The following is an 890,334-nucleotide window of genomic DNA, read 5'->3' on the forward strand; positions in this document are numbered from 1 at the left end:
GGATGGCGATCCGCTGACCTATGACGGAGTGCCGACGGCAGATCACGGAACGGTCACGGTGAACCCTGACGGGACCATCACCTACACGCCGGACCCGGACTACAACGGCCCGGATACCATCACCTATGTCGTGAAGGACCCGAGCGGACTGACCGACACGGGCACCATCACGGTCAACGTCACCCCGGTGAACGACGCTCCGGATGCGGTGGACGATGCCTCGGGCACCGACCAGGGCACTCCGGTGACCATCGACGTGCTCGGCAACGACACGGACGTGGACGGCGACACGCTGACGATCCAGTCGGTCGGGACTCCGGCCAACGGCACCGCTCAGATCGTGGCGGGCAAGATCGTCTACACCCCGGCGGCGGGCTTCGTGGGGACGGATACGTTCACCTACACGATCTCCGACGGCAATGGCGGGACCGACACGGCGACCGTCACGGTCACGGTGGACAACGTCAACGACGCGCCGGTGGCGGTCGACGACACGGTCACCACGCCCGAGGACCAGCCGGTCACCTTCGATCCGCTGGCCAACGACACCGATCCGGATGGCGATCCGCTGACCTATGACGGAGTGCCGACGGCAGATCACGGAACGGTCACGGTGAACCCTGACGGGACCATCACCTACACGCCGGACCCGGACTACAACGGCCCGGACACCATCACCTATACGGTGAAGGACCCCTCCGGCCTGACGGATACCGGCACCATCACGGTGACTGTGACTCCGGTGAACGATGCGCCGGTGGCGGTCGATGACGCCGATACGACGGACGAAAACACCGCCGTCACCATCGACGTGCTCGGTAACGACACGGACGTGGATGGCGACACGCTGACCATCCAGTCGGTCGGGACCCCGGCCAACGGGACCGCGGCCATCGTGGCGGGCATGATCGTCTACACGCCGAACACCGGTTTCGCCGGGACGGATACCTTCGAGTACACGATCACCGACGGCAATGGTGGCACCGATACCGCGACGATTACCGTTACGGTCAAGGACACCATCCAGCCGGACGGCATCGTCGAAGGCACCGACGGCGACGACGTGATCGACGACGACTACACCGGGGACCCGGAAGGGGACATGGTGGACAACGACGACGCGCTCGATCCGACCTCCGGCGACGATGACATCATCGAAGCCTATTCGGGTGACGACACGGTCATCGCGGGCTCCGGCGACGACACTGTCTACGGCGGCGACGGGGATGACTCGATCCACGGCAACTCCGGCGACGACGTGATCTACGGCGAAGACGGTAACGACACCATCTTCGGCGACGAAGGCGACGACACCATCGATGCGGGCAAGGACGGTCGTCCGGACAAGGCCGCGGCGATCCCGGGGGTCAGCGACGACACCAACCCGAACGATGATCGCGATCTGGTCTACGGCGGGCTTGGCAACGACAGCATCATGACCGGCGACGACGCCGACACGATCTATGGCGGTGCCGGCAACGACACGATCAAACCGGGTATCGACGACGACGAGGTCTACGGCGGTTCCGGCGACGACCTGATCGACGACATCCAGGGGTCGGACCTGATCTACGGTGGTGACGGCAACGACACCATCCTGGCCGGGATCGACACGTTCTCAGACTACGAGGGCGACGATCCGAACCTGCCGAACCCGCTCTACCCGGGCGCGCTGAGCGATCCGGACAAGACGGATGGCAAGGACACCGTCTATGGTGGCAAGGGCAACGACTCCATCATGACCGGCGACGATGCGGACAACATCTACGGCGGGTCGGGTGACGACACCATCCATGCCGGCATCGACGACGATTACGTCGAAGGCGGCAAGGGCAAGGACTCGATCATCGGTGGTCACGGGTCGGACACGATCTACGGCAACTCCGGCGACGACTGGATCAATGCGGGCGACAGCTCCCTCCTCTGGGGGCAGGAACCCGATGCGACCGATCCGGTGCCGAACAACGGCAAGGACCTTGTCTACGGCGGGGAAGGCAACGACACCATCTTCGGCCAGGACGACGACGACTCCCTCTACGGTGGAACCGGCAACGACTCCATCGACGGCGGGATCGACGACGACTTCATCTCGGGCGGCCAGGGCGACGATACGCTCCTCGGCGGTCAGGGTGACGACACGATCGAGGGCAACACCGGCAACGACCTGATGTACGGCGGCTCCGGCGACGACTCGATCGAAGGTGGCCAGGATACCGACACGATCTACGGTGACTCCGGCAACGACACGCTGCGCGGCAACCAGGGCGACGACGTGCTCTACGGCGGGTCGGGCGACGACTCCATCGACGGCGGTGCCGGCAACGACACCATCACCGGCGGTGACGGCGTGGACAACATGTTCGGTGCCAATGACCGGGACGTGTTCCTGGGATCGGGTGTCGGCGACTTCGTGGACGGCGGTTCGGGCGGGGACGACTACGACATCCTCGACCTGACCGGGTCGGCGCCTGCCGGCGGCTACATCAAGGTCAAGTACGACGCCAACCCGGAAAACGGGACGGTCGAGTACTACGACGACAAGTCGATGCTGCTCGGCACCTCGCGGTTCGAGGAAATCGAGAAGGTCATCCCGTGCTTCACGCCGGGTACCCTGATCGCCACCCCGCGCGGAGAGGTTCCGGTCGAGACCCTGAAGGAAGGCGACCGCATCATCACCCGCGACAACGGCATCCAGGAGATCCGCTGGCTCGGCATGACGAACCTCATGGGCCGCGAGGCGCTCCAGAAAGAGCACCTGAAGCCGGTTCTGATCCAGAAGGGCTCGCTCGGCTACGGGCTGCCCGAACGGGACATGCTGGTGTCGCCGAACCACCGCGTTCTGGTGAACAACGACAAGACGGCGCTCTACTTCGAGGAGCGTGAGGTTCTTGTCGCCGCGAAGCACCTGACGGGGCTGGCGGGTGTGAACCGGGTCGACACGATGAAGACCACCTACGTCCACTTCATGTTCGACCAGCACGAAGTGGTGCTGTCGGACGGGTCCTGGACGGAGAGCTTCCAGCCGGGTCACCAGACGCTCGACGGGCTTGGCAACGCACAGCGCCAGGAAATCCTGGAGCTGTTCCCGGAACTGGCCTCCGAGAAGGGCCGCGAGGACTATCACGCGGCACGCCGGACCCTGAAGAAGCACGAAGCACAGCTTCTCACCAAGTAATGCAGCGCGCGCCGGACCCTTCGGGGCCCGGCGCGATCCCGATCAGGCGGGGGCGCTGGTCGTGACCAGGGCGCGGGCTGCCCTGTCGTATCCTTTGCGGGTGCGAGGGTGGGCCGCGTCCGTCATTTCAACGGTCCCGGCAATTCGGGCGGTCGTTTTCAGACCGTCTGCCGGGACCGGATTTTCCGAAGGGGGCCGACATGGACTACGTCATCGGGGTTCTGAGCTGGGTATTCTACGTCTCGGCCGGCGTTGCCTGCATGAGCGTCGCGCAGATCGGTATCGCCCCGTTCTGAGTATCTGCCCGGTTTCCCGGTGCCGTTTTGACTGTCATCCAGCGGCACGCTAGGCTGACGCGGACGCGGAGGTGCGGATGCGCAAGACGGCGATCATTCCCGAAGGGATGCAGGAGGTCTATGACGGCTGGCAGATGTCGCCGGCGGTCGAGGTCGGAGGTCTGCTGTTCTTCACCGGATTCACGGGTGTCGGTCGGGATGGCGCGACCCCGGACGATCCCGAGGCTCAGTTCCGCAACATCTTCGACCGCATTCTCGCCGTGCTCGACGCCGCCGGGCTGGATTTCGGAGCGGTGGTCGAAATGACAAGCTATCACATCGGGTTGCAGGATCATCTGGAGGTGTTCCGGAAGGTGCGGGCGGATTACGTGCAGGAGCCGTTCCCGGCCTGGACAGCGATCGAGGTCGCCGGATTCTTCCGCCCCGGCCCGGTCTGCGAGATCCGGGTGATCGCGGCGCGGCCGGACTGAGGAGGCGGAGATGGCCGGAGGCTGGGCGAAGGATGGTGCGGTAAGCGAACAGATCGAGGCCTCGGTTTCGGACGAGCTGAAGCGCATGCAGGCGCGGCGCGGTCCGGTTGGCGAGAGCCTGGAGTTCTGTGCCGAATGCGAAGAGGAGATCCCGGAGAAACGGCGGAAAGCGATCCCGGGCGTAAAGCTGTGCATCGATTGCCAGCAGGAACGGGACGCGCGGTTCGTCGCCAAGGGCGGGATCAACCGGCGCGGGTCGAAGGACAGCCAGTTGAAGTAGTCGCCCCTGCGGGCTGATGCCTCCGGCGGGGAGTGACGAGTGTCCTGGAAACGGTCCGGTGGACCGTTTCAGTGTGGAACGGGCGGAGCCCAAATTAGCAATGTGAAGTCAGCGGGCGCGCCAGGCGGCCCAGTCCTCGGGCGTGTCCAGGTCTGTCGTGGCGTGCGTGCCGGGCAGGGCAGTGAGCTTCACGTGTTCGGACGGGAGCAGGGCGCGGGCGCCGGTATCACCGGTCAGCGCTTTCAGATCAGGGAAAAGGCGCGCAGGGAAAATGACCGGGTGGCCGGGGGTTCCGTCGGCATTGGTGGCGCGGTGGATGGCGTCCGGGGCCGATTGCCATGCGCTGGCGAGGGTTTGCAGATCGCCCGTGGTGATGTCGGGCATGTCGGCCGGCAGGATCATCAGGGCCGTTTCGCGATCCGTCAGCGCGGGGATGGCGGCACGGATCGAAGCGCCCATGCCCTCCTCCGCATCGGGGACCAGCACGCGGGTCACGTCGAGGTCGCGGATGGCGCGGCTGCGGGGGTGGTCGGCCCGGGGCAGGGTGACGAGGACAACATCCGTTGCGGCCAGCGCGCGACGGGCCATGGTGGCGAGAAGGGGCGCGCCCTCCACCTCCTCCATCAGCTTGTCGCCGCCGCGCATGCGCGACGACGATCCGGCGGCCAGGAGGAGGATGGCAAGACTCATGCGGGCAGGTTAGCCCCGCATCCGCGCCCCGTCAGCATCGAAGAGCGGCGCGTCGATGCGGCGGGCCTTGCACATGACGCCGAGCACCTCGATCTCTGCCTCCATGCCGGGTGCGATCCGCTCCGTCGGGACGAAGGCGTGGGCCAGGGACTTACCGAGATGATGCGAGTAGCCACCGGAAGTGCAGTAGCCGACGACCTCGCCGTCCAGCCACAGCGGTTCGTAGCCCTTCACGTCGGCGAAATCGGTGTCGATTTCGAACATGCAGAGCTCGCGCTGCGGGCCTGTCGCGCGGGCCTTTTCCGCGGCGGCCCGACCGATGAAGTCGGCGTTCTTCTTCCAGGAAATGAAGCGGTCCAGTCCGGTTTCGGCAGGCGTGTAGTCGGGCGAAAACTCCCGCAGCCAGGATCCGAAGCGGCGGTCGAGGCGCAGGGACATCATCGCGCGCATGCCGAAGGGTTTCATGCCGTGCGGCTGACCCGCGGCCCAGAGCTGATCCCAGAGGGTACGGGTTTCCAGCGGGTCGCAGTAGATTTCGTAGCCGAGGTCGCCGGTGTAGCTGACGCGCTGGACGACAACCTCGAGCAGGCCGAGCGTCATGCGGCGCACGTCGAGGAACTTCATGTCCGAGACATCCTCGCGCGTGCAGGCCTGCAGCACCTCGCGCGCTTTCGGGCCGGCAATCTGGTGGCCGGTCCATTTGTCCGACATATTCGTGACTTGCACGCCGTCGCTCAGGTTCTGTGTGAACCATCTGAGGTGGTAGGCCTGTGCACCGTAGGAGGCGGTGAGGCGGAATTCCTCATCCCCGAGGTAGGAGATGGTGAAGTCGCCGATAATACGTCCCGAGGGGGCGAGCATTGGGGTCAGACTGATGCGGCCCTTCGCGGGGACGCGGCCCGCCATGATGCGGTCGAGCCATTCCCGCGCCCTGGGCCCGGTAACGGAATACTTGCCGAAGTTGTGGATTTCGTTGATGCCGACGCTTTCGCGGACGGCGCGGACCTCGCGGCCCGTGGCCTCGAACGCGTTGGATCGGCGGAATGTCGGGGTTTCGTAGCGAGGTTCGTCGGCTTCCGCGAAGTAGTTCACGACCTCGAGCCCGTACTGGTGACCCCAGACCGCGCCCATACCGTCGAACACGTCATACATCGGCGTGCGACGGAGCGGCCGGGCGGCGGGCTTTTCCTCGTTCGGATAGGGGACGGAGAAGCGGGTGGTGTAGTTCTCGACCACCTTGGGGAGGGTGTAGCCCTTCTGGATCCAATGGCCGTAACGCGCGATGTCGAAGGCAGAGGTGTCGCGTTCGCATTCGCCCTGCGTCATCCACTGCGCCAGCATCAGGCCGACGCCACCGCCCTGGCTGAAGCCCGCCATGACGCCGCAGGCGGACCAGTAGTTGCGCAGGCCCGGGACCGGACCGACAAGCGGGTTGCCGTCGGGCGCGAAGGTGAAGGGGCCGTGGATCACGCGTTTCACGCCCGCGGTGGCGAGCACGGGGAAGCGTTTCCAGCTGTATTCGATGGAATCGGAGATCTTGTCGAGATCGTCGGGCAGCAGTTCGGAACCAAAGCTCCAGGGCGTGCCGTCCACGGCCCAGGCGCGGGGCTTTTTCTCGTAATACCCGATGCAGAGACCACGGCCTTCCTGACGCAGGTAGGATTCCCCAGAGGGATCGACGACGTGCGGGTGTTCGGTATCGCGCTCGTAAATCTCGGGAATGTCGTCGGTGACGAGGTAGTGATGCTCCATCGGGTGAAGGGGGACGTAATGGCCCGCCATCGCCGCGACCTCGCGGGCCCAGAGACCGCCTGCGTTGACGACGTGTTCGGCGTGGATCGTGCCCTTCTCCGTCACCACGTCCCAGGTGCCGTCGGGGCGCGGGTTGGTTTCCAGGACGCGGGTGTGGGTGACGATCTCCGCCCCCGCGATGCGTGCGGCGCGGGCATAGGCGTGCGTGGTGCCGGAAGGGTCGAGGTGGCCGTCGAGCGGATCGTAGAGCGCGCCGACAATGCCTTCGACATTGGTGATCGGCGCGAGCTGCTTGATCTCGTCCGGTGTCATGATGTGGGTGTCGAGCCCCATGTGCCGGTGCTTCGCCCGTTCGGCCAGCAGGTAGTCGAAACGGTCCTGGGTCGTCGCCAGCGTGAAGCCGCCGGAGTGGTGCAGCCCGCAGGACAGGCCGGTGATCTCTTCAAGTTCCTTGTACAGCTTGATCGTGTAACCCTGCAGCGCCGCCATGTTGGTGTCGCCGTTGATCGTGTGAAATCCGCCCGCCGCGTGCCAGGTCGACCCGGCAGTAAGCTCCGACCGCTCCAGCAACATCACGTCGCTCCACCCCAGCTTGGTCAGGTGGTAAAGCACGGAGCAGCCGACGACGCCGCCTCCGATCACGACAACGCGGGTAGTGGTCTTCATGGAATCCTCCGGAGGGTTACGGGCCCACCCTCTTTGTGGCGCGGAGGGGCGGCAAGTAGGTTTGCGACAGATGCTGTCGTTTCCGGGCCGGCGGGGCGGTTATTTGCGCGCCTCTTGGAACCCTGCGCGCGCCTGTGCCATTGTCCGGGTGACAGACGAAAGGCCCCGAATGCTTCCGACCCTTCTGAGACGCGTGCATGAATTCTCGCGTCGCCTGATCGTACGGGTGCTGCTGATCGCGCTCTGTTCGGTGCTGGCGATCGTGGTGGCCAAACTTCTGGGCGGGCTGATCCCGTTCGGGCTCAAGGACCGGATCGGGGCGGATGCGGTGGACCACATCCTGTCGATCATCGCCAATTCCATGCTGACCGTGACGACCTTCTCGCTGACCGTGATGGTGGCGTCGCATCAGAACGTATCGTCGCTCTGGACGCCGCGGGCGCATCAGATCCTGTTGCAGGACACGACCACGCACACGGTACTGGCGACCTTCGTCGGCGCCTACCTTTACGCCGTCATCACGATCATCCTGCGCGAGACGGAGGTGTTCAAGGGCGAGGAACTGGTCGTCCTGTTCTTCGTCACACTGATGGTTGTGGTGCTGATCGTCGTCGCGATCATCCGCTGGATTTCGCATCTGGAACTGCTCGGATCGCTGATCGAAACCTCCGGGCGCATCGAGAGAAAGGCGCAGGAGGCCTATGACATGCGCTGTGCCTATCCGGCGCTCGGCGGTCATGTCCTGGGACCTGAGGTGCCGGACGGTGCCGAAGAGGTCGTCTCGGAGACGACAGGCTACGTGCAACAGATCTATCAGGACCGCCTGCAGGAGGCGGCGGAGGAGGCGGGGGGGCAGATCCACCTGGCGCGTCCGGTCGGGGCTTTCGTCTATCGCGGCGAGGTGCTGGGCTGGGTGACGGGCGAAGGGGGTGCCGAGGCGCTGCGACGGCATGTCTCCGTCGGTTCCCTGCGCAACTACGTGCAGGATCCGGGGTTTGGCCTGCTGAACCTGACGGAGATCGCGCAGCGCGCCCTGTCGCCGGGGATCAACGATCCGGGGACCGGCGTGGACATGACCGGGCGGATCGCGCGGATCCTGCTGTCCGGCGCTGTGGAGCAGGACGCAAAGGTCGTACATGACCGGCTGTACCTGCCCATGCTGGACCGCCGCGCGCTGGTTCAAGACAGTTTCGGCGCCATCCTGCGAAGCGGCGCTGACCACCCGGAGATCGTCGGTGCCGTGGCGGCCGCGCTCACCGCACTGGGACGGCACGAGGATCCGGAAATCGCCGGCGCGGCGGAGGACCTTGTTGGCCGGATCGGCTCCGGTCCGGCTGGCGAAACGCTGGAACAGTCGGTCTAGGCGAGCCGGGTCTCGATGCGCGAGGACTGTTCGAGTGTGCGGTGCACCGGACAGCGGTCGGCGATGTCGCGCAGACGGTCGCGCTGGTCCCCGCTCAGCGTGCCCTCCAGGCGGATGACTCGGGTGAAGAGGTCGGCGCGTCCCTCTGCTCCGGGGGCGGCATCCTGGGCGTGCACCTTGTCATGGGTGACGTCGACGGAGACATGTTCCAGCGGCCAGCCCTTGCGCCGCGCATACATCCGGATGGTCATGGAGGTGCAGGCACCCAGTCCCGCAGCCAGCAGCCCGTAGGGGGAGGGGCCGAGGTTGGTGCCGCCATAGGCCTCCGGCTCGTCTGCCTGAAGCTGGTGCCGGTCGCCGATGGCGATGTCCTGGAGGAACCCTCCGGGATCGGCTTCGGACACCCGCGTGACGCCCTCGGGCGCGCCGGGCGGCGGGGCGGGCGGGGTCAGGTCGATGTAGCGCGTGGCCCAGGCCGAGATGACATGGGCGGCGTATTCGGCATCCTCCGCGCGCGTCAGCAGGTGATCGGCGTCGTTGAGGGAAACAAAGCTCTTGGGGTGCAGGGCGGCGCGGAAGATTTCCGTTGCATTGCCGATCCCGACGATCCTGTCACGGGGGGCGTGCAGGATCAGAAGCGCCTTCTTCAGGGCATGGATCGCGGGCTCCAGCCGGGTGGCGGCGATGTCGTCGAGGAAGGCGCGGCCAATGTCGACCGACCGATCGCCCAGCCTGACCGCGGCGTGGCCGTTGCGCCGTATCTCGGCGACGGAGGCGGAGAATTTCTGCGTGACGTGATCCGGGTCGAAGGGTGCACCGATGGTGACGACGGCGCGGGCCTTCGCGATGTCGGGGGCGGCGCGCAGCATGGCCGCGCCGCCCAGGGAATGGCCGATCAGCAGGTCCGGGGCCATTCCGTTCTCGCGCATCCAGTCGGCAGCGCGGCGCAGGTCCTCAACGTTGGAGCTGAAGGTCGTGTTGGCAAACTCGCCGCCCGAATGTCCAAGCCCGGTGAAGTCGAAGCGCAGCACGGCGAAGTCCTTCATCGCCAGCGTCTGCGCGATGCGCCGGGCGGCGGCGATGTCCTTTCCGCAGGTGAAACAATGGGCAAACAGCGCATGTCCCAGCACCGGGCCGTCGGGCAGATCCAGCCGGGCAGCCAGGGGGTGACCGTCGTGGCCCTGGAAGGTGATCTTGCGTGTCGGCATGGCGCGGGTCCTTTCTGCTGCCTTCTTTTGGACGGTGCGGACGGGGCGGGGCAAGAGCCGCCCGTCCGGTTGACGGTAAGGTGAGCGGCCGGGCTGGCGCAGGGGATCGACTTGCCGTTATCTGCGCGGATGGAACCGATCCTGCAAAGCCATATCCCGTTCGATACCTCATCCGCGCGCCTGCCCGGTACCGCGCCCCTTGCCGAGGCGGAGTGGCTGATGCAGGACGATGCTTTTTCCGCGCAGATGGCATTGCGGGACACCCTGATCGCCACCCGGCGGACAGACGTCATCGCGCTGGAAGAGCGCGGGCTGGGGGCGGCCGAAGAGCTTCTGTCGCGGCTACTGGACCATCTGGTCCGGTCACCGGGATACCGGGTCGGCACCGATGGTGTGACACGGCCGGACGGGGTTGAGGTGCGGCTGTTGCGCGACGATCCCATGGCGACAGCAGGACGGCTGGTTCAGGAGGACCTGTGCCTGATGCAGAAGCCTGAGGGTGCGGAGGAACACATTCTGACCGGCGCCGCGCTCTGCTTTCCGGCGGGATGGATGCTGGCGGAAAAGCTCGGTCGGCCGCTCATCCGTATTCACAAGCCGGTAGCGGCCTATGACGACGGGCTCGCGCGCCGCGTGCAGCGCCTGTTCGACGGTGTCCGGGTCGGCCAGCCGCTCTGGCGGTTCAACGCACTGCGCTATGTCGACCCCATGCTCTTCCAGCCCCGGCACGAGGGTGTGCCGAAGTACGGCGCGGAGCAGGAGCAGCGGTTCATCCGGTCCGAACGGCAGACCATCCTCCGGCTGCCCCGGACAGGGGCCGTCGTTTTCGGGATTCACACCTTCGTCGTACGGCTGGCGGATCAGAAGAACGGCAGGTAGCCGATGGTCGAAGCGGTGAGGCCCGAGAGGGTGGCCGAGATCGCGAAGGCGTGGGAGGTGATGCGCAGGTCCTCTCCATTGATGAGGTTGTAGGCGGCGAGCGGGATGCCGATCGCGGGGTTCATTACCCCGACCGTCGCGGTGGCGGTCCAGGTCGATGCGCGGCGGGTCAGGGACGGGGGCGCGGGCTCGACTTCCGACACTGCGAAGACGGCCTTGAGGTCCGGCATCGCGACGTCCGCCCTGGCCGGACGCGGTGCGGTCGTATCGGCAGGGCGGATGCGGCGGGGCACGATACGGTCGTGGCGGCCGCGGGCGCGCAGCGGGGTAAAGGCGGACTGGAAGCGGGGAGCGGGGATGGCGACGCCCTCGGCGCCCCATTCGACCGACTGGCCGCCGGTGCGTTCGATCAGAAGGGACAGGATTTCCGCCAGTATCGCGGTTGGCGCCTTGGGGTGCAGCGATTCAGAGGCGCGCAGTTGCGCGACCTCGACCGTCAGGCGGGATGTGTCCATGCCGCCCGAGGCTGCGTTGGAGCCATCGTCGATGGCGACGCTCACCCGCACCGGTCCGGCGGTCAGGCAGGCGCGGTCGAAGCTGATTTCGGAGGGGGCGGAGAGGGCGAGGCCGAAGGCCGTCAGCGCCTCCACCGCCGCGTCGTGCAGCGGCTGGATGTCGATCAGGGTGTCGTCGCAAATGACGAGGTTGGCGCGGGTCGCTTCTTGCGTTGTCGTGAAGGTCATTTTCTTCCCTCGGTTCTTGAGTGGTCTGCTCAGGCTCGCCGGGAAATGAGGAGGAAATGCGCCGGGAATCCCGGCTCTCCGGGGGCAGGATGGCGGCAAAGCGGCGGGGCGCCCGAAATGTGCCGCAATGACCGGAGATCATGGCGAAACGGTGCTCGGCCGGGTCAGAAAAGCGTGTTTCAGGCCCGGAGCAAGCGTCATGTTTCACATAACTTTAGCAATTCAACGCGCTGTAATTATTAAAAATTTTTTCAACCACGACCTGCAGGCTCCAATGCGTGCGCAACAGCCCCCTGCAAAAGAGAACGGGCGCCACGAGGGCGCCCGTTTCGTCTGTCTGATTCGTCCGGATCAGCAGGAGTAGTACATCTTGAACTCGGCCGGGTGCGGCGTCATTTCGTACTCTTCCAGCTCTTCCATCTTCAGGTCGATGTAGCCACCGATCTGATCCTTGGTGAAGACGTCGCCGGCCAGCAGGAAGTCCATGTCGGCTTCGAGCTCCGACAGTGCTTCGCGGAGCGATCCGCAGACGGTCGGAATATCGGCCAGTTCTTCCGGCGGCAGGTCGTAGAGGTTCTTGTCCATGGCTTCGCCCGGATCGATCTTGTTCTTGATCCCGTCGAGACCGGCCATCAGCAGGGCCGAGAAGCAGAGATACGGGTTCGAGGACGGATCGGGGAAGCGCGCCTCGACACGCTTTGCCTTCGGGGATTCGGTCCACGGAATACGCACGCAGCCCGACCGGTTGCGGGCGGAGTAGGCGCGCAGCACCGGCGCTTCGTAGCCCGGGACCAGGCGCTTGTAGGAGTTGGTCGAGGGGTTGGTGAAGGCGTTCAGCGCCTTGGCGTGTTTCAAGATGCCGCCGATGTAGTAAAGCGCCTCCTGCGACAGGTCCGCGTATTTGTCACCGGCGAAGAGCGGCTTGCCGTCCTTCCAGATCGACATGTTCACGTGCATGCCAGACCCGTTGTCGCCCTTGATCGGCTTCGGCATGAAGGTGGCCGAACGGCCGTAGGCGTGTGCCACGTTGTGGATGACGTACTTGTATTTCTGAAGCTCGTCCGCCTGCTTGGTCAGGGTCCCGAAGATCAGGCCCAGTTCGTGCTGGGAGGTCGCCACTTCGTGGTGGTGCTTGTCGACCTTCATGCCAAGCCGCTTCATGGTCGACAGCATCTCGGAGCGGATGTCCTGGCCGTCGTCCATCGGGTTGACCGGGAAATAGCCGCCCTTGTAGCCGGGACGGTGACCGGTGTTGCCCATTTCGAAATCGGCGTCGGTGTTCCAGGCGGCGTGGTCGGCGTCGACCTCGTACGACACCTTGTTCGGGGTGACGGAATATTTCACGTCGTCGAACAGGAAGAATTCGGCTTCGGGCCCCCAGTAGGACGCATCGCCGATGCCGGAGGATTTCAGGTAGGCTTCCGCCTTGGACGCGGTGCCGCGCGGGTCGCGGTCATAGGCCTCGCCGGTGTCGGGTTCGACGACCGAGCAGTGAATCGCGATGGTCTTCTCCGCATAGAAGGGATCGACGTAGACGGAGGTGGGGTCCGGCATCAGTTTCATGTCGGAGGCTTCGATCGATTTCCAGCCCGCGATGGAGGAACCGTCGAACATGAAGCCTTCCTCAAGGAAGTCCTCGTCGACCTGGTCTTCCATGACCGTCACGTGCTGCAGCTTGCCGCGCGGGTCGGTGAAGCGGATATCGACGTATGCCGCTTCCTCGTCCTTGATGAGTTTGAGAACGTCCTTGTTCTTCATTCTCTTTTCCCTTCTGTTGAATTGTTGTTCAGAGCGCGTCCGAGCCGGATTCACCGGTGCGGATGCGGATCGCCTGTTCGACGGAGGAGACGAAGATCTTCCCGTCGCCGATCTTCTCGGTCTTGGCGGCGTCGACAATGGCCTCGATCGCGCCGTCGACCTGGTCGTCGTCCAGCACGACCTCGATCTTCACCTTGGGAAGGAAATCGACGACGTATTCGGCGCCCCGGTAAAGCTCCGTATGGCCCTTCTGACGGCCGAAGCCCTTGACCTCGATCACCGAAAGCCCCTGAATGCCGAACTCCTGGAGCGCCTCCTTGACCTCATCAAGCTTGAACGGCTTGATGATCGCCTCGATCTTCTTCATGTCGCGGAACTCCTCACTTATCCCTCGGGCGGTTCAGACCATGAACGATCACGGGCCTCAATCGGTCAAGATCAGCTTCCGGGAAATGCCGGTCGGGGGGAAGATATTGATCCTGTTTTTTGCTCATCGTGGTGAAAAAATGTGCGCTGTGAGAAAACAATGACAGAATTGCTGACCTGTGCGCAGATGCGCGACATCGAACGGAGAGCGATCGAAAGCGGTTCCGTCACGGGGCTGGACCTGATGGAGCGGGCCGGGCAGGGGATTGTCGATGCCATCTTTGCGCAATGGCCGGAATTGCTGCGCCAGCGGGGGCCAGTCCCCGCGCCCCCGCGGTATTTCCGGCAAGATGAAGGCGGGTACTTTTCCCGGCGCCGGGCGGTGGTGCTCTGCGGACCGGGAAACAACGGGGGCGACGGCTACGTGGTGGCGCGACTGCTGCACCGGATGGGTTGGCAGCTGACGGTCTTCGGCATGGGAGAGGTCGAGGACATGCCGCCGGATGCGCGGGTCAACCGGACTCGATGGAGCGCCCTGGGGCCGGTGGTTCCTCTGACCTGCGACGCGTTTCTTGCGGTTTCCTCAGGTCGTGGCTTGGCGGATGTCTACGTGGATGCCCTGTTCGGCACCGGCATGACGCGACCGGTGCAAGGCGAGGCGCTGAAGGTCCTGGACGTCCTGGCCGGGTCCGGAGGCGACGACTTCGCGTCGCGGACTGTTGCCGTCGATGCGCCGTCGGGCCTGTGCCTGGACTCGGGTCACGTTCCGGGTCGCCCGGAGGGATATGGCCGGGGTCTACGCTCTGTCGCGCTGACGGTGACCTTCGACAGCCCCAAGGTCGGACACGTGATCGGCATCGGCCCGGACATCTGCGGTCGGCTGGCGGTCTGCGACATAGGGTTGCGTCCGTGGAGGGAGTTCGAAGGGGATCAGATCGACCCGGATGCGCCGGGCGGGACCATGCGTCACATGAATGTCCGGCTGTCCGGGGCACCTATGGTTCGCGAGGGTCGTCGGGATCCGGAAGACATCGCCCGACACCTGCTGAAGCGCGCTTCCGGTGGACACAAGTTTGACCATGGGCATTGTCTGGTTGTCAGCGGAGGCGTCGCGCGTACCGGTGCGGCCCGGCTGGCGGCACGGGCGGCCCTTCGGATCGGCGCGGGGCTGGTGACCCTGGCTGTGCCGCCGGACGCCGTGGCGGAAGTCGCCGCTCAGACGACGGCGGTCATGGTGCGGGAGGTGACGGGTCCGGCGGATCTGGCGAAGGTTCTCGAAGATCGCCGGATCAGGTCGATCTGCCTCGGTCCCGGACTTGGCGTTGGCGCTCGGACGCGAGAAATGGTCGCGGTGGCGTTGGAGGCGGGGCGGCACGTCGTGCTGGATGCCGACGCGCTGACCTCATTCGCGGATGATCCCGGTGCGCTGTTCGCTTTGATTGAGAAGGGCAGGGTTGTCCTCACGCCGCATGGCGGCGAATTCGCGCGGCTGTTCCCGGAGATTGATGCCAGATTGAATGCGCCACGCCTTCTCGCCGATGATGAGGCATGGCACACGGCCCTCGCCGCGCAGGGAGGGCCGCTGTATTCGAAGGTCGATGCGGCGCGGGAAGCGGCGGCATCGTCCGGAGCGGTCGTTCTTCTGAAGGGCCGCGATACGGTTATTGCGTTGCCGGAGGGGCCTGCTGCCGTTCATGCGGCCATCGGGGCGCGGGCAGCTCCGTGGCTGGCCACGGCGGGGGCGGGCGATGTTCTGGCCGGGTTCATCGCGGGGCTCATGGCGCGCGAGTGTCCGCCGGGCGACGCAGCGGAATGCGCGGCGTGGTTGCATGTGGAGGCGGCGCTTGCCTTCGGGCCGGGACTGATCGCAGAGGATCTGCCGGAGATGGTGCCGCAGGTCCTGCGCGGGCTGGAAAACGGAGACCAGCCGCATCTCGTGGGACAGTGACAGTCGACCGAGGGGGGCACAAGGGGACCGGGGCGCTACGATCGCTGCGCAACCCGCTTCATCTTGCCAAAAAATACTCAGATCCTGTCGGTTCCAAGTGGCTCAGGCCCTCGCGCTGCCCCGAAACGCCCGGTCACGCGCCACCCAAAAAAGACATAGGGCCCGCGGCGTGCGCGGGCCCTGTCTGCAGTCGAACATGTCGTCCGTGAGATTTGGTGTCAGCAGGCGGTTGCGAGGGAGCGGTCGCCCTTCGCAGCCATTTCCAGGCCGCCGGCATAGATGATGTGATCGGTGTCGAAGACCAGTTCATAGACGGTCATGACGCCCTTGCCCATGTCGCGGACATATTCTCCGTCCACCAGACGGTCGGCGGTGACGAGGGCGGTCTTCTTGCCGAAGAGCGCCTCGGCGCGCCAGTCGCGGATCAGGACTTCCTGGCCCGAGGGCAGGGCGATGTCGCTATCGGGGCGGTTGTGGCCAAGCGATCCGCCGGCGATGTGCACGACGCTGCAGGCAATCTTGCGGGAGCGAACGGCCTTGAGAACCGCCATGCCGCTGTCGCGGGTGATGACGCGGTCGCCTTCGCTGAGGAATTCCACGGGCATTTCGCCGTCCAGGGTCATGACCTTCGTACCGGCTGCAAATCCGGTAACGGCTTCGACCTTGGGCTTGTCTGCCTTGGTGATGGTGACTTCGATGGACTTCATGGGACTGCTCCCCTTGTCTGACTGCCTCTGTTTTTTCGCACCAGAATAGGGCGAAAGTTTGTGCATATCCAGATTTCTGTGGGGCATCGGGTCCGCACCTGTCTGTTTTCGGCCACAATCGCGGAGGCGGTCCCGGGCGGACCGAAGCGGCCGGGGCGATCTGGCGCAACCCTCGCAGCAAAGTCCGAATATAGTGTTAACAGGGCTTCGAGGCACAAATATGGCGCGATTCCCTCTCGCCTCCGCCAGGGGGTTTTGTTATCCAGCGGCTCACTGCGGGTGTGGCGGAATTGGTAGACGCACCAGATTTAGGTTCTGGCGCCTTAGGCGTGGGGGTTCGAGTCCCTTCACCCGCACCAACACGCATTTCGCAAAGCGAAATGCGAGCTGCATATCCGTCCGCGCCACGTCGAGCGGCAGGTGTTTCGCAGAAACACCGGGAGCCTGCGCCCTGGCGCCCTGCCAACTTACCCGAAAAACCCGCGCCATATGGCCGAAACCGCCCGATCCGCCTTGCGCCGCATCATATCAGTGCATAGAAGGGCGCCTGATTTGGCCCCCGCGTTGCGGGCGGCCCGTTGATGTCATGGAAGGACGACAAGCGATGCAGGTCACCGAGACCCTGAACGAAGGCCTCAAGCGCGGCTACCAGATCACGCTGCCCGCAAGCGAACTGGACGCCAAGGTGAACGAAAAGCTGGCCGAGGCGCAGCCCGAGGTCGAGATGAAGGGCTTTCGAAAGGGCAAGGTGCCGATGGCGCTGCTGAAAAAGCAGTTCGGCCCGCGCATCATGGGCGAGGCCATGCAGGAAGCCATCGACGGCGCGATGTCGGAGCATTTCGAGAAATCCGGTGAAAAGCCCGCGATGCAGCCCAAGGTCGAAATGGTCGACGGCGAAGGCTGGAAAGAGGGCGACGACGTCGTCGTCACGATGAACTACGAAGCGCTGCCGGCGATTCCGGATGTCGACCTGTCGCAGGTCAAGCTGGAGCGTCTGGTGGTGAAGGCCGGCGACGATGCCGTGACCGAGGCGCTGAACAACCTCGCCGAAAGCGCGCAGACCTTCGACACCAAGAAGGGCAAGGCGGCCGATGGCGATCAGGTCGTGATGGACTTTGTCGGCAAGGTCGATGGCGAGGCGTTCGAGGGCGGCTCGGCAGAGGACTATCCGCTGGTGCTCGGCTCCAACTCCTTCATACCGGGGTTCGAGGACCAGCTGGTCGGCGTCAAGGCCGGTGACGAGAAGGCAGTCGAGGTGTCCTTCCCCGCCGAATACGGCGCGGCGCATCTGGCCGGAAAGGCCGCGGTGTTCGACTGCACCATCAAGGAAGTGAAGAAGCCGGTCGCCGCCAAGGTCGACGATGAGCTGGCCAAGACCTACGGGGCGGAGTCGCTCGACGCGCTCAAGGCGCAGGTCGCGGAGCGGCTGGAGGCCGAATACGCCGGTGCCGCCCGCGCGGTCATGAAGCGAGGCCTGCTGGACGCGCTGGATGGTCTGGTTTCCTTCGACCTGCCGCCGTCGCTGGTGGAAGCGGAGGCCGCGCAGATTGCGCACCAGCTGTACCACGAAGACAACCCGGACGATCACGGCCACGACCACGGCGAGATCGAGACCACGGACGAGCACAAGAAGCTGGCAGAGCGCCGTGTGCGCCTTGGCCTGCTGCTGGCCGAGCTGGGTCAGAAGGCCGAGGTCGAGGTGACCGATGCCGAGATGACCCAGGCGATCATGAACCAGGCCCGCCAGTACCCGGGTCAGGAGCGCCAGTTCTTCGAATTCGTGCAGCAGAACCAGCAGATGCAGCAGCAGCTGCGCGCGCCCATCTTTGAGGACAAGGTCGTCGATCACATCGCCAGCCAGGCGCAGGTGACGGAGAAGGAAGTGTCCAAGGAGGACCTCCAGAAGGCCGTCGAGGCGCTGGACGAGGAGTGATCCTGTCCCGGCCCTGCATGGGGGCGGCGAACTGAACGGGGGGCCGGTCGGGCGACGACCGGCCCCTTTCGCATTCCGGTCCCGGCCCTTACGCTGCGGGTGAAACGGGGTGCGCCATGCGATTCATCTTCCTTGTCCTGCCGATCCTGATGCTCGCCGCGCCCGCCGGCGCGGAGCAGCTGCGCTATGTCGCGCTCTCCGGCGACCGGCTGCGGGTTGACGGGGTGGAGTTCCGGCTGAAGGGTGTGGACTGCTCTCTCGCCTCGGCGGAGGAAGAACTGGAGGCCAAGCGGCTCATCACCACGATGATGCGCGCACCTCTGGTCGAATGCGGGTACACCGGAGAGGAGGGCGCGCGGGAGGGGGACTGCATGTTCCGGACCAACCGGCTTGTCATGCGGCCGCGCTCCATGGTGGTGGAGCTGCGCAAGCGGAACCTCTGCCAGCCACGGTCGGAAATCTGAGGGAGGACAGGATGCACACAGGGTTCACGAAAGAAGAGTTCGAGGCGTTCAAGGCGATCGGCCGGGACGGGCCGATCCACATGCTCAACCTCGTCCGGGTGCGCGAGATGGCGGATTATCCCGACGGGCGCAGGGCGACGGGGGCGGAGGCCTATGCCGCCTACGGGCGCGACAGTGCGCCGGTGCTTGAAAGGGTCGGCGGACGGATCGTCTGGCGCGGGTCGATGGAGTTCATGCTGATCGGGCCGCGCGACGAGCAGTGGGATTACTGCTTTATCGCGGAATATCCCAGCCAGCAGGCCTTCATCGACATGATTTACGACGCGGAGTATCGCCGCGCCATGGTGCACCGGCAGGCGGGGTGCAGCGACAGCCGGCTGATCCGGATGATGCCGCAGGACGCGGGCGCAAATTTCGCGGAGTGACCGCGGCGACACGGCACGGGCCTTGTGCGCCGCCGTGACCTGACAGGAGGGGCGGGGTTGTGTCATCATGGGCCCGAATTGATACAACCTGCAGGCGCATTCTTCGTGTTTCCCATTGTCCAGATGCGGTATTCGTTCTTCGGCCAGTCCGGATGGCGTTCCGACGCCAGCCAGCAGATGGATCTGCTGTTCGATCCGGGGCGGCTGCAGCACCGGTTCAACCTGCTCCAGCAGATCGCGATGCCGTCGCTGGTCGCGCAGCAGGACCGGGACTTCGGACTGGTGGTGCTGACCTCTGCCGACCTGCCGCGCCCGCATCTGACCGCGCTGACCGAATTCGTCGGCGACATGCTCGGCGACCGGGCAGAGGTGATCGCGCGCAAGCCTTCCTCCGCGCATCGCCAGTTCATGCGGTTCAACAAGGAGCACTTCGCACCGGACCAGACCATCCTGCAGATCGTGCTGGATGACGACGATGCCCTGTCGACGGACTTCATCGGCAAGATCCGTGATGAGGCGGCTCTGATGCGGCAGCGTCTTCCGGCGGAGCAGACGCATTTCTACCTGTCGATGTCGCGCGGGGTCAGCCTCGTCTTCAAACCGGGCGACCCCTATCCGGACCTGTTCACACGGGACGTGCCCTATACCAACCTCGGGCTGACGCTGGTGTCCCCGGCGGGAACGCGCGCCGGGCCTTACGGGATCGCCCACAAGAAGCTGGCGCGCAGCCATGCGAGCTTCGTCTACAACGACCTGAAGCCGTACTACATCCGGGCCGTTCACGGTGCGAACGACAGCCGGGCGATCGTGAACGACGAATACCCGGTGAAGCCGGAGGACATGCCCGAACTGCTGGCGCGGTTTCCCTTGCTGCGGAAGATGCTTTCGCCGGAGGTGGTGACGGCGGCGGGGTGACGGGCTGGAGGGCCGTCGTGCGGAGTTGGGGTTGGGGCGCCGGGCTGAAAGCCCGGCCTACTGGATAGACGCACGGACCTGTCCGTTTGCGTAGGCCGGGTTTCCAACCCGGCGCTTGTCCGTGACCGCATGAGTCGCCTTTCGGCCAATGTGTCTCGCTAAAACCGGGTCGCACGCCTGCCAAAAAAAAACGCCGCCCGGATCGCTCCGGGCGGCGCTTCGGCGTCCCGTCGGGACGGATCAGTTCTCTTCGTCGTCCGACGCTGCTGCGGCCGGGGCCGGCTGGTCGTCGTCGTCCGAAGCGGCGGAGCCGATGTCGTCGAACAGTTCGGCGATCTCGAATTCCGCTGCGGCCTCTTCCTCGGCAGCGAGGTCCTGGATGGACTTGCCGGAGGCCTGGAGTTCGGCCTCTTCGGGAGAGCGGGCGACGTTCAGGGTGATCTGAACCTCGACCTCGGGATGCAGGGTCACGTCGACCTTGTGCAGACCCAGTTCCTTGATCGGCATCGGGATGACGACTTGCTTGCGCTCGACCCGGAAGCCGGCCTCGGTCGCGGTCTGGGCGACGTCACGCGGGGTGACGGAGCCGTAGAGGTTGCCGCCGTCCGATGCGGAGCGAATCACCACGAAGGTTTCGCCGTCGAGACGGGAGGCCAGCGCCTCTGCTTCTTTTTTGGTTTCAAGGTTGTCGGCTTCGAGCTGGGCCTTGCGGCCTTCGAAGGCGGCGATGTTCTCCTTGGAGGCGGTCAGCGCCTTGCCCTGGAGAAGCAGGTAGTTGCGCGCATAGCCGGGCTTGACGGAGACGACGTCTCCCATCTGGCCAAGCTTGGCGACACGTTCGAGAAGAATGACATCCATCGGTCGGCTCCTCAGTTCACGGCGTAGGGGAGCAGGGCGAGGAAGCGCGCGCGCTTGATTGCGCGGGCCAGTTCACGCTGCTTCTTCTGGGACACGGCGGTGATGCGCGAGGGCACGATCTTGCCGCGCTCGGAGATGTAGCGCTGCAGCAGGCGGGTGTCCTTGTAGTCGATCTTCGGCGCGTTGTCGCCGGAGAACGGGCAGACCTTGCGGCGGCGGAAAAACGGTTTGGTGGCCAAGGGTTAGTATCCTTTCCTCAGGCTCTGGATCAACGGCGTTCGCGGCGACGGTCGTCGCGCTCTTCGCGTTTCTGCATCTGGGCGGAGGGGCCTTCCTCGTGCTCGTCGACCTTGATGGTCAGGACGCGCATCACGTCGTCATGCAGGCGCATCAGGCGCTCCATCTCCTGAACGGCCGCGGCGGGCGCGTCCGACTTCAGGAAGGCATAGTGCCCCTTGCGGTTCTTGTTGATCTTGTAGGCCATCGTCTTGACGCCCCAGTACTCGTGCTCGACCAGCTTGCCGCCGTTGTCGGACAGGACAGTACCAAAGTGTTCGATGAGGCCTTCGGCCTGCGCGTTGGAAAGATCCTGGCGCGCGATGAATACATGCTCGTAGAGCGGCATGCGGGTTCCACTTCTGTCAGGGCGCGTTTCATAGGAGGGCCATGTCCTTCCGCGGCCCATCCACGAGAGTCCGCGCGGTTCAAACGATATGCGGAAGGAAGCGCCCCTTTAGCGCGGATCGGGGTGCGGGGCAAGCCGGGATGCTGCAGGGCGGGCGGATCGACGGCAGGGGGCGTGCAATTCTGCAAGGGCGGCCTTGCTGTCCGCGTTCGGGCTTGGGGTGGAGCTTGCCACAATTGCGCCGCAATTCCCGCCATGATTGCACCAGACAAGGCATAATACACGGCAGTTGGTCCACCAAAGAGACCGGCGCCCAGGAGAAGATGAGCAGATGGCCGACATTTATCAATCCGTTCCCGCTTCCGCGGGGCGAATCTACACTCCTTTGCATCCTGTCGCGCGCCCGCGCGGGCAACGCACTTCGGGTCTGCGCCCTCTGGACGGCGTTCTGGCCGGGGTGGGACTGCTTGCGGTGGCGATCCTGCTGACGGTCTACGCGCCTGTCGTGACTGCGCTGGTCGCGGGTCTGGCGCTGATCGGCTTCGTCGCGTGGCTGGCCCTGCGGTCGGTCCGGCGCGGGGTTCGTCGCCGGGACATGCTGCGGCCTTTCTGAGCGTTCAGGCGTCTGCTGAGTCGTTCCAGCGCGCCTGCATCTCCTCTGGCGTGACCTCCTCGATCATCTGCGCGATCATCCAGCGATGCCCGAACGGGTCGAGCAGCAGCGCATTGCGTTCGCCAAAGCTCTGATCCGCCGGCGCGCGCAGGACGGTGCCACCTAGCGTCGCGGCGTGGGCTACCGTCGCATCCACATCCGCCACCATCAGGTGAAGCGTGACCGGGCTGCCACCGATGCTGTCCGGGCACAGCGCGCCAACCTCGGGGTATTCGTCAGCCAGCATGATGCGGGTGGTGCCGAAGTTCAGCTCTGCGTGGCCGATGCGCCCGTCGACCGGGTCGGTCATGCGGAAGTCCTCGGTCGCCGTAAAGGCGGCGGTGTAGAAAGCGATGGCCTCCCTTGCGGGGGAGGTCACCAGGTAGGGCGTGACCTGCGGCAGTGCCTCTGCGCGCTGGCTTGACAGGGGCTGATCCATGCGGTCTCCTTCCGATGCTTAATTTACGTTACGGATCGTAAAGAAATGAGTCAAGAGGAGACGCCCCCGCGCCGCGGACGCCCGCCGAGCGATACCGCGCGCAGGAAAGCGCTGTCTGCCGCGCGGGCGATCCTGACGGAGGAGGGCTTTGGGCGGTTGTCGGTCGAGGCGGTGGCGGCGCGTTCGGGTGTCGGCAAACCGACGATCTACCGCCACTGGGCCAATGCGCAGCAACTGGCGCTGGCGGCCCTGATGCCGGAGGATGTGGCGGATGCCGAAACCCGCGGGGATGTGCGCCGGGTCCTGACCGACCAGATGCGGCGGCTGACCGAGGTCTTCGCCACACGGCGCGGCAGGCAGATCGCGGTGGCCCTGGCCGCCGCCGATCCCGACAGCGAGATGACCCGCGCCTTCCGGAGCCAGGTGATCCTGAAGTCCCGCGCCGGCGGACGGGCGGTGCTGGAGCGGGCCATCGCAGGCGGGGAACTCACCGCGCCTGCGGATATGGAGACGCTGCTCGACATGATCTACGGCCCGCTGGTCTTCCGCGTCCTGCTTGGCCATGCGCCGCTGAGCGACGGGATGGCCGAAGCCGTGGTTTCGATGGCGCTGGCGGGGCTGGCCCCGCCGCAGGACTGACGCATCGGGTCATTGCCATGACCCCGCGCAGCCGCTATCCCCGCCGCACCAGACGAGGGGAGCGTGACATGAGCCGTGCATTTGTATTTCCCGGACAGGGGGCCCAGACCATCGGTATGGGCAAGGCCCTGGCCGAGGCCTATCCGGCGGCAAGGGCGGTGTTCGACGAGGTCGATGCGGCGCTTGGCGAAAATCTCTCCTCCCTGATCTGGGAGGGGGAGCAGGACACACTGACCCTGACGCAGAACGCGCAGCCCGCGCTGATGGCGACCTCGCTCGCGGCAATGCGCGCGCTTGAGGCGGAAGGCGTGTCGGTGAGCGATGCGGCCTTCGTGGCCGGACATTCGCTTGGGGAATATTCCGCCCTTTGTGCCGCCGGAGCGCTGTCGGTCGGCGACGCGGCGCGTCTGCTCAGGACGCGCGGCCTTGCCATGCAGCAGGCGGTGCCGGTTGGCGTCGGCGCCATGGCGGCGCTGCTTGGCATGGGGTTCGAGGATGCGCGGGCCGTGGCTGAGGAGGCCGCGCAGGGCGAGGTCTGCCAGGCGGCCAATGACAACGATCCCTCGCAGGTGGTGGTCTCGGGTCACCGCGCGGCGGTGGAGCGGGCGGTGGAGATCGCCAAGGCGAAGGGCGCGAAACGGGCGATGCTGCTGCCGGTGTCGGCGCCGTTCCACTGCGCCCTGATGGCCCCGGCGGCCACGGTCATGGCCGAGGCGTTGGATGACGTGGACATGCAGGCGCCGGCGGTGCCGCTTGTCGCCAACGTGACGGCCTCTGCGGTGAGCGATCCGCTGACCATCCGGTCGCTGCTGGTAGAGCAGGTGACCGGGTCCGTACGCTGGCGGGAGTCTGTGGCGTGGATGGGCGCGCAGGGCGTCACGGAGATCTGGGAGATCGGCGCCGGCAAGGCGCTGTCCGGCATGGTGCGGCGCATCGACAAGGAGATCGCCTGTCGCGCTGTCGGCACGCCCGAGGATGTCGTGGCCGCGGCGGCCGCGCTGAACGGATAAGTCGTGCCGCGCGGCGGGCGCGGCGCAGGTTTGAGTATATCTGGCAAGATGAAGGGGACGGGCACGATGTTCGATCTGACGGGAAAGACGGCGCTTGTGACGGGCGCATCGGGCGGCATCGGCGGGGCGATCGCGAAGGCATTGCACGACGCAGGTGCGGTTGTCGGGCTGTCGGGCACGCGGGTTGAACCGCTGGAGGCTCTGGCTGCGGACCTGGGCGAGCGGGCGCATGTGCTGCCCTGCAACCTGTCGGATGCCGAGGCAGTCGAGGCGCTGCCCAAGCAGGCAGTGGAGGCCATGGGGGGACTCGACATTCTGGTGAACAATGCCGGGGTGACGAAGGACCAGATTTTCATGCGCATGTCCGATGAGGACTGGGCGAAGGTGATCGAGGTCAACCTGACCTCTACCATGCGGCTCTGCCGGGGCGTGATGCGGCCGATGATGAAGGCGAGATGGGGTCGGATCGTCAACATCTCCTCTATCGTCGGGGCGACGGGCAATCCGGGGCAGGCGAACTATGCCGCATCAAAGGCCGGGATGGTGGGCATGACCAAGTCGATCGCCTATGAGGTCGCCTCGCGCGGGATCACGGCGAACTGCGTGGCGCCAGGGTTCATCGCGACCGCGATGACCGACAAGCTGACGGATGAGCAGAAAGAGAAAATTAACGTGCAGATCCCCGCGGCCCGCATGGGTACGCCGGAGGAGATCGCGGCGGCGGTGCTCTACCTCGCCTCGCCGGAAGCCGGGTACGTGACCGGCGCGACGATCCACGTCAACGGCGGGATGGCCATGCTCTGATGCCCTTCCGGGTCAGACCGGAAGTTGTCCTTGCCGGTATCACGTTCATCTGGGGCGGGACGTTCCTCGCCGTGCAGACGGCCCTGACATGGTCGGGGCCGCTTTTCTTCGTTGGCCTGCGCTTTGTACTGGCGGCGGTTATCCTCGGCGCACTGGCGGGGCGGCGGCTGATGCGGCTGCGGAGGATCGAGCTTGTCGCCGGGACGTGGATCGGCGTGGCCATCGCGGCAGGTTACGGGCTTCAGACCGTGGGGCTGCAGAGCATTCCTTCCTCCAAGTCCGCCTTCATCACCGCGCTATACGTGCCGCTGGTTCCGGTCCTGCAATGGATCGTGCTCGGGCGGCCGCCGGGGCGGCTGACCTGGGTTGGCGTGGCGCTTGCGACGGTCGGGCTGATGCTGATCGCGGGGCCGGAAGCGGGGGGGATCGGGTTTTCCTTCGGCGAGACGGTGACGATCCTGTCGGTGCTGGCCATCGCCGGTGAGGTGATCCTGATCTCGAGGTTCGCGCCGCAGGTGGACGCGGCCCGGGTGACGGTGGTTCAGCTGGCTGTCGCCGCGCTGGTCTGCCTTGCCAGCATGGGCATCGCGGGAGAGGCGCTGCCGGTGTGGGACTGGCGCATCTTCTGGTTCGCGGCGGGCCTCGGGCTGGCCAGCGCGGCGATCCAGCTTGGCATGAACTGGGCGCAGCGGAGCGTCTCGGCCACCCGGTCGACCCTGATCTACGCGGGGGAGCCGGTCTGGGCGGCGATCATCGGACGGATCGCAGGGGAGCGGCTGCCGCTGGCGGCATTCGTCGGCGGGGCGCTGATCGTCGTCGGGATGGTGCTGGGCGAGTGGCCAGCGCGACGGCGGCCGGGACGGCTGGTGGAGTAGGATCACGTCGCCGAACAGGCGCAACGTCATGCCCGGGTTTGATCCGGGCATTGTTGCGGCATGTCATCCACGGGGCGAGCCCGAGGATGACAGCCTGGTTTACTCGGCAGCGCGCAGGGCGGCCGCGGGGGGCTGGTCGGGACTGGTGGTCTCGATCGGCCAGATGAGTTCCGGTGCCCTTGTCCGGCGGGCGGCGCGGCGCAGGGCCCAGTCCTCCGCAGCACGGGATCCGCGGCCGAAGGAGAGACGGGCGAGCAGCTGCGCGAACCAGCGGACGTAGGTCCAGAACCAGACCCGCAGCGCCAGAAGCGAGGGAGTCACCACCAGCGTCAGCACGGTCGCCACGCCAAGGCCGAAGACCACTGCCGTCGCCAGCTGCTTCCACCAGAGCGCGGTCGGGCTGTCGATGGAATAGCCGCCCGCGAAGAAGTCGAGGGAGAGGCCGAACATCATCGGAGCAAGGCCCGCCATCGTCGTGATCGTGGTCAGCAGAACCGGGCGGATCCGGTCTTCGGCCGTGCGGATGATCGCCTCGATACGGGGCATGTAGGCGGAATATTCCTGGAAGGTGTCGATCAGCACGATGTTGTTGTTCACCACGATCCCGGCGAGCGCGACGATCCCCGTCCCCGTCATGATGATGGAGAAGGTCTGGTCCATCACCAGCATGCCGATCAGCACGCCGGTGGTCGAAAGGACCACGGCCAGCAGCACCAGAACGGAGTTGTAGACGGAGTTGAACTGCGCGAGCAGGATGATGAACATCAGCCCGAGCGCACCTGCAAAGGCCTGACCGAGGAAGGCGGAGGATTCCTCCTGATCGGCCTGGTCGCCGGTCCATTCCCAGGTGATGCCGGCGGGCAGCGGGTCGGTTTCAAGCCATTTGGTGAGTGTTTCGATCCGTTCGTTGGCGGTGATCGGAACCGTGGTGGTCTTGCCCTCGTCGTCCGTCGTTTCGGTGGTCAGGCCGTCAGCTATGGCGGCCTTCACGTCGTAGAAGCGCTTCTGGTCGATGCGGTCGATCTTGGCCAGTTTCGCCACCGGCTCGCGGGTGATGAAGTTCGAAAGGGGCACGAGGCCTTCGGTCGTGCGGACCTTGAGCGTATCGAGGGTGGACAGGACGCGATCGCTCTCGGGCAGGCGGACGCGGATGTCGATCTCCTCGTCCGAGGTGTCGACGCGCATGGTGTCGAGCAGCAGGCCACGGGTGACAAGCTGCACCATGGCGCCGACCGTGGCGACGTCGGCGCCGTAGCGTCCGGCCTTTTCCACGTCCACGTCGATCTGCCAGTCGATGCCTGGCAGGGGCAGCGTGTCCTCGATCAGGCGCAGGCCGTCGAGCTCCTCGAACTTCGCGCGGACCATGGCGGTCGCCTCGCGCAGCGGGTCCCAGTCGTCGCCCATGATGCGCAGGTGCACGGGCTTGGCGGAGGCCGGGCCCATGTTCGGGGCGATGATTTCCGACTGGATGCCGGGGATCTCAGCGATCTGTTCGGTCAGTTCGGCGATGACGAGGTCGCCGTCCAGTTCCGGACGATCGCGGCGGTCTTCCCACGGGATGATTTCCAGCTGGACCTGCCCGACGGTGTCGAGCGGGGGCTGCGCGCCGCCGGTGTTGGAGTTCAGGCCGCCGTCACCGGCAAAGGCGAAGGCATTGAGAACGCCGGGATGTTTCAGCACGACCTCCTCGACCTCGCGCACCAGTTCGTCCTTCTGGGTGAGGGAGAGATTGCCGCGCGCCCGGACGTAGACGATGGCCTGTTCGGGTTCGGATTCCACGAAGAATTCGGTGCCCTTGTTGTTCGCGCCGTAGACCTGGAACGTGGTGAGCACGAAGGCGACGACGCCCGCGATCACGACCAGCGGCATGATCGGGTTGCCGGCGAGCAGCTTGATGAACATGCCGAAGGCGGTGCGGCGGTGGCCGGAGGTCACCCGGGGCTTGCGCCATTCGATCTTGGCGGCGCCGATGGTCACGGAGGCCGCGAATGCGCCGAGGCAGAAGATCACGAAGCCGGGAAGGAAGGCCATGAACCCCTCTGCCGGCATCTCGCCGCCGAAGAGGTAGCCGGGATTCACCGTCTCCATCGCGCCGAGGAAGACGAGGTAGAGCGCGGCGGGAACCAGCAGTGCGCGCAGCCACCACGGCGCGACGCGGGTCAGCCATGCGGACATGCGCGACAGGGTGCGGGAGAAGCGCCCGGTAACCCCGCCCATGACCGGCAGATAGACCAGTGCGACAACCAGCGAGGCGGAGAGCACGAAGATCAGGGTGACGGGCAACATGCCCATGAATTCCCCCGGAACGCCGGGCCAGAAAAGCATCGGCAGGAAGGCGCAGAGCGTCGTCGCGGTGGAGGACACGACGGGCCAGAACATGCGCTTGGCGGCCTCGGTATAGGCCGTCATCGGGCCGACGCCTTCGGAGATGCGCTTGTCGGCGTATTCGACCACAACGATGGCCCCGTCGACCAGCATGCCGACGGCGAGGATCAGGCCGAACATGACGATGTTGGAAATCGTCACGCCCATGAGGCCAAGCAGGACGAAGCACAGAAGGAAGGAGGTCGGGATCGCGAAGCCGACCAGCAGCGCGGGGCGGGGGCCGAGCGCGGCGAGCACGACGATCATCACCAGCGCGATTGCGGTCAGCACCGATCCTTCAAGCTGGGACACCATGGAACCGACGACGCGGCTCTGGTCGTTCGACGTGCCCACGGTGACGGCGGCTTTCAGTTCCTCGGGCCAGTCGGCCTGCGCCTGCTCAACGACCTGCTTCACCTCTGCGGCGGTGTCGATCAGGTTGAAGCCCTTGCGCTTGACGACCTGCAACGCGGTTGTGCGGTCGCCGTTGAAGCGCGCGGTGCCGAGCCGGTCCTCGAAGGTGAGGCGGATGTCGGCAAGGTCGCCAAGTGTCACGACCCGGTCGCCGTTGCGTTTCACCGGCAGGGAGTAGATGTCACGCGGTTCGTCGAAGGACCCGGGGATCTTGACGGAGAAGGTGCCGGTCGGGGTTTCGACCTCTCCCGCCGCGATGAGCAGGTTGTTGTTCTGGACGACGTTGATGAGTTCGCCGGCGGTGACGTTGTAGCTTTCCAGCCGCAGCGGGTCGATCACGACCTCGACCATCTCGTCCCGGTTCCCCGCGATCCCGGCTTCGAGAACGGAGTCGATGCCCTCGACCTGTTCCTGAAGGTCCTTGATGACCCGCGCCATGGTGCGTTCGGGAACGTCGCCGGTCAGGTTGACGATGATGATCGGAAATTCGGAGAAGTTGATTTCGTTGATCGTGTATTTCTCGAACCCGTCGGGGAACTTGCCCTCGGCCGTGGACATGGCGTCGCGCACGTCGGCCATGACCTTGGACTTGTCCCAGCCAAATTCGAATTCCAGCGCGATCCCGGCGTAGCCTTCCGCCGCCGTGCCGGTCATCTTCTTGAGACCGTCGAGGTCCGAAAGCTCCGTCTCCATCGGCTTGACCAGCAGGGTTTCGCTGTCAGCGGCAGAAATGCCGGGGAAGGGGACGGAGACGAAAAGCGCGGGGATCTCGATGTCCGGCTCGCCTTCTTTCGGCAGGGTGGCGTAGGCCAGCCCCCCGGCGGCGAGAGAGAGCACGATGAAGGCAAGCACCATGCGGGCGCGCGCAGCGGCCCAGTCGATGATCCCGGTCATTCGGAGACCTCTTTAAGCGTGGGGGCGACGGGCACGCCGTCGATGACATAGTCCTGGCCGATCACGATGACCTGCGCGGTATCGGGCAGTCCGGTGACCCAGGCGCCCTGGGCGGTGTCGCGCACCAGTTTGACGGCGTGGAAACCGGCCATATCGCCCGCTTCGACGGTACGCACGCCAAGCGCGCCCTCATCGTTCAGGGTCAGGGCGGACTGCGGAACCAGGTGTGCCTGCGCGCCCGCGGCCTCGATTGCGATCTCGGCGGTTTCGCCGCTGCGGATGCTGAGATCGGGGTTGGGGACTTCGATCTCCACAAGGAAGGTGCGGGTCTGCGGATCGGCGGAACGGGAGAGGAAGGTCACCTGTCCCATGAGCTTGCGGTCGGTCGCGGCGAGCCGTGCGCCCGCCCGCGCGCCGGATTCGACCCGGCCGATTTCGGTTTCCGGAATATAGCCGATCAGCTTTATGGGATCGAGCTGGATCACCGTCGCACAGAGTCCGCCGTTCTGGAGGAGAGAGCCGAGTTCGGCGGTGTCATCCTCCAGCAGTCCGCCGAAAGGGGCGTGGATCTTGGTGCGGGAGAGTTCGCGCTTGGCAGAGGCGACGGCGGCCTCGGCGGACCGGATGGCGGCCTGCGCGGTGGCCAGTCCGCCCTCGGCCTGGGCGACGGCGGCCTCGGCGGAGCGGGTCGAGGCCTCGGCAGAGGCGACGCGGGTGTCGGAAGCGAAGCCGCCCTTGGACAGTTTCTCGGAGGCGTTCCGGTTGATCTCGGCTTCCGCCAGCAGGGCCTTGGCTTCCTCAACGCGGGCCTCGGCGGAGGGGACGGAGGCCACGGCTTCGGCGAGACGCGCCTCGGCCTCGGCTAGCGAATCCTCTCGCGTGCCCGGGTCCAGTTCGCAGAGCAGGTCTCCTTCGGACACCTGAGCACCCTTGCGGATCGGAGAGGAAATCACGGTACCGGCGGTTTCGGCCCGCAGTTCCACGCTGCGGGCAGAGTCGGTCTGGCCGCGCAGGATGACAGCGCTGTCGATTACGCGCGCCTCGGACATGATGGTGACGACCTTGACCGGCTTGTGGGCCGGGGCCTTCTGTTCCGCGGCCTCTTCCACGGCGGGGGCTACGGCAGCTTCTGCCGGTGCTGCGGCCTTGGTTTCCGCTGCTGCGGGGTCATCCTTCGCGATGGCGACGGCGGTTTCGATGCCTTCGCCGCGGGCGAATGCCATGACCGCGTCGCGTTCGATGATAATTCCGTAAAGAAAGGCGGTGACCAGTATCGCCGTGATGATCGGGATGAGGCGCATGGAACTTATGACCCTGGTGGTGCGTTAAACTCGTTTGCTCCGAAGTAGCAATGTAAAACGGATTTACAAGCCCCCCGCAGCATATTTCTGAACTATACAGTTTAGACAGCATTGCTGCAATGCCGCATACGGCGTCTGCGACCTTGCGGCGCGAAATCGCAGGTCGGGCAGGTGGCCTTGGCAGGCCGGGAACGACAGGGTAAGACGGGCCGGACCAGAATACGGAGTTACCCTTGAGCCAGTCGGATTCCTTCATTGATGAAGTCACGGAAGAGGTCCGCCGGGACAAGCTCTTCGCAAGGATGAAGAAATACGGCTGGATCGCCGTATTGGCCGTGATCGTCATCGTCGGCGGCGCCACATGGTACGAGATCCGGCAGGCGCGCGTGACGGCGGAGGCTGAGGCGCTTGGCGATGCCATGCTGACCGCGCTCGAGCAGGGCGTGCCGGCGGAACGGGCCACGGCGCTGGACGCGGTGGCGACGGAGTCGCCCGGGGCGGCGGCGGTACGAGATTTCATGCGCGCGGCCGAACTGACCCAGGGCGGGGACGAAGCGGCGGCGGCGGACCTGTACCGCCGGATCGCCGCGGACGGAGAGCTGCCGCTGATCTACCGATCTCTCGCCAGCTTCCGTCTGCTGGCATTGACCGGCGACGAGATGGAGCCTGCGGCGCTGCGGTCCGCCTATGAGGATCTGGCCGCGCCGGGTGCGCCGCTGCGCCTGATGGCCCTGGAACAGGTCGCCATGACCTACGTTGCCGAGGGCAACGAGGAAGAGGCCCTGACCCGTCTGCAGGCGCTGCTGGACGAGGCGGGGGCGACACCGGACTTGCTTCGCAGGGTTTCTCAGATGATTGTGGTGCTTGGCGGTACTCCGGGTATTGCCGACGAACAGGCCGGCGCGGCGGAAACGACCGAATAGCCGTGACGGATCAAGGACAAGAAGGGTTGGGGGCGCAGGGAATGACCATGCAATCTGTGGCGGACCGGGCGGGCCTTTGCGGGCTGGCCGGACTGACGGGGCGGGCTCTGGCCCTCCGGCTGATGCTGGTCGCGGGCATCGCGATGACGGCGGGCTGCGCGGAACGCGACGATATCCTGCCCGGCAAGCGCGAGTCGGTGGATGCGATCCTGTCGGACCAGCCGGCAGAGAGCGACGTGGACCCGGTGAACCGGTCCGAACCCGTGGCGATTCCGGCTGCGGTGTCCAACGCCAGCTGGACGCAGCGCGCGGGCAGCCCGGCAACGCGGATCGAAAACGCGGCGCTCTCGGCCTCTCCGCAACTGATCTGGTCCGCGAATATCGGCGCAGGTGACGGACGCAAGGGCCGCATCACCGGCGACCCGGTGGTGGCAGAGGGGCGGGTCTTCACGCTGGACAGTGCGGCCAACGTGACGGCGGTGTCGACGGGGGGCGGGGCGCTCTGGTCGCGCAGCCTCGTGCCGCCGACGGACAATGCGGGCGACGCGACGGCGGGTGGCCTGGCCTATGGCGGCGGGCGGCTGTTCGTGTCCACGGGTTACGGGCTGCTGACCGCTCTGGACCCTGCTTCGGGCGCGATCCTGTGGGAACAGGACCTCGACGCGACGGGGACCGGCACGCCGACCGTGGCCGGGGACCTGGTCTACGTGATTTCGGGTGACGCGACGGCCTGGGCCATCGACGTCGCCAATGGCCGCGTGCGCTGGCAGATCAGCGGCACGCCAAGTCGCAACAGCCTGATCGGCGGACCTGCCCCGGCAGTCTACGGCGACACGGTGGTCTTCGCCCATGCCTCGGGAGAGGTGCAGGCGGTGGACCGGACCGAAGGCGTCGGCAAGTGGGGTGCCGTGGTGGCGGGGCGCCGGCGCGGCTATGCCAAGTCGGCGGTCGGCGACATTTCCGGCGATCCGGTGATGTCGGGCGGGCGGCTTTACACCGGCGTCCAGTCGGGCGCGATGGTGGCACTGGATGCCGAGACCGGCGAACGGCTGTGGCAGACCAGGGAGGGGCCGATGTCCCCGGTCTGGGCCGCCGGCAATGCCGTCTTCCTGGTCTCGGATCTGAACGAGGTGGTGCGCGTCGATGCGACGAGCGGCGAAAGGGTCTGGGGCCACAAGCTGCCGCTGTTCGTCAAGGACCGGCCGCGCCGCCAGCGCGACGTCTATGCCCATTACGGTCCGGTGATGGCCGGGGGGCGGCTTGTCGTGGCCTCGGGCGACGGGGTGCTGCGCTTCTTCGATCCGGCTTCCGGTGCGACCGTGGGGCAGGTGGCAATTCCGGGCGGGGCGAGCTCCAACCCCGTGGTCGCGGGCGGGACGTTGTATGTCGTGTCGCAGAAGGGCCAGTTGCTGGCTTTCCGTTGAGCGCGGAATAGGCTATCGGGGCGGCTTACCCCCTCCCTGACCCTCCCCTGGCAGGGGGTGGGGATGCGTTTCGCGGGGGATCAGCGGAGGACCCATGTCCTTTACACTCGCCATCGTCGGACGGCCCAATGTGGGCAAGTCGACCCTGTTCAACCGTCTGGTCGGCAAGCGGCTGGCGCTGGTCGATGACCAGCCCGGGGTGACGCGCGATCTGCGGGAGGGCGCGGCGCGGCTTGGCCACCTGAAGTTTACCGTCATCGACACCGCGGGGCTGGAAGAGGCCACCGACGAAAGCCTGCAGGGTCGGATGCGCAAGCTGACGGAGCGGGCGGTGGACATGGCAGACGTCTGCCTGTTCGTGATCGACGCGCGGGCAGGGGTCACGGCCTCTGACCACGTGTTCGCGGAGATCCTGCGCCGCCGGTCCGCCCATGTGATCCTTGCCGCCAACAAGGCCGAGGGGCGTGCGGGCGAGGCGGGTCTGCTGGAGGCTTACGAACTGGGCCTTGGCGAACCCGTGCGCCTGTCTGCGGAGCATGGCGAGGGGATGAGCGACCTCGCGGCGGTTCTCGACCCGATCGCGGAACGCTTTGCCGCGCAGGCCCGTGAGGACGCCCGACGGATGGAGGCGGAGGGCATCGCGCCGGAAATGGACACCGATGTGGACGAGGAACCGGAGGAGGACGAAAGCTGGCGTCCTTCCGACGAACGTCCGTTGCAGGTGGCGGTCGTCGGGCGCCCGAACGCGGGCAAGTCGACGCTGATCAACCGGATCCTCGGCGAAGAACGCCTGCTGACGGGACCGGAGGCGGGAATTACACGGGATTCGATCTCGCTCCGCGTCGACTGGGACGGGCTGCCGGTGCGGCTGTTCGATACGGCGGGCATGCGCAAGAAGGCGAAGGTGCAGGAGAAGCTGGAGAAGCTCTCGGTCTCGGACGGGCTGCGCGCGGTGAAATTTGCGGAGGTCGTCGTCGTCCTGCTGGACGCGGCGATTCCGTTCGAACAGCAGGACCTTCGGATCGCCGACCTTGCGGAACGCGAGGGTCGGGCCGTGGTCATCGCGGTGAACAAATGGGACCTCGAGGACGACAAGCAGGCCAAGCTGCGCGACCTGCGCGAGGCTTTCGAGCGGCTTCTGCCGCAACTGCGTGGCGCGCCGCTGGTGACCGTGTCGGCGCGGACGGGACGGGGGCTCGACCGGCTGCAGGCGGCAGTACGGACGGCGCATGAGGTATGGAACCGGCGCGTTTCGACAGCAAAGCTGAACCGCTGGCTGATCGGCATGCTGGAACAGCATCCGCCCCCCGCGCCGGGTGGACGCCGGATCCGTCTGCGTTACGTCACCCAGGCCAAGACGCGTCCACCAGCCTTTGTCATCATGTGCTCTCATCCCGAAGCGGTACCGGCGAGCTATACCCGGTACCTGGTGAACGGGCTGCGCGCGGATTTCGACATGCCGGGTGTGCCGATCCGGCTGTATCTGCGGTCGCAGGCCGAGAAGAACCCCTACAAGGGCCGCAAAAAGTCCACGCCGTCGCGGTTGCGCAAGCATCTTGGCTAGACCGCATCGGCCAAGGCGCGGGCGGAGGGGTGCGCCTCCGGCGGGAGTATTTCCGGCAAGATGAAGTTGCGTGATTTTTTCTGCATCGCGGCGACGGAAAGAGTGAGGGTGTGCGTTTGATCTCCTGAGGCACCCAGCCAAGGAGACAGATATGACCCATGACGCGCACGTACATGATCTTGGATTTTCGCACGACCTTCCGCGTCTGATCGGGCGGCGGCGGATGCTGGGGATACTGGGCGCGCTCGGGCTGGCCGGTGCGGCGGGACCCGCTGCGGCGCTCGATTGCGTGGCGCTTCCGTGGGAGACGGCGGGGCCCTATCCGGCGGACGGGAGCAACGCGCGATCCGGTCAGGTGGTCAACGCTCTGACCGAGGCCGGGGTGGTGCGGGAGGATATCCGCGGCTCCTTCAACGGGCGCAATGGTGTGGCCGAAGGCGTGGACCTGACGCTGGAGCTGTCGCTGGTCGACGCGGCGGGCTGCGGTCCGCTGGCTGGGCATGCGATCTATGTCTGGCACTGCGACGCAGAGGGGCGCTATTCGCTCTACGATCTGGCGGAGGAGAATTTCCTTCGCGGTGTCGGTATTGCGGATGGCTCGGGTGCGGTGCGGTTCCGGACCATTGTGCCGGGCTGCTACGACGGGCGCTGGCCCCATATCCATTTCGAGGTGTTCCGCTCCGCCGAGGCCGCGGTAAGCGGTGAGGCTTCTGTCCTGACGGCACAGATGGCGCTGCCGAAGGACGTGTCTGCGGCGGTCTACGCCGGGGATGTGCGCTATGAGGATGGTACGCGCAATCTCGGGCGGATCAGCATCGCGCGGGACAATGTGTTTGGCGACAACTCCGCGGCGGAAATCGCGCAGCAGACATTGGTGATGCGCGGCAGCGTTGCGGAGGGGTTCGCCGGTACGCTGACGATTCCGGTGGATTTCACGGCGGAACGGCGGGTCATGGCACCGCCGCCAGGCGGGCCGAAGCCGCAGCGCGCGGGCGATTGAGGCGGGCCGCTTTCCGCCATTGGCCTGCGCACGGTCCGAGCCGGGCCTTGAAGCTGCGGTGCGCCGCCGAAGGTGTGGCGGGAGCCTGCCGCCCGGCGAAACGGGGGCTGTCACGGCGGCGGCTTCCGGCTGGCGAAAACTATGGAAACCGGCGGGGTCGTGCGCAAAATGCGATTCGGTTTCATGACGGTGTGCCAGTGGGTTGCGGTGCGATCCTCATGTCGCCACCTTGGCTGGCGACGGAACACACACGCCGTCGCAAACCTGAAAACAGGAGACTACAGATGACCAAGACACTCACCCTCACCGCCGCGATCCTCGGGCTGGCGGCGACGCCGCTGCTGGCCGAGACGATGGTTCAGGACACGGACGGGAACGGGGCCTATTCGCTTTCGGAGCTCGTGGTGGTCTATCCCGACCTGACGCCCGAGATCTTCGGTCAGATCGATACCGACACCAGCGGCGACGTGAGCGAGGCCGAACTGGCCGATGCGGTGGACGCAGGCGTCCTGGCCGCGGGCTGATGCGCATGATGTGACGGGTTTCTCCCTCCCCGTCGGGCCGCATCCGGGTGACCGGGTGCGGCCCTTTTCCGGTCAGACGAGGGTGCCGTCGGCAGCGAGCGTAGTCTTGCCGCCAAGCCAGGGGTGCAGCGCCTCCGGCAGTTTCACGGAACCGTCGGCCTGCTGGCCATTCTCCAGCACCGCGATCAGCGCGCGACCGACGGCCAAGCCGGAGCCGTTCAGCGTGTGCACATATTCCGGCTTGCCGTCCTTCGGGCGGTAGCGAGCGTTCATCCGGCGCGCCTGATAGTCACCGCAGACCGAACAGGAGGAGATCTCCCGATAGGTGTTCTGTCCGGGCAGCCAGACCTCGATATCATGGGTCCGGCGCGCGCCTGCGCCCATGTCTCCGGTACAGAGGACCACGGTGCGGAAGGCGATGCCGAGGCGGCGCAGGATGCCCTCCGCGCAGTCCGTCATGCGGTCGAGTTCGGCGCGGCTGTGGTCGGGATGGGTGACGGAGACCATCTCCACCTTTTCGAACTGGTGCTGGCGCAGCATACCGGCGGTGTCGCGGCCCGCGCTGCCGGCCTCGGAACGGAAGCACTGGGTGTGGGCCACGAAGCGGCGGGGCAGGTGGCTTTCGTCGGTGATGGTGTCGTTGACGATGTTGGTCAGCGTGACCTCGGCCGTCGGAACCAGCCACCAGCCCTCGCGGGTCTGGTAGCTGTCCTCGCCGAACTTGGGCAGCTGGCCGGTGCCGAACATCATCTCTTCTTTCACCAGGACCGGGGTCCAGGTTTCGGTCAGGCCGTTTTCGCCGGTATGGGTGTCCAGCATGAACTGCGCGAGCGCCCGGTGGATGCGGGCTACACCGCCGGACAGCACGACAAAGCGCGCGCCCGACAGCTTGGCCGCGGTTTCGAAATCCATGCCGTTTTTGACGGCCGGGATCTCGTAGTGCTCCAGCGGGGTGAAGTCGAAGGTAGGCGGCGTGCCTTCGCGGCGGAGCTCCACGTTGTCGGCCTCGTCCGCGCCGTCGGGCGTGTCGTCGTAGGGCAGGTTCGGGATGGTCAGCAACAGGTCCGTGAGCTGCTGATCCAGGTCCTTCGCCTCTGCCTGCATGTCGGCGACGCGCTGCTTGGACGCGGCGACGGCGGCGCGCAGGCGTTCGAATTCGGCCTCGTCCCCCTTGGCCTTGGCCGCGCCGACCTGTTTGGCTGCGGCGTTGTTTTCGGCCTGGGCAGATTCGGCGGCATGAATGCAGGCGCGACGCTTTTCGTCGAGCGCGAGGATCTCGGAGGAGACAGCGGACACTCCGCGACGGGCCAGGGCGGCGTCGAAGGCGGCAGGGTTTTCGCGGATGGCGCGTATGTCGTGCATGTCTCTGTTTCCCGGAATCGGTTGGTCGTGCGCCCGCTTATGGCGGATTTTCCGGCGCTGCAAAACCGTTCAGGCGGGGATGACATCGCCCGGCAGCGGCGCAGGGCTCTGCCAGCCGTCGGGGCCGCGGTGAAAGCGCACGGTATCCTGCGCGGCAAAGACATCCTGCGCGGTGGCGATCCATCGGGTCACGGTCAGGTCGCTGTCGGAGGTGTCGGAGCCGATGTCGATCACCGCAAAGTCATTCGGCTCGCCCCTGTTGCGGTTGGACAGGCCTGTGCCGCAATGGATCTGCAGGACCGCCGGGGCGTCCGGATCGGGCGGGGAGACCACGCGCCAGCGGTGCAGGTGGCCGGAGAGGATGATGTCGGCGCCGGCTTCGGCCAGCGTCTTCAGGCCCCATTCCGCGTTGATCATCGGGGATTTCGTACTGTCGCCGGGCAGTTCGAAGGGGTGATGCGCCACGATGACGTTCAACCGATGCGCGGGGCCCGACAGGCAGTGGCGGGCGGCTTCGCGGATCTCGCGCCGGGTGGCCCATCCTGTCTGCCAGCGCCAGGGCGACATGGTGTTGATGCCGATGACGGCGAGGTCGGGATGCATCCAGGCGGGGGACAGATCGGCGGAGATATGGCGGATGTAGTTGGAGAAGGGCCGGAAGAAACGCCGGAACGGGCGATGGACCGGCAGGTCATGATTGCCTGGCACGCAGAGCACGGGGGCAGAGATGTGGTCGATGAAAGTACGCGCGGCACGGAACTGGCTGGAACGTGCACGCTGCGTCAGGTCGCCGGAAATGGCGACGATGTCGGGGCGCAGGCTGTTGAGCGTCGCCAGCAGCGGGCGCATGAGCTCCGGCCGGTCGCGGCCGAAGTGCAGGTCGGACAGGTGGATCAGTCGCAGGGTCATGCTTCGGGCGTGCGGACCGGATCGGGGGCGATGACGCGCAGGATGTCGGGATGCACGCGGAAACGGAACGGGCTGTCCATCTCCTCCTTCTCGCCGTCGAAGGCGACGAGCCGGCGGGACTGGCGGGTGGAGATGGTGACGCTTTCGCCGCTGAAAAGTTCCATGTCACGGCCAAGGCGTGCGGTGCGGCCGGCGAGGCGGATGGCGGAAAGTATCATTCGGAAGCGCCCGGTGTCCGGGGCGACAAACAACGCGAAACGGCCATCTCGGACATCTTCCGCGCCGGGCAGGTCGAACTGTTCGATCTGGTAGGAGGAATTGGCGACGAAGGCGAGCGGGGATTTCTTGCGGATGCGCTTCCCGTCGGCCTCGATCTGCATGGACAGGGGTTTGCCAAGCGTGGACAGCGCGCGGATCACCGACCAGTAAGCGGCAATGCGGGATCGGCCCCATTTGCGGTAGATGCCTTCGCGCTGATCGAGGATCGCCGGATAGGCCCCGAGCGAGGCGTTGTTGAGGAATACGCGGCCATTCACCTCTCCGATCGCAAAGGGACGGGCAGGGGCATCCAGCAGCAGGCGGGCCGCAGCGGAGGGGTCTTCGAGCGGCAGGTCGAGGGACCGGGCGACGTAGTTGAAGGTGCCGAGGGGGATCACGCCAAGCGCGGGAAGCGTGTCACGGCTGTCGCGGGCCTTGAAGATGGCGGAGGCGACGGCGGCAATCGTCCCGTCCCCGCCCGCGGCGGCGACCACGTCAAACCCTTCGTCGACGGCCTGCCGGGCAAGTTTTTCGAGGGAGTCGCCCTTTGCGGCTTCTCGCAGGTCGCAGCGGCGATCGCCTTCGCAGATCGTTCTGCGGATCCCGTCGAAAAGGTCCGGGTCTCGTTTGCCCGAGCCGGGATTGGCAATCACGCAGATGCTGCGTGCGCGGTCAGGGACCGGGGCGGCCTGGTCCGGAGCGGAGGGGGGCTGGGTCATCAGGGTCATGTCCGGTCCTGGCCGTTACTGTGTCGTGGCAGTCCAACGCGCCGTACCGCGCTGATGTTCCATGAAAAAGGGGCCGCCGAAGCGACCCCTTTGCCTGATCTCGTCAGCAGGTTACTGCTTTTCGAATTCCGGCATGGCTTCCAGTTCCTCTTCCGCCATGGCGGTGTAGATCCGGACTTCCTCGCTGCCGTCCTGACGCAGGATCTGCAGGTCGGTGAGCTTCAGGGCAACCGGCTTTTCGCCGATCCCGAGGAAACCGCCAACGTCGACGATCGCATCGGTGATCTCACCCTGCTCGGTGACGATCAGCTCAGAGATTTCGCCAACCCACTTGTCATTGGCGTCATAGACCCGCGCGCCGTCGAGGTTCTCGGCGGTCAGGTACTCGTTTTCGACCGGGGTGCCGGACATGCCGGTTGCAGCATCGTCAGAAGCGGCCATGTCGGTGGAACCGGCAACAGGTGCGGTTTCATCCGCCGCTTCATCCGTGGCGGCCATGTCGGTCGATTCTTCCGCCGGAGCAGCTTCGTCGGTTGCTGCCATATCAGTCGACTCTTCGGTCGGCGAAGCTTCCTCGGTCGCAGCCATGTCGGTCGATTCCTCGGCCGGAGCAGCTTCCTCGGTAGCAGCCATGTCGGTCGACTCTTCGTCGGTCGTCACGGCATCATCTGCGGCCTCGGCCGTGGCTTCGGCGCCGTTTTCGATGGCTTCGCCGGTGTTCTCGGCGGCATCGGCGACGTTTTCACCGGCCTGCTCCATGTTCTCGCCGGCCTGGTCCATGTTGTCGCCAGCTTCGGTCGCCGGCTCCTGGGTCGCGGCCATGTCGGTCGCGGGGGCGTCGGTCATTTCGGCGTCAGCTTCGGCGGACTCCTCAGCGCCAAAGGCCGGTGCGTCGCCAAGCGTGGCCGGATCGGCGTTCAGGACGAGGAAGAAATCGGCTGCGTCCTCGGTGGAGCTGTCGGACACGAACTGCACCTGGTCAAGGTTGACGGCGACCTGGCGCTCGCCAATGCCGAGGAAGCCGCCGATGTCGATCAGCACGGCTTCGACCTGACCTTCGCGGGACATGATGACGTCGTTGATCTCACCGATGTCTTCCCAGGCGTCGCTTGCACCTTCGGCTTCCATGGTGTCGCCGGAGTCGGCGGCGGCGTAGACACGCATGCCGAGGAAGTCGGATGCGTGGATCTGCCCTTCGGACATTTCCGACATGTAGGGGGAGGTGGCCTGAGCGTCCTGAGCATAGACAGCACCGGCGGAGCCGGCGGCGATCAGTGCGGTTGTGAGCAGAAGATGTTTCATCGTTTCTCTCTCTTTGACGTTTGGGTGCGGGCTGTGCCGCTTCATGCAGGGCCAACACAATTCCGTGCGCTGTGGTTCCGGGCGAATTGTTTCAAAATCGTTAAGGACTGGCTAAAGGTATGACGTGGGGTCTTTTTCCTGTGACAGGGTTGGATAGGGTAAAGATATGTCCGTCGAGTCGCTTCATCCCCCGCTAGCCGTAACATTGGGTGATCCCGCCGGGATCGGGCCGGAGGTCGCGCTTCGGGCGGTCACACGTCCGGGCACGCCGCGCTGTGTGCTCATCGGCCCCCCGGCTGCCGCGGCGCGGGCGCGCGACCTTGTGGCGCCCGACGTGAAGATCACCGTCGTCGACGCTCCCGAGGCCGCGCTCAAAGTGGCCAACGGGGTGGCGCTGATCTCCTCCTCCTCAAGCCAGGCGCATCCTTACGGCATGGTATCGGCTGAGGCCGGGCGCATGGCATACGACGCGATTCTCGCCGCGATATCGCTCGCCAAGGCGGGGCGTGTGTCGGGGATCGTGACCGCCCCGATCCACAAGGAGAGTTTTTCGGCCGCCGGTGTGCGTTTTCCCGGACATACGGAGATGCTGGAGGAATTCAGCGGCGTGCGCGAAGCGGGGGGCCGCGTCGCGATGATGCTGGCGAACGAGGTGCTGCGCACGGTTCTGGTCACGATCCATGTCTCCCTGCGTGATGCGATCGCTCAGGCCGATTTCGCGGCGCAGAAGCGCGCGATCCGGCTGGCGCACAAGGGGTGTCAGGCCTTCGGGATCGGCGCGCCGCGTATCGCGGTCGCCGGACTCAATCCCCATGCCGGGGAAGGCGGACTGTTCGGGCGGGAGGAGGTGGACATCATCGCCCCCGCAATTGCCGAAATGCGGGCCGAGGGGATGAATGTCAGCGGGCCCTATCCCGGCGACACGGTCTTCATGCAGGCGCGCCAGGGGAAGTTCGACGTGGTTGTCGCGCAGTATCACGATCAGGGACTTATTCCGATCAAATACATGGGCTTGGATCGCGGAGTTAACGTGACGCTCGGACTTCCCTTCGTCCGGACGTCACCCGATCACGGGACGGCATTCGACATCGCGGGACAGGGCGTGGCCAACCCGGCGTCGATGGTCAACGCGATCCGGATGGCGGACAGGATGGCGCGGGCGCGGCGGGGTTAGACCCGGCGCAGCGCCAGCACGGCGTTCAGCCCGCCGAAAGCAAAGGCGTTGGACAGCGCGACCTCGACCTTGGCCTCGCGCGCCTCGTTCGGAACGACGTCGAGCGCGCATTCCGGGTCCGGTTCCTCATAGCCGATGGTCGGGGCGATGACGCCGTCGCGCAGCGCCATGATGCAGGCAAGCAGTTCGACCGCGCCGGTGCCGCCGATCAGGTGGCCGTGCATCGACTTGGTCGACGAAATCATCACCCGGTCGGCGTGCTGGCCAAGCGCATCGGCAACGGCGGCGCATTCGGTCTTGTCGTTGGCGGCGGTGCCAGTGCCGTGTGCGTTGATGTAACCGACCTCCTCGGGGTTGATCCCGGCGTCGGCCATCGCGCCGGAAATCGCCCGCGCCGCACCCTGCTTGGAGGGCATGACGATGTCCGAAGCGTCGGAGGTCATGGCGAAACCGATGACCTCGCACAGAATTTCCGCGCCGCGCTTTCTGGCGTGCTCCATCTCCTCGAACACGAAGATGCCCGCGCCTTCGCCCTGTACCATGCCGTTGCGGTTGGCCGAGAAGGGGCGGCAGGCGTCCTTGGACATGACCCGCAGCCCTTCCCAGGCTTTCACGCCGCCGAAGCAGAGCATGGATTCGGACCCCCCGGTGACCATGGCCGGGGCCATGCCGGTGCGGATCATCTGGAAGGCCTGCGCCATGGCATGGTTGGAGGAAGAGCAGGCGGTGGAGACGGTGAAGCTCGGCCCCTTGAGGTTGTATTCCATGCTGACATGCGACGCGGCGGCGTTGTTCATCAGCTTGGGCACCACGAAGGGATGCACCCGGTTCTTTCCGTCCTCGTAGACCGACCGGTAGTTGTCGTCCCAGGTCGACACGCCACCGCCCGCGGTGCCAAGAACGACACCGGACTTGGCGGCGAGCTCTCCGATGAACTCCAGCCCGGACTGGCTGATCGCCTCCTTGGCGGCGGCGAGCGTGAACTGGGTGAAACGGTCGTACAGCGCCATCTGCTGGCGATTGAACTGGGCGTCGGCTTCAAAGCCCTTCACCTGCCCGCCGATGTTGATCGACAGCCGTTCCACATCCCGGAATTCAAGCTGGCCGATGCCGCAGCGTCCTTCGCGCATGGCTTCCAGCGTTTCCGGCACCGAATGGCCAAGCGCGTTGATCGTGCCCGCCCCGGTGATGACAACACGTTTCACGCTGTCTGTTCCGCCACCAGCTTTTCGATTCCACCGACAATGGCCGCGACGGAGGAAATGTCGAAATCGCTTTCCGTCGGTTCGTTTGCGTTGAACGGCACCTGGATGTCGAAGGCCTCTTCTATGGCAAAGATGGATTCGACCAGGCCGAGGCTGTCAATGCCGAGGTCCTCGAGCGTGGACTCCATCGACACGTCGGAGGCGTCGATCATGGCCTGATCGGCGATGATTTCGATGACCTTGTTCTTGATATCCATGACCACTGCCCCCCTCAGACACGAGTTGTGCGGGATTTAATCATTCTGGTCCGACTTGAAAACCGCTTTCTGTAGCGCGGCCACCTGTTCGAACAGCCGGGGCAGGCGGCGCTGGAGCTTGTAGGTTTCAAGATGGGTGTCCATTTTCACGCCGGGATAGCCCAGGATCACGCGTCCGGCCGGTATCTTGTTCAGGATCTTGGTGCCGCCGCCCGCGACCACGTTGTCGCCCACGGTGGTGTTGTCCGTCACGCCGACCTGACCGCCGAGGATCACGTTGTTGCCGATGACGGTTGATCCGGCCACCCCGACCAGCGCGGCGAACAGGCAGTCACGCCCGATCTTCACATTGTGTGCGACGTGGCAGAGGTTGTCGATCTTGCAGCCGTTGCCGACCTCCGTCGGGCGGATCGTGCCGCTGTCGATGCAGGAATTCGCGCCCAGCTCCACATCGTCGCCGACGATCACCGCGCCAAGGGAATGAATACGGATCCAGCTCTGGCCCTCCGCCGTGACGTCGCCGCCGAGAGAGGCGCGGGCCTGTTCGACGGTGGAGACCTCGGCCGTGACGAAGCTGTGGCCATCCGATCCGACCACGGCGCCGGGCTGCGCGATGAAGCGGGCGCCGATCTTCACGCGGGCCATCAGGCGCACACCGCTGTGCAGGGTACCGTCCGTGCCGATTTCGGCATCGGTGCCGATGTAGCACTGCGGGCCGATCACGCAGTTGTCGCCGATCTTCGCACCGGGGCCGATATAGGCCATGGGCCCGACCGTCACGTCGGTGCCGATGGTGGCGGAGGGTTCGATCATCGCGGTCGGGTGGATGCCACGCCCGTAGCCCTGTCCGGTGTCCATCATCCGGGTGAGCCCCGCCATGGCCACGCGAGGTCGTTTGACGAGGATCGCGGCGGACAGGCCCATGGATTGCCAGTCGGCATCCTCCCACAGCATCGCGGCGCGGGCGCGGCCCTCGGGCAGGCCCTTGGCGAAGTCTGGTTTCATCGCCAGCGCGATGTCGTCGGGCCCGGCACTGGCCGGTTCGGCGGCACCGGTGACAATCAGCGCGGTATCGCCGGCGGCGGTGGCGCCGACGGCATCGGCAATGGCCTGGATGGTGTAGGACATGAGAGGGTCTCCCGGAGCAGTGGCTCCGGGCCGGGTTACCCCTGAACGCCGCGCAGTTCCACCCCCTCGCGTGCGAGGGCGTCCCAGATCAGCGCATCGCGGCCGTAGACGTCGCGGCGATACCCCATGTGGCCCTTGGGCTGACCGACGGCGGTGCGGTAGATCAGGTGGACGGGCAGGGGGTTTTCAAGATCGACCTGGGTTTCGCGCCCGGTGTTCAGCCGCGCCTTGAAGAAGCCCTTGGGATCCTCCGTCTGCCAGGCCAGCAGGGCGTAGGCGAAATCGAAAGGGTCGTTCAGCCGGATGCAGCCGTGGCTGAAAGCGCGCATGTCACGGGCGAAGAGGCTCTTCGACGGCGTGTCGTGCAGGTATATGTTGTTGGCGTTCGGGAACATGAACTTCACGAGGCCAAGCGCGTTGCGCGCCGACGGCGGCTGCTTGAGGTCGAAGGGGAAGTTTCTTTCGTTGTAGGCGGCGAAGTTGACCGCGCTGCGGTCCACGACCTGACCGCGGGCATCGATCAGCTTGAGGTGGCTGTTGGAGTAGGCGTTGCGCTTGAACGAGGGCAGGTATTCCTTGACCGCGATGGAGCGCGGCACGTTCCAGGTCGGGTTGATGATCATATGCTCCATCACGTCCGAGAATTCGGGCGTGCGGTGCGTGGACTTGTTTTCCCCGATGACCGAGCGGGTTTCGAAGTAGACCTTGTCGTGGTCGATGATCTTCGCCTTGAAGTCGGTGAGGTTGACCAGAACGTGGCGCTCTCCGAGATCGCGGTTGATCCAGCGCTCCCGCTCCATTGCGACGATCACGGACTTGAGGCGATCCTCGGCAGGCGTGTTGATTTCCTTGAGCGTTGTGGCCCCGGCCACGCCATCCTCCGGCAGGCCATGGTCGGCCTGGAATTCGGCGACCGCGCGCTCCATGGCGCTGTCATAGGTCGTTTCCACTGTGCGCGGCAGGTAGCCGAGCGTCATCAGCCGGTTGCGCAGTTCGATCACCGGCTGGCCGCTGTCCCCGGGCTTGAGGGCGGAGGCGTGGACAGAGGGCCCGAAGCCGCCCTGTGGCACCAGCGTCTCGAGCCGGAGCTTTTCCCGCATCAGGCGGGCATATTCGGCGCGCTGCGGGTGCAGGGTGGCGAAGAAGGCGTCCGGGTCGTCGGAGGTGATGCCGTCGAGATAGACCGACGCGGCGCGCAGCGGGATCTCGCGAACGATGCCGGAGTCGATCTTCGACGGAGTGAGCACGCCGGTCTGCAGGTCGGCGGCAAAGTCCAGGAACATGCGCGACATCTTCACGTCGAGCAGGGCGCGGTCGCTGTCGGTGCGGGCGGCGCGCATTGCCTCGATCATCCCGGGGACGTCATAGGCGCGGCCGGGCAGGCCATGGTCGTCGGCACGCTGAAGCGCGGCGAGGAAGGCGCGGCGGCGGGTGGTGTAGACCTCTCCGGCGCCGGTCCAGACCGGTTCGAACTGGTGATCGCGGTAAAACGCGGCGAGGTCGCGGTCCGGCGCGGCGGCCTCGGCCACGGTCTGCTGGAACAGGGTGACCTGAACCGTCAACCCGTCATCCTGCGCAAGCGCGGCCCCGGACAACGCCAGGCCAAGCGCGAGGGAGGAGGACAGGAGCCGGGTGCGGATCGCCAGTTTCATGCAAAAATCCTTTGAAAACGTGTTGCTGGAAGCGTGGCGAGTTTCCGCCCGGCCTGTCCACTCACAAAAGGTTCAATCGCCAAACATCCTTTCCGGTGATGCAGTGCGGTTACGCCCGAGTCGTAAATGGAGGATTTCCAGACCATGGGCAAAATCCCGCCTAAACGGCAATTGTGGTTAAAAGGCGCGGGAAAACGGCCTTGGTCCACGGGGCGCCGTATGCGATAAACGGGATGCATCTGGGGATAAGATGCAAAACTGGCTGCGTAACATCGTGGTCCAAGGTAGCGACGGGACAGGCGCGAAACATGGCAATCGAAAGCTCGGCGAGCATCTCGCGGCGTGCACTTCTTGGTGCATTCGCGGCAACGGCGGTGGTAGCCGCCCCCACTTACTCCAAGGCGGCAGGCCTGCTGAAAAACGCGGGCGATATCAGGCGGATCAAGATGTATTCGTCCCGGACCGGCGAGCGGATCGACATGATCTACTGGGTCGAGGGACATTACATCAAGGACGCCGTCGAAGAGATCAATCACTTCATGCGCGACTGGCGCACCGACACGGCCTCCAAGATGGATCTGCGGACTGTGGATATCATGGCCGCGTCGCACAACCTGCTGGATGTCAGCGAACCCTACATGCTTCTGTCGGGTTACCGCACGCCGCAGACCAACGCGATGCTGCGGTCGCGGTCGCGCAACGTGGCGCGCAATTCGCTGCACATGAAGGGTCAGGCGGCAGACCTGCGGTTGTCCTCGCGGTCGGTGAACCAGATGGCCCGCGCTGCCTCTGCCTGCCACGCAGGCGGGGTCGGGCGCTACAGCGGATCGAACTTCGTCCACATGGACTGCGGCCCGGTGCGGACCTGGGGCGGCTGATCGCTCTGCTGCTCGGGCCCGATCCGGTTCGGACCGGTCAGGCAAAGAAAAACGCCAGCCCCGTGAGGCTGGCGTTTTTCGTTTCCGCGGTGTGTCCCGCTTATTCGGATTTGGCCGGAACCGGAGAGGGATCGATCTTGTCGAACCCGGCGGTGAACCCGGCGAGAGATATGTTCAGCGTCACCGGCTGGTCGGCGCGTTCGTAGGAGAAGATCGTCAGCGTCGCGCTGCTTCCGGCCTTGAAGGCTGAGACGTCTGCGGCCAGGAAACCGATGCGCGCGAAGCAGGCGCTGTTGTCGCAGAAGGCATAGCGATAGACCTTGCCCTGGCTGTTGCCGACCGCGATGCGCATGTCGCGGGCCAGCGCCGTGCCGAGCGGGACGATGATCGTGCCACCAGCCGCGACCTGACCGCCGGCGGGCAGCTTTTCGATGATGACCTCGGCGACCGGGTTGCCTTCCTCACCGCGCAGCAACTGGTACAGCTGGCAGGGCTCTTTAGTGCCCTCTTCCTGCTTGATGCACTGGATCTGCCAGTCGGAGACGTCTTCCTTGATGTAGGGCTGGCCGATCTGCGGACCTTCGGGCTGCCCGGTGTCGAGATCGGAGGGCGCGGCCTCGGTCGTCTGTGCAGGCGCCGTTTCCGGTGCGGGGGTGGTTTCGGCTGCGGGTGCGGTTTCGGTCGTCGTGCCACTTGTCGTGCCGGTGGTCTGGGCCATCGCGGCGCCGGTGAAGGCGGCCATGGCCAGAACGGAGATCAAGGTCTTGGTCTTGAGCATTTCGGGTCCGTGTTCTTGGTTGGAGTTGCAGGGGGCCTATCATCTTGCCCCGCCCTTGTCAGGCGAAATCCTGAGGGGGATGCCGCCATCGTGACCACCCCGGCGGGGTGTCGCCTGACACGCGAAAGGGAACCCGAAGGTTCCCTTTCTCTTTCTCCCTGTCGGACTGGCCGACTTATGTTTGACCAGACGCTAGGCGGTTTGTAACAGTCCGTCAACAGGGTTTTTCGCCTGAAAATCGCCGTGGATTCACTTGTGTAAGGGGCGCTGCGAAAGTGAACAGCGTCAATCTTCCATCCCTTGTGTACAGGATCGGACACGGAAAAGGACCGTGCCCGAAGGCACGGCCAGTCAACAGGGAGGAAGTCCGTCGCCGCAAGAGGACATGAGCGGCGACAGATTTGATACTGGCAGACAGAGGTTAAGATTGTATGGTCGCCCGCGACGAAATTTTCGGATCGGGGAACGGGCCATGGACGGACATGTCTTCATCGGGGGTGGCGGAGAGGACTATGCAGTCCAGCAGGGTCTGGCGCTGAAATACGCCAACCGGCACGGGCTGGTCGCCGGGGCGACCGGGACAGGCAAGTCGGTGACGCTGCAGATCATGGCCGAGGGCTTCTCGGCCGCCGGGGTGCCGGTCTTCCTGTCGGATGTGAAGGGCGATCTGTCGGGCCTGTCCGATGCCGGGTCCGAGACATTCAAGCTGCACGGCGCCTTCATGGAACGTGTGGATAAGATGGGCTTTTCCGACTTCCGCTACGAGAAGTTCCCGGTGCTTTTCTGGGACCTCTTCGGAGAACAGGGGCATCCCGTCCGCACCACGATCAGCGAGATGGGGCCGCTGCTGCTGTCGCGGCTCATGGAGCTGACGGAGGCGCAAGAAGGCGTGCTCAACATCGTCTTCCGCGTGGCGGACGAAGAGGGGATGGCGCTGCTCGATCTCAAGGACCTGCAGGCGCTGCTGGTCTGGGTCGGGGAGCAGCGGGACGCGCTGAGCCTGCGGTACGGCAACGTCTCACCGGCGTCGATCGGTGCGATCCAGCGGCGGCTTCTGGTGCTGGAGAACCAGGGCGGGGCGAAGCTGTTCGGGGAACCGGCGCTGGACCTGTCTGACATGATGCGCACCGATACGGACGGGCGCGGCATGATTTCGATCCTCGCCGCCGACACGCTGATGGCCTCGCCGCGGCTTTACGCGACCTTCCTGCTCTGGTTGCTGTCGGAGCTGTTCGAGACCCTGCCGGAGGTCGGCGATCCAGACAAGCCGAAGATGGTCTTCTTCTTCGACGAGGCGCATCTGCTGTTCGACGACGCCCCCAAGGCGCTGGTCGACAAGGTGGAGCAGGTGGCGCGGCTGATCCGTTCCAAGGGGGTGGGCATCTATTTCATCACGCAGAACCCGGCGGACGTGCCCGAGGATATCCTCGGCCAGCTTGGCAACCGGGTGCAGCATGCGCTCCGGGCCTTCACCGCGAAGGACCGGAAAGAGCTGAAGCTGGCGGCGGAGACCTATCGCGAGAACCCCCGCTTCAACACGGAGGACGCGATCCGCGAGGTCGGCGTGGGAGAGGCGGTGACGTCCTTCCTGCAGCCCAAGGGCGTGCCGGGGATCGTGGAGCGGACACTGATCCGGCCGCCATCCTCCAAGCTGGGGCCGGTCGATGTTTCCGTGCGGCGGGCGGTGATCGACGGCTCCCCGATCGCGGGAAAATACGAAACGCTGAAGGACCGGGAGAGCGCCTACGAGATTCTCACCCGCCGCGCGGCAGAGGCTGCGCGGGAGGCGGAGGCGGCCGAGAAGCGCGAGGCGGAGGCCGAGGCGCGGGCCGAACGCGAGGCGGAGGAAGAACGGGAATACCGGTCGGCCCGTCGTTATTCGCCGGGCGGGTCGCGCAAGACCACCAGCCGGTCCCGGCGGGAGCCGGACACGCTTGGCGGGGCGCTTGGCAAGGCGATCATCAAGGAGTTGGGCGGAACCACCGGCAAGCGGATCGTGCGCGGGATCCTCGGCGGGCTGTTCAAGGCGCGGTAAAGGATCTCCGGGCCGAGGCCCGGCCTACTTTCTGTGGCGCCGTAGATCGAGCCTCAGCCCGGCTACGCGACGCCAATACCGTTCAGGGTATGGTGCCGTCATGAACGCACCCGGCCCGATGCGGACGCGAAGCGCCCCGGGCAGCGACCGACCGCCGCCCTCTGTCGGATCAGTCCGCGCCGCGATAGGGCTTCACATATTGCATCGCCATGTCCCAGGGGAAGAAAATCCACGTGTCCTGAGAGACTTCGGTGATGAAGGTGTCCACCTGGGCGCGGCCCTTGGGCTTGGCATAGACGGTGGCGAAATGTGCCTGCGGATAAAGCTGGCGCACCATTTCAAGCGTCTTGCCGCTGTCTACTAGGTCGTCGACGATCAGGATCCCGGTGCCGTCGCCCATCATGACGGCGTCCGGCGCCTTCAGCACCTCGGCCTCTCCCTGTGCCTGATGGTGGTAGGACTTCACCGAAATCGTGTCGACCGTGCGGATGTCGAGTTCCCGCGCCACGATCATCGCCGGGGCCATGCCGCCGCGGGTGATCGCCACAACGGCCTTCCACGATCCGCCTTCGCCGGGCCCGTGCTTGTCCAGCCGCCATGCCAGCGCCCGGCTGTCGCGGTGGATCTGGTCCCAGCTGACGTGGAAGCCTTTTTCATGGGGCAGGAGGTCGGACATGGTGGCTCCTTCAGGTCAGGGCGATCTTGAGGCCGAAGAGGCCCAGGAAACTGCCGAACGCACGATCAGTCCAGGCCTTGGCGCGGACATAGGCGCGGCGCGGCTGCGGCAGCGAGAAGAGCCGCGCCACCACGATATACCACAGGGTTTCGTTGATGAAGATTGCGGTGACAAGCAGTGCGAGCGTCGCAAGCGGTGTTCCGGCGGGCACGAGACCGACGAAGACCGCACCGAAGAACACCGCCGTCTTGGGGTTGGAGGCAAAGGTCAGCAACCCGAACCGCAGGGCGCGCGCGAAAGTCATTGCCTCCTGCGTCGATGCCTCGAGGTCCAGCGGCTCTGTCGCATGCCGCCACATCTGGACCGCGATCCACATCAGGAATGCGCCGCCGACGATCTTGAGGGCGAGGAACAGGCCTGGCACCAGTTCGAACAGCAGGGCGAGCCCCGCCAGTGCCGCCACGGCCCAGAGCGCGGCGCCCAGACCAAATCCGACCGCCAGTCCGACCGCGGTACGGAACCCCCGTGTCACGGCGATCCGAAGACAGACCACAAAGCTGGGCCCCGGCGACATGGCCGCCAGCAGGTGAATCAGAATGACGGAGACGAAGGCGGCGGTCGTCATGGGCGCGGGTTCAGTCCTCTTTCCCGCCCTTGTGGATGTCGGGCGCGTCCACGGCTTTCATGCCGACGATATGATAGCCGCTGTCGACATGCAGGTTCTCACCGGTAACGCCGGACCCGAGATCGGACAGCAGGTAGAGCGCGGATTTGCCGACGTCGTCGATGGTCACGTTGCGCCGCAGCGGAGAGTTCAGTTCGTTCCATTTCAGGATGTAGCGGAAGTCGCCAATGCCGGAGGCGGCGAGCGTCTTGATCGGCCCCGCGGAGATCGCGTTGACGCGGATGCCGTCCTTGCCCAGGTCCTCGGCCAGATACTTGACCGAGGCCTCCAGCGCCGCCTTGGCGACGCCCATCACGTTGTAGTGGGGCATGACCTGTTCGGCGCCGTAATAGGTCAGGGTCAGCATGGACCCGCCCTCGGGCATCAGCTTCTCCGCCCGCTGCGCCACGGCGGTGAAGGAGTAGACCGAGACATCCATCGTCATCGCGAAGTTGCCGCGCGAGGTGTCGATGTAGCGCCCGCGCAGTTCATTCTTGTCGGAAAAGCCGATCGCATGGACGAGGAAGTCGAGCTTGCCCCACTTGGCTTCGATCTCTGCGAAGGCGGCGTCGATAGAGGCCTCGTCTGCCACGTCGCAGTCGATCATCGTGGTGACGCCAAGCTGTTCGGCCAGCGGGGCCACGCGTTTGCGGAAGGCCTCACCCATGTAGGAGAAGGCAAGCTCGGCACCGGCGTCGGCACAGGCCCTTGCAATTCCCCAGGCAATCGACTTGTCATTCGCGAGGCCCATGATGAGCCCACGCTTGCCTGCAAGCAGTTGATTTGACATCGCGCCAATCCCGCCCTCTGGTTTCCTTCAGGTTCCTTTAGGCGATAGGCTGGGCCGCATCAAGCCCGGTGCCGGTCACCGGGACAGGAAGGAGAGCCAGAGCGTGAGCGACAGAGACGGTCTTTTTGCGGGGGAGGACCCCTTTGCGATCATCCGGTCGTGGATGGCCGAGGCCGAGCAGAGCGAGCCCAATGATCCCAATGCGATAGCACTTGCCACGGTGGATGCGGACGGGATGCCGAATTCGCGGATGGTGCTCTTGAAAGAGGTCGAGGACGATGGTTTCGTGTTCTACACGAACTATGGAAGCGCCAAGGCGGAAGAAATCGGTGCGACGGGACGTGCGGCCTTCGTCATGCACTGGAAGTCGCTGAGGCGGCAGGTCCGCGTTCGGGGCATGGTCAGCCGGGAAGACGGGCCGCAGGCGGATGCCTACTACCGGTCCCGGTCGCTCAAGTCGCGGCTCGGAGCCTGGGCGTCGGAACAGTCCCGCCCGCTGTCGTCGCGCGCGGCATTGGTCGCCGAAGTGGCCAAAGTGACCGCGCGTCACGGGACCAATCCGGACCGTCCGCCGTTCTGGGGCGGATTCCGGATCGTTCCGGTAGAGATCGAGTTCTGGGCCGACGGTGCGTTCCGGCTCCACGACCGGTTCAGGTGGACCCGGACGGACCCTGCGTCAGGCTGGTCGGTGACACGTCTTAACCCCTGACCTTGTTATTGGTGAACTGTCAACTATATGGAAACGCTCGAAAATATATACAAACGGAGGGGGTGCATGTAGGCGAATTAAGCGATATGCCACACACAAGAATACACGCGGGAAAAAAATGGAATCCTTGAATAACGAGACCCGCAGGACTGAAGGCGTAGTGAAATGGTTTGATCCGGGCCGCGGGTTCGGGTTTGTGGTTTCCGAGGAAGGTGGGCCCGATATCCTGTTGCACGCCAACGTATTACGTAATTTCGGCCAGAGTTCCGTCGCCGATGGAACCCGTGTCACCATCCTGGTGCAGGATACGCAGCGCGGTGTTCAGGCCGTCGAGGTGCTTGGCATCGAATCGATTGCCGGACATGAAGCTCCGGGGCTTGAGGACTTCAAGGCCCTGACACCGGAACAACTGCGTGCCGCGCCTTTGCGGCCGGCGCGGGTAAAATGGTTTAACAAAGACAAAGGTTTCGGTTTTGCCAATGTCTTCGGACATGGTGAAGACGTCTTCGTGCATATCGAGGTGCTGCGCGCCTCGGGCCTGTCGGACCTGCAGCCGGGCGAAGCGATCGCCATGCGGGTGATCGACGGCAAGCGCGGTCAGATGGCCGCCGAGGTCAGCACCTGGGAGGCCGCCCTGAAGGCGGTGTCGTCGGGAAAGGGATGAGACGGGTCAAGTGTCTGGCGCTGACATTTGGCCTGGGACTTCTGGCGCAGACGGCCGCTGCCTGCGATCCCGCGCAGGTCGAACTTCGTGGTGACTGGGGACAGGCGCGGTTCCGGGTGGAAATTGCCGACGATGCGGCAGAGCGGGCGCAGGGCCTGATGTACCGCGACAGCATGCCCAAGGGCGCGGGGATGCTGTTCATCTACGAAAGGCCGCAGGTGGCGGTGGCCTTCTGGATGAAGAACACCCTGATCCCGCTGGACATCATCTATCTCGATGAAACAGGCACCGTTCGGCACATCGCGCATGAGGCGAAGCCGAAGGACGAGACACCGCTGCCCGGTGGCAGCGGCATCCAGTACGTGCTGGAAATCAACGGCGGGCTGGCCCGCTCGCTTGGCATCGCCGAAGGCACGGAACTGCGGCACCCCGGCATCGGACCTGACGCTGCCTGGCCCTGCGGGGCGTAGGGACCGCATTCTCCCTTTTCAAGCGGGGTCGCGCGGGGTAGAGACGCCCCACGGTCCGGGGCGTAGCGCAGTCTGGTAGCGCACCTGTTTTGGGTACAGGGGGTCGTGAGTTCGAATCTCGCCGCCCCGACCACCTTTCCCACGATAGATGACCCGACCGATAGCCCGGCCAACGACCTGTCAGGATTGTTTCCAGCGACGCATCAGTCCAAACCCGGCAAAGGACGCGATCAGCATCACGCCGGTTGCGGGCAGCGGCACGGCCGAGGTCGGTCCGACGCCGGTCAGCCACATCTGGTCTGTGGCGAAGGTGCCGTCATCGAAATAGGCGGTAACCTCGAACATGTTTCCGTTCTCGCCGAGGATCGTGTCGCGCAGGGTGAATTCGCCGAACAGACCGACATTGTCGATGCGGTAGGTGCCGTTCGGATCCGTGACCATGACGTAGTCCACTCCGACGAGGTTGCCGTTCAGGCCTTGGAAGAAGGGCAGGAGGCCGGTGATGTCCGACCCGATGTCGATGAACTTGCCGTCGAAGATATTGGCCACCTCGAGAAGCGTGGCCCGGGCCCCGTAATAGAGCGGACCGATACCCACCGTGTTGACGGAGACACTGTTGTTGCGCAGACCGCTCGGAGCAAAGCCGTACCGCCAGTTTCCACCGACACTCGGTTGTCCGTCCGAGATGAACAGAACCTGCTGGTTCGCGGATGCCTCTGGCTGGCCCCACCAATAGGGGCTGGTCTGGACATTGTAATAGGACAACTGGATCGCGCGTTCGTAGTTCGTCTGGTCATCGGGCTGAATTGCAGGAAGGCTCGTCTGCAGGTCCGCCTTGTGTTCCGGCGTGAGCTTCTTGGACAGGGACACATACTCCGCGAAGGAGTTGAACTCCACGACGCCGACGGACGCGGTTTCGGGCAGATCGTCAAGAAGCGCGCTCACGGCTTCCACGGCGAGCTCGTACCGGGTCTTTCCGGTATTGGGGACAGGCTCGTCCATGGAGCGGGAAGTGTCGATGGTGATGGTCAGGTTAAGGTTGCCAAGCGCCTTCTGGCCGATACCCGCGCGGGCTGTCGGTGCCACCGTGCTGCCCACAAGGTAGTGGGAGCCGGGCGGCGGGGTCTGGAAGGCCACGTTTCCGACCTCGGGCTCGGGCGGCGTGCTGGTCGGCGGCGTCTCGGAGGGAACACCGTCATCGCTGTCACCGATCCAGTTGCAGTGGCCGGAATACTCGTACTCAACGATCACGCCGTTTTCACAGGTCAGCGCAAGGGCGGGGGATGCTGTCAGGCCGCCTGCAACGAGAATGGCAGCGGTCAGGGCGCGGGAAGAGGTCATGCAAGGCTCCGGATATATGTCAGTCGTTCAATGCCCGGGATCGTGCAACATCGCGGCTCCCGCAGCATCCCCCCTGAGCAGGGGGGAGATGCGCAAGCCGCGGGCGATTCTCCGCTGGTGGCCCCACGGGTAGAGGATACGCGGCCGGAGCGACTAGATTTAGTGGTGGGTCCGAAAATCGGTGACCAAATGTTAACCAAATTTCTGTGGATGACCGTCTTGCGCCGGGCTTCCGGCCGACCGATGCGTCGGTGCAACAGCGGGGTGCGCATGCCGAGATCGGGAGATTTTGCAGCGATTATGGGCGCTTCCGTGAGGGCAGAATCAACCGGCGGACGCAAACCCGCGTCAACTTTTATTTTCCGGAGGAGGGGCGGATTTCCAGTTGACCCTATGCCGGTTTTTACCGCAGATTGTGGGGGCCGGTTGGATCACACACCACATGTAGATGGCGCAACCGGCAAGGGACAGAGACAAACCAGGCCAACAATCTGGCACATGGCGCAACCCTGACGGGCGGCGACTGGCACTCCCTTGCTGCGTGGTCCGCCGGCACGAACCTCACCCCTCCGGGGGACTGCGACAAGCTAAAAAGCGATCAGGGGCTGTTTCTGAAATGAAGATCGAGCGCAAGTTCACGAAAGCCGGACAGGATGCCTATGCGGGCGTCGAATTCGTCACCACCTCTTCCGAAATCCGCAATCCGGACGGCACCGTCGTCTTCAAGCTGGACGACTGCGATGTCCCGGCAAGCTGGAGCCAGGTGGCCAGCGATGTGATCGCACAGAAATACTTCCGCAAGGCGGGCGTGCCCGTGGCCCTCAAGAAGGTCCGCGAAAAGGACGTGCCTGAATTCCTCTGGCGCTCCGTTGCCGACGGTGATGTCGAGACCACAGGCGAGACCTCCGCTCGCCAGGTCTTCGACCGTCTGGCCGGCGCCTGGGCCTACTGGGGCTGGAAGGGCGGCTATTTCTCCACCGAGGAGGACGCTCGCGCCTATTACGACGAGATGCGTTACATGCTGGCCACTCAGCGGGCAGCGCCGAACTCGCCCCAGTGGTTCAATACCGGCCTGCACTGGGCCTATGGCATCGATGGTCCGTCGCAGGGCCACTACTATGTCGATCACGTCACCGGAAAGCTGACCAAGTCCAAGTCCGCCTACGAACACCCGCAGCCCCACGCCTGCTTCATCCAGTCCGTCGGTGACGATCTGGTCGGTGACGGCGGCATCATGGACCTGTGGGTGCGCGAGGCGCGGCTGTTCAAGTACGGCTCCGGCACCGGCACCAACTTCTCTTCCCTTCGTGCGGCAAACGAACCGCTGTCGGGCGGCGGCAAGTCTTCGGGCCTCATGGGCTTCCTCAAGATTGGTGACCGGGCGGCTGGCGCGATCAAGTCGGGCGGCACCACCCGCCGTGCGGCCAAGATGGTCATCGTCGATGCGGATCACCCGGATATCGAGGAATACATCAACTGGAAGGTGAAGGAGGAGCAGAAGGTCGCCTCCATCGTCGCCGGATCCAAGATGCACGAGCGGTGCCTGAACGCCATCTTCAAGGCGATCCGTACCTGGGACGGCACCGAGGAAGGTGCCTATGATCCGAACGAGAACGACGCGCTGAAAACGGCCGTGCGCGAAGCGAAGAAGTCCGCCATTCCCGAGACTTACATCAAGCGGGTGCTGGACTACGCGAAGCAGGGTTATGCGTCGATCGAATTCCCGACCTATGACACCGACTGGGACTCCGAAGCCTATGCATCGGTTTCCGGCCAGAACTCCAACAACTCCGTCCGTGTGACCGATGCCTTCCTGAAGGCCGTCGAGGATGACGCCGACTGGGAACTGATCCGCCGCACCGACGGCAAGGTCGCCAAGACCATCAAGGCACGCGACCTGTGGGAAACCATTGGCCACGCTGCCTGGGCCTGTGCCGATCCGGGCATCCAGTACCACGACACCGTCAACGCCTGGCACACCTGCCCGGAAGACGGCGCGATTCGCGGGTCCAATCCGTGCTCCGAATACATGTTCCTGGACGACACGGCCTGCAACCTCGCTTCCATGAACCTGCTGACCTTCCTCAAGGACGGCAAGTTCCAGGCCGAGGACTACGTGCACGCCACTCGACTCTGGACCGTGACGCTCGAAATCTCTGTCACCATGGCGCAGTTCCCGTCGAAGGAGATCGCACAGCTCTCCTACGATTTCAGAACGCTTGGTCTGGGCTATGCCAACATCGGCGGCCTGCTGATGAACATGGGCTTCGGCTACGACTCCGACGAGGGCCGGGCGCTGACCGGCGCGCTGACCGCGATCATGACCGGCGTGGCCTATGCGACCTCGGCCGAGATGGCGGGCGAACTCGGTGCCTTCTCGGGCTATGAACGCAACGCGAAGCACATGCTGCGTGTAATCCGCAACCACCGTGCGGCGGCCTATGCCAATGGCAAGTACGAAGACCTGCCGATCAAGCCGGTTGCGCTGGATCACGCGAATTGCCCCGACCAAAGCCTTGTGGCGCTTGCCAAAGCGTCCTGGGACGAGGCGCTGCGCCTTGGCGAGAAACATGGCTACCGCAACGCGCAGGCCACCGTCATCGCGCCGACCGGAACGATCGGTCTGGTCATGGACTGCGACACGACCGGGATCGAGCCGGACTTCGCCCTGGTGAAGTTCAAGAAGCTGGCTGGTGGCGGTTACTTCAAGATCATCAACCGCTCCGTTCCCGCCGCGCTGGAAAAGCTCGGCTACGGGTCCGCGCAGATCGAGGAGATCATCTCCTACGCGGTTGGCCACGGCTCCATCGGCAATGCGCCGGGGATCAACCACACCTCGCTGATCGGGCACGGCTTCGGGGAGCGGGAACTGGACAAGGTCGATGCCGCGCTGGCCTCTGCCTTCGACATCCGTTTCGTGTTCAACCAGTGGACCCTGGGTGAGGACTTCTGCAAGAAGACCCTCGGCATCCCGGCGGAGAAACTCTCCGACCCGTCCTTCGACCTGCTGCGTCACCTCGGCTACACCCGCAAGGAGATCGAGGCCGCCAACGACCACGTCTGCGGGACCATGACGCTGGAAGGCGCGCCTTTCCTCAAGGAAGAGCACCTGACTGTCTTCGACTGCGCCAATCCCTGCGGTAAGAAGGGCAAGCGCTTCCTGTCGACCGACAGCCACATCACCATGATGGCGGCGGCGCAGTCCTTCATCTCCGGCGCGATCTCCAAGACGATCAACATGCCGAACAACGCGACGATCGAGGACTGCCAGAAGGCCTACGAACTGTCCTGGTCGCTCGGGATCAAGGCGAACGCCCTCTACCGTGACGGATCGAAGCTGTCGCAGCCGCTGGCGTCGGCGCTGGTCGAGGACGACGACGATGCGATGGAGGTGCTGGAAAGCGGCTCCACCCACGAAAAGGCCGCCGTTCTGGCCGAGAAGATCGTCGAGAAGATCGTCATCAAGGAGGTCGCGCGTGCGGGCCGCGAGAAGCTTCCGGAGCGTCGCAAGGGCTACACCCAGAAGGCGATGGTCGGCGGCCACAAGGTCTACCTGCGCACCGGCGAATACAAGGACGGCACGCTTGGCGAGATCTTCATCGACATGCACAAGGAAGGTGCCGGTTTCCGCGCGATGATGAACAACTTCGCCATCGCGGTGTCGGTCGGCCTCCAGTACGGGGTGCCGCTGGAGGAGTTCGTTGACGCCTTCACCTTCACCAAGTTCGAACCCGCCGGCATGGTGCAGGGCAACGACTCGATCAAGAACGCAACGTCCATTCTGGATTACATCTTCCGGGAACTGGCGGTGTCCTACCTCGACCGGACGGACCTGGCGCATGTGAAGCCCTCGGGTGAAACCTTCGACAGCATCGGTCAGGGCGCAGCCAAGGAAGGCGTGTCCAACGTCGAGGAGATCAGTGAAACTGCGGCCTCCAAGTCTCTGGAAGTGCTGAAGCAAATCTCCTCCACCGGCTACCTCCGCAAGCGGCTTCCCCAGGAACTGGTCGTTCTGCAAGGCGGGATGATGTCCGGAGCGATGACCGGGACGGATCCCGTGACTGCGCTGCAGACGCTGGTGCCGGTGACGGCGACAGCGACCATCGAAAGCTCCACCTCGATCTCGTCGGGCACGGTGTCGATGGATGCACGGACGAAGGCAAAGATGCAGGGCTACGAAGGCGAAAGCTGCGGCGACTGCGGCAACTTCACCCTGGTGCGTAATGGGACCTGCATGAAGTGTAATACATGCGGCGCTACGAGCGGTTGTAGCTGAGGTCTTAGGAGCCGGAAAATGGTTAGCAAGGGTATCGTCGTCAAAGGTGCTATCAATACCACTATCGAAGATTGTCATGTCGAAGGCTATGACGTTGCTTACGAAATCGAAGATTCCGTTGAAACGCGGATGGCTCGTAACGTCGCGATAAGTAAGGAGGAAATCGTACTTCAGCGCCTCAAGGGTATGGATTTGCGGTTTTCGGGGTTTACCTTGGATCACATCGAGGAGGCGAAATCGAAAATTCGACGGAATGGACGAAAAGGATTCTCTGACTCTTTCATTGGACGTGTCGCAGCGGGTGCGCTCGGAGGCAGCGCCGCCTCGGTAATTGGCCCAATGATTGTGTCGTTGCTTTGACATACGGAATTGCGCGGCGGGTGGTTCGTCCGCCGCGCATAGTGGACCGGGCCGCAGGCAGAAATTCTCGGGCGGTAACTACGACTGAGCCCGGTTCACGATCACTCAGGGGCCTCTTCGGAGGCCCCTTTTTTCGTGATCAGATGAGGGCCTCGATCAGGAAGGGGCCTTCGGTCTTCATTGCGCGGGCGAAGAGGTCGGCAAAGCCCTCGGCCGTATCGGCGCGCGCGGCCTCGACGCCCATGCTTTCGGCCAGCTTGACGAAATCGATGGCCGGATCGTCGAGGTTCAGCATGCGCGACGCGTTCAGCCCCGGTTCACCGGCGCCGACGCCCTTCAGCTCTCCGAGCAGGATCTGGTACTTGCGGTTGGCAAAGATCACCACGCAGACGTCCAGCTTTTCCCGCGCCATGGTCCAAAGCGCCTGGTTGGTGTACATGGCGGACCCGTCCGCCTGCAGGTTCACCACCTTGCGCCCCGGACAGGCGATGGCCGCGCCGGTGGCCAGGGGCAGGCCGCCGCCGATGGCGCCGCCGGTGACCTGCAGCCAGTCATGCGCCGCGGATCCGGCAGTGAAGCGGAAGAAGTCGCGTCCCGTGGTGACCGCCTCGTCGCAGACGATGGCGTCTTCGGGCAGGTGGCGGCCGATGGCCACGGCCAGAGACTGGGCGTTCAACGCCCCGGTCGCGGGGTCGGGCAGGGCGGCAGCGACGGGTTTCGCCGTGCCGGCGCCGACCTCGGAGGCCAGTGCGTCCAGCGCGGCGGGCAGGTCATCGGACGGGTCGGCCAGCACGAAGGTCTCGCAGCCCTCGGGTACCGGAGAGGACGGCTTGCCAGGGTAGCCGAAGAAGATCACCGGCCACTTGGCCCCGACCAGCACGATCTGCTCGAACCCCTTGAGCGCGGCAATGGCCTGATCCACCGGATAGGGCACGCGGTCGACGGCCACCCGGCCCGCCCCCCGTTCCATCCGTCCGTTTGACTGCTGCGCCTTGAGCGTTGCGCCAGTTGCGTCGGCAATGCCCTGCGCCGTCGCCAGGGCTCCGGCCCTGAGCGCGGTGCCGGACATGACGATCACGGTCTTCTTGCCGTTCTTCAGGGCTTTCGCAACGGCGGACACCCGATCCGGATCGGGCAGGGCGGGCGCGCGCAGCTGCGCCTTCGCGGGCGCAACCTGCGGGGCGGCGCCCCAGGCGTGGTCGGCGGGCAGGATCAGGGTCGTCACCGCGCCCGGCGCGCGGGAGGCGGCGGCGATGGCTTCTGCCGTGGCCGGGCTCACGTCCGCTGCCGATCCGATGCGCCGGACAAAGCCCGACATGGGACGCGCGAGGCTTTCGATGTCCGAGGTCAACGGCGCGTCATAGGGCAGGTGATAGCTGGCGTGATCGCCGACGACGTTGACCATCGGGGTATGGGCACGCCGGGCGTTGTGCATGTTGGCCAGGGCGTTCGCCAGTCCGGGACCGGTGTGCAGCAGGGTGGCCGCCGGCTTTCCGGCCATGCGTGCATAGCCGTCGGCAGCCCCGGTCACGACCCCTTCGAACAGGCCGAGCACGCAGCGCATCTGCTGCTTGCGGTCGAGCGCGGCGACAAAGTGCATTTCCGACGTGCCGGGGTTGGCGAAGCAGACGTCCACGTCATTTGCCAGCAGCGTGTCGCAAAGCGCATCCGCGCCGGTCTCTCCGGGTTTTCCCGCCTGACTCGTCATGTGATCCTCCCTCATTCAATCGGGCGGAGTGTTCCGTCCGCGCGCGGAAAGGTCCAGACCGGAAATGCACGGGCCTTCTTTGGTTTTGGGAAACATCCTCGGGGGGAATTGGCCGTCAGGCCAAGGGGGGCAGACAGCCCCCCGCGCCGTGGGTCACGGAATGATCCGCGTGTACTTCACGCCTTCCAGCGTCGCGCCGATGCGCGCCCCGGCCTGGGCGAAGACATAGGCGACGATCGGGGACAGGCCCGCGTTGGTGTCGACATTCACATTGGCGCCCTCGTGGGCGAAGGCATACTCGATGCCGGCGCCGGCGGCCCATCCGTCCTGGCGGCGGAAGCGTTCCAGCGCCTCTTCCGTCATGAAGAACAGAACATGCGCATATTGCTGCGCGCCGATCTGCAGCCCGACGTTGGCCGACGCGGCAGAGTAGTAGTCCACCGTCACTCCGTCGATCCGCAGCGCGCCGCGTCCGTAGGAACCGCCAAGTCCCAGCCCGGCCTCGGTGATGACGGGCATCACGAGGGTCGCGACCGACTTGGCGGCGACGGTGCGGCTTTCGGGGAACTGCTGGAACAGGAATCCAAGCGTCGCGTCGACCCGTCCGTCGATCTTCTGGGCGTTGTTGTTGCCGACGCCGTTGCCGCAGGCGGCGGTGAGGAAAAGGGTGGCAAGGGCGGACAGCGCCAGCTTGCGACGGGTCAATGCGGTCATGGGAGTCGCCTGTCTTGATACGTTTGTTCTGTGACTATCTGAAGCGCGGGTGCGCCGGTTGCTCGATCCGGCCCGTTCGGGCCACCGGTTGATCCGGTTTGGGGCAAGTATAGGCCTAACAACCGGCGGAGTCACCACCTGTTGCGGTCTTGGCAAGGGCCTGCCGATCACACGCAGGTCAAAACCCTGTCATGCTCCGAGCGCGCGCGCCATTTCCGGCGCGAAATAGGTCAGGATCCCGTCGCAACCGGCGCGCTTTAAGCAGAGCAGGCTTTCGGCCATCGCGCGCTCTCCGTCGATCCAGCCGTTCTGCACGGCGGCCCTGATCATCGCGTATTCGCCGGACACCTGATAGGCGAAGGTCGGCACCTCCAGTTCCCGTTTCACCCGGGAGCAGATGTCGAGATAGGGCATGCCGGGTTTGACCATGACCCAGTCCGCGCCTTCGGTAATGTCGCGGGTGACCAGTCGCAGGGCCTCGTCCGAATTGGCGGCGTTCATCTGGTAGGTCTTCTTGTCGCCCTTCAGCGCCCCGGTCGCGCCGACCGCGTCACGGAACGGCCCGTAGAAGGCAGAGGCGTATTTCGCCGCGTAGGACAGGATCAGGACGTTGTGGTGCCCCCCGGCTTCGAGCGCGTTGCGCATCGCGGCGATCCGGCCGTCCATCATGTCCGAAGGGCCGATGATGTCCGCCCCGGCCTCTGCCTGGCTCAGCGTCTGCTTTACCAGCGCCTCGATGGTTTCGTCGTTGCGAATCTCTCCGTCCACGACAAAGCCGTCGTGTCCGTCGATATTGTAGGGGTCGAGCGCCACGTCGGTCATGATCGCCAGGTCCGGCCGCACAGCCTTGATCGCGCGGATGGCCCGGTTGGTCAGGTTCTCCGGGTTCCAGGCTTCTGCGCAGTCCTTCGTACGCTTCTCCATGGGCGTGTAGGGAAACAGGCAGATCGCCGGGATACCAAGGTCCGCCGCCTCCTTCGCCGCCTCAGTCACGCGGTCCACAGAGCGGCGGAGCACGCCGGGCATGGAGGCGACGGGGTCTTCCACGCCTTCGCCCTCTGTCAGGAAGACCGGCCAGATCAGGTCGTTCACCGACACCTCGTTCTCCGCCATCAGGGCGCGGATCGCCGGAGATTTCCGGGCACGGCGGAAGCGTGCGGCGGGGAAAGGGGCGGTGAGCTTCGACATCGGGGCTTCCTGTCTTGATCCGGCGGCAAAGGGGTGGCATGGAATGGGTCGCATAACAAGTGGGCCACCCCCGTCAAAGTGCCGCGCCCGACGCGCGGCCGGGACCCGGGCCTCGGGCCAGGGGCGAGGGACAGGAGCCGCGGTTTGGATCTCAGGCAGACCATTTTCGAAGTCATCGACATGCGCAGCTTCTCGAACCTCTGGTTCTGGATCGCGCTCGCGGTGATGTGGTCGACGGCCAGCCACTGGGTTCTTGGCGTGCCCTGGGACCTGATCACCCGCGCCCGGCGCAAGGGTGGCCCTGCGGAACGTGACGTGGCGCTGCTGGTGCAGGTCTATGTGAACCGCATCCTGCATGTGGCCGAGGTGTCGGGACTGGTGATGACGGTGCTGATCTGCTTCGTGCTGACGGCGCTGGCGATCCTGGGATTCGCCTACGGGGTGGAGTTTGCGCAGGCGATGTTCCTGCTGGCCTTTCCGATGACGGTGGTGTGGATCCTCTCCCTGCGCTCGGCCCGCATCATACGGCGGGACGAACCGGAGGGCGCGGCGCTGTACCGGCGGCTGCAGATGCACCGGATGACCGTGCAGCTGGTCGGCGTGGCCTCGATCTTCGTGACGACGATGTGGGGCATGTTCCAGAATTTCTCAATCGGCGTCCTGGGAGGCTGACATGGCGGCGACCGGCGACAGGATCACCCTCGGGGGGGCACCCGAAGGGTTCGACGCCTCTCTGGTGCTGGCCGAGGTGGCGCGGCGGGGCGGCCCGGTGCTGCATGTCGCGATCGACGACAAGCGGATGGCGGGCATGGCCGAAGCCCTGCGCTTCTTCGACCCGTCCATGCCGGTCGTGCAGTTTCCGGCCTGGGATTGCCTTGCCTATGACCGGGTATCGCCGAATGCCGACATTTCCGCCACGCGGATGGCGACCCTCGCGGCACTGGTGCACGGGATGCCGGAGCGGTTCGTCCTGCTGAGCACCGTCAATGCGGTCACGCAGCGGGTGCCGGCCCGGGAAGTCCTTCGGGAGGCCGCCTTCACCGCCCGCGTCGGGGACCGGATCGATGAGGCGGCGCTGCGCAACTTCCTTGTCCGCATGGGGTTCTCGCAAAGCCACTCGGTGACGGAACCCGGCGACTATGCGGTGCGCGGCGGCATCGTCGACATCTATCCGCCGGGCGAGGGCGGGCCGGTGCGGCTCGACCTGTTTGGTGACGTGCTGGACGGGGCGCGCCGCTTCGATGCGGGGACGCAGCGCACGACGGAAAAGCTGGACATGGTCGAACTGGCCCCCGTGTCCGAGGTCATCCTCGACGACGCCGCGATCACCCGGTTCCGCCAGAACTACCGGATCGAGTTCGGCGCGGCCGGCACCGACGACCCGCTGTACGAGGCGGTGAGTGCGGGGCGCAAGCATCAGGGCGTCGAACACTGGCTGCCCTTCTTCCACGACAGGCTGGAGACCCTGTTCGACTATCTGACCGGTGCGTCGGTCATGCTGGACGATCAGGCGACGGCGGTCCGGCTGGCGAGATGGGAGACGGTCAGGGACCAGTACGAGACCCGGAAGCTGGCGCTGGAAAAGCGCGACCGGCTGGATTCCGTCTACAAGCCCGTGCCACCTGCGCTTCACTACCTTGACGAAGCAGCGTGGGAGGCTGCGGTGGCCGGGCAGCGGCTGGTTCAGATGTCGCCCCTTCCGCGTGCCTCCGGCCCCGGCGTGGTGGACGGCGGCGGGCGGGTCGGGCGCAATTTCTCGCCCGAGCGGCAGCTGGAAAACGTCAGCCTGTTTGGAGCTTTGGCGGATCATGTCCGCAGGAAGATGGCGGAGGGGCCGGTCGTGGTCGCCTCCTATTCCGACGGGGCGCGCGAACGGCTGGAGGGGCTGATCGCGGATGAGGGGCTCGTCGGCGCGGTCTCAATCCGCGATGCAGGGGGGATCACCAGATCGGGCCTGCACCTCGCCGTCTGGCCTCTCGAGGCCGGGTTCGAGGGGCCGTGGAAGGATCGGCGGCTGACCGTGATCTCGGAACAGGACGTCCTGGGCGACCGGCTGATCCGGGGCGCGCGTCGCAAGCGGCGGGCCGACAACTTCCTGACAGAGGCGCAGTCGCTGTCCCCCGGTGATCTGGTGGTGCATGTGGACCACGGCATCGGGCGCTATCTGGGGATGGAGGTCATTACCGCGGCGGGCGCTGCGCATGAGTGCCTCGTCCTCGAGTATGCCGAGGAGTCAAAGCTTTACCTGCCCGTCGAGAATATCGAACTTCTGTCCAAGTACGGGCATGAGGAGGGGCTTCTCGACCGGCTTGGCGGCGGGGCGTGGCAGGCGAAGAAGGCGCGGCTCAAGGAACGTATCCGCGAGATGGCGGACCGGCTGATCCGTGTGGCCGCCGAACGGGTCTTGCGCAAGGCACCGATCCTCGACCCGCCCGACGGGGCGTGGGACGCGTTTCAGGCGCGCTTTCCCTATCAGGAGACAGACGATCAGCTGTCGGCCATTGCCGATGTGCTCGGGGACCTCGAATCCGGGCATCCGATGGACCGTCTGGTCTGCGGCGACGTCGGCTTCGGTAAGACCGAGGTGGCGCTGCGGGCCGCCTTCGTCGCAGCCATGTCGGGCGTGCAGGTGGCGGTTATCGCGCCGACTACCCTGCTGGCCCGCCAGCACTATCAGGGTTTTGCCGAACGCTTCCGTGGTTTTCCGCTTACCGTCGCTCCGCTGTCGCGCTTCGTGTCGGCCAAGGATGCCGAAAAGACGCGGGAAGGCCTGGCCAAGGGCACGGTCGACATCGTCATCGGCACACACGCCCTGCTGGCAAAGGGCGTGCGGTTCAAGAACCTCGGCCTGCTGATCGTGGATGAGGAACAGCGCTTCGGCGTCGGCCACAAGGAGCGGCTGAAGCAGCTGAAATCCGACGTGCACGTCCTGACCCTGACCGCGACGCCGATCCCGCGGACCCTGCAGCTGTCGCTGTCAGGCGTTCGGGACCTGTCGATCATCGGCACACCGCCGATCGACCGGCTGGCTATCCGGACCTACGTGTCGGAGTTCGACGCCGTCACGATCCGTGAGGCGCTGCTGCGGGAACGCTATCGCGGGGGGCAATCGTTCTATGTGGTTCCGCGCATTACCGATCTCGCGGAGGTTGAGGATTTCCTGAAGCGTGAAGTGCCCGAGGTCTCCTATGTCACCGCCCATGGGCAGATGGCGGCGGGGGAGCTGGACCAGCGGATGAACGCCTTCTACGACGGAAAGTTTGACGTCCTGCTGGCGACCACAATCGTCGAGTCGGGCCTCGATATCCCGACGGCGAACACGATGGTGGTGCATCGGGCGGACATGTTTGGCCTGTCGCAGCTTTACCAGATCAGGGGGCGGGTCGGTCGGGCAAAAACGCGTGCCTATGCATACTTGACGACTAAACCTCGGGTAAAACTTACACCTTCCGCAGAAAAACGCCTGCGGGTTCTGGGGTCTCTGGATACCCTCGGGGCCGGGTTCACGCTGGCCTCCCAGGACCTCGACATACGGGGTGCGGGCAATCTTCTGGGCGAAGAACAGTCGGGCAACATGCGCGACGTGGGCTACGAACTGTACCAGACGATGCTGGAAGAGGCGATCGCCAAGATCAAGGCGGGCGAGCTAGAAGGGCTGACCGAAAGCGACGATCAATGGGCGCCGCAGATCAACCTAGGCGTGAGCGTTCTGATACCGGAAGACTATGTTCCCGACCTCGACCTGCGGCTTGGTCTGTATCGCCGGCTGTCGTCTCTCAGCACGAAGGTGGAGCTTGAAGGGTTCGCCGCTGAACTGATCGACCGGTTCGGGAAACTGCCGAAAGAGGTGAATACCCTGCTGCTGATCGTGCGCATCAAGGCGATGTGCAAACGGGCAGGGATCGCCAAGCTCGACGGCGGGCCGAAGGGGGCGACGATCCTGTTCCACAACGACAAGTTCGCCAACCCCGCCGGTCTGGTGGAGTTCATCAAGGATCAGAAGGGGCTGGCCAAGGTGAAGGACAACCGGATCGTGATCCGCCGGGACTGGAAGAACGACGCGGACAAGATCAAGGGTGCCTTTGCCATCGCGCAGGACCTGGCGAAGAAGGTGGACCCGGCCTGACGTCAGGATTGGTCTGGCGGCGCGCCCATATTGGCCCTGTCGGCAAGACCATTCCGATCCTAGGCTCTTCTCAGCGGCCGGACCTTCCCGGTCGGCATTCCAGGAGGGACCGCCTTGCCCGTACTCGACCGCATCGAGCTTTATCTTGTCCGGACTCCGCTGCCTGCGCCGCACCGGCCGTCCTGGATCCCCGGTCTGGTGCGCACGCAGGTGTCGATGATCCTCGCGCGGTTCATCACCGACGAAGGTGTGGAGGGCTGGAGCGGTTTTCCCGCTTCGGGGCGCGAGCGTGCGGGGCTGGGGGATCAGCTGTCCGGTCTCTTTCTGGGGCAGGACATTACGGATATCGACTTTGTCGCCGAACGCATCGGGATCATGGCGGCGGGCGGCAGTTTCAACTGGTGGATCGAGCCGGCCTTCTGGGACATCAAGGCGAAGATGGCGGGCGTTCCGCTTTACAGGCTTCTTGGCGGCACGGACGACCGCATCCCGCTGTATGCTTCGGGCGGAGAGATCAAGGACCTCGGCGCCCGGCGCGAGGAGGCGGAGGCGCGTCTGTCCGAAGGGTTCACCACCATGAAGGTCCGGGTGCACGATTTCGATGAGGCTGTGGATATCGCACAGATCACGGATATCGCGCAGCACATGCAGGGCCGGATGCGGATCGCCGTCGACGTCAATCAGGCCTTCCGTCTGACCGCGAGCGGCGATGCGCCCCAGTGGTCGCTGGATCGGGCGAAACGGTTCTGCGACGCCGCCGCCGATGCCGGTCTGGCCTGGGTGGAGGAGCCGCTGTTCGGCGAATGGCACGAGGAGATGGCTGCGCTTTCCGCCTATTCCCGCGTACCGGTGGCGGGGAGCGAACTTCACCTCATGGGCTATTCCGAGGTCGCGCGGATGATGCGGATGGGGTGCTATTCGATCTACCAGCCGGACGTGATGTGGGCGGGCGGGGTCGGCCAGGTTATGAAACTCGGCCAGTTGGCGAAGGAGATGGGCACAAGGTTCACGCCGCATTGCTGGTCGAACGGCTTCGGCTTCATCGCCAACGCCCATGTCTTCGCGGCAAGCGGCTTTGCGGCGACGGAGTTGTTCGAATACCCGCTCGCTCCTCCGGGATGGATCCCCGAGGCGCGTGACATGATCTTCACCGCGCCCTTCCTGCACGAGGACGCCTGGTTCCACATGCCACAGACGCCCGGGCTGGGGTTCGATATCGACATGAAGGCTCTGGAGACCCACGGGCGCTGCTACTACCGCGCCAGCCGCAGGGAGGTGCACTGGATGCCGGAGGTGCTCGCCGACTGGTAGGCTCCGGAATGGGTCTTGCCATTCGCCGCGCAGTCCCCGACCCTCGGGTCAGGGAGGAATGCGGCGATGAACCAGCAAAGTGCCATCGGATCGGACGACCGGCTGACGCAGATCGACCATACGCTCGACGTGCTGATCGTCGGTGCGGGGATCTCGGGCATCTGTGCTGCGCGGTACCTGAAGGTCGACCGGCCGGGGGACAGCTTTGCCGTGCTCGACGATCAGGAGAGCTTTGGCGGAACCTGGCAGACGCATCGCTATCCGGGCATCCGGTCGGACAGCGATCTGCATACTTTCGGCTATGGGTTCAAGCCCTGGGTCGGCCCCCCTATCGCGACGGCGGAGGAGATCCGGGCCTACATGGGCGAGACGATCGCGGAAAACGATCTGGGTGATGCGATCCACTATGGCTGGCGGGTCGGCTGGGCGGAGTGGTCGTCGCGCGACAGCCTGTGGACGGTCGAGGCGGTCCGCGCGGCCACCGGGCAACGCGTGCAACTGCGTGCGCGGTTCCTGTGGATGTGCCAGGGATACTACCGGCACTCCAGGGGCTACACGCCGGACTGGCCGGGGCTGGACGACTTCGGCGGCGACGTGATCCACCCGCAGCACTGGCCGGAGGACTACGACTATTCCGGCAGGCGCATGGTGGTCATCGGCTCCGGCGCGACCGCCGCGACGCTGGTGCCGAACGTGGCGGAGGAGGTGGCGCATGTGACGATGCTCCAGCGTTCCCCGACGTGGTTCGCGAGCGAGCGGAACGAAATCACCATCGCCAGCCAGTTGCGCAACCTGCAGGTGGACGAGGCCTGGATCCATGAAATCGTGCGGCGGCAGATCCTCGTCAACAGCCGGGACTTCGCCACCCTCTGCTTCGAAAAGCCCGAACAGGTGAAGGCGGACCTGCTGGAAAATGCGCGCAAGGCGCTTGGCGACGACTATGACCTCGCAACCCATTTCACGCCGACCTACGACCCGTGGCGGCAGAGGCTGGCGCGGATTCCGAACGGCGATCTGTTCAAGGCGATAGCCTCTGGCAAGGCCTCCGTCGTGACGGACCATATCGAACGGTTCGAAACCGGGGGAATCCGCCTGCGTTCCGGCACGCTGCTTGAGGCGGATGTGGTGGTGACGGCGACCGGTTTCGACCTCTGCGCCTTCGGGGACATCGATTTTGCGGTGGACGGAAGGCCGGTCGATTTCCATGACACGGTCGGATACCGGGGCATGATGTTCACCGGCGTGCCGAACCTGGTCTGGGTGATGGGCTACTTTCGGTCGTCCTGGACGCTCAGGGCAGAGATCATCGCGCAGTTCGTGACGCGGCTTCTTGGCCATATGCGGGACCGGCAGGCGGCGTCGGTCGTGCCGCAGGTGCCCGATCCCGAGATGGAGCTGTTCGACTGGGCCGAGGAAGACGACTTCAACCCCGGTTACCTGATGCGTGGGCAGCATTTGCTGCCGAAACGTGGTGCGGAAACGGAATGGAAGCTGTCACAGGACTACTGGGTCGAAAAGGACGAATTCGCCGCCATCGACCTTGAAAGCGAGGTCTTCCGCTACGGCTGACCGCAGCAGGAGCTCATCGCCGCCTGCGCGCAGAAGCAGGAGGCCGCGACCTCCGTATCCGCCCGCGCCAGCGCAAGGTCAAGCCGCTGTCGGACGGCGGGCAGTTCGATCCGGTCCCCGCGCGCGGCAAGGCAGTCGTGCAGGCCTTTGAGGGACCAGACGTTGTCGGGGTGGATGCAGGCGCGCCGCAGGCCGGGGAGGAGACCGAGGTCCTCGCGATAGACCTGCTCTGCCTCCGCCTCGTGGCCCTGTTCGAAGAGCAATGCGCCAAGCGCGTGGCGGGTCGGCTGCATCCAGCCCCAGGGTTCGTCGTAGCGCAGCCCGTCGTCCAGCGCGACGGCGCGGCGCAGGGTGGCAAAGGCCTCATTGAACCGGCCCTGCCGATAGAGGATCTCTCCGCGCAGCATCTCGCGCGCGACCGCCATCAGATCGACCACGCGATTGGTGTGCAGCCAGCGGGTTTCGGGCACCTCGGCGGTCAGGAATTCCTGTTCCATCGCAAGCGCCTCATCCACCTGTCCAATCGCGGCATGGGCCAGCGCCTTTGCGTAGAGCAGGGTGGCGTTGAGCGTGGCGTGCAGGCCGGGGTTGTCGGGAAGGGGCATCGCCAGCAGCTCCCGCCAGCGGCCGAAACGGATCAGGACATGCGGCTCCATCGCGAGATAGGCCTCGAAGTAGTCGGCCATGGGCGGTGAGGTGATTTCCAGCATCCCGGGCGGGGTGGTGTCGCGCAGACCCTGCACCGCCTTCATCGCCGGGGCCATCTGACCGAGGAACAGCGCACCGTAGATGATGAAGTGGTAATTATGCATCCGGTAGCCGGTGTAGAGGTTCACGGCCCCCGCGCGGTCATGGTACTTCAGGTCGGCCTCCACCGCGCGTTCGTTCCAGAAGACGGCGTTGTGGTAGTGGCCGCACTGGATGTCGATGTGCGTGGGCATGTGGACAAGGTGCCCGGCATCGGGAACCAGCGTGCGCAGGACGTCCCCGGCGGGCAGGGCGGCTTCGGGCGTGGGCGACATCTCCATCAGGTGCACGTAAAGGTGCAGCAGTCCGGGATGCGCCATGCCGCCGGGCAGGGCGAGCGCGCGTTCCAGCAGGGCGCGGCATTCGGCGGTGTCCGCCCCTTCGGCCGGGGCACCGGTGACCAGGTCCCACATGGCCCAGGGCGTGCGGTTCATCATCGCTTCGGCGGTGAGCGCGGCAACGTCGGGATGGTCGGGGAAGCGGCGCAGGACATCGCGCATGGCACCGGCGAAGGCGTCGGTGCGGGGGGACATGTCCTTTTGCGGGGTCGCGGCCGGGTAACGGGCGGGCAGGGCGCGGATCAGCGCGGCCTCGACCGGCGTGACGCGGTCGGCGTGGGTCAGCGCGGTTTGGGTCGCGGGATAGGCGAGGTCCAGCGCGGACTGGCGCATGGCGGCGTCCATCAAATCCCAGTCCATGTTGTAATTGTTGCCGGCCGCATGGGCGATGCCCCAGTGGGCCATGGCGCAGTCCGGGTCGTGGTCGAGCGCGCGGCGATAGCAGGCAATCGCCTCTTCGTGGTTGAAGCCGTAGGTCCAGGCGAGGCCGCGGTCGAACCAGATCTGCGCCTCCTCCGATCCGGTGGTGACGGACAGGCGGTAGGTCCCGAGGTCGTAGTAATCGTCGCGCATGTCTGGCCCCGCGTTGTTCCGGCGGAGGCTAGCACCGCAAGCAAAGCCGTGTCAGCCGAGAAAGGCGCGGATCTTCGGCGCGATCCAGTCCCAGAGCGCCGGTGCGCCACGCCGGACAGGCCGTCCGACCCGCTGATCAAGCACATCGAAGGTGACGCTGTAGGTTGTCCAGGACCCGCCGCCGGAGGCGAGGTTCAGGTTCGGTGGCTGGAACCGGTCGAGCGATTTGGCAAAGACGGCGTCGGGTGTTTCGGCGGCTTCGAACTCCTGCCACAGGGCCAGCATCTCCTCGGCCTGATCGTCGGGGAGGAGGCCGAAGATACGTGCGGCGGCGGCTTGTTCGGCGGCGTCGGTCAGGGCCTGTCCTTCGGCAGTCTGGGCGTAGATGGGGACGTCGCCGGCGTCGATCTCCACGATATCGTGGATCAGCAGCATGCGGATGACACGATCAATCGCCACACCCGCGGGCGCATGTTCGGCCAGAACGAGCGCATAGAGCGCGAGGTGCCAGGAATGTTCGCCGGAGTTTTCGGGCCGCGATCCGTCGCCGATCGGGGTGGCGCGCAGGACGGTGCGAAGCTTTTCGGCCTCACCCAGAAAGGTCATCTGGGCGTCAAGGCGACCGTCGGGGTCGCTCACGTCTCCGGGGCCTTGTGCTTCTTGATATAGGCCATGGCCTGGCGTGCGGCGAGGCGGACGCGGACCTCGGTCAGGAAGGCTTCTTCCAGGGTCTGGGAGGCGGAGCCGATCAGGTCGCCGACCTCAACGTAGAAGCGTTCGTTGCCGGTCTGGTCCATGACCTTCAGCGCCTCATCGGCGAGCTTGGAGGCGATGCGGTCTACTGTGGCGGACATGAAAAGGGGCCTTCCTTGCGGTCGGCCCCTTGTGACATGGGTCTGCGAACAGGTCCAGCGCTCAGCCGCGGCGGCGGCGCAGCGCGCCCATCCCGGCAAAGGCACCGGCGAGCAGCAGGGCAGAGGCCGGTAGCGGCACGGCGTTCAGGCCCATGACGACGTTGTCGAGACGCCCGTAGTCGCCACCGTCCTGATATTCGCCGCGGATCCAAAGACTGTCGAGGTCGGACAGCACAGCCAGAATCTGCGCATCGGTCGCAACCGAGGAGCCGATCATCCAGGCGAAGGAGGAATCGAGCGCGATGCTGTAGGAGGTGAAGGCCGTGCCGGGATGGGCGTGGTTGCCGGTGATCGTCATGCCGCCACCCGTCAGGATCAGTTCGTCCCGGTCGAAGGGGTTCGACGTGGTGTTCTGGTAGAGGTCGTAGGACAGGGTCTGTCCGAAGGCCGCCGCCTTGTTGCCCAGGAATTTGGTCGGAGCGACATAGTACCAGGTGCCGCCGTTGGCCTGGTCCGTGGCTTCGAGGTACCCGGCCGCGTTCCAGCCCTTCGGGGCCTTGGTGTCGCCGGAGAAAGTCCAGCCCTCATCGTCGGTGTCGAAGGTCGACGTGACCGAGGAGGCCTGGGCAACGCCTGCGGTCAGGCAGAATGCGAGTGCGGCAATATACTTGAACATGCAAATGCTCCTTGTTGAAAACGGGCGGAGATTTGCATGTCAGGGGTCTGCGCGCAAGGGCTTGCGCGCAGGACTCAGCGGCTCGTTTCGGTAAGCCGGCGCTTCACGTAGTCCGACACCGTGCCGATCATCGTGTCCATGTGCGGGTCCTCGAAGAAATGGCCCGCCCCGTCGATCTGTTCATGGGTGACGGTGATGCCCTTCTGTTCCTGCAGCTTGCCGACCAGCGCCGTGGTGTCCGCGGGCGGGGCCACGCGGTCGTTGGTGCCGTTGATGATCAGGCCCGAGGACGGGCAGGGTGCGAGGAACGAGAAATCGTACATGTTGGCAGGCGGCGAGACGGAGATGAACCCGGTGATCTCGGGACGCCGCATGAGCAGCTGCATGCCGATCCAGGCGCCGAAGGAGAACCCCGCGACCCAGCAATGCTTGGAGTTGTTGTTCATCGACTGCAGGTAGTCGAGCGCGGAGGCGGCGTCGGAGAGCTCTCCGATACCCTGATCGTATTCGCCCTGCGACCGGCCGACACCGCGGAAGTTGAAGCGCAGAACGGTGAATCCCATGCGATGGAACGCATAGTGCAGGTTGTAGACCACCTTGTTGTTCATCGTGCCGCCGAACTGCGGATGCGGGTGCAGGATGATGGCAATCGGAGCGTCGCGTTCTTTCTGCGGGTGATAGCGGCCTTCGAGGCGGCCTTCGGGACCGGGGAAAATGACCTCGGGCATCAACGTCTCCTGTTTGGCGCTCGATTTCTTGACTACTTTGGTCAAGCACCTTAGAAAGATTCTAAAGCCGGGCCAGAGGCTCGGCGGACGGGCTGGGAGCGAGATAAGCTGTTGTTCCGGCAACGTCAATGAATTCGCGATTCGGTCGCGGGCGGTCAATGCAGGATGGTCGGTCATGAAACTCAGCACCAAGGGGCGATATGCGATGGTCGCGCTGGCGGATATTGCGCTGCAGCCTGCAGACGGGCTCGTGACGCTGGCCGGGGTGTCCAAGCGTCAGGACATCTCCCTGCCGTATCTTGAACAGCTGTTCGTCAAGCTGCGCCGCGCCGGGCTTGTGGAATCGGTGCGCGGTCCGGGGGGCGGATATCGGCTGGCGAGGGCTGCGTCGGACATCCGGGTGATCGACGTGCTGGCCGCTGTGGACGAGACGATTGACGCCATGCACAAGGGCGCGGGGGCCAGCGGCGGCCTGTCGGGCAGCCGGGCCCAGTCGGTGACCAACCGGCTGTGGGAAGGTCTGTCGGCGCATGTCTATGTTTTCCTGCACCAGACGCGGTTGTCGGACGTGGTCGGCAACGGGCTTGCACCCTGTCCCGCCGTTCCGAATCTGTTCGCCGTGGTGGACGAGGAGGACGCGTGATGGCGTTGGCGTGGCACGGGCTAAGGGGGCGCTGCCCCCTTCTTGAGCCCGTGCGGGCCCAATTCATCCCCCGGGATACTTTCGGCAAGATGAAGGGGCGGCCGTCGTGAGCCGGGTCTACCTAGATCATAACGCGACGATGCCGTTGAGGGCCGAGGCGCGGGCGGCGATGATCTCGGCGATGGATGTCGCGGGCAATCCGTCTTCCGTGCATGCAGAGGGGCGTGCGGCGAAGGCGCTGATCGAGAAGGCGCGCGCGCAGGTCGCGCGGGCGTTCGGGGCGGAAGGGGCGGATGTCGTCTTCACCTCTGGTGCGACGGAAGCGGCGGCGCTGGCCCTGGCCGGGCGCGATCTGCAGGGCGCTGCGGTGGAGCATGATGCTGTGGCCGGGCATGTGACCGGCGACATCGGTGTGGACGGGGCGGGGCGGATCGCCCCCGCGCCGGTGATGCAGCTGGCGAATTCCGAAACCGGGGTGGTGCAGGATCTGCCTGCGGGGGTGGAAGTCTGCGACGCGACGCAGGCGTTCGGTAAAATTCCCGTGGCGTTCAACTGGATCGGCTGCCGGATGGCTCTTATATCCGCTCACAAGATCGGCGGTCCGAAGGGGATCGGCGCGCTTGTTCTGCAGCGCGGGACGGATGTGGCGGCCCAGCTGACAGGCGGCGGCCAGGAGATGGGCCGGCGGGCCGGGACGGAGAATGTCGTCGGGATCGCCGGGTTCGGCGCGGCGGCAGAGGCGGCGATGCGCGACCTCGACGCCGGTGTCTGGGACCGGGTGCGGGACCTGCGCGACGCGCTGGAAGCGCGGCTGACGGGTGAGGCGGAGGGGCTGGTGATCGCTGGCACAGCGGCGCCCCGGCTGCCGAACACCTCCTGCCTGATCTCGGCCGGGTGGAAGGGCGAGACGCAGGTGATGCAGATGGATCTGGCGGGGTTTGCCGTGTCGGCGGGATCGGCCTGTTCCAGCGGCAAGGTCCGGGAAAGCCGGGTGCTGCGGGCCATGGGATATGACGCGGTTCAGGCGGCGAGCGCGATCCGCGTTTCGCTTGGGCCGGAGACGACGGAAGATGAAATCATGCGCTTTGCCGATCGCTGGCTGGCGCAGCGGGACAAGCACCGCGCCCGAGCGGCGTGAGCGGCCCGCGACAGAAAGGAAGGCTTGAGATGAGCATGACGGAAGAGCCGCAGGTCAAGGACGGCGTCGATCAGGAGACGGTGGATGCCGTCCGTGCCGTATCGACCTATAAATACGGCTGGGACACGGAGATCGAGACGGACTACGCCCCCATGGGGCTGAACGAGGACATCGTCCGCCTGATCTCTGAAAAGAACGGTGAACCGGAGTGGATGCTTGACTGGCGTCTTGAGGCGTTCGCCCGCTGGAAGACCAAGCAGGAACCGGACTGGGCGATGGTCGACTATCCCGAGATCGACTTCCAGAAGCAGTATTACTATGCCAGGCCCAAGAGCATGGAGGTGAAGCCGAAGTCGCTGGACGAGGTCGATCCGAAGCTTCTGGCGACCTATGAGAAGCTGGGGATCCCGCTGAAGGAACAGATGATCCTTGCCGGTGTCGAAGGGGCTGAGGATGCGCCTGCGGAGGGCCGCAAGGTGGCCGTGGACGCGGTGTTCGACTCCGTTTCGGTCGGGACGACATTCCAGGCGGAACTGAAGAAGGCGGGCGTCATCTTCTGTTCCATCTCCGAAGCGATCCGCGAGCATCCGGATCTGGTGAGGAAATACCTCGGATCGGTCGTGCCGGTGTCGGACAACTTCTATGCGACGCTGAATTCCGCCGTCTTCTCGGACGGGTCGTTTGTCTATGTCCCGCCGGGGGTGCGCTGCCCGATGGAGCTGTCGACCTATTTCCGCATCAACGCGGAGAACACCGGCCAGTTCGAACGTACGCTGATCATCGCGGACAAGGGGGCTTATGTCTCCTACCTCGAAGGGTGCACGGCGCCCAAGCGGGACACCTCCCAGCTGCACGCGGCGGTGGTGGAGATCGTTCTGGAGGAGGATGCGGAGGTCAAGTATTCGACCGTCCAGAACTGGTTCCCGGGCGACGAGAATGGCAAGGGCGGGATCTACAACTTCGTCACCAAGCGCGCCGACTGCCGGGGCGACCGGTCCAAGGTGATGTGGACGCAGGTCGAGACCGGGTCGGCGGTGACGTGGAAATACCCGTCCTGCATCCTGCGCGGCGATGACTCTCAGGGGGAGTTCTATTCGATCGCCATCACCAACAACTGGCAGCAGGCGGATACGGGCACCAAAATGGTGCATCTGGGCAAGAACACGAAGTCCCGGATCGTGTCCAAGGGGATTTCTGCCGGACAGGCCCAGAACACATATCGCGGGCTTGTTTCCATGCATCCGAAGGCGAAGAATTCGCGCAACTACACGCAGTGCGACTCTCTGCTGATCGGGGACAAGTGCGGGGCGCATACGGTTCCCTACATCGAGGTGAAGAACAATTCCTCCCGCGTGGAACACGAGGCGACGACGTCGAAAGTGGACGACGATCAGCTGTTCTATTGCCGCCAGCGCGGCATGGACGAGGAGGAGGCCGTGGCGTTGGTCGTCAACGGGTTCTGCCGCGAGGTGCTTCAGGCGCTGCCGATGGAGTTCGCCATGGAGGCGCAGCAGCTGGTGGCGATTTCGCTTGAGGGGTCCGTGGGCTGAGGCCCCTTGGAGTTGCCGATGAATGTCGACCTACATCCTGCCGGTCGTGCTGCTGATCGCGTCGAACGTCTTCATGACATTCGCGTGGTACGGGCATCTGGGGCACAAGACCGCGCCGCTGTGGATTGCGGTGATGGTGTCCTGGGGGATCGCGTTTTTCGAGTACTGGCTGGCGGTGCCGGCCAACCGGATCGGGCATCAGGTCTATACGGCGGCACAGCTAAAGACCATGCAGGAAGTCATCACGCTGGTGGTCTTCGCGGGGTTTTCGGCCTTCTGGCTGAAGGAACAGCTGTCGCTGACGACACTGGCGGGATTCGGGCTGATCGCCTGCGGGGCGGCACTGGTTTTCAGGGGGTAGCGGTATGATCATCACGACGACACAGGGCATCGAGGGCAAACGGATCACCGACTATCGCGGCATCGTGGTGGGTGAGGCGATCATGGGCGCCAACGTGGTGCGCGACTTCTTTGCCGGGATCACCGATATCGTCGGCGGGCGATCGGGCGCTTATGAGGCGAAGCTGCAGGATGCGCGGGACACGGCGATGCGGGAGCTTGAACACCGGGCCGCAGCCATGGGGGCGAATGCGGTCGTGGGTGTTGACCTCGATTATGAGGTGGTCGGGGATTCGATGCTGATGGTCTCCGTCTCCGGTACGGCGGTGGTGATCGGGTGAATGATGGCCGCCGCTGTCCATAAGGGGATCGAACGCCCTGAATTGAGCATGCCGGAGGCCGAGGCCGCCGTGCTGCGTCAGGCCTATGGGGCGACGGCGTCGATCCTGGAATACGGGTCGGGCGGGTCGACGGTGCTGGCCTCCGAACTGCCGGGCAAGACGGTCGTGTCGGTGGAAAGCGATGCGGACTGGGCGGCGATGATGCGCGGCTGGTTCGCGGAAAACCCCGGTGCCAGCCCGGTGGAGGTAGTGCATGCCGACATCGGTCCGACCAAGGACTGGGGCCATCCTGCGAGCCACGAGGGATGGCGGCGGTTCCCGTCCTATCCGCTCCGGGTCTGGGAACGGGGGATCGCGCCCGACGTGGTGCTGGTGGACGGACGGTTCCGTGTCGGCTGCGCGCTGGCGACGGCCTTCCGTACGGCGAAACCGGTGACACTGCTGTTCGACGATTACGCGGGGCGCAAGGCCTATCACCGCGTTACGGAGTTTCTGGGCCAGCCCCGCATGGTCGGGCGGCTGGCGATATTCGAGGTCACCCCGATGCCGGTCCCTGCGGACCGGCTGCTCAGGGTGATCGAACTGATCTGCGCGCCTCTCTGAGGCGGGTGACGAAAGGAAAGACGATGCTGAAGATCGAAAACCTCCAGGTGAAGCTGGAAGACGAGGACAAGCAGATCCTCAAGGGCCTGGACCTCGAGGTTGAGGCGGGCAAGGTGCACGCCATCATGGGGCCGAACGGGTCGGGAAAGTCGACGCTGTCCTACGTGCTGTCCGGCAAGGGCGGCTACGAGGTCACTGGCGGGAGCGCCACGCTGGACGGTGAAGACCTGCTGGAACTGGAAGCGGAGGAGCGCGCGGCGGCAGGTCTTTTCCTGGCGTTCCAGTACCCCGTGGAGATTCCGGGCGTCGGCAACATGACCTTCCTGCGCACCGCGCTCAACGCGCAGCGCAAGGCGCGCGGGGAAGAGGAGATGTCGGCGACCGATTTCCTCAAGTTCGTGCGGGAGAAGGCAAAGGCGTTGCAGATCGACGCGGAGATGCTGAAGCGGCCGGTGAACGTCGGCTTCTCCGGCGGTGAGAAGAAGCGGAACGAGATCCTGCAGATGGCGGTGCTCCAGCCGCGCATGTGCATTCTGGACGAGACGGATTCGGGCCTCGACGTGGATGCGATGAAGCTCGTGTCGGACGGGGTGAACGCGCTGCGCGACGCCGGGCGCGGGTTCCTCGTCATCACGCATTATCAGCGGCTTCTGGACCATATCAAACCTGACGTGGTGCATATCATGGCGGACGGGCGCATCGTGAAGACCGGCGGGCCGGAACTGGCGCTGGAGGTGGAGACCAACGGCTACGCGGACATTCTTGCGGAGGCGAAGTGATGGCGGCTCCGGCACAGCTTACCCGCCAGAAGCAGGACGTGACGGCGGCGCGTCTTGATGCGCTCGGCCCGGTTCCGGCGTCCGGCTGGTCTTCCGCAGCACGATCCTCGGCGCTGGACCGGGTGGTCCAGCAGGGCCTGCCGCATGCGCGGGACGAGTACTGGAAATTTACGCGCCCCGGCGGTCTGACCGACGCGATGGCCGCCCCGGCCGCGCTGTTCCGGGTCGAAGACACGCCGATCTTCGACAGGATCGACCGGGTCAGGCTGGTCTTTGTCGACGGCGTTTTCGATGCGGCGGCCTCCGACGATCCGGAACTGGCCGGGGTGCGTATTGACCGCCTGTCGCAGGTGGCCGGCGCGGACATCCACTGGGCGCAGGGTCTTTACGGCGTGCTCGAAGCGCGGGGGCAGTCGCCCGTGGCGCGGCCTCTGGCAGCGCTGAACACGGCCCATGCGACAGAGGGTGTGCTGATCCACGTCACGGGCAAGGCGCAAAAACCGGTTTCGCTGGTCTACGAGCGCAGTTCGGAAACGGCGGATGCAATCCTGCATCATGTCATCCGGATCGACGCGGGCGCGGAACTGACGCTGCTGGAAAATGGTCCGGCGGCGGCGCGCCTCAACAAGGTGATGGAGGTCGATATCGCCGATGGCGCCGCTTTCCACCACGTCCGCGCGCAAGGCCGCGATCACGAGCGGCAGGCGGCGACGCATATCTTCGCGCGGCTCGGACGGGAAAGCGTATTCAAGAGCTTCACTCTGACGGCCAACGGCAGGCTGACGCGCAACGAATGCGTGATAGAACTGACCGGGGACGACGCTGTGGCCCATGTCGCGGGCGCCTGTGTCGGCGATGGCGACTTCCTGCATGATGACACGGTCTTCATTACCCATGACGCGGTGAACTGCGAAAGCCGTCAGGTCTTCAAGAAGGTGCTGCGGAACGGGGCGACGGGCGTGTTCCAGGGCAAGATCCTGGTGAAGAAGGACGCGCAGAAGACCGACGGCTACCAGATCAGCCAGTCCCTGCTGCTGGACGGGGACAGCCAGTTCCTCGCCAAGCCGGAGCTTGAGATCTATGCCGACGACGTGGCCTGTTCGCATGGTTCCACCTCGGGCGCGATCGACGAAGATGCGCTGTTCTATCTGCGCTCGCGCGGGGTGCCGGAGGGCACGGCGACGGATCTCCTGACGCTCGCCTTCCTGGCCGAAGCGGTGCAGGAGATCGAGGATGAAGCGCTGGCGACGGAAATCGTGGACCGGCTGGAAGGCTGGCTGGAACGGCGCCGCACCTGATGTCGGTGATCCGGGACATCCTTGCCACCTATCGCGGACCTGTCGCGGTGCTGCGGCGGCGGCTGTCGGCCGGTCAGCGCGAAGATCGCGCACTGGCCGTGCTGATGGCGGGCTGTGCGCTGCTGTTCGTGGCGCAGTGGCCCAGGCTGGCTCGTGAAGCGCATCTGAAGGGCACGGACCTCGAAATGTCGCTCGGCGGTTCTCTGATGGCTCTGGTCTTCATCCTGCCGCTGATCCTTTACGGTGTCGCGGGGCTGAGCCACCTCATCGGGCGGCTTGGCGGCGGAAAGGGCGAATTCTATTCCGCGCGGATGGCACTGTTCTGGGCCGTGCTGGCGGCGGGACCTGCGTTTCTTCTCAACGGGTTGATGATCGGCTTTGCCGGGCCGGGGCCGCAGTCTGCCGTCACCGGGATACTGGCACTTGGCGCGTTTCTGTGGTTCTGGCTGTCTGGACTGATCGCGGTGGAAAGGGGCCGGGCATGACCTGGGACGAGGTAAAGGGACTGGCGGTGGAAACCGTGGTGACCCCCGCGGGTGCGGCGCGGCGTGTGGTGGCCTACGCGGCCCCGACAGGGCTGCTCTGGCAGGCGCTGGCCGTGGTGGCGGTGCTGCACGGCATCTACTATGGCCTGCTTCTTCCGGGGGCCGCGCGGTCCGGCCTCGTGTCGCCGGCGCTGGCGAACGCGCCGCTGATCGTCGCGGCCTGCATCTTCGCCTTCTTCGCGCTCATGGTGCTGCTGCTGGCCCATGCCGGACGGTTCCTTGGCGGTGTCGCGGATGTCCCGGCGATGCTCAAGGTCACGATCTGGCTTCAGGCGCTCCGGCTGTTGGCACAGGTCGCGATTTCCGCGATTTCGGTGATCAGCCCGCTGATCGGCTGGCTCGGCATGCTGGTGGTGGGGATCTGGGGGCTCTGGGTCCTGCTGTCGTTCATCGCCACCGCGCACGGGTTCGAGATCATCAAGGCGGTCGGGACGCTGGTCATGGCCTTCATCGTGCTGATCCTCGTCATGTCGATCCTGACAGCCGTTGCGGGCTTCGCGCCTCCGACCCCGACCGGAGACATCTGATGTATGACGTGAACGCGATCCGCGCGGATTTCCCGATCCTCTCGCGCGAGGTGAACGGCAAGCCGCTGGTCTATCTGGATAACGGGGCCTCCGCCCAGAAACCTCAGGTGGTGATCGACGCGGTGACGCGGGCCTATTCGCAGGAATATGCCAATGTTCACAGGGGCCTGCATTTCCTGTCCAACCTCGCGACCGAGAAGTACGAGAGCGTGCGCGCCAAGGTCGCCCGGTTCCTGAACGCCGGATCGGAGGATGAGATCATCTTCAACTCCGGCACGACCGAGGCGATGAACCTGATCTCCTACGCCTGGGCCGCGCCGCGGCTTCAGGCGGGGGACGAGATCGTGCTGTCGGTGATGGAGCATCACGCCAATATCGTGCCCTGGCACTTCCTGCGCGAACGGCAGGGGGTGGTGCTTAAGTGGGTCGATATCGAACCGGACGGGTCGCTTGATCCGCAGAAGGTGATCGACGCCATGGGTCCCAAGACGCGCATGGTCTGCGTGACCCACATGTCCAACGTGCTTGGCACCGTGGTCGATGTGGCCGCGATCTGCCGGGCCGCGCGGGAACGTGGCGTCGTCTCGGTCATCGACGGCAGCCAGGCGGCGGTTCACATGCCCGTCGACGTGCAGGCTCTGGGCTGCGATTTCTACCCGATCACGGGGCACAAGCTTTATGGTCCGTCGGGTTCCGGCGCGATGTATGCCCGCGCAGAACGGCAGGCAGAGATGCGCCCCTTCCTTGGCGGCGGCGACATGATCCGGGAGGTCACGAAGGATGCCGTGACCTGGAACGACCCGCCGATGAAGTTCGAGGCCGGAACGCCCGGTATCGTCCAGACCATCGGGTTCGGCGTGGCGCTGGACTATCTGACCGGTATCGGGATGGATCGGATCGCGGCGCATGAGGCCGATATCGCGGCCTATGCCACGGACCGCTTCAAGGGGCTGAACTGGCTGCAGGTCCAGGGGAACGCTCCGGGCAAGGGCGCGATCTTTTCCTTCACGATGGAGGGGGCGGCGCATGCGCATGACATCTCGACCATCCTCGACAAAAAGGGCGTGGCGGTGCGCGCCGGGCAGCATTGTACCGGGCCGCTGATGGAGCATCTGGGGGTCAATGCGACCTGCCGCGCGTCCTTCGGGATGTACAACACCCGCGAAGAGGTCGACGCGCTGATCGAGGCGCTGGAGCTGGCGCACGATCTGTTCGGTTAGACTGTCGTCAGCTCAGCTCGACGCAGGGCCGCCCGCCGCGGCTGCGAGGACCCGGCCCGTGTCATGCAGCGCGGCGGAAGAGCGTTGCGCCCGGGCACGGGCGACGCAGCCGTCAAGCGCGGCAAGAACCGTGACGGCAAGATCGCGGGGGGCGTCGGCGCCCCCGGCTTCCAGCGCCTCCGCCAGTTGGTCGGAGGCATCCCTATAGGCCTGCGAAACGCGGCTGCGCAACGCGGTTTCCGAAGGTTCGACCTCCTGCGCGAGCAGCGACAGAAGCGCACCCTGCGAATAATCATGCGCCTCGAGCCAGGCGGCGGTGTCCGTGAACAGCCGCAGGACCTGCTTGCTGGCTGGGATGCCGCCACTTGTGGCGCGGGCGAAACGGCCGGCCATCTCTTCGGCCAGCCAGTCGACGGCGGCGACGGTCAGCGCCTCTTTCCCGCCGGGGAAGTGGTGGTAGAGCGACCCCTTGGGCACCCCGGCGGAGGATAGGATCGCGGCGACGCCGGTCGCATGATAACCCTGCGACTGGAACAGAGCCGTGGCCGCGCGGATCAGCCGGGTGCGGGTTTCCTCGCCCTGGCGGGTCATGCCGCCCGGGGCCGACGCTGCGGCAGGATGGCGATGGAAGCGATAGCGGCGGCGACTTTTTTCGGCTCGCGACCCTCTGCCTCGCTCCAGACCTCGGCTTCCACTGTCGCCAGCGTCTTGCCGGAGCGGATGGTGTGAGCCTTCGCGCGCAGCAGGTCCCCCATGGCGGGGCTGAGGAAATGCAGCGTGAAGCTTGACGTCACCACGTCCTGATCGGCGGCCGCGGCACCGGCCCAGGCACAGGCCATGTCGGCCAGCGCGCCTATGCAGCCGCCGTGAACGTAGCCGTGGTGCTGACGAAGCTCCGGCTTGATCGGCACGATGATTTCGACCTTGCCGTCCCCGGCGGCGAGCCCCTGCACGCCGAACCAGGCGTTGAACCCCTGACTGCCGGAGCCAGCGTTGAGCCGCGCCAGCAGTTCAGGATTGTTCCAGTCGTACATCTTACCCTCCTGCACCTATCTCTGGACCACTCGGTCTAGTGTGGCGGATTCGGTTCGGTCTGGGAAGCCCCTAGCCGGGGTTGTCCGTACTTTCCCGCTCATCCACCGGCAGCGCATCACGGGTGGCGCGGATTTCATCGCGCAGGGCGGGCCAGGTGCGGGCGGCGCGGGCGATCAGGCGGCTGGCGGTCGTAGTGTCCCCGGCGCGTTCGGCCAGTTCGGCGCGGATCAGCAGCTGGTGCAGGCCGCGCACGCCGAAACTGGCGGCGGCCCCCGCAAGGGCGTGGATGGTGTCCACGAGGTCGGGCCCGGCGGGACGGGGGCCGCGGGTGTTGCGGAAGAGGTGGTCGATCTGTTCGTCGGTCTCCTTCAAGTAGCCGTCGATCAGGCGGCGTGCGGTAGCGGCGTCGACCGATTGCACCAGCGTGGCAAGGGGCGGTTCGGGCGCGGGGGCAGGGGCTGTTACCACCTGCCCCCCGTGCACCATCGCGATCTGCTGGCGGAGCTGGTGGCGGTCCAGCGGCTTGTGCAGGACCGCATCCATGGCGCGTGCGGTGCGGACGTGGTCCATGCCGCCGGTGACCTGCGCGGTCAGGGCAACAATGCGGGTGCGGGTGTTGGGGCCAGGGCGGGTGCGGATCTCCTGCGCGGCGGTGATTCCATCCATCACCGGCATGGAGACGTCCATGAGGATCAGGTCAAAGGCGCTGCGCATGGCTTCCTCCACGCCTTCGGCGCCATTGACCGCCTCGCTCACCCTGTGGCCGTCGTTTTCCAGCAGGCGGCGGGCGATGAAGCGGTTGGTGGCGTTGTCCTCCACCACCAGAATACGCGAGGAGCGCGGGGCCTGCGTCAGTGGCGGAGCGGGATCGGCGGGCGTCGCGCCCGTGTCCTCGGGTTTCAGAGGCACGCGGATCCAGAAGAGGGAACCTTCGCCCTCAACGCTTTCGGCGCCGATCTCGCCGTTCATCGCCTCAACCAGATCGCGGGCGATGCCGAGCCCGAGGCCTGAGCCCTGGATCTGCCGGGTGACGGCGGTGTCGGTGCGCACGAAATCGTCGAACACGCGGGACAGTTCCTGTTCGGTCATGCCGAAGCCGGTGTCGAGGATCTGAATCTCCACGATGTCGTTGTTCAGCCGGAAGGAATCCAGCGTGATGCGGCCGTCGCGGGTGAACTTCACCGCGTTGGTCAGCAGATTGCCGACGACCTGGCGGAGCCGGTCGGGGTCCCCCTGCACCCGGCCGATCGGCGTCAGCGTGCTGAGCTGGAGCGTGTTGCCGTTGATGCGCGCCTGTCCCTGTTCCGCCGCCACCAGATCCGACAGCAGTGCGTCGAGGTCGAAGGGCCGGGCGGACAGGCGGATGCCGCTTTCGATCTGGGTGATGTCGAGCACGTCGTTCACCAGAGACAGCAGGATCCGGGCGGAATTGCGCAGAACGGGGAGGTAGGTGTCGCGCAGTTCCTTGACAGGGTTTTCGCGCGTGTCGAGGTCTTCTCCGATCAGGGCGATGGTGCCGAGGATGCCGTTCAGGGGGGTGCGCATCTCGTGGCTGATGACGCCGAGAAAGCGGGCCTTGGCGCGTTCCCCGGCGCGGGCGCGGTCGCGGGAATCCTTCAGTTCCGCTTCAACGGTCGCCTGATGGACGTTGTCGCGGATCACGCAGACGCAGATCGGCGTCCGCTCGTGGGTCGAGATGTTGAGCGACAGTTCAACCGGGAACTCCGTCCCGTCCGCGCGCAGGCCGACTCTGCGGATCGCAGTCTTCCGCCCGGCTGCCACCGTGTCGAAAAGGTAGCGCCCGGTGACGGCCTCAAGCCCCTTGTCGGTGCGCTTGGCCAGAAGGGTCGCGATGCTCTTGCCGCTGGTGTCGGCTTCCGTCCGGCCGAACATCTCGTATCCTGCGCGGTTCAGGGTGATGATGCGTCCGGCGGCATTGATCACGGCGATGCCGTCACGGGAAGTCGCGAAGATCGCCTCCATCCGGCCGGAGGTGACGAGGTTCTGGCGCAACCGCGCCTCGGACTGGCGTGCGGTGCGGCGGAAGAGGATCGCCATCGTGGCCACGGTGACGAGCAGCACCATCGCCGCGATGACCAGACGGGTCAGCACCAGCGACACCCCGCGCCGTGCCTGATCGGAGGCGACGGATAGCGCGCGGTTCCCCTCCGTCATCAAAATGCGGACCTGAGCCCGCAGCTTGGTCAGATCGGACCTGAGCGCGGGCAGGTCAGCGAGAAGCCGGACGTTCGGCTGGTCGATGCGATCGGCCAACTCGTAAACCTCCGCCGAGAGGAGGGAGAGGCGGCGGATCAGGCCGGGGTCGGAGAAGCCCTTGCGATAGACCTCGCCGTCCTGGATCGTGCGCATGCGCGAATAGAGGATGTCGTAGCGCAGGCGCAGCTGCCGCAGCCCGTCCGCCGCGGGGGAACCGTCCAGCGGCACGCGGTTCGCAGCGAGTACGAATTCGAGGAACTCGACCTCGGTCTGGGCCAGTGTCCACTGAACATTGTCCTGCGGGGAGGAGGAAAGCTCCGCGAGCTTCCCGCGCACTTCGGTCAGCAGGTAGATCACGACGATGGCAGAGATCGCCAGAAGCAGACCCAGGATCGCCATGCGGAACACTGCGCCGGAACGCAGCGGCCCCGGCGCACGAAGGCCGGTGTCCAAAGGGGTGGTGCCGTTGGCTGGCTGGCTATGCTGGTCCTGTGTCACATCCTCTGCCCGGTTCCGGCGCGTTGACGCGCCGAAGTCTAGTCGGCGAATTCGATCCGGTCGAGTTGCCAGATGGAATTGGCGTATATGATTTCCGTCCGGAATTTCGGATCGGAATCATAGGGGTAGACCAGCCAGAGCGGCCCCTTGTCCCGCAGCGTCATCGCTTCGCCATTGCGATCATAGGCGATGATGGCGCCGTCGGGACCGAAATCCGCGACAGGGACCCGGACCTGGTAGCCGTTCGCGGCGGTCAGGATCATGGTCCCGGAGGAGATGCCGAGCCGGTCCAGAAGGTCGGTCATGCGGACGCCGGCAAAGGACTGCGGTCCCTCTGTCCAGATCGTCGTTGTGACAAACTCCGCCACCGGAAGCGCGCGCAGGCCATCCGCGTCGAGCCTGTGCGTGTCTCCGCCCGCGGTGATGGTCAGCATCGGCGTTCCCGTGGCTACCGGCAGGGGATCGGCCGCAAGCGACGGCAGGGCCCACAGGCAGAACAGGAGGAGGATCAGGCGGTGCATCGTGTCGTCCTTTCGATATCCCGGCGCGCGGCTTCGGGGACCGCGGCAGGGACCTTGTTTTCATGCAGACCTTGATCGGCGGTAAACAGAACTGCAAGTTTTCGGGACATGGCCTGCTCTTTTGGATAGGGTGCGATTCAGGTTTTACGGAGGGAGCCGGATGGGAACAGTGCTTCTCGCGGATGATCACGAACTGGTCCGCGAAACCATTGCAGCCTTCCTGCGGCAGAACGGCGGGCATGAGGTCGTGTCCGTGGGGACCTTCGCCGAGGTCGAGAGCGCGATCCGCGATCTGACCTTCAACCTGATCCTGCTGGACTACCGGATGCCGGGGATGGCCGCGCTTGACGGTGTGCGGACCGTCGTCGCCACGGTGCCGGACGTTCCGGTGGCGCTGATCTCGGGCGCGGCAAGCCCGGAGGTCGCGCGGCAGGCGATGGAGCTGGGCGCGCACGGGTTCCTTCCCAAGACGCTTGCCCCCGCGGATCTGGTGGAGGCGGTCGACATCCTGATGTCCGGAGAGATCTACCTGCCCGAGGACGCGGTGGCCGACATGACCCACGGGCTCACCCCGCGCGAGGTAGAGGTCGTGCGCGGCATTGCGGGGGGCAAGTCCAACAAGGAAATTGCACGGGATCTCGGGGTGCAGGAGGTGACGGTGAAGCTTCACGTCAAGACCCTGTCCCGAAAGCTTGGCGCGCGCAACCGCACCCATGCGGCCATGCGCGCGCGCGACCTTGGGCTCGTCTGACACCGGTCAACCGGACGTGGTCCGTTTGGCTGTGCCCCGATTAAATCAATCTTCATTCCCGAACCGGATAAGGGGGCGATGGCGGTCGCGCCTTGCGGCCTTTCTGCGGGGAATTCAGGCCCATGATCCGACTCGGGTTTGCGCTGAAGATGGTTCTGGCGCTGGTGTTGCTCAGTGCCACGGCGCTCTCGGTGATGGGGGTTCTGACCTATCGCGATGCCCGCACCCGTCTGACGGAGGACGGGCGCGCCGCGCTGCTCAGGTTGGCGGTGGTGGACGCGACGGAAGTCGCGGGCGTGGCGAAGCGGGCCGAGGGTGATCTTGCATTCTACGCGGGCACGGGGCCGGTGCTGACCGCACTCAGGGATTTCGACGCAGGATGGCAGTTGATGCCCGACGCGGGCGCGCTGGCGAAAGCGCGCGCTGCGCCAGAAACTGCCCCTGCGCGTGCGTCGCGGTATCTTCGCGCCGTCCGTGTCCACGATGCCGTATTGCGCGACCTCGCCCGGCGGAGCCGGTTCTCCGATATCAGCCTGTTCGACCGGACCGGGACACAGGTCTTCAGCACGGGCTCCGGCACGGCGCTCATTGCGTCCGATCCGTCCGTGATGGCAGTTCTGGAGGGCGATGTCCGGTCGGTCGTGGTGTCGGATTTCGACGCCGGGAATGACGGGATGATCGCGCGTATGGCGGCCCCGATCCGGGACGGAACGGGTGAGGTGATCGGCGTCCTCGGCGCGGGTTTCCCGGTGGTCTTGCTGGAGGAAGCGCTCGCCAGGCTGGCGTCATCCGATGGCCGGATGGTGGCACATCTGCTGTCCCGGGACGGCGGCATGGTCACGGCTCAGGGGCCGGGGGTGCCTGCGGTTCTGACATCAGAGGATCTGAGCCTTGCAAGCGCGGGCGAATCCCGGACCGTCACGCTGGACCGCGCTGAACCGACGCTGGCGGGCGTTGCCCCGGCGCGGTTCTTCGGGCGGACCTGGCTGGCAGTGGTCGAACAGTCGGAACGGAGCCTGACCGAGCCCGCGCGCAACCTTGCACGGGGATCGGCGCTGCGCGGCGCGGCCTTGCTTGCGGCCATCACGCTGGCCGCCTGCCTGCTTGGCCGCCACCTCGTTGCGCCTGTGAGAGCGCACACAGACGGACTGGAGGCGTTGCGGAAGGGAGAATACGACGCTCCGTCCCCGGGGCAGGGCGAAGTCGGGGTCATGGGGCGCATGGCGACGGCGATGGAAGAACTGAGAAGGACGCTGCTCCGGGCCAGGGACGACCACTCCGTCGGACAGAGCCGCGGTGCCGCGCTGCAGGCAACTTCCGCCGCGCTGATGATGACCGATGCGGAGTTCAACATCGTCTATCTCAACCCCTCATTGGTGCGTCTCCTGGAAGACCGCGCCGAGGACCTGCGTACCGTCATGGACGGGACCGACCCACGCTCATTGATCGGGGAAAACATGGACCGGTTTCACCGGATGCCCGCGATGGTCTGCGCCCGCCTCAGCGATCCCGCAAACCTGCCGCTGACGACCGATATTCCCACCGGATCCGCACTCATCCAGCTCAAGGTCGATGCCATTGCACAGGCCGATGGCACGACCTCCGGTCTGGTGATCGAGTGGAGCGATGTGACCGATCTGCGGCGCAACCAGGCCGTACTGCATGCCATCGAAACAAATCACGCCAAGGCCGAATTCGACCTGGGGGGACAGTTGGTCCGATGCAATGATCCGTTCCGAACCGCCTGCGCGGCGAAGGGGATCAATGTGGCGGGCTTGTCCCTACGCCGCGACGTTCAAGGTTGGAATGACGGCAGGGATGGGGCTGCCATAGGCGAAGAGGTGGCATCAGGCGTCGCGTGGACCGGGAAGGTCCGCATTGGTCCGGCAAACGATCCCGTCGTCCTTGCCGGCGGGATGTTTCCCGTGCTGAACCGCGCCAGACAGCCGACCGGTGCCGTCTTTATCGGTACTGACGAAACCGTGGCAGAGCGGTCTCTGATCGCCGCCCAGACCCGACGCGCCGAGATGGAGGAGGCGCAGACTCGGGTAGTGGACGCGCTCAGGGTCGGTCTGACGGCGATTTCCTCCGGCGACCTCACCCGGCGTCTGACGCGTGAGTTTTCAGAGGAATACGATCAACTCCGCCTGGATTACAACGCGTCAGCCGACAACCTCACCGACGCCATGCGCGCCATTGCAGAGGAAACGGTGTCGATGCGCCTTGAAACGGCGGAAATCGTGAACGCGTCGGATGACCTCGCCCGCCGGACGGAGAGCCAGGCGCTGACCCTTCAGGATACCGCGGCCAGCCTCGATGCGCTGACGCTGAGCGTGGCGGAGACCGCAAAGAGCACCGCCCGCGCCAGCACATTGGTCGGCGAGGCCAGGGCGCGCGCCGAAACCTCCGGTCGCATCGTGGAGTCTGCCGAAAAAGCCATGTCCGAAATCGCCACATCCTCCGGCGAGGTCGTGAAGATCGTCGGGGTGATCGAGGACATTGCGTTCCAGACCAACCTCCTTGCGCTGAATGCCGGGGTCGAAGCCGCACGCGCCGGAGAGGCCGGGCGCGGGTTCGCCGTTGTCGCCACGGAGGTGCGCGGCCTGGCGCAACGGTGTTCAAACGCGGCCGCTGAAATCGGGACGCTGATCGGTCGCTCCAGCCAGCATGTTGCACAGGGGGTGGACCTCGTCTCCGAAACGGGGGAGGCGCTGAACTCCATCGTGACCGCCATCAGCGAAGTCTCTGCCTTCATCGAAAGCCTCGCGAGGGCGGGCGATGAGCAAAGCCAGGGTCTCATGCAGGTCAACGCCGCCGTGACCAGAATCGATCAGGCTACGCAGCAGAACGCGGCCATGTTCGAGGAGACGACATCAGCAGCCCATGCACTGGCATCACGGGCGGAGAGCCTTACGGTTTCGATCGGGCGGTTCGACATCGGCGATGTGGACGGGACTTGGGAAAGTGGAAAATCGCCGGCTTCTTCTCAACTTGGCAGGACCGGTTCATTGCGGAATTCGACAGTTGCCTCGGTCGAACAGCTGAATAGCCTCTCGGGGACATCGAGATGACAGCATTCTCGTTCGGGGCGGCTGCGATTGTGCCCACAGAAAAAGTTCTGGCTCCGTCCGATGCCGTTGGTCTGTCACCGGTCGGAGAAGGTCCGATGACAAAGTGGAACCGGATTGTCCTCATCGGCGCGTCGACAGGCGGCGCTTCGGCATTCGAGGTACTTCTGCGGGACCTGCCCGCCGATTGTCCCCCGATTGTCTTCGTTCTGCACATGCCCGCCCCTCACGTTAAACGGTTCATCGAACGACTGGATCGAACCTACGATCAGTCAGTTCTGCCGGCAGAAAACGGAGTTCGCCTGTTGCCTGGCCGGGTGCTGGTCGCGCCGGGCGGACTGCATACCGCAGTGCACCGGGTGCCGGATGGCTTTGCATGCGTCGAAGTCGCCGGACCGGCGCGCCACGGATTCCGTCCTTCCGTGGACGACCTGTTCCTGTCAGCCGTTGGTTTCGCTCCGAATGTGCTCGGGATCATCATGACAGGTCTCGGGCGGGATGGAGCGGAAGGCCTTCGTCAATTGCGTTCACACGGTGCGATCACGATCGGTCAGGACCGGGCCAGTTGCACCGTATTCGGGATGCCACGCGCCGCTGCGGAACTCGGGGCGGTGATGCATATGCTCCCGCTTTCCGAAATTCCTCGCGCGATGTGCAGGTTCTCCCGGACAAAGATGCCTGGCTTGCCGTATGACACCGAAAGCGGGATTGTTGAATGACGGGACGGCAGATCAGCATCACGCAGGGTGAATTCGCGGTATCAGCTGAACCGGGCTCTGTAATTTCGACGATATTGGGTTCCTGCGTGTCGACCTGTTTATGGGATGAGGCAGCCCATGTTGGCGGTATGAACCACATCCTCGTTGCCCAGGTCAGCGTGGGCGGTGTCGATTGCGATTTCGCGGGCGTGAACGCAATGGAACTGCTGATCAACGGTCTGATCCGGCGTGGTGCAAACCGGGCGAACCTGCGTGCAAAGGTTTTCGGCGGGGCCCGCATGATTTCCGGCCTGTCCGACATCGGAGATTCAAACGGGCGGTTCGCGCTCGATTTTCTGAGCAGGGAAGGCATACCCTGCATCGGCCATTCCATCGGCGGTGCCTCCGCGAGGCACATCCGTTTCTTTCCGACGGAAGGTCGGGTGATGCAGAAAACGGTCGCACCGGTCAAGGATCTGATCGAGGTGCCTGCACAATCGCGCGTGGAAAGAAACGGCGTGGAGCTTTTCTAAGGTTTCCATCTGCGCCGTGCAGTCCGAGTAGGCGGGCCGTCTGACGCGGGACCGGGAAACCGGCCGCGCGGCGCCTAAGGCTGTATCATAACCAGATATCCTGCCCGTGCTCGACGTCCGATATGGACGTCTGTTGCAAGCCGACGAGGCTGCGCTGCATATCGACCAGGTTCTGTAGATCGTGAATGCCGATGGATGTCCCATCCTTCCATTGCACCATCGGTGCGGCATGGTCCAGCACTCTGGCAATATCGCTAAGGGACTGCCTGGAACGGTCGAGGTGCTGCAGAGACAGGATCGCTTGCGCCGGCAACTCGGGCTGATGCTCCAGTTCCCTGCCAAGGCTTTCCTCCAGTTCATGTACCGTTTGCCTCAGTCGGTCGAGTTGGGCGGACATGGCACCGATTAGCCTTTCCGCACTGAGAGGTATCACGCTGTCCGTCGGTCTATCAGTCACAGGCGGCCGACCACGGTCTCGATGCAGGCGCGCAGATCCTGTGGTTCGAACGGCTTTTTCAGGAAGTTGTTCATTCCGTATTTCCGCCCTTGCTCAATGATCGCCTTGTCCGCCTTCCCGGTAATCAGGATGAAACCGACGCCTTTCGTCCGCGCGCCCGTTCGTAGTTTCTGCAGCAATTGAAGACCGTCCATTCCGGGCATGTTGTAATCCGAAATGACAAGGTGAACCGGCCGCGCCTCAAGCGCTTTCAAGGCGGCGGGACCGTCAGCTGTGCTGGCGACGTCGCGCACGCCGAATGCGTCAAGGGCCTGGGTGATCAGCCCGCGGCTGGTCGACATGTCGTCGACGACCATGATCCGGATCTGGTCACGCAGTGCCATACGGCTCCTCCTTTTCTATTGCCTGTTGGACTGTCGTTGTGTTTGCCGCCTGAGGTCTGTACGCCGTCATGCCAACAGTGCGGAACCGACGGCTGTAGCTGTCCGACACGCGTTCCGAGTGCCCGAGGAAGAGCCAACCGTCCGGGCGCAGCGCGGCCTCGAACCGCGGCCAGAGTGAGTTTTGCGTTTCCGAGTCGAAATAGATCACGACGTTTCGGCAGAAGATGATGTCGAACCGCGTCCGCATGGGCCATGGATTGAAGAGATTGAGCTCCCGGAAACGGACGAGTTTCCGAACGGTGTCATTGACCGAAAACTGATTTGCGGCTTCATGGAGGTGCCGGGCCGCCATTGGTTCGGGAATGGTCGTGATCTGATTTTCCGAATATCGACCAGCCGCGGCAGTTTCGAGGATGCGCGGGTCTATGTCCGTCGCGAGAATGAGCGTGTCCAGAGCGGCCAGTTCAGGCGCGTGTTCGAGAATGGTCATCGCGATGGAATACGGTTCCTGCCCGCTCGAACAGCCGGCGGACCAGATGCGCACACTTTTGCCTTCCCGGGCACGGGTCGCGAGTTCGGGCAGAACCTGTTCGCGCAGCATCTCAAAATGATGATTCTCACGGAAAAAATGCGAAACGTTTGTCGTCAGGGCAGATAGCATCTGTCGGCGCTCCCCCACCCCGTCGGCGCTTGCCACAAAACTGGCGTACTGGTCGTAGGTCTCCAGTCCGAGTTCCGCCAGTCGCGGACGTAGGCGGGACTGGACCATGTTCAACTTGTTCGGCGGCATCACCAGCCCGGCCTCCGCCTTGGCCAGGGCGGCGATGCCGGCGAAAGCGGCTGCGCTCATACTCTGGACGGTCCGATGTCCTGCGGGGTCCGTCATGCGGCGTCTTCTGTCAGGGAGGGGACGACCGAGGCAAGGTCGAGCACCCGGACCAGTCGTTCGTCGATGACCGTCAGCGCGCGCACCACCGACATCTGCGGATCGGATGCGAGGTCGGGTGGCGGCTGCAGGTCGTCCTCTGTCATGGCGACGATGTCTGAGACGGCGTCGACCAGCAACCCGGTGAGTGTGTCACCAAGTTTGACGACGATGATCACGTTGCGATCCGTGGTTTCCCGCGCCCCGAGGTTGAGCCGCCGGGCCAGGTCCATCACTGGCAGGACGGTGCCGCGCAGATTGATGACTCCCCGCATGTAGTCGGGTGCGTGGGGCATCGGTGTCGTTCGGGTCCAGCCCCGGATTTCCCTGACGGACATGATGTCGAGCGAGTATTCCTGGTCCGCGACGCGGAAGGTCAGGAGTTCGAGGGCGGATGTGTTCGTCAGCTCATTCATTGGCAATCAGGCTTTCCATTTGAGCAATGTCGGGCATAGGGGTCTGGCCGCTGGCGGCGATGATGTCGGCCGGGTCGAGGATGAGGGCGATGCGACCGTCACCGAGGATGGTTGCCGCCGCGATACCGGGGGCGCGGTAGAAGCTGTCGTCGAGCCCCTTGATGACGACCTGCCGCTGGTCCTGAATGCCATCGATCACCAGCGCCGCGCGTGCCCCGTCTTCGAGCGAGATGAGCAGGACGATGGCACCGTCCTGTGACTCTCTCGGGCTGCGGTAGCCGAGCATCACGCCGAGATCGTAGAGCGGGACAAATCCGCCGCGCACCCGGACGACATAGGCGCCGGGGCGCAGCATCTGAACATCGTCGGGGCCAACGCTGAGCGTTTCGACGACGACGTTAAGCGGCAGGACGAGGGTTTCGCCGGCGACATTGATGACCATGCCGTCAAGTACGGCGAGGGTCAGGGGCAAGCTGATGGAAAACTTCGTGCCTTTGCCCTTTTCCGACTGGATGGTGATGCGCCCGCCAAGCTGCTGGATGGAGGTCTTGACCACGTCCATGCCGACGCCGCGTCCGGAAAGGTCCGAGATCTCGCTCGCCGTGGAAAAACCGGGCAGGAACAGCAGGTTGTCGATCTCTCCGTCGCTCAATACGGCATCCTGGGAAATCAGGCCTTTGGACTTGGCGATGCTGAGCACCCTGGGCCGGTTGATGCCCGCGCCGTCGTCTGCAACCTCGATGAAGACGCGTCCGGATCGGTGAGCGGCGGTCAGGCGGATTTCCCCGACCGGGTTCTTGTTGGTCGCGATCCGGTTCTCTGTTTGTTCGAGGCCGTGGTCGACAGCGTTGCGGATCATGTGCGTCAGGGGGTCGGCGAGGCGTTCGATGACGGTCTTGTCGACCTCCGTCGCCTCGCCTTCCGCGATCAGCCGCACGTCCTTTCGCACCGCGGCAGAGGCTTCGCGGACAATCCGGGACATACGCTGGAAGAGGGATTTGACGGGCTGGGCCCGGATCATCATCACGCTGTCCTGGATGTCGCGGGTGAGGCGCTGGAATTCCTCAAGCCCGTTCATGGCATCGGAATGGGGAGAGAGACCGGCCTGATCGAGACTTTGCGCGAGCATCGCCTGGTTGATGACCAGTTCCCCGACGAGGTTTACCAGCCGCTCGATCCGTTCCAGGTCGACGCGCACGATCGACTTGGCGCCGGAAGATGCGGCGGTCGGGGTCTGTTTGCGAGATGGCTCCGCAGGGGCGGGGGCGACCGGGACGGGCGTTTCGGGGTCGGCGGCGTTTTCGGGCGGGTCTTCGGCACCTGACTGTTCCGGGACGGCTTCCGGCTGAGGGTCGGGCAGGGGCGGCAGATCAATGTCCGGAGCGTTCGATGTGTCCGTGCGGGTGATCTCAAGATCGCAGAGACCTTCGACGAATTCGAAGACGGCGCGGATTTCGGCCTCGTCGATCTCGGCGTCCACGATGGCGGTCCAGGTGAAGTAGGGGGTTTCCGGCGCGAGTTCCTGAAGCCGGGGCAGGGTGGATGTGTCACAGGTAATGTCGGTCGCGCCGAGTGCAGCAAGGTTGCGAAGCAGTTTCTGGGGTTCGTTGCCGGTGGCAAACAGTTCCTGCCCCGGGCGGAAGACGACCCGAAAGGTCGGCGCGGACCCGCTTTCTTCGACGGCGGGGAGATCGAGGTCGAAGGAGACGCGCAGCGGCTGGAAGTCCTCTGCGGTGACTTCCTCTTCCTCCTCGTCACCGAGGAAGGCGTTCAGCGCGTCGACCAGCGCCTCACCCGCCGCTTCGTCGATGTCACTGCCGTCACGGCAGGTCCGGACGAGGTCGGAGAGATGGTCGGCGGCCTGAAAGAAGACCTTCTGTGCCTCCGCATCCGCGTGCAGGCGTCCGGCGCGCACCTCGTCCAGTACGGTTTCGTAGCGGTGCGCAAAACGGACCAACGGTTCCAGTCCGAATGCCCCGGCGCCACCTTTGATCGAATGCACCGCACGGAAGACGACGTTGATCGTTTCGGGGTCGTCCGCGCCGTCTTCGAGCTGTTGCAGCCCGTCCTGCAGCGCTTCCAGCAGTTCCTCGCATTCGATGAAGAAGGAGGCGCGGATCTCTGCCATCGGGTCGTTGGTGTCGGTCATGCCGCCCCCTATCCGGTCACCAGTGTAAGGGCCTTGACCAGTTTCTCCGGGTCGAATGGCTTGACGATCCATCCCGTCGCCCCGGCGCTGCGGGCGCGCTGCTTGAGTTCCGGGGCACTCTCAGTGGTCAGGACAAGGATCGGCGTCGCGCGGTGCGTGTCCTGCTGGCGGACCGCGTCGATAAAGCCGAAACCGTCCATGCGCGGCATGTTGATGTCGGTGATGATCGCGTCCGGCGCGATGTCGCGCAGGACCTCGACCCCATGCACGCCATCTTCGGCGAGGTGGACCTGGAAGCCGGCGGGTACAAGGCTCATCCGTATCATGTCGCGCATGGTGCGGCTGTCGTCGACGGCGAGCACGGTGACGGTCATGCACCTGCCTCCGCCAGACTTTCGGGAGTGAAGCCGAGGTGGCTCAGTTGGTCGATGACGCGGTCGGGGGCGTTGACGAAAGACAGGCTGTGACCGTTTTCGCGCAGGCTGATTGCGGCGGCGGCGATGACCTGGGTGCAGAGCGCGCCGATCTGCATCACCTTGCCGGCGTCGAGCGTCAGATCGGCGTCCAGCCGTTCCGCCAAATCGGCGGCGAGGGCCGTGCTGGCGGACAGATCGAGCCGTGCGGGCAGAAGGTAAGGTTCACCCATGGGCGTCCGCCTTCTGCACATTGATGTCGGACGCCATGGCCCTGCTCTCCCTCTGCCGAAAGGTCAGGAGGGTGATAGGGGGGCGGGAGTTAAGGTGAGGTTACGCGGGCGGCAGAAAAAGCGCCCCGTCGGGGGACCGGCGAGGCGCTTGTTTGGAACAACTGCTGGCAGGGTCGTCTCAGCGACGGCGGCGGCGCCCGCCCCGGCCGGAGGAGGCGGAGGCCTGCGCGGCCTCGGCAAATGTCGCGCCTTCGTTCACCGCGTCGATGATGCGGGAAAACCCGATCCAGGCGCCGCCGTTCGGGTCGTGGTTCATCAGCAGGTTGGCGGCCTTGATCGCCTCCATCTCGACCTGGCGGACCGGGTTCATGATGGCGGATGTCATGCCCGCGCCGATGGCCATCGGAAGGAAGGCGGCGTTGACACCGTGGCGATGCGGGAGGCCAAAGCTCACGTTGGAGGCGCCGCAGGTGGTGTTCACGCCCAGTTCGTCGCGCAACCGTCGGACAAGGGCAAAGACCTGTTGCCCGGCGGTGGCCATGGCGCCGATCGGCATGACCAGCGGGTCGACGACGATGTCGTGCGCGGGGATGCCGAAATCGGCGGCGCGCTCCACGATCTTCTTCGCCACGGCAAAACGGACGTCGGGGTCTTCGGAAATTCCGGTGTCGTCGTTGGAGATCGCGACGACAGGAACGTTGTACTTCTTGACGAGCGGCAGCACCAGTTCCAGCCGCTCCTCCTCACCGGTGACGGAGTTGAGGAGGGGCCGGCCCTCGGCCGCTTCCAGCCCCGCCTCAAGCGCGCCGGGCACGGACGAGTCGATGCAGAGAGGGACGTCGACCAGGGCCTGCACGCGCTTCACCAGTTCCGGCATCAGCATCGGCTCGACAAAGTTGTTGTCGGCGTAGCGCGGATCCTCGGCCATCTTGTTGGTGAAGACCGCGCCGGAGTTCACGTCCAGAACCATGGCCCCGCAGGCGACCTGCTCCACCGCGTCCTTTTCGACGGTGGTGAAGTCGCCCGCCTCGAGCTCTGCCGCCAGCTTCTTGCGGCCCGTCGGGTTGATCCGCTCTCCGATCACGCAGAACGGTTCGTCAAAGCCGATGACGACGGTTTTCGATTTGCTCTCAAGCACGGTGCGGGTCATTGCATTCCCTTGTCTTCTGCCCAGTCCGGGCGGGTTGTAACCCGGATCGTCCGGGGAGTCAGGTATTTGCGGGCTTGCCCGCGCTGCCGGCCGTTTCGGTGACCCACTTCGCCGAAGCCCCGATGCCGCCAAGCGGGAAGACATGGGCCTGCGCGATCAGGCTGTCGGGGTGTGCGGCCTTGTGGCGGGCGAGGTCGGTCAGCACCTCGGTCGGTTCATAGAGCAGGACAAGCTTGGAGACATCCATCGCGCGTTTCTGCAGCACCTTGAGCGAGGGACCGACGCCGCAGGCAATGGCGAACTTGATGAGGGTCTGCAGCTTGGCCGGCCCGGCGACACCGACGTGGATGGGAAGGGCGATCCCGGCCTCTGCCAGGCGGTCGGCCCAGGCGATGATCGGTTTGGCGTCGAAGGCGAACTGGGTGGCCAGAGCCATCCGTGCGTCGGTGCGGTCTGCAAAGGCCTGCTTCCAGCACAGGGCCTCCATCACCACCGCATCGCCGCCGGAGGGGTCGATGTCACGGTTGCCCTCCGGATGCCCGGCGACATGCAGTCGGGTGAAGCCGGCCCGGTCGAAAAGCCCGGTCTCCAGCAGCTGCATGGAGCTGTCGAAATCGCCATGAGGTTCGGCGACGCCCCCTGCGAGGATCAGGCCGGAGGTCACGCCCGCCTCACCCTGATAGCGCGCGATCCAGTCGGCGAGCGTCGCCCTGTCGCGGATGATGCGGGCGGGGAAGTGGGGCATGACCTCGAACCCGTCGGCTGCAAGGCGGCGTGCGGTGGCGACCATGTCCCCGATCGGGGTGCCGTCGATATGGGCGATGTAGACGCGGGTGCCTTCGGGCAGGAGGGCGCGGAAATCCTCGACCTTCTCGGCGGTGCGGGGCATCACCTCGATCGAGTAGCCCTGCATGAAGGCTTCAAGTCCGGCGTCGACCGGCTGCGGCGCGGCGCGGCGCGCGAAATTCAGAATGGCCATCCTCAGTCCCTCCAGCACGGGCGTGTCACGCCCATCCGTCATTTGCGATCAGGGCCTTGATGCGGTCCTGGTCGTATTCGGCATCGATGCGCGCCACTTCGCGCGCGGCGATGTCGGAGGGATCGCCCTCCGCCGGGGTCAGGGGAAGCTTGCGCCATTCGGCCAGGTAGGCGTCGGTGTCCGACGCTCCGGTCTTCATGGCGGCGCGGTCGATGGCCTGCTCGAAGCGTTCGGGCAGGACAAGCTTGGCGGCCTTGCGACCCTTGCCCACGATCACCTGGGCGGGAATGTCCCGCCAGCAGACAAGGGTGATCTCGTTCAGGGCCATGGTCGCTTCCTCTGACGTCCGTTGCCCGGTTTTACGTCAGGGCAGGGCGGTTGGCGGGGTCGTTTTCGACACCTTGCGTCGCGGCGGCGACGCGGCGGAGCCGATGAGGCAGAGCTATCCGAGCCGTTGCATTCCCGCCACCCCCGGTGATGTTCAAAATCCTCATGACCTTCATGAATTGACCACGGTCCCTGACCGGAACATTTTCGTGATGTGGAAACTTGCGTCGCGGAGTTACGACAGGATGGTAGTCGTCATGCCGGAGCATCGGATCGCCTACATGGCGGTGCCCAAGGCCGGATCGTCAAGCGTCAAGTCCATGCTCGCACGGATCGACCATGAACGGTGGCCTGCTTTGGAAACCGACCTGCGTGCCCTGCATCAGGTCTACCCGACAAAACGGTTCCGGCCGCACAGGTGGCGCGACACGCACCGGCCCGGCTGGTTCGGATTCACCGTCCTGCGCGACCCCCTGGCCCGGCTGATGTCGGTCTATACGGATCGGGTGATCCAGAAGGGGGACCTGCGCGACAGCCACCGGATCCAGTCGGGGCAAAGCGATCTTCCCGCCGACCCCGACCCCGACCATTTCTTCGCCAACCTGCCGGGCTACATGGCCGCCAGTTCGTCGATCAAGCATCACGCCTTGCCGACGGTGCTGTTCACCGGACCGGACCTGTCGGTCTATGACGCGGTGTTCCGAACCGAGGAGATCTCCGAACTCGCCCGGCACCTGTCGCGCCACACCGGGCACAGTGTTGCGGTCGGTCAGCGCAATGCGTCGGCGTGGCGGCTGGGTCTCGACGATCTTTCCGCCGCAACGCGGGACGTGGTGCGGGACTACCTCGCGCCGGATTACGACCTGTTGGCGGATCACTACCCGCGGCCATTCTAGCGCCGCCGCTTCGGGACACGGGTGTAAGCCCGGGTCGACAACTGTGTCCCTTGCGTCGCTGAGGGCGCTCCGCTAGGCTTGGATCAACACGTTACAGGAGGGCGCGACGATGGCGCCCAGGCGTCCCAAAGGTGCGGGCGCATTCCCGAAGCCGGTCGAGAGCCCCGTACCCTCAACACCGGATCCCGCCGAACTCTACGCGGCGCTGGATCTGGGCACGAATTCGTGCCGCATGCTGATTGCGCAGCCGAAGGGCAGCCAGTTTCATGTGGTCGACAGCTTCTCGAAATCCGTGCAGCTTGGCGCGGGCCTTGAACGGTCTGGGCAGCTGTCGCGCGCGTCGATGACCCGCACCATCCAGGCGCTCAGGGTCTGTCAGCAGAAACTGCGCCGGCACAATGTCCGCCACATGCGCCTTGTCGCGACAGAGGCCTGCCGCCGGGCAAAGAACGCGACGCGCTTCATCGAGCAGATCCAGCAGGAAACCGGGCTTAAGATGGAGATCATCCAGCCGGAGGAGGAGGCGCGTCTGGCCGTGATCTCCTGCGCGCCGCTGGTGTCGACGCGGACCGAACAGCTGCTGGTGGTGGACATCGGCGGCGGATCGACAGAGCTCGTCTGGATCGACCTGACCGCGGTGCCCCGGCGCGACCGGCCGCGCGCGATCATGCGGCTGCATGCGGGGTTCCACGCGCCGGAAAGCCCGTTCCCGGCGGCGAAGGTGGTGGATTGGATCTCCGTCCCGCTCGGTGTCGCCACCCTCCGGGACCATTTCCGCGACGTGCAGGACGACACGGCCCGTTTCGCGCTCATGTCCTGGTTCTTCGAGGAGTCGCTCGCCGAATTCGCGCCCTACAAGGACGAGCAGGCGCGGGAGGGGTTCCAGATCATCGGCACATCGGGCACCGTGACGACCGTTGCGGCGTCCCATCTCGGGCTGAAGCGCTATGACCGGACCAAGGTGGACGGGCTGCGCATGACCTCGGACCAGATCGACCGGGTGATCCGGGATTACCTGTCGCTTGGCCCTGACGGGCGGCGCAAGGATCCGCGGATCGGGCAGGACCGGCAGACCCTGATCATGTCCGGCGCGGCGATCCTTCAGGCGCTCCTGCGGTGCTGGCCGACGGACCGGTTGTCGGTGGCCGACCGGGGACTGCGCGAGGGGCTGCTCTATGCCCAGATGTCGGCGCATGGGGTACTGGAGGATGTGCCCTTCTAACCTGCCGAAGCTGCCGGAAACAATCTGTTGCCATACGGGTGCGTCTGGTGGGCGGAAAATTTGCTTCAATATTTCCAAAGACATGTAGCGAGACCGACTTTGGACGGGCCAGACCATGCGTCAAATTTGTTAAGGTAGTTTAAAAAATTGTGGCAAAACTTTGCCGGGTGCGGTATTTTTGAGCATGATTTCGAGACTGCCGCATTGAAAGAAGGCGCAAATATATGTTCAAAAAAATCCTCTCCTCCGCGGCAGCCGTGCTGTTTGCTTCGGCCATGTCGGCCTCCGCCGCTCCTGTCACCCTGACCGTGCTTGGCGCTGAATGTGCAACCGACGTCACCACGTCGATCCCCGGTCTGTCCCCGATCGCACTGGACTGCGGCACCGATCCGTCCCGCCGTCTGACATCAAACATCAACTCGGGTTCCGGCTTCTATTCACTTGGCCTGGGGTCGGATCCGTTCTTCCAACTCGGCGGTGTCATCGCATTCGAAATCAGCCCGCCAAGCAATGGTACGGTAATGACGGTCGAAGTGACCTTTCCGTCGAACCATTTCGAGGCGGCCAATGTCTACGTGAGCAACACGTACGATTGGGGTTCCGCGATCCAGGTCGGAACGCTCGACAACGGGGCGGCCTACACCACCACGGCAAACATGTCGGTGGAACTGACCGGCGGACCTTGGACATACCTGTTCCTCGCCGATGCCACGCGGCAGGTCTACGGATCGACCGGGTCGCAGGACGGCTTCGACCTGGCGTCGATCAGCGTGACGGCCGCCGCGGTGCCGCTGCCCGCGGGTGCCGTGCTGCTGATCTCGGGCCTTGGTCTGCTCGGGCTGCGTCGCCGCAAGGCCTGACCCCGGCCAGTCCCGACGGAAGGGCGCGCTCCCGCCGGAGCGCGCCCTTTTCTCGTTCTAGGTGAGGTGCTTGCGGAACCAGTCCACGGTGCGCTGCCATGCCAGTTCCGCCGCCGCCTCGTCGTAGCGGGGCGTGGAGTCGTTGTGGAACCCATGGTTCGCGCCGGGATAGATGTAGGCCTCGTATTCCGTTCCGGCCTCTTTCAGCGCGGCTTCGTAGTTGGGCCAGCCTTCGTTGATGCGGGTGTCGAGCTCTCCGTAATGGATCAGCATGGCAGCACTGATCTTCGCGACATCGCCGGCGGCGGGCTGGCGGCCATAGAAGGGCACGGCAGCGCCAAGCTCGGGGTAGGCGACGGCTGCGGCATTGGAGACGCCTCCGCCATAACAGAAACCGGTGATGCCGACCTTGCCGGTGACATCGTCATGCGCCATCAGGAATTCCACGGCGGCGAAGAAGTCGTTCATCAGCTTCTCCGGATCGACCTGCTGCTGCAGTTCACGCCCCCTGTCGTCATTGCCGGGATAACCGCCCATGGGGGTCAGCCCGTCGGGGGCGAGCGCGATGAATCCGGCCTTGGCGACGCGGCGGGCCACATCCTGGATATAGGGATTCAGCCCGCGGTTCTCGTGCACCACGACGACGCCGGGCGCGGTCGGGCTGGCTGTCGGGCGGACCATATAGGCGCGGATGTCGCCATGGCCGTTCGGTGAAGGATAGGTGATCCATTCGGCCAGGATGTCCGGATCGGTGAAAGAGACCTGCTCCGCCATCGCGTAATCCGGGCTCATGACCGACAGGATGGTCGCGGCGGTGACGCCGCCGACGGCGAATTTTCCGGCACGGTCGAGGAATTCGCGCTTCGTGATCAGCCCATGGGCATAGAAGTCGTAGAGTTCGAGAAGTTCGGGGGCAAAGTCCTTGGCAGTCAGGCGGGTCATCTTGGGCCTCGTGTGGCTGGGTTGCGGACGCGATCAGCATCGACAGGCCGGTGCCCCTGCGTCAAGCTGCAGGGGCATCACGCTTGCGCGACGGGGCCGGGACTTGAGTAGCCGTTGCCGGGGCGCTAAGGCGAAGGGAGTGCAGAGGGAACGGGCGCGTGGCCAAGAAACCGACGGGAAAGAACACCTCCGGACGCGGGCAGCGCGACCTGACCGTAAAGGTGAAGACGGCGCGCGGGCGCAAGCTTTCCTCGACCCGGTGGCTGCAGCGGCAGTTGAACGACCCCTATGTGCAGCGCGCGCAGGCCGAAGGTTATCGCGGGCGCGCGGCGTTCAAGATCATGGAGATCGACGACAAGTACCGCTTCCTCGTGCCCGGCGCGCGGGTGGTGGACCTTGGGTGCGCGCCCGGTGGCTGGCTTCAGGTCGCGGTGCCGCGCATCAACGCCCTCGGGCAGAAGTCCGGCAAGGCGGTCGGCCGTATCGTCGGAGTCGATCTGCAGGAGGTGGATCCGCTTCCTGGGGCGGAGATCCATCAGCTCGACTTCATGGGCGAGGGGGCGGACGACCAGGTGAAGGACTGGCTGGGCGGACAGGCGGATGTCGTGATGTCCGACATGGCCGCGGCATCCTCCGGGCACAAGCAGACGGATCACCTGCGGATCATCTCTCTCTGTGAGGCGGCCGCGGAGTTTGCGTTCGACGTGCTGGCCCCCGGCGGAACCTTCGTGGCCAAGGTGCTGGCAGGTGGCGCGGAGGGGGAGCTTCAGAAAATCCTGAAGCAGAAATTCGACAAGGTCGCGAATTTCAAGCCACCCTCGTCTCGGTCCGACAGTTCCGAGAAGTTCGTCGTCGCGACGGGTTATCGGGGCTGAACGACCGCGTCAGCGCCGGAGGGTCGCGGCAGCTTCGGTGCGGAAACGCAGGAACATCTCCTCCTCACTCACGCGTACCGGTTCGTGCGGGGTGGTGGGATGCGGCAGTGCGGGCGACAGGTGCACGGCCTGGATGTTGCCCTGGCGCAGCAGGTCAAACAGCTTGTGATGGCGGGCGGCAAGTGCTGCGCGGTCCTCGGGCGTGATCGTCATCTGCAGTTCCCCTGAAACGTCCGGGTCATGCTTGACAGCGATCTGTGGCCAAATTGGTCCGACAGGGTGCCGGTGACGGGGCGTTTACCAGACCATCACGCGGCGGCCCGCTGCGGATCGCGCCGCAGCCAATGAGCGTCAAGTTTAACTGATTGAATTTTTGCACAGTTTCTACCCCAGATTGACCATTTCATCCGAAAGGATCGGTTTTGCTCTGCTTCGGCTGGCGGCACACTATGCCGGGCTGGGTTGCGGGTTCAGAGGGTACAGGTGATCCCGCCAGTACGACCGGAGAAGACTGCAATACCACTACCTCGTCTGAAATTCCCGAAATTATCGTTCTACCCCAGCACCTTGCGGCGTTCTTACGTGGCGTCGGAACGTTTGTGTACGCGGCCCCCGAGGGAACCTCTGGCCGCTATAGCCGTTTTTTACCCCATGACTGTACACACGTCTTCGACACCAGAGAGACCGATATCATGCAACGGATGACACGCGCATTCACCAAGGACACCAGCGGGCGCGCCACCTCGGCAAGCTGCTTTGCCAGCCGCCTGTCGCGCTATGCAGAGCTTGGGCCCGATGAGTGCGAATTCATCGCCCGCATGGAGGACAGCGAGCGCAGCGCCGCGCGGGGGGAAACCCTTATGACCTCCGGTCACCCTGCAGAGGAGCTCTTCGTGCTCAAGGACGGGTGGGCCGTCGCGCGGTCGCTTCCGCGCAACGGCCGCAGCCTGACCCTGCGCATCTACCTGCCCGGAGAGGTGATTGGCCTGACGACGCTCGGAACCCGCCGCGTGCCGCATGACGTGCACATGGTCACCGCCGGTTCCGTCTGCCCCTTTCCGCGCGACCACATGACAGCCGTATTCCAGCGTGCGCCGCGTCTGGCCGCGCTGATGACGGCGATCGCCAGCCTCGATCAGATGACGCTCAAGGATCGCCTGGCGATCATGGGGGCCGGTACGGCACGCGAACGGATGGCGCATTTCCTGCTGGACGTGCACGAACGGCTACTGTTCACCAATCCCGACCTCGGGCGGCGTTTCCGTCTGCCGCTGCGGCAGGTGGATATTGCTGACGTCCTTGGCCTGACCAAGGTCTACGTGAATCGCCTGTTGCGGTCCTTCACCGATGAAGGCCTGATCCAGATCGACCGGCCCTATGTTCGCATCCTGCGCCCGGAGGAGCTGCGCGAAATCTCGCAGTATGAAAACCGTTACGACGATCTGGACGAAACCTGGTTTCCGCGGAATCCCGTCAACCTTTAACGGTCGGGATCGGGGTCTGGGGCAGGGCCTGCGACGTCAGGCAGCCCTGGCGCACCTCGCGCCACATCGGGACGTTCAGCGACATCTGGCACTGCGCCATGAACATGCGCCCGCCGACCTCAAGGCAGATGGTTTCGCCCAGTTCGACGCGCGATCCGGTCTTGTCGGTGCAGTAGCATTCCACCGTCTTGCCGTTGATCGTGCTGTCGGCCCAGAGCAACTGGGGCGTCACGATCAGAAGGGCGAGGAGCGGTTTCATTCCAGCAGAATATCACGGGCGCGGCCCTTGACCAAGAATGTTGAATGCGGGACATCGGAGCATGATTGCCGAAGACCGCCTTGCCCAGATCCTGCAGCGCTCCGAATACCTTGAGGCCCGCATGGCCGAGGGGGGCGGAGATTTTGCCGCGCTGTCACGGGAATATTCGGACCTGCGGCCCGTGGTTGCCGCGATCACCGCATGGCAGGAGGCACGGCAAAGGCTGGACGAGGCGCAGGCGATGATCTCGGACCCCGAGATGAAGGCGCTGGCGGAGGAGGAGGTCTCGCGTCTGTCGCGTGATCTTCCCGCCCTTGAGCATGAGGTGCAGCTGGCCCTGCTGCCCCGCGATGCCGCCGATTCCCGTCCCGCGATGATCGAGATCCGGCCCGGTACCGGCGGCGACGAAGCGGCGCTGTTTGCCGGTGATCTACTGCGCATGTACCAGCGGTATGCCGAGGCACGCGGCTGGCGGTTCCAGATCGTCGATTTGAGCGAGACGGAACTGGGCGGCATCAAGGAAGTCGTCGGCAATATCCAGGGCGACAATGTCTTCGCGCGGCTCAAGTTCGAATCCGGCGTTCACCGCGTCCAGCGCGTGCCGGAGACGGAGAGCGGCGGGCGGATCCATACCTCCGCCGCGACGGTTGCGGTCCTGCCAGAGGCGGAAGACGTGGATATCCAGATCGACCCGGGCGACATCCGTATCGACACGATGCGCGCCTCCGGCGCCGGGGGGCAGCACGTCAACACCACGGATTCGGCGGTTCGGATCACCCATGTTCCGACCGGGATCGTGGTGACGAGTTCCGAAAAATCTCAGCACCAGAACCGGGCCATTGCCATGCAGGTGCTGCGCAACCGCCTGTTCGATCTGGAACGCCAGAAGGCGGCGGATGCGCGTGCGGCAGACCGGAAGGCGCAGGTCGGGAGCGGCGACCGGAGCGAGCGGATCCGGACCTACAACTTTCCTCAGGGGCGGGTGACGGACCACCGGATCAACCTGACGCTCTACCGGCTGGATCAGGTGATGCAGGGTGATCTGGACGAGATCGTGGATGCGCTGACCGCCGATCACCAAGCCGCGCTGATGGCGGAGATGGCGGGGTGAGGACCGCGCCGCTCACGGTGCAACTGGCGCTGCTTGGCGCGGCGAAACGTCTGGAGCTTGCGGGGATTGCCGGGGCGCAGCGCGACGTGCGCTACCTGATGGCGCATGTGATGGGCTTGGAGCGTGACAGACTGAGTATTCTCATGTCAGAAGTCATTGATCCTGAACCATTTGACCGTTTTGCGTCGATGGTTGAGAAGCGGATGCAGGGTGTGCCTGTGTCCCGCATTATCGGGGAACGGTTGTTCTATGGGCGCAGATTCAAGGTCGCCGACGCCGTGCTCGACCCGCGGCCAGAGACGGAAGTCCTGGTCGAGGCGGCGCTGGACGCGCCATTTACCCGTCTGCTCGACCTCGGCACGGGGTCGGGCTGCATCGCCGTGACGCTGCTGGCAGAGAGGGAGCAGGTGACGGGTATGGCGGGTGATCTGTCTGACGCGGCGCTCGCCGTCGCGGGCGAGAACGCGGCGCGACATGGGGTGAGTGACCGGCTGACGCTGGTGCAGTCGGATTGGTATGGTGCAACCCCCGGAAACTTCGATCTCGTAGTGTCCAATCCGCCCTATATTGCGGAGGCAGAGATGCAGGGGCTTTCGGTCGAGGTCCGCGATCACGATCCCCGCATGGCCCTCACCGACGGTGGAGACGGGCTGTCGGCCTATCGCGCGATCACAGCCGGGATCAACGCGGTACTGAGCCCCGGCGGGCGGCTGCTGGTCGAAATCGGGCCGACGCAGGGGGGGGCCGTGAGCGCCCTGTTCCGCGGGGCGGGGCTGGAAGACGTCAGAGTGCTGCCCGACCTTGACGGACGGGATCGCGTGGTGTCCGGATACCGCCCGACCTAGGCGGTCCTCCGCGTGTTTCGCTGCGACACAGCGCGATCTTTATCCGATCTTTAGGGATTTACCCTTGTAATCGGACCGACGACATGTTTAGTCGTTAGCAGTCACGGACGGGACGCAAACCGCGTCCCCCTGACAGTAAGCCCAAAACGTCGACCACCCGCCATTGCGCCGTACCCGCGCAGGCAGGGGTGAACGACAGCCAATTCAGCAAGGCTGACCAGAGGCCCATGAGATCTTCGAAATCCCGTTCGCGCAACAAGTCGAACCGTAACCGTTCTGTCGGAAATGTCGTCAACCGTGTGTTCGACAGCTCTGGCCCCGAAGGCAAGGTGCGCGGCACGCCGCAACAGATCATCGAGAAGTACAACCAGCTGGCGCGCGATGCCCAGCTCTCCGGCGACCGCGTCGCGACGGAGAACTTCCAGCAGCACGCCGAACATTACCTGCGCATGCTGAGCGCCGCTCAGAAAGAGCAGGACAAGCAGCGCGAGCAGCAGGATCAGGAAAACCGCAATCGCCAGTCGCAGCGCGACCGCGACCGTGCGCGTCAGGAGCAGGAGGACAGCCCGTCCGAGGACCTGCCCGCCTTCATCTCCGGCTCCGCGCCGGGCGAGGGAGACCAGCCGGATGTGATGGAGTCCTCCGACCGTGACAGCGGGCTGGTTGAGACGCCCGAAAACCGTCAGCCGGCGGAAGAACCCAAGTCGAAGCCCAAGCGGACCTACAACCGCAAGCCGCGCGCCAAGGCGCAGAACAACGGCGGCGAGGGGAATGAAGGTTCGGGCGGCGCAGGCAGCACCGAAGCTGCGGAGTAACTATTTCCGGAAGTGGTTGAGCACGTAGACCCGGATGGCCGAGGCCAGTCCGGCGTCGGTGCCACGGGATTCGTCGATCTCGGCGGCGAGCGCGTTGACCGGCTGGCCACGTTCCGCCGCGATGTCGCGGAAGGCCTGCCAGAACTCCCTCTCGAGCGAGACAGAGGTGCGGTGCCCGCGCAGGGTCAGCGAATGTTTCTGGGGCCGTGCGATCATTCTTCCGGCTCCTCCAGACGATGACCGTCGAGACGTTTCGCGGCTTGTGCCTTTTCGGCCTCGGTCTGCTGGCGTTCGGCTTTGGTCTGTCCGTGCCGCGCGGCGTTGGCATCGGCCTCCGCACGCTTTTCGGCGCGGGCGCGGTTTTTTCGGAAGCGGTTGAGGTTCACGATCTCGGCCATGGGTAGCAGAGTAGCGCGCCCTCTGGCCCCGTCCAGATCCGTCAGATCGGGAAAAGATGCATATTAGCGTTACCTTGCCGAAACTCTCCGGGCCGTATCAGGCCCTGACGGGCTGGCCTGACTCTCTGCCCGTCCTGCGGGCAAATGCGCCGAACGCTGCAAGACCGGCCAGTAGGCTGAAGGCGGGCAGGGGCAGCGGCACCGGGGGCAGCTGCATGACGATGTTGTCGACCCCGAAACCATCCGAGACACCGGTTGCGCCCGGCGCAATGACAAGCTGCGTGAAAGGCGTATCGGAGATGAAGCCGAAGAACACGTCCTCGTTGTAGTCATTGATGGGCGCGTCGATCCGGTCGCCGAGAAGGAAGAAGGCGTTGCGGCGGAAATCTTCGTTGAAGGCGAAGAAATCGGCGCCGAACGCGGTGATCTCCGTATCGAAGGTCAGTGTCGCCTGCGCGTAACGGCCGGGCTGGGAAGAGGTCACCATCGCAAGGAACGGCGTGCCGTTGCCGGTCGGGGCACGGCTGCCCGTGTCCCTGAGCGGGGGGACGTCGAGATAGCCATAGCTGGTGGAGCTGGGGTTGTAGGCCGAGAACGGGCCGAAATCGACGGTCGTGGTCTTGAACTGCACATCCGCGGTGTAACTGTCGAAATCCGCGACCAGGTAAGTGCTCGTGAGCGCTGCCAGAAAGGCCGTCCGGTCGGTGAATATCTGATAGGTGGTGGCGCGGGCGGTGCCCCCGACGGCCATGGCGAGGAGGAGCACGGCGGCAAATGTGTTCCTGATATGCATTCTGCTAATCCCAGAAAATTCAATTTTCGTTTCTGGTTCTAGTTGCGCCTGGGAAATTGGTCAATCCGATCTGCCTGTTTCTGGCGTTGTGTTGTGTTGTTATTGCTGGGATTTTGTGCCTTTTGACCGGGTCGTCTTGTGAGGGCGACAGGCCAAGAAAAAGGGCGGCAATCCTGCCGCCCCGTCCGATTTTCCGATCCGGTCGATCAGCCCTTGGGGCCGATCATGTCCTCGGGGCGCACGACCTTGTCGAAGGTCTCCGCATCCACGAAGCCAAGCGCGATCGCCTCTTCCTTCAGTGTGGTGCCGTTCTTGTGGGCGGTCTTGGCGACCTTGGTGGCGTTGTCGTAGCCGATGGTCGGGGCCAGCGCCGTCACCAGCATCAGCGATTCCTTCATCAGCTTGTCGATGCGGGGCTCGTTCGCCTCGATGCCGTTCAGCATGCGCTCGGTGAAGCTGTCCGCCACGTCGCCGATCAGCTGCATGGACTGGAGCAGGTTGTAGGCCATCATCGGGTTGTAGACGTTCAGTTCGAAATGCCCCTGGGACCCTGCGAACTTGATCGCGGCGTCGTTGCCCATGACATGGGCGGCGACCTGGGTCATCGCCTCGGCCTGGGTCGGGTTGACCTTGCCGGGCATGATGGAGCTTCCCGGTTCGTTCTCCGGCAGGATCAGTTCGCCGAGGCCCGAGCGGGGGCCGGAGCCAAGGAAGCGGATGTCGTTGGCGATCTTGTACATCGCCCCCGCCACGGTCGCGAGTGCGCCGGACATGAAGACCATGGCGTCATGGGCGGCCAGCGCCTCGAACTTGTTGGGGGCGGTGACAAAGGGCAGGCCGGTGATGTCGGCCATATTTTTCGCAACCGTTTCGCCCCAGCCCTTCTTCGTGTTCAGGCCGGTGCCGACGGCGGTACCGCCCTGTGCGAGCTCGTAGATCCCCGGCAGGGCGAGGTCGATACGCTTGAGCCCGTTGCGGATCTGCATGGCGTAGCCGGAGAATTCCTGGCCCAGGGTCAGCGGAGTCGCGTCCTGGGTGTGGGTCCGGCCGATCTTGATGATGTCCTTGAACTGTTCGGCCTTGGCCTCCAGCCCCTCGGCCAGCTTGGTCAGGCCGGGGATCAGCACGTCACGCGCGGTCATGGCGGCGGCGATGTGCATGGCGGTCGGGAAGGTGTCGTTGGACGACTGGCCCATGTTGCAGTGATCGTTGGGATGCACCGGCTTCTTGGACCCGATCTCACCGCCGAGGATTTCAATGGCGCGGTTGGCGATGACCTCGTTCGCGTTCATGTTGGACTGGGTGCCGGAGCCGGTCTGCCAGACGACCAGCGGGAAGTTGTCGTCGAACTTGCCCTCGATCACCTCTCCGGCGGCCTGAATGATGGCGTCGGCAATCCTGGCCTCCATATCACCGGAGGCCTTGTTGGCCTGGGCGCAGGCCTGCTTGATGACGCCAAGTGCGCGGACCACGGCGACAGGCTGCTTTTCCCAGCCGATCGGGAAGTTCATGATCGACCGCTGTGTCTGGGCGCCCCAGTACTTGTCGGAAGGAACCTCAAGCGGGCCGAAGCTGTCGCTTTCCGTGCGGGTCTGGGTCATCGTCTTTCTCTCTGATGTTTTGACGTCGGGTCCGCTATAGCGGGCCGGACCCATGCGCGCAATCACGCGGAAATGCGGCCGACTATCCATTTGGCATCTTGTGTCAGAATACGCGTTCCGGCAGAGTTGAACTATGCCACGTAAGCCTTCGCACACGCCCGAAAGTCTCGCCGATTCCGCGCTCGCCCAGTTCTGGTACGGCGGGTACGAGGCGACCTCCATGGACATCCTCGTCAAGAAGACCGGGGTCAGCCGCCACGGGATCTATACCGATTACGGGGGGAAGAAGGCGCTCTACCTTGCCTGTTTCCCGCGCTATCACCAGCATGTCGTCTCTCCGGTACTGGACCCGGTCACGGGGTCGGGCGACGGGATGGCGGCGATCGTCGGCTATTTCGGACGGCTGGTGGAGATGGCGGAAAGCATCGGTCTGCCGGGGCCCGGCTGCTTCGTCGTCAATGCCTCCACCGAGGTGGCGCCGCACGATCCGGAGGTGGCCGCCAAGGTGGCAGAGCACAATGCGCGGCTTGAGACGGCGTTTTCGACCGCGCTTCAGAGGGAACAGTCGACCCGATTGCCGATGCCGCACCGGAAGGCGCTAGCCCGGACGATCATGATCTTTTCCAACGGGTTGTGGACCGCGTCGCGCAGCACTGACAAGAGCGAGACGCTGCGGGAACACGCGGCTGTGTTCCTGGATCTGCTGGAATACCGGTTGAAGTAAGGGGTAGGGTGAAACCCCACCCTACGCCTTGATGAAGGTCGGGGTCTTGCCTGGCGACCTTATTGCACCTTGCGGCGGAACTCGAACACGCGCGCGGGCGGCAGGTTGGCCCAGACCGTGCCGCGCTTGACCGCGGTGATACCCATGGAGGCCTGTACATCCTCCGGGATCGGGGCATTGGGCGAATAGGTGATCTGCACGAAGACCCCGTCCGGCGCCATGACGTTGAAGGCGTGACCGACGACCTCGCGCTGGATCTGCGGCCGGGCAAGCACCGGCACGCCGGAAATGACGCAGCCGAGGTTGGTCACGCCGATCTTCTCGATCTCCTGCGCGGGGCGGTTCAGGACCGTCACACCGGGGAACTTGCGGGTCAGCTCTTCGCAGAAGCGGGGGTTGAGCTCCATCAGGATCAGCCGTTCCGGGGCCACGCCGCGTTCAAGGATCGCGCGGGTGAAGCTGCCGGTGCCGGGCCCGATCTCGACGATCGGTCCCTCCACGTGTTCCACGCCTTCGGTCATCTTGCGGGCAACGGCGGCGGAGGATGGCGCGATGGCCGACACCTCCATCGGTTTGCGCATCATTTCGCCCAGGAAGACGGTGAAATCGCTGGCCATGGCTCGGTGCTCTCCCTCTCGATCAACGGTTGCCCTGATGAACGACGAACGAGGGAGTCCGGCAAGATGGTTCCGGTTGGTTTTACAAAAATTTCACGGGAATGGCGGCTGACCGCCGGTCGCCTATTTGCGGAACTTGTCCAGCTGAACGACGTCGGCGTCCTGTCCGTTCTGACGCTGCGGCGGCGTTTCGTCGGCCTCGTCGCGGCGGGCACGCAGGGGGCGTGGAGGTTCTGGATCGTCGTCGTCCGACCCGTCGTCCTGGGTTTCGAAGCGCAGGCCGAATTCGACCGACGGATCAACGAAGGTCAGGATCGAATCATAGGGGATGTAGAGCCGTTCGGGGGAGTCGCCGAAGTTGAGCGTGATGCCGAACCCTTCGTCCGAAACCTCGAGGTTGTCATACCAGTGTTGCAGGACGACGGTCATCTCGCTCGGGTAACGGTCCTTCAGCCAGTCGGCCAGGGCGGCGCCCGAATGAGTCGTGTCGAAGGTGATGAAGAAGTGGTGATTGCCGGGCAGCCCGCGCTCGGCCACATCCGCCAGCACCTCGTGGATCAGGCCGCGCATGGCCCGGTGCATCAGGTTTCCGTAGTCGATCGAGCGTGACATCTTGCCTTCCGCGAAACTCGATTGTGAGCATAGGGGATTCGCGTCAAAACGGAAGTGCTGTATGCCGGAGTTAAAACAGCACAACCGGCAGTGTCCCCGCGAGCGCCGCCATGCCCGCCAGTGCCGGGATCATGGGCAGTTTCAGCACCAGCAGAAGCAGGGCGGCGAGCAGGGTGAGCGCCCCGGCAAGCGGGTCGAAGCTGGCGGGATCGGGCAGCGGAATCGCGCCGCCGGTGTCTGGCCGGGCGAAGAGAACATGCAGCGCGAACCAGAGCGACAGGTTCAGGATCACTCCGACCACCGCGGCCGTGATGGCCCTGAGAGCCGACTTCAGGCGGGGGGCGGCGAGGATGCGGTCGACATGCGGTGCGAAGGCGAAGATCCACAGGAAGCAGGGTACGAAGGTCATCCAGAGCGTCAGCAGGCCGGCGGCCAGCCCCAGCCCGGTGCCTCCGGCGGCGATGCCGGCGAGATGTCCGGTAAACTGGGTGACGAGGATCAGCGGCCCGGGCGTGGTTTCGGCCAGGCCAAGCGCGTCGATCATCTGTTCCGGCGTCAGCCAGCCATGGGTTTCGACCACCGCCTGCGCCATGTAGGCGAGTACGGCATAGGCGCCGCCAAAGGTCACGACGGCGAGCTTGGCGAAGAACAGCGACAGGCTGAGCAGGAAGGTCTGTCCGGCCAGCGCCAGCACGGGCAGCGGCGCCAGCCAGAGTGCACCCCAGATCAGAACGGTGCGCAGCGTTCCGGCGGGCGCGGCCTGCGTTGTGGTCGCGGGGCTGGCGACACTGGCGGTCATGGCCCCCCAGAACCCGGCGGCGAGGATGATGAGCGGGAAGGGCAGGTTCAGCGCGTAGATCGCGGTAAAGGCCAAGGCGGCGATGACCCAGCCCTCCGCCCCCGTCAGGGCCTTCTTCGACACCTTCCAGAGCGCCTGCAGCACGATCACGATGACCAGCGCCTTGATGCCGAGGAAAGCGTCGCGGATCACCGGCAGATCGCCCCAGGCGGCATAGGCAAAGGCGAGGGCAAGGATCAGCGCCGCGCCGGGCAGGACGAAGAGCAGCCCGGCGAGCAGACCCCCGGCGGTGCCGCGCTGTTTCCAGCCGCACCATGTGGCCAGCTGCATCGCCTCGGGTCCGGGAAGCAGCATGCAGAAGGACAGCGCGCCGAGGAAGGCCGGTTCGTCCATCCAGCGCCGCCGCCCGACCAGTTCGTCGTGCATCACGGCGATCTGGGCGGCGGGACCACCGAAGGACAGCAGGCCGATGCGCCCGAAAGTGCGGAACATCTCGGGCCAGGTCGGGGTCATCGCTTGGATCCTGCGGGTGTGGCTGTCCGGCGCAGGGAACGGGCGGGCGCGCGGGAAGTCAAGCGGGGTCGCGGGGCCGTCTGCCGCCCGGGTCTGACGGCGATCCCCCCGAGGATATTTGATAGACCAGAAAGCCTAACGGTCGGCGCGGGTAAGCCATGTGCGGTCCTCGGACCGGATGAATTTCTCGGCCATGGCGAACTCGTAGTTCTGCCGGCCGAGCGGATCGGCGGCGAGACGGGCACGGTAGGCTTCGTAGGCGGCGAGGCTGTCCACGTTGTAGATGCCGTAGGCGAGGGTGGAGGAGCCTTCGCGGGGCGAGAAATAGCCCAGGAGGTCGGCGCCGTTTCTCGGGATGCATTCGCCCCAGGTGCGTGCGTAATGTTCGAACTGGGCGCGTTTGGTGGGGTCGATGTCGTAGCGGATGACACAGGTGAGCATGGGAAACCTTTCGTTTCGTTGTGGACCGGCCCCGGTATAGGCCGGAGGCGCGGGACAACGGTTCGGAAGGGACCGAAGCGTCGTTCCAGGGGCTGTGCTAGGATGCGGGCATGAGAGACGGACCGGACATATCAGCCATTGCCGCCCTGATCGGGGATCCGGGGCGGGCCAACATGCTTTCCGCGCTGATGGACGGGCGCGCCCTGACGGCCGGAGAGCTTGCCGGCGTGGCCGGTGTCAGCCTGCCGACGGCGAGCGGGCATCTGTCGCGCATGGTCGGGGCCGGGCTGCTGGTGGTGGCGGCGCAGGGACGGCACCGGTACTACCGGCTGGCGGGAGAGGACGTGGCGGCGGCACTTGAGAGCCTGATGTCGCTGGCGGAGGCGCGGGGGCACCGGCGGGTCCGGACCGGTCCCCGGGATGCAGCGATGCGGGAGGCGCGGAGTTGCTACCGCCATCTTGCAGGGGCACATGCGGTGCGGATCTACGACTCGCTCCGGGCGCGCGGGGCTGTTGCCGTCGGGGTCTCAGGACTGGAGGTGAGCTCCGAGGGGCGGCGGTTTCTGGATGGGCTGGGCGTCGACCTGTCGGGGCTCGCCGGGCGACGGGTGGTGTGCCGCGAATGCCTTGACTGGTCGGAACGGCGGATGCATCTGGCCGGTCCGCTCGGCACCGCCTTGCTGGACTATGTGCTGGCGTCGGGATGGGCGGAGAGGGTCGGCGACAGCCGGGTTATCCGGTTCCGTCCCCGCGGACTGAAGGCACTTGAGGCGGCGTTTCCGCTGGACAAGGACGCATCAGCAACTGTCTGAAAGTGCAGGCTTCTGTTGCCAGGTGCCTGCGAACCCCGCCTTACGCTGCTAGGCGCAAGGGCTTAGATTTCGATGGTGCGGACTGCTTACGCAGCCAGAGCCACCGGAGCACGATTGTCGTTTGCAATTGTACTGTTCGGACCGATAACGGTGGTACCTCACCGAGACAAAGCAAAACCCCTTTAGACGTTCGTCGATCCTGTTTCGGCCCCATGATCCCCAAACGAAGGATTTTGGTGGAGCCGCCGGGTACCGCCCCCGGGTCCGATCCGCTTATTACGAGCGCGTTTATGTCCATAGTCGGTTGCCCGACACGGCAGATATAGGGCTTGTCCCTTGTGATTTCAAATGTTCGTTTCGACGATTGTTGCCCCTACCGATTGATAGGTGATATGAATATCACCGACTCACGTGGGGAGGTGATGATGCGGGATTTTTCGGAACGGATCGTGAGGGTCCCGGTGCTCGGGACTGAGGTGGCGGTACGCGTCTGCGGTGAGGGGCCCGATCTGCTCTGCCTGCATGCCACGGGGCATGACGGGGCGGATTTCGATGGTATCGCCGCGGCATTCGGGGACCGCTACAGGGTGCTGGCGCCGGACTTTCCCGGACACGGGCAATCGGGAGAAATGTCCGCGGCCGCGGATGCGCGGGTCTATGCAGAGGTGGCAGCCGGGGTGATCGACGCGCTGTGCGATGCGCCTCCGGTCGTGCTGGGCAACTCCATCGGAGGCGCGGCGGCGATCCTTCTGGCGCATGAGGGACGGGTGCGCGCGCTGGTACTGTGCAATCCGGGCGGGCTGATCCCGCTGACCCCGACGGTGCGGCGGGTGACCCGGATGTTCTCGCGCTTCTTTGCGGCAGGTGCCCGCGGGGCGTGGTGGTTCGTGCCTGCCTTCCGGCTGTACTATCGCAGCGTCCTGCCCGGCGCGCGTGTCCGGCGGCGGGAGATCTCGCGGACAGTCGCGAACCGGGCCGGGGTGCTGTCGCAGGCGTGGGAGTCCTTCGGGCGCGACGACGCGGACCTGCGCGCGGCGGCTGCGGCGTTGGACGTGCCGGTGCTGATCGCCTGGGCGCGATCGGACAAGGCGATCCGGCTGGATGTCTGCCGCCCGGCCATCGCCCGCATCCCCGACCATCGCCTGCACCTGTTCCGGGGCGGGCATGCCGCCTTCTTGGAAGACCCCGAGGCATTCATGCCGGTGCTCGGAGAATTTCTGGAGAATATTCGATGACGTCGACCCGTGAAAAACTGGTCGCGGCGGCGCAGGCGGACTTCGCGGAGAAAGGGTGGGACGGGACGCATAGCAACGCGATCGCCAGGCGGGCGGGCTTTGCGCCGCAGACCTTCTACCGCCATTTCGCGGACAAGCTGATCGTGTTCGTCGAGGTCTATGAAACCTGGCAGGCGGAGGAAGCGCGGTTCATGGGCGCGCTGCTCGGTTCTGGCGCGTCGGATACAGAGATCGCGTCGGCTGTCGCCGGGCACCATCGGGCGCATGTGCAGTTCAGGCGCGATCTCAGGCGGCTGGCGGTCGAAACGGATGTCGTGCGCCGGGCCCGGGCGGAGAGCCGGGCGCGGCAGCTGGACCTTGCAGGCGGGGACCGGGCGATACAGGCGGCGCGGCTGCTTCAGGTGGAGCGACTGGCGGATGCGCTGGCGGAGGGGGAGTTTGCCGATCTGGGCCTGGCGGAGGACCCTGCGCTGGACCGGATGGCGGGCATCATCGGCGAGATGCGGGCAGGCTGAGGGTGCCCTTTGGCGCCCCCGCCGTGGTTCAGCCGGCCAGCCGGACGAGCGCATGACGCTTCTTGCCGGCGGAGAGCTTGATCGGGGCGGAAAGAGCCGCCGTGTCGATCATGAGCCCCGCATCAGTGAGCGGTTCGTCATTCAGGCGCGCGCCGTTTTCGGCGATCAGGCGTTTGGCTTCCTTGCCGGTCTTCGACAGCCCGGTGCGCACGAGCAGCTGCGCGACGGAGATGCCGCCCGCGACCTCTCCGGCCGACAGTTCCAGCGTGGGCAGGTCGTCCCCGGTGCCGCCCTTTTCAAAGACCTCGCGCGCGGTGGCCTCGGCCGCCGCGGCAGCGTCGGGGCCATGCAGGATGGCGGTGGCCTCGTTGGCGAGAATGACCTTGGCTTCGTTTATCTCGGACCCGCCGAGCGCGCCGAGCCGGTCGCATTCCTCGACCGGCAGTTCGCTGAAGATCTTGAGGAACCGCCCGACATCGGCATCGGTCGAATTCCGCCAGAACTGCCAGTATTCGTAAGGCGAGAGCATGTCGGCGTTCAGCCAGACGGCACCACCGGCCGACTTGCCCATCTTCTTGCCGTCGGAGGTCGCCAGCAGCGGCGTCGTCAGCCCGAAGATCTGCGCGTCGATGACCCGGCGCGTCAGGTCCACGCCGTTCACGATGTTGCCCCACTGGTCCGACCCGCCGAACTGCGCGAGGCAGTTGTAGCGGCGATTGAGTTCGAGGAAGTCGTAGGCCTGCAGGATCATATAGTTGAATTCGAGGAAGGACAGCGACTGTTCCCGGTCGAGCCGGGATTTCACCGATTCAAAGGACAGCATCCGGTTGATGGAAAAGTGCCGCCCGATGTCCCGGAGGAATTCGAGGTAATTCAGATTGTCCAGCCATTCCGCGTTGTTGAGCATTAGCGCGGGGTTGCCCGGCCGGTCGTAGTCGAGGAAGCGGGCGAAGACTTTCTGGATCTGCGCGATATTGGCGTCGATCGCCTCGTTCGTGAGAAGCGGACGCTCCTCTGACCGGAAGGAGGGATCGCCGACCTTGGTCGTGCCCCCGCCCATGAGCGTGATCGGCTGGTTGCCGGTCTTCTGGAACCAGCGCAGCATCATGATGTTCATCAGGTGGCCGACATGCAGCGATTTCGCCGTCGCGTCGTACCCGACATAGGCCGTCACCATCCCCGCGCTGAGCGCGTCGTCCAGAGCCTGATAATCGGTGCAGTCGGCGACAAAGCCGCGCTGCATCATGATTGCCAGAAAGTCCGACTTGGGATGGTAGGTCATGTCTCTTGTCCCGGGTTGATGTGCAGGGCACTCTATAGGTGGCAGGCAGGCAAAGGAAAAGACCGTGTCGAAGGCGGGAATGCAGAAAGGCCCGGTGCGGGCGCTCGGGGCGATGTCCGGGACATCTCTCGACGGGGTGGATGCGGCGGTGGTGGTGACTGACGGGGTCGAGATCCACGGCTTCGGGGAAAGCGACTACCGGGTCTATTCAGAGGAAGAGCGCACCGTACTGCACCGCGCGCTTGGCCAGTGGCCGAACGATCCGGACGTGGCGGCGGCGCGGGACGTGGTGATGCGGGCGCACGAGGCGCTGCTGGCGAAGTTCCGCGACGTGGACATTGTCGGGTTCCACGGCCAGACATTGGCACATGATCCGCGAGGGAGGGGCACGCACCAGGTCGGGGACGGCGACCTTCTGGCGGCGACGCTCGGGCTGCCGGTGGTCTGGGATTTCCGCTCCGCCGACGTGGAGATGGGCGGTGAAGGCGCGCCGCTGGTGCCGTTCTTCCACCACGCCTGCGCGCGCTACATCGGGGCGACGGAGCCGGTCGCGTTCCTCAACCTCGGCGGGGTCGGCAACCTGACCTGGGTGGACCCGCGGGTCGAACGGGCAGAGGCGGAGGGCGCGGTGCTGGCCTTCGACACGGGTCCGGCCAATGCGCCGGTGAACGACCTGCTGCGGGACCGGCGGGGGCTGGACTACGACGAAGACGGGAAGCTGGCGATGACCGGCAAGGTCGAGACGGGCGCTCTCGAGCTGTTTCTCGACGATCCCTATTTCTCTCGCATGCCGCCCAAGTCTTTGGACCGTAACGCCTTTCCGGAGATGATGTCGCTGGTCCGCGAGCTGAGTGATGCGGATGCGGCGGCGACGCTGACGGGGATGGCGGCGGCGTCAGTTCTTCGGGGGATGGAGCATTGCCCGGAGTCTCCGGCGCAGCTGCTGGTCTGCGGGGGCGGGCGCAAGAATCCCGTGCTGATGGAGATGTTGCGGGTCGCGCTGGACTGCCCGGTCCAGCCAGTCGAGGAGGTCGGGCTGGACGGCGACATGCTGGAAGCACAGGCGTTCGGATATCTTGCGGTGCGTGTCGCGCGGGGGCTGCCGACCTCGGGGCCATCGACAACCGGGGTCAGGATGGCGGTCGGCGGCGGGCAGGTCTCCCGACCGTGAGAAGAGCGGCCGGGCGGGGGCGCTGCCCCCGTGCCCCCGGAGTATTTCCGGCAAGATGAAGATCAGTCCGCGATATAGCGGTCGCGGTCGTGGTTGAAGGCGATGACGGCGTTGAGCACCAGCGCGCCGAACAGCGAGTAAAGCACGACGCGGGGCGGGAACAGGAAGGCGGCGGCGGCGAAGATCAGGCCGTCGACGATCAGCTGGACATACCCCGCACGGAAACCGGTCCTGTCCTGAACCATCAGCGCGACAACACCGAGCCCGCCGAGCGAGCCCTTGTGGCGGAAGGTGCCGAGCAGGCCGAAGCCGGTGAGCACGCCGAAGATCGCGGTGCCCAGCACGGGGTTGAGGTAGTCGAACTGCATCCCGAGCGGCAGGTAATCGACCAGCAGCGACAGCACCGTCACGCAGCCAATGGATTTCAGTGTGAATTCCGGACCGAGCCGCTTCCAGGCAAAGGCGTAGAAGGGCAGGTTCACCAGCCAGAAGACAAGGCCGAAGCTGGCGCCGGTCAGGTAACTGACGATCAGCGCTATGCCGGCTGTCTGCCCGGTGATGAAGCCGAGCGTGGCAAGGAAGGTGACGCCGACGCCTGCCGCGACGAGGGAGATGGTGAGGCCCTGAAGGTCCTCCAGCCACGTATGCTGCTGGCGGTATTCGGTCGGTATCGGGATCGGCGAGGGCATGTCGGGACGTTAGGGTCGGCGATGTCCCGCTGTCGAGGCACAACGTGGCGGCAGGCCGCCGCCGTCCGGAAATGCTCAGGAACCGGGCAGGGGCGGGGTCCGTTGGTCGCGCAACGGGGGTGACCCCGCAACCGAAAGGACCAAGACATGCCTGATATCAAGAATGCCCGCATCATCATCCTTGCCACCGACGGGTTCGAACAGAGCGAGCTTGAAGTGCCGCGCGACATGCTGCGTGCCGCGGGGGCCGAAGTTCACGTGGTGAGCCCCGACGGCGAGGCGATCCGCGGGTGGAGCAAGACCGACTGGGGCCGTGAGGCGGAGGCCGACAAGGCGCTGGCCGATGCGGATGCGGCGGATTACCACGCGATCGTGCTGCCCGGCGGCCAGATCAACCCGGATGTGCTGCGCACGAAGCCCGAGGCGGTGCGCTTCGTGAAGGAGATGCACGATGCGGGGAAGGTCGTTGCGGCGATCTGTCACGGCCCGTGGATGCTGGTGGAAGCCGGGATCGTAAAGGGCCGCAAGGTGACCTCCTATCCGTCGATCCGGACCGACGTCGAAAACGCCGGTGGTCTCTGGGAGGACAGTGAAGTCGCAACCGACAAGGGGATCGTGACGTCCCGCAACCCCGGAGACCTCGATGCATTCGTGCAGAAGATCATCGAGGAGGTCGAAGAGGGGCGCCACGACCGCGCGGCCGCCTGACCCGGTGGTTTGACCCGATAGCAGAACGATTGGCAGCCGGTTGTTCCGGCTGCCTTTTTCCTTGTCCGGCTTATCCGGCGAGCGCCTTGTTCAGGTTCTGATCGATCTTTTCGAGGAAACCCATCGTGGTCAGCCAGCCCTGATCCGGGCCGACCAGCAGGGCGAGATCCTTGGTCATGTGCCCGGATTCGACCGTGTCGACGATGACCTTCTCCAGCGTGGTGGCGAATTCCATCAGCTTGGTGTTTTCGTCCAGCTTGGCGCGGTGCTTCAGCCCGCCGGTCCAAGCATAGATGGAGGCGATGGAGTTGGTGGAGGTCTGTTCCCCGGCCTGATGCTGGCGGTAGTGGCGGGTAACGGTGCCATGCGCGGCCTCGGCCTCAACGATCTTGCCGTCGGGGGTCATCAGCTGCGAGGTCATCAGGCCGAGGGAGCCGAAACCCTGCGCGACCGTGTCGGACTGCACGTCGCCGTCATAGTTCTTGCAGGCCCAGACGAAGCCTCCGTTCCACTTCATGCAGCAGGCGACCATGTCGTCGATCAGGCGGTGTTCGTACCAGATTTTCTTCTTCTTGAACGCGTCCTCGAACTCCTGCTCGAAGACCTCCTGGAAGATGTCCTTGAAGCGGCCGTCATAGGCCTTGAGGATGGTGTTCTTGGTCGAGAGATAAACCGGCCAGCCCAGCATCAGACCATAGTTGAGCGAGGCGCGGGCGAAGTCGCGGATGGAGTCGTCGAGGTTGTACATCGCCTGATAGACCCCGGCGGAGGGCGCATCGAAGACGTCCTTTTCGATGACCGTCCCGTCCTCTCCGACGAATTTCATCGTCAGCTTGCCGGCGCCGGGGAAGGTGAAATCGGTCGCCTTGTACTGATCGCCGAAGGCGTGACGGCCGATGACGATCGGCTTGGTCCAACCGGGAACCAGACGGGGGACGTTGCGGCAGATGATCGGCTGGCGGAAGACGACGCCGCCGAGGATATTGCGGATGGTGCCGTTCGGCGATTTCCACATCTTCTTGAGGTTGAATTCCTCAACCCGCGCCTCGTCCGGGGTGATGGTGGCGCATTTGACGGCGACGCCGACCTCTTTCGTCTTCATCGCGGCGTCGATCGTGATCTGGTCGTCGGTCGCGTCGCGGCTTTCCATGCCGAGGTCGTAGTAAAGCAGGTCGATGTCGAGATAGGGCTCGATCAGCTTTTCCTTGATGAAGGCCCAGATGATGCGGGTCATCTCGTCCCCGTCCATCTCGACGATCGGGTTGTCCACCTTGATCCTGGTCATCTGCTGTCACCTCCTGCTGCGGTCTTTCGGGTGGTAGCCCATTCCGCCGGGCCGGGGAAGGAAGCTTGCCCCAGCATCTCGGAAAATCATGACGATTTCCTATTCGCCGTGCACCGGCGCGGCGAGCGGACGGTCGAGGCTGCGCATGCGGACCAGCGCCGGAATGGCCAGCGCAAGCAGGACCAGGACGCCGCCGATCTGGGGCAGGGTGGTGCCGTCGAACATTTGGGCGATGAGCGTGGCGATCACACCCGCCGCAACCGTGGATATCGCGCCCATGACGCTTGCCGCGAGGCCCGCGATATGGCCAAGCGGTTCCATCGCCAGCGCGTTCAGGTTGCCGATGGTCAGGCCCATCTGGAAGAAGATCGCGGTCTGCCAAAGCACGTAGGCCCAGAAATACACAGTCCCCGTCACGCCGGAGAGGTGCAGCGCCAGCATCAGCAGGGTGAGGGTCAGCGTCACGAAGATCGCGATGGAAATGATCGCCCGCATCCCGAGCCGCATCACGAAGGTCGCGTTCACCACGGAGGAGGAGGCGCAGAAGATGCCGATGGCGAAGAAGTAGAGGGCGAACTGGTCCGCCTTGCCGAAGATCTGGTCGAAAGTCGGCTGGATCAGGGAGATCGAGGTGAAGAGGACCGAGAAGATCAGCAACTGGACGTAGATGGAGTTCCGCACCATGGGATAGGACATCATCTCCTTCAGCGCGGTCCAGAGTGCGGTGAGGTTCAGCGGACGGCGTGCCCCGACCGGAAGCGGTTCGCTCAGGCGCGCGTTGACCCAGGTCGAGGAGATGACGGCAAAGATCACGAAGGCCACGAAGATGCCGCGCCATCCGCCAAGCGCGATGATACCCGACCCGAGCAGCGGCGCGAGGGAGGGCACGATGGTGAAGATCAGCATGACGAAGGACACGATGCGCGCCATCTCCCGCCCTGAATAGAGGTCCCGGATGATCGCGATGGAGACGATGCGCGGCCCGGCTGCGCCGATGCCCTGCATGATGCGGGCGGCGACCATCAGTTCGATCGTCGGGGCGGCCCAGGCCAGCACCGCCCCAAGGATGTAAAGCGCCGCGCCGAGGTTGATGATCGTCTTGCGCCCGAAGGCATCCGACAGAGGCCCGGTAAACAGCGTACCCACCCCCATGCCGACGAAGAAGGCCGACAGGACCAGTTGCGCGCGGTTCGGTGCCTCCGGCGTCAGGTCCTGCGCCATGACGGGCAGGGCCGGCAGCATGGAGTCGATGGAAAACGCGACAGTGGCCACCATCATCGCCATCATGGCAATGAATTCGGATTGTGAGATCTTGGGGGTCATGAAGCCTCGGCTGGCGGAACGGCCTGTGCTAGCACGGCTTCAGGGGAAGGGCCACGCTTTGCAGGTGCAGAAAATGGCAAGGGCGGCTTGTCCCGCCGATCAGGTAAGCACCTTTTCCATGAACACGCGGGGAAAGCCGTTCTGGGTGGCGCGATGCGTCTCCCGGTAGCCGATCCTGAGGTAGATCGCGACGTTTTCCGCCATGCCTTCATGGGTATAAAGCCGGATCCGGTCATAACCGGCGGCGCGCGCCTGATCCTCGGCAAAGGTCATCAGGCGCTTTCCGACGCCGGTTCCCTGTGCCTCCGGCGCGACGGCGATATTGTCCAGCAGCAGCGTGTCCGCCTCCGGGATCAGCACGAGGATGCCGGTCAGATCCGGTGTGCCAGTAACATGCACGCGGCCCTCCGCGATGAGGGCGGCGTAGTCGTCCAGCATGGGGCCGGGCGTCTGTCCGATGCGATCGATCCAGGGGCTGTAGGCGGCATGGACGATCGCCTCCACCGCCGGGCGGTCGGTGCTGCGGGCTGGCCGGGGGTCATTCACCGGCGGTGATTTCGTCGATGACCTTGACCCAGAGTTCTGGCGGCTGCGCGCCGGGCACCGCGTGGCGGCTTGCGACGACAAAGGTCGGCACGGCGTTGACGCCCATCTTGCGGGAATGGGCATCGCGGTCGCGGATCATCTCCTCATCCGCATCAGAGGCGAGCAGGCGGCGTACGGTGGCGGCGTCCATGCCGATCCCGTCCGCCAGATCCGCCAGAACCTCCCGGTCGCCGATGTCGCGGCCATCCACGAAATTGGCGCGGAACAGCGCGTCGACCATGGCGTTCTGGCAGCCTTCGATCCCCGCCCAGTGGATCAGCCGGTGCGCGTCCAGCGTGTTCGGCGTGCGGGAGATTGCGTTGAGATTGGCCTCGACCCCGATATCCTCGAAATGCTCGCCGATGCGGTTGTAGGTGGAGGTCGCCTTGTCACCGAACTTGGCGCGCAGGTAGTCCTGCCGGTCCATCCCCTCCCTCGGCATGTCGGGGTTGAGCTGAAAAGGGTGCCATTCGATCACGAAGGGGTGGTCGGGACGGTCGGCAAGGGCGCGTTCCAGCTGCACCTTGCCGATGTAGCACCAGGGGCAGATCGGGTCGGACAGAATATCCAGTTTGACAACTTTCTCTTCCATGTCAGAGCCTTGCCTTTCGAAGTTTGCCGCGGCGCACGCAGCGGGGGAGGATCATGCCGGGGCTTTCCGGGCGTCCCAGATGTCGCGCAAGCCGCGCCGCAGCAGCTTTCCGTTCGGATTGCGCGGCAGTTCCGGCAAGTGCACGAAGGCGCGGGGCTGCTTGTACCGGGCGAGCCGCTCTGCGGCCACGGCCAGCAGCGCGGCTTCGTCCAGCGGGGCCGGGCCGGTGTAGAAGGCGATGATAAGCCGGGCGTCGGCCTTCACCGCGCAGTCGATGACGCCGATTTCTGTGATGCCGGGGATGTCGTTCAGCGCCGCCTCGACCTCCAGCGGGGAAACCCGGTAGCCGCCGGCATTCATCATGTCGTCGGCGCGGGCCATGTAGGTGATCTGGCCGTTCTCGTCCATGCGGCCATGATCGCCGGTAAGGAACCAGTCGCCGTCGAACTTCGCCTGCGTGTCCTCTGGCGCGCCGTAGTAGCCGAGCATCAGGCCGGGATCGGAGCGGTGGATGGCAATCACGCCTTCCTCGTTGAGCGGGACGGGACCGTCGGGTCCGAGGATCGCGACGCGGCGACCTTCCTGCGGCTTGCCAAGCGCGCCGGGCGCGGCAGGGCTGCCGGGCGCGGCGGAGACGAAGGTGGAGCATTCGGACATGCCGAAAGCTTCGTAAAGCTCTCCACCACCGGCATCGCGCCACTGGGTCCGGATCTGGTCGGAAAGCTTTTCACCGGCGGTCAGGCCGTGTCGCAGCTTCGGCAGATCGATTGTTTCGTTATCTTTCAGGATCTTCCTGTAAACGCCAGGGGCAGCTGCAAAAATCGTTGCTTCGTATCGCTTCATGAGCAATGGCAGAACGCCCGTATCGACTCCCTCGGCGGGGATGAGGGCGGTGGCGCCAACCGACCACGGGTCCATGAGCCCTGTGCCAAGCGTGTAGGTCCAGTTGAAGGCGCCCGCGTGCATCAGCCGGTCGCCTTCGCCAAGGCCGTACCAGCCGTGGTGCATCATACCGCGTGCCCAGATGGCACGATGTGCATGCATCACGGCGCGGGCTTTGCCGGAGGTGCCGGAGGTGTACACGATGTATCCCAGTCGATCCGGGTCACCCATGGCAAAATCGGCCGGGGGCAGGTCGTGCATCTGCCGCAGCGCCTCTGTTCCGATGACCTTGCAGGCCACATCCGGACAGGCGACGGCAGGATCGCGCAGGATGCCGGCGGGGGACAGTTCGGCCACCATCTTGGCGACCTCCCGCTCTGTCAGTTGGGAAGACGTCGGAACAGGAACCATTCCCGCGGTGATGGCGGCGAGGTATGCAATGGGAAAGTCGACGGAATTTCCCAGCCGCATCAAGAGGATGTCGTTCGGGGCAAACCCGTTCTGCAACAGACCCGTGGCCGTGCCACGGATGGCGGCCTGCAGACGCGCGTAGGACCAGCGTTCCGCTCCGGAAGGGCTGACGATGGAGAGCGCGATCTTGTCGGCGAGCCGGTCGGCATGGGCCAGCACATGCGCCGCCATATTGAAAGGCGCGGGCGGGGGCGGGAATGCGCCGTGATCGAAGACAGACAGCATGGTGACAGGGTTATGCCCCGCCGGAGACGTTGGCAAGAACCTGTTCAGACCCGAACGGCAGATGCATTGGCGGGTTTACGCGGTGCTTCCCGCCGATATCCGGGTAATGCGATAAAGCGGACGCTCCGCGTCGTCGCGGGTGCGGTTGCCGATGTCGGTAATGCGCCAGTCTTCCAGTTCGTCCAGCATCTGACGCGCCGGCGTTCCGGTCACGCCGGAGAGATAGAGTGCAAGGTCGGTCTCGAACCCGCCGAGGCTGCGCAGGACCTCGGGATCGGCCGCCGGCCAGCGCTTGGTGATCGCGGGCAGGTAGCTGTCCCAGTCTTCGCGAATGTCGTTCCAACGCATGTGCCGCGTCCTTCTTCCGTTGCCTGATGTCACTTGTCCCCGCCGCAGTTCCCGCGGCTTTCGCTAAGCCAACGGGTTCTCGCGGCCGGGGTTCCACAAAATGTGGTGGCCGACAGGCAACGTTGCGTCAGGGACACAGGGCGGAGGTCATTTCTTGCCGATGCGGTCCAGCGCGGCCTTGAGCTCTCCGGCGTCCATGGTCTCGACCGGCAGTTTCAGCAGCGCCGTCGCGCGGCGGTGCAGGATGTCATAGGCGGTGCGGAAGGCGTCTTCCCACTGATCCTCGGGCGCGGCGGCGGGGTCGTCGACGCCCCAGTGGGCGCGGACCGGCGCGCCGGGCCAGATCGGGCAGGTTTCACCCGCGGCAGAGGCGCAGACGGTGATGACCATGTCCATTTCGGGCGCGTCCGGTGCGGCAAATTCATCCCAGGACTTGGACCGGGCTTGAGAGGTGTCGTGGCCCAGTTCCTCGAGCAGCTTGAAGGACTGGGGATGGACGCGGCCCGCGGGCTGCGACCCGGCGGAAAAGGCATGCACGCGGCCCATGCCCTCTTGGTTCAGGATGGATTCGAGGAGGATGGAGCGGGCGGAGTTTCCGGTGCAGAGGACGAGAATGTTCATGGTGTGGCACGTAAGGTTGCATTGTAACGGGGGCGTGACGGATCACTGCTCCTTCATCCACCAGACTTCGGGCAGAAAATAGACGGAATCTCCGTAAAGCGGGGTGCGGTCGGTGCGATATGTGATGGCCTCGTCATGGGCGATACGCCCGACGTCGAAGCTGTGGATCGGGATGACATAGCGCCCGGCGGTCAGCAGACGGTCCAGCGCGCGGGTGGCGGCGGTGAACTCCTCGGTCGTCTTGGACACGAGCATGGCGTCGATCATGGCGTCGATGGCGGGGCTTTTCACGCCCATGAGGTTGCGGGAACCTGGGGTATCGGCAACCTCCGCCCCCCAGTAGAGCCGCTGGTCGTTACCGGGGGAAAGTGAGAACTGGCGGCGGATGTCGGTCATATCGAAATCGAAATCGGTGATGCGCAGCTGGTACTGGGCGTTGTCTACGACTTCGATATCCATGGTGATTCCCAGACGTTCCAAGGCCTTGACGTACAGGTCCGCGATGGTGGCGAATTCGTTTGCGCCCTGACGCAGCAGCAGGGTGAACCGGAAGGGGCGGCCTTCCGCATTGACCAGACGGCCGTCCTGAACGGTCCAGCCGGCCTGCGCCAGCAAGTCGATGGCGGTGCGGATATTCGCGCGGTTGCGGGGGGAACCGTCGGATTCGGGCAGGGCGTAGCCATCAATCGCGCCGTCGGGAATCGAGTCGGCGAAGGGGGTGAGCAGGTCTTTGACGCGCCCCTCCGCCGGGCCGGGGCGCATGCCTAGGTCGGAGCCGGAGAAATAGGAGGTGATGCGCGGCTGGCGGCCACCGGTCAGGGTTTCGTTGATGTATTCGAAGTTGAAGGCATGGATCATCGCGTCCCGCACGCGAATGTCGTCGAACGGCGGGCGGCGCGTGTTCATGACGTAGCCGGTGATTCCCGACGGGCGGCCCGACGGGATTTCGGACAGCACGATGTCGCCGGACCGGACCGCCGGGAAGGCATAATCGCGGGTCCATTTCTCGGCGTTGAACTCGCGGATATAGCTGATCTCCTGGGCCTTGAAGGCTTCGAACAGAACGGCGGTATCGCCGTAGAACTCGATCCGGATCTCGTCGAAATTGTTGGTGCCGCGCCGGATCGCGAGCTCCTTGCCCCAGTAGTCCGGATTGCGCGTCAGTGTGACGGAGCGGGCAGGTTCATAGTCCGACACGAAATAGGGGGCTGAGCCGATCGGCGCTTCTTCAAGGCTGAGGCCGGTGAAACTGCGGTCGGCGAACTGGGCCTTCTTGAGAATCGGCTGCATCCCGACCAGCAGGGGCAGTTCCCGGTCGATCTTGGCAAAGGTGAAGCGGAGCGTGCGCGGGCCGGTCTGTTCCATCTTCGCGATCTGCGACCACAGGCCCCGGTATCGCGCGTTGCCCTCGGTGCCGAGTGTCTCGTAGCTCCACATCACGTCCTCGACCGTGACAGGGCTGCCGTCGGAGAAGCGCGCTTCCTCCCGCAGGGTGAATTCGGCCCAGGACCGGTCCTCCGGAGTCTCAATCGATTCGGCGAGCAGGCCGTAAACGGTGAAGGGTTCGTCCTGCGAGCGGTACATCAGACCTTCGGAAATCAGGAAGCGCAGCTGCCAGGGCGGGTTGCCGGTGATGACATAGGGATTGAGACTGTCGAATCCGCCTTCGTTGCCGCTGATCAGCCGGCCGCCCCTGGGTGCGTCGGGATCGACATAGGGCAGGGACACAAAATCGGGTGGAAGGGCCGGTTCGCCATACATAGCTATGCCATGGCGAGGCTCCGCCACAGCATTTCCGGTCAGGCCGGGCAGGGTTCCCGCGACGGCCGTGGCCCAGTATATGAAGAATAAATGTGGCCTCATTTTGGCAACAATCCCTGTTTGACCTGTGCTCGTTGAGCGGGACGGTACCGAGGCTTTCACACGTTATCAAACTTTTAGCTTGGAACATCCGGCGGGAAGGCCTATAAAGGGGGCACTGCTCGATAGGTTTCTTGCCTGTATGAAACCTGCCTCAATAACTTAACGCCGGCTTCGTGCCGGCGTTTTTTTTGGCCGAACGGTCTGTGTGGCTGGACGGGCAGGGGGCGGAGCGGACAGGTCCCGGTCGAATCGACAGGTCGCCCCGGTTAGCGCTAGCGGCAATTCGCCTCATCACCGGAACGCCGGTGGATCTTCGCGGTTTTCTTTGCAGGTGCGGCATCTATGCTGGCACCGGACAGAACACAAAGGACGCTGCCATGTCTCTTGCAGGAAAAACCGCAATCATCACCGGATCGAACTCGGGCATCGGACTCGGCGTCGCGCGCGCCCTTGCCGGGGCCGGGGCGGATGTCGTGCTGAACTCCTTCACCGACCGGGAAGAGGATCACAAGCTCGCCGAGGACCTGGGCAGGGAATTCGGGGTCAAGGCGCGCTATATTCAGGCCGACATGTCCAAGGGCGATCAGGCGCGGGCGCTGGTCGAAAAGGCGGGGGTCTGCGATATCCTCGTCAACAACGCCGGGATCCAGCATGTCGCCCCGATCGACGAATTCCCGGTCGACAAGTGGGACGCGATCATCGCGATCAACCTCAACTCCTCCTTCCACACGATTGCCGCGGCGCTGCCAATGATGCGCAAGGCGGGCTGGGGCCGGATCATCAACATCGCCTCGGCCCATGGCCTGCGCGCCTCGCCGTTCAAGTCGGCCTATGTCTCGGCCAAGCATGGCATCGTCGGGATGATCAAGACCGTCGCGCTGGAAACCGCGAGAGAGCCGATCACCGCGAATGCCATCTGTCCCGGCTACGTGCTGACCCCGCTGGTGGAGGCGCAGATCCCCGACACCGCCAAAGAATACAAGATGTCCGAGGAGGAGGTGGTCGAGAAGGTGATCCTCGCCAAGCAGCCCTCCAAGGAGTTCGCAACGGTGGAACAGATCGGCGGACTTGCCGTGTTCCTCTGTTCCGACGCGGCAGAGCAGATCACCGGGCAGCCGATTGCCGTTGACGGTGGCTGGACGGCGGCCTGATGGTCACCCGCATCAACCTCGCACTCCAGGGCGGGGGCGCGCATGGCGCCTTCACCTGGGGGGTGCTGGACCGGCTGCTCGAGGAGGACGAGATCGAGGTCGCGGGAATCTCCGGCACCTCGGCGGGCGCTCTGAACGGGGCGGCCTTCAAGGCGGGCATGGTGCGCGGCGGGCGCGAGGGTGCGAAGGCCACGCTGAACGAGCTCTGGGTTCGCATGGGAGCAGTCAACGACATGCGCCTGCCGGCCTGGATGACGACGCCCGTCACCATGATGGAAAAGTGGTTCATGCCGCCGACGGCAGAGCTTGCCTCTGCCATGGAATACGCGCCGGCGACCATTGCGGCGGATGCGCTGAAGGACGTGATGTCGCCCTATGCCTACGGGCCGTTCTACCGCAATCCGCTGGAGCCCGTGGTGCGCGCCTTCGATTACGAGGACATCTGTTCCGGCGGCGGTCCGCGCCTGTTCGTCTGCGCCACCAACGTGCGGACCGGCAAGGTGCGGATTTTCACGCGGGACGAGGTCACGACCGATGCCATCCTCGCCTCTGCCTGCCTGCCGAACCTGTTCCAGGCGGTCGAGATCGAGGATCCCAGGACCGGCAAGCTGGAGGCCTACTGGGACGGCGGCTATTCCGGCAATCCGGCGCTGTTCCCGCTTTTCGACCCGGATCTGCCAGAGGACGTCGTGATCGTGAACATCAATCCGCTCGAGCGGAACGAGGTGCCGATCACGCCGCAGCAGATCGAGAACCGGATCAACGAGATCTCCTTCAACTCCTCACTCCTGCGCGAACTGCGGGCGATTGCCTTCGTGCAGCGGCTTCTGGCGGCGCATCAGGTGGAAACCGGCGCGATGAAGAACGTGCTGGTGCACATGATCGCGGACGACAGCCTGATGCGGGAACTGTCTGTCACGACAAAGATGGTGCCGAACCCGATCCTGCTGGCGACGCTGAAGGACGCGGGGCGCACCGCCGCGGAGGGCTTCATCAGGAAGCACAAGAAATCGCTCGGGAAAAAGTCGACCGTGGATCTTCCGGCGATGCTCAGCTAGGCGGCAGCGTCGGGTCCTTGGGATTGGGGTAGACCAGCCCGGCCGAGATCACGAGCTTGGCGGCGTCCTCCAGGCTCATGTCCAGTTCGATCACGTCCTCCGCCGGGAAGAACAGCAGGAAGCCCGAGGTGGGGTTCGGCGTGGTCGGCACGAAGATCGACATCAGCTGCGATCCGGTCTCGGCCTTCATCGCGATCTCTCCCTTCGCCTCCGTCGACACGAAACCGACGGCCCAGATGCCCTTGCGCGGGTACTGGACAAGGCAGGCGCGTTCAAAGCTGCGTTCGGACTGGGCAAAGACGGTTTCGGCGATCTGCTTGGCGCCGGAATAGATCGACCGCACGAAAGGCATCCGGTCCACCAGCGATTCCGCGTACCGGATCAGGGACTTGCCGATCAGCCCCTTGGCGATCCAGCCGATGATGACCGTGAACACCAGGAAGAAGATGATGCCGACGCCGCGCAGGTTGATGCCGATGTATTTCTCGGGCTGGAAGGTCTGCGGAACAAGCGGCAGCACCACGCCGTCGACCCAGCCGGCAAGTGTCCAGACCAGCCAGATGGTCAGGCCGACCGGCAGGATGACCACGATCCCCGTCAGGAAGCTGGACCGCAGCCTGGCAAACACGCCGGGGCGGGCAGTGGTTTCGGTAAGGGGATCATTCATTCCGAGAGGTCCGTCAGCTTCGCTCCGAACCTAGGGACTGCCGCCTGCTGCGGCAATGCCATCGGCGGTTTATTTTGATGCGATTGCGGGCAATTGGACCAATTCTTGTGCGATGGCCGCCGCAAGCCGGGCATTGTTGCGGACCAGAGAGATATTCGTGCTGAGAGAGCGTCCCGCGGTCAGGGCAAAAATCCGGTCCAGCAGGAAAGGCGTGACGGCTTTCGCAGCGATGCCCTGTTCCGCCGCCTCGGTCAACGCGCGGGCGATGATCGGTTCGATCTCTTCCCGCGGGATTTCGTCCGGCGCAGGCACCGGGTTGGCCACAAGCTGGCCGCCGGGCAGGCCGAGCGCGACACGCATCCGTTGTGCCTTCGCGAGCTGGACCGGCCGGTCCAGCCGCAACGGGGCGGCCAGGCCGCCGTCGCGGGACCAGAAGGCGGGCAGGGCGTCCTGGCCGAAGGCGATCACCGGCACACCGAGGGTTTCGAGCACCTCCAGCGTGAGAGGAATGTCGAGCAGCGCCTTCGGGCCGGCGGACACGACCGTTACCGGCGTCTGCGCCAGTTCCTGAAGGTCGGCAGAGACATCCATGCTGGTCTCGGCCCCGCGATGCACGCCGCCGATGCCGCCGGTGGCAAAGACCTCGATCCCCGCCAGGTTTGCGGCGATCATGGTGGCGGCCACGGTCGTGGCCCCGGTGCCGCCACCTGCCATGCAGACCGGGAGATCGGCGCGCGACAGCTTGGCCACACCCTTCGCCCGGGCCAGCGCGTCCAGCTGAGCCGCGCTCAGCCCGACGTGGAGCGTCCCGTCGATCACCGCGATGGTGGCGGGCACCGCTCCGGCGGCGCGCACGTCGTCTTCCACCTGCCGCGCGGTTTCGAGGTTCTGGGGATAGGGCATCCCATGGGTGATGATCGTGCTTTCCAGCGCAACAACAGCGCGGCCTTCATTCTGTGCGCCAGCGACCTCGTCAGAGAGGGTAAACAGTGTCATGTCAGGTCCTTACAACGGTGTGTCGCCAGAAACGTAGCGCGCGGCGGCCTCCAGCGCGCGGGCAAGCGCCTGTTCGCGGTCCGCGCCTTCGGCTTCGGCAGCGATATGGGCGGCCATGAAGGTGTCGCCGGCGCCCGTGACACGGGTGACCAGAACCTCCGGTGGCGTGCCGGCGATGACCCCGTCCGGCCCGGCTTCGGCTGCGGAGCGACCGCCGTCGGTCACTGCAACGCGTGCGGCGCCCTTGCGGATCATCGCCTCGGCGGCCTCAGCGGCTTCGGTGAACTCCGCGTGGCACAGCAATCCCGCCTCCTCGATATTCACGTAAAGCATGGCGCGGGAATGGGTCAGGAAGGGCCGCAGGCGTTCGGCCTTGCCGGGAGAAGCCGGAGCGACTCGCAGGTCGGCAGCCGCGAAGGCCGGGGAAACGGCAATGGTCTCAAGCAACTGCCGGGTCAGGTTGCCGTCCAGGGCGATGCGTCCGGGATAGGGTGAAGCCGCGCTGCCGAGCGTGCCGTCCATCAAGGGGCGGAGGATCTTGTCGCCCGCCTCCTCCAGCGAATGCGCGTCGGCGATGGCGGCGATCAGGCCGTTCGCACCTTCCACCGCCATGTAGACATCCGTGGGTAGATCGTCAGAGCGGTAGACAAGCCCGGTCAGCATCCCGAGGCTGTCACAGGCGGCGATGAGTTCGTCCCCCTCGGCGTCGCGGCCGATCGCGGTCAGCAGGGCAGGTGTCAGGCCAAAGCGCGCGGCGGCCATTGCGATGTTCATCGCGACACCGCCGGGCAGGCGGGTGATACGCCCCGGCACGTCCGACCCCTGCCGCATGACAGAGGCGGAACGCCCGATCACGTCCCAGAGGACGGAGCCGATGCAAAGGATGTCGGGTGCGCGGGTCATGGCGCGTTATTGCCCGCGCGGTGCATGGCGGGCAAGCGGCTATTCAAGAGGCTAGTCCGGCACCGCGAAGGTCAGGTTGGCCCAGAGGCTTTCCCACATGACACCGGCCTCTTTCGCGGCGTCGGAAGCGGGTTCGCGCAGGACCACGGCATCCAACATGTAGCTGTAGCCGGGCCGGACGGGCACGGTGACCAGCCCCTGCGTGTCGGTGCGGTGAATTGTCCTCGTCACCTCGCCGTCGCGTTTCTCCCACAGTTCCACCTGGGCGTCGGGACGGGGGGCACCGCGGTAGAGCAGACGGGCGGTAAACCTCTTTGCGTTGTCCGTATAGGGGTTGGTCAGGGCGACAAATTCGGTTTCCATCCCGGTGTCCGCGTCCGAACCGGCACCTTCGCCGCCTGCGATCAGGGTCTTGGAAAAGCGCCAGTAGCCCTCTGTCACGCCGTCCTCGGGCAGACCCCGGGCCGAGTGGGCGTCGAAAAACCACGCAATATCCTTGTGCTGCACGAAGCTTTTCACCTTGTCCCAGCTGTCGTAGGTCAGTTCCGACAGGGTTGAGGCATAGGACAGAACGATCAGTTCATCACCGACATCCACGGAGATCGCCGGAAGGTCGCCGGGTAACCCATTGTATTCACTCTCTCGCCCTCCATTCAGAACAGTTGTTTTCTGAATGCGGGGGTCGAACCAGCTCAGTGTCAGGCCCTTGAAGTCCTGCCCGTTGCGAATATCCACATCCACCCTTGCGCCCGGATCGGCTTGATAGTTTTGCGGTTCCAGCCAAAACTCATGGGCACGGCTCATCGTGGTTAGTGTGAGCAAAAGGGAGATCGTGATGGGTATCAGACGGGTCATGCGGCCAAAGCTGCGGTTTGCGGGCATTGTGTCAAGCGTACTGGCAGGTGTTGCCGCCCTTGTGATGGCGCTGCCGGCCACTGCGCATGAGGTGCTGCCGACCGTCGGCCTGATGTCGCGGAACGGCGACACGCTCCGGCTGGAGCTGCGGCTGAACGCGGAGGCGCTGGTCGCGGGCATCGACCTGGACGGTCTGATGGACACCAACACCAGCGACAGGTCGGCGGAGTACGATACGCTGCGCCTGCTGGAACCCGACGCGCTGGCCGCGCGCATCACGCAGGACTGGCCGCGCATCTCGGACGGGCTGGCGATCGGGACCGATACCGGGGATATTCCGCTTAGCATCGAGGCGGTGGAGGTCACCGAGGTCGGCGATCCGGAGCTGGCGCGCGCCAGCCGGGTCATCCTTGAAGGAGCGCTCCCCGCGGGCGCCGACACGGTCAGCTTTGCCTGGCCGGAGGGGCACGGCACCCTGGCCCTTCGGGTCACCGGGGTGGAGAACGGTTTTGCAGATTATGTGGAAGGCGGAGAGAGGATCGCCGCCATCGCGCTGACCGGCGGCGACGCGCAGAGCGGCTGGCAGGCGTTCGCCAGCTATATTCCCGTCGGTTTCGATCATATCCTGCCGAAGGGGCTGGACCATATCCTGTTCGTGCTGGGCCTGTTCTTCCTGTCCCCGGCGGTGCGGCCGCTGCTCTGGCAGGTGTCGGCTTTCACGCTGGCGCATACGGTGACGCTGGCGCTTGGCGCGCTTGGCTGGGTCAATGTTCCGGGCAGTATCGTGGAGCCTCTGATTGCCGCCTCCATCGCCTTCATAGCGATCGAGAACATCTTCTCCACCAACCTGCATCGTTGGCGTCCGGTGGTGGTCTTTGCCTTCGGGCTGCTGCACGGGCTTGGCTTTGCCTCAGTGCTTCAAGACTTCGGACTGCCGCAGGATCAACTGATTCCGGCGCTGCTTGGCTTCAACCTCGGGGTGGAATTCGGGCAACTCACCGTGATTGCGCTGGCCTTCCTCGCGGTCGGTGCGTGGTTCCGGCACAAGTCGTGGTATCGTGCGGCGATCTCCATCCCTGCTTCGGTGCTGATCGCCTGCGTGGGGCTGTACTGGGCGGTGGAACGGACGTTTCTCTGAGAGTTAAAGAACGTTCGGTTCAGATCGTAATACACTGAAGAAACGCCTCTTTTCATATAGAGACTCCAAATCCGGCTCGGCCTCACCACTGCAGAGGTTCGGCCGGACTTGATCTTGCCGCGTCAAAGTCCCATCATCTAAAGAAGCTCGGCTCACAGCAGGGGCCGTGTCAGTCTGTATCGCGGAGCAGGTGAAATGGATCATCGAAACGAAGTGCAAGCCCTTGGTTTTCATTGCAATTCGGTGTCTCATGCCTGCCTATCTGACGATCTCCGACCTTACGGTCGCCGCACCTGACGGAACGATCCTTCTAGATAACCTGTCCCTGACTTTCGGCCCCGGACTGACCGGGATCGTCGGGCGGAACGGGTGTGGAAAATCCACTCTTCTCAACATCCTGTCGGGTGACGCTGCCCCCATGTCCGGTGCGGTCCACCGGTCTGGCGGCTGTCACCTGCTGACGCAGGACACCGGACCTTCGACACACACAGCGGCGTTTGTCATGGGCATCGGGCCGGCCCATGCGGCGATCCGGCGGCTGATGGACGGGCGCGGGGATACGCAGGATGCAGCGCTGGCCGACTGGACGCTTCCGGACCGGCTCTCCACCGCGCTGGATCGTGTGGGCATGGCAGGAGCGGACCTGACGCGCGCCATGGGCAGTTTCAGCGGTGGCGAGCGGATGCGGCTTCTCCTCGCCGGGGCCCTGTTGTCGGGGGCGGAGGTGCTGCTGGCGGACGAACCGACGAACAACCTCGACGCTGCGGGCCGTGCGCTTGTCCGGGACATAATGACCAGATGGACGAATCCGGTCATTTTGGTCAGTCACGACCGGGAACTGCTCGACCATGCGGACCGGATCATCGACCTCGACTCTCCGGGGGCGGAGGTCGTGACGGGCGGGTGGACCCGTTTCGCGGAAGAGCGGGATGCGCGGCGGGCGCGCGCGGTCGAAGCGCTGACCCGGTCCGAAGCTGTCGCGCGGCGGGAGAAGGCGGAGCGGCAGGCGCAGCGGGAGAAGCAGGACCAGAGCCGGGCGCGGGGCAGACAGGCGCGGTCGGACGGATCGATGCCGAAAATGTGGCACGACGCCCAGGCGGAACGCGCGCAGCAGACCCGGGCGAAGGCCGAGGCGATGCGGTCGGACCGTGTCGGTGCGGCGGAGGATGCGCGGGAGGCCGCGGCGGAGGCGGTGGTGCGTCTCGTGCCGCCCCGAATGACCCTGCCGGAAAGCGGGCTACCGCGGGGCAGGGCGGTGCTGCGCCTCCATGCCATACGGGTCAGACGCGGCGACCGGACCGTCGGGCCGGTCAGCCTGGACATCACCGGGCCGGAACGGGTCGCGGTCGCGGGGGCCAACGGGGTCGGCAAAAGCACGCTCTTGCAGGTGATCGCCGGAGAGGTCGTGCCCGATGACGGCTGTCGGGAGGTTCACGCAAGACGGATCGCGCGGCTGGACCAGGACTTCGCGGCCCTCGGCTCCGGCGGGCGGCTGATCGACGCGGTGCGGCGGCTGAGGCCGGATGTGGCGGACAACGATCTGCACGCCGCGCTCGCCCGGTTCGGGTTCCGCAACACGGAGGCGGAGACGCCGCTGGCGGGGCTGTCTGGCGGGGAACGGCTGCGCGCCGGGCTTATGGCCGCCTTCGCCGGGGATCCCGCGCCGGACCTTCTGCTGCTGGATGAGCCGACCAATCACCTCGACGTCCTGGCGACAGAGGCGCTTGAGCAGGCGCTGTCCACCTACGACGGCGCGCTGGTGGTGGTGAGCCATGACGCGCGGTTTCTGGCGGAAATCGGCGTGACGCGGCGGATCGGGCTTTGAAACCACGGGCGAGCGCGTGGAAATGGCGTTTTCGCTGTTGCCACGGGGGCAGGGGGCGTGTAAGGCACCGCCACTCAATCCCGCAGGCGGGGTCGGGCGTCCGGGGGAGACATCCCCGGAGGTCCACCGGTTGAAGCGACGCTTCTCACCCCCGCCGAGGCTAAACCGGAAAGGAAACGGACATGGCTCTTCCCGAGTTCACCATGCGCCAGCTGCTTGAAGCAGGCGTTCACTTCGGCCACCAGACGCAGCGCTGGAACCCCCGTATGGGCGAGTTCATCTACGGTGCGCGCAACGGCATCCACATCATGGATCTGACGCAGACCGTCCCGATGCTGGACGCTGCCCTGAACGTCATCCGCGAGACCGTCGCGAAGAACGGCCGCGTGCTGTTCGTCGGCACCAAGCGTCAGGCGTCGGCGCCGATCGCCGAAGCTGCGGAGAAATGCGCGCAGTACTACATGAACCACCGCTGGCTCGGTGGCACGCTGACCAACTGGAAGACCGTCTCCCAGTCGATCAACCGCCTGAAGGAGATCGACGAGAAGCTCGCCTCCGGCGCCGAAGGCCTGACCAAGAAAGAGCGTCTTGGCATGGAGCGTGACCAGGAAAAGCTGACCGCATCGCTTGGCGGGATCCGCGAAATGGGCGGCGTTCCCGATCTGCTTTTCGTCATCGACGTCAAGAAGGAACAGCTGGCGATTGCCGAGGCGAACAAGCTGGGCATCCCGGTTGTCGCGGTTGTCGACACCAACTGCTCTCCCGATGGCATCGACTACATCATCCCGGGCAACGACGACGCGGCCCGTGCGATTGCGCTTTACTGCGATCTCGCCTCCCGTGCCGCACTTGACGGCATGACCGCGCAGCTTGGCGCGGCCGGTGTCGACCTTGGCGCGCTCGAAGAAGCCCCGGCTGAAGAGGCTGTCGAGGAAGCCGCAGAGGCGTAAGCCCTCCGGCCCCTCGCGGGCTTTACAATACCGTCACAGGTCGCGGGTACGCCCGCGGCCAGGACTATTTCCAAGACTTGAGGAGAGCCGATATGGCGATCACTGCTGCACTGGTGAAAGAACTGCGCGAAATGTCCGGCGCAGGCATGATGGATGCCAAGAAGGCGCTGACCGAAACCGACGGTGACATGGAAGCGGCCATCGACTGGCTGCGGACCAAGGGGCTCGCCAAGGCCGCCAAGAAGGCCGGGCGCACCGCTGCCGAAGGCCTGGTTGCCGTCGCGGTTGAAGGTGGCAAGGGCGTTGCGGTCGAGGTGAACTCCGAAACCGACTTCGTGGGCAAGAACGCCGAGTTCCAGGCCATGGTGAAATCCATCGCCAACGCCGCGCTGACTGCGTCGGACGTCGAGGCGCTGAAGGCGGCCACCGTCGACGGCAAGACCGTCGAGACGATGATCACCGACAAGATCGCCACCATCGGCGAGAACATGACCCTGCGCCGTATGGCGTCGGTCGAGGGCGAGACCGTCGTGACCTATGTGCACAACGCCGCCGCCGACAACATGGGCAAGATCGGTGTTCTGGTGGCCCTGAAAGGCGGCAACGAGGACTTCGGCCGCCAGGTCGCGATGCACGTCGCGGCCGCCGACCCGCGTCCGCAGGCGCTGACCGAGGCGGAGATTGACCCGGAGGTCGTGGCCAAGGAACGTCAGGTGCAGATCGACATCGCGAAGGAATCGGGCAAGCCCGACGCCGTGATCGAAAAGATGATCGAAGGCCGCATGAAGAAGTTCCTGGCCGAGATCACGCTTCTGAACCAGGCGTTTGTCGTGAACCCCGACCTGACCGTCGGCGCGGCTGCGAAAGAGGCCGGCGTCGAAATCCTCGGCTATGTCCGCATGGAAGTCGGCGAAGGCATCGAGAAAAAGGTCGAGGACTTCGCGGCCGAGGTCGCGGCGACCGCACGCGGCTGAGGTCTCTGCCTGACCGGATCGGAAGGGCCGGGGGTTTCCCCGGCCTTTTTGCTTTTCGGACGTGTCATCCTCGGGCTCGACCCGAGGGTCTTTCCGGCCCGAGATCCTCGGTTCAGGTCCGGGGATGACAGTTCGCGAGCGGGTCGGTCAGGGACGGACCAGCCGGGCGCGCGCCTGATCGACCGCCTCGCGGATGCAGCAGCCCTCTGCGTGGTCGTTCAACAGGCCCATGGACTGCATGAAGGCAAACACTGTCGTGGGGCCGACGAATTTCCATCCCCGCTTCTTCATGTCCTTGCTCATCGCGATGGCGGAGGCGGAGGTGGTCATGCTCTGCGGTGTGCCGAGCTCGCCGGGATCGGGTTCGAAGGACCAGACATAGGCGGCGAGGGAGCCTTTCTCCTCCACGACCTCAAGCGCGCGGGCAGCGTTGTTGATGACGGCTTCGATCTTGCCCCGGTGACGGATGATGCCTGCGTCCTGCAGCAGGCGTGCGATGTCCGTATCGTCGAAGGCGGCGACCGTGGCCGCGTCGAAATTGCCGAAGGCCGCCCGGAAATTGTCCCGTTTAGCCAGGATTGTGCGCCAGCTGAGTCCGGACTGGAAGCTTTCGAGGCAGAGCTTTTCGAACAGGTGGCGGTCATCGGTGACCGGCCAGCCCCATTCGTCATCATGGTAGGGAATGAAATCTGCCGTCTGACTGACCCAGGAGCAGCGGTGTCGGCCGTCGGGGCCTTGGGCGAGGGCGGTCATGCGGGCTCCTGTCCTGTTCGTCGGGATGATCCTGAGGTGGCGGACACCTGGGGTCAAGACGGGTTGAACAGCGGTCTTTGAGGCATTGATCTTATGCAGTTTTCATATGGTACGGTTCGTTCTGCAAAGGGTGCCGACCCGAAGGCCGGCACCGCAGACTTGCCAGGGGTCCCTGATGGGGATGGTCGGACCCTTGGGGTGCCGGCACGGAGGCGGACTATACACCCCCGAACCGGCTCCGGTTTCCCGGCCGGACCGGAGAGCTCCGCAATCACGAAGGTCCGGCCCGGATGCTCCATGGCCAGAAAAGCCACCACTCACGGAACACGGCCAGATTGCCGTTTTACGTGGCGTCACGAAAGTCAGGGAATCCCTACCCAATGGTAAAAATTTGACCTGGTGGTCAGGTTTCGAAGACGAACATCTGGTTGAGAAATGCAGCCTTCAGAACGGCTTGCGCGGTGGTGTCCACGTTCAGCGCCTCTCGGGCGAGCCGCAGATGTTTTTCCACCGTCGCGGCGGTCAGCCCCATGATGAGCGCAATGTCGGCCGTCGTCTTGCCGTCACCGACCCATTGCAGCGCCTCGCGCTGGCGTTTGGTCAGTCCGCGCGCGGGACCGGCATAGGGCAGGGTGAGGATCTTGAGATGCGCGACGTTGTTCATCACGACAATATCGCGGCCATGCACGGACCAGGTGGCGTCAACCTCCTCCTGCGTCACGCCGGCGCGCGCGGTAAGCGCGATGGCGCCCTTGGTACGCGGCGAGATCGACTTGAAGGATATGGAATATCCCGAGGTCACGCCGTGCTGGCGGTTGAAGTCGATGACCTTCCGCTCACTATCGGTAATGGTGCCGGAGCGCATCATCTCGCCCAGGATCGACCAGGAGCAGGCGCCTTCGTGGTTGAGCGCCCAGTTCACCATGGGCGCGTGGAAATACAGGCCCTTGCCAAGGAAGGCGTCGGTGTAGCTTTCGTCGTGGTTGGTGAGGATGACGAAATCCTCGGGGTCGCCGAGGGAGGTCGCGGTGCGGTAGCGCGTGAACCCGTAGATCAGCCGGTCGAACCCGTAGGTCGCCATCTTGTCGCAGTGGAGCTGCCAGAGCTCCTCGATCGACTGGGCATTGGTCAGCCGTTCCAGATAATCCCGCCGCGCGGCGAGCCGGTCGCCTTCGGTCGGGTCCGGGATTTCGAGGGCGGCGGAGTCGGTCATGGATCCTCTTTCACTGCGCGGTGCAATTTAGGCCCACAACCTGCAACGAGTCGAGAGTGGATCACGGACCCGCGATCCGCGTGTGAGAATCGCGCAAAACTTGGCCTTATGGAGCATTCAGGTCTGCATCAATGTTACATAATACCGATTATACGATAAGGATTCGATGCTTGGCAGCCCCCCTGTGGCCACCGGAGTTGCCTGAAAAAGCATCATCTGCTATTCGGGACACCTTCATTTGATCAAATGGGTATTCCCGATGAAACTTCTTCTTTCCACCACTGCCGTTCTTCTTGTGTCTTCTGTCGCCGCAATGGCGGTGCCCGTGGCCAGCGGGACGCTCTCCGGCTCCTTCCATTACAAGAAGACCGCGAAGTCCTTTGAAATGACCGGCACCGACAACTTTGTCGCGATCTTTGCCGATCTCGCTCCGGTGCGGGATTACACGCTGACCTTCGACATCGACGTCTTCAACGTGACGCACGATGTGCAGAACATCAATTATCCCGACGGAATGTACGACGACACGGTTGCGCTTGGCGTCTTCAGCGTCGGAACGCTGGCGGCGCTGAGCCTGCCGCAGACCTACATGGGCGTCACGGCGTCGGGCACCTGGTCGGGTACACCGGTCACCGGTGGCGTGAACCTGACCTACGACCTGAAGTTCCAGGGCGATCCGGTGGACGACTTTGTCGAGGCCCTCGGCTACAACCTTGCCTACGTGACCAGCGGTGCGGTCGGCGACTATACCATCAGCTTCACGCTGGACGGAGTCGCTGTGCCGCTGCCGGCCTCCCTGCCCCTGTTGCTGGCGGGTGTCGGCGGGCTTGGGCTGCTGCGGCGGCGCAAGGGCTGATCCGGAAACATGAAGGGCGGCACCCGGTGCCGCCCTTCGCTTTATCCTAGCGCGTAACCGGCGCCACGGACCGTGCGTAGCGGGTCGTCGCCGCCATGCTGGCAGAGCGCCTTGCGCAGGCGGCCGATGTGGACGTCCACGGTACGCGTATCGACATAGATGTCGCGGCCCCAGACCCGGTCGAGCAGTTGTTCGCGGCTCCAGACGCGGCCGGGCTTTTCCATGAAGGTGGTGAGCAGACGGAATTCCGTCGGGCCCAGCTTCAGGACGTTGCCCTGGCGCGTCACGCGGTGCGTTTCGCTGTCCAGCACGATGCCTTCGTATTCCAGCCGCTCGCCAACCGTCGACGGACGGGTGCGGCGCAGCTGCGCGCGCACGCGGGCCATCAGTTCGATGACGGAATATGGCTTTATGACATAGTCGTCGGCGCCGGTTTCAAGGCCCCTCACCCGGTCGACTTCCTCGGACCGGGCAGAGAGCATGATGATCGGCACGCCGCGCGTCTCGTTGCGCATCTTGAGCTGGCGGCAGACCTCGATGCCGGAGACGGAGGGCAGCATCCAGTCGAGAACGATGATGTCCGGCGCGGCCTCGTCGACCAGCATCAGGGCTTCTTCACCGTTTTCGGCGCGCGTCACGCGAAAGCCCTCGGCCTCAAGATTATAGGCCAGGACTTCGCGCTGCGCCGGTTCGTCTTCCACAACCAGAACGGTCGGTTGGTTGGGCATTCCCATGTCTTTCCAGTATCTCAGCTAGGGGCCAGCGTCCGGTCGGTCGAGGTGACGTCCTGTTTCGGACGATCCTCGGGCGCGTCGCCGGTGACGAGGTAGACCACCTGTTCCGCGATGGAGGTCACGTGATCCCCCATGCGTTCGGTGTTCTTGGCCATGAAATGCAGGTGCATGCAGGCGGTGATGTTGCGCGGGTCTTCCATCATGAAGGTCAGGAATTCGCGGAACAGTGCGTTGTACATCTGGTCGACGTCGGCGTCGCGGGCGATCACGTCCTGCGCCTTGGCGACGTCGCGCTGGATGTAGCTGTCGAGCGCGTCCTTCAGCATCTCGTTCACCTCGCGCGCCATGCGGCGCAGCGCGGCGTTGGACCCGGCGATCTGGCTCATCTGGCTCAGGATCGAGGTCCGCTTGGCCATGTTCTTGGCGTAGTCGCCGATGCGTTCGAGGTTGGCCGAGATCTTCATGACCGACAGGACGATGCGCAGGTCGCCTGCGGTCGGGGCGCGGAGCGCGATAAGCCGCGCGGCGTCTTCGTTGATCATCTCTTCCAGGGCGTCGATGGCCTTGTCCCCTGCCCTGACCTTTTCAGCCAGTTCCTCGTCACGGGTGTCCAGCGACTGTGCGGCGTCGAGAATGGCGGCTTCGACAAGCCCGCCCATCTTCATGATCTTGGCCTGGATGGCTTCGAGGTCGCGGTCGAATGCGGATGCGATGTGCTGCTCTGCCATGGTGTCCTCCGTTTCGGGCTGGGCCCGGTCAGCCGATGCGGCCGGTGATGTAGCTTTCGGTGCGCGGATCGACAGGGTTGGTGAAGATCTGGCCCGTCTCGCCGTATTCCACAAGGTTGCCGAGGTGGAAGAAGGCCGTTTTCTGCGACACGCGCGCGGCCTGCTGCATGGAGTGGGTCACGATGACGACGGAGTAGTTCTCGCGCAGTTCGTCGATCAGCTCCTCCACCTGGCCGGTGGCGATCGGGTCGAGCGCGGAACAGGGTTCGTCCATCAGCAGGACTTCGGGTTCCGTGGCCACGGCGCGGGCGATGCACAGACGCTGCTGCTGGCCGCCGGAGAGACCGGTGCCGGGGGCGTGCAGGCGGTCCTTCACCTCGTTCCATATGGCGCCACGGCGGAGCGACTTTTCGACGATCTCGTCGAGGTCCGCCTTGTTCTTGGCGAGGCCGTGGATGCGGGGGCCGTAGGCGATGTTGTCGTAGATCGACTTGGGGAAGGGGTTCGGCTTCTGGAACACCATGCCGACCTTGGCGCGCAGCTGCACGGGGTCGACCTTGGGATCGTAGATGTCCTCTCCGTCCAGCAGGATTTCGCCCTTAACACGGCAGACGTCGATGGTGTCGTTCATCCGGTTCAGGCAACGCAGGAAGGTGGACTTCCCGCAGCCCGAGGGGCCGATGAAGGCGGTGACGGTCTTGTCTTCGATCTGAACGTCCACGTCCTTGATGGCGTGGGTGTCGCCGTAGAAGACCTGGACCTTGTTGGCCGCGATCTTCGTGCTCTTCTGATTCACTTTCTGCTCCGATGCGGGTGCGTCGTACATAACTGTGTCTCCCATATTACCACCGGCGCTCAAAGCGGCGACGCAGGATGATTGCGATGATGTTCATGGTCATGAGGAAGGCGAGAAGGATGATGATCCCGCCCCATGCCCGTTCATAATAAGCCGGATCGGCGCGTTTGGCCCATTCGTAAATCTGCGCGGGCATGGCGGAGTTCGGCGACAGGAAGCCCGCGGCGATCCCGTCCGGCGCGTTCGACGCGATGAAGCCGACCATCCCGATCAGCAGCAGTGGCGCGGTTTCACCAAGCGCCTGCGCGAGGCCGATGATCGTGCCGGTCAGGATGCCGGGCATGGCCAGCGGCAGGACGTGGTGGAAGACCGACTGCATCTTGGAGGCCCCTACCCCAAGCGCGGCGTCGCGGATCGACGGCGGCACGGCCTTGAGCGAGGCGCGGGTCGAGATGATGATCGTCGGCAGGGTCATCAGGGTCAGCACCAGTCCCCCGACCAGCGGCGCGGACTGCGGCAATTCGACGAACTGGATGAAGACCGCCAGGCCGAGGATGCCGAAGACGATGGAGGGCACTGCGGCGAGGTTGGAGATATTCACCTCGATCAGGTCGGTCCATTTGTTCTTGGGCGCGAATTCCTCAAGATAGATCGACGCGGCGACGCCGATCGGCAGGGACAGGAACAGCACCACCAGCATCATGAAGAACGAGCCGATCATGGAGACCCCGATCCCGGCCTGTTCGGGGCGGGATTCCGAGGCGTCGGCGCCGAAGATGAAGGCCCAGTTGAAGCTGCGCTTCATCTGGCCGCTTTCGGTCAGCGCGTCGGAGACGTCGAGGTGTTCCGCATCGAGGTTCTTGTCGCGAACAAGGCTTTCGCGGGTCACGCGGCCCTTGAAATAGCCGTCGACGCGGGAGGAGGCGAGCACACGGAATTCCACTGTCTTGCCGATGGCGTCGGGGTGGGAGATCACGTAGTCACGGATCTGCCCGACGGCGGAGGCGGAGACGAGCTTTTCGACATCCGCCGGCTTCTCGAACGGGTTTTCTATGCCCGCATCGGCCAGCATCGTGGTCAGCCCGTCGACGAGCAGCGGCTTGTAGCCGAAGGTTGAGACCTTCTTGATCTCCTCGATGTCGCGGTTGCCGGTCTTGTCGAGCTTTTCCTCGACCAGTTCGACGGGAACCGAGATGAAGGTCTGCGTGAAGGCCGGGATCCCGTTCCGGAAGATCGCGATCAGCAGGAAGACCAGGAAAATCAGGCCCACGGAGACGGCGGCGATGCCATAGGCGCGGAACCGGGCCTCGGCGGCGTTGCGGCGGCGGACACGGGAGTCCAGCGTCAGCAGCGACGACTTCGGGGCGGCGTGCGGCATGGCGCCGGGGGTGGAGGTCGCGTCGGTCATTCGTATTGCTCCCGGTACTTGCGCACGATCCAGAGGGCGAAGATGTTGAGGCCGAGGGTGATGACGAAGAGCGTCATGCCCAGGGCAAAGGCGACGAGGGCTTCGGGCGAGGCGAAATCCGCGTCCCCGGTCAGCTGGCTGACGATCTTGGCGGTCACGGTTGTCATCGCCTCGAACGGGTTGAGCGAGAGCCTTGCCGCGGCCCCTGCCCCGAGCACCACGATCATCGTTTCACCGATGGCGCGGGAGGCGGCGAGGAGGATCGCGCCGACGATGCCCGGAAGCGCGGCGGGCAGGACCACCTGCTTGATGGTTTCCGATTTCGTCGCACCGAGGCCGAGGGACCCGTCACGCATCGCCTGCGGCACCGCGTTGATGATGTCGTCCGAAAGCGAGGAGACGAAGGGGATCAGCATGATGCCCATGACAAGACCCGCGGTCATCACCGCCGTGCCGCCGCCCATCCACTGGACGCCAAGCGCGCCGTCGCGGCCAAAGATCGCGACCAGCGCCGGGCCGACCGTCAGCAGGGCGAAGAGACCGTAGACGATGGTCGGGATCCCGGCCAGCACCTCGAGCAGCGGCTTGGCGAAGGCGCGCACCGCGGGGGACGCGTATTCGGAGAGGTACACCGCCGCAAAGAGCCCGATCGGCACCGCCACCGCCAGCGCGATGAGAGAGATGTAGAAGGTGCCCCAGAACAGAGGCAGGATTCCGAGGTCCGATCCGCCGCCGAAGGAGGGCGACCAGGTCAGGCCGAAGAAGAATTCGGTCCAGGGGTAGAGCTTGAAGAATTCGACCGTGTTGAAGACCAGCGACAGGACGATGCCCACGGTGGTCAGGATGGCGATGGAGGCGGCGAAGACCAGCATCGACAGGAGCACGCGCTCCACCACGTTGCGGGCGCGGAAATCCCTGTCGGTGCGCATGTAGGCGTAGCCGAAGCCGGCAGCGGCAAGCGCCAGCACCAGCACGGCGCGGATCAGGTTGCCGGTGGCGTTCATGGCGCGGTAGCTCTGTGCAGCGGTCAGAACTTCGCGCTGCACGTCGGAGCCGAGCGCGACACCGACAGAGCCGAGGCGCTCACGGATGTTGGTGAATTCGGTCCGGATCGACCCGGCCTGTTCGGAGGTCAGCGCCCCCCGCTCCACCGCGAGGTCGAGCCCGTTCGCCACCCGGCGCACATCGGACATGATGAGATTCAGCGCACCGGCGTCGGTGTAGGTTTCCTCGGGGATCATGGTCTTGACCGAGCGTTCGATCACGATCGGCTGCGCGATCAGCCAGAGCACCAGAAGGCCAAGCGCGGGCACGAGGACGGAGAGGGAGACGTTGTAGCCGTAGTAGGCGGGCAGCGAGTGCAGATGGCGGCTGTCGCCGCCGGCAGAGGCCATCGCCCGCTGGCGACCGAGGACGTATCCGACGGCGGCAAGGGCCAGTACGATAATCAGGATCCAGAATGCCGACATTGGATAAGTTCCCGAAACTGAAGGGGATGAGCTGACCGGCCGATATGCGGCCGGAGGGGTCGGGGCGGCGCGTGCTGCGCCGCCCCGGGGCCGAATTACATGTTCGAACCCATGGTCTTTTCTTCGGCAACCATCGACTGGGTGCCTGCCAGTTCCGGATCGGAAACCAGGCCGTACTCGGACAGCGGGCCGGAGGGGCCTGCCATGTCGTCGGAGACGAAGAATTCAGCGTATTCCTTCAGGCCCGGAACCACACCGATATGCGCTTTCTTCACGTAGAAGTAGAGCGGGCGGGAGACCGGGTAGTCGCCCGATGCGATGGTTTCGGTCTTCGGCTCGACGCCGGACATGGTGGCGACCTTCAGCTTGTCGGTGTTGTTCTCGTAGAACGCCAGACCGAACACGCCGATGCCATTGGCGTTGCTGTCGATGCGCGCCAGGGTTTCGGTGTAGTCGCCGTCGATGTCGACCGACTTGCCGTCGGTGCGCAGTTCCATGCAGGCCTTGTCGGCTGCCTTGTCGTCCATGCCGGAGGCCTTGAAGGCTTCGAGCGCGCCGGTGGCTTCGCAGCCAGCGTGGATGACCTTTTCGTCGAACACTTCACGGGTGCCGTGCTTGGTGCCCGGAACGAAGGCCAGGATGGCTTCGGAGGGCAGGTCGGCGTTGAAATCGGACCACTGGTTGTGCGGGTTCGGGGCGATCTTGCCGTCGACCAGAACGTTGGCGGCCAGCGCGTTGAACAGGTCGGCGGGTTCGAACGCGGTGTACTCCGGGCCGTTCAGCTGGGATGCGAAGACGATCCCGTCGTAGCCGATCTTGACTTCGATGATGTCGGTCACGCCGGCTTCGGCGCAGGCCTTGATCTCGCTGTCCTTGATCTTGCGCGACGCGTTGGCGACGTCGATGGTGTTTTCGCCCACGCCTTCGCAGAAGCGCTTCAGGCCGGCGGAGGAGCCGCCGGATTCCACGACCGGGGTCGGGAAGTCGAAGTTTTCACCGAACGCTTCTGCAACGATCGAGGCATAGGGCAGAACGGTGGAGGAACCGGCAACCTGCACCTGATCACGGGCGGCTGCGGCGGTTGCGGAAACGGCTGCGATCGCCAGGGCAGAGGCGGTCAGTTTCATCATGGACATGGATTGCTCCCAAACATGGATTGTCGGCCACCATCCCCGGTGACCCTGAGAGCCTCCTATTGGGTGCTCACGATGCTTTTGTGAACGTTATGTAACAGTTTGATGACGGTGCCGGGTGACGTCCGGTCAAATAGACAACCGGGGGAATTTGTCTGGAAACCGGTCACCACCGGGGCCTGTCCGGACGGGGCCGGAAAGCGTCATGTTTTGTTGATCTTCCGGCGGACGCGCCGGGATCAGCCAAGCGGGAGGGATACGGTAAAGCGACTGCCCTGCCCCGGTTCGCTTTCTATACGCAATCTTCCGCGATGGCGTGTGACAATATGCTTAACGATGGCCAGACCAAGTCCGGTGCCGCCCATTTCGCGGGATCGGTGCGAATCCACCCGGTAAAACCGTTCGGTGAGTCGCGGCAGGTGGACCTGGGCGATTCCCGGTCCCTGGTCGGTGATGGCGATGTCGACCGCAGGACCGCCGAACCCCTTGGATTCCCTGAACGTCTCGATCGCGATGCCGATGTCGCCGCCCTTGGCGCCGTATTTCACCGCGTTCTCGATCAGGTTGGTGAAGACCTGCCGCAGCTGATCCTCGTCCCCGGCCACCATCACGCCCTCTTCCGGGCCCGTGCGCAGGAAGGTGGATCCGTTCTCCGCGGCCAGCGGGCCAAGCGCGCGGGCGACGGAGCCGAGCAGCGCGGCCACGTCGATGCGGGCGGTCGGGCGCATGCGCTCCTCGCTCTCCACCCGGCTGAGGGAGAGCAGATCGCGCACGAGCCGTTCCATGCGATGCGCTTCGCGCTGCATGATCTCGAGAAAGCGGGCCTGTGCTGCGGGGTCGTTCTTCGCCGGGCCGCGCAGGGTTTCGATGAAGCCAAGCAACGCGGTCAGGGGGGTCCGCAGTTCGTGGCTGACGTTGGCCACGAAGTCCCGGCGGATCTGGCTGGCCTGTTCCAGCGGCGAGACGTCCTCGAAACAGACCATCACGCCGGTGTCGCTGTCGAGGTCGATGGCGGAGGCCGTCACCTCGAACGTCAGATCGCGGCCGGTCTGGCTGGTGAGGTGGCGGGTCCGCCGGGTCTGGCCGTCACGCAGGCAGGCGTCGACCGCGTCCAGCACCGCAGGATGGCGGATCGCGGTGATGAAGTGCCGCCCGACGATGGCCTGCCCGAGAAGGCCGAGCGCCAGAGAGTTGGCCGCCAGGATCCGTTCGCCCCGACCGATGATGACAGAGGCCAGCGGGATCGCCTGGAGAAGCTGGGTCAGGAAGGTGTCGCTCAGCATCCCCTGCCCCGGCTCAGAGCGGTTTCAGCCCGTCCCGGAACCGGCGCATGTTGCGCTGATAGCCGAGCGCGGAAGCCTTGAGCCGGTCCACCCATTCCGGTCCCAGTTCCTTCACGACCTTGCCGGGGCTGCCAAGCACCATGGAATTGTCCGGGATTTCCTTGCCCTCGGTCACCAGCGCCCCGGCCCCGATCAGGCAGTTCCTGCCGATGACAGCATTGTTCAGGATCGTCGCGCCCATACCGATAAGGGAGTTGTCGCCGATGGCGCAGCCGTGCAGCATGGCCTTGTGGCCGATGGTGCAGTTTTCGCCAACCGTGAGCGGACAGCCCATGTCGGTGTGCATCACGGTATTTTCCTGCACGTTCGATCCCCGCCCGATGCGGATGATTTCGTTGTCGCCGCGCAGGGTCGCGCCGAACCAGACCGATGCGCCGGATTCCAGCACCACCCGGCCGATGACATTGGCATCGGGGGCGACCCAGTAGTCGCCGTCTTCGGGAAAGTCGGGCGCGATGCCGTCAAGTGCGTAGATCATTGGGTTTCCTCGAATTCGGTCTGCAGGCGGCGGACGTGGTCCGTCAGGCTGGGTTGCTGGGTGCGGCGCAGGCGGGCGGCGGTCAGGATGGCGCGCAGCTTTTCCTCGGTCGCGTCGAGATCGTCGTTCACCAGCACGAAGTCATAGCCGCCCCAGTGGCTGATTTCGTCCCAGCTCTTGCGCATGCGGCCGGCGATCACCTCATCGCTGTCCTGCCCGCGTTCGCGCAGGCGGCGGTGCAGTTCGGCGATGGACGGGGGCAACAGGAATATCGACAGGGTGTTCGGACCGAGCACGGAGTTCGAGATCTGCTGCGCGCCCTGCCAGTCGATGTCGAAGAGCACGTCCTGACCGGCGTCGATCGCCTCCTGCACGGCCGCACGCGGAGAGCCGTAGAAATTTCCGAAGACATGGGCGTGTTCCAGCATCCCGTCATCCGCCACCAGCGACTTGAAGGCGGATTCGGTGAGGAAGTGGTAATCCTTGCCGTCCACTTCTCCGGGCCGCGGTGCGCGGGTCGTGGCAGAGACGGAGAAGCGGATCGTCGGGTCCCAGGTGCGCAACCGTTTTGCCAGCGTCGACTTGCCCGCACCCGAGGGGGAAGACAGGATGACCAGCAGCCCGCGCCGGTCGGAGGATGTCTTGGGGCTGGTCATGTCCCTGCCGTTCCGTCAGTTCCGTTAGCAGGGAAGTGGCAAATTATTCGGGCCGGGGCAAGCGGCGGCGGATCATTCGAGGTTCTGCACCTGTTCGCGCATCTGTTCGATCACCGCCTTCAGCTCCAGCCCGATGGCGGTCAGTTCAGCGTTCTGCGACTTGGAACAGAGGGTGTTGGCCTCCCGGTTGAACTCCTGCGCGAGAAAGTCGAGCTTGCGTCCGGCGGGGCCGGTTCCGGCCAGCAGGTCACGGGCAGCGGCGACATGAGCGGTCAGGCGGTCGAGCTCTTCGGTCACGTCGGCCTTCACGGCGATCAGGGCCAGTTCCTGCGCCAGGCGCTGCGGATCGACCTTGATGTCGGACTCGAGCACGCGCGCCAGCTGCGCCTTCAGTGTCTTCGCCATGGCGTCGCGGCGGGCGTCCACGACGGCGGCGGCCTGCGTGACCAGCGACTCGATACGGTCGAAATGGCCGTTGAGCAGTGCGACGAGCGCCCTGCCCTCGGATTCGCGCATGGCGAGGAAGGCCGTGACGAGACGGTCGAAATCCTTCAGCAGGTCGGCGTTCAGACGGTCGATGTCATCCTCTCCGCCGCCGGTTTCCAGCACGCCGCGCTGCGTCAGCAGATCCGCCGCGCGCGAGGGTGCGAGCGAAATGCCCTGCATCATCGCCCGCTCCTCCACCGTCACCAGCGCGGCGAGGACTTCGTCCAGCGCGGCGGTATTGACGGTAAGCCGGCCTGCCTGTTCCTCGCGCGTGATGCGGAGATTGAGGGTCACGCTGCCCCGGGACAGTGCCCTGGTGAGCCGGGCCTTCAGCTGTGCCTCCAGCCCCGTCAGCCAGTCGGGCACGCGCAGGCGCAGGTCCAGTCCCTTGGCGTTCACCGACCGCAGGTCCCAGGACCAGCTGTGTGCGCCCGATCCGCCTTGTGCGGCGGCAAATCCGGTCATGGAATGGTGCATCGTCCCTGCCCTTCGTCCCTGCCCCTCTCAACCGGGGGCTGTTCCGAGCTAGACCATCGGCGCGGCAGAGGTCCAGAGCAGACCGGCGCTGCGCATGCAAAGACGGTGCTGTGTGACCCTTGCGCCCGATACGAAGGCGCAGCGGGGACGTCCCGTCGTGTTAACCATTCGTTCAGAATTCTGCCCGATTAAGGCGGGAATATGGCATTCATGAATCGGTAAGCTTGCTGCGACGCGGACCGGAGATGGCGGGGGCCTTTGGGAAAATCCGTGGCAGGACAGATGGATATGACAGGACGATTCCCATGCCCGAGGACCTCGGAACGGACCGGAAGGTCGTTAAGATGACACATTTCGCCAATGCCGCCCGCTTTCAGCCCCTGCGCGAGGTCGATGGTTACTGGGAGGCGATCCGCGGCGGCCGGCTCGTGCCCCGCCGGTCGGACGTGAACCCGCGCGGCATCGAACGCGCGCTGGAATTCGCCTTCATCGCGGAACGCATCGCTCCGGGTCTGGGGCGGGTTCGGATCGCCGGATCGCACCTGACCGAGCTCATGGGGATGGAGGTGCGCGGGATGCCGGTGACCACGTTCTTCACCGCCGCAGCGCGGGCACAGGTCGGTGAGGCGCTGGAAGAGGTCTGCACCGGCCCGGCCAAGGCGGAACTGCTGCTGACCGGCGAGACGGGCTTCGGCAAGCCGCCGCTGGAGGCCCGCATGCTGCTGCTGCCGTTGAAAAGCGACCTTGGCGACATCAGCCGGGTGCTTGGCTGCCTCGTTACACTGGGCGGCATCGGGCGTGCGCCACGTCGGTTCGACGTGTCGGAGGTGGTGATGCGACCCCTGCTGAAGGACGATGTGGTCATCGATGACGGGCCAATTGCGCCGGCCAGGCACCGCCCGGAGCCTGTCGGTCTGTCAGAGGCCCCCGCCCGGTTCGAGCCGGGTCCGGCGCCGTACCTGAGGCTGGTGAAAACCGATCATTCTGAATGAGCGTTCCGACATCGGTTAAAACGAAAAAGGCGCAGCAACCCGCTGCGCCTTAATGATTTTCCGTGGTCCGTTTCAGCCAGCTTCGGCCAGCCGTTCCTGACGGCGGGACGTCAATTGTTCCGCCACGAGGAAAGCCAGCTCCAGCGACTGGGAGGCATTCAGGCGCGGATCGCAGGCGGTGTGGTACCGGTCCTTGAGATCCTCGTAGGACACTTCCTTGAGGCCGCCGACGCATTCCGTCACGTCCAGACCGGTCATTTCGAAATGCACGCCCGCGGGGATCGTGTCCTCTGCCTTGTGGACGGCGAAGAACTCCTGCACCTCTCGCAGGACCGCGTCGAAGGGACGGGTCTTGTATCCGGTGTTGGACTTGACCGTGTTGCCGTGCATCGGGTCGCAGACCCAGACGACATTGGCGCCTTCGCGGCTGACCGTGTCGATCAGGCGCGGCAGGTTGTCCGCGACCTTGCCTGCCCCGAAGCGGGCAATCAGGGTCAGGCGGCCCATCTCGTTCTTCGGGTTCAGCGTGGCCATCAGCTTTTTCAGGTCCTCGGAAGTCATCGAGGGGCCGCATTTCAGACCGATCGGGTTCAGTACACCCTTGGCGAATTCCACATGCGCCCCGTCCGGCTGACGGGTGCGGTCGCCGATCCAGATCATATGCCCGGAGCCCGCCAAGTTCTGGCCGGTGGTCGAATCGACGCGGCAAAGCGCCTCTTCGTATTCCAGCAGCAGCGATTCATGGGAGGTGTAGAAATCCACCTGCCGCAGCGCATGCTGACGTTCGGAGTTGACCCCGGCGGCGCGGATGAAGTCGAGCGTGTCGCTGATCCGGTTGGCCATGTCGCGGAAGCGTTCGGCCTCGTCCGCCTCCGTGAAGCCGAGCGTCCAGCGGTGCACCTCGTTCACATCGGCATAACCGCCGGTGGAGAAGGCGCGCAGCAGGTTCAGCGTTGCCGCCGCCTGCATGTAGGCCTGGAGCATCTTTTCCGGATTGGGCACGCGGGCCGCTTCGGTGAAGTCCAGTTCATTGATGATGTCGCCGCGGTAGGAGGGCAGTTCGACGCCGTCGATCACCTCTGTCGGGGCGGAGCGGGGCTTGGCGAACTGGCCGGCCATGCGGCCGATCTTCACGACCGGAACCTTGGCGCCGAAGGTCAGCACCATAGCCATCTGCAGCATCACCTTGAACGTGTCGCGGATCGCATCGGCAGAGAACTGGTCGAACGCCTCCGCACAGTCGCCGCCCTGCAGGACAAAGGCCTCACCCCGGCCCGCCTTGCCAAGCGCCTCTTTCAGACGGCGCGCCTCGCCCGCAAAGACCAGCGGGGGATACTTGGACAGCTTCGCCTCGACCGCGTTGAGCGCGGCCTGATCGGGATAGTCGGGCATCTGAACGCGCGGTTTGCTGCGCCAGTCGCTTTTCTTCCAACCTGACATGTCGGTCTCCTCCACCGGATTCTCGGGTTCGGGGGTTATATACAGGGCAATCCGCGGGCGCTACCGGCAATTGTCACCGCGCGGTCACAACGCCGATAATGGAGTCTTGCGGAAGCGAAAGGCGCGTGACACGGTTTCCGGCAATCAAAACCGACGTTTTCCGTCGCAAGAGTGCGCCCGATGTCCGACAAGCCGACCCGTTTTGTCTTTGTCCTGCTCGACAATTTCTCTCTCCTGTCCTTCGCCTCGGCGCTGGAATGCCTGCGGATCGCCAACCGGATGGCGGGCAAGACACTTTATGTCTGGGAGATCCAGACAGAGGGCGGGCGCAATGTCAGCTGTTCGGCGGGCACGACCTTTGCATCGGACAATATCCTCGGAGAGTTGAACCGCGAGGACGTGGTTCTGATCTGCGGCGGACTGGACATCCAGAAGGCGACGACGAAGCCGCTGTTGAACTGGGTGCGGCGCGAGGCGCGGCGCGGGCTGGCAATCGGCGGGCTGTGCACGGCCGCGCATGTTCTGGCGGAGGCGGGGCTGCTGGACGGCAAGCGTGCGACGATCCATTGGGAGAACCACGACAGTTTCGCAGAGGAGTTCGAGGAGGTGAAGCTGACCAAGTCGGTCTTCACCATCGACGGGCAGCGGATGACCACGGCGGGGGGAACCTCCTCCATCGACCTGATGCTGAAACTGGTCGCGAACCGGCAGGGCGAGGATCTGGCGAACGCGGTGGCGGATCAGCTGATCTATTCCTCCATCCGGACGGATCAGGACACGCAGCGTCTGTCCGTGCCGACCCGGATCGGAGTCCGGCATCCCAAGCTGAGCCAGGTCATCCACATGATGGAGCAGAATATAGAGGAGCCGATTTCCCCGGCCACGCTGGCGCAGGACGTGGGCATGTCGACCCGGCAGCTTGAGCGGCTGTTCCGCCGCTACCTGAACCGGTCGCCCAAGCGGTACTACATGGAACTGCGTCTCCAGAAGGCGCGCAATCTGCTGATGCAGACCGACATGTCGGTCATCAACGTTGCGCTGGCCTGCGGTTTTTCCTCTCCGTCACATTTCTCGAAATGTTACCGGGCGCAGTACAATACGACGCCCTACCGAGAGCGCGGGACCCAGGCCGCCCGGCTGACGATCTGAGGGCGGATGCCTCCGGCGGGGATATTTCCGGCAAGATGAAGCGCCGGTTCAGAACAGGCTGAGCTGGTCGCCCTTTCGCGGCGGCGGGGCGAAAAGATCGGTTCTGAGCGGCTGTGACGCGGTAGCGAGGCCCAAACGGCGGACGGCGGCGTCGAAGCGGGCGGCGATCATCCTGGCATGGACCCCCTCCCCCCGCATGCGCTTGCCCCATTGCGCGTCGTAGAGCTTGCCACCGTGCATTTCGCGCAGGCGGTTCAGAACCTTGTCGGCGCGGTCCGGGTGATGGTCGCGGAGCCAGGCTTCGACCAGCGGCGCGACCTCGAGCGGGAGGCGGAGCATGATCCAGGAGGCGGTCTGCGCCCCGGCGTCGCGGCCCGCCTCGAGGATCGACTCGAGCTCAGGATCGGTCAGGCCGGGCACGACCGGAGAGACCATGACGCGGGTCGGGATGCCGGCATCGGCCAGCGCGCGGATGGTGGCGAGACGGCGGGTCGGGGCCGGCACGCGGGGCTCCATCCGGCGCGCGATGTCGGGGCGGAGCGTGGTGACGGAGACGCCGACGGCCGCCAGCCCGCGCGCGGCCATATCGGAGAGAATGTCGATGTCGGCCTCGATTCCGCTGCCCTTGGTGACGATGGCGACGGGGTGATTGTGGGCCGAGAGCACCTCGAGACAGGCGCGGGTGATGCGACGACTGTGTTCGACGGGCTGGTAGGGGTCGGTATTGGTGCCGATGGCAATGGTGGCGCAGCGGTATTTCCCGGCGCGGAGTTCGCGGTCCAGCACTTCGGCCGCGTTGGTGCGGGCGGTCAGGCGGGTTTCGAAGTCGAGCCCCGGGGACAGCCCGAGATAGGCATGGGTGGGCCGGGCGAAGCAGTAGATGCACCCGTGTTCGCAGCCACGGTAGGGATTGATGGACCTGTCGAAGGGCAGATCGGGCGACCTGTTGTAGGTGATGAGGCTGCGCGCGGTCTCCTCGCGCAGGTCGGTGCGGATCTGGCGGACCTCCTCCGGGATGTCCCAGCCGTCGTGCATGGCCTCGCGCTGGCGGGATTCGTAGCGGCCCGTCAGGTTGGACGACGCGCCGCGGCCCCTGCGGGCGGCGGGGTCGATCCTCTGGTCTTCTGGAATCGCGGTTTCGGGCGGGGTCATGGGGCAAATCTGGAACATAACGGGAACAACAGCAAGGGGGATGCGGGCCTGTTCAAGCGATGCCCATGATCCAGATGAAGATTTTTCGTATGGCGGTCCGCGAAAATCCGGGTATTGGTCGGAAGATCGCAACGCGGTGTCGCAATCGGTGAAGTCGGATTGCGGCAAACGTAGAAGGCTGCGGGAACAGGCGTTTCCGCCGCGCACCGAGGGACCACTATGTCGGACGAAGACAACGAGATCATCCTGGCCGATCTGAATGACGAGGAGCTTGTCGAACAGATGTTCGACGATCTCTACGACGGCATGAAGGAGGAGATCGAGGAAGGCGTGAATATCCTGCTGGAACGCGGATGGCAGCCCTATGACATCCTGACCAAGGCGCTGGTCGGCGGGATGACCATCGTGGGCAACGATTTCCGCGACGGGATCCTCTTCGTGCCCGAGGTGCTGCTGGCCGCGAACGCGATGAAGGGCGGGATGGCGATCCTCAAGCCGCTGCTGATCGAAACCGGCGCGCCCCGCGTCGGCAAGATGGTGATCGGCACCGTCAAGGGCGACATCCACGACATCGGCAAGAACCTTGTCGCGATGATGATGGAAGGCGCGGGCTTCGAGGTCGTGGACCTGGGCATCAACAACGCGGTCGAGAAATACCTCGACGCGCTTGAGACGGAAGGCGCGGACATCCTTGGCATGTCGGCGCTGCTGACCACCACCATGCCGTATATGAAAGTCGTGATCGACACGCTAACCGAAAAAGGCATGCGCGACAATTACATCGTCCTGGTCGGGGGCGCGCCCCTGAACGAGGAATTCGGCAAGGCGATCGGGGCCGACGCCTATTGCCGGGATGCCGCCGTGGCGGTGGAAACGGCGAAGAAGCTGGTCGCGCGCAAGCACAACCAGGGCGTGACGGGCTGACCGCCGCCCTTCGGGGGAGCGATGCAGGAGCCAACTGACAGCGAGCTGACGGAGCGTGGTCTTGCGGCCTCTGGCCGCGGGCGCGTGCTGGTGCTGGGCTGCGGGGCCCTGGCGCGGGAGATCCTCGCCCTGATCGAGCTGAACGGCTGGCGTCATGTCGACCTGCAGTGCCTTCCGGCGATCCTGCACAACCATCCCGACCGGATTACCGGCGCTGTTCGGGAGGCCGTGGCGAAGCATCGCGCAGACTATGAAACCGTCTTCGTGGCCTATGCCGACTGCGGCACCGGCGGGCTGCTGGAAGCCGCCTGCGCCGAGATGGGGGTGGAGATGATCGCGGGGGCGCATTGCTATGCTTTCTTCGACGGGCTCGCCGCCTTTGCCGCGCGGGATGAGATCGACGCCTTCTACCTAACCGATTTCCTGACCCGCCAGTTCGACACCTTCATATGGCGCGGGTTGAAGATGGACCGGCATCCGCAGCTTCGCGACATGTACTTCGGCAACTATCGGCGCCTCGTCTACCTTGCGCAGACCGAGGATTCGGCGCTGACCGCCAGGGCGGCGGCGGCGGCGGAGAAGCTGGGGCTGACGTTCGAACGGCGGTTCACCGGCTATGGCGATCTGGCACGCGCGCTGGAAGCGGCGGTGTGATCCCGTCCCTGAGCGAGGACTGCGGGCAATGTGCCGCGCTCTGCTGTCTCGCGCTGGCGTTCGACAGGGGAAACTCCTTTGGGATCGACAAGCCGGCGGGTGTGCCCTGCCCCAACCTGTCGGGGCATGCCTGTTCGATCCACGACCGGCTGGAAAGCGAGGGTTTTTCCGGCTGCGTCCGCTATTCCTGCACCGGAGCCGGGCAGCGGGTTGTCCAGGAACTGTTCGCGGGGCGGAGCTGGCAGGACGACCCCGCGCTCACCGCGCCGATGATGGAGGCCTTTCGGGGGATGCGAGAGATACAGGAGCGGCTGGCACAGCTTTCGGCAGCGCAGGGGCTGGCGCTGTCGGAGGAGGATGCGGCGGAGGCGGAGGCGCTGATCGGCGCGCTTGTGCCAAGGGCGGTCACGACGGAGTCGGTCATCGCCTTTCCGGGATCACCGCTAAGCGCGCGGATCGACGGGTTTGTCCGGTCGCTCAGGCGGTATGTGACGGCCTAGGCGGCGACTTCACGGATCCGCGCGATCATGGAGCGCAGGCCGTTAGAGCGCTGCGCCGACAGGTGGTCCTGCAGGCCAAGCCGGGAAAGTTCAGCCTGGGCGTCGACCTTGCCGACCTCGGTCACCGGCAGATCGTTGTAAAGCGTGCGCAGGACCGCCACCAGCCCGCGCACGATCATCGCGTCGCTGTCGCCGTCAAAGCGGAAGATGCCGCCCTCGACGCTCGGGAACAGCCAGACCTGGCTGGCGCAGCCCTGGACCTTGTTGGCGGGGACCTTCAGCGCCTCGTCCAGCGGGTCCATCGCCTTGCCCAGTTCGATCACATGGCGATAGCGATCTTCCCAGTCCTCCAGGAATTCGAAATCCTCGACGATCGCCTCGAATGCCGGTTGTGCCATCACGGTCTCCCTTCCTGACGGGACCTAAGCGCCACAGGGGCGCATGTCCAGCACCCGGAACGGCTTTTCAACCCGGCCCCAATGCGTTACCCAATCGCAAGTCACGAAAGGTTCGTTCATGCGCAAGTCGATCCCCCTTCTGCTGATTGCCGCCCTGGTGCTGTCCAGCTGCGGGAACAGCCGACTGAACCCGTTCAACTGGTTCGGCAAGGCGCGGTCGCGGGCCGTGGCCGAAGACGGGGTGAACCCGCTGATTCCGGAACGGACCTCCACCCCGATGTTCGGACGCCCCGAAGAGCCGGACAACCGCACTCCGGTCAGCCAGGTGACGGAACTGGTGGTGGAACGGGTGCCGGGCGGGGCGATCGTGCGCGCCACCGGCGTGCCGCTGCGCCAGGGGGCCTACCAGGTCTTGTTGCGCCCGGTCGAGGACGGATCGGTGCCCGAGGGCGTACTGCGCTATACCATGCTTGCCACGCAGCCGCTGCTGCCGCAGGGCACCGTGCCGTCGCGGCAGGTCACGGTCGGGGCCTATGTGTCGGAACAGGACCTTGCCGGAATCCGGCAGATCGAGGTGCAGGGCGGGACCAACGTGATGTCGGTGCGCCGCTAAGCCCTAGAGTTCGAAGATGTCGACGCGGCCGTTCCTTGCGGCCAGCCCGACCTCACCCTGACAGAGCCTGAGCGCGTCGTTTCCGAAGACGTCCAGCCGCCAGCCCGCCAGTGCGGGCAGATCGCGCTTGCCGGCCGCCATCTGGTCCAGTTCCGACGTGGCGGCGATCAGGCGCGGCGCGACGTCGGCCTTGTCGGCCTTGGCCTTAAGCAGCACCCGCAGCAGATCGGCCAGCGCCGGATCCACCTGAAGCTTTTCGTTCGACAGGTCGGGGCGCGGCAAATCTTCCTGTGCCATGGCAAGGCCCGCGGCCACGGCGGCGATGATGCCATCCGCGATCTCGCCCTTCCGGGCCTCGCGCAGCAGCAGGCGGGAGCGGGAGAGATCCTTGTGGTCCTTCGGCTTGGTGGAGGCGAGTTCCACCAGCGCATCGTCCTTGTAGACGCGCGACCGGGGCACGTTGTTCTTCTGGGCATAGGCCTCGCGGAACTGCGCCAGTTCCTTCACCAGCCCGAGGAACCGGGGCGTGTTGGTGCGGGTCCGGATGCGCTGCCAGGCCTCTTCGGGTTTGACCACGTAGGTTTCGGGGGAGGTGAGGATCTTCATCTCCTCCTCGACCCAGCCCTCGCGTTTCTGCTTCTTCAGCTTCCCGGCGAGAAATTCGTAGATCTTGCGCAGGTGCGTCACGTCGGCCAGCGCGTATTTCTTCTGCGCGTCGCTCAGCGGGCGGTGCGACCAGTCGGTGAAGCGGGAGGACTTGTCGATCTGCTCTTTCGCGATGCGCTTCACCAGCGTTTCGTAGCCGACCTGTTCACCGAATCCGCAGACCATTGCGGCGACCTGCGTGTCGAACAGCGGGTCCGGGATCACCCCGGCATCGACATAGAAGATCTCGAGGTCCTGACGCGCGGCGTGGAACACCTTCACGACAGACGTGTCGCGGAACAGGTCGTAGAGCGGCGCGAGGTCCAGCCCCCCGGCGAGCGGATCGACCAGAACGGCGGTGTCGTCGCCCTCCCCCGGCATGGCGAGCTGGATCAGGCAGAGCTGGGAGTAATAGGTCCGTTCCCTCAGGAATTCAGTGTCGACCGTCACATAGTCATGGGCCGCGGCCTCTGCGCAGAATGTGGCGAGATCCTCGGTCGTTGTAATGGTTCTCATGTGACCCTTTGGTCTGCTGCTACCCGAGCCGGAGTGGCCCGGCGTCCGCGAGGTATAGGGCATTCCCGGACGGGATGGAAGGCGGCGCTCAGCCTGTCGTCAGGTCGAACCGGGTGCGGTCGCCAAGGGCAAACCGGCGCAGCGCCTCGGGGTAGAGCCGGTGTTCCTGCGTCAGCACCCGCGCGGCCAGTGTTTCCGGCGTGTCGTCGGGGCGCACGGGCACACGGGCCTGGCCGAGGATGGGGCCGCCGTCCAGCTCTGCGGTAACTTCGTGCACGGTGCACCCGGCCTCTGTGTCCCCGGCCTCGATCGCGCGGGCATGGGTGTGCAGGCCGCGGTATTTCGGCAGGAGCGAGGGGTGGATGTTCAGCATCCGCCCGGCGTAGTGGCCGGTGAAGCCTTCGGTCAGGATGCGCATGAACCCGGCGAGGCAGAGGATATCCGGTTCCGCGGCATCGATGGTTCGGGTCAGCTCAGCCTCGAACGCCGCGCGGTCGCCCTTGTGGGGGCGGTGGTCAACAACGGCGGTCGGCACGCCAAGGTCGGCGGCCCTGGCCAGACCCCCGGCCGTCGCGTCATTGGACAGGACCAGAACGGGACGCGCAGGGTGATCGCCGGTCATGCTTTCGACAAGGCGGACCATGTTCGATCCGCCGCCCGAGATCAGGATAGCAACCCGTCTGGTCAAAGAAGGCTGCCCCGGTAGGCGACCCCCTGCCATTCGACAACCGTGCCGAGGGTGAAGACGGTTTCACCCGCGTCGACCAGCGCCGCGCCGATCGCCTCCGCCCGGTCGGGGGCGACGACGAGGATCATGCCGATGCCGGAGTTGAAGGTCTTGAGCAGTTCGGATTCGGCCATGCCGCCCTGTTTCGCCAGCCAGTCGAAGACCGGCGGCAGGGTCCAGGCGGTCAGGTCGATCTGGGCGCCCAGGCCCTCGGGCAGGACGCGCGGCAGGTTTTCGGTCAGGCCGCCGCCGGTGATATGGGCCAGCGCATGCACACCGCCCGCGCGCACTGCGTCAAGCGCGGGCTTCACGTAGAGCCGCGTCGGGGCGAGCAGGACCTCTCCGATGCTGCCGTCGGCCCAGGGGCAGGCGTCGTCCCAGCCAAGACCGGAGGCCGCGACGAGGCGGCGCACCAGCGAATAACCGTTCGAATGCACCCCGTCCGAGGCGAGGCCAAGCAGCACGTCGCCCCCGGCCACTCCGGCGGGCAGGTCGCTGCCGCGTTCCATCGCGCCGACGGCGAACCCGGCGAGGTCGAAGTCCCCGGCGTGATACATGCCCGGCATCTCCGCCGTTTCACCGCCGATCAGGGCGCAACCGGAGCGTTCGCAACCAAGGGCGATGCCTTCGATGATGCGCGCGGCCTGGTCGACCTCCAGCTTTCCGGTGGCAAAATAGTCGAGGAAGAACAAGGGTTCAGCCCCCTGGCAGACAAGGTCGTTCACGCACATGGCGACAAGGTCGATGCCGATGGTATCGACGTTGCCGGTGTCGATAGCGATGCGCAGCTTGGTCCCCACGCCGTCGGTCGCCGCCACGAGGATCGGGTCGCTGTAACCCGCACCCTTCAGGTCGAAAAGCGCACCGAACCCGCCGAGCCCCGACATGGTACCCGGTCGCGAGGTGCGTTTGGCCGCGGGCTTGATCCGCTCCACCAGGTCGTTGCCCGCGTCGATATCGACGCCGGCGTCGGCATAGGTGATCCCGTTTGACGTATCGCTCATCTGGCCCTCCGGTGGCGTTGGCCTCCGATAGACCAGAGTGGCGGAACTGTCCACGGGTCAGGCGGCGCGGTGACCCGTCTGACGGGTCAGCGACCCTCGTAGGAGGGCGTCAGGCCGGTCTCCGGCTCCGCATCGCCGCTGGAGGACGTTGTGGCGCCGTCATCGTCCCCGGTGGCGACCATGACCGCGATCAGCAGCAGCGACACGAACATGAGGCCCGGAGCCGAGGAGGTGCAGTTGGTGATGCACGCGTTGGCAGGCGCCGGCTTGATGGCAAAGGTGGCGGCAAGGCCGATTGCACAGAGCAGAGTTGTATACTTCTTCATAATATTCCCCTAGGTGTCATGTGTTTGTCGGTTTCTTGGCCGGTCAGAAATTCCGGCGACAACAGGGTAGAAATGTATACTGGTATTACCAAAGGCCGAAATCCGGCCAGCCGGGGATAAAGTCGCCGATGGTTGCCGTAGGGTCACACAGCCGTGATCGGATCGTGGGCGGTCAGGCGGGGACCAGCCGGAAGCCAAGCGGGGCACGTTCAACATGCCATGGTCCGGGGGTCGGCACATGGGGGCCAAGAACCGGCGTGTGGTCCGTGGCGAGTTCGTCGAACAGCCTTTTGCGGGTCGCGATGGCCGCCTCTCCATCCACATCGAACAGCACGCCCCATTCCGGCAGTGCCAGCTGGAAGGCGTTGGCGTGGATGGTGTCGCCCCAGATCAGCAGGGTCTCCGTGCCGTCGCTGACCCGGATGCCGCAATGCCCCGGCGTGTGTCCGGGCAGCGGCACCATGGTCAGGCCGGGCGCGATTTCCGTTTCGCCGGTCACGCCACGGCGCTGGTGCGCATAAGGACGGATGGCACGGCGCGAACTGTCGAGAGAGGCACGCTCCCGACCGCCTTCCTTCGTTCGCGCATAGACGGCGTCCGAGGTGAAGTGATCCCAGTCTGCGGCGCCATGGATCAGCTCCGCATTGGGGAAGGTCGCGCTGCCGTCGGGGCGCGCCAACTGGCCGACATGATCGACGTGGAGATGGGTCATGGCGAGCCGCGTCACGTCCCCGGGCGCGATCCCCGCGGCAGCGAGGCTGTCGAGGTAGGCCCCGGTCGTGTCGGAATAGCCATCCGGGGCGCCGGCGTCGACGATGGTGACGTCGGCTCCGCGCCGGATCGCAAAGCCCTGGATCGGGACATTTACCGTTCTGCCGTCGTAGGCTTCGCCGGACTGGGCGGCGGCAGCCTCTGCCCGCGCGGGATCGAATGCGGGAAACAGCCCGTTCGGGGCGCGGCCATGGCCGTCGATCAGGGTGATGATCTCGGTCTCGCCAAGGCGATGGACGATCGGGCTGGTCATGGGGTCCTCCTGCTGCCGGAGCATAGGCGCGGGCGGAGCCTGCGTGCAACAGCGCCCGAAGCGGTGCGTACCGGCGGCCGCGAATGCTTGACCCGCCCCGTCCGCTTGCCTAATCACGACAGTCAGGCGGGCCTGTAGCTCAACGGTTAGAGCAGAGCGCTCATAACGCTTTGGTTGCGGGTTCAAATCCTGCCGGGCCTACCAATTCCCCCGCCTCCGCTAGCTTCTGTGGCATGCGTTTCGACGACTTGCTGCATCCCACGCCGCAGGGGCTTTACTGTCCGCCGGGCGATTTCTTCATCGACCCCGTGGCGCCGGTGCCACGGGCGCTGGTGACGCATGGCCATGCGGATCACGCGCGCGCGGGTCACGGGGCGGTCATGGCGACGGCGCAGACGCTGGACATCATGGCGATCCGCTACGGTAAGGACTTCACCGGCACGCGTCAGCTGGCCGAGGGGCCGGTCGAGGTGAACGGCGTGCGTGTCACCTTCGGCCCCGCCGGGCACGTGTTGGGGTCGGCACAGATCGGGCTGGAGCATCGGGGAATGCGGATCACCGTCTCGGGCGATTACTGCCGCCACCCCAATCCCGCCTGTGCGCCGTGGGAGCCCCTGCCCTGCGATGTCTTCGTGACGGAGGCCACCTTCGCGCTTCCCGTCTTCCGCCATCCCGCGCCGGAGGGAGAGGTGGACCGGCTGTTGACCTCCCTCGCCGCCTTTCCGGACCGCACGCACATGATCGGCGCCTATGCGCTTGGCAAGGCGCAGCGGGTGATCGCACTGATCCGGGCGGCGGGCTGGGACAGGCCGATCTACATCCACGGCGCGCTTGAGGCGCTGTGCCGGTATCACGTCGAGCAGGGCGTGGACCTGGGCGACCTGCGCCCCGCGACCGGCAAGGACCTGACCCGCGCGGATTACGCCGGGCAGATCGTGATTGCACCGCCTTCGGCCTTCAACTCCCCCTGGGTGCGGCGGTTCGCGGATCCGCTGATCGGGTTCGCCTCGGGCTGGATGCAGATCCGCAACCGGGCCAAGGCGCGGGGGGTGGAACTGCCGCTGGTGATCTCGGACCACGTCGACTGGCCGGACCTGACCCGCACGGTGGAAGAACTCGCGCCGGAGGAAGTCTGGATCACCCACGGACGGGAAGATGCGTTGCTGCGCTGGTGCGAGATGACGCAGCGGGTCGGGCGGCCGCTGCGGCTGGTCGGCTACGAGGACGAGGTGCCGGAATGAAGGCCTTTGCCGACCTGCTGGAGCGCCTGGCCTTCACCCCGGCCCGGAACGGCAAGCTGCGGTTGCTGCGGGATTATTTCGCGGCACGCCCGGATCCGGAGCGGGGCTATGCGCTGGCGGCGCTGACCGGGGACCTCGGGCTGCGGACGGTCACGCCGTCCCTTCTTCGCGCCCTGGCGGTGGAGCGGGTGGATGCGGAGTTGTTCGCCCTCTCCTACGATTTTGTCGGCGATCTTGCAGAGACAATGGCGCTGATCTGGCCGGAGCCGGACGCGCCCTCCGACCCCGGTCTGACGGACTTGGTAGAGGAGCTTGCCGGTGCGGGAAAGGCGCGGCTGCCGGGGATCATCACGTCGCGGCTGGACGAGTTGGGGCAGAGCGAACGCTACGCCTATCTCAAGCTGGCGACCGGGGCGCTTAGGGTCGGCGTGTCGGCACGGCTGGCGCGGGTTGCGGTGGCGGAGTTCGGCGGGCTCGATGTTGCGGCGGTAGAGGAGGTCTGGCACGGGCTGACCCCGCCCTACCGCGACCTCTTTGCCTGGGCGCAGGGGGGTGCAAAGCCGGAAAGCGCAGCGCTCGCCCCGTTCCGGCCTGTGATGCTGTCCACGGCAACGGATGCAGAGGGGCTGGCGTCCCTGGACCCGGCGGATTTCGTTTGCGAATGGAAATGGGACGGGATCCGGGTGCAGGCGGTGTCGGACGGGGGCGTGCGGCGGCTGTATTCGCGGACAGGAGAGGACATATCCGCCGCCTTTCCCGATCTGATCGACACGATGGCGTTCGAGGGCGCGCTGGACGGGGAACTGCTGGTGCGACGCGGACCGGAGGTCGCGCCCTTCGGTGATCTGCAGAAGCGGCTGAACCGGAAGACGGCGCCGAAATCGCTGCTCTCATCGCATCCCGCCGGATTGCGGATTTACGACATTCTGGTCGCATCGGGGCAGGATTTGCGGAGTTTGGCCTACACAGAGCGGCGCAAACGATTGGAGGATTTCGCCGCCAGTCTCGATCGGGATCGGTTCGATCTCTCCCCTCTTCTGCACGTCGGGACATGGGAAGACCTGGCCCGGCTGCGCGCCGAACCGCCCGATCCGGTGATCGAAGGTGTGATGATCAAACGCCGCGACAGCCCCTACCTCGCCGGACGGATCCGCGGGCACTGGTTCAAGTGGAAACGCGATCCCATGGTGATCGACGCGGTGTTGATGACCGCGCAACGCGGCCACGGAAAACGGTCGGGGTATTATTCGGACTACGGCTTCGGGGTCTGGGACGGTGACCGGTTGGTCCCAGTCGGCAAGGCCTATTTCGGATTCACGGACGAGGAACTGGTCGAATTGGACCGCTATGTCCGCCAGAACACCACCGACCGGTTCGGGCCGGTGCGCGCCGTCGCGCCGGGGCTGGTGCTGGAAATCGCCTTTGAGGGGCTGAACCGTTCGGCCCGGCACAAATCCGGCGTGGCGATGCGGTTCCCCCGGATCTCCCGTATCCGGCGCGACAAACCGGCGGAGGAAGCCGACAGGATCGAGTCCCTGCGCGCCCTGCTTCCGTCCGAAGCCCGCTAGCGCGCGATCACGATATCCGCCATCAGCCCGCCAAGCCGGTCCGAGGTGCCAAGCCGCAGCACCCCCCCGTGGGTGCGCGCGATGTCCGTCGCGATTGCCAGCCCCAGCCCGACGCCGGAGCCCCGGTTCTGGTTGCGCGCCGCTTCCAGCCGGGCAAAGGGCCGCGTCGCCTCGTCCCGACGGTCGGCGGGAATGCCGGGGCCGTTGTCCTCCACCCGGATACGCAGGGATTTTTCAGACAATTGCACCGACACTTCGGCCATCGACCCGTAGCGCACGGCGTTGGCGATCAGGTTGCCGACCGCCCGGCGCATGGCAATCGGACGCAGATGGACCCGCCCTGCCCCGACCGCGGAAACAAGCGCGACCTTCGACCCGCCCCGCGCCGCATCCGCGACAATGTCGGTGACAAAGGCAATCGCATCGACCTCCTCCACCTTCTCCGCCGAGGCGCCGCGCGCGAAGGCGAGAAATTCATCGATCATGCGCTGCATCTCTTCCACGTCCCGCTCCATCGGTTCGCGGTCGGCGTCATCGATCAGGGACAGCCCCAGCTTGAGCCGGGTCAGCGGCGTGCGCAGGTCATGGCTGACCCCGGACAACATGAGCGTGCGCTGTTCGATCTGCCGCTCGATCCGGTTGCGCATGGCAAGGAAGGCCTGGCCCGCCGCGCGCACCTCCGTTGCCCCGGCGGCGCGGTAGGGCACGGTCTGTCCCTTGCCGAAAGCTTCGGCGGCGGCGGCGAGCCGGGTGATCGGGCGCAGCTGGTTGCGCAGGTAGATGAACGACACGAGGGTCATGAGCGCGCCGAAGAACACCATGTTCACGAACAGCTGGTGCGGGTTGGAGGCCGAGACACGCACCCGCGCGAAGGTCAGCTCCAGCGGGGCGCCGTCGGTTTCCAGAAACACATGCACCACATAGTCGTCGGGCAGCCGGACCGCGCGGGTTTCCGGTACGCGGGCGCGCAGCGTGTGGATCACGGTCAGCCCCGACAGGTCGTACCAGCGACGGCTGTCGGGGGGAAAGGCAGCGTCCTCGGGGAGTTCGGTGACGGAAAAGCTCAGCGCCTCCGCCAGACGTTCGCGATCGTCGTCTGCGGCATTGGCAACAAGGGAGAGTTCGTCCGACAGGGTACCCGTCATCTGCCGCGTCACGCCCTCGAAATGCCGCTGGATGAAGACGACGGACACAACCAGCTGCACCACCACGACCGGCAGGACGAGGATCAGCGCGGCCCGCCCGTAGATCCCCCGCGGCACATATCGTTTGAGCCAGTCGAAGGTCATCGTCTAAGCTGTCTCCGTTGCGGTTCGGTCCGACACAACCACAGGAGCCCCCCATGCACCAGCCCGCCGATGCCACCCCCGTCCCCGGACGGGCCGAGCAGGTCGCGCCGGGGATCCGCCGGATCCTCTGCGACAATCCCTCGCCCTTCACCTATCTCGGGACGAACAGCTATATCCTCGGCTCGGGCGGCGGCGTGGCGGTGGTGGATCCGGGGCCGGTGAACGACGCGCATCTGCAGGCGCTGCTCGGCGCGCTGGCGCCGGGGGAACATGTCAGCCACATCCTGATCACGCATCTGCATTCCGATCACTCGCCCCTTGCCCGCCCGCTGGCCGAGGCGACCGGCGCGCCGGTGCTGGCCTACGGCGGTCCGACGGCCGGACAATCGCCGGTCATGCAGGCGCTGGCGGCTCAGGGTGGTCTCGGCGGTGGCGAAGGCACCGACGCAGGGTTTGTCCCGGACGTCACAATCGCGGACGGAGAGGTCATCACGGGCGACGGATGGCGGACGCAGGCGATCTGGACGCCGGGCCATCACAACACGCACCTCGCTTTCGACGTGGACACCGGCGACGGCTACGGCACCGTCCTGTGCGGCGATCACGTGATGGGCTGGTCGACCTCTATCGTCTCCCCCCCGGACGGAGACCTCACGCAATTCATGGAGAGCTGCGACCGCCTGCTCTCCCGCCCCGCCCGGCTCTACCTGCCCGGCCACGGGCCCGAACTGACCGCCCCGCACGACCGCCTGCGCTGGCTGGTGGACCACCGGCTCGCGCGCGAGGCCTCCATCCTCGCCGCACTCTCCTCCGGCCCGGCTGACGCTACGACGCTGGCCCGGCGCGTCTACACCGACACGCCACAGCACCTCCTGCCCGCCGCGACCCGGAACGTACTGGCGCATCTGATTGACCTCGCAGGGAAAACCCGCGTCACGCAAGATGGCCGCCTGACCGCGGACTCGGTTTTCCGCCTGACCTGAGGAGACCCTGCCGTTTTCGGGGAATTTTTGCCGAAAACCCTCTGGACGCGCGGAATCGGTGTTGTTATATGCGCCGTCATGGTCCGGCGTAGCTCAGCGGTAGAGCAGTTGACTGTTAATCAATTGGTCGTAGGTTCGATCCCTACCGCCGGAGCCAAAATCCCCTGAAAGGGCAAACGAAAAAGGCACGCCGTGGCGTGCCTTTTCGCTTTTCCGGTGCGTAGGGTCGGGCGTCATGAGGGGCCGCGCCTTCGCGGGCGGCCCCTGTCCGGTTACTTCAGCCCTTCGGCCTTCGCCCAGTCCAGCGTGCGGTCCAGGGCGCGGCCGAGCTTTTCGAGCAGTTCGTCGACCTGCGCCTCCGTGATGATCAGGGGCGGGCAGATGCCGATGGTTTCGTAGATGTTGCGGATGATAAGGCCCTCTTCGGCGGCCATTTTGGCGGCGACGGCGGTGATCTTGCCGCCGGGCTCAAAGCTCTTCTTGGTGGCCTTGTCCGCGACCAGTTCCACTCCGGCGAGAAGGCCGACACCGCGGACCTCGCCGACCAGAGGGTGGTCGGAGAACTTGCGCAGGCCGCTCTGGAACTTGTCCGCGAGGCGCGCGGCGTTGCCCATGAGGTCCTCTTCCTCGATGATCGCGAGGTTTTCGAGACCGACGGCACAGGCGACGGGGTGGCCGCCGGCGGTGAAGCCGTGGCCAAGCGTGCCAAGCTGTTCGGTGTAGTCGGCGATGACCTGATAGACCGCGTCGCTCATCAGGATGGCGGCGAGGGGCATGTAGGAGGACGTCAGTTGCTTGGACGTCACCATGATGTCGGGCTTGAAGCCGTAGGTCTGGCAGCCGAAGGGCTGGCCGGTGCGGCCGAAGCCGTTGATGACCTCGTCCGAGACCATGAGGATGTCATACTTTCGGCAAAGCGCCTCCATCCCCGGCCAGTAGCCTTCGGGCGGGGTCATCACGCCGCCGGCGCCCATGACGGGTTCGCCGATGAAGGCGGCGATGGTCTCCGGGCCTTCCTTCAGGATCGTGTCCTCGGCCTCCTTCAGCAGGCGGGCGGTGAAGTCGGCCTCTGTCTCGCCCTCGTTGGACCAACGGTAGAAGTGCGGGCAGGTCAGGTGCACGACCGGGATCGCGGGCAGATCGAAGCCCTTCTGGTTGCCCGGCAGACCGGTGAGCGAACCGGACGCGACGGTGATGCCGTGGTAGGCCTTGTTGCGCGAGAGGAATTTCTTTTTCTCGGGGCGGCCGAGCATGTTGTTCATGAACCAGACGAATTTCACGACCGTGTCGTTCGCCTCGGAGCCGGAGTTGGTGTAGAAGACCTTGGTCAGGTGATCCGGCGCCATCTCCACCAGCTTTTCCGCCAGCAGGATGCCGGGGGCGTGGGCCTTGTGGGCGAAGTTCTGGATGTAGGGCAGTTCGGCCATCTGCTTGGCCGCCGCCTCCACCAGGCGGGGCTGGGAGAAACCGACGGCGACGGACCAGAGCCCGGCGAGACCTTCGAGGTACTTCTTGCCCTCGCTGTCGTAGACGTAGCAGCCGTCACCCTTGGTGATGATCATCGGACCCTGCTGTTCGTGCACGCGGGCATTCGTGTAGGGATGCACCTGATAGGCGATGTCGGTCTCGTGCAGCGAGTTGGAACGCGTGTTCATCTTTGTCTCCAAACGGTCAGGCGGCGCGGCGCGCCGGTGTCAAAGGTCGATGTCCCGTCCGGTATGTCCGGCAAGGTAGGCCACCAGAGAGGTCGTGAGGTCGGGCGAGAGATACCCGCCCTCCTGGACCAGAACGGTCGGCAGACCTGCGGCGGCGATCATGCCGCCTGCCTGTCTGAAACCGTCGAAGGTGACCTTGAGCCCCTTGAGGGGGTCGTTTTCATGCGCGTCGAGCCCGAGGCTGACGACAAGCGCATCAGGCTTGAACTCGGCGACGCGGTCAAGGGCGGAAGCGATGGCATTGCACCAGCCGTCGTCCCCGGTGCTCTGGGCGAGCGGGATATTCAGGTTGTAGCCCTCTCCGGCGCCCCTGCCCGTTTCATGGGCATAGCCGACGAAGAAGGGGTAGTAGGTCTCGGGCGTGGCATGGACGGAGACGAAGAGCACGTCCTCGCGGTCGTAGAAGATGTCCTGCGTGCCGTTGCCGTGGTGCACGTCGATGTCGAGCACGGCGATGCGGGGATGCGTCGGCTTGAGCGTTTCGACCGCGACGGCGGCGCAGTTGATCATGCAGTGCCCGGCCACCACGTCGGCCGAGGAATGGTGCCCCGGCGGACGGCACAGCGCATAGGCGGAGCTGTCCCCCGCCGCCACGGCCTTTGCGGCGTCATGGGCGGCCGCGGCGGCGCCAAGCGTGGCCTGCCAGCTGTGTTCGGCCAGCGGGGCCGAGGTATCGCCCATGTGCCAGCCCGCCTTGCCGACGATGTGCTTCGGGTAGGTCCGTTCCTTGTTCAGGGCGTGCACGTTCGGCACGACCTCCGGCCCCGACCTGTCCAGTTTCTTCCATTCGGACCATCCGGTTTCGAGGAAGGACAGCAATTCTTTCGTGTGCACCCTTTCGAGGATGTCGCGCGGAACCGGCCCCGGCTCCGTCACCGGCAGGTCGAGCCGATCGAGGCCCGCCAGTAGCAGGCGCGCGCGTTCGGCCTGTTCGGCGTTGCGCGCCATGGTGCCGAGGTATAGCCGGAACTGCGGATCATGCGCCTCGGTCACTTTTGCGTAGAAGCATTTCATCACTCCGCCGCCTCCTGCTGGTTCAAGATGTGGTCGGTCACCATGTCCTTGGCGACCCGGATGTGGTAGTCGATCGCGGCGGCGGCGGCATCTGCGTCCCCCGCGGCAATCGCTTCCACGATCGGTTCATGGGTCTCGGCCATCCTGTGCGGGTCGTCGTAAAGACGGCCGATCAGCATCAGCCCGAGCTTGGTTTCGTTGGCGATCTGGTCGAAGACCTGCAGGAAACGCTGGTTGCCCGACCCCTCGCAGATCAGCCGGTGAAAGGCCATGTCCGCGTCCACGTGGGCCATCATGTCCGCACCTGTCCCGGCAAGCCGGTGGAGTTCCGCCACCTGCGCGCGCAGCACGGGCAGCGCGTCAGGGTTGGTGTCGGTCAGGCGCCGGATTGCCGCCGTTTCGATCAGGATCCGCAGGTCGTAGAGGTCCGAGACGGAGGTGGCGGAAATCGCCCGGACAAAGAATCCCCGGTTGGTGCGGTATTCGACCAGACCGGAGCTTTCGAGCAGGCGCAGCGCCTCGCGCACCGGAGCGCGGGACAGGTCCATCTGGCGGGCGATGTGAGATTCGGCCAGCCGGTCGCCGGGCCGCATCGCGCCCGAAAGAATCGCGCCGACCAGCGAATTGGCGACCCGGTCGACCAGACCGTCGCGATTGAGAGGCAGGAAGGGATACCCCTCAGACAAGGCAGGATTCTCCGGGTTCGGACTGTGTGCAGATCTCGGTCATCTCCGGTTCTGATTATCTGTAGTTTTGTCGGTTGTCGACAATCTTCTTGACTCGGGCGGCCTGAGGTTTTCTGTTTCAGGGCGAGAGCCGACCCCGAGAAGACCCGAAAGGCCGACCCGAACATGACCTCCCAGTCGCAGACCGTCCCGGATGAAGAAATGTCCCTTGGCGGGACAAAGACGCCCGGCGCGCGCCGTGACACCGGCGAAGGCGCGATCCGCCGCGACCTTGCCGCCGCCTACCGGATCATCGCGCTTAGGGGGATGGACGACGGGATTTACACCCATATCTCGGCCCGTCTGCCCGATGGTGCGGATGGCCAGAAGCGGTTCCTGCTGAACCCGTACGGCCTGATGTTTTCCGAGGTGACGGCGGGAAACCTCGTCACCGTGGATGCGGATGGCGCAATTCTCGACGATCCGGAGGGGCTGGGCGTGAATGCCGCCGGTTTCACGATCCATTCGGCCGTTCACATGGCGCGCCATGACGCTGTCTGCGTGCTGCACACCCACACCGTCGCCGGGGTCGCGGTGAGTTCGGTTAAGGAAGGTCTGCTCTCGCTTAACCAATGGTCGGCCCAGTTTCACGGGGCGCTGGCCTATCACGACTACGAAGGCATCGCCCTGAACCTCGAGGAACGGGTGCGGCTGGTCGACGACCTCGGCACGCGCAACGTCATGCTGCTGCGCAACCATGGCACGCTGGTCTGCGGGCGGTCGGTGGCGGAGGCGGTGAAGCTGGCACTGAACCTCGAACGCTCCTGCAAGGCGCAGGTGGCGGCGCTGTCCATGGGGCTGACGCCGGACCCGCTGCCCGACGACGTGGCGGCGCATACCGCCGCGCAATACGCCCGCGCCTACGACCGCACCGAATCCACGGGGCACGACCCGGAATGGGATGCCTTCCTGCGCCTGCTTTCGCGGGAGGCGCCGGGATACGACGCCTGAGCTTTCGACAGATCCGATCAACAGACCCGGCGAACCGGGCATACCGCCAGAGATTTGGCACAACCAACAGGGAACCAAAGATGAAACATCTCAGACTCACGACTTTCCTCGTCGCCGCGGCGATGGCCACCGGAGCCACAACCGGGGCCATGGCGCAGCAGGACGGCGGGCGGCTTGACCTGATCGTGCAGCCGGAACCGCCGGGGCTGATGCTGGGCCTCGTGCAGAACGGTCCGACCCAGATGGTCGCGGGCCAGATCTATGAAAGCCTGCTGCGCTACAACAAGGACCTTGAGCCGCAGCCGTCCCTCGCGAAGGAGTGGGAAATCGCCGAGGATGGCATGACCTACACCTTCAAGCTGCAGGAAGGCGTCACCTGGCATGACGGTGAACCTTTCACCTCGGCCGACGTGGTCTTCTCTACCGTGTTCCTGCAGGACAACCACGCCCGTTTCCGCGGCGCGTTCTCTCACGTCGAAAGCGTGGAGGCGCCCGACGACCTGACCATCGTCATCAAGATGAAAGAGCCCTATGGTCCGTTCATCAACGCCTTCGAGGCGGGCTCCATGCCGATCGTGCCCAAGCACATCTATGAAGGTACGGACTATGCCACAAACGAGATGAACAACACGCCGATCGGCACCGGCCCCTACAAGTTCGTGGAATGGGAGAAGGGCAGCTTCATCCACCTCACGAAGAACGAGGACTACTACATCGACGGCCTGCCGCATATCGACGATCTTTACTACCGGGTGGTTCCGGACGCGGCCTCCCGCGCCGTAGCCTTCGAAACCGGTGAGGTGCAGGTCCTGCCCGGTGGCGCGGTGGAAAACTGGGACGTCAAGCGGCTGACGGAGATGGAGGGTGTCTGCTCTACCTCCGATGGCTGGGAATTCTTCGCGCCCCACGCGTGGATGTGGCTGAACAACCGCGAAGGGCCGACCTCCAACAAGCTGTTCCGGCAGGCAGTCATGTACGCGATGGACCGCGAATTCGTGAAAGACGTGGTGTGGAACGGCTATGGCACGGTTCCGACCGGCCCGGTGTCGTCCAAGACCAACTTCTATTCCGACGACGTGCCGCAGTACCCGCATGACCCGGAGAAGGCCAAGGAACTGCTGGCCGAGATGGGCTATGACGGCACCCCGGTTCGTCTCCTCCCCCTGCCCTATGGCGAGACCTGGCAGAGATGGGCCGAGGCGGTGAAGCAGAACCTCGAAGAAGTCGGGATCAAGGTCGACATCGACTCTGCCGACGTGGCCGGGTGGAACGAGAAGACGGCCAACTGGGACTATGACATGGCCTTCACCTATCTCTACCAGTACGGCGACCCGGCCCTTGGCGTGGCGCGGAACTACGTGGAAAGCCAGATCAAGAAGGGCAGCCCCTGGAACAACGTCGAAGGGTATGTGAACCCCGAGATGGACAAGATGTGGGAAGCCGCTGCCTTGGAGCCCGACAATGCCAAGCGGCAGGAAATGTACACCACGATCCAGAAGCAGATCGTGGAGGACGTTCCCGTCGCATGGCTGCTGGAGATCGAGTTCCCGACCATCTACCGCTGCAACGTCAAGAACTTGATCACGACCGGGATCGGACTGAACGACGGGCTGCGGGATGCGTGGATCGAGGAGTGATCGGTTCGGGGGCGGCCTTTGGCTGCCCCACCACACCGGCCGGGTCACCGGTCTTGGAACAGGGCAGCGGCCGTCCCGCGGGGTGGCTGCAAAGCGGCCGCCCGTCGCGCCGAAGGCGTGCCAGACCGTTCTGGCGCACCACTGGTGCGACGGGGCGGGTCGGCCGCTGCCCGGCTTAAACGCCGGGCGGGTCATCTGATCGACGTCGCACCTCAACAGGCTTGAAGACACACCCATGCAAATAGCCGGAACGATCCTGTCGCGCCTCTTCAAGGCGGCGATCACACTGCTCGCCATCGCGATCCTGAACTTCTTCCTGGTGCATGCCGCACCGGGTGACCCGGCGACGGTGCTGGCGGGCGAAGCGGGGGCGGCGGACGAGCAGATGATCGCCGACCTCAAGGCACGCTTCGGGCTGGACCAGCCCTTTCACATCCAGCTGGCCCGTTACGTCGGGAATATCGTGACGCTGGACCTCGGCTATTCCTTTCGGCAGGGGCAGCCGGTGCTGGACCTGATCCTCGACCGGCTTCCCGCGACACTGATCCTGACGCTGACCGCCTTCTGGATCTCCCTGCTCGCCGGGGTGGCGCTTGGCGTCGCGGCATCGGCGCGGGTCGGGAAGTTCACCGATACGCTTATCACCTCCGTTGCGCTGCTGTTTTACGCCACCCCGCTTTACTGGGCGGCGCTGATGGCCGTGCTCGTGTTCTCAGTGCAGCTCGGCTGGCTGCCGGGTTTCGGGTATGAGACCGTGGGCAGCGGGTTCTCCGGGCTGGCGCGGGCCTGGGACATCCTGAAACACCTGATCCTGCCGGCGCTGACGCTCGGGCTGTTCTTCATGGCGGTCTACATGCGGATGACGCGGGCCTCCATGCTGGAGGTGGCTCAGCAGGACTTCGTGAAGACCGCGCGGGCCAAGGGGCTGGCCCCGGCCACGATCCGGAGACGGCATATCCTGCGGAACGCGCTGCTGCCCGTCGTCACGCTGGCGGGTCTGCAGGCGGGACAACTGGTCGGCGGCGCGGTGCTGACGGAAACCGTCTTCGCCTGGCCCGGCATCGGGCGGCTGATGTTCGAGAGCCTCGCCGCGCGGGACTACAACACAATCCTCGGGGTCTTCCTCGTCTCCGCCGCCATGGTGATCGTGTTCAACATCCTGACCGACATCGTCTACCGGCTGATCGACCCGCGTATCGGACACAAGGCCTGACTCATGACACTCTGGAAACGCTTCCTCTCCAACCGCGGCTCCCTTCTCGGGCTGGCCATCCTGATCGCGGTGATCGCCGTCGCGCTGCTGGCTCCGGTAATGTTCCCGCGCGGGCCCTGGGCAATGGTGCAGCGGCCCTTCCTTGTCCCGTTCACGAACGAGGACCTTCCGCTCGGCACCGACACGCTTGGCCGTGACGTGCTCGCCGGGCTTGTCTATGGCGCGCGGGTGTCGCTGCTGGTCGGGCTCGTGTCGACCGTTATGGCGCTGCTGATCGGCGTGCCTCTGGGTGCCCTCGCCGGGTTCTACGGCAAATGGGTGGACGAGGGCGCGATGCGGTTCACCGAGTTCTTCCAGACCATTCCCAACTTCGCGCTCGCCATCGTGCTGGTGGCGATCCTCGAACCGACGCTGACCTCGATCACCATCGCCATCGCCATCGTGTCGTGGCCCCCGGTCGCGCGTCTGGTCCGAGCCGAGGTGATGTCGGTCACCAAGCGCGAATATGTCGACGCGGCCCGGCTGGCGGGGCTGTCGAACATGCATATTCTGGTGCGGCAGGTGCTGCCGAACACCGTCTCGCCCATAATCGTCATGGCCTCGCTCATGGTGGCGACGGCGATCCTGTTGGAAAGTTCCCTGTCGTTCCTCGGCCTCGGCGATCCGAACATCATGTCCTGGGGCTTCCAGATCGGCGCGGCGCGGACGGTGATCCGGTCGGCCTGGTGGCTGTCGTTCTTTCCGGGCGTGGCGATCGTGCTGACGGTGCTGGCGCTGAACCTGATCGGAGAGGGGCTGAACGATGCGCTGAACCCCCATCTGGCGCGAAAGGGGCGGTGATGAGCGTTCTTGCGATCAACGAACTGAACATCGCCCTGCCCCGTGGCGCGGACCGGGACTTTGCCGTCAAGGACTGCACCTACGAGATCGGGTCCGGAGAAATCCTCTGCGTCGTCGGTGAATCCGGGTCGGGCAAGTCGATGACGGCGAACGCGATCATGGGCCTGCTGCCCGAGGGCGTGACCGTCGCGAAGGGCACTGCGCAATTCGGTGGACAAGACATCCTGCGCATCAGCGAGACCCAGCAGCGGGCCCTGCGCGGCGAGAAGATCGCGATGATCTTTCAGGAACCAATGACCGCACTCAACCCCCTGATGCGGATCGGCGATCAGATCGCCGAGGTGTTCGAGGCGCACAACCGTCACCGCCCCGCCGAGCGACGCGAGAAAGCGTTGGCACTGATCCGGGAGGTCCAGCTTCCCGATCCGGAAAAGATCATCCGCGCCTATCCGTTCCAGCTGTCCGGCGGGCAGCGGCAGCGGGCGATGATCGCCATGGCTCTGGCCTTGGAGCCGGAACTGCTGATCGCCGACGAACCGACAACCGCGCTCGACGTGACGACGCAGGCACAGATCCTCAGACTGATCCTTGATCTGCGCGAGCGGCGGGGCATGGCGGTCATGTTCATCACCCATGATTTCGGCGTTGTGGCCGAGATCGCGGACCGGGTCATCGTCATGCGCTATGGCGAGATCGTCGAACGCGGCACGGCGAAGGAGGTGCTGGAGACCCCGCAGCACGACTACACCAAACGGCTGCTGGAGGCGATCCCCTCGGGACTGGTCGCGCAGTCGGTTGAGGTCGCGAAGGCCCCGGCGCTGGAGATCCGGAACCTTGCCAAGACCTACAAGACCGGCGGCGGCCTGTTCCGCGAAAAGCGGGAGGTGCGGGCCATCGACAACGTCTCTCTCACCATCGCGCGGGGCGAGGTGCTGGGGCTGGTCGGGGAATCCGGGTCGGGCAAGTCGACGCTTGGCCGCGCGGTGGTTCGGCTGGTGACGCCGGATTCCGGTGAGGTGGTGGTCGGCGGCACCGACATGGCCGCCTTGACCGATGCCGAATTGCGCAAGGCCCGTCACAAGGTGCAGATGGTGTTTCAGGACCCCTACGCCTCGCTCAACCCGCGGCACCGGATCATGCGGGCCCTGACGGACGGGCCGATTGCCAAGGGTGTCGCGAAGACACAGGCACGGGCGCGGGCGAAGGAACTGATGGAGACCGTTGGCCTTGGCGCGGATGCCGTGGACCGCTATCCGCACGAGTTTTCCGGCGGGCAGCGGCAGCGCATCGGGATCGCCCGTGCGCTGGCCATGGACCCGGAGCTTATCATCGCGGACGAGGCGGTCTCGGCGCTTGACGTGTCCATTCAGGCGCAGGTGCTGGACCTGCTGCGTGACCTGCGCACGCGGTTCGACCTGTCGATCCTGTTCATCACCCATGACCTGAGGGTCGCCGCGCAGCTTTGTGACCGGATCGCGGTGATGCAGAAGGGCAAGCTGGTGGAGATCGGGCCGGTTTCGGAGGTCTTCCTGAACCCGCAGCACGACTACACGCGCACGCTTCTCGCGGCGGTGCCCGGCGGGGGCTGGGGACAGGCGGCGGAATGAGACGCGTGACCGGCGTCGCCACCTGCACCGTACTGGACATGATGCACTTTTTCGCGCGGCCCTTCGCGGAGCTTGCGCCGGAGATCGAGTTGCTGACGCCCGATCAGGTGACGGACCCGGAGGCGGTGGCTTTCGTGCTGACATTCAAGCCGGCGGATGACGCGTTTGCGCCCTACCCCAACCTTCACGCGGTGTTTTCGGTCGGCGCGGGGGTCGACGCGATCCTCGACTGCCCTTCCCTCCCCGATGTGCCGGTGTTTCGGGTCGAGGATCCTGATCAGGCGCTTCAGATGGCCGGTTTCGCGGCCTTCCACGTGCTCTGGCATCACCGCAGGATGGGCGATTTCCTGAACGCCCAGTCAAAGGGTGAATGGGCGCGGCGGGTCGGGGATCAGAGCCCGACGCTGCGGCGGATCGGGGTCATGGGCTTCGGGATGATGGGGCAGGCCATCGCGCAGGCGCTTGTTGCGCTTGGCTATCCGGTGACGGTGCTGTCCCGCTCCCTCCCCGCCGATCCGCTGCCCGGCGTGATGCACATGACGACCGCGGCGATTGGCGATTTCCTCGCCGGGACCGACATCCTGATCAACGTGCTTCCCCTGACGCCCGAGACGACAGGCATTCTGAATGCCGATACCTTCGCGCGGCTCCCGAAGGGCGCGGCGCTGATCCAGATCGGGCGCGGCGGGCATCTGGTCGAGGGCGACTTGATGGCGGCGCTGGACTCAGGACAGCTGTCCGGCGCGTCCCTCGACGTGTTCGAAACGGAGCCGCTTCCCAAGGACAGCCCGCTCTGGTCGCATCCGCAGGTGTTCGTCACCCCGCACGTCGCCAGTACGCCGATGCATTCGGCCGTGGTGGCCAACGTGCAGCGCGGACTGGCTTCGCTAGATCTTTGAGGGCGCGGTCGGCAGCGGCATCCCCTCAACGTCCCGCAGCATCCCGATAAACCCCGCCACCTGATGTGCCGCCGTCGCGCGGCCCTTCTCGGCGGTGCCGAGAGAGGCATCGCCAACCGTGCCATCGGCGTTCAGATCCGAGGCGATCCATCCCCGGCTGACCGGTCCGGTCGGCGGGATCGGCGAGGTCTCGGCTGCGGATCGGAAGTTCTTCGCCTTGCTCATGTCGACCGTCTCGGGGTTGAAGGCGAGCATGAGGGAGGTTTCGACGTCCCCGCCATGGATGCCGTACTTACGCTCATGCTCCGTATACATCCCCTCCGGTTGGCCGAAATTGCCCCACTGGCATTTGACGGCGAGCATCCCCGCCTCCACCCGCAGTTCGCGCGAGAGGATCGAGATCAGGTCGAGGTTGCCGCCATGGCTGTTGGCGATGACGATCTTGCGGATGCCGGCGCGGGCGACGGACAGTCCGATTTCCGTCCAGGCGGCGAGCGCGGTGGCGGCGGACAGGGTCAGAGTACCCTTCGCCCAGAGATGTTCGTTCGACTTGCCGACCGCCATGACCGGCAGGATGCGGATGTCGAGGTCGTCGGGGCACATCTCCCTCAGCTTGGCCAGCATGCCTTCGGCGATCAGCGTGTCGGTCCCGACCGGCAGGTGCGGCCCGTGCTGTTCAACCGCCGCCGTCGGCAGGATGGCGATGGTGGTCATAGGGTCGATCGCGTCGAACTCCGGTGCGCGATAGCTGGTCCAGTCGTGTCGGGTCATAGCGGATCCGGTTTGTAGGTCGCGTCAAGGCGCGAGCGGAGGTAGTCTGCGCCGGTGATCTCAGGGTATTTCGGCTCTCCGGTACCGGGAAGCGCGGCGATCACCGACTCCGGGTTGGGGTCGAGGAAAAAGGCGATACTGCGCCGCTTGCGCCTCGGCGGCAGGACGCGGTGAGGGGTGGAGACGTAGGTGTCGTTGCTCCACCGCATCAAGCAGTCGCCGATGTTCACCACGAAGGCCCCGGGGACATGGGGCACATCGGTCCAGTCGCCGCCGCGCGGGCGCACCTGCAGCCCCGGCTCCCCGTCCGTCATCAGCAGAGTGAGCGATCCGTAATCGGTATGAGCACCCGCCCCGATCTCTCCGTCCGCGCCGGTGGCTTCGGGATAGGAGAGGATGCGCAGCGTCGCCATGGGTTCGGTGAAGTGCTGGACGAAGTAGTCCGCAGGCAGGCGCAGATCCATCGCGATGGCATCGTGCAGCCGGACGCCAAGCCCGTGAACGGAGCGATAATAGGCCAGCAGCGTATCGCGGAACCCCGGCAGGTCGGGCCAGACGTTCACACCCCGGAACGGCTCTCCGGCCAATACGCGGGGGTCTTCGGGGGAAAGGTCGTAGCCCACGTTGAACGCCTCTTTCCGGTCGGTCTGGACGGAAGTGTCGTCAAGGCTCTCGGTTCCCATCTGCGCCCAGCCCCGATTGTGCGGGTTGTTCGAGATGGAGAGCGGTTGCTTGAGGTCGGACGGTAGCGAAAAGAACGTGTCGGCGTGGGCAAAGACACCGGCGACCAGGTCTTCCGGCACCGGGTGGTCGGCCAGCAGGAAGAAGCCGGTTTCCCGGCAGGCGGTGCCAAGCGCCTCGGAAAAGGCTTTCGGGTCCGAGGTCAGCTGCGCATAGCTCAGAACGGGGATCATGCGGTGACCTCCTCTCGTACGGTCTGGCCAGCGAGGAAGCGGTCCATTTCCTTGGCCACCCGGCGCAGGTGCTTCTCACGGCTGGCGTCCGATGAACTGTCCATCAGGTAGTGCGCCGCGAAGGCCGTCCGGCAGCGTCGCGCGCACAGCAGCCGCACCCCGCGCATCAGCGTCCGGCGTCCCGGCGCACCGATCACGCGGGTCAGCCACCACGACGCGCCGCAGGTGGTGAAGACGCCGAGCCGGTTGATGTGGGTCAGTCCGCGCCCGATGGTCTCTCCCTCCGCCTGCGGCATGTGGAAGGCGACGCCGGGCAGAAGCACCCGGTCGAGCCAGCCCTTGAGCATCGCGGGCAGTCCATACCACCAGGTCGGATAGATGAAGATCAACGTGTCGCACCATTCCAGCGCGTCCACATGCGGGACCAGGGCCTTCCGGTTGATGTCCGGCTCCAGATAGTCGGTATGTTCCTGCGCGGACAGCACCGGATCGAAACCCTCTGCGTAGAGGTCGAAGAGGCGGACCTCCGCCCCCGCCGCGTCCAGCTTGGCCAGCACGCCGTCGCGCACGGCGGCGGTAAAGCTGCCTTCCCGGGGATGGGCATATACAACGAGCGCCTTCACAGCGTCTCCATCTCGCGCTTGACGCGGGCGAGATGCGCGGTCAGCTGCGGTTCCTTGTTGTTGTTCATGTCGTAGAGCGCGATGTAACGGGTCTTGTCGGGGCGGCAGACGTGCCAGACCGCCCGGGTGACGCATTTCCGGGGCGGATCGCCGACAAGGAACGCGCGGGACCACCGTCCGCCGTAGGTGGTGCAGGCCGCCAGTTTGCGGATGTTCTTCAGGTTGGGGACCACATGCCCCGCATCGTCCATGGCGAAGGAGACGCCGGGCAGGAAGACACGGTCGAGGAAGCCTTTCAGGATGGCGGGATAGCCGAAATTCCAGACCGGGAAGACCATGATCAGCGCCTCGGCCCTGCGGAGCCGGTCGACATAGCCCGCAACCGGTTCGATATTGCCCGGCTGGTCGTGGTAGGTGCGGCGTTCGTGTTCGGTCAGGACCGGACTGAACCCCTCCGCGTTCAGGTCGCAGTCGTCGACCTCCCACCCCCGCGCGGTGAGGGTGTCGACCACGGTGCGATGCACGGCCGCGTTGAAGCTGTCCGGAACGGGATGGGCATATAGGACGAGGGCGCGGGTCATGGGGCGATCCTGCGTAGGATTGTCATTCCGCCGCCCTCATACCCGGATAGGCATACATCTCCCTGTAGCCGAAATCCGGGTCGTCCCAGGCGATCATCTTGCCGGGGTTGAGCAGGCCCTTGGGATCGGCCTCTTTCTTGAAGTTCAGCTGCGTGGCGTCGACGGTCTGCCGCCCGCCTTCCTCGAGCGTGTAGCGGTGCGGGTTGAAGATCATCGCGCCGGCCTCTTCATGCAGGTGGATGATCTCGTTCAGGCGTTCTTCGGTGGTGAACTTGACGAGCGACAGGCCCGCGAAGGCGACCTTGCCGCCCATGCGGAGCGCTTCGAGATGCTGCATGACCTCACCTCCCGGGAACATGGCGCGGATCCTCTCGATCAGCGCGCGGTGGTCCGGGAAGGCGTAGCGCACCTGAAGATAGGTGATGGACGGGTCGACCTTGAGCGCCCTGAGCGTCGTGTGGTTCCAGCCGTATTCAAAGACGCGCCCAGGCGCGCGCGGCCAGTCGTGATCGTCTGAGCGATAGATCATCCGCGCCTCGGGCCGCCGCGCGAGGAAAGTCAGGAAACCATCCATGGAATGCGGTGCGACCATCAGGCCGATCAGGTTGGTGCCCTCCTCCACATGCGGCTTCACGCGCTGGAAATAGGCGTGGGCAATGGGGTTTTCGTAAACGGAGGCGAGTTTCAGCAGGATGCCGTCGTTGTTGGCGAGGTCATCGGCAAAGGCGACGGCTTCGGAGAAGGTGTCGGTGGCGACGAAGACCTCCGTCCAGTCGTAGGCGGGCGCGAGAGGAAGTTCGAGTTCGGTGATGATCCCGTTGGTGCCGTAGGCGTGGGAGACGCGGGCAAGCTCCTCACCCCGGAATTCGAGAATGCGCGGTTCGGCCTCCATCGTCACGACGCGCAGGCGGATGATGTTGCCGAGATCGCGGAGGGAGCCCCAGTGGACGGATCCGATGCCGCCGGATCCCCCGGCGATGAAACCGCCGACAGTCGCGGTGTCCCAGGTTGAGGAGAACATTCGGATCTCCTGCCCCTGTTCGTTGCAGGCCTCGTCGAGCTCACGTAGCAGAACGCCCGGTTCCGTCACCACACGTCCGGGATGTATCTCCTTGACCTTGTTCATGTTCCTCAGGTGCATGACGCAACCGCCGGCGAGCGGCATCGCCTGACCGTAGTTGCCTGTCCCGGCACCCCGCGTGGTCACGGGGACGTCGTGCTGGTAGCAGACCTTCAGCACCTCGATTACCTCGGCCTCCGTCTTCGGACGGACGACGAAATCCGCGAGGACGTGGTCGAGCCGGTCTTTCAGCACGGGTGAATACCAGAAGAAATCGCGGCTGGCGGACTTGATCGCGGCTTCCCTCTCCTCAAGGTCAAGATGGGCAAGAGCGGCCTTGGCGGCGGCGATATTGGCGGTCATGCGGTCCTCATGAGGTCGTCGAGTTCGGCGTAGTCGGGCAGCGTACGGTCGATGGCGGCGCCATTGCGCAGCACGATGCGGTCGGATTGCGGCCGCGCGAAAAGCTCCGTCCATTCGCGGGCGCGGAAGATCACCAGATCGGCCGGAGCACCTTCGCTCAGCCCCGGAGCGTGCCACTCACAGGTCGCGACGGGCGTCGCGGTGACGGAGTTCACCCAGTCCTCTCCGGTATGGTCGAGATGGGCGATGCGGGTGGCCTGGCGCAGCACCTCGAGCATGTCGAGGTCGCCGTAGGCGTAGAACGGATCGCGCGTGTTGTCGGAGGCGAAACTGACGCGCGTGCCCCTGTCCTTCATCTCGTGCACCAGTGTCACGCCCCGGTTGCGCGGGGTACGGCCCGGCACCCGGTCCTGAAGGTAGAGGTTGCACATCGGCAGAGAGACAACGTGAAGCCCGGCCTTCGCGACAAGGTCGAGCGTGTCCATCGCCCGCGCCTCCTCCTGTGTCGAGACAGAGCAGCAGTGGCCGACCACGACCGGCGCGGCAAACCCCGTCTCAAGCACCACTTCCGCGATCACCCGCAGGGTTTCTGAGGTCGGGTCCATCGTCTCGTCCGTGTGGAAATCGACCGACAGGTCCATGCGCGCGGCCATGTCGAAGAACCGCAGCAGGATGTCCTTCAGTCCCTCTACCGGATAGGTGACGAGGCCAAGCACGCCGCCGATCTCCTTCACCGTGGTCGCGATGTCGAGAAACTCACCGGCATCGGAAAAGCGGTCGCAGCTCATCAGGGAACAGGCCTGCAGGTCGATCTTCCCGGCCCACTGGTCGCGCTTTTCGGCAAAGACGGGCCAACTGCGTTTGTACTGGCCGTTCACGCTGTCCAGATGTGTGCGGATGCGGGCGGTTCCGTGGGCATAGGCCGACTTGAGCGAGAATTCCATGCGGGCAGCCACATCCTCCGGTGACCAGTTGGCGTGATCGGCGCGGACGGTGGACAGGGCTCCGTCGAAGGTGCCGTCGGGGTTGGAGGCGCGCGGCCAGATGTGGCCCTTGTCCAGATGCGTGTGCATGTCGGTGAAGCAGGGCAGCACCATCGCGCCGTGCATCGGAACGTCCTCACCGCCGGGGCCGGCCAGCTTTCCGCCGTCCACGCCGATGTCGGTGCGGATCAGTCCGCCGTCCCGCCCGAGCAGGCAGGCGGGAACGGTGACGTCCCTCAGGGTGAAACGTCCGGTTGGCAGGGTCTTGAAGTCCATCAGCTTTCTCTCTTCAGCGCGCTTTCGTGCCAGCGGAACAGGGCGAGGTGGCTGATCAGGCTCATCAGCGCGAAGATAACGACGCCCATGACCGAAATCAGGATCAGTGCCGCATAGAGCCGCCCGAAGTTGAACCGGTAGGAGGCCTCAAGCAGTGTCGAGGCAAGACCCAGCCCGGTCCCCGCGCGTCCGATCACGAACTCCGCCACCACGGCACCGATCAGCGCCAGACCTCCTGCGATCTTGAGCCCGCCGAGGAAGAAGGGCAACGCGGAAGGCGCGGCGAGATAGCGGAGCCTTTGCCACCGGGTCGCGCCGTAGATGGTGAAGAGGTCGGAAAGATTGTGGTCGGCGGACTTCAGGCCGATCGTCGTGTTCGAGAGGATCGGGAAGAAAGCGACGATCCAGGCGCAGAGCAGCGCGGCGACGAAAGCATTGTCGACGTAGATCTGGATGAGAGGCGCGATGGCGACAACCGGCGTGACCTGAAGGATCACCGCGTATGGGAAGAACGAAAGTTCTGCCCACTTTGACTGAGTGAAGGCGACGGCAAGCCCGACCCCGCCAATAACCGCGAACAGCAATGCCAGAATGGTAAGTCTGCCCGTCAAGATCATGGCAGGCCACAGAATTCCCCAATCCTCCACCATCTTCTGCGCGACCAGACCCGGCCCCGGCAGCACATAATGCGGCACTTCGTTGATCGCTACGTAGAGATGCCAGGCCAGAACCGTCAGGATCATGACAAGCGAGGGCAGCGTCCATCTCGCGATCTTCATGACACGTTCACGGCGGAACCGGGCGAGTTCTTCCTGATCCTCGGTGGTCACGGGGGTGGTGTCGGCTATGGTCATGCGGCCTCTCCCATGGCGTCATGCAGCGCTTCGGAGGCCTCGCGGCAGTGCGCGGCATAGTCGGCGGAGGTGCGGAATTCCTCGTCGCGCGGATAGGGGGCGGTCACCTGCACCTCCCGGATGACGCGGCCCGGGCGGGCGGCCATGACGACGATGCGATCCGACAGGAACACGGATTCGAACACCGAATGCGTCACGAAGATGATGGTGCAGCCGATCTGTTCCCGCAGGGCCAAGAGGTCGTTGTTCAGCTTGTGGCGCGTGATCTCGTCCAGCGCGGCGAAGGGTTCGTCCATCAGGATCAGGCGCGGCTTGGTGACAAGTGCGCGGGCAATGGAAACGCGCATCTTCATGCCGCCCGACAGTTCGCGCGGAAAGGCGCGCTGGAACTTTTCAAGCCCGACCAGCCGAAGCGCCTCGAGCACGTCATCCTTGACATCGGTATAGGGCACCCCGCGCAGGCGGAACGGCAGCCAGACGTTGTCCACCACCCGCGCCCATGGCATCAACGTCGGCTCCTGGAAGACCACGCCGAGGTCGTCCTTCGATTGCCCGCCGGTCCATTCGATCCGGCCCGACGTCGGGGACATCAGGCCCGAGATCAGGCGCAGCGCGGTGGACTTGCCGCAGCCCGAGGGGCCGAGGAGAGAGACGAAGTCGCCCTGGTTCACCGCAAGGTTCATGTCGCGCAGGGCGACGACGTTGCCGCGGAAGGTCTTTTCGACATGCGACATGCGCAGCAGCGGGGCGCGCTGGTCTATGGGCGGGCGGGTCTGGTTCATGCGGGGTTGCTCCCGGTCGGTCTTCTTGCGTCAACGGTCTTTGGACAGGGCAGCGGCCGCCCCAGGGGGGCGGGTCGGCCGCTGCCCGGCGCAAACGCCGGGCGGGTCTTGCGTACGGAGCGCACCGCCCGGTCTTTGGCTTGGATCAAGCCGTTATTTCTTCAGGTCCATCCCGACCTTCTGGTTCACGTATTCGGTCGTGAAGGCGGATTTCCAGTCGATGCCCGCGTCGATGACACCGGCCTCGACCATCTTGGCGTAGAAATCCTCGACCTTCTCGTCGGTCATGGCGCCGATGCCCATGGTTTCCGTATCGCCGGAGTCGACGATCCCCTCGGACAGCATCTTCTCGATCGCGAAGTCGATCTTGTCCTGCGTCATTTCGGGGTTGTCGGCCATGATCATCGCGTCAGCGGCCGAGTGATCGCCGTAGAGATAGGTGTACCAGCCCTTGATGGAGGCATCGACGAAGCATTTCACCTCTTCCGGCTTGGAGGAGATGGTGTCGGCCATCGTCTCGATCGTGGTGGCGTAGGTGGAATAGCCCGCGTCGGCGATCAGGAAGACATCCGGCACGAACCCGCCCTCCTTTTCGACCAGGTAGGGTTCGGAGGAAAGATAACCCTGCATCCCCTTGTTCTCGTCCGCGAGGAAGGGGCCGGGGTTGAAGGTGTAGGGTTCGCGCTGCTGCTCGGTAAAGCCGTAGGCCTTGATCATCCACTGGTAGTAGGACTGGTAGCCGTTGTCGCCGATCAGCAGGGTGAGGTTCTTGAGGTCCTCGAAGGTCTTGGCCTTGCCCGGGTGCGTCACGATCACCTGCGGGTGTTTCTGCATGACGGCCGCGACGGAGACGACCGGCACCCCTTCCTTCACCGCGTTGAAGGCCTGCAGGAGATCGCCGCCCATGTGGTAGTCGATCTTGCCGGCCAGCAGCAGGGCGCGGTTGTTCACCTGCGGTCCGCCCTGCACGATGGAGACGTCGAGCCCGCATTCCTTGTAGGTGCCGTCCGCGACGGACTGGTAAAAACCGCCGTGTTCCGCCTGCGCCAGCCAGTTGGTGCCGAAGGCAACCTTGGGCAGGTCCTGGGCGGTCGCGGTACCGGCTAGCGCCGTAAGGGCCACAGTGAGCGTCAGTTTCGTTCTGGTCATTTGATTCTCCCGGTTGAATTTTTTGTAATTTTCTCAATTGGTTTGATGGGGATACAGAGGTAACCCGCCGGGGCGTGCGGGCCGATTGCGGTCTTGCCCGAAATTTGTGCAGACCAATCGTTTCGCCTTCGCGCCTGCGGCCCCGGTCGTCGCTCGGTCTTGGCGCGGAGGGTGGCGGCTGCAACAGATCGGGAAGCCGCAGAAAGGACTCCGCCATGCTCCGCAGCCTGATCCCCGCCGATATGTCCCCGCCTTTCGCGCGATATGCCCACGGCGTGGCGGCGATCGGGGTGAATGGCATCGTCGTGACCTCCGGCCAGCTGGCACTTGCCCCCGACGGAACGGTACCTTCGGGGGCGGAGGCGCAGGCGCGGCTGATCTTTGCCAGCCTCGACGCGATCCTGCGCGATGGCGGGACGAGCAAAGCGCATCTGCTGCGCATCAACGCCTATGTCACCGACCGCGCGCATATGCCGGGCTACATGGCCGCGCGGGATGCTTGGCTGGCGGGGGTCAGCCACCTGCCCGCCTCCACCCTGATGATCGTGTGCGGGTTCACCCGCCCCGAATTCGTCGTGGAGATCGAGGCCATGGCAACGATCCCGCCCGACGACTCGCACTGAGCACGGGCCCGTCATTTCCTGTAGTTCGCGCCGAGACGCATCCTGATGTAATCACCGCCGGTCATCGGCTCGTACTTGCCTTCGGGCCCGGTCAGCATCGTGTCGGTGTTCGCCTGGGCGAAGTAGACCATGGAGTAGCGGGGGCCGAGGTATTCCTCGGGTTTCGGCATCCGGACACGGTGCAGGGTGGACTGCAGCTTGTCATCCGACCAGCGCATCAGCATGTCGCCGATGTTGCAGGTGATGACCCCGTCCAGCGGCGGCACATCGGTCCAGGCAATTGCCCGCCCCTCACTGTCCTTGAAGGGGCACAATTGCAGGCCACCCTGCCCTGTCTTCTGATGCAGCAGCGTCAGGCAGTCGAAATCCGTATGCGCCCCGGCACGCCAGAACTTGAAATCCTCGGGCTTGGCATCCTCCATCCCGAGGTAGTGGATCAGGCGCAGCGTCGACTGGTATTCGGGCCTGAGCGGATCGTGACCGTCGACAAAGAGGTTCGGATCGAAGGCCAGCTTGTCGGCGAAGCAGGACAGGACCTTCATCGCCAGCGACCAGTTGTGGCGTTCAAAGGCCAGCATGGTGGCACGGAACCCGGCAAGGTCGGATTCGGAGGGCCAGAGGCCGTCCATCCGCGGCAGGGTGATCTGGAAGCTCTCCTTCCGGTCTGCCGTTCCGGTCGAGGGCCGGACCTGCGCCATGTATTCCCAGCCCGCATTGGTGCCGGGCTTCAGGGGCATGGCCTCTTTCGTCGCGGTTGGCAGGTCGAAGAAGGCGGCGGAGATCGCGAAGGCCTCGTCCACCAGCGGCTGCGGGATGCCGTGGTTGGTCAGCTGGAAAAAGCCGATGTCGGTGGCGGCGGACCAGAGCTGTTCCGTGATCTCGGCCTTCCTGGCGCGGAAATCGCTCATGTCGATGCGTGGGATGTCGCGGTGGACCTCTTCACCGTAGGCGCCCATGCGGGATTCCTTGGCGAGTTCGGCCATGGTGTTTTCAGTGCTCATTCGTCCGGTCCTTTCAGGGTCGGGGAGCAATGACCGGCGCCGTGCGGGCGCTGACTGCTTCTACTCCGGATTGGCCGGGGGATGCCCCCGGATGGCGGGCGGAAGTCAGGCATGGGCCGGCCTCCGGTCGTTCTGGCGGACGGCTTGCGCGATCCGGGCCGTGATGCGGGCGGCGTCGTCGCGCAGCTCCGCCAGGTCGAGCCACGGGAGCCTGCCGTCCGTCACCACGGGATTTCCGCCGACAAAGCTGTGGCGGACCGTGGCGGCTCCGGTGATGACCGGCGCCAGCGCGGGGTCGTGAAGGCCGAAGTTGCGCGGGTGGTCCAGATCGAAGAGCGCGATGTCGGCCGCCATGCCGGGGGCAAGCCGGCCGGTCTTTTTGTAGCCGAGCATCCTCGCCCCGCCCTCGGCCGCCCAGTGCAGCACCGTTTCGGGGCGGATCGCGGTGACCCCCTTGGTCGCGCGGTGCAACGCAAAGGCGGCATACATCGCCCCGCCCATGTCCGCCGCCTCGTTCGCCCCCGCCCCGTCCACGGCGAGCGAAACCTGCCCCCCGGCGGCATGAAGGGCGTCCGCGCTGGCGATGCCGGAGCCGAGCCGCGCATTGGCCTGCGGACAGTGCGCCATTCCGGTGCCCGTGGCGGCCAATTGCGCGATCTCCTCCGCCGTGCAATCCACCAGATGCGCGAACCAGACGTCGGGGCCAAGCCAGTCGTGACCGGCAAGCCAGTCGACCGGGCGCTGTCCGAACTTCGCGAGGGTGAGGGCGGCGTAGGCTTCGTTCTCCGATAGATGCGCGTGGATCCGCAGGCCCCTGTTTCGGGCGGTCTGGGCCACCTCGCGCAGCATTCCGGGGTCGAGGTTGAAGCAGGGCGTCGTCGGGGCGGATGCCACGCGGGTCATCGCCAGATCCGACGGATCGTGCCAGCGGGTTGCGGCGGCTTCGACGCCGGAGAGGTACTGGTCCAATGTCTCGACCGGCGGCGGGGGCATGTCAGGGTCATCGAAAACCCGACCCTTCGTCATACCGCCGCGGCCCAGAACGAAACGCAGACCAAAGCGGGCGGCGGTGGCGGTCAGGACTTCGGACGGGTCATAGGCGTAGCGGTCGGAGTAGACATAGTGGTGATCGGCCACGGTCGTCGCCCCGCTCAGCGCCAGTTCGGCAAGGCCGATGGTGGCGGAAACACGCAGCGCCTCTTCGTCGATCAGCGGCCAGAAGCTGTAGGGCACGAGCCGCAGCCAGTCGTCGAGCGCGGCGTTCATGCCCGCCGGCACGGCCTTCAGCACCGACTGGAACAGGTGATGGTGCGTGTTCACCAGACCGGGCGTCACCACGCAGCCTGTCGCGTCGATGACCCGTTCGCCCGGTTCGGGCGTCAGGTCCCCCATGGCCGCGATCAGGCCCCCGCGGACCCGCAGGGTACCGGAAAACCGTGTGCCGGCGGCGTCCCCGGTCAGGCCATGGGCGATATTGGCGATCAGGAAAGAGGTCACGGGCGGACCTCCGCAATTGCGGCGCGATGGTGCGGGCGGAATGGGGTGCAACGAAGCATGGCCGTCTCATCAAGTCGCGCGGCCGGGGCCGCAGGTGTCGATCTGATGAGCAATGTCAGGGCCGGGCCCTACCGCTTCTACTCGGCTCCTTGATGGGCGAGTCGGGGGGCGGGAGTCATGGGAAAACGTGATTGCCGGGGTGGCCGGAAAGCCGGTTGCTGAATTTTTGGGCGGAGGGATGGCGGGCTGAAGCCCGCCGCTCGCGTCCTACTCCCGCGTCAGCCGCTTCAGCAGCGACGAGGTATCCCACCTTCCCCCGCCCATCTTCTGCACGTCCTTGTAGAACTGATCGACCAGCGCCGTGACCGGCAGCGACGCGCCGATCTCGTCCGCCGTGTCGAGACAGATACCAAGGTCCTTCCGCATCCAGTCCACCGCAAACCCGTGTTCGAAATGATCGTCCAGCATGGTCTGGTAGCGGTTCTGCATCTGCCAGGATCCGGCGGCGCCCTGAGAGATCACCTCCACCACCTTCGCGCCGTCCATTTCAGCCTTCTGGGCGAAGTGCAGCGCCTCCGACAGGCCCTGCACCAGCCCGGCGATGGCGATCTGGTTGCACATCTTGGTAATCTGGCCCGCGCCGGTGTCGCCGAGGCGGCGGCAGATCTTGGCGTAGGCGTCGATCACCGGGGCGGCCCTGTCAAAAACCGCCTGCTCACCGCCGCACATGACGGAAAGCTGACCGTTCTCCGCCCCCGCCTGCCCGCCCGAGATCGGCGCATCGACATAGCCGATGCCGCCGCCCGAGGCGATGGCGGCCAGGTCGCGCGTCACCTTTGCCGACACCGTGGTGTGGTCGACCAGGATCGTTCCTTCCTCCATGCCGGCGAAGGCGCCGTCCTTGCCGGTGCAGACCATGCGCAGGTCGTCGTCATTGCCGACGCAGGTCATGACGAACTCCGCCCCCGCCGCGGCCTCCCGCGGCGTTGTTTCCATGGATCCGCCGTGCTGCTTCACCCAGGCCTCCGCCTTGGCGGCGGTGCGGTTGTAGACGGTCACCTCGTGACCCGCGGCAACCAGATGTCCGGCCATCGGATAGCCCATCACCCCGAGACCCAGAAACGCGACTTTTGCCATGGTCTTTTCCCCTCTTGCGGCTTCGCCTATAGCTAGTGCCGGGGCGGGACCTCAAAGGCAAGGGGGCCCGAAGGCGATAGGCCGACGGCAAGAAGGACAGGCGATGTTGGGCAAGGTGTTTCTGTGGCTGTTCCGGATCGCCACGGGGCTGGTGGTGCTGGCGGTGATCGCGGTCGCGCTGGTCTACTGGTTCGCCTCGCGCTCTCTTCCCGACTATGACAAGACGCTTCGGGTCGCCGGGATCTCCGCCCCCGTCGAGATCGTGCGCGACAATGCCGACGTGCCGCATATCTTCGGCGCCAGCGACGAGGATGTGCTCTACGGGCTGGGCTATGCCCATGCTCAGGACCGGCTATGGCAGATGCTGGTGATGCGATGGACGGTGCAGGGTCGCCTGTCGGAGGTCTTCGGGCCACGGACGCTGAAGATCGACAAGCTGCTGCGGCGGTTCGACCTGTATGGAATCGCGCGGGAGGCGGTGAACTACCAGGATGAGGAGACGCTTGCCAAGCTGCGCGCCTATGCTGCCGGAGTGAACGCGAGGCTCGAGGAAATCAACACCTCCGCCCTGGGCCGCGGCGCGCCGGAACTGTTCCTGTTCTCCGCCCCGGTCGCGCCGTGGACGCCCGCCGACTCGATCGCCATGGGCAAGCTGATGGCGCTGCAGCTGACCGGGCACATGGGGAACGAGGTAATGCGGGCGCGCACCTCGCTCGCCCTGCCCGACCCGGACCGGCTGCGCGACATCATGCCGGATGCGCCGGGTGGCGCGATTGCCGCGCTGCCGAAATACGCCGGGCTGTTCCCGGGCCTGCCGCGCTATGCCGAGGGCGCGGGCTATTCGGACGATCCGCTCTCTCCGATCCGGCACCCCGATTTCGCCGGGGCATCCAACGCCTTTGCCGCCGCACCCTCCCGTTCCGCTGCAGGGGGGACGCTGCTGGCCAACGACCCGCACTTGGGCTTCTCTGCCCCGACCATCTGGTATCTCGCGCGGCTGGAACTGCAGAGCGGCGGGGTCATCGGCGGCACGATTCCCGGCATTCCGTCCGTCCTGTCGGGACGGTCCGACCGTCTGGGCTGGGGCCTGACCACGGCCTATGTCGACGATCAGGACGTGCATATCGAACAGCTGAACCCCCAGAACCCTCAGGAATACCGCACGCCGGACGGGTTCCGGCAATTCGAAACGCGCGGCTCCATCATCCGCATCAAGGGGGCGGAGCCGGTCACCATCACCCTGCGCTGGACCGACAACGGCCCTGTGCTGAGCGGCGCGGATTACGACCTTGAAACCATCACCCCGCCCGGGCATGTCGCCAGTGTCTCGTGGACCGCGCTGGAGGTCGATGACAAGACCGTCGCCGCCGGGATCCGGCTGATGTCCGCCGGTAACATCGAAGAGGCGCTGGAGGCGCTGCGCGGCACCGCGGCCCCGGCACAGAACGTCACGCTCGCGGACCGCTCGGGCATCGCCATGAAAACCGTCGGACTGATCCCCGCGCGCGATCGGGGGCACGAGACCGAGGGGCGGATGCCGACGAAGGGCTGGCTGGCGCAGAACCGATGGCAGGGGTTCCAGCCCTATGAGCAGAACCCCGAATTCCGCGACCCGCCGGGCGGGATCCTCGGCAATACCAACAACAAGACGGTGGACCGGCCCTTCCCCGACCATGTCAGCTATCTCTGGGGCGACACGCAGCGGGTGCATCGCTGGCGCCGCCTGATGCAGTCGCGCGAGGTGCATACGCGGGACAGCTTCATCGAGGCGCAGCTCGACACGGTCTCCTTCACCGCGCGTTCCCTCCTGCCGCTGATCGGGAAGGACCTCTGGTTCACCGGAGAAGCCGCGCCCGAGGGCACGCCGGAGCGTCTGCGCCAGCGCGCGCTGGAACTGCTGGCCGACTGGAACGGGGAGATGAACGAACACCTTCCCGAGCCGCTGATCTACGCCGCCTGGCTGCGCGCGCTGCAGACCCGGCTGATCCAGGACGACCTCGGCCCGCTGGCGGAGGAGTTCGTGCATGTCCAGCCGGTCTTCCTCGAACGCGTCTTCCGCAACATCGACGGGGCGGCGGAGTGGTGCGACATTCGCCAGTCCTCGCCGGAGGAGACCTGCTCCGACATTGCCCGGCTCGCGCTTGACGATGCGCTCGTCTGGATCGAGGAACGCTATGGCGACGCGCTGGAAAGCCTGAGGTGGGGCGACGCGCATCAGGCGACCCACGACCACCAGATCCTCGGCGAGGTGCCGGTGCTGCGGCATTTCGTGAATATCCGCCAGTCCACCAGCGGCGGCGACAACACGCTGCTGCGCGGGATGACGCGGGGCACGGGGCCGAACCCCTATCTCAACGTGCACGGCGCGGGGTTTCGGGGGGTCTATGACTTTGCCGACCCGAATTCCTCGGTCTTCATCACCTCGACCGGGCAGTCGGGGCATTTCCTGTCGCAGCATTACGACGATCTTGCCCAGCTCTGGCGGCGGGGGGAATACGTGCCGATGTCGCTGGACGCGGACCTTGCGAGGGCCGCGAACGAAGGGATCACGGTGCTGGAGCCGCTGGACTGAAACGCCGGTCCCGCAGGGGTTGGCCCCGGGGATATGCGCGCTAGGGTATTCCGGAAGAAGGAGACCCCGCCATGACCCCGATCCGCCTGGGCCGCACCGGCCTGATGATTTCGCCGGTCGTGTTCGGCTGCAATGTCTTTGGGTGGACCGCTGACCGCGCCACCTCTCACGACCTTCTCAGCCGGATGGTCGAGAGGGGGATCACCACGCTGGACACGGCGGATGTCTATTCCAGATGGGTTCCGGGTCACAGCGGCGGCGAAAGCGAAACGATCATCGGAGACTGGTTCGCGGCCAACCCCGCCATGCGGGACAGGGTTCAGGTCATTACCAAGGTCGGATCGCCCATGCCCGACGGCGGCGGGCTCTCCTCCGCCTGGATCGAGACCGAGGTGGAACAGTCGCTCAGGCGGCTGAGGACGGATCGCATCGACCTCTATTTCTCGCATCGGCCCGACGCCGACACACCGCATGACGAAACGCTTGCCGCTTATGACCGGCTGATGACGGCAGGAAAGGTCCGTGCCATCGGGGCATCCAACTTCGACGCGGCACAGATGCAGGCGGCAGAGGGGGCCGGACCGGTGAGCTATGGCGCGCAGCAACCGGAATACAACCTGTATACGCGGCAGGTCTTCGAAGGGCCGCTGGCGGATTTCTGCATCGCCCATGACATCGGGGTCATTCCCTTCTTTGGCCTGGCGTCCGGGTTTCTCAGCGGAAAGTACCGCACGAAAGCCGATCTCAGGGGGCCGCGTGGCGAGCGGAGTATCGGGAAATACCTTGATGCGAAGGGCCTGGCGATCCTGGATGCCCTGGACGGGGTGGCGGAGGAAACCGGTGCGACACCTGCGGAAATATCGCTCGCTTGGCTGATGCGGAAACCGGGCGTGACCGCACCGATCGCCTCGGCGACCTCGGTCGCGCAGCTGGACAGCCTAATCCGGGCGGTTTCGATTGACCTTACGGCAGAGCAGATGGCGATGCTGGATGCGGCGGGGCACCCCGCAGACTAAAGCGCGCGGAACCGCGCCGCCTGCCCCGCGGTCCAGCGCACGGTCATTTCGTAGCCGGTGTCGGTCTGGCGGTCCTCTGCCACGACGCCGAGGTCGAAGAGCCAGGCGCGCTTGCGCCCGTCCCCGAAACCGAGGGTCACGAGCTCGGTCAGGCGTTCCTGATCCAGGCCGGTCTCAATGGCACGCAGCAGCGCGTCCAGCCCGTAACCGGTAACTGCAGAGATCGGATGAACGCCCTCACGCTCGGCGCGCTGCAAGGTGGCGGCGGCGGCTTCGTCGGACAGGCGGTCGACCTTGTTCCAGACCTCCAGCACCGGCACGTCCTTGGACAGGCCGAGGTCGGTGAGGATATCGTGCACGTCGGCCTTCTGCTCCTCCGTCTCCGGGTGAGAGATGTCGCGGACATGAAGCACGAGGTCGGCCTCCAGCACCTCTTCCAGCGTGGCGCGGAAGGCGGCGACCAGCTGCGTCGGCAGGTCGGATATGAAACCCACGGTATCCGACAGGATAACCTCGGGGCCGTTGCCGGGAAGCTGGACCCGCCGCATGGTCGGGTCGAGCGTGGCGAACAACATGTCCTTGACGAAGACCTCCGCCCCGGTCAGGCGGTTGAAAAGCGTGGATTTTCCGGCGTTTGTATAGCCAGCGAGCGCAACGATCGGGAACGGCACCTTGGCGCGGGCGGCGCGATGAAGTTCGCGGGTCTTCGCCACGCGGTCCAGCTGGCGGCGCAGGCGGACAAGCTGGTCGTCGATGGCGCGGCGGTCGGCCTCTATCTGGGTTTCACCGGGGCCGCCGACAAATCCGAGACCGCCGCGCTGCCGTTCAAGGTGGGTCCAAGCGCGGACCAGCCGGGTGCGCTGATAGGCGAGCGCCGCCATTTCGACCTGAAGCACGCCCTCCCTTGTGCGGGCGCGGTCGCTGAAGATCTCAAGGATCAGCCCGGTCCGGTCGAGCAGCTTTACGCCCCATTTCTTTTCCAGATTGCGCTGCTGCACCGGCGTGACCGCGCCGTCAACCAGCACAAGTTCAACCGAATGGTCGGAAAAGTGCTGCTTCAGCTCATCGATCTTGCCCGATCCGAACAAAGTCGCCGGCACCGCCTTTCGCACGGGCACGATGGTCTGGCCCTGAACCTCAAGGTCAGGGAGCGCGCGCGCAAGCGAAACGGCCTCCTCCAGCGCGAACTCGGGCGCGTGGCGGCGGTCGTCTCCGTAGAGATCGGGATGTAGAACCCAGGCCCGCGTGACGGGCCTGTCATGGGGTATCAATTCGCGTCTTCGCCTTCGTAGAGGCTGATCGGTTGCGCAGGCATGATGGTCGAGATCGCGTGCTTGTACACCAGCTGCGACTGGCCGTCGCGGCGCAGCAGTACGCAGAAGTTGTCGAACCAGGTAATCACGCCCTGTAGTTTCACACCATTGATCAGGAAAATGGTGACCGGAACCTTTGTCTTGCGCACGTGATTAAGAAATGCGTCCTGCAGGTTCTGTCTGTCGGAAGCCATATTTACAGCCTTATGTTCTTGTTTTTCTGTGTTCACTGTACCGCGGCGCGGCATACCCTCTAGCGCATCAGAGTATGCGGGCAGGCGTCGGGGTTTTCCAGCCCCAATTTAACGATTTTATCAACAAAGACGCCAATTTGCGTCAGTCCCGCCACAGATCGGGGTTCAGCAGCGCAATAATCGCCAAAAGCTCCAGCCGGCCAAGCACCATGCCCGCGCCGAATACCACCTTGGCCTGCCATCCGAGATCGCCCAGCACGATCGGCACCTCGCTTGCCAGAGTCAGCAGAGGTCCGGTGGTGGTCAGGGCGGAGACCGCCAGTACCGTCGCGCTTTCAAAGCTTTGCCCGAAGAGCGCCAGCAGGAGCATCAGCGTCGCGAGGGTGATCGCGAAGAGCATGAAGAAGATCCAGGCGTGATATGCCCCCTGCCTTCCGATCCGCCGCGCCACCGCGCCCATGCCCGAGACGGAGTTCGGATGCACCAGTTTCTGCATTTCCGTCAGTCCGTTCAGATAGAGCGCAAACACGCGCATCAGTTTGACGCCCCCGGCGGTGGTCGCGACGCCCCCGCCCATGATGGCGAGGCCCATGAGCACGATGCCCGGCGTCCCCAGCCCCGACCAGATCTGCGCGCTGTCCCATTCGGCACTTTCGAACCCGGTGGTGGTGAGAAAGCTCATCACTGTGAACAGCGCCCCCCAGAAGGCGCGCAGGCCAAGCCCCAGGTCCTCGCCCGCGTCGACCTCGAACGCGGCAATCCAGTGGCGCAGAAACAGCAGCAGCGGAACACCCAGGACGATCAGCGTGCCGAGGCGGAGCTCCGGATCGAGGTGCAGGCCGAAGCGGGAGACGGAAGTGTCAGAGGTAAAGCTTATCCGGCTGAGCGCGAAGATCAGGAACAGGAAGACCACCATCTCCCCCGGGATGCCGCTGTCGGAGTTGGACAGCCCGCCGACCGGAGAAATGCCGCTGGTCGACAACGTCGACATCGCGTGACAGAGCGCGGTGAGCGCGGTGTCACCGTTGATGAGCAGCAGCACCCAGAGCACGCCGGTCAGCATCAGGTAGACGGGGGCCAGCTGCGCCGTGACCCGGATCACGCGGCGCAGGATGTCGGCACGGGTGAACCGGTCGCTGTCCCCGCCGGCCGACCCCGGCGCGGCGGCCCAGGTGACCTCGAACCCGCCAAGGTTCAGCGGCGCCAGCACCGCCGCCGCTGCCACCCAGATCAGCAGCCCGCCCATCCATCCGATCTGCGCGCGCCAAAGCTCCAGTGCCGGATGCAGGCGGCCGGGTTCGAACATCGTCGCGCCGGTTGTCGTCAGGGCGGAGACCATTTCGACATACGCGTTCAGAAACGTCGTGGATTTCAGGCTTTCGTGAAACGGTATCGCCAGATAGGCCGGGATCAGAACGTAGGCCCCGAGCAGGGACAGCAGACCGACAAGGTCCGCGTTGCGCCGCCCCTGCGGGCGGCGACCGCGGGCGATGGCGATCAGCCAGCACAGGAAGATGCCGATCAGCCCGGCGTAGAGATAGCTGCGCGCGATGAGAAAATCCTCCATCGCGAGGCCGACCAGCGCGGGCAGCAGCATCGACAGGGCCGACACGGCCACCAGGACAAGGAACAGGGGCTGATCGGACAGGCGCAGCTGCATCGGGTCAGAAGTAGTCGATGGAGACCTGAAGCAGTCTCTCGACCTCGGGCACGTCATCGGCCAGCGCGAAGATCAGGATCACATCGCCCGCGTCGACCTTGATCTTGCCCTCGGGCTTCATGACCTTGCCGTTCTGTTCGATGGCACCGATCAGCACGCCTTCCGGGAAGTCGATGTCGCGCAGGGACCGGCCGGCGATCGGGCTGGTGGACAGAACCTCGGCTTCGATCACCTCGGCCTCCGCATCGCCGATGGAATAGACGCCACGCACCCGCCCGTGGCGGATGTGGCGCAGGATCGAACTGACGGTGGTCTGGCGCGGGTTGATATGGGCGTCGATGCCAAGCGGCGCCATCAGCGGCACCAGCGTCGGGTCGTTTATGAGCGCGATGGCCATGTCGCAACCGCTCGCCTTGGCGCGCACGGCGGCCAGCATGTTGGTCTTGTCGTCGTCGGTAACGCAGAGGATTGCGTCGGCGCGGGTCACCCCGGCCTCGGCCAGCAGAGTCTTGTCCAGCCCGTCGCCATTCAGCACGATGGTGCGCTCCAGTGCGTCGGCGGCACGTTCGGCAATCTTGCGGTCCTTTTCGATCACCTTGGCCCGGATGCCCCTGCCCTTCTTTTCCAGGTGCTGCGCCACCGCCAGGCCGACGTTGCCGCCGCCGACGATGATGACCCGTTCCTGTGTCTGGGTGGTCTTGCCAAAGACCTCCAGGGTGCGCGGTACGTCCTCGGTCACCACGCAGATGTAGCAGGCGTCACCGGGGAAGATCTGGTCGTTCGCCTCGGGCGCGAAGAGCCGGCCGTCGCGGCGGATGCCCACCACGATGGCCCTGAGCGTCGAGAACAGGTCGGAAAGCTGGCGCAGCGGCGTGTTCACCACCGGGCAGTCCTCGTCGATGGTAATGCCGAGAAGCTGCGCCTTGCCGCCGAGGAAGGTTTCCGTATCGAAGGCCGCGGGGGCCTGAAGACGTTGCAGTGCGGCCTCAGCGACCTCCCGCTCGGGGGAGATCACGACGTCGATCGGCATGTGGTCGCGGCGGTAGAGGTCGGAATAGATCGCGGTCAGGTAGCTCTGCGCGCGCAGGCGGGCGATCTTGCGCGGAATCGCAAAGACCGAATGCGCCACCTGACAGGTCACCATGTTGACCTCGTCCGAATAGGTGGCGGCGATGATCATGTCGGCGTCGCGCGCCCCGGCCTTTTCCAGCACGTCGGGGTAGGAGGCGAAGCCGGCAATGCCCTGAACGTCCAGCGTGTCGGTGGCACGACGGATCAGCTCGGGGTTGTTGTCCACCACCACCACGTCGTTGTTTTCGCTGGAAAGGTGGCGCGCGATCTGCCAGCCGACCTGGCCCGCGCCACAGATGATGACCTTCATGTCCGCTCTCCGGGACCTGCCCTTGTCGGACCTGACGCATGACAGATGCGCGAGGGGTGGTCAAACGAATTGTCCCCGCGCGCGACTCACGGCAGAGTGGCGGAATGATGAACGCCCGCGCCTTATCCTTGTGCCTGCCCTGCCTGCTCATCCTGGGATGTTCGCAGGACATCACCTATCGCGAAGGGGCCAGCACGCAGCAGGTGTCGCGCGACCGCTATGCCTGCGCGACAGAGGCGCTGCGGCTCGCCCCGGTCAACAAGGTCACGACGGTCGAGCCCGGCATGTACGTCCCGCCGCAGCAGTTCTGCGATGCCGCGGGGAACTGCACGACCCGGCCCGGCTACTACGAACGGCCCGAGATCATCACGACGGACGTGAACGCGCCCGAACGGCGGTCGCTGGAAAACCAGTGCGTCGCGGCCAAGGGCTATGACCGGGTATCGCTGCCGCTGTGTTCCGATGCGGTCAAGGCGCAGGTAACCCCGGCGATCACCCGCACGCAGCCGCCGCTGACCAAGGGAAGCTGCATCATCCCGCGCGGCGGGGACAACTACCAGATCGTGAACACGGTCAAGGGCTAGGGCGCCGGGGGCCTATTCGGCCTCCAGCTTCGCCACGCGCCCGCCGGATTTCGTCGTCGTCACCACGCCAAGCGATTTCAGCTTGCGGTGCAGGGCGGAGCGTTCCATCCCGACAAACTGCGCGGTCTTGGAGATGTTGCCGCCGAACCGGTTGATCTGGGTCAGCAGGTATTCGCGTTCAAAGGCCTCCCGCGCCTCGCGCAGCGGCAGAGTGGCGAGAGCACCGGACAGCACCACGCGCCCCTCTTCCGTCGGTTTTTCCTCTTCGGTCGGGACCTCGCGCGCCTCGATCTCTCCGGTGCCGTCGCCGAGGATCAGGATGCGTTCAATGACGTTCCTCAGCTGGCGCACGTTGCCGGGCCAGACCATCGTCTGCATCAGCGCGGCGGCCTCGTCCGACAGCGGGCGCAGGGGCAGGCCCTGACTGCGGTGCAGGGATTCGATGAAGTAGTTGGCAAGAACCGGGATATCCTCCCGCCGTTCGGACAGGCTCGGCACATCCACGGGCACGACGTTCAGGCGGTGATAGAGCTCCTGCCGGAAGGTGCCGGCGGCGATCTCCGCCTCAAGATCGCGCGAGGTGGACGAGACGACGCGCAGGTCCACCCGTACCTTGTCTGCCCCGCCGACACGCAGGAACTGCTGATCCACCAGAACGCGCAGGATCTTGGACTGGGTCCCGACGGGCATGTCCGCGACCTCGTCGAAGTAGATCACGCCGCCATGGGCCTGTTCCAGAAGCCCCGGCTCGACCCCGCGCTCGCCGGTTTCGCGGCCGAACAGCACCTCCTCCATCCGGTCGGCCTCGATCGTGGCGCAGGAGACGCTGACAAAAGGCGCGTCGGCGCGGTTGGAATGGGCGTGGATGTAGCGCGCCGCGACCTCCTTGCCCGCCCCGGAGGGACCGTTGAGCATGACGCGCCCATTGGACTTCGTGACCTTGTCCAGCTGTCCCATGAGCGACCGGAACGCGGCAGAGGTGCCGACCATTTCCGCCGACTGCGTGTCCTTGCGGCGAAGCTGCGAGTTCTCCCGCCGCAGGCGAGAGGTTTCCATCGCGCGGCGGATCACCACCAGAAGCTGGTCGATGTTGAAGGGCTTTTCGATGAAATCGTAGGCCCCCTGCTTGATGGCTGCCACGGCGATCTCGATATTCCCGTGGCCCGAAATGATGACGACGGGTACGTCCGGGTTGTCGCGCTTGACGTGCTTGAGGATGTCGATCCCGTCCATCCGGCTGTCCTTCAGCCAGATGTCGAGGATCATCAGCGCCGGCGGCTCCGTGTTGAGATGCCCCATGCATTCGTCGGAATTGGCGGCCAGCCTGGTGGCATAGCCCTCATCCTCCAGAATGTCCGAGATCAGTTCGCGGATGTCGCGTTCGTCGTCTACGATCAGGATGTCGCTCATGTCGCCTCGCTTGTTTTTGCGGCGGGACCGGCCAGGTCGATCGCGCCCGCCAGAAGCGGCAGGCGGATGACGGCGCAGGCCCCGCTGTGGGTCAGCCCCGGAAAGGGCTGAGCATCGTCCAGGCGGAGCGTGCCGCCATGTTCCTCGATGATCTTCTTGACGATCGGCAGACCAAGGCCGGTGCCCTTGTCGCGCGTCGTCACATAGGGTTCGAACAGCTTCGCGCGGTCCTCGGGCAGGCCGATGCCGTTGTCGGAGATCCGGATCTCGGCCCAGGGGGCGGTGCCGTGCTCAGTCTCCTGCAGCAGGGTCTCGGCCTCCACATGCACCGCGGGAACGTAGCCCTCGGGCGCGCCCTTCTCGCGCAGGGTTTCCGTCGCCTCGCCCGCATTCTTTATAAGGTTGGTCAGCGCCTGACCGATCATCGTCGCGTCGAGATCCGCGCGCATGGTGCTGTTCGGCAGGGTGGAGGTGATCTTGACGTCCGGCTGGCCCGACTGCTGCAGAAGAACGGCGCCCTTCAGCAGGTCGCGCAGGTCTTCCTGATGCTTTTCCGGTTCCGGCATCCGGGCGAACTTGGAGAATTCGTCGACGATGCGCCGCAGGTCGCCGGTCTGCCGGACGATGACTTCGGTGAGCGATTCCAGATCGTTGGCCTGCTCCTCGTCGAGATGGCGGGCGAACTTACGCCGTATGCGTTCGGCCGAAAGCTGGATCGGTGTCAGCGGGTTCTTGATCTCATGGGCAATCCGCCGGGCGACGTCGCCCCAGGCCGCCATGCGCTGCGCTGTCACCAGATCGGTCACGTCGTCGAAGGCGACCACGTAGCCTTCGCGCCGCCCTTCCGTGTTGCGGCGGGTGGCCATGCGGACCAGCAGCGCCTCCTGCCGGCCCTGACGGACGACCTTGATCTCGGACTGCAGGGTCTGGGCGCCGCTGTCGCGCAGCTGGTCGAACAGCGCGCCGAACTCCGGCACCGCCATGGCGATGGCGACATGTTCCTGATCCGCGTCCCAGTCCAGCAGCCGCTCCGCCGACTTGTTGACGAAGGTCACGCGCCCCTCCCGGTCCAGACCGACGACGCCGGAGGTGACGGACGACAGTACGGAATCGAACAGGCGGCGGCGCTGTTCGATCTGGTTTGTGTTCTCAAGCAGGGTCGCCCTCTGCCCCTTCAGCTGCGTGGTCATCTGGTTGAAGTAGCGCGAGAGCATGGCGATTTCATCGTCGCCCGCGTCCTCCGTCACCCGCACGTCCAGATCCCCTGCCCCGACCCGCTGCGCCGCGCCGGTCAAACGGCCTACGGGGCCCGACAGGCGTTCGGCGAACCACAGGCCCAGCCAGATGGCGGCGAGGATCAGGATGACCGCGAACCCGATGTAGAGCAGGCCGAATTCGAACAGCACCCGCCCGCGTTCGTTTTCAAGCTGCTGGTAAAGACGGACGGTTTCCTGCGTGTCGTCCAGCAGGTTCAGGATCTCACCGTCCACATCGCGCGAAACATAGAGGTAGCGGTCGACGTAGGAGGTGAGCGGGATCAGCGCGCGGAATTCGTTGTTGTCCCAGTCCTGGATCAGCAGGTAGCCGTCCTGCGTCGCCTTCTCGATCTGCGCCGTCGTCGGTCGTTCGAAGTCGAACAGGTAGGATCCTTCGCCGCGCGCCTGAATCTCCCCTGCCCCGTCAATGACATAGGCTTCCCGGAGTCCACGCTGGATCTGGTTCTGACCGGAGGCGAGCAGTTGGCGGATGACCGCATCGGTGATCAGGAAATCGCGCTGCTTGGCGGTGTCCAGGAAACGGGCCAGCGCCTCCGCATCCTCCTCAAGATCGCGGCGGTGTTCCTCCTCATATGCGTGCGCGGCGTTGAGCGAGGCACCGACCACCTGACGCACCCTGTCGGAAAACCAGCCTTCGAGCCCGATGTTGATCGTCAGAACTGCAAAGATCGCGACCGACACCGTCGGGATCAGCGCCATGATCGCAAAAACGCCGGTCAGGCGCAGGTGCAGGCGGGATCCGGCGGACTTGGCGCGCCGGGCCGACACCATGCGTGCCACCCGCTGCATCACCAGTGCCGCGACCACCAGCACGTAGACGAGGTCTGCCAGCAGGACGAGCCGCAGCGAGAGGGAGGACGCGCCCTGTCCAAGAGGCCCGAGTACAAGGAATGTCGCCATCACGAGAAGCGGGCCGAGGATCACAAGCCCCAGTGTCGCCGCGTTCTGCAACCGCCTTTGTCGCCTGAGCCGCGTCAAGACGGCCCAGCTCGGTCTATGTGTCCGGGTTGCCACTCGGCAGCCTCTTGAATTGCGCCGCATTCTGCGGCGACCGCTATATATTGTGACCTAATTTTCCGGGTGACACCCGGCAGCCACTGCTCTGTTGCGGTTTTACATCAATTTGCGGCGGCGTGTCACGCGAATATCCAGATCGGTGATCTTCTTACGCAGCGTATTCCGGTTGATCCCGAGAAGGTCGGCGCATTTCGCCTGGTTCCCGCCCGTGGCTTCCAGCGCAATCTCGATCAGGGGCGTCTCCATCTCCTTGAGAATGCGGGTGTATAGGCCCGGCGGGGGCAGCATGTTGCCGTGCAGGTCGAAGTAACGGCGCAGATGGCGGCCGATGGAGGTCGACAGTTTCTCCGTATCCTCGACCCCGGTCGCGACCTCGCTCTCGGGCTGGCTGCCGAGCACACCGGCGACTTCCTGCTTGGTGATCTCGTCGGTCCGGGCGGTCAGCACCAACCGGCGAATCGCGTTTTCGATCTGGCGCACGTTGCCCGGCCAGGGGTGGGAGCGCACCATCTCCATCGCCTCGTCCGTCAGCCGGCGCAGCGGCGTGCCCTCGCGTTCCGACCGGTTGAGGAAATGGTCGACCAGAAGCGGAATGTCATCCACCCGGTCGCGCAGCGCGGGCACGTGAATCGCCGCACCCGACAGGCGATAGTAAAGATCCTGCCGCAACCGGTCCTCCTCCATCGCCCGGTTCAGATCGGCCTGGGAGGTCGCCATGAAGCGCGGCAGCGTATCGGCGTTGCCATCCATCATGCGCACGATCCGGGCCTGCACCTCGGTCGGGATGTCGGTGATCTCGTCGAAGATGATCGTCCCGCCCTTGGCACGGGCGAGCACCTGTGCCGGCCCCTCGATGTCCTGCAGTTCGGCGGCAGAGGCGGTGACGAAAGGCAGGTTGCGCCGATCAGAGAAATCGTGAATGGCCCGTGCTATCAGGGACTTGCCCGTGCCCGACTCCCCGGTGATCAGAACCGACAGGTCGGTGTTCAGCACCCGCGCGATCAGCCGGTACAGCGCCTGCATCGACGGGGTGCGCCCGACAAGGGGCAGTTCGTCGGGGCGTTCGTTGGCATCGCTGGTGATGGCCGGTGTTCCGGCCCGCCGCCGCGCTTCGAGCGCGCGGGCGGTCCGCTTCATCAGGTCGGGCAGGTCGAACGGCTTGGGCAGGTAGTCGTAGGCCTCCGCCTCCGCCGCCTGGATGGCCGTCATGATGGTATTCTGTGCGGAGATCACGATGACCGGCAGGCCGGGCCGATCCTGGGCAATCTTGGGCAGCATCTCCAGCCCGTTCCCGTCGGGCATCATGACATCGGAAATCACCACGTCGCCCTTGCCCTCGCCGACCCATCTCATCAGCGTGGTGAGAGAGGATGTCGCGTGAACCTTGCAGCCCGCGCGGGTCAGGGCCTGGGTCAGGACGGTGCGGATCGTGCGGTCGTCGTCTGCGACAAGGATGGTGCCATCCATGCTCAGCTCTCCTTGGTTTTACGTTTGGGGCGCGCCGGATCGCGAGGGAGCGACAGGCGGAAGACGGTCTTGCCGGGAACGGAAGTGACGGAAATCCATCCGTCATGGTCCGAGATGATCTTGCTTACAAGCGCGAGGCCGAGGCCGGTGCCGTTCTCCTTCCCCGAGACGAAGGGATCGAAGATGTCTCCGGCGATGTCGGGCGGCAGGCCGGGGCCGTCGTCGATGACCTCGATCTGCAGCGGCAGGGCCTTGCCCTCCCCGTCCGAACGGCGCAGGCGGAAGGAATGTTCGTAATAGGTGTGCAGGCGGATGGTGCCCGGCGTCTTTCCGGCGGCTTCGGAGGCGTTCTTCAGCAGGTTCAGAATGACCTGAAGCAGCTGGTCGGGATCGCCGAGCGCCATGGGAAGCGAGGGGTCGTAATCCTCGAGTATCTTCATATGCGCGCCGAAGCCAAGCAGCGCGGAGCGGCGGGCGCGGTCCAGCACGTCGTGGATGTTCACCGGGCGCAGGTCCGGCATGGTCAGGTTGCCGAACTGTTCCACCTGTTCCAGCAGTTTCACGATCCGGCGGCTTTCCCCGACGATCAGGTCGGTCAGTTCCCGGTCCTCCGCCGTCAGGCCCATGGACAGCAGCTGCGCCGCCCCGGTGATCCCGGCGAGCGGGTTCTTGATCTCGTGCGCCAGCATCTCTGCCATGCCGATGGCGGACTTGGCGGCGGATTTCACCGTGTGGTCCTGCGTCAGCCGCCCTGCCAGTTCGCGCGGAGAGATCAGGAACAGCATGTGCCCCGGCTCTCCGGCCAGCGGCGCGATCTGCAGGTTGCAGTGCAGCGGCGCGCGTTCGCCCGTGCCCACGTCCACGTCGTTCACGAACAGCGGGGAGGAGGTTTCCCGCGCCCGCTTGAACGCCGCGTCCAGCGGGCTGTCGATCATCACCTTCTCCCAGACCGGGGTGCCGTGGATCGTCTTGGAAGATGTGTTGAGAAACCCCTCCGCCGCCGCGTTGATCGCAACGATCCGGTCCTCCGGGTCGAGGAGGATCGCGGGCACGGGAAGGGAATTCCAGACCGCATCGTCTTCGATCATGCGGCCGTCCTTTCCGCGTCGCGGGACGCGAGCGCCTCGGGCAGCAGGGACAGGACCTCGGCGGTATCGCGGCTGCGCAGGATACGCCCGCGCAGATCGGCGGGCGTTCCCGCGTCGTCCATGTACCAGCCGAGGTGCTTGCGCGCGACACGCAGGCCAAGGTCTGTGCCGTAGAAGGACAGGATCGCGTCGTAGTGGCGGGCGGCCAGCGCGGCCCGGTTGGGCGCCGTGGGCGCGGACGTGGCGGACGTGCCGGAGAGGGCCGCGATCGTATCGGCCACCGCCCAGGGGCGCCCCTGAATCCCGCGCCCGATCATCACCCCGGCAGCACCCGAGGCGTCGAGCGCGCGGCGCGCGGTTTCCGCATCGGTGATGTCGCCGTTGGCCAGCACCGGCACCGTCACCGCATCGACCACCGCACGGATCGCGTTCCAGTCGGCCTGGCCCTTGTAGAACTGGCAGCGCGTGCGGCCATGGATCACCACCATTCGCACCCCTGCCCCTTCGGCCCGACGGGCGAGGTCGGGAGCATTGAGGCTGTCGTCGTCCCAGCCGAGGCGCATCTTCACGGTCACGGGCACGTCCACCGCCCCGGCGACAGCCTCGATCAGGCTCAGGGCAAGGTCCGGGTCGCGCATCAGCGCCGATCCCGACAGACCTCCGGTGACCTTCTTCGCAGGGCAGCCCATGTTGATGTCGATCAGGGCCGCGCCAAGGTCGGCGACCTGCCGCGCGGCTTCGGCCATCACCGCGGGATCGCGCCCGGCCAGCTGGACGGAGGTCGCCGCGCGCCCGATGCCAAGCTCCGCGCGTTCGCGGGTGCCGGACCGGGCGGTGACGAGCTCTCCGCTCGCGACCATTTCGCTCACCACGAGGTCCGCACCAAAGCCGGTGACGAGGTCGCGCATCGGCAGGTCCGTGATCCCGGCCATGGGAGCAAGGGCGACAACAGGACGATCCGGTGTGGTGTCGAACGGGAAATTCATGCCTAAACCTTGAGCAATATTGCTTAAGTATCGTGACAGGGCGGCAAGCTCAACGCGAGCAGCGGCAATCAACGCCTCACACCTAAGCGACTGCACAATAAATAGGCAACCAGAAATCGGCCCGGCCGGGCCGGTGCGCATTGCCGGGGGGCGGAAATCGCACTATCCAGACGCCATGACCGCATCCGGGCCTCACTTCGTTACCATCCTCGTGGCCGCCGGGCGGGGTCTGCGTGCGGGCGGTGGCGTGCCGAAGCAGTGGCGCCCCCTGGCTGGCCGGCGCGTGGCCGACTGGACGCTCGCCGCCTTTGACCCCGGTCCCGTCGTCGTCGTTCTGCACCCGGATGACAAGGACATTCCCCTGCCCGAGGGCGTTGCCCGCGTTACCGGCGGTGCCACCCGCAGCGACAGCGTGAAGGCCGGGATCACGCGGGCCTGGGCGCTTGGCGCGACCCATGTGCTGATTCACGACATCGCCCGCCCCTGCGTGACCCCTTCGGTCATCGCGGGTGTCCGCGATGCGCTGACCGGCGGCGCGGTGGCCGCCGCACCGGGGCTGGCGGTGACCGATGCGCTCTGGTCCTGCGACGGCGACCGGGTCGGTGCCATGCGCGACCGTACGGGCCTGATGCGGGCGCAGACCCCGCAGGGCTTCGCCATCGGAGAGATCGCCGCCGCCCATGACGGCTTCGAAGGCGCGGCGGCCGATGACGTGGAAGTCGCGCTTTCCGCCGGCCTTCCTGTCACGGTCACGCCCGGCGACGAAGAGAATATCAAGATCACCCATGCAGAGGACTTCGCCCGGGCCGAGGCGATCCTCAGGAAAAGGACCACGATGGACATCAGGATGGGCAACGGCTTTGACGTGCATGCCTTCTGTGACGGGGATCAAGTGATGCTCTGCGGGGTTGCGGTGCCGCATGACCGGGGCCTGCTTGGTCATTCGGATGCCGACGTGGGCATGCACGCCGTGACCGACGCGATCTACGGCGCTTTGGCCGAGGGCGACATCGGGCGGCACTTCCCGCCCTCCGACCCGCAATGGAAGGGGGCGGAGAGCCACATCTTCCTGTCCCATGCCGTCGGTCTGGCGCAACGGAAAGGATACCGGGTGAGCAATATCGACTGCACGCTGATCTGCGAACGCCCCAAGGTCGGGCCCCATGCCGCCGCAATGCAGGCGGCCATGGCGGGGATCATGGGGGTGGAACCGGGCCGGGTGTCGGTGAAGGCGACGACCTCGGAACGGCTTGGCTTCACCGGCCGGGGCGAAGGGATCGCGGCCATGGCTTCTGCCGTGCTGGTGCCGCTGTGACCGGCGCGCAGTGGATCGGCACGGTCGGCGGGGTCGGCTACATGCGCCCCGCCTCCGGGACCTGGGGCAGTGCGGCCGCCCTGCCGCTCGCCTGGCTGCTTTATATCGCCGGCGGGGTCTGGGCTGTGCTGGTCGCCATACCGCTGGTCTTCGCCGCCGGATGGTGGGCCACCCGAGAGATGACGGCGGGGGCGGACAATCACGATCCGTCCGAAGTGGTGGTGGACGAGGTCGCGGGCCAGTGGGTCGCGCTCCTCCCCGTCGTGATCGGGGCCGCCCATGCCGGTGTGCCGGTGCTCGCGCTCTGGCCCGGCTGGATCGTGGCGTTCTTCGCCTTCCGGCTTTTCGACATCTGGAAACCCGGGCCCGTGGGCTGGGCGGACCGGCGTGACGATGCGTTCGGCGTGATGCTGGACGACGTGATCGCGGGGGTCTTTGCCGCCGTGACGGTCGTGGCGTTCGGTGTATTCTACCACGTTGTTCTGATTTAGGAAAACGCCATGTCCCTGCCCCAAGACGTTCTCACCGCCTGCGCCGACGCCGGGCTGAAACTGGTGACCGCCGAAAGCTGCACCGGCGGCATGGTCTGCGCCTCGCTCGTCGACATCCCCGGGTCATCCAGCGTCGTGCTGGGCGGGGTGGTGAGCTATTCCAACGGGTTGAAGATGGCCCTGCTCGGCGTGCGCGAGGAGACGCTGAAAACCCATGGCGCGGTGAGCGAGGAGACGGCGGCAGAGATGGCCACGGGCGCGCTCTCCCGGCTCGGCGCGGATATTGCGGTGTCGATCACCGGCGTCGCGGGGCCCGGCGCCAGCGGGCCGAAGCCCGAAGGCATGGTCTGTTTCGGTCTCGCCCGGCGCGGCGCCGTGCCGGTGACGGAGACCATGCAGTTCGGCGCGCTAGGCCGGGCAGAGGTCCGCGCCGCCTCACGCGACCATGCGCTTGGCATGGTGCTGGCAGCCGTCGCCCGCTAGAGACAGGGCCCTAGCCGCGGATGAAATCGCCGACAGCGCGGGCCGCGGCTGACGACGCGACCAGATCGTCCGCAGCGCCGGCACGGTTGCCCAGAAGGCTGGCCGCCTTCGCCTCCACCTTCGCAGCCTTGTCGTCGATCGGCAGCGGCGCGTCGAGATCGTGGAATGCCTCCGCCACGCCCTCCGACCCGCGCAGGCTGACCCGCGCCTGCATCTCGGTCAGTCCCTCGTCCGCCGTGACCAGAACCCTCTCGCGCAGCACCGACAGGTCCGGCCGGGCGCAAAGCGCGTCGGTATAGCTGTCCAGCCGCGCCGTATCCACACCAAGCAGCGCCATCGGCAGCACGGTGGTGTAGGAAAACTTCGCCCCCAGCCCCGTGGTCGGGGCGGGCTGGTTGCAGACGGTCAGCCAGCGGGGATGGGTGGCGACGGCGATCTGTTCGACCCCGGCGGGATCGGCGGGCAGCAGGTCCGCCACCGCTTCGAGCGCGGCATGCAGACCGTGGCAGCAGGCGTGGAACTTGTGGCTGATCGTGGCAAAGCGCCAGTCCGTGCCCAGCCCTTCCAGCGCGGTCAGGTCGGCGGCGCCGTGATGGGTCTCTCCGAATCCCTGCGGGCCGTCCAGACCGTGCGGCGCGGGCACGAAACCGAGTGCGACCAGCAGCGCGGCTTCCACCCCCGTGGCGGCGGCGATCCCGGCGTTGTAGGGCTTGCCCATGGTGCCGAACTGGCTTTTCAGCCCCGCCGCGCGGGTGCCGGTCAGGCCAAGCGCGGCATGCAGCCCCTGCGCGTCCAGCCCCAGAAGCCGCCCGGCCGCGACGGCCGCACCAAAGGCACCGGCGGTGGCGGTCTGGTGATAGCCGATCTGGTAATGCCCGCGGCCCAGCCAGACGCCGACGCGGATCGAGGCCTCCATCCCGATCAGCGCCGCCTGTTGCAGCGTCTCACCGGATGCGCCCTCCCGCTCCGCAATTGCCAGGGCGGCGGAAAAGACCGCGACCGAAGGGTGGCCGATATGGGCGAAATGCGTGTCGTCATAGTCCAGCGCGTGCGAGGTCGCGCCGTTGACCAGCGCAGCCGCGCGGGCGGGCAGTTTCGCCCCCCCGAAGACAGAGGCCTGCGGGGTCCCGCCTTCCTCCTCCGCCATGGCGCGGGTGATGCGGGCGACGGGTTCGTCGCGCCCCGCGATACCGCAGGCAATCCAGTCGAGCATGGACAGGCGCAGGATGCGCATGACCTCGTCCGGGACCGCGTGCGGTGCGGCGGCGAAATCGGCAAGCTGGCGGGCAAACGTCATGGGATCCTCCTCCGGTCAGAGAAGGATCCTAGACCTGTTTCCGCCCCGCCGGAAGGGGGAGGAAAGCGCGGAACGCGTTCAACCTCAGAGCGATTTCCATCCGGAGTGTATTGCCATCTGGCCGGAGCGCATGGCGTCCCGGCCAGCATGGCGATGCAGTGTCAGGCGAGCTGGTTCACCGGCCGGCTTTCGGCGGCCTCCGACCGCGCGCCGTATCCGGACACGGCTGTCGCGGCGTAGGTGTCGACCCGGCGGAAGGAGTCGAGGTCCATGTCGTCCAGCAGCGCCATGGCCGCCTCCCGGGTCTGCAGTGCGATGGCCGCCCGGCGGGCGAAATCGACCGCGTTCACCTTGCCGTCGTCCTCCGGCTCCGGTTCGGGCAGGATGGCGTCATCTGCCGTCCCGGCCCCGTTGGATGCAGCATTTGTTGAAGCTGCAACCGTTCCGCCGGACGACGCAGGCGTTGCCGAGGTGGTACCCGTTCCGCCCGATGCGGTCGGCTGCGTTCCTTCCGCGGGCGTTACGGTTTCGGTTCCCGACGTTGTGGCAGGTGCCTGTTCCGTCGTCTGTACAGGCGCCGTCTCCGCGGTTTCCTGCTGCGCGGCGGCCTCGCGCTCTGCTTTTTTGGCCTGTCCATGATTTTGCGGCGTCGCAGTCGTCGTGCTGCTTGTGCCGGTTACGCTTGGCATCTTGTTCTCCATCATTGCCCACCCACGTATAGGTTGTGCGTCGAATCGGGCTCAACTTGGGCAGGTTGTTGTCGAACACGCTTAGATTGCATCGTTCCGCGCAAACATACCTTTGCGATATTGCAAACGACAAACCCCGCGCCGGGCGGCGCGGGGCTTGTCATGCTCCGGACGTGACTGCGGCCGCCCCCGGCGTCGACCGGCGTCCCCAAGGATCGCTGGTCTTGCCAGGAGCGGCCGCGGTAGGCCCGTATCAGTCGGGTGACGTGAAGGTCAGGCCTTCAGGTCGTTCTTCTCACCCGTGCGCGCGGGGGTGTATTCACCCTTGCCGTAGACGGTGTCGCCTTCGGACTGCTTGCGGATCATAAGGCTGAAGGGTTCGGACTCCAGGGTCTCGAACAGCGACGCGCTGGCCGCCTTGGACTGCGCGGCAATTGCGGCGCGGCGGGCGAAATCGACGGCAATGACCTTGTCGTCCCGCTCCTCGACCTCGTAGCCGCCGGAAACGCTGGTGCGTTCGGTGCTCTCGGTCTTGGCGAAATAGGCATATCGGTTCGATCCGACCGCGCTGTTGCCGGTCGTGGCCGCCTCGGGCTCTGCCACGGCGGCGGGTTCCTCGGCCGGAGCCGGCGTTGCGGCCGGCGCGTTGGTGTTGGCGGCCTCTTTTGCGGCCTTCTCTTTGGCGGCTTTTTCTTCGGCCTCCTTGGCGGCTTTCTCAGCCTCCTTGGCCGCGCCGCCGGTCACTACCGTGACCGTGGTGTTGAGGGTCGTCCCTACTGCACCCAGTAATCCCATCGTTCTCTCTCCTGAACACTTTCCACCCGAGCGGAAACATGCCGATGGAATGCGGTCAGAATGTGTTAACCATGTGCCGCGACTGCCCTGATCAAAAGCAATATCGCAACGACAGCTTTGCAAATTTGTCAGGTCGAGGGGGTGCCATAAAGCGCCCTGGCCCGCGCTTCGAAGGCGCGCACGATCCGGTGCATCGCCTCGTTGAAAACAAGGCCGATCATTCCCTGAAGCACGGCGTTCCGGAATTCGAAATCCACGTCGAAGGACACGTCGCAGCCCGCCTCCGCATCGGCAAACTGCCAGTTGGACTTCATGTAGCGGAAGGGTCCGTCGAGGTATTCGGTTTCTATTCGCAATTGTGAATATTTCAGGACAACCCGCGACCCGAAACGTTCCCGGAACACCTTGAACGAGATGACGAGGTCCGCCTCCATCACCTCGTGATCGCCGTGATCCTCGCGCGACCGGATACGCGCGGCGGCGCACCACGGCAGGAACTCCGGATAGCGTCCGACATCGGCAACAAGGTCGTACATCTGCTGCGCGGAATACGGCAGGCGGCGGGTCTCGGCATGCTGGGGCATCGGGCCTCTTTGACGCGTTTACTTGGGGTTCTCATCTCGTATGGTGGGCGCGCAGTTGCAAGGAAGAACCATGTCCGCGCGTCCATATGTCATCGACCAGATGATCTCGGCCAAGGCAATCGCCGCCCGGATCGAGGAGCTGACCGACAGGATCAAGTCCGACTTTCCGGCCGACGAACGGCTGGTGGTCGTCGGCCTGCTCCGCGGGTCCTTCGTGTTCATCGCCGATCTTGTGCGGGAACTGCGCGACCGCGACGTGGAGGTCGATTTCCTTGAGGCGTCCTCCTACGGCAACGCCATGGAGTCCTCGCGCGAGGTGCGCATCCTCAAGGACCTGCGCGGAGAGATCGCGGGCCGCAACGTTCTGGTGGTCGAGGACATCGTCGACACCGGCCACACGCTGAACCACGTCATGCACCTGCTCAGGGCGCGTGAACCCAAGCGGCTGAAAACCATCGCACTTCTCGACAAGCCTTCCCGCCGGGAGGTCGATTTCCGCGCCGACTACATCGGGTTCGAAATCCCAGATGAATTCGTCGTCGGCTACGGCATCGATTATGCCCAGTGCAACCGCAACCTGCCCTTCATCGGCAAGGTGCGCTTCACATGAACCCGCGCCAGCTGCTCCGACTGTCCCGGATCGCCCGGCGCGGCGGCGGATCGATGACGCAGCTCAAGGTGATGCTGGTTGTCGCCCTGCTCTGTTTCGCCGTCGTCGGGGCGGAGAAGCTGTTCGGCTTTCCCGACTGGCTGGCGCCCGACCGTGCGGGCGGCACACGTCTCATCACGAAATAGTCAGCCCGTGACACATGACCCGTTGCTAACGTCCACCTGCGACTGTCTTTTCTCATGGAGCCAACTATGACCAAACTTCTCTCCGGCCTGCTGGCCGCTGGTCTTTGCCTTGCCGGTGCGGCGCAGGCAGAAAGCCACATGGACGCCAAGGCGATCCAGGGCGCGATCAAGGCGCGCCAGGCCACGATGCAGCTGTACGCCTTCAACCTCGGCATTCTTGGCGCGATGGCCAAGGGGGACGCGGAATACAACGCCGATGCGGCGACGGCGGCGGCGGGGAACCTCGTCAAGCTGTCGACACAGAACCAGATGGCCTACTGGCCCAAGGGCTCGGACAATGCCTCCGCCGAGGGCACCAAGGCGCTGCCCGCGATCTGGGAGGACATGGAGGGAATCGTGAAGGCCTCTGCCGCGATGTCCGACGCCGCCATGGCGATGGAATCGGCCGCAGGGACGGACCTCGCGTCGCTGCAGGGGGCCATGGGCGCGCTTGGCGGCGCCTGCGGCGGTTGCCACAAGGCCTACCGCGCGTCTAACTGATCCGCGACAGGCGAAAAACGGAGAAGGGCCATGTACACATTTCTCAGGGTGCTGGCCCTTCTCGTCCTGCTGTCGCTGATCGGCGGCGCGGCCTTCTGGGTGCTGACCGCGCCCCGCCCCCTCTCCGACGATGTGTTCACCAGCCTGACGGGCGATGCGGAGGCCGGAGAGCAGGCCTTCTGGGCGGGCGGCTGCGCCTCCTGCCACGCCGCACCGGGCGCGGAGGGAGAGGAGCGGCTGGTCCTGTCGGGCGGCCGTGCCTTCCCGTCGGACTTCGGCACCTTCCACGCCCCCAACATCACGCCGTCCGAGGCCGGCATCGGCGGGTGGAGCGTGGCAGATCTGGGCAATGCGATGATGAAGGGCGTGTCGCCCGACGGCGCGCACTACTATCCGGCCTTCCCCTATACTTCTTACGTGCGCGCCGATCCGCAGGACATCGCGGATCTCTACGCCTTTCTCGTGACGCTGCCTGCCTCGGACACGGCGAACATGCCGCACGAGGTCGGCTTCCCCTTCTCCGTCCGCCGCCTGCTCGGCGGGTGGAAACTGCTGTTCTTCCGCGAAGGCTGGGTGATGGATGCACCCGACGCGACGGTGGAACGCGGACGGTACCTGGCCGAATCCCTCGGCCACTGCTCCGAATGCCACACGCCGCGCAATGCGCTTGGCGGGCTGGACAAGTCGCGCTGGCTGGCGGGCGCGCCGTCCCCGGACGGTAAGGGTCAGGTCCCGAACATCACGCCGGGCGGATTGGACTGGTCGGAAAGCGATATCGCCAGCTATCTCCAGACCGGTTTCACGCCGGAGTTCGACAGCGCGGGCGGAGAAATGGCCGAGGTCGTGCAGAACCTCGCCAACCTGCCGGAGGAGGACGCGGCCGCCATCGCCGCCTATCTCAAAAGCCTGCCCGCCCTGCCCTGACCGGTCCTTTTCGGGCGGAAATTGCCGCAGGTGCAGCCGATGCAGCCGCGCCACGCCCCACGGTTGAATCGGGCCGCGTCGCACAAAACCTTGCGTGACTTCGCACGCCTGCCCCAACATCGTCGCCAGAGCACGGCGAAAGGGCGGGAGGAAACATGTCCGGAGTCGCAACAGGCAATGCCGCGCCGGTCACCGTGACGGTGATCGGGGCCGGTCCCACGGGGCTGACGGCGGCGGTGGAACTGGCGCGACGCGGCGCGACGGTACGGATCTTCGAAAAGCGGGACGGGCCATCGGGACTGTCACGCGCGGTTGGCATCACGCCGGGCTCGCTCTCCCTCCTTGCGCCCTGCGGCGCGGGTCCCGCGATCGGGGCGGAGGCGATCCGGTTTTCCGGCATGACCATGCACAACGGGGCGGAACCGGTGCTGTCGATCCCGCTGAACTTCGACGACCGCTCCTCCCTCCACGCACTGCCGCAGAACCGGACCGAAGAGCACCTGATCGAGGCACTGCGCCGTTACGGGGTGGAGGTCGAATATTTCCGCTGCCTGTCCAACCTGCACATCCGCGCCGACCATGTGGAGGCGAATTTCGGCGATCACATCAAGGTTGAGTCACGCTTCCTGATCGGTGCGGACGGGGTTCACAGCCGGGTGCGCGCCACCCTCGGCATTCATTTTGAGGGGCGCGACCTGCCGGGGCACTGGTCCATCGCCGACGTGATCTCCGCCTCCTGGCCGCATCCTGACCGGTTCAGCGGCTACCTGCTGCCGCATGGCCATGTCGCGGTCGTGGTGCCGATGGCGCCGCAGCGCTACCGGGTGATCTCCAGCCAGCGGGAGGCACTGGCGGCGCTTCCTGTTACGCTCGTGGCCGACAAGGTGATCCGGGAGTCGGAATTCGTCATTCAGGTGCGGCAGGCCGAAAGCTACGGAAAGGGTCCGGTGTTCCTGGCCGGGGATGCGGCGCATGCACACTCGCCGGTCGGCGGACGGGGGATGAACCTCGGCATCGCCGACGCCTGCGATCTGGCAGAGCGGATCATGCAGGGCACGCAGGACGGCTACGAAGCCGCCCGCCGCCCCGAAGGCCAGCACGCCATCCAGGTCAGCGAACGCGCCCGCCGCATGATGCAGAGCACCGGCGCCGCCAAGGCCGCCTTTCTCGCCGCCGTCGCGGTGATCGACCACACCCCGGCCGCGCAGCGTGCCGTGGTGCATCAGTTGCTGGCGGGGTGAGCATCGCGGCGACGCTCCCGCGATCCGTCATCCTCGGGCTCGACCCGAGGATCTCTCCGGTCCGGTTGGACGGCGCGACAGGTGACAGGAGGTCCTCGGGTCAAGCCCGAGGATGACCTGTGCACGGGACGGAGGTGGTTCGGTGGTGGATTAAAAACCCACCGACGCACCACCCTCGCCCCGATCACGCGCCTGTCAGGCCCCGCCCCGTTGAACGCCCCGCCCCCCGCCCCCACCTCGGACCCGAACAACACACGAAAGGGTGAAGAATGGACGTCAACGGTCTGCTGAACAGTTTCCTCGGGTCCCAGGGCGGTTCGGGCAAGCCCGGCAAGGGCAAGGGCGGGCTTCCCGACGGCATGCTTGGCGGGGCGGCGGCGGGTGGACTCGCGGCGCTGCTGCTCGGCACCAAGAAGGGCCGGAAGATGGGCGGCAAGGCGCTGAAATACGGCGGGCTCGCCGTGGTCGGCGGGCTGGCCTACAAGGCCTATCGCGACTGGCAGACCAACACCCCCTCGGGGCAGGAACCCGACCCGCTCGTCCTGCCCCGCCCGCCGGCGGATAGCGGCTTTGACGTTGAAACGGAGCAGGACTCGGGCGGACGCGACTTCCGGCTGGCGCTGATGCGCGCGATGATCTCTGCTGCGAAGTCCGACAACCATATCGACGCCGACGAACACACCCGCATCCGCGCGCAGATCGAGGAAATGGGCCTTGGCACTGAGGAAAAGGCGGCGCTCTTCGACAGCTTCTCCGCCCCCTCCGACGCGGCGGCGACCGCGCGGCTGGCCCGGACCGGCGAACAGGGGGCCGAGATCTACCTCGTCTCCGCGCTGGCCGTGGACCCGGACACACCGGAGGAGGTGCGTTACCTCGACGATCTCGCGCGGAACCTGTCGCTCGACGCGGGGCTGCGCGGGCATCTGGACCACGAGGCCGCGGCGGCGCGGCGGAGCGTCGAAAGCCGGGCCTGATCCGGGCGGAGGCGGAGCGCACCCGCCCTGCGGGACGGACGGCGCGGGGCGGGTCGAGCGCCCCATTCTGGCGGCACGCCTGAAGGTTGGGGCGAGAGTAATGTCGGGGTGGTGGCGGGCTGAAGCCCGCCCTGCAGACCCACGACGGACTGCCGAACCGGGCGCAGGGCGGGCTTCAGCCCGCCACCTCCCCGCATCACGCCCCGATGCGCCCCAGTTTGCGCAGCCGGTTCTCCCGGAGCCGCGCGAAATCGTCGCCCGCGTGATAGGACGACCGCGTCAGGGGCGTGGCAGAGACCATCAGGAACCCCTTGTTGTACGCCGTCTTCTCGTAGCTCGCGAATTCATCGGGCGTGACGAAACGGTCGACCTTGTGGTGCTTCGGCGTCGGCTGGAGGTACTGCCCGATGGTCAGAAAATCGATGTCCGCGGCCCGCATGTCCTCCATCACCTGCACCACGGCCTGCCGATCCTCCCCCAGACCGACCATGATGCCGGACTTGGTGAACATCGTGGGGTCCAGCTCCTTCACCCGCTGCAACAGCCGCAGCGAATGGAAGTAGCGCGCACCGGGGCGGACCTCGGGATAAAGTCCGGGCACGGTCTCGAGGTTGTGGTTGAAGACGTCCGGTTTCGCCGCGACGACCACCTCGAGCGCGTCCGGCGTGGCACGGATGAAGTCGGGCGTCAGGATCTCGATCGTGGTGCCGGGGGCGCGGTGTCGGATGGCGCGGATGGTCTGGGCGAAATGCTCCGCCCCGCCATCGGCCACGTCGTCGCGGTCGACGGAGGTGATGACCACGTGGTTCAGCCCCAGCTTGGCCACCGCATCGGCGACGCGGCCGGGTTCGAAGACGTCCAGCGCCTCGGGCGGCTTGCCGGTGGCGATGTTGCAGAAGGTGCAGGCGCGGGTACAGACCTCGCCCATGATCATCATGGTGGCGTGGCCCTGGGACCAGCATTCGCCGACGTTCGGGCATCCCGCCTCTTCGCAGACGGTCGACAGGCGGTGTTCGCGCATGATCTCGCGGGTCTGGAAATAGCCCTTGGAGGTCGGCGCCTTGACCCGGATCCAGTCCGGTTTCTTCGGCTGCGGATTGTCCGGCTTCTTCGCCTTTTCGGGGTGACGCTGTTCGGGGATCTTGAGATCGCGCATGGTCTGGCCTTCACTCGCGGTCCGGCTCCTCGTCCGGACCTTCCCAGACTGTAGTCGCTCGGTACACGAAATGCCAGTCCCGGCACGGGGTGCAGGGCCGCCATGCGCGGCGCGCAACGCGCCTGCCGCGGCTGCACAAAACACGGCCAACTCCATGACAGGCTGATGAAATTCGCATGCCGCAGCGCAGAATCCCCCTTGAGCCCCGCTTCGGAATCATTCTAACGACAGCGCGAATTCCGCAGAGAGAGGGTCCCGTGCAAGCCGGTCAGAAACTTCCCGACGTCACCTTCCGCACCCGCGTCCGCGACGAAGCTGTCGGCGGCCCGAACCCGTACCGCTGGCAGGACATGACCACGGCGGACTATTTCGCGGGCAAGCGGGCGATCCTGTTCTCCCTGCCCGGTGCCTTCACGCCGACCTGCTCCACCTACCAGCTGCCGGGGTTCGAAAACAACTTCGCGGCCTTCCAGGCGCTTGGTGTCGATGCGATCTACTGCATGTCGGTGAACGACTCCTTCGTGATGAACCAGTGGGCCAAGGCGCAGGGGATCGAGAACGTGATCGTCATTCCCGATGGCTCCGGAGAGTTCACCCGCCGCGTCGGCATGCTGGTGCGCAAGGACAACCTCGGCTTCGGGCTGCGGTCCTGGCGCTATGCGGCGATCATCGACAACGGCGTGGTCGAGGCCTGGTTCGAGGAGCCCGGCATCGCGGACAACCACGGCGAAGACCCTTACGGCGAAAGCTCTCCCGAGACGCTGCTCGCCTATCTCGAAGATGCGGCAAAGGGCGCGGCGGCCTGATCCCTCGGCACACGCGTTTCTGACGGGGCCGGTTCCGAAAGGGACCGGCCTTCGTCATTCCCGGGCGGTGCGTCCGGGCGGGCTCACGCATCACGCGATGGAATAGCGCGACTGGACCAGCCCCCTCGGCAGGCTCCGCGTTTCTTCATGGGTCAGGACGATGTCCTTCTTCAGCGGGCCGAACAGCGGCCGCCCCTGTCCCAGCAGCACCGGCACGCGGGTGACGATCATGTCCGCGATCAGGCCGGCGCGCAGAAAGCTCTGCACCAGCGCACCGCCGTCGACATAGACCCGGTCCCAGCCCCGCGCGGTGCACATCCGCATCGCTGCGAGAGGCGACAGGTCGGCGACCTCGGCCATGCCTTCCAGCGTATCGGGCAGGGAGGTCAGACTGCGCGACAGCACCAGCACGGGCAGCGTATAGGGCCAGGCGCCGAAGGTCAGCACGGTCTCATAGGTGCCGCGCCCCATGAAGATCGCCTGCTTGTCGGCCATGAAGTCCGCGTAGCCGAGGTCATCCTCGCCCTCCCCGAACGGGGTCAGCCAGTCGATGCTGCCGTCAGGGCGCGCGATGAAGCCGTCGAGGCTGGTGGCGATATAGACGTGGCCCGTGGTCATGCGCGGCTCCCTCCTGATGACGCCATTGCGCTACACCGGCGCGGGGGACGGGGCAATGGTCATGACGACAGGTCGGGGGGGGTGTTCGCGGGCTGTTCGGAGGGAAGCCGGACCGCCGCTCTCCGCCTCCGGCAATCGTCATCCTCCGGCTTGACCGGAGGATCTCCCCGGCACGAGATCCTCGGATCAAGTCCGAGGATGACGAAAGCGCGGCAGGCGATCTCTCACACCACAATGTCGGAATTTGAATACAATTAACCGAAATGGATACACAAAACCCAACCACTCCATCACCTTCCTGAAACTTTGCGCACCAGCCCGGCCACCTTCTCCAGAACCGCCCTCCCCGACTGCTGCGCCACCTCTCCGAGGATCTCGAACCATCCGCCGTCCGGGGAAGACGTCCGGCGGACCAGTCCGATGGTCCGGAACGGCTCCGGATCGGCGAAGCGCAGCAGGGTCAGGTCGCGCCCCTCCACCGGCAGGGCGATCTCCGGCATCAGGGTCAGGCCGAAGCCCGCCGCCACCAGCCGCGACAGGGTGGCGAGCGAGGAGGCGCCCATGTTGATCTGCGCATGGCCCCTGCCCCGTCCGCAGACCTCCAGCGCCTGATCCGTCAGGCAGTGCCCGTCCTCGAGCAGCAGCAGTTCTGCCGGCCCGATCTCCGTCGGGCGCAGGCTCTCGGCGCGCGAGCCGAGCGTCGCGATGCGCCCCGGTGTGCCCGCCAGCAGAAAGCGGTCGTCGAACAGCGGCAGTTCCACCAGACCCTCCCCGCCCGAAGGCAGTGCGAGGATCGCCGCGTCCAGCCGTCCGGCGGCAAGGTCGGCCAGCAGCCGTGCCGTCTTGCCCTCCTGCACCTGCACGTCCAGCGCGATGTCGGCCGCGCGCAGCCGGGCCAGCAGATCGGGCAGCAGGTAGGGCGCCACGGTCGGAATCACGCCAAGCGCCAGCCGCCCCGCCAGACCGTCGCGCCAGCGGGCGGATTCCTCCAGCCGGTGCATTTCACCCAGCACCCGTTCGGCATGATGTAGTATGCGCCGCCCGAAAGGGGTCAGCACCACGGTGCGCGCCTTCCGTTCGACCAGCGGCGCACCCAGCATCGCCTCAAGCTCCCGGATCTGCATGGACAGCGCGGGCTGTGAGACACGGCAGATGTCGGCGGCACGGCCAAACCCGCCGGTATCGGCAAGGGCCTTGAAATAGGACAGTTGTCGGAGGGTGATGTTCATAAGCGGATCCTATCCGAAGCCGGGGCATCCGCAAGCCTGCCTTATGGGACCGGCAACTTGCGGTCGGGGACGTCCTGGGCCATTGGTTGCGGAAACGACGGAGCGGCGATGAGCATCGACTGGACACAGCACCGGCGCAAGGCGCATGGCCTCGGGCGGCTTCAGGAATTCCTGAAGCAGATCGTCTACGGCGGCAATGACGGGATCGTCACCACCTTTGCCATCGTGGCCGGCTTCGCCGGTGCGCGGGCGGACGGGGTGGCGCAGATCGGCGGTCTGGCGGTGCTGGTCTTCGGGCTGGCGAACCTGTTTGCCGACGCGGTCAGCATGGGACTGGGCGAATTCCTGTCGGGACGGGCGCAGAACGACCTCTACCACAACCGCCGCGAGATGGAGCTTCAGGCCATCGCCGGGGATCCGGAGCAGGAACGGGCAGAGCTGTTCACCATCCTCTGCCAGCGCGGCCTGCCCCCGGGCGAGGCGGACAAGGTCACCGACATCCTGCTGCGCCACCCCGAGATGATGGCCGACCTCATGATGACCTACGAATTCGGCATGCACGACCCGGCAGAGGACAGCCCGGCGGTCAACGGGCTGTTCACCTTCGGAAGCTTCGTGATCTTCGGCGCGGTGCCGCTGGTGCCCTACTTCCTGTTCGACCCCTCGCAGCAGACCTTCGTGCTGTCCGTCATCGCGACCTTCTCGGCCCTGACGGCGCTTGGCCTGCTGCGCTGGCACGCGACGGCGGAACGGATGCTGCGCACGGTCGGCGAAACCGTCGCGCTCGGGGCGTCCTGTGCTGCGGTGGCCTATCTCGTCGGGTGGCTCGTCGGCGGCTAACCGATCAGCCCGCCGCCGTCCTTCAGCCCGTCGTAATGTTGCCTGAGCCGCTGAAGCGCGATGCGCAGCACGATCTTGCCCGAACGCGCCGACCAGCCGAGCTTGCGTTCCGCCGATTCCAGTCCGTTCAGGCGGCAGCAGCATTCCAGCACCACGTCGCCCAGACCGGGGCCAAGCGCCCGCAGCGCCTGGCTGACCCTGTCCCGCGCCGCCGCCGCACCGCGCAGCGGAGCCTCCGGCGTTCGTCCCGGTCCGCTGGTGCCCGCGGTGAGGTAGTCGTCCCAGTTGGTGGCCTGGCGCGGTTCCATATGGGCGAGCTCGAAATCCTCCTGGATGCGCTCGGCGGTGCGGACGAGATCGGGCGGCAGAAAGGGGCCTCCGTCCCGGTCGCGGCGGCGGGCCAGGGCGATCACCGGCGTGTCGCAGTAGCCGCCGCGCGGCTTCACGGCGCGGGTCGGCTGCGGCGCGGCGCGGAACCGGGCGGGGCTTTCGTCGAACCCGCCGGCGCGGTTCTCCGCCCGCGCGGTGAGGGTGCTGAGAATGGTGCGCCCGAAGGTCGAGATCGCGTAACGCGACAGCGGCCCGCCCGACACGCAGGCGATCCACCCGTTCAGGGCCAGCGCCTGCGCGACGTGCCGTTCGACCACGCCGAGCCTGTGGGTCTCCTCCCCCTCTCCCTTGCGCACAATCACAGCGCGATCCATCTCTGCCGAAACCGCCAGCACCGCACCGGGCTGGGCGAGCCGCCTGAGTGCCGGGAGCGCCTCTTTCGCGATCTCGTTCACCGGCACCTGGATATCGGCGAGGGTGAAGGGGCGACGGCGCGGTTCGGTTGTTTCGGAATCCGGATCAATGTCCCCCGCGTCCTTCCGAAGCCGCTCAAGCGCCTCGTCGATCAACAGGTCGTCACGCGCGCCTTCGACCTGCCGGATCTGACGCAGCATGGTGGAGGCGTGGCAGCCTTCGTCCCGGGCCAGGGCCCGCAGGCTTTCCCCCTTCTCGGTATGTGCAATATAATGCCTGACCGGCTCCGGAACCCAGTCCGGCAGCGGTTCAAGCTGGCCGTGGTTTGCATGTGTCATCACTACGCTCCTCTTGCATCGCAAGTTACCCGAACCCCGCACACCCTGCGGAGTTTTCCCCAAAACCATCCACAGCATGAACCGTTAATAGTTTCTGATGCGTTAACAGTTAACCAAGTGTGAGGAGCATCCTTCCAAATAGTTAACGAAAGCTGGGACCACAGATCTCTCTGGCGCCTGTTTGCGCAACACAACCCCGGGCTGTGTCATTCTGCGCACCTCAAAACGTCGAGGAGACTGACATGCACGATGTCGCCGGCCGTCTGGCCCAACTGAACCGCCCCCGCATTCTGGTTGAAGCCGCCCGGCTTGGCCTTCCCCGCTATGACCGCAGGCGGGACCTGCCCGGCCTGCTCGGCCACCCGGCGCGTCCCGGTGCAGCGGTCATGTCCTTGATGGAGATGGAGGCGGAGATGGACGACAGCCGCCGCGCCGCCGCCACGGGCTATGCGCCGCTGCGCCACCTCAGCGTGCTGACCGCCCTGATGGCCGAGGCAGACAGCCTGCGCACGCGGGACGCGCAGGTCCGGTGAGCGCCTGTCATGTCACCGTGCAAGCCCGCTTACATGAAGGCGTCGGGCATCGCGGCCTTGCGCCCGGCGACGAAAGCGGCCAGCGCCTCCGCGATCGCGGGGTCGAGATCGGGAGCGCGGTACTGCTCAAGCAGCTTCGCGACACGGGCGGAGGCGAGCGTCTGGGTGTCGCGCGCGCCCTCCTCGTCCCAGGTCTCGAACGGCTTGTAGTCCAGCAGGTCGGACTTCCAGAACGCGGTCTTGAAATTGGCCTGGGTGTGGGCGCAGCCAAGGTAGTGCCCGCCCGGCCCGACCTCGCGGATCGCGTCCATTCCCTGCGCATTCTCGTCCGCCGCCACCCCGGCGGCCATCTTGTGCAGCGTGCCAAGCTGGTCGGCGTCCATCACGAATTTCTCGAAGGACGACACCAGCCCGCCTTCCAGCCAGCCGCAGGCGTGCAGCATGAAGTTCACCCCGCCAAGCAGCGCGGCATTCAGCGTGTTCGCGGTTTCATAGGCGGCCTGCGCATCCGGCAGCTTGGACCCGCAGAGCCCGCCACCGGAGCGGAACGGCAGGTTCATGCGCCGCGCCAGCTGGCCGGCGCCGTAGAGGATCTGCGACGCCTCGGGCGTGCCGAAGGTCGGGGCGCCGGAGTTCATGTCGATGGAGGTCACGAAGGCCCCGAAGATCACCGGCGCGCCGGGCCGGACAAGCTGGGCGTAGGCGATGCCGGCCAGCACTTCGGCCAGGACCTGCGTCAGGGTGCCCATGACCGAAACCGGCGCCATGGCCCCGCCGACGATGAAGGGGCTGATGATCGTCGCCTGCATGTTCGCGGCATAGACCTCGAGCGCGCCCATCATCGTGTCGTCGAAGGTCAGCGGAGAGTTGATGTTGATGAGCGAGGTCATCACGGTGTTGGTCGTGGCGAACTCCTCCCCGAAGAGGATCTTGCACATGTCGACCGAGTCCTGCGCCCGCGAGGGTTCGGTGACAGACCCCATGAAGGGCTTGTCGGTCAGGGTCATGTGCGCGTGGATCATGTCGAGGTGGCGCTTGTTCACCGGCACGTCGGTCGGTTCGCAGACGGTGCCGCCGGAGTGGTGCAGCCATTTCGACATATGGCCCAGCTTCACGAAGGTGCGGAAGTCCTCCATCGTCGCATATCGGCGGCCGCCCTCGGCGTCGCGCACGAAGGGCGGGCCATAGACCGGGGCAAGCACCAGCCCCTTGCCGCCGATCTCGACCGAATTGGCCGGATTGCGGGCATGCTGGATGAAGCTGGAGGGCGCGGTTTCGCACAGCCTGCGGGCCAGTCCGCGCGGGATATGCACCCGTTCGCCCTGCACATCCGCCCCAGCCTCGCGCCAGCGGTCGAGCGCGGCAGGGTTGTTGACGAAGTTCACGCCGATCTCTTCCAGCACGGTTTCTGCATTGGCCTCGATCGTCGCGAGAACGTCCTCGCTCAGCAGTTCGAAGTTCGGGATGGCGCGGGTGATCGCGGGCGCCTTGTCGATATGCACGGCCGTGCGTTCGGCCCGCCGCGCCGCGCCGCCGCCGGATCTGCCCCTGCGCCCTGCAACTGCCGTATCGCTCATCGGATGCCCCCGCCTTCCTCGTGTCGAGTGGATACGGGTTTAGCGCCCCTGACCGGGGGAGCGCACGTTGAATCCGGCGTGTCAGGTGAAAAAGCGACATCCGCCCCATGGGGCGTTCCGCGCGGGCGGGACCCGCGGACGGGGGCTGTCTGCCCCCGGACCCCCGAGGATATTTGCGAAACCAAAGAGCACGGGGAGTCTTTGGTTTCGGATACATCCTCGGGGGTGAATGCCGCGTTTCGCGGCAGAGGGGGCAGACGGCCCCCTGCCCGGCTTCGGCCGGGTGATCGCGCTTGCGCAGGGGCGCGGCGGCGACTAGAGGATCGGACATGACCGAGACCTCGCACGACCGCCTTCTCATCATCGACTTCGGCAGCCAGGTGACGCAGCTGATCGCGCGGCGCCTGCGGGAGCTGAACGTCTATTGCGAAATCCACCCCTACCAGTCAGTGAACGACGCTTTCCTGGCAGAATTCGCGCCCAAGGCCGTGATCTTTTCCGGCGGGCCGGATTCGGTCACGCGCGAAGGATCGCCACGGCCGCCCAGGTCGGTCTATGACCTTGGCGTGCCGATCCTCGGCATCTGCTACGGGCAGCAGGTGATGATGCAGGACCTCGGCGGGCTGGTCGAGGGCGGCAAGATCACCGGCGGCGGCGGCACGGCCGAGTTCGGGCGGGCCTATGTGGTGCCCTCCGACAAGACGGACGACCTGCTGTCGGGCTGGTTCGCGGAGGGGCGCGAGCAGGTCTGGATGAGCCATGGCGACCATGTCTCGCGCATCGCGCCCGGGTTCGAGGTTCTCGGCACCTCGACCCACGCGCCCTTCGCCATCACCGCCGACCGGTCGCGCCATTTCTACGCCGTGCAGTTCCATCCGGAGGTGCATCACACGCCGAATGGCAAGGCGCTCTACGAGAATTTCGTGAAGCTCGCCGGATTTACCGGCGACTGGACCATGGGCGCCTACCGGGAAGAGGCGATCCGCCGGATCCGCGACCAGGTTGGCGATCACAAGGTGATCTGCGGGCTGTCGGGCGGGGTCGATTCCTCGGTCGCGGCGGTGCTGATCCATGAGGCGATCGGCGACCAGCTGACCTGCGTCTTCGTCGACCACGGGCTGCTGCGGCTGAACGAGGCGGACGAGGTCGTCACCATGTTCCGCGACAACTACAACATCCCGCTGATCCATGCGGATGAGAGCGACCTGTTCCTCGGCGAACTGGACGGCGTGTCGGACCCGGAGACCAAGCGCAAGATCATCGGGCGGCTGTTCATCGACGTGTTCCAGAAGCACGCGAACGAGATCGAGGGCGCGGAATTCCTCGCCCAGGGGACGCTTTACCCGGATGTGATTGAATCGGTCAGCTTTTCCGGCGGCCCCTCGGTCACGATCAAGTCGCACCACAATGTCGGCGGCCTGCCCGAGAAGATGGGCCTGAAGCTGGTCGAACCGCTGCGCGAACTGTTCAAGGACGAGGTGCGCGCGCTTGGCCGTGAGCTTGGCCTGCCCGAGCAGTTCATCGGCCGCCACCCCTTCCCCGGCCCCGGCCTTGCCATCCGCTGCCCCGGAGAGATCACCCGCCCCAAGCTGGAGATCCTGCGCAAGGCGGATGCGGTCTATATCGACCAGATCCGCAAACACGGGCTCTATGACGAGATCTGGCAGGCTTTCGTCGCCATCCTTCCCGTCCGTACCGTGGGCGTGATGGGCGACGGGCGGACCTATGACTATGCCTGCGCGCTGCGGGCGGTGACTTCCGTCGACGGGATGACCGCGGATTACTACCCGTTTACCCATGATTTCCTTGGCGAAACCGCCACGCGGATCATCAACGAGGTCGAAGGCATCAACCGGGTCACCTACGACATCACCTCCAAGCCGCCGGGAACCATCGAATGGGAATGACGCCGCGCGCCGCCGGTCCGGGCCGCCGCCTTGCGCAGCGGCTTTATGCCGAACTATCCAAGCATGTGCTGGGCCGGCCCGACATGCGGGACCGGCGCGCCTCGCTGATCTATTCGGCAGAGGACCAGGAGTGCAATGACCACCTGATCTCCCTCGCCACGGAGGCGATCCGGATCGCGTGGGAAACGCCCCTCTCCGTTGGCAAGCCGGGACTGCAGGACAGCGATTACCTCAACCTCTTTCCCGGAGAGCACTACCGACTGATTGCCGCGCTGGCGCGGCTGGACCAGAGCGGTACGGTGATCGAGATCGGCACATGGTCCGGCATGGGCACGCTGGCGCTGCGCGCGGGCATGACCGGCGGGACGGTGCATACCTTCGACATCGTGCCCTGGGACCGGATGCCGGTGCCGACGCATTTCGACGCGGCGGATTTCGACGGGGGCGGGATCGTGCAGATCCTCGCCGACCTGTCCGATCCGGCGGTCTTTGCCACCCACAGCGACCTGCTGGAGCGTGCGGGGCTGATCTTCATGGACGCGCCCAAGGACGGGCGGTTCGAATACGTGATGCTCGACCACCTGTCGCAGTTGCCCCCGAAACCGGGGCGTGTGCTGGTGCTGGACGACATCCGCTTCGTCAACATGGTGGATTTCTGGCGCTCCATCGCGTCGCCCAAGCTGGATCTGTCGGCCTTCGGGCACTGGTCCGGCACCGGGCTGGTGGATCTGAGCGAGGGGCTGCGCCTGCGCTGAGGCGCGCCGCCGGGTTTGACCTCGGCCCGCGCGCTTGGCACTGTCGCGGCGGGGATAACAGGGAACGGACGGGCCGTTGTTTGCGTGATTCCATTCTTGACCGGTGCGAAACCAACGGGCTGCGGCTGACCAGCCAGCGGCGGGTGATCGCCTCCGTGCTGGACATGTCGCGGGACCATCCGGATGTTGAGGAACTGCACGCCCGGGCCGTGGCGCGCGACCCCGGCATCTCTCTCGCGACCGTCTATCGCACGGTGAAGACGCTGGAGGAGGCCGGGATCCTCGAAAAGGTTGATTTCGGAGACGGGCGCGCGCGCTACGAGGACGCGGAGCGGGACCATCACGACCACCTGATCGACATGGATTCGGGCCGGGTCATCGAATTCGTGGATGCGGAGATCGAGGCGCTGCAGGAAAAGATCGCCGCCAAGCTGGGCTACCGGCTGCTTGGTCACAAGCTGGAGCTGTACGGCGTGCCGCTGAAGAAGGACGGCGGCTGATCACTCCTTCTCGGTCGTGAAGGTCAGGGGAAACCCGGCGTCGCGCCCCAGTTCGGTACCCTGCTTCGCCTTCTGGTCCGCCACTTCCCGCGTGTAGACCGCGACAACGCAGGCACCCTTCATGTGGGCGGTCAGCATGACGGCGTCGGCCTCGCTCTCGGTCATGCGGAAGACGGCCATCAGCACCCGAACGACGAACCGGCGCGGAGTGAAATCGTCGTTCAGGAGGATGACCTTCCAGAGCCTCGGCCGCTTGGGCCGGACCCTGGTTTCGGTCTTTTCCACGGTGATCGTGTCGAGCATCGCCCTGCCCCGCTGTCACGTCCCGAGCATCGCCGCTGTGCGTGTGGCGGTCCAGCGCGAAGTGCCCTTGTCCAGGCGTCTCGCCGCATGGCGCCCTCCCGGACGCCTCCGGCGGGCGTATTTCGGGCAAGATGAAGCCCGGTCCTTCATCTTGCCCGAAATACTCCGGGGGGAGTCCCGCAGGGACCGGGGGGCAGCGCCCCCTGCCGGTTCAGGGGTGTTTGCGCAAACGTCCGGCAAGGGCCTTTCCATCAGCAAAGCAAGGCCTTACAAGCCCCGGTGACAGTCTCATTCCGCCAAAGGATCCCCCTCTCATGAGCACGATCATCGACATCCACGCCCGCGAAATCCTCGACAGCCGGGGCAACCCGACGGTGGAGGTCGACGTGACGCTTGAAGACGGCTCCATGGGGCGCGCCGCGGTGCCTTCGGGGGCCTCGACCGGGGCCTATGAGGCGGTGGAGAAGCGGGACGGCGACAAGGGGCGTTACCTTGGCAAGGGCGTGCTGGAAGCGGTGGCCGCGGTGAATGGCGAGATCGCGGAGGCGCTGCTTGGCATGGAGGCGACGGACCAGATCGGGCTCGACATGGCGATGATCGACCTGGACGGGACCGACAACAAGGGGCGGCTTGGCGCGAACGCGATCCTCGGGGTTTCCCTTGCCGCGGCAAAGGCGGCGGCGGATTTCACCATGCAGCCGCTTTATCGCTATGTCGGGGGGACTTCGGCGCGGGTGCTGCCGGTGCCGATGATGAACATCATCAACGGCGGGGAGCATGCGGACAACCCGATCGACATCCAGGAATTCATGATCATGCCGGTCAGCGCGGGCAACATCCGGGATGCCGTGCGCATGGGGTCGGAGGTGTTTCACACGCTGAAGAAGGAGCTTTCGGCGGCTGGCATGTCCACCGGGCTTGGCGATGAGGGCGGCTTCGCGCCGGAGATCCAGAGCGCGCGGGCGGCGCTGGATTTCATCCTGAAGGCCATCGAAAAGGCCGGGTACAAGCCGGGGGAAGACATTCACCTCGCGCTCGACTGCGCGGCGACGGAGTATTTCAAGGGCGGCAAGTACGAGATGACCGGCGAAGGCAAGTCGCTGAGCGCGGCGGAAAACGTCGCCTATCTCAAGGCGCTCTGCGCCGATTACCCGATCATCTCAATCGAGGACGGCTGTTCGGAGGATGACTGGGACGGCTGGAAGCTGCTGACCGAGGAACTGGGTGGAAAGGTGCAGCTGGTCGGGGACGACCTGTTCGTGACCAACCCGGCACGGCTGGCGGAGGGGATCGGCAAGGGCGTGGCGAACTCCATGCTGGTCAAGGTGAACCAGATCGGATCGCTGACCGAAACCCTGCGGGCCGTCGATATGGCGCACCGGGCGCGGTACACCAACGTGATGTCGCATCGTTCGGGCGAGACCGAGGACAGCACCATCGCCGATCTCGCCGTGGCGACGAACTGCGGGCAGATCAAGACCGGATCGCTCGCGCGGTCGGACCGGCTGGCAAAGTACAACCAGCTGATCCGGATCGAAGAGATGCTGGGCGAGGCTGCGGAGTACGCCGGGACGTCGATCCTGCGGTGACGCGTTCGGCGGGGGCGGAGGGGCTCTGCCCCGTCGCCTGCAGCGACTCCCCGGGATATTTGGTCAAACCAAAGAAGAGCGCGGTCATCGGGGCCGCGCTTTTTCATTGCTCTCCGGAGCCGGTACGGGAGAATGGCGGCATGGGTGATCTGTTGATCCGGGAGGCGGCGGGAGAGGCCGATCTGCACGCGGTGCGGCAGCTGTGCCGGGACTATCGCGCGCTGCTGGCGGACCGACTGGCGGCGCGGCCGGAGGTTCTGGCCCATTACTACGACGCGGCGGCCTACGAGGGGTTGCTGGAGGCGCTGCCCGAGACACACGCGCGCCCCGATGGCGTGATCCTTGTCGCGGTGCTTGACGGTGCGATCGTGGCCTGCGGGATGACGCATCGGGTCGGGCCGGACGCCTGCGAGATCAAGCGGGTCTTCACGGCATCCTCCGCGCGGGGGCACGGCGCGGCCCGGGCGATCATCGGCGCGGCGATGGATCAGGCGCGGCGGGACGGATATCGGGAGATGGTGCTGGATACGATGGTGCATCTGACGGAGGCGATTTCCTTGTACGGCAAGCTGGGGTTTGCGGAGCGGGCACCGTTCTACACGGTGCCGGACGGGTTCGGAGACATCGTGCGGTTCTACGGAGTGCGGCTGTGACGGCCGGTGAGATCATCGCCCTGCTTGGCCTCGCGCGGCATCCGGAGGGCGGCTGGTACCGGCAGACGTGGGTCGAGGCGGTCGCGGAGGGGCGGCCTGCGGGAACCTGCATCTATTTCCTGCTGGCGGAGGGGGAGCGGAGCCACTGGCACCGGGTCGACGCGACCGAGATCTGGCATTTTCATGCTGGTGCACCGCTGGTGCTGCGGCTGGCGGAGCATGAGGCGGGACCCGCGGCGCGGAATGTGCTGGGGCCGGATCTGGCGGCAGGCGCGCGTCCCCAGGGCATCGTGCCGGAGGGCTGGTGGCAGGCGGCGGAACCGACCGGGGACTGGACGCTGGTCAGCTGCACGGTGTCCCCGGGCTTCCGGTTCGAGGGGTTCGAACTGGCGCCGGAGGGGTTCGATATTCCCGAGGGATGAGGCGCTTTGTCAGCCCCTGAGAGGGAGAGGGTCGCGCCTTTCGGGCGGCGTCGTCCCCAGGCTTGACCCAAGGGTCTGGGGCCGGGGAGATCCTCGGGTCAAGCCCGAGGATGACGGTTTGCTGGGATGACGGTCTGCCCAGGATGACGGGCTTCTACCGATGCCCCTGCACGTAGTGGACCAGCGCCATTGTCGACGGGTCCTTGTCCGCACCGGCGTCGGTGCCTGCGAGCACGGGGGCGAGGGATTTCGCGAGCTCCTTGCCAAGCTCCACGCCCCACTGGTCGAAGGAGTTTATGCCGAGGATCACGCCCTCGACAAAGACGCGGTGTTCGTAAAGCGCGACGATCTGGCCAAGGCGCCGGGGGGTCAGCTGCGGGTAGATCAGCGTGGTGGAAGGACGGTTTCCGGGGAAGACGCGGTGGCGCGCCTGACGGTCGAGTTCTGCCCCGGTGAGACCCTTTTTCCGCATGATTTCGGTGGCTTCCTCCAGCGAGCGGCCGCGCATCAGCGCCTCGGACTGAGCGAGGCAGTTGGCGACGAGCAGGTCATGGTGATGGGCGAGGTCGGGTTCATGGCCCTTCGCGGCAACGAGGAATTCGCAGGGGATCACGCGGGTGCCCTGGTGGATCAGCTGGTAGAAGGCGTGCTGGCCGTTGGTGCCGGGTTCCCCCCAGACCACGGGGCCGGAGTGGACCGGCAGGGCGGCGCCGTCCATGGAAACGGATTTGCCGTTGCTCTCCATTTCCAGTTGCTGGAGGTAGGCGGGCAGACGCAGCAGGCGCTGGTCGTAGGGAAGGACCGCGCGGGTGGCGTGGCCGAGCCCCTGGTTGTGCCAGATGCCCGTCAGGGCCAGCATCACCGGCATGTTGTCGGGGAGCGGCGTGCCGCAGAAGTGCATGTCCATCGCGTGGGCGCCCGAGAGCATGTCGCGGAAATGGTCGGGGCCGATGGCGATCATCAGCGACAGACCGATCGGACCCCAGACGGAGTAACGGCCGCCAACCCAGTCCGCGAACCCGAAGACGCGGGAGGGGTCGATGCCGAACTCTGCCGTCAGGTCGGCGGCGGTGGAGAGCGCGGCGAACTGGGCGGCGGGGTCCGTGACCTTGCCGGCCATCCATGTCTTTGCCGTCTCGGCGTTGGTCATGGTTTCGATGGTGGTGAAGGTCTTGGAGGCGACGATGACGAGGGTGGTCGCCGGGTCGAGGTGTTTCAGCGTATCGTGGATATGGGCGCCGTCGACGTTGGAGACGTAGTGCACGCGCGGACCGTCGCACCAGGGCGCAAGCGCGGCATGGGCCATGACGGGGCCAAGGTCCGACCCGCCGATGCCGATGTTGACGACATCGGTATAGGCGCCCCCTGCCCCGGCGATGTCGCCGGAGCGGATCGCGGCGGCGAAGGTCTCCATCCTCGTGAGCGTGTCGAGCACGCCGGGCATGACGTCCTCACCCTCCACCATGACGGAGGTGCCGGAGAGGTTGCGCAGCGCGGTGTGCAGGACGGCGCGCCCTTCGGTGTCGTTGATCTTCTCACCGGCGAACATGGCGTCGCGGCGGTCGGCGACCTGTGCGGTTTCGGCGAGGGAGAGGAGCGCGGCGCGGTCTTCCTCCGTCATCTGTGTCTTGGAGTAATCGAACAGAATGTCATCAAAAGTGACAGAGAACTCCGTCGCGCGGTTACCCGATTGGAACAGTTCGGTGATGTTCCGGTTTTTCGCAGCGGCGCCGCGTTTCTCGATCTCGCTCCACATGGGGCTCTCCTGTCCGGGTCAGTCTGCGTAGTGAATCGTGGCGTCGCCGAGCAGGACGGAGACCGGGGCCTCCGCCGGCGTCAGGTGCCGGGCCTGTTCGATGGCGGCCTTCTTCTCGGCCCCCATGATGACGACATGCGTGTCCATCGCGCCGCGCAGCACCGGGGCCGTGAGGGTCACGCGGGGTTCGGGTGCACCGGGGGCCCGCATCGGCAGCAGGACGGGGGCGTGGGAAGACAGCGCCTCCTCAAGCCGGTCGGCGCCGGGGAAGAGCGAGGCGGTGTGCATGTCCGCGCCCATGCCGACCAGCAGCACGTCGATCGGCAGCAGCGGGGCGATGGCGGCGGAGAGCGCGTCGAGGCTTTCTTCGGGCGTCGCCGTGTCGGCGCGCAGCGGGATCAGCGTGGCGGCGGCGGCGGGGCCGGTCAGGAGAGTGCGGCGCAGCAGCGCGGTGTTGGAGCGTTCGCTCGTCTCCGGCACCCATCTTTCGTCGGTCAGCATGACGTCGACCCGGTCCCAGTCGAGATGCACTGTCGAGAGCGCATCGAAGACCGGCCCCGGAGAGGTGCCGCCGGGCACGGCAAAGCTCACACGGTCGTTGCGCGCAAGGGCATTGCGCAACGACGATGCCAGTGTGTCCGCGAGATCGAGGGCGAGCAGGTCGCGGTCTGGATAGGTGTTCCAGTTCAAGACCTTATCTCCCTCCACCGGCGTCCGTCGCGGTGGATCAGGGCCAGCGCGTCCTCGGGTCCCGAAGAGCCGGGTTCGTAGGTCACGGGCCTGTCGCCGCGGCTTTCCCATCCGCCGATGATCGGGTCGGTCCAGGCCCAGGCGGCCTCTACCTCGTCGCCGCGCATGAAGAGCGTCTGGTTGCCGCGGATCACGTCCATGATGAGCCGCTCGTAGGCGTCCGGCACCTCTTCCCCGTCGGGTCCGAGCGCGTCGGCAAAGGTCATGTCGAGCGGGACGTCGATCAGGCGCATGCCCCCCGGCCCGGGTTCCTTGATCGTGACGTCGAGATCCATGCCTTCGTTCGGCTGCAACCGAATTGTCAGAATGTTGCGATGGCGTCCGGCCTCGGGCCCGAAGATGGAATGCGGGGTTTCCTTGAACACAACGGCGATTTCCGAGGCACGCGCCTTCAGTTTCTTGCCGGTGCGCAGGTAGAAGGGGGTTCCGGCCCATCTCCAGTTGGAAATCCCGACGCGCAGGGCGATGAAGCTTTCCGAGGTCGCGCGGGGGTTTTCGACGTCGGAAATATAGTCAGGGCCGTTGCGCTTTTCCGGCCCGTACTGGCCGCGTACGATGTCGGCGGGTTCGACAGGGTTCAGGGCGCGGATCACCTTGAGCTTTTCGTCGCGCACGGCGTCGGGATCGAACTTGGCGGGCGGCTCCATCGCGATGAGGCAGAGCAGCTGCATCAGGTGGTTCTGCACCATGTCCCGCATGGCGCCGGAGCGGTCGTAATACTCCCCCCTGCCCCCGACACCGACGGTTTCTGCGACGGTGATCTGGATGTGGTCGACATATTGCGAATTCCACAGCGGTTCGAACAGCATGTTGCCGAAGCGGACCGCCATGAGGTTCTGCACCGTTTCCTTCCCGAGGTAGTGGTCAATGCGGTAGATCTGGCTTTCGTGGAAATGCTGGGCCAGCACGTCGTTCAGGGCCTTCGCGGTTTCAAGATCCCGGCCGAAGGGCTTTTCAACCACGATCCGGCTGTCGCTGTCGGCCATGCCATGGGTGTGCAGGCGTTCGGCGAGATCCCCGAACAGCGAAGGCGCGACGGAGAAGTAGAAGGCGCGGACCTTTCCGGGCTGCATCAGGTCGGCGAGGGTCTTCCAGCCCTCCTCCCCCTTCGCGTCGACGTGGACATAGTCGATACGGTCGAGAAAGGCGTCGAGCGTGCCGGCCTCGCAATGGCTGGTGGTGTTGAATTCGGCAATCGCCTCGGCCACCATTTGGCGGTATTCGTCCTGGCTGTGGTCGGAGCGGGCGGCGCCGATGATGCGGGAATTCTCCTCCATCTGGCCGGAGCAGAAGCGGCGGAACAGTGCGGGCAGGATCTTGCGGCGGGCGAGGTCGCCGGTGCCGCCGAAGACAACTAGATCAAAGGGTTCCACCGGAATAACGCGGGAGACCATGCGGGCGATCCTTTCCTTACGGCGCGCGAGTTTGGGCGCTAACATAACGCTCGTCCGCGATTTCACAATGCCGCCAGACCCATTCATGAGGTTTGCGCGCGCCCTGTCCAGCCGGTAGACCCGCAGGGAACGGACATTTTCACGCCTGGGACGAACATGAAGGACCACGACGCCGCCAATATCGGCAAGTTCATCGACCCCGCGGTGACCGCGGACGGACAGGCGCGGGCCGTCGTGACGCTGGAGGGGATCGGGACGCTCTGGGTCAATACGGGGACGCTTTGCAACATTGCCTGCGCGCATTGTTACATCGAAAGTTCACCGGTTAATGACGCGCTGGTCTATCTGTCGGCGTCCGAGGTTTCCGCGGCACTGGACGATGTATTGGCAAAGGGGCACCCGGTGACGGAGGTCGGGTTCACGGGCGGGGAGCCGTTCCTGAACCCGGAGTTTCCGGCGATGATCGGCGATGTTCTGGCACGGGGCCTGCGGGTTCTGGTGCTGACCAATGCAATGAAACCGATGATGCGGCCGCGCTGTCGGGCCGAGATCGCGCGGCTTGCGGAGGCCTATCCGGGACAGATGGTGATGCGGGTATCGCTGGATCACTACGCGGCGCCCTATCACGACGCGGAACGCGGTGCTGGGGCCTTTGCGGAGTCGCTGACCGGCATGCGCTGGCTGCGCGACCTCGGTGTTGCGATGGCCGTTGCGGGGCGCGGGTTCTCCGGCGAGCCGGAGGCAGAGGTGCGGGCGGGCTATGCCGCGCTGTTCCAGGCGGAGGGCCTTGCGATCGACGCAGCCGATCCCGCGGCGCTGGTGCTGTTCCCCGAGATGGACCTTGGCGCGGAGGTGCCGGAGATCACGACGGCGTGCTGGGGACTCCTGGACAAGTCGCCTTCGGGCGTGATGTGCGCGTCATCGCGGATGCTGGTGAAGCGGCGCGGGGAGGCTCTGGCCTATGCGGCCTGCACCCTGCTGCCCTATGAGCCCGGTTTCGACATGGGGACGGAGGCGCCGGAGATCGGGCAGGAGGTCGCGCTGAACCATCCGCATTGCGCGAAGTTCTGCGTGCTGGGCGGGGCGAGCTGTTCGGGGTGAGGTGGCGCGTGGTCACAGGCGCGGAACAGCCATCCTGCGGGTCGGACCTTGTGCGAGCCGGGCGGTCGACGGGCCGCGGCTTGGCGATCTGACCTCGGAACCTCTTTATTCATGTCTGCCGTGGCAGCGTCACGCGCAAACGGAGCGCTGGCGTCACCTGATCGCCGGGCCGTGAGGGCGGCCCGGCGATCGCGCGGCGGCCTGCGGCCTTGTTCTGCGCGGATGCGCCCAGGATCGATGTCAATGCAGACGCAACTCTCCCACGCAGTTGCGCCATTCGCCCGGCGATATCTCCTTGCGGTGCGTGAAGCGGACGGAGTGCAGCGGGCCTTCGATCTTGTCCTGCCAGAACTCGATGAACTTGAAGAGCCTCGGGTGATCCGGCGCGATGTCGTAGTCCTGCCAGATATAGCTGTTCAGCACGCTCCGGTAATCCGGCATCCGATAGAAGATTTCAGCCGTCGTCAGGCCGTAGCCCCGAAGCATCATTTCCGTGTCGCTCATCGCCATTTTCAGACCTCTTGTTGTTGCTTATAAGAAAATGATGCGCCGATCCGAATAATAATCAACAAAAACAGATTGTTATCAAACCGCCAGCGCGAGTGCCAAGAGAGCGGTCCGGGAGCCATTGCACCCCAGAAGACGTGGGTGCTATAGTCGCGTTCAACTATATATAGACGCTGCTACAGAACAGGCCCCGACAGTGACGGATACGCCAGAACCCCCTGAAAACACAGAGGAAACCCCGCGCACGCCCTATGAGGGGCCGACGGTGTCGATCGCCGACGAGATGCGGAACTCCTACCTCGACTATGCGATGTCGGTCATCGTGGCGCGGGCGATTCCCGATCTGCGCGACGGGTTAAAACCTGTGCACCGGCGCATCCTCTACGCGATGCACGAGGTCGGGAACACCTTTGACAAGCCCTACCGGAAGTCCTCGCGCCCCGTTGCGGACGCCATGGGCAAGTATCACCCGCATGGTGATTCCGCGATCTATGACGCGCTTGTGCGGATGGCACAGGATTTCTCCATGTCGCTGCCGCTGCTCGACGGTCAGGGCAACTTCGGCTCCATGGACGGGGACAAGGCGGCGGCCTTCCGTTACACCGAAGTGCGGATGGCCAAGGCGGCGAACTACCTGCTTGAGGACATTGACAAGGAAACCGTCGATTTCGAACTGAACTACGACGGCAAGGACCGGGAGCCGGTCGTGCTTCCTGCCCGCTTCCCGAACATGCTGGTGAACGGCGCGGGCGGCATCGCGGTCGGCATGGCGACGAACATTCCGCCGCACAATCTGGGCGAGGTCTGCGACGCGACGCTGGCGCTGATCGAGAACCCGGATCTGTCGGTCGAGGATCTGATCGAATACATTCCGGGCCCCGACTTTCCGACAGGCGGCATCATGCTGGGCCGGTCGGGGGCGCGTAAGGCGTATCTCGAGGGGCGCGGGTCGGTCATCATCCGCTGCAAGCAGCATGTGGAGGAAATCCGCAAGGACCGCTGGGCCATCGTCATCGACGAGATCCCCTATCAGGTGAACAAGGCCGCGATGATCGAGAAGATCGCGGAACAGGTGCGCGAGAAGCGGATCGAGGGCATCGCCCATGTGCAGGACGAATCCGACCGGCACGGCGTCCGCGTCGTCATCGAACTGAAACGGGATTCCACGCCGGACGTGGTGCTGAACCAGCTTTGGCGGTTCACCCCGATGCAGACGCATTTCGGCTGCAACATGCTGGCGCTGAACGGCGGGCGGCCCGAAACACTTACGCTGTACGGTTTCCTGTCGGCCTTCATCGGTTTCCGCGAAGAAGTCGTCGCCCGGCGCACTGCCTACCTGCTGCGGAAGGCGCGCGAACGCTCGCATATCCTCTGCGGTCTGGCCGTGGCGGTGAGCAATGTGGACGAGGTGGTTGCGACCATCCGTGCCTCTGCCGATGCCGCCGAAGCGCGGGAAAAACTGATGACCCGCCGCTGGCCTGCCGGGGAGATCGCACCCTACATCCGGCTGATCGACGATCCGACCCACAAGATGAACGAGGACGGCACCTACAACCTGTCTGAAACGCAGGCGCGCGCCATCCTTGAGCTGCGGCTGCAGCGGCTGACCCAGCTTGGCGTGAAAGAGGTCACGGACGAGCTGGAGGAGCTGGCGGGCAAGATCAAGGAATACCTTGAAATCCTCGGCTCCCGCGACCGGATCATGGGCATCATCTCGGATGAGCTGAAAGAGGTGCGCGACCTGTTTGCCGTGCCGCGCCGGACGGAGATCGTCGACTGGTCGGGCGACATGGAGGACGAGGACCTGATCGAGCGCGCGGAGATGGTCGTGACGGTCACCGCCGGCGGCTATATCAAGCGCACCCCGCTCGAGGATTTCCGCAGCCAGAAACGCGGCGGCAAGGGTTTGTCGGGCGGCGCGATGAAGGATGACGACGCGGTCACCACGCTGTTCGTCGCCAATACGCATACGCAGCTTTTGTTCTTCACGACGGAGGGCATGGTCTACAAGCTGAAGACCTGGCGCCTGCCGCTTGGCGGCCGGACGTCGAAGGGCAAGGCGATCGTGAATATCCTGCCGATCCCCTCGGGCGTGTCGATTGCCGCCATCATGCCGGTGGACCGGGACGAAGAGGAATGGGGCGACCTGCAGATCGTCTTCGCCACCTCGGCAGGGACCGTGCGGCGGAACGCGCTGTCGGATTTCACCAACGTGATGCGCAACGGCAAGATTGCGATGAAGTTCGAGGGCGAGGACGAGGGCATGCGCCTCATCAACGCCGCGATCTGCGGGCCGGAGGATGACGTGATGCTGTTCACCCAGTCCGGGCGGGCGATCCGGTTCCGGGCGGATGACGTGCGGGTCTTCAACTCCCGCGCCTCGACCGGGGTGCGCGGCGTCAGGCTGAACGAGAAGGACGAAGTCGCGTCCATGTTCGTTCTACCGCATTTCGCGGCGGAATCGGACGAGCGTGCGTCTTACCTCAAGATGCGGCGGGCCATGGCCGGGGACGTCGAACAGACCACGGACGAAGAGGAAGGCAATGCCGACATGCCGCTGAGCCAGGAGCGCTATGCGGAGATGTCGGCGGCGGAAACGCTGGTGCTGACGATCACGGCGGGCGGTGCGGGGCATATCAGTTCCTCGCACGACTATCCGGTGCGCGGGCGCGGCGGGATGGGTGTCACGGCGTGGGAAAAATCCATGCGCACGGGCATCATCATCGCGGCTTTCCCGGTCGAGATGGACGACCAGATCATGCTCGCCACCTCCAAGGGTCAGTCGATCCGGGTGCCGGTTGACGGTATCTCCTTCCGGTCGCGGTCCGCGGGCGGGGTGAAGGTGTTCGACACGGGCAAGAACGAAACCGTGGTCTCGGTCGCCCGCATCGTCGAACAGGGCGAGGACGAAGGCGATACCGGCGACGCAGCCGAGGGTGGAACGGAAGAGGCCTGATGTTGAAGGGAAGCGAGAGCCGGATAGAGAACTGGGACGACCTGCGCTACCTGATGGCGGTTCACAAGACCGGCAGCATGAGCGCGGCGGCCCGGCTGCTGTCCACCAACCCGGCCACCGTGTCGCGCCGACTGGCGCGGCTGGCCGAGGCACTTGGCTATGAGCTGTTCCACAAGACACCCGAGGGCTGGGTGGCAAGCGATGCCATCGGCACCCTGCTGCAGAGCGTGTCGAGCTTCGAGGGCGAGATCGAGAGCTATCTCAACGCCAACGTGGCCCTGGGCGGTCAGATCGGCGGGGCGATTTCCATCGGCATGCCGGGATCGCTGGCGTTCGGCGTGCTGTATCCGCGCATCGCGGAACTGACGCGGGACTATCCGGGCATCCGGCTGTCCCTGCATGCCCAGACCTACCGTGAGACGCTTGGGGAAAACGACCTCATCATCTCTCCGATCCGGCCGCAGCAGGGGCGGCTGATCGTGAAGCCGATCGGCAAGGTCCATGCCAACGTCTACTGCATGCCGGACAGTCCCCGGAACGAAGGATGGATCGGGCTGCATCGCGACCATGACATGTACGAACCGATGCAGCGGGCCATGGACATCATGGGCGGTCGTCCCCCGTCGCTGCGGCTGGAGAACCTGCACGACACGGCGGATGCGATCCGGGTGACCGGCCTGCCGGGGCTGACGCTGCGTATCGACGCGGCGCTCAACCCGGACATGAAGCTGTATGAACCGTCCAATCCGGACACGGAAACCGCGCTTTATCTGTGCTATCACGAGACCCGCCGCCGCGATCCGCTGCTGCAGGCGGTGATCGACTGGGCCGCGCGGGCATTCGAACTGGCCGAAGACCTCTGATCCCCCTGCCCGTCGTGCCTTCGGGCCGTCACGACTCCCACTCTCCCTGCGGTTGATGCTGATTGGCGTCACAATCCGCGCAGATTTGGTTAATTTGTTCCAATGCGGGTTTTATCATACTGATTGACTTGAAGACTCAACCCAAGCGAGCAATATTCACAACTGCGCTACATCTTTGGTGTGGCTCTCGTTCCAGCTGTCGGGCGCCATTCTCCGGGGCTTTCTACCCAACCTCCCTGACGATGCGCTGGCAGCTGGAACGAGTCGGAATCAGGTCCGCTCTCTCAGGCCCGTTGGCCCTGTGGTCCTTGTTCCGGCGTTTTCTGTGGTCTGACGATCTACCCCGTCATTCCCTCTGGACACTGGGCCGGCGCTCGCGTCGGCCCATTTTTCTTGCCGCTTCCGGTCATCTGTGGGCTCGGGGGCGCGGGATGTTGCCATTGGCAAAGGGTTTGCCGTTTACTTGCATCCGGGCCGCGTCCGGCCGGACATCTGAGGTGGAAGGAATTGTCATGAAACAGATTGGGACCTTGCAGGGTGCCGGATTGGCCGCCGGTCTTGCGATGGCGCTGACCGGTCATGCGGCGCAGGCGGAGAACGTCCTGCGCGGCGATCTGAGCTTTGAGCTGGGGCGCAACACGGATCGGTCGCGCAACTTCAAGCATATCTCAACCTCGCTCGGGACGGAGTTCGCGAACGGTGTCGGCGTGCAACTGGACCTCGCGCTCGGGAAGTACGAACAGCTGACCTCGACCCAGTCCTCCGCGGCCGTCCACCTCTATTACACGCCGACAGAGGCGGTTGCGGTCGGCGCCTACCTGCTCGGGGAAGATACGCGGCCAGGAAACTACGCCTATTACGGGGCCGAGGTCGCCTATTCCGCCGACACCTGGCAGGCGGAGGCCTATCTCGCCTATCGCAAGGATCTGGGCGGCAGCAACGAAGGCACGCGCTATGGGGTGGAATTTGCCGCTGCGCCCGCCAGCTGGAACGGGTTCGGCCTGTTCGGCGCGGCGCACGGAGAGACCGATCTGCCGGGCGGGGACAAGTCCATCGTGACGGCGGGGGGCAGCTATACCTTCGGCAATGACAGCACGCTGGCGCTGGAGGTCGGACGCACCAACCTTGGCCATTCGGTCGCGTCAGTCAGCTACCGCATCAACTTTGGCGAGGGCGCGCGGTTCTCGCGCCGGCACGCCATCGGAGCCTATGGCGCCTACTGAATGTTGTAGAGGGCGATGAACTTCGCTTCGATATAGTCCATCAGCGGGCCGGCCGTCGGAGCGGCCCCGCAGGCCCTTTCGATGACCTCCGCAGGCCGGTAGAGCCCGCCGTGACGCTGGACGTTTTCGCGCAGCCACGTCGTCGCCGGTGTGGTGTCGCCCTTCGCCAGATGGTCGTCGAGGTCGGGGATCGCCGCGCGCATCGCCTGATGAAGGCAGCCCGCGTAGACGTTGCCAAGCGAATAGGTCGGGAAGTATCCGAAGAGGCCGATGGACCAGTGCACGTCCTGCAGGCAGCCGAGGGAGGCGCGGGGCACGGCAAAGCCGAAATCCTTCTCGAACCGCTCGTTCCAGGCGCTTTCCAGGTCTTCGGGCTTCAGATCGCCAGAGATCAGCGCGCGTTCCAGATCGAAGCGCAGCATGATGTGCAGGTTGTATTGCAGTTCGTCGGATTCGGTGCGGATGAAGTCCTTCCGGACGCGGTTCACGGCGGCGTAGAAGGCGTCTGGTGTGGTGACTCCGATGTCGCCGAAGCTGTCGCTCATCCGGTCGTACATCCAGCCGGTGAAGGCACGGGAGCGGCCAATCTGGTTCTCGTAAATCCGGCTCTGGCTTTCGTGCACGCCCATGGAGACGCCCTGCCCCAGTGGCGTCAGCGCGTAACCTGCGTCGATGCCCTGTTCGTAACAGGCGTGGCCGACCTCGTGGATGGTCGAATAGAAGCAGTTGAACGGATCGGTCGGATTTGTGCGCGTGGTGATGCGCACGTCGGACCCGGAGCCGGAGGAGAACGGGTGCACCGCCTTGTCCAGCCTGCCGCGCGTCAGGTCATAGCCAAAGGTCGTGGCCAGTTGCGTGGCGAAGGCCATCTGCGCGGTTTCGTCAAAAGTGCCTGACAGCCCTTGCGGTTCGGGCTGTCCAAGCACCTTTTCCCGCAGGGTGCGCAGACGGGGGCGCATTTCGCCGAACATCGCGTCAAGCCGTGCGGCGGTCATGTCGGGTTCGTAATTGTCGATGAGCGCGTCGTAGGGATCGCCACCGTTTGCCAGTGCCTGCCCTTCCTCCTGCCGCAGGGCGACAACGCGGGTCAGCCAGGGAACGAAGGCGGTAAAATCATCGGCGGCACGGGCGGCGGCCCACTTGCCCTGGGAGATACTGGTGACGCGGGCGATTTCGGCGGCGAGTTTCCCAGGCACCTTCTGCGTCTTGTCGTAGTCGCGGCGGATGTGGCGCAGCATGGCGGCCTGCGCTTCTGTCATTTCTGCCGTTTCAGAAGCCGCCAGCCAATCGCCGATGCGCGGGTCGGTGCGGCGGGCGTGCAGGACGCCGGACATCGCGGCGCTTTCCTCCGCCCGCTGTTCGGCGGCACCGGGGGGCATCATGGTTTCCTGATCCCAGTCGAGCCGTCCGGCGACACCGACCAGCGCCTCTGTCTCGTGCTGGTAGGCGAGCAGGTCGGTCAGGGCGTCGGCGGCGGTCATCTGGCGTCTCTCACGGATTGGGGAAGCGGATAGGCGGCATGGAAGCGGGCGCGCAGGATCAGCACGAAGGTCGCCACGGCGAGCAACTGGTGCGTCAGCGCGACATGAAGCTGCGCGGCGGAGATTACGGTGTAAATCCCGAGAGCGACCTGCCCGCAGAGCGCGATGAAGGCTACGGTGTAAGCCCCCGAGGTCACGCGGTTTGAGGCACGGCGGGCGCGGAGGAAGATCATTACCGAAAAAAGGAACAGCAGGTAGCCGGTCATTCGGTGGATGAACTGAACAAGCCCCGGATTTTCAAGGAAGTTCCGCCAGACGGGTTCGATCATGAAGGGGTCGGGCGGGAAGACCTGCCCGCCCATGGTCGGCCAGTCGGTATAGCTGCGCCCGGCGTCGATCCCAGCCACCAGCGCGCCGAACAGGATCTGGAGGAAGGCGAAATGCATCCAGCCGGTGCCGAGGTGGAACAGCTTGTCATGGCGTTCGCGACGAGCCTGCAGAAGCTCCCTCTCCTCCCGTCCGAGGAGCATCACGTACCAGGCGATGAAGCCGAGGATGACGAAGGCCAGGCCCAGATGTACCGCCAGCCGGTAGGAGGCGACGTCGAGCATCGTGCCTTCAAGCCCCGAGGACACCATCCACCAGCCGATCGCCCCCTGAATGCCGCCAAGCGCCCCGATCCAGAGCAGCCGCCGGTTCCACCCCGGGGGCACGCGGCGGGCGATGAGGAAGGTGGCGAAGCCAAGCGCCCAGACCAGTCCGATGACGCGGCCAAGCTGGCGGTGGCTCCATTCCCACCAGTAGATCGGCTTGAAATCCTCAAGGGTCATCCAGGCGTTCTGCACCTGGAATTCCGGGATTTGCTGGTATTTCTCGAACTCCGCCTGCCACTCCGCCTCCGAAAGCGGGGGCAGCGCGCCGGTGATCGGTTTCCATTCGGTGATCGAAAGGCCGGAGTCGGTCAGCCGGGTCAACCCGCCGACCGCGATCATCGTCACGACAAGCGCAAACAGCAGCACCAGCCAGCCCCGGATCGCCCGGCGCCAGGCCTTGCGGGCACGGGTGATCGCGCCCTTGGGGATCCTCGGGCGCTGGTCGGTCATGACCTCTTCAAAGAGCTTGCGTTTCTCGGCCATGGCTGCCCTCTCCTACGTCCTCCCGGAACCTAGTCGCGGGTCCGGGGATCGTCCAGTCACTCCCCGCGCGACTTCCATCGGACCATCTGCCGCAGGATGCCGTGCAGGGTCTGCACATCGGCCTGGGTCAGCGGCATCCGGGACCAGAGGTTGCGCAGGTTGGTCTTCATGCTGTCGACCTTGTGTTCGGGGAAGAAGAAGCCGGCCTCGGTCAGGCGGTCTTCGTAATGTTCGGCCAGCTTTTCGACCTCGATCGCGCTGGCCCAGTCGGTGCCGGCCATTTCGACCCGTTCCGCCATGACATCCCCGGTCCGGCGGCGCCATTCATAGGCGCAGAGCAGGACGCACTGCCCGAGGTTGAGCGAGGCGAATTCGGGATTCACAGGCACGTTGATAAGGGTGTTGGCCCGGGCGATGTCGTCATTTTCAAGCCCCGCGCGTTCCGGCCCGAACAGCACGGCGACCTTTTCGCCGCGCGCGATCATCTCTGCCGCCATCTCCATCGCGCGTTCGGGGGTGACAACGGGTTTGGTCAGGCCACGGGCGCGGGCGGTGGTGGCGAAGACGTGGGTGCGGTCGCCAACAGCCGCAGCGGTGTCATCGAACAGACCTGCCTGATCCAGCAGCCGACCCGCGCCCGAGGCCATGGCGACCGCCCTGGGGTTCGGCCAGCCGTCGCGCGGGGCAACGATGCGCATCCGGTCGAGCCCGAAGTTCCACATGGCGCGGGCGGCGGCGCCGATGTTCTCTCCCATCTGGGGACGGACGAGGACGAAGACGGGCTGGGACATGGGGACTCCTTGGTGACGGGATGCTGTTAGCGCCGCCGCACGGTCGGAACAAGCCTTTGCGCGGGCAGGATTTCACAGGTATACGGCGCGGACTTACGGAGATTCACCCCATGGCCCAGCCCGGCGACGCCCCCGAACAGCCGCAGATCTACCTCGTCTCGCCCGCGGAGTTCGAGCTGAGCCGCTTTCCCGACGATCTGGGCCGCGTGCTGGACGCGGCGGAAATCGCCTGCGTGCGGCTGGCGCTGGCCACGCGGGACGAGGACGACCTGGCGCGCGCGGCGGATGCCCTGCGCGAGGTCTGTCATGCCCGCGACGTGGCCGTTGTTATCGACCAGCATATCCTACTGGCGGAACGGCACGGGCTGGACGGGGTACATCTGACGGACGGGTCGCGGTCGGTCCGGGCCGCGCGCAAGCAGCTTGGACCGGATGCGATCGTCGGCGCCCATTGCGGCCAGTCTCGTCATGACGGGATGAGCGCGGGAGAAGCCGGGGCGGATTACGTCAGCTTCGGCCCCGTGGGCGAGACGCTGCTGGCCGGGGGCGAACGGGCAGAGTTCGAAACCTTTGAATGGTGGTCGCAGATGATCGAGATCCCCGTCGTGGCCGAGGGCCGACTGACGACGGAGCTGGTGCGCCAGCTTGGGCCGGTCACCGATTTCTTCGCGATCGGCGAGGAGATCTGGAAGGCCGAGGATCCGTCCGCCGCGCTGAAGGCGCTGATGGCGGGGCTAGAGTAGGCGCCGTTCGGGCGGCATTCCCTTTCTCACGGCGTCCTCGCATGCCCTGGCCAGCGCCTTGCGGTCGGGATAGTCGGCGACCCTCAGCGGCGGATGATAGATGACCTCTGCCAAGCCCTGACGCCCGGCGCCAAGCACCTTGACGAGGTGCCAGCCAAAGCTCATCTCGCCCCACCATCCGTAGTAGGTCGGCTCCTCACCCTCCGGGGCGCGGTAGATGACAGAGACGGGCTGGACGGAGAGCGTGTCGCGCAGCGCGGGGTCGAAAAAAGCGGCAAAGAGCGTGGTCTTGAAGGGCAGGACATGCATCGCGTCCGTTGACGTACCTTCCGGGAAAAACAACAACTTGTGGCCCAGAGTTAACCTATCGCGAAAGATCTGCTCCTGAGTCTTCGCCTCGCCCCGTATCCTGTTGATAAATATGGTTCCCGTGGCCCTTGCCAGCCAACCGATACCGAACCAGCCGCGGACCTCGGCCTTGGAGACGTAATAGATGCGTTTGGCGGTGTGCAGGGTGAAGATGTCGATCCATGACGAATGGTTCGCGACGATGGCACCATGTTCGGGCATGGGGGCGCCGGAGGTGACGAACCGCATGCCGGAGATCACGAAGAACATGCGGCAGACACCCTGCGTGATATACGGTGTAAGCGGGCGACGCATGCCGTAGATCCAGCGTTCGGGCTGGCGCAGGATCAGCAGGATGCCGAGCCCCCCGAAGACGATGAGGCCGAAGGGCACCGCGCGCAGCCAGAAGCGGAACCAGGTGGCGGCGGAATGGGGCGGCTGCGGGGCCTCGGCCTCGTCCGGGTTCCAGGTCATTTCGGCGCACCGTAGAGCCGCGCCTGCGCCTCGGTCATGCGGGCGGTGTCGAGGATCAGGCAGACGTCGGTGGTGTTGAAGGCATGGTCGACAAAGGCCCCCTCGCCCACGTAGCCGCCGAGCCGCAGGTAACCCTTGATGAGCGCGGGCACGGCCCGCATCGCCGCCGCGCGGTCGATCCGGTCTTCGGGCAGGACATCCGTCGCGCCGAATGTCTCCTGCCGGGAACGGACGCGCAGGTCGGGCGGGGCGAGGTGGCGGTGATGGAGCAGCGACAGCGGACCCGCAAGCGCCCCGAGATCGGTACCGTGGAAGGAGGCGGTGCCGAAGAGCAGTTCGATCCCCCGCTCCGCCACGTAGTCCGACAGGGCGGACCAGAGCACGTACATTCCCATCCCGCCGCGCACGTCGGGCGCAAGGCAGGACCGGCCAAGTTCCAGCAGGCGGCGGCCGGACCGGCGCAGGACGGTGAGGTCGTATTCGTCCTCGGAATAGAACTGGCCGATCCGGGCCGCGCCGTCCTCTGTCAGCAGGCGGTAGACGCCGACGACCTGATCGCGGATGGTGTCGCCCCGGTCCTCGTCCAGCAGGAGAAGGTGGTCGAAATAAGGGTCGAAACGGTCCCGTTCCAGCTGTGCGGCGTGGTCCACCATGGGCCCGTCGCTGCCCAGTTCCTGCACGAAGACCCGGTAACGCAGGTGCTGCGCGGCCTCGACCTCCTCCGCGCTGCGGGCAAGCCGGGTTGAGAAGCCGGGATCGGGTCTTGGCATCGGGATCCGCCTGCTGGTCATGGTGGCGGAGGTTTACGGACCGGCGCGGCCAAGCGCAATCCCCCGACATTTTCAGAATTTGTTAACCTTTATGAAAGGTTCTCGCGATCATACTGCGCGCGGGGCCGTCAGGGCCGGGAAAACTGGGGGATCAGGGCTATGCGGCTGCTGTCGATGACAACCTTGCCCGCATCGGGGAAGTTGACGGTCACGCGGCCGTCGATGTTGGACTGCACCTGTCCGACGCCCCAGTCGGGCTGGGCGGGATGTGTAACCAGCATGCCGGGTTCGAGGATCGCGTTCAGGTCATCCATCGCGGTGCTGTCCCGTGGTGAGGAAAGGGGCGGGCATGGCTGACGATACCGGATTGCTGGGTGCGCTGATAGGGTCGCGCATCTGTCACGACCTGATTTCGCCCGTCGGGGCGATCCAGAACGGGATCGAGCTTCTGACGCTTGAGGGGCGCGGCGGGCCCGAACTGGCGCTGATCGAGGAGAGCGTCGCCAATGCCTCTGCCCGGATCCGGTTCATGCGGGTGGCTTTCGGGCGGGCCGCGGCCGGGCAGAGCATCGGGCGGAGGGAGATCGTCGGCATACTCGACGACCTCGCCCGGGGCGGGCGCATCCGCTACGACTGGACCACGCGGGACGATTGCGACAGGGCGGCGGTGCAGGAGATTTTCCTTGCCGCGATGTGCCTTGAATCGGCGATGCCGCGCGGCGGCCGTATCTCCATCGCGCGGGACAACGGCAACTGGGCGGTCAGCGCGGATACCGACCTTTCGCGGCCCGATCCCGCGCTCTGGCAGATGCTGAAGGGTGAACGCAGGCCGGCAGAAACGGTCCAGCCCGCACATGTTCAGTTCCTGCTGCTGTCCATGCTGCTTGAGGCGCGTGGCGCGGCGGCAGAGGTGACGGAGGGTGACGGGACCGTCACCCTCGCCTTCCATGCCTGAGGTATCAGGGCCGCAGTGTGCCGTTGCCGGTGACGAGGTACTTGAAGCTGGTCAGCTGTTCGGCCCCGACGGGACCGCGCGCATGCATCTTGCCGGTGGCGATGCCGATCTCCCCGCCCATGCCGAACTCTCCGCCGTCCGCGAACTGGGTGGAGGCGTTGTGCATCAGGATGGCGCTGTCGAGCCGTTCGAAGAAATGCGCGGCGGCCTGCGCGTCCTCCGTCACGATGGCGTCGGTGTGGTTCGACCCGTAGGTGCGGATGTGGGCAATCGCCTCGTCCACGCCGTCGACCAGCTTGGCCGCGCAGATCATGTCGAGGAATTCGCGGCCATAGTCGTCGGGCCTGGCCGGGACGACGCCGTCATGCTTGGCCAGTTCCCGGTCGCCGCGCACCTCCACCCCGGCGGCGGCAAGCGCGTCGGTCAGGATCGTGCCGTGCTGCGTGTAGAAGCGCCAGTCGATCAGCAGGCATTCCATCGCGCCGCAGATTCCGGTGCGGCGGGTCTTGGCGTTCAGCACGATTTCAACCGCCATGGCCGGATCGGCGGTCGCGCCGACGTAGATGTGGCAGATGCCTTCGAGATGGGCAAAGACCGGCACCCGCGCCTCGCGCTGGACCAGCCCGACAAGACCCTTGCCGCCACGGGGCACGATCACATCGATATGGTCTGTCATGGTCAGCATCTCCGACACGGCGGCCCGGTCGCGGGTCGGGACAAGCTGAATCGCGGCTTCGGGCAGGTTGGCCTGCTTCAGGCCGGTCACCAGGCAATCGTGGATCGCACGAGAGGAGTGGAAACTTTCCGACCCGCCGCGCAGGATCACCGCATTGCCGGACTTGAGGCAGAGCGCGCCCGCATCCGCCGTCACGTTCGGGCGGCTTTCGTAGATCACGCCGACCACGCCAAGGGGCGTGCGCACCCGTTTGATATGCAGGCCGGAGGGCATATCCCATTCGGCCATCACCGCGCCGACCGGGTCCTTCTGTTCCGCAACCGCCCGCAGCCCGTCCACGATGCCGGCGATCCGGTCCTCGTCCAGCTTGAGCCGGTCGAGCATGGCGGGGGTGAGACCCTTGTTTACGCCGTACGTCATGTCTTCGGCATTGGCCTTGATGATCGCATCGCGGCACTCCCAGACCTGCGCGGCGGCACCGATCAGGGCGGCGTGCTTGCGCTGCGGAGAGGCAAAGGCGAGGTCGGCGGCGGCGGCGCGGGCCTTTTCGCCGATCTGGCGCATGGCGGCGGGGATGTCGTCGAGGTCTTTCATGGCGATGCTCCTTTGAGCGTTGCGCGGGTTGTAGGACGCGCCGGCCCTTCGCGCAACAGAAAGGCCCGCACGGTTCTGTGCGGGCCTGCGGAGGTTTCGGTCCTGCGCGTCAGGTCTTGCGACACCTCAGCAGGCCAAAGGCTCCGGGTCCCGCCAGCAGGGCTGGCAGGGTGGCCGGGAGCGGGCGCGCCATCAGGGGTGTCACAGTGTGCATGAATCCTTCCATGTTCCGGGCGGACGATAGCAGGGATAGCGGCGAACGCAAACGGCCGGGTTGAGGGGGAGACGGCCCTCAGCTCGCCAGATCGTCCCGGTGGACCAGAGCGGCACGGCCCGGATAGCCCAGCAGTGCCTCTATCTCGTCGGAACGGTGGCCGGCGATGCGGCGCGCCTCTTCCGCGGTGTAGCGGGTCAGGCCCTGGCCGAGGATCTCGTTCTCCGGTCCGATCAGTTCAACCGGATCGCCACGGCCGAAACGGCCTTCGACCCGCGTGACCCCCGCAGGCAGCAGGGACTTGCCCTGCTGCATCGCCTTGACCGCACCGGCATCCAGCAGCAGTCGGCCCTTGGGCTTCATCGACGCGATCCACCCCTTGCGCGCGGCCTGCGGGTCGCCCTTGGCGAGGAACCATGTGGCGTTTGCCCCTTCCTCCAGCGCGCGGACGGGGTTGGGGCGGAACCCGTGGGTGATCGCCATGGCGCAGCCCGCGGCGGTGGCGGTCTTGGCCGCCATCACCTTGGTCTTCATGCCGCCCTTGGACAGGCCCGACCCGGCGTCGCCCGCCATCGCCTCGATCTTCGGCGTGATCTGGACCACCCGGTCCAGCCGGACGGCGGTGGCATCGGTCATCGGATTAGCGGTGTAGAGCCCGTCGACGTCCGACAGCAGCACCAGCCGGTCCGCCCCGACGGTCACGGCGACCTGCGCGGCCAACCGGTCGTTGTCGCCGTAGCGGATCTCGTCGGTGGCGATGGTGTCGTTTTCGTTGACGATCGGCACGACGCCGAGGCTGAGCAGCATTTCGAGCGTGGCACGGGAGTTGAGGTAACGGCGGCGGTCGGCCGAATCTTCGAGCGTCACAAGAACCTGACCGACCTTGATCGCGTGGCCACCGAGCGCCTGCGCATAGGCGGCGGCGAGCCCGATCTGCCCGGTGGCGGCGGCGGCCTGGGACTGTTCCAGCGTCAGCGCATCCAGGCCAAGACCAAGCACCCCGCGCCCGAGCGCGATCGAGCCGGAGGAAACCAGCACGACGTCCTGACCGCGCCCGCGCAGCCAGGCGACATCGTCGGCGAGGCTTTGCAGCCAGTCGGCGCGCAGCAGACCGGTGGTGCGGTCGACCAGCAGGGCGGAGCCGATCTTGATGACCACGCGGCGCGCGCCGGTCAGCCCGACGGCGGTGTCGGGCCGGGTCAGGGTTGCCACGGCTTGTCCTCCTCCTTCACCTGCTGGCGCAGGCGGTCGCGGCTGATGCGGGAGCGGAGCGCGCGGAGCACCTCCGTCACGCCTTCGCCGGAGGCACCGGACATCATCATCACCGGCGCGCCGACCTCTTCCTCGAGGAATTCCTTCTGCATCTCGCGCAGCTCCTCGTCGAGACTGTCGACCTTGTTGAGCACGGTGACGCGCGGCTTGTCGGCCAGGTCGCCGCCATAGGCCTCAAGTTCGTTGATGATCGTGCGGTAGTCCTCGGCGACCGTATCAGAGGTGCCGTCGATCAGGTGCAGCAGCACCGCGCAGCGTTCGACATGGCCGAGGAACAGGTCGCCAAGGCCCCTGCCCTCGGACGCGCCCTCGATCAGGCCGGGAATGTCGGCGACGACGAACTCCGCACCGTCCACGCCGACGACACCGAGGTTGGGATGCAGCGTGGTGAACGGGTAATCGGCGATCTTGGGCCGGGCGTTGGAGGTTGCGGCGAGGAAGGTCGATTTCCCGGCGTTCGGCAGGCCAAGCAGCCCCGCGTCGGCGATCAGCTTGAGCCTCAGCCAGATCATGCGTTCGACGCCTTCCAGACCCGGATTGGCGCGGCGCGGCGCCTGGTTGGTGGAGGTCTTGAAATAGGCGTTGCCGAAGCCGCCGTTGCCGCCCTTCGCCAGGACGACCCGCTGGCCCAGGTCGGTCATGTCGGCGATCAGGGTTTCGCCGTCCTCTTCAAGGATTTCAGTACCGACAGGAACGCGCAAAATCACGTCGTCGCCATCGGACCCGGTCTTCATCCGGCCCATGCCGCCCTGTCCGTTCTGGGCGAAGAAATGCTGCTGGTAGCGGAAATCGATGAGGGTGTTGAGCCCGTCCACGGCTTCGGCGATGACATCGCCGCCCGATCCGCCGTTGCCGCCGTCGGGGCCGCCGAATTCGACGAACTTCTCGCGCCGGAACGACACCGCGCCGTTGCCTCCGGAGCCGGAGCGGATGGTGACCTTTGCGAGATCGAGGAACTTCATCTTTCTCTCCTGCCGCAAGGGTCGCCTTAGCTCAGCGTGACCCGCGGCTCAATTCAGTTTGCGGATGTAGGTCCAGGTCGCGACCTTGGCGTTGCGCGCGACAGAGAAGCTTTCGGCGTCGCCGACATAGGCGAAACCGGCGTTGGTCAGAACCCGCGCGGAGGCCGGGTTGTCCTGGAACACCGATCCGAAGATCGTGTCGTTGTTCAGCGGGTTGGCCCCGACAAGCGCCTGCACGGCAGCCGATGCGACTCCCGTGTTCCACCAGGCGGGTGCCACCCAGTAGCCGATTTCGGACTGCGACTTGCCGCCCGCTGCGCTGTCCATCCGCTTGAGACTGATGACGCCCTTCAGTTCCGCCCCGCCTGCCGGGGTGCCGTCGATCACCCAGACCGCTTCGTCCACAGAAGAGGTCATGGCGCGGGTGACGAAGGATTCCGTTGTACCTGGCGGCAGCGGATGCGGGATCGAGGTCGTCATGCGCGCGACCCGTTCGTCAGAGCCGTAGAGTTCGATCAGCCCCGCGTCGGACTTCCGCAGGGGGCGAAGGATCAGATCCTCGCCCGGGATTTCGGGGGCCTTGTTCAATACGTCGTTCATGGCGGCTTTCTCCTCCGGGACCTGGGTCCCGTAACGTCAAAGGGGACCGGCGGTAGTGCCGATCCCCCTGATGTCTCATCAGCCTTAAGGTCGGCTTACTCGGCGGCCTCCGCCGCTGGCAGGACCGAAATGAAGGTACGGCCCTTGAGGCCCTTGTGGAATTTCACATGGCCTTCGACGGTTGCGAAAATGGTGTGGTCCTTGCCCAGGCCCACGCCTTCGCCCGGCCACCACTTCGTGCCGCGCTGGCGGACGAGGATGTTTCCGGGGATGACAGCTTCGCCGCCGTATTTCTTGACGCCGAGACGGCGACCGATGGAGTCGCGACCGTTGCGGGATGAACCGCCAGCTTTTTTATGTGCCATATCGTGGTCTCCTTACGCTTTCGCCAGCTCGGCGGCCTGCTCGATCCACTCCGGCTTGACCTTGACGGCGTCAAAGGTCTCCGGGTCGATCGCGGCAAGCTGCGCGAAGGTGGTGATGCCGGCTTCGTTGAACTTTTTCTGCGCGGCGGGGCCGACGCCGGTGATATGGGTCAGATCGTCGGCAGAGGCGGCGTTGGCTTCGGCTTTCGGCGCGGCCTTGGCTTCGGCCGGGGCCGCCTTGGCTTCGGCCTTGGGCGCGGCTTTCGGAGCCGAGGCACCGGTGACGGAGCCTGCGCCGATCGCGGCCTTGATGCCCGACTTGCCCGCGCCCTGCGCGAGGATGTCGGTCACGCGCAGCAGGGTCAGCTGCTGGCGGTGGCCCTTGGTGCGCTGCGAGGAATGCTTCCGGCGGCGCTTGACGTAGTGGATGACCTTGTCACCCTTGATCTGATCCACGACCTCGGCCTGCACGGCGGCATCGTCCACCAGGGGTGCGCCGACGACGACGGAGTCACCGCCAACCATCAGGATATCGTTGAACTGGACTTTTTCACCGGCATCGGCTGCCAGCTTTTCCACGCGGAGCATATCGCCGGATTTCACGCGATACTGCTTCCCGCCGGTCTTGAGGACCGCAAACATGAGCGTCTTCCTTTTCTGCCGCGTCGTGAGGCCCCCGTTTCCGGGCGTTCAGGGGTTTCCCCGCCTGTAAACAGCGCGCCCTTCGAAGGGGCGAATTGAACATGGTCCCCGCAAACCGAATGCCTGCCGGGATGCGGGCAGATACGCAGGATTCCCCTGCAAGTCAAGGGGCGGGGGTTTCCCGGACCCTACAAATCCTGTCCGGCCATCTGCTGCGCAACGGCAAGGCCGAGGGCGTGGTACTGCTGTTCATACATCTCTCCGAACCCGGCAAACAGCGCGCGGTTCAGGCGCTGGCCCTGTTCGGTCCGGGAAAAGTCGAGATAGCTTTGCAGATCATCGTCGCTCAGCGGTTCGTAGGCGGTCGTCAGGTAGGCCTGAAGCCAGAGTTCGGTATCGGCGCGGCTGCTTTCGGATTCGGTCCAGACCTGATCCAGAACCTCGGCCTCCGTCATGGCAAAGCTGTCGGATCGGGACAGGCCGGTCAGGAAGGCGAAGTTGGTGTTCATCGCGCCCGAGGTGTTGAAGTCGACAAGGTCGTTGGCGTCGATGAAGCGGTCGATCAGGGCCGCGCGATCCTCCGGCACGTCGCCGCTGAGCACGAGATCGCGGGCGGCGTCCTCCACCTGGCGGTCGAGAAAGGACCGGCGGGCGGTCATCTCGAACGAGATGATGCGGTGGCCGAGATCGCTTTCGAAGAAGGCGAGAATCGGCGCGGCATCGGCCCCGGAGAGATCCTCGGCAAACGCAGTGCGCATGGTCTGATCCATCGCTTCGGGATCGTAGATACGCTCAACCGCCTGGTCCCATCCCCCGCCGTCGCGACCCGCGAGGTAGTCGCGCGCGATCTCGTCGGAAAGCGCCCGGCCCTCTTCCCGCATGATGTCCAGCGCCTCCGTCAGGTCGAGCGCCTGCCAGATGCGGTCCACCTGTTCGGCGGGCATCGGGACAGAGACGGGCGGGCGCGTCCCCTGCCCCAGCACCGGCGCGGCGGTCAGGGCAAGCGCAACGGCGGTGACGAAGGGCTTGAGCATCACAGTTCCTGGCCCGGGTTCAGTTCGGCCAGACGCTCCGCGACCTCCTCGAACCGTCCGGCCATGATCTCATACTGCACGGCGTTCATCAGTTCGTAGACCTCCTGCATCAGCGGCGCCTCCAGAGCCTCGGAATAGGCGACCAGTTCCTCGTCTGAAAAGTCCCGGTAGGTCGCGGCGGAGGACGCGAGCCCGGACAGGCGCATGGATTTCTTGGTCTCCTCGGCAGCCTCGGCCTGGGCGGCGCGCAGGCCTTCCTCGTCCACCCGCAGGCGGATCACACCGGCGTGCTGCGCGGCCATGAGGAAGCGGATTTCCAGTTCGTTGGCGGATCGCAGGCTCTGATCCTCGGACCCGATGGCATCCATCATGCGCTGCAGGATCTCGACCCGCTCCGGGTCGCTGTCCTGAAGCTCCGCCAGCAGCCGCCCGCCCTCGCCCCGCTTGTCGGTGCGGTCGCGCATGTGGCTGGCGTTCTCGGCCTCCACCAGACGCTGGCCAAGGTCGGAGGCATAGAAATCCGCCGCATGCGCGAGGGCCTCGTCGCTGAGCGTGGCGGCGAGGATCTCCACTGCGTCCGCCTGCATCTCCTGCACGTCGAAGACATCCCGGCTCATCAGCGTCCAGGAGGCGCCGAAGTCCTTCGCGTCGAGCCCGAGCATGCGCGGCGCGTCCTCAGCCGAAAGCTTGATGCTTTCCAGCGCGACATCAAAGCCGGTCACCTTCAGGAAGGCGGTCAGCTTGTCGCGGTCGGCGCCCGCGGCCTGTGTGACCGTCAGAAGCAGCGCGACCAGCGTCGCGGCGAGCGGTTGGAGAAGGGTCGGAAGTCGCATATTGGCAGGCACCTCTGGCTCATGCGTGGTCTGTTTGACATGTGGGGCTTGAGCTAGGTCTATTCCACATCCGAGCAATGCAAAAGGCCTCTTGCGCGGGCTGGCGATCACGTTTAGACGGACCTCCCAGACCCCCGCGGAGAGGTGCCGGAGTGGTCGAACGGGGCGGTCTCGAAAACCGTTGAGCCTTTACGGGTTCCCAGGGTTCGAATCCCTGTCTCTCCGCCACTTTCACCCCTGCGGGTGATGGCAAGATCCTGAAAAGTAAAAACTTTAAGAGCAACACCCCTCCTTGGGGCGAAATTTTGCTCCACATTTTGCTACACATTTTCCGTCGAGAAAATGGCAGCGTCCGTTCGCAGGCGTGATTTGCGACGCGGTGATCAGGATCCGGCTTGCCCGACCGGAAGCACGATGTCGAAAGGCTGGCGCGCGTCCGCGTCACCGGATGCCAGAAAACGGTTCCCATCGGCAGTCACCCATGCTTTTCTGGCCCGAAAACGGAGCATTACGCGTTGTTGATTGATGAGTTTATTTCCCGCTGGCAGGCCTCCGGCGGGAACGAGATGGCCAACTTCCAGACCTTCGCGACCGAGCTCTGCGACATCATCGGCGTCGACCGCCCTAAGCCCGCGCAGAGCGACGGGCAGACCAACGACTACCGCTTCGAGCGTCCGATCACCGAAACGCACACAGGTCGGCGCCACCACCGCCGCATGGATCTCTACCGCCAGGGCTGCTTCGTCATGGAAGCCAAGCAGGGTGCAGGGCCCAAGGCCGAGGCCGAACAGCTTTCGCTCCTGATTGAGGAAGACGCCCCGCGCGCACAGGGCGGCCATGGCCGCCGGGGCACCCGCGCCTTCGAGGACACGATGCTTCGGGCCCGGAACCAGGCTGACGGCTACGCCCGCGCCGTGGCGAAAGAAGACGGCTGGCCTCCGTTCATCATGGTTGTCGATGTCGGGCATTTCATCGAGGTCTACGCGGATTTTTCGCGGCAGGGTCAGGGCTACACCCAGTTCCCGGACGGCAACCGCTACCGCATCACGATGGAGGACCTGCGCGACGAGGTGGTCCGGAACCGGCTCAAGGCGATCTGGCAGGATCCCATGTCGCTCGACCCGTCCAAGACCGCCGCCAAGGTCACGCGGGAGATCGCCGGGCACCTCGCCGAACTCGGCAAGAGCTTCGAGGGACAGGGCCACGAGGGCGAGACCGTCGCCCGTTTCCTCATGCGCTGCCTCTTCACCATGTTCGCCGAAGATGTGGAGCTGCTGCCCAGGGACAGCTTCCGCGACAAGCTGCGCGAACTGCGCGGCAAGCCCGATCAAGCGCAATATGTGCTCCAGTCGCTGTGGGAGACGATGAACACCGGCGGCAACTCCCCCGTCCTGATGGCCAAGCTCCTCCGGTTCAACGGCGGGCTTTTCAAGGACGCGACCGCCCTGCCCCTCTCCGAACTTCAGCTGGGCCTGCTGATCGAGGCCGCTGAGGCCGACTGGCGACAGGTCGAACCGGCGATCTTCGGCACCCTGCTGGAACGCGCCCTGACCGCCAAGAACCGCCACAAGCTTGGTGCCCACTATACGCCGCGCGCCTATGTCGAACGGCTCGTCATGCCGACGATCATCGAACCGCTGCGCGCCGACTGGCGGTCGGTGCAGGCCGCGGTCGACCTTCTCCGCAGCCAGGACAAGGGCAAAGAAGCGCTCCAGCAGGTGCGAGACTTCCACCGTAAGTTATGCGACATCCGCGTGCTCGACCCGGCATGTGGGTCGGGCAACTTCCTCTATGTCGCGCTGGAGCTGATGAAGCGGCTGGAGGGCGAGGTGACTGCCCTGATGGAGGAACTGGGAGAACGCCAGTCCGCCCTCGGCCTCGAAGGGCATACCGTCGACCCGCACCAGTTCCTCGGGATCGAGCTGAACCCATGGGCCGCCAATGTGGCGGAGCTGGTGCTGTGGATCGGTTACTTGCAATGGCACTTCCGCACCCACGGGCAGGCCGCGCCGTCGGAACCGATCCTGCGGGATTTCAAGAACATCGAGAACCGGGACGCCGTGCTGACCTGGACCGCCCGGACCGAGCGGAGGAATGACGACGACACCCCGGCGACCCGTTGGGACGGCGTGACCATGATGCGCCACCCCGCGACCGGAGAGGATGTGCCCGACCCCACAGCCCGCGTGCAGGTCTGGGACTATGCCGAGCCCCGCCCGGCGGCATGGCCGGAGGCGACCTTCATCGTCGGTAACCCGCCGTTCATCGGGAACAAGAGGATGCGGGAAGCCCTGGGCGATGGCTATGTGGAGGCGCTGTGGAAGGCTTATCCGAAAGTGCCGCAGAGCGCCGATCTGGTCATGTTCTGGTGGGAGAAAGCCGCATTGATGGCGCGCGGGTTCGACGGCGAGACCGGTCTACGGCGCTTCGGGCTGATCACCACGAACTCCCTTCGCCAGACTTTCAACCGCCGGGTGCTGGAGCCACATCTGGGCGATAGCAAACGGCCCCTGTCACTGCTCTTTGCCATCCCGGATCACCCATGGGTGGACACGGCGGACGGTGCGGCGGTGCGGATCGGGATGACGGTGGCGGCGTCAGGCTCCCGCCCGGGGCGACTGGTCACGGTCGTGTCCGAGAGTGGGGAGAGGAATGAGGCCGAGGGGAGACAAGTAGAAGTCACGCTTGCATACGGGAATATTCAGCACGACCTTCGAATAGGCGCGGAGTTGAGCTCCGCAAGTGACCTTCATTCAAATGACTTCCTCGCGCATCAGGGCGTCACCCCACTGGGAGAAGGATTTCGTGTAGAAGCTCGGGAAGCGATTTCCGTCAATGGCCAAGCCGTAGCCTCGGGTATCCTTCGAAGATACCTGAACGGTCGCCAGTTTCTTCATGGCGATGCCCCAGGATATATAATCGACTTTTTCGGACTTTCAGAAGAAGAATCGAGAAATAAGTATCCCGTCTTATACCAGCGTGTTCTTGATACCGTTCGCCCGACGCGAGATACATTGAAACGAGACGCATATAGGCAGCGATGGTGGATATTCGCTGAGCCGAGAAAAAAAATGCGTCCGGCGTTGGAATCGCTGGAACGCTATATTGCTACCTGCCGAACGGCCAAACACAGAATATTCGGATTCCTCGAGAGCGACATTTTGCCTGACGCAAAACTGATTGCGATTGGCCTTTCAAATGCCGAAAACTTGGCCGTTCTGTCATCGGGCATTCATTTGAAATGGGCATTGGCGACCGGAGCTCATTTGGAGGACCGACCGAACTATAATCACGCCGATTGCTTTGCAAAATTTCCCTTCCCCGACCTCACCCCGGCACAACGCACCACCCTCCGCGCCCTCGGAGAGGAACTCGACGCGCATCGCAAGGAGCGGCAGAAGGCCCACCCCAAGCTGACCCTGACCCAGATGTATAACACCCTCGAAAAGCTCCGCGCGGGCGAGGTGCTTGAGGGCAAGGACAAGCAGGTTTATGACGACGGGCTGATCGGCCTGCTGCGCGACATCCATGACCGGATCGACGCCGCCGTGGCCGAGGCCTACGGCTGGCCCGCCGACCTGCCCGAAGACGAGATCCTCCTTCGCCTTGTCGCGCTGAACCACGAACGCGCCGAGGAAGAAGCGCGCGGCCATGTGCGCTGGCTCCGCCCCGAGTATCAGAACCCCGACGGCCGCGCCGCCCAGGCCAAGACCGGCAAGCTGGAGATCGCCGCCGGCGCCAAGACCGGCAAGGCCGCCTGGCCCAAGACCCTGCCCGAACAGATCACCGCCGTCCGCGAGGCGCTGGAGACCCTGGGAGAGGCCGACGCCGAAACCATCGCCCGGACTTTCCATCGCGGCCGCGCCGGATCGGTCGAGCCGCTGCTGGAGACACTGGCGGGGCTCGGGATGGCCGAAGCGATTGACAACAATCTCTACACTACTTGATCAGAAAATTAAGCGCTATTGCCCCCTTCAAATACAATGCACCTGAACGCCCATTCCTTCCTGATTCAGAAAAAATATTTCTTACTGAATGCGGTGAATAAAGAAAACTTTCAAAAGAAACGGCGGGAAAGATAATGAATCAAAAAAGTGACGTTGACATCGACGCGGCGGCGATGTCGAAACCTGGATCCCCTAAAGATAAACCGAAAAACCATTTGTCATTGCTTTTCGGCTTCGCTTTGGCTCCTTACATCCTCGCATTTGAGTGCTTGAGGAATATCTCAAATTTCTGGCAGCTCGCCCAAGAAACCGAAACTTCAGCCAAAGTGATAACCGCATACGCATGGCTTCATGTCTACGGCTACTGGCTCGTCTCCTTATACAGAACAGGCCCAGATTCTGATCCTTTCATTAGGAGAAACGCGGAAGCCACACAGCATTTGTTTTTCTCTGAAACTTTTACGTTTCTCTCATTGCTTATCAGTATATTATATATCTATATAATCCTGGCAATCTACTGCAAAAGTATTCGCTCTACGATTATTGTATTCAACTACGTAGGCTCCGTGGGGTATATTTCAGGATTGCCGTTTATTATTTGGACTTCGTATCAAGTGTTTTCTCGCTCCCCCAACGACCCCTACCGCGATATTCTGGATTCATTCCCTCCATGGGTGCACTATATACCCATTTTAATTTTATTCATTGCGCTCTCAAATCAATCGAAAATGAGACCAAAATCAGTCAAATTTCGATTTTCACCCCTGCTCACCCATCTCGCTGTTTCTTTAGGCGCGGCTATATGGACATTTTTCAATCAAGGAGGAATGGTTGACTCCGTTCTGTTGGTCAATTTGACCTCCTCTTTTATGGGTGAAACTCCATTTCACACTCTGCCCCAGGATATTGCCGATGGTATTTTCAGAAATCTTACAGAAAGGTGGTATGATTTGATGATCTGGCGATAATCTGGGTTAGGGAATAATGACCACTGCCGTCGGAATGCTGTCCGCCGAGCAATCGCCGCATAGGCTGCAACCTTCTCAATACCGTCTGCTGGAACCAAAGCCTTCTCAATCTTCACCGGTGACACGACATCGGAAAACTTTAGGCACGAAATGCATGTCGCGAACGCGCAAACACGAACGCCGATCATAGCTTTCCCGGAGATTTGAACCGTATCGTTTAGGTCGGGTCCGCATCCCAACATAGAGGCCCCAGGCGTCGTAAACTGCCCGACAGGACGCACGTCAACACATTATGTAGTAAGAACGTTCAGCGTCTACTCCAAGGGGCAAGTTTTGCCTCTGTTCTAAGGCCAAGCGGTAGACATTTCTTTGTCCTCAGCAAGCTCATGAGCATGTGAGCTTCCGACCTTCTCAACGGTGCCGGATTGGAAACGCGTTGTGGCGGAGTCGGCAACAACACTCGTAACCAAGTCCTGAACTCCTCTTCACTGCACTATGGAGTTCCCGATGCAGACACCCGCCTACACCCGTGACGAAGTTCTTGCCGCCGCCATGACTCTCATGGCCAGGGGGGAAACCCCTGACCGACTGAACTTGTGGAATGCTCTCGGCCGCCGTGGCCTCGCCTTGACCGCTTGGCGGACATACCTCGCCGCGCGTGAGGAAGGTCTTCCCGACCTGCCTCGTCAGATCATCGAAGAAGGGATTTCGCCAGAGGTCGCCAAGGCCACGCAGGCCCATTCCGATACACTTCGGACCCTGGCCGAGGCCATCAGTGCCGAAGCGGCCCGGCCGCTCGAGCTTCGCGTCCAAGCCCTCGAAAAGATGCTTGTCGAGCGAACCGCATCAGTCAACGACCTCGAAGCTCTCGTGGATGCGATGGAAGAGCAGATGGCAGATCTCGAAGGCCAACTGTCCCAGATCAAGCGGGGCAATACCCCTCGCCTCATTATCTGAGGCCACCTGGACACGACGATGGTCATCAGCACCGAGGCCGTTTGCAGGCTTTCGCTTGCAGCACAGGCCTCGGCAGCCCGCTCTTACTGCCCGGCTGGTGGCTGTTTGGGTAACGCCGTCGCGCGAACCAGTTCCCCAAAATGGAACACCTCAACACACGCACCCTCATAGACGCGCTGCCCGCCGCGGCCGATATGGCCACCGCGGACTATGTGCGCCTGCTGCACCCTGACGACGCCATCGGAAAGGTGAATTTTCTGATCGCGGACCGGAAAGACCGGGCCGAGTGCAAGATCTCCGAGATCGCAACCGCTCCGTTCTATGCCACCTGTGCGACCGAACGAACCTCGTTCGTTTCCCTGAACCGGTTTCATGGTCATCGGGAAGATATGCGCCTTGCCGCGCTGAACGCGATGTTCGTGGATCTCGATGCCGATCTCGCTCCAACGGGCCTTGTGGCGGACCCAGCCGCATGGCGCGCCAAGGTCACGGAGATATGCGAGACTGCGGGGTTGCCAATGCCTTCACTGCTGAACGCGACCGGACGCGGCCTCGCCGCTATCTGGCTCATACGACCGTTGCCACCCCATGTGCGGGCACGATGGCGGGCGGCAATCCATGGCCTTATCACCCTGTTCAGGAGTGCCGGCGCCGATAAGTCGTGTTCGGATACCGCAAGAGTTTTCCGCCTCCCTGGCAGCATCAATCCAAAGTCCGGCCGTGTCGTCCGCGTTATTGGCGGAACACTCCTGCGTTACGATTACGACGCTCTGGAGGACGCCACATACACGGCCCTCGGCCGACCTACACGGCGCCAGCTTCAAGAGCGAAAGCTGCGGCATGTCAAAAAGGCAAGGCGTCGGGTGACCGGCTCGGGGCTCACCCCGGCTGCAAGGTTCCAGCAGATCCTGAACGACCTCGATAAGCTTTGCGTCTTCTGGGGAGGCCAAGTCCCCCAAGGGCGCCGGAACACCTTCCTGCACCTATATGCGACATGCCTGACGCACCTGCGAGAGCCAGGCGATATTGCGACGGCGATCGACAGGATGGCCGCCGTCGTGACGCCCGGCCTTCCCGCGACAGAAGTGCGAAGTATCATCCGTAACGCAGAGGACCGTGCGGCGCGGCCTCGGACGGCAAATCCGCTGGATGACGGCAGGTATCATTATTCCGGCGCCCAGGTCGCGCAACTGCTCGACATCACCGATGACGAAGCGCGCTCCCTCAGCCTCCAGCAGGTTTATTCGACCAAGGAACGACGCCGCAGGAAGACCGAACGGGAAAGAGAGCGCCGCGCCGCCGCCGGCGCCGTGCCGCGAGCGGAATACCTCGCAGCGAATGCTATATCGAGAGAGATGCCGTGGAAAGTTCAGGGCATGTCCCGTGCGACTTGGTATCGGAAGGGAAAGCCCGTGATTTCGGCGGCTTCCACTGCATCGTCGGCATTTTTTCAGTGAGACAGGTCCGTGTCCGCTACAGGGGGCGAAGCCTTGCCGAAGGCTGAGGGACCGACATAGCCGAAATAAGGCCGTTTCCCCATTTCCCCCAACCGCGCCAAACCCACCCACGGACCCAGATTTGACGATCTTTCCATTGATGCGAGCAGTTCCCCATGAAATCGCTTCGTCGATGCCGCTTCGGGCCAATGTTGGGTTACGCCACCGTGGGAGGAACGACGCATGGATACGCCAGACAGAAAAATGCTGCTCGGTTGGGTAGAGGCAGCCCTGAGAGCAGACAATGCAGACCTGCCAACTCTCCGGCTGGCAGCACAGTCCCACTATCGGCCAGGCTCAGGATTTGCGTTTATCGAGGTCTACGGCGTGGACGATCAACGCGACCGGCGCCGTGGCATTCGGGCCGAAGCAAGTCGCTTGCTCGGATTGTTGGGATGCAAGGTGGATCTCGAGGTCGGCTACGATGTGTTCACTGTGTATCCCACCCGCCCCGAGACGGCGCACCAGCATCTCAGGGCCCTCAAAGTCGTGCGGGACGCACGATAAATCAGCGGGTCCGACCACAGCGGCGGGTTTGCACCTTTGCCCATGTTGGTGATGCGCTTGTGACTTGCCACGGCACTCGCGCTACCGGATGATGCGAACACGATGAAGAGATACCTGATCGCACTCTTCCTGGCGTTGACCGGGCTGATGATGGTGGCCGCCCCGGTCGCCGTCATGGCCATGTCCGGCTCCATGCTGTGCGAACAGCAGGCGAGCGTCAGTATGCAGCATGCCGCGCAACAGCCTTCGGCTGCTTCGATGGACCATTCCCACCATGGCGCGGACCACGGCATGCATCAGGTGGTTCAGACTTCGGATGAGGCCTCAACGGATTCAGCGCCGATCTGCTGCGATCATGCATGCGTGGCTGAGCTGACGGTGATGCCCGTGGTGCTGAGCGTCGGCCAGATCGCATCGAGTGCGCCGCACGACCTGTCATCGTCCGACCTGACCGAACTGACGCACCCGAACGGGCTGCGACGACCTCCGAAAGCGTGATCGAGCTGTCGTAGGGCGCCATCCGGCGCCTGCTCTGCCGATCCCTTCCGGAGACCAATCATGAAGATCCTCTTGGCGGCCACCGTGCCGCTGGCGCTCGCGGGCTGTTCGCAGCCGTTCGAGCCCCCCTTGGCCGCGCCCCTCACCCGGGCTGCCGATCCAATGACCGCACGCGCCGCCCCGGCCGGGCCAGCCGTCGCACATACCTCACGTGCCATCGAGGCGCCCGGGGATTGGCGCCAGTTGAACGACGCGCAGGCGCCGGGAGGGTCGTCATGAGAAGACCCCTCAAGATGAGCGTAGCGCTGCTGCCGCTGGCTCTTGCGGCCTGTGCGGATGCGGGGCTGGTCGGTCAGGCCTCAGCCCCCGGTGCTGGCTTCTCCCTGGTATCCAGCGGAACGAAACAGGCAACCGGCGCGTCAGGCGTCTGGGCGCAGTCGGCCGCCGAGGTGGCCGCGAACGCGGCGCGGGCCCGCGCGCTGGTGCACCGGAAGACCATCGGGCCCGACACGGCCGTGCAGGTGGCGCTGATGAACAACCGCGGCCTCCAGGCGGCCTATGCTGACCTGGGGCTCTCGGCGGCGGACCTCTGGGAGGTTGCAATGGGTCCGGTGCCGTCCTTCGGTGTGACGATCTCCGGGATCGGCGAGGTCGGGCTGGCCCGCTCGCTTGAGGCGGTGGTGACGGGCGCGATCCTCGATGCGGCGACCGTGAAGCCCCGCCGGGCGATTGCGCAGACGAAGTTCCAGCAGGCACAGTTCGCCGCCCTCGGGGCGACCATCGCTCTGGCGACGGAGGTCCGTCAGGCGTGGATCGACGCGGTTGCGGCCTTCGAGGCCGCCGCGCTGATCGGGCGGGCGCAGGGCACGGCGGATGCGGCATCGGAACTGGCCGCCGAACTCGGTCGCACCGGGGCGATGAACCGGGCCGATCAGGCGCGGGAGCATGTCTTCACCGCCGAGCTCGCCGCCGAACGCGCCGATGCCCGTCTGGAAGCCCAGCTGGCGAAGGAGAAACTGACCCGGCTCATGGGCCTCTGGGGGGCGGATATCGACTTCTATGTTCCGGATCGCCTGCCAGGCCTGCCCGGTCGACGGCCCGGCCGGTCGGATATCGAGAAACTGGCGCTGGAACACCGCACCGACCTCGCCATCGGGCGGCTGGAGCTGGAGGCTATCGCGCAGGAATACCGGCTGGAGGGTCAGACGCGGATGCTTTCGGACATCGAGATCACCGCAGGGGCCGAGGTCGAGCGGTCCGACACGCCCACGGGACGGGAGACGGAGACCTCTCGCGTGCTGGAAGCGAGCTTCGAGATCCCGCTCTATGACACAGGCAAGCTGACCAGCCGCCGGGGTGAACTCGCCTACATGCGCGCGGCGAACGAACTGGCGCAGGCGGCGGTCAATGCCCGGTCCGAGGCGCGGTCGGCCCATGCCGCTGTTACCGGTAAATACAACATCGCCCGGCACTGGCGCGACGAGGTGCTGCCGCTGCGCCGCACGATCGATGCGGAGGCGCTGAAGTCCTATAACGGCATGCTCACCTCGACGTTCGAGCTGATCACCGACGCCCGAGAGGGGCTTGAGGCAGAGCTCAGCTATGCCGAGGCAAAGGCCGATTACTGGCACGCCGAAGCATCCATGACTGCCGCCATCTGGGGTGGCGCGACAGGAGGTGCAGAATGAACCGCAGACAACTTCTTGCCGGCGGGGCCGGCCTCGCCATGGCCTCGGCCGCACAGGCGCAGACCCGGTTCCGGGACCTTCCCGAAGCGGCGAGCTATGACAGCCCGAACACGCAGGTCCCGCCGCGCCCGTCCAACGGCCCGGACTACAACCCGGTCGTCACGCTGAACGGCTGGTCCCTGCCCTGGCGCATGAACAGCAATGTGAAGGAGTTCCATCTGGTCGCCGAGCCGGTCGAACGGATCATGGCCAATGGCATGATGGCCCGTCTCTGGGGCTACAATGGCCAGTCCACCGGCCCCACGATCGAGGCGGTCGAGGGCGAGCGGGTGCGGATCTATGTCACCAACCGCCTGCCCGAGCATACCTCGGTCCACTGGCACGGGCTGATCCTGCCCTCGGGCATGGACGGCGTGGGCGGGCTGAGCCACCCCGCGATCCCGCCCGGCAAGACCTTCGTCTATGAGTTCGACCTGACCAAGTCCGGCACCTTCATGTATCACCCGCATGCGGACGAGATGGTGCAGATGGCCATGGGCATGATGGGACTTTTCATCGTGCATCCGCGTGATCCGGCCTTCATGCCGGTCGACCGGGACTTCGCATTCCTGCTGGCCGCCTACGACATCGATCCGGGCACCTACATCCCGCGCGTGGCCGAGATGACCAACTTCAACATGTGGACCTGGAACAGCCGGATTTTCCCGGACATTGATCCACTGGTCGTGAACAAGGGCGACCGCGTCAGGGTGCGCTGCGGCAACCTGACGATGACGAACCACCCGATCCACATGCACGGATACGACTTCGAAGTCACCTGCACCGACGGCGGCTGGGTGCCGGAGTCGGCCCGCTGGCCCGAGGTCAGCATCGACATCCCCGTGGGCGCCATGCGCGCCTACGAGTTCGACGCCGTGCACGAAGGCGACTGGGCCATCCACTGCCACAAGTCGCACCACACGATGAACGCCATGGGCCACGACCTGCCCACCTTCATCGGGGTCGACAAACGCAAGCTGACCGGCATGATCCGGAAGGAAACGCGCGGCTACATGCCCATGGGCACCGCCGGGATGGCCGACATGGGCGAGATGTCGATGGAGCTGCCCGAGAACACAGTGCCGATGATGACCGGCTGGGGGCCCTACGGCCCGTTGGAGATGGGCGGCATGTTCTCTGTCGTGAAAGTGCGCGAAGGTATCGCGCCCGACGATTACTCCGACCCCGGCTGGTATGAGAACCCGCCCGGCACCGAAGCCTGGGAATGGACCGGCGAGCTTCCCGAAGAGGCCCGCAACACCAGTCCCGACACCATCATCCCGCCCCGCGATCATGTGCGTCGCGGCTGATTTCCCCCGGCGCCCGGCCTGCCCGGGCGCAACCCCTCCCGTCTTGAAAGGACACCCACGATGAAAACCCTGATGACCCTCGCCTTCGCCCTCTTTGCAACCACGGTTGTCGCGGAAGGCTCCCACTCCGGCGATCACGGCGATGCGGGCATGAGCATGGGAACGATCACCAAAGTCGATACCCAGTGGAATCGCCTGACGATTGATCACGGCCCCCTCGACAATCTCGACATGGAGGCGATGACGATGGTTTTCGAAGTCGCCGATCCCGAAATGCTGGAAGGCCTTTCCGAAGGTCAGGAAGTTGCATTCACAGCCGACCGCGTGAAGGGCAAGCTGACCGTGACCGAGATCATGGCCGAGTAACCAATCTCCAAATCTCGCGGCGGTGCCCCGGTTCAGGGGCGCCGTTCCTTCGGCCTGCCGTTCAGGCTGTGAGACGCCGCGCCGGGACGGTCACGACCGCCGTTTGGCAAGCTCGCGATAGAGCGCGGGCGGCGAGACCCCGATCACTTCCGCGACGCTTTTCCAGTGCCCCTCTGGCGGCGGGCCGTTCAGGTCAAGCCAGGCATCCAACCTGCTGGACACCTTGCGCATGCGCAGGATCTCGATCCGCGTCCGCTGTGCCTGGACGGTATGGGCGTAGGCCTCAATCAGACCAAGCGCGATTTCGGGCCGATCCCGCAAGGTGGCGTGAAACACAGCCTTGGGCAGGATCGAAACCTCGGCCGTCTCGCGCACCACGGCATCACAATGGTAAGTGTCGGCAAAGAGCGACGCCTCGGCCAACGCCATCCCGGACCGGGCGACTGACAGCGCCAGCGCCGTCCCGTCAGCCAAGGGGCGTTCCAGCGCGACGGAACCGGATCGGACAAGATACATCGACCGGACGGGGTCCTCCCTTCGGAAGATCGCCGCCCCGGTGTCAAAGGTCGTGACGGGTGCACCGTCGAATATCGCCTGCCATTCCGACATGATGGATATCATATGGGGTTTTCAGGCGATCCGATAGGTTGGTCGCAACCGTCGAAAGGAGCCATCATGAGACCGAAGATTTTCGTCATTGCCGCGGCGCTGATCGGGGGATCGGCCAGCGCATTCGCCCAAACCACCCATACGCCCGGCATGGACCACTTGGCACACATGCAGCCAGCGCGGTCCGTCCCCACCCTGGCCGAGCCGGGTCAAGGCGCCTTCGCAGCGCTGAGCGAGGTCGTGCGGGTGCTGGAAGCCGATCCCGAAACGGACTGGACGAAGGTGGACCTTGCCGGCCTCCGGGCGCATCTGGTCGACATGGACCGGCTTGTCACCGACACGGTCGTGACGGAAACGATGCTGCCCGATGGCATTCTGGCTGCTGCAACCGGTGACGACGCGACGATTGCCACGCTAAGGCGCATGGTGCCTACCCATGCAGCGCAACTCGCGCTGGACGACCGCTGGCAGGTAGACGCCTCAGTAGCCGACACCGGGGCCGAACTTCGGGTCACCAGCAGCGACCCCGCCGTGGTCGCCCGCATTCAGGGGCTCGGCTTCTTCGGGCTCATGGCCAGTCAGGATCATCATCGCGCGCATCACCTGATGATGGCGCGGGGAGAGGACGCCCATGCCCATTGATCCGAAGATGGACCGTCTCGCCAGGTCAAAGGGGCCGATCAGTTCGTTCCATGTGTCCGCTGGCGTTGCACCTCCTGCGCCCGCTCGGGCCAGGTCGACCGGATGAAGGCGAGGATATCCAGCACCTCGTCTTCGGTCAGGGTGTCCTCGAAGGCGGGCATGCCGCTTTTGAACCCTGTGACGCCACGGGCCTCCAGCGCGGCCTGACCGCCCTTCAGCGTGTAGTCCAACAAGAGCGGCGTATCGTGGTGCCAGGTGTGACCGGTCACATCATGCGGCGGCGCGGGCAGGACGCCGTCCTCTCCGGGCGTGCGCCAGTTGGGCTGGCCTTCCAGTTTGGCGCCATGACATGAGGCGCAGCTCTCAGCATAGAGAGCGGCACCGGCTTCAATGTCGCGATCCGTGAGGCTGTGATCGGCCTGCGCCACTGTGGCAGCGCAGGCAAACAGAACCGTGGCCAGCCTCATTTCGCGCGAAAGTCCCCGTGGCAGGCACCGCAGGCTTTCCCGATCTGCTGAACCGCCGGTCCGAGGTCGGCCGAGGTTTGGACGGTTCCGACCAGCCCGCCCGAGACCTTTTCGAGATCCGTCGCACGCGCCGTGAATGTGTCGAAGTCGTCCCAGATGACCGGAAGGGCTTCGGACTTCGGATCAAGCGCCTTCTTTTCGAAAAGCGACGGGATATAGCCCGCCTCCTCTGAGATCTTGGCCAAAGCCGCGTCGATTGCCGCCGCATCAAAGGCGGCCTCACCCTTGGCCATGCTGCCGATGACCTTCATCTGATTGGCCAGTTCCGACATGCCCATCATGCGGTTCATCACATCCGGGTCCTTCACGCCGCTATGGGCGAAGGCCGCGGTGCCGGTGGCGATCAGCGCGATGGCGATGTATTTCTTCATGATATTTCCTTCCTGCTGAGGGGATTAGCTTACATTGATCCAGGTGGTCATGCCTGAGGCCGCATGGCCAAGCATGTGGCAGTGAAATAGCCACTTGCCGGGGTTGTCGGCGACAAAGGCGATCTCCAGCGGTTCGTCCGGAGTGCTGAGGATCGTGTCGCGCATCTGGCCGAGCGTGCCGTCCTCCGCCACCTGCCGGAAGTGCATCCCGTGCAGGTGCATGGCGTGGGCAAAGGCCGTGTCGTTGGTCAGCTTGACGCGCACCGTCTCGCCCCGATCGAGGCTGGCGAAGGGCGTGTCGGTCATGCCGACCTGCCCCGACAGGGCCCAGAACTGGCCCTGCCCCGCCATCTCGCGAAACCCCATGGAGCGGCCGTTCATCATGGCCCCGGACATACGCCCCATGGCGCCGCCCTCCATTGCCATGTCGAGCCGACGGGCGCTGTCGATCCCCGGCACCTCCATGCGTGGGTTCGGCGGCAGGGCGGCGGGCGTGTCGCGCCGGGTCGCGGATGCCGTGCCCGCGACCGGGAACCGCGCCTGCGGCCGCGACTGGTCGTCGTCGTCGAACCTGACGAGAGCCGCGGTCTCACCGTCCTCCGCCGTCACATCTACGATCAGGTCAATGCGCTGAGCGGGGGCGAGGATCAGCTCTGCCTCCACAGGCTCCGGCGCGGGCAAAGGCATGCCGTCCAGCGCGACGGTCCAGCCGTCGAGGCCCGCCAGCCGAAGCACGAAGATCCGCGCGTTGGACGCGTTGATCAGGCGCAGACGGAGGCGCTCGTTGGCCCTCACTTCGCGGGCATAATCATAGGTCCCGTTGGTGCCCAGCAGATTTCCGAACCGACCGCCGTGGCTGAGGCTCATCATGTGGCCGAAGGGCTCCATGAACTGCGCATTCTCGGGGTTCAGCAGCCAGTCGTCGAGGACCAAAACCTCGTCCCGGTCGACCTCCGGCGCGTCTGCCTCCTCGACGATCAATGCGCCTGCAAGCCCGCGCGCCACCTGTTCGAACGAGTTGGTGTGCGCGTGATACCAGTAGGTCCCGGCGTCGGGCACGGTGAAGTCGTAGTCGAAGGCTTCGCCCGGCGGCACCGCCTCCTGCGTCAGGCCGGCCACACCGTCCATCGCGTTGTCGATGCGGATGCCGTGCCAGTGGATCGAGGTCGGAACCGGCAACTCGTTCGCCAACCGGCGGGTCACGCGCCCGCCCTGGGGCACGCGCAGGACCGGGCCGGGCAAGGTGCCGTCATAGCTCCAGACTTCCGTCGCCGCGTATTTCGGTGGGGCAATCTGGGCGGTGGCGGCGCGGGCTGTCAGCGTCTGCGGACCGGCTGCGCGCACCGGCAGGGCGGCCAATCCCGCCGTCCCCGCCATCGCGCCGCAGAAGGCGCGTCTTGTCATGCGAAAGCTCATGTCACTCGATCCCGTTGGCGCGCTGAAGTTCGCGGACGTAGGTGATGATCGCACCAACATCGGCCGGGGTCAGGCCGGACTGCGCGGGCATGTCGCCGAAGGGCCAGTGATGGGCCCGAACTCCGTTCTGCACCGCCATCACAAAGGCCATGTCGGCGTGATGGTTCGGCTCGTAAATCTTGTGGACCAGCGGCGGGCCAAAACCCATCTTGCCGGTTGCGTTAGTCCCGTGGCAGGCCGCACAAGTGGCGTCGAAGGCCCGCTGGCCCATCATGGCATCCGCGGTCAGCGTCTCCGGCACCGTGATCGAAACGAGCGGGTCGCCTTCGGCAGGCTGTGCGCTCGGCTCCGGGGCCTCGGGCCGAGTGAGGTAGTAGGCACCGCCTGCAATGGCAACGATGGCCAGGGCGGCGGGAATGATCTTGTTCATGGGTCGTGATCCTGAAGGGCACGGCCGATAGGCCGAGCATCTCAAAAAACTGCGAGCCGTGTCGCAGTTGCGGCTTCAAAGCCGTCAGGATCGCGGAGGCGGCAGGTCCCGCGAGAGGGTAACGGATCGCGCGTCGATCGTGTCGTTCGGGCGGATGGTGCGGGTCACCACCGGATCAATCGTAAACGACAGAGAGACCGGCAGTGCATGAACTGCCGGACCACAGCCCGCCGCGTGGTGACAGTCGACGCCCGAGGTGTGCCCGCCCATGGCGTCCATGCCCGAGCAGTCGGCGCATTCGCTATCCATGGTCCCGGCACCCATCTCGACATGCGGCATGTCATGCGCTTGTGCCGCCCCGGGCACAAACGCCCAGGCGGTGACGATCAGCGCGATGATGACGAGGATATGCCGCACGGGACCTCCGGATAAGTGACCGGACTATGACGCGATGCGTGTTGCAAGGTCAACTGCGGCGGGCAATCACACTTCCGTTCATCCGGCAAAAGCCCGCACGCCCATCCAGATCCCCATGAGCATCATCATCAGGTTCTCGGTCAACGAGATGAACCCGAGCGGCACATTGGAATCCCCGCCGACGCAGGCACACTTCAGTTCGCGCTTGTCGATGTAGACCGCCTTGAACACGCTCACCGCACCGATCGTCCCAATAAACAGCGCCACCGGGGCCGAGATCCACGGCAGGATCCCCGCCGTCATCAGGACGCCGGCCAGCGCCTCGCCATAGGGATAGACCTTGCCGTAAGGCACCCATCTTTTCGCCAGCAGGTCGTAGTTTAAGAACATGGTCGAGAACTGTTCGACATCCTGCAACTTCTGGATCGCCAGAACCGACATCGACAGTGAGATGAACCAGACAAAGCTCTGCCATGTCACAACGGTGCCATACTGATGCCAGGCCAGACCGAGCGCCAACAGCGCGCAGACCGAGAAGATCGCGATTACAGGCCGGTAACTGGTGTCACTCTGCTCCTCCTTCGGCGGGTCGATCCCGAGGAAGATGCGCAACTCGTCGTGGCCGCCGATCCGTTCGCCGTCGATGAAGGTCTGCGGAGTCGTCTTCACATCATGCTCGCGCATGAACGCGTCGGTTTCTTCCCGAGTTTTTAGGTGGTGGTCCTCCACATCATAGCCGTGCGTTTCGAGGAGATGCTTGGACTTCAGGCCATAGGGGCAGGTGTGCTGCGGCATGACCATGCGGTAGAGGGCGGCCGTCTTTTTGGTGTCCTTGGACATGTCGATCTCCTCAGTTCGCGCAGGTGAACTGGCCGCGGAACCCGGCGGTGTAGTCGGGCCCGGCGGTCACGATCAGGTCTTGAAGGTCGTCGTCTTCGGTCTGTTTGACCTGCGCCGTCAACGGGCCGGCGGCAAAGCCGTCGCCATCGGCCTCAAGCCGGACAAGGTCGCCGCTGATCCGGATCAACGCGCTGTTGTCGCCCGTCACAAGCACCGGCGGGCTGGTCTCGGTATAGGTGAAGCGGCAGTCGGCACCATCGGGGAAGACCTTCGCGATGTCGTCCTCCGTCAGGAACTCCGGATCGACGGTCTTGACGACCTCGGTCGACAGCGCCTCGGCAGCATCCTTCAGCTTCGGCGCGGCGGCGGCAGGCCCCGGCTGTGCCTCGCCATTCGCCGCGATGTCGGCGAGCAAGTAGCGCATCTCGGCGATCTCCTTGTCCTGAGCGTAGATGATCCCATCCGCCAGCTCGCGCACGCGCGGGTCGGTCAGATTGGCCCGTGAAGAGGTCATGATGGCGATCGAATGGTGCGGGATCATCGCGCTCATGTAGGACCGGTCCTGCACAGTCGCCTGGCTGCGCACCAGCCAGAGCGCCCCGGCGAATACGACGACGGACCCGGCGAAAATGGCGATATTGGCGGTGCGGTTCTTATACATGCCCAGCATGAAAGCCAGCATCACGAAAGCCATAACGGCCCCCATGACCAGCGCCATGTAGGCGCGCGTTTCCGACCAGAAGACATGGCTGACGAGATAGGTGTTCAAATACATCAGACCGAGCATCAGCAGGGTCGAGGTCGCGATCATGAGGAAAAAACGGGTGTAGGCCATCGGGGTTCTCCTGAAGTGTTCAGGAGAACAACAACCCTCCAGTGGCTGGATGTTCCCGAAAAAGTCATGAAGCCCGCATGAGGACTGACGAAATCACCGGGTCCCATTGGTTAGCCGCCGCGAAGGCGGTAGAGGAGAAAAAGGTGTTTCCGTCTGAAACGGCGCCACCCTATCTCCTTGCCAAGGACCCGGTGTGAGCCGCCGCGTAGACGGCTGAGAAACAACGCTCTTGATACAAGAGTGCGCCGGGTCCCACCAGTTAGCCGCCGCGAAGGCGGTAGAGGAGAAAAAGGTGTTTCCGTCTGAATCGGCGCCACCCTATCTCCTTACCAGGGACCCGGTGTGAGCCGCCGCGTAGGCGGCTGAGAAAGACGCTCTTGATACAAGAGTGCGCCGGGTCCCACCAGTTAGCCGCCGCGAAGGCGGTAGAGGAGACCGCGATCTCCAGCCCGAACTTCGTGATCCTTGTGTTGAAGATGCGGATATCGCCCCGGTGGGAGATCGCAGGTCCCCAAGGAAAAACCTTCGGAGACGGCAGTCAGATTGCCAATCCCTCAGGTCACAACCGCTCCGATTCAGTTCTTCATGGAATCATGCGGTAGCTGCTGATCGCGACTATCGGTCGATGCCGGCTATTGCTTCTCTCCGGGCGACGCGGGCAGAGGCTCAAGACCAAGAAACTTCCGATCTGTCGGTCGATTGATGTGTTTGTCGATGAACCGTTCCAACCTCTTGCGATCCTCCGGGCTGGCCTTGGCCATCGCCGCCAGAAACGCACCACCGTGGATGTATTTACGCCGATCGTCCTCCTTGCGCTGACGCTTCTTCTCCTCGCCCTCCGCAGATTTCAAGCGCGCCTGCGCCTGCTCCAGCTTTTCCTTGAGCATCTCTACCCGTTTGCTGCGATCTGTCATGGGACCACCTCCTGATTTCGCATTTCCGAAAGGGAGATGTTGCCCCGCCTTGCTTCGCGCACCCGAAAATCAGAACGGCGACGCGAGAACATCTGTGCACGGCACCAGTCCCCGCCGCCGAGAGGCAAGGGCGCAGTTACGCAAAGTTGAGACTTTGCCGCGCGCTGCCGCGGGCATTGAGGAGCGGATACCCGCCCCGGGCATGATTTCATTTCCATGAAACACTCGCGCCCACATCCAGCCAGCCATTGCCCACTCCTGGTCATTTCCCGATCGGACGGGCGGTCATCCGTCGCCGCGGCCGCTTACGCCTCTCGGAGCCGGATGACCGATCATCGGACTGGTCTGATTTTCAACTATCGCAATGTTCCGGGTCTCCTGCACGAGGGCCTCGTGGGCTGGGAATCCTCAGCCGAGGAACTTTGGAACGCCGCCGAGAAATCCGAGGTGCGAAGCAACGCGCGTGTCGCGAGGGAACTGAGGCCGGCCCTGCCCGCTGAGCTGCCGCACAACGAGCAGATCCGTCTGGTTCACGGGTTTGCGTGCTGGCTGCGAGACTCGTTCGGCGTTGCCGTCCATTATGTGACCCACGCCCCCAGAGTCTTCGACGAAGAATGGGGGAAGGCGCTCTGGAAAAACCGTGGGACGGAGGTCGGCGAACAGGACTATTTTACCGCTCTAAAAGACCCAACAAAGAGCAATCTCAACTTTCATGCGCACATCCGGTTCACGACCCGGGAAGTCGAGCGCGATAGTGGCGTTTTCGGAGAGAAAACGCGTGTGCTCGACGCACGGGACACCGGTGCCGCCTGCGTCCTTCTCATGCGCCAAGAATGGGAAACCCGAACAAACGCCGCGCTCAAACGCTGTGGATCATCCGCTCGTATCGACCTGCGTTCCTATGCCGATCAAGCAGCGGCTGGCGACGCGCCGGAAGGGCTTGAGCCCCAGAGGCACGAGGGACCGAAGACGGCAGCGATCAAAAGAAAACGACGGCAGGCAAAAGCAGCACCAGCGGGGGCCAGACAACGGGACCGCGCGCCCGTGCGCTCAAGGAATGAGGCTCTGTGGCAGGCGTGGGATCTGAAGCGCGCGAGGCAACGGGAAGAAGCTCGGAGATCCGGAGAGTCGCAGCATATCGCGAACAAGCGGGAGGCTGAGCGCCGACAGGAAGCCACGGCTCATGCCGACAGGATCCGTTCGGCCGATACTGATGAAGCAAGAAGGGCCGCGGTCGAACAGTCACACTCCGTCGAGAGCACTCGAGCTGGATGCGGCTGGGCTCAGGCTATCAGCGACGCAATGGCCGGACGCGGTCCCTTCGCCGAAGGTTTCGAGAACGACGAAACGATAGATCCCGAGAACTACAATCTGCCCCATGCTCCGGAACCCGAACCGATCATGCGGCCGGTCGCGGTGAATCGCCGCTCACCGCGGCAGCGCACACGGGGATAGTGGCGTGACACAGGCGACGGTTTGTTGCTGAGGCACTCCGCATTTCTCCTACCGACTGTATGCCCGCCCGCCTCCAATAGCGCCGAAACGAGGTTAAGCGGCGATCCTGCTGCACTTCCATCGAGAAGGATGTCTGCACCGGCTGCACGCGCGTTGTGACGCGCATCCGGTGGCCGATATCCGGGAGAGGCAATGTTGGACCGCGTCGATCATCGAAAACAGGAGATATTGATGTTCGATCACACAACCCAAGTAGCAGCCAACTGGGCCGAACATGTCCAGCCAGGTCATGTCGTGCTGTTTCGCTTCCCCGTTCGCTATCCGCAAACGAAAGACGGAGTGCCGATGACACGCCCATGCCTCGTCCTGGAAGTCGATGGCGAAGGCGCTTCCCAAAAGGTCGTGCTCGCTTATGGCACGACTGCGACATCGGTCTCGCACACCGGCTACGACATTAGTCTCACGCGCTTGTCCGACCTAAGAAGTGCAGGTTTGAAACGGTCCACTCGCTTCATCGGCGCTCGTCTGTTGTCGGTCAGTCCGAACCATAATGGCTTCCCCATTGGAATGACCGGCACACCGGTCACAGGTCGTCTGGCAGATGCCCCTTGGGAAAGGATGCAATGGGTGCGCGCGCGTCTCCACGCCGAGCACGATATAGCCGTCGAGCACCAGAGGGAACGCAGCTCAACCCCCGTCGCCGTTGAGCATCGCATGCAGCGAACGATGGAATCGGGGCGCCAATCGGCAGTCTGACCACCGGCAGTGTGACCGGCCCCTCGATGATGAGGGCCGGCAGCACTCCGGCTCCCAGACCTGGAGAAAAACATGTTTCCGAAACCCACCACATACGCCAACGGCAACAACCATCGCTTGGTGCATTTCTTCGATCAGAAAATGCAGGGAGATTTCGAGAGGATGGAGGACATCCTCGCTGACGCGTCGCGCCATACCCGAGCAGCGTGCGAGGAGATCACCCAGCTTCCCTACGAGGCGTTCAAGCCGCTCCAGAGGTGGTCCGGTGACCTCGACCGGCATCTCGAACAGAACTCTCTGCTCACCGAGGATTTCCGCCACGCTGCCCGATCGGCACTTCGCGAAATGGCGCAACTGGAGCCGGAGCTGGCCCCCGGTCTGATCGAAGATGCCACGCGACTTTTGCGCGATGCTCTGGAGGCGTCCTACCGGGTCTGCGACTTGCTCGCAGCGGAGCAAGCCATCGCCAAGCACCGCGGAAACCGTAACTGACGCCGAGATCGCCGGGGCTGGATCCCCCGGCGCCAGGGCGCGCTGGCCCCACTCACCTTTCTTTTGCTCAAGTTGGCGCGCCCGTCCTGACACCACCGCCTTTACCGGCAATGAATACCAGGAAGTGATCATCGTTCCCGGAAAGACCGATCACAGGTCAGAACGAACTGTTTCTTATACAGATGTTTATCTGGCGAAGTCTGTCGGCTACTTTCAACCTCAGCACAATGGAGCAACTTTATGTAGCGATCACCTTCCAGGCCCTCGAAACCAGCCGCATCCCTGCGGTGGTCGGGCATGGAGTGCTATGTCGAAAACGACAGCCGCACGGGCCGCGGCGAACGCAAGAGCCCGAGTCTCCCTGACCTCCTCGACCGCGCAGATCCAACAGGTCAAAAGCGCCCTCAGCGAGGCCGCGAGGCAGATCACCCAGGGCGAAACCTGGGTGCTCCCCTACTTGAAAAGGCTCAAGGCCGAACTTGCCCGGCTCGAAGACGACCAAGACCTTCTCCTGCAAGCCCACGAAATCGCCAACGCCGCCCCTCGCAGGGCGGCGTAATGCTTTCACATCCACCGGAAACGGAGTGATCAGCGCGTGCAGCTTAACATGGCGTGCACGTCGTATGGTGCTATCGTCGAGAGAGATATGTCCGACAACACAGAAAACATTGAAAAAAAGGCTGCTATGTCAGACTATGCGGTCATCGACTTCGAAGCCAGCAGCCTTTCGTCTGAAAGCTGGCCGATCGAGATCGGTTTGTCATGGCTCGACGAAGGAGAGGTTAGGACCTGGTCATCTCTTATTCGGCCTTCCAGATCATGGAGCCTCGATGACTGGTCTGATGAGAGCGCAGCAGTTCATCGGATCCCCATAGAAATCGTCCACGCTGCGCCATGCGTCGATGTCGTCGCGGCCCGTTTCTTCGAAGTCCTCGGAACGCGCCAGTTGGTCTCCGACGCGCCGGTCTTTGAAACACACTGGTTAACCAGAATGACCGAGGCCGCTGATCAGCCGGCCAAAGGACCGGTGCTCGATTTCCACCGGGTTTCATTCGCGAACTTCAGCGGCCTTGCCCTCGATTTGCTATACGAAACGATCGAGAGAAAGGTTGTGCCGCATCGAGCTGGCCCCGACAGCGCCCGTTTGGTTGCTGGTTGGCGCAGAGCCCTTGCGCATCATGAGGACCACCTCTCGTAGATTTTGCCGTAGCACCCGGTTTTGCCACGATCATGCGAGATGATCGGGCACCGGCAAGGACAGCTGCTGGGCAATCTCGTGCCGCTTTTCGAGCGTCACATCGTCACCGTAGACCGGCCGCCCCCGGATCTTTTTGATGCTGTGGCCCATCATGTGGCCCTTCTCCGTTTCGCTCACCCGGAACGCCTCCATCCTGCTCTCCCAGGAATGCCGCAAACCTCCGATCGTGTGCTCTGGCGAAGGAAAAAGACCACTTGTCCTGAGGCGACCATTCACATTGCCGGAATACCCACCTTTTCCGCGATACCTGGGGAACCCATTCGGGTTTCGCCGTGCCGCCGCCAAAGCGACGCCCACCAATGGCACCTTTCGTTTTGACGCAGTGTTCTTGATTTCGCGCCGGTGAGCCCCGTCGCTATTCGCGACGAGTATATGCGGAATAGCTGCATCCAGCACGATCGCCTCTGGCGGAAGATCATGGATTTCTGATTGCCGACACCCCGTCTCGATGGAGATCAGCAGGATGTCACGCGCCTCCGCATTGAGATTGTCGAACGCCCCGGGTGCAAACCATTTCTCGACGATCCAGTCGGTCGAGATTTCGAGCTTCCGGTTTTCATCATTGTGCCGATCACGCAGACTGACCCTCCGATACGGCTCGGGAGGGTTCGGTCGCGCGATGTTCTCGTAGTAACGCCTAAGCATTCCTGCGAGGTTGGCGAACTCTTTGTTTGCGCTCTCAATCGCGAGGCCTTCGGCAGCCACCCTGCGCTTCCACCACGCTCGATGCCGTAGCGCGACCGCATGGTCGATATCCTCCACGAGGATGTCGGCACCGTCCAACGCCGCCCGTAGGTTGCTGGCAGCCCGGATTTTCGCATTGCGCCAGACCCGCATCTGGTTGGGATTTTTGAACCGATTGTCGAATGCAGCAAGCTGCTCATCAGCAGCCGCGAACTGGGATAGTCGCAGGCCCGTCTGCTCTACGCCGCCAAGCACGGCCTTCGCGACCGTTGGATCGCCTCCATGCCTTTCCACGGCGGCGAACCGATTCAACAACTCATCGAGGGGCGCGGTTACCAGTTCCGCGACCGGGCGATAGAGAAATCCCTCATTGGCCGCGATATGCGAGGCAGCGGCCAGTTGATCTACCGTGTCTGACATTTCCGGTGTGAGCGCCCGCATCACCTCAAGGTCCCTGAGGATTTGTGCTTCAGCAGCGGGCAGGAGCTCGCGCGCGCGTCGCTCGCTGTCCGTCCGAAGACTGCGATGAATCTCACTGCGACCGGCGACATCGAGATATCTACGCGGGACCCGCATCCGGAGATGCCAAGTGCCGTTTCGCTTATGCAATCCCGCCATGATTTCCCCCGTATCGGACCCGGTCCCGATGCCATAGCTTCAGCCGGGTTTGCTCCACATTTTGCTACACAATGCCCGGCATGTCTCGCATCGTGATGTGTCGCAACTATCTTGAAATCATGGCTTTTTCAGGATGCAGATTGTCGCATTCGAATCCCTGTCTCTCCGCCACCGGGCCCGGCCAATTTGCCCGGACCGGTTGGTTTCCCTGCCAGTTTTCGCCTGATCACACGGCTTTCGGCGCAGTATCCTCGCCGCAGGCTGCATCGGCGAGGCGGTCGAGGATCGCGCAGTCGGAGGTGTCGTCACCGGGGCAGCTGGCAATCAGCGAGGTGAGCTCCGTTTCCAGCGCGCGCAGGCGGCGGATCCTTGCGCGGACCGAGCGGAGATTCTCCTGCGCGAGGGCGCGGACGTCCCGGCTCGCCCGGTCCGGGTCGGCGTTCAGGTCAAGCAGGCGGCGGCATTCGTCCAGCCCGAACCCAAGGTGGCGGGCCTGAGCCAGAAGGCGCAGCTGCGTGATCTGTCGGTCGCCGAAATCGCGGTAGCCATTGGCGGCGCGGTCGGCGGTGACGAGGCCGATCTCTTCATAATAGCGGATGGTCTTGACCGGGAGACCGGTCAGGCCGGCGGCATGTCCGATGTTCATGGGCGGCTCCTTTGCATCATATGAGGGGGTCTGCTGCCCGGGGGTCAAGGGGGGCGCGGCCCCCCGCCCTGCGGACGTGCTCCGGAGTATTTCCGGAAAGGTGACGCGGCATCACAGCTTCTGCGCCCTGAGCCTGAGGGCGTTGCCGATGACGGAGACCGAGGAGAGGCTCATCGCCGCGGCCGCGAAGATCGGGGAGAGGAGCACGCCGAAGACCGGGTAAAGGATGCCGGCTGCGATCGGCACCCCGGCCGTGTTGTAGACGAAGGCGAAGAACAGGTTCTGGCGGATGTTGCGCATCGTCGCCGCGGCCAGACGGCGGGCGCGGACGATGCCCATGAGGTCGCCCTTCACCAGCGTGATCCCCGCGCTTTCCACCGCAACATCCGCCCCGGTGCCCATGGCAATGCCGACATCGGCCTCGGCCAGCGCGGGAGCGTCGTTGACGCCGTCACCGGCCATGGCGACCGACAGCCCCTCGGCCCGCAGCTTCTTCACCAGCGCGGCCTTGTCTTCCGGGCTGACACCGGCGTGGACCTCGTCGATGCCGAGTTGTCCGGCAACCGCCTGCGCGGTGGCCTCGGCGTCGCCGGTGGCCATGACGATGCGCAGGCCAAGGTCGTGCAGGGCGCGGATGGCGTCAGGCGTCGTGTCCTTGATGCGGTCGGCGACGGCGACGAGGCCTGCGGGGCGGCCGTCGAGGGCGACGAACATGGCGGTCTTGCCCTCTGCCTGAAGGGTCCGGGCGCGGTCGGCCAACGCCCCGGTATCGATGGCGAGGTCGGCCATCAGCGCGGCATTGCCAAGCGCGATCTTCCGGCCATCGACCATGCCGGTGACGCCCTTGCCGGTGACGGAGTCGAAACCGGTGCTGTCCCGACGCGCCGCGCCGCGCGCGTCCGCCCCGGCGACAAGCGCCTCGGCCAGCGGGTGTTCGGAGCCGCGTTCAAGGGCGGCGACGAGGGTCAGAAGCTCCGCCTCCTCCATGTCCTGCGGTTCGACGTCGGTCAGGGTCGGGCGGCCCTCGGTCAGGGTGCCTGTCTTGTCGACGATCAGCACGTCGACGCCCGCAAACCGCTCCAGCGCCTCCGCATCGCGGATCAGCACGCCCGCACCGGCCCCGCGCCCTGAGGCGACCATGATCGACATCGGCGTGGCGAGGCCAAGCGCGCAGGGGCAGGCGATGATGAGCACCGACACCGCGGCGACGAAAGCGTAGGAAAGCGCAGGCGACGGGCCAAGAGCCCACCACGCCACGAAGGCGAGCAGCGCGCAGGCGACCACGGCCGGCACGAAATACCCCGCCACCCGGTCCGCGACGGCCTGGATCGGCGCGCGGGATCGCTGCGCGGAGGCCACCATCTGCACGATGCGGCTGAGCGTGGTATCCGCACCGACGCTTTCCGCCCGCATCAGGAAGGAGCCGGACTTGTTCAGCGTGCCGCCGGTGACGGTGGCGCCCGCGACCTTCTCCACCGGGACGGGTTCGCCGGTGATCATGCTTTCATCGACGGAGGAGCGGCCTTCGGTCACCACCCCGTCCACGGGCACCGACTCGCCGGGCCGGACGCGCAGGAGGTCGCCGGATTTCAACTCATCAAGCGGCACGTCCTCGTCCCGGTCCCCGCTGACCCGGCGCGCGGTCTTGGGCGCAAGGTCCATCAGCGCGCGGATCGCGTCGCCCGTGCGTTCGCGGGCGGCCAGTTCCATCACCTGCCCGATCAGGACAAGGACGAGGATGACCGCCGTCGCCTCGAAATAGACCGGGGTCATGCCCATGCCGTCGCTCATCTGCGCGGGCAGCAAACCCGGGGCGAGCATGGAGACAATGGAAAAAACGTAGGCCGCCCCGGTGCCCAGTCCGATCAGGGTCCACATGTTGGGGCTGCGGTTCAGAACCGAGGTCCACGCGCGGCGGAAGAACATCCGGGTGAACCAGACCACCGCCGTGGCCAGGACGAACTGCAGTCCGACAAAGGCCGTGTGCCCCAGCCAGTGCGCGAACGGGATGCCGACATGCGATCCCATTTCCAGCAGGAAGACACCGGCGGCCAGCGGGGCGGTGATCTTCAGCCGCCGCCTGAAGTCGACGTATTCCGGGTGCGGCCCGCTGTCGAGGCTGGGCGTCATCGGTTCCAGCGCCATGCCGCAGATCGGGCAGTCGCCGGGATGGTCCTGCACGATCTCGGGGTCCATGGGGCAGGTGTACATGGTGCCTTCGGGCATCGGTTCGGGTTCGGGCCGGTCGCCGAGCCAGGTGTCGGGAGTCGCCTCGAACCTGGCCTGGCACCCGGACGAGCAGAAATAGTACCGCTGGCCGTCGTGCTTGCTCATGTGGGCGGCGCTGGCGCGGTCGACGCTCATTCCGCAGACCGGATCCGTTGCGGTGAGGTAGGCTTCCGGGTCGGCTTCGAATTTCCTGCGACACCCGTCTGCACAGAAGTGATAGGTGTGGCCCCGATAGTCCGTCGAGGGCTTGCCCGCATCCGGATCGACCGTCATGCCGCAGACCGGATCGCGGGTGATTGCGTGGCTGTGCGAATGGGCGTGTTCGTGGGGCATCGGCGGATCCCTTCCTTCCTCAAGGAGCATGGATCGCCGATGTAGGGCCTCCAGTCACTGGAGGGTCAAGAGGGCCGGACGAAATTTTCCGGCACCCCCTGTCAGGCGTCGTCTCAGGAGACCAGGACCCCCTCACCCAGCATACGGGCGATGACCGGGTCGATGGAGGGACGCGCGGGTTTGTAGGGCGAAGGCACGAATTCCAGTTCGGGGAACAGCGCGAACAGTTCTTCGACCGCGGAGGCATCCATGCCGTTGAATGCGCCGACGCCGGGCAGGAAGCTTTCGGTCCAGGTGCCTTCGGACAGGACCAGTTCGTGATCGTCGAACATCAGGTGGTAATAGATGACGGCCTCGACCTCTTCGACCGTGACACCTTCGCGGCCGGTCAGGCACTTGGCCGGGACCAGCGCCTCGTCATCGCCGCAGAGTTCGGCAACGACGCCGCCGGAGACCATCACGCGGTGTTCGGGGGACACGAGAAGATCGCGGTCCGGCATGTTCTCGCCCAGTGCGCCCTTGGCGATGCGGATCGGGCGGACCTGTTCGAATTCCTCGGCCTCGGAGATGTCGACGTGGCGGCAGCCGATCCAGCGCAGGGTCTGGATGCCGTGGTCGCGGGTCATGATCTGGTCGCCGGGAACAAGATGTTCGACGGTGCGCTGGCCCTGAAGCGTCAGGATCCGGGTGCCCGCCGCAAAGCATGCGATCGCACCGCGCTTGCCGACCCGGCGCACATGTGCCGCGTCGATGTTGTCGTTGGTTCCGTTGATCCCGTTACCCGCGAAGTCTGCCATCTTCTTGCCTCTCGTCATGCTCATGCAAAACCAAGGCCCCCGCCGATGCTTATACACAGATTTGCCGCAAAGTGGCGGTTTAAGGCGGAAAAACGGCCAAAATCCGGAAATCCGGCCCGATTTGGGGAAGCCGCCGATCCAGTCAGGGAACAGTCCCGCCGGACCGTCCGAACTGTTGCCGGCCCGGGTACAAACTGGCCATATTTTGATTCGATTTTACGACGCTTTTGCCTCATTCCGGCGTCATCGCGGACCCGAACCGGACACATTTCCGGGTCACCGGCGACTCGGACCTGCTGCGAATGCCGACTCGGGCTGGCCCCACCCCTCCCCCCGATCCGCCGCGAAGGCGCGTCAGGACGCATCGGGATCGCGTCACCGGCCGTGGCGGGGGGCCTTGACTTCCCGCCTCCGCACTTACAGCGTACACCACATGATGCAGACCGACTCCGCCTCGCCGCCCGAACCCCGCAAACCGCTCTCGCGCGAACGCGTGCTGCGGGCGGCTCTGCGCCTTGCGGATGACGGCGGGCTGTCTGCGCTGTCGATGCGCAAGGTCGGGGCGGAACTGGGGGTGGAGGCGATGTCGCTCTACAACCATATCCGCAACAAGGAGGACATCGTCGCCGGCATCACCGACCTCGTTGCCGGAGAGATCGACCTCCCCACCCCCGATTTCGACTGGAAGGGACAGATGCGCACCCGGTCCCAGTCAGCGCATCGCGTGCTGATGCGTCACCCCTGGGCGGCTGCGCAGTTCCAGTCCGGACGCACGCCGGGGCCGCAGATGATGACCTATCTGGACGCGACGCTCGGCTGCCTGATGGCGGTCGGCTTCACCCCGGCGCAGGCCGACCATGCGCGCAACACCATCGACAACCATATCTACGGTTTCACCCTGCAAAGCCTGACGCGCCCGACCCGCGTGCGCGAAATCTCCCGCCAGGCCAAGCGGGCGCTCAAGGATATTCCCAAGGCCAGCTACCCCAACCTCTACCGGCGGACCGAGGACCTCGCCAATGCGGCGGACCCTGAGGCGGAGGATTTCGACTTCGGCCTGACACTGATCCTCGACGGGCTCGACGCGCTGACCCGGAGATGAGCGAACCCGTCACCGCCATCCGAAACGTCGGTCCGGCCTCGGTCGCGCTGTTCGACCGCGCGGGGCTGACGACGGCAGAGCAGGTGCGCTCCCTTGGTGCCGACGCCGCTTACGCGCGGCTGGTCGCCACAGGCACGAGGCCGCATTTCATCGGATACTACGCATTGGTCATGGGCCTGCAGGGCCGGCCCTGGAACGACTGCAAGGGGGCGGAGAAGGCCGCGCTGCGCCAGCGGTTCGACGCGATCTGCTACGGAGCACGGACTGCTGCCGAGGAAACCGGCGCACTTCCCGCCGAGCTCGCCCGCTTCCTTTCCGACCATGGCCTGCGGGCGGGACGCAGAGCCGCATCAGGGCGGGAACCGGCGGCGGACTGACCCGTTATCCTTTCAACGTAACGTGAAAGGACCAATGATATGGACATCCTCCGCATTCTCGTCGCGATCTTCATTCCGCCGCTTGGCGTCTTCATGCAGGTCGGTCTGGGCGGGGCCTTCTGGCTTAACGTGCTGCTGACGATCCTCGGCTATATTCCGGGCATCGTTCACGCCCTCTACATCATCCTCAGCCGGGGCCCGGCACGGGCATGACCGCCGACCCTCGCCTTGCAAGCGTCGCGCGGGCCGAACGGCTCGCGCGGCTCATGGACCGGGCGTTCCGCGTGCCCGGCACACGGATCCGGCTCGGTCTCGACAGCCTGCTCGGGCTGGTGCCGGGCGTCGGCGACACGCTGGCACTGGCCCCCTCGGCCTATATCCTGGCCGAAGCACACCGGCTTGGTGTGCCGCGCCGCGACCTCACCCGCATGGCCGGGAATATCGGCATCGACTGGCTGATCGGCCTCGTGCCGCTGATCGGGGATATTTTCGACGTAGGCTGGAAGGCGAACATGCGCAACACCGCGATCCTTCGGGCGCATGTGGAAACGTCGCCTGAAACGAAAAGGGCCGCGCCCTCGCAGGCCCGGCCCTTCGCAAAGGTCTGAATAACGGGTCAGCCGACCAGTTCGAGCCCGGAGAAGAAGTATGCGATCTCCTGCGCGGCGGTTTCGGCGGCATCCGACCCGTGCACGGAGTTCTCGCCGACCGACTCGGCGAATTCCGCGCGGATCGTGCCGGCCGCGGCGTCCTTGGGGTTGGTCGCGCCCATGACTTCGCGGTTCTTGGCAATGGCACCCTCGCCTTCCAGAACCTGCACGACCACCGGGGCAGAGGCCATGAATTCGCAAAGCTCACCGTAGAAGGGACGCTCGGCATGCACCTCGTAGAACTTCCCGGCCTGTGCCATGGTCAGCTGGATACGCTTCTGCGCGACAATGCGCAGGCCCGCGTCCTCGAACTTGGCGTTGATCTTGCCGGTCAGGTTGCGGCGGGTGGCGTCGGGCTTGATGATGGACAGGGTGCGTTCGATGGCCATGGCTCTCTCTTTCAACGGGCGGAGCGCACTCCGCAGGAAACGTCGGCGCCCGCCTAACATGGCCCCGCAGGTTTGAAAAGCCGTCACGCCCCCGCTTCATCTTGCTGCAAATATCCCGGGGGAGTCCGAAGGACGGGGGCAGCGCCCCCTGCCCCCTCTGGCCCCCTTCCCCGGGCTCTGCTATGGCGCGCGCATGCTGCGCATTCAGAACATCTCCTATTCCATCGCCGGACGTCCCCTGATCGAGGATGCCTCGGTCACGATTCCCGAAGGCCACAAGGTCGGTATCGTCGGGCGCAACGGGGCGGGCAAGACCACCCTGTTCAAGCTTATCCGCGGTGAACTGGTGCTCGACACCGGCACGATCACCCTGCCCGAGAAGGCGAAGATCGGCGGCGTCGCGCAGGAGGTGCCGGGGAACGAGGTTTCGCTTCTCGACACGGTGCTGGCGGCGGATACAGAACGCGCGGCGCTGATCGCGGAATCCGAAACCGCAACCGACGCCGCCCGGATCGCCGACATCCAGACGCGGCTGGCCGACATCGACGCATGGTCGGCGGAGGGGCGCGCTTCGGCGATCCTCAAGGGGCTCGGCTTTACCGAGGCCGAACAGCGCATGCCCTGCTCCGCCTTCTCGGGCGGCTGGCGGATGCGGGTCGCGCTGGCAGGGGTGCTGTTCGCGCAGCCCGACGTGCTGCTGCTCGACGAACCGACGAACTACCTCGACCTCGAAGGGGCGCTCTGGCTTGAAAGCTACTTGCAGCGCTATCCCAACACCGTCATCATCATCAGCCACGACCGCGGCCTTCTGAACCGCGCGGTGAACCACATCCTCCACCTCGAGGGCAAGAAGCTTACACTGTATTCGGGCGGCTACGACAACTTCGCGCGCCAGCGGGCGGAGCAGCGGGCGCTGCAGACCGCGGCGGCCAAGAAGCAGGATGCGCGGCGTGCGCATCTGCAAAGCTTCGTGGACCGGTTCAAGGCCAAGGCGTCGAAGGCGAAACAGGCGCAGTCCCGCGTCAAGATGCTTGAGAAGATGGAGAAGATCACCGCGCCCGAGGACGCGGCGCGCACCGTCTTCACCTTCCCCTCGCCCGAGGAACTGTCGCCCCCCATCATCCGTATCGAATCCGGGTCGGTCGGCTACGGCGCGCGCACCGTGCTGTCCCGGCTCGACCTGCGGATCGACCAGGATGACCGGATCGCGCTTCTCGGCCGCAACGGCGAGGGCAAGTCGACGCTGGCCAAGCTGCTGTCGGACCGGCTGGCGCTGATGGAGGGGAAGATCACGCGATCCTCCAAGCTGCGCATCGGTTTCTTCGCCCAGCATCAGGTCGACGAGCTGTTCCTCGACGAAACACCGCTGGACCACATCCGCCGCCAGCGCCCGGACGAGGCCCCGGCGCGGCTGCGCGCGCGGCTGGCGGGCTTCGGCCTTGGCGCGGATCAGGCGGAGACCGAGGTCGGGCGGCTCTCTGGCGGGCAGAAGGCGCGGCTGACGCTGCTGCTGGCGACGCTTGACGCGCCGCATCTGCTGATCCTCGACGAACCGACCAACCACCTCGACATCGAAAGCCGGGAGGCGCTGGTAGAGGCCCTTACGGCGTATAGCGGCGCGGTCATCCTGGTGTCCCACGACATGCACCTGCTCAGCCTCGTCGCGGACCGGCTGTGGCTGGTGAAGGACGGACGCGTGGCCCCGTTCGAAGAGGATCTGGAAGCCTACAGACACCTCCTTCTGAACGTGAACACCGGGTCCGAAAAACCTGAAAAGAAGAAGGAAACCCCCAAACGCCTGTCCCGGGACGCGATCCTTGCCCTGCGCGCGGACGTGCGTAAATGCGAAGAGCGGGTCGAGAAGCTGCAGCAGATGGAAACCAAGCTGGCGGCCAAGCTGGCGGACCATTCGCTTTACGAAGACGCCCGGGTCGGCGAGCTCGAGGTCTGGAACCGCAAGTATGCCGAACTGCGCGACGCGATGGAGAAGGCAGAGGCGCTGTGGATGTCGGCCCTTGAAAAGCTGGAGCGCGCGGAAGGGGCCACGGCGGCCTGACGCCCCCCGGCCCCGTTCCTCTGGCAGCACCGCGCGTGTCCGTGTAAAGCCGGAGTATGGAGACCACCGCCCTCATTACCGCCTTCGTCACGCTGTTCGTGATCATCGACCCGATCGGGCTCACCCCGCTTTTTGCCGCATTGACGCAGGGCGCGCCGACGTCCGAGCGCCGCGCCATCGGCCTGCGGGCGTGCTGTGTCGCGCTGGTCCTGCTCGCCCTTTTCACCGTGTTCGGAGAGGCGGTCATGGGTTTTGTCGGAATCTCCATGCCCGCCTTCCGGATCGCGGGGGGCGTGCTGCTGTTCCTGACCGCGCTCGAGATGCTGTTCGAACGGCGGACCAAGCGGCGGGAGGGCCAGACAGAGGCCCCGCAGACCGTGCCCGATCCGTCGGTCTTTCCGCTGGCGACGCCACTGATCGCCGGTCCGGGGGCCATCGCAACGGTGATCCTGCTGGCGGGACAGCAGCCGGGCTGGATCGGCGCGGCCTGGGTTGTCGGAGTCACGACGGCGGTATTGCTGGTGGTCTACGGCTTTTTCCTGACCGCCGGTCTGTTGGAGCGCATTCTCGGACGCACAGGCATCAACGTCGTGACGCGCGTGCTGGGGATGCTGCTGGCCGCGCTGGCGGTGCAGTTCGTTCTGGACGGGCTGAAGGATTTCGGCTTCGCCGGGTGACGGCGCGCCGGGCGGTGCCTATATACGGTCGATGGACACCGACTCCACCATGAACCTACTCTACCTCGTGCTGCTTCTCGCGGCTGTGGGCGGCTGGATATTCACCTCCGGCCGGCGGCAGCTTGGAAAACTGGCACAGCAGATGGCCGCATGGGCGCTGATCTTCGTCGGCGTGATCGCGGCCATCGGGTTGTGGGACGACATCCGCGGGACGGTCATGCCCAGTCAGGCGGTGCTGCAGGGTGGCGAGATTTCGGTGCCCCGTGCGCCGGACGGGCATTATTACCTCGATGCAGTGGTCAACGGCACCCCGCTGCGTTTCATGGTCGACACCGGCGCAACCGACATCGTGCTGACGCAGGAGGACGCCGGCGCCGTCGGGATCGACCCCAGGAGTCTCGTCTATTCCGCCCGCGCGATGAGCGCGAACGGCGAGGTCGGGATCGCGCCCGTCGTGCTGGACCGCGTCGCCATCGGCCCGGTCGAGACAGAGGGCGTGCGAGCCATGGTGAATGGCGGCGACATGCGGCAGAGCCTTCTGGGCATGCGCTACCTCCAGCAGTTCTCGAAGATCGAGATCGGGGACGGGGCGTTGATCCTTACGCCGTAAGGGAGGGCTGTGTCAGGCGGCGGGGCTTTCTGCCTTCATCTGCCAACGGCCCGTTTCCTCCGACCAGTACTTCGCGCCGCAGCCCGCCCCGGTCAGGGTCCTCCATTGCACGCGCGCGGCCTGCACCGCGTTTTCGTCATTGCCGTCGAACAGGATGCAGACCCGTTCCAATGCCTGCACCTCCTCCGCCGTGATCTCCGCGCCGTCGATGGTCATCACGCAGGCCGGGTCGTTTGCGGCCGCGCCCGTGGTCAGCAGCACCGGCTGGATCGCGTCATGTTCGCCCCCGGCAAGGCCATGCGGCAGAAAGTCATCCTCCGGCCCGAGCCAGAGCTTGTCGTCCAGCCACTGCAGTCGCGCCGTGTCCCGAGCCCGAACCGCCACCCGCCAACCCGCACCAAGCGCGCGGGTCAGCAGCACCGGAAGGGTCTGTTCCAGCGGCGCCTGCGTGAGGTGATAGAAATAGGCCTCACCCATCCTTGCCCTCGAACCGGTCCCGGACCAACTGGTCCAGCGCCCGGACACCCCAGCCCGTGGCGCCCGCCGGGGCGAAGGTGGTGTCGGCCTTGACGCTGGCCACGCCCGCGATGTCGATGTGGCACCAGGGGGTCTCGTCCTTCACGAAGCGGCGCAGGAATTCGGCCGCGGTGATCGACCCGGCCGGCCGCCCGCCGACGTTGTTGACGTCCGCGATGCGGGATTTCAGCTGTTTCGCGTAATCCTTGCCAAGCGGCATCCGCCAGGCGCCTTCGCCCACGGTCTCGGCCGCCTTCAGCAGGCCGTTGCAGAGCGCATCGTCGGTCGAAAACACCCCGGCATTGTGATGGCCGAGCCCGATGATGATCGCGCCGGTCAGCGTGGCGAGGTCGATCATGCCCGCGGGCTTGAAGCGGTCCTGCGCGTACCACATGACATCGCAGAGCACGAGCCGCCCTTCGGCATCGGTGTTCGTGACCTCGATCGTGTCGCCCTTCAGGGAGGTGATGACATCGCCGGGCCGCATCGCGGTGCCGTCGGGCATGTTTTCCACCAGACCGACCAGTCCGACCACGTTTGCCTTCGCCTTCCTCAAAGCAATCGCACGCATGGCCCCGGCGACGGTACCCGCACCGCCCATGTCCATGGTCATGTCCTCCATCCCGCCCGCCGGTTTGAGGGAGATGCCGCCGGTATCAAACACCACGCCCTTGCCAACCAGAGCCAGAGGCGGTTCATCCCCGCCGCCCTGCCACTGCATGACCACGACCTTGGAGGGGCTGGCAGAGCCCTGCCCCACGGCCAGCAGCGCATTCATGCCGAGGCTGGCGAGGTCGGCTTCTTCAAGCACCGTGACCTCCAGCCCGATGTCGGCCATCTCCGTCAGGCGGCGGGCGAATTCGGTGGTGGTCAGCACGTTGGCCGGGGCGTTGACCAGATCGCGGGTGAAGAAGACGCCCTCGGCCACGGCAATCGCATCGGCGCAGGCGGCCTGTGTGGCGTCCGGGTCGCTGGTGACAACCGTCACCGGCCCCGGGACCTTGGCGTCCGCCGTCTTCTGGTCGCCGTAGTCGTAGGCGCGCAGGACCAGCGCCTCCACCATCTCCGCGACGCTGCGCAGCGTGCCGGTCAGCAGGGTCATCCCGGTGTCGTCAAGCAGCTTGCCAAGTGCGGCTCCGGCGATGCGCGCCTCCTCCGCCCCGGCGCGGCGGTCCAGCTTCACGACCTCCAGCGACTCTGCGGCCAGCCCGGCGGGGAAGGCCAGCGACAGAACCGCGCCCGCCTCGGCCTTCGCGAACCGTTCGCTTTCCGCCAGCCTGGCCAGCGTGCCGCGAGTCAGGCGGTTCACCCGACGCGCCGCCGGACCCAGCTTTCCGTCGCCGGGCACGACCACCGCCAGCCGTCCGGTCATCCCGGCAATGGCGTCGAGGTCGGGGGCGGCAAAGCTCACTCTGGCGGGTCGGGTCACGTCGGTCTCCTTGATTTATTAAGGCGTTTTGCCGGGGCCGGCGGCGCGGATCATCGCCCGCCCCGGGCCTGTCGGAGGAGGCTAGCGCCCTCCCGCCGCTTTGGCCAGATAGCAGTTTTCCCCCCCTCGCAAATCCGCTAGGGTCCGTCCAGCCCGCTGCCGGGCGGTATGACTTCTGGGGGAAGACGTGGCGCGTTTCGACAGATACATCCTGTCGCAATTCCTTGTGCTGTTCGGATTCTTTTCCCTTGTCCTGGTGTCGATCTACTGGATCAACCAGGCGGTCCGGCTGTTCGACGCGCTGATCGGCGACGGTCAGACGGCCTGGGTGTTCCTGGAATTCACCGCGCTGTCCCTGCCGAACGTGATCCGCATCGTGCTGCCGATGGCCTCCTTCGCCGCCGCGGTCTACGTGACCAACCGGCTGTCGAGCGAAAGCGAACTGGTGGTGATGCAGGCGACCGGGTTCTCGCCCTGGCGGCTGGCGCGTCCGGCGCTGTTCTTCGGGCTGGCGGTCGGGATCATGATGTCGATCATCACCCATTTCCTTGTGCCCGCGTCGATGTCGCAGCTGCGGTCCCGCCAGGACGATCTGGAGCGGAACGTGACCGCCCGCCTGCTGACCGAGGGCACCTTCCTGCATCCGGTCGAAGGCGTGACCTTCTACATCCGCAGCATCGACAGCGACGGCACGCTCAACGACGTGTTCCTGTCCGACCGGCGCAACACCGACTCTCCGCAGACCTTCACCGCCGCCCGGGCCTATCTGGTGGCCGATCACAGCGGGGACGATCAGGCCGGGGCGAAGCTGGTGATGGTGGACGGGCTGGCACAGACGCTGCGCACCGACAGCGAACAGCTGTTCACCACGCATTTCCAGGATTTCACCTACGACATCGGGCGGCTGTTCGGGGACACCGGGGCGCGCTTCGTGCACATCCGGTTCCTGTCGACATGGCAGCTGTTCTCCGACCCGGCGGGGGTGCAGGCGCTGACCGGTTCCACCCCCGGCCAGATCCTCGAAGAAGCGCACGGGCGGTTTGCGCAGCCCCTGCTCTGCGTCGCGGCGGCGCTGATCGGGTTTTCGACCCTACTGTCGGGCGGGTTTTCGCGCTTTGGCGTATGGCGGCAGATCGTGCTGGCCATCGTGCTGCTGCTGGTCGTCAAGTCGGTCGAAGGCATCGCCGCCGATCCGGTCCGCCGCGATCCGTCGATGTGGCCGCTGCTCTACACCCCGCCGCTGGTCGGGTTCGCGATCAGCGCGGTGATGCTGTGGCAGGCGACGCGGGCCAACAGGCCGGGGCTGTTCTCGTCGAAATTCGGGGCGAAAGGCGCGGCATGATCCTGAATTTCTACGTCGCGCGCCGCTTCCTGCGGATATTCTTCGGCCTGCTTGTGGTCTTTCTGCTTATGTCGATGCTGATCGACGTGGTGGAGCATCTGCGCAAGCTGTCCTCCGCCTCTGCCGGGTTCCCGCAGGTGCTGCAACTGGTGCTGTTGAACGCGCCCAAGGGGATCTACACGATCCTGCCGCTCATCATGATCCTGTCCACCGTCGCGCTGTTTCTCGGTCTCGCCCGGTCGTCGGAGCTTGTCGTGATGCGGGCAGCGGGGCGGTCGGCCCTGCGCGCCCTGCTGTCGCCGGTGATCGTCGCTTTCCTGATCGGTGTCATCAGCGTGGCGACGGTCAACCCGATCGTCGCGGCGACCTCCAAGCGGTATGCCGTGCTGCTTGAGACCTACAGCAACGGCGGGCTCGACGTGGTGTCGCTGTCGTCCGAGGGGCTCTGGCTGCGTCAGGGCGGGGCCGAGGGGCAGACGGTGATCCGCGCCGCCCGGTCGAACCCGCAGGCGACCGAACTCTACGACGTCACCATGATCGGCTATGCGCCCGACGGCGGGCCGAACCGGCGGATAGAGGCGAAGAACGCGCATCTGACGCCCGGGGCGTGGGAACTGCTTGATGTCCGGATCTGGCCGCTGGACGAAGGCACCAATCCCGAGGCGCGGACCGAACGGCTGGAACGGATCGAGGTGCCCTCCACCCTGACAGAGGCCCGGATCCGCGACACGTTCGGCGAACCTTCCGCCATCCCGGTCTGGGACCTGCCGACCTACATCGGACTGCTGACGGAGGCCGGGTTTTCGGCGCGCCGCCATGCGGTCTGGTTCCAGATGGAGCTGGCGATGCCGGTCTTCCTGGTCGCGATGGTGCTGGTGTCGGCCGCCTTCACCATGCGCCACGTCCGGTTCGGCAAGACCGGGGTGGCGGTGCTGGCGGCGGTGATGACCGGCTTCGCGCTCTACTACATCCGGAATTTCGTGCAGATCCTCGGGGAAAACGGACAGGTGCCGGTCGCGCTCGCAGCCTGGGCGCCGCCCGTGGCCTCCGTCCTGCTGGCGCTTGGCCTGCTGCTGCACATGGAGGACGGATGATGCTGCGCCGTCTTCTGCTGATCCTGCTCCTGCTGCCCGGTCTCGCCCTCGCGCAGGCCGACACGACCGACGACGGCCCCGCGATGCTGGTCGCCGACCGTGTCTGGCTGGAGGGCCGGTCCCGCGTGACCGCCGAGGGTTCGGTCGAGGTGCTGCAGGGCGATGCCCGCCTGCGCGCCGCCCGCGTCAGCTATGACCGCGATACCGACCGGCTGACGGTGACAGGGCCGATCGTGCTGACCCGCGGGGACAACGAACTGGTGCTGGCCGACGCCGCCGCGCTGGACGCGGACCTTCGCAACGGGATGATCCGCGGCGCGCGCATGGTGCTGAACCAGCAGCTGCAGCTGGCCGCTGCCCGGCTGGACCGGGTCGACGCGCGCTATTCGCAGCTGACCCGCGCCACCGTCAGCTCCTGTCAGGTCTGCGGCACGCGTCCCCCGCTCTGGCAGATCAAGGCGCGGCGGGTGATCCACGACCAGGAGGAAAAGCAGCTCTACTTCGACGACGCGCGGATGGAGGTCATGGGCGTGCCGATCTTCTGGCTGCCCCGGATGCGCCTGCCCGATCCCGACCAGACCCGCGTGACAGGCTTCCTGATCCCGTCGATCAAGCGCAACTCCCAGCTCGCGACCGGGCTGAAGGTGCCCTATTTCATCACGCTCGGCGATCATCGCGACGTGTTGCTTACGCCGTATGTCTCGGCGAAGACCCGGACGCTGGAATGGCGCTACCGCCAGGCTTTCGCCAAGGGGCGGATCGAGTTCGCCGGGGCGGTGTCGCGCGACGACCTCAAGCCCTCGCTCACCCGCGCCTATATCGAGGGCAAGGGCCATTTCCAGCTGCCGCGGGATTTCCGGCTGGATTTCACCCTGCAGGCGGTGAACGACCCCGCCTACCTGACCGACTACGACTATTCAGAGGCCGACCGGCTGGAGAGCGAGATCACCGTGTCGCGCATCCGGCGCGACGAATACATCTCGGCCGGGCTGGCCCATTACCGGACGCTGCGGCTCAACGAGGATACGGACACCATCCCCTCGATCATCGCCGATGCCTCCTACGAACGGCGGTTCTTTCCGAAATGGGGCGGAGAGGTGCGGCTGTCGGCAGAGAACCACAGCCACCTGCGCTATTCCGACACTCTGGTCGACGGTACGGATGACGACACCCTGTCCGACGGGCTCGACCTGAGCCGGCTGACGGTCGGGGCGCACTGGATGAACGCCTGGACCCTGCCCGCCGGGATCCGGGCCGAGGGACGGATCGGCGTCGACATCGACAGTTTCCGGACCGTGCAGGACCCGGGTTTCCCGACCTCCGAATCCGGTGCCACGCCCTCGGCCGCGCTGACCCTGCGCTGGCCCTGGGTGCGACACCGCAATGGCGTGAGCGAGGTGGTCGAACCCGTCGCCATGCTCACCTGGAGCGGCGGCAGCCCGCTGAACGTCGCCAATGACGAAAGCACGCGGGTGGAATTCGACGAAGGCAACCTGCTGACCCTGTCCCGCTTCCCGGCCCCGGACCGGCGCGAACGGGGCGGTCAGCTGGCGCTTGGCGTGAACTGGACCCGCATCGACCCCGAGGGCTGGGATGCGCGGCTGACGTTCGGGTCGGTGCTGCGGCGCGCGCCGGATACCAATTTCTCCGCCTCCTCCGGGCTGGGCGGCGATACCTCCGACCTGCTGATCGCCGCGCAGCTGCGCAACCGCGCCGGGCTGACCCTGACCGCGCGCGGACTGTTCGACCACAAGCTGACCGTGAACAAGGCCGAGGCCCGCGCCAGCTGGTCGTCGGACAAGCTGGACCTGTCGGCGGGCTACGTCTGGCTGTCGGCGGACCCGGCGGAATCGCGGCCTGTCTCGGTGTCGGAATGGTCCTTTGAATCGGAGTTCGACATCACCCGGACCCTGCGCGGCCAGCTTGCCGGACGTTACGACATCGCCGCGGACGAGCCGATCTCGGCCGGGTTCGGCGTGATCTATTCCAACGAATGCGTCGATGTGGCTCTTTCGGCCTCGCGCCGCTTCACCTCTTCCACTATCGTCACGCCAGCCACGGACTTCAGCTTCACGATCGGACTGCGCGGCTTCTCCGCCCGGACCTCGGGCGGGACCGTCGCCCGGTCGTGCCGCTAGGACCTGACCTGAACTGCAAACGGACCTGACTATGCCCAACTTCCTCCGCCTCTGCCTGATGACCGCCCTGGTGCTCTTCGGCCTCGTGCCGCCCGCCGTGGCGCAGGGACAGTTCTCCCCGGCGATCAAGGTCAACGAAGAGGTCATCACCCGCTATGAGCTCGACCAGCGGGCGCGCATGCTGCGGCTGTTCCGCGCGCCCGGCGACCCGCGCGAGGAGGCCGAGACGCAGCTGGTCGAGGACCGGCTTCGCCTGCAGGCGGCCAGGCAGCTTGGCATCACGCCGTCCGAGGAAGAGATCGTCGACGGCATGAACGAATTCGCCGGCCGCGCCAACCTGACCGGGGACCAGTTCCTCAAGGCGCTGGCGCAGGGCGGGATCGCGGCTGAAACCTTCCGCGACTTCGTGCGCGCCGGCGTGGCCTGGCGGCAGGTGGTGCGCGCCCGCTTTGCGCCCAAGATCAACATCTCGGAAACGGAAATCGACCGGGCCATCGCCAACGGCGGCGGCGGCGGGCCGAGCCTGCATGTCCAGCTGGGAGAGATCTTCCTGCCGATCTCCGGCGGAGAGGCCGAGGCCCGCGCACTGGCCGACCGCATCCGCAGCGGCGGCGCAGGCGGCTTTGCCGCCGCCGCCCGTCAGTACTCCGCCGCGCCGACCGCGCAGGACGGCGGCATGGTCAACTGGGTGCCCGCCTCCACCCTCGCCCCCGAGGTCCGCGAGGCGCTGCAGGGCCTGCGCCCCGGCCAGATCAGCCAGCCGGTGCGCATCAACAACCAGATCGCCATCTTCCTGCTGCGCGCGCTCGACCAGCGCGACACCTCCTCCTCTGCCGGGACCGCCATCGAATACGCGGCCTATTACATGGCGGGCGGACGCAGCGAACAGACCCTGGCACAGGCGGCGAAGATCAAGGCGCGGGTGAACACCTGCGATGACCTCTACGGCGTGGCCAAGGGCCAGCCGGCCGAGGTGCTGGAGCGTGGCGTGAAATCCGCCGGCGAGATCCCTGCCGACATCGCTGCCGAACTGACCCGGCTCGACCCCGGCGAGGTCTCCACCAACCTGACGCGGGCCAACGGGCAGACGCTGGTGTTCCTGATGCTCTGCGACCGGTCTGCCGACCTGTCGGGCGCGGTGTCCCGCGAGGGCGTGGCGCTGAACATCCAGAACCGCCGGCTCGGGGCCTATGCGGACGGCTATCTCGAACAGCTGAAGTCCGAGGCGCGGATCGTCCGGTACTGAGCCATGGCCGCCATCGACGGCCTTCCCCCCCTGCGCGAGGTCATCGCGACGCATGGGCTTGCCGCGAAGAAGTCGCTTGGCCAGAACTTCCTGCTGGACCTCAACCTGACCGCCAAGATCGCGCGTCAGGCGGGCGACCTGACGGCCTGCGACGTGCTGGAAATCGGGCCCGGTCCCGGCGGCCTGACCCGCGGCCTGCTGGCCGAGGGCGCGCGCCGGGTGCTTGCGATCGAGAAGGACAGCCGCTGCCTGCCCCCGCTGGAGGAGGTCGCTGCCGCCTATCCCGGCCGGCTGGAGGTCATCAACGGCGACGCGCTCCTGGTCGATCCACTGTCGCACCTGACCCCGCCGATCCGGGTGGCCGCCAATCTGCCCTACAACGTGGGGACGGAACTGCTGGTACGCTGGCTCACCCCGCCCGAATGGCCGCCCTTCTGGCAGTCGCTGACGCTCATGTTCCAGCGCGAGGTGGCCGAACGCATCGTGGCCACGCCCGGCTCCAAGGCCTACGGACGGCTGGCCCTGCTGGCCTCGTGGCGGGCGGAGGCGCGCATCGTCCTGTCCCTCCCGCCCGAGGCGTTCACCCCGCCGCCCAAGGTTTCCTCCGCCGTCGTGCATCTGACCGCGCTGCCCGAGCCGCGCTATCCGGCGGACCCTAAGGTGCTGGAGCGGGTGGTGGCGATGGCGTTCAACCAGCGCCGGAAGATGCTGCGCGCGGCGCTGAAGGGGCTGGGCCCGGATATCGGGGACCGGCTGATCGCCGCCGGGATCAAGCCGACGGACCGGGCGGAGACGGTCAGCCTTGAACAGTTCTGCGCGCTGGCGCGGGCGGTGGCAGGCTGATCGCGCCTTGCGGCACGATGCCTCCGGCGGGGATATTTTCTGGCAAGATGAAGACAGGATTTCGCCTTGCGTGAAATATCCCGGGGTCCGGGGCAGCGCCCCGGTCAGCGTTTGGTCAGGCGCAGGTGGATGCCGTTTTCTGATCGGACGGTCAGATGCGCCACGGGCACGGGCGGTTCGCCCACAGGTTCGATGCGGAAGTGGCGCAGGATCAACGACAGGATCAACGGGCCTTCGACCATGGCGAAGCCCGCGCCGGTACAGACCCGCGCGCCCGCTGAAAACGGAATGAAGGCGTCGCGCATGCAGGTGCGGCCGTTCTCCGTGGTCCACCGGGCCGGGTCGAAGCCGTCGGGATTGTCCCAGAGCCGTTCATGGCGGTGCAGGTGCCAGGGGCTCACGACCACCTGCGCGCCCGGCTTGACCGCGCGGTCGCGGAACTGTTCCGGGCAGGTGGTTTCGCGCACCATCATCGGCACCGGCGGGTAAAGGCGCAGCGTCTCGCGGAAAACATCGCGGGACAGTCTGAGCTGCGCCATGACCGGGAAATCCCTGCTGTCGTCGAGGGCACGGGCTTCTTCCGCCAGTCTCTCCTGCCAGTCGGGGTGCGTCGCCATCAGGTAGAGCGCCCAGGCCAGGGCGGAGGCGGAGGTTTCGTGACCGGCAAGAAAGAAGATCGCGACCTGATCGACCATCTCTTCGGTGGTGAAACGGTCGCCGGTCTGCGGATCGACGGTGGTCATGATCTTGGTGGCGAGGTCGTCGGGCGCGGTTCCGGCGGCGATGTCCTTCTGGCGGGCGTCGGTCAGGCGGGTGATGAGCGCGCGGATGTCGCGTGCGGCGGCGCGCGTCGCGCGGGAATGGCCGCGGGGGACCCATTTCGGCAGAGGGATGAAGGCGGCGATGTTCAGGATCGGCGAGGAGCGCTGGTAGTCGCGGAACCGGGTGAAGACCTGCGCGGCAAGCTCGTGGTCGATCGGGATGGAGAACAGGGTGCGGAAGATCACGTCGGCGGCGGCGTGAGAGGTCTCTGCCTCGATCTCTACAGTCCTGTCAGTCATTTCTGACAACCGGGAAACGCTGGCCTCCGCCGCGGCCACCATGGCGGGGAAGGTGTCCTTCAGGCGGCCGCCTTCGAAAGCCGGGTCGATGATGCGGCGCTGGCGTTTCCAGGTCTCTCCGTTGGTGAGGAAGACAGAGTTTCCGAGCAGCGGGCGCAGGCCCTCGGACACCCTGTCGGACTTGGGGAAATCGTCGGGACGGTCCCTGAGGACGGTCTTCACCAGTTCGGGCTGGTTCACGAGGTAGGAGCGGAAGAAGGGCGTCCGGAATTCGGCCATCCAGGCGCGATAAAGCCGGGCGGGCTGGGCCGACAGGATGTCCTGCCGGAACAGGCGGACGTAGCGCCAGAGAGACACGCGGTCGGGGCGTGACGGGGGTTTGGGCGGGGTCATGCGACGCTCCGGTAACGGTTCACCGGGGTTTCGATGCGGGACTTTGACGGCGGGCGATCATGGTAGCGGGCTGACAGCGTAAGCGGCCCGGCCGTGATGCGGAAGTAGTCGTAGTGATCCGGGCGATCGAAGGCGCAGAGGTACTGGAAATGCAGGCGGAAGAAGCGCCAGCGGAGCTCTTTCCAGCGTTCGGGCGACAGGGTCTGGGTGAAGGCGGCGGACAGGACGAGCGGCCAGCGTCTGGATTCGGGGGCGACGCCGGTGACGCTGACGGGATCGCAGAGCGCAAAGGCGCAGCCGTCTCCGGGCGCTGTGACATCGACCCAGGTGATGTCCTGCGTCGAAAGGAAAGCGAGGTCGGCACGCAGGCGCTGTGCCTTCGGCAGGAAGGACACCATGGGCACGACCTGCCCGAGGGAAAGGAAGGAGAGCGTCGCACCGGCCGGCACGCGGCCCGCACGGATGAGGTCGGACAGGATCGAGACCGCAAGGTGCGCGCCGGAGGAGTGGCCGACGACGAGGACCTCGTCGGCGCTCGTCTCCAGCGCGTCGGCTATGGTGTCGGCGAAGGTGGAGATACGTTGCTCCAACGCTTGAGGATTGGCTCCCATGTATCTGGCAGAGAAGGAATAGTCGTGCATGAGGTAGTAGGCAAAGAACTTGCCGTCCTTCTTGCGGAACCAGGTCAGCAGCCACCAGACGACCGCCCCGCCCTTGAGGATCGAGAGGATCAGGATTGGTATGGACAGTGGTGTTTCCGCATGTGCGGGCCAGATCAGATGCTCGAGCCAGCCGCCAAACCAATCCACGATGACCGCCGCCAGCAGGCCCGCGGCGAGGGCGATGACAAGTTGTACCAGCAGGAAGACGATCGGGTAGAGCGCGGCGATCACCGGGCCCTTGCGCAGGCGCATCAGGCGGAACAGTGCTCCGGTGAAGATGTAGACTGACGCTGTACGTATGAGCGAAACGTAGGTGGCGAGGATCGTGCCGTCCATGCTGTCGCGCACGATGTCGGACCAGTAGAGCACCTCGATATCCGTTTCGACCGTCTCACCCTCCTGAGTGGACGTCACGTGCCAGCCGTATGGGCCTTTGGTGGCCTTCGGCTTCAGGGCAATATCGTAGCCGGATATGCGCGCCTGCTCCGCCGCTTCCTTGCGGTAGAGTTCGCGGTAGCGCCGCGGGTGGATCGGGTCGTAGCCGGGGATGTAGAAGACCCGGCGTGTCTGGACTGTCTGCGGGCTGCTCATGTCTGCCTCATTCTTTTTTGAGGCGTTGTATACCATGTTCGGGGCGAAAGTGTGAACGCAGCGTACGGTGCCCCCTGTGTCCGCCCTCAGCCCAGTGTGGCAAGGCCGGGGAAGGTTTCCAACAGCCAGAAGGACATGGCCGAAAAGCCCCCCGTCAGCATCAGCAGGCCGATGGTCCAGAGCAGCAGGCCCATGATACGCTCGATCCGTTCCATGTTGCGCTTCATCCAGTTCATCGTTCCGGTGAGGCGCGGGAGGAAGGCGGCGACCAGCAGGAATGGGATGCCCAGCCCCGCCGCGTAGACCGCCAGCAGGGCGGTTCCGCGCGCGACCGAGGCCTCCGATGCCGCGAGGGAGAGGATCGCACCAAGCTGCGGACCGATGCAGGGGGTCCAGCCGAAGGCAAAGGCGAGGCCGAGGACATAGGCCCCGAAGGCGGAGCCGCCGCGGTCGCCCGCGTCAAGCCGCGCTTCGCGATCGAGGAAGCCAATGCGGTAGATCCCGAGGAAATGCGCGCCGAACACCATGACGAGGACACCGGCACCGGTGTTGAACCAGCCCTGGTAGCGCAGGAACATAGTCCCGACGACGGAGGCCGCGAAGCCGAGCAGCAGGAACACGGTGGAGAGGCCAAGCACGAACATCAGCGCGGCAGAGAGCGCCCGCCCCCGTCGCTGCCCCTGCCCGAGGTCGCCGAGGGTCACGCCGGACATATAGGCGATATAAGGCGGTACGATCGGCAGGACGCAGGGGCTGAGGAAGGAGATCCCCCCCGCCAGCAGCGCCACGATCATGGCGGGCAGAAGCCCCGCGTCGAAGATGTCGATCCCGAACATGGGCAAGGATTAGCGCAGGTTAGCGGGTTCGTCACGCGGGGCGATGTCGCGGGGCGGTCACAAGGGTGTTGATGGGGTGAAACATGGATGGAGCGGCTGGTCGGGCAGAGATTGCGTCGTCTTGGCCGGGGGAGTATTGGCGCGGGCATGACCGTTGATATCGACGCCCTCGGGCTTCTGTGCCCCCTGCCCGTTCTGAAGCTGCGCAAGCGGCTGGAGGGGGTGCCCGTCGGGGCGGAGGTGAGCATTCTGACGGACGATCCGGTCGCGGTGATCGACATCCCTGTTTTCTGCCGCGACGGCGGGCACGAGGTCGTGGACAGCCGGGAGGACGCTGGCGGTCTGGTGTTCCGGGTGCGGAAGGGTTCGGCGCAGGGCTGAGGCTGGGTTTGTCGGGCGCTGCGGCCCCCTCACCCCGGCCCTCTCCCTCGTGGGGGAGAGGGAGTCGCTGCCGTACGGGGTTGGGTGGTGGTAGCAGGGCGGTTTGGGCGGGGCACTGTCACCTGGGTCTGTGACTGCCGTCATTCCCGGGGCCGCGCGTTGCAAAGGCTCGTTTCTGGCCAACCCGTCCTTTCATATCATCGCACTCCGCGGGGTGGTACCTCATCCACCCTTCCCGATTTTATCCTCTGGTCTGACCGGAGACTCCTGTGCCGCCCTGCGCCACGTCGTCGCCAACGGCATTCTGAGGCCGATCATCCCCCTCCCGGCGTCATCCTCGGGTTCGACCCGAGGGTCACCTGCCACCCTGCGCCGCCTGATCGTCAAACACGCCCATGGTTCTCCGCCCTCCCGTATCACATGGTCCTCCTGCCTGCCCGGTCGGTCCCATGATGAAGCGCGCATGAGGGCAGCTCCTCGGGTCGTGCCCGAGGATGACGGGTCTTTGAGGTGGAAGCGGCTGCATGGCGGCCGGCGCCGACGATTGCGCGAAACAAAAACGGCGACCGCGGGGGCCGCCGTTTCCGTTCAATCATATCGCCTCAGCCCTTGCCGAGGGACCACCAGCCGCGGCGTTTGGGCTTGTCGTCCTCCGGGGCGGCTTCGGCCTCGGCGGGTTCAAGCTCCGGTTCCTTGGCGGGCTCGGGGGCTGGCTCCGGGGCTGGCTGGGTTTCTGCAGCCGGCTCGGGCGCCGCTTCCGCGACCGGTTCGGGCGTGGGCTCGGGCGTCGGTTCCGGCGCGGGTGCAGGTTCGGCTGCGGCCTCGGGCTCTGCGGGCTGCTCCGGTTCTGCCGCCTTCTTGGCGCGCGAACGGGTGCGCTTGGGTTTGGGCTTGGGGGCCTCTTCCTCTGCCGAGGCCTCGGCTTCGGTTGGTGCCGCTTCCTCCGCCGGGGCTTCGGGCTCGGCAGGAGCAGCGTCCGCGGTCTCCGCCGACTCCTCGGCGGGCGTGTCGGACTTCTTGCGGCTGCGCGAACGGGAGCGGGAGCGGCGCTTGGGCTTTTCGCCCTCGCCTTCCCCTTCGGCTTCAGGTTCGTCCGTGTCAGCAGCCGCATCCCCGGTCGACTCGGCTGGGCTGTCGCCCTCACCCTCGGACTCGCCTTCGGAGCCGCTGTTCACCTGGTCGTCGCCGGAGCCGTTGCCGGACCCGCCGCGCCGACGCCGCCGGCGACGGCGACGCTTCTTGGGCTTCTGATCGTCGCCTTCGGAGCTTTCGCCCTGAGTTTCGGAGGTCTGATCCTCTTCTTCCTCGATCTCCTCCTCGACCACGTCGTCGTCGGTCTGGTCCATCAGCATGGCATCGGCCGAAACCACGGCAGAAGGCTCGGGAACCACGCGGGTGGCGGTCTTGAACTTTTCAAGCGTGAAATCGGGGCTGACCAGGTGCGGGTCGCCCTCGATACGGACGGAAAGGCCGTAGCGCGCCTCTACCGCGGCAACGTGTTCGCGCTTCTGGTTCATCAGGTAGTTGGCGATGCCGACCGGGCATTTCACCAGCACCTCGCGCGAGCGGCGGCGGGTGCCCTCTTCCTCGATCTGGCGCAGGATGTTCAGCGCCATGGAGTCGTCGGACCGGATGAGGCCGGTGCCGTGGCAGGACGGGCACGGCTGCGTGGTCGCTTCGAGCATCCCCGGACGGAGGCGCTGGCGCGACATTTCCAGCAGGCCGAAGCCCGAGATGCGGCCGACCTGAATGCGTGCGCGGTCGGTCTTGAGCTTGTCCTTCAGCTTCTTCTCGACGGCGAGGTTGTTCTTGCGCTCGTCCATGTCGATGAAGTCGATGACGATCAGCCCGGCAAGGTCGCGCAGGCGAAGCTGACGGGCGACTTCTTCGGCCGCTTCGAGGTTGGTCTTGGTCGCCGTATCCTCGATCGAGCCTTCCTTGGTGGCGCGGCCGGAGTTCACGTCGATGGCCACCAGCGCCTCGGTCACGCCGATGACGATGTAGCCGCCGGATTTCAGCTGCACGACGGGATTGAACATGGCGCCGAGGTAGCTTTCGACCTGGTAGCGGGCGAAAAGCGGCATCTGTTCGTTGTAGTATTTCACGTTCTTGGCGTGGGACGGCATGATCATCTTCATGAAGTCCTTGGCGTTGCGGTAGCCGCGTTCGCCTTCCACCAGAACCTCGTCGATGTCGCGCGAGTAAAGATCGCGGATGGACCGCTTGATGAGGTCGCCTTCCTCGTAGATCTTGGCGGGCGCGATCGACTTGAGCGTCAGTTCGCGGATCTGTTCCCACATGCGCTGGAGATATTCGTAGTCGCGCTTGATCTCGGTCTTGGTGCGCTTGGCCCCGGCGGTGCGCACGATCAGGCCCGCGCCCTTGGGCACGTCGATTTCCGACGCGGTTTCCTTGAGCTTCTTGCGGTCGACGGCGTTGGTGATCTTGCGGGAGATGCCGCCGCCACGCGCGGTGTTGGGCATCAGCACGCAATAACGACCGGCGAGCGAGAGATAGGTGGTGAGGGCGGCGCCCTTGTTGCCACGTTCCTCTTTCACGACCTGCACCAGCATGATCTGGCGGACCTTCACGACCTCCTGGATCTTGTAGCGGCGCGGGCGCGGCTTGCGGACCGGGCGGAGGTCTTCGTGATCGTCCTCTTCGGCGACGGATTCGATCTCGTCGTCGAGAGCGGCGGCGTCGCGCACCGTATCCTCGGCAGCGTGGTCGTGGTCGTGGTGGTGGTGATCGTCGTCCTCCGGTTCTTCGACCGGGGTTTCGGCGACCGTTTCCATCGGGGACAGGCCTTCGCCCTCTTCCGGCTCCTCGCCGTCGAGGTCGATGGTTTCCATGCCGGAGATGTCCTCGCCCGTGGCGACGGCATCGTCGGAGGAGACCTTTTCCGCCTTTGCCGGCCGGCGGCGACGGGATTTCGGTTTTTCGTCGGCTTCTTCGCGCGCCTTCATCGCCTCGGCATAGGCGCGCTCTTCCTCCATCAGGGCCTCACGGTCCGCGACGGGGATCTGATAGTAATCCGGGTGGATTTCCGAGAAGGCGAGGAAGCCGTGGCGGTTGCCGCCGTAGTCCACAAAGGCTGCCTGGAGCGAGGGTTCGACCCGCGTGACCTTGGCGAGGTATATGTTGCCGGCTAGCTGGCGTTTGTTTTCCGATTCAAAGTCGAATTCCTCGACCTTGTTTCCGTCCACCACCACGACGCGGGTCTCTTCCGCGTGGGTGGCATCGATGAGCATTTTCTTGGCCATTGTATCCAATTGCGCGCGGATCCCTCCCTTGGTCCTGGCGGACCCGAGGCGAAATCGGCGTGTCTGATTAGGGCGATGGTACGGGCGTGACGCGGCAAAGCTGCGAGGCGGCGCGGCTGCGCCCTGCCCCTGCCTGCTGTCATGTCGTCGCGCCTCATCGCGGTTCTTCTCCGGCGGTTTGCTGCCAGTGGCAGGTCCCGCCCGTTCGGTGCCTGGTCAGCTTGTCGGGCCGCCCGGCGTTTGGATGACCCCTTGCGGGATCCATTCGGTCTGTCCAGTCATCCGGGGCCGGTCTTTCGGACGGTCCCTGCAATATCCGGAGCAGAGAAACTTACGTGCGCCGACGCCTGTTCGCGTCACGCCATTTGTCCACAATAGGGGTGCGGGTGGTGAAAAGACAATGGAGAAAATGGTCGCGGCGGTTTCGCATCGGAAAATTGCCTGCGGAACGGACGCCGCGACCACTGTGATCCCGTAGGTCGATCCGGTCAGTTGATATAGTCGGAGCGCTGAAGCCCGTACTTCGCCATCTTCTCGTTCAGGGTGCGGCGCGGCAGGCAGAGCTCATCCATGACGGATGAGATGGAGCCCTTGTGGCGGCGCATCGTGTTGTCGATGAGCATGCGCTCGAACGCCTCCACGTATTCCTTGAGCGGCTTGCCCTCGGTCGTCACGACGGACTGCATGTCATCGTGTTCGGTCATCAGCAGCGAGGCGATGGTGCCAGACCCGCGGCGTGACTGGAGCACTGCGCGTTCGGCGACGTTGATCAGCTGACGGACGTTGCCCGGCCAGGGCGCCTGGAGCAGCTGCGCGGCCTCCTGCGCGGCGACCTTGGGGGCGTCGCAGCCGTATTCCTCGGAGAACTGTTCGGTGAAGGTGGTGAACAGGGTCAGCACGTCCTCTCCGCGCTGGCGCAGCGGCGGGACGGTGATGCGGAGCGCGGCGAGGCGGTAGAACAGGTCGGAGCGCAGCGCGTCCTCGCAGGTGCGGTCGGCCTCCTGCATGTTGGAGATCGCGACGATCCGCGTTTCGCCGGGCGTGCCCTGTTCGTTGATCATGTTCAGCAGCTTGCCCTGCAGAGTGTCGCTCAGCGCCTCAACGTCTTCCAGCACCAGCGTTCCGCCGCGCGCCTCTTCCACGGCGGGCAGCTGGCTGTCTTCGGGGTTCATCGGGCCGAACAGGCGCTTGGCCAGCGCATCGCTGTCCATCGCGGCGCAGGAGACCAGCACGAATTTCTTTCCGGCGCGGGCGCCGACGGCGTGCAGGGCATGGGCGACCAGCGTCTTGCCGGTGCCGGTTTCGCCGTCGATCAGGACGTGACCGTCGGCCTGGCCGAGGTCGAGGATGTCCTCGCGCAGCCGTTCCATCGCCGGAGAGGTGCCGATGAGCTTCTTCATCAGCTGACCGCCGTCCGACAGTTCGCGCCGCAGTTGGCGGTTGTCCATCACCAGACGGCGGGCATTGGCGGCCTTCTTGGCCAGCTGGTTCATGCGGTCCGGGTCGAAGGGTTTTTCAAGAAAGTCGAAAGCGCCGATGCGCATCGCCTCGACCGCCATGGGCACGTCGCCGTGGCCGGTGATCATGATGACCGGCAGGGCGGAGTCCGATCCCATGAGCTTCCTCAGGAACTGCATCCCGTCCATGCCGGGCATGCGGATGTCGGAAATCACGATGCCCGGATAGTCGGGACCAAGGGATTTCAGCGCGTCCTCCGCGCTCGGGAAGGTTTCGGTGTCATAGCCCGACAGGGCGAGCCACTGGCTGATCGACTGACGCATGTCCTGTTCGTCGTCGACAATCGCGATCTTCATGGCCTTTTGCATTTACGGTTCTCCGGTCAATCACTCGGCTGCTTCGATCTCTGCCTGTTCGTTCAAGATAGGCAGCTGTATCTCGAAAACAGCCCCACCCGTCTCTGCGTTCCGTGCGGTCAGACGTCCGCCGAGGTCGTTCACGATACCCGAGGAGATGGCAAGACCAAGGCCGACCCCGTCTCCGGGCTGCTTGGTGGTGTAGAAAGGTTCGAAAAGATCGTCGAGATTCTCGATCCCCGTACCATTATCGCGCACCGTGATCGTGGCGGTTTCCCCGGCCGACAGGATAACGTCGACAGAGGGGTTGGCGACGGTAGAGGTTGCGTCCAGCGCGTTCCGCAGCAGGTTGATGAGCACCTGTTCCAGACGCACCCGGTCGGCCATGACGCGCACGGGACGGTCGGGGATGGCGCGGGTGATGCGGATCTGGCGCTGACGCAGCTGCGGCTCCATCATGGACAGGGCGGAATTGAGCGCATCGCCAACGTTTACAGGGGCGAACTGCTCTCCTCCCTTGCGCGCATAGCTCTTCAGCTGGCGGGTGATGGAGCCCATGCGGTTGATGAGATCGTCGATCCGCTGGAAGGACGACAGCGCCTCATCCGGGCGGTTCCGGCGCAGCAGCAGGGCGGCCCCGGCGAGGTAGGTCTTCATCGCGGCGAGCGGCTGGTTGAGCTCGTGACTGACAGCGGCGGACATCTCACCCAGTGCGGCCAGCTTGGAAGACTGTGCGAGGGTCTGTTCGGCCACGGCGAGCGACTTCTGCATCCGCTCCCGCTCGGCGATCTCCCGCTGCAGGCGTTCGTTCAATGCGCGGAGTTCCGCCGACTCCATCTGGAAGAGCGCCATGCGCAGCGCGTTCTTGCGGCTGAGGGCGTAGAAGGCCAGCGCCATGAGGATGGCGAACCCCATGATTTCGAGCGCGAGCACGCCGTTCACCTTCTCCCTGACAGAGGCATAGGTGGTGAAGGATGCGATCTGCCAGCCCCGGAACGGCAGGCGTGAGGCGACGCGCATCACGGCCTCGCCCTTCACGTAGGCGTCGGCGGGCAGCGCGGACCAGTCGGCGGTGGCCTGAATGGCGCGCTGGATCGCCGTTTCGGGCGGTTCGCGCTTCAGCGCCACGCCCTCGGTCAGGCCGCGCCAGCGCGGTTCGGTGGCGAGGATGATCTCTCCGGTGCTGTCGGTGACCAGCACGGCGTCGGAAATCCCGGCCCAGGCCCGTTCGAACTTCTGCAGGTCGACCTCGACCACGATCACGCCAGCGGTGGTGCCGCTGCTTTCCATCCGGCGGGAATAGGTGAACCGGTAGCCGACCCCTTCGCGCGCGGCGACGGTGAAGACGGTGCCGGTCGAGGCCAGCGCATCGACGAAATGCTGCAGGCCGGAGTGCATTTCCCCAAGCCGGTTGCGGTCGGTCGCGGCCACGGTGCGCCCGTCCTTGTCCAGCAGCATCAGTGAGGCCGCGCCGATTTCGTCGACGAAGGAGATCAGGCGCTGCGTGGACTGGGAATAGTCGGCGGAGTTCAGCGCCCCGATCAGCGTCGGGTCGCGCGCCAGCAGCTGCGGCACGATGGAATTGCGCCGCAGTTCGCTGACCAGGTTGCCGCCGTAGAGTGCGAGGCGCAGTTCGGCGCGGTTGCGGGTGTTCTGGGTGAAACGGTCTGTCAGCGCGGAGTTGGTGATCCAGATCGTCGCCAGCGCGATCAGGAAAAACACGCCAAGCGCCACCCGGCTGCGCCAGCTGAACGTCGGCCCGCCGATCCGGCGTGCCGGCAGGGGCTGGGGAGGCATGGTGGTTTCCTGCATACCGTAATCTAGGTCAGCGGGCCGATCCGCTCAAGCCAGACGGGCGAAACCGCGTGTTGCTCAGGCGGAAACCAGCGCGTTCATCAGCGACGTGAACATCGCCCGCCCGTCGGTGCCGCCCAGAACCTCGTCCGCGGCGCGTTCGGGGTGGGGCATCATGCCCAGGACGCGGCGGTTTTCGCTCAGCACACCGGCGACGTTCCCGGCAGAGCCGTTCGGGTTGTCGTTGTAGGTGAAGGCGATCCGGTCCTCGGCCTCGAGCTGTTTCATAAGCTCTGCGTCGGCCCGGTAGTTGCCCTCGTGATGGGCGATCGGAATACGCAGTTCCGTACCTGCATTCCAGGCCCGGGTGAAATCGCTGTCCGAGGTCTTCACCTGAAGCGACACGGTCTTGCAGAGGTATTTCAGGTCGGCATTGCGCAACAGCGCGCCGGGCAGGATCCGGGTTTCGGTCAGGATCTGGAAACCGTTGCAGATTCCAAGCGCATAGCCCCCGCGCGCCACATGTTCCCTGAGCGAGCCGCAGATCGGGGAATTCGCCGCGATCGCGCCGCAGCGCAGGTAATCCCCGTAGGAGAAACCGCCGGGCACGCCGACGATGTCCGTTCCTGCCGGAAGGGCGTTGTCCTTGTGCCATACCATCGTGACATCCGCCCCGGCCTTTTCGAAGGCGGTCTGCAGGTCGCGGTCGCAGTTCGATCCGGGAAAGACGAGGATGGCGGCCTTCATGGGCGGATGCTCCATATCTGGGGGGATGCGGGCTGCATACGCCCGAATGTCGCGCGACTCAAGAGGCGGGAGCGGACGCGCCGCGCTTTTGCGTGGCCAGAAAGCCCCCGGCCGCGATCAGGGCCATTCCCGCGAGCATCCCGACCGTCGGGCGTTCGGCAAAGATCACGGCCCCCCAGAGGGCCGCCCAGAGCAGATAGGCGTAGTCGAATGCCGCGATGACCGGCGGTGCGCCGGTCTGATAGGCGCGGGCGACCCCCGCGAAATACAGGACGGACAACAGGGCAAGCGCGGCCATGAGCGCCCAGACATCAGCCCCCGCAGGGCCCCAGGGACCGGCAAGGAACGGCAGGCCGGAACCGGGCGTCCACAGCATCACGACGGCAGACCCGGCCAGCCCGGTCAGCAGGAAGGCGCCCTGCAGCGTGCAGGCCAGGGCCAGCGGAGACTCATCCTGACACTTCGCATGGGTCAGGATCATGGCCACGGCGTAGGTCAGCGCCGCCAGCAGAGGCAGGGCCAGCGCAGGCGAGATTGCTCCATCCGGCCGCACGACGAAAAGCATGCCCGCAAATCCAAGCGCCATGCCGCACCAGCACCGCGCGCCGACCGGTCGGCGCAGGACAACCGCGGTCAGCAGCGCGGTCAGGATCGGATTGGTGTAGATCGCCGCGGCCGCAACCGACAACGGCAGGACACCAAGCGAGGCGTAGTAGAGCAGCCAGGTCAGGACCAGCAGCCCCGACCTGATCAGCGCCCACCCCGGTCTCCGCAGCCCGAGCCTCGAACCGGCCGCCAGGGCGACGCCTGCGGTCAGCGGCAATCCGACGGCGGACCGCATGACGAAAATCTGCCAAAGCGACAGTGTCGCGCTGGACAGCTTGATAAGGGCATCCGCCAGGGCCATCAGAGCCACGGACCCGAGGATATACAGGACGGCTTTCATCGCGGCAGAATGCCACCGCTCCGATTTGACCGCCATCGCTCTGCTGACAGGGACGGTCAGCAGTGCTCCGTTCGCTCACCCGATCTGCGGCGGCGCGGGCGGGTCGGCGGGCAGCGGTGAGGGGTCGGGCGGCGGACGGCGCCAGTTGACCATGTCGTAAAGCGCCTGCGGGCTCATCCGCTGCGCGTTGGCCATGCCGAGCGCGGCGGCGCAGATTTCGGAACAGAACCATTTCGAGGCGTCGTGGCGCCCGAGCGAAAGGATCTGGCTGAAGACGATGCCCCAGTAGTCATAGCGCGCGCCGATGCGGTCGCGGATGAAGGTGCCGATCTCGTCCTGCTGGTCGGTCAGATCGACGAGGTCCCACTTGGCGCGTTCCAGCACGATGCGCTTTTCCCGCACGCCCCCGTCCCGGCCGGAGGAGGAGAGGCAGGTTTCTTCCCGGTCATGCTCTGCCCGGCCGACGATCAGTTCGACATGGCTGTAGGGGGAGCGAGTGGCGAAACGGATCAGCCCGTCCTGCAGGCGGATCCACCATGTCGATCCGCGGCCCTTGTAGAATGCCAGTGTAATCATCGCGAGGTCCTCCGCCTGTCGCGTCCAGCCGTTCGCGCTGCGCCAGTCGGGCGGAGGCTATCGCACGGATGTGACGGGACAAAGGCGGGAATTCCGGACCGTGCGGGCGACGTTCTTTGGGGGGGCAGGGAGCGGGCTGTCATCCTCGGACTTGTTCCGAGGATCTCCCGCCTCCTCGCGCCCCCTTCACTCTCGGGCGCGCCCCGAGAGTCTTCCTCCTTCACGAGATCCTCGGATCAAGCCCGAGGATGACGGGGAATGAGGCGACGGAGCGTGGGGTTCCGGTGTAGTCCCTTGTCATACGGCAGGATCACGGGCGCGATGATGGCGTTGAACCCTATCCTGCGGGCGCTTCAGGGTGGGGCCCACGCCACCACCCTGCCCCGCCAATCACTCCGCCCCGCCTTCCCGCGAAAAAACCACGCGCGCCATCAGCCAGACCGCTATGACCACGGGCAGCATGCCGAGCGCGAAGAACGCGCCGCCGAGCAGGTAGAGGTTACCGGCTCCGGGTATGCGGACGTACCCATAGGCCGGGTTCGTCAGAACCGTGACCTCGGCCCCCTCGCTCCAGCCGTAGTTGGAGGCGCCGAAGCGGGTTCGCATGCGGCGTTCCGTTCCATCCGGCGCGGTCAGGCGGAAGGTCGGCCACCAGGTGCAGCCGTCGTCGTCGCAGCTTTCGGGGTTCTCCAGCACCACGGCCCCGGTTTCTTCGGCCGCGCGCATGAAGGCGTGGGTCGTCAGGACCTGATAGCCGCCGAAGATCGCGAAGCCTCCGCCGATCAGCAGGAAGAACACCGCGCCCCAGAAGGTCGGCCAGTCCACGCGGAGCCGGCCGGACACCGGCTCAGCCCAGGTCGACCGAGTAGCTCTCGATCACCGTGTTGGCCAGCAGGCGTTCGCACATCTCACGCACGGTGTCTTCCGTCGTACCCTCGGCCAGGTCGAGCTCGATCACCTTGCCCTGACGCACGCCCGCGACACCCTCGAAGCCAAGCGAGCCGAGCGCGTGGCGCACGGCCTCCCCCTGCGGGTCCAGAACGCCGTCCTTCAGCATGACATGAACGCGGGCTTTCATCGGGGAACCTTTCTTCGCATTTCCGCAACCGCGGAAGGGGTCAGTTGATCAGCGTCGGCTTGGAGTGGCCGTTGGATTTGGGGATCACGCCAAGACGCCGCGCGACTTCTGTATAGGCATCGGTCAGCGAACCGAGATCGCGGCGGAACACGTCCTTGTCCAGCTTCTGCCCGGTCTCGATATCCCAGAGACGGCAGCTGTCCGGGCTGATCTCGTCCGCCACGACAAGGCGCTGGAAGTCGCCGTCATACACGCGGCCGATCTCGATCTTGAAATCCACCAGACGGATCCCGACGCCGTACATCAGGCCGGACATGTAGTCGTTGACGCGCAGAGCGAGGCTGAGGATGTCGTCCATGTCCTGCTGGCTGGCCCATCCGAAGGCGGCGATATGCTCTTCGGTCACCAGCGGGTCGCCCAGCTTGTCGTCCTTGTAGCAGTATTCGACGATCGGGCGCGGCAGGGCCGTGCCCTCCTCGATCCCGAGACGGGTGGCCAGCGATCCGGCGGCAAAGTTGCGCACGATGATCTCGAGCGGGATGATCTCGCAGGCGCGCACCAGCTGTTCACGCATGTTCAGGCGGCGGATGAAATGAGTCGGCACGCCTATGGTCGACAGGCCGGTCATGAAATATTCGCTGAGGCGGTTGTTCAGCACGCCCTTGCCTTCGATGGTGGCTTTCTTCTGGGCGTTGAAGGCGGTGGCGTCGTCCTTGAAATACTGCACGATGGTGCCCGGCTCCGGGCCTTCGTAGAGGATTTTCGCCTTGCCTTCGTAGATTTTCTTGCGCCGTGCCATGGCTGCCCTTTCATTCGGGCCCCTCACCACGGCCCACGCATCTGTCGCGCCCTCTTAGTGCATGGGCGGCATTGTCGCAAGCAGAGCGCGGGCCTTGCGCCGCAGCGCCCGCGAAGGCATATCGGGGCGGACGGTATTTCACGCAAGGGACCACGGCCATGAGCACCTTCGACGATCGCGAAAACGCATTCGAGAACAAATATGCCCACGACCAGGAGATGCAGTTCCGCGCCGAGGCGCGCCGCAACAAGCTGCTCGGCCTCTGGGCGGCGGAGCTTCTGGGCAAGACCGGCGCGGATGCCGATGCCTATGCCCGCGAAGTGGTGAAGGCGGATTTCGAAGAGGCGGGCCACGAGGACGTGGTACGCAAGGTGTCGGCCGACCTGGGCGACAAGGCGACGGATGCGGAGATCCGCGCCAAGCTGGAGCAGTTGCACAAGGTCGCCAAGGGCCAGCTCATGGAAGAATGAGGGCGCGCCCTTCCGGGCCCGCCATGCGGCGCGGTTCCCCTAGGGGACCGCGCCGTTTTCTTGACCGGGGTCCCGCGCCGGCGGCGGCGGGACGAGGTGAAGTATACAGGAGGATAGGTTGACGCGGGAAACGCGGATTTTCTTGCGTACCGCCCAATTTTGCGCATAATTTCAAAACAAACCGGCAAAGACCGGGCCCGAGCAGTTCTTCCAAAGCGGCAGTCGTTAAGGCCTCGGTAGGACTTGAACCCTATCCCACGCTTCCAGTGAGTGGAGTGAGACCTGATGACCCGAAACAGCCCCCCGAGGGCCGCCGTCCTGCGCGCGGCCGCCTCCCGCCGACTGGTGAAATCCGGCCTGCCGCTGATTGTCGGCGCCATCTGCATCTGGCTGCTGAGCGGACAGATCCGCGGGCTGGACTTTCACGCGGTGGCCGAGGTTGTGCGCACCACCTCGATCAGCCAGTGGGCCGGGGCCGCGGTGGCGACGGCGCTGTCCTTCTGGGCCATCGGGACCTATGACGCGGTGATGCACCGCCACCTGCGCACCGGGGTTCCGGCGGATGTGGCGCGGATGACCGGCGCGGGTTCGATCGCGCTGGCGCAGGTGCTGGGCCTTGGCGTGGTGACCGGGGCGCTGGCGCGCTGGCGGATGCTGGCGGGCACGACCCCGGCAATGGCGGCCACCGTGACCGGTGCTGTTTCGGTCAGCTTCCTGGCGTCCTGGGGTCTGATTACCGTGGCGCTCTGCGCGCTGCTGCCGGGGGTGGCACTGCCGCCGCTGCTGGCCTTCGCGGTGCTGGCGGCGCTCATCGGACTGGCGACGCTGGTTGTCCTGCGGCCGGTGCTGCGGGTCGGGCAGTTCTCTGTCCGGATGCCAAGCCTGCGCACCCTGTTGTCCATGCTGGTGCTGACGGCAGTGGACCTGACCGCCGCGGCGGCGGCGCTGCATATCCTGATGCCGGGCTCCCTCTCCGTCGGGTACACGACGTTGCTGCCCATCTTCGCGCTGGCGCTTGGCGCGGGGCTGTTCAGCTCAACCCCCGGCGGGGCGGGTCCGTTCGAACTGACACTGCTGGCCCTGCTGCCGGCCGTGGGACAGGAACCGCTGCTTGGCGCGGTGCTGGCCTGGCGCGTGATCTACTACGCGGTGCCGGCGCTGATCGCGGTCATTCCGCTGGCCTTCCCCTTCCGTTTCGCCCCCGCCGCACCGGACCGCGCCGCCGCACGGTCGCGCGACCTGCCGCATGCGCCGCGGGCGGAATGTGGCGTGGCGCGGCAGAACAGGGCGCTGTCGCTCGACTCCGGCACCGGAAGCGCGGCGGTGGTCGAGACCGGGCAGTGCCTGGCCCTGCTGTTCGATCCCATGTCCGGCACCCCGGCGGATACCGTGCGCGCCCTGAGCCGCGCCGCGCGGGAACGGATGCTGGTCCCGGCGATCTACAAATGTTCGGCCCGCACGGCGCTGGCGGCGCGGCGCGCCGGATGGCGGGTGATGCGGGTGGCCGACGATGCGGTGATCGACCTGTCGGGTCATTCGCTGGAAGGCTCCGGCGCGCGGCAACTCCGGCGCAAGCTGCGTCAGGCGGAGAAGGCCGGGGTGCAGGTGACGCAGGAGACCGCCTCCGCCCCGCTGATGAACGAGCTGGCGCGCATCGATGCGCTCTGGGTCGCCGAACATGGCGGGGCGCGCGGCTTCTCCATGGGGCGCTTCGATCGGGACTACCTTTTGCACCAGCGGATTTTCGTCGCCCGGATCGCGGGGCGTGCCGTCGCCTTCGTCACCCTGCACGAGACGAGCCGCGACCTCGCGCTCGACATCATGCGGCACGAGGCCGATGTGCCGGACGGGACCATGCACAGCCTTGTCGTGGCCGCCATCGCCGCCGCCGGGGCAGAGGGACGGTCCCGCATGACCCTTGCCGCCATGCCCGCCCGCCCTGCCCGCGACGGCCGGATCACCGCCCGCCTGCGCGCGCGGATCGCGGCGCGGACCGGGGGCAACGGGCTGATCCGGTTCAAGGACAGCTTCGGTCCCCGCCGCGCCCCGCTTTATATCGCGGCGCCCGACATGGCATCGCTTGTGCTGGCCGGGGCGGATATTGCGCGCAGCATTCGCGGGTCCTGAGCCCGCCTGCCCTTCCATCATCGCGGAGCGCAGGTTATGTGACCGGCAGAGGCCCGTGGGCCCAGTTGACCGGAGGACGCAATGACCGACACCCTTTCCAAGCTTCTCGCCACCCGCGACTGGCTGATGGCCGATGGCGCAACGGGCACGAACCTGTTCAACATGGGCCTGTCCTCCGGCGATGCGCCCGAGCTGTGGAACGTGGAAGAGCCGGAGAAGATCAAGACGCTCTATTCCTACGCTGTGAACGCGGGCAGCGACCTGTTCCTGACGAATACCTTCGGCGGCAATGCCTCGCGCCTGAAACTGCACAACGCGCAGGACCGGGTGCGGGAACTGAACCGGATCGCGGCGGAACTGGGTCGCGAGGTGGCGGATGCCTCTGGCCGGACCGTGGTTGTCGCGGGCTCCGTCGGGCCGACCGGCGACATCATGGCACCCATGGGCACGCTGACGCACGAGCTTGCCGTGGAGATGTTCCACGAACAGGCCGAAGGGCTGAAGGAAGGCGGGGCCGACGTGCTCTGGCTGGAGACGATTTCCGCGCCCGAGGAATACAAGGCGGCGGCGGAGGCCTTCGCGCTTGCCGGGATGCCATGGTGCGGGACGATGTCCTTCGACACGGCGGGGCGCACGATGATGGGCGTGACCTCCGAAGCGATGGTGGCGATGGTGGAAAAGCTGCCGAACCCGCCGCTGGCCTATGGCGCGAACTGCGGCGTCGGTGCGTCGGACCTGTTGCGCACGGTCCTGGGATTCGCCGCGCAGGGGGTGGAGCGTCCGATCATCGCCAAGGGCAACGCCGGCATTCCGAAGTATCACGACGGGCATATCCACTACGATGGCACGCCGGAACTCATGGGCGAATATGCCGTGATGGCGCGGGACTGCGGGGCGACGATCATAGGCGGCTGCTGCGGCACGATGCCGGAGCATCTGGCGAAGATGCGCGAGGCGCTGGAGACCCGGCCGCGCGGCGACCGGCCCACGCTGGAGCGGGTGACGGAAGTGCTGGGCGGGTTCTCCTCGGCTTCGGACGGGACCGGGGACGACACCGGACCGACACGGGAACGCCGCGGACGGCGGCGGGGTTGACGGCGGAGCTGACGGCGTAAGTTCACGGCGAGGGTCTTGGACTTCGCTGGCCGTCATCCTTGGGCTTGACCCGGGGACTTCATGTCGTGTGTTTCGCCGATTGCATGGAGATCCTCGGGTCAAGCCCGAGGATGACGGCACCTAACAAGGTCATAATGACTGATGCGGCCCCGCACCTGCCCGTACGGGCTCTGCCCTACGTCCGAGGTTTCCGCCCCGTCTAGCGCATCACTTCAGCAATGCGCTCTTTATAACTGTTATCACTCAACTATCCTGAAAACCGCCCCACGATCCTCCGACACGAACCAAAGCGCCCCGTCCGGTCCGATGCGGACATCCCGGACCCGCGCGGTCTCGGGCGACTTGATCTGCTCCACCTCCTGCAGCGGATCGCCCGACAGCCGCGAGATGTAGTCGAACTTCAGCGATCCCACGAAGGCGTCACCCTGCCAGTCCGCGACCGTGCCGTCGTAGAACGCCATGCCCGAGGGCGCGATGGACGGGTCCCAGTAGTGCACCGGCTGCGCCATCCCCGACTTCTCCGTCCCCTCGCCGATCCGCGCGCCGGAGTAGTGCCGGCCGTAGGAGATCACCGGCCAGCCATAATTCGCGCCGCGGTCGATCCGGTTCACCTCGTCCCCGCCGCGCGCGCCGTGTTCGCTGACCCAGATGGTGCCTGTTTCGTCCATCGCCATGCCCTGCGGATTGCGATGACCGTAGGACCAGACCTCCGGCTGTGCGCCCGTCTCGCCGACAAAGGGGTTGTCGTCCGGCACCGTTCCGTCGCGGTTCAGCCGGATGACGGATCCGTTGTGCCGCGACAGGTCCTGCGCGGCGGGCCGGTCGCCACGCTCTCCGATGGTCATGAAAAGATGCCCCTCCGGCCCCTCGGCCAGGCGGGATCCGTAGTGCCGGCCGCCGGACGTGCCGGGCGCCATCTGGAACAGGGTCTCGACGTTCTCCAGCCGGGTGCCGTCCGACGACAGGGTGCCGCGCGAGAGGGCCGTTCCGCTGCCCTGGGGCTGTCGGATCGCGTGGGTCAGGAAAATCTCCCGCGTGCTGGCGAAGTCCCGGGGAACAAGGACGTCCAGAAGCCCGCCCTGCCCTTCGACGTGGATGTCGGGCAGGCCCGTCACCTGCCGTGCCTCGCCTTCCTGCACCAGCCAGAGCCGCCCGCGCTTCTCCGTCACCAGAAATCCCTGATCGGGAAGAAACCCGATGGCCCAGGGGGTGTCGAAACCGGAGGCCACCTGCTCCACCCGGAGCGTGCCGGCCGAGGTTTCAAGCGCCTGCGCCGCCGGGGCGAACCCGGCAAGCAGGGCGAGGATGGCGAGAATGCGGGTCATGGACGTCTCCTTTTTCACCGGAAAGGTAGCCCCGGATGACGTCACCGCAACCGCTGTTCACAAACACTTTTCTTTTGTTCTGAGCGCGCATAGCATCCCGCGCAGGACTTTGTTCCAATCAGGGAGACTAACATGAAAAAGCTTCTTCTGGCGGGTGCGGCTCTGGCCGCGCTGACCGCCCCGGCCCTTGCCGAAAGCCACATGAGCGAAGTGAAGCTCGGGGTGATCCTCGGCTTTACCGGGCCGATTGAATCGCTGACGCCCTCCATGGCGGACGGCGCGGAACTGGCAATGAAGGAAGTGACCGACAGCGGCAAGCTTCTGGGCGGCGCCAAGGTGACCCCGGTGCGCGCGGATTCCACCTGCGTCGACGCGGGTGCGGCCACCGCCGCCGCCGAACGCCTGATCACTGCCGAAGGCGTGAAGGGCATTGTGGGCGCGGACTGTTCCGGCGTGACCGGCGCAATCCTGACCAACGTGGCCGTGCCGAACGGCGTCGTGATGATCTCTCCCTCCGCGACCTCTCCGGGCCTGTCGGAGACCGAGGACAACGGCCTGTTCTTCCGCACCGCCCCGTCGGATGCGCGTCAGGGCGTGGTGATGACCGAGGTCCTGATGGAACAGGGCATCAAGTCGGTCGCACTGACCTACACCAACAACGACTACGGCAAGGGTCTTGCCGACAGCTTCCAGAAGGCGTTCGAGGCGGCGGGCGGCAATGTCACCATCTCGGCCGCGCATGAGGACGGCAAGGCGGACTATTCGGCCGAAGTCGCGGCATTGGCCTCCGCCGGTGGCGACCGGCTGGTGGTTGCGGGCTACATCGATCAGGGCGGCGGCGGCATCGTGCGCGGCGCGCTGGACGCCGGCGCCTTCGACACCTTCCACTTCCCGGACGGCATGATCGGCCAGGCGCTGGAGGACAACTTCGGCGCGGAACTGACCGGCTCCTCCGGCCAGCACCCGGGCACCGACAGCGAAGGCGCGGCAATGTTCACCGACATGGTCGCAGGCGCTTTCGACGCGACGTCCCCCTTCACGCCGGAAAGCTATGACGCGGCGGCGCTGATCCTGCTGGCGATGCAGGCGGCGAACTCGGTCGAGCCGGCGGACTACAAGGGCAAGATCATGGACCTGGCCAATGCGCCCGGCGAGAAGATCTATCCCGGAGAGCTTGGCAAGGCTCTCGAACTGATCGCGGCGGGCACCGATATCGACTATGTCGGCGCAACGGCAGTCGAACTGATCGGACCGGGTGAATCCGCGGGCAACTACCGCGAGATCACCTTCGCCGACGGCAAGATCGAAACCGTCAAGTACCGCTGAGGCATCGGAGGACGGCCCGGACCAGGGCCGTCCTTCTTCGCGGCAAGAGGCGGAACGCCCGGCCGACATGGGGACACGCATGATCGTCGTCGACGACATTCACAAGCATTTCGGCGGCTTCCATGCCGTGGACGGGGCCAGCCTGACGATCCGCGAAGGGTCGATCACCGGGCTGATCGGTCCCAATGGCGCGGGCAAGACCACGCTGTTCAACGTGATTGCAGGGCTGCTGCCCCCGACCTCGGGCCGGGTGACGATGCATGGCGAGGACATCACCGGCCTGCCGCCGCACGCGCTGTTCCACAAGGGCCTGCTGCGCACCTTTCAGATCGCGCATGAATTCCATTCGATGACGGTGCGGGAAAACCTGATGATGGTGCCCGGCAACCAGTCCGGCGAAACGCTCTGGAACGCATGGTTCCGGCGCGGAATGATCGCATCGGAGGAGGTTGCCTTACGGCGTAAGTCCGATGAGGTGCTGGACTTCCTGACAATCGCGCATCTGGCGGACGAGAAGGCCGGAAATCTGTCCGGCGGGCAGAAAAAGCTGCTGGAACTGGGGCGTACCATGATGGTGGATGCCCGGATCGTCTTCCTGGACGAGGTCGGGGCCGGGGTGAACCGCACCCTGCTGATGACCATCGCCGACGCGATCCTGCGGCTGAACCGTGAACGCGGCTATACCTTCGTGGTCATCGAACATGACATGGATTTCATCGGAAAGCTCTGCGATCCCGTCATCTGCATGGCCGAGGGGCGCGTGCTCGCCGAGGGCACGCTCGAAGAGATCAAGGCGAACGAGCAGGTGATCGAGGCCTATCTGGGCACCGGGCTCAAGAACAAGGAACTCGCCGGGTGAGCGCGGACGGCGTGGCGGCACAGCCCTTCCTCGCGGGCCAGGAGATCACCGGCGGCTACGGGCGCGGTCCCGACATCCTGCATGGCTGCACCATCGCCGTGAACCCGGGAGAGATCGCGGTCATCGTCGGTCCGAACGGCGCAGGCAAAAGCACAGCCATGAAAGCCCTGTTCGGCATGCTCGAGGTCCGCTCCGGCGCCGTGCTGCTGGACGGAGAGGACATCACCATGCTGTCTCCACAGGACCGGGTGCGCAAGGGGATGGGGTTCGTGCCTCAGGTCAACAACATCTTCCCCTCCATGACCGTGGAAGAGAACCTGGAAATGGGCGCCTTCATCCGCGAGGACGACATTTCCGGAACGATGGCAAGCGTTTACGACCTGTTCCCGATCCTCAAGGAGAAGCGGTATCAGGCGGCGGGCGAACTTTCCGGCGGTCAGCGGCAGCAGGTGGCCGTGGGACGCGCGCTGATGACGAAACCGAAGGTGCTGATGCTGGATGAACCAACTGCGGGTGTCAGCCCGATCGTGATGGACGAATTGTTTGACCGAATTATCGAAATTGCGCGCACCGGGCTGCCGGTGCTGATGGTGGAACAGAATGCGCGGCAGGCTCTGGCCATCGCGGACAGGGGCTATGTGCTGGTGCAGGGGGCGAATGCCCATACCGGCACCGGGAAGGCGCTGCTGGCGGACGAACAGGTCCGGCGCAGCTTTCTGGGGGGCTGAGGGGATGGTCCGTATCGCGCTCCTCCTGATCCTGTCCGCCACCGCTCCGCTGGCCGCCACGTCGCTGCTGGCCGAGGGCGCGCGGCTGACGCTCACCTGTTCGGTCGTGACCGCCTGCGATACCGGCGGGCAGTGCGAACCCGGCGAAGGTCCGGCGGATTTCATCATTTCCCCCAACAAGATAGACGAAGCAGGCACGGGAACTTACGCCGTAACTGAAAACGACGGCACGCCGGTTCTGGCGCAAGGCCTGTCGCAGCTTGGCCCCTTCGTCTGGAAACCGACCGAGGACACCCGCATGACGCTGACCGTAACCGGCGAAGACACGGCCGTCCTGATCCGTCAGGGCACCGGGCCCGACCCATGGGCGGAAACCGGTCTGATGACCTGCGGGGTCAGCTTCTGATGCGCGTGCTGCTGATGTCCCTGCTGGCCCTGCCCCTGCCCCTGCCCGCGCTCGCGTCGGATTATTCCTGCAATTTCAGCAAGGAATGCTATGAGGATGAAGCCTGTGCCGCAAGTGACTTCACGGTCGAGGTGCGCAGCGGTGAGGACAAGATGGTGACCGATTTCGGCACCTTCCCGATCCTCGCCAAGCGGGACGAACCGGACGTCCTTACAGTGTTCGTGCATTCCGAGGGCGCGGTCTACCTGCTCTCCGCCGGGCCGCGGGCGGCGCGGTTCACCGCCCATGTGACACAGGGACCACAGAGCATCACCTATCTTGGTCTCTGCGAGAAGGTGGGCTGATGGATTTCCTCAACGCCCTTGTCACGCTGGCGAATTTCGTGATCGTCCCGGCGCTGGCCTACGGGTCGCAGCTGGCGCTCGGCGCTCTCGGCGTGACACTGATCTACGGGATCCTGCGGTTCTCGAACTTCGCGCATTCCGACACCATGGCCTTCGGGACCATGGTCGTCGTGCTGATGACCGGCGTGTTCCAGGGCTGGGGCGTCAGCCTCGGCCCGCTGCCGACCGCCCTGCTCGCCCTGCCCTTCGGGATGCTGGCCTGCATGGCGCTTATGCTGCTGACCGACCGCTACGTCTATCGCTTCTACAGGGCGCAGAGGGCGAAGCCGGTCGTGCTCGTCATCGTCTCCATGGGGGTGATGTTCGTCACCAACGGTCTGGTGCGGCTGATCATCGGGCCCAAGGACCGGAACTTTGCCGATGGCGAACGATTCCTGATCTCGGCCCGCACCTTCAAGGAGATGACGGGTCTGGACGAAGGGCTGGCGATCAAGACCGGACAGGCGCTGACCGTGGTGATCGCGGTGATCGCCGTGGCGTGGCTTTTCTGGTTCCTGAACCGCACCCGCACCGGCAAGTCCATGCGCGCCTATTCCGACAACGAGGACCTCGCGCTGCTGTCGGGCATCAACCCGGAGCGGGTCGTGATGGTCACCTGGCTGATCGTGGGGGCACTGGCGACGCTGGCGGGCACGCTTTACGGGCTGGACAAGTCCTTCAAACCCTTCACCTATTTTCAACTTCTGCTGCCCTTTTTCGCGGCGGCCATCGTCGGGGGGCTGGGCAATCCGATCGGCGCCATCGTCGGCGGTTTCGTCATCGCCTTTTCCGAGGTGCTGATCGCCTATGGCTGGAAGAAGGTGCTGACCTACGCGCTGCCCGACTCCCTCGCCCCCGAGGGTCTGGTCCAGATGATCTCCACCGATTACAAATTCGCGGTGTCCTTCGTGATCCTCCTGATCGTCCTCCTCTTCCGCCCGACCGGGCTCTTCAGCGGGAAATCGGTATGACTCTGCGCGACGCCTCCCTGTTCCTTCTCGTGGCGCTGCTGATCGTCGCAACCGGCCTGATCCAGAGCTGGAACCTTGCGCTGCAAATCCTCAACATGGGGCTGATTTCCGCGATCATGGCGCTTGGCGTGAACCTGCAATGGGGTTTTGCGGGGCTTTTCAACGTCGGCGTCATGGGGTTCGTCGCGCTTGGCGGGCTGGCGGTCGCCGTGACCTCCATGCCGCCGGTGACCGCCGCATGGGCGGCAGGCGGGCCGCGGCTGATCCTCGCGCTGGCCGTGCTGGCAGGGACCTTTGCCGCCGCTGTCGCGCTGTGGAAGTCGCAGCTGCCCCGGCGCGGCTGGCTGGTCGCCGCGGCGCTGCTGGCGGGGGTCGTGATCTACCGCATGCTGTTCGATCCCGCGCGCGACGCGATCGAGGCGGTGAACCCCGCGCTCCAGGGCAACCTCGGCGGGTTCGGCCTGCCGGTGCTGGTGTCCTGGCCCATGGGCGGGCTGCTGGCCGCCGGGGCGGCCTGGCTGATCGGCAAGACGGCCCTCGGCCTGCGGTCCGACTACCTTGCCATCGCGACGCTCGGCATTGCCGAGATCATCCTGGCCGTGATGAAGAACGAGGACTGGCTCGCCCGCGGCGTCAAGAACGTGATCGGCATCCCCTCGCCCCTGCCGACCGCAGTGCAGTTGCAGGAGAACCCCGCCTTCGCCGAACGCTTCACGGATACCGTGACCGCCTCCACCATCGCGGTGAAGCTGGGCTATTCGCTGCTGTTCACCGCAGTGCTGCTGATCCTGCTGGTGCTGGCGCAGCTGGCGCTGAACTCTCCCTGGGGGCGGATGATGCGCGCGATCCGCGACAACGAGACCGCCGCCGAGGCCATGGGCAAGGACGTGACCGGACGGCATCTTCAGGTCTTCATCCTCGGCTCCGCCGTCTGCGGGGTGGCCGGGGCGATGATGACCGTGCTCGACGGGCAGCTTGTGCCGGGGACCTACCAGCCGCTGCGTTTCACCTTCCTGATCTGGGTGATGGTGATTGTCGGCGGGTCCGGCAACAACTTCGGCGCGGTGCTCGGCGGGCTGCTGATCTGGTTCCTCTGGGTGCAGGTCGAACCCGTGGGCACCTGGCTGATGTCCGGCATCACCGCCGGGCTGCCGGACGGGGATTTCAAGACCGACCTCATGGACAGCGCCGCCTACATGCGGATGTTCACCATGGGGGTGCTGATGCTTTTGGTGCTGCGGTTCTCTCCGCGCGGCCTGATCCCGGAGCGCTGATCCATGACCCGCCCCCTGCCCCGTACCGCAACGACCTTTGCCCCGCCGGTGATGGAGGCCCGCCGCTGGCTGGCGGAGTCCACCCTGCCCGCGGGGATGGACCTCATCAACGTGTCGCAGGCCGCGCCAGTCGACCCGCCGACCGATGCCCTGCGCCGCGAGATCGCGCGCGTCGCGGTCGAAGACCCGCAGGCCCATCTCTATGGTCCGGTGCTCGGCCTGCCCGCGCTGAGGGAGGAGGTCGCCGGCCAGTGGCTTACGGCGTATGGCGGAGAGATCACCCCCGCCCATGTCGCCATCACCTCCGGCTGCAATGAAGCCTTCTGCGCCACCATCGCCACGCTTTTGGCCGAGGGCGACGAGGTGCTGCTGCCGGTGCCCTGGTACTTCAACCACAAGATGGCGCTGGACATGATCGGCGCGGTCGCGGTGCCCCTGCCGACCGATGCGGCGCTGCTGCCGGACGTCGCGGCGGCCGAGGCGCTTGTCACCGACCGCACCCGCGCCATCGCCGTCGTCAGCCCGAACAATCCGGCGGGGGTCGAATACCCGGCAGAGCTGATCGGCGCGCTTTACGATCTGTGCGAAAGCCGCGGCATCACCCTGATTCTGGACGAAACCTACCGCGATTTCCATTCCTCCGACCTGCCGCTGCACGATCTGTTCACCCGGCCCGACTGGGACCGGACGCTGGTGCAGCTCTATTCCTTCTCCAAGGCCTACCGGCTGACGGGGCACCGGGTTGGCGCAATGCTCGCCTCGCCCGCGCGGCTGGCGGAGGTGGAGAAATACCTCGACACCGTCACCATCTGCCCGGCCCAGATCGGACAGTTCGCTGCGCTCTGGGGGATGCGCAACCTCGGCCAGTGGCTTGCGGGGGAACGGGCGGAAATCCTCGCCCGCGGCGATGCGATCCGCGCCGGCTTTGCCCCGCTGGCACAGAAGGGCTGGAAGCTGCGCGGGGCGGGCGCCTATTTCGCCTATCTGGAACATCCCTTCGACGCGCCGTCGGACGTGATCGCGAAACGGCTGGTGGCGGAAGCCGGGATTCTGATGCTGCCGGGTACCATGTTCACGCCGGAGGGCGACGCCTTCGGGCAGCGCACGATGCGGGTGGCCTTCGCCAATCTCGACGCGGCGGGGATCGCGCGGATGATCGACCGGCTGGCGGGGTTTACGGGCTGACGGCATCGTTCCCCGTGTCCTCCATGCGCCGTTATTCCCCCGCGCTCCGTCATCCTCGGACCTGATCCGAGGATCTCCCGGTCGTGACGCGCCGAAGGGCCGGAGATCCTCCGGTCAAGCCGGAGGATGACGCGGCTCGGGTGTCATCCGATCCGCCTTCCTCCCCCGCCACGCTCCCCGCCGTGTTCCTTCCTTCCCGCACGCTCCGCTCCCCCGCCACGCTCCTCCCTCGCCCCACGCTCCGTCATCCTCGCCCCGCGCTCCGTCATCCTCGGACTTGATCCGAGGATCTCCCCGTCTCGCCCCAAACCACGACATCCTCCGGTCAAGCCGGAGGATGACGCACTACCACAACTCCCTTCACGCACCGGCCGCACTCGCCCCCTCGCCCCGTCATCCCCGGACCCGACCCGACCACCTCCCGCCCCCGGACAGCGAAACATCCGGCACCGCCAGCACCCCCGACCACCGTACGGTGCCCCCCTTGCCCCGCTGCCCCGGGCCCATTAGACACGGACCGCAAGAAAGCCGCATCCAGACGCGGCGCAGACCGGAGGCCCTGGCAGAGATGGCGAAGAAACGCGGCAATACCGCAATGTGGGTCCTCATGGGCCTGCTGATCCTCGGGCTTGGCGGCTTCGGGGCGACCAGCTTTACCGGCTCCCTGCGCTCCGTCGCGTCGGTCGGCAGCCGGGACATCACCCCGAACGAATATGGCCGCGCGCTGCAGAATGAACTGCGCGCGCTCGAGGCGCAGGCGGGTCAGGCGATCTCCTTCGAACAGGCGCAGTCCGCCGGCATCGACCGACAGGTGCTCGCCCGGCTCATCAGCGAGGCCGCCGTCGACGACGAAGCCGACCGCATCGGCCTGTCGGTCGGGGACACGACCGTGGCCAAGCAGGTGCAGGACATTCCCGCCTTCAAGGGTATCGACGGCAAGTTCGACCGGGAAAGCTACAAGTTCGCGCTCGACCGCGTCGGGATGAGCGAATCCGAATTCGAACGCGGGCTGCGCCGCGAAACCTCCCGCGCGCTGGTGCAGGGGGCGGTGGTATCGGGCAAGTCCCTGCCCGACAGCTATATCGACACGATCCTGACCTATGTGTCCGAACGCCGCCGGGTGTCCTGGGTGCGGCTCGACTCCACGCTGCTGCCCGAAGAGACGCTGACGCCGTCGGAAGAGGATCTGAAGGCGCTTTACGACGAACGTATCGCCGATTTCACCCGGCCCGAGATCAAGCGCATCACCTATGCCTGGCTCACCCCCGAGATGATCCTCGACCAGGTCGAGGTGGACGAGGACCTGCTGCGCGCCGAATACGAAGCGCGCGCCGCGGACTACAACCGGCCCGAACGGCGGCTGGTCGAACGGCTTGTCTATGCCGACGAGGGCCGTGCGCAGGCGGCGAAGGACCAGCTTGACAGCGGTGCGTCGGATTTCGAAAAGCTGGTGGCGGACCGTGGGCTCGACCTCAACGACATCGACATGGGCGACGTGTCCAAGGCCGATCTGGGCGCGGCCGGGGAAGAGGTCTTTGCGGCGCAGTCCGGTGACGTGGTCGGCCCGATCGACACCGATCTCGGCCCCGCCTTCTTCCGCGTGAACGGCATTCTCGCTGCCGAAACCACATCCTACGAGGACGCGCTGCCCGAACTGCGGGCAGAGGTCGCCACCGACCGCGCCCGCCGCCGCATCGCCGGTGAGGCGGAACCGGCCGAGGACCTGCTCGCCTCCGGCGCGACGCTGGAAGAACTGGCCGCCGACAGCGACCTGACGCTCGGCACGATCGACTGGGCACCGGGTCAGAACGAAGGTATCGCCGCCTACGAGGGCTTTGACGAGGCCGCCGAGGCGCTTACCCAGGACGACTACCCCGAAATCGCCCAGCTCTCCGATGGCACGATCTACGCCATGCGTCTGGACGAGGTCATCGCCCCCGAACCCGCCCCCTTTGAGGACGTGCGCGAACGGGTCAACGCGATCTGGGAGACCCGTCAGACCATGGAACGGCTGCGCACGCTGGCCGCCGACTACATGGGCAAGCTGGCCGAGGCCGCCGATTTCGCGTCACTCGGGCTCGAGGTCAACACGGAGGAGGCGCTGACCCGCAACGGCACCGTACTTGGCGCGCCGGACGATTTCGCGGCCCGCATCTTCGATATGGAGGAAGGCGACATGGCGGTGATCGACGGCTTCGGCGCCGTGCTGATCGCACGTCTGGACGAAGTGCTGCCGCCCAACCCCGAAGATCCGGAAACCGCAGGCCTGCGCAACAACATCCAGCAGCAGATGCAGAATTCGCTGGCCCAGGACCTCTACCGCGCCTTCGCAGAGGATGTGCGCATCCGGGCCGGGGCCGAAATCGACCAGTCCGCGATCGCCGCGGTCAACGCCAACTTCCAGTAGCGCGGATGCCGGTCCCGGCCCCCGCCGCGTCGCTCTGCGGTCTTTGCGGCGCGACGGGGGCGGCCTAGTCTCGCGCCATCATCGCCCGCGGAGCCGCCATGTCCGATCCGACCGACCAGCCCCTCGTCATCTTCACCCCTTCGGGGAAACGCGGGCGGGTGGCTCCGGGGACCTCGGTGCTCGCCGCGGCGCGCCAGCTCGGTGTCGATCTCGACTCCGTCTGCGGCGGGCGGGGGATCTGTTCCAAATGCCAGGTCACGCCCTCCTACGGGGAGTTCGCCAAGCACGGCGTCACGGTGCGCGAGGGCGCGCTGTCCGACTGGAACGCGGTCGAACAGCGGTATGACGACAAGCGTGGGCTGCCCAAGGGGCGGCGGCTTGGCTGCCAGGCCTGCGTGATGGGCGACGTGGTGCTGGACGTGCCGCCCGAAAGCCAGGTGCACCGGCAGGTCATCCGCAAATCCGCTGACACCCGCCCCATGGTCATGGACCCGGCCACCCGGCTGTTCTTCGTCGAGGTGGCGGAGCCGGACATGCACGAGCCCTCGGGCGATTTCGAACGGCTCTCCGCCGCGCTTGCGGAGCAGTGGGAGGTCACGGGGCTTACCGCCGATCCGTCCTTCCTGCGCAAGCTGCAGGGCGCGCTGCGCAAGGGCGGCTGGCAGGTCACGGTGGCGGTCTACCGCGATCATACCGGCGCGGCACCGCATGCGCTGGAGATCTGGCCGGGGCTGCACGAAGGCGGGCTTTTCGGGCTGGCGATCGATCTCGGCTCCACCACCATCGCGGCGCATCTGACGGATCTGGAGACCGGAGAGGTAAAGGCGGCCTCCGGCCTGATGAACCCGCAGATCCGGTTTGGCGAGGACCTGATGTCCCGCGTTTCCTACGTGATGATGAACCCCGGCGGCGAAAAGGAACTGACCGAAGCCGTGCGCGGCGCGCTGGCCGATCTGGCGGGGGCGCTGGCCGAGGAGGCCGGGATCGACCCGTCGCTGATCGTGGAGGCCGTGGTGGTCTGCAACCCGGTCATGCACCACCTGCTGCTTGGCATCGACCCGACCGAACTGGGTCAGGCGCCCTTCGCGCTGGCGGTGTCCGGGGCGCTGTCCCTGCCCGCCTCGGACCTCGACCTGACGACGATCAACCCGCGTGCCCGCGCCTACCTGCTGCCCTGCATCGCCGGCCATGTCGGCGCGGATGCGGCGGCGGTGTCGCTCGCCACCGCGCCGGAGCTGTCGGAGGAGCTTATGCTGGTCATCGACGTCGGCACGAACGCGGAGATCCTGCTTGGCGACCGGACCCGCGTGCTGGCCTGCTCCTCTCCGACCGGGCCGGCGTTCGAGGGCGCGCAGATCTCCTCGGGCCAGCGCGCCGCGCCCGGGGCCATCGAACGGGTGGAGATTGACCCGGCCACCAAGGAACCGCGGTTCCGCGTGATCGGCAGCGATCTCTGGTCCGACGATCCGGGCTTTGCCGCCGCCATCGCACAGACCGGCGTGACCGGCATCTGCGGCTCGGGCATCATTGAGGCGGTGGCAGAGATGCGCATGGCCGGGCTGCTCGACCCCTCCGGCCTGATCGGATCGGCGGAACAGACCGGCACGCCGCGCAGTCAGCCCGAGGGACGGACCCATGCCTACCTGATCCACGACGGCAGCGCCGAGGGCGGGCCGCGCATCACCGTTACGCAGGGCGACATCCGGGCGATCCAGCTGGCGAAGTCCGCGCTTTACGCAGGCGCGCGGCTGCTGATGGACGAACGCGGGGCCGACCGGGTGGACCGCGTGGTTCTGGCCGGGGCGTTCGGGGCGCATATCTCGCCAAAGCACGCGATGGTGCTGGGGATGATCCCCGACGCGCCGCTGGATCATGTAAGCTCCGCCGGGAACGCCGCCGGGACAGGCGCGCGGATGGCGCTCTGCTCCGTCGCGGCGCGGCGGCAGGTCGAAGAGGGCGTGACGAAGATCACCAAGATCGAGACCGCCATCGCCCCGCGGTTCCAGGAGCATTTCGTCGCCGCCAACGCGATCCCGCATGCGGTCGATGCCTTTCCTGAGCTGTCGAAGATCGTCGACCTGCCCGCGGTGTCGTTCAATTCCGGCGACGGTGCCTCGGGCGGGCGGAGACGCAAACGGCGCTGACCGGAGCCTCCGGCGGGGATATTTGGAGCAAGATGAATGCGATTTCGCCTTGCCATAAATATCCAGAGCCGCAACGTCGCCGCACGAGCTGCGCCGGGGCGGGCCGACGCTGAATGATTTTCCTGTTGCCTGACAGAGGGAAAGCGCGCAGACTTCATTCAGTTTTATCGAAAGTCATTGCCATGCGCCGTTTGCTTCTTGCCCTCGCCCTGATTGCCCTTCCCCATGTCGCCGCCGCGAGCACCGTGTTTCAGGTCGCCAGCGGCAGCGGGTCCCTGTCCTTCGACCGTTTCGATGCCACGCTCGGCACGCTGACTCAGGTCGATCTGGTGCTGACGCGGACGACGCCGGTCGGTTTCACGATGTTTCCGGGCCCGGAGCCGACCCTGCCGACGACTGCAACGTTTTCCCTGGGAGGATTGTCGATTCTCTCTGCCGGAGCGACGCCGCCGGTCGTGGATGTCTACACCGTAAGCGGCACCACCATCCCGCTGGTTCAGGGCGGCTATGGCAGCGCGGTGAGCATGACCATGAACTGGCGCTTCAGCGCGGTCACCGACCTGATCGGCTTTGCCATCGACGTGGAGACTCCGGCGCCGAACCTCCTGATTTTCTCGCCCGTTGTGCAGGATATCGCACTGACGCTGGCCGATTTCACCGGGCCCGGGCAGATGACATGGGCCGACAGCCTGCTTCCGGCCGCGGCCGGTCAGGCGGTCTTCCTGCCCGGCGCGACCAGCCTTGTCGCGCAGGTAACCTATACCTACGACGCCGCCGCGGTGCCGCTTCCGGCCACGGCGCTGCTGCTTGGCGCGGCGGTGGCGGGGTTCGGCGTTCTGGGGCGGCGGCGGGCACGCAAAGCCGCTTGACCGCCCGGCGGGCTTCACCTAAGCGTGGCGGCACCTCGCGGGTGTAGCTCAATGGTAGAGCAGCAGCTTCCCAAGCTGACGACGAGGGTTCGATTCCCTTCACCCGCTCCAATCCGCCCCGGATCGTTTCGCGCGTGATCTCCAGACCGAACATCAACCCGCGACTGATCCTCCTTCACCTCGGCCTGATCCTTCTTGGCGCCCTCGGCGGGCTTGCGGCGCAGGCTGTCGGACTGCCCCTGCCCTTCATCCTCGGCAGCCTGATCGTGGTGGCGCTGGCCACGCAGGTGTCCGAACTTGTGGTGCGCGATCCGCAGCGGGCGCTGCTGCCGCCGGGGTTCAAGTTCAACGACACCTTCCGCGCGATCTTCATCGCGGTGATCGGCATGACCATCGGTACGCGCATCACGACCGAGGTGCTGATGTCCCTGCCCCGCGCCGCGTTTTCCTTCGCCGCGCTGACGCTGTTCGTGCCACTTACCTTCTGGGTGAACTACCTGATCTTCCGCCGGGTCGGCGGGTACGATCATCCGACGGCACTGTTCTCCGCCTCTCCCGGCGGGCTGTACGAGGCGATGCTGTTCGGCGAACAGACCGGCGCTGACATGCGGCAGCTGATGCTTGCGCAGTTCCTGCGGATCATCTTCGTGGTGACCCTGCTGCCGATCGGCATGTCGCTTTATGTCGGCCATCCGGTCGGATCCTCCGGCGGCATGCGTTTCGTGGCCGAGGGCACGGGGCTGGAGCATCTGCCGGTCGCCGCGCTGGTCGTGGGGCTTGGCCTGTATGGCGGGTTCAGGCTGCACCTGCCGGCGGCGCAGCTCATGGGGCCGCTGCTGCTTGGCGCGCTGGTGACGCTGAGCGGGCTGGCGGTGCTGGACCTGCCGAACTGGACCCTCTCGGCGTCGCAGATCGTCATCGGCACCACGCTCGGCACGCGGTTCACCGGCATCCGCCCCGCCATGCTGCTGCGCGGGGCATGGCTTGCGACCCTGACCGTGGGGGCGATGCTTCTGATCGGCACGGCGATGGCACTGGCGCTCCACCCGCTGTCCGGCGAGGCGGTGGACGTGCTGCTGACCTCCTTCGCGCCCGGCGGGGTGACGGAGATGGCGCTGATCGCGCTGTCGCTCAACGCCAACCCGGCCTTCGTGACGCTGCACCACGTCTACCGCATCATCCTGACGGTCTTCGTGCTGACCTGGGCGGCGCGGCGGATGGACAGGGGCTGAACGCGGTCAGGAGGCCTCGGCCTTCTCCTCCAGCATCATCCATTCCTCCTCCGCCGCGGCGAGCGCCTGCTGGCGGTCGGCCAGCGCCTCCGTCCCCTTGGCGAACTTGACGGGTTCCTTCGCATAGAGATCAGGCTGGGAGAGGAACTGCTCCAGCTTCGCGATCTCCGCGCCAAGGCGGTCGATGACACCCGGCAGTTCGGCCAGCCGGTGACGTTCGGTGAAGGAAAGCGCCGCGTCCCGCGCCGGCTTCCGGTCCACCGGGGCGGCAGGTTTCTGCGCCGGTTTCGTTTCTGCCGGACCGGCCTCGGGCGGAGCGGTGCGCTGCGCCTGATAATCGCTCCATCCGCCGGCGTATGGCACGACCCGGCCCTGACCCTCCATCGCGACGGTGGTGGTGGCGACGCGGTCGATGAAGTCCCGGTCGTGGCTGACCAGAAGGACCGTGCCGTCGTAGTCGTCCAGCAGTTCCTGAAGCAGATCCAGCGTCTCGACATCCAGATCGTTTGTCGGTTCGTCGAGGATCAGGAGGTTGCTCTCCTTCGCCATCAGCCGCGCCAGCAGCAGCCGCGCCTTTTCGCCGCCCGAGAGCGAACGGACGGGCGCGCGGGCCTGCCGTTCGTCGAAGAGAAACTCCTTTAGGTAGCCGACCACATGCTTGGGCTGGCCGCGCACCAGCACCTGATCGGCCTGGCCCGACACGCGCATGTCCTTGTCGCCGACGAGGTTCTCCCAGAGGCTCTGGTCGGGGTCGAGCGCGGAGCGGGTCTGATCGAAAACCGCCGTCAGCAGGTTGGTGCCAAGCGTGACGCGGCCCGCATCGGGGGCGATCTCTCCGGTCAGCAGCTTGATGAGGGTGGTCTTGCCGACGCCGTTCGGGCCGACAAAGGCCACTCGGTCACCGCGCATGACACGCAGGTCGAGCCCCTGCACGATGGTCTGGTCTCCGAAACGCTTGGTCAGGCCCTCGGCCTCCATGACGCGACGACCGGATTTCTGGCCCGAGGCGAGGTCCATCGCCGCCGTGCCCTGCCGCCGGATCTGGCCGGCCCGTTCTTCACGCAGGTCCTGCAACGCGCGCACCCGGCCCTGGTTGCGCTTGCGCCGGGCAGAGATGCCCTCGACCGCCCATTTCGCCTCCGCCTTGATCTTGCGGTCCAGCTTGTGGCGGGCGATGTCCTCTTCTTCCCATATCTTGTCGCGCCAGGCCTCGAACCCGGCAAAGCCTTCGTCCTGACGGCGCACCGCGCCCCGGTCGATCCAGAGCGTGCCTTTCGACAGCGCGCGCAGGAAGGCGCGGTCGTGGGAGATCAGGAGGAAGGCGGCGCGGGTCTGGGACAGTTCGGCCTCCAGCCAGGCAATCGCCTCGATATCCAGGTGGTTGGTGGGTTCGTCCAGCAGCATCAGCTCCGGTGCCTCGGCCATCAGCCGGGCCAGCGCGGCGCGGCGGCGTTCACCACCGGAGGCGGTTTCCACAGGGCGCGCGGGGTCGAATTTCAGCCCTTCGGAGGCCATCTCGACACGGTAATGTTCCGACGGGTCCAGCCGGGCGGCGGCGAAATCGCCTAGCGTCGCGAAACCGGTCATGTCCGGCTCCTGCTCCATGTAGCCGACGGAGGTGCCGGGCGTCACGATCCGCTCACCGCTATCGGGTTCGACGAGACCCGCCATGACCTTCATCAGGGTCGACTTGCCCGATCCGTTGCGCCCGACCAGCGCCAGCCGGTCGCCGGGCTGGACGACCAGCGAGAGGTCGGAAAACACGGGATCGCCGCCGAAGGTCAGGGCGATGTCGTTCAACTGGAGAAGGGGTGTGCGGGCCATGGCGCCTCCGCTACGCGGGCGGGTTGGCGGCGTCAAGTGGGGTTTGATGGCAGGGGCTTTGCCCCCGGCCTCCGGCCTCACTCCCAGGCAGCCAGCCGCGGGATTGCGCGTCGTCCGACGGCGTCGAAGACGAAGGCGCTGCGCGTTTCAGCAAAGCGAAATGCATTTCGCCTTGCTCCAAATATCCCCGCCGGAGGCGCCCTCAGCCCGCCGTCGCGCGCAGCAGGCGTTTCCGGGCGGGCGGGATGGCGTTGATCTCCAGTCCCGTAAAGACGTGCAGCGTGTTCATGTGGCTGTCGACCACCGCGTGATCGCTGACCCAGCCCCCCATGAGGAGATAGGTCCGCAGCAGCGGTGGCATCCGCAGCATGGCGAGCTTCGCGTCGGGCTTGCGGCGCAGCTTCTGGGCAAAGCGGAAGACCTTGGGGGCCTTGACCTTGGGCAGCCAGCGTTTCGGCGCGAGGTGACGTTCCTTGAGCATGGCGAAGGCATCGAGGTACTGCTCCGCATCCGTGCCGTGGAACGACGAACAGCCGAACAGCATCTCCACCCCCGTCTCGTCGACATAGGCCGTCATCGCGCCCCAGGCGACGCGCAGGATGTCGGGGTCCTTCAGGGCGGGGTCGATGCAGAAGCGGCCCATTTCGACCATGCGGCCGGTAAAGGATTCGAGCGCGGAGAGTTCGTAATACTGGGCGGAGTAGCTCTTGGCGATCTCGGTCCCGCCGGTCAGCGGCAGGATGCGGAAGCAGCAGACGAGGGCGCCGGTACGGGTGTCCTCCACGAGAATGTGGTCGCAGAGGGCGTCGAAGGCGTCGGCGTCAAGTTCGGCGTCGGCGTCGCCGCGGAAGGCCAGGGTGCGCAGGCGCTGCGCGGCACGGATGTCGTCGTCGGAGTCGGCGGGACGGGCGCGGTAGCGACCTTTCTTGAGCGACAGCATATCGGGCACCTCTCCTGCGCCTGATCCACGGAGATAAGGTAGGTTGCCCGGGTGATGCCCGCAAGATGTATCACTTTGATGACGCGCGCCGGGTCGGCGGCGCGCGCGTGTCGCCGTGGTCTCAGTTCAGGACCGATGCCGGGTCGAAGCGGCCGAGGTTGCGCAGCAGGTTGCGCAGCAGGCCATTGTTGCGTCCGTCGATGTCGGTCACGCGGCGCGACAGGACCACCGTGCGCCCGTCCTGCAGGCCGAAGCGTTCGATGTTCTGCACGACTCCGCCGGAATCGAAGGTGACGGCGACGACCTCGCGCTCGATCACCTTGGGTTCGGTCGGCCCGAAGTGGCGGAAACTGGAGCGGATGTAGTAATAGCCGCTGTCGTCGATCAGGCCGGAGGTCGAGGGCGCGCCCAGCACATCGGAGACGGTATCGCGGGTATCGACACCCACGGTGATCTGGGAAAGCTGTTCTTCGTCAGGGACATAGCCATGGGCGCGGATGCGCTCCACACAGGCGGCCAGCGACAGGAGAGCAAGGCCGAAGACGACGCTCCGGATCGCCCGCGCCGCGTGGCGCGCCACTCCTTCATTCTGCTCGGCCATGTCGCCCCCCGAATTCCCTTGCCGGATCGCCCCTCTTGTCAGCGGCGGGCGCGGCTTCTATCCCGATTACATCAACTTCTTGCCCCGGTTCAAGAAAGGATCGCCGTCATGGCTGATACGCCCGCGCCGCAGACCGTCTACCGGCTGGCCGACCTGAACGACCGGCAGGGTCTGAGCTTTGACCTGCGCCCGGAGGATACGGAGGCGCTGAGGGACCGGCTTGGCCTGTCCGACCTGCGCAAGCTGCGCTTTGCCGGTGCGCTGACGCCCGAGGGAAAGCGCGGCTGGCGGCTCTCGGCGCAGCTTGGCGCGACGGTGGTGCAGCCCTGCGTTGTCACGCTGGCCCCCGTCACCACCCGGATCGAGGAGGAGGTGGTGCGCCGCTATTCCCCCGATTTCGACGCGGCAGAGGCCGAGGCCGCGCGCGACGCCGACGGCGACGGCACCCCGATTCCCGAGGATGACAGCCTCGAACCCCTGCCCGCCGCCGTCGATCTGGCTGAGGTGATGGAGGAGGCGCTGGCGCTTGCCCTGCCGCTCTACCCGCGTGCCGACGGGGTCGGGGCCGGGGACCAGCAGTTCGCCGCGCCCGGTGTGAAACCGCTTGCGGATCAGGATGTGAAGCCCTTCGCCGGCCTTGCCGCCCTGCGCGACAAGCTTGGCAAACCCGGCGACGAAGACTAGGGGCGGGAGAACGAATCGCTTGCGCTTCGGAGATTGTGGAGTATTTTCGCGCGCTCATCCGATTTGACCTTGAATGCGTGGGCCTTCACCGACTATGAGCCTCGCATCAGACGAAACTCGGCCCTGATCCCGTGGCCCGGCCCTGCCGGCTGCGCGCCACCAGGGCCCTAAAACTGCAAAGGTTGCGACATGGCTGTCCAACAGAACAAAGTCTCGAAGTCCCGGCGCAACAACCGTCGCGCCCATGACGCACTCGTGGCTGCCAACCCGAATGAATGCCCGTCCTGCGGTGAGCTGAAGCGCCCGCATCACGTCTGCCCGTCCTGCGGCACCTATGCCGATCGCGAAGTGATCGCGCAGGCCGACGAGATCGACCTGGACGACGACGCGGCGTAAGCCCTCAGAACCTTCGGGCACACCCGCATGAGCGACATAAGTCAGACGCCAGCGGGACCCTCGACCGGAACTTCGGTTCCGGCCAGACCGGGCCGCATTGTCATCTCCGTGGACGCCATGGGGGGTGACCGCGGCCCGAATGCCGTTGTCGCTGGCATCGCGCGGTCGGCCAAGAAGAATCCCGACATCGCCTTCATCCTGCACGGCCCCAAGGCCGAACTGTCGCGGCTGGTCACCCGCCGCAAGCACCTGCGCGGGCGCTGCGAGATTCGCGACGCCACCGGCGTGGTGCGGATGGAGGACAAGCCGAGCCAGGTGATGCGGCACGGCAAGGACACCTCCATGTGGTCGGCGCTGGACTGCGTGCGCGACGGTGAGGCGACGGTGGCCGTGTCCTGCGGCAACACCGGCGCGCTGATGGCGCTGTCGATGATCCGCCTGCGCAAGATCCCCGGCGTGAACCGGCCCGCGATCGCGGTGCTCTGGCCCTCGCGCAATCCGTCCGGGTTCAACGTGATGCTCGACGTGGGCGCGGATGTGCGCGCGGACGAAGAGGACCTGCTGCAATACGCGATCATGGGCGCCTCCTATGCGCGCAATGGCATGCATCTGGAACGGCCCCGTATCGGCCTGCTCAACGTCGGCACCGAAGAGAACAAGGGCCGGGCAGAGCTCAAGGCCGCGCATGACCTGATCGAACAGGCGGCGCCGGGCGGCGGCTTCGACTTCGTCGGTTTTGTCGAAGGCGGGGACATCCCCGGCGACAGCTGCGACGTGATTGTGACCGACGGCTTCACCGGCAACGTGGCGATCAAGACCGGCGAAGGCACCGCGAAGCTGATCGGCGACCTGCTGAAAGAGGCGTTCAAGTTTTCCCCGCTCTCCCGCATCGCGGCGCTGCTGGCGCTGACCTCCATGCGGCGGCTGCAGAAGCGGATCGACCCGCGCCGGGTGAACGGCGGGGTGTTCCTCGGCCTGAACGGAACAGTGGTGAAATCGCACGGGTCGGCCGATGCAACCGGCGTGGCGGCGGCGGTGAAGCTGGCCTTCCAGCTGGCGCAGCAGGACCTGACGTCTAAAATCCGGGCACGGGTTGCATCCGCCGCGATCCCGGAACAGGATGCCGCCGAAGAAACCAAGGTGGCAGAATGACTGTGCGCGCCGTGGCAACCGGGATCGGGCATTACCTGCCCGCGCGGGTTGTCGAAAACAGCGAATTCGAAAAAACCCTCGACACGTCTGACGAATGGATCCGGACCCGCTCGGGGATCGAGCGGCGGCATTTCGCGGCCGAGGGCGAGACGACCAGCCAGATGGCGGTTCACGCGGCCAAGGCCGCGCTGGCCATGGCAGAGCTCAGGCCCGACGACATCGACGCGGTGATCGTGGCGACCTCCACCCCCGACCTCACCTTCCCCTCCGTGGGCACGATGGTGCAGGCGGGCCTCGGCATGACACGGGGATTCGCCTATGACGTGCAGGCGGTCTGCGCCGGGTTCATCTATGCGCTGGCCAATGCCAACGGGATGATCCTGTCGGGTCAGGCCGAACGGGTCCTCGTCATCGGCGCAGAGACGTTTTCGCGCATCATGGACTGGGAAGACCGGTCGACCTGCGTGCTGTTCGGCGACGGCGCGGGTGCGCTGGTGCTGGAGGCGCGGACCGGATCCGGGCATTCCGACGACCGGGGAATCCTCTCCGTCGACCTGAATTCGGACGGGCAGTACCGCGACATGCTCTACGTCGACGGCGGGGTGTCCACCTCGGGCACCGCCGGAAAGCTGCGGATGCAGGGCAATCCGCTGTTCCGGCAGGCGGTCGAAAAACTGGCCGCGACGGCACACAAGGCGCTGGAAAAGGCCAATCTTGGTGCGGAATCGGTCGACTGGATCGTGCCGCATCAGGCCAACATCCGCATCATCCAGGGCACCGCAAAGAAGATGGGCGTCGGGATGGAGAAGGTGATCGTCACCGTTCAGGACCACGGCAACACCTCTGCCGCGTCGATTCCGCTGGCCCTGTCGGTCGGCGTTTCCGAGGGCAGGATCACGCCCGGACAGCTTCTGGTGGCCGAGGCGATCGGCGGCGGACTGGCCTGGGGCGCGGTGGTGCTGCGCTGGTAAGCCGGCCGTTCCGGCACTCCCTGACGTCCCGTCGGCCAAGTGGTTGATATTGACTCGTAAAAATCCCTGCCGCAGGATGCCGGAACGAGAACGGGACCGCGCGCCCAAACGCGCGGCACGAGGGAGAGACTGCCATGGGCGAGAAAACACTGACGCGGCTGGACCTGAGCGAGGCGGTGTTCCGCGAGGTCGGCCTGTCCCGCAACGATTCCGCGCAACTTGTTGAATCCGTTCTCTCGCACATGTCCGACGCGCTTGTGGCGGGGGAACAGGTCAAGATTTCCTCCTTCGGCACCTTTTCGGTGCGCGACAAGGCGGCCCGTGTCGGGCGCAATCCCAAGACCGGCGAAGAAGTGCCGATCAGCCCCCGCCGCGTTCTGACCTTCCGTCCGTCGCACCTGATGAAGGACCGCGTCGCCGACGGCAACCGCGGCTGAGGGGTTCCTCCGGCATGGCCAAATCCGCCGATGCGTTCCGCACCATCTCGGAAGTCTCCGAATGGCTGGACACGCCTGCCCATGTGCTGCGCTTCTGGGAAAGCAAGTTCTCGCAGGTGAAGCCGGTCAAGCGGGCTGGCGGACGGCGCTATTACCGCCCCTCGGACATGGAGTTGCTGGGCGGGATCAAGCGGCTGCTGCATGACGACGGAATGACCATCAAGGGCGTGCAGAAGCTTCTGCGGGACAAGGGGATCGCCCATGTCTCCGCCCTCTCGCAACCGCTGGACGACCTGACCGCCGCCGTGCGCGACGCCATGGACAGCCGGGCACGCGCGAAGGAAGAGGCCGAGGCGTCAGAGGCTGCCCCCGCCGCCGTTTCCGCCCCCGCCGACGGTGCGGCCGCGGCGACAACGGCGCCCGATGTGGCGGCGCCGGCGGCTGCTCCGGTCGCTGTTCCGGCCCCGGTTGCGGCGACCCCTGCACCCGCGGCGGCCCGGGTCCCGCCGGCAAATCGCCCGCTGGTCCTGTCGGCCCTGCTGACCCGCACGGCCCCCCTGCCCGACCCGGCCCGCGCCGAGATTGCCGCGCTGCAACAGCGGCTGTCCGGATGGCTGTCCCGGCAGAACGCCTGAGGCGCGGAAAACGCCGTCTCCGGGCAGATTGCCCCTTGTCCCCGTGTCGAATTGCGGTATGTAGGCCGGACCGTCGGGCTATAGCGCAGCCTGGTAGCGCGTCCGTCTGGGGGACGGAAGGTCGCAGGTTCAAGTCCTGCTAGCCCGACCATTTCATCACATGAAAATCGACGACGGTACCCGTGTCCGGAGGGCGCGGGCGGTGCCTTCGGTCGCCTCCGGCGGGAGTACTTGGAGCAAGATGAAGGGGCGGCGTGCTGCGCCCCTCCACGGGTTTCCGGATCAGACCAGTTGCGCGAACATCATCGGCTTGTCGTCCTTCACCGGGTGGAACATGATCTTCGCCCGCTTGCCGATGGCCAGCGCGTCATGATCCTCGGGCCGGAATTCGACGTAGACACGGGGGCCTTCGTCCAGCTCCAGATAGGCCAGGGCGAAGGGGCCACGCGGCGACTTGCGCATCACCGTCCAGGTGTAGATCGTGCCTTCTCCCGGGCTTTCCTCCCACTCCGTATCCGCCTTGTGGCAGAGCGGGCAGATGGTGCGGGGCCAGAAATGCGCCTCCTTGCAGGCCGGGCAGCGGCGCAGCAGGAACTTCCCCTCGGCGGCGGCGTCCCAGAAGGGCTTGCTCTCGGGGTTGATGGCGGGGGCGGGGATTTGGTCGTAGCTCATGCGATGCGCTCCAGAACGGCGGAGGCGGCACCGTGGCGGACGGCCAGCGTCCCCCCGATGCCGGTGACGAAGGCGAGGTGACAGTCGGGGACCTGGACCCTGGGATGGGCCTCGCCGCGCAGCTGGCGCACGGCCTCGAGCACCTTGGTCAGGCCGCCACGGTTGACGGGGTGATTGTTGCACAGCCCGCCGCCATCTGTGTTGAAGGCCAGCTTCCCCTGCCCCGAGATCAGGTTGCCGTCGGCGACAAACGCCCCGCCCTTGCCCTTCTCGCAGAAGCCGCAGTCCTCGAGCTGCATCAGCACGGTGATTGTGAAGCTGTCGTAGATCGAGGCGTACTTGAAGTCCGACGGCTTCACCCCCGCCTCCTCCATCGCCTTCGGCCCGGTATGGACCGCGCCGGACCAGGTCAGATCGATCTTGCCGCCGTTCTGCCCCTTGATCGCCTGCGCCGCGCCCTGCAGGCGGACGTCGGGCTTGCCCAGGCTTTTCGCGATCTCGGGCGTGGTGACGATGAACGCGCCGCCGCCTTCGGAGACGACGCAGCAGTCCAGCCGGTGCAGCGGATCGGCGACCATGGGGCTGTTCACGACCTCCTCCACCGTCACGACGTTCTGCAGCATGGCATGCGGGTTGTACTGGGCATGATGCGACGCGGCGACCTTGATCCAGGCCAGCTGTTCGGAAGTCGTGCCGAATTCATGCATGTGGCGATGCGCGGCCAGCGCGTAGATGTTGGGCGGGGACCCGCCATAGGGCGTTTCCCACCCGGCTTCGGCGCCCTGCGGGCGGGGCTGCGGTTTCTCGCTGCGGGGTCGGCCGGCCAGCGTGACGAGAACCACCTTGCAGCGGCCCATGGCGATGGCGGCGGCGGCTTCGTTCAGATGCGCGATGTAGGAGGCGCCGCCGATGTCGGTGCCGTTGAAATAGGTCAGGTTCGTCAGCCCCATGTAGTCTGCCATGGACATGACGGCAGGCGCGTCCCCGGCGCAGAAATAGCCGTCCACGTCCTCGAACGTCAGGCCCGCGTCGGCCAGCGCGCCGCGGGCGCATTCATAGTGAAGCTGGGGGGTCGAAGTGTCCGGCGCGATGCGCAGGGGGTGTTCGTAAATGCCGACGATGCTGGCCACGCCCTTGATGGTCAAGGCTGTCTCCTCCTGTTTGTCGAGTTATCTTACCGGCGGGTCAATTGGTGTCCAGCGCATTTGCATGACGAATGCATGTAGTTGTCGGGGGACCGGTGTCCGGGCGCCGTCATCCTCGGGCTTGACCAGGGGAGGTCTATCCACCCCTCCCATCCGTCATCCTCGGACTTGATCCGAGGATCTCTGACCGGGGAGATCCTCGGATCAAGTCCGAGGATGATGCCTTCTGCCACCCAAACCGTCCAACCCGTCTCTCTCCCGCTTGCGGCGCACCGGCGCACCAGCGCATCACCCCGACCCGCCTTCCCTTTGCCACAACCCCGGCGTAACGTGGCCCGCGAGTTTCAGGAGACCCCATGACCGGCATCATTCCCAGCCAGCACCTGCGCGAGATGATTGCGCGTGGCGACATCTCCGGCAGCCCCGCCATCACCGAGGAACAGATCCAGCCGGCGAGCCTCGACCTCAGGATCGGCACGTCGGCTTACCGTGTAAGGGCGTCGTTCCTGACCGGCGCGGGCCGCACGGTGGCGGACCGGCTGGCGGAGTTCGAGATGCACCGCATCGACCTCTCCGACGGGGCGGTGCTGGAAAAGGGCTGCGTCTATGTCGTGCCGCTGATGGAATCGCTGCGCCTGCCGGGCGGCGTGCAGGCGGTCGCTAATGCCAAGAGCTCGACCGGGCGGCTGGACCTGCTGACCCGGACCATCGTCGACGGCGGCACGGAATTCGACCGGATCCCGGGCGGTTACACCGGCCCGCTCTATGCGGAGATCTGCCCGCGCAGCTTCTCTGTCCTCGTCCGGCCTGGCATGCGGCTGAACCAGATCCGGTTCCGCGCCGGGGAGGCGCGGCTGTCGGACAAGGACCTGCGCCTGCTGCATCAGCGGGTGCCGCTGGTGCCGGACATGCCGGTGATCGAGGACGGGCTGGGTTTCTCTGTCGACCTCACGCCGGGAGAGGACGGGCTGGTCGGGTATCGCGCGAAGCCGCATACCGGGGTGATCGACCTTGACCTGATAAACCATTACGATCCCACGGAATACTGGGATCGCGTGCGGACGGACAAAGGGCGGATCATCCTCGACCCCGGCGCCTTCTACATCCTCGTCAGCCGCGAGTCCGTGACCATTCCGCCCGACCATGCGGCAGAGATGTCGCCCTACCTCGCCATGGTCGGCGAATTCCGCGTGCATTACGCCGGGTTCTTCGATCCGGGCTTCGGTCACGACGCGGCCGGCGGCGCCGGATCGCGCGGGGTGCTGGAGGTGCGCTGCCACGAGGCGCCCTTTGTGCTGGAACACGGGCAGATCGTGGGACGTCTGCTCTACGAACGCATGGCACAGCAGCCCGAGACGCTGTACGGCGCGGGCATCGCGTCGAATTATCAGGGTCAGGGGCTCAAGCTGGCGAAGCATTTCCGGAGCGGTTAGAACCTCTCTCACAGCCTGAGCTTTGCCCCCTAACAGACTGATCCGAATTATATGATTTCCAGACCCATCCTCCTGCTGACCGCCGCGATCGCCGTGGTCGGGGCCAATTCCATGGTGCTTGCGCCGATCACCGGGGCGGTTGCGCGCGACCTTGGCGGCGATCCGGCGGACATGGTGCTGGCCGCCGCCGCCTACGGGCTGACGACGGCGATCTCGGCGGTGTTCCTGGCGCCGAGGGCGGACGTGATCGGACCGCACCGGGCGCTCTACCAGTCGGTGCTGATCCTGCTCGGCTCCATGGTGGCGTCGGTGTTCGCCTCCTCGCTGCTGATGCTGGCGCTAGCGCAGGCCTTCGGCGGGATCGGCGCGGGCATGGCGATCCCGTCGATCTACGCCCTGGCCCCGCAACTGGGCCCGAAGGGAGAGGAAAAGCGCACAATGGGCCTTGTCCTGTCGGGCTGGACGCTGGCGCTGGTCGGCGGAGTCGCGGCCTCCGGCTTCCTCGCGGAGTGGGCCGGGTGGCGTTCGGTTTACACTGTACTTGCCGTTGCCCTTGTTGCCGTTTTCATCGCGATGCACCGGATCGACATCACTGTCGACATGTCCCGCGCGCGCCCGACCTCCCCGCTCACGGCGCTGCGCGTACCGGGCATCGGGCGGGGCCTGTTCGCCGCCGGGGCGCTGATGCTCGGCTTCTACGGCACCTACGCCTTCATGGGCGCGCATGTGCATGACGCGCTTGGTCTCGGCACGGACGGCGCGGGGCTGGTCACGCTGCTTTACGGGACCGGGTTCGGGCTGGCGGCGCTGATCGACAGGTATGTCGACCGCCTGCCGGCGCGGGTTGCGGGCATGGTCGCCTTCTCCGGCCTGACGGCGGTCTACCTCGCGCAGGCCGTCGTCGGCACCGTCTTCGTGGCGCTGGTGGTCGTCGCGCTGGTCTGGGGCGTGGCGCAGCACCTCGGGCTGAACTTCGTGGTGTCGCGGCTCGCCGGACTGGACGCGTCGCAGAGGGGCGCGGTGCTGGGCCTGAACTCCGCCGTGACCTACCTGGCTGTGACCGGGGGCGCGCTGGCGTTCCGTCCGGTCTATGACGCGGGCGGTCTGATGCTGTGCAACCTTCTCTCGGCGCTCTGCGTGGCGGCGGCGGTGGTAGAGAGCCTGACCGCGCGGGATGTGGCACCGGCGCGGGGATAGGCGCAACCGGCCCCGTTGACGCGCCGCCCCTCCGTGATAAACCCGCAGCGATCGAAAGGACGGCCCCGATGAACCTGTTTGCCGATATCCGTGGCGCTGTGACCGACGCCCTGAACGCCATGATGGCGGAAGGCGCGCTGCCCGGCGGGCTGGACCTCAGCGCCGTGACCGTGGAACCGCCGCGCGACGCGGGGCATGGCGACATGGCCACCAACGCCGCCATGGTGCTGGCCAAACCCGCCGGCAAGAAGCCCCGCGACATCGCGGAGGCGCTCGCCGCGAAGCTCGGCTCCGACCCGCGCATCACCTCGACGGAGGTCGCCGGACCGGGGTTCCTCAACCTGCGGATCGACCCGAAGGCCTGGGCCGGCGTGATCGCCGCGGTGCTGGCGGACGGACCGCAGTACGGGCGTTCCGACATGGGCCAGGGCCTGAAGGTGAACGTGGAATACGTCTCCGCCAACCCGACCGGCCCGCTTCACGTCGGCCACACGCGGGGCGCGGTGTTCGGCGATGCGCTGGCCTCCCTGCTCGATTACGCGGGTTATGACGTTACGCGCGAATACTACATCAACGACGGCGGCGCGCAGGTCGATGTGCTCGCGCGGTCGGTCTACCTGCGCTATCTCGAAGCCCACGGGCAGGAGGTCGTGTTCGAAGGCGGCACCTATCCCGGCGACTACCTGATCGCGGTCGGCGAGGCGCTGAAGGACAAGGTCGGGGACGAGTTCGTCGACAAGGGCGAACAGTACTGGCTGGCCGAGGTGCGCGACTTCGCGACCGAGGCGATGATGGAGCTGATCCGCGAGGATCTCTCCCTGCTGAACGTGAAGATGGACCGGTTCTTCTCGGAAAAATCGCTTTACGGCACCGGCAAGATCGAGGCCGCGATCGACGACCTGAAGGGCAAGGGCCTGATCTATCGCGGCGTGCTGGAACCGCCCAAGGGCAAGGTGCCCGAGGACTGGGAGCCGCGCGAACAGACGCTGTTCCGCTCAACCGACCACGGCGACGACGTGGACCGCCCGATCATGAAGTCGGACGGCTCCTGGACCTATTTCGCGCCCGACATCGCCTATCATTACGACAAGATCTCGCGCGGGTATGACCTGCTGATCGACGTCTTCGGCGCGGATCACGGCGGCTATGTCAAACGGATGAAGTCGGCGGTCTCGGCCCTGTCGGACGGGCGTGTGCCGGTGGACATCAAGCTCTGCCAGCTGGTGAAGCTGTTCAAGAACGGCGAGCCGTTCAAGATGTCCAAGCGCGCCGGCACCTTCATCACCCTGCGCGACGTGGTGGACGAGGTCGGGCCGGACGTGACCCGTTTCGTCATGCTGACCCGCAAGAACGACGCACCGCTCGACTTCGATTTCGACAAGGTGCTGGAGCAGAGCCGCGAGAACCCGGTGTTCTACGTGCAGTATGCCCATGCCCGCGTCTCCTCTGTCATGCGCAAGGCGGCCGAAGCCGGGATCGCCCATGACGACGCCACGCTTGCCGCGACCGATCTCGCCGCGCTGAGCGACGAGGCGGAGCTTGCAGTCGCCAAGAAGCTGGCCGAATGGCCCCGGCTGGTGGAGATCGCGGCGCGCACGAACGAACCGCACCGGGTGGCCTTCTACCTCTATGAACTGGCCGGCGACTTCCATACCTTGTGGAACCGGGGCAACGAACGTCACGATCTGCGCTTCTTCCAGGAAGGCAACGCAGCCGCGACGCAGGCAAAACTGGCCCTTCCGCGTGCCGTGGCCGTTGTCATTTCCGCTGGTCTTGCTATCCTTGGCGTAACCCCCGTGGACGAGATGCGCTAACCGCACCGCCACGACCGGGTCGAGCAGTCAAGGATCCGCAGCGGGAGAACTCGCGCGGCATGAGGGGCGAAATGGCAGAATTGCAGGCGGAGCCCGGCCGCGCGGAGGCGGTCGCATCCATCAGGACCATCGTGAATCTGAGCGGCGGACTCGTGTCCATCGGTCTCATGGTGGCGGTTGGAGTCTGGGGTTACCGGACCATGGTGCGCGACGTGTCCGACGTGCCGGTGGTCCATGCTGCAAAGGATCCGATGCGGGTCGCGCCTGAGGATCCGGGCGGCGCGCTCGGCGGCAACATGGGTCTCGCCGTGAACAAGGTCGCCGCCGAAGGACTGGCCGAGAAACCCGCCGACCGCCTGATCCTCGCCCCTGCGCCGGTGCGCCTGTCGCCGGAGGATGAATCGAGCCGCGTGATGCAGGAAATCATCGCCGCGGAGGAACGCGCCGCCCGCGCGCAGGAGGCCGCAGATGCCGGTCTGCTGGAAGACGGTGATTCTGCGTCAGAGGCCGAACCCGAGGGCACCGACGCCCTTGTCGCCCGCCTGATGAAGGATGCGGAACCCTTCGCGCCGGAAAAACTTCAGGCCGTCTCCGCCGACACCGACATCGCCCGCGCCCTGCTGCACGCCCAGGAACAGATCGACAGCGAGGCCGTGACCGAAGAGGAACCGACGGAAGCCGCGTTCACCCCGGAAAGCGACGACATCCCCGTGCAGTCCCTCCGCCCGCGCATGCGCCCCGGTGCCAACAGCCCGACCGGGCCGGAGGTCATGATCGCCGCGCCGACCCCGATCCAGCCCTCGCTGGACGTCGATCCCGCGACCATCGAACCGGGCACGCGGCTGGCGCAGCTTGGCGCCTACGACTCGGTCGAGACCGCCAACAAGGAATGGGACCGCTTTGCCTCGCGCTTCCGCGACTACATGACGGACAAGAAACGGGTGATCCAGAAAGCCTCCTCCGGCGGGCGGACCTTCTACCGGCTGCGGGTCATGGGCTTTGACGACATTGCCGAGGCGCGCTATTTCTGCGCCGCCCTGCTGGCCGAGAAGGCGGAGTGCATCCCCGTGGTGTTCAAATGACATTCGGCGCCACGATCCTCGATGCCGAGGGACTGGAGCTCACGCCCGACGAAACCGCCTTCTTCCGCGAGGCCGATCCCTTCGGTTTCATCCTATTCGCCCGCAATATCGACGGGGCCGAACAGCTGCATGCGCTGTGCTCCCAGATGCGCGAGGCCGTCGGCCGCGACGCCCCGATCCTGATCGACCAGGAAGGCGGCCGGGTGCAGCGCCTCCGCCCGCCGCTGGCGCGGGAGTGGGAGCCGCCGCTCGACTTCACCGTTCGTGCCGGGGACAAGGCCGCGCAGGCGATGTACCTGCGCTACCTCATCACGGCGCTCGAACTGCGCAGCTACGGTATCGACGTGAACTGCGCGCCGATGGTTGACGTGCCACGCCCCGACACCCATGCCTTCCTGACGAACCGCTGCTACGGCGGCACCCCTGCCGCCGCCGCCGGACTGGGCCGCGCCGTGGCCATGGGGCTGATGGCGGGCGGCGTGCTGCCGGTGGTCAAGCATATCCCCGGTCACGGCGCCGCCACCGCGGACAGCCATTTCGACCTGCCGGTGGTTCCGGTGCCCGCCGAAACGCTGGATGCCGTCGACTTCGCCCCCTTCAAGGTGCTCAACGACCTGCCCATGGCGATGACCGCTCATGTGGTCTACGAGGCCTTCGACAGCCGCCCCGCCACCCTGTCGCCGCGCATGATCCAGGTGATCCGCAACGATATCGGCTTTGACGGGCTGCTGATGACCGACGACATCTCCATGAAGGCGCTGACGGGCACCAAGGCCGAGATCACGCGGGACTCGCTGGCCGCCGGCTGCGACGTCGTCCTGCTCTGCAACGCCACCCTCGCCGACCGGCAGGAGGTGGCGGAGGCCGCCGGACGCATGGGTCCCTCCGCCCAGGCCCGCGCGGACCGTGCGCTCGCCATGCGCGATCAGGCCGCCGAGGTTGACATTCGCGCCGCCGAAGAGAAGCTTGAGGCTCTCTTGCGCGGCCGGGGTGATGTCTGAAGACCAGGTGAACCAGAACAGCGACCAGATCAGCGTGTCGGAGCGGCTCGCCGCCGAGGCGCTGATCGTCGACGTGGACGGTTTCGAGGGTCCGCTCGACATCCTGCTGACGCTGGCGCGCACGCAGAAGGTCGACCTGCTCAAGATTTCCGTCCTGCACCTTGCCGAACAGTATCTCGTCTTCGTCGAGAAGGCCAAGGAGCTGCGGATCGAGCTGGCCGCAGACTACCTCGTGATGGCCGCCTGGCTGGCGTTCCTGAAGTCGCGCCTCCTCCTCCCCCCCGATCCGGCAGAGGACGGCCCGACCGGCGAAGACCTTGCCGCGCATCTCGCCTTCCAGCTGGAACGGCTGGCCGCGATGCGCGACGTGGCCGCCCGGCTGATGGCCCGCGACCAGCTGGGCCGCGACTTCTTTGCCCGCGGCGTGCCCGAGGGGGTGGAACGGGTGCGGCGGATCGAATATTCCGCGAACCTGCTGGACCTGATGCAGGCCTACGCCCGCATCCGGACCCGCGACGAATTCCGCCCCTTCGTGATGGACCGCGACAATGTCTTCACCATGGAACAGGCGCTCGAGCGCATGCGCCCGATGATCGGGTTCGCCGGGCAGTGGACCGACATCCTGTCCTACCTGCCGCAGGGCTGGGACATGGATCCGGGCCGACGCCGCTCTGCCACCGCCGCCACTTTTGCCGCCGCGCTGGAACTGGTGAAGGAAGGCCATGCGGAGGTGCGCCAGTCCGAAACCTTCGCGCCGATCCAGCTGCGCCACCGGAAACGCGCCGATGACTGAAGAGGCGACGGAAACCGAACCGCTGTTCGACGCGCCCGAGATGGCCGAGCAGGAGCGCATGGTGGAAGCGATCCTCTTCGCCTCGGCAGAGCCGGTGACGGTGGCCGACATGACCGCGCGCATGCCGCATGGCTGCGACGCGGCCGCCGCACTGGCCCTGCTCAGGGCGCGGTACGAGGGGCGCGGCGTGCGGGTCGTGCAGGTCGGGGAAAGCTGGGCAATCCGCACCGCGCCGGACCTCGGCCACCTGCTCCAGAAAGAGACGGTGGAGATGCGAAAGCTCTCCCGCGCCGCGATCGAGACGCTGGCCATCATCGCCTACCACCAGCCCGTCACACGGGCGGAGATCGAGGAAATCCGCGGCGTCTCCGTTTCTCGCGGAACGGTCGATCTGCTGATCGAGATGGAGTGGATCCGCTTCGGCCGCCGCCGCATGACTCCGGGCCGCCCGGTGACCTTCGTGGTGACGCCCGCCTTCCTCGACCACTTCGGGCTCGAGACCGCGCGCGACCTGCCGGGCCTGAAGGAACTGCGCGCCGCCGGCCTGCTGGACAACCGCCCCCCGCCCGGCCTGTCGGAGCTCGACGCGCCGGAAGAAGAGGAAGAGGTCTTCGACGACGAGGGTCAGGAGGACATGTTCGGCGACGGCGAATAGCCCGATGCGCCGTTTCCGGAGGCTTCGGTGTGCCCCGTCGCCATCCCTCTCGGCCCCGTCCCCACGCCCTCGTCAACCTCGCACCTGGTCCGAGGATCTCCCAGACGTCCCGTATCTGCACCGCAGGGCAAGCCTCCTCACCCCACCCCTCTCCCCCGCGGGGGAGAGGGAGCAACGTCGGCGCAGGGCCGGAGAGCGTCGAGCACATTGGACCCTGATACGAGGATCTCTTTTCATGAGGGTACCCGGTACAAGTCCGACGAAGACAGTAATCCGGGAGGTCAGGAGACGCTCGAACAGCGTCCGAGGGTGACAGCGGCACAGCGCGTCAAAGCCCCCCGCGTAAAGGGGGAAGACGGCATCCTGGGGCGACCTCGTCCGGCGCAGCGCCCCGCAGCGCCATCCGGCCCCCTCGCCCCAACCCTCTCCCCCAAGGAGAAGAGGGTGCCACGTCGGCACGGGGCCGGACATCATCCTGCACCTTGGCCGCACCCCATCCCCAGTGCCACAGACCAGCCCCCCTGAAACACGTCATCCTCGGACCTGATCCGAGGATCTCTTGCACGCGTGAACCCGGTCCAATTCCGAGCACGACAGCGTTGCGCAACATCGGCCAACCCTCGGATCACGTCCGGGGGCGACAGCACCACTGAGCCCCCGCCCCCACACCCTCGCCCGCCGGAACGCACCCCGCCATCAGGCGGCCGAGGGTTCGTCCCCGTCCACGGCGTCCTGCTTGGCCTTCCTCGCGTTTTCCCGCGCCTCGGAGCGTTCGCGCGGCGGGGCGAGGTGGAAGAGACGCATCTCGTCCTCGCCCTTCAGGTTCTCGCCCGTGTGCAGCAGCCTGAGGTCGCCGCCCTTCTTCTGGGCCGCGACGAGAATGCTTTCGGGGTTCTCCGCGCGCCAGTCGTCGAGCGTGAATTCCTCTGTCAGGCGGGACATGCGCACGCCCCAGCCCCGGAACATCTGCCGGTCAAGCTCGTCATGGGTCATGTCCGCCACCACCGGCCGTCCGCCCAGGGTCGCGGGGAGCGCGTGGCGGGCGTTCTTCTCCTTCTCGCGGGCCAGCTGGTAGACCGCCTCGCGGCCGAAATGCGGTGCGAAGTCGGTGGCCACGAGGGTGTTGTACGCGTCGTTGTCGGTCGCGGCCATGAGCGTGGCATAGCTGACGAGATCCAGCTTGTGTTCCACCGCCTCGGCGAGGATGTCGCCGTAGTAGGTCGGCACGCCCTCGCGCCGCGGTCCGCGCAGCTTGCCGTGGTTCGGGTCGGCGATCAGCACGGGCAGTTCGTTGTCCGTCAGGCACTTGCCGAAAGAGGTCGTGAAGGGCGATGCCCCGACGATCAGCACGCCGGGCGTCTTCGCGCCGGTCAGGCCAAGCCCGCGCGCCATGGGGCCAAGGGCAAAGCCGTGCACCACCACCGTGACCGCGACCAGCGCAAAGGCCAGCGGGCCGACCAGCGCGCCGTCCTCGACGCCAAGTGCGGCGAGCCGTTCGCCGAACAGGCCCGCCACCGCGACCAGCACCACGCCGCGCGGGCCGGTGAAGGCGATGAGCAGGCGTTCCTTGAACGGAACACTCGTTCCGATGAGCGAGGCGAAGACGGTCAGGGGCCGCGCGACCAGCATCACCGCCCCGACGAACAGCGCCGCCCGCCAGGTCAGGCTCTGCAGTCCGGCGACGTCCAGTCCGGCGGCCAGGATGATGAACACGCCCGACACCAGCAGCACGGTCGCGTGTTCCTTGAACCGGCGCATCTCCTCAAAGCTCGGCAGGTCGGAATTGGCGATGACGATGCCCATGACGGTCACGGCGAGCAGCCCGCTTTCATGCAGCATCAGGTCCGACAGGGCAAAGACGCCAAGCAGGAGGGTGAACAGCACCGGCACCTTCATGTATTCCGGCACCAGCCCGCGCTGGAAGGCCCGTACCAGCCCCATGCCGCCTGCGATGCCGACGGCGATGGCCACGGCGATGCCCAGTACCGTCTCCGCAATCGCGGTGCCGAGCCCGTGGGACGCACGGATGACGCCCACCACCTCGAACGCCAGAACGGCGGCGAGCGCCCCTATGGGATCGTTGACGATGGCCTCCCACTGCAGGATCTGCGCCGGGCGGCGGGCCAGCCGGGCCGACCGCAGCAGGGGCGCGATCACCGTGGGGCCGGTGACGATCATGATGCCGCCGAATACGGCGGAGGTCTCCCACCCCAGACCCGCGCCGTAGTGCAGCGCCAGGGCCGAAGTCAGCCAGCCAAGCGGCGCGCCGATCACCACCAGCCGGCGCACCCCGGTTGCGGCGTCCTGCAGGGATTTCACGTTCAGGGTAAGCCCGCCCTCGAACAGGATGATGGCGACGGCGACGGCAATCATCGGTTCGCGCAGCGCCCCGAACTGGGTGGCGGGGTCGAGGATACCCGTGACCGGCCCCGCAAGAATTCCCGCGACCAGCATCAGCACGATGGCCGGCATCTTGAGCCGCCAGGCCAGAAGCTGCGCGCCGACGCCAAGCGTGCCGACCAGGGCAAAGGCGGCGACGGCGGGAAGGGTATCGACGGGAACGCTCATTCCGGGTCCTTGTCTGGACAGGCGCGGGCGTGACCCGCCAGCGCTCTGTCATCCTCGGGCTTGACCCGAGGATCTCTGACCAACCGGGTACGGCGGGTCAAGAGACCCGATGTCGGAATGTGGGCCGGGAGATCCCCGGGTCAAGCCCGGGGATGCCGGACGCGGGGCGGCGGGGGGACGCGCCGGGGCAACCGGAGGCCCTGGGCCTGCGAGCGACGCGGCTGGCGCTAACCCGCAGATTAGGCGCCTCGGCGAACCGTAAGGCGAATGGAGCGATGAAGGGCCAACGTGCCTCCCCCTCCCCGCGGGGGAGAGGGTTGGGGTGAGGGGGGCCGTCCCGGGCGCAAAATGACCAGATGACCAGAATCGTCAATCTGGTCATTTTTGCCGCTCACCCGCGGTTCACCCGTTCCTCAGGCGCTCCTCGTAACGGATATGTCCGGGACCGGAGGCGCGCAGGCCGGGCTCCGGCTCCGACCCCGTGAGGCGCGCGTGCTCGACGATGGCGAAGCGGTCGGTCATGCCGGAGATGTAGTCGCAGACGATCCGGGCGAGCGCGATCTCGTCGCCCGCGATCTCCTCCACATCCTTGCGCCACTGTTTCGGCAGCAGGTCCGGCTGCTGCATGAACAGGGGGAAGAGCTCGCGCACGATTTCCGTTACCTTGCGGCGGGTCTCGATCACCTCGGGCGCGCGGTACATGCGGTGGAACAGGAATTCCCGTATCACCTTGAGATCGCCCCAGATTCCGCCCGAGAAGCGGGCCATCATCACCCCTGCCCCGCGCACGTCCGTCACGCTGGCGGGATCCAGCTGCGCGAGGTTCGCGCGGGTCACATTGATGACGTCCTCGACGAGGATGCCGAAGAAGCGGCGCAGCGCCTCGTGGCGGCGGCGATAGTAGTTCAGTCCGGGATAGCGGCGGTCGACCTCTGCGAAACAGTCGTGCACGATCGGCAGTTCCGCCAGTTCGTCGGTGGAGAACAGTTCGGCCCGCAACCCGTCGTGCAGATCGTGGTTGTTGTAGGCGATGTCGTCGGACAGTGCCGCGACCTGCGCCTCGGCACTGGCGTGGGTGTGCAGTTCGAGGTCGTGAAGCGCGTTGTAGCGGGCCAGCGCGAAGGGAATGTCGCCGGTCACGGGACCGTTGTGCTTGGCGATGCCTTCAAGGCAGTCCCAGGTCAGGTTCAGCCCGTCCCATTCCGCGTAGGTGCGTTCAAGATCCGTAACGATCGCAATGGCCTGCGCGTTGTGGTCGAAGCCGCCATAGGGTGCCATCAGTTCCGACAGCGCGTCCTCTCCGGTGTGGCCGAAGGGCGGGTGGCCGAGGTCATGGGCCAGGGCGACGGCCTCGGTCAGTTCCGGGTTCAGCTTCAGCGCGCCGGCGATGGTGCGGGCGACCTGCGCCACCTCGATCGAATGGGTCAGGCGGGTGCGAAAATAGTCGCCCTCGTGTTCGATGAACACCTGCGTCTTGTGCTTCAGCCTGCGGAAGGCCGAGGCATGGATGATCCGGTCCCGGTCCCGCTGGTAGCAGGAGCGGAAGGTGCTTTCCTCTTCCGGGTAGAGCCGCCCGCGCGACTGGTCCGGATGCGAGGCATAGGGCGCGAGCATGGCGCCTCCTCAGTTCTGGTGCCTTAACGTGTCCCCAAGGCCCCGGCGTTGATCGCCGGTGATCCTTGTCCGATGGTCATGACCTGCATATATTGCGTTGTGATGACAGGCAAACCGCTGTTTGCCCTGCAAAGAGGCCCAAGCAATGCAGATCCCTCCGAAAGTGACCGACCGCGCCTTTGACCGCCTTGCCGAGATCGGCGCAGGTGCCCAGGGTCAGGCCCTGCGGGTTGCCGTCGAGGGCGGCGGCTGTTCGGGCTTTCAGTACGACATCCGGCTGGACGAAGCCGCCGACGGTGATCTGGTGCTGGAAGGGCATGGGGAGCGTGTCGTGGTGGACGACGTGTCCCTCCCCTTCCTGGCTGGTGCGGTGATCGACTTTGCCGACGAACTGATCGGTGCGCGGTTCGTGATCGAAAATCCGAACGCCACCAGCTCCTGCGGGTGCGGGACGTCGTTTTCCATCTGATTTTGCGGGTTATTCCGCCGGCGGCATGACCGGGCGCGCCGGCGTACGACGGCGCTGTGGCACGAACTGCTGGTAGACCAGATAGCAGCCGGAGGCGACGACGATGGCCGCGCCGAGATAGATGTTGGAGCCCGGCACCTCCCCGAAGAAAACCGCGCCGATGATGACCATCCAGACGAACTGCAGGTTCATCAGGGGCGTGGCCGTGTAGGCGGGCAGCAGGCGCAGGGCCACGACAAGCAGCCAGCGTGCCCCGAAGAGCAGCGCGGCATAGGCGACCGCGAGGCCGAGGTCGCCGAGCGGCATCGGCTTGAACACGAAGGGCAGCGCGGCGGCCATGACGATCATGTTGAGGAGGTTCGGGTAGAAGACCAGTGCCAGGGCGTTGGTTTCGAACCGCCCCACATAGCGCGCCATGACCATGGAGAGCGTCCCGAAGAAACAGGCCGACAGGGCCACCGCATGGCCGAGCGTGACGGCAGAGACCCCACTGGGAAACAGGCAGGTGACGCCGACGAAGCCCGCACCAAGCGCCAGCCAGGCGCGCAGCGGCACCCGTTCGCGAAGGATCGGGCCCGACAGCAGCCCGGCCATGATCGGCATCAGGCCGATGAAGACGAAGACTTCGGCAAAGGGCAGAAGGCGGAAGGCGTAGAAGAACGACACCCCTGCGATGACCGTCGCCACCGCGCGCACGGCCATGGCCACGGGTTGCGTGGTGGACAGGCCGCCGGGTGCGGGTTTCACGCGGTTCGCGACAAAGCAGAAGAAAGCCACCAGCCCGCCCGAAATCGCGTAGAGCTGCGGCGCGGCGTATCCGCCCGAAAGCATCTTGGTGATCCCGTCGGCGGAGGAGATCAGCGCCGTGTACACAAGCACCAGCGCCGCCCCGGTAAGGGCGGCGACGGGGGCGGCTTTGGCGGTGAGGCTGCTCATGCGCTGATCGCTCCGGGTAACGAGGCGCGCAGGCCGGTGCGGGCGAACCCGGCGAAGAAGTCCTCGAAGCAGTCGCAGGCGTCTTCGGCGGCCAGCAGGATCCCGGCGCTTTCGGCCGAGACGTTTTCGCAGACGTAGTCGCGCATCAGCTGCCAGTCGGAGGAGCGTCGGGCGCTGAGGCCGTGCATGACCTCGGACAGTTCGCGCAGCGGTGCGGCGGTCTTCGGGTCGGAATGGAAGCTGACGGGGCCGGAACGGGGGGCGATTGCGAAGGGTTTGCCCCCTGCCGCGCTCAACGCCCAGTTGCAAACAAGGTACTCGTGATAGTCGTCTTGGCGCACGGCGTCGTCTCCCTCGGCGACGGCGAAACGGGCCGTCACATCCGCGATTGCGCGGTCCCAGGCCGGGGGCGGCGTGACACCGCAGTAGCGCATGGCCACAAGTACTTCCGCAAGGAGATCCCAATTGCAATCCAAAAATGCCAGCGTTCCCGCGAATTTGAGGCTGCGCAGCACGTCTTCAGAGAGGCCCGGATCGCGACGTCCATATTCCGAAAGGTAAAAAACGATATGGGTGAGTTCGTAGGCGGCTTTCTTGTTCGGGACCGCGAAAGTGGCGGACCGCGCGGCGAAGGCATGCAACCTGTCGTTGATCGGCGTCACATCGATGCCGGGATTGACGCCAATGCGCGTCATGAGTCGGACGGCCTCTCCGCGCTGGAGGTCGGAAAGCTCTGCCCCGATCAGGTCCTGATCGGCGACCCACTGGGCCAGGCGCTGCCCCTTGCCACCGGTCAGACCGAGCGATTCCAGGTCCAGACAGATCGACAGGAAGAAGCGGTAGTATTGCGGAAAGAACTCCAGCCGGTCCTCGATCGTGGCGTAGAGACCGGCGTAGGCGTCCAGCGCCCCTGCCCCGACGTCCTGGCCGGTGCATTCGAGGATGTTCAGGATTTCGGCGTTTTCCTTCAGCCAGAAAACGTCGCCTTCGTCGCGGCGGTGTGTGGCGAAGGTATCCAGCAGGGCCGCGTAGGTCGCGGCCCGCTGTTCGCTGCGGGAGGGGAAGGTGAGGCGGATGACATTGGACATGATAACTCTCCTTTGATCACCGGGGCCTGACCTGCCCCGTCCCGTCAGTGGTCAGGCTCAGCTGCCCGAAGCGAAGGACTGGACCGCGTCGCCGGCCGCTGCTTCGGATTTCACCGGGGCGGAGCCGGATGCGAAAGCTTCGACCGCGTCACCCGAGGTGATGGCGGAGGCCGTCGGAGCGGAACCGGAGGCGAAGGCTTCAACCGCGTCGCCGGTAGCGGTTTCGGAGGTCACCGGAGCGGAGCCCGACGCGAAAGCTTCGACAGCGTCGCCCGTCGAAATGGCGGAGGCGGTCGGTGCGGAGCCCGATGCGAAGGCTTCAACCGCGTCTCCGCTGCCCATTTTGGAAGCAACCGGAGCCGATCCGGAGGCAAACATGCCGGTCACGTCGCCCAGGTCGGTGCGCGAGGCGGTCGGCGCGGAGCCGCTGGCGAACATCTCGACCGCGTCGCCGGACTTGACATCGGATTTTGCAACCGGAGCGGAGCCGCTGGCGAAAAGCGAAACAGCGTCGCCGGTCAGGGCGCGGGTGGCGGTCGCCGGAGCGGAACCGGAGGCGAACATTTCCACCGCGTCGCCGGTCATCGTGGCGGATGCGGAGGGTGCGGAGCCGGACGCGAACATCGACAGGCCCTCACCGTCCAGGATGGAGGAAGTCGTCGCTTTAACAGTTGCTTGCGCGGCGAAGTTCTTACGAATTGCAGTCATTGTCTTGGTTCCCCTGTTGGATGGCTTATGCACATCAGGATTGCCCGCTAACCGCTAGTTACAAAGCACTTTTTCAACCTATACGTGTATCCGGATTTGTGGCACGCGAGGCGATTCGGGATAAATCTTTGAAAGGATTGAAACGCAGCGTTTCGAAATTTTTGGTTAACCCAGACACGATTCAGTCCCCCACTGGCCGATACCGCCATTCTACGGCGTCCGGCCCGCTCGAATCACCTGTCTTGCATGAGTCAACTTGCAGCAACGCAAGGGGCAAAGTGACGCGATTGAGCATATTTCAGACGCGCCTCAGCGTCGCTTGCCCTGCCCTGCGGGATGTCCGATGATCGCGAAAACAGGAGGATCCGGCCCATGCGCGTCGCCACGTTCAACATCAACGGCATCAAGGCGCGGGCGGAGGCGCTGACCAGCTGGCTCGACGAGGCGTCACCGGATGTCGTCGTGCTGCAGGAGATCAAGTCGGTGGACGAAGGGTTTCCGCGCGACCTGTTCGAGGATCGCGGCTACACGGTCGAAACCCACGGGCAGAAAAGCTTCAACGGGGTGGCGATCCTGTCGAAGCTGCCGCTGGAAGACGTCACCCGCGGCCTTCCCGGCGACGACGCGGACGAACAGGCGCGCTGGATCGAGGGCACGGTGATCGGCGATCAGGGCGCGGTGCGGGTCTGCGGGCTGTACCTGCCGAACGGGAACCCCGCGCCGGGGCCGAAGTACGACTACAAGCTGGGCTGGATGGAGCGGATGCGTGCGCGGGCGGCGGAACTGCTGGCGATGGAGGAGCCTGCGCTGATGGCCGGGGACTACAACATCATCCCGCAGGCGGAGGATGCGGCAAAGCCGGATGCCTGGCGGGAGGATGCGCTGTTCCTGCTCTCCAGCCGGGATGCCTACCGGCGGATCCTGAACCTCGGGTTTACCGAGGCGTTCCGGACCCGGCACCCGGAGCCGGGGCACTATTCTTTCTGGGATTACCAGGCCGGCGCGTGGCAGCGGAACAACGGGATCCGGATCGACCATATCCTGATGACGCCGCAATGCGCGGACCTGATGACGGACACCGGGATCGAGAAGGAGGTCCGGGGGCGCGACAAGCCGTCGGATCACGTGCCGGTGTGGGTCGACCTCGACCTGTGACCCCCAGGCTTACTGCGTAAGCATCTCTCCGGCGGTCACGTCGTGATCGTAGAGCCAGGTGTAGCCCCGCGTCAGCACGCCGGGGGCGACGACGCCCAGAGTGCTTAGGGCCAGATGAGCCATGGGGGCGAACGGCGGGCGCAGGTGGTATTTCCAGGCGTTGCCGTTGGCCACGTTCACGGCGCGGGCGACGCGGGCGACGCGAGACGAATGGTAGCGGGCCAGCGCCTCGGGGATCGTCTGCGTTTCGGCCAGAGATGCAGCGAAGGTCCAGGCGTCCTCCAGCCCCATGTTGGCGCCCTGCCCGAGGAAGGGCAGCGTGGGATGGGCGGCGTCTCCGATCAGGGCGACGTTTTCGGCGTGCCAGCGCGCGGCGACCGGGTGGCGGAACAGGCCCCAGAGATGGACCTGTCCGACGCGCGCCAGCAGGTCACGGACGGGCGGCCCCATGGCGGCGAAGGCGCGGCGCAGGTTTTCGGGATCGTCCCGGTGCGACCAGCTTTCCGGGGACCAGGCAGCGCGTTCCTCAACCGCCACGATATTGCGCAGAGTGCCGCCGCGCAGGGGATAGGTGACGAGGTGGCGGCCGGGGCCCATGTGGACATGCACCTCCTCCGGCGCGCCGGCGTCCGGGATTGTGGCGCGCCAGGCGACCTGCCCGGTGAAGGTGGTGCGGTTGCCAGGGTTGAGGGCGGCGGCCAACGTGGAATGCACACCGTCGGCGGCAAGGATGAGATCGGCCGAGACGGTATCACCCTGCTCCGTGACCACCTTTGGCACTGGTCCGGGATGGATCGACGCAACCCGCCGGTTGGTCAACAGGGTCGCCCCGGCGGCGGTGGCGCCGTCAGCCAGAACCGAAATCAGGTCGGCGCGGTGAACCAGCAGAAAATCGTCGGGACGGGCCAGCGCGGAAAGGTCCAGCCGGGTCACCGGGCGCCCGGCGGCGTTGTGCAGGACGATGCGGCGCGCAACCGGGGCATTCGTTCGCAGGGCAGCGTCGAGGCCGAGGGCGCGCAACACGGCCATCCCGTTCGGGCTGACCTGAAGGCCCGCGCCAACCTCTGCGATCGAGGGCGCCTGTTCCAGCACGGTGACCCTGTGGCCGCGCAGCGCAAGGGCCCGTGCGGCGGCGAGGCCGGAGATGCCTGCGCCCGAAATCAGGATGGTCAGCGGAGGAACCGGCATTCAGGGACTTTCAAGCAAAACGCCGGGGACGGGCCCCGGCGCTTTCGATGCGGTCTGGTCCGGGCGATCAGTCGTCCCGGTGGACCTTTTCGCGGCGCTCGTGGCGCTCCTGCGCCTCAAGGCTCATCGTGGCGATCGGGCGGGCGTCGAGCCGCTTGAGGGAGATCGGTTCGCCGGTCACTTCGCAATAGCCGTATTCGCCTTCGTCGATGCGGCGCAGCGCGGAGTCGATCTTGGCGACAAGCTTGCGCTGGCGGTCGCGGGTGCGCAGTTCCAGCGCCCTGTCGGTTTCCTCGGAGGCGCGGTCGGCGACGTCGGGGATGTTGCGGGTGTTTTCCTGAAGACCTTCGACGGTGTCGCGGCTGTCAAGAAGCAGGTCGTCCTTCCATGCCAGCAGCTTGCGTCTGAAGTATTCGGTCTGACGCTCGTTCATGAAGGGTTCGTCCTCGGCGGGACGGTAGTCTTCTGGCAGAAATGTTTCTGCTTTCATTGTTTGCTCCCTAACAATGCCGTGCCAAACCAAAATTTCGCAGCGAGGTTTGTCCACGGGGCCCCTACGGGCGTGCTGTTACCCCGTTTGCAGGGGGTTGTCACTACACATTTCCATATGTTGCGCTGCACTGCGGCCCGGATTGCACGGGTTTGCGGAAACTATTATCGTCCTGCGGAAACGTTACCAAAGAGGCTGTATTTCATGAAATTCGCAGGCACCGACAGCTATGTCGCCACCGAGGACCTGACCGTCGCGGTCAACGCCGCCGTCACGCTGGAGCGGCCCCTGCTGGTCAAGGGCGAACCCGGCACCGGCAAGACGGAGCTGGCGAAGCAGGTGGCCGACAGTCTTGGCCTGAAGATGATCGAGTGGAACATCAAGTCCACCACCAAGGCGCAGCAGGGGCTTTACGAATACGATGCGGTCAGCCGTCTGCGCGACAGCCAGCTTGGCGAGGCCAAGGTGCATGACGTTTCGAACTACATCAAGAAGGGCAAGCTGTGGCAGGCCTTCGAGGCGGACGAGAAGGTCGTGCTGCTGATCGACGAGGTCGATAAGGCGGATATCGAGTTTCCGAATGACCTTTTGCAGGAGCTCGACAAGATGGAGTTCCATGTCTACGAAACCGGCGAGACGATCCGCGCGAAGCATCGCCCGGTGGTCATCATCACCTCCAACAACGAGAAGGAGCTGCCGGACGCCTTCCTGCGCCGCTGCTTCTTCCACTACATCCGCTTCCCGGACATGGAGACGATGAAGAAGATCGTCGCCGTGCATCACCCGAATATCAAGGGAGAGCTGCTGACATCTGCCCTGACGCAGTTCTTCGAGGTGCGGGAGACGAGCGGATTGAAGAAGAAGCCCTCCACCTCCGAGGTGCTGGACTGGCTGAAGCTGCTTTTAGCGGAGGATCTGGAGCCGGGCGATCTGAAGCGGGACGGGGCGAATGCGCTGCCCAAGCTGCACGGGGCGCTGCTGAAGAACGAACAGGACGTGCATCTGTTCGAACGGCTGGCGTTCCTGGCGCGGGGGCAGAGGTAGCGTGCGCGCGCCGGGCTGAAGCCCGGCCCCCGCAGGGCGCTGCCTCAGCCACCATCTTCCACGTCATCCCCGGACTTGATCCGGGGATCTCCGGTTCACAGCCCGCGGGAAATGGCATGAGGTCCTCGGGTCAAGCCTGAGGATGACGATAGACATGACAATTCTTGCGCTTCGCTTGCGCACCGCGCCCAATCCTTCCGTCAAACCTTAACGGAACCTTTCCAAAACACCCGAAACCGCAAGGATCGGCGATTCTTTGCTTTGAACATTGTCCCCCGACAGGCATAGTTCCCTCAGGCCGGTCAACGAACCGGCCCGGATCCCGGATCAACCGGGACCTAACGATAAGACCCGACGGGGGACACATCCCGCGGGACGAGTTGGAGCAGTTTCATGGCGGGACAGGCCTCGGCCGCGTCCCTGCACATCCGGCCGATCGAGCGGGCGGACCGTTCCGAATGGGGACGGTTGTGGCAGGGATATCTGGAATTCTACAAGACCACTCTCCCGAAGGAGATGTACGACCTTGCCTTCGACCGGATGCTGTCCGGCGAGACGGGCGAGTTCGCGGGCTTTCTGGCGCTGGTCGGCGACCGGCCGGTCGGGCTGGTGCATTACCTGTTCCACCGGCACGGCTGGCGGGCAGAGCCGGTGTGCTACCTGCAGGACCTTTATGCCGATCCCGAAGTGCGGGGCATGGGGGTTGGCGCGGCGCTGATCACGGCGGTCTATGCGGCGGCGGACGAAGCCGGTGCGCCTTCGGTCTACTGGATGACGCAGGAGGACAACGCGACCGCGCGCAAACTTTACGACCGGATCGCCGCCAAGACGGATTTCATCAAGTACCAGAGGCCGCTGTGAGGGTGCGCAACGCGCTCCGCCTCGCCCCGCTGGCGCTGGCGGTGTCGGCCTGCATCGGCCCCGTGGACGCCCCTCATTCGCGCCTGCCGGTGTCGGACGAGACGCCGACGCGGATGGCGCAGCCCCCGGCCCCGGCACTGCCGCCGATGAAGGTCTTCGCCGCCCCCCTGCCCGCCGCGCCGACCCGGTCGAACGTGGATATGGCGCGGGATTTCCTCGACCTGTCGTTTCAGCTGGAATCCGGGCGCGACCTGCCCGTCTTCACCCGTTTCGAGGGGCCGATCCGCATTGCGGTGACCGGAGACCCGGCGCCCGGCATGCTGGACGACCTGCGGGCGCTGGTGAAACGGCTGCGGAGCGAGGCCGGGATCGACATCGACTTCGGCACGGGGCCGAACCAGGTCACCGTGAACGCGGTACCGAGCAAGTCGATCCGGGAGTACCTGCCGCAGGCGGCGTGCTTTGTCGTGCCCGGCATCACCAGCCTGAACCAGTATCATCATGCGCGCGCCGCCGGAGAGACCGACTGGGCGCAGCTTCGGGTCCGTGAACGCATCGCCATCTTCGTGCCGAACGACGTCAGCCCGCAGGAAAATCGCGACTGCCTGCACGAGGAACTGGCGCAGTCGCTCGGGCCGCTGAACGACCTGTACCGGCTCCCTGACAGCACCTTCAACGACGACAACATGAATTCGGTGCTGACCGGCTTCGACATGCTGATGCTGCGGGCGACCTATGCGCCGGAACTGCGGTCGGGCATGGGGCGGGAACAGGTGGCGCGGGCCCTGCCCGGCCTGATGGCGCGCCTGAACCCGCGCGGCTCCGGCATGGGCGGCAGTGCAGTCGCGGTGACCCCGGCGGCCTGGGTCGAGGCGGTGCAGAGCGCGCTTGGACCGAAGGGCAGCCTGCGGGCGCGGACCTCGTCGGCCATGGAGGCGCTGCATATCGCACGGCAGGAGGGCTGGCAGGATCACCGGCTGGCCTACAGTCATTTCGTCGTGGCCCGGCTGATCCAGCCCTATGACCGGGAGGCTGCCTATGCGCATCTGACGGTCGCATGGCGGATCTACAACGCGCGTCCGGAAACCGCGCCTCATGCAGCGCAGGTCGCCGCGCAGCTGGCCGCACATGCGCTGCATGCCGGGAACGGAGAGATGGCGCTGCGGCTGCTTCAGGGACAGGACAGGGTGGCGCAGCGCAGTGAGAACGCGGCGCTGCTGGCCTCGATCCAGATGCTGCAGGCGGAGGCGCTGGAGCTGACCGGGCAGACACAGGCGGCCGGAACCGTCCGGCTGGACAGCCTGGGCTGGGCACGCTACGGGTTTGGCCCGGACTGGGCCGTGCGTGCGAAGCTGAACGAGATCTCCGCGCTGCGCCCGGCCCGTATCCAGGGCTGAGCCGCGCGGAGGGACCCAGATGATCGTGATAACAGCCGCCCTCGCAGGTGCGCTTTTCGGAGCCTGGCGCGCCAGATCCCGCAAGGGGCGCCTGGCCGACGTGCTTCAATACGCTGCCGTACATGCCCTGGCGTTTGCCCTGGCGGGTCTGTTCGTGGCCCTGTTCATCGAGCGCGTCCTGCTCTGACCACGCGCGGCCCCGCGCGGGGTTGACGCAGGGGAAGGCAAAGGCGAGAGTCGTGGGCATTCAATGAAACCGACTCAACGCCGACCCCGGTCAAACTTGGGAATTAGATCATGTATTTCAAATCCATCGCCGCTGCGGCGCTGTCTGCCATCCTGTTCGCCGCCCCTGCCCTTGCCGTCCCGCTGGATCCGACTGACATGCGGGGGCTGCGGTCCTTCGGCGGTACGCCGCTGCTTCTCAGCTTCTCGGCCGTCAAGGGCGGGACCGAGGATCGCACCATCGCGCATTTCGACCTGTCCGGTTTTGCCGGGCCCGTGGTCAGTGCCGTCCTTCACCTCAGCATGCAGAACCAGGACCCGACCCTGCCGAGCGTTCTGGACATCTACAACTTTGCCGGGGACGGCACCGTGAGCATCGACGAATTCGACACCGGAACGTTCCATGCCTCGCTCACCGGGCTGGTCGGGTCCGTGGTCAATCCGGTGCTGGACATCACCGCGCTGTTCAACCTGGCGATTGCCAATGGGGACAGCTACCTCTCGTTCAACCTTCGCAACGAAGAGGACGAGGGGCGGTTCTTCCTGAGCGACGTGATCGACGGGGTCTATTCCACCGGGTCTTCTGCCGGACCGACCTACATCGACGTGACCGCGCCTGCCGTTCCGCTGCCTGCCGGCGCGGTTCTGGCCGTGACCGGGCTTGGGGCGCTGACGCTGCTTCGCCGCCGCCGCAGGGTCTGATCCGCCCACTGGCAACGCCGACCCCGGCAGGCTAAGGTCGTGTGCGACAAAGCTTGCTCCGGGGGAGGCCGCCATGTTCATTCCGTTCTTCGAAACCCTGCGCGCCCATGCCGTGCCGGTGTCACTGCGCGAATACCTGTCCTTCCTCGAGGCGATGCGCGCGGACCTCATCACCTATGATCCCGAGGGGTTCTATTACCTCGCCCGCGCCGCGATGGTGAAAGACGAGCGGAACCTCGACAAGTTCGACGTGGCCTTCGCCAAGACTTTCGAGGGGCTGGACGCGATCTCTTTCGAACAGATGCTCGAAAAGGTCGACCTGCCCGCGGACTGGCTGCGCTCGATGGCGGAAAAGCACCTGAGTGAGGAGGAGAAGGCGGAGATCGAGGCGCTTGGCGGATTCGACAAGCTGATGGAGACGCTGAAGAAGCGGCTCGAGGAGCAGAAGGGCCGGCATCAGGGCGGGAACAAGTGGATCGGCACGCAGGGGACATCCCCTTTCGGGGCGGACGGTTACAACCCCGAGGGCGTGCGCATCGGTCAGGAGAAATCCCGGCATCAGCGCGCTGTGAAGGTCTGGGACAAGCGGGAGTTCCGCAACTTCGACGACACGGTCGAACTGGGCACGCGCAACATCAAGGTGGCGCTGAAGCGGCTGCGCAAGTGGGCGCGGACCGGGGCGCATGACGAATTGGACCTCGACGGCACGATCCGGGCGACGGCGGAACACGGCTATCTGGACGTGAAGGTCCGGCCGGAGCGGCGGAACGCGGTGAAGGTGCTGCTGTTCCTCGACGTGGGCGGATCGATGGATCCGCATATCAAGGTGGTGGAGGAGCTGTTTTCGGCCGCGAAGTCCGAGTTCAAGCATCTGGAATACTTCTACTTCCACAACTGCCTGTACGAGGGCGTATGGAAGGACAACCGCCGCCGCTGGACCGAACAGACCCCGACCTGGGAAGTGCTGCGGACCTACGGGCCGGACTACAAGGCGATCTTCGTCGGGGATGCGTCGATGTCGCCCTACGAGGTCGCCTATCCCGGCGGGGCCAACGAACACTGGAACGAGGAATCCGGGCAGGCCTGGCTGGAACGGTGCCGGAACCAGTGGTCCTCCAACCTCTGGATCAATCCGGTGCCCGAGAAGTACTGGAGCTATACGCAGTCCATCAAGCTGATCCGCGACATCTTCGAGGACCGGATGGTGCCCATGACCCTTGCCGGGCTGGAGAAGGGCATGAAGGAACTGACCCGCTGACGGCGGCTCGGTCCATGGCATCGGCGGGTCGGAACTTTCCCGCCGCCGCCCGCGCGGGGGACGCGGATGCCGCTGGCAAAAACCGCGGCGCAAGATAGGATCCGGGAAGCCCCGCCAGTCCGGCGGACATGATGCGAGCCCCGCGATGCTGCGACCCCTGCTGTCCTTCTGTGCCCTGCCTGTCCTTTCCGTCATGACCGCCCTGCCCGCTCAGCCGCAGGATGGTCCCGCCTTCGATTGTGCCAAGGCCGACGGCCGGATCGAGGAGATGATCTGCGCCGACAGCGCGCTCGCCGCGCTCGACCGGCTGGTGACGCAGCGCTACGAGGGGGCGGTTTCCATGATGAAGGCGATCGATGCCGGATCGGACACCGCGGTGAACGACCTGCGCGCGCTGCAGCGAGGCTGGATCGAGGGGCGCAACGATTGCTGGAAGGCCACTGATCCGCGCGCCTGTACCGAGGCCGCCTATCTTCGACGCGAAGGCGAACTGGTGGCCGGTTACATGCTGACCAAGCCCGCCTCCCGGACGCGCTGGCAGTGCGACGGGGCTGCTGCTGACGAGATTGTGACCGATTTCTTCTCCACCACGCAGCCCAGTCTGCGGCTGGAGCGGGGCGACCGGGTCGCGACGGCATCGCTCACCTCCAGCGCGTCGGGGGCGCGGTACGACGGGGCGTTCGGCGAATTCCTCTGGATCAAGGGCGACGAGGCCACCTACCGAAGCCCGGACCCCGAGGGTCAGGAGACGACCTGCACCGTTGCCGGGTAGGCGCGTCCTGTCCGCGCCGGAACCGGCGCGCGCGCGCCCCGGCCGCGCGGCGACCCGCGCGCGTTCTCTGGCGGGGGATTGAAATTCCGGACCCGAGCACTCCCTTCAGCGGGACCTCAAAAACAGGAGACGACGATGATCAAGAAACACGGTTCTGCCATCTGGAACGGCACGATCAAGGGCGGCTCGGGCAAGGTCTCGACCGAATCCGGCGTTCTCGACAATGCGCCTTATGGCTTCAAGCAGCGGTTCGAGGGCGAGAAAGGGACCAACCCGGAAGAGCTTGCCGGGGCGGCCCACGCGGCCTGCTTCTCCATGGCGCTGTCGCTGCAGCTGGAACAGGCCGGCATGGAGGCCGAGGAGATTTCGACCAAGGCGACGGTGTCGCTGGACAAGGTCGAGGGCGGGTTCGAGATTTCCAAGGTGCATCTCGACCTGACCGCGAAGATCCCCGGCGCGGACGAGGCGAAGTTCCAGGAGGCCGCGGCCAACGCCAAGGCGGGCTGCCCGATCTCCAAGCTGTTCAAGGGGGCAGAGATCACGCTGGACGCAAAGCTGGCGTAACGCCGATCGGGGCGCGGGCGGCTTGCCGCGGCCCGCGCCCTGCCCCATATCGGGGACATGCTCCGGTTTACCCCGATCCTTCTGGCCATCCTCTATGGCATCCTCATGTGGCACTTCTCTGCCTGGCGGATGAAGAAGGAGCTCGACCGGTCCTCCACCGAACTGGCGGATGCGAAGATCGCGTCCCTGACCGCCCGCATGGCGCAGGCGCTTGACCTGCCCCGCATCCGGGTGCACGTGCACGAGATCGCGCCGGTCAACGGAATGGCGGTGCCGGATGGCCGGATTTTCCTGACGCGCGGGTTTCTCGACAAATACCACGGCAGCGAGGTGACGGCCGAAGAACTGGCCTCCGTCATCGCGCATGAGCTGGGCCATGTCGCGCTGAACCACACGCGGCGGCGGCTGATCGACTTTTCCGGCCAGAACGCGATGCGCACCGCGCTTGGCATGGTGCTGTCCCGCATCCTGCCTGGGATCGGCGGGTGGATCGCGGGCATGCTGACCTCCCTTCTGGCGGCGCGGCTGTCCCGGTCGGACGAATACGAAGCGGACGCCTATGCCGCCGCCCTGCTGACCAAGTCGGGCATCGGTGTCGCGCCGCAGATCAGCCTGTTCGAAAAGCTGGCCCGCCTGACGCAGAGCAACCACGGCGCCGCCCCCGCCTGGCTGCTGAGCCATCCGAAACCCGAAGAGCGCATCGCCGCCATTCGCCGCCTGTCGGACGGATGGGGAACGGCCTGAGCGCGGAGACCTTCATGAAATACTCCCTCCTCGACCTCGCCCCCATCCCCGAGGGGCACAGCGCCCGCGACGCCATCGCCAACTCCGTCTCTCTGGCGCAGTTCGCGGAGACGCAGGGCTACAACCGGCACTGGCTGGCCGAACATCACAACATGCCGGGGATCGCGTCCTCGGCCACCTCCGTTCTGATCGGGCATATCGCCGGGGCGACCTCGTGCATCCGGGTCGGGTCCGGGGGGGTCATGCTGCCGAACCATGCGCCGCTGGTGATCGCGGAACAGTTCGGCACGCTGGCAGAGATCTACGGCGACCGCATCGACCTTGGGCTGGGGCGTGCTCCGGGCACGGACATGGAAACCGCGCGGGCGCTGCGGCGGCACATGTCGATGCAGGACACCTTTCCGCAGGACGTGGTGGAGCTGCTTGGCTTTCTCGGCCCCGCCGATCCTGAGGTGCGGGTGCGGGCGGTGCCCGGCGTCGACACGGGGGTGCCGATCTGGATCCTCGGCTCCTCTCTCTACGGGGCGCAGCTGGCGGCGCATTTGGGGCTTCCCTACGCCTTCGCCTCGCATTTCGCGCCGGAGATGCTTGAGGAGGCCGGAGAGGTCTATCGCCGGACGTTCCGCCCGTCGGTCTACCTTGCGAAACCGCATTTCATGGTGGCGATGAACGTCTTCGCGGCAGAGACGGAAGAGGAAGCGCTGTTCGCCCAGTCCTCTGCCGTGCTCGGCTTCGCCAAGCTGCGTTCGGGCATGCCGGGACCGTTGCCGAAACCGGTGGAGCGGCTTGAGGACCATCTGGATCCGAGCTGGATCGCCGCCGCGCAGACGCGCTTCACCGTCAGCGCCATCGGGTCGGAGGAGATGGTGAAACGCCAGCTGGCCGACCTGCTTGAGCGGTACCAGCCGGACGAGGTCATCGTGAACGCGCAGATATGGGACCACGCGACCCGGCTGAAAAGCGTCGGCATCGCCGCGAAGGTGCTGCGAGAGCTTGGCGCGGAGGCTGCCTGACCCCTAGAGCGTGCCCTTGGTCGAGGGCACGGCATCGGCCTTCCGCGGATCGGTCTCCACCGCCTCGCGCAGGGCGCGGGCGACGGATTTGAACGCGGCCTCGGCGATATGGTGGGAGTTCAGCCCGTGCAGAAGGTCGACATGCAGGGTGATCCCGGCATGGGTCGACAGCGCCTGGAAGAATTCGCGTACCAGTTCGGTGTCGAAAGTGCCTATCTTGGGCGACGGCAGGTCAAGGTTCCAGATCAGGAACGGCCGCCCCGACAGGTCGAGCGCCGTGCGGACCAGTGCGTCATCCATCGGCAGCAGGCAAGAGCCGTAGCGCCGGATGCCCTTCTTGTCGCCAAGTGCCTTCGCGATGGCCTGACCGAGCGCGATGCCGCAGTCCTCGACCGTGTGGTGGTCGTCGATGTGCAAGTCGCCCTTACAGTGTATATCCATGTCGATCAGCGAGTGCCGGGCCAGCTGGTCGAGCATATGGTCGAAGAAGCCGATACCGGTCTTCATGTCGTAGAGGCCCGTGCCGTCGAGGCTCAGGCTGACGGTGATCTCGGTCTCGGCGGTCTTGCGTTTGATCGTGGCGCTGCGCATGTCGGGCTCCCGGCGGTGTTGGCGGGGTGTATAGGGGGGCGCGCGGTGTGGGGAAAGGGAAAGCAGGCCGGAGCGGGAAAATCGTTTCGGATGCGCGGCTTCCGTGCATCGGGGGGGTGGTGATCCCCGGACCTGATCTATCGGTCGTGTGGTCGGGACGCGCGCGAGGTGGCTGGGAGATCCTCGGATCAAGTCCGAGGATGACGGCTCTCTCGGCGGGTATTGGGGGCGGCGTTCCCCAGGCTCACACCAGCGCCGCCGCCTCCCGCGCCAACGCTTCGATCCCCGCCCAGTCACCGGCGACGACCTTGTCCTTCGGGGCCACCCAGGACCCGCCGACACAGGCGGTGTTGGGCAGCGCCAGATAGTCCGTGGCATTGCCGGGTGTCACCCCGCCGGTCGGGCAGAAGAGGATCTGCGGGATCGGAGAGGCAAGCGATTTCAGTGCCTTCGCCCCGCCCGCCGATTCCGCCGGGAAGAATTTCTGCACCCGGTAGCCGCGTTCCAGCAGGCGCATCGCCTCGGACGCCGTGGCCGCGCCGGGGAGCATGGGCAGGCCCATCTCCTCCGCCGCGTCGAGCAGGCGGTCGGTCGCGCCGGGGGAGACGCCGAAGGTCGCCCCGGCCTCAAGCGCCGCCTCGATGTCCTTGGGGGTGAGCAGCGTGCCCGCGCCGACGATGCCGCCCGCGACCAACGCCATCTCCCGGATCACGTCGAGCGCGGCGGGGGTGCGCAGCGTGACCTCGAGCACGGGCAGACCACCGGCAACCAGCGCGGTGGCCAGAGGGCGGGCGTGGGCGACCTCCTCCACCACCAGAACCGGGATGACCGGGGCGGTGCGGCAGAGTTTTTCGCTTGCGATACTCGCGGCTTCCGGGGTGATGCTCATGTGGGCCTCTCAGACGACGTTGGCGGCGCCCGACGTGGCGGGTCCGGCGTTCTGGCGGAAAATCTCGAAGAGTTCACGGCCGATGCCGTGGCTGTTCGCACTCAGGTCCGGGGTGACGGGCGCGCGGTCGAGGGCGCCTTCGGTCAGCACCTCGATCACGCCCGCCACCGCATCGACGCGGATCAGGTCGCCGTCGCGCAGGCGGGAGAGCGGTCCGCCCTCTGCTGCCTCGGGCGCGACATGGATCGCCGCCGGAACCTTGCCAGACGCGCCGGACATGCGCCCGTCGGTCAACAGCGCGACCTTGAGGCCACGGTCCTGGAGGACGGAGAGCGTCGGTGTCAGGGAATGCAGTTCGGGCATGCCATTGGCCTTGGGCCCCTGGAACCGGACGATTACCACGGTGTCGGAGGTGAATTCACCCGCCTTGAACGCCGCCTTCACCGCCTCCTGATCCTCGAACACCCGTGCGGGCGCTTCGATCACATGGCGTTCCGGCGCGACGGCGGACACCTTCATGATGCCCGAGCCGAGGTTGCCCGACAGACGTTTCAGCCCGCCCGTCGCCTGGAACGGGTCGGAGGCCGGGCGCACGATGCGGTCGTTTTCGGATTTCCGCGCGCCCTCGCCATACACCAGCCGTCCGTCGACCAGCTTCGGTTCACGGGCATACGCCGTAAGTCCGTTGCCCTGAATGGTGAGTGTGTCGTCGTGCAACAAGCCTTCGGAGAGCAGTTCACCGATCAGATAACCCAGGCCGCCTGCGGCGTGGAAGTGGTTCACATCGGCCAGGCCGTTCGGATAAACCTTTGCCATCAGGGGGGTGGCGGCTGAGATGTCGTCGAAATCCTCAAGTTCAAGCAACACGCCCGCCGCCCGCGCCATGGCGGGCATGTGCAGGACGAGGTTCGTCGACCCGCCCGTCGCCATCAGCCCGACGATGCCGTTCACAAAGGCCTTTTCGTCCAGCACTTTCCCGGCGGGGCGGTAGTCGTTGCCAAGAGCGGTGATCTCCATTGCCCGTTCGACGCCCGCCACGGTCAGCGCGTCGCGCAGGGGGGTGCCGGGGTTCACGAAGGAGGCGCCTGGCAGATGCAGGCCCATGAATTCCATCAGCATCTGATTGGAATTGGCGGTGCCGTAGAATGTGCAGGTGCCGGGCGAATGATAGGAGGCCATCTCGGCCTCCATCAGCTTGTCGCGTCCGATCTCTCCGGTGGCGAATTGCTGGCGCACCTTGGCCTTCTCGTCGTTTGGCAGGCCAGACGGCATGGGACCGGCAGGCAGGAAGACCGCCGGGATATGACCGAAGGTGGCGGCAGCGATGACGAGGCCGGGGACGATCTTGTCACATACACCGAGGTAAAGCGCTGCATCAAAACAGTTGTGGGAGAGCGCAACTCCGGCCGCCATCGCTATGACATCGCGGGAAAAAAGCGACAGCTCCATCCCCGGCTGGCCCTGCGTGACCCCGTCGCACATGGCCGGAACGCCGCCCGCCACCTGCGCCGTCGCGCCGCGCGCGCGGGCGGTGTCGCGGATCAGGGTCGGATAGGTCTCGAACGGCTGATGCGCGGAGAGCATGTCGTTGTAGGCCGTCACGATCCCGAGGTTCGCCGCCGTCCCTTTCGACAGCGCCTCCTGATCCTGCGGCACGCCGGCATAGGCATGGGCCTGGTTACCGCAGGTCAGATGGGCGCGCACCGGTCCGGCCTCGGCCGCGCGGTTCATCCGGTCGAGATAGCGGCCGCGGGTCTCGGCGGAGCGTGCGACGATCCGGTCGGTCACGGCGGCGATTGCGGGGTTCAGCGGCATGGCTTTCTCCTGTGGCGTGACGTCAGTCTATCAGCCCGCGTTAGCGGTAACAATCCGCGGAAAACGCTTACTTGGGGCCCCGCTGCGTGATCTTGTGCGGTGTTCCAGTGCGGTCATACGTGATCCATTCGCCCACGGGCTCGCCCCTGTCGAAGTGGCCCGAGCGCATCTTGCTGCCGTCCCTGCGGAACCATTCCCAGTATCCCGTCAGTTCGCCGTCTTCGGTCTGGCCCACGGCCTTGACCGATCCGTCCTTGTGAAGGTCCCTGCGAGGCTCTGGCATATCCCGAAGCTAGTCCTGCCCCCGGGGCAGTGCAAGGCCACCTCTTCCGGGGGGCGCGGGAACGGGGTAGACGGGGCCATGATCGATCTGCCGACTCTCCGCCTCAAGCCCAAGATGGACCCGCGCCGCCTGCGCCACGGCTACCCTTGGGTCTACGACAACGAACTGGTGCTGGACCGCCGCAGCAAGGCGATCGCGCCGGGCTCGCTGGCCGTTCTGGCCGACGCCGATCACACGCCGATCGCGCTGGTTGCCGCCAATCCCGGATCGCGCATCGCGGGCCGGGTGCTGGACGTGGCCGGGTTGACGGAGCTGACGGAGGACTGGTTCGCCGCCCGCCTGACCCGCGCGCTGGACCTGCGCGAGCGGCTGTATCCGGACCCGTTCTATCGGCTGGTCCATGCGGAGGCCGACGGATTTCCCGGTGTCGTCATCGACCGGTTCGGCGACACCTGTGTCGTGCAGCCCAATGCGGCCTGGGCGGAGGTGCATCTGGACCTGCTCGTCGCCGCCCTGCGCCGCGTCACGGGCGCAACGAACGTTCTGAAAAGTGCCGGAGGACGCGCACGCGGGCTGGAGGGGCTGGACGACGTTGATCTGGTACTGGCCGGTTCCGCGCCGGATGCGCCTGTCCCGGTGCCGATGAATGGGGCGGTCTACATGGCGGATCTGACCGGGGGACAGAAGACGGGTCTGTTCTTCGACCAGCGTCCGAACCACGCCTTCACCGCCGCGCTCGCCGGGGGACGGCGGGTGCTGGACGTCTTTTCTCACGTCGGAGGCTTTGCCCTGGCCGCGCTCGCAGCCGGAGCGGAGTCGGCGCTGGCCGTGGACGGATCGCAGCCGGCGCTGGACCTCGCGTCGGAGGGCGCCACGCGGTCGGGCGTGGCGGATCGGTTCTCCACCCGCAAGGGCGATGCCTTTGATGTGCTGACCACGCTCGGAGCCGAGGGCGAGACCTTCGGCGCCGTCATCTGCGACCCGCCCGCCTTTGCCCCATCCAAGCCGGCGCTCGACGCCGGTCTGCGGGCCTATGAGCGGATCGCCCGACTTGCCGCACCTCTGGTGGAACCGGGCGGCACGCTGACGCTCTGCTCCTGTTCCCATGCGGCGGATCTGGAGAAATTCCGCACCGCCTGCATCCGCGGGATCGGGCGCGGGCTGTACCAGACCGGTCGTTCCGCGCAACTGATCCACACCGGTTTCGCCGGGCCGGACCATCCGGTGCATCCGCAACTTGCCGAGACCGGCTATCTCAAGGCGCTGGTGTTCCGCCTGTGAAGCTGGTGCTGGACGCCTGCGTGCTTTACCCGACCGTGATGCGGGAGGTCCTGCTTGGTGCGGCCGCCGCAGGGTTCTACCAGCCGCTCTGGTCCGAGCGGATTCTCGAGGAATGGGCGCGCGCGGCCGCCCGCAACGAACCGCTGCACGAGGCGCAGGCGCGCGGCGAGATCGCCATGCTGTCGGCGCGCTGGCCCCGCGCCAGGGTCGCGGTGGCAGAGGCGCAGACCGCCCGGTTCTGGCTGCCCGATCCGGCGGATGTGCATGTTCTGGCCGCCGGGGTCCTTGGCCATGCGGACGGGATCGTGACCATGAACGCCAAGGACTTCCCGCGCCACATCCTCGCCGAAGAGGGGCTGACGCGAGCCGATCCGGACACCCTGCTGCTTGGCTTCTTCGAAGCGCGACCGGATGCGATGCGTGCGGCGGCGGAGACGGTGCTGGCCGAGGCGCGGCGTCTGTCGGATGGCGACTGGACCATGCGGGCGCTTATGAAGAAGGCCCGCCTGCCCCGGCTTGGCAAGGCGCTGGAACGTCCGGCCTCTTGACCTTCGCGGGGATAGCGGGCAGTCGGACGGGGCTTCACCGACCCGGATTTGTGCCATGCTGACCGTGCTGATCGACTATGAAAGCGGCAACCTGCATTCCGCCGAAAAGGCCTTTCAGCGCATGGCGCGGGAGGTCGGCGGCGGTGAGGTGCTGGTGTCTGACCGGGCCGAGGACGTGCGGCGCGCCGACCGGATCGTGCTGCCGGGTGACGGAGCCTTCCCGGCCTGCGCCAGAGCGTTGAAGGGGCGCGAAAACCTGTTCGACGCCCTGCGCGAGATGGTGGAGGAGAAGGCGCGTCCTTTCCTCGGCATCTGCGTCGGCATGCAGCTTATGGCGCGGATCGGGCATGAGTACGAGGACACCGAAGGGCTCGGCTGGATCGACGGTGAGGTGTCGCGGATCGAGGCGGCGGGCCTCAAGGTGCCGCATATGGGCTGGAACGATCTCGTGGTGGACCGCTCGCATCCGGTGCTTGACGGGATCGAGACGGGGCAGCACGCCTATTTCGTGCATTCCTATCACATGGCGGTTTCCGCGCCGGACCAGCTGCTTGCCCATGTGGACTACGGCGGGCCGGTCACGGCGATTGTCGGACGCGACACGATGGTCGGCATGCAGTTTCACCCGGAAAAGAGCCAGGCGACGGGGCTGCGGCTGATCGCGAACTTTCTGACATGGGCGCCGTGAGCGGCCCCATCCCCGGCCTCACAGACGTCATCCTCGGGCTGGACCCGAGGATCTCTGTGGCTTGAGGTCCTCGGACCAGGTCCGAGGATGACGGCGGCGCGGGGCCGGCGTTACTTGACCCGCTGCCAGGTCTGTTTCTTGCAGATCGGCCCGACGCAGCCCGAGACGCTCAGCGCGTTTCCGGACAGCGCCATCTTGGACTTGTAGACCTTGCCGCTGGAGGGCTGCCAGATCTTGCCGCCGGAATAGGATCCGCCCCCTCCCGGTGCCATGTCCCAGACGATCGGCTTGCCGATGTTGGGGCTCTTGTATTCGCTGTTGTCGCGGAAAGTCCGCGTGATCGTCCCGCAGAGGTTCGCCCCGCAGGGTTTGAAGGTGACATGGGCATAGGCCCCGTCGTCCACCTGCGTCTGCCAGACCCCCTCCACCGGATCGGCCACGGCCGTCCCGGCGCTCAAAACCAATGCAGCCATCGTCAGAATGAGCTTGTTCATTCTCTCTCCTCCTCTTCCTGATCCGGATGCTACGCCAGTTCCACCGCCCCGCAAGGGTGCGTTGCAATTCCCGTTGCGTCATGCAAGACCGCGCCCGATCCAGGAAAGGGAAGCCATGATCCTCTACCCCGCCATCGACCTCAAGGACGGCAAGGCCGTGCGCCTGTTCAAGGGTGACATGGACAAGGCGACCGTGTTCAACGACGACCCCGCCGCGCAGGCGATGGAGTTCGTGGCGGCGGGCTGCGAATGGCTGCACCTGGTCGATCTGAACGGGGCCTTCGCGGGCGAACCCGTCAACGCCGCGCCGGTCGAGTCGATCCTCGCGCGCACGAAGGTCCCCGCCCAGCTTGGCGGGGGGATCCGCGACATGGCAACCATTGCCATGTGGCTGGAGAAGGGGTTGGCGCGGGTGATCCTGGGCACCGTGGCGGTAGAGAACCCGGCGCTGGTGCGGGAGGCGGCAAGGGCTTTCCCCGGACAGGTCGCCGTCGGCATCGATGCGCGCGAGGGACGGGTCGCCACCAAGGGCTGGGCGACCGAAACCGACGTGATGGTGACCGACCTCGCCCGCAGCTTCGAGGACGCAGGGGTCGCCGCGATCATCTACACCGACATCAACCGCGACGGCGCGATGCAGGGCCCGAACGTGGCGGCCACAGCCGCGCTCGCCCGCGCGGTGACGATCCCGGTGATCGCCTCGGGCGGCGTGTCCTCGCTGGACGACCTGATCGCGCTCAGGGACTGCGGCGTGGCGCTGAACGGGGCGATTTCGGGCCGGGCGCTCTATGACGGGGCGCTGGACCTTGGCGCGGCGCTGGCGGCGCTTAAGGGCTGAACCGGAACGCAGACCAGAACGACAGGCACGGAGACACGCAATGCCCAGTGAAGTCATCGCCATCCTGATGATCCTGCTGCCGTTCGGCGCCCTTCTCCTGTCCGGCCGGGCCGTCAGCCGCCCCGCCTACTGGATCCTGCGTGTCGGCGGGCTCTACTTCGCCGTGACGATGGCGCTGACGGTCATCATCGACAATTTGTGCGGCGGCGACCTGCTGAAGGGGCTCACCCAGTGCCTCGGCGGAACCGAAGTCGTGTTCCGCCCGCTCGCCCCGCTGCTGCTGCTGTCGGTCGCGGCTCTGCTGATCGCCGGCCCCGTCCTGCTGGTGATTGCCGCCGTGCTCGAAGCGCTGGCCCGCAGGCGCGGAGCCTGAGCGCGACGGCTGTTGCCGATTGCGCGACCGTCCTGCCCGGCTTATGAGACCCACATGCTCAAGACCCGCATCATTCCCTGTCTCGATGTCGCCGACGGCCGCGTGGTCAAGGGCGTGAACTTCGTCGACCTGCGCGACGCGGGCGACCCGGTGGATGCCGCGCGGGCCTATGATGCGGCGGGGGCGGACGAGCTCTGCTTTCTCGACATCCACGCCACGCATGAAAACCGCGGTACCATGTTCGATGTCGTCACGCGGACGGCGGAACAGTGCTACATCCCGCTGACCGTGGGCGGCGGCGTGCGGACCACGAAGGACGTGCGGGACCTGCTGCTTGCCGGGGCGGACAAGGTGTCGTTCAACTCGGCCGCCGTGGCCAACCCGGATGTCATTGCCGAGGCCGCCGACCACTTCGGATCCCAGTGCATCGTCTGCGCCATCGACGCCAAGACCGTCAGCCCCGGCAAGTGGGAGATCTTTACCCATGGGGGCCGCAAACCCACGGGCATCGACGCGGTGGAGTTCGCGCGCACGGTGGCTGCGAAGGGCGCAGGGGAGATCCTGCTGACCTCCATGGATCGTGACGGGACGCGGTCGGGGTTCAACCTGCCGCTGACCCGCGCGATTTCGGACGCGGTGGAGGTTCCGGTCATCGCCTCCGGCGGCGTCGGCACGCTGGATCATCTGGTCGAGGGCGTGACAGAGGGCGGCGCCTCGGCCGTGCTGGCCGCGTCGATCTTCCACTTCGGCGAATTCACCATCCGCGAGGCCAAGGACCACATGGCCGCCGCCGGCATCCCGATGAGGCTGGAATGAATATTCTGGAACAACTCGCCGCCACCGTCGAGGCCCGGAAGTCCGCCGATCCCGAAAGCTCCTGGACCGCCAAGCTGCTGGCCAAGGGGCCCGAGAAATGCGCCGAGAAATTCGGCGAGGAAGCCGTCGAGGCAATCATTGAGGCCGTGAAGGGCGACCGCGCCGCCCTGACCTCCGAGGCCGCCGACGTGCTCTATCACCTGCTCGTCATGCTGGCCGCGCGGGATGTGCCCCTGTCAGACGTGCTGGCGGAACTGGAGCGGCGCGAGGGTACGTCGGGCATCGCCGAAAAGGCCGCACGCGGCGCCGACTGAGCTTCATCTTGCCGGCAAAATCCCGGGGAGCCGCCCGCAGGGCGGCGGGGCAGCACCCCTAGGCGCGACGTCAGAGCTTTGACGAAATCACCCCGGTGTTGAAACCACCCATGCGCAGTTCACCGAACAGTCGCTGGTATTCGATCTTCGGGCAGCGGTTCATCACCACGTCCACGCCCCGCGCCCGGGCGACCCTTGCCGCCTCCTCGTGCATCACGCCGATCTGCATCCAGATGGTGCGCAGATCCGGGAAGGCCTCGAGCGCTTCGTCCACGATCGGTGGAACGGCATCCGATCGGCGGAAGATATCGACCATGTCCACCGGTTCCATGATGTCGGACAGGGCCGCGCGGACGGTCTGTCCGAAGAGTTTTTCCCCCGCGTGACCCGGATTGACCGGAATAACGGTGAACCCCTTCAGGGAAAGGTAACGGGCGACGTAGTAACTTGGACGCACGGGATTCATCGACACGCCGACAACGGCGATGACGCTGGTGCGTGTCAGGATATCCCTGAGATGGCTGTCGGAGTAGGTTTCTTCCATGGCGCAAGACTATGACAAAGGCCCGGATCCGCAACAGGAATCACGGGCGGTCCAGCGACGAAAAAACGCCCGGGCGGGGGCCCGGGCGCAGTACGGAACGAGGGACAGTGAAAGGAAATACGAGAGTTCCGGTCTCGTACCTCAGGACTCCAGATAGGAAGCCACGCTCAGCGTAGGAAGAGGTTGTAATACGAATGTGAACGATCGGTTAAAGCCGCAAATCCATCCACAGGAAATTTGCGCCTCCCGCAGGCATGCTATCGCGGGCGTACCGCGTAGAGCGCGACGGCCGCGGCGTTGGAGACGTTCAGCGACCCGAAGGACCCGGCAAAATCGATGCGGACAAGCTGGTCGCAGGTCTCCTTGGTCTTGTCGCGCAGGCCCGGCCCCTCGGCGCCCAGCACCAGGGCAACCGGACGGTCCAGCCGGCCCTCGACGGCCTGCTCCAGCGTGACCTCCGCCTCTCCGTCCAGGCCGAGGAGGATGTAGCCCATGGCGCGAAGCTCCTCCATCGTGTCGGCAAGGTTCCTGACCCGAAGATAGGGCTGCCGCTCCAGCGCACCCGAAGCCGTCTTGGCCAGTGCCCCGGTTTCGGGTGCCGCGTGATGGCGCATGCCGATGACGGCCACGGCGCCGAACACCTCGGCCGAGCGCAGGATCGCGCCGACGTTGTGCGGATCGGTCACACGGTCCAGAAGCACCACCCGCGGCGGACGCACCCCGTCGCCAAGGCAGCGGTCCGCCACCGCGCCCCAGTCCAGCGGCTTCACCTCGAGCGCCGCGCCCTGGTGCACCGACTGCGGGTCGAGCGGGGCGGGAAACTTGCGCGGGTCGGCCAGTTCCGGTTCGATCCCGGCCTCCGCAATCGCGTCGGACAGCTTGTCGGCGGCGTTCTTCGTCACGATCAGGCGCAGGCGGTCGCGCGCCGGGTTCATCAGCGCATCGCGCACCGCATGAAGCCCGAAAAGCCAGACGGTCTCCTCGGCCGCGGCCTTGCGGCTGCGCTCCTTGTCCACGACCCACTTGGGTTTCTTCATGACACTCTCCGGCGCGGTGATGCCGCCTGCCCTACCACCCCCGCCCGCCGGAAGCGAGAGCGCGCGCGGATTTCCTGTTGACGCCTCCGGGGGGGCTTAGTAATGACCCCCTCACGATCCGCGCCGGGCTTCCCGGCGCCCGGTCGGGCGACGAGCTGCAAGGTGCGGCAGCGGACTGTAACTCCGCCGGGGAGACCCATGCCTGGTTCGATTCCAGGGTCGCCCACCATTCTCCATTCCCTTCCCCATTGCCTCCCCCCGCCCCTGCGCGCATCCTGACGCAAAGGGAGGACATTCGATGAGCGAAACGATGATGGCTGCCGTGCAGGAAGGCAGGGGTGTCCAGATCCGCGAGGTGGCGCGCCCTGTGCCCGGTCCACGCGAGATTTTGACGCGAAACCATGCGGCCTCGCTGAACCGTGCCGATCTGGGCATGGCGGCGGGACATGCGCACGGGGCGGCGGGCGGTGCCGGGTCGCTGATCGGGCTGGAATGGGCCGGAGAGGTGGTGGCAACCGGAGCGGAGGTCACGCGGTTCAGGGTCGGCGACCGGGTCATGTGCGGCGGGCTGGGAGGCTATGCGCAATACGGCAAGGTGGACGAGCGGCGGGCGATGGCCCTGCCCTCCTCCGGCATGGGCTGGCAGGAGGCAGCGACGCTGACGATTGCGCTCAGGACCATGCATGACGCGCTGCGGCTGAACGGCGGGCTCAAGGCGGGCGAGTCGGTGCTGATCCTCGGGGCAAGTTCCGGCGTGGGGCTCATGGGGCTTCAGATCGCGCGGCTGCTCAGCGCTTCGGTGGTGCTCGGATCCTCCACGACACAGGAAAAGCGCGGACGGCTGGCGGAGTTCGGGGCGACGGGGACGGTCGACACCTCTGCCCCCGACTGGTCGGCGCAGGTGCTTGACGCGACGGGCGGGCGCGGTGTGGACCTGGTGGTCGACATGCTTTCTGGCCCCGGTACAAACGAGACGATGCGCGCCACGGCGATCACGGGGCGGATCGTCAACGTCGGGCGTCTGGCCGGGGCGCGGGCGGAGTTCGACTTTGACCTGCACGCGCTGCGCCGCATCCGCTATATCGGCGTCACGTTCCGCACCCGCAGCGACGATGAGGTCGGCGGGATCATCTCGGCCGTGGAGCGGGATCTTGGCCCTGCGCTGGCGGAAGGCAAGCTGCGGCTGCCGATCGACCGGGTCCTGCCCCTGTCCAGCGCGCAGGAGGCGCTGGACGAGATGAAGGCGAACCGGCATTTCGGAAAGATCGTTCTGGACTGTAGCTGACCGCCGTCAGGGCATGAGCACCTGCGGCCGGGTGAAGGTCGCGCTGTCGGTGGTACGGTCGTCGTAGAACAGTTCGACCAGCACCGACTGCAGTGATCCGAGCGGATAGCTGCGGAACGGCAGGCCGTCGTCGTCGGTGATCGCATTGGGCTGGGCGGTGTTTTCGTGACAGGGCGGCAGGTCCCAGGGTTCGGGTGCGCCGCCGTTCACCGCGACGCGCATGGCGACGAGGCCGCAGCGCCAGGACCAGATCTGCGTGACGTACAGCAGGTCCTGCCCGTCGTATTCGCGGATTGCGATCCAGGAGGATTTCGTCGCGGTCAGGATCGGCTTGACCTCCGTCGCCGTGGTGAAGCGTCCGGTGACGGTCTGCGGTTCGGCCGGAGCGGACGGGCTGGCGGGGGACGCAGGGCTGGCCGGCGCCGCCGGGCTGGCAGGGCTTTCGGCGATGGCCGGCGCCGCGGCGAGGAGGATGGCAAATGCAAGGCGGGACAGACAGGTCATAGGCAAAAATCCGTTCATGCGCGACGGCGGAAAATGCCGTCTTTATTTCGCCAGTATGTTTGCTAGGGTCGCTCAGGCCAAGGGCGCAAAATTTCCGAATGTCATCAAGGGTATCCAGAGTGCAGCAGGCAGAAGACACGGGCCAGGCGGTCAATATCGCGACCGTCGGCCAGTCCGGACGGCTGCAGTATGAGGCGCTGATCTTCGCCGCCTCGCTCTTCGCCAACAGCCCCGCCACGCCGCGCCTGTTCGTGGCGGAACCGGCACAGGGTCCGCTCTGGCCCGGCAACGTCGCGATGCAGGGCGCGGTGCGTGAACTTCTGGAGGACATGGGCGCGCGGATCGTCAGCTTCGAGGCTAACCATTTCGGGCAGGCCTATCCCTATGGCAACAAGATCGAGGCGCTTTTCGCCCTGCCGGAAGGCGAACCCTTTGTGTTCTTCGATACCGATACGATCGTTCTGGAAAGCCTGACCCGCGTTCCCTTCGACTTCGACCGTCCCGGCGCGTCGCTTCGGGTGGAGGGGACATGGCCGCAGATCGAGCTTTACGGACCGGGATACGGGGCGATCTGGAAATCGCTCTACGACCGGTTCGGGCTGGACTACGACAGTTCCCTGGACCTCACGCAGCCGGATGAGTACTGGCGGCGATACCTCTACTTCAACGCCGGGTATTTCTTCTATCGCTGCCCGCATGAATTCGGGCGGCGGTTCCTGGACTATGCGCTGGCGATCCGGGACGACCCGCCGCGCGAACTGGCCTGTCAGGTGATGGACCCCTGGCTGGACCAGGTGGCGCTGCCGCTGGTGATCCATTCGTTTGGCGGGGGCCGTGACGTGCTGCCCGACGGCCTGCTGGACGGCGATGTCACCTGCCACTACCGCGTGCTGCCCCTGCTTTATGCGCGGGAAAGCGACCGCGTGGTGGAGGTGCTGGAGGACGTGACGGCGCCGCAGAAGATCAAGAAGGTACTGAAGACCTACGACCCGATGAAGCGGATGATCTATCAGGGACGCGGTCAGAAAGTGCGGGCGCTGTTCGACCGGAACAATCTTCCGCGTAGGGAACAGGCCATCCGCAACCGCATCAAACGCGAAGGGTTCTGGATGCGGTGAGGCGCGACAAAGGGCGGCCTTGGGGGCCGCCCTTCGTTTTCCGCGTTAGGTGGCGTCAGCCCTTGCGGCGACGCGACGCCAGACCCAATGCGCCGAGCCCGGCCGCCAGCAGCGGCAGGCCCGCCGGCAGCGGAACCGCCGGCGTGTCGGCCTCGACCGTGAAGACCGCGTTCCAGTACAGACCGAAGGTCCCGGCTTCCTGCGTGCTGGCGCCGTAGACCGAGAAGGCATAGGTGCCCGCCCCCAGTTCACCGGTCCAGAGCGTGCCCGAGGTGTTCACCGACTGAGGCGCATTGAACAGGCTTGCGGAGTTCACAGGGTACAGGGAAATGGAGTAGCGGATCTGCATCCCTGCCGGGCCAAATCCTTCGTTCTGCCCCCAGACCTCGGTCAGTTTGAAGCCGTCGGCGATGGTGATGAAGAAGCTGTCCTGACTGTCGGGCCCGACCCCGTTACAGTCAAAGCTGTCACACTCGCCGTTCAGGTTGCCGAAGGCCTCGCTGGTGCCAGCGGTTGCGGTCCCGATGTTGAACATCGAGGGGGAATTCGCATTGGCAAAATCCCCGCCCGGGGCATTCAGATCACCGACGAAAAAAGTCGCGGCGTGAACCGGTGCCGCAAGCAGAAGGGCGGCTGCAAAGAGTGCGATGCGTTTCATTCTAACCTCTGTTTTTCAATGAAATTGACTATCTATGGTGACCCTGCGTAACACGACATCCATCGGCTGACAATTTCTCAGGTGAAAACAGATTTTTCGTTCTGTAAATTGATCTGCTTCATGCGGTGATCTCTGCGGCGTCGAGTATGGCGGCCCAATGCGTCCGCCTTTCCCTGATCGCCTCCGCGCGGGCCAGCGGGCCGAGGTCGGGATCGAGTTTTTCCAAAGCCTCAAGGCTAAGTGTTCCGTCCCAGGCGGATTGCATTCCCTTTGCCCGGCAGCTTCCCGTCTTCAGGGTGAAGGCCAGCCGGTTCTCCATCGCTGATAGGTCCGCGCTGACACCGACCCAGGTGCGGCCCCCGGTGCGGGCGGCAAAAACCGTCCATTCATCTTGCCGCTGCTTCCAGGCTTCACGTGCGGCGCGTTTGTCGATGCTCATATCGTTGTATCCCCGTTTTTCGGCCGATTGACATATTTTTACCCGGGTGTAAATAGCGTGACATGAGCGAGACATTCTCCGCCTTTGCTGTCTCTTCCTTTCCCCGGATCGTCGCGCGCGGCACGCGGGCCGAAATTGCGCATGCCCTACTGGCGCAGGCCGATCCGCAGGTGCTGATCTTTTCCGACGAGACGGGGCGCGAGACGGACCTCGACCTGTCGGGCGGGGCGGAGGCCGTTGCGGCGCGCTATGATGAGGCCCCCCGACGCGGTCGGCCCAGACTTGGGGTGACCGCGCGGGAGGTCACGCTGCTGCCACGTCACTGGGACTGGCTCGCAACGCAGCGCGGCGGGGCCTCGGCCACCTTGCGGCGGTTGGTGGAAGCGGCGAGCAAGGGCGATGACGCGCCGCGCCGCCGGGATGCGTGCTACCGCTTCTGTTCGGCGCTGGCGGGAAACCTGCCGGGGTTCGAAGAGGCGATGCGCGCGCTGTATGCCGGGGACCCTGCGGCCTTCCGGGCTCATGCCGCCCGCTGGCCCGAAGACCTGCGCGCCCACGCCCTGAGCCTGTGGAGCCCGGAATGACCTACCTCGCCCCAACCGAAGCCTCCGCCCGCGCCCTGATCGCGCGGGGCATGGACCGCCCCGTCGTCATGCTGAATCTGCTACGTTTTCATGCGGTTGCCGACTACAACGCCGATCCGGACATGGCCCCCGACACGCCGGTGAGCGGGGCGGAGGCCTATGAGCTTTACGTCGACGGCATCGCGCCTCTGCTGACGGAGAGCGGTGGCGCGGTGCTGTTCCGGGGCGACGCGGGGGGCTGGCTTATCGGACCGGAAGGTGACGGCTGGGATCACGTCATGCTGGTCCGGCAGGCCTCCGTCCGGTCCTTCCTGTCGTTTGCCCAAGACCCGGCAGCGCAGCGGTACGGTGCGCATCGCACCGCCGCCCTGCTGGACAGCCGCCTACTGCCGGTTTCGGTGGCGGACTGATCGTTCCGGACAGGTATCAGATCCTGCGGGACCTGCGCCTTAGCCCCAGTACCGCCATCGCCGCCGCCAGAAGCGGCATGCCGGCGGGGAGCGGAACGGAAGGTGCGGGTATCTCGGACACCGTCAGGGTCAGCGTGTAGGACGCCGCGGTCAGTTCGTTAAGCAACAGGTCCCTGGCGCTCAGATGGACATAGTAGCTGAGACTGCCGCGCAGAGGTGTTCCGCCCAGAATGTCATAGGTGCCGTCGGCTGTGGCAAACAGGTCCGCCAGACCGCCCGGGTCGGGCAAGAAGCCGGGCTCCGTGTCGCCGAAGGCGTAGGTTTCGACGTTCTGCAGTTCCATCGTGGCGGCGGTGAGTTCGTGCCCCGGCGACATCCTGAAGGAGAAGAAGTCCCCGTCGTCGCCGGAAAGCTGGAAGCACCCTTCGCCAAACAGCGGGTGGTCCTGGTAAAGGGAACAGGTGGCGGAGACGAAACCGGAAATCCTGTTCTCACCCAGCTCAAGCGTACCGACGAAGGTGGGCGGGTCAAGGTCGTCCCAGTCGATATGCCCCTCGGTGACGGTCAGGGCGGCGGCGGGGGCGGCAAGACCGAATACGGTCAGGAAGGCGGCTGCAAATTGCTTCATGGGAACCTCGGACGCTGATAATACAGGGTCCGGGCGCTGGAAATTCACGCAACAGACCCAGCTTCAGCATGACCGGACATGACCCTGCGTCAACCCTGTCGGCGGGATTTTCTGACCGTAGGGACGTATCGCGCCGGGTTCATCCGGAATCCTGGCCGGGCCAACGCCCTGAGGTCAGGGTAAGAATACCGCCCCTGCCCTCATCCGGTCAGATTGTGCTCATCCCTTGGCAAAGACCCCGGCCAGATCGCGGAACCCCTTGATCTCGATCGGGTTGCCCGAGGGGTCGCGGAAGAACATGGTCCATTGCTCGCCCGGCTGGCCCTCGAACCGGACGGAGGGGGGCAGGACGAAGTCGACCCCGGCGCCGGTCAGCCGGTCTGCCATGGCGCGCCAGTCGTCATAGCCCAGCACCATGCCGAGGTGCGGCATCGGCACCATGTGATCGCCGACCTTGCCGGTATTCGTGGTGGCGAACGGTGTGCCGAGGTGCAGCGACAACTGGTGCCCGAAGAAATCGAAATCCACCCAGGTCTCGGTGCTTCGCCCTTCTTCCGCGCCGAGGATGCCGCCGTAGAAGGCGCGCGCCTCGTCCAGATCGGTGACGTGATAGGCTAGGTGAAACGGCGGGATCATGCAGGGACCTTTCGGAGGGAACTTGAGCGGGACGCTGCTATCCCTTACTCCGAAAGGCAAGCCCGCAGGGGGCGCGACAGGGAGGATAATCATGGCTTACGGTTTCGACACATTGCAAATCCACGCGGGCGCGCGGCCCGATCCGGCGACCGGCGCACGGCAGACACCGATCTACCAGAGCACGGCCTACGTGTTCCGGGACGCGGATCACGCGGCGGCGCTCTTCAACCTGCAGGAGGTCGGCTACATCTATTCCCGCCTGACCAACCCGACCGTCGCCGTCCTTCAGGAACGTATCGCGACGCTCGAGGGCGGTCAGGGCGCGGTCTGCTGTTCCTCGGGCCATGCGGCGCAGATCATGGCGCTGTTCCCGCTCATGGCGCCGGGGCGGAATGTGGTCGCGTCGACACGGCTTTACGGCGGCACGATCACGCAGTTTTCGCAGACCATCAAACGTTTCGGCTGGTCGGCGAAGTTTGTCGATTTCGACGACCTCGATGCGGTGGCGGCGGCCATCGACGATGACACCCGGGCGGTGTTCTGCGAATCTGTCGCCAACCCGGGCGGCTACATCACCGATCTCGATGCGATCTCGGCGATCTCGGACAAGGCGGGGGTGCCGCTGATCGTCGACAACACCTCGGCCACGCCCTACCTCTGCCGCCCGATCGAACACGGGGCAACGCTGGTCGTGCACTCCACGACCAAATACCTTACCGGCAACGGCACCGTGACCGGCGGCTGCATCGTGGATTCCGGGAAATTCGACTGGTCGGCGTCGGACAAGTTCCCCTCGCTTTCCCAACCCGAGCCCGCCTATCACGGGCTGAAGTTCCACGAGACCTTCGGCCCCCTCGCCTTCACCTTCCACGGCATCGCCATCGGACTGCGCGACCTTGGCATGACGATGAACCCGCAGGCGGCGCATTACACGCTCATGGGGATCGAGACGCTTTCGCTGCGCATGGCGCGCCATGTTGAGAACGCGGTGACGGTCGCCAGCTGGCTGGAGAAGGACCCGCGCGTCGCCTACGTGACCTATGCGGGGCTGGAAAGCTCCGCCTACCACGACCGCATCGCGCGCATCTGTCCGAGGGGCGCAGGCGGGCTGTTCACGTTCGCGTTGAAGGCGGGCTACGAGGCCTGCGTGAAATTCGTCGACTCGGTGGAGATCTTCTCGCATGTCGCCAACCTCGGGGACACGCGGTCGCTGGTGATCCATTCGGCGTCGACCACGCACCGGCAGCTTTCCCCCGAACAGCAGAAGGCCGCGGGGGCCGCGCCGGAGGTGGTGCGTGTCTCCATCGGGATCGAGGATCCGGCGGATCTGATCGCCGATCTGGATCAGGCGCTGACGAAGGCCTGCGGGTGATTGCCGGGGGCGGACCGCACGGTCGGTTCGCCTTTTCCTGACGTTAACGGTGTTATAGCATCCTGCGGAAATACAGAGGATCGCCGGATTCTCTGCCAGACCTTTGCCAACGGGCCCATGAGACCGAATTTTGCACTGATCTTGTCGATGGAGGGGATTGCGCTTCTGCAGCGATCCGCGCCCGGCTGGTCCTTTGTCGGAGAGGCGAATCCGGAAAGCCCCAGGCTGGCGGAGGAGATGTCCGCGCTGCGCCGCGCGGCCGACCGGCTCGCGCCGGAGGGGGCGACGTTCAAGGTCGTGGTTCCGAACGACCAGATCCGCTTTGTGACCATCCCCGCCGGTGTGCCCGACCCCAAGGTGCGGCAGAAGGCAATCGAAGGCGCGCTGGACGGGGCGACGCCCTACGCGCTCGACGAACTGGCCATCGACAGCACGGTGTCGGGCGAAACCCTGCAGATCGCCGCCGTAGCGCTGGAAACCCTTCAGGAGGCGGATGATTTCGCCCGCGGCTACGGATTCAAGCCGGTGTCCTTCGTCGCCCTGCCCGAACCCCGCGATTTCGGGGGGGAACCGTTCTTCGGCACCGCCCACGACGTACCGGATTCCGCCCAGGTCGAACGCGACCGCATCGCGATGCGCATCACCGGCCGGATCACCCCTCCGCCCGAAGACGAACCGGCCGAAGAGGCTTCGCCGACGGTGTCCGAGAAAGACGACACCCCGGTCGCCTTTTCCAGCGTACGGTCCCGCCGCGACCCTGCGCCGAAAGCTCCCCCGAAAGGGCCGGACGCGGAGGCCGAGGGGGCCGCTCCCGATCCGGAGCCCCTGCCCGATCCCAAAGTCACCAGCCCGCGGATCGCACGGGATGAGGAGATCCCCGCCCCCGCCTCCCTGTCCGACACCATGCGTTCGCCGGAGACCGAGGCGGAGCCGCAGGGCGCCGGAGACAGGCCCCGGTCGCTGCTGTCGCGTTTTTTCGGGCGGATCGCTGGCGGAAAGACGCGCGCAGCGGTGGCAGAGAGTTCACCGGCCGAGCCAGGCGATGAGGAATCCGACAAGGCCGACAGTTCGGCGGGCAAGGACACGGTTGCCCCGCTGACCCTGCCCGAGACGGCTGTCGGCATCACCCGGCCGGAGCAGTCGGCCAAACCGGCGGAAGAGCCCGCCCCCGCACCAAAGCCGGCGAAGCGCAAACGGAAGGCCAAAGCCCCGGCGAAACCCGCGCTGGCCCCGGTCGCACCTGACCCGATTGCCGAACCGGTCGCCCCGGTGCTGTCGGCCAGGCCACGCACCTCCGGCGCCCTGAGCGCAGAAGAACGGCGGGCGGAGGAAGAGCGACTGACCGTATTCGGCGCGCGGGGCGGTGTGCTGCCCCTGACCGCGCAGGGGCGCCCCTGGGTCGCGGTGACGCTTGTGGTCGCTCTGTTCCTCGCAGGAACCGCCGCCTGGTCGATGCTGTTCTCGGGGCCGAACATGGCCGCCCTGCTGCGCAGCGATACGGAAGAAACCGCGCCCGATTCCGTTCCAGACAATGGGGGGGAAGAACAGGCGCTTGTCGCCCCTGCCCCGCTGGCCCCGGCCGAGGAGACGCCGGAGGAGCAGGCCGCGGCGGAGCCGATTCCCGAGGACACCCCGGTCCCGGAAGAGGTGACCCCGGCAGAACCGGAGGAGACACCCGAACCGGTCTCTCCCCTCATCGTCACCGAAGCCGCGCCCGAAGTCAGCCCCGAGGCAGTGGAGGAAACCGTGCCGCCCGCCGCGACCGAGCCGGCAGAGGACGGCACGCAACCCGCCGCGCTGGCCGAGGAACGTGCACCCGGAACGCCGGACACCCCGCCGCGCCGCAACCCGGAGGTCGAACTGGCCGTCCTTCTGCCGGACACACGACCGGGCGTGCCGCCGGGGCCGCCTGTTCCCGGGCAACGGTTCGACATGGACGACCGCGGCCTTGTGATCGCGACCCCGGACGGGGCGGAAACGCCGTCGGGCACCGTGGTCTTCGCCGGACGGCCGCCGGTCGTGCAGCCCGCCCGCCCCGGTGAGCCGGAGCGCGCACCTGCCGCCCCCCCCGCGCCTGCGACGGAGACTCAGGACAGCGGGGCCGCCGGGTCGGATGCTTCGCTCCAGCCCGGTGACCTGCCCGATCCGGTGCGTCCGCGGGTGCGCCCCGGTACGACCGAAACCGCCGTCGCCGAAGCCGGAGCAGAAGACGCCGCCCCTGCCGATGTCGGTGCGGGCGACGCTACGGGCACGCCTACCGGGGCGTCGCTGGCCAGCGGCGTGATTGAACCGGGGGCGAACGTCACCGCCTTCGTGGAGATCGCGGCGCAGCGGAGTTCCGTCGCCGCCGGTCTTGCCGCAGCCGTTCGCAACGGTGCCGTGGACCCGGACACCGCCGAGGTCATCGAAGCGGAGCCGGAACTGGAGCCGACCTTCGTCGCCCTGCGTCCACGCCAGAGGCCCGGCAATATCGGGGAACTGGCAGCAGCGGCGGCCTTGGTGCAGGAACCTCCGCCCTCGGTCACGCCGGTGGCACCGACGCGCGCCTCTGTCGCGCGAGAGGCGACGCTGAGCAATGCCATCGACCTCAGCCAGATCAACCTGATCGGCGTCTACGGACAGCAGAGCGACCGGCGAGCCCTGGTCCGGCTGTCCAATGGCCGGTATCGCAAGGTCAAGGTCGGAGACCGCATCGACGGCGGGCGGGTGCTGGCGATTGGTCAGGACACGCTGCGGTATCAGAAGAACGGGCGGAACGTGACGCTCGACATGCCAAGCGGCTGAGCATGCCTTCGACGTGAGACCGCCGGGGGCGGTCTGCCTCCGGCGGGAGTATTTTCCGGCAAGATGAAGCGGAGGTGGCCTTATTCGGCGGCAATTTCGCCGTTTGCGATCTGCTCCGCCTCGATGGATTCGAAGAGCGCCTTGAAATTGCCCTCGCCGAACCCGTCGTCGCCCTTGCGTTGGATGAATTCGAAGAAGATCGGGCCGATCACGGTTTTCGAGAAGATCTGGAGCAGGATCCGCGTCTCCCCCCCGTCAACCACGCCTTCGCCGTCGATCAGGATGCCGTGTTTCTTCATGCGGTCGATCGGCTCTTCGTGGCCGGTCACGCGGTCATGGGACATGGTGTAGTAGGCATCCGGCGGTCCCGGCATGTACTGAATGCCGCGCTCCGCGATCTGGTCCGTCGCAGAGTAGATGTCGCGCGCGCCGACGGCGATGTGCTGGATGCCCTCGCCGTTGTATTTCTTGAGATAGGCAACGATCTGGCCGGTCTCGCCCCGGTCCTCGTTGATCGGGATGCGGATGCGGCCGCAGGGCGAGGTCAGGGCGCGGGAATAGAGGCCGGTGAATTTGCCCTGGATGTCGAAGAAGCGGATTTCGCGGAAATTGAACAGGTCGCCGTAGAAGCGGAACCAGGTGTCCATGTTGCCCTTGTGGACGTTGTGAGTGAGGTGGTCGAGGTAGTAGAACCCGACACCGCGCGGCTTGGACTGGGCGAGCCACTGGAATTCCGCGTTGTAGGGCGAGGTGTCGTAGTAATCCTCGATGAAGTAGATGAGCGAGCCGCCGATGCCGACAATCGCGGGCACGTCCATCGTCTTGCCATCGCCTTCATAGGGCGTCGCGCCCTTTGCGACGGCATGCTCGAACGCCTGCTGCGCATCAACCACCCGCCAGCCCATGGAGGGGGCGCAGGGGCCGTGTTCTTCGATGAATTTTGCGGCATGGGAGCCCGGTTCGGCGTTCACGATGTAGGTGATGTCCCCCTGCTGCCAGAGTTCGATATCCTTGCTCCGGTGCCGGCCGACGCGTTCGTATCCCATCTTCGCGAAGAGCGTGCGCAGTTGCTCGGGTTCGGGGTGGGCAAATTCGACGAATTCGAAGCCGTCTGTGCCGGCCGGGTTTTCGGGGGAGATGACGGATTTCGGGGCGTCGTGCGGGAAAGGTCCCATGGTGGCCTCCTGCTGGTGGCGGGTTTGAGGGCAGGATACGCGCATGCCTGCCGGAAGTTTGCGCATTCTGCGGGTGCTGTTGCCGGAAGGGTGCGGCTGTTTTACGGTAATCCCGCCGTTTCATGCGAGAATTACGCACATGCTTGATTCCACCGATCTACGACTGCTGACCCTGTTGCAGCGCAATGCGCATCTGACCGCGCAGGACCTAGGAGAGAAGCTGAACCTCTCGCCTTCCCAGGCCGGGCGGCGGAGGCAGCGGCTTGAGGCGGAGGGTTATATCTCGGCCTATGTCGCGCGGCTGGATCCCGGCCGGCTTGGCCTGGCCATACAGGCCTTCGTGCAGGTGCAGCTGGCGACGCACGGTCCCGAACAGTCGCGCGATTTCGCCGCGCTCGTCGCCTCGCGCGGAGAGATCACGTCTGCGTGGACCCTGACCGGCGAAGCGGATTATCTGCTCAGGGTCTATTGCGAAGACCTCTCTGCCCTGCACAAGCTGATCCATGACGTTCTGCTGCCGCATCCGGCAATCCTGCGGGTGCAGAGCCAGATCGTCATGGACCAGTTCAAGCAGGACAGCCCCCTGCCGACGCGCCCGATGTGAAGGAATTTTGATGGAAGGCTTCCTCTACCAGGCCACGATCTACCTGGCCGCCGCGGTGATCGCGGTGCCGATTGCGGCGCGGCTCGGGCTCGGCTCCGTGCTCGGATACCTGGCGGCGGGGATCCTGATCGGGCCGGTGTTCGGCCTGGTCGGGCACGAGACGCATGATCTGCAGCATTTCGCTGAATTCGGCGTGGTGATGATGCTGTTCCTGATCGGGCTCGAGCTTGAGCCGCGGGCGCTCTGGGACATGCGGCACAGGCTGCTCGGGCTGGGCGGGCTGCAGGTGGCGGTGACGACGCTGGCGGTCATGCTCGGGTTCATGGCGCTTGGCTATGCCTGGTCGGTGTCGCTGGCGGCGGGGATGATCCTCGCGCTGTCCTCTACCGCGATCGTGCTGCAGACCCTGTCGGAGAAAGGGCTGATGCAGACACCGGGCGGACGGTCGGCCTTTTCGGTGCTGCTGACGCAGGACATCGCGGTGATCCCGATGCTGGCGCTGCTGCCGCTGCTGGCGCTGCCCTCGCTCGGGCTGACGGCGAACCCGGACGGGTCCATCACCCGGGCCGTCGCGGAGGAGGCGGAGCACGGGTTTTCTCTGGTCGAGGGGCTGCCGGGCTGGGGCGTCACGCTGGTCACCCTTGGCGCGGTGGCGGCGGTGATCCTGACAGGAGTCTACCTGACGGCGCCGGTGTTCCGCTTCATCCACGCCGCCAAGCTGCGCGAGATGTACACGGCGCTGGCGCTGGTCATCGTCGTCGGAATCGCCTTCCTGATGAACCTCGTCGGCCTGTCCCCCGCGCTTGGTACTTTCCTCGCCGGGGTGGTTCTGGCGAACAGCGAATTCCGGCACGAGCTGGAATCCGACATCGAGCCGTTCAAGGGTCTGCTTCTGGGGCTGTTCTTCATCACGGTCGGCGCGGGCATCGACTTTGCCGTGCTGGTGAAGGCGCCGGTGACCATCGTGGGCATGGCGGTCGGGCTGATCCTGGTCAAGGGCGTGATCCTGTTCCTGATCGGGCGTGCGTTCAAGTTGCGGCGGCGACGGCTGATGCTGTTCACCCTGTCGCTGAGCCAGGCGGGGGAGTTCGGGTTTGTCCTGCTGTCCTTTTCCAACGCGCAGAACGTGATCCCCCCGGTTCTGGGTGAGCGGCTGCTGCTGGTGATTGCGCTGACGATGCTCATCACGCCGCTGCTGTTCCTGTTCTACGACTGGATGTCCAAGAAGATGGGCGATCCGGCGACGGAGGCGCAGGAGGCGGACGAGATCGACGACGAAGGTCCGGTCATCATCGCCGGGATCGGGCGGTTCGGGCAGATCGTGAACCGGCTGGTACAGTCCTCGGGCGTCAGAACGGTAGTTCTGGACCACGACATGCGGACGATCGAACTGATGCGGCGCTTCGGGTTCAAGGGATACTTCGGAGATCCGACTCGGCCGGACATCCTGCGTGCGGCGGGGCTTGAAAAGGCGCGCGTTCTGGTGGCGGCGATGGACAACCCGGCGATGGTGACCCAGCTGGTCGCCTATGCACGCAAGCAGCGCCCAGACCTGCACATCGTGGCGCGGGCGTATGACCGGCGGCATGTGTACGAACTCTACCAGGCCGGGGCGGATGACATCGTGCGCGAGACCTTCGATTCATCGCTCCGCGCGGGGCGGTATGTACTCGAGAACGCCGGGTTCTCGGAGTTCGAAGCCTCGCGGATGGAGGATGCCTTCTACCACCACGACCGCCACAGCATCCGCGAGCTGGCGGAGTTGTGGGACCCGGCGGTTTCGGCGGACCAGAACGCGGATTACGTGGCGCGGTCGAAGGAACTGGACAAGGACCTTGAGGCCGCGCTTCAGGCGCTGATCCGGAAGGACAGCGAGGCGGCCTAGCGGGATCAGCCCCCGCTGACCCCCGCCTCGGCAAAGGTCGCCATGCCGGAGTGGCAGGCGATGGCGCCTTTCAGCACGCCGATGGCCAGGGCGGCGCCGGACCCTTCGCCAAGGCGCAGGCCAAGGTTGAGCAGCGGATTTTGTCCCAGCTTTGCCAGCAGCGCGGGATGCGCGGATTCCGCACTGACATGTCCCGCGACACAGTGGTCCAGCGCATCCCGGCTGATGGCGTGCAGGCAGGCAGCGGCAGAGCAGCAGATGAAACCGTCGAGGATCACGGGGATCCGCAGCGTCCGCGCCCGCAGGATCGCCCCGGCCATGGCTGCGATCTCGCGTCCCCCGAGCCGGGCCAGCGTGTCGAGCGCGTCTCCGGGCACCTTGTTATGCAGGGCAACACCGTCACTGACGACCTGCGCCTTGAGCGTCAGCCCCGCGTCGTCGACCCCGGTCCCGCGCCCGACCCAGTCCTGTGCGGTGCCGCCATACAGGGCATGGGCGATGGCGGCGGCGGAGGTGGTGTTGCCGATGCCCATCTCTCCGGTCACGAGCAGGTCGGTATCGGGGTCGACAGCGTTCCAGCCGGTGGAGAGCGCGGTCAGCACCTCGGCCTCCGTCATGGCGGCGCGTTCGGTGAAATCGGCGGTCGGTGTGTCGAGGTCGATCGCGTGGACATCCATCTTCGCGCCGAATGCGCCGGAGAGCTGGTTGATCGCCGCGCCGCCGTGCTGGAAGTTTGCGACCATCTGCACCGTGACCTCGGGCGGAAAGGCAGAGACCCCGCGCGCCGCGACCCCATGGTTTCCGGCAAAGATCACCACCTGCGGCTGCTGCAGAACGGGCCGGCCGTTCGCGCGCCAGCCCGCGTACCAGCGCGCCAGCGACTCAAGCCGGCCAAGTGCGGCGGGGGGCTTGGTGAGCTGGGCATTGCGCTCCTCAGCCGCGAGAAGCGCTTCGGCGTCGGGTCCGGGCAGCGCCTTGAGGAGGCTGCGGTAGTCGTCAAGCGTTGCGGGGGCCTCGGTCATGTCTGTCCTCGTTGTGCAGGTCTTCGTCATGGTGTCTAACCCATGGCGCAACAGGAGCAACCCATGCCACACCCGCTTGACGATCTGCTGACCGGCTTCGCCCTTCTGACCCGGCTGCCCCTGCCCGACCACGTGTCCCGCGGCGCGGCGGCGGCGTGGAGCTGGCCGGTTGTCGGGCTGGTGGTCGGCGGCCTGGCGGCGCTTTCCGGATGGCTGGTGGTCACGGCGGGGCTCTCTGCGGCCCCGGCTGCGGTTCTGGTGCTGGCAGTGCAGGTGCTGCTGACCGGAGGGCTGCATGAGGACGGGCTGGCGGACACGGCAGACGGGCTCTGGGGCGGGCGCACGAAGGAGCGCCGGCTGGAGATCATGCGGGATTCGCGGATCGGATCTTACGGGGTGGTCGCGCTGGTTCTGGCGCTGTTGGCGCGCTGGTCGGTCATGGTTCAGGTGCTGGCCTACGGTAGCTGGGGGGCGTTAGTGGCGGCAGCGGTGCTGTCCCGCGGGGTCCTGCCCGGCGTCATGGCGCTGGTCGGCCCCGCGCGTCAGGACGGGTTGTCACGCGGGGTCGGACGGCCTTCGGTCGCGGTCGCGGCGGCGGCGGCAGGGCTTGCCGTGTTGATCGGGGTGCTGGTGGCGGGTTGGGGTGTTTTGCCTGCGGTGGTGGCGTGTGGCGTCGTGGCGGTCGGGATGGGGCGGATCGCAGTGGCGCGGATTGGCGGGCAGACGGGCGACATCCTCGGCGCGGTGCAGGTGCTGGCGGAGATTGGCGTGCTGTTCGTTCTGGTCGGGTGAAGGTTGCGGAGTGCCTATTCTACGCGAGGCGGTGTCACGCAATCGGCGAGGCCGGACAATGGACATGCCCGGAACAAGGCACAAAGTGCCGCCGGGCAGCGACCGACCGCCCCCCGGGCGGCCGCTACGTTTCCGCCTGCGCGATGATTGATCTGACGGCTTTTACGATCACATAAATCGGCGACCAGAATCCGAGCACGCGGCCCCCCACGGTCGGCCCCTGCCCTCGGTCGCAACGGTTTGCGATGTCCAAAGTTAAAGCCGCCCCGGTCTCCCGGAGCGGCCCTAGATTCCCGTTGGCGTCGGCCTTACGCGGCGCGCGACACCAGAACCTCGTCCACCTTGCGGGCGGCATCGACCTCGTCCGCGCCGGAGACAGCGGCGACTTCGCGGGTCAGACGCTCGAGTGCGGCTTCGTAAAGCTGACGCTCGGAGTAGGACTGTTCGCGCTGGTCGTCGTTGCGGTGCAGGTCGCGCACGACCTCGGCAATGGCAACCAGATCACCGGAGTTGATCTTCTGTTCATATTCCTGGGCGCGGCGCGACCACATGGCGCGCTTCACCTTGGCCTTGCCCTTGAGCGTGGACATCGCCTTGGTCACGACATCGGGGGTCGAGAGGGAGCGCATGCCCACCTCGGTCGCCTTGTTGGTCGGGACGCGAAGGGTCATCTTGTCCTTCTCGAAGGAGATAACGAAAAGCTCGAGAGAAATCCCGGCGATCTCCTGGCTTTCGATCGACACGATCTGGCCAACGCCGTGTGCGGGGTACACGACGTAATCATTCGGGCTGAATTCGGCTTTTTTCGTCTTGGTCATTATTTGATCCTCACAAGGCCCCCACGGGACAGGCGACACGTATCCGGGCGCGGCTGGCAAGGCCCCGTCCGGCACAGTGCAAACTGTCAGAGTGTCAAGCAGCGGGTGGCAGCCGCAGCTTCATGGCAGGCAGTCTTCATCATACGTAGGATAAGGGTATACCACGAATCAGCCCGAATCGGAAGGACCATGTTGTCACGGACCCGGGGATTCGGCGGAGAACGGCCTGACGTAAGGTCAGCCGCCAGTGCCCGGTTTTTCCGAGAAATACTTCTCGAGCTTGCCGGATTCGCCGTCCCGTTCCTCGGCCTCGGGGAGTGGATCCTTGCGGGTGATGATGACCGGCCAGAGTTCGGAGTACTTGCGGTTGAACTCAACCCATTTCTCCATGTCCGGCTCGGTATCCGGGCGGATTGCATCGGCGGGGCATTCGGGTTCGCAGACGCCGCAGTCGATGCATTCGTCGGGGTGGATCACCAGCATGTTCTCGCCCTCGTAGAAGCAGTCCACGGGGCAGACTTCCACGCAGTCGGTGTATTTGCAGGCGATGCAGGCGTCGTTGACGATATAGGTCATGCAGGCGGGTCCCGGAGTTCGGTCTTCAGTCGGCTAGCTAACCCGCTGGCCGGGATCATTCAAGCGCCCGGCGGCGATCAAGATCGAGTTTCCTGCGGTCGCGCTTCGTCGGGCGCGCATTTCCCTCGATCCGTTCAATGGGTGCGACATTTTCCTGCGGTTTTTCTGCGCCTGCCGGTTCCAGATCGTCGTAGAGCGCCTGCGCCTCGCTCGCCGGTCCGCGCCGGGTGGCGGCCGAGAGGATGCGCACGACACGGATCCGGTCGCCCTGCGGGAAGGTCAGCACGTCGCCCGGATGCACCCCCTGCGCCGGCTTGGCGACGCGCTGGCCGTTGACGCGGACATGCCCGCCCTCGACCAATGCGGCTGCGAGACTGCGCGACTTCACGAAGCGGGCCTGCCAGATCCACTTGTCGAGCCGGAACTTCTCCGCGCTGCCGGACACGCTGGCCCGCGCCCCTCAGTCGGTCTTCAGGCCGCGCAGCGCCTGCGCAAACGGATTGTCCGGGTCGATGGCCTTTTCCTTGCGCGGCGGGCGGGATTCGAAGTTCTTCGGCCCCTCGTCGCGGCGTGGCTTGCCCTTGCCGTGCGGCTTGTCGCCACGGGGCTTGTCGCCGCGGGTTTTGCCATCGCGCGGACCGTCGGCGCGCTTGCCGTCGCGCTGACCCTGCGGCCTGCCACGGCCCCGGTCGCCCTGGCGGTTCGGACGGTTGCCGCCCCAGGTGAAGGTGTAGAAGCTTTCGGTTTCGGCCGGTTCGGCCGGTTCCACCGGATCGGCCGAGGGAGCGGGATCGGTGCCGCCCTCGACCGGGGCGGGAATACCGGCTTCGGCCAGTACCTCCCCGGTCGACTGACCGGCAGTGGTTTCGTCGCTTTCCAGCTTCTCCGGTGTCCCGTCCGGCGACACGCCCTCGATCGCGGGTTCGGCGGGGGCGGCGCTGATCGCGCTGTCGTCGCCGGGGCCGGCCTCGTGGGGCGCATGTTCCGCCGGGGCCGGCGGTTCGGCCGAGGCCGCGCCGGTGTCATGCGGGACCTCTCCGTCCGCCGTGGCCTGCTGACCGTCGGGCGTGGTCGTCGCGGGGCGGGTCTTGGCGCGTTCACCCTTCTCCGCCTTATAGCCGAGGCCCTGCATCAGGTCGGCGAACTGGTCCAGCGTCATGCCGGTGATCGAGAGCATGTCCGCCTTCGCCTCGAACCCGCCGCGCGTGTCTTCGGAGCGCAGCATGTCCGCCAGACGTTCCAGCATGTCGATACGGATCGAACGGTCTCCGGCCACGCGGTAGCCTGCCATGGCGGCGTAGCCCTCGGGCGCGGAGGTGTCGGTCGGGACGGTGACCAGCCCCGGCGGCGGGGCCTCGGGAAATTCCTGATGACCCTTCGCCAGCGACCAGAGCACAAGGCGCAGGCGTGTCGGGGCGGGTTTCAGCAGCAGCGGCATGAAGATGGTGAACTGACCGAAGCGGATGCCATGCTTGCGCAGGACGCCGCGGGCCTCCTGATCCAGCTGCTTGACCTCATCGGCGACCTCTGCGCGGGGGAGGATGCCGAGGCCCTCGACCAAGCGGAAGGCAAAGCCGCGCGCGAGCCCGGTCAGCGCCTCGTCCCGGCCCAGTGCCAGCAGGGGTTCGAACAGGGCCGCGACCTTGCGGTCGATGAAATGCTGCAGGCGGCGCTGCACCTTCTGGGCGACGTCCGGCCCGGCCTCGTCGTCGACAAAGACCTGCACCTGCGGCTTCAGCGGCTCGGACCCCGCGATCAGCTTGCCGACGGCCTCGCTGCCCCACATCAGGCCACCCTGTTCGGTGAAGTCGATTTCGGTATCCGGCGCATTGTAGAACCGGTCGGCGCGCAGGTGGAAATGCGGCGTGAGCGCCTGCAGGGCGGCGCGGGCGATGGTTTTCGCCTCCTCCCCGCTCGCCTTGGCATCCTGACGGAAGCGGAACCCCTCCAGACGGCCGACGAATTCGCCCTCGACCGTCACATCCCCGGTATCACTGACTTCGGCCAAGAGGGCCTCCTTCTGCTTGAGCCGCCGCAGCAATACGCTGGTGCGCCGGTCCACAAATCTCTGGGTCAGACGTTCATGCAGGGCGTCCGACAGGCGATCTTCTACAGCGCGGGTCTCGTCGCGCCAATGACTTTCGTCGCCGACCCAGCCCCGTCTCTGGGCGACATAGGTCCAAGTGCGGATGAACGCCAGCCGTTTCGACAGGGTGTCGATATCCCCCTCGATCCGGTCTATCCGCTTGATCTGGCGGGCCAACCAGTCGTCCGGAATGCGTCCTGACTGGTGGAGATAGGCGAAAATCTGCGTCAGCAGCGCGGCGTGCTCGGCATGGCTGATCCCGCGGAAGTCGGGAATGCGGCAGACATCCCACAGCAGACGGACCGACTCCACGCTGGTGGCGCGGGCACGGGTTTCGGCATCCAGGGCGAGGGTACGCAGGGCCATCAGGTCGTCGGCCTCCCGCGCGCGGTGCAGGCCCGGGGCCTGCGGGACCTCTTCCAGCGAGGCGATGAGCGCCTCGGGGCTGGCGAAATTCAGCGCGGGATTGCGCCATTGCAGGTGGCGGACGGGGGCGAAGCGGTGCTCCATGATCGCCTCTGCCACTTCATCATCCAGCGGCGGCGCCTCTCCGGTCACGCCGAAAGATCCGTCGGCCATGCCCCGCCCTGCCCGTCCGGCGATCTGGGCGAGCTCGTTCGGGGCCAGCATCCGCATCCGCCGCCCGTCGAACTTGGTGAGCGAAGAGAAGGCGACGTGGTTGATGTCGAGGTTCAGCCCCATGCCGATGGCGTCCGTCGCCACGAGGTAATCGACGTCGCCGTTCTGGTAGAGCGCAACCTGAGCGTTGCGAGTACGGGGGGAAAGGGCGCCCATCACCACCGCCGCCCCGCCCTTCTGACGGCGGATCAGTTCGGCGATGGCATAGACATTGTCAACCGAAAAGCCGACGATAGCGCTGCGTGGCGGCATACGACTTATCTTTTTCGAACCAGCATAGGAAAGATGCGACATCCGCTCGCGCCGCATGAACTGCGCCTCCGGCACCAGCTGCGCGATCATGCCCCGCATCGTGTCGGAACCGAGGAACAGCGTCTCGTGGGTGCCCCGCGCGCGCAGCAGGCGATCGGTAAAGACGTGCCCCCGCTCCGGGTCGGCGCAAAGCTGGATTTCGTCAATGGCAAGGAAATCCGGGCCGGTGCCCTCGGGCATCGCCTCAACCGTGCAGACCCAGTACTGGGTGCGGGGCGGCACGATCCGCTCCTCCCCCGTCACGAGAGCGACGACCGAAGGGCCGCGGATCGCGACGATCTTGTCATAGACCTCTCGCGCGAGCAGGCGCAAAGGCAGGCCGATGATCCCGCTGCGGTAGCCCAGCATCCGGTCGATGGCATAGTGGGTCTTGCCGGTGTTGGTCGGCCCCAGAACAGCCGTGATCCTGCCGTTTCCGGCCATGTCAGCCACTTTCCCTGCGGATCAGATCTTCTGGCCCGTCGCCTGGGCGCGCAAGCGTTCCTCGGCCTCCAGCGCGCGCTCATGCGTCGGGTAGAGGTCGAGCACCTTCTCGTAGACGCGGAAGGCCTCCTGCGGGCGGTCAAGCGTTTCAAGGATCACGGCAAGGCCGAACATGGCATTAAAATGATTGGGGTTCAGCGTCAGTACATGGCCCAGATCGGCGAGGGCGAGGCCGAACTCCTCCTCCCGGTAGAAGGCGGTGGCGCGGCGGTGCCAGGCTTCGGCGAACTCCGGCGCATGGTCGATCAGGGCGGAGAAATGTCCGATGGCGGTCTGCACCTCTCCTGCCTCCAGAGCGTCCTGGCCTCGGGTCAGCAGCAGATCCATCGACGGCGAACCGGAGCGGCCCCAGATGAGCGAGATCTCGCGCTCTATCTTCTTGGCATCGGTCGGATCGGCCTCATGCAACTGTTGCAATAGCGTGGTAGCTTGGTCACTCTGATCCTGGGCGGTGGCGAGGACCGGTGTCAGGAACAGAACTGCCGCTACGACAAGTTTGAGATTGTGCATTGAGACGCCCATAACACCTCAGAGTGTAACCGCAGTATCGGGATTTGTTAGGCCCGATGTAACCCCCCTTGGGTCAATATTCCGGAAAGGTGAAGCATGAGTGATGTGATCAACGCCGCCGTGGCGGCGCTTCAGGCAAAGATGGACGGCGGATTCGACGGCACCGCGAAGTTCGTGATCGAAGGCGAAGGCGCGATCATGATCGACGGCAACGGCGTGCATGCGGGCGATGAAGAGGCCGATGTGACGCTCACCGCCGACGCCGAGACGTTTCAGGAGATTCTGTCTGGCGACCTGAACCCCACCTCCGCCTTCATGACCGGCAAGCTGTCGGTGGACGGGGACATGGGCAAGGCGATGGCGCTCGGCTCGGTCCTGGCGTAACGGACCCGGTGGATGGAACAGGCCCCCTTCTTCGCGGATGTGGCCGACGGGCCCGATGGCGGCCAGGCCGCCTGGGCCGTCGGTTCGGACGGCGTGCGCGTGCGCGCCGGATGGTGGTTGCCCGAGGGCGACGCGAAGGGCACGGTCCTGATCTTCCCCGGCCGGACCGAGTATGTCGAAAAATACGGCCGCGATGCGCGGGTCCTGACGGCAGGCGGCTATGCCGTTCTGGCGATCGACTGGCGCGGACAGGGCATCGCGGACCGGCTGACCGACAATGCCCGCGTCGGTCACGTGGGACTGTTCACCGATTACCAGCACGATGTCGTCGCCGTGCTGGCGCTGGCCGAAGAGGCCGGGCTGCCGCGTCCATGGCACCTGCTGGCGCATTCCATGGGCGGCTGCATCGGCCTGCGTGCGCTGATGGAGGGGATGGCGGTCAACTCCGCCGTGTTCTCCGCGCCGATGTGGGGCATCCGGTTGGCCGCGCCCGCGCGTCCCGCCGCCTGGGCCCTGTCGTGGAGCGGGTCGCGCCTTGGCCTCGGCCATCTTCTGGCGCCGGGGACGGGTGAAACGCCCTACCCGCTCGATTCCGACTTCGCGGACAACAAGCTGACCACCGATGCGGAGATGTACGACTACATGCGCCGGCAGCTGACCGGTCAGCCGGACCTGTCGCTTGGCGGTCCCTCGCTGCACTGGCTGAACCAGGCGCTCGGGGAAACGCTGCAGCTGGCGCGCCGGCCCTCGCCCTCCTATCCCTGCCTGACCTTCCTTGGCGCAGAGGAAGGGATCGTCGATACCGGACGCATCCACGCCCGCATGGCCAACTGGCCGGGAGGGGAGCTTGTATTGCTGCCCGGCGCCCGTCACGAAGTCCTGATGGAAACGCCGCAGACGCGGGAGGCGGTGTTTTCGCGCATGATCCCCTTCCTCAATGCCCATGAAACAGCGCCGGAGGCCCCTGCCCGCAGCGCCTGATTGCCGCGGTCGGTATACAGGGTTGCCCCTTCGGCAAGTGCCACATATGTCTGCCCCGACCAGACAACAGGAGTGACCATGATCGCAGCGCCCCGTCCCGTTTTCGACGCCAACGCCTCTGCCGGGGGCAAGGACCTGGGCAAGCTTCCGGACTGGGACCTGAGCGATCTCTACGCCGCCCCCGACGCGCCGGAAATCAAGCGCGATCTGGACTGGTTGCAGAAGGAATGCGCCGCCTTTGCCGCGGATTACGAGGGCAAGCTCGGCACTCTGGACGCGGCGGGCATGCTGGAATGTATCCGGCGGGACGAGGAACTGACCAATATCTCTGGCCGGATCATGTCCTACGCGGGCCTGCGCTATTACCAGCAGACCACGGACGGGTCGCGGGCCAAGTTCATGTCCGACATGCAGGATAAGATCACGACCTACACGACTCCGCTGGTCTTCTTCACGCTGGAAATCAACCGCCTGCCCGACGATTTCCTCGACGGGCTGTTCGCGCAGAACGCCGACCTCGCCCGGTACAAGCCGATCTTCGACCGCATCCGCACGATGAAGCCCTACCAGCTGTCGGACGAGATGGAGAAATTCCTGCACGACATGGGTGTGGTCGGGGATGCCTGGGAAAAGCTGTTCGACGAAACCGTGGCGGGGCTGACCTTCTGCGTGAACGGCGACGAACTGGGGCTAGAGGCGACGACAACGCTGCTGACCGAACCCGACCGCGACCTGCGGGAAGCCGCCGCGCGCGAGATCGCGGCGGTTCTGGGCGACAACATCCGGACCTTCGCGCGGGTGCACAACACCCAGGCCAAGGAGAAGGAGGTCATGGACCGCTGGCGCGGCATGCCGACGGCCCAGACCGGGCGGCATCTGTCCAACCATGTCGAGCCCGAGGTCGTGGAGGCGCTGCGCAACGCCGTCGTCGCCGCCTATCCCCGCCTGTCGCACCGCTACTACGAGCTCAAGCGCAAGTGGCTGGGGCTGGACCGCATGCAGGTCTGGGACCGCAACGCGCCCCTTCCGATCGAACCCGCGAAAACCGTCGACTGGCCGACCGCGCAGGAGATGGTGATGTCCGCCTATGCCGGCTTCGATCCCCGCATGGCCGAAATCGCGGAGCCGTTCTTCAGCAAGGGCTGGATCGACGCGGGCGTGAAACCGGGCAAGGCGCCGGGTGCCTTCGCGCATCCGACCGTGACGACCGTGCATCCCTACGTGATGCTCAACTATCTCGGCAAACCGCGCGACGTGATGACGCTGGCGCATGAGCTTGGCCACGGCGTGCACCAGGTGCTGGCGGCGGAACAGGGGGAGCTGCTCTCCTCCACCCCGCTGACGCTGGCCGAAACGGCGTCGGTGTTCGGTGAGATGCTGACCTTCCGCAAGCTGCTGGACGGGGCGAAGACCCAAAGCGAACGCACGACCCTGCTCGCCGGCAAGGTCGAGGACATGATCAACACGGTCGTGCGCCAGATCGCCTTCTACGACTTCGAGTGCAAGCTGCACGCCGCCCGGCGCGAGGGGGAACTGACGCCCGAGGATATCAATGCGCTCTGGATGTCGGTGCAGTCGGAGTCGCTCGGCCCCGCCTTCGACTTCATGGAGGGGTACGAGGTCTTCTGGTCCTACATCCCCCATTTCATCCACTCGCCCTTCTACGTCTACGCCTATGCCTTCGGGGACGGGCTGGTGAACGCGCTCTACGCCGCGTATCAGGAGGCGCCGGAGGGCTTTCAGGACAAGTATTTCGCCATGCTGCGCGCAGGCGGGTCGATGCACCACAAGGAACTGCTGGCGCCCTTCGGGCTCGACGCCTCCGACCCGACGTTCTGGGACAAGGGCCTGTCGATGATCGAGGGCTTCATCGACGAACTGGAGGCGATGGAGGACTGATCCTTCCGTCCGGAATGAAAAAGGCCGCCGCGAGCGATCGCGGCGGCCTTTTCGTTTGCTTCGACGTCGGTTCAGTCCTTGCGGCGGCGGAAGGCGGCCATGGCGCCCAGACCACCAACCAGCAGCAGTGCGGGTGCGGGCAGCGGGACCGCGGGGGCCGACTCGGCGATGCCGTAGCCACCGTAGGTCTTGGTGGTGGCATTGGTATCGAGGTTGTAATAGGCGCCGCCGGCTTCCATCGACCCGATGTAAGGGCTGTAGACATATGTTTGCCGTGCCTCACCGAGCGTGGCGCTCTGCAGCACCAAGGTCACGTCGCCGTTCGTCGGGAAGTGCGTGACGACGAGCTGAAAGTTCGCCAGGTACTGCGGCATGCTGTTCTGCGATCCCGACACGTAGGACACGAAGTTCAGAGTCGGTCCGTAGGCTCTCTGGAAGTTCAGAACCACCTGGTCCACGCCGGTTCCGTAGTCGGGAAAATGGGGCGCACCGGCATAGTCTGCCTGCGTGTACGTGATCTGCGTGGCGCCGTTCATGTAGTCAACGGTGACATCGACATCCGACACCGAACCGGTGTCCCAGTCGAGCGTCACGGACCCCCGGACATATTCGAATGCCGAGGGGTCTGCATCGACAGCCGCCTGCCGGTTGGCCTGCCACTGATCCGTCCCGATAGCACCGTGAACGGAGACGAGGTACTGGCCCCAGAAGGCCTGATCGATGTCATAGGTGACAGGGGCGGCGACAGCGGCACCAGAAAGGGCGAGCGCAACGGCAGACGCGGCGAGCCCCGAATTCAGAAAGTTCATTGTGGTAAATCCGTACCGTGGAATGCGTTGGTGCCGCAAACCTACGATCGGTATACCTGTGCGTCCACTGAAAAATCGGAGCAATAAAAGTGGATTAACCGGAATTGGCGGATCGTTTCCGTGGTCCCGCCAATCCCGTCATATTGATGTGGATCGTTACGCCGCGGGCAACATTCCCTTGCCCGCCGCCAGTTCCCGCATCCGCAGCTGCAGCTTCTCGAACGCGCGGACCTCGATCTGGCGGATGCGCTCGCGGCTGACGCCGTACTGTTCGGACAGGTCCTCCAGTGTGATCGTCTCTTCGCTGAGACGGCGCTGCGTGAGAATGTCCTTCTCCCGGTCGTTCAGGACTTCAAGCGCCTCTGCCAGCAGTTCCCGGCGGGTGTCCATCTCGTCCCGCTCGGCATAGTCGCCAGCCTGGTCGGCATCTTCGTCCTCCAGCCAGTCCTGCCATTGCATCGTGCCTTCGCCCTCGGCCCCGACAGTGGCGTTCAAAGAGGCATCCCCGCCCGACATCCGCCGGTTCATGGAGATCACCTCATCCTCCGTCACACCGAGGTCATGGGCGATCTGCTTGACATTGTCCGGGTGCAGGTCGCCGTCCTCCAGCGCGCCGATGCGGGCCTTGGCCTTGCGCAGGTTGAAGAAAAGTTTCTTCTGGGCAGAGGTCGTGCCAAGTTTCACCAGCGACCAGGACCGCAGGATGTATTCCTGGATCGAGGCACGGATCCACCACATCGCATAGGTGGCAAGGCGGAAGCCCTTTTCCGGGTCGAACCGTTTGACAGCCTGCATCAGGCCGACGTTGGCCTCCGATATGACCTCCGCCTGCGGCAGGCCGTAACCGCGGTAGCCCATGGCGATCTTGGCGGCAAGTCGCAGATGAGAGGTGACCATCTTGTGGGCGGCCTCCGTATCCTGTTCCTCAACCCACCTCTTGGCGAGCATGTACTCCTCCTCCGGCTCCAGAAGCGGGAACTTCCGGATTTCCTGAAGATAGCGGTTGAGACCGCCTTCCGGCGTCGGTGCCGGGAGATTTCCATAGTTGCTCATGGCCCTGTCCTTCGTTTTTCGAACCCTGATGTTTAAGGGATTAACATGGCAGATAGGGACGCGGCAGATCGCGTTCAAGATCAATACGTCTGATTTCCTAACGCATGATGAAGCCCGTTCCGTCGCAAGCGCATCCACATTTCGTCGATGTCACGCGCTTGTGTCGGTGCGGTGATCGGGCGTGCGCGGGCTGATACATATTCGCATGGAACCTCTGCCAATACCGGGAATTCCGTCGCGACGGCAGAACGGCTATCTGCAGGCAACCCGTCTGAAAGGAGCCGATACCGATGCACTTTCCCTCCGCCACCGCCCGCCTGGCAGGTCTCTCCTACCTTGGGCTGATCGCCGCGGGCATCACCGCAGAATTCGTTCTTCGCGCGCCGCTGATTACCTCCGACCCCGCCGGGACGGCGGCGGCCATCGCCGGGAACGAAACGCTCTGGCGGTTGTCGATCGTCGCCGACCTCGTCATGGCCACGCTCGACGTCGCCCTCGCGTTGCTGCTCTTCCTGCTGTTCCGGCCGGTCGGCGAACCCCTCGCCCTTACCGCTCTGATCCTGCGGTTGCTGCAGATGGCCGTGATCGTCGCGCAGCTGCCGCTGCTGCTGGCGGCACTCACGGCGGCCGATCCCCTGCCCCTGATCGAACGGCATGCGGCGGGATACGACCTCGGTCTCTGGTTTTTCGGGCTGAACGGGTTGGTCATGGCGGTGCTGCTCCGCCGGGCCGGGGCACCGCGCGGGATGCCGGTGCTGATCGGTCTTGGCGGTGTGGTCTATCTGCTCGGCACGGCAACGCTGGTCCTGGCACCATCCGTCAACAGCGCCCTGGAGGCGGTCTACCTGCTCCCCTTCGCCGCGGAGCTGTGGTTCGCAGGGTGGCTGCTGCGCGGGGCGCGGGCCAAGGTCCGCGGCTAACCTCGCAGGGAGGCGAGCAGCGCGGTCATGTCGTCGGGCAACGGCGCCTCGAACCGCAGCGCCCGCCCGTCGTCAGGATGGGCAAACCCGAGAACGGCGGCATGCAGGGCCTGTCGCGGGAACGCATTGACCGCTTCGGCCGCGCCCTCCCCGATGACCGCCGGAGAGGCCTTGCGCCGCCCGCCATAGACCGGGTCTCCGACCAGCGCATGCCCGGCATGGGCCAAGTGCACCCTGATCTGATGCGTGCGGCCGGTCTCAAGCCGGCATTCGATCAGCGCAACCGCGTCGCCGAAGCGTTCCAGCACCCGTGCCCGGGTAACCGCGTGCCGCCCGCCCTCGAAGGTCACCGCCTGACGCTGCCGGTCGGTGCGGTGCCGCGCCAGGCCGGTCTGCAGCTTCAGCACGCCGCCAGCCTCGAAACTCGCGCCCTTCACGCCCTTAAGCCGCGGATCGCCCCCGTCCGGCACGCCGTGGCAGAGCGCAAGATACGCGCGTTCAGCCGTGTGTTTCTCGAACTGCGCGGCGAGGGCGTGATGCGCATGATCCGACTTGGCCACCACCAGCAGACCCGAGGTCTCCTTGTCGATGCGGTGCACGATGCCGGGCCGCCGCTCTCCTCCGATGCCGGACAGGCTGTCGCCGCAGTGATGCAGAAGCGCGTTCACAAGGGTCCCGTCCGGAGAGCCCGGCGCGGGATGCACCACCATCCCGGCGGGCTTGTTCACGACGATCAGCGCGGCGTCCTCGTAGACGACATCCAGCGCGATGCTCTGGGCGACGGTTTCCACCACCTCCGGCGGGCCGAGGGCGATCTCGATCACCTGCCCCTCCTCCACCTTTGCCTTGGGGTCGCCCAGCACCGCGCCGCCGCTGCTCACGGCGCCCTCGGCGATCAGCCGGGCGAGGCGGGTGCGCGACAGGGCGGCTGCCTCTGGCACATCCCGCGCAAGCGCCTTATCAAGGCGGGCGGGGGGACTGGCCCCGATGCGGACGGAGAGCAGGCTCTCAGTGGACACGAACACTCCTCAGAACGAAGACCCCGACATTCCCCATATCCGCTTTCTGCGCGGGCTGGTCACGGTGCTGGCGGGCGTGATGATCCTGGGGCTTCTAGTCCTGATCGTGCTGATTGTCATCCGTTTCCGAACGCCCCCTCTTCCCGCCTTTCCCGCGCTGCCCGCCGCCATCGCCCTGCCCGACGGCGCCGATGCGCAGGCCGTCACCGCCGGCCCCGGCTGGTACCTCGTGGTCACGCAGGACGGGCGTGCCCTGGTCTACGCCTCCGACGGCAAACTCGTGTCGGACACGGCGCTTGACCTGCCCTGATCTTCATCTTGCCCGAAATATCCCGGGGTAGCCGCGGCACGCGGCGCAGGGGCAGCGCCCCTGTCCAGCGGGTCCCGTCTGGCGGCTCCGGTCCTGAAAGGAGGGATGGTACCGCCTCCCTGGCTTGAACAGGGGACCTCTGGATCCACAATCCAGCGCTCTAACCAACTGAGCTAAGGCGGCACGTGCAGGGGCAATTACCGTCACCGATCCGCGATTGCAAGTCCGCCGTCGCAGGAAAATGGCTCCGGCCCGGGCGCCAGGGCGCGGCGGGCTTGAATCTTTGTTCCGGGCGCGCTAGCCACCGCCATCGCGACAGGGAATGACCGCCATGGGTATCGACACCGAACGGGACGTGGAAGCCAACCTTCAGATCGGGCCGACCGATCAGGGGATGGTACGCCTGTTCATCGAATCCGGCCGGATGGAGATCCCGATGGATTTCGACCCCGACGAGGCCCGCGAGATCGCGGAGGAAATCCTCGCCGCCGCCAAGGCCGCCGAACAGCTTGGCCGCAAGTCGCGCTGACCCCGCCCTCCTGACCGGACCTCAGAACAGCGCGGCCGGACCGCCGGGATCGCGCATCGCCGTCAGGCGGCGGGCCGTGTCGCGGGCCAGCTTCTGCGTCATCGCCTTTCGACGTGCCCCTGCGAGCCGGGTTTCCCCGGGCATGCGAACGATCTCTCCGCCCCAGGCATCGGCAAGGATCAGACCGGTTTCGTCCGGCAGCAGTTCGACCGGGAAGTCGGGTCCGACGGCCCAGAAGAAACGGTCGCAGAATTCAAGATAGCCCTGCCATTTGCTGTCAGTCATGTAGTCGGCGCGGCTCGACTTGCATTCGATGCACCAGAGTTCTCCCTTCGGACCAACCGCCATGACATCCATGCGCAGGCCCCGGGCGGGCACGAACTCCTCCAGCCCCCAGAAATCATGGCTGGCCAGCAAGCGGCATACCCCCCGCGCGATTAGCTGGCCAGGCTGATGGAGCGCGGGATCGAAGGCGGTATCGTGGCTGACATCGGACATGCCCGGATCATGAACATTTCGTGAACAGATGCAAGAGCCGCCTGTCCCGACTGGCACAACCACCCGCTCGGACCTATTTTTCAATGGTTTGACCACAGGGGGACGGGAATGAGCGGCAGGACGGATCGCGGCGCGCGGATGGCGCGGGAGCTCGAGGGACACCTTGCCTGGCTCGACAGCTTTACCGGCGCGGCGCTTGGCGTGCTGGCGGTGGCCTCGGGAATTTACACCTATCTCGGCGTGTCGACCCTGCTGGACGGGGATGGCGCGATGAAGGCCTTTGCCGCGATCGCCTATTCGGTCGCCGTGTCGACCGGGATTTTTGTCTTCTGGTCCTACCTGATGCGCCTGTTTCCGGCGATGCAGACGGCGCGGGCCCGGATGGGGCTTCTGGGGGCCATGGGGCTCGGATCGCTGGCCATCATCGCCATGTCCTCCTGGCTGAACGCGGCGGCACTTGCCGGTGCGGCGGCGGTGGAACAGCACCTCGCGGAGACCGTGCAGGGCTACCAGGGATCGCTGGAACGCGCGAACGAGATCGCGATTTCCGCGCAGGGGCTGGAGCGGGACGTCGCGCGGGTCCGCCAGTCGTTCGAGGACCTGTCGGAGCAGGAGGCGGCGGGCACGCTGTCGGGTCTCGCCGGCCGAGGGGCGGTGTTCCGGGTGCTGCGGCAGAAATCGGCGGAGCTCACCGGGCTGGAGAGCCAGATCGCCGCGCAGGGACCGCTGGTGAGTGCGGCCTTTGCCGAAGGCAACGCGCTGTTGTCACGCATGCGGGCGCTCACGGTGGAGCCGGGGCCGGTCGAGGCGCGCTCTGTCGAGTTTTCGGAACAGGCGGTGCAGCTGGCGGGGATCATCACGCGCCTCAGGCAGCTGTCGGTGGCTCCGCTTGTGCAGCGGGCGGCGCAGGATCTGGCGGCATCGGTCGTGCTGCCGGAACTGGACGGGCGGACGGAAACCGATCGGAACGATCAGTCTGCCACGATCTCATCGGTCCTTGAGGTGCTCCAGCAGCGGGCTCAGACGCTGGAAAGCGCGGCGGAGGAGGTCCTCGCCATGCCGCCGCCGGTGGAGGCGACCTATACGCCGATCTCCGCCGCGGACGCGGTGATCCTTTATGCGCGGAACTTCGTCCCGTCCTGGGCGGGCGCCATCGCCATCGACCTGCTGCCCGGAGTGCTGGTCCTGATCGTGTCGATCACGCAGGGGCTGATCCGTCACGGTCGGGAAGGTGCGCCGATCGAGGACACGATGACCATTGCGGAACTGCGCGCGGCCTTGCATGCGGCGCGGGACGTGGACCGGGCGCTGCTGACACCGGACCTGCAGGACACCCCCGAGGTCCGCCGGACGGCAGAGGGCGACACAACCACGGGCGGGCCCGCAGCATGATGAGCGATCAGGAAAAGCTGCGTCCGATCCGGCGGATGCTGACCGGGGTCCTTGCGTTCCAGCTTGTGCTGGCGGCTGTTCTGTTCCTGGGCGATCTGGGGCGGGACTTCACCCTGCCCGCCTCCGGCCCCGAGGCGCCGGGGCTCGACCGTCCGACGCGGCCGGGCGACCAGACGCGGCACTACGATCCGACGATGCCCGGGGTGCCGGGCACGCAGATCGACACCGGCCCGATGCCGGAACGAATGGTCCTGGAACCGCTCGACGGGGATCGCGTGCTGCTGACCGGGCGGATCGGGGACGGCGACGGGGCACGTATCGCCACGCAACTGGCAGCGAATGACGCGGCGCAGGTCGTGCTGCATTCCCCCGGCGGTTCCGTCAGCGACGCGCTCGAAATCGGGCGGGCGCTGCGCCGGGCGGGCAAGACCACCCTGCTGCGCGGGCAGGATGTCTGCCTGTCGGCCTGCCCGTACATCTTCGCCGCCGGAACGGAACGGCAGGTCGAAGACGGCGGCCGGGTCGGGCTGCACCAGCACTATTTCGGCGAGAACACGCTGTTGCCGGCCTTCCTTGCGGTGAAGGGCGTGCAGCAGGGCCAGGCGGAGGTGATGCGCTTTCTCGACGACATGGGCGTGGACCCGAGGGTGGTGGTCCACGGCCTGTCGACCCCGCCGGAGTCGATCTACATCCTGACTGCGGATGAACTGGCGGACTATCGCATGGTGACAGAGTAAGGGTCCGACCCTCCGGTTACGGCCCTTGTTTTCAGGCGAAGCCGCGTATTTCCGGGCCCTTATTTCTCCGCGCCGAACACTTAGCCGTTGATCTTACCCAAGCACGTCGTAACTTAGCCCCATGGCTAACATGAATCCCAGGCTAGACCTCCTGTTCCAGGCCCTGTCCGATCCGACGCGGCGGGCGGTTCTGGAACAGCTGGCAGGCGGTCCGGCTTCGGTCGGCGATCTGGCGCAGCCGCACGACATGGCCCTGCCCTCCTTCACCAAGCATATCGCGATGCTGGAACAGGCCGGGCTGATCCGCAGCTCCAAGCAGGGGCGCGTCAGGATGTGTCAGCTGGTCGGCGCGCGGCTGAAACCGGCGGAGGCGTGGTTCGCCCGGCAGCGGGGCAAGAGCGCGGAGGCGGAGACCGAACGGCTCGCCACGCTGGTCACCTCGCTCTACCGCACGGGCTGATCCGATGCCTGTCTTTCGGTCGTGGGGAGGCGCATCGCTGCCATCTTCACAGGCGGCTGCGCGTGACCCCTTGTCGGATGGCGGGCAACCCACTATCTCCTGCCGAGGCGGGTGCTGCCCTTCTCGTGAACGGTAACATTCCGGTGGCCTTAAGCAAATCCGAGGGAGCTGGCTCTGTCCGGACCGTGGTCTGGTTACCCGGCGCCCACCTGTAGATACAGGTCCTCGGGAATGCGTCTACCAAACGGTCGCGTGCGGGCCCGCCACTTTTCCTCCCTCTCCAGTGACTTGTGCGACGAAGTTGACGCAGTCAGTGCGGCCGGCGCCCCGCCCGGCCGCCCCGGCGTCCGGCTGTGGGGATGGATTGCAGACCGTCGCGCATCAGGCGTGTCATCGGATGATCCGCCTCGGCCCCGTAGCGATCCAGCAGGGCCGACAGCGCCTGACCCGGTGTCAGGCCGTCCGGAAGGCTCAGCGCCCAGTCCATGAGGATGGAGCGGCATTCCGCATCGGAAATCCGGTCGATCCGGTAGGATTCCCGGATCAGCCCCTTGGGATCGTTCGGGTCGCGCTGGTCGGTCATTCCGTATCCTCCGTCTCGATGGCAGCATCCACCAGTGCCGCGGCCGAGGCAATGCGGGTCGACAGCATGTCCTGCAACGCCTGCCAGCTGTCCACCCCGAGGTTGCGCAACACGAAGTCGCGACCTCCCAGACCGATCGTTTCGGGATCGGGCGCGGCATCGCTCAGCAGCTTCAGGGTCAGGTTAAGGCGGCGCAGCATGTGCCAGGTCTCGGACAGCTCCGCAGCGGAATCCGGATCGGTCCAGCCACAGGCCGCCGCCGCATCCAGTCCGGCGCGGATCCCCGGATCGGCCGAGCCCGTCGCCAGTAACCCGGCCTGCGACAGCAATTCGATGTCCTGCATCCGGCCGCGTCCCAGTTTCAGGTCCCAGTCGGCGGGCGGTTTCGCGGCGGCCAGCCGGGCACGCATGTCCGACACGTCGCGGCGCAGGGCATCGCGGTCACGCTTGCGGGCCAGCAGGTCGCGGCGGAAGGCCTGCACGTCGCGGCTCAGCGCCTCACCGCCCGCGATAGGCCGGGCTGAGGTCAGCGCCATGTGTTCCCAGGTCCAGGCCTCGCCGTCCTGGTAGTTGCGGAAGGCCCCGAAAGAGGTGGCGACCGGCCCCTGGTTGCCCGAGGGGCGCAGGCGCATGTCGACCTCGTAGAGCCGCCCTTCCGCCGTCGGAGCGGAGAGCGCGGTGACCAGCGCCTGCGTGAGCCGCGCGTAGTAAGTCCTTGACGGCAGGGGTTTCCGGCCCGACGACATGTCGTCCTCACCGGGGTCGTAGATCACGATCAGGTCGAGGTCGGAGCGTGCGTTCAGGCGGGCGGTGCCAAGCGACCCCATGCCCAGCACAATCGCACCGCGCCCCGGCGGAGGGCCATGCCGTCGGGAGAAATTGCCAATGACCACGGGCCAGAGTCCGCACAGTACAGCGTCGGCAAGGTCGGAATACTGGGCAGAGGCCTCTTCAGGCGAAATCAGGCCGCGCAGGTGGTGCACGCCGATCCGGAAATGCCAGTCCTTCTGCCAGCGGCGGGCGGCGTCAAGCTGCGCTTCGTAGTCCGGTTCGGCCTTCAGAGCGTCGGTCAGCCGCGCAATGAGCGCGTCGGCCCCCGGCCAGGCTGAAAAGAAGGTCCCTGCGATGACCGCGTCGAACACCCCGGCATTGCGCGACAGGTACAGCGCGAGGTCGGGTGCGGTGCCGGTGATGTCGCCAAGCAGGTCGATCAGCTGCGGATTGGCCTCGAACAGCGAAAACAGCTGTACCCCGGCGGGCAGGCCCGAAAGGAACCCGTCGAAGGCCATCAGCGCCTCCTCCGGCCGCGCGGCGCGAGACAGGGCCTGCAGAAGACGGGGACGGAGGCGGGCAAAAATCTCCTGCGCGCGGGCGGAGCGCAGGGCGGGATAGCTGCGCCAGCGGGCGACCAGTGCGGCGTCGACCTCGGGTGCGTCCTCCGGCAAATCCGGCTCTTCCGTCTGTTCGTTGGCGAAGAAATTCTCGCAAGTGGTGTGAACCTCTTCCAGCCGCTCCCGGAGTGTCAGCCGGAACTCTTTCGGATCGGTGCCGGAGAGGGCGGCGATGCGGTCAATCCCCTCTTCCGACTGCGGCAGGGCGTGGGTCTGGGCGTCGTTCACCATCTGGATCCGGTGCTCCACTTCCCGCAAGGCGCGGTAGTGGCCGGACAGACGATCCGCTGCCTCTGCGGCGGCCCAGTTGCGCTGCGCCAGCAGGCCTAGCGCCTCCACTGTGCCGCGGACGCGCAGCGCGGGATCGCGGCCGCCGGCGACGATCTGGTGGAACTGGGCGAAGAACTCGATCTCCCGTATGCCGCCGCGCCCGAGTTTCATGTCGTGGCCCGGCAGGGTGATCGCGCCGTGGTGGCCCTTGTGGTCGCGGATGGCCTGTCGCATGTCGTGGGCGTCGCGGATGGCGGCATAATCCAGGTGACGCCGCCAGACGAAGGGCTTCAGCGCGGTCAGGAACCGGTCCCCCGCGGCGATGTCCCCGGCACAGGGGCGGGCCTTGATATAGGCGGCGCGCTCCCACGTCCGGCCGAGGCTTTCGTAGTACCGCTCCGCCGCCTCCATCGACACGCAGACCGGCGTGACCGAAGGGTCCGGTCGCAGGCGAAGGTCGGTGCGGAAGACGTAACCATCTTCCGTGATGTCCGACAGGGTGGCGGCCATGGTCCGGGTGGCGCGGATATAGGCGGGACGCGCCTCGGCGTAGCCGTCGGCGTCGAAGCGGGTTTCGTCGAACAGGCAGATCAGGTCGATGTCGGAAGAGTAGTTGAGCTCTCCGGCGCCCATCTTTCCCATTGCGAGAACGGTCATTCCGGCCCCGGTCGCGAGGTCCTCCTCCGCCATGCCGGGCAGCTTGCCGCGCCGGATCAGAGGGGCCAGCGCGTCCTTCAGGGCCAGGTCGGTGGCGAGGTCGGCAAAGCGGGTCAGCGTGCCGGTCACCTCCTCCAGAGGCCATACACCGCCAAGGTCAGCCAACGCGGCAAGAAGGGCGACCCGCCGCTTGCCCTGCCGCAGGCCGGAGCGGAGCGTATCGGGGTCGAGGGCGCGCAGGCGGTCGAACTCCTGCTCCAGCGCCTGTTCTGGGGCGTCGAGCGCGTCGGCGACCCAGTCGGCCTCTTTCTGGATCAGGCTCAGAAGATAGGGGCTGGACCCGCCTGCCCCGGCAATCAGGTCGCCTGCAGGCCCCGTCAGCGGCAGTGCCTCGCGCGCATCGGCGGCGCGGTCCGCATCGTGCGGGCGCGGCAGGCGGGTCAGTCGGGCTGCGATTGTCATGGGCGGAGATTCCACGTCACGAGGGGTCTGGTCAATGTCCCTGCTCTCGGCCAGATTGCCGCCATGAGCAAGAGCATGAAACGCGTGATCCGCGCCCTCGAAGAGGCCGGGATCGAGACCGAGATCGTCGAACTGGGCACGGCCCGCACCGCGCAGGAAGCGGCGGACGGGGTCGGCTGCGCGCTGGACCAGATCGCCAAGTCCATCATCTTTGCCGGGGCGGAGAGCGGCGCGGCGCTGCTGTTCCTGACAGCAGGGGGAAACCAGGTGGATGCGGACAAGGCCTCTGCCCTGGCCGGGGAACCGCTGGCCAAAGCCGATGCGGCGCTGATCCGGGAGCAGACCGGTTTCGCCATCGGCGGGGTCGCCCCGGTCGGTCACCTGAACCCGATCCGGGCCTGGGTCGACCCGCGGCTGATGGAGTTCGACCGGGTCTGGGCGGCGGCGGGCACGCCGCATCACGTGTTTGCGCTGAATCCGGCCGATCTCCCCCGGATTTCGGGGGCGCAAGCGGCTGATTTCGTTAATACTCCGTCGTAAATGTAAATTTCTTTCACATCGCCCCTTGCGAAGCGGCGATGCAGTTCCGATCTTGGTGATGTGAAAGGAATTCACATTGAACCACGAACACGGAGCACTGACATGACCCCCGCCACCGCCACTGCCTATACCGGACAGGATGCCCCCCATATGGGCTGGCTGTCCCGGTCCGAGGCCTGGCTCGACAGCAAAGGCAAAGGGGCCTGGATCGCCGCAATGGTCCTCGGCTTTGTCTTCTTCTGGCCTGTCGGCCTCGCCCTTCTTGCCTACATGATCTGGAGCAAACGCATGTTTTCGAAATCCTGCCGCCGTCATGGCCGCCACAACGAAATGCGCCGCGCCGGCTACGCCGCGATGAAAAACTCCGGCAACACTGCCTTCGACGCCTACAAGGCCGACACGCTGCGCCGCCTGGAAGAGGAACAGGAACAGTTCGAAGCCTTCCTGGAACGACTGCGTGAAGCCAAGGACAAGGCCGAATTCGATCAGTTCATGGACGACCGCGCGAAACGCCGCGAGGAAAACGTCCGCGAAGACGAAGACGCCTGATCGACCCCGACCCTGACGGGGGGCCATTCCGGCCCCCTGCCCTGCCCCGATACGGAGACCCCGATGACCGCCCAGACCTGGACCATTCCCGACCCGCAGGTCCAACCCGAATTCTACGCCGACATTCCGCTCAAGCGCCTGCTGGCCTGGGTGGTGGACTGCGTACTGATCGGGTTGACGGTGGCGCTGATCGTGCCCTTCACCGCCTTCGTGGGCCTGTTCTTCCTGCCTTTGATGTTCCTGGTGATCGGGTTTCTGTACCGCTGGATGACCCTGGCGGGCGGATCGGCAACCTGGGGCATGCGCCTGATGTCGGTTGAGATGCGGGACGGCTACGGGCGGCGCTTTGACGGCGGCACGGCGTTCCTGCACACGCTCGGCTATTCGGTCTCGCTGGCCTTCCCGGTGCTGCAGGTCATCTCCGTCATCATGATGCTGACCGGATCGCGGGCGCAGGGCCTGACGGACAATGTCCTCGGCACGGTCGCAATCAACCGAAGCGCCGCATTTTGATGCGAATCTGAGAACAGTTCATTGCCCGCCGGCCCGGAACAGCTCCGGGCCGTTTTGCGTTTTCCGGGTCGGGAGGCGCGGACAATGACGGATGGCGGTGCAAGCAGGCAGGGTGGCGGGGCAGGCAAAGACCCCGACACGGGCAGGTCCGGCAGGTTTGCGAGGGCGAGACGGCGGCGCTGGCCTCTTCCTTTGACAACTGCGCCGGCTTATGTATCGTCTCCTCTCAACAAGCCCGACAAAAACACACGACCCATGCGCCACACCCTTCCGCTGACGCCGCAATTCTATGTGACGGCCCCCCAGCCCTGCCCCTATCTCGAGGGCCGGATGGAGCGGAAGCTTTTCACGTCCCTTTCCGGCGACGGCGCGATGCAGCTGAATGATTCCCTCTCCAAGCAGGGGTTCCGGCGGTCGCAGAACGTGCTGTACCGGCCCTCCTGCGCGGATTGTGCGGCCTGCCTGTCGGCACGGATCGACGTCGCGGCCTTTGCACCGACCCGCAGCCAGCGCCGCACGCTGAACCGCAATGCGGAACTGTCGCGCCGCGCGACTTCGCCCTGGGCGACGGAGGATCAGTACGAACTGTTCCGCGATTACCTGGATGAGCGGCACGCGGATGGCGGCATGGCGGACATGGACGTCTTCGAATTCGCCGCGATGATCGAGGAAACCCCGATCCGGTCGCGTGTCATCGAATACGTACATCCCGAACGCGGGCTGACCGGCGTGGCGCTGACCGACGTGCTCGATGACGGGCTGTCGATGGTCTATTCCTTCTACGACCCGGACCGTCAGGGTGACAGTCTCGGCACCTACATGATCCTCGATCACATAGAGATCGCGCGGGAGGCCGGGCTGCCCTACGTCTACCTCGGCTACTGGGTGCCGGGATCGCCCAAGATGGGGTACAAGGCCAAGTTCAAGGGGGTCGAACTGTATGTCGGCGGCAAATGGGCCCCGATGCGCGACCCCTCGGACTATGATGCGGAACGGCATCCGCTGAAGACCGACCCGATCGCGGAGCAGGTCGCGAATATCTCCCTGCCGGACCTGCGCTCTCCGCGCGGGTGATCTAGCGCGCCATCAGTTTGAGAAGCGTCGGCTGGTCCGGCAGACCCGTGGGCGTCAGCCCGTTGGCGTTCTGGTAGGCCTGAAGCGCCTGCGAAAGCTTGTCCGGCCCTCCGGAGGGGAAGCCAGCCGCCGCGAGCCTTGCGTGAACGTCAGAAAGCAGCGGGGCGTAGATCATCGTGACCTTGCCGTCATGCTTCACCGCAACCGCATCCGCCCGGTCTCGCAGCCTCGCGTCGGCAAGGTAATTGACCAGTTCGGTCGCCCCCTTCTCGACCACCTCGTCACCATTGGCGGCGCAGAACTGCGCCAGAAGCCCGGTCAGGGTGCCGGGGGTCTGCCAGGGGGTCAGGTCAAAGGTCCCGGTCAGCAGCCGGTTGTGCGCGGTCATGTAGCCCGAGAGCCAGACCGCGACGTCGCGCGCCCGCGGTTCGTCGGGGGACAAGGCTGCGAAATCGGCGCAGATCATGCGCCCCGGCCCTTCGACCGCGTAGCTGCCGTTTCCATCGGCCGCGGTCAGAGGAGGCGCGGCAAGCGCGGCACAGACCGCGCCCGCCAGGATCGCCCGGTCAGGCCGCACGTTTGCGCAGGCGGGCCAGGCCAAGACCACCAAGGCCGGAGAGCAGCAGCACCATGCCCGCGGGCAGTGGGACCGCCGGGTAGTCCGTGACAATGGCCGTCTGGGTCACCGCCGACCCGGTGCCAAGACCCGAGAAGCCGAGCCCGATGACAAAGGTGGTCTGATCCTCGGGCAGGATGCCGAGTTCAGGGTCGATGCCGGTCAGTTCAAAGCCGGTGACGGCCTCTGACAGCACCACGGTCTCGCCCGGGTCGATTGTGAAGGTGGTGCCGTCCGGCAGGCGGACGACGTAGCCGTCGGCGTCGTTCACGGCGGCAAGGGTCGGGGCGACGATCGTGGTGATCTCACCCGGGCCGACCATTTCGTAGACGTAGCCAGTGGCGATTTCCGGATCGATGAAGACGATGTCGTTGCCCGAGATACTGACCTCTTCAAGCGAGAATTCGTAGGTCGGCACGCCGCCTTCGTCCTCCACCGACACGAGCGTCGGCAGCAGCGGCGTCTCTTCCGAGGTGCCGTCCGCCGCGCCGAAGTTGCGCAGTTCGATCTGGTCGGAGGATGTCAGCTCACCGCTGATGAATTCGGAGAACCGGACATAGTCTGTCTCCAGGTCCTCGAACTCCATGTATTCGTATTCCACCACGGCGCGTTCCAGGTCGGTCAGGTCGGGCACATCGCCCGCCGCGTCCTCGAACCAGTTGGAGCCGCCGGAGAACAGAAGCATGATGCCGCTGTTCATATGCTCTGGATCCTCTTCCGGAAGGAAGGCGCGCAGCCCGATGACATCCAGCGTCTCACCGCCCTCGCCCACGACGAGGTTGTTGGCCACCAGCACATCCGTCCGCGCTGTCACGGCCTGACCGACGATGTCGCCGCCGTAGAAGACCCGAAAGCTGGAGGAGAGACCGAAGCTTCCGATCTGGGTCCCCTCCTGATCGGTAAATCCGGTGAGGTCCTGCGCCAGCACGTCGGTATTAAAGGTCCAGATACCGGAGAGGAAGCCTTCGCTTTCGATGTATGTCGGCGCGTTGGTCGGCGAGATCGACAGCTCGTCCCGGCTCCAGATACCCGCGTTGTTCACGGTCTGGAGGTATTCGTCGTAGAAGCAGTAGTTGCAATATTCGTCGTAAGAATCCGGAGATGGACCGGAGTAGTAGAACTCCTGCACGACGGGGACATTGACGCTGAACTGAACGACATCTGCGTGGGCGGCAGAGGCCAGGGCACTCATGACCAGGGCTGGCAGGACGCGGTTTTTCATGGTGTTCCCTCGAAATATCATGACTTGTGAATACCTTCGGTCTAAACGACCGGTGCCTACGCCTCAAGGAAACGGGCTGTTCTTGACGCAACGTCAATCAATCCTCGCACCGTCAGCCTGTCGATAGGGACCAGCGACCGCCGTCGGGTCACGGGACATTTCATGACGTTACAGCGGCTCACGTCCTTACGCGGAGGCGCATGTCCGTATCGGCGCTCCGCCGCTCTTTTCGCCCGTTCGCGGGACCCGGCAGCAGGGTTGGGTGTTGTGTCTGCACAATCAGGCTCCGGCACTGTCGGGGTCGCAAGCAACCGAAAGGACATCAGATGTTCAGAACCGCACTCATCGCCGCCGCCGCAGGCTCGGCCCTTCTTGCCACTGCCGCCGTGGCCGAGACCACCGTCTACACCCAGAATGGCGCGACCGTGTACACCGAGAAGAACACCGAGGAGAAGGCCGGCAACGCCCGTGCCGGTGCCGTTGCGGGTGCCACCGCAGGCGCCATCGTCGGCGGGCCGGTCGGTGCCGTCGTCGGGGCCGCCATCGGCGCCACGGGCGGCAATGCCGCCACGCCGGACCGCGAAGTCGTGACCTATGTCCAGACCAACCCGGTCGCCCCCGTCATCATCGACGGCCAGGTCGCCGCGGGCTACATCGTTCCGGAAACGGTCGTGCTGACCCCGGTGCCGGAGACCGAATACGCCTATGTCTACACGGACTCCAACCCGATCATCGTGGACGCGCAGACCCGCCAGGTGATCGAGGTCGTTCCGGTCAACTGACCGGCGTCCCCGCAAAGCGAAACGGCCCGGGTTGCTCCGGGCCGTTTTCCTGTGTGGTGTTACCTGCCAAGCAGGTCCGGAACGATGGTCACGATCGAGGGCACGAACCACAGCAGCGCAAGCCCGGCCACCTGGATCAGCACGAAGGGAATGATCCCCCGGTAGATGTGCCCGGTGGTGACGGACGGCGGGGCGACCCCGCGCAGGTAGAACAGCGCGAAACCGAAGGGCGGCGTCAGGAACGAGGTCTGCAGGTTCACCGCGATCATGATCGTCACCCATTTCGGATCGAAGCTGCCGCCGTAGATGACGGGGCCGACGATCGGGACGACGATGTAGATGATTTCGAGGAAATCCAGCACGAAGCCGAGGATGAAGAGCACCAGCATCACCAGCAGGAAGACCGTGAACTCGTTGTCGAACGAGCGCAGGAAATCCTGGATGTAGTGCTCCCCTCCGAACGAGATGACGACGAGGTTCAGCAGCTGAGAGCCGATGAGGATGGTGAAGACCATCGATGTCACCTTCGCCGTCTCGCGCACGATTGGTGTGAGGACTCCGTTCCGGTAGAGCACCATGCAGGCATAGATCAGCGACAGCCCGGCCAGCATGTAGGAGAAGAGCGCGAAGACATAGCCGACGCGGTTCTCGAAGGTCACGACCTCCTGGTTCATGCGCAGGTCGAAGTTGATGCCGATCAGGATGAGCGCGGCCAGCGCCAGCGTCGCCCAGATGATGATCTTGCCGGAGTTCCCCTCGTCCTTCAGCTTGCGATAGGCCGCCAGCATGATCGCCCCGCCCGCGCCAAGTGCCGCCGCCGGGGTCGGGTTGGTGATCCCGCCGAGGATCGAGCCAAGCACCGCGACGATCAGAACCAACGGCGGGAAGACCACACGGATCAGGTCGTTCTCGGCCATGCGCTCGACCGCGTGGCGCAGTGACCAGAGGCAGATCAGCAGCGGGATCATCAGGATCGCCACCTTGGTGCCGCCGGACATGCCCGGTCCGATCAGCACGACATCCAGCGCAAAGGCCAGAACGACGCCAAGCAGGCCGATGCCAAGCGGGCCGAACGGCGCGCTCGGCTTCACGCCGCGCGCAATGGCCAGCGTCAGCAGGACCATGCCGAACAGCGTCGCGACACCGGAGCCGACGGGCGCGATGGAGGACAGCTTGGCCGCCATCTTTTCGTTCAGCTCGTCCTGGGTCAGTTCGCGGGTCTCCTCCGTACCGCCGCTTTCGGCTAGGGCCGTGCGCGCCGCAACGGAGTCATCCCAACGGGACTGGCCGTGCAGGTCGATCATCGCCTGCTGGCATTCGGGAGAGACGTTGGTGCGCAGGGCGTCCAGCCGCTCCACTTCGGTATAGTGCGAAACGGTGATGTCCTGCGGGCCGATCAGCCGCATCTCGTAGGCTGCGAACAGGCCGCCGATGATGATGACCGGCACGGCAACGAACCAGGTCAGTGCCTCGTTGCGGGAGATGTATTCGCCGTCCGCCTCCTCGATATGCACCGCGGGGGCCTTCTTGGGGTTCAGCAGCGCGTAGACAAAGGCGTAGCCCGCATAGAGCACGGCGAGCAGGATCCCCGGCAGCAGCGCCGACTGGAACAGCGTGCCGACCGAAACGACCGCCGGACGGCCGAGGTAGGTCAGCGCGTCCGTGCAGCCGAAGTTCTGGGCGCGGGTTTCCTGCGCGGCGGAATAGAGGTCACCCGCGAGCGTGCCAAGGAGCACGATCACGATGGAAGGCGGGATGATCTGACCAAGCGTGCCGGAGGCCGCGATGACCCCTGTCGACAACTCTGGCGAATAGCCGTTCCTGAGCATGGTCGGCAGGGACAGCAGACCCATGGTCACCACGGTTGCGCCGACGATCCCGGTGGAGGCGGCGAGGAAGGCGCCCACGACCACGACCGACACGGCCAGACCGCCCGGCAGCGGACCGAAGACGCGCGCCATGGTGGTCAGCAGGTCGTTGGCGATCTTGGAGCGTTCCAGCGTGATGCCCATGAGGACGAACATCAGCACGGCCAGCAGCGTCTCGATCGACTGGCCGGCAAAGACGCGTTCGTTCATCCGGTTCACGATGAAGGACAGGTTCCGGTCCGCCGCCAGTTCCCAGCCCCGGTCGAAGACGGGCTGTGCGACCCTTGGCAGGTCGGGGTATCGGAAGATTGAGATCGTCTCCCGTTTCACGCCCGAGTTGACGAGGTCCCGGAAGGCCTGCGACCCGGTGTCGATCGCCTGATGGATCAGCAGGCCCTGGGTATCCAGCCAGGCGATGACCGCGAAGGAGATGACCCCCGCGCCCGGAATGGCGAAGGCCACCGGAAAGCCCGAGAGGATCCCGCCGAACAGGGCGAGGAATACGATGATGAGGCCGACTTCGACGCCGTCTAGTCCGAAAAACATATCCCGCGATCCCTCAGTGCGTGCCTTCGTAGAGTTCTTCACCTTCGCCGAGCGTATCCCGGTCGAGGTACTTATCCTGGCTCTCCGGCCCCTCCACGAATTCGAGGTAGGAGCGCCAGAAGAAGGCCACCGCGTGCACGAAGACCAGCGCGATGAAGGCCAGGATGAGGATCTTGAACAGGAAGTAGGCGTCGAACCCGTCGGGGCTGAAGCCGATGGTTTCCACGTTCCACTTCACGATCATCGCCTTCTTGAGCATCAGGTCCAGCTTGTCGGAGGCCGAGACCTTGGGCGTGATCAGGTGCCGCCAGAGGAAGTACCAGGAGTACATCCAGGCCACGACCGCAAAGGGGATCATGAAGAACAGCGATCCGAACATGTCGATCAGCTTCTTCACGCGGTGGCTGACGCCGGCGTAGATCAGGTCGACCCGGACGTGGCTGCCCTGCACGAAGGCGTAGGAGACGCAGAGCGCGACGACGATGGCGTTCCAGAGCTTCAGCCCCTCGGCATACCAGGTGACCGAATAGGTCATGCCGATGCCGAGCGGGGCGAGCGTGATCTCTCCGAGGCGGAAGATCGACTGGAGGAAGATGATGATGATCTGCTGGCCGACCATGATGAGGCCCGCCCATGCGGCGGTGCGTCCGACGAAGTTGGCAAAGCCCTCGAGCCCGCGCACCATGCGCCACATCACGGGGCGGAAGATCATGCCGATGACCGTGAGGACCAGGACGATGTCGATCACCGCGAAGAAGAACTGCACCGACCCGCCGTAGTAGACGACGCGCAGCAGTGCTTCCTTGTCGGACCAGTCAAGCCAGAGCGACGGGTTCGTGACCGCAAAGAAGATATTGTAGAAGCCGAGGCCGATCTGCGTGGCCACCCAGGCCAGTCCGTCCAGCATGTTTCATCCCCCCGAACGAAAGATGCGCGCGGATACCGCGCGCATCGGTTGTTATCAAGCCATGTCCTGGCTCAGGCGCCGGTGACCCGTGCGCGCTGACGGGTGTAGGCACCGTCCGACACGGAGACCCAGCCTGCAGTCGCCGCCATGGAGCTGTCCACGGAGTTGCGGATCTTGGCGAAGATCTCGTCGCCCATGAAGCCGTCGAGCACCTTCTTGGACGCCGAACCGAAGGCATCCCACACGTCGTCGGAGAATTCGTGCACCTGGGTGCCGCCGTCCTTCAGACGCTTGAGAGCCGGGCCGTTGTTGGCGATGAACACCGCGTAGTTGTGCTGGTGCGCGTCGGCCGCGGCCTTTTCGATGATCTTCTGATGCTCGGGCGTGAGGTTGTTGAAGACCTCGAGGTTGCAGCCGACGGAAAGGGCCGCGCCCGGCTCGTGGAAGCCGGCGGGGTAGTAGTGGTCGCAGACCTCCTGCAGGCCGAGCTTCTCGTCCGACCAGGGGCCGATCCATTCGGTGCCGTCCAGAGCGCCGGTGGACAGCGCCTGGTAGATTTCGCCGCCCGGAATGTTCTGCACCGAGGCGCCGAGTTCGGCGAGCGCCTGGCCGCCGAGGCCCGGCATGCGGAACTTGAGGCCCTTGAAGTCGTCGGCGGAGTTGATTTCCTTGCGGTACCAGCCGCCACCCTGCGCCGCGGTCTGTCCGGCGATGAACGGCTTGATGCCGAAGACTTCGCCCAGTTCGTGGTGCAGCGCCATGCCGTCCTGCGCATAGTACCACACCATGATTTCCGGTGCGGTCATGCCGAAGGGAACGGCGGTGAAGAAGGCCCATGCGGGATGCTGGCCGACCCAGTAGTAGTCCGCGCCGTGGTACATGTCCGCCTGACCCGAGGTCGCCGCGTCGAAGCTTTCCAGCGCACCGACGAGTTCGCCCGCACCCTTTGCGTCAATGACCAGCGAACCGCCGGACATTTCGCTCACGTTGTTGCTGAACCGCTCGACCGAGTCCCAGACACCGGCAAGGCCGCGCGGCCAGGTGGTGACCATGGTCAAGGTGGTGGTGCCCTGCGCGACGGCCGGGGCTGCCAGGGACGTGGCCGCAACGGCGGAACCGCCCAGTGCGGACGTCTTCAGAAAAGAGCGACGATCCATTTGTTTCCTCCCAACAGATCAATCTTGCCGGACCGGAATTCCCAAGCAGCCCGGCGATTTGAGTGTGCCACAACCTACATACAGCGGACGAGAGCGCAAACATTTTCTTTGACGGTTCCGTATGGTTCCCTGCAATCTCGGCGGCCTGACGCAACTGCGCCTTTGCATTGTTGACCCTGCGCCCGGCGGCGCCCGATTTCCTTTACGCTTCGGTAACTTGCCCAACCTGAGGGACAGTCGGCCCGGTGCGGGCTCCGGCCCCCTCAGGACGACGGGTGAGTCGGCCTCTCACCCGTCCGGACGGTCAATCCATTTCCATAACGGAAAGAATTCGGACCCGCCTCGCAACTTTCGGAAAGATTTCCACCGCTCCGCGACATTTTATCTGCGGAATAGCGGTTGACCTCGGGGACGGGACTGCCTAATGCTCCGTTAGCAATTCGAAAGGGCCCTTGGGCATGACCACGCTAGTCGTCATCGTAGGAGAAAGGCGCATGGGCCGGTAGAACCGGAACCTGTTCAGGACCCCATGCGCCCCCGGAAAACCGCCGGGGGCTTTTTTGTTGTCGAATGGCCGGGCAAGGCCGCAAAACGGAGAAAGACGATGGCACGTCAGATGACTGGTGCGAGAATGGTGGTGCAGGCTCTGAAGGATCAGGGTGTCGACACCGTATTCGGCTATCCGGGCGGGGCGGTGCTGCCGATCTATGACGAAATCTTCCAGCAGAACGACATCCAGCACATTCTGGTGCGCCACGAACAGGGCGCGGTTCACGCGGCCGAAGGCTATGCCCGGTCGACCGGCAAGCCGGGCGTGGTGCTCGTCACCTCGGGCCCCGGCGCGACCAATGCTGTGACGGGGCTGGCGGACGCGCTGCTCGACTCCATCCCGATCGTGGTGCTGACCGGGCAGGTTCCGACCTTCCTCATCGGCACCGACGGCTTCCAGGAGGCGGACACGGTCGGCATCACCCGCCCCTGCACCAAGCACAACTGGCTGGTGAAGGAAACCGACAGGCTGCCCGGCATTCTGCACGAGGCCTTCCACGTCGCCACCGCCGGCCGCCCCGGCCCGGTGCTGGTCGACATCCCCAAGGACGTGCAGTTCGCCACCGGCACCTACACCGCTCCGGTCAAGGGCGGGTCGAAGCGGTATCAGCCGCAGGTCAAGGGCGACATGACCGAGATCAACGAACTGGTGGAGGCGCTGGAGTCCGCCAAGAAGCCTATCTTCTACACGGGCGGCGGGGTGATCAACTCCGGCGGCGCGGCCTCGCAGCTGCTGCGGGAACTGGTTGAAGCGACCGGGGCTCCGATCACCTCCACCCTCATGGGGCTGGGCGCCTATCCGGGCACGGGCAAGAACTGGCTCGGCATGCTCGGGATGCACGGGCTTTACGAGGCGAACATGGCGATGCACGACTGCGACCTGCTGATCGCCGTCGGCGCGCGGTTCGACGACCGGATCACCGGGCGCACGGACGCCTTCAGCCCGCATTCGGTCAAGGCGCATATCGACATCGACCCGTCGTCCATCAACAAGGTGATCCGCGTCGACATCCCGATCGTCGGGGACGTGGCGCATGTGCTCGAGGACATGCTCAAGGTCTGGAAGTCGCGCGGGCGCAAGATGAACCGCGAGGCGCTGACGAAATGGTGGGCGCAGATCGACAAGTGGCGCGCGGTGGACTGCCTGCAATTCCGCAACTCCGACAAGATCATCAAGCCGCAGCATGCGCTGCAGCGGTTGGAGGCACTGACAAAGGACCGCGACCGCTACATCACGACCGAGGTCGGGCAGCACCAGATGTGGGCCGCGCAGTACCTGACATTCGACGAGCCGAAGCGCTGGATGACCTCTGGCGGGCTCGGCACCATGGGATACGGTTTCCCGGCCTCCATCGGCGTGCAGATGGCGCATCGCGACGCGCTCGTCATCAACGTGGCCGGAGAGGCGTCGTGGATGATGAACATGCAGGAACTCGGCACCGCGATGCAGTTCCGCCTGCCCGTCAAGCAGTTCATCCTGAACAACGAACGCCTTGGCATGGTGCGTCAGTGGCAGCAGCTTCTGCATGGGGAGCGGTATTCGTCGTCGTGGTCGGAATCCCTGCCCGATTTCGTCAAGCTGGCAGAGGCGTTCGGGGCCAAGGGGATCCAGTGTTCGGATCCCGCCGACCTCGACGACGCAATCATGGAGATGGTGAACCACGACGGTCCGGTGGTCTTCGACTGCCTTGTCGAGAAGCACGAAAACTGCTTCCCGATGATCCCGTCGGGCGAACCGCACAACAAGATGCTTCTTGGCGATGCCGCTGCAACGGATGCCATTCAGGGGGCCGGCGCGGCGCTGGTTTGAACGGGGCCGAACGGCGGGCCGAAGCCCGCCCTACCCCGCCACGCCGGACCGACGCAGGCCGGGCTTCAGCCCGGCACCGCTAGAAAATCAAGGAACCAACCCGATGAACGCACTTCAGATCAAAAAAGGCTCCACCAAGCATTCGGCCTACAACCTGCGTCCGACCTTTTCCGATGTGGAAGAGGCGCATACCCTTGCGGTACTGGTCGACAACGAAGCGGGTGTCCTGGCCCGCGTCATCGGGCTTTTCTCGGGGCGCGGCTACAATATCGACAGCCTCACGGTGGCCGAGGTCGACCACACCGGGCATTTGTCCCGCATCACCATCGTCACGCGCGGCACGCCGCAGGTGATCGAACAGATCAAGGCGCAGCTTGGCCGCATCGTGCCGGTGCACCGGGTGCATGACCTGACCGTGGAAGGCCCGGCAGTGGAACGGGAACTGGCGCTGCTGAAGGTCGCGGGCGCGGGCGACAAGCGGGTCGAGGCGCTGCGGCTGGCGGATATCTTCCGCGCCAGCGTGGTGGACAGCACGCTCGACAGCTTTGTCTTCGAGATCACCGGCGCGCCGGAAAAAATTGACGCCTTCGCCGATCTCATGCGCCCTCTCGGGCTGATCGAAATGGCGCGGACCGGGGTTGCGGCCCTGTCGCGCGGGTCTGATGCCTATCGCCAGGGCGGCTGACGTGTCGTCATCCGCCGGTGGCCGACAGGGCTCCGGAGTGGTGTTCGCTGGTGCTCTTCGGCGTCGTCTGAGGCTGCCGGAACGGTAGTACCCTGTTACCGTGCGTACAGGCATTCGGCATGGTCGTTGCGCAGGCCCCGGTCAGAGCCGCGACCAGGTTCGGATAAAGCTCCGGAGCCACGACGCTGGCATTCCGCGCCCGCCGCACCGTACTATCCCATTGAATTTCAAAGCGGACCAGATCGCCCGGTTCCGGCAGCCCCTGTGCGTCACTCTCGCCGCCCGTTTCATCCAGAAACGCGAGGTCGCCGTGATCCTCACACCATATGACCGCTTTCAAAACCTCGCGGCTGCTCCACAGTACGACACCGAACATCATGGTCTCCGTACGCAAATCCGTTCTGTTAACAGTCTGTGGAAAGAACCAGAGTCCGCATATTCCCAATCCTGTACCGGGTTCCAGCAATTTGTGGCGTGCATTCTCCGGAATGTCGCTATAGAGTTGCAAATATGACGCTATTTAACGTCTAACTAGTGAAATTTTGTCTCTGTATAGCGTCAGACAGGAAGGTAAAACAGAATAAGCGGAGCCCCGGAACTTGCCCCGATCTGCCAAGAACGTGAGTCAGGCACCAACTGACCCGGCTGGAATTCGAAACATCTTTGGCGCGAACCTGCGCCAGCTCAGTTCAGATTTTCCTTCGATTGCGGGACTTTGCCGCGACCTCGGGATCAACCGGACGCAGTTCAACCGTTACCTGTCGGGGGAAAGCTTTCCCCGGCCCGACGTGCTGCACCGGATCTGTGCCTTCTTCGGAAAGGACGCGCGGATCCTGCTGGAGCCTGTCGACTCCGTACCCGACGGCAATGCGGAACTGCTGAACCACCCCGCCATCCGGGACTTCATCGGCGCCAATTCGACCAAGGTGCCCGAGGAGATCGTGCCCTCCGGCCTCTACCGCTTCTCGCGCCGCTCCTTCGTCGACGACACGATGGCTGTGCTTGGCATGCTGCTGGTCTTCCGCGAGGACGGCTACACCTTCCTGCGCGGCTACGAGGCGAAGGATGCGATGGAACAGCAGGGCCTGCCGACCGATGGCCCGTCACGCGAATTCCGCGGGATTTTCCTGCTGCAGGAAGAAGGCGTCGCCAATATCGCGGCGCGGCGGGGGTCGATCACCTGCTCCTACCAGTTCCTGTCGCGCTTCCCCGCGATGGATGGACACTTCCTCGAAGGCTATTCGGCGCGGTCGGTGCGCGAAACCATACGCAGCCGCAGGGTAGAGCGGACGGTGTACGAACATATCGGGCACAACCGCCAGTCCATCCGCTGGACCGCACGCGAAGGCGGGCTGATCCCGGCGGAGAAACTGCCGCGCTTCCATCAGCGCCTGCTGCGCATGGACGAAGCGTTCCGGTAAAGCCGGACGGGCGGGCCGGACGGTCCGCCCTCAGCCGCGTGCAGCGCAGAACCGGGCGATGCGGCGCATGCCTTCCGCGATGTCATCCGGAGCACCGGCATAGGACAGGCGCCAGCTGCGCCCGCCCCGCGTGGCGTCGAAATCATAGCCGGGGGTGACCGCGACCCCCTCCTCCCGCATCAGCGCCTCGGCCAGGTCGAGACTGTCGGCGCCGAGGTGCGAAATATCCGCGTAGATATAGAAACCGCCATCGGGGGGCGCGTAGCGGGTGATGCCCGCGGCCTCCAGACCCGCGATCATCGTCCGGCGGTTGCCGGCATAGGTGGCATGGTTCGCGGCCAGTTCCTCCGTCGCCCCGAGCGCGCCGATGGCGGCGATCTGGCTGACGTGCGGGGCGCAGATGAACATGTGCTGGACCAGCTTTTCCACCGCGGCGACCCGGTCCGGCGGCACGACCATCCAGCCGATGCGCCAGCCGGTCATGGAGAAATACTTGGAGAAGGAGTTGATGACAAAAGCCTCGTCCCCGATCTCCAGCGCCGAGACGCCGCGCGCGCCGTAGTGCAGCCCGTGGTAGATTTCGTCCGAGATGAAGGCGGTGCCGCTGTCGCGTGCCGCCGCCATCAGGCTCTCCATCCGGGGCCGGTCCAGCATGGTTCCGGCGGGGTTGGAGGGCGAGGCGACCAGCACCCCGTCCAGCCCCGCCCCGGCGATCTGGTCCGCGCGTGGCTGATAGCCGTCCTGCAGTTCGGTGTCGATCAGGACCGGCTCCAGCCCCTGCGACTTCAGGATCTGGCGGTAGGCCGGGTAGCCGGGATTGGCGATGCCGACCTTCGCGCCCAGATCGAACAGGGCGGTGAAGGCCAGGATGAACCCGCCCGAGGACCCCGGCGTCACCACCACCCGCCCCGGATCGAGGTCGATGCCGTACCAGTCGCGATAAAGCCCGGCGATCCGCTCCCGCAGCTCCGGCAGGCCTAGCGAAACGGTGTAGCCAAGCGCATCGCTGTCCAGCATGTCGCGGACGCGGGCGCGGGCACTGGCGGGGGCGGGCGTCGCGGGCTGGCCGATCTCCATGTGGATGATGCTGCGGCCCTCGGCCTCCAGGTCTTCGGCCATCTTCAGGATGGACATCACAATGAAGGGATCGACATCCCCGCGCCTTGAAACCAGTGTCTGCATATCCGACAACCTATCCACCCTGCCCCGCCAGCACAACGTGAGGTCCCACATCCGCCCCGTCCTGCTGATCCTCGCGCTCGTTTTTGCGACGTTTCCGCGCAATCTGCCCGCCGCATCCCTGATCCGGGACGCGGACATTGAACATGCGCTCGGCGAATTGGCCAGCCCCATCCTGCGGGCGGCCGGGCTCAGCACCTCGCGGGTCGGCGTCTATGTCGTCAACGACAACAACATGAACGCCTTCGTCCTGGACCCGACGGCGATCTACATCCATTCCGGCATGATCCTTCGGCTGACCTCCGCCGCCGAACTGCAGTCCGTCATCGCGCACGAGGCCGCGCATATTGCCAACGGGCATCTGGTGCGCCGCGCGACCAATATGCAGGCGACGAAGAACGTGATGATGCTGGGCATGGCGCTGTCGGCGGTTGCCGGCGTCGCCTCCGGGCGCGGGGACGTGGCCAGCGGGGTGGCGATCGGCATGACCTCTTCCGCGCAGCGGGTGTTCTTCGGGCATACGCGGGCCGAGGAAAGCGCCGCCGACCAGTCTGGCGTGCGCTTCATGGCCGTCGCCGGCGTGGACCCGCAGGGTGCCGTCAAGGTCATGGAGCTGTTCGCCGGGCAGGAGGCGTTGCCCGCGTCGCGCCAGGACGTCTACGCGCAGTCGCATCCCCTGTCGCGCGACCGGCTGCGTCAGCTGAAGGTGCTGGCGACGAAGTATTCCAAGGGACCGCGCCCCGATCCGCAGGCGGACTACTGGTTCGACCGCGCCAAGGGCAAGCTGTCAGCCTTCATCCGCAATCCCAAGTGGACCTTCCAGCGTCTGAACGACAGCCCGGCCCCGGACGTGCGTGCCATGCGCGAGGCGGTGGCCCATCACCGGCAGAACCAGACGAAGAAGGCACTGGCCGCGATGGACCGCGCCCGCGCCGCGCGGCCCGGCGATCCCTATTACGAGGAATTGCGGGGCCAGATCCTGCTGGAGTCGCGCAATTGGGGGGCCGCCGCCAATGCCTATGCCGCCGCGATGAAAGGCGATCCGCGCAATCCACTGATCCAGGCCGGGTACGGGCACGCCCTGCTGGCGCTTGGCGGGGCGGACCGGACCCGGCAGGCGATCCCCTATCTCGAACGCGCGGTGGCGTCCGACTGGCGCAACAGCATGGCACTGCGCGATCTCGGAACGGCCTATGCCAAGTCCGGCAACCCCGGCATGGGCGCGCTGGTCACGGCGGATGCGCATGCGATGAACGGGCGCACGAAAGAGGCGCGGATCCTCGCCAAGCGCGCCGCAGACCTGCTGCCGAACGGGTCCGCCGGTTGGCAACGCGCGCAGGATGTGCTGAATGCCGTGGAAGACGCCGAATGACCCCGAGACCGACACCCGTCCCCTGCCCCGGAGGCCCCAGATGACCCGACTTGTCCCCCTTGCCCTGATGGGCCTGCTGGCCGCACCGGCGCAGGCGCTTGACCTGACCGCGATGAGCGAGGCCGAACGCAAGGCCTTCCGCGAGGAGGTCCGCGCCTACCTGCTCGACAATCCGGAGGTCATCATGGAAGCGGTCGCCGTGCTGGAGGAACGCAAGGCCGCCGCGCAGGAAACCGACGACCTGAGCCTCGTGCGGGCGCATGCGGAGGCGATCTTCAACGACGGCTTCTCCTGGGTCGGCGGCAACCCCGAAGGCGACGTGACGGTGGTGGAATTCCTCGACTACCGCTGCGGCTACTGCCGCAAGGCATTTCAGGAGGTCAAGGAACTGGTCGAGGCGGATGGCAACATCCGCTTCGTGGTCAAGGAATTCCCCATCCTCGGCCAGGAGTCGCTCGACTCCTCGCGCTTTGCCATCGCGACGCGGCAGGCGGCCGGGGACGAGGCCTATGCGCTGATCCACGATGCGCTGATGGACTATCGCGGGGCCACCGACGAAGCGGCGCTGTCGCGTCTGGCCGAGGGGCTGGGCATCGATCCGGCTCCGGTCGTGGCCCGGCTGGAGGACCCCTCCGTGGACGAGGAGATTCGGCAGACCCGCGCGCTGGCGCAGGCGCTGCAGATCAACGGCACGCCGACCTTCGTCTTCGATGAGCAGATGATCCGGGGCTATGTGCCGCTCGACGCGATGACCGAAATCGTGTCGGAGCAGCGGGACGGGTGATCCGCGCCGCTCTCCCGGCGCTGCTGCTTGCCGGACCTGTCGCGGCGGCCGGGCTGGACCTGAGCGAGGACCAGCGCGCGGCCTTCGGGAAGGAGGTCCGCGCGGCGCTGCTGGCCGATCCGGACCCGGTTGCGCGCGCCCTCGAGATCGATGCGCCGGACCTCTACGCCGAGGAGGCACAGCAGGACCTGGACCGGATCGACGACCTTGCGGCGCTGTTTGCGCCGACGCCGCGCGGCATCGGGTCGGACACGCCGCGCCTGACCATCGTCTTCTTCGAAACCTATCCCTGCGCGGCCTGCGGTACGGCCTGGGCAGAGCTGGAGGCGCTTGTCGCCCGCCATCCCGACCTCCGCGTCGAACCGCGCTTTGCCGAAAGCTCCGGGGCGGCTCGATTGCTGCTTTCCCTCCTCGATCATCAGGGTGCCGGGGCCTATCACGCGGCGCGGGCAGAGATGCTGGCGGCCGGGGATGCCGAAGGGTTGCGGGCGCTGCTGGAGACGCGGGGATGGGTTCAGGACCGCATGCTGCGCCCTGCTCCGCAGGCAGAGGCCGGGGCGTTCCGGCGGCTGGAATTCACGGAAACGCCCGCCTACGTCTTCCCGCGCATGATGCTGCAGGGCGCGATGCCGGGGGTTGTACTGGAGAAATACGTGACGGATTAGGCGGTTGGCGGAGGGATGACGGCGCTCGGTAGTCCGATCCTCCGCCGGGTCACAGTTGGGATTGATCCGTGGGTCTCCCTGCGCGCTGTCATCCTCGGGTCAAGTCCGAGGATGACCGTGTGAGGGGTGGCGGGTTGAAAACCCGCCCTACGAAAGACGACGACGTCCGGACCGGCAACATCCCTGACCATCCCTGCGCAACAGGCCCCCTCCCCGCAGGGGAGAGGGTCAGGGTGAGGGGGCCGCGCCGGCCCCGGTACAAGTCCCCTACTCCGCCGCTTCTTTCGCCCCCTGCGCCTCGATCTCCGCGGCCCGTTTTTCGACCTGCTCGACGATGTGGTCGATCATCCGGTCATTGCCCAGCTTGTGGCTCTGCTGTCCCGCCAGGTAGACCATGCCGGACCCGGCCCCGCCGCCGGTGAAGCCGACGTCGGTCATCAGGGCCTCTCCGGGGCCGTTGACGACGCAGCCGATGATCGACAGGGACATCGGCGTCTTGATGTGCTCCAGCCGCTTTTCCAGCGTCTCGACCGTCTTGATGACGTCGAACCCCTGCCTCGCGCATGAAGGGCAGGAGATGATGTTGACCCCCCGGTGACGCAGGCCCAGAGACTTCAGCATCTCGAACCCGACTTTCACTTCCTCAACAGGATCCGCGGAAAGTGACACTCTGAGCGTGTCTCCGATACCCATCCACAACAAATTGCCCATGCCGATGGCCGACTTGATGGTGCCGGACATGAGCCCCCCGGCCTCCGTTATCCCAAGGTGGATCGGGGCGTCCGTTGCCTCGGCCAGCTGCTGGTAGGCGGCGGCGGCCATGAAGACGTCCGAAGCCTTCACGGAGATCTTGAACTCGTGAAAATCGTGATCCTGAAGGATGCGGATGTGGTCCAGCCCGGATTCCACCATCGCGTCGGGACACGGCTCGCCGTACTTCTCCAGCAGGTGCTTCTCCAGCGATCCGGCGTTCACGCCGATCCGGATCGAACAGCCATGGTCCTTCGCGGCCTGCACGACCTCCGCCACCCGCTTCGCGTCGCCGATATTGCCCGGGTTGATGCGCAGGCAGGCAGCGCCGGCCTCTGCGGCCTCGATCGCACGCTTGTAGTGGAAATGGATGTCCGCAACGACCGGCACCGGGCTTTCGCGCACGATCTCCTTCAGCGCCCGGGTCGCCGCCTGATCGGGGGTGGAGACGCGCACGATATCCGCCCCCGCATCCGCCGCCCGCTGAATCTGTGCCACCGTCGCCGCGACGTCCGACGTATCGGTGTTGGTCATCGTCTGGACGGAAATCGGGGCGCCGCCGCCGACCGGCACGCTGCCGACCATGATCCGGCGGCTTTGGCGGCGGTCGATGTTGCGCCAGGGGCGGACGGGATTGTGCGACATGGGGACCTCTGCGGCATTCGCTCGGGCGCAGGCATACTATGGCAAACGGCCCGGAGCAATGCGTCGGGCCGGTCGGGCCGCATCACGGGCCCGCGATCAGTCGCCAGGGATCAGTCGGAAGGGCCGTCCAGCAGTTTCGCCTTGGCGAGCATCACCTCTTCGGCCACCGGATCGGCGGTCAGGTCGGCGACCGCGTAGGCATCCTTCATCGCCGTGCTGTCGAGCGCGATGTTGCGGATCGTCTGGGTGCCGGGGCCAAGCGGGCCACGGAGCTGTCCTTCGACCGAAACATAAAGCGACCCGGACATGCCGGCGCGCAGCAGCGGCGGCTCTTCGGTCAGCGGAACCTGGTATTCCTCACCCGCGTCGAGGATCTTTTCGAAGACGACAGTGCCGTCCGCGGCGCTGACACGAACCCAGGCGGGGCGCACGGCAACGAGCGTGACTCCGGGACCGACGTTTTCGGTGACCCGCGGGGTGGTCTGGGTGGCATCCTCTGCCGCAAGTCCCGCAAGTGCGGCGGCAACGGCACGGTCCTCGGCGGTTCCGGCCAGGGTGACCTCACCCTCGGAGCGTTCCGCGATGGTGCCGACCTCGGACGGGTTCAGCGTGGAAATCGGCGCGTCGCGCGCAACCAGAACCGGGATGTCCAGCGCCTCGGGACGGTACAGACGGTCGAGCCCTTCGCTTGCCCGCGCGGAGGTCGAGACGCGCTCGGGCGACTCGGGCAGCGTGCCACCGGGCACGGCCTGGATCGGATCAAGATCGCTCAGCACGTCGGGGGCCTGTTCGACGGGTGCGAACTGGACGCGCTGCACCTCGGTCAGGATGGACCAGCCGCCGTAGCCAAGTACGCCGATCAGGGCGACCAGCACCGCGACGGAACCAAGGGCACCGGGTTCGATCCGCGCGAAAATGCTCTCCCGTTCCGGCAGGAAGGGGGTGGCGGAGGCCAGCGGATCGCCGGATTTCTTCGCCTGTACCGGGGCCGCAACGCGCGGCTTGCGCACGCCGGAGGCCGCTTCGGACATGCCGTGCGCGGTGGCAAAGCCGCTTTCGGCGCAGAACTGCGCGAAGGCGCGGTCCGGGTCGATGTTCAGGTAACGCGCGTAGGAGCGGACGTAGCCGGCAATGAATCCGGGCGTTTCGAATGCGTCGGGATCGCAGTTTTCGATCGCGGAAATATAGGAGGCCTTGATGCGGAGTTCGCGCTGCACGTCGAGCAGCGACTTGCCCATGGTAGCGCGTTCGCCGCGCATCATGTCGCCAAGTCTCAGCTCGTAATCGTCAAATCCCTTCGGCTGGTCCTCTTCCAGACCCAGCTTGGGTTTTGCCTTGCGCCGTATCATGCAGCTGCCCCGTCCGCGAGTGTGCCGACTCGATTTCACCCCGATTCGAGTCCGGCTCTTTGTTTACAAGAGCCTAACACGATTCAAGGAGTAATCCAGAAAAACGCGCCGTCCCCGGCCGTGTTTCGCGCTATCGCGCCGATTCCCTTTGCAACAGGGTTACCACAAGGGGTTGTGGTGTTGGCTGAGACGACCCACAAGCGGAGGTCCGCCGATCCCCCCTCCTCAGCCGGCCAGTTCCTGCCGGTTCAGGGCGCAGTGCGACCAGAGCGCATCCATCGCGCGCACCAGCGCGTCGATCTCTTTCGGGCCGTGCACGGGGGACGGGGTAAAGCGCAGTCGCTCCGTCCCGCGGGGCACGGTCGGGTAGTTGATCGGCTGGACGTAGATGCCGTGGTCTTCCAGCAGCATGTCCGACAGCATCTTGGTATGCACCGGATTGCCGACCGTCACCGGGACGATATGACTGCCGTGGTCGATCAGCGGAAGGCCAAGCGCCTTGAACCGGGTCTTGAGGATCGACGCCTGCTGCTGATGCAGATCGCGCAGCGCCTGGTCAGTCTTCAGATGCCGGACAGAAGCCGCCGCCCCCGCCGCGACCGCGGGCGGCAGCGAGGTGGTGAAGATGAAGCCCGGCGCATAGGACCGGATCGCGTCGCACATCTTTTCCGATGCCGCGATGTAGCCGCCCATGACGCCGTAGGCTTTGGCGAGCGTGCCGTTGATGATGTCGATGCGGTGCGCCAGCCGGTCGCGTTCGCTGACCCCGCCGCCGCGCGGGCCGTACATGCCGACGGCGTGGACCTCGTCGATATAGGTCAGCGCGTTGAATTCGTCGGCCAGGTCACAGAAGGCCTCCGTCGGGCCGAAATCCCCGTCCATGGAGTAGATGGATTCGAAGGCGATAAGCTTGGGCGCGGCGGGATCGTCCGCCTCCAGCAGTTCACGCAGGTGGTCGACGTCGTTGTGGCGGAAGATCCGCTTGGCCCCGCCGTTGCGGCGCACGCCCTCGATCATGGAGGCGTGGTTGAGCGCGTCGGAATAGATGATGAGGCCGGGGAACAGCTTGGGCAGCGTCGACAGAGTCGCGTCGTTGGCGATGTAGGCCGAGGTGAACAGCAGCGCCGCTTCCTTGCCGTGCAGATCCGCCAGCTCCGTCTCGAGCGCCTTGTGGTAGAGCGTCGTGCCCGAGATGTTGCGCGTCCCGCCGGAGCCCGCGCCGACCTCGTCGATGGCGTCGTGCATCGCGGACAGGACGACCGGGTGCTGCCCCATGCCGAGATAGTCGTTGCCGCACCAGACCGTCACCGGCTTCTGGCTGCCGTCGGGGCGGGACCAGGTGGCGTGGGGGAACTGCCCCTTGTGGCGCACGATGTCGATGAAGGTCCGGTAACGGCCTTCTTCATGCAACTGGCCGAGGGCCTGGTCGAGCTGAGCCTCGTAGGTCACGGGCGGTCCTCCTTGGTCTTCGCGCGGCCCCGAACCGGGGGGCGGCGGTCCGGTGCTAGCACCGTCGGGTCGGAATTGGAACGGTTTTAAGTCCGTACCGGCTTCACGGGCAGGTTACAAATTGCCGCCCCCCTCTGCCCTTGATCCACGTCAAACCCGCGCGGGTTCCGCACCTGTGGCGTTGCAAAAACATTTCAGTATGGTTTCCAGACGGTTAGCGAATACGCCCCGTGCGACCGCGTGCCGCGCAGCAAAGGCCGCTGGACACCGCCCGGCCCGCTGCTAGGGTCGCGCGGCTGAGAAAGGCCCCTGCCCCATGACGCTTCCCGCCCAGACCGACACGGCGCCCGCCGTCCCCGCGCTGCGTGCGGCGCTCTGGATGCTGGGGGCCATCGGGTGCTTCCTGACCATGGCCGTGGCCGGGCGGGTGCTGGCGGCGGAACTCGACACGTTCGAGATCATGACATGGCGCAGCCTGACCGGCGTGGTCATCATCTGCCTCGTCATCACCGCCCGGTCGGCCTGGGGACAGGTCAGCACGCACCGGTTCGGGCTGCACGTTCTGCGCAACGTGGCGCATTTCACCGGGCAGAACCTCTGGTTCTACGCCATCACGGTGATCCCGCTGGCACAGGTCTTCGCGCTGGAATTCACCTCTCCGCTCTGGGTGCTGATGCTGTCACCCCTGCTGCTCGGAGAGCGGATGACGCGGCGGCGGATGCTCAGCGGACTGGTCGGGTTCGCCGGGATCCTGCTGATTACCCGGCCGGGCGCGCAGGCGCTGTCACCGGGGCTGATCGCGGCGGCGCTCTGCGCCATCGGGTTTGCCGGGACGATCATGTCGACCAAGCGGCTGACGCGCGACGTTTCCACCATGAACATCCTGTTCTGGCTGACGGTGATGCAGGCCGTCTTCGGTCTGGTCTGCGGCGGGATCGACGGGGATTTCGCGCATCCCTCCGCCGCGCTCTGGCCTGCCGCCGTGCTTGTCGGGGTCGCGGGGCTCGCCGCGCATTTCTGCGTGACGACGGCGCTGTCGATCGCGCCCGCATCCATCGTCGCGCCGATGGACTTCCTGCGGCTTCCGGCAGCGGCGGTGCTGGGCCTGCTGGTCTACGGAGAGGCGCTGGACCCGCTGGTGCTGATCGGCGCGGCGGTGATCTTCGGTGCGAATTACGCCAATATCCGGGGCGAGCGACGTGCATGATTGCACATATTCCGGGTTGCCTGTCCCGTGGCGCGGGACGCTAATGCGCCCATGACACAGCAGAAATCCATGTCCGGCGTGGCCTGGGCGCAGCTTCTCCTCCTGGCGCTGATCTGGGGCGGGTCCTTCCTGTCCACCCGCATCGCGCTGGACGAGATCGGGCCGTTCACCGCCGTGATGCACCGCTGCCTCTGGGCGATGCTGGTGCTCTGGGCGGCGGTGCTGCTGTCGGGCAAGGCGATCCCGAGGGAGCCGCGGGTCTGGGGCGCCTTCCTTGTCATGGGCGTGCTGAACAACGTCCTGCCCTTCTTCTTCCTGGCCTGGGGACAGCTGCATATCGAAAGCGGGCTGACGGCGATCTTCAACTCCTTCACCGCCGTCTTCGGGGTGGTGATCGCGGCCATCGCCTTTGCGGACGAGAAACTGACCGGACGCAAGCTGGCAGGCGTCGCCTTTGGCGTGACCGGGGTGGCGGTGGCCATGGGGCTGGATACGCTGCGCCATATCGACCTGCGCTCGCTCGGCCAGCTGTCGGTGCTTTGCGCGACGCTGTGCTACGCGCTCGGGGGCAGCTACGGGCGGGCGAAGCTGTCGCATCTGCCACCGCAGGTTGCGGCGGCGGGCATGCTGACCGGGTCCACGCTGGTCATGATCCCGCTGGCCTGGGCGACCGAGGGCGCGCCGACCCTGGCGCTGGAACCGCGGACCTGGGCGGCGATCGCCTACTACAGCATGTTCGCGACGGCGGTGGCCTATCTCCTTTACTACTCCATCCTCGCCAAGGCGGGCAGCGGCAACCTGATGCTGGTGACGCTTCTTCTGGTGCCCGTGGCGGTCCTGCTGGGCCATTTCGTGCTGGGAGAGGTGCTGATGCCGCGCCATCTGATCGGCTTCGCAATCATCGCGGCCGGGCTGGTGGTGATCGACGGTCGGCTGGTCCGAAGGCTGCGCGGCCGGGTCTGACAGACCCGGGCCATCCGGTGCCGTAGGGTTACGTAAACATGCCGCCACGTCAACTTGCTGTAACAGATTGACGACAACCTTGGCGTGTCGTCACCATGGCAGAACCCCTCGCGGGGTGTCACATCCATGGGAGGTAAGGATCGTGAACAAGACCTTCTGGCCCGCCGCAACCGCGGCGACCATCTGCCTTGCCGGCGCCGCTCAGGCCGGCGGCATCGAACGCACCACGCAGTCCAGCGCCATTCTCTTTGCCCAGGGCAACCGGGTGGAGCTGAGCTATGCTGTAGTCACCCCGTCGATCTCCGGTACGGCGATCACCGCCATCCCGAACGTCGCGGACCGCTACGGGCTGCCGGGGCTGGCGATGAAGATGGACATCAACGAACAGCTGTCCTTTGCGCTGATCTACGACCGGCCCTTCGGCGCGGACGTGGTCTATGACGCGGCCAACCCGATGTTCGGGGGCACGCTCGCCAAGGCCGAAACCCACGCCCTGACCGCGCTCGCCCGCTACAAGTTCGACGACCGCATCAGCGTCTTCGGCGGCCTGCGCGCGCAGCGGGCCGAGGGGCAGATCCACCTGCAGGGCGCCGCCTATGGCGCGGCGAGCGGCTATGACGCGCAACTCGCCTCCGACTGGGGTGTCGGTTACGTCGTGGGCGCGGCCTATGAAATTCCGGACATCGCGCTCCGCGTCGCGCTGACCTACAACTCCGCCATCAAGCACGACTTCGACACGCGCGAGAACATCGCGCCGGGCGTCGTCTCCACCACCGAGGTGAAGACCCCGCAGAGCATCAACCTCGACTTCCAGACCGGGATCGCGAAGGACACGCTGCTCATGGCGTCGATCAGATGGGCCGAACATTCGGCCTTCCGGATCAAGCCGACCGCGATCAACACCGACCTCGTGTCGCTGGACGACACCACGACCTATTCGCTTGGCGTCGCACGCCGGTTCACCCCGGAATTCGCCGCCTCGCTCACCGTCGGCTACGAGAAGGAGGGCGACCCGCTCGTCAGCCCGCTGGCCCCGACGAACGGGCGCAAGTCGATCACGCTCGGCGCCAGCTACAAGCTGTCGGACACGGTCGAACTGTCGGGCGGGATCAGCAAGATCTGGGTCGGCGACGCACAGCCCGCGACGGGCGGTGTGGGCCGGGGGCTGTTCACCGACAACTCCGTCACCGCCGTCGGGCTGAAGATCGCCTATACGTTCTGACCTCGGCTCCCCCGCTCCGGCGGGGGGACGCCATTCCCCATTTGACCCTGCCCCCGCCGCCCCTTAGCTAGGGGCGGACAAGTGGCAGAGGGGTCGCATGGGCCTGATCTACGAAACACCAGACGACTGGGACCGCGCCGCGCAGAAGCGCGTGGTGCTGTTCGGCATGTCCGGGCTGGGCAAGACCCACGTGTCCAACATGTTGCGCGACGCCGGGTCGTGGTTCCACTACTCCATCGATTACCGCATCGGCACCCGCTACATGGGCGAACTGATCGCCGACAATGCCAAGGCGCATGCGATGCAGGTGCCCTTCCTGCGCGACCTGTTGATGACGGATTCGATCTACATCGGGTCCAACATCACCTTCAACAACCTCGCACCGCTGTCGACCTACCTCGGCAAGCCCGGCGATCCGGAAAAGGGCGGCCTGCCCTTCGCGCTCTACCAGGTGCGCCAGCGCGAACACCAGGCGGCGGAGATTGCTGCACTGCTGGACACCGAACGGTTTGCGGAACGGGCGTTCCGACTCTATGGCTATCCGAATTTCGTCTGCGACAGCGGCGGGTCGATCTGCGAGGTGGTGGACCCCTGGGACGACGACGACCCGGTGCTCGGCACGCTGGAGGACATGGCGCTCATGATCTGGCTCAAGGGCGACGAGGCGCACAAGCAGGAGCTTGTCCGCCGCTTCGACCGCGCCCCCAAGCCGATGTACTACCAGCCGGAGTTCCTGCTGGCCGCCTGGGACGACTACCGCCTCGAGACCGGCCTGTCCGACGACAAGGTCGACCCGGACGACTTCGTGCGCTGGACCTATGCCCGCGCGCTCGACCACCGGCAGCCGCGTTACGAGGCGATGGCGAAACGCGGGCTCACCATCACCGCCGACGACGTCGCGCGAGTGCATGACGAGGCCGGATTCAACGCGATGATCGCCCGCGCGCTCGCCGCCCGCTGACCCTTTCCGACCCGACAGACCCCGAGAGGCCAAGATGCCCATCAAGATCCCCGCCGACCTGCCCGCCTACGCCGTTCTCACGCGCGAGGGTGTCATGGTCATGGACGAGGATCACGCCGCCCGGCAGGATATCCGCCCGCTGCGCATCGCCCTGCTCAACCTGATGCCGAAGAAGATCCAGACGGAGAACCAGTTCGCCCGGCTGATCGGGGCGACGCCGCTGCAGATCGAATTCTCCCTGATCCGGATGACGGAGCATCAGACCAAGAACACCGCGGCCGAGCATATGGAAACCTTCTACCGCTCCTTCGCGGAGGTGAAGGCGAGCGGTGAGAAATACGACGGGCTCATCATCACCGGTGCCCCGATCGAACATCTTGAGTTCGAGCAGGTCACCTACTGGGACGAGATGCTCGAAGTCATGGCGTGGACCCAGACCCATGTGCATTCGACCTTCGGAGTGTGCTGGGGCGCGATGGCGATGATCCACCATTTCCACGGCGTGCCGAAGCGGATCCTGCCGAAGAAGCTGTTCGGCTGCTACCCCCAGAAGAACCTCGCCCGGCCCTCGCCGTTCCTGCGCGGTTTTTCCGACGTCTGCGTCGTGCCGGTGTCACGCTGGACAGAGAACACGCAGGCGGATGTGGATGCCGCGCCGGGGCTGGTGACCCTGCTTGGCGATGCGACGACGGGGCCCTGCCTGATCGAGGATCCGGCGCACCGGGCGCTCTATGTCTTCAATCATTTCGAATATGACAGCGACACGCTGAAACAGGAATACGATCGGGACGTGTCTCAGGGGACACCCATAGAGATACCGATGAACTATTACCCCGATGACGATCCCACCAAGGCCCCGCTCAACCGGTGGAGAAGCCACGCGCATCTCCTCTACGGCAACTGGATCAACGAGATCTACCAGACCACGCCCTTCGACCTCGATGACATTGGCGCATAGGGCGATGTTCGGATTTCTGGTGCTGCTGGTCGTTCTGGCGACCTTCGTGACGGCGACCGGCTGGCTGGCGCTGAACCGGCAGGCGGCGGGAATGGCCGCCTACCCGCCCGAGGGTCAGTTCGTGCAGGTCGGCGGGCATGACGTGCACTACGTGCAGCGCGGGACCGGGCCGGATCTGGTGCTGATCCACGGTGCCTCGGGCAACACGCGGGATTTCACCTTCTCTCTGGTCGACCGGCTGACGGACCGCTACCGCGTGACGGTGTTCGACCGGCCGGGGCTTGGCTACACCCCCCGGCTCGCACCCCGCGACGTGACGCTTGCGCAGCAGGCGGACCTTCTGGTCGGGGCCGCGCGCGCGCTCGGGGTCGAAAACCCGGTGGTGCTGGGGCAGAGCTTTGGCGGCGCGGTGGCGATGACATGGGCGGTGGAACACCCGGATTACGTCGCCGCCGTCGTCGATGTCTCCGGCGCGACCTATCCCTGGCCCGGAGAGCTGAACAGGCTCTACGCCACCATGGCGCGTCCGGTGATCGGACCCGCGCTGGCCTGGATGATCGGGGCCTGGGTCAGCGACCGCTACATCGAACGCTCCATCGAAGGGGTCTTCGCCCCGCAGAACGCGCCTTCCGGTTACGCGGATGACATCGGCGCGCCGCTGGTGATCCGTCCGCACAGCCTGATGGCCAATGCGCAGCAGCGCACCGACCTGCGGGAGGAACTGCGCGCGCTCTCCCCCCGCTATCCCGCCCTCACCCTGCCGATCGAGATCGTGCACGGCACCGCGGACGACACGGTCAGCCTGCAGATCCACTCCGAAGCGCTGGCGCGGGACGTGGCCTCGGCCCACCTGACGCCCCTGCCCGGCATCGGCCACATGCCGCATCACGTCGCGCAGGACGAGGTCATCGCGGCCATCGACCGTGCGGCACAGCGCGCCGGTCTGCGCTAGCATCCCGTTGCGCGCAGGCCCCCGCACCGCCATATTGGGCAAAAAGGACGACACGACATGGACTTGCCCTTTGGCGGCGCGATCAGCGCCTATCACGACAAGGACGCGCCCAAGGCGATCCGCGAGGCGATCGCCCGCGCCGACAAGGACGACATCCTGAATCCGGACTATCCCTACTCCGAAGAGATGAAGAAGAAGGCCTACGAGAAGGAGCTGCAAGCGCTCCAGATCGAGCTGGCCAAGATGCAGGCCTGGGCACGCGACAGCGGTGCCCGGATCGTCTGCGTCTTCGAAGGACGCGACGCGGCGGGAAAAGGCGGCACGATCAACCGCTTCCGGGCCAATCTCAACCCCCGGAACGCCCGCGTCGTCGCGCTCTCCAAGCCGACGGAGACAGAGCGCGGCCAGTGGTATTTCCAGCGCTACATCGACCACCTGCCGACGGCCGGAGAGATCGTGTTCTACGACCGCAGCTGGTACAACCGGGGCGTGGTCGAAAAGGTCTTCGGCTTCTGCAGCGACGACCAGCGCGAGGCCTTTTTTCGGCAGGTCCCGCAGGTCGAGAAGCTGCTGGTGGACGAGGGCATTCACCTGTTCAAGTTCTGGCTCAACGTCGGGCGGGCCGAACAGCTGCGCCGTTTCATGGACCGTGAGAAGGACCCGCTGAAACAGTGGAAACTGTCCCGGATCGACGTCGACGGCCTGAAGAAGTGGGACGATTATTCCGCCGCCATCAAGGAGACGCTGGAACGCACCCACACCGACCACGCGCCGTGGACGGTCGTGCGGTCGGACGACAAGAAGCGCGCGCGCCTGGAATCGATGCGGCACGTTCTGTCCCACCTCGACTACGCGCTCAAGAAACCCAAGGCCGTGGGCAAATGCGACCCCAAGATCATCGGCGGTCCGGACATCTGGGATGCCTAAGAAAAGGGGCTATCACCACGGCAACCTCCGGCAGGCGCTGGTGGATGCCGCGCTGAAGCTGATCGAGGAGAAGGGGCCGACCGGCTTCACCCTCTCCGAGGCGGCGAAGGAGGCGGGCGTGACTCCCGCCGCCGTCTACCGCCATTTCGAGGGGCGCGAGGACCTGATCGCGGAGGCCGCGCGGCAGGGCTACGAGATCTTCGCCGACGTGATGCAATACGCCTACGAGACCGGCCAGCCTTCCGCCCTTGCGGCGTTCGAGGCCACGGGGCGCGCCTATCTCGCCTTCGCGCGCAAGTATCCCGGCCATTACATCGCGATGTTCGAAAGCGGGATCTCGGTCAACCGCACGCCGGAGCTCGCGGCGGTCTCCAACCGCGCCAGCGGCGTGCTGGAGCGCGCCGCCGCCGACCTGTCGCGGTATATCCCGCCGGACAAACGCCCGCCGGCCTCCATGTTCTCCGCCCATATCTGGGCGCTGTCGCACGGGGTTGTGGAACTCTTCGCGCGGAACTCTCCGGGGCGGCATTCGCCCTTTCCGCCCGAGGACCTGCTGGAATCCGCCATCGGGGTCTACCTGCGCGGGCTTGGCCTGATCGGGCCGGACGGCGGGGGCTCCGGCAGCAAGTAGGTAAAGTTTTATCGGTTAAGCGACGGTCAATGCGAATCTGCGATGTCATGGAAAAGTGACTGAAAACAGGTTCCTCCGTGTCCAGCGACCCGACCCCCGCGAAACGGCCCAGGCCCGACTTCTCTCCCGAAGCGCTTGGTCCGTCCTTCGAAAGGCACCGCAAGAAGGCGCTGCGGATCGTCGCGCTGATCACCATGGCCTCGCCCGTCGTCACGGTGTCCGCCGCGTGGCTCGCGGGCAGCGGAATGGTCGTTCCGGTCCTGATCGTGTCGCTGGTGATGTCCGCCCTGGCCTATTCCGGCCTTATGGTCCCGAACCGCACCGGGCGCATCATCGTGTCCACGGCCCTGATCGGTCAGGTCATGGCGCTGACGGCGGCGCTGCGCGGCCACCCGATGCAGGCGGATATGCACATGGTGTTCTTCGCCGCGCTGCCGGTGATCGCAACTCTGACGTCCCGCTTTGCCCTTGTCGTCGCGGTCGGCGTCATCGCGCTGCACCACCTTTCCGCCACGGTGCTGGCGCCCGAACTGGTGTATCTGACCACCGACCTGTGGTTCAATCTGGGCCGCACCGCCGTGCATGCCGTCGTCGTGGTGCTCGCGGCGGCCAACCTGTTGCAGGTCGTCTATGTCAGGCTGCACCAGACCTCCTCCGCACAGCGCCGTGCCCGTGAACTGCAGGCCGCGATGGAGGAGGCGAAGACCGCGCTCCAAACCGCCGAGGCGAAGACCCGCGATGCGGAGGAGGCCCGCAGCCGCGCCGATCAGGCCCTGGCCGACGCGGCCGCGGCGCGCACCGCGTCGGATGCCGCGCGGGAGGAGGCGGAACGCAATTCCGAGTCCGCCCGCCGGGCTGAGGCAGAGACGGCGGCGATGCGCGAATCCCACGCCCGGGAGGTCGAGGAGATCCTGGTGCTGATCAGCGCGAAGCTCTCCCTCCTCGCCTCGGGCGACCTGCGGGTGCGCATCTCGGAAGACCTGCCCGAAAATTATCGGCGCCTCGGCAATGTCTTCAACGAGGCGGTGGACAGCCTGGAGAAGACCATGCGCGACGTTCTGGCCGAAGCCGCCTCCATCCGGACGCATTCGGACGAGATCGCCAGCACCTCCGACAACCTGTCCCGGCGGATCGAGACGCAGTCGTCGACCCTGACGCAGATCGCCTCCTCCCTGCAGCAGCTGACCTCTCTCATCACGGGCGTGGCAGAGGATACCAACGGCGCGCGCAGCCAGGCGGAGGGGACGCGGAATCAGGCGGAAAGCGGCATGCAGATCATGAGCCGGACGGTCACCGCGATGGATGCGATCGAAACCTCCTCCAGCGAGATCCGGAAGATCATCAGCGTGATCGAAAACATCGCCTTCCAGACCAACCTGCTGGCCCTGAATGCCGGCGTAGAAGCCGCCCGGGCGGGCGAGGCCGGGCGCGGGTTCGCCGTCGTCGCGACAGAGGTGCGGGCGCTTGCACAACGCTCCTCCGACGCGGCGAGCGAGATCGACGGACTCATCAACACCTCCGTCAGCCAGATCACCGACGGGGTCCGGCTGGTGAAGGAGACCGGCACCGCGCTGGACCGTATCCAGAAATCCGTGAACGAAATCGCGGAGCGGATGGAAACCGTCGCCTCGGCCACGACCGAACAGTCGAACGGGCTGCAGGGCGTGCACGGCTCCGTCTCCGACCTCGACTCCGTGACCCAGGAATTCGCCTCCCGGTTCGAGGAGACGACGGCGGCCAACACCGTGCTGTCGGAAAACGCGCGGCGCCTTGGTGAACTTGTCGGGCAGTTCAAGGTCGAAGGCATGGCACGGGCCCTGCCCTCGCGCGGGTCTCACGGCAGCGGCGCATCCGACCACCGTGCCGGTGGCCCATCTCAGATCGGGCGGGCGGGCATGAAAGAGGTGTCGTAACCGAGGGGGCGCGTCAGCGCGTTGGCTGGGAAATAGCCATTCGCGGGGCCGGAACCATCGGCGCCCCGGGCCGACCCGGCGCAAAGCAGAAGGGGCCGCCGTCTGGCAGCCCCCCCCGTTCTGGAAATGGTTCCGGGAATTGTCCCGGGAATAGCTGAAATCAGCGCTTGGAGAACTGGAAGCTCCGGCGCGCTTTCCGGCGACCGTATTTCTTCCGTTCGACCACGCGGCTGTCGCGGGTCAGGAAACCTGCGGCCTTCAGCGCACCGCGCAGGGCGGGATCGTAAAGCTGTAGCGCCTTGGAGATACCGTGCTTCACCGCACCGGCCTGGCCGGACAGGCCACCGCCGGTCACCGTCGCGTAGACGTCGAATTCGCCTTCGACACCGGCCACCTGGAAGGGCTGGCGCAGGATCATCTGCAGAACCGGACGGGCGAAATAGGTGTTGAGCTCCTTGCCGTTCACGGTGACCTTGCCGGAGCCCGGCTTGATCCAGACGCGGGCGGTTGCGTCCTTCCGCTTGCCGGTCGCGTAGGAGCGGCCGAGTTCATCACGGACGGGGTCGCGAGGCGCTTCGGCTTCGGCCATCACGCCACCGATGTTTTCGGTCACGGTGCCCTTCAGCTCTTCGAGCGAGTTGATCTGATCGGCCATTTTCAGCTCCGCGTGTTCTTGGAGTTCATGGATTTGACGTCCAGCACTTCGGGCGACTGCGCCTCGTGCGGATGCTCGGCCCCGGCGTAGACGCGCAGGTTGGTCATCTGCGTGCGGGCCAGGCGGTTGCCCGGCAGCATGCGCTTGACCGCGGCGGTCACGACCCGCTCGGGGTACTTGCCGTCCAGCAGTTCGCCGGCGGTGCGGTGCTTGATGCCGCCCGGGTGGCCGGTGTGCCAGTAGTATTTCTTGTCAGCGCGCTTGTTGCCGGTCATCTGCACCTTGTCGGCGTTGATGATGATGACGTTGTCGCCCATATCCATGTTCGGAGTGAAGGACGGCTTGTGCTTGCCGCGCAGGCGCATGGCGACGATCGAGGCGAGACGGCCCAGAACCACGCCCTCGGCGTCGATCAGGATCCATTTCTTGTCGATGTCTGCCGGAGTAGCAGAGAAGGTTTTCATGTCGGGTGCCCTTGGAATGTGGCAGCCCGGACGGTTCAGGAACCGACCGGGCGGATTGATGGGCGGGTTATACAGCGGCACAACGGCCAGTCAAGACGCAAGCGCCCGAATTTATCAAGCTCTATCAGCAACTTAGAAAATCGGTATTATTATACCCCATAAGCCGGGGCACCCCCGACACAGATCGAAGATTTCCCATGCGTATACTGGATTACCCCCGACGGCCGCGATAGATGCTGTGTGACGTCAACCCCGGTTCCGAAGGCATGCCCCTGCAGTTCCGCCCCTGTCTGATGATCTGCCTGGCCCTGCCGCTCACCGGATGCGGTGCGTTCCGCTATGCGATGGTGCCGCCGGTCCCGACGGTCGAGGCGCGGGTGGCCACGCAGGACGTGGAATCCCGGCGCATCAGTGGCGTGCATGTGTCGGTGGTCACGACCCAAGCGGGGCGGGAGGTGACGGGCGCGGCCTGCCGGCTCAGCTCTCCCGAGATCGACGTCAGCTTTACCACGCCGACCCATGTGAAGCTGCCGGTCTTCAAGCAGCCCCTGCCCCCGGCAGAGCTGACCTGCAGCAAGGGCGCGCTGTCGTTCCGCCAGACGGTGCACGGGCAGAAGGTGCTGGAAAAGCACGACAAACCGGATGGCCAGGTCGGGTTCTTCCTCGCCTCCGTCTCCGACCTGCTGGCCGAGGCGCTGAACCTCTGGAGCTATTATCCTCAGGACGCGGTACTGCGGATCGACCTGAACTGATCCTAGCCCCTGGGCGGGATGGAATAGGTCAGCGTGGCATGGGCGACCGGGGCCTCGACCCCGTCGGAACGGATCAGCAGGTCACCCACGGCCAGAACCCGCCCCAGTTTCAGCAGGGTGCAGTCGGCAATCAGGTCGGTGCCGGCGGCGGGCTTGCGCATGAAGTCGATGGAGCAGTTGGTCGTCACCGCCAGCGCCTGCGGCCCGATCATCGCCAGAATCGCGAGGTAGACCGACACGTCCGCCAGCGAGAACATCGTCGGACCCGAGACGGTGCCGCCGGGGCGCAGGTGCCGCTCCTCCACCTTCAGGCGGACGCGGATGCCCATGTCTCGGACCTCCTCGATGACGAAGTCGCTTTTGACCTGCGGGAATTCCGCCGCAAGAAACGTATGCAGGTCGTCCGCTGTCATCACCGGCATGGTCTTTCCTCCCCTTTTCGCGCGGCGTAGAGTTCCGCGAAACCGCGGGAGGAACAAGATGGCAATTCTGGAACGTCGCGACAGCGGGGCAATTGCGCATCTGCGGATGAACACGCCGGAGTCGCTGAACGCGCTGAGCGATGCGATGCTGGCGGAGCTGCAGGGCGCGCTCGACCGGCTGCGCGGGGACCGTGACATCCGTGCGGTGATCCTGTCGGGCGCGGGCAAGGCGTTCTGCGCGGGGCACAACCTCAAGGAAATGCAGGCGGGTCGGCAGGCGGAGGACGGGGGCGCGGCCTATTTCGCCGACCTCTTCGCGCGGTGCGCCCGGGTGATGCAGTCGATCCGCACCCTGCCCCAGCCCGTCATCGCGCAGGTCCACGGGATCGCCACGGCGGCCGGGTGCCAGCTGGTCGCGACCTGCGACATGGCGGTGGCGGCCGAGGGCACGCGGTTCGGCGTGAACGGGGTGAACATCGGGCTATTCTGTTCCACCCCCATGGTCGCCCTGTCGCGCAACATCCCCCGCAAGCAGGCGTTCGAGATGCTGACCACCGGCGCCTTCATCGGCACCGACCGGGCGCAGGCGCTTGGCCTCATCAACCGCGCCGTGCCCGAGGACCGGCTCGAGGCGGAGACCGCGGAGCTGGCGCAGACCATCGCCGGAAAGCTGTCGGCGGCGGTGCGGATCGGGAAGGAGGCGTTCTATGCCCAGGCCGAAATGCCGATGGACGCGGCCTATGAGTATACCGGGGACGTCATGGTCCGGAACATGATGCTGCGCGACACGGACGAAGGCATTCAGGCCTTCATCGAAAAGCGCCCGCCCGACTGGGCCGATTGAACCGGCATTTTCGCGGCAATTCCAAGGCTCTGTGCCTTGCCCGGGGGCAAATCACCGGGCGCAGGGGCGGCTTTGTTTCCGTATCCGGTTACTATTATTGCCCAATTCGCGGTTTTTCTGCCTTAATCCTTTCTGGTACTCTTTAAACAAGTCGCAGGACGTTTCTTATGCGTTTCCGGGTCACTGCCGCCGGCATATTGTCTCTCCAGGCCACGCTCTCTCTGGCCGCCGATCTGCCAGCCGCGGTGACCCAGGCCGACTTTCCACCGACAGACCATGACCTCGTGATGCTGGGCCGGGACCTGTTCTTCGACCCGATCCTGTCGGGCAACAAGAACATCGCCTGTGCCACCTGCCACCACCCCTCGCTTGCCTCGGCCGACGGGCTTTCGCTTGGGCTGGGGGAAGGCGCGGTGGCGCTTGGGCCGAAGCGGCATGTGGGATCCTACAACGTTCCGCGGAACCGGATCCCGCGCAATGCGCCCGCGCTGTTCAACATCGGGGCCTATGAATTCACCGTGCTGTTCCACGACGGGCGCGTGCAGGCGGACCGGGAGGCGGATTTCGGGTTCAGGATGCCGAAGAACGCGCTGCTGGAACGCCCGGTGCCGACGGCGTTGGCGGCGCAGGCGCTGATGCCGCCGACCAGCCATGACGAGATGGCCGGGCAGGATGAGGAGAACCCGATCGCCGTAGCCTCGGGCGAAGGGCGGTTCGCGGGGAAAGACGGGGTGTGGGACCTGCTCTGCCAGCGGATCGAGGCGATCCCGGAGTATCGCGTGCGGTTCGAGGCGATCTTCGGCAGCGACCGCAAGATGCACTTCACCGACATCGCCCGTGCGATTGCCGAATTCGAGACGTTCGAGTTCCAGTCCTTCAACAGCCCCTTTGACCGTTACCTGCACGGCGACGCCGCCGCGCTGACCGAGCGGCAGGTCGCGGGGATGGAGGTGTTCTACGGTGAGGGCAACTGTTCCTCCTGCCACTCCGGCCCGTTCCAGACCGACCATTCCTTTCATGCCATCGGCCTACCGCAGCTTGGACCCGGCAAGGAACCGGGCAGCTATGCCGACAAGGGGCGTGGCGGGATCACCGGGGCGCCGGACGACCGCTATCGGTTCCGCACGCCGTCGCTGAGAAACGTGGCGATCACCGGGCCTTACGGACACAACGGCGCCTATTCGGACCTTGAGAGCATCGTGCGCCACCACCTCGACCCGATCCGGGCGCTGACGCAGTACGACCGGTCCCAGGCGCGGCTGAGCGACGTTCCGGTGGAGTTCAACGACTGGGGCGCGATGTCGGATCAGGAGGAGATGATCCGCATTGCCGAGGCGACGGAGATCATTCCGGTTTCCCTCAGCGAGGGCCAGATCGCGGACCTTCTTGCATTCCTCGATGCGCTGACGGATCCGGCGGCGGGCCGGGGGCGGCTCGGCGCGCCGCAGAACGTGCCTTCCGGACTGCCGCTGGACCTCGCGGACTGAGGTCTTTTCAAATCCGCGGCGATGCCCTAGATCGCGGGCATGTCTGATCAGGAACTTCACATCGTCGGCGGCGGCATGGCCGGGTCCGAGGCCGCGTGGCAGGCGGCCCGGGCCGGGGTGCGCGTTGTCATCCACGAAATGCGCCCCGATGTCGGGACCTTCGCCCACAAGACCGGCGATCTGGCGGAGATGGTCTGTTCCAATTCCTTCCGCTCGGACGACGACGAACAGAACGCGGTCGGTCTGCTGCATTGGGAGATGCGGCAGGCGGGCGGGCTTATCATGGAGATGGCGGACCGGCATTCCCTGCCTGCGGGCGGTGCGCTTGCGGTTGACCGCGACGGGTTCTCGGCGGCTGTGACGGAGCGGCTGCGCGCGCATCCGCTGGTGCGGGTGGAGGGCGGAGAGATCACCGCCCTACCCGAGGCCGGCCACTGGATCATCGCGACCGGGCCGCTGACCTCCGAAGGGCTGGGACAGGCCATCGCGGCGGAGACGGGGGCGGAGGCGCTGGCCTTCTTCGACGCGATCGCCCCGATCGTCTATGCCGAGAGCATCGACATGGGCACGGTCTGGGCGCAGTCCCGCTACGACAAGGGCGAGACGGACGAGGAGCGGAAGGCCTACCTCAACTGCCCGATGGACAAGGTGCAGTACGAGGCGTTCATCGACGCGCTTCTTGCGGCGGACAAGACGGAGTTTCACGAGGGCGAGACCGCCGGGTATTTCGACGGCTGCCTGCCGATCGAGGTCATGGCGGAACGGGGCCGCGAGACCCTGCGCCACGGGCCGATGAAGCCTGTCGGGCTGACCAACGCGCACCGCCCCGAGGATAAACCTTACGCTGTAGTCCAGCTGCGGCGGGACAATGCCCTGGGGACGCTGTTCAACATCGTCGGCTTCCAGACCAAGATGAAATACGGCGCGCAGACAGAGGTGTTCCGGATGATCCCGGGGCTGGAAAACGCCTCCTTCGCGCGGCTTGGCGGGATTCATCGCAACACCTTCCTGAACTCTCCGACCCTGCTGGACGACCGGATGCGGCTGCGCTCGCGCCCGCATATCCGGTTCGCGGGGCAGATCACCGGGGTCGAGGGGTATGTCGAATCCTCGGCCATGGGGCTGCTGGCTGGCCGGATGGCGGCGGCGGAGATTCTCGGGCGCGACCTGCCCCCGCCTCCGCCCGAGACGGCCATGGGCGCGCTGATCCATCACATCACGGGCGGGGCGGAGGCCAAGACCTTTCAGCCGATGAACGTGAACTTCGGGCTGTTCCCGCCTCTGGACGGGGTCCGGGGCGGTCGCAAGGGGCGCAAGGACCGCTACAAGGGCTACACCGACCGGGCGAAGGAGCTGTGGACGGCCTGGCTGGCCGAAACGCGCGCGGATCTGGCGGCGGAATAGCCATCCGGCGGGATGCGAGGCGGTTGTCTGCGCGTCGGCAAGGCCGTGGTCCGGGGTGTCGGGCCGGGCGGGCATCTTATCCGCGGATAAGGTCGTTAATAATTATTAATCAGGTACTTGGCGGCCGTATTTCAGGGACTTTCTGAGCGTGAAAGGCTAAGCTCAGGTTAAAGACCAGCGGGTCTCTGGGATTAATGAAGTTTAACCTGAGCTTCCTTCACCTGTCGCGTTGCCCGCGAGGCGGCGGCGCCCCCCGGGGAGCCCCGGTCGCGGGTCCAAACCCATTTCTCGTTGTGGCCGCCCGCCGACCTGCGCTAGCCCGCTGGAGGAAGAGGAGATGCGCGATGTTCTGGACGATGCTACGGATCGAACCTGCGGGCCGGGGCGGGTCCCCCCTGGGTCCGGCCACCCGTTCGATGCGAGCGATGCAGTGGCTGGCATCCGTGGCGGCGTGTGGCGCGCCCATCCTTGCTTACAGTGTAATTCCTGTGGGGCGGCCTTCTGACGTCACCGCGCATCGTCCCTCACCAACCTGCAAGACCGCACGGCGCCGACCGGGGTCGGAACAGTCATGATTACCCGTTTCGCCCCCTCTCCGACCGGCCCGCTGCATCTGGGCCATGCCTATGCCGCGCTGGTGGCGTGGGAGCGGACGGGGAGCGGGACCTTCCTGCTCAGGATCGAGGATATCGACCGTGCCCGCGCCCGGCCGGAGTGGGAGGCGCAGATCGGGGAGGACCTGCGCTGGCTTGGCCTGCACTGGCCGGAGCCGGTGATGCGCCAGTCCGACCGGATGGACGCCTACCGGGCGGCGCTGGACCGGCTCTGGGAGATGGGGCTGCTTTATCGCTGCACCTGTCGGCGGCGCGACATCGAAGCCGCATTGTCCGCCCCGCAGGAGGGCGTGCCCCTGCACGGGCCGGACGGGCTGATCTATCCGGGCACCTGCCGGGAGACGGGCCGCCCTGCCCCGGGAGAGCCGCGTCCCGCGGACGCCGTCCTGCGGCTGGACATGGCCCGGGCGGTGGCGCTGACCGGCCCTGTGCGGTTCGTCGAGACCGGCGCGGGTCCGGAGGGCGAAACGGGGGAGATCACGCTGACCCCCGGCGCGATCACGGCCGCGACGGGGGACGTCATTCTGGCGCGGCGGGACATGGGCACCTCCTACCACCTGTCGGTCGTCGTGGACGATGCGGCGCAGGGCATCACGGAGGTCACGCGCGGCCGCGACCTGTTCGGGGCGACGCAGATCCACGTCGTTCTGCAAAAGCTGCTGTCCCTGCCGGTTCCGCAGTACCACCACCACCGCCTGATCCGGGATCAGAACGGCAAGCGGCTGGCCAAGCGGGACGATGCGCGGGCCCTGTCGCTGTACCGTGCCGAGGGGGTCAGCCCGGACGAGGTTCGCGGAATGATCGGTCTCTAGACCATCGGCTTCGTCAGTTCCGTCTCCTCTCCGTCCAGAACGGAGGTGTAGAAACAGCTGCGCCGGTTGGTGTGGCAGGCCGGGCCGGTCTGATCGACGATCAGCAGCAGGCAGTCGCGGTCGCAGTCCACCCGCAGGTCGACCAGATGCTGCACATGGCCGGAGGTTTCGCCCTTGACCCAGAAGGCCGCGCGCGACCGGGACCAGTAGGTGACGCGGCGGGTTTCCAGCGTGCGGGCGACGGCTTCGGCGTTCATCCAGGCCATCATCAGCACCGCGCCGTCCCGGTCCTGCGCGATGGCAGGGATCAGGCCGCGGTCGTCATATTTCAGCGATGCGGGATCGAAGCGCATGGGCCGTCCTTTCCAAATCCGGTTGCGAGCGCTATCTAAGGGGGAACGGCGCACGGCGCCACCCATGGATCGCGGAAGGGACACATGCCATGAGTGCCGAGACCGATCTCGTCAAACTTTATTCCGGGCGCATCCTCGCGCTGACGACGGAGATCCCGCATCAGAAGCGGCTCGAGGCGCCGTCGGCCACGGTGAAGCGCCGGGCCCCGCTGTGCGGATCGACGGTGACCGTGGACGTGGTGGTCGAGGACGGGCGCATCACGGGGTATGGCCAGGACGTGAAGGCCTGCGCGCTTGGACAGGCGGCGGCGGCGATCGTGGGCAAGAACGTGATCGGGACGGACCGGGCGCAGATCGTGGCGGGGCGCGATGCGCTAAAGGCCATGCTGAAGGAGGACGGGCCGACCCCGCCCGCCCCTTTCGAGGAGCTGGAAATCCTGAGGCCGGCCAAGGACTACCGCAATCGCCACGCCTCCATCCTGCTGACGCTCGAGGCGCTGACGGAGGCGATGGACCGGATCGACAGGTCGGACTGCGCTTAACCCTATTTTCGGGTTTCGCGGATAGGCAGGTCCCGTCAGATCGGACGGGGCAGCATGCATCACGAACAGTCAGGATTTTCCGACGCCAGGCAGCCGGAGGTGGTGAACCGCCTCTCGGCCAATGCCTCCACCCTCGGGGCGGAGATCGTGGATATCGCCGGGTTCCTCGACCAGCTTGAACTCGGCACCGAAGACCAGCTGCGGACGCTGCGGCGGCTGAAGGACGGGGCCAGCCACGTGGTGCAGGTCAACGCCACGGTGATGGAGTCGCTGCGCGCGATGTCCGACGGGATCAGTGGTACGCTGGACAAGCTGGTGGCGGCGAATGACAGCCTCGCCACCTCCGACACGCAGTCGGCGCGGCTGGCGGACTGGGTGCAGGGCATCGACGAGCGGTCGCAGAACGTGCAGGGCACGCTCGACGCGGTGCAGGCGTCCAACAACCAGATCGCGGTGATCGCGGCGCAGGTCAACATGCTGGCCATCAACGCAAAGATCGAAGCGGCGCGGGCGGGCGAAACCGGCAAGGGCTTTGCCGTCGTGGCCGATGCGATCAACGAACTGTCACAGCGCACCGGCAAGGCGGCGGAGGAGATCACCCGCAATGTCGCCGCGCTGATCGAATGGATCGCCGCGCTGCAGTCGGAATCCGGCACCGTCAGCCAGGAGGCGCGGGACATGCGCGATTCCGGCAAGGCCAGCCTCAGCGCCCTTGTCGGCGCGGTTGGCGAGATGCGGGCCAATCATGACCGCGCCGGAGAGATTTCCAGGGACGCTGCCGACGCCGACCGGGCGCTGCGCGACTTCCTTCCCAGTATCGAGGATGTCAGCACCTCTGTCACCGCGGGCGTCGACGGGGTTCACGAGGCGCATTCGCGGGTCAGCCGCCTCGTGGATTCCTCGGAACGGCTGGTGCAGGACAGCGTCGCGCTTGGCGGCGACTCCGCGGATTCGCAGTTCATTCAGGCGGTGCGGGACCGGGCGGCGCAGATCCGCGCGCTGTTCGAACAGGGGGTGCGGGACGGGCAGCTTTCCCTCTCGGACCTGTTCGACAGCAGCTATCAGCCGGTCCCCGGCACCAATCCGCAGCAGGTGACGACACGGTTCTCGCGGTTCACCGACCGTGTGCTGCCGGCGGTGCAGGAACCCGTTCTCGACATGGATCGCCGCGTGGTGTTCTGCGCCGCGGTGGACCGGAACGGTTATCTGCCCACACATAACCGGAAATTCTCCCAGCCCCAGACGGCCGATCCGGTGTGGAACACGGCGCATTGCCGCAACCGGCGCATCTTTGACGACCGGGTCGGGCTGAAGGCCGGTCGGAACACGGACCCCTTCCTGCTGCAGGTCTACCGGCGGGACATGGGGGGCGGGAACTTCGTGCTGATGAAGGATGTGTCCGCCCCGATCACGGTGGAGGGGCGGCACTGGGGCGGGCTGCGGCTGGCCTACAAGCTATGAAAAAACCGCCGCACATCCTTTCGGATGGCGGCGGAGAGGAAGCGGACCCTGGGGACACCGACCTGCCGGGACCGGGGATTGGGGCACCCGGCTATCTGGGACAGGCAATCTCAGCGACGCATGGGGAAATGCGCGACAGGTCGGACAGGGGTCCGCGGGCAGAAGAGGTAAGATCAGGTCAGGCCGGGAAGATGCAGCGCACCCAGGATGAGAACAGTCAGCGCCGCGACGCCGGCAAGGTCTTCGGCCAGGGTTCCGCGGGCGTTCCGGGCAAGGTCGATAATCTGGCGGATCATGGTATGTTCCTTTCGGCGCTGGCTTTGTTGCTCTTTTGTTCTCATATTTACGGGGGTGCTGTAAAGAACTTTTTAAGAACATTTGAGAACAAAATGAGTTATCCGACCGAAATCAACCGGATAGCCTCGTCCTGGCCCATGAGCCAGAGCAGCAGCCGCGCCGCCTTTCCGCGCGGACCTTCCAACCCCGGATCCTTGGCCAGCAGGGTGCGTGCGTCGCTTTGCGCCAAGGCCATAAGGACGGTGTCGCGTTCGAGATCGGCGATTCGGAACCGCGGCAGCCCCGACTGGGCGGTGCCGATCACGTCCCCCGCCCCGCGCATCTGCAGGTCGGTCTCCGCGATGACGAAGCCGTCCTCCGTCTCGCGCATCAGGGTCAGCCGCCTCTCGGCCGTTTCGCCAAGGGGGGCGCGGAACATCAGCAGGCAGGTCGCCTGATCGGAGCCGCGTCCGACCCGCCCGCGCAGCTGGTGGAGCTGCGCAAGGCCGAAGGTCTCTGCCTGTTCGATCACCATGATCGAAGCCTCGGGCACGTTCACGCCCACCTCGATCACCGTGGTGGCGACCAGAACCTGACGGCGACCGGCGACGAAATCGGCCATGGCGGCGTCTTTGTCGGCCGGGGGCATCTGGCCGTGGACCAGCGTGACGACCTCATCCCCGAGGGCGGCGCGCAGATGGCGGAAGCGGACCTCGGCAGCGGTCAGATCGATCGTTTCGCTTTCTTCGACCAGCGGGCAGACCCAGTAGGCGCGCCGCCCCTCGGCCACCGCGCGGCGCAGGTGATCGACCACCTCGTCCATCCGGCCGGAGGAGACAAGCGCGGTCTGCACCGGCTTCCGCCCCGGCGGCTTTTCGTCGAGCACGGAGATGTCCATATCGCCGTATTGCGCCAGCGAGAGGGAGCGCGGGATCGGCGTGGCGGTCATGACCAGCACATCCGCCGAGGCCCCCTTGCGCCCCAGTTCCAGCCGCTGGCGCACGCCGAAACGGTGCTGTTCGTCAACGATGGCGAGCCGCAGGTCATGGAAGGCCACGTCCGCCTGGAACACCGCGTGGGTGCCGACGAGGATGTCGATGCGGCCCTCCGCAAGGTCCGCCAGCTTGGCCGCGCGGTCCGCCCCGCGGTCACGGCCGGTCAGCAGGACAACCCGGACGCCGGCGCTTTCGGCCAGGGGGGTGAGGCTTTCAAGGTGTTGACGCGCAAGGATTTCCGTCGGCGCCATCAGCACGCCCTGCCCGCCCGCCTCGACCGCGATCAGCAGGGCGAGAAAGGCCACGAGCGTCTTGCCCGCGCCGACATCTCCCTGCAACAGGCGGGACATGCGGGTTTCCCTGGCCATGTCCTTCGCGATCTCGGCCACCGCGCGGGTCTGGGCGCCGGTCGGACGGTAGGGCAGCGCGGCGAGCACGCGGTCGCGCAGACGTCCGTCGCCGGAGGTGCCGCGCCCCTTTCCGCGCCGCGCGCGGGACCGGGCCAGCGCAAGCGTCAGCTGATGCGCCAGCAGTTCGTCATAGGCGAGCCGGGTCCGCGCGGCATCCAGAACGTCCGTTTCTTCACCCGGCGCATGGGCCGTGGCGAGCGCGTCGAACCAGCCGGGCCAGTGCCTCTCCGCCTTCAGGCCGGGGTCGATCCATTCGGGAAGGTCACTGGCGCGGGTCAGCGCGGCGGCGGCGGCCTTGCCCATGACCCGCTGCGTCACGCCCTGGGTCAGCGGATAGACCGGTTCGAATTCCGGCAGGTCCGAGGCCTCTTCGGGTGGCAGAACGTGGTCGGGGTGCACCATCTGCGCCATGCCGTCGAACAGCTCCAGCTTGCCCGACACCACGCGCTTTTCGCCTATCGGCATGATTTTCTTCAGGTATTCACCACGGGCGTGGAAGAAGACGATCGGGAAATCTTCCTCCGCGTCGCGCACCATGACCCGGTAGGCTCCGCCGCGACGGGCAGGCGCGCGGTGCGCAAGCGTCTCTACTCCGACCGTCACGATGCCAAGCGGCGCGCCGCGGATCGTGTCGCGGCGGCGGCGGTCGACCACGCCATGAGGCAGCAGGAACAGCAGGTCGCGCGGGGTTTCAATGCCGATCTGGGACAGCGACTTGGCGATCTTGGGGCCGACGCCCGGCAGGGTCTGCACATCGGCGAACAGGGGGAAGAGGATCTCCGGCCGGCCTGCCACCTCAGCCTCCGATCAGGGCCAGCCAGCCGTCTTCGTCAATGATTTCAACGCCCAGTTCCTGTGCCTTGGTGGCCTTGGACCCGGCCCCCGGCCCGGCGACCAGCAGGTCCGTCTTGGCGGACACCGACCCGGCGACCTTGGCGCCAAGCGATTCCGCGCGCGCCTTTGCCTCGGCCCGCGTCATCTTTTCCAGCGTGCCGGTGAAGACGACGGTCTTGCCCGCGACGGGGCTGTCCGAGGTCGCCGGAGCCGCCACGTCCTGCACTTCAAGCTCCTGCGCGAGGCGGTCGATGGAGGCGCGTTCCGCCTTCTGCTGGAAGGTCGTGACCAGCGACACCGCAACCGCCGCGCCGATCCCGTCGATGCCGACCAGATCGTCCCAGGCCGCGCGGGCGGTGTCGGGGACCGGGTCGTTATCCCAGATGGCGGCGCGGGCAGCGGAGATCGACGCGCGGCGTCCCTCCTGTTCGGCGGCGCGGCGTTCGCTGAGCACGGCCTCTTCGGCCATCAGGTGGCGGTGCGCGGCGGGGGCGGCGGCGTCGACGGCATCGAGAAAGGCGATCCAGCTGCCGTAGTGGCGGGCGAGATCTGCGGCGGCGACCTCTCCGACATGGCGGATGCCGAGCGCAAAGATAAGCCGGTTCAAGGGGATACGCCGCTTCTCCTCGATCGCGGCGAACAGTTTGGCCACGCTCTTGTCACCGAAACCGTCGCGGTTCTTCAGCTTCGCGATCGCGCGCGCGTCGCGGGTGGCGAGGGTGAAGATGTCGGCCGGTTCGCGGATCGGGAGCGTGTCGTCTGCATAGAACATCTCGACCTGTTTCGCGCCCAGTCCTTCGATGTCGAAAGCGGCGCGGGAGACGAAATGCTTCAGCTTCTCAACGGCCTGCGCAGGGCAGATCAGGCCTCCGGTGCAGCGGCGGACAGCGTCGCCCTCCTCTCGCACCGCCTCGGACCCGCATTCGGGGCAGGTGTCGGGAAAGACATAGGGCTGCGTACCCTCTGGACGCTGCGACAGGTCCACATCGGCGACCTTGGGGATCACGTCGCCGGCGCGGTAGACCTGCACCCAGTCCCCGACGCGGATGTCCTTGCCGCCGCGAATCTCGGACCCCTTGCTGTCGAGACCGGCGATGTAATCCTCGTTGTGCAGCGTCGCGTTGGACACGACCACCCCGCCGACGGTCACCGGGGTCAGCCGCGCGACGGGGCTGAGCGCGCCGGTGCGGCCGACCTGGATGTCGATCGCCTCGAGCCGGGTCCAGGCGAGTTCCGCGGGAAACTTGTGGGCCATGGCCCATCTGGGCGTGGTGGAGCGGAAGCCAAGCCGCGCCTGCAGGGCCAGATCGTCGACCTTGTAGACGACGCCGTCGATGTCATAGCCAAGCGTGGCGCGCTGCGTTTCGATGGCGCGGTAGTGGTCGAGCATCTCGGCCGGCGTTTCGCAGCGCTTCGTCAGCGGATTGGTCTGAAACCCAAGCGATTTCAGGCGGTCGATGGCAGACCATTGCGTTTCGGCGAGCGGGTCGCTGACCTCTCCCCAGGCGTAGGCGAAGAAGCGAAGCGGACGGTCGCGGGTGATCGTCGCATCAAGCTGGCGGAGGGAGCCGGCGGCGGCGTTGCGCGGGTTGGCGAAGGTCTTGCCACCGCGTTCGGCCTGGCGGGCGTTGAGGGCGGCGAAATCGGCGTGGCTCATGTAGACCTCGCCGCGGACTTCGAGGATTTCGGGTGCGCCGGTCAGTTCTTCCGGGATGTCGGCGATCGTGCGCGCGTTGGCGGTGACGTTTTCGCCGGTTTCGCCGTCGCCGCGCGTGGCGGCCTGCACGAGTTTGCCGTTTTCATAGCGAAGGGAGAGGGAGAGCCCGTCGATCTTGGGTTCGGCGGTATAGGCGAGCGGGGCATCGGCGGGAAGGTTCAGGTAGGAGCGGACGCGGGCGTCGAAATCGGTGACGTCGGATTCCTCGAACGCGTTGGAGAGCGAGAGCATGCGGACCGCGTGGGTCACCTTGCCGAAGCCCTCCGCCGGGGCGGCGCCGACCTGTCCGGTCGGGCTGTCTGGGCTGGCGAGGTCGGGAAAGCGCTGCTCGATCCCGGTCAGGCGCCGCTTGGCCGCGTCATAGTCGGCATCGGAAATTTCCGGAGCGTCTTCGGTATGATAGGCGGTATTGGCGCGGGTGAGCAGGTCGCCGAGGCGAGCGACCTCGTCCGAGGCCTCCTCCTTCGTCAGATCCTTGACGCTTTTGTCGGCCATGACGGCGCCCCCTTCCCCGCGTTTGGCCGGAAATGCGGCCACGCAAAGTGATAGGGGGCGCGTCGGTCAGGGTCCAGCCGTGAGTGATGCCGCCTTGTCGAATTCCGTCTCAGGCACCGACGGCGAGGCGCTGGTCGTCCATTTCCTCGGGCTGCGGATCGCGCAGAACGTAGCCGCGGCCCCAGACGGTTTCGATATAGCTGTCGCCGCCGGTGGCGGTGGAGAGTTTCTTGCGCAGCTTGCAGATGAAGACGTCGATGATCTTGAGTTCGGGTTCGTCCATGCCGCCGTAAAGGTGGTTGAGGAACATCTCTTTCGTGAGCGTGGTGCCCTTCCGCAGGCTCAGCAGTTCGAGCATTTGGTATTCCTTGCCGGTCAGGTGGATCGACTTGCCCCCCGCCTCGACCGTCTTGGCGTCGAGATTGACGGAGATCTTGCCGGTGTTGATGATCGACTGGGAATGCCCCTTGGAGCGGCGGATGATGGCGTGAATGCGCGCGACCAGTTCCTCACGGTGGAAGGGTTTGGTCATGTAGTCGTCGGCGCCGAAGCCGAAGCCGCGGATCTTGTTTTCCGTGTCGTCGGCGCCCGACAGGATCAGGATCGGCGTGTCGATGCGGGAGAGGCGCAGCTGGCGCAGCACCTCGTGTCCGTTCATGTCGGGAAGGCCGAGGTCGAGCAGGATGAGGTCGTAGTCGTAAAGCTTCGCCAGGTCGATCCCCTCCTCCCCCAGGTCCGTCGTGTAGACGTTCAGGTTGGCATGGGTCAGCATCAGTTCGATGCTTTTCGACGTCGTCGGATCGTCTTCCACCAGCAGGACACGCATTACCGATCTCTCCGTTAAGCTAGGTTTACCTCTTCACTTTCGCGTCAAATGGTTAATGACCAATTACCGCAACAGGCAAAAATTCACAACAACTTGACGTTGATCCGATGCAAGGCCCGGCTCAGGAATGGCGGAATCTCTGGAGCGTCGTCGCCTTGAGCGCCTGTTCGCCGTGGCGGCTGACCGCCCAGACCCATTCCTGGAATTCCTCCTCGCTCAGCGCGTAGCGTTCCAGCGCATCTTCCTGCGATACAAGGCCGTTGAGCACCGCCTTCACCACCGCGGCCTTGCGTGACGCGACCCATCTGCGGGTGTCGGCGGGGGGCAGGTCGGCGCGCGTCATCACGGTGCCGTCGGGCAATGTCACGGCCCTTGGCCCGGAGATTTTCTTAAGATACATCGCGGATGATCCCTTTTCGTCCGGGCGCCATGTTTGCCGCTGCGGCTTAACGGGGGGTGAAATCGCGGGCTGTTATTCCGTCGCATTTTCTCTTATTGCATCGGACTTCCCGATTTGGCGCCGGAGACACCAGCATGGCACTCGATCATACCACCGGACTGAACTCCCTCGGCTTTGCCAAGCCGCCGGCCGAGACGCGCGTCGTCGTGGCCATGTCCGGGGGAGTCGACAGCTCTGTCGTGGCGGCGATGCTGGCGGAGGAGGGCTATGACGTCGTCGGGGTCACGCTGCAGCTTTACGATCACGGGGCGGCGCTGGCCAAGAAGGGGGCCTGCTGTGCCGGGCTCGACATCCACGATGCGCGTCGGGTGGCCGAGGAGATGGGGTTCCCGCATTACGTGCTGGACTACGAAAATATCTTCAAGGACGCGGTGATCGACGAATTCGCCGACAGCTATCTGGCCGGAGCGACGCCGGTGCCCTGCATCCGCTGCAACGAGAGGGTGAAGTTCAAGGACCTGCTGCAGACCGCGCGGGAGCTTGACGCCGACTGCATGGCGACCGGCCATTACATCCAGCGCAAGCTCGGCGCGGCGGGGGCGGAGCTGCATTGCGCGGCGGATGCGAACCGCGATCAGAGCTATTTCCTGTTCTCCACGACGCCGGAGCAGCTGTCCTTCCTGCGCTTCCCTCTCGGGCATCTCGGGTCGAAGGCGGAAACGCGGGCCCTGGCGGCGAAATACGGGCTGGCAGTGGCGGACAAGCCGGACAGCCAGGACATCTGTTTCGTGCCGAACGGCAACTACGCGGCGGTGATCGAGAAGCTGCGCCCCGGTGCGGCGGATCCGGGCGATATCGTGGATACCTCGGGCCGGGTCCTCGGGCGGCACGACGGGGTGATCCACTACACGATCGGGCAGCGCCGGGGTCTGGGGATCGGCGGGCTTTCCGATCCGCTCTACGTGGTGAAGCTGGACGTGGAGGCGCGGCAGGTCGTGGTCGGCCCGAAGGAGATGCTCGCAACCCGGCAGGTGCCGGTGCGCGAGATCAACTGGCTTGGCGACGGCGGTTTCGCGGACATGGCGGAGCGGCACGTGTCGGTCAAGGTCCGCTCCACCCGTCCCCCGCGCGAGGCGATCCTGCGCCCGGTCTCGGCGACGGAGGCGGTGGTGGAACTGCTGACGCCGGAGGAAGGCGTGTCGCCGGGTCAGGCCTGCGTGTTCTACGAGACGGGCGGGTCACGGATCCTGGGCGGCGGGTGGATCTGGCGCGGCTACTGAATGGCGTCTGAGGGGGGCTGTCTGCCCCCCGGCGCTGATGCGCCTCCCCCCGAGGATACTTCCGGCAAGAAGAAAGGACCGAGCTTTCATCTTGCCTCAAATATCCCCGCCGGAGGCTTCCGACATCAGAGCCGGGCGATGACCGCCTTTGCGGCGCGCAGGCCGGGGTCCTCTCCGCCCTCGCCGAGCCTTTCCATCGTCAGGGCCATGGCGGCGTCCTGGGCGCGCGGGTCCTTCAGCAGGTTCAGCGCGGCGGGCACGATCAGGTCGGGGCGGCAGTCGGGGCCGAGGAATTCGGGCACGGTGCGGCTGTCGGCCACGAGATTGACCAGCGTCACCGTGTCGGTGATCGCCATGCGCCGGATGATGGCGTAGGTCAGCGGGTTCATCCGGTAAGTGATGACCATGGGCGTGCGCGCCGCCGCCAGTTCCAGAGAGACGGTGCCGGACGCCGCGATGGCCACGTCGGCGGCGCGGAAGGCGGCACGCTTGACCGCGTCGCCCTCTGCCGGGTCGAGCAGGATCGGGGCAATGGTCCAGCCCTTCACCATCTCGCGCAAAAGCTCCGCGACGGGGGCGGCGGCGGGCAGGACAGCGCGCAGGCCGGGTCGGGCTTCGACCATGCGGATCAGGGTTTCGGCGAGCACGGGCGCGATGCGGGTGACCTCTCCGCGCCGCGAGCCGGGGAGGAGCAGCGCGAGGGGGGCGTCGCCGATGCCCCTGGCCTCGCGGAAGGCCCTTGCCTCGGCTTCGGTCGCGCGGGGCTGGGTGGCTATGGGGTGGCCGACGAAATCGCAGTCCATGCCCGCGGCCTGCATCAGCGGCGGTTCAAACGGGAAGAGCGCGAGGACGTGGTCGATCACCTCGGCCATCTTTGCCGCGCGCCCCGGGCGCCAGGCCCAGACGGTCGGGGCGACGTAGTGGACGGTTCGGATCGTGCTGGCCGCCTTCACCAGACGGGCGACGCGCAGGCAGAAGTCCGGGCTGTCGATGGTAATCAGCATGTCGGGTTTCAGGGCCAGCACGGCCTCGGCGCATTCGCGGATGCGGCGTTTCAGGTGAAAGTACTTCGGCAGGACCTCGGCGATCCCCATGACGGAGAGTTCGTCCATGGGAAAGCGGCTCTCCAGCCCTTCGGATGCCATGCGGGGTCCGCCGACACCGTGGAATTCCACGTCCGGCACCAGCGTCTTCAGCCCGGCCATGAGCGACTGGCCTAGCGCGTCGCCCGAGGGTTCGCCGGCGATCAGGAAGACTCGCATCAGGGTTCTGCCAGAAGGAAGAGGCCGTTGGCCTCAGCGGCGGCCAGCAGCGCGGGACGGTCGAGCAGCATGACGCCCCCGGCAGCGATGGCGATGCCGTCGAGGCCTGCGCGGGCGGCGGCCTGAACCGTGGCGGGGCCGATGGCGGGCATGTCGACGCGCAGGTCCTGACCCAGCTTGGGGCGTTTGACCAGCACGCCGCCCCTGCCCCGCAGATGCCGCGGGGTCGCGGCGACGAAGCCAAGCAGCGCATCGGTGCCCTGCAGCGTTTCGACCCCCAGGCAAAGCCCGGAGGCCACCACGCAGCCCTGCCCCACGTCGACCGGCGACAGCGCGTCGAGGATCGCGCGGGCGCGGGCGATGTCGGCGCGCGCGGTGTCGGAGGGTTCGGGGCCGGTCAGCAGGCCGGGGGTCGCGGTCAGGTCGGGGAGGAGGTCGTGGGCGCCAGTGACGGCAAAGCCCTGTTCCTCGAAAATCGCGATGACAAGGCGCAGGAGGCCGTCATCCCCGCCCTGCATCGCTGCCATGATGCGCGGGGCAAGTGCGGTCATCACCGGGTCCAGCGCGGCGGGGTCGAGCGCCGGGCGGCTCATCGCGCCGGCAAGGACGACGCGGGTCACGCCCGCGGCGCGCAGGGCGGAGAAGAGCGCGCCGAGGTGTTCCATACGGTGGCGTTGGATGCGGGCTTCCGGCACGGCGACCTCTGCCCCGGCGAAGGCGATGCAGAGCGCGTCCGGGTCCGCCGCGGCGAGGGCTGCGGGCAGCGCGCCGCCCCCGGCGATGATGCCGAGGCGGGACATGTCAGTGCTTGCCCGGCGTCAGGAAGGAGCGGTCGCTGTCGGCCATGACGAAATCGACGATCTCGCGCACGTAGTCGCTTTCGGTTTCCTGCCCGAGCCGGCGGGCACGGTCCTGAAAGGCGCCCTCGCCCTGTGCCAGCATCTGGAAGGCGGCGCGCAGGGCGGTGATGTCGGACCGCGCCACGCCGCGCCGTTTCAGGCCGACGAGGTTCAGCCCGTCCAGCACGCCGCGCGGGGCCTGAACAAGCCCGTGCGGGATCACGTCGTTCGTCACCATGGTCACCGCCCCGATGATCGCGCCGCGCCCGATGCGGACGAACTGGTGCACGCCGGAGAGGCCGCCGATGATGACTTCGTCCTCAATGATGCAATGCCCGGCCAGCGCGGCGTTGTTCACCACGATGACGTGGTCGCCGAGCTGGCAGTCGTGCGCGATGTGGCAGCCCGCCATGAACAGCCCGTCATCGCCGACGCGGGTCACGCCGCCGCCGCCGCCGGTGCCGGTGTTCATGGTGACGTGTTCGCGGATACGGTTGCGTTTGCCAACGATGAGCGAGGTCTCCTCGCCCTTGAATTTCAGGTCCTGCGGGATGCCGCCGAGAACGGCGAAGGGATGGACCAGCGTGTCCTCTCCGATCTCGGTCACGCCCTGGACGACGACATGGGACATCAGGGTGACGCGCGGTTTCAGCACGACCTTGGGGCCGATGTGGCAGAAGGGGCCGATGCGCACCCCTGCCCCGATCTGCGCGCCCTCCTCCACGATGGCGGAGGGGTGGATGTCTGCCGTGGGATCGATCGCCATGGCTTACTCCTTGGGAAGGTCCATCATCGCGGTGAACTCCGCCTCGCAGGCCATTTCGCCGTCCACCTCGGCCACGCCGGAGAATTTCCAGACCTTGCCGCCGGGTTTGCCGCGCAGGGTGGTCAGGCGCATCCTCAGAACGTCGCCGGGGACGACCATGCGGCGGAACTTGCAGCTGTCGATGGCCATGAAATAGACCAGCATGTTGCGGTCCTCCATGCCGAGGTCGACGCCGACCATGACGGCGGCGGTCTGGGCCATGGCCTCGACAATGGTGACGCCCGGCATGATCGGCTTTCCGGGGAAATGGCCCAGGAAATGCGGTTCGTTCATGGTGACGTTCTTGATGCCGAGCGCGGTCTGGTAGCCGTCGATCTCCTCCACCCGATCGACCAGCAGGAAGGGGTAGCGATGCGGGATGATCCGCTGGATCAGCGCGATGTCGGCTGTCTTCAGGGTGTCGCTCATGGGCCTTCCTTTCCTTTTCGCCTCGGGTCCGTCGGCTGAGGCGTGCCTAGCAAGCCGGGTCACGGCGGGCAAGATACGGTGGCGTCAGTCCGACCCGGTCGGCGGTGTCGGGTCCTGCGCGGGGGCCGGGGTCCCGGTGTCGTCGGCGGGGCTGTCCGGCGCCGGGTCCGGGGTCACGGTGTCGATACCGGGCACGGGGGCACCGGCGGCCATCGCCGCGTCCAGCCGTTCGATCGCCAGCGCGGTGATGTCGATGGACTGGAGGGAGGCCAGAACGGTCGCCTTTTCCAGCACCACGACGGCACCGGATTCCTCCATTATGCCGATCAGGACCGGATCGACGGAGCTGAGGATTTCGCGGCGCGCGGCATTGGCACGGTCCTGCAGGCGGCGCAGCTTGGCGTCCTGTTCGGTGCGGAAGGTCTGGACACGTTCGTCGAAGGCGGCCGCGGCGGCGCGGAAATCCTCGGTCGAGAGGGTGGCGCGGCGTTCCGTCAGGTCCTTTTCCTCGGCGGTCAGTTCACCTTCGATGCGCCGGTTCTCAGCCGCCAGTTCGCCGGACAGGTCGGCGATCTGCTGTTCCAGCGCGCGTCCCGCGGCGCTTTCGGTGACGAGGCGTTCGCTGTCGATTGTGAGGATCGGGCTGGTGACGGCGGTGAAGTCAGACTGGGGGCCGGACTGGGCACCTGACTGCGGAGCCGACTGGGCGAGGGCCGGTGACGCGGTCAGCGTCCCGGCCAGCGCCAGTGTCACCACCAGTAGTGAGGCCCCGGTGAAGCGGCTGCGCGGCAAGCCGTCCTCAGAACTGCGACCGGATGGAGACGTTGAACGTCTGCTCGCGGTCGAAGCTTTCCTTCTTCAGCGCCTTGGAGAAGTTGAAGCGCAGCGGCCCGATCGGCGTGTCCCAGAACAGCGACAGGCCGACGACATGGCGGAAGGCCCCGCTGTCGTCGCCGACAACACCGGCCGCACCGGCCGAGGACGCGCCCACATCCCAGACGTTGGCGATGTCGTAGAAAGCACCGCCGGAGACGCCGTATTCCTCGGGCAGGCCAAGGGGGAATTCCGCCTCGAAGCTGGCCACCGCGTAGATGTTGCCGCCAAGCGCGTTGTCGAAGGCGGCCCCGCCCCCGGTCGTGCCGATCTGGCGCGGGCCGAAGCCATCGGGTTCAAAGCCGCGCACATAGTCGCTGAGGATCGCGAGGCGGTCCATCGTGCGGCTGGAGCCCTTGGTGTAGTTCAGCATCCCGCCACGGACGGAGGCGCGCAGGGTCACTTCCTCGTTCAGGATGCGGGTCTGGGCGACGGCGCGGGTCTTGGTGTGGACGTACTGCACATCGCCGCCGATCCCGGCGAAGTCCTGGCCGAATTCGAACAGAACGCCCTTGTTCGGGTCCAGCCCGGTTTCCCGGCTGTCGTAGCTGAAGTTGTAGCCGATGGTACCCGCGCCGATCTTGCCCTGCGCGACTTCGCCGGTGATGACGCTGCCGATGGTGGCGTTTGTCGACGCCTTCATTTCGGATTCCTTGTATCCGAAATTCAGGTTCAGCTTGGTCCGGTCGGTGAGCGGGAAGGTCAGGCCGGTGGAGAAGGCCAAGACCTCCGTGTCGTAATCGACGTTGTCCGCCTCCGTCTCCGTGTAGCCGAGCGCGAAGTCGAAGGCGACGTCGCGGCCCAGGAAGGCGGGTTCGGTGAACTTGATGCCGTAGGTCTGGTTGGCCTCTGCCCCGGAGAAGGTCAGGTTCAGGCGCTGGCCCCGGCCGAGGAAGTTGGTTTCCGCGAAGGACACGGCGATGCCGAAGCCGGAGTTGGTCGAATAGGTGCCCCCGAAGGCGAGCGAGCCCGTGGGCTTTTCCACCACGTCGACGTCCACGACCACCTGATCGGCGGTGGAGCCTTCGCGCGCGTTCACGTCGGCGCTTTCGAAGAAGTCGAGCGCGCGGATGCGTTCTGCGGCCTCGCGGATCTGGCGCGGGTTGAAGGGGTCGCCTTCGACCGTGCGGAACTGGCGGCGGATCACGGCGTCGAGCGTCGTGGTATTGCCTTCAACGTCGATGCGTTCGACGAAGATGCGGGGCCCGCGGGTCAGCACGAATTCCACGTCCAGCGTCAGGTCGCGGTCGTTGCGGGTCACACGCGGTTCGACGCGCAGGAAGTCGAGCCCTTCGCGGATGGCGAGGTTTTCCATCCGGGCGATGGCGTTCTCGACCAGCGTCGGGGAATAGACCACGCCGGGGCGCAGCTTGATGACCGACTCGTAGAGTTCGGCGTCGGCCTGCGGGTAATCGCTGACCACGGTGATCGCGCCGAACCTGAACTGCTGGCCTTCCTGCACGTTGAAGGTGACGAAATAGCCGTCACGTTCGCGCGCCAGTTCGGCGTTCACGGCGGTGGTGCGGAAGTCGATGTAGCCGCGGGACAGGTAGAAGTCGCGCAGAAGCTGTTCGTCGAACTGCAACCGGTCCTCGACCAGGGTGTCGCGGCCGATGATCTGGCGGAACAGACCGGCCTGCTTGGTGCCGAGCACGCGGCGCAGGCGGCGGTCGGAATAGACGGTGTTACCGACGAAACCGATGCGGTTGACCTCGGAGTTGCGGCCCTCGAACACCTCGTAGACGAGGTCGACGCGGTTGTCGGACTGGCGGATGATCTTGGGCGTCACGCGGGCCGAGATACGACCCTGCTGCGAATAGGTCTCCGCGATCGCCTCGGCGTCGGACTGGGCGCGGGTCGGGGAGAAGACGAGCCGCGGCTTGGACTGGATGATCTCGGCCAGATCCTCGTCCTTGAGCTTGCGGTTGCCCTCGAACCGGATGCGGTTGACCGTCGGATATTCCGTGACCGCGATGACCAGCGTACCGCCGCGCGGCGTGACCTCGACGCTTTCGAAGAGGCCGGAGGCGACGAGGCGCTGGTAGGCGTCGTTCAGCTGCGCCGCCGAGACGGCCTCACCACGGGCGATTCCCGCGTAGCTCAGCACGGTGCCGGTTTCGATTCGGGCGTTGCCGTCGACCTGCACGGAATTGAAACGGTAGCTTTGTGCCTGCGTCATGTCCGGCGCGGTGACGATGGTCGTCCCGGCCAGCAGTGCGGCGATGACGGTCCTGTTTGCTCGGCCCCGTCGCGACGAGGTGCGTGCCCCGTACGGCGTTGTTTTCTTCATTGCTCAGACCCGGTCCGATGTCCCCTATTGCATCGTGAGTAACCCGTCGCCGGGGGCTTGTCAAAATCAAGTGACGGCAAAAAGAAAAAGGTGCGCGATCCGTGTGGAAAGCGCACCGCCAAGTTTGGCGGACCGGACCCGACTGCCTGCCGGAAACCGATCCCGAGGTCGGGCCGCTGCCACGGCCCTGGGGGAAACTGTCAGTGTAGGAGAGAGCCGATCCAGCTTCCGGCGGCCAGCGCCAGGAGGACGGTTCCGATGGTGAAAAGACGGTCCCGGTTGATGTCGACGAGAAGCGACATGCCCGTGTAACCCTGCTGAATCATTTGCATCTGTTCTACCCACTTGGTCGGTTCTGTGTCGCGGTTCGCCCCGCGGTCTGATCCGAAACTGGCGGCGAATTGGGGCGGAATTCCGACGTCAATTGTGGCCATTTCGCGGCGGAGCGGAAAATCCGCCTTACAGTGTCAGGGGCAGAAGACGTCGTTCCGCAGCGCAAAGAGCATCACGCCGAGGATCAGCGTCAGCCCCGCCCCCATGAGCACACGCAGCGCCCCGTCGGAGGGCGGACGGCCCGCGACGGCCTCGTAAGCGAAGAAAACAAGGTGGCCGCCGTCAAGCACCGGGATCGGAAACAGGTTCAGCAGCCCGACGGCGGTGGAGAGCGCGGCGACGAACCAGATGAAGCTGACCGCCCCTTGGCTCGCCATGGCGCCGGAGGTCTGGGCGATGCCGATCGGGCCGGTCATGTTGCAGGTGGAGATCGCCCCGGTAATCATGTGCCAGAGCCCGGAGACGGAGCTTTCCGCGATCCGCCAGGTCTGCGCCACGCCATCCCGCAGGGCCGGCAGCGCGCCCATGCGTTCGGTCGCCGGTTCGAAAGCCATGCCGCCGGCGATGCCGATGCGCCATTCGGTGCGGAATCCGCCCTCCGGGTTGGGTTCGTCGACACGGCGGGGGGCCAGGGCGAAGTCCAGCGGGTCCGCCAGCCCCTCGCGCCAGACTTTCAGCGCCAGCACGCGGCCGTCCGAGGCCTCCACGATCTCCTTCAGCTCCGCGAAGGCGGTGATGGGGGTGCCGTCGACCGTCTCGATCACGTCGCCGACCTTGAGACCGATGTCATAGGCGGCGGAGTTCGGGGCAAGCTGGGTAATCAGCGGCGGATAGGGATAGGGGCCGGGCACGGTGAGCTCGGCGCCGTCGCGCAGGACGCGGTACTCAACCGTCGCTTCGCGGGGGAGCTCCGCTTCCAGCCCGGTGAAGGAGGGCCCGGTATCCTCGGGCAGGTCGATGCCGCCGATGGCGAGCAGGCGGTCGCCGGGTTCGAGCGTGGCGTAAGCGGCGGGGAGCGGGCGCATCTCGGCCACCGCCAGCGGGCGGGCGACGTCACCCTGCACGAAGAACAGCGTCCCGAAGACCAGTACCGACAGGATGAAGTTGAAGACAGGCCCCGCCGCAACCGTCGCCGTCCGTGCCCAGAGCGGTGCGCCATGCATGGTCATGCGCCGGTCCGCGTCCGACAGGGTGGAGATCGCCGCGCCGTCCTTGCCCGAGGCCGCATCGCTGTCGCCGAGGAACTTGACGTAGCCGCCGAAGGGCAGCGCCGCCAGTTGCCAGCGGGTGCCGTGCCGGTCGGTGCGGGCGAAAAGGACGGGGCCGAAGCCGAGCGAGAAGACCTCTGCCCGGATGCCGGAGAGGCGGCCGATGATGTAATGCCCGTATTCATGGATCGCCACGATGATCGACAGCGCCACCACAAAGGCCACGAGGGTCATGAAGATGCTGCCGAACTGGGGAAGGAAATCCATATGCTGCCCTTACTGCTGCCTCTGCGCCATTACCCTGTCGGCCTCACACCGGGCGAGATGGTCTATTGCGACGATGTTATCAAGCTCGAACGGGGCATCAATAGGTACCGGTGCCGCATCCAGACGATCAAGAACCCGTGCAACCACCTCTGCCATGTCCATGAAGCCGATCCGGCGCGCGATGAAGGCGTCCAGCGCGCGTTCCTTGGCCGCGTTGAATGCCGCCCCGGCGAGGCCGCCGCGCGCGATGACCCGGTAGGCGAGGCCGAGGGCGGGATAGCGGTCGGCCTCGGGCGCGCGGAAGGTCAGCCGGCCAAGCGCGGCGAGGTCGAGCCGGTCGACCGGCAGGTCCCGGCGTTCCGGCCAGTGCAGGGCATAGCCGATGGCGTGACGCATGTCGTGCACGCCGAGATGGGCCATGATCGCCCCGTCGGTGAAGCCGACCAGCGCGTGCACGCAGCTTTCGGGATGGATCAGCACCTCTATCTGGTCGGCGGCAAGGTGGAACAGTTCCTTCGCCTCGATCACCTCCAGCGCCTTGTTGAACATGGAGGCGGAGTCGATGGTGATCCGTTGTCCCATGTCCCAGGTCGGATGGGTCGCGGCCTCTTCCGGGGTGGCAGACCGAAGCTTCTGCATGGGCCAGTCGCGGAAGGCGCCACCGCTGGCGGTCAGGGTGACGCGTTCGACCGCGCGCCGGTCTTCCCCCGTCAGGGCCTGAAAGACGGCGGAATGCTCGCTATCCACCGGAATGATCGTTCCGCCATTGGCCTGCGCCGTGCGCAGGGCCAGCGGACCGGCGGCGACCAGCGTTTCCTTGTTGGCGAGGGCGAGGGTCGCGCCCTGCTCCAGCGCCTTCAGCCCCGGCACCAGACCGGCGGCGCCGACAATGGCGGACATGACCCAGTCGGCGGGGCGGCAGGCGGCCTCGGCCAGCGCGGCCGCCCCGGCGGCGGCCTCAACCCCCGACCCGGCAAGGGCGTCGCGCAGGTCGTCGAGCCTGTCTACATCCGCGGTGACGGCAATCTCCGCGTTCAGACGGCGGGCATCGGACGCCAGCTGCGCGATGTTCTGTCCGCCGGTCAGGGCCACGACCCGGTAGGCGTCGGGGGCGCGGGCGATCAGGTCAATCGTGTTCTGCCCGATCGACCCCGTCGCCCCGAAGACCGACACGCGCCGCATCAGGGCGTGCCCACGGGCAGCCCCGCCCAGGGGCCGATCAGCAGCAGGAAGACCGCGCCGCCGAGCATCCCGTCGAACCGGTCGAGCAGACCGCCGTGCCCCGGGATCAGCGCAGAGCTGTCCTTGGCCCCGACCCGGCGTTTCATCGCGGATTCCGCCATGTCGCCCATCTGGGAGGCCATGGAAACCGCGACAGACAGCCCGATCAGGCCGTATCCGGCCTCCGTGCTGCGGGAAAAGGCAAGGCCGACGAGGGCGGCGGCGATCCATCCCGCGACCGTCCCGGCCCAGGTCTTCTTGGGGCTGACGCGCGGCCAGAACTTCGGTCCGCCGATGGCGCGCCCGGCGAAATAGCCGGCGATGTCGGTGGCCACGATCACCAGCACCAGCCAGAGCAGCCAGACCATGCCCGAAACCTCGCGCAGCTGCACCATTCCGAAGACGGCGACGATGATCGCGGCGGTGAAGGTGAGGTAGAGCACCCGGTGACGCGGCACCCAGGCGATCCCGGCCATGGCGGGTGCCAGCAGCAAGGGCAGCGCCAGCAGCGGCGGGAGGTAGAGCGCGCCGAGCAGCGCCGTCCCCGCCGCGCCCGCCATGGCGAGCGCGGATTTACGGGCTTCGGGTGTCAGCAGGCGGACCAGTTCCCAGACCATGCCAGCGGCGACACCGGCAAAGGCGACCCGCAGCACATGGCCACCAATCCAGATCACCAGCAGCCCCGCGGCGACAAGGCCAAGGCCGGAGATCACCCGCGCCGTCAGATCCTCCCACGAGCGTGCCATGTCAGGCCTTCACGCCCCCGTAGCGGCGGTCGCGGCTGGCATAGGAGCGCAGGACCTCGGCAAAGACGGCCGGGGTGAAATCGGGCCAGAGCGTGTCGATGAATTCATATTCCGCATAGGCCGACTGCCAGAGCAGGAAGTTGGAGATGCGGGCCTCTCCGGAGGTGCGGATGACAAGGTCGGGATCGGGCAGGACATGGGTGTCGAGGTAGTGCGGCAGGGTCTCCTCGTCCACGTCGTCTGGGCTGAGACGCCCGGCGGCGACATCCTCGGCCAGGCGACGGGTGGCGCGGGCGACCTCGTCCCGGCCGCCATAGTTCAGCGCGATGGTGAGATTGGTGCCGTCGCAGTCCTTCGTGACCTCTTCAAGTTCGTCCATCAGGTTCTGCAGCTTGATGTCGAGCCCCGGCCGGTCGCCGATGAAACGGACGCGCACGTTGTTGGCCTTGAGCGCGCGCGCCTCCTTCTGGATGTAGCGGCGGAACAGGCTCATGAGACCGGCGACCTCGATCTGGGTGCGCTTCCAGTTCTCGGTCGAAAAGCCGAATATCGTCAGGTACTTGACCCCCTGATCCGGGCAGGCCTCGACGATCTCGCGCACCCGCTTGGCCCCGGCGTGGTGGCCGAACAGGCGGGGACGGCCGCGCATGGTGGCCCATCTGCCGTTGCCGTCCATGATGATGGCGACATGGCGGGGGGCCCGCCGGATATGCTCCGCATTGGTCATCGGGCGGGCGCAGGATCAGACCTGCATGATCTCTTCCTGCTTGGTCTCGAGCGCGGCGTCGACCTTCTTGATATAAGTGTCGGTCAGGTCCTGAACCTCGGATTCCCAGAACTTCTGGTCATCTTCGGACAGGCCGTCACCCTTGGCCTTCTTGATCTGATCCATGCCGTCGCGACGCACGTTGCGCACAGAAACGCGGGCGCTTTCGGCATATTGCGCGGCGACCTTCGACAGTTCACGACGGCGCTCCTCGTTCAGCTCGGGGATGGGCAGCATGATGATGGTGCCGTTGAGCTGCGGGTTGATGCCGAGCCCGCTTTCGCGGATCGCCTTCTCCACCTTGTTCACGAGACCCTTGTCCCAGACGTTCACGGTGACCATGCGCGGTTCCGGCACGTTCACGGTGCCGACCTGGTTGATCGGGGTCATGGCGCCGTAGGCATCGACCATCACAGGCTCCAGCATGGAGGCGGAGGCGCGCCCCGTCCGCAGCGATGCGAATTCCGTGCGCAGGTTGCTCATCGCGCCGTCCATGCGGCGTTTCAGATCGTCTGTGTCCAGCTCGAAGTCGTCAGACATGGGCTTACCCCGTTCTTGAAATTGGTGAGGGGGTTCTAAGCCAGAGGTCGCGCGATGTATAGGCGTCGCGTTTGCCCAAGCCGCGGCGCCCCGGTCGCGCCGCTCCTGCGGAGCGTCAAGCCGTTTGTGCCGCGCCGCTCCTGCGGAGCGTCACGAGACCTCCGGCGGGGATATTTCCGAAACCAAAGAAGGGTTTCGCCTTGCCGGAAATATCCTCGGGGGGCCCGGGGGGCGAAGCGCCCCCGGCGCGCCGGGTCAGTCGCGCACGAGGGTATAGGTGCCCTGCCCCGCCAGGATCCCGCGGAAGCCGCCGGGTTCGTCGAGCGAGAAGACGATGATCGGCTTGCGGTTGTCCCGTGCCAGGGCGATGGCAGAGGCGTCCATGACGTTGAGATGCTGGGCGAGCACCTCGTCATAGGTGACCGTGTCGAAGCGCTTGGCGTCGTCGTGCTTCATCGGGTCCTTGTCATAGACGCCGTCGACCTTGGTGCCCTTGAAGATCGCCTCGCAGGCCATTTCGTTGGCGCGCAGCGTGGCGGCGGTGTCGGTGGTGAAATAGGGGTTGCCGGTACCGGCGGCAAAGATCACCACGCGGTTCTTCTCCAGGTGCCGGACGGCGCGGCGGCGGATGTAGGGTTCGCAGACCTGATCCATCGGGATCGCGCTGACCACGCGGGTGTGGATGCCCTGCCCTTCCAGCGCGGACTGCATGGCGAGCGCGTTCATCACCGTGGCCAGCATGCCCATGTAGTCGGCGGTGGTGCGTTCCATCCCCTGGGCGCTGCCCGCAAGGCCGCGGAAGATGTTGCCGCCGCCGATCACCATGCAGATCTGCACGCCGAGGTCGTGGACCGACTTCACCTCCTGCGCGATGCGTTCGACCGTGGGGGGGTTGAGCCCGTATCCGCGGTCTCCCATCAGCGCCTCCCCCGAGATCTTGAGCAAAACGCGCTTGTAGGTGGTCTTGGGCTGGTCTGCGGCCATGTTGCGCTCCGTCTGTCCGGGGGGGTAAACTGGCGGCAAAATGGTCGAAAACAGACGGCAGTTCAATGCACCAATCCCGGAAATCGCAGGCATCGGCGGGATGATCCCCGAGGGGCTCTCCGCAGGGCGTCATGTGCTGATTGCCGGGCCGACCGCGTCGGGCAAATCGGCACTGGCGACAGAGATCGCGGCTCGGCAGGGCGGGGTCGTGGTGAATGCCGATGCGCTTCAGGTCTACGGCAACTGGCGCGTGCTGAGCGCGCGCCCTTCTGCCGAGGAGGAAGCGCTGGTGCCGCACCGGCTGTACGGCCATGTCGCGCGGGAGCGGGCCTATTCGGTCGGGGACTGGCTGCGCGAGGTCGCGGCGCTGTTGCAGAACGACCGGTTGATCATCGTCGGGGGGACCGGGCTCTATTTCTCTGCCCTCACGGAGGGGCTGGCAGCGATCCCGCCGGTGCCGCCGGAGGTCCGGGCCGAGGGCGACCGGCTTCGGGCGGCGGAGGGGCTGGCGGGCATGCTGGCGGAACTGGATGCGCAGACGCTGGCGCGGATCGACCGGGCCAACCCGATGCGGGTGCAGCGCGCGTGGGAGGTCTGGCGCGCCACCGGGCGGCCGTTATCCGCCTGGCAGGACGACACACCGCCCCCCCTGCTCGCGGCGGAGGACGCGGCCTGTTACGTTATGGACGCGCCGAAGGACTGGCTGACACCCCGGATCGAACGGAGGTTCGACGCGATGCTGGCCGACGGCGCGCTGGAGGAGGCGCGCGCCAATCTGGCGGCCTGGGATCCCGCCCTGCCCTCGTCCAAGGCGATCGGCGCGCCCGAGCTGATCGCGCATCTGCGCGGCGGGTCAACGCTGGACGAGGCGCGGGCGCAGGCCATCGTGGCCACGCGGCAATTCGCCAAGCGGCAGCGCAGCTGGTTCCGGAGCCGGATGAGTCGGTGGATGAAACTGGCACCTTCCGGTTGAAACCCGACGGCGCACAGTCGTTTGGCGATCACATCTCCACATTTCATCCACAGGCGCGCTCCGGATCGGCGAAACTGGGGGAAAAATCTGTGGATAAGTCACGACACACTTTACCATATGCGACATCGGCCTCAGCATCGGGACAAACGGAGAGGACCCGACATGCAGATACAGAACATTCATGCGCAGTCGCCTCACGAGGCTTCGGTCGCCGCGGCCCGGGTGCGCAGCTTTGGTCAGCTGAGCATGGGGTCGTCCTGGCGGCTTGAACTGCAGCACGCGCGCGCCTCGCATCTGTTCCTCTGGATCACCAAGGGTCAGGGGCGTGCGACGATCCTCGGCAAGCGGCGGGGCATCGGGGCGCATAACGCGCTGTATATCCCGGCGGGGACGCTGATGTCGCTGGACCTCGGCAAGCAGGTCTACGGGATTGCCGTGGATCTTCCTGCGCACGAGGCGGGGATCATGCCGAAGGACGTGCAGCATATCCGCGTGCGGGACGTGATGGCGCAGAACGAGGTCACCGCGATCCTCGACAACATGCAGCGCGAACAGTCCACGCACCGCGCCTTCGGCGACGAGGCCGCGCGGGCCCATGCCGGGCTGCTGGCGGTCTGGATGCGGCGTACCCTCACCCAGTCCGAGAACCAGCCGGCGCCGCGCATCCCGGCGGCGGAGCGGCTGACCGCGTCGTTCTGCGGTCTGGTCGAGAAACAGTACCGTTCGGGCAAGCCGATGGCGGACTATGCGGAGGCGCTTGGCGTCACGCCGACCCACCTGAGCCGCGCCTGCCGGCAGGTCGCGGGGCTGACGGCGGCGGACATGATCACGCAGCGGGTGCTGTACGCGGCCCGCGACATGCTGGAACGGGGCGACCTACCGATCCGGCTGATCGCGGAAATGCTTGGCTTTTCCTCCGCGGCCTATTTCACCCGGTTCATCCAGAATCAGACGCATCAGACCCCGTCCGCCCTGCGTCAGGCGGTGCGCGGCTAACGCAACGTCACCGGACACCCCGGATTTGCCTAAATCGGCAGCAGATGTCGCCGGAACCCTACGTCACGGTCGCCTCTGGCGGCCGTCACATTCCCGCGTTTTGTTCAGCTTTATGGTTGCATTGCAGGGTCATGTCGTCTCTGACTGGGGTCAATGTCGCAAACAGAGCAAATTGTGTCGATCACAGACCTAAGCCCGGCGGGGTTTCTGTTTCGCTATCGGAAAACCCGGTCAGCAGGCCACCGCGGGCGACAGGATCGTGTGCGACACTGCGATACCGGACAACAACAAGGGGCCGTCGGGTCCCGGACCAACATTGTGTCACAGGGAGAATAAGATGACGCGAATGGAAAAGTTCACCACGGCCGTGCATCCGGCGGCGGAGATGTATGCGGAGGAATTAAAGGCGGGCAAGATGAGCCGCCGCGAGTTCATCACCCGCGCCTCGGCTCTTGGCGTCGGGACGGCGGCGATCTACGGGCTGGGCGGGATCACCCCGGCACAGGCCGAAAGCCACATGACACCCCAGATGGGTGGCACTCTGCGGGTCCAGATGGAGACCAAGGCGCTCAAGGATCCGCGCAACTACGACTGGTCGCAGATGGCCAACTTCAGCCGTGGCTGGCTGGAGTACCTGATCGAGTATCAGGCGGACGGGTCGTTCAAGGGCATGCTGCTGGAAAGCTGGGACGCCAATGACGACGCAACCGAATACACGCTGCATGTCCGCCAGGGCGTGAAGTGGAACAACGGCGACGATTTCACCGCCGATGACGTGATCTTCAACATCAAGCGCTGGTGCGAGAAGAACGTCGAGGGGAACTCCATGGCCTCGCGCATGGCGAACCTGATCGACGAAGGCACCGGGATGGCGCGCGAGGATGCGATCACCAAGGTGGACGATCACACCGTGGTGCTGAAGACCTCCGTGCCCGACATCACCATCGTCGCCGGTTTCGCGGACTATCCGGCGCAGATCGTGCATTCGTCCTTCGACGGCACCGACCCGTACACCAACCCGATCGGCACCGGACCCTTCAAGCCGGTGGAGAACGAGGTCGGCGTGCGCCAGGTTCTGGAGAAGAACACCGATCACGAATGGTGGGGCGAAGGCGCGTATCTCGACCGGATCGAGTTTATCGACTTCGGCACCGACATGGCGGCCTGGGTCGCGGCGGCGGATGCGGACGAGGTCGACATGACCTACCAGTCCACCGGCGAGTTCATCGAAGTGCTCGACGCTATGGAATGGGTGAAGTCCGAGGCGGTCACGGCCGCGACGCTCTGCGTCCGGTTCAACCAGAAGCAGGAGCCGTTTACCGACGTCAACGTCCGCAAGGCGCTTGTCATGGCGGTTGACCCGGCGGTGATCCTCGAACTGGGCTATGCCGGTTACGGCACCGTCGCGGAACATCACCACGTCTGCCCGATCCATCCGGAATATGCCGAAATCCCGAAGGTTCCGGTCGATCCGGCCGCCGCGAAGAAGATGATCGAGGATGCGGGTCACGCCGACACCACCTTCGAACTGATCTCCATCGATGACCAGTGGCAGGCGGAAACCTGCGACGCCGTGGCTGCCCAGGTCCGCGATGCGGGTATCAAGATCGAACGCAAGATCCTGCCCGGTTCGACCTTCTGGAACGACTGGCTGGTCTATCCCTGGTCCGCGACCGAGTGGAACCAGCGCCCGCTTGGCGTCCAGGTGCTCGCGCTTGCCTACAAGTCCGGCGTGGCGTGGAACGAATCCGCCATGGCGAACGAGGAGTTCGACAAGCTGCTCGACGAGGCGCTGGCGATCAACGACGCCGACAAGCGCTCCGAGGTCATGGCGAAGATCGAACAGATCATGCTGGACGACGGCGTGATGATCCAGCCCTACTGGCGGTCGCTCTTCCGGCACTACAAGCCGACGGTGCACGGGACGGAGATGCACCCGACCTTCGAAATGCACCACTACAAGTGGTGGGTGGAAAGCTGATCCACCTCCGGCGCCCCTCCCACGCGGGGGGCGCCGCTTTCGTTCCGGCCGGTCCCTTCCGGGGCCAGCCTCCCGGCCAGCAAGCGCCCGCAAGCGGCGCGACGGCCAGCCAACGGGGATAGTCCATGCTCCTTTTCCTCCTGAAACGGATCGGGACCATGCTTCTGACGGCCTTGTGCCTGAGTTTCATGGTGTTCTTCCTGACCAACCAGCCCTCCATGCTGGAGAAGGTTGCCAAGTACGAAGGCAACTCCCGCATGTCGGACGAGGAGGTCGCGCGCTTCCTGACCAACAACGGCTATGACCGGCCCATGTTCATCCGCTACGGCGAATGGCTGGGCGTCGTACCCGGCTGGACGCGCGAGACGGAGGAACGGACGACCGGGCGCTGCATCACCTCGGGCATGGACCCGGCAGAGGCGCCGACCTACTGCGGCGTGCTGCAGGGCGACTGGGGTGTTTCGCGGGTGTTCCGGGACGAGGTGTCGGCCATCGTCGGCACACGGCTGGCCCTGACCGGCAAGATGATGTTCTGGGTTATGCTGCTGATGGTGCCCGCCGCGCTCATCATCGGGGTGCTGGCGGGGATGCGCGAAGGCTCCAAGCTGGACCGGACCCTGTCGACCTTCTCCATCGCGTCCACGGCGACGCCGGAATATGTCTCGGGCGTCATCCTGATCTCGGTCTTCGCGTCGTCGGTGATGGGCCTGCAATGGTTCAAGGGCACCGCGACGGCCGCCATGGAAAACGCGACGTTCGAGAATTTCTTCCTGCCGGTACTGACCATCGCGCTCTACGGCGTCGGCTATATCGCGCGGATGACCCGCGCCTCGATGGCCGAGGTGATGACGGCGCAGTATATCCGCACCGCGCGGCTCAAGGGCGTGTCCTTCCGCAACATCGTGATGAAGCACGCGCTCAGGAATGCGCTGATCGCCCCCTTTACCGTCATCATGCTGCAGTTTCCGTGGCTGCTGAACGGCGTGGTCATCGTGGAGACCCTGTTCAACTACAAGGGCCTGGGCTGGGCGCTGGTGCAGGCGGCCGGGAACAATGACGTCGATCTGCTCATGGGCATTTCGGTCGTGTCGGTCTTCGTGGTGCTGGTGACGCAGCTGATTTCCGACATCGGCTACGTCTACCTCAACCCGCGCATCCGCATTTCGTAAGGAGGAGGACCCATGGACCCGCTTTCCTGGGGAGAAATCCTCGCCCGCCTCGCATATCAGTTCATTCCGGTCTGGATCGCGCTGGTCGTCACCTTCGCGCTGTCGATCATGTACAAGCGGAAGCTCGGCCTCTACGGCAAGCTGTTCGACAACGTGATCGGCATGATCGGGTTCGGCATCGTCATGTTCTGGATCTACACCGCGCTCTTCGCCGGGCTGTTCGACTGGATCGTGACCCATGACCCGCTCGCCGCCGTGTCGGGTATGAAGAACAAGGTCCCCGGCACGCCGCTGTCCGGCGCGGGGGAAGGCGACTACCCCTATTATCTGCTTGGCGGGGACACGCTGGCGCGGGATGCCTTCTCGCGCATGGTGCAGGGGTCTTGGGTGGTGATCCGCATCGCCCCGCTCGCCACGCTCTTCGCCTTCATGGCCGGCATCACGCTTGGCCTGCCGGCGGGGTATTTCGGCGGACGGCTCGATACGGTGCTGTCCTTCCTCGCCAACCTGATCCTCGCCTTCCCGGTGATCCTGCTGTTCTACCTGCTGGTCACCCCCGAGATGGTGACGTCCGGCATCCCCTCCTACATGGCCATCGTGCTGTTCGTGCTGCCGATCCTGTTCATCTGCGTGATGATCAATTCGCGCTATCACACGCAGCCGCAGCGGCGGAACGTCATGATCGCCGTGGCCCTGTTCGTGCTGGGCTGGCTCTACCTTTCGCTCATCAATGACCGGGGAACGCCGGTGAATTTCCTGCCCACGGATCTCGACCTGTTCGACATCCCGGGCGGCATTCTCGTGGTCTTCGTCTCGGTGGTCTTCGTGAACGCTCCGACCGTGTTCCGCATCGTGCGCGGCCTCACGCTCGACATCCAGACGCGCGACTATGTGGCGGCGGCGCAGACCCGGGGCGAAGGCCCGTGGTACATCATGCTGTGGGAAATCCTGCCAAACGCGCGCGGGCCGCTGATCGTCGATTTCTGCCTGCGGATCGGCTACACCACGATCCTGCTCGGCACGCTCGGCTTCTTCGGCCTTGGCCTGCCCTCGGACAGTCCGGACTGGGGGACGACGATCAACCAGGGGCGCAAGCTGCTCTCGATCTACCCGCATCCGGCCATCGTGCCCGCTTTCGCACTGCTCTCGCTCGTGCTCGGGCTCAACCTGCTCGCCGACGGGCTGCGCGAAGAAAGCCTGAAGGACTGACATGAGCCCCGATGCCCTCCTCTTTGGTTTTCCAAATATCCCGGGGGTCCGGGGGCAGCGCCCCCGGCTCCGCCACATGAAACGGAGACCGACATGACCGACTACTCCGGCCCCATCCTCGAGATCGACAAGCTCTCGATCTCCTTCTTCACCCGGCTCCGGGAAATCCCCGCCGTCATGGACTTCTCCGTCGCCGTGCAACCCGGAGAGGCGGTTGGCCTTGTCGGGGAATCCGGCTGCGGCAAGTCGACCGTGGCGCTTGGCGTGATGCAGGACCTCGGCGTCAACGGGCGCATCGTTGGCGGGTCGATCAAGTTCAAGGGACGCGATCTCGGGGCCATGTCCGCCGAGGAACTGCGTCAGATCCGAGGCTCCGAAATCGCGATGATCTATCAGGAGCCGATGGCGTCGCTGAACCCGGCGATGAAGATCGGCAAGCAGCTGATGGAAGTGCCGATGATCCACGAGGGCATCGGCGAAAAAGAGGCTTACGCGCGGGCGCTGCAGGTTGTCACCGACGTGAAGCTGCCCGATCCGAAACGGATGCTCGACGCCTTCCCGCACCAGCTTTCCGGCGGACAGCAGCAGCGCATCGTGATCGCCATGGCGCTGATGTCCAAACCCGCGTTGCTGATCCTAGACGAACCGACCACCGCGCTCGACGTGACGGTCGAAGCGGCGATTGTCGAACTGGTGAAGGACCTCGGCAAGAAATACGGCACCTCGATGCTGTTCATCTCGCACAACCTCGGGCTGGTGCTGGAGACCTGCGACCGCATCTGCGTCATGTATTCCGGCGAGGCGGTCGAACGCGGCTCCATCGAGGACGTCTTCGACCAGATGCGCCACCCCTATACGCAGGCCCTGTTCCGGTCGATCCCCCTGCCCGGCGCGGACAAGACCTCGCGCCCGCTCAAGGCAATCCCCGGCAATTTCCCCCTGCCCCACGAACGGCCCCGGGGCTGCAACTTCGGGCCCCGCTGCGATTACTTCGAACCGGGGCGCTGCGATGCGAAGGACATTCCGATGTTCAACATCGCGGGCGACGACCGGCACACGACCCGCTGTCTGCGCCATGACGAAATCGACTGGGACGCACCGATGGCGGCGCAGGAACAGAAGGGCAAGACGGAGATCGGCAAGGTCGTCCTGAAGATCGAGGACCTTCGGAAATACTACGAGGTCGCCGCCTCCGCCCTGTTCTCCTCCGGCCCGAAGAAGGTGGTGAAGGCGAACGAGACGCTGTCGTTCGAGGCGCGGGAGGGCGAGACGCTCGCCATCGTCGGGGAGTCCGGATGCGGCAAGTCGACCTTCGCGAAGGTCCTCATGGGGCTGGAGACCGCGACGGACGGGAACATCCTGCTCAACAGCAAGGAGATCCAGAACACCCCGATCGAGAAGCGCAAGACTGAGACGATCTCCTCCGTCCAGATGGTGTTCCAGAACCCGTTCGATACGCTCAACCCTTCTATGACCGTGGGCCGCCAGATCATCCGCGCGCTTGAAGTCTTCGGCATCGGCAAGACCGAGGCCGAGCGGCGGGAGAAGATGCTGAACCTGCTCGACCTCGTGAAGCTGCCGCGCGCCTTCGCCGATCGGATGCCGCGCCAGCTGTCGGGCGGGCAGAAGCAGCGGGTCGGGATCGCGCGTGCCTTCGCCGGCGGGGCGAAGATCGTGGTGGCGGACGAACCGGTGTCAGCGCTCGACGTGTCGGTGCAGGCCGCCGTGACGGACCTGCTGATGGACATCCAGCGAGAGGAGAAGACGACGCTGCTCTTCATCTCCCACGACCTGTCCATCGTGCGCTATCTCAGCGACCGGGTCATGGTGATGTATCTCGGGCATGTGGTGGAACTGGGGACGACCGATCAGGTCTTTTCCCCGCCCTATCATCCTTACACGGAGGCGCTGCTCTCGGCGGTTCCGATCGCGGATACCTCCGTCCAGAAGAAGCACATCGTGCTGGAGGGCGACATCCCATCGGCCATGAACCCGCCGCCGGGCTGTCCGTTCCAGACACGCTGCCGGTGGAAATCCGAAGTGCCGGGCGGGCTCTGCGAGACAGAGGTGCCACCGATGCGCAAGAAGGACGGGCACCAGATCAAGTGTCACCTCTCCGAAGATCAGCTTGCCGGGATGGAGCCGGTCATCAAGATCGCGGCGGAGTAACCGGCGCAGAAACGCAGAAGCCCCCGGTCATGGGACCGGGGGCTTTGCCATTCAGACAGCGGCAGCGTTACTTGCTGGCGTTGTTCTCGGTGTCCGGCAGGTAATCCACGCCGCTCACGATCTCGGCCGTCTTGTCGGCGAAAGCGTCGACCATGGCGATGTAGAAGTCGCGGTTGTCCGGAGAGAAGGCCGGCATCGCAGTCGGCATTTCCTCGGCGCGCAGGATGATCGCCTCGTTCTTCAGCGGGGAGTCGCCTTCCTTGTCATAGACGACAACGACGCCTTCCATGATGTTGAACTTGCCGTCATCGGTCAGCACCGGGTTGTCGTTCAGGCGCAGTGCGGTGACCTTGATCGACAGGGCAAGCGAGTGATCCGCATCTTCGGGCGCTGCGTCGACCTTTGCGGCCACGGCTGCGGCGACGTCAGCGGCGACGTCCGGATAGTAGTCGAGCGCGTTCGGGTTCTCGAATGCCTCGAGGTGGGTGGAGGCGTCGACCTCGCGCACGGGGAACGGGCCTTCGACGGCGAGAACCGGGGTGGCGACGATCAGGGCAAGACCAACGGCGGTCATGGTTTTCTTAAACATATCAATGTCCTTTCCACCTGCGCGTCCCAGTGGCCCATGGCCGCACGCGTCAGGCAATCGCGTTCAGTTGCGTTGTGAGCAAACAACACGGTTGCGCGAGAAAGGTTCCGGCAGATCAACTTTGCGCAGACGGACGTGACGGAAAGGGCTCAGCTGCCCCAGATGATCCGCACGTAGTTCTGGGTTTCCTTGTAAGGCGGAATCCCGTCGTATTTCTGCACCGCCTGCGGGCCGGCGTTGTAGGCGGCAAGCGCCAGACGCCAGGACTTGAAGGTGCGGTACTGCTGCGCGAGGTAGCGCGCGCCGCCCTCGAGGTTCTGCTGCGGATCGTGCGGGTCGACGCCCAGCACCTTGGCAGTGCCCGGCATCAGCTGCGCCAGCCCGATCGCCCCCTTGTGCGAGCGCGCCTTGTCGTTCCATCCGCTTTCCTGCTGGACGAGACGGAGGAACAGGTCCTCGGGCACGCCATGGCGGCGGGCGGCGGCGCGGGCGGTGGCCAGGTGCGGGCCATTGTAGCGGCCGCGGAAGGCCTTGACCGATTCATCGCCCCACTTGGACGGGGTCACGACGCGGGTCGGCTGCAGGCGGACGGAGTTGTTGTACTGCTGAGAAGCGCGGCTATCGAGCACGCGGGTTTGGGACCCGAAGACCTTGCTGCGGCTGGAGGTGGACACGGACTGCGCAAGGGCGAGGTCCGCAATTCCCGTGACAGCCAGCGCCAGGGCGGCGGCGCGCACAAACTTCCGATGTCCCAAGAGGATCTTCCCGTAACCTGTCCCTTGCGGCGCACCCTACATAAATTCAAAGGCTTTTGGCCAGCCAATTGTGCTTTCTCGCGGCGTGGCGGCCCATGTCGGCAAAGCCCCGCGCATGGGCGGCGCGGGCTCTGACGTCGGGGAAAAGGGCGCAATCGATTCAATTCCCGCGAAAACTTTACCTTTTGGCGACACTCTGATGTAACCGTCGGAACCTGAGGACTCATGCTATAGGGGGCAGTCATGGCCGGATCCGTGAACAAGGTCATCATCGTCGGAAACCTGGGGCGCGACCCCGAGGTCCGGTCGTTCCAGAACGGTGGCAAGGTGTGCAACCTGCGCATCGCCACGTCGGAAAACTGGAAGGACCGCAATACCGGCGAACGGCGTGAGCGCACCGAATGGCATTCGGTCGCCATCTTCTCCGAACCGCTCGCCAAGATCGCGGAACAGTATCTGCGCAAGGGCTCCAAGGTCTACATCGAGGGGCAGCTCGAAACCCGCAAATGGCAGGACCAGTCCGGCCAGGACCGCTATTCCACCGAGGTGGTGCTGCGCCCCTATCGCGGCGAACTCACCCTGCTTGACGGGCGTGGCGAAGGCGGCGGTGGTGGTGGTGGCTATGGCGGCGGCTCCTCGGGCGGATACGACGACCGGGACGGCGGCTACGGTGCCGGCTATGACGACCGGGGCGGCAGCAGCTCCGGCGGTGGCGGCGGCGGGTCGAACCGCGACCTTGACGATGAAATCCCGTTCTGAATTCTGACTGCGCGGGGGGCGCTGCCCCCCGGTCCTGCGGACCTCCCCCCGGAGTATTTGCCGGCAAGATGAAGGAGGACGGGTTTCATCTTGCCCGAAATACTCTCGCCGGAAGGCGAAATCCGCCTCCTCTGCGCGTCGTCGGTCAACCGCCTGTGGCCAGCACGGCCAAGCGTACCAGCCCAACCCCCGCCGACCAGCACAGGGACAGCAGGATGGCGAGGAGGAGCATCGCCTGCCTGGTCGGGCGAGGAGGTGGCGCGGGCGGGTGTCGACTGGATCGCATGATGGCAGGTTAGACGCTGCCGATTACCGAAAGATTTGCCATTCGGCACCGGAATGGTGAGGCGCTGTTAACCGGATCCCGCGTCTGATCGGAGGATGTCCGAAACCCCGCGTCCGCTGCAGCAGTCAGTCACCTACGCCCGCGCCCTGCGGCGCATGGGCCGGGAGGTCATCCGGATCGGTCCGTCCTGTGCCCCCTGCCAGTTCGCGATCGTCCGGCGCGCGGGCCCCCTTCGCCTTGCCTATCTGCCGCGCGGGGCCGTGCCAGACTGGCGCGACGTGTTCTGCGGGGGCGGGCCGGGGCTCTGCTTGGTCATTCCGGACACCGCGCCGACCGATGCTCCGGGTTGTCCGTTTCTGACACCGCAGCATGTCGCGGAGCTTGACCTCGGACCGGACACGGAAGCCCTGTGGAACGGGCTGCACGGGAAATGGCGCAACCGGCTCAGACGGGGACTGGAGGGGCCGGTCGTCGTCGTGCAGGAGCGTTTCGACCTGGCGCGCCATGCCGGTCTGCTCGGCCGGGAGGAGGCACAGCGGAAGCAACGCAGCTACCGCACCTGGCCGCGGAGCTTCCTGACCGCCTTCGCCGCGACCAGTCCGGATGACACGATCCTGTTGCGGGCGGTGCTTGGGGGCGAGACGGTGGCCTTCGTCCTTCTGCTGGTCCACGGTACCGCCGCGACCTATGCCGTCGGCTGGAGCGGGCCAACGGGCCGCAGCCACCAAGCCCATACCCGGCTGCTCTGGGAGGCCGCGCTGCATCTTAGGGCGCGCGGCGTTATCCGCTTCGACCTCGGCCCGGTCGACAGCGAAGCCGGTGCCCCCCGCGCCCGGTTCAAGCTGGGATGTGGCGCAAAGGCGCGCCCGCTTGGCCCGACTCTGCTGGTGCCGCGTTTCCCCCTAGCCTTTTCTGCGGGTGCAGTGTAGGCGGGCGCCAAGCTGAACAAGGACGCCCCATGGACCTGCGCAACATCGCCATCATCGCCCACGTCGACCACGGCAAGACGACCCTCGTGGACGAGTTGCTCAAGCAGTCCGGCGCCTTCCGCGAAAATCAGGCGGTGGCGGAACGCGCCATGGACTCCAATGATCTGGAGCGCGAACGCGGGATCACCATCCTGGCCAAATGTACCTCGGTCGAGTGGAAGGGCACGCGGATCAACATCGTGGACACCCCCGGCCACGCCGATTTCGGCGGCGAGGTCGAGCGGATCCTGTCCATGGTCGACGGCGTCGTGCTGCTGGTGGACGCGGCCGAGGGGCCGATGCCGCAGACCAAGTTCGTGACCTCCAAGGCGCTGGCGCTTGGCCTGCGTCCGATCGTGGTGCTGAACAAGGTGGACAAGCCGGATGCCGAACCTGACCGGGCGCTGGACGAATGCTTCGACCTGTTCGCCAACCTCGGCGCCGACGACGACCAGCTGGATTTCCCGCACATGTACGCCTCTGGCCGGTCGGGCTGGGCGGATGCGGAGCTGGACGGGCCGCGCAAGGATCTCTCGGCCCTGTTCCGGCTGATCGTGGACCATGTGCCCGCGCCGAAACAGCAGAAGAAGCAGGACGACGATTTCCGGATGCTGGCCACCACGCTCGGCTCCGACCCCTTTGTGGGGCGCATCCTGACGGGCCGGATCGAGACGGGCCGCGTCAAGGTCGGCCAGACGGTGCAGGCGATCTCGCGCATCGGGCAGAAGATCGAACAGTTCCGCGTCACCAAGGTCCGCGCCTTCCGCGGCCTGATGCAGCAGGATATCGAGGAAGGCGTCGCGGGCGACATCGTCTCGCTTGCCGGGATGACCAAGGCGACCGTCGCCGACACGATCTGCGCGCTGGCGGTGGACGAGGCGCTGGAGGCGCGGCCGATCGACCCGCCGACCATCACCGTGACCTTCGGCATCAACGACAGCCCCCTTGCGGGCCGCGACGGCAAGAAAGTGCAGTCCCGCGTCATCCGCGAGCGGCTGATGAAAGAGGCGGAGTCCAACGTCGCCATCAAGATCAAGGACACGCCGGGCGGCGAGGCCTTCGAGGTGTCGGGGCGCGGCGAACTCCAGATGGGCGTGCTGATCGAGAACATGCGCCGCGAGGGTTTCGAACTGTCGGTCTCCCGCCCGCAGGTCATCATGCGCGACGGTGAAAATGGTCGTGAAGAACCGGTCGAGGAAGTCACCATCGACGTGGACGACGAATACACCGGCGCGGTCATCGAAAAGATCACCGGCCCCCGCAAGGGCGACCTGGTGGAGATGAAGCCGGCCGGCGCGGGCAAGACCCGCATCGTGGCGCATGTGCCGTCGCGCGGGTTGATCGGGTACCACGGGGAATTCCTTACCGACACGCGCGGAACAGGCGTTCTGAACCGCGTCTTCCACGGATGGACCCCGCACAAGGGTACAATCGAGGGGCGGCGCGCGGGTGTGCTGATCTCCATGGAGAACGGGGAGACGGTGGCCTATGCGCTCTGGAACCTTGAGGATCGCGGCAAGATGTTCCTCGGCGCACAGGCTCCGGTCTACACCGGCATGATCATCGGCGAGCATTCGCGCGACAACGATCTTGAGGTGAACCCGCTGAAAGGCAAGAAGCTGACCAACGTGCGCGCCTCCGGTACGGACGAGGCGGTGCGGCTGACGACGCCGGTCACGCTGACGCTGGAAGAGGCGATTGCCTATATCAACGACGACGAACTGGTCGAAGTGACGCCGAACGCGATCCGCCTGCGCAAGCGCTACCTCGACCCGCATGAGCGCAAGCGGATGAGCAAGGCGGGCTGACTTCCCGCTTCCCATCCCTCCCCCGGACAGGGGGAGGGAGACGCGCAAACCCGTCGGGCGAAACCGGGACACAGAGAGGGTCCGCACAGACCCCATGCATCGGCGCACGATGCAGACAGGTGCCAAACCGCGCCAGACCGCCTATCTTCCCGGTCAGACCAAGGAGGATATCATGCGCAAGCTACAGACACAGGGCGTGCATCACATCACCCTGACCGGCGCGGACCGGCAGACCAGCATCGACTTCTGGGAAGGCGTGCTTGGCATGCCGTTCGTCTTCGACCAGCCCAACCTGGACGACCCGGACGAAGGGCATCTCTACTTCGATCCCGGTGACGGGCGGCTGATCACCGTCTTCACCAACGAAAACCGCAGGCCCGATCCGCGCCGCACACCAACCGATCCTGGCTGCGTGCATCACCTGGCGTTCAACGTCTCCAAGGCGACGTTCTCACAGGCGGTGGAGCGGCTCAAGGAACGCGGTATTGGCAATTCGGGACCGAAGGACCGGGGTTTCATGGACTCGATCTATTTCAAGGATCCCATGGGCTTGCTGATCGAACTGGCCTGCTACCGGTTCGAGCCGCCCGTCGGCTGTACCCATGCCGATGTAATGATCGAGGCGCACCGCATCCGGGTGGAACGCGGCGACTACAACATCGCCGAAGAGCATCTGGCGGACGCGATCGAGCTGCTTGTCAAGCGGAGGCAGCAGACGTTGTCGGCGGATCGGGGGGCGAAGGACCCGTACTGAGGGGCGCGCCTTCGCGGGATCACCCCCTCCCCGGCCCTCCCCCTCGCGAGGGGGAGGGAGCTGTACCGTGCAGCATTAGCGAAATCCCGGTTCTGCCTGGAGCTACAGGTCCCCTCCCCCTGAGGGGGGAGGGTTAGGGAGGGGGTCTACAGGAAAGGGTCAGGGTGAGGGAGTCTACCCTACTCCGTCGTCTCGATGACCATCAGTTCCCGCTCGCTCGCGCCCCGTGCGTGATCGAGCGCCGCCTGGTACTCCGGCGAATTGTAACAGGCCACCGCCGCCTCGACCGTGTCGAAGCGGGCGACGACGTTGCGCGGACGCTCACGGCCTTCAAGCTGCACGAACCGCGCGGCGCGGGCGATGAACTTGCCTCCGTGCTTGGCGATCGCAGGGCCGGCGAGCTCCGCGTATTTCGCGTAGGAGTCGGGGTCAGTGACCGTGACGTTGGCGATCCAGAGTGCGGGCATGTCAGCCTCCCAGTACGGCCTCGGCGGCCTTGATTGCTTCTCCGGCGGCCGATGCATCCGCCCCGCCGCCCTGCGCCATGTCGGGACGGCCACCGCCGCCCTTGCCGCCCAGCTTCTCCACTGCCGCACGGACGAGGTCCACGGCCGAGACGCGGGCGGTCATGTCTTCGGTCACCCCCGCCGCCACGGCAGCCTTGCCGCCGGTGTCGGCAATCAGCAGCACCGCGCCGGACCCGATCTGTGCCTTGAACTGGTCGATCAACGCCGGGAGGTCCTTGCCCGACACGCCGGTCAGGGACTGGGCCAGGAACTTCACGCCATTGATGTCACGCGCCTCGGCACCACCGCCCTGCCCTGTGCCGCCGGAACCTGCCCCTGCCATTGCGAGGTCGCGGCGCAGCTGCGCGACTTCGTTCTGCAGCGCGCGGCGTTCTTCCATCATCGCCTTCACGCGGGCGACGGCATCCTCGCCGGTCGCCTTGAGCATGCCTTCGATGGCGCTCAGCGCCCTGTCGCGACCGCGCAGTTCGGCCATGGCCGCCTGCCCCGTCAGCGCCTCGATCCGGCGGACCCCGGCGGAGGAGGCGGTTTCCGAGGTCAGCGCAAAAGCCCCGATGTCGCCGGTGCGGGTGACATGGGTGCCGCCGCAGAGTTCCAGCGAATAGGTATTCCCGTCCGCCCCCTTTCCGGTGTCCTTTCGGCCCATGGAGACAACGCGGACCTCGTCGCCGTATTTCTCACCAAACAGTGCCTGAGCGCCAAGGGCGCGGGCGTCATCGGGCGTCATGATGCGGGTGTCGACGGCGGAGTTCTGGCGGATGAAGGCGTTCACCTCGCGTTCGACCTGTGCGATCTGGTCGGCTGTCAGGGCCTGCGAATGCGAGAAGTCAAAGCGCAGCCGGTCCGGCGCGTTGAGCGAACCGCGCTGCGCGACGTGATCGCCAAGGGCCTCGCGCAGGGCTTCGTGCAGCAGGTGCGTGGCGGAGTGGTTGGCACGGATGGTGGACCGGCGGGCATGATCGACCTCAAGCGCGACGGGGTCGCCGACCCTGAATGCGCCGGTGCCAAGCGTGACGTTATGCGCGAAGACCTTCCCGCCGCCCATTTTCTGGGTGTCGGTGACCGTGGCGATGTGGTCCTCATCCTCAAGCCGCCGCAACCAGCCGGTGTCTCCGACCTGACCGCCGGACTCTCCGTAGAACGGAGTCTGGTTGGCGATGATCCAGCCACTTTCACCGGGTTCCAGCGCCTTGACCTCTGCGCCGTCCTTCACGATGGCGAGAACGACGCCCTCGGCCTGTTCCGTATCGTAGCCGAGGAAATCGGTCGCTCCATGCTGGTCGGCAATGTCGAACCAGACGGAGAGGTCCGCGGATTCGCCCGTTCCCGCCCAGGCCGCGCGGGCCTTGGCCTTCTGTTCGGCCATGGCGGCGTCGAAGCCGTCGGTGTCCACAGTGCGGCCCTTTTCCCGCAGTGCGTCCTGCGTCAGGTCGAGCGGGAAGCCATAGGTGTCGTAAAGCTTGAAGGCCGCCTCTCCGGGTAGCGCCGCCCCTTCGGCCAGCCCGCCGAGTTCGTCATCCAGCAGCTTCAGCCCGCGGTCGAGCGTGGTGCGGAAGCGGGTTTCCTCAAGCTTCAGCGTCTCCTCGATCAGCGCTCTGGCGGCACGCAGTTCGGGATAGGCCTCACCCATCTGGCGGACCAGTTCGGGAACCAGCCGGTACATCAGCGGGTCCTTTGCGCCCAGAAGATGAGCGTGGCGCATGGCGCGGCGCATGATCCGGCGCAGCACGTAGCCGCGACCGTCGTTGGACGGCATCACCCCGTCCGCGATCAGGAAGGACGTCGAGCGCAGATGGTCCGCGATCACCCGGTGGTGGGTCTTGCCGGGGCCGTCAGGTTCGGTGCTGGTGGCGTGGGCCGAAGCCTCGATCAGCGCGCGCATCAGGTCGGTGGCGTAGTTGTCGTTGGTCCCCTGCAGCAGCGCGGCGACGCGTTCGATGCCCATGCCGGTGTCGATCGACTGCGCCTCGAGATCCCGGCGCGATCCGTCCTCGAACTGTTCGAACTGCATGAAGACGAGGTTCCAGATCTCGATGAACCGGTCGCCGTCCTCCTCAGGGCTGCCCGGAGGGCCGCCCCAGTATTTGTCGCCGTGGTCGTAGAAGATCTCGGTGCAGGGGCCGCAGGGGCCGGTCGGTCCCATCTGCCAGAAGTTGTCGCTGCCCCCGCCCGGCTTGTCGCCGATGCGGATGATGCGGTCGTCGGTCAGGCCCGCGACCTTCTTCCAGATCTCCGCCGCCTCGTCGTCCGTCTTGTAGACGGTGACCAGCAGCTTGTCCTTCGGGATGCCCAGTTCCTTCGTCACCAGTTCCCAGGCAAAGGGGATGGCATCCGATTTGAAATAGTCGCCGAAGCTGAAATTCCCCAGCATTTCGAAGAAGGTATGGTGGCGCGCGGTATAGCCGACGTTGTCGAGGTCATTGTGCTTGCCCCCGGCGCGCACGCATTTCTGCGCGGTGGTGGCGCGGGTGTAGTCGCGGGTTTCGACCCCGGTGAACAGGTTCTTGAACTGCACCATGCCGGAGTTCGCGAACATCAGCGTGGGATCGTTGCGCGGCACGAGCGGAGAGGAGGGAACGACCCGGTGGCCCTGCTTCTCGAAGTAGCCAAGGAAGGTCGAGCGGATATCGGCGAGGCCAGTCATGGTCGGCGCGGTCTTTCGGTCTGAATTCCGGTTGGAGCGGGGATAAACCTTGTGGCGCAGGTGGTAAAGGAGAATGAGGGGGCGCGGGCGGTTCGCCGTAGGGGGGCATCCTCCGACCTGACCGGGGATCGCCTGCACGCCTCTGCGCCCGGAGAGGGGAGATCCTCTGATCAAGTCAGAGGATGACGGGCGGGGAGGTGACAGGCCCGATGGTGACGGACAGGACAAGCGCGGGGCGCAAAGCAAAAGGCCCGGCTCTGCGGCCGGGCCTTCTGTCAGCGGGTCAGAGGATCACGCGTCGAGCACGTCGTCGGTGCTGTCCTCATCGCTCGACCCGAAGTCGAGGCCGTGAGAGGCGCGGATCTTGTCCTCGATCTGATAGGCGATGTCGGGGTTTTCCTTGAGGAAGACCTTGGCGTTCTCCCTCCCCTGCCCGATGCGGTCGTCGCCGTAGGAATACCAGGAACCGGACTTGTCCACGACACCGGCCTTCACGCCGAGGTCGAGCAGTTCGCCGGTCTTGGAGATCCCCTCGCCATACATGATGTCGAATTCCACCTGCTTGAACGGCGGGGCGACCTTGTTCTTGACCACTTTCACACGGGTCTGGTTGCCGACGATTTCGTCACGCTCCTTGATCGCACCGATGCGGCGGATGTCGAGGCGGACGGAAGAGTAGAATTTCAGCGCGTTGCCGCCCGTGGTGGTTTCGGGAGAGCCGAACATCACGCCGATCTTCATCCGGATCTGGTTGATGAAGATCACCATGCAGTTCGACCGGGCGATGGAGCCGGTCAGCTTGCGCATGGCCTGGGACATCAGGCGGGCATGCACGCCGACTGAACTGTCGCCCATGTCGCCCTCAAGCTCGGACTTGGGGGTCAGGGCGGCGACCGAATCGACGATGACCATGGAGACGGCGCCGGAGCGGACAAGCGTGTCGGTGATTTCGAGTGCCTGTTCACCTGTGTCGGGCTGGGAGATCAGCAGTTCGTCAAGGTCGACACCAAGCTTGCGGGCGTACTGCGGGTCGAGCGCGTGTTCGGCGTCGACAAAGGCGCAGACACCTCCCTTTTTCTGTTCCTCGGCGACGCAGTGCAGGGTCAGCGTGGTCTTGCCCGAGGATTCCGGTCCGTAAATCTCGATGATCCGGCCCTTGGGCAGACCGCCGATGCCAAGCGCGATGTCGAGGCCGAGCGACCCTGTCGAGGTCGCCTCGATCTGCTGGATGGCGTCCTTGCCGCCCAGTTTCATGATCGATCCCTTGCCGAACTGCCGTTCGATCTGGGCCAGCGCCGAGTCGAGCGCCTTCTGCTTGTTCTCGTCGCGCTTGCTGTCCATTGAAAGAAGATCTGCCGTTGCCATTGTTTCAGCCCCTTATTCCATACCCGTTTATCGGCGGCAATCACCGCCCTTTGTTCTACTCTTGTTCCAATATGGACCAAAAGAGGAACATTTCAATCGAAATCTTTCCGACTGACACTCTTTCCGAGTCTGGTTAAGAAGTGGTTAGCGGCGGCGGGTCCTTGCCGCCGCGCGGTCCGGAGGCGGTAAATGCTTGTTTTTGCGAAGGCCAGGCTGGTGTTCCTGTCGGTGCCCAAGACCGGCACGACCGCCTGGGAAAAAGCGCTGGCCCCTGTGGCGGACATCGTCGTGAACGACCCGCCCGAGCTCAAACATGCGCCGGTGTTCCGCTACAACCGCTTCTTCCGGCCGATGCTGGAGAAGTTCATCGCCGAGGATCTGGAAGTGCTTGCCGTGATCCGGGAGCCGGTGTCCTGGCTTGGCAGCTGGTACAGGTACCGGCGGCGGCCGTTCATGCAGGGGCGGCCGAACAATACTTGCGATGTAAGCTTTGACACGTTCATCGACGGCTACTGCCGTGGGGACCAGCCGGGCTATGCCAATGTGGGCAGCCAGGCGAAGTTCGTGGAGCCGGCCGGAAACGGTACCTCCGTCACCCGGTTCTACCGCTACGAGGATCAGGACGGGCTGCGGCGCTTCCTGGAAGACCGGCTCGGACAGGATATCGCGCTGACCCGCGAGAACGTCTCGCCCGAGATGCCGCTGGAACTCAGCCCGGAGGTCGAGGCAAAGCTGCGGCGCAAATGCGCGGCGGAGTTCGCGCTGTACGACTCCATCCCCGTGGGCGGGGACTGAGCCGGTTCAGCTGGCCACGCCCTGCACCGTCTGCGTCAGTTCGCTGAGCGAGAACGGCTTGGGCAGGAAGACGGAATTGGGGAACCTCGTCTGTTCCTCGCCAAAGTGCTCCTCCGCATAGCCGGAGACGAAGATGATCTGTACATTCGGGCGGGTTTCCAGTGCCTTGCGCACCCAGGTCGGTCCATCCATTCCGGGCATGACGACATCGGTGACAAAGATGTCCACGCGGGTGTCGGGGTTTTCCAGCAGCGCCAGCGCCTCCTCTCCGCTTTCGGCCTCGAGCACGGTGTAACCGCGCAGGCGCAGCGCGCGGGAGGCGAAGGCGCGCACGGGGGCTTCGTCCTCCACCAGCAGAACAACCCCGTCGGCGTGCCGGGCCGAGGGGCGTGTGGCGGCGCGCAGGTCCTCCATCACCTTTCGGTCGTTCCTGAAGGCGCGGAACAGGAGGGTGAAGCAGGTCCCCTCCCCCACGGTGCTGTCGACGAAGATGTAGCCGCCGGTCTGCTTGATGATGCCATAGGCGGTCGAGAGGCCGAGCCCGGTGCCCTCTCCGACGCGCTTGGTGGTGTAGAAGGGTTCGAAGACCTTGGTCAGCTTGTCGGGCGGGATGCCGCAGCCGGTGTCGATCACCTTCACAGCCACGTAGTCTCCGGGCGGCACGGTGGCGCGGTCGCGGCTGTGGGCGGCTGAATAGGTCACGCCCTCGGTCACGATGCGGATCTCTCCGCCGCCGGGGATGGCATCGCGGGCGTTCACGACGAGGTTCATCAGGACCTGTTCCAGCTGCCTTTTATCGGCACGGACCGCGTTCAGGACGGGATCGTGACTGAAGGAGAGCGTGACCTTTTCCCCGACCAGACGGTTCAGAAGATGCGTGAGGTCGGAAATCGTCTCGCGCAGGTCGATCTCCTCCGGGCGCAGCGTCTGCTTGCGGGAAAAGGCGAGCAGCTGGCTGACCAGCGCGGCGGCACGGTTGGCGTTCTGGTTGATCTGCATCAGGTCGGCATAGTCCTGATCGCCCTGATCGTGACGCAGCAGCAGCAGATCGCAATGGCCCGAGATCGCGGTGAGCAGGTTGTTGAAGTCATGTGCCACACCGCCCGCAAGCTGACCGATGGCCTGCATCTTCTGGCTCTGCACGAACTGGGCCTCGAGCGTCTTGAGCTCTGTCGCGTCGTTCAGGACAGCCAGCAGGGAGGTTTCGCCGCCGTCGTTTACCGGTTTCAGGGAGATCTGAACGAAGGTCTCCTGATCGGAAGCGGTGACGCGCAGGAATTCGGGGCTGTTGGTGCGGTGGCCGGCCACGGCTTCGTCCAGCCAGTCGCTGATCGGGCGGCCAAGGCCTTCGGTCAGGTCGCCGAGATGGGCACCGGCGCGGCAGCCGGGGCCGATCAGATCCACCGCGTTGCGGTTGGCCTTCTGCACCCGCCCGTCGGAACTGAGCCAGAGGAGCGGGACCGGCAGGTTGTCGAACCGGTCCCAGTCACGGTTGCCGGTATCGGGGGCACCTGCGTCGGACGGACCGGTCTGCGCGGTCAGGGGGATCAGCGCGATCTGTCGGTGGCGGCCGGCGGCTGGCAGATCGACGACCAGAACGGGGGTTTCGCCCCCGCCGACGCGGGCGGTGGCGGTGGTGCCGGAGGTCACGGGCGCGTCGCCGAAGATGTCGGACATGCGGCGCGGGCGGCGGCCGAGGCAGGCAATTGCGGCAGCATTGACATTGGCGATCCGGCCGTCCGGTCCGATGGCCAGCACTGGCAGCTGCGCGTCACGCATGGCGGCGCTGCCCTCCATCACCGGGTCGATCTGCCAGAGCAGCCGGTCCTCGGACACCGCGCGGCCCGTGATGTCCCAGGTCTCCCCTCCGACGACGAGGCTGGCGCGGAGGGGCACGCCGACCCCCGCTTCCGCAATGCGGGCAGAGAGGTCGCGCAGACCTTCGGCAAGGTCGTCCGGCACATGGGCACTGGTCAGCCAGCGGTCCTGGTCGGGTGTGGAAAAAAGGTCGCGGGCGATCCCGTTCGCCTCGATCGGGAGGAGATCGCGGGAGGTCAGCAGGGCCGCGAAGGGCATGGCGTCGAGAAGGCTGTTCATGGCGGGTTCAGGGCTGGTGTCGCCTTCTTCCGGCGCCAGCAGGATCGGCCAGAGTTCGACCCCGACGGCAGTCAGGAACAGCGTTGCCGCAGCGGCGGCAAAAGACAAGGTCATAATCGGCTGGCCCGGCGTGCCGCCGGTCATCCAGGCCAGCACCAGCAGCCCGAGGGCCAGCCCGATCAGGGTGACGGCGGCGCGGCGGCGGGCCGGTTCGGCGCGGGTGTCGGAGCGAAGCGCGCGGGCGTCGCGGGGTGCACGGGAGGTGGTGAACCCTGTTTCGGCCGTGTGGTTGAACATGATGCGCGCTGTCCCCGTTGCGGAAATCGGACCGGCTGGCGCGGTTGCGCCCCCTCGTCGGCCCATTAGAGGATGCGAGTGTTAATCAATGGTTAATGGCGCTGACCGCACGCCATGCGCAGGTCAGCCGCGGCGTTTCAGGCAGGACAGAAAGAAACCATCGCCGCCGTCTCCGGGCAGCCACTGGTGACGCGCGGCCTGCCGCCAGCCGGGATGCGCCGACAGGAAATCGGCCACGCGGTCGTCGTTTTCGCAGTTCAGGACGGAGCAGGTGACATAGGCCAGCGTCCCACCCTCCGCGACCATGGGGGCGGTGCGGTCGAGGATCGCGGACTGCACCTCGCAAAGGTGATCCAGCCCGTCGCGATCCAGCAGCCACTTGCCCTCGGGCGCGCGCCGCCAGGACCCGCTGCCGGAACAGGGCACGTCGCAGAGCACCAGGTCGAAGCGGCCCTCGGGGCGGGCCGTGACGGTCACGGGCACGCCGGCGCGGGCGGCACGGGGTTTCAGGTCGTTCAGGCGGGCGGGATTGGCGTCGTGTGCGGTGAAACCGGCACGGACGCGGCCCGCCATGGCCAGAGTCTTGCCGCCACCGCCGGCGCAGTAGTCCAGTACGCGCATGCCGTCCGCGAGCGGAAGCGCGGCGGTGACGGCCTGGGAGGCAGCGTCCTGAAGTTCGACCAGACCCTCGCGATAGGCGGCGGATCCGGCGATGCGGCGGGCCCCCTCCGTAACCTCTAGCGCGGTATCGGCAAGGGGGTGGGGAATGGCGACGATCCCCTCATCCGCCAGCGCGCGGGTCGCTGCGGCGGGGGAGGTGCGGCGCAGGTTGACGCGCAGGAACACCGGGGCGCGGCTGCGCTGCAGTTTCGCGGTTTCTGCCGCCCGGTCGCCAAGGGACGCCTGCCATTGCGGCCAGAGCCAGTCGGGGATGTCGCAGGCCTCCGCCTCCGTCATCGCGGCGCTAAGGGTGTCCGGCGCAGTGGCGGCACGTCCGGCTTCGGCGGCGGAAAGCGGCGCGGGCGCATGGCCCTGCCCGGTGAAGACCCCTGCCGGGTCCTGACCGGCGGCGATCAGCGCGCCCAGCATCAGCCCGCGCCCCGTTTCCGCCCCGCCGAGCGCGGCGTGGCTGCGGCGGCAGCGCAGGGCGTCAAAGACGTGGTCGCGGATCGTCGCACGGTCCCCCGACCCGGCAAACCGGCTGCGCCGTGCCCAGGCGGTCAGTGCCTTTTCCGCCGGTTCCCCGCCGAGGATCAGGTCGAGGATGTCGATTGCGGCGGCCACACGGGCTTCGGGGGTCATCGGCGTCTCCTTTCTCCCCGGATAACCGGCGGAAACGGCGAGGGAAAGGGCATGACGCCGGTAATCAGCCGGCGCGGATGGCGTCGAGCACAGGGCGAAGATGGGTCAGGAACCGCTCCGGGTCCTCCGACATCGGGAAATGGCCGAGACCGGGCATCACGGTCAGGCCGATGCCAAGCGTATCGGCCAGTTGCCGGCTGTCCGCGGGCGTGCAGGAATAGTCGTATTCCCCGGTGAGAAGATGGATCGGTACGGCGGAGGTGTCGATTTCGGCCAGTTCATCCCGCATGTCGCCGTCGAACTTGTAGAACCACAGGTCGCCCTTGAACACGCCCGGCCCGCCCTGCATGTAGTGCCACCTCGTTTCATCGCGGTGCTCCGCCGGACTGGTCGGCGACATCAGACCATAGGCCATTGCGCCGCAGAGCCGGCTGCCGTTCACGTCCGGCCGGTCCAGCCACGACGTGTCGTAATAAGGTTCGACATGGGCGGAGCTTTGCAGGCCGATGAGGGCGCGGAATGCCTCCGGGTGCCGGCGCGCGAGGTAAAGAACGATCCTTCCGCCAATCGAGCATCCCATGACGACCGGGCGATCCAGCTCCATCGCGGTGCAAAAAGTCATGATCTGGATGACGTAGTCTTCAGAGGTCAGGCGGTAGTCCTCATCCACCGTTCCGGCGGGGGGAGAGGACTTGCCGTGGCGCGGCATGTCAAAGGCCATGACCCGGAAATGGCGGGTTATTTCCGGGTCGTTCAGTACCGCGCGATATTGCCGCCCGTCGCTGCCGGCGGTGTGCAGGCAGACAAGCGGAATACCCGTTCCGGCTTCTTCCCAGTAGATGCGGTGCGGGGTGCCGTCGATCTCGATGTGGGCATACCGGCCGGTGACAGGTTCGATGTGCACGGTCATGCCGCCACCTGTTCCGGTCGGAGGGATTCCAGCAGCTTCTTGACGTAATACATGTTGGCCATGAGAGGATGCAGGTCGCCGTCAAAGGTGATCGCCCTGCGTCGCAGCAGGGCAATGATGTCGTGATGGCCGGGGCGCGGGACGGGGGCGAGGAAGGCCTGCCACTCGGTCTCCGGCGCGGTCAGCCGGGTCTGCCAGGAGGGCAGCAGGAAGGGGCCGGTTCGCACGGCGGTCACCGCGCCATTGCGGATCGTCACGGCATGGTCGGTCTCACCGCTTCTCAGCATCAGGTCCCAGTCCACTCCGGGGGCCAGGACGGCCAATGGCGTGCCGGCGGCGGCGGTGCGCGTCAGGGGCTGGAACATTTTGGTCTCCTCCTGCCCCGCGATGCTAGTGACACGTGGCCACGATGCAAGCGGGATTTTGGCATACCATATAGATAAGCATTGTCAGAAGTATCCATCGAACCTATGCATCGTTGAGCATTTGGCTTTTCCTTTCGTCTCCATACGGTATGGTAGACTTGGATCGTCCACAGGAAGACCCCACATGAGCGACCTCGACGCCCTGATCTCTCCCCGCCGTGTCGCGCTGGTCGGGGCCTCCGATACGGCGGGGCGGCTGACAGCGCGACCGCAGGCCTTTCTCGCCGCGAACGGCTTCAAGGGTGAGGTCGTGCCGGTCAATCCGCGCCGCGACACGGTGCAGGGACTGCCGGCAGCGAAATCGGTGGCGGAGGCCGGGGCGGTGGATCACGCCTACATCCTCCTTGACGCCGATCCGGCGCTGGAGGCTCTGGCCGACTGCGCGGCGGCCGGGGTGCGCGTGGTGTCGATGTTGGCGGACGGCTTTGCCGAGGCCGGGCCCGACGGCGCTGCCCGGCAGGCGCGCGCGACCGCCATCGCGCGGGAAGCCGGGATCAGGCTGATCGGACCCAATTCGACCGGGGTTGTGCACATGCCCTCGGGCTTCGTCTGCACGGCCAATGCCGCCTTCGCCGCGCGGGACATCGAAAGCGGCGGACTGAGCGTTCTGTCCCAGTCGGGCAGCATGATCGGCACCCTTGCCTCGCGCGGGGCGCCGCGGGGGATCGGGTTTGCCGCGTTGGTGTCGCTTGGGAACGAGGCGGCGACGGATGTCGGGACCCTCGGGTCGGTCCTGCTGGACGATCCGGCGACGCAGAGTTTTGCGCTGTTCCTTGAGACGTTGCGCGACCCGGCGGCGCTGGAACGGTTCGCCCGCGACGCCCACGCCCGTGGCAAGCCGGTGGTGGCCTATGTCATCGGCCAGTCGGACGAGGGGCGGGAGCTGGCGGTTTCCCATACCGGTGCGATTGCAGGGGCGAAGGGGGCGCTGTCGGCGCTCCTGCGTGACATCGGGATCGTCGAGGTGACGATGCTCGACGCGCTGCTGGAGACGCCGGGCGCGCTGGTACAGGCGGCGCTTCCCCCGGCCCGACCCAGGACAGCGACGGTGCTGACCACGACGGGCGGCGGCGGGGGCATGGTGCTGGACCGGATCAGCGCGGCGGGCGCGACGATTGCGGGCTGCGGGGCAAAGGCGCGTGCGGCGCTGGAGCCGCGGGGCGTGCCGCTCGGCTCCGGCAAGCTGATCGACGTGACGATGGCGGGGGCCAAGGCGGACGTGATGCAGGCGGTGGTCGCGGCGCTTCTGGCGGATCCGGAGACGGGGCTGCTGGTGGTGGCCCCCGGATCCTCCGCCCAGACCCGGCCCGACCTGACTGTGGAGCCACTGGTCGCCGCCCTGCGTGCCGCGCCCGAGGGCCACGCGCCGATGGTGGCGATGCCCCTGCCCCATGCGCCCGACGCGCTGCGGCTTCTGTCGGCCAGCGGCATCCCCGCCTTCGCCACACCGGAGTCGGTGGCGGAAGCCGTGGCCGCGATCCTTTCCCGCCCTGCCCCGGCAGAGCGGGACATGACGCCCCTGCCCGATGCCGTGACCGCGCTTCTGGATGCCGCACCGGACGGGGTGATGGACGAGGTCGCGGCGGGGGCGGTGTTCGACGCGCTCGGCATCCGCGGGCCGGCGCAGGTGGTGCTGCCTGTCGACGGGCGGGCGCGGGATATCCCGCTGCGCTTTCCGGTAGTGGCCAAGCTCGTCTCCTCCGCCCTGCCCCACAAGACGGAGGCCGGAGCGATCCGACTGAACCTGCCGGATACGGAGGCCGTTGCCAGCGCCGTGCAGGAGATGCTGGCACGGGTCGAGGTTCCGGTCTCCGGCGTTCTGGTGCAGGAAATGGCGCATGGGCTGGGCGAGGCGCTGATCGGCCTGACCCGCGACCCCTGCACCGGACCGATGGTGACGCTTGCCGCCGGGGGCGTTCTGGCAGAGGTGCTGGGCGACGCGGCCCTGCGTCCTGCTCCCGCGACCGCGGAGGCGGCGCGGGCGATGACGGAGGAGATACGCTCCTTCGCCCCGCTGCGTGGCTACCGGGGATATCCGACCGGCGATCTGGGCGCGCTGGCGAATGCGGTCGCCGCCCTGTCCCGGCTGGCGCTGCACCCCCGCGTACAGGAGGCCGAGATCAACCCGGCGCTGATCGGGGCCGACGGCGTGCTGCGTCTGGATGCGCTGGTGCGTCTCGGCCCGTCCGGGGACGGGGAACCGCATCGCCCGGCTTGACGCCGCCGAACGGCTCTGCCCCAATCCGGGCCAGCCAACACCGGAGACACCGATGCCAGCCATTCCCCGTATCGAAGCCTATGCCGACGACCTGACCGCGCTGCGCCGCGATTTCCACCAGCACCCGGAGATCGGGTTCGAGGAGGTCCGCACCGCCGGCATCGTGGCCGACCTTCTTGAAAGCTGGGGTGTCACCGTCACGCGCGGGATCGGGAGGACCGGGGTCGTCGGCGTTCTGGAAGGGCGCGGACCGGGGCGGAGCATCGGGCTGCGCGCCGACATGGACGCCCTGCCGATGGATGAACTGACGAACCTTCCCTATGCCTCCAGGACCGAAGGCGTATTCCATGGCTGCGGCCACGACGGCCACACGACCATGCTGCTTGGCGCGGCCCGCTATCTGGCAGAGACGCGGGACTTCGACGGGCGGGCGGTGTTCATCTTCCAGCCGGCCGAGGAAGGTCTGGGCGGCGCGCGGGCGATGATCGCGGAGGGTCTGTTCGAAAGGTTTCCGGTGGACGAGATCTACGGCCTCCACAACTCTCCCTACCATGCGCCCGGGGAGGTCCGGATCAAGCCGGGTGTCGCGATGGCGGGGGCGGAGTTTTTCGACATCGACATCCGCGGCAAGGGCAGCCACGGCGCGGCGCCGCACATGGGGCGCGATCCGGTGGTGATCGGGTCCGCTCTGGTCGGAGAGCTGCAGACCATCGTGTCGCGCAACATGGTGCCGACCCACGCCGCGGTGCTGTCGGTGACGCAGTTCCACGGCGGCAGCGCCTATAACGTCATCCCCGACACGGTGCGCCTGTCCGGCACGGTGCGCTATTTCGAACGCGCCGACAGGGATCTGGTGGCGGAACGGATGCAGATGCTCTGCGACGGGTTCGCGATGGCGCATGGCTGCGAGATCACGCTCGATATCCGCAACGTTTTCGACGTGCTGGTGAACGACGACGCGCGGTCGGAGAACCTGCTGGTCGCCGCCGCAGACGTGGTGGGTGCAGCGCATGTCGACAAGGGGACGGAGGCCGTCATGGGCAGCGAGGACATGGCCGACATGCTGGCCCTGGTGCCGGGGGCCTATTTCACGCTCGGCCATGCCGGAGAGGTGCCGCTGCACAATCCGGGCTTCGTCTTCGACGACTCCGTTCTGCCTATTGGCGCCAGCGTCTTTGCGCGGCTGGTGGAGCGGCGCGGGACGGCCTGAGGCGGCTCAGAGCGATTTCTTGATGAGCTTCTGCAGAACCCCGATGATGCCCTCGCGGAACAGCAGCACGCCGATCACGAAGATGCAGCCCTGGATGACCGTGACCCAGGCGCCGAGGTAGGCGAGGTAGTTCTGCATGGTTACCACGATGACCGCGCCCACGATCGGGCCGAGCACCGTGCCCATGCCGCCGAGCAGGGTCATCAGCACGACCTCACCCGACATGGTCCAGTGCACGTCGGTCAGGGAGGCGAGGTGGAACACCTGGCTCTTGGTCGCCCCGGCGAGGCCCGCGAAAGTGGCCGAGAGCACGAAGACCATCAGCTTGTAGCGGTTGACGTGGTAGCCAAGCGACACGGCACGCGGCTCGTTCTCGCGGATCGACTTCAGCACCTGGCCGAAGGGCGAATGGGTGATGCGGTAGATGAAGAGGATGCCTCCGAAGGTGATCGCGAGGACGACGAAGTAGAACGAGGTGTCGTCGCGCATCGGGATCAGGCCGAACAGATCCTGACGCGGGACGGACTGGATCCCATCCTCGCCGCCGGTGAACTTGGCCTGCAGAGCGAAGAAATAGACCATCTGCGCGAAGGCCAGCGTGACCATGGCAAAGTAGATGCCCTGCCTGCGGATCGCCAGCGACCCGATGGCAAGCCCCAGAACAGCGGCCGTCAGCGTGCCAAGCAGGATCGCGAGTTCCGGCGTCAGGCCCCAGACCTTGGCGGCATGGGCGCAGACATAGCTTGCCATGCCGAAGTAGGCGGCGTGACCGAAGCTCAGCAGCCCGCCGAAGCCGAGCAGCAGGTTGAAAGCGCAGGCGAAGAGCGCGAAGCACATCAGCTTCATGGCGAAGACGGGATAGACCATGAAGGGCAGAATCAGCAGGACGGCGAAGAGTCCGACGAAGATGATCTTGTGATGTGTCGGCATGCCCACGGTATGGGTCATGGCGGGCAGCGCGGCTTTGGGGGTCTCGGTGCTGGACATCAGGCGTTATTTCCAAACAGGCCTTCGGGTTTGATCATCAGCACGATGGCCATGATGACGAAGATGACGACGGCGGAGCCCTCGGGGTAGAAGACGCGGGTCAGGCCCTCGATCACGCCGAGGCCGAAGCCGGTGAGGATCGCCCCCATGATGGACCCCATGCCGCCGATGACCACCACGGCGAAGACGACGATGATCAGGTCCGCGCCCATGTTCGGGTTGACCGAATAGATCGGTGCGGCCAGCACCCCGGCGAATGCGGCGAGGCCGACGCCGAAGCCGTAGGTGAGGGTGATCATGCGCGGCACGTTGATGCCGAAGGCGCCGACGAGTTCCGGGTTTTCAGTTGCGGCGCGCAGGTAGGCGCCAAGCCGGGTGCGTTCGATCATGAACCAGGTGGAGAAGCATACGATGACGGAGGCGACGATGACCCAGCCCCGGTAGTTCGGCAGGAACATGAAGCCAAGGTTCTGGCCCCCCTGAAGCGCGGGCGGAATGGCGTAGGGAAGACCGCTGACGCCGTAGTAGTTGCGGAACAGCCCCTGGATGATGAGCGCGAGGCCGAAGGTCAGCAGCAGCCCGTAGAGGTGATCGAGCTTGTAGAGCCGCGATATCATGGTCCGTTCAAGGGCGATGCCGATTGCCCCGACCACGATCGGGGCGAGGATCAGCGCGGGCCAGTAGCCGATGCCGGTGTAGTTCAGCAGCATCCAGGCGACGAAGGCCCCCATCATGTACTGTGCGCCATGGGCGAAGTTGATGATGTTGAGCAGGCCGAAGATGACGGCCAGGCCAAGCGAGAGCACGGCATAGAAGGAGCCGTTGATCAGCCCGATCAGCAGCTGTCCCATCAGGACCTGCGGCGGTACGCCCAGTAGTTCGAACATGCGTCAGTCTCTCGGCTGGTGGAGCGGGCGCGGCAGCCGGTGCCGCCGCGCCCGGTTTCGGATCAGTTGGCGAGCGCGAAGGCGCAGCCGCCGTCTTCCATCGGCAGGAAGGCTTCCTCGCCCGGGATGGTGGCGACCAGTTTCAGCAGATCCCAGTCGTTCTCGGATTCGTCCGGGGTCTTCACTTCCATCAGGTACATGTCGTGGATGACGCGGCCGTCCTTGCGGATGTAGCCCTTTCCGAAGAGCGGATCGTCGGTCTCCATCTCCTTCATCTTGGCGACGATGGCTTCCGCGTCATCGCTGCCGACGGCCTCCACGGCCTTGAGGTAGTGCAGCGTGCCCGCGTAGACACCCGCCTGAACCATGGACGGCGGCGCGCCGGCCTCGGCCCGGAAACGTTCGGAGAAGGCGCGGGTGTCGTCGTTCATGTCCCAGTAGAAGGCGGTGGTCATCTGAAGACCCTGCGCCGTCTGGGTGCCGAGCGAATGCACGTTGTTGATGAACAGCAGCAGACCGGCCAGCTTCTGACCCGCCTGGACGATACCGAATTCCGCCGCCTGCTTGATGGAGTTCACGGTGTCCGCACCGGCGTTCGCCAGACCGATCACCTTCGCGCCCGAGGCCTGTGCCTGAAGCAGGAAGGAGGAGAAGTCGGTGCCCGGGAACGGATGCGCCACCGCGCCGAGGACCTGCCCGCCGTTGGCTTCGACAACCGCCTTGGTGTCCCGCTCAAGCGCGTGGCCGAAGGCGTAGTCCGCGGTCAGGAAGAACCAGGTGTCGCCGCCCGCTTCGGTCACGGCCTTGCCGGTACCGTTGGCGAGCGCCGCGGTGTCGTAGGTCCAGTGGATCGTGGTCGGCTGGCAGTTGCCACGGGTCAGGTCCGAAGTCGCCGCGCCGGAGTTGATGAAGACCTTCTTGAACTCGGCGGTCACGTCGGCCACGGCCAGCGCGGTGGACGAGGTCGGCACGTCGAGGATCGCATCCACGCCATCCTGGTCATACCACTGGCGCGCGATGTTGGACGCGATGTCCGGCTTGTTCTGATGGTCGGCGGAGATGATGTTGACGTTGATCCCCTTCCCGGCGGCGTCGAAATCTGCAACCGCCATCTGTGCGGCGATCACCGATCCCTTGCCCGACAGGTCGGCATAGACGCCGGACTGGTCGTTGAGCACGCCAAGCGTGATGTCGGTGGCCAGCGCCGGGGTCGCCAGAAGCGCCGATGCGGCCACGGTCGAAAGTGCAAACTTCCTGAGCATGTTGTTTTCCTCCCTTTGGACGCGGAGCATCCGCGCCCTTTTTCTGAACCGTCACACGCCGAGATAGGCGTGCAGCTTGTCGATATTGGCGTCGAGGTCGGCATTCGGGATCATGTCCACGACCCTGCCCTGTTCCACGACGTAATGCCGGTCCGCGACAGAGGCCGCGAAACGGAAATTCTGTTCCACCAAAATGATGGTGAAACCTTCGTCCTTGAGCGCCTGGATGGTGCGCCCGATCTGCTGAACGATGACGGGGGCGAGCCCCTCGGTCGGTTCGTCGAGCAGCAGGAAGCGCGACCCGGTGCGCAGGATGCGCGCGATGGCGAGCATCTGCTGTTCGCCGCCGGATAGCTTCGTGCCCTGGCTGCGGCGGCGTTCCTTCAGGTTGGGGAACAGGTCGTAGATGCGCTCGACCGTCAGCCCGCCTTCGGACAGCTTCGGCGGCAGGTGCAGGTTCTCCTCGACCGAGAGGGAGGAGAAGATGCCGCGTTCCTCGGGGCAGATCGCGATGCCAAGCCGGGCAATGTGCCGGGCCTGAAGGCCGATCGTTTCGGTGCCCTCAAGCTTCACGGAGCCCTTGCGCTTGCCCAGAAGGCCCATGATCGCCTTGATCGTGGTGGTCTTCCCGGCTCCGTTCCGCCCCAGGAGAGTGACGACCTCACCCCGCCTGACCTCGAAGTCGATGCCGTGCAGGACGTGGCTTTCGCCGTACCAGCCCTCGAGCCCCGATACGGTCAGCAGCGCCTCTCCGGTGGTGGCGGTTCTGGGCATCGTTGCCGCGTCAGTCATGGCCCGCTCCGATATAGGCGTCGATGACGGCGGGGGATTTGGACACGGTGGCATAGTCGCCTTCTGCCAGAACCTCGCCGCGCGCTAGCACAGTGATCCGGTCGGACAGGTTTGCAACCACCGACAGGTTGTGTTCCACCATCAGGATCGTGCGCCCCTCGCTGATGCGCTTGATGAGCGCCGAGATGCGTTCGACATCCTCCTGCCCCATGCCCGCCATTGGTTCGTCGAGCAGCAGCATCGCCGGTTCCAGCGCCAGCGTCGTCGCGATTTCCAGCGCGCGCTTGCGTCCGTAGGACAGTTCCGCCGCGCGGTGATTGAGGAATTCGCCGAGTCCGACGCTTTCCACGTAGCCGCGCGCTTCGTCGTCATACTGGGCCAGAACGACTTCCGACCGCCAGAAATCATAGCTGTCTCCGCGCCGACGCTGCATGGCGATGCGGACGTTTTCCAGCACGGTCAGGTCGTCAAACACGGCCGAAATCTGGAAGGAGCGCACAAGCCCGAGGCGTGCGATGTCGGCGGCAGACAGGGAGGTGATATCCTTGCCGTCGTAGGTGATCGTCCCACGGGTCGGCTGGAGAAACTTGGTCAGCAGGTTGAAACAGGTGGTCTTGCCGGCGCCGTTCGGTCCGATAAGGGCATGGATCGTGCCGCGCTCGACCGTCAGATCGACGTTGTTCACGGCCACGAAGCCCTTGAACTCCTTCGTCAGACCCGAGGCCTGAAGCATCGCGGTCATGCGGTCACCCGCCGATCGTTTCGCTTAGTCTGTCCGGTATTCAATCGGTGACCTCCCCCAGGCCGAAAATCATACTAAGAAGTATGTTTCAGCGGACGTTATGCATCCGCATTTAACATGTCAACTCATTGCATATTTGATTGCAGCTAGGACGTTTAGTTGAAAGTCCAGCATGTGAAAACATGGGTTTGCACGAAATTGCACCGACCGGCCGGACCGGCGGCACCCCTCATCCCGCTGCGAGTGCAGCCGGCGGGCCGACACTATCGCGACGGATGAATTCCACCTCGATCAGGTCGGAAGGACCGGTGCGGGTGCCGGTCTCGATCATGTCCAGCAGCAGTTCCGCCGCGCGCACGCCGATCAGCGTCCGCGGCTGCCGGATCGTGGTCAGTGCGGGGCTGAGGTGCTGGGCGATCTCGATATTGTCGAACCCGACGACGGAGAGGTCTCCGGGCACGGAAACCCCCGCCCTCTGCACCGCGCCCATGAAGCCGACCGCCATCTCGTCGGAAGCGAGGAACAGGGCCGTCGGACGCTCCGCCAGCGCGAGCCACTGGCGGGCGGCGGCGGCCCCGGAGTCCATGCTGAAATCGCCCTCCAGCACCCAGTCGTCGCGCAGCGGCAGGCCCATGGAGGCAAGGCCCTCGCGGAAGCCGTCCAGCCGGGATTCCGTCAGCACGTTGCCGCGCGGGCCGGTTACGTGGCCGATCGCCCGATGCCCGAGCCGCGCCAGATGCGCCACTGCCGTCGCCGCGCCGCGCCCGTTCTCGACGCGAACGGAGGGAAGGTCGCCCCCCATCCATTCGCAGGCCATGACGACGGGCGGGCGGCCCGGTGTCGCCAGCACTTCGGGAGAGAGCGACCCGTCGAGCAAGACCAGACCGTCGGCCTGCCCCGAGGTCAGATAGTCGCCAAGCAGCTGGTCCGGATCGGGGCCGGACTGGGTGTCGGCGATCAGCATGCCATATTGCGCCGGCGTCAGCACCGACGCCAGCCCGGCGAGGATCTGGGAAAAGAACGGGTTGGCGATGTTGGGCAGCAGCACGATGATCGACCCGGTGCGCTGGCGGCGCAGGTTGGAGGCGGTGGCGTTGACGCGATACCCGGTCTCGGCAACCGCGCTCAGCACGGCCTCCCGAGTCGTCGCGGCAACAACGGAGGGCTTGGACAGCGTCCGGCTGACGGTGGCGGTCGATACCCCCGCCACCCTGGCAACATCCTGAATCGTGGCGGTTTTCCGGTCCATTCCTGCCTCTCCTGCGGGATGTACCATGGCCTGAAAGAAAGATCTTGTAAACGATTTCATTCTTTGTCACGCTGGATTGCAAACGATTACATATACAATGTGTGCCGATACCGGGCGGAGGGTGCCGGCGCACCGGGAGGATGACGTGAAGACGATCAAGGGCCCTGCCCTCTTCCTTGCGCAGTTCGCGGGGGACGCGGCGCCGTTCGATAGCTGGGACGGGATCACCGCCTGGGCGGCGGGGCTGGGCTATCGCGGCGTGCAGGTGCCAAGCTGGGACAAGCGGCTGATCGACCTCGACCGCGCGGCGGACAGCAAGGGGTATGCGGAGGACTGGGCCGGTCAGGCGCGCGAGAACGGCGTCGAGGTGACAGAACTGTCCTGCCATCTTCAGGGGCAGCTGGTCGCGGTCCATCCGGCCTATGATGCGGCCTTCGACGGGTTTGCCGATGCGTCTGTCCGAGGCAACCCGGCGGCGCGGCAGCAATGGGCCGTGGCGCAGGTGGAAAAGGCGATCCGGGCTTCGGCCAACCTCGGCCTCACCGCCCTGCCGACGTTTTCCGGTGCGCTGGCCTGGCCCTATCTCTACCCCTGGCCGCAGCGTCCCGCCGGGCTGGTGGAAACCGCTTTCGACGAACTGGCAAAACGCTGGCTTCCGCTGCTGGACATGGCCGACGCGCATGGCATCGACCTGTGCTACGAAATCCATCCGGGAGAGGACCTGCACGACGGCGTGAGCTACGAGATGTTCCTCGACCGGGTGAACGGGCACGCGCGGGCGAAGATGCTCTACGATCCGAGCCATTACGTCCTGCAATGCCTGGATTACCTCGACAATCTCGACATCTATGCCGAACGCATCGGGGCCTTCCACGTCAAGGATGCGGAGTTCAATCCGACCGGGCGGCAAGGCGTTTACGGCGGGTTCCAGTCCTGGGTGGACCGGGCGGGCCGGTTCCGGTCCCTCGGCGACGGGCAGGTGGATTTCAAGGCGGTGTTCGCCAAGCTTGCGGCGATGGATTTCGATGGCTGGGCGGTGGTCGAATGGGAATGCGCGCTCAAGCACCCCGAGGACGGGGCGCGGGAGGGGGCGCAGTTCGTCAAGGATCACATCATCCGGGTGACGCCGCATGCGTTCGACGACTTTGCCGACGGCGGGGCGGATGATGCGGCGAACCGCAAGATGCTGGGGCTGACATGAGCCGCTTTGCCGACAGGACGGGCCCGATCCGGCTTGGCATGGTCGGCGGCGGCCAGGGGGCGATGATCGGCGCGGTGCACCGGATCGCGGCGCGGCTCGACGGGGAATTTACTCTGGTGGCGGGGGCGCTGTCCTCGACCCCGGAAAAGGCCGGGGCCTCGGCCAGCGCCGTCGGGCTGCCGCCCGACCGCGCCTATGCCGACTATGCGGAAATGGCCAAGCGCGAGGCGCGGCTGAAGGACGGGATCGAAGCGGTGGCCGTCGTCACGCCGAACCACCTGCACCTGCCGGTAGCGCGGGAATTCCTGAAGCGCGGCATCCATGTGATCTGCGACAAGCCGCTGACCGGAACACTGGCGGACGCGAAGAAACTGGCGGCTGCGGCGGAGAAGTCGGAGGCGCTGTTCTTCCTGACCCACAACTACACCGGCTATCCGCTGGTGCGCGAGGCCCGTGCGCGCGTGGCCCGGGGCGATCTGGGCGACATCCGTCTGGTTCAGGTCGAATACGCGCAGGACTGGCTGGCCGAGGCCCCTGCCCCGGACAACAAGCAGGCAGACTGGCGGACCGACCCGGCCCGTGCGGGCCTTGGCGGGGCCACCGGGGACATCGGCACCCATGCCTGGAACCTGATGCGGTTCGTGACGGGGCTGGAAGTGGAGGCGCTGGCGGCGGAGCTGACCAGCTTCGTTCCCGGCCGGGCGCTGGACGACAATGCCCATGTGATGCTGCGTTTCCGGGGCGGCGCGAAAGGGATGCTCTGGTGTTCGCAGGTCGCCGCCGGAGAGGAGAATGCGCTGAGCCTCCGTATCTACGGCACGAAGGCGGGGATCGAATGGCGGCAGGAAGATCCAAACCGTCTGCTCGTCACCCCCCTGGGTGGCACAACGGAAATCGTGACCCGTGCCTCTGTGGCGACCACCGAGGGATCGCGCCGCCTGACGCGGGTGCCCCCCGGCCATCCGGAGGGGTTTCTGGAGGCCTTCGCCAATCTTTACGGAGAGGCGGCGGAGGCGATCCGGGCCGCCCGCACCGGCGCGGCGCTGCCCGAGGGCGTCACATGGCCCTCCGCCGCCGACGGGCTGGAAGGCGTCGCGTTTGTCGAGGCCTGTGTTCGGTCGTCCCGGCGCAATGCCGCATGGGTGAGCCTATGATGGCCGCGCTTGAAGCCCGCGGCGTGACACGGTCCTTCGGCCCGATCCGGGTGCTGCACGGGGTCGATTTCTCGCTGATCCCCGGTGAGGTGCATGCGCTGATCGGGGAAAACGGCGCCGGCAAATCGACGACGATGAAGATCCTCGGCGGGTATCTTTCTCCGACCGAAGGCGCGCTTCTGCTGGACGGCCAGCCGGTCAGTTTCGCCGACCAGCGGCAGGCCGAGGACGCCGGGATCCTGATGATCCATCAGGAATTCAACCTCGCCCTGCAACTGACGGTGGAAGAGAACATCTTCCTCGGCCGGGAAAAGCGGCGCGGCCCGTTCCTCGACCAGAAGGCGATGCGGGCAGAGGCGCGCGACCTGCTCTCCCGTCTTGACTGCCATGTCGATCCGCGCACCCCGATCCGCGACCTCTCCGTTCCCAACCGCCAGATGGTGGAGATCGCCCGCGCCCTTGGCCGCAAGGCCCGCGTTCTGATCATGGACGAACCGACTGCCGTGCTGACCGGACGCGAAACCGACGTGCTGCTGGAGCAGATCGCGCGGCTGAAGGCGCAGGGGACGGCGATCCTCTACACCTCGCACAAGCTGGACGAGATCGCGCGCATCTCCGACCGGGTCACCGTGCTGCGCGACGGGGCGCATATCGTGACCCGCACGGCCGAGGGGTTCAGCGAACATGCCATGGCCGAAGCGATGGTGGGCCGCGACCTGACGGACCTCTATCCCGCGAAGTCACAGGCACAGGACGACGTGGTGCTCGAGGTCGAGGGGCTGACGGTGCCGGGCCGCGTGCGCGATGCATCGTTCACGCTCAGGCGCGGCGAGGTGCTGGGGTTTGCCGGGCTGGTCGGCGCGGGCCGGACGGAACTGATGGAAGGCATCGCCGGACTGCGGCCTGCCACCGGGACCGTGCGCGTGAACGGCAAGACGATCCGACTGGGATCCGTGCTGGCCGCGCGCGAGGCGGGGCTGGTGTACCTGACCGAGGATCGCAAGGAAAAGGGCCTGCTGCTTGGCAAGTCGCTGACCGAAAACCTGACGCTGCTGGCGCTGGACCGGTTCGGGCGGCTCTCCATCGACAAGCGGGCGGAGGACGCGGCGCTGACGCAGGCGATCGCGGATTTCGACATCCGCGTGAAGGACCGCGCCATGGTCGCGGGCAGCCTGTCGGGCGGAAACCAGCAGAAGCTGCTGCTGGCGAAGACCATGCTGGCAGAGCCGCAGATCGTCATCATCGACGAACCGACCCGCGGCATCGATATCGGCACCAAGCAGCAGATCTATACTTTCATCGCCGCGCTGGCGGCCGAGGGGAAGAGCGTGATCGTCGTCTCCTCCGAACTGCCCGAGGTGATCGGCCTGTCGACCCGCGTGGTCGTGATGGGCCGGGGACATATCGCCGGAGAACTGACGGGCGATCAGATCACCGAAGACGCCATCCTGCGCCGTGCCATGGGCGTGAAAGAAATGACCGGAGCCGAGGCATGACCGATACCGCCGCCCCCGCCGCAAGACCGCGCCGCCGCCTGCCGCTGCATGCGCTTGGCCCGCTGCTGGCCCTGATCGCGCTGATCATCCTTGGCGCATCGCTGAATTCCAACTTCCTGAGCGCTGGCAACGTGACCAACGTGCTGGCCCGGTCGGCCTTCATCGGCATCATCGCGGTCGGCATGACCTTCGTCATCACCGCCGGGGGGATCGACCTGTCGGTCGGCTCCATGGCGGCCTTTGTGGCCGGGGTAATGATCATGGCGATGAACGCGATGATCCCGGCGCTTGGAATCGGGGTGCCGCTGATCCTCGCCGGGATGCTGGTGGCGCTGGCGGCGGGGCTGGCCGCCGGGCTGGTCAACGGGTTCCTGATATCCAAGGTCGGGATCGAGGCCTTCATCGTCACGCTCGGCTCCATGGGCATCTACCGGTCGCTCACCACATGGCTGGCGGACGGGGGCACGCTGTCGCTCGACTACGAGGCGCGGACCTTCTACCGACCCGTCTACTACGACGGTCTGTTCGGCATCGCCTGGCCGATCATCGTCTTTGCGCTGGTCGCGATCCTCGGGGAACTGGCGATGCGCAAGACCCCCTTCGGCCGACACTGCGCGGCGCTTGGTGCCAACGAACAGGTGGCGAAGTATTCCGCCGTCAAGGTCGACAGGGTGCGCATGGCCACCTACGTGCTGCTTGGCGGGCTCGTCGGGCTCGCGACGATCATGTATGTGCCGCGCCTCGGCTCCGCCTCCGGGTCCACCGGGGTGCTGTGGGAGCTTGAGGCGATCGCCGCCGTCATCATCGGGGGCACCGTGCTCAAGGGCGGGTCGGGCCGGGTCTGGGGCACCGTGGTCGGCGTCCTGATCCTGAGCCTGATCGACAACATCCTGAACCTCGCCTCGATCGTGTCGCCGTATCTTAACGGCGCGATCCAGGGCGTCATCGTCATCCTGGCTGTGGTCTTGCAGCGGGAAGGAAAGTCCGCCGACTGAGCGGCAAACTGGTCCGCCGCACAGGCGGCTTATTGGGAGGAAATCCATATGAAACGCAGAGACATCTTCAAGGGCACCGCACTCGCCCTCGTGCTGGCGGCGACGCCGGCCTTCGCGCAGGACACCAAGGTGATCGGGGTCGCGATCCCCTCGGCCACGCATGGCTTCATGGGCGGGCTGAACTACCACGCCCAGGCCGCCATCGAACGGCTCGAGGCGACTTACCCCTCGCTCGACTTCGTGCTGGCGACCGCCGGGGACGCGGGCAAGATGGTCAACGACATCGAGGACATGGTGGCGACGCGCAACATCTCCGCCCTCGTCGTGCTGCCGTTCGAATCCGAACCGCTGACCGCTCCGGTGCAGGCGGTGAAGGACGCGGGCATCTGGGTCACGGTCGTGGACCGCGGCCTCTCGGTCGAGGGGATCGAGGACCTGTACGTCGCGGGTGACAACACCGGTTTCGGCCGCGTGGCGGGTGAATACTTCGCCGAGGCCCTGAAGGAAGGCGACAACATCGTGGTCCTGCGCGGGATCCCGACAACGCTCGACAACGAACGGGTGGACGCCTTTACCGCAGCCATCGACGGGACGGGGATCAACGTGCTGGACATGCAGCACGGCAACTGGAACCGCGACGACGCGTTCAACGTGATGCAGGACTTCCTGTCCAAGTACGACGACATCGACGCGGTCTGGGCGGCGGATGACGACATGGCGACCGGCGCTCTCGAGGCGATCAGCCAGGCGGGCCGCGATGGTGAGATGTGGGTGGTCGGCGGTGCCGGCATGAAGCAGATCATCAAGCGGATGATGGACGGCGACCCGATGCTGCCCGTCAACGTGACCTACCCGCCCGCGCAGATCGCCACGGCAATCGAACTGACGGCGCTTGGCCAGGTCTCCCCCACGCCGGTGTCGGGGCGCTTTATCATCGGCAGCCAGCGTATCACGCCGGAGAACGCGGAACAGTTCTACTTCCCCGACAGCCCGTTCTGACTATATCGAGGCTGACAGGACGGCCCGGCGTTCCGCGCCGGGCCGTCCGCATTTCTGGCTGAACGGAGAGCTCCATGACCCGTCTCGTGGCCGATATCGGCGGCACCAACACCCGGCTGGCCCTGGCCGAGGGCGGCGCGGTGATCGCCGATACGCAGCGGCGCTTTGCCAACGACGACTTCCCGGAATTTGCGGCGGTGGTCGCGGCCTATGTCTCCGACACCACGCCCGGCCCGCTGGCTGAAATCGTGGCCGCGCTTGCCGGTCCCACCACGCCGCGCTCGGGCCGCCTGACCAACCGGGACTGGGTGCTTGACGCCGACGCGCTGGCAACGCGGTTCGGGGCCGGCCGGGCGCTGCTGTTCAACGACCTCACCGCCCTTGGCCAGGCCGTGCCGACGCTTGGCGCCGATGGCGTCCTGACCGTTCATGAGGGACCTGTCCCGGCGGGCGCGGATCAGGCGCTGGTGGCGGGAATCGGCACCGGGTGCAACGTCTGCCAGGTGCTGCTGCGCCCCTCCGGTGCCGTCTGCACACGGGCGGAGTTCGGCCATGTCACCCTGCCCTCCTCCGTCGCCGGGCTGCTGCGCGCGCGGTTCGGCGACACGGCAGGATTCACGACGGTGGAGGACTGCTTTTCCGGCCGCGGCCACGCGGTGCTGGCAAAGCGCGGGACGGACAATATCTTCTTCGCCGGTCTCGTCGGTGCCCTGGCCCGCGATCTGCGGATGGCCTTCGTGCCGGACGCGGGTCTCTACCTGGCCGGCAGCGTGGCGCGGGCGGTGCTGGAGGGCGGCGGGACCGCCGCCTTCCGCACGGAATATACGGCGGCCACGCAGGTCGATCTGCCACCGCCGCCGGTGCGGATCATCCGCGACGACATGGCGGCGCTGCGCGGCTGTGCACGGGTCGTTCTGGACTGACCCGGCGCCGCGCAAGCCTTCAACGGAATTCGATGTTCACCGTGAAGCTGCGCTGCGCCCCGGCGGGCGGCTTCGGAAAAGGTGCGGCGCGGCGGATCATCGTGGCGGCGGCCTGGTCCATCTGCGCCGAACCCGATGAGCGGGCAACAGACACGCCGGACAATCCGCCGGAGGGCGCGATGGCAAAGGACATGCGCACCACTCCGCGCCGGTTCATCGAGGGCTTGCGGATCCGGGCAAGATGCCGGTTGACCAGCCCCGGGTAGTTTGAGGCCGCTGCATTGCCTGCCTGCTTGCCCGCGTTGCCGGACCCCGACCGTGTATCCGCCATCCTGGCCGATCCCTGCGCCGAACCGGCGCGGGCGTTCTGGTTGCTGTTGCCCTTCTTCGGCGCGGCGTCGGGCGCCTTTTTCTGCGCGGTCTTCTGCACGGGCTTGGGGGGCGCGGCCTTCTGCACCGGCGTTTCCATCGCCGGGTCGCGCAGGACCGGACGTTTGGAGATCTGAGGCACGGCGCTGTCCGGATTGATCGCGGCAATCGTGTCATCGGGCACGACCGGGCGCGCGGCCTCCGGTTCCGTCCGCTGCGGCGCGGCAGGTTCAGCATCTGCGGAAAGCGTCTCGGGCGGTGCGGAGCGCAGGGCCAGCATGCCGTCGGGCGTTTCGGGGGCGAGCGCGGCAAGCGTGTCGGCCTCCGGCGTGGCGTCAGCCTCGCTGACCGGCGGCAGGGGGATGGCCGTGTCGGGCGTTACGGGCTCCGCCTGCGCCAATTCATCGGGGGCGGGTTCAGGTTCGGCGGCGGTCAGAACCTCCGGCTCGGGTTCGGCGGTCAGTGTTTCCGGCTCCGCCTCCGTCACGGTTTCCGTGGGCCGGTCTGGTTCCGTCACCTCTTCGGTCACGTCCTCCGGCTCTTCCGCCGTCAGTGTGCCCGCGGCCATGTCGGCAAAGCTCGACCCGATCTGCGCGGCCTGCGTCCCGCCGCCTTCGACCTGCACCGGTTCGTCCCGGATCAGCGCGACGGCCAGGGCGGCGTGAAGCGCCACGGCCCCGGCCAGGGCCACCAGTTTCAGCGGACGGGAGGTCGCAATCATTCCAGCCCCCGTTCGGTCACGATAACCACACGTCCGGCCCCGGCGGCGCGCAGGTCGCGGGCGATGGCCACCAGCCGATCCGCCGGAAGGTCCCTGTCCGGGACGAGCCGCACCTTGCCATCCTCCGCCGCATTGGCCGCCAGCCAGGCGGCGGCGGAACCGACGTCTTCCCCCCGGTAGGCCAGCCGCCCGTCCGGATGCACCACCAGCGCATCGGGCGGGGGCACGGTGTCGATGTCGGCGGTCTTCACCAGTGTCAGCGCGGGATCGAGGGGCGGCGCCAGCGCGCCCGCGACCATGAAGAAGACCAGCATCAGGAAGACGATGTTGATCAGCGCGATGGTCGGTTCGCGCCCGCTTTTCGTGCGCGCGCGTCTCACCGTGCGGTCCCCAGCACGGACGGTGCGATGCCCGGAATTCCCCTGAGCGCAACCAGAAGATCGGTGAGCCGCTGCGCGGTGACATCGGTCGCGAGGGCGACGATCACGGGGCGCGGGCGGTCGGCATCGGCCTCGGGCTCCAGCGCGCCGCGCAGGTCGGTGAGCGCCAGCCCCTGCCCGTTCAGGCTCAGCTCCCCGGGCGAGAGGCGCAGGAACAGCGGCGGGCGGTCGGAAGCCGCGCCTGCCGACGATCCAGCCGCCATCAGGTCCAGTTCGGAGAACCGCGAGAAGGTGGAGGAGAGCATGAAGAACAGCAGCAGCAGGAAAATCACGTCGATGAGCGAGGTCATCGACATCCGGCTGGCCCGGCGGGCCCTACGCATGGACCGGCGCGGCCCCGGGCGCAGGCGCCTCTGCCACACCAAGCGGGCGGAGCGAGGCCTGGATCGCCCGGCCTGCAATGACCCGTTCGGCGTCCATCCGGCCTTCGAACCAGTTCAGCACGACGGATGTGGGCATGGCCACGACCAGACCGACCGCCGTGGTCAGCAGCGCCACCCAGATACCGCCCGCGAGTACCGACGGATCGACCTGGGAGCCCGCGTCCTGAAGCGCCTGGAATGCCTCGATCATGCCGAGAACGGTGCCGAAAAGGCCGAGCAGCGGCGCCAGTTGCGCCACGCTGTCAAGGTAGCGCAGGCCACGTTCCAGCCGGGCAAAGCGGGTCTCCGCCTCTGCCTCCAGCCGGGGGCCGTCGTCCGGGCCGGCGGCGAAGGCCATGCCGATCACCGGGGCAAGGTAGCTGGTCGACCGGTCCAGCGCCGCGCGCGCCGTGGTCCGGTCGCCCGCGTCCCAGGCCTGCACCGCCGCGCTCAGTTCGACATGCCGCCCGACGCCGGAGGAGGAGAACTGCCAGAGCTTGTAGAGCACCACCGCCAGCGTCACCACCGACACGGCGATCAGGATCATCACGACGGGGCCGCCGGTTTCGGCGATGCGGGTCAGCGCGTCGAACATGTCGGTCATCCCGTCACCTCGATGTCGGTACGCGTGGCAAGGGTCAGGTTGGTCGTGCAGGCCCCCTCCCCGCCGCCGTCACAGGTGTCGGCACCGTTGAACAGGACCTGTCCAATGCCCTCGCAGGCGGTGCCGGGGATGACGAACTGGCGCACCCTGGGCCGTCCGGAGGGCAGCGCGCCGAAGTCGAACAGAGTCAGCCGGGAGACCTGCCCCGCTGAATCGAAGATCACCGTTTCGAACACCGCCTTGGCGATGTCTCCGGGGTGCGCATTGGTCACGACGAAGGACAGTTTGCAGCCCTGCTCCTGCTGTTGCGCAGCGTTCAGTTCGACGGTCAGGCGTGCATCGGTGGCGGGATCAGCCGACTGGGCCTGTGACTGGGCCCGCACCGCCCCGGTTCCGGCAAGCGACAGGAAGATCAGGGCCAGCAGCGTCTTGCGTTCCATCATGTCCTGTTCCTTCCGTCGGCTTGTCATGGCTTCGGAACGGCGGAGCCGGGGCCCCGGCTCGCGTCCCTGACCAGACGGATAGCCGGGCGCCAAAGGGAGGTCAACAGAATACCTTATGATTTAACTCGGATTAGTGTTGTGCGCCCTGGCGTTGCCTTTTCCCGTGATGGCGCGGGCCTAAGACGTGTTCCTCCGGACGCCGGTGATGCGGTCGTGCATGACCACCATCAGTCGCACCAGCACCAGTTTGGCCAGCATCGCCACGGCCATGCCCGCGACGGTCCAGAAGGCGTCCAGCCGGATCAATCCCCATGCCATCGCCAGCGCGCCGAGTGCGGACAGGACCGTGAGCGCGTGGCAGGCGGCGACCAGCCGGGGCGGCAGGGGGTGGGCGGCACGGTCCAGCCAGATCCGCTCGCCCAGAACGCCGCGCGTCATCCAGGACGACCGATCGCGTGGCGGCGGGAACACGCGCGGGTTCAGCCAGACCCAGGCCAGCGTCAGGGCCAGCGGCAGCAGCGCACCCCAGCCCAGCCAGACCCGGCTCCAGAGGCTCAGCGCCAGCAGCGGCAGAATGGTCAGCCGTGACCAGCCGCTCCACGGATTGGCGTGGCGGGCCCAGACCTCGTCAGACATGGACATCAGGCGTTCGGACCATGCGGCGAAGGTCATCGGCACCTCCCATCGCGGGCGTGACCGGGCCTCGCCCACGACTACCCGCCATGGCAAAGTTGTAGCGTCGCGGCCATCCGCGATCAATCCGCGCGGCCCCCGTTGACCGGGTTAGGCGGCTGCGAACCGGAAGACACGCAGATCGCCCTTCCGGTCGATCCGTCCGGCACGTCCGACCAGTGCATCGCCAGAGATCATCTCCGCGATGGTCGCGGTATCGTCGGGCGGGACGAGCGCCAGCGTGCGCATCCCGTCCGGCAGGCGGGCCACGATGACGCCGCGCAGGAGCGCCCCGTCGCGGTCGTAGTGCACCGTCCAGCTTTCCACGCTCACCGGGCCGGTGTGACTGTCCGACACGCCGGGGGGCGGGCCGCGCAGGGCGTCGGCATCGGCCTGCACGTCGAAATCCTGCGGGAACACCGCGTCCGCGAGCGGCGCGCCGGACAGCAGAATGGCATGGTTGGTCGTCACGATACCGCCGTTTCCGTAGACCAATCCCTTCGTTCCGGTCCCGCGCAGCCGGTCTGTCATGCAGACGATCGCGTGACCCATGTAGTTCGCGACAGGCGCGCCGCCGAAGGTCAGACCGCCAAAGACGGTGACGGGCCGGTCCTCGGGCCAGCCGATGATACGGCGCGCCATCTTGGGTACGCAGGGAAAACAGGAGTAGAGCTCTACATGCGCCAGATCCGCGGCGGTGACGGCATTGCGGGCCAGCGTCGCCGTCAAAACAGCCTGCATGGAGGGCGAGCGGGTGTAGCCTTCGCGATCGAGCAGTTCGGCGGGCTCTTTCGCCGCCGCGCCGAGGCCGACATGCACCGTACGGCTGTCCGGGAGGCCACGGCGGCGGGCCTCGGCCAGCGAGGTCACGATGAACCCGGCCCCCTGATTGACGGAGGCATTGGCGACCATGAACTTCGTATAGGGATGGGCAATCGGACGGTTGGCGGGGGACGGGGTGACGATCTCCTCCGCATCCGGAGCGCTGCGGATCCAGGCGCCTTCGGTGTCGGCGGCGACCTTCGCCATGCGCGACCAGATCGCGCCGGTTTCGCCCTGCCCCGCGGCGAGCGTCTGGCCCCAGGCTTCGCGGGTGGCGTTTTCGTAAAGGGGGTACATGTCGGTCGGCGCGTTCAGACCATGTGCGGCGCGAAACGGATTGGCAAGCCGCTTGGGAGAGCCGCGCAGGATGTCGCCGGGGCGCTTGCCGGGGTCCCCGGCGCGGGCGCGGGCGGCAGAGGTGCGCAGGGACTCGCCACCCACGATGGCGGCGATGCGGATCTCACCCGCACCGATGCGGTTGGCGGCCTCGTTCAGAAGGCGGACAGGGCTGTCGCCATGGGGCATGTCGGTTGTCTCGGTCCTTGCCCGCGTCGCGCCAAGCCGGGCGGCGAGGTCGTCGGCGATGGTTGTCAGGTCGGGACAGGAGATCTGGTCGACCGTCGCCAGCGTGTCCAGGTCGGACAGCCAGCCGCCGCCCGCATCCGCGTCGGCGCGGCGCAGCGCCGCCTCCATCAGGCCAAGACTGTCGAGCCCGTCCTGCCAGTGGTCCGGCCGGTCGGCGATCTGCCCGACGCCGACGATGACGGGAATGCGCTCCGGGTCCCTCATGCCGCCGCCCGCGCCGCGGCGACCTCTGCCGGGTCCAGTTCCATGGCGAGGAAGACGGAGCTCAGCGATTTGCCATGCGCATCCAGTGCCAGCGACCGGGTCACGCCCCCCGCCAGCGCGTTCTTCATGACGAAGTTCATGGCCGAGAGGCCAGGCAGGTCATGGCGGGTCACCTCCGTCACGCCGAGGGCGGCGAAATGGGCCTTCACCCGGTCCGGCGTGATGAGCGTGCGCAGGGCGACATAGTCGGCGGGGTCGTAGGCGATCAGCGAAAGGCTGGAGGTGTTGCCCTTGTCCCCGGCGCGGGAATGGGCGAGGTCGCGCAGGATCATCTCAGTTCTCCATCATCTCGATTTCCGGGGTGACCAGCGCCTCGGGCACATAGACCGATCCGATGCCGATCATCTCGCGCACCGTGGCCGTCACGCCGCCGCCGCCCGCCGGACCGGCGAGGTACAGCCCGTCGACCTCTGCCGCGATCATCTGCGCGGTTTCCGCATCCTCGCAGCGCGCGGCAAGGCGCACGCGGACTTCGGGCGCGTCCCCCTGCCGCGAGGGATAGGCGCTGTCGATGCCGATCAGTTCGGCGCGGACCTCCTGCACCGGCAGGCCGAGCCGGGCGAGCCGGCTTTCCAGCACTTCCAGTGCCAGCCGCCCGCGCGCCTGCGCACCGGGTCCAGAGTAACTGATCTGACCCTCGCCGATGAAACTGTCGACGTAGCCGACGGAAGCCTTGAGCAGCCCGGTCCTCTCACGCCCTGTTCCGCCTTCGACCCGCACCTCGTCGGGGGCGGTTTCGGTCAGGGTCACGGCCGAGAAATCGGCGATGACGTCGGGCTGCAGGTAACGCGCGGGGTCGTGCAGTTCGTAAAGCAGCTGTTCGGTGCAGGTCCGCCGGTCCAGCCGCCCGCCGGTGCCGGGCAGCTTGGACAGGGTGAGGTTGCCCTCCGAGTCGATCTCTCCGATCGGGTAGCCGATATTGGCGAGGTCGGGCACATCCTTCACGCCGGGGTCGGCGAAGTAGCCGCCGGTCACCTGGCAGGAACATTCCAGCAGGTGCCCGGCGATGGTGCCGCGACCCAGCTTCGGCCAGTCCTGCATCGACCAGCCGAATTCATGGATCAGCGGGCCGAGGAACATCGCCGGATCCGCCGCCCGCCCGCAGAGCACCACGTCCGCCCCCTGCCCGAGCGCCGTCACGATGGCCCCGGCCCCGGTATAGGCGTTGGCCGACACGACGCGGTTGCCGAGCCGGTCGAGCGGATGGCCCAGTTCCTCGACTTCGGGGTTCAGGTCCTGGACGCGGGCAAGGATATCGTCCCCGGTTACCGCCGCGATCTTCATCCCCTTCAGGCCGAGGTCGCGGGCGATGGCATGGGTTGCCCTGGCAGCGGCGCGGGGGTTGGCGGCGCCCATGTTCGACACGATCCGGGTGCCGTTTCGCGCGCAATGCGGCAGCACCGCCTGCATCCTTCGTTCCAGCCAGGGATCGTAGCCCTTGTCCGGGTCCAGCCGCCGCGCCTTCTGCGCCAGCGCCACGGTGCGTTCGCCGAGGCACTCGAAGACGAGGTAGTCGAGCCTGCCGTCGCGGGCCAGCGCCTCTGCCGGGTCGATACGGTCGCCGGAGAAGCCCGCGCCGCCGCCGATGCGGAGTGTGCGTGTCGTGTCGGTCATGGGCGTGCGCCCTCCATGTTGCGGGTGCGGCGACCCAGGATCAGGCCGCCAGCGATCAGCGCCGCGCCAAGCGGCGGCAGTGCCCAGTAGGGGGCGATGGCGCAGGCGATGGCGAGGATGCAGATCGCCCCGTCCAGCGCCCGGTTGCCGGTCAGCGCCATGCCGGCCAGCAACGCTGGAACCGCCACCACCAGCACCGCACCGGAAATCGCGGCCTCAGCCACCGCGGCGAGCCCGTCCTGCCCGATCAGGCCGGGATAGATCAGGATGAGGAAGGGGACGAGGTAGACCAGCGCGGCCAGCCGCACCGCCTCGAACGCCGCGGTCAGCCAGTTGGTCTGCGCGATCCCGGCGGCGACGAAGACCGCGACGCACACCGGCGGCGTGATGACGGAGAGCGTGGCGAAGTAGAAGACGAACATGTGTGCGGCCAGCGGTTCGATCCCGACGTCGGTCATCGCGGGAGCGAGCACGGCGGCGACCAGCACGTAAGCGGCGGTCGTCGGCAGGCCCATCCCCATGATGAGGCAGACCAGACCGACGATCACCGCGACCAGCACCACGTTGTCCCCCGCCAGCGTGACGATGAGTGAGGACAGCGTGACCCCGACCCCGGTCATGTTGACCATGGAGACCAGCACCTGCGCCCCCGCCAGCAGCACGCCGATGATGACCATGCCGCGCCCTGCATCGCCCAGCCCGTCAAGCAGCTTGCGCCCCATTTCCCGCGGCGTGCGCGGGCCGAAGCCGGTCAGCAGGAAGGCGACGATGAGGCCGACGATGCCGTAGAAGGCCGCCGTGGTGATCGACCGCCCCATGAGGATGCCGCCCATGAGCCCGCCGATGGCCGCAAGCACGGGCAGCGAACGGCGCGGGGCGACGATCTGCGACCAGGGCGGCATCTCTTCGTCCGGGGCGTGGCGCAGGCCGTTGCGGATGGCGATGATGTGGACCGTCACGAAGACGGAGACATAGAAAAGCAGCGCCGGCATGATCGCGGCGACCATGACCGTGAGGTAGCTGATGCCGAGGATCTCGGCCATGACGAAGGCGGCGGCCCCCATGATCGGCGGGGCGATCTGGCCCCCGGTGGAGGCGACGGCCTCTACCGCAGCGGCGAAGGGCGCCGGGTAATTCAGGCGGCGCATCATCGGAATCGTGAAGTTGCCGGTGGTCGCCACATTGGCAACGGCAGAGCCCGATACGATCCCGAAAAGGCCCGAGGCGATGGTGGCGATCTTTGCTGCGCCGCCGGGGCTGCGCCCGCCGAGGCGGGTGGCGAGGTCCATGAAGGCCTGCCCGCCGCCGGTGTGCAGCAGGAGCGAACCGAAGAGCACGAAGGCGGCGATCACGGTGGCGGCGACACCAAGCAGCATGCCCCAGATGCCGAGATCGCCGAGCAGCAGGGTTTCGGTGACGAAGTAGACGTCGAAGCCGCGGTGGCCAAGCGCTCCGGGGATGTACTTCCCCAGAAGCGCATAGGCCAGTCCGGCCCCGACCAGCACCGGGAAGATGCCGCCGACGGCGCGTCGGCCCAGTTCCAGAGTCGACAGGACCAGCCCCGCGGTCAGCGCGATGTCCCATGGGGTCGCCCAGGGCAGGCTGGTCATGATCTCCTCGTACCGCCAGATGACGCTGGCGCAGGCGGCCACCGCCGCCGCGCCGAGCAGGAGATCGATGCCAAGCCCCATCCAGCGCCAGGACGTCCCCGCCCCGAGCGGGTAGAGCGCGTAGCCCAGTACCGTGACCAGGGCGAGGAAGATCGCCCTCTGAATCATGCTCTCGAAGGGTCCGGCACCGGCGGTCCAGAGGACGAAGAGTCCCAGGATGACCGCCAGTACCGCCGCGAACCGTTCCCGCATCATGTGCCCGTCAGCTGGCGTCCGGCTTCAGGCGGTCGGGCACGGTGCGGCCTGACTCCTCGAAGTAGCGCAGGGCGCCGGGGTGCAGGGGAACCGTTGAATAGTCGATTGTCAGCTGCCCGAGGTCCACGCCCTTGACCGAGGCCATGGCTGCACCCTGGATCTTGTCGTCCTCCAGAATGGCCTTGGTGATCTGGTAGGCCAGCTCCTCGTCCATCGTGGCGGGCACGACGACTCCGACGGCAAAGCTCCAGGTATCGCGGGCGGGAACCTCGCCCTCGCCTGCAATTTCCACGACGGAAATGTCGGGCATCTTCTCGCGCAGGGTGGCCTTCTGCTCCTCTGTCAGGGAGAGGACGCGGATCGGGGTGAAAGTCTGGATGTCGAGCGTGGAACTGTCGAGCTTTTCGCCCACGCCGGACTTGATGTAGCCGGCGATGCGGTTGTCCTTGACCAGCCCCACCACGTCGGTGGTCGATCCGCGCACCATTTCAGGTTCGATGCCGAGCGTCCTGAGGACCGCTTCGGCAGTGCTTTCGGTGCCCGACCCCTTGATGCCGGGGTTGAAGCGTTTGCCGTTCAGGTCGGAGAGGGACTCGATCCCGGAATCCTCGCGCACGATGACGTTCTGGATCACGTTGGAATAGACCCAGAGCATGCGCAGGTCATAGGGCTTGCCCTCCTCGCTCTGCGTCCCGGTCAGGGCGTGCTGCGCGAGGTTGGTGGTCAGCAGGCCCATGTCGATCTGGTTGCGCTCCAGCCGGCGCAGATTGTCGAAGGAAGCGCCGGTTTCCACGACGGAGGCCGATGCGCCGTCCACCTGTTCGTTGATGACCTTGGCGACGGCGACGAAATAGCCGTAGTGGCTGGACGACGCGGATGTGGACCCGATCAGCAGGTCCTTGGCCGCGACCGGCGCGGTGCCCAGAGTGGCCGCAAATGCGGCGAGGCCGAGCAGTTTGCCCAGATTCATGATGTTTCCTCCCTTTGGTCGACCGCCTGCGCCGAAAAGCCGGGGCGCGGGGTCTGTCCTGACCGGGTCTCCCGTCCCGGACCGCCGACCGTTGCGGCCGGGGCAGTTGACAGTCTCCGCAGGGGTGATTGATAAGTGAAGTGAAAAGTTTGCAGCGACTATTGCATGAAACGACTCAATCTTGACCTGGCCGACATGCAGGCCTTCCTCTGGCTGGCGGAAAGCGGCAGCTTCCGCATGGCGGCGGAACAGGCCGGTCTGTCCGGTCCGGCGATGAGCCGACTGATCGCACGGATCGAGGACCGCATCGGCGCGCGGCTGTTCGATCGGGACACGCGCAACGTCTCGCTCACCCCGCAGGGCCACAGGTTCCGCGCGCTCGCCGACCGGCTGGTGACCGAGGCGCAGACGGCAATGGCGGATTTCGACGGCTACCTGGACGCGCGCCGCGGTCAGGTAACGATCGCGGGGCTGCCCTCCACCGTGGCGGGGTTGCTGTCACCGGTGGTGTCGCAGTTCGCCGACTCCCGCACCGGCGTGCAGCTGAAGATCTTCGACGCGCTGGCCGAACAGGTGGCGGAGGCGGTGATTTCCGGCAAGGCGGACCTCGGCTTCTGCGCAATGCCGGTTCAGAACGCGGACAGCCTCGAATTCCACACCCTGATCGAGGACGACTTCATGGCGGTCGGGGCCCCCGGCGGCCCGCTCGAGGAAGACCGGGCGTACACCTGGACCGAACTGACGGCGAACGATTTCATCGCGATTTCGCCGGGCACGAGCGTTCGCACGCTGATGGAGGCCGCTCTGACCCAGAACGGCATCAATCTGGTGCCGAGGATCGAGGTCACGCATGTCGCCACCGCGTTGACCCTCGTGATCCGCCGTATGGGCGTGACCGCCCTGCCCTATCTGGCGCTGCACCTGATCGGCAACGTGCCGATGACCGTGCGGCCGCTGGTGGCGCCCAGCCTGACGCGGCGGATCGGGATGATCCGGCTGCGCGACCGCACCCTGTCCCCGGCTGCCACGGCTTTCATGAAGGCGGTCCTGGCCTATGATTTTTCCATGGCATCGCCCTGGCCCGCGCCTTTCACCAGGTCTGGCTGAGCGGCCGTTACCACCAGCGCATCGACCGCGCAGCCCCCGTCGGGCGTGACGCGGAGGGGGTTGAGGTCGACCGAGTGGACGCCGCCGTCCGCCAGCATCGTCGCCACCCCCTGCGCGGCGCGGATCAACGGGGCGGCACCCAGCGGGCGGCGTCCACGGAACCCGCGGAACAGCGGAGCGATGCGCAGTGAGTCGAGCGCCTGCCGCACCGCGTCATCGCTGAATGGCGGAAGGAGAAGTGCGGTGTCCGGCATCGCCTCGACCGCGATGCCGCCGTCGCCGACCATCACCACGGGGCCGAAGACCGGGTCGACGTGACCGCCGACGACGATCTCCCGCTCTGCCGGGACCATGGGGGCGGCAAGCACGCCTTCGAAGGGGTGGCCGAGCGCCTCCATCCGTTCCTTCAGCGTGGCGAGGACCGTCTCCGGATCACGGCCTGCGTCGATGTGGGTGAGGACAAGGCCATGGTCCGACTTATGGGCTACGGCGGCCGAGATCGCCTTGACCACAACCGGCCCGTCCTGCGTTGCGATGAACGCCTTCAGGTCTGCAGCCGTCGTGCAGCGCCGATGCGGAACGACCGGCACGCCATGGCGCGCGGCAATGGCGAGCGAATCCGGTTCGCTGAGCGTTCGCCCCTGCCCGCCACCCGCGTCACGTTCGACGGGTCCGGCCCCGGCGGCATCGGCGGCGGCGATCAGGGCACGGTGACGGGCGACCTGGGACAGGGCGCGGATGGCGGCGTGATCCGTCTCGAACACCGGAACACCCTTGGCGGCGAAGGCAGCGCGGATGCGGGGCTGCGCGGCGGAAAGCACCACGGGCTTGCCAGAGGTCCGGCTTATCGCTGCCGCGCCCGCGGCCATGCCCTCCACATCATATCCCTTGCCCGACACCGGCAGCCCGACCAGCAGCGCGCCGACCCCGGCGTCGTCTGCGGCGATTTTCGCGGCGCGCGGCAGAAGCGTGCTGTCGGACAGGATCGCGCCGGTCAGGTCGATCGGGTTCTCGATCCCTGCAAAGGCCGGAAGAGTGTCGCGCAGCGCGGAGAGGCTGGCGGGAGACAGATCGGCCACCGGGTGCCCGGCAAGGTCGGCGGCGTCCACCGCCAGCACCCCGCTCGCCCCGCTTGAGGAGATGACGCACAACCCGCCCTCCGTCCCTCCCGTCCCGGCCAGGTAGAGGTCGGCCGCGTGTACCAGCTCCGCCATGCTGTCCGCCCGCCAGATGCCGTGTTTCGCAAAGAAGGCGTCCACCACCCGATCCGGCGTGGCAATCGCCCCGGTGTGGGAGGCGGCGGCGCGGCGTCCCCGTTCCGACCGGCCCGCCTTGAGCGCGACCACCGGCACCCCGCGCGCCCGTGCCAGCGCCGCCGCGCGCGCCAGCATGGCCGGGTCCCCAAGGCTTTCCAGGTAGAGCAGCAGCAGCCTCACCTCCGGATCGTCCAGCACCGCGCAGGCCAGTTCCGACACCGTCACGTCGCAGTCGTTGCCGGTCGCGTGGACATGGCGCACGCCGATTCCCCGGCCCCTCAGCAGGCCATAGGGCACCCCGCTCATCGCGCCGCTCTGCGAGATGATGGCGACGGGGCCGTCCTGCGGGTCGGCCTCGGAGAACATGGTGGAAAAGGACAGGATCGCTCCGGTGCCGAAATTCGCGAGGCCCTGGCTGTTCGGCCCGATCAGGCGCATGTTGCCGGCACGCGCGATGTCGCGCAGCCGGACTTCCGCGGCCTTGCCCTCGGGCCCCGTCTCGCCGAAGCCCGAGGCGATGATGACGGCGGCACCAACTCCCATTTCCGCGCTCTGCGTCACCGCGTCGATGGCCGCCTGTCCGGGAACCGCGACGACCACCGCGTCGGGAACACCGGGCAGCGCGTCCAGCGCTGGAAAGGCGGGCAGACCCTGCACCCGGTCGCGCCCCGGATTGATCGGCCAGAGCGCCCCGGCATAGCCCTGCCGCTTCATGTAGTAGATCGGCCTTCCGCCGATCTTGTCGGTGTTGTCCGAAGCGCCGACAATCGCGACGCTCCGGGGGGACAGGACCGAAGTCAGTGTCATTGCGGGGCCTCCTCGCTCTCCTCCGGCGGCTAGGGTGCGCAGCCGCGATCAGGAACTGAAGTGCAAAATTTTCAGGAAATGGTGCGCCAGACGCATCAGTTGAATGGGCCTCCCGACGACTTCGCCCGATAAGCAGCGGAGTCTCACCTGACGATACTTTTGAACCCGGCCCGTCCCTCCGACGGTTGACAGTGCGGGTCAGGGCGGCAGACATCTCCGCCATGGTGACCCAAGCCGATGCCGAAAACGAAGACCGCAGCGGAGCCTCCAGCATACGCCGGACCGTGATCCTGCTGCGGGCCGTCGCACAGGGTGGCGACCGGGGCCGGAGGCTGTCGGACCTGGCGCGCGAGACCGGGCTTCACAAGGCCACCGCCTCGCGCATCCTCGGCCATCTGGTCGAGGAGCAGGCGGTCGTGCGCGGCGCGGACAAGCACTTTGCCCTGTCTCGCGACATGCAACACGCCATGGGACTGCCGCATTCAATTTCCCACCTCCGGGCGCAGGCGCGTCCCCTGCTGGCGGACCTGACCGACCAGCTGGAGGATGTGACCCTGCTGTCGGTGCGCAGCGGATATGACTCGCTCTGCATCGACCGGCATGTGGGGCGCTGGCCCTTGCAGGCGCTGTCGCTGGATGTCGGGCGGCGGCGGCCGCTTGGCGTCGGGGCGGGCAGTCTCAGCCTTTACTCATGGCTCGACGATGCGGAGCGCGCGCAGATCCGCAGCGCAATCGCGGAGGAAATGTCGGCCTTCCCCAAGGCCGGGCCGGAACGGATCGAGGAGCTTGCCGCGCAGTCCCGCGCGCAGGGCTTCACCTACCTGCCGGATTTCGTCGTGCCCGGCATGACCGGGATCGGCGCACCGGTGCGCGACCGCAACGGCGCGGTGATCGCGGCGATCAGCATCGCGGCGGTCGGCGACCGTCTGAAGGGAGAGCGGGGCGGCAAGGCCACGGCCCTGCTGCTGGAGACACGGGACAGGCTGGAAGCGCGGCTGAAAGGCACGCCGCTGGCGGCAACGGGAGAGGAGAGCACATGACGCGGACGGGGACGGCGGCACGGATCAGCGGCATCGGGGGCACGGCCTTCGGGCGGCACGAAGGGGCGGACACGCTGGCGCTGATGGCGCGGGCCGCGAACGCCGCGATCGCCGATGCGGGCGTGGCGCGGGGCGAGGTGGACGGCATCCTCGTCGGCTATTCCACCGCGATGCCGCACCTGATGCTGGCGTCGGTCCTGGCCGAACACCTCGGCATACAGCCGGGCTACGCCCATGCTGTCCAGATGGGCGGGGCAACGGGCTGCGGCATGGTGATGCTGGCACGGCTGCTGGTCGCCTCGGGCCAGTGCAACGCGGTGCTTGTTGTCGGCGGAGAGAACCGGCTGACCGGGCAGCGGTCGCGCGACGACGTGATCCAGACGCTCGCCCAGGTCGGCCACCCGGTCTACGAGGTGCCCTACGGCACGACGATCCCCGGCTACTACGCCCTGCTCGCGTCGCAATACATGCACCGCTACGGACTGACAGAGGCCGATCTGGCAGAGATGGCCGTCCTGATGCGCGACCACGCGGCGGCGCATCCGGACGCGCAGTTCCGCGATCCGATCACGGTGGACGACGTGATGGCGTCGCGTCCGATTGCCGAACCGCTCAAGCTGCTGGACTGCTGCCCGATCTCGGACGGATCACAGGCGGTGCTGGTGACGCGGCCGGGGCTGGGCCGGACCGGGCCGGTGATTGCGGGAACGGGTCAGGCGCATATGGCGCAACACCTGTCGATGATGACCGATATCGACGACATGGGCGCGGCACGCTCGGCGCAACAGGCCTTCGGCGAGGCCGGTCTCACGGTGCGAGACGTCGGGGTGCTTGGCGTCTACGACAGCTTCACCATCACCGTGACCATGCTGCTCGAGGAAATCGGGTTCTCGGCCCGCGGCGCCGCGCCGGCAGAGGCAAAGGCGGGGCGGTACGGAACCGGGGGGCTCGCGCTCAATACCCATGGGGGACTGTTGTCCTATGGGCACCCGGGCGTTGCGGGCGGCATGGCGCATCTGGCGGAGGTCGTGGCCCAGATGCGCGGCGAGGCCGGGGCGCGACAGAAGGCAGAGGTGCCGGAGGTCGGCTTCGTGCATGGCGACGGCGGTGTGCTGTCGGCCCATGTGAGCCTTGTCCTGACGGCGGAGGAATGACCATGCATTACCAGCACTGCACCGCCTGCGGGCAGATCCAGTATTTCGACCGGCCCTTCTGCGCCGCCTGCGGTAGCAGCGACGTGGCGCAGCGCGATGCCCGCGGCACCGGCGCGGTGGCGGCGGCGACCATGCTGCACCGGGCCCCGTCGAAGGAGATGGCGCATCTCGTTCCATACGAAATCCTGCTGGTCGACATGGACGAGGGGTTCCGCGCCATGGCGCGCGGCCCCGGCGGATCTGTCATCGGGCAGCGGGTCCGGCTGACCCGCGCGGAGGACGGCCTGTTGCACGCAACGGCGGAGGGCACGGCATGAACCCCCTGCTCAACCCGAAAAGCGTCGCGATCCTCGGGGCCTCCGACAATCCCGACAAGATCGGCGGGCGTCCGATCCGGTTCATGCGGGAATTCGGCTTTGCCGGCACGATCTACCCGGTCAATCCGGGCCGCGACATGGTGCAGGGGTTGAAGAGCTATCCCTCCCTCGCCGATCTGCCCGAAGCGCCGGAGGCGGTGATCGTCGCCGTCGCGGGGGATGCGGTGGAACCGGCCGTGGCAGAATGCGCGCGCATCGGCGTGAAACTTGCGGTCATCATGGCCAGCGGATTTGGCGAGACGGGGCCCGAGGGCAAGGCGACGGAGGCGCGGATGCGCGCCACGGCGCATGCGGCGGGCATGCGGCTGATCGGGCCCAACAGCCAGGGGGTCGCGAATTTCGGCTCCGGCGCGATCCTGTCGTTTTCGACCATGTTCGTGGAGACGCCGCCGATGGACGGCCCCGTCGCGTCAATCAGCCAGAGCGGGGGGATGAGCGTCGTCCCCTACGGGCTGCTGCGCGACAAGGGGATCGGGCTGCGCTATGTGAACGCGACCGGGAACGACTGCGACATCTCGGCGGCGGAGATGGTGTCGATGGTGCTGGACGACCCGGAGATCCGGCTGATCCTGCTCTACATCGAAAACCTCGCGGACCCCGAGGCAATGGCGCAGGCAGCGATCAAGGCACGGAACCGGGGCGTGCCGATCGTGGCGCTGAAACCGGGGGAGTCCGAAACCGGCAAGCGCGCGGCGGAGAGCCATACCGGGGCTATCGCGACCTCTCACCGGGTGGTGGAGGCGTTCTTCCGCAAATACGGCATCTGGCGCGCGCGGGGCACGCGGGATCTGGTGCATGCGGCGGAGATGTACCTGCACGGCTGGCAGCCGAGTGGCGAGAACCTCGCCGTGATCTCCAACTCCGGCGCGGTCTGCGTGCTGGCCTCGGATGCGGCAGAGCGGGAAGGGCTTAAGGTCCCTGCCCTGACGACCGAGACAGAGGCGAAGCTGACCGCGATCCTTCCGGCCTTCGCTTCTCCGCGAAACCCGGTGGACATCACGGCGGCGCTGCTTTCCAACAGCGGGCTTTTCGGTGAGGCGCTGCCGGTCGCCGGGTCCGATCCGAACGTGGACATGTTCCTCGTCGGGCTGCCGGTGACGGGCCAGGGCTATGACTATCCCCGTTTCGCGCGCGATACGGGGGCCTTCCTGAAAGCAAGCGGCAAGCCGACCGCCGTGGCGAACATCCAGCCCCATGTGCGCGCGGTGTTCCGGGCCGAAGGCGTGCCGGCCTTCGACAGCGAGGATGATGCGGTCGCCGCCATGGCGCAGTTTGCCCACCATCACCGCCTGATGCGGGAGGCCGCGCCTGCGCCCTTCGACCGTACCATGCGGCCCGCCGGGGGAAAGCGGGAGGTGCGGGACGAATTCGCCTCTCTCTCCCTGCTCGACGCAGCGGGGATCGCGACACCGCGCCGGGTGCTGTGCGGCACGGCGGAGGAAGCGATCGCGCTGCTGGCCGATGTGCCTGCGGGTATCGTGCTCAAGGCCTGTTCTGGGGCGATCCCGCACAAGTCCGACCACGGGCTTGTCCGGGTCGGGTTGCGGGATGCCGATGCCGTCCGCGCCGCATGGGCCGGAATCCGCGCCGCGCTGGAGCGGATCGGCCACCCGGAGGCGGGCATGCTGGCGGCAGAGATGATCCCGGCCCGGCATGAAATGATCGTCGGCGGCCATCACGACCCGCATTTCGGACCCGTGGTGGTGATCGGCGACGGCGGCATCGCGGTTGAGGCGATGCCGGACAACCAGCTGCTCCTCCCGCCGTTTTCGGACGCTGAGGTGCACCGCGCGCTCGACCGGCTGCGCATCGCGCCGCTGTTCCGGGGCTTCCGGGGCCAGGGTGCACTGGATGCCGATGCGGTGGCGCGGGCGGCGCAGGGTGTTGCGCGGTTGCTGCGGGAGGATCCCGCCGTCGCGTCCGTCGAGGTCAATCCGCTGATGGTGGCCGAACGCGGGGCCTGGGCGGTGGATGCGCTGGTCGAGGTCGTCGCGGAGGAAGAGGTCGGCCTTACCGCCTGAACCGGAACAGAGGGGGGAGCAGGATGATACGGATGAACCAACTGGCCGGAGGGCTTTGTCTTTTGGCGGGCCTTGTGCTGGCGGCACTGGCCATGGCGATGCCGGTCGGCAGCCTGTCCCGGATGGGACCGGGATTCCTGCCGCTGGCGATTGCGGGCGGGCTCTGCATGATCGGGGTCTGCATCGCGCTGTTCGACCGGGACGCGACCGGCATCGCCCGGCCGGCGGAGATCCGGTCCCAGCTGAGGGCGCTGGCCGCTGTTCTGGGTGCCGTCGCGCTGTTCGCGCTGCTGGTCGACCGGGCCGGACTGGTGCCGACCAGCGCGCTGTCGGCCTTCGCGGCGTCCTTTGCGATGCGCGACATCTCGTGGACCGCACGGGTGACGCTTTCGGCGGTCATCGCCGTGATCTGCATCGCCATCTTCCATTTCGGGCTGCGCCTGCCCGTCCCCCTGATCGGCGCCTGAGATGGGTTTGATCGACGGCCTCTCTCTCGGCATCGACGTGGCGCTCAGCCGGGTCAACGTGGCCTACTGCTTCCTCGGCGTGCTGATCGGCACCTTCGTCGGCGTCATTCCGGGCGTGGGTGCGCTGGCGGCGATCTCCATGATCCTGCCGCTGTCCTTCTACCTCGACCCGACGACGGCGATCGTCCTGCTGGCGGGCATCTACTACGGAACCGTTTACGGAGGATCGACCGCAGCGATCCTGCTGAACCTGCCCGGCGTACCTTCCGCCGCCGTCGCCTGTCTCGACGGCTATCCGATGACCAGGCAGGGACGCGGCGGGGTGGCGCTGTTCCTCACCACGATGGCGAGTTTCGTGGGCTCCATGCTCGGACTGGCGGCGCTGGTGTTCTTTGCCGACGCGATCTCCGACATCGGACTGTCGCTGCGGCCGGCGGACTATTTCCTGCTGATGACGCTTGGCCTTGTCGCGGCGGCGGCGATCCCGACGGGGTCCCCGCTCAAGGGTCTGGCGATGGTGTTCATCGGGCTGGCAATGGGCACGGTCGGGACGGACATCGCCACCGGCATGGCGCGCTTCACCTTCGGGGTGCCGGAGCTGCTGGACGGTCTGAGCCTGGTCGCGCTCGCCATGGGGCTGTTCGGGATTTCCGAGGTCATCGTCACCTCCTCCCTGCCCCGCCGGCGCGCCAGTGCGGGCGGCATCACCCTGCGCAGCATGATCCCGACGCGGCAGGACCTGCGCGAAGGGGCGATGCCGATGGCGCGGGGCGCGGGGATCGGCGGGCTGTTCGGCGCCCTGCCCGGCGTCGGAGGGACCATCGCCTGCTTCATCTCCTACGCTGTCGAAAAACGTCTGTCGCGGCATCCGGAGAAATTCGGCCACGGCGCGGTCGAAGGCATCTGCGCGTCTGAATCGGCCAACAACTCCGCCGTTCAGACCGCCTTCATCCCCTCCCTGACGCTCGGCATTCCCGGCGATGCGGTGATGGCGCTGATGCTTGGCGCGCTCATCATCCACGGGATCACGCCGGGGCCGCTGCTGATCGAACAGCAGCCGGGCATGTTCTGGGGGCTGGTCGTCAGCTTCATCCTCGGCAACATCTTCCTCGTGATCCTCAACATCCCGCTGATCGGCATCTGGCTGAAGCTGCTGTCGATCCCGTATCATTTCATGTTCCCGGCGATCATCGTCTTCATCTGCTTCGGGGCGTTTTCGGTAAACGGCAACGCCTTCGACGTCTGGGCCCTCGGAGCACTCGGCGCGCTTGGCTGGATGCTGTCGCTGTTCGGCTTCCAGCCCGCGCCCCTGCTGCTCGGCTTCATCCTTGGCCCGATGATCGAGGAGAACCTGCGCCGCGCTCTGCAACTGTCGCGCGGGGATTTCGGGACGTTCGTGAATGACGGGCTGTCGGTGTCGCTGACCGCGCTGATCGTGGTACTGGTGCTACTGGCGGTGCTGAAGCCGGTGCTGGGGCGGCGGGGGTGAGGGGCCGGGCGGAGACGGACAGCATTTGCCCATGCCAACTGCGGAAAGGCAGAGCGTCAGGCGCAGACCCGCGAGTCCACGCCTGACAGAGGTCAGGCGCCGTAGCGCTCTATGACTTCGGAAATTGGCACGTGCCCCTTGAACGCCCCTGCTCCCGGTGCCTCTTCGCCGTTTTCCAGTGCCATCGCAAACCGGACGGCGGGGTCTTGTTCGAGGCGTTTTCGGACGTCCGCCAGCTTCGGCCAGCGACCGGCGTCGGCGACCTCATGAAAGTCCAGCCATCGCGCGATGCCGATCAGGAACCCGTCCGCGAGCGTCGGCCGGTCGCCGATCAGGAAGCGCGCGTCGCCGATCATTTCTTCGAGCCGGTCATGACGTTCGATGACGGCGTCGGAGCCGAGCTGTCGCAGAGTGGCATTTTTTGCTGGATCGTCTTCTTCCATTTCGAAGGCGGTCCAAAGCGGTCCGAACGCACCGGTCAGGCCCGTGTTGATGAACGCCATCAGCTGATGCATCCGGTCGGCCTGCGATGACAGCGGATCGAAGCTGATACGTCGCTCCCGGTCACGCGCTGCCAGCCACAGTGCGATGGCCATGCTTTCGGTCAGCACTCTGCCCTCATCCGTGATGAAGACGGGTGTTTCGACCCGAGGGTTGAGGCGCTTGTAGGCCGGTTGCTGCATTTCGCCCAACATATCGACGCGGCTCAACCTGTAGGGTTTGCCCAGCCATTCCAGGGCGGCCACGAGGCCCATCGAACTTCCCGAGGGAAATCCGTATATGAGGATAGGTTCCATTTTCCGTTCTCCGTGATTTGAACTGATCACGCTGCGCAGCTGGACCGGACCCTATGGATCCCCCGATCCATGTAAATTACGCACCTTTTTGTAACCACGAGACGCCCATGAAGACCCTGGTTTCGCGCTGTCCCATCGAAGAAGTCATGCAGGTTCTCAGCGGACGCTGGCCCACCTTGCTGATCTATTACCTGCAGGACGGCACAAAACGGTTCAGCGACCTGCGCCGGGACAATCCGACGATCTCGCACAAGATGCTGACGCTAGAACTGCGCAAACTGGAGGACGCGGGCATTGTCCGCCGCACGGAGTTCGGGGGGTATCCGCTGCGCGTGGAATACGACCTCACCGTTTCGGGGGAACGTCTGATGCCGCTCATCGACGCGCTCGGGGAGTGGTGGGAAGCGAGCGAGAATTTTCAGGAGGCGGGGAACACGCCGGAGGCCGCGGCGGAATAGCCCTGTGCTGTCGGGCTCATGGGCGAATCTGGCCAAGGCCCCGGCGACGACCGCGACGGCCTCCGCCGCGATCGCCCCTGCATCCGGCCGGGAGCAACGCGCCCCTTGCCGTCTTACTGCGTGGTGATGCCGACCTCTTCGATCAGCTTGCCGTAGACGCCCTGTTCCTTCTCGAACCGCGCCTTGATGTCTGCGGCGGGCACCATGGTCTTGACCATGCCGAGCTTCTTCATCTCCGCCGTCAGGGCGTCGTCGGCGGCCATGGCGTCGACCGCCTCGCCCAGCCTGGCTTTCACGTCCTCGGGTAGACCGGCGGGGGCGGCGAGCGCCATCCAGTAGGTCGCGGAGAAGCCGTCGAGACCGGCGGCCTCGGCCACCGTCGGCAGGTCGGGAAGCTCCTCGAGCCGGTCGGCGGAGGTGACGGCGATGCCGGTGGTCTTGCCCGCCTCGATCAGCGGGGCGGCGGCGGTCACGGCGGTGAAAGACATCTGGATGTTGCCGGCCATCAGGTCCTGCCGCGCGGGCGCGTCGCCCTGGTAGTGGATGATGATCGCGTCCAGCCCGAGCGCGTCCTTCCAGTATTCCGCGATCAGGTGATTGATCGCCCCCGCGCCCGAGGTCCCGATGGCCAGTTCGCCGGGCCGGTCCTTGATCGCCTGGATCAGCCCGGCCATGTTCGACACGCCGAGGTCGTTGTTCACATGCAGCACGAAGGGCACGTCCGCCATGCCGGAGAGGTAGTCGAAATCCGACATCTCGTAGGCGACGGAGGGCTGGAGGTAGCCGTTCAGCGCCAGCGAAACGGCCGCAGCGTAAAGGGTGTAGCCGTCGGCGGGCTGTTCCCTGACATAATTGCTCGCGATGGTGGTGGCCGCGCCGGGCTTGTTCTCGACCACGACGGGCTGACCAAGCTGTTTCGACAGCGCATCCGCCGTCACCCGCGCGGCGGTGTCGCTGGTGCCCCCCGCGGCATAACCGACGATCATGGTGATCGGCTTTTCAGGATAGTCGGCCCGGGCCGCGGTCGCGCTGAGCGCGATGGCCGACGCAAACAGAAGTGCAAGTCTTTTCATGGTAAATTCCTCCTCTGAACCCTCACGATGTTCGCCGTCCCCTGCCCCGTCAACGCACGCCCCGGCGCGGAGTCTCTCTGGGCGAGACTGCGGGCGAAAAGGTCGGTTCCGGGGCGCCTGCGCGCCCCTGTGGATGCCGATGCAACAGAACCGTTGACCTTCCGCCCCGGTGCGGATCAGAACGGGAGCATGACCGGCAAGGACAAGACCCTCAGGCAGAACCCGCATGCGGTGCGCGAGACCCGCGAACGCAATCTCGAGGTCGCGATTGGCCGGCAGGTGCGCGAGCTGCGCAAGCGCCAGCGCCTGACCGGAGCCGAACTCGCGGCGCAGACCGGGCTGTCGGTCGGGATGCTCTCAAAGATCGAAAACGGCGTGATCTCACCCTCGCTCGGCACGATCTCCGCGCTGGCGCATGCGCTGAAGGTGCCGCTGGTTCAGCTGTTCAGCGGCTATGAAGAGGAACGCGGCTGCATGCTGGTCAAGTCCGGCGAAGGGGTGGAAATCGACCGCGCCGGAACCCGTGCGGGTCACCAGTATCACCTGCTCGGCCATATCGGATCGAATAATTCCGGTGTGGTTGTCGAACCCTACATGATCACGCTCGACAGCGCCTCCGACACCTTCCCGGTGTTCCAGCACGAGGGGATCGAGATGCTCTACATGCTGGAGGGCGAGATGGGCTACCGCCACGGCGACACGCTCTACCGGATGGAGGCAGGCGATACGCTGATCTTCGACGCGGACGCCCCGCACGGCCCCGAGGATCTGGTGCGCCTGCCGATCCGCTACCTGTCGGTCATCACCTATCCGCAAAACCGCTGAACAGCCCCGCACAGGCCGCGGATGCACAGGAAGCAGGCAATGGACACAGGCGGCAGCCCGCTTTCGCGCGCCATGCGTAATTTTCTTTTCAGGAATATTTTTTTCCTCACAATTTGAGGTAAGCCAAACCCGACCCTGATTCCCCGGAGGACACATGTGCGGCATCGTTGGACTGTTCCTGAAGCGTGACGAACTGCGGCCGCAGCTTGGCGACATGCTGACGGACATGCTGGTCAAGCTGACCGACCGCGGCCCCGACAGCGCCGGCATCGCGATCTATTCACAGCCGGGGGAGGACATGAAGATCACCGTGCAATCGGATACGCCGGAAGCTGACTTCGACGGTCTGGATGGCACGCTTTCCGATGCGCTTGGCACCGGCGTGACGATGCGGGTTGTCGGCAACCACGCCGTCATCCGGGTGCCCGCCGCATCCGGAGCGGCGGCCGTGGCCCATCTTGAGACCCGCGGCCTGCGGATCATGAGCGCCGGGACCAGCATCGAGATCTTCAAGGATGTCGGCCTGCCGCGCGACGTCGCCGAACGGTTCGGTATCCGGGGGATGGGCGGCTCCCACGCGATCGGCCACACCCGGATGGCGACGGAATCCGCAGTGACGACGCTTGGCGCGCATCCCTTCTCCACCGCGCCGGACCAGTGCCTCGTGCACAACGGATCGCTGTCGAACCACAACAACGTCCGCCGCCGGCTGGCGAAGAAGGGCGTCCGCACCCGGACCGACAACGATACGGAGGTCGGCGCGGCCTATATCTCCTCCCGCATCTCGGAGGGGGCGAGCCTGGGGGAGGCGCTGGAGGGCACGCTGTCGGATCTCGACGGGTTCTTCACCTTCGTCACCGGCACCCGCGACGGATTTGGCGTTGTGCGCGATCCGATCGCCTGCAAGCCCGCGGTGATGGCCGAAACGGACGATTACGTCGCCTTCGGGTCGGAATACCGCGCCTTCGCGGACCTGCCCGGAATCGACACCGCGCGGGTCTGGGAACCGGAACCCGCCACCGTCTATTTCTGGGAGCGCTGAGATGCAGAGCCTCGACATGGCCACCACGGACCTGCGGGAGGTCAACGCGACGTTACAGGCGCAGACCTCCGCGTCCAACCAGACCGAATGGGTGATCGACAACCCGCGCGGCGCGCATGCGGTGGCGGTCGGACTGGACACGCCGATCTCGGTCACGGTGCGGGGATCGACCGGGTATTACTGCGCCGGGATGAATGCCGGGGCGACCATCCACGTACAGGGGTCCGTCGGTCCCGGCGTGGCGGAAAACATGATGTCCGGAACCGTCATCGTCGACGGCGACGCCAGCCAGTACGCGGGGGCCACCGGCCATGGCGGGCTGCTGGTGATCCGGGGCAACGCCTCTTCGCGCTGCGGGATCTCGATGAAGGGGATCGACATCGTGGTGCAGGGCTCCGTCGGGCATATGTCCGCCTTCATGGCGCAGAAGGGCACTCTCGTCGTGCTCGGCGATGCGGGCGACGCGCTCGGCGACAGCCTTTACGAGGCGCGGCTCTTCGTGCGCGGATCGGTGAAATCGCTTGGCGCGGACTGCGTGGAAAAGGAGATGCGGGCAGAGCATCTCGACCGGCTCGCCGACCTGCTGGAACGCGCCGGGGCCGATGCGAAACCCTCGGAGTTCCGGCGTTACGGATCGGCCCGCAGGCTCTATCACTTCAACATCGACCACGCGGACCAGTACTGATGACCAAGACCCCGACCACCGAACCGCGCCAGTCCTGGACCTTTTCCCGCGAGGTGAATGCCGAAATCCGGCGCGCCGCCGCGACCGGCATCTACGACATCCGGGGCGGCGGGGCGAAACGGCGGGTGCCGCATTTCGACGACCTGCTGTTCCTCGGCGCGTCGATCTCGCGCTATCCGCTCGAAGGCTACCGGGAGAAATGCGACACCGCCGTGACCCTCGGCACCCGCTTCGCCAAGAAACCGATAGAGCTGAAGATCCCGATCACCATCGCGGGCATGTCCTTCGGCTCTCTCTCCGGCCCGGCGAAAGAGGCCCTGGGGCGCGGCGCATCCATGGCCGGGACCTCCACCACCACCGGCGACGGCGGCATGACGGAAGAAGAGCGCGGCCATTCCGAGAAGCTGGTCTACCAGTACCTGCCCTCGCGCTACGGGATGAACCTCACCGACCTGCGCCGCGCCGACGCGATCGAGGTGGTGGTCGGTCAGGGTGCCAAGCCCGGCGGCGGCGGCATGCTTCTGGGCCAGAAGATCACCGAACGGGTGGCGGGCATGCGCGATCTGCCGGTCGGGATCGACCAGCGGTCGGCCTGCCGCCACCCGGACTGGACCGGGCCGGACGATCTTGAGATCAAGATCCTCGAACTGCGCGAGATCACGGGCTGGGAGAAACCGATCTATGTCAAGATCGGCGGCGCCCGGCCCTATTACGATACGGCGCTGGCGGTGAAATCCGGGGCGGATGTCGTGGTGCTCGACGGGATGCAGGGCGGGACGGCGGCGACGCAGGACGTCTTCATCGAACATGTCGGCCAGCCCACGCTCGCCTGTATCCGTCCCGCCGTGCAGGCGCTTCAGGACCTCGGCCTGCATCGGGAGGTGCAGCTTGTCGTCTCCGGCGGCATCCGCACCGGCGCGGACGTGGCCAAGGCGCTGGCGCTCGGGGCGGACGCTGTCTCCATCGGGACCGCCGCGCTGATCGCGCTTGGCGACAACGACCCGAAGTGGGAAGCCGAATACAACGCCCTCGGCACCACCGCCGGGGCCTATGACGACTGGCACGAGGGGCGCGATCCGGCCGGCATCACCACCCAGGATCCGGACCTGATGAAGCGCCTCGATCCGGAGGCCGCCGGACGCCGCCTGCGCAACTACCTCAACGTCATGACGCTGGAATGCCAGACCATCGCGCGGGCCTGCGGCAAGAGCCATGTGCACAATCTGGAACCAGAAGACCTCTGCGCGCTGACGATGGAGGCCGCGGCCATGGCCAGGGTGCCCCTTGCCGGGACAGACTGGTGGCCGGGAAAAGGACAGTTCTGAAACGACCGGAGAGCCGCCCTCTTCTTTGGTTTCGAAAATATCCTGGGGGTCCGGGGGCAAGGCCCCCGGTTCTGACAGACACGAAAGGGACCGGACCGATGAGCAAGCTCGCCACATTCGCCGCCGAACGCGGCGTGAAATACTTCATGATCTCCTACACCGACCTCTTCGGCGGGCAGCGGGCGAAACTCGTCCCCGCCCAGGCGATCGCGGAGATGGAGACCGAAGGTGCCGCCTTCGCCGGTTTCGCCACCTGGCTCGACCTGACGCCCGCGCATCCCGACATGCTCGCCGTGCCCGACCCCGCCGCCGCGATCCAGTTGCCCTGGAAACCCGAGGTCGCCTGGGTCCCGGCGAACTGCGTCATGGACGGAGGCGAGGTCGCGCAGGCGCCGCGCAACGTGCTCCGCCGCATGGTCGCCGCCGCCGCCGATCAGGGTCTGCGGGTGAAGACCGGGGTAGAGGCCGAATTCTTCCTGCTCACCCCCGAGGGCGATGCGATCTCGGACGGTTTCGACACAGCGGAAAAGCCCTGCTACGACCAGCAGGCGGTGATGCGGCGCTATGACGTGATCGCGGAGGTCTGCGACTACATGCTGGGCCTTGGCTGGGGCCCCTACCAGAACGACCACGAAGACGCGAACGGCCAGTTCGAGATGAACTGGGAATATGACGATGCGCTCGTGACCGCCGACCGCCACAGCTTCTTCAAGTTCATGGTGAAATCCGTCGCGGAAAAGCACGGACTGCGCGCGACCTTCATGCCCAAGCCGGTAGAGGGGCTGACCGGAAACGGCTGTCACACCCATATCTCTGTCTGGGACATGGACGGCAAGACCAATGCCTTCGCGGGCAAGGGCAAGGGGCCGACCGGAGAGGTCGGGCTGTCGAAACAGGGGGCGCATTTCCTCGGCGGGATCATGGCGCACGGGGAGGCGCTGCCCGCCATTACCAACCCCACTGTGAACAGCTACAAGCGGATCAACGCGCCGCGCACCGTTTCGGGCGCGACCTGGGCGCCGAACACGCTGACCTGGACCGGCAACAACCGCACCCACATGGTCCGCGTCCCCGGTCCGGGGAGGTTCGAACTGCGCCTGCCGGACGGAGCGGCCAACCCCTATCTGCTGCAGGCGGCGATCATTGCCGCCGGACTGTCGGGGCTGAAGTCGAAGGCCGACCCCGGCCCGCGGCTGGATATCGACATGTACGCGGAGGGGCATACGGTGACGGACGCCAAGCGCCTGCCGCTGAACCTGCTCGACGCGATCCGCGCGTTCGAGGCGGACACGGCCTTCGGAGAGATGCTCGGCACAGGCTTCGCGGCCTCCTATGCGAAGCTGAAGCATCGGGAGTGGCTGTCCTACACCGCACATTTCTCCCAGTGGGAGAAGGACACGACGCTGGACATCTGACCGTCGCCGGCCGCCTGTGTGCCGTCAGTCGCCTCGCAACGCGTCTCGCAGGTGCGGGGGGCGATCGTGCAGGATCGCCTCCATCACGAAATGGCCGGTGACCCGTTCGAGGTCATAGCCGCGGATCAGCGCCTGGTAGAGTCGGTCGTACCCCTGCACCCCGCGGCATTCGGCGCGGATAAGGTAGTCCCATTCGCCGCCGATCCGGCAGAACTCCGTCACCTCGGGCAGCGCTTCGACATGGGCTCGGAAGGCTCTGGACCAGTCCCCCGAGTGATGCCGGGTGCGCACCATCATGTAGACCGTCAGGTCGAGACCAAGCGCAGGCAGATTCACCATGGCCCGCGTACCCGTCAGGACACCCTGCGCCTGCAATGCGTTCAACCGGCGCCAACAGGCGTTCTGCGACAGGCCCACCCTCTCGGCCAGGTCGCGCTGAGAGAGGGAACCATCGTGAGCCAGCGCTTCGATCAGTGCAATATCAATTCTGTCCATCCAGGCACCTTATGGCGATCACATGACCCATGAATGATGCCTGAACGAGTAATATGAAAGTCAAATCCGCGCAGTCACGATGGTAATCTGGGTCACCGCATTGGACAGGACCCCGCATGACCACACTAACCGACCCCAACTACTTCGCCGATTTCGCCAGGGCCCTTGCCCGTTCCGGGCCCGGGGCGATCCATGCGGGGGAAATCGGGCGCGACCTCCGCGTGGCGACGCGCGACGGCGCGATGCCTATGCTCTACGCGGATTATACGGCCACCGGGCGGGCGCTGCGGCAGGTGGAGGAGGCGGTGATGACCGACGTGCTGCCCTGGTACGCCAATTCCCATTCGCGCCAGTCGCTCTGCGGGCGGATGATGAACGCGGGGCGTGCCGCCGCGCGGGCCTACGTGGCGGAACAGATCGGCGCCGGAACGGACTGCGCGGTGATCTTCACCGGGTCCGGAGCAACCGCCGGGATCAACCGGCTGGTGCACCTGTTCGGCCTGCCCGAAGCGGTCGCAGCGGGTCGGCCGGTGCGGGTGATCCTTGGTCCGTGGGAGCATCACTCCAACATCCTGCCGTGGCGCGAAAGCGGGGCGGAGGTGATTGCCCTTCCCGAGGCCCGCACCGGCGGTCCTTGCGCCGAGACACTCGACCGCCTGCTCTCCGGCACCCCTGCTGGTGCGCTGGCGGTGGTCGCCCTGTCCGCCGGGTCCAACGTGACCGGCGAACTGGCGGATGTCCCGGCCCTCACCGCAATTGCCCGCCGGCACGACGCGCGGACGGTCTGGGATTACGCCGCCTGCGCGCCCTACGTCCCGGTCGACATGACCCCGGGCGGACATCCGGTCGACGCGATCGTCCTGTCGCCCCACAAGTTTGTGGGCGGGCCGGGCGCGTCGGGTGTTCTGTGCCTCCGCCGGTCCTCCGTGGCGGTTACAAGGCCGACCTTTCCCGGTGGCGGCAGCGTGTCCTTTGTGTCGCCCTGGGCGCATGTCTACAGCACTGATCTGTGTGAACGTGAGGAAGCCGGAACGCCAAACGTCATCGGCGACCTCCGCGCGGCCTATGCCTTTGCGGTGAAATCGGCCATCGGGGCCGATCTGCCGTCTCATCGCCTTCCCGCGCTGGTCAGACAGGCGGAGGAGGCGCTGGATGACATACCGGGCCTGACGCCGCTAGGCCGCCGGTCGGGGCCGCGTCTGCCGATCCTGTCGTTTCTGGTGCACGCTCCGGACGGCGCACCGGTCTCCTCCGGCCATGCGGTGCGGGTGCTGTCGGACCAGTTCGGTATCCAGGCCCGCAGTGGCTGGGCCTGCGCCGGTCCCTTCGCGCATCGCCTGCTCGACATCGACGCCCCGGAGTCCCATGCCATCGCGGAGCGGATCGCCGCCGGAGACGACACCGCCCGCCCCGGTTTCGTGCGTCTCAACCTCAGCGCGCTGATGACCGATGCGGAGGTGGACCGCATCCTCGCCGCCCTGCGCGCCCTGCCCGCCTGCGCGGCGGGAACTGGATCCTCCCGGCAGGTCGCCTGAGCGAAGGGGCCCGGGATCAGGCCGGCGGCGTGCTGTGCCCCGTGGCGGGATCGAAGCGCCCGCCGCCCAGATTGGCGTGACCCCAGGACATCAGGCCCAGAAGGACGGGTTCAAGGCTGCGGCCCTGCGTCGTCAGGTCGTAGCGGTAGCGCACGGGGCGTTCCTGATAAGGCTCTTTCCGCACAAGACCGAGGTCGATCAACAACCTGAGCCGGTCGCTGAGGATATTGGTGGGAACATGCTCCTCGCTCGCCTGCAATGCGCTGAAGTGGTGTTTGCCGTGCCACATCAGGTCCCGAACGATCAGCAGCGTCCAGCGGTCGCCGAACAGGTCCAGCGTGCGGGCGATCGAACAGCGGGAACGGTGATCCCTTGGCATGGAAATGGCCTCCCGGTCGGGTTTCGTGGCTCTACCATAACCCCTGACGGAGCAACTTGCGAATCGAAAGTCACCTGTCTACCAAGTAACTTGCAAAATTAAAGCCACCGGAGACCCGACATGCTTGCCATCGGCAACACCCCCCTGCTCAGGCTGACGGCCCTGACCACACCGGACATGGCCGATGTCTATGTGAAATGGGAAGGCGCGAACCCGACCGGAAGCATGAAGGACCGCATGGCCCTGTCGATGATCCGCGGCGCGGAGGCGCGCGGGGAGCTGGGGCCCGGCGGGCGGGTTGTCGAATACACCGGCGGCTCGACCGGGTCCTCACTGGCGATGGTCTGTGCGACGCGGGGGTATTGGGCGCATTTCGTCAGCTCCGACGGGTTTGCGGAGGAAAAGCTGCAGACCATGCGCGCTTTCGGAGCGGAGGTCGAGATCGTGCCGGCGACCGGGGGCGTGCTGACCGCCGGCGTGATCGACCGCATGATCGCCCGCGCGAAAGAACTGGCCGGTCAGCCCGGCACCTTCTGGCCCGATCAGGTGAACAACCCCGACAACCGGCGCGGCTATCATCCCATGGGGGAGGAGATCCTCGACCAGATCGCGCGGCAGACCGGGGGCGGAGTGAGCGAATTCGTCTGCGCCGTCGGCGGTGGCGGCTGTATCTCGGGCAATGCGGAGGTGCTGAAGGATCGCGACGCCTCAACCCGCGTGATCGGGGTGGAGCCGTGGAACGTGCGCAATGTCTCGGGCGGGGATACCTCCGGCACGCATGTGCTCGAGGGGATCGGCCTGTCCTTCGTGCCGAATGCCTTCCGCCGTGACCTTGTCGACGACGTGGTCGCGGTGAGGGACGAGGATGCGGTGAGGACGACCCGCCTGCTGGCCCGGAAGGAGGGGATCTTCGGCGGTATCACCTCCGGCGCAAAGGTATTCGCGGCGCTTGAGCGGGCGCGGGCGGTCGGTCCGGGCGGGACCATCGTTACGGTGATCATCGACTCCGGGCTGCGGTACCTCAGGAACCCGGTGTACCTGTGACCGCAGTCGGGGCCGGGTCAGAGTCGGCGCGGTCCAGAACGGCGGCAAAGAAGCCGTCGGTGCCGTGTCGCGCCGGGGTGAGAGACAGGTAGCCGGAAGGATCCGCGGCAACTTCAGGCGGAAGGTCGGGCGCGGCGTCCCGCAGGGGGACAGGGTGAAAGGCGGGATGGGCGGCGAGGAAGGCCGCGACCTGCGCACCGTTCTCCTCCTCCAGCAGGGAACAGGTCGCGTAGACCAGCCGCCCGCCCGGTTTCACCAGACGCGCCGCGCTGGCGAGGATACGGGCCTGCAACGCGACAAGGGCCTCCAGGCCCTGTTCTTCCTCAGGGCGCCAGCGGGCGTCGGGGTTGCGCCGCCAGGTGCCGGTGCCGCTGCAGGGCGCGTCGACCAGCACGCGGTCGAAGCCCGCCTTGTGGCGTTTGACCCATTTGTCCGTCTCGCTCGACAACAGCCGGGTTTCGGCGTTGTGAACCCCGGCCCGGCGGAACCGTTCGGCGGCGCGTTTCAGCCGCCCTTCGCTGACATCGCAGGCGACGATACGCCCGCGGTTCTGCATCTGGGCGGCGATGGCAAGGGTCTTGCCCCCAGCCCCGGCGCAGAAATCGGCCACACGGTCGCCGGGACGGGCACCGACCAGCCGCGCGACAAGCTGGGAACCTTCGTCCTGGATCTCCACCTCTCCGGTCTTCAGCCCCGGCAGGCGGGAGAGCGACAGGCTTTGCGCGATCCGGATCCCCTCGGGCGCGATCTCCGACGCCTCTGCCGGGAGGTCGCGGCGCTTCATGTCCCGCAACACCGCGTCGCGGGCCGCCTTGATCGTGTTGACGCGCAGGTCCAGCGGCGGCGGGGTCAGCAGCGCCTGCATCTCGGTGGCGAAGGCCTCTCCGAACCGCCGCCGCAACGGGGCCAGCGCCCAGTCGGGGCATTCCAGCCGAACCGCCTCGGGCATGTCGGGATGCTCCACCGTGTGCCCCCTGAGTTTCGCCAGCAGCGCGGCGTCACCCTCGTCCAGCGTCGCGGGCGCGCCTTTCGGTCCGCCGAACAACCGGCTCACCTGCTCCGGCCGGCGGCGTTCGGCCAGAACCAGCCAGGCGAGCAGGCGGTTGCGGGGCGTGTCACTCTGGCCCAGGCGATCCAGCCACCAGCCAAGCCGCGCGCGGTGGCGCAGCAGCGCACCGGTCAGGTCCAGCACCGTTCCACGATCGTCGTCCTGCATCCGGCGGCGGGCGCGGAAGAAGGCGGCAATGACGGCATCGGCGGGGCGCGCGGTGCGGTCGATCTCTTCGGTCAGGTCAAGGACGGCTTGCAGGCGGGCGGCGGGGGTCATGGGCAGCGGGTCGGCTCCGGGTCGGGGCGTCGGGGGCGCGGACGGCAGGCTCTCCGGCCGCAACGGGGTGTCTTTACCCCCGCCGCGCGCCTTTGGGAACCGGCTTTCCCGGAACGGAAGCGCGGGCAACAGTGTCATCAGCCTGTCATGGGATCGTGACATTGTACCGGGCGTGGACGGATTCCAGTCAGACACCCCCGCACGGCTGATCGACGCGGCAGAGCATGTGATCTGCCACGCCTCAGGGTTTTCCGAGGTGACGGTGCGGCGGATCGCGGCACGCGCGGGCGCGCCGGTCTCGGCCATCTCCTACCATTTCGGATCGCTGGAGGAGCTGGGGATCGCCGTCGCCACGCGGCTGTACCGGCGTCTGAACGCGGCGCGCCTGACGGAGCTTCAGCGCGCACTCGACCGGGCGCAGCCGGGGCCCGCGCGGATCGAGGATCTCGTCTCCGCGCTCATCGCCCCCTCGATCCGGTGGAGCCTCGACCGCAGCAGCGGCTATCCGGTCTTCGACTACTTCAACCGGATGCGCATCATGACCGCCCGCCCGGAACGCTTTGCGGGCTTCGTGTCCAGCGTCGAACATCACCGCATCTTTGCCGATCACCTGCACCGCGCCGCACCCTGGTTCAGCGAAAGGGAGATCGCATGGCGGATCAATGCCGCGCTCGGCATCCGCAGCCAGATCACGCAGGGACGGTCGCGCATCGAACTGCTGACCGGCGCGCCGCTGAACCAGCAGGACCCGGAGGCGGTTGTGCGGGAGGCGGTTCGCATGGCCTCCGCCCTGTTCGCCCGGCCCGTTGCACCCGCCGTCACGCGCACCGTCGAACGGCGTTCGAGGGCTGTCATCCGTCCGTGACCGACTCAGACCAGTGTCCGGCGGAAACGGACACGGGGCACGCGCGCAGAGATGAACGGAATAGACCTGTCGGCCATCCGGAAACGGTTCGGCGAAACCGAAGTGGTCAAGGGGCTGGACCTGACCATCGCGGAGGGCGAGTTCCTTGTCATCCTCGGCCCGTCCGGCTGCGGCAAGTCCACCCTGCTGCGGCTGATCGCCGGGCTCGAGGACGTCACGCAGGGACGGATCCGGATCGGCGGGCGCGACGTGACGCATGAGGAGCCGGGCAGGCGCGGCTGTGCCATGGTGTTCCAGAACTACGCGCTCTACCCGCACATGACCGTGGCGGGAAACATGGCCTACGGGCTGAAGGTGGCGGGTGTGCCGCGCCGCGAACGCGCCGAACGGGTGGCGCGGATCGCCGGGATGCTGGAACTTGGCGCGCTGCTCGACCGCAGGCCGCACGAACTGTCGGGCGGGCAGCGGCAGCGGGTGGCCATGGGGCGGGCGATGATCCGGTCGCCGCGCGTGTTCCTGTTCGACGAACCGCTGTCGAACCTCGACGCGAAGCTGCGCGCGCAGCTCCGGCTGGACATCAAGCGGCTTCACCGGGATCTCGGCACGACCTCCGTCTTCGTCACGCATGATCAGCTCGAAGCGATGACGATGGCGGACCGGATGGTGGTGATGAACGGAGGCCGCATCGAACAGGCCGGCACCCCGCAGGAGATCTACCGCCGCCCCGCGACCCGCTTTGTCGCCGGGTTCATCGGCGCGCCCGCGATGAACATCTTCCCCGCCCTGATCGACGAGGCCGGGCGCGCGATGGTGTCGGGCGGGTGGTACCCCTGCCCCGATGCGGTCTGGGCGCTGCCGCCGGGTACGGAGGTCGATCTGGGCGTGCGCCCCGCCGATGTCCTGCCCGGCGCGCCAGCACCCGGGCGCCCCGCCTTCACCCCCGACGTGAGCGAAGATGTCGGGACAGAGGTTCACCTGCATGCGCGCGGCGCGGGGCTGGACCTGACGCTGTCCGCGCCCGCCGGCGCGGCCCTGCCGCAGAACGACTTCTCAGTCAGTTTTCCCGCCGCCGCCGCGCACTGCTTTGCCGGGGAAAGCGGCCAGCGCGCCGCGCTCCGCCCCACCCAGAAACCCGAAAGGACCGACGAGACATGGACCGCGACATCACTTTCCTTCACCTGACCGACCTGCATTTCGGCGATGCGGCGGATCCGCACCTGCATTCCGACACGGAGGCAACGATGCAGCAGATCCTCGCCGAGATGGCGCGCGTCACCCCCCGCCCGGATTTCGTCGTGGCCAGCGGCGACCTGTCCAACGCCGGGGATGCGGAGAGCTACCGGCGGCTCAGGGCGATGCTCGACCCCTACGGCGTGCCGGTGATCTACGCACTTGGCAACCACGACACGCGCGAAGGGTTCTACGAGGGGATGCTGGGGCGCACCACCAACCTCTCCGCCCCCTATGACCACGATACGGTCATTGCCGGGCTGCACATCATCACGCTGGACAGCACCACGCCGGGCGCGATCGGCGGCGCGATCGAACCCGAGCAGTTCGACTGGCTTCAGGCGCGGCTCTCCGCCCATCCCGACCTGCGCAAGCTGATCGTCGTGCATCACGCGCCCGCGCTTGGCGAGGCAGAGGGCGATGCGCCCTGGCGGGAGATCCGCTTTGCCGACAGCCAGCGGCTGGCCGCGATGCTGCGCGGGCATGACGTGGTCGGGATGCTCTGCGGACATATCCACCACGACCGGTTCTCCTGCTGGCATGGCATTCCGGTGATTGTCGGGCAAGGACAGCACGCCGCCACCGACATCCTGGCGACCGAGGAGCTGCGCATGGTACGCGGCGGGTCCTTCGGGATCGGCACACTGCGCCCTTCGGGTCTGACCATGGCGCTGGTGCCGCTGCCCTCCGACCGGGCCGTGCTGAACGTCTATCCGCTGGCGATGCTGCGCGAACGCGCGATGGCGAAGGACGCCGACGCCATGGCCGCCTTCCGCGCCCCCGAAACGACCGAGGCGCACTAGCGCCGCCCCTTCCCCTCCACCCAAACCAGACGAGGACACCCATGTTCCGCAGACAGTTCATGACCACCGCCCTGGCCGCGACGATGCTGACCGCGCCCGCCGCCATGGCAGAGATGGCCGCGAAGATCACCGAACCGGTCACCATCACCTTCTATTCCTACAACCTCGCCTCCGCCGGGCTGGGCAAGGACACGACCGAGGGGCTGATCGCCGACTTCATGGCCGAGAACCCGATGGTCAAGGTCGAAGCCGTCGCCGCGCCCTCCAACGAGATCCTCAGCCGGGTGCAGGCCGACATCGTCGCCGGCCAGCAGCCCGACGTGGCGCAGCTGGTGTTCCGCGACCTGATCTACGCTGCGAAGGACCTGGGCGCTCAGCCGCTCGAAGACCTTGCAGGTGACGAGTTGAAGGCGCATTCCGAAGGCATGGTGCCGAACGGGCTGGCGCTTGGCCGGGTGGACGACAAGACCTACGGGCTGGCCTATACCTTCTCCACCCCGGTGATGTTCATCAACGCCGACCTGTTCCGCGCCGCCGGGCTCGACCCCGACCAGCCGCCGCGGACCTGGGCAGAGGTGAAGGCCGCAGGCATCGCCATCCACGAGGCGACCGGCAAGCACGGCTTCTTCCCCGGCGCCTTCGGCCCGATCGACGGCACATTCGTCTACCAGTCGCTAGTCATGTCGAACGGCGGACAGGTGCGCGAAGGCAACAAACTGACCTATGCCGATCCCGCCGCCGCCGAGGCGGTGACCATGCTGCGCGACCTCAGGGACTCCGGCGCCTATGCCGACATCGACGTGGCGGCGCATATGGACACCTTCGCCTCGGGCGATCTGGCGATGTTCCTCTTCACCTCCGCCATCCAGTCGCGGATGGTGAAGGCCGCCGACGGAAACTTCGAACTGCGTGTGGTGGCCATGCCCTCCTTCGGGGACAAGCCGACCGCGCCGACCAACTCCGGCTCCGCCCTCTTCGTGCTGAGCCAGGACCCGGTGAAACAGCGCGCGGCGTGGGAACTGACAAAGTTCCTGACCTCGAAGCATGCCTATACGCAGATCACGTCTAAGATCGGCTACCTGCCGCTGCGGCTCGATATCGTCGATGATCCGAAATACCTGAAGGACTGGGTCGAGGCGAACCCGATGATCCGCCCGAACCTGGAACAGCTGACCCGCCTGACGCCGAACGTTGCCTTTCCGGGGCCGAACTACCGGCAGGTGGAAAGCATGATGAAGGACGCCGCCGCCGAGGCGGTGCTCGGCACCGGCGACCCGGTCGAAGTGCTGAAGGCCGCGCAGGAACGCGGTCAGGCGCTGATGCCGGCCGACGGCTGATCCCACGGCCCAAGGGCGCGGACCATCCCCGGTCCGCGCCACCCTTTACCGGAAAACCCCATGGTCCAGACACTCGACGCCACCTTCGCCCTGCCCGCCCGCGCGCCGTCCCGCCGGGTCCTCTGGCAACCCTGGGTCTACCTTGCCCCGACGCTCGCCACCCTGGTCGTCTGGATTTACTGGCCGCTGATCGAGGCCGCCTATCTGTCGTTCTTCCAGTGGAACATGCTGCCGACCGCCACGCCGCGCTACGTGGGGGTGGAGAACTACGCCAACCTCCTCACCCTGCCCGAGATGGGGCGCGCGGTTCGGAACACGGTGCTTTACATCCTCGGCCTGCTGCCGCTGTCGGTGGTGCTGCCGACGGCCATTGCGATCCTGACGCAGGACCTTTCGGGACCCTTCCGCAGCCTGTACCGCAGCCTGATCTTCATCCCCATGATCATCGCTCCGATCGTCGCCGCCGTACTCTGGCGCTGGTTGCTAAACGAGGACCACGGGCTGGTGAACGCGGGGATCGAGGTGCTTGGCCTTACCCCGGTCGGGTTCCTGAAGGATCCCTCCATCGCGCTCTGGACGCTGGTCTGGATCACCGGGTGGAAGCTGATCGGCTTTGCCACGCTGCTGCTGTCGGCGGCAAACGGCACCATCGATCCGGGCTATGTGGAGGCTGCGCGGATGGACGGCGCATCCCGCTGGCAGGTGATCCGCGACATCCGCCTGCCGCTGCTGTCGCCCACCATCCTGCTGCTGACGATGATGACCATCCTGTTCGGTGCGCAGTGGAGCTTTGTCTACATCAACGCCCTGACCGGGGGCGGGCCGCTGCAGTCGACCACCAACGTCTTCTACCTGATGTGGGATTACGGCTTCCAGTCCTACTCCGCCGGGTGGAGCGCCACCGCCGGGATGCTGACCTTCGCCGGCTTCGGGGTGATCGCGATGCTCTGCCTCCGGCTCATGAAAAGGTTTGCCGTCCATGAAGGCTGATACCCGCCGCCTCGTCGTGCACGCGCCGATGATCGTGCTCTCGCTGCTCGCGGTCTTCCCGGTGTGGTGGATGGTCGTGACATCGCTCAAGCCCGAGAACGAGATCTTCTCGACCCGGCTCTGGCCCGCCTCTCCCAGCCTGGAAAACTACGCCTATGTGCTGGACGCGATCCCGATGATCCGCATCCTCTGGAACACCTTCGCGATGGCCGCCGCCACGGCGCTGGCGCAGGTGCTGACCGGGCTTTGCGCGGCCTATGCGCTGACACGGTGGCGGTTCCGGGGATCGGGGATCGCGCAGGGGCTGATCGCGCTCAGCTGGCTGGTGCCGTTCCAGCTGACGATGATCCCGAACTACGTGCTCGCGACCAAGTTGGGGATGCTGAACACCATCGCCGGGCTGGTGATCCCGAACGCGGCGGCGGCCTTCGCTGTGCTGGTGCTGACCAACGCGATGCGCAGCTTCCCCAAGGATCTGATCGACGCGGCGCGGATGGACGGCGCGGGGCATCTCCGCGTCCTGTGCGAGGTCGTGGTGCCGAACCTGCGCGCGCCGCTCGCCTCGCTTGGCGTTCTGGCCTTCATCTCGGCCTGGAACGAATACTTCTGGCCGCTGCTGCTGACCCGCCGGATCGAGGATACCGTTGTCCAGATCGGACTGCAGATGTTCATGACGCAGGAGGGCAACCAGTGGGGCGCGATGATGGCGGCGGCGACGCTGGCCTCCCTGCCGATCCTGCTGCTTTATCTTGTGCTGCACCGGCAGATCATCGACAGCTTCATGCGGTCGGGGATCCGGTAGGCCGGTTCAGGACGCAAGCTCCAACTCAGGCCCGTCGTAGGTGGTCGGCACGGGCAGCGCGCCTGACGCGATCCGGTCGGCAATGGTGGCAAGCTCACCCGCCAGGGCGGCATCGACATCGGGGGCCAGCGCCAGTTGGACCGCTCCTTCCGCCACACCGAGGTGCTCCACCGCCGCCGGTGTCTGCCCGGCCAGAAGATCGGTGACCGCGCGCCGCACGCCTAGGTCGATCCGGGCCACGGCAGAGGCGATGTAGACCTCCGGGTCCGCAAGGGTCCAGTCGCCGACATTGCCGATCTGCCGGATGCCGGTGGCCCTGCACGCATGGGTGGCACCATCGCGGGCAGCGTTGAGCATGGTGAACAGCACGTCCGCCCCCTGCCCGGCGATGGCTCTCGCCCAGGCCTCCGTCACCGCGCCGTCGTCCTGTGTGCCGCAGAAGCCGGTGACAAGGCGCACGGCGGGATCGGTATGGGCCACCCCGGCGGCAAAGGCGGCGCGGCCCTTCAGCCCCGGCGTGACCCGGTGCCCGGAGAGGTGCCCGACCGTGCCCGTGCGCGTCACCTTCGCGGCCAGGCACCCGGCGAGGAAGGCGGAGTGTTCCTGCAACACGTCATAGCTCGCGATGTTCGGGGCCGTGACCTCTCCCTGCACGATGGCGAAGGCGCGGTCGGGAAAGCGGGCGGCGACCTCGGGCGTGACCCGGTTGCCCTGCCCGCCGATGAAGACGACGGCATCGCTGCGGTCGGCGGCGGCGGTCAGGGCGGAGGTCATGGCGGCGGGGTCGAAGGGCGTGCCATGCACGATCTCGATCTCCGCTCCGGGCAGGTCACGGGCCGCCTCCGCCCCCTCAAGTGCGCAGGCGTTGAAACCGGTGTCGTGCAGGGCACCCACGAAGAAGACGGCGATTTTCATGTGGGTGCTCCGTTGGCTGGCATGCGGGCGCGGTCGGCGACGGGGGGCAGGAAGCGACGGTCGAAGATCTCTTCCGGCGCGGGCGTGCGGGCGTATCCCTTGGCGGCCACGATCAGGCGGGCGATTTCGGCCAGCCGGGCGTCGTCGATGTCGCCTAGCCCCCCCTGCGCGGCGGCGTCCCCCATTTCAAGCGCGAGCGTACCGGCCAGGCGCGCGCGATTGGCGGCGCGGTCCAGCGCGGGATTGCGGCGGGCGACGGCCTCTATGGCGGCGTCGATGTCGGCCACGCAGTCCTTCAGCCCGGCGGTGACGGCCCGGCAGAGCCCGGCCACAGCCTCCGGATGCCGGTCGCGGAACGCGCGCGTGACCATCAGAGCGCCACCGCCAAACGCGGGCGCGTGGTCGATCCAGGTGATATGGCGAAGGGCCTTCGGCGCATCGACCCCGGCCTCCAGCGCCTGCGCCGCGACGGTGTTGACGAAGCCGAAAATGCCATCCCATTCGCCCGCCAGCATCTGCGGGACCATCTCTGTGTGCGGCGCGTCCGATATGGTGATCTTCACGCTCTCAGGGTCGAGACCGGTGGCGCGGCAGAACTCCGGAAACAGCAGCATCGCGGCATCCTGCGGGTGAGAGATCAGATGCTTCCCCTGCAGATCGGCGGGGCTGCGGATCGGCCCGGCGGCGTCGACGGCGATGGTGTAGGGCGGGCGGTTGTGGATGGCCATGACCGCGACGGGCGTATCGGCGCGCCCCTCGGCAACCATGCGCACCAGTTCGTTGAGGTCGCCGTAGCCCGCGTCATAGTCCCCGGTTGTCATCGTGTCGACGGCACGGGCGAGAGAGGTGCCCTCGGTGAAGGTGACCTCCAGCCCCTCGGCCGCGAAATGGCCGTTGTCGGCGGCGAGGAAGAACCACGCCTGCGGGCCGGAATAGAAGGTGTTCAGGATGAAGCGGAGGGGGAGGAGGTCGGTCATGGTCCGGTTGCCTTGTTCTGCTCGACAGGATTTCTTCACCTGTCCTGTTTTTCCCGAAAATGTTGGCGCATCGACCATTTGCCCCGCCCGCCGGGCTGCGCCGGCCCGGCCCACTGGAGCCGCGCGATTGCGCCACCCTGCGGGTCGGCTCGGCCCTCGGCGCGTATCGGCGATGGCAGGTCCGTCAGGAGCCGGATCGGCCGGGGTTCGCCCCCGGCCGTCCGCCCCGCCCGATCACCCGCCGTTGACGTTGGCCGCCTTGATCAGCGGCGCCCAGGTGTCGATCGTGCCGCCGACGAAGGTGGTGAATTCCTCGGACGTCATCTCCGTATGGCTGATGCCCCACTGAGCCAGCTGGTCGATGACCGGCTGCATGTCCATGATCGCCTCGACCGTGTCGTGGATCGTCTGGACCATGGCCGGATCCATGCCTGCCGGGCCGGAAAGGCCGGTCCAGTTCTCCACCACGATATCGTGGCCCAGTTCCCGGAACGTCGGGATTTCGGGGAACAGGGGCGAGCGTTCGGGCGCGGCGAGCGCGATCGGCAGCGTCTCGCCCCCGGTGATCAGGTCGCGATTCTGGGCGAGCATGTCGTAGTAGGCTTCGAGCACGCCGGCGCGGAAATCCTGGATGGCGGGGGCCGATCCCTGGTAGGGCACGTGGATCTGCTCGATCCCCAGTTCGATGTCCACGGCCTTGCCGAGGATATGCGTGATCGACCCGACGCCGGAGGACCCGTAGGTGATCCCGTCGCCCTTCACCTTCTCGATATACTCGTCAAGCGTGGTGATGCCCGAGTCCGGCTGCACGAACAAGGCGGGCGTCGAAGCGCCGAGGTAGGCGATGTGCGTGAATCCGTCGAGCGGCTTGTAGGGCAGCGTTTCGAACTGGGTCGGTGCGATGGTGAAAGGCGCATTGTTGCCAAGGATCAGCGTCGTGCCGTCCGGAGCCTGCTGCGCGACGTAATCGGCAGCCACGGTGCCACCCGCGCCGGGGCGGTTGTCGACGACGGCTTTCTGGCCGTACTCGCTTTCGAAATACTGCGCCAGGATGCGCGCGATCAGGTCGGATGTCCCGCCCGGCGGGAAGGTGACGACGATGCGCACGGGCTCATCGGTCCATTTGCCCGGTTCGGCGATGGCGGCGGTAGTGGCCAGAAGAATGGCGGCGGCGGACAGGGGAACGAGGTGTTTCACGGGTAAGGGCTCCTTCTTGTTAAGGGGTTATTCGTCGGAAAGCATGGGCATCGCGCGGCCCTGACGGCGGGCTTTAAGCGCGGACCGGATCGACCAGGCCAGCAGCAGCACGGTGATGACGATCAGGGTTCCGCTGATCGGCCGGGTCAGGAAGGTCGTGGGGTCTCCGCGGGACAGCAGCATGGCGCGGCGCAGCTGCTCCTCCATCATCGGCCCCAGGACAAAGCCGATGAGGAACGGCGCGGGTTCGAAGCGGAAGAGTTTCATCAGGTAGCCGGCCCAGCCGAAGGCCAGCGTCAGCCAGATGTCGAAGACGTTGTTGTTGAGCGAATAGACCCCCATGCAGATCAGCACGATGATCGTGGGGTACATGTACTTGTAAGGGATCCTGAGCAGCCGCACCCAGAGCCCGATCATCGGGATGTTGAGGATCAGCAGCAGGATGTTCCCGATCAGGAAGCTGGCGACGAGGCCCCAGAACAGATCCGCATGATCGACCAGCAGGCGGGGGCCGGGCACGATGCCGTACATCATCAGCGCCCCGATCACGAGCGCCATGGAGGCGGAGCCGGGCACGCCAAGCGTCAGCGTCGGGATAAAGGCTGTCTGGGTGGCGGAGTTGTTGGCGGATTCAGGTACCGCGACGCCCTCGACCGCGCCCTTGCCGAAGTTCGCCCGGTTCGGGCTGACCTTCTTTTCGACCGCATAGGCCACGGCAGAGGCAACGGTCTGGCCGGTGCCCGGAAGGGCGCCGAAGAAGCTGCCGATGCCCGCACCGCGCCAGATCGGGCCGAACATGGATTTCCACTCGGCGCGTGTCGGATAGAACTTCTTGTAGTCGATGTCGTTCTGATGCGCCCCGGTGGCATTGGCGCGGATGGAGGTGATCAGCTCTCCGACCCCGAAAAGACCCATGGCGACGATGACCAGATGAACGCCATCGCGCATCTCGGGAATGCCCATGGTGAAGCGTTCCGCCCCCGTCGTGATGTCGACACCGACGGTGCCCAGCATCAGACCCGCCGCGACCATGGCGACGCCCTTGACCGGCGAGCCGTTGGACACGGCCGACGCGGCGACCAGCCCGAGGAGGATGACGGCAAAATATTCCGTCGGACCGAAATTCAGCGCCAGCGTCGCCAGCGCCGGGGCCAGCACCGCCATGACCACCATACCGATGATCCCGCCCCCGAAGGACGCGATGGCCGAGGTGAAGAGCGCAATGCCCGCCCTGCCCTCGCGCGCCATGGGATAGCCGTCGATGCAGGTGATGGACGAGGACGGCGTGCCGGGGATGTTCATCAGGATCGACGCGATCGACCCGCCGTATTCCGCGCCGTAGTAGACGCCTGCGATCATGACGATGGCCGCCGTCGGGTCGAGGTAGAAGGTCAGCGGCAGCAGCATCGAAATGGCGGCCATGGACCCGATGCCCGGCAGGACCCCGATAAAGGTGCCGAGGAAGACCCCGACAAAGCAGTAGAGCAGGTTCTCGGGCTGCATCGCGACCATCAGGCCCTGGCTGAAACCGGTGATGATATCCATCTCTCAGAGCCCCATGAACGGTTTGAAGGGAAGGTTGATGACCTCGATGAACAGGCCCCAGCACCCCAAGGCGACGATGGCGCCCAGAAGCACCTTGCCGGGAAATTTCAGTGCCGGGTCGGGCAGGCTGGCGGTGATCGTGGTCAGGAACACGCCGGGCACCAGCCCGATACGTCCCACGGTCAGGGCAAAGACCACCAGCGCCCCGCCTATCGCGGCAAAGCTGATCCAGTCGGGTTTCTCGAGGTCCGTCTTGTCGGCAAGGTCCCCGGCAATGACGGCCAGCGACAGCACGGCCAGCGCAAAGCCGGTGATGACCGGGAAAGCCCCGGTGCCGAGACGGCGGGTGGAGCCGAAGCCGAGCTCATAGCCCCCGACGATGAAGATGACGGCAAGGATCAGCAGCGCCGCGCCGCCAAGCGCGCCCAGCCAGGCATGGGGCGGGCGGGCGGCGTCTTCGGATCGGCGGAGCCTGAGGAGGAGGTCTCTCATGGGCGGGTGTCTCCGGTCATGGTGGCAGGGGCGCCGGCCGCTTCTGCCCTCCCCTGCATGACGGATGTGTCCCCGGTCAGACGAGCCAAGCGCGCTTTCATCACCGACACAACTTCGCGCAGCGACCGGGGCAGCTCTTCTGCGGTCGCCGCGGCCAACCTGCCCCGGAATTGGGCAAGAACCGCCTCCATGTCCGGCTGCGCGTGCAGGGCGATGACAAAGGGGAAACCGTGCTTGTCGCGGTATTCGGCGTTCAGCGCGGCCAGCGCGTCCGCCAGGGCGGGCGCGGGATCGAGAAGGCGCATACGGCCCTGCTCGCTCTGCGAAGCCTCGGTCATCTCGGCGGGTGCGGCGGGGGCCAGTTCGGGATGCGCCTGCAGCAGAAGGATCGCATCCTGACGCGGCAGGCCTGTGACCTGCTCTTCCAGCCAACCGGCCAGTGCGGCGGCGTCGGCGAAGGGGCGCGCGGTGACCGCCCGGGCCGCAAGCCAGTCGGAGCGTTCGACGATGCGATCCATCATATCAAGCGCTTCCGGCGCCGCCGCACGGTTCAGGGTCGCGATCGAAAATGGGTTGTCTGCCGAAACGGGCACCGAGTCGCCTCCTTGGGTTTCCCCTGACCGTAGCGCCGCATTGCGTTGCCAAATATTTCAAAATGGGTCACGCTGCATACGCAAAATGGCAATGCTGAGGGCAACCCGAATGGCGCTCCACATCCTTCCCCGCCCGCTCCAGTACCTTGAGGCCGTCGCGCGCACCGGCTCCATCCAGGCGGCTTCGCGCAGTCTTGGCATCGCCGCCTCGGCCATCGACCGGCAGATCATCGCGCTGGAGGACAGCTGCCAGACGCCGCTGTTCGAGCGCCACGCGCGGGGGATGCGGCTGACGGCCGCGGGGGAGACCGCGCTGCAGATGGCACGGCGCTGGCGGGCGGACGAAGACCGGCTGGAAACTGAACTGCGCAACATGCGCGGAGAGCAGCACGGCACCGTGCGTCTCGCCGCGATGGACAGCATGGCCAACACGATCCTGCCCGCTCTGGTCGACGATTTCGCCCTGCGCTATCCCCGCATCAACCTGTCCATCGACATCATGACCCCGCGCGAGGCGGGGCGCGAACTGGACAACGGCAGTATCGACCTGGCCATTGCCTTCAACCTGCCGAACGACCGGAACCGCCACGTGCTCTGGTCCTCCCCCCTGCCGTTCGGATGCGTGGTCGGGCGCGGGCATCCGCTCTGGGGGCGGGAGGGCGTGGCGCTGACCGAGGCCGCGCAGCACCCGATCGCGGCGCAGAGCCGGGTCCTGCCCTCACGCGAATACCTCGACCAGCGCTATGGCTGGCTGTTCGACCCGGTCGAACCGGCGCTGGTGACGAATTCGCTGCAACTGCTCAAGCAGATCCTTGCGCAGGGGCGGCTGATGGCCCTGTCCTCACGGCTCGACATGCTGGCGGAACTCGAAACCGGCGTGCTGAGCTTCGTGCCCCTCACCGACAAGCGGCTGCGGCCACAGTCGATCAGCGTGGTGGTGGATGCGCGCCGGATGATGCCCCGCGCCGCCCGGCTGGTCGGAGAGGCGCTGGCAACCACGGTCCCGCAACGGCTCGCCGCGCTGGATGCAGCGGTCTCCGATCAGGCGGATCCGCCCCTCCGGTAGGTCAACGGTTCCGGCGTGGAGTGGTGTCCTGCTTATGGTTCGAAGCGCTGCCAAGACCCCCTGCTTCGCCGCCTTCACCCGGTCGTCGTGAAGAATGCCTCCGGCGTAGGCGTCACCCGTTCGAACTGATCCCCCTGCCGGGCATACAGATACCCGCCCAGGCGACCGATCGCGTCGAAAGCCTCCTGATCGATGTACATCGTCGCGGGGTCGAGCAGGCTTTCGCGCAGAAACATCTTCTTCACCTGCCCCAGCACGATCACCCGCGCCGGACTGACCGGGATCGACTGGAGCAGGGTGCATTCCAGCGCCGCCGGGGCGGCCAGGATGCGCGGGCTCCGCACTGTTTCGCCGGCGGCAGTCTCCAGCCCCGCGAGTTCCAGCTCGTCCACTTCGGGCGCGAACTTGATCGAGCAGATTTCCATCTGGTCGACCAGCGCGTAGTCGGCGATGTGGACCGTGAACTCTCCGGTATCGAGGATGTTGCGGGCGGTGTCCTTGGGCGTGCCATCCGGCTTGTACTCGACCCCGAGCGCGAGGATCGCGGGATCATGGGTCAGGACGTTGAAAAAGCTGAACGCCCCGGCATTGGCCTGTCCCGAAGGCGACCGGGTCGTGACCAGCGCGACAGGGCGCGGGATCACGGTTCCGATCAGGAGCTTGTAGCGTTCCTTCGGGGTCAGGCTGTCGAAATCGAAGCTGACGGTCGTCATGCGGTCTCCCGATGCAGTCCGGGAGCACGCGCGCCAGTGGTGGCGATCCGGGCGCAGGATTGGCCGGGGTTCGGGGGACAGGTCCCGGCTGTCATGGGGCAGAGGTGCATCAGTCCGTGTCCTTGTTCTTTCTCGCGGTTTCCGGTGACAGATTCGCGCCCGTTCCCGCCGGTTTTCACGCCAGGCTCACAAGCCTCGCATGGCATGTTCCGGAACCCTTCAAAGGTCAGCATGCCGGCAGCGGCGCAGGCCGCAGAAGCGCCGGCCGGGGCGCGTCGAAGGTCAGCCGCCCCGCCTTCATCCCCCAGAGAGGCCGCGTGATTTCGGACACCGCCGCGACCGCGTCGCCGCAGGACAGTAGGACGAGATCGGCGGTGTCCCCTTCTGCGATCCGGTCATCCCGGCCCAGCAGGCGGTTCGGCGCGGTGGTGATCATGTCAAAACAGGCGCTCAACCCCGCGCGGTCCCCAATCTGGGAAATATTCGCATACAGGTTCGCGATGCGCGGCAGAGAACAGTCGCCATAGGGCGTGAAGGGGTTCAGCACGTTGTTGGTCGCGACCGTGCAGCACACCCCTGCCGCGTGGAACCTGTGCGCCGGGGCAACGCCGCGCGGGATCGCCTCGGTATGTTCGCGGCCCATCATGAAGAGGTCGGTGGCGGGCAGAACGGTCAGGGCAATCCCGGCGTCTCGCATCAGGGCGATGGTCTGCTCCAGCGCGGGTCGCGGCAGCATCGAAAGCTTGGTCACATGCCCGACCGCGACCCTGCCCTGCATGCCATGCGCGATGGTCTGGCGCGCCACCTCGTCCAGATGACGCCAGCCGGTGTCGAGGTCGAAGTCGAGATGGAAGTCGAGATCGACGTCATACTCCCGCGCCATGTCGAACAGGCGCGCGATTTGGCCGTTCGGATCGGTGTCCGTGTAAGGGCAGCCGCCCAGAAGGTCCGCCCCCTGATCGAGCGCCCGGCGCAGCAGCTCTTCGGTGCCGGGAAGGTTCAGCAGCCCCTCCTGCGGGAAGACGCAGATCTGCAGGTCCAGCGCCCAGGCGTAGTCGGCCTTGAGCTGGCGTACAGCGTCGAACCCGGCGAGGCCGATCACCGGATCGATCTCGGTCTGCGCGCGGACGAGGTTGGTCCCCTGACAGATCGCCTTTTCAAGCACGCGGGCGCCGCGGGCATAGATATCCTCTGTCGTGAAGTCGCGCTTGGCGGCGCTCACGGCCGCTATCGCACCCTTCAGCGTGCCGGAGGGGTTGGAGGTCCGGTCCAGCAGGCATGCCTTGTCGAGATGCAGGTGGCTGTCGGCAAAGCCCCGGATCAGGCGGTCGCCAGCTGCGTCCAGCACCCGCGCATCCGTGCTGATGTCTGCGGCGATGGCCGCGATGCGGCCGCTTGCGATGCCGATGTCGACGGGGGACGCGCCGTCCGCGAGGCGGGCGTTCCGAATGACGAGGTCCAGCGTCACTGGGCCGCCTCCGCCCTGCTCTCTCCGCCGCCGAGATAGGCCGAGATCAGCGCGTCATCGGCCAGTAGCGCCGCGGCGCTGCCCTCGGCGACGATGCGGCCCTGCTCGAGGATGTAGCCCCGGTCGGACGCGGCGAGGGCAAGGGAGGCCATCTGGTCGACCAGCAGGATGGTGATGCCGTCGTCGCGCAGTTCGGCGAGGATGGCGTAAAGCTCCTCGATCATCGCGGGGGCGAGGCCGAGAGACGGCTCATCCAGCAGCAGCAGGCGCGGCTGCGACATCAGCCCGCGGGCGACGGCCATCATCTGCTGCTCTCCGCCCGACAGCAGCCCCGCCGGATGGTGGAGCCGGTCGCGCAGGCGCGGGAAGCGGGTCAGCAGCGCTTCAAGCTCCGCCGGATCGGGGCGCGTCCTGCGGCGATAGGCGCCAAGTTCGATGTTCTGGGCAACGGTCAGTTCGGGGAAGACCTGCCGCCCCTCGGGAACGAGGACGAGGCCACGGTCGACGATCTGATACGGCGGAAGGCCGTGGATGTCGGCGTTGTCCATCACGATCTGACCCGAGGTCGGGGCCATCAGCCCGGCCACCGTCCGCAGGAATGTCGACTTGCCCGCGCCATTGGCCCCGAGCAGCGCGACCATCTCTCCCTGCCGGACGTTCAGGCTGACCGATTGCAGCACATCCGCCGCGCCGTATCCCGCGCAGAGGTTGCGCGTGACAAGCCGGTCGATGGCCCCCGGTTCATGGGCCAGCGTCCGGCCCGGCACGCTGAGCGTGCCCTCGCCCAGATAGGCGGCGATCACGCGGGCGTCGCTGCGGATGACTGCGGGCGTGTCGAAGGCGATCGGTTCGCCCGCATCCAGCGCGAGGATGCGGTCCGATATGCCCATGACCAGTTCCATGTCATGTTCGACCAGCACGACGGCGATGCCGGTGTCCGCCAGTCTCCGCAGAAGATCGGCCAGCGCGCGTTTGTCCCCCTGCATCAGCCCCGCGGCGGGTTCGTCCAGCAGAAGAACGCCCGGTCGCATGGCCAGCGCACGCGCGATCTCGATCAGGCGGCGGTCGACATGGGGCAGGTCCGATGCGCGGGCACCCGGTTCCCCGCGATAGCCGACAAGCGCCAGAAGCCCCCGCGCCATGGACCGGCGTTCCGGTGTGCCGAGGGCGGTGAAGATGCCGCCGAAGGTGCCGCGCGGGAAGCCCGCGATGACGTTCTCCTCCGCCGTCAGGGCGCCGAACAGACGGGTGGCCTGATAGGTGCGGGCGATGCCGATACGGGCCGTCGCATGCATGCTCCAGCCTGCAATGTCCCGGCCCGCTGTCTCGATCCGCCCCGCGCCCGGACGGTAGAAGCCCGACACCATGTTCAGCAGCGTGGTCTTGCCCGCGCCATTGGGACCGATCACGGCGGTAACATCGCCCGGCCTTGCCTCGAACGTCGCGCCGTTGACCGCCCGGACGCCGCCGAAGGTGATGCCGAGGTCGGTGACCGTCAGCGTCTGACGCTCTGCCGGGGTGATGAACGCCATGACGTCGGCCGGGTCGGCGGGGGTCACATCCCCTGCCCTGCGCGGCAGGACCGCCGCGACCGTGCCGACAATCCCGCGCGGGGCGATCAGCAGGACGGCGACGAGAAGGGCTCCGAAGAACAGCAGACGGTATTCGGCAAGGCCCGACAGGAACTCCGGAAGCATGACCGCGACCGCCGCGCCGACGAGCGGTCCCAGCACCGTCCCCGCCCCGCCGAGGATTACCGCGAAGAGGAAGAGGATCGACTGCGACAGCACGAAGTTCGACGGGGCGATGAACTGCATGAGCTGCGCGAAGAGACCGCCCGCCAGACCCGCCGCGCCCGCCGCAATGGCAAAGGCGGCGAGTTTCGTGCGGATCGGGTCATAGCCAAGCGACCCGGCCGAGATCTCCTGATCCCTCAGCGCCGCCATGGCGATGCCCCAGCCACTGACGGCCAGCCGGCGGTAGGCCAGAAGCCCTGCGGCGGCGAGAATGATCGACAGGCTCACGAGGTTGGGTTCGGTGAAGCCATGGCCCAACAGGCGCGGCTGCGTGAAACCGAAAAGGCCGTTCTGCCCGCCGGTCAGCGTCCTCCATTCGATAGCGAGGTGTTCGATGATGAAGGCAAAGGCAATCGTCACCATCGCAAGGAACGGACCGCCCATGCGCACCGCCGGGATGGCCAGCACGCAGCCGATCAGCGCAGCCACGACAGCTCCGGCCGGAAGCGCCAGCCAGAAGCTGACCCCCGACTGGATCAGGATCGCATGGGCATAGGCGCCAGCCGCGAAGAACCCGACCTGGCCGAGTGAGACGAGACCGGTCAGGCCGTAGTAGACATTGAGGCCGGTGCAGAGGATGGTCCAGACCGCGACAAGGCCGAAGACGAACTGCATGTAGCCGTTGAGCAGGCCGAGCGCGGCAAGCGCGACCGCCGCAACAAGGATGATCGTCAGGTCGAGGAGGCGGGCTTCGGTAAGTCGCATCGGTTCAGACCTTCCGGAGCGCGGCCCGGCCGAACAGGCCGTTCGGCTTGGCCGCGAGGACCACGATCAACAGGGCAAAGACCGCGATATAGGTGTAGGAGGAGCCGAGGTAGGTGGTCACCAGCGCCTCCACCAGCCCGTAGATGAACCCGGCAAGCATCACGCCCGAGGCAGAAGTCATGCCGCCCAGGATCGCCACCGCGAAGGCCTTTATGCCGAAGAGCGTACCCATGTCGGAATGCACCGAGAAAAGCGGCGCGATCAGCAGGCCCGCGACCCCCGCCAGCACCGCCGACAGGGCGAAGGAGCCGGAGATCATCGCCGTGGTGTTGATCCCCATGAGCCGCGCCGCCTCGGGGTTCTGCACCACGGCGAGAAGCGCCCTGCCCTGACGCGTCTTGCGGAAAAGCACATGCAGCGCCACGGCAAGGCCCACGGCCACCACGGGTATCAGCAGCTGCTGCGGATAGACGCCGGTGCCAAGGATCTGCCAGGTCTGGCCGACCAGCGGCGACGGCAGGCTGCGCGGTTCGTTCCCGAAGGTGAAGAGAACCGCGTTGTCCAGCAGGATGCCCCCGGCGACGGTGGCCATCAGCCAGGCCTCCGACCCGCGGTTCGCGAAGGGGCGGACCAGAAGCAGTTCGACCAGCATGCCCATGAGCGCGCAGCCCGCCAGCGCCAGCGGATAGGCCACGATCACCGGCAGGCCCGCACGCTGCGTCAGCACATAGCCCAGCACCGCGCCCAGCATGACAATGGAGCCCTGCGCGAAGTTCACCCGGGAGCAGACGGAATAGGTGATCTGGAAGCCGAGGGCGATCAGCCCGTACATCGCACCAAGGCCGAGGCCGGTCACGAGGGCGGTGACAAGGAGGGTCATTTCGGCTCCGTCGTTCTTCTGGGGCGTGCGGTCGGGAAAGGCCCCCCGCCCGTCGGGCAGGAGGCCGGGGGTATCAGTCGGCGATCGGGATGATCTCGCCCTTCACGAACTGGGACATGATGTAGTCGTTCGGGCCAAGCGCATCGTGATTCTCGGGCGTGAACGGGGTGTCGTAGGTCTTGATGACCCCCTCGACGCCGGTGATGGTGTACATCGCCTCCCGGATGGCCGGCCCCTCGGTCGACCCGGCGGCCTCGATCGCGGCCGCCAGCAGCAGCGTCGCGTCATAGGCGTTGCCGATGCCCGTGGCCGGCGTCACGTCGGCGAGGCTCTCCACCTCCGGGAACTTCTCGGTCAGCTTCATGTAGAGCGGGTGCTCGGCGCTGTCGAACAGGAAGGTCTGGATGAAGTGCACCTTCTCGCCGCTGTCTCCGGCCAGTTCGGTAAAGCGCCCGCCCGCCGGGCCCCAGTGCGACGCGACCGGCACGTCCCAGCCCATCTTGTCGAGCGATTTCACCACCTGCGCGGAGGGCGCGACGTTGGCGACAAGGAACAGCCCGTCGGCGCCGTTCTCCTTCAGGCGGGTCAGCTGCGGGACGACGTCGACGTCGTTGTTTTCGAACTTCTCGATGCCCGCATGTTCCATGCCGCGCTTTTCCAGCGCCTTCATCAGGCCCTTCTCGTTGGATTCGCCCCAGGGGTTGTTGATGAGGATCATGCCCGGCTTCTTTGCGCCGTACTTGGAGACGAGGTATTCGGTGATAGCCTCGTCCACGATCTCGTCCACGGCCGAGACGCGGAAGACATAGTTCTCTTCCGCCCCGTTCATGGTGATCGGAGTGCCGGCGGCCCAGGGCCCCATGAACGGCACCTTGGCCTCGTTCGCGAAGGGCACGATGGCCAGCGACACCGGCGTGTCGAGACCGCCGATCAGGGCGGCGACGCCTTCGCGCTGCACCAGTTCACGCGCGGCGACCAGACCCTTGCCGGGGTTGCTTTCGTCGTCACGGCTGACAAGCTCCAGCTGCCGGCCCATCACGCCGCCCTCGGCGTTGATCTTGTCCATGGCCAGGGTGATGCCGCGGGTGATGGCCTCGCCGGACTTGGCCGACTGGCCGGACAGCGCGGCCACAAGGCCGATCTTGATCGGACCGTCCTGTGCGGTGGCGGGAAATGCGGTGGCAAGCCCGAGCGCGGTGGCGCCGGCAAGCAGGGTGCGTCGTGTCAGGGGAAGTCGGCGGGGCATTGTCGGTTTCTCCGGTTTGGGACGTTATTGACACCCCCATGGCGCGGGAGCGGACCCCGCCTGTCAAAGAGTCCGATGTCCGGGAACGCCTCCGGACCCCGATAAATCACCCTGCTGCACAAGGTTTCATCGGATTGCATGCATTTTTTGTATGAAGTGTTTGCATGCAACTGGGCCGGACCGCCGCGAAATGCGACATACGAATCATGTTCACCACGAAAGGACCCGCCATGACCGCCACGGAAACCGACGGGCACACCCTGCCCGAAGAGGCCCGGATCGTTCGCGACTACCTCGAAGCTTCGATGGTACCCGACCCGGAGCGCGCGGCGACCTACATGGCCGACGAGGTCACAATCACCTTCACCGGAGGCCGCGTGTACCATCACCCCTCCGGCCCCGCCGGATTCAACGCGGGCCGCTACGCATGGGTCAAGAAGGATATGCGTCAGTTCGACGTGGCGCAGGGGGACGAGGGGACGGTGGTCTATTCCACCGGCTATCTTTACGGCGCCTGGCCGGACGGGACACCGTTCGAAGGCAACCGCTATGTTGACCGGTTCGTCGTCAGGGACGGCAGGATCGTGAAAATGGACGTCTGGAACGACAGCGCCGAACGTATCCTGACCGCACGCGGGATCGAGGCCTGAGCCGCCCGTCTCAGGATGCCTCGCGGACCTGGCTGGCGTAGGGTTCCAGCGCGTCGAGGTAGGAAAACGTCCCGGCCTCGGCATCCCGGAACTGCGCGCGCGAGGACACGGACTCAAGATGGTCCCGCGCGATCTGCTTTGCGCGGGTCACGTCCCCGGACCGCAGCACGCTCAGGATTTCACGGTGTTCCTGAATGCCGCAGGCCGTCGAATGCGGCCGCGAGAACTGCGACAGGGTCAGGCCGCAGCGGTAGGCGATTTCGTTGACGTAGCGGACGAGCACCGGGCTCCCCGTCAGCTCCGCCATCAGGATGTGGAATTCGGTTGCCAGACGGATCGAGATCGTCTCGGGCCCCGCCTGCGCCTCTTCCTCCCGCCTGATATGGTCTTCAAGCTCCTGCGCCTGTTCCGCGGTCAGACCGGCGGCGAGACGGGCGATCACCATATCCTCGATCTGGACCCGCAGCTCGAACAGGTCCCGTGCCTCGTCCAGACTGGGCGAGGCGACGGCCGCGCCGCGGTTGTGCCGCAGCTCCACCAGACCTTCCGCAGCCAGACGCTCCAGCGCCTGCCTGACGATCGTGCGGCTTGCCCCGAACCGTTCGCCAAGGGAATCCTCCGGAAGTTTCATGCCCGGCAGCAGGGCCCGCTCCAGAATGGCGGACCGAAGTGCGGAGCAGATCAGTTCCGACCGGTTCTTCAACGGTTTCTTCGTCAAGGTTCAGCCCTGCGTTGATTGCCCGCGTTCCAAGCTGACACGCCGCCCGGTTTCCCGCAACCCCGACGCGGCGGCCGCGGCCCGGCCCTCTCAGGGTGACGTTCGATCGCCGGATTCCGGCGTGTGCGGCACGATCCCCGTCAGGTTGGCCCCGGACGGGCGACACGGCCGGACGTCGGTCCGCTCAGACCAACCCGGTCATCACGGCCCCCGACGCCATTGCCGGTAAGGCGGCTTACCCGATCCGGTAGTTCGGGCTCTCCCGCGTGATCTGAACGTCGTGCACGTGGCTTTCCGCCAGCCCGGCGTTGGTGATCTTCACGAACTGGCAGCCCTTGCGCATCTGTTCCACCGTGGCGCAGCCGGTATACCCCATGGCGGCGCGCAGGCCTCCGACCAGCTGATGCACCACTGTCGCGGCGGATCCCTTGTAGGGCACCTGGCCCTCGATTCCCTCCGGCACCAGCTTGTCCGAGGCCGCGTCCTTCTGGAAATACCGGTCCGCCGACCCCCGCGCCATTGCGCCAAGCGACCCCATGCCGCGATACGACTTGAACGACCGGCCCTGGTAGAGAATGACCTCGCCCGGGCTCTCGTCCGTTCCGGCGATCATCGACCCGACCATGGCGACCGAGGCGCCCGCCGCAATCGCCTTGGCGAAATCGCCCGAGAACTTGATGCCCCCGTCCGCGATCACCGGCACGTCCCCGGCGGCCCCGGCGCAGTCCATGATTGCCGTCAGCTGTGGCACGCCGACACCGGCCACCATGCGCGTGGTGCAGATCGACCCGGGGCCGATCCCGACCTTGATCGCATCCGCCCCGGCGCCGATCAGGGCGCGCGTGGCCTCTCCGGTGGCGACGTTCCCGGCTACGACCTGCACCTCGTTCGACAGCATCTTGACCCGCTCGACCGCCTTCGCGACGCCCTCGGAATGGCCATGGGCGGTGTCGATCACGATCAGGTCGCAGCCCGCATCCACCAGCGCCTCCGACCTCTCGAACCCCGCATCGCCCACGGTGGTGGCGGCGGCGACGCGCAGCCGGCCCAGCTGGTCCTTGCAGGCGGTCGGGTTCAGCACGGCCTGCTGGCTGTCCTTCAGCGTCAGCAGCCCGGTCAGCTTGCCCGCCTTGTCGGTGATGAGCAGCTTCTCGATCCGGCGCGCCTTCATCAGCGAAATCGCCTCGTCCCGGTCGGCGGGTTCGGTGAGGATGGCGAGGTCCTTCGACGTCATCATCGCGCTGACCGGCGTGCGGTCGTCGCTGGCAAAGCGCATGTCGCGGTTGGTCAGGATGCCGACAACCCGCCCCCCGCCGTCCACCACCGGAAAGCCCGAGATGTTGTAGCGCCCGATCATCTCCTTCGCGTCGGCCAGCGTCTGGTCGGGGCTCAGGGTGATCGGCTTGTAGACGATACCGCTCTCAAAGCGCTTGACCCGGCGGACCTCGTCGCTCTGCTGCTGGATGTCGAGATTGCGATGGATGACCCCCATGCCCCCCGCCTGCGCCATGCAGATCGCCATGCGAGCCTCCGTTACCGTATCCATGGCCGAAGACAGCAGCGGAATGTTCAGGGAGATCGACTTCGTCACCTTCGTACGCGTGTCCGCCGTCGAGGGCAGCACCGAGGAAGCTGCGGGAACAAGCAGGACGTCATCGAAGGTCAGGGCCTCGCGAATCTCCATGGGACATCTCCTTGGATGGGATCACTTGGCGCTTCCCTATTGCATGGATGCGGGATGGGGGAAAGGGCTAAATCTGGTGGAACCGGGTATGCGCCGGGGCAGATGGTGCGGGGGCTGTCAGGACCGCACCCGTCACACCCGGGAAACCGTCTTCCCCGGACTGGACCCGGGGATCGCGTCGGCATGAGATCCTCCGGTCGAGCCGGAGGATGACCGCTTCTCCCGGAACGCCCCCTACTCCGTCGGCTTCCCCGCCAGCCGTGCCAGCACCGGGAAGTACTCTTCCGCGAACCCCGCCGCCTTAGCCATCCTCATGCGCGCCTCGGCCAGTTCCGCCCCGGGCGCGGCCAGACCGGCATCCCGCGCCAGTTCCAGCGCGTATGACACGTCCTTCAGCGCGTAATCCGTCGGGAAGGCCTGCTTCGGAAAGGTATCCGGGATCATCGCCTTCATGCCGTGGTTGCGCAGGGCAAAGCTGTCCCCCGAGCCCTGCGAGATGATGTCGAACAGCCGCCCGCCGTCCATGCCCGCCGCGGTGCCGAGCGCAAGCGCCTCGGACATGGCGACGACGTTCTGGAACAGCACCATGTTGTTGAGGATCTTCGCCACCTGCCCGCAACCGACAGGCCCGCAGTGCAGGATGGTATCCCCGGCATGGGACAGCACCGGCTCCACCTGCGAAAACGTCTCCTCCTCCGCTCCGACCATGATCGCCAGCGTCCCGGCCTCGGCGGCGGCGCGGGTGCGCGCGACCGGTGCGTCCGCATACCGGGCCCCGGCGGCTTCGGCACGGGCGGCGAGGTCCCGGGTCAGGCCGACCGGAGCGGTCGACATGTCCACCAGCACCTGCCCCGCCCGCAGCATCGGGATCAGCGTCCCGGCCACCGCCTCCACCTGCGGACCGCCGGGAAGGGACAGGAAGATCATGTCGGCCCGCGCCGCGATCTCCTCCGGCGCGGCCTGCTCCGCACTAAGGGCAGTCAGGCGGGCGACGGGGGCGGCGCTCAGGTCCGACACCAGCATCGGCGCGCCCGATTTCACCATCATGTTCCGGCATATGGGCTCGCCCATGACGCCCAGACCGATGAATCCCAGAACCGGCTGTCCGCTCATGTCTCCCCCCATGGCCGCGATCAATGTGCAAGGTCTAGCCCGCCGCGCCCGGCCCCGCAATGCCGCCCGGAAATGCCACCGCTTTCATCTTGCCGGAAATATCCCCGCCGGAGGCACCGGCCCGCCAGAGCCGGCCCCTACTCGGCCTTCAGCGCATGGGACACGGGGGCCAGGGCCACCCGGCCCGCACGATCCGCAAGCCCCCAGACCAGCAGCGCCTGCAGGGTCTCGGGGCGCAGGCGGGCGACGAGGATCACCGCCCCCTCCTGCCCCGCGCGGAAGGCGGAGTTGTCGAGGAACCGGCGGATGACCGACTCTCCCTGCCCCTCCGCGTCGAGATCGCGGAAGACGGTGGCGGCGGGCACGCCGCGGCGCTCGGCCAGTTTGCGCGCGGTATCCAGCCCCTCGGGATACAGCAGCAGGCCGTGGCCGGTTTCGGCGAGAACGGCGGCCAGCTGTTCGCCAAGCGCGCGGCCGGACTGCAGCGGGCGCTCCGGCGGCTCCATCACCGCAACCGCCTCGGGCAGCGCGGCGAACCAGGCGGCGGCGCTGGTCTCAAGGTCCTGCGGCGTGGCCCCGCGCGGCAGGTCGGCCAGCGCCAGCACCTCGAAACCGGCGGCACGGGCGCGGGCCATGGCCTCTGCCGCATCGGGCCGGGCGGCGGGAATGGCGATGGAAATCGGATAGGGGAAGCGATCCGGCAGTTCCGCCCCGCCCGTGCCGTCGTCGATCAGCACGATGGACAGCAGGGGCTGCCCCTCCGGGTTCTCGAATGGCGCGGCAAAGCGGTCGATCGGGGGCCGTGTGTCCTCGACCTCCGGGTCCGCGGCGGGGTCCGCGGGCGGCCCGGCCTCTGCGGTGTCGGATGCGGTGTCGGGCGCGGTCTCGGTGAGCCGTGCGGCAGGCTGACCGGGTAGCGCGCGCGGGGCGGCGTCCCCCGTCTCATCGGCGCGCGGCAGGGCCGAGGTGCGGGGGCGCAGGGGGTCGGAAGGGGTCGGCGTCGCGATTTCGGGTGCGGGAGCCTCCGCTACGATGGTGTCGCTCTCGGGCGCCTCAGCTTCAGGTGCAACGGAGTCCGTTGCCGTGGTCTCGGCGGTTGATGGTTCGGGCGCAGTCGCTTCCGCCCCGGACCTTTCCGGCGCGGCATTTTCTGTAACGACCGTCCCTGTCGCGCTTTTTTCGGGCATGCTCGCCCCGGACGCGACAGTGCCGGATGTCGCATCGGACGCAGAGGTCCCCTGCGCGGCGACGTCCGCCTCAGGATCCACAGCGCTGTCGCTCCCCTCGGACACGGAAACACCCGGCGCAACGCCGCCCGCATCCGCCAGACCGTCCTCGTCAGGCACAGCCGCCGCACCGGGAACCGCACCCTCCGCCACATCCGTGTCCCCGCCCGCAGCACCGGACGCGTCGCGCACCGGTTCCGGTGCATCCGCCGCCTCCGTCAGGTCGCCGGTCGGGAAGCCGGTGACCTCCTCTCCCGGTGCGGCGCGGGGCGGCAGGGCCGGCTCCGTCGCAATCTCCGGGGCGGGTTCGGGGAGCGGCTCTCCGGGCGCGCGCGCCAGCGGGCTCGGCAACACGGGCGCGACCGGGGCGACCTCCGGCATATCCGCCAGGGGCTCCGCGTCCGGGGCTTCGGGCTGCCCGGCGGCGGCATCTGGGGACGGGGCGGCGGCGGTGTCGCGCGTCTCGGGCGTCAGGGCGGCCAGACCGTCGGCTCCCGGCGCATCGCCACGCACCGCGTCGCCCTGCACCCCGGCGCGTTCAGGCGCGGGCTGCGACAGGGGAAGCCTATCCGGCAGACCGGCGGCACCGTCCGGATCGGCGGGGCCATAGCTCTCGGGTACCTCCGCCGTACCCAGTTCGGGCGGCGGTCCGGGGGGAAGGGCGGTGCTCAGCGACAGGACGGCAAGCGCGGTGGAGCCCAGAACAAGGCCGTAGGCCGCCCCAAGGATGATACCGCGTAGCAAGGTGCCGCTCTCCTGTCCGCCGGGTTCGAACCCGGTCTTCTGCCCTTGTCCCGACGTGCCATCAGACCCGTCTTTTGCCTGCCCCGCCCCTTGACGCTGGCGGCGCGCGTGGCTCATCTAGGCCCGATCCGGGCCAGCGACAAGCCGGAAGCCCCAAGGGCTGTATCCCGGCGACATGTTACCACAAGAGAGGCCCCGTTCCAGTGGCCAGCGACGCGACAGCGCGGAAAGGGACCAAAGATGAGCGACGCGCTGAAACCGATGATCGCCGCGGCGGCAGAACGCCCCCTGACCCGCGCCGAGGCCGAGACCGCCTTTGACATCCTGTTCGAAGGCCAGGCGACCCCGGCGCAGATCGGCGGGCTGCTGATGGCCATGCGCACGCGGGGCGAGACGGTGGATGAATACGCCGCCGCCTCGGGCGTGATGCGGGCCAAGTGCCTGCCGGTCCGCGCCCCCGCGGGCGCGATCGACATCGTCGGCACCGGCGGGGACGGCAAGGGCACGCTCAACATCTCCACCGCGACGGCCTTCGTCGTGGCGGGCGCGGGGGTGGTGGTGGCCAAGCACGGCAACCGCAACCTGTCGTCCAAGTCCGGGGCGGCGGACGCGCTTGGCCAGATGGGGATCGAGGTCATGGTGGGCCCCGAGGTGGTCGAAAAGGCGCTGGCGGAGGTCGGCATCGGCTTCATGATGGCGCCCATGCACCACCCCGCGATCCGCCACGTCATGCCCGCGCGGACAGAGCTCGGCACCCGAACGATCTTCAACATTCTCGGGCCCCTGACGAACCCGGCCGGGGTGAAACGGCAGCTGACCGGCGCGTTTTCCCGCGCGCTGATCCGCCCGATGGCCGAAACCCTGCGCGCGCTCGGCGCCGACCGCGCGTGGCTGGTGCACGGATCGGACGGGACGGACGAGCTGACGATCACCGGCACAAGCTGGATCGCCGCACTGGAAGAGGACGGCACGATCCGCGAGGTGGAAATCCACCCCGAGGACGCGGGCCTTCCGGTGCATCCGTTCGAGTCGATCCTCGGCGGCACGCCAGAGGAAAACGGCAAGGCGTTCAAGGCCCTGCTTGCCGGCGAAGCCTCCGCCTACCGCGACGCGGTCCTGCTGAACGCGGCCGCCGCACTGGTGGTGTCGGGCAAGGTGGCGGACCTGCGCGACGGCGTCTCGCTCGCCGCGGACAGCATCGACAGCGGCGCGGCGCAGGGCAAGGTCGACGGGCTGGCCCGGCTCACCTCTGCGTAAGATGGACGGCTGGCGCGACCTGCCCTTCTTCGCGACCGACTACCCCCGGATCGCCGCCGAACTGGCGCGTTCCGACACCCCGGTCCTGCCGCCCGAGGCACAGCGCTTTGCCGCGCTCGACATGGTCCCGCCCGAGGCCGCGCGCGTCGTCATCCTTGGTCAGGATCCCTATCCGACCCCCGGCCACGCGCACGGGCTGGCCTTTTCCGTCGACCCCGGCGTGACACCCCTGCCCCGATCCTTGTCCAATATCTTCAAGGAGATGGAGACGGACCTCGGGACCCGCCCCGCGACCGGAGACCTGCGGTTCTGGGCGCGGCAGGGCGTGCTGCTGCTGAACACCGCGCTCTCCGTCCCTGCGGGTCAGGCCGGGGGGCATGCGCGGCTCGGCTGGTCCGCCCTGACCCGGCAGGTGCTGGCGCGTCTGTCCGACCGGCCCCGCGCCTTCGTGCTCTGGGGCGGCCATGCGCAGGGGTTCCGGGACCAGATCACCGCGGCGGATCACCTGATCCACGCCTCCGCCCATCCCTCGCCGCTCTCCGCGCGCCGGGGTTTTTTCGGCTCCCGCCCATTTTCAACCGTAAACAACTGGCTTAAGTCACGGGGGGACACCCCGATCAACTGGACAACGCCCGAATGAGTACCGTTCTTGACCGCATAAAGGCCTACAAGCTCGAGGAGATCGCCGCCGACAAGGCCGCGAAGCCCCTTGCGGATGTGGAGTCCGAGGCCCGCAACGCCCCCGCTGTCCGGCCCTTCGGTGCGGCCCTGCACGAGGCGGCGCGCGAAGGCTACGGGCTGATCGCCGAAGTCAAGAAAGCCTCTCCCTCCAAGGGGTTGATCCGCGCGGACTTCGATCCCGCCACGCTCGCCGCGGCCTATGCCACGGGTGGCGCGGCCTGTCTTTCGGTGCTGACCGACACCCCCAGTTTCCAGGGCGCCAAATCCTACCTGAGCGAGGCCCGCGCCGCCTGCGACCTGCCCGTCCTGCGCAAGGATTTCATGTACGATCCCTATCAGGTGGCCGAGGCGCGTGCGCTCGGCGCCGACTGCATCCTGCTGATCCTCGCTTCGCTCGACGACACGCTCGCGGCAGAGCTGGAGGCCTCCGCGACGGACTGGGGCATGGACGTGCTGATCGAGGTCCACGACGAGGCGGAGCTTGAACGCGCGACCCGCCTCTCCTCTCCCCTGGTCGGGATAAACAACCGTAATCTGAAGACCTTCGAGACCACTCTTGACACAACCCGACGGCTGGCGCGGATGACGCCGGCGGACCGGACCATCGTGTCGGAAAGCGGCCTTTCGACCCCGCAGGACCTCGCCGACATGGCGGAATACGGCGCGCGCTGTTTCCTGATCGGCGAAAGCCTCATGCGCCAGCAGGATGTCGCCGCCGCCACCCGCGCGCTGCTTACCAATCCGGCGGGCGGTCTCGGACAGGGGGTCGGGCTGTGAGCCTGACCCATTTCGACAAGGCCGGGCAGGCCCATATGGTCGATGTCTCGGACAAGGCGGATACGGACCGGATCGCCGTCGCCTCCTGCGTTATCAGGATGTTGCCGGACACTCTTCACCTGATCGAAAGCGGGACGGCAAAGAAGGGCGACGTTCTGGGCATCGCGCGCCTGGCGGGGATCATGGGGGCCAAGAAGACCTCCGACCTGATCCCCCTCTGCCACCCCCTGCCGATCACCAAGGTCACGGTCGACCTGACGCCGGACGCCACGCTCCCCGGTGTGCGGATCGAAGCGACGGTGAAGACCACGGGCAAGACCGGAGTGGAGATGGAGGCGCTCACCGCTGCCTCCACCGCCGCGCTGACGGTGTACGATATGTGCAAGGCTGTGGATCGCGGCATGGAGATATCTGACCTGAAAGTCGTTCTGAAAGATGGCGGTAAATCAGGTCGCTACGAGGCGAAGCTGTGATAACCGTCAACGAGGCGCTGGCGCATCTCTTCGCGCTGACCTCTCCGCTTTCGGTTGAAGAAGTGAAACTTTCGGAATCCTCGTTCCGGACCCTCTCCCGCCCGGTCAAGGCCCTGCGCGACCAGCCTCCGTTCTCTGCCTCCGCCATGGACGGCTATGCCGTACGCGAGGACGACGCCCGCCCCGGCGCCACGCTCACCGTCGTCGGAGAGGCCGCCGCCGGCCGCGCCTGGTCCGGCACCGTGTCCGCCGGTCAGGCCGTGCGTATCTTTACCGGCGCGCCTGTCCCCGAAGGTGCCGCCCGCGTCGTGATACAGGAGGACGTCACCCGCAACGCAGACCGCATCACCATCGCGGCGGACTATTCCGACAGCACCAACATCCGCCCCCTCGGCGCCGATTTCCGCATTGGCGATCAGATAGATAGCCCCCGCGTGATCTCTCCGTCCGACGTCGCGCTGATGGCGGCGATGAACATCGCCCGCGTGCCCGTCGCCCGCCGTCCCCGCGTCGCGCTGATCCCTACGGGGGACGAACTGGTCCAGCCCGGTGAGGCCCCCGGCCCCGACCAGATCGTCGCGTCGAATTCCTACGGGCTGCATGCCCTGCTCACCGCCGCCGGGGCGGAGGCGCGGCTGATGCCGATCGCCCGCGACCGGATCGACAGCCTGCAGACCATCCTCTCCCTCGCCTCGGACGCCGACCTGATCCTCACCATCGGCGGGGCCTCCGTGGGGGATCACGATCTCGTCGCGCAGGCCGCCGCCGACCTGGGGATGGAGCGGGCGTTCTACAAAGTCGCGATGCGCCCCGGAAAGCCGCTGATGGCCGGGCGTCTGGGCGATGCCGCGATGATCGGGCTGCCGGGCAACCCGGTCTCTGCCATGGTCTGCGGGCATATCTTCGTGGTGCCGGTGATCCGCCACATGCTTGGCCTTGGCTCGGCCCCCGCCCCCCGCCTGCGCGCGCCTCTGGCACAGGATGTCGAGGCAAACGGCCCCCGCGAACACTACATGCGCGCCCGCCTCACGCCCGAGGGGCTGGTTCCCGACGCCCGTCAGGACTCCGCCCTGCTTTCCGTCCTCGCCGGGTCCGGGGCGCTACTGGTGCGCGCGCCGAACGCTCCGGCCGCCAAAGCCGGAGAGATCGCCGACTACCTCCCCCTCTGACTGCCTCACAGCGCTTTTGACTCTCCCGCCAAGCCGGCTTACCAATCGGTAAGGAGGCGGCCGGGACGGGCCGCGGGAGGACAGACAATGAACCCAGCCCTGCCGCTGAAAGGGGTGCGCGTGGTCGACCTGACGCGCGTCTATTCCGGACCCTACTGCACCTTCATGATGGCCCGCGCCGGGGCAGAGGTCATCAAGATCGAACCGCCCGAGGGCGACAGCGTGCGCAAGCGTGACGGCGCGGGCGGGGCCAACCTGCCCTTCGCGCTGCTCAACGCCAACAAGACGCTGATGACGCTCGACATGAAGGCCCCCGGCGCGGCAGAGGTGCTGGAACGCCTGCTCAATACCGCCGACGTGCTGGTCGAGAACTTCCGCCCCGGCGTGCTGTCCCGCCTCGGCCTCACGCCGGAACGGCTGGCTGCGATCAACCCCCGCCTGATCGTCGCGCGCAATTCGGGTTACGGGCAAAGCGGGCTCTACCGCGATTTCCTGGCCATGGATCTCACCGTGCAGGCCGCCGCCGGCATCATCGACGCGACCGGCTTTGCCGACGGCCCGCCGGTCAAGGCCGGGCCGCAGATCGTGGATTTCCTTGCCGGCACGCACCTTTACGGCGCCATCGTCACCGCGCTGCGCCACCGCGACCTGACCGGAGAGGTGCTGTCCCCCGACATTTCCATGATGGATGCCGCCGTGCCCTCGCTCATGTCCAACATCGCCGCCGCCTGGGCCAACCGCGACGATCCCGGCTTCGTGTCGCGCACCGGCAGCCGCCACGGAGGGATGAGCCTCGCGCCCTACAACATCTACCCCGCTGCCGACGGCTATGTCGCGATCATCGCGGTGACCGAAAAGCACTGGCTCGCCACCGCAAAGGTTCTGGGACGCGAAGACATGCTGACCGATCCGCGGTTCGCCACCCTGCGCCTGCGCTGCGACAACATGGATGCCTTCGACGAGGAGCTCGGCCGCGAAACGGTGAAACACGGGCGCGAGGCGCTGCGCCGGATGCTGTCGGACAACGGCGCGGTCTGCGCGCCGGTGATGACGCTGGCCGAGGTGCTCGCCGATCCGCATCTGCACGACCGGGGCATGCTGCATCCCGTCGACCATCCGACATATGGCCAGATCGTCGTCATGGGCACGCCGCTGCGCTTTGCTGGCAAGGACCCCGCGCCCTACGCACCCTCCCGCGCGCTCGGAGAGGACAATGACCGGATCCTCGCCTCCCTCGGCTTCACCGACACCGAAATCGCCCGCCTTCACGCGGACAGGGTGCTCTGACCCTCCCCTTTCGCCTTGCCCGAAATATCCCGGGGTGAGCCCCGCGAGGGGCGAGGGGCAGCGCCCCTCTCCGTCCCCGCCTCCTGACACCTCCCGCCAGACCCGTTGACACAAAACGTGAACACGTGTAGAACAAAAGTTAACAAAAGCCGCGCGAGGGAGTAGTGCCGTGCTGACCAAGAAACAACTCGACCTGCTGGAGTTCATCCACAAGCGCGTGCAGCGCGACGGGGTGCCGCCCTCCTTCGACGAGATGAAGGAGGCGCTCGACCTCAGGTCGAAGTCCGGCATCCACCGGCTCATCACGGCGCTGGAGGAGCGCGGGTTCATCCGCCGGCTCGCGCATCGCGCCCGCGCCATCGAAATCGTCAAGCTGCCCGACAGTATGGCCTCCGGCATGACAACCGACACCGGCTTCACCCCCCGCGTGATCGAGGGCGGGGCGGTGCCGAAGACACCGCAGCTCAGCCCCTCCATGCCGGTCGAGGCGGTGCATGCGATCGAACTGCCCGTCATGGGCCGCATCGCCGCCGGTGTCCCGATCGAGGCGATCAATCAGGTCTCTCACCATGTCGCCGTGCCGGGGTCCATGCTCTCGGGTCGCGGAGAGCATTTCGCGCTCGAGGTCCGGGGCGACTCCATGATCGACGCCGGTATCAACGACGGCGACGTCGTGGTGATCCGCGAGACGACAACGGCGGACAATGGCGACATCGTCGTGGCACTGGTCGACGAACAGGAGGCGACGCTGAAGCGGTTCTTCAAGCGCTCTGGCCAGATCGAACTGGTGGCAGCCAACCCGGCCTATGAAACCCGCGTTCTGCCCGACAACCGGGTCAAGGTGCAGGGGCGTCTGGTCGGGCTGATCCGCACCTACTAGGGCCCCGCCGCGCGCCACAGCCGGTCGGTCCGCACCCCGGCATCGTTCCACAACCTCCGGCCCGTCAGTGCGCGGGCCGTTGTCACGTCCATCCCCTCCGGTCCGAACCGCAGCGCCACCGCCCCGGTGGTGCGCAGGCGTTTCGGGGCAAAGACCTCGCAGGGCAGCGGCCGGGGCGGGTCGTGCGTCAGGACCAGTACCTCCCCCGGCGCGCAGCCGGCGGCAGCGGCGGCCCGCTTGCCGGTCAGGTGGCGCAGCGGGACGGCCCCTCTGTCGGGCGGGGCGATGGTTCCGTCGGGGCGAGCGGCGGGCCAGAGTGCGGCGGCCTTCTCCTGATCCAGCGCCGATCCGTCGTTCTCGAGCCAGACGCCGGCGACGAACCCGGCCCCGCGCGGGCGGGACAGGGCGCGCCCTTCGGGGCCTAGGATGCCGACGATCTGCCCGGCGTCCTCGATCAGGACCTGCGGCCGCTCCGCCTGCGTCCAGAGCCATGCCGCCGCAAGCACCGGCACCACCCCCGCCACCCGTCCCCGCCCCTGCCAAAGCGCGACCAGAAGCCCGCCCGCCGCGAACAGCGGCAGTACCCATGGCCCCGGCGCGGGCACCTGTCCGACGGCGCCGGGCCAGGCCTCCACCGTGCGGGCGACCAGCAGGATCCAGTCCAGCCCCCAGCCCATGACGATCAGCGCCAGCGGCTCCAGCCCGAGCGGCATGAACAGCAGCGCCACCACCCCGGCGGGCATCACGAACAGCCCCATGAGCGGCACGGCGGCCAGGTTTGCGATCAGCCCGTAGTGGGAGACCATGTTGAAATGCGCCGCCCCGACCGGCGCGGTCGCCAGCCCCGCGACGGTCGAGGTCAGCACAACCGTCAGCGTGCCGGTCACTAGCTTCGGCCAGCCGCGCCCCTGTCCCCGCAGCGCGGCAAAGACCGCGACAAGGGCGGTGGTTGCGGCGAAAGACATCTGGAACCCGGGCGACAACAGCGCCTCGGGTCTCAGGACCAGCACCACCAGCGCGGCGATGGCCAGCGCGCGCAGGGATATCGCCCGCCGGTCGGCCACCAGCGCCAGCAGGGCCACGGCGGCCATGACAAACGCACGCTCCGTCGCGATGGAGCCTCCGGACAGCGCCAGGTAGCCCGCCGCCGCGGTCAGCGCGGCCGGCGCGGCGATGGACCGGACCGGCCAGTTCAGCGCGACATGGGGGATCGCCGCCCCCGCAAGGCGCAGCGCGGCAAAGACGAACCCCGCCACCAGCCCCATGTGCAGCCCGGAAATCGCCAGCAGATGCGCCAGGTTGGTACGGCGCAGGGCCTGCGTGATCTCCTCCGTCAGGGCCGACCTGTCGCCGGTCATCACGGCCGTCGCAAAGGCCCCGGTGTCGCCTGGCAGCACGGCGCGGATCCGGTCGGACAGGGCCATGCGCAGGGTGAAGACCGGGGTCGCGCCGGGGCGGGGCGGCAGCAATTCCAGCAGCGGCGTCCGGGTGTAGCCGATGCCGCCAAGCCGGTGGAACCAGCTGTGGCGCTGGAAGTCGAAGCCGCCCGGCTCCACCGGGCCTCCGGGCGGGGAAAGGTGGGCGGTGGTAATGACGGTCATGCCGGGTGCCGGGTCGATGAAACCCTGCTCTCCGTGCAGGGAAATACGGACCCGCGCCGGGGTCCGGTCCGGGGGCACGTCGTCCAGCCGCACGCGGTCCAGCGTCAGCCGCAGCGCGTCCGAGGCGGAGCGGTCGATGCCGATCACCCGTCCCTCTACCGCGCCGTAGTAGCGCCAGCCCAGCACCGGCGCGGCGGTGGTCTGTGCCCGCGCCGCCGCCAGCACCAGCCCCGCCGCCGCCAGCGCCAGCCCCCAGATCAGAGGGGACACCGCGGGTGGCAGCCGGAACGCCAGCACCGCCAGCAGCAGCGCCAGAAGGGCGACACCCAGCACCACCTGCCCCGCGGGTTCCACCCTCAGCGAGAAGTAGAGCCCGATGCCGCAGGCCAGTGCCACCGGTGCCCAGGGAAACAGATGTCCGCGCTGGCGCAACAGCAGCCCGCCGGGACCGGACTGCCACGCCCCCGGTATCGGGCCCGCCCCCGGTATCGGGCCCGCAAGGGGACCTGCCCCGCCGTCAGCCTGCGCCTCCGCCCGCTGCCGCACTTGTCACCCCCGTTTCCGACAGATAGACACCTCTCAGATTGGGCACGACCCGGTAAACGCCCGGTAAACGAAAGGCTGCTTCTCCCCGTGACATCCGAGGTTGTTACCCGTTTCGCCCCCTCCCCGACCGGCTACTTGCATATCGGCGGCGCGCGGACCGCGCTGTTCAACTGGCTTTATGCGCGCGGGCGCGGCGGGAAATTCCTGCTCAGGATCGAGGATACGGACCGCGAACGCTCCACGCCCGAGGCGACGGCGGCGATCCTTGCGGGGATGGAGTGGCTCGGGCTCGACCATGACGGCGAAGTCGTGTCGCAGTTCGACCGCGCCGACCGGCACCGCGCCGTGGCGCTTGACCTGCTGGAGACGGGCCGCGCCTACAAGTGCTTTGCCACGCAGGACGAAATCCAGGCCTTCCGCGATGCCGCCAAGGCCGAGGGGCGCTCGACCCTCTACCAGTCTCCCTGGCGCGACGCCGATCCGGCCACCCACCCCGACGCGCCTTACGTCGTAAGGCTGAAGGCCCCGCGCGAAGGCGCTACGGTCATCCGCGACGAGGTGCAGGGCGACGTGACCATCCGGAACGACCAGCTCGACGACCTCGTGCTGCTGCGCTCGGACGGGAACCCGGTCTACATGCTCGCCGTTGTGGTGGACGATCACGACATGGGGGTCACGCATGTGATCCGGGGCGACGACCATCTCAACAACGCGGCGCGCCAGATGGCGATCATCGAGGCCATGGGCTGGCCCGTGCCGGTCTATGCCCATATCCCGCTGATCCACGGGCCTGACGGCAAGAAGCTGTCCAAGCGGCACGGCGCGCTCGGGGTCGAGGAATATCGCGACATGGGCTACCCGGCGTCCGGCATGCGCAACTACCTCGCCCGGCTCGGATGGAGCCATGGCGACGACGAGGTCTTTACCGACGCGCAGGCGAAGGACTGGTTCGACCTGACGGGCATCGGCAAGTCCCCCGCGCGGCTCGACTTCAAGAAGCTGGAAAACGTCTGCGGCCAGCATATCGCCATGACCGACGATGCTGCGCTGCTGCATGAGCTGTCTGACTTTCTGAACGCCTCAGGCCAGACCGCCCTGCCGCCCGCCAAGGCCGCGCTGGTCGGACAGGCCATGCCGGTGCTGAAAGAACGCGCCAAAACCTACCCGGAACTGCTTGAAAAGGCGCACTTCTGCCTGACGGACCGGCCGCTGGACATCGAAGACAAGGCGGCAAAGGCCCTGACCGACGAGGCGCGGCAAATGTTAACGGATTTGACGCCGCAGCTGCAAACTGCTACTTGGGAGCGTCACGATCTGGAGGTCCTCTTGAACAGCTTTGCCGAGCAGCGGGGACTGAAGTTCGGGCAGATGGCCGGCCCTCTCAGGGCCGCCCTGGCCGGACGGGCCGCGACGCCCAGTGTTTTCGACATGATGCTTGTTCTGGGACGCGAGGAAACCATCCTCCGGCTCGATGACGCGGGGGTGGCGGCGTAACGTTCTCGTCACACCTCATGAATAAGAAGGGGCGCGCGGCTGCGGTCACGCGCGGGAATAGAAAGGGAAGAGTATGTCAGATACGAACAAAACGGCAACGCTGACCATCGACGGCAAGAGCTACGACCTGCCGATCCTGTCGCCAAGCGCGGGCCCCGACGTGATCGACATCCGCAAGCTGTACGGCCAGGCGGATGTGTTCACCTACGACCCCGGTTTCACCTCCACCGCCTCCTGCGACAGCTCCATCACCTATATCGACGGTGAGGAAGGCGTGCTGCTGCACCGCGGTTACCCGATCGACCAGCTGGCCGGCAAATCGCATTTCCTCGAGGTCTGCTACCTGCTGCTCTACGGCGAACTGCCCTCTTCCGCCCAGCTCGAGGATTTCGAGAAGCGCGTTACCATGCACACCATGGTGCACGAACAGATGCACCGCTTCTTCACCGGCTTCCGCCGCGACGCGCATCCGATGGCGGTCATGGTCGGCGTGGTCGGCGCGATGTCGGCCTTCTACCACGACAGCACCGACATCCACGATCCCTGGCAGCGCGAGGTCGCCTCGATCCGCCTGATCGCCAAGATGCCGACCATCGCGGCCATGGCCTACAAGTACAACATCGGCCAGCCCTTCGTGTACCCGCGCAACGACCTCGACTACGCGTCGAACTTCCTGCGCATGTGCTTCTCCGTCCCGGCCGAGGAATATGTGCCCGACCCGATCCTGTCCCGCGCGATGGACCGGATCTTCACGCTGCATGCGGATCACGAACAGAACGCGTCGACGTCGACCGTGCGTCTGGCGTCGTCTTCCGGCGCGAACCCCTTTGCCTGCATCGCCGCCGGCATCGCCTGCCTCTGGGGCCCGGCACATGGCGGCGCGAACCAGGCGGCGCTGGAATGCCTCAAGGAAATCGGCTCCGTCGACCGCATCCCGGAATTCATCGCCAAGGCGAAGGACCCGGACGACAACTTCCGTCTCATGGGCTTCGGCCACCGGGTCTACAAGAACTTCGACCCGCGCGCGAAGGTGATGAAGCAGTCCGCGGACGAGGTTCTCGACCTGCTCGGCGTGGAAAACAACCCGATCCTCGCGGTCGCCAAGGAACTGGAAAAGCAGGCGCTGGAGGACGAGTACTTCATCAAGCGCAAGCTGTTCCCGAACGTCGACTTCTACTCCGGCATCATTCTTGAGGCCATGGGCTTCCCGACCTCCATGTTCACCCCGATCTTCGCGCTCTCGCGCACCGTCGGCTGGATTTCCCAGTGGAAGGAAATGATTGAGGATCCGAGCATGAAGATCGGCCGCCCGCGTCAGCTTTACACCGGCGCGACGCTGCGGGACTACGTGGACGTGGAAAAGCGCTGATTTTCCGGTATGTTAAGATGAACCGCCGGTCCGAAAAGGCCGGCGGTTTTCGTATGCATGAAGGTCGGAGATCCCGGGTCGAGCCCGGGTATGACGCCCCTCAACAGAACCGCCCCCGGACACACGCGTCCCCTCCCCTGACAGTGGGAGGGCCAGGGAGGGGGTAACATCATCGCCCACCCATCCCGCCGATAATCAGATGCGCCACTCCCTCTCCCCCCGGGGGAGAGGGCCGGGGTGAGGGGAAACCGCCCTCACCGCCCCTCGAACTTCGCCGCCCGCTTCTCGACAAACGCCAGCACGCCCTCCTTGAAGTCGCGCGACTGGCCGCAGGCACCCTGTGCCTTGCCCTCGAGATCCAGCTGCTGCTGAAGGTCGTTGTGCCAGGAGGCGCGGACCGCCTCCTTGATCTTGCCGAAGGCCACCGTCGGCCCCTTGGCGAGATAGGCGGCGCGGGCCTTCCAGCGGGTCTCGAACTCCGCATCCGGCACGGCTTCCCAGATCATGCCCCAGGCGTCTGCATCCTTCGCGCTGATCTTCTCGGCGAAGAGCGCGGCGCCCATGGCCTTCGGCCCGCCGACCGAGCGCGGCAGGGTGTAGGTCCCGGCAGCATCAGGCAGCAGGCCGATGCGGGAAAAGGCCTGGAGGAAATAGGCGCTCTCCGTCGCGATCACGACGTCACAGGCGAGCGCGATATTAGCCCCCGCCCCGGCGGCGGGGCCGTTCACGGCGGCGATCACCGGCACCGGGCTGTCCACGATCGCACGCACCAGCGGCTGATATTCGTCGCGCAGGGTCCGTTCGAGATCGGGGTTGGCGATGTCTCCGCTGTCGCTCAGGTCCTGGCCGGAGCAGAAGGCGGCGCCGCTGCCGGTCAGCACGATCACCCGCGCCTCTCGGCCCGCGTTGCGCACGGCGTCGGTCAGTTCCGCCCGCATCAGCCCGTTCAGGGCGTTGTACTTGTCGGGGCGGTTCAGGCAGATGACGGCGGTGTCGTCGGCGATGTCGAGCGTGATGGTCTGGTAGGTCATGGGGGGCTCCCTTTTCGTCGCGCGTCACTCCATCCGCGATGCGGAGGGGACGCAAGGGAAACCATGCGTCACCGGTCGAGAATCTGCCGCAGCCGTTCTTCTTCCTCCGCGCTCAGCCCGGCCTCCGTCGCGCGGGTGCGGCGGCGGATGAAAACCGCGCCAATGCCCAGCCCCGCGACCAGCATCGCCGGACCGGCCGCCCAGAGCAGCCAGTTCGACCCGCCCGTGCGCGGGGTCAGCAGCACGTATTCGCCGTAGCGGTCGGTGATGAAGTCCAGAACCTCTTCATCCGTATCGCCCGCCACCAGCCGTTCGCGCACCAGCAGGCGCAGGTCGCGGGCGAGGTCTGCGTTTGAGTCGTCGATGTTCTCGTTCCGGCAGACCAGACAGCGCAGGCCCTTGGACAGGTCGCGGGCCCGTTGTTCCAGCGCAGGGTCTGGGAGGATCTCGTCCGGCTGCACGGCATGGGCGGAGGTGGCGACGAGCAGCGCCAGCACCGCGGGATGGGCGGCTCCCGCGATAGTCCGAAGCCCCTGCCGCAGACCCCCGGTCATTCCGCCGCCACCGCGTCCGGCACCTTCCGCGCCCCGGCAGCAACGCGATAGCGCCGGTCGGACAGGCTCAGCGCGCCGCCGATCGCCATGAGGATCGCGCCGCCCCAGATCCAGTTGGCCAGCGGTTTGACATAGCTGCGCACGGCCCAGCCCCCGCCCTCCTGCGGGTCGCCGATGACGACGTAGATGTCGCGCAGGATGCCGTTGTCGATCGCGGCCTCGGTCGTGGGCATGCGGGCGACGGGGTAGAAACGCTTTTCCGGATAGAGCGTCGCGATGGTGCGGGTACCGCGCGACAGGGCAAAGCTGCCGGTGGTGGAGATGTAGTTGGGGCCCTGCACCCGCTCCACCCCGTCGAGGCTGAGCGTGTAGCCCGCCAGCGTGACGCTGTCGCCCTCCTGCATGACGCGGATGTCCTCGCTCTGCCAGGCGAGCATGCCCGCGATGCCGATGATCGTCACGCCAAGCCCCGCATGCGCCGTGGCCCGGCCATAGTCGGACCGCTGCAGACGCAGCAGCCGCGCCGCCCCGCTTGTCCCCGTGCGTGCCCAGAGATCCGCCGCCGCCCCGGCCACCAGCCACGTGCCGAGCATCAGCCCCACGGGCGCAAGGGCGGACCGGCCGGTCTGGATCGCGAAGGTCAGCGCCAGCACCGCCAGCGCCAGCACGCACGCCGGGATCAGCAGGCGGACGGGACGGGCCAGTTTCGCGCGCTTCCAGGGGAGCAGCGCGCCAAGCGGCAGGACGAGACCGAGCAGGACGAAGAACGGCGTGAAGGCCATGTCGAAAAAGGGCGCGCCGACCGAGAGCTTGCGGTCGAACAGCAGTTCGCTGACCAGCGGCCAGATCGTTCCGATGAAGACCACAAACGCCGCGACCGCCAGCAGGATGTTGTTCAGCACCAGCATGGATTCCCGGCTGAGGAGGGAGAAGACCCCGCGCGAGGACAGCGCCTCGGCCCGCGCGGCGAAAAGGGTGAGCGCGCCGCCCATGAACAGCGCGGTGATGGCCAGCAGGAAGACCCCGCGCTCCGGATCCGTGGCGAAGGCGTGCACGGAGGTGATGATGCCCGAGCGGGTGATGAAGGCCCCGATCAGCGAAAAGCCGAAGGCGGTGATGGCCAGAAGCACCGTCCAGGCCTTCAGGCTTTCGCGCTTCTCCACGACCACGGCGGAATGCAGCAGCGCGGCGGCGATCAGCCAGGGCATGAACGACGCGTTTTCGACCGGGTCCCAGAACCAGAACCCGCCCCAGCCCAGTTCGTAATAGGCCCACCACGAGCCGAGCGCGATGCCGATGGTCAGGAAGACCCAGGCCGCCAGCGTCCAGGGGCGGACCCAACGGCCCCATGCGGCGTCCACGCGGCCTTCGATCAGGGCGGCGACGGCGAAGGAGAAGGCCATGGAGAGGCCGACGTAGCCCAGATAGAGGAACGGTGGATGGAAGGCGAGGCCGGGGTCCTGGAGCAGCGGGTTGAGGTCGCCCCCGTCCAGCGGCGGCACGGCGAGGCGCAGGAACGGGTTGGAGGTGAAGAGCAGGAAAGCCAGGAAGGCCAGCCCGATGGAGCCCTGCACCGCGATCACCCGGGCCCTGAGCGTCGGCGGCAGGGCCTGGCCGAACCACGCGGCGGAGGCGCCGAACAGGGCGAGGATCAGGATCCAGAGGAGCATGGAGCCTTCGTGGTTCCCCCAGACTCCGGTGACCTTGTAGAGCATCGGTTTGAGCGAATGGGAGTTCTCCGTCACCAGTTTCAGCGAGAAATCCGAGGTGACGAAGCCGTGGGTCAGCGCGGCGAAGGCGAAGCCGACGAGCAGGAGCTGGGCATTCGCGGCCGGCTCCGCCACGGCCATCCATCCCGGCCAGCGGTTGTGCGCGCCGATCAGCGGCACGACGGTCTGGACGAGCGCCACGGCGAGCGCGAGGACAAGGGCAAAGTGGCCAAGTTCGTTCAACATGATCGGGTTATACTCCGGGCTTCGGGGTTGGGCCAACGGGATTGCGGGGTCGAAGGGGTTCACGTTGTCGCGGGGCGTGGGACGCCCCCCTCCCTGGCCCTCCCCCGGCCCGGGGGGAGGGGAACGCGTGTGGATGCGGGCGGGACAGGTTCCCTCCACCTGAAAGGGGGAGGGTCAGGGAGGGGGTCACGCCGCGCGCGCCGCCCGCCAGTCGTCCAGCGCCGCGTTGCGTTCGCCATTCTGGGTGTCGGGAGTGTCGTCTGTTTCCAGCGACCTCAGCGCACGGGTGTTTTCCACCACCGTCGGCACGCGGGCGAGGGTCTGCGCGATCTCGCGCTGGAACTCCTGACCCTTCAGCTGGTGGCGCGCGCCGAAGTAGAAGCTGACCACCGCGCCCATGAGCCACCAGAGCGCCTCGGGCACCAGAGCGAGGCCCTGCATGCGTTCGGCAAACCAGACCGGGCTTGTCATGGCGGAGATGAACAGACCGATCGTTCCGAACGCCAGGAGCGGGCGCGGGAGACGGTTCAGCCCGTCCATCAGGCTGTCGAACCAGCTGCGGGGTGTGCGGAATTCGGCCCCGTGCTGGAGCAGCGCGGCGGAGAGCCGGTCGAGGTCGCGGCCGCCTGCGGATTCGGCGTTTTCACGAAAGACCTCAACGGTTTCGCGCAGCGCGTTGCGATTGCCGCCGAAGAGGGTGTTCAGAAGTCCGGTCATCAGTCCCATGCGGCAGTCCTCTGACGGAATTGTTGTTCTGTGAGGTGGTACCGGGGGGAGAGGAAGGATTCCGCCCGGGTGATCCAACCGCCCTTTCCGCCTGCGCGGGAGCGGGCGTATTTGCGCGACGCCGGGCGGCGGTCGGCCAGCGCGAAATAGTAGTTGCGCCGCGCGATGCCGTAGGCGTCGGCGAGGTGGTCGGGCGCGGCCTGTGCGGCGGCATGGGCCGCGGCGATGGTGCGGGGGCCGATCAGGCCGTCCACCGTCACCTCCTGCCCCATGGAGCGGAGCAGGCGCTGAAGGATCTTGATCGCGTTGGAGCCAGCGTTGACCTGCATGTCAAAGACGGTTTCCCACAGGATGTCAGGCAGTTCCGCTATGCGCGGGGCGTGGAAGTAGCGGTCGATGAAGATGTCGACCGCCTTGTCCCGGCTGAGCGCGCGGACATCGCGGGAGGTCACCTGCCCGTCGCCGTCGAGGTCGAGTCCAAGCTGGCGCATGGTGCCGATGGTGACACCGAAATTGGTCGCCCCGCCGGGATCGTCGGGGTCGTTCACGTAGCCGCCTTCGCGGGTGACGATGGTCTCTGCCATCTGCCGGATCGTCTGCATCGAGTCCTCGCGTTTCTTGTTGTGCGGGAAGGATGCGCGGGGGTGGTTAAGGATTTGTTAGGGGTGCGTACGGTGGGATTGGACGGGTATGACGGAGGGCCGCGCATGTCCGCGGAGGGGCGCAGATACGGCTGTGGTCGCCGCTTTATTTCGTCGTGGTAGCCGTCGGGCCGATCGTCGCGCAAATGGAGACGAAGCGCCCGTCCGGGGGGCGGACGCGCGCTGCCCGGACCGCTCCGCGGTCGTATCGGGCCAGGCGCGCATCGTCGACTGGAGTTTGTTGCAGGGAGGTCGGCTGAAGCCTACCCTACCCCTCGGGCTTCCACTCGCCCTGTTCCTTGAGCGCGTCCACGACCTCTTTCGGCATGTAGCTCTCATCGTGTTTGGCAAGGATTTCAGAGGCTTCGAAGATGCCGTCCACGAGCCGGCCGGTGCCGATCATGCCCTGGTTCTCCGCGAACAGGTCGGGGAGGATGCCGGTGAAGACAACCGGCACCTCGGCATTGTTGTCGGTGACGGAAAAGCGCACGGATTCCCCCTGCCCGCGTTCGAGCGAGCCGGCGACGACGAGCCCGCCGAGGCGGAAGACCTCGGTCGGAGGCGGCGGGGCCTCGGTCACCTGGGTGGGCGACCGGAAGAAATTGATGCCGTCGCGCATGGCATAGCCGATCAGGCCGGTGGCGAGGGCCAGGGCGACGAAGGCCAGGACGATGACCTGGATGCGGCGCTTTTTCTTCAGCCCCCGCATCGGCTTATGGGAAGAGGGGCGCGAGCATCAGCCCCTCGGTCTCGGGCAGGCCGAGCATGAGGTTGGCGTTCTGCACCGCCTGGCCGGACGAGCCCTTGCAGAGGTTGTCGAGCACGGTGACCACGATGGCGCGGCCCTCGATCCGGTCTCCGGTGACGCCGATATGCACGAAGTTCGACCCCCGCACGTCATGGGTGGAGGGCGTCTGGCCGAAGGGCAGCACCTGCACGAAGGGTTCGTCCGCGTAGGCCTTTTCCAGCGTCGCGTGGATCGTCCTGGCGTCGCCCGAGACATAGCCGGTGGAGAGGATGCCCCGGTTCACCGGCAGCAGGTGCGGGGTGAACTGGATGCGGACCTCGCGCCCTGCGAGCAGGGAGAATTCCTGATCGAATTCACCGAGGTGCCGGTGCGTGCCGCCGACGGAATAGGCGTTGTACCCCTCGGAGAGTTCGGCGTGCAGGAGGTTCTCCTTCAGCGACCGGCCTGCCCCGGAGACCGCGCATTTCATGTCGAGGATGATGTCGTCGAGCCCGATCACCCCGGCGGAGATCAGCGGGCGCAGGGTGAACTGGCCGGTGGCCGCGTTGCATCCGGTGCCTGCGACGAGACGGGCGCTGGCGATCTGGTCGCGGTAGAATTCGGTCAGGCCATAGACGGCCTCCTCCTGCATCTCGAGCGCGGCGTGGTCGTTGCCGTACCATGTCTTGTAGGCGGCGGCGTCGCGCAGTCGGAAGTCGGCGGAGAGGTCGACGATCTTCAGCGTTTTCGGAAGCTGGGAGATGACCTCCTGGCTGGTCTTGTGCGGAAGGGCGCAGAAGCAGAGATCGATGGCGGAAAAGTCGATCTGTTCCCAGGTTACCAGTTCCGGCAGGTCGAGGTGGCGCAGGAAGGGGAAGACGGCGGACATTTTCTGCCCGGCCTTGGAATTGGCGGCCAGCGCGGCGATGCGCATGCCGGGGTGCGTCGCGATCAGGCGGATCAGTTCGGCCCCGGTGTAGCCCGATGCCCCGATGATGGCGATGTTCTTCATGGCGTTCCCCTGCCGTGGCGGGGGCATCACGCCCCCGGAGTCCGGCGGAGAGTTAGCGCAAAGCCGCGCCCGCGTCTAACCCGATTGCCGGTGCTGACGGAATTGTGGCTTTCCCGTCGTATCCGGGCCGGGCCCGGTCAGGCCGGTTCAGGCCCGGCGGCGGGCGGCGAAGCCAAGCGCGCCGAGCGCCGAGAGGCCGAGCAGCAGGCCCGCGGGCAGCGGCACGGCGGGGGTTTCCACGGGGAAGCCGGTGCCGGTGATGTTGTAGGTGATGTTGGTGCCGCTGTAGAACATCAGGCCGAGGTAGAGGTCGCCCGCGAAGCTGTCGCCCAGGGAGAGGGTGAGCGTCGTGGTCGGGTTGCCGGGATGCAGGGAGATCGACCCGCCGTAAGTGCCCCATTCGCCCATGAAGGGCTGGTCGCGCCAGATCAGGTTGGCGGTCCGCCCGTCGGTCGTGCCGTCGGGGATGTAGCCGAAATCGATGGTGACGGTCTGCGCGCCGGTGGCGAGACCGGAGAAGTGCAGGAAATCGAAGTGGTTCGCCCTGCCGGTGCCGGAGACCGCGCTGACGTCATCGCCGAAGACGGTCGGGGCGTTGTAGATTTTGGAATATTCGCCGTGCTCCGGCTCGGACACCGTGATCGCCTGCGCCGGGCTTGCGGCAAGGGCGGCGAGAGAGACGAGGGCGGCGGAAACAGTCGTTTTCATTTCGGAAACAATCTCTTGTCGGTGGCGGGACGCGATACGGCGCGGGCGCTGTGCATATGCGCTCGCCCGGCTTCTCCGCCAAGGGGTATACAGGTGATCTGACGCCGCGTTACGTTGACGTTAACGTAAGGTTAGCCGTTCAGGCGGCGGTGAAGGTGATCTTGCGGCGCAGGAAGCGTGTGGCGCTGTCGGAGACGCGGGTCGGGTTGCCGGACGTGAGGAACAGCGACTCCCTGCCCTTGCCGATGAACTCGGGCCGGCGGGAGAGGTAGTCGGCGAGGCTGTCGGCGACCAGCCGGGCCTGGGAGTAGACGTTGACCTCTGGTCCAAGCGCGTCCTGAAAGGTTTCGGCCAGCAGCGGGTAATGGGTGCAGCCGAGGATCGCGGCCTCCGGGTGCGGCATCTTGCGTTTCAGCGCGTCGACGTGGGAGCGGACGAGCGCCTCCGCCAGGATCATGTCGCCCTCCTCGATCGCGTCGACGACGCCGCCGCAGGCCTGCGCCTCCACGTCCACGCCGATGGCGCGGAAGGCCAGTTCGCGCTGGAAGGCGCGGGAGGCAACGGTGGCGGGGGTGGCGAACAGCGCGACATGCTTGACCGCAACCTCACGCGGCGGGGAGTTGTCGCCCCACTGGCGTTCGGTCAGCGCCTCGATCAGCGGGACCATGACGCCGAGCACGCGTTTGCCCTCGGGCACCCAGTTCTCCTGCATCCGGCGCAGGGCGGCGGCGGCGGCGGTGTTACAGGCGAGCACGACGAGGTCGCAGCCATGATCGAACATCCTGCCGACGGCGGTGCAGGTCAGGTCGTAGATGTCGTCGGCGGTGCGCACGCCATAGGGGGCGTGGCCGTTGTCGCCATAATAGACGAAGGGCACCTCGGGCAGGCGTTTTTCCACTGCGTCAAGCACGGTCAGGCCGCCGAGGCCGGAATCGAAGATGCCTACTGCCATTGTCCTGCCTTCGGATCCGGGGCCTCAGTACACGCGGCGGGGTTCTTCGCCGGTGCGGTGCTTATCCTCGAATTCGAAACCGTATTCAAAGGATTTGAGAGGTTCGGGCGAAAGCTCGTAGGTGCGGTGACGCAGGAAGTCCATCAGGGCGCGGGTGTCCTTGGCGAGCGGCGCGATGACCTCGCGCGGGATCGGGTCGCCGATGACGACCTCAACGGGCGTGCCGACGCGGGATTTGAATTCCTTGATGAGCAGGCCCATGCGGAGGGTCGAGTGCAGGTGCGAGGCCAGCTGGAACAGGCGGGAGGTGTGGCCGGCGAAGAACATCGGCACGACCGTCGCCTCGGACTTGGCGATCATGCGGGCGGTGAAGCCGCGCCAGCCCGGATCCATCGGCCGGGAAAAGGGTTTCAGGCCTGTGGAGACCGTGCCGCCGGGGAAGACGCCGATCGCGCCACCGTCCGCGAGATAGCGGAGCGATTCCTTGCGGGTTTCGATGTTCTGCTGCACCGCCTCCTTGGTTTCGTCGAAGGAGATGGGGAGGATGATGCGATTGATGTCCTCCGCCTTGCGGAAGACGCGATGCGCGAGGATGCGGAAATCGCCGCGCCGCTGGTGCAGGACGTGGCCCATCATCAGCCCGTCGAGAATGCCGTAGGGGTGGTTGGAGATCAAGATGAGCGGGCCGGTTGCGGGGATGTTTTCCATGCTGCCGCCGGTGACCGACAGGCTGAGGCCGTAGCGTTCGACCATGACGGACCAGAAATCGCGGCCCGAGGCGATTTCGCGGTCATACCCGTCGGCGCGCCGGATGAGGCCGGGGCGGCCGGTGACGTTTTCCATCACGCGGATCAGCGCGCGGCCGCCCTTGGTCGCGGCGGAATGGGCGTAAGAGATGTCGCGGGCGATCTGCCGGTTGGTCGGGGACTGCGGGGTCTGGGCTGTCATCGGCGGGGCCTTTGCAGGGTTTCGATGAATATAGCGCCTGCGGGGGAGCGGTTCCAGATGGTCGGGGGCGAGCCACCCTCCCCGGCCCTCTCCCCCTCCCCGGCCCTCTCCCCCTCCCCGGCCCTCTCCCCCTCCCCGGCCCTCTCCCCCTCCCCGGCCCTCCCCCTGTCAGGGGGAGGGGGTTGCGTGGCACGGGGATGGCCTGGCGGGGATTCCCTCCCCCTGCGAGGGGGAGGGTCAGGGAGGGGGTATTGGCGCTTCCGCTCAGGACCGGCGGGACAGCTTGTGCCTGGCCTGCTGACCGTTGCCGGACCATGTATAGCTGACCGATCCGTCCTTGTTCGGCGTGATCCAGACTGTCGCGCCTTCCTTGTGGCGGATGCCGACGTGATCGGGCTTTACCTCTGCGGCGTCTATGGGCTGGGCGGTGCCGTTGGAATGCCAGCTCACCACCTTGCCCTTGGCGATGGTGATGACGGTTTCGCGCTTGTTCTTCGGGTTGGTGCCGGCCCAGACACCGTTCCAGTTGAAATCGGCGGCGGAGGCGGCGGAGAGGGAAATCAGGGGAAACAGGGCAATCGAGACCAACAGGGTTCTGCGCAGGACTGATGCGGCCATGAATGAGCTCCGGGAAAAGGGGCCGGGGCAATCCTGGCCCTGAGAGCGGAGATTATGGGGCGGACGGATTCGCGCAATGGTCATGCGCGGGCCGTGCGGAAGGAGGGTGCGGGCAGACCGGGGTCTGCCCGCTTTGCGGACGCGGCGTTATTCGGCCGCCTGTCGCATGCCGCCGCCGGCCCGGAAGCTGGCCAGCAGTGCCTCGCGCTCCTTAGCGGCCTTTGCCTCGTTCGCGGCCTTCACGGGACCGAAGCCGCGGATCTTCAGTGGCAGTTCGGCCAGGGCGACGGCGATGTCGCGGGTGTCCGGGGTCACCTTCGCCAGCACCTCGGCCATGTCGGTTTCGTACTGCCGGATCAGGGCGCGTTCCATCCTGCGCTCCTCTGTCCGGCCGAAGGGGTCAAACGGGGTGCCACGCAGCACCCTGAGCCGGGCAAGGACGGAGAGCGGGGTCTTCAGCCACGCGCCGAACTTGCGCTTGCCGGGGCGGCCGTCCGCGCCCTTCTTCGCGACCACGGGGGCGGCGAGGTGGTAGGACATGCGGAAATCGCCGTCGAACTGTTCGCGGGCCTTCTTCTCGGTCGAGAGCAGGAGGCGGGCGGTTTCGTATTCGTCCTTGTACGCCAGCAGCTTGTGATACCCCCTGGCAACGGCGAGTTTCAGGTCGTCGCCCTCGGCCCTGTCGACCAGCTTGCGGAAGCGTTTGGCCAGCCGCTTGCCCTGATAGTCGATCAGCCGGTCGGCACGGAAGTCGATCTTTTCCTGTAGCGACAGGGGTTTGGAGACGACCTTGGCGGTGGCGCGGCGCGCCGCGTCCTCGGGATGAAGGGCGGCCCATCTGCCGATGGCAAAGGCCCGCAGGTTCTTGTCCACCGCCGCGCCGTTCAGGCGGATCGCCTCTTCCAGCGACGCCAGCGACAGGGGCAGCAACCCGTTCTGCCACGCGGCCCCCAGCACCATCATGTTGGAGAAGATGGAGTCGCCCATTACCGCGCGGGCCAGTTCGGAGGCGTCGAAGAGCGCGACCCGGTCCTTCAGCCGCGCCTCCAGCTGCATTTCCAGACGGTCGAAGGGGATCTGGAATTCTGTGTCGCGGGTGAAGTCGCCGGTGATGATCTGGTGGGAGTTGATGACCGCGCCGGTCTGCCCCGGTTTCGTCAGGCCAAGCGTCTTGGAGCCCGCGCTGACCACCAAGTCGCCGCCGATAAGGGCATGGGCCTCTCCGGTGGCGACGCGGATGGCGGAGATGTCCTCCGGACGGTTGGCAAGGCGGACGTGGATGTGCACCGCGCCGCCCTTCTGGGCGAGTCCGGCCATTTCCATCATGCCCGCGCCCTTGCCGTCGATCTGGGCGGCCTGGGCCAGCAGGGCGCCGATGGTGACGACGCCGGTGCCGCCGACGCCGGTGATGACGACGTTATGGGTGCCGTTGATCGCGGGAAGCTGCGGTGCGGGCAGATCAGGCAGGTCGATGCCCTGCCCTGTCGCCTTTTTCACCGTCGCGCCTTCAAGCGTCACGAAGGAGGGGCAGAAGCCCTTGAGGCAGGAGAAGTCCTTGTTGCACGACGACTGGTCGATCGCGCGCTTGCGGCCGAGTTCGGTTTCCACCGGTACGATGGAGACGCAGTTGGACTGCACGCCGCAGTCGCCGCAGCCTTCGCATACGTCGGTGTTGATGAACACGCGCTGGTCCGGATCGGGAAACTGGCCGCGCTTGCGGCGGCGGCGTTTCTCGGCGGCGCAGGTCTGGATGTAGAGGATGGCCGAGACGCCTTCGACCGAGGTGAGGGACTTCTGCACCGCATCCATCTCGGCGCGTTCGTGCCAGCCGACGTCTTTGGGGAAGTCCTCGCGACGCGGTTCTTCCTTTTCGTCGAACACAACCTCGATGCGTTTCACGCCCATGGCCCTGAGTTCGGCGGCGATGCGGTCGGGGGTCAGGCCGCCTTCGTTCTTCTGGCCGCCGGTCATGGCCACGGCGTCGTTGAAGAGGATCTTGTAGGTGATGTTCACCCCGCCCGCCAGCGCGGCGCGGATCGCCTGCACGCCGGAATGGTTGTAGGTGCCGTCGCCGAGGTTCTGGAAAATGTGACCGGTCTGGCTGAACGGCGCCTCCCCGATCCAGTTCGCGCCCTCGCCCCCCATGTGGGTGAAGCCCTGGGTGGAGCGGTCCATCCACTGGACCATGTAGTGACAGCCGATGCCAGCATAGGCACGCGATCCCTCGGGCACCTTGGTAGAGGTGTTGTGCGGGCAGCCGGAGCAGAAATAGGGCAGGCGCGCGGCGATCTCGGGGGCGTTGTCGTTGCGCTTGGCTTCCTCCAGCGCGGCGAGGCCGGACTTGATCCTGTCGGTGTCGCGCCCCTCTTCGATCAGGATGGCGCCCAGTTTCTGCGCGATCCAGATCGGGTCCAGCGCGCCGCGGGTCGGGAAGAGTTCCTCGCGGTGCAGGCCGCCTGCCCCGCCCTTGTACCAGCCCCAGACGCGGTAGCGGTTGTCGTCGAACAGCGCCTCCTTGATCTGGATTTCGATCAGCTTGCGCTTTTCCTCGACCACCACGATCAGGTCGAGCCCCTCGGCCCATTCGTGAAAGGTGAGCATGTCGAGCGGGAAGGTCTGCGCGACCTTGTAGGTGGTGATGCCAAGACGTTCGGCCTCGGCCTCGTCGATGCCGAGAAGGGCGAGCGCGTGCTGGAGGTCCAGCCAGTTCTTGCCCGCCGCGACGAAACCGATCTTGGCGCCGGGCTTGCCCCAGACGCGCTTGTCGATGCGATTGGCGCGGGCAAAGGCCTCGGCCGCGAAACGCTTGTGGTCGATCATCCGCGTTTCCTGTTCGGTCGGCGTGTCGACCAGGCGGATGTTCAGGCCGCCCGGAGGCATCGGGAAGTCCTGCGGCGTGACGATCTGCATGCGGTCGGGGCGACCGTCGACGACCGAGGTCGCCTCGACCGTGTCCTTCATCGTCTTGAGCCCGACCCAGACCCCGGCAAAGCGCGACAGGGCGTAGCCGTAGACGCCGAGGTCCAGAATCTCCTGCACGCCTGCCGGAGAGACGACGGGCATGTAGGCGTCCACCAGCGCCCATTCGGACTGGTGCAGCACGGTGGACGACTCGCCTGTGTGGTCGTCGCCCATGGCCATGAGCACGCCGCCGTTCGGCGAAGTTCCGGCCATGTTGGCGTGTTTCATCGCGTCGCCGGAGCGGTCGACGCCAGGCCCCTTGCCGTACCAGAGGCCGAAGACGCCGTCGAACCTGCCCTCGCCCCGCAGTTCCGCCTGCTGGGAGCCCCAGATCGCGGTGGCGGCGAGGTCTTCGTTCAGACCTTCCTGAAAGGTGACGTCGGCGGCGGCCAGGAACTTGGCCGCGCGGTTCATCTGCATGTCCACCGCGCCGAGCGGTGAGCCGCGGTATCCGGTGACATATCCGGCGGTGTTCAGCCCGGCGGCCGTGTCGCGGGCTTTCTGCATCAGCATCAGGCGGACGAGGGCCTGTGTGCCGTTAAGTAGGATCGGTGACTTGGCGAGGTCGAAGCGGTCGTTGAGCGAGATCTCTGGCTTGGTCATGTGATTGTCTCCCTTCCCGCATGATAGCGCAGAAATGGGTCAATGAATATGACCAATCGGAAAAGATTAACTGAAACCACTTAACCTGAGAGTGCATAGCAGCTATGTGCGGAATGATTGCGTAAGTGGTGCCTTCGGACGGCGGAAAGTTATTGAGATGGACTGGGACAAGCTAAGAATATTCCATGCGGTTGCCGATGCGGGCAGCCTGACCCATGCGGGAGACTCGCTTCACCTGTCGCAGTCGGCGGTGTCCCGCCAGATCCGCGGGCTTGAGGAATCGCTCAACACCACGCTGTTCCACCGCCATGCACGCGGGCTGATTCTGACCGAACAGGGGGAACTGCTGTTCGACGCCACGCGGGCCATGGTCAAGCGGCTGGATACGGCGACGGCGCGGATCCGGGACAGCGAGGAAGAGGTGTTCGGTGAGCTGCGGGTCACGACGACGACCGGCTTCGGATCGCTCTGGCTGGCCCCGCGCCTGACGAAGTTCTACGAGAAGTTTCCCGATCTGAGGATCGACCTGATCCTTGAAGAACGCGTGCTGGACCTGCCGATGCGGGAGGCCGACGTGGCGATCCGGCTGAAGGAGCCGTCGCAGGCCGACCTGATCCGCAAGCGGCTGATGTCGGTGCGGATGCGGATGTACGGCAGCCCGGACTACCTGGACCGCACCGGGCGGCTGGAGACGATCAAGGATATCAGCAAGCACCGGCTGATCTGTCAGAATCCGTCGGCGCCGCAGGTCTCTGCCGGCGCGAGCCTCGTACAGGAGGTGCTGAGCCACGAGGTCGCGTCCCTGCTGACGGTGAACAGCTATTTCGGGGTGTTGCAGGCGGTCATCAACGGGCTGGGGATCGGCGTGCTGCCGGATTACCTGGTGGAGGATTTCCCGACGCTGGAGCGGGTCCTGCCGGAAATCGAGAGCCAGGAAGTGCCGGTCTTTCTCGCCTTTCCGGAGGAGCTGCGGCATTCCAAGCGGATCGCGGCCTTCCGCGACTTCGTGCAGGAGGAGATCATCACGCATCGCCGCCGCCTGCGCGAACAGCGCCCGGACGAAGCCGGGGACCAGCACTGAGCGGCGTTCCCGGCCGGTCGTTCCGAGGGTTGCATGCAACGCATATCCGCAATGCCGCACCTGCGTCACTTTGGAACTTGTCCGACTCGAATCCGCCCCTTATGTCCACCCTCGACGGTGATGCTGCTTAACGCTTCATCATCTTCATACCTCCCTGTTGGACTTGGCCGGACTTTATGTCCGGCCTTTTTTCTTTTCGCTTGCCAAGTCCGCGGAAACATGAGTCGCGCCATAGGGCGGTTGCGGTGCAGGGCAAGTGACACAAGCGTGACCCCGCAAACCCGATCCGGGACGGAACCGATCCCGCCCGCCGATGCTTGTCCACCCAATCGCCGCAACGAAGCGGCACGAAAGGAGAGCATCATGCTTACGAAGACAAAAACGCTCCTCAGCGCATCCGTTATCGCCCTTATGGCCGTTCCGGCCGTCGCACAGACGCAGCAGCCGGACACGAAGCTCGGCACCGTCGAAGCGCAGACCAATGACGCGTCGGACAACTTTGCCGAAAGCGGCACCATCAACGTGGACGAGCCGCGCGGTTCCGGCCTGTCGGCTTCGGGTGAGACCGGCAACAAGACCGTCGACGTGGACAGCACGAACCGCCAGATGGGCATCATGAAGGTTTCCGACTACGAATCCTACATGCGTGACGACATGAAACTGTCGGACAGCCCGCTGATCGGCACCGCGATCTACGCCTCCGACGATTCGCGTGTCGGCATCATCAACGAGGTCTACAAGACCCCGGAAGGTGACCAGCTGGCCTTTGCAACCGTCGAAGAACAGCTTGGCACCGTGGAAGACACCTTCGCCGTGCGCGTCGCGGAAGGCCAAACCTCGGTGAAGCTGCAGATGAGCGAACTGGAATTCCAGAACGCGCTGCAGTCCGTCAAAGGTGGCGAAGCGCCGATGAAGTAATCCCCTGCGGATTGACTGAGAAGGGCCGGAGCGAAAGCTCCGGTCCTTTTCGTTTGGCGGTACACTTGCAGGGCCGCGGCGTTCTGCCCGCCTCCCCTTCCCCCCTGCCCGGCCATGGCGTAAAGGGGGCGGGACGCCAGACGGGGGACAGACATGCAGGAACCGGCCATCACCGAAGAGCTGATCGCGAGCCACGGGATCAAGCCCGACGAATATGCCGAAATCCTCAAGATCCTGAACCGGGAGCCCACATTCACCGAACTCGGCATCTTTTCGGCGATGTGGAACGAGCATTGTTCCTACAAATCCTCGAAGAAATGGCTGCGGACCCTGCCGACCAAGGGCCCGCAGGTGATCTGCGGGCCGGGCGAAAACGCGGGCGTCGTGGATATCGGCGACGGTCAGGCCGTTGTCTTCAAGATGGAGAGCCATAACCATCCGTCGTATATCGAGCCCTACCAGGGCGCGGCGACCGGCGTGGGCGGCATCCTGCGCGACGTCTTCACCATGGGCGCGCGGCCCGTCGCGGCGATGAACGCGCTGAGCTTTGGTGAGGTGAGCCATCCGAAGACCCGCCAGCTGGTGCATGGCGTGGTCGAGGGCGTGGGCGGCTACGGCAACTGTTTCGGCGTGCCGACGGTCGGCGGCGAGGTGCGGTTCGACCCGGCCTATAACGGCAACTGTCTGGTGAACGCCTTTGCGGCCGGTCTGGCCGATGCGGACGGGATTTTCTACTCCGCCGCGTCGGGTGTGGGCATGCCGGTGGTCTATCTTGGAGCCAAGACCGGGCGCGACGGGGTTGGCGGGGCGACAATGGCCTCTGCCGAGTTCGACGAAACCATCGAGGAAAAGCGCCCGACCGTGCAGGTCGGCGATCCCTTCACTGAAAAGCGGCTGATGGAAGCCTGCATGGAGCTGATGGCGACGGGTGCCGTGATCTCCATCCAGGACATGGGGGCCGCGGGCCTGACCTGTTCGGCGGTGGAAATGGGCGACAAGGGGAGCCTTGGCATCCGGCTGGACCTCGACCGCGTGCCCTGCCGGGAAAAGGCGATGACGGCCTATGAAATGATGCTGTCGGAAAGCCAGGAGCGGATGCTCATGGTGCTGCGCCCCGAGAAGGAGGCCGAGGCCAAGGCGGTGTTCGACAAGTGGGACCTCGACTTCGCGATCGTGGGCGAGACCATCGCCGAGGATCGCTTCCTGATCCAGTACCAGGGGAAGACCTGGGCCGACCTGCCGCTGTCGAAACTGTCGTCCATGGCGCCGGAATACGACCGCCCCTGGGAGCCGACGCCGGAGGCCGCGCCGCTTGAGGACGTGGCGGCCGTCGATCCCGTGGACGGTCTGAAAGCGCTCATCGGATCGGTGAATTACTGTTCGCGCCAGTGGGTCTATGAGCAGTATGACAGCCAGGTGATGGCGGACACGATGCGGATCCCGGGCTACGGCGCGGGGATCATCCGGGTCCACGGGACGGGCAAGGCGCTGGCCTTCACCAGCGACGTGACGCCGCGCTACGTCAAGGCGAACCCGGTGGAGGGGGGCAAGCAGGCGGTGGCCGAGGCTTATCGTAACCTCGTCGCGTCGGGTGCGCGTCCGCTGGCGGCGACGGACAACCTGAACTTCGGCAACCCGGAAAAGCCCGAGATCATGGGGCAGTTCGTCGGTGCCATTCAAGGGATCGGTGCGGCCTGTGAGGCGCTGGACATGCCGATCGTGTCCGGAAACGTGTCGCTTTACAACGAAACCGACGGCAAGGGGATCCTGCCGACGCCGACGATCGGCGCGGTTGGCCTGATCGCCGATCTGGAACAGGCGCTGACGGGCATCGCGCGCGACGGCCACGTCGCGCTGCTGGTCGGGGATACGGCCGGGCATCTGGGCCAGTCCGCCCTGCTGGCCGAGGTCTTTAACCGGGTCGAGGGCGACGCGCCCCCGGTCGACCTCGTGGCAGAGCGGCGGAACGGGGACTTCATCCTCGACAACATCGCGCTGATCCGGGCCTGCACCGATCTGGGCGACGGCGGGCTGGCACTGGCGGCGTTCGAGATGGCGGAGGCCTCCGGTGTCGGCGTGCATCTGGACGTCACCGATCAGGCTCAGCTGTTCGGCGAGGATCAGGGCCGCTACCTGATCGCCTGCAACTTCGACGCGGCAGAGGCGCTGATGGTCGCTGCGGGCAAGGCCGGGGTGCCGCTGCACACGGTCGGCAAGTTCGGCGGGGATACGGTTGCGTTCGGTGCGGCGTCGGCCCCGCTGGAGGAACTGTCTGCGCTTTATCGCGGGGCGTTCGGGGCGACATTCGGCTGATCCGGCAGAGGTCTTCGCAGTGTCGCGGAGACCCTGTTGTCACAGGCTTCATGCATGTTTGCTGGCGCGGCGGTCGCGTGCGGCCTGTTCTTCCGCGTTGATCCCCGAACCCTCCGCATCGGTAGGTTTCCGCCTACGCCGCAGCGCGGCAGACATCTGCCGATCACGCGGGTGTCAGATCGTGTTACCGTTGCGTCAACGCTCCTGACAAAACGGAATTGGATCTCCGAAGACACGTACAAAGACGAGTTGAAAGGACAGACGATGATTTCAAGGTCCCTCGCCGCCGCCCTCGGGCTGGCCGTCCTGTTGATTGCCGCGCTGCCAGCCCAGGCGACCCCGCTGCTGTTCAAGACGCTGGTGAGCAATGAGCCCGCCGCCAATCCGCTGATGATCTTCGGCTTCAACCCGCAGCCGGAACCGCCGCCCGCAGACGCCCCGATCGAAGAGGTCGCGTTCACCTATGCAAAGATCGACTGGACCTTCGACCGTGTCGATCCGGGCCAGACCTTCGTGCTTTATTTCGGCGGGCCGGGGCTGGTGCCGCCACGGCTGGACCCGGCGGTGGAATATGAAACCATGCGGTTCGAGATGCTGGCAGGGATCGAACTGCTGTATTTCGACCTGACCTTCGACACCTCAAGCGGCGGGGTCGGGACCGGGTTCGACGCGGTTGCGTTCAACCCGCAGCCGGAGCCGCCGGCGGACTGGGATTTCTTTGCCTGGGAATTTGCCTTCACCTCCTATTCCAGCGTGGGCGTGTCGATGGCGGTTTCCGCCGCCTCCGGTGCGGAGGTCGGGTTCGGCCCGGCGCCCGCGGTGCCGCTGCCTGCCGGACTTCCCCTGCTGGCCGCCGGACTGGCCGGCGCGGGGGTCCTGCGTCGGCGCTATCGCATCCGGTTCTGACGCCGCGGCGCGGAGGTGCTGTCCCTGCGAGCATCTTGCAACGGGGCGGGCCGGGGTCTACATCTTGGGGAACGCAACCGGACGAGGGTTTCCCCATGGCCATCCAGGCCCGAGACATCGAGGACCTGATCCGCGAAAGCTTTCCCAATGCCCGGATCGAGGTCCAGGGCGACGACGGGCAGCATTTCGCAGCGACGGTCGTGGACGAAAGCTTCCGCGGCCAGAACCGCGTGCAGCAGCAGCGGGCGGTCTATTCCGCGCTGAAGGGAAAGATGGACGGCCCCGCCGGAGAACTGCACGCGCTGGCCCTGACAACGAGAGCCCCATGACCCTGACATCCGCCATCCTGGCCGCACTGGCCGCCCTCAGCCTTCTTGCCGCACAGCGCCCGGCGCCGCGCCCGCTGCGCGCCAAGGCCCTGGCCCCGAAAGGAAAATCCAGATGAGTGACGTGAAGACCTCGATCGACGAAACCGTGAAAAGCAACGACGTCGTGCTGTTCATGAAAGGCACCAAGTCGATGCCGCAATGCGGGTTCTCCTCGCGCGTGGCCGGTGTGCTGAACTACATGGGCGTGGAGTTTGCCGATGTGAACGTGCTGGCGGATGACGAGATCCGGCAGGGTATCAAGGAATACTCCGACTGGCCGACGATCCCGCAGCTTTACGTGAAGGGCGAATTCGTCGGCGGCTGCGACATCGTGACGGAGATGACGCTGTCGGGTGAACTCGACACTCTGTTCGAAGCGAACGGTGTCACCTTCGACAAGGACGCGGCGGAGAAGATCCGGGCAGCAAACGCCTGACCCCTCGATCTTGCGCGGAACGGAAGGCCGGGGCGACCCGGCCTTTTTCGTGCTCGGCAGTGCTGTTCGGATCGGGAGGGGCCGCTGCCTCTGCCGCGAAGGCGCGCGCGGTCCCCGGTGTGTATCGGCAATATCGGATGGTCAGGCGGAGAGGTGGTCGATCAGGATCATCGTGCCAAGGGCGACGAGTGCCAGTCCGCCCGCGGTTTCCGCCATGCGGCCGATGCGATGGCCAAGCACGCGGCCAAGATAAAGGCCTGTAGTACTCATCATCGCGGTGGTCAGTCCGATCGCGGCGGCGACGGTCAGGATGTTAACAGGCAGCAAGGCGAGCGAAACGCCGACGGCCATCGCATCTATGGATGTGCCGACGGCGGTCAGCAGCGTCGCCCACAGTGTCAGCCCGGGCGCTGCGGCATCACGGGGCGGCGACTGCAGGATCATTCGCAGGCCGACTCCCGCAAGCAGGCCGAAAGCGATCCAGTGGTCGATGGCGGTGATGAAGCGCGCGGCGGCCATTCCGGCGGTCCAGCCGATAAGAGGGGTCAGCGCCTCTACCGCGCCGAAGACGGCGCCGGTGCGCAGGGCGAGGGCGGGGCTGATCCGCGAGGCCATGGCACCGCGCCCGAGGGCGGCGATGAAAGCGTCGACGGACATGGAGACGGCCAGCAGGCCGATGGCGATCGGGGACATGGTGGGGATCCTTCGCGGGCAGGCCGGACACGTCGCGGATCCCGCCCGCAGGATCGCCGTGCCACGGTCTTGCAAGGCCCGAAGGTCCGGTCACGCCACGCGGAGGCCCCGCGGGTCTGTTGACGTGCCGCCGCCGCTTTGGCGGATGCTACTCCCCGATGCGGGAGAGATAAGGCGGAGCGCCGTTTATGTCAATAAAATCAGAAAGATGGAAATGCGAGGCATATGCAACAGGATGGATCGGAGCGCCTTACCCTGCCTTTGTCTCCACCTCGGCGGCCAGCTTTTCGGCCTTGTCGGCCAACTGCGCGAGCTGCTCCGTCACCTCCGCAGGGACGACCGGCACCTCGACACGCTCGGCGGTGCGCGCCTCCGCCCGCTTGAGCGCGCTGGTCAGGCGGTCGATTTCGGCGCGGAAGGCGTCGGCCTCGTCCTCCATGATCTTCAGCCGGTCCTCGACCCCCGCGGTGCGGTCGGCCAGCATCAGGCCGGACATCAGCAGCATGCGCGCCTCGGGGATGCGGCCGGTCTGGGCGATCAGGGTCTGGGCCTCGACGTTCAACATCTCGGCGGCGGACTGGAGGTAGTGTTCCTCTCCCTCCTGGCAGGCGACTTCGAAGGCGCGGCCGCCGATGAGGATTTCCAGTTCGGGCATCAGTGGTCCTCCGGTCCGGGCGTGGCGGGGGCGATGGAGGCGCCGACCAGCGGGGTCAGCGCGTCGAGGATCGCGCGCACCTCGGCCTCGTTCGCGGACTGGGTGGCGCGGAAGGCTTCGAGTTCGGCGGCCAGCGCGACGTTGATCGATTCCGGGTCCGAGAGACCGGATTCGTTGGACGCGCGCAGCGACTGGCTGACCGCGCGGAGCTGTTCGTTGCTTTGCCGCAGGCGGGCGAGTTCGGCGTCAAGTTCGGCCATCCGGGTTTCCAGGCGGGTCTTCGCGGCGATGGCGTCGTCAAGAGATTTGCGAATGGCGTCAACGTCCTGACCCGCATCCTTCGGAGCCGCAGCCATGGCGGCCACACCCTGCCCGATCCGGTCCAGCGCGGCGCTCAGACGCCGCTGAAGATCGTCGATATCACTCATGCCCTCGGCCGCCCCCTTGGTCGTCCCTTGTGCGGTCCTTGCCCGGACCTCTTGTTTCGGACCGGCGAATCACCCCCCGGACCCCGATATTGCCCAAGTCTATCCAAAACATGAAGGATTGCCCAAAGCTGTCTGGAACCATGGGATAATTCTTGAAAGGCGGTGTCGCCGTGCATCGACGCGCAACAGCCGTCGCTTGCAACTGTCGGTTCGGCTGCTATTCAGCGCTGACACTGCCCCCTGCGCCCAAAGGAGCCGTCTGCCCGTGGATATCGCCGCTCTCCGTACCGCCCATCCCGAACACTGGTCCAAGGCCACCGCGATCCGCGCCCTGACGCTGGATGCCGTCGCCGCCGCGAATTCCGGGCATTCCGGCATGCCCATGGGCATGGCCGACGTCGCCACGGTGCTGTTCTCGAACCACCTGAAATTCGACGCCTCCGCCCCGCTGTGGCCGGACCGGGACCGCTTCATCCTGTCGGCCGGGCACGGGTCGATGCTGCTGTATTCGCTGCTGCACCTGACCGGCTACGAAGACTTCCCGATCGAGGAGATCCGGAACTTCCGCCAGCTCGGTGCGAAGACCGCCGGGCATCCGGAAAACTTCCTCGCCCACGGGATCGAGACGACGACCGGCCCCCTTGGCCAGGGCATCGCCAACGCCGTCGGATTCGCGATCGCGGAGGAGATCCTGCGCGCCCGCTTCGGCAAGAAACTGGCCGATCACCACACCTATGTCATTGCTGGCGACGGCTGCCTGATGGAGGGCGTGAGCCAGGAGGCGATTTCCCTCGCCGGGCGGCTGGAACTGTCGCAACTGGTGGTATTCTGGGACAACAACAACATCACCATCGACGGCACGGTGGACCTCGCCGACCGCACGGACCAGGTGGCGCGGTTCAAGGCCTCTGGCTGGGACGTGCAGGAAATCGACGGCCACGACCCGGTGGCCATCGACGCGGCCATCGCGAAGGCGAAGAAGGGCAAGCGGCCCCAAATGATCGCCTGCAAGACGCATATCGCGCTTGGTCATGCGGCGCAGGACACGTCCAAGGGGCACGGCGCGCTGACCGACAAGGATCAGATGCAGGCCGCGAAGGAGGCCTATGGCTGGACCACCGGCCCGTTCGAGGTCCCGGCGGAGGTCAAGTCCGCCTGGGAAGAGGTCGGACGGCGCGGCGCGGAAGAGCGGTTCGCCTGGGAGGGCCGGCTGGCCGATGTCTCGGACCGCAAGCGCGAGGAATTCGAACGTACGATGGCGGGCACGGCGCCCAAGAAGCTAGCCTCCGTCATCCGGGCGCTGAAGAAGCAGGCGAGCGAGGCGGGCCATTCCGTCGCCACCCGCAAGGCATCCGAGATGGTGCTTGAGGTGGTGAACCCGGTGCTGCCGGAAACCGTCGGCGGTTCGGCGGACCTGACGGGGTCGAACAATACCAAGACCGGGGATCTCGGCGTCTTTGACACGGACAACCGCGAGGGGCGGTTCATTCACTACGGCATCCGCGAACACGGCATGGCGGCGGCGATGAACGGCATGGCGCTGCACGGGGGCATCCGGCCCTACTCAGGCACCTTCATGTGCTTCACCGACTATGCCCGGCCCGCGATGCGGCTCTCGGCACTGATGCAGCAGCCGGTGGTCTACGTGATGACGCATGACTCCATCGGCCTGGGCGAGGACGGGCCGACGCACCAGCCGGTCGAACACCTTGCCATTTCGCGCGCGACGCCGAACACGCTCGTGTTCCGTCCCGCCGATGTGGTCGAGACGGCGGAAGCGTGGGAGATCGCGCTGACCCAGTCGGGCACGCCTTCAGTGCTCTCGCTCACCCGGCAGAACACGCCGGCGGTGCGGCGGGATCACAAGACGCGCAACCTGACGGAACAGGGCGCCTACGTGCTGGCGGAAGCCGGATCGAAACGGCAGGCGATCCTGATCGCCACCGGGTCCGAGGTCGGCATCGCGATGGAAGCGCGCGACATGCTGGAGGCCGAGGGCATCGGCACCCGCGTCGTCTCCATGCCCTGCATGGAACTGTTCGCGGCGCAGGACGACGCCTATCGCAAGCGCATCCTGCCCGCCGGGCCTGTGCGTGTGGCGGTCGAGGCCGGGGTGCGCATGGGCTGGGACCGCTGGCTTATGGGCGAACGCGGGCGCGAGGCGAAGGCGGCTTTCGTCGGCATGTCCTCCTTCGGGGCCTCCGCGCCGGCAGAGGTACTTTACGATCATTTCGGCATCACGGCAGAGGCGGTGGCAGCGCAGGCGAAGGCGCTGCTCTGATCTTCATCTTGCCATAAACATCCCGGGGGAAGTCCCGTCAGGGACGGGGGGCAGAGCCCCCCTCCCCCCGGCCATCGCGGGAAGACGCCCCTGACCCGGCTCAACATCGAACAGCTCCGCACCTTTCTCGAAGTCGTCCGGCTTGGCGGAGTGCGGCGCGCGGCGCAGAGCCTGAACGTCACGCAGCCCGCGGTCAGCGCGCGGATCAAGGGGCTGGAGGAGTCGCTCGGCGTCGCCCTGTTCGAGCGGCGCGGCGCAGGGCTGACCCTGACCAAGCGGGGCGACATGTTGGTGCGCTACGCGGAGCAGTTCGAAACCCTCGCCGAACAGGTCACCGCCACGATCATCGCGCCCGAGGGGATCGAGCGACAGCTGCGGCTCGGCGTTGCCGAAACCGTGGCGCAGTCCTGGCTGCCGGATTTCGTCGCCGCGCTGCACCAGCATTTCCCGAAGGTGGGGATCGAGATGAATGTCGACGTCTCGACCAACCTGCGCGAGCAGCTTCTGGACCGGGAGATCGACCTTGCCGTGCTGCTTGGCCCCGTGTCGGAAGCCTCGGTCGCCAATATCCTCCTGCCGGGGTTCGAGATGGCCTGGTACGTCGCCGCCGGCGTGACCATGCCCGACGATCCGGCGGCATTGATCGGGGCGCATCCCGTCATCACCTACGCCCGCAACACCCGCCCGCACCGGGAGCTGAAACAGGCGCTGTTCGACCGGGTTGGTCCGGGGGTGCAGGTGTTCACCTCCTCCTCGCTCTCCGCCTGTTTCCGGATGGTTGAGGCCGGGCTTGGCGTTGCCGCCCTGCCGCGCGCCCTTGGCACGGATGCGGAGCGGCGCGGGCTGCTGCGGACCTTCGATCCGGGCTGGCTGCCGGTGCCGCTGCAGTTCACGGCCTCCTACGTCGGCGATCCCAAGAGCCATGTTGTCGAAACTGCCGCGCGGCTGGCGCTCGAAGTGGCGGTCCGGCATGGCGGACGATAAAAATACCTGATCGAAACTCGTAAAAATTACGAGTTTGATTTTATGAATTTCCGGCGCGAGGCTTCATGAAAGTTTTGCAACCGGATGACCTGCCTCATGACCACGCCCCGGATCACCATCGCCGTCGACATCGGCGGGACCTTCACCGATCTGGAATTCCGCGACGCGGTCTCGGGCCGGTCCCACAGCCTGAAGTCGCCGACCACGCCGGACAATCCGGCGCGCGGACTGACCGATGCGATTGAACAGGCCGGGGCGCGGTTCGGTTTTGCCAATGACGACATCGCACTGATCCTGCACGGCACGACCATCGCGACCAATGCCGTGCTGACCCGCGACCTGCCCGCCGGTGCGCTGATCACCACCGAAGGGTTCGAGGACGTGCTGGAAATCGGCCGCCACGCCCGCGGCGACATCTATGCGCTGAAGGGGCCCGACCGGTCAGTGCTGATCCCCCGTCGCCACCGGTTCGGTGCATCAGGGCGGATCGGCGCGGGGGGTGAAGAGGTGCGCGCGATCGACTTCGACGCGCTGGACGCCGTGATCGAACGGGTGGCGGCGTCGGGCGTCATGGCCACCGCCATCTGCCTGCTGAACGCCTTTGCCAACCCGGCGCATGAAATCGCGATCCGCGACCGGCTGCTGGCGCGCTGCCCGGATATGGCGGTGTCCTGCAGTCACGAGGTGTCGCCGGAAATCCGCGAATTCGAACGCACCGCCACCACCGTACTGAACGCCCTGCTGGTGCCGGTGATCGCCCGTTACGTCGACGCCCTGCGCCTGCGCCTGGCGGAGGCCGGGATCGGCGCGCCGCTTTACCTCATCCAGTCGAACGGCGGGGCGATCGGGCTGGACGCGGCGGTGAAAACCCCGGTCAAGCTGCTGCTCTCCGGTCCCTCAGGCGGGGTGCTTGCGGCGCAGAAGCTGGCGCGGCGGCTCGACACTCCGGACGTGGTCGGCGTGGACATGGGCGGGACCAGCTACGACGTCGCCGTGGTGTCGGGCGGGGTCCGGTCGGTTGTCACGCAGGGAGAGATCGACGGTCTGCCGGTGCGCGTGCCTATGGTGGAGATGCATACGATTGGTGCTGGCGGCGGCTCGATCGCCTTCGTCGATCCCTCGGGGCGGCTTCAGGTCGGCCCGCGCAGTGCGGGGGCGGTGCCGGGTCCGGTCTGCTACGGGCGCGGCGGGACGGAGCCGACGGTGACGGACGTCAACCTGATCCTCGGACGGCTGGATGCGGCGACCTTCCTTGGCGGGCGGTTCGCACTGGACCTAGACGGGGCGCGCTCCGCGCTGAGGGACCGGATCGAAACGCCGCTGGCGCTGGACCCGGATCATGCGGCTTCGGGGATCCTTGCAGTCGTCAACGCCAAGCTGGCGGCGTCGATCAAGTTCTCGCTCTTCGCCAAGGGGCTGGACCCGCGCGACTTTGCGCTGATGAGCTTTGGCGGCGCGGGCGGGCTGCACGCGGTCGAGGTGGCGGAGGAACTGGGCATCACCCGCGTGATCTTCCCGCGCGACCCGTCGACCTTCTCGGCCCATGGCATCCTGTTTTCCGACATCCGCCACGACCTGTCGCGGACGGAGATCCTGCCGCTTCTGCCCGAGAGTGCCGATGCACTTGCCGCGATGGCGGCGGAGCTGAGCGCGCAGGGTACGGCGCTGCTGGACGCGGACGGCATGGCCGCCGGCCGCCGCCGTCTGATCCTGACGGCCGACCTGCGTTACGCGGGACAGGCCTTCGAACTGACGATCCCCCTGCCCGACGGCCACATCACTGCCGGGACGCTGGCCGAGATGCGCAGGCGGTTCGAGGAGGAGCATCGCCAGCGGTTCTCCTTCGACGATCCGGAAGAAGAGGCGGAGCTTGTTACCCTGCGCCTGACTGCGGTTGGCGTCCTGGGCGACGGCGGGGATGCGGCGCCTGACTACGCGACCTCGGAAACCGCTGTGGCGAAGACCCGGCAGGTGCATGTGAACGGCGCCTGGACCGAAACGCCGGTGCATCGTCAGCTCGCCCTGCCTCCGGGAGCGGAGGTCGCGGGACCGGCGATCATCGAACAGGAATACACCACCATGCTGCTGCCTGCGGGCTGGGTTCTGACCATGACCCCCTCGGGCGACATGACCGCGAGGAAAGACACATGAGCCGCCCCGATCCCGTCCTGCTGGAAATCGTCTCTGCCGCGCTGGTGTCGGTGGCGGAAGAGATGTCGGTGACCGTCTGGCGCACGTCGCGATCGACCACGGTGCGCGAACTGCTCGACTACTCCACCGCCGTGTTTGACGCCGAGGGGCGCAACGTGGCGCAGGCGGCGCGGATGCCGGTGCACCTCAATTCGATGGAGCTGTGCCTGCAGCATGTCATCGCGCATCACATCCCGCTGGAGGACTGGCGCGACGGCGACGTGATCGTCACGAACGATCCCTATTGCGGCGGGCAGCACCTGCCCGATTTCATCGCCTTCAAGCCGGTGTTCCGGGACGGCAGGCGCATCGCCATCACCTGCGTGCTGATCCACCATGTCGACGTGGGCGGCGGGGCGGCGGGGGGCTACACCGCTTCGGCCGTCGAGGTGTTTCAGGAGGGGCTGCGCCTGCCGCCTGTGCGGATCGTGAAGGACGGGGCGATGCAGGAGGACCTGTTCGCAACCATCCTCCAGAACGTGCGGGAACCGGAGACGTTTCGCGGCGACTTCCTGAGCCAGATCGCCGCGCTCGACGTCGGCGCGCGGGCGATGCTGCGGCTGGCGGACCGCTACGGAGTGGAGACGCTGGAAGAAATCGGCGCGGCCCTGCTGGATCATGCGGAGCACGAGATGCGGGCGGCCATCGCGGCCCTGCCCGACGGGACATGGCAGGCGGAGGATTATACCGACCCCGAAGTGCCGGGCGGCGAGCCGCTGAAGATCGCGGTCACGCTGACGGTGGCGGGCGACGCCATCGCCATCGACTTCACCGGCACGGCCCCGCAGGCGCGCGGGCCGATCAATGCAACCATGGCGACGACGACCTCTGCCGTCTATTACGCGGTGATCGCCGCCTGCGGGGTGACGGCGACGGTGAACGCGGGCTGTTATCGCCCGATCACGGTCACGGCGCCGGAGGGCACGCTGGTCAACGCCTCCTTTCCTGCGCCGGTCGCGATGCGGATGCTGCCGGGGCACAAGACGGCGACGGCGGTGCTGAAGGCCTTCGCCAAGGTGATCCCCGAGAGGATCCCGGCCAGTTACTACGGCACGACCTTCAACCACGCGGTCAACATCCGGCATGCGGACGGGCGGCGGCAGGTCTATTTCGATGCAGAGCTCGGGGGCTGGGGCGCGCATCCCGAAAAGGACGGGCCGAACGGGCTTGCCGCCGGGTTCCACAACGGGCAGAACACCCCGGTCGAGATGATCGAGGCCCTGTTTCCGCTGCGCTTCCTGCGCTACGGGCTGGCCTCCGGCTCGGGCGGCGCGGGGAAGATGCGGGGCGGTCTGGGGATCGTCAGGGAGTGGGAATTCCTGGCCGAGGCGGGGCTGCTGAATTCCGCGTTCGACGTTTTCGACACCCGGCCCTACGGGCTGGACGGCGGGGCGGAGGGCGCGGGCGGATCGCTGTCGGTGACCCGCGACGGAGAGACGGTGCAACTGGCCGCCAAGACCGTGGGTCATCCGCTGAAGGCGGGCGACGTGGTGCGGATGCAGACGCCCGGCGGCGGCGGACATGGCGATCCGGCGGCGCGCGCGCCCGAGGCGGTCGCAGAGGACAAGGCGGACGGCTATGTCTGACAACGCCCTGCCCCGCGTCTGGTCGGAAACCGGGCAGATGCGCCGGAGCGGGCGGAATCGCCCTTCGGCGGCGGTCGCGGGTTGGACAGGGGCGGCGAAGCGTGGTCGGCTGGCACGAGGTGAGGTGCCCGCATGACAGATACGCTGATCGAAAACGTTTCGCGCTGGCTGGCCTGGGCTGCCGGAGCGGTTATCCTGTTCGGCTGCGCGCTGCCGATCACGGTGGACGTGCTGTCGCGCTATTTCCTGAACCGGTCGGCGGTGGAAAGCTTTGAAATCTCGGGCTTCGGACTGGCGGCCTGCATCGGCCTGGGCATGGCGCATACGGTGACGACCAAGGCGCATATCCGGGTGGATTTCGCCGTCGCCCGCCTGCCCTTTCCGCTGCGTGCCGCCTGCGACCTGCTGGCGGCCTGCGTTCTGGCGGTGGTGGCGGGGGCGCTGGCCTGGTTCGCCTGGAAGACCGCCGCGCAGTCCTATGCCATGGGGGCGCAGTCGATGTCGCTGCTGCGGATCCCCATGGTGATCCCCCAGGGCATCTGGTGGGTCGGGCTGTTCTGGTTCGCCTTCGTCGCCGTGCTTGCCCCCCTGCGCGCCGTGCTGCGGCTGGTCCGGGGCGACAGAGAGGGGTTCAACGAACTGGTCGGATCCGCCGACATCAACGCCGAGATCGACGAGGCCGTGCATGCGGCGGAGGGGCGGACATGATCGCGACGGCGCTCTCGCTCCTCCTCGGCCTGATCGCGCTGAGCCTGCCGGTCGCGGCGGTGCTGGCACTGGTCGGCTACATCCTGTCGGAAAACTACGCCTTCTTCCCGATGACCGGGGCGGCGGGGGAACTGGCCTGGAACGCGTCGGAGGACTTCATCCTCGTCGCGGCGCCGATGTTCATCATGATGGGCGAACTGATGCACCGCTCGGGCGTGTCGGGGCGGCTGTTCGATGCGCTGACACCGTGGTTTGCAAGGCTGCCGGGGCGGCTGATGCACACCAACATCGCGTCCTCGGCCGTGTTCGCGGCGACCTCCGGGTCCTCGCTCGCGACGGCGGCGACGATCGGGACGGTGGCGATCCCGAACATGGACAAGGGCGGGTACAACCGGCCGCTGTTCCTCGGCTCCATCGCCGCCGGGGGGACGCTCGGCATCCTGATCCCGCCGTCGATCAACATGATCATCTACGCGGTGCTGACCGATACCTCCGTCACCGACCTTTACGCCGCCGGGTTCCTGCCGGGCTTCGTGCTGGCGGCGCTGTTCTCCGGCATCGTGCTGGTGTTGGTGCTGTGGCGGCCGGAGTGGGGCGGGCCGAAGATCGCGGCAGAGGGGCTCTGGCGCGCGCGGCTGCGCGGGCTGCCGCAGCTGATCCCCCCGATCGGGCTTTTCGCCATCGTCGTCGGATCGATCTATGCCGGGATCGCCACCCCGACCGAGGCCGCCGCGCTTGGCCTGATCGCCACCGTCGGGCTGGTGGCGGTGAACCGGCAGCTGACCCTTGGTGTGCTGCTGGCGGCCTTCGAGGGGACGGCGCGGACCACCTGCATGATCATGCTGATCGTGATCGCCGCGTCCTTCCTGAACTTCGTCATGGTCTCCATCGGGCTCGTGCAGGCGATTTCCGACGCGGTGCTGGGTCTGGGGTTCAGCCCGCTTGGCATGCTGTTTGCGATCATCTGTTTCTACCTCGTGCTTGGCTGCTTCATGGAGACGCTGTCGATGATGATCGCCACCACACCGATCATCGCCCCCGTCGTCATCTCGCTCGGCTATTCGCCGGTGTGGTGGGGCGTCGTCTTCGTCATCCTGATCGAGGCGGCGCTGATCACGCCCCCCGTGGGGATGAACCTTTACGTCGTGCAGGCCGTGCGGAAGGGCGGCGGCGCGTTCAGCGACCTCTTCAAGGGGGCCGCACCTTTCCTGATCGCGATGATGATCCTGATCGGGATCCTGATTGCCTTCCCGCAGCTGGCGCTCTGGCTGCCCTCCATACTCAATCCGAAAACCGGCGGATAACGCCGGACCAACCAACTGGGAGACCACCAATGAAGACACTGATAGCAACCGCCCTCGCCGGGCTGATCGCCCTGCCGGTCGCCGCGCAGGACATGCCGGAGACCGAATTCAACGTCGTAGGGTCAATCGGCACGCTGTCGATGTACACCGACAAGGAACTGCCGTTCTGGAGCGAACAGGTCCCGGCGGAGACCGGCGGCAAGGTGAAGGCCAACGTGAAGCCCTTCACCGAACTGGGGTTCAAGGGCGGTGAGATCTTCCGCCTTGTCAGCACCGGCACGTTGCATATGGCGACGACCGTTCTGGCCTACAACTCCGGCGAGGTGCCGATGAACGAAAGTGCCGACCTCGTTGGGCTGCTCGGCTCGGTCGAGGAGCTGGCGGATGCGGTCGACGCCTGGCGCCCGGCCTTCGCGGAGTTCCTGGAGACCCAGCACAACATCAAGCTTCTGGGCTTCGGCACCTACCAGGCGCAGGTGATTTACTGCCGCGACGAGTTCACCGCCATCGCCGATCTGGCGGGGCGCAAGGTGCGTGCCTCGGGCGCGTCGCAGCAGGCGTTTGTCAGCAGCCTTGGCGGTTCGCCGGTGTCCATCGCCTTTGCCGAGGTGTCGTCCTCTCTCGCCTCCGGGGTCGTCGACTGCGCGATCACCGGGGCGCTGTCGGGCTACAAGGCGAAGTGGAGCGAGAGCGCGCGTTTCATCTCTCCGATGCCGGTCAACTTCGGACTGGCGGCACAGCTGGCGAACCTCGACTGGTGGAACGGGCTGGATGCCTCCGTGCAGGAGTACCTGACGACGGGGCTCGCGGGGCTGGAGACGTCGATCTTCGAGCTGGCGGCGACGGAGACAGAGACGGGCCTCGCCTGCAACACCTCCGGCCCCTGCCCGCACGGCGATCCGGCCGGCATGACGCTGGTCCCACTGACGGAGGCGGACGAGACGCTGGTGGCGGAAAGCGTCGCTTCGGCCATCCTGCCGGCCTTCGCGGAACGCTGCGGGGCGGAATGCGTTGCGACCTGGAACGAGACGATCGGCGCGTCGCTTGGCGTGACGATCGAGTGAATTAGACGAGGCGCGGCGGCTTGGGTCGCCGCGCTTTTTCACTTTCCCTCGATCAATAAGCGGAGGGCTGCGCCGACCCGCCCCGTCGCACCAGAGGTGCGCCGTTATTTGCTGGCCCGCCTCTGGCGTGACCGGCGGCGCTGCCCTCGTTTCTAACCACAGGCGTTGCTTCGCGGCGTCTAGCCCGCGATCCCCTCCGGCAGCTCCTCCAGCGGCGTCTGGATAAACGCCCGGCTCCCGTCGACATGCCAGGCCTGCGCGATGTCCTCCCTCAGAAGTTCCAGCCGGAAGCCGTTCCGCTCCCCTCCCCGGAACTGGTCGTAGCGGGTCCAGTAGGTGTCACCCTCCAGACCCCAGATGCCGCCCTCCTCCGCCCCGTCGGCGAAGCGCAGGGCGCAGGTGCCGTCGGGGCGATAGGTCACGGCAGCCGCCCGCGCCCCGGTCGCGGGGTCGAAGGCGTTGAGCGTGCGGCCCATGAGGAACCGGTGAACATCGTCAGGCGTCATCATGGCCCGAGCCTACCCCAAGCCGGGGCCACCGCAATGGGTCACAGCCCGAGGATCCCCGGCAGGCGCAGCCCGTGGTCCTTTGCGCATGCAATCGCATCCTCATAGCCCGCATCCGCATGGCGCCAGACCCCCGAGGCCGGGTCGTTCCACAGAACGCGTTCCAGACGGCGGGCGGCATCCTCTGTCCCGTCGGCGACGATGACCATACCGGCGTGCTGGGAAAAGCCCATGCCGACGCCGCCGCCGTGGTGCAGCGACACCCAGGTCGCCCCGCTCGCCGTGTTGATCAGCGCGTTCAGCAGCGGCCAGTCGGACACCGCATCCGATCCGTCCTTCATCGCCTCCGTCTCGCGGTTCGGGGAGGCGACGGAGCCGGAATCCAGATGGTCGCGGCCGATGACCACCGGGGCCTTCAGCTCTCCGGACGCGACCATCTCGTTGAACTTCAGCCCGGCGCGGTGCCGGTCGCCAAGGCCGATCCAGCAGATGCGGGCGGGCAGGCCCTGAAAGGCGATCCGCTCGCGCGCCATGTCGAGCCATGTGTGAAGATGAGTGTTGTCGGGGAACAGCTCCTTCATCGCCTGATCGGTCTTGTAGATATCCTCCGGATCGCCGGAGAGGGCACACCAGCGGAAGGGACCGATCCCCTTGCAGAACAGGGGCCGGATATAGGCGGGCACGAAACCGGGGAAGGCAAAGGCGTTTTCCAGCCCCTCGTCCTTGGCGACCTGCCGGATGTTGTTGCCGTAGTCGAGCACCGGAACACCGTCGTTCCAGAAGTCGACCATCGCGGCGACATGCACCTTCATCGAGGCGCGGGCGGCCTTTTCGACGGCCTTCGGATCGCTCTCCCGCTTCCCGCGCCATTCGGCCATGCTCCAGCCCTGCGGCAGGTAGCCGTTCACCGGGTCGTGGGCGGAGGTCTGGTCGGTCACGATATCGGGGCGGATGCCGCGCCGGTGGATTTCCGGGAAGATATCGGCGGCGTTGCCGAGCAGGCCGACGGATTTCGCCTCTCCGGCCTTTGTCCAGCGGGAGATCATCTCCATCGCCTCGTCCAGCGTTTCGGCCTTTTCGTCGAGGTATCTGGTGCGCAGCCGGAAGTCGATGCTGTCGGGGTTGCATTCGACCGCAAGGCAGCAGGCCCCGGCGAAGACAGCGGCGAGCGGCTGTGCACCGCCCATGCCGCCAAGGCCCCCGGTCAGGATCCAGCGGCCCTTGAGGTCGCCGCCGTAGTGCTGGCGTCCGGCCTCGGCGAACGTCTCGTAGGTGCCCTGAACGATGCCCTGCGTGCCGATGTAGATCCAGGACCCGGCGGTCATCTGGCCGTACATCATCAGGCCCTTCCTATCGAGTTCAGAGAAATGGTCCCATGTCGCCCAGTGCGGCACGAGGTTGGAGTTGGCGATCAGCACGCGCGGGGCGTCGGCATGGGTGCGGATGATGGCGACGGGCTTACCGGACTGTACAATGAGCGTCTCGTCCCCCTCCAGATCCTTCAGCCCAGCGACGATCCGGTCGAAGTCGGCCCAGGTCCGGGCCGCCCGCCCGATACCGCCGTAGACGACCAGTTCATGCGGGTTCTCGGCCACGTCCGGGTGCAGGTTGTTCATCAGCATCCGCATCGGCGCCTCCGTCAGCCAGCTTTTCGCGGTGATCTCGGACCCGGTCGGGGGGAAGACGTCACGGGTGTTCTTGCGCGGATCGCTCATGCGGGTCTCCAGCGGGTCAGGGTGTCGAGGATGGTTTTCAGGTGCGGACGCAGGCGGTCGGCCTTTTCGGTGTCGTAGTTCCAAGGCGGGCTTTTGGTCATGTAGGCGTCCTGCGACAGCTCCATCTGGATGGCGTGCCAGCCGTCAGCGGGGCGGCCATAGTGGCGCGTGGTCCAGCCGCCGGTGAAGCGGCCGTTCAGGACCATGGAATATCCCGCCGCCCCGGCGCAGATCGCCGTCACCGTCTGTTCGATGGAGGGGGCGCAGGTCGTGCCCTTCGAGGTGCCGATGTTGAAATCGGGCAGCGTGCCGTCGAAGAGAAAGGGGATGACGGACCGGATGGAGTGGCAGTCGTAGAGCAGCGCGAAACCGTGAACGGCGCGGATACGGGTCAGTTCAGCCTCGAGCGCCGTATGGTAGGGGATGTGATACGCAAGGCGGCGTCGTTCGATTTCGTCGGCGTCCGGCGCGTCGCCTTCGTCGTAAAGCGGGCGGCCGTCGAAATCGGTGAGCGGACAGAGGCCAGTGGTGTTCTGGCCGGGATAGAGGCTGGCCCCGGTCGGGTCCCGGTTCACGTCGATGGCGTAGCGGTGGATCGTGGTGCGGACGGTGGTGATGCCCTCCGCCAGCCCCGCATAAAGGTCGTGGATGTGCCAGTCGGTATCGGCAATCGCGCGGCCCGTGGCATTCAGGCGGGCGGCGACATCGGGCGGCAGGGTGGTCCCGGTGTGCGGCAGGCCAAGGATCAATGGACTGTCGCCACGGGTGATTTCGAGGAAGTCCGTCATACCAATTCCACCTTTCCGGCCTGTGCCAGCGCGTCCGCCTCGACCAGGGCGGCGGCGGCTTCGATGTCGGGCGCGAGGTAGCGGTCCTGATCGAGCCTCGGTATCTTTGCCCGGATCGTGTCCAGCACCGCCTGCAGGGGCGCGGAGGTCTTCAGCGGCGCGCGCGTCTCGATCCCCTGCGCGGCGCAGAGCGCCTCAACCCCGAGGATGACCGACAGGTTGTCGGTCATGCGGGACAGGCGGCGGGCCCCGTGGGCGGCCATGGAGACGTGATCCTCCTGGTTGGCGGAGGTCGGGGTGCTGTCGGTCGAACAGGGATTGGCGAGGTGCTTGTTCTCGCTCATCAGGGCCGCCGTCGTGACCTCGGCGATCATGAAGCCGGAGTTCAGCCCCGGCGCGGGGGTCAGGAAAGGCGGCAGGTCGTGGCTGAGCGTCGGGTCCACCATCAGGGCGACGCGGCGCTGCGCAATCGCCCCGACCTCGGCCAGGGCCAATGCAATCTGATCGGCGGCAAAGGCGACCGGTTCGGCGTGGAAATTGCCGCCGGAGAAGATGCCCTCGGGGGTGACAAGCGGGTTGTCGGTGACGGCGTTCGCCTCGACCTCAAGCGTCCGCCCGGCGAAGCGGAGCAGGTCAAGCGCCGCGCCCGCCACCTGAGGCTGACAGCGGATGCAGTAGGGATCCTGCACGCGGGTGTCGCCCTCTCGGTGGCTTTCGCGGATCTCGCTGCCCTCCATCAGTGCCGACATGGCGGCGGCGGTGTCGATCTGCCCGGCGTGGCCGCGCAGGGCGTGGATTGCCGGTTGCAAGGGCTGGGTGGAGCCCATGATCGCGTCGGTCGACAGGCAGGAGGTCACGACGGCGGCGCGCAGCAAAGTCATGGCGCGGAACAGGCCGGTGAGCGCGCAGGCGGTGGAAAACTGGGTGCCGTTGATGAGCGCGAGCCCTTCTTTCGGGCCTAGGATCACGGGGGTCAGCCCGGCCTGCGCCAAGGCCTGCCCGCCGGACATGCGGTCGGCACCGATCATCGCCTCTCCCTCCCCAATCATGACGGCGGCGAGGTGGGCAAGCGGGGCGAGGTCTCCGGATGCGCCGACCGAGCCCTGAGACGGGATCACGGGGGTGACGCCGGCGGCGAGCATGGCTTCGATCTGGGCGCAGATTTCCCACCTCACGCCCGATGCGCCGCGCCCGAGGGAGAGGAGCTTGAGCGCCATCATCAGACGGGTCGTGGCGGGGTCCAGCGGCTCTCCGACCCCGCAGCAGTGCGACAGGATCAGGTTGCGCTGGAGCATTTCCGTGTCGTCCGGCGCGATGCGGACCGAGGCGAGCTTGCCGAAGCCGGTGTTGACCCCGTAGACCGGTGCGCTGCCCCGCGCGGCGTCGCGCACGATCCGCGCAGCGGCTTCCACGGCAGGGCGCGCGGCGGGGTCCAGGGTGGCGGGGCCCTGCCCTCTCCAGAGCGTTTCTAGCGTGGCGAGGGTGGTGGTGCCGGGGGTCAGGATCATGCGCGGCCTCCGAACAGGCGCTGGTGGAGCGGCGTGATGCCAATGGTATAGGAGAGTTCCGCCGGGTCGCTGACGTCCCAGACGGCAAGGTCGGCACGGTTGCCGGGCGCGATGGCGCCGCAGTCGGTCAGGCCAAGGGCGCGGGCGGCGTTTTTCGTGGTGCCCGCCAAGGCCTCGGCCGGGGTGAGGCCGAAGAGGGTGCAGCCCATGTTCATCGCCAGCAGCAGCGATCCTAGCGGGGAGGACCCGGGGTTCCAGTCGGTCGCCAGCGCCATGGGCACACCGTGCTGCCGGAAGGCGGCAACGGGGGGCTTCTGCGTTTCGTGCAGGGTGTAGAAGGCACCGGGGAGGAGCACGGCGACGGAGCCGGAGGCGGCGAGCGCGGCGGCGTCCTCCTCCGTCGCGTATTCGACGTGATCGGCGGAGAGGGCGTCGTAGTGCGCAGCAAGCCGCGTGCCGCCGAGGCTGGAAAGCTGTTCGGCGTGCAGCTTGACCGGCAGGCCGAGGTCGCGGGCCACATCGAAGACGCGGGCGATCTGGGCGGGGGTGAAGGCGATGCCTTCGCAGAAACCGTCGACCGCATCGACCAGACCCTCAGCATGGGCGGCTTTCAGCGCGGGGATGCAGGTGTCATCAATGTATGCGTCGGGGTCGGTGCCCTTGGGCGTGGCATGGGCGCCGAGGAAAGTGGTCTTCACCCGGATTGGTCGGAGGTCGGCGATCCGGCGGGCCACACGCAGCATCCGCAGTTCGGTGTCGCGGTCGAGGCCATAGCCCGACTTGATCTCTACCGTGGTAACGCCCCCGGCGATCAGGGTGTCGGCACGGCAGAGGGCGGTTTGCAGCAACTCGTCCTCGGATGCCGCGCGGGTTGCGGTGACGGTGGAGACGATGCCGCCCCCTGCCCGCGCGATCTGTTCGTAACTCGCTCCTTCCAGCCGCATCTCGAATTCGCGGGCGCGGTTGCCGCCGAAGACGAGATGCGTGTGGCAGTCGATCAGGCCGGGGGTCGTGAGCCGTCCGCCGAGGTCGCGAGTTGGCAGCGCCGCATATTGCCCGGGCAGGTCGGCGGCGGGACCCGTCCAGGCGATCCGGCCGTCCTTTACCGCTATGGCGGCGTCTTCGATCAGGCCATAACCCTCGCCCCTCATGGTGGCGGCGGTGGTGTTGGTGAGGAGGAAGCTGTCCGACATGCCCTGCCCTTGCGGAACCCGTGTCAGATTCTTAATATGTACGTACTTATTATGTCAACCGAGGTCGGGTGATGCAGAAAATCCATGCGAAAGAGGTGCTCACCCCGAAGGGGTGGCAGGCCGACGTGACGGTGAGCATCGGGGCGGACGGTCGAATCGCGGGGATCGAGGCCGGATGCGCGCCGGATGCGCAGGGCGTTGACCTCCTCCTTCCCGCGCCGGTGAACCTGCACAGCCATGCCTTTCAGCGGGCCATGGCCGGGCTGACGGAAACGCGGGGACCGGACCCGCGCGACAGCTTCTGGACCTGGCGACGGCTGATGTACCGCTTCCTCGACCGGCTGACACCGGATCAGGTTGAGGCGATCGCCGCGCAGGTCTTCATGGAGATGCTGGAGTCCGGTTACGGAGCGGTCGCGGAGTTTCATTACCTTCACCACGGGCCGGACGGACAGCCCTACGACGACCTCGGCGAGATGGCGGGAAGGATCGCGGCGGCGGCGCAGGCAACGGGGATCGGACTGACGCTGCTGCCGGTTCTCTACATGCACGGGGGCTGCGACGGGCGTGCGCTGGCCGGGGGACAGCGGCGGTTCGGCAATGATTTCAACCAGTTCGCGCGGTTGCATGAGATGTCCGGCGGGCTGGTCCGGTCGGGTCCGCCTGATTTCGCTCTTGGGCTTGCGCCGCACAGCCTCAGGGCGGTGGACCGCGATGCGCTGCGCGAGGCCGTGACGCTGTCGGGGGATGGCGTGATCCATATGCACCTTGCCGAACAGGTGGCCGAGGTGGAGGAAGTGGAGGCCGCATGGGGCGCGCGTCCGGTACGCTGGCTGCTGGACAACCATCTCGTGACCGACCGCTGGTGCCTGATCCACTGCACGCAGATGACGCTGGAGGAGACGGCCGCACTGGCCGCAACCGGGGCCGTCGCGGGGCTTTGCCCGATCACGGAGAGCAACCTTGGCGACGGAATATTCAACGGCACGGATTACGCGGCGGCGGGCGGGCGGTTCGGGGTCGGGTCGGATTCCAACGTGCACATCGCCCTGTTCGAGGAGCTTTGCACCCTGGATTATTCGCAGCGCCTGCGCGACCGGAGCCGGGCCGCGATGGCGGTGCCGGGGCGATCCTCGGGCCGGGTGCTGTTCGACGCGGCGGCGCAGGGCGGGGCACAGGCGGCGGGGCGGAATTCCGGGCGGATCGTGGCGGGGGCCTGGGCCGATCTGGTGGCGGTCTCGACGGACAATGACAGGGTCTGCGGGCGGCGGGGGGACACGGCGCTGGACACGCTGATCTTTGCCGGTCAGGGGCGGCAGAGCATATGCGACGTGTGGAGCGCAGGACGGCATGTGGTCCGGGAGGGGCGGCACGTGGCGCGCGACAGGGTGTCGGCGCGGTTCCGTGGCGTGATTGCCGAACTCGGGCAGGACATATGACGGAAGACCAGCGACTTGGCTGGCGCGAGGTGCGCGACACGATTCACGACTGGATCCTGTCGGGGCGCTATGGCGCGGGGGACAAGCTGCCGCGCGATGCGGATATCGCGGGCGATCTGGACTGCGCCCGGTCAACCGTCGTGCGGGCGATGCAGGACCTGTCGGACGCGGGCGTGGTGGACCGGCGGCGCCGGGGCGGCACGCGGGTGCGGCCAGACCCGGTGGTGCGTGCGACGCTCGACATCCCGATCACGCGGGCAGAGATCGAGGGAAAGGGCGGGCGATATGGCTACCGGCTGGTCCGGCAGGCGCGCGCCCTGCCCCCTGCCCCGGTTCTGGAAGCGGTCGGATGGGACGCGCCGCACGAGATGCTGCAGGTGGAGGCGCTGCACCTCTCCGACAACGTCCCGCATATGTTCGAGGACCGGTGGATAAGCCTTGAGACGGCGCCGGAAATTCTCTCGGTCGACCTGGCGGTGCAGAACGCCAACGAGTGGCTGGTCCTGAACAAGCCCTATTCCCGGTTCGAAGTGCGGTTCTATGCCGTCGCCGCCGATCCGCGTCTCGCCGTGCTGATGCAGGTGGCGGAAGGCGCGCCGATGCTGGTGATCGAGCGCACGACATGGATCGCGGAGCAGCCGATCACCACCGTCAAATCCGTCGCCCGCCCCGGTTTCCAGCTGCTGAGCCGGAGCTGAGTGCGGGCTGATTCTGCCCCGTGCGATCGGAGATTGTCGCTCCGCCCGCAACCCGGCGCATGTGTTAGCGCGAACCGTCCCCGAGGTTAGCGCCACCAACGCGAAACCCTGCTGAGTTATCGCTAACACTTTGGTCAAATTCGGTTTTCCGACTTATGATCCGCGCGACATCCGGCTATAGACCGGGCAAAATCAATCAGGAGTAGCCCCCATGACCGTCACCGTCGGGATCAACGGATTTGGCCGCATCGGCCGCTGCACGCTCGCCCATATCGCGGAGAGCGCGCGCAACGACGTGCAGGTCGTGAAGATGAACGCGACGGGGCCGATCGAGACCAATGCGCATCTGCTGAAATACGACAGCGTGCACGGGCGCTTTGGCGGAGACGTCAAGGTCGCGGGCAACACCATGGACATCGGACGCGGGCCGATGGAGGTGTTTTCGACCTACAATCCCGAAGAACTCGACTGGTCGGGCGTGGATGTGGTGCTGGAATGCACCGGCAAGTTCAACGACGGCGAGAAGGCGAAGGTGCATCTGGAGCGCGGCGCCAAGAAGGTGCTGATCTCGGCGCCCGCGAAGAATGTGCAGAAGACCATCGTCTACGGCGTGAACCACCGCGATCTGGTGGCCTCTGACACCATGATCTCCAATGGATCCTGCACGACAAACTGCCTGGCCCCGCTGGCCAAGGTGCTGAACGACGCGATCGGGATCGAGAGCGGGATCATGACGACGATCCATTCCTATACCGGTGACCAGCCGACGCTGGACCGTCGCCACAAGGACCTGTACCGCGCGCGGGCGGCGGCGATGTCGATGATCCCGACCTCGACCGGCGCGGCGAAGGCGCTTGGCGAAGTGCTGCCGGAGTTGAAGGGCAAGCTGGACGGATCGGCGATCCGGGTGCCGACGCCGAACGTGTCCGCGGTCGACCTGACCTTCGTCGCCATGAAGGACGTGACCGAGGCGGACGTGAACGAGGTGGTGCGCGAAGCGGTCGCCGGCCACATGGGCGCGGTGATGGGCTATGACCCGGAACCGAAGGTCTCCATCGACTTCACCCATACGGAGCAGTCGTCGATCTTTGCCCCCGACCAGACCAAGGTCATAGGAAAGCGGCTGGTGCGGGTGCTGGCGTGGTATGACAACGAATGGGGCTTCTCGGCACGGATGGCCGATGTTGCGGCGGCCATGGGGCGGCTGGTCTGACCCTGCGCACGGGACCGGAGGCCCTGCTTCCGGACCTCCGGGATATTTCGGGCAAGATGAAGGGGACGGGCCGGCGGCCCGCCCTTGATCCGTGCGATGCGCTTTGGCATAGGCTGGTGCCGGGGCCGCACGGAGGACGACCGATGACAAACACGCTTTCGGTTGCGCTTGCGGCGATCATCATCGGGTTGCTGGTGGCGGACTGGCAGATGGCAGACTGGGCCAACAGTCTGTTTCTTGCCCGAAAATTTGCCGAACTGCTGGAATGGGTCGCCTTTTGGCGCTAAGGCTTTTCAAACATTCCGACCGAAGCCATGCCCGATCTCATTCCGACCATCCTTCTTATCCTGTTCGGGTTCAGCCTGTTCGTCCTTCTGGGCAACATCGCCTATTCCTGGCGCCACAAGGTGACGGTCGAACGGGCTGTCCCGCCGCGCGGGGCCTTCACCACGATCTCGACCGGGCGGCTGCACTACGTGGATTGCGGCACCGGTCAGGCGATCCTGATGATCCACGGGCTTGGCGGGAACCTCGGGCATTTCGACTGCGGACTGATCGACGATCTGGCGCGGGATTTCCGGGTGGTGGCGATCGACCGGCCGGGGTCCGGCTATTCCGAACGCTCTCCGGGTGCGCCGGCGAATATCCGCGCGCAGGCGCGGCAGGTGGCCGAGGTCATCGAAAAGCTGGAGATCGACAATCCGCTGGTGGTCGGCCATTCGCTTGGCGGAGCGGTAGCCCTGGCCCTGGCGCTGGAAAAGCCGGAACTGGTGCGCGGGCTGGCGCTGCTTGCGCCGCTGTCTCTGCCGCCCAAGGAGAAGCTGGAGATCTTCGAGGACTGCCGGATCAATTCCGACCTGCAGCGCTGGATCACATCCTGGACCACCGCGATCCCGCGGATGCTGCGGCACCCCGAACCCGTGCGGCAGGAGGTCTTCGGCCCTGACCCCATGCCTGCCGACTATGCCGTGCGCGGGGGCGGGCTGCTGGCGCTGCGGCCGGGGGCCTTCTACAACGCCAGTCGCGACTTCATGGCCATGGGCGAGGACATGGCCGGCATGTCGCGGGAATACGCGCGGCTCGCCGTGCCGGTGCGGGTGCTCTACGGCAAGGAGGACAGGGTGCTGGATCACATGCACCATGGCGAGGTGCTGGTGCGCCGCTATCCGCAGATCGGGCTGAAACTGATCGAGGGCGGGCACATGCTGCCGATCACGCGCACCGCCGACTGCGCCGGTTTCATCCGGCGCGCCGCCGAGGCGATGAAGGACCGGAAGTTTATTTCCCGAGCTTCGCCAGAAGTTTATCGTTGACCGCCGGGGTCACGAATTTCCTGACATCCCCGTCGAGCCGGGCGATTTCCTTGACCAGCTTGGACGCGATGGCCTGATGCTTGGCATCGGCCATGAGGAAGACGGTTTCCACCGAATTGTTCAGAGAGCGGTTCATTCCGACCATCTGGTATTCGTATTCGAAATCCGCCACGGCCCGCAGCCCGCGCACGATGATCGAGGCGCCGACGTCCTGCGCGCAGTGGATCAGAAGGTTCTCGAACGGATGCGCGACGATCTCGGTCCCGGTTTCGTCGGAGAGCTTGACACATTCGGCCTCGATCATGCCGACGCGTTCCTCGAGCGAGAAGAGCGGGCCCTTGTCGCGGTTGATCGCCACGCCGATGACAAGCCGGTCCACCAGCGCCGTGGCGCGGCGGATGATGTCCACGTGGCCGAGGGTGATCGGGTCGAAGGTGCCGGGGTAAAGACCAATGCGCATGGCGTCCTCTCGTCATCGCGTTTCTGCGCACGCAACATTATTGCGCGGGGGAATGCAAGGGCTTGCCGGAATTATCCCGCGCGAGGGTTGCCGTGAGGGGTGTCGCCATCGGATGTGTTGGCCCGTTGTCCCAGTGCGGAGCGACCGTCACCCCCGGACTTGATCCGGGGATTTCTGACCGGGGAGATCCTCGGATCAAGTCCGAGGATGACCACCGCATGAGGGATGACGGCTCTCGGGGTGGCTTCCGGGCTGGTTCAGTGCCCGGCGATCATGCCTTCCAGCGCGTCGCGTTCCATGGACAGCTGGTTGAGCCGCGCCTTGACCACGTCGCCGATGGTTACGATGCCGATCAGCGTGTCGTTTTCGACAACCGGCATGTGGCGGAAGCGGCCGTCGGTCATGCGGCGCAGCACTTCGTCGGCGGTGTCGCGGCGTTCGCAGCAGACGGGATCACGGGTCATCAGCGCGTCGGCCCTGTCCTCCATGATGCCGGGTCCCCTGCGTGACAGGGCGCGCACGATGTCGCGTTCCGACAGGATGCCGTCCGCCGTATCGCCGGTCGCCGACACCACCACGCCGCCGATGCGGTTTTCGGTCAGGATGCGCGTGACCTCGGACACCGGGACGTCCGGCTTCACGGTCACCACACCCTCGGCGCCCTTGGATTGCAGGATCTGCTGCACGATCATGGCCATTCCTCCTCTGGCTATGTGTGCGCTTCAGCGTCCGCCCCCTGCGACATTTTGTCAAGCGCGCCCTCCAACCGCGCCACTTCGGTCCGCAGACCTTCGCCGAGCAGCGCGGCAAACCGGTTCATGCGTTCGAGCCGGGCGTCGTCTTCGTGGCGAACCAGGTAGAAGCTGCGGGTGAGCGAGAAGGCGTCCGTGAGGATGCGCCGCAGTTCCGCAGCGGACGGCAGGGCAAAGTCGTGGACGATGCCGACCCCTGCCCCCTGCCGCAGCCAGTTCAACTGCACCACGACGGAGTTGGAGGCGAGCGGCACACGCCCCGTGCCAAGATCGCCGAGGTAGTCGAGTTCCTTGTCGAAGATCATGTCGGGGATATAGCCTGTCATGCGGTGATGGCGCAGGTCGCGCAGGTCGGTAAGCGGCGCGTGGCGGGAGAGATAGCTGTGCGCGGCGGCAAGGTGCAGGTGATAGTCGCTGATCTTCTGCACCAGCAGGCGCCCGGCCGTCGGGCGGCTGACGGTGACGGCCATGTCGGCCTCGCGCCGCGACAGGTTGAACAGGCGGGGGAGCGCGACGATCTGGAGTTCAAGCTCGGGGTTATCGTCGAGGATCGCGGCACAGACCTGCGGCAGGAGGAAGTTCGCCACCCCGTCCGGCGCACCGATGCGGATCTGGCCAGAGAGGCGGCCCGCCTGCCCCGCGATCTCCTCACCAGCGGCCATGACAGCCTGTTCGGCGCGCAGGGCGTGGTCCATCAGGCGCTGGCCGGCGTCGGTCAGGGCGTAGCCCTGCGGCGACTTGGCGAAGAGCGCGGCGCCGATCTGTTCCTCCAGCCGGCCGACGCGTCGCCCCACTGTTGCGGGGTCGATGCGCAGGCGACGGCCCGCACCCGAAAGGCTTTCGTCGCGCGCCACGGCAAGGAAAATCCGCAGGTCATCCCAGTGCATCCGGCCCTCGTCCGTATATTTTTGCAAAACCTATTTGCCCTATTTCCCCTTTCGGATGCAATTCCGCAAGTCTATCGTCCGCGCCAAACGGATGGAGGATCCCATGCAAGAGCTTTCCCACTATATCGACGGCGCCCATGTCAAAGGCACCTCCGGTCGCTTTGCCGACGTGATGAACCCGGCAACAGGCGAGGTTCAGGCCAAGGTGCCGCTCGCCTCGGTCGAGGAGATGGACCACGCGGTCGCAGTAGCCGCGAAGGCGCAGCCCGCCTGGGCCGCCGTGAACCCGCAGCGTCGCGCGCGCGTGCTGATGAAGTTCGTCGATCTGCTGAATCGCGACATGGACAAGCTGGCCGAGGCGCTGTCCCGCGAGCATGGCAAGACCTTCCCGGATGCGAAGGGCGACGTGCAGCGCGGGCTCGAGGTCGTGGAGTACTGCATCGGCGCGCCCCAGATGCTGAAGGGCGAATACACCGACGGCGCGGGTCCGGGCATCGACATCTATTCCATGCGCCAGCCGCTTGGCGTGACCGCGGGGATCACCCCGTTCAACTTTCCCGCAATGATCCCGATGTGGATGTTCGCCCCGGCCATCGCCTGCGGTAACGCCTTTATCCTGAAGCCGTCCGAACGTGACCCCTCGGTCCCGCTGATGCTGGCGGAGCTGCTTGAGGAAGCCGGTCTGCCCAAGGGAATCCTGCAGGTCGTGAACGGGGACAAGGGCGCAGTGGACGCGATCCTCGACAACCCGGTGATCCAGTCGATCGGCTTCGTCGGATCGACGCCGATTGCGGAATACATCTACGGGCGTGGCTGTTCGAACGGCAAGCGGGTGCAGTGCTTTGGCGGTGCGAAGAACCACATGATCGTCATGCCGGACGCCGACATGGACCAAGCGGCGGATGCGCTGGTCGGCGCTGGCTACGGCGCGGCGGGCGAACGCTGCATGGCGATCTCGGTCGCGGTGCCCGTCGGGGACGAGACCGCAGACCGGCTGATCGAAAAGCTGGTGCCGCGGATCGAGAAGCTGAAGGTAGGACCCTACACCGCCGGCGATGACGTGGACTACGGTCCGGTCGTCACCAAGGCGGCGAAGGAGAACATCCTGCGGCTGGTGCAGACCGGGATCGACCAGGGCGCGAAACTGGTAGTCGACGGGCGCGACTTCAAACTGCAGGGCTACGAGGACGGGTTCTTCGTCGGGGCGCATCTGTTCGACAACGTCACCACCGACATGGACATCTACAAGACGGAGATCTTCGGCCCGGTCCTGTCCACCGTCCGCGCCAAGACCTACGAAGAGGCGCTTGGCTATGCCATGGACCACGAATACGGCAACGGCACCGCGATCTTCACCCGCGACGGCGACACGGCGCGGGACTTTGCCAGCCGGATCAACATCGGCATGGTCGGGATCAACGTGCCGATCCCGGTGCCGCTGGCCTATCATACCTTCGGCGGCTGGAAGAAGTCCGCTTTCGGCGACCTGAACCAGCATGGGCCCGACGCGTTCAAATTCTACACGCGGACCAAGACGGTCACGGCGCGCTGGCCGTCGGGGCTGAAAGAGGGCGGCGAGTTCCATTTCAAGCCAATGGATTGATCTGGTTTACCACCTTGACGCCGCGGACGGAGCAAGGATTGAACCGATCGGTCAAATATGCTGAAGTGCGGGGCCGGAGAGAAATCTCCGGCCAACCCAAGCATTTGACCGGCAGAATTCATGTCCCTGACTTACACGATTATCCCGGAATACGGACTAGTCTATGTCCGGTATGTCGGCACGGCACGGCTGGCCGAGACGATGGAGGTCTTTGGCCGCTACGCGCAGGACCCGGCCTATCGCCCCGGGCAAAAGCAGCTGGTCGATCTGTCGGGGATCACGGATTACGAGCGCGACTTCCTCGAAATGGTAAAGTTGCAGGCCCGCAAGGCGGAGGCCATGTCGACGAACGGGGCACAGTCCCTCGCCGTCTACCATGCGCCGACTCCGGTGTCGCTGGAGATGGCGCGGCTGGTCGCGCGGTCCTGGGAAGGGCTGGAGAAGGTCGTGGTCCGCGTCGCGCAGAGCGAAGATCAGGCGCTAGAGATGCTGGGCGTTCCGGGCGCGCGCTTTGCCGATCTGCCGATGAAGGACGCCTGAACGGCGGCTTCGGGTGCGACATGAAAAACGGGCCCCGCATCGGGGGCCCGTCCAGCGTCATCCTGACCGTATCAGAAGCGGCGGGATTTACGCCGCGCGACAACGGCCGCGCCAAGCGCCGTGACCAGCAGCACGCCGCCCGCGGGCAGCGGAACGGCCGGGGTGGAAACGGGGTAGCCTATGATCTTGTTGCTCTCGTCGGTGAAGGCGCCCATGGTCACGTCCTTGAACCGCAGGCCGACGCGTTCGAAATCCGCGGCGGTCAGACCGGTCAGGCTGAAGGAGTAGGCCGTCGGGGTGACGAGCACCTTGTTGAACGCAACGCCGAAGTCAAAGTTGCCGGCGGACTGGTTGCCTGGCGTCAGGTAATCCATGTCGCCGTTCATCGGGTTGCCGCCGCCAACGTCGTTGGTGTTGGTCTTCAGCACGAAGGGGCTGGCGATCCCGACGGTCGGCGTTCCCGCGACGTCAAAATAGAAGGCCGACAGCTTGCCGGTCGTGGTGCCGGTCAGGCCGACGGAGATGTCGACGCCGGTTGCCGTGTCCATGATCGTCACGACCGGGGAGACGTAGGCCCCCTTGTCGTTTTCGTTCCAGGTGTAGTTGCCGATGGTGACGGTGGCGGCCTGAGCCGACGCGCCGCCGAGGACAAGCGCAGCAGCAACTGCGGCAGCCTTGAGTCCGATATGCATTTTCAGGGTTCTCCCGGAGTGAGGGGTAACGTGAGGGGTCAATGGCATCTGGTCCGCGGCGCGGTCTTGGGCAACGGACGAAACAAGAATGAGTGGGAACAACGCGCCTGCAGCAGCCCCACGTCAAACAGGATTGCCACAATTTTGCCAAATCAAAAATGTTTGACCGCCATGATTGAAACTTTCCGCCGCCACAATCGTAGCGTGGCCAGATCAACCGGAGCGTTATCCGGAACAGTGCGGCCGGGCGGGGCCGGTGACAGGACACGACCGCAAGGGGGGATTCGACCGTGAACTTCGGACTGACAGAGGAACAGCAGGCCATCTTCGACATGGCCCATGCCTTCGGACAGGAGCGCATCGCGCCGCATGCACGGGAGTGGGAGGCCGCCGGCACGATCCCCAAGGAGCTCTGGCCCGAAATCGGTGCGCTCGGCTTCGGCGGACTCTACGTGAGCGAGGAGAACGGCGGCGCGGGGCTGGGCCGGCTCGATGCGACGCTGGTGTTCGAGGCGCTGTCTATGGCCTGCCCCTCTGTCGCGGCGTTCCTGTCGATCCACAACATGTGCGCACGAATGATCGACGCCTTCGCCTCGGAAGAGTTGCGCGCGCGGGTGCTGCCCGGCGTGATTTCCATGGATACGGTGCTGTCCTACTGCCTGACCGAGCCCGGGTCAGGGTCCGATGCGGTTGCCCTGCGCACGCGGGCGGAGCGGACGAACGAGGGATACCGGCTGAACGGGACCAAGGCCTTCATCTCGGGCGGGGGCTATTCGGACGCCTATGTCGTGATGGTCAGGACCGGAGACGCGGGCCCCAAGGGTGTATCGACAGTCTATGTCGAGGACGGCACGGAGGGGCTTTCCTTCGGCAAGCTGGAAGATAAAATGGGCTGGCGCAGTCAGCCGACCCGGCAGGTCCAGTTCGACAATTGCGATATTTCTTCAGACAACCTAGTTGGCGAGGAGGGTCAGGGATTCACTTATGCGATGAAGGGGCTGGACGGCGGGCGCCTGAACATCGCCGCCTGTTCGCTTGGTGCCGCCCAGACCGCGCTGAACCTGACGCTGGCTTACATGGCGGAACGCGAGGCCTTCGGAAAGCCGATCAACCAGTTTCAGGCTCTGCAGTTCCGGCTGGCGGACATGGAGATAGAGCTTCAGGCCGCCCGCACCTTCCTACGCCAGGCGGCGTGGAAGCTGGATCAGGGCGCGCCGGATGCCACCAAGTTCTGTGCCATGGCGAAGAAGTTCGTGACCGAGGCGGGGTCGCATGTGGTCAACGACTGCCTGCAGATGCATGGCGGCTATGGCTATCTGGCGGATTACGGAATCGAGAAGCTCGTGCGCGACCTTCGCGTGCACGAGATCCTTGAAGGCACCAACGAGATCATGCGCCTGATCGTCGCCCGCCAGTTGATCGCGGCATGAGCGGGGACATCCATATCCGGCGCAGCGGCGTCGCAGGGCGGATCACGCTGACACGGGCCAAGGCGCTGAACGCGCTGACCTATGACATGGTCCTGTCGATGGACGCGGCGTTGAAGGACTGGGCCGCGGATCCGTCCGTCGCTCTGGTTATAATCGACGCGGAAGGGGACAAGGCCTTCTGCGCCGGCGGGGACATCCAGAAACTCTACGAGACCGGGCTGGCAGGAGATTTTGCCTATGGCCGGCAGTTCTGGCAGGACGAATACCGGATGAACGCGCGGCTGGCGGAATATCCCAAGCCGGTCGTCAGCTTCCTGCAGGGGTTCGTGATGGGCGGCGGTGTCGGTGTCGGCTGCCACGCGTCGCATCGCGTCGTCTGCGACAGCACGCAGATCGCCATGCCGGAGTGCGGCATCGGTCTGGTGCCGGACGTGGGCGGGTCGCTGCTGCTGGCGCGTGCGCCGGGATGGCTTGGCGCCTATCTCGGCCTGACGGCGGCGCGCATGGGTCCCGGGGACGCGATCCGGGCGGGTTTCGCGGATGTGTTCATTCCTCAGAACGAATGGTCTGGCGTGATCTCCGACCTGGAAACGTCCGCGGATGTCAGTGCCTTGACCTACCGCGCAACGACTGCGCCTGCCGCAGAGTTCGCGGCGCAGGCCGAGGCAATTGACGATGCGTTCTGCAACGATCTGGCCGGAGTGGTGCAGGCCCTTGAAGGGCGGGAAGACGCATTCTCCGCCGCCGCGCAGAAGGCGATCCGGCGCAATTCTCCGCTTGCCATGGCGACTACGCTGGCGCTGCTGTCCAGACTGGGTGACGGTGCGACGATCCGGGATGCGCTCCGGCTGGAGTACCGCGTGACGAGCCGGGCGATGCAGCACGGAGATTTCCTTGAGGGCATCCGCGCGCAGATCATCGACAAGGACCGCAATCCACGCTGGAAAAACGCGCTGAGCGACGTCTCCGCGACGGAGGCAGAGGCAATGCTGGCCCCCGCAGAGGGGGGAGAACTGACATTCGAGGAGGAGAGATCATGAACATCGGATTCATCGGGCTTGGAAACATGGGCGGGCCGATGGCGGCCAATCTCGCCAAGGCGGGACATGTGGTGACGGGCTATGATACCGCCAGTGTCGCCATTGACGGCGTCACACTTGCAGAAAGCGCGGCGGCGGCTGCGGCGGAACAGGACGTGGTCATCACCATGCTTCCGAACGGGGCCATCCTGCGCGCCGTCGCGGCCGAGATCGTACCGGCGATGAAACAGGGCGCGGTCTTCCTCGACTGTTCGACGGTGGATGTGGACAGCGCACGGTTCGTTGCACAGGCGGCCGAGGACGCGGGGTTGCTGGCGCTGGATGCGCCGGTCTCGGGCGGGATCGGCGGGGCGCAGGGCGGCACGCTGACCTTCATGGTTGGCGGCAGCGAGGCCGCCTTCGGCAAGGCCAAGCCGCTGTTCGACATCATGGGGCAGAAGGCAGTGCACTGCGGGCCATCGGGCAACGGGCAGGCGGCGAAGATCTGCAACAACATGATCCTCGGCGTGACCATGATCGCCACCTGCGAGGCCTTCGCACTGGCCGACAAGCTGGGCCTGGACCGACAGGCGATGTTCGACGTGGTCTCGACCTCCTCGGGCTATTCCTGGTCGATGAATGCCTATTGCCCTGCCCCTGGCATCGGGCCGAAATCCCCGGCGGACAACGACTACAAGCCCGGCTTCGCGGCGGACCTGATGCTGAAGGACCTGCGGCTGTCCCAGCAGGCGGCGGAGGCGGCGGATGCCGACACGCCCATGGGCCAGGCGGCGACGGCGCTTTATGCGCGGTTTGTCGAAGACGAGGATGGAAAAGGTATGGATTTCAGTGCTATGCTGCCCCGGTTCGAGAAGCGCGGACGGGGCTGAGGCGTGACCTGAGCGCAACGCCGCTCAGGCGGCACAAGGCTGATGATGGAACCTCCGGAGGGTGCGGGCGCTTTATTCCGCAAAGACGGAGGTTTCTCATGAAACGCATCATCCTGCCCCTCACGGTCGCCCTTCTCGCGGTTCCCGGCCTTGCGATTGCCAAGAACGATCACGGCAACAAGGCCAAATCCTTCCGCGGCCATCAGGCTGTCCATGCCTCTGCCGGTTGCCCCCCGGGTCTGGCCAAGAAGTCCCCGGCCTGTGTGCCGCCGGGCCTTGCGAAGAAACAGGTGCTTGGCGATGACCACCGGCATGACCATGACCATGTGATCCGCGTGGGCGAATATCTCGACCCGGCGTATTACGGGGATCGCTACGTGCTGGTGCGCGACCCGGGCCGCTACGGGCTTGATCCCTACGGGACCTACTACCGGATCGACGGAAATGTCTTTCAGGTGAACCGGGAAACGCAGGAAGTGCTGGCGCTGATCGGTGCGGTTTCGGCAATCCTCAACTGACTGTTTCCCTGTCGCATGGGTTTTTGCCCTTTTTTCAAGGGCTCGGCCCGTGCGACACTGGCCCGTGCGATGCTTGACGACGCCGATGTTGGACGACGCCACTGGGGGATGAGCGATGACACGAACGGCCCTGCTTTCCCTGCTGCTGACCTTTGCAGCCCTGCCCGCCGTTGCCGACTGCGCAACCGCGGGTCTTCGCGTGCGCTGCATCTACGTCGGGCCGGACCCGGATCAGCAGCGCGGTGATATCGGGGCACGGTTCGTCACCGCCTCACCCGAAATCAATATCGTGATCGCCGGACCCCGCCACCGCGACCCGCGGCCGCATTTCCGACCGGACCGGCGGCTCCGGAACGGGGTCCCGGCGCGCAATGTCTATGGGTCGCGTCACGACATCATCGCGCGCGGCGATCGTCTTCCCGATGACAGCCTGATCCTGATGAACCCGACCCGCTACGGCCTGCCCCGGCCCCGCGATGGCTGGACCTATTTCGCGGTCGACAGGGACATCTACCGGGCAGAGCTACGCTCGCGCCGGGTGCTGGACTACGTAAATCCACATATCACCCGGCGCTGAGCTGCTTTAGTAGTTTCCGGGCGGATCGCTGGCGGGGAAACTTTCGTCGTTGGCCTCGTCCACGTCGTCCCAATTGGCGGGCGGTTCCTTTTGCTCCTCCGGTCCGGCGTTGCGCACCTGCTGCGGCGGCGGGTTCTGTTCCGCGCCCGCTGCGGGGGCAAGGGCGGGCTCTAGCGGAGGGGCGGGTGGCAGGGGTTCGGCGGCACGGGCGGACTGCTCCAGCCACTGCGACACCTGGCGGGTTACGAGGGCGATGACGACGCCATAGGCGACGGTTCTGACCAGGCTGACAGCCATGGCGGGCTCCTTTGCTGTTGTATGACCTTCAACGCGCAAGGGGTCGGCCCGGTTCACGCCGGGCGGCGGTGCGGCAGGCGCTATTCCGCCGCCACCCGACCCGCCTTCAGCATCGGGATGAGGTATCGTCCGGTGTGGCTCCGCTCCACCTCTGCGACTTCTTCCGGGGTGCCGGTAGCCACGATCTCTCCGCCGCCGTCGCCGCCCTCGGGACCGATGTCGATCAGCCAGTCGGCGGTCTTGATGACGTCGAGGTTGTGTTCGATCACGATGACCGAATTCCCCTGATCCACCAATTCGTGCAACACCTCGAGCAGCTTGCGCACGTCCTCGAAATGCAGCCCCGTGGTCGGTTCGTCGAGGATGTAGAGCGTGCGGCCGGTGGACCGTTTGGACAGCTCTTTCGAGAGCTTGACCCGCTGCGCTTCCCCGCCCGACAGCGTCGTCGCCTGCTGGCCCACCTTGATATAGCCGAGGCCAACGCGGACCAGCGCATCCATCTTCTCGCGAATCGACGGGACGGCGGCGAAGAAGTCCTGCGCGTCCTCGACGGTCATGTCGAGCACGTCGGCGATGGACTTTCCCTTGAACCTGATCTCGAGCGTTTCGCGGTTGTAACGCTTGCCCTGGCAGGTTTCGCACGTGACGTAAACGTCGGGCAGGAAGTGCATTTCGATCTTGATGACGCCGTCGCCCTGGCAGGCCTCGCACCGGCCGCCCTTCACGTTGAAGCTGAACCGCCCGGCCTTGTACCCGCGCGCCTTCGCCTCGGGCAGGCCTGCGAACCAGTCGCGGATCGGGGTGAAGGCGCCGGTGTAGGTGGCGGGGTTGGACCGGGGCGTCCGGCCAATCGGGCGCTGGTCGATGTCGATGACCTTGTCGAGGTGTTCGAGACCTTTGATCGTTTCGCAGGGGGCCGGGGTCTGGCGGGCACCGTTCAGCCGCATCGACGCGGTCTTGAACAGCGTCTCGATCGTCAGCGTGGACTTGCCCCCGCCGGAGACGCCAGTGACGCAGACGAACTTGCCAAGCGGGAAGTCGGCGGTCACGTCCTTGAGGTTGTTGCCGGTCGCCTTCACCACGGTCAGCTTCTTCTTGTTGCCCTTGCGGCGTTCCGCGGGCACGGCGATCTCGCGCGTGCCGGCAAGATACTGTCCGGTCAGGCTGGCCGGGTCGGCGGCAATCGCCTCCGGCGTGCCGTGAGAGACGACGTTGCCGCCGTGCACCCCCGCCCCGGGGCCGATGTCGAAAACATAGTCAGCCTCGCGGATGGCCTCTTCGTCATGTTCGACGACGATCACCGTGTTGCCCTGATCGCGCAGGTTCTTCAGCGTGGTCAGAAGCCGCCCGTTGTCGCGCTGGTGCAGGCCGATGGAGGGTTCGTCCAGCACGTAGAGCACCCCGGTCAGCCCCGAGCCGATCTGCGAGGCAAGGCGGATGCGCTGGCTTTCCCCGCCCGACAGCGTGCCGGAGTTGCGGGACAGCGTGAGGTATTCCAGCCCGACGTTGTTGAGGAAGCCGAGCCGCTCGCGGATCTCCTTCAGGATGGCGCGGGCGATTTCGTTCTTCTGGTTGGTCAGGTTGTCCGGGACGGTCTGGCACCAGTCATAGGCCTCACGGATGGACATCTGCACGACCTGACCGATGTGCAGCAGTTTCGCCTTGTCCTTCGCGGGGCCGATTTTGACCGCCAGCGCCTCCTGCTTGAGCCGGTAGCCGTGGCAGGTGCCGCAGGGGCGGTTGTTCTGGTATTGCTCGAACTCCTCGCGGACCCAGTTGCTGTCGGTCTCGCGGTAACGGCGTTCCATGTTGGGGATGACGCCTTCGAAGGTCCGGGAGACCTGATAGACCCGGCCGCCCTCGTCATAGCGGAACTGGATTTCCTCGTCGCCCGAGCCGCGCAGGAAGACCTCATGTACCTTTTCGGGCAGGTCCTTCCAGCGGGCCTTCTTGTCGAAGTCGTAGTGCTTCGCGATGGCCTCGATGGTCTGGAGGAAATACGGGGATTTCCCCTTGCGCCACGGGGCAAGCGCGCCGTCGGCGATGCGCAGGGTGGCGTCGGGCACGACAAGGCGGTCGTCGAAGAACAGCTCAACCCCAAGGCCGCCGCAGTCCGGGCAGGCCCCGAACGGGGCGTTGAAGGAAAAAAGGCGCGGCTCGATCTCGGGGATTGTAAAGCCGCTGACCGGGCAGGCGAATTTTTCCGAGAAGGTGATGCGTTCGGACGCTGCGTCGCTGTCGTCGCGCGGGGCGGTTTCCAGGATCGCGATGCCGTCGGCAAGGTCCAGCGCGGTGCGGAAGCTGTCGGCCAGCCGCGTCTCCATCCCCTCGCGCACCACAAGCCTGTCGACCACCACGTCGATGTCATGGCGCAGCTTCTTGTCGAGCGTGGGCGGTTCGTCCAGTTCGTAGAACGCGCCGTCGACCTTCACCCGCTGGAAGCCCTGCTTGCGGAGTTCGAGGAACTCCTTGCGGTACTCCCCCTTCCGGTCGCGGATGATCGGGGCGAGGAGATAGCCGCGCGTGCCTTCCTCCATTCCCATGACGCGGTCGACCATGTCCTGCACCTGCTGCGCCTCGATCGGGTCGCCGGTGGCGGGGCTGTAGGGCGTGCCGACGCGGGCGAAGAGCAGGCGGAGGTAGTCGTAAATCTCTGTCACCGTGCCGACGGTGGAACGGGGGTTCTTGGACGTGGTCTTCTGTTCGATGGAAATGGCGGGGCTGAGGCCGGAGATGTGATCCACATCCGGCTTTTCCATCATGTCGAGGAACTGGCGGGCATAGGCGGACAGCGATTCCACATAGCGGCGCTGGCCTTCGGCATAGATGGTGTCGAAGGCGAGAGAGGACTTCCCGGATCCGGAAAGCCCCGTGATAACAACAAGTTCGTTACGCGGAATATCGACGTCGATATTCTTGAGGTTATGTTCGCGCGCGCCGCGCACCTCGATGTTCTTCAGCTCGGCCATGTGCCCCCCGGCGATCAGTGCCTAAGAGATAGTTTACGAGCCGGGCGCTTCCAAGTGAAAAATGAGAACATTAGCGGAACATGAAGTACGCCGCCGATGCACAAGGCTCCAGCGGCGCGGGGATGGGCGGTTGAACCGCGCTCAGGCCTTGCGGCGGCGCAGCAGGGCGGCGGCCCCGAAGGCGGTTAGCAGAAGCGGCAGACCGGCGGGCAGCGGAACGGCGGGGGCGCTCAGGTTGGTCGCGTTGACCTCGAAGCTGCCGGTGTTGTTGTACCAGCCGAAGCCGTCCATGCCGCCCATGAACAGACGGGTTGCGCCGACAGGTACGACAAATTCCTGCACGCCACCGGTGCCCATGCCGTCACCGATGAAGAACACCTGCTTGAGCAGCGGGCTGAGGCTGGTGAAGTCCAGACCGCCGACGAAATCGAGGTCGGCCGGAGCGGCCGTTCCGTCCGGTTGGTCGTCCCCTAGAAAGACGGCGACCAGGCCGTTGATCGGCGCGCGGGCACCCGAAATGCCGAACACGGCACCGCCGGAATGATAGGTGAAGGAGGCACTGCCATCGGGGCCGGTGGACGGGGTGCCGCCGCTGAAGCTGACGCCGCCGGTCACGGAAAACGTCAGGATGTCGCCGGCGCTGAAGGCGGGACCTGAGTATTGTGTCGGGCTTTGGTCCGGAACGGAGTCGCCCAGATGCGACGTTCCCGCCGGCATGCCGGAGAGCCAGACATTGCCATTTCCGGCGACGGTGAAGGCGGATGCGGGAACTGCGCCGAGGAGTGCGAGGAGGGCAGCTGCAATCAGGGATTTCATGGTAACTGATCCTATAATAACTGGAAAATATGCGGCACATTCTACCGAAGGCTGCCCCTCCGTCAAATGAATTGATCGAGGCTCGCAGAGGCCGTCAGGGGACCGCAGGGCCATCGCTACTTTCTTGCAATCGCCCAGGCCACCATAGGGAAATCGGGATCATTCTTGATATCCTCGCCATGTTGGTATTCCGGCGGCCAGGGAGATTCGAGATTGCGGGCCGCGGCGTGACGATTGCCCCATTGATCCGCGCGGATGCCGTCCTCGGGAAAGCCGCCTTCGATCAGCAGGTTCGTCAGGCCGCGGGCCGACCAGCGGGAACAGTCGATCGGCGCGCCGTGATAGGGGATGAAGAAGGGCGTGGCGATGTAGAAATGCCCGCCCCTGCGCAACATCCGGTACACGTTCTTCAGCGCGGCATAGGGCCGGTCGAGATGTTCCCAGACCTGATCGGCGATGATGAGGTCGAATTTCAGCGGCCTGCCGTCCGCCCCCGCGAAAGGCCCGGCGCAGATGTCGTATTCTGGATAGCGGAAGGCGCTGTAGTCGCGGAAGGGGAACTGTTCGCCCCATTTGCCGCTGATCTCGGCCACGCTCAGCGACCCGGGGTCGAGATCGTTGATCCAGCGGCGGCTGGACTGGCGCATGACGATGCGGTTGATGCTGGGCATGGATCCTCCCTCCGGGGCATTCAACCCCGGCGGGCGGGTGCTGGAAAGGGCAAAAGCGCCCTGCCCCGATCAGCCGGTGAAGACGCCGGCGAACTGGTCGCGCAGGAGGTTCTTCTGCACCTTGCCCATGGTGTTGCGGGGAAGCTCGGGCACGACCTCGATCACTTTGGGCTGCTTGAACTTGGCCAGCCGGTCCGAGGCGACAGAGCGGATCGCGTCGGCGTCGATGCTCTGCCCCGGCGCGGCGACGAGAACCGCGACGACCCCTTCCCCGAAATCCGGATGGGGCACGCCGATCACTGCGCTTTCCAGAACGCCGGGCTGTTCGTCGAGCAGCAGCTCGATCTCCTTCGGGTAGATGTTGTAACCGCCCGAGATAATCAGGTCCTTGGCCCGGCCGACGATGTGGACATAACCGTCGCCGTCCACCGTGCCGATGTCGCCGGTGATGAAGAAACCGTCGGCGCGCAGTTCGGCGGCCGTCTTTTCCGGCATGCGCCAGTAACCCTGAAAAACGTTGTCGCCGCGCACCTCGATCAGCCCGGCCTCGCCGTCCGGCAGGGTCGCGCCGGTCTCGGGGTCGGTGATCTTCAGCTCCACCCCCGGCAGCGGGAAGCCGACAGTGCCGGCGCGGCGGTCGCCGTCGTATGGATTGGAGGTGTTCATGTTGGTTTCGGTCATCCCGTAGCGTTCAAGGATGCGGTGGCCGGTGCGCGCCTCGAACTCGCGGTGCGTCTCGGCCAGCAGGGGCGCGGAGCCGGAGGTGAAGAGCCGCATGTTCGCGGTCAGGTCTTTCGTGAAGCGCGCGTCTGACAGGAGCCGGGTGTAGAAGGTCGGCACGCCCATCATGGAAGTCACCCGGGGCAGCCATTTGATGACCGTGTCGGCATCGAACCTGGGCAGGAATACCATCGTCCCGCCAGAGGCCAGCACGACGTTGGAGGCCACGAACAGCCCGTGCGTGTGGAATATCGGCAGGGCGTGCAGCAGGATGTCGGCCTCGGTGAACCGCCATTCGGTCACGAGGACTTCGGTGTTGGAGAGCAGGTTCCACTGGCTCAGCATCGCGCCCTTGGACCGCCCCGTGGTGCCGGACGTGTAAAGCAGCGCGGCAAGGTCGTCGCGGGCGCGGTCCACGGGAGCGAAGCTGTCGGCGGCCCTGTCGGCGGCGTCGGTCAGCGTGCCCTGCCCCGCGGCGTCCAGCGTCAGTACGGGGACGGAGGTGATGCCGCGTACGGTCGTTTCGGCGGCGGGGCCGCAGACCACGGCGCCGGCCTCGCTGTCGGTGATGAAATACTCAAGTTCCGCTGCCGTGTAAGCGGTGTTGAGCGGCAGAAAGACCACCCCGGCGGCGACGCAGGCCCCGTAGAGCGCCAGCGCCTCGGGCGACTTTTCGACCTGCACCGCCAGCCGGTCGCCGGGCTTCAGGCCCGCGCCGGTCAGGGCATTGGCCAGCCGGTGCACGCGGGACAGGAAGGCCCGCCCCGAGATCGCGGTGCCGTCTGCGAGCAGCAGCAGGTCGGAGTCGCGGCTGGCAAGCGGCGCAAACAGGCGGTCGTAAAGGGGGTTGGTCATGGTCTTCCTGGTCCTCAGGCCGCGGCGGCGGATTGCAGCAGGGCACGGACATCGCGCGCCGCCACAACCTCTTTCGCCCCGGCAAAGCGTTCGTGGTTTTCAACAAATGTATCAGGGTCGTAGCGGTAGTTCACCATGGCCCCGGCGCTTTCCGCCAGGCCCTTGGGTGAAGTATCGGCCTCTGCGTGTACCGCGTGGACATAGGCCCCGTTGCCAAGATGGAAGCGGGTGACCGGATCGTAGGGCATGCCGTCGCCGCGCTTGGCCGTCAGCAGGAAGCGCGCGGCGGTCGCGCGCAGGGCGTCGGCGTCCAGCGTCGCCGGGTCGATGCCCTCTTCCTTCATCCAGCGGGTCAGGGTCGGGATGGGCGACAGGGTGACGAAGGTGTCGATGTTGGGCAGCTCGGCGGAGAGATCCTCCGCCACCTGCTTGATGAGCGAGTTGCCGAAGGAGATCCCCGCGAGCCCCGCCTGACAGTTGGAGATGGAATAGAAGACGGCGGTGTCGGCCTCCTCGGCGGCAAGGGGCTGGCGATCCTCGGCCAGAAGACGCTGGACCGAACCGGGAATGCCGCGGGTCAAGGCGACCTCGACGAAGATCAGCGGTTCGTCCGGCATGGCGGGGTGGAAGAAAGCGAAACAGCGTCGGTCGGTCGGTTCGACCCGTCGGCGCAGGTCGTCCCAGCTGTCGATGGCGTGGACGGCTTCGTAGGCGATGATCTTCTCCAGGATATAGGCCGGGCTCTGCCAGCTGATCGGACGCAGAACAAGGAAACCCCGGTTGAACCACGAGGCGAAGAGGTGCTGGAAGTCCAGGTCGATGCGCGCGCGGGGATCGTTGCGCGGGATCAGGCGCAGCAGGTCGGAACGCATCGCGACAAGCTGCGGCGTCGCGCCCGGCACGCGATTCAGCCGGCGGGCCAGTTCCTGTCGGGCGGGTTCGGCCGTGGCGAGGAAGGCGGCGTAGTTCTTCTGGGACGGCTCGCCTTCGAACGCATCCAGCGCAGCGCGCACCTTTGCCGGGTCGATGCCGAGGTCGCCTGCCAGATGGTCGAAGAAGGCCAGCTTGGCCGCATCGTCCATCCCCGCGAACCTGTCGAGGATCTGCGCGGCAGCGGTCATGCCGGAGACTTCGCCCTGCGTGGACAGAAGCTCCTCGATCAGGGCCTCCGTCGTCTGCTTGGAGGGCGGTGGCAGGGCCTTGCGGGACTGGCGGGCGAAGATGGTGGCAAGGACATCGGACAGAAGGCTCATAAAGCGACTCCCATGACGGCGGTTGGCAACCAGGTGGCGAGGGCGGGGAACATCGAGAGGATCACGATGGCCACGATCATGCAACCGACGAAGGGCAGCGACCCCAGCAGAACCTGCTTGAGACTGATGTCAGGTGCTATGCCGTTAATCACATAGAGGTTCAGCCCGACCGGCGGAGTGATGAGCCCGATCTCCATGTTGATCGTGACGATGACCGCGAACCAGTAGGGATCGAACCCGGCGGCGGTGATGATCGGCAGCAGGATCGGCGCCGACATCAGGATCACCGCTACGGGGGGCAGGAAGAAGCCTGCGACCAGCAGGAACAGGTTGATGATCGCCATCAGCACCCATTTGTTCACCGACAGCGCCGCGATCCACTGGGCAACGGACTGCGTCACCAGAAGCGAAGACAGCATGAAGGAGAAGACCCCTGCCGCGCCGATGATGAAAAGGATCATCACGGATTCCTTGGTGGAATCGCGCAGCACCATCCACAGTTCCTGCCCCGAGAACATGCGGTAGATCACCATGGCCGCGACGATGCAGAGCAGCGCCCCGACAGCGGCGGTCTCCGACGGCGTGGCGATGCCGCCGTAGAGCGCGACCAGAACGCCGACGATGATCAGCAGGAAGGGGATGACCCGGGGCAGGATCTCGACCTTCTGGCGCCACGTGTAGCGCATGCCGGCGAGGGCCGAGGTGGCCGCACCGCGCCGCCAGGTGTCGAAGATCGCCCATGCGATGAACAGACCCGTCAGCAGCAGGCCGGGGATCACCCCGGCCAGAAACAGCCGCCCGATCGAGGTTTCGGTGGCGATGCCGTAGACGATCATGGTCACCGAGGGCGGGATGAGGATGCCAAGCGTACCGCCTGCGGCGATGGATCCCGCGGCGACCTCGGCCGGATAGCCACGGCGGCGCATCTCTGGGATACCCATCTTGCCGATGGCGGCGCAGGTGGCGGGCGACGATCCGGACATGGCAGCGAAAAGCGCGCAGGCGCCGAGGTTGGACACCAGCAGCCCGCCGGGCACCCGCGTCAGCCAGCGTTCAAGCGCCTCGTACAGATCGGGCCCTGCGCGGGTGGATGCGATTGAGGCCCCCATGATGATGAACATCGGGATCGACAGCAGGGCGAAGGAGTTGAGCTCGCCGTAGAACAGCTCCGGCAGGGCCTGAAGGGACCGCGGCCCGTCGAAGACCAGCAGGAACAGCGTGGCGACCAGCAGCAGGCCAACGGCGACGGAGACGCCGGAGAAGAGCACGATCACGGTGACAATGGCGATCAGCGCTCCGGTCAGAAGGGGATCCATCAGTCGGGACTCCGTTCGGGATGAGGCACGGGCAGAGCTTCCGGCGGGGCGAAGGCCGCCAGCCAGAGGTCCGCGAGCAGTTGAATCAGGTAGAGGCCGAAGCCGAGCGGGACGGTCAGATAGGTGATCCAGAGCGGGAATTTCCAGACGGATTCCGATTTCCAGTTCCGCTCCCAGGACATGTGGAACATCTCCCACCCGTACCAGAGCATCGCGGCGGCCATGGCGATGGTCAGGGCCATGACGATCACCGCCAGCACCCGGCGCGCGCCGACGGGCAGCAGGCCCGGCAGCAGGTCGACGCCGACATGGCCGCGCAGCTTCTGCACGTAGGACAGCCCCAGAAGGGTCGCGCCGATGACAAGGTAGATCACGGCCTCGGTCTGCCAGATCGTCGACTGGCCAAGGACCGAGCGGACGAAGATCATGTGACAGGTGATAAGCACCGCCGCCAGGATCATGAAGGCGGCGGCGATGCCAAAGGCGGTCGACACCGCCGCCAGTGCGCGAAGCACCAGCGGCGGGCGATATGCGGTCGGGTCGCTCATTCGACGCTCAGCGCCATATCGAGCAGTTCCTGCCCGTTGCCGACCTCTTTCACGAACTCCGGGTAGGAGGTCGTCTTGGCCAGCTCGCGCCAGGCATCAAAGTCGGCCTGGGACATTTCGGCGATTTCCACACCCGCATCAGCGAAGGCCTTTGTCGTGATGGCGTCGCCGTCCTTGGCCTGCTCCAGGTACCAGGCCTCGGCCTTGGCGGAGGCGTCCATGAGCGCCTTCTGCTGCGCTTCGTTCAGCCCGTCGAAGGTGGTCTTGTTGATCAGCATGGGCTGGTACATGAACCACAGCGCGGTTTCGCCCGCGGGGGTGTAGCACTTCAGCTGTTCATAAAGCCGATAGCTCAGGAAGCTTTCGGAGGAGGTGTTGGTCGCGTCCAGCACCCCGGTCTGAAGGGCCGAGTAGATCTCGGACGAGGCCATGGAGGAGATCGACGCCCCTGCCCCGGCCAGCATCTGCTCAAAGCTCGACCCGGCAGCGCGGATGGTCACGCCCTGCACGTCCTCGGGCTTCGTGATGCAACCCTTGTTGGATCCGAAGCCCCCGGCGAGGTAGCCGTGCACAAGGGTCTTCACGTCGTCACCTGCGAGGATCTCCTCGATCTTCTCCATGAAGGGCGACGCCGACAGCCGCGCGCCGTGGTCGTGGTTCTTCACCAGACCGGGCATGAGCGTCAGGTTGTAGGCCGGCTGCTGGCCGCCTGCATAGGACAGCGGAAAGACGGTCATGTCGAGCTGGCCGCGCGACAGGGGCGTGTACTGCTCCCGCGCCTTGAACAGCGTCTGGTTGGGGTAGATCTGGATTTCCAGATCGACATTGGCGGCCTTCACCTCATCAGCGACCATCTGGGCCACCTTGTGGCGGACATCGCCTTCGGACCACTGGTGGGACAGCTTCAGGCTTTCGGCATGCAGGGTGCCGGCGGCCGTGATGGCGAGCACGCTCGCCGCAAGAATGCGTTTCATTGGTTCTCCTCCCATGGCGCGGTCCCGCTCCGGGCCACGCTCTGGCCAATCAGGCAGGGGATTGCACACCTTGTCAACCTTCTTGTATACAATAAGTATGAACGAGCATACGCCTCATCCGGAGTCCGGCGGGCAGCCAAGCCGGTCCGACCGCATCGCCGCCATGCTGGAGGAGCAGATCCTCACCGGCCGGTTTGCGCCGGGCAGCCGTCTGGACGAGGTGTCGCTGGCGGAAGAACACCGGGTATCCCGCACCCCGATCCGTGAAGCATTCCAGAAGCTTGCGCAATCCGGACTGGTCGAGCACGCGCCCCGGCGCGGGGTCTTCGTGCGCCAGGCCAGCCCGATCGAGATCATGGAGATGTTCGAGGTCATGGCGGAAATGGAGGCGGTCTGCGGTAGGCTTGCCGCGCTGCGGTCCGCCGAAGGTGCAGTCGACCAGCTGCGTACCGCCAATGCGGCCTGCCGCGCGGCGCTGGAGGCCGGGGATGTCGATGCCTACTACGTTGAGAATGGTACCTTCCACCACCTGATCTATGCCCAGTCCGGCAACCGATTCCTCGAACAGGAAGCGTCGCGCCTGCACCGGCGATTGAAGCCATACCGGCGCATGCAGCTGTTTCTGCGCGGTCGGCTGGCGCAGTCCATGGGCGAACACGAAGCGATCGTGGAAGCGATTTCCCGGGGTGACGCGGCGGAGGCATCGGACCTGTTGCGCCGGCATGTCGCCGTGCAGGGAGAGAAATTCCACCACCTGCTGACGCAGCTCCGGCCCGACGCGGCGGGCTGACCCCGCCGGAAGCCGCACCGCGACCTGTCCAGATCAAGGTCCAACCGTCATTCCGGCGTCTGGAAGACACGCCTCCCGCGGACGGATAGTTTCACCTTTCCGAAAAAATATTCTTCTCGCAACTCATTGTTTTCAAATTACTATCTTTGGCGCGACGTTACCAATCCCTGTCATTTCAACAAAGGATCCCTCGATGAAGACACTAGTGATTTCCGCCGTTCTCACCGCCTCTGCCGCCCTGCCCGCCGTTGCGGGTACGCTGACCAACAGCACCGGCTACGGCCTGTCCGGCGACGGCATGACCCTGACCGTCATCGGCAGCCTCGGCTCGCCCATGACCTCCTCCACCATCGCGCTCGACACCAAGCTCGACGCGATCGCCTACCGCCCCGTGACCGGGAAGCTTTATGGCTATGCCAACGGGGTCGGAGGCGCGCAGGACGTGGTCTATGTCATCGACACGATGACCGGCATGACCACCAGCGCCGGAGCGGCGTTCGACACCGATGCCAACGTGCCCGCGGGCGCGAAGGTCGGTTTCGACTTCAACAACCAGATCGACGCGGCGCGGGTCGTGTCGACGCAAAACGACAACCTCGTCTTCTTTCCTGACACCTTTGCCGGGCCGAACAACAACACGGTGAAACGCTTCACCGCGCTGAACTATGCCGCGGCCGACGTGAACTTCGGGCTGGAAAGCGCGGTTTTCGCCAATGCTTACACAAACGCGATCAACGGGATGGTGGCCACCACGACGGCGCAATTCGCGCTGGATGCGGGGACCGACTCCCTCGTGACGCTGGCAAACAATGCCGGCACGCTGGCGACTGTGGCCAAGATCACGCTCGGTGGCGCGGCGCTCGACTTCAGCGAATTCGGCGGCTTCGACATCATCTCTCCGATGGAGGGCGACAACACGGCCGTCGCACTGCTGAACGTCGGCGGGATGTCGGGGCTTTACGAGATCGACCTGACGACCGGCGCGGCGACGATGTTCGCCGATTTCGGCGCATCGACCTACACCGGCTTCGCGGCCTCCTACGCGCCGCCGGCGGTTCCCCTGCCCGCGAGCGCGCTGCTGCTGCTGGCCGGCATCGGCGGGTTCGCAGGGCTGAAACAGCTGCGTCGCCGCGCGTGACGCAAACGGGCGGGGCCTATCGGGACCCCGTCCGACCCTTCACATGTGGATCTGTCGCCCGTAGGCCGCAAGGACGGATTCGTGCATCATCTCGGACAGGGTGGGATGGGGGAAGACCGTCTCCATCAGTTCCTGTTCCGTGGTTTCGAGCGTGCGCGCGACGACGTACCCCTGGATCAGTTCCGTCACCTCCGCGCCGACCATGTGGGCGCCCAGAAGCTCTCCGGTCTTCGCGTCGAAGACGGTCTTGATCATCCCTTCCGGTTCGCCAAGCGCCACGGCCTTGCCGTTGCCGATGAAGGGGAACTTGCCGACCTTGACCTCGTAGCCCTGCTCCTTCGCCCTGGCCTCGGTCAGCCCGACAGAGGCGACCTGCGGATGGCAGTAGGTGCAGCCCGCGATGGCTGACGGCTTGACCGGGTGCGGATGCTGTCCGGCTGCGAGTTCGGCCACCATGACGCCTTCGTGGCTCGCCTTGTGGGCAAGCCAGGGGGCGCCGGCCACGTCGCCGATGGCATAAAGCCCGTCGACCCCGGTCCGGCAGTACTCATCTGTCACGACATGGGTGCGATCGACCTTGACGCCGGCCTTCTCGAGATTCAGATTCTCGACATTTCCGACGATGCCGACGGCGGAAATCACCGTGTCGAATTCCATTTTCTCAACCTTTCCGCCTGTTTCGATATTGGCGGTCACCTTTCCCTTGGCGCGGTCGAGTTGCTTGACCATGGACTTCTCCATGATCTTCATGCCCTGCTTTTCGAACTGCTTCCTGGCGAAGGCAGAGATTTCCGCATCCTCGACCGGCAGGACGCGATCCAGCACCTCAACCACAGTCGTTTCGGCCCCGAGAGTATTGAAGAAGCTGGCAAATTCTATTCCGATGGCCCCCGACCCGATGACCAGCAGCTTCTTGGGCATGCGGGGCGGATTCAGGGCGTGCTTGTAGGTCCATACCAGATCACCGTCCGCCTCCAGCCCCGGCAGTTCGCGGGCGCGGGCGCCGGTAGCGATGACGATATGACGGGCCGAAATCTCCTCCGTCCCCTTGTCGGTCTTGACGGAGACCGTGCCCTTCCCGGCGAGCGCGGCCTCACCCATCACCACGTCGACCTTGTTCTTCTTGAGCAGGTGCTTCACCCCGCCTTCCATCTGCTTCGCGACACCGCGGGAGCGTTTGACGACCGCAGGCAGGTCGTATCCGATCTTGTCAGCGGACAGACCGAATTCCGCGGCGCGGTGCATCAGGTGAAAGACTTCGGACGATCGCAGCAGCGCCTTGGTCGGGATGCAGCCCCAGTTGAGGCAGATGCCGCCGAGGTGTTCGCGTTCGATGACGCAGGCCTTCAGGCCAAGCTGGGCCGCGCGGATGGCGGCGACATAGCCACCGGGGCCGGAGCCGATCACCAGGAAATCATAGGTTGCGGCCATGGGGTGTCCTCCGTCTCGCGAGATAGTTTGACGTTAAACTATATTTTCGGGCGCCACAATCCACCTCTCCCCCGCGTGCCGGCAACGGGGCGTACCGGGCGCCACTTACCCTTTAGATACCGCTGCGCGGTCCGGTGTCAAAGGGAAGCACGGCATGCCCGGCGATGGCCTCCCGCCCGCTCCGCTTCAGCCCGCCGCCTGCAGTTCGCGAACGGTGTGACCGTAGCCGCCCTTGTCCAGATAGTCGGCCTCGTTGCTGGTGATGCGGCGCGACAGGGCCTCGTTCCGGTAGGGGAAACGGCCGAATTCGCGGATCACCTGCCGGTGCGCCTTGGCGTGCAGCAGGTTGTCGCCGTCGGTCATGCGGTCCTTCATCAGGCGCACGCAACGGTCCTGGTCGGCAAGGTTTTCCGAATGCATCAGCGGCAGGTAGAAGAACTGACGCGCCGGTTCGTCGATCCTCAGGTCCCAGTCCCGGTCGATGGCGCGCTTGGCCACAGCGCGGGACAGGTGGTCGCTGGCAAAGGCCCGCCCCGATCCGCGGAACATGTTGCGCGGGAACTGGTCGGTCAGGATGATGTAGGCCAGTGCGCCCGTGGGATAGGTCAGCCAGAGCCCGTAGGAGCCCTCCATCGCCGCCTCCCACGCCTTGCCAAAGCGGTCGCGGATCGCGGTGTCGAGCGCATCCTCGGCCTTGTACCAGCCTTCGGGGCCTGTTTCGTCCAGCCAGAAGGCCAGGATGTCTTCGGGGCGTACCATGTTCTCCTCCGGGGTGCGCGCGTTTGTGTCAGTGTCGCAAAACCGGCATCGGACGCAATCGGAATTGCATCAGGTTTGGGCGCTATCATGCCGGGGGAGTGTCGTTTTCCTCGTTCTCAGCCGCCTCGACGGCCCATTCCTGCGCGGCCTCCAGAGCAACGGGCGTGGCGGACATCAGCACGGGCGCGTAGCTGCCCGTGTCGTCCGTCTTGGGTGCGGGGCGCTGCGTCATCCGGTAGAGCGCGTAGCCCGTCAGGAGCGCCAGCAGGACGGCGTTGAAGATCCAGAAGCCGGACGGGCCGAAGGCGGTCATCAGCCAGCCGGTCGCCAGCGGTCCGGAGATCGCGCCAAGACCGTTCAGGAACAGCATCCCGCCCGAGACGGAGGCCATTTCCGAGGGTTCAAGAAAGTCGTTGGCGTGGGAGATCAGCAGCGAATACAGCGGGTTGGACATCCCGCCAAGGAAGAATGCCGCGACAAGGATGCCGTAAAAGGACCCAAAGAGCGCGCCGACAATCGCACCGCCCGTGCCGACGGCCGAGACGATCATGATAAGCCGGCGCCGGTCCATGCGGTCGGAAATCCAGCCCACTGGGAACTGGAACAGCGTCGCACCGATGTAGAACATCGCGATAAAGGTGGAAATCTGCACCAGCGTCAGCCCCGCCTGCCCGCCGTAGACAGCCGCCATGCCGAACTGGGCCGAGAAGGCGCCGCCCAGGATGAAGACCCCGACGCAGGCGAGCGGCGACACCCGGAACAGCTGGCGCAGGTTCATCGGTGCCGTACGTTCGAAGGCCGGGGTCGGCTGGACCGACAACAGGATCGGCGCGAAGGCGATGGAGACGAGGACTGAAGGGATGACAAACAGAACGAAGCCCGCCGGATCCGCGACCAGCAGCAGACCCTGCGCCATGATGATGCCAAGCACCTGAACCAGCATGTAAAGCGACAGCGCCTTGCCCCGGTTTTCGTTCGTGGCGGCGTTGTTCAGCCAGCTCTCCGCCGTGACGTAGACACCGGAGAAGCAGAAGCCGATGCAGATCCGTCCGATGGTCCAGGCCACCGGATGCGCGATGGTGGGATAGAGAATCAGGATGGCAGAGATGAAGCTGCCGAGCGCGGCGAATACGCGGACGTGACCGACGCGGCGGATCATCTCGGGCGCGGCGCGCGATCCGCCGAGGAAGCCGAGGAAGTAGCCGGACATGACGATGGACATCTCGAAGGTCGTGAACCCCTCGATCTGACCGCGCACGCCAAGCAGGGTGCCCTGAAGCCCGTTGCCCACCATCAGCAGCATGAGACCAAGCAGCAGTGCCCAGGCCGATCCGAGTACCTGCATCATGGCGAATTTCCCCTGTCCGTTGCGGCGCGCGGCCCGTTTCGGCCCGGCGCTCTGCGGGCGTAAGTTCTGCCCCCTGCTGTCATGACTGCCCTACGGGATCAACAGGGAGGCGTCGCCGTAAGAGAAAAAGCGGTAGTTCTCCGCCACGGCATGATCGTAGACGGCCCGGATCCGGTCCTGACCGATCAGGGCCGACACCAGCATGAGCAAAGTCGACTTCGGCAGGTGGAAATTGGTCATCAGCGCGTCGGTCACGTGGAAAGTGAAACCGGGGTAGATGAAGATGTCCGTCTCTCCGCGCCAGGGTTCGATCGTGCCGGAGCGGGCGGCGCTTTCGATCAGGCGCAGGGCGGTCGTGCCGACGGGGATGACCCGGTGACCGGCGGCCTTCGTCGCGGCAATCTCTGCGGCGGCGGCGGGCGTGACCTCTCCCCATTCGGCATGCATCCTGTGGGTGGTGACGTCGTCGACCTTGACCGGCAGGAAGGTGCCCGCGCCGACATGCAGGGTCACGCGGGTGGTATTCACACCCATGGTGGCGATCCGGTCCAGCAGCGGCTGGTCGAAGTGGAGCGAAGCCGTCGGCGCGGCGACGGCGCCCGACTTCTCGGCCCAGACGGTCTGGTAGTCGGCCTTGTCCTGATCGTCGGGCGCGCGCAGGGCGGCGATGTAGGGTGGCAGGGGCATCGCTCCGGCCTCGGCCAAGGCGGCATCGAAATCGTCGCCGGTCAGGTTGAACTCCAGCACGCCCTGCCCGTCCTCTTTCGCCATCAGCCGGGCGGAGAGGTCGGGGGAAAAGCGGATCACCTCCCCTTCCCGCACCTTCTTCAGGGGTTTGAGGAGCGCGGACCAGAGCCCGCCGGGCTTCGGCTCAAGCAGCGTGACCTCGATCCGGGCCTCGGTCTCGCCCTCCGCCCCGGTGCGGGCGCGGGTGCCAGAGAGCCGGGCGGGGATCACGCGCGTGTCGTTCAGGACCAGACGGTCGCCGGGGCGCAGCCAGTCCGTCAGGTCGCGCACGACCGCATCGCGGATCGCGCCGGGTTCGGCCACCAGCAGGCGGGCGGAAGACCGGGGTCGCGCGGGGCGGGTGGCGATCAGCCGCTCGGGCAGGTCGAAATCGAAATCGGAAAGCTGCATCGCGCCTCGGTTGTTGGCTCTGTCCGCCGCTCAGTTCGTCGTGGGGGCCGGGCGGCGGAAAATGTCGCGGAACATGCCGGGGGTAAAGAGCGAAAGCGGATTGACCTGCACCTTCGGCTGTTTCGCGGGCCCGGTCAGGCGATAGTTGAAGCCGACCAGCCCTTCCCCCTTGCGGCTGAAGATCTGGCCGATGCCGTTCAGTGCGTAGAGCGGAGAGATCACGCCCTGCATGTCCATCTGTTCGCCCTTCACGTCATAGTACCCGTCCATCGACACCCCCATGGAAGCCCCGACCGCGCTGGAGGAGCGAAGGATCACCTGCGACGGTGTGAGACGGAAGTTTGCTTCCACGTTGTTGAAGAGGATACCGCCGCCCGACATCTGTTCAAGCAGACCGACGATGGACAGCGCGGAGAGCAGGGATGCCATGGCGGGCGCGTCCTGGATCCACAGGCCGGAGACCTTGAGCAGCCCGTCATAGCTGCCCGCCGTGCCGACGGGGTTGAGTGTCAGATCCAGCGCACCTTCCCTGCCCTGCTTCATCAGCCCGGCAGCGGACAGCACGGCCCCGGCCTGCTCCGAGGTTATGCGCACCGCGCTGCGCCCGCCCCGTGGCACGATGGTGCCCGCGACAGGCGCGCGGCCGTTGACCGACCCGGCGAACTTGCCCGACAGCCCGCCTCTGGTGGTGAATTCGCCGCGCATTCCGCGGATGGCAATGGAGTCGGACACCTGCAGCCGGTCCAGCGTCAGGGTGAGCGGTCCGCCCTCGCCCCCGCCTTTACCGAGATTCAGGCTGCGCAGGTCCACCGATCCGCCGCTGACCACGACCTTGGGGGCCGCGCCCTTGCCGCGCCCGTTCAGCACCACGGGGGCGTCCAGCCACGACCCGATGCGCACCCTGTCGAAGCGCGCGGTGTCGAGCCCGCCCCCCGCCTGCAGGCTAACTGTGCCGGTCGCCGCCAGTCCCGGCGCGTCGAGGGCGAGCCGGTCGATCCGGGGCGGCGTCCCGAGGGCACCAGTGATTTCCAGCGTTCCGCTCTGATCGCGGCCGAGGCTCCACGCCAGACTGTCAAGCCGCACGGACAGCCCCCGGAGGTCGCTGGTCAGACGGAACTCCGGGGCCCGGTCCCTGGCGATGTCGAGCCGGATCTGCGCGCGCGTGCTGCCGCCGATCGACCCGGGCGGCAGGCCGAGGTTCAACTGCTTCGCCGCCGCTTCGGAGAAATTGAGCCAGCCCTCCACCCGGCTGCGCCCGCCACTGTCGGGGCCAAGCGCCGCGCTCCACGTCCCGCCGATGTCCAGCCCGCCAAGCTGTGCGTCCCCGGCAATGGCGATGTCGCTTGAGGTGCCGGTCACGTCCAGCGCGGCGGAGGTAAAGGTCTGGTTCGGCACGACGGTTTCACTGCGCACATCCGTCAGGCGCGCGCTGTAGGCGACCCCGATCTCTTCCGGAGGGAGGTTCTTTTTCAGATCGAAGTTGAGCGTTGCGGTCACGTCGGCCCGGCCGCTGGCCATGTCCGGCGTGCGTCCTGCCTTACTCAGCAGGTTCAGCGGCTCCTCGTCGATCAAGCGCAGCACGTCGCCAAGCGCGCCCTTCGCGCGCAGCCGCACCTCAGCCGGGCCGCCCTTCTGCGTCGTGTCGCGATAGATGAAGGAAGTCCCGGCGATGTCGAGCCCCTCTCCCCCCGGCACATAGACACGGCCGCTGTCGGCGGTCACCACGAACCGGTTGTCGCGCAGTTCGGCATGGCCGCTGGCGGCTTCCAGTGGTGGCAGGGTCTTCATGTAGGTGGTGATGAGGTCCTCGAAATCGAAAGAGAGCAGCACGTCGGGGCGGCTGTCAGGTTCCGACCGCAGGCCGAACTGGACGTTCTGCAGCACCCCGTCCAGCACGTTCTTCGCAACCCAGTCGCGGGTCTTTTCCAGCGCGGCGGGCGGCCAGAGTTCCAGCAGGGCGTCGGCGGTGATCTCGGGCACGCGGGCGGTCATGCTGACATCCCAGCCCTTGGGTTGCGCCGCGATGCGTCCCGCCAACGACAGGGTTTCGTCGCGGTCGCGGATGTCGAGCCGCCCGACCTCGAGCCGGAAGGGGTTCAGTTCGACCCGCATCTCCGTCTCCGCCCCGGCAAGGAACAGCGGGTTCGGATAGATACCGGCAGGGTTGGCGACCAGTTCGCTCAGCCGCAGCTGGCCGGTCATGGCGCCGGGGATACCACCCTCGATCCGGTCCAGTACGATGCGGCCGTCGGCGGTGGCCTCAACCCAGGCGCTCTTGACGGAGAGTTCGTCGAACCGCAGGGACAGGGTCGCGGGATCGTACTGGAAATAGCTGCGGGCGGACTGGAAGGGCACCGGATCGCCGGTTTCGTCCGGGGCCAGCGCCCCGGCCCCGATCTGGAGCGTGCCGTTCAGCGGGCCTATGGTCCCGTCCTCTCCGGTGGCGACGCGGATCGCGCCCGAGATCGGCGCATCCAGTACGCCAAGCCACGCCAGGCCGGCGCTCTGCGTGGCGATGTCGCGGGCGGGCGCGTCCTCCACCTTCAGAGACAGGGCGACGGCGCGGCTGTACATCGCACCTTCCAACCCGATTTCGACCGTGGTGGCATAGGCATGCCCTCCGAGGAGGGAGAAATCGCCGCGCAGGCCAAGCTGGTCGCCGTCGCGCGACAGCACAAGGTGGCCGCCGTCGACGGTCCAGGCCCGGCCCGAGCGATGGTCCTCGTAGCGCATGGTCAGGCCCGTGCCCTCTATCTGACGCAGCGCGGAGAAGGACGGCGTGTCGAGCAGCGTGCTGAGGCTGGTGAGGTTCTGTCCGATCTCGGGCGCTGTCCCCCCCGTGTCGGACCTTGCGGCGGCTTCGCCAAGCGCGACGCCGAAGGTGCCGTCGGCGGCGCGGTTCAGGTGAATGCTGGCCCCGGCGATGGTGATCACACGCGGGCGCAACTGGCCGTTCAGCATCGCCTGCCGGTCGAAGGACCCGGTGACGTCTGACAGGGTGACGGGATCGCCGCGGCCAAGCGGGGTCAGGCTGACCTCGGTCAGGTGCAGGCTCGGCTGCCAGTCCTTCGACACGGTGAGCGTCAGGTCGGCGAAACGCAGGCCCAGATCCGGCATGGCGAGGGCGAGCCGCGTCTCGATCCTCTCTTTCAGCCAGACAGGGGCGGCAAAGTCCTGGCCCCGCGCGTACCAGAGCGCGCCGATGCCGGCGAGAGCTGTCAAAAGCGCCGGAACAAGGATCAGCAGGGCGAGGACGCGCAGCGCACGGTGCTGCCGCGGCGGGCGGGGCCGCGCGGTCTGGCTGGGCTGCGTATCGGCGTCCTTCGTCACGTTTCCCCGTTTCGCGGGCTTTCCGCCCGCCGTGCCCGGTCTATTATCCGGCCTGTCAACCGGTTCACTATACCGGATATCACAGGACAGACAGAGGGATGCCATCACGATGACGCAAACCATGCCGGAGGCCGGCCAGCCCGCGCCCGACTTCACCCTGCCGCAAGACGGCGGCGACCCCGTGACCCTGTCCGCCCTGCGGCCGAAACCGGTGGTGCTGTTCTTCTACCCGAAGGACGACACGCCCGGCTGCACGATCGAAAACAAGGACTTCACCGCCATGCGCGCCGACTTCGACGCCGCCGGTGCAGTGGTTCTGGGGGTGTCCAAGGACAGCGTGGACAAGCACGCGAAGTTCCGGGGCAAGCATGACCTGTCGGTGATCCTTCTGTCGGATGCGGAGGGCGATGTCTGTGAAAGCTACGGCGTCTGGGGTGAAAAGAAGATGTACGGAAAGACCTTCATGGGCATCACCCGCGCGACGTTCCTGATAGGACCTGACGGCAAGGTGGCGCAGGTCTGGCCCAAGGTGAAGGTAGAGGGCCACGCGGAAGAAGTTCTGGCGGTCGTCAAGGCGCTCTGACACCGGCAGATTTCCGCCGGGCGGCGGCTGGCGTGAAACCCGAAGCGGGGCACGGGCGTTGGTCGAGTGCCGTGTAGTTCGGGTGGGGGCTCTGTGGAGGAGTACCCAAATGTCACGGAATGCAAGTTTTGCCCTAACGCTGCTCGTTACCGGCTGCGCGAACGCCGCCTATGCCACTGACGGCATCGGACTTGGCGTCGGCGTGTCGCTCGGAGGCGGCTCCGTCGCGGAGGCTGGTGTCGGCGCGTCTGTCGGCGGAGGATCGGTCGCCGGTGTCGGCGTCGGCGCCTCGGTCGGCGACGGCTCTGTCGCCGAAGCGGGAGTCGGGGCGTCTGTCGGAGGAGGATCGGTTGCCGATGTCGGTGTCGGCGCGACGGTCGGGGGCGGATCGGTCGCGGATGTGGGCGTCGGTGCGACTGTCGGCGGCGGGACGGTCGCCGGTGTGGATGTCGGCGCCACCGTCGGCGGCGGATCGGTCGCCAGTGTCGGAACCGATGTCACGGTCGGCGGATCGCAGGGCAGTGGCACCGCGACCGGCACCTCCGGCAGTTCAGGAACCTCCCGCGCGGCCGGAACACAGCGAAACGGCGCTGGCGTGACGCTGATCGGCCAACCGCTGATCAGCCGGGACGGCGAGAATGTCGGCCTGATCGCCAGCGTGACCGGCACGCTGATCTGTACGCAGGATGTCTGCGTTCAGCCCCGCACGCGTCCACTGCTGACCGCCGAAGGTCTTGTCGTGAACATCGACAGCGCGCGTCTTCGCTGACGCGCCGTGGGCCGTGCGTCCTTCATGACGCTCACCGGCCGGGGCGGGTCCAACCTGCCCCGGCCCTTACATGCGGCGGCCAATTCCGGTACTTCGTCCGGAAGACGACGTAACGGGGCAGACATGACGACACTGGCGGAAATGGCGGTCGAGGTCCTTACTACGGCCGACGGACGGGCAAAGACCGCGCTGGCGCACCGCCATGCCGCGTCGTGGCGTGACGCACGCGCCGGGGAGGCACCGGAGATCGCCATCGGCGTCGCCACGCCGCCCCTCAGACCCGCCCGCCCCGACCGCCCTGAGCTGCTCCCCCCGCGCGAGGTGCCGCGCCGTCGCCCCGGATCGGAGCAGGGGCGGATCGCACTTTTGCACGCCGTCGCCCATATCGAACTGAATGCCGTCGACCTGCACTGGGATATCGTCGCACGTTTCACCGACGCCGGGTTCCCGCCCGGCTTCTACGACGACTGGGTTCAGGCCGCGGACGAGGAAGCCAAGCATTTCAACCTTGTCTGCGATTGTCTTGAAGCGCTCGGCTCACACTACGGCGCTTTGCCGGCCCATGCCGGGATGTGGCGCGCGGCAGAAGACACGGTCGACGACATCTTCGGCCGGCTCGCGGTGGTGCCGATGGTGCTGGAGGCGCGCGGACTGGACGTGACGCCCGGGATGATCGGGATTTTCGAAAAGGCCGGGGTCGATCACGCCGTCGCCGCGCTCAGGACAATATACGCGGAAGAGGTGCATCACGTCGCCTATGGGTCGAAGTGGTTTCACTGGCTCTGCGGGCGCGACGGGCTGGACCCCAAACCGGTCTTCCACGACCTTGTCCGGCGTTATTTCCACGGCGCGCTGAAACCGCCGTTCAACGAGGAAAAACGCGCCGAGGCGGGGTTGCCGCCGGATTTCTACTGGCCGCTGGCCGAGGAAACCTCTCCGAAAGCATAGGTCAAAAGCGTGTCCTAAGGGTCTCAATATCGGCGATATTTCGCCTAATCGGCGCGAAATCTCCGGTTTTCCGAATCGCCGGGCCAAAAAACTTGCCGCTCGGGGCCTCCGACGGTAACACCTTTGCAAACGATGTCAGGGGACAATGGACATCGCTTTCTTGGGGACTGGGACAGAGGACGCGACATTTGCGGACACGACTGGCTATCCGTGCGAACGCTCTGCTTGAGCGACATTTTCCCGAACGCAGGCTTTTCCTGAGGTCGGACACCGACACCCGCTTCATCCGGCTCAAGCCCGCCACGCAGCTGATCGCCTTTTCCGGTTCCGCCGCCATCGTCGCCTGGTCGATCATCGCCACCGCCGTGCTTCTGATGGACTCCATCGGCTCCGGCAACTTCCGCGAACAGGCCAAACGCGACCAGCACATCTACCAGGACCGGCTGAACGCCATGGCCGCGCAGCGCGACATGCGGGCGGAGGAGGCGCTGGCCGCTCAGGAACGGTTCAATTCCGCGCTCGAACAGATCTCCGTCATGCAATCCCAGCTTCTGGCCGCCGAAACCCGGCTGCGGGAGGCCGAGACGGGTCTCAGCGTCGTACAGGCCACGCTGCGCCGCACGATGACCGAACGTGACACGGCCCGGAAGGATGCGGCGGTGCTGTCGGCCCAGCTTGGCGACAGCGAAACCGCCCTGCCCGGCACCGTCGCGGCGGAGACCAACGAAAAGGCGCTCGACTTCATGACCGCGGCGCTGGCGCAGACGGCGGCGGAACGCGATCAGGTGACCTCGGACGCGCAGGATGCCTTCGACCATGCCGAAGAGCTGACGCAGCGCATCGCGGAAATGCATGACCAGAACGACCAGATCTTCCGTCAGCTCGAAGAAGCCATGACAGTGTCGATCAAGCCGCTGGACAAGATGTTCCGCGCCGCGGGGATGAGCACGGACCGCATCATCTCCCAGGTCCGGCGCGGCTATTCCGGCCAGGGCGGCCCGATGTCGCCGATCACGCTGTCGACCATGGGGTCGGAACCGTCGCTCGACGCAAGCCGCGCGAACCGCATCCTGAACCAGCTCGACCGGCTGAACCTCTATCGGATCGCGGCCGAAAAAGCGCCTTTCGCAGTTCCGGTGCACCAGAATTTCCGTTTCACCAGTGGCTTCGGCTACCGGCGCGACCCCAAAAACGGCGGGCGGCGGATGCATTCCGGGCTGGACCTGGCAGGGCCCGTCGGCACGCCGCTCTATGCCTCCGGCGACGGCGTGGTGATCCATGCCGGCTGGCTGTCGGGCTATGGCCGTCTGGTCAAGATCCAGCACGATTTCGGGATCGAGACGCGCTATGCCCACATGTCGCGCATTCGCGTGAACGTGGGACAAAGAGTCTCGCGCGGGGACAGGATCGGTGATATGGGAGCATCCGGACGGGTGACCGGGCCTCATCTCCATTACGAAGTCCGGGTCGGTGGCAAGGCCGTGAACCCGATGATCTATATCAAGGCTGCAAACAATGTTTTCTAAGAGCAAAATCAACGAACCGGGTCCCAAGACCAGCGAAACGACGACTCCGCCGACCGGGTCCTTCGACACCGGCGCAGCCAAGACCTCAGGCATGGGCGATTACAAGCCGGCCGCCCCCAAGGCGAAGCCCGCCGCTTCGGTGCTGTCCTCCGACCTGCACGTGACCGGCAACCTGAAGACCACCGGCGACATCAATGTCGAGGGCACGGTCGACGGCGACATCCGCGCGCATCTGCTGACGGTTGGCGAAACCGCGACGATCCGGGGCGAGGTGATCGCCGACGACGTCGTCATCAACGGCCGCATCGTGGGCCGGGTGCGTGGCCTGAAGGTCCGCCTGACCTCCACCGCGCGGGTCGAAGGCGATATCATCCACAAGACCATCGCGATCGAGAGCGGCGCGCATTTCGAAGGCTCTGTGCAGCGCCAGGACGATCCGCTGTCGGGCAACAAGACGGCGGCCAAGCCTGCCGCTGCGGCACCGGCTGCCAACGCGGCTCCGGCCGCCGCCCCCGCAACCAGCGGCACCGGCAACAGCTGAGCCATCGGACATTCGGAAACGCGGACCCCGGCCCATGTGCCGGGGTTTTGTTTTGGGCCTGGCCTCCGTAGCGCCCTGCCCCGAAGCGCCCCCTTATCCGCATCATGCGAGGCCCTTATGCAGCATCCCACTGCACGACAGATCATAATGTCCGGCTGCTCCGGCGGCGGGAAATCGACCCTGCTGGCAGAACTGGTCGCGCGGGGCTACCGGACGGTCGCGGAGCCCGGGCGCAGGATCGTGACTGAGGAATTGAAGGGCTCCGGTGCCTCTCTGCCCTGGGCCGATCCTGAGGCCTTTGCCCGCCGCGCCGTCGAGATGGCACTGGCAGATCGCGCCGCGCTGGAGCCGGACGGCGATATCTTCTTCGACCGCGGGCTCATCGACGCCGCAGCCGCGCTGGAGCATTCTGCGGGCGTCCCGGTGGAACGAACGCTTGCGGGACAGGCGCGGTTTCACCAGCAAGTGTTCCTGGTGCCCCCATGGCCCGAGATCTACGAAACCGATCCGGATCGCCGCCATGGTTACGACGCAGCGGTCGATGAGCATGATCGTCTTCTGGCTGTTTACGAGAGGCTCGGCTACACCGCCGTCCTGCTGCCGAAGACCGGCGTCGCGGCACGCGCGGATTTCGTCCTGTCCCGCCTCGCCTGACGCGTCACGCCTCCAGTTCGGCGTCCCAGTAGAGGTAGTCGATCCAGCTTTCGTGCAGGTGGCCGGGCGGGAACTTCCGGCCCATGTTGCGCAGTTCTTCCGCCCCCGGAGCACGAGGCGGTTTGCGCAGGGACATGTTCGCGCGGCGCAGGGATTTGGAGCCCTTTTTCAGGTTGCAGGGCGAACAGGCGGCGACGACGTTTTCCCAGGAGGTGATGCCGCCGGACGCGCGCGGGACCACATGGTCGAACGTCAGGTCGCCCTTGGCGCCGCAATACTGGCAGCGGAATTCGTCCCGCAGAAAAAGATTAAAGCGCGTGAAGGCCACGCGCTTTTGAGGTTTTACATAATCTTTCAGAACGACGACGGAGGGTATTCGTATCTCCGTACTCGGGCTGCGGACCCAGGCGTCGTATTCGGCGACGATGTCCACCCTGTCCAGCCAGGCCGCCTTCACCGCCTCCTGCCAGGGCCAGAGGCTGAGCGGGTAGTAGGAGAGCGGCCTGTAATCCGCGTTGAGTACCAGTGCCGGATGCTGTTTCAGCGCCGCCGGTTCCCGCACGAATTCGGTTCTGAAATCCCCGTCCATAGTCGACTCGGCCCTCGTCCTGTCTGCCCTTGCCGGCACCAGGGCGGGAGACCCGCCCCATCCGTCATTTGACTATATATCGCGGCTTCCCCATGGCAAGCCCCCGACATGCTGCTTATCCACAGGGCTAGCCGGATTCGGTGACAACGCCGTGACATTGGGCATGCGGCTCACCGATCATGGCGCAGGCGCGCGGATGTGCAACGGGTGTTTGATGCGGAGCAGTGACGCGGGCCGGACAGGCGTCTCATCCGGCGGACGTCATCCTCGGGGCTGATCCGTGGATCTTCCGGTTACTGGCGGAGCTGCAGGTAAGACACCCCGACCGGTGTCGGGGACATTTGCGCCACCAGCCCTGTGGGGTGGCGGGCTGAAGCCCGCCCTACGCCTTCCATTTCCGGCCCCGCCTCAAAGATCCTTGATCCGTCCCGGTTCGATCATCTTCAGCTTGCGGTTGGTCACGCCAAGCGGTGCCATCCTGTCCGCATGGGCCTGGAAATTGGGATGGGCGGAGTGTTCGCGCAGACAATCCTTGTCCTCCCATTCCTCGTAGACGCGGAACAGGGTCGGCTGGTCGACGCTCTGCCAGAACCGATACTCGATGCAGCCGCGTTCGGATTTGCACTTTTCGGCGGCGAGGGCGAAGTTTGCCTTCGCCTGGTCTTCGTTGCCCGGCGCAACTTCCATGGTTCCGGTGACTATGATCATCTGCGTCCTCCCTGGTGATCCGCCGGAAACGGTTCCACGTTCCGGGCGCGGGGTAAAGACCCCCTGCCCCTCACAGCCCCAGCTTGTCCCGCATGAAGGCCAGCGCCACCGACAGGCCATCCGGTGCGATTCCGTGGCCGGTGCCCTTCATGACATGGGCGTAGACCTCTTTCCAGCCGGCGCCCTGCAGGGCCTCTGCGGCGGCGGGCAGGCTCTGGGGCGGGACGACCTCGTCCGCGTCGCCGTGCACCAGCAGGACGGGCGGGCGGCTGACGGCCTCTTCCGCCAGGTCCTCGGGCTTCAGGAGACGACCGGAGAAGGCGACGATCCCGGCCAGTTCGTCCTCCCGCCGCGGTCCGACATGCAGCGACATCATGGAGCCCTGTGAGAAGCCGAAGAGCACGACCTGCTCGGGCAGCACGTCCTCGTCCACCATCAGCGCGTCGAGAAAGGCGTCGAGGTCGTCGAAGGCGGCGGTCATGCCACGCTCGGCCTCCTCCTCCGACGAACCGTCGAGCCAGGGGATCGGGAACCACTGAAAGCCGAAGGGCGCGCCGGGCACGGATTCGGGGGCGTCCGGAGCAACGAAAAGCGTGTCCGGCAGGTGTTCGCCCAGCACGTCCGCCAGCCCCAGTAGGTCCGCTCCGTTCGCGCCATAGCCATGCAGGAAGACCACGACAGAGCGCGTCTCGCCCGAGACAGGATCCTTGCGGCCTGCGTTGAGTACCCGTGTCATAGTGTTCCTTCCCTCTGTTTCCGTTCGCGGTAGTGGTCCCAGAGCAGCCGCGCGGCCACGGCCCGCCACGGGCTCCACCGCTCCGCCATTGCGCGCATGGTGCGTTCGTCCGGCCGGTCGTCAAGGTCGTAGAGGATACGCGCGGCCTCCTGCAAGGCCAGATCTCCGGCCGGGAAGACATCGGCACGGCCAAGCGCGGTCAGGGCATAGATCTCCGCCGTCCAGCGACCGATGCCGGGGAGTGCAACCAGTTCGGCGATCACCGCATCGTCCGGCAGGGAGTCGAGTGCGGCAAAATCCAGACCCGCACCGGCGAGCGCGAGGGCATAGCGGATCTTGGGGCGAGAGAGACCGGCGGCGCGCAGGCCGTCCTCTCCGGCAGAGGCTACGGCGGCGGGATGGTGCAGGCCAGCGGCCTCCACCCGCGCCCAGATCGCGGCGGCGGAAGCGGTGGAGACCTGCTGGCCGACGATGGCCTGGAACAGGGTGGCAAACCCCGCCGGGCGGCGGCGCAGCGGCGGCACGAGATGCGCGATCCGGGCAAGGGCGGGATCCATCCGGGCAAGAGCGGCGGTGCCCTCGGCGATATCTTCGGGTGTGTCGATGCGGCGGGCGGCAGTCATCGGGCGGCGACCCAGTCCAGCGCCTCGGGGACCGTGCGCAGGACCGTGCAGCCTTCGGGGTCCGGCGGGCGGGCGATCATCGCGACGTCGAGGCCAAGCGCGCGGGCGGCGTCGAGCTTCGGGCGCGCGCCCTGCCCGCCCGCGTTCTTGGTGACGATCCAGGTGATGCCGAGGCGGCGGAACAGCGCGGTTTCCGAGGCCAGGTCGAAGGGCCCCCGCCCGGTCAGCCAGCTGCCGCCCGCGAAGGGAAAGGGCCGGTCATCGGGGTCGATCCGGCGGCAATGGACGCGCGTCCGCCCGGCTAGTCCGGCGTAACGGTCAAGGGTCCCGATCCCGGTGGCCAGCAGGACGGTGGCCCCGTCAGGGACAAGGGCTGCGGCCTCTTCCGCCGTGACGGCGGTGTGCCAGCGATCCCCCGGCCCGGCCTGCCATGCGGGCCGGGACAGCCGCGCGTAGGGAAGCCCACGCTCGCGGCAGAGACGCGCGGTGCGGATCGTGATGCGGGTGGCGAAGGGGTGCGTCGCGTCCAGCACGGCGGTAATCCCGTGGCCGGCAAGCGCAGCAATGAACCCCTCTGCCCCGCCGAAGCCGCCGGTGCGCAGCGGCACGGGGTAGTCGGCCCCGGAGCGCAGCGCGCCCGCGAGGGAGGCCAGCACAGGGGTGCCTTGCGCGGCGAGAGCGCGGGCGAGCGCATGCGCCTCTCCGGTTCCGGAGAGCAGGAGCAGCGTCATGGGCGGGGGCGGGACGGCGTCGGCATGGGCGCACCATAGCGGGGCCGGTGCGCTTGGCCAGCGGGGGATGCCTCCGGCGGGGATATTTCGGGCAAGGCGAAGACCTGAGGGTCGTGTCGGCCTGGCGGCGCGAGGCTCAGAGCGGGGGGATGTCGCCCTCTGCGCGGGTCGCATGGAAGCGCGTCTCCCAGTCGGCAAAGCTGCCTTCGGCGATGGCGGCACGCATTCCGGCCATGATCTGCTGGTAGTAATGCAGGTTGTGCCAGGTGAGCAGCATGCCGGAGATCATCTCCTGTGCGCGGAAGACATGGTGCAGGTAGGCGCGGGAATAGTTACGGCAGGCCGGACATGTGCAATCCTCGTCCAGCGGGCGAGGGTCGTCGGCGTGGCGGGCGTTCTTGATATTGACCTGACCGCGGCGCGTCCAGGCCTGCCCCGTGCGCCCAGAGCGGGAGGGCAGTACGCAGTCCATCATGTCCACGCCGCGCTTCACCGCACCGACAATATCGTCGGGCTTGCCGACGCCCATGAGATACCGGGGCCGGTCCTGCGGCAGCTGGTCGGGGGCGTAGTCGAGACAGGCGAACATGGCCTCCTGCCCCTCTCCGACGGCAAGGCCCCCGATCGCGTAGCCCTCGAAGCCGATGTCGGTCAGGGCCTTCGCGCTTTCGGCGCGCAGGTCCTGTTCCAGCCCGCCCTGCTGGATGCCGAAGAGCGCGTGGCCGGGACGGTCGCCGAAGGCATCGCGGGACCGCGCAGCCCATCTCATCGACAGGCGCATCGACTCCTCGATCCGTTTGCGATCTGCGGGCAGCGCCGGGCATTCGTCGAAGCACATCACGATGTCGGAGCCGAGCAGGCGCTGGATCTCCATCGACCGCTCTGGGGTGAGTTCATGCTTGGACCCGTCGACATGGGATCGGAAGGTCACGCCCTTTTCGGTCAGCTTGCGCAGGTCGGCCAGCGACATGACCTGAAAGCCGCCGCTGTCGGTCAGGATCGGCCGGTCCCAGTTCATGAACCTGTGCAAACCGCCAAGCCGGTCGATGCGCTCTGCCGTCGGTCGCAGCATCAGGTGGTAGGTATTGCCGAGCAGGATGTCGGCCCCGGTCTCCCGCACGCTTTCGGGCATCATCGCCTTGACCGTCGCCGCCGTGCCGACGGGCATGAAGGCGGGGGTTCGGATCTCTCCCCTCGGGGTGGAGATCACGCCCGTACGCGCCTTGCCGTCCGTGGCGGAGAGAGTGAAGGAGAAGCGGGTCATCGGCCCCTCCTATGTCAGAAGGGCCGATGAGGGAAGTGGCCGCTTACCGGCGGCGAAGCATGGCCAGCGCGCCGAGACCGGCGAGCAGCAGCGGAAGACCTGCGGGTAGCGGAACCGCGGGTGCGTCGTGCTCCAGCCTGACGAAATCCAGCAGCAGGCCGAAGTTGTCCCCGCCGTCGTGGTCGAGGAACAGCTTGTCCGCCGTGGTCGTACCGTAGGTGAAGCTGGTGGTCAGCGTCACCGGCGACCCGGCGCCGGCCAGAGACGTGTAGGTCGTCATGGCGTAACCGACTGTGCCGAATGTCAGGTTTTCCAGACCACCGCCGTTCTTGCCGGACAGGCCGAGCGTGAGGGTGTAGGTGATCCCCGCCATGAAGATCGTTTCGTATTTCAGTTCGAGACGCGCGGCGTTGCCGGTTGAGCCGTCGAGGTCGAGACAGCCTGTCGATCCGCAGGGAAGGCCGAAACCGCCGCTGGTGAAAAGGTCGACCGTGCCGTCGACGATGTCCCAGTTGGCAAGCGGCGAGAAGTTGATGGTCTGTACGGTGCCCGGCGCACCGGCCACTTCGGCGGCAAAGTCATCGTAGAAGATTTCGACCGGGGCTGCGGCGGCAAAGCCGGGTGCGAGGCCTGCTAGGGCGGCGAGAAGGAAGGCGCGAAAAGACATGGATTCCTCATAAAACTGAACAAGAATACGGCGAAGCATACTGTATTTGCCCTTTTTTTTCGCCAGATGGCGCGGTGCTGCCAATCGTGGGAAGCGTTCGCCCCGCGGCCCTGCCCGCGTTCTCAACGGATGGTGGACCCGGGACGGCGGCGGGCTATCTCTCGGGCGGCGGGCACGCGCCCTCATCGCGCCATGTCGCCGGTCGCGGCTGTTACGATTTCTTTGCTGGACGGCGCTAGTGGAATCGAAGAGGCATCGGCGCGACCGGCGGCGACCGATTCTCCCCCGACCCGACCCCCAGCGGAGCCAGTCATGATCCACGACACCCCATCCAGAGACGACAGTGCCCCGATGCTCCGGCTGGGATGGGAGGAATGGGTCTCGCTGCCCGATCTGGGCCTGCCGACGCTGCGGGTGAAGGTGGATACGGGGGCCAAGACCTCCGCCCTGCACGCGACGGAGATCGAGACGTTCGGCCGGGCCGAGAAGCCGCAGGTGCGTTTCACCGTTCATCCGATCCCGGGGCGCGAGGATCTGGAAATCCCCTGTTCCGCCGACATCGTGGACCGGCGCGAAGTCACCTCGTCGAATGGCGAGACCGAACACCGTTACGTCATCCGCACCCCGCTCGAGATCGCCGGCCAGACCTGGCCGATCGAGATCACGCTGACCGACCGGCGGGGCATGCAGTCGCACATGCTGCTTGGTCGTCAGGCGCTGGTGGATCGGGTCACGGTCGCGCCCGGCGAACGCTTCTGCCAGCCGGAACTGAGCTATGAGGTCTATCATTCCGCTCATGTCCGCACCGCCGCGCCGAACCGCGCCCTGCGCATCGCCGTGCTGAGCCGGGAGGACAACTATTCCACCCGCCGCCTCGTCTCGGTCGGGGAGGAGCGCGGCCATACGGTAGAGGTGATCGACACGGCCCGCTGCTACATGGCGATCAACGCGCTCGCCCCCGAGGTGCATTACGACGGCAAGCGCCTGCCCCGCTACGATGCGGTGATCCCGCGCATCGGGGCCTCCATCACGCCCTACGGAACGGCGGTAATCCGGCAGTTCGAAACCATCGGGACGTGGTGCGTGAACGGGTCTGCCGGGATCACCGCCAGCCGGGACAAGCTGCACGCGCATCAGGTGCTGGCGCGCAACCGGATCGGGATGCCGGCCACGGCCTTCGCGTCGTCGCCCAAGGACACGGGCAACCTGATCGGGCTGGTCGGTTCGGCCCCGCTGATCGTGAAGCTGCTGGAATCGACCCAGGGACGCGGCGTGGTTCTGGCCGAAACGCGCAAGGCGGCGGAGTCGGTGATTTCCGCTTTCCGGGGACTCAAGGCAAATTTCCTCGTGCAGCATTTCGTGAAGGAAGCAGCCGGAGAGGACATCCGCTGCCTCGTCATCGGCAACAAGGTGGTTGCCGCAATCAAACGCACGGCAGAGGGCGGGGATTTCCGGTCCAACCTGCACCTTGGCGGCAAGGCGACCCCGGTGAAGATCACGAAGGAAGAGCGCGAGACCGCCCTCCGCGCCGCACGGGCCTTTGGTCTCAACATGGCCGGGGTGGACCTGCTGCGATCAGAGACCGGGCCGAAGGTGCTCGAGGTCAACTCGTCTCCGGGGTTCGAGGGGGTGGAAACCGCATCCGGCAAGGATGTGGTCGGGCGGCTGTACGACGAGGTGGAGGCGCAGGTGCGCCCGGCTCCGGTGCGGCGGCGCAGGGGCGCGCAGGCCTCGGAAAGTTAACTGGATCAACGTTCTGACATATTCGTGAAGCCTGATACAAAATCGCGGGTTCTCCCGCGCTTTACTTTTTCGTAAACACGTCAGTGCAAAAAGCGCATGGGGTGAGTTTAGCGAGTCTTTAGGCGTGGCTCGTCATGGTTCATGTCACGTTGCACGGATCGGCTTTCTCCCCCGCAAATAACAATATGCCGGTACTCCGGCAGAGCAGTTGGAACACCTCCGGCCATGCCGGAGCGGAACTAAGACGGTGCACTCCGGCGGATGCGGGGCGGTGCCGGTGAATGCAGGCAGGTCATGGCGCGCACCGTCGACTGGGACAATTCGACTACGGTCACCACGGGGGATGCATCCTACGACCCGGTGACGGGTGTCTATACCCTCACGCCGGACCAGCAGTGGCAGGCCGGGTTGGTCAGTTCCACCTCCGCCTATTCGATCAACTACGATTTCTCCTTCGTCTACGAAGCTTACTACGGGGCCAACGATGCCGGGGCCGATGGCATCACCTGGATGTTCCACAATGACCCGGACGGCAACGTCATCACGCCGAGCACTGGTGGCGAATACTTTGGCACGGGCCATGTCGAAAACGCCTGGGTCCTGGAATACGACACCTATCAGAACGGCACCGAGGCCGCATACGACCACATCCAGCTGCGCGCACAGTCGGATGCGGGCGGGACCTTCTCGTCGTCCTACATGTCCACGCCGGAGATCGCCTTCCCCTCGACCATGAATATCGAGGACGGCGCCTGGCATCTCAATGAAATCACCTGGACCGCGGCGACCAAGACGCTGACCGTCGCTTTCGACGGCGTCACGCTCGGCTCCGCCGTGTTCGATCCGGGCGACGCCAACGGCGACGGGTTCTCTGAAGACGACCTGACCACCGTGCTGGGCGGCGACAGGGTTTTCTTTGCCGTAGGGGCAGCCACGGGCGGGGCGTCGAACGAACAGGCCATCCGCACCATGCAGATGGAGGGCACGATCTGCTTCACCCGCGGCACCCGTATCCTGACCCCGGAGGGAGACGTACCCGTGCACCGCCTGAAGGTGGGCGACCTCGTGACGACGCTGGAGGGCGCGGCGCGCCCGATCCGGTGGATCGGCTGCACGGAGGTCGAGGCGCGCGGCAGGCTGGCTCCGGTGCGCTTTGCCCCCGGCATTGTCGGCAACCGGCGGCCGCTTGTCGTATCTCCGCAGCACCGGATCTATGTGGCGGGCTGGCAGGCGCAGCTGTTCCTCGGGCTCGACCATTGCCTTGTCCCGGCGCATGGTTTCGTGAACGGCCGCTCTGTCCGGCGCGTCGACGACGGGCGGCGCGTGCAATACTGGCACGTCATGCTCGACACCCACGAGGTGATCCTGGCAGAGGGCGCCCCGACGGAAACACTGCTGCCCGGACCCGTTGCGCTCTCCACCCTCGCCCCGCCGCATCGGAAAGAGATCCTGACCCTGTTCCCCGACCTCGCCCGCGGCACCTTCGCAAGTGCGGCCCCCTGTGTGCCAGCGAACCTCGCCCATGCCTTCGCACCGCCGGCCCGCCGGGCGTGGGCAAGTTAGTCCGCGACAGCTGCCGAAGCGACCCGCCTTTGCAGACTGGTGAGGAATTCGGCCAGCGCCGCCGCCTGCTCCGGCGCACGACACATCGCGCCTATCTCCTCCGGCGTTTTCCTGAGAACGGGGACAGTCAGGAAGACATCTGTCCAGAAATGCTCCGTCACCGTTGCCAGCACGCGACGCAGATCCGCCAGAACGTCCTCACCGCGATGCGAGGCATGAAGAAGGGCGACAGGCTTGCCGATGATCTCCTCGCGCGAGACGAGCCAGTCGATCGCGTTCTTGAACCCGCCGGGCAGCGCATGGACATATTCCGGGCAGGACACGACAATCGCATCCGCCGCGGCGACCTGCGCCGCGAATTCCCGCACCGGGACAGGCGTCCTGTCGCCCTCCTCGTCAGGGTTGAAGACCGGCAGGCCGGCTACTCCGGCCCAGACTTCGACCCGGACCCCGTCCGGGGCACAGGCGGCGAGGCCGTGCAACAGCGCGGTGTTGGTCGAAGCGCGCCGCGCGGATCCGGAGATGGCAAGAACCTTCATGCGCCGGACCCTGCACCCGCCCGCCCTGCCCGCCAAGTGTGTCGCAGCGAAACTGCGGATTTGCCGTCCCGCCGACCTCTGGATCTTGCCGCTGCAAAACCCTATATATTCGCTCAGGAACAAGGCAGGACGACATGACTGACGCAACTGAGCCATTGGAGGGCACGCCGCTGATCGCGCCCTCGACCACCGATCATCCGCTTTACGACGCGGTGACGGAGGCCTGCCGCACGGTCTACGACCCGGAAATCCCGGTGAACATCTATGACCTGGGCCTGATCTATACCGTCGACATCTCTCCGGAGAACGAGGTGAAGATCGTCATGACCCTCACCGCGCCGGGCTGTCCGGTGGCGGGCGACATGCCTGGATGGGTCGCGGATGCGGTCGAACCGCTGGACGGGGTCAAGCAGGTCGACGTGGCGCTGACTTGGGAACCGCCCTGGGGCATGGACATGATGTCCGACGAGGCGCGGCTGGAACTGGGGTTCATGTGACCCTTGGTTTCGGACGCCTGACGCATTAGATTCACGGGCAAAGGAGCCCAGAGATGTTCGGCATTCCCGGCAAACAGGCCGTATCCATCACCCCCCGCGCCGCGGCGCAGATCGTCAAGCTGATGCAGCGCGACGGGCATGAGGGTCTGCGCATCGGCGTCAAGAAGGGCGGCTGCGCGGGCATGGAATACACCATGGACTACGTCGACGAGGTCAATACGCTTGACGAAGTGGTGGAACAGGACGGTGCGCGGGTCATGATCGCCCCGATGGCGCAGATGTTCCTGTTCGGGACCGAGATCGACTACGAGACCTCGCTGCTCGAATCCGGCTTCAGGTTCAACAACCCGAATGTCGTCGAAGCCTGCGGCTGCGGCGAGTCGATCAAGTTCGCGGAAAACTGATGGCCGTCTCGGAAGAGGTGCTCGAGCATGCGCTCGACCTCTTCCGCGGGCTCGGCCCCATCCGGACCGGGCGTATGTTCTCGGGCGTGGCGCTCTATGTCGAGGATGACGTGATGTTCGCCATGATCGCCTCCTCCGGCACGATCTACATGAAATCTGACGATGAGACCGGCGCGCGCTACCGCGAGGCTGGCTCCGAACCCTTCACCTATTCCCGCGCCAATGGCGAGCGCATGGTCACATCGCTGATGACCCTGCCCGATAGCGCCGCCGACGATCCCGACGAGGCGGCGGACTGGGCGCGCCTGTCGCTTGGCCCGGCACGGGCGGCGGCGGAAAAGAAGCGGGCGGAGAAGGCGCGGAAAGCTGCACGGACCGCGCGCGGCTAGGCGACGGAGGCCGCTTCCCTTCGGACCTGCCGGGATATTTGCAAGAGCGAAGACATAGGTCACGGATGGAGCGGAGATGTGCGTCCGCGCATCGGTTCCGCCCGATCCGGACGCGTGCGCCCTGTCGGGTCAGCCGGAAGGCATGCCGCACCTTGACGCGCCGGGGCAATCCCCGATGATGCGCCGGACCAATGGAACGGGAGACGGGCATGCGGCGGAAACTGGCGGCGGGCAACTGGAAGATGAACGGCACCTCCGCCGCCCTCGGGGAACTGGATATGCTGGCCACTTCCCATCCCGCCCCGGGCGTCGATATTTTGGTCTGCCCGCCCGCCACGCTTGTGTCCGCTGCCGTGCGCACCGTGGACAACCGGTCCATCCGCATCGGCGGGCAGGACTGCCATTCGGAAACCAACGGGGCGCATACCGGTGACATCTCGGCGGCGATGCTGCGCGATGCAGGGGCAACGGCGGTGATCCTCGGCCATTCCGAACGCCGCGCCAGCCACCACGAAACCTCCGAAGACGTGCGGGCCAAGGCACGCAGCGCACAGAAGGCGGGGCTGATGACAGTCATCTGCCTTGGCGAAAGTCTGTTGCAGCGGCAGGCGACGAACACGCTCGATATCATCGGCGCGCAGCTTTCGCTGTCCGTACCGGACAGTTCCAACGGACAGAACCTGGTGATCGCTTACGAACCAATCTGGGCCATCGGGTCGGGCATGACGCCCACGCCCGACCAGATCGGAGAGGTGCATGACTTCATGCGCGACCGGCTGGAACAGCGCTTCGGGTCAGGCGTCGGCCGCTCTGTCCGGCTGCTGTATGGAGGATCGGTCAAGGCGGCCAATGCGGCGGAGATCTTCGGCATCTCCAACGTCGACGGGGCGCTGGTCGGCGGAGCCTCCCTCACGGCGGCGGATTTCGGGCCGATCATCGCCGCGCTGGAAGCGGCCTGATCTTCATCTTGCCATAAATACTCACGGCGCGACCGCGCCAAAGGAAACGGCGCCCAGAGGTCCGGACGCCGCTTCACATCACCTCAGACCGGGATCACTTCACGATCATTTCCGGGCCCATCACCAGCGTCGGCAGCCAGGTCGAGATGATCGGCACGTAGGTCACGAGGATCAGGAACAGGAAGAGCACGCCGAGGAACGGCAGCGCCGCCTTGACCACGCGCATCATCGGCATGCCCGCCACGCCGGAGGTGACGAAGAGGTTCAGGCCGACCGGCGGGGTGATCATGCCGATCTCCATGTTCACGACCATGATGATGCCCAGGTGGATCGGGTCGATCCCGAGCTCCAGCGCGATCGGGAAGACCAGAGGAGCGACGATGACCAGCAGGCCCGAGGGCTCCATGAACTGGCCGCCGATCAGCAGGATCACGTTGACAACCACCAGGAACATGACGGGACCGAAGCCCGCGTCCAGCATGGCAGAGGCGACCGACTGCGGTACCTGTTCGTCGGTCAGGACGTGCTTCAGGATCAGGGCGTTTGCGATGATGAACATCAGCGTGACGGTCAGCTTGCCCGCCTCGAACAGGGTCTTCTGGGTGTCGCGGTGGAACCAGGCCGTGACCAGCGCGTAGGGCTTGCGGTAAAGCGGCAGGTTCGGCGCATCGCCCTCCGTGGCCAGCGGACCCATGTCGCGATAGATGAAGACCGCCGCGATGAAGGCATAGACCGATGCGACGGCGGCGGCTTCGGTCGGCGTGAAGATCGCGCCGGTGATGCCCGGGATGCCGTAGATGCCGACCATGATGATGACGATCAGCATCAGGCCCCAGAACGCATCCTTGAAGGACAGCCAGATCTCTCCGAAGCCCTTCCATTCACCCTTGGGCATGCCCTTGATGCGGGCCATGATGTAGATCGCGGCCATCAGCATGCCGCCCGCCATCAGCCCCGGAATGACGCCGGCCAGGAACATCCGGCCGACAGACACGTCCGTGGCGGTGGCATAGACCACCATCACGATGGAGGGCGGGATCAGGATGCCGAGCGTGCCCGCGTTGCAGATCACGCCGGCGGCGAAGTCCTTGGTGTATCCCGCCTGGGTCATCGCGCCGATCACGATGGACCCGATCGCAACCACGGTGGCAGGCGACGACCCGGACAGGGCGGCGAAGATCATGCAGGCAAAGACGCCCGCAATCGCCAGCCCGCCGCGCAGGTGGCCGACGCAGGCGATGGAGAAGCGGATGATCCGCTTGGCCACGCCGCCCGTCGACATGAACGACGAGGCGAGGATGAAGAAGGGGATCGCCAGCAGCGTGTAGTGACCCACGAAGGCCTGCATCAGAGTCTGCGCGATGGAGGCGAGCGAGGTGTCCGAGAACCACAGCAGGAACAGGACGGAGGACATGCCGAGCGAGACGGCAATCGGCACGCCGATCAGCATCAGGCCGATGACCATCACAAAAAGAAGGACAACTTCCATGGCTCAGTTCTCTCCCCGTGCGGCCTGCACTTCGGCCAGTTCATCCTCGACCTCGTGGCTGGCCACGATGCGGTCGCTCTTCCCGGTCCAGATACGGACACCGGCCATGACAAAGCGGTAGAGCAGCAGCGCCATGGTGAAGGGCAGGATCGCGTAGGGGATGAAACGCGGCATCTTCTCGTACTTGTCGCCGTCGTTCATCAGCGGTTCGATGAACCGCAGGAAGTCCGGCATGTTGATGTCGTTGACTTCGTACCAGGCCTTGGGGCGGAACTTCTCCTCGAAGCCGAGCGGGAACCAGCGGCCCTCCGTCTGCGGCAGGTTGGCGAAGTTTGCCCAATAATCCCAGGCACCCTTGAGCAGCAGGAAGGAGAAGATCACGCAGACCGCCACGGCGACCAGCCCGACAATGCGGCGCGCGGTGGCGGGCAGCAGCGCGATGATCGCGTCGACCCCAAGGTGCGCGCCCTTCTTGACGGCATAGGCCGCGCCCAGAAGCGACATCCAGGCGAAGAGGAAAACCGTCGCTTCCAGCGCCCAGAGGATGTTGGAGTTGAACACGTAGCGCGCCACGACGTTGGCGAATGTGATGAGTGTCATCAGCCCGAGGATGAACGCGATTGCGGTCTCCTCGATCCGGTCGATGACGCCGGAACCCTGGCCGGTCTGCATGTCTGTCCCCTTCCCTGCCCCGCCCGTGCGGCGGGTGCGCCAAGGGGCGCGGACGACATGGCCCGCGCCCCCGATTGCGACCTTGCGGTCCGCTTACATCTTGGCGTTGATCGCCTGTGCGGCGTCGATGTTTTCCTGACCGACGTCTTCCAGGAACTGATCCCAGACCGGCTTCATCGCATCGACCCAGGCCTGGCGCTGCTCGGGCGTCAGTTCGACGATCTTGCCGCCGGCGTCGAGGATGGCCTGACGGGCTTCCATGTCGACCTTGCCGACCTCTGCGTTCCGCTCGGTGGTGACTTCGTCCATGATGGTCAGGAACTGGTCGCGCACGCCTTCGTCCAGGCTGTCGAGCCAGTCGACGGAGGCCACGACGAGGTAGTCGAGCGCGCCATGGTTGGTTTCGGTCGTGCCGTCCTGAACTTCGAAGAACTTCTGGCCGTAGACGTTGGACCAGGTGTTTTCCTGCCCGTCCACAACGCCCTGCTGCAGCGCGCCGTAGACTTCGGAGAAGGCCATTTTCTGCGGGTTCGCGCCAAGCGCCTCGAACTGCGCCTGCAGCACTTCGGAGGGCTGGATGCGGAACTTCAGGCCCTTAGCATCGCCCGGCTCAAGCAGCGGCTTGTTGGCGGACATCTGCTTCATGCCGTTGTGCCAGAAGGCCAGCCCCTGCAGGCCGCGCTTGGTCATGGAGTCCATCATCTCCTGACCGGCGTCAGAGGCCTGGAACGCGTCCACGGCTTCGACGTTCTTGAACATGAAAGGCAGGTCGAACAGGCGGAAGACCTTGGTGAAGGTCTCGAACTTCGACAGGGAGGGCGCAGCCAGCTGAACGTCGCCCTGCAGCATCGCCTCGAGAACCTTGTCGTCGTCGTAGAGGGTGGAGTTCGGGTAGACCTCCATGCACATCTTGCCGTCCATCTCGGCGTTGACGCGGGTCTTCAGCAGCTCGGCCGCGATGCCCTTGGGGTGCTTGTCGGTGTTCGTGACGTGGGCGAACTTTACGACGATCTCGCCGTCGTCGCAGCCCTCGGAGGCGAATGCGCCGGTGGCGGTCAGGGCCAGGGCCATTGCGGCGGTGGTCAGAAGCTTCATGTCGGGTCTCCTCCCGTTGAGTGATTCGAGTTGACGTATCGTCTGGTCCGGAGGATTGCGGGGGAGGCGACTGACGCTCAAGTGTGGTGGCGCGATTGCGCCAGATGCCATTTTTTTTGTTTTAATTCCGACTCTTGTGTCAGGCGAATAGCCGCTCCGCAAATGCTGCATGGCGGCATCGTGCGGGATTTCACACAAGGCGTCGCGTGGTTTGTGCGGTTTTTCGCACAAGGTACAGAGTGGTAATCCGAGAAGGCGTCATCCTAAGGCTTCAACCCGGTTAGCATCCCACCTCCCGCCCCGCCGTCATCCTCTGACTTGATCCGAGGATCTTCCCTGTCAGGGATCCTCAGCTCAGGTCCGAGGATGACTGTGACGTCAGGGGTCCAGTTACAGGCAGAACGCCCTGACCCTTAACGGAAATCCTCCGCCCTCAGACCGTGCTTCGTCAGCTTGTCGTAAAAGGTCTTGCGCGGCAGTTTCAGGGCTGCCGCCGCTGCCGTGGCCTGTCCCGCGTGGCGTTTCAGCGCCGCGACCAGAAGGGACCGTTCCACCTGCGCCATCTGCTCCGCCAGGCCGAGGTCGCCCTCGGCAGGCGCGTTGTCGCCGACGCCAAGAACAAAGCGCATCGCCTCGGACATCAGCGCCCGGGCATTGCCGGGCCAGTCGCGGGCCATCAGACCCGCGATGATGTCCGGCGTGATCTCGGGCGGCCTGAGACCGGCCTGCTCGGCCGCCTGTGCGGCATACTGGCGGAACATGACTGCGATGTCCTCGGGCCGCTCGGCGATGGCGGGGATGCGCACGCGCATCACGTCGAGCCGGTAGAACAGATCGGGGTGAAAGCCGCCAGTCTGGGCCGCCTGCTGAAGGTCCCCGGTGCATCCGGCGATCAGGCGTGCACCCGGCCCCTGTTCCAACAGGTCGGACAGGGCGAACTGGGTCTCACGCGGAAGCGCGGCGATCTCGTCTATGAACAGGGTTCCCGATGCGGCCTCGGCGGCGGCGGCCAGAAGGCCCTCCGGCGTCAGCCCCGCGGCGGCGCGCTTCACGAAGGGCATGCGGGACTGGGCGGAGGTCAGGTGGATGACCTCGGACACCTTGGAGATGCCGGTGCCGGGGGCGCCTGTCACCAGCACCTCTGCCGTGGTGCGCGCGACCTGACGCACCCGGTCGCGCAGGGCGTGGCTGGCAGCGGAAGAGCCGAAGATCAGCCGGGCCGCGGGATCGCCCGCTTCGAGCTGCGCCTTCAGGCGGCGGTTCTCCAGCACGAGCCGCCGGGTCGTCAGGGCGCGTTCCAGCACCGACAGCATGTCGCGGGAGGCGCAGGGCTTTTCCAGGAACCCGAACGCCCCGCGATCCATGGCGGACACGGCCATGGGGATGTCGCCCTCTCCGGTCAGCAGGATCACCGGAAGCTCCGGATCCACCTTCTGCGCGTGGTCCAGAAGGAAGAACCCGTCACGCCCCGGCATGCGGATATCCGACAGGACGACGCCGGGGAAATCAGGTGAGATATGGTCCTTTGCCTCGATGAAGCTGCCGGCGGTCACCGGTGTCAGGTCGGCCAGGTCCAGCGTCTGCGCCAGCGCCTCCCGCACGGCCGCGTCGTCATCGACAAGCAGGACGCGGGTGGTGGCAGAGGCAGGCATGGGGCGGGGTTCCCGTTATCAGAAGGCCTCGGGCCGGGCCTCGCGTGCCATGTGGTCGAGCACGGCGTTGACGAAGCGCGGTTCCTTGCCATCGGGGAAGAAGGCGGCGGTGACCTCGACATATTCCGAAATGACGACCTTGGGCGGCGTGTCGGAATTCACCAGTTCCGCCCCGGCGGCGCGGAAAAGGGCGCGCAGGGTCGGGTCGATGCGGGCGATCGGCCATTTGGCGACCAACGCGCGGTCGGTCATCTGGTCGATCTTCGCCTGATAATTCACCGCGTCGGTCATGGTGTGGCGGAAATGGTCGGGGTCGCCCTCCTGCATCTCGTCGCCGTCGTAGACCGCGCCGAAGCGGTGATCCTCGAACTCCGCGATGACACGCTCGACGGTCTGACCGGACTGCTCCATCTGGAACAGCGCCTGCACGGCGTAGAGCCGGGAGGCGCTTTTCATCTTGCGCCGCTGGTTGCCCGACAGGGGCAGCGGGGCCTGGGGTTTCGGCAGGTCGTCGGTCATCGGGGCCTCGTATCGGGCAGGGTCGGCGCTCAGGCCAGCTTGATTTCCTCGGCCGCGGGCTTGAAGCCGACCGCGCCTTTCGGAGCGCCCCATTTGCGCGAAAGCGTCAGCAGATGCAAGGCCGCCGCCGCGGCACCGCCGCCCTTGTTCTGATCCTTGGTATCGGCACGGACCTCGGCCTGCTTGCGGTTCTCGACCGTCAGGATGCCGTTGCCGATGCAGAGCCCCTGAAGGCCCAGCAGGGTGATCCCGCGCGAGCTGTCGTTGCAGACCGTGTCGTAATGCGTCGTCTCGCCCCGGATCACGCAGCCAAGCGCGACGAAGGCGTCGTAGTTCGACATGCGGGCGGCCATGGCGATCGCGGTCGGGACCTCCAGCGCGCCGGGCACCTCGATCAGGTCGTGGGTCGCGCCCCAGGCCTCGATCTCGGCCGTTGCGCCGGCAATCAGGTTGTCGGCTATGTCGCGGTAATAGGGCGCGACCACGATCAGCGCCTTCGCCGGCCGGTCAAAGCTGCCGCGCGGCATGGTGTAGTGCTGTTCGGCCTTTGCCATCAGTTGGTCCCTCCGATCTTGCGGGTCGCCGTGATCTCCAGCCCGTAGGCGTCGAGCCCGATGATATGCGGCCGCGGGGAGTTGGTCAGAAGCACCAGCTTGTGCAGTCCGAGGGAGGAGAGGATCTGTGCGCCAAGCCCGTATTGCCTGAGCGTCTGCGGAGAGACCTCGGCCCCCGTGGCGATCTTCATATGGGTGTCGCGCAGCAGAACGACGACGCCCCTGCCCTCCTCCGCCACCGTCTTCATCGCGTTGCGGAACAGGTCGGCGCGGGCGGTACCGCCCGATCCCACGACGTCCTTCATCGGGTCCATCGCGTGCATCCGCACCAGCACCGGATCGTCGCCCGCCACGTCGCCCTTGATGAGAACGATATGTTCCGCGCCCTGGGTTTCGTCGGTGTAGATCCGCATGGTCCAGTCGCCGCCGAATTCGGTCTTCACCGTCTCCTCGGACCGGACGCGGACAAGGTTGTCGTGGCGGCGGCGGTAGGAGATCAGGTCGGAGATCGTCCCGATCTTGAGGTTGTGCTTCTGGGCGAAGGCGATCAGTTCCGGCAGGCGCGACATGGTGCCGTCCTCGTTCATGATCTCGCAGATCACGCCGGAGGGGTTAAGCCCGGCAAGGCGGGAGACATCGACCGCGGCCTCTGTATGGCCCGCGCGGACCAGCACACCGCCGTCCTTGGCACGCAGGGGGAAGACGTGGCCCGGCGTGGCGATGTCCTGCGGGCCCTTTCCGGCATCGATGGCAACGGCGACGGTGCGGGCGCGGTCATGGGCGGAGATGCCGGTCGACACGCCCTCGCGCGCCTCGATCGAGACGGTGAAGGCGGTTTCGTGACGGGAGGAGTTCTGCGAGGCCATCAGCGGCAGGCCAAGCTGGTCGACCCGGGTGCCGGTCATCGACAGGCAGATCAGCCCGCGCCCATGGGTGGCCATGAAGTTGATCGCCTCGGGCGTGGCCATCTGGGCCGGGATGACCAGATCGCCCTCGTTCTCGCGGTCCTCATGATCGACGAGGATGAACATGCGGCCGTTGCGCGCGTCCTCGATGATTTCCTCGATGGAGCTGATGGCGTCGGACCATTCGGATTCGACCGGTCCGGGCTTTTCGTAGGTGGTGGTATCCATGGCGCACTCCTGTCTCCCCCCGCCAGATAAGCAAAGCGAAGCGGAAAGGCCAGTGCGGTGCGGCGTCAGATGCGCAGGGCGGGTGTGCGGAGGTGCGGGGTGTTGGCGGTGACCGCTTCCCTCTCCAGGTCCCCCTCCCTCTCCCTCCCCCGGTTCGGGGGAGGGGAACGCATCTGGGGAGGGCGGTCGTTGTCCGACCCGCGCGACAGGTTCCCTCTCCCCGAAAGGGGGGAGGGTTAGGGAGGGGGAGAGCCAGAGGGAAGCGGACGCCCTAACGCGCGAAATAGGTCTCGGCGGGGACAAACGCCCCGAGGCGTCCGGCGGCGACCCAGTCGGCCTCAAGCCCCATGCCGACGACAACCAGCCCGCTGGCGGGGAGACGGCCCTGCACCTCGGTCAGCGCCTCGCGGATCTTCGGGTATGACGACAGGACATGCGGGGCGCGATGCGCGGTGTCGAGTTCGGGATTGGTCTGCTCAACAGTCTCGACAGGCAGCGGGGCGTGGACCAATGCGATGCGCCCGGCGTGGCGGATCGCGGCCACCTGCCCTGCCTTGTCCTCAGGCATACGGTGACGCCCGAAGGCAAGATCCAGCGCGTTGGAGGAAAAGAGGAATCCGCAGACGTCCCGCCCGGCCGAGGCATGGATCGCGGCGTAGTCCCGGTAGCTGAGGCCAAGTTCCTTCGCCCGCGCGATATGGCGGCGCACGGTCGCGGGATTGAGCCGGGCGGCGGCCATGTTCGCCTTTGCGCGGCGCCACTGATGCACCCGAAAGGTGCGGCCGGCGTCCATGGCGGGGCCATTGTTGTGCCCGATCCCCTCGGTCATGCCTGCCACTCCTGCAGACGCGCGACGTATCGTGCAAGCGTGTCGATTTCCAGGTTGATGCGGTCTCCGACCTTTGCCTGCCCCCAGGTGGTGACGGCCTTGGTATGCGGGATCATGTTGATGCCGAAGGTCGCGCCGTCGACCTCGTTCACGGTCAGCGAGGTCCCGTTGAGCGCGACAGACCCCTTGGGCGCGATGAACTTCGCCAGCGCCTCGGGCGCGCGGAAGGTGGCGCGGGTGCTGTCGCCCTCTTCTTCCAGCGCGATGAGTTCCGCCACGCCGTCGACGTGGCCCGACACGATATGCCCGCCCAGTTCGTCCCCGACCTTGAGGGCGCGTTCGAGGTTGATCCGCCGCCCCTCCGCCCAGGTGTTGTGGGAGATGTTTGTCTTGCTCACCGTCTCGGCGCTGATTTCCACGTCGAACCAGTCGGGGCCGGTTTCGACGACCGTCAGGCAGCAGCCGTCGCAGGCGATCGAGGCACCCATGTCGATGCCGTCGGTGTCGTAGGCGGTGGCGATGCGGGCGCGGAGGTCTCCGCGTTTCTCGACGGCGCGGACGGTGCCGATGTCTGTGATGATGCCGGTGAACATAGGTGCAGCTCCTTGACACACAGGGCTAACGGGGTGCGGGAGGGGATGCAATCCCCAGAGGTGGGTCCCCGCACCCATCCGGCGGAGATGACGCCTTAATTTCGCCGGGTTAACGGTATACCAGCCACCCCGGAGAGACAGAGGCAGAGACCAGAGGCACCGAAAGAGATGCCCGCAGATATCGCAGCAAACCGCGTCTTCCTGTTCCTGCAGGGACCGCACGGGCCGTTCTTTCACCGGCTCGGCAAGATGTTGCGCCTTGCGGGGGCCGAGGTCTGGCGCGTCGGCTTCAACGCCGGGGACCGCGCCTTCTGGTTTCACCCGAAAAGCTACCTGCCCTATCGCGGCACGCCCGCGGAATGGCCCGACCGCTTTGCCCGGCTGGTGTCGGAGAAGAAGGTCACCGACATCGTACTCTATGGCGACGTGCGGGCGATCCATGCCGAGGCGGTGGCGCGCGCGAAGGCCATGGGCCTGACCGTGCATGTGTTTGAGGAAGGCTACATCCGCCCCTACTGGGTCACCTATGAACGTGGCGGCGCGAACGGGCATTCGCGGCTGATGAAGATGTCGGTGGCCGAGATGCGCAAGACGCTGGAACAGTCGGACCTTGATACCGCCCTGCCCCCGGCGAAATGGGGCGACACGCGGCAGCATGTGTTCTACGGCGCGCTCTACCACTGGTTCGTGATGTTCCGGAACGGGGATTACCGAAATTTCGCGCCGCACCGGGCGCTGACGGTCGCGAAGGAATTCCAGCTGTATCTCAAACGTCTGCTGCTGATGCCCGCGCACGGGGTCGAACGCTGGCTGGCGACGATGCGGATCCGGCATGGCGGGTTCCCCTATCATCTGGCGCTGCTGCAACTGGAACATGACGCGTCGTTCCAGGCGCACAGCCCGTTTACGACGATGACCGAATTCCTTGACGTGGTGATCCGCGGCTTTGCCGAAGGCGCGCCGCGTCACCATCACCTTGTCTTCAAGGCGCACCCGCTGGAGGACGGCCGTGTACCCGTCCGCCGCGAAATCCGGCGCCTTGCGCGGGAAGCCGGGGTGGCGAAGCGGGTGCATTTCGTGCGCGGCGGCAAGCTGGCGCAGCTTCTCGCCGACACCCGCACCGCCGTCACCGTCAACTCCACCGCCGCGCAGCAGGCGCTGTTCCGGGGCATTCCGCTCAAGACCTTCGGGTCGGCGGTCTATGCCAAGCCGGAGTTCGTTTCGACCCAGGCCCTGCCCGAATTCTTCGCCGCCCCGGCGCGGCCCGACCGCAAGGCCTATCAGGATTACCGGCGTTTCCTGCTGGAGACCTCGCAGATTGCGGGCGGCTTCTATTCCTCGCGGGGGCGGCGGCAGCTGCTGCGGACGGTGGTCGACATGATGCTCGCCCCCGAAGACCCCTATGACGCGCTGAAGTCCGGCACCGCGACACCACGGCAACAGTTGCGGGTGGTTCACTAGGCACGCGCGCAAAGCAGGACTAGCGTTATCCACAGGATTCCGCTAGTTTAACGAAAAAGACCGAGGCAGAAAAACAGGTCGAGGAGACCGAGCAGTGAATTCCCCCATGTCCAGATGGGCAAGGCCCGTTGCGATTCTGGCGGCCGTTTCGATGGTTTCCGCCTGTAATGTGTTGCCCCGTGTCGGCCCGAACAAGCGCGAGATATTCGCAGGCTCCGTCCAGCAGCAGGGCGATGCTTTCGTCGTATCGGTCAACGACCGGGTGACGCGGGCGACGGCGGTTGCCCCCGCGCTCGGATTTTCCTCGGGCTTCATCAATGCCTCCGAACTCGGGTCGGACACGATCCGGCCCGGCGACACGCTTGGCCTGACGATCTGGGAAAACGTCGACGACGGGCTGCTGGCCGCCGAAGGGGCCAACGCCACCCTGCTGGAAGAAGTGCAGGTGGACGGCGCGGGCTTTATCTTCGTGCCCTACGCGGGCCGCATCCGCGCCGCTGGCAACAACCCGGAGGCGATCCGCCGCATCATCACCGCCAAGCTGGAAGAGCAGACGCCGGACCCGCAGGTGCAGGTGCGCCGCCTCGCAGGTGACGGTTCGACTGTGTCGCTGGTCGGGGCCATTGGGGCGCAGGGGGTCTTTGCCATCGAACGCCCGACCCGGACGCTGGCCGCGATGATCGCACGGGCCGGCGGGGTCACGATCAATCCGGAAATCGCCCGCGTCTCGGTCATCCGGGGCGGGCAGACCGGCACGATCTGGTTCCAGGACCTTTTCAAGAACCCGCAGCTCGACATCGCGCTGCGTGGCGGGGACAAGGTGCTGGTCGAAGAGGACACGCGCAAGTTCACCGCGCTTGGCGCGACGGGTTCGCAGTCGCTGGTGCCGTTCGAAACGCAAACATTGTCGGGGCTTGAGGCGATCGCGCAGGTCGGCGGCCTGCTGTCCAACGCCGCCGATCCCACGGGCGTCTTCGTGCTGCGGAATGAACCGGCGGAGATCGCCAATCAGGTGCTGGGCCGGGGCGATCTGATCGGCGCGCAGCGCATGGTCTACGTGCTGGACCTGACGCAGCCGAACGGGATGTTCCATGCCCGCGACTTCGCGATCCGCGACGGCGACACACTCTACGTCACCGAAGCGCCGTTCACCCAGTGGGACAAGGCGATTTCGGCACTGACCGGCACGCTGTCCTCGGTCAACACGGTGTCCACCGCCGCAGGGGGCTGACGCCGTGGCCTTCGGGTCCGATCCTGACGACGCCGCCGGAGACCACCTCCGGCGGCTTCGCTATTTCAACGCGGGGTTCCTGAAACAGGGCCGCGTGCGGCGCATCCTGTCGCTGGCCGGGTACGATCTGCGGCTTGGCCGGGTGCGTGACGGGGACGGCGTGGCGGTCTGGGGCCGATCCCCCTATGCCGGTCGGGGCGAGGCGGTGGCGGAGGCGACCGGCGCGCCGCTGGTCCGGGTCGAGGACGCTTTCCTGCGGTCAATCCATCCGGGGCGTGAGGGGGAGCCGCCGCTTGGCCTGGTGGCCGACACGCGGGGGATCTATTTCGACGCTGCGACGCCCTCGGACCTCGAAGTGCTGCTGAAAGAGCATCCGCTGGACGACACCGCCCTGCTGGATCGCGCCCGCGGCGGTATCGCGCGGCTGAAGGAAGGGCGGCTGTCCAAGTACAACTGTCACGACACGAACGCAGAGGCCCCTGCCCCCGGCTACGTGCTGGTGATCGACCAGACGCGGGGCGATGCCTCTGTCACCCACGGGGGCGCGGATGCGAATTCGTTCCGGGAAATGCTCTACTGGGCGCAGGAAGATCACCCCGCCGCCCGCATCGTCATCAAGACCCATCCCGAAAGCGGAGCCGGGCATCGTCCGGGCTATTTCGGCGCAGAGGACGAGACGGACAAGGTCACGCTCGTTTCCGGCCCCGTCGATCCCTGGACCCTGCTGGAGGGGGCGGCCGCTGTCTATTGCGTGACCTCCCAGATGGGCTTCGAGGCGATCCTTGCGGGACACCGTCCGGTGGTCTTCGGCCAGCCCTTCTATGCCGGCTGGGGCCTGACCGACGACCGCCACCCGATCCGGTTTCCGATGGCGCGGCGCGGGCGAAGCCTGACGCGGGTACAGATGTTCGCCTGCGCGATGCTGCTTTATCCCCACTGGTATCACCCCTGCGAGGATCGGCTGTGTTCCTTCGAGGAGGCATTGGACTGGCTGGAGGCCCGTGTCAGGGCATGGCGAGAGGACCAATCCGGCTGGCAGGCCGGGGGGATGCGCCTGTGGAAGCGTGGCGTGATGCAGCAATTCTTTGGCGCGGAACGGCGGGTGGTGTTTTCCGACGATCCACCGCAGGACGGGCGGCGGGTGATGGTCTGGGCAGGCAAGGCCGCCCCTGAGGCCGACGTGATGCGGGTTGAGGACGGATTCCTGCGCTCGCGCGGCCTTGGGGCGGCGCTGGTGCCGCCGCTGTCGCTGGCCTGTGACGACCTCGGCATCTATTACGATCCGACGCGGGAGAGCCGGCTGGAGCGGATGATCGCCGCCCGCGCCACCCTGCGCCCCGACCAGCAGTTGCGGGCTGAGGCTCTGGTGGCCGACCTGATCCGGCTTGGCCTGACCAAATATACTCTGGGCGGCGCTTTGCCCGCCCTGCCCGAAGGGCGGCGGATCCTCGTGCCCGGACAGGTGGAGGACGATGCCTCCATCCGGCTCGGCGCGGGGGATGTGGCAACCAACCTCGTCCTGCTTCGGGTGGTGCGGGAGGCCAATCCCGGCGCGGTGATCCTCTACAAGCCGCATCCGGATGTGGAGGCAGGGCTGCGCGACGGCGCGGTCGCGCGGGCGGAGGACTGGGCGGACATGGTGCTGCCGGGCGCGGATACGGCGGCGCTGCTGGATCAGGTGGAGGAGGTCTGGACGATGACCTCCCTCATGGGGTTCGAAGCCTTGTTGCGCGGGCTCAAGGTGACCGTCACGGGCACGCCCTTCTATGCGGGATGGGGCCTGACGACGGACCTTGGCCGGGTCCCGGTCCGGCGGCAGGCGCGCCCGACGATGCCGGGGCTCGCCCATGCGGCGCTGATCGACTACCCACGGTATTTCGATCCTGTTACGCGGCAGGCCTGTTCGGTCGAGACGGCGGTAAGGCGGCTCGCCGCGGCGGAGGTTTCGCGCGGGGGGCCGGGGCTTCGACTGCTGGCGAAGGCACAGGGGCTGGCGGCGGGGATGAGCTGGGTCTGGCGGTAGCTCGATCCGGCGTCCCGCCATCCGTAATCTTCGGTTGGATTGCCGGCATGGGGACAAACTGATCGGGCGGCCCCCCTCCCCCTTGAAGGCGAATACCAAGGGGGGGTCAGTCCCCCGCCCTCTCCCACATATGCAGCACGTCGCCGCCCAGTGGCCGGGCCTCGCGCAGGCGGAACCTCGGCGCCGCGGCCAGACGCCCCAGACCAAGCGCTCCGATCGCGGGAAGACCATCGGCACCGATGGTGACTCCGGCCGTCATGCCGACCAGTTCGTCCACCAGATCGGCGCCGAGCAATGCCGCGGCAAGCGCGCCGCCACCTTCGCAGAAGACCCGCGTCAGACCGGCCCCGCCAAGCGCCTGAAGCACCGAGGCGGGATCGAGCTGACCACCCTTCACGTCGCAGGCAAACAGCCGCGCGCCCAGCCCCTCCCACGTCCGGCGTAGCGTCGGATCGGTGTCGGGGCCATGGCAGAGCCAGACCGGCACCTGCTTTGCCGTGCGCGCCAGCGTGCTCATCAGCGGCAGGTCCAGCCGGCGGGAAACGACCACGCGCACCGGCTGCCGCGCGACGCCGAGATCCCGCACGGTCAGCGAAGGATCGTCCGCCCGCGCCGTTCCCGCCCCGACCATCACTGCGTCGTGGCGCAGGCGCATGGCGTGCACCAGACGACGTGCCTCCGGTCCGGTGATCCACTGGCTTTCCCCGGTCGCGGTGGCAATGCGGCCGTCGAAGGATGACGCCAGTTTCAGCGTCACGAAGGGGCGGCCAAGTTCGGTCTTCATGAAGAACCCGGCGTGGTCGCGCTCTGCCTCGTCCACCATCAGCCCGGTTGTGACCGCGATCCCGGCGGCGCGCAGTCGGTCAAAGCCCTGACCCGAGACGCGCGGATCGGTATCGGCCATCGGCGCGACGACGCGGGCGATCCCCGCGGCGATCAGCGCGTCGGTGCAGGGCGGCGTCTTGCCGTGATGCGAGCAGGGTTCGAGGGAGACGTAAGCGGTCGCGCCGCGCGCGGCTTCCCCGGCGTGTGCCAATGCCTGCGGTTCTGCGTGGGGGCGACCGCCCGGTGCCGTCCAGCCGCGCCCGAGGACGCGGCCATCTTTGACGATCACGCAGCCAACGGAGGGGTTGGGCCAGGTGGCCCCCTGCCCGCGCCGCCCGAGGGACAGCGCAAGCGCAAGATAGCGGCGGTCGTCGGAGGCGGTCATGGGGCCGCGCTCACCGGATCACTCTTCGGTCTGATTTTCCGGACGCAGTTCGCTGACGAACTTGTCGAAGTCATCGGCGGCCTGGAAGTTCTTGTAAACGCTGGCGAAGCGCACGTAGGCGACGGTATCGATCCGGGCCAGCGCCTCCATCACGATCTCACCGATGGCCTTGGAGGAAATGTCAGTCTCCCCCATGCTTTCGAGCCGACGCACGATGCCGGAGATCATCTGGTCGATCCGTTCGGGTTCGACCGGGCGTTTCTGCATGGAGATCCGGATGGAGCGTTCCAGTTTGTCGCGGTCGAAATCCTCGCGACGGCCGGAGGACTTGATGACGACGAGATCGCGCAGCTGCACGCGTTCGTAGGTCGTGAAGCGGCCCCCGCAGGCCGGGCAGAAGCGGCGGCGGCGAATCGAGACGTGGTCCTCGGCAGGCCGGGAGTCTTTCACCTGAGTGTCGATATTTCCGCAAAACGGGCAACGCATCGTGCTAGAATCCCCTTGAGTCCGCCGTCTTCATGGGGTTGGTCCCCCATTGTCCACAGCCACTATAGGACAGCCGCAAGAGATTGGGTAGGCCCGAATTCAGCCAGCGAAATGTGCTGCAATTTCGCGTCTGTGCGGGGCGGTCCGGTGTTCGACCACGAAAATTCCCTGCCATGTACCCAGACACGGGCGCCCGTCTGCCACCGGAATCGACAGGCTGACCGGCAGCAGCGCCGCCTTGATGTGGGCGGGCATGTCGTCGGGGCCTTCGTAGGTGTGGGTCAGATGTGCCATGGCGGGGTCGGTGGTGGGCGGGACAAGCCGGTGCAGGTCGTTGGTCAGGTCCGTCTGCACCTCAGGGTCGGCGTTTTCCATCACAAGCAGACTGGCAGAGGTATGACGGATGAAGAGTGTCAACAGTCCGTCGCCCTGCCCCGTCGTCCATCGCAGGACGTCGGGGGTGAATTCGTATAGGCCGGGGCCTTTCGTGGCGATGGTGAAGGTGGTCTGCATGGGCCGACCCTCGCCCGGAGGCATTGCAGGCGCAAGGCTCAGTCGTTCAGGGCGGAGGTGAACGGGGCGTCTTTCCCGACGACGGTGCAGCGGGGATCATAGTTCAGGCTGCCTTCCGGGAGGTTGAAGGCGCGGATGACGGCGAGTGCGCACTGAGCGGGATCGTCAGAGGCAACTTCGATCCGGATGGCGTCGGTGAGGATCACATCGGGAGCGGAGACTGCGACCGGCGTCGCAACGGTCTGCTCGGCGAACGCCGGGAATGCTGCCCCGCCAATGGCGGCGAAAAGTGCGACGGTTTTGATTGCGGCGGTTTTCATGGCAGCCTCCCTTGACCTGAGGGAGGAACGCACGGCCCGCGCGTCTGGTTTCGCTAACTGGTTAAACTTTACGCCATCCGGGCGAATTTTCGCTCGTGAGTGCGGTGCGGAGGGTCGGACCAATGCCGATCGTCTGCCAGAGGCGCGCGGATCCCGCGCGCCCCGGTTCCGGGGTTTATTGATCCAGGAACGACCGCAGCTTGCGCGACCGGCTCGGATGTTTCAGCTTTCTCAGTGCCTTTGCCTCGATCTGGCGGATGCGTTCACGGGTGACGGAGAACTGCTGACCGACCTCTTCGAGCGTGTGGTCGGTATTCATGCCGATGCCGAAGCGCATGCGCAGAACCCGCTCCTCCCGCGGGGTGAGGGAAGCGAGGACGCGCGTCGTCGTCTCCTTCAGGTTTTCCTGAATGGCGGAGTCCAGCGGCAGGATGGCGTTCTTGTCCTCGATGAAATCGCCAAGCTGGCTGTCTTCCTCGTCCCCGATCGGGGTTTCGAGGGAGATCGGCTCCTTCGCGATCTTCATGACCTTGCGCACCTTCTCCAGCGGCATCTGGAGCTTTTCGGCCAGTTCCTCGGGCGTGGGTTCGCGGCCTATCTCGTGCAGCATCTGGCGACCGGTGCGGACCAGCTTGTTGATCGTCTCGATCATATGGACCGGGATGCGGATCGTGCGCGCCTGATCGGCGATGGAGCGGGTGATCGCCTGACGGATCCACCACGTCGCGTAGGTCGAGAACTTGTAGCCGCGGCGGTATTCGAACTTGTCCACCGCCTTCATCAGGCCGATGTTGCCTTCCTGAATGAGATCAAGGAATTGCAGACCACGGTTGGTGTATTTCTTGGCGATGGAGATGACGAGGCGGAGGTTGGCTTCGACCATTTCCTTCTTGGCCTGCCGCGCTTCCTTTTCACCCTTCTGAACCTGGTTCACGATGCGGCGGAATTCGGAGATGTCGAGCCCGACGTACTGACCGACCTGCGCCATGTCGGTGCGCAGTTCCTCGACCTTCTCGGCAGAGCGTTCGATGAACATCTGCCAGCCCCGGCCCGGCTTTTCGCCCATGCGGTCCAGCCAGTTCGGATCCAGTTCGTGACCGCGGTATTCGTCGATGAATTCCTTGCGGTTGATGCGGGCCTGGTCGGCCAGCTTCACCATCGCGGAGTCGATCTGCATGATCCGGCGGTTGATGCCGTAGAGCTGGTCGATCAGCGCTTCGATCCGGTTGTTGTGCAGGTGCAGGCCGTTCACCAGTTCAACGATTTCCGAGCGCAGCTTCTGGTACTTCGCCTCGTCGGCGTCGTTGAAGCTGTTGTCCTCGTTCAGCGTGGCGGAGATTCGGCTGTCCTGAATTTCCGACAGAACGGAATAGTCGTGCGCGATGCGGTCCAGCGTTTCCAGCACGCGGGGCTTCAGCGCGGTTTCCATCGCGGCGAGGGACATGGAGGCCTGATCGTCCTCGTCCTCGTCGTCATCGCTCTGGATCGGGTTGCCGTCGGCATCGTATTCGGGATCGCTTTCGCCGGACTTCGCGGCGGGCGCGGCGCCGGAGTCGACAACGGGCGTGTCCTCGTCCCCTTCCATCGAGTCGCCGAAGGTGGTCTCAAGGTCGATCACGTCGCGCAGCAGAATGTCTTCGGACAGAAGTTCGTCGCGCCAGATCGTGATCGCCTGGAAGGTCAGCGGGCTTTCGCAGAGCCCGAGGATCATTGTGTTGCGCCCGGCCTCGATCCGCTTGGCGATGGCGATTTCGCCCTCCCGCGACAGGAGTTCGACGGACCCCATTTCGCGCAGGTACATGCGCACCGGGTCGTCGGTACGGTCCAGCTTCTCGCCGGTACCGGAGGACAGGGCGACATCGCGGTTGGACGAGGTTTCGACGACGGCGGTGGATTTCGCCTCCTCCTCCTCGACCTCGTCATCCTCGATGATGTTGATGCCCATTTCCGACAGCATGGACATCACGTCCTCGATCTGTTCGGAGGACGCCTGATCGGGCGGGAGCACCTGGTTGAGCTGGTCGTAGGTGATGAACCCGCGCTCGCGCGCCTCGGCGATCATCTTCTTGATCTGCGCCTGGCTGAGGTCGAGGGAAACTTCCTGTTCCTGCTCTTCCTCGTGCTGCTGCTCGTCGTCAGTGTCCTTGGGGGCCATGCTCTGCTCCTGTCTCTCGCGCCAGCTTCTGCCAGTCACGGGTCGGGCGTGATTCGCTTGGAACGAATCAATAGCGCGATTCGCGCCCTTGCACACCCGGTTAGCGTTAATTCTTTAGGGATCCGTTACCCAAATCGTTCACTTCTGGCGCTTGTCGAAGCGAATCGATCCCAGGATTGCCTCGAATGCGCCCTTCTCCTCCCGGCTGATTCGCGCCCCGTTGTCGCCGAGGTCGAAATCGCCCTTGTCCTTGCTTGGCGGCCGGGCCGCGCGTTCGACCGCGTCAGTTGCCGCGGTCAGGCGGTGCGTCACGGCTTCGTCCGCGGTGCCGGAAAGCTCCTCCTCCGCCTCGGCGATCTCGTCCTCCAGCCCGCGGCGGGCCTTCAGCTTGGCCAGTTCCTCCGCCAGCGTCATGCGGGCCAGGTCGACCTCTCCGGGACGGCGGACCGTCGGACAGATGGCCACATGGGGATGGGAGAACAGACGGTCAAGCGCCTCCGGACCCAGAGTATCGACAATTGTCTCTTTCATCGCCTCGGTGCCGTCGTGATACCGGCGCAGCACGATGTCGCGGATGGCGGAGTTGAGCGGGTCGTGACACTCCATCAGTTCAAGCTGGCCTTCGAAGGCGGGCACGGCCGAGGGAGTGGAGATCGCAGTGGCAAGGATCACCGCCTCGCGCAGGATCAGGTCCGCATCCGGTCCGGCGGCGGAGAGGTAGGAGGCGCGGGTTGTCGGGCGGGCGGCCTGCAGTTTCTGCTTGATCGACCACTTGCCGTTGGACCGGCCGAACTCGGTGCGCTGCGGGCGGAACAGCTGATAGCGCATCTCCTTGATTGCGTCGCCGTAGTGGCGGCGGAGCGAGAGGTCGGGGATCTTCCGGATCGCCTCGCGCAGGTCGCGGTCAAGCGCGGCGCGGCGTTCGGGGCTGTCGAAGCTCCTGCCCTCCGTCGCCTCGCGCCAGAGCAGATCAACCAGCGGGAAGGCGCGGTCCAGCACCTCCTGCATGGCGGCGGGCCCGCTGGCGCGGATCAGGTCGTCGGGGTCCTTGCCCTCGGGCAGCAGGGCAAAGCGCAGGGATTTGCCCGCCTCCATCAGCGGCAGGGCGACGTGCATGGTACGCATTGCGGCGCGCAGGCCCGCCTTGTCGCCGTCGAGCGCGATGACCGGTTCGGACGTGATCTGCCAGAGCATGGCAAGCTGGTGTTCGGTCACTGCCGTGCCAAGCGGGGCCACCGCGCCGCCGAACCCGGCAGAGGCCAGCGCGATCACGTCCATGTAGCCCTCGGCCACGATCAACGGCTGGCCCTTGCCCACGGCTTCGCGCGCGGGGCCGTGGTTGTAGAGACTGCGCCCCTTGTCGAAGAGCTCCGTTTCCGGAGAGTTGAGGTATTTCGCGTTGTCGTTCGGATCCATCGCCCGCCCGCCGAAGGCAATGCAGCGGCCGCGGGCGTCGCGGATCGGAAACATGATGCGGTTGCGGAACACGTCGTAGGGCTTCTTGCCCTTGTCCGAGGGCTTGGCGAGCCCTGCCTTGAGGATCATCTCCTCCGGCACGTCCTTGCCGCGCAGATGGTCCCAGAGCCCTTGCCAGCCCGCCGGGGCAAAGCCGATCTCGAACCGGTCTCGCATCTCTGCCGTCATGCCGCGCTTGTCGAGATAGGCGCGCGCATCGGCGGCGGCACCGGCGTTCAGCATCATGCGGTAGTGGCGCAGGGCCATCTCCATGACCTCGGCCAGCCCCTTGCGCTTTTCCGCCTGCTGCGCGGCGCGCGGGTCGCGGGCGGGCATTGGCATCCCGGCCTCCTGCGCCAGCGCTTCCACCGCCTCCATGAAGCCGAGGTTTTCGGATTGCATGAGAAAGTCGAAATGGCTGCCCTTGGCGTGGCAGCCGAAGCAGTAGAAGAACCCCTTGCGGTCGTCGACGTGGAAGGAGGCGGATTTCTCCTGGTGGAAGGGGCACGGAGCCCACCAGTCGCCCTTGCCCTGGTTGGACTTGCGCATGTCCCACATGACCTTTTTCCCGACAACCTGCGAAAGGCTGACGCGGGTGCGCAATTCGTCGAGGAAACCGGGCGGGAGACTCATGGAGCGATTATCCGGGGTCGGTCGCAGGGTGTCCAGCAGGTAGGGCGGGCGATCGGCGCACGGGTGCCGGGGGTGAGCCCCGGATCAGATCTGGGGATGACGCAGCGTGGAGAGGACCCGTCATCCCCGGGCTCGACCCACGGATATGGGGGGCCATGTCGATGTGCCGGGCTGAAGCCCGGCCTTCGCATTGCACGATCCAATGCCGTGGCCGTAGGCCGAGCTTCAGCCCGGCACACCGCTTACATGCCCACCACCGTCTCCATCGCCTCACTGACGGCATGCACCAATGTTCCGGCCATGGAGCGGAAGCCCATGATGCGCAGCGTCTCCGGGCCGGTCCGGGCGACGGCAACCATCATCGTGTGCAGCTCCGTCCGCACCGCCGCCCCCTCCGGGAAGGCCGCGTCGCGCAGATCGACGGGGACAAGGCGCGCCATGACTTCGGCGGCGCGGGGGCCAGTCAGGTCCAGAGCGACCCAGCTGTCCGACTGATCGGTGAGCGCGGCGGGCATCTCTGGCGCTTCTGTCCCGCTCAGCAGCCAAAGATCGCGCCCGAACCACTGGAGCGCCACGTCACCCGACACGACGCGCTGGCCGGTCGGCGGCAGAGCCAGACCGGTCGCAGCCTTCAGCGCCGCCGAGACCGCGGGCCCCTGCCCCGCGAACGGCGCGACGGAGGTCAGCGGGCCGGGATCGGCCAGCGTCAGTGTCATCCCGCCGTTCCGGACCGGCAGGGCACCGGTCAGCGGGGCGGAGGCGGCAAGAGAAAGTTTACCCACGGACACGCCCTCCCTCGGGATCGAAGAACACCGGATCACAGACCTCACAAAGCGTTTCGATCCCGCGCAGGTGATCAACCATGCGCACGGTGTCGCCATGCCGCTCCGGCCCCTCCTTCAGCAGGGCGAGGCCGACGAAATGGCCAAGGGTCGGGGAATAGGCGACCGAACTGACGGTGCCCTGCGCATTGGGGCGGGTCTTTTCCGCATCCGGTTCGAACAGGAAAGCGCCGGCGGTCAGCTGTTTCACCGCGCCGACGGGCCGGATGCCGACAAGGCGGGGGCGGTCCGGGTCGAGCAGCCCGTCGCGCTGTGCCGCCGCGCGGCCCACGAAATCCTTCTTCTTCGACATCATGCCCTGAAGGTTCAGGTCGTAGGCTGTCGTGCGTCCGTCCAGTTCTGCATGGGTCAGCAGGCCCTTTTCGACCCGCAGGACGTTCAGCGCCTCCATCCCGTAGGCCCCGCCGCCGCGCGCCTCTGCCTTTGCGACCAACTGCCGGAACAGGCTTTCGCCATAACGGGCGGGCACGGCGATCTCGTAGGCATGTTCGCCCGAGAAGGAAATGCGGAACAGCCGCGCCGGGATGCCCCCGACCGAGACCGCGCCACAGGACATGAAGGGCCAGGCGCCGTCGGCCATGGGTTCGTCGAGCACCTCGTTCAACAGAGCTCTTGCCTCCGGTCCGGCGACCGCAGTCTGCGCCCATTGCTCGGTGACCGAGATCATGCGGACATCGAGATCGGGGCGCAGCACCTGCGCGGCGAATTCCATCTGCTTCATCACCAGCCCGGCGGCGGCGGTGGTCGTGGTGACGACGAACTGCGTCTCGCCGATCCGGGCGCAGGTGCCGTCGTCCATGACATGCCCGTCCTCGCGCAGCATCAGGCCGTACCGGACCTTGCCGACCGGCAGCGTGGACATGGTGTTGGTGTAGACGAAATCGAGGAAGGCGGCGGCATCCGGCCCCTGCACGTCGATCTTGCCGAGGGTGGAGACGTCGCAGACCCCGACCCTCGTCCGAACCATACCGACCTCGCGGTCGCAGGATTGCCGCCAGGTGGTTTCGCCTGCGCGCGGGTAATAGGACGGGCGATACCACAGACCCGCCTCAATCAGCGGCGCGCCCATTGAAAGCGTGACGGCGTGCGAGGCGGTAAAGCGTTCGGGCGCAAAGCCCTTGCCCTGCCCCCCGGCGCCGAGCGCGGCGATGTGGATCGGCGCAAAGGGCGGGCGGAAGGTTGTCGTGCCGGTGCCGGGGATACTGCGCCCGGTCGCGTCGGCCAATACCGACAGGGCCGTCACGTTGCCCATGCGCCCCTGATCGGTCGCCATGCCCTGCGTGGTGTAGCGTTTCATATGCTCGACAGAGCGGAAGTTCTCCCGCGCCGCCTGGGCAATGTCCTTCACGGTCACGTCGTTCTGGAAATCGACCCACTTTCGCCCCTTGCCCGGAACGACCCAGAGCGGCATGGCCCCGGCGTCCGCTCCGTCCGCCTCCGGCAGATCGGGCAGCGCGCCGGTCAGGCCAAGCGACTCTGCCGCCGCCTGCCCCGCCGCCCGGCCCGCCGCGAGGCAGGCCGCCGTGGTCAGATCGCCGTTGCAGGCTCCGGTCGCGGTCATGCCCGGCACCGCCTCCGGAGCGGGAACAAAGGCGGCGACATCGTCGCGCCAGACCGGTCGTCCGTTCAGGTGGCAGGTCAGGTGCAGCGTGGGGTTCCAGCCGCCTGAAAGCGCAAGAAGATCGGCCTGCACCCGCTCCTCCCGTCCGTCGGCATGGCGGATCACCACGCCCTCGACCTCCCGGCCAAGGACACGTTCCACCACCGCGCCGGAGCGGAGCGGCATATCCTGCCCCCCCGTCACCGGGCGCGCATCGACTACGGCGGCAAGATGAACGCCCGCATCGCGCAGATCGGCGGCGGTGCGCATCACCTCGTCCGAGGCGCCGAAGACCACTGCGGTCTTGCCCGGCGCAACGGCAAAGCGGTTGAGATAGCTCCGCACCGCCCCCGCCATCATCACGCCCGGACGATCGTTGTTCGCCAGGGCGACGGGCCGTTCCGTCGCGCCCGCGGCAAGGACCGAGCGTTTCGCGACGATCCGCCAGAAGGTTTCCTGCATCCGGGCGCCCGGGGCATGACGCTGCAACGCGCCGAAGGTGCCCTGATCGTAGACGCCCGTGACCGTGGTCCGCGTCATCACCCGCACGTTCGGCATGGCCGAAAGCCGCGCCGCGATGTCCGCCGCCCAGCCCGCGCCGGACTGGCCGCCGACCCCCGCGCGTTCGGCATTCAGCCGTCCGCCCGGCAGGAAATCCTCATCGGCTAGGATCACGTCGGCCCCGGCTTCCGCCGCGGTCCACGCCGCCATCAGGCCCGTCGGCCCCGCGCCGATCACCAGCAGGTCGCAGAAGGCGAAGGCCTTGTCGAAGCGCAGGTCCGCGACTTCCTTCGACAACTGCCCGAGACCCGCTGCGCGCCGGATCACGGGTTCGAACACCCGCTCCCAGATCCGCGCCGGACCCATGAAGGTCTTGTAGTAGAAGCCCGCCCCGAGGAACGGCGAAAGCCAGTCATTGACCTCCATCACGTCAAAGCCGACAGAGGGCCAGGCGTTCTGACTGCGTGCGTCGAGCCCCTGATGCAGTTCCACCGTGGTGGCCCGTGCGTTCGGCTCCTGCCCCGCGCCGCGGCCAAGCGTGACCAGCGCGTTCGGCTCCTCGCTGCCCGCCGTAAGGATGCCGCGCGGGCGGTGGTACTTGAACGACCGCGCCACGGTGCGCAGACCGTTCGCCAGCAGGGCGGAGGCCAGCGTGTCGCCCTCCATGCCCGTGTAACCGTGCCCGTCGAACCGGAAACCAAGCTGCCGGTCGCGGTCGATCAGCCCGCCCTTCGCCAGTCTCATCGCGACACCTCCGCCACGGCAACGACCTCGTGGGTCCGGGTGTCCCGTTCCACCACCAGCCAGGCAGAGCAGCCCTTTTCGTGATACCACCACTCCCGCGACAGGCCCGCCGGGTTGTCGCGCAGGTGGATGAAGGCGTCCCATTCCGGTCCCCAGTCCCCCTCGGGCCGGTCGAGCACAGCGCCGCCATAAGTGAATTCGCGCAGGTCGCGCGCACCGCAATGAGGACAGGTCAGTCGCATGTGTTCTTCATCTTGCTAAAAATATCCCCGCCGGAGGCTCCTGTCCCCGCCATGACGCGCTAGTGCAGGTTGTGCTGCGCGCCCTTGCCTTCCTCGTCCATGATGCCGCGCCCGGTGAGGAACCGGTCCAGCCGGAAGCCCGTGGCACTGTCGTGATACCGGTCCGTCGCCAGCAGATGTGCCAGTGCGAAGCCAGATCCCGGCACCGCCTTGAAACCGCCGTAGCACCAGCCGCAGTCGAGATAGAGCCCCTCGATCGGGGCGCGGTCGATGATGGGTGAACCGTCCGGCGTCATATCCATGATCCCGCCCCAGCTTCGCAGCATCTTGGCGCGGCCGATCATCGGCATGAGCGTCATGCCGGCCTCCATCACGTGCTCGACCGTCGGCAGGTTGCCGCGCTGCGCATAGCTCGGGTAGAAATCCAGGTCGCCGCCGAATACCAGACCGCCCTTGTCGGACTGGCTGATATAGAAGTGACCCATGCCGAAGGTGACGACATTGTCGATCACCGGTTTCAGTCCCTCCGTGACGAATGCCTGAAGGATATGGCTCTCGATCGGCAGGCGCAGCCCGGCCAGCGCGGCGACCTGGCCGGAGCGACCCGCCGTGACGATGGCCACCTTGCGCGCGCGGATGGCGCCGCGGGTGGTCTGCACGCCGGTCACGCGCCCGCCCTCGCGGTCGATGCCGGTGACTTCGCAGTTCTGGATGATGTCGACGCCCCGGTCCGACGCCCCGCGCGCGAAGCCCCAGGCGACGGCATCGTGGCGGGCGGTGCCGCCGCGCGGATGGTAGAGACCGCCGTGGATCGGGAAGCGTCCGTTGTCGTGGTCGAGGTAGGGGAGCATCTTGCGCAGCTCCTCCCGCCCGAGGAGGATCGCGTCGTCGCCCTGGTTGATCATTGCGTTGCCGCGCCGGACAGCGGCATCGCGCTGGCCGTCGGAGTGGAACAGGTTGATGATGCCGCGCTGCGAATGCATCACATTATAGTTGAGATCGTCCTCCATCCGCTCCCACAGCTTGAGCGAGTGGGAATAAAATTCGGAATTGCCCGGCAGGAAGTAGTTGGCGCGCACGATTGTGGTGTTGCGCCCGACGTTGCCGCCGCCGATGTAGCCCTTTTCCAGCACCGCGACATTGGTGATCCCGTGCTGCTGCGCGAGGTAGAAGGCGGTGGCAAGGCCGTGGCCGCCGCCGCCGATGATGACGATGTCATAGGCGGGCTTGGGTTCGGGGTCCCGCCAGTGCGGGCCCCAGCCCTTGTTGCCGGTCAGCCCTTCCCTGAGAATCCGCAGTGCATTGAAGCGCATGATACCTCCGCCGTCGCGGGCGACCAAAGCAGGGCGCGCGGGGGATTGCAACGGGCGGCGGCGACACGAAAGCGTCGGTTCACGACGTGCCCAAGGATTGACCGGATCGATGCTTTGCGGGGGTGGGTTCGGGCTTCGGTGACCCGGCGCCTTTCAAGACGCTGTCATCCTCGGGCTTGACCCGAGGATCTTCCCGGCACGAGATCCTCGGATCAAGCCCGAGGATGACGGTGGTGCGAAGTGGCCAGGGTCCGCCGGGCCAAGCCCGAGTATGACGGTAAGCCCGCAACGGCAGTTACAGCCCCTTCGCGCGGTAGCTTGCCGCGACGCGGCCGATGGCGACGAGGTAGGCGGCGGTGCGGTAGTCGTGCACGTCCTCGCGCGTGTTCATCACCGCACGCATCGACTGGAAGGCGGTGCGCATCGTGTCGTCGAGGCCGGAGCGGACCAGTTCCAGTTCGTCCGCCCCGCGCAGGTACTTCTTCTTGAAGTCCGGAGAGATCGACCAGGCGTTGCCGAGGTAGCGGTCGAGCCGTTCGAGTTCGGCGACGATCAGTTCATGCCGCGCCTCCTCCTGCCGGCGCTGCATCCGGCCGAACCGGATGTGCGACAGGTTCTTGACCCATTCGAAATAGGATACCGTCACCCCGCCCGCGTTGGCGTAGAGGTCGGGGATGATGACGACCCCGCGTTTCTTCAGCACGTCGTCCGCACCGGCGGTTACTGGGCCGTTCGCGGCCTCGATGATGAGCCTGGCAGAGATTCGTTCGGCGTTGCCGAGGTTTATGACCCCCTCCATCGCCGCCGGGATGAGGATGTCGCAGTCCTGCTCCAGAAGCGCCGCGCCGTCATCGTGATAGCGCGCACCGGGATAGCCGGTGACGCCGCCATGGCGGGTGATCCATGCCTTGAGGTCTTCCACGTCGATGCCGTCGTTGTTGAAGACCGCGCCGTCATGTTCGATCACGGCGGTGATGTAGCAGCCGTCCTCCTCGCTCAGGAATTTGGCGGCGTGATAGCCGACGTTTCCGAGACCCTGCACGATCACCGTCTTGCGGTCGAGCGTGCCTTCGAGCCCCGCGCGCTTCACATCCGCCGGGTCGCGGAAGAATTCGCGCAGGGCGTATTGCACGCCCCTGCCCGTCGCCTCCGTCCGGCCCGCGATGCCGCCGCCGTTGATCGGCTTGCCGGTGACGCAGGCGTTGCCGTTTATGTCGGTGGTGTTCATCCGCTTGTACTGGTCGGCGATCCAGGCCATCTCCCGCTCCCCAGTGCCCATGTCGGGCGCGGGGACGTTCTGGGCGGGGTTGATCATGTCGCGCTTGATCAGCTCGTAGGCGAAGCGGCGGGTGATCTGCTCCAGCTCATGCTCCTCCCACTCCCTCGGGTCGATGCAGAGACCGCCCTTGGAGCCGCCGAAGGGCGTTTCCACCAGCGCGCACTTGTAGGTCATGAGGGAGGCCAGCGCCTCGACCTCGTTCTGATTGACCGAGAGCGCGTAGCGGATGCCTCCCTTCACGGGCTCCATATGTTCGGAATGAACGGAGCGGTAGCCGGTGAAAGTGTGGATCTGGCCGCGCAGCCGGACGCCGAAGCGCACGGTATAGGTGGCGTTGCAGACGCGGATCTTTTCCTCCAGTCCGGGCGAAAGGTCCATCAGGGCCACCGCGCGGTTGAACATCATGTCGACGCTCTCGCGGAAGCTCGGCTCCTGGATCGGCAGGGTCTGGGTCATGGGGGATCCTCCTTTTACCCGGGACACTAGCACCGGCCCGGCATCTGTAACCCGCAATTTCTGACTTTTTTGCAAAAGCACCTGAACCCGTTTCGCCCGCCGCAGCGCGGCACAGAGACAATCCCCGCGATCCCGGCGGAGACGTTGCCGGAAAAGGCCTTTTCCACGCGGGTTCCGCAATACGGACAAATTTCAGCCCGATTCCGGCGCTATTCCCGATCTGCAAAGGCCGAAATCCGCCTATCGCCACCGCGCCGCCCCGGCGTGGCGGCCAGACGCGGCCCAAGAGGTGAACCATGAACGGTACGTTCCGACCGACCCCGAGGATCACGCAGATCCGGACCCGGCTTCGCGGGCAGATGACCCGCTTCGTCACCCGCTTCGTCCGGGCCGAGGACGGGGTGATGCTGTCGCTCGTCGTGTTCATGCTTCTCATCATGATGGTGGTGGCCGGCATCGGCGTCGAGATCATGCGCACCGAGATGGAGCGCACCCGCCTTCAACAGACGATCGACAGCGCCACGCTCGCGGCGGCGCACAAGGACAACACGCTGGACCCGAAGGCGGTTGTTAAGGACTATTTCGCCAAGGCCAAGCTGGCCTCCTACATCAACGACAGCGACATCAAGGTCGAAGGCGCCGGCACCGCCCGCGCGGTCGAGGTGCGCCTGCAGGCGAATGTGAAAACGCCGTTCCTGAAACCGCTTGGCTATGACACCTTCTCCGTTCCCGCGGCAGGTCGGGCGGAACAGGCCATGGGCAACTCCGAAGTGTCGCTCGTGCTCGATATCTCGGGCTCCATGGACGAGAACTCCAAGATGACGCGCCTGCACAAGGCGGCGAAGGAATTCGTCGACACCGTGCTGATCGACGACGCGAAGGACCGGGTGTCCCTGTCCGTCGTGCCCTATACCGGCGACGTGAACGCGGGCTGGGAAATCTTCCGCCGCATGAACGTGCGCCAGCTGCACAACTATTCCTACTGTGTGCAGTTCACGCAGCCCGACTTCTCGACCACCACGATCGACCCGTCCAAGGCCTACCTGCAGGGACAGTACTTCAGCCACGTCGACCGCGACTTCAAGTTCATCTCCTGCCCGACCAACGACTACGAACGGATCACCCCGTTCAGCCAGAACCGGACCGCGCTGAAGGCCCAGATCGACAAGATGACGGGGCGCGAGCGGACGTCGATCCATATCGGGATGAAGTGGGGCGCCGGGCTGCTCGACCCCGCTTTCAGGCCGCTCATCAACGGCCTTGTCGACAACGGCATCGTCGACACCGCCTTCCGCGACCGTCCTTCGGACTTTGGCGGGCAGACCACAAAGATCATCGTGGTGATGACCGACGGGTACAACACGGAATCCAACCGGATCAAGGACTTTGCCTACGACACGCCGGACATGCGCGCCTTCTTCGCGAAGTATCCCCTGAACGATCTTGACGGGGTTATCGACAGCAGCGTCCGGTCCTCACTCTACGAGGTCTACTACACCGGGACCCTGGCCGACCAGATGATGAAGAACATCTGCACCGCCGCGAAGAACAACGGGATATTCATCTATTCCATCGGGTTCGAGATCGACAACACCTCGGCCGGGAAGATGCAGGCCTGCGCATCCTCGCCCAACCACTTCTACCGGGTGGAGGGGGTGCAGATCTCGGACGCCTTCTCCTCCATCGCACGGCAACTCAAACAGTTGAGGCTGACCTTCTGATGCGTTTCCTTCCCAAACTCTTCCCGCGCCGCTGGCTGAAGGATGAGTCGGGCGCCGTGGTCGTGGACTTCGCGATCATGCTGCCGGTCTTCCTGATGCTGATGCTCTCCTCCGTCGAGATGGGGATGATGACCTTCCGCCAGACGATGCTGGAGCGCGGGCTGGACATGGCCGTGCGGAACCTGCGGCTCGGGCTCTATTCCTCACCGACCCATGCGGCGATGAAGAAAGAGATCTGCCGTTTCGCAGGGTTTCTGCCGGACTGCGAAGACAGTCTGCGGCTGGAGATGCGGCCGCTGAACCTGCGCAGCTACACGACCATCCCGAAGGAAGCCGACTGCATCGACAAGTCCGAAGAGATCAAACCGGTGCGCCAGTTCACCAACGGCGGCGCCAACCAGCTGATGATCATGCGCGCCTGCATCAAGATTTCGCCGGTCTTCCCGGCGGTCGGGCTGGGCGGGCAGGTCCAGAAGGACGGCAATGGCGACTATTCGCTGTTCTCCGTCTCCGCCTTCGTGAACGAACCGACGTGAGCGCCATGACACAGATCCGTCCCTCCGCCCTACGCCTTGCCCGGCTGCGCCTGCGCTTCGCCGCCAGGGATTTTGCCCGCGACACCCGCGGTATCGTGGCCGTGGAGTCGATCATCCTGCTGCCGATCCTGATCTGGGGCTACGTGGCAATGTTCAGCTTCTTCGACATGCTCCGGATGAAGAGCATCAACCAGAAGGCCGCCTTCACCATCGCGGATGCCTATTCGCGTGAATCGGCGCTGATCACGGAAACCTATGTCGACAGCTCCTTCTCCCTGTTCAAGGAATTGACGCGCACCAACAACCCGACGGTCCGCGTGTCGGTGCTGACCTACGACGAGACGACGGACAAGTACGGCGTGGTGTGGTCCAAGCGGCGCGGGTCCTCCTCGGTCACAGCGCTGAACGACAACACGGTGAACACGATCCGGACGCAGCTGCCGGTGGTGGCCTCGGGGGACCAGTTCATCTTCATGGAGACCTGGAACGACTATGTCATCCCGTTCAAGATCGGCATGGACAACTTCAAGATGAAGGCGCAGGTCATCATGAACCCGCGCATCACCGGTCAGCTCAAGTTCGACGACGGTTCGGGCGGGACGAGCTAACCGGCGGACTGTTCCGCCTGACGCTCTGCCAGCCGCACCGCGATGATGTCGGCCATCAGTTTGGCCTCTGCCGCGCGGGTAATGCCGCCGACACCGATCCTCCGGCCCATGCGCCAGTAAAGCCCCGGCTTCCAGAGCCGGGGCTGTTTCGTCGCGGTGCGCAGGAGGAACCCGTTGGAGGGCTTGAAGGCGAAGGTGCCGCGGTCCACCGACAGGATGTCGTCGGCCCGTGCAAGGCAGGTGCCGTCGGCGTCGAACAGGCCGTCCCCGGTCAGGCGCAGGCCGTGGCGGGTGGCGCGATACATGGCCCAGGCGGCTGCCAGCGAGGCCAGCCCCATGACCAGCACCATCGCGTCCAGCCAGCTGCCTCCGGCCCCGGCCAGCGCCATGCGCAGCAGCAGCACGCCCAGACCCGCCAGCACGCCGACCCCGAAGACCCGCCGCGCGGGAGAGACCGTGAGTTCGGCCAGGCTGTCGTTCATCGCGTCCTCCGTCATGACCGGGCCGGGTTAGGCGAGGGCCGCGCCCATGGCAAGCCCGTCCTTGCCCCGGGCACCCTGCTGTGAGCGGGCGCACAGACCCCCTGCCCGCGCGAACCGTTCGCCATCTTCCGCCCGGCGCGGTGCATCCCTAGATTGACGGCAACGAAAGGAGGTGGCCCATGTCCATCCGACCGACACTCGAAACCCGCCGCGCCCAGCCCACGATGGAGGGCGCCGGGGTCAAACTGCACCGCGCCTTCGGCTTCCATGATCCGAGCGAGCTGGATCCGTTCCTGCTGTTCGACGATTTCCGCAACGAGAACCCGCGCGACTACCAGGCCGGTTTTCCCTGGCACCCGCACCGGGGGATCGAGACGATCACCTATGTGCTGTCGGGCACGGTGGATCATGCGGACAGCCTGGGCAATACCGGGTCTCTCGGTGCCGGTGACGTGCAGTGGATGACCGCCGGGTCCGGGATCCTGCATCAGGAAATGCCGCAGGGGAACCTGTCGGGGCAGATGCACGGTTTCCAGCTCTGGGCGAACCTTCCGGGCGATCTGAAGATGACCGCGCCGCGGTATCAGGACGTCGAGGCCAAGGAGATCCCCGAGATCATCGACGACGACGGCACCGCCGTGCGCGTCGTGGTCGGATCGTTCTGGGGCAAGCGCGGGCCGGTGGACGGAATCGCGGCGGATCCGCAGTACCTCGACATCTGGGTGCCGCCGGGGGTGAAGAAGACCCTTCCGGTCGACACCTACCGCCGCGCCTTCGCTTATGTATTCGAAGGGTCGGCGGCCTTCGTCGATGCCTCCGCCCCGACCGGCGTGCTGCTGGAGAAGGAAGTGAAAGGCCAGGAAGTCAACATTCGCGACATGTCCGGCGACCGGACGCTGGTGCGGTTCGGAACCGGCGACGCGATCACGGTGCAGGCCGGGGAACAGGGCGTCCGCTTCCTGCTCATCTCTGGTGCGCCGATCCAGGAGCCGGTGGCCTGGCACGGACCGATCGTCATGAACACGGAGGCCGAGCTTCAACAGGCCTTTCGTGAGCTTCGGAACGGGACGTTCATCAAACCCGCACACTGAGGCGGGGAGTCCCCCTCGCCCCACCCCTCTCCCCTCGGGTGAGAGGATTGGGGTGAGGGGGCTGTCCGCCCCTACCCCGTCACCAGCCGCCGCGTCATGTCCCAGTAGACATCTTCGACCTCCGACAGGCTCAGCCGGCCGCTCTGGCGGAACCAGGTGTTCACCCCGGTGAGCATGGCGATGATCGCCATCGTGGCGATGCGCGGCTCCGCGATGCGAAACGCCCCCGCCGCCTGCCCTGCGGAAAGGATCGCGCTCAACCGGTCTTCGTAGCGATGCCGCAGGGTTTCCACTGTCGCAAAGTTGTCGGGCGTGAGGTTGCGCAGCTCCATGTAGGCGATGAAGACCGCGTCGGGGCGTTCGGCGTGATAGCGGATGTGGAACCGGGCAAAGGCCTCGAGCGCCTGCATCGGGTCCGCGGGCCTGTCCTCTGCCGCCTGCGCGGCGAGCAGGGCGTCGAGATGCGCGGTCATCAGGTCGAACAGCAGGCTCTGCTTGTCCGGCGTATAGTTGTAGAGCGCGCCGACCTGCACCCCCACCTCAGCCGCGATCTGGCGCATCGACACCGCCGCGTATCCGTGGCGGGCAAACAGTTCCTGCGCGGCCTCGCGGATCCGGGGCGCGGTCAGGGCGGAGTGGGATCCTGCGGTGCGGGCCATGCCCCGTTGTAACTGAACGCATGTTCAGATCAAGGCGCGATCGGGGCCGCTTGCCCTGCCCCGGCGGATCCGTCAGGGTCGGCCGCAACGTGACGGGAGATGCAAGATGAGGCGACGGTTCATGCTGCCGGGCATATTGCTGGCAACGCTCTGCGCCTGCGCGGAGTTTCCCGACCTTGGCCGCACGGTGCCCGAGGCTGAGCTGGACGGGGCCTATCCCCCTCTGGTTCCGGTGCAGGGACTGCTGGCGCAGGGAGAGCAGACGCGCATCGCCGAGGGCGAGGACGCCGCGCTCGAGGCGCGGGCGGCGGCGCTCAGGGCACGGGCGGCGCGGCTGCGTAACCGCTGAGCGCGGGACGCACCGGGGCCAGCCGCGTTGCATGGCCCCCGCGAAACCGCTAGAGCCGCGTCAGGTACAGGAACGGAGTTTTGGGCATGAGCGGCACTTTGCGTCTGGGGATCGCCGGGCTGGGAACGGTTGGCGTCGGAGTGGTGAAGATCATCCGGCGCGAGGCGGCGCTGCTGACTGCCCGCACCGGAACCGAGATCACGATTTCCGCCGTGTCCGCCCGGACCCGCGACAAGGATCGCGGCGTGTCGCTGTCGGGCTACGACTGGGAAGACGATCCGGTCCGGCTGGCGACACGGGACGACGTGGATGTCTTTGTCGAACTCATGGGCGGGTCGGACGGCCCTGCAAAGGCGGCGACCGAGGCCGCGCTGAAGGCGGGCAAGGACGTGGTGACCGCCAACAAGGCGATGCTGGCCGTGCATGGTCAGGCGCTGGCCGAACTGGCCGAGGCACAGGGCCGCGTGATCCGCTACGAAGCCGCCGTCGCGGGGGGGATCCCGGTCATCAAGTCGCTGGTCGAGGGGCTGGCGGGCAACGAGATCACCCGCGTCATGGGCGTGATGAACGGCACCTGCAACTATATCCTCACGCGCATGGAGGAGGCCGGGCTGCCCTACGAGACCGTGTTCGAGGAGGCGAACCAGTTGGGCTACCTCGAGGCCGATCCGGAGCTGGACGTGGGCGGCATCGACGCCGGGCACAAGCTTGCGATCCTCGCGGCCGCCGCCTTCGGCACGCGGGTCAATTTCGACGCGATCGAGCTTGAGGGCATCGGCCGGCTGACGATCGAGGATATTCGCGCGGCGGGCGACATGGGCTACCGGATCAAGCTGCTTGGCGTGGCACGGATGACCGGGCGCGGGCTGGAACAGCGGATGTCGCCCTGCCTCGTGCCGATGACCTCTCCGCTCGGTCAGCTGCGCGGCGGAACGAACATGGTGGTGCTGGAGGGCAAGGCGGTGGAGCAGATCGTGTTGCGCGGCCCCGGCGCGGGTGAAGGCCCGACGGCCAGCGCGGTGATGGCGGATGTCTGCGACATCGCGCGAGGCATCCGGCTGCCGGTGTTCGGCCAGCCCGCAACGACGCTTGCCGACGCCGTGCCGGCGCGGTCGGTAACGCCGGCGGCCTATTACCTGCGGATGACGCTTCAGGACAAGCCCGGCGCGCTGGCCAAGGTCGCGGCGGTGCTGGGCGAGGCCGGGGTGTCGATCAACCGCATGCGCCAGTACGACCACGAGGGCGACGGCGCGCCGGTGCTGATCGTGACGCATCGGACCTCGCGCATGGCGCTGGACGAAGCCCTGGCGGCGATGGACCGGACCGGGGTCGTGGACGGGACACCCGTGGCCATCCGCATCGAGGAAGTCTGAGGTCCGGTCTTCTTGCTGGCGTCGAATGCCTCGCGCGGGAGTAATTCCGGCGAGATGAAGTTGGGGGTCGGGCCCTTGCCTTCGGGCGGTGCGGCGCGGCATGTAGCGGGCATGGATTTCCTTGATGTCTCCTCCTCCCTCACCGGGCGCAGATGGGTCGGGCCTGCTGCCGAGATCGACCGCGCGGCCGAGGCTCTGACGCAGGCGACCGGGCTGGATCGCGCCCTCGCGCAGGTATTGGCGCGGCGCGGGGTCGGGGCGCCGGAGGCGGAGGGGTTCCTCGCGCCTTCCCTGCGCGATCTGCTGCCCGATCCCCGGTCGCTCCGGGACATGGAGGTTGCGGCGGCGCGGGTGCTCCGGGCCGTGCGCGGGCGCGAGCGGATCTGCATCTTTGCCGATTACGACGTGGATGGCGGGACCTCTGCCGCGCTGCTGGTGGACTGGCTGCGCCAGATGGGGCGTGAGGCGACGGTCTATGTGCCCGACCGGATCGACGAGGGATACGGCCCGAACGTGCCGGCGATGGCGGAGCTTGGGGCGCGGCATGACCTGATCATCTGCGTCGACTGCGGCACGCTGAGCCATGAGCCGGTCACGGCGGCGGCCTGCGACGTGGTGATCCTCGACCACCACCTTGGCGGAGAGACCCTGCCCGACTGTGTGGCCTGCGTGAACCCGAACCGGCAGGACGAGAACGGGGCGCTGGCGCATCTCTGCGCGGCGGCGGTGGTCTTCCTGATGCTGGTGGAGGCGAACCGGCAGGCGCGGGAGGACGGGGCGACGGGGCTTCCGGACCTGATGGCGATGCTCGACCTCGTGGCGCTGGCGACGGTGGCGGATGTGGCGCCGCTGATCGGGGTCAACCGGGCCTTCGTGCGGCAGGGGCTGGTGGTCATGGCGCGGCGGGCGCGCCCCGGCCTGGCCGCGCTGGCGGATGCGGCTAAGATGGATACCGCGCCGACCGCCTATCATCTGGGCTATCTCCTGGGACCACGGATCAATGCCGGGGGGCGGATCGGCAAGGCGGACTTGGGCGCGCGGCTTCTGTCCTGCACCGACCCGCACGAGGCGCGGGCGATGGCGGACCGGCTGAACGCGCTGAATGCGGAACGACGGGAGATCGAGTCGGCGGTGCAGGCGGCGGCGCTGGCGCAGGCAGAAGCGCGGGGGCTGAACGGTCCGCTGGTCTGGGCTGCCGGAGAGGGCTGGCATCCGGGCGTAGTGGGCATTGTCGCCTCACGGCTGAAGGAAGCGACGAACCGCCCCGCCGTCGTGATCGGGCTGGACGGGGACGAGGGCAAGGGATCGGGGCGGTCGGTGGCGGGCGTGGACCTCGGCGCAGCGGTGCAGCGGCTGGCGGCCGAAGGGCTGCTGGTCAAGGGCGGCGGGCATCGCATGGCCGCGGGGCTGACCGTGGCGCGAGACGGCGTGGAGGCGGCGATGGAACGGCTGGCGGAACTGCTGGCGAAACAGGGGGCCGGAGAGGGCGGTGCGGCGGACCTGCGGCTGGACGGGCTGCTCATGCCGGGCGGCGCGACAGTGGCCCTGGTGGAACGGCTGGAGGCTGCTGGTCCCTTCGGCGCCAGCGCCCCTGCCCCTCGTTTTGCCTTTCCGGACGTGACGGTGAGCTTTGCGAAGCGGGTCGGCGAAAGCCATCTCAAGTTCCGCTTCGGCGACGGCATGGGCGGGTCGATCGACGCCATCGCGTTCTCCGCCTACGACGGGCCGCTTGGCCCGGCCCTGACCGAACGGTCCGGGGCGCGATTTCACCTTGCCGGGCGGCTTGAAATCAACAGTTGGGGCGGGCGCCGGACGGTCCAGATGCGGCTGGAGGATGCTGCTTTGGCCGGGGTGTCCTGAAGCCATTTCGCGCCGCCGAGAATTTGTTTGCGGGGGTGCAAAAATCCCCTTGCGCCCGTGACGGGGTTTCCCTAAAAGCCCCCTCACGCCAAGCGCGGCCCGTTCGTCTATCGGTTAGGACGCCAGGTTTTCAACCTGGAAAGAGGGGTTCGATTCCCCTACGGGCTGCCACTTTTCCCGCAGCACACCTTGTTTTGTTGACGCTCGATGGTCCAATTGTGGACCACGTTTCGGAGCGTGGTCCACCTTTAGGGCGAAAGCGATTTGTGCAGGAAGCTTCCTTGGTTCTGGTCCTGATGGAGTGAACGGTGAAGTCGGCGACGGGACGAAGTCGAACTTCATCTGATGAATTTACGTCGGAGCTGAGCCATACAGTGAAGCCCTGCGCTGATCGGCACCGAAAAAAAGAGGATGGCGCGCCACGATCCTCGGGCGCGCCATGCAGTGGTGCTGTGTGTTGGTAGATGACCTAAGCGATCGCCCAATAGAGTCTTACGTCAGGTCTTGCGCATTCGCTTTTGCGCTGCGGAGATTGCCATGCGCTCACGTTCGGCATCCTTAGTATAGATCCTTGTTGTTCGCGGATCAGAATGTCCGAGGGTCGTCATGATTTCGTATTCAGTAGCTCCCAGCTTCGCCAACAATTTCGCTACACCCTTCCGGATCCCATGTTGGGAACGGTTGGCCTTGCCGTTCTTTCCGGTGATTTTCGCCTGAACAATCCATTCACGAACACGATTATCCAACGAGCCAGACGAGGCGAACGGCTTGCCGTATACGGTCGTCAGAAACGTCCCGCGGTCCACGTCGTGGTTATCCAGCTCGGTCAGCAGCATCTCGGTTATCAGCACTGTTACCTCGCTGGATCCTTTCTTCTTCGGCTGCCACGTGATCGCAGGCTTTCCATCAACCTCGGTTACATGAGGAGGCCCCATATCAGGCATATCGCCGATACGGCCTGCTGTGCAGTCAGCCAAAGCAAACCAGAGACGAGCCATGGTCCCTGGGCCGTGCCTTGTTAGAAATTTCTCAACATCTTTGTCGTTCCAGGCGACCGCGCCACCTTTGGACTTGTGCTTGCTTTTCATAGTGAGGATGTCACTATGCTTCGGATACCCGCGGTCAGCGCCCCAGGAATAGGCGGCACGGAGCGCTTTGAAACACGTTTCAGCGGCGCCTGTCTTCACACCGAAACTGTCCCAAATGAAGGTGAACGCGTCTCCGGGCAGGTGGACGCTTAGAGAACCGAACCGGTCCTGATCGATGTCTCGGAGCTCGCGGGCATAATCGAGACCACGGCGCCTACTTTCAAATGTCGACATGGAATAGTTGCCGCCTTCCGCTTGGACCTTCAGCCACGCGATGTAGTTTTCGCAGAGTTCATCGAAGGTCCCTTTCGTGGGCTTTTTCGGCCTAACTTGTTCGATGACTTCGCCTCTGCGAGCCGCACGGTAGTAGGCATCGAAGCCGGACTCGCCCGGCCCCATGGGGATCGTGATTTTGCGGTTCCGCTGACCCTCTACACGCACGCGCCACCGAGTATTTCCAGACTTCATGCGATCAGACAGCAGGCCCTTGTATTCGTATTTCATTTCGGCTCACCGTAAGTTTTGGGGCCGCTGCGGCGGGCGGAATGGGCAGCTGTCGCTACAGCGATCTCTGCCGGAGTGAGTTCGACACGGAAGCCACCGTCTGAAGTAAAGTGCAGTGCGTGCGCGATAAGGCCTTGGGAATGAACCGCTGCGATCGCGTTCTGGATCTGGGCCTTGGTCGGTCTCTTGGTTTTCATTGAGTGATCCTCTTGTGTGTGAGGAGGACTTCAGGTCGTCGAACCCAATCGAGATGAATTTCCTCAAGGGGGTTCACCGCCCCACCCGGCCTCGAGCGCTCGAAGCCAGGCGCGTGCCAAACGGCGGCTGTCCGGGCCCGCCCGGCGGGGAGCTCTGCGACGGGTCAGCGATGTGTAGAGGGCATCGAGCGCGTCAGCGTTGAAGTGCCTGATAGCCGTCGCATCGTAGTCGAGGATTGGGGAGGCCCGTGTCTGCTCGACAGTTGCGAGTAGCTGATCAAGCCAGCGCGCGTCCGCGGTGCGACCGTCCGAAATCATCAGACGGTCTGCTATCATGGCGTTGGCTTCAGCTGCGACATCCTCTGCTGGACGCGCGCTCAGAAGGTCCGCCTGACTCAGCTGATGGATTGCTTCGGCATCAGCGCACCAGGCGGCACTGCTCCAGTTCGGATGCGGGCGGATCAGGCTCGACCAGGTGACGAGTTCATCCAGTTCGTCGATCCATGTCAGCCCGATTTCAATCGGCCAGCCGTCCGGCGCGAGCGAACTCGCCTCGAAGTCGAGAAAGACGACCTCGCTCAATAAGTCTGCCATTGTGGGTATCCTTAGAGGGTTCGGGCGCACCGGCTATTGCAGCAGAAAGGGTGTTTCCGGGCCGGTGCGCCCTGACGACGGGGATCCAATCCCGCCGATCTCGGTGTCAGCTGTGGTGCCCGCGGCTCCGGGCGATCTCTTGCTCCGCGGCGAGGAGATCCGTGACACGGTGCGAGGCTTCGAGCGCGTCACGCAGGTTGCGCATGGCGCTGTCGATCGGCCCCGAAGCCATTTCAGGCTCCAGCTTTGCCAGTTCACGCAATGCGGAACGCGCAGCATGCCGGTAGTCATCAGTGAGGAACCGGCGGCGCTCGGAGTGTTTCTCGAGGTCGCGGGCCCAGCCCTGAATAGGCTTCAACGCTTCGTAAGGGAGTTGCGCCAGCGCCTCGCTTGCCGCGCGCGTGTGGCGAGCTGCATTGGCGAGAATGTCCTCGATGCGCTCGTAGTCGCCATGCAGCTGATGGTCGAGGAACAGCACCATCCGGTGCGTGTTGTTGGTCGGGAATGTCTGGGGTATCGGGAACATCTGTCTCTCCATCTCTGCGAACCGGAGTGGGACCGGCCCTCGTCACGAAGGGCCGGTCACTCGGCCGGTCGTCAGGCTGCCGTCGGGAATTCGGCTGTGACCTTCGGAAGCGGCCGCCGTTCCACGGTGACGGGCGTTTCGCTTCGTTCCCGGCGACGGTCTGCGGCGATGTCGTGCTCTGCATGGAGACGCGCCCGGACCGCTTGCATCCGTTCCAGACGGCTACCAGTGAGATGGCCGACAACTGGAGCGCTCGAACCGCCGACATCGAACCCGGAGTGGTGCGGGCTGACGAAGAGCAGTCGCGTGCCGATAAACCTCGTCGCTCTGCGCAGTCCCGCCATTTGCAGGTCGGCAACGTGGGTGACGGCGATGTCGTAGCCGCCGTTCGATCTGGTGGTCGCGGTTGTGCTGTAGGCAAGCACGAGCCGCCGCTCCTCGCCGTGGTCGTCGACTTCGACAACCAGGCAGGGGCGGATACCGGGCTTGCCGTCCCGCGTTTGCGGGAACGGGACGGGGAATCTGAACAGCACGATATCGCCGGGCCGAACGTGATCGGCCCAGTGGGCCAGTTTCTGGGTCATTTGATCGAACATCGACCTCTCCTCTTGTGGATGATCGACGCGACCCGACCTCCCACTCCTTCTCCGAGGGCTGGCCCGGGTTGCGCGTCACGAGACGCGCGCAACCCGGACCGGGCGTCATGCCTGGGAGGTCCAGGAGGGGTGGCCAACGCCCTCCGGTCCCGCAGACGGCGGTCTACAGGTGCAGGGAACGGCCAGTATCCCTGCTCCGCGAAAGACTCGTCACGCGAGGGGAATAGGTCGTAAATACTTAGAGCGTGTTCACGCATACATCTGAGATACTATCGCACTCGTTGACGTGGCCCTGTAACAGTGCGCTTCACCGGCTTCATGATCCTCGGTGGCTCTTCTGCCGACGGCAATTCATAGGTTTCTGGGTCGATGACTTCGTCAAACTCATCGGCAAACTCTCTCGCCGCCCTACCCGATGCCAGATCACGTATCGCTACGACATATGCATCGAGCTTTCGGCCCATGCCGTGCGCCACAGCCAGATCGGAGTCCTCTCCATTCTGTTTCGAAACCTGTCGTGACGAAGGTTTTTCAACTGCATCTTCCCGCTGAACATCAATATCAGCAGCCTCGGACAGCCGCTGGAGCTCATCCCTACGGGCAGCCTCCCGTTCCGCTGCAATTCTGGCGGAAGTTCCGTCCTCACGCGCCTTCGCGCGATCGAGCGCGCGCGCTTGCTCCCAAGCGGTCCATAGCCGCTCATTTTCGAAATTCTGACCGATGCGCGCTATCTCGGCGGCCCCCAAGTCAGAAACATCATCCAACGATTTTCGGCGCAGTTCCGCCATCTGCTTTCGCTCAATCGCAGAGCGTTTCGGACCAGAGTGCCGTTGCGCTTTGAGACCGGAAGGTGCGTCGCCTGCGGCGGCCAAGTCCTCATAAGACCGCAAGTCAATTCGAGCCGAAGAACCTACTTTCGCAAGGGCCGCATTAACCCGCTTTTCCCATTCTTCACGAATAGCAACCACACAAGCCGAGCCCCATTTTTTATCATCGAGTTCCCGTGTCTTGATACCAAAGGCACCTGTGTCTCGGTCGACCACGCGAACGGTGAACCTGAGATGCACATGGAAATTCTTGTTCGTAACATCTGGATCGAACAACTCATCAAACGTTTCACTGTCTGACAGGGGTGATGACTTTTTTCTCCATAGCTTTTTGCCCTGTTCTGTGTCGTGGAATTTGGGACCATGAATGCAATAGTGGCTCGCAACTCCGAACCTGTCGCGCAACCAGCAGGCCATACCATGAACAAGCCGACGTTGTTGGTCGAGCGGCAGCTCGGCCGGCAGCGCAGGGCGCAGTTCCCTTGCGACCCTCGCGTTGGACCTGGTTTCGGCCATCTCTGCTGAATTCCACAATTCCTCAGCCGAGCCAGACCAACCGACCAGACCTTCTGCGATCAGGCCAGTGACATTTTTGTAGTTGTAGATCAGGCCAGTTCGCTCATCGACCATGCGAGTTCGCGCGGCATAGGCGGCGGCCGCAACCGAGGACCGCCCATCAGCACGGGACAGCACAAGCAGCGGACAGTGACTGGCGGGATGGAGGTGAGACTGTTTCATGAGTTGTAGATCGTGCCCGACTAAACTCACCGCTCCTCCAAAGCCCGCCGCAGGCGCGCGGCAAACGACAGTTTGCGTAATTGCGCCCTTGCCTTCAGGCGTCGGGTTGGCCGGCGCTCATACTTCGCAGCTAAAAGAAAAATTTCGAAACGTGAGCGAAAAGCAGGCTCAAGCGCAATCTCCCGTGCAGGACAACAGAAACCTGGAGATGAAAATGGCCACACTTGAAGATCGAATTGTCCGTCAAGAAAAGCTGCTCGAGCCCCAGTTGAACCGCCTTCGGGACATGAAAGCGGTCCAGTCGAAACAGAGGCGCAAAGATGATACGAGGCGCAAGATCCTCTATGGAGCCGCGTTTCTTCTAAGCCTTGACGGACTGAGCGAGACTGCCCGCACACGAAAAATCGCCGAGGTAGAACGACAGATCAAAGCACCGCGAGATCGGAAATTTCTTGGGTTGTCAGAAAGCGTCGAAGAGGCGCAGAAAGAGATGGCTTCGCGCGATACTCAACATCCTGGGCTACCCTTCGATTTCGGCGGTTGACGCACTGGCGCCACGGTTTTTCTTTTGGCGCCGGAATGCTGGAATGTTTTTTCCGTTTAGACATAATAGCTTGGCAGAACCCTGACATGCGGCGAAACTAAGCGACCGGCCTGCCCTCCTTGCCCGGCTTCAGGACGAACGGATCTTGAGCTTCCGCGAACTTCGATGCTGTCATGCCTTTGCGCTCCCCCTGACCAAGAAGGAACACCCGAAAAATTCAACTTCAAAAGACCCAGTTTTCAGGGGGCGGAAGCGCTTGAACTCAGCAGCGAGTGCTCTCGTTTTTCTGGTGAAATGAAGCCACCAAGCGCATAATACCTCGACAGGTTGACGAGCGTATCGTTTCATTATCGTGTAGGCTGCGCACTAAAATCCTGATCGTTCTGAAAGGAAGTAATTGCTTCTTCGTATCGTTGTTCCCCTCATAGCATATCTCCTTCCATCTGCGCTCTATGCTATGGATTTCACTATTGAGCGCCTTGATCTCCGGCCTATCCGACCGCCGACGCTGCACATCACTGCCAATGGCGAAATTCGCAACGGCGACACGGAGAGATTGAGAGCGCTTGTCGATGCCGCTGACACCAGTGAAGTGCGTGACGTGCTATTTCTGTTCGACAGCCCCGGCGGTTCGCTGATGGAGGGCGTTCGGATGGGCAGATACATTGCTGACATCCCAGCGATTGTTTCCGCCCAAGTGGGAAGCACAGCTGCTCCCGAAGCGATCTGCGCCAGTGCTTGCGTTTACGCCTATATCGGCGCGGACTACCGCTACCTGCACGGTTCGGGACGCATTGGCATCCACCAATTCAGCATTTCAGGTGGCACGCTCGACGGCGAGGAAGGGCTGGCCATTGGACAATCGTTGTCAGGGCTGCTGTCTGAATACATCCGCGCAAACCGGGCCGAACCAGAGCTGTTCGAGGCGATCTCGGCTATCGAACACGACGATATCCTGTGGGTGCCACGTCGCAAGCTCGAGGACTGGCGGGTCGTGACTAACGACATCTACGAAGAGCGGGCTGGCTATATCAATCTTAATGGCAAGATCGCGCTGCGCATGAAGCAAGCCTCGATCAACGGCGACAGCTTTCTGACCTTGTTCTGCTCCGGTAACGGCATTGCTGGGCTTGCCGACCTGCACGAGCCTGATCTGGCTGCCTATGGCCGGTTTGACCTCGGCATCGACGGCGAATGGGTCTCGATCAATATTTGGGACGTCGTTGACCGCAGCGAGGGCCGCGGCAGGATTGTCTTCGAGATGCCCGCCGAGTTTGCTCGTGCCGCACTCACAGCGCAGAAGATCGGTGCGCGTGTAGTCACCCCCAGGGGCGACCTTTTCTTTGGCTTTCAGCAAACCCTTCGGGACGGCCTGGTCACCGAAATGATACGCGGCTGCCCCGGCGCAACCGAAGAGGCCTCGTATACAATGATCGACCGTCAGGGCACAGATCTTCCCGGCAACGATCTTACGAATAAGGGTATTCGAAACATCAGCTTTGCAGAATGCAAGGCGATCTGCCTCCAGCATAGCGAGTGCCGTGCTGTCTCTTACGTGCAGAGCAAGGCTTGGTGCTGGCCGAAGTCACGAATGGGCACCCCCATTAACGCCGCGGGACTGATTAGCGCCGTGAAGCGTTAGATCGTCAAACCTTCACTGGCTCACTACCCGTCCGGTCCCAGAGCACTCAGTTGGGCCCACACTGGCACTCGCGGCCAGAGTGACAGCTGTTTTGAATGGCCGACTTTTGGTGACTCCCGCAGCGGAGGGCCACTCTCCCTGACTGTCGGGCGGTTGCGACCGGCCGAGGCTGTGTGGAAACGCGCCGGCAGGGGCTGTCGGCTGCTGGTTGGTCGCGCTGCTCGCTTTCAGCCGCCTCTGGCACTCTTTTGCGCGTGGCGCGCGTGGCGGCGTGGTGATCCTTTTCAGGCAAGGCGTGGCGTCTGCGCTTGAGGCGCGGCAGTTCCCGATCAGGCGGCAATGGCCCGCATCAGGCCCCGAATGCCGATCAACGCGACCACCCGCTTGATGTTGTAGGCGAGGACATTCAGCGCCATTTCGGTGCCGACGTTCTTCAGCCTCCGCGTCAGGAAATGGGTGTGCCCCATCCAGGCCTTGAGGGTGCCAAACGGGTGTTCGACCGTGCAGCGGCGCAGGGTCATCGGATCGGCCTCCCCACCCAGTCTTTCGCGCATCGCATCGACCAGGTGCTCGTGGTCCCAGCGGGTGATCCGGCGTTCTTTGCCACTGGTGCAGCGGTGACGAACCGGACAGCTCTGACATTCATTGGTCCAGTAACGGCCAACCCGCAGGCCATCCTCTTCGCGCGTGTAGCGGTAGGTCAGCTCTTCGCCTGCCGGGCAGAGATAGGCATCGCGGGCCGGGTCATAGGCAAAGTCAGCCTTCACATACATGCCCTTGCCCCGGTTGCCGGATGTCTCGGGGCGCGGCACGGTCGTGGTGATCCCCGCCTGATGGCAGGCCAGGATCTGAGACCCGCTGAAGTATCCCTTGTCGGCGATGGCGTGGAGGTCATCGCGCTGAAGGGCCTCCTTGGCCGCAGCCGCCATCGGGCTCAGCTGGTCGCGGTCAAAGCCCTGATTGGTCACGTCATGCGCCACGATCAGATGCGTCTCGGTATCGACCGCGGTCTGGACGTTGTAGCCGACCATGCCGCTGTGCCGGGCGCTGGTCGCCATGGCGCGGGCATCGGGATCCGTCAGCGAGATCTGCCCGTCGGGCGCCTCGACCAAGGCCTGTTCCATTGCCTTCAGCCGAGCGATCTCCTGCCGGATACGGCCATAACGACGGGCGAGATGCGCGACCTTGTCAGCCCGTGCCTCGCCCTCTTCCTGGCGGTCGATACGGGCCATGTCATCGACATACCGCGAGACATCGGCCTCCAGATGCGCCAGGCGGCTGGCGATCTTGTTCTTTGTGAAGTTCTTGTCGCGATTGTTGACCGCCTTGAACTTGCTGCCGTCGATGGCAACGCAATCGCCCCTCAACACCCCGATCCGCCGACAAAGCTCCACGAACTGCGCGCAAGTCTTGCGGATCGCCGCGCCGTTATCGCGCCGGAAATCGGCGATGGTCTTGTGGTCGGGAACCAGGCGGCTGGTCAGCCACATCAGCTCGACATTGCGACCCGCCTCACGCTCCAGGCGACGGCTGGACGGGATACGGTTCAGATAGCCGTAGATGAAGAGCTTCAACAGCACAGCCGGATGGTAGCCCGGGCGCCCGGTTCGGGCGGGCACACAACGCTCGAAGCCGAGCGCCGAAAGATCCAGCTCGTCCACGAAGAGGTCAACGACACGGACCAGGTGATCCTCGCCGATCCAGTCCTCAAGACGATCAGGGAAAAGCGTGACCTGTTCCCGGTCGATGCCATCGATGAAACCCGCCATCTTGGTCTCCCGCTACCTTGCGGAAGTTTACCATAGGACAGCGTTTCCACACAGCCTCGGCCCTAACCTGCCGTTGGCTTCATCATCGAACGCTGCGGCGCAGCTTCACGAGACCCGCAGCCCTTCCATCGCGCAGCTTTTTCGAAGGGTGTAGGTCGGCAGAACGGACGAATCTGACCTTTAGCCAACGGCTGGGTATGGTTCATCATTGGCCGCGCGCCCTCAAAAGGGTAAGCTCAACGAATATTGGTCTTTGGGGAGAAAAAAGCGTTGGCCGGTGATGATAATTCCAAAGTTCGGACTGTCAGCGTCCATTTTGAAGAATTTCGCATGTATTTGGATACAGCGGAACGGATTACTGATCGAAGGTTGGAGCTTAACAAGAGCAACGCCGCTACCTCGCTACTTATAATGGCGGGTATAGGTGCAATATCCTCATGGTCGTTCGGGAAACCAGACGTGCAAGCTTACGCTGTCTTTGTCGTGGGCTCAATCTCGGTTTTGGCAGCTATATTTTGCAGATGGTGGTGGCAACAAATCGTGTCCTACAAAGACCTCAATGGTGCAAAGTTCGAAGTGTTGAACGAGATGGCTCCGCTTATCGTGTTTCCCGACGAAACATCATGTAGGTCATTCGAGCCATTTTCAAAAGAATGGAGAGCGATGGAAAATAAAATGGCTCTTCAGAAATACAAGAGCAGGCTTGCACTTGGCGCGTCGCTTTCAGAGCTCACTGTGCCGATCACTTTTATGACTGCATTCTGCGCAATATTTTTGATTACAGTGGTGGTTTCGATGGTTAGTAGATACGACTTGGTCCTTGTGAGGGTTCTCGGATTTTAATGGAAAAATTGGTTTTCGTTGTCATGCCCATAGGTGGTATTGAGACCGCATCAGATAAGTTAAGGATCGTCAAGGAAGTGGCTAATGAGCAGCGCTGGTCCGCTCACCTGCCTTCCTACAATCCAGACGCCCCGGTGTTCAACCTCAATGAAACGATTCGCGAGATGCGGGCGAGCAGTCTGGTAGTCGCTGATCTCACTGCCGAGCGCCCCAGTTGCTACTACGAGCTTGGCCTTGCTGAGGCATTACGTCTACCAGTCTTCGCTATTGCTGAGAAGCACACCGATATTCATCAGACTTCCATTAGAGGGGAGGTCCGAACCTACGAAACCATTGAAGAGTTCAGACAGCTTATCAAGCGAGCCTTGGCTGCTCATTAAACCTCTGGGGATATCGCCTCTCTGAGAGGCTAAACTTATGCTTGCCACAAAGGCCATTAGTGTCTTACGTTGGAGAGCCAAATGCTTTTCAATCAAGGTCGTAGCGGAGCTGCTCGTGGGATACCGTAACAAGACATATGTAATTTTCGATGGTGACAATGATATCTGGTCGTATCGATATATGAAGGGCTGGAAGCAGAATAAGAACGTTGACTTCAATTTCCATGATGCTCACGACCTAAATACGATTACAAACTCGTCAAGTGAAGAAAATACCAAGCGAAAATTGCGTGAGCGATTTTCGAGCGCAAAGCAAGCGATTGTCTTGATAGGAGATTCGACTAAGAACCTCTATCGATTTGTGCGTTGGGAGATTGAGATTTGCCAGACACTTGGATTACCAATCGTTGCCGTCAATCTCAATAAGAAACGGCGATTAGACACCAATCTCTGTCCCGCGATACTTCGCGATGCTGACGCTGTTCACGTCTCCTATAACGCGCGTATCATCAAGCACGCGCTGGATAACTTCTGCGACAACTATGCTTCTTATAAAGGTCAGGGCGATAATTGGCACTATGAAGATAAGGTTTATAAGGATCTCGGCCTTTGACGCACGATGATTACCCCGCACTTTATCAGTCGGCGGATGAGTCCTCGGGCGCCGCTCAGTCGAGTTACTTGTGGCTGGTCCGGCTTCAATATGGGTTGCTACTCGCCGCATCGACGGTCGCACTCTGGTTCGACAACTCGCCCAGAGTGTTGCTCGCATATTCGTTCATCATTTTTGCTTCAACTGCTTTGCTGATTTTCATGTCAGTGAGAAAGCCGGAGAAAGACTGGTATGGATGTCGTGCTCTTTCCGAGTCCATTAAGACAACAACTTGGCGCTATATGATGCGCGCAGAGCCATTCAAAAATACCTCGCATCTCCGAGAGGTCAAAAATACTTTTGCGGAATACCTGCAAGAGATTTTGGATGCGAACGGTCACGTTCGTGATACCATAAGCCGGAGACCTAAGTCGGGCGACCAGATCACGCCAATGATGAATGAGGTTCGTGCTCTTACCTTTGATGAACGTCGAAATTTCTACCGAGTGGAAAGAATTGATCAGCAGCGTGCTTGGTATGTTTCGAAGGTTAAATTGAACCGCCGGCACTTCGTAGCTTGGATAGTGTTTTGTGTAACTGTTCAAAGTAGCGCCATCATCTTGGCGCTTGCTCGTGCGAGCAACCCTGAAATACTATCGATATGGCCAATGGAGCCACTTCTGGTGGCGGCTTCGGCGGCAATTGGTTGGATACAAATAAAAAAATTTAATGAATTGGCGTCGGCCTACAGTCTTACTGCTCACGAGATTGGGATCATACAAACTCGAATTCAGGATGTGGAGACGGATGACGATTTTTCTGATTTCGTTAATGAGGCTGAACTTGCATTTTCTCGTGAGCACACGCAGTGGGTCGCACGCCAACATGAATAAGTAACACCTGCTTCGGAATCTTCACCGGGCGATGCGCCTGGCCACGTAACCAAATGTGCATACACCAGCCAATTTTTGTGCTTCTAAACGTCGTTATGAAGATACGCCGAAGACGCCATTTTGGGAAGTCTGATGCGCTTATTCGCGCTACGAAAGTGCGTTTGCGGCGAATGACGGCTTTCCGCCCTATCTTCCCAGGTCGTTTCTCGGCCCATGGCGGCCTTTCACAATGGCAACCAGCGCCGCACCGCAGCTTCGCCAAACTCGACATTCGTGCATGCCGCAGCATTTCGGGTGGCCGGATATCAACTTTGCGGAATCTACTGCCTTTGCTTTGCGAGCTCTCCCGGTATCTCTATGATCGATGAAGTTGCGGTGCCGAGCGCCTAATAGTTGATAGAGCGTGGTGACGTTTCGCCCGCCTCAAATACTGCAATCATTCGCCAAGTGCGATATGGCATCCAAAAACCTAAGGCGTATGCAGATGTATAACCCTCGTGATGAAAAAGGCGACGAACTCGACGCGAAGTTTTCAGTTGAATCCCTCAAAGACGGTTTTGACCTTATTATCGAGTCTCGAGGTGGGTCCACTGGCGGACGCGCGCCTCGAAATACTGACTACGCGCCTGCTCTGGTAATGCACCTACGCCGAATGGCACAGGTAGGCATGGTGCTGGACGATCTTCAAGTTGCCAGCTCCGAGGCGATGCGGTTGCCAGAGAGCATGCGCCAAATTCAGCCATTAGGCTACACGCTGCCGCTCGAACTTGCGTCAGTATCAGACTTCGACGAACTCCGGCTGGCTATTGGGCGGGCGACCGGCGAGCATCGGACAAAGTCAAAAAAAGGGGGCAATCGGACAAAGAGGCTAAGATTGCGGATACGCTGGCCTGATGCATCCAGCATGTCAGCGGATTTCACAGCTAAAATGTTAGCCAATCCTGATGCTTCCGAAGTTCCGACGGGAGACCCGAGAGAGCTGTCCGAGCGTGTCGAACGCGCACGCAAGCGAATGCGCTTGACAGGGGCGACTCCCCCAAAAGGCCAAGAGAAGGTTCGAAGAACTTCTGCTACATCTGACCGATATATCCGCGATCCGGAAGTCATAGCTTGGGTGCTGGAGGAGTCAGCTGGTATTTGCGAAAACTGCGGTTCCCCGGCGCCGTTCAAACGCATTGACGGCGAAGCGTTCTTAGAGGTGCATCACGTCAGGCCGCTTGGAGAAGGTGGCCCGGACGTGATCGAAAACGCGGCCGCCTGCTGCCCAAATTGTCACCGTCGACTACATCACGACCCATCAAGAGACAGCCTCCGCAGCAAGCTGATTGCGTCTATCAATCGCCTCAAGGACTTCCCGGCCAAGAAATAGCTTCAGCCCGTTCATTTGCTTGAACGCGAACATCGGCCCAAAGCTGCCGTCGACGCAGCGCGCAGAGAACGGCGGCATAGCGCCCATTTTAACCGACGGCTTTGATGTCAGATCGAAGGTTCGAGTTCTGCCCTGCAAACGATCTCGACGCAATATGCCGTGTCGCTTGCTGTCCCGAAGGCAGAACTGACCGAGAGTTTTAGGTAACAAGGTCGTCGGCCGTCAGACCAGTCGGTTCAATAGCGCCGAAACCTCGATCTCGAACTGTGCCGGTGCACCCTTATCGCCCCTGAGATACGCCTGAAGGTGGAAGCGGAAAAAGCTGTCCAGCACCAGATAAGTAGGTCGAGCCTGTTCCGGTGAGACGCCAGACCTGGAGAGAAAAGTCGCGACAAGGTCTCGCAGACCGTCTTCGATGTCCGCCACGACCTCTTCGAACGCGGGGTCGAACATTGCTTGAGTGCGAATGTCATACCAGAGCCGATGGGTTTCGGCTTCACGACGGATCGACAGTGATAGACCCTTGATGAACCGGTCTGCGAGTTGCTCAGGTTCGACATCGGCTTTCAGAATTGATCCCATGTCCGCCACGAACCCCACCTTATAGCGGCGCACGCAATAGGTGATGAGGTCGACCTTGTCTTCGAAATAGTAATGCAGCGTGCCGACCGCGACCCCCGACATTTCGGCGATGTCGCGCAGGCTGGTGCGTGCATAGCCAAGTTGCTTCAACGCTGTAATCGCGTGATCGGCAAGCTCATCCTTCTTGCGCGCCCGCTTCGCGGATTTGGCTTCGGCCTTTTCCGCAAGGCGGGCGATTTTGTCGAGTTTGGTCACGTCCGGCTGGCCTTTGTTTTAACCACGCAAGGCATTGGCGAATATACGCGGCAATTTCAACCAGCTTGGCTTGTGCTGGAAATGGGTCAACAGCCGGCCAACCACATGCTGCCGCCGATTTGTGACGAACCACGGGGGACGGGGCAGGAGTGTGAACTGACCCGACAACACCCCGCGCGGGAAGGGTCGCCACGGCGCGGTCACGACCACCCGCTCGGGTTTGTCGAACATGAAGGTGTTATGCGCAAAGCCGATCCCGCTCCCCACATCGTCCAGCGTATGACCAGGAAACGCACCCCACGGGCAAGCGGTAGCAAGGAAGGCGAGGCCAGTCCACGCATTCACCGCGATGGTTCCGTAGTGCAAATCGGCGATGATCTCTTCGAAGCGTTTGCGCCCGATCTGCCGAATGGTGCGCGGGTGAATGACGATATTCGCGCCCAAGGTGCCGTGCAGCGTTTCGTTGGCGTATCGGATCGCCTCGATCAGATAGGTTTCGGCGTCCTCTGCCTCGATCTCAAAGGTCGACAGAGCAGGGGCGAACACCTCGTTTTGGGTGAACCAGTTCTCCCCTTCGTTCACCGGGGCGAAGATCAGCGCAGGTGCTTCGCCACGGTCGAATGACGTCGCATTCGCCGACTGATCCGCGAAACCGGCCATTCGGTCCGCGGCACCCGGGTAATAGGCCTGACGCGCATCCATGTCGCGCATCACGCCTCGAATCGCATCGATCAACGCGTCTTTCTGACCCCACGACTTCGGCAGCACCAACATCTGACAGGCCACGCAGTTGAAGCCCGAATTGTGGAGCTTTTGGGTCGCCAGGTGCTCGGCCTGAAACTTGATGTCGGCCTCTGACCAGTTCCCCGGCACAACGATGGTCGGACAGACCGCACCCAGTTCAGATGTGATCGGCTTGGTCAACTTCGGCGTGTTTGCGGCCTTGTTCTTGGCCCCTTCCTCGCCCGGACCCCAGACAATCGCATCATGCGAGGCGGCAGCCCCGGTGATATGCACCTCGTCCACCGCGGCGTGATTGCACAGGTAGCTCCCAACCTCGGCCCCGCCTTTCACGATCCGAAGCGCATCGCGCTCGATCAGCGGCTTCAACGCGGCTTCCAGAAACGGCGTTAGATATTCGTTCACGGGGTTCATCTTCAGGATGACCGCTTTATGCGCACCAAAAGCTTTCTCGAACACGTCCAGCGGCGCGATCGAGGCGATGTTGCCCGCGCCCAGCACCAATGACACGCCACCGTCTCGCGCATCCACCGGGGTGTCATAGGCGCACGCTGTATGTGCCGCCAGATTCGCTTCATCTACCTGCGGTTGCATCCAGGCATCCGCAGAGACGCCTGACAACAGCAGCCGATCCCAGATCGAATGGGGCAGGACGCGCACGGCCAATTGCCCATTCGCCGTGGTGCGTTTCGACAGATGGTCGAGGAACGCTTTTCCGTTCATACCTGCCAAAGTCTGCATCAACCCGTTACAGGCAGACATGACCGCATAAGGTCCAGAAATCCATTCTTCGCCCGCCAAAGGCGACCCCGCCGGGATCAGCTTTCGCCGCGCCGCGGTCTCGGCCCAGCCTTCGGCGACCTCCAGCAGCCGGTCCTTGATCTCGGCCAGAACCGCGATGCGTTCGGCGTTCGATGTCCGCGCCCAAGCCTCAGCCCCTGACCGCAATGCCTCAAGGTCGCGATCCAGCGCTGAAAAATCAGGTGTAATATCCGTTGCAATCTGGTTCATGGCTCACGCCTCCTCCAAAAGCACGTTGCCATAGGCCTCGCGCAGCTTGTTTTTCAGGACCTTGCCCGTGGCCCCCAGCGGCAGATCGTCGACAAAGATGACCCGATCCGGCACCTGCCATTGCGCGACCTTGCCCTCATAGCTGGCCAGCACGTCCGCCTCGTCCGGGGTTTCGCCTTCGGCAGCCACGGCAACGATCACCGGGCGCTCATCCCACTTCGGATGATGCGCGGCGATGGCGGCGGCATTGGCAATCTTGGGATGTGCGATGGCGATGTTCTCAAGCTCGACGGTCGAAATCCACTCGCCGCCCGACTTGATGATGTCCTTGGACCGATCCCGGATCACCATGTATCCGTCACCGTCCAGCGTGGCGACGTCGCCCGTGTCGAACCATCCATTGGAGGTCAGAGCGGACCCCTCCTGCCCGAAATAGCTTTCGACAACCCAATGCCCGCGAATTTGCAATTCACCTTGCGTCTCGCCGTCGCAGGGCAGTTCGGCCCCGTCCTCATCCACAATGCGAAGCTCTACGCCCCACGGCGGGCGCCCCTGACCTTCGCGCAACTTGGCCTGCGCGTCCTCGCTCAACCCGTCATGCTTTTGCAGAAGCTGGTTCAAAGTGCCCAAAGGCGACGTCTCAGTCATGCCCCAGGCATGGATCAACTCAACCCCATAGCCATCGCGGAAGTCGCGGATCATCGAGGGCGGCAGGGCAGAACCGCCCACCACCGTGCGCTTCATCGAGGTCGGGTTGATGCCAGTGGTTTTCAATGCGGCCAGAAGGCCCATCCAAATCGTCGGCACACCCAAGGATAGCGTGACCTGCTCGGCGTCGATCAACCGCGCAAGGCTTTCGCCATCAAGGTTCGGCCCCGGCATCACCAGCTTGGACCCAACGGAGGCCGCGATATACGGGACACCCCAAGCGTTCACATGAAACATCGGCACGACCGGCATCACCGTGTCCCGCGCCGCGATGTTCAATCCGTCCGGCTGGTTGCCCCCGATGGAATGCAGCACCAGCGATCGATGCGAATACTGCACGCCTTTCGGGTTCCCCGTGGTGCCGGACGTGTAACACAGCGCGGCGGGCGCGTATTCATCCAGGTCGGGCCAGCCGGCGGCAGGATCGGCCGCAGCCACCAGTTCGTCATAAAACAATAGCCCTTCGACCTGCGCGGCGGCGTCCTCATCGCGCGACCCCATCAGGACATAGTGCTTCACCGTTTTCAGGTGTTCGCCCAGTTTGGCCGCGACGGGCAGGAAGGTGCGATCCAGAAACAGCACCTCGTCGGCGGCATGGTTGAGGATATAGATCATCTGTTCGGGCGTCAGGCGCGGGTTGATCGTGTGCGTCACACGCCCCCCCGCGCCGATCCCGAAATACAGCTCCAGATGCCGCCGATTGTTCCACGCGATGGTGGCGCAACGCGCGCCGCCAGACACGCCCAGACCATCCAGCGCCGCTTTGATCCGCCGCGCATTGGCACCGACCGCGCCCCACGTGGTGCGGGCCTTGGTCCCGTCTGTCTCGACCGAGACGATCTCGGTGCCTGCATGGTATTTCTCAGCATGCGCAATCAGGGAGCCTGTGGTCAGTGCCTGCGTCATCATCGTGCCGAACATGATGTCTTCCTTCTTTCTGCCGTGTCGCGCGGCGATCTTCATTCTGCTGCGATTGCAGCGGGCTTGATGCCCCGGATCATGTCGGCGGCGCGTTCCGCGATCATGATAGTAGGCGCATTGGTGTTCCCGCCGATAAGGGTCGGCATGACCGAGGCATCGATCACGCGAAGCCCTTCCATGCCGTGCACCTTCAACTCGGGGTCCACTACTGCCATGTCGTCGACGCCCATCTTACAGGTCCCGACGGGGTGATAGATCGTATCGGCCCGCGCACGAATGTGCGTTTCCCATTCGGCGTCGCTCATCCCGTCCTTGGTGCCGAACAACTCCTTGTGGCGGTATTTCTTCATCGCCGGAGCTTGCAGGATTTCGCGCGTCATTTTCGCGCCCTTGATCGTGGTTTCCAAATCGCGCGGATCGGTCAGAAACTGCGGGTCGATCCCCGGCGCAGCCATGGGATCACCGCTTTCAAGGAACACTTCGCCACGGGAATAGGGGCGCAGCGCACAGACGTGGCATGAAAAGCCGTAACCCATGTGTAGTTTGCGGGCGTGGTCGTCCACGATGGAGATCACGAAGTGAAGCTGGATGTCCGGTCTGTCCAACGCGGGATCTGTTTTCAGGAACCCGGCACCTTCGGCGAAGGGCGTTGCGATCATGGAGTTCCCATGCTTGCGCCATTTCAGAATGTGCTTCGTTAATCCGATTGTGCCTGCCAGCCCGATCCCGAAATTGTCGGTATCCTTCGACTTGTAGGCGAGGATGAAATCGAGGTGATCCTGAAGGTTCTTGCCCACACCCGGCAATTCGTGGACCATTTCGATCCCATGGCGCTGGATGTCCTCCGCAACGCCGATGCCGGACAGTTGCAGGAGTTGCGGGGAGTTGAATGCGCCCCCGCACAGGAGCACTTCCTTGTTGGCCCTCACTTGATGATCCGCGCGCCTCTTGCGATAGGCGACGCCGGTTGCGCGTTTGCCTTCGGTCAGGATCTTAGTCGCATGGGCACCGGTGATTATCGTCAGGTTCTTTCGCGTCTTCTGAATGGGGTGAAGATATGCTGCCGCGGCCGAGCATCGCTCACCGTTGCGGGCCTCATCATGAAACTGCGTGACCTGATACAGCCCGACGCCCTCGTTGTCGCCGGTATTGAAATCCGCGATCTCGCGGTGCTGGCATTCGGTGGCGGCCTCGACGAAGGCGCGACTTATCGGGCGCGGCGCTTTCTGATGCGAGACATGCAGAGGACCGGATGCACCGTGGAATTCTCCCGCTCCATCTTCGTTGTTTTCGGCACGCTTGAAATAAGGAAGACACTCGTTCCAAGACCAGCCATCACACCCAAGATCTGCCCAGCCGTCGTAGTCGGATTTGTGCCCACGGACGTAGAGCATTGCGTTGATCGCGCTCGACCCACCTAATGCTTTGCCGCGCGGTTGATAGCCTTTGCGTCCGTTCAGTCCGGGTTGAGCCGTGGTCTCGTAGGCCCAGTTCGAGATCTTCCCATGTCCCGGCAGGATCGCAACCGTGCCGGCGGGCGCGCGGATGAGAATGTGATCACCGTCCCCACCTGCTTCCAAGAGGCACACGGACACCGCGGGATCCTCGGTCAAACGAGCAGCAAGGGTCGATCCCGCAGAACCGCCTCCCACGATAACGTAATCAAAAGCCGACTTATCGGGCATATCAAATCCTCCCTGAACAGAGCCTCCTCGCTCTGTCTCCATGCGAGCATAAAATCTGAACACTTGTCCAGAAAAAATGTTCAGAATAGTTCTGTGCTTAGAATACTATTTTGAATCAGATATTTGGGGGCGTATGCCGCCCCTTAATCGCTCTTCGAAAGAAGCGTCGTAGAAACCACGGAGTTGCATCGAGGCGATTCTGAGTGGCAGATTTCGCGCCGTTTCGTAGTGGCTATTGGAGCGGTTCGTCAGAATGTTCTTCCAGAGCGCAACGGCAATTCGCCAAAGTCCAAACCCTGCAACCGCAACCAAGAACTCACATCATGAAATAATCCGGCCAATATGCGTCGCACATGCCAAGTGTAGGCACTGGCGCCATTTCTTCAGCGACAATTTGATTCGGGGTTTGATGTTCTGGATTAGAAGAAGACACCCGTTTCGAACCAGAGCGAAACCAGCGAACGGCCATAGCGGTCGTTCACGCAGTGCGCAGCGAAGGACCGCTTTCCGCCCATATTGCTATGCCGTGGGCCTCATCTTGTGACATCACCTCTTGGCAGCAAGAGACGAGTGCCTCATCGTTTACATGATGCTCTACAAAGACCTGATATCGACCTATGGCTCATCGTTTGCAGGGAAGTCCAAGCCCCAAGATGATCCCGTGTGGAACTTGGCTTGGTCGGAAGCTCTACAAGACTTCCGAAGTAACGCCCTGGACGCTCTTCAGCAGGCGAAAGTCTTTCTACTCGACCACGCGGCGGCGGCGTATGCGGATACGCTCCATGATACGATCAAAGATGAGTTCCGTGCCACGGGTCAGGCCGCGATGTCGTATCTCGGTGAAATCACACTGCCCGCAAAGGTCACTTGGGTCGAGTTCGACAGTGGTGCACTTGGCAGGTCTCGATACGAACGAGGGTCTTCAGTGACGGTTCACGACGACGGACCAGTGGGGTCAGGACTACGCGGCTACCTCATTGATGACCGCAATCCTGATCACCTTCGGATCACCATGTTTAATCCGCGCGAGGATTCAAAAATCATGGATCCTATCAGCGCATTGTTGGTGAAACGAACACCAATCGGTCGTCTCGACTACGACAATGTGTCCGAGGATTTGAGCAGATCAATGGTCGATTTCCGTGTGCGCATCGGCGACCCAATCGAAAAGATTGAGGCACTTCGACATATACACTTCGTCGACGCCGGTTACGATCTGTTTCTCCCTTTCGCGCTCTTTGCGATGCTGAACTCTCCTGACTTGGGCGGGATCATTCCGACACCGGAAGAAACGTTCACGGCGAAGGAAGGCAAAACCGCGCGCAAATTCGGAAAGTCGTGGCTGCTTGGCGCTCAGAAGTCGCATCTAACTATCAGGATTGGACCGAAAGCCGCAGCTCACATGAAAGAGCGGCAAGCCAGGCGTGATTTCGAACGCGAAATGCAAGCAGCCCGGACCGGGCCTGTGCGCCATTGGGTGAGCGAACACGAAAGACGCTACAAGAGCGGAAAGGTCGTCTTGGTCAAGGGACACCAAAGGGGGCACGAGCCCCCTCCCGGTCTTGCAACGCGCGTCATGGGCCCGAGAGACGACGCGATCGTCTCTGGGTTTCACCTGCCTTCCTGCCCTGAAAAGGAATGAAGCTGAAGTCAGCATTCTCCGCTTTCGTCGCCACCCTTGCGGCGATCGGGTGCACCATCCCTCTTCACACACCAAACAACCGCTCGCCCTTACCTTCTTTGGGGGTTCTTGAGGTTCCCCGAGGTTCCAAGAGGTTCCCACGCTGTTTGTGGCGGTGATCTCAATCACTTGCCGACATGCGAGGGACGGCACGACGGGGAAGCTGGTCATTATTGCGGCGAAGCTGGACGGATGTGCGCCGACTTCTACCAAAATGACCGTATAACGATCCCAGTTCTGAGGCCGGATTGGTCAAAGTTCCGGGTGCTTTAGTCAAGTCTGCGCTTCTTGTGGTCAGATCTGCGGGTGTTTCGACCTGCAACGCTCGCTGTCCCCGATCGAACCAATTTCCGCGGCCAGTTCCACAGCACCATGTTCCCTCCGAAACGACGGAGAGAACAAATGTCCTTGCCCACAGAATACAAACTAAGCGCCAGATTGGTCTACCAAATCGAGAAAGCCGGCCTCAGCCTTCAGCAACTGCGACTCCTGCATGCCTGCCTCGCCTACGTCGACCGTCAGCATCAACTCCAAATCTTGGCGTTGTCGCAAGAGCACGGAAGAAACTGCATCGCCGCCAAGGCCGAACTGGCAGCGATAACTGGCAGTCCAGGACAAAAAAGCGCGGCTTGGGTTGAAGAGGCCGTAGCATCGGGCGGTCTTAGGCGCTTCTTCCGTCACCTCGAAATCGTAGGCGGAGGTCGGTTACTGTCCTTCAAGTTCCAGCGGATGGTCGGCGATGCCTGTGTCGCAAACGATGCGGACCAGTTCGTCATCCTAAACACTGACGAGATCGCTAAGATAAGTTCTGCGGGAGAGCTTCATTTCTACACGCGGGCGGTGATGTGCGCTCGTGCGGACCATATGACTTTCGCGCTGCCCATGGGTGACACCAGTTGGAATGCTCGAACCAAGAAAATGTGGCTCCGAATTGCCGCCAGGGTGAGCAAGCGACTCGGTCAAGAATACCTACTTGTTCCGAAGCGGGATGCCATGACGAGGCAGATCACAAAGGTGATCGTCAAGGTGAGCTCACCGACGACCAAATGGTCGGCGGGTCTTCTATATCCTCGGCTGCCCTGTCCTCCTGTAAGTATCGCTCATGGCGGAGAATTTCAGTGCCTGTCGCACCCCGAGCTGAAGGCACGTCATGCATGGACCCGCGTGACAGGCCCGTAGAAGGTCTTCAACAATTCTTCGCCGCAACGTTTCTGCCGTTCGTCACTCGGCCCCACCTACTGATCTCACAAACACAGATAGGTATTACCATGCTAATCACCCCGCTCCCAATTTCCTCCAATCTGCCGGCTCGCATGCGTTCGGCTTTGAACCCCATACTTGACGAGCTTGAAAGCATGACGCTCAAGCAGGTAAAAGAACGGTGCGGCGTATTTGGGCAACGCGGTCTTAAAATGGCGGCGGAGGGCACAATTTCCAGACACCAAAGTGGTGGAATCAAATCGATCGCACTGGAAACCTACACACCCGACGATTCCAATTTATTCCTTCTACCCGGCTATCTTAGCCAAAATCGATTTCATTGCGAATTTACTATCGATAGTGGCATGCTGGGTGCACTTGTTGGTTTGGGCCATGGCCTGTCAAAATATATATTGGATGAGGAAGTCAAAAGGCGCATTGATGCTGGTTTTCGGGAACTCATATTTTTGACAGACGACCATCTCAAATCACTCAGTTCGGAACTGAAAGCAGCGGCCAATTGGCATTGGGGCTATTGCAATGTCGCTCTTGAAGAGAAATTTCTTTTGAAAATGGTAGACCATGAACAGTCTACGCGAAATAGTGAATCCGCGCATTCCCGGCTAAAGGCCATTCGGAGGATGAAACCGCTCATCGATAAATCGCAACGGCATCTCCGGAACGAGATGGAACGCGTTACCGGGGAAGTCTCAGGCCACGTGAGACGCGCAATGCATGCGAGTATTAGCGACGCCGAAGCCCTTGCCCTTGAGTGCCGTCACCAATCGTTTTTTAAGGCGATCGACGGACTTTAGTCCCGGGCCCGGGTCCTTTAACCCGCCTATGATCAGAGATCCAGAAATCTTGCCGAAGGCTGAAGACGTTTGGCTCAAATGTGGGGCTTTGAGACCTAATGGCGTCTAAAAAATCGACATATCGGTCTGTGCCTCGGTCAGGTCGAAAGCCACGGTGACACAGTGCGGCGCCTGTAGATAACGAGAACGGACAACAGGCTGATTTGAAGAACGAGGAACGCCGCCATGGCGGGAACCAGTCCGAACCGATCTGCGAGCACTCCTGCAAGGATCACGGGTATCGAGAAACCACAGTAGGCGTATGCAAAGAGGCCGGCGGTGGCCCGAGCGCGGTTATCTGGAGAGAGCATTGCAACTTCGGAAAGAGCGGCAAGGTAGGCGAACCCGTAGCTCGACGCGCTGGTGAGAGCCGTGCCCAACAGTATCAGGATAATCGACTGAAACGCGGCTCCCAAAAACAGTCCGCCGAACCCCAATGGGATAAGCCATAGCCCGATGCGAAGCGCTTGCGCATTGCGCATGCGCCGGGCCACTGGTTGGCAGAGGAAGCCCACGAACAGCGCCAGGAAGATTACGAACCCGGACCATCCCCCGAGGCCATTCTGCGCAAGCAGGAGAGGCACCACGGCAATCGTCATTCCGGTCGATGCCCACGTCAGCGCCAGGGCTACCCCATACTGTGCGCCGCCTACCGGAAAAACCGGAAGCCTGACAAGCGGCACCCGCCGAGGGCGTCCAACCCTTGGTAGCAGAACGCAGGTCAACACAAGCACAGGCACGGCCGATAGAAGGACCCAGAAGCTGATCGGCGTAAGGCTGGGCCCCTGCACTGTCAAGCTCAGCCCAGTTGCCAGTGCGCCACCACCGAAGCCCATCGATGTCGAAGAGGTGACAGTGAGCGCAGCCTGCTTCGTTCGTGCCTCGCCCATCAACTCAATCATGTAGGCGGTGCCCGAAGTGGTCGCTAAGCCGGTGCCGATCCCCAACATGACCCTTGCGAGCACAAGCTGCGTCCAGCCCGGCGACAGCGTGAGCAGAAGGGTGGCCCCTCCGCTCAGCAGTAGCGCCATCGCGATTGGCCCACGACGCCCGACCCGATCAGACAACCCCCCGAGGAAGATTAGCGTTGGCATGAGACCACCAACATACGCCGCAAAAGCAACCGTTGCCGCCGTGGCCCCGAGCCTGCTGTCGGCGACGTAGACGGGATAAAGCGGCGCCTGGAGATTGACTGCGAAGGTGACGGCGAAAAGGCAGAGCGCCAGGATCGGGGCGGAAATTCGATGCATGGTGTCCTCTGGAAGAATAGTCCGGTCCGAAATGCACCGGCGGGTCTGGTCGCAACAGGCACGCACCATTACAGTTTCGACAAACTGTATTGGATAAATGAGCAGCACAGATGGATTCAGAGATCCTCTCCCGCACCGGTGAGATGACCCTGGTTGAACAGGTGATGGATGCGCTGCGGACCCGTATTGCGGGCCGCAAAGCGGCGCCGGGCGCAAAACTTCCCTCGATCCGACGTCTTTCAGAACAACTCGGGGTCTCACGCTCGACTGTGGTCGAGGCTTACGACCGGCTAACGGCGGAGGGCCTGGTGCAGTCGCGGCGCGGATCGGGATTCTATGTCTCCCGGCATCTGCCCCCCTTCTCGCTTCGTGAAAGCAGCCCCCAAGTGGCTCGTGAAATCGATCCGTTCCGGATTACTCGGCAGGCGCTCGACAGCCGCCACATCCGGGCGAACCCGGGCTGCGGCTGGTTGCCCGAAAGCTGGATGCCACAGGACGAGATCCGCCGTGCGTTGCGAAGCTTGGCCCGCAAGACGGACGCTGGCTTGACTGACTACAGCACGCCCTTGGGCCTGCCCGAATTGCGTAGCATACTGGGCGTCCGGATGGCAGACGCCGGGGTCGAGGCGCACCCAGATCAGATCATGCTGACCGAAAGCGGCACGCAGGCTCTTGATCTCGTCTGCCGACTTCTGCTGGAACCCGGAGACCGCGTGCTGGTGGACGACCCGTGTTACTTCAACTTCCTCGCCCTCTTCCGTGCGCACCGCGTCGAAGCGATCAGCATTCCGCGCACGCCTGTCGGTCCGGATGTCGAAGCGATGGAGGCGGCACTCCAAGAACATCGCCCGCGCCTCTACATCACAAATTCCGGCCCACACAATCCGACCGGAACCGTGATGTCGCCGGTGACATGCCACCGGCTTCTCCGGCTTGCAGAACGGCACGACTTGCTGATCGTTGAAGACGACATCCTTTCCGATTTCGAAGAGCGCCCCTCCCCAAGGCTGGCGGCCTTCGACGGTTTCGAGAGGGTGATTCAGATCGGCAGCTTCTCGAAGACCCTCTCTGCGTCAATACGTTGCGGATACATCGCCGCGCGCCCGGATTGGATCGACCCGCTGGTCGACCTGAAACTCGCGACCTCCTTTGGCGGGGGGGCGATGTCAGCTGAACTCGTGCTGCATTTGCTGAAGGAGGGAAGTTATCGCCGCCATGTGCAGGGCCTGCGAACACGCCTGGTCGAGGCCACCGGCGCGATCATCCCGCAGTTGGCCCGCCTTGGCATCACGCCTTGGCACAGACCCGAGTCCGGACTATTTCTTTGGTGTCGGCTGCCTGAAGGCGTAGACGGTGCGGCCATGACCCGCTTGGCTTGGGAGAAGGGGATCGTTCTGGCGCCGGGCAACGCGTTCAGCGCCTCGTTGAACTGCGGTTCGTTCATGCGCTTCAATACGGCTCAGATGTGGGGCATGGACGTCGAAGGGCAAATTAGAGAGCTTCTGGATCGTTTGTCATAGAGACCCTGCCTTTGTTGACCGCAGCAGCCAAGGCGAAATCGCATTATGAGGCCATACGAATTTGGCTCAGCACCGTGGTCCACATTGTCCGTAACCTACTGAACTTTATCGAGCGAATTGAGGCCGTCGTGGTCCACATCACCCCTTATTTTGTTGAGCTTTCCGCCACTTCTGGCAGTCCCCTACGGGCTGCCATTTTCCCCGCAGCACACCTTGTTTTGTTGACGCTCGATGGTCCGGTTGCTGACCACTCTTTGGCGCGTGGGACACCTTGAGCGTGGCAGCGGTTGGCGCCGGAGAATTCCTCGGTTCAGGTGTTTATTGAGTGGACGGAGCAGGGCGGGTCTCGGGCGTCTGCCGCGCAAACACGACGCGGATTATGAATGCGGCGACCTGTGGATCAGGGCGACACGTCCCGCTGGAAGGTTTCGTTCCAGAAGTCCAGCAGAAGTGTTCGTCGATTGGCGTCGCGCGCGACGAGAAGGGTGGGCGACAGCGGAATGAATCGGAGGGCGCTGCCGGACAGCCCGGTTTCCCCGACCTCGAGTTCTGAGAAGAGGCCTGCGCGTGACAGCAGCGACCGTGCCTCGGGTGTGAGCAGGAATTCGAGAAAGTCGATGGCCTCGGCCTTTTGGGCCGCACCGCGCGGGATCATGTAGGCGCGCGACAGCAGGAGAGTGTAATCTTCGGGCATGATCAGTCCGACCTCAGGCGCGCCGGAGTTCAGGATGTAGGACCCGAGCACGTTGTAGGCGATGACGAAGCGGCCTTCGGCCACGCCTGCGATGATCTCCGCCGAACAGCAGGTGGCGATAGCATCGACGCGGGAAAAGCCTTCGAGCAAAGCACCGAATGTGGTGGCTTCCAGACTGTCGCTGTGAGCGAACAGGTAGCCCAGCCCCGACTCCGCTATGTCGTATGTGGCGATCCGGCTCCGGAAGAAACGGGGCCGGTTTCGCATTGCGTCGAGCAACGCGAAACGGCTGCGCGGTATGTCGTCTCCTTTGACGAGGGTCTTGTTGTAGGCGATGACCGCCGGTTCGATCGTGACGCCCCACAATTCGTCGCGCCAGCGGCGCGTGGCGGGCAGGGCCAGGGTTGCGGCCGAGCGATGCGGATGCGCGCAGGCCGCGTTTGCCAGCCAGACCATCTGCTGGACCGCCGAGGAGAGGATCGCGTCGGCCTGCGGCCCTCTGCCACGGCAGTCGTCGCGGCTGCGGTCGAACAAGGCGTTGGAGCCCCATTGCTCGTAACTGATGGCGAGATGGGGATTGAGTTCTGCGAACCGCTCCATCACGGGCCGGAAGATGCCGATGTCCGTTGTTGAACGCACCAGGATCTCCGTCTCGCCGTCGCCGAACCGTGTGACCGCCTCCTGGGCAGGCGCAGGGGATGTCAGGGGTAACAGCAGCAGAACGGCCTGCAGAAACCGGATCATGACGGCACCCGGGCGGAGGGAAAGACGAGAGCGGCGCGGAAACCCGTCTCGTCCTGTGTCATTGTCACGCGGCCGGCGAAGGCCGCCGCGACGGACGTCACGATCGAGAGGCCGATCCCGGTGCTGTTCTCATGCGAGCCGGCGGTGCGATTGAAGCGGTCGCCAAGTCGGGCGATCACGCCCTCGGCGGGTCCCGCGCCGCAGTCGTGGACCCAGAGGATCACCTCACCCCCCTCCTGACTGGCCCCGATCGACACCGGCGGCTTGCCGTATTTCAATGCGTTGCCGAGCAGGTTCCGCGCGGCCTCCTGCAGAGAGAAGGCATCAGCCAGCACGATCACCGGCTCTTCGCCGATGACCAGCCGCAGCTCCGTTTCGGGTGCCAGCGCCAGGCTGTCGTCCCGTTCCATGACCTCGAGAGCCACTTCGCGCAGATCGACCGGGGTACGCGCGACGCTGTCGGTCCGGTGGACCACCAGAGCCCGGCTGAGGAGCTGGTCCAGCAGCTTGCTTAGCGAGCGCGTGCGTATGAGCAGCCGATCGAGCGCCCGGCGGCGTGACACCCCGTCAGTCTCGACCGTGGCGCTTTCCGCATGGATCTGGATCGCGGCGACCGGCGTGCGCAACTGGTGCGCGGTGTCCGAGATCAGGTTGCGCATAGCCTCGACCTGGCCGTCCAGCCGCGCCATGAAGCGGTTCATCGCGCCCAGCATGACCTGCAGTTCGCGCGGCAGGTTGTCCGTGGGCATGGGCGTCAGATCGTAGGGGTCCCGCCCGGTGAGGTCGCTGACCAGGGCGTCCAGCGGTCGCAGGGCGGACCGCACCACGAGAACGGCGATGGCCATCAACAGGATCCCGGCGGCCGCCATCGGCAGCAATGCGTTCAGCATCAGTTCCGTGGTCATCGCCTGTCGGGCGCGCAGAGTCTGGCCGACGATGACGTCGACCGCCCCCGAGAAATCCCTTTCGGTGAAGCGGCGGGTGACCTGAACGAAACGGGCTGGTTCGCCGTCCAGCTCCGCATCGAAAAACCGCGCCGGATCGGCGCTGCGCGGCGGAGGCACGATCCTCTGCTGCGGGTCTACGCTGGTGATGATCTCCCTCCCCGGGTCGAGAATGGCGTAGTAGATCCGGTCTTCCGGCGCCTGGGCGAGCAGTTCGAAGGCCGAGACGGGAAGATCGACCAGCGGCGCCCCCTGCTGGATGCGGATCGACTCGGCGATGTCGCTTGCCGCGCCGAACAGGATGCGGTCATAGGATTGCCGTGCCGCCTGTCGTCCGTTCCACAGGATCGAGATCGCGACCAGCACCCCGCCCAGCACGAGGATGGCGAGGACCGTTCCGAACACGCGGGCCGTCAGGCTCTGCATCGCGCGGGCCTCAGGCATCGACGTCGATCCGGTAGCCGATCCCGCGGCTGGTTACGATGCTCACCCCGCTGCCCGCGAACTTCTTGCGCAGCCGCGCGATATAGAGCTCGATGGCATTCACGCCGACGTCGGCATCCTCGAACCCGTAGAGGGAATCGTAGAGCCGCGCCTTCGACAGGTACTGCCCGCGATAGCGGATCAGCATGTCGAGCAGCGCCGCCTCACGCCGCGTGAGGTCCAGGTGGCGCCCGTTCAGCACCGCACTGCGGTCCTTCGGCGCGTACTGCAGCGTGCCGAGCGTGATCTGCTCTTCCTTGCGATCAGCCTCGCGCCGGACCAGCGCCCGCAACCGAGCCTCCAGTTCCCGCTGGTCGAAGGGTTTGCCGAGGTAATCGTCCGCGCCCTGATCAAGCGCCTCGACCCGGTCCTCGACCGAGGTCAGCGCCGTCAGCATCAGGACCGGCGTCCGGTCGGCCCGGGCGCGCATTTCGCGCAGAAGGGTGATGCCGGAGCCATCGGGGAGATTGATGTCGAGCAGGATCGCCTCGTAGCGCTGAACGGCAAGACAGTCGCGGGCGTCATCGACGCTGGACGCAAGATCGCAGGCGACCCCCGACCGTGCCAGATGCGCCATCACGCCCTCGGCCAGATCCTCAGCGTCCTCCACCATCAGGATACGCATGACACCCGCTCCTGCTGTTCTGTCGGGCTGACAGGTTCATGACAGGAACATTGGTTACACATCCTCAATCCGCAGGAAAGGGCCAAGCGCCCTGCCCTGCCGGGAAAGACCCGGCGCGAGGGAGTGCGCCGGAGAAGAATCTGAGGAGGACCTCCATGACAATTTCCGCAACCCGCGGCGCGCTTGCTGCCGTCGCCCTGTCGCTGTCCGCCTTCGCGGCCTCGGCGCAGGAAAACCCCGAATGCATCGCTCCGGCCAACCCGGGCGGGGGCTGGGACTTCACCTGCCGCCAGGTGGGCAAGTCGCTGCAGGACCTCGGCCTGATCGACCAGACCATGCAGGTCGTGAACCTTGCCGGTGGCGGCGGTGGCGTGGCCTTTGCCGAAGTGGTCAACAAGCGCAACGACGCCGACAACCTGATCGTCGCCGCCTCGTCCGCAACCGCTACCCGTCTGGCGCAGGGTGCCTATCCGGGCAACACTATGGACCAGGTCCGCTGGCTGGCCTCGGTCGGCGCGGACTATGGCGTGATCGCCGTGGCCGCCGACAGCGAAATCGAGACGCTGCCGCAGCTTCTGGATCAGATCAAGGCGGATCCGACCTCGGTCTCTATCGCCGGCGGTTCCGCCGTGGGTGGCTGGGACCATCTCAAGGTGCTGATCGCTGCCGACGCCTATGGCATCGAGGACGTGCGCTCGGTCAAGTACATCGCCTTCGACGGCGGCGGCGAGGCGGTGACCCAGCTTCTGGCGGGTTCCGTTCAGGGCTTCACGGGCGACATCTCCGAGGCCAAGGGCTTTGTCGACTCCGGTGACATCAAGGTGATCGCGGTCCTGGCCCCGGAGCGTCTGGAAGGCGAATTCTCGTCCTTTCCGACGGCCACTGAACAGGGTGTGGAGGCCATCGGCGCCAACTGGCGCGGCTTCTATGCCCCGGGCGGGATGTCGGACGAAGCCTACGACGCCTGGGTGTCCAAGATCGGCGAACTTTATGCCTCGGACGCATGGAAAGAGGTGATGGCGGCCAACGGTCTCGCACCGCTCGACCTGCAGGGCGAGGAATTCCAGAGCTTCGTGTCCGACAGCGTCGCACGGATCCAGTCGATCTCCAAAGAAATCGGCATCATCAAGTAGGGCCCCCGGGCCCGACCTGCCGGACGTCGCCCTGGGCGGCGCCCGGCCTTTTCCTGACAGTCACTCACTGAGCACCCAGAGAAAGGATCCGCCATGAGCGATCGCATCTTCGGTGTCGTCGGCGTTCTCCTCTCCATTGGGTACATATTCGCGGCCCTTGCGATCGAGGAGAGCTTCCTTTCGGATGCCGTCGGCCCCAAAGCCTTTCCCCTGATCATCGCCGGCATCCTCGGGATTTCGAGCCTGGTCATCGCCCTGCGCCCCGATCCCGAACCGCATTGGCCCTCCCTTGCCCGGCTGGTCGAGATCGCCGCCGCGGTGGTCGTTCTGATCCTCTACGCCGAACTTCTGCCGGTGCTGGGCTTCGTCATCGCCACCGCTTTCGCGGCCGGCTACCTGGCCTGGCGCCTCGGTTCCTCGGCTCTCGAGGCCGTGCTGACCGGCATCGGCACCTCGGTCGGTATCTATGTCATCTTCCACCTCGTGCTGGGCCTCTCGCTCGCGCGCGGTCCCTTCGGGTTCTGAGGAGAGTTCCATGGAAACCCTTGCAAACCTCGGCGACGGCTTTGCCATCGCGATCACATGGCAGAACCTGCTGCTGGCCCTCCTCGGCTGCTTCCTGGGCACCATCATGGGCGCGCTGCCCGGCCTCGGCCCGTCGAACGGCGTGGCCATCCTGATCCCGCTTGCCTTCACGCTCGGCCTCGGCGCGACGCCCTCGCTGATCCTGCTGACCTCGGTCTATTACGGCGCAATGTACGGCGGGCGGATCTCGTCGATCCTGCTGGGAATCCCGGGCGACGAACCGGCGATGATGACCGTGCTCGACGGCCACCCTATGGCCAGGAAAGGCCTCGCGGGCGAGGCGTTGTCGCTGTCCGGCGTCGCCTCCTTCGTCGGTGCCTTCTTTGCCACCTGCGGCCTGATCTTCCTGGCCCCGCAGCTGGTCAAGGTCGCACTGCTGTTCGGGCCGGCAGAGTACTTCGCGCTGTTCGCACTGGCCTTCATGACCCTGGGCGGCGTATCGTCGACGAACCAGGCCAAGTCGGCCTTTGCCGCGGCTCTCGGCCTTGGCCTTGCCACCATCGGCGTCGACACCCAGACCGGCGTGCCGCGCTTCACCTTTGGCGAGGTGCACCTGTACGACGGGCTCGATTTCCTTGTCGCCATCGTCGGGCTCTTCGCGCTGTCCGAGGTTTTCATCTTCCTGGAAACCCGCCACGGCGGATCCGATGCCGAGGGCAGCAAGATGAAGATCGGCAGGCTCTACCCGCCGCTGTCGATGCTGAAGCAATGTACGCCGACCATGCTGCGCACGTCTTTCCTTGGCTTTCTCGCCGGCGTGCTGCCGGGTGCGGGCGCCTCACTGGGGTCGTTCATCTCCTACTCGATGGAAAAGCGCCTGGTGGACAAGGAGGGCACCTTCGGCACCGGGGACCCGCGCGGCGTCGCGGCACCCGAGGCGGGCAACAACGCCGCCGCCGGGGGCGCGCTGGTGCCGATGCTGGCGCTTGGCGTGCCAGGGTCGGGGACCACGGCGGTCCTGCTGGCCGTGCTGCTCGCCCTGAACATCACGCCCGGCCCGCTGCTCTTCACCCAGAACCCCGACGTGGTCTGGGGGCTGATCGCCGCGCTCTTCATCGCGAACTTCATGCTGCTGGCCATGAACATCCCGATGGTGGGTCTGTTCACCCGCGTTCTGATGATCCCCTCGCGCATCCTGATGCCGATCGTGGCGATGGTCAGCTTCGTCGGCATCTACGGCATCTCGGGCTCGACCTTCGACCTGCTGGTGATGATCGGCTTCGGGGTGATGGGCTGGGGCCTCCGAAAGCTGGACGTGCCGCTGGTGCCGATCATCCTCGGCACGCTGCTCGGCAACGCGATGGAGAACAACCTGCGCCGCGCCGTCACCATCGACAACGGCAACTGGCTGACCCTGATCGACAGCCCTCTTGCGATCACGCTCTGGGTCATCGCGATCATCGGTTTCATCCTGCCGCTGATCGTCGGTGCAAGGGTCAAGGCGCGGATGCACGCGCGTCGCGACGAAGAAGGGTCGATCAGCGACTGATCCGACACGGCAGCCGTTCGAAAGGAAGCGTTCGAACGGCTGTCAGGGGCCATTCCCGGCCGGCGGTACTGCGATTGCTCCTGGTGAAATGGCGGACACGGATAGCTGGCAACGACCGTATCGGATTAAGGCATCCACTCCGCACTTCCGCTATCCCCCGGTGCCGCCTCCCGACGCCTGAGGTCGTGCGGGGCAATACTTGTGACCACGGCACCTGGAACCACCAAGTCACTCTACGACCGCGAACTTCTACCTTGGGGTCAGAGCCGGTCGTGAACCGGTCGCTGTTCGAGCCGGTCTGCAAGTCGTCCGAGGAAGGTCTCCAGCTCCCGAATCTGGTTCAGTTCGATGAATTCGTCCGGCTGGTGCCCCTGCGCCATGGAGCCGGGGCCGCAGACGAGGGAGGTTATGCCCGCCCGGTGAGTGAAGGCACCGGCTTCGGTCCCGAAATCCACCTTGACCGGCGAATGCTGCGGCAGCAGGGACGCGAGGAAACGGACCGCGGGGTCGGTCCGGTCCGTCGTGAGGCCATGCACGCGGACGATCTCTTCGATCCCGACGGCACAGCCCGGATGCCGGCGAAGCATGTCCGGCAGCAGCACGCTACCAATGAAAGTGCGGATGCGGGTCATCAGGGTGTCGAGGGTCAGGTCCGCCGGCGCGCGGATATCGAGGCCGAGGGTGCAGGTCGCCGGCACGATGTTGAGGGCGGTCCCGCCATCCATCGTGTTGACCGAAAGGGTCGCGCCGGGGAATTCGTAATCCGGGTCGGGCTCCGCATCGCGCCGCATCTCGGCGGCGAGATCGTCGACGAACAGCACAAGGCGGGCGGCGGCTGCGATTGCGTTGACGCCCTCGGGCGCGCGGGCGGAATGGGCGGCGGCACCCGTCAGCGTGATCCGGTACATGCCGGCGCATTTGTGACCGGTCGCGATCTGCATGGAGGTCGGCTCTCCGACGATGCAGAGCGCGGGTTTCACGGGCAGTTCCGCAAGCCGGTCGAGCAGGCTGGTGACGCCGGTGCAGCCGACTTCCTCATCGTAGGACAGCGCGATGTGAAGGGGCGCCTTCAGGCGCCGCATCACCAGATCGGGCACGGCTGCCAGCCCGGTGCCGATGAAACCCTTCATGTCCGCGGTGCCGCGACCATAAAGCCGCCCGCCGGCCTCGCGCGTCACGAAGGGGTCACTCTGCCACGGCTGGCCGTCCACCGGGACCACATCCGTGTGCCCGGAGAGGATCACGCCGGGCTGGTCGTCGGGGCCGATCGTGGCCCAGAGATTGCCCTTGGTGCGGGTGTCGTTCCAGATGATCTCGCTCTTCACGCCGTGGCGGGAGAGCCAGCGGGTGACATAAGTCAGCAGATCGCGGTTGGAATCGCGGGACACGGTCGGAAATGCGACGAGGTCCCGGATCAGGTCGATGCTGCCGGTCATCCCCTGCCCGGCGCCGCCGCCAGAATGTCGCGGGCCATGCGATCGGCGGTGACGCCGCTCGGCTCCCCGGACCGGCGGGCGGCCTGCAGGACCTGTGCCGTGCGGGGGCCGATGGCATCGATCATTGCGTCGATGGTGGCGCGGTCCGCGTTGCGGAAGTATTCGGCGCAGACGATGATGATCCCGCCCGCGTTGATAACGTAGTCCGGTGCGTAGGTGATGCCCCGGTCGAACAGGATCTGTCCTGCGGCGGCGTCGGAGAGCTGATTGTTTGCACCGCCCGCGACGACCCTCGCAGTGATGCGGCGCGCGACATCGGGCGTGATGACCGCGCCAAGTGCGCAGGGGGCGACAACGTCGACGTCGGAGAGCAGCACGGTGTCGACCGGGGCGGCCTCGGCGGCAAAGCGGTCGCGTGCCTCTTCGACACGTGCCTCGGACAGGTCCGCGACGACAAGGGTGGCACCACGGTCGTACAGCAGCCGGGCGAGGTTCATTCCGACCCCGCCGAGGCCCTGAACGGCGATCCTGAGACCGGCGATGTCCGACCGGTCGAAAGCGAAGCGCGCCGCCGATTCAAGCCCCAGGCAAACGCCTTTTGCGGTGAAGGGTGAAGGGTTGCCGCCGACGCCGTCGAGCGTCTCGATCCCCGAGATGTAGGCGGTATGCCTTGCCGCCGTCTGCAGGTCCGAGGGCGACACGCCGACATCCTCGGCGGTCATGTAGGCACCGCCGAGCGTTTCGACGGCCCGGCCGAAGGCCGCAAAGACCTCATCCCTGCGGTCGTCGGGAACCGGGCCGAGGATCACGGCCTTGCCCCCGCCCATGGGCAATCCGGCCATGGCGTTCTTGTAGGACATTCCGCGCGACAGGCGCAGCACGTCGGTCACCGCATCGGCGGGATCGGGATAGGACCAGAGCCGGCAGCCGCCGCCCGCGGGACCAAGCGCCGTGGAATGGACCGCGATAACGGCTTTCAGACCGGAGGCCGCGTCGTTGAAGAACACGATGCGTTCGTGGGCGTCGAATGAGGGATGCTCGAACATGAACCTGTTCCTTTTCAGCGCGTCACAGCGAAATCTTCAGGACCTTCGCCAGTTCTCCCACGATCCCCCGGCGGAACGCCACGACACAGGCAATGAAGATCGCACCCTGTAGGACCGTAACCCACTGACCGAATTCCGCCAGATGATGTTGCGAGGAAATGATGACGAAAGCTCCGGCGAGCGGGCCAAGGAGGGTTCCGAGCCCGCCGAGCAGGGTGATGAGAACGATCTCTCCGGACATGCTCCAATGCACGTCGGTAAGAGAGGCGTTCTGCACGACGAAGACCTTCAGCGATCCGGCAAACCCGGCCAGAGTTCCGGAAAGGATGAAGGCCACGTATTTGTAGAGCGTCGTGCGATAGCCGAGGGAAATCGCGCGCGGTTCATTCTCACGGATGGACTTCAGCACCTGGCCGAAGGGGGAGTTGATGGTGCGGTAGATGGCGAGCGTGCCGAGGATGAAGCCCGCAAGAACGACGTAGTAGAGGACGGTCGTGTCTGCCAGGTCCAGCACACCGAACATCCGGTCCTTGGGTATGCTCTGGATCCCGTCCTCGCCATTGGTGAAAGGCGCGCGGAGATAGACGAAGTAGAGCATTTGCGAAATCGCCAGCGTGATCATCGCGAAGTAGATGCCCTGCCTGCGGATGGAGATGGCACCGGCAAGCGCCGCCAGCCCGGCGCAGGCCGCGACACCGGCGAGGATGCCCAGTTCCGGCGGCAGGCCCCAGACCTTGACCGCGTGAGCCGTGATGTAGCCGGCAGAGCCGAAGAACATCGCATGCCCGAAGGACAGCAGCCCGCCGTGCCCGATCAGCAGGTTGAAGGCCCCCGCGACCAAAGCAAAGCACAGGATTTGCATGATGAAATAGGGGTAGACCGACGTCAGCGGCAACAGCGCCAGACCGATCACCACCACGCCGAAGACCATCAGGGCCACCCGCTCGCGCCCCTGCGCGCTCGCGGGTTCGGGCGCCACGGCGGATTGCGTCGCCTCGATCCCGCGGCCGGTCAGGCCGGTCGGCTTGACGAGTAGGATCAGGACCATGAGCACGAAGATCACCGTACTGGACGCTTCGGGGTAGAAGTACTTCGTCAGCCCCTCGACCACGCCGACGGCGAACCCGGTGATGACGGAGCCGAGGATCGAGCCCATGCCGCCGATCACCACCACCGCAAAGACGACGATGATGAGGTCCGCGCCCATGAGTGGCCGGACGGAGTTGATCGGCGCGGACAGCACCCCCGCCAGCGCCGCCAGCGCCACGCCGAAGCCGTAGGTCACGGTAATCATCAGCGGTACGTTGATCCCGAAGGCCCGCACGAGCGACGGGTTTTCGGTCGCCGCGCGCAGATAGGCGCCAAGTCGGGTGCGTTCGATGAGGTACCAGGTCGCGATGCAGGCGACGAGAGAGAACACGACCACCCATCCCCGGTAGAGCGGCAGGAACATGAAGCCGAGGTTCACGCCGCCGGTCAGCGCTTCGGGGATCGGATAGGGCAGACCGGAGGAGCCGAAGGCCACCTGGAAAACCCCCTGCAGCACCAGCGCCAGCCCGAAGGTCATGAGCAGCCCGTAGAGGTGATCCATCTTTGCCAGCCGACGCAGGAGCAACCGTTCCGTCGCCATGCCCGCAAGTCCGACCATGACCGGTGCGAGGATCAGCGCGCCCCAGTAACCGATTCCGGCGCTGGCCATCAGGAAATAGGCCGCGAAAGCCCCGATCATGTAGAAGGCGCCATGGGCGAAGTTGATGATGTTCAGCATCCCGAAGATCACCGCCAGCCCGAGGCTAAGCAGCGCGTAGAAGGAGCCGTTGATCAACCCGATCAGCAGTTGCGAGAAAAGAGCATTTAGGGCCAAGGGGTCAGTCCTGTCGGTTCTTGGGCGTTCAGACGCCGAGGTAGCTGTTCAGTTTGGCGGTGCTGGCATCGACGTCGGCCCGCGTCAGGGTGTCGATGACCTGCCCGTGTTCGACCACGCAGAACCGGTCGGCGACCGACGTTGCGAAGCGCAGGTTCTGTTCGACCAGAAGGATGGTGAACCCCTTCTGACGCAGCCTTTCGATGGTACGTCCGATCTGCTGGACGATGACCGGGGCCAGGCCTTCGGTCGGTTCGTCCAGCACGATGAACTGCGCGCCAGTTCTGAGGATGCGGGCAATGGCCAGCATCTGCTGTTCCCCGCCCGACAGCTTCGTGCCCTGGCTGTACAGCCGCTCGAGGAGATTGGGGAACAGGTCGAAGATGTCTTCCGTCGTCAGACCGCCTCTGCGGACAACCGGCGGGAGCAGGAGATTTTCCTCTACATTGAGGCTTGAGAAGATACCGCGTTCCTCGGGGCAGTAACCGATGCCGAGCCGTCCGATGCGGTTGGCGGGCAGGTTGATGGTCTCGACGCCGCCGAATTCCACCGATCCGCTGCGCTTTTCCATCAGGCCCATGATCGCCTTGAGCGTCGTGGTCTTGCCCGCGCCGTTGCGGCCCAGAAGGGTGACAACCTCCCCCTCCGCGACATCGAAGTCCATGCCGTGCAGAACGTGGGATTCGCCGTACCAGGCGTTCAGTACGCCGACCTTCAGCGCGGTCCGGGTCATGGTGTCGTGTTCCGCCGTCATCTCAGACCCCCAGGTAGGCTTCGCGCACGCCGGGATGATCCGCGATGTCCCGGTAACTGCCTTGGGCGAGGATCTCTCCGCGTGCCAGCACCGTGATCTCGTCGGACAGGTCAGCGACGACGTTCAGGTTGTGCTCGACCATCAGGATCGTTCGGTTTTTCCCGATGCGGCGGATCAGGGCAGAGATGCGGTCGATCTCCTCATGCGCCATGCCCGCCATGGGTTCGTCGAGCAGGAGCATGTCCGGATCAAGCGCAAGGGTGGTCGCGATTTCAAGCGCGCGCTTCCGGCCGTAGGGCATTTCAGCCGCCATGGTCCCGGCAAAATCGCCAAGGCCGACATCGTCCAAAAGCTCCCGCGCCCGTGTGTCGTAGGCCCGCAGCGCGGACCGCGACCGCCAGAAATCGAAGGATCCTCCGCGCGCCCGCTGCAACGCCAGCTTGACGTTCTCCAGCGCTGTCATGCCGGGAAAGACGGCGGAGATCTGGAAGGACCGGACCATCCCCCGCCGAGCGACATCGGTCGGCGGCAGGTCGGTGATGTCCTGCCCCCTGTAGCGGATCGTGCCCGCCGTCGGTTTCAGGAACTTGGTCAGAAGGTTGAAGCAGGTGGTTTTGCCTGCTCCGTTCGGTCCGATCAGGGCGTGAATGCTGCCGGTCCGGACCTTGAGCGTCACGTTGCTGACTGCGGCGAAGCCCTTGAATTCCTTGCACAGGTTTTCTGTCTCGACCAGATATTCGCTCATGTCTTTTCTTTCCGGGCAAGGCCGGTCACGCGGGACCGCCGCAGTCTCTTCACCGCTTGTTATTTCTGGACCAGAGGACAGGCGCTGTTCTCCAGCGGCAGATAGGCCTCGGCTGCCGGGATCGTCTTCACCACGTCGTAGTAGGCCCAGTCCTTCGTCATCTCGTCGGGCTTCTTGGCCTGCACGAGGTAGAAGTCATGCACCAGCTTGCCGTCCGCGCGGATCGTGCCGCCGGGGGCAAAGAAATCGTCCACCGGAGTCTCGATCATCTTCGCAAGCGCCGCGTCCGTGTCGTCCGACCCGGCTGCCGCGACCGATTTCAGGTAGTGGAAAACCGAGGAATAGACCGACGCCTGCGGCGCCGTCGGAGCGCGGCCATGCCTGGCCATGAAGCGTTCGCCGAAGGCACGGGTTTCATCGTTGAGGTCCCAGTACCAGGCGGTCACCGTTGACAGGCCCTGCGCGGTCTTCAGTCCCATGGAATGCACGTCGGTCAGGAACATCAGTTCGGCCACCGGTTTCTGGCCGGCCTCCGTCATCCCGAATTCGTTCCACTGCTTCATCGCGGTCACCAACTGGCTGCCCGCGTTGCCGAACGCCACGACCTTGGCGCCCGAACTCTGGGCCTGAAGCAGGAAAGAGGCGTAGTCGGAGTTGCCAAGCGGATGGAAGACCGACCCGGCGGAGGTGCCGCCGGCCGCGGCGAGGATGGTTTCGGATTCCGCCACCATGTTGTGTCCGAAGGCATAGTCCGCCGCGATGAAGAACCAGGTGTCGAGCCCCTGCCCGACGTATTCGCGGACCGGCCCTGAGACGAGGTTGTAGTTGTCGTGCAGCCAGGCCAGCCCGGTCTTGGCACATTGCGCCCCGCTCAGTTCCGTGGTGCCGATGACGGCGAAACCGACGATCTTGTTGGCCTCTTTCGCCAGGGCGTTGACGGCCAGCCCGACGGCGGAATTGGACACGTCCGCGACCATGTCCACGCCATCGACGTCAAACCATTTCCGCACGATCTGTGCGCCGATGTCCGGCTTGTTCTGGTGGTCGGCCGAGACCAGATCAACCTCGATCTCGGGGTGCATCGCCTTGAAGTCTTCGATGGCCAGTTCTGCCGCCACGACCGAGCCGGGGCCGGAAAGGTCCGCCAGCGGGCCAGATTGGTCATTGATGACCCCGACCCGGACGACCCCGCCCGAAATTTCGGCGAGGGTCGCGGTCGGCAGGGACATTGCGGTGACAACGGCCACCGCGGCCGTCGCTTGCAATAGCGGGCCGCGCAGGGCGGTCTTGCGGGTGGTGTTTCGTTCCATGTCTTACCCCTGTTGGAAGGTGCTGGCCCGGTCCGTCGACGGGGTGTCGCCCCCGTTCGCCGTGCCAGTGTTGTTGATCGTGGATAAACGCTACCCACGCCCGTCCATGTCCGACAATGCCGTTTATCCGGCAATTTCGGACTCCGGCTTTGACCGTCCGTGTCGGGCCGTTTCGCAGGCCTGTCGGTCATGCGAGTCGTCCTTGTGCGTGTTGGAAATTGGCGTTCGAGCTTGTGAGGCAAGGCTCTGGCGGCCATTGCGACAGGCGGGAACAAGGCGCGTCAGGTGTCACGAATGGTGGGATCGACCACGATGGTTTCGGGCATTAAACCCGCAAATCAGGACATCCGCCGGCCTTGTGTCCGGGCCGGTCAGGCCTCTGCGCCCTTGGCAAGCCGGGCAGCCCGACGCATTGCCTGGGGCGGTTGACCATAGGCCCGGATGAAGGACCGGCGCATCCTCTCCGGGTCGCGGAACCCGGTGCCAGTGGCAATGATTTCAATGAGATCGCCCGAAGACTCGATCCGTTCACGCGCGACCTCCAGCCGCAGCCGTTCGATAGCCTTTGCGGGGGTCGTGCCGGTCTCATTGGTGAAAATTCGGGCAAAGTGGCGCGCGCTGAGGCCCGCACGGTCTGCCAGCATCTCGACCGTCAGGGGTTTGTCGAGGTTTTCGCGGATCCAGGTCAGCAGCGCACTGAACCGGCCATTCGGCGATTTCAGCTCCAGCAGGGTGGAGAACTGGGTCTGCCCGCCGCTGCGGCGGTGATAGAGCACCAGCTGTCGGGCCGTGGCCATGGCGATCTCTTCGCCATGCGTGTCGGCGACCATCGCGAGCGCGAGATCGATCCCGGCGGTCACCCCGGCCGAGGTCCAGACATTGCCCTCACGGTGGAAGATGCGGTCGGGCTCGAGCCGGACCTTCGGAAAACGCGCCGCGAAGTTGGAGGTCTCCTGCCAGTGCGTGGTCGCCTTGCGCCCGTCCAGAAGCCCCGTGCGGGCAAGGATATATGCGCCGGTACAGACGCTTGCGACCAGCCGCTTCTGTCTGGCCATGGTCCGGAACAGGGTCTGGGTCCGCTTGCATTCCATCGCATCCTCGACACCAAGCCCCCCGGCGGTGATCAGCGCGGACATGCCGCGTTCCTTCGCCACGTCCGAGGCCATGACCTCCACCCCGCAGGAGGACCGGACGAGGCCGGGGTCGATGGCAACCATCCTCACCTCGGGCGCGGTCGGGACAAGGCGGCGGGCGATCTCGAAGACAGCGGCGGGGCCCGTGACGTCGAGGATCTGGAAGCGTGGGAAGATGAAGAGTCCGATCATGGCCTGTCAGAGAATGTCAGAAAAAGTGGGAACTACGCCATTTTGGCGGAAAGCTGACCATGCCAGATTGCACCCGTCAAGTCAGTTCACCAAAGGCGTATCCATGTCTCAGAAAAAGCAGATCGGGCTGCTCGTCTTCCCGAACATCACGCAGCTGGACATGACCGGCCCGCTTCAGGTCTTCGGCAGCGTGGCCGATGCGGATGTCCATCTTATCTGGAAAACACTCGACCCGGTGCCAAGCGATACGCCCCTGATGATCGCGCCGACCGTCACGCTGGACGACTGCCCGCAGCTCGACCTGATCTGCGTGCCCGGCGGGCTTGGAACGGACGCGCTGATGGAGGACCCGGAGGTTCTGGACTTTCTCCGGCGGCAGGCCGAAGGTGCGGGATATGTCACTTCCGTCTGCACCGGCGCGCTGGTTCTCGGGGCGGCGGGGCTGCTCAAGGGCTATCGGGCGACGACACATTGGAATGCACTCTCCACCCTCCCCCTGCTTGGCGCCGAAGTTGTCAAGGAACGCGTGGTCGTGGACCGCAACCGGATCACCGGCGGCGGCGTCACGGCGGGCATCGACCTTGGCCTGATGGTCGTGGCCGAGATGTTCGGCAAACCGGTGGCGGAGTTCGTGCAGCTTCGGCTGGAATACAATCCGCAGCCCCCGTTCAATGCCGGATCGCCCGACACGGCCCCGGCAGAGGTGCTGGCCTCCACGCAGGCGAGAATGGCCGCGCCGCAGAAGAAGCGGATCGAGATCGCCGAAAGGATCGCACCGAACCTCTGATGCGGTCCGCATGACGACAATTGCCATTCTCGGGGCCGGCATGGTCGGCACGACAACGGCCCTCGCGCTGCAGGCGCGGGGGCATGACTGCGTTCTGATCGACCGCAAGCCGCCGGGACGCGAGACAAGCTACGGCAACGCAGGGATCCTCCAGGCAGAGGCAATGCTGCCCTATGCGCTGCCGTATCGTCCGTTCGACCTGTTGCGCATGGCGCTTGGCCACCGCAACGCAGTGCGGCTGAACTGGCGCGGTCTGGGAGGCCAATTGCCTGGCCTGTTGCGCTATCTACATGCGTCCCTGCCCGCCAACATGGCCCGTATCGGTCCGCTCTGGCGCGAGATGATCGCGGAAGCGATGGCAGGTCATGACCTGCTGGCTCGGGACGCCGGCGCCGAGGGCCTGATCCGGGCAACGGGCTATTGGGAGGTTTTCGCAACCCCTGCCACCTTCGCCGAAGGTGTTGCTCGGGCCAAGGCGCTGCGGGACGAATACGGCGTCGCGTCCGAAATCCTCGACCCCGCCGGTTTTGCCCGGGCCGAACCGGCGGTGACCGGGGAAACCGCCGGTGCCGTGCTCTGGGCCGGGCCGCGCAGCTGCTCCGATCCGGGCGGGCTTGTGGCGGCCTATGCCAGGATGTTCCAAGACAGGGGCGGACGGCTGGTCCAGGCCGACGCCGACGATCTTTCGCCTGACGGGTCCGGATGGCGGGTTGCCAGAGAGCGCGCGGAACGGGTGGTGCTGTCGCTTGGCCCCTGGTCGCCGGGTGTCCTCGCCAGCTTCGGCTACCGGGTGCCGATGGTGCGCAAGCAGGGATACCACCGGCATTTCAGGGCCGCCGCGATGCCAACCCGCCCGGTCATGCTGTCGCACCAGTCCGCGGTGCTTTCACCGATGAGCGCGGGCCTGCGCATTGCCACGGCGGTGGAACTGCCCGGTCGCCCGTTGCCCGATCATCGCCAGTTGCGCCGGGCGGAGGCCGCGGCCAGACGCCTGATGGACATAGGCGCGCCGGTCGAGGAAACACCCTGGACCGGCACCCGCCCCTGCCTTCCGGGGATGCTGCCGCTGGTCATGCAGGCCCCGCGTCACCGCGGTCTCTGGCTGAACTTCGGGCACGGGCATCAGGGCTTCACCCTCGGCCCGGCTACTGCCGACCGCCTGGCGCGTGCGATGGAGGGCGACACCGCGGCGATTGCCGGACTGGACCGGGGGCTCTGGTAACGAGTCAGCCCTCGCTCAGCCCGGCAAGCAGTCGGCGGGCCGCGTCGGGGTCGAAGACGTCGCGCTCTCCGATCAGGATCAGGGCGCAGCCGTCCTTTTGCAGGGCGGCGGGCATCACGCTGGCGCGGCGACCGACCATCTGGAACAGCAGATGCCGGGTGGAGGCGCCGGTCACGGTCAGGAACCCCTTGGCGCGCAGCAGAGAGGGGGCGAGGCTCTGGATAGCTGCCTGAAAGGCCCGCATGTCGATGGCACCTGCGCAGCTCCATTCCAGCGAAGCAAAGCGCCTGTCCGCCGGAGTGGTGCCGATACTGGCAACGGGCCGAGTCCGGACCGCGCCGACAAGTTCGGCGATCTCGACCACATCGCCTGCGGTTCCGAAGACGGGCCGTCTGGCGACTGTGGCCAGCCGCGTGGCAAGTGCGTTGACCCGGTTCGCCTGCGCCGGGACCTTGGACAATTGGATCATGTCGCTGCCGCGCAGTTGCGCCAGCCACAGCGGATCGCTCCAGCGGGTTTCGCCGTCCTGGAGGTCCTCGGCGTCGGCAATGCAGACCACAGCGTCGAGCGAGGCCACCCGCGCGACCACAGGGTCCATCAGGGCCTGAACGATACCGCCGGGATCGGCGACACCGCTGGCTTCAATGACGATGAGATCGGGCGGACGACCATCCAGGACATTGCGAAGGGTGCGCAGCAGATCGCCCTGAAGCGAACAGCAGATGCAGCCGTTCTTCAGGCCGATGACCTCCTCCGTCGCATTGCTCAGCAGGGCGGCGTCGATGTTGATGCTGCCGAAATCGTTGACGACCGCCGCGATCCTCTGCCCGTCCGCGCGAAGGAGCATGTCGTTGATGAATGTCGTCTTGCCGGCGCCGAGGAACCCGGTGACGACCACGACCGGGACGCTTATCGCGCCCGCCTCCGCAGGGGTCACCGCGGCGGGCATCGCACGGGCCGTCCGGGTGCCGCCCCGGTGTCGAGCAGGCCGTCACGAATGACCGGGACGCCGCCAACGAACAGGTGCCGCACCCCCTCGGAGGCGCGGTTCATCGCGGAAAAGGTGGCGCGGTCGGTGAGGGTTTCGGGGTCGAACACCACGATGTCCGCGTCGAACCCTTCACGCAGCCGCGCCTTGCGGGCGATCTGGGGAACGCTGTCGCCGATCACGCGGGCCGGGTAGATGGTGCATTTCGCCAGCGCCTCGCCCAACGGGATGACCGGGCGGTCCAGCGCATAATCGCGCAGAAACTTCGCGAAAGTCCCGGAGGAGCGCGGGTGCGCCGAAACATCTTCCGGAAGCGGCCAGTCCATGCCCTGGTAGATGGAACCGTCCGGCCGCACCCAGGGCATCGCATCCGACGCGATGGACCCGCCGGGATAGGTCACGGACTGATCCAGCATCCTGCGATGATCCGTGTTCACCTCCACATCCAGGTAGTGCCACATGACAAGGTCCGTCGGGGCTTCGTTCGCGGCACGCAGAAGGTCGGGCCGGTCGGCAAAACGATGCCGGTTCTTCACCAGTTCGATGGAATTGTAACCGGTGCCCGTACGTTCCGGGAATGCCGGATCGGCAAAGAAACCCGCCGCGACGACAGTCGATCCGGAGCCGTAAGGATAGGCCTCCGTTGTGACCTTCAGGCCCTGCGCCTGCGCCTTGGCAATCACCTCCACCGCGCGGTCGATGTCCTGAAGGCTGGTGGAGTTCAGGTGGCAGATGTGCATGTGCGCGCCCGTGGCCCCGGCCAGGCCAATCAGCCGGATATAGCTGTCGACAGAGGAGTTGGGATCGACATTCGCCATATAGGCGAGGTGGGTATAGGTCGGGCGGTCGAATTCGGCGGCGAGATCGCAGATCAGCGACAGTTCCTTCATGCCAGCGCCGGTAAGGTAGCCGTTCGGCATTCCGATGCCGATCCCGCCCTCCTCCAGCCCCTGACGGGTCGCCGCGACGATTTCGGCGGTCTGTTCGGGAGAGGCAGTGTCCGTACTCCACCGGTTGTCGTTGGAACTGCCCATGTGGCTGAGCGCATTGCGCGTGCCATCCGGAGAGAAGCCGCCGAACACGGCCCGCCGGGCAAAGGCCCAGGCTGCCGCCGCACCGTAATTGAGCACCCGCGCCTCGCCCGCCTGAGCCTCGTACCATTCGGCGACGGGCAGCACGCCGATCTCAAGTTCGAGCGTCGTTGTCACACCGTCGAAAGCCTGCATCCGGTCGGCGGCCACGGACTGGCCATGTGCGTGCAGGTCGATGAAGCCCGGTGCAACAACCAATCCCGACGCATCGATTTCCGTGGCGGCCGGACCAAGCCCGGTTCCGATGGCGGCGATGGTGTCCCCGGCGATGGCGATGTCGCAGACGCGGTCAAAGCCGGTTTCGGGGTCGATCACCCGGCCGTTCCGGATCAGCAGGTCATGGGTCATTGTCGGGGCTCCGGTCAGGGTCTTCGGGGTCGGTCGCGCAGCGTACGGTGACGCGGGTCACAGGCGACCGCCGCAACCATGGTGGATCGCGCCGGAAAGGCCAAGCGGGGCAGCGGCAACTCTCGGGTCAAGGCGGGATTGCAGGGGGTTACGCTTTTCGGGAGTGCGACCAACGAAGAACGTGTTCCCCAATTGTTCCGGATCGGTTAACCTGTGCCCTCACCCAGTCACAAGGGAACCGGGACCATGCAGGCGACCTATCTCGACAAGCTCAACCCCGACCAGCGCGCCGCCGTGGTGCATGGCGTGGGCGGCGCGGACATACCGCCGCCTCTTCTGGTGATCGCGGGGGCCGGGTCGGGAAAGACCAGCACGCTGGCGCATCGGGTGGCACATCTGCTGGTGAACGGGGCCGATCCACGGCGCATCCTGCTGATGACCTTCTCGCGCCGTGCCGCGACGGAACTGACGCGGCGGGTCGAACGGATCACCACGCAGGCCATGGGCACGGGCTACGCGGCAGAGGCGCTGACCTGGGCCGGGACCTTCCACGCCATCGGAGCGCGACTGCTGCGAGAGCACGCGGCGGGCATCGGACTGAGCCCGGACTTCACCATCCACGACCGGGAAGACAGCGCCGACCTGATGAACCTCTGCCGTCATGGGCTGGGATTTTCAAAGACGGAACAGCGTTTTCCGGCCAAGGGCACCTGTCTTGCGATCTATTCCCGCGTCGTGAATGCGGAGGAGCCGCTGGCCGAGGCGCTGAAGGCGCATTTTCCCTGGTGCCAGAGCTGGGAGGCGGAGCTCAAACAGTTGTTCGGGGCCTATGTCCGCGCCAAGCGGGACCAGAACGTGCTGGACTATGACGATCTGCTGCTGGCCTGGGCGCAGGTGATGTCGGATGCCGATTTCGCGGCGCATATCGGGGGCCAGTGGGATCATGTGTTGATAGACGAATACCAGGACACCAACCGGCTGCAGGCGCGGATCCTGCGGGCGATGAAGCCGGACGGGCGCGGGCTTACGGTGGTCGGGGATGATGCGCAGTCGATCTACGCCTTCCGGGCGGCGACGGTGCGCAATATCCTCGACTTTCCCGACAGTTACGCGCCCGCGGCGGATGTTTTTACGCTGGACCGGAACTACCGCTCCACCCGGCCGATCCTGACGGCCGCCAACGCGGTGATCGGGGCGGCGCGGGAGAGGTTCACAAAGGACCTCTGGACAGAGCGGGAGTCGGCCGAGAAACCGCGCATCGTCACGCTGGCGACGGAAGCCGATCAGGCGCGTTACATCGTGGACCGGGTGCTTGAGGACCGCGAGGCCGGCACCGCGCTCAGGGACCAGGCCGTGCTGTTCCGCACCGCCAGCCATTCCGGCCAGCTGGAGGTGGAACTGACCCGGCGCAACGTGCCCTTCGTAAAATTCGGCGGGCTGAAGTTCCTCGACTCCGCGCATGTGAAGGACCTGCTGGCGATGCTGCGCTTTGCCCAGAACCCGCGTGACCGCGTGGCGGGGTTCCGGGTGCTGCACCTGCTGCCGGGCGTGGGGCCGGTGGCAGCGGGCCGGATCCTCGACGCGCTGGACCTGTCGCCGCAGCCCGCTCTGGCGCTTGAGGCGGTGGCGCCTCCGGCGCGGGCCGCCGCCGACTGGCCGGGATTCGTTGCCGCCATGACCTCGGGCGCGGGCTGGCCGGAAGAGATCAGCATGATCCGAGCCTGGTACGACCCGCAACTTGACCGGATCCACGAGGATGCGGAGGCGCGGCGGGCGGACCTGCTCCAGCTGGAACAGATCGCGGCGGGCTATCCGTCGCGCGAAAAGTTCCTGACGGAGCTGACGCTCGACCCGCCGGATGCCACCAGCGACCGGTCGGGCGTGCCGCTGAAGGACGAGGATTATCTGATCCTGTCGACCATACATTCCGCCAAGGGGCAGGAGTGGAAATCGGTTTATCTGCTGAATGCGGTGGACGGCTGCATCCCCTCGGACCTCGGCACCGGTTCGACGGAGGAGATCGAGGAGGAGCGCCGCCTGCTCTACGTCGCCATGACCCGCGCGAAGGACCGGCTGACGCTTGGCGTGCCGCTCAGGTTCTACGTGACGCAGCAGACGCGGAACGGCGACCGCCACGTCTATGCGATGCGCACCCGGTTCATTCCGAAAGAGATGCTCGGGCATTTCGAGACGACAAGCTGGTCGCCGCCGCAGCCGGCCGGAACAAGACCGGCGCCGGTGCACCGGATCGATGTGGGTGCGCAGATGCTGTCGATGTGGGACTAGAGGGTCGCCGCGCAGGGGCTTGCGGATTCGGACCCCGGCGACGCGGACAGGGGCATGGGCACATGTTCGACCATGACGCCCGACACCTCCTCCGGCAGCGCCGCGCCGGGGCCCGCACGCAGCCAGACCACCTGCCTGTCCGTGCCCGCTTCGGCCGCGATGGCGGCAAGGCGGCGTTCGGCGGGCCAGACGCCGGAGCCATCACCGGAAGGCGCGGTCAGGCGGTGCGCATCACGGCGGGCGAGTTCCAGCACCTCAGCTGACAGGCCCGCGTCGGTGACGATCAGGTCAGCCTCCTGCAGGCGGCGGACGGCGCGCAGGGTCAACAGGTCGGCCCCGCCCTCGGGAACGTCGATAACCGACAGGCGGCCGGGGGCGGTGTCACCGGGCACCCTGCCCTCCTGCACGGCCTGCTTGATCGCGGCGCTTGCGGCGCGTTCCCCGCCCCGGTCCCATGCGGCGCGGGGCGCGCCCCTGAAGACCCAGGACCAGAAGCGGCGGCGCTGATCCTGCGGGATCGACTGCGCGACGGCGGGACGGAGCCTGCCAGCCAGCGCCGCCAGCGCACCGAGCCGCGGGGCCAGCATGGTTTCCAGCGCGACCTTGATCTCCCGCGTCAGGACGGGGGCGGTGCCTTCGCTGCCGATGGCGATCACCACCGGGTCGCGGTCGACAAGCGCCGGGGTCGTGATGTCACACATCTCGGGCCGGTCCACGACGTTGACCGGGCAGCGCACCGCGCGGGCCAGCGCCTGCGCCGAGGCGTCGAGCCCCGGGCAGCCTGTTCCGACAAAGGCCATGGCGGCGTTGTCGAAACAGGCGGCGGTGAGCGTGGTTTCGTGCCGCGCCAGCCCCTCCGCCACCAGCCCGGCGAGTTCGTCGTCGAGGTCGGGAGCGACAAGCACGATTTCCGCATCGGTCTTGAGCATCAGGCGGGCCTTCTGTGCCGCCGTCTCTCCGCCCCCGACGATGACGACGCGGCGGCCGGTGGTGCGGATGAACATCGGAAAGCTTTTCATTCGGCGGCTCCTGCCAGCGGCGGCTGCCCGAGAGTTTCAAAGGCCAGATCCGCGGTGCCCGCGACGATGGCGGATTCGAAATCCCCGTCGGTCGCGTCTTCCTTCAGTCGGCGGGTTTCGTCACTCAGTGCGGGGAAAGCCTGCTGCCAAGGCTGACCATTGCGCAGGCCGAAGGCGGCGATGTCCTTGCCGGGGTGGCGTTCGAACTCTCCGCCGCCGCCTTTGATGACTGTCAGCGACCGCCAGCCAAGCAGTTGCGCCGCATCCGCCTGCAACAGCCGGTAGGAGGGATGAAACACCCCCTGAACGCTGGCAGTTGCACGTCCGGGGTTCAGCATTCTGCAGACCGTGTTGATGCAGGAGCGCAGGCCAAGCACCGCGCGCAGGCGCAGCAGGGCGTAAAGGGCGGGATGCGCGGTTTCCAACGCCATGTAGACAATGCCGTCGCGGGCGAGGACCTCGGTCGCCTGATCCGCTGTGTTCGCCATGGCGATACCGGCGGCGGGCAGTCCGGCGCGCACCGTGTCATCGCCGCCGTTCCAGCCGTGCAGCAGAACCGGGTGCCCCGCATCGGCCACCTGCCGGGCGGCGTTCAGGAACCAGGGCGCACCGCGCGTGCGGCCTGCGGCATAGCTGGGCCAGTCCAGCGCGACACCCGCGACTTCCGGCATCGCGGACTGGGCGGCGTGGGCGAAGCCGGCTATCTCTTCGGCAGTTTCGCCCTTCATGCGCATGAGCATCAGCAACGCGCCAACCGCCTGCGGGGCCGCGTCACCCGAGAGCATGAGGCGCATGGCGTCCTCCGCCTCCTCCTGCGTGAGGGAACGGGACCTGCCCGGGCCGCGCCCGAGCGTCCGGACATGGATAGCCAGAGTCATTCAGCTGCCTCGCGCTGGCGGATGCGGGTCAGAAGGGCGGCGATCTCGGGCCGGCAGGACCCGCAGTTGGTCCCGGCCTGCAGTGCGGCGCCGACGGCCTCGACCGTGGCGAGCCCTTCGCCCTCCACCGCCTGAACGATGGTGTTCACACCCACGTTGAAGCAGGCGCAAAGCGTCGGGCCGGGATCAGGGCGATCGGCCGGCGGACGCCCCGAAAGAACGGCGGTGTCCGCGGTGCCGGGCAGTTGTGTGAGGTAGTCACGCATCACCGCCACGGGTTCCGGCGCGACAAAGAGTGCGCCGATCAGGCGGCCCTGATCGAACAGGGCGACGCGGGCGGTGCCGCGGGCGGTGTCGATGACGGTCATGGCCTCGGCCTCCGATGCCTGGAACAATTGTCGGGCGGCTGTCTCCCAGTTGTCAACGGGGGCGCGTCCGGCGAGTTCCATGCGGTAACCGGTGGTGGTGCGGGCCAGCGCCCAGTAATCGGCATCGGGTGACATCGGGGCGGCGGAGACCGCAAAACCATACCATGCGGCGTCGAACCGGGTCACAGCCGCCACGGCGGCCTTGCTTTCCGGCTGGCCGGAGACCGGGTCCGTCACCGCGGCGACCAGCGTGTCGATGCGGGCGGAGGGGGCGGTTTCGCCGGTCCAGTGCATCGGGGCAAACACATCGCCGGGGCGCTGCGCGTCGGTGATGCGGGCACGCAGGATAGCGCTGCCGGTCGGGCTGGTGACCTTTACCAGATCGGCGGCGGAGAGGCCGAGGCGCGCCGCGTCCTCCGGATGTATGTCGAGGAAGGGTTCGGCCAGATGCGCGGAGAGACGGGCGCTGAGCGCGGTGCGCGTCATCGTGTGCCACTGGTCACGCAACCGGCCGGTGTTCAGCCGGAAAGGATAACGGGGACCGGTGCGGGCGGCGGGGGCGCGATGCGTCACCGGTAGCATCCGGGCCTTTCCGTCGGGGTGGTAGAACTGACCATCTGCGAAAAACCGGCCGCCTTCGCGCGTGGCACTGACGGGCCAGCGGGTCGGGGCGAGCGTGGCGTAAGCGTCGTCATCCAGCCCGCCAAGGCCGGAGATGTCGAAATCCCGGCCGAACTGCCCGGCAATCCCCGAGAGCGCGGCGTATTCGCGGAAGATCTCGGCCGGGCTCTCGTAGTCGAAGGCAGCGGTCCAGCCCATGCGGCGCCCGACCTCGGCCAGCATTGCCCAGTCCGGGCGGCTGTGCCCCGGCGCGGGCAGTACCGCACGCTGCCGGCTGATCGTCCGGTCGGAGTTGGTGACGGTGCCCTCCTTCTCCGCCCAGGCGGTCGCGGGGAGGAGCACATGCGCCAGCCGCGCGGTGTCGGTCTGCCCGGTCACGTCGCTGACCACCACGAAATCGCATCCACGGATCGCCGCGCGCACGGCGTCGGCGTCGGGCATGGTAACCGCCGGGTTGGTGTGGATGATCCACAGCGCCTTGATCCGCCCCTCCCCGACCGCGCGGAACATGTCGACGGCCTTCAGCCCCGGACGGTCGGGCGCCGTCGGGGCCTGCCAGAAATCGCGCACCGCCGTACGATGATCGGCGTTTTCCAGGTCGAGGTGGCAGGCGAGCATGTTCGCCAGCCCGCCGACCTCGCGCCCCCCCATGGCATTGGGCTGGCCGGTGACGGAGAAAGGCCCCATGCCCGGTTTGCCGATCCGGCCCGTCGCGAGGTGGCAGTTGAGGATCGCATTGACCTTGTCGCTGCCTGACGACGACTGGTTCACGCCCTGGCTGAAGACGGTGACGACCTTTTCCGTGCCGATCCAGAGCCGGGTGAACGCCTCGATCTCCGCCTCGGTCAGTCCTGTGACGGAGGCGTCGGTCGTCGATGCGGCCTCCAGCGTGGGGACGAAGCCCTCGGTATGGGTCAGGTATGCGCTGTCGACCGCGCCGCTGTCGTGGATGGCGGAGAAGAGGCGGTTGAACAGGGCGACGTCGCTGCCGGGGGCCAAAGCGAGATGCAGGTCGGCTTCGTCGCAGGTGGCGGTGCGGCGGGGGTCGATGACGACGATCTTCGTGCCCCGCGCCTGACGGGCGGCCAGCAGACGCTGGTAGAGCACCGGATGGCACCATGCGAGGTTGGAGCCGACGAGCACGACGAGGTCCGCCTCCTCCAGATCCTCGTAGGTGCCCGGCACGGTGTCGGTGCCGAAAGCGCGGCGGTGCCCGGCGACGGTGGAGGCCATGCAAAGGCGGGAGTTGGTGTCGATGTTAGCCGAGCCGATGAAACCCTTCATCAGCTTGTTCGCGACGTAGTAGTCCTCCGTCAGCAGCTGGCCGGAGACGTAGAAGGCCGCCGCGTCGGGCCCGTGTTCGTCAATGGTGGCGCGGAAGCGGTCCGCGACCAGTTGCAGGGCGTCGTCCCAAGGGGTTTCTGTCCCGTTCACAAGCGGCGCGGTCAGGCGGTGACCAAGACCGACGGTTTCCGCCAGCGCGGACCCCTTGGAGCAGAGCCGTCCGCGGTTCGCCGGATGGTCGGGATCGCCGCGCACGGACAACCCCCCTGCCCCGTCGGGCCGCAGAAGCACGCCGCAGCCGACCCCGCAATAAGGGCAGGTGGAGCGTGTTTCCGGCAGACCCGACCCGTCCATCACGCGACCTTCCGGGCTGTCAGACGGCTGGCGTCGATCAGCACGCGTCCGGCTTCGATCCTGACCGGGTAAGTCGGGATGGCGGCGTCCTCTCCGATCGCCTGGCCGGTGTTGAGGTCGAAGACCCAGTTGTGCAGAGGGCAGGTGATGCGCTGGCCGTGCACGATCCCGTCCGACAGGGGGCCGGCCTTGTGCGGGCACGTGTCCGACGCGGCAAAGACTTCTTCCTCTGCCGTCCGGAAGATGGCCACGCAACCAAGCGCAGTGCGGATCTTGCGGGCGCCGCGCAGGGGGATGTCCTCAACGGATGCGATGTCGATCCAGCTCATTCTGCGGCCTCCAGGGTCAGGTCGGCAAGGGGCTGGTAGGCGGCGGGCTTCGCCGCGTGTTCCGCCCAGGGGTCCTTGCGGTAGATGGATTGCGACAGCTCGAACCGTTCGATCAGGGCTGCGCGGGACTCGCGATCGGTGACAACCTTCTCCTTCACCCAGTCGAGACCAACCTTCGCGACCCACTTGTAGGGCCGGTCGAGGTACTTGGCGTTCTCGCGGTAGAGCTGGACGAAGGCGATGGTGAGGTCGATGGCCTCCTGCTCCGTCGGGACATCGGCCAGCCGCTCGGTCTCCTTCAGGTCCATGCCCGCCGCCCCGGCGACGCCGACCTGATAACCGGAGTCCACGCAGATCACGCCCACGTCCTTGCAGGTCGCCTCCGCACAGTTCCTCGGGCAACCGGACACGGCCAGCTTGACCTTGTGCGGCGTCCACGATCCCCAGAGCGCCTTTTCCAGCTTGATCCCGAGACCGGTCGAATCCTGCGTGCCAAATCGGCAATGATCCGATCCGACACAGGTCTTCACCGTGCGCAGACCCTTGGAGTAAGCATGGCCGGACACAAGCCCCGCCTCGTTCAGATCGGCCCAGATCGCGGGCAGGTCCTCTCCCCGGATGCCAAGCAGGTCGATGCGCTGGCCGCCGGTGACCTTGACGGTCTTTGCATTGTATTTCTCCGCCGCGTCGGCGATGGCGCGCAGTTCACCGGCGGTGGTCACGCCGCCCCACATGCGCGGCACGACGGAGAAGGTGCCGTCCTTCTGGATGTTGGCGTGCTTGCGTTCGTTAACAAAGCGGCTCTGCGGGTCGTCGCGGTATTCCAGCGGCCAGTCGGCGAGCAGGTAGAAGTTGACCGCGGGACGGCAGGAATGGCAGCCGTTGCGAGTCTTCCAGCCCAGCTCCTGCCAGACGGCCTCCTGCGATTTCAGGGGCTTGGTCTTGATCAGGCGGCGGACGTCCTCATGCGTCAGATCGGTGCAGCCGCACATGGGCTGCGCGGTCGGTGCGGCATAGTCGTCGCCAAGCGTGACCTGAAGCAGTTGTTCGACCAACCCGGTGCATGTCCCGCAGGACGCGCTTGCCTTTGTTTTGGCCCTGACCGCGCCAAGGTCGGGTGCACCGCCCTGAATTGCCTCGACGATAGTACCCTTGCAGACGCCGTTGCAGCCACAGATCTCCGCATCAGGCGGCAAGGCTGCAACGGCTGACAGAGGGTCCGCGGAGGCGCCCCCCTGAGCCGCCGGACCGAAGATCAGCGTATCGCGCATCTCCTCGATGGACGATCCGTCCTTGATGAGGCTGTAGAACCATGCGCCATCGGCGGTGTCGCCGTACATGACGGCACCGATCAGGCGGTCGCCCTCGATCACCAGACGCTTGTAAACGCCCCGGGCCGGATCGCGGAAGACGATATCCTCGCGCCCCTCCCCTTCGGCAAAATCACCAGCGGAGAACAGGTCGCAGCCCGTCACCTTCAACTTGGTCGACACCTCGCGGTTGACGAATGCCGCCTCCTCGCCCGCCAGCGTCCTCGCCAGCACCTTCGCCTGATCGTAAAGCGGGGCGACGAGGCCAAAGATCGCGCCGTCGAATTCCACGCATTCCCCGAGCGCGAGGATATCCGGGTCCGAGGTCACCATCTGCGCGTCGACGTGGATGCCCTTGCCGACCGCCAGCCCGGCTTCCTGCGCCAGCTTCACGTTCGGACGGATGCCGACGGCCATGACCAGCAGGTCGCAGGGCAGTTCGGTGCCGTCATCCAGCAGCAGCGCGCGGGCGTGGCCCTGATCGTCGGCAAGGATCTCCTTGGAATTCGCGCGGCAGAGGACCTTGATCCCCTTCGCCTCGAGCGACTTCTTCAGCAGGTAGCCGGCCGCTTCGTCCAGCTGACGTTCCATCAGGTGGCCCATGATGTGCACCACGGTGACGTCGACGCCCTGCGCCGCCATGCCCGCCGCCGCCTCCAGTCCTAGCAGGCCGCCGCCGATCACCACGGCCTTCGCACCGGGGCGCGCGCCGAGGGACATCATGCGTTCTGTATCCTCGAGGTCGCGGTAGGGGATCACGCCGGGAAGGTCGTGCCCCGGAAGCGGGATCATGAAGGGGTTGGACCCGGTGCCGAAGACCAGCTTGTCATAGGGAACTTCGCCCTTCTCGCCAACGACGACCTTCCGGGCCCGATCCACGGCGATCACCTTTTCCCCGAACCGGCAGTTGATGCCGTTGTCGGTGTAGAAGGCGTCGTCGTGGGTCACGATCTGTTCGTAGGTCTTTTCGCCTGCCAGAACCGGGGACAGCATGAGGCGGTTGTAGTTGCCCCGTGGTTCCGCGTTGAACAGGGTGATGTTCCAGTTATCGGGCGCTGTGTCGAGCAGATGCTCGATCGCCCGGCCCGAGGCCATGCCGGCCCCGATGATGACGAGGTTGCGGGTCATGCCTTTTCCTCCCCGTAGGCGGCCGAGATCATGGCGCCGGACAGGGCGCCGTAGGCGGTGAGCCAGGCGGAGCGGACGTCCGGCGTGAAGGCATCACCCAGGCCCTTCTCAAGCGTGCGGATGAGGGAGGCGCCGACGGCTCCGTAGTGCTCCGGCTCAACCCCGTAGGTGACATGCTTGCGGGCAAGGTCCTCGGCCGCAGGAAGGATCGCGGGCAGATCGCGCAGGCCGTTCACGACCACAGCGAGCGTGCCCATGAGCTTGATCCCCTGCTCTTTCATGTCCGTCTTCGCAAACAGCGGCTGCACTTCGGGTGCGGTTTCGAACAGGTCGGCGTAGAAGATCTCCGCCGCGGCTTCGCGGATCGGGACAACCTGGTTGAAGCTGTCCTGAACGCGGGAAATGGTCGTGTCGTCCATACCTCTCACTCCGCTGCAATCGCCCGGGGGGCGGTTTTCGGTTTCGGCTTTGCGCCGTGCTCGTATTCCTCCAGGAAATCGAGAACCTCCTGGCGGTAGGCGTAGTAATCGGGGTGCTCCAGCAGCGCCTTGCGGGTGCGCGGGCGCGGCAGGTCGACGTCGACGATCTTGCCGATCGTGGCCTGCGGTCCGTTGGTCATCATGACCACGCGGTCGGCCAGCAGGATCGCCTCGTCGACATCATGGGTGACGCAGATCGCGGTGACCTTGGTGCGGGACCAGACCTCCATGAGCACCTCCTGAAGCTCCCATCTCGTCAGGCTGTCCAGCATGCCGAAGGGTTCGTCCAGCAGCAGCAGTTTCGGGGACAGGGAGAAGGCGCGCGCGATGCCGACGCGCTGCTTCATGCCGTTCGACATATCGGCCGCCGACTTGTCCATCGCGTCGCCGAGGCCGACCCGTTCGAGGTAGTAGTCCACAACATCCTGACGTTCAGCGCGGGAGGCGCGGGGATAAACCTTTTCGACACCGATCGCGACATTTTCGCGGGCTGTCAGCCAGGGGAAGAGGTTGGGCGACTGGAAGACCACCGCGCGTTCCGGGTCGGCGCCCTGCACGTCGTACCCGTCGAGCTTGATGACGCCCTGAGAGATGTCGTTCAGACCAGCGACCATGGTCAGCACGGTGGACTTGCCGCAGCCGGAGTGACCGATGAGCGAGATGAATTCGCCCCGGTCGAGCTTGATGTTGAAGTCCTCCACCACGGTCAGCGGGCCCTTCGGCGTCGGGTAGACCTTGTGCAGGTTCTCGAAGCTCAGATAGCGCTGGTCGATCAGTCCCTTCTGGGCGTCCGCCACGGCGGCGGGCAGCGCGGGGTCGGTGTCGTGGGTGTGCTGCGGGCGGATGTCCGGCAGGCGGCGCGATCCTTCGGGGCGTGCGCCGATGCCGACGTCCATCAGGTAGTTGGTGACGCGGGCACGCAGGGCCTTGAACGTGTCGTCGTGGTTCATCGCGGAGCGGTCGCGCGGGCGGGACATGGAGACGCGGAATTCCTCGCCCAGGGACCCGTCGGGGTTCAGCGCGATGATCCGGTCGGCCAGCAGGATCGCCTCGTCCACGTCATTGGTGATGAGAACGCAGGTCTTGCGGTCGGCTTCCCAGATGCGTTCGATCTCCTCCGCCAGGTTGGCGCGGGTCAGCGCGTCGAGCGCGGAGAGCGGTTCGTCCAGCAGCAGGACCTCGGGGTTCATGGCCAGCGCGCGGGCGACGTTGACGCGCTGGCGCATCCCGCCCGACAGTTCCGCCGGACGGCGGGCGGTGGCATGGGACAGGCCAACCATGTCGATGTAGTGCGCGACCTTCGCGGCCCGCTCGTCCCTGGACAGGCCGGGGAAGAGGGTATCCACGGCCAGCCCGACATTGCCGGCCACGGTCAACCAAGGCATGAGGGAATAGTTCTGGAAGATCACCCCCCGCTCCGGCCCCGGCCCGGCGACGGGCTTGCCGCGAAAGACGACTTCACCCTTCGTCGGCGCGGTCAGACCTGCCATCAGGTTGATGAGCGTGGTCTTCCCGGTGCCCGAAAAGCCCAGCACGACGAGGAATTCCCCCTCCTCCACCTTCAGGTCGATGTCCCTGAGCACGTGGGACGCGGAGGTGCCCTGGCCGTAGGACTTCGAAACGGATTTGAATTCGATCACTGACATGGCGTGTCCTTTCTGCGCGACCGCCTGGCCGGCGTGGGGCCGGTTAGCGGTTGTTGGAGAAGGTGAAGAGCGATTGCAGCGCGAACATCACCCGGTCGAGCAGGAAGCCGATGATGCCGATGGTGAAGACGGCGACCATGATCCGCGCGAGCGAGGAGGAGGAGCCGTTCTGGAATTCGTCCCAGACGAATTTCCCGAGGCCCGGGTTCTGCGCCAGCATCTCGGCGGCGATCAGCACCATCCAGCCCACGCCGAGCGACAGGCGCAGACCGGTGAAGATCAGCGGCAGGGCGGAGGGTAGGACCAGCCGGGTGATCTTGGTCCAGGTGGTCATCTTCAGCACCTTGGAGACGTTGACGAGATCCTTGTCGATAGAGGCCACGCCAAGCGCGGTGTTGATGAGCGTCGGCCAGAGGGAGCAGAGCGTGACGGTGATCGCGGAGATCAGGAAGGACTTGGCGAACCAGCCGTCGTTGGTGACGTAGACGGCAGACACGACCATGGTCACGATCGGCAGCCAGGCCAGCGGGCTGACCGGCTTGAAGATCTGGATCAGCGGGTTCAGCGCGGCGTTGGCGGTCTGCGACAGACCCGCGGCGATGCCAAGCGGGACCGCGACGGCGGTGGCGATCACGAAGCCGAAGAAAACCGTCTTGATGGAGGTCCAGATCTGTTCGTAGTAGCTCGGCGCGCCGGTGTAGGCGACAGTCTTGACCTCGTCCGCGCGGCCGGCGTCGATCAGCTTCTGGTTGCGCTGCGCGACCATGGCGTCGAACTTGGCGCGTTTCTCGCCCTTGGCGATGGCGTCCCGGTGCAGGTTCTCCATCTCCGTCCAGACCTCGGCCGGGCCGGGTACGGCACCGAGAGATGTCTGCACGCGCGGGGCCAGCGAGGCCCAGAGCATCAGGAAAATGGCGATGGCGATCAGCGGCACGGCAAGCAGGCGCCAGACCTCTTTCATCTGGGTGCGGGGGTTGTCACCGGCGGCGGCCTTGACGAGGGGCGTCACCCAGGGAAGGCCCAGGACCTGCAGCCATTTGTCGGCGGCATTGATCCGGGTGAAGAGCCGCGCGCGACGCGCTTCGCGGTCGGCAGAGGCGGCGAAATTCGGGTCGACGGTGGTCATTCGGTTGCTCCTAAGCGGTTCAGGCCCCTCACCCCGGCCCTCTCATCCGGGGGGAGAGGGGGCGGCAGCGTGGCCGCCAGTGCCCTTGCCGGGCGAAGGTGAAAGCGTTCGTGTTCAGTGCGAGGCCCTCTCCCCCGCGGGGCAGAGGGGTGGGGTGAGATGCGTCAGCCCTTGACTTCGCTGCCTTCGACAGTCTGCGCGCCCTTCAGCCCGATCGGCAGGCTATCGAGATAGGCGTTCGGGGCCTTACCGTCGTAGGGAATGCCGTCGATGATGTCGGCGGCCGGGGTCGGCGCCTTGTAGCCGTCGCTGTCCCAGGGGAAGTCGGCCTCATTCGCGTTGCCTTCCTCGACCAGAATCTTGGCGGCGGCGAGATAGATGTCCGGGCGGTAGACCTTCTTCGCGGTCTCGTCATACCAGGCGTCATCCTTCGCCTCGGCGATCTGGCCCCAGCGGCGCATCTGAGTCAGGTACCAGACGGCGTCCGAATAGAAGGGATAGGTCGCGTTGTGGCGGAAGAAGGTGTTGAAGTCGGGGATGTCCCGCTTGTCGCCCTTTTCGAATTCGAAGAAGCCGGTCATGGAGTTGGCGATCACCTCGGCATCCGCGCCGACATATTCGGGGCGCGACAGGATCTCGACCGCTTCCTGGCGGTTGGCGTTGTCGTTCTCGTCCAGCCAGATGGCGGCGCGGATCAGCGCCTTGGTCACGGCAAGGGTGGTGTTCGGGTATTCCTGCGCGAATTCCGCGGTGATGCCGAAGACCTTTTCCGGGTTGTTCTTCCAGAGCTGGTAGTCGGTGATGACCGGAACGCCGATGCCCTTGAAGACCGCCTGCTGGTTCCAGGGCTCACCGACGCAGTAGCCATTGATCGTGCCGGCCTCGAGCGTGGCGGGCATCTGGGGCGGCGGCGTGACCGAAAGGAAGACATCGGCGTTGATCTGGCCGGTGACGTTTTCCGGGCTGTAGTAGCCGGGGTTCAGACCACCGGCAGCCAGCCAGTAGCGCAGTTCGTAGTTGTGGGTGGAGACCGGAAAAACCATGCCCATGTTGAAGGGCTTGCCCTCGGCCCGGAACTCCTCGACCACGGGGGCGAGGGCCGCGGCGGAGATCGGGTGCTGCGGACGGCCGTCGTCCATCTTGGCGACGTGGGGCAGCATCTTTTCCCAGACCTCGTTGGACACGGTGATGCCGTTGCCGTTCAGGTCCATGGAGAAAGGAGTGACGATATGCGCCTCAGTACCGTAGCCGATGGTGGCGGCGAGCGGCTGACCTGCGAGCATGTGCGCGCCGTCCAGTTTGCCGTCGATCACGCCGTCGAGCAGGACCTTCCAGTTGGCCTGAGCCTCCAGCGTGACGAAAAGACCTTCGTCGAGGAAGTAGCCGCGTTCGTAAGCCACGGCGAGCGGGGCCATGTCGGTCAGCTTGATGAAGCCGAAGGTCAGCTGGTCCTTCTCCAGCTCCAGCATCTCGGCATGGGCCGGGCTGACCAAGGCGGTGGTCAGGGCAAGGAAGGCAAAGGTCTGTTTCATCGTTGGTCTCCTTTGGCCCGGCTGGAAGGGGTCGACCGGGCAAACACAGAAAAAGCCGCTGCACATGCCGCTGTGAGACAGCGGTGCGCGAGCGGCTTTGCTCAGGGATTTCCCAGTCATCGGGAGAATTCGGTACGATCTGCGCCATTGCAGAGCGATGCAGTGTTAATGCCCGCTGCCGGACACTGAAGAAAGAAAAAATCCGGGTGATTTGCGTTTTTAGCCGCGCCGCAGCGTCCAAAGCCGGAAAGTTGCGCTAAATTTCATCACTTCCGGGCGCTCGGGTCAAAAACCGTGCCGTCGAAGAACAGATCGGGTTCCAAGATCAGCCGCCCCTGTTGCGAAGGGACGGCGGTCTGGTGGGGAATCGACCCCTCCAGCTTTTCCGAAGCACCAGGCAGTTCCGCTCCGGTGCCGCGCATGTGCTGGCGGTACAGGTCGCTGCGGAAGACGCCTCCGGCGGCCTGCTGCGCGTCCTGCGGATCCAGCCCATTGGTGCGGGCCATGCGGTCGGCGATCCACCGGGCCTGACTGCGCCAGGGGAAGTTGGCGGCGCCGCGATGGAATTCGACAAAACCCGGCGTCTCGCGCTGTTCGGCGCGGCCCGAGATGGTGAACCGCCCGCTGAGCGCCCGGTCGATCAGTTCGGCAGGCACGCCGAGCCAGGCGGGCCGGGCGAGGATCTCGGCCGCGGTGGTGCGGCTGTCGGGCTGGGCCAGCCAGCGCCCGGCGCGCCAGACCGCCTGCATCAGGCGGCGCAGCAGCAGCGGTTCGGTTTCCGCCCAGACCGTGCGCACGGCCAGCACCTTTTCGGGCGAGAAGGACCAGATCGCCTTGCCCGGCAGGATCAGCGCCCCGGCCCCGCGGTCCACGGCAACCGATCCCCAGGGTTCGCCTACGCTGAAGGCATCGACGTCGCCCTCGGCCAGCGCCTCGGCCATCAGCGGCGGGGGGACGGTGCGGATGTCGATCCGGATGTCCTTCAGCGCGGTGCGGGAAAACCAGTAGCGCAGCAGTTCGGCGTGCATGGAAAAGGGGAACGGGGCGCCGAAGGTGATCCGGTCGCCCGCGACGGCGGCCAGCGCTGCGGCGGCGGCGACCGGATCGGCGAAGTCGAAGCCATAACCATGCGCCCGCAGGCGGGACTCAAGCTCTAACCCGACGCCGATGATATTGCCATTGACCGACAGGACGGAGACCGCGGACAGCCTGGTGGTCACACCGCCGAGGCCAAGGCCCATTGCGATCGGCACCGGGGACAGAAGGTGCGCCGCGTCGACACGTCCGAAGGCCAGCATGTCGCGGACAGAGGACCAGGACGGCGCGGCGATCAGGTCGAGGTCCAGCCCCTCGGCCGCGGCGAACCCCATCTCCTGCGCGACGATCAGCGGGGCCGCGTCGACCAGCGGCATGTAGGCGACCGGGAAAGAGACCAGCTTCATCTGAGCAGCCCCGAGGCGGTGACCAGCGCCTCCGCCACCTCGGCGACGCGACGGCCCTGATCCATCGCGGTCTTGCGCAACAAGGCATAGGCGGCGTCTTCGTCGATGCCCTTGGCCTTCATCAGCAGACCCTTTGCGCGGTCGATGACCTTGCGTTCCTCAAGCGCGCGGCGGGTTTCGGCAAGTTCGGTCCGCATCTGGCGGAACATGCGGAAGCGGGCGATGGCCGTGTCGATCACCGGCTTGACGCGGTCGGGGTTCAGCCCGTTGACGACATAGGCCGACACCCCGGCTTCCACCGCCGTCTGCGCCAGACCCTCGCTGTCGCCCGAGACGAACATGGCCACGGGTCGGTCGAGCGGGCCGGAGGCGAGGGTCAGTTCCTCGAGCATGTCGCGGGTCGGGTTGTCGATGTCGATCAGCACCACGTCGGGCGCGAAGGCGGCAATCTTGCGGGCAAGTCCGATCGGGCTGCCGATCACATGCACCTCGTGATCGCCGCTGTCCATCAGGGCGTTGACGATGCCGATGGCCCGGTCCCGGTCTTCCTCGACCACCACGATGGAGAGTTTTCCGCTCATGTCTCAGCACTGCTCCATGTCGCGCGGCGGGGGACAAGCGGCGGATACATGGTGTCACGAAGATCGGCAAGCGGCCCGCGTGTCGCGCCCAAAATCTGTGCGCGGCGGTTGTCTTGGCGGCTATTGCCCCAGGATCGGGCCGCCCGAGACATGCCCGCCCGCGACATGGAACCGGTGCTGAGACCGTCCTGCGCGCTTTGCCGCGTAAAGCGCCGCGTCGGCGTCGGACAGCATCTGCTCCGCCGTTGGCGACTGATAATCGGTGGAGAGCGTGGTGCCGAGAGAGGCGGAGACGCGACAGGTTTCCCCCTGCCATGGCATCGGCTGACCAAGCCGGCGGATCATGCGCTGCGCGATATCCTCGATCCCCGGACGGTGGCAGAGATTGTGGAAGAGCAGCACGAATTCGTCGCCGCCGACGCGGGTGACGACATCTTCCGCCCGGGTTTCCTCCGTCATGATGCGGGCGGCCTGTTCCAGCACGTGATCGCCCGCCGCATGGCCAAGCGTGTCGTTCACCGCCTTGAAGAAGTCGAGGTCCAGGTGCATCAGCGCGAATTCCTGCCCGGATTCGATCATCCGCCGCAGCATCTGGTCCAACGCCCGCCGGTTGCCCAGCCCGGTCAGCGTGTCCGTATAGGCCTGCTCCTCAGCCGCGACGCGGGCAAGGTCGAGCTGGTGTGTCAGCTTGCGCGATGCTTCCATCGCTGCGGACTTGGCTTCAACCAAGAAAAGCATTTCCATCGTCGGGTCGGTGGCGGCGAAATCGGTGTTGGTCAGGGAATAGTCGCGCAGCGCCTCAAGCAGGGAGAGGCCGAAGCCGAGGTTTACCAGCGCCCCGCCCTGCCCGTGCGGCACCAGCACGCCCAGGAGGTCCGTATGGGGCGGATCGCGGAACCGCAGGCGCATCCGCGCGCGATCCCCCGTCGCGGCGCGCAGGTCCTGTATTCCGTGTATGTTGCGCGGATGAACCATGCGGAACAGATCCAGGAAACCGAGCCCAGGCATGGGCCTGTGCGGGCGCAGTTTCTGCAGCGTCGGACCGGCGTGGGTGATACGGCCCTGATCGTCGAGCAGCAGGTGCATCGGACAGATCGCGTCCAGGCCCGGGGGAAAGTCCGGTGCTGCCGTGACGCCGTCGGTCGCACCCCCGGTCATTCCACCGCCGCGCCGAGGTCGAAGACGCGGCCGGAGGCATAGGCTGCCTCTACCATGGTGATCCCGATCTCCTCCGCCCGCTTGCGGGTGCCGTGGTGGTCCAGCATGACCAGCGCACCGTAATCGTCCGCCATCGCGCGCAGGATGCCGACCATCACATGCCCGAACCCCGCCGGACCGCCGGAGACGCGCAGGACGTAGCATCCGTCCGCCACCGCCCGCAGGTCGAGGCGGGGCAGGATCAGGTCGGATACAGCAAGCCTTGCACGGCCCGGCAGATCCTCGAGCGACAGAAGAAAGTCCTCGTAGCTGATGCCGGCAAAGCGCAGCAGGCGGCGCAGGGCTTCGACGTTCGGGTCGGAGACAAGGTAGGTCCCGATGTCTTCGAGGATCACTGCGAGCGGCTTGCCCAGTTCGGCGCTGATCGCCGTTAGCAGCGCGTCGGCCAGCGCATCGTCATAGTTCAGCATCGCCTCGAAATCGGAAACACCCTGGCGGCTGCGCGCGATGACAGAGGCCCAGGCCCGCGGGCCGTAGGTGTCGCGCATGAAGCATTGTACTGCCCTGAGCATCAGCCCGTGTGTTGCCACCTGCCCCGTTCCCCGGCCCTGCGTTGCGTTGCCGGTCCGTCCCGGCCGCTCCACTATGACTCAGGGGCCTTAACAAGGGCCGAAGATCGGGAGGAAAGGCGTACTACGGTATCAGAAATCGGTCGGGGCCCCGCCCTCGGCCCGGCGGCGTTCGACGAATTCCGTCAGTTCGGCCCGGATGTCCGGGTCCATCGGAGGTTCCTCGTAATCCTCGAGGATACGCTTGTAGAGCAGATGCGCGCGCTCCGCCGTCCAGACCCCGCCCTGCGCCTGCCAGCCTTCGAAGTTCTTCCAGTCCGAGAGGGAGGGCTGCCAGAACGCGGTTTCGTAGCGGTCCTGCGTATGCTGGATGCCGAAGAAGTGGCCGTTGTGGCGCACCTCATCCATCGCCTCGTAGGCAAGGTCGCCGGGGTCGGTGCGCCAGAGCACGGGTTCGAAATAACGCAGGATCTGCGACAGGACCTCGCAGTCCATCACGAATTTCTCGGGGGATGCGATCAGTCCGCCCTCAAGCCATCCGGCGGCGTGGTAGATGATGTGACTGCCCGACTGCACCCCGGCCCAGAGGCTGTTTGAAGTCTCCCACATCGCCTGACCGTCCGGCACGTTGGCGGCGCAGGCCCCGGAAGAGCGCATCGGCAGCTTGTAGTAGCGGCACATCTGCCCGGTGATCTGGGTCGCGCGCATGTATTCCGGCGTGCCGAAGGCGGGGGCGCCGGTCTTCATGTCGACGTTGGAGGTGAAGGTGCCGAAGGCGCAGGGCACGCCGGGATTGATGTACTGCGCCAGCGCGATGGCCGACAGGCCCTCTGCCAGCGACTGCGCGACCGCACCAACCATGGTGACGGGTGCCATCGCACCCGCCAAGGTGAAGGGCGACACCAGCAGCCCCTGCCCCCGCCGCGCCATGCGCATCCAGCCGTCCAGCATCGGCCAGTCGTGTTTCAGCGGAGAGGTGGAGTTGATGTTGGTGAACATCCGCGGGGTTGCGTCGAATTCCTCGTGGCTGATCCCGGCGGCGATGCGCACCATCTCCATCCCGTCCTCGATCCGTTCGGGGCCGAGCGAATAGGCATGCGGGGCCTTGTCGGTCAGTGTCAGCTTGTCGAACAGCGCGTCGAGGTGCCGGGTCGAGGGGTGCAGGTCCACGGGTTCGACGGAATAGCCGCCGATGAAGTGGATACAGTTGTAGTACTGGGACAGCCGCAGGAAGTTCGCGTAATACTGGCGGGTGCCCGGGATCTTCCGGTCGATCTCCATGTCCCAGTAGTTCGGCGGAGAAGAGACGTTGCCGAAGAGGATATGGTTACCGCCCACGGTGATCTTGCGGTCGGGGTTGCGGGGGGTGATCGTCCACTGCTCGGGCGCGTGGGACAGCATCTCCATGACAAAGTCGCGGCCCATGTAGACGATCTCTCCGTCCACGCGGCAACCGGCGTGTTTGAGGATCGCGACGGCCTCGGGGTTGAGGAAGGCGACGCCGATCTCCTCCAGCACGCGCATGGCGGTGTCATGGATCGCCTCCACCCCCTTCCATCGGCATGGGTTCAGTCGGGCGGTCGGGGTTCACCGGCACGCACCAGGGCGCCTGGTTGATGACCGCCGGACCACGCCGTTTCGCATGGCCCGCCCGGCCGCCACCGCGTTTGCGCTTCATCAGATCGGTCGTCATGTCCGGGCCCTCCGTCCGGCCCAGAAAAGGACGCAGGCGGCGCATCGGCTGGTCCGTTCACGACAGATGCCGTCGCAAACGGGCCAGCGGGCGAAATTTACCCGCGCAGTGAGGTCACGGCCTCCGGCAGCCAGTCCGGCAGGTGGCCGATATGCGGCAGCACGACGTCGGCATGGGGGGCAAGTTCCGCCGTCCTGGCGGGCCCGGACAGGACCGCAACCGTTACCATACCTGCCGCGCGCCCCGCGATCAGGTCATGGGTGCTGTCGCCGATCATGGCCACGCGCGCGGGCTCGATCCCCTCGGCCTCCGCAAAGGCGAGCAGAGGCGCTGGCGACGGTTTGGCGCCGTGGCCGCTGTCGAAGCCGGCGACAAAGGTGAAGCGGTCCAGAACGCCGGCCTTTTCGAGGTGCTGGCGGGCGACCGACTCGGCATCGTTGGTCATCACGCCAAGGCGCAGACCCCGGCCCGCGAGCGTATCGAGCAGCGGGACAAGGGGCACAGGCGGCTGCAGCGGCGCGCGGGCGGCACGGGTGGCGAGCAGCGTTTCCAGGTCATCGACGGGAATATGCGGCAGGGCGCGGGCGAAACATATGGCGGCCTCCCGGTTGGTGCCGGCGATAATCGGGCTGGTCGGTCGGAAAGCCCCGGCGAAAAGGTCGAAATGGACGGCCTCCGCGATGCGTTCCGCCAGTTCCGGGTCGCCTTCGGACAGGTCGCGGATCAACGCCCCGGCCCAGGCGTTCCACGTCGCGCCGAAGTCGAACAGCGTGCCGTCCTTGTCGAAGAGTAGCCCCTGCAGTTCCATCCGCCCCCGCCCCCGCCTTCACCATATCCCGGCCTGCCATCGCCTGCCGAATGCGCGCCTTCGATACTGGCAAACGCCCCGCTGCGTTCGGCCGCACCATCGCGGCCCGCCGCCCGCTTGACAAGGGCGTCGGGCTGCGGCCCTGTCGGCGCATGACCGACACGCCTTCCTCTCCTGCCTCTTCCCCATCCACACCCTATCGCCTGCACGAATCGCTTGGCTACAACCTCACCCTTGCCGCCCGGCGGCAGGAGCGGCGGCTGGACGAGAAACTGCGGCTGATCGGGCTGACCCGCACCACATGGTGTATCCTTCTGGCCGTCGGCAACGAGGGGATGACCCAGCCCTCGGACATCGCGGCCTTTGTCGGGATCGACCGCACGGCGACCTCGCGGGCGCTGCGCAGCATGGAATCGGACGGCCTGCTGGCGCGCCATTCGGGAACGGAGGACCGGCGCACCCGGCAGATCGTGCTGACCGAAAAGGGCGAAAGGGTGCTGCTGAAGGGCACGCCTTTCGCGCGTGAGAACGGGCGGCTGCTGCGGGAACTTCTGACGCAGGAGGAACAGGCGGAACTGACCCGTCTGCTCGCCGTGCTGATCGAAGGCACCCCGGCCGAGCTTCAGTCGATCTGATCAGGTCCAGTGCACCTGCTGGCCGCCGGGCAGCGCGGCACGGGCCAGCATTGGCTGATCATAGGCCAGACCGTTCGCATCGCAGCAGGCCACGACCCAGGCATCGTCGTTCAGGATGAAATCGAGCACGGAGGCCAGCAGGTCGGGTTCTGCCGCGCGGGTCCTGAGGTCCTGTTCGGACAGGCCGCTCGCGCCCATGAAGACGCCGCGCAGATCGTCATTCGCCACCAGCCAGGTCAGGCAGGTCAGCGCCACGGTTTCGGCTGTCTGCGGAGTCATCTCGGGTCCTTTCCGTCCTGCCCGGACCGGGAGTGGTGGGAAACCGCCGATGCGGGAGGCCACGACGCTCCGGGAAACACTTTGTTAACCACTTTGGCGAAAACTCTCCGGCAGGCAAGCGACCGGAGGACCCGAGGGGTATGCCAGGACGGATTCTGATTGCGGATGACAGGTTCGCCAGCCGGCTGATGCTGACGGCGCTGTTCGGCGGGGCGTATTACGACATCCTCCAGGTCGATCACGGGTCGCGGGTGCTGCAGGTCGCGCGGTCGGAACGGCCCGGCGCGGTCATCATCTCGGACCGGATCGCAGGCGACGGAGCGGTGGCGCTCTGTTCCAGGCTCCGGGCGGATCCGGTTGCGGGCGAAGCGCTGCGCATCGTCATCACCGACCGCGCCGATCCGGCGCGCGCGGCGCTGCTGATCGATGCAGGGGCCGACGACGTCATGTCCCGATCCTGCCGCGACGAGGAAGTGCTGGCGCGGCTGCACAGCCTCCTCGACTACAAGTCGCGGGTCGCCGAACTGGCGCTGCGCGAGGCCGGGCCACGGGCACAGGGGCTGGCTGAACCGGTGGTGCCCTTTGCCCGTCGGACGCGCGTCGACATCGTTTCCAACCGGGGGGAGGCGCAGGACTGGGCGACCCAGCTTGGCCGGATGCTTCCCGGGCGGCTGTCGGCCCGCGTCTTCACCTGCGAGGGGATCGCGGACGGGACCGGAACAGGCGGCGGCGAGGAACCGGACGTGGTGATCCTGGATGCCGACGGGCTGGGGATCGACGGCACGCTCCGGGCCACGGCAAAGCTGTCGCGGCGCGCGGGCGGGCGGGCCCCGCAGATCATCGTCGCGCGCGGCATGGCGGCGCCGGGGCTGGGTGCGAGGGCGCTGCAACTTGGGGCCAGCGGGCTGCTCGCCCTGCCCTTCGATCCACCGGAAGCGACGGCGCGGGTTGCCCTGCACATTGACCGGAAGCTCGAGATCGACCGGCTGCACGCGCGTCTCAGGAACGGCCTGACCTCGGCGATGACGGATCCGCTGACCGGGCTGTTCAACCGGCGTTACGCCCTGCCCCGCATCGACACGTTCATGCGTCAGGCGCGGGAGAGCGGGCGGCCGGCGGCGCTGATCATGGCGGATCTCGACCGGTTCAAATGGGTCAACGACACGCACGGCCACCTCGCAGGCGATGCTGTGCTGACCGCCGTGGCGGAGGAGTTTCGCCGGCAGACGCCCGGCACCGGCTTTGCCTCCCGTATCGGGGGGGAGGAATTCCTGATCGCAGTGCCGGACTGCAACCGGACCGCCGCCTCGGTCCTGGCAGAGGATATTCGTCACGCGGTGGCAGAGGCGGTCATTCCGGCAACCACGGTGCCCGCCGGTTTGCGGGTGACGCTGTCGCTTGGCGTGGCAGTGTGCGATCCGACCCGAATGCCCGCGCGCGCCAGCCTGTCGGAGGACACGGCGCTGGTGATGGCCCGGGCGGACCGGGCGCTCTACCGAGCGAAGGCAAGCGGGCGGAACAGGGTTGTCAGCGATCCGGGGCTGGTGTCCGTCGCGCCGCCGCCGGCGCGGCGGCAGGCGTTGTAACTTGGACGTTGAGGCCGCTCCGCTGCAGGTTCTGCCATGTCCCGGCGGAAAGTTCCGCGACCGGGGACTGCAAGCACTGTCCTGTTTGAGGTCGTCACATCGGTCCCAATGGTCCGGAACCGGAGAGGCGCGGATCAGTCTTTCCCTTCCCCATCCCGTTCCGGGCGGTCATGGTCCGGGCGGTCGCGGTCGTTCCGGCGGTTCAGGCCCTCTTCCAGACGGTCGGCAAAGGCGGCGCGGTCGGGTGCGGACATGGCCGATATACGCTCCAGCAGCAGGCGATGACCAAGGGCGATCCGCTCCTCCGCGTCCTTGCGCTGAGCGGTGAGCAGGTCCGCCAGCTGCCCGGCGTCGTAGGGGTCGGAGCGCAGGGCCGATATGAAGGCGCGGTACTGGGCATCGCGGTCGCCGCGCGGGCGGCCGTTCTCGCGATACTCCTTCCGCAGCGCGTCGCCGATGGCGCGCCGGTCCTCGTGGCTCAGCGCGAAGGTCATCGGCCCGCCCATGCGGTCGACACGCGGCACCCGGCGGTCCGGCCCGTCGCCCATCATATGCCCGATCACCAGCCCGGCGACGAGCAGGTTCAGCGCCAGCGACAGGAAGAAGGTGATCCGGAGCCAGAGCGGCGTGCGCGCCGAAGCGGATTTGTCCGGTGCCATGTTATCCGGGGTCTGGGTCATGAACCCTCCGTCAGGTCAAGGGACAGCACGTAGGCGGGCTGCGTGTCCACGAGGTACAGGTCGTCTTCGGCGGTGTCGGAGACCGCGCCGACATCCACGGCAATGTTGATCAGCATCGCGGGCGGGGTCGCGCCGATCCAGATGCCCGCCACCCCGGCAGTCGCCAATCCGGCAACCGCCGGCCAGCCGCCAAGGGTGGCGAGCAACTGCCCCAGCAGGCCACGCCGGGGCGCGCGGCGCGCAACGGGCGGCGCGGCAAATTCCTTCTGCACCGCAAGGGCCTGGGCGGTCATGCGGTCGAGCGCGGCGGGGGAGAGCGCCGGGGCCGCAGAGCGGGCCGCGTCGAAATAGATATCCAGGTCGTCCGGTTTGCGGTCGTGATCAGTCATCGTTGTACCCCAGGCTTTCCTTCATCCCCGACAGGGCGGCGGCCAGTCCGCGCTTGCCACGCGCCACCAGACTTTCCACCGCTTCGACGCCAAGGTCCATGATCGCGGCAATGTCCGGGTTGGCCAGCCCGTCCAGATGCCTCAGGACCACGGCCTGCCGCTGCCGATCCGGCAGGGTGGCCAGTGCCTCCTGCAAAGCCGCCGCGCGGTCGGCCTCCTGCATCCGGGCTTCGGCGGAGGGCTGGCCGTCCTCCGGCTCCGGAATAGCGTCCAGCGCCACCCCGCGTCCCCTTCCCCGCCGCAGCCGGTCGGTGGCGAGATTGGCGGTCACGCGGTAAAGCCAGGTGGTCACCTTGGCCTCCCCCTGCCGCCAGTCCGGCGCGATCTTCCAGAGCCGGAGCAGCGCCTCCTGCGTCACGTCCTCGGCTTCGGCCGCATCGCCAAGAAGCCGCCAGGCATGGGCATGCACGCGCGGCGCCAACCGTTCCGTGAGAATCCGCGCAGCCGCGGGATCCCCGGCCGAATAGAGCAGCAGCAGGGCATCGTCGTCCAGAAGCGTCAGATCGTCGAAGGGCATGTCCGTCATGTCCGGCCGGCGTAACCTTTTGCATCATGGCAGTCCATCCTGCCCGTTCGCCCCCCGGCGATCAGGCCGGAGGGCGGGGCGCATCACTCGGATTTGTCGCGCTTCATCCAGCGCTTTCCGTGGTCTCCGTCATGGCCGCCACGGTGTTCGCGCATGGCTTTCCGGGCAAGATCCATCTCGGTCTTCGTGACCGATCCGTCCTCGTCCAGGTCCATGCGGGCAAACATCTCGCCGCGGTTCTTCGGCATCATCTCCTCGGCCGACAGCTTGCCGTCGTCGTTGGTGTCGCGGCGTTCGATCATCCGCTCCGCGCCGCGCTTCATGCGTTCTGCGCGCTGCGTTTCCATGCGGGCGATCATCTCTTCGGCGGAGAGGGCGCCGTCTCCGTCTGTATCGGCTTCGGCGAATTTCGCGGCGGCGTGCGCCTCGATCTCCTCCTGGGTGAGCTTGCCGTCGCCGTTGGTGTCCATCTCTTCGAAGTTGAACATAGGGCCACGCGGCCCGCGCGGGCCGTCGCCCCGGTCCTGTGCCGCGGCCGGCAGGGCGGTGGCGCCAAGCGCCGCGATCAGGGCGGCGGTAAGGGCTGTCGTGCGTTTCATCGTGAGGTCTCCGTCTTGTTGACTGCCAGATCGAAGGCGGTGTGTGTGTGAGCCTTCTGGAGACTGTTACGGGCCGGTTCCGGATTTCCGTCGCCGGGTGGCAAGATTTTTTCGCCGGTTCGCGCGACATCCCGCCGCAAGGACATTCCGTCCCCTTTCGCCCGCGCGTCCCGCAGTCCACGTTATCGGGAAACAGACACCATCAAGCGGAACCGGAGATGCAGCTGATGACCGAACCTCCTGTCGCCCCGGCCAGCGACGCGGAGAGAGAGACCTGGAATGCGCTCTGGCGCGGCTTCCGGGGCAAATGCCCGAACTGCGGGTCCGGGCCGATGCTCAAGGGCTATCTCAAGGTGCGCGACCATTGCCCCGTCTGCCGTGAGGAATTTCACCATCACCGCGCCGACGACGGTCCGGCCTACCTGACGATCCTGATCGTCGGGCATCTGATGGCGCCGATGCTGGGGTTCGTCTTCTTCCAGTGGCAGCCCGAACCGCTGGTGCTGTTCACCGGTTTCGCTATTGGCACCATCGCCTTGTCGCTTTACCTTCTGCCCAGACTGAAGGGGGCGCTGGTCGGGTTTCAGTGGGCCCGGCGCATGCACGGGTTCGGGGCCCGGCGATAGCTCCCCCGGCGCCGTTCCGCGCCAGAGGGAGGACCGAACCGAATGACCATGGAATCCGCCGCGCCTGCGGTCGACAAGTCGCAGATCCGCAATGCCGCTACCGTGATCGCCCTGCGCGACCGGGCGACGGCGCCCAAGGTCCTGATGGGGCAGCGCGGCGCCGGCGCGGTGTTCATGCCGAACAAGGTGGTGTTTCCCGGCGGCGCGGTCGATCCGGGCGACGCGGACGTGCCGCTGGCAGGCGCGATTCCGGATCCCTGCGCGTCGCGCCTGGCCGAGGAATCCACCGGCGACCTGGTCCACGCGCTTGGCGTCGCCGCGATCCGGGAGCTGTGGGAAGAGACCGGGCTGATCCTTGGCCGTCCCGGCACCTGGGACATGACTCCGCCACCGGACTGGGAGACGTTTGCCGCGACGGGTCACGTACCCGATGCCTCCGCCTTGCGGTTCGTGTTCCGCGCGATCACCCCGCCGGGCCGTCCGCGCCGCTTCGATGCGCGGTTCTTCGTGGTGGATGCGGATGAATCCGTGGTGTCGGACCTCGACGATTTCGGCGCGGCCTGTGACGAACTGTCGGCGCTGCAGTGGATCCCGCTGGAGGAGGCGCGCAGCTTCGACCTGCCCTTCATCACGGAGGTCGTGCTGGCCGAGGTGCAGCAACGCGCTGCCGATCCGCGCCCGCCGGCCTCTGTCCCGTTCTTCGCCAACAACAACGAAAACCGCGCCTTCATGCGGCTGCGCGGGCTGGTCGATGCCCGGGGGCGCGACGACTAGGTCACCGCGATCAGCGCGGCGACAGACACGGTGATGAGCGCGATTCCGACCGCCTCTTTCCGGCTGATGGTTTCGTGAAAGAAGAAGACGGAGGCGAGCAGGGAGAGGATCACCTCGACCTGCCCGACCGCAAAGACGTAGCCCGCGTTTTCCAGCGTGAAGGCGACGAACCAGCAGTAGCTGCCGCCAAGCGAGGTCAGGCCGATCCAGACCGCGCGTTTCCAGGCACGGGCGACGCGCGGGATCTCTCCCGGTTCGCGGATCAGCAGCCAGGTGCCGAGCGCGACGACCTGTACGAGCAGCACGCAGGCCAGCGTTGCCAGCGCGCGGATGGCAGGATCCGCGGATACTTCGAGTGAGGCGCCGCGATAGGTAACTGCCGAGATCCCGAAAAAGATGCCGGAGGTGAGGCCAAGCACGACCGCACGGCTTTTCAGCAGGCCAAGCAGCCCCTGCCCCTCGACCTTCGGCGGGTCCGACAGCAGCAGCACCCCGGCGACGCCCAGCACCATGGCGGCGAAGGCGGTCCAGGACACGCCCTCTCCCAGGATGACGATGCCGACAAGCACGGTCAGCAGCACCTCGGTCTTCTTGAGCGTGATGCCGACGGCGAAGTTGCGCGTCTGGAACAGCAGCACGACGCAGACCGTCGCCATGATCTGACTGATCCCCCCGGCGATGGCATATGGCCAGAACTTCGGCCCCATGTCAGGCCAGTCCGGCAGGATCAGGAACGCGGCGAGCCAGACGATCGGGGCGGAGTAGAAGAAGCGTGCAAAAGTTGCCCCGGCGGCGGACAGTCCGCCGGTCGCCAGCACTTTCTGCAACATGAAGCGGGCGGTCTGGAAGACCGTGGCCGCGAGGGTGACCCAAATCCATGATTCCATCATGGATTTAGCATTGGCCTATTCCGCGGGGGGCTGCCAGAGGGGATGCGGCACCGGATCCTTGGCGCGGGTAAGGTAACGCGCGAAGACCTCGGCATAGGACCGGTAGCGGTAACCGTCGTTGCGACGCAGGAAGTTGTCCCTGTTGCGGGCGTAGAGCGCGGGCAGTTCGTACCAGGGCCGGTTGGGATGGGCGTGGTGTACCAGATGCAGGTTATTGTTCAGGAACAGCCAGGCCAGCGGTCCGCGGTCTTCCACGATCACGGTGCGACCGCGGGCGCGCTCATGGGCCCGGTGTTCCAGGAAGGTGCGGATCTTCTGGAGTGCGTGGGACAGATAGGCGGCAAGCAGGTAGGCCCAGACCGGCATCTCGGCGACAAGCGCCAGCCAGAGCGCAACCGGCACCAGCGCCGGGATGTGCCAGAGCCAGCCCTGCCGCACCCGCGCGTCCCCTGCCCGCGCGGCACGCAGTTCAAGGCGCAGGAAGCAGAAGGTGCCGACCAGCGGACCAAGGATCATGCGCCCGGCCAGCGTGTTGTTGGCGAGCATCAGACGCTGCTGCCACCGGGGCATGCGCGACCAGACCGCCGGATCCCAGAAGTTGCTTTCGGGGTCGTCGTAGGGGTCGGTCAGGTTTTCGTCGCGGTGATGGGCGAGATGGGTGTCGCGGAAGCGCAGGTAGGGCACGATCAGGCCGACGGCCGGAAGGACCAGCGCCTCGTTCAGCCGGCGCGAGCGGAAGGGATGGTTGTGAATGATCTCGTGACAGAGCGAACTGTGCAGGGAAATCGCGATGCCGGTGAGCACGATCGCCAGCGGCAGGCTGAGCGTTGCCAGCCATGTCGTGCCCAGTGCGATGCAGCCGTAGGTGGCAACCAGCAGGCCGAGCGTCGGCCATTCGACCTTACGCATCGCGGCCCCATCCGATATTGGCCCAGACCCGTTCGTAGATTGCGTAAGTGACGAAGCCGAGCGCCGCGTTGATCACCGCCATCGCCCCTCCAGTGGTGAACGACCCGGTGAAGATCGCGCCGACCACCACCATCACCACCAGCCCGATAAGCGTCCAGACGACCGACTTCACAAGCGTGCGCGCCCGTGTCTCCATGTTCCGTAACCCGTTGCCTTGGCCGCGTTTTCGCGGTCCGTGTCCCATGTCCCGACCCTACGCTCCGCCCTCTGGGGGCGAACATTCTGAATGTGATTAACAAAACTCCCGATTGGTGATATTTTTCCGCACATGGCGGAAAACATCGACAAACGCGTCCGAGCGCAGCAGTTCCGGGATCGTCTCAAACAGGCGATGCAGCGGCAGGGGGAAACCCAGTCGGGGCTGGCACGTGCGATCGGGGTGGACCGGTCGACGATCTCTCAATTGCTGACCGGCGGCGGGGCGCGGCTGCCGAATGCACAGGTTGTCGGGGAATGCGCCTCCGCGCTCGGCGTGTCGGCGGACTGGCTGCTCTCCCTGTCGGAGCGGCCCGAGACAGCGGCGAACCTGCTGGCGACCTCCCTGTCGATCACCGCCGCGCCGCGCGCATTGGTGGACGAACAGATCTTTGCCTGGCACAGGGAGGCTGCGGGCTACAAGATCCGCCACGTGCCGGCCGCCCTGCCCGACATGCTCAAGACGACGGAGTTCCTGCAGTGGGAATACACGCCGCATCTGGGCCGGACAACGGAACAGGCGATCAACGCGTCGGAGGATCGGCTGGCCTGGATGCGCCGCGCGAATTCGGACTACGAAATGGCCATGCCGCTTCACGAAATGGAAAGCTTTGCCCGCGCGGAGGGGTATTACCGCGGGCTTCCCGCCCGTATCCGGCTGGCCCAGATCGATCGCTTTGCAGAGCTGTCGCAGACGCTTTACCCCCGGTTGAGGATGTATCTGTTCGACGCACGCCGGATCTTCTCGGCCCCGGTGACGGTATTCGGGCCCCTGATGGCGGTGCTGTATTCCGGGCGCCATTACATCGTGTTCCGTGACCGGGAGCGGGTGCAGGCGCTGACAGAGGACTTCGACGCACTCGTGCGGGAGGCCACGGTCACTGCGCGCGTCCTACCCGACATGCTGGCGCGGCTGCGCTCTGAGGTGTCCTAAAGCGCGTCGCCGATCGCGCGCGACAGCCCCTCGGGCGCGGGAAGCCTCGACTGCGCCTTGACCAGCACGCCAAGCCGTTCGGCCAGCACCTGCGTCAGCGCGACGGACCGCCGGGTCTTCAGGTCGACATGCAGCAGCATATGCTCGGCCGTGGCCAGCAGGCGGTCGCCGGAGCGGAGTTCATGCCAGAGGTGCATCTTCTTGCCGCCCCCCGCGATCACCCGCGTGTCCACCACCAGTGGCGCCCCGGCGGTAACCTCGTCCAGGTGCCGGATGTGGGTTTCGACGGTGAAGAAGCTTTTGCCGGCGGCGATGTAATCCCGGTCGCATCCGATCAGGGTCATCATCCGGTCGGTGGCATCGCCGAAGACATGGAGATAGCGCGCTTCGGTCATGTGGCCGTTGTAGTCGAGCCAGTCCAGCGGCACAGCGCGGTGAACGGTGCGGGTCGGGGCCGCGGGATCGGCTATGTCGTCAAAGGTCGCGGGCACCCCTGCGGCGGAGAGGTTCCGGTCGTCCGCGGCGCGCAGCACGTTTCCCGCACCCCAGCCCTGCTGGCCAAGAACGCGGAGAAAGCCGGTCAGGTTGCGGTCGCGCTGTGCCTCGAGCTCTCGGATCGACAGGGCGCCGGACTGGGTGTCGGACTGGCTGGCGATGTTGCGGACCAGTTCGGCGTCCATCTCGGGCACGTCGGTCAGCTTGGTCCAGGGCCATTTCAGGGCGGGGCCGAACTGGCCGAGGAAATGCTCCATCCCGCCGTCGCCGCCAGCAATGCGGTAGGTTTCGAACAGCCCCATCTGCGCCCACCTCAGGCCAAAGCCCATGCGGATCGCGTCGTCGATCTCTCCGGTCGTGGCCACGCCGTCCTTCACCAGCCACAACGCCTCGCGCCAGACCGCTTCGAGCAATCGGTCGGCGACATGGGCGGGGACCTCCGCGCGCACCGTCAGGGGGAACATGCCAATGGCGTTCAGCGTGTCCTGCGCGCGCGCCACCAGGTCGGGCGCCGTCCGGTCAGAGGCCACGAGTTCGACCAGCGGCAGCAGGTAGACCGGGTTGAAGGGATGGGCGACAATGATCTGGCCGGGGCTCGCAGAGCTGACCTGAAGCTCCGTCGGAGTGAAGCCCGAGGTCGAGGATGCGAGGATTGCGTCTTCCTCCATGTGCAGCTGGATCGCCTGGTAGATCTTCTGTTTCAGTTCAATGCGTTCGGGCACGCTTTCCTGCACCCATTCAGCGCCGCGCACGGATTCCGAGATCAGGCCGGGGAAGCTCAGTTCTCCCTCAGGCGGCAAGGCCACATCGCCCAGCCCCGGCAGTGCGAGACGGGCGGCATCGAGGACCGCATGCACCCTCTCGCGGGCCGATGGCTCCGGGTCGAAGACGCGGACATTCCAGCCGTTCAGAAGAAACCGGGCCGCCCAGCCCGCGCCGATGACTCCTCCGCCGATGATCGCTGCCGTGCGGGTCACTGGTTACTCTCCCGGTGCGCGTTTCGAGAGCCCGAGGGTCTCGCGCATCTGCTGCGGCCCCATCACGCGGGCACCGAGCGCCTCGATGATGGTTACGGCCCGTTCGACAAGCTGGGCATTGGTTGCGAGCTGGCCGCGGGCGAGCCACAGGTTGTCCTCCAGCCCGACACGGACGTGGCCACCGGCCAGAACAGACGCGGCCACATATGGCATCTGGTGGCGGCCCAGCCCAAATGCCGAAAACTTCCAGCCCGCTGGAAGGTTTGCAACCATCGTGTGAAAGGTTTGCAAATCGTCGGGTGCGCCCCAGGGCACGCCCATACACAGTTGCACCAGTGCGGGGGATTTCAGAATACCTTCGTCCACCAGCTGCCGGGCGAACCAGAGGTGGCCGGTGTCGAAGCATTCGATCTCGGGCACGACACCAAGTGCGGTAATGCGCGCGCCCATGTCGCGCAGCATGCCCGGCGTGTTGGTCATGACATAGTCGTTTTCGGCGAAGTTCATGGTGCCGCAGTCAAGGGTGCAGATCTCCGGGCGGCAGTCGGCGATATGGATCAGCCGTTCCTCTGCCCCGACCATGTCGGTGCCGGGACCTGGGGGCAGCGGACGGTCGGTTCCGCCGAGAATCAGGTCGCCGCCCATTCCGGCGGTCAGGTTGATGACCACGTCGGTCCCGGAGTCGCGGATGCGATCCACGGTTTCGCGATAGAGCGCGGGGTTGCGTGAGGGTGCGCCGCTGTCGGGGTCGCGGACGTGAAGATGCACGGCGGCCGCCCCGGCCCTTGCAGCGGCGATGGCGCTGTCGGCGATCTGCTTCGGGCTGCGCGGAACATGCGGGGACCTGTCCTGTGTCTGACCCGATCCGGTCACGGCACAGGTAATGAAGACCTCCGACGACATCGAAAGCGGCATGACATCCCTCCGGTGCTCAGCAATGCGCGGAAGGCGCGGGGGCGCAAGCGGCAAGGGGGGACCGCGCATTCAGGCTGGGGATGTGTTGTATACGGGCAACCTTGGTCGCGCCGGTCTGCCCGCGAAGGGATCAGAAGGGCCGCGCACGGTCGCGGTAGACATCTTCAATATCGGCGAGCACCTCGTCGGTCAGCACCGTGTCCGCGCCGTCGAGGATGTGGCGGATCTGGTCCGTCGAACTGGCCCCGAAGACGGCAGAGGCGACAAAGGGGCGGGACATGACCCAGGCGAGCGCCATGCGCACCGGGTCGAGCCCGTGTTTCTGCGCCACCTCGAGATAGCCGTCGACCGCAGTGAAGGCCCGGTCCCCGGCGCGGCCGTTCAGGTCGGGCATCCGCTCCATCCGCGATCCGTTCGGAATCACGCGATCCTGGTACTTCCCCGTCAGCAGGCCGGAGGCGAGCGGCGCGCTGGCGATCAGGCTGATGCGGTCATAGAGGCACAGTTCGGCCAGATCGGTTTCAAACCCGCGGCAGAGCAATGAATATTCGTTCTGGACGCTGACCGGCCCGCGGATGTCGCGGCTGCGGGCGAGATCGCGCCAGCGCGCGGTGCCCCAGGCGGTTTCGTTGCAGAGACCGAAGGCGCGGATCGTGCCGCGCCGCTGTTCCGCTTCAAGCGCGTTTAGGCAATCGGCCATGTTGTCCAGCACCGCCTCCGCCGTCTGGCGCGGTGCTGCGCGGCGGCCGCCGAACCGGCTGGACCTGCGGTTCGGCCAATGGAACTGGAACAGGTCGATATAGTCCGTCTTGAGCCGGCGCAGGGATCCTTCGACAGCCTGCCGCACCGTGTCGCCTTTGATCGGCGCGCCGCCGCGGACATGGCGCAGCCCCTGCCCCGCCTGCTTGGTGGAGAGGATGATGTCAGCGCGGTTGCGTACGCTTTTCTCCAGCCAGAGGCCGATGATCCTTTCGGTACGGCCAAGCGTTTCGGGGCGTATCGGGTCCATCGGGTAGATTTCCGACGTGTCGATCAGGTTCACGCCATGATCCAGCGCCAGGTCGATCTGCGCATGTGCCGGGCGGGTATCAAGCTGGCTTCCCCAGCCCATCGTCCCGAGCGCGAGCGGCGAAACCTTGATCCCGGTCCGGCCGAGTTGGCGAGTCTTCATCCGGTGTCCCTCTGTCCCGGACCTGATAGCCGAAAGAGATTACCGAAATGCTGTCACGCATCTTGAGAACATTTAGCGAACATTTTATCCTTCAGACATGTCCGTCACCCATCCCCTGCTGTCGCGCCGTCCGCTTCGGGCCGCGCCCGCACTGACCCTGACCGAAGGCGCGACCCTGTCGCTTGGCCGGCTGCACGAAGGCTGCGGCGGCGCGCGGCGGAGCTTTGCGATGCTGGTGGCGGCCCGGCTGGCGGCGGGCGGGGATCGCGGCCCGATCTGGTGGATCGCCCCGGCCTGGCAGGCGGAACAACTGCATGCCGAGGGGGTGGCGGAGCTGATCGGCCCGGAACGGCTGATCTTCGTGCGGCCGAAACGGGCGGAGGACGTGCTCTGGACGCTGGAAGAGGTCCTGCGCAGTGGGACGGCGGCGCTGGCCGTGGCCGATATCCCCGGCCTGCCGGGGCTGACTGCCGTGCGCCGGCTGCATCTGGCCGCCGAAACCGGGGCGGAGGGCGGGAGGCTGGCGCCTCTCGGGCTGATCCTGACACCGGGTCCGGGGGGCGCGCAGGGAGTCGAAAGCCGCTGGCGGACAGAGGCGGAACACAGGGGACAGGCGCAGCGCTGGCGGCTGGAACGGATGCGCGCCCGGATGGATCCGCCAAAGCTATGGCAGATGCAGCGGGCGGAGGGCGAGGGGTTCACCCTGACGCCGGGCCGGTCCGAACCGCACGATGTCCGCGCCCCCTGCCCCATGTCCTGACCGGGTCCGCGACCGGCATCTGGTGGCTTCTGCACAATCGCCCCTGCATGTCGCTTCGGGGCTGGCGAATTCCCTGCCGCCGGGGCAATGAAGGGCCATGCAGCTCCTGTTCTCACTTGCCCCGCTGTTCCTGTCGGTGGTCCTGCTCCAGCTCTCCTCGGGCGGGCTCGGGCCGCTCGACGCGCTGTCGGGGCTGGCGGAGGGATTTTCAAGCCAGCAGATCGGCCTGCTCGGTTCTGCGCATTTCCTGGGGTTCTTCCTGGGATGTTGGTGGGCGCCGCGGCTCATGGGCGCGGTCGGTCACGCGCGGGCCTTTGCCGCCTTCGTGGTGTTCGGGGTGATCGGGCTGCTCGCGCACATGCTATGGGTGGAGCCCTATTTCTGGGCGCTGCTGCGCATCCTCTCAGGTCTTTGCATCGCGGGCAGCTACACCGTGATCGAGGGCTGGCTCATGGTGCGCATCACCAAGGAGACGCGCGGCCGGCTCACCGGCATGTACCGGATGGCCGACATGGGCGCGGCACTGGTGTCGCAGTTGCTGATCGGGTTCCTGACGCCGGCGAGCTACGCCTCCTACAACCTGCTGGCGCTGGTGTGCTGCGCCGCGATCCTGCCGCTGACCCTGTCCACCGCGGTGCAACCCGCGATGCCGGAGACGCCGAGGCTGAGGCCGATCATCGCGTGGAAAAGCTCCCCGCTCGCGGCGGTGGCCGTAATCGTATCTGCGCTGTCGGCGGCGACCTTCCGGATGATCGGGCCGCTCTACGGTCAGGCCGTCGGGCTGGACGCACGGCAGATCGCGTGGTTCCTGGCGCTATTCGTGCTGGGCGGGGCGCTGGCGCAGATCCCCGTGGGCTGGCTGGCCGACCGGTATGACCGGCGCAAGGTGCTTCTCGTGGTCTCTCTGGCGACAATCGCCAGTTGCGCGGCCTCGGCCGCCATTGGCGGAATGTCCGCGGCGAGCGCGCAGATCAACGCATTCTTCTTCGGCATCGCGACCTACCCGGTCTATTCGATCGCCGCCGCGCATGCACACGACTTCGTCACCGACGACGAACGGGCCGAGCTGTCCGCGGCCCTACTGTTCTACTACGCCATCGGCGCGATTTTCGCCCCCTATGTCGCGGCCTGGCTGGTCACGGCCTTTGGCCCGCCCGCAATTTTCGGGATGGTCGCGGCCGGTCACATCTTCCTGCTGGCCTTCTCTGTCGGACGGATGCGAGTCGGCCGGAAACCCCGCGAACGCACCGCCTATGTCTACGCGCCGCGCACAAGCTTCGTCATCGGGCGACTCCTGCGGCGCAACTGACGCGGGTGCGCACCAGAGGCGATTCCGGTCTGCAAACAGAAAATGCCCAAAAAACAGGCTAAAGTTGGATACAATAACCCGGAGACACCGGGGATTATCCCGATTGTGTGAACTGGGGCAATCTCAAGGCGGAAAAGTGTCAAGAATTGTTGAAAGTTCGTTGGGATGGTGAGAATATGGACGCACCAAACCGCATGGCGTTAGTCGTGCGCAGACGACCACTGACGAAGATCACCGCCCAAAATGTAACCGCGCATTAGGAACAAGATCAAAAGCTGAACGTTTGACCCCAATCCTAGTAGCATTTCACCTTATTTTTGCAGGACTGACATGACCCTCAACATTCGCAACATCCTCGCATCGGCCGCCGTCGCAGTGACGCTGCCCCTTGCAGCCGGCGCAGTGCCGGTTTCCCCCGGCTCCGAAATCGGTGAGGGCTTTGCGCTCGCTCCGAACGGCAGCGCGGTGTTCAACTACGAAGTGTCCGGCCCGGTGCGTGTCAGCATCGTGTCGATCAGCGGTTCGGGCTTCTCCGGCGGCGACGACCTGTACAAGGTTCTGTTCGGTGTGGGCGCGACCGATACCGGGTTCACTACCGTGAACTCCAACGGGTCCACCGGCAACGCGACCGGCACGCTGCCGACTTTCGTGACCAGCAACGACTTCTCGCTGAACTTCTTCGCGGATGGCACCGCCAAGACCGTGATCATGGGCTACACGTTCACCGTGTCTGCCGTTCCGGTTCCAGCAGCCGGCGCGCTGCTGCTCGGCGCCATGGGTGGCCTCGCCGCTCTGGGCCGTCGCAAGAAGAAAAACGCCTGATCGTCTGATCCGTCCAGGACCAAATGCTGAGGCAACGCCCCCGTCGGGCGTTGCCTTTTTCTTGTCCGCATACTAGGCAGCGACTGGCCCGAAACCGGCCGGCCCGCCCGGTTCTCCGGTGACAGGCCTCTCAACTCCGCCAGCGCAGGGTGACCATGGCCCGACATCTCATTACCTCCGCCATCCCCTATATCAATGGGATCAAGCACCTCGGAAACCTGGTCGGGTCGCAGCTGCCCGCTGACCTGTTTGCGCGCTACCAGCGGGCGCGCGGGCACGAGGTGCTGTTTCTCTGCGCCACCGACGAACACGGCACACCGGCAGAGCTGGCGGCGGCCAAGGCCGGCAAGCCGGTGGCCGAATACTGCGCGGAAATGCACGAGGTGCAGGCCCGGATTGCGGACGGGTTCCGCCTGTCCTTCGACCATTTCGGCCGGTCGTCCGGCCCGCAGAACCACCGGCTGACCCAGCATTTTGCCGCACGTCTGTTCGATGCGGGCCTGATCGAGGAGGTGGTCGAGCAGCAGATGTACTCTCATGCGGACGGACGTTTTCTGCCCGATCGGTACATCGAGGGCACCTGCCCCAACTGTGGCTTCGACTCCGCCCGTGGAGACCAGTGCGACAATTGCACCAAGCAGCTCGATCCTGTGGACCTGATCAATCCGCATTCGACCATTTCCGGTTCGACCGATCTGGAGATGCGCGAGACCAAGCATCTCTACCTCCGTCAGTCCGTGATGAAGGATCAGCTCGAGTCCTGGATCGACAGCAAGACGGACTGGCCGGTCCTGACGACGTCGATCGCACGAAAATGGCTGCACGATGGAGACGGGCTGCAGGACCGGGGGATCACGCGGGACCTGGACTGGGGGATCCCCGTGCGTCGCGGCGATGAAGACTGGCCGGGTATGGAGGGCAAGGTCTTCTACGTCTGGTTCGACGCACCGATCGAATATATCGCATGCGCAGAGGAATGGGTCGACGCCGGCAAGGGCACGGACTGGGAACGCTGGTGGCGGACCGACAAGGGTGCGGCGGACGTCCGCTACACCCAATTCATGGGCAAGGACAACGTGCCCTTCCACACCCTGACCTTCCCGGCAACCATCCTCGGGTCCGGCGAGCCGTGGAAGGTGGTCGATTACATCAAGTCCTTCAATTACCTCAATTACGAAGGCGGCCAGTTCTCCACCTCGCGCGGGCGCGGCGTATTCATGGACCAAGCGTTGAGCCTGCTTCCGTCGGACTACTGGCGCTGGTGGCTGCTGAGCCACGCGCCGGAAAGTTCCGACTCTGAATTCACCTGGGAGAATTTCCAGTCGTCCGTGAACAAGGACCTGGCCGACGTGCTTGGCAACTTCGTGTCGCGGGTCACGAAATTCTGCCGATCCAAGTTCGGGGAAACCGTGCCTTCGGGCGGGACCTTTGGCGCGACGGAGGAGGCGCTGATTACGGATCTTTCGGCGCGAGTCGAGACTTATGCCGCGATGATGGAGGCGATGGAGGTGCGAAAGGCCTCCCAGGAGTTGCGGGCGATCTGGGTGGTCGGGAACGAATATCTTCAGACTGCCGCACCGTGGAGCGTCTATAAGGAGGATCCGCAGGCCGCGGCGGGAATCGTCCGGCTGTCGCTCAACCTCGCGGCGCTTTATGCGGTGCTCTCCGCTCCGTTCATTCCCGACGCCGCGTCGGAAATTGCGACCGCAATGGGGCTGGGCGATCTGTCCTGGCCGGACGATGTCCCCTCGGCACTGAACCGGTTGTCGGAGGGGGACAGTTTTGCCGTGCCGGACAACCTGTTCCGGAAAATCACCGACGATGAGTTGGCGGAGTGGAAGCAGCGCTTCGCCGGGGTACGCGACTGACCATTCCCGTCGGCTGACGATCCGGGCGCGGGGATCATGGCTGCGCGCCCAGGACATGCCCTGCAGAACCTTCCGGTTCCCGAAGCCGGCAGCGCTGGAACGGTCCCGAGTTGGCATTCAGAATTCCTCCCATCCCTGCTGGTCCGCAGCGGTCTGAGCCGCCCCGACGGCAGCGCGGCCTGGTGAGGGGGATTGCGGCTGGTGCGGCCGGGCCTGGACCGGGCGTTTAGGGCGTGTCGCAGCGGGGGTTCTGGCCAGCCGAAACCGTTCGGCGGCGGCCACGAGCGCAGTCGCCTCCTGTGTCAGGGCATGGCTCGCCGCGTTGGTTTCCTCGAACATTGCTGCGTTCTGCTGGGTGACGTGGTCGAGATCGTTCATCGCCGTGTTGATTTCGCCGAGACCGGCCGACTGTTCCCGCGCGGACGCCGCGATGTCCGATACCCGCTTCGAAATGTCGGAGACAGCTTCGACAATATGGGAGAGGGCCTGTCCGGTCTGATCCACGAGGTCCACGCCGGATCGCACCTGATTGCCGGAGGCGGAAATCAGGTCATTGATTTCCCGCGCGGCGTCTGACGATCTCTGCGCAAGTGCGCGAACCTCTGTTGCGACAACGGCAAAACCGCGCCCTGCTTCGCCGGCGCGCGCGGCCTCGACACCGGCATTCAGAGCCAGGAGGTTGGTCTGGAAAGCGATATCATCGATGACCGTCGTGATCTTGGAGATTTCCTGGCTGGAGACCCGGATCGCGTCCATGGCATCGACGGCGCGTTTTGCGACCTCCCCCCCGGTTCGGGCACGCTCAAGCGCCGTCAGGGAAATCCCGCTGGCCTCATCTGCACCTTCCGCTGCCGATCGGACAGACGCCGTCAGTTCGTCGAGCGCGGCTGCCGTTTCCTCCAGCGTCGCCGCCTGGCGTTCGGTTCGCCGGGCGAGATCGTCAGCAGCGCTGGTGATTTCGCCCGCCTCGCCAGAGATCGACTCCGCATTGCTTACAACTGCTTCCATGGCGGAGTGCAGAGACTGGACGGCCTGGTTGAAATTGACCCGCAACTGGTCGTAGGCCGGGCCGAACTGGGCGTCGATCGTTGCTGTCAGGTCCCCGTCGGCGAGCCGGCCGAGACCGGTCTTCAGGGTGCTGACCACGCTCTGCTGTTCCTCCGCAATGGATGTTCTGTCGGTTTCGGCGGCCAGCATCGTGTAGTGGGGGCGGGTCACATCCGTCCCGATGAAGACGACCCGTTCCACGTGGCCTTCGGCATCCACAACCGGCGTCAGGGAGCCATCGACCACGGGGGCGCGGCCGGAACCGAGCGACACTTCGAACTTTCCGGTGAGGACCCGTCCGGATCGCAGGGCCTCTTCCACGAGTTCCACCTTCGTCCCGTCGGTTCCCAAAGCCGTCAACGGTCGCGTTCCCGGCACCGCCCGAAGCGCAGCGGCATCGCCCCCAGCCACTGAGAGAAAACCATCGTTGAAGCCGGTCACGCTGCCATCGCGATCCAGGTCCAGTCGAAGCTGATTACGGTCAATCGCCCCTAGCAATGCTGCGTTCAGGGCTTCGTCAGAGACATCCTTCAGTTCGAGCACATATCCGATCGCGTCGCCTTCGGGCCCGTTGACCGACTGGCCGTAGATGGAGAGACGGTGGTGGCCATAACGCAGTTCGAAACGCAGTGGCGGAGACAGCTTTCCAGACGCCACTTCATCCAGTCTCTCGGCCAGTCCGGGAATGTCCTGGGCCGGCTGACCGGGCTGGCAGAGATCGTCGCAATCCGTCCAGGCGCCCCCGAAATGTGCCGTCGCGTGGCGCAGCAGGTCCGCGCAGGCGCCGTTTGCAGTCCGGATCCGGAAATCCCGATGCAGCAGCAGCAGCGCCGAGCCGGCGCTGTCGACGGCCGCGCTGCGGAACGCCTGATCCTCTTCCTTCTCGCGAGCGGTGCGGAGCCGGTCCTGCAGGTCGGCGAGCGACCGCGCGATACTGCCGATTTCATCGCCCCGGTCGCGGGCGGGGACCTCGGTTTCATAATCGCCATGCGACACCAGCCAGATCGCGCGCTGAGTCGCCCGCAAAGGACGCGACATCCGGACCCAGAAAAACAAAGCCGACAGGGCAAGCGCGACAACGCAGACCAAACCTGCGAGGAGGATCGTTCTACCGGTGACAGCCCGCGCCTCCTCCAGCCTCCGTTCCGGCGACCAGACCGTGACAACCGCCCCGATGGCCTGCCTGTCCTGTCCGAAGGTCGCGGGAGTGGCGACAGAGAACCCGTCCAGGCCAGATACGGGCCCGCCCGAGGCCAGGGCCTGCCGCGCAAGGGACCGGGCGGCGTTCATGTCCAGCGCTGCACCGGAGTTATGCAGTGTCTCACCGTCGGCGGAGAAGACGGCAGCTCCCGTGACCTCCCCGTCCGTCCGGGTCCGCAGATCGTCGATGGCAGCAGAGATCTGGTCGGTCTTTCCGAACCGGATCATCCCGCCCATTCGATCAGCGAGGAACGCGGTATATTCCCGGGCCCGCTCTGCCACACCCTGTTCGAAGGTCTGTGCGAACTGCCTGTGTGCGAAAACCTGCGACACGGCAACAACCGCGAGAATGCAGACGGCCACCATCAGAGTGCTGACAACGAATGTGGATTTCAACCGGGCAACCGCCGCGGTTTGGGTCTGGGGGTCGGTCATCCGCGCGCCTTTCTTGCTGCGCGCCGGCGCGGGTCCGGCGCGGTTTCCCAGTGTCAGAACAGCATCTCTGCGTTCAGACCGACGGTGATGGCCCCGATCGGCAGCCCGGAGTCGGGATCGGTGACAGCGACGGAGACCTGGCCCTGATAGGTCTGGGTGGAGTCATCGAATTCGATCTCGCCCACATGAACTGCCCCTGCCCCCCGGCCAAAGGATTGGCTGAACTTGGCCTCGTCCCCCTGCCAGTAGTCCGAGGTCACCGCAGATGACGCGACGTTGAGGCCGCGGGCGTCCATGATGAAGACCTCTGTCACCACGCCGCCGGACTCCGCCACCCGCGCCCGCAGCATGTCAGAGACAGGGTTTGTGAGAACCGTGTCGATCGTCGGATGCGTGCCTTTACCGACCTCCTGCTGCCAAGTCTGGTCAAGCGAGTCGATATCCTGCTGTGCCAGCCCGGCGGTCCGGTCATTCTGCGCCCGGATCGCGGCGACGATGGCGGGATCGGCCGCCCAGGTCATCACGTGGTCATGGGCGTAGCCGCCCATGACTTCCGCATATCGGTCGGAAAATGCGGCCGTGGCCAAGGGGATCAGGCCGGCAGCCAGTAGAAGGGATTTCATGTCATCTGCTCCGCTCACGATGTCGGCGCCACGATGACAGGCAAGGATTGCAGATGGCTTAATGAGGAAAACATTCCGCGACCGGCACATGCAATGGCACTTCGGTTGTCCGGCTGCACCGCCGCCCATTCTCAATGTGCGACATTGTGGTACCCGCGGCCGGATTCGAACCGGCACGGCCTAGGCCTAGGGATTTTAAGTTCCTGAAATCGTCAATGAAATCAGCGCCCCGGTTCTCATGGCCGGGGCGCTGGTACACAAACCCACGGCCATGATAAATTCCGGCCAGACCATAGAGGGCGATCACATGCCAATCTACACCTCCGATCAAATTCTACGCCGTGTTGACGGGACCGAGCATCCGGTCACCCTGACCTCGACCGATGGCATCATCTGGCGGAGCGAATGGCAGACGATCTGCATACCGCCGGGAGAGGAATTCACCATCGGCCCGAAGGAGCGAACCGCTGACCTGATCGACGCGGTGCTGTTTCCGAAGCCCGCGAACTTCTTCTAGCGCCCCGGCGTGAACAGCAACTGATACCCGACCCCGTAGACGGTCCTGATCCCGCAGCCCATGGCACGCAGCCGCTTGATCTGCGTCTTGAGCGACTGCACCTCGAAATCCCGCCCGAGAAGTTCCCCGGCGCGATCTGCTATGGTGCCGCTGGATAGCGCCCTGCCCCCTGCCATGGCCACCAGAACGCAGGCCCCGGTGCGATCCGTGCCGAGGTCCGCCATGATGTTGGCCACGTCGTCCAGCGGAGCGAGCGGTGTCCGCCAGACGAAGTTTTCCGGCATGGTCATTTGACGGTGATGCCGCCGGGCTGCACGCCGACCGGGTTAAGGGTCTGCGCGTCTTCCAGATCACCGAGGGCGCGCATGACCAGCGTAACCGCGTGATCCGTCGTTCCGGCGATTTCAAAGGATCGGGTATCCATCCGCCCTGTCTTGGCCGGCGCGTAGATGAAATAGGCCCCGCTCTCCCGCACCACAGAGACGCAGTTGCGCGGGTCGCCCGGCGTGAGATCGGCAAGGGTCTGGCGCAGCGCCTCCTTCACCTCTTCCACCGTATCAGCCCGCCGGTATTCGAGGCCGACAGGCACATGGGTCACGGTCAGGGGGCCGAACACGGCCAGCCCGGCGCTGGTCGTGTCCTTGACGATGCTGAGGGCGTTCTTGGCCATGGTCACAGCCCCAGCGCAGCCGCGTCACCGGCCCAGGGCGCCATCGGCCCCAACCCGAAGATGCTGCGGTCGATCAGGTTCCGCTGGCGCATGAGAGCGTAGCCGACAGCATTCGGGTGCAGGCCCGTCGGAGTGTCGCAGATCGGACCGGAGAAGGCCGGATCAGCGTGCCAGATTGCCTCGCGCCCCGGTGCACAGAAGCTGAGAGCCGCCTCGATGTATCCGGGGTTGAAGCCGTTGACTCCGCGGCGCCGCTCAGCGTTGAACTCCTCTTTCAGAGTCTCTGCCGCCGCGCCAGTGGTGCTGCTGAACTTCGCCGATTGGCCTGCGATAGTCGTGTGTCCGTCCGATGTGCTCGTGTTCGGCGTGACCGTAGTCGGAATGAACGGCACGTCAGGACGGGCAAGCGACCGCAGGTAGTTGACCAGTGTTGCCATGTTCGCGCGGATGGTGACGGGCTGAGCGGGGGTGGTTGCCGAGATGTCGTTCACACCGAAACCCACGACGCCAAGGGTCACGTACTGCATCAGCGTAGCGAGGGCGGTCGTGTTCATCTGGGCCAACCACGTCCCTGCCGTCGTGCCGTTATAGCCGAGATTCAGGAAACCGATGTCCGGTGCCAAAACGTTGCCGATGACGCCGCGTTCGCGGGTGTCGGGGTGCAAGCCGGTAGCCACGTTGTTGCCGCCGTAATAGGTGCTGTCGCCGCACGCGACGGGGCTGCAATGGTCTCCGGGGCAAGTGCCGACAATGGCGGTCGGGAAGTAGCAGTTCTTGACGGTGCCCGTACCGACAACAGTCCACGTCCGGTTGAAAGCCGTTCCGCCCGGAGCGCCGTTCAGGTGCCCGTCGCCAAAGGTTTCGATATTGGCGGAGAAGCCCGGCCCCTGCGCGACCTCGTTGGTCGGGGAGTTCTGCCACGTCCAGAGCCAGAAGATTTCGCCTTTCGGGATATTGATGGTGACCGTGTTGGCCTTCTGGATCGTGCCGCGCAGGATCGTCGTGCCTTCGGTATTCCCGCCGCCCCAGGTGAAGGGCGTGAACACGCCGACCGGGTATTCGATCGCGCAGGCCGAAAGCGTGACATCGAACCCCCACGGCGCGGAAATGCCATACTCGAACCCGCCGTAGATCGGGGCCAGGTCGGTGATGTTGACCGTCGCGCGGTGCCCAGTGCGGCTCACCCAGTTCGCATAGTTCCCGGCTGCGCCGCTCATCGTCAGGGACAGACGGTTGGCCACCCATCCCTGATAGGTGGCATCTGTGTAGAACGGCGTGGAACCTTCCGCGATGGTGTGCGCGTGATAACGGACGCCTGCGGTAAGTCCGTCATGGGTCTTTCCGACGACGAACCGGCCGAGGTTGGTATTGACCCGCTCTCTGTAAGGGTCGCCGGTGTAGGGAGTAACGATTTGTGCCATTGGGCAGTCCTTTAGACGAAGGTGACGGAGGTTGCCCCGGTGGAGGCGACTACGGGGGCGGAGGGGGCCGAGGGTACGGAGAGGAAAATCACCTCGTCCCCTTCGGTCGGGTGCTGCGCGATCCGCCAGCCGTTCCCCGTGAACAGGTTCTCGGGATCGAAGGCGCGGGTCACACTGGCGCTCCGATCACCGAACAACAGGTCGATGAAAATGTCGGCGTCCAACGCGGTGTAGGTGTCCTGCGTGACGGCCGACCCGCCGTTGATCGAAAACTGGCGGTCGGCATCGCGATTGCCGAGCGTCAGGAGCATTTCATCCGAGAAGCTGATGACATCGCCGGGGCTGTACTCGTAACTCCGTTCACCGTTGACCAGCGGAATCGGATTGAGGTTTACGCCGCCTGAGGGGTTGTGCGCGGTGGCCATTATTCGACCTCCGTGCGGGAAACGATGGCGGTGTTGCCGCTACAACGTCGCCAGTAGACCGTGACACCAGCGGCAATACCCAGGCTGTCCTCGAAATTGAGGAGAACACCGTCGCATTCGTGGGTCGGCGCCGTCGAGCCAGTGGCGATCGCGATCTTGCTACCGATCTGCCTGTTCTGGAACAGCGTGCGGACGGTCAAGATTTCACCATCGGACCAGTCGTATTCGATGTCGTTGTCGTCCAGAACGGCCATGTTTTTCCTCTTTCAGCGCAATACCTCGGGCGTGACCGCTACTGCGGCCCCACGATCCGGGCGATGGTTTCGATTTTGGTGGCGTTGCAGAGCCGGCCGCGCTTCTCCGCGGCGGCTGCGTCAATGAACCCGCCGATGGTCTCAGGCCTTGGGCCGGTCCATCCGGGGCATGTCGTCAGGAGGTCAGCAGGAACGTAGGTGCGGACGGGAACCGTTCTGGTCTGCTTACGGCCACAGGCGGGAAGCTGCGTCACGCAGAGCATCAGGCAGAGGAACATCGCGACCTTCGAGGCCCCGCAGTTCCCGCTCGATGAGTTCCCACTCCGCATTTTCCCGTTCGACCCTCTCAAGGTGGGCCCGGTGGACCCTCGCAGCCTCAGCGTGTTGCTCCGCAACCGCCTTCTGGGCCGCGAGCTCTGCCTGAGTTGTCGTCAATTCTTGAGAAAGGTCCGATGCACGGCGCATCTGCCATGCACCGAAGATGACGCCGGCGGCCGCCACAAGCGCGAGGATGGGGGTGATAAAGCGTGAGATCACCGCACGCCCTTCATGCAGAGGCGGTACTCATCCTGCCGGCGCAAAACCAGTCCGCGGATCACACGGCCGCCCGCCTTGTTCCACCAGGTGATCGCAGTGCAGCCGCCGGCGATGTCGCCCGCGTTCAGCCGGCGGGTCGCGGTCGACTTCCCGGTCCCGGCGATCCCGACGTTCCATGCGAGCGACACATAGGCGGTATCCCGTTCCGGCGTCAGGCGGCGCTGGATCGTCTCCGGCGTGAAGTAGCGATGCAGGCCGGCGCGGTATTCCAGCAGGCCCTTCGCCAGCATGTCCGCGCATTCGGCATCGGTGCGGTAGTCGCCCGGCTTCACCCCGCGCGTTTCGCCGTAGCAGATCGTCCAGACCGGCGGCTTGGCGATGCGGTCGAGGTAGGCGTGGTTCTCCTTGCCTTCTTTGAGCCCCACAAAAGCGACGGCGATCGCGAGGAAGGTGGCGGCCGAGGAGGACCGCATTTTCAGCCGGTCAGTCAGCGCGAACCAGATCAGCCGCAGGACGCCGACCAGGAACAGCAGGAGACGCCCCAGATTACCCAGAACACCGCCGTCGCGCTGGTCGATCAGGCGACCGACGATGCCGTAGATCAGCAGGGCCAGCGCGATGAACCACCACAGCCGCGGGTTCGAATCCCGCCCGGCCAGCAGGTAGATGGCGTCAGGCGCGATCAAGGCCACAGCCGACAGGTAGAATGCCCACATCGAATAGGCGCGGGTGGCGACCCTTTTCCAGTCTTCAATCAGGCGCATGGTCACTTCTCCAATAGGCGATAAGTCACGGTGTCGGTCTTGTCGGGGACGCGGGCGCCGGCGCAGTCGTAGTCGAGCACCAGGTACAGTTCGATCCGACCGGGGATCAGGCCTTTCGGCGGTATCATTTCAATCCTCAGTTTATCGGACTTGTCGCTGATCTGGCGCCGCACCCCGTTGTGGATCTTCGACCCGGCGAAAGGGACGTTCTGCGCGTCCACGAACAGCGGCGTCCAATCGACAAGGCGGCAGTCCTTACCGAGCCGTGTGCGTGCGACACGCAGCCAGAGGATGACGTTCTGACCGGGGCTGACCGGCTCCTCGACATAGGACAGCCCCGGCTCCTGGCGGATCACCTTGTCGTCCCCGGTGGCGCGCCTCACATCGGTCGCCACGTCGTTCAGCTTGTTCGCCATGCTGTTGCTCAGGTTCTCGACCTTCTGCGACACCGCCTCGACTGACTCCTGCGTGGCCAGTTTCTCGATCCCGAGTTCCTTGCGCACGGTCCCGACGATCCAGTCCTTGTTGAGCGAATAGAGCCCGTAGAGCATCAGAAGCATCATCGGCGTGACGATGGTGACGAGCCAGAACATGTCCCTCATCAATCCGATGAAGGTGCGGGTGCGGGGGAGGAAATCTTCCTTGGTCATCTCACCCCTCACGACGCCGCGATTACGAGCGCAAGGAGTTCATCCTTCCGAACACCGTATCGGTCGCATCGTTGCACGGTCTCCGGATCGTAGGTGGCCTCAAGCGCCTGCGCTTCGGTGGTGAACGTCATCCGGACGATCACCTCAGGTTCGACAAGCACCTCGTCCGGCTCATCGTCATCCTGTTCTTCGAGGATCATGTCGTAGATCGGCAGGGTCCGGACATCAGCCTCCCACCACTCATCGAAGGTGAAGACCCCGTATTCCCGCCAGTCGAGACCTGCATCGGTGAAAACCTGAATGGCTTCCTGGGCGATCCAGCCGAAGTGCCAGCGCGCGTCGTCACCCTTCTCTGCGACGGCGCTGCGCCACTTCCACCGCTTCATGAGAGTCTTGAGGGTGGCGGCGACCTGCATAAGCACGTCGTCGAGTTCTTCGATCTGCTCCTTCAACCGTCCGTCAGAGGTCGTGGAGACGCCGTTCTGCGAGAAGATGTCTTCGAAGCGATGGGAAGATCTGCCGAGATCGACGCCGCCATCACTGGCGGGGTGCAGAACGCCGTTCTTGTCGATACTGAGACGATGCACGCTGTCCATGTGGATTTGCGCGATCGGGGCGAAGCCGGTGCCTGTGAGACCCGTGCCGAGCAGCTTGATGTCGAAGTTCCGTGACCCTCCGATGTCCGTGGTGGCGGTCGACATCCTGAACAGCGCCGCTGCTACACCGTCACGCGCCCGAACATGAACCGCCGGAATGGAGGCCTCGCTCCATGCCGTCAGAGTTTCGCCGCGAAGGTTGCAGCCGATCTCAACGTCGGTCTTCACCCACCAGCTCTGGTCGGCATCAACCACGGAGAGCGTGCCGTAGGGGTCGTAGATCGGTCCCGCATAAAGGCTATCCAGATGGAAGCCGATAATCATGTTTTTGCGGAGCGTGTTGTTCGACTGGTTCTCGACGGAGTGCTCGTAGGTGCCCTCGACATACAGTCCGAAGACGTGGTTGGAGCCGGAGATCACATCGAAAACGAAACCGGACCCACCGATGTTCTCGGTCGATTGACCCAGGCGGACTCGCGACCAGGTGTTGCCGTACCCACCCACCTTGATGCCGATCCGATCAGCAACAAACAGGTTCCAGAGCCCGACATCGTTGATGTTGATTTTGTCGAACCAGTTGCCGTTCGGCGAAGTCCCGTCGTTTTCATTGATGATGCCGATCAGGCAGGTGCGGGACTCGTAATTGTGGACATAGTTGAAGAAGACGGCCGACGCATCGACCCGGTTCATCGACATCCCTTGGCGGAAGTTCGAGTTCCCGCAATTCAGGAATGTGCTCAGCGTCGTCTTGTCGAAGTTGAAGGCGAGACGGTCATCCGTGCTACTACCTCGGGTGACCCAGAGGTTTTCGATATGGACGCGGGACGCCGCCAGGCCATCCTTGCTCCTGATCGCAGGCGTCACGTCATTGGCGAAGACAATCCAACCCGTTTCATGGGGCGGTAGGAGGATCGTCTGGTTCGAGCGATACTCGAGTCTGGCCGTGGAGTAGTGGTGCCCGACGCCGAATTCGATGTTCCCGGCCGCCCAGATCGCCTGAATTTTCGCGTAGTCGTCAGTTCGGTCGATGACCTCAGATAGGTGTCCGTTCTTCGCGGGGGCGAGAGCGTCTACGTGGCGGCACCCGTTGGTCTCCGGGTCGACGTAGAATTTGACACCGCCTGCGGTCGCCCACTGGTGATCGGTGGCGGTGTCCAGCGCCATTGTGTAGGTGAACCGGCCTGCGCGAAAGCGGGTCGACACGGAAACGGTCGGAGCGGACTCGAAGAAGGTGGAGACCCGAGGGTCCATCATGAATTCGAGCGGGGTCTTGAACCAGTGCCGGGTCGAGATGAATTGGCCGGACACGCCGCCGGTCGCATCGAAGACCTCGCGGCCGTTCTCCGTGTAGGAAGTCCCGGTATCGAACAGGAACGACTCGGGCTCGCCGTTGTAGCCACTGTCGACTGAGACGTAGGCACCGTTGACCATGCCGGGCGCCGAAACCATCGCGGCCAGAGAGGGGAAACGCCGCGGCATCGTGCGGCCGATCTCAACCGCGACACCGCCGTCGTTCTCGTAGGTGATGATGGAGAGGCCATCGGCGACCATGAAGATGTCGCCATCGGACGTACTCGCGAGACCGTCCGTGGTATCCGCGTAGATATGCGCGCCAGCAGACACGGCCGCGAGGATCGTCGCTTCCAGCAGAGCGCGGCCCGAGGCGGCGTCGGCGGCGGCGTTCGCTTCCGAGACCGCGGCGGCGGCGGCTGACGCTGCGGCGGATTCGGCCCCGGCGCCCAGGTCCGCGACGGTCGGCCCAAATTCCAGAGCGTCACCAGCGAGGTTTCCGACGAGCACCTTTCCGGGGGAGATTTTAAGAGGCGACAGGGGCTGGAAGAACCTGACGGAGTTCCGGATGCTCCTGCGGTTGTCTGCGGTGGCCGACCAAAGCCGGGCGAGTTCGATGTTCAGTTTGGCAGTGAGGCCGGGGCCGTCGAGGTAATCCGATGCCCGTGACGGGTTCAGGTTCGACTCGATCCAGATGTTGTCTCCGATCTCCAATGGCGCGTCGAAAGTGATCGAGGCATTGTCGTCGAAGCCGTCGACGAAGTTCGCCGAGAGCGTCCAGTTGGTCGCCGGGACGGAGTTGACGAAGACATCCACACTGTCCGCGTCGAAAAGCCGGAATGACAGGTCGAACGGCCCCGCAGTCGCAGAGGCGAGCGTTACGACAGTGAAGCGGGGTGCGGTTGAGAGCGTTGCCATGCGAGAGACTTCGCTCAGCCCCTGCACAACCCCAATGCACAGTGGTCAGACCGACCGGAACGCCAAGATTTTGATGGTATAGGTGTCGGACCCGATTGCGCCGCCCGACATGTTGAAGAAGCGGATCGTGACGGTATCGGCGGCAGAAATCCACGCCTGCCAGGTCAGGCCGTCAGGAAGAAGCTCAGCGAACGAGACCGCGAGGTAATCCCCGGCGACGATACCTGTGACGGTGGCGGTCAGGTTTTCCCCGGCTCCGTCTGCGGTCCCTACCGTCGTGAGGTCTGCCGTTGCGCGATAGACCTTCTGGATCTTCCCGGCCTCATCGAACGACAACTCCGTGGTGATCTTGGCGCTCACCAGCGTCGCAGTGCTCACGGTCAGGTCGTTGATTTCCGATGTGCTGAAATTGTGGTTCCCGCCCTCGCGCGCGACACCTTGGAGAACCTGGGCGCGGGTGGCGCGCCTGGCCGGCGTCGACGCGGCCGAGTTGTCGTAGATCAGCAGGAAGTCGTCGTCGGTGACATCCGCCGGTTCGATCGCAGGGAGTTCGTTCAGTTCGGCCATTGGCTCCTCGGAGGTAGGACGGCCCAACCATCCACCCGAGGAGCCTCAGACCCAATGCACTAAGTCATCGATGATTCAGATAAACCGTGGTTAGCATGAAAGCCATGATGCTCCTCCGCTCGCCACCTTGCGGCAATCGCTTCTGATTTCGTATCAAATCTTCCGAGATGGTATCTCGTCCCTTTCGCTGTGATGTACGCCAACCAGAGCGATCTTTTCTTGTCGAAATGAACCCCACAAACACCCGTTGTGTTGGTACTTGATAGTTTAAGATTTCTGCAATTTTCTGCGCGAGACGAAATCCGCAAGTTCGACAGTTTATTGTTTTTCCTATCGTGGTCTTCGTGATCGACTTCTTCTGGCCATTCACCTGTGACCATGACGGCTATGACGCGGTGAGCATATAGCCTGTGTTCAAAGACACACCCTTGAAGATAGCCGTTACCTCTGTCGGCCGTGAAGGCCTCTTTGCCTGCCCATCGAGCGTTCCAAGCTCTCGCCGCTTCATGCGCTGACCTGTAGCCACCTGAAAACATTTCAGGTGAACGGTGTCTCCAAAACAATTTACCCGTCAAAGGATCGTATTTCAGAAGTCGCCGGAGTTCGCGTTGATCAGGTAGCGGTCGCATCGTCAAACGATACCGTTTTCCCGATTATGATCCACCAAAAATTCCGCTCAAGTTCGGGCCTCTATGAGGAAGAGGGCTTCCGGGCATCCAAAAAGACCCGTTCCCGGTCGAGTTCTGTTGCAGGGTGGCCTTCTTCTTGAAGTCCTTCTCCGCGTCCGGGTCGAGAAGCCGAACCATCTGGTCGGCGACGAGCCTGTCGAAGGCGGGCCCGATCAGCGGCGTCTGACCCATCGGCGCGTACCGCTTTACCGCGGTCCCGAGCTCCTTGCCGAAGTTGGTGTCCTCGCCGGTCGCAAACTGGTAGGCGTTCTTGATCGTGAGGTTCCAGGCGTCCTGCGCGAGCTGCGGCATCGGGCCGGAGATGTAGGAGGCGAAGCCGCCACCCCAATTCGTCTGACCGGCTGCGATGATGTCGCCCATGATTGCGAGACCGCCGCCTTTGAGCGCGGCCTTCGCCATGAACATCGGGTCATCCATAGGCATCGGGTCGTTGCCCTTGATGAGTTCCCCGAGTTGGAGAGCGATGGCGCCCATAGCCGTGGCGCCCGCGACCATGTTGGCGGCATAGCCGATCTTGCCGGCAATCGTCGGCTGTTCGGCGATGCGGCGGTACTGGCCGACCATGAACGTCATCGTGAAGGACTTGAACATCAGCCCGGATTTCCAAACTTCGTAAACGAGCGTTCCCGGAGGCGCGTCATAGGCGGCTGCATCAAATCGACCTCGCGCCATGAGGTTCTGTGTCGGCACCGCGTATTCGGTCTGTTCTTCGATCATCCCTTGGATTTTGAAGAACAATTCATCAGCCAATTCGGGCTTCATCGAGGTGGTCTCGCGCCACCAGAGGGGGTCAACGAAGGTGGCGCCGTTGCCAGCCGTGAACATGTTGGCGGGGTCGGTGAGATCGGCCCATTCCCGCTCCGTTACCTTCGCATCCCTGAGCAGCTTGCCGATCGGGTGATCCACCTCAGCGAGAGGGCGGCCGGAGAAGCTGGCCATGACACCCTGCATCTCCCATTGGAAGGCCATGCGCCCGGCATCCGTCCATCCGGACAGTCCCTGAATTCGCATCGAGGCGCTGGACAGGCGTTCAGCGATCTCCGCCGGCGGCACCTCGCTCTGGAACCGCGCCAGAGCGATACCGGGATCAGCCAGGGTCTCCGCGATCCAGTGCGCCCGAAGCGCGTCGGCGCCGGTCAACTCGGTCTTCATCAGTTCGACGTGCCGGGAGAGGACGTTAACGGGGTTCATCCCGATCGCCTGTGCCGCCATCCGCATGGTGTTGAGGTCCGATACCGAGGCCACGATTGCGCGGTCGAGAAAGGCCGAAGTCAGGATGTGCCGGGTGCTGGACATGAAGACGGAGACGTACTCCTGCCAGAGCGATTCCGGGGCGCCGCCGCCGCTCTGAACCCGGAACATGCGCTGCGCGAGATTGCCGTCTCCTGACACCCGGTCCCCGTCCATCCCCTCCTTGCGCGCGCGCTCCATCGCAAGCTGCTGCTGATACTCGACACCCATGCCGGGGTTCGGCCCGAATTCCCGCATCGACACGATGTCCCGCGCCATCTTGTGAACGTGGCCCATCAGGCTCTTGAAGGGATCACCCGTACCGTACCGCTGGTTGTAGTCGATCCAGGCGTCGGCATCGACGAAATGCAGGTAGCGATGCTCCGCCCGGCGCTTGTAGAGGGCCGAACCCTGCGGCCTGCCATAGACGGCCTCGCGGCTGTTCTTGCCATAGGTGATGTTGTCGAAAATCTCCCGCAGAAACTCCCGTTTCACCCGGTCGCTCGGGGGAGGTCCGCCTTCCTGCTGGAACGGCTTGCCGGTGAGGTGATCTTCGATCTGGTCCCATTTGAGCAGGCCCTCGACATCGCCATACCACCGTTCGAAACCAGCCTTCACGATCGCACGGCGGCTGTGGGAATGGGGGAGGCCCCAATTGTCCAGCTTGCCGATGGTCCCGCCGGCGGCGTTGAACATCAGGCGCATGTCTTCCAGCGCCTCGCGGATTCCTTCCGCCAGTGCCGCGGCGCTGGCGTCTCCGGTCGGCTGGCCATGCATCTCTCGCACCAAGTTCTTCATCTGCGCGGGGTTGGTCACGCTGCCAAGGAGGTTCCGGTGATGCTGCCGGAGAAAGTCTGCCAGCCGCGAGTTGAACCGGCGGACGAGCGCACGGCTCTGGTAGTCCAAGGATTCGACAGTGCGTGACTGGTGCTTGGATAGATCGGTGGCTGCGTTGACGCCGCGAGCCAGCTTCCGGTTGTTCGCGATCCGCGCCATGTAGACGTGCCGCTTCTCACCGAATTCCTTCCGAAAGGCCTCTTTGACATCCTCCGCCGCCATGCTTTCGGCGTCGTGCCGGCCGTAGCCCTGCCGCTCATAGCGGTCGGACATGTCCCGCCACATCCGCTGCGCCCGCTCGCCGCGTTCGCGATCCGCTTCACCGCCGCCCATGGCGGTCTCCATGCAGTTGAAGAAACTCATTCCGTCTCCCTCTTGCGGCCGCACCAGTTCATGATCTCAAGGAAGTCGTCATCCGCGTCGAGTTCGTCGAGGACCGCAGAGGCTGACCGTGAACCTTTCCCATCGCCAACATCGACTCCGATGTCACCTTCCTCAGCGATCTCCTCCCGCATGTAGGTGGAGACCGTCTCCCGGTAATCCTTGGTCTTGGGATCGGAAGGATCGGAGAACAGGTCGGATTGGAGGCGGGCCCCGGTGTCGAACAGGCCCTCATCCGCCGCCGCGTTGCCGCCGCGCATCGGGGCGTTCTGTCGGGCTTCCAGGCGATCACGGTCGGAGACCGGCGCCACGCCGTCGATCAGGGTTTGGTCGCCTGCTGCCGTGCGCTCCGAAGCTCTTTCAGGCGCGCGATCCCCTTCGCCGCCCGCTCCCCGGCCGCCCGCTTCTCCGGCGTCAGGTCCGGGTTCTGCATCGCCTTGTCCAGCCGCCCTTGCAGGCTGTCCAGACGGCTGATCTGCTGTTCTGCCTTCGACATGATCGACCTCGCGTTCGAGTGCCCGTTCTATCAGATATTCAGGATCACCGCCACGCTCTTGAAGAACGCCGACGATTTCCCTGATTTCGGCCTCCGTGAGGATGTCCGCGAATTCGTTGTCGCGCATCCATTCGTAGAAGCCTGCCTCGATGTCTGCCTGATAGGTCTCTGGATTGTTGGCTTTGTGCGCCTCGATGTCCACGAAATAGCGGCCTTCCGGCTCCATGTCGTAGTAGTCGTCGAGGGCAGACCGATCCGCCCACTTGTCCAGCTTTGCCTGATCGCTGTCGGCTTGCTGCCGATAGACCAGCCAAGAGTCGTCACCGTTGATGTCGCGGGCGAGGACATCGAGAAACCCGTCCCGGTCGAGATACATCCCATCGTCCGAGATTCCGGCGGCCGCGCTGATCCCAGGGAAGTCCTCCTCCCACTCGGATGCGACCAGATTGTCGAAGTCCTTGCGGCCTTTCCGGGAGAACAGGCCAGGTGAGCTCTTGTGGGTGATCCCCCTGTGCCGGAGTTCGGCGGCGGCGAACCCATCGGGGTGAACCTGCATACTCTCTTTCCCGAGACCGAGATGCCGGTTCGGATCGGTCTTGTTGGGTCGTCCGGACTGCTTGAGGCGCGTTGAGAGAGGCTTTCGGGCGCTCGAAACCGGGATGTCGTCGATCTGTTGTTGAGCGCGCGCGACTTCCGCGGCCTTGCCTTCCTCCATCTCGCGCTCATATGCGAACCGCTCCTCCTCGCTGATCCCGTCAGGAAGGTCTTCCAGAGGATCAGTGAGAAGCAGGGGTTCCCGCGTCGGGTTTAGCGGGTTCTCAAGGATGTAGGGCGGCTCAGCCTCCGCCTCATCCATCAGGCGTTCGATCTGACCGAAGGGTTGAGAGGTGTCGCTGGTGATGATGTCTTCGACCTCATCTACCATGGCCTGCGCCCGGATATCGGTCATTCCGGGCACAGCGGTCTGGTTCCTGCCGCGCCAGTAGACGTAGCCGCGCCGCGCACCCTCGACGGCTCCGCCAAGGATTCCGCCGGCCGCCGCCGCCATCGCGAGTTGCGAGACCACATCCGGATCGGGGATGTCCAGCCGCTCCGCCATGGAAAACTGAGACGGCATGAACGCGGCCTCCGCCGCCATGTTGATCGCAGCCTCGCGCCCCATAACCCGCACCAGAGACCCGGAACCGCCGCCGAAGAACATGAATGGCAGGTTCTTCACGTCCGCCGTGATCCCGACCATGCCACCAAGAAACTCTGCGGCGCCGCGACCGGACGGCATCATGTCGAGGATCTGCTGCGCCTCCTCGTATTCGGCTTGCAGCCTGGCATTCACCTTGGCCTCTATCGCCTCATCGGTGATCTCGAATCCGGTCCAGTCGCCCGGTGCCGCGGTCTTCGCCTCATCAGCCATCTTGAACAGCATGTCCTCGAAGGACCGCAGCATGTGGGCGGATCGGCGTTCGTAGAGCATCGGGAGGTTGGAGATCAGGTTCTCGGACAAACCCTCTCGCTCAGCCCGCTCGGCCACCGCGTCAACTCCGAGACGGTCGACGATCTCCCACCCGGTCTCGGCGCGGACAGAAGATGTCTCGCGAAAAGCCCGGAAGTTGGCGTCGTTCTCCATTGCGGCGGAGGAGGTCGCGGCGCCAAGGCCGTCCCAGAGGTCGGGGAGGTCAGCCTTAGGATTGTTGGCCTTGATCTGGGGCGGTGTTGCGGGGCCGTTGAGGAAGAAGGTCATTCAGCCAGACCTCCTGTGGATGCTCCTCCTCTGGCAGACCTTTTTTTCGCGTAGTCCTCGGCCTCTTTTACCGTGGCAAACCTCGGGAACTTCTTCCCACTGACCTCCTCGTATTTCTTTGCGAAAATTTGGGCTTGCTCATCCGTCATCTGTACAGACGTTCCGTCCTTACGAAACCACAGAGAAGGGATGTTCCAATACCCACCGTCAGGAGCATCATTCGTGATCTCGATCTCAGTCGAGAAAGTGCCGTCCTTGTTGTCGCGTGGTTGGTGTTTTGCAGAATCAAACGGTTCCAAAGGTAAGGAGGTCTTAGGTCGCGAAGAATTCTCAGCCTCCATCAGTTTCTTGGGATCGAAGAAGAAGACGTTACCGTCTGCATCCTCAGCGTTCAGGACCGACGAGCCCGAGATGATTTCCATGCGGTAGAGATTGCCGGCCGCCGGCACGATGCGGATGTTTCCGTCGCCCACGTATTTCGGAGGGATCGGCTTTCCATTGTAGAGCGGAGGCCCGCCCTCGAACCCTTCTCGGGCGGTCGCGGCCGTCCATGCGGCATCGTCAGTCGTGAACGAACCGAGCAGCGCGGCGCCCATATTCGCCATGCCCGCAGCAAAACCCTTACCCTCATGCGGGAGGCCCCGCATGGATTTCCGGATCGCAGCGTCAAGGTCTTCCCCGGAAACACCGATGGGAAGAAGGGTGTCGTGATCCATCACCTTCTGCACGCCACCGGTGAGCTGACCGCGCTTGTTCTTGGCCTGTCCCAGTGCAGTCTGCACCGCCTTTGCCATCAGTTCCGTCGCCGCGTCCGACGTGGGCTCGATCGTGCGCGCCGCGGGATCAGCCGCGTAGATCGCCTGCGCCGCCGCCATGACCTCCGATTGGGCGGCAATCGCGCCGGGGACACCCTTGAAGGCGTTGGCGGCCGCTCTGCTGAATTGCCCGACCTGATCGGCCTTGGGAGGCACCCGGACCAACCCCTCGGCCATCATCTGCTGACCGCGCAGGATGGTGGCAGCGAGGGTCGGGTTTCCACCCAGGGACATCATCTTGCCAACGAACATGGTCACGTCGTCCGCGTCGATCTCATCGAAGACCCGGACGGCATCCTCTCCGAAGCCACCGACGATTGCGTCGGCCATGGCGGCGCGCAGTTCAGGGGGAGTTTCAGCCCCCATGAAGGACTGGATGCTCTCCGCCTCCTCCTTGGTGAGGTAGGCGCGGGTGTCGGTGTAGCCCTTCTCGAACAGGTCGTTCATGTAGTCGCGCCGGTCAGTCAGGGCCCGGACGAATTTCTCCGGCTCATCGGGTGTCAGGTTCGGCAGCGCCGGCGGCGGATCGGACTTCATCACTTCGAAGGCGCGCGCCGCGGGGTCATCGTCCCATGCCTTCTGGTTGGCGGCGGCGACGGTGCGCGCGGCGTCCACGATGTCGAGTTGCCATTCCTCGGCGACCTCCTCTGCCGCCATGCGCGCGACCGCCTGGGCCTGTTCTGAGGGGGTCATCTCAAGGAATTCCGGCATATCGTCGCGCAGAGCGAGGAATGCTTGCGCCTCGCGCGCGAGTTCCGGGTGATCCGCCATGACCTGCGGATCGAACGCCATCTCCTCATCCTTGACCGACGCGCCGTTCTTGGCGCCCCTGATGATGAGGTTGAGATGGTCGCGGGACTCGGCGGTCGCTTCGCGGCGCTTGCGTTCCCGCGAGGCCTCGGCCGCCCGGCGGGTCTTGATGAAGACGTTTGCGGACTGTTCCTCGGTCCAGTGGACGCCGGGAAGCGCCTCACGCGCCTGCAAGACGCCATCGAGAGCGGCCTCGGCCTCCTTGATCGCGGTCTCGTCGCCGGACACGATCGCGTCTTCCAGGGTGGTCGACCAGCGTTCGACAAGCGCGGCGGAGGAGTTGTTCGCCCGGTTCCGGATGTCGCGCTGTTTCTCCTCCATGATCCCGAGTTGCCGGCGGACCATCTCCTTTTCCAGAACCCCCCTGATCTCGGACTTGTAGTCCTGCGGCGCCGCGTCGACGATCTGGTCGACGTAGCTTTGCGCGGCCGCGGCGAAGCCCTCGGGGTTGGCGATGTACTGCGACGACATCTGCATGATGTCGGAGAGGCCCTTGTTGTAGACCTCCGAGACGTAGGCGACCTGCGCCGCCGCGTTGTGGGCTTGGAGAATTTCGCCCGAGTACGGGGAGTAGAGCCTGGCTTCGAGTTCGCCATTCGAGCCGCGGATCATGACGGAGGGTTCAGAATTGCCCTGCGTCGATACGGTCCCGGACTGCCCCATGGCCGCCATGAATTTCTGACCGTAGACTCCCACGGTGGTCCCGTGGACATCCTTCCGGCTGTTTTTTCCCACGCCGCCCGGCCCGGCGAACCATGCCTGTGCGGCACCCGCTTCACCGAACCGCTCGACATACCCGCCGAACTTGGCGTCGAAAATCTGGTCCTGAATGTCGTCGCTGGCCAGGAACTCATCGGCTGAGACGGTTCGACCAAGAACCTCCTGCGACCATGGGCCGATGTTGGCCTCCATGATCTGATACTTGCCAAGGGCCCGACCGAGTTTCGGGTGACGAGCGCCGATTGCGCGGTATCCGCCACTGCCGGCGCTCTCGATGGAAGCAATAGCCTCCCGGTATTGGAGGTTCTTCCCCTTGCCGATCGCGGACATCGCGTCGTTGGCGATCTGCTGGCTTTCCGAGATCGGCTCGGAAACAAGACCTTTCGTCTCCCCGAACCGCTTCCGGGCTTCCTGGCGTCCAGCTTCGGCGCCCCGCTCCGTCATGATGTCGGTGGCGACCGGCGCGACCCGATCATAGAGCGCGTTCAAACCCTGGGCGAGAAAGCGGAAGGCCCCTCCCCCATCCGGTGCGACCTGACGGAAGTTGGAGAGCGGGTTCTCCCGGACGATCTTGCGGATTTGCGCCATCAGGTTTTTCTCTTGTACTGGTAGAGGTCGAACAGCGAAGGACCGGCCTGCACCAGCCCGCCGGCGAACCCCCATTTTCCGGCCGACGCTGCATTCTTCCCGGCCATCCGCCAGTCAGCGGCTTCCGACATCCTGTTGCCGAAGTTGATCCGGCGTTCCCGGTCGCGAGTGGCGCGGAGTTCGTTGACCATCTCGAAGGTTCCGACGCTTGGTGCCTGACCGTTCGCCCCCATCGCGGCCCGGAGCGACCCGAGTTCAGACTCGAGCCCCTGCCGGGACGCGGTATCGGTCTGGATTGCGCGGGTCCGCCCGGTGAAGGCGTTGATCTCCGCCTGTTCCTTCTCGCCGCGAGACTTCGCGAGGGCGGAGGCGCCCGCTGCGATCCCGGCACCGGCTTTTGCTGCGAGGGAGAGACTGACCGGGTCCATTATGCCTGCACCTTCTGACCGAGAGCGAGAATCCGAAACTTGCCTGGGCGAACCCGCCGGACTTCAAGGTCCGGGTGGTCGCGGTTGCCAAAGACGGTGAAGTGGCGGACTTCCGTGCGCGCCTTGGGCGGCGCAGTCAGATCATCGCCGAAGTGGTAGGCGCCGACCTTGTTGACGACGCCGTTGCAGACCACCTCATATCCGTGCGTGTTCTGGACGGAGACGTTCAGTTCCATCACGCGCGCCTTGAGTGAACCGGCTCGCTCGCTTTCGATGATCTCGATTGGCCATGGCTTCACGGAGCAGCGGAAATTGAGCCCGACCTGCCGGACGCCTGCTACGTCAGGTTCGTCGGTGATCGTGCCGTCATCGTTGACCTCGAATGAACCGGCGTCCCACCCTTCGATGTAGTAGTCGACCGTCTCGCCGGCGAGGTGCATCGTGGAAGGTGTTCCGACCAGAAGCGGTTCCCCGTTGACCGTCAGGCCCTCCCCGTTGGCGTCCAGTTCCATCGGAATGGATAGGTCTTCGCCGATGGAGGCGCAGTCCAGAACAAGGGTTTCGTCGAACGCCTCGAAGAACCTCACGGTGCTGGCGAAATCGCGTTCCACGATCGCCCAATACCCACCGAAGATCGGTGCGACACTGACAAACCGTCCCTGCGTCTCCCACGGGGTGAAGCCAACAGTTTCGTCTTTCAGGCTGGATTGCCAGGACACCGCTGCGATGGTGCCGTCGCCGTTGATGATGAGGACGAATTTTTCGACCTCGCGCGAGTCCAGAGACGGGCCGCAGAGCCGCCGCGGGGACTTCACCAAATGCTTGTGGTAGGTGGTGATAGAGCGCACCGACCATTTCAGGTAGATGTTCCCGTCGAGCACCACGGCCGCCACGTTCTCACCGGAGGAATCGACGAAGACCGCGCCTTCGCCAAACTTCACCGGCTTGATCTCGCTGCATCCGGTCTCGTCGATGAAGACCGGGTTGAACGTGGTCGGGGAGATCACGCCATTCTCGCGCGTCGGGACGTTGTAGATCCCCGAGTCCGAGAACAGGATGAGGTCGCCGATGTCGAGCGCGTGCAGCCAGCGCGGCGCTCCATTGCCGACCTGGCGGACAATCGCGTCGTCATCTTCTGTCCCCACGTCGAAATCGTTGATCGACCTGGAGGAGGAAAGGGCGATCAGATCGGGGATGCTCTCGAAGTCCAGAAACACCAACCGGGAGGAGACGCCGGCGGCGGCGCGGGGGTATCCGCGGAGCGGCGACATCAGGGGTTCATCCCAGATCGGCGAGGACAGCGGAGGGATGGTGGTAACGGCCGTGACTTTGGAGGTGCCGCTCGATGTGCTGTTCGGCGCGCTCAGTTCCTCGCCGACATCGGGCCCCTCGTAGAACGACTGCGTGACCACATCGAGGTTCAGCCCGTCGATCCCCAGAACGACGCCCTGAAAGTTGGTGTCGGCACCCACAACAGCGTCTCCGACCCGGTACTCGGTCGAGTTCTCGACTGCGATGCGGAAACTCGGGGGGAGTTCGTTGACGACGGTGCCGCGCACCACCGACCCGCTGATCCGGTGGGTGATCTCGATTTCGCGCAGTCCATATCGAATCCGCTGACCGACATAGGCCTCCACCCAGATCGGCGTGCTGGCCTCGACGAGGATATTTCCGTTAAGGCCGGAGGGCTTGATGGTGACCGCCTGTTCGTAGGCCCAATAGGGCTGCGCGAGTTCTCCGCCGGGCGCGCTGGAAAACGCGAAGTTTCCAAAGGACCAGACGCCCTTGTCGTAGTTGAGCTCATGGATGCCGCCTGAGCCGGAACCGATGATCGTCTTCTTGCGCATCGGGGTCACCCAGACCTCATCCGTGTCATCCCATGTGACGGAGGTGTGCTCGAAAACGAGATCGCCCGTGGCGTCGACCACCTCCAACGATGCGTCCTTGATGATGAGACCGAATTTCAGGCCGGAGGTCGGGCGGATTTCGATGATGTCATCCGCCATGCCCGCGGCCCTGACCTTCCGGAGGCCCGGCCGCGCCTCGATGGTCTGGGTGGCCAGCGCCTTCATGTTGAGGGCACCTCGCAGGGCTTGCTGCCGCGCTTCGAGATCGTCGCGTTCCAGAAAGTCCTCGCGGGTCTCCATGAACGGAAACGCCCGCTGCGTCACGGTTTTCTTGATCCTAGCCACGCCGGTGTCTCGCGCTCGCGATCGGTCCCTTGCGATAGAACGGCTGTGCGCTCCTCGCCTTGGAGGAGTTCGTCCTGGCGCGCTGGAAATAGACTTCGGCCGCCTGATCGAGGCCTTCCGCTTCCCGGTACTCCTCGCGCACCGCGCGCGCGATGATCGCCTCGCATCGTTTCTGGACACCCATGCAGAAGTTGGCGGACCAGAGGTTCTGCGCGCCAACCTCGACGTATTCGATCCAGCAGCCGTCCGGGTTGTTCAGGTGGACATGGGTGCCGTCCTGAATCCAGTCGACGTTGATGTCGTGGCCCTGGCTGTTTCGAAGCCAGCAGCGGCGGACATGGATCGCAGCGGAGGGGGTCAGATAGGCGTCGTCGTAACCGAATTTCCCCGGCGCGCGGGTGACGAGATTCTGCTCGACGCGGGTGAAATAGTAGGCGCCGTCTTCGAGTTCGGATTCCACGATGCCCGGCCAATTCCGGAACAGGGTCCGATATTCCATGGACCCGTCGTTTTCCGCGACGATTTCAAGCTGACCCTGGGCCAGCAGGGCGGCGTTCATGATGCCGAGCATGGAGAATTCTGTTGCCATGCGGCGGATATTCCCCACGACCACGGGCCGACCAAATGCACAACGAAAAACGGGCGACCCGAAGGCCGCCCGTTCCCCAACCCGTCCGCTCTCTTAGGAGGTCCGCCGCGGAGGGTTATTCCTCGTCGTCATCCTCGTCGTCGTCATCCTCGATGACCAGCTTTTCGAGTTCGCGCTTGATGAGCATGACGACATCATCGCGCTTCATCCGCTTCTTCTGGGTCCGGATGCCGAGTTTCAGCATGAGGATCTTGAGTTCGTCGCCGTCCATCTCGTCGAGGTCGACGGACATCCGGTCCAGCGGCGTCAGGTTCAGCACATCCTTGGCCGTCGAGACATCGCGGATCATCCACTCGCTCGAAAAGGCGTCCTTGTGGACGACGTGCTTGGTCTTGGGATGGACCAGCCCGACGCCGGCGATGGTGCCGAAGTCGGTGGTGATGATCCGGAAATACTCCGATTCCCTGGGGGCGCCCTCGACTTCGACCTCACTCGCGTCGACCCCGAGCGCCTCGCGGATTTTCTCGCGCAGGGTCTCATCCTTCCAGGAGGAGGAGGCGCCGGCGATTTCGAGTTCCGAAGCCTTCTTGACGAGGGCTTCGGTGTCCGCGGTGGCTAGGTTGAATTCGGCGTCCGTCACGAATTCACCTGCGTTGCCACGGCCGCCGTGATCTTGCCGGCGGTGGCGTTGGAGCCGCCCACGGTGAAGCGCAGCCCGAAGTAGTCGAGCATGGTCGCATCCGGGACAAAGCGGGTGAATGCCGGACGGAACCCGGCGATGAGGGATGCCAGCGGGATCGCGCCGGAGGAGGCGAGGACCGTGGACGAGGTGAGGTCGGCCGCGTCCGAGGTTTCGATAGTAATCGTCAGCGAGGTCAGCGTCAGGAAGGTCTGCGTGACCTGAATCAGCAGCGGGACTTCGGTGCCGGAGCCGATGTTGCGAACGATCTGACCGGCTTCGAGCGGGACCACGCCGGTTTCGTTCCAGCGGATGACGTTCTGGGAGATCGCGGTCGCGGTGATCGCCTGGTTCTCTGCCAGGATCAGGTTCTTGTTCAGGATCATGTGGGGTTCCTTGTTTGCGGCGGGGTGGAGAGTCCACGCCCGCCAATGTGTTCCGGATCAGACGACGCGGGCTTCGGTGTTGAGGATCGCGTCGGTCTCGCGCAGCGGGAAACCGCGATAGGTCTCCACCTCCTTGCCCTGGATTTCCATGAGGCGCAGGCGGGTGAAGTTGTCGTTGGCGCCGGAGTTCGTGCCAAGGGCGTCGAGGGCTTCCAGCACGTCGCGGTTACAGTAGATCGCGATGCGGCCGGGCGAGGACTGGTTGGCGACCTTGCGGACGCGCCGCGATTTCAGCTTCCAGTAGGCCTTGCGCATGTACGCGTAGATGTCGACGTTGCCTGCGGCGAGTTCGGACGCGTCGATGTTGCGGATCGCCGCACACCGCTGCCAGTCGCCGAGGGTGAACCCGCATTGCGCGGAGAACATCTCCTCCTCGACGAAGTACGGGTTTCCGTTGGCGTCGAGAACACGCTGTTCGCCCTTGTTCTCGCGCTGGATGCCGCCGACCGTGCCCTTGGGGTAAATCACGGAGAGCCCGTCGTAACTCCATTCGACCATATAGATCGACGTGTTGTCGGAGCCGGTTCCGCCGGCGTCGACGATCTGAGCGCCTGCGCCCGATGTTGCTTTCTTGGAGAAACGCGCACCGAGACCTTTCGGGTGACGGGCGTTGGTCGCCGGATCGTAGTAGAACAGCGCGCGCATGAGTTCCTGAGACATGCTTTCGATATGGGTGCGTGCTTCGGCCTGCCGGAACGCGGTGGCGTTTTCGGCGTAGAGCTTGATCTGGCGCTTATCGACATCGGCCAGGGATTCCACGAAGCCGGTGGTGTCGTCGACGGTCTGCTTGGACGACTTCGACTGCGGGATACCCTCATAGAGGGCGCCCCATGCGACGGTGGGGAGACCGGTGCGGATCGAGCGGGTGTGCTTCTGACCGGAGTTGCATTCCATCCACGACCAGTCGTCGAGAATGTCCTGCGAGGTGTCGTTCATAGTCTCGATCGTGTCGATATAGCGCCCGTAGCCGTCAAGCTGCTTGTAGGCGTCGACCATATCCTGCGTCGATTGGGTAAGCGTTGCCATTCAGATTGTCCTTATTTCGTGGGGTTGGCGTAGTAGTTGTCGAGGTCGGCCTTGGTCGGATCACCCGACTTCGGAACCGGGTCCGACGTTTTGAGGGCGCGGGGGTTCAGCAGCTTTTCGAGCGCCTTCACCCCGGCGGCGGTGTTGATGGCGACCGTGAGGCCGGGCACGAGTTCGGCGGGGAGCCGGGCTTCCAGAGCGCGCGTGACCGCATCTACCCGCGACTGCGCGGCAGTGCCGAGGGAGGCGAATTCCTCTTTGGATTTCACGAAGAGCGGCGAGAACGAGGCGGCCTCGTATTTGGCGAGCAGCCCTATGAATTCCCCGGCGGCACCTTTGGGGATGTTGTGCTTGTGGAGTAGGCCGCCGAATTCTTCGAAGAGCGGGGCCATGGCGGGATCGTCAAGCAGGAGCTTTGGATTGAAGTCCTCGGGAAGATCGAGGTCGCCGTAGTCGATGTTGTCGGGGATCGCAAACTCGTAGCCCTTGCCGTCTTCCGGCACTTCCGCCAGTTCCTCGCCGCGGCGGGCGTGGAAGGACGCGAGTTCGTCGTAGTGGGCTTTGAAGCCGTCGATGTCGGCTTTGCCTTCCGGCCGGAATTGCTCGGGCAGGAACGAATAGTCGGCTTCGGTGGAAATCGTGTCGTCGCCGGTCGATACGGTATCGTCGCCACCAGCGGGAGCGGTGTCGTCACCGCCTCCGGGGTTGCCCTCGTCCGCTGGCGCGAACAGCCTGATTTTCCACCACGGGTTCTGCATCAAATTCATCGCTCAAGATCCTCCTAAGATCGAGGGCGATGAAACTCTGGGCATTGATCGCATCCAATGCACGGGGGTCCGCCGTGATCGGGATGCTCCGGAGAAGGGTGGCTTTTTCCAGCAAATCCAGAAGGATGGACCCATCGGGGGTTCTGAGTGTCGCGCGGATCGCGTCGATCAGTTCCTTGGCTTCCTTGCGCTTGGCGGGGAGGCGCCGGAGCTCTGAGATATATTCGATGAGGGGGCCGGGCTCACTCAGTCGGCGGGGTAGTTCCATCCGGATTTCCTTGCGCGGGTTCGTCGCGGACCACGGTGAGTTCGTCACCGGATGCCTTCACGATGTTCTTGAAGCTGCCGATCACGTCGATCGCCTGGCCGAAGGCTTCACCGAAGACGCCGGCGCCGAGCTCGAGGTTGGATCGGGAGACCATCACCTTGTCCTGGTTCTGGGCTTTTTGGAGGGGCGAGACGGGCTGAACGGTGATCGCCTGTTCGTTGAGGGTGATCGCCTCCTGCATCAGCGACTTCTCGATCGCGATGTATTCGACCCTCTGGATGAAGGGCAGGAAGAATTCTTTCCAGAGCGGGGCCGAGGGTTTGCCGATGCGCTGCTGGACGCGGCGGCGTTCGTCGATCCATTGGGAGGCGGTCGGGGGGGTCTCGCCGCGCTGGCGGGGGCCGTCCTGATACCAGCGCGCGCGGAGACGGTCTTCGAGGCGGTCTTCGGAGAAGAAACCGAGGTCCAGCTTGGTCCCCTTCTGCAACTCGTAAATCTGGTCGCGGGTGAAGCCGCGGTTGGCGGGATACGAGCGGCCGGCGTCGACGCCATCGGAGAGGTCGAGGAACCCGTCATCCGCGTAGATCAGGGTGTTGCGGAGGGATTGGTCGAGACCGTCGAGGACGGCTTCATCGACGGCGTTGTAGACGCGCATGTCCGGCAGGGATTTCCAGCCGGGGCCCCTGCCCCACGGTTTGCCGGGCTGCGGATTGAAGCGACCGACCATGAGCGGGCAGGCCCCGGCGAAGGGACCGATGGTTTCCGGCGTCTCCGGGGTGATCCGCTTGCCGTCCGCGGTGATCTCCATCTTCCACATCGGATTGCCGGGGTCCGACCAATCCAGCCAGAATCCCCAACAGACTTTGACCGTGGCTCCGGGCCGGGTGATCTTGCGCTGCAATGCCGGGTCGGAGAGGTCGACATCCCAACCGGAGAACAGGGCTTCGAGGGAGGATGCGAGGACGGGTTTCTCGCGGAAGCGGTCGAGGATCCCGAGGTGTCCGGGGGTAATCAGGAGTTCGTGCGGCGGCACGGTCTCGCAGAAGATGGGTTGCGAGAAGTGCGCGGATTCCACCCACATCGCGATGGTGCCATGCCCGGCCTCGAACATCACCTGCGGGGAGATGTCGTTGTAGTTGGAGCCGGTGATGAGGTCGAACAGATCGTCCTCGCGCGCGCTGACGAGGGCGGTGACCTGATCGACATTATCCGGATGGATGGGCGCAGTGACCATGTAGTCCGTCCATTTCGCCTCGGACGGGGTGTAGTAGGTGACCAGATCGGAAGCGAAGTCGCCGGCGAGGTCTTCGGGCAAGGAGATGAAGGTTTCGGCGTCGTTGTCGCGGGGATTGCGGAGGAGGTCTCCGTCGAAGTCCCATTCGCGGCCCGGACAGATGAAGGAATAGATTTCCTCGATGGTGGGACGCACGACATCCCGCCACCGCTTCGCCATGTCGTAGCGGGTGGAGAATTCCTTGGACGGCTTACCTGTCATTGGTCACGATCGGGGCGGTTGTGGCCTTCGGCTTTGCCTTGGCGGTTCCGGGGGTTCCGAACATCGAGAGGTTTCCGAGGCCGTAGACGGCGCGGAGGTCGGAGGTGAGCCCGGCGGCGGTTTGGGAGGCGGCGTCCCGGCGCTCAAGCAGGGAGAGACGGCGCTCCCGCATCCGTGTCTTCCTGTCCTCCGGGTCTTCCTTCGGTCCCATGTATTCGCGCTCCTCTGGTTTCCAGCAACTTCTTGCGGAGGCCTCGCGGGGTAAATGCACGGATGCCGGCGAGGGCCGCGCATTGGGTGACGCAGTTCATGGGCATGTGGAGGGGGAGACGGAAGGTGGCGACCGGTTCTATGGAGATGACCTCCTCGGATCGCTGGAACACGTCGGCCATGAGATCGGTGACCTCATCGTGGAGGTGGGTGATGACGAGCGAGGTGGTCAGGCGGCCGGGGTCGAAGAAGAACCAGGTGTCGTCCACGGTGTAGCCGAAGCATTCGACGTGCCCGAATACCGATGTGATCCGGGCGCCGGTGCGGAGATCGGCGAGGCGTGCGGGGCGATGGAAGGCGAAGTAGATTTCAACGGGAAGCACGGCGGAGGGACACCTTCCGGGGTTTGATGGGCGAGGGCTGGCGTCGTTCGCGGTTGGGGTTGTCGACCAGCGCATATCCTTCGCCGCCGCCGATCAGGGCGTTCTCGACGGCCTCGATGACGTGGGAGTAGGAATTTTTCATGGGCTGCGGTGCGAACATGCCGACGACGCCCTTGATCTTGCGGTAGTGGTAGCCGCCGGCGAACCCGCGCTTGATGGTGATGCAGGAGGGGTTCACGCGGAGGCCGTTGCGCCGTTCCAGCACCATTTCGACGGTGGAGCGGCGGAGCTCCGGGTCGTTGTCGTTGGTCGCGGGGATGATGGGCATCCCGTGGTTTTCGAAGACCAGATAGGCGGTGGTTTCGGTGGCCTGGGTGCCGTCCTTGCCGCGGGGATCACCCCAGAATGTGACCTTGTGTTCCGGGTAGAATTTCTTGAGGTGGCGCTTGACGCGGGGCGCAAACAGTTCCGCGCTCTCGTTTTCGCCGATCAGTTCCGAATGGATGGTCCAGAGGCCGTTGACGTTTTGCAGGAACGCGGCGGCTGGCTCCCGGCCGAAGTCCAGACCGACGACGATCGGGATTCCTTCCTTGGCTTCGACATCCTCGGGATGGATGTGGTCGACCTCGGAGAAGGTGGGATAGACCGGCTTGCCTTCCATGTGGAGGCCGACCTTGTTGAGTACCCGCCGGTCGATCCAAGAGCGTTTCTTGCCCTTGATCTTCTCCATGTAGGATTCACGGAGGTTCTTCTGGTTCTCGGCCTTGGGGTTCGGATGGTAGACGGGGCGACCGTCGACGATCTCCTCGATGAGCCCCGGCGGCTGCACGAAGAACACCCAATCGTCGGGTTTGACGTAGGCGAGACGTTCATCTTCATCCATCTCCGGCGGCAGGGGGATGTCGCCACGCATGTAGGGCACCCAATGGCCCTCGGTTGGCGCGTTCATGTCCATCCAGCCGCCGAACCATGTGGCGCCCGAACCGTTCTTCATCGAGGGGTATCGCGAGCACCGCGACAGCAACTCGTCGACGATCTCCTTCTGCGCGAACTGGCCTTCGTTCATGAAGAACCCGGTGATCTCGTAGGAGGCGAGGACGGCCTCGGCGACCTCCGGATCGGGCAAGGCCAGGAAGATGACCTCGCAGTCGATCTTGGTGCCATCCCCGGAGGGGTGATCGCGCTTCAAATGGTGGAACATCGGCTCCGACCGGATGAACTGACCCCAATCCTCCTCGGGGAACCATTCCAGCCAGGTCTTCACGGTGGTCTCGCGCAGGCTCTTGTAGGTGTCGCGGGTGATGATCCACCGGGTCCGGCGCACCTTGTCGAAGTCCGGGGCCTGATCCATGGCCAGCGTCCAGATCTTGTGGCAGCTCGCCGTCGATGTCCCGGACCCGATCGGCCCCTGAATGCAGGCGAACTTGCTCCGATCCCAGAAGAACCGCGTCAGCACCTCGCCATCGGTCTCGTACAGGAAATTCCCGCGTTCGGTGACCCTCAGCATGACGATCTCACCGTCACGATCCGCTGCGCCGTCCGGAACCGCTTCCGGTACTTGTGACCGCGCTTCTTGTTCCGCATCATCTCCTGCGTCAGAACCGTCCGCGGCGAACTCTCACCGAGCCCGGTGACGCAGTAGAAAATCCCGTCCTCGCACCGGAACCGATAATACTCGGCGCTATCCGTCCGCAGAACCATGTCGATCAGGTCGAACCTCTTGTCGCGGATCGCGATCCCCAAACTGACGCGCAGGGCCTCCGCATCGGTCTTCACGATCCCGCGCTGCCTGCACCTCTCATGGAAATGGCCCATCACCCACTCTCGCCGCGAATGATCATTCGGTGGACATGCGCCTTGGCAAACTCAAGCGCCCCGAGAACCCGCCATCCGTTCCCGAAATTCGATTGCGCGACGTAAACGCCGTCAGAAGCGACCTCAGCCACAACAACGATGTCGACCACCTCGCCACGCTCCGCACGTTCCAGAAGGTCCCGGATGTCGTCGATGACGACCTGATCAATCACCTGGCGCCGGGCAACCGAAGACACGCTCATGGGGAAATCCTCCTAAGAAACCCGGAGCCAGCATCCCCACAACCCACGCATTCCAGAATGCACCGCTACGCTGCCACCAGAACCCCATCCACAACCATCACAGCACCGGACTCCAAAAGACGCTTCTCAGCCTTCGAATACCGGAGACCCATCCACCCAATCCGCTTCTCAACATCCCGAGACGAAAATCTGCCTCCGCGGATCACATCCAGAACAGCCGCATCATCGGCCGCCCATCGCGAGGACTTTTCCGAAGAATTTTTTTTCGAAGCAGAAGGCGCAGCCGGGCGTTTGACAGGAGAAGCCACAAGCGCAGCCTCAACAGCCTCCCGGATAAACTCCGATCGACCAACACCACTCGCATCAACGCGAGCCATCAGATCAGGGTCAAACCGTATGGAATAAATTTTGGTCGCCATCGCATACCTCCGCTGTATTACACAGAGCGTATTACGAGGCCGAAAACGTATTACACATGCACGGTGTATTACGGGGTGTATTACGATTTGTATTACAAAATTCGAGAGGTCGCCCGAGGGGGAGGGGGACGACTACCCTATCCAGGCGCGCGATTTTACCCCCGGCCCCCCTCGATCAGACCCCCCTACCCCCTCGCTATGGGTGCAGCTCTATCCGGGCGGAGGGGGCGCAGAACCTTGGAACAAAGGGCGAATATGGGGCTGGTACTCACGCGCATGAGTACCGCACGCAATCAATCATCAACGATTTCAGCATCTTGTACGTCGGACGCAGGGGATTGCCCATCCCTGCGCGCGGGTCGCAGGGTGACAACCTCCTGACCGGGGCGGGCATACTCATACCCACGCGGCCCGGAATTGTTGTTGTTTATCTGCACATTGACTGTCGGACCAGACCGCTCGCCCGCGAAGAACTCCACCATCCTTGCCCTTACGGCCTCTGACTTTGCGGTGTCCATCAGCTCCCTGCCGACCTCGAGGGCGCGAGCTTTGTGCGGCGCCTTAAGTGCTTCGACCTCCTGCACATATTCGGATTGTATCTCTAACAGGCGTGCTTTGACCTCATCGCGCAGGCGGGCTTTGTATACGCCAGCGGGGGAGAGGCCTGCGGCCTTTGCTGCGTCATCCCATGTCATCCCGTCCCTAACCCTAGCTTGTAGTGCGGCCTCCACTTGTTTGGAGATCGGGCGGGGTTTGCGGGTGTTCTGGGGCTGAATTGCGGGTGTTTGGTCGGACATGGGGCGAGGGTATGCCGGGGGGCGGGGCTGCGCCCTATGCACTGTGGGGAGGAGGGGAGAGGGGGAGCGTCCAAGGTGTCACCTGGTAGGCGTCTGGGCGGGTGTTTCGGGCTTGCGGTGCGGATCGGGCAATAATTTCTCGCAATGCGTTTCTTTTTTCTCTTGATTGTCACGCAATGCGGTTTATATTGAGAGTCGCACCACACACCGAGGATCCACTATGGCACGTCAATTCCACATCACCAGTTCGCCAGAAGCCGCTTGGCGGTTCGATGGCATCTACTTCGCCCCGCGCAATCGCCTGTTCGGCCTGCGTGACGATGACGGTATCCTCTGCACCCTGCCGACCCTGCTTGCCTCTCCGCATCTCTACGATGTTGAGGAGATGACGCCGGAGTCGGAAGCATGGCACCGTGAGCGCCTTTGTCTGGCAGTTTCCGAGTCGACCTATCGCCGGATCGCGCGGCTGTACGTGGCTATGGTCGGATACGACGCCTTGGCCGAAGGTGTCCCGCCCCGTGACGCGCTGGTGATCCTGCGGGAATACCGGGCCGAGATGAGGGGCGCAGCATGACCCGCCCCTTGCGCGTTCTGATCGGCTGCGAACAGTCTGGTGTTGTCCGTGACGCCTTCAATGATCTCGGGCATGACGCATGGTCCTGCGACCTGCTGGCGGCGGAGACGCCGAGCAATCGGCATATCGTCGGGGACGTGCGCGACGTGATGTATTGGGACCAGTGGGATATTCTGGCCGTCATGCATCCGCCCTGCACCCGCCTTTGCAACAGCGGCGTGCGTTGGCTCTCCGTCCCTCCTCCGGGGCGCACCCTGCCGGAGATGTGGGCGGAACTGGATGAAGGCGCGGAGCTGTTCTCCGATGTGTGGAATGTCGAGCATATCCCGCACGTCGCCGTTGAGAATCCGGTGATGCACAAGCACGCCAAAGAGCGGATCCACAACTACCAGCCACCCGCCCAGACCTTCCAGCCGTGGCAGTTTGCGACCGATCCGGCGAGCGCGGACAACGTGAAAAAGCGGACGTGCCTTTGGCTGCGCGACCTGCCCGCCCTGACCCCTACCGGCACTCTGGACGGCACCACAGCACGCGCGGACGTTCACAACGCCTCACCGGGGCCGGATCGTTGGAAAGAGCGGAGCCGGTTTTTCCCCGGCGTGGCGGCGGCCATGGCTGACCAGTGGGCGCGCTATGCCACGGCCGCCCTGCCTCAACCCAAGCAGCTTGAGCTGTTCTGACCCATCGGTGAGCGGGTCCGAGCGGCCCGCCATCCCATGCGCCAGAGCATGACCCGCAGCACCACACAGGCGGGACAACCCCAGAGAAGGAAAGAGAAAATGAACATGCAGACCGAAATGAAACTACCGGCGAAGCTGCGCCCATTGCGCGAGATCGTCGAGGAATACGAGACGAAAAAGGCGGCGGCTGTCGATGTCGCGGCGGCGTTTGGTGACGCGATCAAGGCGACCGAACTAGCAGCCAATATCGGCGGCACATATGGCGGCCAGATTTGGGACCGGTACGCGCCGCGCATCGGTGATGCAAAGATCGTCGAAGTGCTGCGCAAGAGTGCATGGCTTCATGTCTACAACGGGCTGAACATCAAAACCATCGCACCGGCCGCAGACCGCAAGCGGTTCGATTTAGCGATGGAAAACCCGCCCGAATTCACGCTGGACAACATCGCGGCGACCTTTGGTCAGTATCTCAAGGATCCGCGTCACCACATCTTGCGCGGGCTGGCCGAAGCATTCTGCAAACTCGATCCGGCCTATAAGTCACACAGCAAGGTCAAGATCGGCGTGGAGGGCCTGCCTAAGCGCGTGATCCTCTCCGGCTTCGGTGAGTATGGCTATGGCAGTTGGGGGCAGGAAACCATGCTCGACATGCTTAACGCTCTCGCCAACTACACCAAGACCGAACAACTGCATCGCGGACATATCGACCAGATGGCACGTGATGCCCGCAAGAACGGTTCCGCGATGTGGTGGGGTGGTGAACTGCGCGTCTTCAAGAACGGCAACGCGCACGTGATTTTCGACAAATGGGCGTTGAAGGAAATCAACCGCGCACTGGCTGAATTCTATGGCGATGTCCTACCAGATGTCGAAGTCAGCGACGAGGATCGACCCAAGGCACAGTCAACGGCTGTTTCCAAAGACCTGCAATTCTATTGGACGCCGCCAGCCGTTGCAAATTCACTGATCCGTGAAATCCATTGGGGCCGGTACGATGAGACCGCACCCATGGATATCCTTGAACCGTCCTGCGGTAACGGGCGCATCATGGAAGCCATCGCCGCACACATCCGCAAGGAGAGCCACAGCATCCGGCGGCCGGTCCAGATGGCCGGGATCGAATACAACGCGGAGCGCGCAGCGCAGGCACGGGCGAAGGGGTTTAGCGTCCTTTGCAGAAATTTCCTCGAATGTGCTCCTGATCCGCGCTTTGATCTCGTGATCATGAACCCGCCTTTCTATGGGCTGCACTGGCAGAAGCACCTAACCCATGCCCGGAAATTCTTGAAGGCGTCCCCGACCGACCGGCGCGGCATGGGTGGTCAACTGATCTGCGTGCTTCCTGCAACGGCGTTCTATGACGGCCACCTTGGTAAGATGGGGTTGGTTCGGGCTGACGCCCACACGGCAGAGCGCGGTCATCTCGATAGCGGATGGCATGACCTGCCTGTCGCCAGCTTCTCGGAGAGCGGGACCAACGTTCCCACCGGTTACATCGTCCTGCACGCCTGACGCATCGTCCCTGTCCTCCCGAGCGGAGGGCAGCACCATGCGCCAGCATGACAACCCCCAGATATGGAGCACCACACCATGAACACCAAGCTTTACCGGATCGCCGTAGTCGGCACCAAAGGCGGAGACCGCCGCTACATCTCAGGCACTGCCGATCAGGTCGAAATCAGCGACCGCGCGAACGCCCTTCACTGGAACAAGCGCGAGGCGTCAATTCTCGCCCGAGCCTTCACCGAACATTTCCTTGAAATCGGACGCACCGAGCGTTTCCAGATCGAGGCCGAGGCATGATCACCCTTTCCCTCCGCAGCGGTTCCAACTGGTCCGCGCCGGTCTACGTCGCCGGCATCATCCTGACGCCGCGCCCCTGCATCGCGATCCGGCCTGAGCCTGTCCCCACGGGCGAGGGCTGCACGCTCGACATGGTGGCGGCCGTCCTTGACGAGATCGTCAGCCAGTCCGGCACATGGGACGGCTACAGGCTCACCCAGGCCGCTTTTGTGCGGGAGGTCGCGGCGTGACCATATGGGATGCAATGGCCGATAGACTTGGCCGTCAGCCGACGAATGCAGAGGCTGCGGCCGAGGTAAAACGCATATTGCGCGAGGCACGGGAGGAGCGAGATGCAACTTGAACTGTTCGCGCTTCCCCCGACCAAAAAGCACATGCACGGCGCGACCTGGCGCGTCGGCGCCTATGAATGCCGCAACTGGCACGGTTGGTTTCAAAGCCGGGAAGGAGGGAAAGGCAATTGGCTGTTCCAAATCCACGGCTTTTCTGGACCGGAGGACGGCAACGGCATCGCCCATGTCTACCGGGTCGGGACTGACGGCGACCTTTACGACTCCCCTGTCCCTATCGACGGGCCGGGCCGGATCACGATCAACGGTCGGAAATATGGCCGCGACCATTGGAACCACTGAGAGCGAGAGGCCGGGAACAAGCCCCGGCCTCCGCCCGACACCAAGCACCACACAAGGCGCCGGGGTTGTCCCCAGATAAGGACTTTTCCGGAATATCGCTTGCCGGATGCGATGACAATCCCGCGGGTTCGGTCTATCCCGGTTCCAACTGACCAGCCCAGCACCACAGAGAGGCAGACCCATGGCAGACATCGCGGATATGAGCCCCGAGGAGCGGTTCCAACTGTTGGACCAGATGGCCACCGACTACTTCGGCACGGCCCGCTGGAAAGCTGCGTTCGCGCGGAAGTACGGTCTCAGATCCTCAACGCCTGTCGACTGGATGAATGGGCGCCAGGCAACTCCTGACTGGACCTTTGCGGCGATGCGTGACGCCATGGACCTCAAGAAGCTGGACGCCGTGCGCCGTGCGATCGAGGCGGCCAGCGGTTCCAACTAGGCCATCTCGACCTCCAGCTCCTTCGCAATGGACTTGAGGAGGGCGAGAGCGCGGGGCTTGTGGATGCGGTAGCGGATGATGCGGTCACCCAACGACCGGCACATAGGATGGTCCCAAATCCACCCCCACGGTTCGCCGTAATCGGGAATTATTTTGCACCCGAAGGCCGAAGTGCCACACCGCCCCTCTATCCCAATAAATTCGTCGCCGTCGTCAAAAACGATGTGGATAAACGTCCCTTCAACGACCGGAACGCACTTGCCGTTATGCTCGATCCACGGGCCCCATTCGTCGCTCACGCCTTACCCCTCCTCCGGCTCTCGATTGTGAACCGATTGGTCCTGCGCTCGACTTGGGCGCGCGTCTCGCAGATCGTCCGGATCGCGTAGGGGGTCATCTCGGTCGGTCGGAAAACCATCTCGAACCCGAGCGCCTGCGCCCATTCGATGACGTGCTGCACGTTCGGGGTCTTAGAGGGGTTGTCCTTCTCCATCTTGGCGAGATGATCCTGGGCGAACCCGGCCAGGTCTTCGACTTCGCGGATCGTCAGGGACAGCCCTTCGCGCCGGTCTCGCAGGATTTCCCGGATGTCGTCATAGGTTTCAACTTTGCGGTCGATCCGGTCACGCTGGCGGCCAGGATCGACGCCGGGGATGTGCCCACGCTCCGAGATCGCGGCGAACAGCCCGCAGCCCACCGCCGGGCACTTGACGATCACTTCGTCCTCCGTGACCGAGGTGATGTGCCACCCCTTGTCCTGCACTGCCTTCAAAAACTTGGGGTCCATCTTACTCATCCCTCTGATTTTTAATGCAATCCAGCGTGTATGCTTTCAGGTTCGCAATCTGGATCGCCTGCGTTTTCCCCTCCGGTGTCTTCGCCATTTCCAAGACGGTTTCGCGCTCCTCGTCCGCGACGTTCCGCACCTCGTCCGCCGTCCGGCAGGCCCGAAGCCGGTCCTTGATGCGGTTCGCCTCCTCAAGCATCAGAAATCCACCTCCGTCTGGGTTTGCAGATCCCAGAACCTGTTGGTGGCGAGATCGCAGCCAACCCGCACGGTGCCGAGAGGCCCCATGCGCTGCTTGGCAACGATGATGTCCATGGTCCCCTTGGACGCGGAGATCGAGTCTTCCCAATCCGCCCGATCATCGGCCCGCTCCGGCGGCTCCATGCGTTCGAGATAGTAGGACGGCCGATGGCAGAAGATCACGTTGTCCGCGTCGTTTTCGAGATCGCCCGAGCCTCTGAGGTCGCCCAGGTGCGGCACCTTGCTTTCCCGCTTGGACATGTCCCGGCTGACCTGAGCCAGAGCCACGACCGGGATGTTCAGCATCTTGGCGATGGACTTGGTATCACGGGAAACCTGCGTCAGCACCTCGAACGCATTCCCCCGGCCCCGGACCAGTTGAAGGTAGTCGATCACCAGCATTCCGAGGCCCTTGAAATCCCCTTCCGGTTTCCACTTCGCTTGCAGGCGCCGGGTCTCGGAGAGGATCGCGGGGATGTCCCTGACCCGATCCGACATGATCTCGATCGGCAGGGCCTCTTGCTTTTTGGCGGCTTCAACCACCTTGCGGAACAGGGTCTCGGAGAGCGGGCGGTCCATCGCCTGATAGGGAACACGGGAGTCGATGGAGTTGATCCGGTTCGCCAAGTCCTCCTCGCCCATTTCGAGGGAGACGAAACCTACCCCGTATCCCGTCTTCGCGGCATGGTAGGAGAGCCAGGTGGCGAGGGAGGTCTTTCCCATGGAGGTAGCGCCGGCCAGCACCGTAGACCGCTTGGGTTTGAGGAGCAGCAGCTCGTCGAGGTCGCGGAGACCGGATGACACGCCAACCGCGCCATTCTGATAGGCGTCGTTGATCGCCGTGATGCTCTTGGTATGAGCGGAGAGCAGCGACATCGACCGGGCAACGGGCGCGTTCTCCGCCACCGACATTGCCGCCAATTCCATCGCCGCCGCCGCGTCCGAGGATGTGCCACCGGAATTGATCGCTCCGACGATCTCCTCCGCCACTTCCAGCAGCCGCCGGCGCTCCGCGGTCTCGATGAGTTCCCGCACGTAGTCCGCCAGCGCGAAGGACGCCACAGCGGCGCCGGAGAGCCGCGCGAGGTAGGAGACGCCGCCCAGGTCTTTGAGGCCAGGATCGTTTTCGAGCTCACCCTTCAAGACGACGGGTGAAGCGATGTGATCCTTGAGGATGCGGCCAGCCATCAGGGTCCAGATGCGGCCGTGGGTCGGTTCGTAGAAATGCTCCGCCCTCACAGGCCCGCAGTGGATGTGGAAAAGATTGTTGTTGTTCAGCACCGCGCCGAGGATCTGCTGTTCCAGCGCGACGTTGTGCGGGACCGTTTTCTCGGTCTCTCGTTGCTGCCCGGAAACCCTCATTCCTTGACGCGCTCCCGCTCATCGAGGGAGACGGGGATACCCATTCCCACGAAATCCGCGTTGATCTGGCGATAGTTCGAGTCGAGTGCGGCCGCGATCTGCGCCACAGACAGCCCGAGACCGGCCAAGTGTTTGACCTTGGCCCTGCGCTCCGCGCGCTCCTCTGACTGCTGCGTCTTTCTCGATGACCGCTTGGACTTGCGAAGGTTCATCGGATTGTAGAGCCCGCCTCCGTCAGTGTTGCGCTTCACCTTCGAGATCAGGTGCTCGCCCTTCCAATCGTCGGTCATACCAGCCTCCCGGACTTCTGCGCTTCGAGAACACGCCGGGCGTAACTCTTGGGTCTGTCAGGTTCGTCGGCGGAGAGGAACGGCTCCCAACCCGGCTGACGCAGCCAGGGAAGTGGCCCCTTGAGGTACTGGCGATCCTGCACCGAGGAGACGTAGCGGCGGGTGGCCGCGTTCAGATCGGCCGGCGAAACCTTCTCAGCTTTGGGATGCTTCCCTTCGCAAGCCTGCCGATAGACCTTCTCGCAGTCCCTCCGCCCGGTCTTGCGCTGGTGGCTTGGCCAGATGGTTTCCCAGAATTCCTTGAAGCCGTCTCCGATCAGGTCGGGTTCCGGCCTGCGATCTTTGGATTCGGCTGAGAATAAATCCCCCTCTGGGGGTATGGGGGTCTTATCTTTGGTTTCTCTTAGAAGATTGGTTTCTCTTATGTGTGCGGTTTTTCCGGAGTCCGGCTCACCCGTATCCGGCTCACCCGTATACGGGTTTTCAGGACACGGGTTGTCATTTATCTCCCAATACGTGCCAAGGAACTCACCTTTCTCCGTCTTTGTTTGGACAACCGAGACATACCCAAGATCCTTCAACTCCCCCACCATCCGGTAATATTTGTCCCGGCCGACCCGGCATTGTTCCATCAGGTGATTTGGCCTGAAAACCCATCCCTCCCTGAATGTCATCAACAGAGCCAATAGGCCTCTGGCTTCGATAGATAGCCTTGTGTCCGACATCACTGCGTTCGGAACCGAGGTGTATCCGGAGCGACGGCGCACACAGGTTGCTTGATCGACAGGTGAATTGCTCATTTCTGCCCCCTAAATATTTCTGTCAGTTGATTTTTTTCTCTGAGTTCCGCGACGGTCGCGCGGATGTCGTCGACCGGAACATCGAGGCTCCGGGAGATGTCCTCGACACCCAGGCCAGAGGCGAGGGCGAGCCGGACAACTGCCGGTAAATCGACCGACCGCATTTCAAAACAGCCCTCCGACCATAAGCGGAGGTTGCCCGGCGAATTCGGTGCAGGCCCAATTCCACGTCGCCGCCGCATCGGCCGCATCGAGGTCGGGAATGTCCCACCCGTAGGCCTCGCACTGGCGCTTGACGACGCGCTTGATTTCCAGCTTCGCATCCTCGCGCTTGAGGTGCGGAAAATCCTTGGAGGTGTATGCCTTACCGAGGAAATGCTTCCGAACGGTCGCCGGGAACACCATCTCGACCTTGACGCCGCGGTTGAAAGCGCAGCCTCGCACGCAGGCAACCAGCCCGATTAGGTAGGCGGAGGCGTTCTTGCCGCCAATGAAGGCCTCGACCACGATCAGGTCGGGATCATGGGTCTCGATCAGCCCATGCGTAAGCCTGAGCACATTGGAAAAGCGTTCAGCTTCGGAACGTCCCTGTCCGAGTCCAACGCTCCACGCCTTCGGATTGTCACCCGACTTGCCGACTGCCAAACCACATTGGGTTGCCACGTCCATCGCTACAATTTTCATGTGACGTGCGCCCACCTGCGCCTCTTTGCGATTGCGCAAATCTGGGATTGATCGACACCGAACTTCTTGCCGAGGCTAGTGAGGCTGGCACCCTTCCTTCGAAGTTTCCGTATCTCCCTCACATCATCTTCGGTGAGTCTGGCTTGGCCGAGTTTTGATTCACCGCGCGGAAAAGTTCCGGCAGCCATCGAATCCTCAACATTTTCTCGACGTGTCGCCCATCGGAGATGATTGGGATTGGTGCAGCCCAATGCTCCGTTGCCACAGCTATGCGCTGCGTCCAAATTGGGCATCGGCGGTTCGCCGTGAGCAAGAATGCACATGACCCTAGAAGCAAACTGCGTTCGACCCTCGAACCAAACAGACCCATATCCGGCAATGGTCGAGAACGGCCAAAGCAGGCAGTTATCTCCCGAATAATCGACGTGTTCATGGAGCCACGCCATCGGCTTGCCACGCTCAGTACCGCCGCCCAAAGGATCTCCGTGCCTTTGAAAGCGCCGATAGTGCGCATTGCAGTAACCCCGGATGTATTTTTCCGGTCGGTCACAACCGACGACGTGGCAGCCGCTCATTACGACTTCCCGCCGAAATCGAGCGGGGTGACGACGCCCTTCTTGGGCTCAGGCGCAGCCTCGGGCTGTTCCTCGGTGTCGCCCTGCCCCTCCGGCGCCTTGCCGTCGAACATGTCCTCCGACGACTGGCCGGTGATGTGGTTCTCCAACATCGGGATCGCCCGCTTGAGCGACCGGATGATGTCCATCGCCTTGTGCGCGCCGTCCTTCTTCGGCAGCTTCTTGAGGATCGACTTCGACCAGGAGAACGCCTGTGAGTTCATCCCGGTCTTCTCGATGAATTCCTTGGTCTTGGCCGCGCTCTCGCCGGCGTCGGAGCCGCGCTCGTATTCTTCTTTGGCCCGCGCCTCGATCTGGTCGATCAGCGCGTCGTGTTCGAACGTCGGGCCATCCATTGCTTCACGGACCTTCTGGCCCTCGCTTTTCTTGGGTTTCGCCATTGCTGTTCCTTCGGCAAAAAAGGGGCGGAGCACGAAGGCCCCGCCCTAGTTCAACAGGGAGGTTGGAGGCTTTGCAGGACACCCTGCCCCCGGTTCAGGTTGGTTGGCGCGAGGGACCGCGCCGCCCTGCAAATCTCTTGAAATACCCCGAGGATCCGATTGAATGCCCCTGCACAGATGGAGGGACGACGATGTGGGATCGGATTGTTGAGGTTTTCGCCATCTATGGGGCGTTGGTGCTGCTGTTCTACGTAGCAGCCAGTTTCACGCGAAGCGCACGCAACATTCGATCCGACTTCTTTGCGATTCTCACCGGCTGGACCCTGATGACGTTTATCCTTGGGGCGATTTACGTGCTCATGGGACTGACCATCGCTTACTGACAGGAGAGACACATGAGGCTCATCACCAGCTTTGCAATCGTGCTCAGCGGAACGGCCGCGCAACCACAAGACGCACGGCCCTTGCCGGAAACATTCTTTTCCGCTGGTGAAGAGCTTTGTGGTCACCTCATCGAAAGCGCAAAGATCAGCGAGTGTATGTATCGCCAGACCCTCTCGGTGTTGATCCTCAGGTGTGACCACAGCTTCCCGCTGCGTTACGACCTCCGCTTCAAGTGCTTCGATGAAGCGATCGCGCGATGGAGAGCGTTGCCAAAGGATTGAATCCGAGCACATCCACGGCCTCACAGAAAAAAATAATTTGTTTTCGCCACTTGTGGAAAACGCAGCGCAAACACAGGTTTATGCTTGAGGCACCCTTCGAGCGACATCAGTCAGCCCTCTCAGAACGGGCGGCGTCTGACGAAGGAGACGAACCATGATCGACCCATGCGGAGACCGGGACATCACCATCGGTTTCGCGCTCAATCCGAACCATCAGATCGAAGCCTGGTCGCTTCGTTCCGCTCAGGATTTGGCTGAGGTATGCCGGAACGATACCGACTTTAGCTGCAAACGCGGACTTGCGACGTCCCGCGAGATACTTTTTCAGGGGTTCCATGCCCCGGAATTTATCCAATAGATAACTTTATGCAAGCACAACTTTCCCATTCGCAAATACCGCCCACCCTGCCCGGCTGCTACGAGTTTTCCATGCAGCTAAACTTGCGGATCAGGGACTTGAGGAAAGCCAAAGGCTTGAGCATCGCCGATCTGGCGGGCAAAGTCGGTGTATCCACACCCCATTTGTCTCAAGTGGAGCGCGGCCTAAAGAACCTCAACAATCACTTGTTGGTTCGGATCGCGGCAGCACTAGAAGTTGAGCCTGACGCCCTTATCGCAAGTCAGAACCGTGAAGACATAGGCGATCTTTTGGACGCAGTTTCAGACCTTTCGGCGGAAGATGTAGAACGAGTGCGCCAGTTCGCTGATGCGTTGAGGCTCTCCCGCCCAGGCGAGTAGCGTAGCTCACAACTCGCCGCCTGTCGGATTCGTCCAGCTCCAAAAATATAGCTGTAAGACTCTCTTTTCTTTTCATCCACCGTACCCCCTTTGTTCACGCTAACGCGAAGCCTGTATACTGTCTAGCGTCAGGCATCGTTTATCCATTGGCTAAATTTTTGTTTGACGAACTTTTGTCTATTGGATAACTTTCCATCACCGCCGAAGACGCCGCCCGGCTGATCGCGGAAAACCGATGGAGTTGAAGATGCCCACCTACATCCCGGACCCAGATGATTTCTGCCGGACCTGCAAGGGCCGCGGCTGGTTCGGCGCGGATCGCTGCGACATGTGCGGCGGCTCCGGCCACAAAAGCGTGAGGGTGTGTTGATGCCCGTCATGGACTTCGCGGACGATCTGGCGGAGGCGCGCAAGGTGCTGCACCAGCAGTCCAGCCACCCGGTCAGTACCATCATCGACGCGGCGGAGGCGCTGTCGCTGTACTCGCCCGACAAGGCGGAACGCCTGATGGCCGGTACCGTCGTGAACGTGGCGAGGCGGTCTTCTGGCATCTGGTCGCAGCGTGAAGCCGCGAAATCCGTGGCCGCCTGCATCGCCATCGCGATCATCGTAATCGCTCTGCTTTCCCTCTCCGGATAGCGCGCTGCCTGTCGCGCTGTTCCCCCGGTCGGCACCGCCTATGCTCGCCCGCCGGCCGGGGTCGAAATACTCCCGCAACCCGTCCCGACCCTTGCGGGAGTAGAGCCGGGGCTTTGTCCCCAGATTGCCCCGGCTCACCCATTCACACCTGACAGAAGATTGGAGGCCAACATGGCAAAAACGGTTCAAGAGCACTTCGAGGAGTGCAAGCAGATCGACCAGATCGTCGATCAGGCGAATGCCCTTCTGACAAAGGTTCGCAACGAACTCGTGATCGCGCGCGCAGTTCTGGAAGCCCTGAGCGAATATCAGCACCCCAAGCTGGCAATGGCCGTGCCCTACCAGTTCCGGCAAGACCTGGGCGACAAGCACGTCACCCCTCGCACCGTCATCGACGCCGAGATCACCCGCATCAACGCGCTTCTGGGGGATCGGGCATGACCACCACCGACATCATCGAGATCGACATCCCGCACAAGACGGACGTACCCGCGCTGTTCGAAACTAAGGACGGGGTTCCCAATCTTGTCGCCAAGATCGAGAAGCAGGCGCGTTCGTTCGCCATCGACTACACGACCGAGGCGGGCCGCAAGGAAGCGAAGTCGCTGGCCGCCAAGGTTTCCCGCTCAAAGACGCTGATCGACGAGGTTGGCAAGGAACAGAACGAGGAGCGCAACCGGCTCAACAAGGAGGTCAACGCCCTCCGGAACCTCGCGACCTCGCGTCTCGATGCCCTCCGCGATGAGATCAAGGCGCCTGTCGTCGAATGGGAGAAGAAGGAGGCCGAGCGGGTCCGTCTTCACATGCTGGCCATGGATGCGTTCGATCTTGGGCGCGTGTCGTCCAACAACTCCTCGATCGACATTCAGGGGGTCATCAATTCCATCCGCGACACCAAGATCGACGAGACGTGGGAGGAATACGAGGCCGACGCCAAAGCCGCCAAGGCCGAGGCGCTGGTCAAGTTTCAGGCCGATCTCGGGATCGCCCGCCAGCGCGAGGATCAGGAGAAGGAGCTCGAGGCCCTGCGCGCGGAGAAAGCGAAGCGCGAGGCCGAGGATGCCGAACGCGCCGAGAAGGAGGCCTCTGAGAAGGCCGAGCAGGAGCGCAAGGCCGAGGCCGAGCGCCAGTCCAAGGAAGCCGCTGCTGCTGCGGAAGCGAAGGCCAAGGCAGATGCGGAAGCCGCCGAGCGCCGCCACAAGGAGGAACTGGCAGCGGCACAGCGCCGCGCCGATGAGGCCGCAGCCGCCGAGCGCGCCCAGATCGAGGCCGAGAAGAAAGCCGAGGCCGAGGCCGAGGAGAAACGCCGGTCGGACAAGCTGCACCGGATGCAGATCACGACCGAGATCGTCGTCGCGATGAAGGCACTCAAGCCCGAGGGCTACGAGGACATCGTGGACGCCATGATCGACGGGAAAATCCCTCATGTGAAAGTGTCGCTCTGATGAACCGTCGCTCGATCCTGCGCGGCATTCTCGCGTCCCCGATCATCGGCAAAAAGGTAGTGGAGGAAGGTGTGAAGGTGATGGCCTCGAACATGGCGTCCGGCGTATATGTCGGTTCAGAAGCTAGACCGGATGTAGATCCGGAATACCGCGATCCACTGCCGAAGTGGATGCGGTCGGCGTTGAGCGACTACGATCAGAAGCTGGACCGTCCGGGCTTCCAAGACCCACTGCCAGAAGTCCGACAGATGAAATCGTGGTCTGCGGTCTTCAAGCGCCACGTCACCTTTCAGATCATAGAGGAACGCCAAAAACTCCGTCGAGAGTTCTGGGACTTTGACCACAGTGACCCGGTGGCGGTCCTGAAATTCCTCCGAGACAAGGGGGTGGTCTGATGATCCGCTTCGCATTCATCATCATCGTCGGATACGCCTGCGCCGCCATGGTATCGTCCCATGTGTCCATGGACCTCGCGCAGACCCACTGGTCGAGCCTCTGGACCTACTTCTGGTGGGTCATGGCTGCACCGCTGCTCTTAGGCCTATGGTTTGCGGTATCGGCAGCATTCATTGCGTGGTGGGCGCGATGAGCCACGAAATCCGCACCCTGGCTGACGACGAACAGATCACAGAGCCCGGATTTTACCGGATCAGCCTGGATCGCCACCACTCACAACCATGCGACGGCCCGAGTGTCACGTCCGGGGTTCTTCGGACCATGGAGAAAAAAGGCCCCTCCAAGGTCTGGGCCTACCACCAGTTGAACCCCAATCGGTTCGAGGAGAAGCGTTCGGATGCGCTTCGCATGGGCACCGCCATGGCCGCCTACATCGAGGGCGGATTGGCGGGGCTCGAGGCCGAATTCCAGATCCTGCCGGAGAACGCTCCGAGCAGGCCGACCGCCGCGCAGATAAACGCCTTGAAGGAGGGCCGTGAGACCGAGACTGCGCGGCGGTCCATCACCTTCTGGTCGAACGTCAGGAAGGATGGCCGCGAGATCGTCAGCCAAGGCGAATTCGACCTGCTGGCCGCAATGGGTGCCGCTCTCGCCGCCGACCCGGCCGCCGCAGCCGTTCTGGGCGGAGAGCCGGAGATCACCATGGCCGCGTTCGACGAGCGCACCGGCCTGTGGATGCTGGCCCGGCCCGATAACATGAACTTCGACGGCACCCTCAGCGACTACAAGAAGGTGAACACTCAGGGCAGGCCGTTCAATCAGACCCTGTGCAGCCACCGCACCGAAGACCACGAATACACGATGCAGATGGCTTTCGCCGCGGACGTGTTCGAGCGGTTGACCGGCATCTGGTCGGACCAGTGCGGTCTGGTGTTCCAGGAGGATGAGCCTCCGCACGATGTCATCCTTCTGCCGATCCCCGAGGAAGACCTCCGGATCGGGCAGTTTCTCAACCGTCAGGCGATGACCCGCTTCCGGGAGTGTCTGGACGCAAACCATTGGCCCGGCCCCGGCGAGGTCATCACCCCCTTTCACCGCAACCCAGAGCGCCGCGAAGCCTTGCTTGAGCGGATGCAAACGGCAGGAGCCGCACCATGACAGAGCACCAAGAACGGGGCCCCGACCTGATCCTCCGCGAGAAGCGCCGGCAGGAACTTGGCGAGACCGAATTTCAATCCGGTTCGCAGGGTGGCGCCCTGATGCAGCCGCGGAACGGCCGCGAACTGATGGACATGGCCAACATGATGGCCGGATGTGGAACGATGGTCCGCGACTTCTACCGCAACAGCCCCGGTGACTGCGCGGCGCTTATCATGATTTGCCAGCCCTACGGCTTCAACCCGTACCAGGTGAGCTGGAAGACGTACAAGGCCAGCAAGAACGCCGACGCGCCGGTGTCGTTCGAGGGACAGCTTGTCAACGCGATGGTCAACATGAGCGCGCCGGTCAAAGGCCGTCTGCGGTATCGGTTCGAGAAGGAAGGTACGCCTGATCTGACCTGCACCGTCAGCGGCATCGACCGGGAGACCGGCGAGGAGATCACCTACACGTCGCCGCCGCTCAAAGACATCCCGGTGAAGAACAGCCCGCTCTGGAAGGGCGATCCGCAGCAGCAGCTTGGCTACTACAGCGCGCGCGCATGGGCCCGCCGCCATTTCCCGGAACTCCTTCTTGGTGTCTACACCCGCGAGGAGATCGAGGAAGCCCCGATGCGGGATGTCAGCCAGAAGCCCGAGGCAACCGGCGGATGGGCGGACAAGGCCCGCGCCGCGCGAGGACCGTCCAAGGAGCAAACCGAGGCGGACCAGATCGACGGGGTGAAGGACCGACACGCACCCGAGCCCGAGGACATCCCTGATGCGGAGGTGATCCCGGAATTCGACGAGGATGCCGTCGATCCGATGACCGACGAATACGACGAGGGGGTCACCGCCGCCAATCAGGATGCCCCGGAAACCGACTGCCCGCACGATCCCGGCACCTTCGAGTGGAACAACTGGATCGGCGGCCACCGCTTCTGCACAGCGCAGAAGGAGGGTGAGTGATGGACGACGTTGAACTGGAAGATATGAAAAAGGCCTTGGATCAGGTCATCATCGACACCGTCTCAAGCATTCCCGACGAAACCGGCATACATCCGGTTTCAGTCTGGACTGCCACGATGTCGAGAGCCATGGGCGTCCTTCACAAAGTTTCCCCAGAAGGAACGATGCAAATCATCGGATGCGCTCTGGCACATATGAAGGGCGAAATCACTCTCGAAGAACTGTCCGAAAGGAACGTGGCCGCTTTCAAGGTGGTCGCCGACGCCTGGATGGAATGGGAAACCAACGGGAGGACTATCCAATGACCGGCCCGTTCGAAGGAAAGAAGAACGTTTATCTGTGCCCTGACTGCGGCCACGGGTTCGTCACAATGGATAGCGTCGAAGGGGTGACGCCGTTCATGACGGGGTGCCTGAACTGCCAGAGCATGGCGCAGTCCCTGATGTATAAAATCCCGCAGCAGGTACTTGGAAACCCCGCTGTCTATTGGATCAGACCGCCGATGGACGAATGGGACAAGTACAGCGTCCACGTCCGGGATCACCTGTCACGCGGCGGGCTCATCAGAGATGACCATGGCGCCAAAGACATCAAGAAAAGAAAGCGGAGTGTCCGGCATTGACCTTCATTACCCCAGAACTGGCGCGCACCACCTACGCCTGCCCCCTTGCCCGCGTTTTCGTGGAGAAGGTCGGCCCGAACTGTGACGCCAACCAGTGCATCATGTGGCGCTGGCAAGCCCTCAGCGCCGAAACCCTGAAACCTGCGGTCTCCGCCGAGATGAAGCGCATCGGCAAGGGTCCGGCCGGCCACAAGGAGGCCGTGGCGAACGTCATGGCCGATCCCGAGTCTCATGGCGTCCAAATCGAGCCGACGCATGGCTACTGCGGACTGGCTGGAAAGCCGGAGGTCTGAGATGGAAGCCTACCGCCCCCACATGAACGTCAAGATGAGGTCGGAGAAGGTCACCGATCACGCCAAGGGCCAGCCGTGCACCATCCGGATCGCGAGCTTCGTGCCTGGCCGGCAGTGTTCCGGGCAGGACACGACGGTCTTCACCCACTTCGGCGGACCCACGAAAGGAACCTCCACCAAGGTATCTGATTTCGATGGCGGTTTCGGGTGCGCGGTCTGCCATAGCATCATCGACGGGCCGGACAAGAAAGCCCGCGAATATCTGTTCGAGAGATACCCGGCCGCCGTGGAAAACCGGATGCGCCTCTCCGTCAGCGAGACGCTTTCGATCCTGTTCCGCGACGGGATCATCACGGTCGACGGCGCCGAGATAGTAGGGAAACTCTGATGGGGTCCGGCGTCTTCTACCACGAACAGGCCAGGTTCGATGGAGAGTGGATCTCCGTCAAGTGCAACGGCCGTCCGGAGACCAAGAAGATCAACGGTGTCCTGCGCCTGAAAAACTCTGACGGTCTGGGCCCCCGATTGCGTTTCGAACCGATCGAGGTCGCCCGCGGCCATGCCGACCTGTCACTGGACCAGCTCCGCCAGTGCTACTCGCCGGATGGGAAGTTTCGGGCGGCCACCCGTACACCCGAGGAGACCGACAATGACCAAGACTGACGCAGAGGCGGTGGGGTTGCTGCCGTGCCCGTTTTGCGGATCAAGTCGCGTACACGCAACCCATTCACCAACCTGCCACGCCGGGTGGGAATACTGCGTCGAATGCCTCAATTGTGGCACTGACGGTCCGTATGCCGGAAACGAATATAACGCCATATTCAAATGGAATGATGATCGCGCCGAACGTGACGCCCTGCAAGCCAAGCTGGATGCGCTGACGGCGGCCCTGCGGTGTGTTCGTGAGGAAATCTGCACTGGCCCTGTGGATGATGTTCTATGGCACCGTGAAATCCCGGCTGAAACCACAGTCGATTTCATATGCAACACGTTGAACGACGATTGGGACTACGACGACTGGTTGGCCAGACAGTCAACCGCCCTCACCCCCGCTCCGCAGACCTACGATGACGGGATACGGGAGGCTGTCGAGGCAGAGGAAAAGACGCTTCTACACTTCTGCAATCTGGTGAACGCAGGGGATGCCCAAGGCGGCGGCAGGGAGTTTCAACGCCAGATTGGTTTTGCGTTCGACCGTCTGAAATCCGCCCTCCTCAAGGAACCCAAGCCATGACTAACAAACTGAAATTCATCACTGCTCACGGCGTCTGCGGACTGACCTGCGAATGGGACCCGACCTCGAATGGTTGCTCTTGGGATGCAGAGGGCTGGCTGGACCATTTCGGGACGCGTATCGGCAGCGGAGCAGCGCCTCTACCCGATGGTTCCGGGTGGGTCGATCTGGCGCAGTTTGCCTCCGTTGTTCAGGAGTCCAAGCCATGACCCACGACCCGAAAACGCTGAGAGCGGCGGCGGAAGCTAGACCGGACGCCTATGCCGTTTATGGAGCGGATCGAACTGACGCCTATGCGAAGGGCTATTGTGCTGGCGTAGAGGCTTATCGGAAGTCCATCCTCGCCCTTGCCGACACCCCGCCCGAGCCTGTGTCGGTGGAGGATGCGGCGCGGGTGTTGAGATGCATCGAAGCGAACTGGCGCAAGCGTATGGGGTATCCGGACGGCTACGGTAACACGCTAAATATGAGTTCCGAATGGGCGCTAGGCGAACTTCGCGCCATCGCCGGAGACCAGGAGCCTCACCATGACTGACACCGCCGATCCGCAGCTTCTGCCTTGCCCGTTCTGTGGGGGTGAGGCGAGATACCAAGCGCAGCAGGGCGACAACACGAACCCTTATGCGTGGCACGTCATCCACCACTGCAAAACGCGCGGCTTCATCCGTATCGAGCCGATCAAATGGTACGGGAATAAGGAAGAGGTCGCTGCACTTTGGAACGCAAGGCCAGAGGTCGAGCGACTGAAAGACGGTATCACCCTGATCGAGCGAGCCTACTACATGGAGGGCAAGGGCAAAGAGACCCGCGCCTCCACCATGAACAGCATCGCCCGCGACCTTCAAGACGGCAAAGACCTTGCATGGGCGCGCCGACTGTTCCCGAGAGGAGAGGCCCTATGACTATCACGCTCTACTGGTGGATGCTTCCCTTGGCGATCACCATCATCGCCTTCATTCCAGCATCCCTTCATCAGCAACGCGGCGATTACGATTTCGGCGGGGCCATTTTGGGCTTCATCGGACTGGTCGCAACCGCTGTCGCTTGGATCGTTGCTATCATCATGAGGCTGGCTCAATGACTGACACCACCGTCCGTGTCGATCCACTGCCGACCTTAGCTCGCGAATGGTCGGCGCTTGGGTTCGACAATGACCGCAAACAGCTTCGGTTCAATGAGATCGTGGAAACCGCCAAGACGTTTTACAACGACCCGGCTGAGGGCGTGAAGGAGATGATCGAGGCGTGTGACAAGAACAGCCCGCTCTACGTCAAGGGTCGCCCAATGTGGCAGGTTCTCCGAGAGGAATATGGGTGGATGCTCGATCATGACGACTGACACCGCCGCACTGGACGCGCTGATAGAGGCTGTGGAGGCGGGCGGTTACGTCTCATTCGACATGACCGATCCTGTGGCCGCGAAAATGTTCAAGGGCTGTACCTTCGTAGATGCGGGCCTGCTTAACAAGGCCTGCCAAGGCGACGACATGAACGCCGCCCTTGAGCTGTTTAAGGCGCTACTACCGAGGTGGAAATGGGTCATCGCCTCTGACGGTTCAGTCGTTTTGACGGGACCGAAGGACCAATCCGTTATCGTGGCTAGGCGATTCAATCTACTCCCTGTCCGCGCCTTCCTTCTGGCCACCCTGCGGGCGTATCGGGCGGAGGTGGCGGGATGAGCCGGATGGAGAGTTTTCCGTGTGCCTGCGCCTTTGCGAAAAGCGTTAACGACCGCAGCCCATTCAATTTCCCGCGCATCGGAATGGCAGACACTGTGCTGTATCGAGGCTACTGGATCAACCGCCATACGACAACTGGCCGAACCGCCGTAATCATGCGGATCGGTGAAGGCCCTCTGCACCCAGAGGCGAGACAGTGTTGTTTCGAATGGTTTGACCAGAAAGCCCGCCCCACCAACAGCCCGGAGAGGGAGGAGTAGACCATGATAGTATTCGATCTGGACGGCACACTGGCTGACCCCAAGTTCCGGGAACACTATGTTCGCAGGCCTGTGGGGCAGAAAGATTGGGACCGCTTCCACGCAGAGGCTGCAAGAGATTTGCCAAAAGCGTGGATCGTGAGGGCGTACCTTGCGTTTGAAGCCACCGGGCATGAAGTCCAAATCTGGACGGGGCGCGATGAGAAGTACCGCCAGTCAACCCTAGAGTGGTTGGCCAAGCAGGGCATCCACTCCCCGGAACTCAAGATGCGCCAGACTGGCGACCATACACCTGACGATGAAATGAAATCGGCATGGGCGGATGAGGCGGATCGCCATGTGCAACTAGTCTTCGAGGACCGTCAGCGGGTCGTTGATATGTGGCGGTCGCGAGGCGTGACGTGCTGCCAAGTTGCCCCCGGTGATTTCTGATGACCCGCCCCGACCCCTACGCCCGCAAGCGCGCCATGAAGCGTCAAATCCAGATCGTCGGCTATCAGTGGATCGGCAGAGGTCGGGAGAAGCGGCTCTACGGCCCCGATCACGCCGTCCTCAGCAAGATGAACCGTTTCGGCAAGCTGTTGACGGCAGCAAACGAACAGGCCGCACGAATGTCAGGTAACCGTCGCCTTTACCGCAACCACAAGACCCCCGCCGGATCGCAGGAGTAGACCATGGGAGCGCACGTCACGCCGCTGTTCATCAAGGAGGAGGATGTAGCCAAGCTGCTAGGCCACAACATCACCTGGCTCCGGCAGCGTGCGGCTCTGCTGGAAGAAAGCTACGGCCTTCCCAAGATAGACCCGGCGACCCAACTCAGGCATCGTGAGGCGGTCGAGGTCTGGGCGAGGAAGCGAAACATCCGTCACGCCGAAGACCTCGCTGGCAAAAGAGGAGTGAACTTCGATGCAATATGAGCCGTCCCTATGGGACGATAGCGACCCCGGATACGCGCCGGGGATGAAGCACCGGAAGGACAGGGGAACCTACTTCTGGACCCCGCCGAAGAAGTACAAGGAAGCGGGATACATCATCAAGACCGTCCCTCTGGATCAATCCTCGCATGAGGCGCGCGCCGCCAAGTGCCGGGAGCTCACCCGCGAGATGCTGGAATGGTACAAGGGCCAGACTGCCGGCCGCCAGGCGGGGACATGGGGCTACGTCATCGGCCGCTATCTCGCCGACGATTTCAGCGCGATCTGGGATGTCCGCCCGCAGACCAGAGCCGACTACCGGAAGGAACTCGGTCTGGTGGAGGCCGTGATCGGCGATGTCCGGGTTCTCGACACCGACTACGAGATGCTGGCGACCATCAAGAAGGCGATGGAGACCAAGGGACGATCGACACACTACATCAAGAAGTGGTTCACCCATTTCAGACTGGCGGTTTCCCATGGGATCAAGATCGGCGAGCCGGGGTGCCGGGAGGTCAAGGCGGTCAGGTCGGAGATGCGGATCAAGAACCCGCCGCGGCGCTCCAAATTCATCACCTTCGAGCAGGTCGACAAGATCGTCGCGGAGGCCGACGCCCGCGGATGGCACCAGCTATCCCTGTCTGTCCTGATCCGGTTCGAGTACATGCTTCGCGGAGTCGATGTCTACGGGGACTGGTCGCCGGCGGAGAACCGCGAGGGCGGCATCAGGCATGGCGATCTCCTCTGGGATGGCGGGCTCACCTGGGAGATGTTCGACAAGGACATCACGCAGTTCGAGAAGGTCATCAGCAAGACCCGCGACAGCCTGCCCGAGCCCTACGTGTTCGCGCTGATCCCTTCGATCAGAGAGCGCCTGCTGAGGATCCCCGAGGATCAGCGGATTGGCCCGGTCATCGTGATGGAGGACGGTCTCCCGCCGCGCTACGGCCGCATGTCCCACCAGTTCCGGAGGGTCAGGCACCACCTCAAACTCCCGGACTACCTACAGATCAGGGACACCCGATCCGGCGGCATCACAGAAGCCAAGCAGATGGTCGACGGGTTCGCGCTCAGGGATGCGGCGCAGCACACCCAGATCACGACCACCGACACATACGTTAGAGGTCGGTCGGAGACCGCAAACAACGTCGTCCAGATGCGGCAGAAAGCGAGGAAGTGATGTACCTCGATGTACATCATGGTACGGACGGCGGGACTCGAACCCGCACTCCAGGGGAAGGCGATTTTAAGTCGCCCGCGTCTACCGATTCCGCCACGTCCGCGAACAAGACGAGTACCGCGTGAGTACCCGATGAGTACCGCTTTCAGAAATTTCCTTTTCCACCAATAGCATGGACCACATGCCAACGGGATTTTAAGTCCCCTGTGTCTACCATTCCACCACGCGGGCACGCGGTGGTGCGGACCTTATCCCTCCTGATGACGCTCCGGAAGCCCGCCGGCTCGGTGCCTTAGCGTCACAACTTCTGTCCCTGGCGCGGAATCTGATCTTCGGGAATCAGGTGGCCACGTTCGGGCAGCCAGGGGTGGCGGGCAAGAACCTCGCGCAGGGCCGCCTGGCCCTCCGCGATCTCTCCCATGCCAAGCAGGGTCAGGGCGCGCCCCGCGGCAGCTGCGACATGATCGGGCGACAGGGCGATCGCGCGGTCGAGATCGTCCAGGGCAACGCCATAGTCGCCGCGGATGAAGTTCACGAAGGCGCGCTGGTTGTAACCCTCTGCATAGGCGGGGCAATAGGCGGTGAGCCGGTCGAAGGCATCCAGCGCCTCGGTGAAATTGTAGGAGGCACGCGCCGTCATCCCCCGGTCCAGAAGCGCCTGAGCCTGGTCGTCCGGGGCCGAGGACCAGATTTCCCACATCCGGTTTGTCAGGGCGCGGCCTTCCATCTCGGTCCCCGCAGCGCGGGCTTGAGCCAGCAGATTGCGGATTTCCGGGCCGGTGTCCGGCGACGGCGGACAATCGGCCAGAACCGGAGCAGCCAGAACCGGGGCGGACAGGAGAAGGGCGATCAGGACAGGTGCGCGGCGCATGGGACAAGGCTGGACCCGCCCGCGCATCAAATCAAGCGGCGCTGTGCCGCGCGGCATCACAGGAGCGCGATCCCCGCGATCAGCTTGACCTTCCCGCGCAGGCGCAGCAGCGTTGGCGCATGTTTCCGTTGCGCGATCACAACCCCTCAGGGCGACGGCCCTATGTCACCTGGCTGCTGATCGTGGTCAATGTGGCGGTCTTCATCTCCTACGCCGGGATGGATCCACGGGCGCTGGATGCCTTCTTCGACAACTACGCCCTGTTCCCGGCGCGGGTAACGTCGGGGGAGGGCTTTGGCGGCATCCTCACGTCCATGTTCCTGCACGGCGGATTCATGCACATTGCCGGCAACATGCTGTTCCTGTGGATTTTCGGCGACAACATGGAGGACAAGCTCGGCCATCTCGGATTCCTGGGCTTCTACCTCGCGTCCGGAGTTGCGGCAGCGGTTGCGCAGATCCTGGCGGACCCGTCCTCCGGTGTGCCGATGGTCGGCGCTTCGGGGGCCATCGCGGGAGTGATGGGGGGCTACCTGCTGCTCTTCCCGAAGGCGCGGGTCGATATCCTGTTCATCTTCATCGTGTTCTTCAAGGTCTTCCCGGTCCCGGCCTGGGTGATGCTCGGCATCTGGTTCGGGCTGCAGTTCTTCAGCGGTCTCACCGCCGACCTGACGGCGGGCGGGGTGGCCTACTGGGCGCATGCGGGCGGGTTCATCGCCGGCTTCCTGCTGACGGTACCGGTGTTCCGGCGGCTCGGTGGGACGGCGTTCTGGAACCGCACACACGGACATCCGGACCATCCGCCGGCGCAGTACCAGTTCTCCCGATCCAACGTGCCAACCGTGAGACGCCGCCGATGAGCGGGGAAAAGCGGCTCAGCTGCCATTGCGGCGCGGTGGAACTGACCGTGCGGCTGGCCGACGGGCTGTTCGGGGCGCGGCGCTGCAACTGCTCCTTCTGCCGGCGACGCGGCGCGGTCACCGTCACTGCCGCTCCGGGCGGGATCGAGGTGACACGCGGGGCCGACAACCTCACGCTCTACCAGTGGGGATCGCTGTCGGCGCAGCACTACTTCTGCCGGACCTGCGGCATCTACACCCATCACCGCCGGCGCGGGGATTCCGAAGAATGGGCGGTGAACATGGGCGCGCTGGAAGATGTCGATCCCTCCGACCACGGCCCCTTCCCGTGGTTTCCGGGCCGCGACGTCCCGCTCTGACGCGCGCTTTCATCTTGCCTGAAATATCCTGGGGAGCCGCCCGGAGGGCGGCGGGGCAACGCCCCTTCCCCGGCGGGCTCAGCGGTTGCGGATGACCTTGGAGAACTGATCGAAGATGACTTCGTTCGATCCGATGATCTCACCGCTCGACAGGATGTCCTCCCCCGGGACCAGCGGTTCGACGAAGCCGCCCGCCTCGCGCAGGATGACGATCCCGGCGGCCATGTCCCAGGCGTTCAGGCGGCGTTCCCAGAAACCTTCGTAGCGGCCCGCCGCCACGTAGGCGAGATCGAGCGCGGCAGAACCGAAACGCCGCACCCCGGCGCAGGCGGGCATGAGCCGCGCGAGGTCCTGCAGGGTCGCGGGCAGGTCCGACCGGCCGCCGAAGGGCACGCCGGTGGCAAAGATCGACTCGATCATACGGCCGCGGCCCGAGACCCGGATCCGTGTCTCGTTCATCCAGGCGCCCTCGCCCTTTTCGGCAAAGAACATCTCGTCCTTGGCGGGGTCGTAGATCACCCCGGCGATAATCTGGCCCTTGTGTTCCAGCGCGATGGAGACCGCCCAGTGCGGCAGCCCGTGCAGGAAGTTCGTCGTGCCGTCCAGCGGATCGACGATCCAGCGGCGGGTCGGATCCGATCCGGTCTCCGCGCCGCCCTCTTCGCCGACCCAGCCGTAGGTCGGGCGGGCGTCCATCAGTTCCGACTTGATGATCTCTTCTGCGGCGACATCCGCTCGGGATACGAAATCGCCGGCGCCCTTCATGGAGACCTGCAGGTTCTCGACCTCGCGGAAGTCCTTCACCAGCGACCGGCCCGCCTTGCGGGCGGCCTTCTTCATGATGTTCATATTTGCGCTGAGCGACATGGCGGGGCTCCTGATGACAGGTGGCGCGTATAGACACTGCAGGATGAGTTGTGAAGGGGGGCGGTGAACGGGCAGGCCCGCGGCCGTGAGTTCACCCTGCCTCCCGCACTCCGATCAATGCATTTCCGAACGGCTCCCATACGAATTTGGAAGATCGCCCGGCGCGCCTCAGGCTGCTACCCATCCTGTCAGGCAGAAGAGCGCGGAAAAGACCGCGGATGCCTTTCATCTCTGCTCCGACCGGATGCCGTTTCCGAAAGTTCCCGGCATTCCAACTACATGCACATGATGCGTGGCCATCCCCGATCGGCCCCGGTCCGGAGTGTTTTGTTTTGAGGAAAGCAAATGAAGTATCTGTTCCCCCTGCTGGCCCTCGGCCTCACCGCCGCTCCGGCCCACGCCGCCAGCGTTTCGACGACGGACATCATCGCCACACCCGATTTCAGCTACGGGTTCGAGGATCTGCCGCAGTCCTCCGCCTTCGGGTCCGTCGTCATCAGCGGCAATATCACCGTGATGCAGGTCCTTGGCGATCCGAATGGCATCTGGACCAGCTTCCCCTTCCCCGGACAGGAGGGCAGCCGGTCATGGTATCCGATCGGCGGCGATCTGGGCTATACGGTCATCAAGACGACCGACGGCGCGGACCTCAGCGCGTTCGGCTTCCTGTCGGGTAACGGAGAGGCGCTTGGCACCGTCCGGACCGCGCATTACAGCCTGCGCCGCGACGGGGTTGAGGTCGCCTCGGGCAGTTACGCCAATTCGGCGGAGATGAGCTATATCGGCTTTTCGGACGCGATCTTTGACGAGATCTACCTGATGAGCACCTCGGGCCCGACCGACAGTTTTTCTTTCTTCGGGGACCGGACGCGCAACACGCTGGCCATCGACGCCATCGAGATGAAGCTGGCCGATGCTCCGGCGGTTCCGCTACCGGCGGGCGGTCTGCTCCTGCTGTCGGGCCTCGCCGCGGCGGGGCTGCTGCGCCGCCGGGGCTGAGTCCGCCCCGACACGGTCGGTCTGCGGGTGGCACACCGCCCGCGCCGACCTATGACATGCGCCGGTCCCCGGCTCCGGCGCATGTCGGCCAAACCGGGACACCAGAGGTCATGGCAGGCGCTTGCCCCCAAAGGGAACTTGGCAGAAAATTTCCCTGCCTGGGCCACCGAACGGGGACGTCATGCTGTACATGGTTATCGAACATTTCCAGGGGAGTGATCCCCTGCCCGTCTACCGGCGGCTCCGCGACGCCGGACGTGACCTGCCTGACGGGTTGCGTTACGTGGACAGCTGGATGGAGGTTGGCCTTGGCCGCTGCTTTCAGCTGATGGAGACCGACGATCCGGCCCTGTTTCAGACCTGGGCACTGCACAGGACAGGCTGCGGGGTGACCTTCGAGGTCGTTCCAGTCATAACTTCGGCCCGAACCCAGGCCGCTGTCGCGCCGCTGCGGTCGGCGAACCGGACCTAACAGCATCCGTTAACGGCAGCCTTCCCACCCCCCGTGCGCAAGCAGACGGGCGACGTCTTGCGTGAATCGCGGGGACGTCCAGTAATCCGTGTCGGGGATCAGCGACTGCGCCGGGCTTGCGAAGGGCCAGGGGAAGGCTCCGGCAGCGGAGAGCGCGTATGCACCTTCGGCGAGGCAGAGTTCCTGTTCGTCGGGTGAGCAGGTATTTTCGCAATGGACCAGAAGCGGGCGCAGGGCGGGCAGGTCGCGGGCGGCGGCGGCCAGCGCCTGCCGCCCTTCCGATGTGGCGGGCACGGCGAGGTTGCCGGAGGGCAGCGGGTACTGGCCAATCGCGGCGAACCGGTTCGACGCGCTGCGAAGAGATGCGACGTAGTCCGCCGCCGTGTCCCTCGAGACCGCCGCGGCAGGCGGGACAGGCATGCTCTGCCCCCGCTGCGACAGCAGGATCAGCGCCATGCCGAGCAGGTCCCGCCCCGGCAGGCCGAAGGCTTCGGGCGCGGCGTTGACCACGTCGGCGACCGGGCGCGCATCGCCCCGGGCAAGCAGCCAGTGGAGCACGCGCCAGGCCGGGCGGATCTCTCCGTTTCGGGCGAGGGTCCGGGCGGCGGCGGCAAGGTTCCCGCGTTCGTCCCGCATCGGGGTCGCGGCCATCAGGGCGGCGGCAAGGTCGCTCTCCTTGGCGGCAGACACCAGCCAGTCCCGGCCCGAGAGCCCGACCGGTTCGCGCAGCAGATCGATCCGGGCGCGGCGGTCCATGCTTGCGGTCACCGTTTCGGCGAGGTGCGGGGTGGCGGCGATACGGGACAGCAGGATACGGGCCGGGATACTGCCCGCGCGGGACAGGTCGGCGAACTGGTCGAGAGCGGCGCGGTCGTCCCCCGCCAGCCACGCCGCCCGCGCCGCGAGGAAGGCCGGATCATCGACGCCGGGCACCTGTTGCGCCGCGACGGTCACCGGGATCGCGCCAAGAGCGAAAGCCAGACCAAGACACCAGATAACCAACCGTTTCATGGTCCCCCGGATACCAGATGCGCACGCGCCGGACTACCCGCGCTGCAACTTCACCGCCTCCGTCCGGGCAAGCCGAACAAAATGGGCGAGGTAGGGCTTGCCCGCATCCTCGCGCCGCGACGCTGCGTACATCCTCCGGGTCATGCCTTTGGCCGTCAGCGGACGGGACACCAGTTCGGAACGCGTCCGTTGGCTGTTCAGCACCCAGTCCGGCAACACCGTCACCCCGCGTCCGGAGGCGACCAGCATCAGGATCATCGGCGTCAGTTCCACCTGGCGCATCGCCGCGGGTTCCACGCCCGCGGGCTGCAGCAACAACTTGTAGATGTCGAGCCGGGTGCGGTCGACCGGATAGGTCAGCAGGGTTTCACCGCGGAAATCCTCGGCCTCCACGTAGGATTTGGCAGCCAAGGGATGGGACGCGGCGGCGATCATGACCGGGGAATAGTCGAAGAGCGGGGCAAAGACGGCATCATCGTCCTCTTCCGGGTCGGAGGAGATGACAAGGTCGACCTCTTCCTTCCGAAGCGCGGAAAGCGCGTCAAAGGCCCTTCCCGCCCTGATGTCGACGTCGACATCGGGCCAGGCGCGGCGGAACTGTTCCAGCACCGGGAACAGCCAGTCGTAGCAGGCGTGACATTCCATCGCGATGTGCATGCGACCGGCGGAGCCTTCCTCCAGCGCCTCAAACTCGGCCTGGAGGGCGTCGATTTCCGGCAGGATCTTTTCGGCGAGGCGCAGCATGCGCTGGCCAGCGGCGGACAGCTTCAGCGGCTTGGAGCGACGCACGAAGAGTTCTACCCCCGCCTGATCCTCCAACCCCTTGATCTGGTGGGACAAGGCGGACTGGGTGATGTGAAGGATGTCAGCGGCGCGCTGCAGTCCGCCCGCATCGTGAATCGCCTTGATGGTGCGGAGGTGGCGGAACTCGATATGCATATGTGAGTTCGTCTCATGATGTTCGTGAATTCTATGAGCTTGTCTCACATCAGGGGTTTTGCGACAAGAGGGGAACACCAAGGGGAATCCTATGACCACGCCGTCCGTTTCGTTCGAATTCTTTCCGCCCAAGAACCTGGAAGCCTCGTTCCGGCTCTGGGATACGGTGCAGGTGCTGTCTCCGCTGGCGCCGCGCTTCGTTTCGGTCACCTACGGGGCGGGCGGCACGACGCGCGATCTGACGCGGGACGCGGTGGCGACGCTGCACAAGAACGCCGGGCTGAACGTCGCGGCGCATCTGACCTGTGTGAATGCCACGCGGGAGGAAACGCTCGCCATTGCCGACAGCTTTGGCGAGGCAGGAGTGACCGAGATCGTGGCACTCCGGGGCGATCCGCCGAAGGGCGAAGGCCGCTTCACGCCGCATCCCGAGGGCTTTGCGAATTCCGTAGAGCTGATCGCGGCGCTGGCGGCGACCGGCAAGTTCACCATCCGCGTCGGCGCCTACCCCGAGAAGCATCCCGAAGGTGCCTCCGAAGCTGCGGACATCGACTGGCTGAAGCGCAAGCTGGAAGCGGGCGCGGCAGAGGCGATCACCCAGTTCTTCTTCGAAACCGAGACCTTCCTGCGCTTCCGCGACCGCTGTGCCGCTGCAGGGATTACCGCGCCGATCGTGCCGGGCATTCTGCCGATCGAAAACTGGACCGGCATGCGCAAGTTTGCCGTCGGCTGTGGCACCGCGATCCCGGCCTGGCTGGACGACGCGTTTGACAAGGCCGCGCGCGACAACCGGACGGACCTGCTGGCCACGGCGCTCTGCACGGAGATGTGCACTGACCTTCTGGCCGAGGGTGTCGAGAGCCTGCACTTCTACACTCTGAACAAGCCGGAGCTGACGCGCGACGTCTGCCACGCGCTTGGCGTGACGCCCGAGGTGAAGCTGGAGAACGTGGCTTAAAGCGTTCGGGGGGGCTTGAAAGCCCACCCTACGCCGAACCCCGAAGTCAGCGCGCGCGCCGTAGGCCGGGCTTCAGCCCGGCGCGCCTCCTCAGGCCTGACGCAACGGCTGCTCCAACGGGAAATCCAGCCCGCGCGCAATGGCGCTTTCGTGGATCCGTTCGGACGGGTCGGCGCCCATTACCCTGCGGTGGCGGATGAGGAACAGCTTGCTCCACCCCTGCCACATGCCGACAGAAGGGGCGTCGGGGTCCAGCGGGAAGCCTGTGCGCCAGCCCTCCGGCAGCGGCAGGCCGCGCAGTTCCGCTTGCAGCAGCATCCAGACCAGCGGGATGTTCGACAACGGCCGCGCCTCACTGAATCCGCCGAGCTGGCCACCGACGTCGCCATGGGTGCCGCCGAACCAGACCTGTTCCAGCCGCCCGGACCAGTCGGGATCGCTGTGCCACATGACCGGTGTGTAGACCGCGCGGCGTTCTTCAAGGGCAAGCGCGTGGAACCCGGCTTTCACGCAGCGCGACAGGGCATGGTTGTGGAACGAATGGCGCGGTTCGGTCAGCCGCCAGACCAGCGGCAGGCGCAGGCCAAGCGACTTGACCGTATCGAAGGCGCCGATCATTTCGATCACCGCGTCCTCATGGCAGAATTCGCGGGCGAAGGCGTGGGCCGCAGGGCCCTGGCCGCCGTTCTGGTAGTGTCGGTACGCCTGCTGCACGTTGCGTTCGGTGGCGTGTTCCGTCTTCAACAGACCCACCTTGTCGAGGATCCCGGCGAGGGATCGGACGGCATAGGCGCCACGGGAGTAGCCAAAGAAATAGATGCGATCGCCGGGGCGGTAACGTGAGGCGAGATAACCGTAGGCGCGGCGGATCTGGCGGTTGATGCCCCGGCCCATCAGGACTTCGTGCGTATTCTGCCAGCTGGTCCACTGGATCCCGGCCTCGTAATAGACCGACAGCTCCGGGCCGGAGAGGTCAGACAGCAGGCGGTAGATCAGACCCGCGTTGCTCTCCTCTCCGGGTTCCATCGAGGACATGGTGCCGTCGAGGATGATGACATGGGTGACCGGCCCGCGCCGGACCGACGGAACGCTGCGCCGCGCCCGGAACAGCCATCGCGGTCGGATCGCGCGGAGGAGTCCGTCACTCAGCCGGTCGAACATCGCCCAGCATCTCCCACACCCGCATCGGTGTGAAGGGCATGTCACCGCGCGCAACCCCGCGCGCAGCCAGCGCATCCATTACCGCGTTGGCCGTCGCGGCCATGGAGCCGACGGTTCCTGCCTCCCCGCAGCCCTTCATGCCCATGGGGTTGGCAGTGGATGGCACCGGTTCGGTATGGAAACCGACAAAGGGCATGTCGGCGGCGCGCGGCATCGCGTAGTCCATGAACGACGCAGTCAGAAGCTGGCCGTCCTCGTCATAGGTCACATCCTCGATCAGCGCCTGGCCAAGCCCCTGTGCAACGCCGCCATGCACCTGCCCGGCGGCCAGCATCGGGTTGATAAGATTGCCGAAATCGTCGACCACGGTGTAGGCCACTACCTCCACCTTACCGGTGTCCGGGTCGACCTCGACCTCCGCCACATGCGCGCCGTTCGGATAGGACCGGCCGGGCAGCTTCGCGCGTTCCTCGTGAACCAGCAGGTCGTCGCGCCCGGCCTCGCGCGCCATGTCGGCCACGTCAACCATGGTGGGGGAAGCGTTGGAACCCTTGATCCGGAAGCTTTCGTCGTCAAAGGACACGTCCTCTGCGTCCACCTTCATTTTCTCCGCCAGGAAGGCGGTGAACTTTTCCACAATCGTTCCGACCACGGCGAGGGTCGCGTTGGACTGGGTGGTGACGGAGCGTGAACCGCCGGTCCCCCCGCCCTGGGCGATCAGGTCGCTATCGCCCTGGACGACGCGGATCATGTCCATAGGGATGCCGGTCTGGTCGGAGAGGAACTTGGCGTACACCGTCTCGTGCCCCTGCCCGTTGGACTGGGTGCCGACGTAAATGCTGACCGTGCCATCCTTCATGAATTCGACCTTCGCGCCCTCGGACGGGTCTCCGAGGATACTCTCGATGTAATAACAAAGTCCCAAACCGCGCAGCTTGTTCCGCCCTGCGGCGTCCTGCCGCCGCGCCTCGAAACCCCCGCGCCCGGCGAGATCGGCGGCGCGATCAAGGAGGCGTTCGAAATCGCCGACATCGTAGAGTTCGTCGGTGACGGTCTTGTAGGGGAAGCTGGCGGGCTTGATGAAGTTCTTCCGCCGCAATTCCCATGGGTCCACGCCCAGTTCGCGGGCGGCGTAGTCCATCGTTCGTTCCAGCAGGTAGTTCGCCTCGGGCCGCCCCGCCCCGCGATAGGCGTCGGTCGGGGTGGTGTTGGTGTAATAGCCCTCGACCTCCAGCAGCGCGTTCTGGCAGTCGTAGACGCCCATGAGAACGCGTCCGAACAGGTAGGTCTGGATCAACTGGCCAAAGTTCGAATTGAACGCGCCAAGGTTGGATTTCGTCTTCACGTGATATCCGGTCAGGCGGTGATCGGCGTCGAAGGCCATCGCGACCTCATGGGTCAGGTCGCGGGCACCGTTGTCAGAGAGCATCGCCTCTGTCCGGTCGGACATCCAGCGCACCGGCCGGTCGAGAAAGCGGGCAGCATAGGCGGCCATGACGTATTCGGGATAGAGCTTGGCCTTCATGCCGAACCCGCCGCCGACGTCCGGGGTGGTGACACGGACCTGCGCCTCCTCCAGCCCCATGAGCCGGGCGAGTTCACGCTTCGGCCCCCAGACCCCTTGCCCGTTCACGGCGAGGTGGATGCGGTCCTTCTCCCACTCCGCAAAGCAGCCGCGCGGTTCGAGGGAGGCGACCATGACGCGGTTGTCGCCGACCTCGGCGCGCACGACATGGGCGGCCTCCGCAAAGGCGGCCCTGGTTTCCGCCTCTCGGCCGAGCAGGTAGTCGATGGCGAGGTTGCCGGGTGCCTCGGAGTGCAGCTCCGTCTCGCCCTTCTCCAGCGCGGTGACGGCGGGCAGTTCGTCATAGTCGAATTCGATCAGTTCCGCGGCGTCGCGGGCGGCCTCGTAGGTTTCGGCCACGATCATGGCGACGGGCTGGCCGACCCAAAGCACCTTGCCCTCTGCCAGGATCGGATGCTTGGGATTGGCGGCGTCGGACCCGTCGCGGTTTTTCACGGTGACGCAGCTCAGACCGTCGGCAATGCCCGAAGCATGCAGGTCCTCTGCCACGGCGACAAGATGAACCCCCTCGGCCTCGCGCGCCGCCGTCAGGTCCAGTGCCGTGATCGTGGCGTGGGCGACTGAGGAGCGCAGGACATAGAGGTGCAGCGCGTTTTCCGGAGCGATGTCATCAACATAGCGGCCATGCCCCGTCAGCAGGCGAAGGTCCTCGACCCGGGTGGTGGACTGGCTCTTGCCGAATTTCTCCATGACGCATCCCCTTCGTGCCGTTCAGGGCGACACTAGCGGGAGTTGTCGGGGTGTCCAGAGCCGGTTCAGAGTGCTGCGACGGAAACCGGGCGATCCAGCCCGTATCCGTTGAAGCGGGTGGCGATGCTAAGCGAATAGGCCCCCATGCCGCCGAATATGACATAGTCGTCTTCGGCCAGGTCACCCGGCAGCGGAACCGGCGCGGGCAGGCGGTCGAGGGAATCGCAGGTCGGACCGAAAACGGTGCGGGCCACCCGGTCCGCGGTACGGTGCGTACCGTCGGAGGCGATCACCCGAATGCGGTCGGTCGGCCCGATGTCGCGCAGTTCGGACAGGCCGCCGTATATACCGTCGTTCAGGACGACCGCGCCCGAGCCGCGGATCGCCTTGACGCGGGTGGCGAGGCAAAAGGCATCGGCCACCATCGCTCGCCCCGGTTCGCAGACCAGCGCGGGCGCTTCGGAACCAAAGGCGGCGCGGGTGGCGTCGGCGATACGGGCGAAGATGCGGTCCAGATCAGGGGCCGTACCATTGCGATGCGCCGGGAAACCGCCGCCGACGTTCAGGCGGGAAAGGCGAACGCCCGCGCGGGTGGCGATGGCGGCGGCCTCGCGGATATAGGCGACCCAGGCCTCCGGATCGGTGCACTGGGTGCCGGGGTGAAAGGTCATCGCCAGCGGCAGGTTCAGCGCGTCGGCGCGGCGCAGCAGGGCTTCGGCCTCGTCCGGTGTGGCGCCGAACTTGGAACCGAAATCATAAGCCGCGCCCTTCACCGGCAACTTGAAGCGCACCGCGACCTCGCAGCCGAGCGGCGCAATCCGGTCAAGCCCGGCCATGTCGTCGACGGAGGCGGAGGCGATACCGTAGGTCCGCGCGGCCACTACTTCCGCGGCAGACCGGACGGGGTTGTTGTAATGTAACACCGCGTCGGGGTTCGCGGCGCGGACCGCCGTCATCTCTGCCGGCGACGCGACATCGAAGGCGGTCACCCCTGCGGCGGTCAGGTTGTCGAGGACGACCGGATCGGGATTTGCCTTGACCGCGTAGGTGACCAGACCGGGAAAGCCGGTGAGGAACCGGCCGGCGCTGGCGTGCAGGCGTTCGGGACAGAAGAAAAGCACCGGCTGATCGGGGCGGAGGCCGCGGAGATAGGCGTCTGCGCTGGTCAGGGGGGTGTGCTTCATGTCTGGGCCTTTCTGCCTGTTCAGTGCCCGCGCGGGTGCCGTCGAATCCGATTGGGCTTTGTGTGTTGCTCCACCGTCATCGCCGGATTTGCTCCGGAGATCTCGGACCGGGAGATCAAGTCCGATTGTGACGGTGCCGCCTGATCACAAGTATTCCGCCCATTCCGGTCGCTTTCACCCGTTACTTCGACTAAACTGGGCATCATTTCCCCGGAAACGACGACGCGAACATGCAGATTGACGAAATCGACCAACGGATCCTCACCCTGCTCTCTGACGACGCCCGCCGTTCTCTGGCCGACCTCGCCAGATCGCTCGGTCTGGCCCGCTCTACCGTCCAGGCGCGTCTGGAGCGGCTGGAGCGCTCGGGCGCAATTGCCGGGTACACCCTGCGGCTTGGGGCAAGAGTCCGGCCTGCAGTCCGGGCGACAGTGCTTCTGACGCTGGAACCGAGGAGCGAGCCAGAGGTGCTGAAACGCCTGACCGCCCTGAGGGAGGTGGATGTGGTGACGACGACTTCCGGGCGCTACGACCTTATGGTGCAAATGTCCGCGGACACGACGGAGCGGATCAACGACGCGCTCGACCAGATCGTCGTGGCGCGCGGGGTCCGTTCGACGGAAAGCCTGATCCACCTGGCGCAGAAACTGGACCGGGGGCGGTAGAGGCAGGTTGGCAAAGCGATCGGCCAACCGGACCGCACCGTCCTCAGCACCTGCCCGCGCGAAACAGCGGCGAAGCCGCCGCGCCGTCCCCTCCCCTTCCCCTCCCCGCCCGGATTGGCTATTCCGGCGCGGACGAACGAAAGGCGCAGACCATGGCGATGGAAAAGACCTTCAACGCGGCCGAGGCCGAGGACCGGATCTACAGGGCGTGGGAGGAGAGCGGCGCGTTCAAGGCCGGCGCAAATGCCTCGCGCGCAGATGCGTTCTCGATCATGATCCCGCCGCCGAACGTGACCGGGTCTCTTCACGTCGGCCATGCCTTCAACAACACGCTTCAGGACATCCTGATCCGGTGGAAGCGGATGCAGGGCTACGACACGCTCTGGCAGCCGGGCACCGACCACGCGGGCATCGCGACGCAACTGGTGACCGAACGCGAGATGGCGGCCAATCAGGAACCCTCGCGGCGCGAAATGGGCCGCGAGGCCTTCATCGAACGTGTGTGGCAGCAGAAGGTGAAGACGCGCGGCACGATCATCGGGCAGCTCAAGCGGCTCGGTGCCTCCTGCGACTGGTCACGCGAAGCCTTCACCATGGGCGGCGCGGCGGGTGATCCGGACCGTGAGACGGTCACGGCGAATTTCCACGACGCCGTCATAAAGGTCTTTGTCGACATGTACGACAAGGGTCTGATCTATCGCGGCAAGCGGCTGGTGAACTGGGACCCGCATTTCGAGACGGCGATCTCCGACCTCGAGGTCGAGAATGTGGATACCGCCGGGCACATGTGGCACTTCAAGTACCCCTTGGCGAATGGTGCGACCTACGAATATCTTGAGAAGGACGACGACGGAAACGTCACGGTCCGGGAGACGCGGGACTATATCTCCATCGCCACCACGCGGCCCGAAACGATGCTGGGCGACGGGGCTGTGGCGGTGCATCCCTCGGACGAACGCTATGCGCCGATCGTGGGCATGCTCTGCGAAATCCCCGTCGGTCCGAAGGAACACCGGCGGCTGATCCCGATCATCACCGACGAGTATCCCGATCCGACCTTCGGCTCGGGCGCGGTCAAGATCACCGGGGCGCATGACTTCAACGACTACGGCGTGGCGCAGCGGGGGGGCATTCCGCTCTACCGGCTGATGGACACGCGGGCGCAGATGCGCGACGACGGTGCACCCTATGCAGACTGCGCGGCCCGGGCGCAGGAGATCGCCGGGGGCGCGGAATTCGACCCGGCAGAGGTCGATACGCTGAACCTCGTGCCCGATCACCTGCGGGGCCTCGACCGGATGGAGGCGCGCGCGAAGGTGGTCGAGGAGATCACCGGCGAGGGTCTGGCGGTTATGACGCGGGCGGATGACCCGCGGCTCGGCAAGGCGGCGGTGAAACCTGACGCCGAGGGCGCGGCGGCTTCGGTCCCCCTGGTCGAGGCAAAGTCGATCATGCAGCCCTTCGGTGACCGCTCCAAGGTCGTCATCGAACCGATGCTGACGGACCAGTGGTTCGTCGATGCAGAGAAGATCGTCGGACCGGCTCTCGACGCGGTGCGCAGCGGCGCGGTGCGGATCATGCCCGAGTCGGGCGAGAAGACCTATTACCACTGGCTGGAGAATATCGAACCCTGGTGCATTTCCCGCCAGCTGTGGTGGGGACATCAGATCCCGGTCTGGTACGGCTTCGACCTGGCCCGCGAAGGGTTCCGCGACGACGAGGCGGACGGTGCGCTCGACATGGTCGAGATCACCCGCCTGCTGTCGGATCAGCACCTGCTGCGCGGAGAGGAGCATCTGCACTGCGCCCATGACTTCGACACGGTGAAGGGCAAGTTCCACGACGTGCTGGACGGGCTGCCGACCCCGCTTTCACACGCCCGCGTGACCGAAGTCGCCGACCGCGCGACCGCACGCGAAGCGCTGGCGGCATCGCTGGCGAAGTACACGGCCAGCCAGAACCCGACGGACCTGATCTACCCGGTCTGGCGGGATGCGGATGTGCTGGACACATGGTTCTCCTCCGGGCTCTGGCCAATCGGAACGCTCGGCTGGCCGGACCAGACGGAAGCGCTGATGAAGTACTTCCCGACCTCTGTGCTGGTCACCGGGCAGGACATCCTGTTCTTCTGGGTCGCGCGGATGATGATGATGCAGCTGGCGGTGGTCGGGCAGATCCCGTTCCACGACGTCTACCTGCACGGGCTTGTGCGCGACGCGAAGGGCAAGAAGATGTCCAAGACCGTCGGCAACGTGATCGACCCGCTCGAGATCATCGACGAATACGGGGCGGATGCGCTGCGGTTCGCCAATGCCGCCATGGCGTCGCTCGGCGGTGTGCTGAAGCTCGACCAGCAGCGGATCGCGGGGTATCGCAACTTCGGCACAAAGCTGTGGAATGCCACACGCTTTGCCGAGATGAACGGGGTCTATGAAAGCTATCGGACCGACAACCCTAGTAATCTTCCGCCAATGACGCTCGGAGGAGAATATAAGGGCGAGAGTTTACAGGCAAATTCTTGGATTATTGGGGAGACCGCACGAGTTCGAGAGGCCGTGGATTTGGCGTTAAACTCATATCGATTCGACGATGCAGCCGCGGCCATTTACCGTTTCGTCTGGGGCAAGGTCTGCGATTGGTACGTTGAATTTTCAAAACCGCTGTTGGCTAGCGAAAATTCTTCAGTGGTAGAGGAAACGCGGCAAACTTTGGGCTGGGTTCTCGACCAGTGCATGATCCTGCTGCACCCGATCATGCCCTTCGTGACCGAAGAGCTCTGGGCGGCCACCGGGGCGCGGCCGAAGATGCTGGTGCATGCGGACTGGCCGACCTACGGCGCCGACCTGATCGACGCGCAGGCGGACCGGGAAATGAACTGGGTCACCTCGCTGATCGAGGACATCCGCTCCGCCCGCGCACAGATGCATGTGCCGGCGGGTCTGCACGTGCCGCTGGTCGTGACCGACTGGGACGAGGTCGCACAGGGGGCCTGGGCGCGCAACGAGACGCTGATCAAGCGGCTGGCGCGGGTCGACAGCCTGACCTGGGTGGAGACCTTCCCCAAGGGCTGCATCACCGTCGCCGCCGAAGGCGCGACCTTTGGCCTGCCGCTGGCCGACATCATCGACGTGGGCGAGGAAAAGGCGCGTCTGGAGAAGACGCTCGGCAAGCTGGCGAAAGAGATCGGCGGGCTGTCGGGGCGTCTGAACAACCCCAATTTCGTCGCCTCTGCGCCGGAAGACGTGGTGGAGGAAGTGCGCGAGAACCTCGCCGCACGGCAGGAGGAGGAGGCCAAGCTCAGGGCCGCGCTGGAGCGGATGGCAGAGCTGGGCTGACACGGCTGCGCGCCTGCTTGACACGGGCCGTAGAACGGGTAATCGGCGCGGGCCGGGCGGATTGCGCCCGGCCTTTTTCGTGGTGCTTCCGTGATCCCCCTCCAGCTGACCTCCGGCGACCTGATCGCCGACCGCCGCGCCGCCTATGCCGAAGCCCTGGCCGAGTCCGATCCGGGCGCGGCCTGCGATCTGTACGCGCAGACCCTTGAACTCGTTCCGAGCTGGGCGGCGGGCTGGTTCCGGCTTGGCGACCTGCGCGCCGAAGCCGGGCTGGACGGCGCGGCAGAGGCCTTTGCGGCGGCGCTTGCGGCAGACCCTGCGGACCGGCTCGGCGCCTCCCTGCGGATCGACATGCTGCGCGATCGGTCGCTGGCGGACACGATGCCTGCCGCCTTCGTGGAGGCGCTGTTCGACCAGTATGCGCCCGATTTCGACGCGGCGCTGGTGGACCGGCTGGACTACCGCGCGCCTCAGCTCTTGCGCGCCGGTCTGACGGGGTCTTACGCGCGTGTGCTGGACCTCGGCTGCGGTACCGGGCTCATGGGGGCGCAGCTGCGCGGCATATCGGAGGCGCTTGAGGGCTGGGACATCTCTTCGGAAATGCTGCGGCTGGCGGGGGAGAAGGGGCTGTATGACCGGCTGGAGAAGCAGGACCTCTCGGCCCTGCCGCCGGCCATGGCGGCGTGGGACCTTGTCACCGCGGCGGATGTCTTTGCCTATCTCGGCGCGCTGGAGGGCGTGGTCGCCTGGGTGTCGCGCGCCTTGCGGGCCGGCGGTGGCTTTGCCTTTACGGTCGAGGCCCACGAGGGACCGGAGGCCTGGATCCTGCGCGACAGCCGTCGCTATGCCCATGCCCTGCCCTACCTGGAGGACCTGCTGGATCGCGCCGGTTTCTCGGCGCGGATCACGCAGGCCGTGCTTCGCACCGACGGCGGTACGCCCGTTGAGGGGCATGTGGTGCAGGCGGTCCGGACGGACGGCGTGCTCAGACGGCAGGGCGACGGGGAAGACGCAGTCTTCGCCTAGCGGGTCAGGTGCCGCGCGCCTCGCGCCGGTCGATGATGCGCACGAGCAGGGCGCAGCCAAGGCCGATCAGGCTGGCCAGGCACATCAGGAACGGCAGGGCAAAGGCGCCGTTGGTTTCCGTGACGACCGCGCCGGTGATCGTCGTCGTAAAGGCCCCGACCAGCACGATCAGCGCAGCCGAGAGGCCGGAGGCGCTGCCGGCGATATGCGGCCGGATCGACATCACACCGACGGAGGCATTCGGCGTGGTCATCCCGTTGCCCATCCCGGACAGGACCATGGCCCCGAAGAACAGCGGGACGGAAAGCTGACCAGCCAGGATGAACAGCGCCGCGATCCCGAGGCCAAGCGCGGCCAGCAGCCGCCCTGCGATCATCATCGTGCTGAGCTGGAAGCGGCGGGACACTCGGCTCGATATCGCTGAGCCGATGATGAAGCCAAGCGTGATGGTGCCCATGTAGACGCCCAGTTCCGCCGGACTCATCCCGAAGGCGGCGGCGGCGACAAGCGGCGCGCCGGAGACGAAGATGTGGAAGGTCGACACCGAGAAGGCGGCGCAGAGCGCGTAGCCCCAGAAGCGGCGCGACCGGAACAGTTCGGGATATTCGCGGAACTGAGCCCCGAAGGTGGCAGAGCGCTTCAGATGCGTTTCGCCCAGGTCCAGGTAGGTCAGCACGAAGAGAGCCACGCCGGAAAAAGCGTAGAAGCCGAAGCTGGCGCGCCAGCCCAGAAACGCATCCATCAGCCCGCCGAAACTGGGCCCCAGCATCGGGGCAATGGCCATGATCATCGCGACGGTGGCCATCTTGGTCGCGGCCTCCCGGTCGTCGAACTGGTCGCGGATGATCGCGCGGGACAGGGCCATTCCGGTGGCAGAGGCGCTCTGCATCATGCGCGCGGCGAGGAAGATCACGATGTCCTGGGTCAGCGCACAGATCACGGAGGCGACGGTGAATATCGCCAGACCCGACAGGATCACCGGCCTCCGCCCGTAGCGATCCGCAAGCGGCCCCATCAGGAGCTGCGTGACTGCCGTCATCAGCAGATACCCCCCGACGGCGAGGCTCATCACCGCATAATCGACCCCGAAATCCTCGGCCATATGCGCCAGCGACGGCACGAACATGTTCAGCGTCAGCACCGAATTGGCGGTCAGCAGGATCAGGGTCAGAAGATGCGGCGGGGACGCGGCGGGGCGCATATGAAACGTTTCCGGAATATCTTTCCGCATCTAGACGCCGCAGACTGGGAAAGGCAAACCGATAGTCAGCCGGAGCGGTCCTCGGCCTCCGGGTCCTCTTTGCCGACGCCCTTGAACACTGCCTTGAACGGCAGCGCCCAGAGCAGTCCAAGCACGATGTAGACCAGAAGCTCCACAAGTATCGGCGGGCGATCGAACAGGCCGACCACCAGCACCGCCGCGACGATATAGACCGGCAGGCCGATCACCAGGATCACCAGAGACCAGCGGCGGCGCGCCTTGTAGCTGAGGGCCATGTCCGTCGTTCCTTCATCTTGCCGGAAATATCCCGGGGTGAACTGAGCCCCGGAGGGGCTCAGGAGGGGCAGCGCCCCTTTTCCTTCCGATCAGTCCGCGAAGGGGTCGGTGACGAGGATCGTATCCTCCCGCTCCGGCGAGGTGGAAAGCAGCGCGACGGGGCACTCGATCAGTTCCTCCACCCGGCGGACATACTTGATCGCGTTGGCAGGCAGGTCGGCCCAGCTCCGCGCGCCTTCGGTGGATTCCGACCAGCCCGGCAGTTCCTCGTAGACCGGCACGCAGCGGCGCTGCTGTTCGGCGGCGGTCGGGAGATAGTCGAGACGTTCTCCGTCCAGGTCGTAGGCGACGCAGACCTTGAGCGTCTCGAACCCGTCGAGCACGTCGAGCTTGGTCAGCGCGATGCCGTTCATGCCGGAGGTCGCGCAGGTCTGGCGCAGAAGGGCTGCGTCGAACCAGCCGCAGCGGCGCTTGCGGCCTGTCACGGTGCCGAATTCGCGGCCCCGTTCGCCGAGGCGCTGGCCATCGGCATCGGTCAGTTCGGTCGGAAAGGGGCCTTCGCCGACGCGGGTGGTATAGGCCTTCACGATGCCCAGCACGTAGTCGATGGAACCGGGCCCGATACCCACCCCCGTCGCTGCCTGACCGGCAATGACGTTGGAGGAGGTGACGAAGGGATAGGTGCCGAAGTCGATGTCCAGCAGTGCGCCCTGCGCCCCTTCGAAGAGGATACGCTTGCCGGATTTGCGCTGCTCGTTCAGCACCTTCCAGACCGGGGCGGCATAGGGCAGGATCTGCTGTGCAATCTCGTTGAGTTGGGCGATGAGGGCGTCGCGGTCGACCTCAGCGATCCCGAGGCCCCGGCGCAGCGGGTTGTGGTGCTGGAGCGCGCGGTCGACGCGGCTGGCGAGCGTGGTCGCGTCCGCGAGGTCGGCGACGCGGACGGACCGGCGGCCGACCTTGTCCTCGTAAGCCGGGCCGATGCCGCGCCCCGTCGTGCCGATCTTGGTCCCGGCCGAGGCGGCTTCTTCCCGCGCGCGGTCCAGTTCTCCATGGATCGGCAGGATCAGCGGCGTGTTCTCGGCGATCATCAGTGTCTCGGGCGTGATCTCCACGCCCTGATCGCGGATCGCGGCGATTTCCCTGACCAGATGCCATGGGTCCAGGACCACGCCGTTGCCGATGACCGACAGCTTACCGCCGCGCACCACGCCCGAGGGCAGCGCATTCAGCTTGTAGACCTTGCCGTCAATGACCAGCGTGTGACCGGCGTTATGGCCGCCCTGGAAGCGGGCGATGACATCGGCGCGCTCGGAGAGCCAGTCGACGATCTTTCCCTTCCCCTCGTCGCCCCACTGGGCTCCGACGACAACGACATTGGCCATGTGCTTCCCTCCGGCTCTTGTCCAAACCGCGCCCTTTTAGCCAAAGCCCGGCAGGACCGAAACCGGAATCTCCTCCTCCATGTCCCGCTGCGGCGGCAGAGCGCACTGGACAGGGAGGGGGCGGAGCGGGCTAAGGTTCCCCCCGCAACCGACCGGAGCATCACATGGGTTTCCTCCTCCGCTGGCTGATCGCCTTCGTGCTGATCGCGCTGACCTACAATCCGACCCGGTGGAACTATGCCGCGTGGGTGGCCGGGACGTACCCGGACCAACTGCCGCTGATGGTGCTGGCGGGGCTGCTGCTGTTCCTCGGTTACGTGATCTACCTGCGCGCAACGTTGCGGTCGATCGGGGCCTTCGGGATGATCATGGTCATCTCCATCTTCGCGGCGCTGATCTGGGTGCTGACCGACCTCGGCTGGATCCGGCTGAGCGATCCGGGCATCAACACCTGGCTTGCCATCGTTGCGCTGTCGCTGGTGCTGGGGATCGGGCTGGGCTGGTCGATCGTGCGCCGGCGGCTGTCGGGCCAGGCGGATGTGGATGACGTGGAGGACTAGCCCGCGCGTCGGTTCGGGGCAAAAGCCTTGCGGCGCGGGACCGAAAGGCCTATCTAGCCGCGAAACACGTTCCGGGCGCGGGTCCGGAGCCCTGCTGACCTGTCGACCCGAAGGCCCGAAGTCATGGAAAACGTCGTCCTCATCATCCACCTGCTGCTGGCGCTGTCGCTGATCGCCGTGGTGCTGCTCCAGCGCTCGGAAGGCGGCGGGCTTGGCATGGGCGGCGGTGGCGGGGCGATGTCCGGCCGCGCGGCGGCAACGGCGCTTGGCAAGGTGACCTGGATACTCGCGGCGGCCTTCATCGTGACCTCGATCGCGCTGACCGTGATCGCGGCAGAAAAATCCGCCGGGGCCTCCGTGCTGGACCGCCTGGCGCCCGCCAGCGTCCCCGCTCCGTCCGAAAGCGATGCCCCCGCCCTGCCGGGTGGCGGTTCGCTGCTGCCGCCGTCGCCGACCGCGGACGGCGATCTGGCACCCAAGGCGGACTGAGGCCGGACGGCCTGACGCCACGGAATTTTTGCCCGCACGACATGGGGTCGCAGCTACTACAGCTTGCGAACAGTATGAATTTCGGCCCCGGATGTTGCGTATCCCAGTTGCCAGCGGGGACCGAATCTCCTATACGTTAAATCCCGTGGCGATGGTCAGCTCAGACCGTCGATTCCAGCTATTCCGGGTCCCGAACAAAGCTGCTAGGGACCCCAAAACACCACGGGAGCCCAACGAATGGCGCGCTACATCTTCATTACCGGCGGCGTTGTCTCGTCCCTTGGCAAGGGGCTGGCCTCGGCCGCGCTTGGCGCGTTGCTGCAGGCACGGGGCTACTCGGTCCGGCTGCGCAAGCTGGACCCCTACCTGAACGTCGACCCCGGCACGATGAGCCCGTTTGAACATGGCGAGGTCTTCGTGACCGACGACGGGGCGGAAACGGACCTCGATCTCGGCCACTATGAACGCTTCACCGGGGTGGCAGCGCGGCAGTCGGATTCTATCTCCTCCGGCCGGGTCTATTCCAACGTGCTGGAGAAGGAGCGGCGGGGCGACTACCTGGGCAAAACGATCCAGGTGATTCCGCACGTCACCAACGAAATCAAGGACTTCATCAATATCGGCGACGACGAGGTCGACTTCATGCTGTGCGAGATCGGCGGCACGGTCGGCGACATCGAAGGCCTGCCCTTCTTCGAGGCGATCCGTCAGTTCGCGCAGGACAAGCCGCGCGGCCAGTGCATCTTCATGCACCTGACCCTGCTGCCCTGGTTGGCCGCGTCCGGAGAGCTGAAAACCAAGCCAACGCAACACTCGGTCAAGGAACTGCGGTCGATCGGACTGCAGCCGGACATCCTCGTCTGCCGCTCCGAACAGCCGATCCCTGAGAAGGAACGCGAGAAGCTGGCGCTGTTCTGCAACGTGCGCCCCGATGCGGTGATCGCCGCCTATGACCTCAAGTCGATCTACGAGGCGCCGCTGGCCTATCATCGCGAGGGGCTGGACCAGGCCGTGCTGGACGCGTTCCAGATCGCCCCTGCCCCGCGCCCGGACCTGTCGGTCTGGCAGGACGTCTACGACCGCATCCACAACACCGACGGGTCGGTGAACATCGCGGTGGTGGGCAAGTACACGCAGCTTGAGGACGCCTACAAGTCGATCAAGGAGGCGCTGATCCACGGCGGCATGGCCAACCGGATCCGGGTCAACGTGGAATGGGTCGACGCAGAGGTTTTCGACAAGGCCGACGCCGCGCCGTTCCTCGAGGGGTATCACGCCATTCTGGTGCCCGGCGGCTTTGGAGAGCGCGGGACGGAGGGCAAGATCAAGGCGGCGCAGTTCGCGCGGGAACGGAAAATCCCCTACCTGGGGATATGTCTGGGGATGCAGATGGCGGTGATCGAGGCCGCGCGCAACCTCGCCGGGCTCGACAAGGCCGGCTCGGAGGAGTTCGACCACGAGAAGGGCGAAAAGCGGTTCGAGCCCGTCGTCTACCATCTCAAGGAATGGGTGCAGGGCAATCATGCAGTGAAGCGCAAGGTCGACGACGACAAGGGCGGCACGATGCGTCTTGGCGCCTACACTGCGTCACTCGCCGAAGGGTCGAAGGTGGCCGAGGTCTATGGCGCGACCACGATCGAGGAACGACACCGGCATCGTTACGAGGTCGACGTGAAGTACCGAGACAAGCTGGAAGCCTGCGGCCTCTGGTTCTCGGGCATGTCGCCGGACGGGCGCCTGCCGGAGATCGTGGAGGTCCGCGACCATCCGTGGTTCATCGGCGTGCAGTTCCACCCGGAGCTGAAGTCAAAACCCTTCGTGCCGCACCCCTTGTTCAAGGATTTTGTGCGCGCGGCGAAAGAGGTGTCGCGACTGGTCTGACAGAGCTTGCATCCGCCCGTTATCGCTATCAGGGTTGACTGACGTCACGTGAACACGTTTTTTGGACGCCATTAATCAATTTTTAATGCGTTTAAGGGGGAATTCATGAAACGTGTCTTAAGCACTATTGGACTGACCACCCTGCTGCTAAGCGGCTCAAGCGCCTTCGCACTTGGCGTAAGCCCGTCCACTGATGCCTTTGGCCTGGCACAGACCCTGTTCCTGAACCTGCCCGGACTGAATCTTACCGGCGCAAGCCTGTCCGGGACGGCGGATCAGTCGGGGACCTTCACCAACGCCAGCGGGACCTACGGCCTGCCCAACAACGGCATCGTGCTGTCGACCGGGCGCGTGCAGGACTATGCGGACGGTCCCAACACCTCGACCGGGTTCACAAACGGGTTCGGTGACGGAGACGGCGGAGATGATGGAGGCGAGGGCCCGCCGGACGTGGCCTTCCTGACCAGCAACGCGATCCTGCCCGACTTCGGAACGCCGGCGACACCGGATCAGGAAACGCTGCTCAAACCGATTTCGGGGGCTGCATACGACCACTTTGACGTCGTGCAACTGGACATCACGTTCCAGACCTCGGCGAACATCAGTTCGGTCAGCTTCTTCGCAACCTTCGGCTCCGAAGAATTCCCGGAATTCGTGGGCAGCCAGTATGTCGATGCCTTCGGTCTGTACGTGAACGGCGTCAACGTCGCGCATGCCGGCGGCTTCGCCATAAACATCGACCATCCCGACATGTCCGGCAACTTCGCTGGAACCGAACTCGACGGTATCCTTGCGCCGAACGGCAGCCCGGTGATGCGCTTCGATGTTCCGATCAATCCGGGGGTGGAGAACACCTTCACCATGATCCTCGGCGATACCTCCGACGACGCGCTGGACACGACTGTGTACCTGTCAAGCTTCGGCGCCGTGGGAACTCCGGGCGACACCGGCGGGCCGGCCTCGGACGGGTTGACGGAATTCTCGCCGCTTCTGCCCGTGAACCCTCCCGACCCTGTCACAGGTGCGTTCGAAATCGCGCTGGTCCCGACCGGCAGCACGGTCTGGGTCGATCCGCCGGTTTCCGTCGGCTACGAATATTCGATCGACGCGGGTACGTTCCTGACGATTCAGGCCCCGTCGCTTGCCACCATCGCCGATCTCAGCGGGTACGAGGTCACCTTCATTGACGCGCTGCTGAACGAATACACCTTCGCGCTGGCCGCGGGGGCGACACTGGATGTGTCGTCCTACGGAATCAGTTCATTCACGCTGTCGGGGATCGACCCGGAGCTGATGGTGAACCCGTTCGCCTCGGACGCCTTCCCGCTCGGGATCACGTTCACCAACATCGCCACGCTGTCGATCACCCCGGTCATCGAGGACTATACCCCGGCGGTTCCGCTGCCAGCCGGCATGGTGCTGTACCTCGGGGGGCTTCTGGTGTCGCTGCGTGCATTGCGGCGGCGCGGGACGCACGCCCGGCTCGCGGCATGACAGCAGGACGTGCCGACACAGGTTCAAAAAAGGGCGCCGCGACAGCGGCGCTCTTCTTTTGCTGGTTCCTGGCCGCACCTGTGACGGCGGCGGATTCGGATGGCTCCTTCGCCATCAAGGGTGCAGGCCTGCAAAGCTGCAAAGCCTATCTGAACGCCGCGAACAACGCGCCGACGGATCTGCAGCTCTATGCCGGATGGATCGACGGCTACGTAACGGCGCTGAACCAGTTCCAGCCCGACACCTTCGACATCCTGCCCTGGCAGAACACGCAGAGCGCGCTTGGCCTCATGCAGTCGGTCTGCGCCCAGCTACCCGAAGACACGCGGTTCATGGATGCGTTTCACCAGCTGAACCTGCGGCTGAAGGACCAGCGCCTGACCAAGCTGTCCGATGCCACCGCTTTCCGGACGGACAGAGGCTTGGCCGTCATCTACAAGTCGGTCTACCAGATGATGCTCGACAAGCTTGTGGACAAGGATTTTCTGCATGTCGCGCAGCGCGGTGACGACGCGGCGGTGTCGGATGCGCTGTCGGCCTTTCAGAATGCCAGCGGTCTGACAGTGACCGGTTTGCCGGATCAGCCGACGCTGTTTCAGATGTTCTACAAGGCCCCCTGATCGGCAGGTCCGTTGCAGGTGAGTCAGGTTGGCGGGCCGGGTCGTAGGTGCTCTGCGCGGGAGTATTTCCGGCAAGATGAAGCCGCGTGTTCAAGAGGGTACGGGTATGAGTGCGGCAGAAAACAAGGCCCTGATGCAGCGGATCTTTGCGCGGCTGGCAGAGGGGGACGGATCGCTGTACGTTCAGCATCTGGCAGAGGATGCGGTGATGACTGTGACCGGGTCCTATTCCTGGTCGCGACAGTTCCACGGCAGGGAGTCGATTCTGCGGGACCTTTACGGGCACGTCCGGTCCGTCACCACTGGCACGGGCCGCACCATCGCGGAGCGGTTCCTGGCCGACGACGACTGGGTGGTCGTGGAAGCGCGGGGCGACATGACAGCCGCGGACGGCACGCCCTACCGCAACAGCTACTGTCTGATGTACCGGATCGCCGGAGGCATGATTGTGGAGGCCAAGGAATATCAGGATTCCGCGCTTTGCGAGCGGGTTCTGGGCCCCTTCCCCGGTTAGGGGTTTTCATCCGGTCCGTCGGGTTCTTTGAGCTCGGCGTTTTCCTTTTCCAGCGCCTCGATCCGTTCGGCCTGTTCCTTCTGGACCGCCACCAGCCCGGCCACGGTTTCGCGCAGGGCGGCCAGATCTGCGGCCTGGGCGTTGCGTTCGGCGCGCAGGCTGCGGAGTTCCGAAGCGAGGAGCGAGATCTCGCGCGAGGCGGAGCGGGACATCATGATCGCGTCGCGGGCGCACTGGGCCGGGTCAAAGCAGCTTTGCGCGGCGACAGGGGCCGGGGCGACGAGGATCAGCAGGGCGGCGAGGGTCTGGCGCATGTGCGGGCTCCGGTTTGCGTTGTACGACATAGGGCGCGGGCGGCGGGTGTCAGCCTCGCCCGGCCCTTACAAAACCGTTACAGTGGCGTGGTTAAACCGCCCCGAGCGCCGGCTCAAAAGATCCGCCCGACCCCCTTCTTTCGCAGGAGTTTCCCATGTCGCCCGACGATTTCAAGGATGCAGAAGACTGGTTGATGGCCGAGCTCGAGGATTCGCTGGACGAAGAGCACGAGCTTGAGATGGAAGACGCGGTCCTGTCGATGAAGATCCGCGAGATCTATCGCAAGGCCCACGGCGCCTCGATCCCGCGGGCGGATTATTTCCGGACCCTGCTACGGCTGCAGTCCGAACTGATCAAGCTGCAGGACTGGGTGGTGCACAGCAAGGAAAAGGTCGTCGTGATCTTCGAGGGACGCGACTCTGCCGGCAAGGGCGGTGTCATCAAGCGGATCACGCAGCGGCTCAACCCCCGGGTCGTGCGGACGGTCGCCCTGCCCGCGCCGTCGGACCGGGAAAAGACGCAGTGGTATTTCCAGCGCTACGTGCCACATCTGCCGGCGGGAGGGGAGATCGTCCTCTTCGACCGGTCCTGGTACAACCGCGCCGGAGTGGAACGGGTGATGGGCTTTGCCGACGAGGATCAGGTGGAACAGTTCTTCCAGGACGTTCCGGAGTTCGAACGGATGCTGGTGCGTTCAGGCATCCGGGTGGTGAAATACTGGTTCTCCATCACCGACGAGGAACAACAGATGCGCTTCCTGATCCGGATTCACGATCCGCTGAAGCAGTGGAAGCTGTCGCCGATGGACCTGCAGAGCCGGATCAAGTGGGAAAACTACACCGCCGCCAAGGAAGACATGTTCGCCCGGACCAATATTCCGGAGGCGCCGTGGTATATCGTGCCGGGCAATGACAAGAAGCGCGCGCGGCTCAACTGCATCGACCATCTGCTCACGCTGTTTCCGTATACCGACGTGCCGAGCGAGGAGATCGCCCTGCCCGACCGGGTCTACAACAGCAATTACGAGCGGCATGTGCTGCCGCCCGAATTGTACGTGCCGTCGAAGTACTGACCCGCTTCAGGAGCGGTTGGAGACGTAGAGCGGCGTGAAGAGGCCCTGGATGAAACCGGGGCGAGCGCCGATGCGGCCGCCTGTCGGGCGATCCTTCTTGGCCGCGGTCATCGGGGCAAGGATGGCCGCGTCAAAGACCCAGCGACCGCGGCGGCCGATTCCGGCGTCGTCGCGCTGCTTCTTCAGCCAGTCCGTCACAACCGTGGGATCGTCCATCCGGCGCGTGGCGATCGGCAGGTAGAAGCCGCAGTTGATCCGCTGGCAGAGGACGTCGATGACGGCGCACCGGGCGCGGATGTCTTCGGGGAAGCTGTCCCGAGGCAGCAGGTTCCAGCGTCCGGGCTGGAAGGCGAAGAACAGGGTCAGGGCGGTGCCGAGGTCGAGTTCCTGGCGGGCTGCGATCCAGCGCACGACGGAAATGTCGATATTCGCGGGATCAATGCGCCGGACAAAGCTGCACAGCATTTCCGGCTTCAGTTTCTTCAGTAACGTGATCTGGCGCTCCGGCGCCATCGCGATCCAGTCTTTGTGTACTATGGCAAGCATGAGCCCCGCCTTTCCCCTTTGGGTTCTTGTTCTTGTCTGCTCACGACGCTTCCGGCCGCAATATTGAAGATACATCGAATTGAGGCGAAACTTTGACAGCGCAACCAATAGGCGAGCCGCCTATCCAAAAGAATGCCCATTATTTCTGCAATCCTAACTTTGCGAATTTTATTGCCCGTTGTCGTGCAATCGGCACCGCGGCAGCGCGATGTCGTGATTGGCGCGACGATCAAAGGTGACTATATCGAGCAAATGTTTTCCGAATTCCTAACGCGGCTGGTCCGCCCCGCTCCCGAACCGCTGGCGGATGCCGATGCGCGGCTGGCCCTGACCGCGCTTCTGGTCCGTATCGCGCGCAGCGACGGTTCCTACGACCGGGCAGAGCGTGACACGATCATGCGCATCTGTTCCGGTCGTTACGCGATGAATACCGGCGAGGCCTCGGCGCTGGTGGCGGAGGCTGAGCAACTGGAGGGCGAGGCGCCGGACACTGTCCGTTTTACCCGCGCGATCAAGGATGCGGTGGCCTACGAGGACCGGCTCGGCGTGATCGAGGCGATGTGGACCGTGGTGATGGCCGACGGTACGCGCGATCCGGAAGAGGACGCGCTGCTGCGGCTCGCGGCCTCTCTGCTTGGCGTGACGGATCAGGACAGCAACGCCGCGCGGCTGAGAGTCAGCCGGTGATTGCCAGCCTGCCGATGTACGACCGGCCCGAGACGGCTGCGGCCAACGACAGGCTCTGGGCCGGGGTACGCGAGCGGCTGCGCGATGCCGGGGTTGACGCGCCTGATGCGCTCACCCGCGAAGGAGAGCTCTGGGATCACTGGGAAGCGCCCGACCTCCTCCTCTCGCAGACCTGCGGCCTGCCCTACCGGTCGCGGCTGAAGGGCACCGTCACCATTGTCGGCAGTCCGGACTACGGGCTGGAGAGCTGTCCGCCGGGCTACTATGCCTCCTACGTGGTGGTGCGCGGCGATGACATGGACATCGCGCCCGAGGACTGGCCGGGAAAGCGGCTGGTCTACAATGAAGGGCGGTCGCAGTCGGGATGGGCGGCGGCGCTGAACCATGCGGCGCGGCTCGGCACATCCTTCGGGCCCTCCTTCGCCTCGGGCGGGCACCGGCTGTCGGCGCTGGCGCTGGCGGAGGGGCGGGCCGACATCTCCGTGATCGACGCGCAGACCTGGCGGATGATCCGGAGGTGGGACGACTGGGCCGCCGGGCTGAAGGTCATCGGGCTGACGGATCCGACCCCGGCCACGCCCTTCATCACCTCTGCCCGAAATACGCCGGAGACCGCCGCGGCCGTGGCCCTTGCCCTGCGCGAGGCGGTGGCGGGGATGAGCGCGGAGGATCGCGACATCCTCAGCCTCAGAGGGATCGCCACTGTGGACGAGGCCGCTTACCTGTCCGTGCCCACGCCGGACTGAGGCGACTTCAGCGCGGGACATATGCCCATTTTCCGGGCATTTCGTTGCGTCACCCCTGCCGAACCCGTTGCATTCGCCCAAAATCTGCGCCCTACTCCGGACATTCACCACCGGAGAAGCCTGGGTTTGCAGCAACCGCCCGTCATCGAGATCCGCGACCTGCACAAGAGCTATGGCAGCCTCGAGGTGCTCAAGGGCGTGAGCCTGACCGCGCGCCGGGGCGAGGTGGTGTCGATGATCGGGTCTTCCGGATCGGGGAAATCCACGCTCCTGCGCTGCGCCAACCTGCTGGAGGACAGCCAGCAGGGCGACATCCTTTTCAAGGGCGAGGCGGTGCACTGGCGCGGAACAGGGATGCACCGGCGTCCGGGAGATGCGAAACAGGTGCTGCGGATCCGCACGAACCTGTCGATGGTGTTCCAGCAGTTCAACCTCTGGTCCCACATGACGATACTTCAGAACGTGATGGAAGCCCCGCTCACCGTGCTCGGCCGCGACCGCGCCGAAGTCGAGGAGAAGGCGCGGGCCTACCTTGCCAAGGTGGGGATCGGCGACAAGGCCGACGCCTGGCCCGCGCAGCTATCGGGCGGCCAGCAGCAGCGGGCGGCCATTGCGCGCGGGCTCTGCATGGAGCCCGAGGCGCTTCTGTTCGACGAACCGACCTCCGCGCTCGACCCGGAGCTGGAGCAGGAGGTCGTCAAGGTCATCAAGGACCTTGCAAACGAGGGGCGGACGATGATCCTCGTCACCCATGACATGCGGCTGGCGGCGGACGTTTCCGACACCGTCGTCTTCCTTCACCAGGGACTGGTGGAGGAAATGGGGCCGCCTGCAGACGTGTTCGGCGCTCCGAAATCAGAGCGGCTGAAGCAATTCCTCAGCGCGACGCAGACCGCGTGAGGCACCGGAACCGGGACACCCGGCCAAGTTCAACAAGGGAGACTCCTATGAAAAAACTGATCCTGACCACCGCGGCGCTTGCGCTTTCCGCCGGGATGGGCGTGGCGGAAAGCCACATGAAGACCGTGCGCCTCGGGACCGAGGGCGCCTACGCCCCGTTCAACTTCATCAACGACAAGGGTGAAGTCGACGGATTCGAGCGGGAGCTGGGCGACGAGTTGTGCAAGCGCGCCGAACTGACCTGCGAATGGGTGACGAACGACTGGGATTCGATCATCCCGAACCTCGTCTCCGGCAACTACGACGTCATCATCGCCGGCATGTCGATCACCGACGAACGCGACAAGGTCATCGACTTCACCCAGAACTACACCCCGCCGTCGAACTCTGCCTTCATGGCGCTGTCGGAGGATGTTGATCTGGAAGGCGGCGTGATCGCGGCGCAGACGGCAACCATTCAGGCGGCCCATATCGCGGAAACCGGCGCGACGCTGGTCGAGTTCGCAACCCCCGACGAAACCATCGCCGCAGTCAAGAACGGCGAGGCCGACGCGGTGTTTGCCGATCTCGACTACCTCAAACCCTTCGTCGAGGAATCCGGCGGCGAATATGTCTTCGTCGGCGACAACATCCCGCTTGGCGGCGGCGTCGGCATGGGCCTGCGCGAATCCGACACCGAGCTGAAGGAAAAGTTTGATGCGGCCATCCAGTCCATGAAGGACGACGGCACGCTGAACCCGCTGATCATCAAGTGGTTTGGCGACGACGCCCAGACCTACTGACATGACGGCCGGACCGGGCGGTGCGTCCGCCCGGTTCCCATTGCCTATGTGGTCGCTCGACGAAACAGTGGACAGCTCCGTCGGACCGCTCGCCGCAGGTCATGCGGGCGACGGGCCGGATCTCGTGCTCGCGCATGGCTGGCCCTGGTCGTCCTACAGCTGGCACCGGGTGATCCCCGCACTCGCCACCCGATTCCGCGTGCACTGGTACGACATGCCGGGCTTCGGCCGCTCTACCCTCACGCCATCGCAGCCGCCTTCACTCGGTCTTCAGGGCCGGGTCTGTGCCGAGATGCTGGAACACTGGGGGCTCAGTGCGCCATTGGTGATCGCCCATGACTTTGGCGGGGCGACGACGCTCAGGGCGCATCTGCTGCATGGTGCCGACTATGCCGGATTGGTGCTGATGAACGTGGTCGCCATGCGCCCCTGGGGGTCGGAGTTCTTCGACCACGTGGCGCGACACCCAGATGCCTTTTCGGCACTGCCGCCACATATCCACGCGGCCGTGGTGCACGCCTATATCGGCGGCGCGCTGGCCCATCCCCTGACCGACGAGGACCGGGTCGGGCTTGCGGCGCCATGGCTGTCGGGCGACGGGCCGCAGGCGTTCTGGCGTCAGTTCGCCCTTGCCGACGAAGCCTTCACCGCCGAGATCGAACCGCTCTATTCCCGCATCCGCTGCCCCGTGACCGTGCTCTGGGGGGAGGACGATCCGTGGATTCCGCTGGAGCGCGGGCAGGCGCTGGCCCGTGCCGCCGGAACGACGCTTCACCCCCTGCCCGGTCTCGGCCACCTGCCGCAGCTGGAAGACCCGGCCGCCGTTACCGCCGCCCTGCAACCCGCGCTTGCCGCCTGACCGCCGAGGACCGATGTTCGACTTCTGCGCCGATCCCAAGAGCCTCGAAGGTTTCCGGTGGCTGGTCTGCTACCTGACCACCGGCAAACACCTGCTGTTTTACCAGAGCTTCTTCTTCGTCATCGCGCTGATGCTGGTGACGGCACCGGTCGCGCTTGGCGTCGGGTTTCTTGGCGCGCTGGCGTCGCGATCGCGGATCCTGCCGGTGAAGTGGATCGGACTCGGCTATACCTCCATCGTGCGCGGGGTGCCGGACATCGCCTTCTTCCTGTTCATGCCGCTGGCGCTGGATCAGGGGCTGGAATGGCTGCGTCACAAGACACGCTGCCCGGACTGGGACCAGCCGGTCCGGCAGGGCAACGATTTCGTCGTCTGCGCACAAGCCAAGCTGCCGCTGTCGAGCGCGCCGCAATGGGTGCACGAATACTACGGCGTCGCGCTTGGCATCGGGGCCTTCGCCTTCGTCTTCGGTGCCTTCGCGGCCTATGTGCTGGCGGGCGCGATGAACGCCGTGCCGCGCGCGCAAATGGAAACCGCAGAGGCCTATGGCATGACCCGCCGGCAGGCCACCCGGCGCATCCTGATCCCGCAGATGTGGGTCTATGCCCTGCCCGGCCTGTCGAACCTGTGGATGATCCTCATCAAGGCGACGCCGCTGCTGTTCCTGCTCGGCATTACCGATGTGGTCTACTGGGCGCGCGAACTGGGCGGGCGCAAGACCTCGGCCTTCGACTACCCGCACCCGGACTGGCGGCTGTGGTACTTCCTAGCCCTGCTGGTGTTCTACCTGACGCTGACCAAGGTCTCGCAGCTTGGCTTCGACCGGCTGGCGCGGCGGCTGTCGCGCGGACAGGCGACGCTTGGCGGGATGCAGGAGGCCAAGGGATGAGCTGCCTCCAGACCATCGCGGATTACGGCCTGCGCTCCCTCGGGATCGGAGAGAGGCTGCTGCCCAAGACCGACTTCACGCTCTGCCAGCAGTTCACGCTGATCGGGTCGGGGCTGATCTGGAACGTGTATTTCGCCATCCTCGCCCTGTCGCTCGGCTTCTTCCTGTCGATCTCCGTGGCGCTCGCGCGCAACTCCACTGCCCTGGCGGTGCGCAAACCGGCGGAGTGGTTTACTTTCGTGTTCCGCGGCTCGCCGCTCTTTATCCAGTTCTTCCTGTTCTACGAGGCCTTCACGCTCCTGCCCAAGAACGGGATCGAGCTGAACCTGGGCTTCGTGGAGATCACCGCCGGCACGCGCTGGCTGACCCGGGCCTGGGCGGGGGCGCTGATCGTACTGTTTCTCAACACCTCGGCCTATGCGGGGGAAATCTTCTACGGCGCGCTGCGGTCCGTCCCGAAGGGCGATCTGGAGGCCGCGGATGCCTATGGCTTTTCGGGCTGGAAGAAGTTCCGCAAGATCACCTTCCCGACGATGCTGCGGCTCGGCTGGCCGGCCTATACCAATGAATCTATCTTCCTGTTCCACGCCACCACGCTGGTCTACTTCTCCTCCTTCCCGGCGTGGCAGCAATCGGGCGATGCGCTCTATTACGCGAGCTATTTCGCGGACAAGACCTTCAACCCCTTCATCCCCTACCCGATCCTCGCCTTCTATTTCATCCTGCTGAGCCTCGCGATCATACTGGTTTACGGACGCATCTACCGGTATCTCAACCGGCACCTGCCGCAGGACAAAAGACCCAGATTCCGGGTCCGGCCGCAATTGGTGAGATAAATGAGCCTTGGAAATATCCGGACCTTCCGCGTCGCGGCGGTCGATCTGAACGGGCAGATGAGGGGCAAGCGCCTGCCGCGATCCGCCTTCGACAAGCTGCGCGAAGGATCTGTCCGGATGCCGCTGTCGGTAATGAACGTCGATATCTGGGGTGCGGATATCGAGAATTCTCCACTGGTCTTCGACAGCGGCGACGCGGACGGGGTGCTTCTGCCGACAGACCGGGGGCCGGTGCCGCTGCCCTGGCTCGACACGCCCTCTGCACTTGTGCCGATGGAAATGTATTACGATACCGGCGCCCCCTTCCCCGGTGACCCGCGCCATGCGCTGCGCGAAGTGCTGGACCGTTATGCGTCGCGCGGGTGGACGGTGCATGCGGGGATCGAGATGGAGTTCTACCTCGTCGATGATTCCGGCGATGACCTCCAGCCGCCCGAGAACCCGCATTCCGGCCGCCCGATCCAGGCCAACGCGATCCTGTCGCTGCGCCAGATCGACGCCTTCGACAATTTCCTGTCCGATGTCTACGCAGCCTGCGACGACATGGATATCCCGGCGCAATCGACGATCTCCGAGGCTGGGCTCGGCCAGTTCGAGATCGACCTCGAACACCGCGAGGCGATGCGCGCCGCCGACGATGCCTGGCTTTTCAAGGCGCTCATCAAGGGCATGGCGCGCAAGCACGGCATGGCGGGGACCTTCATGTCCAAGCCGCTGGCGGACGAGGCCGGGACGGGCATGCATGTCCACTTCTCCGTCACCGACCGCGAGGGAAAGAACGTCTTCGACAACGGCGGGCCGGAGGGCACGGCGCAGATGCACCACGCAGTCGCCGGCTGCCTTGAGGCGCTGCCCGCCTCCACCCTGATCTTCGCGCCGCACGGACCCAGCTACAACCGCTTCGTCCCCGGTGCCCATGCCCCCACGGGGGCTTGCTGGGCGTATGAAAACCGCACCGCTGCCCTGCGCATACCCGGTGGACATCCGGCCGCGCGACGGATCGAACACCGGGTCGCAGGCGGCGACATCAATCCCTACCTTGCGCTCGCCGCCATCCTCGGCGCGGCCTACGCGGGGATCGAGGAACGGATGATCGCCCCGCCCCCGATCACCGGCAATGCCTATGACATGGATCTGCCGCAGATGCGCAAGGACTGGGCCTCTGCCATCGACCTGTTCGAAAGCGATCCGCTGATCGGGCGCATCTTCCCCGAGATGCTGGTGCGCAACCTGATCCTGACCAAGCGTCAGGAACTGGCTCGGCTGGCCGAGATCCCGGCCGATCAACACTGGTTCACCTATCTCGAAACCGTCTGAGCCCGGCCTCTCTCCTCTTTGGTCTGGCAAATTCCCCTGCCGGAGGCGTCCGCCAAGGGCGGACACCCGCGCCCCCTTGCCGCCCCCGCGCGGCTCCTCTACCCTCGGCTCATCCGAAACAACCCGGTGTTCCATGCTGATCGGCATCCTTCAATGCGGCCACTTTCCCGATGAACTTCAGGCGGAAAGCGGCGACTACGGCGCGCTTTACCAATCCTTCCTTGACGGCCAGGGCTTCGACTTCGCGGTCTACCCGGTGGTCGACGGCGTGTTTCCCGAAGGTCCGGAGGCCTGCGATGGCTGGCTGATCTCCGGCTCCAAGTTCGGCGCCTACGAGGACTTGCCCTGGATCCCGCCGCTGGAGGACCTGATCCGCGCGATCCGCGATTCCGGTCGCCCATTGGTCGGCATTTGCTTTGGCCATCAGATCATCGCCCAGGCCCTCGGCGGCAAGGTCGAGAAGTGGCCCGGCGGCTGGAACGTTGGCCCGCAGACCTACCATTTCGCCGAAGGCGACGCGGAGCTGACCGCCTGGCATCAGGACCAGGTGACGCAGGTGCCGCCGGGGGCCAGGGTTCTCGCTTCCTCCGACCACTGCGCCAATGCCGCGCTGGCCTATGGCGACCGGATCTATTCGATCCAGCCGCATCCCGAATTCAACGCGCGCGAGATCGCCGGGCTGATCCGCACCCGCGGCGGCGCCCTGCCCGACAATCTTAAGGCGGAGGCTACTGCGAAAATGCACACCCCCCTGGCCAACCGGGCCGAAGCGGACAAGATCGCCGCCCATTTCCGCAAGGTGCATGCATGAGCGACGACTGGACCACGCAGATCCCCCAGGCCGCGCAGGATTACCTCACCGACCGCCGCCTGGACGAGGTCGAATGCATCATCGCCGACCTGCCCGGCATCGCACGCGGCAAGGCCGTGCCCGCATCGAAATTTGCGCGGCAGAGCTATTTCCACCTGCCGAACTCAATCTTCTTCCAGACCATCACCGGCGACTGGGGCGAAGCTGCGGGCGACGAGGGCTTCATCGAACCCGACATGATCCTGCGCCCGGACTATTCGACGGCGACCGCCGCCCCCTGGACCGGCGACTGGACGTTGCAGGTGATCCACGACGCCTATGACCGCAAGGGCAACCCGATCCCCTTCAGCCCCCGCAATGTGCTCAAGCGGGTCTGCAAGCTCTATGAGGAACAGGGCTGGAAACCTGTCGTCGCGCCCGAGATGGAATTCTACCTCGTCGCCCGCAACCTCGACCCGGCCAAGCCGATCGAGCCGATGATGGGCCGGTCGGGCCGCCCCGCCGCCGCCCGCCAGGCCTATTCGATGACCGCCGTCGACGAATTCGGCCCGGTGATCGACGACATCTACGACTTCGCCGAGGCCCAGGGCTTCGAAATCGACGGCATCACCCAGGAAGGCGGCGCCGGCCAGCTGGAAATCAACCTGCGCCACGGCAACCCGGTGAAGCTGGCGGACGAGGTGTTCTACTTCAAGCGGCTGATCCGCGAGGCCGCGCTGCGCCACAACTGTTTTGCCACCTTCATGGCCAAGCCGATCGGCGACGAACCCGGGTCGGCCATGCACATCCACCACTCGATCATCGACATGGAGACCGGCAAGAACATCTTCACCGGCCCCCAGGGTGGGGAGACGGATGCCTTCTACAACTTCATCGGCGGCCTGCAGCATCACCTGCCGCAGGTGATCCCTCTGCTCGCGCCCTATGTGAACAGCTATCGCCGCTACGTGAAGGACCACGCCGCGCCGATCAACCTGGAATGGGGCCGCGACAACCGGACGACGGGCATCCGCGTGCCGATCTCCGACCCTGCCTCGCGCCGGGTGGAAAACCGCGTCGCGGGCATGGACTGCAACCCGTACCTCGGCATCGCCGCCTCCCTCGCCGCGGGTTATCTCGGCCTGATGCGGGAGGAACGGGCGGAGAAGCAGTTCCGCGGCGACGCCTACGAGGGCGAGGGCGATTTCCCGAGGACACTGGGCGAAGCGCTGGACGAAATGGACGATGCCACCGGCATCAACGAAATCCTCGGGCAGGAGTTCTGCCGGGTCTATTCCATCGTGAAGCGCACGGAATACGAAGAATTCCTCGGCGTCATCAGCCCGTGGGAGCGGGAACACCTGCTCCTCAACGTCTGATGCCGCGCCGCCGCCCCGGCTTCACCTTGCCCCAAATATCCCTGCCAGAGGCATCGCCCGAAAGGGCGATCCCCCGCACCGCATGAACCTTCTGCACGCCAATGACCAACCCGGCGCGTACCCGCAAAGCTGGTACGCCGCGACCGCCCCCCTGCCCGACCCGTTCCCGGTACTGAAAGGCGCGCAGCGGGCCGATCTCTGCGTTATCGGCGGCGGCTACACCGGGCTCTCCACCGCGCTGCATGCGGCGGAGGCCGGGCTATCGGTCATCCTGCTGGAGGCGCAGCGCGTCGGGTTCGGGGCCTCGGGACGCAATGGCGGGCAACTCGGTTCCGGCCAGCGGCAGGACCAGATGACGCTGGAAAAGATGGTGGGGCCGGAAAACGCGCGGCTCTACTGGCGGCTTGGGGAAGAGGCCAAGCAGCATACCAAGGACCTGATCGCCCGCCTGAAGATCGACGCTGACCTGAAGCCCGGCATCGCCTGGACGGGGTCAAACAGGGCGGAGGTGCAGGAGCTGCACGACTACGCCGCCCATCTGAACGCGCGATATGACTACCCGCATGTGGAAATCCCCGACGACGACAGCTTCCGACGTATCATCCCCTCCCCCGCCTATGCGGGCGGGGTGATCGACCGGGACGGGGCGCATCTGCATCCGCTGAAGTACGCCCTGGGTCTGGCCAGGGCGGCACAGGCGGCGGGGGTGCGGATTTTCGAACGTTCCGAGGTGCACCGCATCGACCCCGGCGCCGCGACCTCCATACGGACCGGGGCGGGACAGGTGACGGCGGCGCATGTGGTTCTGGCCTGCAACGGCTATCTCGGCGGGCTCGACAGGACGGTCGCTGCGCGGGTCATGCCGATCAACAACTTCGTGGTGGCGACCGAACCGCTCGGGGACGACGCGGCGAAGGTGCTGGGCGAGGATATCGCCGTGGCCGATTCCAAGTTCGTGGTGAACTATTACCGGCTATCGGCGGACCGGCGGCTGATCTTCGGTGGCGGGGAAAGCTACGGCTATCGCTTCCCGAAGGACATCGCCGCCAAGGTGCGCAGGCCGATGACCGAGGTCTATCCGCATCTGCGCGACGTCCGCATTGACTACGCATGGGGCGGGACGCTGGCGATCACCATGAAACGGCTGCCCTTTTTCCGGCGGCTGGCACCGAACATCCTGACCGCCTCGGGTTATTCCGGCCACGGGGTCGGGACGGCGACCCATGCGGGCTGGCTCATGGCGCAGGCGGTGCAGGGACAGGCGGCGGGATTTGACGCGATGGCGGGCATGCCCTCCGTCCCCTTCCCCGGCGGCCCTGCGCTCCGCTCCCCCCTGCTGGTCGCGGCGATGAGCTGGTACGCGCTGCGCGACCGGCTCGGGGTTTAGACAGGCGTATCTCCCGCATCTGTCATCCAGAATTCATTTGGCTGTCATCGCGGCATCGTTTAGGTTTTCCAAAAATGCAGTTCAGGAATCCCGAAAAGATGACTCTCCCGCCGAATGTCTACGACGCCGAACCGATCCCCGAAACCGCCCGCGTTGAGATCGAACGGCTCCTGAGTTCCGGCGACCTGTTCCGCTACACTGCCAGCGAAGACGCTCCGGTCACCCTGCTGGAAACCGAGTTTGCCGAGATGATGGGCGTGCGTTACGCGCTCGCCGTATCCTCCTGCTCCGCCGCGCTGTTCCTGTCGCTCAGGGCGCTGGATCTGCCGCGGGGTGCGCGGGTGCTCATACCGGCGTTCACATTCGCCGCCGTACCGTCCTCCATCGTGCATGCGGACTGCGTGCCGGTGCTGTGCGAATGCGGCGACAACTACCGGATCGATCTTGAGGATTTCCACGCCAAGCTGCCGGGCGTCGACGCGGTTCTGATCAGCCACATGCGCGGGCACACCTCGGACATGGACGCGATAATGGCGGCCTGCGAAATGGCGGGCGTTCCGGTGATCGAGGACGCGGCGCATTCGCTCGGCACCCTCTGGAACGGGCGCAAGATCGGGACCATCGGCAGGATCGGCTGCTTCTCCTTCCAGTCCTACAAGCTGGTGAACTCCGGCGAAGGCGGGATCCTGATCACCGACGACGCCGACCTGGTGGCGCGGGCCATCATCATGTCCGGCGCATACGAGCACATGTGGAAGAAGCACAAGGCCCGGCGCGGCGAGAATTCCAACGATCTGGTCGAGGCGCTGGAGCGCTGGCAGAACAGGCTGCCGCTCTACAACCTGCGCCTGTCGAACATGTCCGCCGCGATTGCGCGAGCGCAGCTGCCCGAGGTGGCACGGCGGGTGCGGGACGGACGGCGCAACCACGACCTCGTCGCGTCGCTGATCGAAGGCTCGCCCTGGATGACCGTCCCCGCGAAGCTGGAGGCGGAGAAGCGCGCGCCGGATTCACTGCAGTTCAACCTCGTCGGTCTGTCGGATGACGAAACCCGTGCGTTCCAGGACGCGGCGGCGGCGCGCGGCGTGAAGGTCCAGGTGTTCGGCATGTCGACCGACAACGCGCGGGCCTTCTGGAACTGGCAGTTCCTGGGCGATCTGCCGGATCTGCCGAAGACGAAGGCGATGCTCATGCGGGCGTGTGATACCCGGCTGCCCGCCCGTCTGACCCCCGATCAGTGCGAAACGGTGGCGGCGGCTCTGATCGCCGCAGCCGAGGACGTCATGGGCGAGGTAATGGTCTACGGGACGTGAGGCTTTGTGGGTTGGGAACCGACCCTGCGGGATAAGGAGCGGTGCGACCGGTTGCTGGAACGATGGGTTTGCCACCCCTCCGACGGGAACTGCTTAGGGCGGGTTTGTAACCCGCCAGGTTCGGCCTGAAAGATGTCATCCACTCTGCTGTCGTTTTCGGTCCGGACCCGAAGCTCTCCCCGGCCAGAGATCCTCGGCTCAAGTCCGACGATGAGGCCAAGATATTACCCGGTGCAGGCGCGGGGCGGGCTTCAGCCAGCCGTCGCCGCTGCACCGCTCTCACATCAATCCACGAACGCCTTCTCGACCACGTATTCCTTCGGTTCGGAATTCGCACCCTCGCGCAGACCGAAGCCTTCCAGCAGTTCCTTGATCTCAAGGTTGAAGGCCAGGTTGCCGCAGACCATGGCACGGTCCGTATCCGGGTTGATCGGCTCGATCCCGAGGTCCGAGAACACTTCGCCCGAGCGCAGCAGGTCGGTGATCCGCCCCATCTTCGCGCTCTCTTCCCGCGTTGTCGTCGGGTAGTAGCGCAGCTTGGCGAGGTTTTCCTCCCCGATCAGTTCCACCAGCATCTCGTCGGTGCGGATGCTTTCGATCAGGTCGGCGCCGTAGGTCAGTTCCCCGACCTCGCGGCAGGTGTGGGTGATGATGACCTCGTCATAATCCTCGAAGGTCTGCGGATCGCGCAGGAGGGAGGCGAAGGGCGCGAAACCCGTGCCGGTGGCGAAGAACCACAGCCGCTTGCCCGGCAGGATCGCGTCATGCACCAGCGTGCCGACGGGCTTGGGCCGCAGGATGATCTCGTCCCCGACCTGGATGTTCTGCAGGCGGGAGGTCAGCGGGCCGTCCTGCACCTTGATCGAGTAGAACTCAAGCTCCTCGTCCCAGGAAGGCGAGGCGATGGAATAGGCGCGCAGCAGCGGGCGGCCATTGTCGCCCATGAGGCCGATCATCACGAACTCCCCCGACCGGAAGCGGAGCGAGGCCGGCCGCGTGCAGCGGAAGGAAAACAGCCGGTCGGTCCAGTGCTTCACGAAGGTCACGGTCTGCGCGTCCGGCAACGCAGGGGCCTTGGGGGCCTGCGCAACGGGTTGCGGGTCGGATTGTTGGTTATGCTGTTCGGGCACGAGGGTCTCGGTCATATGTCACAAGGGCGTCTGTCGCCCCTCCTCTAGCGTTCCGGTCGGGTTTGTGAAAGCCTTTCAGCCCGCGCGCAGGCGCGACTGATAGTCGTGGGCGCGCCAGTCGGCACGGAATTTCCACTGGTCTGCGGGCTGGCGGGCGGCAAGGTCATCGGAAATCTCGACCTCGTCGAACCCGGATCGCCGCGCCATCGCATATTGGTCTGCGATGACATGGCCCTTTGCCCGCAGTTTGCCGCCAAAACCGCGGCGGCGCAGGACGCGGGCGATGGTAAAGCCGCGCCCGTCGGAGAAGCTGGGGAACTCCACCCGGATCAGTTCCGCCCCGGCGAAATCGACGGTCTCCGGGTCGATGTCCGAGGGCAGGTCCAGCGATGCAAGCCCCTCTGCCCAGTCAGTCGTGGCAAATCCTTCATCGGTGACGATCACGCTCATGCTGCCGGTCCTCTCACCATTTTTCCGTTCACGAAATGAATGCCGCATTCTTCCTTGTCCTGGCCGCGCCAGCGTCCGGCGCGCGGGTCCTCACCCGGCTTGACCGGAGAGGTGCAGGGCGCGCAGCCGATGGAGGGATAGCCCTTCGCCACCAGCGGATGACGCGGGAGGCGGTTGTCCTCCATGTAGGTGCGGATGTCCTCGGGCGCCCAGTGGGCCAGCGGGTTGACCTTGATGCGATGCGGGCCGTCGGCCTCGAAGAACTC

General features: G+C 65.5%; 884 protein-coding genes, 11 tRNA genes, 1 other RNA gene and 2 pseudogenes (1 of these 898 only partly in view). 428 read left to right on the forward strand and 470 right to left on the reverse strand.

Features of this window, described 5'->3' with window-relative positions:
• The 3 genes from IEV87_RS04805 to IEV87_RS04815 all read left to right on the forward strand — a co-directional run.
• A partial coding sequence (locus IEV87_RS04805) for an Ig-like domain-containing protein (protein ID WP_188476526.1) occupies window positions 1-3,175 on the forward strand: 3,175 nt, incomplete at its 5' end.
• Window positions 3,176-3,548: 373 nt separating this feature from the next.
• Window positions 3,549-3,941 (forward strand): RidA family protein, encoded by a 393-nt coding sequence (locus IEV87_RS04810; protein ID WP_188476527.1) that lies wholly within the window; start codon window positions 3,549-3,551, stop codon window positions 3,939-3,941.
• Window positions 3,942-3,951: 10 nt separating this feature from the next.
• A complete protein-coding gene (locus IEV87_RS04815; protein ID WP_188476528.1) occupies window positions 3,952-4,221 on the forward strand; it encodes a DksA/TraR family C4-type zinc finger protein in 270 nt (89 codons plus the stop codon).
• A 108-nt stretch (window positions 4,222-4,329) separates the two neighbouring features.
• Here IEV87_RS04815 and IEV87_RS04820 read toward each other — a convergent pair whose 3' ends face one another.
• Both IEV87_RS04820 and IEV87_RS04825 read right to left on the reverse strand, forming a co-directional pair.
• Window positions 4,330-4,911, reverse strand: coding sequence for a nucleotidyltransferase family protein (locus tag IEV87_RS04820; RefSeq protein WP_188476529.1), 582 nt, complete (start codon window positions 4,909-4,911; stop codon window positions 4,330-4,332).
• 9 nt (window positions 4,912-4,920) lie between these two features.
• Window positions 4,921-7,329 (reverse strand): GcvT family protein, encoded by a 2,409-nt coding sequence (locus IEV87_RS04825; RefSeq protein ID WP_188476530.1) that lies wholly within the window; start codon window positions 7,327-7,329, stop codon window positions 4,921-4,923.
• Window positions 7,330-7,498: 169 nt separating this feature from the next.
• Here IEV87_RS04825 and IEV87_RS04830 point away from each other — a divergent pair, with 169 nt between their 5' ends.
• Window positions 7,499-8,692: a DUF2254 domain-containing protein gene (locus IEV87_RS04830; RefSeq protein ID WP_229737426.1), complete on the forward strand. Its 1,194-nt coding sequence runs from the start codon at window positions 7,499-7,501 to the stop codon at window positions 8,690-8,692.
• Here IEV87_RS04830 and IEV87_RS04835 read toward each other — a convergent pair.
• Complete coding sequence (locus IEV87_RS04835; protein WP_188476531.1) at window positions 8,689-9,900, reverse strand: bifunctional alpha/beta hydrolase/OsmC family protein; 1,212 nt, start codon at window positions 9,898-9,900, stop codon at window positions 8,689-8,691. The genes IEV87_RS04830 and IEV87_RS04835 overlap by 4 nt on opposite strands.
• A 111-nt stretch (window positions 9,901-10,011) precedes the next feature.
• Here IEV87_RS04835 and IEV87_RS04840 point away from each other — a divergent pair, with 111 nt between their 5' ends.
• Window positions 10,012-10,779 (forward strand): heme-dependent oxidative N-demethylase family protein, encoded by a 768-nt coding sequence (locus tag IEV87_RS04840; protein ID WP_308419880.1) that lies wholly within the window; start codon window positions 10,012-10,014, stop codon window positions 10,777-10,779.
• On the opposite strand, the gene IEV87_RS04845 is transcribed toward IEV87_RS04840, so the two are convergent.
• The 3 genes from IEV87_RS04845 to IEV87_RS04855 all read right to left on the reverse strand — a co-directional run bounded on the left by IEV87_RS04845 (window position 10,761) and on the right by IEV87_RS04855 (window position 13,647).
• Window positions 10,761-11,522 (reverse strand): hypothetical protein, encoded by a 762-nt coding sequence (locus IEV87_RS04845; RefSeq protein WP_188476532.1) that lies wholly within the window; start codon window positions 11,520-11,522, stop codon window positions 10,761-10,763. The genes IEV87_RS04840 and IEV87_RS04845 overlap by 19 nt on opposite strands.
• 351 nt (window positions 11,523-11,873) lie before the next feature.
• Entirely contained in the window at window positions 11,874-13,280 is a 1,407-nt protein-coding gene (gene glnA, locus IEV87_RS04850) for a type I glutamate--ammonia ligase (RefSeq protein ID WP_188476533.1), read from the reverse strand.
• A gap of 28 nt (window positions 13,281-13,308) precedes the next feature.
• Complete coding sequence (locus IEV87_RS04855; protein ID WP_188476534.1) at window positions 13,309-13,647, reverse strand: P-II family nitrogen regulator; 339 nt, start codon at window positions 13,645-13,647, stop codon at window positions 13,309-13,311.
• A 159-nt stretch (window positions 13,648-13,806) separates the two neighbouring features.
• On the opposite strand from IEV87_RS04855, the gene IEV87_RS04860 reads away from it, so the two are divergent.
• Complete coding sequence (locus IEV87_RS04860) at window positions 13,807-15,594, forward strand: NAD(P)H-hydrate dehydratase (RefSeq protein ID WP_188476535.1); 1,788 nt, start codon at window positions 13,807-13,809, stop codon at window positions 15,592-15,594.
• A 218-nt stretch (window positions 15,595-15,812) separates the two neighbouring features.
• Here IEV87_RS04860 and IEV87_RS04865 read toward each other — a convergent pair whose 3' ends face one another.
• Window positions 15,813-16,301: a Hint domain-containing protein gene (locus IEV87_RS04865; protein ID WP_188476536.1), complete on the reverse strand. Its 489-nt coding sequence runs from the start codon at window positions 16,299-16,301 to the stop codon at window positions 15,813-15,815.
• 275 nt (window positions 16,302-16,576) lie between these two features.
• Between IEV87_RS04865 and IEV87_RS04870 the strand changes: the two genes are divergently transcribed.
• From IEV87_RS04870 to IEV87_RS04890, 5 genes are all read left to right on the forward strand, one after another.
• Window positions 16,577-16,660: transfer RNA gene (locus tag IEV87_RS04870), tRNA-Leu, on the forward strand.
• A 245-nt stretch (window positions 16,661-16,905) separates the two neighbouring features.
• Window positions 16,906-18,234 (forward strand): trigger factor, encoded by a 1,329-nt coding sequence (gene tig, locus IEV87_RS04875; protein ID WP_188476537.1) that lies wholly within the window; start codon window positions 16,906-16,908, stop codon window positions 18,232-18,234.
• 116 nt (window positions 18,235-18,350) lie between these two features.
• Window positions 18,351-18,698, forward strand: coding sequence for a hypothetical protein (locus IEV87_RS04880; protein ID WP_188476538.1), 348 nt, complete (start codon window positions 18,351-18,353; stop codon window positions 18,696-18,698).
• Between the two features lie 11 nt (window positions 18,699-18,709).
• On the forward strand, window positions 18,710-19,123 hold the full coding sequence (locus IEV87_RS04885) for a DUF1330 domain-containing protein (RefSeq protein WP_188476539.1): 414 nt from the start codon (window positions 18,710-18,712) through the stop codon (window positions 19,121-19,123).
• A 105-nt stretch (window positions 19,124-19,228) separates the two neighbouring features.
• The gene (locus IEV87_RS04890) at window positions 19,229-20,038 is read left to right on the forward strand and encodes a glycosyltransferase (protein ID WP_188476540.1); all 810 of its coding nucleotides are present in this window, start codon (window positions 19,229-19,231) and stop codon (window positions 20,036-20,038) included.
• 240 nt (window positions 20,039-20,278) lie between these two features.
• On the opposite strand, the gene rplI is transcribed toward IEV87_RS04890, so the two are convergent.
• The 3 genes from rplI to rpsF are packed head-to-tail and all read right to left on the reverse strand — an operon-like array spanning window position 20,279 to window position 21,521.
• Window positions 20,279-20,896, reverse strand: a complete 618-nt coding sequence (gene rplI, locus IEV87_RS04895) for a 50S ribosomal protein L9 (RefSeq protein ID WP_188476541.1) — start codon at window positions 20,894-20,896, stop codon at window positions 20,279-20,281.
• An 11-nt stretch (window positions 20,897-20,907) separates the two neighbouring features.
• The gene (gene rpsR, locus IEV87_RS04900; protein ID WP_188476542.1) at window positions 20,908-21,135 is read right to left on the reverse strand and encodes a 30S ribosomal protein S18; all 228 of its coding nucleotides are present in this window, start codon (window positions 21,133-21,135) and stop codon (window positions 20,908-20,910) included.
• Between the two features lie 29 nt (window positions 21,136-21,164).
• On the reverse strand, window positions 21,165-21,521 hold the full coding sequence (rpsF, locus tag IEV87_RS04905; RefSeq protein WP_188476543.1) for a 30S ribosomal protein S6: 357 nt from the start codon (window positions 21,519-21,521) through the stop codon (window positions 21,165-21,167).
• Window positions 21,522-21,852: 331 nt separating this feature from the next.
• Here rpsF and IEV87_RS04910 point away from each other — a divergent pair, with 331 nt between their 5' ends.
• Window positions 21,853-22,134 (forward strand): hypothetical protein, encoded by a 282-nt coding sequence (locus IEV87_RS04910; protein WP_188476544.1) that lies wholly within the window; start codon window positions 21,853-21,855, stop codon window positions 22,132-22,134.
• A gap of 4 nt (window positions 22,135-22,138) precedes the next feature.
• Here IEV87_RS04910 and IEV87_RS04915 read toward each other — a convergent pair whose 3' ends face one another.
• Window positions 22,139-22,612: a VOC family protein gene (locus IEV87_RS04915; RefSeq protein WP_188476545.1), complete on the reverse strand. Its 474-nt coding sequence runs from the start codon at window positions 22,610-22,612 to the stop codon at window positions 22,139-22,141.
• Window positions 22,613-22,657: 45 nt separating this feature from the next.
• Between IEV87_RS04915 and IEV87_RS04920 the strand changes: the two genes are divergently transcribed.
• The 4 genes from IEV87_RS04920 to IEV87_RS04935 all read left to right on the forward strand — a co-directional run bounded on the left by IEV87_RS04920 (window position 22,658) and on the right by IEV87_RS04935 (window position 25,940).
• Window positions 22,658-23,251 carry a TetR/AcrR family transcriptional regulator gene (locus IEV87_RS04920; RefSeq protein WP_188476546.1) on the forward strand — a complete coding sequence of 198 codons (594 nt, stop codon included), beginning with the start codon at window positions 22,658-22,660 and terminating at the stop codon, window positions 23,249-23,251.
• Window positions 23,252-23,319: 68 nt separating this feature from the next.
• Window positions 23,320-24,261, forward strand: coding sequence for an ACP S-malonyltransferase (gene fabD / locus IEV87_RS04925; RefSeq protein ID WP_188476547.1), 942 nt, complete (start codon window positions 23,320-23,322; stop codon window positions 24,259-24,261).
• A 66-nt stretch (window positions 24,262-24,327) separates the two neighbouring features.
• The gene (fabG, locus tag IEV87_RS04930; RefSeq protein ID WP_188476548.1) at window positions 24,328-25,065 is read left to right on the forward strand and encodes a 3-oxoacyl-[acyl-carrier-protein] reductase; all 738 of its coding nucleotides are present in this window, start codon (window positions 24,328-24,330) and stop codon (window positions 25,063-25,065) included.
• Window positions 25,065-25,940, forward strand: a complete 876-nt coding sequence (locus tag IEV87_RS04935; RefSeq protein WP_188476549.1) for a DMT family transporter — start codon at window positions 25,065-25,067, stop codon at window positions 25,938-25,940. Before fabG ends, IEV87_RS04935 begins: the two co-directional genes overlap by 1 nt.
• Window positions 25,941-26,039: 99 nt before the next feature.
• Here IEV87_RS04935 and IEV87_RS04940 read toward each other — a convergent pair whose 3' ends face one another.
• Together IEV87_RS04940 and IEV87_RS04945 are read right to left on the reverse strand one after the other, a co-directional pair.
• Window positions 26,040-29,612 carry an efflux RND transporter permease subunit gene (locus IEV87_RS04940; protein ID WP_188476550.1) on the reverse strand — a complete coding sequence of 1,191 codons (3,573 nt, stop codon included), beginning with the start codon at window positions 29,610-29,612 and terminating at the stop codon, window positions 26,040-26,042.
• The gene (locus IEV87_RS04945; protein WP_188476551.1) at window positions 29,609-30,913 is read right to left on the reverse strand and encodes an efflux RND transporter periplasmic adaptor subunit; all 1,305 of its coding nucleotides are present in this window, start codon (window positions 30,911-30,913) and stop codon (window positions 29,609-29,611) included. The genes IEV87_RS04940 and IEV87_RS04945 overlap by 4 nt, the downstream gene beginning before the upstream one ends.
• 233 nt (window positions 30,914-31,146) lie before the next feature.
• Here IEV87_RS04945 and IEV87_RS04950 point away from each other — a divergent pair, with 233 nt between their 5' ends.
• The 5 genes from IEV87_RS04950 (at window position 31,147) to IEV87_RS04970 (ending at window position 36,348) form a co-directional block, all read left to right on the forward strand.
• Entirely contained in the window at window positions 31,147-31,836 is a 690-nt protein-coding gene (locus IEV87_RS04950; RefSeq protein WP_188476552.1) for a hypothetical protein, read from the forward strand.
• Window positions 31,837-31,877: 41 nt separating this feature from the next.
• Window positions 31,878-33,260, forward strand: a complete 1,383-nt coding sequence (locus tag IEV87_RS04955) for an outer membrane protein assembly factor BamB family protein (RefSeq protein WP_229737427.1) — start codon at window positions 31,878-31,880, stop codon at window positions 33,258-33,260.
• Between the two features lie 94 nt (window positions 33,261-33,354).
• A complete protein-coding gene (gene der / locus IEV87_RS04960) occupies window positions 33,355-34,824 on the forward strand; it encodes a ribosome biogenesis GTPase Der (RefSeq protein ID WP_188476553.1) in 1,470 nt (489 codons plus the stop codon).
• Window positions 34,825-34,975: 151 nt separating this feature from the next.
• Window positions 34,976-35,824: a dioxygenase family protein gene (locus IEV87_RS04965; RefSeq protein ID WP_188476554.1), complete on the forward strand. Its 849-nt coding sequence runs from the start codon at window positions 34,976-34,978 to the stop codon at window positions 35,822-35,824.
• A gap of 284 nt (window positions 35,825-36,108) precedes the next feature.
• On the forward strand, window positions 36,109-36,348 hold the full coding sequence (locus tag IEV87_RS04970; protein WP_188476555.1) for an EF-hand domain-containing protein: 240 nt from the start codon (window positions 36,109-36,111) through the stop codon (window positions 36,346-36,348).
• A 72-nt stretch (window positions 36,349-36,420) separates the two neighbouring features.
• On the opposite strand, the gene serS is transcribed toward IEV87_RS04970, so the two are convergent.
• From serS to IEV87_RS04990, 4 genes are all read right to left on the reverse strand, one after another.
• Entirely contained in the window at window positions 36,421-37,710 is a 1,290-nt protein-coding gene (gene serS, locus IEV87_RS04975) for a serine--tRNA ligase (RefSeq protein WP_188476556.1), read from the reverse strand.
• A gap of 69 nt (window positions 37,711-37,779) precedes the next feature.
• Window positions 37,780-38,619: a metallophosphoesterase family protein gene (locus tag IEV87_RS04980; protein WP_188476557.1), complete on the reverse strand. Its 840-nt coding sequence runs from the start codon at window positions 38,617-38,619 to the stop codon at window positions 37,780-37,782.
• Window positions 38,616-39,605 (reverse strand): diacylglycerol/lipid kinase family protein, encoded by a 990-nt coding sequence (locus IEV87_RS04985; RefSeq protein WP_229737429.1) that lies wholly within the window; start codon window positions 39,603-39,605, stop codon window positions 38,616-38,618. The genes IEV87_RS04980 and IEV87_RS04985 overlap by 4 nt, the downstream gene beginning before the upstream one ends.
• 111 nt (window positions 39,606-39,716) lie before the next feature.
• A complete protein-coding gene (locus IEV87_RS04990; RefSeq protein WP_188476558.1) occupies window positions 39,717-40,907 on the reverse strand; it encodes a PRC-barrel domain-containing protein in 1,191 nt (396 codons plus the stop codon).
• A gap of 166 nt (window positions 40,908-41,073) precedes the next feature.
• On the opposite strand from IEV87_RS04990, the gene pdxA reads away from it, so the two are divergent.
• On the forward strand, window positions 41,074-42,081 hold the full coding sequence (pdxA, locus tag IEV87_RS04995) for a 4-hydroxythreonine-4-phosphate dehydrogenase PdxA (RefSeq protein WP_188476559.1): 1,008 nt from the start codon (window positions 41,074-41,076) through the stop codon (window positions 42,079-42,081).
• Here pdxA and IEV87_RS05000 read toward each other — a convergent pair.
• The 4 genes from IEV87_RS05000 to IEV87_RS05015 are packed head-to-tail and all read right to left on the reverse strand — an operon-like array spanning window position 42,078 to window position 46,323.
• Complete coding sequence (locus IEV87_RS05000; RefSeq protein ID WP_188476560.1) at window positions 42,078-43,286, reverse strand: beta-ketoacyl-[acyl-carrier-protein] synthase family protein; 1,209 nt, start codon at window positions 43,284-43,286, stop codon at window positions 42,078-42,080. The two genes, pdxA and IEV87_RS05000, sit on opposite strands and share 4 nt — an antisense overlap.
• Complete coding sequence (locus IEV87_RS05005) at window positions 43,283-43,543, reverse strand: acyl carrier protein (protein WP_188476561.1); 261 nt, start codon at window positions 43,541-43,543, stop codon at window positions 43,283-43,285. The genes IEV87_RS05000 and IEV87_RS05005 overlap by 4 nt, the downstream gene beginning before the upstream one ends.
• A 36-nt stretch (window positions 43,544-43,579) precedes the next feature.
• Window positions 43,580-44,671 carry a UDP-3-O-(3-hydroxymyristoyl)glucosamine N-acyltransferase gene (lpxD, locus tag IEV87_RS05010; protein WP_188476562.1) on the reverse strand — a complete coding sequence of 364 codons (1,092 nt, stop codon included), beginning with the start codon at window positions 44,669-44,671 and terminating at the stop codon, window positions 43,580-43,582.
• A gap of 35 nt (window positions 44,672-44,706) precedes the next feature.
• Window positions 44,707-46,323: a L,D-transpeptidase family protein gene (locus IEV87_RS05015; RefSeq protein WP_188476563.1), complete on the reverse strand. Its 1,617-nt coding sequence runs from the start codon at window positions 46,321-46,323 to the stop codon at window positions 44,707-44,709.
• Window positions 46,324-46,631: 308 nt separating this feature from the next.
• Between IEV87_RS05015 and IEV87_RS05020 the strand changes: the two genes are divergently transcribed.
• Window positions 46,632-47,201 carry a YcbK family protein gene (locus tag IEV87_RS05020; RefSeq protein ID WP_188476564.1) on the forward strand — a complete coding sequence of 190 codons (570 nt, stop codon included), beginning with the start codon at window positions 46,632-46,634 and terminating at the stop codon, window positions 47,199-47,201.
• 100 nt (window positions 47,202-47,301) lie between these two features.
• Here IEV87_RS05020 and IEV87_RS05025 read toward each other — a convergent pair whose 3' ends face one another.
• Entirely contained in the window at window positions 47,302-47,979 is a 678-nt protein-coding gene (locus tag IEV87_RS05025) for an invasion associated locus B family protein (protein WP_188476565.1), read from the reverse strand.
• A gap of 472 nt (window positions 47,980-48,451) precedes the next feature.
• Here IEV87_RS05025 and IEV87_RS05030 point away from each other — a divergent pair, with 472 nt between their 5' ends.
• The gene (locus tag IEV87_RS05030) at window positions 48,452-50,014 is read left to right on the forward strand and encodes a helicase HerA-like domain-containing protein (protein WP_188476566.1); all 1,563 of its coding nucleotides are present in this window, start codon (window positions 48,452-48,454) and stop codon (window positions 50,012-50,014) included.
• Between the two features lie 169 nt (window positions 50,015-50,183).
• On the opposite strand, the gene gpt is transcribed toward IEV87_RS05030, so the two are convergent.
• Genes gpt through fabI form a run of 3 tightly spaced genes read right to left on the reverse strand, consistent with a single transcriptional unit; the run spans window position 50,184 to window position 52,144 of the window.
• Window positions 50,184-50,690, reverse strand: coding sequence for a xanthine phosphoribosyltransferase (gene gpt, locus IEV87_RS05035; RefSeq protein ID WP_188476567.1), 507 nt, complete (start codon window positions 50,688-50,690; stop codon window positions 50,184-50,186).
• A 10-nt stretch (window positions 50,691-50,700) separates the two neighbouring features.
• Window positions 50,701-51,315: a LysE family translocator gene (locus IEV87_RS05040; RefSeq protein WP_188476568.1), complete on the reverse strand. Its 615-nt coding sequence runs from the start codon at window positions 51,313-51,315 to the stop codon at window positions 50,701-50,703.
• Window positions 51,316-51,325: 10 nt separating this feature from the next.
• Window positions 51,326-52,144 carry an enoyl-ACP reductase FabI gene (gene fabI / locus IEV87_RS05045; RefSeq protein WP_188476569.1) on the reverse strand — a complete coding sequence of 273 codons (819 nt, stop codon included), beginning with the start codon at window positions 52,142-52,144 and terminating at the stop codon, window positions 51,326-51,328.
• A gap of 103 nt (window positions 52,145-52,247) precedes the next feature.
• On the opposite strand from fabI, the gene pdxH reads away from it, so the two are divergent.
• The 4 genes from pdxH (at window position 52,248) to IEV87_RS05065 (ending at window position 54,120) form a co-directional block, all read left to right on the forward strand.
• A complete protein-coding gene (pdxH, locus tag IEV87_RS05050; protein WP_188476570.1) occupies window positions 52,248-52,853 on the forward strand; it encodes a pyridoxamine 5'-phosphate oxidase in 606 nt (201 codons plus the stop codon).
• Between the two features lie 118 nt (window positions 52,854-52,971).
• The gene (locus tag IEV87_RS22955; RefSeq protein WP_188476571.1) at window positions 52,972-53,517 is read left to right on the forward strand and encodes a cold-shock protein; all 546 of its coding nucleotides are present in this window, start codon (window positions 52,972-52,974) and stop codon (window positions 53,515-53,517) included.
• Window positions 53,514-53,987, forward strand: a complete 474-nt coding sequence (locus IEV87_RS05060; protein ID WP_188476572.1) for a DUF192 domain-containing protein — start codon at window positions 53,514-53,516, stop codon at window positions 53,985-53,987. The genes IEV87_RS22955 and IEV87_RS05060 overlap by 4 nt, the downstream gene beginning before the upstream one ends.
• Window positions 53,988-54,043: 56 nt before the next feature.
• Window positions 54,044-54,120, forward strand: a tRNA-Pro gene (locus IEV87_RS05065).
• A gap of 47 nt (window positions 54,121-54,167) precedes the next feature.
• On the opposite strand, the gene IEV87_RS05070 is transcribed toward IEV87_RS05065, so the two are convergent.
• Window positions 54,168-55,328, reverse strand: a complete 1,161-nt coding sequence (locus tag IEV87_RS05070; protein WP_188476573.1) for a VWA domain-containing protein — start codon at window positions 55,326-55,328, stop codon at window positions 54,168-54,170.
• A gap of 616 nt (window positions 55,329-55,944) precedes the next feature.
• On the opposite strand from IEV87_RS05070, the gene IEV87_RS05075 reads away from it, so the two are divergent.
• The gene (locus IEV87_RS05075; protein ID WP_188476574.1) at window positions 55,945-59,604 is read left to right on the forward strand and encodes a vitamin B12-dependent ribonucleotide reductase; all 3,660 of its coding nucleotides are present in this window, start codon (window positions 55,945-55,947) and stop codon (window positions 59,602-59,604) included.
• 18 nt (window positions 59,605-59,622) lie between these two features.
• Complete coding sequence (locus tag IEV87_RS05080) at window positions 59,623-59,964, forward strand: hypothetical protein (RefSeq protein WP_188476575.1); 342 nt, start codon at window positions 59,623-59,625, stop codon at window positions 59,962-59,964.
• 139 nt (window positions 59,965-60,103) lie between these two features.
• Here the strand turns inward: IEV87_RS05080 and IEV87_RS05085 are convergent, their stop codons facing one another.
• The 3 genes from IEV87_RS05085 to hemB all read right to left on the reverse strand — a co-directional run bounded on the left by IEV87_RS05085 (window position 60,104) and on the right by hemB (window position 63,574).
• Window positions 60,104-61,672, reverse strand: a complete 1,569-nt coding sequence (locus IEV87_RS05085) for an acetolactate synthase large subunit (RefSeq protein WP_188476576.1) — start codon at window positions 61,670-61,672, stop codon at window positions 60,104-60,106.
• 153 nt (window positions 61,673-61,825) lie between these two features.
• Window positions 61,826-62,386, reverse strand: coding sequence for a lipid-binding SYLF domain-containing protein (locus IEV87_RS05090; RefSeq protein WP_188476577.1), 561 nt, complete (start codon window positions 62,384-62,386; stop codon window positions 61,826-61,828).
• Between the two features lie 189 nt (window positions 62,387-62,575).
• Entirely contained in the window at window positions 62,576-63,574 is a 999-nt protein-coding gene (gene hemB, locus IEV87_RS05095) for a porphobilinogen synthase (protein WP_188476578.1), read from the reverse strand.
• Window positions 63,575-63,718: 144 nt separating this feature from the next.
• Here hemB and IEV87_RS05100 point away from each other — a divergent pair, with 144 nt between their 5' ends.
• The 4 genes from IEV87_RS05100 to IEV87_RS05115 all read left to right on the forward strand — a co-directional run bounded on the left by IEV87_RS05100 (window position 63,719) and on the right by IEV87_RS05115 (window position 70,580).
• Window positions 63,719-64,246 (forward strand): component of SufBCD complex, encoded by a 528-nt coding sequence (locus IEV87_RS05100; protein ID WP_188476579.1) that lies wholly within the window; start codon window positions 63,719-63,721, stop codon window positions 64,244-64,246.
• A gap of 1 nt (window position 64,247) precedes the next feature.
• Complete coding sequence (mfd, locus tag IEV87_RS05105) at window positions 64,248-67,700, forward strand: transcription-repair coupling factor (RefSeq protein ID WP_188476580.1); 3,453 nt, start codon at window positions 64,248-64,250, stop codon at window positions 67,698-67,700.
• Between the two features lie 114 nt (window positions 67,701-67,814).
• Window positions 67,815-69,011, forward strand: coding sequence for a mandelate racemase/muconate lactonizing enzyme family protein (locus IEV87_RS22960; protein WP_188476581.1), 1,197 nt, complete (start codon window positions 67,815-67,817; stop codon window positions 69,009-69,011).
• Between the two features lie 66 nt (window positions 69,012-69,077).
• The gene (locus tag IEV87_RS05115; protein ID WP_188476582.1) at window positions 69,078-70,580 is read left to right on the forward strand and encodes a flavin-containing monooxygenase; all 1,503 of its coding nucleotides are present in this window, start codon (window positions 69,078-69,080) and stop codon (window positions 70,578-70,580) included.
• Here the strand turns inward: IEV87_RS05115 and IEV87_RS05120 are convergent.
• The 5 genes from IEV87_RS05120 to IEV87_RS05140 all read right to left on the reverse strand — a co-directional run bounded on the left by IEV87_RS05120 (window position 70,571) and on the right by IEV87_RS05140 (window position 74,496).
• The gene (locus tag IEV87_RS05120) at window positions 70,571-72,238 is read right to left on the reverse strand and encodes a tetratricopeptide repeat protein (protein WP_188476583.1); all 1,668 of its coding nucleotides are present in this window, start codon (window positions 72,236-72,238) and stop codon (window positions 70,571-70,573) included. The two genes, IEV87_RS05115 and IEV87_RS05120, sit on opposite strands and share 10 nt — an antisense overlap.
• Window positions 72,239-72,289: 51 nt before the next feature.
• The gene (locus IEV87_RS05125; RefSeq protein WP_188478349.1) at window positions 72,290-72,844 is read right to left on the reverse strand and encodes an HD domain-containing protein; all 555 of its coding nucleotides are present in this window, start codon (window positions 72,842-72,844) and stop codon (window positions 72,290-72,292) included.
• Window positions 72,845-72,873: 29 nt separating this feature from the next.
• Complete coding sequence (locus IEV87_RS05130) at window positions 72,874-73,092, reverse strand: hypothetical protein (RefSeq protein ID WP_188476584.1); 219 nt, start codon at window positions 73,090-73,092, stop codon at window positions 72,874-72,876.
• 61 nt (window positions 73,093-73,153) lie between these two features.
• The gene (locus tag IEV87_RS05135) at window positions 73,154-73,768 is read right to left on the reverse strand and encodes a laminin B domain-containing protein (RefSeq protein WP_188476585.1); all 615 of its coding nucleotides are present in this window, start codon (window positions 73,766-73,768) and stop codon (window positions 73,154-73,156) included.
• A gap of 74 nt (window positions 73,769-73,842) precedes the next feature.
• Window positions 73,843-74,496: an alpha/beta hydrolase gene (locus IEV87_RS05140; RefSeq protein ID WP_188476586.1), complete on the reverse strand. Its 654-nt coding sequence runs from the start codon at window positions 74,494-74,496 to the stop codon at window positions 73,843-73,845.
• A 175-nt stretch (window positions 74,497-74,671) separates the two neighbouring features.
• Between IEV87_RS05140 and IEV87_RS05145 the strand changes: the two genes are divergently transcribed.
• The 11 genes from IEV87_RS05145 to IEV87_RS05195 all read left to right on the forward strand — a co-directional run bounded on the left by IEV87_RS05145 (window position 74,672) and on the right by IEV87_RS05195 (window position 83,479).
• Window positions 74,672-75,139 (forward strand): Rrf2 family transcriptional regulator, encoded by a 468-nt coding sequence (locus tag IEV87_RS05145; RefSeq protein WP_188476587.1) that lies wholly within the window; start codon window positions 74,672-74,674, stop codon window positions 75,137-75,139.
• Window positions 75,140-75,245: 106 nt separating this feature from the next.
• Window positions 75,246-76,277 (forward strand): cysteine desulfurase family protein, encoded by a 1,032-nt coding sequence (locus tag IEV87_RS05150; protein WP_188476588.1) that lies wholly within the window; start codon window positions 75,246-75,248, stop codon window positions 76,275-76,277.
• Window positions 76,278-76,306: 29 nt separating this feature from the next.
• Window positions 76,307-77,827 carry a Fe-S cluster assembly protein SufB gene (gene sufB / locus IEV87_RS05155; protein ID WP_188476589.1) on the forward strand — a complete coding sequence of 507 codons (1,521 nt, stop codon included), beginning with the start codon at window positions 76,307-76,309 and terminating at the stop codon, window positions 77,825-77,827.
• A gap of 22 nt (window positions 77,828-77,849) precedes the next feature.
• Window positions 77,850-78,188, forward strand: coding sequence for a DMT family protein (locus IEV87_RS05160; protein WP_188476590.1), 339 nt, complete (start codon window positions 77,850-77,852; stop codon window positions 78,186-78,188).
• Window positions 78,189-78,192: 4 nt separating this feature from the next.
• The gene (locus tag IEV87_RS05165) at window positions 78,193-78,507 is read left to right on the forward strand and encodes a heavy metal-binding domain-containing protein (protein WP_188476591.1); all 315 of its coding nucleotides are present in this window, start codon (window positions 78,193-78,195) and stop codon (window positions 78,505-78,507) included.
• Window positions 78,508-79,110 (forward strand): hypothetical protein, encoded by a 603-nt coding sequence (locus tag IEV87_RS05170; protein WP_188476592.1) that lies wholly within the window; start codon window positions 78,508-78,510, stop codon window positions 79,108-79,110.
• A 23-nt stretch (window positions 79,111-79,133) separates the two neighbouring features.
• Window positions 79,134-79,889, forward strand: coding sequence for a Fe-S cluster assembly ATPase SufC (gene sufC, locus IEV87_RS05175; protein WP_188476593.1), 756 nt, complete (start codon window positions 79,134-79,136; stop codon window positions 79,887-79,889).
• The gene (locus IEV87_RS05180) at window positions 79,889-81,187 is read left to right on the forward strand and encodes a SufB/SufD family protein (protein ID WP_188476594.1); all 1,299 of its coding nucleotides are present in this window, start codon (window positions 79,889-79,891) and stop codon (window positions 81,185-81,187) included. The genes sufC and IEV87_RS05180 overlap by 1 nt, the downstream gene beginning before the upstream one ends.
• Window positions 81,187-81,672: a YIP1 family protein gene (locus tag IEV87_RS05185; protein WP_188476595.1), complete on the forward strand. Its 486-nt coding sequence runs from the start codon at window positions 81,187-81,189 to the stop codon at window positions 81,670-81,672. Before IEV87_RS05180 ends, IEV87_RS05185 begins: the two co-directional genes overlap by 1 nt.
• Entirely contained in the window at window positions 81,669-82,259 is a 591-nt protein-coding gene (locus IEV87_RS05190) for a YIP1 family protein (RefSeq protein ID WP_188476596.1), read from the forward strand. The genes IEV87_RS05185 and IEV87_RS05190 overlap by 4 nt, the downstream gene beginning before the upstream one ends.
• Window positions 82,259-83,479 (forward strand): cysteine desulfurase, encoded by a 1,221-nt coding sequence (locus IEV87_RS05195; protein WP_188476597.1) that lies wholly within the window; start codon window positions 82,259-82,261, stop codon window positions 83,477-83,479. The genes IEV87_RS05190 and IEV87_RS05195 overlap by 1 nt, the downstream gene beginning before the upstream one ends.
• A gap of 12 nt (window positions 83,480-83,491) precedes the next feature.
• Here IEV87_RS05195 and IEV87_RS05200 read toward each other — a convergent pair whose 3' ends face one another.
• The 4 genes from IEV87_RS05200 to IEV87_RS05215 form a co-directional block, all read right to left on the reverse strand.
• On the reverse strand, window positions 83,492-84,070 hold the full coding sequence (locus tag IEV87_RS05200) for a TetR/AcrR family transcriptional regulator (protein ID WP_188476598.1): 579 nt from the start codon (window positions 84,068-84,070) through the stop codon (window positions 83,492-83,494).
• Window positions 84,067-84,513 (reverse strand): PaaI family thioesterase, encoded by a 447-nt coding sequence (locus IEV87_RS05205; protein WP_188476599.1) that lies wholly within the window; start codon window positions 84,511-84,513, stop codon window positions 84,067-84,069. Before IEV87_RS05205 ends, IEV87_RS05200 begins: the two co-directional genes overlap by 4 nt.
• Window positions 84,514-84,583: 70 nt before the next feature.
• Window positions 84,584-87,229: an ATP-binding protein gene (locus tag IEV87_RS05210; protein WP_188476600.1), complete on the reverse strand. Its 2,646-nt coding sequence runs from the start codon at window positions 87,227-87,229 to the stop codon at window positions 84,584-84,586.
• 38 nt (window positions 87,230-87,267) lie between these two features.
• The gene (locus IEV87_RS05215; protein WP_188476601.1) at window positions 87,268-87,750 is read right to left on the reverse strand and encodes a molybdopterin-dependent oxidoreductase; all 483 of its coding nucleotides are present in this window, start codon (window positions 87,748-87,750) and stop codon (window positions 87,268-87,270) included.
• Window positions 87,751-87,910: 160 nt separating this feature from the next.
• Between IEV87_RS05215 and IEV87_RS05220 the strand changes: the two genes are divergently transcribed.
• The 4 genes from IEV87_RS05220 (at window position 87,911) to IEV87_RS05235 (ending at window position 92,800) form a co-directional block, all read left to right on the forward strand.
• Entirely contained in the window at window positions 87,911-88,501 is a 591-nt protein-coding gene (locus IEV87_RS05220; RefSeq protein WP_188476602.1) for a response regulator transcription factor, read from the forward strand.
• A gap of 122 nt (window positions 88,502-88,623) precedes the next feature.
• A complete protein-coding gene (locus tag IEV87_RS05225) occupies window positions 88,624-91,572 on the forward strand; it encodes a methyl-accepting chemotaxis protein (RefSeq protein WP_188476603.1) in 2,949 nt (982 codons plus the stop codon).
• Window positions 91,569-92,288: a CheB methylesterase domain-containing protein gene (locus tag IEV87_RS05230; RefSeq protein ID WP_188476604.1), complete on the forward strand. Its 720-nt coding sequence runs from the start codon at window positions 91,569-91,571 to the stop codon at window positions 92,286-92,288. The genes IEV87_RS05225 and IEV87_RS05230 overlap by 4 nt, the downstream gene beginning before the upstream one ends.
• Window positions 92,285-92,800: a chemotaxis protein CheD gene (locus tag IEV87_RS05235; RefSeq protein ID WP_188476605.1), complete on the forward strand. Its 516-nt coding sequence runs from the start codon at window positions 92,285-92,287 to the stop codon at window positions 92,798-92,800. The genes IEV87_RS05230 and IEV87_RS05235 overlap by 4 nt, the downstream gene beginning before the upstream one ends.
• Before the next feature lie 85 nt (window positions 92,801-92,885).
• Here IEV87_RS05235 and IEV87_RS05240 read toward each other — a convergent pair whose 3' ends face one another.
• From IEV87_RS05240 to IEV87_RS05285, 10 genes are all read right to left on the reverse strand, one after another.
• Window positions 92,886-93,197: a hypothetical protein gene (locus IEV87_RS05240; protein ID WP_188476606.1), complete on the reverse strand. Its 312-nt coding sequence runs from the start codon at window positions 93,195-93,197 to the stop codon at window positions 92,886-92,888.
• A gap of 56 nt (window positions 93,198-93,253) precedes the next feature.
• Window positions 93,254-93,640, reverse strand: a complete 387-nt coding sequence (locus IEV87_RS05245) for a response regulator (RefSeq protein WP_188476607.1) — start codon at window positions 93,638-93,640, stop codon at window positions 93,254-93,256.
• Window positions 93,627-94,526, reverse strand: coding sequence for a CheR family methyltransferase (locus IEV87_RS05250; protein WP_188476608.1), 900 nt, complete (start codon window positions 94,524-94,526; stop codon window positions 93,627-93,629). Before IEV87_RS05250 ends, IEV87_RS05245 begins: the two co-directional genes overlap by 14 nt.
• On the reverse strand, window positions 94,523-94,981 hold the full coding sequence (locus IEV87_RS05255; protein WP_188476609.1) for a chemotaxis protein CheW: 459 nt from the start codon (window positions 94,979-94,981) through the stop codon (window positions 94,523-94,525). The genes IEV87_RS05250 and IEV87_RS05255 overlap by 4 nt, the downstream gene beginning before the upstream one ends.
• Window positions 94,974-97,130 (reverse strand): chemotaxis protein CheA, encoded by a 2,157-nt coding sequence (locus tag IEV87_RS05260; protein WP_188476610.1) that lies wholly within the window; start codon window positions 97,128-97,130, stop codon window positions 94,974-94,976. Before IEV87_RS05260 ends, IEV87_RS05255 begins: the two co-directional genes overlap by 8 nt.
• Before the next feature lie 8 nt (window positions 97,131-97,138).
• On the reverse strand, window positions 97,139-97,504 hold the full coding sequence (locus tag IEV87_RS05265) for a response regulator (RefSeq protein ID WP_188476611.1): 366 nt from the start codon (window positions 97,502-97,504) through the stop codon (window positions 97,139-97,141).
• A complete protein-coding gene (locus IEV87_RS05270) occupies window positions 97,501-97,776 on the reverse strand; it encodes an STAS domain-containing protein (RefSeq protein WP_188476612.1) in 276 nt (91 codons plus the stop codon). The genes IEV87_RS05265 and IEV87_RS05270 overlap by 4 nt, the downstream gene beginning before the upstream one ends.
• A gap of 178 nt (window positions 97,777-97,954) precedes the next feature.
• The gene (locus tag IEV87_RS05275; RefSeq protein ID WP_188476613.1) at window positions 97,955-98,926 is read right to left on the reverse strand and encodes a methyltetrahydrofolate cobalamin methyltransferase; all 972 of its coding nucleotides are present in this window, start codon (window positions 98,924-98,926) and stop codon (window positions 97,955-97,957) included.
• Window positions 98,927-98,984: 58 nt separating this feature from the next.
• Window positions 98,985-99,905 carry a methylenetetrahydrofolate reductase gene (locus IEV87_RS05280; RefSeq protein ID WP_188476614.1) on the reverse strand — a complete coding sequence of 307 codons (921 nt, stop codon included), beginning with the start codon at window positions 99,903-99,905 and terminating at the stop codon, window positions 98,985-98,987.
• Window positions 99,906-99,930: 25 nt separating this feature from the next.
• The gene (locus tag IEV87_RS05285; protein WP_373284029.1) at window positions 99,931-100,233 is read right to left on the reverse strand and encodes a virulence factor; all 303 of its coding nucleotides are present in this window, start codon (window positions 100,231-100,233) and stop codon (window positions 99,931-99,933) included.
• Window positions 100,234-100,444: 211 nt separating this feature from the next.
• Between IEV87_RS05285 and IEV87_RS05290 the strand changes: the two genes are divergently transcribed.
• The 3 genes from IEV87_RS05290 to IEV87_RS05300 all read left to right on the forward strand — a co-directional run bounded on the left by IEV87_RS05290 (window position 100,445) and on the right by IEV87_RS05300 (window position 103,210).
• Window positions 100,445-101,128 carry a sulfotransferase family 2 domain-containing protein gene (locus tag IEV87_RS05290; RefSeq protein WP_229737602.1) on the forward strand — a complete coding sequence of 228 codons (684 nt, stop codon included), beginning with the start codon at window positions 100,445-100,447 and terminating at the stop codon, window positions 101,126-101,128.
• A 109-nt stretch (window positions 101,129-101,237) separates the two neighbouring features.
• Window positions 101,238-102,350 carry a Ppx/GppA phosphatase family protein gene (locus tag IEV87_RS05295; RefSeq protein WP_188476615.1) on the forward strand — a complete coding sequence of 371 codons (1,113 nt, stop codon included), beginning with the start codon at window positions 101,238-101,240 and terminating at the stop codon, window positions 102,348-102,350.
• 224 nt (window positions 102,351-102,574) lie between these two features.
• Window positions 102,575-103,210 (forward strand): hypothetical protein, encoded by a 636-nt coding sequence (locus IEV87_RS05300; RefSeq protein WP_188476616.1) that lies wholly within the window; start codon window positions 102,575-102,577, stop codon window positions 103,208-103,210.
• Window positions 103,211-103,267: 57 nt separating this feature from the next.
• Here IEV87_RS05300 and yghX read toward each other — a convergent pair whose 3' ends face one another.
• Window positions 103,268-104,152: a YghX family hydrolase gene (gene yghX, locus IEV87_RS05305; protein ID WP_188476617.1), complete on the reverse strand. Its 885-nt coding sequence runs from the start codon at window positions 104,150-104,152 to the stop codon at window positions 103,268-103,270.
• A gap of 158 nt (window positions 104,153-104,310) precedes the next feature.
• On the opposite strand from yghX, the gene IEV87_RS05310 reads away from it, so the two are divergent.
• The gene (locus tag IEV87_RS05310) at window positions 104,311-105,027 is read left to right on the forward strand and encodes an RlmE family RNA methyltransferase (RefSeq protein WP_188476618.1); all 717 of its coding nucleotides are present in this window, start codon (window positions 104,311-104,313) and stop codon (window positions 105,025-105,027) included.
• Window positions 105,028-105,036: 9 nt separating this feature from the next.
• Here IEV87_RS05310 and IEV87_RS05315 read toward each other — a convergent pair whose 3' ends face one another.
• Window positions 105,037-105,240: a hypothetical protein gene (locus tag IEV87_RS05315; protein WP_188476619.1), complete on the reverse strand. Its 204-nt coding sequence runs from the start codon at window positions 105,238-105,240 to the stop codon at window positions 105,037-105,039.
• A 479-nt stretch (window positions 105,241-105,719) separates the two neighbouring features.
• On the opposite strand from IEV87_RS05315, the gene IEV87_RS05320 reads away from it, so the two are divergent.
• Window positions 105,720-106,511, forward strand: coding sequence for a Crp/Fnr family transcriptional regulator (locus IEV87_RS05320; RefSeq protein ID WP_188476620.1), 792 nt, complete (start codon window positions 105,720-105,722; stop codon window positions 106,509-106,511).
• Here IEV87_RS05320 and IEV87_RS05325 read toward each other — a convergent pair.
• Window positions 106,501-106,770 carry a hypothetical protein gene (locus IEV87_RS05325; protein WP_188476621.1) on the reverse strand — a complete coding sequence of 90 codons (270 nt, stop codon included), beginning with the start codon at window positions 106,768-106,770 and terminating at the stop codon, window positions 106,501-106,503. The genes IEV87_RS05320 and IEV87_RS05325 overlap by 11 nt on opposite strands.
• A 61-nt stretch (window positions 106,771-106,831) precedes the next feature.
• Here IEV87_RS05325 and prfA point away from each other — a divergent pair, with 61 nt between their 5' ends.
• From prfA to IEV87_RS05340, 3 genes are all read left to right on the forward strand, one after another.
• On the forward strand, window positions 106,832-107,881 hold the full coding sequence (prfA, locus tag IEV87_RS05330) for a peptide chain release factor 1 (protein ID WP_188476622.1): 1,050 nt from the start codon (window positions 106,832-106,834) through the stop codon (window positions 107,879-107,881).
• The gene (gene prmC, locus IEV87_RS05335; protein ID WP_229737432.1) at window positions 107,878-108,726 is read left to right on the forward strand and encodes a peptide chain release factor N(5)-glutamine methyltransferase; all 849 of its coding nucleotides are present in this window, start codon (window positions 107,878-107,880) and stop codon (window positions 108,724-108,726) included. Before prfA ends, prmC begins: the two co-directional genes overlap by 4 nt.
• A 227-nt stretch (window positions 108,727-108,953) precedes the next feature.
• Window positions 108,954-109,541 (forward strand): DUF4167 domain-containing protein, encoded by a 588-nt coding sequence (locus IEV87_RS05340; RefSeq protein WP_188476623.1) that lies wholly within the window; start codon window positions 108,954-108,956, stop codon window positions 109,539-109,541.
• On the opposite strand, the gene IEV87_RS05345 is transcribed toward IEV87_RS05340, so the two are convergent.
• The 4 genes from IEV87_RS05345 to fumC all read right to left on the reverse strand — a co-directional run bounded on the left by IEV87_RS05345 (window position 109,542) and on the right by fumC (window position 112,333).
• Window positions 109,542-109,757: a ribbon-helix-helix domain-containing protein gene (locus tag IEV87_RS05345; RefSeq protein ID WP_188476624.1), complete on the reverse strand. Its 216-nt coding sequence runs from the start codon at window positions 109,755-109,757 to the stop codon at window positions 109,542-109,544. It lies immediately after the preceding gene.
• A complete protein-coding gene (locus tag IEV87_RS05350) occupies window positions 109,754-109,939 on the reverse strand; it encodes a DUF4169 family protein (protein WP_188476625.1) in 186 nt (61 codons plus the stop codon). The genes IEV87_RS05345 and IEV87_RS05350 overlap by 4 nt, the downstream gene beginning before the upstream one ends.
• 97 nt (window positions 109,940-110,036) lie before the next feature.
• Window positions 110,037-110,732, reverse strand: a complete 696-nt coding sequence (locus tag IEV87_RS05355) for a hypothetical protein (protein WP_188476626.1) — start codon at window positions 110,730-110,732, stop codon at window positions 110,037-110,039.
• A gap of 206 nt (window positions 110,733-110,938) precedes the next feature.
• Window positions 110,939-112,333, reverse strand: a complete 1,395-nt coding sequence (gene fumC / locus IEV87_RS05360; RefSeq protein WP_188476627.1) for a class II fumarate hydratase — start codon at window positions 112,331-112,333, stop codon at window positions 110,939-110,941.
• Between the two features lie 133 nt (window positions 112,334-112,466).
• Here fumC and IEV87_RS05365 point away from each other — a divergent pair, with 133 nt between their 5' ends.
• Window positions 112,467-113,057 carry a TetR/AcrR family transcriptional regulator gene (locus IEV87_RS05365; RefSeq protein WP_188476628.1) on the forward strand — a complete coding sequence of 197 codons (591 nt, stop codon included), beginning with the start codon at window positions 112,467-112,469 and terminating at the stop codon, window positions 113,055-113,057.
• Window positions 113,058-113,116: 59 nt separating this feature from the next.
• On the opposite strand, the gene IEV87_RS05370 is transcribed toward IEV87_RS05365, so the two are convergent.
• The 4 genes from IEV87_RS05370 to IEV87_RS05385 form a co-directional block, all read right to left on the reverse strand.
• Window positions 113,117-113,674 (reverse strand): class I SAM-dependent methyltransferase, encoded by a 558-nt coding sequence (locus IEV87_RS05370; protein ID WP_188476629.1) that lies wholly within the window; start codon window positions 113,672-113,674, stop codon window positions 113,117-113,119.
• Window positions 113,675-113,797: 123 nt separating this feature from the next.
• Window positions 113,798-114,286 carry an SspB family protein gene (locus IEV87_RS05375; protein ID WP_188476630.1) on the reverse strand — a complete coding sequence of 163 codons (489 nt, stop codon included), beginning with the start codon at window positions 114,284-114,286 and terminating at the stop codon, window positions 113,798-113,800.
• Window positions 114,287-114,356: 70 nt separating this feature from the next.
• Window positions 114,357-115,598, reverse strand: coding sequence for a chromate efflux transporter (gene chrA / locus IEV87_RS05380; RefSeq protein WP_188476631.1), 1,242 nt, complete (start codon window positions 115,596-115,598; stop codon window positions 114,357-114,359).
• A 135-nt stretch (window positions 115,599-115,733) separates the two neighbouring features.
• A complete protein-coding gene (locus IEV87_RS05385; RefSeq protein ID WP_188476632.1) occupies window positions 115,734-116,039 on the reverse strand; it encodes an NIPSNAP family protein in 306 nt (101 codons plus the stop codon).
• Window positions 116,040-116,149: 110 nt separating this feature from the next.
• Here IEV87_RS05385 and IEV87_RS05390 point away from each other — a divergent pair, with 110 nt between their 5' ends.
• Window positions 116,150-116,851 (forward strand): ArsR/SmtB family transcription factor, encoded by a 702-nt coding sequence (locus tag IEV87_RS05390; protein WP_188476633.1) that lies wholly within the window; start codon window positions 116,150-116,152, stop codon window positions 116,849-116,851.
• Between the two features lies 1 nt (window position 116,852).
• Here IEV87_RS05390 and ssrA read toward each other — a convergent pair.
• Window positions 116,853-117,203, reverse strand: a transfer-messenger RNA (tmRNA) gene (ssrA, locus tag IEV87_RS05395).
• Between the two features lie 40 nt (window positions 117,204-117,243).
• Between ssrA and IEV87_RS05400 the strand changes: the two genes are divergently transcribed.
• On the forward strand, window positions 117,244-118,086 hold the full coding sequence (locus IEV87_RS05400; protein WP_188476634.1) for an alpha/beta fold hydrolase: 843 nt from the start codon (window positions 117,244-117,246) through the stop codon (window positions 118,084-118,086).
• Window positions 118,083-118,601: a TetR/AcrR family transcriptional regulator gene (locus tag IEV87_RS05405; protein WP_188476635.1), complete on the forward strand. Its 519-nt coding sequence runs from the start codon at window positions 118,083-118,085 to the stop codon at window positions 118,599-118,601. The genes IEV87_RS05400 and IEV87_RS05405 overlap by 4 nt, the downstream gene beginning before the upstream one ends.
• Window positions 118,602-118,629: 28 nt before the next feature.
• Here IEV87_RS05405 and tyrS read toward each other — a convergent pair whose 3' ends face one another.
• Window positions 118,630-119,883 (reverse strand): tyrosine--tRNA ligase, encoded by a 1,254-nt coding sequence (tyrS, locus tag IEV87_RS05410; protein ID WP_188476636.1) that lies wholly within the window; start codon window positions 119,881-119,883, stop codon window positions 118,630-118,632.
• A 79-nt stretch (window positions 119,884-119,962) separates the two neighbouring features.
• Between tyrS and IEV87_RS05415 the strand changes: the two genes are divergently transcribed.
• Window positions 119,963-121,054, forward strand: coding sequence for an anhydro-N-acetylmuramic acid kinase (locus IEV87_RS05415; RefSeq protein ID WP_188478353.1), 1,092 nt, complete (start codon window positions 119,963-119,965; stop codon window positions 121,052-121,054).
• Window positions 121,055-121,116: 62 nt separating this feature from the next.
• Here IEV87_RS05415 and IEV87_RS05420 read toward each other — a convergent pair whose 3' ends face one another.
• On the reverse strand, window positions 121,117-121,743 hold the full coding sequence (locus IEV87_RS05420; RefSeq protein ID WP_188476637.1) for a YitT family protein: 627 nt from the start codon (window positions 121,741-121,743) through the stop codon (window positions 121,117-121,119).
• 147 nt (window positions 121,744-121,890) lie between these two features.
• Between IEV87_RS05420 and IEV87_RS05425 the strand changes: the two genes are divergently transcribed.
• On the forward strand, window positions 121,891-122,451 hold the full coding sequence (locus IEV87_RS05425) for a type 1 glutamine amidotransferase domain-containing protein (protein WP_188476638.1): 561 nt from the start codon (window positions 121,891-121,893) through the stop codon (window positions 122,449-122,451).
• A gap of 70 nt (window positions 122,452-122,521) precedes the next feature.
• On the opposite strand, the gene IEV87_RS05430 is transcribed toward IEV87_RS05425, so the two are convergent.
• The 8 genes from IEV87_RS05430 to IEV87_RS05465 all read right to left on the reverse strand — a co-directional run bounded on the left by IEV87_RS05430 (window position 122,522) and on the right by IEV87_RS05465 (window position 130,646).
• Entirely contained in the window at window positions 122,522-123,736 is a 1,215-nt protein-coding gene (locus IEV87_RS05430) for an NADP-dependent isocitrate dehydrogenase (RefSeq protein ID WP_188476639.1), read from the reverse strand.
• 99 nt (window positions 123,737-123,835) lie between these two features.
• Window positions 123,836-125,059 carry an MFS transporter gene (locus IEV87_RS05435; protein WP_188476640.1) on the reverse strand — a complete coding sequence of 408 codons (1,224 nt, stop codon included), beginning with the start codon at window positions 125,057-125,059 and terminating at the stop codon, window positions 123,836-123,838.
• Window positions 125,060-125,158: 99 nt separating this feature from the next.
• On the reverse strand, window positions 125,159-125,605 hold the full coding sequence (locus IEV87_RS05440; protein ID WP_229737434.1) for a GNAT family N-acetyltransferase: 447 nt from the start codon (window positions 125,603-125,605) through the stop codon (window positions 125,159-125,161).
• Window positions 125,598-126,236, reverse strand: coding sequence for a DsbA family oxidoreductase (locus IEV87_RS05445; protein WP_229737435.1), 639 nt, complete (start codon window positions 126,234-126,236; stop codon window positions 125,598-125,600). Before IEV87_RS05445 ends, IEV87_RS05440 begins: the two co-directional genes overlap by 8 nt.
• A 51-nt stretch (window positions 126,237-126,287) precedes the next feature.
• A complete protein-coding gene (locus IEV87_RS05450; RefSeq protein WP_188476642.1) occupies window positions 126,288-127,814 on the reverse strand; it encodes a class I adenylate-forming enzyme family protein in 1,527 nt (508 codons plus the stop codon).
• A 75-nt stretch (window positions 127,815-127,889) separates the two neighbouring features.
• Entirely contained in the window at window positions 127,890-128,162 is a 273-nt protein-coding gene (locus IEV87_RS05455; RefSeq protein WP_188476643.1) for a hypothetical protein, read from the reverse strand.
• A gap of 147 nt (window positions 128,163-128,309) precedes the next feature.
• Window positions 128,310-128,783, reverse strand: coding sequence for an arsenate reductase ArsC (locus IEV87_RS05460; protein WP_188476644.1), 474 nt, complete (start codon window positions 128,781-128,783; stop codon window positions 128,310-128,312).
• A gap of 42 nt (window positions 128,784-128,825) precedes the next feature.
• Window positions 128,826-130,646 (reverse strand): extracellular solute-binding protein, encoded by a 1,821-nt coding sequence (locus tag IEV87_RS05465; RefSeq protein ID WP_188476645.1) that lies wholly within the window; start codon window positions 130,644-130,646, stop codon window positions 128,826-128,828.
• A 377-nt stretch (window positions 130,647-131,023) separates the two neighbouring features.
• On the opposite strand from IEV87_RS05465, the gene IEV87_RS05470 reads away from it, so the two are divergent.
• Together IEV87_RS05470 and IEV87_RS05475 are read left to right on the forward strand one after the other, a co-directional pair.
• Complete coding sequence (locus IEV87_RS05470) at window positions 131,024-131,797, forward strand: 3-hydroxybutyrate dehydrogenase (protein WP_188476646.1); 774 nt, start codon at window positions 131,024-131,026, stop codon at window positions 131,795-131,797.
• Entirely contained in the window at window positions 131,797-132,855 is a 1,059-nt protein-coding gene (locus tag IEV87_RS05475) for a patatin-like phospholipase family protein (protein ID WP_188476647.1), read from the forward strand. Before IEV87_RS05470 ends, IEV87_RS05475 begins: the two co-directional genes overlap by 1 nt.
• Here the strand turns inward: IEV87_RS05475 and IEV87_RS05480 are convergent.
• From IEV87_RS05480 to IEV87_RS05495, 4 genes are all read right to left on the reverse strand, one after another.
• Complete coding sequence (locus tag IEV87_RS05480; RefSeq protein ID WP_188476648.1) at window positions 132,848-133,522, reverse strand: DUF502 domain-containing protein; 675 nt, start codon at window positions 133,520-133,522, stop codon at window positions 132,848-132,850. The two genes, IEV87_RS05475 and IEV87_RS05480, sit on opposite strands and share 8 nt — an antisense overlap.
• A 69-nt stretch (window positions 133,523-133,591) precedes the next feature.
• Window positions 133,592-134,518 (reverse strand): pseudouridine-5'-phosphate glycosidase, encoded by a 927-nt coding sequence (locus IEV87_RS05485; protein ID WP_188476649.1) that lies wholly within the window; start codon window positions 134,516-134,518, stop codon window positions 133,592-133,594.
• Window positions 134,519-134,527: 9 nt separating this feature from the next.
• Window positions 134,528-135,421, reverse strand: coding sequence for a PfkB family carbohydrate kinase (locus tag IEV87_RS05490; protein ID WP_188476650.1), 894 nt, complete (start codon window positions 135,419-135,421; stop codon window positions 134,528-134,530).
• Window positions 135,422-135,472: 51 nt separating this feature from the next.
• Window positions 135,473-136,303: a DUF4198 domain-containing protein gene (locus tag IEV87_RS05495; RefSeq protein ID WP_308419883.1), complete on the reverse strand. Its 831-nt coding sequence runs from the start codon at window positions 136,301-136,303 to the stop codon at window positions 135,473-135,475.
• Here IEV87_RS05495 and IEV87_RS05500 point away from each other — a divergent pair.
• The 4 genes from IEV87_RS05500 to tsf all read left to right on the forward strand — a co-directional run bounded on the left by IEV87_RS05500 (window position 136,257) and on the right by tsf (window position 141,163).
• Window positions 136,257-137,414 carry a HupE/UreJ family protein gene (locus IEV87_RS05500; RefSeq protein WP_188476652.1) on the forward strand — a complete coding sequence of 386 codons (1,158 nt, stop codon included), beginning with the start codon at window positions 136,257-136,259 and terminating at the stop codon, window positions 137,412-137,414. The genes IEV87_RS05495 and IEV87_RS05500 overlap by 47 nt on opposite strands.
• 250 nt (window positions 137,415-137,664) lie before the next feature.
• Complete coding sequence (locus IEV87_RS05505; protein WP_188476653.1) at window positions 137,665-139,239, forward strand: ABC-F family ATP-binding cassette domain-containing protein; 1,575 nt, start codon at window positions 137,665-137,667, stop codon at window positions 139,237-139,239.
• 182 nt (window positions 139,240-139,421) lie between these two features.
• Window positions 139,422-140,189 carry a 30S ribosomal protein S2 gene (gene rpsB, locus IEV87_RS05510; RefSeq protein WP_188476654.1) on the forward strand — a complete coding sequence of 256 codons (768 nt, stop codon included), beginning with the start codon at window positions 139,422-139,424 and terminating at the stop codon, window positions 140,187-140,189.
• Window positions 140,190-140,281: 92 nt separating this feature from the next.
• Window positions 140,282-141,163: a translation elongation factor Ts gene (tsf, locus tag IEV87_RS05515; RefSeq protein ID WP_188476655.1), complete on the forward strand. Its 882-nt coding sequence runs from the start codon at window positions 140,282-140,284 to the stop codon at window positions 141,161-141,163.
• A 147-nt stretch (window positions 141,164-141,310) separates the two neighbouring features.
• On the opposite strand, the gene IEV87_RS05520 is transcribed toward tsf, so the two are convergent.
• Together IEV87_RS05520 and IEV87_RS05525 are read right to left on the reverse strand one after the other, a co-directional pair.
• Window positions 141,311-141,916: a DNA-3-methyladenine glycosylase I gene (locus IEV87_RS05520; RefSeq protein WP_188476656.1), complete on the reverse strand. Its 606-nt coding sequence runs from the start codon at window positions 141,914-141,916 to the stop codon at window positions 141,311-141,313.
• Between the two features lie 403 nt (window positions 141,917-142,319).
• A complete protein-coding gene (locus IEV87_RS05525) occupies window positions 142,320-143,129 on the reverse strand; it encodes an autoinducer binding domain-containing protein (protein ID WP_188476657.1) in 810 nt (269 codons plus the stop codon).
• Between the two features lie 259 nt (window positions 143,130-143,388).
• On the opposite strand from IEV87_RS05525, the gene IEV87_RS05530 reads away from it, so the two are divergent.
• Window positions 143,389-143,985, forward strand: a complete 597-nt coding sequence (locus IEV87_RS05530) for a VPLPA-CTERM sorting domain-containing protein (protein WP_188476658.1) — start codon at window positions 143,389-143,391, stop codon at window positions 143,983-143,985.
• A gap of 41 nt (window positions 143,986-144,026) precedes the next feature.
• Here the strand turns inward: IEV87_RS05530 and phoB are convergent, their stop codons facing one another.
• The 10 genes from phoB to IEV87_RS05580 form a co-directional block, all read right to left on the reverse strand.
• Window positions 144,027-144,713: a phosphate regulon transcriptional regulator PhoB gene (gene phoB / locus IEV87_RS05535; RefSeq protein WP_373284030.1), complete on the reverse strand. Its 687-nt coding sequence runs from the start codon at window positions 144,711-144,713 to the stop codon at window positions 144,027-144,029.
• 20 nt (window positions 144,714-144,733) lie between these two features.
• Window positions 144,734-145,447 carry a phosphate signaling complex protein PhoU gene (phoU, locus tag IEV87_RS05540; RefSeq protein ID WP_188476660.1) on the reverse strand — a complete coding sequence of 238 codons (714 nt, stop codon included), beginning with the start codon at window positions 145,445-145,447 and terminating at the stop codon, window positions 144,734-144,736.
• Between the two features lie 28 nt (window positions 145,448-145,475).
• Window positions 145,476-146,273 carry a phosphate ABC transporter ATP-binding protein PstB gene (pstB, locus tag IEV87_RS05545; protein WP_188476661.1) on the reverse strand — a complete coding sequence of 266 codons (798 nt, stop codon included), beginning with the start codon at window positions 146,271-146,273 and terminating at the stop codon, window positions 145,476-145,478.
• A 16-nt stretch (window positions 146,274-146,289) separates the two neighbouring features.
• The gene (pstA, locus tag IEV87_RS05550) at window positions 146,290-147,651 is read right to left on the reverse strand and encodes a phosphate ABC transporter permease PstA (RefSeq protein ID WP_188476662.1); all 1,362 of its coding nucleotides are present in this window, start codon (window positions 147,649-147,651) and stop codon (window positions 146,290-146,292) included.
• The gene (gene pstC / locus IEV87_RS05555) at window positions 147,648-149,120 is read right to left on the reverse strand and encodes a phosphate ABC transporter permease subunit PstC (RefSeq protein ID WP_188476663.1); all 1,473 of its coding nucleotides are present in this window, start codon (window positions 149,118-149,120) and stop codon (window positions 147,648-147,650) included. The genes pstA and pstC overlap by 4 nt, the downstream gene beginning before the upstream one ends.
• A 95-nt stretch (window positions 149,121-149,215) precedes the next feature.
• Window positions 149,216-150,256, reverse strand: a complete 1,041-nt coding sequence (locus tag IEV87_RS05560) for a substrate-binding domain-containing protein (RefSeq protein WP_188476664.1) — start codon at window positions 150,254-150,256, stop codon at window positions 149,216-149,218.
• Between the two features lie 236 nt (window positions 150,257-150,492).
• A complete protein-coding gene (locus tag IEV87_RS05565) occupies window positions 150,493-151,533 on the reverse strand; it encodes an ATP-binding protein (protein ID WP_188478354.1) in 1,041 nt (346 codons plus the stop codon).
• Window positions 151,534-151,549: 16 nt separating this feature from the next.
• Window positions 151,550-152,074, reverse strand: a complete 525-nt coding sequence (locus tag IEV87_RS05570; RefSeq protein WP_188476665.1) for a gamma carbonic anhydrase family protein — start codon at window positions 152,072-152,074, stop codon at window positions 151,550-151,552.
• Window positions 152,071-152,730 carry a guanylate kinase gene (gmk, locus tag IEV87_RS05575; RefSeq protein WP_188476666.1) on the reverse strand — a complete coding sequence of 220 codons (660 nt, stop codon included), beginning with the start codon at window positions 152,728-152,730 and terminating at the stop codon, window positions 152,071-152,073. Before gmk ends, IEV87_RS05570 begins: the two co-directional genes overlap by 4 nt.
• Window positions 152,731-152,802: 72 nt before the next feature.
• Window positions 152,803-153,693, reverse strand: a complete 891-nt coding sequence (locus IEV87_RS05580; RefSeq protein WP_188476667.1) for a YicC/YloC family endoribonuclease — start codon at window positions 153,691-153,693, stop codon at window positions 152,803-152,805.
• 305 nt (window positions 153,694-153,998) lie between these two features.
• Between IEV87_RS05580 and IEV87_RS05585 the strand changes: the two genes are divergently transcribed.
• The gene (locus IEV87_RS05585; protein WP_188476668.1) at window positions 153,999-154,685 is read left to right on the forward strand and encodes a PAS domain-containing protein; all 687 of its coding nucleotides are present in this window, start codon (window positions 153,999-154,001) and stop codon (window positions 154,683-154,685) included.
• A gap of 72 nt (window positions 154,686-154,757) precedes the next feature.
• Here IEV87_RS05585 and IEV87_RS05590 read toward each other — a convergent pair whose 3' ends face one another.
• The gene (locus tag IEV87_RS05590; RefSeq protein ID WP_188476669.1) at window positions 154,758-156,125 is read right to left on the reverse strand and encodes a class II 3-deoxy-7-phosphoheptulonate synthase; all 1,368 of its coding nucleotides are present in this window, start codon (window positions 156,123-156,125) and stop codon (window positions 154,758-154,760) included.
• Window positions 156,126-156,305: 180 nt separating this feature from the next.
• Between IEV87_RS05590 and IEV87_RS05595 the strand changes: the two genes are divergently transcribed.
• Window positions 156,306-157,274 carry a GlxA family transcriptional regulator gene (locus tag IEV87_RS05595; RefSeq protein WP_188476670.1) on the forward strand — a complete coding sequence of 323 codons (969 nt, stop codon included), beginning with the start codon at window positions 156,306-156,308 and terminating at the stop codon, window positions 157,272-157,274.
• Window positions 157,275-157,322: 48 nt separating this feature from the next.
• On the opposite strand, the gene IEV87_RS05600 is transcribed toward IEV87_RS05595, so the two are convergent.
• Entirely contained in the window at window positions 157,323-158,426 is a 1,104-nt protein-coding gene (locus tag IEV87_RS05600) for a PA0069 family radical SAM protein (RefSeq protein ID WP_229737436.1), read from the reverse strand.
• Between the two features lie 219 nt (window positions 158,427-158,645).
• Between IEV87_RS05600 and IEV87_RS05605 the strand changes: the two genes are divergently transcribed.
• Genes IEV87_RS05605 through IEV87_RS05615 form a run of 3 tightly spaced genes read left to right on the forward strand, consistent with a single transcriptional unit; the run spans window position 158,646 to window position 160,504 of the window.
• Window positions 158,646-159,350: a corrinoid protein gene (locus tag IEV87_RS05605; protein ID WP_188476672.1), complete on the forward strand. Its 705-nt coding sequence runs from the start codon at window positions 158,646-158,648 to the stop codon at window positions 159,348-159,350.
• Between the two features lie 21 nt (window positions 159,351-159,371).
• Entirely contained in the window at window positions 159,372-160,004 is a 633-nt protein-coding gene (locus IEV87_RS05610; protein WP_188476673.1) for a DUF1638 domain-containing protein, read from the forward strand.
• Window positions 160,001-160,504, forward strand: coding sequence for a hypothetical protein (locus IEV87_RS05615; RefSeq protein WP_188476674.1), 504 nt, complete (start codon window positions 160,001-160,003; stop codon window positions 160,502-160,504). Before IEV87_RS05610 ends, IEV87_RS05615 begins: the two co-directional genes overlap by 4 nt.
• Here the strand turns inward: IEV87_RS05615 and IEV87_RS05620 are convergent.
• On the reverse strand, window positions 160,501-160,902 hold the full coding sequence (locus IEV87_RS05620; RefSeq protein WP_188476675.1) for a SufE family protein: 402 nt from the start codon (window positions 160,900-160,902) through the stop codon (window positions 160,501-160,503). The genes IEV87_RS05615 and IEV87_RS05620 overlap by 4 nt on opposite strands.
• 118 nt (window positions 160,903-161,020) lie before the next feature.
• Between IEV87_RS05620 and IEV87_RS05625 the strand changes: the two genes are divergently transcribed.
• Window positions 161,021-161,515: a hypothetical protein gene (locus IEV87_RS05625; protein WP_188476676.1), complete on the forward strand. Its 495-nt coding sequence runs from the start codon at window positions 161,021-161,023 to the stop codon at window positions 161,513-161,515.
• 3 nt (window positions 161,516-161,518) lie between these two features.
• On the opposite strand, the gene rnd is transcribed toward IEV87_RS05625, so the two are convergent.
• From rnd to IEV87_RS05650, 5 genes are all read right to left on the reverse strand, one after another.
• Entirely contained in the window at window positions 161,519-162,676 is a 1,158-nt protein-coding gene (gene rnd / locus IEV87_RS05630) for a ribonuclease D (RefSeq protein ID WP_188476677.1), read from the reverse strand.
• Window positions 162,677-162,764: 88 nt separating this feature from the next.
• Window positions 162,765-163,364: a phosphoribosylglycinamide formyltransferase gene (gene purN, locus IEV87_RS05635; RefSeq protein ID WP_269902639.1), complete on the reverse strand. Its 600-nt coding sequence runs from the start codon at window positions 163,362-163,364 to the stop codon at window positions 162,765-162,767.
• Window positions 163,361-164,407 (reverse strand): phosphoribosylformylglycinamidine cyclo-ligase, encoded by a 1,047-nt coding sequence (gene purM / locus IEV87_RS05640; protein ID WP_188476679.1) that lies wholly within the window; start codon window positions 164,405-164,407, stop codon window positions 163,361-163,363. The genes purN and purM overlap by 4 nt, the downstream gene beginning before the upstream one ends.
• Window positions 164,408-164,493: 86 nt before the next feature.
• Window positions 164,494-164,733, reverse strand: coding sequence for a hypothetical protein (locus tag IEV87_RS05645; protein WP_188476680.1), 240 nt, complete (start codon window positions 164,731-164,733; stop codon window positions 164,494-164,496).
• Between the two features lie 172 nt (window positions 164,734-164,905).
• Window positions 164,906-165,757 (reverse strand): MBL fold metallo-hydrolase, encoded by an 852-nt coding sequence (locus IEV87_RS05650; protein ID WP_188476681.1) that lies wholly within the window; start codon window positions 165,755-165,757, stop codon window positions 164,906-164,908.
• A gap of 128 nt (window positions 165,758-165,885) precedes the next feature.
• On the opposite strand from IEV87_RS05650, the gene IEV87_RS05655 reads away from it, so the two are divergent.
• The 3 genes from IEV87_RS05655 to IEV87_RS05665 all read left to right on the forward strand — a co-directional run bounded on the left by IEV87_RS05655 (window position 165,886) and on the right by IEV87_RS05665 (window position 168,566).
• Window positions 165,886-165,961: transfer RNA gene (locus IEV87_RS05655), tRNA-Ile, on the forward strand.
• A gap of 29 nt (window positions 165,962-165,990) precedes the next feature.
• On the forward strand, window positions 165,991-166,998 hold the full coding sequence (locus tag IEV87_RS05660) for a ligase-associated DNA damage response exonuclease (protein ID WP_188476682.1): 1,008 nt from the start codon (window positions 165,991-165,993) through the stop codon (window positions 166,996-166,998).
• Window positions 166,995-168,566: a cisplatin damage response ATP-dependent DNA ligase gene (locus IEV87_RS05665; protein ID WP_188476683.1), complete on the forward strand. Its 1,572-nt coding sequence runs from the start codon at window positions 166,995-166,997 to the stop codon at window positions 168,564-168,566. Before IEV87_RS05660 ends, IEV87_RS05665 begins: the two co-directional genes overlap by 4 nt.
• Here the strand turns inward: IEV87_RS05665 and IEV87_RS05670 are convergent.
• Complete coding sequence (locus IEV87_RS05670; RefSeq protein WP_188476684.1) at window positions 168,563-169,855, reverse strand: ATP-binding protein; 1,293 nt, start codon at window positions 169,853-169,855, stop codon at window positions 168,563-168,565. The two genes, IEV87_RS05665 and IEV87_RS05670, sit on opposite strands and share 4 nt — an antisense overlap.
• Window positions 169,856-169,908: 53 nt before the next feature.
• Between IEV87_RS05670 and IEV87_RS05675 the strand changes: the two genes are divergently transcribed.
• A complete protein-coding gene (locus tag IEV87_RS05675; protein ID WP_188476685.1) occupies window positions 169,909-170,838 on the forward strand; it encodes an MBL fold metallo-hydrolase in 930 nt (309 codons plus the stop codon).
• Between the two features lie 82 nt (window positions 170,839-170,920).
• Window positions 170,921-170,995: transfer RNA gene (locus tag IEV87_RS05680), tRNA-Asn, on the forward strand.
• A 115-nt stretch (window positions 170,996-171,110) separates the two neighbouring features.
• Here IEV87_RS05680 and IEV87_RS05685 read toward each other — a convergent pair.
• The 3 genes from IEV87_RS05685 to IEV87_RS05695 are packed head-to-tail and all read right to left on the reverse strand — an operon-like array spanning window position 171,111 to window position 174,253.
• Window positions 171,111-172,493: an aspartate aminotransferase family protein gene (locus tag IEV87_RS05685; protein WP_188476686.1), complete on the reverse strand. Its 1,383-nt coding sequence runs from the start codon at window positions 172,491-172,493 to the stop codon at window positions 171,111-171,113.
• A gap of 39 nt (window positions 172,494-172,532) precedes the next feature.
• Window positions 172,533-173,567 (reverse strand): histone deacetylase family protein, encoded by a 1,035-nt coding sequence (locus IEV87_RS05690; protein WP_188476687.1) that lies wholly within the window; start codon window positions 173,565-173,567, stop codon window positions 172,533-172,535.
• On the reverse strand, window positions 173,567-174,253 hold the full coding sequence (locus IEV87_RS05695; RefSeq protein WP_188476688.1) for a GntR family transcriptional regulator: 687 nt from the start codon (window positions 174,251-174,253) through the stop codon (window positions 173,567-173,569). The genes IEV87_RS05690 and IEV87_RS05695 overlap by 1 nt, the downstream gene beginning before the upstream one ends.
• A gap of 201 nt (window positions 174,254-174,454) precedes the next feature.
• On the opposite strand from IEV87_RS05695, the gene IEV87_RS05700 reads away from it, so the two are divergent.
• The 6 genes from IEV87_RS05700 (at window position 174,455) to IEV87_RS05725 (ending at window position 181,439) form a co-directional block, all read left to right on the forward strand.
• Window positions 174,455-175,243 carry a class II aldolase/adducin family protein gene (locus IEV87_RS05700; RefSeq protein ID WP_373284048.1) on the forward strand — a complete coding sequence of 263 codons (789 nt, stop codon included), beginning with the start codon at window positions 174,455-174,457 and terminating at the stop codon, window positions 175,241-175,243.
• A gap of 80 nt (window positions 175,244-175,323) precedes the next feature.
• Window positions 175,324-176,880 carry an ABC transporter substrate-binding protein gene (locus tag IEV87_RS05705; protein ID WP_188476690.1) on the forward strand — a complete coding sequence of 519 codons (1,557 nt, stop codon included), beginning with the start codon at window positions 175,324-175,326 and terminating at the stop codon, window positions 176,878-176,880.
• A gap of 235 nt (window positions 176,881-177,115) precedes the next feature.
• On the forward strand, window positions 177,116-178,093 hold the full coding sequence (locus tag IEV87_RS05710; protein WP_188476691.1) for an ABC transporter permease: 978 nt from the start codon (window positions 177,116-177,118) through the stop codon (window positions 178,091-178,093).
• A gap of 3 nt (window positions 178,094-178,096) precedes the next feature.
• Complete coding sequence (locus IEV87_RS05715; protein WP_188476692.1) at window positions 178,097-178,933, forward strand: ABC transporter permease; 837 nt, start codon at window positions 178,097-178,099, stop codon at window positions 178,931-178,933.
• Window positions 178,933-180,540: an ABC transporter ATP-binding protein gene (locus IEV87_RS05720; RefSeq protein ID WP_188476693.1), complete on the forward strand. Its 1,608-nt coding sequence runs from the start codon at window positions 178,933-178,935 to the stop codon at window positions 180,538-180,540. The genes IEV87_RS05715 and IEV87_RS05720 overlap by 1 nt, the downstream gene beginning before the upstream one ends.
• Window positions 180,537-181,439, forward strand: a complete 903-nt coding sequence (locus IEV87_RS05725) for a 2-hydroxyacid dehydrogenase (protein ID WP_188476694.1) — start codon at window positions 180,537-180,539, stop codon at window positions 181,437-181,439. Before IEV87_RS05720 ends, IEV87_RS05725 begins: the two co-directional genes overlap by 4 nt.
• Here IEV87_RS05725 and IEV87_RS05730 read toward each other — a convergent pair.
• The 9 genes from IEV87_RS05730 to IEV87_RS05770 form a co-directional block, all read right to left on the reverse strand.
• Window positions 181,428-182,210 (reverse strand): creatininase family protein, encoded by a 783-nt coding sequence (locus IEV87_RS05730; protein WP_188476695.1) that lies wholly within the window; start codon window positions 182,208-182,210, stop codon window positions 181,428-181,430. The two genes, IEV87_RS05725 and IEV87_RS05730, sit on opposite strands and share 12 nt — an antisense overlap.
• Window positions 182,207-183,124 (reverse strand): isopenicillin N synthase family dioxygenase, encoded by a 918-nt coding sequence (locus IEV87_RS05735; RefSeq protein ID WP_188476696.1) that lies wholly within the window; start codon window positions 183,122-183,124, stop codon window positions 182,207-182,209. The genes IEV87_RS05730 and IEV87_RS05735 overlap by 4 nt, the downstream gene beginning before the upstream one ends.
• The gene (locus IEV87_RS05740) at window positions 183,121-183,747 is read right to left on the reverse strand and encodes an NAD(P)H-dependent oxidoreductase (protein WP_188476697.1); all 627 of its coding nucleotides are present in this window, start codon (window positions 183,745-183,747) and stop codon (window positions 183,121-183,123) included. Before IEV87_RS05740 ends, IEV87_RS05735 begins: the two co-directional genes overlap by 4 nt.
• Window positions 183,744-184,328 (reverse strand): NAD(P)H-dependent oxidoreductase, encoded by a 585-nt coding sequence (locus IEV87_RS05745; RefSeq protein WP_188476698.1) that lies wholly within the window; start codon window positions 184,326-184,328, stop codon window positions 183,744-183,746. The genes IEV87_RS05740 and IEV87_RS05745 overlap by 4 nt, the downstream gene beginning before the upstream one ends.
• A 22-nt stretch (window positions 184,329-184,350) precedes the next feature.
• Window positions 184,351-185,751, reverse strand: coding sequence for an FAD-binding oxidoreductase (locus IEV87_RS05750; protein WP_188476699.1), 1,401 nt, complete (start codon window positions 185,749-185,751; stop codon window positions 184,351-184,353).
• A complete protein-coding gene (locus IEV87_RS05755; protein ID WP_188476700.1) occupies window positions 185,748-187,010 on the reverse strand; it encodes a cytosine deaminase in 1,263 nt (420 codons plus the stop codon). The genes IEV87_RS05750 and IEV87_RS05755 overlap by 4 nt, the downstream gene beginning before the upstream one ends.
• Complete coding sequence (locus IEV87_RS05760) at window positions 187,010-187,864, reverse strand: ABC transporter permease (RefSeq protein ID WP_188476701.1); 855 nt, start codon at window positions 187,862-187,864, stop codon at window positions 187,010-187,012. Before IEV87_RS05760 ends, IEV87_RS05755 begins: the two co-directional genes overlap by 1 nt.
• Window positions 187,861-188,646 carry an ABC transporter ATP-binding protein gene (locus IEV87_RS05765; protein ID WP_229737437.1) on the reverse strand — a complete coding sequence of 262 codons (786 nt, stop codon included), beginning with the start codon at window positions 188,644-188,646 and terminating at the stop codon, window positions 187,861-187,863. The genes IEV87_RS05760 and IEV87_RS05765 overlap by 4 nt, the downstream gene beginning before the upstream one ends.
• A gap of 153 nt (window positions 188,647-188,799) precedes the next feature.
• Window positions 188,800-189,795 carry an ABC transporter substrate-binding protein gene (locus IEV87_RS05770; protein ID WP_188476702.1) on the reverse strand — a complete coding sequence of 332 codons (996 nt, stop codon included), beginning with the start codon at window positions 189,793-189,795 and terminating at the stop codon, window positions 188,800-188,802.
• Window positions 189,796-190,010: 215 nt separating this feature from the next.
• Here IEV87_RS05770 and IEV87_RS05775 point away from each other — a divergent pair, with 215 nt between their 5' ends.
• The gene (locus tag IEV87_RS05775; protein WP_188476703.1) at window positions 190,011-190,418 is read left to right on the forward strand and encodes a RidA family protein; all 408 of its coding nucleotides are present in this window, start codon (window positions 190,011-190,013) and stop codon (window positions 190,416-190,418) included.
• 11 nt (window positions 190,419-190,429) lie between these two features.
• Here IEV87_RS05775 and IEV87_RS05780 read toward each other — a convergent pair whose 3' ends face one another.
• The 3 genes from IEV87_RS05780 to IEV87_RS05790 form a co-directional block, all read right to left on the reverse strand.
• A complete protein-coding gene (locus IEV87_RS05780) occupies window positions 190,430-191,419 on the reverse strand; it encodes an isopenicillin N synthase family dioxygenase (protein ID WP_188476704.1) in 990 nt (329 codons plus the stop codon).
• A gap of 105 nt (window positions 191,420-191,524) precedes the next feature.
• Complete coding sequence (locus tag IEV87_RS05785; protein ID WP_188476705.1) at window positions 191,525-192,916, reverse strand: amidohydrolase family protein; 1,392 nt, start codon at window positions 192,914-192,916, stop codon at window positions 191,525-191,527.
• Between the two features lie 267 nt (window positions 192,917-193,183).
• Window positions 193,184-194,053: an NAD(P)-dependent oxidoreductase gene (locus tag IEV87_RS05790; protein ID WP_188476706.1), complete on the reverse strand. Its 870-nt coding sequence runs from the start codon at window positions 194,051-194,053 to the stop codon at window positions 193,184-193,186.
• 103 nt (window positions 194,054-194,156) lie between these two features.
• Here IEV87_RS05790 and IEV87_RS05795 point away from each other — a divergent pair, with 103 nt between their 5' ends.
• Both IEV87_RS05795 and IEV87_RS05800 read left to right on the forward strand, forming a co-directional pair.
• Window positions 194,157-196,625: a penicillin acylase family protein gene (locus tag IEV87_RS05795; protein WP_229737438.1), complete on the forward strand. Its 2,469-nt coding sequence runs from the start codon at window positions 194,157-194,159 to the stop codon at window positions 196,623-196,625.
• 71 nt (window positions 196,626-196,696) lie between these two features.
• A complete protein-coding gene (locus IEV87_RS05800) occupies window positions 196,697-197,641 on the forward strand; it encodes an aldo/keto reductase (RefSeq protein WP_188476707.1) in 945 nt (314 codons plus the stop codon).
• Here the strand turns inward: IEV87_RS05800 and hflX are convergent.
• From hflX to trkA, 4 genes are all read right to left on the reverse strand, one after another.
• Complete coding sequence (hflX, locus tag IEV87_RS05805) at window positions 197,638-198,909, reverse strand: GTPase HflX (protein WP_188478357.1); 1,272 nt, start codon at window positions 198,907-198,909, stop codon at window positions 197,638-197,640. The genes IEV87_RS05800 and hflX overlap by 4 nt on opposite strands.
• Window positions 198,909-199,148 (reverse strand): RNA chaperone Hfq, encoded by a 240-nt coding sequence (hfq, locus tag IEV87_RS05810; RefSeq protein ID WP_011047807.1) that lies wholly within the window; start codon window positions 199,146-199,148, stop codon window positions 198,909-198,911. The genes hflX and hfq overlap by 1 nt, the downstream gene beginning before the upstream one ends.
• A 142-nt stretch (window positions 199,149-199,290) precedes the next feature.
• Window positions 199,291-200,808 (reverse strand): TrkH family potassium uptake protein, encoded by a 1,518-nt coding sequence (locus tag IEV87_RS05815; RefSeq protein ID WP_188476708.1) that lies wholly within the window; start codon window positions 200,806-200,808, stop codon window positions 199,291-199,293.
• Between the two features lie 4 nt (window positions 200,809-200,812).
• Window positions 200,813-202,189, reverse strand: coding sequence for a Trk system potassium transporter TrkA (trkA, locus tag IEV87_RS05820; protein ID WP_188476709.1), 1,377 nt, complete (start codon window positions 202,187-202,189; stop codon window positions 200,813-200,815).
• A 104-nt stretch (window positions 202,190-202,293) separates the two neighbouring features.
• Between trkA and IEV87_RS05825 the strand changes: the two genes are divergently transcribed.
• Entirely contained in the window at window positions 202,294-202,773 is a 480-nt protein-coding gene (locus tag IEV87_RS05825) for a hypothetical protein (protein WP_188476710.1), read from the forward strand.
• Window positions 202,774-202,785: 12 nt separating this feature from the next.
• Here IEV87_RS05825 and ntrX read toward each other — a convergent pair whose 3' ends face one another.
• From ntrX to dusB, 5 genes are all read right to left on the reverse strand, one after another.
• A complete protein-coding gene (gene ntrX, locus IEV87_RS05830) occupies window positions 202,786-204,183 on the reverse strand; it encodes a nitrogen assimilation response regulator NtrX (RefSeq protein ID WP_188476711.1) in 1,398 nt (465 codons plus the stop codon).
• Window positions 204,180-206,474 (reverse strand): sensor histidine kinase NtrY-like, encoded by a 2,295-nt coding sequence (locus IEV87_RS05835; protein ID WP_373284032.1) that lies wholly within the window; start codon window positions 206,472-206,474, stop codon window positions 204,180-204,182. The genes ntrX and IEV87_RS05835 overlap by 4 nt, the downstream gene beginning before the upstream one ends.
• 99 nt (window positions 206,475-206,573) lie before the next feature.
• A complete protein-coding gene (locus tag IEV87_RS05840) occupies window positions 206,574-207,944 on the reverse strand; it encodes a response regulator (RefSeq protein ID WP_188476713.1) in 1,371 nt (456 codons plus the stop codon).
• Between the two features lie 2 nt (window positions 207,945-207,946).
• A complete protein-coding gene (locus IEV87_RS05845) occupies window positions 207,947-209,032 on the reverse strand; it encodes a two-component system sensor histidine kinase NtrB (protein ID WP_188476714.1) in 1,086 nt (361 codons plus the stop codon).
• The gene (dusB, locus tag IEV87_RS05850) at window positions 209,029-210,018 is read right to left on the reverse strand and encodes a tRNA dihydrouridine synthase DusB (protein WP_188476715.1); all 990 of its coding nucleotides are present in this window, start codon (window positions 210,016-210,018) and stop codon (window positions 209,029-209,031) included. Before dusB ends, IEV87_RS05845 begins: the two co-directional genes overlap by 4 nt.
• Window positions 210,019-210,193: 175 nt before the next feature.
• Between dusB and ispF the strand changes: the two genes are divergently transcribed.
• Genes ispF through IEV87_RS05865 form a run of 3 tightly spaced genes read left to right on the forward strand, consistent with a single transcriptional unit; the run spans window position 210,194 to window position 212,307 of the window.
• The gene (gene ispF, locus IEV87_RS05855; RefSeq protein ID WP_188476716.1) at window positions 210,194-211,333 is read left to right on the forward strand and encodes a 2-C-methyl-D-erythritol 2,4-cyclodiphosphate synthase; all 1,140 of its coding nucleotides are present in this window, start codon (window positions 210,194-210,196) and stop codon (window positions 211,331-211,333) included.
• On the forward strand, window positions 211,330-211,824 hold the full coding sequence (locus tag IEV87_RS05860; protein WP_188476717.1) for a phosphatidylglycerophosphatase A family protein: 495 nt from the start codon (window positions 211,330-211,332) through the stop codon (window positions 211,822-211,824). The genes ispF and IEV87_RS05860 overlap by 4 nt, the downstream gene beginning before the upstream one ends.
• Window positions 211,825-211,833: 9 nt before the next feature.
• Window positions 211,834-212,307, forward strand: a complete 474-nt coding sequence (locus IEV87_RS05865) for a CinA family protein (RefSeq protein ID WP_188476718.1) — start codon at window positions 211,834-211,836, stop codon at window positions 212,305-212,307.
• A 10-nt stretch (window positions 212,308-212,317) separates the two neighbouring features.
• Here the strand turns inward: IEV87_RS05865 and IEV87_RS05870 are convergent, their stop codons facing one another.
• The 4 genes from IEV87_RS05870 to IEV87_RS05885 form a co-directional block, all read right to left on the reverse strand.
• Window positions 212,318-213,604 (reverse strand): MmgE/PrpD family protein, encoded by a 1,287-nt coding sequence (locus IEV87_RS05870; protein WP_188476719.1) that lies wholly within the window; start codon window positions 213,602-213,604, stop codon window positions 212,318-212,320.
• Between the two features lie 161 nt (window positions 213,605-213,765).
• On the reverse strand, window positions 213,766-214,293 hold the full coding sequence (locus IEV87_RS05875; protein ID WP_188476720.1) for a hypothetical protein: 528 nt from the start codon (window positions 214,291-214,293) through the stop codon (window positions 213,766-213,768).
• Between the two features lie 273 nt (window positions 214,294-214,566).
• Entirely contained in the window at window positions 214,567-215,088 is a 522-nt protein-coding gene (locus tag IEV87_RS05880; protein ID WP_188476721.1) for a hypothetical protein, read from the reverse strand.
• 128 nt (window positions 215,089-215,216) lie between these two features.
• Window positions 215,217-215,672, reverse strand: a complete 456-nt coding sequence (locus tag IEV87_RS05885) for a type II toxin-antitoxin system RatA family toxin (RefSeq protein WP_188476722.1) — start codon at window positions 215,670-215,672, stop codon at window positions 215,217-215,219.
• Window positions 215,673-215,742: 70 nt separating this feature from the next.
• Between IEV87_RS05885 and hpt the strand changes: the two genes are divergently transcribed.
• The 6 genes from hpt to IEV87_RS05915 all read left to right on the forward strand — a co-directional run bounded on the left by hpt (window position 215,743) and on the right by IEV87_RS05915 (window position 220,146).
• A complete protein-coding gene (gene hpt / locus IEV87_RS05890; protein WP_188476723.1) occupies window positions 215,743-216,282 on the forward strand; it encodes a hypoxanthine phosphoribosyltransferase in 540 nt (179 codons plus the stop codon).
• Window positions 216,279-216,467 (forward strand): hypothetical protein, encoded by a 189-nt coding sequence (locus tag IEV87_RS05895; RefSeq protein WP_188476724.1) that lies wholly within the window; start codon window positions 216,279-216,281, stop codon window positions 216,465-216,467. The genes hpt and IEV87_RS05895 overlap by 4 nt, the downstream gene beginning before the upstream one ends.
• A gap of 66 nt (window positions 216,468-216,533) precedes the next feature.
• Complete coding sequence (locus IEV87_RS05900; RefSeq protein WP_188476725.1) at window positions 216,534-217,007, forward strand: cytochrome c; 474 nt, start codon at window positions 216,534-216,536, stop codon at window positions 217,005-217,007.
• Between the two features lie 30 nt (window positions 217,008-217,037).
• The gene (locus tag IEV87_RS05905; protein ID WP_188476726.1) at window positions 217,038-217,931 is read left to right on the forward strand and encodes a c-type cytochrome; all 894 of its coding nucleotides are present in this window, start codon (window positions 217,038-217,040) and stop codon (window positions 217,929-217,931) included.
• A 155-nt stretch (window positions 217,932-218,086) separates the two neighbouring features.
• Window positions 218,087-219,172, forward strand: coding sequence for an FAD-dependent oxidoreductase (locus IEV87_RS05910; protein WP_188476727.1), 1,086 nt, complete (start codon window positions 218,087-218,089; stop codon window positions 219,170-219,172).
• A 269-nt stretch (window positions 219,173-219,441) separates the two neighbouring features.
• Window positions 219,442-220,146, forward strand: coding sequence for a tellurite resistance TerB family protein (locus IEV87_RS05915; protein ID WP_188476728.1), 705 nt, complete (start codon window positions 219,442-219,444; stop codon window positions 220,144-220,146).
• Between the two features lie 196 nt (window positions 220,147-220,342).
• On the opposite strand, the gene lipA is transcribed toward IEV87_RS05915, so the two are convergent.
• Entirely contained in the window at window positions 220,343-221,302 is a 960-nt protein-coding gene (lipA, locus tag IEV87_RS05920) for a lipoyl synthase (RefSeq protein ID WP_188476729.1), read from the reverse strand.
• A gap of 257 nt (window positions 221,303-221,559) precedes the next feature.
• Between lipA and IEV87_RS05925 the strand changes: the two genes are divergently transcribed.
• Window positions 221,560-222,108, forward strand: a complete 549-nt coding sequence (locus tag IEV87_RS05925; RefSeq protein WP_188476730.1) for a peroxiredoxin — start codon at window positions 221,560-221,562, stop codon at window positions 222,106-222,108.
• Between the two features lie 90 nt (window positions 222,109-222,198).
• On the opposite strand, the gene IEV87_RS05930 is transcribed toward IEV87_RS05925, so the two are convergent.
• Together IEV87_RS05930 and IEV87_RS05935 are read right to left on the reverse strand one after the other, a co-directional pair.
• On the reverse strand, window positions 222,199-222,726 hold the full coding sequence (locus tag IEV87_RS05930) for a dihydrofolate reductase family protein (protein WP_188476731.1): 528 nt from the start codon (window positions 222,724-222,726) through the stop codon (window positions 222,199-222,201).
• Window positions 222,727-223,016: 290 nt separating this feature from the next.
• Window positions 223,017-223,955 carry a LysR substrate-binding domain-containing protein gene (locus IEV87_RS05935; RefSeq protein WP_188476732.1) on the reverse strand — a complete coding sequence of 313 codons (939 nt, stop codon included), beginning with the start codon at window positions 223,953-223,955 and terminating at the stop codon, window positions 223,017-223,019.
• 108 nt (window positions 223,956-224,063) lie between these two features.
• Between IEV87_RS05935 and IEV87_RS05940 the strand changes: the two genes are divergently transcribed.
• On the forward strand, window positions 224,064-224,795 hold the full coding sequence (locus tag IEV87_RS05940; protein WP_188476733.1) for a VIT1/CCC1 transporter family protein: 732 nt from the start codon (window positions 224,064-224,066) through the stop codon (window positions 224,793-224,795).
• Here IEV87_RS05940 and IEV87_RS05945 read toward each other — a convergent pair.
• A complete protein-coding gene (locus IEV87_RS05945; protein ID WP_188476734.1) occupies window positions 224,792-225,877 on the reverse strand; it encodes a DUF6456 domain-containing protein in 1,086 nt (361 codons plus the stop codon). The two genes, IEV87_RS05940 and IEV87_RS05945, sit on opposite strands and share 4 nt — an antisense overlap.
• A gap of 242 nt (window positions 225,878-226,119) precedes the next feature.
• Between IEV87_RS05945 and IEV87_RS05950 the strand changes: the two genes are divergently transcribed.
• Window positions 226,120-226,410, forward strand: a complete 291-nt coding sequence (locus IEV87_RS05950; protein ID WP_188476735.1) for a DUF6477 family protein — start codon at window positions 226,120-226,122, stop codon at window positions 226,408-226,410.
• 29 nt (window positions 226,411-226,439) lie between these two features.
• Here IEV87_RS05950 and IEV87_RS05955 read toward each other — a convergent pair whose 3' ends face one another.
• On the reverse strand, window positions 226,440-227,987 hold the full coding sequence (locus tag IEV87_RS05955; RefSeq protein ID WP_188476736.1) for a trimethylamine methyltransferase family protein: 1,548 nt from the start codon (window positions 227,985-227,987) through the stop codon (window positions 226,440-226,442).
• Between the two features lie 329 nt (window positions 227,988-228,316).
• Between IEV87_RS05955 and guaA the strand changes: the two genes are divergently transcribed.
• From guaA to IEV87_RS05970, 3 genes are all read left to right on the forward strand, one after another.
• Window positions 228,317-229,894: a glutamine-hydrolyzing GMP synthase gene (guaA, locus tag IEV87_RS05960; RefSeq protein ID WP_188476737.1), complete on the forward strand. Its 1,578-nt coding sequence runs from the start codon at window positions 228,317-228,319 to the stop codon at window positions 229,892-229,894.
• Complete coding sequence (locus IEV87_RS05965; protein ID WP_188476738.1) at window positions 229,885-230,649, forward strand: methyltransferase; 765 nt, start codon at window positions 229,885-229,887, stop codon at window positions 230,647-230,649. The genes guaA and IEV87_RS05965 overlap by 10 nt, the downstream gene beginning before the upstream one ends.
• A gap of 80 nt (window positions 230,650-230,729) precedes the next feature.
• Window positions 230,730-231,149, forward strand: a complete 420-nt coding sequence (locus tag IEV87_RS05970) for a Fur family transcriptional regulator (RefSeq protein ID WP_188476739.1) — start codon at window positions 230,730-230,732, stop codon at window positions 231,147-231,149.
• Here the strand turns inward: IEV87_RS05970 and IEV87_RS05975 are convergent, their stop codons facing one another.
• On the reverse strand, window positions 231,150-231,452 hold the full coding sequence (locus IEV87_RS05975; protein ID WP_188476740.1) for an ATP-dependent Clp protease adaptor ClpS: 303 nt from the start codon (window positions 231,450-231,452) through the stop codon (window positions 231,150-231,152).
• A gap of 314 nt (window positions 231,453-231,766) precedes the next feature.
• Between IEV87_RS05975 and eno the strand changes: the two genes are divergently transcribed.
• From eno to IEV87_RS05990, 3 genes are all read left to right on the forward strand, one after another.
• Complete coding sequence (gene eno, locus IEV87_RS05980; protein WP_188476741.1) at window positions 231,767-233,041, forward strand: phosphopyruvate hydratase; 1,275 nt, start codon at window positions 231,767-231,769, stop codon at window positions 233,039-233,041.
• Window positions 233,042-233,181: 140 nt separating this feature from the next.
• Window positions 233,182-233,694 carry a GNAT family N-acetyltransferase gene (locus IEV87_RS05985; RefSeq protein ID WP_188476742.1) on the forward strand — a complete coding sequence of 171 codons (513 nt, stop codon included), beginning with the start codon at window positions 233,182-233,184 and terminating at the stop codon, window positions 233,692-233,694.
• A complete protein-coding gene (locus tag IEV87_RS05990; protein ID WP_188476743.1) occupies window positions 233,691-234,116 on the forward strand; it encodes a cupin domain-containing protein in 426 nt (141 codons plus the stop codon). Before IEV87_RS05985 ends, IEV87_RS05990 begins: the two co-directional genes overlap by 4 nt.
• A 154-nt stretch (window positions 234,117-234,270) precedes the next feature.
• Here IEV87_RS05990 and pgi read toward each other — a convergent pair whose 3' ends face one another.
• The 3 genes from pgi to zwf are packed head-to-tail and all read right to left on the reverse strand — an operon-like array spanning window position 234,271 to window position 238,016.
• Window positions 234,271-235,872 carry a glucose-6-phosphate isomerase gene (gene pgi / locus IEV87_RS05995; RefSeq protein ID WP_188476744.1) on the reverse strand — a complete coding sequence of 534 codons (1,602 nt, stop codon included), beginning with the start codon at window positions 235,870-235,872 and terminating at the stop codon, window positions 234,271-234,273.
• Between the two features lie 18 nt (window positions 235,873-235,890).
• On the reverse strand, window positions 235,891-236,562 hold the full coding sequence (gene pgl, locus IEV87_RS06000) for a 6-phosphogluconolactonase (RefSeq protein WP_188476745.1): 672 nt from the start codon (window positions 236,560-236,562) through the stop codon (window positions 235,891-235,893).
• On the reverse strand, window positions 236,559-238,016 hold the full coding sequence (zwf, locus tag IEV87_RS06005) for a glucose-6-phosphate dehydrogenase (RefSeq protein ID WP_188476746.1): 1,458 nt from the start codon (window positions 238,014-238,016) through the stop codon (window positions 236,559-236,561). Before zwf ends, pgl begins: the two co-directional genes overlap by 4 nt.
• A 156-nt stretch (window positions 238,017-238,172) precedes the next feature.
• On the opposite strand from zwf, the gene IEV87_RS06010 reads away from it, so the two are divergent.
• Entirely contained in the window at window positions 238,173-239,117 is a 945-nt protein-coding gene (locus tag IEV87_RS06010; protein WP_188476747.1) for a radical SAM protein, read from the forward strand.
• A gap of 240 nt (window positions 239,118-239,357) precedes the next feature.
• Here the strand turns inward: IEV87_RS06010 and IEV87_RS06015 are convergent, their stop codons facing one another.
• Window positions 239,358-239,627: an usg protein gene (locus IEV87_RS06015; RefSeq protein ID WP_188476748.1), complete on the reverse strand. Its 270-nt coding sequence runs from the start codon at window positions 239,625-239,627 to the stop codon at window positions 239,358-239,360.
• Between the two features lie 193 nt (window positions 239,628-239,820).
• Here IEV87_RS06015 and gyrA point away from each other — a divergent pair, with 193 nt between their 5' ends.
• From gyrA to IEV87_RS06030, 3 genes are all read left to right on the forward strand, one after another.
• Complete coding sequence (gene gyrA, locus IEV87_RS06020; RefSeq protein ID WP_188476749.1) at window positions 239,821-242,580, forward strand: DNA gyrase subunit A; 2,760 nt, start codon at window positions 239,821-239,823, stop codon at window positions 242,578-242,580.
• Entirely contained in the window at window positions 242,580-243,443 is an 864-nt protein-coding gene (locus tag IEV87_RS06025) for a LysR family transcriptional regulator (protein WP_188476750.1), read from the forward strand. Before gyrA ends, IEV87_RS06025 begins: the two co-directional genes overlap by 1 nt.
• Before the next feature lie 512 nt (window positions 243,444-243,955).
• Complete coding sequence (locus IEV87_RS06030) at window positions 243,956-244,666, forward strand: hypothetical protein (protein WP_188476751.1); 711 nt, start codon at window positions 243,956-243,958, stop codon at window positions 244,664-244,666.
• On the opposite strand, the gene IEV87_RS06035 is transcribed toward IEV87_RS06030, so the two are convergent.
• From IEV87_RS06035 to IEV87_RS06045, 3 genes are read right to left on the reverse strand one after another with little or no spacing between them, the layout of a single operon-like run.
• Complete coding sequence (locus IEV87_RS06035) at window positions 244,660-246,147, reverse strand: carboxypeptidase M32 (RefSeq protein WP_188476752.1); 1,488 nt, start codon at window positions 246,145-246,147, stop codon at window positions 244,660-244,662. The two genes, IEV87_RS06030 and IEV87_RS06035, sit on opposite strands and share 7 nt — an antisense overlap.
• Window positions 246,144-247,283 (reverse strand): heme A synthase, encoded by a 1,140-nt coding sequence (ctaA, locus tag IEV87_RS06040; protein ID WP_188476753.1) that lies wholly within the window; start codon window positions 247,281-247,283, stop codon window positions 246,144-246,146. Before ctaA ends, IEV87_RS06035 begins: the two co-directional genes overlap by 4 nt.
• Before the next feature lie 56 nt (window positions 247,284-247,339).
• Window positions 247,340-248,074: an RNA methyltransferase gene (locus tag IEV87_RS06045; protein ID WP_188476754.1), complete on the reverse strand. Its 735-nt coding sequence runs from the start codon at window positions 248,072-248,074 to the stop codon at window positions 247,340-247,342.
• 110 nt (window positions 248,075-248,184) lie between these two features.
• On the opposite strand from IEV87_RS06045, the gene IEV87_RS06050 reads away from it, so the two are divergent.
• Entirely contained in the window at window positions 248,185-248,817 is a 633-nt protein-coding gene (locus tag IEV87_RS06050; RefSeq protein ID WP_188476755.1) for a thiamine phosphate synthase, read from the forward strand.
• Here IEV87_RS06050 and IEV87_RS06055 read toward each other — a convergent pair.
• The 3 genes from IEV87_RS06055 to IEV87_RS06065 all read right to left on the reverse strand — a co-directional run bounded on the left by IEV87_RS06055 (window position 248,809) and on the right by IEV87_RS06065 (window position 250,723).
• A complete protein-coding gene (locus IEV87_RS06055; protein WP_188476756.1) occupies window positions 248,809-249,639 on the reverse strand; it encodes a lysophospholipid acyltransferase family protein in 831 nt (276 codons plus the stop codon). The two genes, IEV87_RS06050 and IEV87_RS06055, sit on opposite strands and share 9 nt — an antisense overlap.
• The gene (locus IEV87_RS06060; RefSeq protein WP_188476757.1) at window positions 249,636-250,409 is read right to left on the reverse strand and encodes a GNAT family N-acetyltransferase; all 774 of its coding nucleotides are present in this window, start codon (window positions 250,407-250,409) and stop codon (window positions 249,636-249,638) included. The genes IEV87_RS06055 and IEV87_RS06060 overlap by 4 nt, the downstream gene beginning before the upstream one ends.
• Before the next feature lie 128 nt (window positions 250,410-250,537).
• Window positions 250,538-250,723, reverse strand: a complete 186-nt coding sequence (locus IEV87_RS06065; RefSeq protein WP_188476758.1) for a DUF3553 domain-containing protein — start codon at window positions 250,721-250,723, stop codon at window positions 250,538-250,540.
• Between the two features lie 35 nt (window positions 250,724-250,758).
• On the opposite strand from IEV87_RS06065, the gene IEV87_RS06070 reads away from it, so the two are divergent.
• Window positions 250,759-251,364 carry a histidine phosphotransferase family protein gene (locus IEV87_RS06070; protein WP_188476759.1) on the forward strand — a complete coding sequence of 202 codons (606 nt, stop codon included), beginning with the start codon at window positions 250,759-250,761 and terminating at the stop codon, window positions 251,362-251,364.
• Window positions 251,365-251,368: 4 nt separating this feature from the next.
• Here IEV87_RS06070 and IEV87_RS06075 read toward each other — a convergent pair whose 3' ends face one another.
• The 8 genes from IEV87_RS06075 to IEV87_RS06110 form a co-directional block, all read right to left on the reverse strand.
• The gene (locus IEV87_RS06075) at window positions 251,369-252,634 is read right to left on the reverse strand and encodes a glutamate-5-semialdehyde dehydrogenase (protein WP_188476760.1); all 1,266 of its coding nucleotides are present in this window, start codon (window positions 252,632-252,634) and stop codon (window positions 251,369-251,371) included.
• 292 nt (window positions 252,635-252,926) lie between these two features.
• Complete coding sequence (proB, locus tag IEV87_RS06080) at window positions 252,927-254,060, reverse strand: glutamate 5-kinase (protein ID WP_188476761.1); 1,134 nt, start codon at window positions 254,058-254,060, stop codon at window positions 252,927-252,929.
• A complete protein-coding gene (obgE, locus tag IEV87_RS06085; RefSeq protein WP_188476762.1) occupies window positions 254,048-255,082 on the reverse strand; it encodes a GTPase ObgE in 1,035 nt (344 codons plus the stop codon). Before obgE ends, proB begins: the two co-directional genes overlap by 13 nt.
• A gap of 48 nt (window positions 255,083-255,130) precedes the next feature.
• Complete coding sequence (locus IEV87_RS06090; protein ID WP_188476763.1) at window positions 255,131-255,682, reverse strand: GNAT family N-acetyltransferase; 552 nt, start codon at window positions 255,680-255,682, stop codon at window positions 255,131-255,133.
• Between the two features lie 95 nt (window positions 255,683-255,777).
• Entirely contained in the window at window positions 255,778-256,047 is a 270-nt protein-coding gene (rpmA, locus tag IEV87_RS06095; protein WP_188476764.1) for a 50S ribosomal protein L27, read from the reverse strand.
• A 12-nt stretch (window positions 256,048-256,059) separates the two neighbouring features.
• Complete coding sequence (locus IEV87_RS06100; RefSeq protein WP_188476765.1) at window positions 256,060-256,689, reverse strand: 50S ribosomal protein L21; 630 nt, start codon at window positions 256,687-256,689, stop codon at window positions 256,060-256,062.
• Window positions 256,690-256,877: 188 nt separating this feature from the next.
• Window positions 256,878-257,723, reverse strand: coding sequence for a DUF2059 domain-containing protein (locus tag IEV87_RS06105; protein WP_188476766.1), 846 nt, complete (start codon window positions 257,721-257,723; stop codon window positions 256,878-256,880).
• Window positions 257,723-258,556, reverse strand: coding sequence for a DUF2059 domain-containing protein (locus IEV87_RS06110; RefSeq protein ID WP_229737439.1), 834 nt, complete (start codon window positions 258,554-258,556; stop codon window positions 257,723-257,725). The genes IEV87_RS06105 and IEV87_RS06110 overlap by 1 nt, the downstream gene beginning before the upstream one ends.
• Before the next feature lie 138 nt (window positions 258,557-258,694).
• Here IEV87_RS06110 and IEV87_RS06115 point away from each other — a divergent pair.
• From IEV87_RS06115 to IEV87_RS06160, 10 genes are all read left to right on the forward strand, one after another.
• Window positions 258,695-258,784: transfer RNA gene (locus IEV87_RS06115), tRNA-Ser, on the forward strand.
• A gap of 287 nt (window positions 258,785-259,071) precedes the next feature.
• Window positions 259,072-262,503, forward strand: coding sequence for a class I SAM-dependent DNA methyltransferase (locus IEV87_RS06120; RefSeq protein WP_188476768.1), 3,432 nt, complete (start codon window positions 259,072-259,074; stop codon window positions 262,501-262,503).
• Between the two features lie 134 nt (window positions 262,504-262,637).
• Entirely contained in the window at window positions 262,638-263,471 is an 834-nt protein-coding gene (locus IEV87_RS06125) for a hypothetical protein (protein ID WP_188476769.1), read from the forward strand.
• A gap of 507 nt (window positions 263,472-263,978) precedes the next feature.
• Window positions 263,979-264,428 carry a hypothetical protein gene (locus tag IEV87_RS06130; protein WP_188476770.1) on the forward strand — a complete coding sequence of 150 codons (450 nt, stop codon included), beginning with the start codon at window positions 263,979-263,981 and terminating at the stop codon, window positions 264,426-264,428.
• Window positions 264,429-264,568: 140 nt separating this feature from the next.
• Complete coding sequence (locus IEV87_RS06135; protein ID WP_188476771.1) at window positions 264,569-265,885, forward strand: hypothetical protein; 1,317 nt, start codon at window positions 264,569-264,571, stop codon at window positions 265,883-265,885.
• A 222-nt stretch (window positions 265,886-266,107) separates the two neighbouring features.
• Window positions 266,108-266,431 carry a hypothetical protein gene (locus tag IEV87_RS06140; RefSeq protein ID WP_188476772.1) on the forward strand — a complete coding sequence of 108 codons (324 nt, stop codon included), beginning with the start codon at window positions 266,108-266,110 and terminating at the stop codon, window positions 266,429-266,431.
• 102 nt (window positions 266,432-266,533) lie between these two features.
• On the forward strand, window positions 266,534-266,929 hold the full coding sequence (locus IEV87_RS06145; RefSeq protein WP_188476773.1) for a hypothetical protein: 396 nt from the start codon (window positions 266,534-266,536) through the stop codon (window positions 266,927-266,929).
• Window positions 266,930-267,204: 275 nt separating this feature from the next.
• The gene (locus IEV87_RS06150; RefSeq protein WP_188476774.1) at window positions 267,205-268,617 is read left to right on the forward strand and encodes a TolC family protein; all 1,413 of its coding nucleotides are present in this window, start codon (window positions 267,205-267,207) and stop codon (window positions 268,615-268,617) included.
• Window positions 268,614-269,966, forward strand: a complete 1,353-nt coding sequence (locus IEV87_RS06155; protein WP_188476775.1) for a multicopper oxidase family protein — start codon at window positions 268,614-268,616, stop codon at window positions 269,964-269,966. The genes IEV87_RS06150 and IEV87_RS06155 overlap by 4 nt, the downstream gene beginning before the upstream one ends.
• Before the next feature lie 60 nt (window positions 269,967-270,026).
• The gene (locus IEV87_RS06160; RefSeq protein ID WP_188476776.1) at window positions 270,027-270,332 is read left to right on the forward strand and encodes a copper-binding protein; all 306 of its coding nucleotides are present in this window, start codon (window positions 270,027-270,029) and stop codon (window positions 270,330-270,332) included.
• 90 nt (window positions 270,333-270,422) lie between these two features.
• Here the strand turns inward: IEV87_RS06160 and IEV87_RS06165 are convergent, their stop codons facing one another.
• A complete protein-coding gene (locus IEV87_RS06165) occupies window positions 270,423-270,941 on the reverse strand; it encodes a Crp/Fnr family transcriptional regulator (RefSeq protein ID WP_188476777.1) in 519 nt (172 codons plus the stop codon).
• A gap of 66 nt (window positions 270,942-271,007) precedes the next feature.
• Between IEV87_RS06165 and IEV87_RS06170 the strand changes: the two genes are divergently transcribed.
• The gene (locus tag IEV87_RS06170; RefSeq protein ID WP_188476778.1) at window positions 271,008-271,583 is read left to right on the forward strand and encodes a hypothetical protein; all 576 of its coding nucleotides are present in this window, start codon (window positions 271,008-271,010) and stop codon (window positions 271,581-271,583) included.
• A 38-nt stretch (window positions 271,584-271,621) separates the two neighbouring features.
• Here the strand turns inward: IEV87_RS06170 and IEV87_RS06175 are convergent, their stop codons facing one another.
• From IEV87_RS06175 to IEV87_RS06210, 8 genes are all read right to left on the reverse strand, one after another.
• Entirely contained in the window at window positions 271,622-272,050 is a 429-nt protein-coding gene (locus tag IEV87_RS06175; RefSeq protein ID WP_188476779.1) for a c-type cytochrome, read from the reverse strand.
• The gene (locus IEV87_RS06180; protein ID WP_188476780.1) at window positions 272,047-272,481 is read right to left on the reverse strand and encodes a c-type cytochrome; all 435 of its coding nucleotides are present in this window, start codon (window positions 272,479-272,481) and stop codon (window positions 272,047-272,049) included. Before IEV87_RS06180 ends, IEV87_RS06175 begins: the two co-directional genes overlap by 4 nt.
• A 24-nt stretch (window positions 272,482-272,505) precedes the next feature.
• Window positions 272,506-273,885 carry a multicopper oxidase family protein gene (locus IEV87_RS06185; protein ID WP_229737441.1) on the reverse strand — a complete coding sequence of 460 codons (1,380 nt, stop codon included), beginning with the start codon at window positions 273,883-273,885 and terminating at the stop codon, window positions 272,506-272,508.
• Between the two features lie 13 nt (window positions 273,886-273,898).
• Window positions 273,899-274,327 carry a c-type cytochrome gene (locus tag IEV87_RS06190; RefSeq protein ID WP_188476782.1) on the reverse strand — a complete coding sequence of 143 codons (429 nt, stop codon included), beginning with the start codon at window positions 274,325-274,327 and terminating at the stop codon, window positions 273,899-273,901.
• Between the two features lie 84 nt (window positions 274,328-274,411).
• Entirely contained in the window at window positions 274,412-274,744 is a 333-nt protein-coding gene (locus tag IEV87_RS06195) for a hypothetical protein (protein ID WP_188476783.1), read from the reverse strand.
• A gap of 78 nt (window positions 274,745-274,822) precedes the next feature.
• The gene (locus IEV87_RS06200) at window positions 274,823-275,584 is read right to left on the reverse strand and encodes a glutaredoxin family protein (protein WP_188476784.1); all 762 of its coding nucleotides are present in this window, start codon (window positions 275,582-275,584) and stop codon (window positions 274,823-274,825) included.
• 10 nt (window positions 275,585-275,594) lie between these two features.
• On the reverse strand, window positions 275,595-276,419 hold the full coding sequence (locus IEV87_RS06205) for a DUF6692 family protein (protein WP_188476785.1): 825 nt from the start codon (window positions 276,417-276,419) through the stop codon (window positions 275,595-275,597).
• Window positions 276,420-277,051: 632 nt separating this feature from the next.
• Complete coding sequence (locus tag IEV87_RS06210; protein WP_188476786.1) at window positions 277,052-277,333, reverse strand: mobilization protein; 282 nt, start codon at window positions 277,331-277,333, stop codon at window positions 277,052-277,054.
• Window positions 277,334-277,549: 216 nt separating this feature from the next.
• Between IEV87_RS06210 and IEV87_RS06215 the strand changes: the two genes are divergently transcribed.
• From IEV87_RS06215 to IEV87_RS06235, 5 genes are all read left to right on the forward strand, one after another.
• Window positions 277,550-278,788, forward strand: coding sequence for a MobA/MobL family protein (locus tag IEV87_RS06215; protein WP_188476787.1), 1,239 nt, complete (start codon window positions 277,550-277,552; stop codon window positions 278,786-278,788).
• A gap of 192 nt (window positions 278,789-278,980) precedes the next feature.
• Window positions 278,981-279,544, forward strand: coding sequence for a hypothetical protein (locus IEV87_RS06220; RefSeq protein WP_188476788.1), 564 nt, complete (start codon window positions 278,981-278,983; stop codon window positions 279,542-279,544).
• Window positions 279,545-279,616: 72 nt separating this feature from the next.
• Window positions 279,617-280,036: a hypothetical protein gene (locus IEV87_RS06225; RefSeq protein WP_188476789.1), complete on the forward strand. Its 420-nt coding sequence runs from the start codon at window positions 279,617-279,619 to the stop codon at window positions 280,034-280,036.
• Between the two features lie 307 nt (window positions 280,037-280,343).
• A complete protein-coding gene (locus IEV87_RS06230) occupies window positions 280,344-280,595 on the forward strand; it encodes a hypothetical protein (protein WP_188476790.1) in 252 nt (83 codons plus the stop codon).
• An 87-nt stretch (window positions 280,596-280,682) separates the two neighbouring features.
• Entirely contained in the window at window positions 280,683-281,234 is a 552-nt protein-coding gene (locus IEV87_RS06235) for an exonuclease domain-containing protein (protein ID WP_229737445.1), read from the forward strand.
• Window positions 281,235-281,264: 30 nt separating this feature from the next.
• Here the strand turns inward: IEV87_RS06235 and IEV87_RS06240 are convergent, their stop codons facing one another.
• The 4 genes from IEV87_RS06240 to IEV87_RS06255 all read right to left on the reverse strand — a co-directional run bounded on the left by IEV87_RS06240 (window position 281,265) and on the right by IEV87_RS06255 (window position 286,601).
• On the reverse strand, window positions 281,265-282,596 hold the full coding sequence (locus IEV87_RS06240) for a DUF6538 domain-containing protein (RefSeq protein WP_188476791.1): 1,332 nt from the start codon (window positions 282,594-282,596) through the stop codon (window positions 281,265-281,267).
• A 226-nt stretch (window positions 282,597-282,822) separates the two neighbouring features.
• A complete protein-coding gene (locus IEV87_RS06245) occupies window positions 282,823-283,242 on the reverse strand; it encodes a MerR family transcriptional regulator (protein WP_188476792.1) in 420 nt (139 codons plus the stop codon).
• Between the two features lie 111 nt (window positions 283,243-283,353).
• On the reverse strand, window positions 283,354-285,804 hold the full coding sequence (locus tag IEV87_RS06250; RefSeq protein ID WP_188476793.1) for a heavy metal translocating P-type ATPase: 2,451 nt from the start codon (window positions 285,802-285,804) through the stop codon (window positions 283,354-283,356).
• Window positions 285,805-285,917: 113 nt separating this feature from the next.
• Window positions 285,918-286,601, reverse strand: coding sequence for a Hint domain-containing protein (locus tag IEV87_RS06255; protein ID WP_188476794.1), 684 nt, complete (start codon window positions 286,599-286,601; stop codon window positions 285,918-285,920).
• Window positions 286,602-287,034: 433 nt separating this feature from the next.
• On the opposite strand from IEV87_RS06255, the gene IEV87_RS06260 reads away from it, so the two are divergent.
• From IEV87_RS06260 to IEV87_RS06275, 4 genes are read left to right on the forward strand one after another with little or no spacing between them, the layout of a single operon-like run.
• Window positions 287,035-287,703, forward strand: a complete 669-nt coding sequence (locus tag IEV87_RS06260) for a TetR/AcrR family transcriptional regulator (RefSeq protein WP_188476795.1) — start codon at window positions 287,035-287,037, stop codon at window positions 287,701-287,703.
• Window positions 287,700-288,080, forward strand: coding sequence for a TfoX/Sxy family DNA transformation protein (locus IEV87_RS06265; RefSeq protein ID WP_188476796.1), 381 nt, complete (start codon window positions 287,700-287,702; stop codon window positions 288,078-288,080). Before IEV87_RS06260 ends, IEV87_RS06265 begins: the two co-directional genes overlap by 4 nt.
• A gap of 39 nt (window positions 288,081-288,119) precedes the next feature.
• A complete protein-coding gene (locus IEV87_RS06270; protein ID WP_188476797.1) occupies window positions 288,120-288,293 on the forward strand; it encodes a YqaE/Pmp3 family membrane protein in 174 nt (57 codons plus the stop codon).
• Entirely contained in the window at window positions 288,290-288,688 is a 399-nt protein-coding gene (locus IEV87_RS06275) for a DUF4112 domain-containing protein (RefSeq protein WP_188476798.1), read from the forward strand. Before IEV87_RS06270 ends, IEV87_RS06275 begins: the two co-directional genes overlap by 4 nt.
• An 8-nt stretch (window positions 288,689-288,696) precedes the next feature.
• On the opposite strand, the gene ndk is transcribed toward IEV87_RS06275, so the two are convergent.
• Window positions 288,697-289,119 (reverse strand): nucleoside-diphosphate kinase, encoded by a 423-nt coding sequence (gene ndk / locus IEV87_RS06280; RefSeq protein ID WP_188476799.1) that lies wholly within the window; start codon window positions 289,117-289,119, stop codon window positions 288,697-288,699.
• 193 nt (window positions 289,120-289,312) lie between these two features.
• On the opposite strand from ndk, the gene IEV87_RS06285 reads away from it, so the two are divergent.
• Genes IEV87_RS06285 through IEV87_RS06295 form a run of 3 tightly spaced genes read left to right on the forward strand, consistent with a single transcriptional unit; the run spans window position 289,313 to window position 292,462 of the window.
• On the forward strand, window positions 289,313-291,175 hold the full coding sequence (locus tag IEV87_RS06285; protein ID WP_188476800.1) for an ABC-F family ATP-binding cassette domain-containing protein: 1,863 nt from the start codon (window positions 289,313-289,315) through the stop codon (window positions 291,173-291,175).
• Between the two features lie 56 nt (window positions 291,176-291,231).
• Window positions 291,232-291,852 (forward strand): MarC family protein, encoded by a 621-nt coding sequence (locus IEV87_RS06290; protein WP_188476801.1) that lies wholly within the window; start codon window positions 291,232-291,234, stop codon window positions 291,850-291,852.
• A gap of 49 nt (window positions 291,853-291,901) precedes the next feature.
• Window positions 291,902-292,462 (forward strand): retropepsin-like aspartic protease family protein, encoded by a 561-nt coding sequence (locus IEV87_RS06295; RefSeq protein WP_229737446.1) that lies wholly within the window; start codon window positions 291,902-291,904, stop codon window positions 292,460-292,462.
• Between the two features lie 12 nt (window positions 292,463-292,474).
• On the opposite strand, the gene IEV87_RS06300 is transcribed toward IEV87_RS06295, so the two are convergent.
• Window positions 292,475-292,939: a DNA polymerase III subunit chi gene (locus IEV87_RS06300; protein WP_188476803.1), complete on the reverse strand. Its 465-nt coding sequence runs from the start codon at window positions 292,937-292,939 to the stop codon at window positions 292,475-292,477.
• Complete coding sequence (locus IEV87_RS06305) at window positions 292,932-294,407, reverse strand: leucyl aminopeptidase (RefSeq protein ID WP_188476804.1); 1,476 nt, start codon at window positions 294,405-294,407, stop codon at window positions 292,932-292,934. Before IEV87_RS06305 ends, IEV87_RS06300 begins: the two co-directional genes overlap by 8 nt.
• Window positions 294,408-294,594: 187 nt before the next feature.
• Between IEV87_RS06305 and lptF the strand changes: the two genes are divergently transcribed.
• From lptF to rsmA, 5 genes are read left to right on the forward strand one after another with little or no spacing between them, the layout of a single operon-like run.
• Window positions 294,595-295,749, forward strand: a complete 1,155-nt coding sequence (gene lptF, locus IEV87_RS06310; RefSeq protein ID WP_188476805.1) for an LPS export ABC transporter permease LptF — start codon at window positions 294,595-294,597, stop codon at window positions 295,747-295,749.
• On the forward strand, window positions 295,746-296,843 hold the full coding sequence (gene lptG, locus IEV87_RS06315) for an LPS export ABC transporter permease LptG (protein ID WP_188476806.1): 1,098 nt from the start codon (window positions 295,746-295,748) through the stop codon (window positions 296,841-296,843). The genes lptF and lptG overlap by 4 nt, the downstream gene beginning before the upstream one ends.
• Window positions 296,843-298,981 carry an LPS-assembly protein LptD gene (locus IEV87_RS06320; RefSeq protein ID WP_188476807.1) on the forward strand — a complete coding sequence of 713 codons (2,139 nt, stop codon included), beginning with the start codon at window positions 296,843-296,845 and terminating at the stop codon, window positions 298,979-298,981. The genes lptG and IEV87_RS06320 overlap by 1 nt, the downstream gene beginning before the upstream one ends.
• A gap of 31 nt (window positions 298,982-299,012) precedes the next feature.
• Window positions 299,013-300,227 (forward strand): peptidylprolyl isomerase, encoded by a 1,215-nt coding sequence (locus IEV87_RS06325; RefSeq protein ID WP_188476808.1) that lies wholly within the window; start codon window positions 299,013-299,015, stop codon window positions 300,225-300,227.
• Between the two features lie 3 nt (window positions 300,228-300,230).
• Window positions 300,231-301,070 carry a 16S rRNA (adenine(1518)-N(6)/adenine(1519)-N(6))-dimethyltransferase RsmA gene (gene rsmA / locus IEV87_RS06330; protein ID WP_188476809.1) on the forward strand — a complete coding sequence of 280 codons (840 nt, stop codon included), beginning with the start codon at window positions 300,231-300,233 and terminating at the stop codon, window positions 301,068-301,070.
• A 104-nt stretch (window positions 301,071-301,174) separates the two neighbouring features.
• On the opposite strand, the gene IEV87_RS06335 is transcribed toward rsmA, so the two are convergent.
• From IEV87_RS06335 to IEV87_RS06345, 3 genes are all read right to left on the reverse strand, one after another.
• Entirely contained in the window at window positions 301,175-302,524 is a 1,350-nt protein-coding gene (locus tag IEV87_RS06335) for a cytochrome P450 (protein WP_188476810.1), read from the reverse strand.
• Window positions 302,521-303,777 (reverse strand): hypothetical protein, encoded by a 1,257-nt coding sequence (locus IEV87_RS06340; RefSeq protein ID WP_188476811.1) that lies wholly within the window; start codon window positions 303,775-303,777, stop codon window positions 302,521-302,523. Before IEV87_RS06340 ends, IEV87_RS06335 begins: the two co-directional genes overlap by 4 nt.
• Window positions 303,778-303,863: 86 nt before the next feature.
• The gene (locus IEV87_RS06345; protein ID WP_188476812.1) at window positions 303,864-304,613 is read right to left on the reverse strand and encodes a cytochrome c biogenesis CcdA family protein; all 750 of its coding nucleotides are present in this window, start codon (window positions 304,611-304,613) and stop codon (window positions 303,864-303,866) included.
• A 147-nt stretch (window positions 304,614-304,760) separates the two neighbouring features.
• Here IEV87_RS06345 and IEV87_RS06350 point away from each other — a divergent pair, with 147 nt between their 5' ends.
• Window positions 304,761-304,994 carry a sulfurtransferase TusA family protein gene (locus IEV87_RS06350; protein WP_188476813.1) on the forward strand — a complete coding sequence of 78 codons (234 nt, stop codon included), beginning with the start codon at window positions 304,761-304,763 and terminating at the stop codon, window positions 304,992-304,994.
• Between the two features lie 602 nt (window positions 304,995-305,596).
• Here IEV87_RS06350 and IEV87_RS06355 read toward each other — a convergent pair.
• The 9 genes from IEV87_RS06355 to purC form a co-directional block, all read right to left on the reverse strand.
• Window positions 305,597-308,257, reverse strand: coding sequence for an Rne/Rng family ribonuclease (locus IEV87_RS06355; RefSeq protein WP_188476814.1), 2,661 nt, complete (start codon window positions 308,255-308,257; stop codon window positions 305,597-305,599).
• A gap of 488 nt (window positions 308,258-308,745) precedes the next feature.
• Window positions 308,746-310,083 carry a sigma-54-dependent transcriptional regulator gene (locus IEV87_RS06360; RefSeq protein WP_188476815.1) on the reverse strand — a complete coding sequence of 446 codons (1,338 nt, stop codon included), beginning with the start codon at window positions 310,081-310,083 and terminating at the stop codon, window positions 308,746-308,748.
• Between the two features lie 18 nt (window positions 310,084-310,101).
• The gene (locus tag IEV87_RS06365; RefSeq protein ID WP_188476816.1) at window positions 310,102-311,868 is read right to left on the reverse strand and encodes a sensor histidine kinase; all 1,767 of its coding nucleotides are present in this window, start codon (window positions 311,866-311,868) and stop codon (window positions 310,102-310,104) included.
• Between the two features lie 75 nt (window positions 311,869-311,943).
• On the reverse strand, window positions 311,944-312,612 hold the full coding sequence (purQ, locus tag IEV87_RS06370) for a phosphoribosylformylglycinamidine synthase subunit PurQ (RefSeq protein ID WP_188476817.1): 669 nt from the start codon (window positions 312,610-312,612) through the stop codon (window positions 311,944-311,946).
• A 58-nt stretch (window positions 312,613-312,670) separates the two neighbouring features.
• Window positions 312,671-313,558 (reverse strand): DMT family transporter, encoded by an 888-nt coding sequence (locus tag IEV87_RS06375; protein WP_188476818.1) that lies wholly within the window; start codon window positions 313,556-313,558, stop codon window positions 312,671-312,673.
• A gap of 75 nt (window positions 313,559-313,633) precedes the next feature.
• Window positions 313,634-314,134 (reverse strand): hypothetical protein, encoded by a 501-nt coding sequence (locus IEV87_RS06380; RefSeq protein WP_188476819.1) that lies wholly within the window; start codon window positions 314,132-314,134, stop codon window positions 313,634-313,636.
• Between the two features lie 390 nt (window positions 314,135-314,524).
• Complete coding sequence (locus tag IEV87_RS06385) at window positions 314,525-314,977, reverse strand: hypothetical protein (protein WP_188476820.1); 453 nt, start codon at window positions 314,975-314,977, stop codon at window positions 314,525-314,527.
• 4 nt (window positions 314,978-314,981) lie between these two features.
• Window positions 314,982-315,212, reverse strand: a complete 231-nt coding sequence (purS, locus tag IEV87_RS06390) for a phosphoribosylformylglycinamidine synthase subunit PurS (RefSeq protein ID WP_188476821.1) — start codon at window positions 315,210-315,212, stop codon at window positions 314,982-314,984.
• Between the two features lie 40 nt (window positions 315,213-315,252).
• On the reverse strand, window positions 315,253-316,011 hold the full coding sequence (purC, locus tag IEV87_RS06395; protein WP_188476822.1) for a phosphoribosylaminoimidazolesuccinocarboxamide synthase: 759 nt from the start codon (window positions 316,009-316,011) through the stop codon (window positions 315,253-315,255).
• Window positions 316,012-316,169: 158 nt separating this feature from the next.
• Here purC and IEV87_RS06400 point away from each other — a divergent pair, with 158 nt between their 5' ends.
• From IEV87_RS06400 to bmt, 3 genes are all read left to right on the forward strand, one after another.
• Complete coding sequence (locus IEV87_RS06400; protein WP_188476823.1) at window positions 316,170-316,481, forward strand: DUF1476 domain-containing protein; 312 nt, start codon at window positions 316,170-316,172, stop codon at window positions 316,479-316,481.
• 285 nt (window positions 316,482-316,766) lie between these two features.
• The gene (locus IEV87_RS06405; protein WP_188476824.1) at window positions 316,767-318,608 is read left to right on the forward strand and encodes a phosphatidylglycerol lysyltransferase domain-containing protein; all 1,842 of its coding nucleotides are present in this window, start codon (window positions 316,767-316,769) and stop codon (window positions 318,606-318,608) included.
• Window positions 318,609-318,689: 81 nt separating this feature from the next.
• A complete protein-coding gene (bmt, locus tag IEV87_RS06410; RefSeq protein ID WP_188476825.1) occupies window positions 318,690-319,703 on the forward strand; it encodes a betaine--homocysteine S-methyltransferase in 1,014 nt (337 codons plus the stop codon).
• Window positions 319,704-319,963: 260 nt separating this feature from the next.
• On the opposite strand, the gene IEV87_RS06415 is transcribed toward bmt, so the two are convergent.
• Window positions 319,964-321,049 (reverse strand): PQQ-dependent sugar dehydrogenase, encoded by a 1,086-nt coding sequence (locus IEV87_RS06415; RefSeq protein WP_188476826.1) that lies wholly within the window; start codon window positions 321,047-321,049, stop codon window positions 319,964-319,966.
• A 132-nt stretch (window positions 321,050-321,181) separates the two neighbouring features.
• On the opposite strand from IEV87_RS06415, the gene IEV87_RS06420 reads away from it, so the two are divergent.
• From IEV87_RS06420 to IEV87_RS06480, 13 genes are all read left to right on the forward strand, one after another.
• Window positions 321,182-322,375, forward strand: a complete 1,194-nt coding sequence (locus IEV87_RS06420) for an ABC transporter substrate-binding protein (protein ID WP_188476827.1) — start codon at window positions 321,182-321,184, stop codon at window positions 322,373-322,375.
• Window positions 322,376-322,454: 79 nt separating this feature from the next.
• Window positions 322,455-323,234, forward strand: coding sequence for an ABC transporter ATP-binding protein (locus IEV87_RS06425; protein ID WP_188476828.1), 780 nt, complete (start codon window positions 322,455-322,457; stop codon window positions 323,232-323,234).
• A complete protein-coding gene (locus IEV87_RS06430) occupies window positions 323,231-323,962 on the forward strand; it encodes an ABC transporter ATP-binding protein (RefSeq protein ID WP_229737447.1) in 732 nt (243 codons plus the stop codon). The genes IEV87_RS06425 and IEV87_RS06430 overlap by 4 nt, the downstream gene beginning before the upstream one ends.
• Before the next feature lie 4 nt (window positions 323,963-323,966).
• Window positions 323,967-324,368, forward strand: a complete 402-nt coding sequence (locus IEV87_RS06435; RefSeq protein ID WP_188476829.1) for a hypothetical protein — start codon at window positions 323,967-323,969, stop codon at window positions 324,366-324,368.
• Window positions 324,368-324,712 carry a hypothetical protein gene (locus tag IEV87_RS06440; protein ID WP_188476830.1) on the forward strand — a complete coding sequence of 115 codons (345 nt, stop codon included), beginning with the start codon at window positions 324,368-324,370 and terminating at the stop codon, window positions 324,710-324,712. The genes IEV87_RS06435 and IEV87_RS06440 overlap by 1 nt, the downstream gene beginning before the upstream one ends.
• Window positions 324,712-325,722 carry a branched-chain amino acid ABC transporter permease gene (locus IEV87_RS06445; protein WP_188476831.1) on the forward strand — a complete coding sequence of 337 codons (1,011 nt, stop codon included), beginning with the start codon at window positions 324,712-324,714 and terminating at the stop codon, window positions 325,720-325,722. Before IEV87_RS06440 ends, IEV87_RS06445 begins: the two co-directional genes overlap by 1 nt.
• The gene (locus IEV87_RS06450) at window positions 325,719-326,996 is read left to right on the forward strand and encodes a branched-chain amino acid ABC transporter permease (protein WP_188476832.1); all 1,278 of its coding nucleotides are present in this window, start codon (window positions 325,719-325,721) and stop codon (window positions 326,994-326,996) included. Before IEV87_RS06445 ends, IEV87_RS06450 begins: the two co-directional genes overlap by 4 nt.
• A gap of 3 nt (window positions 326,997-326,999) precedes the next feature.
• A complete protein-coding gene (locus IEV87_RS06455; RefSeq protein WP_188476833.1) occupies window positions 327,000-328,181 on the forward strand; it encodes an aminotransferase in 1,182 nt (393 codons plus the stop codon).
• A 568-nt stretch (window positions 328,182-328,749) separates the two neighbouring features.
• Window positions 328,750-330,588 (forward strand): SurA N-terminal domain-containing protein, encoded by a 1,839-nt coding sequence (locus tag IEV87_RS06460; RefSeq protein WP_188476834.1) that lies wholly within the window; start codon window positions 328,750-328,752, stop codon window positions 330,586-330,588.
• A 98-nt stretch (window positions 330,589-330,686) separates the two neighbouring features.
• Window positions 330,687-332,732: an ASKHA domain-containing protein gene (locus IEV87_RS06465; RefSeq protein ID WP_188476835.1), complete on the forward strand. Its 2,046-nt coding sequence runs from the start codon at window positions 330,687-330,689 to the stop codon at window positions 332,730-332,732.
• Between the two features lie 182 nt (window positions 332,733-332,914).
• Window positions 332,915-333,601, forward strand: coding sequence for a choice-of-anchor E domain-containing protein (locus IEV87_RS06470; protein WP_188476836.1), 687 nt, complete (start codon window positions 332,915-332,917; stop codon window positions 333,599-333,601).
• A gap of 37 nt (window positions 333,602-333,638) precedes the next feature.
• Window positions 333,639-333,712: transfer RNA gene (locus IEV87_RS06475), tRNA-Gly, on the forward strand.
• A gap of 23 nt (window positions 333,713-333,735) precedes the next feature.
• On the forward strand, window positions 333,736-334,833 hold the full coding sequence (locus IEV87_RS06480) for an AbrB family transcriptional regulator (protein ID WP_229737448.1): 1,098 nt from the start codon (window positions 333,736-333,738) through the stop codon (window positions 334,831-334,833).
• Window positions 334,834-334,839: 6 nt separating this feature from the next.
• On the opposite strand, the gene IEV87_RS06485 is transcribed toward IEV87_RS06480, so the two are convergent.
• The 3 genes from IEV87_RS06485 to IEV87_RS06495 all read right to left on the reverse strand — a co-directional run bounded on the left by IEV87_RS06485 (window position 334,840) and on the right by IEV87_RS06495 (window position 338,198).
• Window positions 334,840-336,657 (reverse strand): ABC-F family ATP-binding cassette domain-containing protein, encoded by a 1,818-nt coding sequence (locus tag IEV87_RS06485; RefSeq protein WP_188476837.1) that lies wholly within the window; start codon window positions 336,655-336,657, stop codon window positions 334,840-334,842.
• Between the two features lie 202 nt (window positions 336,658-336,859).
• Window positions 336,860-337,597, reverse strand: a complete 738-nt coding sequence (locus IEV87_RS06490; protein ID WP_188476838.1) for a GNAT family N-acetyltransferase — start codon at window positions 337,595-337,597, stop codon at window positions 336,860-336,862.
• 121 nt (window positions 337,598-337,718) lie between these two features.
• Window positions 337,719-338,198 carry an outer membrane protein assembly factor BamE gene (locus IEV87_RS06495; RefSeq protein WP_188476839.1) on the reverse strand — a complete coding sequence of 160 codons (480 nt, stop codon included), beginning with the start codon at window positions 338,196-338,198 and terminating at the stop codon, window positions 337,719-337,721.
• 108 nt (window positions 338,199-338,306) lie between these two features.
• On the opposite strand from IEV87_RS06495, the gene IEV87_RS06500 reads away from it, so the two are divergent.
• From IEV87_RS06500 to IEV87_RS06530, 7 genes are all read left to right on the forward strand, one after another.
• A complete protein-coding gene (locus tag IEV87_RS06500; protein WP_188476840.1) occupies window positions 338,307-338,882 on the forward strand; it encodes a YceD family protein in 576 nt (191 codons plus the stop codon).
• A 189-nt stretch (window positions 338,883-339,071) separates the two neighbouring features.
• Window positions 339,072-339,278, forward strand: a complete 207-nt coding sequence (gene rpmF / locus IEV87_RS06505; RefSeq protein WP_188476841.1) for a 50S ribosomal protein L32 — start codon at window positions 339,072-339,074, stop codon at window positions 339,276-339,278.
• 27 nt (window positions 339,279-339,305) lie between these two features.
• Window positions 339,306-340,430, forward strand: coding sequence for a phosphate acyltransferase PlsX (plsX, locus tag IEV87_RS06510; protein WP_188476842.1), 1,125 nt, complete (start codon window positions 339,306-339,308; stop codon window positions 340,428-340,430).
• Window positions 340,427-341,401, forward strand: coding sequence for a beta-ketoacyl-ACP synthase III (locus IEV87_RS06515; RefSeq protein ID WP_188476843.1), 975 nt, complete (start codon window positions 340,427-340,429; stop codon window positions 341,399-341,401). The genes plsX and IEV87_RS06515 overlap by 4 nt, the downstream gene beginning before the upstream one ends.
• Window positions 341,402-341,535: 134 nt before the next feature.
• Window positions 341,536-341,838, forward strand: coding sequence for an integration host factor subunit alpha (ihfA, locus tag IEV87_RS06520; protein ID WP_188476844.1), 303 nt, complete (start codon window positions 341,536-341,538; stop codon window positions 341,836-341,838).
• A 14-nt stretch (window positions 341,839-341,852) separates the two neighbouring features.
• Complete coding sequence (locus tag IEV87_RS06525; protein WP_188476845.1) at window positions 341,853-342,473, forward strand: MerR family transcriptional regulator; 621 nt, start codon at window positions 341,853-341,855, stop codon at window positions 342,471-342,473.
• A gap of 74 nt (window positions 342,474-342,547) precedes the next feature.
• Window positions 342,548-342,624 (forward strand) — tRNA-Pro (locus IEV87_RS06530).
• Window positions 342,625-342,755: 131 nt separating this feature from the next.
• Here IEV87_RS06530 and IEV87_RS06535 read toward each other — a convergent pair.
• Window positions 342,756-343,145 carry a Zn-ribbon domain-containing OB-fold protein gene (locus IEV87_RS06535; RefSeq protein WP_188476846.1) on the reverse strand — a complete coding sequence of 130 codons (390 nt, stop codon included), beginning with the start codon at window positions 343,143-343,145 and terminating at the stop codon, window positions 342,756-342,758.
• On the reverse strand, window positions 343,142-344,290 hold the full coding sequence (locus IEV87_RS06540; RefSeq protein ID WP_188476847.1) for a thiolase domain-containing protein: 1,149 nt from the start codon (window positions 344,288-344,290) through the stop codon (window positions 343,142-343,144). Before IEV87_RS06540 ends, IEV87_RS06535 begins: the two co-directional genes overlap by 4 nt.
• A gap of 356 nt (window positions 344,291-344,646) precedes the next feature.
• Here IEV87_RS06540 and IEV87_RS06545 point away from each other — a divergent pair, with 356 nt between their 5' ends.
• From IEV87_RS06545 to scpB, 7 genes are all read left to right on the forward strand, one after another.
• Complete coding sequence (locus tag IEV87_RS06545; RefSeq protein ID WP_188476848.1) at window positions 344,647-345,723, forward strand: 2'-deoxycytidine 5'-triphosphate deaminase; 1,077 nt, start codon at window positions 344,647-344,649, stop codon at window positions 345,721-345,723.
• A 51-nt stretch (window positions 345,724-345,774) separates the two neighbouring features.
• Window positions 345,775-346,920 carry an MFS transporter gene (locus IEV87_RS06550; RefSeq protein WP_188476849.1) on the forward strand — a complete coding sequence of 382 codons (1,146 nt, stop codon included), beginning with the start codon at window positions 345,775-345,777 and terminating at the stop codon, window positions 346,918-346,920.
• 68 nt (window positions 346,921-346,988) lie between these two features.
• Window positions 346,989-348,734, forward strand: coding sequence for an arginine--tRNA ligase (gene argS, locus IEV87_RS06555; protein WP_188476850.1), 1,746 nt, complete (start codon window positions 346,989-346,991; stop codon window positions 348,732-348,734).
• Between the two features lie 71 nt (window positions 348,735-348,805).
• On the forward strand, window positions 348,806-349,816 hold the full coding sequence (locus IEV87_RS06560) for an SPOR domain-containing protein (protein ID WP_188476851.1): 1,011 nt from the start codon (window positions 348,806-348,808) through the stop codon (window positions 349,814-349,816).
• Entirely contained in the window at window positions 349,813-350,817 is a 1,005-nt protein-coding gene (nagZ, locus tag IEV87_RS06565) for a beta-N-acetylhexosaminidase (protein ID WP_188476852.1), read from the forward strand. Before IEV87_RS06560 ends, nagZ begins: the two co-directional genes overlap by 4 nt.
• Window positions 350,810-351,610 (forward strand): segregation and condensation protein A, encoded by an 801-nt coding sequence (locus IEV87_RS06570; protein WP_188476853.1) that lies wholly within the window; start codon window positions 350,810-350,812, stop codon window positions 351,608-351,610. The genes nagZ and IEV87_RS06570 overlap by 8 nt, the downstream gene beginning before the upstream one ends.
• A complete protein-coding gene (gene scpB, locus IEV87_RS06575) occupies window positions 351,603-352,265 on the forward strand; it encodes an SMC-Scp complex subunit ScpB (RefSeq protein WP_188476854.1) in 663 nt (220 codons plus the stop codon). Before IEV87_RS06570 ends, scpB begins: the two co-directional genes overlap by 8 nt.
• Before the next feature lie 696 nt (window positions 352,266-352,961).
• Here the strand turns inward: scpB and IEV87_RS06580 are convergent.
• Window positions 352,962-354,833: a cation:proton antiporter gene (locus IEV87_RS06580; RefSeq protein WP_188476855.1), complete on the reverse strand. Its 1,872-nt coding sequence runs from the start codon at window positions 354,831-354,833 to the stop codon at window positions 352,962-352,964.
• Window positions 354,834-355,235: 402 nt separating this feature from the next.
• A complete protein-coding gene (locus tag IEV87_RS06585) occupies window positions 355,236-356,447 on the reverse strand; it encodes a deoxyguanosinetriphosphate triphosphohydrolase (protein ID WP_188476856.1) in 1,212 nt (403 codons plus the stop codon).
• A 145-nt stretch (window positions 356,448-356,592) separates the two neighbouring features.
• Here IEV87_RS06585 and IEV87_RS06590 point away from each other — a divergent pair, with 145 nt between their 5' ends.
• Window positions 356,593-356,916, forward strand: a complete 324-nt coding sequence (locus IEV87_RS06590; protein ID WP_188476857.1) for a HesB/IscA family protein — start codon at window positions 356,593-356,595, stop codon at window positions 356,914-356,916.
• Between the two features lie 9 nt (window positions 356,917-356,925).
• Here the strand turns inward: IEV87_RS06590 and IEV87_RS06595 are convergent, their stop codons facing one another.
• Genes IEV87_RS06595 through IEV87_RS06605 form a run of 3 tightly spaced genes read right to left on the reverse strand, consistent with a single transcriptional unit; the run spans window position 356,926 to window position 359,648 of the window.
• Entirely contained in the window at window positions 356,926-357,852 is a 927-nt protein-coding gene (locus tag IEV87_RS06595) for a DMT family transporter (protein WP_188476858.1), read from the reverse strand.
• Window positions 357,849-358,940, reverse strand: a complete 1,092-nt coding sequence (locus IEV87_RS06600; RefSeq protein WP_188476859.1) for a DUF6902 family protein — start codon at window positions 358,938-358,940, stop codon at window positions 357,849-357,851. Before IEV87_RS06600 ends, IEV87_RS06595 begins: the two co-directional genes overlap by 4 nt.
• 57 nt (window positions 358,941-358,997) lie before the next feature.
• Window positions 358,998-359,648, reverse strand: coding sequence for a DUF6749 family protein (locus IEV87_RS06605; RefSeq protein WP_188476860.1), 651 nt, complete (start codon window positions 359,646-359,648; stop codon window positions 358,998-359,000).
• 372 nt (window positions 359,649-360,020) lie between these two features.
• Here IEV87_RS06605 and xth point away from each other — a divergent pair, with 372 nt between their 5' ends.
• A complete protein-coding gene (xth, locus tag IEV87_RS06610; RefSeq protein WP_188476861.1) occupies window positions 360,021-360,803 on the forward strand; it encodes an exodeoxyribonuclease III in 783 nt (260 codons plus the stop codon).
• A 9-nt stretch (window positions 360,804-360,812) separates the two neighbouring features.
• Here the strand turns inward: xth and IEV87_RS06615 are convergent, their stop codons facing one another.
• Both IEV87_RS06615 and dksA read right to left on the reverse strand, forming a co-directional pair.
• A complete protein-coding gene (locus tag IEV87_RS06615) occupies window positions 360,813-361,991 on the reverse strand; it encodes an FAD-dependent oxidoreductase (protein ID WP_188476862.1) in 1,179 nt (392 codons plus the stop codon).
• 67 nt (window positions 361,992-362,058) lie between these two features.
• Window positions 362,059-362,481 (reverse strand): RNA polymerase-binding protein DksA, encoded by a 423-nt coding sequence (dksA, locus tag IEV87_RS06620; protein WP_188476863.1) that lies wholly within the window; start codon window positions 362,479-362,481, stop codon window positions 362,059-362,061.
• Between the two features lie 204 nt (window positions 362,482-362,685).
• Here dksA and IEV87_RS06625 point away from each other — a divergent pair, with 204 nt between their 5' ends.
• The 10 genes from IEV87_RS06625 (at window position 362,686) to IEV87_RS06670 (ending at window position 371,061) form a co-directional block, all read left to right on the forward strand.
• Entirely contained in the window at window positions 362,686-363,525 is an 840-nt protein-coding gene (locus tag IEV87_RS06625; protein WP_188476864.1) for an AAA family ATPase, read from the forward strand.
• A gap of 393 nt (window positions 363,526-363,918) precedes the next feature.
• On the forward strand, window positions 363,919-364,386 hold the full coding sequence (locus IEV87_RS06630) for a GNAT family N-acetyltransferase (RefSeq protein WP_188476865.1): 468 nt from the start codon (window positions 363,919-363,921) through the stop codon (window positions 364,384-364,386).
• The gene (locus tag IEV87_RS06635; protein ID WP_188476866.1) at window positions 364,383-365,783 is read left to right on the forward strand and encodes a DUF2927 domain-containing protein; all 1,401 of its coding nucleotides are present in this window, start codon (window positions 364,383-364,385) and stop codon (window positions 365,781-365,783) included. Before IEV87_RS06630 ends, IEV87_RS06635 begins: the two co-directional genes overlap by 4 nt.
• A 19-nt stretch (window positions 365,784-365,802) precedes the next feature.
• Window positions 365,803-365,970, forward strand: coding sequence for a hypothetical protein (locus IEV87_RS06640; protein WP_188476867.1), 168 nt, complete (start codon window positions 365,803-365,805; stop codon window positions 365,968-365,970).
• Between the two features lie 110 nt (window positions 365,971-366,080).
• Window positions 366,081-366,710, forward strand: coding sequence for a VPLPA-CTERM sorting domain-containing protein (locus IEV87_RS06645; RefSeq protein WP_188476868.1), 630 nt, complete (start codon window positions 366,081-366,083; stop codon window positions 366,708-366,710).
• A gap of 73 nt (window positions 366,711-366,783) precedes the next feature.
• Window positions 366,784-367,968 carry a vWA domain-containing protein gene (locus tag IEV87_RS06650; RefSeq protein WP_188476869.1) on the forward strand — a complete coding sequence of 395 codons (1,185 nt, stop codon included), beginning with the start codon at window positions 366,784-366,786 and terminating at the stop codon, window positions 367,966-367,968.
• A 145-nt stretch (window positions 367,969-368,113) separates the two neighbouring features.
• Window positions 368,114-368,740 carry an MliC family protein gene (locus IEV87_RS06655; protein ID WP_188476870.1) on the forward strand — a complete coding sequence of 209 codons (627 nt, stop codon included), beginning with the start codon at window positions 368,114-368,116 and terminating at the stop codon, window positions 368,738-368,740.
• Window positions 368,741-368,875: 135 nt separating this feature from the next.
• On the forward strand, window positions 368,876-369,304 hold the full coding sequence (locus IEV87_RS06660) for an OsmC family protein (protein WP_188476871.1): 429 nt from the start codon (window positions 368,876-368,878) through the stop codon (window positions 369,302-369,304).
• A 57-nt stretch (window positions 369,305-369,361) separates the two neighbouring features.
• Window positions 369,362-370,048, forward strand: a complete 687-nt coding sequence (locus tag IEV87_RS06665) for a M48 family metalloprotease (RefSeq protein ID WP_188476872.1) — start codon at window positions 369,362-369,364, stop codon at window positions 370,046-370,048.
• Between the two features lie 14 nt (window positions 370,049-370,062).
• Window positions 370,063-371,061: an LLM class flavin-dependent oxidoreductase gene (locus tag IEV87_RS06670; RefSeq protein ID WP_188476873.1), complete on the forward strand. Its 999-nt coding sequence runs from the start codon at window positions 370,063-370,065 to the stop codon at window positions 371,059-371,061.
• Between the two features lie 3 nt (window positions 371,062-371,064).
• On the opposite strand, the gene hisB is transcribed toward IEV87_RS06670, so the two are convergent.
• From hisB to IEV87_RS06690, 4 genes are all read right to left on the reverse strand, one after another.
• Window positions 371,065-371,652 (reverse strand): imidazoleglycerol-phosphate dehydratase HisB, encoded by a 588-nt coding sequence (gene hisB, locus IEV87_RS06675; protein ID WP_188476874.1) that lies wholly within the window; start codon window positions 371,650-371,652, stop codon window positions 371,065-371,067.
• A 244-nt stretch (window positions 371,653-371,896) separates the two neighbouring features.
• Window positions 371,897-372,541, reverse strand: coding sequence for a bifunctional 4-hydroxy-2-oxoglutarate aldolase/2-dehydro-3-deoxy-phosphogluconate aldolase (gene eda, locus IEV87_RS06680; RefSeq protein ID WP_188476875.1), 645 nt, complete (start codon window positions 372,539-372,541; stop codon window positions 371,897-371,899).
• A 9-nt stretch (window positions 372,542-372,550) separates the two neighbouring features.
• Window positions 372,551-374,356 (reverse strand): phosphogluconate dehydratase, encoded by a 1,806-nt coding sequence (edd, locus tag IEV87_RS06685; protein ID WP_188476876.1) that lies wholly within the window; start codon window positions 374,354-374,356, stop codon window positions 372,551-372,553.
• A 67-nt stretch (window positions 374,357-374,423) separates the two neighbouring features.
• Window positions 374,424-374,639, reverse strand: a complete 216-nt coding sequence (locus IEV87_RS06690) for a toxin-antitoxin system YwqK family antitoxin (RefSeq protein WP_188476877.1) — start codon at window positions 374,637-374,639, stop codon at window positions 374,424-374,426.
• Between the two features lie 78 nt (window positions 374,640-374,717).
• Here IEV87_RS06690 and IEV87_RS06695 point away from each other — a divergent pair, with 78 nt between their 5' ends.
• Genes IEV87_RS06695 through hisH form a run of 3 tightly spaced genes read left to right on the forward strand, consistent with a single transcriptional unit; the run spans window position 374,718 to window position 377,156 of the window.
• Window positions 374,718-375,920 carry an RSP_2647 family RNA methyltransferase gene (locus IEV87_RS06695; RefSeq protein WP_188476878.1) on the forward strand — a complete coding sequence of 401 codons (1,203 nt, stop codon included), beginning with the start codon at window positions 374,718-374,720 and terminating at the stop codon, window positions 375,918-375,920.
• Complete coding sequence (locus IEV87_RS06700) at window positions 375,917-376,468, forward strand: RSP_2648 family PIN domain-containing protein (RefSeq protein WP_188476879.1); 552 nt, start codon at window positions 375,917-375,919, stop codon at window positions 376,466-376,468. Before IEV87_RS06695 ends, IEV87_RS06700 begins: the two co-directional genes overlap by 4 nt.
• Window positions 376,469-376,523: 55 nt before the next feature.
• Window positions 376,524-377,156: an imidazole glycerol phosphate synthase subunit HisH gene (hisH, locus tag IEV87_RS06705; RefSeq protein ID WP_188476880.1), complete on the forward strand. Its 633-nt coding sequence runs from the start codon at window positions 376,524-376,526 to the stop codon at window positions 377,154-377,156.
• Between the two features lie 110 nt (window positions 377,157-377,266).
• Here hisH and IEV87_RS06710 read toward each other — a convergent pair whose 3' ends face one another.
• Window positions 377,267-377,650: a DUF2147 domain-containing protein gene (locus tag IEV87_RS06710; RefSeq protein WP_188476881.1), complete on the reverse strand. Its 384-nt coding sequence runs from the start codon at window positions 377,648-377,650 to the stop codon at window positions 377,267-377,269.
• 115 nt (window positions 377,651-377,765) lie between these two features.
• Here IEV87_RS06710 and hisA point away from each other — a divergent pair, with 115 nt between their 5' ends.
• Genes hisA through IEV87_RS06730 form a run of 4 tightly spaced genes read left to right on the forward strand, consistent with a single transcriptional unit; the run spans window position 377,766 to window position 379,991 of the window.
• Window positions 377,766-378,488, forward strand: a complete 723-nt coding sequence (gene hisA / locus IEV87_RS06715) for a 1-(5-phosphoribosyl)-5-[(5-phosphoribosylamino)methylideneamino]imidazole-4-carboxamide isomerase (protein WP_188476882.1) — start codon at window positions 377,766-377,768, stop codon at window positions 378,486-378,488.
• Between the two features lie 40 nt (window positions 378,489-378,528).
• Window positions 378,529-378,861 (forward strand): hypothetical protein, encoded by a 333-nt coding sequence (locus IEV87_RS06720; RefSeq protein ID WP_188476883.1) that lies wholly within the window; start codon window positions 378,529-378,531, stop codon window positions 378,859-378,861.
• Window positions 378,862-378,915: 54 nt separating this feature from the next.
• Window positions 378,916-379,677, forward strand: coding sequence for an imidazole glycerol phosphate synthase subunit HisF (hisF, locus tag IEV87_RS06725; protein WP_188476884.1), 762 nt, complete (start codon window positions 378,916-378,918; stop codon window positions 379,675-379,677).
• Window positions 379,674-379,991, forward strand: coding sequence for a phosphoribosyl-ATP diphosphatase (locus IEV87_RS06730; protein ID WP_188476885.1), 318 nt, complete (start codon window positions 379,674-379,676; stop codon window positions 379,989-379,991). Before hisF ends, IEV87_RS06730 begins: the two co-directional genes overlap by 4 nt.
• Before the next feature lie 70 nt (window positions 379,992-380,061).
• Here IEV87_RS06730 and IEV87_RS06735 read toward each other — a convergent pair whose 3' ends face one another.
• Window positions 380,062-380,535, reverse strand: a complete 474-nt coding sequence (locus IEV87_RS06735; RefSeq protein ID WP_188476886.1) for a CoA-binding protein — start codon at window positions 380,533-380,535, stop codon at window positions 380,062-380,064.
• Window positions 380,536-380,792: 257 nt separating this feature from the next.
• A complete protein-coding gene (gene rlmB / locus IEV87_RS06740; RefSeq protein ID WP_188476887.1) occupies window positions 380,793-381,572 on the reverse strand; it encodes a 23S rRNA (guanosine(2251)-2'-O)-methyltransferase RlmB in 780 nt (259 codons plus the stop codon).
• Window positions 381,573-381,717: 145 nt separating this feature from the next.
• On the opposite strand from rlmB, the gene IEV87_RS06745 reads away from it, so the two are divergent.
• Both IEV87_RS06745 and IEV87_RS06750 read left to right on the forward strand, forming a co-directional pair.
• Window positions 381,718-381,801, forward strand: a tRNA-Tyr gene (locus IEV87_RS06745).
• A 69-nt stretch (window positions 381,802-381,870) separates the two neighbouring features.
• Complete coding sequence (locus tag IEV87_RS06750) at window positions 381,871-382,857, forward strand: zinc-binding dehydrogenase (protein WP_229737449.1); 987 nt, start codon at window positions 381,871-381,873, stop codon at window positions 382,855-382,857.
• Between the two features lie 6 nt (window positions 382,858-382,863).
• Here the strand turns inward: IEV87_RS06750 and IEV87_RS06755 are convergent, their stop codons facing one another.
• The gene (locus tag IEV87_RS06755; protein WP_188476888.1) at window positions 382,864-383,361 is read right to left on the reverse strand and encodes a hypothetical protein; all 498 of its coding nucleotides are present in this window, start codon (window positions 383,359-383,361) and stop codon (window positions 382,864-382,866) included.
• A 98-nt stretch (window positions 383,362-383,459) separates the two neighbouring features.
• On the opposite strand from IEV87_RS06755, the gene IEV87_RS06760 reads away from it, so the two are divergent.
• Window positions 383,460-384,479 (forward strand): hypothetical protein, encoded by a 1,020-nt coding sequence (locus IEV87_RS06760; protein WP_188476889.1) that lies wholly within the window; start codon window positions 383,460-383,462, stop codon window positions 384,477-384,479.
• Window positions 384,480-384,534: 55 nt separating this feature from the next.
• On the opposite strand, the gene IEV87_RS06765 is transcribed toward IEV87_RS06760, so the two are convergent.
• On the reverse strand, window positions 384,535-385,137 hold the full coding sequence (locus IEV87_RS06765; RefSeq protein ID WP_188476890.1) for a VPLPA-CTERM sorting domain-containing protein: 603 nt from the start codon (window positions 385,135-385,137) through the stop codon (window positions 384,535-384,537).
• A 118-nt stretch (window positions 385,138-385,255) separates the two neighbouring features.
• Window positions 385,256-385,576, reverse strand: a complete 321-nt coding sequence (locus tag IEV87_RS06770) for a GIY-YIG nuclease family protein (protein WP_188476891.1) — start codon at window positions 385,574-385,576, stop codon at window positions 385,256-385,258.
• Between the two features lie 62 nt (window positions 385,577-385,638).
• Here IEV87_RS06770 and IEV87_RS06775 point away from each other — a divergent pair, with 62 nt between their 5' ends.
• Both IEV87_RS06775 and IEV87_RS06780 read left to right on the forward strand, forming a co-directional pair.
• Window positions 385,639-386,160, forward strand: a complete 522-nt coding sequence (locus tag IEV87_RS06775) for a DUF2239 family protein (RefSeq protein WP_188476892.1) — start codon at window positions 385,639-385,641, stop codon at window positions 386,158-386,160.
• Window positions 386,157-386,570, forward strand: coding sequence for a DUF1330 domain-containing protein (locus IEV87_RS06780; protein ID WP_188476893.1), 414 nt, complete (start codon window positions 386,157-386,159; stop codon window positions 386,568-386,570). The genes IEV87_RS06775 and IEV87_RS06780 overlap by 4 nt, the downstream gene beginning before the upstream one ends.
• Before the next feature lie 16 nt (window positions 386,571-386,586).
• On the opposite strand, the gene IEV87_RS06785 is transcribed toward IEV87_RS06780, so the two are convergent.
• Together IEV87_RS06785 and IEV87_RS06790 are read right to left on the reverse strand one after the other, a co-directional pair.
• Complete coding sequence (locus IEV87_RS06785; RefSeq protein WP_188476894.1) at window positions 386,587-387,198, reverse strand: VPLPA-CTERM sorting domain-containing protein; 612 nt, start codon at window positions 387,196-387,198, stop codon at window positions 386,587-386,589.
• Between the two features lie 219 nt (window positions 387,199-387,417).
• Complete coding sequence (locus tag IEV87_RS06790) at window positions 387,418-387,834, reverse strand: VOC family protein (RefSeq protein WP_188476895.1); 417 nt, start codon at window positions 387,832-387,834, stop codon at window positions 387,418-387,420.
• Window positions 387,835-387,925: 91 nt separating this feature from the next.
• Between IEV87_RS06790 and IEV87_RS06795 the strand changes: the two genes are divergently transcribed.
• Both IEV87_RS06795 and IEV87_RS06800 read left to right on the forward strand, forming a co-directional pair.
• Window positions 387,926-389,206 (forward strand): O-acetylhomoserine aminocarboxypropyltransferase/cysteine synthase family protein, encoded by a 1,281-nt coding sequence (locus IEV87_RS06795; protein WP_188476896.1) that lies wholly within the window; start codon window positions 387,926-387,928, stop codon window positions 389,204-389,206.
• Between the two features lie 117 nt (window positions 389,207-389,323).
• Window positions 389,324-391,990: a hypothetical protein gene (locus IEV87_RS06800; RefSeq protein WP_188476897.1), complete on the forward strand. Its 2,667-nt coding sequence runs from the start codon at window positions 389,324-389,326 to the stop codon at window positions 391,988-391,990.
• Window positions 391,991-392,070: 80 nt separating this feature from the next.
• On the opposite strand, the gene hppD is transcribed toward IEV87_RS06800, so the two are convergent.
• Window positions 392,071-393,165 (reverse strand): 4-hydroxyphenylpyruvate dioxygenase, encoded by a 1,095-nt coding sequence (hppD, locus tag IEV87_RS06805; RefSeq protein WP_188476898.1) that lies wholly within the window; start codon window positions 393,163-393,165, stop codon window positions 392,071-392,073.
• A gap of 139 nt (window positions 393,166-393,304) precedes the next feature.
• Here hppD and IEV87_RS06810 point away from each other — a divergent pair, with 139 nt between their 5' ends.
• Window positions 393,305-393,769: an Lrp/AsnC family transcriptional regulator gene (locus tag IEV87_RS06810; protein ID WP_188476899.1), complete on the forward strand. Its 465-nt coding sequence runs from the start codon at window positions 393,305-393,307 to the stop codon at window positions 393,767-393,769.
• A 10-nt stretch (window positions 393,770-393,779) separates the two neighbouring features.
• Window positions 393,780-395,654 (forward strand): monovalent cation:proton antiporter-2 (CPA2) family protein, encoded by a 1,875-nt coding sequence (locus IEV87_RS06815; protein WP_188476900.1) that lies wholly within the window; start codon window positions 393,780-393,782, stop codon window positions 395,652-395,654.
• 5 nt (window positions 395,655-395,659) lie between these two features.
• On the opposite strand, the gene cobT is transcribed toward IEV87_RS06815, so the two are convergent.
• Window positions 395,660-396,676 (reverse strand): nicotinate-nucleotide--dimethylbenzimidazole phosphoribosyltransferase, encoded by a 1,017-nt coding sequence (gene cobT / locus IEV87_RS06820; RefSeq protein WP_188476901.1) that lies wholly within the window; start codon window positions 396,674-396,676, stop codon window positions 395,660-395,662.
• 63 nt (window positions 396,677-396,739) lie between these two features.
• Between cobT and cobS the strand changes: the two genes are divergently transcribed.
• Window positions 396,740-397,468, forward strand: coding sequence for an adenosylcobinamide-GDP ribazoletransferase (gene cobS, locus IEV87_RS06825; RefSeq protein WP_229737451.1), 729 nt, complete (start codon window positions 396,740-396,742; stop codon window positions 397,466-397,468).
• Window positions 397,469-397,776: 308 nt separating this feature from the next.
• Here cobS and IEV87_RS06830 read toward each other — a convergent pair whose 3' ends face one another.
• The 5 genes from IEV87_RS06830 to IEV87_RS06850 all read right to left on the reverse strand — a co-directional run bounded on the left by IEV87_RS06830 (window position 397,777) and on the right by IEV87_RS06850 (window position 402,892).
• Window positions 397,777-398,286 carry a CarD family transcriptional regulator gene (locus IEV87_RS06830; RefSeq protein ID WP_188476903.1) on the reverse strand — a complete coding sequence of 170 codons (510 nt, stop codon included), beginning with the start codon at window positions 398,284-398,286 and terminating at the stop codon, window positions 397,777-397,779.
• 237 nt (window positions 398,287-398,523) lie between these two features.
• Window positions 398,524-398,862 carry a ferredoxin FdxA gene (gene fdxA, locus IEV87_RS06835; RefSeq protein WP_188476904.1) on the reverse strand — a complete coding sequence of 113 codons (339 nt, stop codon included), beginning with the start codon at window positions 398,860-398,862 and terminating at the stop codon, window positions 398,524-398,526.
• Between the two features lie 55 nt (window positions 398,863-398,917).
• Window positions 398,918-399,307, reverse strand: coding sequence for an RNA-binding S4 domain-containing protein (locus IEV87_RS06840; protein WP_188476905.1), 390 nt, complete (start codon window positions 399,305-399,307; stop codon window positions 398,918-398,920).
• A 15-nt stretch (window positions 399,308-399,322) separates the two neighbouring features.
• On the reverse strand, window positions 399,323-402,322 hold the full coding sequence (locus IEV87_RS06845) for a helicase-related protein (protein WP_188476906.1): 3,000 nt from the start codon (window positions 402,320-402,322) through the stop codon (window positions 399,323-399,325).
• Between the two features lie 21 nt (window positions 402,323-402,343).
• On the reverse strand, window positions 402,344-402,892 hold the full coding sequence (locus tag IEV87_RS06850; RefSeq protein WP_229737453.1) for a tetratricopeptide repeat protein: 549 nt from the start codon (window positions 402,890-402,892) through the stop codon (window positions 402,344-402,346).
• 96 nt (window positions 402,893-402,988) lie between these two features.
• Between IEV87_RS06850 and IEV87_RS06855 the strand changes: the two genes are divergently transcribed.
• The 3 genes from IEV87_RS06855 to IEV87_RS06865 all read left to right on the forward strand — a co-directional run bounded on the left by IEV87_RS06855 (window position 402,989) and on the right by IEV87_RS06865 (window position 406,156).
• A complete protein-coding gene (locus IEV87_RS06855) occupies window positions 402,989-403,276 on the forward strand; it encodes an SCP2 sterol-binding domain-containing protein (RefSeq protein ID WP_188476907.1) in 288 nt (95 codons plus the stop codon).
• 12 nt (window positions 403,277-403,288) lie between these two features.
• Window positions 403,289-404,257, forward strand: a complete 969-nt coding sequence (locus IEV87_RS06860; protein ID WP_188476908.1) for an alpha/beta fold hydrolase — start codon at window positions 403,289-403,291, stop codon at window positions 404,255-404,257.
• A 78-nt stretch (window positions 404,258-404,335) separates the two neighbouring features.
• A complete protein-coding gene (locus tag IEV87_RS06865) occupies window positions 404,336-406,156 on the forward strand; it encodes a M3 family oligoendopeptidase (RefSeq protein ID WP_188476909.1) in 1,821 nt (606 codons plus the stop codon).
• 71 nt (window positions 406,157-406,227) lie between these two features.
• Here IEV87_RS06865 and IEV87_RS22785 read toward each other — a convergent pair whose 3' ends face one another.
• Entirely contained in the window at window positions 406,228-406,965 is a 738-nt protein-coding gene (locus tag IEV87_RS22785; protein ID WP_229737455.1) for a VPLPA-CTERM sorting domain-containing protein, read from the reverse strand.
• 156 nt (window positions 406,966-407,121) lie between these two features.
• The gene (rpoH, locus tag IEV87_RS06875) at window positions 407,122-408,018 is read right to left on the reverse strand and encodes an RNA polymerase sigma factor RpoH (RefSeq protein WP_188476910.1); all 897 of its coding nucleotides are present in this window, start codon (window positions 408,016-408,018) and stop codon (window positions 407,122-407,124) included.
• A gap of 290 nt (window positions 408,019-408,308) precedes the next feature.
• Here rpoH and IEV87_RS06880 point away from each other — a divergent pair, with 290 nt between their 5' ends.
• Window positions 408,309-408,938, forward strand: coding sequence for a DUF4386 domain-containing protein (locus IEV87_RS06880; RefSeq protein WP_188476911.1), 630 nt, complete (start codon window positions 408,309-408,311; stop codon window positions 408,936-408,938).
• Here the strand turns inward: IEV87_RS06880 and IEV87_RS06885 are convergent.
• The gene (locus IEV87_RS06885; protein ID WP_188476912.1) at window positions 408,935-409,963 is read right to left on the reverse strand and encodes an RluA family pseudouridine synthase; all 1,029 of its coding nucleotides are present in this window, start codon (window positions 409,961-409,963) and stop codon (window positions 408,935-408,937) included. The genes IEV87_RS06880 and IEV87_RS06885 overlap by 4 nt on opposite strands.
• Here IEV87_RS06885 and IEV87_RS06890 point away from each other — a divergent pair.
• Window positions 409,950-410,267 (forward strand): DUF6476 family protein, encoded by a 318-nt coding sequence (locus IEV87_RS06890; RefSeq protein WP_229737457.1) that lies wholly within the window; start codon window positions 409,950-409,952, stop codon window positions 410,265-410,267. The genes IEV87_RS06885 and IEV87_RS06890 overlap by 14 nt on opposite strands.
• Window positions 410,268-410,373: 106 nt before the next feature.
• On the opposite strand, the gene IEV87_RS06895 is transcribed toward IEV87_RS06890, so the two are convergent.
• A tRNA-His gene (locus IEV87_RS06895) sits at window positions 410,374-410,450 on the reverse strand.
• 148 nt (window positions 410,451-410,598) lie between these two features.
• Here IEV87_RS06895 and IEV87_RS06900 point away from each other — a divergent pair.
• Window positions 410,599-410,796, forward strand: a complete 198-nt coding sequence (locus IEV87_RS06900; RefSeq protein ID WP_188476914.1) for a DUF6324 family protein — start codon at window positions 410,599-410,601, stop codon at window positions 410,794-410,796.
• A gap of 21 nt (window positions 410,797-410,817) precedes the next feature.
• On the opposite strand, the gene IEV87_RS06905 is transcribed toward IEV87_RS06900, so the two are convergent.
• On the reverse strand, window positions 410,818-411,294 hold the full coding sequence (locus tag IEV87_RS06905) for an MmcB family DNA repair protein (RefSeq protein WP_188476915.1): 477 nt from the start codon (window positions 411,292-411,294) through the stop codon (window positions 410,818-410,820).
• A gap of 108 nt (window positions 411,295-411,402) precedes the next feature.
• Here IEV87_RS06905 and IEV87_RS06910 point away from each other — a divergent pair, with 108 nt between their 5' ends.
• From IEV87_RS06910 to IEV87_RS06920, 3 genes are all read left to right on the forward strand, one after another.
• The gene (locus IEV87_RS06910; RefSeq protein WP_188476916.1) at window positions 411,403-412,686 is read left to right on the forward strand and encodes a hypothetical protein; all 1,284 of its coding nucleotides are present in this window, start codon (window positions 411,403-411,405) and stop codon (window positions 412,684-412,686) included.
• Window positions 412,683-413,423: a hypothetical protein gene (locus tag IEV87_RS06915; protein WP_188476917.1), complete on the forward strand. Its 741-nt coding sequence runs from the start codon at window positions 412,683-412,685 to the stop codon at window positions 413,421-413,423. The genes IEV87_RS06910 and IEV87_RS06915 overlap by 4 nt, the downstream gene beginning before the upstream one ends.
• A 121-nt stretch (window positions 413,424-413,544) precedes the next feature.
• Window positions 413,545-413,883 carry an ArsR/SmtB family transcription factor gene (locus tag IEV87_RS06920; RefSeq protein ID WP_188476918.1) on the forward strand — a complete coding sequence of 113 codons (339 nt, stop codon included), beginning with the start codon at window positions 413,545-413,547 and terminating at the stop codon, window positions 413,881-413,883.
• Between the two features lie 310 nt (window positions 413,884-414,193).
• Here IEV87_RS06920 and IEV87_RS06925 read toward each other — a convergent pair whose 3' ends face one another.
• The gene (locus IEV87_RS06925) at window positions 414,194-414,466 is read right to left on the reverse strand and encodes a hypothetical protein (protein ID WP_188476919.1); all 273 of its coding nucleotides are present in this window, start codon (window positions 414,464-414,466) and stop codon (window positions 414,194-414,196) included.
• A complete protein-coding gene (locus tag IEV87_RS06930) occupies window positions 414,463-417,246 on the reverse strand; it encodes a bifunctional [glutamine synthetase] adenylyltransferase/[glutamine synthetase]-adenylyl-L-tyrosine phosphorylase (RefSeq protein WP_188476920.1) in 2,784 nt (927 codons plus the stop codon). The genes IEV87_RS06925 and IEV87_RS06930 overlap by 4 nt, the downstream gene beginning before the upstream one ends.
• Window positions 417,247-417,309: 63 nt before the next feature.
• On the opposite strand from IEV87_RS06930, the gene IEV87_RS06935 reads away from it, so the two are divergent.
• The 4 genes from IEV87_RS06935 to IEV87_RS06950 all read left to right on the forward strand — a co-directional run bounded on the left by IEV87_RS06935 (window position 417,310) and on the right by IEV87_RS06950 (window position 419,922).
• Window positions 417,310-417,786 carry a YbaK/EbsC family protein gene (locus IEV87_RS06935; RefSeq protein WP_188476921.1) on the forward strand — a complete coding sequence of 159 codons (477 nt, stop codon included), beginning with the start codon at window positions 417,310-417,312 and terminating at the stop codon, window positions 417,784-417,786.
• Between the two features lie 102 nt (window positions 417,787-417,888).
• Window positions 417,889-418,335 carry a DUF2852 domain-containing protein gene (locus IEV87_RS06940; protein WP_188476922.1) on the forward strand — a complete coding sequence of 149 codons (447 nt, stop codon included), beginning with the start codon at window positions 417,889-417,891 and terminating at the stop codon, window positions 418,333-418,335.
• Between the two features lie 63 nt (window positions 418,336-418,398).
• Entirely contained in the window at window positions 418,399-418,848 is a 450-nt protein-coding gene (locus tag IEV87_RS06945; RefSeq protein ID WP_188476923.1) for an RDD family protein, read from the forward strand.
• Window positions 418,849-419,103: 255 nt separating this feature from the next.
• Entirely contained in the window at window positions 419,104-419,922 is an 819-nt protein-coding gene (locus IEV87_RS06950; protein WP_188476924.1) for an arginyltransferase, read from the forward strand.
• Window position 419,923: 1 nt separating this feature from the next.
• Here the strand turns inward: IEV87_RS06950 and IEV87_RS06955 are convergent, their stop codons facing one another.
• On the reverse strand, window positions 419,924-420,499 hold the full coding sequence (locus IEV87_RS06955; protein ID WP_188476925.1) for a peptidoglycan-binding domain-containing protein: 576 nt from the start codon (window positions 420,497-420,499) through the stop codon (window positions 419,924-419,926).
• On the reverse strand, window positions 420,489-421,760 hold the full coding sequence (locus IEV87_RS06960) for a VPLPA-CTERM sorting domain-containing protein (protein ID WP_188476926.1): 1,272 nt from the start codon (window positions 421,758-421,760) through the stop codon (window positions 420,489-420,491). Before IEV87_RS06960 ends, IEV87_RS06955 begins: the two co-directional genes overlap by 11 nt.
• Before the next feature lie 326 nt (window positions 421,761-422,086).
• Between IEV87_RS06960 and IEV87_RS06965 the strand changes: the two genes are divergently transcribed.
• Window positions 422,087-422,542 (forward strand): DUF1236 domain-containing protein, encoded by a 456-nt coding sequence (locus IEV87_RS06965; RefSeq protein ID WP_188476927.1) that lies wholly within the window; start codon window positions 422,087-422,089, stop codon window positions 422,540-422,542.
• Between the two features lie 59 nt (window positions 422,543-422,601).
• Here the strand turns inward: IEV87_RS06965 and IEV87_RS06970 are convergent, their stop codons facing one another.
• From IEV87_RS06970 to IEV87_RS06980, 3 genes are all read right to left on the reverse strand, one after another.
• The gene (locus tag IEV87_RS06970) at window positions 422,602-424,956 is read right to left on the reverse strand and encodes a TRAP transporter large permease (RefSeq protein WP_188476928.1); all 2,355 of its coding nucleotides are present in this window, start codon (window positions 424,954-424,956) and stop codon (window positions 422,602-422,604) included.
• A gap of 13 nt (window positions 424,957-424,969) precedes the next feature.
• Complete coding sequence (locus IEV87_RS06975) at window positions 424,970-425,863, reverse strand: TRAP transporter small permease subunit (RefSeq protein ID WP_188476929.1); 894 nt, start codon at window positions 425,861-425,863, stop codon at window positions 424,970-424,972.
• 71 nt (window positions 425,864-425,934) lie between these two features.
• Window positions 425,935-427,020: a TRAP transporter substrate-binding protein gene (locus IEV87_RS06980; protein ID WP_188476930.1), complete on the reverse strand. Its 1,086-nt coding sequence runs from the start codon at window positions 427,018-427,020 to the stop codon at window positions 425,935-425,937.
• A gap of 604 nt (window positions 427,021-427,624) precedes the next feature.
• Between IEV87_RS06980 and IEV87_RS06985 the strand changes: the two genes are divergently transcribed.
• A complete protein-coding gene (locus IEV87_RS06985) occupies window positions 427,625-429,379 on the forward strand; it encodes an acetolactate synthase 3 large subunit (protein ID WP_188476931.1) in 1,755 nt (584 codons plus the stop codon).
• A gap of 103 nt (window positions 429,380-429,482) precedes the next feature.
• Window positions 429,483-430,064: an acetolactate synthase small subunit gene (gene ilvN, locus IEV87_RS06990; protein WP_188476932.1), complete on the forward strand. Its 582-nt coding sequence runs from the start codon at window positions 429,483-429,485 to the stop codon at window positions 430,062-430,064.
• Between the two features lie 7 nt (window positions 430,065-430,071).
• Here the strand turns inward: ilvN and IEV87_RS06995 are convergent, their stop codons facing one another.
• Window positions 430,072-430,440 carry a hypothetical protein gene (locus IEV87_RS06995; protein WP_188476933.1) on the reverse strand — a complete coding sequence of 123 codons (369 nt, stop codon included), beginning with the start codon at window positions 430,438-430,440 and terminating at the stop codon, window positions 430,072-430,074.
• 223 nt (window positions 430,441-430,663) lie between these two features.
• On the opposite strand from IEV87_RS06995, the gene IEV87_RS07000 reads away from it, so the two are divergent.
• Window positions 430,664-431,485 (forward strand): helix-turn-helix domain-containing protein, encoded by an 822-nt coding sequence (locus IEV87_RS07000; RefSeq protein ID WP_229737458.1) that lies wholly within the window; start codon window positions 430,664-430,666, stop codon window positions 431,483-431,485.
• A gap of 30 nt (window positions 431,486-431,515) precedes the next feature.
• Here the strand turns inward: IEV87_RS07000 and IEV87_RS07005 are convergent, their stop codons facing one another.
• On the reverse strand, window positions 431,516-432,667 hold the full coding sequence (locus IEV87_RS07005; RefSeq protein WP_188476934.1) for a pyridoxal phosphate-dependent aminotransferase: 1,152 nt from the start codon (window positions 432,665-432,667) through the stop codon (window positions 431,516-431,518).
• On the opposite strand from IEV87_RS07005, the gene IEV87_RS07010 reads away from it, so the two are divergent.
• The 3 genes from IEV87_RS07010 to IEV87_RS07020 are packed head-to-tail and all read left to right on the forward strand — an operon-like array spanning window position 432,624 to window position 435,485.
• Window positions 432,624-434,036, forward strand: a complete 1,413-nt coding sequence (locus tag IEV87_RS07010) for a M48 family metalloprotease (RefSeq protein ID WP_188476935.1) — start codon at window positions 432,624-432,626, stop codon at window positions 434,034-434,036. The two genes, IEV87_RS07005 and IEV87_RS07010, sit on opposite strands and share 44 nt — an antisense overlap.
• A 40-nt stretch (window positions 434,037-434,076) precedes the next feature.
• On the forward strand, window positions 434,077-434,820 hold the full coding sequence (locus IEV87_RS07015; RefSeq protein WP_229737459.1) for a DsbA family protein: 744 nt from the start codon (window positions 434,077-434,079) through the stop codon (window positions 434,818-434,820).
• A complete protein-coding gene (locus IEV87_RS07020) occupies window positions 434,817-435,485 on the forward strand; it encodes a hypothetical protein (RefSeq protein ID WP_188476937.1) in 669 nt (222 codons plus the stop codon). The genes IEV87_RS07015 and IEV87_RS07020 overlap by 4 nt, the downstream gene beginning before the upstream one ends.
• 267 nt (window positions 435,486-435,752) lie before the next feature.
• Here IEV87_RS07020 and ispG read toward each other — a convergent pair whose 3' ends face one another.
• From ispG to hemA, 3 genes are all read right to left on the reverse strand, one after another.
• Complete coding sequence (gene ispG, locus IEV87_RS07025; protein ID WP_188476938.1) at window positions 435,753-436,880, reverse strand: flavodoxin-dependent (E)-4-hydroxy-3-methylbut-2-enyl-diphosphate synthase; 1,128 nt, start codon at window positions 436,878-436,880, stop codon at window positions 435,753-435,755.
• A gap of 110 nt (window positions 436,881-436,990) precedes the next feature.
• Window positions 436,991-438,229 (reverse strand): helix-turn-helix domain-containing protein, encoded by a 1,239-nt coding sequence (locus tag IEV87_RS07030; protein ID WP_188476939.1) that lies wholly within the window; start codon window positions 438,227-438,229, stop codon window positions 436,991-436,993.
• A gap of 225 nt (window positions 438,230-438,454) precedes the next feature.
• On the reverse strand, window positions 438,455-439,678 hold the full coding sequence (hemA, locus tag IEV87_RS07035; protein ID WP_188476940.1) for a 5-aminolevulinate synthase: 1,224 nt from the start codon (window positions 439,676-439,678) through the stop codon (window positions 438,455-438,457).
• A gap of 316 nt (window positions 439,679-439,994) precedes the next feature.
• On the opposite strand from hemA, the gene IEV87_RS07040 reads away from it, so the two are divergent.
• The 9 genes from IEV87_RS07040 to IEV87_RS22790 all read left to right on the forward strand — a co-directional run bounded on the left by IEV87_RS07040 (window position 439,995) and on the right by IEV87_RS22790 (window position 449,412).
• Window positions 439,995-440,885, forward strand: a complete 891-nt coding sequence (locus IEV87_RS07040) for a DMT family transporter (protein ID WP_188476941.1) — start codon at window positions 439,995-439,997, stop codon at window positions 440,883-440,885.
• Window positions 440,886-440,936: 51 nt separating this feature from the next.
• Entirely contained in the window at window positions 440,937-441,848 is a 912-nt protein-coding gene (locus IEV87_RS07045) for a DMT family transporter (protein WP_188476942.1), read from the forward strand.
• A gap of 142 nt (window positions 441,849-441,990) precedes the next feature.
• Entirely contained in the window at window positions 441,991-443,070 is a 1,080-nt protein-coding gene (locus IEV87_RS07050; protein ID WP_188476943.1) for an OmpP1/FadL family transporter, read from the forward strand.
• A gap of 103 nt (window positions 443,071-443,173) precedes the next feature.
• Complete coding sequence (locus tag IEV87_RS07055) at window positions 443,174-444,031, forward strand: ATPase (protein ID WP_373284049.1); 858 nt, start codon at window positions 443,174-443,176, stop codon at window positions 444,029-444,031.
• 34 nt (window positions 444,032-444,065) lie between these two features.
• Entirely contained in the window at window positions 444,066-444,989 is a 924-nt protein-coding gene (locus IEV87_RS07060) for a homoserine O-succinyltransferase (protein ID WP_188476945.1), read from the forward strand.
• A gap of 4 nt (window positions 444,990-444,993) precedes the next feature.
• Window positions 444,994-445,941 (forward strand): alpha/beta fold hydrolase, encoded by a 948-nt coding sequence (locus IEV87_RS07065; protein WP_188476946.1) that lies wholly within the window; start codon window positions 444,994-444,996, stop codon window positions 445,939-445,941.
• A gap of 57 nt (window positions 445,942-445,998) precedes the next feature.
• Window positions 445,999-446,868: a polyphosphate kinase 2 gene (gene ppk2 / locus IEV87_RS07070; protein ID WP_188476947.1), complete on the forward strand. Its 870-nt coding sequence runs from the start codon at window positions 445,999-446,001 to the stop codon at window positions 446,866-446,868.
• Window positions 446,861-447,499: a TetR/AcrR family transcriptional regulator gene (locus IEV87_RS07075; protein ID WP_188476948.1), complete on the forward strand. Its 639-nt coding sequence runs from the start codon at window positions 446,861-446,863 to the stop codon at window positions 447,497-447,499. The genes ppk2 (IEV87_RS07070) and IEV87_RS07075 overlap by 8 nt, the downstream gene beginning before the upstream one ends.
• 77 nt (window positions 447,500-447,576) lie before the next feature.
• Window positions 447,577-449,412: a methyl-accepting chemotaxis protein gene (locus tag IEV87_RS22790; protein ID WP_229737460.1), complete on the forward strand. Its 1,836-nt coding sequence runs from the start codon at window positions 447,577-447,579 to the stop codon at window positions 449,410-449,412.
• 160 nt (window positions 449,413-449,572) lie between these two features.
• On the opposite strand, the gene rpsI is transcribed toward IEV87_RS22790, so the two are convergent.
• Both rpsI and rplM read right to left on the reverse strand, forming a co-directional pair.
• A complete protein-coding gene (rpsI, locus tag IEV87_RS07085) occupies window positions 449,573-450,067 on the reverse strand; it encodes a 30S ribosomal protein S9 (protein WP_188476949.1) in 495 nt (164 codons plus the stop codon).
• Window positions 450,068-450,069: 2 nt separating this feature from the next.
• Complete coding sequence (gene rplM / locus IEV87_RS07090) at window positions 450,070-450,531, reverse strand: 50S ribosomal protein L13 (RefSeq protein ID WP_188476950.1); 462 nt, start codon at window positions 450,529-450,531, stop codon at window positions 450,070-450,072.
• 233 nt (window positions 450,532-450,764) lie between these two features.
• Here rplM and IEV87_RS07095 point away from each other — a divergent pair, with 233 nt between their 5' ends.
• Window positions 450,765-451,283 carry a hypothetical protein gene (locus tag IEV87_RS07095; RefSeq protein ID WP_188476951.1) on the forward strand — a complete coding sequence of 173 codons (519 nt, stop codon included), beginning with the start codon at window positions 450,765-450,767 and terminating at the stop codon, window positions 451,281-451,283.
• 2 nt (window positions 451,284-451,285) lie between these two features.
• On the opposite strand, the gene IEV87_RS07100 is transcribed toward IEV87_RS07095, so the two are convergent.
• The gene (locus IEV87_RS07100) at window positions 451,286-451,705 is read right to left on the reverse strand and encodes a PaaI family thioesterase (RefSeq protein WP_188476952.1); all 420 of its coding nucleotides are present in this window, start codon (window positions 451,703-451,705) and stop codon (window positions 451,286-451,288) included.
• 58 nt (window positions 451,706-451,763) lie between these two features.
• Between IEV87_RS07100 and IEV87_RS07105 the strand changes: the two genes are divergently transcribed.
• The 4 genes from IEV87_RS07105 (at window position 451,764) to gluQRS (ending at window position 456,866) form a co-directional block, all read left to right on the forward strand.
• Entirely contained in the window at window positions 451,764-452,549 is a 786-nt protein-coding gene (locus tag IEV87_RS07105; RefSeq protein ID WP_188476953.1) for an enoyl-CoA hydratase, read from the forward strand.
• A gap of 167 nt (window positions 452,550-452,716) precedes the next feature.
• Complete coding sequence (locus IEV87_RS07110) at window positions 452,717-454,036, forward strand: cytochrome-c peroxidase (protein WP_188476954.1); 1,320 nt, start codon at window positions 452,717-452,719, stop codon at window positions 454,034-454,036.
• A gap of 39 nt (window positions 454,037-454,075) precedes the next feature.
• On the forward strand, window positions 454,076-455,440 hold the full coding sequence (trmFO, locus tag IEV87_RS07115; protein ID WP_188476955.1) for a methylenetetrahydrofolate--tRNA-(uracil(54)-C(5))-methyltransferase (FADH(2)-oxidizing) TrmFO: 1,365 nt from the start codon (window positions 454,076-454,078) through the stop codon (window positions 455,438-455,440).
• A 571-nt stretch (window positions 455,441-456,011) separates the two neighbouring features.
• Window positions 456,012-456,866, forward strand: a complete 855-nt coding sequence (gene gluQRS / locus IEV87_RS07120; protein ID WP_188476956.1) for a tRNA glutamyl-Q(34) synthetase GluQRS — start codon at window positions 456,012-456,014, stop codon at window positions 456,864-456,866.
• On the opposite strand, the gene hisI is transcribed toward gluQRS, so the two are convergent.
• Window positions 456,863-457,219: a phosphoribosyl-AMP cyclohydrolase gene (gene hisI / locus IEV87_RS07125; protein WP_188476957.1), complete on the reverse strand. Its 357-nt coding sequence runs from the start codon at window positions 457,217-457,219 to the stop codon at window positions 456,863-456,865. The genes gluQRS and hisI overlap by 4 nt on opposite strands.
• An 89-nt stretch (window positions 457,220-457,308) precedes the next feature.
• Between hisI and IEV87_RS07130 the strand changes: the two genes are divergently transcribed.
• Both IEV87_RS07130 and IEV87_RS07135 read left to right on the forward strand, forming a co-directional pair.
• On the forward strand, window positions 457,309-457,761 hold the full coding sequence (locus IEV87_RS07130; RefSeq protein WP_188476958.1) for an iron-sulfur cluster assembly scaffold protein: 453 nt from the start codon (window positions 457,309-457,311) through the stop codon (window positions 457,759-457,761).
• A gap of 54 nt (window positions 457,762-457,815) precedes the next feature.
• Window positions 457,816-459,222: a methyl-accepting chemotaxis protein gene (locus tag IEV87_RS07135; RefSeq protein ID WP_188476959.1), complete on the forward strand. Its 1,407-nt coding sequence runs from the start codon at window positions 457,816-457,818 to the stop codon at window positions 459,220-459,222.
• 173 nt (window positions 459,223-459,395) lie between these two features.
• Here the strand turns inward: IEV87_RS07135 and IEV87_RS22965 are convergent, their stop codons facing one another.
• The 5 genes from IEV87_RS22965 to sciP all read right to left on the reverse strand — a co-directional run bounded on the left by IEV87_RS22965 (window position 459,396) and on the right by sciP (window position 465,175).
• Complete coding sequence (locus IEV87_RS22965) at window positions 459,396-459,518, reverse strand: hypothetical protein (protein ID WP_269902640.1); 123 nt, start codon at window positions 459,516-459,518, stop codon at window positions 459,396-459,398.
• Window positions 459,519-459,616: 98 nt separating this feature from the next.
• Window positions 459,617-461,698 carry an ATP-dependent DNA helicase RecG gene (gene recG, locus IEV87_RS07140; RefSeq protein ID WP_188476960.1) on the reverse strand — a complete coding sequence of 694 codons (2,082 nt, stop codon included), beginning with the start codon at window positions 461,696-461,698 and terminating at the stop codon, window positions 459,617-459,619.
• Window position 461,699: 1 nt separating this feature from the next.
• Complete coding sequence (ligA, locus tag IEV87_RS07145) at window positions 461,700-463,949, reverse strand: NAD-dependent DNA ligase LigA (protein WP_188476961.1); 2,250 nt, start codon at window positions 463,947-463,949, stop codon at window positions 461,700-461,702.
• 109 nt (window positions 463,950-464,058) lie between these two features.
• On the reverse strand, window positions 464,059-464,775 hold the full coding sequence (gene ctrA, locus IEV87_RS07150) for a response regulator transcription factor CtrA (protein ID WP_188476962.1): 717 nt from the start codon (window positions 464,773-464,775) through the stop codon (window positions 464,059-464,061).
• Between the two features lie 121 nt (window positions 464,776-464,896).
• Window positions 464,897-465,175, reverse strand: a complete 279-nt coding sequence (sciP, locus tag IEV87_RS07155) for a CtrA inhibitor SciP (RefSeq protein WP_188476963.1) — start codon at window positions 465,173-465,175, stop codon at window positions 464,897-464,899.
• Window positions 465,176-465,309: 134 nt separating this feature from the next.
• On the opposite strand from sciP, the gene mnmA reads away from it, so the two are divergent.
• Complete coding sequence (gene mnmA / locus IEV87_RS07160; RefSeq protein WP_188476964.1) at window positions 465,310-466,455, forward strand: tRNA 2-thiouridine(34) synthase MnmA; 1,146 nt, start codon at window positions 465,310-465,312, stop codon at window positions 466,453-466,455.
• Window positions 466,456-466,580: 125 nt separating this feature from the next.
• On the opposite strand, the gene lpxB is transcribed toward mnmA, so the two are convergent.
• The 13 genes from lpxB to pyrH all read right to left on the reverse strand — a co-directional run bounded on the left by lpxB (window position 466,581) and on the right by pyrH (window position 479,018).
• On the reverse strand, window positions 466,581-467,717 hold the full coding sequence (gene lpxB, locus IEV87_RS07165) for a lipid-A-disaccharide synthase (protein WP_188476965.1): 1,137 nt from the start codon (window positions 467,715-467,717) through the stop codon (window positions 466,581-466,583).
• Window positions 467,717-468,517, reverse strand: coding sequence for an LpxI family protein (locus IEV87_RS07170; RefSeq protein ID WP_188476966.1), 801 nt, complete (start codon window positions 468,515-468,517; stop codon window positions 467,717-467,719). Before IEV87_RS07170 ends, lpxB begins: the two co-directional genes overlap by 1 nt.
• Window position 468,518: 1 nt before the next feature.
• Entirely contained in the window at window positions 468,519-469,322 is an 804-nt protein-coding gene (gene lpxA, locus IEV87_RS07175) for an acyl-ACP--UDP-N-acetylglucosamine O-acyltransferase (RefSeq protein ID WP_188476967.1), read from the reverse strand.
• Window positions 469,323-469,325: 3 nt separating this feature from the next.
• Complete coding sequence (gene fabZ / locus IEV87_RS07180) at window positions 469,326-469,790, reverse strand: 3-hydroxyacyl-ACP dehydratase FabZ (protein ID WP_188476968.1); 465 nt, start codon at window positions 469,788-469,790, stop codon at window positions 469,326-469,328.
• An 84-nt stretch (window positions 469,791-469,874) separates the two neighbouring features.
• Window positions 469,875-470,582: an OmpH family outer membrane protein gene (locus tag IEV87_RS07185; RefSeq protein WP_188476969.1), complete on the reverse strand. Its 708-nt coding sequence runs from the start codon at window positions 470,580-470,582 to the stop codon at window positions 469,875-469,877.
• Between the two features lie 7 nt (window positions 470,583-470,589).
• Complete coding sequence (bamA, locus tag IEV87_RS07190; protein WP_188476970.1) at window positions 470,590-472,953, reverse strand: outer membrane protein assembly factor BamA; 2,364 nt, start codon at window positions 472,951-472,953, stop codon at window positions 470,590-470,592.
• 200 nt (window positions 472,954-473,153) lie between these two features.
• The gene (locus IEV87_RS22970) at window positions 473,154-473,285 is read right to left on the reverse strand and encodes a hypothetical protein (protein ID WP_269902641.1); all 132 of its coding nucleotides are present in this window, start codon (window positions 473,283-473,285) and stop codon (window positions 473,154-473,156) included.
• 135 nt (window positions 473,286-473,420) lie between these two features.
• Complete coding sequence (gene rseP, locus IEV87_RS07195; RefSeq protein WP_188476971.1) at window positions 473,421-474,761, reverse strand: RIP metalloprotease RseP; 1,341 nt, start codon at window positions 474,759-474,761, stop codon at window positions 473,421-473,423.
• 9 nt (window positions 474,762-474,770) lie between these two features.
• A complete protein-coding gene (gene dxr / locus IEV87_RS07200; RefSeq protein WP_188476972.1) occupies window positions 474,771-475,943 on the reverse strand; it encodes a 1-deoxy-D-xylulose-5-phosphate reductoisomerase in 1,173 nt (390 codons plus the stop codon).
• Window positions 475,943-476,728, reverse strand: a complete 786-nt coding sequence (locus tag IEV87_RS07205) for a phosphatidate cytidylyltransferase (RefSeq protein ID WP_188476973.1) — start codon at window positions 476,726-476,728, stop codon at window positions 475,943-475,945. The genes dxr and IEV87_RS07205 overlap by 1 nt, the downstream gene beginning before the upstream one ends.
• Window position 476,729: 1 nt before the next feature.
• Window positions 476,730-477,455 carry a polyprenyl diphosphate synthase gene (gene uppS, locus IEV87_RS07210; RefSeq protein ID WP_188476974.1) on the reverse strand — a complete coding sequence of 242 codons (726 nt, stop codon included), beginning with the start codon at window positions 477,453-477,455 and terminating at the stop codon, window positions 476,730-476,732.
• A 15-nt stretch (window positions 477,456-477,470) separates the two neighbouring features.
• Window positions 477,471-478,034 carry a ribosome recycling factor gene (gene frr, locus IEV87_RS07215; RefSeq protein WP_188476975.1) on the reverse strand — a complete coding sequence of 188 codons (564 nt, stop codon included), beginning with the start codon at window positions 478,032-478,034 and terminating at the stop codon, window positions 477,471-477,473.
• A 255-nt stretch (window positions 478,035-478,289) separates the two neighbouring features.
• Window positions 478,290-479,018, reverse strand: a complete 729-nt coding sequence (pyrH, locus tag IEV87_RS07220; RefSeq protein ID WP_188476976.1) for a UMP kinase — start codon at window positions 479,016-479,018, stop codon at window positions 478,290-478,292.
• A gap of 100 nt (window positions 479,019-479,118) precedes the next feature.
• Here pyrH and miaA point away from each other — a divergent pair, with 100 nt between their 5' ends.
• From miaA to IEV87_RS07250, 6 genes are all read left to right on the forward strand, one after another.
• The gene (gene miaA / locus IEV87_RS07225) at window positions 479,119-479,991 is read left to right on the forward strand and encodes a tRNA (adenosine(37)-N6)-dimethylallyltransferase MiaA (RefSeq protein WP_229737608.1); all 873 of its coding nucleotides are present in this window, start codon (window positions 479,119-479,121) and stop codon (window positions 479,989-479,991) included.
• A 162-nt stretch (window positions 479,992-480,153) separates the two neighbouring features.
• Entirely contained in the window at window positions 480,154-480,987 is an 834-nt protein-coding gene (locus IEV87_RS07230; RefSeq protein WP_188476978.1) for a helix-turn-helix transcriptional regulator, read from the forward strand.
• A gap of 337 nt (window positions 480,988-481,324) precedes the next feature.
• On the forward strand, window positions 481,325-482,968 hold the full coding sequence (locus IEV87_RS07235; protein ID WP_229737461.1) for an ABC transporter substrate-binding protein: 1,644 nt from the start codon (window positions 481,325-481,327) through the stop codon (window positions 482,966-482,968).
• A 125-nt stretch (window positions 482,969-483,093) separates the two neighbouring features.
• Window positions 483,094-484,137: an ABC transporter permease gene (locus IEV87_RS07240; RefSeq protein ID WP_188476979.1), complete on the forward strand. Its 1,044-nt coding sequence runs from the start codon at window positions 483,094-483,096 to the stop codon at window positions 484,135-484,137.
• 12 nt (window positions 484,138-484,149) lie between these two features.
• Window positions 484,150-485,346, forward strand: a complete 1,197-nt coding sequence (locus IEV87_RS07245) for an ABC transporter permease (RefSeq protein WP_188476980.1) — start codon at window positions 484,150-484,152, stop codon at window positions 485,344-485,346.
• A gap of 93 nt (window positions 485,347-485,439) precedes the next feature.
• Window positions 485,440-487,515, forward strand: a complete 2,076-nt coding sequence (locus tag IEV87_RS07250) for a dipeptide ABC transporter ATP-binding protein (protein ID WP_188476981.1) — start codon at window positions 485,440-485,442, stop codon at window positions 487,513-487,515.
• A 67-nt stretch (window positions 487,516-487,582) separates the two neighbouring features.
• Here the strand turns inward: IEV87_RS07250 and IEV87_RS07255 are convergent, their stop codons facing one another.
• Together IEV87_RS07255 and IEV87_RS07260 are read right to left on the reverse strand one after the other, a co-directional pair.
• Window positions 487,583-488,104, reverse strand: coding sequence for a hypothetical protein (locus tag IEV87_RS07255; protein WP_188476982.1), 522 nt, complete (start codon window positions 488,102-488,104; stop codon window positions 487,583-487,585).
• 149 nt (window positions 488,105-488,253) lie between these two features.
• Entirely contained in the window at window positions 488,254-488,859 is a 606-nt protein-coding gene (locus IEV87_RS07260) for a lytic transglycosylase domain-containing protein (RefSeq protein ID WP_373284033.1), read from the reverse strand.
• A gap of 243 nt (window positions 488,860-489,102) precedes the next feature.
• Here IEV87_RS07260 and ssb point away from each other — a divergent pair, with 243 nt between their 5' ends.
• The 4 genes from ssb to IEV87_RS07280 all read left to right on the forward strand — a co-directional run bounded on the left by ssb (window position 489,103) and on the right by IEV87_RS07280 (window position 493,434).
• The gene (gene ssb / locus IEV87_RS07265; protein WP_188476983.1) at window positions 489,103-489,618 is read left to right on the forward strand and encodes a single-stranded DNA-binding protein; all 516 of its coding nucleotides are present in this window, start codon (window positions 489,103-489,105) and stop codon (window positions 489,616-489,618) included.
• Between the two features lie 381 nt (window positions 489,619-489,999).
• Window positions 490,000-490,833 (forward strand): GNAT family N-acetyltransferase, encoded by an 834-nt coding sequence (locus IEV87_RS07270; protein ID WP_188476984.1) that lies wholly within the window; start codon window positions 490,000-490,002, stop codon window positions 490,831-490,833.
• Between the two features lie 29 nt (window positions 490,834-490,862).
• Window positions 490,863-492,680 carry a translational GTPase TypA gene (gene typA / locus IEV87_RS07275; RefSeq protein ID WP_188476985.1) on the forward strand — a complete coding sequence of 606 codons (1,818 nt, stop codon included), beginning with the start codon at window positions 490,863-490,865 and terminating at the stop codon, window positions 492,678-492,680.
• Window positions 492,681-492,852: 172 nt separating this feature from the next.
• Window positions 492,853-493,434, forward strand: coding sequence for a VOC family protein (locus tag IEV87_RS07280; RefSeq protein ID WP_188476986.1), 582 nt, complete (start codon window positions 492,853-492,855; stop codon window positions 493,432-493,434).
• 179 nt (window positions 493,435-493,613) lie between these two features.
• On the opposite strand, the gene IEV87_RS07285 is transcribed toward IEV87_RS07280, so the two are convergent.
• The 3 genes from IEV87_RS07285 to recA all read right to left on the reverse strand — a co-directional run bounded on the left by IEV87_RS07285 (window position 493,614) and on the right by recA (window position 497,970).
• On the reverse strand, window positions 493,614-493,901 hold the full coding sequence (locus IEV87_RS07285; RefSeq protein WP_188476987.1) for a DUF1330 domain-containing protein: 288 nt from the start codon (window positions 493,899-493,901) through the stop codon (window positions 493,614-493,616).
• Window position 493,902: 1 nt separating this feature from the next.
• Window positions 493,903-496,605 carry an alanine--tRNA ligase gene (gene alaS, locus IEV87_RS07290; RefSeq protein ID WP_188476988.1) on the reverse strand — a complete coding sequence of 901 codons (2,703 nt, stop codon included), beginning with the start codon at window positions 496,603-496,605 and terminating at the stop codon, window positions 493,903-493,905.
• A gap of 291 nt (window positions 496,606-496,896) precedes the next feature.
• A complete protein-coding gene (gene recA / locus IEV87_RS07295) occupies window positions 496,897-497,970 on the reverse strand; it encodes a recombinase RecA (RefSeq protein WP_188476989.1) in 1,074 nt (357 codons plus the stop codon).
• 189 nt (window positions 497,971-498,159) lie between these two features.
• Between recA and IEV87_RS07300 the strand changes: the two genes are divergently transcribed.
• Window positions 498,160-498,765, forward strand: a complete 606-nt coding sequence (locus IEV87_RS07300) for a gamma-glutamyl kinase (protein ID WP_188476990.1) — start codon at window positions 498,160-498,162, stop codon at window positions 498,763-498,765.
• A gap of 6 nt (window positions 498,766-498,771) precedes the next feature.
• Here the strand turns inward: IEV87_RS07300 and IEV87_RS07305 are convergent, their stop codons facing one another.
• The 4 genes from IEV87_RS07305 to IEV87_RS07320 all read right to left on the reverse strand — a co-directional run bounded on the left by IEV87_RS07305 (window position 498,772) and on the right by IEV87_RS07320 (window position 503,736).
• A complete protein-coding gene (locus tag IEV87_RS07305) occupies window positions 498,772-501,159 on the reverse strand; it encodes an ATP-binding response regulator (protein ID WP_229737462.1) in 2,388 nt (795 codons plus the stop codon).
• A gap of 123 nt (window positions 501,160-501,282) precedes the next feature.
• Window positions 501,283-502,461 carry an RsmB/NOP family class I SAM-dependent RNA methyltransferase gene (locus IEV87_RS07310; protein ID WP_188476991.1) on the reverse strand — a complete coding sequence of 393 codons (1,179 nt, stop codon included), beginning with the start codon at window positions 502,459-502,461 and terminating at the stop codon, window positions 501,283-501,285.
• Between the two features lie 64 nt (window positions 502,462-502,525).
• Window positions 502,526-503,371 carry an alpha/beta fold hydrolase gene (locus IEV87_RS07315; protein ID WP_188476992.1) on the reverse strand — a complete coding sequence of 282 codons (846 nt, stop codon included), beginning with the start codon at window positions 503,369-503,371 and terminating at the stop codon, window positions 502,526-502,528.
• On the reverse strand, window positions 503,368-503,736 hold the full coding sequence (locus tag IEV87_RS07320) for a hypothetical protein (RefSeq protein ID WP_188476993.1): 369 nt from the start codon (window positions 503,734-503,736) through the stop codon (window positions 503,368-503,370). Before IEV87_RS07320 ends, IEV87_RS07315 begins: the two co-directional genes overlap by 4 nt.
• Window positions 503,737-503,920: 184 nt before the next feature.
• On the opposite strand from IEV87_RS07320, the gene IEV87_RS07325 reads away from it, so the two are divergent.
• Entirely contained in the window at window positions 503,921-506,014 is a 2,094-nt protein-coding gene (locus IEV87_RS07325; RefSeq protein WP_188476994.1) for an acetate--CoA ligase family protein, read from the forward strand.
• 52 nt (window positions 506,015-506,066) lie between these two features.
• Window positions 506,067-507,224, forward strand: coding sequence for a M20 aminoacylase family protein (locus IEV87_RS07330; RefSeq protein ID WP_188476995.1), 1,158 nt, complete (start codon window positions 506,067-506,069; stop codon window positions 507,222-507,224).
• Window positions 507,225-507,230: 6 nt separating this feature from the next.
• Here the strand turns inward: IEV87_RS07330 and IEV87_RS07335 are convergent, their stop codons facing one another.
• The 6 genes from IEV87_RS07335 to IEV87_RS07360 all read right to left on the reverse strand — a co-directional run bounded on the left by IEV87_RS07335 (window position 507,231) and on the right by IEV87_RS07360 (window position 513,143).
• Window positions 507,231-508,211, reverse strand: coding sequence for a branched-chain amino acid ABC transporter permease (locus IEV87_RS07335; RefSeq protein WP_188476996.1), 981 nt, complete (start codon window positions 508,209-508,211; stop codon window positions 507,231-507,233).
• On the reverse strand, window positions 508,211-509,098 hold the full coding sequence (locus tag IEV87_RS07340) for a branched-chain amino acid ABC transporter permease (RefSeq protein WP_188476997.1): 888 nt from the start codon (window positions 509,096-509,098) through the stop codon (window positions 508,211-508,213). The genes IEV87_RS07335 and IEV87_RS07340 overlap by 1 nt, the downstream gene beginning before the upstream one ends.
• 62 nt (window positions 509,099-509,160) lie before the next feature.
• Complete coding sequence (locus IEV87_RS07345; RefSeq protein ID WP_188476998.1) at window positions 509,161-510,360, reverse strand: ABC transporter substrate-binding protein; 1,200 nt, start codon at window positions 510,358-510,360, stop codon at window positions 509,161-509,163.
• 51 nt (window positions 510,361-510,411) lie between these two features.
• Entirely contained in the window at window positions 510,412-511,152 is a 741-nt protein-coding gene (locus IEV87_RS07350; protein WP_188476999.1) for an ABC transporter ATP-binding protein, read from the reverse strand.
• Window positions 511,145-511,894 carry an ABC transporter ATP-binding protein gene (locus IEV87_RS07355; protein WP_188477000.1) on the reverse strand — a complete coding sequence of 250 codons (750 nt, stop codon included), beginning with the start codon at window positions 511,892-511,894 and terminating at the stop codon, window positions 511,145-511,147. Before IEV87_RS07355 ends, IEV87_RS07350 begins: the two co-directional genes overlap by 8 nt.
• Window positions 511,895-512,123: 229 nt before the next feature.
• Entirely contained in the window at window positions 512,124-513,143 is a 1,020-nt protein-coding gene (locus IEV87_RS07360; RefSeq protein ID WP_188477001.1) for a LacI family DNA-binding transcriptional regulator, read from the reverse strand.
• Window positions 513,144-513,288: 145 nt separating this feature from the next.
• Between IEV87_RS07360 and IEV87_RS07365 the strand changes: the two genes are divergently transcribed.
• The 6 genes from IEV87_RS07365 to IEV87_RS07390 all read left to right on the forward strand — a co-directional run bounded on the left by IEV87_RS07365 (window position 513,289) and on the right by IEV87_RS07390 (window position 519,911).
• Window positions 513,289-514,344 (forward strand): sugar phosphate isomerase/epimerase family protein, encoded by a 1,056-nt coding sequence (locus IEV87_RS07365; RefSeq protein ID WP_188477002.1) that lies wholly within the window; start codon window positions 513,289-513,291, stop codon window positions 514,342-514,344.
• On the forward strand, window positions 514,341-515,498 hold the full coding sequence (locus IEV87_RS07370) for a Gfo/Idh/MocA family protein (RefSeq protein WP_188477003.1): 1,158 nt from the start codon (window positions 514,341-514,343) through the stop codon (window positions 515,496-515,498). Before IEV87_RS07365 ends, IEV87_RS07370 begins: the two co-directional genes overlap by 4 nt.
• Window positions 515,483-516,994 carry a sugar ABC transporter ATP-binding protein gene (locus tag IEV87_RS07375; RefSeq protein ID WP_188477004.1) on the forward strand — a complete coding sequence of 504 codons (1,512 nt, stop codon included), beginning with the start codon at window positions 515,483-515,485 and terminating at the stop codon, window positions 516,992-516,994. The genes IEV87_RS07370 and IEV87_RS07375 overlap by 16 nt, the downstream gene beginning before the upstream one ends.
• A complete protein-coding gene (locus IEV87_RS07380) occupies window positions 516,991-517,989 on the forward strand; it encodes an ABC transporter permease (protein WP_188477005.1) in 999 nt (332 codons plus the stop codon). Before IEV87_RS07375 ends, IEV87_RS07380 begins: the two co-directional genes overlap by 4 nt.
• 48 nt (window positions 517,990-518,037) lie before the next feature.
• Entirely contained in the window at window positions 518,038-518,988 is a 951-nt protein-coding gene (locus tag IEV87_RS07385; RefSeq protein ID WP_188477006.1) for an ABC transporter substrate-binding protein, read from the forward strand.
• A gap of 74 nt (window positions 518,989-519,062) precedes the next feature.
• Window positions 519,063-519,911, forward strand: coding sequence for a glucokinase (locus tag IEV87_RS07390; RefSeq protein WP_188477007.1), 849 nt, complete (start codon window positions 519,063-519,065; stop codon window positions 519,909-519,911).
• A gap of 19 nt (window positions 519,912-519,930) precedes the next feature.
• On the opposite strand, the gene IEV87_RS07395 is transcribed toward IEV87_RS07390, so the two are convergent.
• The 11 genes from IEV87_RS07395 to IEV87_RS07445 form a co-directional block, all read right to left on the reverse strand.
• Window positions 519,931-521,001: an energy transducer TonB family protein gene (locus IEV87_RS07395; RefSeq protein WP_188477008.1), complete on the reverse strand. Its 1,071-nt coding sequence runs from the start codon at window positions 520,999-521,001 to the stop codon at window positions 519,931-519,933.
• Complete coding sequence (locus IEV87_RS07400) at window positions 520,998-521,381, reverse strand: ExbD/TolR family protein (protein ID WP_188477009.1); 384 nt, start codon at window positions 521,379-521,381, stop codon at window positions 520,998-521,000. The genes IEV87_RS07395 and IEV87_RS07400 overlap by 4 nt, the downstream gene beginning before the upstream one ends.
• Entirely contained in the window at window positions 521,378-521,764 is a 387-nt protein-coding gene (locus IEV87_RS07405) for a biopolymer transporter ExbD (RefSeq protein ID WP_188477010.1), read from the reverse strand. Before IEV87_RS07405 ends, IEV87_RS07400 begins: the two co-directional genes overlap by 4 nt.
• Complete coding sequence (locus IEV87_RS07410; RefSeq protein ID WP_188477011.1) at window positions 521,757-522,407, reverse strand: MotA/TolQ/ExbB proton channel family protein; 651 nt, start codon at window positions 522,405-522,407, stop codon at window positions 521,757-521,759. The genes IEV87_RS07405 and IEV87_RS07410 overlap by 8 nt, the downstream gene beginning before the upstream one ends.
• A complete protein-coding gene (locus IEV87_RS07415) occupies window positions 522,404-522,850 on the reverse strand; it encodes a hypothetical protein (RefSeq protein WP_229737464.1) in 447 nt (148 codons plus the stop codon). The genes IEV87_RS07410 and IEV87_RS07415 overlap by 4 nt, the downstream gene beginning before the upstream one ends.
• A gap of 177 nt (window positions 522,851-523,027) precedes the next feature.
• Window positions 523,028-523,522, reverse strand: coding sequence for a DUF6653 family protein (locus IEV87_RS07420; RefSeq protein ID WP_188477012.1), 495 nt, complete (start codon window positions 523,520-523,522; stop codon window positions 523,028-523,030).
• Between the two features lie 111 nt (window positions 523,523-523,633).
• Window positions 523,634-525,133 (reverse strand): acetyl-CoA acetyltransferase, encoded by a 1,500-nt coding sequence (locus tag IEV87_RS07425; RefSeq protein WP_188477013.1) that lies wholly within the window; start codon window positions 525,131-525,133, stop codon window positions 523,634-523,636.
• Window positions 525,130-525,465 (reverse strand): AtuA-related protein, encoded by a 336-nt coding sequence (locus tag IEV87_RS07430; protein ID WP_188477014.1) that lies wholly within the window; start codon window positions 525,463-525,465, stop codon window positions 525,130-525,132. Before IEV87_RS07430 ends, IEV87_RS07425 begins: the two co-directional genes overlap by 4 nt.
• 1 nt (window position 525,466) lies before the next feature.
• A complete protein-coding gene (locus IEV87_RS07435) occupies window positions 525,467-526,807 on the reverse strand; it encodes an acyclic terpene utilization AtuA family protein (RefSeq protein WP_188477015.1) in 1,341 nt (446 codons plus the stop codon).
• Window positions 526,804-528,672 carry a TRAP transporter permease gene (locus IEV87_RS07440; protein ID WP_229737466.1) on the reverse strand — a complete coding sequence of 623 codons (1,869 nt, stop codon included), beginning with the start codon at window positions 528,670-528,672 and terminating at the stop codon, window positions 526,804-526,806. The genes IEV87_RS07435 and IEV87_RS07440 overlap by 4 nt, the downstream gene beginning before the upstream one ends.
• A gap of 7 nt (window positions 528,673-528,679) precedes the next feature.
• Complete coding sequence (locus IEV87_RS07445) at window positions 528,680-529,642, reverse strand: TAXI family TRAP transporter solute-binding subunit (RefSeq protein WP_188477016.1); 963 nt, start codon at window positions 529,640-529,642, stop codon at window positions 528,680-528,682.
• A gap of 165 nt (window positions 529,643-529,807) precedes the next feature.
• On the opposite strand from IEV87_RS07445, the gene IEV87_RS07450 reads away from it, so the two are divergent.
• The gene (locus IEV87_RS07450) at window positions 529,808-530,749 is read left to right on the forward strand and encodes a LysR family transcriptional regulator (protein ID WP_188477017.1); all 942 of its coding nucleotides are present in this window, start codon (window positions 529,808-529,810) and stop codon (window positions 530,747-530,749) included.
• Here IEV87_RS07450 and IEV87_RS07455 read toward each other — a convergent pair.
• Window positions 530,695-532,812, reverse strand: a complete 2,118-nt coding sequence (locus tag IEV87_RS07455) for an acetate--CoA ligase family protein (RefSeq protein ID WP_188477018.1) — start codon at window positions 532,810-532,812, stop codon at window positions 530,695-530,697. The two genes, IEV87_RS07450 and IEV87_RS07455, sit on opposite strands and share 55 nt — an antisense overlap.
• A 221-nt stretch (window positions 532,813-533,033) precedes the next feature.
• Between IEV87_RS07455 and IEV87_RS07460 the strand changes: the two genes are divergently transcribed.
• Genes IEV87_RS07460 through IEV87_RS07485 form a run of 6 tightly spaced genes read left to right on the forward strand, consistent with a single transcriptional unit; the run spans window position 533,034 to window position 539,360 of the window.
• The gene (locus IEV87_RS07460; RefSeq protein ID WP_188477019.1) at window positions 533,034-533,852 is read left to right on the forward strand and encodes an IclR family transcriptional regulator; all 819 of its coding nucleotides are present in this window, start codon (window positions 533,034-533,036) and stop codon (window positions 533,850-533,852) included.
• A complete protein-coding gene (locus IEV87_RS07465) occupies window positions 533,849-535,006 on the forward strand; it encodes a thiolase family protein (protein WP_188477020.1) in 1,158 nt (385 codons plus the stop codon). The genes IEV87_RS07460 and IEV87_RS07465 overlap by 4 nt, the downstream gene beginning before the upstream one ends.
• Window positions 535,003-535,323, forward strand: coding sequence for a Zn-ribbon domain-containing OB-fold protein (locus IEV87_RS07470; protein WP_188477021.1), 321 nt, complete (start codon window positions 535,003-535,005; stop codon window positions 535,321-535,323). The genes IEV87_RS07465 and IEV87_RS07470 overlap by 4 nt, the downstream gene beginning before the upstream one ends.
• Window positions 535,320-537,404, forward strand: coding sequence for an acetate--CoA ligase family protein (locus tag IEV87_RS07475; protein WP_188477022.1), 2,085 nt, complete (start codon window positions 535,320-535,322; stop codon window positions 537,402-537,404). Before IEV87_RS07470 ends, IEV87_RS07475 begins: the two co-directional genes overlap by 4 nt.
• Window positions 537,405-537,436: 32 nt before the next feature.
• Window positions 537,437-537,871, forward strand: coding sequence for a tripartite tricarboxylate transporter TctB family protein (locus tag IEV87_RS07480; RefSeq protein ID WP_188477023.1), 435 nt, complete (start codon window positions 537,437-537,439; stop codon window positions 537,869-537,871).
• Between the two features lies 1 nt (window position 537,872).
• Window positions 537,873-539,360 (forward strand): tripartite tricarboxylate transporter permease, encoded by a 1,488-nt coding sequence (locus IEV87_RS07485; RefSeq protein ID WP_188477024.1) that lies wholly within the window; start codon window positions 537,873-537,875, stop codon window positions 539,358-539,360.
• 92 nt (window positions 539,361-539,452) lie between these two features.
• On the opposite strand, the gene IEV87_RS07490 is transcribed toward IEV87_RS07485, so the two are convergent.
• Complete coding sequence (locus IEV87_RS07490; RefSeq protein WP_188477025.1) at window positions 539,453-540,157, reverse strand: glutathione S-transferase family protein; 705 nt, start codon at window positions 540,155-540,157, stop codon at window positions 539,453-539,455.
• A 107-nt stretch (window positions 540,158-540,264) separates the two neighbouring features.
• Between IEV87_RS07490 and IEV87_RS07495 the strand changes: the two genes are divergently transcribed.
• On the forward strand, window positions 540,265-540,615 hold the full coding sequence (locus tag IEV87_RS07495) for a winged helix-turn-helix transcriptional regulator (RefSeq protein ID WP_188477026.1): 351 nt from the start codon (window positions 540,265-540,267) through the stop codon (window positions 540,613-540,615).
• Window positions 540,616-540,728: 113 nt separating this feature from the next.
• On the opposite strand, the gene IEV87_RS07500 is transcribed toward IEV87_RS07495, so the two are convergent.
• Entirely contained in the window at window positions 540,729-541,688 is a 960-nt protein-coding gene (locus IEV87_RS07500) for a Bug family tripartite tricarboxylate transporter substrate binding protein (protein ID WP_188477027.1), read from the reverse strand.
• A 189-nt stretch (window positions 541,689-541,877) separates the two neighbouring features.
• Between IEV87_RS07500 and IEV87_RS07505 the strand changes: the two genes are divergently transcribed.
• From IEV87_RS07505 to glnT, 5 genes are all read left to right on the forward strand, one after another.
• A complete protein-coding gene (locus IEV87_RS07505) occupies window positions 541,878-542,513 on the forward strand; it encodes a helix-turn-helix domain-containing protein (RefSeq protein WP_188477028.1) in 636 nt (211 codons plus the stop codon).
• Between the two features lie 154 nt (window positions 542,514-542,667).
• Entirely contained in the window at window positions 542,668-543,555 is an 888-nt protein-coding gene (locus IEV87_RS07510; RefSeq protein ID WP_188477029.1) for a class II glutamine amidotransferase, read from the forward strand.
• Between the two features lies 1 nt (window position 543,556).
• A complete protein-coding gene (locus tag IEV87_RS07515; protein ID WP_188477030.1) occupies window positions 543,557-544,240 on the forward strand; it encodes a GXGXG domain-containing protein in 684 nt (227 codons plus the stop codon).
• The gene (locus tag IEV87_RS07520; protein ID WP_188477031.1) at window positions 544,240-545,565 is read left to right on the forward strand and encodes an FMN-binding glutamate synthase family protein; all 1,326 of its coding nucleotides are present in this window, start codon (window positions 544,240-544,242) and stop codon (window positions 545,563-545,565) included. The genes IEV87_RS07515 and IEV87_RS07520 overlap by 1 nt, the downstream gene beginning before the upstream one ends.
• 98 nt (window positions 545,566-545,663) lie before the next feature.
• On the forward strand, window positions 545,664-546,980 hold the full coding sequence (gene glnT, locus IEV87_RS07525) for a type III glutamate--ammonia ligase (RefSeq protein ID WP_188477032.1): 1,317 nt from the start codon (window positions 545,664-545,666) through the stop codon (window positions 546,978-546,980).
• Window positions 546,981-547,004: 24 nt separating this feature from the next.
• Here glnT and IEV87_RS07530 read toward each other — a convergent pair whose 3' ends face one another.
• Entirely contained in the window at window positions 547,005-547,475 is a 471-nt protein-coding gene (locus tag IEV87_RS07530; RefSeq protein WP_188477033.1) for an Lrp/AsnC family transcriptional regulator, read from the reverse strand.
• Window positions 547,476-547,591: 116 nt separating this feature from the next.
• On the opposite strand from IEV87_RS07530, the gene IEV87_RS07535 reads away from it, so the two are divergent.
• The gene (locus IEV87_RS07535) at window positions 547,592-549,010 is read left to right on the forward strand and encodes an aminotransferase class V-fold PLP-dependent enzyme (protein WP_188477034.1); all 1,419 of its coding nucleotides are present in this window, start codon (window positions 547,592-547,594) and stop codon (window positions 549,008-549,010) included.
• A gap of 16 nt (window positions 549,011-549,026) precedes the next feature.
• On the opposite strand, the gene IEV87_RS07540 is transcribed toward IEV87_RS07535, so the two are convergent.
• The gene (locus IEV87_RS07540; RefSeq protein WP_188477035.1) at window positions 549,027-549,389 is read right to left on the reverse strand and encodes a winged helix-turn-helix transcriptional regulator; all 363 of its coding nucleotides are present in this window, start codon (window positions 549,387-549,389) and stop codon (window positions 549,027-549,029) included.
• Between the two features lie 120 nt (window positions 549,390-549,509).
• On the opposite strand from IEV87_RS07540, the gene IEV87_RS07545 reads away from it, so the two are divergent.
• Window positions 549,510-550,433, forward strand: a complete 924-nt coding sequence (locus tag IEV87_RS07545; RefSeq protein ID WP_188477036.1) for a PLP-dependent cysteine synthase family protein — start codon at window positions 549,510-549,512, stop codon at window positions 550,431-550,433.
• On the opposite strand, the gene IEV87_RS07550 is transcribed toward IEV87_RS07545, so the two are convergent.
• Window positions 550,411-551,760, reverse strand: a complete 1,350-nt coding sequence (locus tag IEV87_RS07550) for an RsmB/NOP family class I SAM-dependent RNA methyltransferase (protein ID WP_188477037.1) — start codon at window positions 551,758-551,760, stop codon at window positions 550,411-550,413. The two genes, IEV87_RS07545 and IEV87_RS07550, sit on opposite strands and share 23 nt — an antisense overlap.
• A gap of 172 nt (window positions 551,761-551,932) precedes the next feature.
• On the opposite strand from IEV87_RS07550, the gene IEV87_RS07555 reads away from it, so the two are divergent.
• Genes IEV87_RS07555 through IEV87_RS07580 form a run of 6 tightly spaced genes read left to right on the forward strand, consistent with a single transcriptional unit; the run spans window position 551,933 to window position 557,787 of the window.
• Complete coding sequence (locus IEV87_RS07555; RefSeq protein ID WP_229737470.1) at window positions 551,933-552,625, forward strand: TetR family transcriptional regulator; 693 nt, start codon at window positions 551,933-551,935, stop codon at window positions 552,623-552,625.
• A 51-nt stretch (window positions 552,626-552,676) separates the two neighbouring features.
• Complete coding sequence (locus IEV87_RS07560) at window positions 552,677-553,807, forward strand: ABC transporter ATP-binding protein (RefSeq protein ID WP_188477039.1); 1,131 nt, start codon at window positions 552,677-552,679, stop codon at window positions 553,805-553,807.
• The gene (locus IEV87_RS07565; protein ID WP_188477040.1) at window positions 553,777-554,658 is read left to right on the forward strand and encodes a metallophosphoesterase; all 882 of its coding nucleotides are present in this window, start codon (window positions 553,777-553,779) and stop codon (window positions 554,656-554,658) included. Before IEV87_RS07560 ends, IEV87_RS07565 begins: the two co-directional genes overlap by 31 nt.
• A 41-nt stretch (window positions 554,659-554,699) precedes the next feature.
• The gene (locus IEV87_RS07570) at window positions 554,700-555,995 is read left to right on the forward strand and encodes an ABC transporter substrate-binding protein (RefSeq protein WP_188477041.1); all 1,296 of its coding nucleotides are present in this window, start codon (window positions 554,700-554,702) and stop codon (window positions 555,993-555,995) included.
• Window positions 555,996-556,055: 60 nt separating this feature from the next.
• Window positions 556,056-556,985, forward strand: a complete 930-nt coding sequence (locus IEV87_RS07575) for a carbohydrate ABC transporter permease (protein WP_188477042.1) — start codon at window positions 556,056-556,058, stop codon at window positions 556,983-556,985.
• On the forward strand, window positions 556,975-557,787 hold the full coding sequence (locus IEV87_RS07580; protein WP_188477043.1) for a carbohydrate ABC transporter permease: 813 nt from the start codon (window positions 556,975-556,977) through the stop codon (window positions 557,785-557,787). The genes IEV87_RS07575 and IEV87_RS07580 overlap by 11 nt, the downstream gene beginning before the upstream one ends.
• A gap of 6 nt (window positions 557,788-557,793) precedes the next feature.
• On the opposite strand, the gene IEV87_RS07585 is transcribed toward IEV87_RS07580, so the two are convergent.
• The 6 genes from IEV87_RS07585 to IEV87_RS07610 all read right to left on the reverse strand — a co-directional run bounded on the left by IEV87_RS07585 (window position 557,794) and on the right by IEV87_RS07610 (window position 563,506).
• Complete coding sequence (locus tag IEV87_RS07585) at window positions 557,794-558,702, reverse strand: BMP family protein (RefSeq protein WP_188477044.1); 909 nt, start codon at window positions 558,700-558,702, stop codon at window positions 557,794-557,796.
• A complete protein-coding gene (locus IEV87_RS07590) occupies window positions 558,699-559,679 on the reverse strand; it encodes an ABC transporter substrate-binding protein (RefSeq protein ID WP_188477045.1) in 981 nt (326 codons plus the stop codon). The genes IEV87_RS07585 and IEV87_RS07590 overlap by 4 nt, the downstream gene beginning before the upstream one ends.
• 234 nt (window positions 559,680-559,913) lie before the next feature.
• Window positions 559,914-560,876 (reverse strand): Bug family tripartite tricarboxylate transporter substrate binding protein, encoded by a 963-nt coding sequence (locus IEV87_RS07595; protein ID WP_188477046.1) that lies wholly within the window; start codon window positions 560,874-560,876, stop codon window positions 559,914-559,916.
• Between the two features lie 27 nt (window positions 560,877-560,903).
• Window positions 560,904-562,421: a tripartite tricarboxylate transporter permease gene (locus IEV87_RS07600; protein ID WP_188477047.1), complete on the reverse strand. Its 1,518-nt coding sequence runs from the start codon at window positions 562,419-562,421 to the stop codon at window positions 560,904-560,906.
• Window positions 562,422-562,424: 3 nt separating this feature from the next.
• The gene (locus IEV87_RS07605) at window positions 562,425-562,913 is read right to left on the reverse strand and encodes a tripartite tricarboxylate transporter TctB family protein (protein ID WP_188477048.1); all 489 of its coding nucleotides are present in this window, start codon (window positions 562,911-562,913) and stop codon (window positions 562,425-562,427) included.
• Window positions 562,910-563,506, reverse strand: coding sequence for a 2-oxo-4-hydroxy-4-carboxy-5-ureidoimidazoline decarboxylase (locus IEV87_RS07610; RefSeq protein ID WP_188477049.1), 597 nt, complete (start codon window positions 563,504-563,506; stop codon window positions 562,910-562,912). Before IEV87_RS07610 ends, IEV87_RS07605 begins: the two co-directional genes overlap by 4 nt.
• A 109-nt stretch (window positions 563,507-563,615) precedes the next feature.
• On the opposite strand from IEV87_RS07610, the gene IEV87_RS07615 reads away from it, so the two are divergent.
• Entirely contained in the window at window positions 563,616-564,572 is a 957-nt protein-coding gene (locus tag IEV87_RS07615; RefSeq protein WP_188477050.1) for a LysR family transcriptional regulator, read from the forward strand.
• A gap of 74 nt (window positions 564,573-564,646) precedes the next feature.
• Here the strand turns inward: IEV87_RS07615 and IEV87_RS07620 are convergent, their stop codons facing one another.
• The 5 genes from IEV87_RS07620 to IEV87_RS07640 form a co-directional block, all read right to left on the reverse strand.
• Window positions 564,647-565,285, reverse strand: a complete 639-nt coding sequence (locus IEV87_RS07620; protein WP_188477051.1) for a flavin reductase family protein — start codon at window positions 565,283-565,285, stop codon at window positions 564,647-564,649.
• A gap of 226 nt (window positions 565,286-565,511) precedes the next feature.
• Entirely contained in the window at window positions 565,512-566,753 is a 1,242-nt protein-coding gene (locus IEV87_RS07625) for an amidohydrolase family protein (protein ID WP_188477052.1), read from the reverse strand.
• Window positions 566,750-569,254, reverse strand: a complete 2,505-nt coding sequence (locus IEV87_RS07630) for a branched-chain amino acid ABC transporter ATP-binding protein/permease (RefSeq protein WP_188477053.1) — start codon at window positions 569,252-569,254, stop codon at window positions 566,750-566,752. The genes IEV87_RS07625 and IEV87_RS07630 overlap by 4 nt, the downstream gene beginning before the upstream one ends.
• A 4-nt stretch (window positions 569,255-569,258) precedes the next feature.
• Window positions 569,259-570,134: a branched-chain amino acid ABC transporter permease gene (locus IEV87_RS07635; RefSeq protein WP_188477054.1), complete on the reverse strand. Its 876-nt coding sequence runs from the start codon at window positions 570,132-570,134 to the stop codon at window positions 569,259-569,261.
• 73 nt (window positions 570,135-570,207) lie between these two features.
• Window positions 570,208-571,380: an ABC transporter substrate-binding protein gene (locus IEV87_RS07640; protein ID WP_188477055.1), complete on the reverse strand. Its 1,173-nt coding sequence runs from the start codon at window positions 571,378-571,380 to the stop codon at window positions 570,208-570,210.
• Window positions 571,381-571,610: 230 nt separating this feature from the next.
• Here IEV87_RS07640 and IEV87_RS07645 point away from each other — a divergent pair, with 230 nt between their 5' ends.
• Complete coding sequence (locus IEV87_RS07645) at window positions 571,611-572,030, forward strand: nuclear transport factor 2 family protein (RefSeq protein ID WP_188477056.1); 420 nt, start codon at window positions 571,611-571,613, stop codon at window positions 572,028-572,030.
• A gap of 10 nt (window positions 572,031-572,040) precedes the next feature.
• Here IEV87_RS07645 and IEV87_RS07650 read toward each other — a convergent pair whose 3' ends face one another.
• The 4 genes from IEV87_RS07650 to IEV87_RS07665 form a co-directional block, all read right to left on the reverse strand.
• The gene (locus tag IEV87_RS07650) at window positions 572,041-572,748 is read right to left on the reverse strand and encodes a GntR family transcriptional regulator (RefSeq protein WP_229737471.1); all 708 of its coding nucleotides are present in this window, start codon (window positions 572,746-572,748) and stop codon (window positions 572,041-572,043) included.
• Between the two features lie 235 nt (window positions 572,749-572,983).
• Entirely contained in the window at window positions 572,984-574,432 is a 1,449-nt protein-coding gene (gene guaB, locus IEV87_RS07655; protein WP_188477057.1) for an IMP dehydrogenase, read from the reverse strand.
• A gap of 234 nt (window positions 574,433-574,666) precedes the next feature.
• The gene (locus IEV87_RS07660; protein ID WP_229737472.1) at window positions 574,667-575,545 is read right to left on the reverse strand and encodes an NAD(P)-dependent oxidoreductase; all 879 of its coding nucleotides are present in this window, start codon (window positions 575,543-575,545) and stop codon (window positions 574,667-574,669) included.
• Window positions 575,546-575,682: 137 nt separating this feature from the next.
• Window positions 575,683-577,632, reverse strand: a complete 1,950-nt coding sequence (locus tag IEV87_RS07665; protein WP_188477059.1) for a divergent polysaccharide deacetylase family protein — start codon at window positions 577,630-577,632, stop codon at window positions 575,683-575,685.
• A 123-nt stretch (window positions 577,633-577,755) separates the two neighbouring features.
• On the opposite strand from IEV87_RS07665, the gene trpD reads away from it, so the two are divergent.
• The 7 genes from trpD (at window position 577,756) to lexA (ending at window position 584,039) form a co-directional block, all read left to right on the forward strand.
• On the forward strand, window positions 577,756-578,772 hold the full coding sequence (trpD, locus tag IEV87_RS07670; protein ID WP_188477060.1) for an anthranilate phosphoribosyltransferase: 1,017 nt from the start codon (window positions 577,756-577,758) through the stop codon (window positions 578,770-578,772).
• A gap of 1 nt (window position 578,773) precedes the next feature.
• Window positions 578,774-579,412 (forward strand): uracil-DNA glycosylase, encoded by a 639-nt coding sequence (locus IEV87_RS07675; RefSeq protein ID WP_188477061.1) that lies wholly within the window; start codon window positions 578,774-578,776, stop codon window positions 579,410-579,412.
• Window positions 579,409-580,230 (forward strand): indole-3-glycerol phosphate synthase TrpC, encoded by an 822-nt coding sequence (trpC, locus tag IEV87_RS07680; RefSeq protein ID WP_188477062.1) that lies wholly within the window; start codon window positions 579,409-579,411, stop codon window positions 580,228-580,230. Before IEV87_RS07675 ends, trpC begins: the two co-directional genes overlap by 4 nt.
• Window positions 580,227-580,703: a cyclic pyranopterin monophosphate synthase MoaC gene (gene moaC / locus IEV87_RS07685; RefSeq protein ID WP_188477063.1), complete on the forward strand. Its 477-nt coding sequence runs from the start codon at window positions 580,227-580,229 to the stop codon at window positions 580,701-580,703. The genes trpC and moaC overlap by 4 nt, the downstream gene beginning before the upstream one ends.
• Window positions 580,700-581,872, forward strand: a complete 1,173-nt coding sequence (locus IEV87_RS07690) for a molybdopterin molybdotransferase MoeA (protein WP_188477064.1) — start codon at window positions 580,700-580,702, stop codon at window positions 581,870-581,872. Before moaC ends, IEV87_RS07690 begins: the two co-directional genes overlap by 4 nt.
• Window positions 581,873-581,959: 87 nt before the next feature.
• On the forward strand, window positions 581,960-583,159 hold the full coding sequence (locus IEV87_RS07695) for a CaiB/BaiF CoA transferase family protein (RefSeq protein WP_188477065.1): 1,200 nt from the start codon (window positions 581,960-581,962) through the stop codon (window positions 583,157-583,159).
• A gap of 169 nt (window positions 583,160-583,328) precedes the next feature.
• The gene (lexA, locus tag IEV87_RS07700) at window positions 583,329-584,039 is read left to right on the forward strand and encodes a transcriptional repressor LexA (protein ID WP_188477066.1); all 711 of its coding nucleotides are present in this window, start codon (window positions 583,329-583,331) and stop codon (window positions 584,037-584,039) included.
• Here the strand turns inward: lexA and IEV87_RS07705 are convergent.
• Window positions 584,036-586,186 carry a ComEC/Rec2 family competence protein gene (locus tag IEV87_RS07705; protein ID WP_308419887.1) on the reverse strand — a complete coding sequence of 717 codons (2,151 nt, stop codon included), beginning with the start codon at window positions 586,184-586,186 and terminating at the stop codon, window positions 584,036-584,038. The genes lexA and IEV87_RS07705 overlap by 4 nt on opposite strands.
• Window positions 586,187-586,273: 87 nt before the next feature.
• On the opposite strand from IEV87_RS07705, the gene gltX reads away from it, so the two are divergent.
• Together gltX and gltA are read left to right on the forward strand one after the other, a co-directional pair.
• Window positions 586,274-587,680: a glutamate--tRNA ligase gene (gltX, locus tag IEV87_RS07710; RefSeq protein WP_188477067.1), complete on the forward strand. Its 1,407-nt coding sequence runs from the start codon at window positions 586,274-586,276 to the stop codon at window positions 587,678-587,680.
• 73 nt (window positions 587,681-587,753) lie between these two features.
• Complete coding sequence (gene gltA, locus IEV87_RS07715; RefSeq protein WP_188477068.1) at window positions 587,754-589,049, forward strand: citrate synthase; 1,296 nt, start codon at window positions 587,754-587,756, stop codon at window positions 589,047-589,049.
• Window positions 589,050-589,303: 254 nt separating this feature from the next.
• Here gltA and IEV87_RS07720 read toward each other — a convergent pair whose 3' ends face one another.
• From IEV87_RS07720 to IEV87_RS07775, 12 genes are all read right to left on the reverse strand, one after another.
• Window positions 589,304-590,080 carry an enoyl-CoA hydratase-related protein gene (locus IEV87_RS07720; protein WP_188477069.1) on the reverse strand — a complete coding sequence of 259 codons (777 nt, stop codon included), beginning with the start codon at window positions 590,078-590,080 and terminating at the stop codon, window positions 589,304-589,306.
• Window positions 590,081-590,148: 68 nt separating this feature from the next.
• On the reverse strand, window positions 590,149-590,634 hold the full coding sequence (locus IEV87_RS07725) for a cytochrome c-type biogenesis protein (RefSeq protein ID WP_188477070.1): 486 nt from the start codon (window positions 590,632-590,634) through the stop codon (window positions 590,149-590,151).
• Window positions 590,631-592,589, reverse strand: coding sequence for a heme lyase CcmF/NrfE family subunit (locus IEV87_RS07730; RefSeq protein ID WP_188477071.1), 1,959 nt, complete (start codon window positions 592,587-592,589; stop codon window positions 590,631-590,633). The genes IEV87_RS07725 and IEV87_RS07730 overlap by 4 nt, the downstream gene beginning before the upstream one ends.
• A gap of 186 nt (window positions 592,590-592,775) precedes the next feature.
• Window positions 592,776-593,315: a holin family protein gene (locus IEV87_RS07735; protein ID WP_188477072.1), complete on the reverse strand. Its 540-nt coding sequence runs from the start codon at window positions 593,313-593,315 to the stop codon at window positions 592,776-592,778.
• Entirely contained in the window at window positions 593,306-593,917 is a 612-nt protein-coding gene (locus IEV87_RS07740; RefSeq protein ID WP_188477073.1) for a holin-associated N-acetylmuramidase, read from the reverse strand. The genes IEV87_RS07735 and IEV87_RS07740 overlap by 10 nt, the downstream gene beginning before the upstream one ends.
• 307 nt (window positions 593,918-594,224) lie before the next feature.
• Window positions 594,225-594,665 carry a cytochrome c maturation protein CcmE gene (gene ccmE, locus IEV87_RS07745; RefSeq protein ID WP_188477074.1) on the reverse strand — a complete coding sequence of 147 codons (441 nt, stop codon included), beginning with the start codon at window positions 594,663-594,665 and terminating at the stop codon, window positions 594,225-594,227.
• Between the two features lie 4 nt (window positions 594,666-594,669).
• Window positions 594,670-595,695, reverse strand: a complete 1,026-nt coding sequence (gene argC / locus IEV87_RS07750) for an N-acetyl-gamma-glutamyl-phosphate reductase (protein WP_188477075.1) — start codon at window positions 595,693-595,695, stop codon at window positions 594,670-594,672.
• A gap of 147 nt (window positions 595,696-595,842) precedes the next feature.
• Window positions 595,843-596,403, reverse strand: coding sequence for a hypothetical protein (locus IEV87_RS07755; protein ID WP_188477076.1), 561 nt, complete (start codon window positions 596,401-596,403; stop codon window positions 595,843-595,845).
• A 139-nt stretch (window positions 596,404-596,542) separates the two neighbouring features.
• A complete protein-coding gene (locus IEV87_RS07760; protein WP_188477077.1) occupies window positions 596,543-597,355 on the reverse strand; it encodes a glutamate racemase in 813 nt (270 codons plus the stop codon).
• Window positions 597,356-597,379: 24 nt separating this feature from the next.
• Complete coding sequence (locus IEV87_RS07765) at window positions 597,380-598,303, reverse strand: lysophospholipid acyltransferase family protein (protein ID WP_188477078.1); 924 nt, start codon at window positions 598,301-598,303, stop codon at window positions 597,380-597,382.
• A 264-nt stretch (window positions 598,304-598,567) separates the two neighbouring features.
• Window positions 598,568-598,921, reverse strand: a complete 354-nt coding sequence (locus tag IEV87_RS07770) for a hypothetical protein (RefSeq protein WP_188477079.1) — start codon at window positions 598,919-598,921, stop codon at window positions 598,568-598,570.
• 147 nt (window positions 598,922-599,068) lie between these two features.
• A complete protein-coding gene (locus IEV87_RS07775) occupies window positions 599,069-602,485 on the reverse strand; it encodes an indolepyruvate ferredoxin oxidoreductase family protein (RefSeq protein WP_188477080.1) in 3,417 nt (1,138 codons plus the stop codon).
• 157 nt (window positions 602,486-602,642) lie between these two features.
• On the opposite strand from IEV87_RS07775, the gene IEV87_RS07780 reads away from it, so the two are divergent.
• The 6 genes from IEV87_RS07780 to grxD all read left to right on the forward strand — a co-directional run bounded on the left by IEV87_RS07780 (window position 602,643) and on the right by grxD (window position 608,507).
• Window positions 602,643-603,566, forward strand: coding sequence for a LysR family transcriptional regulator (locus tag IEV87_RS07780; RefSeq protein WP_188477081.1), 924 nt, complete (start codon window positions 602,643-602,645; stop codon window positions 603,564-603,566).
• 363 nt (window positions 603,567-603,929) lie between these two features.
• Window positions 603,930-604,484, forward strand: coding sequence for a hypothetical protein (locus tag IEV87_RS07785; RefSeq protein WP_188477082.1), 555 nt, complete (start codon window positions 603,930-603,932; stop codon window positions 604,482-604,484).
• A gap of 153 nt (window positions 604,485-604,637) precedes the next feature.
• Window positions 604,638-606,797: a phosphoribosylformylglycinamidine synthase subunit PurL gene (gene purL / locus IEV87_RS07790; RefSeq protein ID WP_188477083.1), complete on the forward strand. Its 2,160-nt coding sequence runs from the start codon at window positions 604,638-604,640 to the stop codon at window positions 606,795-606,797.
• A gap of 264 nt (window positions 606,798-607,061) precedes the next feature.
• Complete coding sequence (locus IEV87_RS07795; RefSeq protein WP_188477084.1) at window positions 607,062-607,703, forward strand: VPLPA-CTERM sorting domain-containing protein; 642 nt, start codon at window positions 607,062-607,064, stop codon at window positions 607,701-607,703.
• A 95-nt stretch (window positions 607,704-607,798) separates the two neighbouring features.
• Entirely contained in the window at window positions 607,799-608,032 is a 234-nt protein-coding gene (locus tag IEV87_RS07800; RefSeq protein WP_188477085.1) for a BolA/IbaG family iron-sulfur metabolism protein, read from the forward strand.
• Window positions 608,033-608,144: 112 nt separating this feature from the next.
• Window positions 608,145-608,507, forward strand: a complete 363-nt coding sequence (gene grxD / locus IEV87_RS07805) for a Grx4 family monothiol glutaredoxin (protein ID WP_188477086.1) — start codon at window positions 608,145-608,147, stop codon at window positions 608,505-608,507.
• Between the two features lie 141 nt (window positions 608,508-608,648).
• Here grxD and IEV87_RS07810 read toward each other — a convergent pair whose 3' ends face one another.
• From IEV87_RS07810 to IEV87_RS07820, 3 genes are all read right to left on the reverse strand, one after another.
• Window positions 608,649-609,200, reverse strand: coding sequence for a manganese efflux pump MntP (locus IEV87_RS07810; RefSeq protein ID WP_188477087.1), 552 nt, complete (start codon window positions 609,198-609,200; stop codon window positions 608,649-608,651).
• Between the two features lie 250 nt (window positions 609,201-609,450).
• A complete protein-coding gene (locus IEV87_RS07815; protein ID WP_188477088.1) occupies window positions 609,451-609,855 on the reverse strand; it encodes a cell division protein ZapA in 405 nt (134 codons plus the stop codon).
• Window positions 609,855-610,283, reverse strand: a complete 429-nt coding sequence (locus IEV87_RS07820; RefSeq protein ID WP_188477089.1) for a hypothetical protein — start codon at window positions 610,281-610,283, stop codon at window positions 609,855-609,857. Before IEV87_RS07820 ends, IEV87_RS07815 begins: the two co-directional genes overlap by 1 nt.
• A gap of 265 nt (window positions 610,284-610,548) precedes the next feature.
• On the opposite strand from IEV87_RS07820, the gene tkt reads away from it, so the two are divergent.
• From tkt to IEV87_RS07855, 7 genes are all read left to right on the forward strand, one after another.
• On the forward strand, window positions 610,549-612,564 hold the full coding sequence (gene tkt / locus IEV87_RS07825; RefSeq protein ID WP_188477090.1) for a transketolase: 2,016 nt from the start codon (window positions 610,549-610,551) through the stop codon (window positions 612,562-612,564).
• A gap of 105 nt (window positions 612,565-612,669) precedes the next feature.
• A complete protein-coding gene (locus IEV87_RS07830) occupies window positions 612,670-613,548 on the forward strand; it encodes a LysR family transcriptional regulator (RefSeq protein WP_269902649.1) in 879 nt (292 codons plus the stop codon).
• Window positions 613,549-613,644: 96 nt separating this feature from the next.
• Window positions 613,645-615,699, forward strand: coding sequence for a hydantoinase/oxoprolinase family protein (locus IEV87_RS07835; protein ID WP_188477091.1), 2,055 nt, complete (start codon window positions 613,645-613,647; stop codon window positions 615,697-615,699).
• A complete protein-coding gene (locus tag IEV87_RS07840; RefSeq protein WP_188477092.1) occupies window positions 615,696-617,324 on the forward strand; it encodes a hydantoinase B/oxoprolinase family protein in 1,629 nt (542 codons plus the stop codon). The genes IEV87_RS07835 and IEV87_RS07840 overlap by 4 nt, the downstream gene beginning before the upstream one ends.
• Before the next feature lie 132 nt (window positions 617,325-617,456).
• On the forward strand, window positions 617,457-618,032 hold the full coding sequence (locus IEV87_RS07845; protein ID WP_188477093.1) for a TRAP transporter small permease subunit: 576 nt from the start codon (window positions 617,457-617,459) through the stop codon (window positions 618,030-618,032).
• Entirely contained in the window at window positions 618,029-619,336 is a 1,308-nt protein-coding gene (locus IEV87_RS07850) for a TRAP transporter large permease (protein WP_188477094.1), read from the forward strand. The genes IEV87_RS07845 and IEV87_RS07850 overlap by 4 nt, the downstream gene beginning before the upstream one ends.
• A 29-nt stretch (window positions 619,337-619,365) precedes the next feature.
• Complete coding sequence (locus IEV87_RS07855; protein ID WP_188477095.1) at window positions 619,366-620,400, forward strand: TRAP transporter substrate-binding protein; 1,035 nt, start codon at window positions 619,366-619,368, stop codon at window positions 620,398-620,400.
• 179 nt (window positions 620,401-620,579) lie between these two features.
• Here the strand turns inward: IEV87_RS07855 and IEV87_RS07860 are convergent, their stop codons facing one another.
• Genes IEV87_RS07860 through hutI form a run of 5 tightly spaced genes read right to left on the reverse strand, consistent with a single transcriptional unit; the run spans window position 620,580 to window position 626,110 of the window.
• Window positions 620,580-620,909, reverse strand: a complete 330-nt coding sequence (locus IEV87_RS07860) for a hypothetical protein (protein WP_188477096.1) — start codon at window positions 620,907-620,909, stop codon at window positions 620,580-620,582.
• A 38-nt stretch (window positions 620,910-620,947) separates the two neighbouring features.
• Window positions 620,948-622,621, reverse strand: coding sequence for a urocanate hydratase (gene hutU / locus IEV87_RS07865; protein ID WP_188477097.1), 1,674 nt, complete (start codon window positions 622,619-622,621; stop codon window positions 620,948-620,950).
• A complete protein-coding gene (hutG, locus tag IEV87_RS07870; RefSeq protein WP_188477098.1) occupies window positions 622,618-623,409 on the reverse strand; it encodes an N-formylglutamate deformylase in 792 nt (263 codons plus the stop codon). The genes hutU and hutG overlap by 4 nt, the downstream gene beginning before the upstream one ends.
• Window positions 623,406-624,917, reverse strand: coding sequence for a histidine ammonia-lyase (hutH, locus tag IEV87_RS07875; protein ID WP_188477099.1), 1,512 nt, complete (start codon window positions 624,915-624,917; stop codon window positions 623,406-623,408). The genes hutG and hutH overlap by 4 nt, the downstream gene beginning before the upstream one ends.
• A complete protein-coding gene (gene hutI / locus IEV87_RS07880; RefSeq protein WP_188477100.1) occupies window positions 624,914-626,110 on the reverse strand; it encodes an imidazolonepropionase in 1,197 nt (398 codons plus the stop codon). Before hutI ends, hutH begins: the two co-directional genes overlap by 4 nt.
• A 71-nt stretch (window positions 626,111-626,181) precedes the next feature.
• On the opposite strand from hutI, the gene IEV87_RS07885 reads away from it, so the two are divergent.
• The 5 genes from IEV87_RS07885 to IEV87_RS07905 all read left to right on the forward strand — a co-directional run bounded on the left by IEV87_RS07885 (window position 626,182) and on the right by IEV87_RS07905 (window position 630,773).
• Window positions 626,182-627,549 carry a formimidoylglutamate deiminase gene (locus IEV87_RS07885; RefSeq protein ID WP_188477101.1) on the forward strand — a complete coding sequence of 456 codons (1,368 nt, stop codon included), beginning with the start codon at window positions 626,182-626,184 and terminating at the stop codon, window positions 627,547-627,549.
• Window positions 627,546-628,247 carry a GntR family transcriptional regulator gene (locus tag IEV87_RS07890; RefSeq protein WP_188477102.1) on the forward strand — a complete coding sequence of 234 codons (702 nt, stop codon included), beginning with the start codon at window positions 627,546-627,548 and terminating at the stop codon, window positions 628,245-628,247. The genes IEV87_RS07885 and IEV87_RS07890 overlap by 4 nt, the downstream gene beginning before the upstream one ends.
• A gap of 211 nt (window positions 628,248-628,458) precedes the next feature.
• Complete coding sequence (gene gap / locus IEV87_RS07895; RefSeq protein ID WP_188477103.1) at window positions 628,459-629,460, forward strand: type I glyceraldehyde-3-phosphate dehydrogenase; 1,002 nt, start codon at window positions 628,459-628,461, stop codon at window positions 629,458-629,460.
• Window positions 629,461-629,603: 143 nt separating this feature from the next.
• Window positions 629,604-629,747 carry a hypothetical protein gene (locus IEV87_RS07900; protein WP_188477104.1) on the forward strand — a complete coding sequence of 48 codons (144 nt, stop codon included), beginning with the start codon at window positions 629,604-629,606 and terminating at the stop codon, window positions 629,745-629,747.
• A 27-nt stretch (window positions 629,748-629,774) separates the two neighbouring features.
• A complete protein-coding gene (locus tag IEV87_RS07905) occupies window positions 629,775-630,773 on the forward strand; it encodes an alpha/beta fold hydrolase (protein WP_188477105.1) in 999 nt (332 codons plus the stop codon).
• On the opposite strand, the gene coaD is transcribed toward IEV87_RS07905, so the two are convergent.
• The 3 genes from coaD to IEV87_RS07920 form a co-directional block, all read right to left on the reverse strand.
• Window positions 630,739-631,233: a pantetheine-phosphate adenylyltransferase gene (coaD, locus tag IEV87_RS07910; protein ID WP_188477106.1), complete on the reverse strand. Its 495-nt coding sequence runs from the start codon at window positions 631,231-631,233 to the stop codon at window positions 630,739-630,741. The genes IEV87_RS07905 and coaD overlap by 35 nt on opposite strands.
• A 257-nt stretch (window positions 631,234-631,490) precedes the next feature.
• Window positions 631,491-631,925 (reverse strand): CBS domain-containing protein, encoded by a 435-nt coding sequence (locus tag IEV87_RS07915; RefSeq protein ID WP_188477107.1) that lies wholly within the window; start codon window positions 631,923-631,925, stop codon window positions 631,491-631,493.
• 17 nt (window positions 631,926-631,942) lie between these two features.
• Window positions 631,943-632,872: a LysR family transcriptional regulator gene (locus tag IEV87_RS07920; RefSeq protein ID WP_188477108.1), complete on the reverse strand. Its 930-nt coding sequence runs from the start codon at window positions 632,870-632,872 to the stop codon at window positions 631,943-631,945.
• A 103-nt stretch (window positions 632,873-632,975) separates the two neighbouring features.
• Here IEV87_RS07920 and IEV87_RS07925 point away from each other — a divergent pair, with 103 nt between their 5' ends.
• Window positions 632,976-634,475, forward strand: coding sequence for a CoA-acylating methylmalonate-semialdehyde dehydrogenase (locus IEV87_RS07925; RefSeq protein ID WP_188477109.1), 1,500 nt, complete (start codon window positions 632,976-632,978; stop codon window positions 634,473-634,475).
• Window positions 634,476-634,595: 120 nt separating this feature from the next.
• Complete coding sequence (locus tag IEV87_RS07930; protein WP_188477110.1) at window positions 634,596-635,015, forward strand: hypothetical protein; 420 nt, start codon at window positions 634,596-634,598, stop codon at window positions 635,013-635,015.
• Window positions 635,016-635,086: 71 nt separating this feature from the next.
• Here the strand turns inward: IEV87_RS07930 and IEV87_RS07935 are convergent, their stop codons facing one another.
• The gene (locus tag IEV87_RS07935) at window positions 635,087-635,707 is read right to left on the reverse strand and encodes a VPLPA-CTERM sorting domain-containing protein (protein WP_188477111.1); all 621 of its coding nucleotides are present in this window, start codon (window positions 635,705-635,707) and stop codon (window positions 635,087-635,089) included.
• Window positions 635,708-635,997: 290 nt separating this feature from the next.
• On the opposite strand from IEV87_RS07935, the gene IEV87_RS07940 reads away from it, so the two are divergent.
• The 5 genes from IEV87_RS07940 to IEV87_RS07960 all read left to right on the forward strand — a co-directional run bounded on the left by IEV87_RS07940 (window position 635,998) and on the right by IEV87_RS07960 (window position 640,141).
• The gene (locus tag IEV87_RS07940; RefSeq protein WP_188477112.1) at window positions 635,998-637,137 is read left to right on the forward strand and encodes an acyl-CoA dehydrogenase family protein; all 1,140 of its coding nucleotides are present in this window, start codon (window positions 635,998-636,000) and stop codon (window positions 637,135-637,137) included.
• Window positions 637,134-638,177: an enoyl-CoA hydratase/isomerase family protein gene (locus IEV87_RS07945; RefSeq protein ID WP_188477113.1), complete on the forward strand. Its 1,044-nt coding sequence runs from the start codon at window positions 637,134-637,136 to the stop codon at window positions 638,175-638,177. Before IEV87_RS07940 ends, IEV87_RS07945 begins: the two co-directional genes overlap by 4 nt.
• Window positions 638,174-639,046, forward strand: coding sequence for a 3-hydroxyisobutyrate dehydrogenase (gene mmsB / locus IEV87_RS07950; RefSeq protein WP_188477114.1), 873 nt, complete (start codon window positions 638,174-638,176; stop codon window positions 639,044-639,046). Before IEV87_RS07945 ends, mmsB begins: the two co-directional genes overlap by 4 nt.
• A 98-nt stretch (window positions 639,047-639,144) precedes the next feature.
• Window positions 639,145-639,564: an RcnB family protein gene (locus tag IEV87_RS07955; protein WP_229737474.1), complete on the forward strand. Its 420-nt coding sequence runs from the start codon at window positions 639,145-639,147 to the stop codon at window positions 639,562-639,564.
• A gap of 115 nt (window positions 639,565-639,679) precedes the next feature.
• The gene (locus IEV87_RS07960) at window positions 639,680-640,141 is read left to right on the forward strand and encodes a hypothetical protein (protein ID WP_188477115.1); all 462 of its coding nucleotides are present in this window, start codon (window positions 639,680-639,682) and stop codon (window positions 640,139-640,141) included.
• Window positions 640,142-640,147: 6 nt separating this feature from the next.
• Here IEV87_RS07960 and IEV87_RS22795 read toward each other — a convergent pair whose 3' ends face one another.
• The 9 genes from IEV87_RS22795 to dctP form a co-directional block, all read right to left on the reverse strand.
• Window positions 640,148-640,438: a hypothetical protein gene (locus IEV87_RS22795; protein WP_229737475.1), complete on the reverse strand. Its 291-nt coding sequence runs from the start codon at window positions 640,436-640,438 to the stop codon at window positions 640,148-640,150.
• An 80-nt stretch (window positions 640,439-640,518) separates the two neighbouring features.
• Window positions 640,519-643,407: an excinuclease ABC subunit UvrA gene (gene uvrA, locus IEV87_RS07970; RefSeq protein ID WP_188477116.1), complete on the reverse strand. Its 2,889-nt coding sequence runs from the start codon at window positions 643,405-643,407 to the stop codon at window positions 640,519-640,521.
• 141 nt (window positions 643,408-643,548) lie between these two features.
• Window positions 643,549-644,223: a VPLPA-CTERM sorting domain-containing protein gene (locus tag IEV87_RS07975; protein ID WP_188477117.1), complete on the reverse strand. Its 675-nt coding sequence runs from the start codon at window positions 644,221-644,223 to the stop codon at window positions 643,549-643,551.
• Between the two features lie 116 nt (window positions 644,224-644,339).
• Window positions 644,340-644,894, reverse strand: a complete 555-nt coding sequence (locus IEV87_RS07980; protein ID WP_188477118.1) for a methyltransferase domain-containing protein — start codon at window positions 644,892-644,894, stop codon at window positions 644,340-644,342.
• A gap of 69 nt (window positions 644,895-644,963) precedes the next feature.
• A complete protein-coding gene (locus tag IEV87_RS07985) occupies window positions 644,964-646,469 on the reverse strand; it encodes a malonate--CoA ligase (protein ID WP_188477119.1) in 1,506 nt (501 codons plus the stop codon).
• A 14-nt stretch (window positions 646,470-646,483) separates the two neighbouring features.
• Window positions 646,484-647,722 (reverse strand): malonyl-CoA decarboxylase, encoded by a 1,239-nt coding sequence (locus tag IEV87_RS07990; protein ID WP_188477120.1) that lies wholly within the window; start codon window positions 647,720-647,722, stop codon window positions 646,484-646,486.
• On the reverse strand, window positions 647,719-649,038 hold the full coding sequence (locus IEV87_RS07995) for a TRAP transporter large permease (protein ID WP_188477121.1): 1,320 nt from the start codon (window positions 649,036-649,038) through the stop codon (window positions 647,719-647,721). Before IEV87_RS07995 ends, IEV87_RS07990 begins: the two co-directional genes overlap by 4 nt.
• The gene (locus tag IEV87_RS08000; protein ID WP_188477122.1) at window positions 649,038-649,586 is read right to left on the reverse strand and encodes a TRAP transporter small permease subunit; all 549 of its coding nucleotides are present in this window, start codon (window positions 649,584-649,586) and stop codon (window positions 649,038-649,040) included. Before IEV87_RS08000 ends, IEV87_RS07995 begins: the two co-directional genes overlap by 1 nt.
• Window positions 649,583-650,560, reverse strand: a complete 978-nt coding sequence (gene dctP, locus IEV87_RS08005) for a TRAP transporter substrate-binding protein DctP (protein ID WP_188477123.1) — start codon at window positions 650,558-650,560, stop codon at window positions 649,583-649,585. Before dctP ends, IEV87_RS08000 begins: the two co-directional genes overlap by 4 nt.
• Window positions 650,561-650,657: 97 nt before the next feature.
• On the opposite strand from dctP, the gene IEV87_RS08010 reads away from it, so the two are divergent.
• On the forward strand, window positions 650,658-651,350 hold the full coding sequence (locus tag IEV87_RS08010; RefSeq protein ID WP_188477124.1) for a GntR family transcriptional regulator: 693 nt from the start codon (window positions 650,658-650,660) through the stop codon (window positions 651,348-651,350).
• A gap of 193 nt (window positions 651,351-651,543) precedes the next feature.
• Window positions 651,544-652,488 carry a DUF4394 domain-containing protein gene (locus tag IEV87_RS08015; protein WP_188477125.1) on the forward strand — a complete coding sequence of 315 codons (945 nt, stop codon included), beginning with the start codon at window positions 651,544-651,546 and terminating at the stop codon, window positions 652,486-652,488.
• Between the two features lie 39 nt (window positions 652,489-652,527).
• On the opposite strand, the gene lpdA is transcribed toward IEV87_RS08015, so the two are convergent.
• The 5 genes from lpdA to IEV87_RS08040 all read right to left on the reverse strand — a co-directional run bounded on the left by lpdA (window position 652,528) and on the right by IEV87_RS08040 (window position 660,493).
• Window positions 652,528-653,919: a dihydrolipoyl dehydrogenase gene (gene lpdA / locus IEV87_RS08020; RefSeq protein ID WP_188477126.1), complete on the reverse strand. Its 1,392-nt coding sequence runs from the start codon at window positions 653,917-653,919 to the stop codon at window positions 652,528-652,530.
• A 186-nt stretch (window positions 653,920-654,105) separates the two neighbouring features.
• Window positions 654,106-654,678 (reverse strand): DUF924 family protein, encoded by a 573-nt coding sequence (locus IEV87_RS08025; protein WP_188477127.1) that lies wholly within the window; start codon window positions 654,676-654,678, stop codon window positions 654,106-654,108.
• An 85-nt stretch (window positions 654,679-654,763) separates the two neighbouring features.
• Window positions 654,764-656,026, reverse strand: a complete 1,263-nt coding sequence (locus IEV87_RS08030; protein WP_188477128.1) for an MFS transporter — start codon at window positions 656,024-656,026, stop codon at window positions 654,764-654,766.
• Between the two features lie 90 nt (window positions 656,027-656,116).
• A complete protein-coding gene (queA, locus tag IEV87_RS08035; RefSeq protein WP_188477129.1) occupies window positions 656,117-657,163 on the reverse strand; it encodes a tRNA preQ1(34) S-adenosylmethionine ribosyltransferase-isomerase QueA in 1,047 nt (348 codons plus the stop codon).
• A gap of 30 nt (window positions 657,164-657,193) precedes the next feature.
• On the reverse strand, window positions 657,194-660,493 hold the full coding sequence (locus tag IEV87_RS08040) for a YhdP family protein (protein ID WP_188477130.1): 3,300 nt from the start codon (window positions 660,491-660,493) through the stop codon (window positions 657,194-657,196).
• Window positions 660,494-660,602: 109 nt separating this feature from the next.
• Here IEV87_RS08040 and bcp point away from each other — a divergent pair, with 109 nt between their 5' ends.
• From bcp to IEV87_RS08070, 6 genes are all read left to right on the forward strand, one after another.
• Window positions 660,603-661,076, forward strand: a complete 474-nt coding sequence (gene bcp / locus IEV87_RS08045; RefSeq protein WP_229737476.1) for a thioredoxin-dependent thiol peroxidase — start codon at window positions 660,603-660,605, stop codon at window positions 661,074-661,076.
• A 109-nt stretch (window positions 661,077-661,185) separates the two neighbouring features.
• A complete protein-coding gene (locus tag IEV87_RS08050; RefSeq protein WP_188477131.1) occupies window positions 661,186-661,845 on the forward strand; it encodes a hypothetical protein in 660 nt (219 codons plus the stop codon).
• A 123-nt stretch (window positions 661,846-661,968) separates the two neighbouring features.
• Window positions 661,969-662,793 carry a ferritin-like domain-containing protein gene (locus tag IEV87_RS08055; RefSeq protein WP_188477132.1) on the forward strand — a complete coding sequence of 275 codons (825 nt, stop codon included), beginning with the start codon at window positions 661,969-661,971 and terminating at the stop codon, window positions 662,791-662,793.
• Between the two features lie 188 nt (window positions 662,794-662,981).
• Window positions 662,982-664,319: a M23 family metallopeptidase gene (locus tag IEV87_RS08060; protein ID WP_188477133.1), complete on the forward strand. Its 1,338-nt coding sequence runs from the start codon at window positions 662,982-662,984 to the stop codon at window positions 664,317-664,319.
• Entirely contained in the window at window positions 664,309-664,860 is a 552-nt protein-coding gene (locus IEV87_RS08065; RefSeq protein WP_188477134.1) for a bactofilin family protein, read from the forward strand. Before IEV87_RS08060 ends, IEV87_RS08065 begins: the two co-directional genes overlap by 11 nt.
• Before the next feature lie 147 nt (window positions 664,861-665,007).
• On the forward strand, window positions 665,008-665,514 hold the full coding sequence (locus IEV87_RS08070) for an AAA family ATPase (protein WP_229737479.1): 507 nt from the start codon (window positions 665,008-665,010) through the stop codon (window positions 665,512-665,514).
• A gap of 4 nt (window positions 665,515-665,518) precedes the next feature.
• On the opposite strand, the gene IEV87_RS08075 is transcribed toward IEV87_RS08070, so the two are convergent.
• The 7 genes from IEV87_RS08075 to IEV87_RS08105 form a co-directional block, all read right to left on the reverse strand.
• The gene (locus tag IEV87_RS08075; protein WP_188477136.1) at window positions 665,519-666,103 is read right to left on the reverse strand and encodes an HNH endonuclease; all 585 of its coding nucleotides are present in this window, start codon (window positions 666,101-666,103) and stop codon (window positions 665,519-665,521) included.
• A 408-nt stretch (window positions 666,104-666,511) separates the two neighbouring features.
• The gene (locus IEV87_RS08080) at window positions 666,512-666,811 is read right to left on the reverse strand and encodes a putative quinol monooxygenase (protein WP_188477137.1); all 300 of its coding nucleotides are present in this window, start codon (window positions 666,809-666,811) and stop codon (window positions 666,512-666,514) included.
• A 70-nt stretch (window positions 666,812-666,881) separates the two neighbouring features.
• Window positions 666,882-667,547, reverse strand: coding sequence for an alpha/beta hydrolase (locus IEV87_RS08085; RefSeq protein ID WP_188477138.1), 666 nt, complete (start codon window positions 667,545-667,547; stop codon window positions 666,882-666,884).
• Entirely contained in the window at window positions 667,544-668,170 is a 627-nt protein-coding gene (locus IEV87_RS08090) for a DNA-3-methyladenine glycosylase family protein (RefSeq protein WP_188477139.1), read from the reverse strand. The genes IEV87_RS08085 and IEV87_RS08090 overlap by 4 nt, the downstream gene beginning before the upstream one ends.
• Window positions 668,167-668,901 carry a cobalt-precorrin-6A reductase gene (locus IEV87_RS08095; protein ID WP_188477140.1) on the reverse strand — a complete coding sequence of 245 codons (735 nt, stop codon included), beginning with the start codon at window positions 668,899-668,901 and terminating at the stop codon, window positions 668,167-668,169. The genes IEV87_RS08090 and IEV87_RS08095 overlap by 4 nt, the downstream gene beginning before the upstream one ends.
• 136 nt (window positions 668,902-669,037) lie before the next feature.
• Window positions 669,038-670,165, reverse strand: a complete 1,128-nt coding sequence (gene tgt, locus IEV87_RS08100) for a tRNA guanosine(34) transglycosylase Tgt (protein WP_188477141.1) — start codon at window positions 670,163-670,165, stop codon at window positions 669,038-669,040.
• A gap of 43 nt (window positions 670,166-670,208) precedes the next feature.
• Window positions 670,209-670,832, reverse strand: coding sequence for a VPLPA-CTERM sorting domain-containing protein (locus IEV87_RS08105; RefSeq protein WP_188477142.1), 624 nt, complete (start codon window positions 670,830-670,832; stop codon window positions 670,209-670,211).
• 312 nt (window positions 670,833-671,144) lie between these two features.
• Here IEV87_RS08105 and rimK point away from each other — a divergent pair, with 312 nt between their 5' ends.
• Together rimK and IEV87_RS08115 are read left to right on the forward strand one after the other, a co-directional pair.
• Window positions 671,145-672,575 carry a 30S ribosomal protein S6--L-glutamate ligase gene (rimK, locus tag IEV87_RS08110; protein ID WP_188477143.1) on the forward strand — a complete coding sequence of 477 codons (1,431 nt, stop codon included), beginning with the start codon at window positions 671,145-671,147 and terminating at the stop codon, window positions 672,573-672,575.
• 294 nt (window positions 672,576-672,869) lie between these two features.
• Window positions 672,870-674,138, forward strand: coding sequence for a Hint domain-containing protein (locus IEV87_RS08115; RefSeq protein WP_188477144.1), 1,269 nt, complete (start codon window positions 672,870-672,872; stop codon window positions 674,136-674,138).
• Here IEV87_RS08115 and IEV87_RS08120 read toward each other — a convergent pair.
• Window positions 674,135-674,677 (reverse strand): NADPH-dependent FMN reductase, encoded by a 543-nt coding sequence (locus tag IEV87_RS08120; protein WP_188477145.1) that lies wholly within the window; start codon window positions 674,675-674,677, stop codon window positions 674,135-674,137. The genes IEV87_RS08115 and IEV87_RS08120 overlap by 4 nt on opposite strands.
• Before the next feature lie 134 nt (window positions 674,678-674,811).
• Here IEV87_RS08120 and IEV87_RS08125 point away from each other — a divergent pair, with 134 nt between their 5' ends.
• The 4 genes from IEV87_RS08125 (at window position 674,812) to tpiA (ending at window position 676,926) form a co-directional block, all read left to right on the forward strand.
• On the forward strand, window positions 674,812-675,174 hold the full coding sequence (locus IEV87_RS08125) for an SUF system Fe-S cluster assembly protein (RefSeq protein ID WP_188477146.1): 363 nt from the start codon (window positions 674,812-674,814) through the stop codon (window positions 675,172-675,174).
• Window positions 675,175-675,227: 53 nt separating this feature from the next.
• Window positions 675,228-675,578 carry a HesB/IscA family protein gene (locus tag IEV87_RS08130; protein ID WP_188477147.1) on the forward strand — a complete coding sequence of 117 codons (351 nt, stop codon included), beginning with the start codon at window positions 675,228-675,230 and terminating at the stop codon, window positions 675,576-675,578.
• Window positions 675,578-675,967, forward strand: coding sequence for a TfoX/Sxy family protein (locus tag IEV87_RS08135; RefSeq protein ID WP_188477148.1), 390 nt, complete (start codon window positions 675,578-675,580; stop codon window positions 675,965-675,967). The genes IEV87_RS08130 and IEV87_RS08135 overlap by 1 nt, the downstream gene beginning before the upstream one ends.
• A gap of 209 nt (window positions 675,968-676,176) precedes the next feature.
• Window positions 676,177-676,926, forward strand: coding sequence for a triose-phosphate isomerase (gene tpiA, locus IEV87_RS08140; protein WP_188477149.1), 750 nt, complete (start codon window positions 676,177-676,179; stop codon window positions 676,924-676,926).
• Between the two features lie 94 nt (window positions 676,927-677,020).
• On the opposite strand, the gene IEV87_RS08145 is transcribed toward tpiA, so the two are convergent.
• From IEV87_RS08145 to IEV87_RS08185, 9 genes are all read right to left on the reverse strand, one after another.
• Window positions 677,021-678,415 (reverse strand): TRAP transporter large permease, encoded by a 1,395-nt coding sequence (locus IEV87_RS08145; protein ID WP_188477150.1) that lies wholly within the window; start codon window positions 678,413-678,415, stop codon window positions 677,021-677,023.
• Window positions 678,416-678,418: 3 nt separating this feature from the next.
• Complete coding sequence (locus IEV87_RS08150; RefSeq protein WP_188477151.1) at window positions 678,419-679,087, reverse strand: TRAP transporter small permease; 669 nt, start codon at window positions 679,085-679,087, stop codon at window positions 678,419-678,421.
• A gap of 93 nt (window positions 679,088-679,180) precedes the next feature.
• On the reverse strand, window positions 679,181-680,182 hold the full coding sequence (locus IEV87_RS08155) for a DctP family TRAP transporter solute-binding subunit (protein ID WP_188477152.1): 1,002 nt from the start codon (window positions 680,180-680,182) through the stop codon (window positions 679,181-679,183).
• A 413-nt stretch (window positions 680,183-680,595) separates the two neighbouring features.
• Window positions 680,596-681,834 carry a sigma-54-dependent transcriptional regulator gene (locus IEV87_RS08160; protein WP_188477153.1) on the reverse strand — a complete coding sequence of 413 codons (1,239 nt, stop codon included), beginning with the start codon at window positions 681,832-681,834 and terminating at the stop codon, window positions 680,596-680,598.
• An 18-nt stretch (window positions 681,835-681,852) separates the two neighbouring features.
• A complete protein-coding gene (gene nusB, locus IEV87_RS08165) occupies window positions 681,853-682,353 on the reverse strand; it encodes a transcription antitermination factor NusB (protein ID WP_188477154.1) in 501 nt (166 codons plus the stop codon).
• Window positions 682,354-682,382: 29 nt separating this feature from the next.
• Window positions 682,383-682,907 carry a 6,7-dimethyl-8-ribityllumazine synthase gene (locus tag IEV87_RS08170; RefSeq protein WP_188477155.1) on the reverse strand — a complete coding sequence of 175 codons (525 nt, stop codon included), beginning with the start codon at window positions 682,905-682,907 and terminating at the stop codon, window positions 682,383-682,385.
• A complete protein-coding gene (gene ribB, locus IEV87_RS08175) occupies window positions 682,907-684,040 on the reverse strand; it encodes a 3,4-dihydroxy-2-butanone-4-phosphate synthase (RefSeq protein WP_188477156.1) in 1,134 nt (377 codons plus the stop codon). Before ribB ends, IEV87_RS08170 begins: the two co-directional genes overlap by 1 nt.
• Window positions 684,041-684,311: 271 nt before the next feature.
• A complete protein-coding gene (locus tag IEV87_RS08180) occupies window positions 684,312-684,869 on the reverse strand; it encodes a hypothetical protein (RefSeq protein WP_188477157.1) in 558 nt (185 codons plus the stop codon).
• On the reverse strand, window positions 684,866-685,462 hold the full coding sequence (locus IEV87_RS08185) for a riboflavin synthase (RefSeq protein ID WP_188477158.1): 597 nt from the start codon (window positions 685,460-685,462) through the stop codon (window positions 684,866-684,868). Before IEV87_RS08185 ends, IEV87_RS08180 begins: the two co-directional genes overlap by 4 nt.
• Window positions 685,463-685,630: 168 nt before the next feature.
• Here IEV87_RS08185 and IEV87_RS08190 point away from each other — a divergent pair, with 168 nt between their 5' ends.
• The 3 genes from IEV87_RS08190 (at window position 685,631) to IEV87_RS08200 (ending at window position 690,177) form a co-directional block, all read left to right on the forward strand.
• Window positions 685,631-686,923 (forward strand): capsule biosynthesis protein, encoded by a 1,293-nt coding sequence (locus tag IEV87_RS08190; RefSeq protein ID WP_188477159.1) that lies wholly within the window; start codon window positions 685,631-685,633, stop codon window positions 686,921-686,923.
• 106 nt (window positions 686,924-687,029) lie between these two features.
• Complete coding sequence (locus IEV87_RS08195; RefSeq protein ID WP_188478376.1) at window positions 687,030-688,154, forward strand: polysaccharide biosynthesis/export family protein; 1,125 nt, start codon at window positions 687,030-687,032, stop codon at window positions 688,152-688,154.
• Window positions 688,155-688,158: 4 nt separating this feature from the next.
• On the forward strand, window positions 688,159-690,177 hold the full coding sequence (locus IEV87_RS08200) for a capsular polysaccharide biosynthesis protein (RefSeq protein ID WP_188477160.1): 2,019 nt from the start codon (window positions 688,159-688,161) through the stop codon (window positions 690,175-690,177).
• Window positions 690,178-690,283: 106 nt separating this feature from the next.
• Here IEV87_RS08200 and ribD read toward each other — a convergent pair whose 3' ends face one another.
• From ribD to IEV87_RS08255, 11 genes are all read right to left on the reverse strand, one after another.
• On the reverse strand, window positions 690,284-691,387 hold the full coding sequence (ribD, locus tag IEV87_RS08205; protein WP_188477161.1) for a bifunctional diaminohydroxyphosphoribosylaminopyrimidine deaminase/5-amino-6-(5-phosphoribosylamino)uracil reductase RibD: 1,104 nt from the start codon (window positions 691,385-691,387) through the stop codon (window positions 690,284-690,286).
• An 18-nt stretch (window positions 691,388-691,405) separates the two neighbouring features.
• A complete protein-coding gene (gene nrdR, locus IEV87_RS08210) occupies window positions 691,406-691,873 on the reverse strand; it encodes a transcriptional regulator NrdR (RefSeq protein WP_188477162.1) in 468 nt (155 codons plus the stop codon).
• A 99-nt stretch (window positions 691,874-691,972) separates the two neighbouring features.
• Entirely contained in the window at window positions 691,973-692,386 is a 414-nt protein-coding gene (locus IEV87_RS08215) for a secondary thiamine-phosphate synthase enzyme YjbQ (protein WP_188477163.1), read from the reverse strand.
• A 38-nt stretch (window positions 692,387-692,424) separates the two neighbouring features.
• Window positions 692,425-692,706 (reverse strand): hypothetical protein, encoded by a 282-nt coding sequence (locus IEV87_RS08220; RefSeq protein WP_188477164.1) that lies wholly within the window; start codon window positions 692,704-692,706, stop codon window positions 692,425-692,427.
• Between the two features lie 175 nt (window positions 692,707-692,881).
• Window positions 692,882-694,861 (reverse strand): RNA polymerase sigma factor RpoD, encoded by a 1,980-nt coding sequence (gene rpoD / locus IEV87_RS08225; protein WP_188477165.1) that lies wholly within the window; start codon window positions 694,859-694,861, stop codon window positions 692,882-692,884.
• 138 nt (window positions 694,862-694,999) lie between these two features.
• Window positions 695,000-696,949: a DNA primase gene (gene dnaG / locus IEV87_RS08230; protein ID WP_188477166.1), complete on the reverse strand. Its 1,950-nt coding sequence runs from the start codon at window positions 696,947-696,949 to the stop codon at window positions 695,000-695,002.
• 242 nt (window positions 696,950-697,191) lie between these two features.
• Window positions 697,192-697,731 carry a sarcosine oxidase subunit gamma gene (locus IEV87_RS08235; RefSeq protein ID WP_229737481.1) on the reverse strand — a complete coding sequence of 180 codons (540 nt, stop codon included), beginning with the start codon at window positions 697,729-697,731 and terminating at the stop codon, window positions 697,192-697,194.
• A complete protein-coding gene (locus tag IEV87_RS08240) occupies window positions 697,724-700,636 on the reverse strand; it encodes a sarcosine oxidase subunit alpha family protein (RefSeq protein ID WP_188477168.1) in 2,913 nt (970 codons plus the stop codon). Before IEV87_RS08240 ends, IEV87_RS08235 begins: the two co-directional genes overlap by 8 nt.
• Entirely contained in the window at window positions 700,633-700,878 is a 246-nt protein-coding gene (locus IEV87_RS08245; RefSeq protein WP_188477169.1) for a sarcosine oxidase subunit delta, read from the reverse strand. The genes IEV87_RS08240 and IEV87_RS08245 overlap by 4 nt, the downstream gene beginning before the upstream one ends.
• Window positions 700,879-700,937: 59 nt before the next feature.
• Window positions 700,938-702,191 carry a sarcosine oxidase subunit beta family protein gene (locus IEV87_RS08250; protein ID WP_188477170.1) on the reverse strand — a complete coding sequence of 418 codons (1,254 nt, stop codon included), beginning with the start codon at window positions 702,189-702,191 and terminating at the stop codon, window positions 700,938-700,940.
• Between the two features lie 295 nt (window positions 702,192-702,486).
• Window positions 702,487-703,926 (reverse strand): Glu/Leu/Phe/Val family dehydrogenase, encoded by a 1,440-nt coding sequence (locus tag IEV87_RS08255; protein WP_188477171.1) that lies wholly within the window; start codon window positions 703,924-703,926, stop codon window positions 702,487-702,489.
• Window positions 703,927-704,222: 296 nt separating this feature from the next.
• On the opposite strand from IEV87_RS08255, the gene IEV87_RS08260 reads away from it, so the two are divergent.
• Genes IEV87_RS08260 through IEV87_RS08270 form a run of 3 tightly spaced genes read left to right on the forward strand, consistent with a single transcriptional unit; the run spans window position 704,223 to window position 706,791 of the window.
• Window positions 704,223-705,647, forward strand: a complete 1,425-nt coding sequence (locus IEV87_RS08260; RefSeq protein WP_188477172.1) for a TadE/TadG family type IV pilus assembly protein — start codon at window positions 704,223-704,225, stop codon at window positions 705,645-705,647.
• The gene (locus IEV87_RS08265; protein ID WP_188477173.1) at window positions 705,647-706,183 is read left to right on the forward strand and encodes a TadE/TadG family type IV pilus assembly protein; all 537 of its coding nucleotides are present in this window, start codon (window positions 705,647-705,649) and stop codon (window positions 706,181-706,183) included. Before IEV87_RS08260 ends, IEV87_RS08265 begins: the two co-directional genes overlap by 1 nt.
• Before the next feature lie 5 nt (window positions 706,184-706,188).
• Entirely contained in the window at window positions 706,189-706,791 is a 603-nt protein-coding gene (locus tag IEV87_RS08270; RefSeq protein ID WP_188477174.1) for a TadE/TadG family type IV pilus assembly protein, read from the forward strand.
• On the opposite strand, the gene IEV87_RS08275 is transcribed toward IEV87_RS08270, so the two are convergent.
• Entirely contained in the window at window positions 706,788-707,273 is a 486-nt protein-coding gene (locus tag IEV87_RS08275) for a hypothetical protein (RefSeq protein WP_229737482.1), read from the reverse strand. The genes IEV87_RS08270 and IEV87_RS08275 overlap by 4 nt on opposite strands.
• Window positions 707,274-707,452: 179 nt before the next feature.
• Between IEV87_RS08275 and IEV87_RS08280 the strand changes: the two genes are divergently transcribed.
• Complete coding sequence (locus IEV87_RS08280; protein WP_188477176.1) at window positions 707,453-708,364, forward strand: pirin family protein; 912 nt, start codon at window positions 707,453-707,455, stop codon at window positions 708,362-708,364.
• A gap of 71 nt (window positions 708,365-708,435) precedes the next feature.
• Here the strand turns inward: IEV87_RS08280 and IEV87_RS08285 are convergent, their stop codons facing one another.
• Window positions 708,436-709,023, reverse strand: a complete 588-nt coding sequence (locus IEV87_RS08285) for a TetR/AcrR family transcriptional regulator (RefSeq protein ID WP_188477177.1) — start codon at window positions 709,021-709,023, stop codon at window positions 708,436-708,438.
• Between the two features lie 106 nt (window positions 709,024-709,129).
• Here IEV87_RS08285 and IEV87_RS08290 point away from each other — a divergent pair, with 106 nt between their 5' ends.
• The 4 genes from IEV87_RS08290 to IEV87_RS08305 all read left to right on the forward strand — a co-directional run bounded on the left by IEV87_RS08290 (window position 709,130) and on the right by IEV87_RS08305 (window position 712,776).
• Window positions 709,130-709,372, forward strand: coding sequence for a hypothetical protein (locus tag IEV87_RS08290; RefSeq protein ID WP_188477178.1), 243 nt, complete (start codon window positions 709,130-709,132; stop codon window positions 709,370-709,372).
• 86 nt (window positions 709,373-709,458) lie between these two features.
• Window positions 709,459-710,745 (forward strand): homoserine dehydrogenase, encoded by a 1,287-nt coding sequence (locus tag IEV87_RS08295; RefSeq protein WP_188477179.1) that lies wholly within the window; start codon window positions 709,459-709,461, stop codon window positions 710,743-710,745.
• Between the two features lie 111 nt (window positions 710,746-710,856).
• A complete protein-coding gene (gene recJ, locus IEV87_RS08300; protein WP_188477180.1) occupies window positions 710,857-712,605 on the forward strand; it encodes a single-stranded-DNA-specific exonuclease RecJ in 1,749 nt (582 codons plus the stop codon).
• A 96-nt stretch (window positions 712,606-712,701) separates the two neighbouring features.
• A tRNA-Glu gene (locus IEV87_RS08305) sits at window positions 712,702-712,776 on the forward strand.
• A gap of 326 nt (window positions 712,777-713,102) precedes the next feature.
• Here IEV87_RS08305 and IEV87_RS08310 read toward each other — a convergent pair.
• From IEV87_RS08310 to IEV87_RS08335, 6 genes are all read right to left on the reverse strand, one after another.
• A complete protein-coding gene (locus IEV87_RS08310) occupies window positions 713,103-714,197 on the reverse strand; it encodes a tyrosine-type recombinase/integrase (RefSeq protein WP_188477181.1) in 1,095 nt (364 codons plus the stop codon).
• The gene (locus IEV87_RS08315; RefSeq protein WP_188477182.1) at window positions 714,194-714,394 is read right to left on the reverse strand and encodes a hypothetical protein; all 201 of its coding nucleotides are present in this window, start codon (window positions 714,392-714,394) and stop codon (window positions 714,194-714,196) included. Before IEV87_RS08315 ends, IEV87_RS08310 begins: the two co-directional genes overlap by 4 nt.
• Before the next feature lie 63 nt (window positions 714,395-714,457).
• Complete coding sequence (locus IEV87_RS08320) at window positions 714,458-714,988, reverse strand: 3'-5' exonuclease (protein ID WP_188477183.1); 531 nt, start codon at window positions 714,986-714,988, stop codon at window positions 714,458-714,460.
• Between the two features lie 106 nt (window positions 714,989-715,094).
• Window positions 715,095-715,514, reverse strand: a complete 420-nt coding sequence (locus tag IEV87_RS08325) for a hypothetical protein (protein ID WP_188477184.1) — start codon at window positions 715,512-715,514, stop codon at window positions 715,095-715,097.
• Window positions 715,515-715,585: 71 nt separating this feature from the next.
• On the reverse strand, window positions 715,586-716,110 hold the full coding sequence (locus IEV87_RS08330) for a hypothetical protein (RefSeq protein ID WP_188477185.1): 525 nt from the start codon (window positions 716,108-716,110) through the stop codon (window positions 715,586-715,588).
• A gap of 269 nt (window positions 716,111-716,379) precedes the next feature.
• On the reverse strand, window positions 716,380-717,675 hold the full coding sequence (locus IEV87_RS08335; protein ID WP_188477186.1) for a MobA/MobL family protein: 1,296 nt from the start codon (window positions 717,673-717,675) through the stop codon (window positions 716,380-716,382).
• Window positions 717,676-717,826: 151 nt separating this feature from the next.
• On the opposite strand from IEV87_RS08335, the gene IEV87_RS08340 reads away from it, so the two are divergent.
• Window positions 717,827-718,219 (forward strand): hypothetical protein, encoded by a 393-nt coding sequence (locus IEV87_RS08340; RefSeq protein ID WP_188477187.1) that lies wholly within the window; start codon window positions 717,827-717,829, stop codon window positions 718,217-718,219.
• Between the two features lie 457 nt (window positions 718,220-718,676).
• Window positions 718,677-719,861 carry a PAN domain-containing protein gene (locus IEV87_RS08345; RefSeq protein WP_188477188.1) on the forward strand — a complete coding sequence of 395 codons (1,185 nt, stop codon included), beginning with the start codon at window positions 718,677-718,679 and terminating at the stop codon, window positions 719,859-719,861.
• A 329-nt stretch (window positions 719,862-720,190) separates the two neighbouring features.
• Here the strand turns inward: IEV87_RS08345 and IEV87_RS08350 are convergent, their stop codons facing one another.
• Window positions 720,191-721,630 (reverse strand): IS1182 family transposase, encoded by a 1,440-nt coding sequence (locus IEV87_RS08350; RefSeq protein ID WP_188477189.1) that lies wholly within the window; start codon window positions 721,628-721,630, stop codon window positions 720,191-720,193.
• A 270-nt stretch (window positions 721,631-721,900) separates the two neighbouring features.
• Here IEV87_RS08350 and IEV87_RS08355 point away from each other — a divergent pair, with 270 nt between their 5' ends.
• The 5 genes from IEV87_RS08355 (at window position 721,901) to IEV87_RS08375 (ending at window position 725,707) form a co-directional block, all read left to right on the forward strand.
• Window positions 721,901-722,473, forward strand: coding sequence for a RipA family octameric membrane protein (locus IEV87_RS08355; RefSeq protein ID WP_444544310.1), 573 nt, complete (start codon window positions 721,901-721,903; stop codon window positions 722,471-722,473).
• Entirely contained in the window at window positions 722,473-722,853 is a 381-nt protein-coding gene (locus IEV87_RS08360; protein ID WP_188477191.1) for a hypothetical protein, read from the forward strand. The genes IEV87_RS08355 and IEV87_RS08360 overlap by 1 nt, the downstream gene beginning before the upstream one ends.
• A gap of 37 nt (window positions 722,854-722,890) precedes the next feature.
• Entirely contained in the window at window positions 722,891-723,466 is a 576-nt protein-coding gene (locus IEV87_RS08365) for a TIR domain-containing protein (protein WP_229737483.1), read from the forward strand.
• Entirely contained in the window at window positions 723,463-724,338 is an 876-nt protein-coding gene (locus IEV87_RS08370) for a DUF4231 domain-containing protein (RefSeq protein ID WP_188477192.1), read from the forward strand. The genes IEV87_RS08365 and IEV87_RS08370 overlap by 4 nt, the downstream gene beginning before the upstream one ends.
• 454 nt (window positions 724,339-724,792) lie before the next feature.
• Window positions 724,793-725,707: an HNH endonuclease gene (locus IEV87_RS08375; protein ID WP_229737484.1), complete on the forward strand. Its 915-nt coding sequence runs from the start codon at window positions 724,793-724,795 to the stop codon at window positions 725,705-725,707.
• Window positions 725,708-725,929: 222 nt separating this feature from the next.
• Here IEV87_RS08375 and IEV87_RS08380 read toward each other — a convergent pair whose 3' ends face one another.
• Genes IEV87_RS08380 through IEV87_RS08395 form a run of 4 tightly spaced genes read right to left on the reverse strand, consistent with a single transcriptional unit; the run spans window position 725,930 to window position 731,610 of the window.
• Window positions 725,930-726,544, reverse strand: coding sequence for a TetR/AcrR family transcriptional regulator (locus IEV87_RS08380; protein ID WP_188477193.1), 615 nt, complete (start codon window positions 726,542-726,544; stop codon window positions 725,930-725,932).
• A gap of 18 nt (window positions 726,545-726,562) precedes the next feature.
• Window positions 726,563-728,296, reverse strand: a complete 1,734-nt coding sequence (locus IEV87_RS08385; RefSeq protein ID WP_188477194.1) for an aldehyde dehydrogenase family protein — start codon at window positions 728,294-728,296, stop codon at window positions 726,563-726,565.
• A 3-nt stretch (window positions 728,297-728,299) separates the two neighbouring features.
• The gene (locus IEV87_RS08390) at window positions 728,300-729,925 is read right to left on the reverse strand and encodes a long-chain fatty acid--CoA ligase (protein ID WP_188477195.1); all 1,626 of its coding nucleotides are present in this window, start codon (window positions 729,923-729,925) and stop codon (window positions 728,300-728,302) included.
• Window positions 729,926-729,963: 38 nt separating this feature from the next.
• A complete protein-coding gene (locus tag IEV87_RS08395; RefSeq protein ID WP_188477196.1) occupies window positions 729,964-731,610 on the reverse strand; it encodes a GMC family oxidoreductase in 1,647 nt (548 codons plus the stop codon).
• A 586-nt stretch (window positions 731,611-732,196) separates the two neighbouring features.
• Between IEV87_RS08395 and IEV87_RS08400 the strand changes: the two genes are divergently transcribed.
• The 3 genes from IEV87_RS08400 to IEV87_RS08410 all read left to right on the forward strand — a co-directional run bounded on the left by IEV87_RS08400 (window position 732,197) and on the right by IEV87_RS08410 (window position 735,306).
• The gene (locus IEV87_RS08400; protein ID WP_229737485.1) at window positions 732,197-733,252 is read left to right on the forward strand and encodes a hypothetical protein; all 1,056 of its coding nucleotides are present in this window, start codon (window positions 732,197-732,199) and stop codon (window positions 733,250-733,252) included.
• Between the two features lie 441 nt (window positions 733,253-733,693).
• Window positions 733,694-734,470 carry a hypothetical protein gene (locus IEV87_RS08405; protein ID WP_188477197.1) on the forward strand — a complete coding sequence of 259 codons (777 nt, stop codon included), beginning with the start codon at window positions 733,694-733,696 and terminating at the stop codon, window positions 734,468-734,470.
• Window positions 734,446-735,306 (forward strand): hypothetical protein, encoded by an 861-nt coding sequence (locus tag IEV87_RS08410; protein ID WP_188477198.1) that lies wholly within the window; start codon window positions 734,446-734,448, stop codon window positions 735,304-735,306. Before IEV87_RS08405 ends, IEV87_RS08410 begins: the two co-directional genes overlap by 25 nt.
• Window positions 735,307-735,443: 137 nt before the next feature.
• Here the strand turns inward: IEV87_RS08410 and IEV87_RS08415 are convergent, their stop codons facing one another.
• Window positions 735,444-736,595, reverse strand: a complete 1,152-nt coding sequence (locus IEV87_RS08415) for an MFS transporter (RefSeq protein WP_188477199.1) — start codon at window positions 736,593-736,595, stop codon at window positions 735,444-735,446.
• Between the two features lie 110 nt (window positions 736,596-736,705).
• Here IEV87_RS08415 and IEV87_RS08420 point away from each other — a divergent pair, with 110 nt between their 5' ends.
• Window positions 736,706-738,115, forward strand: a complete 1,410-nt coding sequence (locus IEV87_RS08420) for an aminotransferase-like domain-containing protein (protein WP_188477200.1) — start codon at window positions 736,706-736,708, stop codon at window positions 738,113-738,115.
• Between the two features lie 400 nt (window positions 738,116-738,515).
• Here IEV87_RS08420 and IEV87_RS08425 read toward each other — a convergent pair whose 3' ends face one another.
• The 3 genes from IEV87_RS08425 to IEV87_RS08435 are packed head-to-tail and all read right to left on the reverse strand — an operon-like array spanning window position 738,516 to window position 741,605.
• Complete coding sequence (locus IEV87_RS08425; protein ID WP_188477201.1) at window positions 738,516-739,553, reverse strand: ABC transporter substrate-binding protein; 1,038 nt, start codon at window positions 739,551-739,553, stop codon at window positions 738,516-738,518.
• Window positions 739,550-740,941, reverse strand: coding sequence for a sensor histidine kinase (locus IEV87_RS08430; RefSeq protein ID WP_188477202.1), 1,392 nt, complete (start codon window positions 740,939-740,941; stop codon window positions 739,550-739,552). Before IEV87_RS08430 ends, IEV87_RS08425 begins: the two co-directional genes overlap by 4 nt.
• Window positions 740,934-741,605, reverse strand: a complete 672-nt coding sequence (locus IEV87_RS08435; protein WP_188477203.1) for a response regulator transcription factor — start codon at window positions 741,603-741,605, stop codon at window positions 740,934-740,936. Before IEV87_RS08435 ends, IEV87_RS08430 begins: the two co-directional genes overlap by 8 nt.
• Before the next feature lie 155 nt (window positions 741,606-741,760).
• On the opposite strand from IEV87_RS08435, the gene IEV87_RS08440 reads away from it, so the two are divergent.
• The 3 genes from IEV87_RS08440 (at window position 741,761) to IEV87_RS08450 (ending at window position 744,812) form a co-directional block, all read left to right on the forward strand.
• Window positions 741,761-742,738 (forward strand): Bug family tripartite tricarboxylate transporter substrate binding protein, encoded by a 978-nt coding sequence (locus tag IEV87_RS08440; protein WP_188477204.1) that lies wholly within the window; start codon window positions 741,761-741,763, stop codon window positions 742,736-742,738.
• Window positions 742,739-742,831: 93 nt separating this feature from the next.
• Window positions 742,832-743,263 carry a tripartite tricarboxylate transporter TctB family protein gene (locus tag IEV87_RS08445; RefSeq protein WP_188477205.1) on the forward strand — a complete coding sequence of 144 codons (432 nt, stop codon included), beginning with the start codon at window positions 742,832-742,834 and terminating at the stop codon, window positions 743,261-743,263.
• A 10-nt stretch (window positions 743,264-743,273) separates the two neighbouring features.
• Window positions 743,274-744,812: a tripartite tricarboxylate transporter permease gene (locus tag IEV87_RS08450; RefSeq protein ID WP_188477206.1), complete on the forward strand. Its 1,539-nt coding sequence runs from the start codon at window positions 743,274-743,276 to the stop codon at window positions 744,810-744,812.
• 260 nt (window positions 744,813-745,072) lie between these two features.
• Here IEV87_RS08450 and argE read toward each other — a convergent pair whose 3' ends face one another.
• From argE to IEV87_RS08485, 8 genes and pseudogenes are all read right to left on the reverse strand, one after another.
• Window positions 745,073-746,248, reverse strand: coding sequence for an acetylornithine deacetylase (gene argE, locus IEV87_RS08455; protein ID WP_188477207.1), 1,176 nt, complete (start codon window positions 746,246-746,248; stop codon window positions 745,073-745,075).
• Window positions 746,245-747,294 (reverse strand): Leu/Phe/Val dehydrogenase, encoded by a 1,050-nt coding sequence (locus tag IEV87_RS08460; RefSeq protein ID WP_188477208.1) that lies wholly within the window; start codon window positions 747,292-747,294, stop codon window positions 746,245-746,247. The genes argE and IEV87_RS08460 overlap by 4 nt, the downstream gene beginning before the upstream one ends.
• Before the next feature lie 22 nt (window positions 747,295-747,316).
• Complete coding sequence (locus IEV87_RS22800) at window positions 747,317-748,225, reverse strand: branched-chain amino acid ABC transporter permease (protein WP_308419903.1); 909 nt, start codon at window positions 748,223-748,225, stop codon at window positions 747,317-747,319.
• A gap of 72 nt (window positions 748,226-748,297) precedes the next feature.
• Window positions 748,298-749,158: pseudogene (locus IEV87_RS22805) on the reverse strand (branched-chain amino acid ABC transporter permease); the annotation flags it as partial.
• 28 nt (window positions 749,159-749,186) lie between these two features.
• Window positions 749,187-749,912, reverse strand: a complete 726-nt coding sequence (locus IEV87_RS08470; RefSeq protein WP_188477210.1) for an ABC transporter ATP-binding protein — start codon at window positions 749,910-749,912, stop codon at window positions 749,187-749,189.
• Window position 749,913: 1 nt separating this feature from the next.
• The gene (locus tag IEV87_RS08475) at window positions 749,914-750,657 is read right to left on the reverse strand and encodes an ABC transporter ATP-binding protein (protein ID WP_188477211.1); all 744 of its coding nucleotides are present in this window, start codon (window positions 750,655-750,657) and stop codon (window positions 749,914-749,916) included.
• Between the two features lie 59 nt (window positions 750,658-750,716).
• On the reverse strand, window positions 750,717-751,967 hold the full coding sequence (locus IEV87_RS08480) for an ABC transporter substrate-binding protein (RefSeq protein ID WP_188477212.1): 1,251 nt from the start codon (window positions 751,965-751,967) through the stop codon (window positions 750,717-750,719).
• Window positions 751,968-752,338: 371 nt separating this feature from the next.
• Complete coding sequence (locus IEV87_RS08485; RefSeq protein ID WP_188477213.1) at window positions 752,339-753,292, reverse strand: GlxA family transcriptional regulator; 954 nt, start codon at window positions 753,290-753,292, stop codon at window positions 752,339-752,341.
• 103 nt (window positions 753,293-753,395) lie between these two features.
• On the opposite strand from IEV87_RS08485, the gene IEV87_RS08490 reads away from it, so the two are divergent.
• A complete protein-coding gene (locus tag IEV87_RS08490; protein ID WP_188477214.1) occupies window positions 753,396-754,079 on the forward strand; it encodes a DJ-1/PfpI family protein in 684 nt (227 codons plus the stop codon).
• A 10-nt stretch (window positions 754,080-754,089) separates the two neighbouring features.
• Complete coding sequence (locus IEV87_RS08495; RefSeq protein WP_188477215.1) at window positions 754,090-755,301, forward strand: NAD(P)/FAD-dependent oxidoreductase; 1,212 nt, start codon at window positions 754,090-754,092, stop codon at window positions 755,299-755,301.
• Between the two features lie 4 nt (window positions 755,302-755,305).
• Here the strand turns inward: IEV87_RS08495 and IEV87_RS08500 are convergent, their stop codons facing one another.
• On the reverse strand, window positions 755,306-756,250 hold the full coding sequence (locus tag IEV87_RS08500) for a CobW family GTP-binding protein (protein ID WP_229737486.1): 945 nt from the start codon (window positions 756,248-756,250) through the stop codon (window positions 755,306-755,308).
• Complete coding sequence (locus IEV87_RS08505) at window positions 756,235-757,728, reverse strand: amidohydrolase family protein (RefSeq protein WP_188477216.1); 1,494 nt, start codon at window positions 757,726-757,728, stop codon at window positions 756,235-756,237. Before IEV87_RS08505 ends, IEV87_RS08500 begins: the two co-directional genes overlap by 16 nt.
• 246 nt (window positions 757,729-757,974) lie before the next feature.
• Here IEV87_RS08505 and IEV87_RS08510 point away from each other — a divergent pair, with 246 nt between their 5' ends.
• Window positions 757,975-760,014, forward strand: a complete 2,040-nt coding sequence (locus IEV87_RS08510; RefSeq protein WP_188477217.1) for an ATP-dependent helicase — start codon at window positions 757,975-757,977, stop codon at window positions 760,012-760,014.
• Here the strand turns inward: IEV87_RS08510 and IEV87_RS08515 are convergent.
• The 15 genes and pseudogenes from IEV87_RS08515 to IEV87_RS08585 all read right to left on the reverse strand — a co-directional run bounded on the left by IEV87_RS08515 (window position 760,011) and on the right by IEV87_RS08585 (window position 778,339).
• Window positions 760,011-761,033, reverse strand: coding sequence for an NAD(P)-dependent oxidoreductase (locus tag IEV87_RS08515; RefSeq protein WP_188477218.1), 1,023 nt, complete (start codon window positions 761,031-761,033; stop codon window positions 760,011-760,013). The two genes, IEV87_RS08510 and IEV87_RS08515, sit on opposite strands and share 4 nt — an antisense overlap.
• Complete coding sequence (locus IEV87_RS08520; protein WP_188477219.1) at window positions 761,030-761,911, reverse strand: glycosyl transferase family protein; 882 nt, start codon at window positions 761,909-761,911, stop codon at window positions 761,030-761,032. Before IEV87_RS08520 ends, IEV87_RS08515 begins: the two co-directional genes overlap by 4 nt.
• Complete coding sequence (locus tag IEV87_RS08525; protein WP_188478381.1) at window positions 761,908-764,538, reverse strand: nitrate reductase; 2,631 nt, start codon at window positions 764,536-764,538, stop codon at window positions 761,908-761,910. The genes IEV87_RS08520 and IEV87_RS08525 overlap by 4 nt, the downstream gene beginning before the upstream one ends.
• On the reverse strand, window positions 764,538-764,867 hold the full coding sequence (gene nirD / locus IEV87_RS08530; protein ID WP_188477220.1) for a nitrite reductase small subunit NirD: 330 nt from the start codon (window positions 764,865-764,867) through the stop codon (window positions 764,538-764,540). Before nirD ends, IEV87_RS08525 begins: the two co-directional genes overlap by 1 nt.
• Window positions 764,864-767,305 (reverse strand): nitrite reductase large subunit NirB, encoded by a 2,442-nt coding sequence (nirB, locus tag IEV87_RS08535; RefSeq protein WP_188477221.1) that lies wholly within the window; start codon window positions 767,303-767,305, stop codon window positions 764,864-764,866. Before nirB ends, nirD begins: the two co-directional genes overlap by 4 nt.
• The gene (locus IEV87_RS08540) at window positions 767,302-767,724 is read right to left on the reverse strand and encodes a globin family protein (RefSeq protein ID WP_188477222.1); all 423 of its coding nucleotides are present in this window, start codon (window positions 767,722-767,724) and stop codon (window positions 767,302-767,304) included. The genes nirB and IEV87_RS08540 overlap by 4 nt, the downstream gene beginning before the upstream one ends.
• Window positions 767,725-767,729: 5 nt before the next feature.
• Window positions 767,730-769,430 (reverse strand): ABC transporter ATP-binding protein, encoded by a 1,701-nt coding sequence (locus tag IEV87_RS08545; RefSeq protein ID WP_188477223.1) that lies wholly within the window; start codon window positions 769,428-769,430, stop codon window positions 767,730-767,732.
• Between the two features lie 43 nt (window positions 769,431-769,473).
• Entirely contained in the window at window positions 769,474-770,556 is a 1,083-nt protein-coding gene (locus IEV87_RS08550) for an ABC transporter permease (protein ID WP_188477224.1), read from the reverse strand.
• Window positions 770,557-770,720: 164 nt separating this feature from the next.
• Window positions 770,721-772,088 (reverse strand): CmpA/NrtA family ABC transporter substrate-binding protein, encoded by a 1,368-nt coding sequence (locus IEV87_RS08555; RefSeq protein ID WP_188477225.1) that lies wholly within the window; start codon window positions 772,086-772,088, stop codon window positions 770,721-770,723.
• Window positions 772,089-772,354: 266 nt separating this feature from the next.
• The gene (locus IEV87_RS08560; protein WP_188477226.1) at window positions 772,355-773,530 is read right to left on the reverse strand and encodes an ABC transporter substrate-binding protein; all 1,176 of its coding nucleotides are present in this window, start codon (window positions 773,528-773,530) and stop codon (window positions 772,355-772,357) included.
• The gene (locus IEV87_RS08565) at window positions 773,527-774,111 is read right to left on the reverse strand and encodes an ANTAR domain-containing response regulator (protein ID WP_188477227.1); all 585 of its coding nucleotides are present in this window, start codon (window positions 774,109-774,111) and stop codon (window positions 773,527-773,529) included. The genes IEV87_RS08560 and IEV87_RS08565 overlap by 4 nt, the downstream gene beginning before the upstream one ends.
• Window positions 774,112-774,231: 120 nt before the next feature.
• On the reverse strand, window positions 774,232-775,269 hold the full coding sequence (locus IEV87_RS08570; protein WP_229737488.1) for a GGDEF domain-containing protein: 1,038 nt from the start codon (window positions 775,267-775,269) through the stop codon (window positions 774,232-774,234).
• A complete protein-coding gene (locus IEV87_RS08575) occupies window positions 775,266-775,859 on the reverse strand; it encodes a heme NO-binding domain-containing protein (protein WP_229737490.1) in 594 nt (197 codons plus the stop codon). The genes IEV87_RS08570 and IEV87_RS08575 overlap by 4 nt, the downstream gene beginning before the upstream one ends.
• A 111-nt stretch (window positions 775,860-775,970) precedes the next feature.
• Window positions 775,971-777,531 (reverse strand): annotated as a pseudogene (locus IEV87_RS08580) (trimethylamine methyltransferase family protein).
• A 97-nt stretch (window positions 777,532-777,628) separates the two neighbouring features.
• Window positions 777,629-778,339, reverse strand: coding sequence for an HAD family hydrolase (locus tag IEV87_RS08585; protein WP_188477228.1), 711 nt, complete (start codon window positions 778,337-778,339; stop codon window positions 777,629-777,631).
• Window positions 778,340-778,491: 152 nt separating this feature from the next.
• On the opposite strand from IEV87_RS08585, the gene IEV87_RS08590 reads away from it, so the two are divergent.
• Window positions 778,492-778,974: a MarR family winged helix-turn-helix transcriptional regulator gene (locus tag IEV87_RS08590; protein WP_188477229.1), complete on the forward strand. Its 483-nt coding sequence runs from the start codon at window positions 778,492-778,494 to the stop codon at window positions 778,972-778,974.
• Here IEV87_RS08590 and IEV87_RS08595 read toward each other — a convergent pair whose 3' ends face one another.
• Window positions 778,975-779,253, reverse strand: coding sequence for a DUF3572 domain-containing protein (locus IEV87_RS08595; RefSeq protein ID WP_188477230.1), 279 nt, complete (start codon window positions 779,251-779,253; stop codon window positions 778,975-778,977).
• Window positions 779,254-779,393: 140 nt separating this feature from the next.
• Here IEV87_RS08595 and IEV87_RS08600 point away from each other — a divergent pair, with 140 nt between their 5' ends.
• Window positions 779,394-780,839 (forward strand): diguanylate cyclase, encoded by a 1,446-nt coding sequence (locus tag IEV87_RS08600; protein ID WP_188477231.1) that lies wholly within the window; start codon window positions 779,394-779,396, stop codon window positions 780,837-780,839.
• Window positions 780,840-780,973: 134 nt separating this feature from the next.
• Here the strand turns inward: IEV87_RS08600 and IEV87_RS08605 are convergent, their stop codons facing one another.
• From IEV87_RS08605 to IEV87_RS08620, 4 genes are all read right to left on the reverse strand, one after another.
• Window positions 780,974-781,519 (reverse strand): periplasmic heavy metal sensor, encoded by a 546-nt coding sequence (locus tag IEV87_RS08605; RefSeq protein WP_188477232.1) that lies wholly within the window; start codon window positions 781,517-781,519, stop codon window positions 780,974-780,976.
• Complete coding sequence (locus IEV87_RS08610; RefSeq protein ID WP_188477233.1) at window positions 781,516-781,908, reverse strand: hypothetical protein; 393 nt, start codon at window positions 781,906-781,908, stop codon at window positions 781,516-781,518. The genes IEV87_RS08605 and IEV87_RS08610 overlap by 4 nt, the downstream gene beginning before the upstream one ends.
• Complete coding sequence (locus tag IEV87_RS08615; protein ID WP_188477234.1) at window positions 781,901-782,494, reverse strand: RNA polymerase sigma factor; 594 nt, start codon at window positions 782,492-782,494, stop codon at window positions 781,901-781,903. Before IEV87_RS08615 ends, IEV87_RS08610 begins: the two co-directional genes overlap by 8 nt.
• 83 nt (window positions 782,495-782,577) lie before the next feature.
• A complete protein-coding gene (locus tag IEV87_RS08620) occupies window positions 782,578-783,093 on the reverse strand; it encodes an EF-hand domain-containing protein (protein ID WP_188477235.1) in 516 nt (171 codons plus the stop codon).
• Window positions 783,094-783,320: 227 nt separating this feature from the next.
• Between IEV87_RS08620 and IEV87_RS08625 the strand changes: the two genes are divergently transcribed.
• On the forward strand, window positions 783,321-783,719 hold the full coding sequence (locus IEV87_RS08625; RefSeq protein WP_229737494.1) for a DUF983 domain-containing protein: 399 nt from the start codon (window positions 783,321-783,323) through the stop codon (window positions 783,717-783,719).
• Between the two features lie 42 nt (window positions 783,720-783,761).
• The gene (locus tag IEV87_RS08630; RefSeq protein ID WP_229737496.1) at window positions 783,762-784,493 is read left to right on the forward strand and encodes an NUDIX hydrolase; all 732 of its coding nucleotides are present in this window, start codon (window positions 783,762-783,764) and stop codon (window positions 784,491-784,493) included.
• Here the strand turns inward: IEV87_RS08630 and IEV87_RS08635 are convergent.
• Genes IEV87_RS08635 through IEV87_RS08645 form a run of 3 tightly spaced genes read right to left on the reverse strand, consistent with a single transcriptional unit; the run spans window position 784,490 to window position 786,488 of the window.
• The gene (locus IEV87_RS08635) at window positions 784,490-785,380 is read right to left on the reverse strand and encodes a DMT family transporter (protein WP_188477237.1); all 891 of its coding nucleotides are present in this window, start codon (window positions 785,378-785,380) and stop codon (window positions 784,490-784,492) included. The two genes, IEV87_RS08630 and IEV87_RS08635, sit on opposite strands and share 4 nt — an antisense overlap.
• A gap of 18 nt (window positions 785,381-785,398) precedes the next feature.
• Entirely contained in the window at window positions 785,399-786,292 is an 894-nt protein-coding gene (locus IEV87_RS08640; protein ID WP_188477238.1) for a fatty acid desaturase, read from the reverse strand.
• Window positions 786,285-786,488 (reverse strand): DUF2061 domain-containing protein, encoded by a 204-nt coding sequence (locus IEV87_RS08645; protein WP_188477239.1) that lies wholly within the window; start codon window positions 786,486-786,488, stop codon window positions 786,285-786,287. Before IEV87_RS08645 ends, IEV87_RS08640 begins: the two co-directional genes overlap by 8 nt.
• 132 nt (window positions 786,489-786,620) lie before the next feature.
• Here IEV87_RS08645 and IEV87_RS08650 point away from each other — a divergent pair, with 132 nt between their 5' ends.
• Window positions 786,621-787,481 (forward strand): helix-turn-helix domain-containing protein, encoded by an 861-nt coding sequence (locus tag IEV87_RS08650; RefSeq protein ID WP_188477240.1) that lies wholly within the window; start codon window positions 786,621-786,623, stop codon window positions 787,479-787,481.
• Here the strand turns inward: IEV87_RS08650 and IEV87_RS08655 are convergent.
• The 3 genes from IEV87_RS08655 to IEV87_RS08665 all read right to left on the reverse strand — a co-directional run bounded on the left by IEV87_RS08655 (window position 787,478) and on the right by IEV87_RS08665 (window position 791,039).
• On the reverse strand, window positions 787,478-788,953 hold the full coding sequence (locus tag IEV87_RS08655; protein ID WP_188477241.1) for a carnitine 3-dehydrogenase: 1,476 nt from the start codon (window positions 788,951-788,953) through the stop codon (window positions 787,478-787,480). The two genes, IEV87_RS08650 and IEV87_RS08655, sit on opposite strands and share 4 nt — an antisense overlap.
• Window positions 788,954-788,956: 3 nt before the next feature.
• A complete protein-coding gene (locus IEV87_RS08660) occupies window positions 788,957-789,868 on the reverse strand; it encodes a 3-keto-5-aminohexanoate cleavage protein (RefSeq protein ID WP_188477242.1) in 912 nt (303 codons plus the stop codon).
• Between the two features lie 130 nt (window positions 789,869-789,998).
• Window positions 789,999-791,039, reverse strand: a complete 1,041-nt coding sequence (locus tag IEV87_RS08665) for an aldo/keto reductase (protein ID WP_188477243.1) — start codon at window positions 791,037-791,039, stop codon at window positions 789,999-790,001.
• 97 nt (window positions 791,040-791,136) lie between these two features.
• Between IEV87_RS08665 and IEV87_RS08670 the strand changes: the two genes are divergently transcribed.
• The 4 genes from IEV87_RS08670 to metG all read left to right on the forward strand — a co-directional run bounded on the left by IEV87_RS08670 (window position 791,137) and on the right by metG (window position 795,798).
• A complete protein-coding gene (locus tag IEV87_RS08670; protein ID WP_229737499.1) occupies window positions 791,137-791,799 on the forward strand; it encodes an ImuA family protein in 663 nt (220 codons plus the stop codon).
• Between the two features lie 97 nt (window positions 791,800-791,896).
• Window positions 791,897-793,108, forward strand: a complete 1,212-nt coding sequence (locus IEV87_RS08675) for an MFS transporter (protein WP_188477244.1) — start codon at window positions 791,897-791,899, stop codon at window positions 793,106-793,108.
• Window positions 793,109-793,438: 330 nt separating this feature from the next.
• On the forward strand, window positions 793,439-793,930 hold the full coding sequence (locus tag IEV87_RS08680) for a VPLPA-CTERM sorting domain-containing protein (RefSeq protein ID WP_188477245.1): 492 nt from the start codon (window positions 793,439-793,441) through the stop codon (window positions 793,928-793,930).
• 155 nt (window positions 793,931-794,085) lie between these two features.
• Window positions 794,086-795,798, forward strand: a complete 1,713-nt coding sequence (gene metG, locus IEV87_RS08685) for a methionine--tRNA ligase (RefSeq protein WP_188477246.1) — start codon at window positions 794,086-794,088, stop codon at window positions 795,796-795,798.
• A 117-nt stretch (window positions 795,799-795,915) separates the two neighbouring features.
• Here metG and IEV87_RS08690 read toward each other — a convergent pair whose 3' ends face one another.
• Together IEV87_RS08690 and IEV87_RS08695 are read right to left on the reverse strand one after the other, a co-directional pair.
• On the reverse strand, window positions 795,916-798,480 hold the full coding sequence (locus IEV87_RS08690; RefSeq protein ID WP_188477247.1) for a methyl-accepting chemotaxis protein: 2,565 nt from the start codon (window positions 798,478-798,480) through the stop codon (window positions 795,916-795,918).
• A 53-nt stretch (window positions 798,481-798,533) separates the two neighbouring features.
• Window positions 798,534-799,103, reverse strand: coding sequence for a cache domain-containing protein (locus tag IEV87_RS08695; protein WP_188477248.1), 570 nt, complete (start codon window positions 799,101-799,103; stop codon window positions 798,534-798,536).
• Between the two features lie 307 nt (window positions 799,104-799,410).
• Between IEV87_RS08695 and IEV87_RS08700 the strand changes: the two genes are divergently transcribed.
• Window positions 799,411-799,620 carry a hypothetical protein gene (locus IEV87_RS08700; RefSeq protein ID WP_188477249.1) on the forward strand — a complete coding sequence of 70 codons (210 nt, stop codon included), beginning with the start codon at window positions 799,411-799,413 and terminating at the stop codon, window positions 799,618-799,620.
• On the opposite strand, the gene IEV87_RS08705 is transcribed toward IEV87_RS08700, so the two are convergent.
• The 30 genes from IEV87_RS08705 to IEV87_RS08850 form a co-directional block, all read right to left on the reverse strand.
• Window positions 799,617-799,910: a helix-turn-helix domain-containing protein gene (locus IEV87_RS08705; protein ID WP_188477250.1), complete on the reverse strand. Its 294-nt coding sequence runs from the start codon at window positions 799,908-799,910 to the stop codon at window positions 799,617-799,619. The two genes, IEV87_RS08700 and IEV87_RS08705, sit on opposite strands and share 4 nt — an antisense overlap.
• The gene (locus IEV87_RS08710) at window positions 799,907-800,290 is read right to left on the reverse strand and encodes a hypothetical protein (RefSeq protein ID WP_188477251.1); all 384 of its coding nucleotides are present in this window, start codon (window positions 800,288-800,290) and stop codon (window positions 799,907-799,909) included. The genes IEV87_RS08705 and IEV87_RS08710 overlap by 4 nt, the downstream gene beginning before the upstream one ends.
• 2 nt (window positions 800,291-800,292) lie before the next feature.
• The gene (locus IEV87_RS08715; RefSeq protein WP_188477252.1) at window positions 800,293-801,711 is read right to left on the reverse strand and encodes an SGNH/GDSL hydrolase family protein; all 1,419 of its coding nucleotides are present in this window, start codon (window positions 801,709-801,711) and stop codon (window positions 800,293-800,295) included.
• A gap of 11 nt (window positions 801,712-801,722) precedes the next feature.
• Window positions 801,723-802,136, reverse strand: coding sequence for a hypothetical protein (locus IEV87_RS08720; RefSeq protein WP_188477253.1), 414 nt, complete (start codon window positions 802,134-802,136; stop codon window positions 801,723-801,725).
• Complete coding sequence (locus tag IEV87_RS08725) at window positions 802,136-802,390, reverse strand: hypothetical protein (protein WP_188477254.1); 255 nt, start codon at window positions 802,388-802,390, stop codon at window positions 802,136-802,138. The genes IEV87_RS08720 and IEV87_RS08725 overlap by 1 nt, the downstream gene beginning before the upstream one ends.
• Before the next feature lie 38 nt (window positions 802,391-802,428).
• A complete protein-coding gene (lysC, locus tag IEV87_RS08730) occupies window positions 802,429-802,668 on the reverse strand; it encodes an Rz1-like lysis system protein LysC (RefSeq protein ID WP_188477255.1) in 240 nt (79 codons plus the stop codon).
• A 255-nt stretch (window positions 802,669-802,923) separates the two neighbouring features.
• The gene (locus tag IEV87_RS08735) at window positions 802,924-803,691 is read right to left on the reverse strand and encodes a lysozyme (RefSeq protein ID WP_188477256.1); all 768 of its coding nucleotides are present in this window, start codon (window positions 803,689-803,691) and stop codon (window positions 802,924-802,926) included.
• A 2-nt stretch (window positions 803,692-803,693) separates the two neighbouring features.
• A complete protein-coding gene (locus IEV87_RS08740) occupies window positions 803,694-804,341 on the reverse strand; it encodes a hypothetical protein (protein WP_188477257.1) in 648 nt (215 codons plus the stop codon).
• Between the two features lie 8 nt (window positions 804,342-804,349).
• Window positions 804,350-807,145 (reverse strand): tail fiber domain-containing protein, encoded by a 2,796-nt coding sequence (locus IEV87_RS08745; protein WP_188477258.1) that lies wholly within the window; start codon window positions 807,143-807,145, stop codon window positions 804,350-804,352.
• A gap of 45 nt (window positions 807,146-807,190) precedes the next feature.
• The gene (locus IEV87_RS08750) at window positions 807,191-807,712 is read right to left on the reverse strand and encodes a hypothetical protein (protein WP_188477259.1); all 522 of its coding nucleotides are present in this window, start codon (window positions 807,710-807,712) and stop codon (window positions 807,191-807,193) included.
• 59 nt (window positions 807,713-807,771) lie between these two features.
• Window positions 807,772-808,341 carry an HNH endonuclease gene (locus IEV87_RS23065; RefSeq protein ID WP_373284050.1) on the reverse strand — a complete coding sequence of 190 codons (570 nt, stop codon included), beginning with the start codon at window positions 808,339-808,341 and terminating at the stop codon, window positions 807,772-807,774.
• Between the two features lie 24 nt (window positions 808,342-808,365).
• Window positions 808,366-810,831, reverse strand: coding sequence for a hypothetical protein (locus IEV87_RS08760; RefSeq protein ID WP_188477261.1), 2,466 nt, complete (start codon window positions 810,829-810,831; stop codon window positions 808,366-808,368).
• Window positions 810,828-812,768: a hypothetical protein gene (locus tag IEV87_RS08765; protein ID WP_188477262.1), complete on the reverse strand. Its 1,941-nt coding sequence runs from the start codon at window positions 812,766-812,768 to the stop codon at window positions 810,828-810,830. Before IEV87_RS08765 ends, IEV87_RS08760 begins: the two co-directional genes overlap by 4 nt.
• 311 nt (window positions 812,769-813,079) lie before the next feature.
• Window positions 813,080-816,016: a hypothetical protein gene (locus tag IEV87_RS22810; RefSeq protein ID WP_229737501.1), complete on the reverse strand. Its 2,937-nt coding sequence runs from the start codon at window positions 816,014-816,016 to the stop codon at window positions 813,080-813,082.
• Window positions 816,016-816,444, reverse strand: a complete 429-nt coding sequence (locus tag IEV87_RS08775; RefSeq protein WP_188477263.1) for a hypothetical protein — start codon at window positions 816,442-816,444, stop codon at window positions 816,016-816,018. The genes IEV87_RS22810 and IEV87_RS08775 overlap by 1 nt, the downstream gene beginning before the upstream one ends.
• A complete protein-coding gene (locus tag IEV87_RS08780) occupies window positions 816,444-818,636 on the reverse strand; it encodes a hypothetical protein (RefSeq protein ID WP_188477264.1) in 2,193 nt (730 codons plus the stop codon). The genes IEV87_RS08775 and IEV87_RS08780 overlap by 1 nt, the downstream gene beginning before the upstream one ends.
• The gene (locus IEV87_RS08785) at window positions 818,629-819,225 is read right to left on the reverse strand and encodes a hypothetical protein (RefSeq protein WP_188477265.1); all 597 of its coding nucleotides are present in this window, start codon (window positions 819,223-819,225) and stop codon (window positions 818,629-818,631) included. The genes IEV87_RS08780 and IEV87_RS08785 overlap by 8 nt, the downstream gene beginning before the upstream one ends.
• A 115-nt stretch (window positions 819,226-819,340) precedes the next feature.
• Window positions 819,341-819,865: a hypothetical protein gene (locus IEV87_RS08790; RefSeq protein ID WP_188477266.1), complete on the reverse strand. Its 525-nt coding sequence runs from the start codon at window positions 819,863-819,865 to the stop codon at window positions 819,341-819,343.
• Window positions 819,862-820,290: a Bbp16 family capsid cement protein gene (locus IEV87_RS08795; protein ID WP_188477267.1), complete on the reverse strand. Its 429-nt coding sequence runs from the start codon at window positions 820,288-820,290 to the stop codon at window positions 819,862-819,864. The genes IEV87_RS08790 and IEV87_RS08795 overlap by 4 nt, the downstream gene beginning before the upstream one ends.
• A 57-nt stretch (window positions 820,291-820,347) precedes the next feature.
• The gene (locus IEV87_RS08800; protein WP_188477268.1) at window positions 820,348-821,376 is read right to left on the reverse strand and encodes a major capsid protein; all 1,029 of its coding nucleotides are present in this window, start codon (window positions 821,374-821,376) and stop codon (window positions 820,348-820,350) included.
• An 11-nt stretch (window positions 821,377-821,387) separates the two neighbouring features.
• Entirely contained in the window at window positions 821,388-822,143 is a 756-nt protein-coding gene (locus tag IEV87_RS08805; RefSeq protein ID WP_188477269.1) for a hypothetical protein, read from the reverse strand.
• Entirely contained in the window at window positions 822,067-822,411 is a 345-nt protein-coding gene (locus tag IEV87_RS08810; protein ID WP_188477270.1) for a hypothetical protein, read from the reverse strand. Before IEV87_RS08810 ends, IEV87_RS08805 begins: the two co-directional genes overlap by 77 nt.
• Window positions 822,386-823,906: a portal protein gene (locus IEV87_RS08815; protein WP_188477271.1), complete on the reverse strand. Its 1,521-nt coding sequence runs from the start codon at window positions 823,904-823,906 to the stop codon at window positions 822,386-822,388. The genes IEV87_RS08810 and IEV87_RS08815 overlap by 26 nt, the downstream gene beginning before the upstream one ends.
• Window positions 823,896-824,078 carry a hypothetical protein gene (locus tag IEV87_RS08820; protein WP_188477272.1) on the reverse strand — a complete coding sequence of 61 codons (183 nt, stop codon included), beginning with the start codon at window positions 824,076-824,078 and terminating at the stop codon, window positions 823,896-823,898. Before IEV87_RS08820 ends, IEV87_RS08815 begins: the two co-directional genes overlap by 11 nt.
• The gene (locus IEV87_RS08825) at window positions 824,050-824,499 is read right to left on the reverse strand and encodes a hypothetical protein (RefSeq protein ID WP_188477273.1); all 450 of its coding nucleotides are present in this window, start codon (window positions 824,497-824,499) and stop codon (window positions 824,050-824,052) included. Before IEV87_RS08825 ends, IEV87_RS08820 begins: the two co-directional genes overlap by 29 nt.
• On the reverse strand, window positions 824,486-826,006 hold the full coding sequence (locus IEV87_RS08830) for a hypothetical protein (protein ID WP_188477274.1): 1,521 nt from the start codon (window positions 826,004-826,006) through the stop codon (window positions 824,486-824,488). Before IEV87_RS08830 ends, IEV87_RS08825 begins: the two co-directional genes overlap by 14 nt.
• Complete coding sequence (locus IEV87_RS08835) at window positions 826,000-826,314, reverse strand: hypothetical protein (protein WP_188477275.1); 315 nt, start codon at window positions 826,312-826,314, stop codon at window positions 826,000-826,002. Before IEV87_RS08835 ends, IEV87_RS08830 begins: the two co-directional genes overlap by 7 nt.
• Complete coding sequence (locus tag IEV87_RS08840) at window positions 826,314-826,556, reverse strand: hypothetical protein (protein WP_188477276.1); 243 nt, start codon at window positions 826,554-826,556, stop codon at window positions 826,314-826,316. The genes IEV87_RS08835 and IEV87_RS08840 overlap by 1 nt, the downstream gene beginning before the upstream one ends.
• A 65-nt stretch (window positions 826,557-826,621) precedes the next feature.
• Window positions 826,622-826,975 (reverse strand): ribbon-helix-helix domain-containing protein, encoded by a 354-nt coding sequence (locus IEV87_RS08845; RefSeq protein WP_188477277.1) that lies wholly within the window; start codon window positions 826,973-826,975, stop codon window positions 826,622-826,624.
• 293 nt (window positions 826,976-827,268) lie between these two features.
• The gene (locus tag IEV87_RS08850) at window positions 827,269-827,670 is read right to left on the reverse strand and encodes a hypothetical protein (protein ID WP_188477278.1); all 402 of its coding nucleotides are present in this window, start codon (window positions 827,668-827,670) and stop codon (window positions 827,269-827,271) included.
• A gap of 322 nt (window positions 827,671-827,992) precedes the next feature.
• Here IEV87_RS08850 and IEV87_RS08855 point away from each other — a divergent pair, with 322 nt between their 5' ends.
• The 7 genes from IEV87_RS08855 (at window position 827,993) to IEV87_RS08885 (ending at window position 831,900) form a co-directional block, all read left to right on the forward strand.
• Window positions 827,993-828,346: a hypothetical protein gene (locus IEV87_RS08855; RefSeq protein WP_188477279.1), complete on the forward strand. Its 354-nt coding sequence runs from the start codon at window positions 827,993-827,995 to the stop codon at window positions 828,344-828,346.
• A complete protein-coding gene (locus IEV87_RS08860; protein ID WP_188477280.1) occupies window positions 828,343-829,026 on the forward strand; it encodes a hypothetical protein in 684 nt (227 codons plus the stop codon). The genes IEV87_RS08855 and IEV87_RS08860 overlap by 4 nt, the downstream gene beginning before the upstream one ends.
• Window positions 829,027-829,125: 99 nt before the next feature.
• Window positions 829,126-830,538, forward strand: a complete 1,413-nt coding sequence (locus IEV87_RS08865; protein WP_188477281.1) for a DUF4942 domain-containing protein — start codon at window positions 829,126-829,128, stop codon at window positions 830,536-830,538.
• Window positions 830,539-830,616: 78 nt separating this feature from the next.
• A complete protein-coding gene (locus IEV87_RS08870; protein ID WP_188477282.1) occupies window positions 830,617-830,829 on the forward strand; it encodes a hypothetical protein in 213 nt (70 codons plus the stop codon).
• A complete protein-coding gene (locus IEV87_RS08875) occupies window positions 830,826-831,059 on the forward strand; it encodes a hypothetical protein (RefSeq protein WP_188477283.1) in 234 nt (77 codons plus the stop codon). The genes IEV87_RS08870 and IEV87_RS08875 overlap by 4 nt, the downstream gene beginning before the upstream one ends.
• Window positions 831,060-831,161: 102 nt before the next feature.
• Window positions 831,162-831,461, forward strand: coding sequence for a hypothetical protein (locus tag IEV87_RS08880; protein WP_229737502.1), 300 nt, complete (start codon window positions 831,162-831,164; stop codon window positions 831,459-831,461).
• A 181-nt stretch (window positions 831,462-831,642) separates the two neighbouring features.
• A complete protein-coding gene (locus tag IEV87_RS08885; RefSeq protein ID WP_188477284.1) occupies window positions 831,643-831,900 on the forward strand; it encodes a hypothetical protein in 258 nt (85 codons plus the stop codon).
• Here the strand turns inward: IEV87_RS08885 and IEV87_RS08890 are convergent.
• The 8 genes from IEV87_RS08890 to IEV87_RS08925 all read right to left on the reverse strand — a co-directional run bounded on the left by IEV87_RS08890 (window position 831,897) and on the right by IEV87_RS08925 (window position 837,078).
• Complete coding sequence (locus IEV87_RS08890) at window positions 831,897-832,199, reverse strand: hypothetical protein (protein WP_188477285.1); 303 nt, start codon at window positions 832,197-832,199, stop codon at window positions 831,897-831,899. The two genes, IEV87_RS08885 and IEV87_RS08890, sit on opposite strands and share 4 nt — an antisense overlap.
• The gene (locus IEV87_RS08895) at window positions 832,196-832,687 is read right to left on the reverse strand and encodes a helix-turn-helix domain-containing protein (protein WP_188477286.1); all 492 of its coding nucleotides are present in this window, start codon (window positions 832,685-832,687) and stop codon (window positions 832,196-832,198) included. Before IEV87_RS08895 ends, IEV87_RS08890 begins: the two co-directional genes overlap by 4 nt.
• Before the next feature lies 1 nt (window position 832,688).
• Window positions 832,689-832,886, reverse strand: a complete 198-nt coding sequence (locus tag IEV87_RS08900) for a hypothetical protein (RefSeq protein WP_188477287.1) — start codon at window positions 832,884-832,886, stop codon at window positions 832,689-832,691.
• A complete protein-coding gene (locus IEV87_RS08905) occupies window positions 832,886-834,289 on the reverse strand; it encodes a DnaB-like helicase C-terminal domain-containing protein (protein ID WP_188477288.1) in 1,404 nt (467 codons plus the stop codon). The genes IEV87_RS08900 and IEV87_RS08905 overlap by 1 nt, the downstream gene beginning before the upstream one ends.
• Window positions 834,286-834,579 carry a hypothetical protein gene (locus IEV87_RS08910; RefSeq protein WP_188477289.1) on the reverse strand — a complete coding sequence of 98 codons (294 nt, stop codon included), beginning with the start codon at window positions 834,577-834,579 and terminating at the stop codon, window positions 834,286-834,288. Before IEV87_RS08910 ends, IEV87_RS08905 begins: the two co-directional genes overlap by 4 nt.
• The gene (locus tag IEV87_RS08915) at window positions 834,576-835,379 is read right to left on the reverse strand and encodes a hypothetical protein (RefSeq protein WP_188477290.1); all 804 of its coding nucleotides are present in this window, start codon (window positions 835,377-835,379) and stop codon (window positions 834,576-834,578) included. The genes IEV87_RS08910 and IEV87_RS08915 overlap by 4 nt, the downstream gene beginning before the upstream one ends.
• A 165-nt stretch (window positions 835,380-835,544) precedes the next feature.
• Window positions 835,545-836,078, reverse strand: a complete 534-nt coding sequence (locus IEV87_RS08920; protein ID WP_188477291.1) for a hypothetical protein — start codon at window positions 836,076-836,078, stop codon at window positions 835,545-835,547.
• A gap of 559 nt (window positions 836,079-836,637) precedes the next feature.
• Window positions 836,638-837,078 carry a hypothetical protein gene (locus IEV87_RS08925; RefSeq protein ID WP_188477292.1) on the reverse strand — a complete coding sequence of 147 codons (441 nt, stop codon included), beginning with the start codon at window positions 837,076-837,078 and terminating at the stop codon, window positions 836,638-836,640.
• Between the two features lie 71 nt (window positions 837,079-837,149).
• On the opposite strand from IEV87_RS08925, the gene IEV87_RS08930 reads away from it, so the two are divergent.
• Window positions 837,150-837,461, forward strand: coding sequence for a hypothetical protein (locus IEV87_RS08930; protein WP_188477293.1), 312 nt, complete (start codon window positions 837,150-837,152; stop codon window positions 837,459-837,461).
• Window positions 837,462-837,473: 12 nt separating this feature from the next.
• Window positions 837,474-837,743 (forward strand): hypothetical protein, encoded by a 270-nt coding sequence (locus IEV87_RS08935; protein WP_188477294.1) that lies wholly within the window; start codon window positions 837,474-837,476, stop codon window positions 837,741-837,743.
• A gap of 106 nt (window positions 837,744-837,849) precedes the next feature.
• Here the strand turns inward: IEV87_RS08935 and IEV87_RS23070 are convergent, their stop codons facing one another.
• Window positions 837,850-838,080 (reverse strand): helix-turn-helix domain-containing protein, encoded by a 231-nt coding sequence (locus tag IEV87_RS23070; protein ID WP_373284034.1) that lies wholly within the window; start codon window positions 838,078-838,080, stop codon window positions 837,850-837,852.
• Window positions 838,081-838,172: 92 nt separating this feature from the next.
• Between IEV87_RS23070 and IEV87_RS08945 the strand changes: the two genes are divergently transcribed.
• The 24 genes from IEV87_RS08945 to IEV87_RS09060 all read left to right on the forward strand — a co-directional run bounded on the left by IEV87_RS08945 (window position 838,173) and on the right by IEV87_RS09060 (window position 849,247).
• Complete coding sequence (locus tag IEV87_RS08945; protein WP_269902650.1) at window positions 838,173-838,481, forward strand: helix-turn-helix domain-containing protein; 309 nt, start codon at window positions 838,173-838,175, stop codon at window positions 838,479-838,481.
• 369 nt (window positions 838,482-838,850) lie between these two features.
• Window positions 838,851-839,120, forward strand: coding sequence for a hypothetical protein (locus IEV87_RS08950; RefSeq protein ID WP_188477297.1), 270 nt, complete (start codon window positions 838,851-838,853; stop codon window positions 839,118-839,120).
• 171 nt (window positions 839,121-839,291) lie between these two features.
• Window positions 839,292-839,561 (forward strand): hypothetical protein, encoded by a 270-nt coding sequence (locus IEV87_RS08955; protein WP_188477298.1) that lies wholly within the window; start codon window positions 839,292-839,294, stop codon window positions 839,559-839,561.
• Window positions 839,558-840,565, forward strand: a complete 1,008-nt coding sequence (locus tag IEV87_RS08960) for a hypothetical protein (RefSeq protein WP_188477299.1) — start codon at window positions 839,558-839,560, stop codon at window positions 840,563-840,565. Before IEV87_RS08955 ends, IEV87_RS08960 begins: the two co-directional genes overlap by 4 nt.
• A complete protein-coding gene (locus IEV87_RS08965) occupies window positions 840,565-840,960 on the forward strand; it encodes a hypothetical protein (protein ID WP_188477300.1) in 396 nt (131 codons plus the stop codon). Before IEV87_RS08960 ends, IEV87_RS08965 begins: the two co-directional genes overlap by 1 nt.
• Entirely contained in the window at window positions 840,960-841,154 is a 195-nt protein-coding gene (locus tag IEV87_RS08970) for a hypothetical protein (protein ID WP_188477301.1), read from the forward strand. The genes IEV87_RS08965 and IEV87_RS08970 overlap by 1 nt, the downstream gene beginning before the upstream one ends.
• Window positions 841,151-842,119 (forward strand): PD-(D/E)XK nuclease-like domain-containing protein, encoded by a 969-nt coding sequence (locus IEV87_RS08975; RefSeq protein WP_188477302.1) that lies wholly within the window; start codon window positions 841,151-841,153, stop codon window positions 842,117-842,119. Before IEV87_RS08970 ends, IEV87_RS08975 begins: the two co-directional genes overlap by 4 nt.
• Window positions 842,116-843,066 (forward strand): recombinase RecT, encoded by a 951-nt coding sequence (locus tag IEV87_RS08980; protein ID WP_188477303.1) that lies wholly within the window; start codon window positions 842,116-842,118, stop codon window positions 843,064-843,066. Before IEV87_RS08975 ends, IEV87_RS08980 begins: the two co-directional genes overlap by 4 nt.
• Window positions 843,066-843,371: a hypothetical protein gene (locus tag IEV87_RS08985; RefSeq protein ID WP_188477304.1), complete on the forward strand. Its 306-nt coding sequence runs from the start codon at window positions 843,066-843,068 to the stop codon at window positions 843,369-843,371. The genes IEV87_RS08980 and IEV87_RS08985 overlap by 1 nt, the downstream gene beginning before the upstream one ends.
• A complete protein-coding gene (locus IEV87_RS08990) occupies window positions 843,368-843,688 on the forward strand; it encodes a hypothetical protein (protein ID WP_188477305.1) in 321 nt (106 codons plus the stop codon). Before IEV87_RS08985 ends, IEV87_RS08990 begins: the two co-directional genes overlap by 4 nt.
• Entirely contained in the window at window positions 843,685-843,981 is a 297-nt protein-coding gene (locus IEV87_RS08995; RefSeq protein WP_188477306.1) for a hypothetical protein, read from the forward strand. Before IEV87_RS08990 ends, IEV87_RS08995 begins: the two co-directional genes overlap by 4 nt.
• Window position 843,982: 1 nt before the next feature.
• Window positions 843,983-844,369, forward strand: coding sequence for a nuclease domain-containing protein (locus tag IEV87_RS09000; RefSeq protein WP_188477307.1), 387 nt, complete (start codon window positions 843,983-843,985; stop codon window positions 844,367-844,369).
• Complete coding sequence (locus IEV87_RS09005; protein ID WP_188477308.1) at window positions 844,369-844,644, forward strand: hypothetical protein; 276 nt, start codon at window positions 844,369-844,371, stop codon at window positions 844,642-844,644. The genes IEV87_RS09000 and IEV87_RS09005 overlap by 1 nt, the downstream gene beginning before the upstream one ends.
• Window positions 844,631-845,215 carry a Lar family restriction alleviation protein gene (locus IEV87_RS09010; RefSeq protein WP_188477309.1) on the forward strand — a complete coding sequence of 195 codons (585 nt, stop codon included), beginning with the start codon at window positions 844,631-844,633 and terminating at the stop codon, window positions 845,213-845,215. Before IEV87_RS09005 ends, IEV87_RS09010 begins: the two co-directional genes overlap by 14 nt.
• Complete coding sequence (locus tag IEV87_RS09015) at window positions 845,212-845,424, forward strand: hypothetical protein (RefSeq protein WP_188477310.1); 213 nt, start codon at window positions 845,212-845,214, stop codon at window positions 845,422-845,424. The genes IEV87_RS09010 and IEV87_RS09015 overlap by 4 nt, the downstream gene beginning before the upstream one ends.
• The gene (locus IEV87_RS09020) at window positions 845,421-845,750 is read left to right on the forward strand and encodes a hypothetical protein (RefSeq protein ID WP_188477311.1); all 330 of its coding nucleotides are present in this window, start codon (window positions 845,421-845,423) and stop codon (window positions 845,748-845,750) included. Before IEV87_RS09015 ends, IEV87_RS09020 begins: the two co-directional genes overlap by 4 nt.
• Window positions 845,743-846,117 carry a Lar family restriction alleviation protein gene (locus tag IEV87_RS09025; RefSeq protein ID WP_188477312.1) on the forward strand — a complete coding sequence of 125 codons (375 nt, stop codon included), beginning with the start codon at window positions 845,743-845,745 and terminating at the stop codon, window positions 846,115-846,117. Before IEV87_RS09020 ends, IEV87_RS09025 begins: the two co-directional genes overlap by 8 nt.
• Window positions 846,114-846,296 (forward strand): hypothetical protein, encoded by a 183-nt coding sequence (locus tag IEV87_RS09030; RefSeq protein ID WP_188477313.1) that lies wholly within the window; start codon window positions 846,114-846,116, stop codon window positions 846,294-846,296. Before IEV87_RS09025 ends, IEV87_RS09030 begins: the two co-directional genes overlap by 4 nt.
• Entirely contained in the window at window positions 846,293-846,553 is a 261-nt protein-coding gene (locus tag IEV87_RS09035; RefSeq protein WP_188477314.1) for a hypothetical protein, read from the forward strand. The genes IEV87_RS09030 and IEV87_RS09035 overlap by 4 nt, the downstream gene beginning before the upstream one ends.
• Complete coding sequence (locus tag IEV87_RS09040; protein WP_188477315.1) at window positions 846,543-846,893, forward strand: hypothetical protein; 351 nt, start codon at window positions 846,543-846,545, stop codon at window positions 846,891-846,893. The genes IEV87_RS09035 and IEV87_RS09040 overlap by 11 nt, the downstream gene beginning before the upstream one ends.
• A 263-nt stretch (window positions 846,894-847,156) precedes the next feature.
• Window positions 847,157-847,585, forward strand: coding sequence for a phosphatase domain-containing protein (locus IEV87_RS09045; protein WP_188477316.1), 429 nt, complete (start codon window positions 847,157-847,159; stop codon window positions 847,583-847,585).
• The gene (locus tag IEV87_RS09050; RefSeq protein ID WP_188477317.1) at window positions 847,585-847,824 is read left to right on the forward strand and encodes a hypothetical protein; all 240 of its coding nucleotides are present in this window, start codon (window positions 847,585-847,587) and stop codon (window positions 847,822-847,824) included. Before IEV87_RS09045 ends, IEV87_RS09050 begins: the two co-directional genes overlap by 1 nt.
• 3 nt (window positions 847,825-847,827) lie before the next feature.
• Complete coding sequence (locus IEV87_RS09055) at window positions 847,828-848,070, forward strand: hypothetical protein (RefSeq protein ID WP_188477318.1); 243 nt, start codon at window positions 847,828-847,830, stop codon at window positions 848,068-848,070.
• A complete protein-coding gene (locus tag IEV87_RS09060; protein WP_188477319.1) occupies window positions 848,060-849,247 on the forward strand; it encodes a hypothetical protein in 1,188 nt (395 codons plus the stop codon). The genes IEV87_RS09055 and IEV87_RS09060 overlap by 11 nt, the downstream gene beginning before the upstream one ends.
• 19 nt (window positions 849,248-849,266) lie before the next feature.
• Here IEV87_RS09060 and IEV87_RS09065 read toward each other — a convergent pair.
• Together IEV87_RS09065 and IEV87_RS09070 are read right to left on the reverse strand one after the other, a co-directional pair.
• Window positions 849,267-849,350 (reverse strand) — tRNA-Leu (locus tag IEV87_RS09065).
• A gap of 195 nt (window positions 849,351-849,545) precedes the next feature.
• Window positions 849,546-850,118, reverse strand: coding sequence for a tetratricopeptide repeat protein (locus IEV87_RS09070; protein ID WP_188477320.1), 573 nt, complete (start codon window positions 850,116-850,118; stop codon window positions 849,546-849,548).
• Between the two features lie 119 nt (window positions 850,119-850,237).
• Between IEV87_RS09070 and IEV87_RS09075 the strand changes: the two genes are divergently transcribed.
• The gene (locus IEV87_RS09075) at window positions 850,238-850,978 is read left to right on the forward strand and encodes a rhomboid family intramembrane serine protease (RefSeq protein ID WP_188477321.1); all 741 of its coding nucleotides are present in this window, start codon (window positions 850,238-850,240) and stop codon (window positions 850,976-850,978) included.
• Window positions 850,975-851,337, forward strand: a complete 363-nt coding sequence (locus tag IEV87_RS09080; RefSeq protein WP_188477322.1) for a GFA family protein — start codon at window positions 850,975-850,977, stop codon at window positions 851,335-851,337. Before IEV87_RS09075 ends, IEV87_RS09080 begins: the two co-directional genes overlap by 4 nt.
• A gap of 78 nt (window positions 851,338-851,415) precedes the next feature.
• Here the strand turns inward: IEV87_RS09080 and IEV87_RS09085 are convergent, their stop codons facing one another.
• A complete protein-coding gene (locus tag IEV87_RS09085) occupies window positions 851,416-852,204 on the reverse strand; it encodes an inositol monophosphatase family protein (protein WP_188477323.1) in 789 nt (262 codons plus the stop codon).
• 345 nt (window positions 852,205-852,549) lie between these two features.
• Between IEV87_RS09085 and IEV87_RS09090 the strand changes: the two genes are divergently transcribed.
• On the forward strand, window positions 852,550-853,203 hold the full coding sequence (locus IEV87_RS09090) for a VPLPA-CTERM sorting domain-containing protein (protein WP_188477324.1): 654 nt from the start codon (window positions 852,550-852,552) through the stop codon (window positions 853,201-853,203).
• A 181-nt stretch (window positions 853,204-853,384) separates the two neighbouring features.
• A complete protein-coding gene (locus IEV87_RS09095) occupies window positions 853,385-853,675 on the forward strand; it encodes a DUF3303 domain-containing protein (RefSeq protein WP_188477325.1) in 291 nt (96 codons plus the stop codon).
• 9 nt (window positions 853,676-853,684) lie between these two features.
• Here the strand turns inward: IEV87_RS09095 and IEV87_RS09100 are convergent, their stop codons facing one another.
• Both IEV87_RS09100 and IEV87_RS09105 read right to left on the reverse strand, forming a co-directional pair.
• Window positions 853,685-854,686: a hypothetical protein gene (locus tag IEV87_RS09100; RefSeq protein ID WP_188477326.1), complete on the reverse strand. Its 1,002-nt coding sequence runs from the start codon at window positions 854,684-854,686 to the stop codon at window positions 853,685-853,687.
• A gap of 33 nt (window positions 854,687-854,719) precedes the next feature.
• A complete protein-coding gene (locus tag IEV87_RS09105) occupies window positions 854,720-855,625 on the reverse strand; it encodes a LysR family transcriptional regulator (protein ID WP_188477327.1) in 906 nt (301 codons plus the stop codon).
• Between the two features lie 91 nt (window positions 855,626-855,716).
• Here IEV87_RS09105 and metF point away from each other — a divergent pair, with 91 nt between their 5' ends.
• The gene (metF, locus tag IEV87_RS09110) at window positions 855,717-856,583 is read left to right on the forward strand and encodes a methylenetetrahydrofolate reductase [NAD(P)H] (RefSeq protein ID WP_188477328.1); all 867 of its coding nucleotides are present in this window, start codon (window positions 855,717-855,719) and stop codon (window positions 856,581-856,583) included.
• A 90-nt stretch (window positions 856,584-856,673) separates the two neighbouring features.
• On the opposite strand, the gene IEV87_RS09115 is transcribed toward metF, so the two are convergent.
• The 3 genes from IEV87_RS09115 to IEV87_RS09125 all read right to left on the reverse strand — a co-directional run bounded on the left by IEV87_RS09115 (window position 856,674) and on the right by IEV87_RS09125 (window position 861,203).
• On the reverse strand, window positions 856,674-857,744 hold the full coding sequence (locus IEV87_RS09115) for a DUF2235 domain-containing protein (protein WP_188477329.1): 1,071 nt from the start codon (window positions 857,742-857,744) through the stop codon (window positions 856,674-856,676).
• Window positions 857,725-860,019: a xanthine dehydrogenase family protein molybdopterin-binding subunit gene (locus IEV87_RS09120; RefSeq protein WP_188477330.1), complete on the reverse strand. Its 2,295-nt coding sequence runs from the start codon at window positions 860,017-860,019 to the stop codon at window positions 857,725-857,727. Before IEV87_RS09120 ends, IEV87_RS09115 begins: the two co-directional genes overlap by 20 nt.
• A 65-nt stretch (window positions 860,020-860,084) precedes the next feature.
• Window positions 860,085-861,203 carry a type III PLP-dependent enzyme gene (locus IEV87_RS09125; RefSeq protein ID WP_188477331.1) on the reverse strand — a complete coding sequence of 373 codons (1,119 nt, stop codon included), beginning with the start codon at window positions 861,201-861,203 and terminating at the stop codon, window positions 860,085-860,087.
• Window positions 861,204-861,433: 230 nt separating this feature from the next.
• Between IEV87_RS09125 and IEV87_RS09130 the strand changes: the two genes are divergently transcribed.
• The 3 genes from IEV87_RS09130 to IEV87_RS09140 all read left to right on the forward strand — a co-directional run bounded on the left by IEV87_RS09130 (window position 861,434) and on the right by IEV87_RS09140 (window position 866,229).
• Entirely contained in the window at window positions 861,434-861,868 is a 435-nt protein-coding gene (locus tag IEV87_RS09130; protein WP_188477332.1) for an Lrp/AsnC family transcriptional regulator, read from the forward strand.
• A 152-nt stretch (window positions 861,869-862,020) separates the two neighbouring features.
• Window positions 862,021-865,203: a valine--tRNA ligase gene (locus IEV87_RS09135; protein WP_188477333.1), complete on the forward strand. Its 3,183-nt coding sequence runs from the start codon at window positions 862,021-862,023 to the stop codon at window positions 865,201-865,203.
• 90 nt (window positions 865,204-865,293) lie between these two features.
• Window positions 865,294-866,229 carry a class I SAM-dependent DNA methyltransferase gene (locus IEV87_RS09140; RefSeq protein ID WP_229737503.1) on the forward strand — a complete coding sequence of 312 codons (936 nt, stop codon included), beginning with the start codon at window positions 865,294-865,296 and terminating at the stop codon, window positions 866,227-866,229.
• Between the two features lie 4 nt (window positions 866,230-866,233).
• On the opposite strand, the gene IEV87_RS09145 is transcribed toward IEV87_RS09140, so the two are convergent.
• The 3 genes from IEV87_RS09145 to IEV87_RS09155 form a co-directional block, all read right to left on the reverse strand.
• Window positions 866,234-867,430: a multidrug effflux MFS transporter gene (locus tag IEV87_RS09145; protein WP_188477334.1), complete on the reverse strand. Its 1,197-nt coding sequence runs from the start codon at window positions 867,428-867,430 to the stop codon at window positions 866,234-866,236.
• A 65-nt stretch (window positions 867,431-867,495) separates the two neighbouring features.
• Window positions 867,496-867,726, reverse strand: coding sequence for a DUF2842 domain-containing protein (locus IEV87_RS09150; RefSeq protein ID WP_188477335.1), 231 nt, complete (start codon window positions 867,724-867,726; stop codon window positions 867,496-867,498).
• 90 nt (window positions 867,727-867,816) lie between these two features.
• Window positions 867,817-869,112, reverse strand: coding sequence for an adenylosuccinate synthase (locus IEV87_RS09155; protein ID WP_188477336.1), 1,296 nt, complete (start codon window positions 869,110-869,112; stop codon window positions 867,817-867,819).
• A 164-nt stretch (window positions 869,113-869,276) separates the two neighbouring features.
• Here IEV87_RS09155 and IEV87_RS09160 point away from each other — a divergent pair, with 164 nt between their 5' ends.
• The 6 genes from IEV87_RS09160 (at window position 869,277) to IEV87_RS09185 (ending at window position 874,670) form a co-directional block, all read left to right on the forward strand.
• Window positions 869,277-869,672 (forward strand): DUF6524 family protein, encoded by a 396-nt coding sequence (locus IEV87_RS09160; protein WP_188477337.1) that lies wholly within the window; start codon window positions 869,277-869,279, stop codon window positions 869,670-869,672.
• Window positions 869,673-869,795: 123 nt separating this feature from the next.
• Window positions 869,796-870,161, forward strand: a complete 366-nt coding sequence (secG, locus tag IEV87_RS09165) for a preprotein translocase subunit SecG (protein ID WP_188477338.1) — start codon at window positions 869,796-869,798, stop codon at window positions 870,159-870,161.
• A gap of 237 nt (window positions 870,162-870,398) precedes the next feature.
• Window positions 870,399-872,042 (forward strand): CTP synthase, encoded by a 1,644-nt coding sequence (locus tag IEV87_RS09170; protein WP_188477339.1) that lies wholly within the window; start codon window positions 870,399-870,401, stop codon window positions 872,040-872,042.
• A 105-nt stretch (window positions 872,043-872,147) separates the two neighbouring features.
• Entirely contained in the window at window positions 872,148-873,536 is a 1,389-nt protein-coding gene (locus IEV87_RS09175; protein WP_188477340.1) for a choice-of-anchor L domain-containing protein, read from the forward strand.
• On the forward strand, window positions 873,533-874,156 hold the full coding sequence (locus IEV87_RS09180) for a hypothetical protein (protein ID WP_188477341.1): 624 nt from the start codon (window positions 873,533-873,535) through the stop codon (window positions 874,154-874,156). Before IEV87_RS09175 ends, IEV87_RS09180 begins: the two co-directional genes overlap by 4 nt.
• Window positions 874,157-874,262: 106 nt before the next feature.
• On the forward strand, window positions 874,263-874,670 hold the full coding sequence (locus tag IEV87_RS09185; protein WP_188477342.1) for a nuclear transport factor 2 family protein: 408 nt from the start codon (window positions 874,263-874,265) through the stop codon (window positions 874,668-874,670).
• On the opposite strand, the gene IEV87_RS09190 is transcribed toward IEV87_RS09185, so the two are convergent.
• Window positions 874,667-874,984 (reverse strand): hypothetical protein, encoded by a 318-nt coding sequence (locus tag IEV87_RS09190; protein WP_188477343.1) that lies wholly within the window; start codon window positions 874,982-874,984, stop codon window positions 874,667-874,669. The genes IEV87_RS09185 and IEV87_RS09190 overlap by 4 nt on opposite strands.
• Window positions 874,985-875,139: 155 nt before the next feature.
• On the opposite strand from IEV87_RS09190, the gene ppk2 (IEV87_RS09195) reads away from it, so the two are divergent.
• Window positions 875,140-876,057 (forward strand): polyphosphate kinase 2, encoded by a 918-nt coding sequence (gene ppk2 / locus IEV87_RS09195; RefSeq protein WP_188477344.1) that lies wholly within the window; start codon window positions 875,140-875,142, stop codon window positions 876,055-876,057.
• A gap of 6 nt (window positions 876,058-876,063) precedes the next feature.
• Here the strand turns inward: ppk2 (IEV87_RS09195) and IEV87_RS09200 are convergent, their stop codons facing one another.
• On the reverse strand, window positions 876,064-876,603 hold the full coding sequence (locus tag IEV87_RS09200; protein ID WP_188477345.1) for a hypothetical protein: 540 nt from the start codon (window positions 876,601-876,603) through the stop codon (window positions 876,064-876,066).
• A 252-nt stretch (window positions 876,604-876,855) separates the two neighbouring features.
• Between IEV87_RS09200 and IEV87_RS09205 the strand changes: the two genes are divergently transcribed.
• The 12 genes from IEV87_RS09205 to IEV87_RS09260 all read left to right on the forward strand — a co-directional run bounded on the left by IEV87_RS09205 (window position 876,856) and on the right by IEV87_RS09260 (window position 888,488).
• Window positions 876,856-877,290 (forward strand): tellurite resistance TerB family protein, encoded by a 435-nt coding sequence (locus IEV87_RS09205; RefSeq protein ID WP_188477346.1) that lies wholly within the window; start codon window positions 876,856-876,858, stop codon window positions 877,288-877,290.
• The gene (locus IEV87_RS09210) at window positions 877,287-878,036 is read left to right on the forward strand and encodes a phosphate/phosphite/phosphonate ABC transporter substrate-binding protein (protein WP_188477347.1); all 750 of its coding nucleotides are present in this window, start codon (window positions 877,287-877,289) and stop codon (window positions 878,034-878,036) included. The genes IEV87_RS09205 and IEV87_RS09210 overlap by 4 nt, the downstream gene beginning before the upstream one ends.
• A gap of 159 nt (window positions 878,037-878,195) precedes the next feature.
• Window positions 878,196-878,936 carry an ABC transporter ATP-binding protein gene (locus IEV87_RS09215; protein WP_373284051.1) on the forward strand — a complete coding sequence of 247 codons (741 nt, stop codon included), beginning with the start codon at window positions 878,196-878,198 and terminating at the stop codon, window positions 878,934-878,936.
• Between the two features lie 47 nt (window positions 878,937-878,983).
• Window positions 878,984-879,718 carry a transporter substrate-binding domain-containing protein gene (locus tag IEV87_RS09220; RefSeq protein ID WP_188477348.1) on the forward strand — a complete coding sequence of 245 codons (735 nt, stop codon included), beginning with the start codon at window positions 878,984-878,986 and terminating at the stop codon, window positions 879,716-879,718.
• 1 nt (window position 879,719) lies between these two features.
• The gene (locus IEV87_RS09225; protein WP_229737504.1) at window positions 879,720-880,577 is read left to right on the forward strand and encodes an alpha/beta fold hydrolase; all 858 of its coding nucleotides are present in this window, start codon (window positions 879,720-879,722) and stop codon (window positions 880,575-880,577) included.
• A 13-nt stretch (window positions 880,578-880,590) separates the two neighbouring features.
• Window positions 880,591-881,466: an ABC transporter permease gene (locus IEV87_RS09230; protein WP_188477349.1), complete on the forward strand. Its 876-nt coding sequence runs from the start codon at window positions 880,591-880,593 to the stop codon at window positions 881,464-881,466.
• On the forward strand, window positions 881,463-882,302 hold the full coding sequence (locus IEV87_RS09235; RefSeq protein WP_188477350.1) for an ABC transporter permease: 840 nt from the start codon (window positions 881,463-881,465) through the stop codon (window positions 882,300-882,302). Before IEV87_RS09230 ends, IEV87_RS09235 begins: the two co-directional genes overlap by 4 nt.
• Complete coding sequence (locus tag IEV87_RS09240; RefSeq protein WP_188477351.1) at window positions 882,303-883,619, forward strand: glutamine synthetase family protein; 1,317 nt, start codon at window positions 882,303-882,305, stop codon at window positions 883,617-883,619.
• A 133-nt stretch (window positions 883,620-883,752) separates the two neighbouring features.
• On the forward strand, window positions 883,753-884,430 hold the full coding sequence (locus IEV87_RS09245; RefSeq protein WP_188477352.1) for a type 1 glutamine amidotransferase: 678 nt from the start codon (window positions 883,753-883,755) through the stop codon (window positions 884,428-884,430).
• Window positions 884,427-885,788, forward strand: coding sequence for a glutamine synthetase family protein (locus tag IEV87_RS09250; RefSeq protein WP_188477353.1), 1,362 nt, complete (start codon window positions 884,427-884,429; stop codon window positions 885,786-885,788). Before IEV87_RS09245 ends, IEV87_RS09250 begins: the two co-directional genes overlap by 4 nt.
• A gap of 82 nt (window positions 885,789-885,870) precedes the next feature.
• Window positions 885,871-887,175: an NAD(P)/FAD-dependent oxidoreductase gene (locus IEV87_RS09255; protein WP_188477354.1), complete on the forward strand. Its 1,305-nt coding sequence runs from the start codon at window positions 885,871-885,873 to the stop codon at window positions 887,173-887,175.
• 98 nt (window positions 887,176-887,273) lie between these two features.
• Window positions 887,274-888,488, forward strand: coding sequence for a DegT/DnrJ/EryC1/StrS family aminotransferase (locus IEV87_RS09260; protein WP_188477355.1), 1,215 nt, complete (start codon window positions 887,274-887,276; stop codon window positions 888,486-888,488).
• Window positions 888,489-888,772: 284 nt separating this feature from the next.
• Here IEV87_RS09260 and IEV87_RS09265 read toward each other — a convergent pair whose 3' ends face one another.
• The 3 genes in view from IEV87_RS09265 to IEV87_RS09275 are tightly spaced (at most 60 nt apart) and all read right to left on the reverse strand, a layout consistent with a single transcriptional unit that may run on beyond the window.
• Entirely contained in the window at window positions 888,773-889,633 is an 861-nt protein-coding gene (locus tag IEV87_RS09265; protein ID WP_188477356.1) for a ferredoxin--NADP reductase, read from the reverse strand.
• A 60-nt stretch (window positions 889,634-889,693) separates the two neighbouring features.
• A complete protein-coding gene (locus tag IEV87_RS09270) occupies window positions 889,694-890,068 on the reverse strand; it encodes a DUF934 domain-containing protein (RefSeq protein ID WP_188477357.1) in 375 nt (124 codons plus the stop codon).
• Window positions 890,065-890,334: the end of a phosphoadenylyl-sulfate reductase gene (locus IEV87_RS09275; protein WP_229737505.1), read on the reverse strand. The gene runs 489 nt beyond the window's last position; 270 of the gene's 759 nt are visible here — the last part of the coding sequence; its start codon lies off the right edge, out of view — the gene reads right to left on this strand; its stop codon occupies window positions 890,065-890,067. The genes IEV87_RS09270 and IEV87_RS09275 overlap by 4 nt, the downstream gene beginning before the upstream one ends.

Source organism: Primorskyibacter flagellatus, assembly GCF_014638275.1.
In the GTDB taxonomy this organism is placed as follows: domain Bacteria; phylum Pseudomonadota; class Alphaproteobacteria; order Rhodobacterales; family Rhodobacteraceae; genus Pseudooceanicola; species Pseudooceanicola flagellatus_A.

Excerpts from the sequence above, each read along its gene's own strand:
- IEV87_RS04810 (WP_188476527.1), top strand. The coding sequence starts at position 3,549 with ATGCGCAAGACGGCGATCATTCCCGAAGGGATGCAGGAGGTCTATGAC.
- IEV87_RS04815 (WP_188476528.1), top strand. The coding sequence starts at position 3,952 with ATGGCCGGAGGCTGGGCGAAGGATGGTGCGGTAAGCGAACAGATCGAG.
- IEV87_RS04820 (WP_188476529.1), bottom strand. The coding sequence starts at position 4,911 with ATGAGTCTTGCCATCCTCCTCCTGGCCGCCGGATCGTCGTCGCGCATG.
- IEV87_RS04825 (WP_188476530.1), bottom strand. The coding sequence starts at position 7,329 with ATGAAGACCACTACCCGCGTTGTCGTGATCGGAGGCGGCGTCGTCGGC.
- IEV87_RS04830 (WP_229737426.1), top strand. The coding sequence starts at position 7,499 with ATGCTTCCGACCCTTCTGAGACGCGTGCATGAATTCTCGCGTCGCCTG.
- IEV87_RS04835 (WP_188476531.1), bottom strand. The coding sequence starts at position 9,900 with ATGCCGACACGCAAGATCACCTTCCAGGGCCACGACGGTCACCCCCTG.
- IEV87_RS04845 (WP_188476532.1), bottom strand. The coding sequence starts at position 11,522 with ATGACCTTCACGACAACGCAAGAAGCGACCCGCGCCAACCTCGTCATT.
- glnA (WP_188476533.1), bottom strand. The coding sequence starts at position 13,280 with ATGAAGAACAAGGACGTTCTCAAACTCATCAAGGACGAGGAAGCGGCA.
- IEV87_RS04855 (WP_188476534.1), bottom strand. The coding sequence starts at position 13,647 with ATGAAGAAGATCGAGGCGATCATCAAGCCGTTCAAGCTTGATGAGGTC.
- IEV87_RS04860 (WP_188476535.1), top strand. The coding sequence starts at position 13,807 with ATGACAGAATTGCTGACCTGTGCGCAGATGCGCGACATCGAACGGAGA.
- IEV87_RS04865 (WP_188476536.1), bottom strand. The coding sequence starts at position 16,301 with ATGAAGTCCATCGAAGTCACCATCACCAAGGCAGACAAGCCCAAGGTC.
- tig (WP_188476537.1), top strand. The coding sequence starts at position 16,906 with ATGCAGGTCACCGAGACCCTGAACGAAGGCCTCAAGCGCGGCTACCAG.
- IEV87_RS04880 (WP_188476538.1), top strand. The coding sequence starts at position 18,351 with ATGCGATTCATCTTCCTTGTCCTGCCGATCCTGATGCTCGCCGCGCCC.
- IEV87_RS04885 (WP_188476539.1), top strand. The coding sequence starts at position 18,710 with ATGCACACAGGGTTCACGAAAGAAGAGTTCGAGGCGTTCAAGGCGATC.
- rplI (WP_188476541.1), bottom strand. The coding sequence starts at position 20,896 with ATGGATGTCATTCTTCTCGAACGTGTCGCCAAGCTTGGCCAGATGGGA.
- rpsF (WP_188476543.1), bottom strand. The coding sequence starts at position 21,521 with ATGCCGCTCTACGAGCATGTATTCATCGCGCGCCAGGATCTTTCCAAC.
- IEV87_RS04910 (WP_188476544.1), top strand. The coding sequence starts at position 21,853 with ATGGCCGACATTTATCAATCCGTTCCCGCTTCCGCGGGGCGAATCTAC.
- IEV87_RS04915 (WP_188476545.1), bottom strand. The coding sequence starts at position 22,612 with ATGGATCAGCCCCTGTCAAGCCAGCGCGCAGAGGCACTGCCGCAGGTC.
- IEV87_RS04920 (WP_188476546.1), top strand. The coding sequence starts at position 22,658 with ATGAGTCAAGAGGAGACGCCCCCGCGCCGCGGACGCCCGCCGAGCGAT.
- fabD (WP_188476547.1), top strand. The coding sequence starts at position 23,320 with ATGAGCCGTGCATTTGTATTTCCCGGACAGGGGGCCCAGACCATCGGT.
- fabG (WP_188476548.1), top strand. The coding sequence starts at position 24,328 with ATGTTCGATCTGACGGGAAAGACGGCGCTTGTGACGGGCGCATCGGGC.
- IEV87_RS04935 (WP_188476549.1), top strand. The coding sequence starts at position 25,065 with ATGCCCTTCCGGGTCAGACCGGAAGTTGTCCTTGCCGGTATCACGTTC.
- IEV87_RS04940 (WP_188476550.1), bottom strand. The coding sequence starts at position 29,612 with ATGACCGGGATCATCGACTGGGCCGCTGCGCGCGCCCGCATGGTGCTT.
- IEV87_RS04945 (WP_188476551.1), bottom strand. The coding sequence starts at position 30,913 with ATGCGCCTCATCCCGATCATCACGGCGATACTGGTCACCGCCTTTCTT.
- IEV87_RS04955 (WP_229737427.1), top strand. The coding sequence starts at position 31,878 with ATGACCATGCAATCTGTGGCGGACCGGGCGGGCCTTTGCGGGCTGGCC.
- der (WP_188476553.1), top strand. The coding sequence starts at position 33,355 with ATGTCCTTTACACTCGCCATCGTCGGACGGCCCAATGTGGGCAAGTCG.
- IEV87_RS04965 (WP_188476554.1), top strand. The coding sequence starts at position 34,976 with ATGACCCATGACGCGCACGTACATGATCTTGGATTTTCGCACGACCTT.
- IEV87_RS04970 (WP_188476555.1), top strand. The coding sequence starts at position 36,109 with ATGACCAAGACACTCACCCTCACCGCCGCGATCCTCGGGCTGGCGGCG.
- serS (WP_188476556.1), bottom strand. The coding sequence starts at position 37,710 with ATGCACGACATACGCGCCATCCGCGAAAACCCTGCCGCCTTCGACGCC.
- IEV87_RS04980 (WP_188476557.1), bottom strand. The coding sequence starts at position 38,619 with ATGACCCTGCGACTGATCCACCTGTCCGACCTGCACTTCGGCCGCGAC.
- IEV87_RS04985 (WP_229737429.1), bottom strand. The coding sequence starts at position 39,605 with ATGACCCTGATGACCCAGCCCCCCTCCGCTCCGGACCAGGCCGCCCCG.
- IEV87_RS04990 (WP_188476558.1), bottom strand. The coding sequence starts at position 40,907 with ATGAAACATCTTCTGCTCACAACCGCACTGATCGCCGCCGGCTCCGCC.
- pdxA (WP_188476559.1), top strand. The coding sequence starts at position 41,074 with ATGTCCGTCGAGTCGCTTCATCCCCCGCTAGCCGTAACATTGGGTGAT.
- IEV87_RS05005 (WP_188476561.1), bottom strand. The coding sequence starts at position 43,543 with ATGGATATCAAGAACAAGGTCATCGAAATCATCGCCGATCAGGCCATG.
- lpxD (WP_188476562.1), bottom strand. The coding sequence starts at position 44,671 with ATGTCCTACACCATCCAGGCCATTGCCGATGCCGTCGGCGCCACCGCC.
- IEV87_RS05015 (WP_188476563.1), bottom strand. The coding sequence starts at position 46,323 with ATGAAACTGGCGATCCGCACCCGGCTCCTGTCCTCCTCCCTCGCGCTT.
- IEV87_RS05020 (WP_188476564.1), top strand. The coding sequence starts at position 46,632 with ATGGCAATCGAAAGCTCGGCGAGCATCTCGCGGCGTGCACTTCTTGGT.
- IEV87_RS05025 (WP_188476565.1), bottom strand. The coding sequence starts at position 47,979 with ATGCTCAAGACCAAGACCTTGATCTCCGTTCTGGCCATGGCCGCCTTC.
- IEV87_RS05030 (WP_188476566.1), top strand. The coding sequence starts at position 48,452 with ATGGACGGACATGTCTTCATCGGGGGTGGCGGAGAGGACTATGCAGTC.
- gpt (WP_188476567.1), bottom strand. The coding sequence starts at position 50,690 with ATGTCCGACCTCCTGCCCCATGAAAAAGGCTTCCACGTCAGCTGGGAC.
- IEV87_RS05040 (WP_188476568.1), bottom strand. The coding sequence starts at position 51,315 with ATGACGACCGCCGCCTTCGTCTCCGTCATTCTGATTCACCTGCTGGCG.
- fabI (WP_188476569.1), bottom strand. The coding sequence starts at position 52,144 with ATGTCAAATCAACTGCTTGCAGGCAAGCGTGGGCTCATCATGGGCCTC.
- IEV87_RS22955 (WP_188476571.1), top strand. The coding sequence starts at position 52,972 with ATGGAATCCTTGAATAACGAGACCCGCAGGACTGAAGGCGTAGTGAAA.
- IEV87_RS05060 (WP_188476572.1), top strand. The coding sequence starts at position 53,514 with ATGAGACGGGTCAAGTGTCTGGCGCTGACATTTGGCCTGGGACTTCTG.
- IEV87_RS05070 (WP_188476573.1), bottom strand. The coding sequence starts at position 55,328 with ATGACCTCTTCCCGCGCCCTGACCGCTGCCATTCTCGTTGCAGGCGGC.
- IEV87_RS05075 (WP_188476574.1), top strand. The coding sequence starts at position 55,945 with ATGAAGATCGAGCGCAAGTTCACGAAAGCCGGACAGGATGCCTATGCG.
- IEV87_RS05080 (WP_188476575.1), top strand. The coding sequence starts at position 59,623 with ATGGTTAGCAAGGGTATCGTCGTCAAAGGTGCTATCAATACCACTATC.
- IEV87_RS05085 (WP_188476576.1), bottom strand. The coding sequence starts at position 61,672 with ATGACGAGTCAGGCGGGAAAACCCGGAGAGACCGGCGCGGATGCGCTT.
- IEV87_RS05090 (WP_188476577.1), bottom strand. The coding sequence starts at position 62,386 with ATGACCGCATTGACCCGTCGCAAGCTGGCGCTGTCCGCCCTTGCCACC.
- hemB (WP_188476578.1), bottom strand. The coding sequence starts at position 63,574 with ATGTCGAAGCTCACCGCCCCTTTCCCCGCCGCACGCTTCCGCCGTGCC.
- mfd (WP_188476580.1), top strand. The coding sequence starts at position 64,248 with ATGGCGGCGACCGGCGACAGGATCACCCTCGGGGGGGCACCCGAAGGG.
- IEV87_RS05115 (WP_188476582.1), top strand. The coding sequence starts at position 69,078 with ATGAACCAGCAAAGTGCCATCGGATCGGACGACCGGCTGACGCAGATC.
- IEV87_RS05120 (WP_188476583.1), bottom strand. The coding sequence starts at position 72,238 with ATGCGCGACGATTACTACGACCTCGGGACCTACCGCCTGTCCGTCACC.
- IEV87_RS05125 (WP_188478349.1), bottom strand. The coding sequence starts at position 72,844 with ATGACCTTTCTGGGTGAGGCCGAAAAGCTTCGCACCGTCCTGCGCGCC.
- IEV87_RS05130 (WP_188476584.1), bottom strand. The coding sequence starts at position 73,092 with ATGTCCGCCACAGTAGACCGCATCGCCTCCAAGCTCGCCGATGAGGCG.
- IEV87_RS05135 (WP_188476585.1), bottom strand. The coding sequence starts at position 73,768 with ATGTTCAAGTATATTGCCGCACTCGCATTCTGCCTGACCGCAGGCGTT.
- IEV87_RS05140 (WP_188476586.1), bottom strand. The coding sequence starts at position 74,496 with ATGCCCGAGGTCATTTTCCCCGGTCCCGAAGGCCGCCTCGAAGGCCGC.
- IEV87_RS05145 (WP_188476587.1), top strand. The coding sequence starts at position 74,672 with ATGAAACTCAGCACCAAGGGGCGATATGCGATGGTCGCGCTGGCGGAT.
- sufB (WP_188476589.1), top strand. The coding sequence starts at position 76,307 with ATGAGCATGACGGAAGAGCCGCAGGTCAAGGACGGCGTCGATCAGGAG.
- IEV87_RS05160 (WP_188476590.1), top strand. The coding sequence starts at position 77,850 with ATGTCGACCTACATCCTGCCGGTCGTGCTGCTGATCGCGTCGAACGTC.
- IEV87_RS05165 (WP_188476591.1), top strand. The coding sequence starts at position 78,193 with ATGATCATCACGACGACACAGGGCATCGAGGGCAAACGGATCACCGAC.
- IEV87_RS05170 (WP_188476592.1), top strand. The coding sequence starts at position 78,508 with ATGATGGCCGCCGCTGTCCATAAGGGGATCGAACGCCCTGAATTGAGC.
- sufC (WP_188476593.1), top strand. The coding sequence starts at position 79,134 with ATGCTGAAGATCGAAAACCTCCAGGTGAAGCTGGAAGACGAGGACAAG.
- IEV87_RS05180 (WP_188476594.1), top strand. The coding sequence starts at position 79,889 with ATGGCGGCTCCGGCACAGCTTACCCGCCAGAAGCAGGACGTGACGGCG.
- IEV87_RS05185 (WP_188476595.1), top strand. The coding sequence starts at position 81,187 with ATGTCGGTGATCCGGGACATCCTTGCCACCTATCGCGGACCTGTCGCG.
- IEV87_RS05190 (WP_188476596.1), top strand. The coding sequence starts at position 81,669 with ATGACCTGGGACGAGGTAAAGGGACTGGCGGTGGAAACCGTGGTGACC.
- IEV87_RS05195 (WP_188476597.1), top strand. The coding sequence starts at position 82,259 with ATGTATGACGTGAACGCGATCCGCGCGGATTTCCCGATCCTCTCGCGC.
- IEV87_RS05200 (WP_188476598.1), bottom strand. The coding sequence starts at position 84,070 with ATGACCCGCCAGGGCGAGGAAACCCGCACCCGGCTGATCCGCGCGGCC.
- IEV87_RS05205 (WP_188476599.1), bottom strand. The coding sequence starts at position 84,513 with ATGTACGACTGGAACAATCCTGAACTGCTGGCGCGGCTCAACGCTGGC.
- IEV87_RS05215 (WP_188476601.1), bottom strand. The coding sequence starts at position 87,750 with ATGCACCGCCTGATCCTCCTCCTGTTCTGCCTGTGGGCCCTGCCGTCG.
- IEV87_RS05220 (WP_188476602.1), top strand. The coding sequence starts at position 87,911 with ATGGGAACAGTGCTTCTCGCGGATGATCACGAACTGGTCCGCGAAACC.
- IEV87_RS05225 (WP_188476603.1), top strand. The coding sequence starts at position 88,624 with ATGATCCGACTCGGGTTTGCGCTGAAGATGGTTCTGGCGCTGGTGTTG.
- IEV87_RS05230 (WP_188476604.1), top strand. The coding sequence starts at position 91,569 with ATGACAGCATTCTCGTTCGGGGCGGCTGCGATTGTGCCCACAGAAAAA.
- IEV87_RS05235 (WP_188476605.1), top strand. The coding sequence starts at position 92,285 with ATGACGGGACGGCAGATCAGCATCACGCAGGGTGAATTCGCGGTATCA.
- IEV87_RS05240 (WP_188476606.1), bottom strand. The coding sequence starts at position 93,197 with ATGTCCGCCCAACTCGACCGACTGAGGCAAACGGTACATGAACTGGAG.
- IEV87_RS05245 (WP_188476607.1), bottom strand. The coding sequence starts at position 93,640 with ATGGCACTGCGTGACCAGATCCGGATCATGGTCGTCGACGACATGTCG.
- IEV87_RS05250 (WP_188476608.1), bottom strand. The coding sequence starts at position 94,526 with ATGACGGACCCCGCAGGACATCGGACCGTCCAGAGTATGAGCGCAGCC.
- IEV87_RS05255 (WP_188476609.1), bottom strand. The coding sequence starts at position 94,981 with ATGAATGAGCTGACGAACACATCCGCCCTCGAACTCCTGACCTTCCGC.
- IEV87_RS05260 (WP_188476610.1), bottom strand. The coding sequence starts at position 97,130 with ATGACCGACACCAACGACCCGATGGCAGAGATCCGCGCCTCCTTCTTC.
- IEV87_RS05265 (WP_188476611.1), bottom strand. The coding sequence starts at position 97,504 with ATGACCGTCACCGTGCTCGCCGTCGACGACAGCCGCACCATGCGCGAC.
- IEV87_RS05270 (WP_188476612.1), bottom strand. The coding sequence starts at position 97,776 with ATGGGTGAACCTTACCTTCTGCCCGCACGGCTCGATCTGTCCGCCAGC.
- IEV87_RS05275 (WP_188476613.1), bottom strand. The coding sequence starts at position 98,926 with ATGACCCGCACCGTGCTTGAGAGCAAATCGAAAACCGTCGTCATCGGC.
- IEV87_RS05280 (WP_188476614.1), bottom strand. The coding sequence starts at position 99,905 with ATGGCCATTCTGAATTTCGCGCGCCGCGCCGCGCCGCAGCCGGTCGAC.
- IEV87_RS05285 (WP_373284029.1), bottom strand. The coding sequence starts at position 100,233 with ATGGCCCTGAACGAGATCACCCTTGTCTGCTGGCGGGACATTCCCGCC.
- IEV87_RS05290 (WP_229737602.1), top strand. The coding sequence starts at position 100,445 with ATGTGGAAACTTGCGTCGCGGAGTTACGACAGGATGGTAGTCGTCATG.
- IEV87_RS05295 (WP_188476615.1), top strand. The coding sequence starts at position 101,238 with ATGGCGCCCAGGCGTCCCAAAGGTGCGGGCGCATTCCCGAAGCCGGTC.
- IEV87_RS05300 (WP_188476616.1), top strand. The coding sequence starts at position 102,575 with ATGTTCAAAAAAATCCTCTCCTCCGCGGCAGCCGTGCTGTTTGCTTCG.
- yghX (WP_188476617.1), bottom strand. The coding sequence starts at position 104,152 with ATGACCCGCCTGACTGCCAAGGACTTTGCCCCCGAACTTCTCGAACTC.
- IEV87_RS05315 (WP_188476619.1), bottom strand. The coding sequence starts at position 105,240 with ATGACGATCACGCCCGAGGACCGCGCAGCACTTGCCGCCCGCCATCAC.
- IEV87_RS05320 (WP_188476620.1), top strand. The coding sequence starts at position 105,720 with ATGCAACGGATGACACGCGCATTCACCAAGGACACCAGCGGGCGCGCC.
- IEV87_RS05325 (WP_188476621.1), bottom strand. The coding sequence starts at position 106,770 with ATGAAACCGCTCCTCGCCCTTCTGATCGTGACGCCCCAGTTGCTCTGG.
- prfA (WP_188476622.1), top strand. The coding sequence starts at position 106,832 with ATGATTGCCGAAGACCGCCTTGCCCAGATCCTGCAGCGCTCCGAATAC.
- IEV87_RS05340 (WP_188476623.1), top strand. The coding sequence starts at position 108,954 with ATGAGATCTTCGAAATCCCGTTCGCGCAACAAGTCGAACCGTAACCGT.
- IEV87_RS05345 (WP_188476624.1), bottom strand. The coding sequence starts at position 109,757 with ATGATCGCACGGCCCCAGAAACATTCGCTGACCCTGCGCGGGCACCGC.
- IEV87_RS05350 (WP_188476625.1), bottom strand. The coding sequence starts at position 109,939 with ATGGCCGAGATCGTGAACCTCAACCGCTTCCGAAAAAACCGCGCCCGC.
- IEV87_RS05355 (WP_188476626.1), bottom strand. The coding sequence starts at position 110,732 with ATGCATATCAGGAACACATTTGCCGCCGTGCTCCTCCTCGCCATGGCC.
- fumC (WP_188476627.1), bottom strand. The coding sequence starts at position 112,333 with ATGACCCAGACCCGCACGGAAAGCGACAGCTTCGGCCCGCTTGAGGTT.
- IEV87_RS05365 (WP_188476628.1), top strand. The coding sequence starts at position 112,467 with ATGCCACGTAAGCCTTCGCACACGCCCGAAAGTCTCGCCGATTCCGCG.
- IEV87_RS05370 (WP_188476629.1), bottom strand. The coding sequence starts at position 113,674 with ATGGCCAGCGATTTCACCGTCTTCCTGGGCGAAATGATGCGCAAACCG.
- IEV87_RS05375 (WP_188476630.1), bottom strand. The coding sequence starts at position 114,286 with ATGTCACGCTCGATCGACTACGGAAACCTGATGCACCGGGCCATGCGC.
- chrA (WP_188476631.1), bottom strand. The coding sequence starts at position 115,598 with ATGACCCCGACCTGGCCCGAGATGTTCCGCACTTTCGGGCGCATCGGC.
- IEV87_RS05385 (WP_188476632.1), bottom strand. The coding sequence starts at position 116,039 with ATGCTCACCTGTGTCATCCGCTACGACATCGACCCCACCAAACGCGCC.
- IEV87_RS05390 (WP_188476633.1), top strand. The coding sequence starts at position 116,150 with ATGAGAGACGGACCGGACATATCAGCCATTGCCGCCCTGATCGGGGAT.
- IEV87_RS05400 (WP_188476634.1), top strand. The coding sequence starts at position 117,244 with ATGAATATCACCGACTCACGTGGGGAGGTGATGATGCGGGATTTTTCG.
- IEV87_RS05405 (WP_188476635.1), top strand. The coding sequence starts at position 118,083 with ATGACGTCGACCCGTGAAAAACTGGTCGCGGCGGCGCAGGCGGACTTC.
- tyrS (WP_188476636.1), bottom strand. The coding sequence starts at position 119,883 with ATGACCTACCATCCCAAGTCGGACTTTCTGGCAATCATGATGCAGCGC.
- IEV87_RS05415 (WP_188478353.1), top strand. The coding sequence starts at position 119,963 with ATGCAGAAAGGCCCGGTGCGGGCGCTCGGGGCGATGTCCGGGACATCT.
- IEV87_RS05420 (WP_188476637.1), bottom strand. The coding sequence starts at position 121,743 with ATGCCCTCGCCGATCCCGATACCGACCGAATACCGCCAGCAGCATACG.
- IEV87_RS05425 (WP_188476638.1), top strand. The coding sequence starts at position 121,891 with ATGCCTGATATCAAGAATGCCCGCATCATCATCCTTGCCACCGACGGG.
- IEV87_RS05430 (WP_188476639.1), bottom strand. The coding sequence starts at position 123,736 with ATGACCAGGATCAAGGTGGACAACCCGATCGTCGAGATGGACGGGGAC.
- IEV87_RS05435 (WP_188476640.1), bottom strand. The coding sequence starts at position 125,059 with ATGACCCCCAAGATCTCACAATCCGAATTCATTGCCATGATGGCGATG.
- IEV87_RS05445 (WP_229737435.1), bottom strand. The coding sequence starts at position 126,236 with ATGGAAGAGAAAGTTGTCAAACTGGATATTCTGTCCGACCCGATCTGC.
- IEV87_RS05450 (WP_188476642.1), bottom strand. The coding sequence starts at position 127,814 with ATGCTGTCTGTCTTCGATCACGGCGCATTCCCGCCCCCGCCCGCGCCT.
- IEV87_RS05455 (WP_188476643.1), bottom strand. The coding sequence starts at position 128,162 with ATGCGTTGGAACGACATTCGCGAAGACTGGGACAGCTACCTGCCCGCG.
- IEV87_RS05460 (WP_188476644.1), bottom strand. The coding sequence starts at position 128,783 with ATGAACATTCTCGTCCTCTGCACCGGAAACTCCGCCCGCTCCATCCTC.
- IEV87_RS05465 (WP_188476645.1), bottom strand. The coding sequence starts at position 130,646 with ATGAGGCCACATTTATTCTTCATATACTGGGCCACGGCCGTCGCGGGA.
- IEV87_RS05470 (WP_188476646.1), top strand. The coding sequence starts at position 131,024 with ATGTCTCTTGCAGGAAAAACCGCAATCATCACCGGATCGAACTCGGGC.
- IEV87_RS05475 (WP_188476647.1), top strand. The coding sequence starts at position 131,797 with ATGGTCACCCGCATCAACCTCGCACTCCAGGGCGGGGGCGCGCATGGC.
- IEV87_RS05480 (WP_188476648.1), bottom strand. The coding sequence starts at position 133,522 with ATGAATGATCCCCTTACCGAAACCACTGCCCGCCCCGGCGTGTTTGCC.
- IEV87_RS05485 (WP_188476649.1), bottom strand. The coding sequence starts at position 134,518 with ATGACACTGTTTACCCTCTCTGACGAGGTCGCTGGCGCACAGAATGAA.
- IEV87_RS05490 (WP_188476650.1), bottom strand. The coding sequence starts at position 135,421 with ATGACCCGCGCACCCGACATCCTTTGCATCGGCTCCGTCCTCTGGGAC.
- IEV87_RS05500 (WP_188476652.1), top strand. The coding sequence starts at position 136,257 with ATGGGTATCAGACGGGTCATGCGGCCAAAGCTGCGGTTTGCGGGCATT.
- IEV87_RS05495 (WP_308419883.1), bottom strand. The coding sequence starts at position 136,303 with ATGCCCGCAAACCGCAGCTTTGGCCGCATGACCCGTCTGATACCCATC.
- IEV87_RS05505 (WP_188476653.1), top strand. The coding sequence starts at position 137,665 with ATGCCTGCCTATCTGACGATCTCCGACCTTACGGTCGCCGCACCTGAC.
- rpsB (WP_188476654.1), top strand. The coding sequence starts at position 139,422 with ATGGCTCTTCCCGAGTTCACCATGCGCCAGCTGCTTGAAGCAGGCGTT.
- tsf (WP_188476655.1), top strand. The coding sequence starts at position 140,282 with ATGGCGATCACTGCTGCACTGGTGAAAGAACTGCGCGAAATGTCCGGC.
- IEV87_RS05520 (WP_188476656.1), bottom strand. The coding sequence starts at position 141,916 with ATGACCGCCCTCGCCCAAGGCCCCGACGGCCGACACCGCTGCTCCTGG.
- IEV87_RS05525 (WP_188476657.1), bottom strand. The coding sequence starts at position 143,129 with ATGACCGACTCCGCCGCCCTCGAAATCCCGGACCCGACCGAAGGCGAC.
- IEV87_RS05530 (WP_188476658.1), top strand. The coding sequence starts at position 143,389 with ATGAAACTTCTTCTTTCCACCACTGCCGTTCTTCTTGTGTCTTCTGTC.
- phoB (WP_373284030.1), bottom strand. The coding sequence starts at position 144,713 with ATGCCCAACCAACCGACCGTTCTGGTTGTGGAAGACGAACCGGCGCAG.
- phoU (WP_188476660.1), bottom strand. The coding sequence starts at position 145,447 with ATGGCAGAGCAGCACATCGCATCCGCATTCGACCGCGACCTCGAAGCC.
- pstB (WP_188476661.1), bottom strand. The coding sequence starts at position 146,273 with ATGTACGACGCACCCGCATCGGAGCAGAAAGTGAATCAGAAGAGCACG.
- pstA (WP_188476662.1), bottom strand. The coding sequence starts at position 147,651 with ATGACCGACGCGACCTCCACCCCCGGCGCCATGCCGCACGCCGCCCCG.
- pstC (WP_188476663.1), bottom strand. The coding sequence starts at position 149,120 with ATGTCGGCATTCTGGATCCTGATTATCGTACTGGCCCTTGCCGCCGTC.
- IEV87_RS05560 (WP_188476664.1), bottom strand. The coding sequence starts at position 150,256 with ATGTCCATGATGAAACTGACCGCCTCTGCCCTGGCGATCGCAGCCGTT.
- IEV87_RS05570 (WP_188476665.1), bottom strand. The coding sequence starts at position 152,074 with ATGATCTACGCACTTGACGGCATCGCGCCCGACTTTCCCGAAGACGGC.
- gmk (WP_188476666.1), bottom strand. The coding sequence starts at position 152,730 with ATGACCAGCCCCAAGACATCCTCCGACCGGCGCGGGCTGCTGGTCATC.
- IEV87_RS05580 (WP_188476667.1), bottom strand. The coding sequence starts at position 153,693 with ATGCACCATTCCATGACCGGATTTGCCGCCGCACAAGGCGGATCGGGC.
- IEV87_RS05585 (WP_188476668.1), top strand. The coding sequence starts at position 153,999 with ATGCCCGAGGACCTCGGAACGGACCGGAAGGTCGTTAAGATGACACAT.
- IEV87_RS05590 (WP_188476669.1), bottom strand. The coding sequence starts at position 156,125 with ATGTCAGGTTGGAAGAAAAGCGACTGGCGCAGCAAACCGCGCGTTCAG.
- IEV87_RS05595 (WP_188476670.1), top strand. The coding sequence starts at position 156,306 with ATGTCCGACAAGCCGACCCGTTTTGTCTTTGTCCTGCTCGACAATTTC.
- IEV87_RS05600 (WP_229737436.1), bottom strand. The coding sequence starts at position 158,426 with ATGACCCCGCCCGAAACCGCGATTCCAGAAGACCAGAGGATCGACCCC.
- IEV87_RS05605 (WP_188476672.1), top strand. The coding sequence starts at position 158,646 with ATGTCGGACGAAGACAACGAGATCATCCTGGCCGATCTGAATGACGAG.
- IEV87_RS05610 (WP_188476673.1), top strand. The coding sequence starts at position 159,372 with ATGCAGGAGCCAACTGACAGCGAGCTGACGGAGCGTGGTCTTGCGGCC.
- IEV87_RS05620 (WP_188476675.1), bottom strand. The coding sequence starts at position 160,902 with ATGGCACAACCGGCATTCGAGGCGATCGTCGAGGATTTCGAATTCCTG.
- IEV87_RS05625 (WP_188476676.1), top strand. The coding sequence starts at position 161,021 with ATGCGCAAGTCGATCCCCCTTCTGCTGATTGCCGCCCTGGTGCTGTCC.
- rnd (WP_188476677.1), bottom strand. The coding sequence starts at position 162,676 with ATGAGAACCATTACAACGACCGAGGATCTCGCCACATTCTGCGCAGAG.
- purM (WP_188476679.1), bottom strand. The coding sequence starts at position 164,407 with ATGAGCGATACGTCAAACGGGATCACCTATGCCGACGCCGGCGTCGAT.
- IEV87_RS05645 (WP_188476680.1), bottom strand. The coding sequence starts at position 164,733 with ATGAAGAAGTATACAACTCTGCTCTGTGCAATCGGCCTTGCCGCCACC.
- IEV87_RS05650 (WP_188476681.1), bottom strand. The coding sequence starts at position 165,757 with ATGACCAGCCCGATCGTCCATCGCCTTGGCGAGACCGAGATCATCACC.
- IEV87_RS05660 (WP_188476682.1), top strand. The coding sequence starts at position 165,991 with ATGCGTTTCGACGACTTGCTGCATCCCACGCCGCAGGGGCTTTACTGT.
- IEV87_RS05665 (WP_188476683.1), top strand. The coding sequence starts at position 166,995 with ATGAAGGCCTTTGCCGACCTGCTGGAGCGCCTGGCCTTCACCCCGGCC.
- IEV87_RS05670 (WP_188476684.1), bottom strand. The coding sequence starts at position 169,855 with ATGACCTTCGACTGGCTCAAACGATATGTGCCGCGGGGGATCTACGGG.
- IEV87_RS05675 (WP_188476685.1), top strand. The coding sequence starts at position 169,909 with ATGCACCAGCCCGCCGATGCCACCCCCGTCCCCGGACGGGCCGAGCAG.
- IEV87_RS05685 (WP_188476686.1), bottom strand. The coding sequence starts at position 172,493 with ATGAACACGCGTTCCAACTCGCTGCACGAGACCGACATCGCCTATCAG.
- IEV87_RS05690 (WP_188476687.1), bottom strand. The coding sequence starts at position 173,567 with ATGAAATGCTTCTACGCAAAAGTGACCGAGGCGCATGATCCGCAGTTC.
- IEV87_RS05700 (WP_373284048.1), top strand. The coding sequence starts at position 174,455 with ATGTCCCTTGGCGGGACAAAGACGCCCGGCGCGCGCCGTGACACCGGC.
- IEV87_RS05705 (WP_188476690.1), top strand. The coding sequence starts at position 175,324 with ATGAAACATCTCAGACTCACGACTTTCCTCGTCGCCGCGGCGATGGCC.
- IEV87_RS05710 (WP_188476691.1), top strand. The coding sequence starts at position 177,116 with ATGCAAATAGCCGGAACGATCCTGTCGCGCCTCTTCAAGGCGGCGATC.
- IEV87_RS05715 (WP_188476692.1), top strand. The coding sequence starts at position 178,097 with ATGACACTCTGGAAACGCTTCCTCTCCAACCGCGGCTCCCTTCTCGGG.
- IEV87_RS05720 (WP_188476693.1), top strand. The coding sequence starts at position 178,933 with ATGAGCGTTCTTGCGATCAACGAACTGAACATCGCCCTGCCCCGTGGC.
- IEV87_RS05725 (WP_188476694.1), top strand. The coding sequence starts at position 180,537 with ATGAGACGCGTGACCGGCGTCGCCACCTGCACCGTACTGGACATGATG.
- IEV87_RS05730 (WP_188476695.1), bottom strand. The coding sequence starts at position 182,210 with ATGACCCGACACGACTGGACCAGCTATCGCGCACCGGAGTTCGACGCG.
- IEV87_RS05735 (WP_188476696.1), bottom strand. The coding sequence starts at position 183,124 with ATGATCCCCGTTCTGAGCTATGCGCAGCTGACCTCGGACCCGAAAGCC.
- IEV87_RS05745 (WP_188476698.1), bottom strand. The coding sequence starts at position 184,328 with ATGACCCGCGCCCTCGTCCTATATGCCCATCCCGTTCCGGACAGCTTC.
- IEV87_RS05750 (WP_188476699.1), bottom strand. The coding sequence starts at position 185,751 with ATGACCGCCAATATCGCCGCCGCCAAGGCCGCTCTTGCCCATCTTGAC.
- IEV87_RS05755 (WP_188476700.1), bottom strand. The coding sequence starts at position 187,010 with ATGGACTTCAAGACCCTGCCAACCGGACGTTTCACCCTGAGGGACGTC.
- IEV87_RS05760 (WP_188476701.1), bottom strand. The coding sequence starts at position 187,864 with ATGACCATAGCCGACACCACCCCCGTGACCACCGAGGATCAGGAAGAA.
- IEV87_RS05765 (WP_229737437.1), bottom strand. The coding sequence starts at position 188,646 with ATGAACCAGACCCGCCCGCCCATAGACCAGCGCGCCCCGCTGCTGCGC.
- IEV87_RS05770 (WP_188476702.1), bottom strand. The coding sequence starts at position 189,795 with ATGACCAGAACGAAACTGACGCTCACTGTGGCCCTTACGGCGCTAGCC.
- IEV87_RS05775 (WP_188476703.1), top strand. The coding sequence starts at position 190,011 with ATGCTCCGCAGCCTGATCCCCGCCGATATGTCCCCGCCTTTCGCGCGA.
- IEV87_RS05780 (WP_188476704.1), bottom strand. The coding sequence starts at position 191,419 with ATGAGCACTGAAAACACCATGGCCGAACTCGCCAAGGAATCCCGCATG.
- IEV87_RS05790 (WP_188476706.1), bottom strand. The coding sequence starts at position 194,053 with ATGGCAAAAGTCGCGTTTCTGGGTCTCGGGGTGATGGGCTATCCGATG.
- IEV87_RS05795 (WP_229737438.1), top strand. The coding sequence starts at position 194,157 with ATGTTGGGCAAGGTGTTTCTGTGGCTGTTCCGGATCGCCACGGGGCTG.
- IEV87_RS05800 (WP_188476707.1), top strand. The coding sequence starts at position 196,697 with ATGACCCCGATCCGCCTGGGCCGCACCGGCCTGATGATTTCGCCGGTC.
- hfq (WP_011047807.1), bottom strand. The coding sequence starts at position 199,148 with ATGGCTTCCGACAGACAGAACCTGCAGGACGCATTTCTTAATCACGTG.
- IEV87_RS05815 (WP_188476708.1), bottom strand. The coding sequence starts at position 200,808 with ATGCAGCTGCGCCTGTCCGATCAGCCCCTGTTCCTTGTCCTGGTGGCC.
- trkA (WP_188476709.1), bottom strand. The coding sequence starts at position 202,189 with ATGAAGGTCATCATCTGTGGCGCGGGCCAGGTCGGCTGGCAGATCGCG.
- IEV87_RS05825 (WP_188476710.1), top strand. The coding sequence starts at position 202,294 with ATGATGAACGCCCGCGCCTTATCCTTGTGCCTGCCCTGCCTGCTCATC.
- ntrX (WP_188476711.1), bottom strand. The coding sequence starts at position 204,183 with ATGAGCGACATCCTGATCGTAGACGACGAACGCGACATCCGCGAACTG.
- IEV87_RS05840 (WP_188476713.1), bottom strand. The coding sequence starts at position 207,944 with ATGGATGGCACCATCCTTGTCGCAGACGACGACCGCACGATCCGCACC.
- IEV87_RS05845 (WP_188476714.1), bottom strand. The coding sequence starts at position 209,032 with ATGATCGAAGACGATGCGGTCTGGAATTCCCTTCCCGTGCCCGCGATC.
- dusB (WP_188476715.1), bottom strand. The coding sequence starts at position 210,018 with ATGAATTTCCCGTTCGACACCACACCGGATCGTCCTGTTGTCGCCCTT.
- ispF (WP_188476716.1), top strand. The coding sequence starts at position 210,194 with ATGACCGCATCCGGGCCTCACTTCGTTACCATCCTCGTGGCCGCCGGG.
- IEV87_RS05865 (WP_188476718.1), top strand. The coding sequence starts at position 211,834 with ATGTCCCTGCCCCAAGACGTTCTCACCGCCTGCGCCGACGCCGGGCTG.
- IEV87_RS05870 (WP_188476719.1), bottom strand. The coding sequence starts at position 213,604 with ATGACGTTTGCCCGCCAGCTTGCCGATTTCGCCGCCGCACCGCACGCG.
- IEV87_RS05875 (WP_188476720.1), bottom strand. The coding sequence starts at position 214,293 with ATGCCAAGCGTAACCGGCACAAGCAGCACGACGACTGCGACGCCGCAA.
- IEV87_RS05880 (WP_188476721.1), bottom strand. The coding sequence starts at position 215,088 with ATGGGATTACTGGGTGCAGTAGGGACGACCCTCAACACCACGGTCACG.
- IEV87_RS05885 (WP_188476722.1), bottom strand. The coding sequence starts at position 215,672 with ATGCCCCAGCATGCCGAGACCCGCCGCCTGCCGTATTCCGCGCAGCAG.
- hpt (WP_188476723.1), top strand. The coding sequence starts at position 215,743 with ATGTCCGCGCGTCCATATGTCATCGACCAGATGATCTCGGCCAAGGCA.
- IEV87_RS05895 (WP_188476724.1), top strand. The coding sequence starts at position 216,279 with ATGAACCCGCGCCAGCTGCTCCGACTGTCCCGGATCGCCCGGCGCGGC.
- IEV87_RS05900 (WP_188476725.1), top strand. The coding sequence starts at position 216,534 with ATGACCAAACTTCTCTCCGGCCTGCTGGCCGCTGGTCTTTGCCTTGCC.
- IEV87_RS05905 (WP_188476726.1), top strand. The coding sequence starts at position 217,038 with ATGTACACATTTCTCAGGGTGCTGGCCCTTCTCGTCCTGCTGTCGCTG.
- IEV87_RS05910 (WP_188476727.1), top strand. The coding sequence starts at position 218,087 with ATGTCCGGAGTCGCAACAGGCAATGCCGCGCCGGTCACCGTGACGGTG.
- IEV87_RS05915 (WP_188476728.1), top strand. The coding sequence starts at position 219,442 with ATGGACGTCAACGGTCTGCTGAACAGTTTCCTCGGGTCCCAGGGCGGT.
- lipA (WP_188476729.1), bottom strand. The coding sequence starts at position 221,302 with ATGCGCGATCTCAAGATCCCCGAACAGCGTCACCCCGAAAAGGCGAAG.
- IEV87_RS05930 (WP_188476731.1), bottom strand. The coding sequence starts at position 222,726 with ATGACCACGGGCCACGTCTATATCGCCACCAGCCTCGACGGCTTCATC.
- IEV87_RS05935 (WP_188476732.1), bottom strand. The coding sequence starts at position 223,955 with ATGAACATCACCCTCCGACAACTGTCCTATTTCAAGGCCCTTGCCGAT.
- IEV87_RS05940 (WP_188476733.1), top strand. The coding sequence starts at position 224,064 with ATGAGCATCGACTGGACACAGCACCGGCGCAAGGCGCATGGCCTCGGG.
- IEV87_RS05945 (WP_188476734.1), bottom strand. The coding sequence starts at position 225,877 with ATGACACATGCAAACCACGGCCAGCTTGAACCGCTGCCGGACTGGGTT.
- IEV87_RS05950 (WP_188476735.1), top strand. The coding sequence starts at position 226,120 with ATGCACGATGTCGCCGGCCGTCTGGCCCAACTGAACCGCCCCCGCATT.
- IEV87_RS05955 (WP_188476736.1), bottom strand. The coding sequence starts at position 227,987 with ATGAGCGATACGGCAGTTGCAGGGCGCAGGGGCAGATCCGGCGGCGGC.
- guaA (WP_188476737.1), top strand. The coding sequence starts at position 228,317 with ATGACCGAGACCTCGCACGACCGCCTTCTCATCATCGACTTCGGCAGC.
- IEV87_RS05965 (WP_188476738.1), top strand. The coding sequence starts at position 229,885 with ATGGGAATGACGCCGCGCGCCGCCGGTCCGGGCCGCCGCCTTGCGCAG.
- IEV87_RS05975 (WP_188476740.1), bottom strand. The coding sequence starts at position 231,452 with ATGCTCGACACGATCACCGTGGAAAAGACCGAAACCAGGGTCCGGCCC.
- eno (WP_188476741.1), top strand. The coding sequence starts at position 231,767 with ATGAGCACGATCATCGACATCCACGCCCGCGAAATCCTCGACAGCCGG.
- IEV87_RS05985 (WP_188476742.1), top strand. The coding sequence starts at position 233,182 with ATGGGTGATCTGTTGATCCGGGAGGCGGCGGGAGAGGCCGATCTGCAC.
- pgi (WP_188476744.1), bottom strand. The coding sequence starts at position 235,872 with ATGTGGAGCGAGATCGAGAAACGCGGCGCCGCTGCGAAAAACCGGAAC.
- zwf (WP_188476746.1), bottom strand. The coding sequence starts at position 238,016 with ATGGTCTCCCGCGTTATTCCGGTGGAACCCTTTGATCTAGTTGTCTTC.
- IEV87_RS06010 (WP_188476747.1), top strand. The coding sequence starts at position 238,173 with ATGAAGGACCACGACGCCGCCAATATCGGCAAGTTCATCGACCCCGCG.
- IEV87_RS06015 (WP_188476748.1), bottom strand. The coding sequence starts at position 239,627 with ATGGCGATGAGCGACACGGAAATGATGCTTCGGGGCTACGGCCTGACG.
- IEV87_RS06025 (WP_188476750.1), top strand. The coding sequence starts at position 242,580 with ATGTTGAAGGGAAGCGAGAGCCGGATAGAGAACTGGGACGACCTGCGC.
- IEV87_RS06030 (WP_188476751.1), top strand. The coding sequence starts at position 243,956 with ATGAAACAGATTGGGACCTTGCAGGGTGCCGGATTGGCCGCCGGTCTT.
- IEV87_RS06035 (WP_188476752.1), bottom strand. The coding sequence starts at position 246,147 with ATGACCGCCGCCGACGCCCTGACCGACCTGCTCGCCTACCAGCACGAG.
- ctaA (WP_188476753.1), bottom strand. The coding sequence starts at position 247,283 with ATGGCCGAGAAACGCAAGCTCTTTGAAGAGGTCATGACCGACCAGCGC.
- IEV87_RS06045 (WP_188476754.1), bottom strand. The coding sequence starts at position 248,074 with ATGTCCCAGCCCGTCTTCGTCCTCGTCCGTCCCCAGATGGGAGAGAAC.
- IEV87_RS06050 (WP_188476755.1), top strand. The coding sequence starts at position 248,185 with ATGGCCCAGCCCGGCGACGCCCCCGAACAGCCGCAGATCTACCTCGTC.
- IEV87_RS06055 (WP_188476756.1), bottom strand. The coding sequence starts at position 249,639 with ATGACCTGGAACCCGGACGAGGCCGAGGCCCCGCAGCCGCCCCATTCC.
- IEV87_RS06060 (WP_188476757.1), bottom strand. The coding sequence starts at position 250,409 with ATGCCAAGACCCGATCCCGGCTTCTCAACCCGGCTTGCCCGCAGCGCG.
- IEV87_RS06065 (WP_188476758.1), bottom strand. The coding sequence starts at position 250,723 with ATGGATGACCTGAACGCGATCCTCGAACCCGGCATGCTGGTTACACAT.
- IEV87_RS06070 (WP_188476759.1), top strand. The coding sequence starts at position 250,759 with ATGGCTGACGATACCGGATTGCTGGGTGCGCTGATAGGGTCGCGCATC.
- IEV87_RS06075 (WP_188476760.1), bottom strand. The coding sequence starts at position 252,634 with ATGAAAGACCTCGACGACATCCCCGCCGCCATGCGCCAGATCGGCGAA.
- obgE (WP_188476762.1), bottom strand. The coding sequence starts at position 255,082 with ATGAAGTTCCTCGATCTCGCAAAGGTCACCATCCGCTCCGGCTCCGGA.
- IEV87_RS06090 (WP_188476763.1), bottom strand. The coding sequence starts at position 255,682 with ATGAACGACGTATTGAACAAGGCCCCCGAAATCCCGGGCGAGGATCTG.
- rpmA (WP_188476764.1), bottom strand. The coding sequence starts at position 256,047 with ATGGCACATAAAAAAGCTGGCGGTTCATCCCGCAACGGTCGCGACTCC.
- IEV87_RS06100 (WP_188476765.1), bottom strand. The coding sequence starts at position 256,689 with ATGTTTGCGGTCCTCAAGACCGGCGGGAAGCAGTATCGCGTGAAATCC.
- IEV87_RS06105 (WP_188476766.1), bottom strand. The coding sequence starts at position 257,723 with ATGCTCAAGCCCTTCGTCACCGCCGTTGCGCTTGCCCTGACCGCCGCG.
- IEV87_RS06110 (WP_229737439.1), bottom strand. The coding sequence starts at position 258,556 with ATGCGACTTCCGACCCTTCTCCAACCGCTCGCCGCGACGCTGGTCGCG.
- IEV87_RS06125 (WP_188476769.1), top strand. The coding sequence starts at position 262,638 with ATGAATCAAAAAAGTGACGTTGACATCGACGCGGCGGCGATGTCGAAA.
- IEV87_RS06130 (WP_188476770.1), top strand. The coding sequence starts at position 263,979 with ATGCAGACACCCGCCTACACCCGTGACGAAGTTCTTGCCGCCGCCATG.
- IEV87_RS06135 (WP_188476771.1), top strand. The coding sequence starts at position 264,569 with ATGGAACACCTCAACACACGCACCCTCATAGACGCGCTGCCCGCCGCG.
- IEV87_RS06140 (WP_188476772.1), top strand. The coding sequence starts at position 266,108 with ATGGATACGCCAGACAGAAAAATGCTGCTCGGTTGGGTAGAGGCAGCC.
- IEV87_RS06145 (WP_188476773.1), top strand. The coding sequence starts at position 266,534 with ATGAAGAGATACCTGATCGCACTCTTCCTGGCGTTGACCGGGCTGATG.
- IEV87_RS06150 (WP_188476774.1), top strand. The coding sequence starts at position 267,205 with ATGAGAAGACCCCTCAAGATGAGCGTAGCGCTGCTGCCGCTGGCTCTT.
- IEV87_RS06155 (WP_188476775.1), top strand. The coding sequence starts at position 268,614 with ATGAACCGCAGACAACTTCTTGCCGGCGGGGCCGGCCTCGCCATGGCC.
- IEV87_RS06160 (WP_188476776.1), top strand. The coding sequence starts at position 270,027 with ATGAAAACCCTGATGACCCTCGCCTTCGCCCTCTTTGCAACCACGGTT.
- IEV87_RS06165 (WP_188476777.1), bottom strand. The coding sequence starts at position 270,941 with ATGTCGGAATGGCAGGCGATATTCGACGGTGCACCCGTCACGACCTTT.
- IEV87_RS06170 (WP_188476778.1), top strand. The coding sequence starts at position 271,008 with ATGAGACCGAAGATTTTCGTCATTGCCGCGGCGCTGATCGGGGGATCG.
- IEV87_RS06175 (WP_188476779.1), bottom strand. The coding sequence starts at position 272,050 with ATGAGGCTGGCCACGGTTCTGTTTGCCTGCGCTGCCACAGTGGCGCAG.
- IEV87_RS06180 (WP_188476780.1), bottom strand. The coding sequence starts at position 272,481 with ATGAAGAAATACATCGCCATCGCGCTGATCGCCACCGGCACCGCGGCC.
- IEV87_RS06185 (WP_229737441.1), bottom strand. The coding sequence starts at position 273,885 with ATGACAAGACGCGCCTTCTGCGGCGCGATGGCGGGGACGGCGGGATTG.
- IEV87_RS06190 (WP_188476782.1), bottom strand. The coding sequence starts at position 274,327 with ATGAACAAGATCATTCCCGCCGCCCTGGCCATCGTTGCCATTGCAGGC.
- IEV87_RS06200 (WP_188476784.1), bottom strand. The coding sequence starts at position 275,584 with ATGTCCAAGGACACCAAAAAGACGGCCGCCCTCTACCGCATGGTCATG.
- IEV87_RS06205 (WP_188476785.1), bottom strand. The coding sequence starts at position 276,419 with ATGGCCTACACCCGTTTTTTCCTCATGATCGCGACCTCGACCCTGCTG.
- IEV87_RS06210 (WP_188476786.1), bottom strand. The coding sequence starts at position 277,333 with ATGACAGATCGCAGCAAACGGGTAGAGATGCTCAAGGAAAAGCTGGAG.
- IEV87_RS06215 (WP_188476787.1), top strand. The coding sequence starts at position 277,550 with ATGAAACACTCGCGCCCACATCCAGCCAGCCATTGCCCACTCCTGGTC.
- IEV87_RS06220 (WP_188476788.1), top strand. The coding sequence starts at position 278,981 with ATGTTGGACCGCGTCGATCATCGAAAACAGGAGATATTGATGTTCGAT.
- IEV87_RS06225 (WP_188476789.1), top strand. The coding sequence starts at position 279,617 with ATGTTTCCGAAACCCACCACATACGCCAACGGCAACAACCATCGCTTG.
- IEV87_RS06230 (WP_188476790.1), top strand. The coding sequence starts at position 280,344 with ATGTCGAAAACGACAGCCGCACGGGCCGCGGCGAACGCAAGAGCCCGA.
- IEV87_RS06235 (WP_229737445.1), top strand. The coding sequence starts at position 280,683 with ATGTCCGACAACACAGAAAACATTGAAAAAAAGGCTGCTATGTCAGAC.
- IEV87_RS06240 (WP_188476791.1), bottom strand. The coding sequence starts at position 282,596 with ATGGCGGGATTGCATAAGCGAAACGGCACTTGGCATCTCCGGATGCGG.
- IEV87_RS06245 (WP_188476792.1), bottom strand. The coding sequence starts at position 283,242 with ATGAACATCGGACATGCCGCCGGCCTGACCGGTCTCCCGGTCAAGACC.
- IEV87_RS06250 (WP_188476793.1), bottom strand. The coding sequence starts at position 285,804 with ATGCCCCACGAACACGCCCATTCGCACAGCCACGCAATCACCCGCGAT.
- IEV87_RS06255 (WP_188476794.1), bottom strand. The coding sequence starts at position 286,601 with ATGGCAGACTTCGCGGGTAACGGGATCAACGGAACCAACGACAACATC.
- IEV87_RS06260 (WP_188476795.1), top strand. The coding sequence starts at position 287,035 with ATGATGCAGACCGACTCCGCCTCGCCGCCCGAACCCCGCAAACCGCTC.
- IEV87_RS06265 (WP_188476796.1), top strand. The coding sequence starts at position 287,700 with ATGAGCGAACCCGTCACCGCCATCCGAAACGTCGGTCCGGCCTCGGTC.
- IEV87_RS06270 (WP_188476797.1), top strand. The coding sequence starts at position 288,120 with ATGGACATCCTCCGCATTCTCGTCGCGATCTTCATTCCGCCGCTTGGC.
- IEV87_RS06275 (WP_188476798.1), top strand. The coding sequence starts at position 288,290 with ATGACCGCCGACCCTCGCCTTGCAAGCGTCGCGCGGGCCGAACGGCTC.
- ndk (WP_188476799.1), bottom strand. The coding sequence starts at position 289,119 with ATGGCCATCGAACGCACCCTGTCCATCATCAAGCCCGACGCCACCCGC.
- IEV87_RS06285 (WP_188476800.1), top strand. The coding sequence starts at position 289,313 with ATGCTGCGCATTCAGAACATCTCCTATTCCATCGCCGGACGTCCCCTG.
- IEV87_RS06290 (WP_188476801.1), top strand. The coding sequence starts at position 291,232 with ATGGAGACCACCGCCCTCATTACCGCCTTCGTCACGCTGTTCGTGATC.
- IEV87_RS06295 (WP_229737446.1), top strand. The coding sequence starts at position 291,902 with ATGAACCTACTCTACCTCGTGCTGCTTCTCGCGGCTGTGGGCGGCTGG.
- IEV87_RS06300 (WP_188476803.1), bottom strand. The coding sequence starts at position 292,939 with ATGGGTGAGGCCTATTTCTATCACCTCACGCAGGCGCCGCTGGAACAG.
- lptG (WP_188476806.1), top strand. The coding sequence starts at position 295,746 with ATGATCCTGAATTTCTACGTCGCGCGCCGCTTCCTGCGGATATTCTTC.
- IEV87_RS06320 (WP_188476807.1), top strand. The coding sequence starts at position 296,843 with ATGCTGCGCCGTCTTCTGCTGATCCTGCTCCTGCTGCCCGGTCTCGCC.
- IEV87_RS06325 (WP_188476808.1), top strand. The coding sequence starts at position 299,013 with ATGCCCAACTTCCTCCGCCTCTGCCTGATGACCGCCCTGGTGCTCTTC.
- rsmA (WP_188476809.1), top strand. The coding sequence starts at position 300,231 with ATGGCCGCCATCGACGGCCTTCCCCCCCTGCGCGAGGTCATCGCGACG.
- IEV87_RS06335 (WP_188476810.1), bottom strand. The coding sequence starts at position 302,524 with ATGACCCCGCCCAAACCCCCGTCACGCCCCGACCGCGTGTCTCTCTGG.
- IEV87_RS06340 (WP_188476811.1), bottom strand. The coding sequence starts at position 303,777 with ATGAGCAGCCCGCAGACAGTCCAGACACGCCGGGTCTTCTACATCCCC.
- IEV87_RS06345 (WP_188476812.1), bottom strand. The coding sequence starts at position 304,613 with ATGTTCGGGATCGACATCTTCGACGCGGGGCTTCTGCCCGCCATGATC.
- IEV87_RS06350 (WP_188476813.1), top strand. The coding sequence starts at position 304,761 with ATGACCGTTGATATCGACGCCCTCGGGCTTCTGTGCCCCCTGCCCGTT.
- IEV87_RS06355 (WP_188476814.1), bottom strand. The coding sequence starts at position 308,257 with ATGGCCAAGAAAATGCTCATCGATGCCACCCACGCGGAAGAGACCCGC.
- IEV87_RS06360 (WP_188476815.1), bottom strand. The coding sequence starts at position 310,083 with ATGCAAAAGGCCATGAAGATCGCGATTGTCGACGACGAACAGGACATG.
- IEV87_RS06365 (WP_188476816.1), bottom strand. The coding sequence starts at position 311,868 with ATGCCTCCCCAGCCCCTGCCGGCACGCCGGATCGGCGGGCCGACGTTC.
- purQ (WP_188476817.1), bottom strand. The coding sequence starts at position 312,612 with ATGAAGGCCGCCATCCTCGTCTTTCCCGGATCGAACTGCGACCGCGAC.
- IEV87_RS06375 (WP_188476818.1), bottom strand. The coding sequence starts at position 313,558 with ATGAAAGCCGTCCTGTATATCCTCGGGTCCGTGGCTCTGATGGCCCTG.
- IEV87_RS06380 (WP_188476819.1), bottom strand. The coding sequence starts at position 314,134 with ATGATTACACTGGCATTCTACAAGGGCCGCGGATCGACATGGTGGATC.
- purS (WP_188476821.1), bottom strand. The coding sequence starts at position 315,212 with ATGAAAGCCCGCGTTCATGTCATGCTGAAGGACGGCGTTCTGGACCCG.
- purC (WP_188476822.1), bottom strand. The coding sequence starts at position 316,011 with ATGGCACGGCGCAAGAAAATCTACGAAGGCAAGGCGAAAATCCTCTAC.
- IEV87_RS06400 (WP_188476823.1), top strand. The coding sequence starts at position 316,170 with ATGAGCACCTTCGACGATCGCGAAAACGCATTCGAGAACAAATATGCC.
- IEV87_RS06405 (WP_188476824.1), top strand. The coding sequence starts at position 316,767 with ATGACCCGAAACAGCCCCCCGAGGGCCGCCGTCCTGCGCGCGGCCGCC.
- bmt (WP_188476825.1), top strand. The coding sequence starts at position 318,690 with ATGACCGACACCCTTTCCAAGCTTCTCGCCACCCGCGACTGGCTGATG.
- IEV87_RS06415 (WP_188476826.1), bottom strand. The coding sequence starts at position 321,049 with ATGACCCGCATTCTCGCCATCCTCGCCCTGCTTGCCGGGTTCGCCCCG.
- IEV87_RS06420 (WP_188476827.1), top strand. The coding sequence starts at position 321,182 with ATGAAAAAGCTTCTTCTGGCGGGTGCGGCTCTGGCCGCGCTGACCGCC.
- IEV87_RS06425 (WP_188476828.1), top strand. The coding sequence starts at position 322,455 with ATGATCGTCGTCGACGACATTCACAAGCATTTCGGCGGCTTCCATGCC.
- IEV87_RS06435 (WP_188476829.1), top strand. The coding sequence starts at position 323,967 with ATGGTCCGTATCGCGCTCCTCCTGATCCTGTCCGCCACCGCTCCGCTG.
- IEV87_RS06440 (WP_188476830.1), top strand. The coding sequence starts at position 324,368 with ATGCGCGTGCTGCTGATGTCCCTGCTGGCCCTGCCCCTGCCCCTGCCC.
- IEV87_RS06445 (WP_188476831.1), top strand. The coding sequence starts at position 324,712 with ATGGATTTCCTCAACGCCCTTGTCACGCTGGCGAATTTCGTGATCGTC.
- IEV87_RS06450 (WP_188476832.1), top strand. The coding sequence starts at position 325,719 with ATGACTCTGCGCGACGCCTCCCTGTTCCTTCTCGTGGCGCTGCTGATC.
- IEV87_RS06455 (WP_188476833.1), top strand. The coding sequence starts at position 327,000 with ATGACCCGCCCCCTGCCCCGTACCGCAACGACCTTTGCCCCGCCGGTG.
- IEV87_RS06460 (WP_188476834.1), top strand. The coding sequence starts at position 328,750 with ATGGCGAAGAAACGCGGCAATACCGCAATGTGGGTCCTCATGGGCCTG.
- IEV87_RS06465 (WP_188476835.1), top strand. The coding sequence starts at position 330,687 with ATGTCCGATCCGACCGACCAGCCCCTCGTCATCTTCACCCCTTCGGGG.
- IEV87_RS06470 (WP_188476836.1), top strand. The coding sequence starts at position 332,915 with ATGCGCCGTTTGCTTCTTGCCCTCGCCCTGATTGCCCTTCCCCATGTC.
- IEV87_RS06485 (WP_188476837.1), bottom strand. The coding sequence starts at position 336,657 with ATGGCCCGCACACCCCTTCTCCAGTTGAACGACATCGCCCTGACCTTC.
- IEV87_RS06490 (WP_188476838.1), bottom strand. The coding sequence starts at position 337,597 with ATGCTGTCGCTCAAGAAAGGTCGCTACCGCGCCCGTCCCGCCGACTCC.
- IEV87_RS06495 (WP_188476839.1), bottom strand. The coding sequence starts at position 338,198 with ATGGCCGAGCAGAATGAAGGAGTGGCGCGCCACGCGGCGCGGGCGATC.
- IEV87_RS06500 (WP_188476840.1), top strand. The coding sequence starts at position 338,307 with ATGGCTGATACGCCCGCGCCGCAGACCGTCTACCGGCTGGCCGACCTG.
- rpmF (WP_188476841.1), top strand. The coding sequence starts at position 339,072 with ATGGCTGTCCAACAGAACAAAGTCTCGAAGTCCCGGCGCAACAACCGT.
- plsX (WP_188476842.1), top strand. The coding sequence starts at position 339,306 with ATGAGCGACATAAGTCAGACGCCAGCGGGACCCTCGACCGGAACTTCG.
- IEV87_RS06515 (WP_188476843.1), top strand. The coding sequence starts at position 340,427 with ATGACTGTGCGCGCCGTGGCAACCGGGATCGGGCATTACCTGCCCGCG.
- ihfA (WP_188476844.1), top strand. The coding sequence starts at position 341,536 with ATGGGCGAGAAAACACTGACGCGGCTGGACCTGAGCGAGGCGGTGTTC.
- IEV87_RS06525 (WP_188476845.1), top strand. The coding sequence starts at position 341,853 with ATGGCCAAATCCGCCGATGCGTTCCGCACCATCTCGGAAGTCTCCGAA.
- IEV87_RS06535 (WP_188476846.1), bottom strand. The coding sequence starts at position 343,145 with ATGAGCTACGACCAAATCCCCGCCCCCGCCATCAACCCCGAGAGCAAG.
- IEV87_RS06545 (WP_188476848.1), top strand. The coding sequence starts at position 344,647 with ATGACCGGCATCATTCCCAGCCAGCACCTGCGCGAGATGATTGCGCGT.
- IEV87_RS06550 (WP_188476849.1), top strand. The coding sequence starts at position 345,775 with ATGATTTCCAGACCCATCCTCCTGCTGACCGCCGCGATCGCCGTGGTC.
- argS (WP_188476850.1), top strand. The coding sequence starts at position 346,989 with ATGAACCTGTTTGCCGATATCCGTGGCGCTGTGACCGACGCCCTGAAC.
- IEV87_RS06560 (WP_188476851.1), top strand. The coding sequence starts at position 348,806 with ATGGCAGAATTGCAGGCGGAGCCCGGCCGCGCGGAGGCGGTCGCATCC.
- nagZ (WP_188476852.1), top strand. The coding sequence starts at position 349,813 with ATGACATTCGGCGCCACGATCCTCGATGCCGAGGGACTGGAGCTCACG.
- IEV87_RS06570 (WP_188476853.1), top strand. The coding sequence starts at position 350,810 with ATGTCTGAAGACCAGGTGAACCAGAACAGCGACCAGATCAGCGTGTCG.
- scpB (WP_188476854.1), top strand. The coding sequence starts at position 351,603 with ATGACTGAAGAGGCGACGGAAACCGAACCGCTGTTCGACGCGCCCGAG.
- IEV87_RS06580 (WP_188476855.1), bottom strand. The coding sequence starts at position 354,833 with ATGAGCGTTCCCGTCGATACCCTTCCCGCCGTCGCCGCCTTTGCCCTG.
- IEV87_RS06585 (WP_188476856.1), bottom strand. The coding sequence starts at position 356,447 with ATGCTCGCGCCCTATGCCTCGCATCCGGACCAGTCGCGCGGGCGGCTC.
- IEV87_RS06590 (WP_188476857.1), top strand. The coding sequence starts at position 356,593 with ATGCAGATCCCTCCGAAAGTGACCGACCGCGCCTTTGACCGCCTTGCC.
- IEV87_RS06595 (WP_188476858.1), bottom strand. The coding sequence starts at position 357,852 with ATGAGCAGCCTCACCGCCAAAGCCGCCCCCGTCGCCGCCCTTACCGGG.
- IEV87_RS06600 (WP_188476859.1), bottom strand. The coding sequence starts at position 358,940 with ATGTCCAATGTCATCCGCCTCACCTTCCCCTCCCGCAGCGAACAGCGG.
- IEV87_RS06605 (WP_188476860.1), bottom strand. The coding sequence starts at position 359,648 with ATGACTGCAATTCGTAAGAACTTCGCCGCGCAAGCAACTGTTAAAGCG.
- xth (WP_188476861.1), top strand. The coding sequence starts at position 360,021 with ATGCGCGTCGCCACGTTCAACATCAACGGCATCAAGGCGCGGGCGGAG.
- IEV87_RS06615 (WP_188476862.1), bottom strand. The coding sequence starts at position 361,991 with ATGCCGGTTCCTCCGCTGACCATCCTGATTTCGGGCGCAGGCATCTCC.
- dksA (WP_188476863.1), bottom strand. The coding sequence starts at position 362,481 with ATGAAAGCAGAAACATTTCTGCCAGAAGACTACCGTCCCGCCGAGGAC.
- IEV87_RS06625 (WP_188476864.1), top strand. The coding sequence starts at position 362,686 with ATGAAATTCGCAGGCACCGACAGCTATGTCGCCACCGAGGACCTGACC.
- IEV87_RS06630 (WP_188476865.1), top strand. The coding sequence starts at position 363,919 with ATGGCGGGACAGGCCTCGGCCGCGTCCCTGCACATCCGGCCGATCGAG.
- IEV87_RS06640 (WP_188476867.1), top strand. The coding sequence starts at position 365,803 with ATGATCGTGATAACAGCCGCCCTCGCAGGTGCGCTTTTCGGAGCCTGG.
- IEV87_RS06645 (WP_188476868.1), top strand. The coding sequence starts at position 366,081 with ATGTATTTCAAATCCATCGCCGCTGCGGCGCTGTCTGCCATCCTGTTC.
- IEV87_RS06650 (WP_188476869.1), top strand. The coding sequence starts at position 366,784 with ATGTTCATTCCGTTCTTCGAAACCCTGCGCGCCCATGCCGTGCCGGTG.
- IEV87_RS06655 (WP_188476870.1), top strand. The coding sequence starts at position 368,114 with ATGCTGCGACCCCTGCTGTCCTTCTGTGCCCTGCCTGTCCTTTCCGTC.
- IEV87_RS06660 (WP_188476871.1), top strand. The coding sequence starts at position 368,876 with ATGATCAAGAAACACGGTTCTGCCATCTGGAACGGCACGATCAAGGGC.
- IEV87_RS06665 (WP_188476872.1), top strand. The coding sequence starts at position 369,362 with ATGCTCCGGTTTACCCCGATCCTTCTGGCCATCCTCTATGGCATCCTC.
- IEV87_RS06670 (WP_188476873.1), top strand. The coding sequence starts at position 370,063 with ATGAAATACTCCCTCCTCGACCTCGCCCCCATCCCCGAGGGGCACAGC.
- hisB (WP_188476874.1), bottom strand. The coding sequence starts at position 371,652 with ATGCGCAGCGCCACGATCAAACGCAAGACCGCCGAGACCGAGATCACC.
- eda (WP_188476875.1), bottom strand. The coding sequence starts at position 372,541 with ATGAGCATCACCCCGGAAGCCGCGAGTATCGCAAGCGAAAAACTCTGC.
- edd (WP_188476876.1), bottom strand. The coding sequence starts at position 374,356 with ATGCCGCTGAACCCCGCAATCGCCGCCGTGACCGACCGGATCGTCGCA.
- IEV87_RS06690 (WP_188476877.1), bottom strand. The coding sequence starts at position 374,639 with ATGCCAGAGCCTCGCAGGGACCTTCACAAGGACGGATCGGTCAAGGCC.
- IEV87_RS06695 (WP_188476878.1), top strand. The coding sequence starts at position 374,718 with ATGATCGATCTGCCGACTCTCCGCCTCAAGCCCAAGATGGACCCGCGC.
- hisH (WP_188476880.1), top strand. The coding sequence starts at position 376,524 with ATGCTGACCGTGCTGATCGACTATGAAAGCGGCAACCTGCATTCCGCC.
- IEV87_RS06710 (WP_188476881.1), bottom strand. The coding sequence starts at position 377,650 with ATGAACAAGCTCATTCTGACGATGGCTGCATTGGTTTTGAGCGCCGGG.
- hisA (WP_188476882.1), top strand. The coding sequence starts at position 377,766 with ATGATCCTCTACCCCGCCATCGACCTCAAGGACGGCAAGGCCGTGCGC.
- IEV87_RS06720 (WP_188476883.1), top strand. The coding sequence starts at position 378,529 with ATGCCCAGTGAAGTCATCGCCATCCTGATGATCCTGCTGCCGTTCGGC.
- hisF (WP_188476884.1), top strand. The coding sequence starts at position 378,916 with ATGCTCAAGACCCGCATCATTCCCTGTCTCGATGTCGCCGACGGCCGC.
- IEV87_RS06730 (WP_188476885.1), top strand. The coding sequence starts at position 379,674 with ATGAATATTCTGGAACAACTCGCCGCCACCGTCGAGGCCCGGAAGTCC.
- IEV87_RS06735 (WP_188476886.1), bottom strand. The coding sequence starts at position 380,535 with ATGGAAGAAACCTACTCCGACAGCCATCTCAGGGATATCCTGACACGC.
- rlmB (WP_188476887.1), bottom strand. The coding sequence starts at position 381,572 with ATGAAGAAACCCAAGTGGGTCGTGGACAAGGAGCGCAGCCGCAAGGCC.
- IEV87_RS06750 (WP_229737449.1), top strand. The coding sequence starts at position 381,871 with ATGAGCGAAACGATGATGGCTGCCGTGCAGGAAGGCAGGGGTGTCCAG.
- IEV87_RS06755 (WP_188476888.1), bottom strand. The coding sequence starts at position 383,361 with ATGACCTGTCTGTCCCGCCTTGCATTTGCCATCCTCCTCGCCGCGGCG.
- IEV87_RS06760 (WP_188476889.1), top strand. The coding sequence starts at position 383,460 with ATGTCATCAAGGGTATCCAGAGTGCAGCAGGCAGAAGACACGGGCCAG.
- IEV87_RS06765 (WP_188476890.1), bottom strand. The coding sequence starts at position 385,137 with ATGAAACGCATCGCACTCTTTGCAGCCGCCCTTCTGCTTGCGGCACCG.
- IEV87_RS06770 (WP_188476891.1), bottom strand. The coding sequence starts at position 385,576 with ATGAGCATCGACAAACGCGCCGCACGTGAAGCCTGGAAGCAGCGGCAA.
- IEV87_RS06775 (WP_188476892.1), top strand. The coding sequence starts at position 385,639 with ATGAGCGAGACATTCTCCGCCTTTGCTGTCTCTTCCTTTCCCCGGATC.
- IEV87_RS06780 (WP_188476893.1), top strand. The coding sequence starts at position 386,157 with ATGACCTACCTCGCCCCAACCGAAGCCTCCGCCCGCGCCCTGATCGCG.
- IEV87_RS06785 (WP_188476894.1), bottom strand. The coding sequence starts at position 387,198 with ATGAAGCAATTTGCAGCCGCCTTCCTGACCGTATTCGGTCTTGCCGCC.
- IEV87_RS06790 (WP_188476895.1), bottom strand. The coding sequence starts at position 387,834 with ATGATCCCGCCGTTTCACCTAGCCTATCACGTCACCGATCTGGACGAG.
- IEV87_RS06795 (WP_188476896.1), top strand. The coding sequence starts at position 387,926 with ATGGCTTACGGTTTCGACACATTGCAAATCCACGCGGGCGCGCGGCCC.
- IEV87_RS06800 (WP_188476897.1), top strand. The coding sequence starts at position 389,324 with ATGAGACCGAATTTTGCACTGATCTTGTCGATGGAGGGGATTGCGCTT.
- hppD (WP_188476898.1), bottom strand. The coding sequence starts at position 393,165 with ATGGGACCTTTCCCGCACGACGCCCCGAAATCCGTCATCTCCCCCGAA.
- IEV87_RS06810 (WP_188476899.1), top strand. The coding sequence starts at position 393,305 with ATGCTTGATTCCACCGATCTACGACTGCTGACCCTGTTGCAGCGCAAT.
- IEV87_RS06815 (WP_188476900.1), top strand. The coding sequence starts at position 393,780 with ATGGAAGGCTTCCTCTACCAGGCCACGATCTACCTGGCCGCCGCGGTG.
- cobT (WP_188476901.1), bottom strand. The coding sequence starts at position 396,676 with ATGACCGAGGCCCCCGCAACGCTTGACGACTACCGCAGCCTCCTCAAG.
- cobS (WP_229737451.1), top strand. The coding sequence starts at position 396,740 with ATGCCACACCCGCTTGACGATCTGCTGACCGGCTTCGCCCTTCTGACC.
- IEV87_RS06830 (WP_188476903.1), bottom strand. The coding sequence starts at position 398,286 with ATGACCAAGACGAAAAAAGCCGAATTCAGCCCGAATGATTACGTCGTG.
- fdxA (WP_188476904.1), bottom strand. The coding sequence starts at position 398,862 with ATGACCTATATCGTCAACGACGCCTGCATCGCCTGCAAATACACCGAC.
- IEV87_RS06845 (WP_188476906.1), bottom strand. The coding sequence starts at position 402,322 with ATGGCCGGAAACGGCAGGATCACGGCTGTTCTGGGGCCGACCAACACC.
- IEV87_RS06850 (WP_229737453.1), bottom strand. The coding sequence starts at position 402,892 with ATGCACAATCTCAAACTTGTCGTAGCGGCAGTTCTGTTCCTGACACCG.
- IEV87_RS06855 (WP_188476907.1), top strand. The coding sequence starts at position 402,989 with ATGAGTGATGTGATCAACGCCGCCGTGGCGGCGCTTCAGGCAAAGATG.
- IEV87_RS06860 (WP_188476908.1), top strand. The coding sequence starts at position 403,289 with ATGGAACAGGCCCCCTTCTTCGCGGATGTGGCCGACGGGCCCGATGGC.
- IEV87_RS06865 (WP_188476909.1), top strand. The coding sequence starts at position 404,336 with ATGATCGCAGCGCCCCGTCCCGTTTTCGACGCCAACGCCTCTGCCGGG.
- IEV87_RS22785 (WP_229737455.1), bottom strand. The coding sequence starts at position 406,965 with ATGAACTTTCTGAATTCGGGGCTCGCCGCGTCTGCCGTTGCGCTCGCC.
- rpoH (WP_188476910.1), bottom strand. The coding sequence starts at position 408,018 with ATGAGCAACTATGGAAATCTCCCGGCACCGACGCCGGAAGGCGGTCTC.
- IEV87_RS06880 (WP_188476911.1), top strand. The coding sequence starts at position 408,309 with ATGCACTTTCCCTCCGCCACCGCCCGCCTGGCAGGTCTCTCCTACCTT.
- IEV87_RS06900 (WP_188476914.1), top strand. The coding sequence starts at position 410,599 with ATGGGTATCGACACCGAACGGGACGTGGAAGCCAACCTTCAGATCGGG.
- IEV87_RS06905 (WP_188476915.1), bottom strand. The coding sequence starts at position 411,294 with ATGTCCGATGTCAGCCACGATACCGCCTTCGATCCCGCGCTCCATCAG.
- IEV87_RS06910 (WP_188476916.1), top strand. The coding sequence starts at position 411,403 with ATGAGCGGCAGGACGGATCGCGGCGCGCGGATGGCGCGGGAGCTCGAG.
- IEV87_RS06915 (WP_188476917.1), top strand. The coding sequence starts at position 412,683 with ATGATGAGCGATCAGGAAAAGCTGCGTCCGATCCGGCGGATGCTGACC.
- IEV87_RS06920 (WP_188476918.1), top strand. The coding sequence starts at position 413,545 with ATGGCTAACATGAATCCCAGGCTAGACCTCCTGTTCCAGGCCCTGTCC.
- IEV87_RS06925 (WP_188476919.1), bottom strand. The coding sequence starts at position 414,466 with ATGACCGACCAGCGCGACCCGAACGATCCCAAGGGGCTGATCCGGGAA.
- IEV87_RS06930 (WP_188476920.1), bottom strand. The coding sequence starts at position 417,246 with ATGACAATCGCAGCCCGACTGACCCGCCTGCCGCGCCCGCACGATGCG.
- IEV87_RS06935 (WP_188476921.1), top strand. The coding sequence starts at position 417,310 with ATGAGCAAGAGCATGAAACGCGTGATCCGCGCCCTCGAAGAGGCCGGG.
- IEV87_RS06940 (WP_188476922.1), top strand. The coding sequence starts at position 417,889 with ATGACCCCCGCCACCGCCACTGCCTATACCGGACAGGATGCCCCCCAT.
- IEV87_RS06945 (WP_188476923.1), top strand. The coding sequence starts at position 418,399 with ATGACCGCCCAGACCTGGACCATTCCCGACCCGCAGGTCCAACCCGAA.
- IEV87_RS06950 (WP_188476924.1), top strand. The coding sequence starts at position 419,104 with ATGCGCCACACCCTTCCGCTGACGCCGCAATTCTATGTGACGGCCCCC.
- IEV87_RS06960 (WP_188476926.1), bottom strand. The coding sequence starts at position 421,760 with ATGAAAAACCGCGTCCTGCCAGCCCTGGTCATGAGTGCCCTGGCCTCT.
- IEV87_RS06965 (WP_188476927.1), top strand. The coding sequence starts at position 422,087 with ATGTTCAGAACCGCACTCATCGCCGCCGCCGCAGGCTCGGCCCTTCTT.
- IEV87_RS06970 (WP_188476928.1), bottom strand. The coding sequence starts at position 424,956 with ATGTTTTTCGGACTAGACGGCGTCGAAGTCGGCCTCATCATCGTATTC.
- IEV87_RS06975 (WP_188476929.1), bottom strand. The coding sequence starts at position 425,863 with ATGCTGGACGGACTGGCCTGGGTGGCCACGCAGATCGGCCTCGGCTTC.
- IEV87_RS06980 (WP_188476930.1), bottom strand. The coding sequence starts at position 427,020 with ATGGATCGTCGCTCTTTTCTGAAGACGTCCGCACTGGGCGGTTCCGCC.
- IEV87_RS06985 (WP_188476931.1), top strand. The coding sequence starts at position 427,625 with ATGGCACGTCAGATGACTGGTGCGAGAATGGTGGTGCAGGCTCTGAAG.
- ilvN (WP_188476932.1), top strand. The coding sequence starts at position 429,483 with ATGAACGCACTTCAGATCAAAAAAGGCTCCACCAAGCATTCGGCCTAC.
- IEV87_RS06995 (WP_188476933.1), bottom strand. The coding sequence starts at position 430,440 with ATGTTCGGTGTCGTACTGTGGAGCAGCCGCGAGGTTTTGAAAGCGGTC.
- IEV87_RS07010 (WP_188476935.1), top strand. The coding sequence starts at position 432,624 with ATGAAGGGATCGACATCCCCGCGCCTTGAAACCAGTGTCTGCATATCC.
- IEV87_RS07005 (WP_188476934.1), bottom strand. The coding sequence starts at position 432,667 with ATGCAGACACTGGTTTCAAGGCGCGGGGATGTCGATCCCTTCATTGTG.
- IEV87_RS07015 (WP_229737459.1), top strand. The coding sequence starts at position 434,077 with ATGACCCGACTTGTCCCCCTTGCCCTGATGGGCCTGCTGGCCGCACCG.
- ispG (WP_188476938.1), bottom strand. The coding sequence starts at position 436,880 with ATGTCGCACAATCCCGTCCGCCCCTGGCGCAACATCGACCGCCGCCAA.
- IEV87_RS07030 (WP_188476939.1), bottom strand. The coding sequence starts at position 438,229 with ATGATACGGCGCAAGGCAAAACCCAAGCTGGGTCTGGAAGAGGACCAG.
- IEV87_RS07040 (WP_188476941.1), top strand. The coding sequence starts at position 439,995 with ATGACGCTTCCCGCCCAGACCGACACGGCGCCCGCCGTCCCCGCGCTG.
- IEV87_RS07045 (WP_188476942.1), top strand. The coding sequence starts at position 440,937 with ATGACACAGCAGAAATCCATGTCCGGCGTGGCCTGGGCGCAGCTTCTC.
- IEV87_RS07060 (WP_188476945.1), top strand. The coding sequence starts at position 444,066 with ATGCCCATCAAGATCCCCGCCGACCTGCCCGCCTACGCCGTTCTCACG.
- IEV87_RS07065 (WP_188476946.1), top strand. The coding sequence starts at position 444,994 with ATGTTCGGATTTCTGGTGCTGCTGGTCGTTCTGGCGACCTTCGTGACG.
- ppk2 (WP_188476947.1), top strand. The coding sequence starts at position 445,999 with ATGGACTTGCCCTTTGGCGGCGCGATCAGCGCCTATCACGACAAGGAC.
- IEV87_RS07075 (WP_188476948.1), top strand. The coding sequence starts at position 446,861 with ATGCCTAAGAAAAGGGGCTATCACCACGGCAACCTCCGGCAGGCGCTG.
- rpsI (WP_188476949.1), bottom strand. The coding sequence starts at position 450,067 with ATGGCCGATCAGATCAACTCGCTCGAAGAGCTGAAGGGCACCGTGACC.
- rplM (WP_188476950.1), bottom strand. The coding sequence starts at position 450,531 with ATGAAAACCTTCTCTGCTACTCCGGCAGACATCGACAAGAAATGGATC.
- IEV87_RS07095 (WP_188476951.1), top strand. The coding sequence starts at position 450,765 with ATGCTGTGTGACGTCAACCCCGGTTCCGAAGGCATGCCCCTGCAGTTC.
- IEV87_RS07100 (WP_188476952.1), bottom strand. The coding sequence starts at position 451,705 with ATGCCGGTGATGACAGCGGACGACCTGCATACGTTTCTTGCGGCGGAA.
- IEV87_RS07105 (WP_188476953.1), top strand. The coding sequence starts at position 451,764 with ATGGCAATTCTGGAACGTCGCGACAGCGGGGCAATTGCGCATCTGCGG.
- IEV87_RS07110 (WP_188476954.1), top strand. The coding sequence starts at position 452,717 with ATGCGTTTCCGGGTCACTGCCGCCGGCATATTGTCTCTCCAGGCCACG.
- trmFO (WP_188476955.1), top strand. The coding sequence starts at position 454,076 with ATGTCTGATCAGGAACTTCACATCGTCGGCGGCGGCATGGCCGGGTCC.
- gluQRS (WP_188476956.1), top strand. The coding sequence starts at position 456,012 with ATGATTACCCGTTTCGCCCCCTCTCCGACCGGCCCGCTGCATCTGGGC.
- hisI (WP_188476957.1), bottom strand. The coding sequence starts at position 457,219 with ATGCGCTTCGATCCCGCATCGCTGAAATATGACGACCGCGGCCTGATC.
- IEV87_RS07130 (WP_188476958.1), top strand. The coding sequence starts at position 457,309 with ATGAGTGCCGAGACCGATCTCGTCAAACTTTATTCCGGGCGCATCCTC.
- IEV87_RS07135 (WP_188476959.1), top strand. The coding sequence starts at position 457,816 with ATGCATCACGAACAGTCAGGATTTTCCGACGCCAGGCAGCCGGAGGTG.
- IEV87_RS22965 (WP_269902640.1), bottom strand. The coding sequence starts at position 459,518 with ATGATCCGCCAGATTATCGACCTTGCCCGGAACGCCCGCGGAACCCTG.
- ligA (WP_188476961.1), bottom strand. The coding sequence starts at position 463,949 with ATGGCCGACAAAAGCGTCAAGGATCTGACGAAGGAGGAGGCCTCGGAC.
- ctrA (WP_188476962.1), bottom strand. The coding sequence starts at position 464,775 with ATGCGTGTCCTGCTGGTGGAAGACGATCCGACGACGTCGAAAAGCATC.
- sciP (WP_188476963.1), bottom strand. The coding sequence starts at position 465,175 with ATGTATCTTAAGAAAATCTCCGGGCCAAGGGCCGTGACATTGCCCGAC.
- mnmA (WP_188476964.1), top strand. The coding sequence starts at position 465,310 with ATGGCACTCGATCATACCACCGGACTGAACTCCCTCGGCTTTGCCAAG.
- lpxB (WP_188476965.1), bottom strand. The coding sequence starts at position 467,717 with ATGCGAGTCTTCCTGATCGCCGGCGAACCCTCGGGCGACGCGCTAGGC.
- IEV87_RS07170 (WP_188476966.1), bottom strand. The coding sequence starts at position 468,517 with ATGTCCCGCCTCGGCATCATCGCCGGGGGCGGCGCGCTGCCCGCAGCC.
- lpxA (WP_188476967.1), bottom strand. The coding sequence starts at position 469,322 with ATGGCGATCGATCCCACGGCAGACATCCACCCCTCCGCCATCGTGGAG.
- fabZ (WP_188476968.1), bottom strand. The coding sequence starts at position 469,790 with ATGAGCGACACCCTGAAGACAGCCGACATCGCGCTGATCCAGCGGATC.
- bamA (WP_188476970.1), bottom strand. The coding sequence starts at position 472,953 with ATGAAGAAAACAACGCCGTACGGGGCACGCACCTCGTCGCGACGGGGC.
- IEV87_RS22970 (WP_269902641.1), bottom strand. The coding sequence starts at position 473,285 with ATGCAAATGATTCAGCAGGGTTACACGGGCATGTCGCTTCTCGTCGAC.
- rseP (WP_188476971.1), bottom strand. The coding sequence starts at position 474,761 with ATGGATTTCCTTCCCCAGTTCGGCAGCATCTTCATGACCCTCGTGGCC.
- dxr (WP_188476972.1), bottom strand. The coding sequence starts at position 475,943 with ATGCGGCGCGTGTCGGTCTTCGGGGCGACGGGGTCGATCGGGCAGAAC.
- IEV87_RS07205 (WP_188476973.1), bottom strand. The coding sequence starts at position 476,728 with ATGGCACGCTCGTGGGAGGATCTGACGGCGCGGGTGATCTCCGGCCTT.
- uppS (WP_188476974.1), bottom strand. The coding sequence starts at position 477,455 with ATGACCAATGCGGAGCATATCCGGCGGGCCCCCCGCCATGTCGCCATC.
- frr (WP_188476975.1), bottom strand. The coding sequence starts at position 478,034 with ATGTCTGACGACTTCGAGCTGGACACAGACGATCTGAAACGCCGCATG.
- pyrH (WP_188476976.1), bottom strand. The coding sequence starts at position 479,018 with ATGGCCGCAGACCAGCCCAAGACCACCTACAAGCGCGTTTTGCTCAAG.
- miaA (WP_229737608.1), top strand. The coding sequence starts at position 479,119 with ATGATCCCCGAGGGGCTCTCCGCAGGGCGTCATGTGCTGATTGCCGGG.
- IEV87_RS07230 (WP_188476978.1), top strand. The coding sequence starts at position 480,154 with ATGCAGATACAGAACATTCATGCGCAGTCGCCTCACGAGGCTTCGGTC.
- IEV87_RS07235 (WP_229737461.1), top strand. The coding sequence starts at position 481,325 with ATGACGCGAATGGAAAAGTTCACCACGGCCGTGCATCCGGCGGCGGAG.
- IEV87_RS07240 (WP_188476979.1), top strand. The coding sequence starts at position 483,094 with ATGCTCCTTTTCCTCCTGAAACGGATCGGGACCATGCTTCTGACGGCC.
- IEV87_RS07245 (WP_188476980.1), top strand. The coding sequence starts at position 484,150 with ATGGACCCGCTTTCCTGGGGAGAAATCCTCGCCCGCCTCGCATATCAG.
- IEV87_RS07250 (WP_188476981.1), top strand. The coding sequence starts at position 485,440 with ATGACCGACTACTCCGGCCCCATCCTCGAGATCGACAAGCTCTCGATC.
- IEV87_RS07255 (WP_188476982.1), bottom strand. The coding sequence starts at position 488,104 with ATGTTTAAGAAAACCATGACCGCCGTTGGTCTTGCCCTGATCGTCGCC.
- ssb (WP_188476983.1), top strand. The coding sequence starts at position 489,103 with ATGGCCGGATCCGTGAACAAGGTCATCATCGTCGGAAACCTGGGGCGC.
- IEV87_RS07270 (WP_188476984.1), top strand. The coding sequence starts at position 490,000 with ATGTCCGAAACCCCGCGTCCGCTGCAGCAGTCAGTCACCTACGCCCGC.
- typA (WP_188476985.1), top strand. The coding sequence starts at position 490,863 with ATGGACCTGCGCAACATCGCCATCATCGCCCACGTCGACCACGGCAAG.
- IEV87_RS07280 (WP_188476986.1), top strand. The coding sequence starts at position 492,853 with ATGCGCAAGCTACAGACACAGGGCGTGCATCACATCACCCTGACCGGC.
- IEV87_RS07285 (WP_188476987.1), bottom strand. The coding sequence starts at position 493,901 with ATGCCCGCACTCTGGATCGCCAACGTCACGGTCACTGACCCCGACTCC.
- alaS (WP_188476988.1), bottom strand. The coding sequence starts at position 496,605 with ATGACTGGCCTCGCCGATATCCGCTCGACCTTCCTTGGCTACTTCGAG.
- recA (WP_188476989.1), bottom strand. The coding sequence starts at position 497,970 with ATGGCAACGGCAGATCTTCTTTCAATGGACAGCAAGCGCGACGAGAAC.
- IEV87_RS07300 (WP_188476990.1), top strand. The coding sequence starts at position 498,160 with ATGCTTGTTTTTGCGAAGGCCAGGCTGGTGTTCCTGTCGGTGCCCAAG.
- IEV87_RS07305 (WP_229737462.1), bottom strand. The coding sequence starts at position 501,159 with ATGTTCAACCACACGGCCGAAACAGGGTTCACCACCTCCCGTGCACCC.
- IEV87_RS07310 (WP_188476991.1), bottom strand. The coding sequence starts at position 502,461 with ATGACCCCCGAAGCCCGTGTGGCCGCCGCAATCGACATCCTCGACCTG.
- IEV87_RS07315 (WP_188476992.1), bottom strand. The coding sequence starts at position 503,371 with ATGACCGTGCACATCGAACCTGTCACCGGCCGGTATGCCCACATCGAG.
- IEV87_RS07320 (WP_188476993.1), bottom strand. The coding sequence starts at position 503,736 with ATGTTCCAGCCCCTGACGCGCACCGCCGCCGCCGGCACGCCATTGGCC.
- IEV87_RS07325 (WP_188476994.1), top strand. The coding sequence starts at position 503,921 with ATGAGCGACCTCGACGCCCTGATCTCTCCCCGCCGTGTCGCGCTGGTC.
- IEV87_RS07330 (WP_188476995.1), top strand. The coding sequence starts at position 506,067 with ATGCCAGCCATTCCCCGTATCGAAGCCTATGCCGACGACCTGACCGCG.
- IEV87_RS07335 (WP_188476996.1), bottom strand. The coding sequence starts at position 508,211 with ATGTCCAGCACCGAGACCCCCAAAGCCGCGCTGCCCGCCATGACCCAT.
- IEV87_RS07340 (WP_188476997.1), bottom strand. The coding sequence starts at position 509,098 with ATGTTCGAACTACTGGGCGTACCGCCGCAGGTCCTGATGGGACAGCTG.
- IEV87_RS07345 (WP_188476998.1), bottom strand. The coding sequence starts at position 510,360 with ATGCTCAGGAAGTTTGCACTTTCGACCGTGGCCGCATCGGCGCTTCTG.
- IEV87_RS07350 (WP_188476999.1), bottom strand. The coding sequence starts at position 511,152 with ATGACTGACGCGGCAACGATGCCCAGAACCGCCACCACCGGAGAGGCG.
- IEV87_RS07355 (WP_188477000.1), bottom strand. The coding sequence starts at position 511,894 with ATGACCGCGATGCTTCAGGCCTCGGGTCTGACGAAGGAGTTCAAGGGC.
- IEV87_RS07360 (WP_188477001.1), bottom strand. The coding sequence starts at position 513,143 with ATGGACCGGAAAACCGCCACGATTCAGGATGTTGCCAGGGTGGCGGGG.
- IEV87_RS07370 (WP_188477003.1), top strand. The coding sequence starts at position 514,341 with ATGAGCCGCTTTGCCGACAGGACGGGCCCGATCCGGCTTGGCATGGTC.
- IEV87_RS07375 (WP_188477004.1), top strand. The coding sequence starts at position 515,483 with ATGGGTGAGCCTATGATGGCCGCGCTTGAAGCCCGCGGCGTGACACGG.
- IEV87_RS07380 (WP_188477005.1), top strand. The coding sequence starts at position 516,991 with ATGACCGATACCGCCGCCCCCGCCGCAAGACCGCGCCGCCGCCTGCCG.
- IEV87_RS07385 (WP_188477006.1), top strand. The coding sequence starts at position 518,038 with ATGAAACGCAGAGACATCTTCAAGGGCACCGCACTCGCCCTCGTGCTG.
- IEV87_RS07390 (WP_188477007.1), top strand. The coding sequence starts at position 519,063 with ATGACCCGTCTCGTGGCCGATATCGGCGGCACCAACACCCGGCTGGCC.
- IEV87_RS07395 (WP_188477008.1), bottom strand. The coding sequence starts at position 521,001 with ATGATTGCGACCTCCCGTCCGCTGAAACTGGTGGCCCTGGCCGGGGCC.
- IEV87_RS07405 (WP_188477010.1), bottom strand. The coding sequence starts at position 521,764 with ATGCGTAGGGCCCGCCGGGCCAGCCGGATGTCGATGACCTCGCTCATC.
- IEV87_RS07410 (WP_188477011.1), bottom strand. The coding sequence starts at position 522,407 with ATGACCGACATGTTCGACGCGCTGACCCGCATCGCCGAAACCGGCGGC.
- IEV87_RS07415 (WP_229737464.1), bottom strand. The coding sequence starts at position 522,850 with ATGATGGAACGCAAGACGCTGCTGGCCCTGATCTTCCTGTCGCTTGCC.
- IEV87_RS07420 (WP_188477012.1), bottom strand. The coding sequence starts at position 523,522 with ATGACCTTCGCCGCATGGTCCGAACGCCTGATGTCCATGTCTGACGAG.
- IEV87_RS07425 (WP_188477013.1), bottom strand. The coding sequence starts at position 525,133 with ATGAGGGACCCGGAGCGCATTCCCGTCATCGTCGGCGTCGGGCAGATC.
- IEV87_RS07430 (WP_188477014.1), bottom strand. The coding sequence starts at position 525,465 with ATGATCCTGCGCGACCTCGCCCATTCCCGCGCCGGGGACAAGGGCAAC.
- IEV87_RS07435 (WP_188477015.1), bottom strand. The coding sequence starts at position 526,807 with ATGACCGACACGACACGCACACTCCGCATCGGCGGCGGCGCGGGCTTC.
- IEV87_RS07440 (WP_229737466.1), bottom strand. The coding sequence starts at position 528,672 with ATGATGCGGGAACGGTTCGCGGCGGTACTGGCGGTCATCCTGGGACTC.
- IEV87_RS07445 (WP_188477016.1), bottom strand. The coding sequence starts at position 529,642 with ATGAATCTGGGCAAACTGCTCGGCCTCGCCGCATTTGCGGCCACTCTG.
- IEV87_RS07450 (WP_188477017.1), top strand. The coding sequence starts at position 529,808 with ATGAAACGACTCAATCTTGACCTGGCCGACATGCAGGCCTTCCTCTGG.
- IEV87_RS07455 (WP_188477018.1), bottom strand. The coding sequence starts at position 532,812 with ATGACACTGACTTCGGTCCTGTCCCCCCGGAGCGTCGCGATTGTCGGC.
- IEV87_RS07460 (WP_188477019.1), top strand. The coding sequence starts at position 533,034 with ATGGTGACCCAAGCCGATGCCGAAAACGAAGACCGCAGCGGAGCCTCC.
- IEV87_RS07465 (WP_188477020.1), top strand. The coding sequence starts at position 533,849 with ATGACGCGGACGGGGACGGCGGCACGGATCAGCGGCATCGGGGGCACG.
- IEV87_RS07470 (WP_188477021.1), top strand. The coding sequence starts at position 535,003 with ATGACCATGCATTACCAGCACTGCACCGCCTGCGGGCAGATCCAGTAT.
- IEV87_RS07475 (WP_188477022.1), top strand. The coding sequence starts at position 535,320 with ATGAACCCCCTGCTCAACCCGAAAAGCGTCGCGATCCTCGGGGCCTCC.
- IEV87_RS07480 (WP_188477023.1), top strand. The coding sequence starts at position 537,437 with ATGAACCAACTGGCCGGAGGGCTTTGTCTTTTGGCGGGCCTTGTGCTG.
- IEV87_RS07485 (WP_188477024.1), top strand. The coding sequence starts at position 537,873 with ATGGGTTTGATCGACGGCCTCTCTCTCGGCATCGACGTGGCGCTCAGC.
- IEV87_RS07490 (WP_188477025.1), bottom strand. The coding sequence starts at position 540,157 with ATGGAACCTATCCTCATATACGGATTTCCCTCGGGAAGTTCGATGGGC.
- IEV87_RS07495 (WP_188477026.1), top strand. The coding sequence starts at position 540,265 with ATGAAGACCCTGGTTTCGCGCTGTCCCATCGAAGAAGTCATGCAGGTT.
- IEV87_RS07500 (WP_188477027.1), bottom strand. The coding sequence starts at position 541,688 with ATGAAAAGACTTGCACTTCTGTTTGCGTCGGCCATCGCGCTCAGCGCG.
- IEV87_RS07505 (WP_188477028.1), top strand. The coding sequence starts at position 541,878 with ATGACCGGCAAGGACAAGACCCTCAGGCAGAACCCGCATGCGGTGCGC.
- IEV87_RS07510 (WP_188477029.1), top strand. The coding sequence starts at position 542,668 with ATGTGCGGCATCGTTGGACTGTTCCTGAAGCGTGACGAACTGCGGCCG.
- IEV87_RS07515 (WP_188477030.1), top strand. The coding sequence starts at position 543,557 with ATGCAGAGCCTCGACATGGCCACCACGGACCTGCGGGAGGTCAACGCG.
- IEV87_RS07520 (WP_188477031.1), top strand. The coding sequence starts at position 544,240 with ATGACCAAGACCCCGACCACCGAACCGCGCCAGTCCTGGACCTTTTCC.
- glnT (WP_188477032.1), top strand. The coding sequence starts at position 545,664 with ATGAGCAAGCTCGCCACATTCGCCGCCGAACGCGGCGTGAAATACTTC.
- IEV87_RS07530 (WP_188477033.1), bottom strand. The coding sequence starts at position 547,475 with ATGGACAGAATTGATATTGCACTGATCGAAGCGCTGGCTCACGATGGT.
- IEV87_RS07535 (WP_188477034.1), top strand. The coding sequence starts at position 547,592 with ATGACCACACTAACCGACCCCAACTACTTCGCCGATTTCGCCAGGGCC.
- IEV87_RS07540 (WP_188477035.1), bottom strand. The coding sequence starts at position 549,389 with ATGCCAAGGGATCACCGTTCCCGCTGTTCGATCGCCCGCACGCTGGAC.
- IEV87_RS07545 (WP_188477036.1), top strand. The coding sequence starts at position 549,510 with ATGCTTGCCATCGGCAACACCCCCCTGCTCAGGCTGACGGCCCTGACC.
- IEV87_RS07550 (WP_188477037.1), bottom strand. The coding sequence starts at position 551,760 with ATGACCCCCGCCGCCCGCCTGCAAGCCGTCCTTGACCTGACCGAAGAG.
- IEV87_RS07560 (WP_188477039.1), top strand. The coding sequence starts at position 552,677 with ATGAACGGAATAGACCTGTCGGCCATCCGGAAACGGTTCGGCGAAACC.
- IEV87_RS07565 (WP_188477040.1), top strand. The coding sequence starts at position 553,777 with ATGGACCGCGACATCACTTTCCTTCACCTGACCGACCTGCATTTCGGC.
- IEV87_RS07570 (WP_188477041.1), top strand. The coding sequence starts at position 554,700 with ATGTTCCGCAGACAGTTCATGACCACCGCCCTGGCCGCGACGATGCTG.
- IEV87_RS07575 (WP_188477042.1), top strand. The coding sequence starts at position 556,056 with ATGGTCCAGACACTCGACGCCACCTTCGCCCTGCCCGCCCGCGCGCCG.
- IEV87_RS07580 (WP_188477043.1), top strand. The coding sequence starts at position 556,975 with ATGAAGGCTGATACCCGCCGCCTCGTCGTGCACGCGCCGATGATCGTG.
- IEV87_RS07585 (WP_188477044.1), bottom strand. The coding sequence starts at position 558,702 with ATGAAAATCGCCGTCTTCTTCGTGGGTGCCCTGCACGACACCGGTTTC.
- IEV87_RS07590 (WP_188477045.1), bottom strand. The coding sequence starts at position 559,679 with ATGACCGACCTCCTCCCCCTCCGCTTCATCCTGAACACCTTCTATTCC.
- IEV87_RS07600 (WP_188477047.1), bottom strand. The coding sequence starts at position 562,421 with ATGGATATCATCACCGGTTTCAGCCAGGGCCTGATGGTCGCGATGCAG.
- IEV87_RS07605 (WP_188477048.1), bottom strand. The coding sequence starts at position 562,913 with ATGAGAGACCTCCTCCTCAGGCTCCGCCGATCCGAAGACGCCGCCCGC.
- IEV87_RS07615 (WP_188477050.1), top strand. The coding sequence starts at position 563,616 with ATGGCGCTCCACATCCTTCCCCGCCCGCTCCAGTACCTTGAGGCCGTC.
- IEV87_RS07620 (WP_188477051.1), bottom strand. The coding sequence starts at position 565,285 with ATGACGACCGTCAGCTTCGATTTCGACAGCCTGACCCCGAAGGAACGC.
- IEV87_RS07630 (WP_188477053.1), bottom strand. The coding sequence starts at position 569,254 with ATGCGACTTACCGAAGCCCGCCTCCTCGACCTGACGATCATCCTTGTT.
- IEV87_RS07635 (WP_188477054.1), bottom strand. The coding sequence starts at position 570,134 with ATGACCCTCCTTGTCACCGCCCTCGTGACCGGCCTCGGCCTTGGTGCG.
- IEV87_RS07640 (WP_188477055.1), bottom strand. The coding sequence starts at position 571,380 with ATGCCCCGCCGACTTCCCCTGACACGACGCACCCTGCTTGCCGGCGCC.
- IEV87_RS07645 (WP_188477056.1), top strand. The coding sequence starts at position 571,611 with ATGACCGCCACGGAAACCGACGGGCACACCCTGCCCGAAGAGGCCCGG.
- guaB (WP_188477057.1), bottom strand. The coding sequence starts at position 574,432 with ATGGAGATTCGCGAGGCCCTGACCTTCGATGACGTCCTGCTTGTTCCC.
- IEV87_RS07660 (WP_229737472.1), bottom strand. The coding sequence starts at position 575,545 with ATGAGCGGACAGCCGGTTCTGGGATTCATCGGTCTGGGCGTCATGGGC.
- IEV87_RS07665 (WP_188477059.1), bottom strand. The coding sequence starts at position 577,632 with ATGAGCCACGCGCGCCGCCAGCGTCAAGGGGCGGGGCAGGCAAAAGAC.
- trpD (WP_188477060.1), top strand. The coding sequence starts at position 577,756 with ATGAGCGACGCGCTGAAACCGATGATCGCCGCGGCGGCAGAACGCCCC.
- IEV87_RS07675 (WP_188477061.1), top strand. The coding sequence starts at position 578,774 with ATGGACGGCTGGCGCGACCTGCCCTTCTTCGCGACCGACTACCCCCGG.
- trpC (WP_188477062.1), top strand. The coding sequence starts at position 579,409 with ATGAGTACCGTTCTTGACCGCATAAAGGCCTACAAGCTCGAGGAGATC.
- IEV87_RS07695 (WP_188477065.1), top strand. The coding sequence starts at position 581,960 with ATGAACCCAGCCCTGCCGCTGAAAGGGGTGCGCGTGGTCGACCTGACG.
- gltA (WP_188477068.1), top strand. The coding sequence starts at position 587,754 with ATGTCAGATACGAACAAAACGGCAACGCTGACCATCGACGGCAAGAGC.
- IEV87_RS07720 (WP_188477069.1), bottom strand. The coding sequence starts at position 590,080 with ATGACCTACCAGACCATCACGCTCGACATCGCCGACGACACCGCCGTC.
- IEV87_RS07725 (WP_188477070.1), bottom strand. The coding sequence starts at position 590,634 with ATGACCGGGGGTCTGCGGCAGGGGCTTCGGACTATCGCGGGAGCCGCC.
- IEV87_RS07730 (WP_188477071.1), bottom strand. The coding sequence starts at position 592,589 with ATGTTGAACGAACTTGGCCACTTTGCCCTTGTCCTCGCGCTCGCCGTG.
- IEV87_RS07735 (WP_188477072.1), bottom strand. The coding sequence starts at position 593,315 with ATGGGACTGATGACCGGACTTCTGAACACCCTCTTCGGCGGCAATCGC.
- IEV87_RS07740 (WP_188477073.1), bottom strand. The coding sequence starts at position 593,917 with ATGCAGACGATCCGGCAGATGGCAGAGACCATCGTCACCCGCGAAGGC.
- ccmE (WP_188477074.1), bottom strand. The coding sequence starts at position 594,665 with ATGCGGGGGCTGAAGAAAAAGCGCCGCATCCAGGTCATCGTCCTGGCC.
- argC (WP_188477075.1), bottom strand. The coding sequence starts at position 595,695 with ATGAAGAACATCGCCATCATCGGGGCATCGGGCTACACCGGGGCCGAA.
- IEV87_RS07755 (WP_188477076.1), bottom strand. The coding sequence starts at position 596,403 with ATGAAAACGACTGTTTCCGCCGCCCTCGTCTCTCTCGCCGCCCTTGCC.
- IEV87_RS07760 (WP_188477077.1), bottom strand. The coding sequence starts at position 597,355 with ATGGCAGTAGGCATCTTCGATTCCGGCCTCGGCGGCCTGACCGTGCTT.
- IEV87_RS07765 (WP_188477078.1), bottom strand. The coding sequence starts at position 598,303 with ATGACAGCCCAGACCCCGCAGTCCCCGACCAACCGGCAGATCGCCCGC.
- IEV87_RS07770 (WP_188477079.1), bottom strand. The coding sequence starts at position 598,921 with ATGGCCGCATCAGTCCTGCGCAGAACCCTGTTGGTCTCGATTGCCCTG.
- IEV87_RS07775 (WP_188477080.1), bottom strand. The coding sequence starts at position 602,485 with ATGACCAAGCCAGAGATCTCGCTCAACGACCGCTTCGACCTCGCCAAG.
- IEV87_RS07780 (WP_188477081.1), top strand. The coding sequence starts at position 602,643 with ATGGACTGGGACAAGCTAAGAATATTCCATGCGGTTGCCGATGCGGGC.
- IEV87_RS07785 (WP_188477082.1), top strand. The coding sequence starts at position 603,930 with ATGCTTACGAAGACAAAAACGCTCCTCAGCGCATCCGTTATCGCCCTT.
- purL (WP_188477083.1), top strand. The coding sequence starts at position 604,638 with ATGCAGGAACCGGCCATCACCGAAGAGCTGATCGCGAGCCACGGGATC.
- IEV87_RS07795 (WP_188477084.1), top strand. The coding sequence starts at position 607,062 with ATGATTTCAAGGTCCCTCGCCGCCGCCCTCGGGCTGGCCGTCCTGTTG.
- IEV87_RS07800 (WP_188477085.1), top strand. The coding sequence starts at position 607,799 with ATGGCCATCCAGGCCCGAGACATCGAGGACCTGATCCGCGAAAGCTTT.
- grxD (WP_188477086.1), top strand. The coding sequence starts at position 608,145 with ATGAGTGACGTGAAGACCTCGATCGACGAAACCGTGAAAAGCAACGAC.
- IEV87_RS07810 (WP_188477087.1), bottom strand. The coding sequence starts at position 609,200 with ATGTCCCCGATCGCCATCGGCCTGCTGGCCGTCTCCATGTCCGTCGAC.
- IEV87_RS07815 (WP_188477088.1), bottom strand. The coding sequence starts at position 609,855 with ATGCCCGAACTGGAAATCCTCATCGGCGGCCGCGCCTTCGAAGTCGCC.
- IEV87_RS07820 (WP_188477089.1), bottom strand. The coding sequence starts at position 610,283 with ATGAGTGATATCGACGATCTTCAGCGGCGTCTGAGCGCCGCGCTGGAC.
- IEV87_RS07835 (WP_188477091.1), top strand. The coding sequence starts at position 613,645 with ATGACCACGCCCCGGATCACCATCGCCGTCGACATCGGCGGGACCTTC.
- IEV87_RS07840 (WP_188477092.1), top strand. The coding sequence starts at position 615,696 with ATGAGCCGCCCCGATCCCGTCCTGCTGGAAATCGTCTCTGCCGCGCTG.
- IEV87_RS07845 (WP_188477093.1), top strand. The coding sequence starts at position 617,457 with ATGACAGATACGCTGATCGAAAACGTTTCGCGCTGGCTGGCCTGGGCT.
- IEV87_RS07850 (WP_188477094.1), top strand. The coding sequence starts at position 618,029 with ATGATCGCGACGGCGCTCTCGCTCCTCCTCGGCCTGATCGCGCTGAGC.
- IEV87_RS07855 (WP_188477095.1), top strand. The coding sequence starts at position 619,366 with ATGAAGACACTGATAGCAACCGCCCTCGCCGGGCTGATCGCCCTGCCG.
- IEV87_RS07860 (WP_188477096.1), bottom strand. The coding sequence starts at position 620,909 with ATGATGACGCCTGACGATGTTCACCGGTTCCTCATGGGCCGCACGCTC.
- hutU (WP_188477097.1), bottom strand. The coding sequence starts at position 622,621 with ATGAGCGATCCGCGCAAGAACACCCGTGACGTCTTCCCCCCGACCGGG.
- hutG (WP_188477098.1), bottom strand. The coding sequence starts at position 623,409 with ATGACGGACTTCCTCGAAATCACCCGTGGCGACAGTCCATTGATCCTT.
- hutH (WP_188477099.1), bottom strand. The coding sequence starts at position 624,917 with ATGATCCTGACCCCCGGCACCACCACCCTCGCCACGCTAGAAACGCTC.
- hutI (WP_188477100.1), bottom strand. The coding sequence starts at position 626,110 with ATGTCGGACAGCTTCCTCCTCACCAACACCACCGCCGCCACCATGAGG.
- IEV87_RS07885 (WP_188477101.1), top strand. The coding sequence starts at position 626,182 with ATGCAGAAAATCCATGCGAAAGAGGTGCTCACCCCGAAGGGGTGGCAG.
- IEV87_RS07890 (WP_188477102.1), top strand. The coding sequence starts at position 627,546 with ATGACGGAAGACCAGCGACTTGGCTGGCGCGAGGTGCGCGACACGATT.
- gap (WP_188477103.1), top strand. The coding sequence starts at position 628,459 with ATGACCGTCACCGTCGGGATCAACGGATTTGGCCGCATCGGCCGCTGC.
- IEV87_RS07900 (WP_188477104.1), top strand. The coding sequence starts at position 629,604 with ATGACAAACACGCTTTCGGTTGCGCTTGCGGCGATCATCATCGGGTTG.
- IEV87_RS07905 (WP_188477105.1), top strand. The coding sequence starts at position 629,775 with ATGCCCGATCTCATTCCGACCATCCTTCTTATCCTGTTCGGGTTCAGC.
- coaD (WP_188477106.1), bottom strand. The coding sequence starts at position 631,233 with ATGCGCATTGGTCTTTACCCCGGCACCTTCGACCCGATCACCCTCGGC.
- IEV87_RS07915 (WP_188477107.1), bottom strand. The coding sequence starts at position 631,925 with ATGATCGTGCAGCAGATCCTGCAATCCAAGGGCGCCGAGGGTGTGGTG.
- IEV87_RS07920 (WP_188477108.1), bottom strand. The coding sequence starts at position 632,872 with ATGCACTGGGATGACCTGCGGATTTTCCTTGCCGTGGCGCGCGACGAA.
- IEV87_RS07925 (WP_188477109.1), top strand. The coding sequence starts at position 632,976 with ATGCAAGAGCTTTCCCACTATATCGACGGCGCCCATGTCAAAGGCACC.
- IEV87_RS07930 (WP_188477110.1), top strand. The coding sequence starts at position 634,596 with ATGTCCCTGACTTACACGATTATCCCGGAATACGGACTAGTCTATGTC.
- IEV87_RS07935 (WP_188477111.1), bottom strand. The coding sequence starts at position 635,707 with ATGCATATCGGACTCAAGGCTGCCGCAGTTGCTGCTGCGCTTGTCCTC.
- IEV87_RS07945 (WP_188477113.1), top strand. The coding sequence starts at position 637,134 with ATGAGCGGGGACATCCATATCCGGCGCAGCGGCGTCGCAGGGCGGATC.
- mmsB (WP_188477114.1), top strand. The coding sequence starts at position 638,174 with ATGAACATCGGATTCATCGGGCTTGGAAACATGGGCGGGCCGATGGCG.
- IEV87_RS07955 (WP_229737474.1), top strand. The coding sequence starts at position 639,145 with ATGAAACGCATCATCCTGCCCCTCACGGTCGCCCTTCTCGCGGTTCCC.
- IEV87_RS07960 (WP_188477115.1), top strand. The coding sequence starts at position 639,680 with ATGACACGAACGGCCCTGCTTTCCCTGCTGCTGACCTTTGCAGCCCTG.
- IEV87_RS22795 (WP_229737475.1), bottom strand. The coding sequence starts at position 640,438 with ATGGCTGTCAGCCTGGTCAGAACCGTCGCCTATGGCGTCGTCATCGCC.
- uvrA (WP_188477116.1), bottom strand. The coding sequence starts at position 643,407 with ATGGCCGAGCTGAAGAACATCGAGGTGCGCGGCGCGCGCGAACATAAC.
- IEV87_RS07975 (WP_188477117.1), bottom strand. The coding sequence starts at position 644,223 with ATGAAATCCCTGATTGCAGCTGCCCTCCTCGCACTCCTCGGCGCAGTT.
- IEV87_RS07980 (WP_188477118.1), bottom strand. The coding sequence starts at position 644,894 with ATGCCCAGCATCAACCGCATCGTCATGCGCCAGTCCAGCCGCCGCTGG.
- IEV87_RS07985 (WP_188477119.1), bottom strand. The coding sequence starts at position 646,469 with ATGACCAACCCCCTTTACGACCGCCTGTTTGCGCCGCTTGCCAGCCGC.
- IEV87_RS07990 (WP_188477120.1), bottom strand. The coding sequence starts at position 647,722 with ATGAGCCTTCTGTCCGATGTCCTTGCCACCATCTTCGCCCGCCAGTCC.
- IEV87_RS07995 (WP_188477121.1), bottom strand. The coding sequence starts at position 649,038 with ATGGATCCCCTTCTGACCGGAGCGCTGATCGCCATTGTCACCGTGATC.
- IEV87_RS08000 (WP_188477122.1), bottom strand. The coding sequence starts at position 649,586 with ATGAGCGACCCGACCGCATATCGCCCGCCGCTGGTGCTTCGCGCACTG.
- dctP (WP_188477123.1), bottom strand. The coding sequence starts at position 650,560 with ATGAAACGCATTCTTGCGGCGAGCGTGCTCGCCATCACGGCCGCCGGC.
- IEV87_RS08010 (WP_188477124.1), top strand. The coding sequence starts at position 650,658 with ATGAACGAGCATACGCCTCATCCGGAGTCCGGCGGGCAGCCAAGCCGG.
- IEV87_RS08015 (WP_188477125.1), top strand. The coding sequence starts at position 651,544 with ATGAAGACACTAGTGATTTCCGCCGTTCTCACCGCCTCTGCCGCCCTG.
- lpdA (WP_188477126.1), bottom strand. The coding sequence starts at position 653,919 with ATGGCCGCAACCTATGATTTCCTGGTGATCGGCTCCGGCCCCGGTGGC.
- IEV87_RS08025 (WP_188477127.1), bottom strand. The coding sequence starts at position 654,678 with ATGGTACGCCCCGAAGACATCCTGGCCTTCTGGCTGGACGAAACAGGC.
- IEV87_RS08030 (WP_188477128.1), bottom strand. The coding sequence starts at position 656,026 with ATGATGCAGGTACTCGGATCGGCCTGGGCACTGCTGCTTGGTCTCATG.
- queA (WP_188477129.1), bottom strand. The coding sequence starts at position 657,163 with ATGCAGCTTTCCGATTTCGATTTCGACCTGCCCGAGCGGCTGATCGCC.
- bcp (WP_229737476.1), top strand. The coding sequence starts at position 660,603 with ATGACGCAAACCATGCCGGAGGCCGGCCAGCCCGCGCCCGACTTCACC.
- IEV87_RS08050 (WP_188477131.1), top strand. The coding sequence starts at position 661,186 with ATGTCACGGAATGCAAGTTTTGCCCTAACGCTGCTCGTTACCGGCTGC.
- IEV87_RS08055 (WP_188477132.1), top strand. The coding sequence starts at position 661,969 with ATGACGACACTGGCGGAAATGGCGGTCGAGGTCCTTACTACGGCCGAC.
- IEV87_RS08065 (WP_188477134.1), top strand. The coding sequence starts at position 664,309 with ATGTTTTCTAAGAGCAAAATCAACGAACCGGGTCCCAAGACCAGCGAA.
- IEV87_RS08070 (WP_229737479.1), top strand. The coding sequence starts at position 665,008 with ATGTCCGGCTGCTCCGGCGGCGGGAAATCGACCCTGCTGGCAGAACTG.
- IEV87_RS08075 (WP_188477136.1), bottom strand. The coding sequence starts at position 666,103 with ATGGACGGGGATTTCAGAACCGAATTCGTGCGGGAACCGGCGGCGCTG.
- IEV87_RS08080 (WP_188477137.1), bottom strand. The coding sequence starts at position 666,811 with ATGATCATAGTCACCGGAACCATGGAAGTTGCGCCGGGCAACGAAGAC.
- IEV87_RS08085 (WP_188477138.1), bottom strand. The coding sequence starts at position 667,547 with ATGACACGGGTACTCAACGCAGGCCGCAAGGATCCTGTCTCGGGCGAG.
- IEV87_RS08090 (WP_188477139.1), bottom strand. The coding sequence starts at position 668,170 with ATGACTGCCGCCCGCCGCATCGACACACCCGAAGATATCGCCGAGGGC.
- IEV87_RS08095 (WP_188477140.1), bottom strand. The coding sequence starts at position 668,901 with ATGACGCTGCTCCTGCTCTCCGGAACCGGAGAGGCGCATGCGCTCGCC.
- tgt (WP_188477141.1), bottom strand. The coding sequence starts at position 670,165 with ATGACCCGCTTCTCCTTCACTCTCTCCGCCACGGACGGCAAGGCGCGT.
- IEV87_RS08105 (WP_188477142.1), bottom strand. The coding sequence starts at position 670,832 with ATGTCTTTTCGCGCCTTCCTTCTCGCCGCCCTAGCAGGCCTCGCACCC.
- rimK (WP_188477143.1), top strand. The coding sequence starts at position 671,145 with ATGATCCACGACACCCCATCCAGAGACGACAGTGCCCCGATGCTCCGG.
- IEV87_RS08115 (WP_188477144.1), top strand. The coding sequence starts at position 672,870 with ATGGCGCGCACCGTCGACTGGGACAATTCGACTACGGTCACCACGGGG.
- IEV87_RS08120 (WP_188477145.1), bottom strand. The coding sequence starts at position 674,677 with ATGAAGGTTCTTGCCATCTCCGGATCCGCGCGGCGCGCTTCGACCAAC.
- IEV87_RS08125 (WP_188477146.1), top strand. The coding sequence starts at position 674,812 with ATGACTGACGCAACTGAGCCATTGGAGGGCACGCCGCTGATCGCGCCC.
- IEV87_RS08130 (WP_188477147.1), top strand. The coding sequence starts at position 675,228 with ATGTTCGGCATTCCCGGCAAACAGGCCGTATCCATCACCCCCCGCGCC.
- IEV87_RS08135 (WP_188477148.1), top strand. The coding sequence starts at position 675,578 with ATGGCCGTCTCGGAAGAGGTGCTCGAGCATGCGCTCGACCTCTTCCGC.
- tpiA (WP_188477149.1), top strand. The coding sequence starts at position 676,177 with ATGCGGCGGAAACTGGCGGCGGGCAACTGGAAGATGAACGGCACCTCC.
- IEV87_RS08145 (WP_188477150.1), bottom strand. The coding sequence starts at position 678,415 with ATGGAAGTTGTCCTTCTTTTTGTGATGGTCATCGGCCTGATGCTGATC.
- IEV87_RS08150 (WP_188477151.1), bottom strand. The coding sequence starts at position 679,087 with ATGCAGACCGGCCAGGGTTCCGGCGTCATCGACCGGATCGAGGAGACC.
- IEV87_RS08155 (WP_188477152.1), bottom strand. The coding sequence starts at position 680,182 with ATGAAGCTTCTGACCACCGCCGCAATGGCCCTGGCCCTGACCGCCACC.
- IEV87_RS08160 (WP_188477153.1), bottom strand. The coding sequence starts at position 681,834 with ATGCCTGCCTCTGCCACCACCCGCGTCCTGCTTGTCGATGACGACGCG.
- nusB (WP_188477154.1), bottom strand. The coding sequence starts at position 682,353 with ATGACCGACGACCTGCCGAAACCCCAGGCCCCGCTGCCCCTGTCGGGC.
- IEV87_RS08170 (WP_188477155.1), bottom strand. The coding sequence starts at position 682,907 with ATGGCAAAGGCCGAACAGCACTACACCATGCCGCGCGGCAGCTTTGAC.
- ribB (WP_188477156.1), bottom strand. The coding sequence starts at position 684,040 with ATGGATACCACCACCTACGAAAAGCCCGGACCGGTCGAATCCGAATGG.
- IEV87_RS08180 (WP_188477157.1), bottom strand. The coding sequence starts at position 684,869 with ATGACCGAGGGGATCGGGCACAACAATGGCCCCGCCATGGACGCCGGC.
- IEV87_RS08185 (WP_188477158.1), bottom strand. The coding sequence starts at position 685,462 with ATGTTCACCGGCATCATCACAGACATCGGCACCGTCCGCGCCGTCGAG.
- IEV87_RS08190 (WP_188477159.1), top strand. The coding sequence starts at position 685,631 with ATGCCCGCAGATATCGCAGCAAACCGCGTCTTCCTGTTCCTGCAGGGA.
- IEV87_RS08195 (WP_188478376.1), top strand. The coding sequence starts at position 687,030 with ATGTCCAGATGGGCAAGGCCCGTTGCGATTCTGGCGGCCGTTTCGATG.
- ribD (WP_188477161.1), bottom strand. The coding sequence starts at position 691,387 with ATGACCGCCTCCGACGACCGCCGCTATCTTGCGCTTGCGCTGTCCCTC.
- nrdR (WP_188477162.1), bottom strand. The coding sequence starts at position 691,873 with ATGCGTTGCCCGTTTTGCGGAAATATCGACACTCAGGTGAAAGACTCC.
- IEV87_RS08215 (WP_188477163.1), bottom strand. The coding sequence starts at position 692,386 with ATGCAGACCACCTTCACCATCGCCACGAAAGGCCCCGGCCTATACGAA.
- IEV87_RS08220 (WP_188477164.1), bottom strand. The coding sequence starts at position 692,706 with ATGAAAACCGCCGCAATCAAAACCGTCGCACTTTTCGCCGCCATTGGC.
- rpoD (WP_188477165.1), bottom strand. The coding sequence starts at position 694,861 with ATGGCCCCCAAGGACACTGACGACGAGCAGCAGCACGAGGAAGAGCAG.
- dnaG (WP_188477166.1), bottom strand. The coding sequence starts at position 696,949 with ATGAGTCTCCCGCCCGGTTTCCTCGACGAATTGCGCACCCGCGTCAGC.
- IEV87_RS08240 (WP_188477168.1), bottom strand. The coding sequence starts at position 700,636 with ATGAGACTGGCGAAGGGCGGGCTGATCGACCGCGACCGGCAGCTTGGT.
- IEV87_RS08245 (WP_188477169.1), bottom strand. The coding sequence starts at position 700,878 with ATGCGACTGACCTGTCCTCATTGCGGTGCGCGCGACCTGCGCGAATTC.
- IEV87_RS08250 (WP_188477170.1), bottom strand. The coding sequence starts at position 702,191 with ATGCGCTTCAATGCACTGCGGATTCTCAGGGAAGGGCTGACCGGCAAC.
- IEV87_RS08255 (WP_188477171.1), bottom strand. The coding sequence starts at position 703,926 with ATGACCCAGACCCTGCCGATCCAGGAGCCGAGCTTCCGCGAGAGCGTC.
- IEV87_RS08260 (WP_188477172.1), top strand. The coding sequence starts at position 704,223 with ATGAACGGTACGTTCCGACCGACCCCGAGGATCACGCAGATCCGGACC.
- IEV87_RS08265 (WP_188477173.1), top strand. The coding sequence starts at position 705,647 with ATGCGTTTCCTTCCCAAACTCTTCCCGCGCCGCTGGCTGAAGGATGAG.
- IEV87_RS08270 (WP_188477174.1), top strand. The coding sequence starts at position 706,189 with ATGACACAGATCCGTCCCTCCGCCCTACGCCTTGCCCGGCTGCGCCTG.
- IEV87_RS08275 (WP_229737482.1), bottom strand. The coding sequence starts at position 707,273 with ATGAACGACAGCCTGGCCGAACTCACGGTCTCTCCCGCGCGGCGGGTC.
- IEV87_RS08280 (WP_188477176.1), top strand. The coding sequence starts at position 707,453 with ATGTCCATCCGACCGACACTCGAAACCCGCCGCGCCCAGCCCACGATG.
- IEV87_RS08285 (WP_188477177.1), bottom strand. The coding sequence starts at position 709,023 with ATGGCCCGCACCGCAGGATCCCACTCCGCCCTGACCGCGCCCCGGATC.
- IEV87_RS08290 (WP_188477178.1), top strand. The coding sequence starts at position 709,130 with ATGAGGCGACGGTTCATGCTGCCGGGCATATTGCTGGCAACGCTCTGC.
- IEV87_RS08295 (WP_188477179.1), top strand. The coding sequence starts at position 709,459 with ATGAGCGGCACTTTGCGTCTGGGGATCGCCGGGCTGGGAACGGTTGGC.
- recJ (WP_188477180.1), top strand. The coding sequence starts at position 710,857 with ATGGATTTCCTTGATGTCTCCTCCTCCCTCACCGGGCGCAGATGGGTC.
- IEV87_RS08310 (WP_188477181.1), bottom strand. The coding sequence starts at position 714,197 with ATGAAATACGAATACAAGGGCCTGCTGTCTGATCGCATGAAGTCTGGA.
- IEV87_RS08315 (WP_188477182.1), bottom strand. The coding sequence starts at position 714,394 with ATGAAAACCAAGAGACCGACCAAGGCCCAGATCCAGAACGCGATCGCA.
- IEV87_RS08320 (WP_188477183.1), bottom strand. The coding sequence starts at position 714,988 with ATGGCAGACTTATTGAGCGAGGTCGTCTTTCTCGACTTCGAGGCGAGT.
- IEV87_RS08325 (WP_188477184.1), bottom strand. The coding sequence starts at position 715,514 with ATGTTCCCGATACCCCAGACATTCCCGACCAACAACACGCACCGGATG.
- IEV87_RS08330 (WP_188477185.1), bottom strand. The coding sequence starts at position 716,110 with ATGTTCGATCAAATGACCCAGAAACTGGCCCACTGGGCCGATCACGTT.
- IEV87_RS08335 (WP_188477186.1), bottom strand. The coding sequence starts at position 717,675 with ATGAAACAGTCTCACCTCCATCCCGCCAGTCACTGTCCGCTGCTTGTG.
- IEV87_RS08345 (WP_188477188.1), top strand. The coding sequence starts at position 718,677 with ATGGATTTCACTATTGAGCGCCTTGATCTCCGGCCTATCCGACCGCCG.
- IEV87_RS08350 (WP_188477189.1), bottom strand. The coding sequence starts at position 721,630 with ATGGCGGGTTTCATCGATGGCATCGACCGGGAACAGGTCACGCTTTTC.
- IEV87_RS08360 (WP_188477191.1), top strand. The coding sequence starts at position 722,473 with ATGGAAAAATTGGTTTTCGTTGTCATGCCCATAGGTGGTATTGAGACC.
- IEV87_RS08365 (WP_229737483.1), top strand. The coding sequence starts at position 722,891 with ATGCTTGCCACAAAGGCCATTAGTGTCTTACGTTGGAGAGCCAAATGC.
- IEV87_RS08375 (WP_229737484.1), top strand. The coding sequence starts at position 724,793 with ATGGCATCCAAAAACCTAAGGCGTATGCAGATGTATAACCCTCGTGAT.
- IEV87_RS08385 (WP_188477194.1), bottom strand. The coding sequence starts at position 728,296 with ATGAACCAGATTGCAACGGATATTACACCTGATTTTTCAGCGCTGGAT.
- IEV87_RS08390 (WP_188477195.1), bottom strand. The coding sequence starts at position 729,925 with ATGTTCGGCACGATGATGACGCAGGCACTGACCACAGGCTCCCTGATT.
- IEV87_RS08395 (WP_188477196.1), bottom strand. The coding sequence starts at position 731,610 with ATGCCCGATAAGTCGGCTTTTGATTACGTTATCGTGGGAGGCGGTTCT.
- IEV87_RS08400 (WP_229737485.1), top strand. The coding sequence starts at position 732,197 with ATGATGCTCTACAAAGACCTGATATCGACCTATGGCTCATCGTTTGCA.
- IEV87_RS08405 (WP_188477197.1), top strand. The coding sequence starts at position 733,694 with ATGTCCTTGCCCACAGAATACAAACTAAGCGCCAGATTGGTCTACCAA.
- IEV87_RS08410 (WP_188477198.1), top strand. The coding sequence starts at position 734,446 with ATGGACCCGCGTGACAGGCCCGTAGAAGGTCTTCAACAATTCTTCGCC.
- IEV87_RS08415 (WP_188477199.1), bottom strand. The coding sequence starts at position 736,595 with ATGCATCGAATTTCCGCCCCGATCCTGGCGCTCTGCCTTTTCGCCGTC.
- IEV87_RS08420 (WP_188477200.1), top strand. The coding sequence starts at position 736,706 with ATGGATTCAGAGATCCTCTCCCGCACCGGTGAGATGACCCTGGTTGAA.
- IEV87_RS08425 (WP_188477201.1), bottom strand. The coding sequence starts at position 739,553 with ATGATCCGGTTTCTGCAGGCCGTTCTGCTGCTGTTACCCCTGACATCC.
- IEV87_RS08430 (WP_188477202.1), bottom strand. The coding sequence starts at position 740,941 with ATGCCTGAGGCCCGCGCGATGCAGAGCCTGACGGCCCGCGTGTTCGGA.
- IEV87_RS08435 (WP_188477203.1), bottom strand. The coding sequence starts at position 741,605 with ATGCGTATCCTGATGGTGGAGGACGCTGAGGATCTGGCCGAGGGCGTG.
- IEV87_RS08440 (WP_188477204.1), top strand. The coding sequence starts at position 741,761 with ATGACAATTTCCGCAACCCGCGGCGCGCTTGCTGCCGTCGCCCTGTCG.
- IEV87_RS08445 (WP_188477205.1), top strand. The coding sequence starts at position 742,832 with ATGAGCGATCGCATCTTCGGTGTCGTCGGCGTTCTCCTCTCCATTGGG.
- IEV87_RS08450 (WP_188477206.1), top strand. The coding sequence starts at position 743,274 with ATGGAAACCCTTGCAAACCTCGGCGACGGCTTTGCCATCGCGATCACA.
- argE (WP_188477207.1), bottom strand. The coding sequence starts at position 746,248 with ATGACCGGCAGCATCGACCTGATCCGGGACCTCGTCGCATTTCCGACC.
- IEV87_RS08460 (WP_188477208.1), bottom strand. The coding sequence starts at position 747,294 with ATGTTCGAGCATCCCTCATTCGACGCCCACGAACGCATCGTGTTCTTC.
- IEV87_RS22800 (WP_308419903.1), bottom strand. The coding sequence starts at position 748,225 with ATGGTCTTCGGCGTGGTGGTGATCGGTCTGGCGCTGTTGCCGCTGACG.
- IEV87_RS08470 (WP_188477210.1), bottom strand. The coding sequence starts at position 749,912 with ATGACGGCGGAACACGACACCATGACCCGGACCGCGCTGAAGGTCGGC.
- IEV87_RS08475 (WP_188477211.1), bottom strand. The coding sequence starts at position 750,657 with ATGAGCGAATATCTGGTCGAGACAGAAAACCTGTGCAAGGAATTCAAG.
- IEV87_RS08480 (WP_188477212.1), bottom strand. The coding sequence starts at position 751,967 with ATGGAACGAAACACCACCCGCAAGACCGCCCTGCGCGGCCCGCTATTG.
- IEV87_RS08485 (WP_188477213.1), bottom strand. The coding sequence starts at position 753,292 with ATGATCGGACTCTTCATCTTCCCACGCTTCCAGATCCTCGACGTCACG.
- IEV87_RS08490 (WP_188477214.1), top strand. The coding sequence starts at position 753,396 with ATGTCTCAGAAAAAGCAGATCGGGCTGCTCGTCTTCCCGAACATCACG.
- IEV87_RS08495 (WP_188477215.1), top strand. The coding sequence starts at position 754,090 with ATGACGACAATTGCCATTCTCGGGGCCGGCATGGTCGGCACGACAACG.
- IEV87_RS08500 (WP_229737486.1), bottom strand. The coding sequence starts at position 756,250 with ATGCCCGCCGCGGTGACCCCTGCGGAGGCGGGCGCGATAAGCGTCCCG.
- IEV87_RS08505 (WP_188477216.1), bottom strand. The coding sequence starts at position 757,728 with ATGACCCATGACCTGCTGATCCGGAACGGCCGGGTGATCGACCCCGAA.
- IEV87_RS08510 (WP_188477217.1), top strand. The coding sequence starts at position 757,975 with ATGCAGGCGACCTATCTCGACAAGCTCAACCCCGACCAGCGCGCCGCC.
- IEV87_RS08515 (WP_188477218.1), bottom strand. The coding sequence starts at position 761,033 with ATGAAAAGCTTTCCGATGTTCATCCGCACCACCGGCCGCCGCGTCGTC.
- IEV87_RS08520 (WP_188477219.1), bottom strand. The coding sequence starts at position 761,911 with ATGACTCTGGCTATCCATGTCCGGACGCTCGGGCGCGGCCCGGGCAGG.
- IEV87_RS08525 (WP_188478381.1), bottom strand. The coding sequence starts at position 764,538 with ATGGACGGGTCGGGTCTGCCGGAAACACGCTCCACCTGCCCTTATTGC.
- nirD (WP_188477220.1), bottom strand. The coding sequence starts at position 764,867 with ATGAGCTGGATCGACATCGCATCCGTTGAGGACATCCCCCTGCGCGGC.
- nirB (WP_188477221.1), bottom strand. The coding sequence starts at position 767,305 with ATGACCCGCAACCTCGTCATCATCGGGGCCGGCATGGCCTCGGGCCGG.
- IEV87_RS08540 (WP_188477222.1), bottom strand. The coding sequence starts at position 767,724 with ATGGACGACACGACCATTTCCCGCGTTCAGGACAGCTTCAACCAGGTT.
- IEV87_RS08545 (WP_188477223.1), bottom strand. The coding sequence starts at position 769,430 with ATGTCAGTGATCGAATTCAAATCCGTTTCGAAGTCCTACGGCCAGGGC.
- IEV87_RS08550 (WP_188477224.1), bottom strand. The coding sequence starts at position 770,556 with ATGACCACCGTCGACCCGAATTTCGCCGCCTCTGCCGACCGCGAAGCG.
- IEV87_RS08555 (WP_188477225.1), bottom strand. The coding sequence starts at position 772,088 with ATGAAACAGACCTTTGCCTTCCTTGCCCTGACCACCGCCTTGGTCAGC.
- IEV87_RS08560 (WP_188477226.1), bottom strand. The coding sequence starts at position 773,530 with ATGAAGCTGGTCTCTTTCCCGGTCGCCTACATGCCGCTGGTCGACGCG.
- IEV87_RS08565 (WP_188477227.1), bottom strand. The coding sequence starts at position 774,111 with ATGAGCGGAAAACTCTCCATCGTGGTGGTCGAGGAAGACCGGGACCGG.
- IEV87_RS08570 (WP_229737488.1), bottom strand. The coding sequence starts at position 775,269 with ATGACCGGGGGTGCGACCGACGGCGTCACGGCAGCACCGGACTTTCCC.
- IEV87_RS08585 (WP_188477228.1), bottom strand. The coding sequence starts at position 778,339 with ATGGAACTGCAGGGGCTACTCTTCGACAAGGACGGCACGCTGTTCGAC.
- IEV87_RS08590 (WP_188477229.1), top strand. The coding sequence starts at position 778,492 with ATGACCGACACGCCTTCCTCTCCTGCCTCTTCCCCATCCACACCCTAT.
- IEV87_RS08595 (WP_188477230.1), bottom strand. The coding sequence starts at position 779,253 with ATGACTCCGCAGACAGCCGAAACCGTGGCGCTGACCTGCCTGACCTGG.
- IEV87_RS08600 (WP_188477231.1), top strand. The coding sequence starts at position 779,394 with ATGCCAGGACGGATTCTGATTGCGGATGACAGGTTCGCCAGCCGGCTG.
- IEV87_RS08605 (WP_188477232.1), bottom strand. The coding sequence starts at position 781,519 with ATGACCCAGACCCCGGATAACATGGCACCGGACAAATCCGCTTCGGCG.
- IEV87_RS08610 (WP_188477233.1), bottom strand. The coding sequence starts at position 781,908 with ATGACTGATCACGACCGCAAACCGGACGACCTGGATATCTATTTCGAC.
- IEV87_RS08615 (WP_188477234.1), bottom strand. The coding sequence starts at position 782,494 with ATGACGGACATGCCCTTCGACGATCTGACGCTTCTGGACGACGATGCC.
- IEV87_RS08620 (WP_188477235.1), bottom strand. The coding sequence starts at position 783,093 with ATGAAACGCACGACAGCCCTTACCGCCGCCCTGATCGCGGCGCTTGGC.
- IEV87_RS08625 (WP_229737494.1), top strand. The coding sequence starts at position 783,321 with ATGACCGAACCTCCTGTCGCCCCGGCCAGCGACGCGGAGAGAGAGACC.
- IEV87_RS08630 (WP_229737496.1), top strand. The coding sequence starts at position 783,762 with ATGACCATGGAATCCGCCGCGCCTGCGGTCGACAAGTCGCAGATCCGC.
- IEV87_RS08635 (WP_188477237.1), bottom strand. The coding sequence starts at position 785,380 with ATGGAATCATGGATTTGGGTCACCCTCGCGGCCACGGTCTTCCAGACC.
- IEV87_RS08640 (WP_188477238.1), bottom strand. The coding sequence starts at position 786,292 with ATGCGTAAGGTCGAATGGCCGACGCTCGGCCTGCTGGTTGCCACCTAC.
- IEV87_RS08645 (WP_188477239.1), bottom strand. The coding sequence starts at position 786,488 with ATGGAGACACGGGCGCGCACGCTTGTGAAGTCGGTCGTCTGGACGCTT.
- IEV87_RS08650 (WP_188477240.1), top strand. The coding sequence starts at position 786,621 with ATGGCGGAAAACATCGACAAACGCGTCCGAGCGCAGCAGTTCCGGGAT.
- IEV87_RS08660 (WP_188477242.1), bottom strand. The coding sequence starts at position 789,868 with ATGCCGCTTTCGATGTCGTCGGAGGTCTTCATTACCTGTGCCGTGACC.
- IEV87_RS08665 (WP_188477243.1), bottom strand. The coding sequence starts at position 791,039 with ATGAAGACTCGCCAACTCGGCCGGACCGGGATCAAGGTTTCGCCGCTC.
- IEV87_RS08670 (WP_229737499.1), top strand. The coding sequence starts at position 791,137 with ATGTCCGTCACCCATCCCCTGCTGTCGCGCCGTCCGCTTCGGGCCGCG.
- IEV87_RS08675 (WP_188477244.1), top strand. The coding sequence starts at position 791,897 with ATGCAGCTCCTGTTCTCACTTGCCCCGCTGTTCCTGTCGGTGGTCCTG.
- IEV87_RS08680 (WP_188477245.1), top strand. The coding sequence starts at position 793,439 with ATGACCCTCAACATTCGCAACATCCTCGCATCGGCCGCCGTCGCAGTG.
- metG (WP_188477246.1), top strand. The coding sequence starts at position 794,086 with ATGGCCCGACATCTCATTACCTCCGCCATCCCCTATATCAATGGGATC.
- IEV87_RS08690 (WP_188477247.1), bottom strand. The coding sequence starts at position 798,480 with ATGACCGACCCCCAGACCCAAACCGCGGCGGTTGCCCGGTTGAAATCC.
- IEV87_RS08695 (WP_188477248.1), bottom strand. The coding sequence starts at position 799,103 with ATGAAATCCCTTCTACTGGCTGCCGGCCTGATCCCCTTGGCCACGGCC.
- IEV87_RS08700 (WP_188477249.1), top strand. The coding sequence starts at position 799,411 with ATGCCAATCTACACCTCCGATCAAATTCTACGCCGTGTTGACGGGACC.
- IEV87_RS08705 (WP_188477250.1), bottom strand. The coding sequence starts at position 799,910 with ATGACCATGCCGGAAAACTTCGTCTGGCGGACACCGCTCGCTCCGCTG.
- IEV87_RS08710 (WP_188477251.1), bottom strand. The coding sequence starts at position 800,290 with ATGGCCAAGAACGCCCTCAGCATCGTCAAGGACACGACCAGCGCCGGG.
- IEV87_RS08715 (WP_188477252.1), bottom strand. The coding sequence starts at position 801,711 with ATGGCACAAATCGTTACTCCCTACACCGGCGACCCTTACAGAGAGCGG.
- IEV87_RS08720 (WP_188477253.1), bottom strand. The coding sequence starts at position 802,136 with ATGGCCACCGCGCACAACCCCTCAGGCGGCGTAAACCTCAATCCGATT.
- IEV87_RS08725 (WP_188477254.1), bottom strand. The coding sequence starts at position 802,390 with ATGGCCGTTCTGGACGACAACGACATCGAATACGACTGGTCCGATGGT.
- lysC (WP_188477255.1), bottom strand. The coding sequence starts at position 802,668 with ATGTTCCTCTGCCTGATGCTCTGCGTGACGCAGCTTCCCGCCTGTGGC.
- IEV87_RS08735 (WP_188477256.1), bottom strand. The coding sequence starts at position 803,691 with ATGCGCCTGATTGAAGACTGGAAAAGGGTCGCCACCCGCGCCTATTCG.
- IEV87_RS08740 (WP_188477257.1), bottom strand. The coding sequence starts at position 804,341 with ATGACCAAGGAAGATTTCCTCCCCCGCACCCGCACCTTCATCGGATTG.
- IEV87_RS08745 (WP_188477258.1), bottom strand. The coding sequence starts at position 807,145 with ATGGCAACGCTCTCAACCGCACCCCGCTTCACTGTCGTAACGCTCGCC.
- IEV87_RS08750 (WP_188477259.1), bottom strand. The coding sequence starts at position 807,712 with ATGGCCGAACTGAACGAACTCCCTGCGATCGAACCGGCGGATGTCACC.
- IEV87_RS23065 (WP_373284050.1), bottom strand. The coding sequence starts at position 808,341 with ATGCGACCGCTACCTGATCAACGCGAACTCCGGCGACTTCTGAAATAC.
- IEV87_RS08760 (WP_188477261.1), bottom strand. The coding sequence starts at position 810,831 with ATGAGTTTCTTCAACTGCATGGAGACCGCCATGGGCGGCGGTGAAGCG.
- IEV87_RS08765 (WP_188477262.1), bottom strand. The coding sequence starts at position 812,768 with ATGCTGTTCAAGATGGCTGATGAGGCGAAGACCGCGGCACCGGGCGAC.
- IEV87_RS22810 (WP_229737501.1), bottom strand. The coding sequence starts at position 816,016 with ATGGCGCAAATCCGCAAGATCGTCCGGGAGAACCCGCTCTCCAACTTC.
- IEV87_RS08775 (WP_188477263.1), bottom strand. The coding sequence starts at position 816,444 with ATGGACCCGGTCAGTCTCTCCCTCGCAGCAAAAGCCGGTGCCGGGATC.
- IEV87_RS08785 (WP_188477265.1), bottom strand. The coding sequence starts at position 819,225 with ATGGCAACAGAATTCTCCATGCTCGGCATCATGAACGCCGCCCTGCTG.
- IEV87_RS08795 (WP_188477267.1), bottom strand. The coding sequence starts at position 820,290 with ATGATCCTGAACAAGAACCTGATCCTGGCAGAGAACCAGGCGATCACC.
- IEV87_RS08800 (WP_188477268.1), bottom strand. The coding sequence starts at position 821,376 with ATGGCAACGCTTACCCAATCGACGCAGGATATGGTCGACGCCTACAAG.
- IEV87_RS08805 (WP_188477269.1), bottom strand. The coding sequence starts at position 822,143 with ATGAATTTGATGCAGAACCCGTGGTGGAAAATCAGGCTGTTCGCGCCA.
- IEV87_RS08810 (WP_188477270.1), bottom strand. The coding sequence starts at position 822,411 with ATGGAACTACCCCGCCGACTGAGTGAGCCCGGCCCCCTCATCGAATAT.
- IEV87_RS08815 (WP_188477271.1), bottom strand. The coding sequence starts at position 823,906 with ATGACAGGTAAGCCGTCCAAGGAATTCTCCACCCGCTACGACATGGCG.
- IEV87_RS08820 (WP_188477272.1), bottom strand. The coding sequence starts at position 824,078 with ATGCGGGAGCGCCGTCTCTCCCTGCTTGAGCGCCGGGACGCCGCCTCC.
- IEV87_RS08830 (WP_188477274.1), bottom strand. The coding sequence starts at position 826,006 with ATGCTGAGGGTCACCGAACGCGGGAATTTCCTGTACGAGACCGATGGC.
- IEV87_RS08835 (WP_188477275.1), bottom strand. The coding sequence starts at position 826,314 with ATGGGCCATTTCCATGAGAGGTGCAGGCAGCGCGGGATCGTGAAGACC.
- IEV87_RS08840 (WP_188477276.1), bottom strand. The coding sequence starts at position 826,556 with ATGAGCGTGTCTTCGGTTGCCCGGCGCCAGGTGATTGATCAGGTCGTC.
- IEV87_RS08845 (WP_188477277.1), bottom strand. The coding sequence starts at position 826,975 with ATGGCGACCAAAATTTATTCCATACGGTTTGACCCTGATCTGATGGCT.
- IEV87_RS08850 (WP_188477278.1), bottom strand. The coding sequence starts at position 827,670 with ATGACATGGGATGACGCAGCAAAGGCCGCAGGCCTCTCCCCCGCTGGC.
- IEV87_RS08855 (WP_188477279.1), top strand. The coding sequence starts at position 827,993 with ATGGCACGTCAATTCCACATCACCAGTTCGCCAGAAGCCGCTTGGCGG.
- IEV87_RS08860 (WP_188477280.1), top strand. The coding sequence starts at position 828,343 with ATGACCCGCCCCTTGCGCGTTCTGATCGGCTGCGAACAGTCTGGTGTT.
- IEV87_RS08865 (WP_188477281.1), top strand. The coding sequence starts at position 829,126 with ATGAACATGCAGACCGAAATGAAACTACCGGCGAAGCTGCGCCCATTG.
- IEV87_RS08870 (WP_188477282.1), top strand. The coding sequence starts at position 830,617 with ATGAACACCAAGCTTTACCGGATCGCCGTAGTCGGCACCAAAGGCGGA.
- IEV87_RS08875 (WP_188477283.1), top strand. The coding sequence starts at position 830,826 with ATGATCACCCTTTCCCTCCGCAGCGGTTCCAACTGGTCCGCGCCGGTC.
- IEV87_RS08880 (WP_229737502.1), top strand. The coding sequence starts at position 831,162 with ATGCAACTTGAACTGTTCGCGCTTCCCCCGACCAAAAAGCACATGCAC.
- IEV87_RS08885 (WP_188477284.1), top strand. The coding sequence starts at position 831,643 with ATGGCAGACATCGCGGATATGAGCCCCGAGGAGCGGTTCCAACTGTTG.
- IEV87_RS08895 (WP_188477286.1), bottom strand. The coding sequence starts at position 832,687 with ATGGACCCCAAGTTTTTGAAGGCAGTGCAGGACAAGGGGTGGCACATC.
- IEV87_RS08900 (WP_188477287.1), bottom strand. The coding sequence starts at position 832,886 with ATGCTTGAGGAGGCGAACCGCATCAAGGACCGGCTTCGGGCCTGCCGG.
- IEV87_RS08905 (WP_188477288.1), bottom strand. The coding sequence starts at position 834,289 with ATGAGGGTTTCCGGGCAGCAACGAGAGACCGAGAAAACGGTCCCGCAC.
- IEV87_RS08910 (WP_188477289.1), bottom strand. The coding sequence starts at position 834,579 with ATGACCGACGATTGGAAGGGCGAGCACCTGATCTCGAAGGTGAAGCGC.
- IEV87_RS08915 (WP_188477290.1), bottom strand. The coding sequence starts at position 835,379 with ATGAGCAATTCACCTGTCGATCAAGCAACCTGTGTGCGCCGTCGCTCC.
- IEV87_RS08925 (WP_188477292.1), bottom strand. The coding sequence starts at position 837,078 with ATGGCGAAACCCAAGAAAAGCGAGGGCCAGAAGGTCCGTGAAGCAATG.
- IEV87_RS08935 (WP_188477294.1), top strand. The coding sequence starts at position 837,474 with ATGAGGCTCATCACCAGCTTTGCAATCGTGCTCAGCGGAACGGCCGCG.
- IEV87_RS23070 (WP_373284034.1), bottom strand. The coding sequence starts at position 838,080 with ATGGAACCCCTGAAAAAGTATCTCGCGGGACGTCGCAAGTCCGCGTTT.
- IEV87_RS08945 (WP_269902650.1), top strand. The coding sequence starts at position 838,173 with ATGCAGCTAAACTTGCGGATCAGGGACTTGAGGAAAGCCAAAGGCTTG.
- IEV87_RS08950 (WP_188477297.1), top strand. The coding sequence starts at position 838,851 with ATGCCCGTCATGGACTTCGCGGACGATCTGGCGGAGGCGCGCAAGGTG.
- IEV87_RS08955 (WP_188477298.1), top strand. The coding sequence starts at position 839,292 with ATGGCAAAAACGGTTCAAGAGCACTTCGAGGAGTGCAAGCAGATCGAC.
- IEV87_RS08960 (WP_188477299.1), top strand. The coding sequence starts at position 839,558 with ATGACCACCACCGACATCATCGAGATCGACATCCCGCACAAGACGGAC.
- IEV87_RS08965 (WP_188477300.1), top strand. The coding sequence starts at position 840,565 with ATGAACCGTCGCTCGATCCTGCGCGGCATTCTCGCGTCCCCGATCATC.
- IEV87_RS08970 (WP_188477301.1), top strand. The coding sequence starts at position 840,960 with ATGATCCGCTTCGCATTCATCATCATCGTCGGATACGCCTGCGCCGCC.
- IEV87_RS08975 (WP_188477302.1), top strand. The coding sequence starts at position 841,151 with ATGAGCCACGAAATCCGCACCCTGGCTGACGACGAACAGATCACAGAG.
- IEV87_RS08980 (WP_188477303.1), top strand. The coding sequence starts at position 842,116 with ATGACAGAGCACCAAGAACGGGGCCCCGACCTGATCCTCCGCGAGAAG.
- IEV87_RS08985 (WP_188477304.1), top strand. The coding sequence starts at position 843,066 with ATGGACGACGTTGAACTGGAAGATATGAAAAAGGCCTTGGATCAGGTC.
- IEV87_RS08990 (WP_188477305.1), top strand. The coding sequence starts at position 843,368 with ATGACCGGCCCGTTCGAAGGAAAGAAGAACGTTTATCTGTGCCCTGAC.
- IEV87_RS09000 (WP_188477307.1), top strand. The coding sequence starts at position 843,983 with ATGGAAGCCTACCGCCCCCACATGAACGTCAAGATGAGGTCGGAGAAG.
- IEV87_RS09005 (WP_188477308.1), top strand. The coding sequence starts at position 844,369 with ATGGGGTCCGGCGTCTTCTACCACGAACAGGCCAGGTTCGATGGAGAG.
- IEV87_RS09010 (WP_188477309.1), top strand. The coding sequence starts at position 844,631 with ATGACCAAGACTGACGCAGAGGCGGTGGGGTTGCTGCCGTGCCCGTTT.
- IEV87_RS09015 (WP_188477310.1), top strand. The coding sequence starts at position 845,212 with ATGACTAACAAACTGAAATTCATCACTGCTCACGGCGTCTGCGGACTG.
- IEV87_RS09020 (WP_188477311.1), top strand. The coding sequence starts at position 845,421 with ATGACCCACGACCCGAAAACGCTGAGAGCGGCGGCGGAAGCTAGACCG.
- IEV87_RS09025 (WP_188477312.1), top strand. The coding sequence starts at position 845,743 with ATGACTGACACCGCCGATCCGCAGCTTCTGCCTTGCCCGTTCTGTGGG.
- IEV87_RS09030 (WP_188477313.1), top strand. The coding sequence starts at position 846,114 with ATGACTATCACGCTCTACTGGTGGATGCTTCCCTTGGCGATCACCATC.
- IEV87_RS09035 (WP_188477314.1), top strand. The coding sequence starts at position 846,293 with ATGACTGACACCACCGTCCGTGTCGATCCACTGCCGACCTTAGCTCGC.
- IEV87_RS09040 (WP_188477315.1), top strand. The coding sequence starts at position 846,543 with ATGACGACTGACACCGCCGCACTGGACGCGCTGATAGAGGCTGTGGAG.
- IEV87_RS09045 (WP_188477316.1), top strand. The coding sequence starts at position 847,157 with ATGATAGTATTCGATCTGGACGGCACACTGGCTGACCCCAAGTTCCGG.
- IEV87_RS09050 (WP_188477317.1), top strand. The coding sequence starts at position 847,585 with ATGACCCGCCCCGACCCCTACGCCCGCAAGCGCGCCATGAAGCGTCAA.
- IEV87_RS09055 (WP_188477318.1), top strand. The coding sequence starts at position 847,828 with ATGGGAGCGCACGTCACGCCGCTGTTCATCAAGGAGGAGGATGTAGCC.
- IEV87_RS09060 (WP_188477319.1), top strand. The coding sequence starts at position 848,060 with ATGCAATATGAGCCGTCCCTATGGGACGATAGCGACCCCGGATACGCG.
- IEV87_RS09070 (WP_188477320.1), bottom strand. The coding sequence starts at position 850,118 with ATGCGCCGCGCACCTGTCCTGATCGCCCTTCTCCTGTCCGCCCCGGTT.
- IEV87_RS09075 (WP_188477321.1), top strand. The coding sequence starts at position 850,238 with ATGTTTCCGTTGCGCGATCACAACCCCTCAGGGCGACGGCCCTATGTC.
- IEV87_RS09080 (WP_188477322.1), top strand. The coding sequence starts at position 850,975 with ATGAGCGGGGAAAAGCGGCTCAGCTGCCATTGCGGCGCGGTGGAACTG.
- IEV87_RS09085 (WP_188477323.1), bottom strand. The coding sequence starts at position 852,204 with ATGTCGCTCAGCGCAAATATGAACATCATGAAGAAGGCCGCCCGCAAG.
- IEV87_RS09090 (WP_188477324.1), top strand. The coding sequence starts at position 852,550 with ATGAAGTATCTGTTCCCCCTGCTGGCCCTCGGCCTCACCGCCGCTCCG.
- IEV87_RS09095 (WP_188477325.1), top strand. The coding sequence starts at position 853,385 with ATGCTGTACATGGTTATCGAACATTTCCAGGGGAGTGATCCCCTGCCC.
- IEV87_RS09100 (WP_188477326.1), bottom strand. The coding sequence starts at position 854,686 with ATGAAACGGTTGGTTATCTGGTGTCTTGGTCTGGCTTTCGCTCTTGGC.
- IEV87_RS09105 (WP_188477327.1), bottom strand. The coding sequence starts at position 855,625 with ATGCATATCGAGTTCCGCCACCTCCGCACCATCAAGGCGATTCACGAT.
- metF (WP_188477328.1), top strand. The coding sequence starts at position 855,717 with ATGACCACGCCGTCCGTTTCGTTCGAATTCTTTCCGCCCAAGAACCTG.
- IEV87_RS09115 (WP_188477329.1), bottom strand. The coding sequence starts at position 857,744 with ATGTTCGACCGGCTGAGTGACGGACTCCTCCGCGCGATCCGACCGCGA.
- IEV87_RS09120 (WP_188477330.1), bottom strand. The coding sequence starts at position 860,019 with ATGGAGAAATTCGGCAAGAGCCAGTCCACCACCCGGGTCGAGGACCTT.
- IEV87_RS09125 (WP_188477331.1), bottom strand. The coding sequence starts at position 861,203 with ATGAAGCACACCCCCCTGACCAGCGCAGACGCCTATCTCCGCGGCCTC.
- IEV87_RS09130 (WP_188477332.1), top strand. The coding sequence starts at position 861,434 with ATGCAGATTGACGAAATCGACCAACGGATCCTCACCCTGCTCTCTGAC.
- IEV87_RS09135 (WP_188477333.1), top strand. The coding sequence starts at position 862,021 with ATGGCGATGGAAAAGACCTTCAACGCGGCCGAGGCCGAGGACCGGATC.
- IEV87_RS09145 (WP_188477334.1), bottom strand. The coding sequence starts at position 867,430 with ATGCGCCCCGCCGCGTCCCCGCCGCATCTTCTGACCCTGATCCTGCTG.
- IEV87_RS09150 (WP_188477335.1), bottom strand. The coding sequence starts at position 867,726 with ATGGCCCTCAGCTACAAGGCGCGCCGCCGCTGGTCTCTGGTGATCCTG.
- IEV87_RS09155 (WP_188477336.1), bottom strand. The coding sequence starts at position 869,112 with ATGGCCAATGTCGTTGTCGTCGGAGCCCAGTGGGGCGACGAGGGGAAG.
- IEV87_RS09160 (WP_188477337.1), top strand. The coding sequence starts at position 869,277 with ATGGGTTTCCTCCTCCGCTGGCTGATCGCCTTCGTGCTGATCGCGCTG.
- secG (WP_188477338.1), top strand. The coding sequence starts at position 869,796 with ATGGAAAACGTCGTCCTCATCATCCACCTGCTGCTGGCGCTGTCGCTG.
- IEV87_RS09170 (WP_188477339.1), top strand. The coding sequence starts at position 870,399 with ATGGCGCGCTACATCTTCATTACCGGCGGCGTTGTCTCGTCCCTTGGC.
- IEV87_RS09175 (WP_188477340.1), top strand. The coding sequence starts at position 872,148 with ATGAAACGTGTCTTAAGCACTATTGGACTGACCACCCTGCTGCTAAGC.
- IEV87_RS09180 (WP_188477341.1), top strand. The coding sequence starts at position 873,533 with ATGACAGCAGGACGTGCCGACACAGGTTCAAAAAAGGGCGCCGCGACA.
- IEV87_RS09185 (WP_188477342.1), top strand. The coding sequence starts at position 874,263 with ATGAGTGCGGCAGAAAACAAGGCCCTGATGCAGCGGATCTTTGCGCGG.
- IEV87_RS09190 (WP_188477343.1), bottom strand. The coding sequence starts at position 874,984 with ATGCGCCAGACCCTCGCCGCCCTGCTGATCCTCGTCGCCCCGGCCCCT.
- ppk2 (WP_188477344.1), top strand. The coding sequence starts at position 875,140 with ATGTCGCCCGACGATTTCAAGGATGCAGAAGACTGGTTGATGGCCGAG.
- IEV87_RS09200 (WP_188477345.1), bottom strand. The coding sequence starts at position 876,603 with ATGCTTGCCATAGTACACAAAGACTGGATCGCGATGGCGCCGGAGCGC.
- IEV87_RS09205 (WP_188477346.1), top strand. The coding sequence starts at position 876,856 with ATGTTTTCCGAATTCCTAACGCGGCTGGTCCGCCCCGCTCCCGAACCG.
- IEV87_RS09220 (WP_188477348.1), top strand. The coding sequence starts at position 878,984 with ATGAAAAAACTGATCCTGACCACCGCGGCGCTTGCGCTTTCCGCCGGG.
- IEV87_RS09225 (WP_229737504.1), top strand. The coding sequence starts at position 879,720 with ATGACGGCCGGACCGGGCGGTGCGTCCGCCCGGTTCCCATTGCCTATG.
- IEV87_RS09230 (WP_188477349.1), top strand. The coding sequence starts at position 880,591 with ATGTTCGACTTCTGCGCCGATCCCAAGAGCCTCGAAGGTTTCCGGTGG.
- IEV87_RS09235 (WP_188477350.1), top strand. The coding sequence starts at position 881,463 with ATGAGCTGCCTCCAGACCATCGCGGATTACGGCCTGCGCTCCCTCGGG.
- IEV87_RS09240 (WP_188477351.1), top strand. The coding sequence starts at position 882,303 with ATGAGCCTTGGAAATATCCGGACCTTCCGCGTCGCGGCGGTCGATCTG.
- IEV87_RS09245 (WP_188477352.1), top strand. The coding sequence starts at position 883,753 with ATGCTGATCGGCATCCTTCAATGCGGCCACTTTCCCGATGAACTTCAG.
- IEV87_RS09250 (WP_188477353.1), top strand. The coding sequence starts at position 884,427 with ATGAGCGACGACTGGACCACGCAGATCCCCCAGGCCGCGCAGGATTAC.
- IEV87_RS09255 (WP_188477354.1), top strand. The coding sequence starts at position 885,871 with ATGAACCTTCTGCACGCCAATGACCAACCCGGCGCGTACCCGCAAAGC.
- IEV87_RS09260 (WP_188477355.1), top strand. The coding sequence starts at position 887,274 with ATGACTCTCCCGCCGAATGTCTACGACGCCGAACCGATCCCCGAAACC.
- IEV87_RS09265 (WP_188477356.1), bottom strand. The coding sequence starts at position 889,633 with ATGACCGAGACCCTCGTGCCCGAACAGCATAACCAACAATCCGACCCG.
- IEV87_RS09270 (WP_188477357.1), bottom strand. The coding sequence starts at position 890,068 with ATGAGCGTGATCGTCACCGATGAAGGATTTGCCACGACTGACTGGGCA.